This window comes from Cupriavidus sp. BIC8F, assembly GCF_032465815.1.
GTDB lineage: Bacteria > Pseudomonadota > Gammaproteobacteria > Burkholderiales > Burkholderiaceae > Cupriavidus > Cupriavidus necator.
Window position 1 is genome coordinate 563,473 of the sequence record NZ_CP136095.1, and the last position, 912,617, is coordinate 1,476,089.

Below are 912,617 nucleotides of genomic sequence, written 5' to 3' on the forward strand. Positions count from 1 at the left end.
GCGTGAAGTCGTTGGAGATGAACTTGAACACCGAGGCCTTGCCGATGGCAAAGGCGATGCCCACCACGAACAGCAGGAAGGTGAAGACCGTCGGCGTTAGCGCAATGCGGAAGCCTTGCGGGCCGCTGGTGGTCTGGATGATGAAGTCCGTCTGCGGATAGCTCAGCAGGAAGAAGCCGACCCAGCTCACCCACATCACCCACCAGGTGGTGCGGTGCGCGCCGTAGCGGTCGGAGATCCAGCCGCCGATGGCGCGCAGCACGCCCCCGGGCAGCGAGAAGCAGGCGGCCAGGAAGGCGGCGGTCTTGATGTCGAAGCCGTATTCGCCGATGTAGTACTTGGTCATCCACAGCGACAGGCCGACATAGCCGCCGAACACCACCGAGTAATACTGCGAGTAGCGCCACACGCGCGGGTCGCGCATCACGGCGAGCTGCTCGCGCCAGCCGACGCTGGACTTGACGAGATGCGCCGGGTTGCTGCGCGAGAACACCCAGAACAGCAGCGCGGTGACCAGCATCGCCACCGAATACACGCGCGGCACCACGGTCCAGGTGCCGGCGGCCAGGATCATCGCCGGCGCGACGAACTTGGTCAGCGCCGCGCCCGAGTTGCCGGCGCCGAAGATGCCCATCGCCAGCCCCTGGCGCGAGCGCGGGAACCAGCGTGCCACATACGGCGTGCCGACTGAGAACGAGCCGCCGGCCAGGCCGACGAACAGGCCCAGCACCAGCAGCTGCCACAGCGTGTGCGCGTACGAGATCAGCCAGATCGGGATCACGGTGGCCAGCATCAGCACGAAGAAGACGATGCGGCCGCCGTAGCGGTCGGTCCAGATGCCAAGCGGCACGCGGATCAGCGAGCCGCTCAGCACGGGGGTTGCCGCCAGCAGCCCGAATTCGGTGTCGTTGAGGCCGAGCTCCTGCTTGAGCGGAATGCCGAGGACGGCGAACAGCATCCAGACGGCAAAGCAGATGGTGAAGGCGAAAGTGCTCGACGCCAGCGTGATTGCGGCACCGGGCGGTACGGGCTCCGGCGCGCGTGGTTGGGTGGCCATGGCCATGCTCCTGTGTCAACTTTGGCGGGGGTGATGCCAGAGTAGGGGCGGCCACTGGTGCTGCCTATTCGCCGGCCGCACAGCGCACGCGGGTGCGCAGCCTGCCTTTGGAGGTAGTTCTACCGGCGGAGGTCGCCGGCGCGACGGCGGTGCTATCGTGCAGTCAGCGTGAATGGCATCCGTTTGCGCACCCGCGGCAAACCGTGCGCCGGATCAAGAAGCCGGCGCGCGCCGCATCACCTGATTCCCGTTGCCAGCCATGGACACCATCCCCATCCTCCCCGCGCGGCGCTCGCCGCCCCCTGGCAAGGCGCCCGCCGGGCCGCCGCCGCGCGGCTTTGCGTTGTTTGCGCTGGGGTTCCGGCCGTTCTACCTGGGCGGGGCGGTGTTCGCCGCGCTGGCCATCGCGGCGTGGTCGGCGATGCTGGCGGGCGTCGCCGCAGCCGGCCCGGCGCCGGTGATGCCGGCGATGTTCTGGCATGCGCACGAGATGGTGTTCGGCTTTGCCGCGGCCATCGTGGTGGGCTTCCTGTTCACCGCCGGGCGGGCCTGGACCGGCCAGCCGACTCCCACCGGCGCCGCGCTGGCCGCGCTCTTCCTGCTGTGGCTGGCCGGGCGCGTGGGCATGTGGGTGGCGCCGGGCACGGCGGCCTTCGTGATCGAAGCCGCGTTCCTGCCGCTGGCCGCGCTGGCCTTCACGCGCACGCTGGCCCGCGCCGGCAACCGCCGCAACTATCCGCTGGCCCTGGCGCTGTGGCTGCTGGCCGCGGCCGATATCGCCAGCCTGTGGCTGCAGGCGCGCGGCCATGACGCCGGTGCGATGCTGGCCTGCCGCGCCGGCGTGGCGCTGGTCACGCTGTTCGTGGTGGTGATCGGCGGGCGCGTGATCCCGATGTTCACGACCAACGCGATCCCGGGGTTCCGCCTGCGGCAATACCGTCAGGTGGACCGCTTGGTGGTGCCGGCCGCAGTGCTGGGACTGGCCGCGGGGCTGCTGCCCTTGCCTGTTTGGCTGGCGGCGACACTGTCATCGCTGGCCGCGGCGGTGCTGGCCGTGCGCGTGGCTGGCTGGCGCAGCCATGCCGTAGGCAACCGGCCGATCCTGTGGGTGCTGCACCTGGCCTATGCGTGGCTGCCGGTGGCGCTGCTGCTCCAGGCGCTGGGTGCGCTGGGGCTGGTGATGGCGGGGCTGGCGACGCACGCGTTCACGGTAGGTGTGCTCGGCGTGGCGATCATCGCCATGATCACGCGCACCGCGCTGGGTCACACCGGCCGCATGCTGGTGGCCGGCCACGCGGAAACCGCGGCGTACTGGCTGGTGGCTGCCGCCGCGGTGCTGCGGGTGTTCGGGCCAATGCTATGGCCGGCCGGGTATTTGCATTGGATCTGGGGGGCGGGCGCGTGCTGGGTGGCGGGGTTTGCTCTCTACGCGCTGACCTATGCACCGCGGCTTGCGCGCCCGCGGGTGGACGGCAAGCCGGGCTGAAGCGCGGGATTAGGGACAAGCTTGTGCCATGGACACAGCGGTGGGGCTGCCGTTTTCCAACTTCACGCTGAGCCATGCCACCGCAAGCGCAGCCAGTGGCGCCAGCGCCGCAACCCACGGCAATGCCGTCAGCCCCGGACCATGATCGACAATCACGCCGCCCAGCCACGCGCCGACGCCGTTGCCAAGGTTGAAGGCGGCGATGTTGAAACTCGACGCCAGGTTCTCGCCAGCGCCCCGGGCGTGGCGCAGCACGCGCAGCTGCAGCGGCGAGACCGTGGCAAAGGCCGCGACGCCCAGGATGCCGACGAAGGCCACCACCAGCACCTGGCTGTGGATGGCCAGCGTCATCGCCGCCAGCACCAGCGTCAGCGTGGTCAGCGTGGCCAGCACCGCGCGCGTCGGGGTGCGGTCGGCAAAGCGGCCGCCGAGCACGTTGCCAAGGATCATGCCGGCGCCGAACAGCAGCAGGATCGGTGACACCGCTGCTTCGCCAAAGCCGGACACGCGCGTCAGCAGCGGCTGCACGTAGGTGATCACGGCAAAGATGCCCATCGACTGCAGCACCGTCATCAACAGGCCCAGCAGCACCTGCGGGCGGCCGATGGTGGCCAGTTCGTCGCGCAGCGCCACCGGGGCGCCGTGGTCCTGGCTCTTCTGCACCAGCAGGGCGATCACCGCCAGCGACAGCAGCCCGATCAGCGTCATCGCCCAGAAGGTGGCGCGCCAGCCCAGGTGCAGGCCCAGCCAGGCGCCGGCGGGCATGCCCAGCAGCGTGGCCAGCGTCAGGCCGGAGAACATCACCGAGATCGCCGAGGCGCGGCGGTCTTCCTGCACCAGCCCGGTCGCCACCACGGCGCCCACGCCGAAGAAGGTGCCGTGCGTGAGCGAGGTCAGCACGCGCGCGATCATCAGCGTGGTGTAGTCGGGCGCCAGCGCGCAGGCAGCGTTGCCGATGGTGTAGATCACCATCAGCGCCAGCAGCACGGCCTTGCGCGGCATGCGCCGCGTCAGTAGGGTCAGCACCGGCGCCCCGGCGAACACGCCCAGCGCGTAGCCGGACACCAGCATGCCGGCGGCGGCGATGGTCACCTGCAGGTCGGCGGCAACCTGCAGCAGCAGGCCCATGATCACGAATTCGGCGCAGCCGATGCCGAAGGAGCCGGCAGTGAGCGCGTAGAGCGCAACGGGCAGCCGGCCGCGGGCGGATGCAGCGGCGGGCGCGGCGGTGGTGGAGACTGGGGAGGCCATGTTCGGAAGGAGGCGTCGGCAAAGGGAAGGAAGCCCGCAGTCTGTGCCTTTCCGTCTTCAGCAAAAACCGGCATGATCCATAATCAGTTTCAATGGAATCTTGATAATCATGGACCGGATCGGCGATATCGGCCTGTTCCTGCGCGTGCTCGACCTGGGCTCGATCAGTGCCGCGGCACGCAGCCTGGACCTGTCGGTAGCGGTGGCCAGCCAGCGGCTGCAGCGGCTGGAGCGTGAGCTGGGCGTGCGCCTGCTGCATCGCACCACGCGGCGGCTGCATGCCACCCCGGAAGGGGCCGTGCTGGCCGAGCAGGGGCGCGCGCTGGTGGACGACCTGGAAGCGCTGGGCACCTCGCTGCGGCAGGCCGGCACCGGGGTGTCGGGGACGCTGCGGGTGACCACCTCGTCCTCGTTCGGGCGGCTCTATATCTCGCCGCTGTTGCCGGAATTCCTGGCGCAGCATCCCGGGCTGACGCTGAGCGTCAACCTGACCGACAACGTGCTGGACCTGGTCAGCGCGGGTTTCGACCTGGCCATCCGCATCGGTGCGCTGGACGATTCGACGCTGGTCGCGCGGCGGCTGGCCAATAACCGGCGCTTGCTGTGTGCCTCGCCTGACTACCTGCGCCGGCGCGGCACGCCGCGCACCCCGCAGGAGCTGGCGCGGCACGATTGCCTGGTGCTGGTGGGCAGCCAGGGCCGGCAGGATCTCTGGCGTCTGGGCGATGGCGCCGGCGGGGAGATAGCCGTGCGCGTGCGTGGCCGGATCGAGGCCAATACCGGCGAGCTGTTGTCCGATGCGGCGCTGGCGGGCTTCGGTATCGCCCTGCATTCCACCTGGCATGTCAGCGCCGACCTGCACGCCGGGCGGCTGGTGCAGGTGCTGCCCGATTACCCGCTCGCCGACACCGGCATCTACGCCGTGATGCCGCAGCGGCGGCTGGCGCCGCCGCGCGTGCGCGCCTTTGTCGATTTCCTGGCCGGGCGCTTCGGCGACAACCCGCCGTGGGAGCAACCCGACGGCGGGCTAGCCGGCCAGCCCTAGGCGGGCGGATGCGCCGCCGCGCGCCGGTAGTCGCCCGGGGTCATGCCGGTCCAGCGGCGGAAGGCGCGGAAGAACGAGTTTGCATCGTCAAAGCCGAGCCGGAACGCGATTTCTCCCAGCGACATCGCGCCCCCGGCCAGGTAACCGCCAGCCAGGTCGCGGCGCGCCTCCTCGCATAGCGTGCGAAAACTCGTGCCCGCCGCCATCAGCCGGCGCTGCAGCGTGCGCTCGCTGATGTCCAGGTGGCGTGCCACCGCGGCCAGGCTGAGGGCGCGCTCGCCGGCCAGCGCCTGCAGGGCCGCGCGCACATCGTCCAGCGAAGCGGACGCCGGCCGCGCTTCGCGTGTGGCATGGCCCGCGCCCGGGCCGGCCGGTCCGCCGCGCACGCGAGCAGCCAGGCGCAAGGCCAGGTCGCGGCGGCCGAATACGATGGCGTCTTCCGGCTCGCCAAAGCGCACCGGGCAGTCGAATGCCTCGGTATAGCGCAGGTGCCAGTCCGGCTGGCCGATGCGCAGCGACACCCGCAGCGGATGCAGCGGCTTGCGCGTGAACTGGCGCCCGAAGGCCAGCAGCGAGCACAGCTCCATGTCGATGCGCGGGCGGGTGTCGGGCGCCTCGGGGTCGCTCGGGCGGATGCAGACCCAGGCTTCGTCGCCCTGGCGGCGCAGTTCGATGCGGTCGCCTGCGAGCAGCTTCTGGTAGCGCGCGATGCGCCGCAGCGCGGTGCCCAGCGACGGCCCGGCCATGGCCGGCAGGCCCGCCAGCCCGAGCAGGTCGGTCTGCATCCGGCTGCCCAGCCACAGGCCGATGGTTGGATCGCCGGTGGCGCGGTAGACCGCGCAGAGCACGTGGCAGGCCTGTTGCGGGCCGGCCGCGGGCACGGTGGGCGTGAGGTCGCTGGGGTCGGAGTCGGTGTCGGATTCCGGGGCAGGCGCGAGTCCCGATACGTCGTAGCCGCCGTCACGCAGTGCGTGCAGCAGGTCACGAGGCAACGGCCCGGCCTGGATAGGCTCTTGTTGTGTCATTGTCATTATCTGGCTGGCAAGTTGGCGCAAGTGCGCCAGTGCAGCCCCCGGTAACAACGAGATTACGCGGTGCCGGCGCCCCCTTCAAGGGCATGCGGGGGGACGAAGTGTGGCCTGGGCAGCGCAACGGCGTGGTGGCGGCGGACGGTGCCGTACCGTTGCCGGGTTCCGGGGTGCCTGCAAGCCGTTGCCTAAAATTTGGGCGCTCCGGTGGGTTCCCGCACAGACCGGGGCTTTCGGGGAGGGCAGGGGCAGGATATCCACAGATTCTGTGGATATCACATGGAGGTTTTCAACATGGGTTTGTGCGGCTGCCGAAAGGCACCGGATGCGGGTATGCTGGTTGGTTTGAGGGCGCGGCGTCTGGCCTGGCCGCGCCGTCATCGTGTGGCATCCCTGCCGGATTTGCCGCCATCGTGCCGCCAACGCCCGCTGTTGGCCAATTGCGACTCTACCTGCCCGCCGCCATGCGCCATGACCGGTCGTCCGCAGTCCTGCCTCGCCTTGCCTTGTTGCCGATGCTTGCCGCCGCGCTGGCGCTGTCCGGCTGCGTCGCGCAATACCGGGTGCCCGCCGGCGCCCCGGCCGCCAGCGTGCGGCTGCTGACCAGCACCGACGACAACACTTCGTTCACTGTGGTTGATCCTGCCAAATGCCCGGTGCCCGCGCGGCCGCTGGTGCTGGCGGGAACCGGCAGGCAGTTGTCTGCGATGGGACGGGACCGGAGTCTGGACATGGCCGGGCGCTCGCCCGAGCCGCCGGCGCGCACGCGCGAGCGGCTGGTGGAGGCGGGCCGGCGCATCTACGTGGCGGTGACATCGGCCGCGGCACCGCCGCTGCCTGAGCTGCGTTGCGCGGCCGGCGTGTCATTCGTGCCGGCTGCCGGCGGCCAGTATGAGATCCGATACCAGCGGGACGAGACCGCGAGCCAGTGCTCGGCGCAGGTATTGCGCATGCAGCCGCTGGCCGACGGCGGCGCGCGCCTGACGGCGGAGCCGACCCAGCAGGGCTTCAGGGCGCTGCGCAAGGACTATGTCTGCCAGGCGCAGTAACACGCGCCCGGCAGACCGATGGCACCATCGATTGAAGCGGGCGTTTGAGGCAGGCGCCCGCTGGCCGCGCAGGCGGCTTACTGCTCGATCAGGAAACGCTCAGGGCGCTTGCCCAGCCATGCCGGCGCGCGGCCGCGGCCCGACCAGGTCTTGCCAGTCTTGGGGTCCATGTACTTGGGCGGCAAGGCGGATGCAGGCTTCTTGGCGCTCGAACCAGCCGGGCGGCCACGCTTGCGGCGGGGCAGGATGTCTTCGGCGGTCAGGCCGTATTCAGTCATCAGATCCCGGATTTTATCGATCACGCCGGCGACTTCCGTCGCACGCACTTCATTCAGCTTGGCTTCCAGCGCTTCCTTCTCAGCCAGGAGTTGCTTGTATGTCGCCATTTATATCCCCTTTCTGCAAATAGGCCGCTGCATGGTACTAGAAGTTGTGGTGTCGGTTCACCTAAAAAATTTTACAAAAAATAACGGAGAATGCACGGACTGATTGTTTGCCGGCTGAATTGACGGTTGCGCAGCCCACGATGCAGCCGGCATTGGGCGGTTCATTGCCCGTTTTGCCTGCATTTAAGGACAATGAAAATACGCACGACCGGGGGCTTTAGCACCTAGGAGTCCGTCGGACTTGAGCCCGGGCGAATCCGAATGATCGGTGCGACGAGATTTTTGGACGGCAATCGCGCTGATCGAACGCTCTTGATGGTTGACGAGGCACTGTGATGGCACATTGGAGCGCCTTAGGGGCTCGGCTTTGGGTAGTCGAGGCGCACTTTGCTATCCAACCGCTCGCAGAACGTGCATGCGCTTGATGTTCCAGGCCATGGTCACAAGACTCCATTCGCCTTGCGCCTTGTCCAGCCCGCGCATGCTCATCTGGCGCCAACCCATTACCCGTTTGATGATGCCGAACACCGGCTCCACCGTCTGCTTGCGCAAGCTGTAGAGGGCGCGCCCGGCTTGTGTGCCCAGTCGGTGCGCCATCTGCACAACCGGGTCCGTGGTCTGGGGCTGCGGCACATCGGGGGCAAAGCGCTCCAGCACAGGGGCATGATGCGGCTCCCGCCTTAGCGCCAGCAGCGGCTCGATCCCTGCATCGTGGCACGCGATCACGTTGGCCTGACTGAAGAAGCCGTTGTCCGTGATCAGCGTGCGCACCTCGCCCAGCACCGCAGGCAACGCCGCGATCTGCTCCAGCGTGGGCACGACTTCGCGCTTGTCGTTGCACGCCTGGCTCACGTGCTGGGTGACCACCATCATCGTCTCTGTGTCTACCCCGGCTTGCGCGTTGTAGCTTTGTTCGAAGCCACCCCCCGAGACGGGCATGATGCGTGACTCTTCATCCGTGAGGTTCACCTGATCGCCATCCTTGGGCCCCGCCTCTGGTGGCTCGGGATCCTTGCCGCGCGGCTTCTTGCCAGCGTCCCGCTGAGACTTGCGCTTAGCCGTCTTGGCCTCGTACTCCTGCTGTTCGAGTTGATGACGCTCGGCGGCGCGCTGCTCGATCTTTGCCTTGGCCAGCGCCATCGCGCTCAAGCGGTCTTCGCGTCGAGCGATCTCCGCCGGCACGTCCATGCCATCCGGGATGGCTGCGCGGTCGCTGTTCTCGGCCAGCGCAAGCAGGGCCTGCACTTCCTGTCGTAACTGCGCCTCGATCTTTTGGGCATGACCCCACGACAGGGCGCGGTGCTTGCTCGCGTTCGCGTCGATCTTGGTGCCGTCCAGCGCAATGTGCCCGAGCTTGAGCAGTTTCATCTCGCGCGCCAGCACCAGCACCTGCACAAACAGCGCCTCCACCTCCTTCAGGAATCGACGCCGGAACGTCGCCAGCGTGTCGTGATCCGGGTGGGTGTTGGCTGCCACATAGCGGAAGGCCACCGAGTCGTAGGTCGCGCGTTCGAGCTTGCGGCTCGAGTGCACGCCATTGGCATAGCCGTAGATCAGCAAGCCCAGCAACACGGCGGGATGGTGCGCCGCCGAACCCCGGCCCGCGTATTGGCGTGTCAGTTCGCTCAGATCGAGCTGCTCGATGACTTCGACTACGAAGCGCGCCAAGTGATCATCGGGCAGCCATTCGTCCACTGAGGGCGGCAACAGGTACGCGGTATCTCGGTCTACGGGAACGAAGCGGCTCATCGGGTAGGTCTTTGGTTGTGCGCCAGCGATTATCTCGGACAACGTCATCTTGCGGAAGACTGCAAAGCCCGACAAACTCCTAGACTGCTTGTCTGCGCCCGGCGCAGCCCCCCTGACACGACTACCGGAGCCCCTGATGAGCCAGCAGATCTTTGTCAATTTGCCCGTCCGCGACCTGCAAAAGTCGATTGCCTTCTTTACGCAGTTGGGTTTTTCCTTCAATCCGCAATTTACCGACGACACTGCCACCTGCATGATCGTCGGCGACAACATTTTCGTGATGCTGCTGACGGAAGCCAAGTTCCGCAGCTTCTCGCCCAATGAAATCTGCGATGCACGGAAAGCGACGGAGGTGCTGGTTTGCCTGTCGATGGAAACCCGTGCCCGCGTGGATGAAATGGTCAATGCCGCGGTCGCGGCAGGTGGCAATACTTACAAGCCGCCGATGGATTTGGGATTCATGTACGGGCATGGATTCCAGGATCCGGATGGCCATGTCTGGGAACTGGTGTACATGGATATGGCCGCAATGCAGGCCGGGCAATGAAGGCGATTTAGCGAAACCCCATTCACCATCCACGGAAGTCTTCAAGCAGGCCACCAAAAAAAACAGCCCGGGAAAGCAGGAAGCCCGGGCTTGAAATCCACCTGGATCACGGTGGAGGAGACATCTGGTTGTCAGCGTCCCGGGCGTGGCGCCCGGGACGCGGCAGTTGGCTTCGGCAGGATCAGATGGCCCAGCCCCCGGCATAGAACGCAGCCAGCACGACCGCGATGGCCACTGTGCCGACATTGAGCTTGCGCCATTCGCCAGCCACCACGCGGCCCACCACCAGGGTGCAGAAGCCCAGCATGATGCCGGTCACGATATTGCAGGTCAGCACGATGAACACGGCGCAGACCAGGCCAGCCATCGCGTCGACCATGTCGTCCATGTGCAGGCGGCTCACGCTCGACAGCATCAGCAGGCCCACGTACATCAGCGCCGGCGCGGTGGCGTACGACGGCACCAGCCCGGCCAGCGGCGAGAAGAACATCACCGCCACGAACAGCAGCCCCACCACCACCGCGGTCAGGCCGGTCTTGGCGCCGGCGGCCACGCCGACGGTCGACTCGATATAGGCCGCGGCCGGAGCGCCGCCGAACATCGCCGAGAAGATCGAGCTGACCGAATCCGCGGTCAGCGCGCGCCCGCCGTTGTGGATATGGCCGGCGGCGTTGAGCTGGCCGGCTTGTCCGGCGACTGCGCGGATCGTGCCGGTGGCATCGAACACCGCGGTCATCACCAGCGCCAGCACGCTCGGCAGCACCGCGGCCGTCAGCGCGCCGCGCACATCCATGGCGCCGATCAGCGATTCATGGCCGGGCGCGCTCAGCGACGGCAGCGCGAACACGCCGGTGAACTTCACCGCCGGGTCGAAGGCCAGGCCCAGCGCGGAGATCGCGATGATCACCAGCAGGATGCCGCCCGGCACCTTGCGGCGCTCCAGGCCGAAGATCGCGGCCAGGCCCAGCACCGACATCACCACCGGGAACGAGGTGATCTTGCCCAGCGACACCGGCAGGCCGGGGTGGGCGTTCTTGACCACCAGGCCGACTTCATTCGAGGCGATCAGCAGCAGGAACAGGCCGATGCCGATGCCGGTGCCGTGCGCCACGCCGGCGGGCAGGTTGCGCAGGATCCAGGAGCGCACGCCGGTGACGGAGATCGCGGTGAAGATCACGCCCATCAGGAACACGGCGCCGAGCGCGACCGCCGGCGACAGGCCCTGCCCCAGCACCAGCCCGAAGGCCATGAATGCGGTCAGCGAGATGGCGCAGCCGATGGCGATCGGCAGCTTGGCCCACAAGCCCATCAGCAGGGAGCCGAAGGCGGTGGTCAGGCACACCGCGACGAAGACCGCGCTGGTGTCGAAGCCGGCTTTGCCCAGCATGCCGGGCACAACAAAGACGGCATAGACCATCGCCATGAAGGTGGTCACCCCGGCGACCACTTCCTTGCGCTGGGTGCTGCCGCGTGCCGTGATCTCGAAGAACGCGTCGAGCCGGCTCCGGACTTCGGGGGTTTGGGGGCGTGCAGCATCGGCTTCCGTCGCGGGCGACGGATAGGGCTGTTCGATCATGATGTGCTGTCTCCTTGCGGGCGCTGCAACGTCCGTCGTACGGACTGTCGTCAGGCGTGTCTCACGTGGTTCTGGTCTGGGCTGGAGGCGCAAACCTGGCCAACCCGCTGTTATCGGTGTGCCGCTTGTCGGTGCCTCTGTGGGCGCGATCCGGGCAAGGCTGAAGGCTAGGTGACCACACGCCATGCATCATCACCGGCAGACAATGCGCGGCATGCGCATCGAGGAATATCGAATATGACGATTGAGCTACTTTGAGTGGCGGATTGGCATCAGGTGGCGCTTCCGGCAGGCGGCCATTATCACGCGCCCCGTATACGGCCTATAGGTACAGACCCGGATGATTCAGGCGCAACTTCTCTATACTAGGGATAACCCTGAACTGCCTCCCGATCCGGGCCGAACCACGGCTGGATGTGCTTCGTGAGGCGTACCAGCTCCATCCCATCCGGAAAGGATAATTCGCCATGCAAGTACTCGCCGACACCCTCTATCGCCAGCCCGCCCAAGCCAAGGCATCGAAGCCCGCCGCCCAGCCGGCACGCGATGTTGCCTACTACGCCCGCGTGGGCGGTGGCCAATCGCTGGCCGCGCGGGTGCGCGCTTACTTTGCCCAGGGCTGGACCCTGTACGCAGCCAACGCCCGCGAAGCCGCGCCGATCCGCTGGCTGTAAGCGGGCGCGCTGCCTCAGTACATGCCGGTGCGGGCCATGAACGCGTCCAGCGTCCAGCCGCGCCCGAGCAGCAGCATGCGCGTATGCAGGCCCTCACGCACGGGCGCATCGACGGCATGGCCCAGCCAGGTCAGCGTCTTGTGGCGCAAGTCCACATAGCCCGTCGGGTGATCGGCGGCCAGCGCCTGCCATAGGGCGTTGGCGCCGGCCGACTGGCGGGCCCCGCTCAGCAGGCACAGCCCGCCGTCCAACGCCCAGCGGTACAGCGCCCTGGCCAGGCCGCGGCGCTGGTAAGCGGGCGCGAACTTCGTGTGCGGTGCCCGTACCCACGGGTCGGCCCGGCGGCCGACCTCGATCAGCCGGTTGAAGACCGTATAACCGGCCAGCCGGCGCTGCATCACATCTTCCACATACACGTAGTACTCGCCGTCGGCCTCTCGGTAGCGCAGGCGCAGGCCTGGCGCGCCCGCGGGCAGCGCCGGCATCGCATGCAGGCGGTCGCCGGGTTGGCCGATGCGGTCGTGCAGGGCACCCAGCTCGCGTTCGATGTCGCCCGGCGCCAGCTCAACGTCGATGCGCAGTTCGAGCGCGCGCGGCAGGACCGGCGCCGGCAGGCGCAGGGCGTGGAAATTCACCATGGCAAGACTCCACCGGGGCTCAGGGATTGAGGATCAGGTAGAGGGCGGCAAGCGCCACCATGGCGCAGAAGGTATGGCGGTAGAGCGGGGACATGTCTGGCTTTCTCCTGGCTGCATGATCAAGCGGGTGCCGGATGGCATCCGCGACATGGGCCGTGCGGGAAAGCTCAGGACTGGAGGTTGGCGCCCCGAGCTGCCCGCACGGCCAGGAAAAGCACGGCGCGGCGGACCTGGGCGTACGCGTGGAAGCGGTCGGCCAGGTCGATGGCGATGCCCGGGCGCTGCGCCGCGCGCACGCCTGCCGCCGGCAGGGCCGGGCGGTTCAGGGTGGCGAAGCGGACAGTGCGAAGCATGGGTGTCGGGGCGCGAAGCATCGGGGGAACATTGCTTATGCCACACTTCGCGCGTAATGTCCAGGCAAATTGCTGGCTTCCGCTTTTAACTCCGTTCTACCTCGTAGTCTTTGTGGCGGTCGCCGACCTGCCGCCGACAGCTTTGGTCATCCTTCAATTGTGAACACTGTCTACATGCACTAGACTCGGAAGCATCGTTCGCCGGCCTTCTTGCAGGAGCCATGATGACGACTTCCCCCATTCCCGAAACCGATACCGGCCCCGTCAGGCTGCTGGTGGCCACCACCAAGGGCGCCTGGTTCCTGACCAGCGACGCCGCGCGCCGCGGCTGGCAGATCGAGGGCCCGACGTTTCTCGGCCATACCATCCACCATATCGTGCAGGACCCGCGCGACCCGTCGCGCATGCTGATGGCGGCGCGCACCGGCCACCTGGGCCCGACCGTGTTCCGCTCCACCGACGGCGGCCGCAACTGGACCGAAGCGGCGCGCCCGCCCGCCTTCGACAAGGCGCCGGAGGGCGAGGCCGGCCGCGTCGTAGACCACGTGTTCTGGCTCACGCCAGCCCATGCCAGCGAGCCCGGCACCTGGTACGCCGGCACCTCGCCGCAGGGGCTGTTCCGCAGCGCCGACCATGGCGCGACCTGGGAGCCGGTGTCCGGCTTCAACGACCACCCGAACTGGCGCACCTGGACCGGCGGCGAGCAGGACGGCACGCCCGACGGCCCCAAGATGCATTCCGTGCTGGTCGATCCGCGCGACGCGCGCCACTTGTATATCGGCATGTCCAGCGGCGGCGTGTTCGAGAGCACCGACGGCGGCGCGGACTGGAAGCCGCTGAACCGCGGCAGCCTTGCCACCTTCCTGCCCGATCCCAACCCCGAATACGGCCAGGACCCGCACTGCATGCTGCAGCATCCCGCCGACCCGGACATCCTGTACCAGCAGAACCACTGCGGCATCTATCGCATGGACCGCCGCGAAGGCGTGTGGAAACGTATCGGCGAAGCCATGCCGGCGGAGGTGGGCGATATAGGTTTCCCGATCGTCGCCCACCGCCGTGATCCGCGCACGGTGTGGGTATTTCCGATGGATGGCAGCGACGTCTGGCCGCGCGTCAGCCCGGGCGGCCACCCCGCGGCCTATGTCACCCGCGATGCTGGCGAGACCTGGCAGCGCCAGGACCGCGGCCTGCCCGCCGAACAAGGCTGGTTCACCGTCAAGCGCCAGGCCATGGCCACCGACGGCCACGCGCCGGTGGGCGTGTACTTCGGCACCACCGGTGGCGAGATCTGGGCCAGTGCCGATGAGGGCGAGGGCTGGCAATGCATCGCCCGCAACCTGCCGCAGGTCTACGCGGTCACCGTGGCGCGCCCTGCCTGAATGCCATCAGCCGACCGGAGAACTTCCATGCAGGTCCATATCGCGACGCCGCTCTTCTCCTATACCGGACAGCGCGAATACGTCGAAGCCCGTGGCGCCAGCATTGCTGAACTGCTCGACGACCTCGACCGCCAGTTCCCCGGCATGCGCTTTCGCATCGTCGATGAGCAGGGCAAGCTGCGGCCGTATATCCGCGTCTTCGTCAATCGCACGCAGCTGATGCGGCTGGATGCGGCGTTGAAGGAAAGCGACGAGGTGCATATCCTGCAGGCGCTGGCGGGCGGGTAAGCGCCCGGCTACAGCGCCTGCAGGTACGGCCACGGGTAGATGCCGCGGTCGTGCCCGTCGCTGAACACGATCTGCACGCCATAGCCCATTTCGCCGAGGGCGACGATCCGCGTGTCGCCTGGCCCGCCCTCCGAAGGCTTGCCGCGGCAGGCGGCGCAACGGCAGGCTGCGCGCAAGCGGCCCGGGTCCAGCGACTGGCACTGGCCGTCTGGCCAGTAGACGCGCAGCGCGCCGTTGGCGCGGGACAGCTCCAGGCGCGTGGGTACGACCATGCCGCCGCTCATGCATGACCCTCCGGCGTGCCGATCTGCGCCAACGCAATGCGCACGGCCTTGCGTACCTCCGGGTCGGCATCGTTGGCGGCTGAGGCAAGGGCCGGCAGGGCTGCCGCATCCCGCAGGCTGCCCAGCGAGAGCGCGGCCTCCTTGCGCAGGTTGCTGATGGCGTGGGCCAGCTGCACCGTCAGCGGCACCAGCGCCGCGCGGTCACGCAGCTTGCCGAGTGCCCTGGCGGCCTGCAGGCGGACCTGCCAGTAGGGGTCTTCCAGCGCGTCGATCAACGGGCCCACGGCTTCAGGGCATTGCAGTTTTCCCAGCGTCTGCGCGGCTTCTTCCCGCACCTGCCAGGCGCCGTCGCGCAGGGCTGCCAGCAAGGCATCGCGCGCCGACGGGTCGGCTGCCAGGCCGAGCGCGCCGGCGGCGGCGCGCCTGACGTCGGTATCGGCATCGCTGGTCGCAGCCTGTGCCAGCGCGGGCAGGGCTTCGCCGCGCCTGAGCCAGCCCAGCACGGCCACGGCTTCTCGGCGCACCGGGGCGGCCGCGTCGGACAGCGCCGCCATGGCCGCATCGAAGCCTGCCGCATAGCGCAGCTCGCGCAGGCCGCGCCACGCGGCCGCCCGGACAAAGGGGTCGCCGTGCGTGACCCACGGTAGCAGGGCGGCGCCGGAGGCGGGCGCCTTCAGTTCCGACAGCCCCTGTGCTGCCGCTTCGGCCACCTCGCGGCTGGGGTCGGCCAGTGCTGCGGCCAGCGCCGGGACGACCGCTTCCTGCTCCCAGTTGGCCAGCGTGCGCGCGGCTTCCGCGCGCACGGATTCGGCCGGGTCCGATCGCAGGCGCTGCAGCAGCAGCGGCACGCCGTCTTCATCTTCCAGGTCGGCCAGTTGCAGCACGGCCACGCGGCGCACCGCGGGGTCGGGGTCGGCCAGGCGCAGCGCCAGCGCGCCGATGGCGGGATCGAGGTCAGACAGGGATTCGTCAGGCAGGGCGGAAGCTTGCGGCATGAATGGCAGTCAGGTCGATATGACGGTCAGGCTGGCGGCGGCCGGTGCCACGGGCGGGCGGGTGCTGGTAAAGGCTTTCATGGGGCTGTCTCTGTGGTGCTGTCGTCATGAAGCGGGGCAATCAACGCAGCAGGTACGGGATCTCGACCCTGACCGCGCCCGTCGGGCAATCCTTCTCGCAGGGCATGCAGTACCAGCACTCGTCGAACTGCATGAATGCCTTGCCTTTGGTCAGGTCAATGGCGAGCAGGTCCATCGGGCAGACATCGACGCAGACCGTGCAGCCCTTGTCGGCAATGCACTTGTCTTCATCGATGGTGACCGGCGCGCTGCTGCGCTGGGCAATCTCATGCGGGGTGTAGGCCATGGCGTGGGTTCCTTCAGGCGGCAGCCAGGGTGGCGTGTTCGGCAATGGCGGCAGCCGGGCCGCGGCTGCCGCGCAGCCGCTGGTAGGCGGTGGCGTCGTCGCCTTCCACCGGGACGATGTACGGCTCGATCGCGCGCTTGTGGCTGACCATGCGCCCGGCTTCATCCTTGCTCAGGTGCGTATGGCAGAACCAGTCCGCATCATTGCGCTGCGGATAGTCGACGCGATGGTGGTAGAGACCCCAGCGGCTCTCGGTGCGGAACAGGGAGGCACGTGCCGCCATCTCGGCGCAGTCGCGGATCGCCATCACCTCGACCGCGCGCATCAGCTCGTGCGGATTGGCGGCGCGGATCTGGCCGATGTCCTCGGCGATGGCGTCAAAGCGCTGCAGGCCGATTTCCATCTTGCGCGTGACCTTGGGCGGCTGCAGGTAGTCGTTGACCATGCGGCGCAGCTTGTATTCCACCTGGGCGGGCGGCAGGCCACTCTCTCGCGCCAGCGGTGCGAACACGCGCGCGCGCTCCGCCTCGACCTGGGCCGCATCGGCTTCAGGCAGGCCGCGGCCGGCGACGTAGTCGGCCGCGTTGTGCCCGGCAAACCAGCCATAGGTGAAGGCGCCCAGCATGTAGTTGTGCGGCACGGCTGCCATGTCGCCGGCTGCGTACAGGCCCGGCACGGTGGTCTCGGCGCGCTCGTTCACATGCACGCCGGAAGCGCTGTGGCCGCTGCAGAAGCCGATCTCCGAGATATGCATCTCCACCATCTGCCTGCGGTAGTCGGTGCCGCGCCCGGCGTGGAACTGGCCGCGGCTGGGCCGTTCGTTGGTGTGCAGGATCGTCTCGATGGTCTGGATGGTTTCTTCCGCGAGGTGGTCCAGCTTCAGGAATACCGGGCCGTTGCCGCCCTGGAGTTCCTGGTAGAACTCCCACATCATCTGGCCGCTCCAGTAGTCGCATTCGATAAAGCGCTCGCCCTTGCCGTTGGCGGTATAGCCGCCCAGCGGGCCGGTCACGTAGGCGCAGGCCGGGCCGTTGTAGTCCTTGATCAGCGGATTGATCTGGAAGCACTCCAGGTTGGCCAGCGCCGCGCCGGCGTGATAGGCCATGGCATAGCCGTCGCCCGCATTGGTCGGGTTCTCGTAGGTGCCCATCAGGTAGCCGGAAGCGGGCAGGCCCAGGCGGCCGGCCGCGCCGCAGCACAGGATCACGGCGCGCGCGCGGATCACGTGGAAGTCCGCGGTGCGGCAGTCGACGCCCATCACGCCGCTGGCGGCGCCGCTGGCGTCGGCCAGCACGCGCGTGGCGACGATGCGGTTGGTGATCTCTACCCGCGCGCGCTTGAGCTGGCGGTACAGCACCTTCTTGACGTTGTGTCCTTCCGGCATCGGCAGCACATAGGAGCCCATGTGATGGACCTTCTTCACAGCGTAGTCGCCGGTCTCGTCCTTCTCGAACCTGACGCCCCAGCGATCCAGCTGCTCGATGGTGGCAAAGCTGTGACGCGCGTAGGCATAAACGGTGGACTGGTCGACGATGCCGTCGTTAGCCACGGTGATCTCGCGGGTGTACTGCTCGGGCGTGGCGTGGCCGGGGATCACGGCATTGTTCAGCCCGTCCATGCCCATCGAGATGGCGCCGCTGCGCTTGACGTGCGCCTTGTCGAGCAGCAGCACGCGCAGCGCGGGGTTGCGTTCCTTGGCCTTGATCGCGGCCATCGGGCCGGCGGTGCCGCCGCCGACGACAACGATGTCGTATTCGTGAGTCAGGGTATTCATGCGGAGGGCTTCGCCTTGCTGGCTGGTTTGCGGGGCCGTGCGCGGCCTGCCGGGGTGGTGACGCTGGTGGCTGGCGCCGTCTTGTGCCGGTCTGCGCGCAGCCGGTACTGGAACGCGTCGCCGCGGAAGTAGAGGAACTCGTAATCGATCGGCGTGCCTTGCGCGTCATGGGTCAGGCGTTCGATGCGCAGCACCGGCGCGCCTTCCTGGATGCGCAGGGCCTGGGTCAGGTCGTCGTCGGCGAGGATGGCGTCGACACTCAGGTCGGCATGGCCGAGCTTCACGCCACAGTCGTTTTCCAGGATCAGGAAGATGTCGCGCGTGGCCAGGTCGGCAGTGAGCAGGCGGCGGCCGACGGCCTCGGGCACCCAGGTCAGCTCCAGCGACACCGGCTCGCGGTTGAGCAGGCGCACGCGCCGGATCTCCACCACCGGATCGCCTTCGCGCAGTCGCAGCTGCGTGGCAACGTGACGGCTGGCAGGTACGCATTTGCAGCTGCGTATCTGGTTCAGGATCTCGTAGCCCATGCTCGACATGGCCTCGGCAAAGCCTTGCAGCGAGGTCACGTTCTGGAAGGCGCGGGGCTTGGAGACGAAGGTGCCCTTGCCATGAATCTTGAAGATCAGCCCCTCCTTCTGCAGGTCTCCCAGCGCCTGGCGCACGGTGATGCGGCTGGCGCGAAAGCGCTCGCCCAGCTCGCTTTCCGACGGCATCTGGTGGTGCGGCGGATAGGTGCCGTCCAGGATGCGGGCGCGCAAGGCGTCCTTGATCTGCGCATAGAGCGGCAGCGGGATCGGTGCCGGCATGGCGGCGGCGGGAACAGGTACCACGTTGGTCCGGGTCGTCATGGGGATCGACATTGCGTGTTATGACAAGTTGGGGACCACTATATGGACGACGCTGTGCCGGAGGAACGAAGCAATCCGGATATGCAAGGATGAAATCCGAACATGCGCTGCGTGGGCCTCTCAACTCCCGTTGCCCCGCGCCGATATCCAGTCATGAACCCTGCCGTCCGCCATCCGCCGCGGCCGCAGGCAGACGACAACGACGGCGGCAAACACCACACGCACGGCACGGGAGCGACGCATGAGCAGTTCCATGAGGGACATCGACGAACGGACCAACCTCACCAACAACAACCAGTTCGAACTGCTGCTGTTCCGGCTTGGCGATGCCGAGCACTCCGGCCAGACGGAGCTGTTCGGGATCAATGTCTTCAAGGTGCGCGAGATCCTGGTGATGCCGCACGTGACGACCGTGGTGGGGGCCAACCCATCTATCCTCGGCATGGCGGATATCCGCGGCCAGGTGATTCCGGTGATCGACCTGCCCAGGCTGGTCGGGTGCAAGCCGCGCGGCGGCCTGGGCATCCTGCTGGTGACGGAATATGCACGTTCGACGCAGGGCTTTGCGGTGGAGGCAGTGGAGGAAATCGTGCGCCTGGAGTGGAACCAGGTGCATTCGGCCGAGGCCAGCGTGCGGACCGGCCATGTCACCAGCATCGCCAAGCTGGATGGGGATTCCGCGGGGGGCACGGACCCGTCGCGGCTGGTGCAGGTGCTGGACGTTGAGCAGATCCTGCGCGATGTACTGCCGACGCGGCAGCCGGACGTGGACCCGGGCACGGTCGGCCCGCAGTTGAGCCTGCGCCCGGGCGCCAAGGTCATTGCCGCCGACGATTCGGCGCTGGCGCGCGGCCTGATCGAGCAGGGGCTGAAGGCGCTCGGCGCGCCGGTGGTGATGACCAAGTCCGGCAAGGAGGCGTGGGAGCTGCTTGACCGCATCGCCGCCGAGGCGGCCAGCCATGGCAAGCCAGTGCAGGACGAGGTGGCGCTGGTGCTGACCGACCTGGAGATGCCGGAGATGGACGGTTTCACCCTGACCCGCAAGATCAAGGCGGACAGCCGGCTGAAGTCGCTGCCGGTGGTGATTCACTCGTCACTGTCGGGAGAGGCCAGCGAGGAGCATGTGCGCAAGGTGGGCGCGGACGCCTATGTGGCGAAGTTCGTGGCCAAGGAACTGGCTGACACTATCCGCGAGGTGCTGACGCGCTGAGCGCCTGGTGGCGGAAGAATCGCAACAGGCACAAAATTCAAACGCCCGCAACCATTCCCGTACCCCGGCCGGTTGCCTATAAAACGGGCACTCCAGTGAGTTCCAGCGCTGGCGCGCCCTTTGCGATTGTCAAGAGGGGGGATATCCACTGAAGCTGTGGATAGTTCCTGTGGACAAGTCGGGCCTCCCGGCCGTGACTGACCGGAAGGCCCGACGGCGGCCGGCGTGACCTCCACGCCTGGCCGCACTCCCTGGTGCTGGCGCTCCTCGCTCCCCCTTATTTGGGTTGCTCCACCGTGCGCAGGTAGGGCTTCAGGGTCTTGAAGCCCTGCGGGTACTTCTTCCTTGCATCCTCGTCCGAGACCGAAGTCGGGATGATGACGTCCTCGCCCGGCTTCCAGTTCACCGGCGTGGCCACGGTGTGCTTGGCATTGAGCTGCAGCGAATCCAGCAGGCGCAGCACCTCGTCGAAATTGCGCCCGGCGCTCATCGGGTACACCAGCATGGCCTTGACCTTCTTGTCCGGGCCGATGATGAACACCGAGCGGATGGTGGCGTTGTCCACCGCGGTGCGCGGGCCGCTGCCGCTGGCCTCGGGGTGGATCATGTCGTAGAGCTTGGCAACGGTCAGGTCGGCATCGCCGATCATTGGATAGTTGATCGCATGGCCTTGCGTTTCCTCGATGTCCTTGGCCCAGCGCTGGTGGTCGCCGACCGGGTCGATGCTCAGGCCGATGATCTTGGTATTGCGCTTGTCGAACTCGGGCTTGAGCCCGGCCATATAGCCCAGTTCGGTGGTGCACACCGGCGTGAAGTCCTTGGGATGCGAGAACAGGATGGCCCAGTTGTCGCCGATCCACTCATGGAAGCTGATCTTGCCTTCCGTGGTGTCAGCGGTGAAATCAGGGGCTTGCTCGCCCAGTCGAATCGCCATGGTTGCGCTCCTTGCAGTTGGCGTGGTGTGGAAACGCGCGTCGCGCGCACTGTTGCCCGCTATCTCGCTATCTCGCTATCTCGTTCTTCGTCCGACCGCCGCCTAGCGGAAGACCAGCACCGGGATCGTGGTGTGGGTCAGGACCTTGTGGGTCTCGCTGCCGATCAGCAGCGCCTGCAGCCCGCGCTTGCCATGCGACGACATCACGATCAGGTCGCAGTCGCGCTGCTGTGCGCACTGGATGATGGCCTGCCAGGGATGGTCGTCGGTGGCGGTGACGGTCTCGCAGGCCACGCCGGCCTGCGCGGCGGCGTGGCTGAGCGTGGCCAGGAAGGTATCCGCGTGGCGCGCGGCTTCTGCGGCAAAGGTGTCCTTGGTGTCCTGCAGGCTGGTCAGCCGGTAGGTCAGTACGTGGTACTCGGGAATCACATGCAGCCCGGTCACGCGGGCGCCGATGCGGCTGGCGAAGGCCATGGCGCGGGCCGCCATCGCGTCGGCGCGTGCGGAGCCGTCGGTAGGCACAAGGAGGTGCTTGAACATGATGGGCCTCCGATTGCAGAAGATTGCCGCGTCCGCCTGGCCCGGTACGCCGTGCGCCCGGGCGAGCCAATCCAGTATAGGAATTGAGTGGCATAAGCGACAGGGCAGACGTGGCGAATATCGCGGCGCAAGCCGCAAGCCGGCGGGCATTAACATGCTGTTATCATCCAATGCACCATCATCATCCTGCACGAACCCGAGGGATTGACGCATGATCGCGCTGCGCGAAGCTTGGCTGGCCGGACTGTTCCGACGCGGCAACTGGCTGCCGAACATCGTGTCGGGCGTGATCGTCGGGGTGGTGGCACTGCCGCTGGCCATGGCGTTTGCGATCGCGTCGGGCGCCAAGCCGGAGCAGGGCCTGTACACGGCCATCGTCGCCGGGCTGGCGGTGTCGCTGTTCGGCGGCAGCCGGCTGCAGATCGCGGGGCCCACCGGCGCGTTTATCGTGGTGTTGTCCGCCGTGACCGCGCGCCACGGCATCGACGGCCTGCAGATCGCCACCCTGATGGCGGGCCTGATCCTGCTGGCGATGGGGCTGACGCGGCTGGGCAGCGTGATCCGGTTCATTCCCGCACCGGTGATCGTCGGCTTCACGGCTGGCATCGGCGTGATCATCTTCGTCGGTCAGTGGCGCGACTTCTTCGGCCTGCCACCGGTGGCAGGCGAGCATTTCCACGAAAAATTCTGGCACCTGCTGCAGGCGCTGCCCCAATGGCACCCGGCCACCACCGCGCTGGCGCTGGGCAGCCTGGCGCTGGTAGTGGGCGCGCCGCGCGTGCGCTGGCTGCGGCGCATCCCCGGGCCGCTGGTGGCGCTGCTGGCTGCCACCGCGGTGCAAGCGCTGTTCCGCTTTGACGGCGTAGCCACCATCGGCACGGCCTTTGGCGGGCTGCCGCGCGGGCTGCCCGTGCCAGCGCTGCCGGACATCACGCTGGCGCGCGTGCTGGAACTGGCCGGGCCGGCCTTCACCATCGCCATGCTGGGCGCGATCGAGTCATTGCTGTCCGCGGTGGTGGCCGACGGCATGGCGGGCACCCGGCACGATTCCAACCAGGAGCTGGTCGGCCAGGGCATCGCCAATATCCTGGCGCCGCTGTTCGGCGGGTTTGCCGCCACCGGCGCCATCGCCCGCACCGCCACCAATATCCGCAATGGCGGCAACAGCCCGCTGGCCGGCGTGGTGCATGCGCTCACGCTGGTGATGGTGCTGCTGTTCCTGGCGCCGCTCGCGGCCAGCGTGCCGCTGGCGACGCTGGCCGCGATCCTGTTCGTGGTGGCCTACAACATGAGCGAGGGGCGCCAGTTCGCGCGCATGGTCCGCCGCGCGCCGCGCGCCGACGTGGCCATTCTGCTGATCACCTTCACCCTGACCGTGCTGACCGACCTGGTGGTGGCGGTCAATATCGGCGTGATCCTGGCGATGCTGCAGTTCCTGCGGCGCATGTCGGCGTCAGTGGAGGTGGCGCGCCAGGATGCCGTGGACGTGGAGCGCGAATTGGGCGACGCCGGCGCCGGCCCGGCCGCGCGCATGCCGCCGGACGTGCTGGTCTATGTGATCGACGGACCGTTCTTCTTCGGTGCCGTGGAAGCCTGCGAGCGCGCGCTGGTGCAGACCCATACCGAGCCGCGCGTGCTGCTGATCCGCCTGGGCCGCGTGCCCTTCATGGACATGACCGGGCTGCAGACCCTGGAGGCCGTGATCGTGACGCTGCAGAAACGCGGCGTGGCGGTGGTGCTGGCCGAAGCCAACGAGCGGGTCAGGGAAAAGCTGGCGCGCGCGGGCGTGCTGGCGGCGCTGGGGGAGGGCAACTACGTGGATTCGCTGGCGCAGGCGGTGCAGCGCTGCAGCGAGCTGGCGGGCGAAGGTGCAGGCGAGGGCAACGCCCCGCGCTGAGTTACTTCTTCTGCCGCGTGCTGCCCGCAGGCTTGGCCTTGGTGGCGTATTCCACGCCATGCTGGGCCAGGTATTCGCGGATCAGCTGGCGCACGACCTGCGACGGTGTCAGGTCCTGCGAGGCGCACAGGGTTTCAAAGGCCTTTTTCTTGACCGGATCGATCAGGATGGTAAGGCGGGCGGTCTTGGATTCCATGAGGGTGTCCGGCTGTCCCGGCCGGTGATGGCGGCGGCGATTGGATGGGCATTATATACAGGGCAAAACAGTGCCGAGGCCAGCGGTTTTTGCAGCTCGCAAACCAAAGCCTTATCTGGCGCGGCTGACAGGAAATCCCGCGGTGGCACCAGCCGGCTGCCGACAACTGCCACAGGCAGCGATGGAGCCAATGTTCTCGGGCACTGATTCCACCAGACGGCCCGGGATTTGGAACACCTTGGTGCCGCCCTGGCGGTCCTGATGGAAGGTCGAGGCGAGAGCACTCCTCGGCCATGCGCCGAGCGAATCCGCAATGCCACCACCCCATTCTGTGTGGCTGACCGCCTCATCCAGCCCCGTGCACAGCGCGTAATGCGCGGCGGAGGTGTGCTTGCGGTCGATGTTCAGCCGGTTGCAAATCGCCTGGAAGTCCCGCAGTTCCTGTTAAAGCAGCGCACGCAGCCGCTCCACCTTGCCGCGCTCTTCCATCTTTGCCGGGATTTCAGCGAGTGCGCGCAATAGCCGTCTGGCGGCTTCGTACAGTGGATTTCGCGCGCCAGCAATTTCCGCGACCCGGGCCTCGATGGATTTGCCGGCGGGCAGCAGCGCCGCGATCGGCTCCTGCCTTTCCCGCCCCGTCACCGCCTGCCTGGAGGTGGAACCTTGCGCCGGCGGCTTCGGCTTTGGTGCGGGGTCGTCATTGTTCAGCCACGCGGTCATGCTTTACCTCGTGCTTACACGCGATTTAGCGAGATGCCTGTTTCGAAGTTTTCCAAGAATAAATCCAATTAATGCATAGCAAGGTATTCCAAAATAAATTGGAAGAGCAAATAGAAATTCAAAAAACTGAGCGAATGGAGCTAGATAATTTTCAGCTATATCAACCCCCAATTTTGTATCCAATATCCATACTAATACTGTTATAAATATTGACCAAGAGAGATATATTAACGCGCCAATCAATGCGCCTAGAATGCTATATAAAATTGGTGGGCTCTTCCTCCCGGGCAGAAGGGCAATCAGGATTCCTATGAACGCGCATATAAGCGTCAGCCATTCGGCGTAGGCTCGGATAACCATCCAGCGGTCGTTACCTGCTCGACATGTGGCATCGCCAGCAGCTTCTAGGCCAAGCGCTAGCGCAGCGCCGAACAGCACTCCAACAAGGCCGTAGCCAATGATTTTTTTCCAGTTCAGCATCGTCACTTCCGCAACATCAAGTTATCTTGGATAGATTAGGCCCTGTTTTTTGATGCTCTCCATCAGGCCCTCTTTCGGAAGCGTCATTGTTCATTGTCGAGCTAGGCGGTCATGCTTCGTCCGCTTGGCCAGGACCGTCGTTGGCAATGCGTACCGCATGCGCATTGACGACCCAGGAGGAACGACAAAGGCGAAAGACGGTTGTTGCTGGGTCGCGTAGTTCATACGTGGTCTCCAAGGTTGATGGATTGGATTCTGTGGAACGCGAACGGGCTGTTGTCAGGTCGCACGTTTTTGCGCACTGCCCGTCATGCCGAGGTACTGGATCTTCTTGTCGCCGCCAACAAAGAAGCTGCGAACCCAGCCGTACCCGCCTGGCGCGTACTCATGGAAATTCGGTACGCGGAACCAAGCGCGGCTGTCGTGGATGTAGTTGTCAAGCAGTTCGATGGCCGCCTTCTCGCGCAGAGCAAACTCATCTACCGCTTTCGGGGCAGTGGTCGCAGTCAGATAGGAAATCATCTCCGGAGCCGGCTTGACCAGCACATCATCAATGGCGTAATAGGACCGGAGGGCGGCGGTGGAAACCAGCGCATCGGGGTCCACAAGCACAACGTTGGGTGAATCCGCTTTCGCGCGATCTGCGCTGGGCACCGCAAGATGTTCGCCAGACTTCTTGATCGTGCCGCCAACGGCGCCACCAATGGAACCGACGACTGCACCGACTATTCCACCGGGAGCGCCGGTAGCAGCTCCCTTACCAGCGTCATCGAGGCCGAACAGGCGCATGACAGACTCTTTGCGCACGTTCAAACTGGCCTGCTGCTCCGGATGAAGTAAGCCCAACAGAAGCTGGAATTCTTCCGCTGCCTCCAGCAAGTCGGTTCGGTCATTGGTGACAAGCTCGTCAGCGCCTTCCCCGGCGCGGCGTTCCGCAGGGTCTTTCCCGGCAGCTTCCGCCATGATGTCCCACTCGCGCTTGGTAATGGCTGCTTCATTCGCCGCGGCTTTGGCTCGGATGGCGGCCATTTCTTTCATGTCATCCATGATCTGAGGAATCGCCTGGCGCTGTCCGGAGTACGCTTGCAGCCGCGCAGCCTGCTTACATAGCTCGGCCTTCTCTTCGCGCAGCCGCAGAAGCTCGGGATCGTTCTGCTTGCGCCGCTCGGTTTCGAGGTCGAGCTGATGAGGCGTCAGTTTCGCCTCGCACTTCTCCGTCGCATAGCGATAGAAGGGCTGATTGGTGATGTAGGAACCCGTGTGCCAGCGAGCACGCAGTGTGCGCCATTGCAGACTCTGGCGCAGGCCGAATTCCAATGCCTTCTCCACGCTGTCAATGGTGGGCAGTTTGGCCCGCCATTCGTTGAAGGCTTTGGCGACAGCCGGGTCAATGGTGAAATCCGTAAGCACGGGGGCAGGCATGCAGTCTTCTTCGCTCTTGGCATCCGCGGTGTACAACGGCACGCCTACCTTCAGCGCTTCGATATACATCTCGTGCAGCGGAATCTTGCCCAGCCGGTGTCCCTCGCCCTTGACCGACTTGCCCTGCTCGCCCGGCGCGTAACTGCCGCCCACGTCCGAGTGCACGCCAGGATACGGCACTTCCAGCACTTTGCGTTTGAGCGTGGGGTAGCTGTCGCTTTGCCGGATGGAATCCAGCGGGAAGCTCATGCGCTGCTCATGCATCGAAAAGAAATGAACGCAATGGCGGACTTGCGGCGGAATGTCCAGGGCGCCGCCGCGCGCGGCCCAGAAGTGACCGTCAAATGTGCCAATGTCCACGGCGGCACGGAACGAGTCAGATGGCCCGACCGATGCCACCGTATCAAACAGGCCCATGAAGTTGACTTCATACTCGATCTTGTCGGCCAGCTTGCCATTCTTGGCCCAATCCTTGAGCAATATGCTGACGAAGACGCGAGCACCCGCCGCGCCACGTGAGAAGCCAAAGACATTGATGTAAGCCTTCTTGACGAGCCGGTTGCGTTTGCACTGCTGGACCAGCGATTCATAAAGGCTGCCAAGGTGCTTTTCCTTGGTAGTGAGCAAGGAGGAATTGAGGCCCCAATCGAGCTTATCGCAAATCTTGGCGGCATCGTCATCCTTGATCAGGTCGTCACCATGTACGCCAGTCATTGCTTCATGTACACCATTTAGTACACGGGTATAGCCCCAGACGCAGCGCTTGGCAAAGCCGCTGGCGAAGGCCTTGCCGCTGCTGCTGTAGGTGTGCTCACCCAGTTCTGGGAACGGTGTGCCAACGCCTGCCATGTAGTAGCTGAAGATCCCCTTCAACGGGCGATGGGGGCAGGCATTGAACAGCCGCGCTACATTTGTATGCGTCTTGTAAGTCGAGTCTCGCCAGCTTCTTCTAGTCTTGGGGTCGTCGTTGTTGTTGGTGCCGTCGAAGAACAGATTAATGTGGATGATCTGTTCACACGCCCCAAGCACATCATTGACCGTCGTCTTGCCGAATTCGTAGGCGCGCTTTCCCTCAGGAAGGCGGCCTGTGTCGGTTTCTGGCATGGTACTAGGCAAGCGGAAAGCGCTCATCGATATCTCTCCTGGAGTTCCTTGGTTTGGGCGTCATCACGCACGCCTTGCGCGACAAGTGGATCGTCTTCGGCAGGTCTCACATTGACATCGTTATGCCCATTGGTATTGCCATCCGCGACCATGACTTTCACTCGGTCACCCGGCAGGAAGATGGCCCAGAAGCCCGATGTGCTCGATCCATATTGAGGTACCGTGACAGTGGCCGTAAGCACTTCGAATTGGCTCCTGTCTTTGTAGTCGTAAGGTTTGCGGTCGCGCTCCCATTCAATGTGGAGTTGCGTGTTGGGCTTCCACGGTTGGGGAATGCCGATGCAACATCGCTCGCCCGCTTCACCGGGCCCTTCCTTGCCGGCGCGAATCATATTGCCGCCGCCACCTTCCATGCCACGCGGGCCGCTAACGCTGAAACTGTGGATGTAGTCCGGTGAGTAGTTCAGGCCGCGCACGCCACCCGCATAGATGACTTCCTTGCTGGCGCCTCTAGATGCATTGGCTGGCAGATCAGCACGCGACTCCTCCGAGCATGCGGACATGGTGCCGACCGTGCCCAGCAGCACCAGGGCGGTGAGCCATGGGTGCGTGCGCTTCCGCTTCAAGCTACTTGTTTTCATTGTTGGTCTCCCTTTGCAGCGCTAGGCAAGCGGAAAACGCTCATCGATATCTCTCCTTGAATTCCTTGGTTTGGGCGTCATCACGCACGCCTTGCGCGACAAATGGATCATCGTCGGCTGGTCTGACATTGACATCGTTATGCCCGCTGGCATTGCCATCTGCCACCATGACTTTCACTCGATCTCCCGGCAGGAAAATGGCCAAAAAACCCGACGTGCTCGATCCATACTGAGGCACTGTGACCGTTGCACGCATCGCTTCCAAGCCGTTCTGGATGTCGCCGTCATAGGGGGAACGATCCAGTTCCCACTCGATTTCCAGCTTGGTATCGGGCTTCCACGGCTGGGGAATACCGATACAACACATTTCCGCACCACCTCCGCCGGGACCATCTTTCTGGGCTGGACTGACATTGGGGCCGCCCCCCTCCATTCCACGGGGGCCGCTAACGCTGAAACTATGGATGTAGTCAGGGGAGTAATTCAGCCCGCGAACTCCGCCCGCATAGATTGTTTCCTTGCCGGTGCTACTACCCGGGCTTGCTGACGGGGCAGAACGCGATTCCCCCGAGCATGCGGACATGGCGCCGACCGTGCCCAGTACCACCAGGGCGGTGAGCCATGATCGGGTGCGCTTGCTGCTCAAACTACTTGTTGTCATTGTTGGCCTCCCTTAGTTGCTCAACACCGCTTCCACGATTTCCAGGACATTCATGTTCTGGTATCGATTGAAGGTGCTGGTAAGCGTCGCCAGCCACAGCCAGGGGCGCAAGGTCAGGCGATAGAGGATGCGCTCATTCCCGTGGAATGGTCCTCGCACGTCAGTCACGAGGCCGGTAATCTCGCGCTTGCCTTGGCCGAAGCCGCCCGCCAGGCCTGTGCCGGAGCCATCCAGCTCGATGCTGACGGTCAACTCCTTGCCCTGCATGGCTTCCATGTCGAAGTCGCCCGCGGGGCCGTACAGGACGTTGCGGGAGTCGGGCGTCTTCAGTTCCAGGTACGCAAATAGGGAATTGATGCCTTCGATGCCGGACAGCCGGGAGAACACCAGCAGCGGCTGCCCCAGCAACTCCGGGAGGCCCTCACCGGACACGGTGACGGTACGAAACGAAGTTGGCCGACGATTGCACATGCAAGCACGCTCCGCGAAAATGGATTGGTGGCTGTGGCAAGCAGCCGACGGGCTATTTTGCGAGGCAATCGTTGCGCCCGCATCAAGGAGGCATCAATACGGATGGGATGATATTGAAGGCGATGTCCATCGGTAAATCAGACGTTTCCTAAAAATGACTCGTAATGATTGAAGTCAGAATTAAGATAATCCGAATTATCCTGAATGAGTTTCATTGACGGATGCGAGCAGACGAACGAATGACGGCGCGCGGAAAATTCTCCGCGACGCCGGCGCAAATCATGCGCTGCGGCGAGGCGTTGCATAAATCAGATTGAGAAAAAAGCTCCTCCGAGCTGATGAAATCAGGCGATGCGGACGGATTGAAGGCGGGCCGGATAGTTGACCTGGAACGGTCGATAGATAAGAAGATTCATCTGGGAGATTGGCGCTCATCCCCTGCCGGCGATGCCACTACTCGCGGGGATGATTTCCGCCAACATACGCTAGCCGCGGGCGGCCAGCAGCAAACAACGGGGCCGGCATTTCCTTCCTGTCGAGCGAATTTCCCACCCCTCTCCTTTCTCGCGGGAGCGGGGCGCGTCAACGACGGCCAGCAGCATTGTCAGAAGCCATCGGCCGGCCAGTGTGCCTGCTGTCGGCCAGATTTACACCGCCATCTCCAGATCCGCAATCACCGCCGCCAAAAACCGCGCTGCCTCCCCACCCGTCACCACGCGATGGTCAAAGGTCAGGCTCAGCGGCATCACCCGGTGCACCGCCGGCACGCCGCCGGCCGCCACCACTTCCTCGCGCACACGTCCCGCACCCAGGATCGCCACGGTCGGCGGCACCACGATAGGCGCGGCATAGCGCCCCGCGATCATGCCGAAGTTGGACAGCGTGATGGTGTTGCCGCGCATCTCCTCCGGCGCGATGGTGCGCGCGCGGATATCGGCGCGCATGCGGTCCAGGCCGTGGCGCAGGTCTGCGGCATCGCGGTTGCCAACGTCGCGCAGCACCGGCACGAACAGGCCCTCGGGCAGGTCCGCCGCGATGCCGACGTCGATCTTCTTGAGCACGTGGCGGCGGGCGGTCTGGCCTTCGTACCAGGCATTGAGGCCGGGCTCGGCGCGGCAGCCGGCCACCAGGGCGCGCACCAGCCGGATGGTGACATCGGCGCCGGGCTGCCAGGCGTGGATGTCGGCGTCGTCCATCACGGTGGCGGCGGCCACTTCGGCTTGTGCACGCGCCATGTTCTGCGCCATCGCCCGGCGCACGCCGCGCAGCTGTTCCGGCGCGCCCAGTTCGGCCAGCGTGCTGGCTACCCGCTCCACGTCGGCGGCGGTGACCACGCCCTCGGCGCCCGATGCCGTGGCCATTGCCAGGTCCACCCCCAGCCGGCGCGCCAGCGCGCGCACTGCCGGCGTGGCCTTGACGCGCGCGGCCATGCCCGCGGCGGGTGCCGCGGTGCCCGCGGGCGCGGCTTCATTGACCACGTGCGTGCCGACCTGGACCGAGCCCACCACGGTGCCGGCGTCGGCATCCTCGCCCGCACCCTCGAAGCCGACCAGCGGCGCGCCCAGGTGGACGATATCGCCGGGCTGCGCAAACAGCTTGCCGATGGTGCCGGCATAGGGCGACGGGATTTCCACGATGGCCTTGGCCGTCTCCACTGACAGCAGCGGCTGGTCAGCGGCCACGGTGTCGCCGGTCTTGACGTGCCAGGTCACGATCTCGGCCTCCTGCAGGCCTTCGCCCAGGTCGGGCAGCTTGAAGACTCTCATCGGCACTCCTTGCCTATCGTCGGCAATTCCCGCGTTATGCCGCCATCGCCTTGCGCGCCGCGTCGACGATGCGGGCGACGCCAGGCAGGTAGGTGTATTCCAGCCGCGCCAGCGGCACCACGGTGTCGAAGCCGGTCACGCGCTGCACCGGCGCGGCCAGTGAGTAGAGACCCGCGTCGGCCAGCTGCGCGGCGATCTCGGCGCCGAAGCCGGCGGTGCGCGGTGCCTCGTGCACGATCACGCAGCGGCCCGTGCGCGTCACCGATTCCAGGATGGTCTGCATGTCCAGCGGCTTGAGCGTGGCCACGTCGATGACCGTGGCCGTCACGCTCTCGCCGGCCAATGCGTCCGCGGCGGCGAGCGTCTCCTGCACCATCGCGCCCCAGCTCACCAGCGTGATATCGCTGCCTTCGCGCAGCGTGAAGCAGGTGTCCAGCGGCAGCGCCGCGCCGTCGTCGGCCACTTCCTGGCGGAACAGGCGGTACAGCCGCGTGGGTTCGAGGAAGATGACCGGGTCCGGATCGGCGATGGCCGCCAGCAGCAGCCCATACGCGCGCGCCGGCGATGAGGGCACCACCACGCGGATGCCGGGCATATGCGCGAACATCGCTTCCGGGCTTTCGGAATGATGCTCGGGTGCATGGATGCCGGCACCGCACGGCGAGCGCACCACCATCGGACACGACAGGCGCCCGCGCGTGCGGTGCCGCATGCGTCCGGCGTGGTTGATGATGTGGTCGATCGCCGGGTAGATAAAGCCGGTGAACTGGATCTCGGCCACGGGCTTGAGCCCCATTGCCGCCATGCCGATCGCCGCGCCGACGATGCCGCCTTCGGCCAGCGGCGTATCCATGACGCGCGCCGCGCCAAAGCGCGCCTGCAGGCCCGCGGTGGCGCGGAACACGCCGCCATTGACGCCGATATCCTCGCCCAGCAGCAGCACATCGGGATCGTGATCCAGCGCATGGGCCAGCGCCAGGTTGACTGCTTCGACCAGATTGATTTCCGCCATGGTTCGCTCGCTGTGGTGCTACGTGGAGGCGCAGGGTTCGCTGCTTATCCGTGCGGCGCCGGGAAGCGCCGGGCAATCTCCAGCTGCGCCTGCAATTCGGCCGGCATGGCCGCGTACAGGCAGTCGAACATCGCGGCCGGATCCGGCGGCGGCATGGCCAGGTAAGTCTCGACGGCCTGCGCCACCTGCTGCGAGCAGGCCTTGACCAGCGCTTCCTCGCGCGCCGCGTCCCACGCGCGCAGCGCCAGCAGGTGCGTGCGCAGCCGCAGCAGCGGCTCTTCCTGCCAGTGCGCCTTGACGCTGGCCTCGTCGCGGTAGCGCGAGGCGTCGTCGGCGGTGGTGTGGTCGCCCAGGCGGTAGGTGATGGCCTCGATCAGCGCGGGGCCGCCGCCATCGCGCGCGCGCGCGATGGCCTCGCCGACGCGGTGCCGCACTGCGACCACGTCGTTGCCGTCGATCTGCTCGCCGGGGATGCCGGCGGCGATGGCCTTCTGCGCCAGCGTCTGCGCCGCGGTCTGGCCGCTGCGCGGCATCGAGATTGCCCACTGGTTGTTGTTGATCACGATCACCAGCGGCGCGTGCCACGCGCCGGCCATGTTCATGCCTTCATAGAAATCGCCCTTGGAGGTGCCGCCATCGCCCAGCAGGCAGACTGCCACGCGCGGCTCGGCGCGCAGCTGGAACGCATAGGCGGCGCCGGCCGCGTGGCAGACCTGGGTGCCAATCGGCACGCAGTTGGCAAAATCATGCGGCGCCGCCGCAAAGCCGCTGCCGCGTTCGTCGCCGCCCCAGTACAGCAGGCTCTCGGTCATCGTGACGCCGCGCACAAACTGCGCCGCGTGGTCCCGGTACGAGGGCACCAGCACGTCTTCGGGCCGCATCGCAAAGGCCACGCCCACGCCGATGGCTTCCTGGCCGAGTGCCGAGGCAAAGGTGCCGATCTTGCCGGTGCGCTGCAGTGCAATCGCTTTCAGGTCGAACTGGCGCGTCAGCACCATCGCCTGGTACAACGGCACCAGTGCATCAGGGTCGCTGGCGAATGGCGGTGGGGAAGAGGTGGGGGAGGAAGTGTCGCCCGGCGGGGCAAGGTAGCGGGTGTAGCCGATCTCAAAGCGCGCAACCGTGGACATGGCAGGTCTCTCGATGCGGTTGTCTCGACAGGATCCGCTGGGACGGCAGCGAGGATCTTCGCAGCTATCCGCAGCAATGATCGCGTTGTGATCCCTGCCGCGCTTTTTGGGCGCGGGGGACTTGAGCTTGAGTGTAGGGCATTTGCGCGGCGCGCGCGGCGCAAAATTGTCTTGCTGCGCACAATGCGCGCGACAGCGGCCCCCAAATGCAAGAAAGCGCCTGGCGGCGCTTTCTTGCTGGCGAGAGCGCGGTGGCTCAGCGTTGGTACGGCGGCTGGACGAAGCCCGCAAAACGCTGCTGCGTCACGGCCTTGAACTCCGCCGACTCGTAGGCTTCGCGGATGTCCTTGACGAAGGGCTTGTTCAGGTCCGCCGTCTTCACCGCGACCAGGTTCATGTAGTAGTCGGGGATCTTTTCCAGCGCCAGCGCCGAGGTCAGCTTCAGGCCCGAGGCCAGGGCATAGTTGCCGTTGACGAAGGCGTAGTCCACGTCATCGAGCGAGCGCGGCAGCTGGGCGGCTTCCAGCTGGATCAGCTTGAGCTTGTGCGGGTTGGCGTCGATGTCGCGCTCGCTGGCGCGGATCGGGTCGGTGCCCGGCTTGAGCGTGACCCAGCCGATCTGCTGCAGGATGGCGATGGCGCGCGCCAGGTTGGTCGGGTCGTTCGGCAGCGACACGGTATTGCCGGGCTTCACCTCGGCCAGGCCCTTGTGCTTGCGGCTGTAGATGCCGATCGGCGCGGTCGGCACCTGGATCACGTCGGTCAGCGCCAGCTTGCGGTCGGCCGAGAACTTCTTCAGATAGGCCACGTGCTGGAACGCATTGGCGTCGATGGCGCCGTCGGCCAGCGCCAGGTTGGGCTGCACGTAGTCGCTGAACTCAATGATGGTGACCTTGTAGCCGCGCATTTCCAGCACCGGCTTCACGCCATAGCGGATCTGGTCGGCGTAGGGACCGGCGGTGGCGCCGAAGCGGATTTCCTTCTTGTCCGGATCGGCCGCGCCCGCACCCTGCATCACGCCCAGTGCCAGCACTGCCGCGGCCAGCCGTGCGACGAAGCCGAATTTCCCGTATTGCATCTGATGCTCCCCGTCATGTTGTTGGAGGCCTGCAGCGTCCTGCTGCGGCGTCGGGTCATTGTATGGAAAGGCAGGCAATAGGCGAACGAGTTATTCCGCATGGTCATATGCCGCTCGTGAATAAGGGCGCCGGCGCCTGGCTGCACTACGCTGAAGGACAGCGTCACCCGTTTGGAGGCGGCCATGCCCGAACAACTTACCCGGCATCCCGAAGTCACGATCCAGGTCTTGCGCAGCGCCGGGGCCAACTGTGGCGAGGGCGCCCCGCAGGCCATCCTCAAGGCCTGCCCGCGCGAGCGCTTCTGCAAGCTGCCGGGCGGGGAGATCTGCGTGTATGGCCTGGACGGGGCGCAGGCGATGACGCAGTTCACGGCTGCCGACTGGCAGTCGCTCGCGCCCCTCGTGCGGGGCCGCGCGGATGCGGGCGCCGCGGCGGGCTGGGCGGGGACCACTGCCGCGGTGTTCATTGCCGGGCTTGCCGCCGGTGCGCTGGCGGCCGCGGCCCTGGCACGCTGGCGGCGCAGCCGTGGCCGGGGTTGACGCACCCGCGCTGGCACAGTGTTTGCGGCTTTCTCAGGTCATGACACCGATGCAGTTCGCCTCCAATCGTTTCCGCCGGCCAGGGCACGGCGCAGAGCGCCTTCTGTCATACGGGTTCGGCACGATCCCATGCGCGCGCGAAAGCGCACTGCCGGAAACTTTTATCCTGTTTGAAGCCGGGGCAGGCCAGAAATTGCATGGCGGGCTGGCGGCAGGCCTGCATTCCTGCACATTCCCGCCGCGGCCGGTGTTGCGGCGCGCGCAGACAAGGGGAGGCGCGCAATGATGGGCGCGACGACTTTCTCGGCCATCCGCCAGCACGCGCACTGGCCCGCGTGGCGCCGTGCCATCGGCATCCTGTTCATTGCCGCGGTGCTGGCGCTGATCGCGCGCAAGCTGGGCACCATTGACTGGGACGCGGTGCTGGCCGCGCTGCGCGGCTTCAACGCCCGCACGCTGGTGCCGGCGGCGGCCTTCGTTGCGCTGAGCGGCTTGCTGTACAGCCAGTTCGACCGCCTCGGCTGCCACTATGCCGGACACCCGTTGCCGGCGTGGCGGGTGATGGCGATCGCTTATGTCAGCTACACGCTCAGCCTCAACCTCGGGGCCACGCTGGGCGGCGCGGGTGTGCGTTATCGCCTGTACACGCGCGCCGGGCTGACCCTGCCGCAGATCTGGAGCCTGTTCGTGGTGGTGGTGAGCAGCAACTGGCTCGGCTATGCCTTGCTCGCGGGGGGCATCCTGGTGGCGCAGCAGGTGGTGCTGCCGCCGGAGTGGGGCATTCCCGCGGCGCTGACACGGGTGCTGGGCGCGCTGATGCTGGCGGTGCCGGCTGCCTACCTGGCTGCCTGTGCCACCTGGCACGGCCGCCACCGGACCGTGCGCGACCACGACATCCATGTGCCGTCGATGGGTTTCGCGGCGCTGCAGTGCCTGTTGTCGGCGGCCCACTGGATGGCGATGGCGGCCATCCTGCATTCGCTGCTGCATACGCATGCGGGGTACTTCACGGTGCTTGGGGTGTTGCTGGCCTCGGGGCTGGCGGGCGTGGTGGTGCGGATCCCGGGGGGGCTCGGCGTGATCGAGACCGTGTTCCTGACGATGCTGGGCGGGCAGGTGCCGCACGGGCTGCTGTTGGCGGCGCTGATTGTCTATCGCGCGTTGTATTACCTGATTCCGCTGATGATCGGGTCGATCAGCTACTTCGTGCTGGAGGCGCACGGCAAGCGTGGTGAAGGGTAGGTTGTGCTGGCGGTATGCCACCGCCTGCCCTCGCCCCGTGCCCCTCTCCCGCAAGCGGGAGAGGGGAGCAAACCAGCGGGTCGCTCTGACGTCTGCAGCCTGGGCTCAGGCCGCCGCCAGCGCGCGATCCAGGTCTTCGATCAGATCATCGATATGCTCGATGCCGACCGACAGCCGCACCATGTCCTCACTGACGCCAGCCGCCTTCAGTTCATCCGCATTGAGTTGCCGATGCGTGGTCGACGCGGGATGCGTGGCCAGCGACTTGGCATCGCCGATATTGACCAGCCGCGTGAACAGCTGCAGCGCATCCAGGAAGCGGGCGCCGCCTTCGCGGCCGCCTTGCTTCAGGCCGAACGACAGGATGCCGGGACCGCGCCCGCCCAGGTACTTCTGCACCAGCGCGTGGTCGGCATGGTCGGGCAGGCCGGCGAAGTTGACCCAGTCCACCTTCGGATGCTGCTGCAGGTGGCGCGCGATCGCCAGCGCGTTCTCGGTGATGCGGTCCAGCCGCAGCGCCAGGGTCTCGATGCCCTGCAGGATCAGGAAGGCATTGAACGGCGACAGCGCTGCGCCGGTATTGCGCAGCGGCACCACGCGCGCGCGGCCGATATAGGCGGCCGGTCCCAGCGCCTCGGTGTAGACCACGCCGTGGTAGGACACGTCGGGCTCGTTCAGGCGCTTGAAGCGCTCCTTGTGCTTGGCCCACGGGAACTTGCCGCTGTCGATGATGGCGCCGCCGACGCTGTTGCCATGGCCGCCCAGGTACTTGGTCAGCGAATGCACGACGATGTCCGCGCCATGCTCGAACGGCCGGCACAGGTAGGGCGACGGCACCGTGTTGTCGACGATCAGCGGAACGCCGTGGTTGTGCGCCACGCGCGCAATGGCTTCGATATCCACCACGTTGCCGAGCGGGTTGCCCACCGACTCCACGAAGATCGCCTTGGTGCGCGCGTCGATCAGGTCGCCGAAGCTGGCCGGGTTGCGGCCATCGGCAAAGCGGGTCTCGATGCCGGACTGCGGCAGCGTGTGCGCCAGCAGGTTGTAGGTGCCGCCATAGAGCTGGCTCGACGAGATGATGTTGTCGCCGGCCTCGGCAATGGTCTGGATCGCATACGTGATCGCCGCCATGCCGGACGCCAGCGCCAGCGCGCCCACGCCGCCCTCGAGCGCGGCCAGGCGCTGCTCGAGCACGTCGTTGGTCGGGTTCATGATGCGGCTGTAGATATTGCCGGCCACCTTCAGGTCGAACAGGTCGGCGCCGTGCTGGGCGCTGTCGAAGGCGTAGGCCACCGTCTGGTAGATGGGCACGGCCACCGCGCGCGTGGTGGGATCGGGCGAATAGCCGCCATGGACGGCCAGGGTTTCGAGTCTCATCTTCTTCTCTCTTCGTCTCGCTGTTGGGTGCCGGACCGGCGCGACGGGGCAAGGCCTGCCGTGGCGCCGGGCATGCCGAGCGGTGCGCCGCGCGGGCGCACCAGGCCGTGCGATGGTACCAGCCGGCCCGCGCACGCCCCTGCGGCGTGGACGCTATGGTTGCCGACGGCGCTGGCGCGAGGCAAGGAAACTTATTGCATTTGGATATGCGCGGCGCCGCTGCGCAGGGGTCATGCCCCGACCGCGAGCGGAGGTTCGGCGTGCTGCCAGCGCAGGTTCTCCGGCCGGCGCAGCCCGAGGTGCTCGCGTAGCGTGGTGCCCGTATAGCGCTCGCGGAACAGCCCGCGCCGGCGCAGCTCCGGCAGCACCAGTTCGATGAAGTCATCGAGCCCGCCCGGCAGCCAGGGCGGCATGACATTGAAGCCATCGGCGGCCTCGCCCTCGAACCACGCCTGCAGCTGGTCGGCGATGGACTGCGGCGTGCCGTGGATCGACCAGTGGCCGCGCGCGGTGGCCACGCGCAGGCACAGCTGGCGGATGGTGAGCCCCTCGCGCCGGGCCAGGCCGGTAACCAGCTGGAAGCGGCTCTTGGCGCCGTTCGGTTCGGCCAGGTTGTCGGGCAGCGGGCCGTCCAGCGGATAGCCGCTCAGGTCGATCCCGCCCAGGTGCTGCGACAGCAGGGCCAGCCCCACCGACGGATGGATCAGGCCTTGCAGCGCTTCGAATTTCTCCTGCGCCTCGGCCTCGCTGCGGCCCACCACCGGGAACACGCCCGGCAGGATCTTGAGCTGGTCGGGCGTGCGGCCATAGCGCGCGAGCCGCGCTTTCAGGCCACGATAGAAGGCCTGCGCATCGGCCAGCGACTGCTGCACGGTGAAGATGACCTCGGCGGTGCGTGCGGCCAGCTCCTGTCCGGCCTCGGATGAACCAGCCTGCACGATCACCGGATGGCCCTGCGGCGGGCGCGGGACGTTGAGCGGCCCGCGCACCTGGAAGTGCGCGCCGCGATGGTCCAGCGTGTGCAGCTTGTCCGCATCGAAATGCAGGCCGCTGTCCTTGTCGTACAGGAGGGCATCGTCCTCCCAGGTGTCCCACAGTCCGGTGACCACGTCGACGAACTCTGCGGCACGGGCGTAGCGGTCAGCGTGCGCGGGATGACGTTCGAGGCTGAAGTTGCGCGCTTCGGCATCCGACCACGACGTCACCACGTTCCAGCCCGCGCGGCCGCCGCTGAGGTGGTCGAGCGAGGCGAACTTGCGCGCCACATGAAAGGGCTCGTTGTAGGTGGTGGAGACGGTCGCCACCAGGCCGATGCGCTGCGTCACCGCCGCCAGTGCCGACAGCAGCGTCAGCGGCTCGAAGGTGGCGGCGCGCGCGGTGCGCGGCAGGGTGGCATCGTCCATGCCGCGGATGGCGACGCCGTCCGCCAGGAACAGGGCATCGAACCCCGCGACCTCGGCGCGCTGCGCCAGCGCGATGTAGTGCGCCCGGTTGCGCCCGGCATCGGCCTGCGCGCCCGGATGGCGCCACCCGGCGACATGGTGCCCGGTGGCCTGGAGAAAGGCGCCCAGATGCAGCTGGCGCGGCGGCTTTTGCTGTGACATCGATCGTGCTCCCCGGAAGAAACTGGCTGGATCAGGCCGCTTGCCGTTGCGCGGCACCGGCGGACTGGTTGGCCGGCGCCGCGCCCTCGCTGCGCACGCCCGCCTTCACCGCCTTGCTGCGGCGGCCATCCACACCCACCGGGATGTCGCCGGCCACGGTGGCGCGGCGCACCACGCGGTGCGCGTCGCCATAGTCGTTGATGGCGTAGTGCTGGGTGGCGCGGTTGTCCCAGACGGCGACGTCGCCCGCGCGCCAGCGCCAGCGCACGGTGTTTTCCAGCCGGTGCACATGGCCCTGCAGCACGGCAATCAGGTGCGCCGAATCGGCCGACGCGTAGTCCAGCAGCTTCTTGACGAAGTGGCCCAGCACCAGCGTGCGTTCGCCGGTTTCCGGATGCACACGCACCACCGGGTGTTCGGTCTCGTAAAGCGCCGAGGTGAATACTTCGCGATAGCGCTTCAGCCCTTCGTCGCTCGGATTGACGCGCGTGGCCGCGTAGTCGTAGTCGTTGGTGTGCAGCGCCCACAGCTTGTCGGCCAGTTCGCGCAGCGGCTCGGGCAGGTCCTGGTACGCGGCGGCGGTGTTGGCCCACACCGTGTCGCCGCCGGCGGCGGGAACGGTCACGGCGCGCAGCACCGAGACCGCGGGGTAGGCCAGGTCGAAGGTCACGTCGGTATGCCAGGAATTGGCGCGGCCGCCGTGCTGCGAGTCGAGCTCTAGCAATTGCGTGCCGTCGCGCGAGGGCACTGTCGGATGCGGCACGGTGTCGCCGAACAGGCGCGCAAAGCCCTGCTGTGCGGCATCGTCCAGATGCACCTGGTCGCGGAAGAACAGCACCTTGTGCCTGAGCAAGGCTGCGCGGATGGCGGCGAAGGTGGCGGGCGGCAGGTCGCCGTGCAGCGCGACGCCGCGGATCTCGGCGCCGATGCGGCCGGCAACCGGGTGGATGTCGAGCTGGACGGTCAGGTCTTGCGTGGCGTTGGCTTGGGTCATCACGAAGCTCCGGAGGGGATCAGGGGTGGGTCAGGCTAGTTCAGGTTCGGGCGCCCGCTGCACGACAGGCTCCTGCCCGGCGAATTCGCGCAGCACGGCATCGCGCACGCGCGCGAAGGGAAGGCCGGCGCGTTCGCGCGGATGGGGCAGGTCCACCGGCAGGACGCGGCGGATGCGGCCGGGCCGGGGTTCCATCACCACCACGCGGTCGCCCAGGAAGACCGCTTCCTCGACATCGTGGGTGACCAGGATCATGGTGATGCCCTCGGCCTGCCAGATGCGCTGCAGCTCCTGCTGCAGGTAGGACCGCGTCATCGCGTCGAGCGCGCCGAAGGGCTCGTCGAGCAGCAGGATCTCGGGCCGCGTCACCAGTGCCCGCGCAATCGCCACGCGTTGCGACATGCCGCCAGAGAGCTGGTGCGGATGGGCCTGCTCGAAGCCGCGCAGGCCCACCAGCGCGATATGCTCGGCAACGTTGCGGTCTTTCTCCGCGTCGCTGCCCGGCGTGTTGAGCAGCGCCAGCCGGATGTTCTGTTCCACCGTCAGCCACGGGAACAGCCGGTGCTCCTGGAACACGATGCCGCGCTGCAGGCTGGTGCCCGCTACGCGCTTGCCGTCCAGCAGGATCTCGCCGCGGTAATCCTCTTCCAGGCCCACCACCAGCCGCAGCAGGGTGGACTTGCCGCAGCCGCTGGCGCCGACGATGCTGACGAACTCGCCCGGGGCGATGGTCAGGGCGATGTCCTCGAGCACGGGCAGCGCCCGGCCCTCGACTTCGTACTGCTTGTGCAGGTGCGCGATGCTTAGCGTGCCGGCATGTGGCATTTGCGGTCTCCGTTCAATAAGGGGCAGCGTGGCTCAGCCCGCGGCTACCGAGCGCCCGCGCCAGGCGAGCAGGCGGGATTCGATGCGGCTGGCGATCCAGTTCAGCGTGAAGCCGACCAGGCCGACCACGATCACGCCGAAGATCACCAGGTCCATCCAGAAGTTCTCGCGGCCGTCAGTCATGGTGTTGCCGATGCCCTTGCCGGATACCAGCAGGTACTCCGCGCCGAGCGTGGCCAGCCACGCATAGATCAGCCCCAGGTGGATGCCGGCGAAGATCGACGGGGCGGCCGACGGCAGCACCACGCGCCACAGCACCTGGGTGCGGTTGAATCGCAAGACGCGCGCAACCTCGAGCAGGTCGGCCGGCACGGCGCGGATGCCTTCGAAGGTGTTGAGCACCACCGGGAAGAACGCGGCCAGCGACAGGAACACCACCTTGGCGGCATCGCCCAGCCCGAACCAGACCGAGATCAGCGGGATCCATGCAAACAGCGAGATCTGCTTGACCGTGTGAAAGCTCGGGCCGACCAGGCGCTCGAACAGGCGCGACAGCCCCAGCGCCGTGCCGAACACCAGTCCGGCGCTGGCGCCGATGGCAAAGCCGGCCAGGTCGCGCCACAGGCTGGCGGCCAATGCCGTGGCCAGCGCGCCGCTCTGCACCTGGCGCACGGCGGTGTCCCAGACGCTGGATACCGGCACCAGCAGCGGCGAAGTGGTCCAGCCAAAGCGCACGGCGGCCCACCACAGCGCGAGCAACGCGAGCGGCAGCACCCAGCCGCGCAGGGCGCGGGGCAGGCGGATACGGGGGCGGATAGCAGAAGTGGTCATCGCGGCCCCGCCTCAGAAGCCCGGCTTGCGCCAGCGCAGCACCGCGCCTTCGGCCAGCGCCAGCGTCTTGTCCAGCGCAAAGCCCACCACGCCCACCACCACCACCGCGGCCAGCACCATGTCGAGCTGGAACAGCTGGCGCCCGTAGACGATCATGTAGCCCAGCCCCTCGGACGAGGCCAGCAGCTCCACCACCACCAGCGCCAGCCACGCGTGCGTCAGGCCGTAGCGCACGCCGTTCCACACCGGCGCGGCCGCGGCGGGCAGCACCACGCGCGACAGCGTCTGCCAGCGCGTGAACTGCAGCACCCGCGCCACTTCCAGGTAGCGGGTCGGCACGCTGCCGATGCCCTTGTACGTGTTCAGTGCCACCGGCACGAAGGCGGCCTTGGCGATCAGGATCACCTTGAGCGCCTCGTCGATGCCGACCAGCAGCATCAGCAGCGGCAGCCAGCCCAGCACCGGCACCTGGCTGAACGCCTTGAAGGTCGGGTAAACGTAGTCGCGCAACGTCGGCGACAGGCCCATGGCCGCGCCCAGCGCCAGGCCGCCGGCCAGGCCCGCGGCAAAGCCACCGGCCACGCGCAGCGCGCTGATGGCCAGGTTGGCCTGCAGTTCACCGCTTTGCCAGAGGTCGGCCAGTGTGCGTGCGACGTCTTCGGGTGCGGGCAGCACCTGCGGCGGAATCCAGGCATTGCGGGCAGCCACATACCAGACCAGCAGCAGCGCCAGCGGCACCGGCCAGGCCAGCAGCCAGCGTGTGGCATCCTGCCAGCGCAGTGGCTTGCGCGGCGCAGCCACGCGCGGCGCTGCGGCGGCGGGCAGTGAAAGCGAATCGGCGATGAACATGATGTCAGGCTCCCAGGATCTTGCCGTTGGGTTGGTAGACGGGCCAGTAGCTCTGCAGGCTCAGGTCGGCGAGCGCCGCCTTCAGGAAGCGCTGGTCGATCCACTGGTCCACGTCAAAGCGCGCACGGCTCAGCTTGAAGCGATAGGCCTGCTCGACCGCATCCTTGTAGCGGCTGACCAGGAAGGGATCGAAATTCGGATTCAGCCGCACCCGCAGCGGCTCGCCGTCGAAGTCTTCCTTCCAGTGGTCATAAGGCGTGCCCGCACGCGCCCAGGTGCGCAGCACTTCTTCGCGATGGCTCTCGTCCGAGGCCCACCGCGCCGCCTCGACCGCGGCCTTCACCAGGTGCTGCGTGGCTTCCGGATAGCGCCCGGCGAACTCGTCGCTCACCAGTACGTGGCTTTGCCGTGTGTAGATCGGCGACTGGTTCTTGCTGGAGTACAGGATGCGCACCGCGCCCTTGTCGCGCAGGCGCAGGATGTCCATGGCGCCGATGGCGGCGTCGATGTCGCGCGTGGACAGCGCCGCCAGGTAGCCGGCCGTGTCCAGGTTCAGCAGGCGCAGGTCCTTGTCCGACAGCCCGTTCGCTTCCAGCAGGCGCAGCGCGGGCAGATGCATGTTGGTGCCCTTGAACAGCGACACGCGCTTGCCGCGCAGGTCGCTGACGGTCTTCAGCGGCGAGTCGGGCGGCACGCCCACGTAGATGTTGGCGCGCACGCCGGTGGCCAGCACCAGCCGCGTCTTCAGGCCCGCGGAGCGGGCTACGATGGACGGCAGGTCGCCCTGCAGCGCAAAGTCGAGCTGGTGGTTGGCCAGCGCCTCGTTGACGGCGGGGCCGGCGCCCTTGAAGAAAAACCACTCCACGCGCGTGCCGGTCGGCTTGAACGATTCCTCCAGCCAGCCGCGCGCATGGGCAATCGCCAGCGAGCTGCCGGCAAAGCTGGGCGGGGTGCCGGTGGCGGGCTGGGCCACGCCGACGCGGATCAGGTCGGGACGCGCGGCCGGGCTTGCGCTGAACGCGGACAGCGGCGACAGCGAAGCCGCCATGCACAGCCCGGACCAGGCCGCGCAGCGCAGCAGCTCGCGGCGGGTCAGCGTGTGTGCAGCGGTGGCATCGGGGCGCGGGTTCGTCATCGTGCAGACCTTCTTGAAGTGGAGGACGGCTCCACGATAAGCGGCGCTGCGCGCGGACCTGAACGAATGATTCCGGCTTTGGTTATCGGCCCCGCGCATATGGCGCGCGGCGCGGCGTTGGCATATCGGCATGCAATCTTCTTCGTTGGCCGAGCGCCGGTGCTGTCCTACAGTCTGCGCATTTTGATCCCTGCCAGGCTGACCAAGCCCTCACGATGAGCAATGACCTGACTTCCGGCCGCCGGCGCTTCCTGCAGCGCGGGGCGGTGCTGGGTGCCGCCGCGGCTGGCGCCGCCACTGTGGCGCGCGCAGAACCCCTGACGGTTGCGCCGTGGACGCGCACGCCGGGCGAGCCCGTGCTTTGGCATCCGTATGGCCAGCCGTCCCCGTTCGAGAAAGACGTGGTGCGGCGCAGCCGCAGCGCGGCGCCGCTGCCGGGCGCCAACTCGTCGATGACGCCGCTGCAGGACCTGCGCGGCATCATCACGCCGACCGGGCTGGTGTTCGAGCGCCATCACGCCGGCATCCCGCTGATTGACCCGGCGCAGCACCGGCTGGCCGTGCACGGGCTGGTGGCGCGCCCGCGCATCTTCACCATGGACGACCTGGTGCGCCTGCCGTCGGTGTCGCGCATCCATTTTCTGGAGTGCTCGGGCAACACCGGGCGCGAGTGGAAGGCGCCCGGCGCCAAGTCCGTGCAGATCAGCCACGGCTTGCTGTCTTGCTGTGAGTGGACCGGCGTGCCGTTGTCCGTGGTGCTGGACGAAGTCGGCGTGGCGCCGGAAGCTGCGTGGGTGCTGGCCGAGGGGGCCGATGGCGCAGCCATGACGCGCAGCGTGCCGCTGGCCAAGGCGTTGGAAGACGCACTGCTGGTTTATGCGCAGAACGGCGAGATGCTGCGCCCCGAGCATGGCTATCCGCTGCGGCTGTTCCTGCCAGGCTATGAGGGCAACATGTCCATCAAGTGGCTGCGGCGCCTGAAGCTGGGGCGCGCGCCGTTCATGTCGCGCGAAGAGACGTCGAAGTACACGGACTCCCTGCCCGACGGCAGCGCGCGGCAGTTCACCTTCCTGATGGACGTGAAGTCCGTGATCACCTTCCCCGCGCCGGATCACAAGCTGCGTGAGCGGGGATTCTATGAGATTTCGGGCCTGGCGTGGTCGGGCCACGGGCGTATCCGTCGCGTCGAGGTGTCGGTCGACGGCGGCCGCAGCTGGCGCGAGGCGCAGCTGCAGGAGCCGGTGCTGGACCGCGCGCTGGTGCGCTTCCGCCTGCCGTGGCGCTGGGATGGCGGGCCAGCTTCGCTGGAGAGCCGCGCCATCGACGAAGCCGGCAACGTCCAGCCCACGCCGGACCAGCTGGTGGCCGCGCGCGGCGTGGCTTCCACCTATCACTACAACGCGATCCAGCGCTGGCGCGTGGCCGCGGACGGGAGCATTGCCAATGCGCGCGCTTGAACGAATCAGTGGTGCCGCCGTCGTGCTGGCGCTGGCTTGCGCTGCCCAAACGGTCCTTGCGCAGAGCTACGGCATAGGCCGTCCCGCCAGCGAGCGCGATCTTGCCGCGTGGAATATCGACGTGACCCCGGACGGCACTGGCCTGCCGCCAGGCAGCGGCACGGTCGCGCGGGGCCAGCAGGTCTATGCGCTGCACTGTGCCGCCTGTCACGGCGTTAATGGCGAAGGCAAGCCGGCCGATGCGCTGGTGGGCGGGCAGGGCACGCTGAAGGACGCCGCCAGGGGCAAGGACCCGGTCAAGACCATCGGCAGCTTCTGGCCCTACGCGACCACGGTATTCGACTTCATCAATCGCGCCATGCCCTACAACGCGCCGCAGAGCCTGGCGCCGGACGAGGTCTATGCCGTCACCGCGTGGCTGCTGCACAGGAACGGCATCCTGCCCGCAGATGCGGTGCTGGACGCGCGCACGCTTGCGCAGGTGAAGATGCCGAACCGCGATGGCTTTGTCGCCGACGCGCGCCCGGATACGGCCAGCGTGCCGTGCCGCAGCGGTTGCCCTGGCAAGCCCTGATGGCCCGCCAATGTCGAGACATGGATATGCGATAAGCGGATAAGGGCCAGCGATATGATTCGTTGACCGTGCAATGGCCGGCTCTCTACAGTGCAAGCTTGTACGCGGCATCCCGGATGCCGCATCGGCTTCCCCCGTATGCCAGAGCTTGCCATGACGACCGCAACCGCCCACGCCAGTGTTTCGCGCCAGCAGAGCGCGCCGCTTTCGACCGCATTTTCCGCAGACGCAGGCAACTTCGAGATCCGTCCGCTGGACGCGCCGCTGGGCGCGGAAGTGATCGGGCTCGACTTGTCGCAGCCGCTGTCCGACGCCGACTTTGCCCGCATCCATCGCGCCCATCTCGACTACCACGTGGTGGTGTTCCGCGACCAGCAGATCACGCCCGCGCAGCAGATCGGCTTCAGCCGCCGCTTCGGCCCGCTGCAGATCCACGTGCTGCACCAGTTCCAGCTGCCGGGCCATGCGGAAGTGCTGGTGGTGTCCAACGTGGTCGAGAACGGCAAGCCGATCGGGCTGGGCGATGCCGGCCACTTCTGGCATTCGGACCTGTCGTACAAGGAAAAGCCCAGCCTCGGTTCGCTGCTGCATGCGCGCGAGCTGCCCGCGGAGGGAGGCGATACGCTGTTCGCCAACATGCACCTGGCCTGGAACACCCTGCCGGCTGCGCTGCAGCGCGCCGTCGATGGCCTGCAGGCCGAGCACACCTACCTGGCGCGCTACGCCGAGCTGCAGCAGCGCAGCCCGTGGCGGCCCAACCTGACGCCGGAGCAGATCGCGCAGGTCAGGCCGGTGCTGCAGCCGGTGGTGCGCACCCACCCGGAAACGGGGCGCAAGGCGCTCTTCGTCAGCGAGCACTTCACCACCCGCATCGTCGGCCTGCCCGAGGAGGAAAGCCGCGACCTGCTGGACCAGTTGTTCGCGCACAGCGTCAAGCCCGCCCACATCTACCGCCACCAGTGGCAGCCACATGACCTGGTGTTCTGGGACAACCGCTCGCTGCTGCATCTTGCCGCCGGCTGTCCGCCGGAACTGCGGCGAGTGATGTACCGCACCACTATCGAAGGCGATGTGCCGCGCTGAAGGCGGCAGCGGTATCGCAAGTCATCCCAGGCGCTTGCACTGGCAGGCGCTAGTCCAACGTATTCCCCGGAGTGTTGATCATGTTCTCTCGTCTTTCCCGCAGGCTCGGCCTGATGGCGCTGAGCGCCGGCCTGGCCATCACCGGCACCGCGCACGCCGAAGGCAAGCTGCGCATTGCCGAACAGTTCGGCGTGGTCTACCTGCTGCTCAACGTGGCGCGCGACCAGCAGCTGATCGAGAAGCACGGCAAGCAGCAGGGCGTCGACATCAAGGTCGAATGGACCCAGCTGTCGGGCGGCGCGGCAGTCAATGACGCGCTGCTGTCCGGTGCCATCGATATCGCCGGCGCCGGCGTGGGCCCGCTGCTGACGCTGTGGGACCGCACCCACGGCAAGCAGAACGTGCGCGGCGTGGCCTCGCTGGGCAACTTCCCGTACTACCTGGTCAGCAACAACCCCAAGGTGAAGTCGATTGCCGATTTCACGGAGAAGGACCGTATCGCGCTGCCGGCGGTGGGCGTGTCGGTGCAGTCGCGCGTGCTGCAACTGGCTGCGGCCAAGCAATGGGGTGACAAGGAGTACAACCGCCTCGACAAGTGGACGGTGGCGGTGCCGCACCCGGATGCCGCCGCGGCGATCATTTCCGGCGGCACCGAGATCACCGGCCACTTCGGCAATCCGCCGTTCCAGGAGCAGGAACTGGCCGGCAACCCCAACGCGCGCATCGTGCTGAATTCGTATGATGTGCTCGGCGGTCCGAGTTCTTCCACGGTGCTGTACGCGACCGAGAAGTTCCGCAACGATAATCCCAAGACCTATCGCGCCTTTGTCGATGCGCTGGCCGAAGCCGCGGCATTTGCCACCGCCAATCCGGAAGCCGCCGCCGACATCTACCTGCGCCAGAGCAAGGCCAAGACCGACCGCGCGCTGCTGCTGCGCGTGCTGAAGAACCCGCAGGTGCAGTTCCGCGTGGCGCCGCAGAACACCTTCGCGCTGGCCGCTTTCATGCACCGCGTGGGCGCGATCCGCAACCAGCCGAAGTCCTGGCAGGACTATTTCTTCCAGGACCCGGTCACCGCGCAGGGGAGTTGAGCATGGCCACCCACAACCTGCGCGTGGTGTCGGACCGCGCCACGCCCCTGCTGCAGGTGGACGGCGTGTCGCTGGAGTACCGCACGCCCGAGCGCATCGTGCCCGCGACCCATCGAGTCAGCTTCGACGTACATGCCGGCGACCGCTTCGTGCTGCTGGGCCCGTCTGGCTGCGGCAAGTCCACGCTGCTGAAGGCGGTTGCCGGGTTCGTTCCGCCCAGCGAGGGCGAGATCCGGCTCGAAGGCCGGCGCGTGCTGCAGCCCGGCCCGGACCGCATCGTGGTGTTCCAGGAGTTCGACCAGCTGCCGCCGTGGAAAACGGTGGTGCAGAACGTGATGTTCCCGCTGCGGCAGGTGCGCAAGCTGTCGCGGGCAGAGGCGCGCGAGCTGGCGCTGGACAGCCTGCACAAGGTGGGGCTGGCCGATTTTGCCGATGCCTACCCGCATACGCTGTCGGGCGGCATGAAGCAGCGCGTGGCGATCGCGCGCGCACTGGCCATGCGCCCCAAGGTGCTGCTGATGGACGAGCCCTTTGCCGCGCTGGACGCGCTCACGCGCCGGCGCATGCAGGAAGAGCTGCTGGCGCTGTGGGATGACGCGGCCTTCACGCTGCTGTTCGTCACGCATTCGATCGAAGAGGCGCTGGTGGTGGGCAGCCGCATCCTGCTGCTGTCGCCGCACCCGGGCCGCGTGCGCGCGGAGCTCAACAGCCACCAGTTCAGCCTGGCCAGCCAGGGCGGCGCCGAATTCCAGGCCGCCGCGCAACGCATCCATACCTTGCTGTTCGACGAGCCCGCCGCCGAGGCCGCGCCGCGTGCGCGCAGCGCGGCGGGCCGCTGATCCGGGACATCGCATCATGACGCAACCGACACTGACACTGGCCGACACGCTTCGGCCCGAATACGAACGCGAGCCTGAACCCTTCACCGAAGCCCCGCTTGCGCGCGCGCTGCCGTGGCACCAGCGCCTGTGGCAACACGGCTGGCTGCGCAAGGCGGTGATCCTGCTGGCGCTGGGGCTGATCTGGGAGCTGGTGGCGCGCGTACAGGACAACGACCTGCTGCTGCCGTCGTGCCTGGCGACCATGCGCGCCTTTGCCGAGGCGGTGGCCAGCGGCGAGCTGCCGGGCAAGGCGGCGATTTCGCTGTCGGTGCTGCTGCGCGGCTATGCGGCCGGCATCGTGCTGGCGTTCGTGCTGACCTCGCTGGCGGTGTCCACGCGCTTCGGGCGCGATGTGCTGGATACGCTCACCGCCATGTTCAACCCGCTGCCGGCGATCGCGCTATTGCCGCTGGCGCTGCTGTGGTTCGGGCTGGGCACCAGGAGCCTGGTCTTCGTGCTGGTCCATTCGGTGCTGTGGCCGCTGGCGCTGAACATGTACGCGGGCTTCCAGGCGGTGCCGCCGACGCTGCGCATGGCGGGCCGCAACTACGGCCTGCGCGGGCTGCGCTATGTCGCGCTGGTGCTGGTGCCGGCGGCGCTGCCGGCGATCCTGTCGGGCCTGAAGATCGGCTGGGCTTTTGCCTGGCGCACGCTGATCGCGGCCGAGCTGGTGTTCGGCGCGTCGTCGGGGCAGGGCGGGCTGGGCTGGTTCATCTTCCAGAACCGCAACGAGCTCTACACCGATCGCGTTTTTGCAGGGCTGGCCGCGGTGATCCTGATCGGGCTGCTGGTGGAGGGACTGGTGTTCACCACGCTGGAACGGCTGACGGTGCGCCGCTGGGGCATGCAGCAGTAGCCGCCCGCTTGCCCTGTGCCGGCATGGGGCGTAGGCTACGCCTCCGGTACGCAACCGGAGCCCACCCATGACCGCCATCCACCAGGCCGCCGCACAGGGATTCGCCAGCCAGGCCGATACCTACGCGCGCGGACGTCCCGAATATCCCACTGAAATCGACTCCTGGCTGCGCGGCACGCTGGGCCTGCGCGCGGGCCGCACCGTGCTGGACCTGGGCGCGGGCACCGGCAAGTTCACGCGCCGGCTGGTGGAGACGGGGGCGACGGTGATCGCGGTCGAACCGGTGGCGCAGATGCGCGCGGAGCTGGCCGCGGCGCTGCCATCGGTGCAGGCGCTGGAAGGCAGTGCCGAAGCCATCCCGCTGCCCGATGCCAGCGTCGACGCCGTGGTCTGCGCGCAGGCCTTCCACTGGTTTGCCAATGCGGGCGCGATGGCGGAAATCGGCCGCGTGCTGCGCACCGGCGGCCGACTCGGGCTGGTGTGGAACGTGCGCGATGAAAGCGTGGACTGGGTGGCGCAGCTGACGGCCATCATGACGCCGTACGAAGGCGACGCGCCGCGCTTCTACAAGGGCGACTGGAAGCGGGTCTTTCCCGCCGACGGCTTCGGGCCGCTGGCGCTGCAGCGCCTGCCCTACACGCATGTGGGGGCGCCGCAGCAGGTGATCGTGGACCGGGTGATGTCGGTGAGCTTCATTGCCGCGCTGCCGGCGGCGGAGCAGGCACGCGTGCGCGAACGGCTGCGGGCGGTCATTGACGGGCATCCCGCGCTGGCGGGCCGTGCCAAGGTTGCTTTCCCTTATCGCACCGAGGCCTATTGCTGCGAACGGCTGGCCTGACGCTACATCGTCGCCTGCCGCACCCAGAATGCGGCGCCGTGGCGCGCAATGGCGCCGGGCTCGGGTTCTCGGGCCGTCGCGGCAGGCTGGCGGGCACGGATGCCGGCCTCGATCTGTTCCCAGATGGCCAGCATGGCGACGACCTTGGGCAGTGCGGTCACGCCCGTGGATGTCGGCACCCAGTCCGGGCCGCAAGTGCGGAACAGCGGCTTGCCGAGCACGGCCTCGAGGCGGCGGATATGGTAGTACAGCCTTTGCGGATGGATGCGCAGCGCTTGCGCGGCGCGGACGGCATCACGGTGCCGCATCAGTGCGACATAGGCGCGCAACGACAGGAAGCTGACGCGCCGGTTGTTTGGGTAAGCCATGCCTGGGCCGTGGCCGGGGCATGCTTGGCGCTTGGCTGGAAGCACGGTGCCCGGCGAATCGAAAGTGAATCGATCCTAGCGGGACGCAGGCTGGCTGGAGGGTGCGGCTTTCCGAAATGACCCGGGGAAATTTCTGCAATGTGGGGTGGCGCGAGCCGGGCTCAGTGCATCGGCAAATGGCCAATAGCGGTCAGCGCCTGCACCACTTCGGGCGACAGGCGGCGTTCCCTGCATGGCACGCCCGCGGTCTCAAGCGTGGTCCACAGGTCCGCGTCGCCGGTGACGATACGCTGCCGCAGGTGGGCGAGGTATGTGTACTCCGCGGACGTCAGCGGGCGCGGAGCGCTACGCAGGTCATCCAGGATGGCGCCAAGCGAGAGGGCGGGAACAGTCATACCAGGGTCGGGAAAAACACGGCGGTGAGACATTGCAGCGAGGGTACGGAAAACAGCGCAGGGATTGCGCAGAGGTCAGGCAACGCATGATTTTATCCACGCCGTGCAGCGGCTGCTTAATCAAAAGCAGGTAACTTTCCCTCTAATTCCGCTTGCAAACCGGGGAGTGGCGAGTACGCGCATGCAATGTGGCGCATGCGGTAGCCGGGGGGGCGGCGAAGGCGCTTGGGCGGCGGCCTGGGCGGCAGCAGGCGCCGGCCACGTGTTGCAGAAAAACGCCAGCGCGCTGCGCGGATCCATGAATGCGTGCGGCGTCGGTTGCGCGAGCCCGCCGCACGTGCCGGTTCATTGACACGCGGCAGGGCGGATTGACAAGCCGGGGTGCGTTCTATACGTTGGCGCATCGTTCCGTCATCCGGTCCAGCCAGGATCGCCACTGTCCGCCATGCCACGCAAAGCCGCACAGGTTTCAGAAGCCGACAAGCACGCCGCCGCAGGCGGCGCCATCGCCGTGGACCGGGCGCTGTTCGTGCTGTCGGTGTTCCGTCTTGGCGATACCGCGCTGGGGCTGGCCGAGCTGGCGCAGCGCAGCGGCCTGTACAAGAGCACGCTGCTGCGCTTGCTGGCCTCGCTCGAGCACGCCGGGCTGGTGCGGCGCCATGCCGACGGGCGCTATGGCCTGGGTCCCGAGGTGGCGCGGCTCAATGCCGTCTACGCGGCGTCGTTCTCATTGGAGGCGGTGGTGATGCCGGCGCTGCGCGAACTGGTGCGCATCACGCGTGAAAGCGCGGCCTTCCATGTCGAGCAGGGCGAGCACCGGCTGTGCCTGTACCGTGTCGATTCGCCGCAGCCGGTGCGCGACCATGTCCGCGCCGGCGAACTGCTGCCGCGCGACCGGGGCGCCGGCGCGCGCGTGCTGCGTGCCTTTGCCGGTGAGTCCGGCACGCTCTACGAGCGCATCCGGCACGAGGGCGTGGCGGCACTGGTGGGCGACCGCAGCCCCGATCTTGCCGGGGTGTCGGCGCCGGTGTTCGGTCCCGGCGATGTGCTGTGCGGTGCACTGACGCTGACCTGCCCGGCCTCGCGCTACCGCGAAGACTTCCGCGTCGATGTGCTGCGTGCGGCACGTGTGCTGACCCGGACACTGGGCGGCACCTTTCCGGACAGCATTGCGGACAACGCCATCCCGGACTGAGCCGCCGGGCTGGCGTGTGCAGCCGGCCCGACCCGGCTTGTCGGGGGTGCCACGGCCCGGCATGCGCGGGCTATCATGCGGCTGGCATTGAAAACAACGCACGTCACATTTTGTGAAAACAAGTGCGGGAGATGCCTGCTTCGCGCCCCTGTGGCCTGATGCCGCTGCTCGATATTGACGGCGCGGCAGACGGCATCCTTGAGGAAATCCCCGTGCACCTGGACCAGCAGACCATTGCGGTGGTGATGATGGTGTTTTTCTGCAGCACGCTGATTATTGCGGCGGGGCTGGTGTTCGCGCTGCGCGCAAGCGAGGCGGGGCGGCTGTGGGCGTTCGGGCACTTGCTGGTGTCGGCCGCGGGCCTGGCGCTGGCCATCAGCGCGGCCAGCGGCACGGGCCAGCTGGGCACGCTGGGCGCGTTGGCGTTCGTGGCTGGCTGGCTGCTGATCTACCGCGGCGTGCGGGTCTATTACGGGGTGCCGGCCCATCCCGCGGCGCTGGCCGCCGCGGGCGTGATCGTGCTTGGCCTGATCGTGGCCACCAACGGCATGCCCGACGGGCAGCAGGTGGTGCTGCGCATCGTCTACGGCCTGCTGGCGCTGGTGTCGCTGGCCACCTTTGCCACGCTGGCGCGCGCCGGGCGGGGGCGCCGCAGCATCGGCGCGCCGCTGGTGCTGGTGGCCAGCCTGGTGCATCTGGCCACGCAGCTGGCCGGCTTCAGCCATGCCATGAACTTGCCCGTGGCGGGCGGTGCGGGTGCCGCGCCGCTGACGCTGTTCTTTGCCGGCCCGGCCGGCTCGGCCTGGCTGCTGGCGCCGCTGATCGCCACCCTGCTGGGCCTGTTCGGCTTCACCGTGATGGCGATGGAGCAGATCGTCGCGCACAACGAAAGCGGCGCGCGCGTGGACGCCCTGACCGGGCTGCTCAACCGCGGGGCGCTGGAGATGTCGGCACTGTCGCTGGTGGCGCGCTGGCAGCGCGACGGGCAGGCGCTGTCCTGCCTGGTGATCGACATCGATTATTTCAAGCAGGTCAACGATACCTTCGGCCACCACGCCGGTGACGCCGTGCTGCGCGAGGTTGCGCATGCGCTGGACAATTCGCGCCGCGCCTCGGACGTGGCCGGGCGCTATGGCGGCGAGGAGTTCTGCGTGCTGTGCCCGCATACCGACGAGCAGCAGGCCTCGGCGCTGGCCAACCGGATCCTGCGCAAGGTGCGCGCGATTGAACTGCCCGCCGGGCACGGCCATGCCAGCGTCAGCATTGGCGTGGCGCAGCTGCGCGGCGGCCCGGTCAGCAAGGAAGCGCTGTGGCGCCTGTTGTTCGCCGATGCCGACCGCGCCCTCTATCACGCCAAGGAACATGGGCGCGACCGCTACGTGCTGGCCTCGTCCATGGCGGCGCCGGCGGCCGCGAGCGCATCGCCGGCGCCGCTGCTGGAGCTAGAGCCCGACCTGGCCGGCTGACCCGTTATGCCTGCCGGCCTGGCTTCGGCACGTCGCGCTGCGGCGCACCGTCATAGGTCCACAGGAACTGGCGCGGCATCGGGCCCTTGTTGCGCCCGCCCTCGCAGGTCTGTTCCCAGGCATGCGCCAGGATGCCGACCGAGCGCGACAGGCAGAACAGCCCCCGCGCCAGCGGTGCGGCAAAGCCCAGTTCGGCATAGATCACCGCGGTGGCGCCATCGATATTCATCGGGATGGGTTTGCCGCGGCCGGCACCCAGCGCCGCCTCGACCGCGCGCGCGATTTCCGCGTAGCGCCCGCTGACCACGCCGCTGGCCGCGGCCTGGTCAACCAGCGCCAGCAGCCGCGGCGCACGCGGGTCGACCGGGTGGAAACGGTGGCCGAAGCCGGCAATGAACTTGCCGTGCAGGTCGCGGTAGTGCTGCAGCGCGGCGGCGACGGCGTCGTCCATGGCGCTGCCCGCATCGAGCCGCTGCGCCACGTCCTGGTACAGCGCCACCGCCTGTTCGCCGGCGCCGCCATGCACGTCGCCCAGCACGTTGACGGCGGAAGCCATGGCGTTGTTCAGCCCCACGCCGCAGGTGGCCGCCATGCGTGCGATGGCAATGCTGGGCGCCTGCGGGCCGTGGTCGACCGCGGCCATCAGCGCCGCGTCCAGCAGCTCGCCCTGCCCGGGGCCGGGCAGCTCGCCGCGCAGCATCAGCCAGATCATCTGCGCAAACGAGACCCGGCCGATCAGTTGTTCGATCGGGTAGCCGCGGTAGCGGATCTCGCCCGGGCGCATGTCGATGATGCCGGTGCGCCACCAGTCCTGCGACAGGCGCTGGCCCGGGTCCATGGCGTCATCCCGGGGGTGGCCGGGGTAGTGGTCGGTGTCGATGCCGCTCATATCGCGCGCTCCTCGCTCAGTTGGTCGATGTCCGCATCGCTGTAGCCCAGGCTGGCCAGCACCTGCCGCGTATGCTGGCCCAGCTCCGGCGGCGGCGTGTCCACGGCCGGGGCCTCGCGGTTGAGCTTGAAGCCGGTGCGCACCACGCGGATATCGCGGCCCACGCCGGGCGCGTCGGCAAATTCGCCGATCATGCCGCGCTCGCGCACTTGCGGATGGGCCAGCGTCTGCGGCACGTCCAGCACCGGGCCGGCGGGCACGCCGGCCTCGGTCAGCAGCGGCCACCATTCGGTGGCCGGCTTCTTCGCCAGCTCTGCTTCCAGCACTTGTGTCAGTTCCCCCCGGTTGGCCAGCCGCGCCTGGCGCTGCGCGAAGCGCGGATCGGCGGCCAGCTCGGGGCGGCCCAGCACGCGGCACACGGCTTCAAACTGTTCCTGCTTGTTGGCCGCGATATTGAGCAGCCCGTCCGCGGTGCGGAAAGTGCCCGAGGGGCTGGCGGTCATGTTCTCGTTGCCCATCGGCGCCGGCACCTTGCCGGCGATCAGGTGGTTGGACACCACCCAGCCCATGGTGGCCAGCGTGGCTTCCAGCATCGATACGTCGATGAAATAGCCTTCGGTGCGCTGGTGGTCCGCCAGCGCCGCCGACACTGCCAGCGCCGCGGTCAGCCCGCCGATGGTGTCCGAGACCGGATAGCCGACCCGCAACGGTGCGCTCTGCGCATCACCGGTAATGCTCATCACGCCGGCCATGCCCTGGATGATCTGGTCATAGGCCGGCAGCCCGGCCAGCGGCCCGTCCTGGCCGAAACCGGAAATCGCGCAGTAGATCAGGCGCGGGTTGTCCTGCTTCAGGGTCGCGTAGCCCAGCCCGAGCCGGTCCATCACGCCGGGGCGGAAGTTCTCCACCAGCACATCGGCGCTTTGCACCAGCTTGCGGAACACCTCCTTGCCGCGCGCGTGCTTCAGGTTCAGGGTGACCGACTGCTTGCCGGGATTCTGGGCCAGGAACGACACGCCCATCAGGCGCTGGTTCAGTTCGGCATCGGCGCCCAGCTGGCGCGCCAGGTCACCGGTGCCGGGGGTTTCCACCTTGATGACTTCGGCGCCCAGGTGGGCAAGCTGGTGGCAGCAGAACGGCCCGGCCAGCACATTGGTGAGGTCGAGCACGCGGATATGGCGCAGGGGTTTTTGCATGGGGCTACGTCCGGCCGTACGTTCTTGACGTTCCGTAGAACAGAACAACGGTCTTTAATAAAGAACAGACGCAGCATAGGAGGGGCATGCTGGCGTGTCAAGGCACGCGCCAGCCCCTGCCGGGGCCGGACTTGCTGGAACGGAATTACAGGAACGTGAACACTTCTTCCCGCGACAGACGCGACTTCGGCAGTGCGGCATTGAAGTCCTGCGCGCTGCGGTAGCCCAGGCTGACCAGCGCCACGCTGGTCAGCCCGCGCTCGCGCAGGCCCAGTTCGAGGTCGAGCGGGCCGGTATCGATGCCTTCCATCGGCGTGGCGTCCACGCCCAGCGCGGCCGCGGCCATCACCAGGCCGCCCAGCGCCAGGTAGACCTGGTGCGTCATCCAGTGCTGCAGGTCACGCAGGTCGTAGCGGTGCATGTCGACAAAACCGCGGCGAATCTTGTCCATGCCGGCACGGGCAGCGTCATCGGCAAAACGCCCGTCGCGCTGCTCGGCCGCCAGGATGCCGGCCAGGTGGGCCGCATCCATTTCCGTGCGCACGCACAGTGCGATCACTTGCGAGGCGTCCTGGATCTTCTGCGTGTTATAGGGGTGGCGGTCGACAGTGGCGCGCGTCATCCGGGCCCGGCCTTCGGGCGTGGCGGCAACCACGAAGTGCCACGGCTGGGAATTGACCGAGGACGGGCTCTTGTGCAGCACGGCGAGCAGCTGGTCCACGGTGGCCTGGGGCAGGGTGCGGCCTGCCTCGAAGGCCTTTGTGGAATAGCGGGTGTCGACGATGTCGGAGAAATTCATGACCAGGCTCCAGGTGGATAGCGGGTGATGCAGGGAGCACCACGCCGAGGACGCCATGGTCCCAGTTGCCGTGCCATGGAGAAAGAGACATCTGGTTAGTACCGCCTTCAATGAATGTTTGAAAATGGCTTCCCGACAACACCGTCTGCCGGTCGGGCCTCCACGGTCCGCGCGACTGCCCTACAATGACGCCCCCGCCCGCGCCGGCCTTGCGCCGCGCGGGCCACTTTGTCTTGCAGGGAACGGAATCGATGATGTCAAACGCATGCGGCCTGGACTTCGGCACGTCCAATTCAACGGTCGGCTGGAGCCATCCGGAGCGGCCGGCGGCGCTGCTGCCGCTGGAGGACGGCAAGGTGACGCTGCCCTCGGTGATCTTCTTCCATGCGGAGGATCCGCTGGTCAGCTATGGCCGCGCCGCGCTGGGCGATTACCTGGCCGGCTATGAAGGCCGGCTGATGCGTTCGCTCAAGAGCCTGCTGGGCACCTCGATGATGGACGACAGCACCGAGGTGATGGGCCAGGCGATGCCCTTCCGCAAGCTGCTGGCGCACTTCATCCGCGAGCTGAAGACGCGTGCCGAACAGGCTGCTGGCACGGAGTTTTCGCGCGCCGTGCTGGGCCGCCCGGTATTCTTCATCGACGAGAACCCGGCCGCCGACCAGCTCGCCGAAGACACCCTGGCCGAGATCGCGCGCGACGCGGGCTTCGGCGAGATCGCGTTCCAGTATGAGCCGATCGCCGCGGCCTTCGACTACGAGGCCCGGATCACGCGTGAGGAACTGGTGCTGGTGGCCGACATCGGCGGCGGCACCTCGGACTTCTCGCTGGTGCGCCTGTCGCCCGAGCGCGCCGCGCGCAGCGACCGGCGCGACGACATCCTGGCCAATGGCGGCGTGCATATCGGCGGCACCGACTTCGACCGTGCGCTCAGCCTGGCGCGCGCAATGCCGCTGCTGGGCCTGGGCAGCGCGCTGCGCAACGGCAAGGCGATGCCGTCCAGCCAGTATTTCGACCTGGCCAGCTGGCACACCATCAACCTGGTCTATACGCGCAAGGCGTGGTCGCTGGTGATGGACAACTACCGCGACGCGGCGGATACGGTGAAGCTTGACCGCCTGGTGCGGCTGATCCGCGAGCGTGCCGGGCACTGGCTGGCAATCCAGATGGAAGCCGCCAAGATCGCCTTGTCCGATGACGGCAGCACCGACGTGGACCTGCACCGGCTGGAGCAGGGGCTGACGCTGACCATCACGCGCGACGAATTCGATGCGTCGATCGACAAGCTGGTGGTGAAGACCGAACAGACCGTGCAGAAGCTGCTGGTAGATGCCGGCGTGGATGGCGCCGCGGTCGATACCATCTTCTTCACCGGCGGTTCCAGCAGCGTGCCGCTGTTGCGGCAGCGGCTGGCGGCGCTGTTGCCGGAAGCGCGTTGCGTGGAAGGGGACCGGTTTGGCAGCATCGGCAGCGGGCTGGCGCTGGATGCGGTGCGGAAGTTTGGCGGCTGACGCGGTCAGGGGATCGCTTCAGCCGGCCAGCGTCCGCATATCGCGCAAGCCGTATTCATCCCCCAGCGCCAGCCGGGCTGCCCGCAGCGCGCCGCGCGCGGCCGCCGCATCGCCCGCCAGCCGCAATAGCGCCGGCAGTTCCCACGGCGCGCGCAAGAGCGCGCCCAGCACCGCGCCGACATCCGTCTTGCCGTCTTCACCCATGCCCGCCGCCGCGGCAGCCGGGACCGCGCGGCTGGCCGGGTCGATCACCACGCGGCAAGCCGCGAACGGCAGCCGGCAAGCCGCCGCCATGCGCGCGGCGAGGTGCGATTCCATGTCGACGCAGAGCGCCCCCGTGGCCCGGTGCAGCATCTGCTTGGCGGCAACCGAAAGCACCGGCTGGTCCGCGCCGGCAAGCATCCCGACCCTGGCATGCGGCAGTGCCGCGTGCATTGCCCGGGTCCAGGTGATGTCGGTGTCGTAGCGTTCGCCTGCCGCGCAGACCGAGTCCGCCAGCACGAGATCGCCCGGCGCCAGCGCGGGATCCAGCCCGCCCGCCACGCCAAAGCTGAGGATGCCCATGCAGTGCCGGCTCGCCATCGCGGAAACGCCTTGTTCCAGCGCAAGGCCGCGCAGGCCGTGCACCACGCGGCAATGCGGGCCGGCGGCAATGCGCGCCTCGAAAGCCATGCCGGTGACGACCAGCACGAACGGTGCCCTCATAGCCCCCACGACACCTGGTGCGCGCCGCCGCGCTGCAGGTTGCGGTAGCGCGCCAGCGCCCACAGCGGGAAGTAGCGCGCATAGCCGTGATAGCGCAGGTAGAACACGCGCGGAAAGCCCACGGCGGTAAAGCGTGGCTCATGCCAAAGCCCGCCGGATTGCTGCGTGCGCAGCAGGTAGTCGATGCCGCGCGCCACCGCGGGATGCTGCGCGGCGCCGGCTGCCATCAGCGCCAGCAGCGCCCACGCGGTCTGCGAGGCCACGCTCGGCGCCGGCTCGTAGCCGCGGTAGTCGAGCCGGTAGCTGCTGCCGTCCTCGCCCCAGCCGCCGTCGGCGTTCTGGATCTGCTCGAGCCAGGCCACGGCGCGGCGCATCTCGGGCGCTTCCGGGGCCAGGCCCGCGGCGTTCAGCGCGCACAGGGCGCTCCAAGTGCCGTAGATATAGTTGGTGCCCCAGCGGCCGAACCAGCTGCCGTCGGGCATCTGCTCGGCCAGCAGGTAGCGCAGGGCGCGCGCGGCGGGTTCGCTCTTGCCCGGCGTGGCGCCGATCTGGCACAGCATCGACAGGCAGCGCGCGGACACGTCCGCGGTGGGCGGGTCCAGCAGCGCGCCATGGTCGGCAAAGGGGATGTTGTTCAGGTAGAGATGCGTGTTCTCGGGCTCGAACGCGCCCCAGCCGCCGTCGCCGCTTTGCATGCCGACGATCCACTCGGCGGCGCGCGCCACGGCTTCGTCATAGCGGCCCGGCACATCGTGCGCGCGCATGTAGCGGTCCATCGCGGCGGCCACCACGGCGGTGTCGTCCACGTCCGGGTAATAGGGATTGGCGTACTGGAAGGCCCAGCCGCCGGGGCGCACCCGCGGGCGGCGCACGACCCAGTCGCCGCGCACGTCCAGCACCTGCAATGGCCTGAGCCAGTCCAGGCCGCGCCCGGCCGCGGCCGTTGCGCGCGCCTCGCTGGTTTCCAGCAGCGCGTGCGCGGCCAGCGCGGTATCCCACACCGGCGACAGGCAGGGCTGGCAATAGGCCTCGTCGCCGTGCTCGACCAGCAGCCGCTCGATGGATTGCCGCGCCAGCGCGCGCGCCGGGTCGTCGGGCGGCACGCCCAGCACGTCGAACATCATCACGCTGTTGGCCATTGCCGGGAAGATGGCGCCCAGGCCGTCCTCGCCGTTGAGCCGCTCACGCACGAAGGCCTGCGCCGCGGCAATGGCGCGCCGGCGCAGCGTGCGCGGGACGAGCGGCTCAGCCACGCGCAGCAGCGCGTCCAGGCCGCGGAACACGGTGTACCAGCCGGCGTGCTGGTGCGCCGCGCGCGGCGGCAGCCGCACCGTATGGCAGTTGCCGACGAACAGCTCATTGATGCCGACCCCGCGCGGGTTGCGCGCCTGCGGGCGCAGGCTGTTCAGCACCAGCAGCGGCACGATCACCGTGCGCGCCCAGTACGAGACCTTGGACAGGTGGAACGGGAACCACTGCGGCAGCAGCATGATCTCGACCGGCATCATCGGCACCGCTGACCACGGCATCACGCCGTACAGGGCCAGCAGCGTGCGCGTGAATACATTGCTGGCCTCGGCGCCGCCCAGCGCGTGGACGGCCCGGCGCGCGCGCTGCATATGCGCGGCCTGGGGATCGTCGCCGGCCATCTTCAGCGCGAAATAGGCCTTTACGCTGGCGCTGACGTCGGAGCGGCCTTCATGGAACAGCGGCCAGCCGCCATCGGGATTCTGGATGCGGCGCAGGTAGCGGGCCAGGCGGGCTTCAAGCTCCAGGTCAGGGGCCTCGCCTAGGTAGTGCACCATCAGCACGTATTCGGCGGGAATGGTGGCGTCGGCTTCCAGTTCGTAGACCCAGTGGCCGTCGGGGCGCTGCTGGTGCAGCAGCGCGTCGATCGCGCGGCCGATGCCGTGGTCCAGTGCCTGCGCGGCGCCGCGCGGCGAGGGGCTGTCGCCCGCGCTGGCCGGCGCGATCCGTGGCACTGCCGTGGCAAAGGCGGTCTCGTTCATCGACATGCAGACTCCTTGTGCCGGTGCGCGGCGCGGCCGCGCCCGGCATGCATCGGGTGCAGCGCTCAGCCAATGGCGTGGCGCAGCACGATCCAGAGCAATTGGGCGCGCGGCAGGCGCACGCGCTGGCGCGGCGCGCGCCAGCCCTGCGTGCGCAGCCGCGCCAGGATGCGTTGGTAGACCTCGGCCATGATGCGCGGCGAGCGCACCTGCCGGGACGGGCAGCGCGCCATGATGGCATAGGCCTGGTCATAGTGCGCCTGGGCCTCGCGCGCCACGGCCGCGCAGGCCTGGCCGACGGCGGGGTGGGCCACCACGGCCTGGGGCGTGTCCGCCCCGATGCCGGCCGCGGCCAGCGCTTCCGCCGGCAGGTAGAGCCGGCCGATGGCAGCGTCTTCGTCGATATCGCGCAGGATATTGGTCAGCTGCAGCGCGCGTCCCAGGTGGTGCGCAAGCGCGATGCCGCACGCTTCTTCCAGGCCGAACACGCGCACCGCGAGCCGGCCGACAGCGCTGGCGACGCGATCGCAATACAGGTCGAGGGTGGCCGCGTCGGGCGCACGGATGTCCTGCACCACGTCCATGGTCATGCCGTCGATCACGGCGAGGAAATCCTGCTGCTGCAGGTGGAAGGCCCGGATCTGCGCGCTCAGCGGCTGCAGGGCGCGAGGCGGATTGCCGGCGTAGCAGGCGGCGATGTCGCTGCGCCAGGCATCGAGCGCGGCAAGGCGCTCGGCGTGCGGTGCGTTGCCGTCGGCGATGTCGTCGACCGCGCGGCAGAACGCGTAGATCTCGAACATGGCCTGGCGCTGCGCTGGCGGCAGGATGCGCAGCGCGGCATGGAAGGAACTGCCGGCCGAGGCCGCTGGCCCCGCCTGGCCGCCATGGTCGGCGGCGACAGGGGCGTCTTGCGTTGCGATTTGAGTACCGGCCACGTAACTCCTCGACACGCTGCATACCGTCCCGCACTGACCGCGCAGCATCCGTGCGCGCCCACTGGCGGGAGGGTGGTTGTGGGTCGGCCGATTATAGCAATTTCACCCGTTGCAGGACCGCAGTCTCCGCGGCCCCGGTGCCGGCGCGCCAATAAAAAAGCCCCGCGCCGAAGCTGCGGGGCTTTCCTTCCGGCCGGTCCGCTGGACCGGCCCGGACTCCACCGGTATCAGAGGGCCTGAATCTTGGTGGCTTGCTCGCCCTTCTGGCCCATGGCCTTGACGTAGCGTACCTTCTGGCCTTCCTTCAACGACTTGAAGCCATTGCCTTCAATTGCGGAGAAGTGCGCGAACAGATCATTGCCACCTTCATCCGGCGTGATGAAGCCGAAGCCCTTGGCGTCGTTGAACCACTTAACGGTACCGGTTTCCATATCTATCTCAACCTTGAATTTCAAAATGAGCGAAAACGCTCGTTATACACCGTGTGCAACGCACCCAGCGGATCCTTTTTATGTTCCCCGCCAGCGCATTCCATATGACTTCGATATGTCGCTGTCGTGACAACCGAAAACGTCACGGAACGACAACACCAAAAGACACACCACATGGGCGCTGCACAAGTGGGAATCATTCTGCCGAATTTTCCCGGCGTGTCAATCAGGCTAAGCGCCTAATCATGATGAGAGGTTCCGATAGGAGATGTTAGCGTTTTCTACTTCAGCTTCAGTTCAGTGAATTCCCTGATTTTCTATTGGCGGATTTGGTTGTGCGTGCACCGTCGGCGGGCGTGATGCCACGCCCCCGTGCATAATGGCTGCCGTCCGGTGCATGGGCGTACCATCTTTTTTACAAATTCTTACGGCGCCCAATGCCTACCGCGTTCGGGGGAAGCGGGCGCGGCCCGGATATATCATTATCCGGACAATAAAGGCCAGGCCGGTGGCCGCGCTCGCGTCATGTACAGACATACATGAGCGCGCCCACTGTATGCGGGCCCATACATAAAATATCGGAACGGGGAATCCATCATGGCGTTTCAAACCTAGCTGTCCGGCATTGCGGTTGCGGACAGCCCCACCACCCGTCGCGCACGGGGCCTGGACTGTTTTCGTTGTTTGCATCTGAGCTGAACCACGCTCGCGGTACGCCCGTACCGCGAGCGTGGCTGGCGCGCGCCCTGCAGCGCCGCGGCGGGCGTTAACGCGCGAGCCGGCTCAATGTCTCAGTGTTGGGACAATTGTTGACAATGTGATCCATGCGTCTGTCCTAGCATTCGTTTGCCGGATACCATCGGATTTTTCCGATTCTGAGATCCACAGTCGGACACAAGGCGGCGGCGACCGCATCAGGAAATGTTGTGCGTGAGGCACTTGCCGGCGTGCGCAGAGAAGAGGAAGTAAGCCTGTGAAGCAGCTGGAGGAAGCACAAGGGAGCCGGGGCGGCCGCATGCCGTTCCGATCGGGGTGGGTAGGGATGCGCATGGTGCAGCGGGTGCAAGGCATCGCGCTGGCGCTGGCCCTCGGGGCGGCGACGGCTGCGGCCGCGCCGGCGCCCGCGGCGCAGACGGCATCCATGCCGTCGATCGCCTTGCACTACGGCGCCAAGCCGCCGGTTGACGCCCTGCAGGCCTTCGACATCGCCGTGGTCGAGCCCGACAGCGGCTTCGACCCGCGCCAGGCGGCGACGCCGGCCACCGCCTGGTTTGCCTATGTCAGCGTGGGCGAGGTGCTGGAGAGCCGCCCCTATTTCAAGGACATCGCCAAGGCCTGGTTCGTTGGGCGCAATGACGCCTGGAACGCCCCGGTCATCGACCAGGCAGCCGACGGCTGGCCCGCCTTTTATGTCGACAAGGTGATCGCGCCGCTGTGGGAGCGCGGCTTCCGCGGCTTCTTCCTCGATACCCTCGATTCTTACCAGCTCGCCGCCAGGACCGACGCCGAGCGCGCGCGGCAGGAAGCCGGGCTGGTGCGCGTGATCCGCGCCATCAAGGCGCGCTACCCCGAGGCGCGCCTGGTCTTCAACCGCGGCTTCGAGATCCTGCCGCAGGTGCATGACCTGGCCTATGCCGTCGCCTTCGAGTCGCTGTTCCGCGGCTGGAACCAGGCCCAGGGCCGCTATGTCGACGTGCCGCAGGCGGACCGCGACTGGCTGCTGGCGCAGGCGCGCACCATCCGCGAGCAATACCGCCTGCCGGTGATCTCCATCGACTATTGCCCGCCGGCGGACCGCCGCTGCGCACGCGAAACCGCGCAGCGCATCCGCGCGCTGGGCATCACGCCCTATGTGGCCGATCCCGGGCTGCAGACGGTTGGCATCGGCAAGGTCGAGGTGCTGCCCCGGCGCGTACTGGTGGTGCAGGAGCGTCGCCCCGGCGTGTCGATCGATGATTCCGAGGGCGTGCGCTTTGTCTCGATGCCGCTCAACTACCTTGGCTATCGCGTGGATTTCGCCGAGACCAGCGAGGACCTGCCCGAGATCGGGCCGGACCGCTACGCCGGCGTGGTGGTGTACCTGTCGGGCAATGTCACGGCGCAGCCGGGACGCTTCTATACCTGGGTGCAGGCGCGCATGGCGCAGGGCATGCCGGTGGTTTTCCTCAACGACTTCGGCACCAATGTGAGCGGCGCGGTGGCGCGCAGCTTCGGGCTGAAGACCGCCAAGGGCCGCGTGTCGGGCCCGGTCGAGGTGCTGGGCAAGGACCGGATGATGGGCTTCGAGATGCCGGTGGCCCCCGACCGCACCCAGGCCGAAGCGATCCAGGTGCCGGACGGCGATGGCTACCGTTCGCTGCTGCGCCTGCGCTCGGGCACGCTGACCTATGACGCCGCCGCGATCACGCCGTGGGGCGGCTATGTGCTGGGACCGTATGCGGTGCGCCAGAGCGGCAACGGCAACGCCCAGAGCCGCTGGGTGGTGCAGCCGCTGGACTTCCTGCGCGAGGCGCTGCGCCTGCCCGCCATGCCCGTGCCCGATGTCACCACCGAGAACGGCCGGCGCCTGCTGACCATCCATATCGACGGCGACGGCTTTGCCTCGCGCGCCGAGATTCCCGGCGGCGGCTTCTCCGGCGAGGTGCTGTTCCGCGAGATCTTCGACCGCTACCGGCTGCCGATGACGATGTCGGTGATCCAGGGCGAAGTCAGCAAGGACGGCATGTACCCCAGGCTCAGCGCCGAGCTTGAGCCGATCGCGCGCAAGATCTTCGCGCAGCCTTATGTCGAGGTGGCCAGCCATACCTTCTCGCATCCGTTCGAATGGTCGCGCACGGTGCCGGCACAGCCAGGGCGGGCAGCGCAATCCAGCGGGGCCGCCGTGGTCGAGGGCGACGAGGCCTTCCACCTGAGCATCCCCGGCTACAGCATGGACCTGAACCGCGAGATCGGCGGCTCCATCGACTACATCAACCGCACGCTGGCGCCGGCCGGCAAGCCGGTCAGCATGCTGCTGTGGTCGGGCGACTGCCAGCCGCCGGCCGAGGCGCTGCGCCTGACCGACAAGGCGCGCGTGCTCAACATGAACGGCGGCGATACGCTGATCACGCGCAGCAATCCCAGCTGGACCGCGATTGCGCCGCTGGGCATCAACAAGCCCGGCGGCACCTTCCAGGTGTTTGCGCCCAACCAGAACGAGAACGTCTACACCAACCTCTGGCACGGCCCGTTCTACGGCTTCGAGCGCGTGATCGAGACCTACGAGCTGACCGACAAGCCTTATCGCTTCAAGCCGGTCAATATCTACTACCACAGCTATTCGGGCACCAAGGCCGCGTCGCTGAAGGCGCTGCGCAAGGTCTATGACTATGTGCTGGCGCAGCCGCTGCTGCCACTGCACTCGACCGACTACGTGCGCAAGGTGCTCGACTGGCAGGACATGGCCGTGGCGCGGGACGTGGGCGACGGCCAGCAGGGCGGCACCGTTGCCGAATGGATCGTGCGCGGCGACGGCAACCTGCGCAACCTGCGCTGGAGCGGCGCGGGCATGCCCGACGTGGGCGCGGCGCACGGCGTGACCGGCACCTCGCCGGCACCGGGCGGCGGCGTCTACCTGCACCTGGATGGCGGCGATGCGCGCTTTGCCGTGCGCGACACAGTCACTGCCCCGGCCGCGCCGCAGCTGGCCGAAGCCAACGGCATCGTGCGCGACTGGTCGCAGCGCGATGGCGTCACGCGCTTCGCCTTCAGCGGCTACTTCAAGCCATTCTTCCGTCTTGCCGACGCCGGCAACTGCCGTGTGAGCGTCGATGGCAAGCCCGTACAGGCCGTCCGCGAGCGCAACACGCTGCGCGTGGACACCGCACCCGTCACCGATCCGAACCATGCCAGGCAACAAGTCGAAGTCCGCTGCGCCGGTTGAGCGCGAGCGGCTGCTGCCGCCGGCGCTGGTGCTGACATTCACCGCGATGGTGGGGATCGGCCTGGCGCTGATGTTCCCGCGCGAGACACTGCGCGAACGCCTGCTGGGCCAGGGCCGCACCATCGACGGGCTGACCATGGCCTACCTGGAAGCCTGGTGGAAGGTCACGCCCGACGACCCCGGTTTCATGGGCGTGCTGGCCGAACAATACGCGCGCACCGGCCGGCTGGAAGAGGCGCAGGCCATGCTGGCGCGCATGCAGGCGGTGCAGGGCACCGACCTGTCGGGCCAGATCCTGCGCACGCGCATCGAGATCGCGCAGCAGCGCGCCTGGGCCGCGCTGCCGGATACGCCTGAGCGCGAGCAGAACCTGGTGCAGCTGCGCAGCCTGCTGGACCAGGCTGCCGGGCGCAGCTGGGGGCTGGCCGACCTGCAAACGCTGGCCACGCAGTCCAGTCAGGCCGGCGCCCAGGACGCCATGCGCAAGTTCTATGCGGCGCTGGCCAGCCAGGACCGCAACAACGCGGCCTTCTGGAACCGCCAGCTGGCTGACATGGCGATCGCGGGCGGCGATTATCGCGACGCCGCCAACGCCTTGTTTGCGCAGCAGGCGGCCGCCACCACGCTGGCCGAGCGGCGCGCGCTGTTCCTGAAGGCGGTGCAGACGCTGCAGTCAGGCAACCTGCTGGACGAAGCGCTGGCACAGGCCGAGCGCCACGGCGGCAAGCTGCTGGACGATCCGGAGGTGCTGCGCTACCTGACGAAGCTGGCGCTGGCGGCCAACAAGCCGGAGCAGGCCAGCCGCTATGTCGAGCGGCTGCTGAAGGTCTCGGCGCGCACGCGCGACGCCGGCCCGGCGGCGCTGGCCGCACGCCAGGCCGAGGTGCGGCGCATCGCCGCCAGCCAGCCCTGGGCCGAGCGCGGCTTTGTTTTCCTCGACGGGCCGCGCGGCCTGGCCTTGCGTGAAGCACTGGCCGCTTCCGGCCAGCTGGGTACGCGCAAGATTGCGGCGCAAGCTGCTGCGCCCGCGCAAGCTCCGGCGGAGCCGGCCGACAAGCCGTTCAACGCCGACGACTACGACCTCGCCTATCGCGTGTTCCTGTCGGCCGGCAAGCTCGACCAGGCGCAGCGCGTGGCCGAGACCGCGGTGCGCCGGCTGCCGGGCGAGGCGATCTGGCGCGAGCGGCTGGCGCAGGTGGCCGAATGGAACCGCCAGCCGGCCGTGGCCCTGAAGAGCTGGCTCGACTATGCCCGCGCCACCAACGACGAGCGCGCGTGGGATGCTGTGATGCGGCTCGCCCCGGGCCTGTCCGACGACCGCGCCTACCTGGCCGCACTGCGCCACCGCGCGGGCGGCTCGGACCTGAAGACCGTGGATGAGGTGGTGGCCGCCTACGAACGCCTGGGCGAGCCGGAAGAGGCCATGCGCTTCCTCGAAGGCCTGAGCCACGGCCCCAGGGCGCGCGACATCATGGAGCGCCACGCCGCGCTGGCCGAGCGCGCCGGCAAGGACGAGCGCGCGTTCCAGATCTATACGCAGCTGCAGCAGCGCTTTGGTCCACGCCCTGCCTATGCCCTCAAGCTCGCCAACCTGCTCTATGTGCGCGGCAAGCTGGCGCAGGCGCTGGACGCCATGCTGCCGGCGCGTGCCACGGCCGGGAAGGATGACATCCTATACTGGCGCACCTTTACCGAGCTGGCGCGGCTGAACCAGCGCGACGACCTGCTCAAGGACGGCTATCGCCAGCTGATGCTGGCGGCGGCGCAGACGCAGGACGAACACTGCCTGCAGATGCCGGCGGGCCCGGCGCGCAACGACTGCCTGGACGAGGTCCGCGACACGCAGGAGGCGGATTTCTCCAACCTGATCGCCTACTACGACAAGACCCCGATCGACGCCGGGCGCATCGCCGAGGCCGACTGGCGCCGCAGCGGCAAGCCGGCTTCGCTGGAGCTGGCGCTGTACTACTACACGCGTGCCCATGCCTACCCGCGTATCGTGCGCCTGCTGCGGGACATGACGCCCGGGCAACGCCAGGCGGCAGCGCAGTCGAGCCGCTTCCTGATGCGGCGCGCGGAGTACTACCGCGTGACCGGCCAGCGCGACCTGGCCCTGGCCGACCTGCGCCACGCCGCTGGCCTGCGTGATGCCGACAGCGAAACCCTGGCGGCGCTGCTGTGGACGCTGGTCGACCAGGGCAGCGATACCGAGGTGCGCGCGGTGATGCGCCGGGTGAAGGACGACGCCGAAGACAACCCCGACCTGTGGGGCGCCTTTGCCGCGGGCCATATGCGCTTCCAGGACGGGCGCGCGGCCATGCACTACCTGCGCAGGCTCAATGACGGCCAGAGCGCCGATCCGCTCTGGCTCAGCCTGATGGCCGATGCCTATGAAACCATCGGCCAGACCGACATGGCCTGGCGCGTGCGCCGCCAGGCCTGGATCGACCTGCATCACGGCTGGTCCCAGGGCGGGGTGCGCTATGCCCGGCTGCGGCCCGACAACACCGACGGCGACGAGGAGTACGAGAACGATTCCGGCGCGCCTTCGCGCGCGGACCTGCGCCGCCAGACCGTGGCGCTGGGGCAGATCTTTGCCTCGGGCGATGTCTCGCGCGCGCTGGTGATCCAGATGCTGCGCGCGGACCGCGCTTCCACGGCGGCGCGCGAACTGGCGCCGCCGATGGCGGGCGCGCCGTCGCAGCTGGGCGAGGTGGCTGGGCTGCCGCCGCTGCATGAGGCGGCAACTGCGCCCGCGCCCGCGGAGATCGTGCGCAACGCGGCCCGCCGCGATGCCGCGCTGTCCGCTGCCGGGCGCGATGCTGCTCTGGCATGGGCGATGTCCGCGGAATCCAACGAACTTGCGCGCGGCTGGCTGGCCCGCCAGTACGTCAACCGGCTGCAGCGCCCGGCCTATGCCGAGGTGGCGATTGCGCTGGACCAGCAGGACATGAACAGCCTGGACCGCATCCTGGAGCGCCAGGCAGGCCGCGTGCCGGTGGCCAACCAGATCGAGGCCAACCAGCAACTGAACCGCATCAGCGCCGCACAGACGCTGGCCTTCGAGACCCAGGAGCGGGCCCGTTCCGACGACACGCTGCAGGACACCCTGCAGGAGTCGCTGCTCTACAACGCCCAGGCGATCGAGCCGCGCGTGAGCTTCATGCACCAGAAGCCGCTGGAATATACCGAAGGCAGCCTCGCGGGCGGCGTGCGCCTGTGGGACGGGTACGACCTGAACCTGCGCGGCACCAGGCGCGACCAGCGCAGCACCGACCCGCAGCAGCTGGTGAACGTGCCGTCGTCCGACCGGCGCGCCGACCTGTCGCTGGGTTATCGCGACAACAGCAAGCGCTGGCGTGCCACGGCAGGCTACCGCGAGGGACTGGACACGATGGCGACCGCGCGCTTCTTCGGCGAGTGGAACCAGCAAGGCCGGCTGCAGTTCAGCACGCTGGCCGGGCTGAACCAGCCGGCCGATGAATCGGCACCGCTGCGCGTGGGCGGGGCCAAGGACGTCGTGGGGCTGGGCGCAACCTACCGCTTCAGCCTGCGCGAGTTCGTCGGCGCGCGCATCGAGTACAGCAGCTTCCGCGGGCAGGACCGCAGCGCGCTGGGGCATGGCATGGTCTATGACGTCGAGGCCGGCTACAGGATCCGCACCTCGTATCCGGACTACACCGTGCGCGTGGTCGGCACGCATGCCAACTACAGCGCCAACGGCGGCAGCCTGACGCCGCGCATGGCGTCGCTGGTGCCGGTCGGCGACGAAGCCACGCCGGCGTTCTACATGCCGCAGGGCTTTACGCAGGCCGGCGTGCTGTTCGGCTTCGGCACTGAGCTGCTGGATGAGTACACACGCAAATGGCGGCCGTTCGGTGAAGTGGGGCTGCTGCGCGACACGCGCGCACGGCAGAACTTCCGCGTGCAGGGCGGGCTGGCCGGATCGGTGTTCGGCAACGACCACCTGGCGCTGTATATCTCGCATGAGACCGCGGCGCGCAACGGTGGCAAGCCGCTGACGGAACTGGGAATGCGCTATCGCTGGCTGTACTGAGCCGGCGGCAGCGGATGGCAGGGATCGGGTAACAACAGGATATGGAAAAGGGGATGAAGATGAACAAGCAAACCACGGCAGTGACGGGCAAGACGGTGGCCAGGCGGCTGGCGGCATGGTGCGGCGCGCTGGGCGCGGCACTGTGGCTGGCGGGTTGCGCGGTGACGGATGTCGGCCGCGCGCCGGCGCTGGCCCGCGGCGAGACCATCGCGGTGCTGCCGATAGTGAACTACACCGAGACGCCCCAGGCCGGCCTGCGCGCCGAGGCGATTGCCGAGAGCCTGCTGAAGACCGGCGGCGTAGCCAGCCTGAAGCGCTATCCGGCCAGCCTCAATCCGGAAACGCTGTTCGAGCCGGCCGAGCGCGAGGCCGTGGGCAAGGCGCTGGAATGGGCGCGCGCCGAGAAGGCCCGCTACGCGCTGACCGGTGCGGTGCAGGAATGGCGCTACAAGGTGGGCGTGGACGGCGAGCCCGCGGTCGGCATCTCGCTGCAGCTGCTGGACGTGGCCAGCGGTGAAGTAGTGTGGTCGGCCACCGGCAGCGACAGCGGCTGGAGCCGCGCGTCGCTGTCGGGCACCGCGCAGAAGCTGCTGCGCCGCCTGCTGGCGCCGCTGATGCAGGGCTGAGGCGGCGGCAGGCCATCAGGAAGAGGCTGCACACCGATGCGGCGATGGAACGGTTGAAGCAAGGGGATGAGCGTGGCCAATACGGCTGACAAGACATATCGCGCGCGGCAAGGACAGGGCATCGGCCTGGGTGGGCGCTATGCGCGCCTGCTGGCGCCGGCGGTCAGCGGGCGCGCGGCCGTGGTGGAATTGGTGGTGGCCATGCTGGCGGCAATGGGTCTGGCGTGGCTGGTGCTGCCGCAGAACCCGCTGCTGCTCGGCATGGGCTTTCCGTGGGCCTGGCTGCTGCCGGTGATCCTGGCGCTGCGCTACGGCACGCTGATCGGCGTGGGCAGCGTGCTGATGCTGCTGGGCGGCTGGTACTTCTACCAGCAGACCGGCGTGATGGCAGGGCCCTTCCCGCGCCTGTTCTTCCTCGGCGGGCTGCTGCTGGTGCTGGTGGCCGGGCAGTTCGGCGATATCTGGGGCACGCGCCTGGCGCGTGCCCGCGCCGTGAACCGCTACCTGGACGAACGCCTGGCGGCACTGACCAAGAATCACTACCTGCTGCGCATCTCGCATGCGCGGCTGGAAAACGACCTGCTGGCGCGGCCCACCACGCTGCGCGACACGCTGTCGCAGCTGCGCAGCGTGGCGCTGGACGAGGCGGCACGCACCGGCCAGGTGCTGGCCGGCGCGCCGCCGATGCTGCAGGTGGTGGCGCAGGCCTGCCAACTCGAGGCAGCCGCGCTCTATGCCTGCGATGGCGAGCACGTGGACGGTGCCCCGGTCGCCAGCGTCGGCCCCGAATTCACGCTCGACACCACCGACCCGCTGGTGCGCCACTGCCTGGACACGCGCCAGCTCGCGCACCTGCGCGCCGACGGCCTGCAGCATGGCGCGCAGACGCGCTACGTGGCGGTCGCGCCGGTGCTGGCCGGCTCCGACCACCTGATCGGCCTGCTGGTGGTCGAGCGCATGCCGTTCCTGTCGCTGACCTACGAGAACCTGCAGATGCTGATGGTGCTGCTGGGCTACTACGCCGACGGCGTGGAGCACGCCGGCGCCACCCGCACCATCCAGGCGGCGCTGCCGGCCTGCCCGTACCCGTTTGCGCTGGACTATGCGCGGCTGTCGCGGCTGCGGCGCGAGACCGGCATCGAAAGCTCGGTGGTGGCGCTGGTGTTCGACGCGGATCCGGAGCGCGATGCGCTGTTCGAGCAGGTGGTGCGCAGCCGGCGCGCGCTGGATGTGGCGTGGCCGGTAGTCAACGCCCATCACCGCGCCATGCTGACGCTGATGCCGCTGTCCGATGCGCAGGCGGTGGCGGCCTACCTGGTGCGCATCGAAGACATGCTGCGCGCGCAGTTCGGCACCGACTTCACCAGTGCGGGCATCGGCGTCTACACGCTGGCGGTGCCCGGCGCGGGCTCGGAAGACGCGCTGGTCAAGCTGCTGCGCCGGGCCCAGGTGGATGGCGCGATCGCCCCCGCCACGCTGCCGGCCGGGGAAGCGCCCCATGTTTAAGCTCGGCGCCAGCGGGCTTGCCGCCCAGATCGCCGCGCTGGCGCTGCTGGCGCGCGCCGGCAACAGCACCGCGCTGCTGCTGGCCTTCTTCGGCATGCAGGCGGTGGCTGCCGCGCTGACGGCGCTGCTGCTGTGGCGCCTGCTGCCGCGGCGCTTTCGCGTGCCGTTCGCGTGGAGCTATGGTTTTCTCGCGCTGTTCTGCTTCTTCGTGCCGCTTGGCGGCGCGCTGGTGTGCCTGGGCAGCTACCTGTTTTCGAAGCTGTTCCCGCGGCGCGTGGATACCAGCGGCATCGGCACCGTGGGCTTGCCCGAGTTCGTCACGCACCTGATGTCGCGCGTCACGCACGGCGGCGGCGCGCGCCTGCGTGCGCAGCTGGGCAATGCGCGCGCGCCCCTGCCCGAGCGCATGACCGCGCTGGTGGCGATGCAGTCGATGCCGGCGCGCACCGCCAGCCCGGTGTTGCGCGAACTGCTGGCCGACAGCGTCGACGACGTGCGGCTGCTGGCCTATGGCATGCTGGACGGCGCCGAGAAGCAGCTGACCCAGCAGATCCTGGCCGAGCTGCCGCGGCTGGAAAACGCCAACAGCGCCAGCGAGCGCGCCGAGATCAGCAAGCGGCTGGCCGACCTGTACTGGGAACTGATCTACCAGAACCTGGTGCAGGGCGACGTCTACCGCTACACCGCCAGCCAGGTCGAGCGCTACGCCAGCGCGGCGCTGGAGCACGACGACAGCAATGCCTCGCTGTGGTACATGCGCGGGCGCCTGGCGCTGGCGCGTAATGCCCCGCGCGAGGCGCGCGACTGGCTGCAGCGCGCCGAATCCCTCGGCTTCGCGCGCGAGCGCGTGCTGCCGCACCTGGCCGAAGCCGCCTACCTGGAACGCGACTACGCCGCGGTGCGCCAGCTGATGGCATCGTTTGACAGCCCCTCGCCGCTCCCGCTGGTGCGGCCCCTGCTGCGGTACTGGCAATCATGAGCGAGATCTTGGTAAAAGGGACGTCGGCCGACGTCATGCTGCTGCTCGAAGGCACCTTCCCGTATGTGAGCGGAGGGGTGTCGAGCTGGGTCAACCAGATGATCCGCGCGTTCCCGGACCTGCGCTTCGGCATCGTCTTTATCGGCAGCCGGCGCGAGGACTATGGCGACATGGCCTACCAGCTGCCGCCCAACGTCGTGCACCTGGAAACGCACTACCTGTATGACTTCCCGCCGCCGCCGCTGGTCCAGGGCAGCAGCGGCGACGCCAGGGCGTTCGATGCCTCGGACCGCCTGCACGAACTGCTGCGCGATCCGGGCCGCGAGGCCGAGGCCGGCGCCATGATCCGCGAGCTGATGCCGGCGCTGCGCGAAGGCGGTGCGCTGGGCGAGGACGCCTTCCTGTACAGCCGCCGCGCCTGGCAGACCATCACCGAGCAATACCGGCGCTTCTGCACGGACCCGTCGTTCACGGACTATTTCTGGACCGTGCGCATCATGCACAAGCCGCTGTGGCAGCTGGTGCGCATTGCCGACAACCTGATCCCGGCGCGCGTCTACCACACGGTTTCCACCGGCTATGCGGGCTTTCTCGGGGCGCTGCTGCGCCACCGCAACCAGCGCCCGCTGCTGGTGTCGGAGCACGGCATCTACACCAAGGAACGCAAGATCGACCTGTTCCAGAGCCAGTGGATCCGCGACAACCGCAATGTGTTCGAGCGCGACATCTCCCAGATCAGCTACTTCCGCGAACTGTGGGTGCGCTTCTTCGAGACCATTGGCCGGGTCTGCTACGACGCCGGCGACGACATCGTCGCGCTGTACGAGGGCAACCGCCGCCGCCAGGTGCAGGACGGCGCCCCTGAGGCGCGCACGCGCAGCATCCCCAACGGCATCGACCTGCCGCGCCTGGCGCCGCTGCGCGCGCGCCGCAAGCCGGGCGTGCCGCCGGTGCTGTGCCTGATCGGCCGGGTGGTGCCGATCAAGGACGTCAAGACCTTTATCCGCGCCATGCTGACGGTGGTGCGCGAGTACCCCGATGCAGAAGGCTGGATCGCCGGACCGGAGGACGAGGATCCCGACTACGCGCGCGAATGCCGCAGCCTGGCCGAAAGCCTGGGCCTGGGCCAGAAGGTCAAGTTCCTGGGCTTCCAGCGCATCGACGCGCTGCTGCCGCAGGTGGGCGTGCTGGTGCTGAGCTCGATCAGCGAGGCGCTGCCGCTGGTGGTGCTGGAAGGCTTTGCCGCCGGCGTGCCGTGCGTGACCACCGACGTGGGCTCATGCCGCGAGCTGCTGTTCGGCCTGCCCGGCGAGGACGCCGCGCTGGGCTCGGCCGGCGAAGTGGTGCGCATTGCCGACCCCGCGGCACTGGCCGCTGCGGCGCTCGGGCTGCTGCAGGACCCGGCGCGCTGGCAGGCGGCGCAGGCCGCCGGCGTAGCGCGCGTGGAGCGCTACTACACCCAGGACCGCATGGTGGGCAGCTACCGCGAACTGTATCAACGGCTGATGGCGCAACCAGACGGCGCCGGGCATGGCGGACATGAGCGGCAGGGCGGCGGCAATCCCGCGCGCTGCCCGGTCCACGGAGGAGCCTGAGCATGGCTGGCATTGGATTCGAGCTGCGCAAGATGCTGCGGCGGGACAACCTGTCGGGCATGCTGAGCGCCTACGCGTATGCCGGCATCATCAGCTCCGGGCCGTGGATCCTGTCGATCGTCGGCATCCTGCTGATCGGCATGCTGAGCCTGCCCTTCGTGGTGCCGGGCTCGCTGATCACGCAGTTCCAGGTGTCGGTGACCTACCTGATCGCCGGCAGCCTGATCCTGACCGGGCCGATGCAGCTGGCGTTCACGCGCTTCACCTCGGACCGGCTGTTCGAGAAGCGCGACCACCTGATCCTGAGCAACTACCACGCGGTGGCGCTGCTGGCGACGGTGCTGTCGGGCGGCATCGGCGTGGCGTGCGCGGTGTTCAGCTTCGGCGAGCAGTCGGTGCTGTACCGGCTGCTGATGGTGGCGGGCTTCGTGGTGCTGAGCAATATCTGGATTGCCGCGATCTTCCTGTCGAGCATGAAGCAGTACAAGGCCATCGTGTGGACCTTCCTGCTGGGCTACGCGATCTCGGTCGGGGCCGCGCTGGCGCTGCGCGGCCACGGGCTGGAAGGGCTGCTGGGCGGTTTCGCCGCCGGCCAGCTGTGCCTGCTGACCGGCATGGTGACGCTGATCTACCGCAACTACACCAGCCGCCAGTTCATGTCGTTCGAGGTGTTCCAGCGCCGCTATGCCTACCCCAGCCTGGTAGCGATCGGCCTGCTGTACAACCTGGGCATCTGGATCGACAAGTTCATGTTCTGGTACGCGCCCTCCACCGGGCAGCAGGTGATCGGGCCGCTGCATGCGTCGATCATCTACGACATCCCGGTGTTCCTGGCCTACCTGGCGATCATCCCCGGCATGGCGGTGTTCCTGGTGCGCATCGAGACCGATTTCGTCGAGTACTACGACGCGTTCTACAACGCGGTGCGCGGCGGCAGCTCGCTCGAGCATATCGAGGACATGCGCAACACCATGGTCCAGACCATCCGGCTGGGTTTGTACGAGATCGTCAAGGTGCAGGCCATCGCCGCGCTGCTGTTGTTCGCGGTGGGCGCGTGGGTGCTGCACCTGCTGGGCATTTCCGAGCTGTACCTGCCGCTGCTGTACGTGGACGTGATCGGCGCCAGCCTGCAGGTGGTGCTGCTGGGGGTGCTCAATATCTACTTCTACCTGGACCGCCGCCGCGAGGTGCTGCTGCTGACCGCGACCTTCGTGGTGCTGAACTTCGCGCTGACGCTGCTGACGCTGCGCCTGGGGCCGGCCTGGTACGGCTACGGCTTTGCGGTGTCGCTGCTGGTGGTGGTGGCGCTGGCGCTGTACCTGCTGGACCGCAAGCTGGACCGGCTGGAGTACGAGACCTACATGCTGCAATAGGCCCTGCCGGGGTCGCGCCGCCCGGCTCCCCGGGCGGCGCGATGGCGGCAAGGAGGGTGCAGATCGAAAGACGATCGCGGAGGGATCGGCGCAGTTGCCGCCGCCACCCCTCGTCGGGGCATCTCGACGAATGGGCCCGCGATTGGGTAACATGGAGGCAGCCGGCGGGCTTCGGCCTGGCCCGTCGGATCAGATCGACGGCCGCGCCCCCTGGGGGTGAATATGAGGAATGACTTGCCGGCCGAGCCGTCGACATGCCGTGGCAGAGACCGCAGTTGCAGTCGGAAGCTGGCAGAAGGATGTAGAGGTATGCGTATTGCCTCCGTGGAGGATGATCCGGATCAGGCCGAACTGATCCGGCAGATATTGAGCGAAGCCGGCTTCGAGTGCGAGTCCTTCGCCAACGGCGCGGACTTGCTGCGCGCGCTGCGCGAGCGCGCCTATGACCTGTTGCTGGTCGACTGGCAGTTGCCGGGCACCAGCGGCTATGAGCTGGTCAGCTGGGTGCGGCAGAAGTCCGGCAATATGCCGCCGATCCTGTTCGTCACCAGCCGCACCGCCGAATCCGACATCGTCGACGGCCTGACGGTGGGCGCCGACGACTACATGCTCAAGCCCATCCGCGCCGGCGAGCTGATCGCCCGCGTGCGCTCGCTGCTGCGCCGCGCCTACCCCGAGGCCGCGCAGGAAGTGGAACTGATCCGGCGCGGCAACTACACCGTCGATACCCACGCGCGCACCATCACCGTCGGCGGCGAGCCGGCGCTGCTGTCGCCGCGCGAATATGAGCTGGCCCTGTTCCTGTTCCGCAATACCGGGCGCCTGCTGGCGCGCGAGGTGATGGAGCAGGCCGTCTGGGGCCGCGCCATGGGGGCGGGCTCGCGCACGCTGGATACGCATATCTCGCGGCTGCGCCTGAAGCTGGCGCTGCGCCCCGAGAACGGCGTGCGGCTGACCTCCGTGTATTCGCACGGCTATCGCTTTGAAGAGGCTTCCGCGGCTGACGCGGAAGCGGATGAGGCCGGGGCGGATGCGTAAGCTGATTGGATGTGCCGCGCTGGCCCTGCTGGCCGGCGTGGCGGTTCCGGCGCACGCCGGGCCCGCGGGCGCGGAAGGCGCCGATTTTATCTACGTGGTGGAGCCGGGCGATACGCTGATCGGCCTGGCCTCGCGCTACATGGCGTCCGAGGAAGGCTGGCGCACGCTGCAGCGCCTGAACGGCGTGGCCGATCCGTACCGGCTGGTGCCCGGCTCGCGCCTGCGCATCCCGCTCAGCCAGATTCCCGAGCAGGCCGCCTCGGCGCGCGTGGTCTATGTGGCCGGCGAGGTCCGCGCCAATGGCCGGCCGGTGCAGGCCGGCATGACGCTGGACGAAGCCGCGCGCATCGAGACCCCCGCGGGCGGCTCGGTCACGCTGGAGCTGCCGGACCGCAGCCGCGTCACAGTGCCGCCGGCCACCACGCTCTTGGTCAGCCGGCTGCGCACGTTCGCGCGCAGCGGCCTGACCGACACCGTGATCCGCATCGACAAGGGTGCCGCCGATACGCGCGTGGCGCCGCAGGGCGGCGGCGTCGGGCGCTTCGAGCTGCATACGCCGATGATGGTGACCGGCGTGCGCGGCACCCGCTACCGGGTCTCGGCCGACACCGCGGGAAGCCGCAGCGAGGTGCTGGACGGGCGCGTCGGCGTCAGCGCGGCGCGGGGCGCCCGCGCCCGGCCGGCAGCGGACGCGCGCCATGACCGCGGCGGCATCGGTCGGTGCCGGCTATGGCATCGGCGTGTCGGCCGGCGGCAAGCTGTCGCAGCCGGTGGCGCTGCTGCCGGCGCCGGCCCTGTTGCCCCGGCCGATACCGTGCTGGGCCCGTCCTTCGAGGCCGCCTGGCAGCCGGTGCCGGGCGCCACCGCCTACCGCGTGCTGGTGGCGCGCGATGCGGCGCTGAGCGAACTGGCCTGGACCGGCATCGTCAGTGGCGCCAATGCCACGGCCGCCCGTGTAGACGGGCTGCCCGAGGGCATGCTGTACCTGAGCGTCAGCGCCATCGACAAGCACCAGCTGACCGGGCACGGCGCGCAGGCGCCGGTGGCGGTGCGGCTGAACCCGCCGGCGCCGTTCACGCAGCAGCCTGCCGCCGATGCGGTGCGCTATGCCGACGCCGTCGCCTTCGAATGGGCCACCGTGCCGGGCGCGGCGCGCTACGAACTGGCGCTGGCGGCCGATCCCGCCTTTACGCGCGACGCCGTGCGGCAGGCGGCCTCCGGGCCCGCCGCCGCGCAAGCGCTGGTGCCGGGCCGCTGGTGGTGGCGCGTGCGCAGCGTCGATGCGGCGGGCCGGCCGGGCCCGTGGTCGGACGCGGTTCCGTTCAGCGTCGAGCCCAAGCCGCCCGTGCCGACCCTGCAGGACGACGGCGGCGCGCTGCATATCGGCTGGCCCGAGGGCGGCGGCGCCGGCGCGGGCTACCGGGTCCAGGTGTCGGGCGATGCCGGCTTTGCCACGCTGCTGGCCGACGAGCACACCACCACCAACACCATTGACCTGCCGCGCCCCGCGCCCGGCGTCTATTTCATCCGCGTGGCACGCGCGGCGCCGGGGGTGACGCCGGATCCGGCGGCGTTCTCCGCGCCACAGCGCATCGAAGTCTCTGCCTTCCTGCGCGACTCGCAGGGCGGCGCGATCGGGTCGGGCGACCGGCCGGACGGTGGTGGCCGCGTCCGGCTCAACTGACGCGCCAGGTCCGGCACCGGCCGCGCCCGGGCGGGCAGGCGGGCGGGCTTTCGGGCGTCGCACGCGGATCGAATGGTGCCTGCTGCTTGTGGCCGTGCTGGCCCTGGTGGTGCTGGCCGCGCGCCAGGGCTGGGCCGAGCGCGCCGACCTGGCTGCCTACGACATCGCCATCAGCGCCCAGCACCATCCGGCCCGCGACGACATCGTCATCGTCGGCATCGATGACGCCAGCATCACCGCCATCGGCCGCTGGCCGTGGCGCCGCGCGGTGCTGGCGCAGCTGGTCGAGCGCATCGCCGCCGGCCGGCCGCGCGTGATCGGCGTGGACGTGATCCTGTCCGAGCGCGACACCCGCTATCCGCAAGACGACGCCGTGCTGGCCCGCAGCCTGGCCCAGGCCGGCAACGTGGTGCTGCCGGTGGTGGCCGAATCCGGCCCTGCCGGCATGCTGGTGCGCTACCCGCTGGCCGGGCTGGGCGCCGCGGTGGGGCATATCAACATGGTGGTCGACACCGATGGCGTGGCACGCCAGGTCTATCTGAGCGAGGGGCCCCATCCGGTCGCCGCCGCCGGCGTGCCGCACCTGGCCGTGGTGATGGCGGCGTTCGGGCGCGCCGCCGAGCCGCCCGGCATCGCGCGCCAGGAGCCGGCCCGGATCACCGAAGCCAATGGCTGGGAGCGCAGCGGCCGCCTGCGCATCCCGTATGCCGGCCCGCCCGGCACCTTTGCCCGCGTGTCGGCGCGCGACGTGCTGGACGGCCGCGCCAATCCCGCCATCTTTGCCGGCAAGGCCGTGCTGATCGGCGCGCTGGCCACCGGCATGGGCGACGTGCTGCCGACGCCGGTGTCGCGCGATGGCCGCGGCATGAGCGGGGTGGAGATCCTGGCCAATACCGTGCAGGCACTGACCGACGGCGATGCCATCGTGGCGGTGCCGCGCGCCTGGCAGGTCGGCGGCACGCTGCTGGCGGTGCTGCTGGCCGCACTGGCCGCGCTGCGCCTGCCCCCGCGCGGCGCGCTGGTGGCCACCGGGTTGCTGCTGGCCGCCCTGCTGGGCGGCTCGCTGTTGCTGCCGGCGCTGGCGCGGCTGTGGTTCGCGCCCGCCGCCGCGGCGCTGGGCTGCGTGCTGTTCTACCCGCTGTGGAGCTGGCTGCGCCAGGAGGCGGCCCTGCGCTTCCTTACCGACGAACTGGCGCGGCTGGAACGCGAACCCGGCCTGATTGCCGCGCCACGCCATACCGGCGCCACGCTCGACAGCCGCATGCGCGCCGTCTACGGCATGAGCGCGCAGCTGCGCGGCATGCGCCGCTTCCTGTCCGATGGCCTGGAAAGCCTGCCCGATGCCACCGCGATCTGCGACCTGGATGGCGGCGTGATGCTGGCCAACCGGCGCTGCGTGGCGCTGGCGCCCGCCGTGCTGGACGGCGAGCCCGCGCGCGCACCGGGCGAGGCCGGCCCGCCGCGGGCCGCCATCCGCGCACTGATCGAGGCAATCTTTCCCGCGCCGGCACCGGCCCTGGCGTACTGGCAGGCGCTGCATGACCGCTACGCCGATGCCCGCATCGCCCCGGCCCCGGTCCCCGACGGCGGCATCGAGGTGGCCGGGCGCGGCGACCGCCGCTACCTGCTGCATGGCGCGCCGCTGCATGCCGAGGCCGGCGCCGTGGCCGGCCTGATCGTCAGCGTGATCGACATCACCGCGATCCGCATCGCCGAGCGCCAGCGCGAGCAGATGCTGCGCTTCCTGTCGCACGACATGCGCTCGCCGCAGGCGTCGATCCTGGCCTTGATCGAGCTGCATGAGCGCCGCGCGCGGCGCGATGGGGCAGCCGCCGGCGATATCGCCACGGACAGCGGCGTGCTGGCCCGCATCGCCGCCCATGCACGCCGCACGATGACGCTGGCCGACGACTTCATCAGCGTCGCGCGCGCGGAGTCGAAGACCCTGGCGTTCATGGAAGTGGAATTGGGTGGCCTGGTGCTGGATGCGACGGACCAGCTCTGGGCGCTGGCCAAGGCCCGTGACGTGACGCTGCAGATCGACCTGCCGGACGACCCCGCGGTGCTGCAGGGTGAACCGACGCTGCTGGCGCGCGCCATTGCCAACCTGGTCAGCAATGCGATCAAGTTCAGCCCGCAAGGGGGGACCGTGACGGTCTCGCTCACGCGTGAGCCGGGCAGCTTTGTCGTTGCCGTGCAGGACCACGGGCCGGGGATTGCCGAGGCCGACCAGGCACGATTGTTCGAACCGTTCGCGCGCCTGCATGAGGGGCAGCAGGGCGCGCCGGAAGGCGCGGGCCTGGGGCTGGTGCTGGTGCGGACCGTGGCCGAGCGGCATGGCGGCAAGGCCAGCGTGCTGAGTGCGGCTGGCGCGGGAGCGGTGTTCCGCATCGAATTGCCGGTGGCCTGAGCGGCACGGCAACTGCCGCTAGGCGTGTTGCGGCCGCCGACACAATTGTTGGCAGTCGCCACAGGCGGATTTGCGTAGCATCGGATCGCCGCTGGAGCCGCATCCGGTGGTCTTCGCGCCCACGCCAGCTCCCCCACTGGCTGTAACTGGCGTGGGCGGCTTTTTTGAAGTGGGATGGGATATGCGGACAGTTGTCACGCTTGGCCTCTCTCCGGACTGCGTCACGCCATTTGATGCCGGGAAGCGGGGGAACCCACCCCTTGGCCGGTCGGCCTGTTGGCACGCGGAACGGCCGCGGAACCCTGCAATGTGCGACTTCGAGAGTTTGGCGGCTGCTGGCACGCCTTGGCCTATAGTTGGGAGGTAAAATACTGCCTTCTGCCGCACAACAGCTCCCGGACTATTTTCCCTCGCTGAAGCGACAGGCAAGACGTCAGCCATTTCCTCAAATGTAGTCGGCCCATAGGCACAGCAGAATCGCCATGCCCACATCGCCCAAGTCCACTTCGCGACGAACTGCCATGACGCGAGCCAGGTCAGCCTCGCAGCGCGAGGCCAGGATGCCGATGGCGAGCAAGGAATCCGAGGGCCTGGTCCGGCGCCCGCTCCAGTCACGCAGCGAGCAGAGCCTGGCGAATATGGTGGCCGCCTGCCGTGCGCTGGCCGAGCAGCGTGGAAATCTGGACGAAATCTCCCTTGGCGAGGTGGTGGCGGCGGCGAAGACATCCATCGGCGCCTTCTACGCGCGTTTCAAGGACAAGGAGGCGATGCTCGCCTATGTTCTCGACGTCGTGCTCGGTGAAGCAGAGCAGGTCGCGCTACGTTCGATCGCGGAGCATACGGTCTGGCAAACCGGGCCGGCCGAGGCGATCGTCGAGCGGATTGTGCACTTCTATGTCAGCCAGTATCGCGAGAACCGGGGCTTGTTCGGCGCCTTCCTGCGGCACTACACCGCGCGTGGTCTCGAACAGAATCTCATGCGCAAGGCCAATCGCCGCATCATCGGTCTGATAGAGCCCTGGCTGGCCAGCCAGATCCGCGACCGCTCCCGGCCGGTTGCCATCTTCGAAGTCCGTGCCGCCATCCAGTTCGTCGTCGGAACGCTTTCCAATATACTGCTCCACGACCCTGGGCCGCTGCATCTTGACGATGAGGCAATCGAGCAACATCTGAACCGCATGGCGACGCGCTACCTCGGGCTCCCGGAAGCCCGTCCGGCTCGGGGCGGGCGTCGCCTTACGCGATAGCCGCCCGCCCGGCAACCATGGCTCGGAAGGAAACTGGCTTGACGTCCATGTAATCCCTCAGCCCATGCACGCCATTTTCACGTCCATTGCCGGGCGCCTTGTACCCTCCGAACGGCAGCGAGAAGCGCCCTCGGTCTTGCCCTCGCCATAGATCATGTTGAACACGCCGGGCGGGGTGCCTATGTTCCGGGTTCGTGGGCGCATAGGAACGCGAACGTGGGGGATTAAAACAGAATCATTGTTCTGTTTAATGTTCGGCGCGACCCGGGACCGGGCGAACCTCCGCGTGCCCGGGTGCGGATCGCATCGTACTATTGGCTGATGCCAGCGCTACGCGCCCCATCGATGGTGGTCATCACATGGCGGCGCGCATCGAACTCCTCGGCGACCTTCTGGTCGTTGGCGAACTGAGCCTCGACGTCAACATTGGCGAACTCGATCGCGCCCATGGCGGCAAAGGCGTCCTGTACGCGCTGGCTCCACAGCCCTATATCCTTTACCGTAGGCACGATGCGGCTGAACAGCCGCTGGCGGAACATGCGCATGTGTTCCGACTCCATTACCGCTTTGGCGCACTCATCCTCGGGGAGTCCCAGGCGACCCCATACCTCCTTCTGGTCGAACCGGTCACGCATCTGGTAGCAAGCTTCTATGACGAAATCTTCCCGCTCGCGTTGCTCCGCCTGCGTCAGTTGCGGATAGTAGCCGCGCAACGCAGTGCGGCCGAAGGCGACATGGCGCGCCTCATCCTGCATCACATAAGCATTGATCGATGCCGCAAGGGGGTTCTTCGAGTAATCGCGAATTCGCTGGAAAGCTGCCAGCGCAAGCCCCTCGACCAGAACCTGCATGCCGAGATAGCAGAAGTCCCAGCGCGAATCGGACAGGATGGATTCCAGCAGGGATTTCAGGCCGGGCGTGATCGGATACATGACACCAACCTTCTCGTGCAGCAGGCGGGAATACGCTTCCACGTGGCGCGCCTCATCCATGGTCTGGGTGGCGGCATAGAACTTGGCGTCGATTTCCGGGACCATTTGCACGATGCGCGCTGCGACCATGAGCGCGCCTTGCTCGCCATGCAGGAACTGCGACAGCGAATGCGCTTGCTGATGAATGCGCACGTCGATGCGGTCCTTCTCGCCCAGCTTGTCCCACAGCCTGGTGCCGTAGATCGGGATCATGCGGTCGTCCAGTTCCTGGGGATTCTCCGGATCGAGTTCCTGCGACCAGTCGATGCGGTCCGTCGCATTCCATTGCTGTTTCTTGCTGGTCTCGTAGAGCTGCAGAAGCTTCGATGACTCGTCGTCGTACTCCCAGTTGAACTCAGTGGCTACCTGGCTGCTGACAGACCAGCCGGTCTGCATGACGGGCAGGGTGTAACGATGTAGCGATGACATGACGTCTCCTTTGACGTGTTCTTGTTTCTGACCGATCTGTCCCGGCGGGCCGCATTGCCGGAGTTCGGGGAGACCTGCCTTGTGTTCGTTTTTGTCTCCGGCTATAAATAGAAGAATAATTCTGTTTCGGATGAATGCAAGTGCCCGCTATATGGGCCGATGATTGAGGAGACCCCCATGCAGTTCCATCGCCTTACCGTTGCAGACGTGGTCGAAGAGACTGGGGAAGCGCGCTCCTACGCGCTTTCCGTGCCGGAGGCGCTGCACGCATCGTTCCGTTATCGAGCGGGGCAGCACCTGACTTTCAGGGTAAACGTGGATGGGGAAATCCTGGCCCGCAGCTACTCGTTGTCGAGCTCGCCGGAGCCGGGGGGGCTGCCGGTGGTCACGGTCAAGCGTGTTCCGCAGGGCCGGGCCTCGCACTGGTTCCATGCACATGTCGGACCCGGGACGGTGCTGGAGGCAAGTGTGCCCACCGGCCGCTTCGTGTGCGACGAAGGCGAATCGCCTCTGGTGTTCTGCGCGGCCGGCAGTGGTATCACGCCGGTCCTTTCGATGATCCGCTCCGTGCTGGCAGGCACGCGACGTTCGATCACGCTCTTCTATGCCAACCGGGACGCGGACAGCGTCATCTTCGGGGACGCCATCGCCCGGCTGGCCGAGGCGCATTCGGACCGGCTGGAGGTGGTGATGCACTACGACGACCAGAATGGCTACCCGGAGGCCGGCAGGCTCGCGAAGCTGCTGGGGCGCGGGAACACCTTCCAGCTTTACCTGTGCGGGCCGGCGCCGTTCATGGCGACTGTGCAACAGGCCGCGGCCGCTGCCGGGGTCCCGGGTTCCCACGTGCACCTGGAGCGCTTCGACGCGGCGCCGGTCGCGCAAGGGGGGGCAGCGGCGCCTTGGTCGGACCAGGATTGCCATGCGCGCGTCACGACCGGAGGAACCCAGCACGTGGTGCGCGTGGCCGGTGGCCAGACCCTGCTGCAGGCCGCTCTTGCGGTCGGATTGGAAGTGCCATACGCCTGCAAGGAGGGCTACTGTGGTTCGTGCGCGGCGAAATGCGTGGACGGCGAGGTCATCCACGCACGCAATGACGTGTTCAATGCCGACGACCTCGCGGGCGGCTGGATCCTGGCTTGCCAGGCGCACCCGCGCCACGACCGGCCGGTCGCCATCACCTTCGACGTATGAGCTTCGCGAACGCGATGGCCGCAGGGCGGCGCAGCCGGCCGCCGCATCCTGATTCGGCTTGCATGCCGCGCCGCAACGGCGCGGGTCATCAATGTAGGAAGGAAAACCTGGAGACAGAAGATGAAAGCTGCAGTGATGGAAAAGGTGGGCGCACCGCTCTCCATTCGTGATGTTGCCATCGTGGAGCCTGGGCCGCGTGAAGTGCTGGTGCGCACGGCTGCCGTGGGATTGTGTCATAGCGATCTCCACATGATCCACGGCATATACCCGCTGCCGTTGCCTGCCGTACTCGGTCACGAGGTGTCAGGGGTCGTTGAGGCAGTCGGGTCTGAGGTTTCGGGGCTGAAGGCGGGCGACCACGTGGTCGGTTGCCTGTCGGTCTATTGCGGGCACTGCCCGGTTTGTGCGTCAGGCCATCAGGTCTTGTGCCAGAATCCCGAAGTCAAGCAACCGGCGGGCAAGGCTGATCGCCTTCGCCTGGCCGGCAATCCGCTCAGCCAGGTCTTCAACCTCTCGGGCTTTGCCGAGCAGATCCTGGTGCACGAAAATGCGCTGGTGAGAATCCGCCAGGACATGCCGCTGGACCGCGCGGCCCTGCTGGGCTGTGCCGTCATCACCGGCACCGGCGCTGTTTTTCACAGCGCGAAAGTGCAGCCGGGCAGCAGCGTGGTGGTGGTGGGTTGCGGTGGTGTCGGTCTCTCTGCCATCAACGGCGCGGCCATTGCCGGGGCCGCCCGGATCATTGCGGTCGACATGTTGCCGGCCAAGCTGGAGCTGGCCCGCAAATTCGGCGCGACTGACGTGGTGAATGCCGGCGAGGGCGATGCCGTGGCGCAAGTGTTGTCGCTGACGGGTGGCGGCGCGGACTTTGCCTTCGAGTGCATTGGCCTCAAGCAGACCGTGGAGCAGTGCTATGCGATGCTGGCGCCGGCGGGTACCGCCACGGTGATCGGCCTGTTCCGCCCCGACGCCAGGATCGAACTGCCAGCCATCGACTTCTTGCGCGAGAAGCGTCTCCAGGGCTCGCTTATGGGGTCGAACCGGCTGAGCGTTGACATCCCGCGTCTGGTCGAGCTGTACATGCAGGGCAAGCTGCTGCTCGACGACCTGATCTCGCAGCGAATCTCGCTGGACGAGATCAACGAAGGCTTTATCGCCATGCAGTCTGGCAATGTGGCCCGCTGTGTGGTCACGTTCCCGGGCGTGGGCGGTCTGTAGTGAGTGCCCTGGCGCGCCAGCCTGACTATGCATTGAGTGCCTGATCCCAGGCCCGCGTACCGCGCCCGACAAGTCGGGTCTGGTACGCAGCCTGCCAGGGGCGGCAAGCTAGCGCATAACCGCCAACCTATCCCCTGAACGTCAGGATAAACCTCGTCTTCCCCCCCTCCGACTCCACCCCGATCCCCCCGCCGTGCGCAGCCACAATCGCCTGCGTGATCGCCAGCCCCAGCCCCGCGCCATCGGACTCGGGCCGCGCCCGCGACTTGTCGGCACGGAAGAAGCGGTCGAACAGCGATGGCAGCAATTCCGGCCGGATGGTGTCGCCTTCGTTCTCGACCACCACTGTCACCGCTGCGGCGGCAGGCGATATTTCCACCACGATGCCCTTGCCCGCGGGCGTTTGCCGCAACGCATTCGACAGCAGGTTGCTCAACGCGCGCCGCAGCATCAGCCGGTCGCCGGTGATGCGGCCACGGCCGCGCAGCGTCAGCCGCACACCTTTGTCCTCGGCCAGCGCGTCATAGAAATCGAACAGCGCGGCGACTTCATCCGCGATCTCGATCGGCTCCGCGTTGGGCAGCGAGATGCCGTGCTCCATCTTGGCCAGATAAAGCATGTCCGACACCATGCGCGACAGCCGCTGCAGCTCTTCCACGTTGGACGCCAGCACGTCGCGGTACTTGTCCGCCTCGCGCGGCTGCGACAGCACTACCTGGGTCTGCGTCATCAGGTTGGTGATCGGCGTGCGCAGCTCGTGCGCCAGGTCTGACGAGAATTCCGACAAGCGCGTGAAGTCGCGCTGCAGGCGTTCCAGCATGGCGTTGAGCGTCGCGGCCAGGTCGGCCATTTCCACCGGCACGGCATCGACCGGCATGCGCTCGTCAAGCTTGTGCGCGGTGACGGCGCGCGCGCGCGAGGCCATGGTGCGCAGTGGCCAGAGTCCGCGGCGCGCGGCCCACCAGCCCAGCAGCCCGCTCGCCAGCGCGGCCAGCGCGGTGTAGAAGGCCAGCGACTGGCGGAAGGCGTGCATGAAGTGGGCATGCAGCGCCGTGTCCATGCCGACCACGACCTGCAGCGGCCCCGGCTGTCCGGGCGCCACCTGCGCCAGCGCACGCATGCCGTGGTAAGTCTGGCCACCCTGTTCCCAGGTGAAGGCATGCCGCTGCGCCGGAAGTTGCGCGGCGGCGGCCTGTGCCATGCCGAAGTCGAAGTCCTGCGTGGCATACAGGCGCTTGCCGTCTGCGGCACGCACCTCGGCCACGAATCCGGCATGGTGTTCCAGCACCGGGCCCAGGCGCTGCGGCAGCGACGCCGCCGGGCCTTCGGCCGCGATCTTCTGGATCAGCCGCACGTTGTCGCCCAGTACGGCGTAGTCCTCGTCGGCGAAATGATTGTCGATCGCCAGCCGGATCAGCACGCCCAGCCCCAGCAGCACCGCGGCCGACGACAGCGAGAACAGGATGGTGAGCCGTGCCGTCAGCGACATCCGGCCCTTCATTCAGCGTCCTCCGCTGCCTCGGGGGCTTCCAGCACATAGCCCATGCCGCGCACGGTCTGGATCAGCTTGGGCTCGAACTCATCGTCGATCTTTGCGCGCAGGCGCCGGATGGCGACGTCGATGACGTTGCTGTCGCTGTCGAAGTTCATGTCCCACACCTGCGAGGCGATCAGCGAGCGCGGCAGCACTTCGCCGCGGCGTCGCGCCAGCAGTTCCAGCAAGGCGAACTCCTTGCTGGTCAGCGTGATGCGGCGCCCGGCGCGCGTGGCCCGGCGGCGGCCCAGGTCCAGCACCAGGTCGGCCACCTGGATGCGGTCCAGCGCCATCTGCGCCGTGCCCCGGCGCAGCAGCGTGCGCACCCGCGCGAGCAGCTCGGAAAAGGCGAAGGGCTTGACCAGGTAGTCGTCCGCACCGAGCTCCAGCCCCTTGACGCGGTCGGCCACGCTGTCACGCGCGGTCAGGAACAGCACCGGCACGGCGATCTCGGCCGCGCGCAGCGCCTGCACGATGCGCCAGCCGTCGACGTCCGGCAGCATCACGTCCAGGATGACCAGGTCATAGGGCTCGGTCATCGCCAGATGCTGGCCGTCCAGCCCGTTGGCCACCAGGTCGACGACAAAGCCCGCCTCGGTCAGTCCCTGGCGCAGGTATTCGCCGGTCTTGGACTCGTCCTCCACCACTAGCAGTTTCATCAGCACTTTCCTTGATCGATCGGCCCTTTGGGCAGGCTCCGGCAACTCTACGCCGGCAACGCGGGCGCCAACATGACCGGAAGATTACCGGAATGTCATGTTCCAGTCAGACGAGCGTAGGGTGGCCTTCGCTACGCTTGTCATGCTTTCAACCAGGACTGATGACATGCGACGCCACCCCAGTACCGGCCTTGTGCTGCCCGATTTACCCCGCCGCCGCTTCGTGCAAGGGCTGGTTGCCGGCGGCGTGGTGGCCAGCCTTGCCGGCGTTGGCGGGAGCGCGTGGGCGCAGCATGCGGGCCAGCGCGCCGGGCAGCCTGCCCTGGCCGGCTCCGGCTCGGCGCCGGTCCTGCGCGGCACCGAGTTCGACCTGGTGATCGGCGAGTCGCTGGTAAACTTTACCGGCAAGCCGGCCATCGCCACCACCATCAACGGCATGCTGCCCGGCCCGACGCTGCGCTGGCGCGAAGGCGACACGGTCACCATCCGCGTGACCAACCGCCTGCGCGAGGCCACCTCGATCCACTGGCACGGCATCATCCTGCCGTTCCAGATGGACGGCGTGCCGGGCATCAGCTTTGCCGGCATTCCGCCCGGCGAGACCTTCACCTACCGCTTCAAGGTCGCGCAGACCGGCAGCTACTGGTACCACTCGCATTCCGGCTTCCAGGAAATGACCGGCGTGTACGGCGGCATCGTCATCGATCCGGCCTCTGGGCAGGAAACCGTGCGGGCCGACCGCGACCACATCGTGCTGCTGTCGGACTGGACCGACGAAGACCCGATGCGGGTGCTGACCAAGCTCAAGATCCAGGGCGACTACTACAACTACAACCAGCCGACGGTGGTCGACTTCTTCCGCGACGCCTCGCGCGACGGGCTGAAGCAGGCGCTGGACAAGCGCAGCATGTGGAACCAGATGCGGATGAGCCCGACCGACCTGGCGGACCTGTCCAGTGCCACGCTGACGCACCTGGCCAACGGCGTCACGCCGGCCGGCAACTGGACCGGGCTGTTCCGGCGCGGCGAGACCGTGCGCCTGCGCTTTATCAACGGCTCGGGCAACACCTTCTACGACGTGCGCATTCCCGGCCTGAAGCTGCGGGTGGTGCAGGTCGACGGCCAGGATATCGAACCGGTCACGGTCGACGAATTCCGCTTCGGCCCCGGCGAGACCTGCGACGCTATCGTCGAGCCGCGCGACGACGCCTACACCTTGTTCGCGCAGTCGATGGACCGTACCGGCTATGCGCGCGGCACGCTGGCGGTCAGGGAAGGGCTGGCGGCGCCGGTGCCCGCGCTCGACCAGGCCGAATGGCTGACCATGACCGACATGATGGGCGAGATGACGGGCCACGGCGGGCATGGCGGGCATGCCGGACACGGCGGCATGCAGCACGGCGCGATGCCGATGCAGGGCATGGACCACGCCGGCATGGATCACAGCCAGCACACCATGGCCGCCGCCGATCCGCTCAAGGTCCCCAGCAAGACCGCCCGCCACGCCCGCACCGAATACGGTCCGGGCACCGACATGCGCGTCGACATGGCCCGCACCAACCTGGACGATCCCGGCATCGGCCTGCGCAACAACGGCAGGCGCGTGCTGACCCTGGCCGACCAGCACACCATCGGCGGCGCCATGGATGCGCGCGGCGCCGGGCGCGAGGTCGAGCTGCACCTGACCGGCAATATGGAGCGCTACACCTGGTCCTTCGACGGCGTCGAGTTCGGCAAGTCGACGCCGATCTACTTCAAGCACGGCGAACGGCTGCGCGTGATCCTGCACAACGACACCATGATGACCCACCCCATGCACCTGCACGGCATGTGGAGCGAGCTGGAAGCGCCGGACGGCAGCTTCCAGGCGCGGCGCCACACCATCCCCGTGCAGCCGGCGCAGCGCATCAGCTTCCTGGTCACCGCCGATGCGCTGGGGCGCTGGGCCTGGCATTGCCACCTGATGCTGCATATGGATGCGGGCATGTTCCGCGAAGTGGTGGTGGCGTGATGGCTCAACCTGAATTCGCAATCTCCATGCACAGGCACACGAAGACGATACTGGCCGCGGCGCTGGCATTGACCGCAATCGGCGCAGCCCAGGCGCAGGACCCGCATGCCGGCCATGCGCACAAGCACGATGCCCCGGCCGCCATGCAGGGCATGGACCATGGCCAGATGCAGGGCATGGAGCAGGACGGGATCCAGACCATGGACGGTGGCGGCGCGCCGATGCCGGACGTGCAGGGCATGGCCGCCCCTGTCATGGACCACGGCGACATGAAGATGCAGGGCGGCAGCGCGCCGCCCGACGCCCGCGATCCGCATGCCTATTCCGGCGGCTACCAGCTGGGCGTCGGCAAGTACGCGCTCGGCGACAAGCGCCAGCTGGTGATGGCCGACGAGCATTTGTTCGCCTCGGTGCTGGTCGACCGCCTGGAGTGGGCCCACGCCAACGGCGGCAATGCCGCCGCCTACGAGATGCAGGCATGGTTCGGCAACAGCTACGACAAGCTGGTGCTCAAGGCCGAGGGCGAAGCGTCGAAGGGCAAGATGCACGAGGCCCGCACCGAGCTGCTGTGGGGCCACGCCGTGGCCAGCTACTGGGATACCCAACTGGGCCTGCGCAACGACGCCGGCAGCGGGCGCCCGGCGCGCAACTGGCTGGCCTTCGGCGTGCAGGGGCTGGCGCCGTACTGGTTCGAGGTCGATGCCACTGCCTATGTCGGCAGCAGCGGCCGCACCGCGCTGCGGCTGTCCGCCGAATACGAATTGCTGCTGACGCAGCGCCTGATCCTGCAACCACGCATCGAAGCCAACCTCTATGGCAAGAACGACCCGGAGGTGGGCATCGGCAGCGGCTTGTCCAACGGCACCGTGGGGCTGCGGCTGCGCTATGAGTTCAGCCGGCAGTTCGCGCCGTATATCGGCGTGGAGCGCTACCAGACCTTTGGCAATACCGCCGACATGATCCGGACCTCTGGCGGCAAGGCTGGCGAAACGCGTTTCGTCGCCGGTGTCCGGGTCTGGTTCTGACACCACAACTTCATCATCCCCAAGCGGAGATAACCATGCATGCCAATCGCCCCCTGATCCAGACCCTGCTTGCCGCCAGCGCCGCGCTGGCCAGCAGCGTCGCCTTCGCGCACCCGAAGCTGGTGTCGTCCACGCCGGCGGACAAGGCCGAAGTGGCGGCGCCGCAAAAGATCGAACTTCAGTTCTCCGAGACCCTGGTCACCCAGTTTTCCGGCGCCAGCCTCGTGATGACCGGCATGCCGGGCATGGCCAGTCATGCGCCGATGAAAATGGCCGCGAAAGTCTCCGGCAGCGACGACCCCAAGGCCATGGTGATCACGCCGGCGCAGCCGCTGCCGGCCGGCAGCTATCGGGTGGACTGGCGGGCGGTGTCGTCCGATACCCATCCCGTCAACGGCAATATCGCCTTCACGGTGAAGTAATTGCCGCAACCGGACTGGGTGGCCGCCGGGCTGCGCCTGACGCTCTATGTCGACCTGGCCTTGCTGTTCGGGCTGCCGCTGTTCTGCGCCTATGCGCTGCATCGGGGTGAACGGGCCTCACGCTTTGCCATGCGATGCCAGGCGCTTGCGCTGGGCTGTGCCGTAGCGGGCATCGTGCTCTCGCTGGGCGCCCTCGTCGTGATGGCCCGGGCGATGACGGGGGTGTCCGACTACGCTGCATTGCAGGGCCATGCCTTCGCGATGATCGTCACGGGCACGGATTTCGGCGCGGCCTGGTCGGTGCGCCTGGTGGCCCTGCTGCTCTGCGTGCTGGCCGGCGTGTCCTGGCGCAGGCGGCCGGGCGCGCGCTGCGCTGCGCTGGCCGGGTTCGGCGGGATTGCGCTGGCCACGCTGGCCTGGGGCGGCCACGGCGCGATGCATGAGGGCGCCTTGCGCTATGTCCACCTGAGCGCCGACGTGGCGCACCTGCTGGCCGCCGGCGCATGGGTTGGCGCGTTGGCCGCGTTCGTGCTGCTGTCGCTGGCGCGGCCGGGATCGGACCAGGCGGCCGTGGCGTTGCTGAGCCGCACCTCGAACGGGTTCGCCCGCGCCGGCACCATCATTGTTGCCACGCTGCTGCTGACCGGCGTGCTCAACTACTGGTTCATCGTGGGCCCGGCGCTGCCGGATTTTGCGCCGATGTCCTATGGCGGGCTGCTGGCCGCCAAGCTCGCGCTGTTCGTGGCGATGCTTGGCATGGCTGCCGCGAACCGCTTCCGCCTGAGCCCGCGGCTGGCATTGGCGGTGCAGGCCGGGGAGCATCGGGTGGCGGCGCTGGCGTTGCGGCGCAGCCTGCTGCTGGAAGCCTGCGCCGCCGCGCTGGTGATGGCCCTGGTGGCCATGCTGGGGATGCTGTCTCCGGCGCCGGTGTGAGGCCGGGGCCATCAGACATAGGCAATCAGACGTCCGGCACAGATCACCAGCGACCACGTCACCACCGAGACAATGGCGCTGATCCGCGCGCCGGCTGGCGGCGCGACGCCGCTGTCCCAGCCCCGTTGCCCGGCATGCAGGCTGCGATATGGCCCATAGGCGCCGATCCAGGCCGTGGCAGTGAGACTTATGCGCGGCACGAATCGGCGCGCTGCACCAGCCGGTGCAGGCTGGGGCTCATGGGCTTGAGCGCGGCGCGTTCGGCCGTGAGCGCGATCGCCAGGTTGCTGCGGCCGTCGCGCAGCGCCGCTTCCAGCAGGGTCAGGCTGATGACGTCGCGCTGCGCATGGCTGCCGCCGAAGCGGTGGGCGATCAGGCGCACAGGCATCAGCAGGTCGATGGCGGTGGTGTAATCGCCCTGGTCGAACGCGATCAGGGCATCGGCCACCGGCAGCCCCACATCGCGCGACATCATCGCGTTGGTGCCGTTGCCAAGGGCGGCGCGCTCCAGCGCGGCACGGACCTGGTCGGCTGCCGCGGGCCGGTGCGCGCCCAGGCTGGCCATCACGGCATGGACATCGTTGAAGGCGTAGTAGCCGGCCGCGCCGCGGCCCAGCCAGTCGTCCGCCACCGGCTGCCAGCGCCCGCCCACGTCCACGCCGCGCAGGTGCAGCCGCCACAGCAGCGCGGAGGCATCCACCAGGTCCAGCGCGATCGCCGGCGCGGGGCGCTTTATATAGCGGTCGTACAGCGCCAGCACCTCGTCGGTCCTGCCCTCTTCCAGCTGGAACAATGCCAGGTGCCACCAGTTGTGCACGGCCAGCATATTGTCGTCGGACCAGTCGTCGCGGCGCCCGTCCAGCCAGGCGATGCCGTCGGCCAGCCGGCCCTGCATCTCCATCACGTGCGCCACCGCGTGCACGGCCCACGGGTCGCGCGGATTGAGCTCCAGCGCGCGCCGGCCGCTTTCCTCGGCGCGGCCGTAGAGCTGGGTTTCTTCCAGGCCGAAGGCATGCATGCCGAGCAGGTAGCCGTAGCCCGGCATGCCGGCATCCCAGTGCGGCAGCGCCTGCGCCACGCGGTCGCGCAGCATCGATGACTGCCCCAGCAGGAAGTCTTCGAGATGCGCGGTCTGGATCGCCAGCAGGTCGCGTGGATAGTCGATCACGATATCGCCGTAGAGCCGGACCGAGCGCTCGAACTCGCCGTCCAGCCAGGCGCGTGCCGCGGCAATGTGGCGGCGCTCGCGGTCGTTGGCGCGGGCATGCAGGGCTTCGCCGGCTTCGACGCTCTGGCGCAGCATCGGCTCGGCCGTGCCGTCGCCGGCGGTCACCATCAGCGCGGCGCGCAGCGCGTGGCCCATGGCGAAGCCGGGGTCGGCGGCCAGCGCCGTGTCGATGGCGGCGAGCGGGTCGCCATAGTAGCCGTTCAGCAGTTGCAGGGCGGTCTCATACTGCTCGACCGAGCGGGCGTTCTGGGTCGAGACCGGAAGATCCCGTGAATCCGTGAGTGCCATGGCAATCTCCGTGCGCCCGCGGCAGCGGGGCTGTCACGAACCATCGTAGACGGCAAAACGCCCCGTGTAACGGATGTGGCGGGGTGCGCCGCACCATGCCCGCCGCAAGGCGCATGGCCGGGGTGCGTTGTGCGCTATATGGCGCTGCCGCCATATCGTTGCCGTGTGTCGGTTAAACTGCCGCATCCCCAATCACGACCTCACGACCAGGTTTCCCATGAAAACACTTGCGCTTTTCCTCGGCACCCTGACCTTCGCCTGCGCCGCATCCGCGGCCGCCCCGGCTGCCTCGGCCCCGGCCACCCCGGCCGCACCCGCGGCGGCGCCGCAGACGCTGGCGTCGGGCATGACCATCCAGCACCTGATCAAGGGCAATGGCGCCTCGCCAAAGGCCACCGACTCGGTGCAGGTCCACTACCGCGGCACGCTGGCCGACGGCACCGAGTTTGACAGCTCGTACAAGCGCGGCCAGCCGATCTCGTTCCCGCTCAACCGCGTGATCCCGTGCTGGACCGAAGGGGTGCAGGCGATGCAGGTGGGCGGCAAGGCCAAGCTGACCTGCCCGCCGGCCACGGCCTACGGCGCGCGCGGCGTGCCGGGCACGATCCCGCCGAACGCCACGCTCACCTTCGAGGTGGTGCTGCTGGGGATCGGCGGCTAAGACCCCGCATCAGCGCGGCGCCTGCGGCTGCGCGGGCGCGGGCGCGCCCGCCGGCGCCTCCGCGGCGGGCGCTGCGGCCGCGCCGCTGTCGTCGTTTTCGTCGTAGTCCGGCAGCGACGTGTTCTCTCCCAGCAGGTAGCGGCGCCGCTGCAGGTAGGCATCGCGCACAAAGGTGTACTTGTCCAGTGCCGCCAGCTTCAGCAGGTCGGTGGCGCCCAGCAGGTTGGTGCGCACGTCCACCACGTTCATCCCGAACAGCGAATTGCGCACCGCCGGCTCGGCATAGGTGGTCGGGTCGAACCAGAAATTCACATACAGGCCCACGCCGTCGCGGAATGAGCTGGGGCCGAACAGCGGCAGCACCAGGTAGGGTCCCGACGGCACGCCCCACGTGCCCAACGTCAGGCCGAAATCCTGCGAATGCTTCTGCAGCCCGGCGGGGGTGGCGATGTCGATCAGTCCGCCGATACCCAGCACGGAATTGATCGCGACCCGCATGAAGCTCTCCGCGGCCTCGACGCCTTTGCCTTGCAGCAGGTTGTTGGCAAAGTTGCCGATGTCCGCGATGTTCGAATAGAAATTGGTGACCGCGGTGCGCACCGGCTCCGGCGTGACCGCCTTGTAGCCCTTGGCCACCGGCACGGCCACATACTGGTCGAGCTTGTCGTTGACGGTGAAGACCGCGCGGTTCATCGGCTCGAGCGGATCGTCGGGATTGGCTTGCGGGCCGGTGGCGCAGCCGGCGAGCAGGGCGGCGGCAATGGCGGTGGCGGCAACAGATGTAGCGCGCTGGCGTAAAGGCATCGTACGAAGGGGTTCGGGGTCGGCCGCGTCGGGTTTGTGATTATGACCGGGCGGCTTTGTCATGTTTGTGATGGGCGCCTTCGCGCGGGCGGCCCATCAGGATCGGCTGGAAGAACACGGCCCCTACCAGCGTGCACGCCAGCGCCAGCGCCAGCAGCTTGCCCATGCTGGCGGTGCCGGGATGCTGCGACAGCCACAGGCTGCCGAAAGCGGTGGCCGTGGTGGCCGCACTGTACAGCACGGCGTGCGTCAGGCTGGACTGCAGCAGCTGGGTCTTGCCGTGCCGCCAGGCAATCACGTAGTAGATCTTGAACGCGACGCCCACGCCCAGCAGCAGCGGCAGGGCAATCACGTTGGCAAAGTTCAGCGCAATGCCGAACAGCACGCACAACTCCAGCGTGACGATGGCCGAAACCAGCAGCGGTATCAGCGTGCGCAGCACGTCGCCGAAACGGCGCAGCGTGATCCACAGCAGGATGGTGATCGACACCACCGCCCAGATGCCGGCCTGCGCAAAGGCGGCCATGATGGTGTCGGCCGAGCCGCGGATCGCGATCGGCCCGCCGGTGGCGGTGGGCGCCACGCGCTGCACCGAGGTGATGAAGCGGTCCAGCGCGGCCTCGCGCTGCGCGCTGACGGGCGGCGGCAGCTTCGGGCTGACGCTGACCAGCGCGCGCCCGTCCGGAGTGATCCAGTCGCGCACCAGTTCGGGCGGCAGCGTCTGCTGGCTGACGGGCTGCGGGCCCAGCGCCAGCTTCAGCCGTGCCAGCGCCAGCTGCAGCGGCACGGCGATGGCGCGCTCGGCGCGGTCGCGCGTGGCGGCGTCGGCGGAGGCCAGCTTCTTCAGCGCGGCGGACAGGTGCGCGGCTTCGGCCGCGCCCGGACCGGGATGCTCGTCGGCGGCGATGGCCAGCTGCCGCGCGGCATTGCGCAGCGCATTGGCGCGCGCGGTGTCGGTGGCGGGCGTGGCGGTGGGCTGCGTCAGCGCCGGCATCAGCGCGGCCGAAGCCTGGCCGATGGCCTGCAGTTTGGGCGGCTGGTCGTCGGGGACAAAAGTCTGCAGCGTGACCGCGCGCGCCACCTCGGGCAGCGCCGCCAGCTTGCTTGCCAGATCGCCCGCGGCCGGCAGCGAAGGCGCCAGCACGCTGACATCGTCGGTGCCGGCCTGCGGCGCGTCCCTGAGCGCCAGCAGCGTGGCCATCGATTCAGATTTGGGGTCCTTCAGGTGCAGCGGGTCGAAGTCAAAGCGCAGGTGCGGCAGCAGCGGCGCGCCTGCAAGGATAGCGAGCAGGGTGACCAGCAGCACCGGCTTGCGATAGCGGTCGAAGAACCGGTCCGCGGGCGCCAGCCACGCGAAACCCGGCGCCTCGGGCTCGCCGCCGGGCTTGAGTACGCAGATCAGCGCCGGCAGCAGCGTGAAGGTGGTGGCGAATGCCACCATCATGCCCACGCCGGCGATCAGCCCCAACTCGGCCACGCCGCGGTAGTCGGTGGGCAGGAAGCAGAAGAATGCCGCCGCCGTGGCCGCGGCAGCCAAGGCCAGCGGCGCGCCCACGCCGCGCGCGGACAGCCCCAGCGCTTCGACGATATGGTCGCGGTCATGGCGCTCGGCGCGGTAGCGCACGCCGAACTGGATGCCGAAATCCACCCCCAGCCCGACGAACAGCACCGCGAACGCCACCGAAATCATGTTCAGCGAACCGACCATGGCCAGCCCCAGCGCGGCGGTGATCAGCAGCCCGGCAAACAGGCTGGCCAGCACCGCCACGATCAGCCGCGCCGAGCGCAAGGCCAGCCACAGGATCAGGACCACCACCAGCACCGTCAGCACGCCGTTGAGCACGGCGCCGTCGCTGACCGAGGCGAATTCATCGTCGGCCAGCGCCTGCGGGCCGGTCAGGCGCACCGTGGCCTGGTAGCGCTGCGCCAGCTGCAGGTCGGCCGCTGCCTGCCGGATCGCGCGCGAGGCGGCGGCCCCGGCCTGCAGGTCGCTGTAGTCCAGCACCGGGCTGAGCGCGAGGTAGCTGTAGACCTGTCCATCGGGCCCGGGCTTGAGGCTGGCGTCGAGCAGCCCTGCCCAGGACAGCGCGGCGGGCTTGCCGGCCAGCACCTGGTCCAGTGTCTGTGCACTGCTGCCCAGCAGCCTGGCCATGTCGCCCAGCTTTACCTGCCCCATCTGCAACGGCAGCGTCAGCGTGGTGGTGAGGAGATCGGACAGGCCGCGCAGGGTCGGGTCATGCGCGAGCGCGTTGACCAGCGGACGCGCCTGCACGAGCTGCTGCGTGAGCTGGCGCACTTCATCGGTGCTGGCGAACAGCAATCCGTTGCGCGCGAAGAACGGGCCGCCGCCGGGCTGGCTGACCGCGGTGAAGCGTGCCGGCTGGCGGCGCAGCGCCTCGGCCAGCGCGTCGGCGGCGGCGTCGGCCAGCTCTGTCGCGGGCGCCTGCACCACCGCCAGGATCAACTGGTTGCGCTGGGGAAAGGCGTTGCCGATGGCGGCGTCGCGCACCGCCCAGGGGGCGTCGGATTCCAGCAGGCGACCGATGTCGGTGTTGATCGCAAAGTTGCGGGCCACGTAGGCGCCGCTGGCGGCGGTCAGCAATGCCGCCAGGATGATGACGCGCCACGGCCAGGCGGTGGCAAGCCGGACAATGCGTGTCAGCAGCGAAGTCAGCATGGGCGGATCCAAGGAGCACGAACCGCGAGTATATCGGCTGGCAGCGTGGCGCATGCGGCATGCGCGGCCCGGGCATCCGCGATTCAGGCCGATCCGCTATAAACTGTCAGCCTGGCGCCGCCCGTTGCAGCGGCGGCGCCGCTTCACAGTCCTTCCTGACTTTCACATCCATGACGATTCACGGTTTGCTTCCCCTGGCGCCGCTTGCAGCGGTGGCCATGGTTTCCGTAGCGCACGCCCAGGCTGTCCAGCCCGGCGACCTGCGCGCCAGCCCCGAGCGGCTGGTGCAGGCCGCGGTGGAGGGCGTGATCGGCACTATCCAGTCCAATCCCGACACCCGCGCCGGCGACCTCGGCAAGATCACCGCCGTCGTGCAGAAGCATTTCCTGCCCTACACGGATTTCCAGCGCACCACGCGGCTGGCGGTGGGCAGTGCCTGGCGCACCGCCACGCCGGAGCAGCAGCAACAGCTCCATGAGCAGTTCCAGATGCTGCTGGTGCGCAGCTATGCGGTGTCGCTGGCGCAGCTGCGCGAGCAGAACGTCAAGTTCCGCTACCAGCCGGTCAAGTCCGGCAGCGGCGCCACCGATGTGGTGGTGCAGACGCGCGTGATCAACAATGCCGACGAGATGCAGATCGACTACAGGCTGCAGCGCACTGCCAACGGCTGGAAGATCTACGACATCAATATGATGGGGGCGTGGCTGATCGAGGTGTACCGCAAGCAGTTTGCGGACATCGTCGCGCGCAGCGGGGTCGACGGGCTGGTGAAGTACCTGACCACCCACAACGCGCGCCAGGCGTCTGACGCCTGAGCGCCGCACGCCATCAGGGCGCGGCGTGACCGGTGTTCCGGTTGCGCCGCCAGTGGCGCAACTCCACCCATTGCCATGACAGCAGCGCAGGTACGCCGAACAGGATCTCGCGCGCGCGCTTGACCAGCGCCAGCGCCAGCGAGACCTGCGCATCCATCCCCAGCACCTGCCCCAGCAGCATCACCACCGCTTCCTGCACCCCCAGGCCGGCGGGCACGAAGAAGGCCACCTGGCGCGCGGCCTGGGTCAGCGATTCGATCGCCAGCGCCTGCCAGACCGGCACCGGATGGCCCAGCAGCATCAGCGCCAGCCAGATCTCAAGCGTGCCGCTGACCAGCCCTGCCAGTTGCCAGCCCAGCGCTGCCAGCAGCTCGCGCCGGCGCCGGTTGAGCGCGCGGATATGGGCATCGAGCCGCGCGCCGTCGATCATCGCGACAATGCGGTGATCCCCGCCAAACAGCTTGCGCGCCGCGCTTTCCAGTTTCTCGAATATCGCGGTGTGCCGCAGCGACAGCGCGAACAGCACCGGCACCGGCAATGACAGCAGCAGCCCGGCCAGGATCACCCAGGCCCCGCCGCTGTCCTGCAGCGCGGCCACCAGCAGCAGCACCCCCATGGCCGAGAACAGGTACTGCGAGAACAGCGTCACCATCACTTCGACCACGATGCTGGCAGTCACCGCGGTGGTGTCGCGGATGCGCAGCCGCGTCAGGCGGATACCGACCAGTTCACCGCCGACCCCCACCGTTGGCAGCAGGCGGTTGACCGCTTCGCGCACCGTGGCGACCCACCACAGGAAACCGAGTCCCGCCTTCTCCTCGGGGTCGGCCGAGGTCAGCAGGACGCGCCAGCCTTGCGCGTCGAGCAGCAGCGGCAGTGCGTGCAGGGGCACCAGCAACAGCAGCAGCCAGCCGCCCTGCGCCACGATCGCGGCGATATCGCTGGCGCCCTGGTGGATCACCAGGGCGGTGAGCGCCAGCAGCCCGATCAGGCCGGTCAGGTAAGCAATGCGTTTCATCGTGGAAAGTCAGGGCACCAGCACGTCGGCAAAGCCGCCGCGCCGGTTGGCCGCGCGCTCCAGCGCGGCGCGCACGCGCGGCGACAGCAGCGCGGCCAGTTCGTCGGCGTGGCGGTAGCCGCGCATCGATGCGGTGATGGCCGCGCCCGACACCACGGCCGGGTGCAGGTAGATCTCGCCCACGCCAGCGGGCAGGCGCGCCAGCGCCTGCAGCAGGGCTGCCTCGTCCATCTGGCCGCTGCGCGCGATGCCGACCACGTAGTCATTGTGCGCGATGCCGGCGCGGTCCAGGCGCCGGCGCAGCAGCGCCAGCCAGGGGCGCAGCAGCAACGGTGCGCCATGCTCGCGCGGCAGGCGCATCGCGCGCAGGCCGTAGTCACGCCCGATCGACAGGATCAGCGACAGCACCGTCGGGTGCAGGTGGAAATGCTTGTGCGTGTTGACGTGGTCCAGCGGCAGGCCGGTGGCGGCAAAGGCTTCGAACTGCGCACGGATCTCCGCCGCCAGCTGGCGGCGCACCCGCGGCAGGAAGAAGAAGCGGCAGCCGTCCAGGGCCATGGCCGAGCCGAAGCGGCCTCCGGCGTCGACCAGGTCGGGGATCTGCGCGCGCGGCAGCGTGGCCGGGCCGTCGGCCAGCACCAGGTGCAGCCCCACGCGCAACGACGGCAGGCGGCGCGCGCGCTCGAGCGCGTCCGCCACGGCGGGCGCGCCCACCATCAGGCTGGCGGCGCTGAGCACGCCGTCGCGGTGGGCCAGCTCCACCGCCTCATTGACGGCGGGGTGCAGCCCGAAGTCGTCGGCGGTGACGATCAGCGCGCGTTGCGAGGCACAGGAAAGCGCGTGGGCCAGGATCAGGCCTCGTGCGAGCGCAGGAAGCGGAAGAACTCCACGCCTTCGCGCAGGCGCCGCTTCATCATGTCCCAGCTGCCCAGCATCTCGCGCACGATTTCCCAGATCTTGCCGGGGCGGAAATAGAAGCGCTTATAGAAGGTCTCCACGCCGTGGTAGATGTCTTCCTTGGACAGGTGCGGATAGCTGATCGCGGCCAGCTGCACGCCCTGGTCGTTGACCAGGTTGATGACCTTGTTTTCCTCGAGCCAGCCGTTCTCCACCGCCTGCCGGTACAGCGTGGTGCCGGGGTAGGGCGCGGCCAGCGACACCTGGATGGTGTGCGGGTTGATTTCCTTGGCGTACTCGATGGTCTTCTCGATGGTCTCGCGCGTCTCGCCCGGCAGGCCCAGGATAAAGGTGCCGTGGATCTGGATGCCCAGCTTGCGGCAGTCCTCGGTGAAGCGGCGCGCAATGTCCGTGCGCAGGCCCTTCTTGATGTTCAGCAGGATCTGGTCGTCGCCGGACTCATAGCCCACCAGCAGCAGGCGCAGGCCGTTCTCCTTCATGATCTTGAGCGTGCTGTACGGCACGTTGGCCTTGGCATTGCACGACCACGTCACGCCCAGCTGGCCCAGCCCGCGCGCGATCTCTTCCACGCGCGGCTTGAAGTCGGTGAAGGTGTCGTCGTCGAACATGATCTCCTTGACCTCGGGCATGTTCTCCTTGATCCATTTGACCTCGGCGATCACGCTTTCGGCCGACCGCGTGCGGTAGCGGTGCCCGCCCACGGTCTGCGGCCACAGGCAGAAGGTGCAGCGCGAACGGCAGCCGCGGCCGGTGTAGATCGACACATAGGGGTGCTTCAGGTAGCCGATGAAGTAGTTGTCGATCTTCAGGTCGCGCTGGTAGACCGGCGCCACGAAGGGCAGCTCGTCCATGTTCTCGATCATCGGGCGCTGCCCGTTGTGTTCGAGCGAGCCGTCCGGCAGACGGTAGGAGAGGCCCAGGATGTCCTTGAGCGGCTTGCCCGCGGCCACGTCCTGGCAGGTGTAGTCGAACTCCTCGCGGCAGACGAAATCGATGGCCTCGCTCGCACCCAGCGTGCCGCCCGGATCGACCGCGGGCTTGGCGCCGACCATGCCGATCATCACATCCGGTTTGCGCTTCTTCAGTTCCTCGGCGAACTTGGCGTCGGTGGGGAAGGAGGGCGTGCTGGTGTGGATGATGACCAGGTCATAGTCCGCGGCGATATCCAGCGTCTGCTGCACGGTCAGGCCGTCGGCCGGTGCGTCCAGCACGCGGCTGCCCGGCACCAGCGCGGCGGGCTGCGCCAGCCAGGTCGGGTACCAGAACGACTTGATCTCGCGCTTGGCCTGGTAGCGCGAGCCCGCGCCGCCGTCGAAGCCGTCGAAGGAAGGAGCCTGGAGGAACAGGGTTTTTTTCATAGCGGCCTCTGGGGATGGATGCCGGTGGATGAAGGTTGGTTCGGGGTCAGCGCAGGACTGGTGTGCAGGGCATCGCGCACCGACAGCACCTGCTCGCGCCACTGCACGCGCTTGCCTGCCAGCGCAAATGCCCAGCCGGCCAGCAGCAGCGCATCGCGCAACGGTGCGCGCAGCGCGGCGGCGACGCTGCCTGCCAGCACGCTGCGCGCCAGCGCGCCGGCGGCGGCCACCGCAAGCACCAGCGGCAGCGGTGCCAGCAGCACACCCAGCGCCAGCATCGGCCAGGTGAACGTGATGAAGGTAAAGGCAAAACCCGGCGGATTCAGCGAGCGGATCGTGCGCAGCCAGCGCAGCTCATGCCGCCACAGGTCGGTGAAATGGTCCTCGGTGACGTCGGTCGTGACCATGACCTCCGACAGCACCGTGCGCAATCCTTGCTGCCGCGTCAGCTCGCCCAGCCAGTAGTCGTCGGCCAGCCGGCCGGACAAGGCTGCGAAGCCGCCGATGGCTTCCAGCGCATTGCGGCGCAGCGCAATGGTCGCGCCAAAGGCAAAGCGTTGCGAGCCGCCCGCGTGGGCGATGCGCACCGACGGCGCGAACCAGTCGTTGATGAACTGCGCGCCGATGCGCGAGCACAGGCCGCCTGTCGGATTGCCGCGGTAGAGGCAGGTGACCACGCCCACGCCGGCGTCGGCCAGCGGCGCGGTCACGCGCGCCAGGTAGTCGGGCGGCACGGCGATATCGCTGTCGGCGATCACCAGCAAGTCGTGCCTGGCCCGCGCGAACAGGTTGATCAGGTTGCTGACTTTCAGGTTGGTGCCGTGCACTTGCGGATCGACCACCAGCGCGATGTCGCACGCCGGGTAGTCGCGGCGCAGCCGTTCGACCACGGCGATGGCGGGATCGTCCGCGGCACGTACGCCGAATACCAGCTGGAACGATGGATGCCGCTGCCGGCACAGCGTGGCCAGGTTCTCGTACAGGCGGGGCTCGGTGCCGCACAGCGGCTTGAGCACGCTGGCCGGTGTCGTTGCCGTGCCGCCGCCTGCCGCGGGCGCGCGGCGCGACAGCCAGGCGGCGGCCAGCGCATAGCCCGCCGACACGCAGGTCAGCGCAGCGCCCGGGAGGGTGGCGGCAAGTTCGGCGGCCATCGGCAGTGCGGTCAGTGCGTGGCCGCGGCGTTGGCCTTGGCCGGCCGCGGCCGGTTGGCGGGTGGCTTCGCGCGCTGGATTTCCTCGAGCTTGATCTCGACGTGGCGCGAAAACACGTAGTCGGCCGGCCGCTGCTTGTCCAGCGCAATATCGGGCGCCATCGGCCCACTGGTGCGCACGCCGCGAAGGCTCACGCCCAGCGCCTTGAGCGGATGGGCAAAGGTGTCGGCGACGGCGGTGGCCTCATAGCCGCTGTGCACCATGCAGTCGGCGCACTTCTCGTAGTTGCCGGTGCCGTAGGCGTCCCAGTCGGTCTCCTCCATCAGCTCGCGGAAGGTGGCGGCATAGCCCTCGCCCACCAGGTAGCATGGACGCTGCCAGCCGAATACGGTGCGCGCCGGGTTGCCCCACGGGGTGCAGTGGTAGGTCTGGTTGCCGGCCAGGAAGTCCAGGAACAGCGTCGACTGGCTGAAGGCCCAGTTCTTGCCGGCGCGGCCACGGCTCAGGATGTCGCGGAACAGCTGGCGGGTCTTGCCGCGGTTCAGGAAGTGCTGCTGGTCCGGCGCGCGTTCATAGGCATAGCCTGGCGACACGGTGATGCCGTCCACGCCCAGCGCCTTGACCGAGTCGAAGAACTTCGCCACGCGCTCGGGCTGGGCATCGTTGAACAGCGTGCAGTTGATATTGACGCGGAAACCCCGTGCCTTGGCCAGCCGGATCGCCTCGACGCAGCGGTCGTACACGCCTTCCTGGCACACCGAGCGGTCATGCATCTCGCGGTCGCCGTCCAGGTGCACCGACCAGATGAAATACGGGCTGGGCTGGTACTGGTCCAGCTTCTTTTCCATCAGCAGCGCATTGGTGCACAGGTAGACAAACTTGCGCCGCGCGATGATGCCTTGCACGATCTCCGGCATGTCCTTGTGCAGCAGCGGCTCGCCGCCGGCGATGGACACCACCGGGGCACCGCATTCATCCACCGCCTCCAGGCATTCCTGCACCGACAGGCGCTGGTTCAGGATGGGGTCCGGATAATCGATCTTGCCGCAGCCTGAGCACGCCAGGTTGCAGCGGAACAGCGGTTCCAGCATCAGGGCAAGCGGATAGCGTTTCTGTCGCGACAGATGCTTGCCGACGATGTAGGCGCCCACGCGGGCGACCTGCAGTAGCGGAATAGCCAAGGCAACTTCCTCTGGTTGGGTTCAGCCGGCGATATTCTCGTTGGCGGTGGCAGGTACGGCCGCGACCGCGGCGGTTTCCTTGCCGGCCTTGCGCGGGGCCGGTTTCGGCTTCACGTCGGCCAGCTCGGCCGGCAGCCGGAACTCGGCATGTTCCTCGCGCCCGGCCATGGTGGTGACATCCACCGGGCCCAGCCGGCGCAGCGCGTTGATCACGTCCTCGACCATTTCCTCGGGGGCGGAGGCGCCGGCGGTGATGCCCACCACGTTGGCGTTGCGCACCCAGGCGGGGTCCAGTTCGCTGCCTTCGGCGATCAGGTAGCTGGGAACGCCGCTTTCCGTGCCGATCTCGCGCAGGCGGTTGGAGTTGGAGCTGTTGGTCGCGCCGATCACCAGGATCACGTCGGCCAGCTTGCACAGGTCGCGCACCGCGCTCTGGCGGTTCTGCGTGGCGTAGCAGATGTCGCGGGTATCGGGACCGACCAGGTTGCTGAAGCGGCGCCCGAGCGCGGCGATGATATTGCGGGTGTCGTCCACGCTCAGCGTGGTCTGCGTGACGTAGGCGACCGGGGTGTCGGCGGGCAGGTCCAGCTGCGCGACCTCGGCTTCGTTCTGCACCAGGATCACCTTGCCCGGGATCTGGCCCATGGTGCCTTCCACCTCCGGGTGGCCGGCATGGCCGATCAGGATCACGGTACGGCCGCTGGCAGCGTACTGGCGGCCCTGGGTATGGACCTTGATCACCAGCGGGCAGGTGGCGTCGATGGCATGCAGCTGGCGCTGGCTGGCATCGGCGATGACCTCGCGCGAGACCCCGTGCGCGCTGAAGATGGTCACGGCGCCGGTCGGGACTTCGTCCAGTTCTTCGACGAAGCGCGCCCCCTTGTCCTTCAGTCCCTCTACGACGTGCTTGTTGTGCACGATCTCATGTCGCACGAACACCGGGGCGCCATGCTTGACGAGGGCGCGGTCGACAATCTCGATCGCGCGCACCACGCCGGCGCAGAAGCCCCGGGGCTGAGCAAGAATCACCTGCATAAAGTAAGCCCCCCGACCCTTTGCAACGGGTGTCAGTGTTTGGGATGGCGGGACGGGAAATGCACCGGCAACTACCGGAGATCCACCGCAGATCACATTTCCGTCGCACGGTGGTTACTATATACCCGACACGCCGGCTTTGTCTGGAGTCGCTTTGGCCAGCGCGAGGCTGGCCAAGGCGACTCCGCCTCACGGGAAAACGGGTTTATGACGAAAAACGATGACGTGCTGGTGACAGGCGCCTCGGGCTTTCTGGGCTCGGCGGTGGCGCGCAGGGCGCTGGCACGCGGCTTCCGGGTGCGCGTGCTGGTGCGCCCGCAAAGCCCGCGGACCAACCTGGCCGGGCTGCCGGTGACCGTGGCGGAAGGCGACATGCGCGACGCCGGCGCGGTGGCCGCCGCGCTGCAGGGCGTGCGCTACCTGTTCCATGTGGCAGCCGATTACCGGCTGTGGGCGCCGGACCCCGAGGACATTGTGCGCACCAACGTCGATGGCACCCTGGCCGTGATGGAGGCCGCGCAGCAGGCCGGCGTCGAGCGGGTGGTCTATACGAGCAGCGTGGCGACGCTGCGGGTGGCCGGCGCGCGGGCGCCGGTGGACGAGACCGCGGCGCTGCGCCCGCACGAGGCCATCGGCGCCTACAAGCGCAGCAAGGTGCTGGCCGAGCGCGTGGTCGAAAAGCTGGTGGCCGAGCGCGGCCTGCCGGCGGTCATCGTCAACCCGTCTACCCCGATCGGCCCGCGCGACGTGCGGCCCACGCCGACCGGGCGCATCATCATCGAGGCGGCCACGGGCAAGATCCCCGCCTTTGTCGATACCGGCCTGAACCTGGCGCATGTGGATGACGTGGCCGAAGGGCATTTGCTGGCGCTGGAGCGCGGCCAGGCCGGCGAGCGCTACATCCTGGGCGGCCAGGACGTGATGCTGCAGCAGATGCTGCGCGACATCGCGCAGCTGTGCGGCCGGCGCCCGCCGACCGTGCAGTTGCCGCGCTGGCCGTTGTACCCGCTGGCGTACGGGGCGGAGGCGGCGGCGCGCTTTACCGGCAAGGAGCCGTTCATCACTGTAGATGGACTCAATATGTCCCGGTACCGGATGTTCTTTACATCAGACAAGGCGCGCAAGGCGCTGGGCTATCAGCCGCGGCCTTACCAGGAGGGTTTGCGGGACGCGCTGGAGTGGTTCCGGGCGCAGGGGTATCTCGACAAGCGCTAAGCTGGCAGGGCACGCTCAGGACCGCACCGGCGCCTGCGCGCGGCCCTTCCACTGCCCGCCGCGCCGCAGCCAGTAGCGCCGTGCCGAGTCGATGGTTGCCCCCAGGTAGAACAGCGCCGTGACCGGCAGCAGCGGCGCCAGCCACGCCGGCTGCCGGTATTCGCGAAGCATCGGCAGGTAGGCCAGGGTCATCGCGCCCCAGGCCAGCCATGCCGGCCACAGCCGCCAGCCGAGCGCCAGCACCGGCGGCACCAGGTAGGTCAGCACCATGCCCGCCACCGCGCCGGCCAGCAGCAGCGGCGAATAGCGCAGCTGGGTGTAGGCGCTGCGCGCGATCATGTCCCACAGGCTGCGCCAGTCGTTGTAGGGACGCAACGACACGCTGTCGTCGGCCAGGTCCAGGCGGATCGCGCCGCCGGGCTTGATGCGCGCGGCCAGGCTGCAGTCGTCGATCAGCTCGCCGCGGATGGCGGCAAAGCCGCCAATGCGCGCCAGCGCCGCGCGGCTGGCCAGCATGCAGCCCCCGGCCGCGGCGGCCACGCGGCTGCGGGCATCGCGCACGCGGGCGAAGGGGTAGAGCTTGGCGAAGAAGAAGACAAAGGCCGGCACGATCAGCCGTTCCCACGCGGATTCGCAGCGCAGCCGGACCATCAGCGAGACCAGGTCGCGCCGTTCGTGCTCGGCGCGCGCCACCAGACCGGCCAGCACGCCGGAGCCGTGCCAGATATCGGCATCGGTCAGCCAGACGTAGCGGGCCTGCGGGGCGATGCGGTCGACCGCGGCCAGCCCTTCGGATTGGGCCCAGACCTTGCCGCTCCAGCCGGCGGGCAGCTCGCGTGCGCCGATCACGGTCAGCCCCCGCGGGCGCGCGGTGGCCGCGGCGGCGGCGCGGGCGATGTCGGCGGTGCCGTCCTGGCTGTGGTCGTCCACCACGACCAGCGCCAGCCGGCCCGGGTAGCGCTGGCCCAGCACGCCGGCCACGGCGCGGCCGATCACCTCGGCCTCGTTGCGGGCGGGGATGACCGCGATCACGTCCGGCCAGGCCGCGGGATCCGGTGCTGGAACCGGCTTGCGCACGCGCCAGAAGCCCGCGCGGGCAAAGATCAGCACCAGCCAGACCGCCAGGGACAGCAGCGACAACGCCAACGCAAGGTGCATGGGCCGGCCTTATTTCACGAAGCGCCGCGCCAGCCGGGCCAGCCGCGGCACGGTTTCCGGGCGCAGCAGGCGCGCGTCGTAGCCGGCCATGCGCCGGTCGTTCTCGGCCAGGCACAGGTCGATCATCGCGCCCGGCGTCAGGGCTTCGCCCAGCGCCGCGGAACCGTTCATGGTGAAGTTGGCGTCCTGGGCCACGCCGTCGGTGTCGATGCCGCGCGCGATGCCAATGCGCTCCCAGACCAGGAAGGCCCACACCCGCGCCACTTTCAGCGCAAACAGCGGGCGGCGCCACCACGGCAGGTTGCGCCGGTAACAGGCGGCCCAGTTGACGAAGAACAGGATATGCCGGCCTTCCTCCTGGATCACCGGCTCGAAGGTCTCGATCAGTTCGGCGGGGAAGAAGCCCGAGCGCCTGGCCGCCGCGAACAGGCCGAAGGCGAAGAAGCTGTCGATGCACTCGCTGTAGCCGGTGACCAGCCAGCCCCATTCCGGATCGTCCGGGGGCGGGTAGTCAGGCTCGGGTGCGAGCGCGATGCCGTAGGCCTCGACCAGCTTCGACAGCACCACCTTGTGGCGCGCCTCCTCGCCGCCGTCCATTTCCAGCGCGCTGCGCAGCAGCGGATCGCTGACGGTGCCGGCAAAGGTCTTGACGCGGATCGAGGCGCGGCCCTCGGTCTGCACGGCGATGTCCCAGATCGGCAGCGAGGTGACGCGGTGCAGGGCTTCCGGCGACAGCTTCGGCCAGTCGATGACTGCGGGTTTGTAGGGGTTGTGGGTCTGCAGCAGCATATGGCAGAACATCTGCAGGTGCTGCGGGGAGCCGATGCGTACCGGCCCCGGGGTGGGGTCGGTCCAGTGGCGCATGGCATGGTCGGCCTGCTCGACGGCAGTGCGTGCCACCGTGCCGGCGACGGCCCTGGCGCGGGCCTCGGCATCGGCGGCGCTGTTGCGCGGCGGCGCGGCCGCCGCGTTGTTTGCAACCTCTGTGGTCTCGGACATTCGGCCCCCTGGCGTTGGATTGCCCGGGAGCCATTGTAGCGAGGCGCGCCGGCCGGCGCACCCCGCAGGCTACGGCAAGGTCAGGCGCGGTAGCTGACCGGCCCGCGCGAGCGCATGTCCAGCGCGTAGTAGCACACCGTCAGCAGGACCAGCCAGCCCGGGCCCACGTACAGCGCCACGCGGGTCTCCGGGAAGTAGGCCATCAGCGCCACCACCAGCGCCAGGAAGGCCAGCGCGATGTAGGAGCCATACGGCCAGAACGGCATGCGGAAGGCCAGCGCCTTGCGCTCGGCCGCCGACAGGCTGCGGCGGAAGTTGATCTGCGTGACCAGGATGATGGCCCAGGTCCAGACCGCGCCGAAGGTGGAGATCGCCGTCACCCAGACGAAGACCTGCTCCGGCACCAGGTAATTGAGCAGCACGCCGCACAGCAGCGCGGCGATCGACACCAGCAGCGCGCGGCGCGGCACGCCATTGCGGTCCACCCTGGCAAAGGCCTTCGGCGCCTGGCCCTGCTGCGCCAGGTTGTACAGCATGCGCCCGGTGCTGAAGATGCCGCCGTTGCAAGACGACAGCGCAGCGGTCAGCACCACGAAGTTGATGATGCCGGCGGCGGTCTTGATGCCCAGCCGCTCGAAGGTCAGCACGAAGGGGCTGCCCTGGGCGCCGATCTCGTTCCACGGGTACAGCGACAGGATCACGAACAGCGCGCCCACGTAGAAGATCAGGATGCGCCAGAACACCGAGTTGATCGCGTCCGGAATCGACTTCTTAGGGTTGCGCGCCTCGCCGGCGGTCAGGCCGATCATCTCAACGCCCAGGTAGGCGAACATCACCATCTGCAGCGACATCAGTACGCCGGAGGCGCCGTTGGGCATGAAGCCGCCGTGCGCCCACAGGTTGGAGATGCCGGTGGCGACACCGCCGTTGCCGAAGCCGAACACGATCATCGCGCCACCGCCGAACAGCATTAGCACGATGGTGACGATCTTGATCATGGCGAACCAGAACTCGAACTCGCCATAGGCCTTGACCGCCATCAGGTTGACCGAGCCCATCGCCGCCAGCGCGGCCAGTGCCCAGATCCAGCGCGGCACGTCGGGGAACCACATGCCCATGTAGATGGCCACGGCGGTGATTTCCGCCACGCAGGTCACCAGCCACAGGAACCAGTAGTTCCAGCCGGTCAGGTAGCCCGCCAGCGGGCCCATGTGGTCCTGCGCGTAGCGGCAGAAGGAGCCGGCCACGGGGTTGTGCACGGCCATCTCGCCCAGCGCGCGCATGATCAGGAAGATCACAGCGCCGCCGATCAGGTAGCCCAGCATGATGGCGGGGCCGGCCATCTTGATGGCATTGCCGGCGCCCAGGAACAGGCCCACGCCGATGGCCGAACCCAGCGCCATCAGCCGGATATGCCGTTCGCCCAGGCCGCGTTGCAGATGTTCTGCGCTTGCACTCATGTGTCGTTGTCTCCGTGTCATCTGAAAGGCCGCGCCGGCCTTCGTGGGGCCGGCGGGGGCAGCTATTTTCTCGTCCGCGGCGGGCCGCAAACGGAAAATAGCGGGCAGGTTAATCAGATAACGGGGGTATTTGTTGCTGAATTCGTGGTGAAAATCAGGAAAGATTGCTGGCGACGGGAGCGGCGATACCCCTGCGCGCAATCATGTGGCTCGATGGTCCTGCCGTACTGGCACGGGAGCAGCCCCCCTCCGGCTCAACATGCCCCCGGCGCGCAGGCATATGCGCAACGCCATTCGGCATGGCGCCACGCGGGAAGAAATTCTCGAGGTGCTGCAACTCACCACCGTGATGGGCATTCACTCCTGCAATATGGCCATCCCGGTCCTGATGGAGGAGATCGAGGCCGCGCGGCAGTCCTGAGATTCCGCGATTGAGCTGTTCAGCCCAAAGCCTGGACGCCGGCTGAGCCTCGGCAGCTATGAGGTTTACCGGGCCTGGATGATGGTCGAAGCCAATCCTGCGATCGAGACCTTTACTGAACGCCCGGCTCGAATTGCCGGTCCGGGCAGCGCCGTGATTGACTTCTGGGTCCGCGTGCGCGAAGTGCCCGTCAGTGGCTATCGCGCAGCCCCAGCACGTTTGCGCCGATCTTCGGGTCGATGCCGCGTTCCAGTTGCTGCGGATAGACCGTCACCGTCACTTCCAGCGATCCGGTGCCGACCTCCATCGACAGGATGTGGCCGCCGTACGTGTCGAAACTGCTGTCGCCGGCCACGCCGTGCGCATGGATCGACGGCTTGCCTTCTTTCCACGCCAGGCTGCCGACGATGCTGGCCATCTCCACGTTGCGGAAGGTGCGCGGGTTGAACTGCGGAGCAGGCGGATGCGGCGGCCGCAAGATGTCCCTGCCGACCGCGCGAATATCGGTGTGGCCGCAGAAGGCCATGGTCAGGTCGAGTTCCTTGCGGATGATGTCCAGTGCTCGCGTCACGCCGGCCTGTCCCATGGCGCCCAGTCCATACAGCATCGGCCGGCCGATATAGACGCCCCTCGCGCCAAGTGCGACCGCCTTCAGTACGTCCTGCCCGGAGCGGTCACCGGCATCAGGATCGGCGTCATGATCAGCACGGTCGGCATCAGGTCGAGCGCGGTGCCGACCACGATCACCAGGACCATGATCACGAACATCAGCAGGATCTTGTTGTCGATGAACGGCTCGAGCAGGTCAGTCACCTGTGCCGGGATGTTGGCGATGGTGATCAGCTACGCCGAGACCAGCGCGCACGCCACCAGGAACAGCACCGTGCTGGAAGTCTTGGCCGCGGTGACGATCAGGTCCGGCAGCGCGCGCAGCTTCAGCTCGCCGTAGACGAAGCGGCCGACCGCCATGGCGTAGGCCACCGCCATCACGGCAGCCTCGGTCGGCGTGAAGGCGCCGATCTTCATGCCGCCGATGATCACCACCGGCAGCACCAGCGCCCACACGCCGTCGAGCGCGGCCTTGGCCAGGCGGCGCGCACTGAACGGTTCCACCGGCGCCAGCTTCTCCTTGCGCGCGCAGAAGTGCCAGGTGACGGCGAGCGTCAGCGCCATCATGGCGCCGGGCGCGATGCCGGCCAGGAACAGCTTGGTGATCGAGACCTGCGCGACCACGCCGAACACGACGATGGCGATCGACGGCGGGATCACCGGCGCAATGATGCCGCCCGCTGCGATCAGGCCCGCGGCGCGCGGCACGTTGTAGCCGGCGTTGCGCATCATCGGGATCAGCAGGGCGGCGACGGCGGCGGTATCGGCGACCGCCGAGCCGGAGATGCTGGCCACCACCGTGGCCGCGCTGAAGGAAGTCATTCCCGCCGATTTCTGGCGCGAACTGCGTGAGCAGCACCTGGTGGCCGCGAACGCGCCGCTGCCTGTCGATCGCATCTGATACGGACGGGTGCCACTAGCTCTCGAACGGCTTCTGGCCGAGCACCTTGACCACATATTCGACGAAGCAGGTGATGCGGGACGCCAACGCGGTGTTGCGATAGTAGACCGCGTTGATCGACTGGCGCACATCAAGGGTCTGTTTCGCAAACAGCTGCACCAGTCGCCCGTCCTGCCGGTCGTCGCGCGTCATGAAGTCAGACAGGCAGACAATGCCCTGGCCGTTCAGGGCCAGGCTCCTGAGGGTCTCGCCGCTGGACGAGGCGATCGTTGGCTTGATATGCAGCACGCTGCCGTTGTCGTCGCGCAGCGGCCAGTCGTTCAGTGATTCCGGCTGGGTGAAGCCCAGCAGCGCATGCTGCGCGAGCTGCGCCGGTTTGGTGGGCGTGCCGTGGCGCTTCAGGTAGTCGGGACTGGCAAGGATGCGGATTCGGCTGGTGCCGATGGCGCGCGCGTGCAGCGTGGAGTCCTTCAGCTGGCCGATGCGGAACGCCACATCGGTCCGCTTTTCGATCAGGTCGATGATGCCTTCGTTCGAGTTGAGTTCCAGTTCCACTTCCGGGTAGCTGGCGCGAAAGCCCTCCAGTAGCGGCACGATCACATGCAGCATGAACGGCGTTGCCGCATCCACCCGCAAGCGCCCAACCGGCCGCATGCGACGCGCCGCGATCTGCTCTTCCGCCTCGTCAACCATCGCCAGGATTGCGCGGGCGTGTTCCAGGAATGCCGCCCCTTCCTCGGTCAACTCCAGCCGCCGCGTGGTTCGCCGCAGCAGCGTGGTCTGCAGCTTTTCCTCCAGCCGGCCCAGGGTGCGGCTGGTGGCGGAGACCGTCAGCCTGAGCCGCTCGGCGGCCGCCGTGATCGAGCCGGTGTCCACCACGGCAGCAAAGGCCAGCAGTTCGTCGATGGTTGTCTTCATTGTTGATTTCAAATCAAATGAATTTCCCTTATACACGGCTTTATCCGCAAAGGTAAGGGCGGCAAACTGCGTGCATTCGAGTTTCCTTCATAGGAGTTGCACCATGAGCGTTCCTTCGTTTGGCGTTGGTACTTTCCGCCTGACCGGCCAGGCCGCGATCGATTCGGTGCGCAACGCGCTGGACCTGGGCTATCGCGCCGTCGATACGGCACAGATCTATGGCAACGAGGCCGACGTCGGCCAGGCTATCGCCGAGGCCGGTGTGAAGCGCGATGAACTGTTTGTGACCACCAAGATCTGGACGGCGAACTACGCCGCCGACAAGCTTGTGCCAAGCCTGCGCGAAAGCCTGGACAAGCTGCGCACCGACTACGTCGACCTGACCCTGATCCACTGGCCGGCGCCGGGCAATGGCGTGGAGCTGCCCGAGTACATGGCGGCGCTGGCCCAAGCCAAGGCGCTGGGCCTGACGCGGCAGATCGGGGTTTCCAACTTCAATATCGCGCTGACGAAGCAGGCGATCGATGCGGTTGGCAAGGGCGAAATCGCCACCAACCAGATCGAACTGAGCCCCTATCTGCAGAACCACAAGCTCACCGCGTTCCTGAAGGAGCAGGGCATCACCGTGACGTCGTACATGACGCTGGCCTACGGCAAGGTGCTGAAGGACCCGGTGCTGGCGCAGATCGCGAACAAGCACCACGCCACCGTCGCGCAGGTTGCGCTGGCATGGGCGCTGCAACTCGGCTATGCGGTGATTCCGTCGTCGACCAGGCGCGAGAACCTGGCCAGCAACCTGCTGGCGCGCAACCTGGAGCTCGACGCCGGCGACATGGCGCAGATCGCCGCGCTGGAGCGCAACGGCCGCGAGGTCAGCCCCGAGGGCCTGGCCCCGGCCTGGGACTGAGGAGGCCATGATGTCCGATACACGCAATCCGCTGTTCCGGCCGCATTCGCTGGGTGCCCTCACGCTGCCCAACCGCATCGTGATGCCGCCGATGACGCGCTCGCGCGCAAGCCAGCCCGACGACGTGCCGAACGAATTGATGGCCGAGTACTACGCGCAACGCGCCAGCGCCGGCCTGATCGTCAGCGAGGGCACCTGGATTTCGCCGCTCGGCAAGGGCTATGCGTGGACGCCCGGCATCCACACGCCGGCGCAGGTCGCCGGTTGGCGCAAGGTCACCACTGCCGTGCATGAAGCGGGCGGGCGCATCTTCGCGCAGCTCTGGCACGTGGGCCGCCTGAGCCATATCAGCCTGCTCGATGGCCACGCGCCGGTGTCGTCGTCCGCCATCCAGGCGCACGGTGTGAACGTGTTCGTTGCCGAACAGGATGGCAAGCCGGGCTTCGTGCAGGCATCCCAGCCGCGCGCGCTCAAGGTGGAAGAGATCCACGCCATCGTCGACGAATTCCGCCAGGCCGCGCGCAACGCGATGGCGGCCGGCTTCGACGGTGTGGAACTGCACGCGGCCAACGGATATCTGGTCAACCAGTTCATCGACTCGGAAGCCAACAACCGTACCGACGAATATGGCGGCCCGCTCGAAAACCGCCTGCGTTTCCTGGGCGAGGTGACGCAGGCGCTGACCGAGGGCACGGGCAGCAAGGACCGGGTCGGTATCCGCCTGGCGCCGCTGACCACGCTCAATGGCTGCGTCGACGCCGATCCGGAAACCACCTATACGGCCGCGGCAAAGCTGCTCGGCGAGCTAGGCGTGGGCTACATCCATATCGCTGAGGCCGACTGGGACGATGCGCCGCATATGCCCGCCGCATTCAGGCAGCGGCTGCGCGAGGTGTATCGGGGCACGCTGATCTACGCCGGCAAGTACACCGCGGAACGTGCGCAAGCCGCGTTGAACGAGGGGTGGGCCGATCTGATTGCCTTCGGCCGGCCGTTCGTGGCCAACCCCGACCTGCCGGAGCGCCTGCGCGCTGGCGCGACGCTCAACCCCCACGACCGCGACACGCTGTTTGGTGGTGGCGCACGCGGGCTGACCGACTATCCCGCACTGGCCGCCAAGGCGGCCTGAGTCATCCTGGCCAGGCGCGGCATCTACAACCTCGAACTGAACGACAGCCGCGCCCTGGTGCGCGACAAGGCGTGGGAATTCCTGTTCGTACCCGGCCAGCCGCTGTACGTGGGTTCCACACAGGTCAACATCAATCCGGTAGCCATCCGATGAACACAAATACCACTCCCCGGAAGCCGCTCTTCGCCGGGCGCAGCTTCCGCGTCGACTACGACGGCCTGTCGGCGCACAACATCTACTCCGAGGATGGCGAGTCGATCCGCTACGCCATCGTCGCCGGCCCCTACGCCGGAGCGACTGGCGAGGCCCGTTGCGAGTGGCAGGAAATCTCGGAGGGCGTGTATGCGATCTCGTGGCAGGAAGCTGACGGCGCGACCGTGGTGCATGTCGACGACTTCTTGCGCGGCCGCTCCATGGCATTCTTCACCGCCGCGGGCAAGACGTTCTACCGGATGCAGGGCCCGTTGACGGCGCTGGCCGACCCGTCGGCTAGCTAGCGCCGAGTGTCTTGATAGGAGCGTGTCAACCAGTTCGGCGAGCTTCTGATTGCAGAGGCTGGTGTGTTGACGAGAGCGCTCGGCAGGCGTGAATCCTGAGCCTGGTCATCAGGCTCAGGAATAGCGGCGGATGGACTGTGCTACTTACTCGGCCACGACATGCGCAACCTTGATGGTCTGCGCATAGCGAGCCGCCTCGTCGGCAATGACCTTCGCGTAGTCCGCGCTGGATCCTCCCACGGGTTCGATACCGGCAACGTGGAACTGCGAGATCACCTCGGGCATCTTGACTGCCTCGGAAACCGCGTCGGCCATTTTCTTGACCACGGCATCCGAGGTTCCCTTTGCGGCAAGCAAGCCGACCGTCACAGCGAAGTCGTATCCTGGCACCACCTCGGAGATCGCCGGAATCTTCGGCGCAAGAGCGGAGCGCTGCAGGGAGTTGGTGCCGAGAATCTTGACCTGGCCCGACTTGACGAAGCCCGACAGCGACGGCAAGGCAGCAAACACCACCTGGACCTGGTCCCCGATCAAAGCCGGAACGGACTGGCCGGAGCCACGAAACGGTACGTGCTTGATATCCAGCGTGAGGGCGGTTTTCAGTGCTTCCATCGACAGGTGATGGGTGCTGCCGATGCCGGAAGATCCATAGTTCAGCGCGCCCGATCTGGATTTCGCCAGCGCGACAAAATCGTTGAGTGAGTTGGCTGGAACGCGTGCATTGACGGCGAGGAAGAGCGGAGACCTGGCGGCAAGCGAGACGGGTACGAAATCGCGCTTGGGTTCATACGACAGGTTCTTGTAAATCGCCGGATTGATGGACATCATCGAGCCGTCGGTCACCAGGAACGTGTGGCCGTCGGCAGGGCTCGTCATGAGCGCCTGGGCGGCGACCACGCCATTGGCGCCGGGCCGGTTGTCAACGACGACCGGCTTGCCCAGGCGTTGGGTGAGTTGCTGGGACAAAACGCGCGCAACGGTGTCAGGCAAGCCTCCGGGCGCGTAGGGAACGATAAAGCGGATGGGCTTGGTGGGCCAGGCATCGGTGCCGGCCATGGCCAATGCGGGAACGAATGCCACGGTGAGGCCGAGGCCCAGGCTGAGGCAAAACCTGCGTCGTGCAAGCCGGATTTGGGGGCGGTTCATGTGTTCTCAACATTAGACATGCGAACGGCCGCCTCGCCGGCTGCGATGGTGGTCGTTAACGACGCGATTTGGCAATGGAAACAGCAATGAGACGCCGTCAGAAGCGCGCGCGGGCAGTCCTACGAGGTCGGTCGCGTGTCGTTGCGTGGCGTCGGCCACTGGAATTTCTGGGACTTGCGGTTCAGGCCATCGCGAAACGCAAGTCCAGTAAATTCCATGCGCAGCCACTGCATGACCAGGCCGGCTGTGACGGGCTGATTCACGCGCCATGGTGCGACCGAGTCCATCGGGAAGGTCTCGGCAAGCACCAGACTCAGCAGTTGGTTCAAAGTCCAGGCCATCGAGCGAATTTGCATCCACAACTCCAGCACGGTGCGCGTTTGCTGCCAGAGATTGCTCACGCCGAACCAGCGCTTGAGATTGTGGAACAGCGGTTCTATGCCCCAGCGGCGCGCGTACAACTGCACGACCTCCTCGGCGCTCAAGTCCGTTTCGGTCGCGAGCAGCAGACGGGGCTTGGTCCAGACCTGTTTCTTCGCATCGAAGAACTGGCACCAGACGGCACGCACCAACGCGCCCTTGAGGAAGCGAGCGCGGGCCTCGGCAGAGCGCAGGCGAACCTGCTGGTCTTTGCCATAGAGCGGCATGCGCAGTTCGATCGCGGGCAGTGCTTCGATGGCCTCGGCATTCAGGCGCTCGCCATAGATGCGCTTGCGACCACGTCTGGGTGTAGTTGGCGGTGGCGGGACGAGAAACAGTGCGGTGTCGATGCGCGCCTGTCCAATCACATGCATTTGTCTGCGCAGCAAAGGCAATACCAGGCGGGCGCGCATGAACCACGAATCGAACAGTACGCGCACCGGCTTGTTGGCCACCCCTGCCAGAGAGCGGACCAGCACCAGCGCAATCTTCAGCTTGTTGCGGTTGCCGGCGTTTGGCACCAGCCGCGAGAGAATTGGCAGCACCAGATTTCCCCCTCCGTTGCCCAGCGCGCTCACGCCCAGTGTGACCCAGCACTGGGCCCGCATGAATTGCGGCCGATTGATCTTTCGGCTGTGGTCGTGGCGATACGCGCAACCGGGCGCCTGCTCCGAGGAGCGCGGCACCAGCGTATCGTCGATGACCAATGTCAGCACATCGCATGGCAGCACTGTGAGCACCAGCAAGAACAATCGGCGGGCCAAACGCACGGTGCGCAAGCTGCCGCGCTCGAGAAGCTTGTAGTAGGTCGTCCAGTGCCTGCGTCGCGCGATGGCGCTGATAGCGCGCGTCACCCAGCCTTCTGGCGAAACCATACAGCCGCACAGCAGTTCGATAAAGCTCGCGCGAGAGCGAATCGGCACGGCCAGAAGCAGGAGGTTGATCCATTCGGACAGACACAGTCGTACACGGTTGGACAAAGACATGGGCAATCGCAAGAGGACCGAAAACGATCCTCATTGGCCGCCGCGCTGCTTGCGCTAAAACCCGCGCAAGCAGCGCGGCGGCCACACGATCATTGCCCCATGTCAAGCATTTTTCGATTTCTTGAATCCGTTTCCAACCCGCTCGTTGAGCGGGCCTGAATGTCTAAAGTTGAGTCATGTGTTGTCTCCACTTTACGATCGTAGTGCATGCGGCGGCCCTTGGCGATGCCGTTCTGACGACGGGCATTCGTGGGCTCGCTGCGCGGGGGTTATCCGGATGGTGGTCTTGGACGAGCCATTGGTTCAGGCGACCGGTGATACGTCGACCGGATGTGGCGAAGCCCTCGCCTGGCGCGTGAGCGTTACGTCCCGATCCTCGCGCGCCGAGGTCAGCATCGCCAGGCAGACCTCGAGCGTGGACCGCGCCCACGCGCCGTCATGGAGCGGGTCGCGGCCATGGATGACGGCATCGACCAGTTCGTCGATGACCTCGAAGCGGGGCACCGCCGGTGCCGGCAGGGGGATGTGCTCGCGCTGCTTGTCGGCGTAGACCCAGATGCCGTCCGGCATCGGCCGGATATCGGCATGCTCGCAGCTCACGATGACCGGCCCGAAGTGCTGGTTGGCGAGCGCGCGGTCCGTGCCGGCCGGGGCCTGCCACGACGGGCCGCCGTAGGTGCCATCCGTCTTCAGGCGCGCCTCCGCCTGCGCCGAGCCGATCGCCGCCAGCTTGCGCCGTGCGCGGCCGTAGTCCTCCTCGCGCGTGGCGAATCCCATTTCGCTGAAGCCGCCGTTCCACGGGTCCGTGTCGAAACGGCCATAGCCGCTGTAGGTCAGCGACGCGTAGGCACCGTCCTCGAACCAGAGCATGGCGCTATAGGCGCCCTCGGTCGGCCGGGCCGGGTCCCATCTGCCCAGTGTCGCCCGCACACGCGTGGCGGGCGCGCCTGCCAGCAATCGCACCACGTCGACCTGGTGCGCGGCCTGACTGAACACCACGCCGCCGCCGGCCTCCGTCTGCAATTCCTCGGGGCGCCGCGGGCGATACAGGAAGTCGGTGTAGTTCAGCGCGTGAATCATGCGCACCGCGCCGAAGCGCCCTGACGCGATCAGTTGCCGCGCGTGCAGGTATGGCGAATCGAAGCTGTGGCAATGCCCCACGATTATCCGTACGCCGCCGCGCTCGCAAGCCGCGATGATCCGGTCGCACTCCGCGAGCGAGATCGCCATCGGCTTCTCCACGAGCAGGTGCTTGCCGCTTTCCGCCGCCAGGCACGCATGCGCGGCATGGTACTGATGAGGGCTCGCGATGTAGATGACGTCAAGGTCTGGCGACGCCGCCATGGCCGCCAGGTCCTCATAGACGGGCGCATTGAAATCGCGCGCGAACTGCTGGCGTGCCGCCTCGCGGGGATCGCAGGCGGCGGCGAGGCGCACGCGCCGATCCGCGAGGAACGTAGGCAACATCAGCGAGAAGGCCCGGCCGAGCCCGACCACGCCCAGGCGCACTTGCCGGGTTGCGTTGGCGCTCATAGGTCGATCACCAGCTCGGCGCACTTTGCCCGCGAGACGCAGATCATCACCTGGTGGTGCAACTCCTCCGGCATCAGCACCATGTCGCGATGGTCCGCCTCGCCCGAGACCAGCCCGGTACGGCATGTGCCGCAGGTGCCGCTCTCGCAGGACGATGGCACATTGCAGCCATGCTGGCGCAGCACGTTCAGGATGCTCGCGCCGACCGGCACTTCGTAGCGTTGCCCGCTGCGGCTGAGCACCACGTCGAACGGCTTGTCGTCGGCACGCAGGCCGCCGCCCTCGTTGAAGCTTTCGAAGTGGATCCGGGTGGCGGGCCAGTGCCCCGACATGTCGCGCACCGCCTCCATCAGGCCGCGCGGACCGCAGCAGTAGATGTGGGTGTCGCACGGACGCTCGAGCACCGGCCACAGATCGAAGGCCTTGCCAGGATCGCCGAAATCGTGGTGGATCTTCACCTTTCCCTTGAGTTCGGGCGCCTGCAACTCGTCCAGGAAGGCGGTGCTCTCGGGCGAGCGCGTGAAGTAATAGAGCCGCCACTTTGCGGTGGAAAGCTCGCCAAAGCTGCGGATCATCGAGAGAATCGGCGTAATGCCGATGCCGCCGGCGATGAAGACGAATGCCTTGGCGTCCTCCAGCAGCGGGAAGGCATTGTCGGGCAAGCCGACCGGGATCAGGTCGCCCTCGCTGGCATCGTCGCACAGGCTCTTCGAGCCACCCTGTCCCTGTTCGTCGCGCTTCACGGTGATCACGTAGCGGTGCCGCTCGGCGGGGTCGTTGCACAGCGAGTACTTGCGCAGCATGCCGTTGGGCACCTGCACCTTGATGTGAGAGCCCGGCGTGAACGGAGGCAGCTCGGTGCCGTCCGCCTGCACGAACTCGAAGCTGCGGATGCCTTGCGCGGCGTCTTGGATGCGCGCGATGCGCAGCGGCATCGGCGTGTCTGCGTGGGGCTCGGGATGGAGCGGTGTGGTAGTCATGATGCGCATTCCTGTCAGTCGACGATGCGCATCGACAGGTCGATCGCGCGCACGTCCTTGGTCAGCTTGCCGCTGGAAATCCGGTCGACGCCGGTGGCGGCGATGGCCTGCAGCGATTCGAGATCGACGCCACCGGAGACCTCCAGCAGCGCCCGCCCGGCGTTCAGCGCGCAGGCGCGACGCATGTCGTCGAGGCTGAAGTCGTCCAGCAGGATGCTGGTGGCCCCGGCGGCCAGTGCCGCCGCCAGCTCCTCCAGATCTTCCACTTCGATCTGCACCGGCACCTCGGCGCCGAGGTGCGCTGCGCGTTCGAGCGCCGCGCGCACGCCGCCGGCCGCGGCGATATGGTTCTCCTTGATCAGGATGCCGTCCCACAGCCCCAGGCGATGGTTGGTGCCGCCGCCCACGCGGACGGCGTACTTCTGCGCGAGGCGCAGGCCAGGCAGCGTCTTGCGGGTGTCGAGCATCGCGCAGCCGTTCGGATTGGGCGACACCCCGGCGATCCGCTCGAGGTAGCGGCGCGTCACGGTGGCGACGCCGGACAGCGTCTGCAGGAAATTCAGCGCCGGGCGCTCCGCGGACAGCAGCGCCCGCGCGTCACCGGTGATGCGGCAGACCTCGGAGCCGGCGAGCACGGCCTCGCCCTCTGCAATCCGCCACGCAATCGACGCGTCCGGATCGAGCCGCGCCACGCAGGCGTCGAACCACGGCTGGCCCGCGATCACAGCGCTTTCCTTCGCCACCACGCGCGCCTGCACGCGCTTGGCCGCCGGTACGAGCTGCGCCGTCCAGTCGGCGCGCCCGATATCCTCGCGCAGCGCGTCGTCGACGTTGCGTCGCAGCGCCTGCTCAAGGGTTTCGTTGTACTCGAACATCTTTGCTCCTGGAGGTGCGCGGGCGCGGCATGGCCTCGCCCGCGCGTTCGTCAGATGCTGTAGGACTCGTAGGTGGAGGGGTGGAACATCTCCTCCACCGGCACCAGCCGCTCGGACAGGCCCTGGCCATGGTGATGGCGGGAGAACGTCTCCAGCGTGCGCAGGTTTGCCTGCACGCCGTACGACCAGTAGTCCTCGCCCAGCGTCTCGCGGGCGACCTTCAGCATCTCTTCCACGAACGGCATCGTCACCTTGGTCGCGGACGTATCGGACAGCTGCGCCAGCGCGTGGGCCTTGGACTGGCTGAACGCCTTGAAGACGGCGCCCGGCAACCACGGCTGCGCCTCGGCGAGGGTCTTGCGGATGCCCACCACATGCATGATGGGAAACACGCCGGTGCGCCGGAAGTAGTCTTTCGCCTCGGCGGTCGGATCGTCGAAGAGCCAGCCCACGTTCTCGTTGCGCAGCGCCGCCGCACCCGGGGGCCGCGGCGCGATGAAGCCGTCGATCTCGCCGCTGTCCAGCAGCTCGGAGATCGTGCGGCCTTCGGGCGCTGCCTCCACGCGGACATCGGCGGGAAGCTGCAGCTTCACCTTCTCAGGACGCCCCGGCGTATCGATGCCGCCGCGTACCCAGGTCACATCGGACGGGTGGATGCCAAAGTCGTCCTGCAGGACCGCACGCGCCCACACGATCGCGGTGAGCTGGTACTCCGGAATGCCGATGCGGCAGCCCTTCAGGTCCTGGGGACGTCCGATGCGATCCTTGCGCACGTAGATGGAGGTGTGGCGGAACGCCCGCGAGAGAAAGACGGGCACCGCGATGTACGGACAGTCGCCGCGCGCATGCTTGACCAGATAGCTCGAGAACGACAGCTCGGTGATATCGAAGTCCTGGCTGCGCATGGCGCGGAAGAACATTTCCTCGGGGTTAAGCGTCATGTAGACGGGATCGACGCCGTCGATCTGGACGCGGCCATCGAGCAGCGCACGGGTACGGTCATAGTCGCCCATGGCGACGGAGAGGCGGAATTTGGTCATCGGTGACGGAGTGGGGGCTCGGGGGAATGCGGGTGGCGGTCAGCAGAGGATGTGGGGGATGTGCTCCTCACGCCGTGACGGAGTACGACGGCTCCAGCTCGGGCAGGTCCTGCCCGCCGGCCCAGACGTAATGCACGTTGAATGTACGCCAGTCATCGGACTTCGGCACCACCGCCTGGAACGCGCAGACGTCGGCGGGAATCGCACTGGCACCCGTGCCGATCGCTTCGCCGCCCTGCTGGAACGTCCTGACGGCATCCAGCATCTGCTTGCGGAACTCAACGATGGCGAGGTCGCTCGCGCCCAGCCGGTCATGGCTGCGGTCGGCGATCGGGCCCATCGTCAGCCACATCGCGACGTCCTGGTTCGGGAAGCCGGCAATCCCGGTGAAGTTGCCCGCCTTCATCGCCTGGCGGTCCTGCCAGAAGCGGTTGTCGATGTTGCGCAGCGGGCGGTAGTACGCGTCCAGGTCCACGCCGACGGTCTGGCGCAGGAACTTGCGCCACGTCTCCGTCTCCGGCGTCTGCGCCGGATGGCCCCAGGCGATGAAGTAAAACGCCGTGCTGGTGTCGTCCATCGGCACGTTGATGTTGGCGACGTTGTAGAGGTTGTTCGGCGGGATCAGCGCGGTCGCCGGCGCGACGAAGACCGTGGAGCGCACATAGTCATGCGTCTGCGCCTGCTGGATCGGCCTGCGGATGGCGGCGTAGCGAAAGCCGTAGCCGCCGCGCTGCACCTGCAGCCGCGGCGCCTTGTCGGTCGAAGGGCGCAGCCACAGGTTGCCGGTTGTCTTGGCGCCGTCCACGCGCGCCGGCAACATGTCCGAGCTGTGCAGGCTCGAGCTGTGCGCGGAATCGATCGCACCCTCCAGCACCTGTGCCCAGTTGCAAGGCAGCAGCACCTTGGCGATGCTGACGCGGGTGTCCTCGGTCGGCGCCCAGCGTGGCGGCACGAATTCCGGCACCAGGTCCGCCGGTCCCATGTATGCCCAGACCATGCCGCCCCATTCCTTGACCGGATAGGCCTTGTGCTTGACTTTCTCTGCCATGCCGCTGGATGCGGGCTCGGAGACCATCTCCAGCACGTTGCCCTCCACATCCATCTTCCAGCCGTGATAGAGGCAGCGCAGGCCGCCTTCCTCGTTGCGGCCGAAGACCAGCGATGCCCTGCGGTGCGGGCAGTACTCGTCCATCACCCCGACGCGGCCGTCGCTGTCGCGGAACACGACCAGGTCTTCGCCGAAGACGCGCGCCTTTACCGGCGCGCCATCGGGCTCCGTCACCTCCTCGAGCAGGCAGACCGGCGTCCAATGCCGGCGCATCAGCTGCCCCATCGGCGCATCGCCTTCCACACGGCACAACAGATCGTTTTCTTCCTTCGTCATCATTTAGGGGCTCCTGGCCAGCGCGTCTCCGGCGCTGGCCGGTCTGGCGTTCTGGCTTTGCTTGAAAAATACTTAGTGGCCTAAGAATAATCAGAGAAAACATCGATAGCAAGGCGGGATTGGGAAACCAAGGGAAAATACTTAGGGGACTAACAAAAAGAGGACGTGCGCCGTCACGGTCACGTGCGCAATGCGCGGCCGGACGGGAAGCAAGGCATCGGCTTGCCAGATGCTCGGCGGAAGGCAAACAAGTGCCGGCTGCGAAGCAGGTCGCAGCCTGGAAGATTGAGAGGGGGAGGGAGGAGGGGGGCGGCTGGAGATGTGTTGGGGAAACAGGACTGCCAGCCGCAGTCCTCCCCATGCAGTCGCGCAGTCGCTTACGCTTGCTCGATACCTTCCTGGTCGCGGGTCAGGTTGTCGATCATCACCAGCAGGGCGCGGCGCGTGTTGGCGACTTCTTCCGCGGCGAGATGCTGGACCGCCACCGCATTGACCTCTTCGGCCAACGGTACCAGCGTCTTGCGCAGCCGCTTGCCCAATGGCGTGAGGAACACATAGATGTTCTTGCGATTGGTCGGCCGGCGCTCCAGCGTGACATAGCCGAGCGCCTCCATGGCTTGCAAGGCCGCGAATGTGGTCGGCTCCATCACGCCCGCTTCGATGCTGAGCTCACGCTTGGTGATGCCGTCGCGTTCCCAGAGAATGCGCAGGAAGGTCCAGTGGCCAAGCTGCACGTCATGCTGGGAGAGCCGGTGCTGCAGCGCGCGCAGGAAGACCCGCGTCGCGTCTTTCACAAGGTGCGCAAGGCGATCATTGGGCACGTCGTCGTGCCAGCGGCGCAGGACGCGCTGGGCGATTTCCTGTTCTCTGAGTGCAGAGGCTTTCGACATAGGGCGGGAAGCAAGGGCAAAGGCGTATTCTGCCACGGCTTGTCTGTGCTTTACGCAGGCTCCGCGGCGGGACGGGCTTCCAGGTTCCTGCGCAGGACGACCGGCTTGGCGCCGGCGTGCTGCTTGCAGATCCAGTGCGCAAGCGCCGAATCCAGATGCTGGACATGTGCGGGGAACCAGCGCTCCAGTTCTTCTGCCAGTCGGCGTGCGACCGCCACCTCACCGCGTACGAGCCTTGCCTGCACGCCGGATATCGAGGCCAGCACGGCTGCATGTTCGCCGATGTGGCACTTGCGCGGCGGAAAGGCCGTTGCCTCCATAAGGCTGTCCTCATGCAGGAAATGCGTTCGTGCCAGTTGTAGCAGGTCCTCCAGCACTTCCGCCAAGCCGTCAACAGGCGCTTCACGCAACGACTGGATGAGTGCCGCAAACCGTCGATGTTCGTCGTCAATAGCGGAGTGACCGATCAGTAGCCCGTCATGCCAGTACATTGGATTGTACGCTGCCATCATGCCTCCGGTCATATAATTAGGAGCCTAAGTATTATAGAATGGACCGGTTCGGTAGGCAACGACAATGAGCATGGCGCGGAGTGCTGTTGGCTGCATGGCTTGGCGAAGACGCCCGGAACCCGTTCGCCGATCTCTTGCATGGGCTAGAGATGCACGACTCGATGTCCTGCTCATCGCTACCCCGATGCGGTCCGCCTGTCTACGGTGCGGGCACGAAGCATCGTCTTGTTTGAATGTGCAGCTTCTCGATGCACAATATCGTTGCGCGCATTGCCGAGCCCGCTATGGTGGGCAGGTGTGGCGATCCGGCAGTGCTCGGCCCATGAATGTGCCGACCGCCTGACGGCGGCCGGCACGGTGTCCTCGCGCCGCAGGTGCGCTTTGGTTGAAAGGACTATCGCTATGGCGATGCTGAGGGTGGGCTGAAAGTCGAGCACCCGGGCGATGCCGGCCGGTCCGAAGCATTGGCAAGCGCCAGAGAGGCGCGAGGCAAGGAGGGACTGCTATGGACAGCGGAATGGTCAAGTCGGCAAATCGGGTGTTCGATCTGCTGGAATTGTTCGAGCGGGTGCGCCGGCCGCTGCGCGTCGGCGAGATCGCAGAGCGCCTCGGCATCCCGCAGTCCAGTGTCTCGATGCTGCTGCGGACCATGGTGGCGCGCGGCTACATGGAGTTCGACGCCCAGCTTAGAACCTATTGCCCGTCGGTCCGCGTCGCGTTCCTGTGCGGGTGGACCACAAGAAAACAAGGCACCGGCGCCTCGGTCCACGACGCCTTGCGCCGGCTTTCGAGCGAGACCGGCGAGACGGTGTTGCTGGGCCGCCAGAGCGGCAACATGCTGCAATACCTGTCCGTCATCGAATCCAGTCATGCCTTGCGCCTGTCGGTATCGTCGGGCACCATCCGGCCGATGCATCGCACCGCGATCGGCATCATGCTGATGAGCCGGATGGAGGACGAACAGATCGGGCGGCTGCTGCGGCGCTACAGCGCCGAGGTCGCCCCGGGCGAGCCGCCGGTACGCACTGACGAGATCATGCGCGCGGTGGAGCAGGCGCGCCGGCAGGGCTACTACGAGTCGGCCAGCCTGGCGTCGCCGGGGGCCGGTGTGATCGCCACGCTGGTGGCAACGCCGATACGCGGCCAGTGGCTCGGCATCGGCACCGGCGGCCCAGTTGCGCGTTTGCACGCACGCCGCAAGAAGCTGCTGGCCGCCGTGCTGGCGGTAGCGCAGGACTGCTGAGCGCCGCCGCAGCGGCGCGAAATCAGCGGCCGGGCCGTTCCCTGCGCGCACGGATGGCATCGAGCCGCGCCAGCAGGCGCGTGGCCTGCGCCAGGTGCAGGCGCTCGACCATGCGCCCATCCAGGTTGATCACGCCCGCCGCGGCATGCTCGGGCCGCGCGAAGGCCGCGACGATCGCCTGCGCTTCGGCGGTGGCGGCATCCGACGGCTTGAACGCCGCGTTGGCCGGATCGACCTGCGACGGGTGGATCAGCGTCTTGCCGTCAAAGCCCATCCTGCACGACTGCAGCACTTCGTTGTCAAAGCCGGCGCGATCGCCGAAGTCATTCCACACACCGTCGAGCACGTCCATGCCGTAGCGCCTGGCGGCCAGTACCACCGACATCAGCCAGGGAAGCAGATACGCACGGTTGTCGCCCGGATACACGCCGGTTTCCTTGGCGAGATCGTTGGTGCCAACGACCAGGCACTCGAGTTGTACCTGCCGGCGCTGGCCGGCTTGCAGGATGCCGTCGAGGTGATGGATCGCGCAAGCCGTTTCGATCATGGCCCACAGCTTGGGGGCAGGGCCATTGGCAATGGCGCCGATCGCCTCGGCAAAGCGTTCCAGGTCTGCACCGGTGTCGACTTTCGGCAGCAGGATCGCATCGGACCCGCAGGCGGTCGCGGCGCGCAGGTCGGCATCGAATTCGGCGGTTCCCAGGGCATTGACCCGGATCACAGTCTCATGCGCTGCAAACGGCTGCGCGGCAAAGGCGCTGGCCAGGTTGTCCCTGGCGTGGCCTTTCATGGCCGGCGCCACGGCGTCTTCCAGGTCGAACACGATGACGTCGCAGGGCAGGTTGCGGGCCTTCTCGATGGCGCGGGTATTGGTCGCGGGCACATACAGCACGGAGCGGCGGGGCGCGGTCTTGTTCATGGTCATGAGATATAGCGTCGCCGGTGGCGACGTGAACGTGAAGAGTTGAGGGGCAGCGCGGCCATGGCGCGGCACCGTGTCCGCGAATGGCCGTGGATGAGAGTTTCGATCCCGCACGCATCGGCTTCCATCACATATGTGATCGATGAACTGGGTCGGCATCCATCACATATGTGATGCCGGGCCCGTCGGCGTTCGCCAATACTCGGTCCATCGACAACAACACGGCGCCGGCAACGCGGCGATGCTTCCGAGTGGAACCTGACCATACCATCGACAAGACAGCGGACAGCGCCGGCTTCACGCGGGCGCTGGCCGGCTGGATCAGCACGGTCGACGATGCCGAGCTCGGCGCGCCGGCTTTCGCCTGGGCACGGCACGCCATGCTCGACTGGATTGCCGTTACCCTCGCCGCCGCCCGCGAGCCGCTGGTCGAAATGCTCGTCGCCGAATATGCGGGCTCGCGGGATCTGCCGTGCGCGCTGGTGGGCAGCCCGTTGCGCGCCGATCCGGCGCAGGCCGCGCTGATCAATGGCGCTGCGGGCCACGCCCTTGACTTCGACGACGTCGCCTCGGCGATGCACGGCCATCCGACCGTGCCCGTGGCGCCGGCCGCACTGGCGGTGGCCCAGGCCGCCGGCGCCAGCGGCAAGGACCTGCTGCGCGCGCTGATACTGGGGCATGAAGTCGAAAGCCGGGTCGGCGAAGTGGTTGGCGCCGAGCAGTATCGCCTCGGGCTGCACCCGACCGGCACCACCGGCACGCTGGGCGCCGCCGCTGCCTGTGCGCGGCTGGGTGGACTCGACCCGGCCGGCACGGCCCACGCGCTCGGGCTCGCCGCGACGCAGGCAGCCGGGCTCAAATGCATGTTCGGCACCATGGCCAAGCCGCTGCACGCAGGCAAGGCCGCCATGAATGGCGTGATGGCGGCCCGCCTGGCAGCGCGCGGCTTCACTGCCAACGCCAGCGGCATCGAGTGCGAGCAGGGCTTTGGCCGCACCCAGGCGCCCGCTGCGCCGGCGTTCCCGGCCACGTTCGAGTGCCGCGCAGGCATGGCGATCGAACGCACCCTGTTCAAGTTCCATGCGTCCTGCTACCTGACGCACTCCACCATTGAGGCCGTGCGCGAGGCTTGTCGTGAGCACCGTATCGACCTCGATGCGCTCGAGTCGATGACCATCTTCGTGTCGGGTCCGCATCGTGGCGTGTGCGATATCGCCAACCCGCAGACCGGCCTGGAGATCAAGTTCGCGATCCAGCATCTTGCGGCGCTGGCGATGGACGGTGCGCCCACTGCCTCGCTCGCCCTGTATTCGCCCGAGACCGCGCTCGCGCCGCGCTATGTCAGGGCGCGGCAGCGCATCGCCCTGCAGGTGGTGCCCGGCCCGGACCGCAACGCCGCCACGGTCGAGATCCTGACGCGCGACGGCCTCACGCTGCGCGCGCAGGCCAATGTCGCGGTGCCGGCCTCGGACCTTGCCATGCAGTGGCGGCGCCTGGTCGACAAGGCGCAGGCCATCGTCGTGCCGCGCATCGGCGCGGCCAAGTTTGCGAAGCTGGTGTCGGTGGTCGACACGCTGGACCAGCTTCCTTCCGTCGAACCCTTGTTTGAGGCAATGCAATGACATCCACCCATCCCGCCATCGAGCGCGTGCCCGAGGTCTGCGCCGACCCGGTCGTCGCCCGCCTGAAAGCAGAGGCCCGGCTGCGCAACCGCGGCAACCGCTACGAGGATTTCGAGCCGGGCCGGCGCTTCGACCATCACTGGGGCCGTACCGTCACCGCGTCGGACAACACCATGTTCTCGGTGCTGACGCTGCACTACAACCCGCAATACACCAACGAGGCGGTGGCACAGGCCAACGGCCACGCGGGCGTGCCGGTCAATCCGCTGCTGGTGTTCAACACCGTGTTCGGACTGTCGGTGGAAGACCTGTCCGAGGGCGGCGGCCCATTTCTCGGGGTCGACGAGCTGGCCTATCTGCGGCCGGTCTACCCCGGCGAGACGCTCTATGCCAGCTCCGTCGTGGTGTCGCGCAGGCCGGCCAGCAACCGCCCCGGCTACGGCATCGTCACGTGGCACACGCATGGCACCAATCAGCAGGGCGATGTAGTGATCGAGTTCAAGCGTACCAATCTGGTCAGGATGAGGGGATAAGCATGTCAGGAGACGGTCTGGGGTACATGACGGAAGCGCGTTGCATGATCCGCGATGCGGCGCGCGAATTCACGATGAAAGAGGTGCTGCCGGTTGCCAACGCGCTGGACGGCCCGGATGCGGAGATCCCGATGTCGCTGCGCGACAAGATGGCCGAGATGGGCTACTTCGGCATCACCATCCCGGAGGAGTACGGCGGCCTGGGCCTTGGCATCTTCGAGTATTGCCTGATCTGCGAGCAGCTGTCGCGAGGCTGGATGTCGGTGGCGTCGATCGTGGCCCGTGCGCAGGGCGGCTGGATCATGAAATCGATGCCCGAGGACATGCGGCGCGAATACCTGCCGCGCGTGGTGCGTGGCGACTTCCTCAATGCCAGCGCGCTGTCCGAGCCGGATACCGGTTCCGACCTGGCGTCGATCTCGTGCCGCGCCGTGCTGGATGGCGATGAATGGGTGCTGACCGGCAACAAGTACTGGTGCACCTTTGCCGACGGCGCCGACTACCTGATCCTGTTCGCGCGGACATCGGCGCCACCCTCGCCCGACAAGCGCTGGGAAGGCATTTCGTGCTTCATGATCGAGAAGCAGCGGGGCGGCTTCCCCGCTGGCATGACCGGCTCGCCGATCCCCAAGATCGGGTATTTCGGCTGGAAGACCTTCGAGCTGGCGCTCGACGGCGTGCGCGTGCCGAGGCGCAACCTGATGGGTCCGGAAGGCAAGGCCTTCCTGCTGATGGCCAAAGGGCTGGAGGGCGCCCGCGCGCATACCGCCGCACGGGCGATCGGCCTGGCGCAGGGCGCGCTGGAAGACGCGATCGCCTATTCGCTGGAGCGGCGCCAGTTCGGCATGCCGATCGCCGAATACCAGGCGATCCGCTTCAAGATCGCGACCATGGCCACCGAGATCGAGGCCGCGCGTCAACTGCTCTACTTCGTCTGCAACGAGATCGACAGCGGGCGCCGCTGCGACAAGGAGGCGTCGATGGTGAAGTACTTCGCCTCGGAGATGGCAGAGCGCGTGACCTCGTCGGCGCTGCAGATCTTCGGCGGCGCCGGCTATACCAGGCTGTTCCCGGTGGAGCGCTACTGGCGCGACGCACGCCTCACCAAGATCTTCGAAGGCACTTCCGAGATCCAGCAACGCATCATCGCCAACAGCCTGCTTGGCAAGTCCGAGGTCGAGGGCATGATCGCCAGCCGCGCGTTCGGCGGGCAGGTCCGACAGTCGAAGGAGGCGGCATGAAACTCTGCGCACTCACCAGCCCCGACGGATACTTCGAGCACTTCGAACCGGGCATGCTGATCCGCCATGCGCGCGGCAAGACCGTGACCGAGATGGACAACGTGATGCTGACAAACATGGTCATGAATACGGCCGAAGGTCACTTCAACGAAGACGCCATGCGGCGCGCCGCCGGCGGCATCTTCGCGCAGCGCGTGGTCTTTGGCGGGATCAACCTGTCGATGGTGCTCGGGCTTGCGGCGCAGGACACTGCCGAGCACTGCCTGCGCGAACTGACGCTGGACAAGATCCGCCTGTCGCATCCGGTCTTCCACGGCGATACGCTCTACGCCTTCACCGAGGTGCTGGGCAAGGAGGACGACGACCGCGAGGATGCCGGCATCGTTCGCTTCCGCCACTACGGCGTGAACCAGGACGACAAGCTGTGCGTGCAGGCGGAGCGCACCGCGCTGATCAAGCGCGAGAGCCACTGGGGCGGGCGATGAGCGCAGAGGGGCGCATGGAGGGCCATACAGATGGCCGGCCCAAGGGCGCGCTCGACGGCATGGTGGTACTCGACCTGACCCAGATGCTGGCCGGCCCCTATTGCTCGATGATGCTAGCCGACCAGGGCGCGCGCGTGATCAAGATCGAGCCGCCCGGGGGCGACCAGACCCGACGCAACGGCCCGCATCTCGAGGGTGCGTTGCGGATGGAATCAGGCGGATTTGGCGGCTACTTCGGCTCGATCAACCGTAACAAGGAATCGCTGGTGCTGGACCTTAAGCAGTCCGCCGGGCGCGAAACCCTGTTGCGGCTCGTGCGCAGCGCTGACGTGCTGGTCGAGAACTACCGCGCCGGCGTAATGGAGCGCTTCGGGCTGGGCTATGAACGGCTCGCCGAGGAGTGCCCCAGGCTGGTGTACGCGGCGCTGCGCGGCTTCGGCGACCCGCGCAGCGGCGAGAGCGCCTACGCGGGCTGGCCCGCCTACGATCCCGTCGCGCAGGCAATGGGCGGCATCATGGGGATTACCGGGCCGCAGCGCGGCGGCGCGCCGACCAAGATCGGCCCGGGCGTTGGTGACATCGTGCCGGCCATGTTCCTGGCCTACGGCATCGCGGCGGCGTGCTGGCGCGCCCAGCGCACCGGCCGCGGCCAGTTCGTGGATGTGGCCATGGTCGATGCCGTGCTGGCGGTGTGCGAGCGCATGGTGTTCCAGTACAGCGCCTCGGCGCAGGCGCCGGGACCCGAGGGCAACGGCCATCCGCTGCTCTGCCCGTTCGGGCTCTTTCCGGCCAGTGACGGTTTTATCAGCCTTGGGGTGCCAAACGACCGCTTCTGGCGGCTGCTGGTGGAGCGGATGGGCAATCCGCCATGGGCCGGCGATACGCGCTTTGCCACCAACGAATTGCGCGTGCGGCACCGGGCCGAGGTGGAGCAGGCGGTCGCCGCCTGGACGGTGCGCCATACCAAGCGCGCGCTTGCCGAGATGCTGGGCGGCGAGGTGCCGTTCGGCCCGGTGTTCGATGCCGCAGACATCTTCGACGATCCGCATTTCCGCATCCGCGGGATGCTGGTCGAAGCCGAGCAGCCCGGCGCAGCGCGCGGACTGACCATCGCCGGCAGTCCGGTGCGCATGAGCGCCACGCCCGGAGGCGTACGGCATCGGGCCCCCATGACCGGCGAGCACACCGACCGCACCCTGGCCGACCTCGGCTTCGATGCCGGCGAGATCGCCGCGCTGCGCGCGGACGGTGTGGTGCAGTAGGCGGTGGGGCCACGCCGGGATGACTGACAGACAACACTAGTACAACAAGCAGGAGACAACATCATGCAGGAAAAAACCAAGCGGCTGCGCCGCTGCCAGCTGTCCGTGCCGGGCTCGAGCGAGAAGATGATGGCCAAGGCCGCGGGCATGGGCGTGGACTTCGTCTTCCTTGACCTGGAAGACGCGGTGGCACCCAGCGAAAAACGCCCGGCTCGGCGCAAGATCGTCGACGCCCTCAACGGGCTGGACTGGGGGCGCACCACGCGCTGCGTGCGCATCAACGACCTGACCACCGAGTATGCCTACGAGGACATCATCGAAGTGGTGGAGGGTGCCGGCCGCAATCTCGATGTCATCATGCTGCCGAAGGCCATGTCGGCGGCGGATGTGCAGTTTGTCGACAAGCTGTTGTCGATGATGGAGAAGAAGCTTGGCCTGCGCCACCGCATCGGCATCGACGTGCTGATCGAAGAGGTGGAGGCAATGATGAACGTCGACGCCATTGCCGCGTCAACGCCGCGGCTGGAATGCCTGATCTTCGGCATGGGGGATTACTCGGCCAGCCAGGGCGTATCCATGCGCGACATTGGCGGCAGCGGCGGCTATCCGGGCGACATCTGGCACTACCAGCGCCAGCGGCTGACGATTGCCGCACGCGCCCATCGGCTCGACGCCATCGATGGCCCGTTTGCCGACTTCCGCAGCCCCGACGCGTTCCGCGAGGAAGCCCGCCGCGCCATGATCCTGGGCATGGTCGGCAAGTGGGCCATCCATCCGTCGCAAGTCGAACTCGCCCAGGACGTCTTCTCGCCTGCCGCCGCCGACGTGGCGCGCGCCCGCGACATGATCCGCGCCTATGACGAAGCGCTGTCGCAAGGACTGGGCGCGGTCCAGTACGAGGGCAAGATGATCGACATCGCCTCGGTCCGCATCGTCAGGAACCTGGTGCAGCGTGCCGACCTGATCGGCATGTAGCGGCATGCCATTGCTGCCGGCCGTGCGTCATCGCCACGGCCAACCCGGGCGCCCGCGAGCCGTCGTGGGCGCAGGCTTGACGTATTCGGGAGTAGACCCATGCGTTCCTTTGTTCGTCCGGGCAACGACTTGTCCGCCGATACCGTAGACCTTCGCCGGCGCACGCTACTGGGCGCAGCGGCCGGAGCGGCCGCGTTGCCCTGGCTGCTGCCTCGCTCCGCGCTGGCCGCCGACTGGCCCTCGCGCCCGATCCGGATCATCGCCGCGCAGGCGCCGGGCTCATCCAACGACAGCTCCGCGCGAGCGTTCGCCGAGTTCTTTTCCAACAAGCTGAAGGTGCCGGTGGTGGTGGAAAACAAGCCGGGCGGCATCGGCATGATCGCCGCGGAAGCCGTGGCGCGCGCCAAGCCCGACGGCTACACGCTGCTTTGCACCTTGCACAGCCAGCTGGCCCAGGCGCCGGTGTTGCTGAAGAAGCCGCCGATCGATCCCTCACGCGACCTCACGCCGGTGGCGTCCATCAGTACCGGCGTCGGCGTGATGGTGGCGACCAAGGGGCTGCAGGCCAACACGTTCAAGGAGTTGATCGCGCTGGCGCACAAGCGGCCCATCAGCGTGGGCAACTACGGCATCGGCTCGGGCTGGCAGCTGATGGTGGCGCAGCTGAGAAAGCTGACCGGGGCCCAGTTCGATGTCATCAACTACAAAGGCACCGGCGCCATGGTCGGCGACCTGATGGCCGGCCATATCGATATCGGCGCGGGGTCGCTGCTGGGGATGTCGGGCGGGCTGTCTGCCGGCGCGTTCAAGCCGCTGCTGGTGATCTCAGGGCCGCGCTCACCGAAACTGCCCGGCGTGCCGACCTGGCTGGACGAAGGCATATCCGATCCGATCTTCAGCAACCTGGCCGAATGCAATATGCTGCTGGGCCCCGCCGGGTTGTCTGCCGAGATCGTCAACAGCCTGGCGACTCTGGTGCGGCATTCGGTCACCGAGTCGGAAGCCGTCAGGAACGTGCGGGAGCAGCTTGGCAGCCAGGACACGCCCTTGACCGGCGAGGCCCTGCAGAAGTTCATCGCACGTACCTGGCCGACCTACCAGGCGATGACCAAAGCGGTGGGGCTCAAAATGGAGTGATGGCCGCGCTGCAACCGGGCGCGATAGTCGATTAGCGACTCCAGATTGCTATTGAGGCGCTAGTCAAAGCTATGAGCTTGCACTGTTCGGGATCGGGATGCGGCATAAGTTGTGAGCCGAGGCCCGGCAGTGCCGCGAAGCGACCGACGTTCAGTGCATGGACGCGTTCGCTTCGCTGTCGATCTGCTTGCGCAAGGCCGCGAAGCGCTTCTCCACATTGGCGCCGAATAGCGGATCGGCACTGGCCGGGTCGATGGCGGCGACCTCCGCCCAGTCCGCTTCGGTCAGGAACCGGGCGGCGCGCGGCATGACCTGTTTCTCCTCGGTGGACAGATGGTTGCGGTAGTACACCAGGTACATGGCGGCGGCCGCTTCCAGTGCCGCTCGCGAGGTGACCACCTCGCTCTGGGCTTCGCGCAGGCGGTCGAGCAATTCCGCGCCGACCGTGGCGATCACGCGATGTTCCTGCAGTAACCGGCTGATGATGATCCGCGTGCCGGGATCCCGGTCCACGAGCAGCGCGTAGGCAACATCCTCACGGGGGTGGTGCACGCAATCGCCATAGTTGCGCATGTAGTGGATGATCGTGGCCATCAGGCCGTAGTCGGGCTGCTCGCCCTGATGGAAGGTGCTGACCTGCTTTTCCAGCAGGTCGAGCATTGAGGCGAAATGGATATGGTCGGTATGCCAGGCGGCAAGGGGTGTCGGGCTCGGGGTGGAAAGCGCGGCGGAAGGTGAAGTCGGAAGCGAGGTGACGAGTGGGGTGGCCATGGCGCCCTCCTGGGAAACTGGGCAAGCAGACCGTTGAGTCCGATACGATATCGGGACTCGCGGGGCCCTCATTGACACAATAGCTTCCCTGCATGATCTGAGTCTGACGCAGATCAATGCGGCGCTAAGCGCTCGGATCGCGCAAGGGGCGGAAGCCTTATACGCCACACGTTCAACCTGCGCCGCCCCTCTAACTCGCCTCGACGCGAGAGGGTCACCACGGTTAGCCCGGTGCCAGGATCGCCTGCCGCGCAGGCAGGCTAGCCGCGTGCGGCCGCCCGCCACGCCCCGGGCGGCTGCCCGAAGCGCCGCGTGAAGCTGCGCGTGAAGGTGGTCTGGTCCGGGTAGCCTGACGCCAGCGCGATCTCGGCCAGCGGCAGCGTGGATTGCGTCAGCAGCTGCAGCGCGCGGTCCAGCCGCAGCCGGGTCTGGTAGCGGTGCGGGGTATCGCCGAAGGCCTCGGCAAACAGGGTCTGGAAGCGCCGCACGCTCCAGCCGAAATGCCCGGCAACTTCCGCCACGCGCAGTGGCGAGGCCAGGTTGGCGCGCAGGTAGGCATCCACGGCCATCAGCGGGAATACCTGCCCGTCGCCGGGCATGCCGAGGCAGTCCGCCAGCGCCGCGGCCAGCGTGGCCGCCAGTTGCCAGTCGGTCTGCGGCCCGCGCGCTGCCGCGGCGGCGCGCCACGCCGCCAGCGCGCGCACGCGGCTGCCGAAGGCGCCGTCCAGCGAAAACGTGCGCGGGCGCGCCATCAGCCGCGCGGGCAGCGCCACCGAGCGCGCCGGGAAGTCCGCCACCAGTTGCAGGTTACCGTCGAAGCCCAGGAATTCATGATGGCTGCCGGCCGGCACGATCAGGCCGGTGCGGTCGTCCACGCAATAGACATGGCCGTCGATCTCCAGCTCGGTGGCGCCGGCCAGGCCGAACAGCAGCTGGTGGTAGCCGTGCTGGTGGCCGTCCGGCTGCGGGCGGTAGCGCCGGTGCTCGACCAGCGGCGAAGCGTGGGGTTCAGCGGGCTTGGGCATGCCGCAACCTGCCAGTGGTCTGGCACAGCCAGACGCCCGCCCCGGCCACCGCCATGCCCAGCGCCTGCGCCGCATCCAGCCGTTCGCCGAACAGCAGCCAGGCCTGCAGCGCGGCCAGCGGCGGGGCCAGGAACATCAGCGCCGCGGCATTGGCGGCCTGGCCGCGCCGCACCAGGCTGACCAACAGCCAGGTGCCGGCGCCCGACAGGCCGATTGCCGCCCACGCCAGCGCGGCCCACAGCGCCACGCCGCCATGCCAGTGCAGCGGCGCGTCGACGGCCTGGACCGCCACCATCGCGGCGGCTACCAGCATGGCGCCCAGGTTCTGCCACGCGGAACTGGCGCGCAGGTCACAGGCGGCAATGGCGGATTTCTGCAAGAGGGTTCCCATGGTGATGGAGACAATGGCCTGCACGCCCAGCAGCACGATCCAGGGCGACAGGGCCGGCGCGGCCGTGTGCATGCCGGCCTGCATCGCCGGGGCGACCACCAGCGCGACGCCGAGCGCACCCAGCGCCAGGCCCTGCCACGTCCGCCTGGAAGGTAGCTCTTTCAGCAGGGGGATGGCAAGCAGCGCGGTCAGCAGCGGCTGCAGCGCACCCAGCAGGGCCATGATCGCCGGCGGCAAGCCCTTGGCCACGGCCCCGTAGCCGGCGCACAGGTAGATGCCCTGCATCAGCGCGCCGGCCAGCAGGTGGCGCGGCGCCTCGCGCAGCGGCGGCCAGGCCGCGCGCGCGGCCAGCGACCACGCCACGAACATCAGCCCCGCCACGGCAAAGCGGCCCAGCAGGAACAGGCTGGTATCGGCCAGCGGCACGATGGCCTTGCCGACGATAAAGCCGGTGGACCAGATCAGGACAAAGGCAACGGTGGGCAGCCAGGCGGCAGCGGACAGGGGGCGCGACATGCAAGCAGGCGTTTCCGCCGGGCGGGATCGGATGGGCAAAGCGCAAGGCTAGCCAGGCCGCGCGCCGCTGTCTTGGCAAATCCGGCAATCGGCATGCTGAAAGCATTGGTAACACTCCCGCAGCGCCTCCGGGTCAACGGATGTGCGCTTGCCACGTAACATAGTGATGGTCTGATCGAAAAAGGCGAGGAGGCGGGCATGAATCCGGCGCAGCATTCGAGACAACCCCGCCGTGGCGGGCTCGCCCCCTGGCGGGCCGCCGCGGCACTGGCACTGGCCGCATGCCTGGCCGCCTGCGCACAGGTGCCGGCCGAGGCTGGCGACAGCGCCGCCGCCACCGACCTGCGCTGGCTCAACACCGTCACCTACGGCGCTGACCAGGCCACCCTTGGCGACCTGCGCCGGCTGGGCCGCAAGGGCTTCCTCGACCAGCAACTGACGCCGCCGCTGGCCGATCCACCCGAACTGGCGGCAGCCATCGCAGCCTTGCCCAACCTGCAGGCCGATGCCGCCGCGCAGATCCAGGCCGCGCGCGACGCCCGCCAGCGCATCGACGCGCTGCCCGACGACGACAGCAAGCAGCAGGCCCGCCAGGCGCTGAACGCGCAGGGCCGCGAGATCGTGGCCGATGCCACGCGGCGCCACCTGCTGCGCGCGCTGTATTCTCCGGCGCAGCTGCGCGAGCAGATGACGTGGTTCTGGATGAACCATTTCAACGTCTACTCGGGCAAGGACCAGGTCCGGCTGCTGCTGGCCGACTACGAAGAGCGCGCCATCCGCCCGCACGCGCTGGGCCGCTTCCGCGACCTGCTGATGGCCAATGTGACCGCGCCGGCCATGCTGGTCTACCTCGACAACGCCCAGAGCAGCGCCAACCGCATCAACGAGAACTACGCGCGCGAGCTGATGGAGCTGCATACCATGGGCGTCGCCGGCGGCCCCAGCGGCTCCCGCTACACCCAGCAGGACGTGCAGGAGCTGGCGCGCGTGCTTACCGGCGTGGGCGTCAACCTGCGCGGCACGCCGCCGCCGCGGCTGCCGCCGGCGCGCGCGGGGCTGTATCGCAGTGAGGGCCTGTTCGAATTCAACCCCGCGCGCCACGACTTCGGCGCGAAGATGCTGCTGGGCCAGCGCATCGAGCCGGCCGGCTTCGACGAAGTGGCGCGAGTGGTGTCGATCCTGGCGCGCGAGCCGGCCACCGCGCGCTTTATCAGCACCAAGCTGGCGGCCTATTTCATCGCCGACAACCCGCCGCCGGCGCTGGTCGAGCGCATGGCGCAGACCTTCACGCGCACCGATGGCGATATCGCCGCGGTGCTGCGCACCTTGTTCCTGGCGCCGGAACTGGACCGGCAACTGGCCGCGCCCACGCGCAAGTTCAAGGATCCGATGGTCTATGTGGTGTCGTCGATGCGGCTCGCCTATGAAGGCCGTCCCGTAGCCAACCTGCGCCCGGTGATGAACTGGCTGAACCAGCTCGGCGAGCCGCTCTACGGCCATGTGGCGCCGGACGGCTATCCGTCGTCGGAAAGCGCGTGGGCCAGCTCGGGCCAGATGGTGCGGCGCTTCGAGATCGCCCGCGCGATCGGCTCGGGGCCGGCGGGACTGTTTGCCGGCGATGGCGCGAGGCCGCGCGGCGCGCGCTTCCCGATGATCGGCAACAAGCTGTACTACGACACCATCGAAGCCACCCTTGGCCCCGCCACGCGCGCCGCGCTGGCCCAGGCCGAATCACAGGCCGAATGGAATACCGTGCTGCTCGGCTCGCCCGAGTGGATGCAGCGCTGACAGGGAGCGGACCATGGAACGCCGACAATGGCTGAAAACGATGGGCGGCGCCACGCTGGGCCTGGCGCTGCCCGCCATCGCCTCGCGCGTCTATGCGCTGCCGGCGCAGGCCGATGCGCGCTTCCTGCTGGTGTTCCTGCGCGGTGGCTATGACGCCGCCAGCGTGCTGGTGCCGGCTGGCAGCGATTTCTACTATGCCGCGCGACCCAATATCGCCATCCGGCGCCCGCCCGCGGCCGGTGCGGACGCTGACCCCAACGCGGCGGTGGCGCTGGCGCCGGCTTTTGCCGCCGACAGCGCCGCGCGCAGCATCGGCGACTGGGCGCTGCACCCGGCATTGGCCGCGACGATGCTGCCATTGTGGCAGCGCGGCCAGCTGGCCTTCGTGCCGTTCGCCGGCACGCACGACCTGTCGCGCAGCCACTTCGAGACCCAGGACGGGATCGAGGCCGGCTTGCCCGGCGAGGGCGAGGACCGCAAGGCCGCGGCCTCGCTGCGCGGCAGCGGCTTCCTGAATCGTCTTGCGCAGGCCATGGGCGGGCAGGCCGCGCCAGTAGCCTTCACCGACGGCCTGCCGATGGTGCTGTCCGGCCCGCGCGACGTGCCCAATGTCTCGCTCAAGGGCAGCGGCCGCACCCCGTTCGATGCGCGCCAGGCGAAGCTGCTGGCGCAGATGTACAGCGGAACCCGCTTTGAGTCGCTGATCGATGAGGGCTTCGAGCTGCGCGAAACCGTGGCGCGCCAGGCGCAGCCGCAGCCCGGCATGTCAGGCAGCGACGCCGGCACCATGGCCACGCGCATGCAGGAAATGCAGGCCGCCAACCGCCGCTCGCTCAGCGCGCGCGGTTTCGAGGTCGAGGCCCGGCGCATGGCCGGGCTGATGCGCGAGCGCTTCAACCTGGGCTTTATCGACGTGGGCGGCTGGGACACTCACGTCAACCAGGGCGGCGCGCAGGGGCAACTGGCCGGCCTGCTCGACAACCTCGGCCGCGGCCTGTCTGCCTTTGCCGCCGAGATGGGCCCAACCTGGGACAAGACCACCGTGGTGGTGCTGTCCGAATTCGGCCGCACCTTCCGCGAGAACGGCACGCGCGGCACCGACCACGGCCACGGCACGGTCTACTGGGCCGCGGGCGGCGCGGTGCGCGGCGGCCGCATTGCTGGCGAGCAGGTGGCGGTGGAACAGGCCACGCTCAACCAGAACCGCGACTGGCCGGTGCGCAATGAGTACCGGGCGGTGCTGGGCGGGGTCTTCCGCAGGTTGTACGGGCTGGATGAGGCGCGGTTGGCGCAGGTGTTTCCGGGGGTGCGGGGGCGGGATATCGGGTTGGTGTAGCCGCCCGCGCCGCGCTGTCCGGAGGGGCGTTCAGTTGCTACCGTTGGCTGGGGTGATGACGGTTGGCGCGAGGGGCGTGACGGGCGCTGGGGGCGCAGGCGGATTTGCGGAAGCCGGGAAGGCGGGGGTGGTGCCAGGCGTTTGTTCGGCCTGATGGGTTGGCGCAACCGGAGCGCTGCCCGCGCTCATGTCCTGCGGCACCGCAATCACCGTCTCCCCCCGGTCCAGCGCCAGGCTGGAATCATCCGGGCCGACATCCGCCGCGGCAGACGATGCCGTGCGGGCCGGCGGCGCGACCTCAGCCTCCGGCGCGGGCAGCGCCGGACGGCGCGGTGCCGGGCGCGGCGCCGGGGTCTCGCTGGCTTTGTCGCGCGTGAACAGCTGGTTGAACCAGCCGCGCAGCTGCGTGCCCAGTGATGCGAACAGGTTGGTCTCTTCGTGCTCGGCAAAGCGCGCGCGGCCGTCGACGATGCGTGAGCGCAGCGCGCGCTGGTAGAAGTCGCCCACCATCGGCAGCGCGCTGTGCGCGCCCTGGCCCCAGTAGTCGCTGCGTAGCGTGACGCGGCTGTCGTTGAAGCCGACCCAGGCGCCCGCCACCAGCTCCGGATGCATCAGGATGAACCAGCCGTCGGCATTGTCCTGGGTGGTGCCGGTCTTGCCGGCCACGTCGGCGCGGATGCCGAAGCGCGAGCGGATGCTGGCGCCGGTGCCACGATCGATCACGTCGCGCATCACGTCGAGCAGGGTTTGCGTGGTGGCGGCGGGCAGCGCGTGCTCGGCGCGGGCCGGCCGGAACACCTGCAGCACATTGCCCTGTCGGTCTTCGATGCGCGTCACCATGGTGGGCGCGATGTAGTCGCCGGCGTTGGCGATGGTGCCGTAGGCGGCCACCATCTCCTTGAGCGTGACCGGGCTGGTGCCCAGCGCCAGCGACGGCACTACGTCGAGCTGGCTGTCGCGCACGCCCATGTCGCGCGCCAGCCGCGCCACGCGGGACGGCCCCACTTCGTGCATCAGCTGGGCGGTGATGGTGTTGCGCGAATAGACCAGGCCGTCGCGCAGTGACATGGCGCGGCCGGTGGGGCGGCCTTCATCGGTGGGGCGCCAGACCTCGCCGCCGGCCAGTTCGATTTCCACCGGCTGGTCCACCAGCGTGTCGTCGGGGGTCTTGCCTTCTTCAAAGGCCGCACCGTAGACAAAGGGCTTGAAGGTCGAGCCTGGCTGGCGGCGCGCCTGCTGCACGTGGTCGAACGCGTCCTGGGTGTAGTCGCGGCTGCCGACCCAGGCGCGGATCTCGCCGTTGCGCGGGTCGATGGCCAGGAAGCCGGCCTGAATGCGCGTCTTCTGCTGGTGCAGCGCGCGCATGAAGGTATTGTCGGACATCAGATGGCGCAGCGCCTCTTCCGGCGCGGTGCCGGCGGCGATGGCGGCACGGTACTCCGGGGTCTCGCGCACGAAGGCCTGCACCAGCGGCATGTTGGCGGCCCAGCCCGCGCGCGGCGCCCAGGCCGCGTTGGCGATGGCCTGCAGCCGGTTGCCCTGCTGCACCACGGCCTGCGTGGCCATGGCCTGCAGGCGGGCGTCGATGGTGGTATGCACCACCAGGCCATCGGCGTAGATGTCGTAGCCATTGCGGTCGGCCCAGCCGATCAGCCACTTGCGCAGCTGCTGCGCGAAGTGCGGCGCGGGGCCGGGCGGCTCGGTCTGGCGTTCGAAGTCGATGCGCAGCGGGCGCTTCTTCAGCTGCTCGTAGCGCGCCGCATCCAGCTTGCCGCGCTTGACCATCTGGCCCAGCACGATATTGCGCCGGTCCAGCGCGCGCTCGGGGTTGAGCACCGGGTTGTAGTAGCTGTTGCCCTTGAGCATGCCGATCAGCGTGGCGCTCTGCAGCACGTCCAGCGAGCGGGCCGGGCGGTCGAAGTACGTGCGCGCCGCCATCTCGATGCCGAACGCGTTGTACAGGAACGGCACGGTATTGAGATAGGTCTCGAGGATCTCGTCCTTGGTATAGAGCGCCTCGATCTTCAGCGCGGTGATGGCTTCCTTGAGCTTGCGCGTCAGCGTGGGCGCGCGGCCGATTTCATCGGGATAAAGGTTGCGTGCCAGCTGCTGGGTGATGGTGGACCCGCCCTGGCGGTCGCCGGAAAAGGTATGCACCGCGGCCGAGGCCAGCCGGCGCCAGTCCAGCCCGTGGTGCTGGTAGAAGCGATGGTCTTCGGTGGCGATCAGCGCAGCCACCACATTGGGCGAAATCTGCGACAGCGGCACCCAGTCGCGGTTGGCCCACTTGAACACCGCCAGCTCCTTGCCGTCGGCGGACAGCACCTGGGCCGGCTGCTCGGACTTGGCCTTGCGGATATCGCTGATGCCCGGCGTGAACGGGATCAGGACCAGCACATAGAGCAGGAAGGCGGCCGGGATCGCGGCCAGGCCCACCAGCACGCCGCGCCGCGTGGGGCGCAGCGAGCCGGGCCGGGTCAGGCCGGCGCGTGCAAGGCGCGCGGCCATGCCTGACAGGCGTTGCTGGAGGGGGGCGGGCAGTGAAGCCTGCAGCGAGGCGAGCAGCGGGGCAAGCCGGGTCTTGATCTCAGCCAGCCTCATGAGGCGAAGCGGTCGAGGCACAGGCACATGGCGGCACGGGGCACTGGCATTACCGTCGTCGGAAAAGCATGCATCGTACCAAAACGTTCCCCTTGGTTACAGGGAAAACCCCCATTCTGGGCTATCCGCCACTTCCTGCTGCAAAGCATGGGTCACAAAGGTTTCATATTGCGCCGCGACAATGCCGAGTCCGCAACTTGTGCGGACGATGCGCCGTTGCCGGGTTGCCCGGCTGGACCGGGTTGGCCTTGCCGACCCGGCCTGGGTCCGGCGCGGTGTCGTGCCTCAAACAGAACACAGAGAAATTACAGTGAAGAAAGCTCTCCTTGCAATGACGGCAGCAGCGGTCGCGTCGGCCGTATCCGGGGTGGCGTCGGCCCAGTCCGCGTCGAACGTTACGCTTTACGGCATCGTCGATGCCGGCGTTGAAGTGATCAGCCACGTGCCGGGCAGCAACGGCGCCCAGGGTACGGCAACGCGCCTGAACTCTGGCAACTTGTCCGGCTCGCGCTGGGGCCTGCGCGGCACCGAAGACCTGGGCGGCGACCTGAAGGGTATCTTCGTGCTGGAGAGCGGGTTCGACATCGATACCGGCACCTCGGGCCAGGGCAACCGCCTGTTCGGCCGCCAGGCCTACGTCGGCCTGCAGGGCGGCTGGGGCGCGGTCACGCTGGGCCGCCAGCAGAACGCGCTGTACGATCTGTTCGGCGCCTTCGACCCGATGGGCGTGGGCCCGCGCTACTCGCTGAACAGCGTTGACTCGGCCTTCAACGGCCGCGCCGACAACGCCATCAAGTACACCGGCAAGTTCGGCGGCCTGACCGCCACCGGCTTCTACAGCTTCGGCCGCGACAACAACGGCGAAGTCCCGGGCGAGCCCAAGGTCGCGCGCAACTTCGGCGGCGGCCTGTCGTACGCCGCGGGCGGCTTCTCGGTCGGCGCTGCTTACGACCAGTACCAGGGCGCCACCGTGGCGCTGCAGGACCGTGCCGCCAAGCGCGCCGCGGTGGGTACGGCCTATGCCTTCGGCGACGCCAAGGTGTTTGCCGGCTACCGCTGGCTGAAGGACGACGGCGTGTCGAGCGCCAGCGCCGCTTCGACCCGCAGCAACGTGTACTGGGCTGGCGCGCAGTACCGCTTCACGCCCGCCTTCCAGCTGACCGGCGCGGCCTACTACAACGACACCCGCAATAGCGATGCGGATCCGTGGATGTTCGTGCTGTCGGCGGACTACTCGCTGTCCAAGCGTACGGATGTGTACCTGAATGTTGGCTACTCGAAGAACAAGTCGGGTTCGGCGCTGGGGCTGAATGGGGTTGGCACGGTGGTGGCTGGTGAGAACCAGACCGGTGCCACCGTTGGCCTGCGTCATCGCTTCTGAGCGTAATTGCCTGATGCCCGCCTGGCAGGTTGTGATGCCTGCATGGGTGGGCGATTAACTGTCATATCGACACCTGCGGCTGGTATTGCGGGGTTCGTTGGGCCGGTTGGTTTGATCGGCCTCTTTTTCTCTGTCCTCGCTGTTGGTGGCCGGGTGTTTTTGTTGGCGATGACTACCGATACCCCGCCGCCCCAATAAACTGCCCAAACCTCTCACACCAGATCACCACCGCCGCATACCGCGCCGGATCCACGCCAGCCGGCAACGCCACGGTGAAATTGCCGAAGGTCTTCAACTCGCTTACCTGCAGCGATCGATCCTTGATCCGAAGAAAGGCCTCCTTGTTGTCGACAAACTCCGGCGCCAGGTAGATCCGATAGTCCGGCCCCGGGGCAACGCTGCCTTCAAAGGCAAGCGCCTGCGGCGAAACATGGAGCTGGCCGCTGGCCCAGTGCAGCGCGTCGCTGCCCGCCAGGTCCTTGCGGAAGGTGCCGGTATAGCGCGAGTGTTGTGACACAAGCTGCACTTGCTCGGCACTGGCCCCGGCCTGTTCCGTCAGGATCGGCAAGACATAGATGCCCGCAGCAAAGCCCACGGCCAGCGCGGCAAAGTGGGGCAGCACAAGGATGGCGGGCTTGCGGAGCGGGTTGGCCCGCATGTTTTTCTCCCGAAGGCATGAGGATGCGGGTAAGTCGGCGCCGGGGCCGGATCCTGACAGATCTGTGGTGCCTTAGCACATTCGCAACGGTTTCACCAATCCAACACATGGAAGTGGTTATGATTTGGTAGTCGCCTTGTCGAGAAGCTGCCTATGACCCTCCACGTCACGATCCGCACCATCCGCACCGGCACGCTGCAATCCGCCCGCTATCAGGCGCGGGTTTATCTCACCACCGATGCCGAGGCTCTGCCGTTGCTTGCAACGGATTGGAGCGAGCGCGAGGCCGAGGCCTTCCGTACCGCGCAGTTCTGGGCGCAGCGCCACGCCTATGTGGTGTCTAATCCGCGCGTCGGGACTTTCTACGGAGTTTCGTGCCGGCGCTGAAGCCTGCCCGCGGTTGGCGCGGCGCCCCAGCGTTGTGGCTGGCGGCCATCCTGGCCCTGGCCGGCTGCACCGCCGAAAACGTCGTCGGCGTCCTGTCGGGCGGCCGCGATGGCTTGTGGCGCAACGTGCAGCAGCGCTGCCTTGGCAGTACAGCGGCGGCTCATCCCGATTGCGCGCAAGTGGACCGGTCCCAGGGACTGGTGCTCTACAAGGACGCGATCGGCAAGTCGCATTACCTGGTGATTCCGGCACGGACGGTGACCGGCATCGACGACGCCAAAGCCTGGGACGGCGCAGGCGCCAACCCCTGGGCCTTCGGCTGGGCCGAGCGCGGCATCGTTGGCCGCTCGCTTGGCAAGGCCGTGCCTGACGACATGGTCGGCCTGGCGATCAATTCCCGCGCCTCGCGCAGCCAGGACCAGCTGCATATCCATCTCGATTGCATCAGCGCGGCCGCGCGCGCCGTGGTCAATGGCGCGGCCGGGCCGATTGGCACCGGCTGGACCGCGCTGCGGCTCGAAGGCAAGCCGGTGCGCGCGATCTTTGTGCCGGCCGGCGCGCCGCTGCTGGCGGTCGACCCTTTCCAGCTTGTTCGTGACGGCACCAGGGGGAGCGCCGCCGCAGCGCCGCCGGACCGCGGCATCTTTGTCACCTATGTGCAGGAACGGCAGGGCGGGGCAGGCTTTGTCGTGATCGACCAGCCCGTCGACACGGCGGCTGGCAGCAACGGCCACGCCAGCGATTTCCTGGACCGGCGCTGCCGGCTGGCCGAAGGCTTGTCGAGCGCGCCGGGCTGATCGGCGGCCAGCGCCGCGCGTCACTGCGCCCGGGCGCCCGAAGCCGCAGGCGTTTCAACGGGCTTCGCAGGCGTTTCAACTGGCTTCGCGGGCATTCCGCCGGGCTTGGCGGGCGTCCCGCCGGGTGTCGCCAGCGCGTCCAGCGCCTTGGCCGCCGCCAGGTGCTGCGGGATCATCAGCCCTTCACGCGCCGTTGCCACGGCGATCTGCGCGCCCTGGGCGCTGCCGCGCGCGACAAAGTCGCGCCCGTGGCGGTAGACCAGCCGCGTCAGCTCGGCCACCTCGGTATCGGACAGGTCCGGCCCGGTCACCAGGATCGCCGCCGTGGCGATGGTGCGCACCGGCGTGTGCAGGCCGGGATAGGTGCCCGGCGCGATGGTGGCGCGGAAATAGCCCGCCTTCTGCCCGACCATCGCGGTGATGACCCGTTCATCCAGCGGCAGCAGCCGCAGCGGCATTTCGCCCAGCGCGTCGCGGATGCTGTCGGCCGGCACGCCGATCACCTGGATCACCGCGTCGACCTGGTTCTGGCGCAGCGCCACCAGCCCGGTGCCCAGCCCCACTTCCTCGGCCTTGAAGTCCTTTTCGGTCAGGCCGTGCGCGGCCAGCACGCGCAGCGCGGTCACGCGCGAGGCTGAGCCGCGCTCGCCCACGGCGATGCGCTTGCCGCGCAGCTCGGACACCGAGCGGGCGGGATCGGCGTCGCGCACCAGCACGTGCACGGGCTCGGGGTAGAGGCTGCCGATGGCGCGCAGCGAGGCATGCGGGCCGTTGGCGGCAAACACGCCCTTGCCCTCGTAGGCTTCCAGCGCCGCATCGCCCTGCGCCAGCGCCGCCGAGACCTTGCCCGCGCGCAGCAGCCGCAGGTTCTCTTCTCCGCCGTGCGTGACCAGCGGGATCGCGCGCACGCGCGCCCCGTCCACCAGCGCCTTCGCAAAGCGCAGGTACTGGCCGTGTTCGGCGCCGGCGGCAATGGCATAGCCCTCGTTGACCCGTGCCAGCCGCGCGCGGATGTTGGCGTGCGCGGTGGTCAGCTCCTGCTCGATCACTGCGCGCTGTGCCGGCGAGGCATCCTTCTGCACGGACTCGATCACCTTGCGCATCGCGTCCAGGATCGCCGCCGGGCCGCTTTGCGCATTGGTGGCGACGGCTGGGGCTTCAGCGGGGCGGTAGCCGGCCGGCAGCACGCCGACCCAGCGCTCGCCGTCGCGCCGGTACAGCGCCGTGCCATGCGCGCGGATGATGTCGCCGGCCTTGTTGCCGCCGCTGGTGATGCCGATGATGCCGCGCGGGCCCGCGCCCAGCGCCGACACCAGCCCGGCCACGCCGGGCGAATCCCACGCGCCGAAGTCGTAGTCGCGCAGCAGCTTCAGTTCCGCATCGAAATACACCACGCGGCGGGTCTCGCCGGCCGGGGCCTTGGTGTCGGCCTGCGAGCCGCGCCGGTCCAGGCCGGCCAGTTCCACCGTGCCCGGCGGCAGCGCCTGCGCCAGCCGCTCGTTGATGCCGGTGCGGATGCCGTCGGCGGGCGGGCCGCCGCCGCAGCCTGCCAGCCAGGCGCTGGCAAGCAAGGCAAAGAGAAGAGTGAGGAGGGCGCGGCGCATGTCAGCCTCCGATCAGCGGCAACGCCAGCAGCATGGTCAGCACGAAGGCGTTCATCAGGTCGACGAAGAACGCGCCGGCCAGCGGCGTGATCAGGTAGCTGGTGGGTGCCCGTCCGTAGCGGGACGTGATGGCGCGCATATTGGCCATGGCGGTGGCGGTCGATCCCATGTTGAAGCCGATGAAGGCGGCCGAGGTGACCGCGGCCTCGTAGTCGGCCCCCATGAAGCGGAAGCACACCAGCACCACATAGAGGATGATGAAGACCACCTGCATGGCGATGATCAGCAGGAAGGGGCCGGCGGACAGCGCCACCTCCGCCAGGTCCAGCGCCATCATGGTCATTACCAGGAACAGCGACAGGCAGACATTGGTGATCAGGTCGGTGGCGCGGTCGTCAAAGCGCAGCCCGATAAAGGGCAGCAGGTTGCGGATGGCGATGCCGAGCATCATGCACCACAGGAAGCCGGGAATGGTGATGGGCCCAGCGGGCATCTGCGCGGCGATCCAGCGCCCGCCGATCACCGCGGCCAGCATGCCGGCCAGCGCCGCCAGCGCACCGACGGTGGTGATGGGCGAGATGGCGGCGGCTTCTTCCTCGGTGTCGCCGGCCTCGCGCGCGGTCGAGCCCAGCTTGTAGCGCGAGATCAGGTACTGCGCCACCGGCCCGCCGATGATGCCGCCCACGATCAGGCCGATGGTGGCCACCGTCATCGACAGGTCCATCACCGCCTGCAGGTTGTTGACCTCGGCAAAGCGCTCGGCATAGGCAGCGCCGGTGCCGTGGCCGCCCACCAGCGTGATCGATCCGCTCACCAGCCCGAAGATGGGATGCAGGTCAAGCGTCCGGGCCATGGCCACGCCTACCACGTTCTGCACCACGATATAGGGCAGCAGGATGACCAGGAAGATCACCAGCGCCTTGCCGCCGCGCTTGAGCATGCGCAGGTCGGCGCAGAGCCCGACGCCGCCGAAGAACATCAGCAGCAGCACCGGCTTCATGCCGGGATCGATCACCACGCGGAAGTTCAATGCCGCCACCGCTGTCGACGCGATGATCGCGAACAGCAGGCCGCCGGTGACGGGATCGGGAATGTTGTAGCGCGACAGCACGCCGACGTTGCGGTTGACCAGCGTACCGATCAGGAGCACCACCACTGCGGTCAGCAATGAGCCCAGCAGGTCGAGGTTCATCGGGGGCGTCCTGGCGGTTAGGATCCTAGCAAAAATAACTTGAACAATTACGTCTTGCGACGAGATGTTCGAGGTTTGATGCGGTAGTTCCACTCGCCATGAAATTCGTCGCGCTCAATGGCCACGGCAGCGAGTTCGGCGTCGCTGACCTTGATACCTGCGTCGTACATGTTCTCGTCCAGTTCCGCACGCACTTTCAGCCCTTCAGCGGTACTCACGCTGCCGATGAGGTTCACTACCACCTGACGCGTCAACAGCGGTCGGCCGCGCCAGTTGTTCGTGATATGGCAGAACAGGCGATGCTCGATCTTGTTCCACTTGCTCGTACCCGGCGGAAAGTGGCACACCTGCACAGCGAAACCGAGTTCGTCGGCCAGTCGCTGCAACTGCACCCGCCACAGCCGCACACGATACCCGTTGCTGCCACCGCAGTCGGCGGTGACCAGCAGTCGCCTGGCTTTCGGATACAACGGACGGCCCATCTCCAGCCACCAGCGACGGATGCTTTGAACCGCGAACTCGGCGGTGTCGTGGTTGATGCCCACGCTGACCCAGCCCTCGTTGGCCGTCACATCATAGACGCCATACGGGGCAACCTTGCCCAGTTCATCGTCGATGAAATCGTGCACACGCGCCTGCTCGGGTTGGCCCTTGGGCTGCCATTCGCGGCCAGCGTTCTTGAAATCGCCGATCAGCTCCTTCTTTTTCGTGTCCACCGAGATGACCGGCTGACGCTGGCGCTGATACTGCGCCACCTTGTCGGCGATGTAGTGGAACTGCGCGTCGCGGTCGGGGTGCTGCGCGCCTTCGCGTGTCTTGCGCACCGATTGCAAGCTGTAGCCCGTCTGCGTCAGCAGATCGCAGATCGTGCGCTGACTCACGCGATGCCCCAGCCGGTTGAGCTCTTCGGCCAGACGGGTGGTGCTCTTGCACGTCCATCGTAGTGCTGACATCGGGTCACCCCGGCTGGTCGGCTCCACCAGTGCATCCAGGTGCTCCAACAACCTCGCATCGAGCTCAGTTAGCCTCTTGCGCCCGCCTCCCGGGGCACGAATGCGCTTGGCCGTCATGTCCCGCGTCGCTCCACCGGCCGCTTCGAGTTCGGCCAGTCCCGCATAGATCGTGGTGCGCGAGATGCCTATCGCTTTGGCCACCAGACTCACGCCCCCACGCCCCAGGCTGCGCGCTTCGGCGGCGGCCCATAGGCGCAACGTCGCCTCATCAAGGCGCGCCTGCAGGGCCCGAAACTTCGCTTCGACTGCCTCGCTGATATCCATGTGCGCATCGTATAGACGCGAGGACAACTGTTCAAGTTATTTTTGCTAGGGTCCTTAGGGTTGCGGGGTAACGCCATCGGGCGCCGCTGGCCGTGCCGGGGGTGCACTGGCCGCCGGCAGTGCCTGACGGGGAGCATGCATCACTACGCGTTGTAGACGCGCGGGTGGAATAAGGCAAGGAAAGGATGGGACGGCGGCCGCCCCGGGCGCCGGCTCAGCGTGCCCGCAACGCGTCCACGATATTCATCCGCGCCGCCCGCACCGCCGGCAGGAAGCCGCCGGCCAGCCCCATCACCATCGAGAACGCCAGCGTCTGCAGCGCGATGGCCGGGGTCAGGATGAAGCGGAACGAGAGATCCGCGAAGGTCTGGAAGTTGGTGGTCGAGAACGAGGCGAACTGCATCAGCGCGGCGCATGCCAGCCCCGCGATACCGCCCACCAGCCCCAGCAGCGCGGCTTCGATCAGGAAGGCGGCCAGCACGTTGACGCGCTTGAAACCCAGCGCGCGCAGCGTGCCGATCTCCGCCACGCGGTTGGCCACCGAGGCGTACATGGTGATCATGGCGCCGATCATCGCCGCGACCGAGAAGATGGTGGACAGCGTGAAGCCCAGGATATTGATAAAGCTGGACAGCGCCTTGGACTGGTCGCTGTAGAAAGTCTGCTCGCGCTTGGCCTCGTCCGCCAGCCGCGGGTCGACGTCGATATCGGCGCGAAAGCGGTCGAACAGCGCCGTATCCGCCAGCCGCACCACCATCGACGAATACGCATTGCGCCGGAACGACTGCATCAGCTGGTCCACGTCGCCCCAGATCTCGGAGTCGAAGCCGCTGCCGCCGGCGTCGAAGTGGCCGACCACGGTCCAGTCGCGCTGGGCAAAGCGCAGGTGCTCGCCGATCTGCACCCCGGCAAAGCCGCCGGCGATGCTGCTGCCGACGATGATCTCGGACGAGCCCGGCCGGAACATGCGCCCGGCCACCAGCCGCACCTGCGGGCGCAGCTCCATGCCCGGCGGCGAGATGCCGCGGATCACCACGTTGGACGGCTGCCCGGTGCTGGTCTTGGTGAGCGAGATCAGCACCACCGCCTCGCGCGAGGCCAGCGGCCGGCCCGCGCCGCTCATGGCCACGGCCGGGTGCATCTCCATGATGCTGGCCTGGTCGCGGGCGACCGCGCTCTGGATCTCGGTCTCGGCGCCCTTGCGGATCAGCACCACGTTGTTCTGCTCGCCGGTGGTGACCAGGGTTTTCTTCAGGCCGGCGTCCAGCATCAGCATGGTGGCAAAGACAAAGACCACCAGCGCCAGCCCGCCCGCGGTCAGGGCGGTGGTCAGGCGCCTGGCCCACAGGTTGCGCGCGATATAGGTCAGCGGGATCGCCACGTCAGCCTCCGTGCGCTAGCCGATGGCCCGCAGGCCCTCGACGATGCGCACGCGCGCAGCCTGCACCGCCGGCACGATGCCGGCAAAGACGCCCACCGCCAGCGCGCAGGCCGCCTGCAGCTGCATGGTCTGGGGCGACACGGTGAAGACCGGGAACACGCCGCCCACCGCCTGCTTGAAGGCGCTCGCCACCGGCGGCGTCGCCAGCATGCCGAGCGCGCCGCCGGCCACGCAGATCGCCAGCGACTCGCCGAACACCAGCAGCGCCAGGAAGCCGGGGCCGAAGCCCAGCGCCTTGAGCGTGGCGTATTCCACGGTGCGCTCGCGTGCGCTCATCGCCATGGCGTTGGCCATCACCGCCATGATGATCACGATCACCACGTAGGACACTACGCGGATCGCCGCGATGATCTGGTTGGACATGGCGACAAAGCCCAGCTGGAAGGCCTGCTCGGTCTCGGTCAGCGTTTCTGCCAGCGAATTGCGGAACACCGCATCGACATTGCGCGAGATCGCGGCGGTGTTGTCGGGGTTGTCAACGCCCAGCACAAAGACGCCGACCTGGTCGGCCTGGCGCGGGGTGCGCTTGCGCACGGTCTCATTCAGGTATTCCCAGTGGAACACCATCTGGCGCGTGATGGTACTCTCGTCGCGCCCCTCCATGATGCCGCGCACCACGAACTCCCAGGTGCCGGGATAGATGGTGCCCTTGATCGGGACCACGTCGCCGAGCTTGAAGCCGAACTGGTCGGCCAGCTGGCGCCCGACCAGCGCGCCCTTGCGGTCGCGCTGGTAGTCGGCGCGCTGCTGGTCGGGCACGATGAATTCCGGGTAGAGGTCGAGGTAGTTGTCGGACACCGCGAACTGCGCGAAGAAGTTCTTGGGATCACGATAGACGCCGCCGAACCAGTTGGAGCGCGCCACCGAGGCCACGCCGTCGACGCCCTTGATGCGGCTTTCATAGCTCAGCGGCAGCGGAAACACCAGCGAGATCGCATTGCGCGTGACCAGCCGCGCGCTGGACGCCGCCGAGGCGCCCGCATACCAGGCGTCGATCACCGTCTGCAGCAGCCCGAACGCCAGTACCGCGATCACCAGCCCGAACACCGTCAGCGTGGTGCGCAGCTTGTGCCGCAGCGCGTTGCGGGTGATCAGCTTGAGTGCGTACATGACGGCCTAGGCAACCTCGCCACGGATCAACTCTCCCTTCTCCAGGTGCACCAGCGACCCGGCCGCGGCCGCGGCGTGCGCATCGTGCGTGACCATGATGATGGTCTTGCCGGCATCGGCATTGAGCCGCTGCATCATCGCCAGGATCTCGGCGGCGGAGGTGCGGTCGAGGTCGCCGGTGGGCTCGTCGGCGACGATCAGCGTGGGGTCGGTGATCAGCGCGCGCGCAATGGCCACGCGCTGCTGCTGGCCGCCCGACAGCTCCGACGGGTAGTGGCTCATGCGGTCGGCCAGGTTGACCATGTCCAGCACCAGTTCCACGCGTGCGCGCCGCTCCGCACGCGGCAGGCTGGTCAGCATCAGCGGCAGCTCCACGTTCTCGAACGCGGTCAGCACCGGCATCAGGTTGTAGAACTGGAAGATAAAGCCGACGTTGGCGGCGCGCCAGTCGGCCAGCTCGGTTTCCGGCAGCCGCGTGATGTCCAGCCCCGCCACGTGCAGCGTGCCGCTGTCGGGCCGGTCGATGCCGGCGATCAGGTTCAGCAGCGTGCTCTTGCCCGAGCCGGACGGCCCCATCAGCGCAACAAATTCGCCTTCGCCGATATCGAGCGAGATATCGGTCAGCACCGGCACGGTCTGCACGCCGCGCCGGTAGGATTTGGCGACGTGGCTGATCTGCACCAGGGGTGCTGCGCTCATGCGGTCCTCTCTACGGCTTGGTCACGGTGATGCGGTCGCCGTCGCCGAGATTGTCGCCCGGCGACAGCACCAGCACGTCGCCGGGCTTGACGCCCTGCACGGCCACCAGTTCGCCCAGCTTGTCGCCGGTCTTGACCTGCACCTCATGCGCACGGCCGTCCTTCACCACATAGGCCAGCTCCCGGCGCTGGCGCGTGACCACGGCGGCGGGCTGCACCGCCACCACCGGCTGGCGGTCCTGCGCCGAGGCGGCGCGCGACAGGAAGGCGATCTTGGCGCTCATGTCCGGCAGCACGCGCGCATCGCGGTCGACAAAGCGCACCTTGACCAGCACGGTGGCCTTGGAGCGGTCCACCGTCGGCACGATGCGCGACACCTGCCCCGCCAGCCGCAATCCCGGCAGCGCATCCAGCAGCAGCTCGCACGGCTGGGCGGCGCGGATCTTGCCGATATTGGATTCGGCGACATCGGCTTCCACCTCCAGCGTCTCCATGTCGGCGATGGTCACGATCGCGCCCTTGGTGTCGGCGGCGGCCGAGAAGGGGGTGATGTTGTCGCCCACGTTGGCGTGCTTGACCAGCACCACGCCATCGAAGGGCGCGCGCACCACGGTCTGCTCCACCGCGACCTCGGCCGCGCGGGCATTGGCCTGCGCCGAGGCGATCGCCGCGCGCGAACTGTTGACCGAGGCCCGCGCCTTGTCAAAGCGCGCCACGTCGGCGTCGTACTGGGTGCGAGAGATGGCGTTCGGCACGATCAGGATCTTCGAGCGGCGCAGGTTCACCTCGGCGTCCTTCAGTTCGGCCTGCTGCAGTGCCAGGTTGGCCTGCGCCACCTGGACCTGTGCCTGCGCCTGCGCGAACGAGGCGGCGACGTCCTTGCTCTCCAGCCGCGCGATGATCTCGTCCTTCTTCACGTGCGAGCCCTCCAGCACGCCCAGCCATTCCAGCCGGCCCTGCGCCTTGGACGCGACCGCCGCCTTGCGCTGTGGCACGACATAGCCGGTGGCATTGAGCACGGTGAAATTCTGCGTGGGATAGGCGGAGGTGACGGTGACGGTCTGCACCGCCCGCGGCCCGGCCAGCTTCATGGCGATGCCGGCCAGGGCCAGCACGACCAGCGCGATCACTGCGTAGCGCAGCCACCTGCGCCGGGGGCGGATGCTGGCGCCGGCCGCGGCGGCGCCGCGGTCGATTTTCAGCCTGGACAGGTCGTGGTCAGCCACTGCGCGCTTCCTCTCGCTGTGATGGGCGGGGCTCCCAGTATAGCGGCGAGTGAAAGGGTGTCCATTGCTTGCGAGAGGGGAGCAAACCGCTGGCGTGCGGGGGGCGGTCAATGCTCGGCTTCCACCGCCAGCTTCAGCTTCGCCAGCGCGAAATCCCATTGCCGCCCGATCGCTTCCAGCGACCGGCGCGCGGCTTCGACCTGGCCGGGCTCGAACTGCCACAGGCGCTCGCGGCCGGCGCGGCTGTCGCGCACCAGCCCGGCCTGCGCCAGCACCTGCAGGTGCTTGGTGACCGCCTGGCGCGTCATGGCGCTGCCCGCGGTCAGCTGCGCGATCGACATCGCGCCGCCCGCGCACAGCGCTGCCACCAGCCGCAGCCGGGTTTCGTCGCCAAGCGCGGCGAAGACGGTCGCCGCATCGCGCAGTTCCAGCGCGGGGGAGGTTTCAGGCTGCGCCGCTGACATGCTTCCGGATGTTTTCCATCTGCCCGTCCCAGCCGCCGCTGTTCATGCGGAAGGCCTCCATGCGGCGTTCGGGCGGGATCTGGTCGAAGCCGGATTCGACCACGGTCAGCAGCGTGCCGCCTTCGGCTTCCTTCAGCTCGAACACCACCAGCGTGGGCGGTTCGGCCGAATAGTCGCGGCCGCGCTCCATTGGCGCCGGATGCCAGCGCCAGGACAGCAGCCGGGGCGGCTCCATGCGTTCGACCTCGACATCGAACTTCAGGTATTCATAGCCGGGATAGGTGATGCTGCCCACGGCCCGCTGGCCGGGCGCGAAGGCCACGCCGTTGAATTTCACGCCAAACCAGCTGCCGAAGGTGTCGGCGTCGGCCAGCGCATGCCAGACGCGTTCGATGGGGGCGGCCAGCAGGATGCTGCGCTCGATGCGGTCGGTGGATGAAGCCATGTCCGGTCTCCTTGTTCAGGCATGAATAGGCAACTTCATGGTGGCATGTTAGGAAACCGGACGGGTAAATGCAACCAGAAGGTTGCTAATTACCACGGTATGGATCAGAGATCCAGCACCAGCCGCTGGCCCTTGCAGCGCGACACGCACAGCATCATCGTCTTCTGCGCGGCCTTTTCGGCATCCGACAGGTACTGGTCGCGGTGATCGGCCTGCCCTTCGACGATGGCGGTCTCGCAGGAGCCGCAGATGCCTTCGCGGCACATGCAGTCCACCTTGATACCCGCCTTCTCGATGGCGCGCAGCAGCGGTTCGTCGGCGCCGACCTGCAGTGTCAGCCCGCTCTTCTGCAGCACGGCCTCGAAGGCGCCGCCGGTGGCGTCGACCTCGTTGCGGAACTGCTCGAAGTGGATGCGCCCCGCGTCCCAGCCCGCGGCGCGCGCGGCGCTGACCACGGCGTCGTTCAGCGGCGCCGGGCCGCAGACATAGACGTGCGTATCGGCAGGCTGCGCGGCGATCAGCGCGGCGAGGTCGAGCATGGTGCCGCTGTCGCTCTCGTACAGGTGAAGCTGGCCGGGCTGCAGCGTGGCGGGCAGCACGTCCAGGAAGGCGGCGGACTGGGCGTTGCGGAAGCAGTAGTGCAGTTCGAACGCCGCGCCGCGCGCGGCCAGCGCCTGGATATGCGTCATGAAAGGCGTGATGCCGATGCCGCCGGCGATCAGCAGGTGGCGGCCGGCGCCGTGGTCCAGGCTGAACAGGTTGCCGGGCGCGCCGATATGCAGTTCGTCGCCTTCGCTGACCTGCTCGTGCATATAGCGCGAGCCGCCGCGCGAAGCCTCTTCCAGCCGCACCGCGATCTGGTAGTGGCCGGGTTCGCCCAGCGTGCTGGTCAGCGAATAAGCGTTGCGCAGCCGCCCGCCGTCCATATGGACGACCACGTGGCTGCCGCTGTCGAAGGCGGGCAGCGCGCCGCCGTCGCAGGGTTGCAGGGTGAAGCGCTTGATGCCGGCGGCCAGCGGCTCGACGCGGCCGACGCGCACGCGGAGCGTGTCAGTCATGGCGGTACCTCGGAATTCAGGGAAAGCAGGGAAATCGGGAAGGGGGGGCAGGCCGGCACCGGGCCGGCCTGCCGAAGGCCGTCAGGTGATCACCGTCAGCCTGGCGGCAATCCACACCACCAGCCCGCCGACGACCAGCGCCACGTAGGGCAGCACGCCAGCGCGCGCATTGGGCAGCTCCATGTCGCGGCGCATCGACTCGGGGAAGCGGCCCTTGTCCTGGATGTAGTGGCGGTAGACGAATACCGGCACGATCAGCAGCGCGGCGATCAGGCCGTTGCGCAGTGTGTGCTCGCCCTGGAAGTTGGCGCCGGCGCCGACGAAGGCCAGGTCGAAGAAGCCGAAGAACGCACCCAGTGCCAGCAGCCAGTTCTTGCACTTGTAGGGCCGGGCCCAGTCCGGGCGGTCCATGCGGTGGATCCAGCCCGACTGCAGGTTCAGGAACACGAAGATCATGTAGCAGACATTGCTGATCGACAGCACTGCCATGTAGTTCGACATCAGCAGCAGGAACAGGTTGAACACCAGGTCCGTCCACATGGCGCGCGTGGGCGAGCCGTGCTCGTTCACGTGCGAGAGGTAGCGCGGCAGCCAGCCGTCGAGCGAGGCCTGGTACAGCGTGCGCGACGAACCCATCATCGAGGTCATCACGATCAGCAGGATCGCCAGCACCAGCATCACCACGATCACGTTGAACACCACCGCGCCGCCGCCTACGAACCTGGCCATGGCCGCGCCCACGCCGGAGCCGTCGACGATGGCCGGTTCCAGCATGCCCGACAGGCCCAGTGAGCCCTGGAAGGCGATCGGCACCGCGATGAACATGAACAGGCACAGCACGCCGGACCAGAAGATCGCCTTGAAGGTGTCCTTCTGCGGATCCTTGAACTCGCGCGTGTAGCAGACCGCGGTCTCGAAGCCGAAGGTCGACCAGCAGGCCAGGAACATCGCGCCCATGGCGGTGCTGATGCCGGCGGCGTTCCAGTCGCCCAGTACCGGGGCGCCGGCCGCGTCATGGGTCAGCGGCAGCAGCGGCAGGAAGCTGGTGGACGGCATGTCGCCGGTGAACATCGGCACCAGCGCAATCAGCACCAGCGGCGTCAGCGAGGCAATGCCCAGGATGCGCTGCGTGGTGGCCGCGGCCGAGGCGCCGCTGTGCTGCAGCTTGAAGGTGATCAGCAGGAAGGCGGTGGCCAGGATGAAGGTGGAGTTCACCCGCAGCGTCAGGCCCTTGCTGACAACGCCCAGGTCCACCAGCGTCAGCTGCCAGGTGTTGATGACCGAGTCGGGCGGGAACAGCGCGCTCAGCATGTAGCCGGCGGCGAGGCTGGTGCCCAGCGCCAGCATCGGCGACCAGGCTACCCAGTTGCACCACACCGAGACCGGTGCGACGAACTTGCTGTAGCGCACCCAGCCGAGCGCGCCGTACACCGAGGCGCCGCCGGACTTGTGCGGATACAGGCCCGAGATCTCCGCATAGACGAAGCACTGCGCAAAGCCGACCAGGATGGCGAGGATCCAGATCACCCAGGCCGGGTTGCCGATGGTGGCGGACACGCCGCCGATGGTGAAGAGCACGCCCGCGGGCACGCCGCTGGTGACCCAGAAGGCATCTTTCCAGGTCAGGGTGCGCTGCAGTTCATGCGATTGGGTTTGCTGCTGTGGTTGGGCGGGGGCGAGCGGCGCCTGCGCGCCGATCGACAGCACGTCTTTCTGTGAATACACGATGTCTCCTTGCTTCCCGGGTTGCCGTTTATCTGGAGCTGCGCTCCGTCACGGTCTGCCGTCTGCGGTCTGGGTGGGTACGTTGCGGTACTGCCTGCCGGGGTTATGACGGTCGGGAATGTCTGGCGGGGATTCTGGGGGCGTTTCTCATCCTTGTCTCCTGTTGTCATCCCGGGTTGCCATGCGGCCCGTTACGGGGTTTCAGGCTTTCCGGTATCTTGTCGATTCACCATTAGTTAATTACGTTACCAATGGTGTTTCGAGGTAAGTATAGAAGCGGCTGGGAGCCAAGGCAACGGAAGCTTTGTATCGCGTTGCAAAGCGTCCCGGCCGCCTCTTCGTTACTGCTGCGCAGGCTGTCCCGGGCGCGGCCCGCCCAGCGTTTCCACCACCGCATGCCCGGCCCGCCGGTTGCGCCACCAGCCCACCAGCGTCAGCCCCAGCCAGAAGCACTGGGTCAGGAACGAGGCCAGGTTGAAGGCGCCGGTCAGCGAGACCAGGATGCAGCTCGGCCCGATCACGTTGAGGACGACGGCCAGCCTGCCGGTCGGGGATTTGTGCAGGACCTGCACGGCAAAATGCGCGGCAACGTAGGCGGCAACGCCGACAAGTCCGGTCGCGTCGGTAAGACCCAGGGAGGCCATGGTGGTAGGAAGCGGTAAAACAGCGGTTGAAGATTGCCGTCAGAACGTCTTGGTCAGCGAAACCAGGAACGTGCTTTTCAGCGGGTTGGAAACGGACGGGTTGCCGGACGAATCCAGCGCCCCGGTGGTGTATTTGTCGTAGACGTCGGTGCGCCCCCAGCCGCGGGTGTAGGCGCCGGTCACGGTCCAGCCGCCCTCGAAGGCCCTGGACAGCGCCACGCGCACGTCGCGGAAGCTGTAGGCGGCAAAATTGCGCACGCGCTCCTGGCCGTAGTGCAGCAGCAGCGAGACGCCGTGACCCAGGTCGAAGGTGCCGTTGATATCCAGGTAGCCCGAGCCGCGGCTGTGCAGGTCGTTGCCGGCGAGCAGCGAAGCGCTGTTGTAGCCGAAGTAGTCGGGCGTATAGGTCAGCCAGTACTTGACGTTGAACCACTTGTACGTCAGCGACGCGACGGCCTCGCCGTAGTTGTACCTGGTCTGCGCGTACTGCAGCTTCGCGCCCGGGTACAGGTAGTAGTAGACCTGCCCGGCATAGGTGAAATCGCCGGCGGTGCCGGTGTAGCCGGCATACAGATCCCATTCGACGGTGCCGCCCTCGATGAACTTGTCGCTGATGCTCGACATCCACGTACCCGCGGAGAAGCCGCTCGGGTGGGCGTAGTCGATGCCGCCCTGCACCGCAGGCTTGCCCCAGGTCTGGCGGAAGCCGCGCGATACGTATTGCGATGTGAGCGCCAGGTTGGCGCTCAGCGGTGCGGGCGATGCGGCCTCGGCCGGCGGCACGGTAGCCGTGACCTGCGGCACCGGCGCTACGGCCAGCGTGGTTTCGGCCCCGGCACTCGTCTGCGCCTGCGCGGTCAGCGCCTGGCACAGCAGCAGGGGCAGGGCGCCTTGCAGGGCCCGTCTTGAAGCAAAGCATTTGCGCAGCATGGAAGTCTCCTCCTTGCAGCCGGTCTGGGTTTGTTCTGGGTAGCCGGCTTCGTGGTGTGGGTGCGCGGCGCGCCGACCGGACGCACGCTGCCCGCCGGGGACCGAAGTCCCGGCAGCACATGCGTCGGTCAGGGGTTCTGGCGGGAAGCCCGCGCGCCGCGCCGCCTGGTCAGGCGGGCATCGGCATCGGCATCGGCATTCGCGCGCTGGCTGGCGGCTGCCGCACCGCGTCTGCCTGCGACCCGCCGCGCGCGGTGGCGGCCTTGTAGTAAGGCGCCGTCGAGCGTTGCAGCGGTGCGCGGCCGCGGATCACGTCGGCCAGCTTCTCGGCCATCATGATGGTGGGCGCGTTCAGGTTGCCGGTGATGATCTTCGGCATGATCGAGGCATCGACCACGCGCAGGCCCGACAGCCCGTGCACGCGGCCCTGGTTGTCGACCACTGCCATCGGGTCCGAGGCATCGCCCATCTTGCAGGTGCAGGACGGATGCAGCGCGGTCTCGGCATGCTCGCGCACGAAGGCGTCGATCTCGGCATCGCTCTGCACCATCATGCCGGGCTTGATCTCGCGGCCGCGGAACTGGTCCAGCGCCTGCTGGCCGATGATCTCGCGCGTCAGGCGAACCGCGGCGCGGAACTCGCGCCAGTCGACGTCATGCGCCATGTAGTTGAACAGCAGCCGCGGCTTCACGCGCGGGTCGCGGCTGGCCAGCTTGACAAAGCCGGTGCTGGGCGAGCGCATCGAGCCCACATGGCACTGGAAGCCATGCGACTGCACCGGGTTGCTGCCGTCGTAGTTCATCGCCAGCGGGATGAAGTGGTACTGCAGATTGGGCCAGGCAAAGTCGTCGCTGCTGCGGATAAAGCCGCCCGCCTCGAAGTGGTTGGAGGCTGCGGTGCCGGTGCCGCGCAGGTACCATTCGATGCCGATCGCGGGCTTGTTCCACCACTTCAGCGCCGGGTACAGCGACACGGGCTTGGTGCATTCGTACTGCAGATACATCTCGAGGTGGTCCTGCAGGTTCTCGCCCACGCCCTTCAGGTCCGCCACCGACTCGATGCCAAATGCGCGCAGCTCATCGGCATTGCCCACGCCCGAGCGCAGCAGCAGTTGCGGCGATGCGATCGCGCCGTTGCTGACGATCACTTCGCGGCGCGCGCGGGCTTCACGCGCGTGGTCGCCCTGCGTGTAGGACACGCCGATGGCGCGCTGGCCCGAGAATAGGATGCGGTCCGCCAGCGCGCGCGTATGCACGGTCAGGTTGGGCCGGTCCTTGGCCTGGTCGAGATAGGCCAGCGAGGTGCTGCAGCGGCGCCCGCGCGCGGTGGTGGTGCGGTCCATCGGGCCGAAACCTTCCTGGCGATAGCCGTTCAGGTCCTCGGTCTGACCATAGCCGGCCTGCTCGCCGGCCTTGATAAAGGCGCGGAACAGCGGGCTGATATCGGCCTTGGGGGTGGTCACGTGCAGCGGGCCGTTGCCGCCATGGTAGTCGTTGGCGCCCTTGTCGCAGGTCTCGGCCTTGCGGAAGTAGGGCAGGCAGTCGGCGTAGCTCCAGTTCTCCAGCGACTTGTTCTCTGCCCAGCCGTCGTAGTCCATCGCGTTGCCGCGGATATAGACCATGCCGTTGATCAGCGACGAACCGCCCAGCCCCTTGCCGCGGCCCTGCGTCATGCGGCGGTTGTTCATATGCGGCTCGGGCTCGGTCACATAGGCCCAGTTGTAGGTCGTGCCCTGCAGCGGATACGCCAGCGCGGCCGGCATCTGGGTGCGCCAGTCCAGGCGCCAGTCGGGGTCGCCGGCTTCCAGCAGCAGCACCGAGACATCGGCATCCTCGGTCAGCCGCGCGGCCAGCACGCAGCCGGCCGAGCCTGCGCCGACGATGATGTAGTCGTACTCATGGATTGCCTGCATGGTGCAATCTCCTTGTTTGCTTGACGCTGTGCGTGGCGGCCCGGGGGGCGGACCTGCCGCGCACGCGATTGCGAAGTCAGCTGCGCTCAGGCGCCAAACCAGCCCATCGCCTTGGGGGCCAGGTTGATATAGCTGTGCTTGAGTTCGGTGTACTCGTCCAGGCCGACGCGGGCCAGCTCGCGGCCGATGCCGCTCGCCTTGTAGCCGCCCCACGGCGCTTCCGGGAAGTACGGGTGGTAGTCATTGACCCACACCGTGCCGAAGCGCAGGCCGCGCGACATCCGATTCGCCTTGTCCAGGTCGCGGGTCCAGACCGCGCCGGCCAGGCCGTACGGGGTGTCGTTGGCGGCACGCAGCACTTCTTCCTCGGAGCGGAAGCGCTCGGCCGTGATCACCGGCCCGAAAATCTCTTCCTTCGCAATCTTCATGTCGGCCGTCACGTCGGCCAGCAGCGTCGGTTCCAGCCAGTAGCCCTGCTTGAAGACGTCCCCCGCCGGCCGCTTGCCGCCGTGGACCAGGCGCGCGCCCTCGGCGATGCCGGCCTGCACCATGCACAGGATCTTCTCGTGCTGTTGCGCCGACTGCACCGGGCCCATCTGGGTCTCGCCGTGGAAGCCGTTGCCGATCACGATGCGCGGCAGACGCTCAGCCAGCCGGCTGATGAATGCATCATAGATGCTGTCCTCGATCATCAGGCGCGAGCCTGCGGAGCAGACCTGCCCGGCGTGGAAAAACGCGGCGTTGAGCGCGTAATCGACGGCGGCGTCCAGGTCGGCATCGGCAAAGACGATGTTCGGGTTCTTGCCGCCCAGTTCCAGGCCGATGCGCTTGAAGTTGCCGGTGGCGGCCTTCATGATGCTTTCGCCGGCGAAGGCGCCGCCGGTGAAGGAGACCAGGTCCACGTCCAGGCTTTCGGCCAGTTCCGCACCGACTTCGGCGCCGCCGGTCACGAGGTTGAACACGCCCGGCGGCAGGTCCAGCTCGGCCACCAGTTGCGTGAAGTGGTGCGTGGTCAGCGGCGTCAGGTTGCTGGGCTTGATCACCACGGTATTGCCGGCGCCCAGCGCGGGCGCGATCTTCCACGCCGCCTGCAGCAGCGGGTAATTCCACGGCGTGATCAGCCCGCACACGCCGACCGGCTCGCGCAGGGTGCGGCTGATCACATGGTGCGGCGCTTCGTTGACAGCGCCCGACTCGGATGCGACCAGCCCCGCAAAGTAGCGGAACGTGGCGGCGATATCGCCCATGTCGGTGCGGCTCTCGGTCAGCGTTTTGCCGGTATTGAGCGACTCCAGGTGGGCGAGCTTCTCGGCGTCGCGGTCGATCAGTTCGGCAATCTTGTTCAGCAGTTTGGCGCGATCACGGATCGTCGTCTGGCGCCACGGGCCGTCGAAGGCCTTGCGCGCGGCGGCGATGGCCAGGCGCGCGTCGGCGCGGGTGGCTTCGGCGGCCTGGGCGATCACGGACTCGTCGGCCGGGCTGAGGATGGCGCGCGTGCCTTGATCGATGGGCGACTGCCACTGGCCGTCGATATAGAGCTGGGTCTGGATCATTCCTGCGGTTCCGGTTCGGTGGTTCGTTTCAGGCGGCCAGGGCGTCGAGCACCATTTGCTGGAAGTGCTGCACGCCGTGCTCGCCGATGGCGGAGGTCTTGTCATCGGTGACCAGCAGCGGGCCCTGCCCGTTGCGGTAGCCGCGCGACTTCAGGCCGCGCTGCACCGATTCGACGATGCTCAGGTCTTCGGGCTTGAGCACGTTCTTGTAGTACTCGATCAGCTGCTCCTGCTCGGCCGTGGGCGTGCTGTCGCGGAAGTAGAACTCGAAGTGCTGGATGGTGGTGTCGGCATCCACCGGGAACATATAGAAGACGCCGTAGTTGCCATCGCCCGGGAGCACGTTCAGCGTCACGTTGGGCCACAGCCAGTACGCGGCGAAGTCGGTGTTGGGGGCGTCGCTGTCATAGGTGAAGGCGTCGCTGCCCGAGCGCGTCTGGCCCACCTGGCTGGTGTAGAGGCCGCGCACTTCGTGCTTGTAGGTCTCCATCCTGATCGACTCCACCAGCGCCGGGTGCGCGGTCTGGCAGTGCAGGCATTCCAGGTAGTTGTCGACCACCACCTTCCAGTTGGCCTTCATTTCGTAGGTGAGCTTGTGCGCCGGCACCAGCTTGTCGACATCCGGGCAGCGCGCGCGGATCTCGTCGTTCAGGCCGGCGGCCTGCTCGGCCAGCGGCTTCGCGTCCATGTCCAGGTTGACGAAGACCAGGCCGCAGAACTCTTCCACGCGCACCGGCGTCAGGCCCGCGTTGTCCTTGCAGAAGCCCGGCACGTTCTCGGCGTTGCGCACATGGATCAGCTTGCCGTCCAGGCCGAACGACCAGGCGTGGTAGGGGCAGGTGATCACGTTCTTGGCCTTGCCGGCGCCATCCGCAAACAGCTCATGGGCGCGGTGCGGGCAGACGTTGTAGAACGCGCGCAGCACGCCGTCGCGGCCGCGCACGACGAACACGTTCTCGCCGGCCACCTTCACCGTGGCGTACTGGTTGTTCTCGGCCACCTGGCTCTTGTGCATCACGCACACCCAGCTGCGCGCGAAGATGGTCTTCTTCTCCTGCTCGAAGACTTCCTGCGAGGTGTAGTAGTGGGCCGGCAGTGTGTAGGCCAGCGGTGGGGTGGTGCCGCAGGCGGGGGCGGTGGTCTCTTGCATGGGGTTGTCTCCTCGTTGGTCTCGGTGCTTTATCGATTCACTAACAGTTAATTAAATTACTGTTGGTGATGTGAGATGAAGTCTAGTGAGGAGCGCAGGGGTGCTGCAATTCAAAAAATCGATGAATATGATCTACTTGATGGTCCATGGCTATCAATTCGCGCGATTTGCGGTGATGGTGTAAGGTTCGAGTTACTCAATTCACCATCGGTTGAAAAAAAGCGGAGGGGATGCCCATGACGGAAGACACTTTTGCCACGCGCCTGAAGGGGGTGCTGGAGGGCAAAAGGATCATGCTCAAGCAGGTGGCAGAGGCGCTGTCGGTGTCGCCGTCGGCCGTGCACAAGTGGACCCGGGGCGGCGAGATCGAATACGAGCGGCTGCTCGCGCTGGCGCGCTTCCTGGGCGTCAACTGGCTGTGGCTGCGCTACGGCGAGCAGGCCATCGCCGACCTGGAGACCAGCATCGCCTCTGACCCGCACATCAAGGAACTGCGCCAGAAGCACCTGGCGGAGATCATGGAGAGCGAGGCGCGCATGAAGTTCGCGCAGGAGGTGTCGGGTATCGTCACCTGGGAATGGAACGTGCTGACCGATGGCCTGACCTACTCGTCCAACGATGTCACGCTGTTTGGCCGCCACATCCGCAACATGGACGATTTCTGGGCCTGCGTGCACCCGGCCGACGTTGCGCGCCTGCGCGAGGTGCTGGCGCGCACGCTGGGCGCGCAGGAGATGCACGAGTGGGAGTTCCGCGTCGTGCATGAGGACACCACGCGCTGGATCTCGTCGCGGGCCACGCTGGTGCGCGATTTCGACCAGCGCCCGGTCAAGATGATCGGCGTCAGCCTGGACATCACCGAGCGGCGCCGCGCCGAGGCCGCGCTGCGCCAGAACGAGGCGCTGCTGGCCAAGGCGCAGGAGATTGCCCACCTGGGCGGCTGGTACTGGAATATCCAGACCGACGACTGCGCTTGGACCGATGAGGCCTACCGCATCTTCGGCTGGGCGCCGCAGGCGTTCAAGGTGACCATGGAGCGCTACCTGGCGTCGATCGTCGAGGAAGACCGCGCCCGCGTGCAGGCCGCCATCCGCGCGGCCATCGTCGACAAGGCGCCGTACAGTGTCAACTACCGCATCCAGCTGCCCGACGGCAGCCATCGCGATATCCATGAGGAAGGCGAGGTCACGCTGGACGAGCACGGCAACGCCCTGACCATGGTCGGCGCCTCGCAGGATGTCACCGGGCCGGCAGCGCCGCCGGCAAGCGGCGGCGGCAAGACCCCGCGCAAGCGTGCGGCGGACAAGCCACGCGCAACAGCCTGACAGCGCCAACAGGGCGGCATGCATTGCCGCCCTTTTTCATTGGGGCGGGCCTTCTGCGTCACGTGACGGAATAAAACCGTTTGTTTCAGCGTAAACCTTAGTGGAACGTTTGTTTCATGTTCCGCTATGATGGCATCTCCATGGCGCCGGATCCCGCGCGCCTGTACAAGGAGGAGATCCATCATGTCCCTGGCCAAGCCAGCCATTCCCCAGTCCCCGGGCCAGGCCGCCGCGCTGCCGGACGCCGCCGACACGGCGTTCGCCAAGGTCACGCGCCGCATCGTGCCGTTTATCGTGCTGTGCTACTTCTTCAGCTACCTGGACCGGGTCAACGTGGGCTTCGCCAAGCTGCAGATGCAGCAGGCGCTGGGATTGAGCGACGTGGTCTATGGCCTGGGCGCGGGCATCTTCTTCTGGGGCTACATGCTGTGCCAGGTGCCCAGCAGCCTGCTGATCTACCGGCTCGGCATGCGCCGCAGCATGGCGGCCATCATGATCCTGTGGGGGCTGGTATCCGCCGCGACCATGTTCGTGACCACGCCGGTGGAGTTCTACGCCGCGCGCTTCCTGTTGGGCGTGACCGAGGCCGGCTTCTTCCCGGCGGCGGTGATGTACCTGAACAAGTGGTATCCCGCCGACCGGCAGTCGCGCATCATGTCGATCCTGTTCCTGGCGATGCCGCTGGGCATGGTGCTGGGCGGCCCGATCTCCGGCGCGCTGATGTCGGCAACGCATGCGCTGCACGGGCTGCAAGGCTGGCAGTGGATGTTCCTGATCGAAGCGCTGCCGGCCATCGTGCTGGGCCTGCTGCTGTTGCGCATGCTGCCCGAGTCACCGGAGGCCGCGCCGTGGCTCACGCCGGCCGAAGCGGGCGCCATCACCCGCACGCTGACCACCGAGAACGCGAAGAAGAGCACCCGCTTCATCGCCGCGCTCAAGTCGCCGGTGCTGTGGATGCTGATGGCGATCTGCCTGCTGTTCAATATCGGCAACTACGGCCTGGTGTTCTGGCTCCCCACCATCATCCAGTCGACCGGGATGTCGTCGCCGCTTGAGATCGCCATGCTGACGGCGATCCCGTATGCGGTCGCCTGCGTGGTGATGAACGTCAATGCCGCGCACGCCGAGCGCACCGGCGAGCGCCGCCTGCACTCCGCGCTGCCGCTGCTGGTGGCCGCCGTCGGCATGTGGGCCAGCACGCTGTTCCCGCACAACACGGTGATGGCGATGGTGTTCCTGACCATCGGCATCTCCGGCCTGATGGCCACGCTGTCGATGTTCTGGGGCCTGCCGGGCCGCGTGCTGGCCGGCACCGCCGCGGCTGGCGGCATTGCCATGATCAACAGCGCGGCCAGCCTGGCCGGCCTGATCGGCCCGGTGCTGATGGGCGGCATCAAGCAGAGCACCGGCAGCATCTCGCTGGGCGTGCTGGCGCTGGCCGGGCTGATGCTGGCCGCGGCCGTGCTGATCCTGGCGATTCCCCGCCAGCTGATGCAATCGCGGAGCTGAGGGATGGCGCAGGCAACTGACGACGATCCCGCCGGCCTGGTGGCGCAAGCCGCCGCGGGCCTGCAGGTGCCGGTAGCGCAGCAGGATTGCGAGCAGGCCGCCGCGCTGCTGGCCGGCATGGCGGCCATGGTGGCGGGCCTGCGCCAGGCGTTGGCGCAAGCGGAGGGGCAGCATGGCCGCTGACACGCTGACGGCCGCCGCCATGGCGGCGCAAGTGCGCAGCGGCGAGCGGCTTGCCCTCGATCTGGTGCAAGCCGCCCTGCAGCGCGCCGAAGCCGCCGCGTCGCTCAATGCCTGCTCGGCGCTGCTGGCGGACAGCGCGCTGGCGCAGGCCGCCGCGCTGGACCGGCTGCGCGCGCAGGGCCGGCCGCTGCCGCCGCTGGCGGGCGTGCCGTTCGTGGTGAAGAACCTGCTGGACGTGCGCGGCCACGCCACGCTGGCCGGCGCCGGGCCACGCGCGCAGGAGCCGCCGGCATTGCGCCACGCCGATACGGTCGAGGCGCTGGTCGCCGCGGGCGCGGTGCCCGTTGCGCTCGCGGCGATGGACGAATACGCGTGCGGCGCCACCGGCGAGAACGTGATCGGCGGCCCGGTGCGCAATCCGCTCGATCCGTCGCGCATCACCGGCGGCTCGTCGGCCGGCACCGCGGCGCTGGTGGCTGCCGGGGTGGTGCCGTTCGGGCTGGGCTCGGATACCAATGGGTCGATCCGAGCCCCGGCCGCGTTCTGCGGCATCTGGGGGTTGCGCCCGACCCTGGGGCGGTTGTCCCTGGCGGGATGCGTGCCGTATGCGCAGAGCCTGGATACGGTCGGCCCGATGGCCGGTACCGCCGGTGACCTCGCGCTGGCCTATGCGGCCATGCTCGGCGTGGACGCGCCTGCGGATCCGCAAGGCCGTGGTGTCGCGACGCTGCGCGTCGGCGTGCTCGGCCGCGGCTTCTCTGATTTCGGAGAGCCCGGCGTGCAGGCAGCGGTGCTGCGCGTGGCCTCGGCCTTTGGCGCGGTGCGCACCATTGACCTGCCCGACGCCGACACGGCGCGCGACGCGGCCTCGGTGATCTCCGCCTATGAAGTCGCTCGCAACCACCACGCCATGGGGTTCTCCGAGCGCCACGCCGGCTACAGCGCCTTCGTGCGCCAGCGCATCCTGGCCGGGCTCGCGATGCCGCGCGGCTGGTATGAGACCGCGCGCCAATACCAGTCGGCGTGGCGGCAGCGGCTGCTGGCGCTGTTCGATGACGTCGACCTGCTGCTGGCCCCGTCGACGCCCTATGCGGCCACGCCGATCGGCGCCGACACTGTCAACGGGGCCGGCCGCATCTACCGCCCGCGCGCCGATGCCGGTCACCTGACGCGCCCGTTGTCGCTGGCGGGCCTGCCAGTGGTGGCCGCGCCTTGCGCGGGCGACGGCCTGCCCGTGGGCATCCAGATCGTGGCGGCGCCCTGGCTGGAGAGCCAGGCGCTGGCGGCGGCGCGCTTCCTCGAGGCGCAGGGGCTGTGCCGCAGCGCGGCGCCCCGACGGCTGTAACGACTGTTTCATGGGGTTCGGGGCCGTTGCGACAAGGGCGTTGGTGCCGGCGCTACATCGCGCGTGTTTCATTGTGATGGATAAAGAAACAAATGTTGAATTGACTCGGGCCATGCCCCTATACTGCAAACGCGTAGCCGGGTCCAACCCAGGTATTGAACGGGATATCAAGATGCAAGAGCAAAGGCAGCAGCAAAAGCGACGGTTCATGGCCACCCTGTTGTGGCTGGGCGCCGCGGTCCTGGCTGGCCCGGCAGTGGCGGACAGCTATCCGTCGCGTCCGATCCGGCTGGTGGTGCCGTCCGCGGCCGGCGGTAGTCCCGACGTGCTGATGCGCGCACTGGGCGCCGAAGTCGGCAAGTCGCTGGGCCAGTCGTTCGTGATCGACAACAAGCCCGGCGCCTCGGGCGTGATCGGCATCTCAGAACTGGAACGCGCCGCGCCTGACGGCTACACGCTGGGCTATGCCAACAACGTGACGCTGTCGATCAACAAGAGCACCTTCCGCAAGCTGCCGTACCGGCCCGATGCCTTCGTGCCGGTGGTGCTGCTGTTCAAGGTACCGAACGTGATCGCGGTCAAGCCGGACATGCCGGTGAAGACCATTGCCGAGCTGGTGGCCTACGTCAAGGCCAATCCGGACAAGGTCACCTATGCCTCGCCGGGCCAGGGCACGTCCGGCCACCTGACCGGCCAGTTGCTGGCGGACAAGGCGGGGCTCGCCTGGACGCACGTCGGCTACAAGGGCAGCCCGCAGGCCGCCACCGATGTGATGGGCGGCCAGGTCAATGTGCTGATCGACAACATGCCGACCATCCTGCCGCTGATCAAGGCCGGCAAGCTCAAGCCGCTGGCGGTGACCAGCCTGGCGCGTTCGCCGCTGCTGCCGGCGCTGCCCACTATCGCGGAATCCGGCGTGCCGGGTTTCGAAGGGGTGGCCTGGGGCGGCCTGGTGGCGCCGCAAAGCACGCCCGCCGAGGTGGTGGGCAAGCTCAACGGCGCCTTCAACCGTGCGCTGGCGGATCCGGCCATCAAGGACAAGTTCGCGGCGCTGGGCGCCGAGACGGTCGGCGGCACGCCGCAGGCGCTGGCCGGCTATGCCGCGCGTGAAACCGACAAGTGGGCGGCCGTGGTCAGACAGGCCGGCATCACTCCGCAGTAACGCCCGCCGACGAGACAAGGATTTGACGATGGCATCGCAACCAGCCGCGCCCCGGCGCGCCGACCTGATCTTCCGCAACGCCACGGTGGTGGACGGCACGGGCGCAGCCCGCCGCGTGGCCGATGTTGCCGTCGCGGGCGACCGCATCGTCGCCGTGGGCGACTGCGGCGACATGGCCGCGGACCAGACCGTGGACGCAGCCGGCCGCGTGCTGGCACCGGGCTTTATCGATGCCCACACGCACGACGACGGCTACCTGCTGGTGCATCGGGACATGACGCCCAAGGTGTCGCAGGGCATCACCACCGTGGTGACCGGCAACTGCGGCATCAGCGTGGCGCCGCTGGTCAGCAGCGCGCCGCCGCAGCCGCTGGACCTGCTGGGGCCGCCCACGCTGTTCCGCTTCGATACCTTCGCGCAGTGGCTCGACGCACTGCGCGCGACGCCGGCCAATGTCAACGTGGTGCCGCTGCTCGGGCATTCGACGTTGCGCGTACGCGCGATGCCGCAACTGGACCGGCCCGCCAACGAGGCGGAAGTCGCCGCGATGCGCGACGAGGTCAGGCTGGCGATGGAGGCGGGCGCCTTCGGCGTGTCCACCGGCACGTTCTATCCGCCCGCGGCAGCCGCCACCGAAGCCGAGATCATCGCCGTGTGCGAGCCGGTCCGCACCCACGGCGGCGTCTATTCCACGCACCTGCGCGACGAGACCGACGACATCGTGCCGTCGATCGAAGAAGCGCTGCGCATCGGCCGCGCGCTCGACTGCCCGGTGGTGTTCTCCCACCACAAGGTGGCGGGCAAGCGCAATCACGGCCGCTCGGTCGAAACCCTCGGGCTGCTGGCCGACGCCGCGCGCCTGCAGCCGCTGTGCCTGGACTGCCATCCCTATCCCGCGACCTCGACCATGCTGCGGCTGGACCGCGTGCGCCAGTCCACGCGCACCATGATCACCTGGTCCACCGGCTATCCGGCCGCAGGCGGCCGCGACTTCCACGAACTGATGCAGGAGCTTGGCCTGGACGAGGACGCGCTGCTGGCAAAGCTGCGCCCCGCGGCGGCGATCTACTTCATCATGGATGAGCGCGACGTCGAGCGCATCACGCAGTTCCCGCTGACCATCTTTGGCTCCGACGGCCTGCCGTTCGACCCGCGCCCGCATCCGCGCCAGTGGGGCACCTTCCCGCGCATCCTGGCGCGCATGGTGCGCGAAGACCAGCTGATGACGCTGGAAACCGCGATCCACAAGATGTCCGGACTGGCCGCGCAGCAATACGGGCTGGCAGACCGCGGCCAGATCGCGCCGGGCGCGTTTGCCGACCTGGTGCTGTTCGATGCGGACCGCGTGCAGGACCGCGCCACCTTTGAAGACCCGCTGCAACTGAGCACCGGCATCCACGGCGTCTGGGTCAATGGCGCCCGGGTCTGGGAACAGTCCGCGCAGGCGGACAGCGAAGGCAGCGCACTGCCCGCCTTCTCCGGCCGCGTGCTGCAGCGCCGCCCCACCGAAAACACTTCCGCCGCGCGCCGCTGACGCGCGGCCAGGCACCACCACCACACCATCATGACCCACGTATTCCATCGCAATCCGCGCCAGAAGCTGCCCGTTGCCGTTGCCGGCCAGGGCATCGAACTGATCGACAGCGAAGGCCGGCGCTATCTGGACGCTTCCGGCGGTGCTGCCGTGTCGTGCCTGGGGCACGGCCATCCGCGCGTGATCGAGGCGATCAAGGCGCAGCTCGATACCATTGCCTACGCGCATACCTCGTTCTTCACCACCGAGGTGTCGGAGACCCTGGCTGACACGCTCGTGCAAGCGGCGCCGGGCGACCTGGATCATGTCTACTTCGTCTCGGGCGGCTCCGAGGCGGTGGAGTCGGCGCTGAAGCTGGCGCGCCAGTATTTCGTCGAAGTAGGGCAGCCCAGCCGCCGCCACTTCATCGCGCGCCGCCAGAGCTACCACGGCAACACTCTGGGCGCGCTGGCCATCGGCGGCAACGCCTGGCGGCGCGAGCCGTTCCTGCCGCTGCTGGTGCCGGCGCACCACGTGTCGCCGTGCTATGCCTACCGCGACCAGCAGGACGGCGAGACCGACGCGCAGTACGCACAGCGCCTGGCCGACGAGCTGGAAGCGAAAATCCTGGAACTTGGCCCCAATACCGTGGCCGCCTTCGTCGCCGAAACCGTGGTGGGCGCCACCGCCGGCGCCGTGCCGCCGGTGGGCGACTACCTGAAGCGCATCCGCGCAGTGTGCGACAAGTACGGCGTGCTGCTGATCCTGGATGAAGTGATGTCAGGCATGGGCCGCACCGGTTACCTGTTCGCGTGCGAAGAGGATGGCGTGGTGCCCGATATCGTCACCATTGCCAAGGGCCTGGGTGCCGGCTACCAGCCGATCGGCGCAATGCTGTCGACGCGCCGGATCTACGATGCCATCGTCGGCGGCAGCGGCTTCTTCCAGCATGGCCACACCTATATCGGCCATGCCACGGCCTGCGCCGCGGCGCTGGCGGTACAGCGCACCATCGCCGAAGACAATCTGCTGGCCAACGTGCTGGCCCGCGGCGAGCAACTGCGCGCACGGCTGCGCGAGGCGCTGGGCGATCATCCCCACCTGGGAGATATCCGTGGACGCGGCCTGTTCGTTGGCGTGGAATTCGTGGCCGACCGCGACAGCAAGGCCACGCTCGATCCGGCGCTGAAGACGCATGCGCGCCTGAAAGCCGCCGCCGTGCAGAATGGCCTGCTGGTCTATCCGATGGGGGGAACGGTCGACGGCGTGCATGGCGACCACGTGCTGTTTGCACCACCGTTTATTTGCACGCCGCAGGATATCGACAGGATTGTCGAGCGCTTTGCGGCGGCGGTGCAGGCGGTGCTGCCGGCTAGCGTGACGGCCTAAGTCGCTGAAGACGTCAGCTTGCCGCCGGTTTTCTCCCCTCTCCCGCTTGCGGGAGAGGGGGCACGCAATCGGTCAGCGGGCCATGGCGGCAGCGCTGCCCTCGTCAGGCGAACGCAGCAACCTGCCTGAATGCGCCGTGCCCCGGCGCCACCGCTGACGCCGGTTCCGCATCCAGCTTGAACTCGCCCACCACGCGCTGCAGCTCAGTGGCCTGGCCCGCCAGTTCGTGCGAGGCGCTGGCCGCCTGCTCCACCAGCGCCGCATTCTGCTGCGTCACGGTATCCATCTGCGCCACCGCCTCGTTGACCTGCGCGATGCCGGCGCTTTGCTGTTCAGACGCCGCCGTAATCTCGCCCAGCAGCCCGGTCACGCTGGCCACTGCCTGAACGATCTCCTGCATGGTCTCCCCGGCCTGGCCCACCAGCGCCGAGCCGCTGTCCACCTGCTGCACCGAATCGTCGATCAGCTGCTTGATCTCCCGCGCCGCCGACGCACTGCGCTGCGCCAGCGTGCGCACCTCGCCCGCCACCACGGCAAAGCCGCGGCCCTGCTCGCCCGCGCGCGCCGCTTCCACCGCGGCGTTCAGCGCCAGGATATTGGTCTGGAAGGCAATGCCTTCGATCACTTCGATGATGTCCGTGACCTTGCGCGAACTGGCGCTGATCGCCGACATGGTCTGCACCACATTGCCCACCACCTCGCCACCGCGCGCGGCGATGCCCGATGCGGTTGCCGCCAGCCCGTTGGCGGCGCGGGCGCGTTCGGTGTTCTGCTGCACCATCGAGGTCAGCTCGCCCATGCTCGACGCCGTCTCTTCCAGCGCCGCCGCCTGCTCTTCGGTGCGCTGCGACAGGTCGGTATTGCCCGCGGCAATCTGGTGCGATGCCGTGGTGATCGAATCCGTGGAAGCGCGGATGCGTGTCACCAGGTCGGTCAGCATGTCTTCCATCTCGCCCAGGCCCCCCAGCAGCCGGCCAAACTCGCCGCCGCGCTCGGTGTCGAACTCCTGGCTGAGGTCGCCCGCCGCCACGGTCTCGGCAATGTAGACGGCTTCGGACAACGGCGCCTCGATGCTGCGCGCCAGCGCCCAGACCGCGCCCACCGCCAGGCATAGCCCACCCACGCCCAACGCGATCAGCAGTTGCCGCGCATCGGCCGCATCCTGCATCCGCGGCAAGGCCACCGCAATCCCGATCGCCATCAGCGACCACATGGCGCCAAACGCCGCGCCCAGGCGTATGCGAATCCCCAGGTTCTGCATGTCTCTCTCCCGTTTCCACCCCAGAAGTGCAGGCGCCGGCATGCCGGCTGCCTGTCTTGCCAATGTCTTGGCTGGCCAACTCTTGCTTAACGGCCGGGACGGCGCGGTCTTTAGCAGTTTCCTGGGCAAGCCGGCCTATGCCGCCGCCGCGTAGTCCGTATACCCCCGCGCATCTCCGCCGAACAAACGCTGGCTGTCAAAACCAGCCAGCGGCAGGCCGGCTGCAAAGCGTGCCGGCAGGTCCGGGTTGGCGACAAAGGGGCGCCCGAACGCGACCAGGTCGGCCAGCCCCTGGTCCAGGATGCGTTTGGCGCGGGCCTGATCGTACTTGCCGGCCACGATCACGCGTCCCTTGTAGGCGGCGCGCAGCGCGTGGCGGAAGTCTGCGGGGATGTGCGGCGCGTCGTCCCAGTCCGCTTCCGCCAGATGGATATAGGCCACGCCGGCCGCGTCGAGCCGCTGCGCCAGCTGCAGGATGGTCGGAATGATCTCCGGGCAGTTCATGTTGCGCTGGGTGATGAAGGGCGCGAGGCGGATGCCGGTGCGGTCGGCGCCGGCTTCGCCGGCCACGGCGGCGACCACTTCCTCGGCGAAGCGGATGCGATTGGCGATGGCGCCGCCGTAGGCGTCACTGCGGCGGTTGGAGGTGGTGCGCAGGAACTGGTCGACCAGGTAGCCGTTGGCACCGTGGATTTCCACGCCGTCAAAGCCGGCGCGCATGGCGTTGGCGGCGCCGCGGCGGAAGTCTTCGATCACGGCGCGGATATCGGCCCCGGTCATGGCGCGCGGCACCGGGCAGTCGACCATGCGGCCGACGCCGTCTTCACCGACGACCCAGACCTGCGCATCGGGCGACAGCGGCGACGGCGCCACCGGCAGTCCGTCGGCATGGAAGCTGGCATGCGACATCCGGCCCACATGCCAAAGCTGCAGCACGATGCGTCCGCCGGCACGGTGCACCGCATCGGTGACGCCGCGCCAGCCCTGCACCTGCGCTTCGCCATGGATGCCGGGCGTAAAGCTGTAGCCCTGGCCCTGGGGCGAGACCTGGGTGGCCTCGGTGACGATCAGGCCGGCGCTGGCGCGCTGGGCGTAGTAGGAGGCCATCAGCGCATTGGGCACGTTGCCGGGCTGGCTGGTGCGGGCGCGGGTCATCGGTGCCATCACCATGCGGTTGGGCAGCGAGAGCGGGCCGAGGGGCAGGGGGCTGAACAGCTGCGGGGGGGGCATGGTTGGGTTCCTCGTGGGTGCAGTGTGTCGATGCGCCATCGTCCCACCGGCCCTTCCTTTGAAAAACCCCGCATCATTTGCTGCGGCTATCAATTAAAATTTGAAGATCACAGCCAGCTCCTGGAACGACCGATGAAGGCCCTGCAAGACCTGGATATCTTCGTGCGCACCGCCGACAGCGGCAGCCTGTCGGCCGCCGCGCGGGCGCTGGACCTGACCCCGGCCGCCGCCAGCGCCGCGCTCAAGCGGCTGGAAGCGGAGCTGGGCGTCCAGCTGTTCGTGCGCTCCACCCGTACCATGCGCCTGACGCAGGCCGGTGAACTGCTGCTGGCACAAGGCCGGCCGGCGCTGGACGCGTTGCAGCAGGTCGGCCAGCAACTGGCCACCGGCGTGCAGGCATTCAGCGGGGCGCTGAAGCTGTCGGCAACCTCGGATTTCGGCCGCAACCTGCTGCTGCCGTGGCTCGATGCCTTCCAGGTCCGGCACCCACAGGTGGAGATCCGTCTGCACCTGACTGACCGCATCGCCAATATCTACAGCGATCCGGTGGACGCTGCGTTCCGCTATGGCGAGCCGCCGGACTCCAACCTGGTGGCCCTGCCGGTGGCGCCCGACAACCGCCGCGTGCTGTGCGCGTCGCCGCAATACCTGGCGCAGCACGGCACCCCCGACACGCCGCAGGCGCTGTCGGAGCACAACTGCCTGTGCTACATGCTCGGTGACGAGGTGCATGACCGCTGGCGCTTCTGGCGCCATGGCACCGATGCCGTCACGGTGCGCGTGCGGGCCTTCAATGTGTCCAATGACGGCGACGCGGTGCACCGCTGGGCGCTGCTCGGCAAGGGCATCGCGTACAAGGCCTATTTCGATATGGCCGAGGACCTGGCCGCAGGGCGCTTGCAGGCGCTGTGCACGGACTGGGGCACCGAGGCGTCGCCGCTGTACATGGTGGTGCCTGGGCGGCGGCAGGTGACGCCGCTGCTGCGGGCGCTGCGGGATTTCGTGGCGGAGCGGACGGCGGAGCTGGCGGCGCTCGTTGCCCGATAGGTTGGGGGGCGGGAGTGGCAGCCTGCCTTGCCCTGGACGAACGCTCCCGCCGTGGTATGTTCTGCCCGTCGCGCGGCCGTCGAGGCCGCAACCCGCCCACCGGACCCCATGAACCAACCCATCGACACCGCCGACGACGATTTCGTCGACAACTACACCCCGGCCCTGCTGGCCCAGGCCAGCCAGCTGATTTCGGGCGAATTCCACGTGATCGTGCAGGCCAATGGTTTCACCGTCGCAGACTGGCGCGTCCTGTCCACGCTGTCCGGCGGCAAGCCAATCAGCATCGGGGAACTTGCGCAGGTCTCGGTGACCAAGCAGCCCACCGTGACGCGCCTGCTCGATCGCATGGAGGCGCAGGGCTACGTCAAGCGCATCCCGCACGAGACCGACCGGCGCATCACGCTGGTGCGCATCACGCCGCGCGGGCAGAAGCTGACTTCCACCCTGATCGCACAGGCCCGGGCCCACGAGGACCATGTGCTGGCGCCACTCGGCAAGAAGAAGGCCGACGAGCTGCGCGCCACGCTGAAGCTGCTGATCCACCTGCACCGCCCTGCCAACTGAGGGCAGGGCCGCGCCTCAGGCCGGCCGGCGCATCTGGAACAGCGTCGACCTGCTGACCTCGTAGTAGTCGGCCGGGCCGCCGCCGCGAAGGATGGGGCGTGCGGCGGCGGTGTCATAGACCCCGTCCGGCAGGAAGGCCCGGTCGATATGCACGCCGACTACCTCGCCCAGCACCATCCAGGTATCGAGCATGGCGCCGTCGGCCTGGTTCAGCTGCATGACCTTGGTCGCGCGGCACTCGAACGATACCGGGCTCTCCTGCACGCGAGGCGCCGACACCAGGCGCGACGGCACCGGCGTCAGGCCCGCCAGGCCGAATTCGTCGACCTCGGGCGCGACGCCGGCGCTGGTCATGTTCATGCGCTCGGCCAGCGGGCGCGTCACCAGGTTCCAGACAAAGTCGCCGGTGTCCTCGACGTTGCGCACGGTGTCCTTGTAGCCGACGCTGGAGAAGGCCACCACGGGCGGTGTGTAGTTGAAGACGTTGAAGAATGCGTAGGGCGCCAGGTTGGCGCGCCCGGCCTTGTCCACCGTCGAAATCCAGCCGATCGGGCGTGGGCCGACAATGGCGGCCAGCGGATCGTGCCGCAGCCCGTGACCGCGCGTGGGCTCGTAGAAGTGAATGTCGTCCATGTGCATGTGCGAAGCGTCGTCCCCGCGGTAGCAGGGACGACGAAAGCGTGGGATGGCGCTCAGTACTTGCCGCTCAGCAGCTCGCCGCAGCCGGCGACCTCGGCGCGCAGGTTCAGCTTGCGCAGCATCTGCCAGGTGGTGGCCACTGCTGCCGACACCGTCGGGATGCCCGACTCGTCCTGCACCTTCTGGATCGACGGCAGCGACTGCATCTGCACGCAGGCCGACAGCACGATGGCGTCGACGCCGGTGGTGTCGATGCGCTTGTAGATCTCGAGCAAGTTGGCCGGATCCTGCGCGGCGACCTGCAGGTTGTCGGGGATCTCCAGCGCGGTGTAGTCCTTGACCTCGATGCCTTCGCTCTCGATGTAGTCGACCACCATCTTCGTCAGCGGCTTCATGTACGGGCACACCACCGAGACACGCTTCGCGCCCATGGCGTGCAGGCCGTCCACCAGCGCGCCGGCGCTGGTCACCACCGGCGCGGGGTTGCCGTTGTCGACGGTGCGCTGCGTCAGGCGCGCCTCGGAGACGCGGTGATAGCCCTTGCCCATGCTCATGATGGCTACCAGGCAGGCATAGCCCAGCACGTCGACGCGCGCGTCGGAGAGTTCGATGGCGCAGCGGTCGCTGTCGCGGTCCATGGCTTCCAGCTCTTCCTTCACCACCTTCTTCATGCGCATGCGGCTGGAGTGGAAGGTGAAGCGCTCGGCGAAGTCCTTCTCGCGCTCGCGCAACATGGCGGGGATTTCCGTCTCCATGGTGGTGTTGGAGGACGGCACGATCTGCCCGATGCGCAGCGGCATCCGGGGTGTCTGCAGGAAAGACATTTACTTGCTCTCGGAAAGGTCGAATGCGTTGAGTTCCGCTTCCTCGGCGTCGAGGTCGAAGGCCTGGCTGGCGCCGTCCAGGAACTGGGCGGGCTGCAGCGGCCGGCGGTCGACGCGCAGGTCGAAGATGTCGAAGCGGTTGTAGTGCCCGGTGATGTCGTGCATTTGGCGCGGCTGGATGCAGCGCGACAGGTCGATGTCGGCGTAGACGATGCCTTCCGCGTCGATCAGCGGCTCGCCGATGACGCGGCCATCCGGGCCGAGGAAGCCGGAGAAGGCGCTGTTGCGGCGCGACAGCAGTTCGCGTGCCTTCGGGTTCAGCGGGCTCATGGCCTCGATGATTTCCTCCGATACGGTCGAGCACGACACCGCGGTGAACACCTTGCCCTCGAAGCAGTGGGCGGCGGCGCGCACCTTGATGGCCTCGGCCATGTCGTAGTCGGCCGGCGCCACCGGCAGCGCAATGTAGCTGGCCACGTGCATCAGCTCGCCCTGCGACAGCAGCGAGAAGCGCGCCAGCGTGTTGGTGTTCTCGCCGCAGGCCAGCGAGCCGAGCGGGCCGACGCTGGTCTGGTGCACGCGCAGCGCCGAGGCGTCGCCATTGGCCCAGGTCAGCTTCTCGGCCCAGGTCGGCACCAGCTTGCGGTGGCGGCCCAGGATGCGACCTTCGTCGCTGATGGTCAGCAGCGTATTGAACAGGGTGCCGACGCCAGTGCGGCTGCGTTCGTTCACGCCAACGATCACGTTGATATGGTTGGCCTGCGCCGCCTGCGCGATCTTGCGGATCTCCGGGCCGGGGATCTCGATGGAAGCCTTGACCAGCTTCTCGAACCAGGGGCTGGCGTCGACAGGGTTGGTCAGCCAGCTCCAGTAGGGGTAGCCGGCCACGAACACTTCCGGAAAGGCGACCAGCTTCGCGCCGTTGTCGGCGGCTTCCCTGATCAGCCGGCAGACCTTGTCGACCGTGGCATCGGCATCGAGGAAGACGGGGGCGGCCTGTACGGCCGCGGCCTTGAACTTGGGCAGGTTGAGCATATGTGTGCCTCGCTTGCAGCGGTCATCCCCGCTTGTGCGGGGATGACGGGGTTTAGACAGCCACCACCGGGTGGCGCAGTTCGCCGATGCCTTCCACCGTGGCTACCACGGTGTCGCCGGGCCACAGCCACTCCTGCGGGGTGCGGCCCGCGCCCACGCCGTCCGGCGTGCCGGTGGCGATGATGTCGCCCGGCTCCAGCGCCATGCCCTTGCTGATGTCCGCGATCAGCGCCGGCACCTTGAACAGCATGTGGCGGGTGTTGGAGCTCTGCTTGGTCACGCCGTTGACGGTCAGCGACAGGTCCAGCGTGTGCGGGTCGGGGATTTCGTCGGCGGTGACGATGACCGGGCCGAACGGGGCATAGGTGTCCTGGCCCTTGGAGTAGATCCACTGGCCGGCGCGGCGGCAGTCGCGCGCCGAGATGTCGATCATCACGCTGTAGCCGAACACGTAGTTGAGCGCGTCGGCTTCCTTCACGCCCTTGCCGCGCGTGCCGATGATGACGGCCAGCTCGACTTCCCAGTCCATCTGCTGCGTAATTTCCTTGTTGTGCTCGATGGCATCGCCCGGGCCGATCACGGTGGTGGGCGGCTTGGAGAAAATCACCGGCTCCTTCGGCAGCTCCTTCGAGGTGTCCAGGCTGCGGCTGGATTCAGCGACGTGCTCGACGTAGTTCAGGCCGATGCCCCAGATGTTCTTGCGCGGACGCGGGATCGGCGCCAGCAGCTTGACGTTGGAAGCCGGCACGGCCACGCCGAACGGCAGCTTGCCGCGATATTCGTTCAGCAGCGCGCTGGTCGAGCGGACTGCCTCGGGGCCCAGGTCGATGAACTCGAGCATGGTGGAGGGAATGCTCACGCCGACGGCGGCGCCGAAGCGGGCGAGGTCAACGACATTGCCGTCGACGATGGCGCCCAGGCGGGCGGCGGCAGCGACTTCTGCGCGATAGGTTACGAGACGCATGGTTTGATAACTCCGGAAAAAGGCCGCAATCGGTGCGGCTGCACAATTTGGAAAACAGGAACTGCTGAGGTTCAAAGGACCACCTGATGCCCGCCGTTCTCTGCCAGGGATTGCTCGCGGTACAGGCCCAGCGAATGCATCACCGGCAGGTCGTTGAAGCAGAACAGCACGGCGTCATCGCTGGCCGACGCATTCGCGTGCTCATGGAAGGCCCACGACGGCACGCAGAAGATGTCGCGCTCGGTCCAGTCGAAGCGCTGGCCGTTGATGACCGAGTAGCCACTGCCCTTGGCTACCTGGTAGATAAAGCTGCCGGTGTGGCGGTGGGCCTGGGTGGCTTCGCCAGGACGCAGCAACTGCATGCTGGCGCCGATGGTCGGCATCACCGGGCCGCCGGTGACCGGATTGACGTAGTGCATCAGCACGCCGTCGAACGGGCTGCCGTCGGTGACCTTGCTGTGGCGCACCAGCGCTTCGTAGGTCGGAGCCCATTCGTACTTGTAGAGCGGCGAATACGGCTTGGTCCAGTTGCCTTCGTGCGGGCGCAGGCCCTTGCCGCCCCAGATCGCCGGGATGTCGTCGACCGGGTGAGTCACAGCTTGCCGCAGGTCCGGGTGCACGGCGTAGAAACCGGCCTCCATGGCGTTGACCAGCGGAATGTCCAGGCCGTCCTGCCAGATGCAGGTGGTGCCTTCGGCCGCCACGCCATGCTCATGCCAGGTGCCGTTGGGCGTGAGCACGAAGTCGTTGGCGTTCAGCGTCATCTTGTGGCCGTCGACGATGGTGTAGGCGCCGCTGCCTTCCATGATGAAGCGCAGCGCCGACGACGAGTGCGCGTGTGCCGAGGCGGCCTCGCCGGGATGCATCACCTGCAGGCCCGAATAGAGCCAGCCCACCGCTGCCGAAACGTCCTGGCGGCCCGGGTTGTTCAGGTAGATCACGCGGCGGCCGGCCTTCTCCGGCGTTACCAGGTCGACCGAGCGCAGCACGTGATCACGCAGGTCGCGGTAGCGCCACAGCACCGGCACCGATTCTGACTTCGGCTGCCACGGCTCGATCTTGTTGGCCACGGTCCAGAGCGCGCCGGTCTTGAGCGCATCGAGCTCCTTGTAGTAGGCGACCAGCTCGGGCGTGTCTTCCACGTCGGCGCGGCCGGCTACGTTCTCGCGGTAGGTGTCATAGGAGGTATTCGACATCGTCTTCCTCTTTGGTCTGGTTTCTCCCTCTCCCGTGGACGAGAGAGGGGCGAGCCATCGTCAGGCCGCCGCGCGCTTGATGCTGCGCTCCAGCTGATCCTTGGCGAACAGGTACTGCTTGGGCCATTCCACGCGGCGGTAGCCCAGTTGCGCGCTCTCGCGCAGCAGCCAGGCCGGATCGGCCAGGTACGGGCGCGACAGCGCGCACAGGTCGGCGCGGCCCGAGGCGATGATCCCGTTGACGTGGTCCGCTTCGGTGATCGCGCCCACGGCGATGGTCGGCACGCCTGCCTCGTTGCGCACGCGGTCGGCGAACGGGGTCTGGAACATGCGTCCGTACACCGGCTTCTGGTCGGGGCTGACTTCCCCCGAAGAGCAGTCGATCATGTCGGCGCCGGCTTCCTTGAACAGGCGCGCCATTGCCACCGCGTCGTCGGCGCTGTTGCCGCCCTCGACCCAGTCAGTGGCAGAAATACGCACTGACACCGGCTTGTCCTGCGGCCATGCCGCGCGCACCGCGCGCAGCACTTCCAGCGGGAAGGCCATGCGGTTTTCCAGCGAGCCGCCGTATTCGTCGCTGCGCTGGTTGGTCACAGGCGAGAGGAAGTTCGACAGCAGGTAACCGTGGCCGGCCTGCAGCTCCAGCCAGTCAAAGCCGGCGGCGGCGGCACGCCGGGTGGCGGCGACGAAGTCATCGCGCACCCGGTCCATGTCTGCGCGGGTCATGGCGCGCGGCGTCTGCGAAACGCCCGGCAGGTACGGCAGTGCGGAGGCCGAGATCAGCGGCCAGTTGCCCTCGGCCAGCGGGTGGTCCATCTGCTCCCAGCCCAGCTGGGTCGAGCCGCGGCGGCCGGCGTGGCCGATCTGCACGCCGATGCGCGCGCTGGTGTGCTCATGCACGAAGCCGACGATGCCGGCGAATGCCGCCGCCTGCTGGTCATTCCACAGGCCCGGGCAACCCTCAGTGATGCGGCCGTCCGGCGACACCGCCGTCATTTCCACCATCACCAGGCCGGCACCGCCCAGTGCGCGGCTGCCCAGGTGCACCATGTGGAAATTGCCCGGCACGCCCATCTGGCACGAGTACATGGCGGTGGGCGACACCACCACGCGGTTTTTCAGTTCCACGCCGCGCACGGTGTACGGCGTCAGCATCGGCGGCACGGCGGCGGCATCCGTGCCGGCGCGTCCGGCCAGCCATGACTCGTAGCCTTCCAGCCAGGCCTTGTCGCGCACGCGCAGGTTCTCGTGCGAAATGCGCTGCGAGCGGGTCAGCAGCGAGTAGGCGAACTGCTCGGGCTCCAGGTCTTCATAGCGCCTGACGTTCTCGAACCATTCGGTCGAGTTGCGCGCGGCGTTCTGGATCTTGAGCACTTCCACCGAGCGCACGGCTTCGTAGTGCTTCAGTGCATCTTCCAGCGGGCCGTCGGTGTTGCGGAGGGTGCGCGCCAGCTCGATGGCATCTTCCAGCGCCAGCTTGGTGCCGGAGCCGATCGAGAAATGCGCGGTGTGGGCGGCGTCGCCCATCAACACTACGGGCACCTTCTTCTCCAGGCCGCTGTCGTCGGCCAGCTTGTTCCAGTGCACCCACTTCTCGCAGATCACGCGCGGGAACTGGATCCAGATCGCCGACCCGCGCAGGTGGCCGGCGTTGCTGATCAGCGGGTTGCCGTCCAGGTACGGGGCGAACAGCTTTTCGCAGTAGGCGATGCCCTCGTCCTGGCTCATCTGGTCGATACCGGCGGCCTTCCAGGTTTCTTCCGGGGTCTCGACGATGAAGGTCGAGGTGCCGTCCTCGAAGCGATAGGCGTGTGCCTGGAACCAGCCATGCTCGGTCGGCACGAAGATGAAGTTGAAGGCGTCGAACACCTTCTTCGTGCCCAGCCAGACAAAGCGGCAGTTGCGCGTGTCGATGTCGGGGCGGAAGGTGTCGGCATAGTGCTTGCGAACCACGCTGTTGAGGCCGTCGGAAGCCAGCACCAGGTCGGCGTTGTACTTGCGCGCGATGGCCTGGTCGTCCTCGACGTAGTTCTCGAACACCAGTTCCACACCGACTTCTTCGCAGCGCGCCTGCAGTATGTTCAGCAGCTTCTTGCGGCCGATGCCGATAAAGCCGTGGCCGCCGCTGCGCACCGCGCGGCCCTTGAAGTGGACTTCGACATCGTCCCAGCGGTTGAACGCATCGCCGATGGTCTCGGCCGAGACCGGGTCGGCCTCGCGCAGGTTGTCCATGGTGGCGTCGGAGAACACCACGCCCCAGCCGAAGGTGTCATAGGGACGGTTGCGCTCCACCACCACGACTTTATTGGCGGGATCCTGCAGTTTCATCAACAGGCCGAAATACAAGCCGGCGGGGCCACCGCCGATACATACAATGTTCATGGCTGTTCCAATTTGGTTACTACCGGAGCCTGCGGCACCCCCGCAGCGGGTACGTCGGCATTCAGGCGGTGGTTTCGGGAATAGGCCGGCCTGCGGGCGCAGGACCGTGTTCGATGGCGGCCCGCAGGTCATCGGGCACCGGAATCGCCAGGTGCGTGTCCAGCGAGGTCATCACGATGGTCTGCGTGGCCGCCATGCGCAGTTCGCCATCTTCGCCAGTGCAGCGCCAGGCCAGCGTGATCGACTTGCCCCCAAGGCGCACCACGACCAGCTCCAGCCAGACCTGGTCGCCAAAGCGGCTGATCGCCTTGAAATCCACCTCCAGGTGCACGGTCGGCATGCCCAGCCGGCGCGCGCCGATCACGCCGTGGTAGCCGTCCGGCAACAGGGTGTCGACCCAGCGTTCGATGAGGTCGTTGAACAGCACGAAGTACTGCGGGTAGAAGACGATGCCGGCCGGGTCGCATTCCGAGAAATGGATCTTGTGCTGGCGCCGGAAGGTGTGCGTAGTGCTCATGGTCTGCGGTTCCTGCTATGGGGTTGGCACGTGAAGGTCATGCCAGCGCGTGGCGGGCGAGGGCTTCCTTCAGCTTCTTGCCGTGCTCATCGGCCAGCGCGGCCCCGCGCAACTCGCGCAGCGTGGCCGGGGCCAGGCGGGCACCGGCCCGCATCACGGCGTTCATCAGGGTCTGGTAGTTGGTCAGGCCGCGCACATGGGTGTCGCTGTAGCCTTTCACCAGCCGCTGGCACTGCACCACTTCCAGCGCCAGCGCCGGATTGAGGCGGGCGGCGGCCAGCACCTGGGCCAGCCAGCCTTCGATACGCTCGGTTTCCAGCGCATAGCGCAGCGTGCTGCGGCGGATGCCGCGCAGGCGCGAGACCGCCCACAGCATCAGGTAGCCGCGCAGCGAGCTGGTGGTGACCACGCGGCCGGAGGTGGTGAAGCGGCGCACCAGGCGGTGCACGAAATGCGGCTGCAGCAGCCAGCGGCCGAGTCCGGCCGGCAGCGTCTCGCAGATCTCTTCCAGGCGCGGGTGCATGAACTCGTTGATCGCCAGCAGCTGTTTTTCGCCGGCGCGCACCTCGCCCCGCACGCGCGCGAAGCGCGAGTCGCGGGTCTTGAGGTCGGCCACGCGGATGGTGTCTTCGTACGACATCCACAGCGCCAGGTGACGCGCGGTTTCGCGCAGCAGCGCGACGTCGTCGTTGCCTACTGCCCGGCGTACGGCCGCCAGCCGATCCAGGTACAGGCCGGCGTAGGCCACGTCCTGGTAGTCGATCATGCGGCGCACGCCTTCGATCACGACCGGCCAGTTTCCGGCCGGCTGTTCGGCGCGGGCGCGCTGCAGCAATTGCGCAACCCTGGGATCCTGCGGCTTGAGTTCGCCCAGTGGCTTTGAAGCCTCTGCGGCGGGCGTTTCGGCGGCCTCGGCGGTGGCGAACGCCGCGCCAAAAGCGCGCAGGCTGGGCTTCACGCCCACGCCGCCGCGCTCGATCGTGGCTTCGAACTGCGCGCGGCTGAACGGCAGTACGCCGGTGCCCGCCAGCGCGCCGAACAGCACGGCGCTGATGACGCTGCCGCTGGCTTCGGCGGCCTGCGCCATGTCAAAGCGTACAAAGCGTTTGGCGGCCTTGCCGGCATGGGCGATCAGCTCGTTGCTGTCGACCCGCCCGTCGCCCATCGCGGATTTCTCCGCGATGGAATACACGCGGTGGGTGGAAGACACTAGCGTGGTGCGCTCCGGCGTCACCAGTCCGCGCTGCACGGCGCGGCCGGCTTCCATCAGTTCGGAGGCGAGCACCACATCGACATCGCCAGGGCTGGGCATCAGCGCCAGCACCGGCTGGCGGCCGGCCTGCTCGGCCAGGTCGCGCGGGAACAGCTCGACGTAATAGATGGTGGCGCCGGTGCGCTGCGCCACGCCGGGCACCGAAGTGGTCTGCGCGATATAGCCGTTGTGCTCGCCCAGATCCACGATCCAGTCGGCCAGCACGCCGCCGCCTTCGCCGCCCATGGCGAGGATGGCGACCTTGATCGGCCTGGCGCTGAGGTTGTTGGGTGCGTTCACGATTGAACCTCTCGAAGCTTGGTGTTCAGAATGCAAGGCGGGTGCGGCGCGCGGCATCGCGGCGCTGCAGGAAGCCGATCACGCCGTCGCGCAGGCGCTGGCGCAGCTTGTCGATGCGGGTCGGGTTGGTGACGATCTGTGCGCGGTAGAAGGACGGGCACAGCACCGCCGCGTGCGAGACCTCGCCGCACAGGCCGCAGCCCACGCAGCTGTCCAGCACGGAGGCGACCGGATCGGTGCGCAGTGGGTCCGGGTTGGGCTTGATCGTCAGCGAAGGGCAGCCGGACAGCCGGATGCACGAGTGATCGCCGGTGCAGGTATCCGAATCCACGCCAAAGCGCTCGCGCACCACGCGCTGGCCGTCGGCGATCGCCTTGCGCGTCTTCGGCTTCTCGCGGCGCTGCTTGTTCAGCATGCATTCGCTCTGCGCGATCAGCACCTTGGGACCCTTGGCGCCGGTGGTCAGCGCTTCCTTGAGGGTGGCCTTCATCGCCTTCAGGTCATAGGTGCGGCGGATGGTGCGCACCCACTTGACGCCTACGCCCTTGACCGCGTCCTCGATGGCGTGGCCGGTGCTGCGGGTGTCGTTCAGCGCGGTCGAGGACAGGATGTCCTGCCCGCCGGTGGCCGACGTGTAGCTGTTGTCGACCACGATGGTGAGGTTGTCGCTCTTGTTGAAGACCGCGTTGGCGATGCCGCTGGTCAGGCCGTTGTGCCAGAAACCGCCGTCGCCCATCACGGAGATGGCGCGCTTGCCGCCGGGCGCGTTCAGCGCCGCAGCGCTGGCGCTGCCCAGGCCATAGCCCATGGTGGTGTTGCCCAGGTTGAACGGCGGCAGGATCGAGAACAGGTGGCAGCCGATGTCGGCGCTCACGTGGTGCTCGCCGATCTCGCGCTCGACCAGTTTCATCGCGGTAAAGATCGGGCGCTCCGGGCAGCCGGTGCAGAAGCCGGGCGGGCGCGCATGCACGCTCTCGTCGACCAGTTTCTGCGGTTCCAGCACTTCGGCGGCCACGGCGTCGACAGTGGCGGCGGGCGCCTGCACCAGCGGGATCACCTTGCGGGCCGGCTTCGGCTCAGGCAGCGGTTCAAGCTTGCCGTACTGCTCCAAGAAGGCGCGCAGCCCCTTGAGCACGGTCGCGGTGTTGTACTCGCCTGCCAGCGGCAGCAGGTCCTTGCCATGCAGCGCCGCGGTGGCACCGGCCATGCGCAAGATGTTGGCGGCGTTCTGCTCGATAAAGTTGGGCTGGCCTTCTTCCAGCACCAGCACCGCGCGCTTGCCCGCGCAGAAGCGTTCCCACTCCGAATCGATCAGCGGGTAGGCCACGTTCATCACGTACAGGGGGATCTTCGACTCGCCGAACACGTCGGCCAGGCCGAGCTGCTCCAGTGCGCGGATCAGCGTGTTGTAGCTGCCGCCCTGCACGGCGATGCCGATGTCGTCCATCTCGCCGGCGAAGAACTCATTGAGCTGGCGTTCCTCGATAAACTTCACGGCTGCGGGCCAGCGCTGCTTGATCTTCTCGTGCTCGTGCACGAAGCTCGCCGGGGGCAGCACGATGCGGCTGAGGTCGCGCGTGGGGTGGTCCAGCGCGTCCTGGATCGAGAAGCGGCTGCGGCGGTTGTCGGAAGCGACGAACTGGCCATGTACGTGGCACGAGCGCACGCGCAGCTGGAGCATCACCGGTGTATTGGACGCTTCGGACAAGTCGAAGCCGTCCTTCACCGCCTGCACGATGCACGGCAGGTTGGGGCGCGGGTCGAGCAGCCACATCTGCGACTTCATCGCAAACGCGTGGCTGCGCTCCTGCATGATTGAGGAACCTTCGCCGTAGTCTTCGCCGACGATGATCAGCGCGCCGCCGGTGACACCGCCCGAAGCCAGGTTGGCCAGCGCATCCGACGCCACGTTGGTGCCCACGGTGGCCTTGAACGTTACCGCGCCGCGCAGCGGGTAGTTGACCGAGGCGGCCAGCGACGCGGCCGCGGTGGCTTCACTCGCGCTGTTCTCGAAGCGGATGCCATGCTCGGCAAGGATGTCCTGCGCATCGGCCAGCACGTCCATCAGATGCGAGATCGGCGAGCCCTGGTAGCCGGCCACATAGGCGACGCCGGATTCCAGCAGCGCCTTGGTGACCGCGAGGATGCCCTCGCCGCTGAATACCTCGCCGGAACCCAGGCGCAATTTCTTGACTTCTTCGGTAAAGGAACGCTCAGCCATGGCTTTTCTTCCTGACGCTCACGTTGGGGTGAGACGAATATAGTTTAAGCAGAAATATTTCCATAATCATATATATGCACGGAGCTCGAGGTCACGGGGCCGGCTTCCGTGGAAGCCGAAGTCCCTCCTCAGGCGATTTATGCGTTGCTTTGCTGGCCGGCGCGGGCCACGACGACTGGTTGCCGTGCCGATGGCAGCAGCGCCACAGCCAGCGCAGCGGCAAGGCCGGCAATGGAGAACGTGATGAAGTTCCAGCCGAAACTCAGGCCTGAGCCGGCCACGTAGCCGCCGACGAGCGGTCCGCTCATGGCGCCGAAGCGCGCGAAGCTCAGGGCCCATCCTGTTGCCGCGGCCCGTGCATGTGCCGGGTAGTAACCGGCCAGATAGCCCGTAAGGATCAGGGAAGCCGAGACGCTGCCCACGCCTGCCAGTGCGACCAGCAGGTAATTGACGGCAACGGAGTTGCGGAACATCAGCGCACCGATGGCGAGAGCGCCGATCAGGTAGAAGAGCGCAACGATGCCACGTGCGCCCATCCTGTCTGCCGCGCCGCCCAGGAAGAGGCCGCCCACCGCGGAAGCAAGGCTGAAGACAACCAGGAAGGAAAGGCTGGAGCCGAGGTCGTAGCCATTCTTGCGCATGATCGTCGGCAGCCACGTATTGAGGCCGTAGACCAGCAGCAAGCCGAAGAACAGTGCGATCCAGAAGCACGCTGTAGCGCGCAGCTGCTTGCGGGCGAACATGCTCGACATCACGTCGCGCCAGGTGGCGCGGGCGGCGCTGTCGGCGGGCCGGGCTTGTGACGGCAGCCGGCCATGGCCAGTGCGATCGGCCAATGCCTGCGCTTCAGCGATCCGCCCTTGCCCCACCAGGTACTCCAGCGACTCGGGCAGCATCCACGCCATCAGCGGTATCAACACCATGGGCACGGCACCCAGGCCAATCACGCCACGCCAGCCAAGACTGGGCAACAGCCACATCGCAATGAGCGCGGCGCAGAGGATGCCCACCGAATACCCCGAGTACATCAGCCCATAGTTGAAGCTGCGGCGGTGCGGCGGCGAGTACTCGATGGTCAGGGCGGCGGCTACGGGAATGACGCCACCGAGGCCGAGCCCGCCGATGAATCGCAGGATGCCGAAGATGGCGGGCGTCGGCGCATAGGACGCGCCCAGCATGGTCAGCGAGAACAGGGAAACGCAGAGCAGCAGCATGCGGCGGCGGCCGATCATCTCGCTCAGCGTGCCGATCAGGAAGGCGCCAAAGAACATGCCGACCAGGGCATAGCTGCTGAGGGCACCGAGTTCCAGCGGCGTCAGGTTCCAGTTGCGGTCGTCGGCGAGTGCGGGCAGTACCGCTCCCATGACGCCGACGTCATAGCCTTCAAAGAGAATCGCAAGGAAGCATACGAAAAGTACGGTATAGGTCGCGCGAGAAGCGGGGCGCCAGGGCTGTACGGTGCCAGCTGGGGTCATTGTTTGTCTCCTGATGGGTGGCGGATGGGGAACCAGAGAAGCCGCCAGGGAACCTGTTTCGCGCGATCGTCGCCACGCGCTCGTTGTTGTTCCACATAGTTTAGACATAAACATATGATTGTGGAAATAGTTTTTTAGGCGACGAAGGGAATCTGACCGGCGCCTCGAAGGGAGGCGCCGGGGCTGCTACTAGAACTTGTGGCGCAGGCCCAGCCCGAAGGTATTGCCCGGGTTCAGGTCGGTCACCTTGTCATAGCGCCAGGCGGCGTAAAGATCAGTGCGCTTGGAGAACGGGTAGTCGTAAGCCAGGGTGGTGGTGTCGCGGCGGGCCGAGCCCAGCGTCTCGTTGCCGCCCTGCCAGGTACGCACCCACGTTGCCATCAGCGAGCCCGGTCCCAGCGGCGCGCTCGCGCCCACCTGCATGGTGCGGCTGCGCTGGCGGCTCAGTGCGCTGAAGCTGTTGTCCGACTGCGCGTACTGGCCGAACAGCTTGACCACCTTGAAGTCATAGGACAGGCCGGCCAGGTAGGCCATCTGGTAGCTGGCGCCGCTGGCCGCGAATTCCGGCGCATTGACCCCCACCCGCTGCACCGCCAGCGTGGCGCCAAAGTTGCCGTTGAAGTAGGTGGCATTGCCGCCGTAGTTCTGTTTGCCCTGGTGGCCGGTGCTCTCGCCGGTCGAGTAGATCGCATTGAAGCGCAGCCCGCCGAAACCGGGGCTCTGGTACAGCACCGAGTTGTCCCAGGCGGTGTCACCTGCGACCGAGTTGCCGACCGGCGACCCAGGCGGCGTGGTGTAGGCATGCAGGAACATCGGCGAGAACACGGCCGAATCCGCCAGCGGGTTGAACAGCAACATCGACACGAACCACGGCGTGGTGTTGCGGCCGAGCTTGATCGCGCCGAAACCTCCGTTCAGGCCAACATAGGCGTTGCGCCCGAACATGACGTCGCCGTCGAAGCGGCCGACCTTGCCATTGTCCGTGCGGAAAAAGCTCTCCAGCGTGAATTCGGCGTTCAGGCCGTTGCCGAGCGCTTCCTGCCCGCCGATGCCCCAGTAGGAGGTGGTCAGGCCGGAACTGTCGACGACCGCGGTGCTGTGCGCATCGCCACTGGCGCGCACCGAGCCGGCAAAGGCGTCGATCGTGCCGTAGAGCTGCACGGCGCTCTGGGCCTGTGCGGCGCCCGAGGCGAGGCTGCCGGCGGCCGCCACGGCGGCCAGGATCCTGCGTTGGTGCTTCATTGTCTTCCCTTCTCTCTCTTCTCTTGTGGAAGTCTGCGGTTCTGTCAGTTGGCCACGATCGCCAGTACCCGCAACGGACTGCCCGACCCGTTCCGGATCTTCAGCGGTGCCGCCACGATCAACGCGCCGGTAGGCGGCAGCTGGTCCAGGTTCTTCAGGCATTGCAGGCCGTACTTGTTCGCGCCGTGCATCAGCGTGTGGCACGGGTACGGCAGCGGCCAGGCGTACGACTGGCCGGCATCGGTGTTGATGGTTTCGACGCCGAAGCCGTGGACGTTGCGCTCATGGATCAGCCACTCGACCGCGGCTTGTTCCGGGCCGGGCGTATGGGCACCGTCCTCGCGCAGGCCGAGGAACTCGGCGGGGTCGGTCTTCTTGCTCCAGTCGGTGCGCAGCAGCACCCAGGCACCGGCGGGAATGCGGCCGTGTTCGGCTTCCCAGCGCTTCAGGTGCGACACGGTCAACACCCAGTCGGGGTTCTCCGCCACTTCGGCGCTGGCATCGACTACTACCGCGGGGGCAATGAAGCTGGCCGGGTCGATGGTGTCCACGGTGTTGTTGGCGTGGTCCTTGCCCGAGATCCAGTGCACCGGCGCGTCGAAATGCGTGCCGGTATGCTCGCCGCAGGAGAAGTTGTTCCAGTACCAGCCCGGTCCCTTGTCGTCGTACTGGCTGATGCGTTCCATCTTGAACGCCCACACCTGCCCGAATTCGGGGGGCAGCACCAGCGCGGGGAAGTCCGGCGACAGGGTCTGCGTCAGGTCGATGATCCTTGCCTTGCCGCCGGAAAGGTCCGCGGCAAGCTGTTGCACGGTGTTGCTCATGGGGTCTCCTTGTTGTGTGCGCCGGGTCAGGCCGACGCGTGCGCCAGCCGCGTGTACCGTCCCTGCCAGTAGAGCAGCGGCGCCGGGGCCTGCTCGGCCACGTGTACCGCCCGCACCCGGCCGATGATGAGGATGTGCCCGTGGCGCTCCAGCAGTTCTTCCGCCTCGCAATCCATGGCCACCACGGCATCGGCCAGCACCGGGGCGCCATCGCGGGTGAGCCGGGTCCAGGCGTCGCTGCCGTAGCGCGCGGCGCCGGCCTCGCCGCCAAAGCCGGTGAAGCGCTGCGCGATCGCCTGCTGCTCTACACGCAGCAGGTTGACGCCGAAGCGCCGCGTGCGCTGCAGCAGCCCGGCCGAAGAACTCGTCGCCTTCATCGACGCCACCAGCATCGGCGGCTCGGCCGAGAACGACGACACCGAGGTCGCGGTGAAGCCGCTGCGCTCTTCGCCTTCGGCCACCGTCACCACGGTCACCGCGCCGGCGAAGCCGCGCATCGCCTGCTTGAACTGCTGCTGCAGCGCCGCCAGCGGGTCGTGCTTACTGGCCGCCATTTTTCGACCCCCCGGGCTGGCGCAGGCCGCGTGCCTCCAGGATCGGCAGCACCGTGTCGCGGAAGTACGGGAACTCCTTCACGTAGTCGACGAACGACAGCGTGGTGCCCTTGAAGCCGGCTTCGGCCAGCGCGCAGATGCCGTCGGCCACCTGTTCAGGCGTGCCCACCAGCGGGAAGCCGCCGTGGCCCGCCGCCATGCGGTCGCGGATCAGTGCCAGCAGGTCGTGCGGGAACGACTGCGCGTTGGCAAACTGCAGCGCCACCAGGTTGTCCACCGCGGCCCAGTCGGCGTTGTCCTGCGCAAAGTGGCGCAGGTAGTCGCGCGCTTCCTGTTCGGTCGGGCGGCACACCACGTGCGAGAAGGTCAGCACTTGCACCGGCTTGTCTGCAGCACGGGCCTTGGCTTTCAGCTCGGCCACTTCCACTTTGGAACGCGCGAGGTCGATCGCCGGCGTGAACAGGAAGTTGGCGTTCTGGATGGCGAAGTCGCGGCCTTCGCCGGAACCCGCGGCGTTCAGGATCGGCGGGCGCTCGCCGTGCCACGGCTTGGGCAGGCCGTAGATGCCCTTCAGGTGGAAGTTCTCGCCGTCATAGTTGAAGGCGCCATCGCGCTCCCAGATCTGCTTGATGACGTCGAACCACTCCTGCGCATAGCTGTAGCGCTTGTCGTGGCCGGCGGCCAGCGGCAGGCCCAGGGCTTCGTACTCGGGGCGGTTCCAGCCCGCCACGATGTTCAGGCCCGCGCGGCCCTGGCCGATCTGGTCCAGCGTCGCGATCTGCTTGGCCACCACCGCAGGGTGGTTGGCCGCGGTGTGGATGGTGGCGAAGACCGTCAGGTTCTTCGTCTGCGCCAGCAGCCCGGCGGCCCACGTGATCGTTTCCAGCACCGAGCCGTGGAAGTCGGTCTCGCCGCCGTAGCCGATCCAGCGCGCGATCGGCAGCATGAAGTCGATGCCGGCGTCGTCCAGCATCCGGGCCAGCTTCGCGTTGTTTTCCCACGAGTTGTCCCAGCGCTCGCCGATCTTGGTCACCGACATGCCACCCGAGCAATTGGTCGCAAACGTGCCCAGTACAAAGTCCTTCGTGTTCAGAATTTTTCTCATGCGTATCTCCCGGCCAAGTAGAATCCCTAGCAGGCGCCGCACGCGGATAATGCGGCGCCCGTACTGCCCTGAAAAACCCACGCACGCAACGTGCGTCGAGCTGACAATGCCCAAGACCTCGAGTAACTCCACGCCATCCGCGAAAATCGACCGCACTGCCGAACAACATCGCTGGCACCTGGCGACGGATGATTTCAGCGTCGAGATCACCGACCTCGAATACGCCGTCATGCGGGTTTATCAATCGTTCCTGCGGTGGCAGTCCGAATGCCTGGCCGCCGTGACCGGAATTACGCTGAGCGGGCAGGAAAATGCCTTGCTCCATATCATCCGGATGCACGAGCGGCCCAAGACCATCAAGGACCTGCTGCACATGACCAATCGCCAGGACGTGCCCAACATGCAATATGAGTTGCGCAAGCTGCTCAAGGCCGAACTGGTCGACAAATACGGCAGCGCACGCACGGGCATTTACTACTTCGCCACTGACGAAGGCATAAGGGTGTGCGACGAATTTGCCCGGTTGCGGCGCGAGACGCTGCTCGAGACCGCGCAAGGCGAATTCGGCCCTAAATCCGGCGCCCTGAAGGCGGCCGGACAGCTGGAACAACTGGAAAAGGTCTACGAGATCGCGACGCGCGAAATCGCAACCTATCACCGCCGTCGCTAGAAAGAGTGGTTTTGGAAACTCATCGGGGGCGCTGTCTCCTGGTGGCGCGTGACGTATCGCGCGCATCGAATAAATAATCAAATAGAATATTTATTTGATGCAAATGTAGCGCACTGCCGCGGGCTTCGCCAAGGCTTTTTGCCCTAGGGGAAATACCAGGTGGGATGGCCCTGATGGCTCGCCGTCATGGGGCTGTCTGGCCCGACGATCAGCCGAAGGCAGGAACTACCTGTTGAGGAGAGCCGCTGGAAGGGGTCTTGTCGCAATAATTTCGCGCACCGGCTGGTGCTGGGGCGGAGCGCGCGCCGGATCTTGTGCGACCCGATAGGGTGGGGGTGTGCGGGAGTGGCGGCATGCCCGCTGGCGTGCCGCCTGGGTGCCTGTTTTGCGCTCAGTCCACCTGCGCGCCCGATGCCTTCACGATGCGGGCCCACTTGTCCATGTCGGACGCCAGCATCTTGCTGAACTGCTGCGGCGTGCCCGTCATGACTTCGGCGCCCTGTGCCGCCAGCTTGTCGCGCAGGGTCTTGTCCGCCAGGATCTCCTGCATGGCCTGGCCGAGCTTTTGCGTCACGTCCTTGGGCGTGCCCTTGACCGCGAACAGGCCGACCCAGAGGTCGCCGCTATAGCCGGGCACGGTTTCGCTGATCGCGGGAATGTCCGGCGCGAACGGCGAGCGCTTGGCGGAGCTGACGCCGAGCGCGCGCACCTTGCCCGCCTTGATATGGGCCAGCACCGACGGCAGGCTGGCGAAGGCCAGCGGCACCTGGTTGCCCAGCACATCGTTCAGCGCCGGCGCGACGCCCTTGTAGGGCACGTGTTCGAGCTTGATGCCGGCCATGCTGTTGAGCATCTCGCCCAGCAGGTGGTTCAGCGTGCCATTGCCGGCGGAGGCATAGCGGTAGTAGTCCGGCTTGGCCTTGGCCATCGCGATCAGCTCGGGTAGCGACCTGGCGGGGAAGGCGGGGTTGGCCACCAGCACGTTCGGCACACTTGCCACCGGGGCGATCGGCTCGAAATCCTTGACCGGGTCGAACGGGATGCTGCGGTACAGCGACGGGTTGATGGCCTGCGTGCTGCTGATGGTCATCAGCAGCGTGTAGCCGTCCGGGGTGGCGCGGGCCGCTGCCTGGGTGCCAATATTGCCCCCGGCGCCCGGGCGGTTTTCCACCACCACCTGCTGGCCAAGCCGTTGCGACAGGGTCGCGGCGACCAGGCGCGCGACGATGTCGTTGGTGCCGCCCGGCGCCTGCGGCACGATCATCTGGATGGGCTTGGACGGATAGGGGTCGGCGGCGAGGGCCCTGGCGCTGAACAGCGGCAGGCAGGCGGCCAGGGCAGCGGCGGCTGCCAGGGCGCGGCGGGTGCGTTGCATGGTGTCTCCTGGAGTTGCGGGGCCGTGAATGCCGGCCCAGGCTGGTGGCAACTCTAGCCGACTGCCGCGCCGGCGTGAAATTCAATCGCCGACTACGGGCATAAGTTTTATTGATCGGCCGCAGGCGGCGGAATGAGCGGCGGCTTGAGCGACCCGCCCGCCGCAATGCGCTCGGCTACCAGTTCGCGCAGCACCTCCGCCACGGCCTCGGCCGCGCTGGTCCGCGGTAGCGCGCGTGGCCAGCACAGCGACAGCGTGCGGCGCAGTTCCGGCACGATCAGGTGCCGCGGCACTTCGCTGTCCGCGTCGGACAGCGATGACGCGGGCAGGATGGTGCAGGCCAGGCCCTCGCGCGCGGTCGCCAGCAGGAAGGGCAGCGAATCCAGGTCGGCCACCACGTTCAGCGGCACGCCGGCCTGCGCGAAGGCAAGCTCGACCACTTCGCGCAGGCCCTGCGAGCCGCTTGGCAGCACGAGTGGCAGCTCGCCCAGTGCCTTGATCGCGACCGTAGCGCCTTCCGCACCGGCCTGCGCCCGAGGCTTCGCTTGCGCCTTTGCGCGCCCGCGCGTCACGGGAGGCGTCCCGACCAGGTATAGCGATTCGCTTGCCAGCCGCTCAAGTTCCACCGCGCGCGACGGCATATCGCGGAACAGGATGGCGAAGTCCAGCCGGTTGTGATCCAGCAGCTCCGAGATATAGCCGCTCATGCTCTCGAACAGCTGCAGCCGGATCTGCGGATAGCGGGCGCGCACGGCGCGGATCAGCGGCATGCCGAATGCCGCTGCCGCCGTGGTGGGCAGGCCGATGGCAACCATGCCGGTGACATCCGTGCCCGCCACCCGGGCCTCGGCGCCGGCGATCTCCACCTGCCGCAGGATATTGCGGGCGTGGCGATAGAGCGTGCGGCCAGCTTCCGTGGGCCTGACGCCCTTGGCGCCGCGGTGGACCAGCGGCACGCCCAGCTCTTTTTCCAGCGCCGCCAGCTGCTGGCTGAGTGCGGGCTGCGCCACGCAGACCACTTCGGCGGCCCGCGTCAGGCTGCCTTGGTCGACGATGGCGATGAAATAGCGCATGGCGCGCAGGTCCATGGCAGGCTCCGGGAGAATTCCAAAGTATTCATTTTACTTATGATCCCCTCGGCAATCGGTATTTCCCAGGTGCGGCCCGGTCCGGTAGATTGCCGTCAGGACATTGCGCAAAACCGGATACCACCATGCCCCATCCCCTCGAAGGCATCACCGTCGTTTCCCTGGAGCAGGCGATCGCGGCCCCGTTCTGCACCCGCCAGCTGGCGGACCTGGGCGCGCGCATCATCAAGATCGAGCGGCCCGGCAGCGGCGACTTTGCCCGTGCCTACGACACGCGCGTGCGCGGCTTGTCTTCGCACTTCGTCTGGACCAACCGCTCCAAGGAGAGCCTCACGCTCGACGTCAAGCACGCCGTGGCCGCCCCCGTGCTGGCCGGACTGCTCGAACGCGCGGATGTGCTGGTGCAGAACCTCGCGCCCGGCGCGGCCGCGCGCCTGGGCCTGGACTTCGACAGCCTGAGCGATAAGTACCCGCGCCTGATCGTGTGCGATATCTCGGGCTATGGCAGCGACGGTCCGTACCGCGACAAGAAGGCCTACGACCTGCTGGTCCAGAGCGAGTCCGGCTTTGTCTCCGTGACCGGCACGCCGGAGGACGGCGTCAAGGCCGGTGCCTCGGTGGCCGATATTGCGGCCGGCATGTATGCCTATACCAATATCCTGGCTGCGCTGCTGGAACGCGGCAAGACCGGGCGCGGCAAGCGCATCGATATCTCGATGCTGGAATCGATGGTGGAGTGGATGGGCTTCCCGCTCTACTACGCCTTCGATGGCGCCGAGCCGCCGCCGCGCGCGGGCGCGGCACATGCCACCATCTATCCCTATGGCCCGTTTCCGACCGGCGATGGCAAGACTGTGATGCTGGGACTCCAGAACGAGCGCGAGTGGGTCGTGTTCTGCGAGGCGGTGCTGGGCGAACCCGATCTCGCCACGCATCCCGACTTTGCCAGCAACAGCCTGCGCAACCAGAACCGCGCGGCGCTGCGCGCGCGCATCGTCGAAAGCTTCTCGGGCCTGACCGCCACCGAAGCGGTTGACCGGCTGGAGGCCGCCAAGATTGCCAATGCGCGGGTCAATACCATCGCTGACGTTTGGGACCACCCGCAGCTGGCGGCGCGCCAGCGCTGGCGCCAGGTCGACACGCCGGTGGGTCCCGTACCGGCGTTGCTGCCGCCGGGCATGACAGAGGCACGCATGGACCCGATTCCGTCGCTCGGCGCGAGCACCGATGCCATCCTGGCCGAGCTGGGCCAGACCGCGGCGCAGATTGCCGCGTTGCGCTCGGCCGGCGCAGTCTGAAAGGAGCAGCCATGCCGATCGCCAATCCGCGCAGCTATCTGTTTGTCCCGGCCTCGCGTCCGGAGCGTATCGCCAAGGCGATAGTCTCCGGCGCCGATGCCGTCATCGTCGACTTCGAGGATGCGGTCGCGCCCGCCGACAAGGGGCAGGCCCGCGATGGGCTTGGCGCTCCATGGGCGGGGCTTCGCGAGCAGGCAGCGGCGGCTGGTGTCGCCATGCTGGTGCGCATCAACGGCGCCGATACCGCGTACTACGAAGACGATCTCGCCTGGTGCCGCGCACAGGGTGTCTCGGAAATCGTGCTGCCGAAGGCCGATCCGGCCGGCGCTGACGCGCTGGCTGCGGCTTTGCCCGGTGTGCGCTGTTTCCCGCTGGTCGAGAACGCCGCCGGCTTCGCCGGCTTGCGCGAGCTGGCCCGTGCCGGCGGCGTGGTCCGGCTGCTGTTCGGCAGCATCGACCTGATGTTCGATCTCGACGTGCAGGACGAGGGTGAAGCGTTGCACTACTTTCGCAGCCGGCTGGTGCTTCATTCCCGCGCGGCGGGTTTGCCTGCGCCCGTGGATGGCGTTTGCACCGCAATCGGCGATGACGCTGCACTTGCCGCGGAAACGCGCCGCGCCCGGGCCTTCGGCTTTGGCGCCAAGCTGCTGATCCATCCGGGCCAGGTCCGCGGCGTGCACGACGGCCTGGCGCCGTCGGCCGATGAGCGGCACTGGGCCGGGCGCGTCATGGCCGCGGCCGCCGCTGCCGATGGCGCCGCGGTGGCGGTGGACGGCAAGATGGTGGACCGTCCGGTGCTGGAGCGCGCGCGCCGGATCTTGTCCGGCACGTAGCCTGCCACCGTCAGTCCAGCCGCTTGCCCGCCGTCTCCGGCACCATCGCCAGCCCGAACAGCGAAATCAGGCCGCAGCCGATCACATACAGCGCCGGCGCGCTGGCGTTGCCGGTCAGTTCGATCAGCCAGGTGGCGATCAGCTGCGCGAAGCCGCCGAACACCAGCACGCCGATGCAATAGACCACCGACAGCCCGCTTGCGCGAATGCGGCGCGGGAACAGCTCGGTGATCAGCACCACGGACGGCACCACGTTCAGCACCAGCGGCAGGGCCAGCATCGCGACCACGGCCAGCAGCGTGCCGAGCGACGGCCGCGCGTTGAGCAGCAGGAAGGCGGGGTAGACCAGCACCAGCATCGCCACGCGCGACCACAGGATGGCGGGCTTGCGGCCGATGCGGTCGGACAGCCTGCCGGCATACGCGGACAGCACCACCTGCACCAGCGCGGCGACGCAGCCGGCGGCCATGCTCAGCCCGAGCGGGATCTTCAGCACCGTCACCGCGTAGCTGGTCATGTAGTGCAGCACGATGTAGGTGGCGGAGGTGCCGCCGATGGTCACCAGCACGCCGGCCACCACCACGCGGCCGTGTCCGCGGAAGATTTCAGTCAGGTCTGCACGTTCATGGCCCGGCGCGCCGGCGGCCGGCGCTTCGGCGGTTTCTTCCAGGTGGCGGCGGATATAGAGACCGAGCGGGATCACCAGGATGCCGATCGCGAACGGCACGCGCCAGCCCCAGCTGTGCAGGGCGTCAGGCGACAGCCCGTTGGTCAGCGACAGCCCGACCACCGACCCCAGCAGCACGCTCACGCCCTGGCTGAACAGCTGCCAGCTGCCGTAGTAGCCGCGGGAATGGTCGTCGGCATACTCCATCAGCAGCGCCGTGGAGGCCCCGACCTCGCCGCCCAGCGCAAAGCCCTGCAGCAGCCGCGCCAGCACGATCAGCAGCGGCGCGGCCAGCCCGGCCTGCGCATAGGTGGGCGTGACCACGAACAGCAGCGAGCCCAGTCCCATCAGCCACAGCGTCAGCGCCATGGCTGGCTTGCGCCCCACGCGGTCGGCATAGAGCCCGATCAGCAGGCCGCCAAGCGGGCGCGCGACAAAGCCCACGCCAAACGTGGCCAGCGACAGCATCAGCTGGCCGAAGCTGCCGGTCACGGGAAAGAACAGCTTGCCGATCAGTACCGCGAAGAAGCTGTAGACGGTGAAATCGTAGAACTCCAGGCCGTTGCCAATGGTGATGGCTGCGATCACGCGACGGCGCGGTGCGGCGCGGCTGGCCGGGGGCGCGGCATAAGCGCCGTCCAGCGGCTGCGCGGGCAGGGAAGTGGGCATTCGGTGTCTCCGTGGGTGGGTGGCGCCGGCCTCGGGGCCGGTCATTGTCGATGGCGGAGCGTGGCTCAGCGCAGGTAGCGCTCGACCAGCTTGACCCAGTAGGTGGCCGCAAGCGGCAGGCAGGCGTCGTTGAAGTCGTAGCCCGGGTTGTGCACCATGCAGCCGCCCTCGCCATCGCCATTGCCGACGATCAGGTAGCAGCCCGGGCATTCCTCCAGCATGAAAGAGAAGTCCTCGCTGCCGGTCAGCGGCACCATGTTGTCGATCAGGCCGTCCTCGCCCAGCCATTCACGCGCGACCTCGCGCGCCATCTCGGTGCTGGCGGGGTCGTTGACCAGCACCGGGTAGCGGCGGTCGTAGTGGACCTCGGCGCTGGCGCCGAAGCTTTCGGCCTGGGCATGCGCCAGCGCGGTGATGCGTGCCTGCAGCAGGTCGCGCACCTCGGCCTTCAGCGCGCGCACCGACAGGCGCAGCTCGGCGCTCTCGGGGATCACGTTGGGCGCCTTGCCGGCCTCGATCGCGCCGACGGTCACGATGGCCATGTCGAGCGGGTTCACATTGCGCGCCACCACCGACTGCAAGGCCATCACCATCGACGCGCAGGCCACCACCGGATCGACCGCCCGGTGCGGCACCGCGCCGTGGCCACCACGGCCGGTGACGCGGATCGTGACGGTATCGGACGAGGCCATGAACGGCCCGCCCAGGAAGCCGAACCTGCCGGTCGGGTGGCCGGGCATATTGTGCAGCGCGAACACCGCGTCGCAGGGAAACAGGCGGAACAGGCCGTCCCGGATCATCTCGCGCGCGCCGCCCATGCCTTCCTCGGCCGGCTGGAAGATGACGTGCAGCGTGCCGCGGAAAGGCTTGTGCTCGGCCAGGTAGCGGGCTGCCGCCAGCAGCGTGGCGGTGTGGCCGTCATGGCCGCACGCATGCATCTTGCCGTCGATCTTGCTGGCATACGGCAGGCCCGTGGCTTCGCGGATCGGCAGCGCATCCATATCGGCGCGCAGGCCGATGGCGTGGCCTTCGCCGTGACGCAGCGTGCCCACCACGCCGGTGCCGCCAAGGCCGCGATGCACGGCATAGCCCCAGGCCTGCAGGCACTCCCCGACCAGGTCGCTGGTGGCGAATTCCTCGAAGCCGAGTTCGGGATGGGCGTGGATGCGGTGACGCAGGTCCACCATCTCGGCTTCGATGGCGCGGATGCCGGGCAGGACGGGATCTGGATGCATGGGGTCTCCGGAGGCTTGGTCGGGGGATTGCGTGGGGCGATCTTATGCAGGGCCCGCGCGTGCCGATAGCCGCAATACTGTTATCCTGACAACCACTGGTTGTCACCATCCCGAACTGCCATGACGATGAAACTCCACCAGATCCAGGCGCTGGTCGCCGTTGCCGATGCCGGCAGCATCCGCGCCGCCGCCCGGTTGGTCGGGCTGTCGCAGGCGGCGGTCACCAAGGCGCTGCGCGAGCTGGAAAGCGAGGCGCGGCTGCCCTTGCTGTCGCGTACCGCCAGCGGCGTGGCGCTGACTGAGGCGGGGCAGCGCATGCTGGGCCATGCCCGGCTGGTGGTCGGGCAGCTCGCCCGCGCCAGTGAAGAACTGGCCACGCTGCGCGGCGAAGGGGTGGGGCGGCTGAGCATCAGTGTCACGCCCTGGGTCATGCTGACCTTCCTGCCGCGCGTGCTGCTGCGCTTTCGCGAACGCATGCCGGGCGTGCAGGTGGAGATCTTCGAAGGTCTGACCGCGGTGGCCTTGCCCCGCTTGCGCGAGGGCACGCTGGACTTTGCCGTGGGGCCGTTCACGGCCGCGATGTCCACGCAGGAATTCGAGTGCGAGCCGCTGCTTGCCTACACCTCGTGCGTGATCGCGCGGCGCGGGCACCCGTGCGCGGATGCGCGGTCGCTGCACGGACTGCTGGAGCAGGACTGGGTCGTCAACTACACCGCGGCCAGCTACGAGTCCTTTATGCGCAACCTGTTCTGGCAGCATGAAGCGCGCATCGACCCGGCGCGGCTGCATTGCGCGCACTCCACCGCGCTGCTGCTGGAGCTGATCCGCAATGCCGGCATGATCAGCTATTGCCCGCGGCCGCTGTTGCTGACCGAGTCGATGCGCGGCTGGGTCCACGTCTTTGCGCTGGCCGAGCAGTTCGAGACCAGCCGGCTCGGCGTCATCACGCGCCACAACGCGGTGCGCAGCCCCGCGGCGCAGTGCTTCACCGACTGCCTGCTGCAGGAAATCCGGCGCCGCGCGCGCTCGGCGGCGCAGAAGGACAGCGAGTTGTTCGACGAACTGGAAGTCTTGTACTGACCGCACAGGCTCGCGACTGTCCGGAAAAGAAAATCGGCCCCCATGGGGCCGATCAGTCAGGGTGCGACGGGATCAGGCAGCTTCTTTCAGTTCAGCCAGCGCACGCCGGCCCGCGACCAGTTGCTGCGCCACTTCGGCCACGCGGGCACCCAGGTGCTCGGCGGTGCGCAGGTCGGCCAGCGGCGGCACCACGTCGGCGCTTTCATCGGCGTTGGACTGCGCGGCGGCGCCCAGGAAGAAGCCGTGGCGGTTCAGCGAGTCCTCGGTCGACTTGGAGTTGTTGTGGCCCGGGGGCAGGCCCAGGTTGACCCAGTGCATGCCGTGCTGCGCCGCGAAGATCGCGATCTGCTGCAGCGTGGCCAGCTTGTCGCCGGAGCGCGAGGCCGCGTTGGTGAAGCCGGCCGCGACCTTGTTGGCCCACTTGCCGCCCTTGGCAAAGACATTACGCGAGGTGGCGTCCATGAAACCCTTGAACTGTGCCGAGGCGCTGCCCATGTAGGTCGGTGCGCCGAAGATGATGGCGTCCACCTGCTCCAGCGTGTCCCAGTGCTGGTCGATGTCCTCGACCGGGATCAGCAGGCTTTCTGCGCCTGCGACATTGCCGGCGCCGCGCGCAACGGCCTGGGCCTGCTTGGCGGTGTGGCCGTAGCCGCTGTGGTAGACGATGGCGACGCGGGTTTGTGCGGTGGTCATGATGGCGGATCCCTTGGTAGTTGCGAAAATCTGAATACCCTTATGCTGCATCGCGTGATGGACTGGTGCGATTGCGGCGGGTGGTGAAAGGAGTGTAGGGAGCCATGGGGTTGGTTGCGTGAGCGTCCATGCAACAAGTTGTTGAATTTTTCTGAACATCTGGGAACCGGTTTCGGTATGGTCTCTTTCGCGGGTTTTCCCCGCAGCCGCGCGCGTGGCAATAGTTCTGTGGACACGATAAAGTTGCGGCACATTCACCTGTGCCCGGCGCCCCGACCCTCCGCGCCAGAACCCGCAACCGCTTCCGATCACCATGAAACCAGGCGGCAGGCAGATTTTGGCGGTCCGGCAGCAGCGCCGTTCCGGTATCCCCCGCATCCCGTTCGCGAACCGCTCCGCGCTGGCGTTGGCCGCGCTGGTCCTGGCCAGCGCCGGCGCGCGTGCCGCCGACCCGCCCGGCACGGCAGTGGCCGCTGCCACCGCCGAAACGCTGCCCGACGTGGTGGTCAGCGCCAGCCGCAGCGAGCAGCGCCGCTTTGATGCGCCGGCGGCGGTGGACAGCGTGCCGGTCGATCCGCTGCGCAGCGCCACGCCGCTGGTGAACCTGTCCGAGGTGCTGGCCGGCGTGCCGGGCGTGGCGGTGCGCGACCGGCAGAACTACTCGCAGGACCTGCAACTGGCGGTGCGTGGCTTCGGCACGCGCTCTACCTTCGGTGTGCGCGGCGTGCGCTTGTATGTCGACGGCATCCCAGCCACCATGCCGGACGGGCAGGGCCAGGCTTCCACTGCAGACCTTGCCAACGCCAGCCGGGTCGAGGTGCTGCGCGGCCCGTTTGCGCAGATGTATGGCAATGCGTCGGGCGGCGTGGTGCAGGTGTTCACGCCCGATCCGCCCAGGGATGGCTTCAGCGGGCGCGCGTCGACGGGCTTCGGCTCGGACGGCCAGTGGCAGGCGGGCATCGCGCTGGCCGGCGGCAACGACCGGCTCGGCGGCTCGCTCGATGCCTGGACCTACCAGACCGACGGCTACCGCGACCACAGCGCGGCGCGCCGCTACCAGCTCAATGCCAAGGTCGTGGCGCAGCCGGCCAGCGGCACGCGCGTGACCAGCCAGTTCAACTATTTCAACCAGCCGCTGGCGCAGGACCCGCTGGGGCTCACGCGTGCGCAGGCCGACGCCAACCCGCGCCAGGCGGTGCCCGCGGCGACCCAGTTCGATACCGGCAAGAACGTCGAGCAGACCCAGGCCGGCGTGGTGGTGGACCACCAGCTGACCGGGACCGACAGCCTGTCGGCACGCCTGTACGGCGGCACGCGCAACCTGTACCAGCGGCTGGGCTTCAGTGGTGCCGCGCCGAATTCGGCCGGCGGCATCGTCGACCTGGACCGCACCTACGGCGGCGCCGCGCTGTCATGGAGCCGGCGCACAACCACCGCCGCCGGCCTGCCGCTGCTGTGGAGCGCCGGGCTGGAAGCCAACGGCATGCGCGACGGCCGCAACGGCTACGTCAACCAGAACGGCACGCAGGGCGCGCTGCGCCGCGACGAGACCAATACCGCGACCGACCTCGGCGCCTTTGCGCAGTTCGACTGGACTTTCCACCCGGCGTGGCAACTGGTGGGCGGCGTGCGCGCCAGCCGGGTGCGGCTTGGCATTGACGACCATTTCATCAATGCGGCCAGCCCCGATGACAGTGGCAGCGCGACCTACAGCAACGTCAGCCCCGTGCTTGGCGTGGTGTGGCACGCGCTCGATTCCCTCAACGTCTACGCCAACCTCGGCCGCGGCTTCGAGACGCCGACGCTGACCGAAGTCGCCTACGGCCCCGGCGGCGTCGGCAGCAACCTGGGGCTGCAGGCCTCTACCAGCCGCCAGGGCGAGATCGGCATCAAGTGGCAGGCGGCGGGGCAGCGGCTGGAGGCGGCGCTGTTCGATGCCGACAGCCACGACGAAGTGGTGCCCCAATCGAACAACGCCGGGCGCACCGTCTACCAGAATGTCAGCGGCGTGCACCGGCGCGGCTTCGAACTGGGCTGGCGCGGCGGCTTCCTCGGTGAGGTGGGCGCGCCGGGCAAGGGCGGCGGCAGCCGTATCGAGGCGGGACTGGCCTATACCTGGCTCGATGCTTACTTCGGCGACAGCTTCGTCAACGGGCAGGGCCAGACCGTGGCGGCCGGCAACCGCCTGCCCGGCACCGCGCGCCACAGCCTGGGCGCGGACCTGTCATGGCGGCCGGCAGCGCCGCTGACGCTGGGGGCCGAGATGCGCGTGGACAGCCGCGTCTACGCCGACGACCTCAACACGCAGGCCGCGCCAGGCTATGCGGTGTTCAACCTGCGTGCCGGCTATGAATTCCGCATCGGCCCGACCCGGCTCTACGTCTTCGGCCGCATCGACAACCTCACCGACCGGCGCTATATCGGCTCGGTGATCGTCAACGAGGCCAACGGGCGGTATTTAGAACCGGCGCCCGGGCGGCGCTTCTTTCTGGGCCTGCGCGCCGCCCTGTGAGACGCGCCGGATAGCGGTCAATCTGCGGATCAGGACACTATGCCGTCAGGCTGCCAAAGCTGTCCTGTATCCCTCAGAGCGGGCTAATGCCACTGGTTCCGGCACACCGTTGGTGTGCTCCCTCTCCTGCCTGCGCCCTCACCACCATCGACAATTCGTTCGCCAGCGACGCCCAGTACGACGCGGGCGCGCTGGCGGCACGCACTGACTGCGTAACCACATTGCACGAAATTGTCACGGAGTCGCGGGAGATTCCCGCGCGCCGGTCTGTCCGCTCGTACCAGCCAATGAAAATCCCCTCAGATGAATTCAGACTTATTTAATTCAGATTTAAATCAAAACGAATAATTTTTAGGATTAGTCAAATTTATAGCTGAACGCCGCCCCGCATACCATTTGATACGTATTGATGCGCATCAAGTTCGGGCGCAGCGATTGCCCCACAAAATAGCTAGCCATTGGCTGCCTGTGGCAGCCGCCAATCCATTCTCATGGAGCGTGTTTGCATGGGCAGCCGATTGCATTCCTCTCGCACCGTCACCGTCAAGGGCAATGGCCTGCCCGAGTTGATGGGCCAGCCCGCGTTGGTGGTCTCCAAGCTCACGGGAACTGAGCGCCTGTGCGAACTGTTCGAATACGAGCTGGAACTGAAGACGCCGGACGACCGTCACGCGCTGTTCGGCCCGGCGGCGGACCTCGATACGAAGGCGCTGCGCGGGCAGGAGCTGACCGTCACGATTCAGCTCGACGGCATGGGTGCGGGCCTCACTGGCGGCGTTGGCGCCGGCAAGCGAGAAATCACCGGCATGGTCACGGAGGTGCGCGGGCCGATCCCCGCGGGCCGCCAGATCGTCTACCGCCTCACGTTGCGTCCCTGGCTGTGGCTGGCGACGCTCACCACCGACTTCCGCATTTTCCAGCAGCAAAGCGTGGTTGAAATCCTCGACACGCTGCTGGCGGACTATACCTTCCCGGTCGAGCGGCGCCTGGACGTGGCGCGCTACCCGAAGCGCGAATATCAGGCCCAGTATGGCGAGAGTGACTTTGACTTCTTCCAGCGCCTCACTCAAGAATGGGGGATTTCCTGGCACATCGAACACAGCGAGGGCAAGCACCGGTTGGTGCTGACCGACGGCAACGGCGCCTTTGCTCCATTTACCAGTCCCGCCTACCACACCATCCGCTGGCAGGGTTCGTCCGACCGCATCGACGAGGAACACCTTCACGAATTCGAGCCGCACGACCGGCTGGTGTCGGGCCAGTGGACCAGTTCCGACTACGATTTCGTCAAGACGCGGGCCGACCTGACGGTACGCGCTGCTGATCCACTCAACACCGCGCACGCCGGCCAGGAAATCTACGAGTTCCCCGGCGACCACAGCCAGCCGGCCACCGACAACGACCCGTGGAAGGAAGGCGACCAGGTGGCCCGCCAGCGCATGGAAGCGCTGCGCCAGCATGGCAGCCGCGCGAGCGGGCGCGGGAATATTCGAGCCCTTGTCACCGGATGTACGTTCACCCTGGCGAACTTCATCCAGTGCAAGGCCAACCGCGAATACATCATTCTCGGCACGCACCTGCTGATCGAGGACGTACCGGAAGCGTCAGGTGGGAGCCAACGTTGGCGCTGCGAGGTGGCCTTCACCGCCCAGCCGTCCAACGAGCTGTTCCGCCCCGAGCGAACCCAGCCAAAGCCGCGCACCCACGGGCCGCAGACTGCCACCGTGGTCGGTCCAGAGGGCCAGGAAACGTGGACCGATGAGTACGGGCGCATCCGTATTCAGCTGCACTGGGACCGGCAAGGCAAGCGCGACGCCAACAGCTCATGCTGGGTGCGGGTGGCTTCGTCCTGGCAGGGCGAGCGTTTCGGCGCCGTGCACGTGCCGCGCATCGGTCAGGAGGTGGTGGTCGAGCACCTGAACGGCGATCCGGATTGCCCTGTCGTGACCGGCAGCGTGCCCAACAAGCTGAACATGCCGCAGTGGCCGCTACCGGAGTTCCACGCGCTGTCGGGCTTCGTCAGCAAGGAGGTGCACGGGAATCGCACCAATACCTTCGTGCAGGACGCCAGCGAAGGCCAGATCCAGACCCAGCTGCAGAGCGACCACCAGACCTCGTGGCTGGGGCTGGGCTTCCTCACTCGCATCATCCGCGGCAGTGGCCGCAAGGACAAGCGTGGCGAAGGCTTTGAGCTGCGCTCCGACGCGCAGGGGGTGGTGCGTGCCAATGGCATGCTGCTCACCACCGAGCCCCGCGCCAACGCCAGTGCCCACCACAAGGACATGGGCGAGACGGTGCAGCGCCTCACGGTGGCGCGCGACCAGCAGGAGACGCTGGCGGAACTGGCGCAGGAACACGACGCACAAGAGAGCACGGACCAAGCCGAGGTCGCGAAGGTCATCAAGGCGCAGAACGACGACATCCGGGGCAGCGGTACCGCCAACGCCGAGACCGGCGACTTCCCAGAACTGGCCGCGCCCCACCTGGTGCTGGCGAGCCCGGCCGGCATCGAGGCCAGCACGGCGCGCTCGACGCACCTCGCCTCTGGCGAGCACCTGGCGCTCACCGCCGGCGGCCACATGGGCCTCGCCATCGGGCAGCGCCTCCTGGCGAGCGTGAGCCGGGGCGTGCGCATCTTTATCCAGAGCATGGGCTGGCGCCTCGTCGCCGCCGGTGGCGACATCGACCTGCGCGCGCTGCAGGACAGCATCAACCTGCTGGCGAAGCTGAACGTCACGGCCACGGCCAACCGCATCACGCTGTCGGCCAAGGAGGAACTGGTGGTGGCGGGCGGTGGCAGCGCCACTATCTACAACGCGGGCGGCATCACCCACAAGACGAGCGGCGCGTACACCATCCACGCGGCCAGCTATACCTTCACCAGTGCGCAGAAGTATGTCGCGCAGTTCCCCGAGCCGCCCAAGCCTGGCAAGGGCAATCTCGAACTGTTCAATCACTACGCCAACCGCTTGGGTATCGATGGTGGCGACTTCAGGGTCGAGGACGCCTTGGGTAAGGTGACCACCGGCAAGCTCGACACCAAGGGGTTCGCGGCGGTTAGCGGCATCGCACCGGGCCCGGCAAAGGTCAGCTTCGGCAAGGACCCGGCCGACACTTGGGCCGAGGGCAGCTACGTTGCCAAGCCAACCTGGCCGCCCAAAGATGGCCCTGCGGAGGCTGCAGCGGGATTGGCGTTCGCTGCCGGGGCCGTTGCAGGTCAGGTACTGGCCGCCGCCGGGCAGGCTTCCCAGACGCTGCAGATGGCGCAGCAGCTCACGAGCGCGGTTAAAGCCGGACCGGCTGGCCTGGGCGCTCTCGCCTTGTCCAGTGGACCCGCGTTGCTCGGCAAGGCGCTGCCGGCAGGTACACCGACACTGGCTTCCGCCGTCCCCCATGGCACGCCCGCCTCGGTGCGCACGCCTGGCTTCGCCTGAGCGCACCGACACAAGAACCATCTCTCCCCGGACCTGATCCCATGACTGGACCGACACCCGAAGCAAAGCCGCGCGAGCCGCAAACGGCCGTCGCGCCCCTGAACACCATCGCCATCGAGGAATCGGCAAGGGCGCCGCCAGGTTCGATGCCTGGCTCCAAAGCGCCAGCGGCGGGCTGGTGACGCTCGAGCGCCTCAAGACGGTCGCCGGCAGCCTGCCGGTCGTGGGCAACATCATCGCCCTGGTCGATGCCTTGGGCGACGTGATCACCCTGGTACGCACCAAGTCGCAGGATTTCCTGGACTGGGTGAGCCTGGGCATCAACCTGATCGGCGTGCTGCCAACGCCGCCGAGCATGGCGGCGGCGCGCATGAGCCTGCGACCGACGCTGGCGTTGGTACGCCAGGAACTGCGGCAGGCCGCCAAGGCAGCGCTGGGCGACGGCCTGATCGAGGTGCTGGTCGGTCATCTGAACGCCACCATCATCGGCGAGATCGATGACTTCGTGCAGAAGGCCGAGGCCAAACTCTCCACCATCCTGAATGATGCCGGCGAACTGGGCGAGAAGATGGTGCTGGAGGTCGCCGGCGGCCTGGAGAAGGTGGCGCTGGGCAAGCTCAACGCTGCCGGCAATGCGCAAACAGCGGTCAGCCAGGCACGAGAAGGTGCCAGCCAACTCCTGCATGATCCCAAGAACGCCATTGGCAACTTCTTGATCGCCACCTGGAACGCCTACAAGGCGGCAGGCAAGGCGGTGGCGAACACCGCCGTGAAGCTTGGCATGGCAGAGGAGATCCGGCAGCAGGTTGCGGCCAACGTGGGACGGCTACGATGGATGGGGCCGGCATTGCGCGTGCAGATGACCAAGCTCGCCGACCCCGCAGCGGCGCACAGTATCGGCTGGCTGCTGTCGATGCTGGCTCAGGCCGTAGCGCGCTGGCGCAAGAAGAAGGGCACGGGGCAGAGCGCCAACGTGAAACCGAAGCAGACCAGCGAAGCGCGCAAGACCGGACAGCATGGGCAACTTGAGACCACCAATCACCAAGCACCAGCCAGGACTAATGCTGGTCGCAAGAACTGTCCCGCGCCGGCAGGCAGCAAGCGCAGTATCAGCTTTGCGACCGGCGACGAGACACTCTCGCATACCGACTTTATCCTGCCGGGACTGTTCCCAATTGAATGGGCGCGCACGTACCGCTCCAGCCTCGGTGCCTATGACGGCGGTGAACAGGGCGCGCGCTGGATCACGCCGTACACGACGCGCCTTGACGTGGTACGCAAGGACGGCCAGGAATCGCTGCGCTACCATGCCGCCGACGGGCGCAGCCACGACTACCCGCTGCCGGCGGTAGGCAAGTTTCACCACGACCCCATCGAGAACGTCACGCTGGTGCGGGTGTCCGAGCACGCGTTGACCTTGGCGCGCGGCTTCGAGAGCCAGGAAGCCTACCAGCGCCATGGCCCGCGCTTCCGCCTGGCCGGCATTACGCTCAGGAGCGGCGCAGGTGTCGCGCTGCACTACGACCACCGCTTTGACGGCGACACCGTGCTGTCGGACGTGATCGCTTGTCAGGGCGAGACCGTCTTCGCACATGTCGGCACACGCCTGGACGACGCGGGCCGCATTGCCGAGCTGTGGCAGATCGCAGACGGCAAACTGGTGCGCCAGCTCACCCGCTACACCTACGACGATGCAGGCGATCTGGTGATGGCCCAGGACGAGAATGCCGCGCGCTGGAACTATGCCTATCACAAGCACCTCGTCACCCGCTATACCGACCGCACCGGGCGGGGCATGAACCTGCAATGGCAAGGTGACGGCCCCGACGCCCGGGCCGCGCGCGAATGGGCCGACGACGGCAGCTTCGACACCCGCCTCGAATGGGACGAGAACATCCGCCTGACCTATGCGACGGATGCCCACGGCCACGAGACCTGGCACTACTACGACATCCTCGGCTACACCTACCGCATCAAGCACCCGGATGGCTTGTCGGAGTGGTTCTTCCGCGACGACGCCAAGAATGTGGTCAAGCATGTGCACACCGATGGCGCGGTCGATCGCTATGCCTACGACGAGCGCGGCAATCTGGTCGAACACATCCGCCCCGACGACAGCGTGGTGCACTACGCACCAACTCATCAAGATCTGCGACGCCGAGAGCGGGCTGTGGCTGCGCGATTACGATATCAAAGGCAACCTGACCGAGGAAATCGATCCGCTCGGGCACAAGACAGCATACGCCTACAACAAGGCAGGCCTGCCGGTGGAGATCACCGATGCCAAGGGCGGCAAGAAGCAACTCGCCTACAACGTTGCTGGGCAGCTTGCCAGCTATACCGACTGCTCGGGCAAGACCAACACGTGGAAGTACGGTGAGCGCGGCCAACTGGTCAAGTTCACCGATGCGGCGGGCAATGCCACCCAGTACCACCATGAGGCCGGCCAGCTTGCCAGCGTCACTCACCCGGATGGCCGGGTGGAGAGTTTCACACGCGATGCAGAGGGCCGTCTGCTGTCGCACATCGATGCGCTGCACCGGCGCACCACCTGGCGCTACAACGAGGCCGGCCTGATTGCCGAGCGCACCGATGCCGCCAACCAGACGGTCGGCTACCGGTGGGACAGGCTGGGACGGCTGGCCACACTCACCAACGAGAACAGCGCCAGCTCCGAATTCCAGTACGACCCGGTGGGGCGCCTGCTGCGCGAGACCGGCTTCGACGGCAAGACGACTGAGTACAACTACGACCCCGCAACCGGCTTGCTGGATTGGACGGTGGACTCGGGCCAACTGATGACGGACTTCGTCTTTGACGCCATGGGTCGTCTCACGCGCCGCCGTGCGGGGCTGATCGACGCTGACAACCGGGTGCCGCATGTACTGACGGAAACCTTCGCCTATAACGGCAACGGGCGCCTGATCCTGGCCGAAAACGCCGACAGCCGCCTGCAATGGTTCCACGACGCAGCGGGCAATGTGGTACGCGAGCACCAGCACTACCGGTGCCTGAAGGAGCCGCTGGTGGCCGTGTGGCGGCACGAACACGACGCGCTGAATCAGCGCATCGCCACCGTTCGCCCGGACGGGCACCGGGTGGGCGTGCTTACCTACGGCTCGGGCCATGTGCACGGCGTGATGCTGGACGACCAGGAGTTGGTGCAGTTCGAGCGCGACAACCTGCACCGCGAGATCGCCCGCACCCAGGGCAACCGGCTGACGCAGTCGCAGGTGTACGACCCGGCGGGACGCCTGCTGGAGCAGACGCTTTTACACGTCGAGGGCGCCCACGCGGGCCAGCGCATGCTGCGCCGCGAGTACCAATACGACGCGGCGGGGCAACTGTCCAGCATCCGCGACATGCGGCGCGGCACGCTGCAATACCGCTACGATCCGGTGGGGCGCCTGCTGGAGGCCAACAGCGCGCTCGGGGTGGAAACCTTTGACTTCGACCCGGCGGGCAATCTGCTGCACGACCCCGACACGCGCGTATTCGAGGCCGACCCGGCCCGTGGCCGGCCCGAGTTCCACAGCCGCCTGCAAGGCCGCCCGAAGCTGGTGGACAACCTGCTTAAGCAGTACGCCGGTACCCACTACGATTGGGACGAGCGCGGCAACCTGAGTTTGCGCGTGGTCAACGGTGTCCATGAGCACTTCGCCTGGGATGCCTTCAACCGGCTGGTGGGCTGGCACAATCCGAAGGTGGAGGTGCGCTACCGGTACGACGCACTTGGGCGGCGGCTCTCCAAGTCGTCATCGGCCAAATACTTCGAGAATCAGAACGACGGCGAAATCTACCGGCGCAACGAGCGGGCACGGCTGAACCAGGAATACGGCTGCGCCTTCACGCTGTATGGCTGGGACGGTGACCAACTTGCGGGGAGAGCCGCCAGGAACCCGAGGCCGGTGTCGGCGACCACTTCCGGATAATACCGGGTGCGGAGCGCACCACGCACTACCTGTACGAGCCAGGCAGTTTCGTGCCGCTGGCGCAGGCAGTGCGGCGCGAGGCCATCGACCTGCTGCCTGAACCCGCCTGGGAGGGCGACTACGACCTGGACGACGATCCGCTGTGGACCCAGCAGGCCGCGCCGCAGCCGTTCGACGCGCTGGCCTGGTATCAGTGCGACCATCTGGGCACGCCGCAGGAACTAACTGACGAGGCGGGCGAGTTGGCGTGGAGCGTGCAGTACAAGGCGTGGGGCGCGGCGCAGGAAGTTATCTCTAATGCCGCTCGCAAGGCCGGCATCCAGAATCCGCTGCGCTTCCAGGGACAGTATTACGATCACGAGAATGGGCTGCACTACAACCGGCACCGGTACTATGATCCGGTGTCGGGGCGGTTTGTGAGCAAGGACCCGATTGGGCTGACAGGCGGGCTCAACATCTACACCTATGGAAATAATCCAGTGGGCTGGGTTGATCCATTCGGGCTTACCGGAAATCCAGTGCTGGCACTGCCGGCCCCATCCGGATCAAATCCGTGGATGCCAAACACACCGATTACATCCTCTCCTGTTCCTTCCGGTGGAATGACTGTTGAAATGGCTATGGCGGCGGGACAAACTCGACCTGGGGGATGGGCAACAAAGGATCACATTCCGGACGTATCCTATGTCAGAAACGAACTTGCAGTTACTGCTGACTTCAAACAGGAAGTGTCGCATGTCCAAACCTTTCATATACCCGAGGGGGTTCAGGTGCAAGAAGGCACTGTGGGACCGCAGACGTCTGGCTGTACGCTCTACCCCGGCGGCGGGAGTCAAGTGCAAATCTTGAATTATGTGGATCGTGCAAAACTAATCCCAGTCGGTGCTCCGCGACCAATCAAGTGAAGATCATGGGAATTGTGCAGACTCTTAGTGCCATCGAAAGACGGCCAGGTTACGACAAAATCAATAATCCACAACGTCTTAGCGTTGGGGAGTTGCTTCCAATTGGCATATCTTGGATATCTGGCGGTGCGGTTAAAACGATAATGAATTCGGCGGGCATTGACGGGATTGCGTTGCGAGATTTAAGCGGTGTCGCAATCATCGAGGCACCCTACGACCACGCTAGTAATGCAGGATACATTGCCAACGCAGATGGCTCGATTCGGTCGCGAATTACTGTCGCAAACGATCTCGAGTCGGTAATGTTCTACGATGTTTTTTACTTCAACGAAATTCTTTGTTTTCTGGCCTCTACAGCGCGAGGCGATTTCAGGGTCGAGGTCGATGATTCTTCCGGGCTAGTGCTTCGACTGGTGGAGAGTCGCTGAGAGACATCGCCACTAGCCACTAATTCCGGATGCATGAAGTTGGCTTGCTTGTGCGACACAAATCAGTGGCGGAGAGAGTTGTTATCCGAACCGTTAGATTGATTGCCGAGCCATTATGCATGGTTTTGCTTTTGCCGACGGCTTCTGGAGCAGACGCTCTCGCATGCCGAGGGTGCCCGCGCGGGTCAGTGCATGCTGCGCCGCGAGTATCAATGCGACGCACGGGTAGCCTGGGATAGTTAGAGTATTCAAGTCAGCAAAGAAATGAAGCTATTATTTTCGTTTGTGTTTTATTTGCTCTCATAAATCCATAAAATGGAGAATTTATGATTGATGCTGGTAACGTACCGCTGGTTTTTGGTGGATCGACACATTTTCTTTCCGAAGAGCAGATCGCAGCTCTTTCTGTGCAGGCAAGCGCAGGCGATTCGGCTTCGGCGCTTAGACTTTATCAATTTTACACATTCTCAAATCTCGATTCCAGAAAGGCTTTTGGTTGGCTGGAGATTGCGGCAAGAAATAGAAATACTGTTGCTCAGTACAATCTGGAAAAGATTTTGCAGCAGGAGAATAAATATGCCGAAGCCCTGTACTGGGCTCACACCGCAGATTCGAATGGAGAGTCCGGCGCAAGTCGACTTGCGGAAGAACTTGAACGGCAAATAAAAGAAGCCAATAGTAATGGCAGATGATTCAGGCAGAACCGTTTCTGAGAGTGCGCCGGATGACAGATCTTTGCGGAGTGCGCTGGCTTTGCCTGGGAGAATAGATGCTAGATGGAATCACTTGTGTAGGCGACATGACCGACCACGGCGGCGTGGTGCTGGAGGGCTTCGCCGGCACCGACCTGAATGGCAGGCAGATCGCCGGGTGCGGCCACATGGTCTCGTGCCCGAGGTGCCAGGGCGTGTTTCCGATCATCGAGGGCAACGCTGCGTACACCATCAGCAGCGTGCCGGTGGCACAGCACGGCATGAAGACCGCCTGCGGAGCGACCCTCATTGCCGGCAATCCGCAGGCCAGGATAACGCGATAGCTCGACAACACCCGACGCGCGCCTGTTCTATATGCCCTTGTCAGACGGCCCGGTGACGGTGACAAAGTTGCTGGTGCTGCTGTTTGGTGGCCTGAGTTTGGCAAACTACTGACGACAGGGGGCACGATGCTGCTTTCCGTTCGCGACCTACGCGGTGGTTTATGGCTGGCGTTACGCTGCAAGGTTTGTCGGACTGATATTCATCCATGAGATGGGGTATTTCCTCGCGGCGCGACGGCGTGGCCTGGCCGTGGGCGCGCCCACGTTCATCCCGTTCGTCGGTGCATGGATCGAACTGAAGGATCAGCCTGTCGATGTGGAAACCGAGGCGCATATCGGCCTGGCCGGCCCGGTGGTAGGAACGGCGGGAGCGCTAGCCTGCTATTGCCTTGGGCGCAGTGCCGACAGCGGGTTACTGCTGGCGTTGGCCTATGCGGGCTTCTTCCTGAGCCTGTTCAACCTGATTCAGCTTTCACCTTTCGATGGCGGGCGGGTGACCGCCGTGCTGTCCCCGCGCATCTGGTTCCTGGATGTCCCCGTTCTGGTGGGGCTGTTCCTGGCACGCCCCAGCCCAATATTGAGCCTGGTCGCGGTGCTTGCCGTACCTCAATTACTGAAGGCATGGCGCTATGACCCGACGGCGCCGGAGAACAGGGCCTACTACACGATCACTTCCGAGGCACGGCTCACCTATGCGTTGTTCTACGTTGCCTTGGTCGCGTTCCTGGCTGTTATGACCCAATGATTTACATGGGATGATCAATAGCGCCCGCGTTGCTGGGGCGGGCTGGGGCAATGATAGCACCAGCCCGTTACTGTTACGGTTACTGCGGCATTGGCGCGCAAGCCACCGAGGTAAAATCGCCCTGGCCGCACAATCCGGCGAGACGCCGGTTGCCCTGCAATCTTGTAGACAGATTCCAGCAATTCCCTGTCAACCGCGCCAGCTAAAGGCATTGGTTTGAGAGAGGAAGCAATCCGCCAGCAGGCCAGTTTTCTCGGCGATCTGAGGACACTAGCTCCTGACCAGCAGCACCGGGCAGTGCGCGTGGGCAAGGACTCGCCTGGCCACCGAGCCGATGATGGCATCCAGGAAGCCGCCGCGGCCATGCGAACCCATCACGATCAGGCTTGCGCCGATGCTGCCCGCGTACTCGACGATGCGCGCCGGCGCGAAGCCGACGACGCCATGGCACTCGAAAGCGATACCGGCCTCGCCCAGAATGCTGGCCACGGACTGCATCGCCTTGTCGTTCTGTTCGCGATGCCAGGCATCAAGGGTGTGCCGGTCGATGAAGGTCTTGATGTCGCCAGCCACATCCGGCTCGCAGTGCATCACGTGCACCACGAAGTCGCGGCTGAACAGGGGATTCTGTATCAGGTAGCGCGCGGCCGCGTCGCTATAGGCCGACCCGTCGGTCGCAAGCAGGATCTTGTTCATGGCATCGCTCCTTATGTGCGCCTGTTTCCCGCCCTGCGCTCGCGCGACGCGCAGTGGCTACCCAGCTCGTCGCCGGCGTGCGCAAGTGTGCGCCGGGCCCTGGCCTGGCTGACCAGGACCGATACCAGCAACGTCATGGCGACGGCGCCGAGAGACCAGTGCACCGGCACATGGAACCACGGCTCGGCCAGCATCTTGGCGCCGATAAAGGCCAGCACGATGGCCAGGCCGTATTTCAGGTGTTGGAAATGCTGCGCCAGGTTGGCCAGCAGGAAATACAGCGCCCGCAGCCCCATGATGGCGAAAATGTTCGAGGTGAAGACGATGAAGGGGTCGGTGGTGACGGCGAAAATGGCCGGAATGCTGTCGACGGCAAACACCAGGTCGGTCGCCTCGACCAGCAGCACCACCAGGAACATCGGCGTCGCATAGTGCAGGCCGTCCATGCGCACGAAGAAGCGCTCGCCGTGATAGTCCGCGGTAATCCGCATATGCGCGCACAAGAAGCGAACGATGGGATTGCGCGAGAGATCGGGGGCACGCCTGGAGACGAACAGCATCTTGACGCCGGTGAACAGCAGGAACACGCCGAACACATAGAGGATCCACGAGAATTCGCTGATCAGCCACACGCCGGCCAGGATCATGGCGGCGCGCATCACGATGGCACCGACCACGCCAAACAGCAGCACCCTGCGCTGCAACTCCGGCGGCACCGCGAAATAGCCGAAGATCATCGCGAACACGAACATATTGTCGACCGACAGCGACAGCTCGATCAGGTAGCCGGTATAGAACTCCAGCACCTTGCGGTCCGCGGTCTCGCGGCTGGCGCTCCCGGCCAGCAGCCACCAGAGTGCGATGCCGAAGAGCAGGGCCAGGCTCGACCAGGTCAGGGTCCAGCCCAGCGCTTCACGTGTCGAAACACGGTGCGCGCGCCGGCCGCCAAGGACGAAGATGTCCACCACCAGCGTCCCCAGCACCAGGACCAGGAAGCCGGCCCACATCGGGGCGGTGGCAAAGGTATTCATGCCGCTAGCCGCTAGTTTCCTGCTCCGTCGGCAGATGTCATGGCAAGTTCCTCGCGGCGCAGGGCACTAGGCCCGCCTCGTGTCCCGATGCGTCGTGCGCCGCGCATCCGGCTCGCCGCAGTAATGCAGGATCTCGGCACGGGCGGTGTTGCGCAGGCGCATGGCGGCGGGCCAGTCTGCGCCGTCCGGCCAGAGCGGGCTGCCGATGACCACGCCGATCGGCCCCCGGCGCGGCAGCCACTGGCCGTCGCGCAGCACCGAGCGGGTGCCGCGGATGGCAACCGGCACCACCGGCGCGCCGGCCCGCGCGGCGGCCAGGAACGCGCCCGAGCGGAAGGCCTGCAGCCCCGGCGCTCGCCCGAAGGTGCCTTCGGGGAAGAACAGCGCCGAATGCCCGGCGCGCACCGCCGCCACCACGCGCTCCACGTCCTCGTGTTCGCGCACGTTATCGAAGCGGTCGATGAAATCGGCGCCGATGCTGGCCAGGTAGGTGCCGGGAATGCGCTGGCCCTGCAGCTCGCGCTTGGCGACCATGCATACCGGCGCGGGCAGCGCCGCCACCAGCACGATGCCGTCCAGGTAGCTGGCGTGGTTCGAGACCAGGATGCAGGGCCGGTCGCGCGGCAGGTGCTCAAGCCCTTGCACGAACCAAGGCACCGCGCCTAGCCTGAGAAACAGCCGGGCAGCGTGGTGGCTGAGCGCCCAGCCAAGTGCCGGCCGGTGCAGCGCAACCGATGCCAGCCAGGTTGCCGGCGCCAGCGCGGCGAACAGGAGCCAGGTGTAGAGGGCGTAGGACAGGCCCGCGGCGGTCTGCCGGCCGCGCCGCAGCTCCGGCCGCAGCGCGCGCCAGCCAAAGCGCGCGATCTGCAGCCAGGGCGCTTCCACGCCGCGGCCGGGGCGTCCGTGCTCGAAGCGCTCGCGGCAGGCGGCGCGCCGGATCTTGCCGCTCGATGTCTTCAGGATGCTGTGCGGCGGCACCAGCGCGATATGGTCGGGCGGCATGCCCAGCACGTCGAGGGCGGTCTTCAGCGCCTGCCGGTGCAGCGCGCGGCGTGCCTGCACATCCTTTTCGGCGGTTTCCGCCATCACCACGATGCGTTCGGTGCCGCTATCCGGATCGGGACTGCCGAACACGGCCACGCAGCCCTTGCGTATGCCGGGGATGGCGCCGACCGCCTGCTCCAGTTCGTAGGGATAGATATTGCGGCCGCCACGCACGATGGTTTCCTTGGCGCGCCCGGTGATATAGACCTCATCGGCGGCGATATAGGCATAGTCGCCGGTGTTCAGCCAGCCGCGGTCGAACAGCTGGCGGGTCTGCACGGGATTGCGGAAATAGCCGCTGGTGGCCGAAGGGCCGCGGAACTGCAGCAGGCCCTCATGCCGCTCACCCAGTTCGCATCCGGTGGCGTCGACGATGCGGACCTCGTGGCCGGACAGTGGCCGGCCGCAGGACGGGAATTCCAGGGTCTTGCGCTCGCCAGTGGGCTCGCGTTCGCTGGCGGGCACCGCCACGGCAGTGCGCGTGAATTCGGCGCGGTCGATGCGGTCGGCGGCCAGCCCGCGGCCCAGCGGCGGAAAGGTCAGGCCCAGCGAGGCCTCGGCCAGCCCGTACACCGGCGCGGCGGCCTGCGGGTGCAGGCCGTAGCGGGCAAAGCGCTGCATGAAGGCGCGCATGGTCTGCAGGCTCACCGGCTCCGCGCCATTGAAGACGAAGCGCCAGCTGGACAGGTCCAGCCCGGCCAGGTCGGCATTGGCCAGCTTGCGCAGGCACAGCTCGTAGGCAAAGTTGGGCCCGCCCGAGAGCGTGCCGCGGTACTTGTGGATCGCCCAGAGCCAGCGCTCGGGCCGCGCCAGGAAAGCAAGCGGTGACATCACCACCAGCGGGTAGGCGTAGTACAGGCTGCCCAGCCAGGCGCCGATCAGGCCCATGTCGTGATAGAGCGGCAGCCAGCTGACAAAGACGTCCTGCGCGCTGACGGACAGGGTCTTGCCCATGGCGCGCAGGTTGGCCAGCAGGTTGGCATGGCTGAGCACGACCCCCTTGGGCGAGCCGGTGCTGCCCGAGGTGTATTGCAGCAGGGCGATGTCGTGCGTGCGCAGCATCGGATGGACCGGGGCGCCGCCGCCGTCCTCCAGTTCCTGCGGCGTGAGCACGCTGTGCAGCGTTCCCGTGCTGGCCTTGAGCAGGGCCGCCAGCGGCCGCGCCTGGGCCACCGTGATCAGGATCGGCGCCTGCGCGTTGGCCAGGATGCCGGCGTGGCGCTGCAGGTGGTCGCCGATCTGCGCCAGCCGTGCCGGCGGGTAGAGCGGTACCGGAATCCCGCCCGCCAGCAGCACGCCGCAGAAGCTGTAGAAGTACTCGGGGCTGGTGGGCAGCATGATGGCCACGGCCGTGCCCGCGCGCACGCCGCGGGACACCAGCCCGGCGGCGATGGCCGCGGCGCGGCGGTGCAGCTGTGCAAAGCTGATCTGCGTGTCTTCGCCGTCGCCGTCATGCAGGATGACGTGGGTGCGCTCCGGGTGGCTGCGCAAGTGCCAGCGCAGCACGTCCGGCAAGGTGGCGGCGCCGTCAGGTGCCTGTGCCGCCGGGGCAGGGCGGGCCTGGCGCAGATGCGTGCCGCTTGCGCCGGGCGGCAGGTCCTGGGCGGCGAGCAAGGCACGCAGCAGCGCGCGCGGGGTGTCGGCCTGGGCCAGCACCTGCTCTGGCAGGCTGACGCCGAAGCGGTGTTCAAGGCGGGTCAGCAGCTCGGCGCGCGTCAGGCTGTCGAAGCCCAGTTCGCCTTCGAGCGTGCTGTCCAGCGCGACCGTCACTTCAGACTCTGCCGGCGGGCGCATGGCCGAAGACATCTCCCGCACGATGCCGAGCAGGGCATCCTCGTAGTTCTGCCTCGGGGGAGAATCCGCTTTCATGCGCGTACGGCCTCTGTCCACGCGACACCGCGGCCGCCGCCGAATTCTGGCTGGCGCGGCGGCCGTTCCGGATGGCGCCTGGACTGACACCCTAAAGATAGCCCGCGTGCGGAAATTGTCGAGGCAGGTGCCGGGCCGGGCACAGGCCGGCAAGCCCCAGGCTGCACCCTGATCATGAGCGGCAGCATCGCGCACATGGCACAGAAATCCGCGCTCGCGTGCGGGCTGCCACTCTATGCTGGAAGGTAAAGCGCGGACGCGCATTCCCGAGGATGGCAAAGCGATGGACGACGATGCAGCCCTGGCCGGCCGGATTCTGGAAGTCGCCCTGATGCTGGGCGAGCGCAGCGGCTGGGACGCCCTGCACCTGCACGACGTCGCCGACGACATGGGCATCGGCCTGGACCAGATCCATCGGCATTACCGGCAGAAAGACGACCTGGCCGAGGCCTGGTTCGAACGGGCCGACCTAGCGCTCGTGCGCGCTGCCACGCGTGAAGGCTGGGCCGCCCTGTCTCACCGCGAGCGCCTGGAGCAGGCCATCCTCGCCTGGCTCGAGGCGCTGGCCCCGCACCGGCAACTCACCGCCCAGATGCTGCGCTACAAGCTGCAGCCAGAGCACGTGCATCTGCAGGTGCAGGGCCTGCTGCATATCAGCCGCACCGTGCAGTGGCTGCGGGAATCGGCCCGCCTGCCCGAATCCGGCTGGCGCCGCGAAGTGGGGGAGGTCGTGCTGACCGGCATCTTCCTCTCCACCTTCGGCTACTGGCTGCGCGACCGTTCGCCGGATACCGGGCGCACGCAAGCCTGGCTAGAACGGCAACTGCGCTGCGCCGAGCGCCTGGCCTGGCGCAGGCCTGGCGACAAGGGAGCCCGGTCCGGATGGACACGATCACGCATGCCTTGATGGGAGCCCAGGCCGCGCTTGCCATCCCCATGGCCGAGGCCCCCGGCCGGCGACTCAGTACGCGCGAGCGCCTGCTGCTGGGCGCTGCCGCCGGTGCCTTTCCGGATATTGATTTCCTGGGCTTCCTGGTCCATCCGCTGCGTTTCCTGGCGCAGTGGCACCAGGGGCCGACCCATTCGCTGCTGCTGCTCCCTGCCTGGGGCGCGCTGCTTGCCGGCGTGTTCTGCATGGCGGCGCGGCGGCGCCAGGCCTGGCGGGAAGCGCTCGCCGTCAGTTGCCTCGGCGTGGCCAGCCATATTGCGCTGGACCTGATCACCGTCTATGGCACCCGTATCTTCTATCCCGTCTCCGAACGGCGCTTCAGCCTTGGCACCAGCTTCCTGGTCGATCCGCTGCTGAGCGGCATCGTCGTGTCGGGCCTGGTCCTGGCACTGTTCCTGGCGCTGCCGTGGCGCAGTCGGGCAGCCCTGGCGGGCATGGCGCTGCTGTGCGCCTATGTCGGCGTCCAGGCTGTGCTCAGGCAACGGGCGCTGGAACTGGGCAAAGAATCCTTGCGTGCCGCCGGCATCCAGGCGCAGGGCGTGGACGCGCTGCCCCAGCCGTTTTCTCCGTTCAACTGGAAACTGATCGCCCGCGCGGAGACGGACTACCGCATCGTCCACGTCAACCTGGCCGGGCATCCGGCCTGGGTGCCGCAATGGCAGGTGCTGGGGCGCCTGCCGGCCATGGCCAGGGCCTATGTACCGCCCGGGCGCATGGCCTGGACACAGCGACCGCGGTGGCCGGAGGCGCCGGCTGAGCAGGCGCTGGCATGGCAGCTCTGGGTGCGGCCGGACTTTGCCGATTTCAGGCAATTCGCGGTCTATCCGGCCTTGTCCGCCATCACGGCGATGCGGGCATCGCCATCGCTGCAGCCGGCCGAAGCGGCCGCATGCGTCTGGTTCACCGACCTGCGCTACGACCTGCCCGCGCTGGAAGACACCTTCCGCTATGGCTATTGCCGCGACAGTGCGCAGGCACCGTGGCGGCTGTACCGGCTTGCCTATTTCAGCCAGGACCAGCGCCAGCGCGTCGACTAGCACGGCGCCACCGGCAGCGCGGCGCTTGGCCACGCATCGATTTGCCTGTTCCGCGATAGACCTTTAAGGTGTCGGCTTTGGCCGGCGCACACCGGGATTCCGGGGCCCGGCCGGACCGGAGCCCGCCACATGACCACACCCCAGCCCGACGACCGCACCCGCCGCATCATGCTGTGGGTGGTGGCGGTCGGCTTCTTCATGCAGACGCTGGACTCGACCATCGTCAACACCGCGCTGCCGTCGATGGCGCACAGCCTGGGCGAGAGTCCGCTGCGGATGCAGTCGGTGGTGATTGCCTACTCGCTGACCATGGCGGTGATCATCCCGGCCTCGGGCTGGCTGGCTGACCGTTTCGGTACCCGCACCATCTTCCAGACCGCCATCGGGCTGTTCGTGGCGGGCTCGCTGCTGTGCGCCTATGCGCCGACGCTGAACTTCCTGATCGGCGCGCGCGTGGTGCAAGGCGTGGGCGGGGCCATGCTGCTGCCGGTGGGGCGGCTCTCGGTGCTGCGCACGTTCCCGCGCGAGCAGTACCTGCAGGCGCTGAGCTTCGTCGCCATCCCCGGCATGATCGGCCCGCTGATCGGGCCGACGCTGGGCGGCTGGCTGACGCAGGTGCTGTCGTGGCACTGGATCTTCCTGATCAACGTGCCGGTCGGCCTGCTGGGCGCGCTGGCCACGGTGCGCTATATGCCCAACGCGCGGCTGACCGGCATCGGGCCCTTTGACATCGCCGGCTACCTGCTGCTGGCCATCGCCATGCTGGCGCTGTCGTTCTCGCTCGACGGGCTGGCCGGGCTGGGCTTCCAGCACGCCACCGTGCTGATGCTGCTGATCGCCAGCATGGCCGCGCTGACCGCCTACGGGCTGCACGCCAACCGGCGCAAGCAGCCGCTGTTCCCGCTGCGGCTGTTCCGCATCCACAGCTTCAGCGTAGGGCTGCTGGGCAACCTGTTCGCACGGATCGGCAATGGCTCGATGCCGTTCCTGATCCCGCTGACGCTGCAGGTCAGCCTGGGCTATTCACCGTTCAATGCGGGCCTGATGATGCTGCCCGTCACCGCGGCCGGCATGGCCTCAAAGCGCCTGGCCACGCGCCTGATCCAGCGCTACGGCTACCGCCATGTGCTGGTGGCCAATACCTTCGTGGTGGGGCTGGTAATGGCAGCCTTTGCGCTGATCACGCCGCAGTTGCCGCTGTGGCTGCTGGTTCCGCTGCTGGCCGTGTTCGGCATGGTCAATTCGATCCAGTTCACGGCCATGAACACGGTCACGCTGAAAGACCTGAGCGGGGCCGGTGCCAGCAGCGGCAACAGCATGTTGTCGATGGTGCAGATGCTGTCGATGAGCCTGGCGGTGACCTCGGCGGGCGCCTTGCTGGCGACCTTCCAGCACCGCTTTGGCGGCGATACCGCGGCGGTGCTGCCGGCGTTTCATGCCACCTTTATCTGCATGGGGCTGATCACGTGCGCATCGGCCTGGATCTTCATGCAGCTGGGCGTGCGGGAGGCCGCGCCGGCGATACCGGTGCAGCATGGCGAGAAGGAGGTGTGAACGCCTGCGTGACACATGGGCCGCTTTGGGGGCGGGCGCGAACTTACCCGCCACTTTCCGGCTCCTATCCACATGAGCCGGCAGCGCCCGGTGCAAGGAGGCGTCCATGCAGCCGACAGGCAAGCCCGGGTCCGAACCCGCCATCCCGCCGTCGCCAGGCCCCGCTGCCGGCGGCAGCACGGTGCCGCACACGGCCCCGGCCACCCCTGACGGCGCCGGCGCGGTGCCGGGGCCAGCGGCGGCGCCCGGCAAGGTCCATGCGGCGGCGCGGCCAGCGCTGGTCACGCACCGGGACTGCCCGCCGCCGCACACGTTGCCCGGCTGCGCCTGCGCCGACATGCTGTCGCCCGCGGCGCGCTACTGCGAGCTGTTCGTCGATGTTCAGCACAGCGGCCTGTTTGCCGACAGCAAGACCTTCCCTGACTGCATTCCCAACTACGACCCGGACCTGATCGTGGCGCGCTACCGCGAAACGCGCGACACGCCGGGCTTCTCGCTGGCCGATTTCGTGCAGGCGCATTTCACCCGCGCCATGGTGCCGGAGAGCCACTACGTGTCAGACCCGGCCAGCACCCTGCGCGAACATATCGATGGCCTTTGGCCGGTGCTGACGCGCGAGCCCGTGGCCCATCCGCCGCTGTCGTCGCTGCTGCCGCTGCCGCACCGCTACGTGGTGCCGGGTGGGCGCTTCGGCGAGCTGTATTACTGGGATTCCTACTTCACCATGGAGGGCCTGGCCGGCAGCGGGTGCGGCGAGCTGATGGTGGAGATGGCGCGGAACTTCGCCTACCTGATCGACACGTATGGCCTGGTGCCGAACGGCACGCGCAACTACTACCTGAGCCGCTCGCAGCCGCCGGTGTTTGCGCTGATGGTGGACCTGCTCGAGCGCGAGCAGTTGGCCAGCGCCATCGACTTCCTGCCGCAGCTGCGCCGGGAATACGCCTTCTGGATGGACGGTGCCGACTGCGTGCGGCCTGGCCACGCGCACCGGCGGGTGGTCTGCCTGCCCGACGGCGTGCTGCTGAACCGCTACTGGGATGACCGCCCGTGGCCGCGCGAAGAAGCCTTCCTGGAAGACATGGAGACCGCGATGCGCAGCGGCCGGCCGCATCACTTGGTGTTCCGCGACCTGCGCGCCGCGGCGGAATCGGGCTGGGACTTCAGTTCACGCTGGCTCGATTCGCCATCCACGCCCACCGGCCAGCCCGCGGACCTTGCCACCATCCGGACCACGGCGATGTTGCCGGTCGACCTCAATGCACTGCTCTGGCACCTGGAAACGCGCCTCGCCGCGCTGTGCGAGCAGGCGGGCGATGCCGCGGCGGAGGCTTACCGCGCGGCGGCGCAGCGGCGCGTGGCAGCCATCCTGCAATACATGTGGGACGACCCCGCGGGCGCCTTTGTCGACTACGACTGGTGCCGCGGCGCGCCGCGGCTGTGCCTGACCGCGGCAACGGTGATGCCGCTCTATCTCGGCCTTGCGCGGCCGCCGCAGGCGCAAGCCGTGGCGCAGGCGGTGAAGGACCGGCTGCTGGTCGACGGCGGGCTGGCCACCACGGAATGCACTTCTGGCCAGCAATGGGACCATCCCAATGGCTGGGCGCCGCTGCAATGGCTGGCCGTGCGCGGGCTGGCGCGCTATGGCCATGACGACCTGGCGCGTGAGATCGCGCAGCGCTGGCTGGCGACCGTGGCCAGTCTCTATATCCATGAATGCAAGCTGGTGGAGAAATACCGCATCCGGAGTATCGAAGGGCGGGCCTTGGGTGGGGGCGGGGGCGAGTATCCGTTGCAGGATGGCTTTGGCTGGACCAATGCGATTGCGGGTGCGTTGATGGCTCTCTATGGAGAGGTGCCGGCAACGTGCCGGGCGGATGATGTGGCGAGCTGAGGCGGCCCGTTCAAAACTTCACCGAAACACTCATCCAGTACCGCCGCCCATCCTCGACATACCCATAGTCGGTGTAGTTCACCTGCTTGTCGAAGAGGTTGTAGATCCCGGCAAACACCGACACGTTCTTGGAAACCGCATAGGTCGCCCCCAGGTCGACGAAGGTGTACGACGGCGCCACCACAGTGCTGGAAGACGGCCCCGTGATCGGCTGGCTTTCCTTGCCGCGGTAGTTGACGCGCGCCCAGGCGTTGACCTTCTCGCTCGGCCGCCAGTTCAGCGTGGCCACCAGCAGGTGCATCGGCAACTGGTTCAGCGGCTGGCCCTGGTACTGGCCGCTCTTCTGTTCCGACTTGGTATAGGTATAGCTGCCGGTCAGCGACCACGCTTGCGCGATCGGCCAGCGCAGGCTGGCTTACACCCCGCGCGAGTAGGCGCGGTCCACGTTCATGTAGGTGGTCGGGTTGGCGCCGAACCGGTTGGGGCCGTCGGTGCACTGCGTGATCGGGCAGGCGACGCGCGTGATCTTGTCCTTGAAGTCGTTGTTGAACAGCGTCACGCCCGCCTGCAGGCCGTTGCCCTTGTCATAGAGCAGGCCCAGTTCCTGCGACACCATCGTCTCAGGCTTCAGGTCCGGGTTGCCGTACATATTGCCGCCGCGGCTGGTCTGGCCCCAGCCGGCCACGGTCTGGCGCAGGTCCGGTGCCCGGAAGCCGGTCGACACGCCGCCCTTGACCGTCCAGCGCTCGGCCGCATGCCACACGCCGTACAAGCGCGGGCTGTAGTGCTGGCCGAAGTTCTGGTCGTGGTCCATGCGCACGCCGCCGGTCAGGGCAAAGCTCTGCGCCAGGCGCCACTCGTCCTCGGCAAACAGCGCCCACTGGTAGCGCTCGACCTGGCTCGGGCCGCCGGCGATCTGGTTGCCGGTCTGGTCGTTCAGGCGCTGGTTCAGGTATTCGCCGCCGACCGACAGCATATGGTTGCCCAGTGGCATCGCCCAGCTGGTGCGCAGGTCCAGGTTCTTGATCTTCATCTGGCGGCTGCGGTTGTCGAACTCCTCCTGCTGGATATAACTGTCGGAGACGCCGAAGCCCCAGCGGCCGGTATGCGACAGCGCGTACTTTTCGCTGCGGTAGTCGGTCTCGGAGGAGGCGGGGCAGCCGGAGCGCGGGCAGGCGGTGCCGGGCGGCAGCGGCGGCACGGTCTTGCCCACGGTCTCGCTGCGCAACTGGCGCATGCCCGTGGCCTCGAACACGATGTCGTGGTTGCGCGTGGGCGTCAGCGCAAGCTTGGCGGTCAGGCTCTCGGCGCGGCGGCCGCGGAAGCCGTGGTCGATATCGTCTTCGATGCGGTGCGTGCTCTGGCCGTACAGCTGCAGGCCCAGCAGGTCGCTCTTGAGCGGGCCGGCCAGGTAGAAGTTGCCCTGGTAGAGATTGCCGGAGTCGCTGTTCTCCTGCAGCGTGGCATCGCCGCGCAGCTCGCCCGTCCATGTCTTGGGCACCTTGCGCGTAATGATGTTGACCACGCCGCCCATGGCGTCGGAGCCATACAGCGACGACATCGGACCGCGCACCACCTCGATGCGCTCGATCGCGGACAGCGGCGGCGTCCAGCTGCTTTCCACGCCGGCCGAGTCGGAGTTGGTGCGGGTCTCGCGCGAGCTCTGGCGCTTGCCGTCGATCAGGATCTGCGTGTACTTGGCGCCCATGCCGCGCAGGCTGATGTCGGTCCGGTCGCCGCCGCCGCTGACGATCACGCCGGGCACTTCCACCAGCGCATCGTTGATGTCGCGATAGGCCTTGTTCTCCAGGTCTTTGCGCGTGACCACGCTGATCGACGCGGGCGCGTCGCGGATGTCCTGCTCACTGCCGGCCGCCGTCACCACCACGGTGGCGAGGGTGGCTTCCGCCTTAGGCTGCTGCGCCTGTGCCCAGGCTCCCGTCATGCCGGAGGCGGCGCATACTGCCGCCAGCATCCGCATCCATTGCCCCTGTTGTACGCCCGCCGGTGCTGCCAACCCTGCCGCCGCCCTTGTTGCCGACCCGATCCCGGCGACCTGCCTGAACGTCATTATTTTCCCCGTCTTCTGTAAATAACAATCATTCTCATATTAGAATTCCAGATGAAAAGTGCTTACCAGTCACTTTTGATAGCTTTTGTTTTCTTGACGTTTCTTGACGGAACCGGGGGCCGGCGGCATCGTCCATGCCCGCAAGGCCCCGGCAAGCTGCATGCTGATGTGCTCCCACACGCCGCCCGCGCGCGTGCTGCTGATCGACGACGACCTGGAACTGGCGCAGATGCTGCGCGAGTACCTGGAGCCCGATCACTGCACTGTCACGCTGGCGCACACCCGCGAGCAGGGTGAGACCCTGCTGGCCCGCAACGACTACGACGTTGCCCTGCTGGACCTGATGCTCCCCGACGGCAACGGCCTGGACCTGCTCAGGCAGCACCGCGCGCGCTCGCACCGCCCGGTGATCATGTTCACCGCGCACGGCGATGAAACCGACCGCGTGCTGGGGCTGGAACTGGGCGCCGACGACTACCTGAGCAAGCCGTTCAGCCCGCGCGAACTCAAGGCGCGCATGCATGCGGTGCTGCGCCGCTTCCACAGCGCCGCGCCCGCCGCGCCGTCACAGACCCCGTGGCTGGAGGCTGGCGCGCTGCGCCTGAACCTGGCGTCCGGCGTAGCCATCCATGGCAACGCCGAGGCGCCCCTGACCGGGGCCGAGCAGCGCGTGCTGGAAATCCTGATGCGGGCCCCGGGCCGGGTGCTCGCGCGCGCCGAGATTGGCCGGTTCGCGCTGGGCCGCGCGCCGGAACGCTACGACCGCAGCCTCGACACGCATATCAGCGCGCTGCGCCGCAAGCTGGCGCTGGACGGCATCACTTCGCCGCTGCTGATCCGCAACCTGCGCGGGCAGGGCTATATGCTGGTGCAGGCGCCTTGAGCTGGCGGCGCCGCGTGCGCGCGCTGTTTCCGCTGCCGCTCTTCTGGCGTAACTTCCTGACCTTCTGGCTGGGCATGGCCGCGATCGTCGCCGTCGGCATGACGCTGACGGCCGCGGTGGCCTGGTACCGCTTCGACGCGCTCGATGGCCTGAGCCCCGCGGCGCTGACCGAGGATGCGCTGGAGGTCGCCCAGGCCCAGGGGCGCCCCGGGCTCAGGCGCTGGCTGCGGGCGATGGATTCGCACGCCTCGGCGCTGGACATCTACATTGTCGACGACACGCTGCAGGAACTGCTGGGCCGCCCGTTGCCGGCGCGGCTGCGCAACCGCCTGGCCGACCGGCTGGTGCCGATGTGGCGCGCGGGGTTGACAGGCCATGCTGTCGCGCATGAGCCCAGGCCCGGAGCGCGCGTGTCATGGTGGGATCCTCAACCCATCGCGCTGCCAGAAGGCGGCGAGCTCCTGATGCTGTTCCTGCCGTTCGATTCGTCGCGCTGGGAGGTGCTGCACCTGTCGCCCGTGGTGCTCGCGCTCGGCCTGTTCGCGCTGGCCGTGTCGGCGCCCCTGTGCTGGGCGCTGACGCGGCATGTCACCGGCCCCGTGCGGCGCCTGCGCGAAGCCACGCAGGCGCTTGCCGACGGCGAACTGGCCACGCGCACGCCGCCCGTGCTGGCCCGCCGCGCCGACGAGCTGGGTCTGCTCGCGCGCGATTTCGATGCCATGGCCGACCGCCTGCAGCGCCTGATGGACTGGCGCGAGCAGCTATTGCGCAATATTGCGCATGAACTGCGGTCGCCGCTGGGGCGGCTGCGCCTGTCGCTGGAGCTGGCGCGGCGGCGCGACGCCACGCTCGACCTGCAGTTCGAGCGCATCGAGCGCGAGGCGGAGCGGCTCGATGCGCTGGTCGAACGCACGCTGCAGCTGGCGCGGCTGCATGCGATGGCGCCGGTGCGCTGCCCGATCAACCTGGCGGAACTGGTCGACGTCATCGTCACCGATGCCCGCTTCGAAGCCGCGGCCCGGGGCGGGGCGATCCACTGGACGCCCCCGGATGCACTGATCGTCGAGGCCGATGCCGCGGCGCTGGGCAGCGCCATCGAGAACATCCTGCGCAATGCGATCCGGTACACCGATCCCGCTGCGCCCGTGACCGTGACGCTGCAGGCGGATGAGACGGCGATCCGGCTCGATATCGTCGACGGCGGGCCCGGCGTTCCGCAAGACGCGCTGGCGAGCCTGTTCGAGCCCTTCTACCGCGTGCGTAGTGGTCTGGGGCATCCGACCGGCGCGGGACTGGGACTCAGCATTGCGCACGCTGGCATTGCCGCGCATGGCGGCACGGTGTCAGCGCGCAACGTGGCGCCGCGCGGGCTGGCGCTGCAGGTCTGCCTGCCGCGCAGGACGTGTGGCGGCGCTGCTGGCGTGGCCAAGACCCCGACAAATTAGCGGCGGACGGATGCTGCGGAGATGGCCTTTGCGCCACACAGCCGCTGCAAGTGGCGTGCCCCTCTCGGCCAGATGCTGCGTTTCAAGGCGGTTGCCATGATGCAGATCGATCCGGCGCCTGTCTCCTCACCGTCAAAGCCTTTCGCAGGCACATCTGCCCTGCGCCGGCAAGCCAGGCTTATGCGTCACGACGCATAAGAACCACAGCGACGCCTCTTCGCAGCAAGGGAAAAAATTCCGAGCAAGATCTAAGGCTTGCCTGATTGGTGGCATTAAGTGCCATACATATAGTTCAGCTGTCCCCGGGGCAACCGGCAACTGCAACACAAATCTGGCGGTTCAATGGCGGCACGGGGCAGGGCGGAATCCGTTGGATCCGAAAGCCATCTACCTATCAACATATTTGAATCACCCCATCATGACCCATACCAAGCTCCTCGCTGCTCTGATCGTCGCCGGTACCGCCATGGGCGCGCAGTTTGCACACGCTGCCACCACCAATGCCGACGGCCAGATCACCTTCAACGGCCAGATCACCGCGCAGACCTGCACGATCAACGGCAACGGCACGGGCAGCAAGAACTTTGCCGTGACACTGCCGACCGTGTCGGCCTCCACCCTGGCCCAGGCTGGTGACACCGCTGGCCAGACGCCGTTCTATATCGCCCTGACCAACTGCACGCCAAACACAGGCAACGTGCATACCTACTTCGAGGCTGGCCCGACCACCGACACCACCACCGGTAACCTGATCGTGGACGCCGGCGGCGCCACCAACGTGCAGATCCGCCTGCTGAACGGCGGCACCGATAACAGCCCGATCAAGGCCGGCTTTACCGACGCTGCGCAGAATTCAGGCGTCGTCGCCATCAACAGCGGCTCGGCCACGCTGCCGTACTACGCACAGTACTACGCAACTGGCGCAGCAACGGCCGGTGCCGCCAACTCGACGGTGATGTACTCGATCGCTTACCAGTAAGCCCTGGCACCACGGGGGCGCGGAGCGTGTTACCGGCGCGCTCCGCGCCTTCGGAACATGGAAGTGTGTGCCGCTTCACCCGGTCAAGTCCGCCGCAACCATCATGAAAACGTCCATCAAGTCCCTGATTTCCGCCGGCGTGATTGCGCTGGCGCTCATGAGCGCGCTGCACGCGCAAGCTTCCGTGGTCATAGCGGGGACGCGGGTCATCTACAACGCAAAAGACACCGAGACCACGATCAAGCTGACCAACGAAGGCCAGTCGCCGGCGTTGACGCAGGCGTGGATCGACAAGGGCGACCCGAAGGCTGCCCCATCATCCATCGAAGTTCCGTTCACCGTGACGCCGCCGGTGTCGCGCATCGACCCGAAAAAGGGCCAGACACTGCGCATCCTCTACACCGGCGAGCCACTGCCGCAGGACCGCGAATCCGTGTTCTGGCTCAATGTGCTGGAGATCCCGCCAAAGCCGACCGCCGAAGAAGCTGATGTCAACAAGCTGCAGCTGGCTTTCCGCTCGCGCATCAAGCTGTTCTTCCGCCCCGCGGGCCTGAAGGGCAACGCCGACGACGCCCCTGGCAGCATCCGCTGGCGCGTTACCCAGGCAGGCGGCAAGTCGGCACTTGAAGCGAGCAACCCCAGCAAGTATCACGTTTCTTTCGCCAAGCTCGAACTGGTTGGCGGCGGCAAGAGCGCGAAGTTTGAAGAAGGCGGCATGGTCGGCCCGGGCGAAACCAGGACGTTCCCGCTGACCGGCGATGTTGCGCAAGGCACCGAGGCCAAGGTTCGCTACAACGCCATCAATGACTACGGCGGCGCCGTAAGCGGCGAAGCCGCACTGGGCAGCAGCGCCACCCAGGCCGCTTCGCGCTGACCACACGCCGGGCCGCGCCCGGCGTTATTCCAGGCTGATTTCTCCGATTGACGATGCCGCAACAAGCGGCAGGGGCAAGTCTTGCCCGCGCATGGCCAGATATCCGGCATAAACCCATGAAAACCCAGAAGACCTCTTCCTTCCCGTCCCGGCTGCGTCCGGCCAGTGCGGTGGTGTTGTCCTTGTTCGCCGGCGTTGGTGCGTGGGCCGCGCCCGGTGGCACTGGCGCGCCGACGCTGGTGGCGGAAGTGGAATTCAACGACACCTTTCTGCAGCAGCCGGGCGGTGCCCGCATCGACGTGAGCCGCTTCAACCAGGGCAACGTGGCCTTGCCGGGCAACTATCGCGCAGAGCTGTACGTCAACGAAGTCTGGTTGGGCCGTGCCGAAGTGACGATGCGCCAGGTGGGCGAAGACAGCCGCAACGTGCAGCCGTGCTTTGACCGTGCCGCGATTGGGCGCATGGGCGTGGACCTGAGCAAGTTGTCACCGGAGGCGTCGGCGCGGCTGGACACGGGCTGCGTATCGCTGCCCGACCTGATCCCCGACGCCACGGCCAGCTTCGACAACGGCGAGCAGCGCCTGGACGTCTCGGTGCCGCAGATCGCCATGTCGCGCTCGGCGCGCGGCTATGTCGATCCCAAGTACTGGGACGAAGGCGTGACCGCGGCGCGCCTGCAGTACAACGCCAACGTCTATCACTCCGATTCGAGCGGGATGTCGACCACGCAGAGCTATGTCGGGGTGAACGCCGGACTCAACTTCGGTGGCTGGCGCTTCCGCCATCTGGGCAACCTGACGCACGGCGACGTCGAGGGCACGCGCTACCAGAGCGTGCAGACCAGCCTGCAGCGCTCGATTGCGCCGATCAGGAGCCAGCTGATCATCGGTGATGCCTTCACCGATGGCACCATGTTCGACAGTTTCGGCTTCCGTGGCGTGCAGATTGCCAGCGACGACCGGATGTACCCGGAATCTCAGCGCGGCTATGCGCCGGTGGTCCATGGCATTGCCAACAGCAACGCCCGCGTGCAGATCCGCCAGGGCGGCAACATCATCTACGAAACCACGGTGGCCCCCGGCGCATTCGAGATCAATGACCTGTATCCCACCGGCTACGGCGGCGATCTCGAGGTGGTGGTCACCGAGGCCGATGGCAGCGTGCATACCTCGCGCGTGCCCTACGCCGCAGCCGTCAATGCGCTGCGCCCGGGCGTCACGCGCTACAGCATGACCGTCGGCCAGTACCGCAATACGTCGCTCCAGAGCAGGCCGATGATGATGCAGGCGACCGTGCAGCACGGCATCAGCAATATGGTGACCGGCTACGGCGGCGTCATCGTGGCACAGGACTACACGGCGGTGACGGGCGGCGGAGCGCTGAACACGGACTTTGGTGCCTTTGGCGCCGACGTGACCCAGGCCTGGACCAACCTGCAAAATGCACCCAGCCGGAGCGGCCAGAGCATGCGGCTGTCGTACAGCAAGCTGGTGGCACCGACCAATACCAACCTGACGCTGGCCGCCTACCGCTATTCCAGCAGCGGCTACCTGAGCATGACCGATGCCATGGCGCTGCGCGACCTGGACCAGCGCGGCCTGGGCCCCGGCATGTTCCAGAGCGGCATCCAGCGCGGGCGCCTGCAGATGACCATCAACCAGATGCTGCCGCAAGGCTACGGTTCGTTCTACCTGTCCGGCTCCACGCAGAACTACTGGAACCGCGGCGGTTCCGATACCCAGTTCCAGGCGGGCTATAACAACAGCTACAAGCGGATCAACTATGGCGTCTCGGCGTCGCGCCAGTTCAACGTCGGCTCAGGCAAGTGGGACACCCGGGTGATGCTCAACGTGGGTATCCCGCTGGGCAAGGGCCAGCACGCGCCGTACTCGATGACCAGCCTGAGCCACGATTCCACCGGCGGCACATCGCTGCAGGAATCGGTGGCCGGCACCCTGGGCCAGGACAACGCCTTCACCTACGGCGTGAACGCCGGCTACACTGGTGGCGGCAACACCAGGGATGCAGCCTCTGTCGGCGCCAACGTCGGCTATGTGTCGCCGATAGCCACCATGACGGCCAGCGCCAGCAAGGGCCGCGACTTCTCGCAGGCAGGCCTGGGCATCAGCGGCGGCATCGTGGCCTATGCGGGCGGCGTGGCGTTCACCCCGACGATGGGTGACACCTTGGCCATCATCGAGGCCAAGGATGCCGCGGGTGCGCGCCTGGCCAACGGCAGCGGCCTGCGCGTGGACCCCTGGGGCCACGCCGTGGTGCCAGCCCTGACGCCGTTCGCCACCAACCAGATCGAGATCGACCCGAAGGGGCTGCCCATGAGCGTGGAGCTGAAGACCACGCAGCAGAACGTGGCACCGACCGCGGGCGCGATCGTGAAGATGAAGTTCGAGACGGACAACCCAGGGCGGGCGGCGATTCTGCGTGCCAATGGGCCGGATGGGAAGCCGCTGCCGTTTGGCGCGGAGGTGACGGGTGCGCAAGGGCAGAGCATTGGTACCGTCGCTCAGGGTGGTCGTGTCATTGCGCGCGGTCTCAAGGCAGATTCCGGCCAGTTGATGGTGAGCTGGGGCAAGGGCGCTGCACAGCGCTGCAGTTTGGACTATGTCTTGCCGAAGGCTGGCAGCGAAGCGGGCACGTCTTACCAGATCGTGGACGCGGGGTGCCGTTGATCGAGCCGGAAACAATCTTGTCCGACCGCCGGCTGCGTACCGACATTGCTCCCAATGACGTATTGGCTCCTGGGCATGACAGCTTCGCATCAAATGGCGGGGACAGCGGCGATGACGTTCACCATGACCGGCCTGTGAAGCGGGGCGCCCGGAAAGACTCCGTCCGATCTTTTGCCGTGCGCAAGCACGCGCGGTCACTCGCCATGTCCTGATTTGACATGCCCCGGGGCATGTGCCCCCTGGCCACCTTCGGCTCTGCCTCCCCGGCGCAATCCGGCCACCTGCATCCTGTGCATGGCGGCCCCGACGATCCGCAATGTTGATGCATAATCCGGAGGCATTGCCATATCCATCGTGGGCACTTGCTGATGCCCGGTGCCCGGACCGGCGTCAGGCAGGTTGCCGAGAAGGAGGGTCGCCAATGGTCAACTGGCTGTCTCGCGCGAACACGCAGGTGCACGGCCGCCTGCTCACCGTTGTCGTTGCCCTGCTGATCGTCGTGATCAGCAGCTTCCTTGCCCTGTTCCTCCATAACCTGTTTGAGCGCATCCTCTGGGAACAGGCGTCGGCCAACCGCCTGCATTTCGGCGCGGTGCTGGAGATAAAGTCTACGCACGAGTATTTCATCCGGCGCATGGCGGAAATCTCCGGGCCGGAGTATCGGCTGGCGCGCAGCGACCGCCTGGCTGGCCAGCTCGAAGCCATGCTGACAGGCGTGCCTCCAGGCAGTGCCCGTACCGTCGAGGTGCCTGGCCTGACCAATCAGGCCACCATGCTGACGGGCACGCCCGCGCCAGCGGCGGGGCGTCCCGACACGATTTCGCACATCGTTCGATTCGCCATCTTCGAGCGCGCGTACTGGGGTAAGGCGCCGCAGGGGATGCGCTCGGCTTTCCTGTCTGCTGATGGGAGCCAGGCATTCGTGACACCGGCGCTTCCGGGTGCGCTGGCGTTGAGCGGGCCGCTGGTCGCTGATGTTGTCAGCAACTGGGCCAAAGCGCTGGCGAACCGGTCGCGCGAAGCGCAACCTGAGACGCCGGTCGCCTCACCGCTGTGGACCGGGCCATACCAGGGCACCATCGAGCGGGGCCCGATCCTGAGCTGCTTCCTGCCAGTCCGTGACGCCAGCGGAAATCTCGTGGCGTATGGCGCGACTGCCATTCCTGCACGCGCGCTGATGGACGACGTCAGCATCCCGGATGCCACGCACCCCGCCTCAGGCAGGCGGGCAATGTTCTTCGATGAGCAAGGGCGACTGCTGTACCAGGGCAGCGACGCCGGCTGGCTGCGCCCGCAAGCGCTGGGTGAGCGGGTGGCGCGTGAGTTGGGCAGCAGCCGGCAAAACGTAGCCTACTGGTTCGAGCAGGGCAGCCTGATGATTGGCCTCATGGCGCGCGACCGTGGCTGGCGCGCGGCCTACGCTTATCCGCTGTCTCAGGCGCTGGCGGATCATGGCCCGGCGCTGGCGGCTGTGCTTCTGCTCTACGGCCTTGGTGTGCTCGCGGTGCTGACCGGTGCCGGCACGCTGCGGCGCCGGGTGTTGGTGCCGATGCAGCAAAACGCTGAACGGATCGAGGATAGCGAACGCTTCAACCGTACTGTGATGCAGGCCGCGCCGGTCGGCCTGCGGGTGGTGCGCACAGCCGATGCGCATGTACGGGTCGAGAACGCGCTGGCCGCGCAATGGCTGCCGCTCGACACGCGCACGGCGGGCCGGCCATGGCTGGACGAGATGCTGGCGCGGCGGGGTGACCAGCCCGCGCGGCTGGAGCTGCAGGTGCCATCCGACCACGGGGGGGCACGCGACTTGCTGGTAGTCGGCCGCCACACCCGCTTCGAGGGTGAAGACGTACTGCTGTGTGCGATCCATGATGTCACCGACGAACGCGAAGCGCACCGCGCGCTCTCGCGCGCACGCCAGCTGGCGGATGAGGCAAGCGCCGCCAAATCGCAGTTCCTGGCCGCCATGAGTCACGAAATCCGGACGCCGCTGTACGGGATGCTGGGCACGCTGGAACTGCTGTCCCTGACAAAGCTGGCGCACAGCCAGCGCGAGATGCTGTCGACCATCCAGTCCTCGTCGCAGGTCTTGCTGCAGATACTGGATGACCTGCTGGACTACTCCCGCGCGGAAGCCGGCCAGATCGAACTGGACGCCGTGCCGTTCGATCCGGTCGACCTGCTGGAATCGACGGTTCGCGCGCAGGCGCCGATCGCGCTGCAAAAAGGCATTGTGCTGCCGTTCTATCCACAGCCCGGCTTGCCTTGCCTGATCGGGGATCCGGTGCGGGTGCGCCAGATTATCGACAACCTGCTCGGCAACGCGCTGAAATTCACGGCAGAGGGCCATGTCATCGTGCGCCTGCGGCGCGCGCCGCAGAGCGAAGCGCCCGATGCGGACGGCAGGATCGGCATCCGGCTTGAGGTGGCGGATACCGGGCCAGGCATTGCGCCAGAGGTCCAGGCGCGGCTGTTTGAGCCTTTCGTGCAGGCAGATGCATCGACCGCAAGGCGGTTTGGCGGGTCGGGCCTGGGCTTGTCGATCTGCAGACGCCTGGCCGCCTTGATGGGCGGCAGTATTTCCGTGCAGAGCGAACCGGGCAAGGGCAGCGTCTTCCGAGTATTGCTGAGATTGCCGGAAGCCGGGCCGCGCGAACAGGTGGAGCCGGTGTTGCCGCCGGTGGCCGTGCTGTCGGAAAATGACGAGATCCGCAACCATGCCATCGACAATCTGCGCGCCATGGGCTGCAGGGCGATCGCTTGCCGTGGGCCGGCGCCGGAACCAGGGATGGTGTTGCTCGTTGCCACCCGCCACATCGAGGCCATTCCCGAAGGCTATGCCGGCTTGGTCTTTTTGCGCGCCGATGGCCCGGCGGAACCACAGCTGATCGCCGGCAGCTGGCTGGTCAATGCCTATCATCAGGCGGGCATCCTGCGGGCGTTTTGCAAGGCGGCCGGCATGACGCCGGTCAGTGCGCCGCCGCTGGCTGCGCCTGTCGACCCCACGCCGCAGCTGGGGCTGGAGATACTGGTGGTCGACGACCATCCCTACAACCGGCTGCTGATGCAGCAGCAGCTTGAGCGCCTTGGCTGCCGGCCGACGCTTGCGGCCAGTGGCGAAGAAGGGCTTGCAGTGTTGCGCCAGCACAAGTTTGACCTGATGCTGACGGATGTCCACATGCCCGGCATGGACGGCTACGAACTGAGCCGCAGGCTGCGCGCGCAGGGGGCAACGCTGCCCATCGTCGGGCTTACCGCGAGCATCGCGCAGGGCGAGGCCGAGCGCTGCCTGGAGGCCGGCATGAATCGCTACCTGTCCAAGCCGATCCTGCTGGGCGACCTGGCTGAGTGTCTGCGCGACGTGCTGCCGGCGCATGTGCCTGGCCTGGCACAAGGGGCCGCGGGCACGGCTGGCTCCGCCCGCGTGGAGGATAACGTTGCCAGCATGGCGTTGCTGGAGCGCACCATGCGCGAGGATTTCAAGCAACTATCCGCCGCGGCAGCCAGCGGGGAACTGAAGGCAATCCGCCATCATGCCCATCGTATGAGGGGGGCCATGGCGCATGCCGAAGATGGCGAGGAGATTGTCGAACTGTGCCGGGAACTGGAGCTGGATGCCGCCCAGGCGCTGGCAGCCGTGCAAGCCCATGTCGACAACCTGGCGTTGTATCTTGCCGCATACTTTGACGATCCTGAAAACCATGAAGGCAGCCAGGATGCGGCCCGACGCGATTGGCCGGATACTATTTAAGGAATGCCTTAATTTGGGTTTTTCGGAAGACTCCTAATATTCAGATCAGCGAAGATGACCGGCATTGAATGCCGGCACGGTTCGGCGGCCGCAGAACCGATTAAAACAAGGGGGATCGTAAATGATCAAGGTAATCATCGCAGACGACCACCCCGTCGTGCTTGACGGGATGAGCCGGGTGCTGGCGAGCGAAGTGGGCACGCAAATCGTCGGAAGTGCCGCAAATTCCACCCAATTGGTGGAGTTGCTTGAAAGCACGGATTGCGACGTTATCGTGACCGACTACTCCATGCCGGGCGGCCAGTTTGGCGACGGCCTGCCGATGCTGCAGATGCTGCGCCGCCGTTATCCCACCACCCGGATCGTCGTGATGACCATGCTGGATAATCCGGCGCTGATTCGCAATATCCAGGGGGTCGGCATTTCCGTGATCCTGAACAAGACCGATCCGGTCCAGGAACTGGTGCCGGCGGTGCGTGCCGCGTTCAGCGGGCTGAGCTACCAGCCGGCATCGGTGCGTGCGATCCTGGCTTCGGGCGGCCTGGATGAGCCGTCGCACCGGCCGGTACTGACGCGCCGCGAACTGGAAGTGATACGGCAGTGCGCAGCCGGAGTCCCGGTCATCGAGATTGCGCGCCAGGCCAACCGCAGCAGCAAGACCATCAGCGCGCAGAAGAGCATTGCCATGAAGAAGCTGGGCCTGACCAACGACTACGAGCTCTACGAGTACGCCAGGACAAACGGCCTGCTGGGCGGCACCTGATCCTGGCTCAACCCTGCCTTGCGGGCCGGTCCCCCGGGCCGCGTCGCATTCCCTCCGCTGAATAGCACGCCAGGCGGCGCTGACGCCGGCCATCTCCTGCCGTGCGGCGGCACATGCGCTGTCCATCTCCTCGGAAGTTTCCCCTGCTTATTTCAGGCTTGGCTGATTTCGAAAGCCAGGCGCATGGTTCATCCTGAATGCAGGAATGACAACGCTGGAGCGTAAGGTGGCCATGGAAAAAATCCGGGTGATCGTCGCGGACTCGCAACCTGTCATGCGGCGCCTGTTGGGCCGGCGGCTCGCGGCCAGCGCCTGCATTGAACTGGCTGGCGTGGTGGGCGACGAACCGAACCTGGTGCAAGCGCTGCGGCAAGGCCCGTGTGATGTCGTGGCGCTGCGTTACCCGCTTGGGGACACCAATGACAGCGAGCTTTCCAGCTACGCGCGCCTTGGCGCGCGGCTCGCCGAGCTGGGCGGGCAGCGCGTGGTCGCGATCGCCAACGTCGCCGACCGTGCCGGCGTGCTGCAGTTGCTCAAGGACGGCTGCCGCAATGTCGTGACCGCCAGGGACGGCGTCGACGAGGTCATGAAGGCGGTCTGGATGGCATATCTGGGGCTGGCTTCCGTATCGGAAATCGCTTGCACGCTGATCTGGGGCAGGCCCTGCGGCGGTCCTTCGGACGGCGGCGACTGGGCGGAGTTGCTGACCAGGCGTGAAAGCGAAGTGCTGCGGCTCTACCTGTCGGGCATGTCCGTTACCGGGATCGCCATACGCACCGGCCGGACCGTCAAGACGATCAGTACGCAAAAGCAGAGCGTCATGCGCAAGATCGGCGCCGAGAACGACGTGGAGCTTGCCGCCTTTGCCATCCAGCGCGGCATGTTGTGAGGCGCGGTGCGCCGCTTGCCGCAACGCGCACTACGACCCATGCACTGGCCGGATGCTCCGGGCAGTCGCGATACTAAGACGAGGTATGCAATGAAACGGCTGATGTCGATCGACAGCAGCTCTGCGTTGCCGTTGAGCATTCGCCAGATCCGTTATCTGGTCTACCTGTTCTCGGCCTGCGTGCTGGGACTGACCGTACTGTCCTGGGGGGTGCTGCTGCGCTATCGCCTGCACGAGGCGGTCGAGCGGCAGGAGATGGTGCTGCAGTCGCAGTCCGAGCAATTGCAGGCAAAGCTGCATTGGGCCGAGGCGCTGACCGTGCGCGCGCAGGGATCGCTGACGCGGCTTTCCGATATCGGCCTGGCCGATGAGCTGGCTGCGGTCAGCGATGAGCAATGGACCGAGCGCCTGCGGAGCCGGGGCGACCGCCAGTACATCCCGCTGCTGGTCCCGCCTGCCCACGCCAGGGCGCCGGGCGCCAGGCTGAAAAGCCTGGCCGACATGATGACGTTCACTTTCCGCGTCAACAACCTGCAGTATCGCGAGGTGCAGAACGCCTACCTGGTGGACCTGCAGGCCGATCAGCTCTATGTCATCCCGCGCCGGCTGGAGCCGGCCCGCGCGCTCATGCAGCGCGATGACGTGCGCCAGACCTTCCTGCGTGACACGCTCACGCGCCTGCGCAATGACGCGCTGGTCGCACGCCTGCGCGCCCACCCGGGCCAGGCGGTGGTGCTGCCGCCAGCGCTGGACTGGGTCAGCGGCATGCGCACCGTGACCTTCGCCACCCTGGTGCAAGCCGGTGGCGAGCCGGCCGCGATCCTGGCCATGGAGTTCCCGCTGTCGCCGATGCTGCCGGACGGGCAGACCATCGATGGCGATTTCATGCTGGTGACCGATGCCGGCATGGTGCTGAGCGCGGACGGCATGCCGGCCGGCACCCTCGGCCAGCCGGTCGCGGCATCGCTGGAAGCGCCCGGTGCGCGCCCGGGCAGGGTGCGTTCGGCGCTGGTACGGCAAGGGCTGCTGGACCATGTCGTCGTGCTGGAATACCAGCTGGACGCGTGGGGCTGGCGCACGGTCGGCGTGGTCGGACTGGGCCACGTATGGCACCAGTTCCGGCGGAACACCTTGTGGATGCTGGCCCTGACCGGCTCGCTGTCGATACTGATCCTGGCGTGGATCTGGCTGATCGACCGCCGCATCATGCGGCCGGCGCAGCGCCAGTCCTTGCGCCTGCAGGAAAGCGATGCCCTCGGGCGCTTCGTGATTGAAGTGGCCGGCGTGGGCCTGATGATCGTCGAGCGCAGTACGCGGCAGGTGCTGCTGGCCAATGCCGCCGCCCAGTCGATCATCGATCAGGCCGCCGCCGCCGGCCTGACGCAGCTGCAGGATGCCTGCGATGCGCGCCTGACCAGCGGCCATGCCAGTGCTGAAGGCCCGCCGCAGGTACTGCCCCGTTTCGATGTGGACATGGCCGGCCGCAACGGCGAGATGCGGTCCCTGGAGGTGCGGCTGGTTGAGATTACCTACGAAGGCCGTGCCGCCGTGCTGTACGCCCTCAACGACGTCACCGAGGCGCGGCGCAGCGAAGCGCGCTTGCGCGAGGCGATCCGCGCGGCGGATACCGCCAACCATGCCAAGTCTTCGTTCCTGGCCACCATGAGCCATGAAATCCGCACGCCGCTCAATGGCATGCTGGGCAGCATCGAACTGCTTGGCATGACCCGGCTCGATTTGCGCCAGCGCGACCAGCTGGCGGTGATGCAGCACGCATCGCAGTCGCTGATCTACATCATCAATGACGTGCTGGACTTCAGCAAGATCGAGGCCGGGCAGATGTCATTGCAGCTGCGGCCGTGCCGCGTCGAGGAAGTCGTCGAGGAGGTGACGCGGCGCTTTGCAGCAGAAGCGGCGCTCAAGCACTTGTGGCTGCTCTGCATCAATGATCCTTCGCTGGTTGAGCCGGTGATGGCTGACGTGGTCAAGCTCGAACAGATCCTGACCAACCTGGTCAGCAATGCGGTGAAGTTCACCGAGCAAGGCAAGGTGATCGTCACGGCCATGCGCAAGCCGGGCGGTGGCGTGGAAATCCGCGTCATCGACACCGGCATCGGCATCGCCGGGCGAGACCAGCTCCGGCTGTTCGAGCCCTTCGTCCAGGCCGAGCAGCCCGACACGCGCCACTACGGCGGCACAGGCCTCGGCTTGTCGATCTGCCGCCGGCTGGTCGAACTGATGTCTGGCGAGATACGGGTGGTCAGCGAGCCCGGCCTGGGCAGCTGCTTTACCGTCAGCCTGCCGCTGGCCAGCGCCGGTGCCGCGGCGTCAGCCGACGCCTGGCCGCGGACCGCGCTGCGGGGGCTGACGGTTGGCCTGAGTGTCACCTTGCGCGAGCTCTATCAGGGCGTGGAGCAGTTGCTGCAGTTCTATGGCGCACGGGCGGTCAAGTATGACCCCGACGCGCCGCCGGCCACGCCGGTCGATGTCCTGGTGTGCGATGAGCAGGCCATGCCGCGCTGCAGCGACGCCGATGTGGTGGTGTCGGCCATGGCGCCGGCAGTGCCGGACCTGACGCAGACGCCGGTGGTGGCATCGCCCTATGCATGGCGCGGCTTGCTCGCGGCGATCGCGGCAGCGGCAGGCGTGGAGGTGACGGAAACGCAGGCGCCACTGTCGGCGCGCGAGTATGCGCCTGCCGCGCAGCTGGCGCTGCTGCTGGTGGAAGACCATCCGATCAACCAGGTGGTGATGCGGGAGCAGCTTGAAAACCTGGGGCAGAAGGTCGATCTGGCCAGTGACGGGCCCGAGGCCCTGTTGATGGCATCGGGCCGGCACTACGACCTGGTCCTGACCGACCTGCAGATGCCTGGCATGGACGGCTTCACGCTGGCGCGGCGCCTGCGCGATGCCGGCCTGGCCACGCCGATCGTTGCCATCACCGCCAGCGTGGGGCCCGATGTGGCCGAACGATGCCAGCAGGCCGGCATCGACCGATGCCTGACCAAGCCGGTGGGGCTGGTGACGCTGCGCAAGCTGCTGGAAGACCTGTCCGGCGACCATATGGCAGCGCGAGCAGCGCCGGGCCAGCATGCAGGCGGCGACACACAGCTGCATGCCGACGCGCTGCGGCGCGACCAGCGCGCACTGGCCGAGGCGCTGCTGGCGGGCGACGCCGAAGCGTTTGCCCAACGTTTGCACGGCTTGGCCGGCGCGCTGTCGGTAATGGGCCATGCGCTGCAGAGCCAGGCCTGCCGCTGGCTGGAGCAGGCGGTCCGGCGCTCGGGGCTGGTAGCCATTGGGGCGGATTGGCAGGCGTTCCATGCCGAACTGGAGCAACTGGCAGATGGGCTGGAGTCGCAGGGAGGCACGCAGGGTGCCCACTACACGACGGATTTAAGGCATGCCTGATGGAGCAAGGGTTAGGCCGGTTCGCGCTCTCCTACAGCGTAGCCCGTGGATCTGGTCCGTACCTGGCGCTACGCGGGCCGGGCCGGCCATCGCGCGCACCGCGCCTTAGCGGGCGGCATTGTCCAAGTTTGCCGAACCCTGCGTACAACCCGTGACGGCTGCCCAATCGCTATCCGCCGTCATAAGCTGTTGCACAGGAGCGGCAATGCGCTGTTTCCACATGCCTATTTCAAACTGGAGAGGACAATGTTAGTGCTCAAGGGATTTCATCATCTGACCCTCGGCGTAAGGCACGCGCAGGAGGATGTGGACTTCTACGTCAAGCTGCTCGGGCAAAGCCTCGTGAAGAAGACCGTGCTTCTCGACGGCGAGGATCCCATCTATCACCTTTACTACGGCAACGCGAATGGCGATCCTGGGACCCTGGTGACGTCGTTCCCGTTCCGCCAGCGGGGCGTCATGGCGCGTCAGGGGTCGGGCCAGGTGCGGGTCATCAACTACTCGGTCCCCACGGGCTCGCTCGAGTTCTGGCGCAGCCGCTTCGATGCCATGGACGTGCCGTATGACAGCGAGATCGTCGAGCGCTTCGGCGAGCGCCGCCAGCGGTTCCAGCATCCGTGCGGCATCGAGTTCGATCTCGTCGAAACGGATCTCGATTCGCGTCCGGCTTGCGTGGCCAGCGATATCCCCGAAGCCCATGCCATCCGCGGCGTCCACAGCATCACGCTGTCGCTGCGGGAAGTCGCCGAATCGATCCGCTTCATGAGCGAAGCGATCGGTTTCCGAAACGCAGGCCAGGCGGGATCCTACTACCGCTTCGAGACGTACAACGGCGGGCCGGGCATGATCGTCGAGTTCCTGCATGAGCCGGACCGGCACCAGGGTTCGTCGATCTACGGCGAAGGCACGGTCCACCATGTGGCCTTCGCGGTGGACAACGTGGAGCAACAGGCGATCCTGAAGGAGAGAATGTTTGCCCTGGGCTACATCGATACGTCCGAATCGGTGCACCGAAACTACTTCCGCTCGATGTACTTCAAGATGCCCGGCGGCGTGATGCTCGAGGCGACGACCACCGACATCGGCTTCGCGATCGATGAAGAGCCTGGCCATTTTGGCGAGGAGTTCCAGCTCCCGCCGTGGCTGGCTGATCGAAAAGACGAGTTGCTGGGCCGGCTTGAGCCCATCTCTGTATGACGTTGCCGGGGATCACCATGCATAAACCGAAAGTACTGATTGTCTTCTACTCACGGAACAGTTCCACCGAGATGCTGGCCAAGGCTGTCGCTGAGGGGGCCCTCGAGGCCGGCGCAGAAGTCCGCATGCGGCGTGTGCGGGAGGTCGTCGGCCCCGACGTCATGCGGCAGGCGCCGGGCTGGCTCGAGAACGCCACGGAGATGAACGCGAAATACGAGGCGCCGACCGAAGCCGATGCCGAGTGGGCTGACGCCATCGTGTTCGGCACGCCGACGCGGTTCGGGTCGATCTCGGCCGAACTCAAGGCGTATATCGACGGGCTCGGCGGCCTCTGGTTCGCGGGCAAGCTGAATGGCAAGGTGGGCTCGGTCTTCGGCTCGACGTCGTCGCGCCATGGCGGCAATGAAGCCACCCTGCTGGCGACCTACGCACCCATGGCGCACCTGGGCCTGATCATCGTGCCGCTGGGCTATGCCGACGCGGCGATGTTCAAGGCCGGCACTCCGTACGGCGCGACTCACGTCTCGCACCGTGACGCCGTGAAGCCCGACGATGATCACCTGGCGGTGGCCCGGTTCCAGGGCTGCAGGGTGACGACCATCGCCCGTGCCTTGCGCGTCCAGCCGCAGCCCGTGGCAGCCTGAAAGTAGAAACCTGATGGCAAAAATGGGGCGGAGACTCGGAGTCTCCGCCCGAGACTGCTGACAAAGCCAAAAATGCGATTGTTGTCTCACCTCTCCCATTTATGGGAGAGGGGCGGGGGAGAGGGCAGGAGTGTCCACGAAGTGATGCGTCACGATGCTTGCCGTGCGCCTGCCCTCTCCCCCGGCCCCTCTCCCGCAAGCGGGAGAGGGGAGCAAACCGGCAGTTTGGATGCTTTGTCAGCAATCAAAGGCGGAGACTCGCAGTCTCCGCCTTTTTTGCATCGGCACAGGCCGCTGACACGATGGCATCGATGCGGCGCGATGCCGGTAGCAGGTCGTCCCAATGGACCGTTTCCATGACCATCTTGAGCGCGTCAATCCGCAGCCCGGGCGTTTCCCTGTCCGCGGGCGTGCGGACACACCGCAGGAGGATCGCCGATGAAGCCGCGCGCAGACCAGAGTTCCGGGAACGGGATCTCGTTCATGGTCGGCATGAGCCAGGCAATGCCCTCGGTGCCGAAGTAGGCCGGCCGGGCGCCGAAGGTCCGGCGCGTTGCCATCAGGTGCAGGTGCTTCCACGCGGAGAATCCCTCCGCGATATCGGCCAGCGTCTCGCCGAGCTGCTGCAGTTCCCGGTGCTCGTCCGGGTCGGCGTAGACGTCGCGCCAGACGTTCTCGACCGCCTGGTCCGGCGTGTAAGGCACACTGAAATCGCGGTCGAGTACCACCGCCGGCACGGCGAAGCCCTTGCGGCCCAGGTGGGCGAGCACGTCGTCATACAGGCTTGGCTCAGCTAGCGCCTTGCTGAGTTGCTCCCAGCGCCGGGGTTGCGGCAGGAAGTGCTGCAGGTGCTCCCCCTGCTTGATGCCGAGCAGGTAGACCATTTGCCGATACGTCCAGCCCTGAAGGGCGGTGTCCTTGCCGAACTTCGGGCCAACGCAGGACAGGATGGCCAGCAGGTCGACCGGCGTCATCCAAGCGATGGAGCGCCATGTGGCATTGAGCGGCTCGTGGTGGGCGACGACGCGCCGCAGCGTCCGGCAGGCCCCAGTCAGGTCATCGGCACGCAATTGCGCCTGCGCGGCCTGTATTTCCTTGATGATCAGCATCCAGTAGAGCTCGGACACCTGCGCCGATACGATCCAGGCGTGCTCGCCGGGATGATCGCTGACCGGGTGCTGCAGCGAGTGGAGCACGTCTGTCTGTAACCAGTCACTGTATGGCGTATGCCCGGCTGGCGTTCCGGCCGGCGCCGGGGATGCGGGCTTGACGGTATCGTTCACTTTGGTCTCCTCGTGGTGGTGGGGTCAGGCAAGTTTTGTGGAACGGCGACCATGCGCAGCATCGGATGGCTGGCCGGTCATTACCACAGGCTCTCCAACAGCGCATCCAGCTTCGTGCCGGCATCCTCGCCAAGGTCGCCGACCTCGGAGGGATAGTTCTGCCTGAGCAGGGCCGCCATCTCGGGAAGCTTCGCCCGATCGAAATCGAGGTCGCCGAGCCGGCTCGGCAATTCCAGTGCGTCCACGGCTGCCTCAATGCGGTCAGCGAGGAATGCGGCGGGCGTGCGGCTGCCACGGTCCGTGGAGAAAATCTCAAGCTTTCGGCCATAGACGTCGGCGCAGGCGCGGATGACGGGCGCCAGCGCAATGCACGATGTCACGCTGTGCGGTATCCCGAAGGTCCCGCCGAGGATGTGCCCGATGCGATGGCTCAGGCCGTAGATGACCGAAGCAGGATAGAAGTAACACTGCCACGCGGCGAGCTGAAGCTGCAGCAGGTCGTCGGTCGACACGTGCCCGCCCGCGATGGCCTCGCGAGTTTCGAGCTTGCGCGGCCACTTCTCCAGCACGGCAAGGAAGCGCTCCACGCCCCTGGCGGCCAGGATGGCGTGAGGGTGGTCCACGTCGATCCGGCGCATGCCCTCCACCGCATGGTCGATCCCCTTGATGGCCGAGCTCAGCAGCAGCATGCGTGGCGTGTCGACAATCATCCGGGGATCGATCACCACCAGCCTGGGTGTCGTTTCGCGCACGGCATAACTGCGCTTGAACTTCTGCGGACCGTCCGTTTCCGTCACGCCGAAGTAGTGGGAGAACTCGGAACCCGACAGGGTCGTCGGAATCGCGGCAATGGGAAGGTAGCGGCCTGTCTGCTGGAAATGCCGGTAGGAGACTGCCTTCGCGGCATCAAGTACAGAGCCGCCGCCGAGGGCGATGATCGATTCCGCATTGGCCTCGATGCATGCACGCAGTCCATCGCGTACGGCGAAATCGGGCACATGCGGCGGCAGGCCGGTGAAGGTGCCCACGCCGTCGCCGATGGCAGGCTGCAGGTGCTCGCGGTTCAGGGCCTCAAGGAATTCCACGGTGAACGTCATCGGACGGCGGATGCCGTAGTTCCCCATGGCGGGGGCGACGGTTTTCAGCACGTCGTGTCCCCAGACAATCTCTTCCTGCGGCAAGCATTTCAACTGGCTCATTCCACTTCTCCACCATGTTTTCGTATGCGATCGGGGCTCCGATCCCGAGTAGGAAGATAGGCGAATCGGGTTCGCGCGTGCGCGCGGGATTTGAGAACAGAGCGTCCAGGATTTTGGACGCCGCACATGTGCGAATGGGCGCCTGTCGTTCGTTTTTTCCGGACGAAGCTTTCAAGTTTTGCCGTCTTCACAAGGCAGGGGACGTGTCTATGATCCTTTCCACCGTAGCGACCCCCACCCAGAGAACGGAGACATGAAGATGGAGGCAATCCAGATTACTGAAGCGCTGATTCGCGGACGCCACAGCAAGCGCGGCTTCCTTGACCAGCCGGTGCCGATCGAGACTGTCAGGGACATCCTGTCGGTCGCGAAATACGCGCCGAGTTCGAGCAACACGCAGCCCTGGCGCTGCTATGTACTGACCGGAAAGGCGCGCGAGAAGATTGCGGGAGCCGCGGTCGCGGCGTATCGCGCCGATCCTGATGGACTGGCTCCCGACTACCCGTTCTTTCCGAAGGAATTGCCGGCGCCATTCTCGTCGCGCTTCAATACGTTTCGCGGGATGCTGGGCGATGCGCAGGGCGTGCACAGGAGCGATATCGTCGGGCGCCGGCGCGACGTCGAACGGCAGTTCCGCTTCTTCGACGCGCCAGTGGGACTGATCTTCACCATGGACCGGCGCCTGGAATGGGCCAGCTTCATCTGCTACGGCTGCTTTCTCCAGAACATCATGCTGGCCGCGCGTGCCCGGGGGCTGGACACCTGCCCGCAGCAGATCTGGTCGCTGCAATCAGCGGTCCTTCGTGAAGGCCTCGCTATTCCCGACGAGGAGATGATCGTGGCCGGAATGTCACTCGGCTATGCAGACAACAATATTCCGGAAAACAACATGGAGCTGCGCAAGCTGGAACTGGACGAGTTCGTCTCGTTCGTCGATCGCTGACACGCGGAACCGTCCAGGTCGCTCCCTGACCTGGAAAGGCGCGAAGAAGCGATAGCCATCGTTAGCTAGTTTCGGCAAGTTGTGGAGATGTCGAATCGTTAAGGTAGGCGCGTTTCACCGGCTGATGCGGATGCCCCGAGCCCTCAGCCGAAAAATAGAATACAGAGACGGAGGAGACATGATAAAAGTGCCCGCGAAGTTTTCTGCGGTGGTTGCGCTCGCATGCTTGCTGGCGTCGAACGCCGATGCAACCGAGAATGGTCAGACCAGTTACCCTGTTGGCGTCAATACCGTTTTGAATGGAATTTTGCCACCGCCTGGTGAAACCCAGTTTTACAATTACACGCTCTACTACGATGCCGGAAAGTTCGCCGGCCCGCATGGGGAAAGTCTCCTGCCCGGGTTCCAGTTGAACGCGTTTATTGACGCCCCGCGTATCGTTCACACATGGGGCACTACATTTGGCCCCTTTACTCTGTCTAGTGGTGTAATCATCCCGCTTGTTCATATTCGGACGGACACGCCAGGCGGCAGCGGCAAGCGCAATGGAATTGGAGACATCATCGTTGAGCCGCTGTACATCGGTTATTCCAATCCATCGCGATCATTCTTCGCCTACCTCACCACCGAAATTGCAGTGCCGAGCGGGTCCTACTCCGCGAACCGAGTGGCGAACACTGGCCGGAATGTATATGCGCTAACGCCGCAACTCAGCACGACATGGTTCCCCACGCCCGCAGTTGAAGTCTCTACCACCACGCTCGTAGAGATCAGTTCACCGAATTCAGCGACTCGATATCACTCTGGCGCGGTTGCCGCACTTGAGTATCTGGTTGGCTATTCGCTGAACAGCAAGTTCCAGCTCGGACTTCAGGGATATCTGCTGAAGCAGTTCACCGATGACAAAGTCAACGGCACGCCCGTCCCAGGGAATGGGTTTCGCGGGAAAGCGGTCGCAGTCGGGCCGCAACTACGATACATGTGGTCGCCGGCGGCCGGCATTGTGTTCAAGTATCAGCGCGAGTTCGAAGTGCAGAATCGGCCGCAAGGCAACAAGTTCTGGGTTGAACTGTGCTTCCCCCTTTGATCGACTGGCCGAACCGGCCGAGGTGGCGCACCGCGCATTGACGGCGCGTGGCGCGAGCGGGCGCCGGCCACGGCAATGGCGGTCATTGGGGCGCCCGACCGTGGCACTGTGCACCCCCCTTGCAGTACCATGCGATGGCAGGCACACACCATTGGCCAACCCAACCGCTACCAAGGCAGCCTGATGCTGGACCTGAAAGACGTTTTTCACTTCGTGCAAGTGGTCGACCGCGGTGGCTTTACGTCTGCCGGCAACAGCCTGGGGCTGCCCAAGTCCACGTTAAGTCACAGGGTCAAGGAACTGGAGGCTTCGCTGGGCGTTCGCCTGATCAACCGGACCTCGCGCCAGTTTGCCTTGACCGACGTAGGCGCTGAGTTCTATCAGTACGCTGTCGCCTTGCTGCAGAGCGCCGACGTCGCGGAACAGGCGATGCGCCAGAGGCTCGCGGAACCCAGCGGGACCATTCGTGTGACGGTAGCGGTCGAGCTTGCGCAGTTTGCGCTGCGCCAGGTCCTGCCGACCTTCCTGAGCAGCCATCCCAAGGTCAGCATCGTGGAAATCGCCACGGACAGGCTCGTCGATGTTGTCGGCGAGGGCTTTGACCTGGCGCTGCGCGGACATACCTCTGCACTGCAGGATTCCAACCTGGTCCAACGGCCCATTGTCAGGGCGCCATGGTACCTGTTTGCGGGTGCCGACTACCTTGAACGGATGCCACGCCTGGACGAACCGGAGCAACTTGCATCCCATGCCATCGTCTCGATGGTGCGCAAAGGGCCGCTGCAATGGCAACTGCGCGGCCCCGACGACAGGCTCGTCACCATCCCGGTCGAGCCAAGATTCCAGAGCAACAGCATGATGTCCCTGAAGGAGGCAGCCTGCGCCAACGTTGGCGTGGCAGCCCTGCCCGGGTATATCTGCCGGTCCGAGCTGCAGGCTGGCGTGCTGCGGCAAGTCCTGCCGGGCTGGATCGCAGCGGATGCGCGCATCTCCGCCCTCATGCCCTATCGGACCGGACTGCTTCCCGCGGTGCGGTCGCTGGTCGATTACCTCGCCGCAGAGCTGCCCAAGGTCACCGCGTTCGACGGCCGCTGACCCGGCATACCTCCTCTGCCTTCAATGCCACGCGGGCCACGCCCCGTGTGTCCCGCCGGGCGTTCCATATTCATGGACGCTGCGTTCGGCGCCAGCCAGCTTCCAAGGCCGAGCCGATCAACTATCGTTTCCAACCAGGGATAAGCCAACCGCAACGTCACCCTGGAGTGGAATCCATGAACCAGTTGAACTGCCAGCCACAAGACGCGATCTTCTCTGGCCACGACATACTTCCGACGGCCGTCGCGTCGCTCGACCAGCACGGCATCCGACGCCCATCCCGAACGACGGCCCCGCATTCCACGGGCTTGCGCAACGCGCTGGATGCCCTTGCCACGCGGCAGATCACCGCGACGGCATTGACGGAGCAGGCACTCGAACGCGCGGAAGCCAGCAAGCGGCTGCTCAATGCATTCTCGGCGATCGATTGGGACCGTGCCCTGAAGGCGGCCGCGGAAAGCGATCGCCGCTATGCCGAACGCCGGCCGCGGCCACTGGAAGGGCTGCCCATTGCGCTCAAGGATCTGATCGACACCAAGGGCATGGAGACCCGCTACGGTTCCGCAGCCTATCTCGGTCATGTGCCAGCCGCCGATGCGGACATCGTGAAGACCCTGGTGGAGCGCGGCGCGATCATCATCGGCAAGACCACGACCCACGAATTCGCGTGGGGCGTGACAACCGCCAGCGCCAGGTTTGGCGATACCCTGAATCCGCTGGACCATACACGCATACCCGGGGGTTCCAGTGGTGGTGCCGCGGCGGCGATTGCGCACGGTGCCATCATGGCGGGCGTGGGCACGGATACCGGCGGCTCGGTCCGGATTCCCGCCGCGCTGTGCGGCGTCGTCGGATACAAGCCGACGCTCGGCACGTTATCCACGCGCGGCGTGTTCCCCCTGGCGCCCACTTGCGACCACGTTGGCCTGCTCGGCGAGCAGGTCGACGACGTGCTGTTGCTCGCCGATGCCATTGACATCAAGGTTCCCGAGAGCGATGCGTGGCTGTCCGCAAGGCTGGGCGTCATTCGTGAGATTGCACCGGTTCCACTCAGTCCGGAAATTGCGGTGGCATTTGATGGCGCGATGAAGCGGCTGGCGCAGGTCTTTTCCTGTGTGAACGTCAGCACGTCCGGCCTGTTCGATGCGATATTCGGTGCCTTCGCGAGCATCGTCCTGGTCGAAGGCGGCATCGAGCATTTTCGCCGCAACGACTGGGACCGTATCTCGACGCACTACAACCCGGAAACCGTCGACCGGCTGAAACGCGCCGAAGCCATGGACCTGCGCGCCTATGCGGCGGCCCAGCAGGCCAGGCGAGATTTCACGGCAAGGCTGCACGAGGCGATGTCGGCGGTTGACTATCTCGTGCTGCCGACATGCCCGTGCACCGCACCGCATCTCGATGCCGGCACCGTCAGCATTGGCGCCTGGACCGGCACGGTCCGCGAAGCGCTGATGACCTATACGGCACCGTTCAATGTCGCGGGATTTCCTGCCATCTCGATTCCCCTGGCGACCGGCGAACGCAGCCTTCCCGCTGCCTTGCAGATCGTCGCGAAGCCCGGCGACGACGGTGCGCTGCTGCAGATCGCGCAGCAGATGGAGCTGATGCTGCGCAGGAGCACCGCCCACAAGCGTTGATAGACGTCAACCCCACAACCAGGAGACAACGATGGACGATACCGCCAAACCTGAGCGCCCGGCCGCGGCCGGCTTGTCAGAGGAAACCAGCCATGCGCAATGAAAAATTGATGGATATGGCGGCCGGTGCCCGTGCCGCCATCGCGGACCCTGCGCGAATCTCCCTCGTGGGTAGTGACGCCAACCCGCGCTTCGAACTGTTCCACGCGGCCAGCTCGCTCTGCTCGCAGAAAGTGCGCGCGGTACTGTTCGAGAAGCAATTGCCGTACCGTTCGAACGATATGATGATCCTCGGTTCGATGGCTCCGGATGGCCTTGTTCCGGCCGAGCACTACCATCCTCCCTACGTCCGGCTGCGATTGCTTGCGGGCCGGGAAGTGGGGCGGGAATTTGTCAGCGGCTATAGCGGGCGCACTTCGGTGGAGACCGAAGGTTTTGATCCCTGCACGGTCCCGTTGCTTGTGGATTACGAGGCTGGCCGCGTCATTGCCGATTCCAGACAGATCTGCTGCTATCTCGATGCGGTATCGCGCGATCCCGTTGATCTCGTGCCGGAGGATGCCGATGCGCGTGCCCGGGTGATGCACCAGGTGAGCATCGTCGACCGGATCCCGAACGGCACCTTGCTCTACGGCTTTCATCCCGATGCCGACCTGCGGCCTGAAGCGCTAAAAACGGCCATGGAAACGGTCTACGACTACAAGATCCAGGCGCTCGAAGCCATGATTGACGCCAATGCCGGCGATGCGGAGCTCGTCGCGGCCTATCGCGCGAAGATCGCGAAGGAGCGGGGCGGCAAGTCGGTCTGCCACGATGCGGCATTTCAGCGCGCCGCACGTCGGCACGTCGCGGGCCTCTTGACGGACCTCGACCATGCGCTTGGTTCGTCGACACCGTACCTCAGGGGGGAATCATTCTCGCTCGGCGATGTGCTGTGGGGCGTCAACCTGGTCCGGATGGCTTATCTGGGGCTTGCGTCGATGTGGGAAGGCCTGCCCAACGTCGAGCGATATGTGGATGCGCTGGCCAAGCGTCCGTCCCTGTGCAAGGAAGCGGTCCAGGCTACGGTCGATTCCATGCCGCCTTCGCGCTATATGCATGTCATTGCCGGCTGCGGGGAGGCGGTGCCGGTGTAGTCCTCCAGCCCGATGGCACCGGTCAAGGCCGGTGCCTGTGGCAGAAGGGGAATGGGCGGAGACTCTTTCTCAGGCCGTCACGGGCCGGATCCCGGCGGATGCGCGCCCTGGGGTATGATCGGAGGTCAAGATCACACCCAGATCCGATCCGTTGCCACCGCCGGCAATGATTCGCGTTCCCATGCATCGGCGTTGCGGCACTGCCCGGATACGTCTGCCAGGCTATGACGAAGTCACCGGCTCAGGACCCATCCAATGCTGCGCCGCTGCATGAGCAGATCTACGCACGGATTCGTGCCTCGATCCAGCAAGGGCAACTGAAACCCGGGCAGCGGGTGCCATCCTTGCGTGCGTTTGCGGGCGAACTCGGCGTGGCGCGCGGGACCGTTCAGGTCGCCTATGAGCGGCTCCTGGGCGAAGGTTACCTGATCGCCAGAGGCCCTGCGGGGACGTTCGTTTCCGAGCAAATTGCGCCATCGCGCCCCCACCGCGTGGCCGCAGCGGCTGGATCCAGCCGCACGCCACCGAACCAGGAACTTACCGAGTTTTCGATCGAAACGGAGGGTGGAATCCCCGTGCCGTTGCAACTGGGGCTTCCCGCGCTGGATGAGTTCCCGCGAAAACTATGGACGAGGTTGATGGCGCGGCAAATACGCAGCGCCGGCTCGCTGACCAGGCCGGCGTCAGCCGGATTTGGCCCGCTGCGAGAAGCGTTGGCCGCTTACCTGCTGCGCTCACGGGGCATCGACGCCCAGCCGCACCAGGTGTTCGTCGTGCCGGCATATACGGCCAGCCTTGCGCTGATTGTGGATGCGCTCAGGCTGGCGGGCGAAAGCGCCTGGGTTGAGGATCCCAGCTACCCTCCGACAGCCCAGTCACTCAGGCGCCTGAACCTGCAGGTCCGCAATGTGCCAGTGGATGATCATGGCCTCGACGTCGAATTTGGGCGTCAGCATTTTCCAGAGGCGCGCCTGGCCGTAGTGACGCCATCGCACCAGAGCCCGACTGGCGTGGCACTGACACTGCAACGTCGCGTCGAACTGCTCGACTGGGCCGGTGAGCGGGGCGCATGGATCATCGAGGACGACTACGACGGCGAGTTTCGTTACCGCGGCCACCCGTTGCCGGCCTTGAAGAGCCTGGACACCGGCGACCGGGTGATCTATTGCGGCACGCTTAGCAAGGTGCTGTACCCGGGGCTACGACTCGCTTACGTGGTCGTGCCGCAAAGTCTGGTGCCGACCATGGATCTGGCCTGCAGGCGCACGGTGCATGGCGGCTGCCCCGAACTCTTGCAAGCCGTGGCGGCGGAGTTTATCGCGCAGGGGCACTTCGCCCGGCACATCAAACGCATGCGCACGCTTTACGCGCGACGACGCGCAATGCTGGCCGAGGCGCTGGCTCCATACAAAACGGACGGCTTCACTGTTTGCCTGCAGGATGGCGGCATGCACCTCCTGGTCGACGTCAGGGACGATCTTGACGATCTGGCGATGGCCCGTCGTGCGCGCGAGGCAGGATTCGCCGTCCATTCGCTGACCGCCTGGCGGCAGGGTGCGCCCGGGCGGCGTGGCTTGATGATGGGCTTTACCAATCTGCGCAGTCGGACTGAAGCCGATCGCCTGGTTGCCGAGCTGATGCGCGCGCTGAAAGCATAGACGATCGTCAGGACACATGACCGTCCATCGGTCATGCCGCCCCATGTCGATGGCCCAGTCGAAAACGATAAACATGTGCCTGTTGACGGTGTCATCGCCCATTTACATTGAAGCCTGCACAAGCCAGCACGCATCGGCACCATGACCAGGAACCTGATGCCCAGACATACTCAAGGCAACGCGCGCACGCGTTAATAAAGGAGTCTCACCATGTCTTCAGATCGCAGCCTCGATCAAGGCCTGTCGCGACGTAACCTGCTGTTGGGCAGCGCGGCCGCAGCCAGCGCGCTGGTGGCTTCCGGCTTGCCCGGACCTGCGGCGGCAGCACTGTCGGCAGAAAAGGCGAATACCGCAAAGACAAGCGGCAAGGCTTCAGGCAGCTACATCACGGCAAAGGACGGCACCCAGCTCTATTTCAAGGACTGGGGCGCCGGTCGCCCCGTTGTATTCAGTCATGGCTGGCCGCTGAGCTCGGACAGTTGGGAATCCCAGATGATCCTCGTTGCTTCGGAAGGGTACCGTGCCGTTGCACATGACCGTCGTGGCCACGGCCGTTCAAGCCAGCCATGGAATGGCAATGAGATGAACACCTATGCCGACGATCTGGCCACGGTGTTCGAGACGCTCGACCTGCGGGACGCCATCCTGGTGGGCTTCTCCACAGGTGGAGGCGAGGTGGCCCGGTATATCGGCCGGCATGGGACGCGACGCGTTTCAAAGGTGGTGCTGGTTTCAGCCGTGCCGCCTTTGATGGTGAAGACCGCAGCCAATCCGCGCGGACTGCCAATCGAAGTATTCGACGGCCTGCGTGCCGCTCAACTTGCCAATCGGTCCCAGTTCTACAAGGACGTGCCGGCGGGGCCGTTCTATGGCTTCAACCGTCCCGGTGCAAAGCCGTCGCAGGGGTTGATCGACGCATGGTGGGCGCAGGGCATGCAGGGTGGACACAAGAGTACGTACGACTCGATCAAGGCATTTTCCGAGACCGATTTCACCGAGGATCTCAGGAAGATCGATGTGCCGACCCTGATCATCCACGGCGACGACGATCAGATCGTGCCGATCGACGCCGCTGGACGCGCATCGGCAAAGCTCGTCAGGAATGCGAAGCTGATCGTCTACCCCGGTGCGCCGCATGGGCTCACCGACACCCACAAGGACCGGTTCAACGCCGACCTGTTGGCATTCATCCGTAGTTGAAACGACGCCGCATCTGCCGGACCCCACGAAGGCGCCGGCAGACTGGGCCCACCATAAGAGGTACTTCCCATGTGCAACCACCATGGCCCCTATGCAGATCCCGTTGATCCGGCTCTGCCGAAGTCCGGCATTACGCTGGACCTGCCACGCACCGCGCTTGTCGTGATCGACCCGCAGATCGACTTCATGAGCCCCGAAGGCCGCAGCTGGGGCGTGGTCGGGGAAAGCGTGACGGAGCAGAATCTCGTGGCCAACCTGGTCTGTCTGTTCGAGGCCGCAAAACAGGCGGGCATCACGGTCGCCATCTCTCCCCACTATTACTTTCCCCATGATCACACATGGAAAGTGCAGGGCCCCGCCGAAATGTTCCAGCATGCCATCGGCATGTTCGACCGTCCGGGCGCGCTGAACCTGAACGGATTCCGTGACTCGGGCGCGGACTTCATGCCGGAGCTCAAGCCGTATATCGAGGATGGCAAGACCATCATATGCTCCACGCACAAGCTGTACGGCCCGCAGGCCAACGACCTTGTCCTGCAGTTGCGCAAGCAGCGCGTCGACCAGGTGATCCTTGCGGGCATGGCCGCCAATCTGTGCGTCGAATCCCATCTGCGTGATCTGCTGGAGCAAGGTTTCGAAGTTGCTGTCGTGCGCGACGCCGTAGCAGGGCCGAAGCTACCTGAAGGGGATGGGTATCACGCGGCACTGGTCAACTTCCGCTTCATCGCAAACGCGCTGTGGGATACCAACGAAACCGTGCAGCGGTTGACAGGAAAGATTGAAGCAGCCGCGTAGCGCCTGGCGCGGCAATGGCAGGGTGCATCAATGTCTGGTTCAAAGCATGCATAGAGGCGACATGCCCAAGATTCCTTCGCGCTACAGCTATTTCGCCTATGGCGTTATCCAGGCCGGCTTGACCTGCGCCATCGCTGCTGCCATCGCAAGCCTTCCATTTGCAGACGAAGGCCGGTTCTTTCAGCACTGGCTAAGGTCCTGGAGCGTTTCCTGGCTGACCATGCTGCCGGTCGTCGTGTCGGCCACGCCCATCATTCGCCGCCTGGTCGATTGCATGACAAACCACTCTTAGGTCATACCGTCATATGTCGATGCTCGATGGCCTAGTTGAAAACGATGAACATGTGCCTGTTGACTGTGTCATCGCTCAACTACATTGAAGCCTGCACAAGTCAGCACGCATCGGCACCATGACCAAGAACCTGACGCTCAGACATGCGGAAACGGAGGCCGAGATCCGTGCCTGCTTCCCGGTTATGCGGCAGCTGCGGCCCAAGCTGCAAATGCCGGAAGACTTTCTCAGCACCGTCATGCTGCAAAGCGGACAAGGGTACCGGCTGCTCGCGCTCTGGGACGATGGCAAAGCTGTTGCGCTGGCCGGATATCGGCGTCTTGACAACCTGATCCACGGGCGCTTTTTGTACGTCGACGACCTGATTACCGATGCCGAAGGCCGGGGGCAGGGTCACGGCGAGCGCCTGCTGCAAGCGCTTTGCGAGCTTGGACGCACAGAAGGCTGCCAGCGACTTGTCCTGGATACCGCACTCGCGAACGCGCTGGCCCAGCGCTTCTATTTTCGTTCCGGCCTGCTCGCCAAGGGCCTCCACTTCTGCATGGAGCTGCAATGAAGCCCCTCGGCCTGCTGCTGCTCGATTGCAGCCCGCGCCGTGACTATTCCACGAGCCGGCGCTCCGAGTCGATCTGGCGCGGGGATGCCGCGTTCCCTAACATGGAATCGTTCCACCTTCCTCAGCACGGAGAAGCATCATGAAGATTGTCATCATTGGCGGGACCGGCCTGATCGGCTCGAAGACCGTCGCCATTCTGCGCCAGGGCGGCCACGAGGTCGTGGCCGCCTCGCCCAGGAGCGGTGTCAACAGCATCACTGGCGAGGGGCTCCAGGAGGCCATGACCGGCGCTCAGGTGGTGATCGACCTTGCCAATTCCCCGTCATTTGAAGACAAGGCGGTGCTGGAATTCTTCGAGACCTCCGGCCGCAATCTTCACGCGGCGGAGACCGCAGCGGGCGTTCAGCACCACGTCGCGCTGTCCATCGTCGGCACCGACCGGACGCCCGAAAACGGCTATTTCCGCGCCAAGGTCGCGCAAGAAAAACTGATCGAGGCCTCCGGCATCCCCTACACCATCATCCGCTCGACCCAGTTCATGGAATTCATCGGCGGCATCGCCGATTCCAGTGTGCAAGGAAATGTCGTCCGCCTTTCGCCTGGGCTGTTCCAGCCGATTGCGGCGGACGACGTCGCCGCCCTTGTTGCCGATGTAGCGCTCGCGCCACCGCGAAACGGCATCGTCGAGATCGCCGGCCCGGAACGAGCCCCGTTCAACGAGATCGTCGCCCGCTATCTCAAGGCGGTGGGCGACCCGCGTGAAGTCGTGCGCGATCCCGAGGCCCGCTACTTCGGCGGCCGGGTCGAGGAACATTCGCTGGTGCCGTTGGGCGAGGCGCGCCTCGGGCGCATCGGCTTAGCGGAATGGATGCGTCAATCGCAGCAACGATAGCCCGCAGGGCGCATGCCCACGTAAGCAGCACCGCTTTCGTCAGTACCACATTGAGCAGATCACCAGGAGCAAACATGACCCAACGTATGAATTACTTCCAGCAATCCCCGGAACTGTCCAAGAAGCTCATGGAGTTCGGCGCGCTGTTCCAGAAGACCACGATCGAAGCGCCCATTCGCGAGCTTGTCGAGATTCGCGCATCGCAGCTCAATGGCTGCGCGTTCTGCGTCGACATGCATATCAAGATGGCAAAGATCCACGGCGAGCGCGAATTGCGCCTGCATCATGTGGCGATCTGGCGCGAGTCGACGCTGTTCTCGCCGCGCGAACGCGCCGCGCTGGACTGGACCGAGGTGCTGACCAGGCTTCCCGCCGACGGCGTGCCCGACGATATCTATGAGCGTGTGCGCACCCAGTACAGCGAGAAGGAACTGTCGGACCTCACCTTCCTGGTGGGGGCGATCAATACCTGGAATCGCCTGAACGTGGCTTTCCGCATGGTGCCCGGTTCGTCGGACAAGGCGTTCGGGCTCGACAAGGCCAACCTGGAGTGATGCCATGAAGACGGTCATTTCCGCTGCGGCAGCACTTGTGTTGTCGTGCCTGACGGTTGCGCAACCGGCTGCCGCCGCGCCCGAGGCGAGTGTCGCGCCCCTGCTCAAGGAAGCCTTACCCGAATATCCGGGGAAAGAAGCCGAGATGATCATCGTGGAGTATCCGCCGGGCAGCGTCGATCCGGTGCATCGCCATGATGCGCACGCCTTTGTCTACGTGCTCGAGGGCAGCATCATCATGGGCCTCAAGGGCGGAAAAGAGGTAACGCTCAAGCCGGGCGATACCTTCCACGAAGGTCCCAACGATATCCACACCGTCGGACGCAATGCCAGCAAGACGCAGCCAGCAAAGTTCGTCGTGTTCCTGATCAAGAACAAGGGCGCGCCGATCCTGACGCCGGTGAAGTAGTCGACGTCCATTCAGGCGCCGGCAATCCCGGTGCGCACTGTCCGGCCGGCAAGAGCGGCGCTACCGCATGCTCTTGCCGTGCCGCTGTTTTCCAGGGTGGCGTGAAGGGTTGTGGGACGGAAATTGATACTGCGTCGGTTTCTTGGCAATATCACCATGACAAAACCGGGTCCTGGGCCGCGGTTGGCCGTGCTGCCTGCCGGCAGTTCGGACCTTGGACCCGCGACCTGCCGCACCGCCGCGAGACGCGCACCATGCACCTGGGAAAATCGTACGCAATATCCGAGTTCACGTTCTGGTCGAGACGGCAACTTTATGCCTCGCTAGCATGCGGTTCGCTGCCGGTAGTCCTTTATCAGTTTTTCGGGCTGAAATGGCTGTCAATCCCGGTCTCGGTTGTGGTGCTGCTGGGTACCGCCACGTCATTCATCGTGGGTTTCCGGAACGTGCAGACCTACAGCAGGGCCCTGGAGGCACAGCAGATCTGGACTGAGATCCTGAACGGCAGCCGGTGTCTGGGTGTGATAAGCCGGGACTTTCTGGCAGGGCAGGCGGCCGGGCGGGATCTGGTCCTCCGGCATTGCGCGTGGCTGACGGCGCTCCGCTATCAACTGAGAACCCCAAGGATCTGGGAAAGCGCGGGCAAGGCATCCAACCTGGAGTACCGGAAGTACTACCGCGTTCCAGAGTGGGAGACTCCATTGGACGAGGCGCTTGCGCGGTATCTGCCTCAGGCCGAACTCGACTCGCTTGCGCACGCCGAGAGCAAGACAAGCCGGTTGCTTGGAACGCAGTCGGCGACGATCAGGCGGCTCCTTGACGCTGGCGAGATCGGCAATGCCTTCTATCTGGAGTTGGTAGGATCGATCAGAGGCCTCTTCGCGCAGCAAGGACGGGCGGAGCGTATCAAGGACTATCCGTATCCCAGGCAATATGCGGTCGTCAACAAGCTCTTTGTCCGCACTTTTTGTCTGCTACTGCCTTTTGGCATTCTTACGGAATTCGAAAAGCTCAATGCCAGCGTTTCAGGCGTCATGCATGGCAACATGATCTGGCTGGTCATTCCATTTAGCACGATGATCTCCTGGATGTACCTCGCGCTGGAGCAAGTGGGCGAAAGCACGGAGAACCCGTTCGAAGGAAACGCCAATGATGTGCCCATGGCACAGATCTGCCGGAAGATCGAACACGAACTCATGGACATGCTTGGCGAGAAGTGCGATATCCCCGCGCCAACGACCGAGCACGGTATTGTCCTCTGACCACTCAAGGTCATCGCTTTAGTCAGGCGTCCTGTCATGTCTGCGGGGCGTGCGTCGTCTGTTCACTCAGTGCGCGGCCGCAGCAGCGGCTGCAGAGCCGCCCCTGGCGGGCTTCGTGAACCAGATCAGCGGCACGATGGCGACGAAGATCACGCCCGAGATCCAGAAAATGTCGTTCAGGCCCAGCATGATGGCCTGCGTGTTCAGGCCGCGTTCGAAGTAGGCGGCGGCCTGGCCCTGCGTGAATCCCATCGTCGCTTGCAGCGATTCGATTGTCCTCGCGTACAGCGGGTTGTGCACGCTGGCCTGTTCCGCCAGTTGCGCGTGGTGCAGGACGGCGCGGTTGTTCCAGCCGGTGGTCGCGAGCGACGTACCCACCGCACCGCAGAACACGCGGACGAAGTTTGACAGGCCTGCGGCGGCGGGAACCTTCTCGGGCGGCTGGCCGGACAGGATGATGGCCGTCAGCGGCACGAAGAAGAGCCCGGTCGGAATGCCTTGCAGCAGAGTGGGCAGCACCAGCGTGTAGGCATCCACGCCCGTGGTGTAGTGCGAGCGCATGAAGTACACCGCCGCGAATCCCAGGAAGGAGAGGGTGGCGAGCACGCGCAACTCCGACTTCGGCAGGATCTTGCCCACCACCGGGGCCATCAGCACGGCGAAGATGCCCAGCGGCGCGGTCACCAGCCCGGCGTTGACAGCCGGGTAGGCCAGATACTGCTGCATCCACTGCGGCAGCACGACCAGGTTGGCGAAGAACACCGCAAAGGCGACCGAGATGGCAACGGTGCCGGCCAGGAAGTTGCGGCCCTTGAACAGGCGCAGGTCGACGATCGGATTCGGTTCGGTCAGCTCCCAGATCACGAAGAAGATGAAGCTGAGCAGCGCGACGATGCCCAGGCCGATGATGACGGGCGAGCTGAACCAGTCCAGGTCCTTGCCCTTGTCGAGCATGATCTGCAGCGACGCAACCCAGGTGACCAGCGAGGCCAGGCCCACCACGTCGATCGACAGCTTGCGCGTCGGCGTTTCGCGGTCGCGGTAGATCGCCCAGGTCACGGCGGCGGCGAACAGGCCGACCGGCACGTTGATATAGAAGATCCACGACCACGCGTAGCTGTCGGTCAGCCAGCCGCCCAGCGCCGGGCCGGCGATGGGGCCGACGGTGGCGGTGATGGCCCACAGCGCCAGAGCGGTGGCGCTTTTTTCCTTGGGGTACGACGACAGCAGGATCGACTGCGACAGCGGGATCAGCGGCCCGGCCACGGCGCCCTGCAGGATGCGCGCGGCGAGCAGCGTGGTCAGGTTGGGCGCCACGCCGCATAGCCAGGACGACAGCACGAACAGCAGGATGGCGCCGACGAACAGGCGGACCTGTCCGATCCGCTGCGTGAGCCAGCCTGTCAGCGGGATCGCGACCGCATTGGCCGCGGCGAACAGCGTGATCACCCAGGTGCCTTCGTCAATCGACACACCGAGGTTGCCGGCGATCGTCGGGATCGCCACGTTGGCGATCGACGAATCCAGCACGTTCATGAAGGTGGCCAGGGCCACGGCGAAGCTTCCGATCAGGAGCTTGCCGCCGGTGAGCGGGGCTGGCACGAGCGAGGTCTGGGCTTGGGGTTGCAAGATGCGCTCCGGGGAGTGGGGGCCGTTTTTCCTGATGGGTCAGTTAAATCGGCGCGGGAAGGCGATTGGCGCGATGCCGCTCATGCGCCGGAGGCGCTGCCGGCAGCTTGCGCCGTGCGCTCGATCGCCTGAGGTTGCTGCACAACTTGCGAAGCTGGCGACGACTGCCCCACAGCTGACTTGCCGTTGCTGTTCTGCGCGATGATCCGCGTGATCTCGCGGTCGGCCTCTGCGCCGTAGCGCTGGAACACTTCGGTGCGATAGGCGGTGCGTTGCGGTACTTCCGCGCCCGGGCTCAAGGGCGAACCGGAATCCATGCGCGTTTCCACGTCGACCTGCATCGACAGGCCGATCTGCAGCGGATGCTTGCGCAGCTCCGCCGGATCGAGCTGGATGCGCACCGGCAGGCGCTGCACGACCTTGATCCAGTTGCCCGTGGCGTTCTGCGCCGGCAGGGCCGAGAACGCGCTGCCGGTGCCGGCCGACAAGCCGATCACCTTGCCGTGATAGGTCACGATGCTGCCATACAGGTCGGCGTGGAGCTCGACCGGCTGGCCGATGCGGATGTGCTTGAGCTGAACCTCCTTGAAGTTGGCATCGACCCACACGCCGTCGAGCGGCACGATGGCCATCAGCGGGTTGCCGGGGGCAACGCGCTGGCCCACCTGCACCGAGCGCCGCGCCACATAGCCGGTCACGGGGGCCGGCAGCGTGTTGCGGGCGTTGGCCAGGTAGGCGTCGCGCACCTTGGCGGATGCGGCCTGCACGCTGGGGTGGTCGGCTACGCTCGTTTTGTCGGTCAGCACATGGTTGGCAGCAAGCTGCTGGCGGGAGGTCTCGAGCGCGGCCTCGGCGGTCTTGACGGCGTCACGGGCATGCGCCACGTCTTCCGCCGCGACGGCGCCGGATTCGGCCACCCCGGTGCGGCGGCGCAGGTCGTCCCGGGCGCGGTCCAGGTCAGCCTGGCGTTGCTTGACGGTGGCACCGAGCACGTCATTGTTGACATAGAGCGCGCTGACCTGGCGCACGGTCTGTCCGAGGGTGGCCTCCGCATTGGCCAGCGCCACCGTTGCATCGGCAGCGTCGAGCGTCACCACGGGCTCGCCGGCCTTCACGATCTGCGTGTCATCGGCATTCACCGCGATCACCGTGCCGGCGACCTGCGGCGTGAGCTGGACGAGGTTGCCGTTGACGTAGGCATCGTCGGTGTCCTCGTGGAAGCGGGCCACGGTGTAGTAGTAGGCGCCGTAGCCGGCGGCGGCGAGCGCGCTGGTCAGGCCGAGCAGGGCCAGCAGGCGCTTGCGGGTGTTCCTGGCGGGCGTCGGGGCGGCCGCGGCGGATGCGGTTTGCTGGTCGGCCGGGGTGGTCTTGGTCGTATCGTTCATGGCGTCAGCTGCAACTGTGTTTGTTTGCGTCGAGAGGAGAGTCAGCGGACCAGGGCCGCCTTTGTGGTCGATTCGGAAGCATCGGTAAAACCGCCGCCCAGCGCGGCGGCCAGCGCAATCTGCCGGTCGCGGCGGTTCATGCGCAGGTTGGCCACCACCTGGCTGCTGCGCAGCGCGTTGGTCTGTGCGTTCAGTACGGTCAGTTGCGTGGTCAGGCCGGCCTTGTACTGCGCCAGCGCCAGCGTCAGGGCGCGTTGCGCGGCCGTATCGCTGCGTACGGCGTTGTCGATCTGCGCGTCGACGGCGCGGATGTCGGAGAGCTGGGTGGCCACGTCGGTCAGGGCGTTCACCAGCGTCTCGTTGTAGTTGGCGACCGCGAAGTCGAACTTTGCATAGCGGCCCTTGAGCTGGGCGCGCAGCGCGCCGCCGTCGAAGATCGGCAGGTGGATCGCGGCGCCGCCCGAGGCGGTGCGGCTGGCGGCGCGCAGGAAGCGCCCCCACCCGATGGCATCCAGGCCGATCATCGCCGTCAGGTTGATGTCCGGGTAGAACTCGGCCTTGGCCACCTTGATGTCGTGCAGGGTGGCGTCGACGCGCCAGCGCGCGGCAACGATGTCGGGGCGGCGCGAGACCAGGTCGGCCGGCAGTTTGTCGGGCAGGCGGGCTTCGTCGCCGGCGCCGAGGTTAGGGCGGGCGATTGCCAGGCCGCGGTCCGGGCCCTGGCCGAGCAGCGCGCCGAGCTGGTAGCGGGTGCGCTGGATGCTGCCTTCCAGAGCGGCGACGCCGACTTCGCTGGCGGCGAGATTGGCCTCGGCGGTGCGTTTCTCGACTTCGGTCTCCAGGCCCATGGTCACCCGGCCGTTGGTCACGCGCAGCACTTCGCGGCGCTGTCTGACTTCATCCCTGGAGATATCGAGCAGCGTGTAGAGGCGGGCCAGCTCGTTGTAGGTGCGCGCGATGGCGCTGCTCAGCGTCAGCTTCACCTGTTCGGCCTCGGCTTCGCCGGCATGCACGCCAGACACCGCGGACTTCAGCGCCTCGCGGTTCTTGCCCCACAGGTCGAGGTCATACGAGGCATTGATGAACGCCTTGTTCTCCGACTGCCACGTCCCGGCGAACTGCGGCGGCACCATCGCGTTTTCCGTGTAGCGCTGGCGGTTGAACGAATAGCCGGCGCCCACCTGTGGCAGCGTGTTGGCATTGGCGCCCTCGCTGAACGCCACCGCGGAGGCCACGCGGGCACGGGCCTTTTCCAGCGACGGGCTGCCCTGCAGCGCTTGCGCGATCAATGCCTTGAGCTGGGCGTCGCCGAACTGGTCGGCCCAGTCCGCCGAGAGCTAAAGTCGAAAGTGGTGTACGGCGGGGGATTTGAGGCGCGGAGTCGAGGGCGGTGGAGCTTTTCGCTGAGAATCTGATTGTCGAGATCGGAAACCAGCACAAAAAAAGTCCACCACCATGAGCAAGGATAAGGGTAAAGAAGCAGTCGGTCTATCGGAAATCGGGCTTGGGCTCGAGGAGTTGATCAGGCGCGGGGCCCGGCGGGTCATCCAGGAGGCGATCGAAGTGGAACTGGCAGAGCTGCTTGAGCAGTTCAGTAACGTCAAGACGTTGAGCGGGCAGCGCGCCGTGGTTCGCAATGGCTACCTCCCGGAGCGGGAGGTGCTGACGGGCGCCGGACCGATTGCCGTGAAGGTGCCCAAGGTGCGCGACCGGTCCGGTTCCGGCGTGAAGTTCAACTCGGCGATCGTGCCGCCGTATGTGAGGAAGTCGCCGCGGGTGAGTGCGGCGCTGCCCTGGCTGTACCTGAAGGGAGTCTCGACAGGCGACATGAGCGAGGCGCTGTCGGTGCTGCTGGGCGAGGATGCCAAAGGGCTATCGGCCAACGTGGTGAGCCGATTGAAGGCGCAGTGGGCAGACGAGCATGCGAGTTGGAATCAGCGTGATTTGTCAGCGGCGCGGTATGTGTATTGGTGGGTGGACGGCATCCATACGGGTCTGCGCAGCGAAGGCTCGGACGGGCAATGCCTGCTGGTGATCATCGGCGTTACGCCCGACGGCAGGAAGGAGCGCGTGGCGATCGGTGACGGCTATCGGGAATCGAAGGCATCGTGGGTGGAAGTCCTGCTGGACCTGAAATCCCGCGGCTTGCAGGCTGGCCCGCTGGCGGCGGTCGGCGATGGCGCCATGGGATTCTGGGCTGCCCTGGAAGAGGTGTTCCCGGCCACGCGTACCCAGCGTTGCTGGTTCCACAAGATGGGCAATGTCCTGAACGCCTTGCCAAAATCCCAGCATGGCCGCGCCAAGGCAGATCTGCAGGCGATTTGGATGGCAGCCACCAGGGCCGATGCCGATGCCGCCTTCGATCGCTTTGTAACGATCTACGGCGCCAAGTATCCCAAGGCCACCGGCGTGCTCACCAAAGATCGAGACAGCCTGCTGACGTTCTACGACTTCCCGGCCGAGCACTGGCAGCACATCCGCACGACCAATGCGATTGAATCAACCTTCGCGACCGTGCGTCACCGCACGACGCGCACGCGCAATTGCGTGTCCCGAGCGACCTTCCTTGGCCTGGCCTTCAAGCTGATCGAGGAAGCCGAGAAAACCTGGCGCCGCATCAACGGTGCCGAACACATCGAACTGCTCTTGAAGGGCGTTCCCTTCAAGGACGGAACTCCGGCGCATGACAATCCGCCGGTTCAGCAGAAACTCGCCGCCTGACAGCCGGCCACGATCAGCCCTCGTACACCAGATTTGACAATATCTCGTCCGCCGAAGGCCAGTGGCCTTGCTCGGCGGGGATGCTTTGCGTGGAGGCGTAGGTGGTGGGTTCGGCGATTCGCTTGTCGCTGCGGATGCCAGCGTAGTTGGCACAGGCGCTCAGGACTGCAGCTACCAGCACCGAGAGCAGGGGACCGGCAAAGCGGCGGGCCAGGCAGGGCGCGGCCGGGCGAGTAATTTGACTGAGCATTGTCTGATCTGTCAGTTAAATGGGTAAAAAAAGGCGGGCACGGGCCATGGCACCTTTTGACCAATCACCTGAATAGGCAAAAAAAGACACGTTCAAAAATCCGCAAATTTGGCAAGCAGCCGGCGGAACTCGGCAAATTCTTCCTTGCTGAAGTTCCTGAGACGCTGATTGAGTACTTTGGGGGCCACATCCGGGATGCGCTCGGCAACTTCCTGGCCCTTTCGGGTCACCGTCAGGTTGACCACACGGCGATCGTCGAGACTGCGGCTGCGTGACAGCAGGCCCTTGGCCTCCAACTTGTCCAGCATGCGGGTCATCAGGCCGGTGTCGATGCCCAGCAACTTGCTCAGCTCGAAGGGGGTGGTAGCGACGCCATGCGTGAGCGACATCAGGATCCCCATCTGCTGGCCGGTGATGTCCAGGTCCTTCAATGCCGCATCCATTTCCATCAGCAGCATGTTGCGGGCGCGGTTGAGGAAGAAACCGATGCTCTGGGTGATCTGGAAGTCTTCCTTTGAGTAGTGGTCCATGGCGGGATTCCTTGCTTGCTGACGAGACAATAGCTGATCTGTCAGATAGTTGCAAGGAGGGTAACGGTGCTTTTCGTGAAAAATCTGGCGGTTTTCCAGAAAGCCTTTGTGGACAAGGGTTTCCGGCAAGCCCGTGCCTGTTGGCGGTTGCGAATGAGGGGGGCGATTTTATTTCTCGCGATCACGGGGCCATGACGCGGCTGGCCGATCTGCCCGTATAATGCTTGATAGCGCAACGATTGATCGAGCAATAAAATGACCCCACAGCCAGAAAAGTCCGAGGCCAACGGCCAGGTGCTGCCGTTTCGCGAGTCCCTGCTGGCCATGCTGGGCGTGGCTTTTGTGGTGATGCTGGTGGCGCTGGACCAGACCGTGGTCGGCACGGCGCTGCCGACCGTGGTGGCCGAGCTGCAAGGCTTCGAGTACTACGCCTGGGTTGCCACGGCCTACCTGCTGACATCGGTGATCACCGTGCCGGTGTTCGGGCGGCTGGGGGACTACTACGGGCGCAAGCCGTTCGTGCTGGCATCGATCGTGGTCTTCTCGGTGGCCTCGGCGCTGTGCGGCATGGCGCCGAGCATGCCGTTCCTGGTGCTGGCGCGCGCCCTGCAGGGGATTGGCGGCGGCATGCTGGTCGGCACCGCCTTTGCCTGCATTGCCGACCTGTTTCCGGATACGCATGTGCGGCTGCGCTGGCAGGTAATGCTGAGCGCGGCATTCGGCATTGCCAATGCGGTCGGGCCGTCGCTGGGCGGGCTGCTGACGGAGTGGTACGGCTGGCGCGCGGTGTTCTATGTCAACCTGCCGGTGGGCGTGCTGGGGCTGTGGTTTGCGTGGCGCTACCTGCCGCACCTGCGCCAGCAGGCACATAGCGGGCCGATCCGCGTGGACTGGCTCGGTGCCTTGCTGATCGCAGCCGGGCTGGGGTGCGTGCAGCTGAGCGTTGAACTGCTGCCGGAGCGCGGGATCGACGCCTATACCGGCGGCTTGCTGGTGCTGGCGGCGGTGGCACTGGTGGCGCTGTGGCAGTGGGAGCAGCGTTGTGCCAACCCGATCCTGCCGGTGGAGATGTTCCGCAACCCGGGGCTGGCGCCGTTGTTCCAGCTGGCGGTGTTTACGGGCTTCACCATGTTCGCGCTGCTGCTCTATGCACCGCTGCTGTTCCAGGGCGGCTTTGGCTATTCGCCGAAGGAGGCCGGCATCCTGATCACGCCGCTGGTGGTCTGCATTACCGTGGGCAGCATTCTCAACGGCCGCATCGTCACGCGCATCCGCCGCCCGAGTACCATGCTCTATGCCGGCTTTGGCATGCTGGCGGTGTCCTGCCTGGGCCTGTCGCAGGCCACGCGCAGCATGCCGCACGGCATCTTGCTGGCGATCATGCTGATCGGCGGGTTCGGGCTCGGCTTCATCATGCCGAACCTGACAGTGTTTGCGCAGCAGACGGCAGGGCGCGAGCACCTGGGCATTGCCACGGCCATGCTGCAATCGCTGCGCATGGTAGGCGGCATGGTGGGCACCGCGATCGTGGGCACGCTGGTCACGCGCAGCTATACCGGTGGTGTGGAGCACGCGCTGTCCGCCGCCAATGCCGGACAGTGGACGGCGCGCATGGCGGACCCGCAGGTGCTGATCGACAAGGCGTCGCAAGTCGCGTTGCTCGGCCAGCTTGAGCAAGCCGGGCACAATGGCGCCCTGCTGCTGGAGCAGGCGCGCGTGTCGCTGGTCAGTGCCATCCACCTCGGACTGGTGGTGGCTGCGGTGGCCGCCGCGCTGGGCGTGTGGTGCGCCCGCCGGGTACCGTCGATCACGCTGACCCGGGCGCCGGCGCCCGCCATGGCCGCCGACTGACGCGCCGGCCTGCAACGTAACCTGAGGAAAACGGATGGAACTGGAGCGACAAAGCGTGGCCGTACTGCAGCAGTTCGGCCGCACCTACCGCGCCTACGCGACCGCGTTCGAGCAGCGCCTGGGGCTGCCGCTGCCCCGCTGGCGCATCCTGCATGCGCTGCATCACCAGGAGGGCGCGATCGGCCAGAAGGCGCTGGCTGACCTGGTCGGCATGGACCCCGGCGCGCTGACGCGCCAGCTCAAGGCCATGCAGGAGCTGGGCTGGGTGGAGCGCAGCACGTCGGAACGCGACAACCGCGTGACGCACGTCACGCTGTCACGGACCGGCCAGCAGGTGGTGGCGCAAGCCATGCCGCTGCGCTCAGCCTTCCTGGAGGATGTGCTGGCCGAGGTGTCGCCGTCGACCATGCGCGAGCTGTCGCGCGGCCTGGCGCGGCTGGAGGCCGGCATCGCCTACGCGCAGGCCCACGCGGCACAGGCAACCGACGCCGCCTGATACGGCTGCGCCCGTGCCGCTGGCGCTCAGGCAGTCAGCAGCATGCCGTTAAGCGCCGCAAATTCGAACAGTTCCCGGTCGTTGGTGACGCCGAGCTTCTGCATGGCGCAGTTCTTCTGCCGGCTGATGGTCTTGACGCTGCGGCAGAGCAGGACGGCGATCTCGCTCACGGACCGCCCGGTCAGGTACAGCCGCAATACTTCCATTTCACGCCGGGACAGGCGCTCCGCGCCGGCCTGGCCGGGTGCGACCGGGTTGCCCGGATCGGCCTGCGACAGGACTTCCAGCGCGGATTTGCCGATGTAGTGGAAGCCCCGCTGGATACGGCAAACCACAGTCACCAGTTCTGACAGCGGCGAGTCCTTGAGCAACAGGCCATGCACCTGGGTGTCGAGGATGGAGCGCAGCACCAGCGGATTGGTGATCATGGTCAGCACGATCACGGCCAGCGACGGATGCCGCCGCCGCAGGCTGGCAAGCAGGCGCAGGCCGTCGCTGTTGCCCTCGCCCTGCGCGGGCATGTGGTAGTCGGTGATCACGACATCGGGGCGCAGGCTTTCCACGCTGTTCAGCAAGGCCGTCGCGCTGGTCACGCAGCCGCACACCTCCCACCCGGTCTGGGTATGCAAGCGGTCCGCTACGGCCGCGCTGACCAGGGGGTGGTCGTCGGCAAGCAGGATCCTTAATGTCATCTGGTTGCTCCTCGATTCTGGTTCGTGGCAGCGCCGGCATCAAGAAAACGCCGCACGTCAGCGAGACGTGCGGCGCAAAAACGACGCCAAACAATACGACGCCAGACAACTGCATGCATTGCCCCGGGACCGGGCCAAACGGGAGACGGCCGGGCCGCTGCAATGCCATTGCAGGATATCGGCAGCGTGGTCTGGCGAAACTAGGAGGATTCGCAAAGCGCGGCCGTGGTGCAGCGGCCTGAGCGGGCCAAAGTCGCGCGAGTGTAGCGCAAGGTCAGCGCTCGGAAAAATGTCTTAAGACTGCAACAAAAAGACGCCGCCGCTGCTGCGCAGCCAAAGAAAAAGGCGCTGGCGCCATGCGGCTGCCAGCGCCTTCCGGACGCCGGTGCTGCGGGAATTGCGTCAGGCCGGCGCGGGCTGTGCGTGGCCTGCGGGGCGCCCGTTGCGGCGGCCGTCGATGGCCTTGAGCGGGTCGCGCAGCACGGCGCTGCCGACGTCCATGATGTCGCGCAGCACGCCCTTGTCGCCGCTGCGCTCCGGTGCCCAGAAATGCAATGCGGCCCATTCCGGGAAGCTGCTTGGCGGTGCCAGCAGGCGCGTGGTGCGCTCGCGCGTGACCAGCGGCACGTTGAAGTCCAGCACCGGGCAGATGCCCCCGGCCGAATGCAGCAGCGTGATCTGGGTATGCCATGACGGGACCACAGTCTCGCGATGCCCCGGGGTGCTGGCCTGGCGGCTCAGGAAGGTCCGCAGCGGGCTGCCGGCCTCGCAGTCTTCCTGCAGCAGGATCCAGTCGCTTTCACCTTCGTCATGGCTGCCGCCGCGCGTGGCGCTGACCAGCCGGCGCGGCGTGGCCATGATGTTGTGCTGGCGCACGCGTTCGGGATCGTGGCCGCTGTCGACGACGAAGGCGCAGTCCAGTTCGCCGCTGCCGAGATGGCCGGCAAGGGCGGCGTCGGCAATCACCGGGCGCGTGACAAAGCTGTCTTGCGGAAACTGCTCGCACAGTGCCGTCAGGATCTCGGTGATGACCGGGTCGCCGATCGACGATGAAAAGCCGATCGAAACGCGCCTGCCGTCGTCACGGCGCTTGCTCAGGCCAGACTCGCCGGGGCGCACCAGCTGGTTCCATTTGGCGAGGATCTGCCGCGCCGTCTGCTCCAGGCGCAGGGCATGCGGAGTGGGTTCGAGCATCCCGTTGCGCTTGACGAACAGCGGATCGCCGGTGATTTCGCGCAAGCGCGCGAGGCTGTAGGCCACCGTGGGCACGCGTCCCTTCGTGCAGGCCGCAACGGCGCTGAGGTCCCGGTATTCCATGACGAGGACAAAGACATGCAACAACTTCGTGCTGACGTGACGCATTCCGACTTCTCCCGATCCACGACTTTGTTTTCGCTTTTTTTTTGTTTGTCCGACGCGTACAGCACTGCGTCGGACATGGGGCGCAAGAGCGGCCAGGTGTCAGGGCAATGATCCTGTCCCTGACAGGGACAGGCGCAAACGGCATGCACGGCGCGCGATGCGGGCATGTCCGGATGAAAACCAGGCGGGCAGAGGCCCGGGCAGGATGCTGCGAAGACGCATGGCACGACTCCTAAATGTCCGACTTGCGTCGACAAATGGCGCAGTGACGACTCGATCCTTCAGGCCCGGTACATGTTGGCAGCGTGGAATGCGCACCGTACAACGTCATGGTGCCAGCTGCCTGGCCGCTCTTCTGCCGGAGCCGCCAGGGCGCCGCGCGAAGGCGTGCGAAATTTAGTTGTGCCGAGGAATCTTAATACATGCTCAGCGAAAGTCATAGAAACTTGAATTGAGGACAGTCCTCTAATTTTCTTTAGTACGCCTTTGTCCGTACATCAATACATGGCTTGAAATCGGGGTGGCGGGCCGATTCATGCACGACCACCGCCGTGCAAAAGGCCGTCATACCCATGTGATATGGGGGCCGACATCTCCGTTTCCGCGATGCCCAGCGCTAATGGCCTAACTAGATTCCAAATTGGCTTAACGAAACTTGGCAATGCGCGCCAGCGCACGCGGCAGCTTGCGCGGAGATAATTTTCTTAACTCGCGCAGCGAAGACACTGAATTGCCTTTTGGCGCGGCCCTGGGCTAACGTAGGGCCAGAGTCGGCACGGTTGGCGGCGCGGCTGGCGCCGCTTGTGGCCCGCTGTTGTGATGCGGAGAGATTCGTGAACAGACGGTATTCGGAAGAGCAGATCCGCAGCTACCTGGCCGAGGCGGCCAGTGGCGTGCCAGTGCGTGAGCTGTGCGCACGCTATGGTTTCAGCGATGCTTCGTTCTACGGATGGCGTGCCCGTTATGGCCAGCCCAGCCAGGGTGATGCACGTGACGGCCGCAAGTTGCGCGAGCTGCAGGAAGAGAATGCCCGGCTGAAGAGTATGCTTGCGGATGCGCTGCTCAAGCTTGAGCTGATGCGCAACCGTACCGGCCGCCGCAATGGCACAGGCAAGGATCGCTAGCGGCGGACGGTTCCTGCAATGCGCCGCGGTGTCGGTTCCACATACCGCGGAGGGTTCTGGAGTATTGGTTTGACGAAGTTTCTGATCAAGGCGGGAGTGCTGGCATGCGCCGCCATGGTGGCTGTCCCGGCGTGGGCGGCCAGTGCTGCATCGGCGGCCGCGGCCGCCGGCACCCCGATGGTGGCCCCGCTGCCGCCACGGATGCTGGACGAAGCCACGGCCGTGGTGGAAGGACCTGATGGCACGCTGTCCGCGTCGCAGCGGCAGCACTGCCAGTCATTGCTGGACCAGATCAACGCGCTGCCCGGCGGGCCGCAGTGGTCCACCGGCAAGTCGTCGGTAGCCACTGCCGACGGGCGCACCTATCCGACACTGGAGCGCCAGGCAGATCGCAAGCGCCTGGAAGAGGCATATCGCCAGGAATGCGCGCAGCAGCGCCGCTGAGATGCCCCCCGGCAGCAGGCCGTCACCTGCGTATTTGTGGAGAGCCTACATGCACTGCTTCAAACACCTCTTCGCATGGTGCCTGGCACTGATGCTGCTGGCGCTGCACGGGCCAGCGATGGCGCAGTCCAAACTGAGCAATGCCCAGCTTGACCAGTTGACCGCGCCTGTTGCGCTGTATCCCGATGCGCTGCTGTCGCAGGTGCTGATGGCGGCCACCTATCCGGCCGACGTCGCGGCTGCGGCGCAATGGTCCAAGGCCAATCCCAGCCTGTCTGGCGATGCCGCGACCAAGGCCGTCGCCAGCCAGACCTGGGACCCCAGCGTGCAGTCGCTGGCCGCGTTTCCGTCCGTGCTCGACATGATGGGCCGCCAGCCGCAGTGGGTGCAGTCGGTCGGCGACGCGTTCCTGGCCCAGCCCAACGACGTGATGGATTCGGTGCAGCGGCTGCGGGTGCAGGCGCAGAACGCGGGCACGCTGAAGACGACCGAGCAGCAGAAGGTCGTGACGCAGACCACCGGCGGCACCACGATCGTGCAGATCGAGCCGGCCAACCCGCAGGTGGTCTATGTGCCGACCTACAACCCGACCACAGTCTACGGCACCTGGGCGTACCCGGCGTATCCGCCGGCCTACTACCCGCCGCCGCCAGGCTCCGTGTTTGCCACGGCACTGGTAACGGGCATCGGCTTCGGGCTTGGCGTGGCGGCGGTCGATGCGATGTGGGGCGGGTTCAACTGGAATAACCACGACGTCAACATCAATGTGAACCGCTACAACAACATCAACGTCAACCAGCGCCTGGACGTCAATCGTGCCAGCGTGAACTGGCAGCACAACCCCGCCAACCGCGGCAACTTGCCCTACAACAATGCGGCGGTGCGCGGTCGCTATGACCAGCAGCGCCAGTCTGGCCTCGCCAGCCGCCAGCAGGGTATGCAACCCGGCCAGCGCGTGGGGGCCGCTGGCGGCGGGGTGCAACGCCAGCCTTCCCAGCGCGACCAGGCGCGTGAGCGCGCCGCGCAGTCCTTCGAGGGCCGTACCGGACAATCCATCCCGGGCCATGCGGGCGGGGCCGCAGAGCGCTCGCGGCCCGGTGCCGCCGGCGGTGGCGTGCAGAATCCGCGGCCGGCAAGTGCCGAGCGCCAGCGCGCAGACCAGGCCCAGGCCCGCGACCGTGCCCGCAATGCCAACCGGGACAGCGCGCTGCGCGATGCCGGCAACGGCGACCGCGTGCGCCAGCAGACCCAGCACGCGGCAACGCTGCAGCGGGAAGCGCCGCATGCGCGCCCGGTCGGGTTCCGCCAGAACGGTGGCGGGCGCGAGGGTGGTGGACTGGGCGGCGGCGGTGAACATTTCGGCCATGGTCGGAGGTAAATCATGATGTGCATGACCGGTAGCCCATTCTCTGCTGCAGCCGGAGCGCGCGCGCTGCGCACGCTGGTGGCGGCCGCGGCCCTGTCCCTGGGCCTGCCGGCGATGGCCCAGCAGGTGTTCCCGAGTCCTGACGCGGCCGCCGAGGCGCTGGGCGATGCCATCGCGCGCAGCGACGGCGACGCCCTGCAGCGCGTGCTGGGCAAGCAATACCAGTTGCTGGTGCCGCAGGGCGCCATCGACCGGGACGACGTCTACGAATTCCTTGGCGCCTGGGCGCGCCACCATGCCGTGCAGCCCGATGGCGAGCGCCGCGCGCTGATCGCGGTCGGGCAGAGCGGATGGACGTTCCCCGTGCCGCTGGCGAAGCAGAAGGACGGCTGGCAGTTCGACCTGCGCGCCGGCCAGCAGGAAGTGCGCCGCCGCCGGCTCGGGCGCAATGAACTGGTGGCGATGGAAACGCTGCTGCAGCTGGCCGATGCCCAGCAGCGCTACGCAGAGCAGGTGGGGCAGGGGCGCTACGCCGCCCAGTTGATCAGCGCGCCGGGCAAGACCAACGGCCTGTACTGGCCCGCGGCCAGCGAGCAGGACGCGAGCCCGATCGGCCCGGATGCGCTGGCAATGGGCCCGGATACGCCTGCCGCAGACGCTTTTTACGGCTACCACTACCGGATCCTGCCGCCGGCCAAGGGCAGCGACGCCAAGTACGGGCTGATTGCCTGGCCGGCCCGCTATGGCGATACCGGCGTGCATTCCTTCATGCTCGGCAGCGACCGTGTGTTCTATGAGCGCGACCTCGGGTCCGGCACGGCATCGCGCGCCAGGACTATCCGCAGTTTTTCGCCTGCCGGCTGGCAGCGCGTGGCGGACCGCTGAGCCCTCGGCCCCTGAGCCTCGGCCGGCCGTCAGGCCAGCCGGGGTTCGCCGAACTCCCCGCCGTAGGCTTCTGATCTGGCCGCCTGAGGGGCCGCGTCCAGGTCGGCGTAGACCGAGGCCAGCCCGTCGCGGTCGATGATGCGCAGGTGCCGCTGGCGCACCGAGATCAGCCCGACCGAGGCAAAGCGCGACAGCAGCCGCGACACCGTTTCCAGGGTCAGCCCGAGCAGGCTGGCGATGTCCGTGCGCGACATGGCCAGCGTCAGCGCTCCGTCGCGGTTGCCGTCGCGGCGCGCCTGCTCGCCGGCGAGGTCGAGCAGCAGCATGGCCAGGCGCTGCGGCGCCCTCATCGATCCCACTGCCACCAGCAGCACGCGTTCGCGCTCGGCATTGCGGCGCATCGCGTCCAGCACCGGTTCACGGAATGGGGCGGCCTGCATGAGCGCGCGCAGGGATTCGACCGATACCGCACAAACCACCGAGTCCTGCAGCGCGATGGCGCTGGTCCCGTGGACCGGGCCTTCATGCGGCTCAAGCCCCAGCACATCGCCGGGCAGCGAAAAACCCGTTACCTGCCGCCAGCCCAGCGGCGATTCATAGACCTGCTTGGCGCTGCCATGGCGCAGGGGGTAGACCGTCAGCGCAGGGCGGCCCTGGCGGAACACATGCTCGCCGGTGCGCACTTCCACCCGCTCCGGCTGCAGCGCCATCGGCGCGTGCGCCAGGGGGGCCTGCGCCCCGGTGCTATGGCAAACGTGGCGAAAGAGGCAGAGCAGGCAGGCTGAGGCGCCGCTGTCCGGCATGGTGTCATTGTCCTCCGGTGGCGATGGCCAAGTATAAGGCGCCGGCAACGCAAGCTATCTCGCTGGGATCTGCATTCTTTCGTATGGCTAATTTAGAAATTTCGCATCGCGGGGGCAAGGCGCGTTGCGTTTGTGCAATCACGGCGGGAGCACGCCGGCAGGTGTAATGCGGGTTGTGATATGCTGCAACGCAACAATAAAGGTGTAGGGGGAGATTCCGTCACACGACCAGGAGTCCTCATGACCAAAAGCCTTGCCGCTGACTGGCACGCGCGGATCCGGCGACTGAGCCGTGCGCAAGCCCGCACGGAAGCCCAGGTGAAGTCCTGGCTGGACCGCATGGATTCGTTGAATCCGCTCACACCGGCTCGGCCTGCCGGCCCGCCGGGCAAAATCCGGTCCGCCCGGCCGGCACCCGCGCCGGATTTCCTGCCCGGTACCTGGCAGGCGCACCGGCTGCGCCTGGCGCCGCTGCCGGGCGAACTGGTGCCGCAACTCTCGTATCACCTCTACATACCGTCCAAGGCCCATCGCGGCCCGTTGCCGGTGGTGGTGGTGCTGCATGGCTGCCGCCAGACGCCGGATGACCTGTCGGCCGGCACCCGCATGAATGCGCTGGCCGAGCGCGAGGGATTTATCGTGGCCTACCCGCAACAGCCATTGCGGCGCCAAGTGCAGCGCTGCTGGCAGTGGTTCGACCTGGGTGCCGCCGAGGGCGGACGCGAGGCGCAGGCGGTGGCCGCGCTGATCGATACGCTGGCCGCGCGCCACGACGTGCGCGAGCGCGAGATCTACCTGTCCGGCATGTCCGCCGGCGCGGCCATGGCCGCGGTGGTGGCGTTGCGCTACCCGCGCAAGGTGGCGGCCGCGGCCCTGCATTCCGGCGTGGTCATCGGCGCGGCCGACAACCCGCGCGCCGGCTTGCGGGCGATGCAGCAAGGGTCGGCCGCCGATCCGTCATGGCTGCTGGATGCCGCCGGCGTGACGCCGGGCGGTCCCGAGATGCCCGCGCTGGTGATCCACGGCCTGGCCGACGATGCCGTGCATCCGGTCAATGGCCGTTTGCTGGCGCGGCAGTTCCTGGCCTACAACGGCCTGGAAGACCGGCTCGCCGGTACGCCCGCGCAGTCCAACCCGGAGGACGAAGCGCCGGGCCGGTCCCATGAATACCGCTTCGGCCGCTGGCGCCGCGACCTGGTGACGCTGGTGGAAGTGGAGGGCCTGGGCCACGCCTGGAGCGGCGGCGACGCCAGCTATGGCTACCACAGCGATATCGGCCCGGATGCCAGCTCGATGATGTGGCAGTTCTTCACCCAGCACCGGCGCTGAAGCCCGGCAGCACCAATGCGCATGAAGCACGCATGAAAAAAGGGAGGGCGCCTGCCCTCCCTTTTTCTTTGCAGCAGCAGGGTCAGCCGCGCGAGCGGTCCTTGACGAACAGCGCGGTCACCACGCCCAGCACGCACAGCGCGACCACATAGTGGGCCGGCGCCAGCGGATCCTGCTTCAGCATCAGCGATGACGACCATCGGCGTCAGCCCGCCGAAGATCGCATATGACACGTTGTACGAGAATGACAGGCCCGAGAAGCGCACCTGCGCCGGGAACGCATTGACCAGCACGAACGGCACCGCGCCGATGGTGCCGACCAGGAAGCCGGCCAGCGCATAGAGCGGCAGCAGCAGGTCGGGGCGGGTGAAGATCGTGGTGTAGAACGCGTAGGCGCAGATGGCCAGCAGCAGGCCGCCGAAGAACAGCGTGCGGCGCGCGCCGATGCGGTCGGCCAGCGCGCCGGAGACGACGCAGCCGACTGTCAGGCACAGCGTGGCGATGCTGTTGGCCACCAGCGCCGTGCGCGCGTCAAAGCCATACAGCTTCTGCAGGAAAGTGGGCGTCATCAGGATCACCACCACGATGCCGGCCGACAGCATCCAGGTCAGCATCATCGACACCGCGACGCTGCCGCGGTGGTTGCGCACCACCGACTTCAGCGGCATTTCCGCGGCCAGCGCCTTGCGCTTCTGCAGTTCGGCGAAAACCGGCGTCTCATGCAGCCAGCGCCGCAGGTACATCGAGGCGATGCCAAACACGCCGCCGATCAGGAACGGCACGCGCCAGCCGTGGTCGGCCAGCTCGGCCGGGGTGAAGACGCTGTTGATGCCGGTGGCGACCAGCGAGCCCAGCAGGATGCCGGCAGTCAGCCCCGCGGTCAGCGTGCCGCAGGCATAGCCGACATGGCGCGCCGGCACGTGCTCCGATACGAACACCCAGGCACCGGGCACTTCGCCCCCGACGGCCGCGCCTTGCAGGATGCGCAGCACCAGCAGCAGCACCGGCGCGGCCAGGCCGATCGACTGGTAGGTGGGCATCAGGCCCATCAGCAGCGTGGGCACCGACATCAGCAGGATCGACAGCGTGAACATCTTCTTGCGGCCGAGCAGGTCGCCGAAGTGCGCCATGATGATGCCGCCCAGCGGCCGGGCCAGGTAGCCGGCCGCGAAAATGCCGAAGGTCTGCAACTGTCGCAGCCAGTCCGGCACCGACGGCGGGAAGAACAGCTGCCCGATGACCGTCGCGAAAAAAACGAAGATGATGAAGTCGTAGAACTCAAGGGCGCCGCCAAGCGCGGCAAGGGCAAGGGTCTTGTAATCCTGGCCGGTCAGCGGGCGCGCGCTGGCTCGCGGCGCGCCGACACCCGCGGCGATACTGCTGGTGGTAGACATGAATGGACTCGCATGGAAGAGATCGCATGCGAAGCGCGCAGCACGGAATACGTGATGGGTGTGGCCGGAGGGTACAGCGCAGGGGAGGCAGGCACGATGTGGCGGGTAAGCCGCAGGCTTGCGACGAAACGCTTCGCAAGGGACGTAAAGATACCAGATCGGCCCATGCAGCGTTGAGGGGTCAAATCTGATTTCTTTGCTTTGTCCGAAACCGTTGCCATAATGTCGAAAAATGTGAAATCCGGGGCACAAACCATCGTGCAGCATCGGAATGCGGGGTCAGATCTTCTGGAACGACATGGCTTTCAAGCAATCCATCCAGGCAGTGGCTGCCACGCCACGCGGCCGGCTGGCGACGCGCGTCGCTGGCGGCGTGGTCGCGGCGCTCGCGGTGTTCGGGCTGGCGGGGTATTTTGGCGGCCCGCCGCTGCTCAAATACCTGATTGAAAAGAACGCGACCGAGGCGCTGGGGCGCAAGGTCACGCTGGGCAAGGCCCACGTGCGCCCGTTCGAGCTGGCGGCCACGCTGACTGATCTCACCATCTATGAGCGCGACGGCAAGACCCCCGCGCTGACGCTGGGCGAGGCCGAGGCCAATACCTCGCTGGCCTCGGTCTGGCACCTGGCGCCGGTGGTGGACAACCTGCATGTCGACCGGCTGGCCGTGCACGTGCTGCGCGGCGCCGACGGCCGCATGAGCTTTGCCGATGTCCAGGACAAGTTCGCGGCCCTGCCGCCCAAGCCGGCCGATGCCAAGCCGGCGCGCTTCTCGGTCAACAACATCGCGGTCACCGGCACCAGCTTCAGCTATGACGACAAGCAGCTCGGTTCCAGCCTGCGCGTCGACAACCTGACGCTGACCCTGCCGTTCCTGTCGAACCTGCCGCATGACGTCGAGATCGTGACGCGGCCCACGCTGAGCGCACAGGTCAACGGCACGCCGCTGGCGCTGGATGGCGAGGTGCTGCCGTTTGCCGATTCGCGCCAGACCCGGCTCAACGTCAACCTTGACGGCCTGGAGGTCGCGCGGCTGATGGCGTTCGCGCCGCCGCTGCGCGATGCCGAGGTCAAGTCCGGCAAGCTCGATACGCGCCTGATCGTGGCCTTCCGCCAGCAGAAGGACACGCAGGAGATGCTGGTGATGGGCACGGCCGCGTTGCGCGATGCCGAGGTCGTCACGCGCGCCGGCCAGCCGCTGGTCAAGAGCGGCCGCCTGGCGGTGGATATCGGCAAGCTCGAGCCGCTGGCCCATCGCGCGCAGTTGCGCAGCGTGGAGATCGAAGGGCTCGGCGTGGAAGCCGCGCGGCGCGCGGATGGCTCGCTGAACCTGGCCACGGCGTTCCTGCCGCAGGCGGTCAGCAAATCCACGGATGGCGTGGCGCCCGCGCCGGCACCGGCATCCGCGCCCGTCGCGGCGTCAGGCGCCCAGGCAACGCCCGCGGCGGCGCCGGCCACGGCAGCCAAGGACGTGCCATGGCGCTACGCGGTCGACCGCATCGTCGTGAAGCAGGCCAGGCTGGGGTTTGAAGACGCGTTGGCGCCGTCGGGCCCGGGCAAGCTTGCGCTCGGCCCGCTCGATGCCGAGGTCAAGGGCTTTGCCGGCACGGAAGGCGACAAGCCGGCCCGCATCGATGCCACGCTGACCGTGGCCGACGGCCAGACGCTGCACCATACCGGCGACCTGTTGCTGCGCGACGGCACGCTGGCCGGCACGCTGGAAACCAACGGCCTGCGCCCGCAAGGGTTTGCCGCGTGGTGGCCGCGCGAGCTGCGCAGCCAGTTCGGCGAGACCGCGGTCAATGCCGAGCTGCACTACCGCATGGCGTGGGCCACGCCGCAGTTCCAGTTCGTGCTGGAAAAGTCGCGGCTGGAGCTGGCGCCGCTCTATGTCGCGACGCGCGAGCCGGTGACGATGCCGGTATCCGCGGCCGCCCGCGCCGGCGCTGACACGCAGGAGCGAGCCACCGCCAACGGCAACGCCAGCCGCCGCGAACGCGAGCGCGCCGCCGCCGACCGCGAAGGCGCCAACCTGCCGCTGCTGCGCGCGGAAAAGCTGGTGCTGGAAGATATCCAGTTCGACCTCGCCAAACAGACCTTCGCCACCAGCCAGGTCACGCTGGCACAGCCGCAGATCGCCGCCACGCGCGACCACCGCGGCCAGCTGATCGAGATGGCGCGACTGTGGGCCACGGAATCGGCACAGCAGGCGCGCGCCACGCCGCGCCAGGCCGCACCGGCCGCAGCCACCACCAACGGCGCGCCAGCCCCCGGCGGCTGGAAGGCCAACATCGGCAAGGTCACCGTTGACGGCGGCAGCGCGCGCCTGGCGGACTACCAGCCGGCCGAGGCCAACCGCGGCCGCCCGGTGATCCACCAGTTCAGCAATATCGCGCTGAGTACCGGCGCCGTCGCCTGGCCGCTGACGCCGGCGCCGGTACCGCTCAAGCTGCATGCCGAATCCGGTCGCCGCGGCGTGATCGGCGTCGATGGCACGGTGTTGCCGGCCGTCCCTGCCAGCCGGCTGCAGCTGGACCTGCGCGAGGTGGAGGTGAGCCCGCTGCAGCCCTACCTGGCTGACCGCTTCAACGCCGCCCTGCGCACCGGCACGCTGACGGTAAAGGGTAAGCTCAATCTCGATGCGCCAACCGGCAAGCCCATTGCCGCGCAGTTCAGCGGCAACGTGCAAACCGGCAACGTGCGCACGGTGGACCGCGTCAGCGGCGACGACTTCCTGCGCTGGCGCTCGCTGGCGGTGTCGGGCATCGACTTTGCCATGGACGAGAGCAAGGGGCCGATGCGCGTGAGCCTGGGCAATGTCGCGCTGTCTGACTTCTATGCCCGCGTGATCCTGAACGCCAACGGCCGCCTGAACCTGCAGGACGTGATGGCCGGTGGCGCCGCGAAGGGCGAGGCAGCGCCGTCCACCAGCCTGACGCAGGCCAGCCCGGCATCGGCGCCGGCAACGCCGCCGGTGCAGGTCGGCGATACGCGCACGGCCCAGGTGGAGCAGAAGCCGGGCGGGCCCAAGCCGCAGGTGCGCATCGGCGGGGTCTCGCTCGAGAAGGGCAACATCAATTTCTCGGACTTCTTCGTCAAGCCCAACTACTCGGCCAACCTGACCGGCATGAAGGGCAAGGTGTCCAAGGTGTCGTCGGGCGACCCCACCCCGGCCGACCTGGTGCTGGATGGCCGCATCGACGACGATGCGCCGGTCAATATCAGCGGCAAGCTCAATCCGCTGGGTGAGCAGCTGTTCCTGGACATTGCCGCCAAGGCCTCGGGCGTGGAACTGACCCGGCTCACGCCGTATGCGGCCAAGTACGCCGGCTACCCGATCACCAAGGGCAAGCTGACGGTGGACGTGGCCTACAAGATCGAGAACGGCAAGCTTGATGCGAGCAACCACCTGTTCCTGGACCAGCTCACCTTCGGCGAGCGCGTCGACAGCCCGGATGCGACCAAGCTGCCGGTGCTGCTGGCGGTGTCGCTGCTGAAGGACCGCAACGGTGTGATCGACGTGAACCTGCCGGTGTCGGGCTCGCTGTCGGATCCGGAGTTCAGCATCGGCGGCGTGATCGTGCGCGTGATCGTCAACCTGCTGACCAAGGCGATCACGTCGCCGTTCTCGCTGATCGCCTCGGCCTTTGGCGGCGGCGGGGGCGAGGAGCTGGGCTATGTCGAGTTCGCGCCCGGCACCGCGACGCTGACGCCGGCGGCCAAGGACAAGATCACCAAGCTGGGCCAGGCGCTCAATGACAGGCCGTCGCTGCGGCTGGAAATCAGCGGCCGCATCGACCCGGCCAGCGACGAGGCCGGCGCGCGCCGCGCGTGGCTGGATGCGCGCGTGGCCGAGCAGAAGCGGCGCGACCAGCGCGACAGCGCACAGGCGGGCGGCGAGGCCGGTAACGACGAAGCCGGCGAGCAGGGCGCCGAGATCAAGGTCTCGAAACAGGAATACCCGAAGTACCTGGAGCAGGTCTACAAGCGCACTTCCATGAAGAAGCCGCGCAATTTCGTCGGCTTCACCAAATCCCTGCCGCCCGAGGAAATGGAAAAGCTGCTGATGGCCAACGCCACGGTCACCGAGGCCGACCTGAAGCGCCTGGCCGAGCAACGCGCGCTGGTGGTCAAGCAGTCGCTCGAGCGCGAGGGCAAGGTGCCGGAAAGCCGGCTGTTCCTGACCGCGCCCAAGCTCAGCGCCGAGGGCATCAAGGACAAGGGCGCGCCCAACCGGGTGGATTTCTCCATCCGCGGGTAAGCGCCGGGGGAGGCGATTCGCATGACACGCCCGCCGCATGGCGGGCGTGTCATGCCATCACACCGCGAGGCGCCCCGATCTCACGTTTCGCCCCACTGCCTCAGCAGATTGTGATAGCACCCCACCAGCGTCCTCCGGGCCCCCTCATCGGCGCCGGTCTGGTTCAGGGTCTGGATCGCATTGTCCATATCGAACAACATCGCACGCCGGGCATCGTCCCGGACCAGGCTCTGGATCCAGAAGAAGCTGGCCAGCCGCACGCCGCGCGTGATCGGGGTGACCTGGTGCAGGCTGGTGGCGGGATAGACGACCATGTCGCCGGCCTCCAGCCTGACCGAATGGGCACCGTAGGTGTCCTGCACCTGCAACTCGCCGCCGTCGTAGCTGTCCAGCTCCGACAGGAACAGCGTGGCCGAGATGTCGGTGCGCAGCTTGCGGCCGTCGTACGGATGGATGCGCACGCTGCCGTCCACATGGGCGCCGAAGGTCATCCCTTCGCTGTAGCGGTTGAACATCGGCGGATAAACGATGTTCGGTAGCGCCGCGCTGATAAACAGCGGATTGCGCTCCAGCATCGACAGGATCAGCTGCTGGCACTCCCGCGCCACTTCCGAGCGTTCGTCGATCTGCTGGTTGAACTTGACCGGCGCGCCCGAGTAGCCGGCGGTGACGCGGCCGTCCACCCAGGCATCGCCGGCCTGCTCCAGGCGCTGGCGCAGGGCGCCGACCTGTTCGGCGCTGAGAACTTTGGGGATGACGACTAGCATTGGGCTCCTGGCGCCACGACCGGCGGCGCCAGTTGGCCGCCAGCCGCGGGTTACATCCGGTAGGTGAACGAAAGCATCGCCGTGCGGCCGGTACCGGGTACGGACCGTCCGCCGTCGGACTGAATCAGCGCATCGTAATACTTCTTGTCGAAGATATTGAACAGATTCAGCCGCACATCGTACTTCGGCTGGTGGTAGGCCAGCATGCCGTCCCAGCGCACGAAGCTGCCCACCTGGACGGTGTTGGTGTTGTTGGCAAAGCGTTCCGACATATAGAAGGCACCGCCGCCGATTTCCCAGTTGGGCAGGAAGGCGTAGCTGGTCCAGGCGGTGGCGGTGTGCTTCGGCGTGTTGGTCGGCACCTTGCCGGTGGTGTTGGCGGCAACGCCGTTGACGATCTCGGCATCCAGGTAGGTGTAGCCGGCAAACACCTGCCAGCGGTTGGTGATGCGCCCGGTTGCGCCCGCGCGGAAGCCGTTGACGCGGATCTTGCCGCTCAGCGCATAGGTGGTGGCGTCGATCTGGCTGCGGGCGTTGTCCTTGGTGATCTGGAAGAGTGCCGACGTCAGCGACAGGTCGCCGCCCATCAGGTCCCACTTGCCGCCCACTTCATAGGACTTGTTCTTTTCCGGGTCCAGGCTCTGCTGGCCCACGGTGCCGGTCAGCTGCTCCAGCGACGGGTTGAACGAGGTGCCATACGAGACGTAGTAGGACTGCGCCTCGGTAGGCTGCCAGATGCCGCCCAGGCGCACGCTGGTGAAGTTGACCGTCTGCTCGGCATTGGCCAGTGCGGTGTTGCCCCGGGTGTTGGTCGAGTTGACCAAGTTGCTGATGCTGGCGATGTAGCGGTCGTAGCGCACGCCCGCCACCGCCTTCCATTGCTTGCTGAACTCGATCGAGTCGTTCAGGTAGGCCGCCAGCGTATTGGCCGAACCGCCCTGCAGGTTGCCGGTGCTGGTGGGCACGTTGCCCGGCGAGGCGGTGTAGCCGGGATTGACCAGCGGCTCGCAGGCCACGAACCCGGAGGTGCCAGCCGCGGCGGTGGCGGTGGCAGCGGGGTTCAGCGGCACGCCGTTGCAGCTGCCATTGCGGAAGTAGTTCTGGTTGTTGTAGCCGTCGTGGCCCACCTCGGCCCCGACCAGCAGCGTGTGCTTGACCGGCCCGGTGTTGAAAATCGAGGTCAGTTCGGTCTGGTTGAAGATCGAGTAGTCACGGATCTTGCGGTCATGGCTCTGCAGGCGCACAAAGAGCTGGTCCAGCGGCAGCGTGCTGGTGGTGAGCGGCGTGAAGCCCCTGGCGCTGACCGAGCCAACCGAGTTGGGCGCGGTCTCGCGGGCATCGGTCTCAACGTAGTTGAACTGCGTCTGGTTGCGCAGCCGCAGGTTGGGCGAGAACTTGTGCGTGATGCCGGCGTTGAGCGACGCGATGTCCTGGATGGTGCGGTCGTCGGTGAAGCCGTAGAAGGTATTGCGGTCGACATTGGTCGGATGGCCGTTCAGGTTCGAGAAGCCATAGTCCGGCATGTCACGGTTATGCTGCAGCAGCGCCGACAGCGTGATCTCGGTCGAGGTGCCGATGCCGGTGCGCCACGACGGCGCGATGCCAAAGTCCCGCACCGTCATCTCGTCGCGCGTGCTCGGCTTGCCGTCCTGCGCCATGGCCGAGATGCGGAACGCCGAGGTGTCGCCCGTGGGCGTGTTGTAGTCGGCGGTGGCGCGCACCAGGCCGTTGGTGGTGACCGAGCCGGTTACCTCGGTGGCGGCCTTCAGCGTCGGCTTCTTGCTGACCTGGTTGATCACGCCGCCGGTGGAGCCGCGGCCGAACAGCATCGACGACGGCCCCATCAGCACCTCGACCTGCTCGAGCGCGAAGGTATCGCGATAGTACTGGCCGCGGTCGCGGAAGCCGTCCAGGTAAATGTCGGTCCGCGCCGAGAAGCCGTTCAGGTTGATGTTGTTGCCGATCTGGCCGCCTTCGGCACCGCCGATGGTGATACCCGGCACGTTGCGCAGCGCATCGGCCAGCGAGCTGACGCCCTGCGATTCCATCAGCGCCTTGTTCACCACGGTGACCGACTGCGGCACGTCGCGCAGGTCGGCGGGCAGCTTGCTCAGCGACGCCTTGCCGGCGTTGAAATCGCCGCGGGAGGCCTCGCCGTTGACCACCACTGCCGGCAGCGTGGCGGCCGGCGTTGCCTGCGTGGTGGTGGCGGAAGGTGCGGGAGCTTGCTGGGCGAGGGTGGCGGCGGGCGTGGCGCACAGCGCGAGCAGCGCGGTGGCAATGGGGGTGCGGCGATTCATGGTTATGGTCTTGGTCTACCCCTGCGGTCGGGGCCCAGCCGTCCTGCGCCGCCACGCACGAATATGCCTGGGCCGGTGTTGCGCGAAAGGGGTCAAAATGGGATCTTCCTCTGGGCGAGTCGGAATATAAATGCGAATGATTGTCGTTGCAATTCGCGTTGTGTTGCCGACACAGACAATTCAGGCCCGTGGTCAATGTATGGAGCAATAGTCATTTGCAATATTAAGTGTAGTATTAGTTATTTCTAATAGGTACCAGACGCCTGTGGCGGCGCAAAAACGACCCCCGGCGCAAAACAGCGACCATACATTTGCTCGCAAACCGGAAATAACGACTGAAGAAAATAGGCGGTGGCTTCGGGAAGCACCCGCTCAGGGCGGATTTCCTGATCGTGAACGATTCTCGGGCTGACTGGCCGGCGGCGCACCGCGCGGCGGTGCAGCAAGCAAGGCCACGAAAAACGGTATGATTCGGCCCGGACAATCCGTTCCATAGCCGATTCAGGAGTGTGTTTTGCAGCAGGATCAACTGGAAGCCGCCGTCGCCTACAAGACCTGGGTGTGCGTGATCTGCGGCTGGGTTTACGACGAAGAACAGGGCTGGCCGGAAGACGGCATCGCCCCCGGCACGCGCTGGGAAGACATCCCCGAGGACTGGCGCTGCCCGGAATGCGACGTCGGCAAGGCCGAATTCGCCATGATCGAGCTGTAACCCCGCAGGCACTTCCCTGTCCGGCTGATCCTTCCGGGCTCAGCCCTGGGCTTGCGCCAGCATGGCAGCGAGCAGCACATTGGCGCCCGCCTCGAGATGCTCGGGCCTGGCATCCTCGATCTCGTTGTGGCTGATGCCGTCCTTGCACGGCACGAAGATCATTGCCGTCGGCGCCACCCTGGCCAGGTAGACCGCGTCGTGGCCCGCGCCGGTAACGATGTCGCAATACGTGTAGCCACGCGCCGCGGCCGCCTGCCGGACATGCGCCACAAGCCCGGGCGCGAAGGGCGTCGGCTCGAAGCGCTGGATCGCTTCGACTTCCACCGCCAGCGCGGCACCTGTCGTGCCGCCGCTGGCCAGCGCCGCGCACGCCGCGCGCAGCCTTGCTTCCATCCGGTCAAGCTGGCCGCCATCGAGATGGCGAAGGTCGACGCTGAATTGCACTCGCCCCGGGATGACGTTGCGTGAAGACGGGTGGACATTGACCACCCCGACCGTCCCCCGGCCATCGGGGGCAAAGTCGTTCGCGATCTTCGTCACTTCCTGGAACAGGAACGACGCGCCATGCAGGGCGTCCCGGCGCAGCGGCATGGGGGTGGGGCCGGCATGCGCCTCCATGCCGGTCACCGTGACGTCATACCAGCGCAGGCCAAGGGATCCCGTCACCACGCCGATGACCTTGTCCTCGGCCTCGAGGATCGGGCCTTGCTCGATATGCGCCTCGACGTACGCGCCAACCTTGTGGCCGACCGGCGCGGTGCCCGCATAGCCGATCGCCGCGAGTTCGCCGGCAACGGACTTGCCGGCGTTGTCCGTTGCCGCCAACGCGGTGGCTTCCGGGAAAACGCCGGCGAACACGCCCGATCCCATCATCACCGGCACGAAGCGCGCGCCTTCCTCATTGGTCCAGATCGCCAGTTCCAGCGGCGCCTCGGTGGTCAGGCCGTGGTCATTGAGCGTGCGCATGACTTCCAGCCCGGCCATGACGCCATAGCATCCGTCGAACTTGCCGCCGGTGGGCTGGGTGTCGATATGGCTGCCGGTCGTGACCGGGGCGAGCGCGTCGTTGCGGCCCGCCCGGCGCCCGAAGATATTGCCCACGCGATCGATGCGCACCGTCAGTCCGGCATCGCGCATCCAGCCGGTGACGAGGTCGCGCGCCTGCCCGTCCAGCGCGGTCAGGGCCAGGCGCGCATTGCCGCCCCTGGGCGTGGCGCCGATCTGCGCCAGGTCCATCAGCGTTTGCCACAGGCGTTCGCCATTGATCGTGATTGCGTTCATGCGCCCGCCCCTGACTGTTGGATGCCGCGGAAGAAGGCCTTTGCATTGGCGGCGAGCGAATCGAGGTGATACCCGCCTTCCTGCACGATCAGCGTGGGCCGGCCCAGTGCGGCAACGGCGCGGCCGAGGCGGCCGAAGCCTTCGGTGGACACGTCCACCAGCGACTGCGGATCCTCGCGGTAGATGTCGAAGCCAAGCGACAGCACCAGCGCGTCTGCCTGGAAGCGTTCGATGGCGCCGCGCGCCGTGTCCAGCTTGTCGAAGAAGACTGACTCGGGCGAACGATGCGGCATCGGCAGGTTGAGGTTGTGGCCGGCGCCTGCGCCGCGGCCGTGCTCATCGTCGAAGCCCGCGACCACCGGATAGAAATTGGTAGGGTCGCCGTGGATCGACACGTAGAGCACATCGGCCCGGTCGTAGAAGATCTCCTGGATGCCCTGGCCGTGGTGCATGTCGGTATCGAGGATGGCCACGCGGCCAAAGCGCGCGCGCAGGGCCTGGGCGGCGATCGCGGCATTGTTCAGGTAGCAGAAGCCGCCCGCCGCGTCGCGCCGGGCATGATGGCCAGGCGGCCGGCACAAGGCGTAGGCGCTGCATTCGCCGTCCAGCAGCGCCCGGGCGCCGGCCACCGCGCTCTGCGCCGACCAGTAGGCCGAGCGCCAGGTGTTCAGGCCCACCGGGCAGCTGCCGTCGGCGAGATAGCGCGCGGCCTGCGCCAGCACGCCGCGCAGGGCGTTGGACTCGCGCACGAAGATATTGGACATGACCTCGTCGCCCCAGTCCTCCGGCAGCTCGCGCCAGCTGGCATGGGCGTCCTGCAGGAACTGCAGGTAAGGCTGGTCGTGCACGGCGGCGAGCGGCGCGTGGCCGTGGTCAGCGGGGGCGTGCAGCGCGAAGCCAAGCGCCTCTGCCGCCTGCACCAGGCGCTGCGCCCGCGCGGGCAGCTCCTGCGGCGAGCGCATCTTGCCGCGCGAGTAGTAGCTCTGCGGATGGTGCAGCAATTGCTCGGGATGGAAAAACGTCAGCATGGGGTTTGCAATCTCTGTGGAAAGCCGTCAGGCCTGCGCGGCTTGCGCGGCGGGTTGTGGTTGCTGGCGCTGGCGTGCATCGATGCTGGTGATGCACAGCAGCGACACGCCGGCCAGCAGGGTGTAGAACACCGCCAGCGGCCACCATTGGCCCTGGAAGCGCTGCGCGAGGATGGTCCCCACCAGCGGTGTCAGCCCGCCCGCCACCGCGCCGCAGACCTGGTAGGACAACGAGATCGCCGAGTAGCGCACGCGCGTTTCGAAGACACCGCTGACAAAGCCCGCGATCACCGAATAGAAGCTCGCCATGCACACCACCGCCAGCGCGATGCCGAGCACGATGGCCGGCGCCTGGCGCGTTTGCACCAGCAGGAACATCGGATAGGGAGAAGCCATGGCCAGCAGCGCGGCCAGCTTGAGGAAGCGCGCGCCGCCAAGCTTCTCTGCCAGCCAGGCGGCCAGCGGCTGCGCCAGGAACTGGATGATGGCCACGGCGAACAGGCAGTCGAGGATCAGCGTCCTGGACAGCGACAGGTATTGCGTCGTGTACGCAATCATGAAGGTATTGGTGAAGTACACCCCCGCAATGCCGATGGTATTGGCGCCGATGCACAGCAGCACCGGCACGCGGGCCGTGCGCCAGACCTCGGCAATCGGCAGCCTGGCGGTCTTGCGCTGCGCCTGCACCTGCGCGAACTCGGGCGATTCGTTCACGCCCAGCCGGATCGCCACGCCCACCAGCAGCAGCGCCGCGCTGGCCAGGAATGGCAGGCGCCAGCCCCAGTCCATGAACACGTCATGCTCCATCGACGTCACCGCGCGGAAAGCCAGCAGCGACAGGATCAGGCCGGCCGGGCTGCCGAGCTGCGCGAACGAGGCGAAGAAGGTGCGGCGGCCCGTGGGGGCATGCTCGCCCGCCATCAGCACCGCGCCGCCCCATTCGCCGCCCACGGCGATGCCCTGCACCACGCGCAGCAGCACCAGCAGCACCGGCGCGAAGGCGCCCGCGGTGGCGTAGGTCGGCAGCAGGCCGATGCCGATGGTGGCAACGCCCATCATCATGAGCGTGATCATCAGCGCCTTCTTGCGGCCGATGCGGTCGCCCCAGTGGCCGAACACGATGCCACCGAGCGGACGGGCAAAGAAGCCGACCGCGAAGGTGCCGAATGACGCCAGCGTGCTCAGGAAGGGATCGCCGCCGGGAAAGAACAACGGGCCGAACACCAGCGCGGCGGCGGTGGCGTAGATGTAGAAGTCGTACCACTCGATCATGGTGCCGACAAAGGCGGCCGTGGCGGCGCGCACGGGCTGGCGCGTGCCGGAAGGGGACACTTGCATGGACTGGCTCCTCACTATGTTTGTGCCGCTGCATCAGGGGCAGCTGTGGGAGGAGTTATCGCCCGTTGACAAACATCAGTCAAATTTCTAATATTTATTTTTCATATAATCTGAATTTATATAGTGGCGTGATGGAGCGTTCTGCCCTGGACCGGGCCCTGCTGACCGACCGGCTCGACTGGAACCTGCTGCGCACCTTCCTGACTATCGTCCACGAGCGCAGCCTGAGCCGCGCCGCGGTCCGGCTGCATATCACCCAGCCGGCGGTGAGCCTGGCCTTGCGCCGGCTCGAAGAGCATCTGGGACACACGCTGATCGAGCGGCGCGGCAGCAATTTCCGCCTGACACGGGCCGGCGAAGAGGTGCTGCGCATCGCCACCGATGTCTATGGCAGCGTGGCGCGGCTGGGGGCTGAACTGGCCGAGCAGCAGGATGAAGTCAGCGGCCTGCTGCGGCTCCTGACCGTGAGCCGGATCCATTCCGGCGTCTATGACGAATGCCTGGCCGCCTTCCATCGGCAGCATCCGCGCGTCACGCTGCAGGTGGACGTGATGCGCAGCACCGAGATCGCAGACGCGATCGCACAGAAGGCTGCCGGCGTGGGCCTGAGCCTGTACCGGCAGCCGGGCCGGCAGTCGGGCGACGGGCTTGAGCACATGCTGTTCCTGCGCCAGCGCTACGCCATCTTCTGCGGGCGCCATCACCGGCTGTTCGGGCGCACCGGGCTGGCCATTGCCGACCTGCTGGCCGAGAACTTCGTCTCGTTCAGCAGCGACCAGCTTGGCGACGTGCTGGCGCCACTGGCCGTATTCCGCGACCAGCACGGTTTTTCGGGCCGCATCGTCGCGACCTCGCCCAGCCTCGATGAAATCCGGCGCCTGGTGTTCGCCGGCTATGGCATTGGCTGCCTGCCCGAACATATCGTGGCCGACGATGTCGCCCAGCAACGGCTGTGGCGGCTGCCGCCCGAAGAGGGCGTGGCCGATATCGACATGTACCTGCTGTGGAATCCGGAGCGGCGCCAGACGCCTGCCGAGGCGGCGTTCCTCGAGCACTTCCGGCACTACGTGGCGCGTTATTCGCTGATGGAGCGGCTGGGGGAGTCAGTGAACGCACCGCTGGCGGCGTTGCGCGCGCCGACGGCGTGACGGCCTCTTGCCCGGTTCGCGTACCGGGAAAGGCGCAAGCGGGGTCTTGTTGCTGCTAGCCGTGCCGTCGCAGCGTATGCCGGCACAGCCCCGCGCGTTGCGGTTGTGCAGCGCAGCGCCGGTAGCGCATCCGGTACGGATGGCTGCAGCGCCAGATGGCCCGCAAGACGGTAATGAACAGCAGCGCCGCCATGACGGCAGCGAGCAGGCCGATCGACATAACGGTAACGGCCCTCCTCCCCAAAAACCGTCTGTCCGACCTCTGGGGGTCAGATCAGCAGCGGCAATGCCTCTAGCACCAACACAGCAACCAGTGCGCCGATCAGGGCGCCCATGGTCCGGCAACTGATGCGCAGGAATTTGGCTGTCACCGGGATCGAACCCATGGCGATCACGCCTACCAGCGCCATCGGAATCAGGAATACAAGATCATGCGCGGTGAAGTGCATGGTGGTCTCCTGTCTCTCTTTTGTGATTCCAGTATAGGCAGTGTGTGCCCGATGCACGGCTGCTTGCATCGGGATTGTCCCGAACCCGGGCGATGCGGATGCCACCCAGGTATCGATGCGCGCACATAGGGCCGTTCACGCGTTGCGCTGCGTACGCATGCCCCACGTTTTTCGCCATGCGAACCCCGAAGCGCGAAACACGTGTCCTATGCTGATCAGAGACGCGGGGCCCCGTTCCCATTCCAGTCCAATGCCCCGCAGACCGAGAGAGACGGAGGTGGCTATGGAACTTCACATGCAATCGCACCACTACGTGCGGCGGCAGCCGGACTGGACCGCGGCAGCGGTCTCGGGGCTGGCGGCCGGGGCGTTGCTGCTGGTGCTGGAGCTGTTCTGGTCGTCGATGGTGTCAGGCGTGAACCCGTGGGTAGCCACGCGCATGATCGCCGGGATCCTGATGGGCCAGAGCGTGCTGCAGAGCGCAACGTTCACCGTCGGCACCGTGGCCGCGGCGCTGGTGATCCATTTCGTGCTGGGTGCCGTGCTGGGCATGATCCTGGCGGCCATCATCGCGCCATTCACGCTGGATTCGAGCCTGGGCATGGCAATGCTGGCGGGCGCCGTGTTTGGCCTGGTGGTGTACTTCTTCAATTTCTATGTGATGACGCGGGCCTTCCACTGGTTTGTCGAGGTGCGCGGGTGGCATACGTTTATCGGGCACCTGATTTTCGGGATGGCCGCGGCGGCGTGCTACTGGAAGCTGGAGAGCAAGGACGTATCGCACTGACAATCGCATCGGGGCAGGGCGCGGTGAGCGCCCGCACATGACGGTTGCATTGCGCGCGCCAGCCTCTGGGCGGATACGCGCGCAAGGCCTGCGGCGGCCGGAACCAAGGGTTCCCGCCGCCGCTTTTTCCCGCGCTGCGCGCTTGTGCAGTGCGGCACCAATGCAATGGCATGTCGCCTTGCAGTGACCTGACGGCATGCACTAGTCTTATGTCTACCTGCGTGACTTGCGCATCCCTCGCCGCGCGCGAGGAGGAGGGTGGATATGGCGTTGGCCATCGCACTCGTAGTCATGGTCGTCGCTTCGGTGCTCTTCCATTTCCTGAGCCCGTGGTGGGCGACCCCGCTGGCGTCCAACTGGAAGCAGATGGACGACACGCTGACCATTACCCTGGTCATCACCGGCATTTTCTTCATCGGCATCAACCTGTTTGTCGGCTACATCGTCTGGCGCTACCGGCATGAGGCGCCGCATCCCAATGGCGGCACCGGCCACCGCGCGTCCTACCACCCGGAGAACGGCAAGCTTGAGCTGTGGCTGATCGGCGGCACCACGCTGGGCGTGGTGGCATTGCTGGCGCCGGGCCTGTTCGTCTACGCCGACTACGTGCGCCCGCCGCGCGACGCGATGGTGATGGAAGTGGTGGGGCAGCAGTGGTCCTGGGCCTTCCGCTTTCCCGGCAAGAGCGGCCAGCTGGGTGCGTCCGATCCGCGCTTTGTCACCGGCGCGAATCCGCTCGGGCTGGACCCCGACGATCCGCGCGGCCTGGACAATATCGTGATCGTCGGCCCGGAGGTGCACCTGCCGCTGAACAAGCCGGTCAAGGTGCTGTTGCGCTCCAAGGACGTGCTGCATGACTTCTATGTGCCGCCGTTCCGCGCGCGCATGAACATGGTGCCGGGCATGGTGACGTCGTTCTGGTTCACGCCGACGCAGACGGGCCGCTTCGACGTCCTGTGCGCGCAGCTGTGCGGCGTGGGGCACTACAACATGCGCGGCACGGTGGTGGTGGAAGAACCGGCTGCGTACGAGGCATGGCTGGCGAAGCAGCAGACCTTTGCCATGACGCTGGCGAAGGCCGCGGCACCGCCGGCGGCAATGGCCGCTGCCGCACCCGGCGCAGCGGGCGACGCCGGCACCGTCGAGAAAGGCCGCGCGCTGGCGCAGAGCAAGGGCTGCGTCGGCTGCCACAGCATCGACGGCAATCCGGGCGTGGGGCCGACCTGGAAGGGCCTGTACGGCAAGACCGAGACCTTTGCCGACGGCAGCAGCGCCAAGGTGGACGATGCCTTCCTGCACAAGGAGATCACCGACCCGCATGCGCGCCTGGTCAAAGGCTTCGGGCCGGTGATGCCGAAGTTGCCGATGAGCGAGGACGAAGTCGCTGCGCTGACCGCCTATATCAAGTCGGCCGGCAGCGGCGCGGCCGAGGCGGGAACCGTTGCGCCGGTCGCTCCCGCGGACGTGCCCGCCGGCCCCGCGGCCGCGACCAGCGCCGCCACCACGGCAACCGCTGGCTCTGGCGCGCCCGCTGCCACGCCCGGGGCCGCGTCCGGCACCTATACGACTTCGACGGCCGTGGCCGTGCCGCCCTCGGCGGCGCCCGCGCCCGCCAGGAAGTGAGGAGACCCGCATGGCTTACGCCGACGATGCCGCCCATCACGCGCCGCAGAGCTTCTGGACCCGCTATGTCTGGAGCCAGGACCACAAGGTGATCGCCGTGCAGTACACCATCGTGGCGATCGTGGTGGGGCTGGTGGGCGTGGCGCTGTCCAACCTGATGCGCATGCAGCTGGGTTTCCCTGGCCGCTTTGAATTCATCGACGCCAACCGCTACTACCAGTTCGTCACCATGCACGGCATGATCATGGTGATCTACCTGCTGACCGCGCTGTTCCTGGGCGGCTTCGGCAACTACCTGATCCCGCTGATGGTGGGGGCGCGCGACATGGTGTTCCCCTTCCTCAACATGCTCAGCTTCTGGGTCTACCTGCTGTCGGTGATCGTGCTGCTGACCAGCTTCTTCGTGCCCGGCGGACCCACCGGCGCGGGCTGGACGCTGTATCCGCCGCAGGCCATCCTGCCCGGCACGCCAGGCTATGAGTGGGGCATCATCCTGATGCTGGTGTCGCTGGCGATCTTTATCGTCGCGGCCACCATGGGCGGCCTGAACTATGTCACCACGGTACTGCAGGCGCGCACCGAGGGCATGACGCTGCTACGCATGCCGCTGTCGGTGTGGGGCATCTTCATGGCCACCATCCTGGCGCTGCTGGCGTTCCCGGCGCTGTTCGTGTCGGCGGTGATGATGCTGCTGGACAGGACGCTGGGCACCAGCTTCTTTATGCCCGCGATGGTGTCGATGGGCCAGCAGCTGCAATACAAGGGCGGGAGCCCGCTGCTGTTCCAGCACCTGTTCTGGTTCTTCGGTCACCCCGAGGTGTATATCGTCGCGCTGCCGGCCTTCGGCATCGTCTCGGACCTGGTCAGCGTGCATTCGCGCAAGAGCATCTTCGGCTACCGCACCATGGTGTGGGCGATCCTGGCGATCGGGGTGCTGTCGGTGGTGGTGTGGGCACACCATATGTTCGTCAGCGGCATGAACCCATACTTCGGCTTCTTCTTTGCCACCACCACGCTGATCATCGCCATTCCCACCGCGATCAAGGTCTACAACTGGGTCATCACGCTGTGGCGTGGCGATATCCATTTCACCGTGCCGATGCTGTTTGCCATCGCCTTTATCAGCACCTTCGTCATCGGCGGGCTGACCGGGCTGTTCCTGGGCAATGTCAGCGTGGATATCCCGCTATCCAACACCTACTTCGTGGTGGCGCATTTCCACATGGTGATGGGCGTGTCGCCAATCCTGGTGGTGTTCGGGGGCATCTACCACTGGTACCCGAAGGTGACGGGCAGGATGCTGGACGACAACATGGGCCGCATCCATTTCTGGGTCACCTTCGTCGGCACCTACGCCATCTTCTTCCCGATGCACTACCTGGGTGTGCTGGGCATGCCGCGCCGCTACTACGCCTATGAAAACTACGCCTTCATCCCGGAATCGGCGCATGTGATGAACATGTACATCTCGGTGGCCGCCTTTATCGTCGCCACGGCGCAGCTGCTCTTTGTCGTCAACCTGGTGTGGAGCCTGTGGCATGGCCGCAAGGCCGACGCCAACCCGTGGCGCGCCGCCTCGCTGGAATGGCAGACGCCGCAGACGCCGCCCGCGCACGGCAACTGGGGGCCGCACCTGCCGGTGGTGTACCGCTGGGCCTATGCCTACAGCGTGCCGGGCGCGCGCGAGGACTTTATCGCGCAGAACGCGCCGCCGGAAGAGGGCGGGGCCGAGCCTGAACCGCATGCCAGCCGCGGAGCCGTCGCATGAACGCCGAAGCCCTGTACAAGGTCAGCCGCGACGATTTCGGCGGCAATCCGTCCGACGAGAATGCCGCCAACCACCGGCCGCGCGGGCGCGCCCCCGCAAGCATCGGCCTGTGGGTGTTCATGGGCGTGGTGACCTCGCTGTTTGCGCTGTTCCTGACCGCCTATGCGCTGCGCATGGACAGCCCGGACTGGCACCGCATCGGGCTGCCGTGGCAGGTGTGGCTGTCCACCGCGCTGCTGGGCGCGGGCAGCGTGGCGATGGCGGTGGCGTCGCGGGCGGCGCGCAGCGGCGACATGGCTGCGGCCAGGCGGGCGCTGCGCCTGGGCGGGCTGGGCGCGGCCGGCTTCGTCGCCTCGCAGCTGTGGGCCTGGCAGGCGCTGGGCGCGATGCAGGTGATGCCTGCCGGCAACCCGGCCGGCAGCTTCTTCTACCTGCTGACCGCGATGCACGGCCTGCACGTGCTGGGCGGCCTGGCCGGCTGGGGCTTTGCCATGTCGTCACGCGGCAGCGGCGAGGCCGCGGTGCTGCGCATGCGGCTGTGCGCGCGCTACTGGCATTTCCTGCTGGCGGTATGGGTGGTGCTGCTCGCCGCGCTGGGGTGGCTCACGCCCGAACTGGTGCGCTATATCTGCGGCACGGCCTAGCAGCAAGAAGGAGGACCGGGATGTCAACACAACTGTCTTCACCATCGGCCACACCCGCCGTGACGCCCCCGCCCCCGCTGGGCGGCGTGCGCGGCCTGCTGGCAGACTGGTCGTCGGACCAGCAGGCCTTCAAGGTGTCGTGGGGCAAGGCCATGATGTGGATCTTCCTGCTGTCCGATACCTTTATCTTCAGCTGTTTCCTGACCGGCTACATGACCGTGCGCATGTCGACCACGGTGCCGTGGCCCAATCCCAGCGAGGTGTTCGCACTGCACGTGGGCGGCGCTGACATCCCGTTGCTGCTGATCGCCATCATGACCTTCGTGCTGATCAGCAGCAGCGGCACCATGGCGATGGCGGTCAACTTTGCCTACCGGCGCGCGCGCCGCGAGTGCGCGCTGTTGATGTTGGTGACCGCGCTGTTCGGCGTGATGTTCGTCGGCATGCAGGCCTTCGAATGGACCAAGCTGATCGTGGACGAGGGCGTGCGCCCGTGGACCAACCCGATGGGGGCGGCGCAGTTCGGCTCGACCTTCTTCATGATCACGGGCTTCCACGGCCTGCATGTGTCGTGCGGCGTGGTGTACCTGCTGATCGTGGCCACGCGCGTGCTGCGCGGGCGCTACGAGGCCACCGGCAACTACCAGATCGTGGAGATCGCCGGCCTGTACTGGCACTTCGTCGACCTGGTCTGGGTGTTTATCTTTGCATTGTTCTATCTCTGGTGAGGGCGGCCATGGCATCGAATCCGGCAACTCCCGCAACCCCGGTGACGCCAGCGCACGGCTCCGGCCAGGATGCCGGCCATGCCGCGCACTCCGGCCAGCAGCATCCCATCGGGCTGTACCTGAAGATCTGGGCGCTGCTGTTCGTGCTGTCGACGCTGTCGTACCTGGTCGATTATTTCCATGTCACCGGCTACCTGCGCTGGACGCTGATCCTGGTGTTCATGGGGCTGAAGGCGGGGCTGATCGTGGCAGTGTTCATGCATATGGCATGGGAGCGCATGGCGCTGATCTGCGCCATCCTGGTACCGCCGATGTGCCTGCTGGTGCTGGTCTGGCTGATGGCGGAAGAAGCCAATCACACTTTCCTCACGCGCGGCCTGTTCTTCCGCTGACCGGCTGCGCCGCTGCCGGATGTCAACGCTGAACGGAAGCCGAGCCCATGCATGCCGCCACGGAAGCCATCCTCACCTTCAACCACGGCCGCGATCCCGAGCGGCTGACCCGCAAGCTTGCGGCGATCGCCGCGGACCCGTTTGCCTTTTTTCGCGGCACCAACCACCTCTATGCCGCATCGCTGCGCGATGATGCGGCAATGCGCGATGCGCCCATCACCTACGTCTGCGGCGATCTGCACCTGGAGAACTTCGGCAGCTTCAAGGGCGACAACGGGCTGGTCTATTTCGACCTGAACGACTTTGACGATGCCCTGGTCGCGCCGCTTACGGTGGATGTGGTCCGGATGCTGTCGAGCGTGCTGGTGGCCGCCGGCCAGCTGGGCCTTTCCGAGGCCGGCGCCATGCGCGCCTGCGAGGCCATGCTGTCCACCTATGCCGCGGTGCTGCAGACAGGCAAGCCTCGCTGGCTCGAGCGTGCCACGGCGGTCGGCATGGTGGCCACCCTGCTGCGCCGGGTCAAGGGCCGCAGGCGCGGCGCACTGCTGGCCGAGCTCACCACGCTGCGCAAGGGCAAACGGCGCCTGGTATGCAACGGCCGCCATGCGCTGCCGGCGGACAAGCCGGCCCGTGAGAGCGCTCGCGCGATCCTTGCGACCTACTCGAAGCAGGGCCATCATGGCCACCGCCTGGCCCTCGACGATGCCGCGCGGCGCGTGGCGGGCATTGGCAGCCTCGGGCTGGAACGCTATATGGTGCTGGCGCGGGACGAACTGAGCGGCATGCAGCGCCTGGTCGACATCAAGCGCGCCGCGCCGAGTCCATGGCAGGACCTGCCCAGCCTGTCCCTGCCACCCTGGGGCAGCGATGCAAGGCGGGTGGCGGCCGTGCAGCAAATCATGCAGGCGGCTTCGCCGGCGCTGCTGTCGGCTGTCGACATGGGCAAGGCCTCCTACCTGGTAAAGAGCCTGCAGCCGACCGCCGACCGCGTCGACCTGGCGCATTGCAGCAACTTTGCAGCGCTACGCGAGTTGCTGGGCACCATGGCCCATGCCGCGGCGTGGGCGCATCTGCGTGGCTGCGGGCACCAGGCCGCGGACCGGATCGAGCAGCTGCAGGCGTTTGCCGGCGGCACCCGCTGGCGCACCGGCGTCCTGCGGCTGGCACGGCATGGCTGCGCGGTGTCGGTGGCGCAGTGGAAAGCCTATGCGGACGATTACCGCAAGGCGCGGGGAGGGTGAGCGGGGGCCGAACGGGGGCGAAGGCTGCGCGCGCCGTTCACGCTTGCGTGAACGGCGCCAGCGTCAGCGCCAACGTCAGGATGGTCAGGCCTGGGTGATGAACTTGGTCACCAGGTAGCCGTCGAAGGTCTCCTGGCCGCCTTCGCTGCCGATGCCTGAATCCTTGATGCCGCCGAACGGGGTCTCGGCCAGCGCCATGCCGAAGTGGTTGATATTGACCATGCCGGCTTCCAGGCCATTGGACACTTCGGTCGCGGTCTTCAGCGAGTTGGTGAACACATACGACGCCAGGCCAAAGGGCAGGCTGTTGGCGCGGCGCAGCACCTCGGCCGTGTCCTTGAAGCGCGTCACCGGCGCCACCGGGCCGAACGGCTCGTCGGTCATCAGGCGCGAGTCGTCGGGCAGGTCGGTGACCACGGTGGGCGCGAAGAAGTAGCCCTTGTTGTTGCCGATGCTGCCCAGGCGCGAGCCGCCGGCCACCACCTTGCCGCCGCGCTGGCTGGCATCGTCCAGGAACTGCTCCATCGACAGCACGCGGCGCTCATGCGCAAGCGGCCCCATCTGGGTGCCGTCTTCGAGGCCGTTGCCCACCTTGATCGAGCCGATCACCTCGGTAAAGCGCGCCAGGAAGCGGTCATAGGCTTTCTCCTGGACGTAGAAGCGCGTCGGCGACACGCAAACCTGGCCGGCATTGCGCAGCTTGAAGCGCGCCAGCATCTCGGCGGCAGGGTCGATGTCGGCGTCGTCGAACACCAGCACCGGCGAATGGCCGCCCAGCTCCATGGTCACGCGCTTCATATGCGCGCCGGCCAGCGCCGCCAGCTGCTTGCCCACCGGCACCGAGCCGGTGAACGAAATCTTGCGCACGATCGGCGATTCGATCAGGTAGGTCGAGACCTCGCTGGGCACGCCCCAGACGATGTTGAGCACGCCCGGGGGCAGGCCGGCATCATGGAACAGCTGCGCCAGCGCCACCACCGCGCTGGGCGAGTCTTCCGGGCCCTTCAGGATCAGCGTGCAGCCGGCACCGAGCGCCGACACGATCTTGCGGATGGCCTGGTTGAACGGGAAGTTCCACGGCGTGAAAGCGGCGCACACGCCGATCGGCTCGCGCACCACGATCTGGCGCACATTGGGCTGGCGCGGCGGGATCACACGGCCATAGATGCGGCGGCATTCCTCGGCGTGCCAGTCGGCGTGCTCGGCACAGACCATCACTTCGCCGACGGCCTCGGCCAGCGGCTTGCCCTGGTCCAGCGTGATATTGCGGCCGATCTCCCTGGCGCGCTCGCGGGTGAGCTCGCCCACGCGGCGCAGGATCCTGGCGCGCTCCAGCGGCGAGGTCTTCTTCCAGGTTTCAAAGGCGCGCTGCGCGGCGGCCAGCGCGCGGTCCAGGTCGGCGCGGCTGGCATGCGGCAGCTTGCCCAGCACTTCCTGCGTGGCCGGGTTGATGACATCCTGCTCGCGCCGGTCGCCTCCCTTGATGAATTCCCCGTCGATATAGAGGGCGAGATCCTGGTACATGCGTGTTCTCCTGGTGGGCGGTGAAACCGCAAGCTTAACCCGGCAGCCGCGTTCATGCAGCGCGCCGGGTGCGTTCCCGGGAGGAATGTGCGGGAATGTCCCCGCGGCCGGTTCAGCCGATATCAGGCGGTATCGCGCGTCCGTGCCACGGGCAGGACTTCAGCCCCGGTGCGGGTGGCTTCCACCACCAGGATCACGAGCAGCGTGATCAGCGTCAGGGCGAACACCGCATAGCCGATGCTGTCGCCCTCGATGGCGAACAGGCTGGGCGCGTAGGTCGGGCTGGTGCAGATCATCGTTCCTGCCGACATGCCGGTGTAGTGCATGCCGCAGACGGCAACGCCCATGACCACCGCCGCTGCCAGCTGCTTGCCGCGGGTCTTCACCGTGGTGGCCAGCCACAGCGCCACCACCGACACCACCACCGCGATCACCACCGACAGCCCGATGATGGCCAGGTCCCAGTCGAAGCGGGTGTTGGAGCGGATCGCGGCCATGCCGGTGTAGTGCATCGCCACGACGCCCAGCCCGGTCAGCACGCCGCCCTTGACCACGTTGTCGGTACGGCTGCCGCGCGGGCGCGAGGCGATCGCCAGCCCGGCGCCGGCCAGCACCATCACGACGACCAGTGAAGCCAGCGTCATGAACAGCCCGAACTCGCGGTGCGTCGGGGTCTGGTAGGCCACCATGCCGATGAAATGCATCGACCAGACCGCGCCGCCGCCCAGCGCCACGCTGGCGCACAACAGCCGGTCCACATCCAGGCGGCCGTCGGGCATGCGCACGCGCCGCGACCAGCGCAGGCCCACGTAGGCGCCGCAGACAGAGATCAGGAACGACAGGCCCACCATCGGCCAGTCATAGGCAAACGGCACCAGGGCGCCGGAAACAGGCTGGAAACCGACAAACATGACCCCACCTCCTCGTTTTGACTGCGACTGAAGGGCGCACGCGCATGCCGGGCATACCTTCCGGCAGCCGGCCTGGGACGCGGTGGTCCCGCGCCGAGTATGCAGGGGGCCGCAACCGGAGGGGAATAACTCATTCAGGTAAAAAGCGCGGTGCCGGGGCCGGCTGTGTGTCCTTGTAGCCGCCTCCGGGCAGGAATAGACTGGGCGGATTTCCCCATGCGCAACGCCTCATGAAGCCAGACGCCAGACTGACCACCGGCCCGATCGGCCGCACCCTGCTGCTGTTCTCGCTGCCGGTGCTCGGCAGCAATATCCTGCAGTCGCTGAACGCCTCGATCAACTCGGTCTGGGTCGGCCGCTTCCTGGGCGAGGCCGCGCTGACGGCAACCTCCAACGCCAACATCATCCTGTTCTTCCTGCTGGGCGTGGTGTTCGGCATCAGCATGGCCAACACCATCATGATCGGGCAGGCCGTGGGTGCGCGCGACCTGGACGAGGCGCGCCGCGTGGTCGGCACCAGCACCACCTTCTTTGTCGGGCTGTCGGTGCTGGCCTCGGCGCTGGGCTATTTCTATACGCCGGCCATCCTGGCGGCGATGCACACGCCGGAAGACGCCGCGCCGCTGGCGGTGAGCTACCTGCGCATCATCTTCCTGGCGCTGCCGTTCATGTACTTCTACAACTTCGTGATGATGACGCTGCGCGGCGCGGGCGATTCGCGCACGCCGTTCTGGTTCATGCTGTTGTCGGTGGTGCTGGACGTGGTGCTCAACCCGGTACTGATCTTCGGCATGGGCCCGGTCCCGCCGCTGGGCATCGCGGGCTCGGCGCTGGCCACGCTGATCGCGCAGCTGCTGAGCCTGGCGGCGATGATGGTGCTGCTGTACCGGCGCCGCCATTTCCTGCTGCTGCACCGTGGCCAGCTTGCGCTGCTGCGGCCCGATCCGGCAATCCTGCGGGCGCTGGTGGTCAAGGGCTTGCCGATGGGCCTGCAGATGGTGGTGATCTCGTCGTCGGCGATCGTGATGATGGCGCTGGTCAATGCCTATGGCTCGCAGACCACCGCCGCCTACGGCGTGGCCTCGCAGTTGTGGACCTATGTGCAGATGCCCGCGCTGGCGGCAGGCGCGAGCGTGTCGTCGATGGTGGCGCAGAACGTCGGCGCCGGGCTGTGGCAGCGGGTGTCGCGCATCACGCGCGTGGGCCTGCTGATCAATGTGGTGATGACGGGTGCGCTGGTCGCGCTGATCTATCTGTTCAACCGGCATTCGCTGGGGCTGTTCCTGGGCACCGACGGCGTGGCCATCGGCATCGCGCAGCATATCAATGTGGTGGTGCTGTGGTCGTTCATCCTGTTTGGCTTCACCATCGTCATCTTCGGCACGGTGCGCGCCACCGGCGCGGTGATGGCACCGCTGGTGATCCTGTTCCTGTCGATGTGGGTGATCCGGCTGCCGTTCGCGTGGGTGCTGGGCCCGCGCATCGGCGCCGAGGCGGTCTGGTGGAGCTTTCCGCTGGGCTCGGTGGTGTCGCTGGTGCTGGCGGCCAGCTACTACCGCTTCGGCAACTGGCGCCGCAGCCATATCCTGCCCACCGTGCCGCACCCGGCGCAAGCCCTGGGGCAGGCGCCCGATACCAGCATGGGAACGCCCTGCGAAGACGCGGGCGAGGTGGTCGAGGAGACCGCTTCGGCAACGCCCGAGCCCGAAGGCGTGCGCTGACCTGCAGCGGCCTGTCATCGTGTCGCCGGCTTTGAAAGCCATTCGAAAGACCGGTGTGTCATCGTGTCATCGCTGGCACTCCCTCCCAGCGCACGCGTCGCCTGCCCAGCCAGAGCAGGTGCGCGTGTTTCCGGCCGCGCCTTGCCTTGTCGCAAGCGCGCGCGCCGTCTTGTTCGTCTGACATTCCCGCCGACTTCACTCCGGATTCTTCAACAACAAATACATCACGTCGTGATGTATTTGTTCGTGTGCATCGACTGAATTTGCCTTGTTTTCAAGGGGTATCGGTGAATACCCCTAAACCAAGACAAATGAAAGGCACCTGAAAGATCACGTCTCTAAGGTTCGGGTCAACCGTCGGGGAGCATGCCTTGTGCATGCCTTGCCGCCCGAGCCAGTGCGTCCCCCGGCACGGCATATCGTGAACTTTGAGGAGAATCGTTTTGCGCATACGCAGCCAAAAGGACTTTGCCTCCGGCCTGATGTTCGTTCTGGTCGGTCTGGGCTTTTCCTGGGTCGCTCGCGGCTATTCCATGGGAACGGCCGCGAAGATGGGACCCGGATATTTTCCATTCCTGCTGGGACTGGTGTTGGCCTTGCTCGGGGCGGTGGTGCTGCTGTCCTCGCTGTCGTCCAAGGGTGAGGAAGACCATCTCGCCCGCTGGGACCTGAAGACGCTGCTGTGGATCCTCGGTTCGGTGGTGCTGTTCGGCCTGCTGCTCAAGCCGCTGGGCATGGTGCTGTCGGTGTTCGTGCTGGTGCTGGTGTCGTCGATGGCCAGCCATGAATTCAGCTGGAAGGGTGCGCTGCTCAACGCCGTGGTGCTGGTGCTGATCAGCCTTGGCGCATTCGTCTACGGCATCAACCTGCAGATGCCGGTGTGGCCGGCCTTTATCACCGGTTAAGGAGCGCCGACCATGGAATTGATTGATCACCTTGCGCTGGGCTTTTCCACGGCCTTGTCGCTGCAGAACCTGGCCTACGCCTTCCTGGGCTGCGTGCTGGGTACCCTGATCGGCGTGCTGCCGGGCCTGGGGCCGCTGGCCACCATCGCCATGCTGCTGCCGGTGACCTACACGCTGCCGCCGGTGGCCGCGCTGATCATGCTGGCCGGCATCTACTACGGCGCCCAGTACGGTGGCTCGACCACCGCCATCCTGGTGAACCTGCCTGGTGAATCGTCCTCGGTGGTGACAACCATCGATGGCTACCAGATGGCGCGCCGAGGGCGAGCGGGCGTGGCACTTGCCACCGCCGGTCTCGGCTCGTTCTTCGCCGGCTGCGTGGCGACGCTGATCCTGGCCGCCTTTGCCACGCCGCTGTCGGAACTGGCGTTCAAGTTCGGCCCTTCCGAATACTTCTCGCTGATGGTGCTGGGCCTGATCGGCGCCGTGGTGCTGGCTTCCGGCTCGCTGCCGAAGGCCGTGTCCATGATCGTGCTGGGCCTGCTGATGGGGCTGATCGGCACCGACGTGAACTCGGGCGCCGCGCGCTTCTCGTTCGACGTGCCGGAACTGACCGACGGCATCGACTTCGTGGCGCTGGCCATGGGCATGTTCGGCTTCGCGGAAATCATCGCGAACCTGGAGCAGAAGGAGGCCCGTGAGACGTTCACCGATAGCGTGACGAACCTGTGGCCGACCAGGAAAGACTTCAAGCGCATGATCCCGGCCGTGCTGCGCGGCACGTTCCTGGGCTCGGCCCTGGGCATCCTGCCGGGCGGCGGCGCGGCGCTGGCTTCGTTCGCGGCCTACTCGCTGGAAAAGAAGACCTCGAAGTACGCGCATGAATTCGGCAAGGGTGCGATCGAAGGCGTGGCCGGTCCGGAGTCGGCCAACAACGCCGCGGCGCAGACCTCCTTCATCCCGCTGCTGACGCTGGGCATTCCGCCCAACGCGGTGATGGCGCTGATGGTCGGTGCCATGACCATCCACAACATCCAGCCCGGCCCGCAGGTGATGACCAGCAACCCGGCGCTGTTCTGGGGCCTGATCGCCTCGATGTGGATCGGCAACCTGATGCTGATCATCCTGAACCTGCCGATGATCGGCGTGTGGGTGAAGCTGCTGACCGTGCCGTACCGCTTCCTGTACCCGGCGATCCTGGTGTTCTGCGGCATTGGCGTGTACTCGGTCAACAACCAGACCTTCGACGTGTTCATGGCCGCGGGCTTCGGCATCATCGGCTACCTGTTCCTGAAGCTGCGCTGCGAACCGGCACCGCTGCTGCTGGGCTTCGTGCTGGGGCCGATGATGGAAGAGAACTTCCGCCGCTCGCTGCTGCTGTCGCGCGGTGACTTCAGCGTGTTCGTGACGCGCCCGCTGTCGCTGGGCCTGCTGATCGCAGCCGCTGCCCTGGTTGCAGTGGTGGCCCTGCCGTCCATCAAGGCCAAGCGCGAAGAAGCGTTCCAGGAAGAATAGCGCCACGCGCGCTCCCCGGAATGGCGCCGGCCTGGTTCATGCCGACCGGCGCACGCAACGCAAGCAAACGGGGTGCCTTCGCGCACCCCGTTTGCTTTCGCGGGCCGATCGCGCAGCGCGTCCGCCCGCCATCCATACCAGAGAGTGCCCGACTGCGGCAGCAGTCATGGGCTGCGCATGATGATCAGGATTCCCGCACCGTCGGGTGCGCCGACAGCGCCCATGAAACCGCCTATCTTTGACCGGTTTTTCTCACGCATCTATGTGCTCAAGCTCGTCCAGTCGAGCCCGTCCACGGTCCTGAGCCTGGTCGACCGGCTGCGCGAGCGCGGCATCGACAAGAATATCCGCTCGTTGCGGCCGATCCTGCGCAGCCTGATGATGGCGCGGGCCATTACTGCCGAGTTGGTCGAAGGTAGTGGCCGCGTCTATTGCATCACCGAGCAGGGGCGGGCGGAGCTGGAGGCCTATATCTCGCACCTGGCGGTGCTGAAGGCGGAGCTGGAGCCGGGGGAGGAAGCGTAGGGGCAGTCAGCCGCCACCCGTCAGGCAAAAAAGGCCGGTCCTTCAGACCGGCCTCCTGCATGCTGCCCGCCTGCCGCAGGCAGCTAGCTGCAAGCACGCTGCTACTGCGTTACGAGCTCAAGACCAGCCTGCGACTCGTCATCGCCACGCGCCACCAGTACCTTGATCTTGTTCGGCGTGAGCCCGCCGATGCCGTCCACCGGGATCGTGGTGATCAGCCAGTCGGCATTGTTCGCCAGCGTCAGCGCGCCGGAGTCAAAGATCACCGTCTTGGTGCCCGCCGTAGTGATACGCAGACGATAGGTGCCGCCGTCCAGGTCAAGCGAGTCCTTGCCAGAAGCCGGCGAAGCCTGCTTGTATCCCACCGCGCCGAAAGTCGGTGCCACCGAATTCAGGTCGATCGCCGGCATGGTGATGTAGACATCGACGTTCTGCGCGTTGAACGAGGCGTTCAGGGAGCGCACGCGGGCCTTGTTGGACAGCAGGCCTTTTTCAAACGGATCGTCGATCGTCAGCGTTTCCGCGGCGCTGGCACCCGGCAGCGCCACCACGGTGTACTTGTGGCCGGTGGCGGCGACCAGCGTGGCGCGGGCCAGTTCGGTCTGCGTGCCGGCGGTGTTGAAGGAGATCAGCTGGTTGCCGGTTTCGACGTTGAAGTAGGTCGAGACGAACTTGTATGGCTTGTTCACGAAGCTGGTCTTCACGCCGTTCTGCAGCACGTCGACGTTCGGGCCACCGGTGATGGCGTGGATCGCGCGGATGGTCGGCTTGCTCAGCCCGATGCGGTCGCCGAGATCGTCGTCACCGCCGCCGCAGGCCGACAGCACCGCCGTGGCGGCCAGCGCCAGGCCTATCAAAAGAGTCTTGGGTCGGAACATGGGTCACCTCTTGCTGTTGGAGTCAGAGACGATCTGGCCCATGCCCGCGCGGGGGCGCGCCGGTCGCGTGGCCAGTTGGCGGTCTGTCGCTGCAGGCGCAGCGATTGCGCCCGCCGTGATCCAACGATAGGTATCAACCCAGGGGCGAGACAGGCGCGGGCTTCCTAATCGCATGTCGGACGATTCCGACATGCGATGACGCGTGCGTGCGCGGCGGGGCGGCCAGGCCCGCAGGCGCGGGGCCCGGCGGAGGTGGGCGTGGCAGGTGGCGCGGTTGGCCGGGTGGCTGCCAGTGTGTAACTGGTTGTTGCAGCTGTGCTACTGCGGTGACTCAGCCTTGCGACATCATCACCACCTGGTTGCGGCCATTGCGCTTGGCCTGGTAGAGGCCGGCATCGGCCGTCTCCACCAGCCGGTTCGACGGATCGCCAGGCTGGGGCACCAGCACCGCGCCGCCGATGCTGACGGTGACACAGTCGCTGGTGGGCGAGCCGCTGTGGGCGATGGCCAGCGCCTGCACCGCGCGCCGCACCTTCTCGGCCAGCAGGCGCACGCCGCCCGGAGAGGTCGCCGGCAGCACCATCGCGAACTCTTCACCGCCGAAGCGCGCGGGCAGGTCGGTGGCACGCGCGCAATTGTCGCGGATCACCGCGGCCACGCGGCGCAGCACCTCGTCGCCGGCCACATGGCCGTAGGTGTCGTTGTAGGCCTTGAACGCATCGACATCGATCATCAGCATTGCCAGCTGGGTCTGCTCACGCTGTGCGCGGCGCCATTCGGCGCCCAGGTACTCATCGAAATAGCGCCGGTTGGACAGGCCGGTCAGGCCGTCTGAATTGGTCAGCCGCTGCAGCTCCAGGTTGGTTTCCAGCAGCTGTTGCTGGCTTTGCCGCAGCGCGCGATAGGCTTCGTCGCGCTGCAGCTGGTTCAGGTACGAGCGCGAGTGGTAGCGGATGCGCGCAATCAGCTCGATGCTGTCGGGCAGCTTGACCAGGTAGTCGTTGGCGCCGGCGGCAAACGCCGCGCCCTTGGTCGCGGCTTCTTCCTTGGTCGACAGCACGATGATGGGGATGTCGCGCGTGGCGGGATTCTCGCGATAGCGCTGCACCAGCGTCAGGCCGTCCACACCCGGCATGACCAGGTCCTGCAGGATCACGGTCGGCTTGGTGCGCTGCGCCACCGCCACGGCCTCGTCGGGCTGGGAGCAGTAGTGGAAGTCGATGTCGGGCTCGGTGGAGAGCGCGCGGCGCACCGCTTCGCCGACCATGGACTGGTCGTCCACCAGCAGCACCATGGCAAGGTAGTCCTTGTCGGCTGCAGGCGCTGCGGGTTGGTTGGGTGATTCGGGTTGCATGTTCAGTTCCTGGGTGTCACGGTCCCGGTGCCGGCCGGGACGTATTGCATTGGGTCAAAGCAGCGCGGCGCCGCCGCATGCCTGCACCAGCCGCGGCGCGATGCGCGGCAGCGGCAGGATCTCCGCGGCCGCGCCCATGGCTGCGGCGGCCTTGGGCATGCCGTACACGGCGCTGGTGGCGCGGTCCTGGGCGATGGTCAGGAAGCCGCGCTCGCGCATCGCCTTCAGCCCCAGCGCGCCGTCGCGGCCCATGCCGGTGAGCAGCACGCCGATCACGTCGCCGCGCCAGTGCTCCACCACGCTTTCGAAGAACACATCGATGGAGGGGCGGTACAGGTAGTCGCAGGGCTGCTCGGTGTAGGCCATGCGCGTGGGGCTGGCCAGGCGCAGGTGGTCGTTGGTGCCGGCCAGCAGCACCGTGCCGGCCTGGGGCGCGTCGCCGGCGCGGGCAATGCGCACCGGCAGCGCGCACTGTCCGTCGAGCCAGTCGGCCATGCCGGCGGCAAAGGCCTCGTCCACATGCTGCACGGTGACCACGGCGGCGCTGAAGTCCGCCGGCAGCGCCCCCAGCAGGGTGGCCAGCGCGGCCGGGCCGCCGGCCGAGGCGCCGATTGCCACCAGCCGTGGCGCAGCCACTGCGCGCGGTGCCGCCTTCAGCGTGTGCTGCGGGGCCACCCGGCCCGCCAGCAGGCGGCCGATATTGCGCAGCTTGCGCAGCAGCGGCCCGGCGGCAAGCTGGGCATCGGGCTCGGCCAGCGTGGGGGTGTCGACCGCGTCGATGGCGCCGTGGCCCATCGCGTCGAACACCTGCGAGGCGTTGCGGCCGAGGTCCATGGTCACCACCACGATCGCGCAGGGGGTGGCGGACATGATGCGCCGGGTCGCCTCGACGCCGTCCATGACCGGCATAAGCAGGTCCATCAGGATCAGGTCCGGGGTCTGGCGCGCGGCCATCTGCACCGCCTGTTCGCCGTCGCCGGCGACCCAGGCGATCTCGAACGACGGATCCAGCGCAAGCGCGCGGCGCAGCGCGGCTACCGCAAGCGCCGAGTCATTGACGATGCCGATTTTCATGGACGTGCCTCGCCGATCAGGTCCTGGACCGCGTCGAGCAACGCGGCGTCGTGGAAACTGCCCTTGGCCAGATAATAGTCCGCGCCGGCCTCCAGGCCGCGCTGGCGGTCCTGTTCGCGGTCCTTGTACGACACCACCATCACCGGCAGCTGCCGCAGCGCGGCGTCCTGCCGGATCCGGCGCACCAGCTCGATGCCGTCCATGCGCGGCATGTCGATATCGGTGATGACCAGGTCGAAGGGCTCGGCGCGCAGCACGTTCCAGCCGTCCATGCCGTCGACCGCCACCGCCACATCATAGCCGCGCCCGGCCAGCAGCTTGCGCTGCAGCTCGCGCACGGTGAGCGAGTCGTCCACCACCAGCACGCGCCGCGCGCGCGCCTGGACGCTGGCCACGGCCGCCTGCCGCACGCCTTCGATGCGGCCCTCGGAGACCAGCTTCTCGACCGAGCGGATCACGTCCTCGACATCGAAGATCAGCACCGGCGTGCCGTCGTCGGTGAGGCTGCCTGCGGCAATGTCGCGGACCTTGCCCAGTGCCGCGGGCAGCGGCTGCACCACCAGCAGGCGCTCGCCCAGCATGCGGTCGACGGCAATGCCATAGATGCGCTCGGCCTCGCCGATGACCACCACCGGCACTTGCTCGCGCACATTGGCAGCGTCGCCCTCGGGGCGTTGCAGCACCTGCGCCGCGCTGACCAGCCCGATGGCGCGGCCTTCGTGGCGGAAATGCTGGTGCCCTTCGGTCTGCTCGATCTCGCTGCGCGCCACCGAGGTCGCGCGCAGCACACGGCCCAGCGGGAAGGCATAGGCTTCGCCCGCGACCTCCACCAGCAGCGTGCGCACCACCGACAGCGTCAGCGGCAGCTCCAGCCGGAAGTGCAGGCCCTGGCCCGGCTGCTGCGTCAGGCGCAGGCTGCCGCGCACGCGGCGCACCATCTCCTGGACGGCATCCAGGCCCACGCCGCGGCCGGAGACCTCGGATACCGTGTCGCGCATGCTGAAGCCCGGCAGCAGCAGGAAGTCGAGCAGCTCTGCCTGCGACAGCCGCGCCGCGGTCTCTTCGGACGCCAGCCGCCGCCGCACGATGGCGCGGCGCAGGGCATCCAGGTCGACGCCGGCGCCGTCGTCGAAGATCTCGATGACCAGGCGGCCCGCGTTGTGGCGCGCCTGCAGCGTGACGCTGCCCTCCGCCGGCTTGCCCTGCGCCGCGCGTACCTCGGGCGCTTCGATGCCGTGGTCGACCGCGTTGCGCAGCAGGTGCGCCAGCGGCGCGTCCAGTGCTTCCAGGATATCGCGGTCCACCTGCGTGCCGGCACCGATCAGTTCCAGGTGCACCGGCTTGCCCAGCGCGCGCCCGAGGTCGCGCACCATGCGCGCGTAGCCGGTCAGCGCGTCCGCCAGTGGGCGCATGCGCGAGGCCAGCGCGCTGTCATAGAGGCGGCGCGCCAGCCGCGTGGCGCGGTGATCGTACTGTTCGAACTCTTCCAGCCGCGCGGCCAGCAGGTCGTGGCCTTCGTCCAGCAGCTGGCGCAGTTCGGCCAGCGCGGTGTGCGCAGGCGCGCCAGGGTTGCCGTCCGGTGCGTCCCGCAAGGCTTCCTGCAGCGCATCGACGGCGCGCAGTGCGCGTGCCTGTTGCCGCCTTGCCTTCTGCAGCGAGGTGCCGAAGGGGCGCAGCCAGTGCGACTCGACCATGGCCTCGCCGGACAGCGCCAGCAGCTGGTCAAGCGCATCGGCATTCACGCGCAGCATGCGCTCCTGGGTGTCGTCTGCCGGTGCGAGTGCAGGGGCTTCTGCAACCGGCAGTGCCGGTATCGCCGGCGCTGGTTCCGGTAACGAGGCCGGGGCCGACGCTGGCGGTGCCGGCACGACCAGCGCCCCGGCGCCGCCATCGACCGTGCCCAGCCGCTGCACCACTGCATCGATCTCGGCGCGGCCGGCGTGCTCGGCCCAGCCCGGATCGCCGCCGGGCGGATGGCCGATGCGCATCAGCAGGTCGGTGCCTTGCAGCAGCGCGTCGATATGCGCGGCGGTCAGCGGCAGGCCGCCCTGTGCGGCGACCAGGCAGTCTTCCATGGCGTGCGCGACCCGCACGCCGCCATCGAGCCCGACGATGCGGGCCGCGCCCTTGAGCGAGTGGGCGGCACGCATGCAGGCTTCGAGCTGCTCGGCGGCCGCCGGGTTGCGCTCCAGCGCCAGCAGGCCGGCATTGAGGACTTCGGCCTGGGCATCGGCCTCGAGCGCGAACAGTTCCAGCAGCGAGGCGTCGCGCAGTTGCTCGGGATTCATGCCAGGCTCCTGGCCAGCGCCTGGCGCACCAGTGCGGCATCGAGCAGCCCGACGCTGCGGCCCTGGTCGAGGAAGAGCGCCTGCGTATAGCGCGCCGACGCCCGCGCCAGGGTGGCGGGCAGCGGCTGCAGCGCGGGCTGCGGCACGCGGGCGATGCCGGACACCTCGGCCACCGGCAGCGCAATCGCGGCGCGGCCCTGGCCGAGGATCAGGAAGCGGCTGCCGCTGGCACTTTCACCCGCGCCCGCGTCGAACAGCCGCGCCAGCGACAGGCAGGCCAGCAGGTTGCCGCGCACCGCGGCCAGCCCCAGCACGGCGGCATCGCGGCGGTGCGGCAGCGAATGGATCGGGCAGGGGGCGGTGACTTCGCCCAGCGCGGCGGTCGGCAGGGCCAGCCATTCATCGCCGATGCGGAACACCAGGCAGGCCAGCGCGGTGCCGCGTTCGGGCGGCAAGGCCCCGTCATCGTCGGTGAGCGTGGCGGCATCGGGCAGTGCGTCCGGCATGACGTCCAGCCGTTGCGCGTCCAGCAGCATGGCCGCGGCCTGGGCGTAGGTCGGGCAGTTGCGGCAGTGCGCGTGCTCGGCCAGCGCGGGGCACGAGCCGTCGCCGCGCACGCCGATGCGCCGCCAGCAGTCGTCGACGTTTTCGGTGCGCAGGGGAATGCCTTGGGGCTCAGCCATGGTGCTTGCGGGTGTGGCGTTGCGCGCGCTGGCGCAGGCGCATGGCGCCATCGTGATCGCCTTCGGTATCGAGCAGCGCGGCCAGGTGATACAGGCTTTCCTGGTGCGCCGGGTCCAGGTACAGCGCCTTGCGGTAGGCGGCATGGGCCTGCGCGGCGCGGCCGGCGGCGTCGTGCAGCACGCCCAGCATGCAATAGGCGTCTGCGTTGGCATCCGGGGTGCGCTCGAGCAGCGCCAGGCAGGCGGCGCCGGCGGCCTCCAGCTCGCCGCGGTCGGCCTGGGCGGCGATGGCAGCCAGCGCGGCGCGCTGATCGTTGCCAGGCTCGGGGGCCGCGGGCCGCAGGGACGCGGGCGTGACCGGGACAGGCCGCAGCGAGGCTGGTGGCCTCGGCAGCCGTGGCGGTGCGGCCATGCGGGGCGGCTGGGCCGCGTGCACGGGCGCACGCGGCGCCGCCCTGGCGGCTGTCACGCCGGACGGCTTGCGGAAGGCAAAGGTCAGCGGCAAGCCGACCGGCTCCAGACCCTGCGCGCTCAGCAGGCTGGCCTCGGCCGGCCCGACAAAGAGCAGGCCGTCGGCAGCGGCCAGCCGCGCCAGCGTCTGCACCGCATGCCGCTGCCCCGGCGCGTCGAAGTAGATCAGCAGGTTGCGGCAGAACACGAAGTCATAGGGCGGCTCGCCGGCCAGCAGGCCGGGATCGACCAGGTTGCCCTGCAGCAGCCGCACCTGCGCACGCACGCGTGCATCCAGCACATAGCCGGTGGGCGTGGCCGTGAAATAACGGTCGCGGAAATCCAGCGGCGCGCTGCGAAAGGCGTTTGCGCCGTATTCGCCCTGGCGTGCGCGGGCCAGCGCGCGGGCGCTGATGTCCATGGCATCGATGGCAAAGCGGCCCGCCGGTACCCCCGCATCGAGCATGGCCATGGCGATCGAGTAGGGCTCTTCGCCGGTGGAGCAGGGCAGGCTCAGCACGCGCAGCGTGCGCCTGCCGTCGGCAAAGGCGCGCTCGGCGGCAAGGCGGCCCAGCGCCAGCAGCGCTTCGCGATGCCGGAAGAACCAGGTCTCGGGCACCACCACGGCCTCGATCAGCGCCTGGAATTCATCGGCGGTGCCGTGCAGCAAGTCCCAGTAGGCCTGGGTGTCCGGCGCCTGCCGTGCCTGCTGGCGCTCGCGCACGGCGCGTGCCACCGCGCCGGTGCCGATGGCGCCGGCGTCCAGGCCGATGCGGGCCTTGAGCAGGGCCTCGATGTGCGTGGCAGTGCTCATGCTGCGCCCTCCCCGGCGGTGTCGGCAAACAGCATGGCATGGACGTCGTCCGGCAGCAGGGCATCGACCCGCACCCACTGCAGCAGGCCGCGCGCGTCGTGCCGTACTGGCCCCAGGTAGCGCGGGCTGGCCCCGGCGATGCCGCCGTCGACAAACGACTCCGCCGGGCAGCGCAGGGTCTGGGTGGCCGATTCCAGGCGCAGGCCCAGCAGCCGGCTGGCCTCGCCTCCATGGCGGCGGTAGTGGACCAGCACCGTGCGCGTGCTGGTGCGCAGCGCCGCCGGCACGCCGGTGGCCAGCGCCGGCAGGTCGATCACCGGCACCGGCTGGCCGCGGCGCTCCATCAGGCCCGCCACCCAGGCCGGCGCGCCGGGGATCTGCTTGAGCCGCGTGAGCGGCAGCACTTCGGCCACCTCGGAGGCATCGAGCGCATAGTGGTCAGCGCCGAGGCGGAACAGCAGGAAGAGTTTCATGGCGGCGGGGCGCAGACCCTAGACCTTGAAGCGCGATACGCCGCTGCGCAGGTCGTTGGCCACCAGCGTCAGTTCGTCGATCGCCTGGCTCGACTGGCGCAGCGACTCCACGGTCTGCTGCGCGGCCTCGGACAGCTGCATCAGCGCCTGGTTGATCTGCTCGGCGCCGCCGGCCTGGGCCTGCATGCCTTCATTGACCATCAGCACGCGCGGCGCCAGCGACTGCACCTGCGCGATGATCTGCGACAGCTGGTCGCCCACCTGCGTGACCTCGGACATGCCGCGGCGCACTTCCTCCGAGAACTTGTCCATGCCCATCACGCCCGCCGACACCGCCGACTGGATCTCGCGCACCATCTGCTCGATATCGTAGGTGGCCACCGCGGTCTGGTCGGCCAGGCGGCGGATCTCGGTCGCCACCACGGCAAAGCCGCGGCCGTACTCGCCGGCCTTCTCGGCCTCGATCGCGGCGTTCAGCGACAGCAGGTTGGTCTGGTCGGCCACCTTGGCGATGGTGGTCACCACCTGGTTGATATTGCCGGCCTTTTCGTTGAGCGTGGCCAGCTTGGCATTGACCGAGCCGGCGGCGTCCATCACATGCTGCATGGTGCCTTCCATGCGCGACAGCCCCACTTGGCCGGTGCCGGCCAGCCCGGCCGCCTGCTCGGCGGCGCTCGAGACTTCATGGATGGTGCGCACCAGGTCGCGCGCGGTGGCCGAGATCTCGCGCGAGGTCGCGCCGATCTGCGTCGTGGTGGCGGCGGTCTCGGTGGCGGTGGCCTGCTGCTGGCGCGCCGTCGCGGCGATCTCGTTGACCGAGGTGGTGACCTGGATCGCGGTACGCTGCGCCTGGCCCACCAGCGAGGTCAGCTCACCGGTCATCTGGTTGAAACCTTCCTCCACTTCATGGAATTCGTCCTTGCGGCGCAGCGCCATGCGCAGGCGCAGGTCGCCGCCGCGGATGCCGGACAGCAGGTTGACGATCGACTGCATCGGCACCGTGATCGCGCGCAGCAGCAGGTAGCCGCAGACCACGGCAACCACCAGGGCCACGATCAGCGCCGCTTCGATGCCGATCTTGGCGGCACCGACGGCATCGTCGATGCCCCGCGCCGCCCGCGAATTGACCGCGCTGTTGTCGTCCACCAGGTGCTGGGCCGCCTTGCGCGCCTCGACCCAGCGGTCATGCGCTTCGCCGCGCAGCGCTGCCGCGGCGGCGGCGCCGTTCCACTCGCCCTGGCGGGACAGGATCTGGGAGGCCTGTTCGTAGTGCGCGCGCACGTCCCGATAGGCCTTGAAGGCGACGCGGTCTTCGTCGCGCGTGATCGAGGACTCGTACTGCTGTTCGAGCTTGTCGAGGCGGCCGGCGGCGTCCTGGCTTTGCTGCTGGAAACCGCTGCGCTCAGCCGGGTCGGTGGCATTGATGGTCTGCCACGCCAGCACATAGCGCTCGCCCCAGACGCCGCGGATGCCGGTGCTGTAGTTCAGCCCGGGCAGCGCGTCCTGCAGCATCAGCGTGGTTTCGCGTTCAATGGCGCTCAGGCGGGTATAGGCGACAACGCCCATCAGTGCCATGACAAGCAGGATCAGCGAGAAGCTTGCCAGGATGCGCGTGCGGATGGTCCATTCATTCACGGTGAGGTCCCGGTGATGTTCTTGTTCAGGAGCGGCCGTTCCCCGCAAAGCCGCCTCAGGGGCGCCGCTCCGGGGCAAGCAGGAGGTCGCGGGGCGGCGGGGGCGGCCTGATGCGCGGTAGGGTACTGTAAGCCGGGAACCGATTCAACGCGCAATGCGGCGCCAGGTTCCCCGCCGTTGCGCGGCCGCATAGCCGTTCCCGCCGCAATCGGAACTGCTTGATTTTTTCCAAGTTTTCGTCACACTTGCTAAATTGCTAGCAGGTAACAATGTCGACAATTACAGATGGGGCAGGGATGGTGGCCAAGTCGGGGGCGAAGGCGGCTGGCGCCTCGCCAGGCTCGGATCTCGATCCGCTGACCGGCGTTGACAATCGCCAGGGATTTCTGAAGCGGCTGGAGGCACGCCTGCAGAGCGAGGCGGTGCCCCGCTGTGCATTGCTGCTGATCGGCATTGACGATTTCCGCGCCTTCAACGACATGCACGGGCATGCCGAAGGCGACCTGATCCTGCAGCGCGTGGCCCGCCGCCTGCGCGACGCCTCGCCACGCGACGCCGCCATCGGCCGCATTGGCAGCGACGAGTTCGGTGTGCTGCTCCCCTCCATTGCCGATCCCACGCTGGTGCGCCATGTTGGTGCGGCGATCCTCTCGATGCTGTCCTCCCCGCATGAGAACGCCGGTCGCCGCCACCATGTGCTGGCCAGCATCGGCGCCTGCGTGATCCCCGCCGCCGGCGAACAGGGTTCAGACGTACTGGCCGCGGCCAGCCTGGCGCTGGCCCGCGCCAAGCACGACGGCGGCCGTACCATCCGATTCTTCAAGCCGCAGATGCGCTCGGACGTGACCACGCGGCTGTCGCTGGTGCAGGCGCTGCACGAAGCCTATGCCCAGCGCCAGTTCGAGCTGCTGTACCAGCCACAGGTCGACCTGCGCGACGGCCGCGTGCACGGCGCCGAGGCGCTGATGCGCTGGCGCCATCCGACCCGCGGGCTGCTGCCGCCCGCCGCCTTCATCGACGCGCTGGCCGGCAGCAGCATCGCCAGCGATGTCGGCATGTGGCTGCTGCAGACCGCCTGCGCCCAGGCGCGCGCGTGGTCGCTGGCCTTTCCGCAGCCGCCGCGGGTGGCCATCAACCTGTTCGCGGCCCAGCTGTCCGAAAGCCGGCTGCTGACCGAGGTGCGCCACGTGCTGCGCGCGCTGGAGCTGGCGCCGGACTGCCTGGAGATCGAGATCACCGAAACCATCGCGCTGCAGCAGGGCGACGAGGTCGCGGACCAGCTGCAGGCGCTGCGCCGCGACGGCGTGACGCTGACCTGCGATGACTTCGGCACCGGCTATGCCTCGCTCAGCTTCCTGAAGTCGTTCCCGGTGGACCGGCTCAAGATCGACCAGTCCTTTATCCGCAATGTGACCGAAGACCCGGTCGATGCCGCAATCGTGCGCTCGGTGATCAGCGTGGGCGCAAGCCTGCACATTGGCGTGGTCGCCGAAGGCGTGGAAACGACCGAGCAGCGCGACTTCCTGCTGGCCAACGGCTGCCATGAGGCGCAGGGCTACCTGTACGGCCGCCCGATGCCGGCCGAGCGCCTGACCGAAATGCTGCGGCAGCAGTCCGGCTGCTGAGCCGCCTCTGCCCCCGTTCCGCTCCCGCCCGCCCCCGCGCTGTCAGGGAAGTTGTTTCTACCTTTGACGGCGAGCCTGCCCGTTCCGGGCACCTGCTGACCCCCCGCCCGCCCGCAGCCTGCCTGGGATAGCGCTCAGGCTTACGCTGCATTGCCGCATGGCGAAATACGAACTTACAAAGTCTGCCGCGCCGGGCGTGCCGCGGCATCCGGGGCAATGTATGGTGACATTAGGGTTGCCGCTGACATCGGCCGGCCGCCCCGGTGCGTTATGCCTTTTGTCCCGGTCCTGACTTCCATGTTCGATCCTTCCCAATCTTCCCGCCCTGCTCGTGGCCAACTCCGTGGCAGGCTGGCGCTGACGGCCCTGGCCGCCGCCGCCGGCCTGGCGGTGGCGGCTGCTGCACAGGCCCAGGTGCCCGCCGGCCCCCCCGGCCAGGCTTATCTTGATGCGCCGGCGACTGACGGCCAGTACCAGCAAGCCGATCCTTCCTCGCGCATTGCCACGCTGACCGCCGTCGACGGCAACCTCAGCTTTGCGCCGGCAGGCTCGGACGACTGGGCTGCCGCCGGCCTGAACCGGCCCATCACCACCGGCGACCGGCTCTGGCTGGACCACGGCGGCCGTGCCGAGCTGCATGCCGGCACGGTGGCGGTCCGGCTGGGCGGTGCCACCGCGGCCAGCATCCTGAACCTGGACGACAGCGCCACGCAGGTTAAATTGACCCAGGGCACGTTGCAGCTGCGCGTGCGCGCGCTGCCGCCGGGCCAGACAGTCGAGGTCGACACCCCCAACCTGGCCTTCGTGCCGCGCGAGCCGGGCGACTACCGGCTGGACGTGGCGCCGGACGGCAGCACCACCACCGTGACCATGCGCCACGGCAGCGCCGTGGTCTATGGCGACAACCACTCGATCGAGCTGCAGCGCGGCGACCGCATGCGCTTTGCCGGCACCGACCTGGCCGACGCCGGTGGCGGCGGCGCGCCGGAAGACGCCTTCGACCGCTGGACCGCGGCACGCGATGCGCGCGAAGACGCCTCGCCGTCCGCCCGCTACGTGCCGCGCGAGATGCCGGGCTACGCCGCGCTGGACGGCTACGGCGACTGGCAGGAAGACCCCGGTTACGGCGCGGTCTGGTTCCCGCGCGTAGTCAGCGCCGGCTGGGCACCGTACAGCGCCGGGCACTGGGCCTGGATCGCCCCGTGGGGCTGGACCTGGATCGATGACGCGCCCTGGGGCTTCGCGCCATCGCACTACGGCCGCTGGGCCTATGTGGGCTCGCGCTGGGGCTGGGTGCCGGGCCCGCGCGTGCGCCCGTGCTACGCCCCCGCGGTGGTGGCCTTTGTCGGCGCCAGCGGGCCGAACTGGAGTGTGCGTGTTGGCAGCGGGCCGGGCGTGGCCTGGTATCCGCTGGGGCCGCGCGATGCGTACCGGCCGGTCTATCGCGCCAGCCCGACCTATGTCGCCCGCATCAACCGGGTCACCGTCAATAACATCGTGATGGGCGACCGCCGCCCTCCGCCTTACGCCAACCGCAACGTGCCCGGCGCCATCACCGGCATGCCGGCACGCAATTTCGTCGAAGGCCGCCCGGCGCGCGGCATGCATCGCGACGAATGGCGCAACCTGCCGGCAGGCGAGGCCAGGGGGGCGCCGCCGGTGGCGCCGGTCAAGAGCAGTCTGGTGGGGTCGGCCCCGATGCGGCCGCTGCCGCCGCAGGCCCGCCCTGGCTTCGAGCGCCAGGCCATCGCCGCCCGTCCGCCGGGCCGGCCCGCCACGGACGACCTGGCGCGCCGCTTCGCGCGTGAGGGCGGGGTTGTGCCCGGCGCCGGCCCAGCCTGGCGCGGTGGCAATGAACGGCGGCCCGGGCGCGATGTGCAGCGGGCACCCGATGTGCGCATGAGCCAGGCAGCCATCGCCGCGCGCGACCAGGCGCCGCCGCAGCCGCGCGCCGGCCGCGGCGATGCCGATGGCCCCGCACGTGGCGATCGCGGCGATCGCAACTATTCGAACGCCCCGGGCGAACCCTGGCGCGGCAACGGCCGCGGCCAGAGCAGCCGGCCTGACGAAGCCCGCGGCTTTGTTGGCCAGCCGGGCCAGCCGGGCGGACCGGCCGACGCGCAACGGCAGGCGCAGGGCATGCAGCGCGAACAGCAGCAGGCTTTGCAGCGCCAGCAGATGGAACAGCAGCGCGCGCTGCGCGAGCAGCAGCGGCAGGGGCCTGATCTGCAGCGGCAACAGCACGAGGCCCAGCAACGGGACGCCCAGCAACGCGACGCTCAGCAACGCCAGTGGCAGGACCAGGCCCGCGACCAGCAACGCCAGCAGGACCAGCAGCGCATGCAACAGCGCCAGTGGGCGGATGGGCAGGACCGTCCCGATCCGGCGCGGCAATCGCTGGAAATGCAGCGGCAGCGCTTTGAGCAGCAACGGCAGATGCAGGATGCCCAACAGCGCCAGATGCAGGAGGCCCAGCAGCAACGGCAGATGCAGGAGGCCCAGCAGCAACGGCAGATGCAGGAGGCCCAGCAGCAACGGCAGATGCAGGAGGCCCAGCAGCAACGGCAGATGCAGGAATCGCGGCAGCGCCAGGCGCAAGACGTCCAGCGCCAGCAGATGGAGCAGCAGCGCCAGTCCGAAGCTCAGCAGCAACGGCAGATGCAGGAGTCGCGGCAACGCCAGGCGCAGGACATCCAGCGCCAGCAGATGGAGCAACAGCGCCAGTCCGAAGCCCAGCAACGCCAGGCCGCCGACCAGCAGCGCCAGCAGGTGGAGCGCCAGCGCCAGATGGCCGAGCAGCAGCGGCAGGGCCAGGAGATGCAGCGCCAGCGTTTCGAGCAGCAGCGGCAAATGCAGGAAGCCCAGCAGCGGCAGGCCGAGGCGGCCCAGCGCCAGCAGATGGCACAGCAGCGGCAGATGCAGGAGCAGCAACGCCAGGCGCAGGAACAGCAACGGCAGCAGGCCATGCAGCGCCAGCAGGCGGAACAGCAGCAACGCCACATGCAGGAGCAGCAGCGTGCCGCGCAGGAGCAGCAGCGTGCGACGCAGGATCAGCAGCGGCACCAGCAGGACCAGCAACGGCAGATGCAGGAGCGCCAGCGGCAGCAGATGGAGCAGCAGCGCCAGCAGCAGCAACAGCGCGCCCAGAACTAACGCGGCCAGACGGAGGCGCGCAACGGGCGCGACAGCGATCGCCGGCAGTAGAACGGCCCGCTTGACGGAGCCCGGAAGGCAGAAACCCCGGCAGGCCTCGCGGCCTGCCGAGGTTTGTTCTTGCGCGGTGCCGCGCGGGCGCCGCCGCGGCCTGGCTTACTTCGCCAGCTCCGACAACCGGACCTGCGAAATCTTGCCGTTCTGCACCCAGCCGACGATGGTGTCGGCCATCGACCCGCCCTTGGCGTCGATGCCGTCGACTTCGTTGGGGTTGACCTCCTTGGCCAGGCCCTTGACCGCGTCGGGCATCTTCGCCCGGATCGCTGCCGCGTCGCTGGTGGTGCCGGCCAGCTTCATCGCGCCGGCCAGCGCATACACCATGGTGTAGTTCAGCGACATCTCGGTGGTGGCATCGCGCCCGTCATGCAGCTTCTTGTATTTGGCGTTGAAGTTCTGCGCGGCGGGGCGGCTGTCGTTGACCAGCGGCAGCACGCCGATGGAACCTTCCAGCATGCCCAGGCCGTTGGTGACCTTGGCCATTTCGTCCATCTTGGCCTGGTCCATCACGATAAAGCCGCCCTTGAAGCCCAGCTCGCGCGCCTGCTTGACCACCAGTGCGGTCGGCTCCGACGGTCCGCCTACGAACATCACGTCCGGCTTCTCGCTCATCGCGCGCGACACGCCGCTGTAGAAGTCCGTGGCCTTGGTGTACGACATCGGGTTGTTGGCCACCACCTTGCCGCCGGCCGATTCCCACGCCGGCACAAAGGCCTGCACCCAGGCCTTGGCGTAGTCGTGGTCGGCCGGGGCCAGCGCCACGTTCTTGCCGTAGCGCTTCATCTGCGCCTTGACGAAGGGCTCGATATAGCCGGTGTACGCGGGCGGGATGCGGATGGTCAGCTTGTTGCCGGCGTCAGTGATGCGCGGCACGCTGGAGTAGGCCATCACCAGGAACTTCTCCTGCTCATTGAAGGCCTGCAGCGCGAAGATGCCGCCCGAATGGGGCACGAACACCGCCGGGGTCTTGTGCTGCTGCACCAGGCGGCGCCCGTTGATGGCGGCCTCGGCGGGCGAGTACTTGTCGTCCAGCGCCACCACCTCCAGCTTGACCTTCTTGCCCTTGACTTCCAGGCCGGATGCATTGATCTCGTCCACCGCCATCTGCAAGCCCGACAGCACGTTCTTGCCATACAGCGCGGCGCCGCCGGACAGCGGTCCGGTATAGCCGATCTTGACCACTTCCTGCGCCAGTGCGGTGCCAGAGGCCAGCATGGCGGCCACGGCGGTGGCGGCCAGTGGGAAGATACGGCGCATGATGTTGTGTTGCATTGCTATGTCTCCTGAAAGTACTGCTTGTCAGTTCCGGTTGTCTTCAATGACCCCTCGGTTTTCTCCCCTCTCCCGCTTGCGGGAGAGGGGCCGGGGGAGAGGGCAGGCACAGGCAGACCGACACGCTTCACTTCGTCGATACTCCGGCCCTCTCCCCAACCCTCTCCCGCAAGCGGGAGAGGGAGCATACTTGCGGTACAGCAAGCTCATCGCGTCGAGCCTGCCGGCTACCCCCCGATGTACGCCTTCCGAATCCCCTCATCCTTCAGCAACGTATCCCGATCCCCCTCCATCACAATCCGCCCGCTCTCGATCACATAAGCCCGATGCGCAATCCCCAGCGCCGCGTAGGCGTTCTGCTCGGCCAGCAGCACGGTGGTGCCGGCGCGGTTGATGCGCTGGATGATCTCGAACATCTGCTTGACCACCAGCGGCGCCAGCCCCAGCGACGGCTCGTCCAGCAACAGCGCGCGCGGGCGGCTCATCAGGGCGCGGCCCAGCGCCACCATCTGCTGCTGCCCGCCGGACAGCGAGCCGGCCGGGTCGTCCTTCTTCTGCCGCAGGATCGGGAACAGTTCATAGACCTCTTCCAGCGTCTTGCGGATGCCTGCGCCATCGCGCCGGTGCACGTAGGCGCCCAGCACCAGGTTCTTCTCCACGCTCATCGCCGGAAACAGCTTGCGGCCCTCCGGGCAGTGCACCAGCCCGGCCTGCACGATCTGCGACGGCTTCATGCCGGACAGCTCGCGCCCGTCAAAGCGCATGCTGCCGCCGCTGATGCGGTGGATCGCGCTCATCGCCAGGAAGATCGAGCTCTTGCCGGCGCCGTTGGCGCCCAGCAGCACCACCAGCTCGCCGGCGCCGGCGTGCAGGGTGATGTTGTCCAGGGCGCGGAAGCTGCCGTACGACAGCGAGACGCGTTCAAGCTGCAACATGGTCTGCTCCCAGGTAGGCCTCGATGACATGCGGATCCTGTTGGATCTGCGCGGGCGTGCCTTCGGCAATCTTCTCGCCGTAGTTCAGCACCATGATCTTGTCGGCGAGGCGCATGATCATGTCCATCTTGTGTTCGATCAGGCAGACGGTCTTGCCATGGCGCACCATCTTGCGGATCAGCTCGGCCAGGCCCACGGTCTCTTCCGGGTTCACGCCGCCGGCGGGTTCGTCGAGCAGCAGCAGTTCCGGGTCGGTCGCCAGCGCCAGCGCAAAGGCCACGCGCTTGCGCGCCTCTTGGGTGATATCGGCGGCGACCTCGTGCGCCAGGTGCGACAGGCCAACGAAGTCCAGCGCGGCCTCGGCCTTGTCGCGGCACAAGCGCTCTTCTTCACGCAGGCGGCGCGTGTTGAACAGCACGTCACGCAGGCCCGAGTGGGTGCGCAGGCGGTGGCCGACGATCAGGTTGTCGAGCACCGTGGCGCGATCGAACAGCGCCGTGGCCTGGAAGGTGCGGGCCACGCCCAGGCGCGCGATCTGGTCCGCGCGCAGGCCTGCCACGTCCTGGCCCTTGAACAGGATCTGGCCGGAGCTGGGCGCATGCGTGCCTGCCACCAGGTTGAAGAAGGTGGTCTTGCCGGCGCCGTTGGGGCCGATGATGGCGTTGATATGGCCTTGCTCGAAGGTCACCGAGACATCGTGCACCGCGGTCAGGCCGCCGAATTTCTTGGTCAGGTTGCGGATCTCAAGCATGGTCGGCTCCGGCGCGGGTGGTCGGGACAGCGGTGGCGGCTTGTGCAGGGGACTGCGTCGCCAGCTTGCCGCGCCGTTCGGCCGCGGCCTTGCGTGCCTGCTTCTTCAGCCAGGAACCCACGATCCCGTCCGGCACGAAGATGATCAGCAGGATCAGCACCGGGCCGAACACCAGCATGCGGTAGTCCTGCATGAACTGCAGCGACTGCGTGATCCATGGCACCAGCACCGCGCCCAGCAGCGGCCCGAAGATGGTGCCGATGCCGCCCACCAGCATCGACATCACCATGTCGAAGGTCAGGTCGGTGCGTGCAATGTCCGGCCCCAGGAAGCGCACCTGCCCGGCGTACAGCGCACCGGCAAAGCCGGCGTAGCCCACCGACAGCACGAACGACAGCACCTTGGTGCGCATCAGGTTGATGCCCAGCGCCTCGGCCAGGGCGTCGCTGTTGCGCACTGCCATGAAACTGCGGCCCAGCAGCGAGGTGACGATGCGGTGCATCAGGAAGGTGCCGACCGCCAGGAAGAACAGCACCAGGTAGTACTGCGCCTGCACGCTGTCAAAGCTGAGCGGCCCGATCGCGGCCGGCACCGGGATGCCGATCAGGCCCACCGTGCCATGCGTCAGGCTTTCCCACTTCTCGATCAGCAGGTAGATGATGTAGCCCACGCACATGGTGAAGATCGAGAAGTAATGGCCCTTCAGGCGCAGCGACACCACGCCGATCACATAGCCGAGCACCATGCAGACCACGCCGGCCAGCACGAAGGCCAGCCAGAACGGCACCTGGTGGTCCACCGTCAGGATGCCCAGCGTATAGGCGCCGATGGCCATGAAGCCGCCATGGGCCAGGTTCAGCTGGCCGGTGTAGCCGGTGATCAGGTTCAGCCCGAGCGTGGCGATGGCGTAGATGAAGGCCAGCGTCATCACGGTCAGGTAGTAGCTGTTGGGCGTGACCAGCGGGAAGGCGATGGCCAGCGCCAGCAGCAGCGTCCAGCCGGTTTTTCCTTGCAGTGCTTTCATGTCTGAAGTCTCCTCAGGCTGCCTTGCCGGCAAACAGGCCCTGCGGCCGGATCGACAGGATCACCACGAGCAGCACGAAGGCGATGATGTCCTTGTAGTCGGTGGAAACGTAGAAGCCGCCGAAGCTCTCGGCCATGCCGATGATCAGCCCGCCGACGATGGCGCCGGGGATGCTGCCCATGCCGCCCAGGATGATGATGACGAAGGCCTTGGTGATCACCAGGTTGCCCATGCTGGGGTAGACCAGGTTGATCGGGGCGTAGAGCGTGGCGGCGATCGCGGCCAGCGCGCCGGAGATGGCGAAGACCAGCAGTGTCACGCGCGTGGCATCGATGCCGACCAGCGCGGCGCCTTCGCGGTTCTGCGCCATGGCCATGATGGTGGCGCCGGTCATGGTGCGCGTCAGGAACAGGTGCAGCAGCACCATCAGCGCAAAGGCGGCGCCGATGATGAGCAGGCGCTGCAGCGGCGCGGTCAGCCCGAACACGTCGACGATCTGGCCATAGGGCGTGGGCATGCGGTGGAAGTCCGCGCCCCACAGCGCCTGCGCGCCGGCTTCCAGGAACAGCAGGATGCCGATCGCGGCGATCATGTCGTGCAGCTCGGGCGAGTTGCGCAGCGGGTGGAACACCAGCCGGTCGGCAGCCATCGACAATACGGCCACCGCCAGCGCCGCGCCCAGCATCGCCAGCCAGTAGTTCACGCCCAGCGATGTCATCAGGAAATACGACACATAGGCGCCAGCCATGTAGAAGGCGCCGTGCGCGAAGTTGGGCACGTGCAGGATGCCGTAGACCAGCGTCAGGCCAAGCGCCACCAGGCTGTAGACGCCTCCCAGCGTCAGGCCGTTCAGGAACTGTTGAAGGAACAATGCCACAGGGGTACCTCGTGCGGTTCGGGAAACCAGGCACGCAGCGGCAAGGGCCGTGCGTGTGCCGTCGCGGCGGCGCCAGGCGCGGCCACGGTCAGGAAGTCGGGGGCGGAACTCAGGCGGGCGGCAGCGTCGGCTCGCGCGCGGCGATGCGCGGGCGGGATGGCCTGGCCCAGGGCGCGCCGTGGCGGTCACGGTGCGGGTGTGCAGATGCGTGTTGCAGGTGCTGCATGGTTGTCTCCTGTGCGATGCGGCGCGCTGGCCGCCCGGCAAGCCGGGGCAATGGCCGCGTCGGCGTGGACGGCGGCGTGCGACCCGGTGACGAGGTATCGGGAGTATTCCCGCACGATCGTTCGTTTTCACCGACTGTTGCATAGGCTTCGAGCCATCGTCAAGGAAAGTGGCGGAGTATTCTGCACAGCGAAATAGCAAGACGCTGGCCTCCGGGTATGTCCGGAGAGGGTCTGCCCGCCGCCATCGACGGGGCATATGACCCCTATGTTTCCCCTGCATGGACTGCCCGCCTGCGGCGCTTTCGGCGAGCTACCTGGCGCTGAGCGAGGCTTGCGCGAATCCTTCCATGGCTGCGTACCCGCCGTTGTGCGCCATACGGCGACGCGCTATGCTCGTGCGCGCTGTATCCCGGCCGTTGGGACATTGTCTGTTTTCCCGCCTTTTCGCTCCGTAACCTGCAACCCAGGAGACCCTACCCATGCCTTGCCGCATTTTTTCTCTGCGCGCTGCCGCCCTGTTCATCGCCGGTGCCACGCTTGCCGGCACCGCCGCAGCCGCCGCGGTCGAGCCGGTTCATCAGCTCGCACAACAGGAGAAGCCCGCACTCATCGCGACCTTGAAAGACCTTGTGTCGATCGAGTCCGGCAGCAAGGACATCGAAGGGCTGGACCGCATCGCCACGCTGATCCGGGATCGGCTGGCGGCGCTGGGAGCCACCGAAGCCAAGCTGGTCGAGCCAGCCGAAATCTACCGGATGGAAGACACGCCCAAGCAAGTGGGCAAGATGGTGATGGCGCAGTTCAAGGGCAGCGGCAAGCGGAACATCATGCTGATCGCCCATATGGACACCGTGTACCTGCGCGGCATGCTGGCCCAGCAGCCCTTCCGCATCGAGGGTGACCGTGCCTACGGGCTGGGCATCGCCGACGACAAGAACGGCGTGGCCGTGATCCTGCACACCATCGCCATCCTGCAGAAGATGAAGTTCAAGGACTACGGCACGCTGACGGTACTGATCAACGGCGACGAGGAAATCAGCTCGCCCGGTGCGCGGGCCGTGTTGACCCGGCTGGGCGCGCAGCAGGATGCCGTGTTCTCATGCGAGGCCAGCCGCGTCACCGGCGACCGCCTGTCGCTGGCGACCAGTGGCATCGGTTCGATCTATCTCACGGTGCAGGGCAAGGCGTCGCACGCGGGCAGTGCGCCCGAGCAGGGCCGCAATGCGCTCTATGAACTGTCGCACCAGGTCCTGCAGATGCGCGACCTCTCCAATCCCGCCACCGGCCTCAAGGTCAACTGGACAGTCTCCTCGGCTGGTACCAATCGCAACGTGATTCCCGCCAGCGCGACCGCGCAGGCAGACGTGCGCGTGCTGCGTACGGCGGATTACGATAGCCTCGAGAAAACGCTGCAGGAACGGATCCGGCAAAAGCTCATTCCCGACACCAAGGTTGACGTGAAATTCGAGCGCCGCCGTCCACCGCTGGAGGTAAGCGACGCAGCACGCAAGCTCGCCGCGCATGCGCAAGGCATCTATGCGGAGATCGGTGAAACGCTCCAGGTCCACGACACCGCGGAAGGCGGAGGCACCGATGCCGCCTTCGCGGCTGCGGGCACCAAGGCGCCGGTGATCGAGCGCTTCGGGCTGCGAGGCTTCGGTGCTCACTCCAATGATGCCGAGTATGTCGATCTGAACTCAGTCACGCCGCGGTTGTACCTGCTGACGCGGATGATCATGGACGTCTCGCAGGACAAGGCTGGGCGTTAAGGGAGCGATAGCCCTCAAGGTCATTGAGGGCGATTCGCCGCAGGCGTCCCTTCTACAGGGCCATCGGCAGAAGGGCAGGCCGCCGCAGCACAGCCGTGTCCCGCGTGGACTTCTTGATAATCCTCCTCGCGCTGTCGCGTTATGAGCATCCTGCCGGATATGCTCCATCGGCCCGAGGATGGCTTTTTCAGCATTTTGAGGCGCCCTTTTTCCGGGGCGCTTGTCTCATATTGAGACACCCTCTGCATCGCTCTGAGACAACATCGGCGCCCATTCGCGGCGCAATGCGCAAATCGTCGCCGCGCCCGCCGCACGGCGCTTGATATCGCCCCGGCGCTCTCTTAAAGTACCTCTCCAGCTTGCGTCCCGCACGGCTCGAACACTGTCAAACAGGGGCGCGTCAAGATGACCTGGCTGCAATGACAGCCAGGCGTGCCAACGGCACCGACGGCTCCGCGGCGCAGCGGATCCCGGTGATGCCGACCACCGGAGACAAGGCAATGCACTTCCCACCGACAGGCCTGCCGGGCGATGCGAAGGTCGCACGGCGCGAATTCCTCGATGGCAAGGAGGTTCCCGCCGGCGTCGTACCCGACCTGATCGTGCGTTCCTGGCAGCGTGCCGTCAGCGCCGGCGTGCGCCCCGACCAACGCGTGCTGTTCGAGGACGTGATCACGCAAAGCGACGTGCGCCGCAGCGCGGAAGAGAGCCGCACGCTGATCGAGCTGGCCGGCACCGACATGGAAGTACTGGCCGGCGCCTTTCCGGCTCAGCAGTGGATCGTGCTGTGCACAAATGCCGAAGGCGTGATTGTGTCTTCGCTTGGCCGCCCGGGCGCGGTGGCCGGTGGATCGTCGCCATTGCAGCATGGCCGGCGCCTTAGCGAGGAGGGGATCGGCACCAATGCACCCGGTTGCTTGCTGGCAGAAGGCGGCAAGGCCGTCGCGGTCCGGCGCGGCGAGCATTTCCTGCATGAGCTCGTCGACGTAGTCTGTGCCGCCGCGCCGATCTACGACTGCCATGACCGGCTGATCGGGGTGCTCGATATCACGGGCTTTGGCGTCGACCTGCCCCCCTATGCGTTGAGCCATGTGCGCGCCGCCGCCGTCTCGATCGGCAATCGCACCTTCGAGGGGTTGCCGGGCTGCTGCATCGTGCGGCTGCACCATGACCGCCGCATGCTCCATACGCCGGCGGAAGGCATCGTGGCAGTTTCCGCCGATGGCGTGATCGTGGCAGCCAACCGCATCGGATGCCAGATGCTGCAGCTGTCCAGCGCGTCATTGGGCACCACCGATATCGGCAGCGTTTTCGCCGAAGGCAGCATATACGGTCCCGCGGGCGCGATGCAGGCGGTCGTACGCACGGCCGCCGGCGCGCGCCTGCATATCTCGACAAGCGAAACATCGCGGCCACGATCCGCGGCGCGCGCCCGCGTCGCGCCGCAAGAGGGCGACGCCATGGGACAGCTCGGGGGACATGTCATTGCCGATGCCACGCTGGCGCGCGTCTTCGAAAAGGCTAGCATGGCGGTCTGCGAGCAAGTGCCAGTGATCCTGCTGGGCGAAACCGGCACCGGCAAGAGCATGCTGGCGCGCGCGCTGCATGAGTCCAGCCGCCCGGACTGCGACTTTGTCTCGATCAACTGCTCGGCTATCCCCGAGGGCCTGGCGGAAGCCGAGTTGTTCGGCTATGCCGACGGCGCCTTTACCGGCGGCCGCAAGGGCGGCAGCGCGGGCAAGATCGAGCAGGCCAACGGTGGCACGCTGTTTCTTGACGAGATCGGCGACATGCCGCTGGCACTGCAGACGCGGCTGCTCAGCGTGCTGCAGGAGCGTTGCGTCACACGGGTCGGTGCCAGCAAGCCGGTTCCCGTCGATATCTCGGTCATCTGCGCCACCCACCGCAGCCTGCCGGAACTGGTCAGGCAGGGCGCGTTCCGCGAAGACCTGTTTTTCCGCGTGAACGGCATGTCGGTGCGCATCCCGGCGCTGCGCGAGCGCACCGACCTGCCCGAATTGATCGCGTCGATGCTGCAGTCGCTGGCCCGCGGCCGGCGCAAATCGCTGGATCCCGACGTGATGGCCCTGCTGATGTCACACCCGTGGCCAGGCAATGTGCGCGAGCTGCACCAGGTACTGCGTACCGCGGTGGCACTGTCCGGGCACAGCGACGAAGTTCAGCGCCAGCACTTTGACGAGACCTGGCTGGAGGCGGCGACCAGCGTTGCCGCGACGCAGTCTCTGCCTGCTGGCGGTCAGCCGATGCTCTTGGCGGAGGTGCAGAACCACGTGATCCAGCGCACGCTGGACGAGCTCAGTGGCAATCGCTCCGAGGCCGCGCGGGCGCTGGGCATTTCGCGCGCGACCTTGTACCGCAAGATGGCGCGCGCCAAGATCCGCTAGCGTTCGCGCGAGCGATCGCCCAAGACCCCCGCTCACCGCGGCAGCGGTGAGCGGGGGTCTTTCATTGCGCTGTCTCACCCGTATCGAGACAGCGCCTCACATTGCGACAGGCACCGCCTTGCCGGACCCGCGAGCGGCCAGCCTTTCGCCTGGCGCGGCGCACAGTGGCGCGCCTTTGCGCTGACCTGGGCAGCCGGGCATGGCCCTTGCGTTGCAGGCATCGCATACCAACCAGAGGAGACAAGCGATGCACGGTAATGCAGGACTGCTGATCAATGGAAAGCTGGTGCCGGGCGGTGCCACGCTCGACGTCATCAACCCGGCCACGGGCAAGGTGTTCACGACCGTTCCGCGCGCCACCGAGCGCGAGGCCGCTGCCGCGGTGGCTGCCGCCAAAGCGGCGCAGCGCGCCTGGGCGGCGCTGGAGCTGTCGCAGCGGCGCGCGCTGCTGCTGCGCTTTGCCGACGAGCTGCATCACAACGCCGAGGACCTGGCCGCCACGCTGGTGCTGGAACAGGGCAAGCCGCTCGCCGAAGCACGACAGGAACTGCAGTTCGCCGAGGTCTTCGTGCGCCATATCGCCGGGCTGGAACTGCCGGTGTCGCTGGTGCAGGACGATGCCACGCACCGCATCGAACTGCACCACAAGCCGCTGGGCGTGGTGGCCGCCATCGCGGCCTGGAACTTCCCGGTGCTGATCGCCGCGTACAAGCTCGCCCCGGCGCTGCTGATGGGCAACACCGTGGTGCTCAAGCCCGCGCCGACCACGCCGGTGGCGACGCTGCAACTGGGCGCGATGGTGGCCGAGCTGTTTCCGCCGGGCGTGGTCAATGTCATTACCGATGCCAACGATCTCGGCGGTTTCCTGACCTCCCACCCCGACGTAGCCAAGGTCTCGTTCACCGGCTCGACCGCCACTGGCAAGAAGGTGATGGCGAGCGCCGGGCCGGGGCTGAAGCGCATCACGCTGGAACTCGGCGGCAATGACGCGGCCATCGTGCTCGGCGATGTCGACGTGGCGGAGGTGGCGCCCAGGATCTTCGGCAGCGCCTTCTACAACTGCGGTCAGGTATGCCTGGCGCTGAAGCGGCTGTACGTGCATGCCTCGGTCCATGACGCGCTGTGCGATGCGCTGGCCGACCTGGCCCGGCGCGCGGTGGTGGGCAACGGCGCGGAAGCCGGCGTGACCATGGGTCCGCTGCAGAACGCCATGCAGTACGACAAGGCCGGCCGCTTCCTGGCCAGCGCGCGGCGCGACGGCAAGGTCCTGGCAGGCGGCGCCCTGCTCAAGGGTGAGGGCTACTTCGTTGCGCCCACCATCGTGCGCGACCTGACCGACCAGAACGAACTGGTGGCCGAAGAGCAGTTCGCCCCGATCCTGCCCGTGCTCAGGTTCGACCACATCGACGAAGCCATGGCGCGCGCCAACGCCTCGCCCTACGGCCTGGGCGGCTCGGTGTGGTCGGGCGACCAGGAGCTTGCCTACGCCGTGGCGCGCCGTCTCGACGTGGGCACCGCGTGGGTCAACCATCACCTGCATTTCGGCCCGCATATCCCGCTGGTTGGCGCCAAGGAATCGGGCGTCGGGGTCGAGTTCGGCGCCGAAGGGCTGGCCGAATATGCGCAGCTGAGCGTGGTCAATATCGCGCGCGCACAGGCCAACTGAAGCCGCACGCCCGCCGCACGGCGGGCCATCGATCAAAAGAAAAAAACCGGAGGAGACATGGATTTCATCAACACGGCTGGCGGCCGGGGACGGCGCTCGCCCGTGCGCAGGGTATCGGTGCTGGCGGGGGTCGCGGTGGCCCTGCAGCTCGGGACGGCGCCGGCCAGCGCCATCGATGTGGATGCGGGCGACTACACGGCGCTGCCGGCGGGCACCAATCTCGGCCTGCTTTACTACCAGCATGCGCAGCGCGACCGCGTCTACGCCGGCGGCAACAAGGTCGCCGGCGGCAACCTGGATTCGGACGTGGGCATCCTGCGCTACGTGCGCTTCATGGAGGTGGGCGGCTTCACCATCGACCCACAGTTCGTGCTGCCATTCGGCAAGCTGCGCGCCACCGATATCCTCAGCGCGCTGGGTAGCGCCAGCGGCGTGGGCGACCTGATCCTGGCCTCCACGGTGTGGCTGGTGAACCAGCCGGAGAAAAAGCGCTACTTCGGCATCACGCCGTTCCTGTTCGTGCCCACCGGCAGTTATGACCAGAACCGGCCGCTGAACCTGGGCGAGCACCGCTGGAAGTTCACCTTGCAGGCCGGCTACATCACGCCGCTTGCCGACAAGGTGACGCTCGACCTGGCGGCCGACTTCACCGTGTTCGGCAACAACAGCAAGTACGGCCCGAGCGCGGCAACGCTGAGGCAGGACGCCCTGGTGCAAGGGCAGGGCTGGTTGCGCTACCACTTCACCGAGCGCTTCGACGTGCGCGGCGGGCTGTCCTATGCCTTCGGGGGCGAGACCTCGGTCAACGGCGTATCGCGCGACGACCGCACCAATACGTCCAAGTTCTTACTGGGCTTTGCGTGGTTCCCCGCGCCTACGTTCCAGGTGCTCGGCACCTATGGCCGGGACATCTCGGTGCGCAACGGGCCGATGGAGAACCTGCGCTTCAACCTGCGCTTGCTCAAAGTGTTCTGACCACAGACCCAAGAAACAGAGGAGACCAAGATGAATGCTACGCCACGCGTATCGGGCAGCAAGGCCCGGACGTTCGTCAGGCGGCGGTACCTGTGCCTGAGCGCCATGGCTATTGCCAGCCTGTCGCTGCCCGCGCTCCCTGCGGACCGCCCGGCCGGTGCCACGGGCGCGTCCAACCGGCCGGCGATCCTGCACAAGGCACCCAATGCCGTCGCGCGCCTGGACGGCGCCGCGATCCGTGCCAACGAGACCCGCACGCCGGAGTGGCCCAGCTACGGGCTGGACTACGCCGAGACCCGTTTCAGCAAGCTCGACCAGGTCAACGCCGGCAACGTCAGGGACCTGGGGCTGGCCTGGTCCTATGACCTCGAATCCACGCGCGGCGTGGAAGCGACGCCGCTGGTGGTGGATGGCGTGATGTATGTCTCCGCTCCCTGGAGCGTCGTGCATGCGATCGACGCGCGCACCGGCAAGCGGCTCTGGACCTACGACCCGCAGGTGCCGCGCGATCAGGCCTACAAGGGTTGTTGCGACGTGGTCAACCGCGGCGTCGCGCTGTACAAGGGCAAGGTCTTCGTCGGCGCGTTCGACGGCCGGCTGGTGGCGATCGACGCCGCCACCGGCAAGAAGGTATGGGAGCAAGACACCATCGTCGACCGCAGCCGCTCATACACCATTACCGGCGCGCCGCGCGTCTACAACGGCACGGTGATCATCGGCAACGGCGGCGCCGAATACGGCGTGCGCGGCTATATCACCGCCTACGATGCCGAGACCGGCTCGCAGAAATGGCGCTGGTACACGGTGCCCGGCGACCCGTCGAAGCCCTTCGAGAACGAAGCCATGGCAAAGGCCGCGGCCACCTGGGACCCCAGCGGCAAGTACTGGGTCAACGGCGGGGGCGGCACGGTGTGGAACACCATGGCCTTCGACCCGGAGCTGAACCTGATGTACATCGGCACCGGCAATGCCGGCCCGTGGAGCCGCAAGCTGCGCAGCCCGAAGGGCGGCGACAACCTCTATGCCGCATCGGTGGTCGCGCTCAATCCCGACACCGGCGAGTACGCCTGGCACTACCAGGAAACGCCGGGCGACAACTGGGATTACACGTCGACCCAGGACATCATCCTGACCGACCTGAAGATCCAGGGGCAGGTGCGCAAGGTGCTGCTGCACGCGCCCAAGAACGGCTTCTTCTTCGTCATCGACCGCACCAACGGCAAGTTCATCTCGGCGAAGAACTTTGTCGACGTCAACTGGGCCTCGGGCTACGACAAGGATGGGCGGCCGGTCGAGACGCCGCAGTCGGACACCTCGGGCAAACCGGTGGATATCGTGCCGGGGCCGTTCGGCGGGCACAACTGGCATTCGATGTCGTTCCACCCGAAGCTCGGGCTGGCCTACATCCCGGCGCAGCATGTGCCGCTGACGCTGGCCGACAACAAGGAGTGGGTGCACAACCAGAAGGACTCGCCCTAGGAGTCCGTCGGACTTGAGCCCGGGCGAATCCGAATGATCGGTGCGACGAGATTTTTGGACGGCAATCGCGCTGATCGAACGCTCTTGATGGTTGACGAGGCACTGTGATGGCACATTGGAGCGCCTTAGGGGCTCGGCTTTGGGTAGTCGAGGCGCACTTTGCTATCCAACCGCTCGCAGAACGTGCATGCGCTTGATGTTCCAGGCCATGGTCACAAGACTCCATTCGCCTTGCGCCTTGTCCAGCCCGCGCATGCTCATCTGGCGCCAACCCATTACCCGTTTGATGATGCCGAACACCGGCTCCACCGTCTGCTTGCGCAAGCTGTAGAGGGCGCGCCCGGCTTGTGTGCCCAGTCGGTGCGCCATCTGCACAACCGGGTCCGTGGTCTGGGGCTGCGGCACATCGGGGGCAAAGCGCTCCAGCACAGGGGCATGATGCGGCTCCCGCCTTAGCGCCAGCAGCGGCTCGATCCCTGCATCGTGGCACGCGATCACGTTGGCCTGACTGAAGAAGCCGTTGTCCGTGATCAGCGTGCGCACCTCGCCCAGCACCGCAGGCAACGCCGCGATCTGCTCCAGCGTGGGCACGACTTCGCGCTTGTCGTTGCACGCCTGGCTCACGTGCTGGGTGACCACCATCATCGTCTCTGTGTCTACCCCGGCTTGCGCGTTGTAGCTTTGTTCGAAGCCACCCCCCGAGACGGGCATGATGCGTGACTCTTCATCCGTGAGGTTCACCTGATCGCCATCCTTGGGCCCCGCCTCTGGTGGCTCGGGATCCTTGCCGCGCGGCTTCTTGCCAGCGTCCCGCTGAGACTTGCGCTTAGCCGTCTTGGCCTCGTACTCCTGCTGTTCGAGTTGATGACGCTCGGCGGCGCGCTGCTCGATCTTTGCCTTGGCCAGCGCCATCGCGCTCAAGCGGTCTTCGCGTCGAGCGATCTCCGCCGGCACGTCCATGCCATCCGGGATGGCTGCGCGGTCGCTGTTCTCGGCCAGCGCAAGCAGGGCCTGCACTTCCTGTCGTAACTGCGCCTCGATCTTTTGGGCATGACCCCACGACAGGGCGCGGTGCTTGCTCGCGTTCGCGTCGATCTTGGTGCCGTCCAGCGCAATGTGCCCGAGCTTGAGCAGTTTCATCTCGCGCGCCAGCACCAGCACCTGCACAAACAGCGCCTCCACCTCCTTCAGGAATCGACGCCGGAACGTCGCCAGCGTGTCGTGATCCGGGTGGGTGTTGGCTGCCACATAGCGGAAGGCCACCGAGTCGTAGGTCGCGCGTTCGAGCTTGCGGCTCGAGTGCACGCCATTGGCATAGCCGTAGATCAGCAAGCCCAGCAACACGGCGGGATGGTGCGCCGCCGAACCCCGGCCCGCGTATTGGCGTGTCAGTTCGCTCAGATCGAGCTGCTCGATGACTTCGACTACGAAGCGCGCCAAGTGATCATCGGGCAGCCATTCGTCCACTGAGGGCGGCAACAGGTACGCGGTATCTCGGTCTACGGGAACGAAGCGGCTCATCGGGTAGGTCTTTGGTTGTGCGCCAGCGATTATCTCGGACAACGTCATCTTGCGGAAGACTGCAAAGCCCGACAAACTCCTAGGCACATCGCGGTGTCGGCTGGAACCTGGGCATGCTGGTCAATGCCGAGGCGCCCAAGAGCAAGCCCATGGGCCGGCTGATCGCGTGGGATCCGCTGAAGCAGAAGGCCGTGTGGCACCAGGACCATGCCGGACCGTGGAACGGCGGCACGCTGGCGACCGCGGGCAACCTGGTGTTCCAGGGTACCGCGGACGGGCGCCTGGTGGCTTATCACGCCGGCACCGGAGACAAGCTGTGGCAGGTGCCGACCGGCTCCGGCGTGGTGGCCGCGCCGGTGACCTACATGCTCGACGGCAAGCAGTACGTTTCGATCGCAGTGGGCTGGGGCGGCGTGTATGGCTTGAGCCAGCGCGGCAGCGACAGGCAGGCGCCGGGCCGGGTCTACACCTTCGTCCTTGGCGGCAAGAAAACGATGCCGGAGTCGGGGCCGTATCCGATGGCGGAACTGCTGAGCGGCGTGAAGTACGACCCGGCCAAGGTGGCCGACGGCCAGAAGCTCTACGTCAACAACTGTGTCTTCTGCCATGGCGTGCCGGGCGTCGACAAGGGTGGCAATGTTCCTAACCTTGCCTATGTCGGGGCACCGATGATCGAGCACCTCGACAAGATCCTGTTCAACGGCCCGTTCGTGCAGAAGGGTATGCCGGACTTCACCGGCAAGCTGACGGCGGAGGATGTGGTCAAGATCCAGGCCTTTATCCAGGGCACCGCTGACGCCGTGCGGCCACAGAAGCCCTGACAGCCTTTGCCGTGCAATGGCGGCGCCGGCGTGGCCGGCGCCGCTTGGCTATGCGTCGGCCAGGCGGCGCGAATTGGCATCCGGCTCACGCAGGCAGTGTCATTGCGTGGGGAAATCGATCTCAGCGCGCCTTGGCGATTCTTCAGCCAGCCAGCTCGCGGTGCAACGCCACGTATTCCTGCGCAAGCTTGTGGCGTGGATCCAGATGGATCATGGGGGTGGCATGCTGATGCGATTCGCGGATCTTTACCGATGCAGATAGCCGCGATTCAAGTACCGGCAGGCCCTCGCTTACCAGTTCGTCGACCAGTTTCTGCGGCAAGCTGGCTCGCGGCTGGAACTGGTTGATCACGATCCCCTCGACCTGCAGCCCGTCGTTGTGGTCCTGTTGGATTTCCTTCACGTTATCGAGCAGCGTGTAGAGGGCACGGCGCGAGAAGTCATCGCAATCGAACGGGATCAGGCAGCGTTCCACGGCGATCAGTGCGGAGCGGGTATAGAAATTCAGGGCCGGTGGCGTGTCGATGTAAATGGCGTCATAGACTGCCTCCAGTTCGAGCAAGGCGTCGCGTAGCTTGTAGATCTTGTAGCGGGATTCGAGCTTGCCGTGGAGGGAATCCAGGTCAGGATGCGCCGGCATCACATCGAGGTTCTCGAACGGCGTCGGGTGGACAAAGGACGTAAATTCCACCGGCCTGAAGTTGTAGGTCAGGGAGGTCTCGAAAAAGTTCGCCGCGGTCGGACTTGCCTCTGCGGCCCGCGCACCAAGCAGGTACTGGGTGGAGTTACCTTGCGCATCCAGGTCTATGACCAGGGTGCGCAAGCCCTCGCTGGCGCTGATCGCCGCAAGATTGCATACAATAGTCGATTTTCCGACCCCACCCTTCTGATTGAATACGACGCGCCGCATTTGCCCCTCTGGAGAGAATCGATCCGAAGGCGGCAGCATACCTTAGCGTGAGGTTCCCGGCAGCCCCCGCCCGGCTATGACAACGATATTCCTGGCCGTGATGCGGTGGCAGCCGAATTCAGTGGGTGCCAGAGTCAGCCGTCCGATTCCTGCGCGCTGTACCATTGGCGCCTTGAGGTGGTCCCGCGCTTGCACCTCATGGACCAGCCTTGTGCTGCACACTATGCGGCTCACGCCACCGAAAGCATCGACATGGTTGCCGACCTTGCCCGCTCCTGGTTGACCTTCAGTGCGCCTGTGGCTGCTGCACAGGCTGCCGGCCGCCCGCTCGTGGCGCTGGAATCGACCATCATCGCCCACGGCATGCCTTACCCGGAGAACGTTCGCACGGCGCGCGAAGTGGAGGCCCTGATCCGCGACCTGGGCGCCGAGCCTGCGACGATCGCGCTGATTGGCGGGCGAATCCGCATCGGGCTTTCGGACGACGAGCTGGAACTGCTCGGGCGCTCGGACCGGGCGCACAAGGTGAGCCGCCGCGACCTGCCGGCCGTTCTGGCCGGCGGCGGGCTCGGCGCCACGACAGTGGCTGGCACGATGATATGTGCCGCGCTGGCGGGCATTGAGGTCTTCGTCACCGGCGGGATTGGCGGCGTGCACCGCGGTGCGCAGGAAACCTTCGACATCTCGGCCGACCTGCAGGAGCTGTCCAGGACCTCGGTGGTGGTGGTCTGTGCCGGGGCGAAGTCCATCCTGGACATCGGACTCACGCTGGAATACCTGGAAACACATGGCGTGCCGGTGCTCAGTTGTGAGCAAGACAATGTTGCTGCGTTCTACACGCGCGACAGCGGCTTTCGTGCTGACTACAGGCTGGACGACGCGGCGGAGCAGGCACGCTTCATCCGCACCAAGTGGGACTTGGGCCTGGCGGGCGGCGTGGTGTTGAGCACACCGGTGCCGCAAGCGGCAGCGATGACGTCCGGGGAGATCGACGCGCTAACTCAGCAGGCGCTCGCCGAGGCCACGGCGCAGGGAATCACCGGCAAGGCCGTGACGCCTTTCCTGCTGGCTCGCATCAAGGCGCTGACGAGCGGACGCAGCCTGGCGACAAACATCGCGCTCGTAAAACACAACGCCGAGGTGGGGGCAAGGCTGGCGCTGGCATTGGCGGCCATCGGGCAGCCGATCAGGTGAGCAGGTCGGCGTCCGCAGGGTGCGGGCGCGCACCTGGCAAGCTGTGTCTGTTCGCCGACGTCGCCTAACCTTGTAATTTAGCGACCGGGAAGTGGAAAACTCGCCTGAAGTCGCAACGCGTACATTTTCGATCCGGGGCTGGCGCAAGGAGTCATCATCATGCGACTCTCACTAATAGTCAGCGGCGCCTTGCTGGCGCTTTCGGCATGTACATTGGAACCGGCCGGAACAGGCGCCTTTACCGTCATGGGGCCGGCCAGCTTCGATCGCACCTTCACCGCCGCAGCCGGGGCAATGCGCGACCAGGGCCTGGCGATCAGCGTCGAGGACCCGGTCAATGGCGTGGTCGTCGGCAGTCTGGATACCAGCACGGTGATGGCCGGAGTTCACCAGCAGGCAGACGGCTACGTGCGGGTGGAATTCGACGGCATGGCTGCACACGATCCAGCGTTGATGGCGCGCATTTCGCGCAGCTACAACCGCCGCATGGGCCGCTGAAGCGCGTCAGAGGTCAGGCGATTGCTTCACTACCTCAGTTCGCTATGCGATCGAGCGCAGGAGTTCGGATCGCCGACGCGCGCTCGCATGCCATACGCCGCCGGCCGGCATTGATCGCAAAATGACCGCCGCAAAGCCAGGGGCACAGGTAGCGCACGTTGGCCGTGCGAAACAAATGTAATCGTTTGTTAATGCCGCCCCCGCAGCCCCGTATTGACAACAGATGCTTCCTTCCGCTTTGGTACGATCCCGCTCTTTCCGCAAAGCGTTCCGCCACCGTGAATCGCCGCTGTCTATTGTTTTGTCGTGAGTACTGCGCACGGTGGCACATCCGCATCCAATCGCTGGCCGCTGCCAGCATCACGATAGCCAGGCGCGTCTTTCCCGGCGCGCTGCGCCGCCTTGGCCACCCGACACGACGCGGCATCATGCTGACGCTCGCCGCAGTGCCGGCGCTATTCCTGCTGTACGTGCTGGCGCTAGTGCCGTTTACGCCGGGCATCGGCGACATCCGCAAAGCCCGCATCGACCGCCCGGCGCTGATCGTATCGGCCGACGGCAGAGTGATCGACGAATTCAAGCCGGTCAATCGCGAGTGGGTATCGCTCGGGCAGATCTCGCCGTACATGGTGGCTGCATTGGTCGCCACCGAAGATCGCCGCTTTTATGAGCATTACGGGATCGACTGGCTGCGTACCGCGTCGGCCGCGCTGCATACGTTTTCTGGCGACCGGCAGGGAGGCTCGACGATCACGCAGCAGCTCGCGCGCAACCTGTATCCCGACGAAGTCGGCCGCGCGCCGACCCTCGCGCGCAAGATGAGGGAAGCGATCACGGCGCTCAAGATCGAAGCCGTGTACAGCAAGGATCAGATCCTTGAGACATACCTGAACAATGTGCCGTTCCTGTACAACGCTTATGGCGTGGAAATGGCCGCACGCACCTACTTCGGCAAATCGGCGCATCAGCTCGACATCCTCGAAAGCGCGACACTCGTCGGCATGCTGAAGGCCAACAGCACCTACAACCCTGTCCTGAATCCCGAGCGCGCATTGGAGCGGCGAAACACCGTGCTCGGGCAGATGAACAAGTACGGGAAGCTCAAGCCCGACGCTTACACCTGGTTGAGGCGGCAACCGCTCAATGTCAATTTCGGGTTGCAGACCGCGCCACGAGGCGCGGCGCCGCATTTTTCCGCGCAGCTGCGCAAGTGGCTGATCGCATGGGCCGAGCGCAACGGCTACAACATCTACGCTGACGGGCTGGTCGTGCGTACGACCATGGATTCCCGTCTGCAGGCGATGGCGGTGCAGGCGATGGACTGGCAGGCGAGCCAGCTGCAATGGATCGCGAACGGGGCGTGGAACGAACGCACGGGCTGTTCGCCTGGCAACGACCTGTTCCGGACGTTCATCCGGCAAACGCCCGACTATCGCTCCGCACGCGATGCTGGTCAATCGGATCAGGCGGCGCTCAGGAAACTCGGCACCAACCCGACGTTCATCCGCGTACTCTGCCGGAGCAAGACTCAGGTCCAGGCGGGTTTTGTCGCGATCGATCCGCGCAACGGCGATATCAAGGCATGGGTCGGTAGTCGCGACTTCAGTGACGCACCGTTCGATCACGTGCAGCAGGCCCGGCGCCAGCCGGGTTCGACCTTCAAGCCGTTCGTCTACGGGGCGGCGTTCGCGGATGGCGCGCGGCCAAGCGATACGATCGTAGACCGGAACGTCGCCATTCCACTGGCCGGCCAGGCGACCTGGCGGCCTACCGACGCGGCGCCGCCCACCGACCGGCCGATGACGCTGCGCGACGCGCTAGTGTATTCGCGCAACCGCGTCACCGCTCAGCTCATGCAAAAGGAACGCCCCGAGAAGGTCGCACGGCTTGCGCGCGCGATGGGCGTGCGCGACAGTCCGCTCGAAGCGGTGCCGTCGCTCGCGCTCGGCACGAGCCCGGTCACGCTCAAGGAAATGGTATCGGCGTACAGCACGATCGCGAACCGTGGCGCCTATGTCGAACCGCGCATGGTTACCCGCATCGAGGATCACGACGGCAAGGTGCTCGCCGAATTTGCGAGCGCAGCGCCGGAACAGGCACTGCCCGCCGCCGCCGCGCAAACGCTCGTCGATGTGATGCGCGACGTCGTTATCCGGGGCACCGGCGCAGGTATCCGGACGCGCTTCGGGATTCGCGCCGACGTGGCCGGCAAGACGGGCACCACGCAGGACAACACGGATGGCTGGTTCATCCTGATGCATCCGCAACTGGTCGCGGGCGCGTGGGTGGGTTTTGACGATGGACGTGTGACGCTCGGCAACGACTGGGGCCAGGGCGCGCATAGCGCCCTGCCGATGGTGGGCGCGTTCTACGATATGGCGCTGCGTGCGCGAGTGATCGATCCGGACGCGCGGCTCAGCCCTGAGACCAGGGCTCCTCGCAAGGTCCAGGCGCAACAGCATCGGCACTTCCTGTTCTGGAGGTTTTGACGCCGACGCTGGCGGACGCGAAGTTCGCCTTCACAGCTTCCGCCGACGCAGCGCGATCCGAGCCGGTCGACCGCAGCGGCGGCCGACCGGAACCCGGCGCGCGACGTGGTCAAGCGCGCGATGGGACAGATGCCCCAATGACGGGCGCCATCGCGCGTCGCCTCGCTCAGTCGTCGTGACGATGCTTGATTTGGCCCTTGTGCTTGCCGCGATTGCCGTTCTTGTCTTCGCCATAGCTGTTGCGCGACACATTGCCGTTCCTGTGGTCATCGGCATAGTTGTTGCGCGACACATTGCCGCCCAGCGCCGAACCCGCTGCACCACCGGCAGCGGCACCTACGATGCCGCCGGTTCGGCCGCCCAGGGCATTGCCGGCCGCCGCACCGGCGCCACCGCCCAGCGCGCCACCCACGACGGCGCCAGTTCGTTCCTTCTTGTTGGCCGTCACCGCGCCGCCCGCACCGCCGCCCACCGCGCCGCCGATCACGGCACCCGTGCTGCCGCCCAGTGCGCCACCGACGGCCGCGCCCGCGGCACCGCCCAGACCGCCTCCCACGGCGTTCTTCAGGTCATCGGCCAATGCCGGTGTGGTGGCAGCGGCTAGCAGCAGGGTCAGGCACAGCGTACGAAGTGATTGTCGAGTCATGTTCTTCCTCAATAGGGGGATGGTTGGCGATCCGCCGATGCAGGAGTTTACACGGGGCGGCAAGCGGCTCCGTTTGAAACTCGCAACGGTGGTCGACTACCTCCGTCGCCATGAGCCCGAGGTCTGTCGCACTGAGCCCGAAATGCTGTAGTCAGTCGATATTGGCGCAGGAAATAGAGACCCCCAGGATGGGGCCGCCACGGGCCGGAAAGCAGAAAAGCCCTTCGCAATTCGTGGAGGGCTTTGTCAATTCAGGCCGTCAGGCGGCGCAGGGCGACTATAGCGGGCGGATCTGTGACGCTTGTGGGCCTTTCTGACCTTGCGTGACTTCAAATTCCACTCTCGCGCCTTCCTCCAGCGATTTGAACCCGGTGCCTTGGATTTCGCTGTGATGAGCAAACAAGTCCTTGCCGCCATCATCCGGCGTGATGAACCCATAGCCCTTTTCACTGTTAAACCACTTCACGATGCCAGTCGCCATTTCGTCCTCGACATTTGGTGCACACAGGTCGCGTGCTGGGAAGCCCCGCCCCGGAATTGCCGCGTCGCCAGAATATGCTTGAACGCGGTACGGCGCGCCGAACCACTAGCATACCGAAGAGGAGGGCGGGCAGCATCTGCGGGTTAACCTCTGGGTTAGAGCACTGATGATGAGGCGGGCGAGTTGCGATACGGGTTGTGTGCGCAAATTTCCGACCGCCGAATCCGAGGAAATCCCCTCGATCCAGGCTTACTCAGTCCAGACCGCATCGACGTCCCGCAGCAGGTGCCCGGCCAGGATGTAGTCGCCAGCCTTCATGGCCTTTGTCTCCAAGGCAACCAACTCGTCGGCTGCCAGCTGGTCCAATGCAAACTGGCAGTAAAGGTTCCGTTGCCGGAAGGACACCTTCGGCCGGCTGAGGCCAGCAATGAGCGCCGCGAGGGACTTCACGGCAATGCTTTCGTGTCCGCGATACTCCACCCGTATCCCTACCTTATTACCAAGGCGCCCGAGCTCAATGGCATCTTGCCAACCTGACTCATAGTCGAGCTCGACCAGCGCGACCCCCTCTGCCTCCAGGAGCCTGATAGCTTCCCCTTTGGTTCCAGCCCGAGCCGTTGTCATTTTCTGCCTCCACTCACACCTTCCCGCGCGCGGGACTCTTGGCTTCAGATCTGGAGTCAAGATCCTGCTTAATTCTGACGTAAGAAAAATCTAAGTCAATATAGAATCGCCCTGAAGTCCTGCTACTACCACCCGCGTCACCACTCCGGCGACGCGGTTTTTTTTACACAGAGCGGTCCGCATTCGGCCTGAAGCTCCATGCCTTTGCCCAGCAACCACATATCAGTAGCGGACCCCGGCGAGTGGCGCTAATGCAAGCCGTCCGGCCGGTCGGCGAATGGATGCTCCCGAACCTGGATGCATAGCATGTTGCGATATTCGTTGAGCCGCCCCGGCGCACTTTTTGGCAAAGGAGAAAATACCGGGGATTACGGCAGACATGCTTCCAATCACATTGAACACAAGGTGGCGAGCAACTAAGATGGACGTTCCGGGTGCGAGAACAAGCACCCGCCAGCCAGAACCTCGCGTCCGAGACGAAACAAGCGGTCTGTGCAAACCAGGCCGGCTGTCACGGACGGTAGTGAAGTCCCGTAGCAAAAGTAAACCTACAGCTTGGGAGACGACTGTGCTGAGTCATCATGAATTCGCCACGCTTGTGCTGGTAAGCGGCAGCTCCGACCCAACGGAGCTCGACCGCGCGGATATGGACACGCTGCTCGCGTATCAACTGGTCACGCTTGAGCGCCTTGGGCCAAATCACAGCCGCCCTCAGGTGACAATCCAGGGCTACGCCTTTCTGAAAGCCTTCGGGCGAGTTCGCGCAAGGGAATGTCAGGCTCGCCAGGCCTCCTTATGAGCGTACTGCTCTAGCTGGCAGCGACTGCCGGCGTCGGCGCGCTTTGGTCAGATCGGCGTGGCCTGCCGGGGTCACATCGCAGCAATCGTTATTCAATCGATTCCCGTCCCGTTGGAGCCCTCATTCGATGGCTCAGGTGGCGGGTCGCACTTAGGAGACGCAAGATGAATCAGTGGTCCCCCGAGCAATTCATTAAGGTCCAGCTGGCAGGCATTGAAGCCTTGACCGGGCTGACCGGCAAGGCTTTTGAGGGCTTTGAAAAACTGCTGGAGTTGAATCTGCAAACGATGAAGACGGCGCTGGCTGATTCACGAGAAGGCGTAACGAAAGCGCTCTCAGTCAAGGAGCCGCAAGAATTGGTCGAGCTGCAAATCGAATTATTTCAACCCGCAGCCGACAATATCTTGGCGTATCGCCGTCAACTGTACGACATCCTCGCTGCCACCCGGGCGGAGTTCGAGAAGGTCGCCGAGGTCCAATACACCGCAGGCAAGCAGGGTCTGAACGACTTCCTTGGAAGCGTGGTCAACCAAACGCCTGCCGGCGCGGCGGCGGCGCCATTGGCTGCCTGGCAGGAGGCAGTCAACGCGACCACTACGCTCTATGAGTCGATGCAAACGACGGCAAAACAGGCCGTGCAAGTGGCCGAAAGCAGCTTCAATACTGCTGCGCAGGTGGCCTCGAAAGGCATGCAGCGTCGTGCAGCACAGGCCTCAAAGGCGGCTGCAAGTTAGGTCGGCTTTGGCTCTTGGTCATGCGCCATCACGGTGCCGAGGGCCAACCGAATTCCTGGTCGGCCGTCGGGCTGACGATGGAAGCGTTGGAGGCGGCCGGGTGCTTTGCGCCGCCGCCGATCCCTCGCCTGCCCTGTGCCGCAATGCCGAGGGGCCGTGAACCGCCGGCCTAAACTTCCTTCGTGTCGAATATCAGCATGTCAACGCCGGCCTGGGCAAAATTGGCCACGTCAGCTGCTGCTGCGGCGCCCTCAGGCGAAGCTATTGCCTGCTGGAGCGCTGGCAGCGAATCGAAGCTGAGCACCGCAACCAGGTGAAACGGCGAATCGCCGGCCGGGCTTGCAACCGGGCCGCTGCTGACCTCGTAGCGGCGCAGGCCGGCGATCTTCTTGGCGATCGGAACATGGGTCGAGAAGTAATATGAATCAAACGCCGCCGTGTCCGCAGGCTTCTTGTATAGCACCACTAGCTTTGCCATCGGTTTCTCCAAACGTGAGTTAGTTTGACCCGAACTTGCTAGTGTATCTTCCCTATAGCGTGTTGCCGTCGGAGAGATGCACCCGGACTCGCCGTCGAGGGTCGGGTTGACCAGCTTCTTCATGCTACGATTTTCCTATCCAAATCGGAGGTCGTCATGACAATCGAAAGCTACCAGGGCTACATCGTCCGCGGCTTTGCCAAGCAGCTTGGCGACGGATCCTTCGAGGCATCCGGTGCAGTTGAGAAGGACGGCCGCATCGAGGAAGGATCGGATCCCTTGGGGTACTACCCCTCGTTTGAGCGGGCTGCGGCAGCCGGCATTGCCTGGGCGAAAGCGTGGGTAGATGATCACGGCTGAACCCCTCTGAAATCGACCACCCGGCAGCCCATGCGCCGCCGCAGTTGATGCCGGATGGGGCGTTCTTTCGTCATGCTAGGATTCCTCGAAACGTTGGGAGGTCGCCATGTCGAGCCATGTCTGGGTCGAAGAAGGGGAGTACTACTGCCACTGCACGGTCTGGAAGACTAAATCCGGGACCTGGGAGGCATCGGTATTGTTCGAGCGAAGAATCGATCACGCAAACGAGTTTGTCCCAGGCTTGCGACACAAGATCAAAGCCTCATTCAGTAGCGAGGACGAGGCAATGACCGAAGCAATCGCTTACGCAAAGGCTTGCGTCGAGAACACCAAGACCGGCTTGTAGCCTCATGCGGCTACGCCGAATCGTTTCGATTCCTTCACCGACTAGCTCGCCATCTCAGGCACGTTGACGACCGGTGCTGCCGTCATCGGCGCGGGTTGACGGCTACAGCTAGCTCCGCCCCCGCGCTGTGGGACACGATTTCTTACAACCGGGGGAGGTGCCCGTCTGTATCCTTGCGGCAAATTCGCCAACTGCAAGCGCAGGTCACCATGAAATCCCTATTTGTGCTCACCGTAGCCACGGCAGCACTTCTCACCGGCTGCGCCATCGCTCCCTATGATGACGGCTACTACCACGGCGGTTACTCGCGTCCGATTTACGGCGGCGGTTACTCCGATTGGGACGGTGCGAGGTACTACGGCGGCAACCGAAAGTGGGGCGGTGACTGGGATCGAGGCTGGGACCGGGACGAGAAGCGAAACAGGGGCCGTGATTGGAGCGACCGTGATAACCGCGGCTGGACCCGTGGTGGAGATCAAGGCGAAAACCGCGGCGAGAAGCGTGGATGGAATCGCGGCGATGAGCGAGCGGAGAATCGCGGCCGGGACCGGCGAGGCGAGCGTGGCGAGGACCGGGGCAATGACCGTGGCGGTAACCGCGGTGATGACCGTGGGCGGAATCGTGATGCCGACGGTGGCAACGGTCGCGGCAGAGACCGTAACAAGGATTGATGCGCCAGCCCCTGACTTCTGCCCGCATCGCAGGGCAGGCCTGCGAGCGCAGCTGCGACGCGCTGACCGATAGCACTACCCGTTGACGGAAGGATCTCCACCGCTTGACTGAAGCGTCAGCCTACGAAGGAGTGGATACAAAACCTTACAAGACGCACAAGCGCCGTGGTCAACCGTCACAACCTGCCGCCGTTACACGAGGTAACCAGCTTTAGGTTCTGCTCATACCAAACAGGGCGAGAACGCCCTAAGGTATTGGCAACATTCGACGGAACAGCATCATGCAGAAGATCTTGGCAGTTTGTGCAATCGCAGCCGCATCCATGCTTGCGTCAGGCGCCGCCCAGGCAAGGGTAGACGTCGGAATTGGCATCGGTATTCCAGGTGTCGTAGTTGCGGCGCCTCCACCCCCGGTGTACTACGAGCCGGCCCCTGTCTACGTTGCTCCGCGCCCGGTGGTAGTGGCGCCAGGTTACTACGACGATTGGCAGGCACGCGAATGGCGTGAACAACAGTGGCGTGAGCGGCGGTGGAGGGAACGCGAGTGGAGAGAGCGCCATCGCGAGTGGCACCGTTGGCACGATGACGACTAGGACCAAAGCCATCGGTTCTACGCCAAGTCTGCCTTCCTGCGGGCCTGACCCGCGGCGCGGGCTTCCCTGCGTAAGCCCGCTTTTCGTCCATCCGTCTCAGAAGGTGGCCGGCGAATTCACCCACAGCACCCTGGCCACCACGTCGCCCACATTGCGGTAGCCATGCGGCACCTGGCTGGAGAACGTGAAGGCATCGCCCGGGCCGATCAGGTAGACGTCGTCGCCGAGCATCAGTTCGAGCTGTCCTTCGAGCACGTAGCCTACTTCCTCGCCCTGGTGCTCGATCTGCCCGTCGCTGGCCTCGCCGGGCCAGACGATGTGGATGTTGGCCTGCAGCAGGCCGCCACGCTTGGGCAGCACCACGCGTTCAAGCGCCACGCCGCCGGCCCGGATCACCGGGCGTTCACCATGCCGCAGGATCGGCGACTGGTTTGGCTCCTCGTCGCTGGTCAGCGCGCCGATATTGGTGTCCAGCGCTACGGCCAGCCGGTGCAGCGTGGTAAACGACGGGGTGGCCAGCCCGCGCTCAATCTTTGAAATCAGGCTTTCCGAGCAGCCCGCCTTCCCGGCGAGCTGTAGCAGCGTGTAGCCGGCCACCAGCCGGGCGTGGCGCAGCTTGACGCCAAGCGTCAGGGTGGCCGACTTGCTGTCAGCCGTTTCAGGTGTGGGGCGCTCGGTCTTTGCCATGCAGGCTCGGAATGGGTTGGACTTGGATCGGCCGCCAGGCGCCGTACGTCAATGTGTTCAGCGGCTGGCCAGTTCGGCGACAGTGTAAGCCAGTGCCTGGGCTCCAAGGAACAGATCGGCGCCTTCCGTATCTTCCGCGGCATTGTGGCTGATGCCCCCTTTGCTTGGCACGAAGATCATCGCCGTGGGGCAATGGTCGGCCAGGTACATGGCGTCGTGGAACGCGCCGGAGGTCAGCCGCATCGGCAGCGCGCGGCCGGCGTTGCCGCTGGCACGCGAGCAGGCGCGCTCGATGGTGCCCAGCATGGCCTCGGGGAAATGCGTCGGCTCGCGATGGAAGAAGCGCGTGACCGTGACCGCTTCGGGCGCATGTGCGTGCCTGACACACGCCGCGCGCAGTGCCGCTTCGGCGCGATCAAGCGCGGCGTCGTCCAGGCAGCGCATATCGACCGTGAACGTGACGTGGCCGGGAATGGTGTTGACCGAGTTCGGCGCCACGCTCCAGCGGCCCAGCGTCAGGCGCAGTTCGGGAGTGCCGGGGGCGGCCGCATGGCGCGGCGCCAGCGCGTACAGGTCTTGCGCAATGGCCACGGCCGCGGCCATCGCATCGCATCGTACCGCCATCGGCGTGGTGCCGGCATGGGCCATCGTACCGGTGCATTCCACGCGGAACCAGCGCACCGCCTGGATGCCGGTGACCACGCCCAGCGGCACATCTGAGCCTTCCAGCACCGGCCCCTGTTCGATGTGCAGTTCGACGCATGCCGCCATGGGCCGCGCCATCGGCACCCTGGTCACGTCGAGGCTTTCCGCCAGCGCGGCATCGAGCGCCTCGCCGAAGCGAATGCCGGCCGCGTCAGCCACGTCGCGATAGCCTGCCAGCCGGGCGGGTTCGACGAAGGCGCTCGACCCCATCGCGCCGGGACCGAAGCGGCTGCCTTCCTCGTTGGTCCAGGACACGACCTCGATGGGGCGCAATGTCTGAATGCCGGCCGCGTTGAGCGCGGCAATCACTTCCAGGCCGGCCAGCACGCCGTACGCGCCGTCGTACTTGCCGCCCACCGGCTGCGTATCGGCGTGGCTGCCGGTCAGCACCGGCGGCAGGTCTTCGCGGCCGGGGCGGCGGAAAAACAGGTTGCCGCAATCGTCGATGCCGACTGTGCAGCCCAGCGCGCGTGCCTGGTCGATCAGGTGGCGCCGGGCGGCCAGGTCGATCGCGGTCAGCGTTTCGCGGGAAACGCCGCCGTCGTGGCGCAGGCCAAAGCGGGCCAGGGCTGCCAGCGATGCGGCCAGGCGCTCGGCGCCCACATGATCCTGCGCGCGTTCGGCAATGGCTTGTGCGTTGGCGAGGAGGGGCTGGTTCGATACGGTCAATTTGGTCTCCAGAAATCAGGCAAGGCTGGCGCCAAGTGCCTGCTCAAGGCGATGAGCCATGCCGAGCACGCGGGCATCGGCATGGCGCGGCCCCGTCACGGTCACGCCAACCGGCATGCCGGTGGCGCCGGTGCCCGTCGGCATATGGACGCATGGGGTGCCCAGCAGCGACCACATGCGGCAGAAAATCGGATCGCCGGTGGCGCCAAGGCCGGCAGGCGCTTCGCCTTCGGCGCTAGGGGCCAGTACGACGTCGAATCCTGCCATCGCTGTGTTGAACGCCGTGCGTGCCGCTTCCGCGTGGGCCAGCGCGACATGGAAGCGCTGGCCGGTGACGGCGCGGCCCGCTTCGAGTTGGCGCGCGAATGCCGCGCTGAAGCCTTCTGCGTGCTCGCGTGCTTCCGGCGCGAATGCGGCGAGTGCCTCGAATGCCATGATGTCCAGCTGGGCTTCAGTCAGCCCGTGGCAAGCCTGCGGCAGGTTGAAGTCGCGCACCGTGCCATCGATGTGTTCGAGCGCACGGATCGCGGTGTCCAGCGCGGCTTGGGTATCGGCACTGGCGCGTTCCCAATGCGGCGTGCGGCAAATGCCGATGCGCAGCGGCGCGTGGCGTACCGTCGACGCGTCCGCTACCGCTGCATCGCGCGCCAGGGCGCCGATGAAGAAGGCCGCGTCGTCCACGCGGCGAGCCAGCACGCCCACCGTATCCAGGCTCGGTGCCAGCGGCTTGATGCCGGCCAGAGGCAGCGTGCCATGCGTGGGCTTGTACCCCACCACGCCGCAATAGGCGGCCGGCCGGACAATCGATCCCGCAGTCTGTGTGCCGAAGGCCAGCGGCACCATACCTGCGGCGACGGCGGCCGCCGATCCGCTCGACGAGCCGCCGGGGGTGCGGGGCCTGTCCGCCGGCGCGCGCGGGTTACGGGTCGGCCCCGGCTGAAACGTGGCGAATTCGGTGGTGACGGTCTTGCCGACCACGACCGCGCCCGCCGACCGGGCCAGTGCCACCGCCGCCGCATCCACGCCCGGCCGATGCCCGGCGTATATCGGCGAACCATAAGTGGTCGGCATGTCTGCCGTATCCATCAGGTCCTTGACGCCAAGCGGGACGCCCGGCAACGCGCCTGACGCGCCGCCGGCATCCAGCCGCCGCGCCTGCGCCACGGCGGTGTCGCCACCCACGTGCTGCCAGGCCAGAATGCCTGCGTCTTGCGCCGCAATGCGGGCCAGCGCCGCACGGACCACCGCTTCGGCGCTCAGTTCGCGGCGGGACACCATCTTCGCCAGGGTGCGGACAGGAAGATCGAGGAAGTCGTCCATCGCATGTCCTCCGGATCAGCCGAAATAGGCTGCGCGAACCTCATCGTTCTCGCGCAGTGCCTGCGCGGTGCCCTGGGCCACGACACGGCCCTGGGTCAGCACATAGCCCTGGTGTGAGATGGCCAGCGTCTGGCGCGCGTTCTGTTCCACCAGCAGCACAGTCATGCCCAGTTCGTTGATCTGCTGGATGACCTTGAAGTTCTCCTTCACGTAGAGCGGCGACAGGCCCAGCGACGGCTCGTCGATGACCAGCAGCCGCGGCTGCGCCATCAGTCCGCGCCCGATCGACACCATCGCCTGTTCGCCGCCGGACATGGTGCCGGCGAGCTGGCCCGCGCGCTCGCGCAGCCGGGGGAAGATCGTGTACACGCGCTCGATGCGCTCGCGCACCCGGGCCGGGTCCGCCTCAAGGAAGGCGCCCAGCGCAAGGTTTTCAGCCACCGTCATGCGCGGGAACACCTTGCGGCCTTCGGGAATGCAGGAGATGCCGCGTGCGATGATGTTGTGGGTCTTCTCGCCCGCGATGTCCGTGCCGTCCCACAGGATGCGTCCCTGGCGCGGCGGTGTCAGGCCCAGGATCGAGCGGATCAGCGTGCTCTTGCCGGCGCCGTTGGCGCCAAGGATGCATGTGATCTTGCCCGGCGGCACCTCGATCGAGACATCGTGCAGGACGTTGACCTTGTCGTAGCCCGTGGTCAGCCCTTCCACGCGCAGTGTGCTGTCGCTCATGCGGCTTCCTCCCCCAGATAGGCGGTCTGCACGTCGGGATCGGCGGTAATCTCGGCGTAGGTTCCCTCGGCAATCTTCTTGCCGTAGTTCAGCACGATGCAGCGGTCGGTGATCCGCTCGATCACGTTCATCTCGTGCTCGATCAGCACCACCGACAGGTCCTGCAGCTTGCCGCGCACCTGCAGGATGTCGTCCATCAGCTCGTGGGTCTCGTCATGCGTCATGCCAGCCGAAGGCTCGTCGAGCAGCAGCAGGCGAGGGCGGCTCATCAGGGCCCGGCACACCTCGATGCGGCGGCGGTCGATCATCGTGAACGTTTCCACCGGCTCGAACAGCCGCGCCACCAGCGGCGGGCTGAAGATGCCCAGCAGCTCGCGCACCGACTCCACGTAGCGCTCGTACTCGGCGCGGAACGCCTTGCGCCGGAACAGGTTGAAGACCAGCCCGTGCTGCATGTTCTGGTAATCGCCGATCACGATGTTGTCGAACACCGTCAGCGGCAGCGACAAGCGCGAACGCTGGAACGTCCGCGCCACGCCGCTGCGGTAGATCTGCTGTGGCGTCTTGCCGATGACGTTGTCGCTGTCATAAGTGATCGTCCCGGTGCTTGCCTTGTATAGCCCCGTCAGCACGTTGAAGAACGTGGTCTTGCCGGAGCCGTTGGGGCCCAGCAGGCCCAGGATCTCGCCACGGCGGATATCGAGCTGGAGGTTGTCCAGCGCGGTCAGGCCGCCAAAGCGCATGGTCAGGTCGCGCACCTGGATCATCGCGTCGCTCATTGCGCATCCTCCCGGGGAAAGAACAGGCGGGTCTTGCGCGGCATCAGGCCGTCCGGGCGGAACAGCAGGATGGCGATCACCAGCGCCGCGTAGAACAGGAAGCGGTATTCCTGGATGAACTGCAGCTTTTCGGGCAGCACCAGCACGATGATGGCCGCCGGCACCAGGCCCACCACGTTGCCAAGGCCGCCCAGGATCACGATCGACAGCATTAGCAGCGAGTCGGCGAAGGTGAAGTTGTTGGGCGCCACGAACGCGGTAACCATGCCGTAGACACTGCCCGCGATGCCGGCAAAGAAGTTGCCGAGCATGAACGCAATCACCTTCCACCGGGCGATGTGCAGGCCGAACGCGGCGGCGGCGGTCTCGTCGGTGCGCACCACGTCCATCGCCAGGCCTACCCACGAGCGCTCCAGCGCCTTGACCACGGCAAACGTGCCCGCACAGATCAGCAGGCTCAGCAGCGCATAGCTGGCGTAGAACGACACGTCCACCCCGAACAGTGTCACGCCCTCGTTGAACGCGAAGCCGAACAGCGTCATCCCGGGCACCTGCAGGCCCTGCGGCCCGCCCAGCACGTCGTTGACCTCAAGGAAGGTCTTGAACAGGATGCCGAACGCGATGGTCACCAGCGCCGCATAGTGGCCGCGCGTGCGCAGCACGGGAGCAACCAGCACCGAGCCGATCACGGCCGCTGCCACGCCAGACAGCACGATCACCAGCACGTGAGGAATGCCCGTGTGCGCGGCCAGCACGGCCGTGGTGTAGGCGCCGATGCCAAAGAACGCCGCGCCCGCGAAGTTGGACACGCCGGAAAACCCGAACTGGACTGTCAGCCCCAGACAGGCGGTGGTGTAAAGCAGCACGGCACACAGCATCAGCAGGACGAAATGGCTCTCGTGGAACAGCGCGATCAGCGCCAGCGTGCCGGCCAGCGCCCATAGCCTGGACTGGCCCGGTCGCCGCACTGTCGCCTGCTCCACGGCCTGCGTCAGGCCCAGCCGGCCCGCCGCAAACACCGCGGCCCCGGCCAGCGCCAGCAGCACGGCCACTGCCAGTTGCGATTCCGCATGCAGGAAGAAGTAGAGATAGGCCACCATGGCGATGGCCGCGACGGCCAGCACCATGGCCGGGCGGCGCTGCGGGCCGTCGGCCGTGGCGCCGGGGGCCGCCGGCAGCGGCTTCGAGACGTTGTCAGACACGTTCACTGGCTTTCTCCGCGATGAGTCCGGTCGGCTTCCAGGCCATCAGCACGATGACCACGGCAAAGGCGAATACGTCCTTGTAGGCGCTCGGGATGTCGGGCACCAGGGCCGGCAGCATGGCACTGCCCAGAACCTGCAGCGCCGCAAACAAGAAGCCGCCGAGGATGGCGCCATAGATATTGCCGAGCCCGCCAAGGATGGCAGCGGCAAAGCCGATCACTCCCAGCAGCAGCCCGACGTTGAAGTTGATCTCGTTGTAGTAGAGGCCGTTCATCACGCCCGCCAGTGCCGCCATGGCGGACCCCAGCGCAAACGTGACCAGTACCACCACCTCGAAGTTGATGCCCATCAGCCGGGCCGTTTCGCCATCCTGGGCCACGGCACGAATGGCCATGCCAAAGCGCGTGCGGGTGATCAGCAGATGCACGCCGAGGATGATGGCCACGCCGGCGGCCAGCAGGATCAGGTTGTCCGCGCGGATGGAGAGCGCGCCGATGGTGAACTCGCCAGCGGGCAGCAGCGCGGGAAACGGCTTCGGGTTCGAGCCGTCCGGGTAGAACAGCCGAACCGCCTCACGCAGCACCGTGCCCAGCATCAGCGTGGCCAGCAGCGTGTTCAGCGGCGGCGCACGGCGCAGCGGCAGGATCAGGACGCGCGCGATGCCGGCGCCCAGCAGGCCGGTCACCGTCACCGCGCACACCACGATGGCCAGCAACTGCAGCCACGGGGAATCCACGTGCATCGCCACCACGCCGGCTGATGCCGCCAGCCCGGCAAACGCGCCCACCATCAGCACATCGCCATGAGAAAACTTGATCACGTCGAGCACGCCGAAGAACAGCGTGAACCCGACCGCCACCATTGCGTAGATCATCCCGAGCATCAGCCCGTTAAAGACGTACTGCCCAAATACACTCATCGGTATCCCCCGAATTCCGGATGCCCAGGCGGGCGCGGGGCCGGGCGGGGGGGCAGGAGCGCCCCGAACCCGGCCGCCATGCTTACAGGCCGGTCAGCTTCTTCTTGCCCTTGCCGTAGGTGCTGTCTTCCCAGATCACCCACTTGCCGTCTTCCACCACATACTTGGTGATCAGCGGCACCACGTTCTGGCCGTGGTCGTCGAAGGTGACCTTGCCGATGATGGTGTTCACGTCCCTGGTGCCGTTCAGCACATCACGCACCTTCTTGCGGTCCGGGCCCACCTTTTCCACGGCGTCCATGATCAGGTTGGCCGCGGCAAACGCAAACGGGCCGTACGCTTCGGGCGGTTCACCGTATTTCTGTTGCGTGTAGCGTTCGATGAAGAACTGGCCGCCCGCCAGCTTCTCTACCGGCGCGCCTTCGATGAACGCCAGCGAACCCTCCGACAGCGATTTGCCCACGCCTTCGATATAGGCATCGGACTTGATGCCCGACGTGCCTTCGAACTGGGCCTTGATGCCGAGCTTGTCCATCTGCGTGCGGATGCGCACGCCCAGCGGCGTGAGGCCGCCGAAATACACCACGTCGGGCTTCAGTTCGCGGATCTTGGTCAGCTCGGTGGTGAAGTCCTGCTGATCGGCTGTCACGCCGAACGTGCCGACGATGGTGCCGCCATCCTTCTTCAGGAACTCGCTGAAGTACTTGTTGTGGCCCTTGCCGTAGTCGGTGGTGTCATGGATGATCGCCCACTTCTTGTAGCCCAGCCCGGTCATGAATTTGGCCGCCACCTCGCTCTGGTTGATCATCGTGCCGTTGACGCGATGGATCTCCTTGAACTTGTTGCCGTAGGTGACATCGGGCAGCACGGCGCCCCACACGACGGCGGGCATGCCGAAGCGGCTGTAGACGCCCACTGTGCCCATGGCCACGGCAGAGCAGAAGTGCGTCACGCCGGCAACAATGGACTTGTCCGCCGCGATCTTGGTCGCCACCTGCACGCCGACGTTCGGCCGGCATTCGTCGTCCTGCACCACCAGTTCATAGGTGTACCTGGCCTTCGGGTCCGCATTGCGCAAGCGCACGGCCAGGTCCGCGGAATTGCGTCCGCCCAGGCCGATCGACGACACGCCACCGGTCAGCGGACCGACAAAGGCAATCTTGACGACATCCTTGGCCTGCGCCGGTGCTGCCGTCAGGACCATTCCGGTCGCTGCGGCTGCCATGGCGGCGGCTACTGCAGTGTGTTTCTTGCGCACTCTCTTTCCCCCTGGGTTGCATGGACAAATTGGACGGGCCACTGGCCCGGCGTCAGGTACCCGAACCGATGCGGGCCGCGGACACCCGGGGCGGCTTCTTGAAAGCCGCCTGCACCAAATTCAAGGTACTTGAATGCTATGCAACAGACATGCCACCCTTCAACGAGCAATAACCCGTACCTTGAATGGGGGTGTGGGGGAAATGAGGAGCGAACCCCTGGTTCCGATGCACAATTTGCGCGCATTGGACGCAAGTTTGCGGTGCTGAACGACCCCTGGATGCGAGACGCAGATAGATATCTTGATATCTATCGAACCATGGTATATCTTTTGATAGCTATCAAAGGAAACATCGTGAGCACCACTGCCAAAATTTTCACCACTGGCCGCAGCCAGGCGGTACGGCTGCCGCAGGAATTCCGCTTCGCCGAGCGCGAGGTCTATATTCGCCGCGACCCGTCCACCGGCGACGTGATCCTGTCGCGCCGGCCGGAGAGTTGGGACGGTTTCCTGGCAGCCATCCAGGACAGCGCCGTGCCGGCAGACTTCCTGGCCGACCGCGCGCAGGGCGAACAAGCCAGGGATCCGCTGGCGGGCCTCGAATGACGCGCTACATGCTCGACACCAAAATCGTGAGCCACCTGCTGCGGGCACATCCGGCAGTTGTGGCACGCGTGACGGCCGCGCCGATGGCGGCGCTGTGCCTGTCAGCCATCACCGGCGCGGAACTGATGTACGGGCTGGCCAGACGACCCGGCGCAGCGCGCCTCGCGCGCGCAGTCGACGAGCTGCTGCGCAGGGTCGAGGTGTTGCGCTGGACCCCTTCAGTGATGGCCGGCTATGGTGAGACCGGCGCTGCGCTGGAATCCCAAGGACAGCCAATGGGGGCACTGGACTTGCTGATTGCCGCGCACGCGCTGGAGACCGGCGCGGTGCTGGTGACCAATGACCAGGCGTTCCGGCGCGTCCCTGGCCTGGTGGTGGAGGACTGGTCGGTTCCGACCGGAAACTGATCGTGGCAATCTGAAAAATTCGCCAACTGCGCGTCTGGCCGACACCCGGCATCGGCCAGTCCCGCGGCAACCGCCGTGCGCTACTGGTCTGCCTTCGCCCCCGAGCGCCGCACGATTTCCGCCCATTTCCTGCCTTCGGAAGCGTTGTAGCGGGCAAAGTCGCCGGGTGAAGAGCCGACCGGCTCGGCGCCCATGTCGGCATATTGCTGCCGCACATCGGGCCGCTTCAGCGCGCTGGCTGCATGTGCGGCCAGCTTTTCCACGAGCGGGGCCGGCGTGCCGCGCGGCGCCCACAGGCCGTACCAGGTGCTGATGTCGAAGCCGGGCAGGCCGGACTCGGCGACGGTGGGCACGTTTGGCAGTGCGCTCGCGCGGCGCGCGGTGGTCACGGCAACGGCACGCAGCTTGCCGGACTTGATGAAGGGCATCGCCGACGGCATGGAATCAAACATCAGCTGGATCTGGCCGCCCATCAGGTCCGTCAGCGCCGGCGCGCTGCCCTTGTACGGCACATGCTGCATCGGCACCTTTGCTGCCAGCTTGAACGATTCGCCGGCCAGGTGCTGGGCCGAGGCATTGCCCGCCGAGCCGAAGTTGAGCGCACCGCCCTGACTATTTGCGTAGGCGATCAGGTCCTGCACGGTCTTCACCGGCGATGCGTTGTTGACCACCAGCACCAGCGGCACGTCGGCCAGCTGCGTGATGGGCACGAAGTCCTTGAATGAGTCGTAGCGCATCTTCGGCTGGATGCTGGGGTTGATCACATGCAGCGAGGCATTGGCCAGGATGGTGTAGCCGTCGGCGGGCGCGCGCGCCACGACTTCGGCGCCGATCATGCCACTGGCGCCGGGTTTGTTGTCGACCACCACGCTCTGGCCCAGGCTCTCGCCCATCTTGACCGCGACCACGCGCGCGAGCAGATCGGTGGGCCCGCCGGCGGGGTAGGGCAGCACCATGCGCACGGGATGCTGCGGGAAGTCCTGCGCGACGGCGGCAGCCGGCAGCGCGGCAGCGGCTGCCGCCAGCATCAGTGCGGCGCGCAGCCGCGGCCACGCTGGAAACCGTTTCTGGTATTGGGTGTTCACGTCTCTGTCTCCTGGATTTTTATGGCTACCTTGCCAACAACCTGGCGGGATTCCAGCGCGGCCAGGGCGTCGCCCAGGCCGGTGATCGGATAGACCGCGGATACGGTCGGCTCCAGCTTGGCCTGCGCGGCCCAATCGAACAGCGTCGCCATGACCTCCTGCAGCGCCGCCGCATGCTCGGCCCGCTCGTTGGCGGGCGTCCAGCCGATGTAGCGGCCAAAGAAGAAGCCGTGCAGCGTGAGGTTCTTGACCAGCAGCAGGTTGACCGGGGCCTGCGGGATGGTGCCGCTGGCAAAGCCGATGCTGAGGATGCGTGCGTTCGCCGCCGCCGCGCGCAGCGCCTGGTTGAACAGGTCGCCGCCGACCGGGTCCACCACCACGTCCGCGCCACGGCCGTCCGTCAGCGCCTTGACCGATGCCGCCAGGTCCGCCGGGGCCAGCGCGTGCGTGGCGCCGCGCCGCAGCGCGTCGGCACGCTTGGCCCCGGTGCTGGCGCAGGCGATGACCGTGGCGCCGAGCTGGCGCGCAATCTCCACGGCAGCCAGGCCGACACCGGCCCCGGCGCCAAGCACCAGCACCGTGTCGCCCGGGCGCAGCGCGCAGCGCCACACCAACCCGCAATACGCCGTGCCATAGGAGATCGGGATCGGCAGCGCAGCCTTTGACGGCAGCGCGTCCGGAACGCGGTAGACGGTGTACTCGGGCACGGTGACCTGCTCGGCAAAGCAGCCCCAGTCCGCGATTGCCACCACCCGGTCGCCGGGACGCAGCCGCTTGACCGCGTCACCGCAGGCCACCACGCGGCCGACCGCTTCGGTGCCGGGCACGAAGGGCAACGGAGGGCGCCGCTGGTACTGGCCGGCGATCATCAGGCCGGTGGCATGGCTGACGCTGGCGTACTCGACGGCAATCGTGACCGCATGCGGGTCGGCCAGCGCCGGTTCCGGAATGGCCTGCAGCGCCACGTCCTGCACGCCGCCGAACTGCTTGCAGACAAGCGCCTTCATTGCACACCTGCCTTGGCCGCCGGGGCCGTCGCCTGTCGCACCACACCCTGCTGCAGCCATGCGTCGATGGCCTGCTGGCCGAAGCCGGCCTCGCGCAGGACCTGCATGGTATGTTCGCCGTTGGCCGGCGCCGGGCCGGCATCCCGGCGCATGTCGCGCGCCGGGATGCCGGCGAAGGGCAGCGGTCCGAGCCCCGGCTGCGCGATCGTCTGGAAGGTCTGCCGGTGTGCGGCCTGCGGGTGCGCCAGCACGTCGTCATAGCCACGCACTGGGGCATGCAGCACGTCATGCCGGCTGAGGATGTCTTGCCATTGCGCGGTCGTGCGCGTGGCGATCTGCTCGGCCACCTGCTGGTTCAGCAGCCCGGCGTGGGCCATGCGCGCGGCATTGTCGGCAAAGCGCGGGTCTTCCAGCCAGTCGGTGCGGTCCAGCGCATGGCATAGCTTGGCGAACTGCGCGTTGTTCAGCGCCAGCAGCGTCACGCTGCCGTCGCTGCTGGCATAGACGCCATTGGGCGCGCTGACCGGCCCGGCGGCCGTCGGGCCACCGATCGCATGCTCGAGCAGGTTGTTGGCCTGCAGCGCACAACAGGCATCGAACAGGTTCAGCTCGACATGGCTGCCGCGTCCGCTGCGAAAGCGCCGGCACAGCGCCGCGGCGCAGGCCTGGGCGGCATAGAGGCCGGTGGTGGCGTCGGCCAGCAGCATGCCGATGCGGCGCGCGCCACCGTCGGCGGCACGGTTGGCGAACATCAGCCCGGAGTCGGCCTGCATCACCGAGTCCGAAGCCGGATAGTCGGCATAGGGACCATCCGGGCCATAGCCGCTGATCGACACATAGACCAGCGCGGGCCGTTGCGCGGCCAGTGCCGCATAGCCCACGCCCAGCCTTTCCGCCACCTGCGGGCGGAAGTTCTGCACGACGATGTCGGCCTGCAGCGCAAGGCCGAGCAGCACTTCCTTGCCCGCGTCGGTGGCGGCGTCGATGCAGACGCTGCGCTTGCCGGCGTTATAGGCAATCGCCAGCGCGCTGGTATCGCCGCGCACGACTCCGACCTTGCGGCCCCAGTCGCCCGCGGGCGGCTCGACCTTGACGATTTCTGCGCCTTGCTGCCACAGGATGTGCGCGCAGTACGGGCCGGCAATGCCCTGGCTGATGTCCAGCACGCGCAGGCCGGCAAAGGGCAGGTCGGTGTCGGACAGGTCGGAAACGGGCAGTGCGGACATGGGATTCGAAGGGTGGATAAGCAGGAGGTTTATGCTAGGGTTGGCTTCCTGCCAGGACAATCCCTCGATTTGTGCCTACGGTGTTGACTCATGATTGACAATAATTTCGATCTCAACCTGGTGCGGCTCTTCGTGACCATGGTCGAGTCGCGCACGCTGACGGCGGCCGCCGAGCGCAGCGGCATGACCCGCTCCAACGTATCGCGCCGCCTGAAATTGCTGGAGCAGCACCTGGGCGCCCAGTTGATGCGCCGCACCACGCGCCATGTCGAACTGACCGAAGCGGGCCAGTTGCTGTACGCGCACGGGTTGCGCATGCTGGACGAACTGCAGTCGGCCAATACCTCGATCGACAGCCTTGGCCAGGTGGTGCGCGGCGACGTGCGTATCCGCCTGCCCACGGGACTGGGTCATCTCTATCTGACGCCATTGCTGCTGGAATTCGCGCGCAACTACCCGCAGATTTCGCTGCGCGTTGTCATCAACGACAACATTGGCGACCTGATCCCGGCCGAGGTCGACGTGGCGCTGAAGATCACCTCACAGCCGCCCGATGACCACGTGGCGCGGCGCATCTGCGATGTCGGCTGGTGCCTGTGCGCGTCGGCATCGTTCCTGGACAGTCACGGGCCGATCCGGACCGTGGCCGACCTGGAGCGCTGCGACATGATTGCCCCGGCATCGCTGGGGCGCCGCTTTACGCTGAAGGTATGGCTGGCGGGCACGCCGATGGCGTTACGCGTGTCGCCGCGGATCCAGTCAGGCGACTATCCGTTCCTGTTTGAGTCGGTGATGGGCGGGCTGGGCGTGGCGCTGCTGCCGCGCTATGCGGTCTGGCGGCAACTGCAGTCCGGACAGATGCGCGAGGCGCTGGCCGAGTGCGAAGCCGAAGGCGTGGGCGACAGCGTCTACATGCTGACCGCGCCAAACCGCTATCCGACGCTGGCAACGCGAACGCTGATGGACTTTATCCGCCTGCACCTGGAGCGGCAGGCAGAGAACTGGGGGCGCCGCAACCTGCCTGCGGCGTTGGCCAATGAAAGCAACGCCGCCCCAGCGCCTTGACCGATGGGGCGGCATGGCGGGCGCAGCGATTACTTCTCCTGCATCCTGGCGGCCTTGACGATCTCGCCCAGCCGCTTGCGCTCCGCATCGACAAACTTCACGAAGTCCGCACGCGTGCCGCCGACCGGCTCGATGCCCACGGCCTTCAGCTTGGCGGCGGCGGCCGGGTCCTTCATGGCCTTGTCCACCGCGGCAGCCACCTTGTCCAGGATCGCGTCGGGCGTCCCCTTGGGTGCATGGACGCCGGCCCAATGCGCGATCTGCAGCTCCGGGAAACCTTGCTCCACGGCGGTGGAGAGTTGCGGGTAGGCCGAGATGCGTTGCGTCCAGGTGGTGGCGAGCGCCTTGAACTTGCCATCGTGCAGGATATGCGGAAGGGCGATGATGCTGGCCTCGGAGGTTCCTTCCACCTGGCCGCCCAGCACTGCCGTAGTGCTTTCCGACCCGCTCTTGTAGGGCACCGCCTGCAGCTTCGCGCCGTACTTCACATTCAGGATCTCCGCCACGAAGTGCGGGGTGCTGCCGGTTCCCGCGGTCGCGAAGTTGAAACCGTTCCCCTTCTTTGACGCCTCGACGAAGTCGCGCAGATCCTTGTAGGGCGCGTTCTTCGGCACCACGATGACGGAGGGCGCAAGGCCGATCATGGCGACGGGGACCAGCGCGTCATCCTTGAACGGCATGGACTTCTTGATCATGCTGTTCGAGATGACGCCGGCTGCGCTAATCAGGAAGGTGTAGCCATCCGGCGCGCTCTTGGCCACGATGTCGGCGCCCACGGTGCCGCCCGCGCCGGGCCGGTTCTCGATCAGCACGGTCTGGCCCAGCGCTTTGGTTGCGCCCTCGGCCGCGGCGCGCGCCATCAGGTCATTGGCGCCGCCGGCGGCAAAGGGCACGACAAAGCGAATCGTCTTTGCTGGCCACTGTTCTTGTGCGCAAGCCGGGGTCGCCGCGATGAGGGCTGCCGTTGCCAACAGGCCCAGGGTGAATCGGTTTTTCGTGGTCAAGGCATGTCTCCGTTTTTGGGGGTGGGATACGAGCGTCGGCCCTATCTGCCATGACGCGATTATCCCATTCGACCAATACTGTCAGAGCTTGCACTTGGCAGGGGCAATGGCTGAGGGGCCGGAGTGGTTCAGTTTCTCAGCGGACTGCAGACTTCGTCCTGGCCCGGCCGCACTTCCGCCGGCCCGTCGGCGCCCAGTTGCTATTCGGCGCCCAGCCCGCGACGCGCACGCCGCGAGTAGTAGGCAAAGGTGGCTTCAAACCGCTTTTGCGTGCTGACCCAGCGCTGCGCTTCGCAGCCCAGATCGTGCGGGATCGGCTGGATCGGGCCTGCCGCCATGGCCAGCAGTTGCAGCCGGGCGGCACGCTCGAACATCACGCCCAGTACGCAGGCTTCTTCCACCGTGGCACCGGCCACCAGCAGCCCGTGGTGGGACAACAGGATGGCCTTCTTGTCACCAAGGGCTCCCGAGATGATTTCTCCCTCTTCATTGCCGACGGGAATGCCAGGCCATTTCTCAAGAAACGCGCACTGGTCGTAGAGCACGCACGTGTCCATATGCGAAATGACCAGCGGCACCTCCAGCATCGCCAGCGCCGAGGCGTGCGGCGCGTGCGAGTGGACAATGCAGTTCAGGTCCGGGCGCGCTCGGTAGAGCCAGGAATGGAAGCGGTTGGCCGGGTTCGGCATGCCGCTGCCTTCCAGGACTTCCAGGTCTTCATTGACGAGCAGCAGGTTGTCGGACGTGATTTCGTCGAAGCCCAGACCCAGGCGCTGGGTCCAGTAGGTGCCAGGCTGTTCGGCGCGCGCGGTGATCTGGCCCGAGAGGCCGGAGTCGTGCCCGAAGGCGAACAGGATCCGGCAGGTTTCGGCTACCGCCTCGCGCAGCGGCATTTTTTGCGCGCGCAGTTCCGTCTGCATTTTCTGGAGCGAGGCGGCGACGATTTCGCTCTTGCTCTGCTGCATGGTGCTGGCCATGGGATTTCCTTTCGTTGTGCTGGAGAAGGGGAGCTTTCAGTCCGCGTTACTTGGCCTTGCTGCCAGCCTTGAGCAAGGCTGACCAGCGCTGATCTTCCTCATTGGTCAGCTTGCGGAATTGTTCGGGCGACGACGACATCGGTTCAGTGCCCTGTGCCATCAGCGTGGCCTTGAACCTGGGGTTCGAGACCAGGCTGGCAACGGCTGTGTTGAGCTTCTTCACGATGGCGGCGTCAAGGCCGGCAGGTGCAATCAAGCCTGCCACCGAGCCGGACACGATGGTCGGCAGGCCCAGTTCCGGTGTCGCCGGCACGTCCGGCGCGGTGGCCAACCGCCGCGGATTGGCGACGGCCAACGCCCGCAGCTTGCCGGAGGTGACGAATGGCATCACCTGTGGCGTGGCCTCGAATGTCATGTTGACCTGCCCCGAGACGACGTTGGTCACCGATTCAGCGCCGCTCTTGAATGGCACATGCAGGAATTCGGCCCGGGCCACGTCCTGCAGCACGCGCATGCCCTGGTACGGCGAACTGCCGACGCCTGCGGTGCCTACGCTGACGACGCCGGGCTGGCGTTGCGCGAGCTTGATCAACTCGGGCAGTGTCCTGGCCGGGACGTCGGCGCCGACCACCACCAGATGCGGCGTGGAGCCGACGAGCGAGATATAGGTGAAGTCCTTCGCGCTATCAAAGTTGACCTTGACGTCCGTATGCGGATTGACCGCAAGGATGCCCACGGTGGCAAACATCAGTGTGTAGCCATCGGGCCGCGCACGACGTACGAAATCCGCAGCGATGTTGCCGCCCGCGCCGGGGCGGTTTTCCACGACGACCGACTGGCCAAGCTGTTCGGACAGCGCCTTGCCGGTGGCGCGTGCCACCAGGTCGGTGATGCCGCCGGCGCCGAATGGAACCACCAGCGTAATGGGACGATCCGGATAGCCGGCCGCGTGGGCGGCAGGCAAACCACTGAGGGATAGCGTGACAAACAGGGCTGCTGCACCTGCGAGATGGGGGCGCTTGGGACTCACTTGCATGCTCCTACGGGGGCGGTTGGGGAAACAGGTGTGTCTATAATGACACCGAAGTGTCATTGAGGCAACCAAGTTGCCGATGTGCCGCGCCGACCTTACAATGCCGAGCCGACCCATGCGCCTGTCCGGGCGCTTCTAACCAGTGACTGCGGATGACCAGGAAGCAAGAATCGGGCGCTCCGGCCGCTCTTTCGACCATCGCCGAACGGCTGGCGGCACTGCGCAAGCTCAACGGACTGACGCTCGAGGAGCTGGCGCAACGGGCATCGCTGACGAAGAGCTACTTGTCCAAGCTGGAGCGCGGCTTGTCGTCGCCGACCATCGGCACGGTGCTCAAGCTGGCCGAGGCCCTCGACGTGACCGTCGACCAACTGATCGCCAAGCCGCAGCGCGCCAATGAGATCCTGCTGGTCAAGGCAGCGGACCGGGTGCCGTTCAGCCCGTCCGCCGAGCGCCAGGGCTATACCTACGAAGCCATTGCCACGGAGCGCGTCGACAAGGCGATGCAGCCCTTCGTCATGGTGCCGCCGTTCACGCTGGCACAAGACCAGCCGATGGCCAGCCATGCCGGCGAAGAGCTGATCTTCGTCGTTTCGGGCGAGATGGAGGTGCTGTTCGACGACCGTACCGTGCGAATGCAGGCTGGCGACTCGCTGTATTTCAACGCATCGATCCCGCATCGATCGCGCTCGATCGGCAAGACCCAGGCGCAGGCGCTGGTGGTAGTCAGCGATCGGAAGAGGGTGGGGTAGCGACCTGGATTGCTTCAGGCCTCAGGCACGCTGATCATGCGCAATACCGACGCGGCAAGACAACGGCGCGGCCCCGTGCTTTCACGCTGCGCCCAGGCGCTTCGCATTTGCCATCGCACGGCCGTGGATCGGCGCGAGGATTTCCTGCATCAGGTTTGTCGCCAGGTCTGCCAGCTTCAGCGGGTTGCCGGGGAACCCGGCGGCCAATTGCAGAAGGTCGGCCTGGCGTTCGAACCATTGCGCGGCGGAACGACTGCACGCCAGCGTGGCCGCGGCCGCGGATGTCGCCCAGAGGTGATCACTGGTGTCCTTTGCGAGGCTCATGGTCAGGTTGATCCATCCCGAACCCATCGCAAGCAACGATTCCGATGCGGCCTCTCCCTTCTCAATGCTCATCAGGCTGAATTCGCGCTGGTCCTGCTCGTCAGGCGCCGGACCGGCGATCGCCATGCGCGTGGTGCGAATGCTGACGACATGTATTGCCGCCTGGAGCAGTTCGCACATTTCACTGAAGAGGCGGGAGGAGCTTGTTGCAGAAGCGTCGAGGACAGGCTGCGGAATAACGGAGGAGGGCACGCGGGTTTTCCTTCGGCATCCGATGAAAACGGACACCTGGCAAATTCTTGGGAGGCGAGCGGCGTCTGGATCGCTTTTCGAAGGCGTGTCCGGCCGGCATACCTCCAAGCATAGGTGCATTTATGTTGCATTGCACCATTTCTTTTGGTTTTCTGCGCTGGATTGGACACGACACGACACGACACGACAGGATCCGCCTCAGCTTCCGCAAGCGTGAATCAGAAACTCCCTCAGCGCATCCGCCGGCTTGCCCAGCTTGCGCCCGGGCTGCCACAGCATGCCGACCTCCATGTCCGGCACCGCATTGGCAATCGGCCGGGCCTCGATCTGCTTTCCCTCCAGTGACCACGGGCGATACACCATGTCGGACAGCACGGTGACGCCGAAGCCATGCGCCACCAGCCCGCGCAGGGCCTCCATCGACCCGGTCCGGAATGCGACCTTGGGTGCGAGCCGGTGGCTGCGCCAGTAACGCAGGGTGGATTCCTCGGCCTCGTCCACGGTGATGAGGATATACGGATAGGCCGCAATATCGCGCAGCGAAGGCCGCTCCACGGCCAGCAGCGGATGGCTGGACGAGGTCCACAACTGGCGCCGGGAACGCATCAGCGTATGACGCTGGAAGCGCTGGGGCCGTTCCAGGTTCGACAGCAGCGCGATGCCCAGCTCAATCTCCCCCGCCAGCACGGCCCGCTCGATATCCGGCCGGTCCATGTCGAGCAGATCCAGTTCGATGTCCGGATAGTTGGTGCGAAAGCGCGCCAGCAGCCCCGGCAGGAAGTAGCCCAGCACCGTGTAGGAGGCGGCCAGGCGCACGCTGCCCTGCAACCCGTGCACCTGGAAGCGCGGCTCGCGCAGCGCATCCTCGACCGAATCCAGGATCTGGCGAGCGTGCTGGAAGAAGAGGTGGCCTTCTGCCGTTAGCGTCACACCGTGGGGCCGGCGATCGAACAGGCGTACGGCCAGGCGCTGCTCAAGCGCCAGCACAGCATTGGTGATGGCCGACTGCGAGACATGCTCGGCGGTCGCAGCCATGGAAAATTGCCCCGTTTCGGCGGCCGCGACGAAATAACGGAACTGCCTCAGCGTGACTTCCTTGGCCAGTCTTTCCGAGCCTTCGCGCACCTTGAACATGGGGGGTCTCCGAGGTATCCGTTCTGCAGATATCAGGTGTTGGAATTCATGATTTTACGATGACGGCACGGATTTCTAAACTGCTCCGAATACAAGAGAACAAGCACGGAGACTGAGATCGTGAATGCCCCGCTGAACCCCGCCTTGCTCGAAGCCCTGGCCAGCGCCAGCCTCGACGACAAGTACACCCTGGAGCAGGGCCGCGTCTACCTGAGCGGCGTGCAGGCCCTGGTCCGCCTGCCAATGCTGCAGAAGGCGCGCGACCGCGCCGCCGGGCTCAACACCGCCGGGTTTATCTCGGGCTATCGCGGCTCGCCGCTGGGCGGCGTCGACCAGGCGCTGTGGAAGGCCAAGCAGCACCTGGCGGCCAGCGACGTGGTGTTTCAGCCCGGCGTCAACGAAGACCTTGCCGCGACCGCGGTCTGGGGCAGCCAGCAGGTCAACCTGTTCCCCGGCGCCACGCGCGACGGCGTGTTCTCGATGTGGTATGGCAAGGGGCCGGGCGTGGACCGGTCCATCGACGTGCTCAAGCACGCCAATTCGGCCGGCTCGTCGCGCCATGGCGGCGTGCTGCTGCTGGCCGGCGACGATCACGCCGCCAAGTCCTCCACCGTGGCGCACCAGTCGGAGCACGTGCTGCAGGCCGCCGGCATCCCGGTGCTGTACCCCGCCAATGTGCAGGAGTACCTCGACTACGGCCTGCATGGCTGGGCCATGAGCCGGTATTCCGGCCTGTGGGTGGCGATGAAGTGCGTCACCGACGTGGTGGAGTCGACCGCCTCGGTCGAGATCGATCCCGAGCGCGTGCAGATCGCGCTGCCGCAGGACTTTGTCGTGCCGCAGGGCGGCCTCAATATCCGCTGGCCCGATTCCCCGCTGGAGCAGGAAGCGCGGCTGCTTGACCACAAGTGGTATGCGGCGCTGGCCTATGTGCGGGCCAACCGGCTCAATCGCGTCGTGCTCGATTCGCCGAATGCGCGCTTCGGCATCATGACCGCCGGCAAGGCGTATCTAGACGTGCGCCAGGCGCTCGCAGACCTGGGCCTGGACGATGACACCTGCGCCCGCATCGGCATCCGCGTCTACAAGGTGGGTTGCGTGTGGCCGCTGGAGGCGCACGGCGCCCGCGAGTTCGCCACCGGCCTCGAAGAGATCCTGGTGGTGGAAGAGAAGCGGCAGATCCTCGAATACGCGCTCAAGGAAGAGCTGTACAACTGGCGCGAGGATGTGCGGCCCAAGGTCTTCGGCAAGTTCGACCAGCGTGGCAACGATGGCGGCGAGTGGTCGGTGCCGCGTGGCAACTGGCTGCTGCCGGCGCACTATGAATTGTCGCCGGCGCTGATCGCCAAGGCCATCGCCCGCCGGCTGGAACGCTTCGACCTGCCGGAAGCGGTGCGCGCACGCATTGCCGCGCGCGTGGCGCTGATCGAGGCCAAGGAGCGCGAGGCCGCGCAGCCGCGCATCGCGGTGGAGCGCAAGCCCTGGTTCTGCTCGGGGTGCCCGCACAATACGTCCACGCGCGTGCCGGAAGGCTCGCGTGCGCTGGCCGGCATCGGGTGCCACTACATGACCCTGTGGATGGACCGCAATACCGACACCTTCAGCCAGATGGGCGGCGAGGGCGTGGCCTGGACCGGCCAGATGCATTTCACCGGCGACAAGCACGTGTTTGCCAACCTGGGCGACGGTACGTATTTCCACTCGGGGCTGCTGGCCATCCGCGCATCGATCGCGGCCAAGGCCAATATCACCTACAAGATCCTGTTCAATGACGCCGTGGCAATGACCGGCGGGCAGCCCATCGACGGCGTGCTGACGGTGCCGCAGATTGCGCACCAGGTGCTGGCCGAGGGCGCGAAGAAGCTGGTCGTCGTCACCGACGAGCCGCAGAAGTATGGCGACGGTACCATGCTGCCGTCCGGCGTGACCGTGTTCCACCGCGACCAGCTCGACGCCGTCCAGGTTGATCTGCGCGATACCGCGGGCGTCACCATCCTGATCTACGACCAGACCTGCGCGACCGAGAAGCGCCGCCGCCGCAAGCGCGGCACCTATCCTGATCCGGCCAAGCGCGCCTTTATCAACGACGCAGTCTGCGAGGGCTGCGGCGATTGCTCGGCCAAGTCCAACTGCCTGTCGGTGGAGCCGCTGGAGACCGAACTCGGGACCAAGCGCAAGATCAACCAGTCGTCGTGCAACAAGGATTTCTCCTGCGTCAACGGCTTCTGCCCGAGCTTTGTCACCGCCGAGGGGGCGCAGGTGCGCAAGCCCGCGGCAGCCGGTGGCAAGGGCACTGGCGCCGACTTCGAGGCGCTGCCGCTGCCGCGGCTGCCGGCCCTGGAGCGGCCGTACGGCGTGCTGGTCACCGGCGTGGGCGGCACGGGCGTGGTCACCATCGGCGGCCTGCTGGGCATGGCATCGCACCTTGAGCGCAAGGGCGTGACCGTGCTCGACATGGCTGGCCTGGCCCAGAAGGGCGGCGCGGTGATCAGCCACGTGCAGATCGCACCGGGCCCGGACGACCTGCATGCGACGCGTATCGCGACGGGTGAGGCGCGCCTGGTGATCGGGGGCGACGCCATTGTCTCGGCCTCGGCCGAGGTGCTGTCGAAGATCCGGCACGGACTGACCGCCGCCGTGGTCAACAGCGCCAACACGCCCACCGCGGAATTCATCAAGAACCCGAAGTGGAAGTTCCCCGGCGCCGGTGCCGAGCAGGACCTGCGCGCCAGCGTGGGCGATGCCTGCGCGTTCTTCGACGCCAGCGCATGGGCGGTGACCCTGCTGGCCGATGCCATCTACTCCAACCCGCTGCTGCTCGGCTTTGCCTGGCAGAAGGGCTGGATCCCGCTGCAGCGTGAAAGCCTGCTGCGCGCGATCGAACTCAACGGGGTGTCGATCGACAAGAACCGGCTGGCATTCGAATGGGGACGGTATCTCGCGCACCATGGCGAGGCGGCGGTCAAGGCGCTCTTGCCTGGTGCTCCGGCGGCCCCGACCGCACAGGTCGTGGCAATCCCGCAGACGCTCGACACCCTGATCCGCAAGCGCGAGACGATGTTGGCCGATTACCAGAACACCGCATATGCCGCCCGCTACCGCGAGGCCGTCGAGCGCATCCGCGCAGCGGAGCAGCAACTGGGCATCGACCGCAAGCTGCCGCTGACCGAGGCCGTGGCCCGCAACCTGGCCAAGCTGATGGCCTACAAGGACGAGTACGAGGTGGCGCGCCTCTACGCCGATCCCGCCTTCCTGGACAAGCTGCGCGCCCAGTTCGAAGGGGAGCCCGGCCGCGACTACCAGCTCAACTTCTGGCTGGCGCCGCCGCTGCTGGCCAGGACCGACAATGGTGACGCCAAGGGCCACCCGGTCAAGCGCCGCTTCGGTCCGCGCACGATGACGGCATTCCGCTTGCTGGCTCGCCTGAAGGGTTTGCGTGGCACGGCGTTCGATGTGTTTGGCAAGACTGCCGAGCGCCGCGCCGAGCGGGCGCTGGTCAACGACTATCTGGCCATGATCGACGAGTTCGCAGCGTCCCTGAGCGCGGACAACGTCGACACCGCGCTGGCGCTTGCCGCGTTGCCAGACGACATCCGCGGCTACGGCCACGTGAAGGAGGCCAGCATGGATGCGGCGGCAGTACGGCGGGAGGCGTTGCTGGCGCAGTATCGCGCCGCGGCCCGGCGGGCCGCGGCTTGAGGGGCGGCGGTTCGCTGAAAGCGTAGGCCGTTGAGATGACACGCCCGGTCGGCCAAGAGCCGGCGGGCGTGTCAAAGAACCGGTCGGGTCACAGAAGCCCAGGCCGTACAACAGGAAGGGCTGACATCAGATCCACACATCGTTCGGCGCGGTACGCTTGCCTCCCTGGTCGCCGGTGTTGACAACGCCGCGCGGCTCGACCAGGAGCATGTGCACTTCTTCATGCGCATAGGGCTTGTGTTCCACGCCCCTGGGCACGACGTACATCTCCCCGGCATTGACGAACACATGTCCATCGCGGAAATCGATGCGCAACTGCCCGTTGAGCACGATGAAGGTTTCGTCGGTATCGGCATGTTGGTGCCAGACGAAATCGCCAGCAATCTTGACGATCTTGAACTGGTAGTCGTTCATCTCCGCAACCACGCGCGGTTGCCAATGTTCAGTGATCAGGCCTAGCTTCTGCGCGAAGTTGATCGAATGATAGGGCGCAGCGGTGTGGTGCGATGCATTCATGACGGGGTTCGTTTCAGATCAGTCAGGCGGGAAGGGACAGTCTGCGCCGATCCGGCTACAAGGTCTTGTACGTTCGTGCAAGCTCAGCCCGATGCGCCCCGCAACGCACGCATCCAGCGTCCCGGCGAATGGCCGAACGCGCGCGTGAAGTGCCGCGTCATGTGGCTCTGGTCTGTAAAGCCCGCCCAGACGGCGGCATTGGCCAGCGTTTCGCCGGCTGCCGCCAGCCGGCGCACCATGTCGAGCCGGCGCATGACAAGGTAGCGATGCGGGCTGGTGCCATAAAGCGTGCGAAAGTCGCGCGACAGGCTCCAGCGGTCACGCCCGCTGCCTTGCTCCAGTTCACCAAGGGTGACGGTGCTCTCCAGGTTGTCGAGCAGGCAGGTGCGGGCGATTTCCGCGGCGCGGTAGTCCACAGCCTGGCGGCCGCGTCGTACGCCCGCGGCAGCGGCCAGGGCCTGTGCCAGGTCGAAGATGGCGTCGTCTTCCTCCAGCGGGGCCAGCGCGTAGTCCATCGCCTGCAACAAGGTTTCGGACGCGGCGTACAGCTGTGGATCTTCCGAGCGGCCGCCCGCAATGAATGGCAGTGGCTTTCCGCCTAGTGCGCGCTGGATCAGCGAAGGCTCGATATAGAGCATCCGGTATCGGAAACCGGCATCGGTGCCGGCGTGGCCGTCATGGGGCTCGTCGGGGTGTAGCACGATGGTCCCGCCGGGTGTGCTATGCGTCATGCCGCGCCGATAGGAGAAGCTTTGCACGCCGGACAGCGTGCGGCCGATCGCGTAGGTGTCATGACGGTGCATATCGTAGCCATGACCGCCAAAGAATGCTTCGAAACGCTCGACGCGGCGAGCGGAAGCATCCCGGTGGACCCAGTCACCCTTGCCGGGAAGGTCGATGCATGATTCCGTGGATGAGGCGGTGCGATGCTTCATGGTGGCGGGCTGGGCGTGGCCGCGGTGTGCTCAGGCTGGCACAGCAGAATGCGCTGCCAGCGGGGGCGGCGGACGGGTGGGAGCGTATTGATCTTCCGAGGGCCGAGCGGCCCCCTGTCTATGCCTCGCGCCGGGCCAGCGCCAGGAAGGCGCCCAGGCCCAGCATTGTGACACCCGACATCCTGGCCATCAAGCGGGCGCGAGCTTCGCGGGCGGCGCCAGACTTGAGCAGACGATGCGCGGCAAACACGACAACAACGTCAACCAGCGTATTGAGCGCTACGCAAATGCAGCCCAGCAGCACCAACTGCGGCACCAGAGGTTCGCTTGCCGAGACAAACTGCGGCAGGAACGCCAGAAAGAACAGCGCCGTCTTGACGTTCAGGACTTCGACCATGATGCCCTCGACCAGAGCGCGGCGCGCACCTCTGGATGGCATGGTTTCGAGCGTGACCGGCGCTTGCTTGCGCATCAACATGCGAATCCCCAGGTACACCAGATAAGCCGCACCCAGATACTTGAGCAGGTTGAATGCCACCGCCGACCGGGCAATGACCAGCGACAGGCCCAAGGCCGCCGCGAGCACATGGAGCAAGCCTCCAAGGGCGGTGCCGAAGCATGAAGCCAGGCCCTCGGATCGGCCGCCAGCCACCGTTCGTGCAACGACATAGGCGATGGCCGGGCCGGGGGTGATGGCGAGAACGATAGCAGCGATCAGGAAGGGGATGAATGACATGCTGTGGTGTTCGTCAATGGTGAGGCAAGGCTGAGCGCGGGCCGCGGCCAGTCATTCACGGGTTGCAAGGGGGCAATTCAACCAGTCTTGCGCATGGACTGCGCAAGTTCGCCATACCCCCGCGCCTCCAGGGTGTCGGCGGCACCGAGGCGGTCCCGCAACTCCTTGTTCTGGCTGAGCTTGACCTTGCCCACCAGCGAAGTGACGGCGATCTCGATGCCCACGATGTTGCGCAGCATGCTGTCGATGTACTCCGGCGCGGAGTCCCCCATCTTCCAGGGCCTGGATTCGGCCGCCTCGTGCCGCCGTGTCAGACGCGCAACCAGGCGGCGAACGAAACGTTCGTCGTCATGCACGGTGATCGTGCCGTGCGCGTGTACCACCTCATAGTTCCAGGTCGGCACCTGGCGGTGCGCCTCATGCTTGCTCGGGTACCAGTTGGGCGAGATATAGGCCTCGGCGCCCCGGAACACGACCATGACCGGCGAGCCCGTGGGGCAACGCTGCCAGAGCGGGTTCGCGCGGGCCACGTGGGCTGTGAGCACGCCGTGGCTTCCCTCGCCGGGATCGAACTCGAACGGGACGTGGTCGGCATCCAGTCCGGCGCTGCCTTGCGTAACCAGCATCCCCAGCGGGTGCTCGCGGATGATGCGGCCCAGTTCCTCTGGCCGGTTTTCAGCAAAGTGAGCAGGAATGTACATGGTTGGGAATCGGAAGGGATGAAATGCTCGATACTCTCGCCGACAACTGGCACAATCGGAAGGTCCGGTTTTCGTGATTCTTTATGGGCCAGTCACACCAGCCAGCCGGTAGCCGTCCCGGAGCCACGGGCGCGGGACGCCGCATCTACGATCTTCTGCGCGCCCAGATCGCGGACGGCTCACTGCCGCCGGGTGCCCGGGCGCCGTCCACGCGAGCGCTGGCGTCCGAATTGGGGGTATCGCGTACCACCGTTACCGCTGCCTACGAACAACTTGCGGCCGAGGGCTTCCTCGTCACGGCGGTGGGGCGGGCGGCCCGAATCGCCAGCCCGTTGGCGGCACCGGCACCAGCCGGGATGAGCGCAGGCCGGCGCGCCAGGTCCGCCCCGACCCTGTCCGAATTCGGGCGCCGCGTGGCGGGACTCGGCATGCCGGCACCGCTGCAAGCTGAGCCGGTTCGCTTCGACTTCCTGTATGGGGCGGTGGCTTCCCGGGACTTTCCGACCCTGGCCTGGCGGCGTGCCTACCAGGCCGAACTGCTGCGTCAGCAAAACAGCCTGTCGTACGCCCCGCCCGAAGGTGAGGCATCGCTGCGACGCGCCCTCCAGGGTTATCTGCGGCGTGCCCGGGGACTGGCCTGCGAGGCCGAGCAGGTCCTGGTGGTACATGGCTCGCAGCAGGCCATCGACCTGTGCGCACGGTTGCTGCTGGATGCCGGCGATGCCTTCGCTTTCGAAGACCCTGGCTACCTGATGGCAAGGCGCTGCTTCGAAGCCACCGGCGCCAGGTGCCTGGCCACGCCAGTGGACGGGCATGGCCTGGATACCGCCAGCCTTCCCCAGGACGATCGTGTCCGCCTGGTGTACGTGACACCGTCGCACCAGTTCCCGCTAGGGGGCGTGCTGCCGATCGGCCGGCGCCTGGACCTGCTGCAATGGGCGCAGCGCCACGACGCCTGGATTATCGAGGACGACTACGACGGGGAGTTCCGCTACGGCCAGCGTCCGATCGACACGCTGCGCTCGATCGACACCGACGGCCGCGTGATCTACGTTGGCACTTTCTCCAAGGCGCTGTCGCCGCAACTGCGGCTCGGCTACCTGGTGCTGCCGCCTGAACTGGTGCCGGTGTTCCGGCAGGCCAAGCGGCTGGCCGACCGCCATGCGCCCGTGCTGGAGCAGCGCGTGCTGGCAGCGCTGATCGAAAGCGGTGCCTACGAACGCCATGTGCGGCGCATGCGCCGGGAAAACGAGCGCCGGCGAGCGGCCTTGCTGGATGGCGTCGCACACCACCTGCCAGGGGACGCCGAAGTCTGCGGTACCGCGGCGGGGCTGCATGTGGTGCTGTGGTTGCCGTCGCTGCGGCCCCAGGACGAGACAGCGCTGGTGGCCGCTGCGCGCAGCAAGGATGTGGGGGTCTACCCGGTATCGCCGTTGTTTGCAGGGGCCCGGTCGCATGGACAGCGTCGAGCGGCTGGATTGGTGCTGGGTTATGCGAGTTTGACGGTGGAGCAGATTCAGCGGGGGATGCAGATTTTAGGGGCGGTGGTCTTGGGGCATGCCCATGCGTCATCTTCCCTCGGCGTCGTCGCCGGGACTGCTCGAACCCGCCGATTGTGCATTGATCCTCGTTGATGAGCAGGCCTTGCGTTCGCTGCGGGTTCTCAAGACCCCCAGATTCTGCGCAGTAATGGCCTTGCGGTCGCGAAGACGGCGGTCGCCTTTGACTTGCCGGTTGTGGTCTCCACTTCGGCCTCGAAGGTGTACAGCGGCCCATTGATGCCGGCATTTCGGGAAGTGCTCCCGAACGTCACGCCGATTGAACGCCGCAACATGAACCTTTGGGAAGACGATGCGGTGCGCGCCGCGATTACGGCTACCGGAATGCGTACGCTGATCATCGCATCGCGGGCCTGCTGACGCAGGCCTGCGTGAGCTTCCCGGTGCTTTCAGCGCTGTCCGAGCGCCGGCCAATGACTCCGCCGCCAGCATCGCCGCCGTCGGCGGGCCGGAATCGAGCTTCACGTCATAGTTGAACTGCGTACCTTCCTGGTAAGCCTCGCTGAACTTCTGGCCTCTGAGCGCGGTAATGCGTTCCTCATGCGGGCGGATGAAGTCGCGCCACTCGGCGGACATCATCTGCGCCTGTGCACCGGCGAGCATGCCGCCGCTGTGCGCTACCACCTTCAACTGAAGGAACGGGTTGGGCGTCATCGTGACCAGGCCAGCCAGCGCAGGCGTCAGCTGGTTGAGCGCGGCAACCTTCAGTGCGCGGATCTCGATGTCCTGCATCGCGCCTGGTGGCAGCGAGTAGCTGTGCCGATTGCCGGCGCGGTCCTGCAGCAATGCATCGAGGGCTGGGCCCGCCATGGCTGGCGGGCTCCTGAGCGGGCAGCGGACCGGTGGCCGAAGTCCAGTTCAGCCCGGCCGCCGCCCATGGAAGGCATCGTCAAGCAGTTGCCGGATGCCGTGCGCGTCCAGCGGGCGCGGATTGGGATACTGGTCACGCAGCGCCAGTTCGCAGGCGTGATCGAGATCCTCCTCGCGCATGCCGATGTCGCGCAGCGCAATCGGGGCGCCCAGCGACGCCGCGAGGTCGAACACTGCCTGCGCGCCACTGATGTCCTCGCGCCCCAGCGCGGCCGCGACGGTCGCGATGGCTTGCGGCGCTGCCGGTGCGTTATACGCCAGCGCATGCGGCAGCACGATCGTGTGGACCTCGGCATGGGGCAGGTTGTAGGTGCCGCCGAGCGTGTGGCAGAGCTTGTGGTGCAGGCCCACCCCGACGCTGCCCAGCACGGCGCCACAGAGCCACGCCCCGTAGAGCGCATCGCCGCGCGCCGCCAGCACTTCCGGCCCACTGCCGCGTGCGATGACGGGCAGGGCGCGGCCCAGTGCGGCGATGCCGTCGCGGCACATCCATTCGCTGACCGGGCTGCGGTCCGCGGCGTACAGGCCCTCGGCGGCATGCGCGATGGCATTGATCCCGCTGGTTACGCTCACCGGCACCGGCAGGCGCAGGGACAGCTCGGGGTCGTAGATCACGGTGCGCGGCAGCACCCGCGCATTGCGGCCGGTGCGCTTGAGTCCGCCCTCGGTCATGCCATAGATCGGCGTCATCTCCGATCCGGCATAGGTGGTCGGCACGGCAACGATGGGGAGTTCCGATTCGAGGGCGATGGCCTTGCCAAGCCCGATGGTGGAGCCTCCGCCGATCGCCACCATCGCATCGGCGCCAAGCGCGGCCGCGGTCGACCGGGCCAGGCGCGCCTGCTCCACCGGCACATGCATGACAGCGCCGTCGAAAATGCCGGCGCAGCGCGCGCCCAGCACCGCCGCGGCACGCTCGGCCAGGCCGCGCTGCCCCGGTGTGCAAAGCACCAGCACCTTGCGGGCGCCAAGCAAATCCGCTTCATCTGCCAGCGCCGCCAGCGCGCCGGAGCGGAAAACGATGCGTTGCGGGTGAGTCTGGTAGATGAAGGGCTGCATGATCGATGCTTACTCGGTTGCAATATGCCGGTCCTTGATCAGCCGGCCCCAGCGTACCGCCTCTTCCCGGATCAGCTTGTTGGCCTGTGCGGAATCGCCCGCAATCACCTCGAAGCCGCCGTCGGCAAGGACTTTCGCGATCGCAGGATCACGCAGCGTGGCATTGACGCTGGCCGCGAGCTTGCCGATCACGTCAGGCGGCGTCTTCGCGGGTGCGATCATCGCCACCCAGGAATACGCCTCGAATCCCTTGTGGCTCTCGGCCACCGCGGGTATGGCCGGCAGGCGCGCATCGCGTTGCCGTGCGGTGACGGCCAGCGCGCGCAGCTTGCCGGCCTGCACGTAAGGCAACACCAGCGGCAGGCTGGCGATCATCGAATCGACGTGGCCGCCCAGCAGGTCATTGAGCGCAGGCCCGCCGCCCTTGTAAGGGGTATGGATGCCGCTGGTGCCGGCCGCTTCGTGGAACAGCTCGGCCACCAGCTGGTTGGAGCTTCCCGCGCCCACGGATGCGTAGGACACCGTGTTCGGCTTCTTCGCCGCGGCAACGTAGTCCAGCAGCGTCTTGTAAGGCGAAGCGGCGGGGACGACCAGCACCATCGGCGAGCGCACCATGTACGAGACGCCGGTCAGGTCCTTGTGCGAGGCATACGGCAGCTTGGGATAGATAAAGGGCTCAGTGGCAAAGGCATCGAACACCATGCCGACGGTGTAGCCGTCCGCCGGACTGCGCGCAATCTGCCCGGTGCCGATGGTGCCGCCTGCGCCGGCGCGGTTGTCGATCATCACGGGTTGCGCCAGCCGCTTGCGCAGGGCGTCCTGGACCTGGCGCGCGACCTTGTCGACTGTGCCGCCCGCCGCATAGGGCACGATCAGCGTCACCGGTTTGGCCGGCCAGCTTTCGGCGCGGGCGCCGGCCGGAACTGCCATCGCCACGGTGATTGCGGCAAGTGCGCCAACGCCCGCCAGGCGTTGCAGGACACGGGGCATCGTCATTCCCGCTGTGGTTGCTACGGTTCTCTCCATCGGGATCCGCTCCTTGGTTGGTCTTGACAGGTCTGGCGTGCCACTTTTGCTTGTTGCGCGAAGCTAGCCGGTTGCTTTTGTTTTTTCGAATGTTAGACTCGGGGACATATGCGCGTGAAGCCGCCATGTCCGCGCAATGCCTTTGCACAAAACGCAAAAATGGACTCCGCCCGATTCGCTGAAAACCTGGCCATCTTTGTTGAAGTCGCGCAGTCCGGCAGCTTCTCCGCCGCGGCCCGCCAACGCGGCATGGTCGCGTCGTCGGTCGCCCGCCAGATCGATGCCCTGGAGCGCGAGCTCGGCGTGCCGCTGTTCACGCGGTCCACGCGGGCGCTGGTCCGCACCGACGCCGGCGACCTGCTGTTTGCGCGCGCCACGCGCATCCTGCACGAGCTCTACGATACGCGCGACGCCGTCACCGCGCTCGAGCAGGGCGTCAGCGGCCTGGTGCGCGTGGCTTGCCTGCCGGCCTTCGGACGGCGCCACGTGGTGCCGTACCTGGGCGCCCTCTACGCGCAATACCCGCGCCTGTCAGTGGAACTGGTGCTGACCGAGCGCGTGGTGGATCCCGTGGTGGAACGCTTCGACGTGGTCATACGCGTCGGCCAGCAGGCCGACAGCTCGCTGGTCGCCCGTTGTCTCTCCGACCAGCGCTACATCATCTGCGCGACGCCCGCCTACCTGGCGCAGCACGGGCGCCCCCTCCATGCCGATGACCTCGGGCGGCACCGCCTGATCGACCGTGGCCACAGCACCAGCATGCGCGGCTGGCGGGAATTGCTGACGCCGGCGCATACCGCGCAGGTGACCTTTGCGCTCGAATGCGATGACTGTGATGCCCGGCGGCTCTCTGTGCTGCAGGGGCTGGGTATCGCGCTGATGCCCGACTGGTCGGTGGGCCCGGATATTGGTGCGGGCCGGCTGGTGGAATTGCCGCTGGACGGGCTGTTGCCGCAAACACCAGGCGGAATCTACCTGCTGCGCGCGACACAGCACGCCAGCGCCAAGGTCAGGGCATTCTGCACGCACCTGACTGCCAGTATCGGCAGCCCACCCAGCTGGCAGATTGCCATGGCAGGAGAGGCCGCGCTCGCTTAGGGTGCTTGCCGGCGGCGCTGGTTCAGGCACCGCTGTCCGTTGGTCACTTCCCGCCACACAAACGGCCCGCAATTCGAGCCGTACTCAGTGCTGTCTGGCGCGCTTTGCCCGAAGTGGGGGATACCCTGGGGGAGCGGGTTCAAACGCCGTGCAGGGGTTCGCTTTGCCTTCAGCCGGAGACCGGTCGCGCCAACCCGCTGATTCACATCCATAAACGCCGTCTCTCACGCACATGATTTCCCTACATAGCGGCCCCTGCGCGGCCCTGTTGCTGCTATCAATGTTCTCTTCCCGGCCGCCTGCCCATGAAACGCACCACCACCATTCCAGCCCCGCCGCCCGATGCCGCACATATCCTGGTGCCGGCTGACGCGCAGGCGGGCCATGCCTGCGCCGACGACCGCAACTTCGTCACCGCGCTGGCACGCGGCATGGAGCTGTTGCGCGCCTTCGGCCCGCAGGACGATTACCTGGGCAACGCCGAGCTGTCGCGGCGCACCGGCATCCCGCGCCCGACCGTGTCGCGGCTTACCTACACGCTGGCCACGCTCGGCTATCTCACCTACATCGAAGCCACTGAGAAATACCGGCTGGGGCAGGGCGCGATGGCGCTTGGCCACCGCTATATAGGCGGCGCCGGCATCCGCGAGATCGCGCAGCCGCTGATGCAGTCGCTGGCGTTTACCACCGATTGCACGGTGGCACTGGCCATGCCGGACCGGCACGCCATGGTCTACCTGGAAAGCTGCCAGCCGCGCGGGGCGCTGGTGATCCGGCTGGCGCCGGGCGCGCGCCTGCCGATGGCCACCTCGGCGATCGGCCGCGCCTGGCTGGCGGGGCTGGACGCCGATCACCGCGAGGCCGCGCTGGCCGAACTGGCGCGCCACTACGGCACGCGCTGGCCCGCCGTGCGCACCGGCATCGACCGTGCGCTGCGCGACCACGCACGGCGCGGCTTCTGCGTGGCGCATGCCGAATGGGACCGCACCGTCAGTGGCGCCGCGGCGCCGCTGCGGCTGGCGGGCAGCAGCGAGGTGCTGGCGCTGAATATCGGCGGGGCCGCGACACGGCTGTCGCCCGAGATCCTGGAAAGCAACCTGGGCCCGCGCGTGCGCGACCTTGCCGAAACCTTGCAGGCGCGGCTGTGGCAGCCGGGCGGCGCGCGTGCGACCGCCCGCTTTGCTTCCGCGCAGCCGGACCCTGATACCCACACCCACGGCTCCAACGCGTAGCGCGGGCACCGAATTCAACGAGGAGACAACCATGGAAGTACGCAACAAGACCGTCGTGGTGACTGGCGCGGCCACCGGCATCGGGCGCGCGCTGGCGCTGGCCTTTGCGCAGGCCGGCGCGCGCGGCGTGGCCGTGGCCGACCTGAACGCGGCGGGCGCCGCCGCGGTTGCCGCCGAAGTCCAGGTCGCGGCGCCTGCGTGCGAGGTGTTCGCCCAGCCGGTCGACGTGGCCGATGCCGCCGCCGTGCAGGGCCTGGCCGACGAGGCCACGCGCCGCTTTGGCCAGGTCGACATCTTCTGTTCCAATGCCGGCATCATCCTGCGCAAGGGGCTGGAGGCGAGCGCCGACGACTGGCAGCGCATCTGGGAAATCAACGTGATGGCGCATATCCACGCGGCCAGGGCGGTGCTGCCGCAGATGCTGGAGCGCGGCGATGGCTACTTCATCAACACGGTGTCCGCCGCGGGCTTGCTGTCGCAGATCGGCTCGGCGCCGTATGCGGTGACCAAGCACGCCGCCATCGGCTTTGCCGAGTGGCTGTCGATCACCTACGGCGACCGCGGCATCAAGGTCAGCTGCATCTGCCCGCAGGGCGTGCAGACCAACATGCTGTTCGGCGAGAAGGGCGAGCGCAAGGGCTTCCTGCAGGAAGGCTCGGTCACCGCCGAGCACGTCGCCGCGGTGACGCTGGAAGGGTTGGCCGACGAGCGCTTCCTGATCTTGCCGCACCCGGAAGTGCTTGAGTACTATCGCCGCAAGGGCCAGGACTACGACCGTTGGCTGCGCGGCATGCGCCGCCTGCATGACAAGGTGATGCAAGAGTTCGGCGGCATCGCGGTCTGAGGGCACGAGTAGTCCTGGCAGGTTCCGGCGGCGGCATTGGCCGCCGTCTTCACAATGCGGGCAGCCATGCAGCCGCCGGCAACAGGAGGAGAATCCATGCGTTTCGGTACCGTTGCCGCGGCAGTGCTCGCCGCATCCGCCCTGGTGAGCGCGGCCCCCGCGCTGGCACAAGGCTATCCCGCCAAGCCGATCCGGATCGTGGTCGGCTTCCCCAGCGGCGGCGCGCCCGACACGCTGGCGCGCATCGTCTCGGAAAAGATCTCGCCCGCATGGGGCCAGCCGGTGGTGGTGGACAACAAGCCGGGCGCGGGCGGCAATATCGGCGCCGAAGCCGTGGCGCACGCGCCGGCCGACGGCTATACGCTGGCGCTGGGCACGGTCGGCACGCACTCGATCAACGGCGCGCTGTACAGCAAGATGCCGTACGACATGGTCAAGGACTTCGCCCCCGTGGTCCTGATCGCCTCGACGCCGAACGTGCTGGTGGTCAATCCCGGTGTGCCGGCAAAGAGCGTGGCCGAGTTGATCGCGCTGGCAAAATCCAGGCCGGGCGGCCTGACCTTCGGCACTCCCGGCGTCGGCACCTCGCCGCACGTGGCCGGGGAAATGTTCAATTCGATGGCCGGGGTCAAGATCACGCACGTGCCCTACAAAGGCCGCGCCATGGCCATCCCCGACCTGCTCGGCGGCCATATCACCATGATGTTCGACAACCTGCCGTCGGCCTTGCCCGTGGTGCGCGAGGGCAAGCTGCGCGCGCTGGGCATTACCAGCGCGAAGCGCTCGGCCTCGGCACCGGATATCCCGACGCTGGCCGAGCAGGGTTTGCCGGGCTTTGAAGCCGATTCATGGTTCGCCGTGTTCGCGCCGGCCAATACGCCGAAGGACGTGGTGGCCAGGCTCAACACCGAACTCAACCGCATCTTCACGCTGCCCGATGTGCAGGCGAAGCTGAAGACGCTGGGGCTGGATCCGATCCTGGGCACGCCGGAGAAACTGGCGGCGTACCAGCGCCAGGAGATTGCGAAATGGGCGCGGGTGGTGAAGGAGTCTGGGGCGAAGGCGGAGTAGGCCTTTAAACCCAGAGGATTTGCTCCCCTCTCCCGCAAGCGGGAGAGGGCGCACGCAATCGCTGATCAGGCGTCCGGTTCCACCGTCGCCCGCGCAGGCTCCGCGCCGCTGGCATCGCGCAAGCGGCTCAGGCTGATCAAGGCCCCCAGCGCCGCCACCACTGCCGCCAGATACAGCGCAATGCGCGCCGCGCCGGTCGGCGCCAGGCTGAACAGCAGCGCCACCACCGCGGTGCCGGTGGTCTGCCCCAGCAGCCGCGTGGTCGCCTGTGCGCCGCTGGCGCCGCCGCTGCGCTCGGGCGGCGTGGCGCCGATCATGGCGCGGTTGTTGGGCGACTGGAAGAAGCCGAAGCCCGTGCCGCACATCGCCATGCGCCAGACGATGTCCAGGCTGCCGGCGTCCGGGCCCAGCGTGGCCAGCCCGACCAGTCCGCCCGCCAGCATGGCCAGCCCGATGCCGGCCAGGATGCTGGCCGGATAGCGGTCCGACAGCCGGCCCGACACCGTGGCCATCACCGCCACCATCAGCGGCCAGGGCGTGATCAGCAGGCCGGTTTCCTGCAGGGAGCGGCCGAGCTGGTATTCGAGATAGAACGGCAGCGCGATAAAGGCCAGCATCTGCGTCATGAAGGAGCAGAACGAGGTGCCCACCGCCAGCCTGAAGGCGCGGCAGGCAAACAGGTCCACCGGCACCAGCGGCGCGGCGCGGCCGTGCTGGCGCCGCACCAGCAGCCAACCCAGCACCACGGCCACGCCCATGCCCGCAGCGCCTGCGATGCGCCAGCCGGCATGGCCCAGAACATCGACGCTGAGGATGAACATGCCGAACACCAGCGCCGACAGCAGCGCGCTGGGGTAGTCGAACTCGCGCGGCTGCGGCGGCGTCGCCGGCAGCGAAGTGCGGCTCAGCACCAGCGCGACGATGGCCACCGGCACGTTGACCGCGAACAGCCATTGCCAGCTGGCAACCGCCAGGATCAGCGCGCCCAGCGACGGGCCCACGGCGATGGTCACGCCGACCACCAGCGCGTTCAGCCCGATACCGCGGCCCAGGCGCGTGGGCGGGTAGATAAAACGCACCAGCGCCGTGTTGACGCTCATGATGCCGGCGCCGCCGATGCCCTGCAGCACCCGCGCGGCCACCAGCATCGGCAGGTTGACCGCCAGCGCGCACAGCAGCGAGCCCAGCAGGAAGGTGGCCAGCCCCGCCCGGTACACGCGCTTGTAGCCAAGGATGTCCCCCAGCGACGAGAGCGGCAGCAAGCACACGGTCACCGTCAGCTGGTATGCGTTGACCACCCAGATCGTGCTGGACGGATCGGCCTGCAGCTCGCGCGAGATCGAGGGCAGGGCGATGTTGGCGATCGAGCCATCTAGCACGGCCATGATCAGGCCGAAGAAAACAGTGAGGATCGCCCAGGTCCGCTGTGGCTGGGGAAGGCCTTGTTCTGGCTGCATGGGGAGAGACATTGAAGACAATGCCGCGCCAGCATCGGTCAGGCATGGCCAGGACGGCCACGGCGCGGCATTGCCATTATCGTCCCGCGTGGCGATGCTCGCAAATCCGCTAATTGTGGTAAAGCGCAGCGCGCGGGGCGCACTATCCCACGGCTGCGGTTGCCAGCACGTAGCCGCGCAGCTGTTCATGCAGGGCTTCGGCCGCGGCTGCGGCGGCCGGGGTCCACGCCTGCGCGGCGTCACACAGTGTTTCCAGTGCCAGGCACGCTTCGATGATGGGCTGGCGGCGCACGATCATGAAGGCGCCGGCCGCGGCATGGACCCAGTGCCGCAATGCCGGCAGGTCCTGCTGCGCAATGATGTGCGCCAACGCTGGCAAGTCCTGCTGCAGTTGCCGGCGCAGCATGGCTTCATAGCGACGGCGATCAACGGCTTCGGCGTGTGAGGCCGCAGCCGGGTCGTCATGGGTGGCGGGAGGCGGGGCCGCGGCATACCTGCGGCCGGGCAGGCCATGCAGGCACGCTTGCAGGTCCTGCAACGACGCCGGCTTGGCGACAAAGCCGGAAAAGCCGCGCAGGCGCCAGTCTGCCGACGGCTCGCTGCACGTGAATGCGCTGAAGGCCAGTACCGGCATGCCGGGATGCTGCGCGCGCACCGCGCGCAGCAGCGCGAGGCCGTCCATGACTGGCATATGGATATCGGTCAGCACCGCGTCGATGTGCGTGCTCTCCAGTGCCGCCAATGCCTGCCTGCCGTTGCCTGCAATGATCGGGTGGCAGCCAAGTGCCTGCAGCTGTTCGGCGACCAGGGTCTGGTTCAGCGAATTGTCCTCGGCGACAAGGATCGTCAGCGGCGCCGCGGCCGGTGCCGGGAGTGCCTGCACCGCCGGCGTGTTGCCGTCAGCCGGCGCAAGCGCCGCTGTGGCGCCCTCGGCCGCCTGGGCCACGCAGTCGATCAGCGCGCGGTGGCTGTAGGTTGTGACTTCGTGAATGCCGGGGGCGCACTGGCGTGGCCGATGCGGGCCCTCCGCCGTCACCCACACAAGCGGCAGCTTTGCCGCATCGCGCAGGCCGGCCAGTGCCTCCAGGGGGTACTCTTCCGTGGCGACGATGACGCGTGGCAGCTTGACCTGGAACGACGCCAGCGCGGCCGCCTGCGATGCCAGCACATCGGCACGCCAGCCTGCCGTAGTGAGCCACGCGGCCAGGGCCTCGCCGGTGCGCATGTCCTGGCACAGCACGACCACGTCGCCGCACTGCGCCGCGGCGGCCGGGACAAGCGGCCGCTGCGTGCCAGCGGCCGGCGGCAGCGGCACCGAGACCGTGAACGCGCTGCCCACGTCCGGCACGCTGTCCACGCTGATGCTGCCGCCCATCAGCTCGCACAGCCGGGCGCAGATCGACAAGCCCAGGCCGGTGCCGCCGTAGCGGCTGACGGTCACGGCATCGCCCTGCACGAAGGGCTGGAATATGCGTGCCGCCAGCGACGGCGGCATGCCGATGCCGGAATCGCTGACGCGGCAGACCAGCCGCAGCGTGCCATGGTGGTCCTGGCGCAGCTCGCCGCTTACGGTGATGCGGCCGCTGGCGGTGAACTTGAAGGCGTTGCTCAGCAGGTTGTTGAACACCTGCACCAGGCGCATGCGGTCGCCCGTGACCTCCGTATCCAGCGATGGCGACAGCTGCAGGTGAAAGCGGATGGGGCGGCCGGCCACCATCGGCGCGTGGGTCAGCGCCACGCTTTCCAGCGCCTCGACGGGGCGGAAGGGCGCGTTGACCAGCCTGAGCTTGCCGGCATCGATCTTGGAGAAATCCAGCACATCGTTGACGATCCGGCGCAGCGCCTCGGCGGCGGTGTCCAGCGCCCTGAGCCGGGGCGCGTGTGCTGCCAGGCCGCTGCCGCGCGCGAGCAGTTCCAGGTTGCCCAGCAATGCGTTCAGCGGCGTACGGATCTCGTGGCTCATCGCGGCGAAGAAGGTCGAGCGTGCGCGCATCATCGCCTCGGTGGCCTGCTGGGCGGAGCGCAGTTGCTCTTGCAGTGCCTGCTGCGCCGTGCAGTCCTGCACGGCGCAGAACAGCACCGCTTCCTCACGGTAGCGCGCCGGCGCGTAGGTGATTTGCAGGAAGCGCTGTCCGGCGTCGCCGGGGCCGGGTGGCTCGCCCGCCGGCGCGCACGGCGGCGCCGCGACGGTAAAGCTGGAAATGGACGCTTGCCCGCTGTCGCTACCGCACGGCTGTCGGTTGAATGCATCCGCTACCGCATCGGGCAGGCGCCCATGGGGCTGCCACTGCAGCAGCACGCCGGCCAGCGGGTTCGACGTCAGGACGGCGTAGTCGTGCTGGCGCACGATGCACAGGCCGACCGGCGTGGCATTGACCAGCACGTGGTTCATCAGCTCGCTCTCCAGCGCGCGCGAGGCTTCGGCGTGCGTGCGCCGCAGCAGGTGCCGGCTCCAGTAGCGCGCGGCCAGCCCGATGGCGCCGGCCAGCAGCAGCATGGCGCCGGCGATCACGGCCAGCTCCGCTGCCAGCGCCGCACCCAGCATGCGGTACGGCAGGTGGTAGACCAGCCGCCCGAAGCCGGCCGGCAGCGCCTGCGCCAGCCGCACGCCCGATGGCGTGACATCCAGCGTGCTGTGCGACAGCAGGCGCGCGCCGGCCGCCACATCGTGGACGCTGGCCGATGCTGCCGGCCAGTCGCGCGGCGATACATCGATGATCTCGCCGGCTGGATCGAGCAGCGCCAGCAGCGCCGGATCATCCGCGCGCTGCAAGTCGGCCAGGAACGCCTGGAGGGGCACGCAGGTGGCCACCAGCATGGTGGGCGTGTCGCCGGCATAGGCGGCGCCGGCCAGCACCATGACGGGGGCGTCGTCCACCGGGTGGCGCAGCGGACCCACCCAGACCTGCTGGTCGCGCGCCGGCACGGTGTGGCCGCTGCGCTCCATCAGCGCCTGGGTCAGCCATGTGCGCAGCCGCGGGATCAGCGTCGGGTCGAGCGCGAGCGGTGCGCGCGCGCCGGCCTCGGGCTGGCTGATGACCACGGCGCTGTCTTCGTCCAGCGCGACCGCGTAGGCCCCGTGATCGAGATCGAACGCCTGCTGCGTGGCCACCGCAGCCAGGGCAATCTGCCGCAGCCGCACGAACTGCGCCGGCAGCGCGGTCCCCCAGCCCTGCCGCGTTGCCTCGGTGGCAAGCAGGTGATAGTCCTTGCGCACGGCATCGACGTGGAGACTGGCGGTGCCGGTGCGCCGGAAAGCCCCGAAGGCAGCATCGCGCGACGGCTCCGGTGCGGGCGCATCGAGGTTGTAGCGGATGCTCAGCACGGTGCGCCGCAGGAACGAGGACTCGTTATGCAGCAACTGCGAGACCGAGCTGGTGTACCGCGAGACGTCGCTGCGGCGGTAGTCCAGATGCTGTTCCGTTGCCAGGCCGGCAAGCAGCAAGCCGGAAAACAGCACGATGGCGATCAGCACCGCGATGGTCACCGAATACAGGTGTTGCTGGCGGCGCGCGTTGCGGGCAAGCGCATCGAAGGCGCTGGCCAGGGTCTCACGGGTACGGTCGACGGTTTGCTGCATCGGCTGGTCCGGCCGTGTCAGATCAGGCGGTTTTCATAGGCGTAGCGGATCAGCCCGGTATTGGTCTGCACCCCCAGCTTGCGCATGGCCACGGTCTTCTGGCTGGAGATGGTGCTGACCGAGCGACCGAGCTTGCCGGCGATGTCGGTCAGCTGCAGGCCCTGCGCATAGAGCCGGATCACTTCCAGTTCGCGCTGCGTCAGTTCGGTGGCCGGTGCGCCGGCCAGCGTGGCGTGTTGCAGGATGGCGTGCACCGCGGGCGAATAGAAGCAGCTGCCGCCGGATGCGACGTGGATGCAGGCGCGCACGACCTCCTCCAGGTGGTCTTCCTTGCTGACAAAGGCGCGCACCCCAAGCTTCATGGCGCGGCGGATGATGGCGGGATTGGACTGGGCGCTGATCACCACCACGCGCGTCAGCGGATGGCGGCGCGCCAGGCGGCCCAGCAGGTTGAAGCCGTCCAGCGAGGTATCGCCGTGGCCCATGCAGAAATCGGTGATGGCGACATCGGCGGGATGCTGGTCCAGCGCGCCGAGCAACTCGGTGCCGCTGCGGCATTCGCAGCTGATCTGGACACTGCCGCTGCGCTGCAGGCAGTCGCGCAGGGCGGCCACGACCAGCGGGTGGTCGTCCGCCACGGCGACACGCAAGACTCCGTCGTACATAGCTATCTCCGGATGGGAGGCAACCGGTCCACACCGGTTGCACTGGGCAATTGCGTCACCACAAATCCGAAATTCTGGCTATGTTCCGCCACCCCTTGAATCGTAATTCTGCTAGTTCAGGGAACTTGCTTGAGGTGGGCATGGACACGGCCAGTTCGGGAAATGCTGGACCTGACAATAGAACGGCGCCATGCAGCGAGGCTTGACCTGGGTTTGCGCAGCATTGCGGCGCTTGTTCCGCGGCGAGCGCGACCAGCTATTTGCCTGATGTCAATGCGTGGCGGAAGACGCATTCACGTAGCGGCTGGCAGGAGCGCGGCGAGAGAAAGTGAATTCGCGGTGACATCGCAGCGTGCGCGCAGCGCGCCGGCTCCGGCAGCGCGAACTTTCACGCTTCGGGGCGCGGACCGCTGTCCTAGAATGAAGCTGACACGCGCCCCGCGGCGCGTGCACCGCGCTGGGGAACGCCATGCCCGTCTACCAATACCGCTGCGAGAAGTGCGGCCATATGTTCGAGAAAACCGAGCATCTCGCGGAACACGCCTCTGCCCATCCGAACTGCCCGAACTGCGGCAGCCAGTCCGTCCAGCACGCACCGGCCCCGTTCGTGGCAGTGACCCAGCGCAAGAGCTGAGTCCGCCGAGTCCGAACAACTACCTCCCAGGAGGGTTTGCGGCCCGCCGCCATTGTGCGGCGGGCGCGCGGATGTGCCGCCGGCCGACGGCCGCGGCATGTCTTTTCCAGGCGTGGTGCATGGGCACCACGCGCGTCAGCGCTGCGCGCAAGCGGCGATCTCAACCTTGACGGAGGATGCCATGGCAACGAGACCGTTCACCGAATTTCCCGCCGACGAGCAGCAACAGGTCCTGCAGGTATGCAGGCATGTCGGGCTGGCGGCCGAGATGTTCGAGATTCTCGAGGAAAGCCGCGAGGCCGGGGTGCGGCGCGTCAGCGTGCGCCGGGTGGGCACGGACAAGACCAGCGTCTATGAGGCCGGCCCCGATTCGGTCTGGGTCGAGGAATTCGAGAGCGACCTGGAGTGCGGCCTGTTCGGCCAGGTGACGGCATAGCGTTCCGGTGACAGAAGCGCGCCGCAGGACGGCGCGGCTCAGTGCCGTCCGCGTTCGCCGGTGCGCGACACGACCGACGCGCCGGCGATCAGCTCCTTGAGCAATGCCAGCGACGCCGCACCGCAGGTGCGGTACGGATCCAGTTCGGCCCGCGCCGAGAACTTGAGCAGGGTGGCGGTGTTGATACGCGCCGCATTGACCTGGCCCATCGCCCAGCCGGCAAAGTCGCGCGTGCAGGTTTCCTCGAAATGCAGCAGGGTCACGTCGTGGTGGCGCGGGTCGCGTGCGATCGCCTGGAACAGTTGTGACACGTCCTGGCGGTCGCCTTCCAGCGCCTGCAGGAAGATGCCGTTGCCGTGGCACAGCACCCCGGTGATGCCGTGGCGCGGATTGCGTTCCAGGCTGGCGGCCAGGATGGCGTCGAGCAGGGCGGCGTCGATGGCCTGGCGGGCACGGCTGGCATAGAGCAGGCGGACTAGCATGGTCGTGGCGCTCGGTTGTGGCGGCTGGTGGGTGGCGGGGCGTGCGGCCTAGCCGCGGTTGTGGTTCAGCAGCGTGAGGAACTCGCGGCGCAGGCTGTCGTCCTTCAGGAACGAGCCGCGCATCACGCTGTTGGTCATCTTGGCATCGGTGTCGCGCACGCCGCGCCAGTGCATGCAGAAGTGCTCGGCCTCCATCACGATGGCCAGGCCGTCGGGATTCATCTTTTCCTGCAGCAGGTCGGCGACCTGTGCCACCGCCTCTTCCTGGATCTGCGGCCGGCACATGATCCATTCGGCCAGCCGCGCGTACTTGGACAGGCCGATCAGGTTGGAATGCTGGTTCGGCATCACCCCTACCCACAGCTTGCCGATGATCGGGCACAGGTGATGCGAGCAGGCACTGCGCACGCGCAGCGGGCCGACGATCATCAGTTCGTTGAGCTGGCCGACGTTGGGGAACTCGGTCACCGGCGGGGCCTTGGCGTAGCGGCCGGCGAAGATCTCCTTCAGGTACATCTTGGCGACGCGGCGCGCGGTTTCCTGGGTGTTGTGGTCGTTGTCGACGTCGATCACCAGCGCGCGCAGCACGTCCTCCAGGCGCGCCTGCACTTCCGCCTGCAGCTGTTCAATCTCGCCCGGCTCGATGTAGTGCGCAATATTGTCGTTGGCGTGGAAGCGCTCCTGCGCGGCCTCCAGCCGTGCGCGGATGCGGGCAGAGATGCTGTGGGCGTGGGGGTGGCCGGCATCGTCGCCGGCGTTGCTGTCCTTCGCGCGGTGCGCCGCGTCCTTGCTGGTCATGGTTATGCGTGGTGGGATGGATGACTGCGCAGCGGGTGTGCCGGATTCACTATATGGCAGATGCCGTGGCCTAACAACCCGCGTGGAGCATGGCAAGGTGCAGTGCGGTGGGTCGATTACGCCACAAGCCGACGTTGCTCCGTGAATAGTTCATGACATCGCTCAAGCCCGCGCCGCGCAACGCCGACAAGCGCACATAATGTCTGCACAACGCTAGCGTCCTGAATCAGAAATTCGTTGAATAAGTCTGCCGATAAGCCGCACGATGCGTCGTCACCAATGCTCGCAAGGCTCCAGCCTTGCTGCGCTTGGTTCCTAGCCTCGCACGACTTCTCGACAGACTTATTTTCTCAACGAATCTCTGACTCAGGACACCAGGCAGCCCGCCATAAAGCCGCCGGCACCCGGCCGCTGCAGCGCGCGGCCTGACTTTTTGTCGGGAAGAACGTACTCATGCCGATTGCCTTTCCGTGCAGCAGCCTGATGCTGCTCCATGTGGTCACAGTGCCGCTGCCGGCCACGCCGGTGGAAACGGGCGTGGCGGAACACCACGCCAGCGCCGTGCGCCATGGCGCGACTGGCCTGCGCCGGCCCCTGCTGCAGGCCGCCAGCACCCCCGCGGCCAACGACGCCGCCACCAGCTGAGCCAGCGGCTTAAAGAAGCAAGAGCGCCAGTGCCGGCAGCATCGCTGCCGGCATCACCACGGCCCCCACGCGCAGGAACTGGCCGGCGCTGACCATATGCCCTTCGCGCCGCAGCGCCGTGAGCCACAGCAGCGTGGCCAGCGAGCCGGTGACGGACAGGTTGGGGCCAAGGTCAATGCCGATCAGCACCGCACCGGTCATGGCATGCGAGGCATGTCCGCCCGCCAGCGCCGAGGCGGCGATCAGGCCTGCCGGCAGGTTGTTGGCGATATTGCCCGCCAGCGTCACCACCGCGCCCACGCCCAGCAGGGCCAGCGCGCCGCCGTCGCGCGACGCCGCTGCGACGGTATCGGCCAGGTGGCGGATCATCACGGTCTGCTCCAGCGCCGCCACCAGCACGAACAGCCCTGCCACCATCGGCAACACCCCCCATGACACCTCGCGCAGCGCCGGCACCAGCAGCTCGCGCCGGGTGGCGCAGACCAGCAGCAGCGTGGCCACGCCCGCCGCGCAGGTCGGCCAGCCCAGGTCGTTGCCGCGCAGCGAGGCCACCAGCAGGATCAGGCCGGTCAGCACGATGCCCAGCGCGGTCAGCCGGGCCTGCGGCGACAGCGGCGGCACCGGCACGTCATGTTCGATGGGCTCGGCCAGCGCCGCGCGCTGCGTCCACCACAGCGCCGCCAGCGTGGCCAGCACCGCGGCCAGCGACGGCAGCGCGAAGCTCGCCAGCCAGCCCGCCAGCGGCGGCATGCGTGTGCCGAAGATGACCAGGTTGGCCGGGTTGGAGATCGGCAGCACGAAGCTGGCGGCATTGGCAATGAAGGCGCACGCGTACAGGTAGGGCAGCGGATGCCGGACCCGCGCGGCGCGGGTGGCGGCCAGCACCGCGGGCGTCAGCACCACGGCGGTGGCGTCGTTGGACATGAATGCCGTCACCAGCGTGCCGAAGCCGTACACCAGCAGAAACAGCCGCAGCGCCGAGCCGCGCGCCCGGCGCACGGCGAGCGCGGCGACGTGGTCGAACAGCCCAGTCTTGCGGGCCAGCTCGGAGATCAGCATCATGCCCGCGAGAAACAGGTACACGTCGTAGCCGCGCATCACCCCCGCCAGCGCGTCGGGCAGCGCCATCAGGCCGGTGACGCACAGCAGCAGGGCGCCGGCGGCGGCCCAGAAGGCTTCGGGCAGGCGGAACGGGCGGAACAGGACGCCGGCCGTGGTCAGCGCGGCGACCGACCAGATCAGTACAGGGGCGTGGCTGGACATCGGGATCGGGACAGTGGAAAGCCCGAAGTCTACAGCCTGGCGTCTGCGGGGGCGGCCGGCGTGGCAGCGCCGGGCGCCGGCAGGCCAATTGCTTCGCTGGTGACGGGCGTCGGTGCGGGGGCAGCCGGCGCCGTGGCCGCGGTCCCGCCAAGGTTGCTGGCGACCGGATCGATCGCCGGCGCCGCCGCGGGTGCCGGTGGCGGGAAGCCGATGGCAGCGATGCCGTGGCTGCCATCGGCATACTCGGCGTACATCCAGTCGTCGCTCACGCGGACCACGCCGGCGGGCGCTTCGGCTGCAGGCACGGGCACGCCCGCGAGGCGGCCCTCCATATAGGCGGCCCACACCGGCAGCGCGGTGGTGGCGCCGAATTCATGCTCGCCCAGGCTGCGGTTGTCGTCGTAGCCCATCCACGCCACCGTGACGACGCCGCCGGCGTAGCCCGCGAACCAGCCGTCGACCGAATCGTTGGTGGTGCCGGTCTTGCCGGCCACGTCGTCGCGGCGCAGGTAGCGGCGCACGCCGGCGCCGGTGCCGTCGTCGACCACGCTGCGCAGCAGGCTGTCCATGACGAAGGCATTGCGGGCGCTGATCACGCGCGGCGGGGCCGGGCTGTCCGTGGTGTTAGCCGGCTCGGCTGAGAACAGCACCTTGCCTTCGCTGTCGGTGATGCGCGCGATCAGGTAGGGCTCGATACGGTGGCCGCCGTTGGCAAAGACGCCATAGGCCGCGGCCAGGCGCAGCGGCGAAGTGGTGCCGGTGCCCAGTGCCAGCGGCAGGTAGCGCGGCAGCCGTCTGGGCGCGAAGCCGAAGCGGCTGGCGAACTCCACCGCGTACGGGATGCCGATCGCCTGCAGCGTGCGGATCGCCGGCAGGTTGCGCGATTCGGCCAGCGCCTGGCGCACGGTGATGGGGCCGACAAAGCGCCCGTCGTCATTGGTCGGCTGCCAGCGCGAACCATTGGGCAGCGGCGCGTCGTTGATCAGCGTGCGGGGCGACACGCCGCGCTCCAGCGCCGCCGCGTAGACGAAGGGCTTGAAGGTCGAGCCCGGCTGGCGCTGCGCCTGGGTGGCGTGGTTGAAGCGGCTGGTGGCAAAGTCGGCGCCGCCCACCATCGCCTCGATCGCGCCGGTGGCGCCGTCCAGCGATACCAGCGCGGCCTGCGGACCCTGCGACAGGTCCTTGACGAACTTGCGGTGGCGCCGCGCGTAGCCTTCCAGCCCGCCGTGCACCGCGTCGTAAGCCAGCGTCTGGCGCACCGACGACACCGTGGTGTAGACGTTCAGGCCGCGCGTGTAGGCCTCGTCGCCAAAGCGCTCGCGCGCCAGCTGGCGCGCCAGTTCGGCCACGTACTCGGCATGCCCGGCAAAGCTGCCGGGGCTGTCGTCGGAGATCGCCAGGCGCGCGGCGCGGGCCTCGCGGTAGTCGTCCTGGCTGATCATGCCCAGCGCCAGCATGCGGCCCAGCACATACTCCTGGCGCCGCTTGGCGCGCGGGAAGTTGACCACCGGGTTGATGGACGAGGGGGCCTTGGGCAGCCCCGCCAGCATGGCCGTCTCGGCCAGCGACAGCGACGCCAGCGGCTTGCCGAAGTACGCATGCGCGGCGCTGCCGAAACCGTAGGCATGCTCGCCCAGGTAGACCTGGTTCATGTACAGCTCAAGGATGCGGTCCTTGGGCAGGGTCTGGTCGATGCGCCAGGCCAGCAGCATTTCATACCACTTGCGCGCCAGCGTCTTCTCGCGCGACAGGTAGAAATTGCGCGCCACCTGCATGGTGATGGTGGAGGCGCCCTGCGCATAGCCCTGGCCCAGGTTGGCCAGCGCGGCGCGCAATACGCCGGGGATGTCGACACCCTCGTGCTGGTAGAACTGGTCGTCCTCGGCTGCCAGCAGCGCCTGGACCATGCGCGTGGGAATCTGGCCGAAGGGGATGAACTCGCGGTGCTCGCTGCCGAACTCGCCGATCTGCACATTGTCGCTGGTGTAGATCCGCAGGGGCACGTCGGGCCGGTAGTCGCGCAGGGCGTCGACTGGGGGAAGCTGCCGCAGGCTTACCACCGCGGCAAAGCCGGCAAGCAAGGCACCGGCTGCAGCCAGCGCCAGTACGGCGCCGCCTGCCTTGACTGCGATTTTTTTCATGCGCGCATTTTACCCGCTGCCTGACTGACCCTAGCGGCTGGCCGCCAGCGGCAACGGATTGCCGAGCTCGTCATGGTCGACGGGCGGCGTGCCGGCGGCCGGCGGGGCGGGCCGGGCGGGCTGTGCCGTAGCCACGCGCAGCCTGGCCTGGCTGTGATGCCGGGCAAATTCGCACAGGGCCTGCCAGGTTTCCTCGCGTTCGATGATGGTGAAGTGATCCGTGGCTGGCACGGTCTGCAGTGCCACCGGGCCGGGCCAGGCGGCCATGAGCCGTTCCGAGCATTCATGGGGCACCACTTCATCGGTCTCGGCCAGCAGCACCTTGGTGCTCTGCACGACCTTCTTGCAATGCGAGATCGAATCGAAATGGTGGCGCATCAGCTGGCGCAGCGGCACCAGCGGGAAGCGCTTGCGCACCAGTTCAAGCAGCGAGTCGTAGGGCGTGATCAGCTGCAGGCTCTCGAAGTCCTGCAGGTCCGCCAGCTGGATCGCGACGCCGGTGCCCAGGCTGCGCCCCACCACATGCACGCGGGTGTCGGGGAAGACACGCCGCGCATGCAGCAGGAACTGGCTGGCATCGGCCACTGCGGCACCCTCGGACGGGAGGCCGTCGGAGTGTCCCAGGCCGCGGTAGTCGTAGGTGGCGAAGGCCATGCCGGCGGGCAGCCAGCGCGCGTACTGCAGCGTTTCGAGCACATCCTCGCCACGCCCGGGCAGGTAGAACAGCAGGTCGCGCACGTTGTCGCCGGGGGTATGGTAGATGTAGCCGCGCACCACGCCGCCGGGGATCAGGTGCGAGTACCCAATGATGCCGTCGGGCAGGTCGCGCGGCGGACGCCGGCGCGCATCGAACAGCAGCCGCTCCTGGTTGAGCGTCAGGTAGGTCCAGTAGCAGGCGAAGCCGCTGGCAGTCATCAGCGCGGCTGCCAGCGTACGGCGGGTGATCAATGGCATGGCTAGTCTTCAGTATCGCTGCCAGGCGAGGCGCACCAGCGCCGGCCTTGCCGCCCAGCCGCGCAGCCTACCTCATTTTTGTCAGGCGCGAGCGTGCAGCGCAAGCCGGCCGGCGCAGTTCTTGTACGATATACCTCATTCACGCGCGCGCACCCCCTCCCGAGACGACGCGCATACGGAGCAAACAGGCATGAGCGAGCAGAAACACGAGCAATACCGCGCCGAAGAGGCGCAGGCGATGGAACGCGTGGTCGCGGCGACGCGGCAGGTGCAGGTGGCCTTCACCGCCTTGCAGACCCACTATCCGCCGCAGGGCAGCGGCAAGCCATCCAAGCTTGCGCTGCAGACGTTCGATGCGGCGCTGCAGGCGCTGGAAGATGCCCAGGCCACCTTCGACGAGATCCTGAACGACCTGCTCGACGAAAAACGCTGATCCCGGCCCGGCATGTTGCGGGGGCAATGCATGGCCGGGAGCCTGTGATAAGGTTGCCGGACTACAGCCGCCCGGCCTGCCGCCGCACCTGAGCTGCACGGCACGCGCCACGGGACGGCAGGGCAGCGGCCGCGACGCGCGCCGCCTGCTGATACAGGAGACCCGCCGTCATGCACCGTGCCGCCCATCCCGCTGCGCCTTCCGATGTTGCCCGCCAGGCTGCCCATGTCGACCCGGCCGATGCCGACCGCGCCGGCCTGATCGCGCGCGCGCATGCGCGCTCTGCCGACTTCGGGCTGGATGCGCGCCATGCGCCCGGCTTCGATGCCGTCAGCCCGCGCGCGCTGGGTGAGCTGGTGGACGCCAGCCGCGACCTGTACCGCCATGCCTTGCCGGTGATGGAGACCCTGCACGCGCAGATCGCCAATACTGACAGCATGGTGCTGCTGACCGACAGCAGCGGCGTGATCCTGCACAGCCTGGGCGACGGCGACTTCGTCGCGCGGGCGCGGCGCGTTGCGCTGGCACCGGGGGTGTCGTGGTCAGAGCCGAGCAAGGGCACCAACGCCATCGGCACCGCACTGGCCGAGGCCCGCCCCACCCTGATCCACGCCAGCGAGCATTTCCTCGAATCCAACCACCAGCTGACCTGCTCATGCGCGCCGATCGCCAGCCCGACCGGTACCCTGCTGGGCGCGCTCGACGTCAGCGGCGATCATCGCGGCTTCCACCGGCACACCATGGCGCTGGTGCGGATGTCGGCGCAGATGATCGAGAACCACCTGTTTGCCAACCACTTCCCGGACGCGCTGCTGGTGCGCTTCCATGCGCGGCCCGAGTTCGTCGGCACGCTGTTCGAGGGCATGGCGGCGTTCTCGCCCGACGGTGCCTTCCTGGCTGCCAACCGCAGTGGCCTGTTCCAGCTGGGGCTGGCCCCGCACGCGCTGGCGGCAGCCGGCTTTGCCGGGCTGTTCGGCCAGCCGGTGCGCGTGGCGATGCAGGCGCGCAGCGGCGCTGCAGGATCGCTGCAGACGCTGACGCTGCCCAGCCGGGTGCAGGTGTTTGCCCGCATCGAATACCTGGCCGCGCCCATCGCGGTGCGCCAGCCCAGTGCCGAAGATCCGCTGCCGCCGGCACTGGCAGCGCTCGATACCGGCGACGCCGCCGTGGCCGCGGTGCTGCGCCGCGTGCGCAAGGTCAGCGGGCGCGGTATCACCATCCTGGTCCAGGGCCGCACCGGCACCGGCAAGGAGTGGCTGGCGCGCGCCATCCATGCTGCCTCGCCACGCGCCGGCGGGCCTTTCGTTGCGGTCAACTGCGCGGCCATCCCCGAATCGCTGATCGAGGCCGAACTGTTCGGCTACGAAGAAGGCGCCTTCACCGGCGCGCGCCGCCGCGGCAGCGAGGGCAAGGTCGTGCAGGCGCACGGCGGCACGCTGTTCCTGGACGAGATCGGCGACATGCCGCTGGCACAGCAGGTGCGGCTGATGCGCGTGCTGCAGGAGCGCGCGGTCACCCCGCTGGGCAGCGCCCGCGCGCTGCCGGTCGATGTGCGCGTGGTCTGCGCCACCCACCGCGACCTGCGCGCGATGATTGCCGATGGCGCTTTCCGCGAAGACCTGTACTACCGCATCAATGCCCTGGCCGTGACCCTGCCGCCGCTATGCGAGCGCAGCGACCTGCCGCTGCTGGTCGATCGCATCCTGCAGCGGCAGGGCGAAGACGCCGGCTTGCCGTCCCCGGTGCATGTCGATGCGCAGGTGCTGGCGCTGCTGCGCCGGCACCCGTGGCCGGGCAATATCCGGCAGCTTGCCAACGTGCTGCGCACGGCGGCGATCCTGGCGGAAGGGGAGGCGGAGATCGGGGTGGAACACCTGCCGGAAGGGTTTGAGCAGGAGTGTGGCGATGAGGTGGAGCGCTGTGACGCGGCGGCTCCCGTGCAGGCGCCGGCGTCCTCAAAGGCCAGCCGGATGCGCGACTGGGAAGCTGGCCTGATCCGGCAGGCGCTCGCGAGGCACGGCGGCAATGTCAGCCACGCAGCGCGCGAGCTGGGGGTGTCGCGCAATACGATCTATCGGAGGTTGAGGGAGGGGTTGGACGGCGACGAGGAAGCGGAGCGCTGAAGGACTTCCTATCCCGCTTGTTTGCTCCCCTCTCCCGCTTGCGGGAGAGGGGAGCACTCCGTCGGCAAGCAACTACCGACATCAGCAAGCAATCATCCTCACAACCCCGGCTGCGCCGCCAGCCACGCGGCCTCATCGTCGCTGAACAACTCCGACCGGGTCAGGAACCGCTTCCCCGTCCGTCCCTCCAGCGAGAACATCCCGCCCGCCCCCGGCACCACATCGATCACCAGCCGCGTGTGCTGCCAGTACTCGAACTGCGCCCGCGTCATATAGAACGCCGCGCCGCCGATCTCGCCCAGGCAGACATCGGCCGCACCCACCAGCAGTTCGCCGGCGGGGTAGCACATCGGCGCGCTGCCGTCGCAGCAGCCGCCGGACTGGTGGAACATCAGCGGGCCATGCCGAGCGGCCAGCTCTGCGATCAGCGTGAGCGCGGCCTGGGTTGCCACCACGCGTGCGACCGGCGCGGTGGCGGGAGCGGACGTCGAGCCCGCCATGGTCAGAAGAACCCGAGCGCGTTGGGGCTGTAGCTCACCAGCAGGTTCTTGGTCTGCTGGTAGTGGTCGAGCATCATGCGATGGTTCTCGCGGCCGATGCCGGACTGCTTGTAGCCCCCGAATGCGGCATGCGCGGGGTAGGCGTGGTAGCAGTTGGTCCACACGCGCCCCGCCTGGATGCCGCGGCCCATGCGGAATGCGCGCGCGCCGTCACGTGTCCAGACACCCGCACCGAGCCCGTAGAGCGTGTCGTTGGCGATGGCCAGCGCCTCTTCCTCATCCTTGAAGGTGGTCACCGATACCACCGGCCCGAAGATCTCTTCCTGGAAGATGCGCATCTTGTTGTGGCCGGCGAATACGGTCGGCTTGACGTAGTAGCCGCCCGCCAGGTCGCCATCCAGCACGTTGCGCTCGCCGCCGGTGAGGCACTGCGCGCCTTCCTTGCGGCCCAGGTCGATGTACGACAGGATCTTCTCCAGTTGTTCGGCGGACGCCTGCGCGCCGATCATGGTGCCGGTGTCGAGCGGATGGCCCTGGCGGATCGCGGCCACGCGCTTGAGCGCGCGCTCCATGAAGCGGTCGTAGATCGATTCCTGGATCAGCGCGCGCGACGGGCAGGTGCAGACTTCGCCCTGGTTCAGCGCGAACATGGCAAAGCCTTCCAGCGCCTTGTCGAAGAAGGCGTCGTCGGCGGCCAGCACGTCCTCGAAGAATATGTTGGGCGACTTGCCGCCCAGCTCCAGCGTCACCGGGATCAGGTTCTGCGACGCGTACTGCATGATCAGCCGGCCGGTGGTGGTCTCGCCGGTGAAGGCGACCTTGCTGATGCGCGGGCTCGATGCCAGCGGCTTGCCGGCTTCCAGCCCGAAGCCGTTGATCACGTTGATCACGCCCGGCGGCAGCAGGTCGCCGATCACTTCCATCAGCACCAGGATCGAGGCCGGCGTCTGTTCCGCCGGCTTCAGCACCACGCAGTTGCCGGCGGCCAGCGCCGGGGCCAGCTTCCAGGTGGCCATCAGCAGCGGGAAGTTCCACGGGATGATCTGGCCGACCACGCCCAGCGGCTCATGGAAATGGTAGGCAATGGTGTCGGCGTCGATCTCGGAGATGCCGCCTTCCTGCGCACGGATGCAGCCGGCGAAGTAGCGGAAGTGGTCGACCGCCAGCGGCAGGTCGGCGGCGGTGGTTTCGCGCACCGGCTTGCCGTTGTCGATGCTCTCGGCCACGGCCAGCAGCTTCAGGTTGGCCTCGATGCGGTCGGCGATGCGGTTCAGGATATTGGCGCGCTCGGTAGTGGAGGTGCGCGCCCACGCGGCCTTGGCGGCGTGCGCGGCGTCCAGCGCGGCGTCGACATCCTGCTGGCCGGAGCGCGGCACGCGCGTGAACGGCTTGCCGGTGATCGGCGTGATCGATTCGAAGTACTCGCCGCCGGCGGGCGGCACCCAGGCGCCGCCGATGTAGTTCTCGTACTGCTGCTTGTAGGGGTTGCTGACGCCCAGCTGGGCGATTTCCGCCATGTTCATGTCTCGCTCCGTTCAGTGATTTCTGTGGTGTCGTCACGGCCTTCCTGCCGTGCGCACGGCAGGCAGATCGCAAGAGCTGTGCCGGGGCGGGAATCGAACGAAAGAACGGGGAAAAGCGGGGGGCGCGTGCGCGTGGCACGGGTGGGATATGTCACGCGCCGGCACGGCTGTGCCAGCGCGTGACACCGGGTGTTCCAGAATGGAACACCCGGGGCAGGGCGTCAGTGCCCGGGGCCTGCGGCGCGCAGCGCCTTGACCGCGGCGGGCGTCACGTCGGCCGGCTGGCCGCCCCAGGTGGCGCGCAGGTAGTTGGCCAGCTGCGCCAGCTCTTCGTCGCTCATGCGCGCGGCAAAGCCCGGCATGTCCTGCATGGCCTCCACGCCGGGGAAGCGCTGCGCCTCGATGCCGTCGAGCATCGACACGATCAGGTTGCGCGCGTCGGTGTTGCGCACGGTCGAGTTGCCGGCCATCGACACCGCCACGTGCGGCTTGCCTTCGCCCTCGCGGCCGTGGCAGCCGGCGCAGACCGCCACATAGTGGCGGCGGCCAGGTGCCAGTTGCGCGGCATCGGCGTTGACGGGCTTGACTGGCTGCGGTGCGGGCGGCTTGTCTCCCAGCAGGTAGGTCGTCATCGCCGCAAGGTCGCCCTGGTTCAGGTACTGGCTGCTCAGATGCACCACCGGGTACATCTCGCCGAAGGCCGAGCCCTGCGGCGCGATCCCGATGGCAAAGAACTGCTGCAGGTCGGCCGCGGTCCAGCCGCGTGCGGCCAGCCCGGCCGGCGTGATGTCCGGCGCGCCCACGCGTGCCAGCGCGGCGCCGGCCAGCGGCTTCGACAGGTCCAGCCGCCCGAACGCGGCGCGCGGCGAATGGCATTCGGCGCAATGGCCAAGCGCGTTGGACAGGTAGCGGCCGCGCTGCCACGACTCGGAATTGCCGGCGGAGGCATCGGGCAGCTTGTCCTCCAGGAACAGCAGGTTCCAGCCCGCCAGCGCAAAACGCAGGTTGTACGGGAACTGCAGGTCGTGCGGGCGGTTCGGCACGGCGGCCGGCTTCACCTGCATCAGGTAGGCATACATGGCATCGGTATCCGCGCGCGACAGGCCGCGGTACGAGGTGTACGGCATGGCCGGATAGAGGTGCTTGCCCGGCGCCTTGCCGTCATGCAGCGCGGTGTAGAAGTCGTCGGCGCTCCAGTTGCCGATGCCGTGGGTCTTGTCGGGCGTGATGTTGGTGCCGTAGAACTTGCCGAACGGCGAGGCCAGCTCCACGCCGCCGGCAAACGGCGCGCCCTGCGGCGCGGTATGGCAGGCGGCGCAGTCGGCCGCGCGCACCAGGTAGCGGCCGCGCGCGATCTGCTCGGCGGGCGGCAGCTGGCCCTTGGGCGCCTGGTCGGCGGCGGGCGCGACGGCTTCGGTGTTGCCGCCGCAACCGGCCACCAGCGCGGCGGCGGCCAGCGCGGCAAGGGCCACGCGGGCGAAGGTCAGGAAGGCGGGGCGCTGCATCACTTGGCGCTCCCGCTGTCCTTGACCAGTCCCGGCGTGCTGGTGATCACGTCCTTCACGGCTTCGAAGTAGCGCACATAGCCCGTGCAGCGGCAGATGTGGCCGTCCAGCGCGGTGGTGATGGTCTCGTCGACCTTGTCCTTTGCCACCGGCTTGCGCTTGAGCTGTTCCACCAGGATGGTGGCGCCATTGACGAAGCCCGGCGTGCAGTAGCCGCACTGGAAGCTGAAGTGGTCCAGGAACTTCTGCTGCACCGGCGTCAGCTCCACCACCTCGCCTTTCTCGTTGCGCTTGCCGTGGCCTTCCACGGTGCGCACCTTGCGGCCCTGGAACCAGTGCGCGCCGGTGATGCAGCTGCGCACTTCCTCGCTGGTGCCGTCGGCCTTGTCGTGGATCACCACGCAGGCATGGCAGATGCCCTGGCCGCAGCCCAGGCGCGAGCCGGTCAGGTCCAGGTATTCATGCAGGAAGTCGATCATCATCAGGCCTTCGGGCACGTCGAGCGGGCCGACCTCCTTGCCGTTGATGTTCAGGGAAAGCGGTTGGGTGGCGATGCTCATGCGAGGACCTCCTGGATCTTTTCGGCCGTGACCGGCAGGTCGGTGAAGCGGTGGCCGATGGCATGCGCGATGCCATTGACGATGGCGCCCACCACCGGGATCATCACCACTTCGGCGATGCCCTTGGGCGGGTCGGTTTCAGAGACGGGCGGCAGCACCGTGCCGGTCTGGGTCCACACCGCCACGTCGCTGGCGCGCGGCAGGTGGTAGCGGTTGAAGTTCCAGGTGCCGTTGCCGGGGCCGTCCTCGTAGAGCGGCAGGTATTCATGCAGCGCGTGGCCGATGCCCATGGCGATGCCGCCCTGCAGCTGGCCGGACACCAGCTGCGGCGACAACTGCGTGCCGCACTCCATGATGGAGTGGTGCGACAGCACCTCGACCTTGCCGCTGGCCTCATGCACCGACAGCTCGACAAAGGTGCCGACCGCGCTGTAGTACGTGACTGAGGCATTGTTGCGCTGGGTGGTCGCGACGTAGACCTTCTTGCGGTCGAGCACGTCATAGCCGCCGCTGGTGCGCATGCGCGCCTTGCGCGCGCCGTCAGCGCCATCGCCGTAGCGCACCGACAGGCCATCGACCGGCAGCCGCGCGGCGTGCCCGCTGATGTCGAAATCGGCCTCGCTCCACTGCCAGCGGTTGAAGACGTGCACGGTGGCGCCGGTGACCAGGCCCATCTCATGCGCCTTGGCCGCCAGCTGCTCCAGCGGCAGCGCCTGCAGGCCGCCGGCGCTGAGCTTGCCCTCGACCCAGCGCGCGTCTTCCACGCGCACCACCAGCGAGGCCGCCTGGCCGCCGCCGATGCCCTGGCTCCAGATCGCCATCGCCGCCGGCCACAGGCCGTGCATGAAGATCACGCGCGCGGCTTCGCGCGTGCTGTGGGTGAAGTAGTAGGCCGAGTTGGTGGCGCTGGCGGGCGACGCGTACGACGGCGACCAGCGCGGGTTGGCGCACAGCCGGTCCTGCTCGGCCTGGCTCATCAGGTACGGATCGCCCGAGGTCACCACCGGCAGGTCGGCCCAGTCGGTGACCGAGGTACGCACCTCGGCCGCGGGCTTGCCCAGCCAGCGCGCCACCGCGGCGGCCTGCGAGGTCGACATGCCGGTGCCGATCTCGGCGCCGGAGTGGTGCAGCGCGATGCTGCCGTCGGCCTTCATCTCGACCTTGGCGAACGAAGCTTCCGCACCGGTGCCGAAGTCCTTCTGCACGCAGGCAAAGCCCACGCCGTAGCGGCGGCCGGGGTTGGCGGCTTCGTACTCCGCCTTCTTCTTCGCGCGGCCGGTCCACAACGGATGGACCTTCGCGGCTTCCAGCACTTCATCGACACGGATCGCGCCGGCCGGGATGGCGCCCTGCGTGTTCTTCATGCCGGAGCGCAAGGCGTTTTTCAGCCGGAACTCGATCGGGTCGAGCTTGAGCTGCTCGGCGAACTCGTCGACCATCATCTCGGTCGCGGCCATGCTCTGCAGCGTGCCGTAGCCGCGCGCGGAGCCTGCGTCGATGGCGCGCGAGGCGATTGCCACCGCGGTCAGGTCGTTCTTCGGGAAGTAGTAGATCGATTGCGCCGCGGTGGCGCCCACCATCGCCACCGACGGCGAGAAGTTGGCGCGGCCGCCGCCGTTGGCCTCCAGGTCTCCCTGGAAGGCCTGGAACAGCCCGGTCTTGCGGTCCACCGCGATGCGGTAGCGCATCTTGAAGGCGTGGCGCTTGATCGAGGTCTGGAACTGCTCGTAGCGGTCATTGGCCAGGCGCACCGGCTTGCCCTCGGCATAGAGCGCCGTGACCAGCCCGTAGAACGGGAAGTTGTAGTGGTCCTTGGAGCCGTAGCCCACGGTGTAGCACGGGTGCAGGAACACCTGCTTCACCGGGAACGCGCCCTTGGCCTTTGCCAGCATCTCGGCCGCGCTCTCGGCGACCTCGATCGGGGACTGCGTCGGCACCACCAGGTGCAGTGCCTGCGCGGCGGCGTCATACCAGCAGTTGGCGTTGTCGGGCTCCAGCGCCGCGGTGTCGACTGACTGCGAGTTGTATTCGCGCTCCAGCACCAGCCAGTCCTCGGGCGGCCTGGCCAGCTGCGCGCGGATCGCGTCGGCATGGTACATGCCCTGTTCGCCGAGCTGGCCGTGGTCCTTGCCATCCGGCCACACCGGCTGGTGCTTGCGCATCATGCTGGGGAACACCGGCGCGTTCTTCAGGCTGGAGAACACGTCGTCGTCATAGGGCGTGGTGCCGCCCACGCGCACGAAGCGGAAGGTGCCCCACGGATCGCGCTCCAGCGGGCCGGTCCTGGCGCCGTAGCGGATCACGTCGTCGCGGAACTTGAGCTTGTCCTTGGCAAAGCGGAAGCGCGCGAAATCGTGGTAGATCAGGATCGCCACCGCATGGCCCAGGTAGGCCGGGGTCTTGCCCTCGGGCAGCAGCATGTCCACCCCGTAGAAGCCGGGGAAGGCCACGCTGTCGCGGGCGAGGTCTTCCGCGGTGACCACGCGGTCAGGCTTCAGGTCGTCGCCCAGCACGGCGAGGTCGAAGCCCTCATAGGTGCGGTCGGCCTGCGTGGCGCGCAGGATGAAGGCGTGCGATTGCTGCTGCGGCCAGTGCGGCATGTCGCGCGCGCGGATATCGCGCGCGAACACCTTGGCGCCGGTGACCTTGGCGATGCCGTCGATGCGGAATTTCGGGACGCCGGCCTTGGGGTCCCACTGGACCGGGGTCAGCAGCTTGTCTTCGAACAATGCCGCGAAGGCTTTGCCGCCGATGGGTGCGATATAGACCGACACCCCGGCCACGACGCTGGCTTTCAGGAAAGTGCGCCGTGAAGGGTTGAAGCTGGGCATAAGGATTCCTCGGGAATGCGCTGCTACGGCAGCCGGCGCGCGACGTGCGGGATCAACGGGGATCGTGACAAGATGGCCGAAGCAGTGCCTGGCTGCGCGCGGTGATGTCGCGTGCGTGGGCCTGGCCGCGTAGCCGTGGCGCCGGAGAGGGCTGGTGAGAGGTGGGGCAATGTCTTGTTATCTGTCGTGGCACGGCCTGGCGCGCTGACTGGGCGGATTGTGCGCTTACGTCAGGGTATACCGCAATGCGGGGAGTGGAATAGCGGTTATCAGCAGGGTTTGATACCCGCGGGCACGTGGTTGTGCATTGCGTCATGGCGCGGATCGGTGCCGCAAGCCAAGCTTGGAGCCGTTGTCTGCACGAAGAGACAGGCAGATCCCCGCCGCGCGGGTGGCGGCAGGGACCGAAAGAATTCAGATCGCCGCCAGAATCATTCATATCCCGGTGTGGCGCGGGCTGGCCAGATATTGGGGTCTTTGCCGAATAGCGGGGTGTGGTTTTTGGGCTTTGGCACCGCGGTTGGGGGTCGTGCTTGGCAGGCGTGGGCTGTTTCGCCGGCGTAGCCGGCGACTTACTCTTTTGTCCAAGCGACAAAAGAGTAAGCGGAAAAACGCGTCGCCTGAGCGGCTGGCTACCCATTCCTCGACGTGGGTGGTTCGAGCGGCGGTGATTTCCGCCGATTTGTGTGGTGGTTCGAGCCAGCTACGCTCCCTGTCTGGTGCCTGCGTCGACGGACTATTGGACGACCCCGACTTTAGGGGGTTGGCAACCTGCTAACCAGGTTATCGGTGGGACGCCTTCGGCTGCGCTGCGCGCACTCAGCATCGCAGGTCGGGTGCCCAGGCACGGAGTGCATCGCTGCGCTCGCACGCGTTGTCGTGGATGACACCGAACCCAACGCTGTTAGGACGTGGTCAGTCGCTCTGCTTAGGGCCGGCGCGCAGCGCAGCCGTAGGCGTCCCACCGATGGCGGTGTTAGCAGGCGGCCCACAGCCTAAAGTCGGGGTCGTCCAATAGTCCGTGGACGTAGGCACCAGACAGGGTGCGTAGCAGGGTCGAACGGGCACCCGCGCCCAAAGGAGACCAAAACCGCCCATATGACCAGAAGCGGTGAATGGATAGCCAGCCGCTCAGGCGACGCGCTCTTTGGTTACTTTCTGTCGCTCGGACAGAAAGTGACTCGCCGGCTACGCCGGCGAAACAGCCCACGCCAGTCAAGCACGACCCCCAACCGCAGTGCCAAAACTGACCGGACGGCTTCTACCCCCGCGCCTGGCGCCGGCTGTCGGGCACGAAATGCCGGAGCGAACCGTCGCCATAGGCGCGCTGCACTTCGGATATCACCACGTGATAGCCGTCATACCACTTGCGGTACTGGCGCTTGGCGTCCAGGTGCCGCGGGTGGGTGGCGAAGGCCTGCAGGGAGTCCTTGTCGCGCCAGTAGTAGCTGGCGTTGGACAACTGGCCATCTGGCGAGCGCCAGGACTCGGCACCGACAAAGCCGGGTATGCCAGCGGCGATCTCGTCGATCAGGGCGCTGAGGCGGTGGAACTCGTCATCGGCCTGGCCGGGCCGGTAAATAAAGGCTGCGATATACATCAAGGGCTCTGCGTGAGAAGTGGGTTCAGGCCGGGCGTGAGGTCAGCACCAGCCGCAGCGCCAGCAGCACCAGCACGGCTGCCAGGCCGCGCGACTGCAGGGTAGCGGCCTTGGGGTGGCGTGACAGGAAGCGGCGCACGGTGCCGCCAGCCGCGCCGAGCAACGCGTGAAACACGGTGGCGATCACTGTCAGGACCAGGCCAAGCATGAGCAGCTGCCGGGCCACGCCGCCCTTGCCGGGATCCACGAACTGCGGCAGGAAGACCATGAAGAACAGCAGCGCCTTGGGATTGAGCAGGCTGTTCAGCATGGCGCGCACAAACACCGAGCGCAAGGACGCTTGCGTCACCACTGCCTCCTTCAGCGCAAGCGGCTGCCGGAGGGCCTTGACCGCCATCCACAGCAGATAGGCCGCGCCGGCATAGCGGATCAGGTCGAACGCCGGCGCCCACGCCATCACCAGGGCGGTGATGCCGGTGGCGGTCAGGACCGTGAGGATCAGGTCGGCCACGGCAATCCCCAGTGCCGTCGCAACGCCGCCCCGAGGGCCATAGGTGATGCCATGCGCCATCACGAATGCCATGTTCGGGCCGGGTGACAGGAGCAGCAGCATCACTGCCGCCGCGAAGATCGACAGGGTGGTCAGGGCAATCATGTGCAGGAAATGGTTAGCGTTGACTAGGCATGCAGGCTATTCTTCAGGCCTGATACACGCAAAGAATTGTTCTAGATACAAAGCATGGCCCACGCGCGCTATAAAACCATTGTTGACGAGATTTCCGCGCGCATTCATTGCGGCGAGCTGCCTCCAGGCACGCAACTGCCGACGGTGCGTGCGCTGATGAAGCAGTACGGCGTGGCGCTGGCGACTGCGGCACGCGTCTACGTCGAGCTGGAGGCCGTCGGGCTGGTGGTCGGCGAGACCGGCAGGGGCACGTTCGTGCGCGATACCTCGCTGCCGCGCGGCCTGGGGCTGGAGCAGCATCCGGTGCGCGCCGGCGCGGTGGACCTGACCTTCAACTATCCGTCCTTGCCCGGGCAGGTTGAACTGTTGCGCGATGGCTTGCGCAGCATCGCGGCCTCGGGTGATCTCGACGCCCTGCTGCACTCCGCGCCGCAGGGCGGGCGCCCGCATGAACGGCAGGCCGTCGCCAGGCACCTGCGCAACCGCGGCATCCGGGTGCCGGGCAGCCAGGTGCTGATCGTCAACGGCGCGCAGCAGGGCCTGGCGGTGACGGTGATGGGGCTGCTCAATCCCGGTGACGTGATGGCGGTCGACGCGCTGACGTATCCGGGCATGAAGGCGCTGGCGCAGTTGTACCGGCTCGACCTGGAGCCGTTGCCGGCGACTGCCGCGGGCCTGGACCTGGATCGGCTTGCCGCGCTCTGCAAGCGGCGTCCGGTGCGGGCGGTCTACACCATGCCGACCATGCACAATCCGCTGGGCTATGTCATGAGCGAGGCGGACCGTGGCCGCCTTGCGGCCCTGGCGCAACGGCATGATCTGCTGATCATTGAAGACGGTGCCTATGCCTTCCTTGCCGAACCGGCGCCGAAACCGGTGTTCACCTTCGCGCCGGAGCGGACCGTCTACGTCTCGGGCTTGTCGAAAAGCGTGGCATCGGGCCTGAGGATGGGGTTCGTCGCGGCGCCCGGGCCGCTGGTGCCGGCCCTGGAGCGCGCCATTCGCGTGTCAACCTGGAACACCCCTTCGCTGACCGTGGCGCTCGGCTGCCTCTGGATCGAAGCGGGGACCGTCGATGACCTGGAGGATCGCAAACGCAAGGACGCCCGGCGCAGGCAGAGCCTGGCGCGGCGCATCTTGCGTGGCTGCCGCGTCACGGCGCACCCGTCTTCATACTACCTTTGGCTTGAACTCGCGGAGGACCTGCGCGCCGACCAGGTCGCGGCCGCCCTGGAGCAAGAGGGTGTGCTGGTGACGACGGCCGAGCCGTTCGCGGTTGGCGCGAGCGTGCCGCATGCGATGCGGCTGGCGCTCGGGTCGATCTCCATGGATGCGCTGGAGCAGGCGTTGCGCAAGGTCCGGCGGGTGGTGGCAGCCTGAAGCGGCGGCAAAGGCTGCCGCGTCAGCGGAACACCAACGTCCTGCCGCCGTTGCGCAGGACCCGATGTTCCGCATGCCATTTCACCGCACGCGCCAGCGCCACGCATTCCACGTCGCGTCCGATGGCAGTCAGCTGCGCGGCGTCCATGGCATGGTCCACGCGTGCGACTTCCTGTTCGATGATGGGGCCTTCGTCGAGGTCGCCGGTCACGTAGTGCGCTGTGGCGCCGATCAGCTTGACGCCGCGCTCATAGGCTTGCGCGTAGGGGCGCGCGCCCTTGAAGCTGGGCAGGAAGGAATGATGGATGTTGATGGCGCGGCCCTCCAGGCGGCGGCACAGGTTGTCGGACAAGACTTGCATGTAGCGGGCCAGGACGACCAGGTCGATACTGTAGTCGCAGACCAGGTCCCACAGTCTCGCTTCCTGCGCGGCCTTGCCTTGCGGCGTGGCATTGAGCAGTGGCAGGTGATGGAACGGGATGTCGTAGCTCGCCGCAAGCTGGTAGAAGTCCTTGTGGTTGGAGACGATGGCCGGAATCTCGATAGGCAGCTGCCCGGTGCGGTAGCGGAACAGCAGGTCGTTCAGGCAGTGGCCGATCTTTGACACCATCAGCATCACGCGCGGCTTGCGCGCGGCATCGTGGAGGGACCAGTCCATCTCATGCGCGGCCGCCACGCCCGCCAGCGCGCTGCGCAGGGCAGCGAGCGCATCGCCGGCATCCTGGCCTTCGGGCAGCGGCCGCTGGAAGTGCACGCGCATGAAAAACCGTGCGCTGTCGCGATCGCCGAACTGCGCGGAATCTACGATATTGGCGCCGGCTTCCACCAGCAGGGCCGAGACGGCATGGACAATGCCGGGACGGTCGGGGCACGACAGCGTCAGGATGTAGCTGGCGGTTTCGGTCTGGATCACTGGCATGGGCACTCCGGTATCCGCTTGCATCGATGTTCAGGCCTTGGTCCGCTCGCTGGCGGGATCGTACGGCGCGCGCAGGCGGATGCGCGCAGGCAGTAGTTGCCCGGCCAGGTCCACGTGATACTTGCCGCCCTCGATCCATGCCGCGTCGGCCGGACCATCGTCGCGTGCCAGCAAGCTCATGCCCACTGGACAGCCAAGGGTGTGGCCAAATGCGGCGGACGTCACGAAGCCGGCCGGCCGCACGGTGCCGTCCTGGGCGGTGCGCAGGATCGCCTCGCCGCCCCAGAGCATGGCCTCGCTGGCGCCGTCCAGCGTGACCACCGCAACGCGCCGCCGCACCTGCGCGGCACCGCCGGCAGCGCGCAGCTTCAGCAGCGCTTCGCGCCCGCGGAACGGGATGTCCGTGTTCAGCTTGCAGGCAAACGACAGCCCGGCCTCGAACGGATGGATATCGGTGGTCAGTTCGCGGCTCCAGGCGCGGTAGCCCTTTTCGATGCGCAGCGATTCAATGGCGTAGTAGCCGGCGTTGACCAGTCCGAAGCGTTTCCCGGCCTGGTGCAGGGTGTCATGGACGCCCACGGCGAATTCCACCGGGACATACAGTTCCCAGCCCAGTTCGCCCACATAGGTCAGGCGTGTCGCGCGCACCGTGGCATAGCCGAGATCGATCTCTTTCGAGGTGCCGAACGGGAACGCCTGATTGGAGAAATCGGTGCGCGACACGCTCTGCAGCAGCTCGCGCGAGCGCGGGCCCATCACCGCCAGCACGGCGTACTGGCCGGTGACATCGACAATCGCGCAGCGCTTGTCGGCGGGAATCAGGCGCTCGATATAGTTGAAGTCGCGCGTGGTCTGCGCCGAGCCGGTCACCAGCAGGTACTGGTCGTGCGCCAGCCGCGTCACGGTCAGGTCGGATTCATAGGTGCCGCGGTCGTTGAGCATGGCGGTGTACACGGTCTGCCCCGGCGGCACGGCCACGTCGTTGCTCATCACGTATTGCAGCACGGCCTCGGCATCGGCACCCTTGACTATGTACTTGGAGAACGAACTCATATCGAACAGCGCCACTGCCTCGCGGCAGGCGCGGTGTTCTGCGCCGCTCCATGGCAGCCAGTTCTGCTGTCCGAACGAGTAGCGGATCTCGGGCGATTGTCCGGCAGGCGCGAAGAAGTTTGGCCGCTCCCAACCCATCTTGCTGCCGAAATTGGCGCCGGCAGCGTGCAGGTGGGCATAGAGCGGCGAGCGCCGGAACGGCCGCGCCGTATCCAGTTCCCGGTTGGGCCAGGGCATCGCGTAGTGCAGGCCCAGCGTTTCCTTGACGCGGTCGTGCAGCCAGCTCTCGTTGCCGTTGAAGCCGGCAAAGCGGCGGATATCGACCGGCCACAGGTCCATGGTCGGCTCGCCCGCGACGATCCATTCCGCCAGCGCCATGCCGGCGCCGCCGGCAGACGCGATCCCCATTGAGTTGAAGCCCGCGCCCACGTAGAAATTGCGCAGCTCGGGCGCTTCGCCGAGGATGAAGTTGTTGTCCGGCGTGAAGGACTCGGGCCCATTGTAGAACTGCTTGACCTGTGCGGACTCCAGTGCCGGAACGCGGATCAGCGCATTCTCCATCAGGATCTCGAACTGGTCCCAGTCATCAGGCAGCAACTGGAACTCGAACGGCTCAGGAATGCCCTGCATGCCCCACGGCTTGGCATTGGGCTCGAAGCCGCCCATCACCAGCCCGCCCACTTCCTCCTTGAAGTAGATGAAGCCGTCCGGGTCGCGCATCACCGGCAGGTCAGGGTGCACCCCGGCGATGCGCTCGGTGACGATGTAATAGTGCTCGGCCGAGTGCAGCGGCACGGTCACGCCGCACATCTGGCCGACCTTGCGCGCCCACTGGCCGGCGCAGTTGACGACGATCTCGGCGCCGATGCGGCCTTCGTCGCCGGCCTTGTTGCGCCAGCTCACGCCGGTGGCGCGGCCATCGCGGCTGTGGATGGCGGTGACCTTGGTGTCCTGCGCAATCACAGCGCCGCGTGAGCGCGCGCCACGTGCCAGGGCCTGCGTAAGGTCCGTCGGGTTGGCCTTGCCGTCGCCCGGCAGCCACACCGCGCCAAGCAGGTCGTCGGTGCGCATCACCGGCCATAGCTCGCCAGCCTGGGACGGGGAGATGATTTCGCACTCCACGCCATAGGCCCGGGCCACCGCTGCGGTGCGGCGCAGTTGCGTCATGCGCTCCGCCGTGCGCGCCACCGACAGCGACCCGCATTGCTTCCAGCCGGTGCCAAGGCCGGTCTCCGCTTCCAGCTCGCTGTAGAGGCGGGTTGAGTAGCGGATCAGCTTGGTCATGCTCTCCTGCGCGCGCAACTGGCCGACCAGGCCGGCTGCGTGCCATGTCGTGCCGCACGAGAGCTGCCCTTGCTCAAGCAGCACCACGTCTTTCCAGCCCAGCTTGGTCAGGTGATAGGCCACGCTGCAGCCGATGATGCCGCCGCCGATGATGACGACGCGGGAGTGAGAGGGCAGGGGTGGGGGCATGTAGGGCACCTTGGGAATGAATGATCAGCGTGTGGCTGAATCTTATTCCACAAAATGCCAAATAACAACACAAAATGCAACAGAAGTGGGAGCCGTGAAAAAAGCGCTCGGCGCCACGCGGCAGCAGCAACTAAAGCGCCGGAGGGCCGATCATCGCAAGTGCGATGGACCGCCCCCCAAGAGCATTCCGCTTCTTGCTTTTTGGTCAGAAGGGCCTTTTCACCTCCGGATCGCCATGTCCGGCGAACAGCTTCAGCGTCAGGCGCTGCGCAAGGTTGCCATACGGCGGATAGAACAAGCCGATTGGAAAGAAGCGATGCCGCTTGAACACGGTGCGCGCGTGCGACAGCTCCCGGAACCCCTCCTCGCCGTGATAATTGCCCATCCCTGACTGGCCGACGCCGCCGAAGGGCGCATCGTGGTTGACCACGTGCCAGGCCCAGTCATTGATCGTGACGCCGCCGGAATGCGTGCGCGCCAGCAGTTTCTCGCGTTCGGACTTGTCGTGGCTGAAGCAGTACAGCGCCAGCGGGCGTGCCTGTCGCTGCACCACTTCGATTGCCTGCTCGTGCGTGTCGTAGGGCACTACGGGCAAGACGGGGCCGAAGATCTCTTCGCGCATCAGGCGCATTTCCGGCGTGCAATGCGTGACGATATGGAGCGGCATGCGCCGCCCGCTGCCCACCTCGCCGCAGGCGATGACCGTCGCGCCCCTGGCGCGCGCATCGTCCAGCAGGTCCCGGATCCTCGCTGCATGGCGCTCGGTGGCCAGTGCCGTGTAGTCGGCATTGGTCTCGGTATGCCTGCCGAAGAGTTCGCAAAAGCTCTGCCGCAAAGCCTCGACGAAGGCGTCCACCTGCTCGCGCGGCACCAGTGCATAGTCAGGTGCCACGCAGATCTGCCCGCAGTTGATCCCCTTGCCATGGGCGATGCTCCTGGCAGCCTCGCGCACCGGATAGTCGCGCAGCACGATGGCCGGTGACTTGCCGCCGAGTTCCAGCGTGACCGGCGTGAGATTGCGTGCCGCCTGGCTCATGACGATTCGCCCTACCGCCGGCGAGCCGGTGAAGACAATGTGGTTGAAGGGCAGGGCGGTGAAGACGGCGGGGTCTTCCAGTTCCTCGCCGATCAGCGCAACGTGGTCCTCGGCGAAGACCTCGCCCAGCATCATCCTGAGCGTGGCGTTGGTGGCCGGGGTGGTCTCCGGCATCCTGATCATGACGCGGTTGCCAGCCGCCAGCGCCGTCACCAGCGGCCCGAGCGACAGGTAGACCGGGAAATTCCAGGTGGCGATGATCCCGACCACGCCCTTGGGCTGGTATCTCACTTGCAGGCTGTTGGTCGCAAACAGGAGTTCGGGCCTGCGCCGGCTCGGGCGCATCCAGCGGCGCAGGTGCGCGAGCGCGTGCCGGATCTCGAGCGCGGTCGGCAGCACTTCGAGCATCTTGGTCTCGGCCACGGCGCGCTCGCCGAAGTCGCGCGAGATCGCCTCGGCCAGCACGTCCTGGTAGCGCAGCAGTTGCCGCCTGAGTGCGCGCAGGTGGTTCCGCCTAGTGCCGGCATCCGGGCAGGTGTCATGGAGGAAGGCTTGCTGCTGACGGGCGAATACCGATTCCACGCGGGCTTGCTCAATGGCCTGGCTGGCCTGCTGGTCTGTCAGTGCGCGGTCATTCATGCCGACCTCCTTTGTTCGGTAGCCTGCGGGGGCGCATCGGAGCAGGTTTCCTCTTCGGCATAGGCGCGGCCGCCGAAGCGCAGCGCGGAATGTTCGCGTCGGGACTGGAACAGCGGGTAGAACATCTGGATGAACCAGCGCTCCTGGCCAAAGATCAGGTCGTCCTGCAGGCCGACCCTGGCCGGGTACTTGCGCGTGATGTAAGCGGTGCCGAACAGGATGTCCCAGAAGAACAGGAGATTGCCGAAGTTGCCCTTGTAGTGCCCGATGCCATCCTCGTTGGTCAACGCGTGATGGGCCCAGTGTGTGGCAGGCGTCGAGATGGTCCGTTCCAGCAGCCACATCAGCGGGCGCAGCGCACGGATCTTGTACAAGGGCTGGTCCCAGCGCCACGCGCTATGCGCCCCGAGAATCACGGCGATCTTGATCACGAAATAGGCGCCATAGACCTTGGCAAAGCCAAGGTACAGCAACACACCCGCAGACCAGAGGCCCGGCATCATCAGGTAATAGAAGAAGTTGTTGCGGTACGTGATGCGGATGCTCATGTATTGCGCGGTGTGATGCGCACGGTGCAATGGCCACAGCAACGGGGAATGCGAGATGCGATGCCACCAGTACTGGGTCAGGTCATCGCAAACCAGCAGGATCGCCGCCATGGCCCACCACGGCAGGTCCGACCAGGCGCCGCGCTGCTCCGGAATCAGCCACGTGCAGAGCATGTTCGTGGCGAGCAAGAGCAACGGCTGCACCACCGCCAGCAAGCCCAGGAACATCGCCAGTTCCAGCCTGGTGTCGTCCCGTGTGGCGTGAACGCTATTTTTATAGCGCCGCGTGAGGATCTCCAGCCCGGCAAAGCCAAGCATGAGCGTCACGATCAGTATGTTCTGTAACTGCGGACTCATTGGGGCGTCTCCGATCGTTATGGTCTGTCTGACTCCAGGGTCCGGATGACTGTAGGCTTGCCGTTTCGATGCGTCCAATGCATACTTTGCAATGATCCAATGCGCATGGAGCATTGAAATGATGGACCTTCGCCGCCTCAGCCATGTTCTGGCCCTTGCCGACGCGTTGCATTTCGCACGGGCGGCGGAGCGCGTTCACCTTAGCCAGCCAGCCTTCAGCCGCAGCATCCAGGCCATTGAGGGCGAGCTTGGCATCCGCCTGTTCGACCGCGACGTCGGAGACGTGCGGCCAACCCCGGCCGGCGAATTCGTGATCGCGCGGGCGCGGCGGCTGCTGTTCGATGCGCGCTGCCTGCAGCGCGATGTCGATCTCTATCGCGACAGCCAGTTGGGCGACACCGCGTTTGGCATCGGGCCCTTTCCGTCCGCGACCCTCTTGCCGCCCGTGCTGACCGAGCTGCGGCGCTTGCATCCGGAGGTTGCCTTGCGCGTGGAGGAGAGCAACTGGCAGCAGTTGCTGGAGCGCCTGCGTGCGGAGGACATCGAGTTTTTCGTCGCGGATGTGCGCGACCTGCCCGATGACGTGGCGCTGGATGTTCGACCGCTGGGCAAGCAGCGCGGCGACCTCTACGTCCGCGCCGCGCATCCGCTCGCAGGACGTGATTGTTCATTGCAGGACGCCTGGACATACGGCGTTGCGGCCACGAAGCTGCCAAGCCCGGTGCGGGCCGCGCTGGCGAAAATGCTTGGCTTGCCTGGGGGGCAGGACGCCGTCCTTGCGCTGGAATGCGATGACATCGCCGTGCTCCGGCGCGTCGCGTTGTCCACCGACACCGTGCTGGCCGCGACGCAGGTATCGATGCAGGCAGATGTTGAGTCAGGTGCGCTGCTGCCGCTGAAAATCCGGGGGCTGCCCGCGCTGTATTCCGAAATGGGGGTGGTGAGTCTTCGCAACAGGACGCCATCACCGATGGCGCAGAACGCCATCGCATGCATGGCACGGGTAGCCCGTGAGCTGAACAGCTAGCTGACGCGGATCGCCGCGCGAGAATGGCCGCTACCGCGCCATCTGCAGCGTCACGATGCCCGCCAGTACCAGCGCCGTGGCCATCAGCCGCCGCCGGTCAAAGGACTCCCGCAGCAGGAAGTGCCCCAGCAGCGCGGCAAAAATCACGCTGGATTCACGCAGCGCCGCCAGCTTGGTCACCGGCGCCATGGTCATGGCCCACAGCATCAGCGCATACGAACCCACCCGGTTGATGCCGCCGATCCACGCGCGCTTCCATTCCGTGCGCAGCAGCGCCAGCAGCGCGGTGCCGCGGCGGCTGAACGCATAGCCGGGCATGAACACATGCGACATCGCCTGCAGCCAGACGATGTAGGTGAAGACCTCGCCGTAGCGCTTGACCGCGGTGCCGTCGATCACGGTACCGCCCGCCAGGCAGGCCCCGGCCAGCAGCGCAAAGCCGAGCAGGTCGGGCGATTGGCGGCGCCAGTGCACCAGGCTGACCAGCCCGCAGCAGATCAGCGCGATGCCGGCATAGCCGCCTGGCCCCAGCCGTTCGCTGCCGACCAGCAACAGCAGGATCGCCACCATCATCGGCGCCGAGCCGCGCATCAGCGGATAGGCCTGGCTGAAGTCGCCGCGGTTGTAGGCGGCTACCAGCGACAGCTTGTAGCCGACCTCCAGCGCCACGGTGGCCAGCAGGAAGGGCCAGACCTGGGGCGCGGGCAGCGGCACCAGGAACAGGAAGGGCAGCGCCACCAGCAGGCAGAAGGTGTCGATCAGCGCCATCGACGACAACCGGTCGCCGCCGATCTTGACGATGGCGTTCCACGACGCGTGCATCAGCGCGGACAGCATCACGGCGGCAAAGGCGAGGCCGTGAAAGTCTGGGGGGAGGGACATGAAGGAGGGGTTGTTCTTGTGGTCTTCTGATGCGTTCGCAAGTCCGCTGGTTTGCTCCCCTCTCCCGCAAGCGGGAGAGAGGAGCCTGCTGCCGGGTGTTGGAGGAAAACGCCTTAAGCCGCTTCCGCCAGCGGCGCCTGCGCCTTGATCCCCATTTCCCGCAGCACCTCTCCGATTGCAGTCACGACATTGCGCATCTCGTTGTCGTCGATCGCACCAATGCACCCGACGCGGAAGGTCTCCATCTGCGTCAGCTTGCCCGGATACAGGATGTAGCCGCGTTCGCGCACCTTGGCGTAGAAGGTCTTGAAGTCATAGCGCGCGTCGGCCGGCGCATGGAAGGTGACGATGATCGGCGCCTGCACCGCCGCCGGCAGGAAGGCGCGGAAGCCAAGTGCGGCCATGCCCTGCACCAGCGCGTCGCAGTTCCTGCGGTAGCGCGCGCCGCGCACCGGCTGTCCGCCTTCTTCCAGGAACTGGTCGAGCGCGGTGCGGAAGGCCGCCACCACGTGCGTGGGCGGCGTGAAGCGCCACTGCGTGGTCTTCTGCATGTAGACGTACTGGTCGTACAGGTCCAGCGCCAGCGAGTGGCTGTTGCCCTGGCTGGCTTCCAGCACGTCCTTCTTCACCAGCACAAAGCCCATGCCCGGCACGCCCTCGATGCACTTGCCGGTGGCGGCCACCAGCGCGTCGAACGGCATGGTGCGGGCATCGATCTCGAGCGCGCCGAACGAGCTCATGGCATCGACGATCAGACCCTTGCCCAGCCGCTGGCACAGCGCGGCGATGTCCTGCAGCGGGTTGAGCACGCCGGCGCCCGTTTCGCAGTGCACCTGCGCCACGTGCGTGATCGACGGGTCGCGCCGGAGCGCGTCTTCGATCAGCGCGGCGGTGGCGGGCTGGTCCTCGGGAATCGGCAGTTCCACGCTGGCGCGGCCCAGCACCTTGCAGATCTTGAGGATGCGCTGGCAGTAGGCGCCGTTCTGCGGCACCAGCACCTTGCCGTCGCGCGGCACCACATTGGCGATGGCGGCTTCCACCGAGAAGGTGCCGCTGCCCTGCATCGGCACGCACACATGGGTGCCTTCGCCGTGGACGATGCGCACCAGGTCGTCGCACAGGCTACGCGTGATGGTGTTGAAGGCAGCGTCCCACGAACCCCAGTCGCGCAGCATGGCCTGCTTGGTCGCGAGCGAGGTGGTCAGGGGGCCGGGGGTCAGAAGGATCGGGTCGTTGCCGCGAATCATGGTGAGCTCCTGATTGGGAAGGAGTGGAAACAAGGGGAGGTCAGTCGTTGCCCTGGCGCCAGGCCTGGGTTTTGCAATCGAGCACGCGTTGCAGCAGGTAATAGAGCAGGCAGGCGAAGGCCGAGGTCAGCACCACCAGCGTTGCCATTGCCGCCGCGGGGCCGATGTCGCCGGATTCATCCAGGTTGACGATCTCGACGGAGGCCAGCTTGGTGTCGGCGCCGTACAGGAACACCACCGCCGAGACCGTCGTCATCGCGTTGATGAACAGGTAGCGCGAGATCTCCAGGATGGCGGGCAGGCAGGCCGGCACCGTGACCTTGAAGAAGGTCTTGTAGAACGGCACCTTGAGCGACGCGGACACGGCCTCGAACTCGCTGTCGAGCTGCTTGAGCGCGGTCACTGCGGTCAGGTGGCAGGAGGCGTAATAGTGGACGATGGTCACCAGCACCAGGATCCCCAGCGTCTGGTACAGCCCGTGCATCGGGTTGGCCTGCGGCACGAAGAAGAAGATGTAGCCCAGGCCCAGCACCAGCCCCGGCACGCCCATCGGCAGCACCGCCATCAGACGCACGAAGCTGCGCAGCCAGTCCATGCCGCGGGTCTTCTCCAGCAGGTAGGCGGTGGCAAAGATGAACACCGGCCCGATCACCGCGGCCAGTCCCGCCATGCGCAGGCTGTTCAGGTAGGAATCGACCACGCCGCCCTCGACCAGCCCCACCCGGTAGTGGTTCAGCGACAGCGAGAAGTTGTACGGCCACAGCTTGACGAAGGATGCGTAGATCGCCATGCCCATCACCGCTAGCATCAGCGCGGCCATCAGCCAGCAGAACACTGCCATGGCCAGGTCGTAGCGGGGGCTGCGGCGCGGCACGTAGGGCACGGAGCGCGCCGACATCAGCGCCATCTGGCGGCGCTGCACGCGCGCATCGACATAGTAGGTGACGGCAACCGGCACCAGCAGCATCAGCGACACCACCGCGCCCTGCGAGAAGTCCTGCATGCCGATCACCAGCTTGTAGATGTCGGTGGCCAGCATGTGGAAGTTGCCGCCGATCACCTTGGGGATGCCGAAGTCAGAGATCGCATAGGTGAACACCACCATCGCCGCGCTGACCAGGCCGTAGCGCGCGCCCGGCACGGTGATGGTGAAGAACTTGCGCACGGTAGAGGTGCCCAGCGCATCGGCCGCCTCATACAGCCGCGCGTCGGTCAGCGACAGCGCGGTGATCAGGATCATCAGCGCATGCGGGAAGGTGGCGAACACCAGCGAGGCCACGATGCCCAGCGGCCCGTAGATCTGGGTGGTGCCCATCCACGGCTTGAACAGCCCCTGGTTGCCGAACCAGAAGATGAAGGAGATCGCCGCCAGCAGCGATGGCGCCAGCAGCGGGATCAGCGCCAGGTTGCGCAGCAGGCCCTTGCACGCGATGCGGCTGCGCGTCAGCGCATAGGCAAAGCTGAACGCCAGCGGCACCGTGATGCAGGTCGCCAGGGCAGAGACCCACAGGCTGTTCCACACCGAGCGCAGCAGCGCGGGCGATTCGAAGTAGGCGCGGAAGTGCGCGATGCCGGCCAGGCTGCCGTCGCGGTTCTGCACGCTCTTGGCCAGGATCATCACGATCGGCGCCAGCACGAAGCACGCGAGCGCCAGCGCGGCCAGCGCCAGCAGCACGTGGGCGAGGCGGTCGGTCCAGTGCGCGCGCACGGCGGTGGCGACCAGCGCCGGCGGCGCGGGCTGCGCGCCAGGGTTGGCAGGCCCGGTCGGCCCGCTGGTGGCGGGGGCGGGGATGGTATCGGTGGCCGGCATGGTGGCAGACGTAGTGGCCGGCGCCGCAGTGAGGCTCATGCGCATGCGTGGCGAAAAATGCGGATACGGTCAGCGGGAATGGCCAGGCGCAGCAGGTCGCCGGTGTTCGGGCGCAGCTCGTGCAGGTCATTGAGGGAGAGGTCGGCGTACAGTGCGCCGGACGCTGCGTCAGGCAGGCGCAGCGTCAGCCGCGAGAACGCGCCGAGGAACTCGATCTTGTCCACGGTGGCCTCCAGCACGTTGGGGCCATGCTGTTCGATGCCGCGCACGCAGACGTCTTCGGGGCGGAAGAACACCTGCACGTCTTCGTCGGCGCAACAGCCCGGGGGCGCGGCGCAACGCATGCGCACGCCGCCCAGTTGCAGCTCGCCGTCGCCGCAGACGCGCGCGCCCAGCATATTGGTCTTGCCGACGAAGTCCGCCGCGAACGGCGTGGCCGGGCGCTGGTAGATCTGCGCCGGCGTGCCCACCTGCTCGATCGCGCCCTGGTTCATCACCACGATGCGGTCGGCCATCGACAACGCCTCTTCCTGGTCGTGCGTGACCAGGATGGTGGTGATGTTCAGCCGCTGCTGCAGCGCGCGGATCTCGCTGCGCAGCCGCACCCGCACGCGGGCATCGAGCGCTGACAGCGGCTCATCGAGCAACAGCAGGCCGGGCGAGGTGGCCAGCGCGCGCGCAATCGCCACGCGTTGCTGCTGGCCGCCGGAAAGCTGCGCCGGGTACTGGTTGCCGCGCTCGGGCAGCCCCACCAGCGTCAGCAGCTCATCCACGCGGGCGCGGCGCTGGTCGCGCGGCATGCGGCGGTTGACCAGGCCGTAGGCCACGTTGTCCGCCACCGTCAGGTTGGGGAACAGCGCGTAAGACTGGAACACGATGCCGTAGTCGCGCTCCATCGGCGGCAGCGTGGAGATGTCGCGCCCGCCCTGACGGATGGTGCCGGCGCTCTGCGACTCCAGCCCGGCGATGATGCGCAGCAGCGTGGTCTTGCCGCAGCCCGACGGGCCCAGGAAGCACAGCAGCTCGCCCTGGCGCACGTCCAGGTCGATATGTTGGAGTGCCACGAAGGCGCCGCTGCTGCCGCCGAAGCGCTTGTGGATGCCTTTCAGGCTGAGGTAGGTCTCGGCCGTGGATGGGGAGGTCTGCATGGCGTGGGGCCCGGTGTGTTCTGTTGGGGGTCCCGGCGTCCTCTGCCCCAGGGGGCGAGGGCGCCGGTACAGGACGGCGCTCAGGCGCTCAGGGCTGCTTCTCCGACTTGCTGGCATAGCGCTTCTGCCACTCGGTCAGCACGCGCTCGCGGTTCTTGGCGATATGGCTGAAGTCGTTCTTGACCAGCATCTGCTCGTAGTTGGCCGGGATGGTCTCGAGCTTCCTCGCCACGCCCGGGTAGGCGACGATGGCCCAGTCCCTGGCAAACAGCTGGTTGGCCTCCTTGCTGGCCAGCCAGTCCATATAGCGCTGTGCGGCCTCCATCTTCCTGGTGCCCTTGACGATGCCGGCAGCCTCGATGTCGTAGCCGAGGCCTTCCTTGGGGAAGATCATCTCGATCGGCGCGCCCGAGGCCAGCGTCTTGTGCGCGCGCAGCTCGAACGAGATGCCGATCGGGAACTCACCCGAGCCGGCCTGCTTGCATGGCTTGGACCCCGAATGGGTGTACTGGGCGATGTTCTCGTGCAGTGCATCCATGTACTTCCAGCCATCATGCTCGCCATAGAGCTGCAGCCACGCGGTCACGTCCAGGAAGCCGGTGCCGGAAGAGGCCGGGTTGGGCATCACGATGGTACCCTTGTAGATGGGCTTGGCCAGGTCCTTCCAGGTCTCGGGGCGCGGCAGGTTGCGCTTCTTGGCTTCGATGGTGTTGAAGCAGATGGTGGCGCCCCAGACGTCCAGCCCCACCCACGACGGCGGCGTGGCCTTGTCGCTGTAGTCGCGCGTCAGTTTCTCGAAGCCCTTGGGCGCGTAGGGCGCCAGCATCCCTTCCTGCTTGAGCAATTCCAGGCTCGACGCCGCCAGCCCGGCGATCACGTCGGCCTGCGGGTTGCCTTTTTCAGCCAGCGCCTTGGCGGTGATGACGCCGGTGGAGTCGCGCACGTACTTCAGTTCGATATCGGGCGCCACCTTGGCAAAGCCCTCGGCGTACGGCTTGAGGGTCTCGATCTCCCACGCTGTGTAGACGGTGAGGGTGGTCTTCTGGGCCAGCGCCGTGCCGGAGGCGGCTAGCGCAAGCAGGGCGGCGGCGGTGCGCAGGGTGGATGTGAAGGACGGTTGCATGGGGACTCCTTCTGGCATTGTGGGTGGAGATATGTGTCGATTTGGTGAATATGGTGCATTGCCACGGGGCGTGCCGCACAACATTGAATCACCTTGTAACCCTTGTGCTACAACACTTGCAAGACATATGCCTGGCTTTCCGCGCTCCGTACGTCACCAACTGCGCCACACCGATGTCTTGATTGTTGACAATATACAAACCGCTTGCTTTAATGGCAATAAGGATTTTCGATATTGCGCAATCCGTCACAAACGGGAGTTTTCATGTCACGCCAAGCACCGCTGGCGAGCGAAATCACCATCCTGCAGAGCCAGTCCCTGGCCACCCTGGTGCAGCGCGAACTGGAACTGCGGATCATGTCGGGCGACCTGCCCCCCGGCGCCAAGCTCAATGAGATCGAGGTGGCAGGGCAGCTCAATGTGTCGCGCGGACCGGTGCGGGAAGCCTTCCGGGCGCTGGAGCAGGCCGGCCTGCTGCGCACCGAGAAGAACCGCGGCGTGTTCGTGCGCGCCATCTCGGTGGAAGAAGCCGACGAGATCTATGAACTGCGCGCGGTGCTGGATGAGTTCATCGGCCGCCAACTGGCCGCCCGCATCACGCCCGAGAGCCTGCGCGAACTGCGCGCGCTGGTGGAGTCGCTGGGCGTCGCCAGTCAGGCGCGCGATGTCGATGAATACACGCGGCTGAACCTGGCGTTCCACGACCGCATGGTGGAACTCGCCGGCAACCGCAAGCTGCTGGATACCTACCGGCGCCTGGTCAAGGAGCTGACGCTGTTCCGGCGCGAAGCGCTGTCCGGCAGCCACGCCGCCATGCCCGATTCCACCCGCGAGCACCGCGCCATCGTCTCGGCGATTGCCGCGCGCGACGGCGAACTGGCCGCGCGCCTGATGCGCGAGCACGTCGAGCGCGGCCGCGCCCGCATGCATGCCGCGGTGGATCCGGCCAGCGCCGACAAAGGCGCTGCCGCCTGAATCAGACCGAATCCATTGAAGCTACCGACCCCGATCGCGCCTACGCACAGGAACCCCGCCCATGCCCGACACCAATGCCCGCACCATTACCGTCAACCAGCGCACCTATCGCTGGATGCAGCAGCCCGTCGTGGTGGTCTGCGTCGACGGCTGCGAGTTCGACTACCTGGAAGCCGCCGCCGCCAGCGGCCGCGCGCCCTACCTGAAGCAGCTGCTGGAAGCCGGCTCCGCCTTCCGCGGCGCCTGCGTGGTGCCCACCTTCACCAACCCAAACAACCTGTCCATCGTCTGCGGCGCGCCGCCCGCCGTGCACGGCATCTGCGGCAACTACTTCTTTGACCGCAGCGCCAACGGCGGGCGCGGCGAGGAAGTGATGATGAACGACCCCAAGTACCTGCGCGCCGGCACCATCCTGGCCGCGTTTGCCGACGCCGGGGCCAGCGTCGCCGTGGTGACCGCCAAGGACAAGCTGCGCCGCTTGCTGGGCCACGGCATGCAGGGCATCTGCTTCTCGTCGGAGAAGGCCGACCAGGCCACTGTGGAAGAGAACGGCATCGACGGCGTGGTCGAGCTGGTCGGCATGCCGGTGCCTGACGTGTACAGCGCGGAGTTGTCGGAGTTCGTCTTCGCCGCCGGCGTGCGCCTGATGGAGACGCGCCGCCCGGACCTGATGTACCTGTCCACCACCGACTATATCCAGCACAAGTTCGCACCCGGCTCGGACGGCGCCAACGCCTTCTACGCCATGATGGACAAGTACCTGGCGCAACTGGACGCGCTCGGCTGCGTGGTCGCGCTGACCGCTGACCACGGCATGAACGCCAAGCACGACGACGCCACCAAGGCGCCCAACGTGATCTACCTGCAGGACCAGCTGGACGCATGGCTGGGCCGCGGCGTGGAAGATGGCGGCGCGCGCGTGATCCTGCCGATCACGGACCCCTACGTGGTCCACCACGGCGCGCTCGGGTCCTACGCCACCATCTATCTGCCCGACGATGCCGACCCGGCCGCGATCCAGGCCCGGCTGTCCGACCTGCAGGGCGTGGAAAGCGTGCTGACCAACGCCGAGGCCTGCGCGCGCTTCGAACTGCCGCCCGACCGCGTCGGCGACCTGGTGGTGACCAGCGACAAGCATGTGGTGCTGGGCACCAGCCGCAGCCGCCACGACCTGTCCGGGCTGGACGCGCCGCTGCGCTCGCACGGCGGCGTGTCGGAGCAGACCGTGCCGCTGGTATTCAACCGTGCCACGGCCGGCATTCCCGGCAAGGCCCTGCTGCGCAACTTCGACATCTTCGATGTCGCGCTGAACCATCTGCACTGAGTGCATTGAGCCGTACCGAACAGTATTGACCGGAGGAGACTCATGAACGCCCCCCAATTCCCCGCTGGCGCCGTCAGCCCCCATTTCCGCGCCGAGGCCCTGCGCATCGACGGCCAGAAGATCGTGCGCGAGCGCGTGATCGAGGTGCGCAACCCGTATGACGGCACGCTGGTCGGTACCGTGCCCAGGGCCACGCTGGACGATGTGCGCCGTGCCTTCGAAGCGGGCCAGGCCTACCGCTCCACGCTGACCCGCTATGAGCGCGCCGCCATCCTGAACCGCGCCGCCGCGCTGCTGCGCGAGCGCACTGAGGAAGCGTCGGACCTGATCACGCTGGAATCCGGCCTGTCCAAGAAGGATTCACTGTATGAGATCGGCCGTGTCGCCGACGTGCTTGGCTTTGCCGCCACCGAGGCGCTGCGCGACGATGGCCAGTTGTTCTCGTGCGACCTGACCCCCCACGGCAAGAAGCGCCGCGTGATGACCCAGCGCGAGCCGCTGCTGGGCGTGATCTGCGCCATCACGCCGTTCAACCACCCGATGAACCAGGTGGCGCACAAGGTGGCGCCGTCGATCGCCACCAACAACCGCATGGTGCTCAAGCCGTCGGAGAAGGTGCCGTTGTCGGCGTTCTACCTGGCCGACCTGCTGTATGAAGCCGGCCTGCCGCCGCAGATGCTGCAGGTGATCACCGGCGACCCGCGCGAGATCGCCGACGAGCTGATCACGCACCCCGCCGTGGACCTGGTGACCTTTACCGGCGGCGTGGCGATCGGCAAGTACATTGCCAGCAAGGCCGGCTACAAGCGCGTGGTGCTGGAACTGGGCGGCAACGACCCGCTGATCGTGCTGGACGACGCCGACCTGGACCGCGCCTCGGACCTGGCGGTGCAGGGCTCGTACAAGAACTCCGGCCAGCGCTGCACCGCGGTCAAGCGCATGCTGGTGCATGAAGCCGTGGCCGCGCGCTTTACCGAACTGGTGGTGGAGAAGACCCGCGCGTGGAAATACGGCGACCCGATGGACCGCGGCGTCGACATGGGCACCGTGATCGACGAGCAGGCCGCGCAGCTGTTCGAGGCACGCGTCAATGAGGCAGTGGCGCAGGGCGCGCGGCTGCTGGTGGGCAACCAGCGCAGCGGCGCCAGCTATTCGCCGACGGTGCTGGACCGCGTGGACCCGTCGATGACCGTTGTGCGCGAGGAGACCTTCGGGCCGGTTTCGCCCATCATCACCTTCCGCGACGTGGACGATGCCATCCGGATTTCCAACGGCACCGCGTTCGGGCTGTCCTCTGGCGTCTGTACCAACCGCATCGAGGATTTCACGAAAATCGCCAATTCACTGCATGTGGGTACGGTCAACCTTTGGGAGGTGCCAGGCTACCGTATTGAACTGACGCCGTTCGGGGGATCAAGGATTCGGGGCTGGGCTACAAGGAAGGCGTGCAGGAGGCGGCCAAGAGCTTTACGAATCTGAAGACGATTACGTTGCCTTGGGGGTGAGGAAGGGCGGCGCATCCCTGGCAAGCCGGCCATTGCGCCGGCTTTTGCCTGCATTGCGCTAGAATCGGCGCCCAACAGGTACTTTCCCGCCCATCGCGCCCCAATCCGGAGTCACCGTGCTCGCCGAACAACGGCAGAAATACATCCTCGACCAGCTGTCCGCCACCGGCGCGCTGGCCATCAGCGAACTGGTGACCGAGCTCGACGTCTCGCGCGAGACCATTCGGCGCGACCTCAACGCGCTGGCCGCACGCGGCCTGCTGGTGCTGACCCACGGCGGCGCGCTGGCCTCGGACCGCACCGAGCCCGATACCCAGACCCGCGCCGCGGTCAATGCCGAAGGCAAGCGCGCCATCGGCGTGCGTGCGGCGGAGCTGGTGCGCGACGGCGCCTCGCTGATCCTGGACTATGGCACCACCACCCACGCGGTGGCGCAGGCGCTGCATGGCCACCACAACCTGCTGGTCTACACCAACGACCTTGCCATCGCCCAGCTGCTCGGCCGGCGCAACGGCAACCGGGTGATCGTGCTGGGCGGGGAGCTGCAGGACAACGAAGACGCCACGCACGGCTGGGACACCATCGAGCAGCTGTCGCGCTATCACACCGACTTTGCCTTTATCGGCATCGGCGGCGTCACGCCGCGCGGCGAGATCTGCGACTTCTCGCGCGCCGCGGCGGAGTTGCGCAGCCGCATGCTGCTGGCCGCCGACGTGGCCTGCGTGGTCGCCGACCACACCAAGTTCGGCCGCAATACCGGGGTCAACATCAAGCATGGTGAACAGGCTGCCTGGCTGATCACGGACATGGCGCCGGAGCCGGAACTGGCCGCGGCGCTCAAGGAGCGGGGCGCCAAGCTGCTCATCGCCTGAAGGCCCAGGGAGTCCGACCCAGTCCGCTACCCCAGGCGGCGCTGTCCGCTGATCGCACGGAAATCCCCGCCTCATGCACTAAAATGCGGCTTTCGCGGCGCAGTCACAGGTGTTTTGACTGTCGTGTGCCCCACGCTGGTGCTAAAGTGCTGCGTTGTCTGCACATTCACGGCCCGCCGTGAATGTGCAGACAACCGGAGGCCACCCACCTTCCATCGGCGCAACGCCAGACGGCACCACAGACCGGCACCAAGCCGGCAAGGCTGCCGGATCCAGCCACTCCAGCACTGCAGAGACATCCGTGAATTCTCCCTCCCTTGACGCATTCCTGGCGGGGGTTGCCCGCCGCGACCCTAATCAACCTGAATTCCTCCAGGCCGTGAAGGAAGTGATGATGACGCTCTGGCCCTTTGTCGAGCGCAATCCGCGCTACGCCGACCAGGCCCTGCTTGAGCGGCTGGTGGAGCCCGAGCGCGTGATCCAGTTCCGCGTGGCCTGGACCGACGACCAGAACCGCGTGCAGGTCAACCGCGCCTTCCGCGTGCAGCACAGCTCGGCCATCGGCCCGTTCAAGGGCGGCATGCGCTTCCACCCGACCGTGAATCTGTCGGTGCTGAAGTTCCTGGGCTTCGAGCAGACCTTCAAGAACGCGCTGACCACGCTGCCCATGGGCGGCGGCAAGGGCGGCTCGGACTTCGATCCCAAGGGCAAGTCCGACGGCGAAGTGATGCGCTTCTGCCAGGCGCTGGTGACTGAGTTGTTCCGCCACCTGGGCCCGGATACCGACATCCCGGCCGGCGACATCGGCGTGGGCGCACGTGAAGTCGGCTTTATGGCCGGCATGATGAAGAAGCTGTCGAACCAGTCCGCCTGTGTTTTTACCGGCAAGGGCCTGGCCTACGGCGGTAGCCTGATGCGCCCGGAAGCGACCGGCTACGGCACGGTCTACTTTGCGCAGGAGATGCTGCACCGTCGCGGGCGCGCTTTCGACGGCCTGCGCGTGCTGATCTCCGGCTCGGGCAACGTGGCCCAGTACGCGGCCGAGAAGGCGATCGAGCTGGGCGCCACGGTGCTGACGCTGTCCGATTCCGGCGGCGTGCTGCACTATCCGCAAGGCATGACCACCGAACAGCTGGCCGAAGTGATGGCCTTCAAGAATGAAGAGCGCGGCCGCCTGTCTGACTTTGCCGCCCGTCACGGCATGACCTTCGAAGCCGGCCGCACCCCGTGGCACGTGCCCGCCGACGTGGCGCTGCCGTGCGCCACCCAGAACGAGCTGGACGGCAACGACGCCGAGACCCTGCTTGGCAATGGCGTGATCTGCGTGGCAGAAGGCGCCAACATGCCGTCGACGCTGGAAGCCGTCGACCGCTTTGTCGATGCGAAGATCCTCTACGCCCCGGGCAAGGCCAGCAATGCCGGCGGCGTTGCCACTTCCGGACTTGAAATGTCGCAGAACGCCATGCGCCTGTCCTGGCACCATGCCGAGGTCGACGAGAAGCTGCACGCAATCATGAAGGACATCCACCAGAACTGCATCCACCACGGCCAGAAGGCGGGTGGCTATATCAACTACGTGGAAGGCGCGAACATCGCCGGCTTCGTCAAGGTGGCCGACGCCATGCTGGCGCAAGGCGTGATCTGACCTGAAGTTCCGGCCGGCGCAATGCCGGCCGTTGCCGGGCGGGTGCAGGCACGCACCCGTCTGGCGCATCTCCCCCGATTCCCCCCCAGGCAGAACCCATCCCGCAGCGCTGGGCAGCGCCCCCCATGCCGTCATCTGCCGCCACGGCCCGCCGCCCGGCTGCATTTCCGGATTATTCGCAATCCGCGAACACAGTCATCGGACTTTGCCACGTAGTCAGTGCAAGGCGCCTTGCCTACTATGCACACACACCAAGTGAACGCCACTGGTGAGTGAATATAGCGGTAGCAGTCACTAACTTGCAAGCCAGCCTATCCAGGCGCCCCTGACCGGAGATCATCATGACGAACCCCAAGCTCGAAGTCCTGACCCCGCAAAACAGCCAGATCATCTTTATCGACCACCAGCCGCAGATGGCTTTCGGGGTGCAGTCGATGGACCGCCAGGCCCTGAAGAACAATACCGTCGGCCTGGCCAAGGCGGCGAAGATCTTCAATATCCCGACCACCATCACCACGGTGGAAACGGAGTCGTTCTCGGGCTTCACTTACCCGGAACTGCTGGATGTATTCCCGGACCACAAGCTGCTGGAACGCACCTCGATGAACTCCTGGGACGACCAGAAGGTGCGTGACGCCCTCAAGGCCAACGGCCGCAAGAAGGTGGTGGTGTCCGGCCTGTGGACCGAGGTCTGCAACAACAGCTTTGCCCTTTGCGCCATGGCCGAAGGCGACTATGAGATCTACATGGTGGCCGATGCCTCCGGCGGCACCTCGAAGGAAGCCCACGACTACGCCATGCAGCGCATGGTCCAGGCGGGCGTGGTACCGGTCACCTGGCAGCAGGTGCTGCTGGAATGGCAGCGCGACTGGGCCCACCGCGACACGTATGACGCGGTGATGAAACTGGTCAAGGAGCACTCGGGCGCCTACGGTATGGGAGTGGATTACGCCTACACCATGGTCCACAAGGCCGCGCAGCGCACCGCCACGCCGCATGAGGCACTGGCCGCCGTGCCTGCCCGCTGAGCCGGCACTGAACCAGCCGCAAGCCCACCCGATCCCTTGATTGCATCCAGGAGCCCCATCATGAGCATCATCACGACGCAGGACGGCACGCAGATCTTCTACAAGGACTGGGGCAGTGGCCAGCCCGTGGTCTTCTCCCACGGCTGGCCCCTCAGTGCCGATGCGTGGGATGCGCAGATGCTGTTCCTGGTGCAGCAGGGGTTCCGGGTGATCGCCCATGACCGCCGCGGCCATGGCCGCTCGGACCAGCCGGCGCATGGCAACGACATGGATACCTATGCCGACGACCTGGCGGCGCTGCTGGACGCGCTGGACCTGCGCGATGCCACGCTGGTGGGCCATTCCACCGGTGGCGGCGAGGTGGCGCACTACATCGGCCGGCATGGCACCGGCCGTGTCGCCAGGGCCGTGCTGATCGGCGCGGTGCCGCCGATCATGCTCAAGACCGCGGCCAACCCCGGCGGGCTGCCGATCGATGTGTTCGACGGCATCCGCAAGGGCGTGGCCGACAACCGCTCGCAGTTCTACCAGGACCTGGCGACGCCGTTCTTCGGCTTCAACCGCCCCGGCGCCAAGGTCTCGCAAGGCACCATCGATGCTTTCTGGGCGCAGGGCATGGCCGGCGGCATCGTGGGCCAGTACGCCTGCATCAGGGAATTCTCGGAAGTGGACTACACCGAGGACCTGAAGAGGTTCGACGTGCCCACGCTGATCCTGCATGGCGATGATGACCAGATCGTGCCCATCGACGCTTCGGCGAAGCGGTCGGTGGAACTGGTCAAGGGCGCGACCCTCAAGGTGTATCCGGGCGCTTCGCACGGCATGTGCGTGGTCAACGCCGACCAGGTCAACGCCGACCTGCTGGCCTTCCTGACGGCCTGAGCCCGATGTCAGTCACCCGCCGGCAATTTATCGCTTCGGCCGCCGCGCTCGGCGCGGCGCCTTTTTCGGAGACCTTCGCCATGTCGCCTGGCAGCCAGCCCAGCCTCATCCTCGTCAACGGCAAGTTCACCACGCTCGACAAGTCCAGGCCGCAAGCCGACGCCGTTGCGATCCGCGACGGACGCTTCGTCGCCGTCGGCACGCGCCAGGACATCATGAAGCTGGCCGGCGCGCAGACCAAGGTGGTCGACCTGAACGGCCGGCGGGCCATTCCCGGGCTGATTGACAGCCATATGCATATCATCCGCGGCGGCCTGAACTACAACATGGAGTTGCGCTGGGACGGCGTGCGCTCCCTCGCCGACGCCATGCGCATGCTGAAGGACCAGGTCGCGCGCACGCCAGCGCCGCAATGGGTGCGGGTGGTGGGCGGCTTCACCGAGCACCAGTTCGCCGAGAAGCGGCTGCCCACCATCGACGAACTGAACGCCGTGGCGCCCGATACCCCGGTATTCATCCTGCACCTCTATGACCGCGCCATTCTGAACGGCGCCGCGCTGCGCGCAGTGGGCTACAACAAGGACACGCCGAATCCGCCGGGCGGCGAGATCGTGCGCGACGCGCGCGGCAATCCCACCGGGCTGCTGCTGGCCAAGCCCAATGCGACCATCCTCTACGCCACGCTGGCCAAAGGCCCGAAGCTACCGCCTGAGTACCAGAAGAACTCGACGCGCCACTTCATGCGCGAGGTGAACCGCCTGGGCGTTACCGGCGTGATCGATGCGGGCGGCGGCTACCAGAACTATCCCGAGGACTACAGCATCATCGAGGAACTGCACAAGGAAGGTCAGCTCACGGTGCGCCTGGCCTACAACCTGTTCACGCAGAAGCCCAAGGAAGAGCTGAGCGATTTCAAGACCTGGACGTCGACCGTGAAGCCAGGCCAGGGCGATGACCTCTATCGCCACAATGGCGCCGGCGAAATGCTGGTCTACACCGCGGCCGACTTCGAGGACTTCCGCGTCGAGCGCCCCGACATGGCGCCGTCGATGGAAGCCGACCTGGAGCCGGTGATCCGCCTGCTGGCCGAAAAGCGTTGGCCGTGGCGCCTGCATGCGACCTATGACCAGACCATCACGCGCGCGCTCGACGTCTACGAGAAGGTCGCCAAGGACATCCCGTTCAACGGCCTGAACTGGTTCTTCGACCACGCCGAGACGATTTCCGACCGCAACATCGACCGCATCGCCGCGCTTGGCGGCGGCATCGCCGTGCAGCACCGCATGGCCTACCAAGGCGAATATTTTGTTGAACGCTACGGTGCCAAGGCCGCCGAAGCCACGCCGCCGATCAAGAAGATGCTCGAGAAGGGCGTCAAGGTCGGCGCCGGCACCGATGCCACGCGCGTGGCCTCGTACAACCCGTGGGTCTCGCTGTACTGGCTGACCACGGGCAAGACCGTCGGCGGCATGTCGATGTATCCACAGGCCAACCTGCTCGATCGCGAAACGGCGCTGCGCCTGTGGACCGAGGCCAACACGTGGTTCTCATCCGAAGTGGGCAAGAAGGGCCAGATCAAGGCGGGCCAGCTGGCCGACCTGGCGGTGCTGTCCGCCGACTACTTTGCGGTGCCCGGCGATGACATCCAGGACATCACGTCGGTGCTGACCGTGCTCGGCGGCAAGATCGTCTATGGCGACAGGGAATTCGGCAAGCATTCGCCACAGATCCCACCCGCGATGCCGGACTGGTCGCCCGCCCGCCACGGCAGCCAGTACCAGCCGCGCCCGCAAGCTCAAAAGCTGGCCTTGAACACGGCCTGCGGCTGTGCCAGTTCGTGCGGCGTGCACGGCCATGCGCATGCCAGGGCCTGGACGGCCGGCGTGCCTACCTCGGATGAGAGTACGTTCTGGGGCGCACTGGGTTGCTCATGCTGGGCGTTCTGATGCCGCTGCGTTGCCGATGCGAGGAGACCCGACCATGACTGCCCATCCCATCCTCCCCGCGGCAGGCGCAGCGACCACGCCCTCGGCCTGGCTGCGCTGGCTGACGCTGCTGGCACTGTCCGCGCCCTACCTGCAGGGTGGACTGGTCAAGGCGGCTGACTTTGGTGCCGCCATCGCCGAGATGCAGCACTTCGGCCTGGCGCCGGCCGCACCGCTGGCGGCGGCCGTGATCGTGCTGGAACTGGGCGCCGCCGCGCTGATGCTGAGCGGGCGGCTGCGGTGGCTGGGCGCGCTGGCGCTGGCCGTGTTCACCGTGCTGGCAACCTTTGTCGCCAACCGCTTCTGGCAGGCGCCGCCGGATGCGCGCTTCGGGCAGGCCAACGCCTTCTTCGAGCATATCGCGCTGGCCGGCGGCCTTTGCCTGGTCGCCTGGGAAGACCTGCGGCAACGCCGCGCGGCCAGGGGCCAGGCATGAGTCCGGCCGCCAAGCCCGCGCCGATCCCCGGTGCCGCCGCCCCGGCCGGCGGCAGCTTTGCGCCGCTGGCGCATGGCACCTTCGCCGTGCTGTGGGCGGCGACGGTGCTGGGCAATATCGGCAGCTTCATGCGCGATGTGGCCAGCGCCTGGCTGGCGACTGACCTGTCGGGCTCGCCCGCCGCTGTCGCCATGATCCAGGCGGCCGGCACGCTGCCGGTGTTCCTGCTGGCGATTCCCGCCGGCGTGCTGTCTGACATCCTCGACCGGCGCCGTTTCCTGATCGTGATCCAGGTGGGGCTGGCAATGGTCAGCGGTTCGCTGATGCTGCTGGCATGGCAGGACGGGCTGACCATCGAACTGCTGATCGGCCTGGCCTTCCTGGGCGGCATCGGCACGGCGATGATGGGGCCGACCTGGCAGTCGATCGTGCCGGAGCTGGTGCCGGCCAGTGAACTGAAGCCGGCGGTGGCGCTGAACTCGCTGGGCGTCAATATCGCGCGCGCCATCGGGCCGGCCGCGGGTGGCCTGTTGCTGGCCGCGTTCGGCGCGGCGGCCACCTATGGTGCGGACGTGGCCAGCTATCTCTTCGTGATTGCCGCGCTGCTGTGGTGGAAGCGCCCGGCACGCGCCGAAGACCCGCTGCGCGAGCATTTCTTCGGCGCCTTCCGCGCCGGCGTGCGCTTTGCACGGGCCCACAGCAAGCTGCATGTGGTGCTGCTGCGCGCGGCCTGCCACTTTGCGCTGGGCAGCAGCGTGTGGGCGCTGCTGCCGCTGGTGGCCCGCCAGATGCTGCACGGCGGCGCATCGCTGTACGGCACGCTGCTTGGCGCGGTCGGCGTGGGTGCGATCCTGGGCGCGCTGGTGATGCCGCGCCTGCAGAAACGGCTGGATCTGGACCAGCTGATGCTGGCCGCGGCGCTGGTTACCGCGGCGGTGATGGCGGTGCTGTCGGTGGCGCCGCCGGCATGGGTCGCCATGCTGGCGCTGCTGCTGCTTGGCGCCGCGTGGATCCTTGCGCTGACCACGCTGGCCGGCACGGCCCAGGCGATCCTGCCCAACTGGGTGCGCGGCCGCGCGCTGGCGGTCTACCAGATGGTGTTCAACGGCGCCATGGCGCTGGGCAGCCTGGTGTGGGGCTTTGTCGCGCAGGGGCTGGGCACGCCGGCCGCGCTGATGATCGCCGCGGCCGCACTGTGCGTGGCCGGGGTCGTCATGCACCGCGTGAAGCTGCCGCGCGGCGAGGAAGACCTGGGCCCGGCACGGCACTGGCCCGCGCCCGAAGCCGCCGAGGAGGTGGCGCACGACCGCGGCCCGGTGATGATCCTGATCGAATACCGCGTGCGCGCGGCCGAGCGCCAAGGCTTCCTGCACGCCATCCACAAGCTGTCCGAGGAACGGCTGCGCGACGGCGCCTTCAGCTGGGGCGTGATGGAGGACCCGGCCGATGCCGAGGCCTACACCGAGTGGTTCCTGGTTGAATCCTGGGCCGAGCACCTGCGCCAGCACGAACGCGTGCCGCACGCTGACGCCGACCTGCAGCGCGAGGTCGCGCGCTTCCACACCGGCGAAGGGCCGCCGCGGGTGCGGCACCTGCTGGCAGCGGGGCAGCCACTGGAATAAGCAAGCCATAGCGACGGCTTTCCGATCTGCCGCTGAGGAACTCCCCTCTCCCGCCTGCGGGAGAGGGGCAGGGGGAGAGGGCAGGCGCTGGCTGACCACCACGCCTTGCTTCCCCCGCGCCCCACGCAAGCCACCGCCCGCCACCCCAAGGACCCCCATGCACAACCAGCTGTTTATCGACGGCCGCTTCGTCGACGCCCTCGACGGCGACACCCTCGACGTCGTCAATCCGCACGACGGCAGCCTGATCACGCGCGTGGCCGCGGGCGAGCAGCTCGATATCGACCGCGCCGTGGCTGCGGCGCGCCGCGCTTTTCCCGCATGGTCGCGTCTCGCCGCCGGCGAACGCGGCAGGATGCTGGCACGGCTGGCCGACGCCATCGAGGCCGACACGGGGCTGGCCGAACTCGAAAGCGCCGACACCGGCCACCCCATCCGCGATGCGCGCGGCCTCGACGTGCCGCGCACCGCGGCGTGCTTCCGCTATTTCGCGGGCATGGCCGACAAGATCGAAGGCACCGTGGTGCCGGTCGAACCCGGTTTTCTCAACTACGTGCAACGGGCCCCGGTCGGCGTGGTGGGGCAGATCGTGCCGTGGAACTTCCCGCTGATGTTCACCGGCTGGAAGCTGGGGCCGGCACTGGCGGCGGGCAATACGGTGGTGCTCAAGCCGTCGGAGCTGACGCCGCTGTCCGCGCTGCGCGTGGCGGCGCTGGCGGCTGAAGTCGGTTTCCCGCCGGGCGTGATCAACGTCGTGCCCGGCTTCGGCAACGTGGCCGGGCAGCGGCTGGCCAATCATCCCGACGTCGGCAAGATTGCCTTCACGGGGTCCAGCGCCACCGGGCGGCGCATCGTCGAGGCCTCGCGCGGCAACCTCAAGCGCATCCAGCTCGAGCTGGGCGGCAAGGGCGCCAATATCGTCTTTGCCGATGCCGACCTGGATGCCGCCGTGGCGGGCGCGGCCTGGGCCAGCTTCCACAACCAGGGCCAGGCCTGCATCGCCGGCTCGCGCCTGCTGCTGCATGAGGATATCGCCGATGCCTTCCTGGAGCGCTTCGTGGCGCTGGCGCAATCGATCCGCGTGGGCGATCCGGCCGACCCCGCCACCGAGATGGGGCCGCTGACCTCGGCCGCCCATCGCGACCGCGTGCTGGAGGCTGTGGAGATGGCACGGGCCCAGGGCGGCACCGTGCTGGCCGGCGGCAAGGCGCCCGCCGACCCGAGCCTGCGCCGCGGCTTCTATGTCGAGCCCACCGTGATTGCGGCGCGCCCGCAGGACCGCATCGCCCAGGAAGAGGTCTTCGGCCCGGTCGTCACGGTACTGCGCTTTGCCAGCGACGAGCAGGCGCTGGCCATCGCCAACGCCACGCAATACGGGCTGGGCAACGGGCTATGGACGCGCGACCTGGGCCGCGCGCACCGCCTCGCGCGAGATATCCGCGGCGGCATGTGCTGGGTGAACTGCTACAAGCGCGTCCATCCGGGCAGCCCCTTCGGCGGCGTGGGCGAATCCGGCTACGGGCGCGACATGGGGTTCGAGGCGATGCACGGCTACACCGAGTCGCGCTCGGTGTGGATCAACGTGGATGCCGGCATTGCGCCGCACTTTGCGCGCTGACGCCCGCGCGGCACCACGAATCATTTCAGGGAGAAGGCAATGAAACTCTATCTGGTATCACTGGCCGCGGGCATCCTGGTCGGCATCATCTATGCACTGTTGCAGGTGCGCTCGCCGGCGCCGCCGGTGGTGGCGCTGATCGGCTTGCTGGGCATGCTGATCGGCGAGCAAGTGGTGCCGCCCGTCAAGCGCCTGCTGGCGGGCGAGCCGGTCACGGTGGCCTGGTTCCGTGGCGAGTGCGTGCCGAAGATCACCGGCGCACCGGCGGCGCCGACGGCGGCACGCCCGGCAGCGCAGGACGCCGGGGACCAGCCGCAGGCGCACTAGCCCAGCGCCAGCGTGCGTTGCCGCGCCAGTTCCGCCCAGCGCGCCGCTTCGGAAGCGACCAGCGCATTCATCGCCTCGCGTCCGCTGGCCACGATTTCGAAGCCATTGTCGTACAGGCGCTGCGTTACGGCCGGTTCGCGCAGCGTCTGGCTGACTGCGGCGGCCAGGCGGTCGAGCTGCGCCGCCGGCGTGCCGGCCGGCGCGATCATGCCGACCCAGGAGTAGGTGACCAGGCCCGGCCAGGTGTCGGCCAGCGTGGGCACCATCGGCAGATGCGGACTGCGCGCAGAAGAGCTGACCGCCAGCGCCCGCAGCCTGCCGGCCTGCAGTTGCGCCAGCACCAGCGGCAGGCTGGCAAACATCGAATCGACGTGGCCGCCCAGCAGGTCTTTCAGTGCCGGGGCGCCGCCGCGGAACGGCACGTGCAGGCCATGGGTGCCGGCGGCCCGGTGGAACCATTCGGCGGTCAGGTGGTTGGAGCTGCCGACACCCACGGAGGCATAAGACACCTCGCGCGACTGCCGGCACGCCCGCACATAGTCCTGCAGCGTGCGCCACGGCGACGCGGCCGGCACCGCCAGCGCCATTGGCGCGCGCACCATATGCGACACGCCGGTGAGATCACGCCCGGCGCGGTAAGGCAGGTTCGGGTAGGCCAGCGGCTCGGTCGCATACGAGTCATAAACCAGGCCGATGGTGTGGCCGTCGGCCTTGCTGCGCGCCACGATGCCCGTGCCGATGGTGCCGCCGGCGCCGTCGTGGTTCTCGATCAGCACGGCCTGGCCGAGCCGCCGTCCGAGGCCCGCATGGACTTCGCGCGCGGTCTTGTCGACCACGCCGCCTGGCGCAAACGGCACAACCAGTACCAGCGGGCCGTTGCTGCGCGCTTGTGCGCCGGCGCGGCCGGCCAGCAGCATGGCCGCGGCGCCGCCCAGCACCAGGCGACGGCGATGCAATGCACGGATCTGCATGACGGATCTGCCCCTCGTTCGCTATGATTGCCGTCGAACTGCCTTCTGATCGCGGCCGGGATGTCGCCGCGCCCCACCGTTGTGCAAGCAACCGCGGTACGTTGTCGGCCTTGCTGGCCCGGCGAGGGCCAGATGGTAGCACTGCCGTGGGTCAATCATGATCCTCTTCGCACGGGTTTGCCATGGACTGCTTTCTCAGTATCGAAGCTTTTGTCAGGGTCGCGGATACCCTCAGTTTTTCCGAGGCCGCACGCCAGCTCGGCGTGACCAATTCCGTTGTCAGCCACCGCGTGCAGCAACTGGAGAAGTACATCAACGCGCCGCTGTTCCATCGCAGCACGCGGCATGTGCGCTTGTCGGAAGTGGGCGAGACCTACTACCGGCAATGCGCTGACCTGGTTGCCAACCTGGCCGACCTGACCGACCAGATGCGCGACCTGCGCGCCACCCCCGCGGGGCGCCTGCGCATCCAGGTGCTGCCCGGCTTCGCCATTGGCCACTTCGCCGATATCCTGGCCGGCTTCAGCCAGCAGTATCCGGATATCGAACTGGATATCGTCGTCAACGACCGCGTCATCGACCCGATCGAAGAAGGCTTCGACGTGGCCTTCCAGATTTTCGCGCCCCAGAACGATTCGCTGATCGCGCGGCGCCTGTTTACGCTGCGGCGCATCTTCTGCGTGGCCCCGGCATTCATCGAACGCTGGGGCAAGCCGGAGCGGCCGGCGGACCTGATCTGCAGCAAGGTGGCGCTGTACTCCGCTTACCCGACCCGCAACAAGTGGACTTTCTCGCGCGATGCCGAATCGGTGGAGATCGACCTGGCCCCGCGCATGCGTACCAATTCCGTCCACCTGTTGCGTGATTACGCCGTCAGCGGCGCCGCCGTGGTCTGCCTGCCCACGCTGGTCGCCAGCGAAGACCTGCTGGCCGGCCGGCTGGTGCCGGTGCTGTACGACTATGCGCTGTCATCGTTCGAGTTCGCCGCCGTGTATCCGGCCACGCAGCGGCAGGCGCTGAAGGTGCGGGTGCTGGTGGACTACCTGGCGGAAAGGCTGCAGGGCGAGCCGCCGTGGGATGTGCCGTTGATGGAAAGGGGGTGGGTGCGGTGAGGGGGGCGGCAAGTCAATGCGACAGGATTTCACTACCGCGGACAGATGTCGGGAAACACCAATAGCCCTTGGGACGATGAAGAACAGGCGGCGATGGCGCCGACAGTGAATCTCGTCCCAGGGTGCCAGGCTCGGTCCCGTAGACTAAAGGTGAGTTGGTGCAATGGGCAATCCCGCCACCAACCGCTTGGCTCCGGCGATGCGCCAGTGGCGCAGTCGCAGCATCCATTTGCGTTGCCGACAGATGGTTGATATAACGCCCGGAAACGGTATCCGCCCGCTCGATTTCTTCAAACATGAGGGCCTTGGCCCATGCGCCGCAGCACACGCTAGCGAGCGCAAGCATGGCCGCAGTCTTCCCTGCGTCGTGCATTGGTGTTCTCCTTGAAGTCAAAGGTGATCCTGATAGCGACTGGCGATGCCTTGGCACGCACGCCACAGCAAGGGATTGCCAGCACAAGCGCTCGCCGTCGCCACCACACGTCTCAGGTTAGTCGCGGCTTGCGGGGCATGGTGTCTGTAGATTCCTACGGTTGACGTGAATTTGGCCTTTTCGGGTACTGAAACGTCTTCCAGACCAATGGAATTTTCCGGTGAGAGGGGGTGGGTGCGGTGGGGGGGCGCGGCAAAGTCAGCGCGACTTGCCCGTCGTCTCCGCTTCGTGAACTGCGCCCGTTCGCGTGGCCTTTTCCTTGGCCCTGTGGCATAGCACCAGAGCCACGCACAGGCTCAGGAACACACCGGCGAAGGACTCGTTCAACGGCACGCGCGGCCTTGCCGGCATCAGCGCGGTAAAGAGGCAGAGGTTGACCATCAGGACACCGGCGAGTGCCGCAGCTGCCCAGCCATACCGGCGCCGCAGGATCGTTGGAACAAACAAATACTTCGGCACCAGGATGCCGAGCACAATGGCTATGTAGCCGAGCATGGCAACGCCATAGGCGTTGATCTGGAATTCTGACAGCGTTAGCGTCCCTGCCATCTGCGGCGAACCTCATTTTTTGTAGTAACCGGGATTGTCCTTCTCGATCTTGCTGCTGAGCAGCGCCATCCAGACGCTCATGACGGGGCCGTAGCACGCCTCGTAGAGCGTTGATGCCACCTCGCCTTCAAATAAATGCCTGAGCAGGAGATAGTTGGCGGCAAACACGGCGCATAACGTGAAGACCGTCAGGAGATAGCGCTCGCCATAGACGGATGGAAACAACAGCAGTCTCGGGACGAAATAGAAGAAGACAAAGCAGGAGTACACCGCCTTAAGCTTCTCATGTTCAGTGATGCCGTAGTCCATTGCGAGTTCTGTGATCGGCCGGCGACTGGTGTCGCCAGCCTTTGTGGTTTAGCGCTTCAGCAACCCAGGCCGGCCGCGCCGCATTTCGACCGCGTCGGCTGGGGGAGCATCGGGATAGAGGCCGCGGCGCCGGTGGCGAGCATGGCACCAAGCGGCGGCATGGTGCCCGCAATGCCCCCGATGGTTCCGGCGGTAAACCCGGTCCCGGCAGTCCAGATAAGGCCTGCGGCGGTCGGGTTGGGGGTGTTGACCCAATAGCTGGTGCCATTGGCAATTGCGCCGCTGACTGCTGCAGCGCCGGCAATGACCACCGGCGCAACCGAGCCCTCAACAGAATCCATTTCGGTGCCCGACATCTGGCTGATATGCAGCCCCGCCGGGGCATCCATCCGTTCGATATCGCCAAACGTCGTGGGCGCTTTTGCCCACGCACCGCAGCACAGGCTTGCGAGCGCCAGTACGGCCGTGGTTCTTCGCACGTGTTCCATCGGTTCCTCTCCTTAACAGGTGGTTACTGCAAACGTTCCCTTTCGGGTATGGCGCCCAGCTTCACCAGCATGCCGAGCGTTATCTGAGTACCGCCGCGCCCGCTGACATTGGCGTTGCCGCTGAGTGAAATGGTGGTTCGGTCGCTGGCGCGATAGCCCAGGCCGAACACCAGCGCGGTTTGCGTGCGGCGTTGCGAGGGCAGGCCTTGCGGGTCGTTCTCTGCCTGCTGCAATTGCCAGTTGATGCCGCCATAGAGAGTGACGGACTCGTTCACGGCAAAGCCGACCTGCGGCGTCAGCATCAGCACATTGCCAGGGGTGGCGACGCTGTCATGGCGCGGCAGGTTGAGGCGATAGGACGCATTCAGGCTCAGCACCAACGGGTCGATGGTGCGATAGAGCGTGCCGCCCGCGGTGAAACTGCTGAAGTACGAGGTGGCACCACCGCTGTGTTCCACCGCGCCGGTTTCCAGAAAGGCCACCAGCCCAGGGCTGCCTTGCTCCCTCAGGATGCGATGGCTGATGGCAAGCGACAGGCTGGAGAAGTTGGTGTTGTTGCTGGACTGGTGGTTGAGCCCTTCGAACAGCGTCCGCTCGCTGGTGTACGAACCGGTGCCTGAGAACGACAGTTCCGTGTCGGACGAATACCCGTAGCGCAGGCCGGCATAGGCCACCAGCGAATCCACGTTGCGGGTTTTCGGCACCACGCCGGTTGCCACCGGCACGATGTTCTGCCCCACCTGGATATAGATCGGGCCACGCGCGGTCGTGCCGGTCGCTTCGTGGTTGAAGTAGGACAGGCCGGCGTCGGCGCGCCAGCGGTTCTGGGCCGTCAGCAGGTCCTCCAGCGTCGGAACGATCTGCGCTGGCGCGGAACACGGGGTCAGGGCGGCGGTCGCGGCGATCATCCTTGTCAGACGGCGGATCGTGGTCGGAAGGGCCTCATTGGCAGTCCGCCGAACCTGGCTGGAATCGGCCGCATGAACCGCCGGTCGCCAACCCGGGCCGTCTTGCGTGGCAGCACGACCAAGGCGCGGCCCGGGTAGTCGCGGCTGAGGCGGGTGGTCCACAGGCGCGTGAAATCGGGGATGGCGTAGACGCGGTTGCCGAGCGACGGGTCGGCCAATCCCACTGAGCGCGCATCGATGCTGCGCAACACGGAGAAGTGGTTATCGTTGCCGGCGTGGAGGAAGACGATGGCGGGCAGCCCGAGCTGGCGCAGCGCTTCCAGCGAAAGAGCGTAGCCGCGCGCTTCATAACCGAAGTGACTGGCGGCTGCGGACAAGCTGCTGAAGGTTGCTGGCCCCTTGGCGGCGATCTGCTTCAGGACGGCGGCCTCGTCGACCGGCTCCCCGTAGTAATGCTGCAGCAACGTCGCCAGCGCGGCGCCGCCGCAGGAGTAGTCGAACCGTTGCTTGACCACGCCGTCATCGCGCAGCGTCTTCCATGAGCGCGGTGAGGGCGTGCCTGCCTCGGTCGCTTCGCAAACCTGGGCTAGTGTCAGAGCGAGAAAGGGAATGGCCTTGCGTTTCATGTCGGGGCGTCTGGAACAAGTTCTGCGAAGTCCGGAGTAGCGCTGAGATGAAAATAGTTCTCATTACTTCCGATATGCCGCAGGTTAGCCACGCCAGCGGGCTTGCGGAGACGGCCGATTCTGCAAGGCCATGCAGTTCTGGCCGTTTGGGGCACAGAGATGTCTGCGGGACGCGGGGAATTTTCGCGATCAGCACGCTGCGCAAGCGGCCCGCCCCGCGCGAATGGCTGGGCATCGCGCTGGTGGGGGCTGGCGTTATGGTGCTGAGCCTGCGGCGGAAGGGCCATCGGTCACGACCCAGCGCACCTCGTGCCGCGTGGTCAGCGCCAGGATGCGCTGGCGCAGGAAATCGGCGTTGAAGGACGTCAGCGGCGATTCGAAGCGGTAGATCAGCAGCCCCGGCGAGGGCCGGGCCTCGGGGTAGCGGGCCAGTTCGTAGAAGCCAAGTGGCCTTGCCACAGGCCCGGCTGATAATCCTTGCGGTGGTAGCGCAGCAACTCGCGGCGCCGGGCATCAGGTCGGGGCCGGCTCCGATGGCGCGCTGGAACGGGCGAGCCCCGGCACCGGAAATGCGGCTACGATTGCGTCGATCCCCAATCGTTCATCCACACAGGAAGCAAGCGATATGCTGGAACTCAGACCGGGCTGCGAGCATTGCAACAAGCCCCTGCCACCCGCATCCACCGAAGCCCGCATCTGCTCGTACGAATGCACCTTCTGCGCAGACTGCGTGGATACGCTCAGCAATGTCTGCCCGAACTGCGGGGGCGGCTTCGCGCCGCGGCCGGTGCGCCCGGCACGCGACTGGAAGAACGGCAACTACCTCGGCAACGACCCGGCCGGCACCAGGGTGAAGCACCGGCCGGTGGACCTCGGGACGCATGCCCGCTTTGCCGGGGCGATCGCTCCGGTACCGCCCGAGCAGCGCTAGCGGTGGTCTGCGTTAGCCCTTGGATTTCGGCTTGAGCAACTCGCCAGCCTCCTTCACATTCTGCTCGGCGCGCTTGCTGATTACCGCAAGCGCTTCGGCCTGCGCCTTCTGCGCGGTTTCGGCCAGCGCGCGCATGTTCTCCAATGCCTGGTGCAACTGCTGCTGCACGAATTCACTGTGCTTGGCCATGGCCTCGGCGGGGTTGCCAGCGGTGCTGTACTGCTGAGCGGCCGCCTGCAACTGCTGCATGGTCTGGGCGAAGATCTCCTGCTGCTTCTGCACTACGGCCTGGATACCCTCATAGGCCAGCTTGTTGGCCTCGGTCAGGGCCTCGATGTCCTTGCGGCGCGCTTCGATTACCGCGCTCATGTCCACGCCCGGCAGGCGGAACTGTTCCATCATCTTGGTGAAGTCTGCAAAGGGATTGGGAGGCGTGGCCATGCTGGGTCTCCTTCTGGAAGGACTGGCAGGGTGGCCGGCGGCGGGGATGGTGCGTGCCCTTCGGCCGGGTTCCCGTCCACTATAGCCGGTATCCGCGCACTTCTGGCCGTCAATCGAGGAAGACCCTAAAGTTTCCGGACCCCCATGCCGTTGGCATCCATAGCCCGCAAGTGCGTCGGCCCGACCGGGCCCGTCCGCGGACGATGAGAGCGAAGAACGCCGCGCCGGTCCCAGGCGCGGACCGGCACTTCGCCGTAACCAGTGCTAATCAGGTAGAAGACATGAAGAATCTAGGCATCGGGGTCCGCCTCGGCATCGGCTTTGGGGTGGTATTGCTGCTTTCTGCGCTCATGACGGTATTCGGCATGATGCGCCTGCAACAGGTGGCTGAGCGCACGCACGCAATGATGCAGCAGCCGCTGACCAAGGAGCGGCTGGTCAGCGACTGGTACCGCCTCATGCACACCAGCGTGCGCCGCACCACAGCGGTGGCGCGCAGTGCCGACCCGTCGCTCGGCGCATTCTTCGCGGCCGAGACCAAGGCGTCGATCGAAGGCATCGCCGCGCTGCGCGACAAGCTCCAGCCGATGCTCAGCTCGGCCGAGGAGAAGGCCGCATTCCAGAAGATCCTGAGTGTGCGCGACCCGTACAACAACGGCCGCGACAAGATCACCAGGCTCAAGCAAGAGGGGCTGACCGAAGAGGCCAACCAGGTGCTGGAGAAAGAGTTCGTTCCCGCCGGCGACGCCTACCTGGGCGAGATCCAGAAGCTGCTCGACATCCAGCGCGCCAGCATCGACGCCACCGCGCGCGAGATCAACGGCATCTACGTCAACGCCCGCAACAGCCTGATCGGGCTGGGCGTGGTGGTGCTGGCGATCGGCATCGCGTTCTCGGTATGGCTGACGGCGGGCATCACGCGGCCACTGCATCGCGCCGTGGCGGTGGCGCGCACCGTGGCGTCGGGCGACCTGACCAGCCGCATCGACGTCGACAGCCGCGATGAAACCGGACAGCTGCTGCAGGCGCTGGCGGACATGAACGCCAATATCCTGCGCATCGTGCGCCAGGTGCGCGCGGGCACGGAGTCGATCGTGTCCGGCACCAGCCAGATCGCGGCCGGCAACACCGACCTGTCTCAGCGCACGGAAGAACAGGCCTCGTCGCTGCAGCAGACCGCGGCCAGCATGGAAGAGCTGACCAGCATCGTGCGCCAGAACGCCGACAACGCGCGCCAGGCCAGCACGCTGGCGGTCAATGCCTCGGACATCGCCGAGAAGGGCGGCGACGCGGCCGGCAAGGTCGCCGAGACCATGGAAGAGATCAACGGCGCGTCGAGGAAGGTGGTCGACATCATCGCCGTGATTGAAGGCATTGCCTTCCAGACCAATATCCTGGCGCTCAATGCCGCGGTGGAAGCGGCGCGCGCAGGCGAGCAGGGCCGCGGCTTCGCCGTGGTCGCGGGCGAGGTGCGCACGCTGGCGCAGCGCAGCGCTTCCGCCGCCAAGGAGATCAAGGCGCTGATCGGCGATTCGGTCGATCGCGTCGAGAAGGGTTCCATGCAGGTGACGCAGGCCGGCCAGACCATGGTGGAGATCGTTGCCGCAGTCAAGCGCGTGACCGACATCATGGGCGAGATCAGCGCGGCCTCGGCCGAGCAGAGCGCCGGCATCGAGCAGGTCAACCAGGCGGTGACGCAAATGGATACCGTGACGCAGCAGAACGCGGCGCTGGTGGAAGAGGCCGCTGCTGCGGCAGGCTCGCTGGAGGAGCAGGCGCAGCGGCTGAAAGAGGCGGTGTCGACGTTCAGGCTGGCGGCGTAAGCGCACCCTGTTTGTTTTCTCCCCTCTCCCTCTGGGAGAGGGGCGGGGGAGAGGGCAGCGTCTCAACGAAGTGAGGCGCCACCGTGCTTGCCATATGCCTGCCCTCTCCCCCGGCCCCTCTCCCGCAAGCGGGAGAGGGGAGCCCCCCATCACGGCAGACGCTCACCGCGCCTTCAAGAACTCCCCCACCTCCAGCAACACCAGCTCATTGTCGTCCGCCTGGTTCGGCTCGCGGCTGCTGCTGAAGGGCAGGTTGTTGTCGTTGCCCACCACGATATGCGTGGCGTCGACCACGTCGACGTTCTCGATGGTGAAGAACGGGAACGCCAGCACGCCATCCGTCAACGGCTTGCGCGCAAGCTTGCCCGGATCGGCAATGCGCAGCAGGTCGATATAGCCGATCTTGCGCAGCGGCCCGCCGGCGTTGGCATCGCTCAGTTCGACCTTGTACACGCGCTTGAACTTCGCCACATCGTCAAAGCAGTCCGGGCGCTTCTGCCCGGCCGGGCAGGCCTTGTCCGGCGTGCCTTCGCCGTTGTCGCGCTCGATGATAAGGCCGGAGGTGGCATCGATCATGTTGAAGTCGCCGATGGCATGGCTGGCGCCTTCCAGCACGTATTTCCAGTGGCGGCCGGTCCAGGCCTGCTGCCTGACATCAAACTCCAGCACGCGCAGGTAGGGCTTGCCGCCTTCGTTCTCGTAGCCCTTGGCGGCCTCGTCCCACAGCGCGCCTTCCAGCAGCGCGTACAGCTTGCTGCCATCGGGTGAGGACGCCATGCCCTCGAAACCCTTGGAGCGCCGCACCTGGAACTTCACGCTGCCGTCCGGCGCGCCGGGCGCGGTGACGGCGGGATGGTCGGGCGAGCGCACCACCTTGCCGTCGACCATGGTGTCGAACACGGCCAGCACCTTGCCGTCCATGTCCGCCTTGATCAGGAACGGGCCGAACTCGTCGCCGATCCACAGTGCGCCGCCGGCGAACTGGAAGCTCTCCGTATCGAAATCCGACCCCGTCAGGTAGCGCTGCCTGGTGCCCTCGTGGACGATGCGGAACGGCACCTTCTTGTCCGGGTCGTGCAGGAAGATGGTCTTCAGGCGCTGCAGGCGGCCGCTGCCGAAGTCCACCTTGTAGTGGTTCAGATACAGCATGAAGTCCGGCGAGTTGGCCTTGGCGCCGGCGCCGTTGTCGGTCAGCACCCAGAAACTGCCGTCGGCCATGCGCTTGATGCCGGAATGCCCCTGTGCCGGCTGGCCCCGGAACGGCAGCGACACGCCGGTGGGGCGGCCATTGGACTTGCCTTCGACCGTGCCCGGCGTGTCCACGCGCTGCGGGGTGGTGAACTTGCCGCTGACCTGCAGGTCAGCGGGCGCGTCCTTCGGCACGGCAAGCATGGTCTGGGCCGGCAGCACCGCGTGGCCGGCCAGCGTGGCGGGGTAGGCAGCAGGGGCCTGCGCCCAGGCCTGCGCCGCCCCCAGGCAGCCCAGTGCGATGGCCGCCTGGGCCAGCAGCAAATGACGAGACATTGTGGTTTTCCTTGGCGTTGAAGAGGACAAAACCCTGTATTGTCGGCGCCAAGTTTGACAGGACTGTGATCCGCGGGGCGCACGGCCCCGGTCATGTTGCACCGCAGCGTAGGCGCCATGCGGGCACCGTGCCGGTGCAATCTGCGAACGATCATGCCGCGCGGGCGGCCCAACGCGGCACCGGCGTCCGGATTTTTGCCGATAGCCGCGCAAAAAGCAGTGGGTTTTCAGGCCCCTGAAAGCAAACTGAGGCAAAATTCTATTTTTCGCCTAGTTTGCCGCCGGCTGTGACCCAGCAAGCGGATGTCCCACCACCCGTTCGAGGATCTGAGAGAAGCAATGAGTAACCAGCAACCCACCATCATCTACACGCTGACCGACGAAGCTCCGCTGCTGGCGACCAGTGCGTTCCTCCCGATCATCCAGACCTTCACCAGGCCGGCCGGCATCAACGTGACCACCAGCGACATCTCGGTGGCGGGCCGCATCCTGGGGGAATTCCCCGAGTTCCTGACTGAAGCACAGCGCGTGCCGGACAACCTGGCCGAGCTGGGCAAGCTGACGCAGCTGCCGGACACCAACATCATCAAGCTGCCCAACATCAGCGCCTCGGTGCACCAGCTGGTGAGCGCCATCCGTGAACTGCAGGGCAAGGGCTACAAGGTGCCGGACTATCCGGAAGACCCGAAGACCGACGAAGAAAAGGCGATCCAGAAGCGCTACTCCAAGTGCCTGGGCAGCGCCGTGAACCCGGTCCTGCGCGAGGGCAACTCCGACCGCCGCGCACCGGCAGCGGTCAAGAACTTCGCGCGCAAGCACCCGCACAGCATGGGCGAGTGGAGCATGGCTTCGCGCACGCACGTGGCGCACATGAAGCATGGCGACTTCTACCACGGCGAAAAGTCCATGACCCTGGACAAGGCGCGTGACGTCAAGATGGAACTGGTCACCAAGAGCGGCAAGACCATCGTGCTCAAGCCCAAGGTCTCGCTGCTGGATGGCGAGATCATCGACAGCATGTTCATGAGCAAGAAGGCGCTGTGCGACTTCTATGAAGAGCAGTTCGAAGACGCGCGCAAGACCGGCGTGATGCTGTCGCTGCACGTCAAGGCCACCATGATGAAGGTGTCGCACCCGATCGTGTTCGGCCACGCCGTCAAGATCTTCTACAAGGAAGCCTTTGCCAAGCACGGCGCGCTGTTCGATGAACTGGGCGTGAACGTCAACAACGGCCTGGTCAACCTGTACGAGAAGATCGAGGCGCTGCCCAGCTCCAAGCGTGAAGAGATCATCCGCGACCTGCACGCCTGCCACGAGCATCGCCCGGAACTGGCCATGGTGGATTCGGCCAAGGGCATCTCCAACCTGCACGCGCCCAACGACGTGATCGTCGATGCCTCGATGCCGGCCATGATCCGCATCGGCGGCAAGATGTGGGGTGCCGACGGCCGTCCGAAGGACACCAAGGCCGTGATCCCGGAAAGCACCTTTGCCCGCATCTACCAGGAGATCATCAACTTCTGCAAGACCAACGGCAACTTCGACCCGACCACCATGGGCACCGTGCCCAATGTGGGCCTGATGGCGCAGAAGGCCGAGGAATACGGCTCGCACGACAAGACCTTCGAGATCGCCGAAGACGGCGTCGCCAACATCGTCGACCTGGCCACCGGTGAAGTGCTGCTGACGCAGGACGTTGAGCAGGGCGACATCTGGCGCATGTGCCAGGTCAAGGACGCGCCGATCCGCGACTGGGTCAAGCTGGCCGTCACGCGCGCGCGCAACTCGGGCATGCCGGCGGTGTTCTGGCTGGACCCGTACCGTCCGCACGAGGCCGAGCTGATCAAGAAGGTCGAGACCTACCTGAAGGATTACGACACCAAGGGCCTGGACATCCAGATCATGTCGCAGGTGCGCGCCATGCGCTACACGCTGGAACGCGTGATCCGCGGCCTGGACACCATCTCGGTGACCGGCAACATCCTGCGCGACTACCTGACCGACCTGTTCCCGATCATGGAACTGGGCACCAGCGCCAAGATGCTGTCGATCGTGCCGCTGATGGCGGGTGGGGGCATGTATGAGACCGGCGCCGGCGGTTCGGCCCCGAAGCACGTCAAGCAGCTGGTGGAAGAAAACCACCTGCGCTGGGATTCGCTGGGCGAGTTCCTGGCACTGGCGGTGTCGCTGGAAGACGTCGGCATCAAGACCAACAATGCGCGCGCCAAGATCCTGGCGAAGACGCTGGACGCGGCCACCGGCAAGCTGCTGGACAACAACAAGAGCCCGTCGCCCAAGACCGGCCAGCTGGACAACCGCGGCAGCCAGTTCTACCTGGCGATGTACTGGGCACAGGAACTGGCAGCTCAGTCGGACGACGCAGAACTGGCCGCGAAGTTCGCGCCGCTGGCCAAGACGCTGACCGACAACGAGCAGAAGATCGTTGGCGAACTGGGCGCCGTGCAGGGCCAGCCGGTGGATATCGGCGGCTATTACATGCCGGAAGCCGACAAGCTCAGCGCCGCAATGCGCCCGAGCCAGACGCTGAACGCCGCGCTGTCGACCGTGACGGCCTGACCGGAATGGCCCGCTCGGCGGGCCGGCAGGTATCGCAACCCCGGGCCCTGGCCCGGGGTTTTTCTTTGCGCCGCAGAAGGCGTTATGGCTGCTGCGCTTCCATATGGATGTCCCACCCCTGCTCCGGGCCGCTCTTCTGGTCCCGGTACGTCCAGAGCGCGCCACAGTCCTGGCAGACGAAGCTGCTGATGGTGACGGCGGCGGAACCGGCGGGCTTGATGCGTCGGGTGTCGGTGATGCGCAGTGCCGCGTGCCCGGGGGCGCCGCGCACGTGGCGTTCAATGGCCTGGCAGGCAGTGCAGAGTGTCATCCGTGTCTGTTCCGTTCGATCGGCCACTGTAGCATGCCGGCGCCTTCGGGGCCGGAAGTGGACGGCACATGCGGCGCGCACGGGGTTTCGCCCGGCGAGACCCTGAACCCGCACTTTCCATGTGATTTGGGGCCCGATCCGGTGAAGTTCATTGACATGCCTGAGTGGGGCCTGTATAAGGTTGGGTGCAAGATCTTTCAAGCAGCAACCTAGAAGTCCAGGTGCTTGCCCACACGGCGCCACTTTTTCTCCTTGTGTCTTCCTTGATCGTCATGCCTTGCCGGCGCTTTTGCCGGTGAGAAAAAACTTATTGAGGAATCCAACATGGAAACCGGTACCGTCAAGTGGTTCAACGATTCGAAGGGTTTTGGCTTCATTACGCCTGATGCAGGCGGCAACGACCTGTTCGCGCACTTCTCCGAAATCCAGGGCAGCGGCTTCAAGTCGCTGCAAGAAGGCCAGAAGGTGCGTTACGTCGCTGGCGTCGGCCAAAAGGGCCCGGCCGCGACCAAGATCGAGCCGATCTGAATCGCACCGACCTGAGTTGAGCTGAGCGCCGAGGCGCCAGTCCAATGAAAAAAGCTCCGCCAACGCGGAGCTTTTTTATTTCCGTTGCCGCAATACCCCGCAACGGTGAAATAAAGCCACTGCTGGCGCGGCAACAAGCGTAGAGTGGGGGCAGGATCACCAAACGGCGGAGGCTGCCATGGATATCTATCCGGCTGCAACTTACAAGGGATACGACCTCTATCCCCTCGTGTACAAGCACGCCGCCGAGCGCATATGGCCCGAGCCGCGGCCCGACCGTTCCTTTGATGCTGCCGTGGTGATCTGCCTGGAAGGCGAGTCGCCCGAAGGCGTGCAGGCGCGCACGTTTCGCCTGGACGCCGCACCGTGGGATAACGTCGGCGGCGCGCGGCGCGGTGCGTTGCGCTATGCCGAGGCCATCATCAATGGCGCGGTGCCGGGGGTATCGGTAGCAACGGCCGGCGCGCCGATGGCTTCCTGAAGGTCCGACGACGGGCCCTGGCGCCGTGGTGCATTCTGTACCACTGACGCCCGCGCAGGGCCATGGCTCATGCCGTGCGCGTGATCCACATGAGTTCTGCAATCCTTCCCATCAGCGCGGCACGGTGCCGCATGGAGATGTCGTGAGCGACAGCAGTCCCAGCCGCAGTCCCGGCAACACTGTTCCCGGCAGTACGCCCTTTGCCAGCTACAAGGGTTTCGATCTGTATCCCCTGGTTTATCGCCATCGGCCTGAGCAGGCCTGGCCGCGCATCAAGCCCGACAACAGCTTCCTCGCGTCGATCGTGATTTGCCGCGAGGGCTATCGCCCTGGCAGCGACCATGCGCGCGTGTACCCCATGAGCGAGTCGCGCTGGGAGAACATCGGCTCGGCGCGCCGCGGTGCGCTGCAGTTCGGCGAAGACATCATCAATGGCCTGGTCGCCGGCGAATCCGTGACGTCGATCTAGGTATTATCCGGTTCCGCAGCGGCCTGGTCACAGGCCAGTTGCGGAGCGGGGAAACAGGCGCGGCGCTATCCGTCAGACTGCAAGGAGTCCGTTCATGGACATGCGTTCGGGATCATCTGGTTTTCTGTGCACGTTGCCCGGTGAGGGCAAAGGCATCACCTATCACGTTGCAGTCTGCTTTATCGATGCGGAGTGTCCCACCGGGGTGCTGTTCACCAGCTTCGTGGGTGTGGGGCGGCGGTCGTTCGGCGTGCTGGCCGAGCAGGGGGCCCTGCAGGGTCAGCTTGCCGCCAGCGGCGAGGCGCTGTGCCGCCTGGCCATCGGCCAGGTGGTGCGCGACCAGCTGCACGACAAGGCGCGCGAGGGCGATGCGGTGCTGGACCTCGACGCCTCGCCATGGGACGGCGAGCTGAGGCCGGTCGGCGCGGGGCTCAGGACGGCCCGGCCGCATGTGCGCGTGCTTGGCTGAGGCCGCACGCAATCGTCAGGCCAGGTCAGTCAGATCTGGAATACCGGGTCGCCGTGGCGCTCCAGCAGCGCCTCGATCAGCGCCATGTCGGCGATCTCGGGAGTACGGTCTTCCACCGCGCGCGACGGCCCGCAATAGGTCGCCGTCACGTGGCGCCTGACGGTCAGCACGCCGGACGCGGGCGGTGCGACTTCAACCGCCTGCCACGGTGCATGCCGGTAACTGCCTGCCTGCCAGCCTTCGGGCGTCAGGTGCACGGCTTCCCATTCTTCGATGACGGACATGATCGGTTCTCCTTGATTGAGGGATGAATCGTTAGCGGGACGGCACGCGCCGGCGCGGCGCATGCCATGGCGAGGGGACGCTGGCCTACGACTTGTGCCGGTAGTTGATGCGTCCCTTGGTGAGGTCGTAGGGCGACATCTCCAGCGTGACGCGGTCGCCCGCCAGCACGCGGATGCGGTTCTTCTTCAGCCGCCCGGACGAATACGCCCAGACTTCGAAGCCGTTTTCCAGGATCACGCGGAAGCGGTTGTCGGGCAGGACTTCCGACACCTTGCCGCCAAATTCGACCAGTTCTTCTTTTGCCAAGGAGGCTCCTTGCTGTAGCCGCGCCGCTTGTGCGCGAGCTGTTGTGACGGCCAACTGGACACCAACTGGCCGATGGGATGGGGCTTGCGATGCCTGGCTTACTGCTGGCGCAGGCGTGCTGCGGCGCGTTCGCCGGCACGGCGCGCTGACTGCCTGGCGCGGGCCTCAGAGCGGTGCGTGTCGTGGCGCATTGCCACGTTGGCGACGATGCGTTCGGCGCCATTGCGGTATTCCGCGATCATGTAGGTCGCGAACCAGAGGCCGGGTTCCTGCTGGATGGGATAGACGGAAACGGTGTAAGGGGTAGGGTTGATTCGATTCAATGTGATGCCTGTTCATGGGCGCGGCCGCAGGTGGCGCGGTGCATCGGGTTGCCGATGCTGAGCGTCGCGCGGTGGCGGCCGTTCGCCGTTGCTGTGTGCCAGCGTCGGGCCCGCGCGGCAGCACGGGCGTTGAATCTGGCGTGAAGTGGACCATGCCTGCGCAAGCCGATGCGCCGGGTACAGGGGCGATCGTTGCGGAGCGGACATGCCGCCGGTCGGATAAGGGTGGTGGGCCGTTCGGCCCAAAGACGCATCGGGTGTACGCCCGATATGCCGCCGCTGAATGCTTTTGTGAGATTGTCTTGCGGCTGGCGCACGGATGTAGGGCGTTGCCGATCCGTGCATAGAACGTCGAATGATACCACTTCCGGGCCAAACCTGCCCGCGTGACGGGCAGTGCCCCTGGTGCGGCCGCCTTGTGGTGCTCAGCGTTCGCTGATCTGCGCGAAGCGCAGCGACAGGAAGTCGATCAGTTCACGCACCGAAGGCAGCAACCCGCGCCGTGACGGGAACACGGCGTGGATCACGCCGCCCCTGACCGACCAGTCCGGCAGGACCTTCACCAGCCGGCCATCGCGCAGCTCGTCGGTCATCATCATGACCGGCAGCTGCACGATGCCGGCACCGGCCACGGCCGCGGTGCGCAGCATGATCATGTCGTCGGTGACCAGCCGGGGCTTGTGGTGCAGGTCGGCGCTGGCGCCATCGGGGCCGTACAGCGACCAGGTGTGCGAGGGGCGCGGCGGGCCCAGGTCCAGCGTTGGCAGCGCGTTGAGGTCCGCGGGCGCCAGCAGTGGCCCATGGCCGGCCAGCAGCGCCGGGCTGGCCACGAAGCACCAGGCGCGCTCGGCCAGCACGCGCATCACCAGGTCGCTGTCTTCCAGTGGCGGCACGCGCACGCGGATGGCCAGGTCGATCCCCTCCGCCACCACGTCCACGCGCCGGTTGGTGGCTTCCAGGTGCACGATGACCTTGGGGTTCGCCGCCATGAAATCCGCAATCATGTCGCCCACGCGCGCGTGCAGCAGCGCCACCGGGCAGCTCATGCGCACCAGGCCGCTGGGTTCGGCGCGGGTCTGCTCGATCGCGCTCTCGGCCGCTTCGGCCTCCACCAGCATGGCCTTGCAGTGGGCGTAATACGTCTGTCCCAGTTCTGTCACTGAGAAGCGCCGCGTCGAGCGCTGGATCAGGCGCACGCCCAGGCGTTCTTCCAGCATGGCAACGCGCCGGCTCAGCTTGGACTTGGGTATGCCGAGCACGCGCCCGGCGGGTGCAAAGCCCTGGTGGTCGACTACCTGCGCGAAGTAATACAGGTCATTGAGGTCGGGATGCAAGCAGGCGGCTCCTGTCGTCCTGTCAGTAGGACGCTGAGGGCAGATTTTCCATCCTACCGGTGCGATCTGCCAAGACCTATGCTTTGCCCACACGGTCGGCTTGGGATTGCCGAGTCGCCGGTTCCGCCAACCGCATAGGAGAAAGCCAAATGACCACACCCGCGAATTTCAACGGCAAGCGTCCGGTACTGGATCCCGCCGATACGGCCATGCTGCTGATCGACCACCAGAGCGGCCTGTTCCAGACCGTTGGCGACATGCCGATGCCTGAGCTGCGCGCCCGTGCGGCCGCGCTGGCCAAGATGGCGACGCTGTGCAAGCTGCCGGTGATCACCACGGCATCCGTGCCGCAAGGCCCGAACGGCCCGTTGATTCCGGAAATCCACGAAAACGCCCCCCATGCCAAATACGTCGCGCGCAAGGGCGAGATCAACGCCTGGGACAACCCCGACTTTGTCGCCGCGGTGCGTGAGACGGGCAAGAAGACGCTGATCATCGCCGGCACCATCACCAGCGTGTGCATGGCATTCCCGTCGATCAGCGCGGTGGCCGACGGCTACAAGGTGTTCGCGGTGGTGGATGCCTCGGGCACGTATTCCAAGATGGCGCAGGAAATTACCCTGGCACGCATCGTCCAGGCCGGCGTGGTGCCGATGGATACCGCCGCCGTGGCCTCCGAGCTGCAGCAGAGCTGGAACCGCCCCGACGCGCAGCAATGGGCCGAGGTCTACACGCAGATCTTCCCGGCGTACCGCCTGCTGATCGAAAGCTATCTCAAGGCGCAGGACGTGGAGAAGAAACACGAGGTGCTGGACTCCCAGCGCTGACGCCAGGCCGGCAATGGCCTGCACACCCCGGATGCGGACCCGCGGCGATGGCCGCGGGTCCGCACCTTCTGTTCACAGGAGAACGTCATGAGCAAGCCCTACAAGCGCCTGGACAAGAGCCAGGCCGCCGTCCTGATGGTCGATCACCAGGCAGGCCTGCTGTCACTGGTGCGGGATATCGAGCCCGACAAGTTCAAGAACAACGTGCTGGCACTGGCCGACCTGGCCAAGTACTTCAAGCTGCCGACCGTCCTGACCACCAGCTTCGAGGATGGCCCCAACGGACCGATGGTGCCCGAGCTCAAGGCCATGTTCCCGGACGCACCGTTCATTCCGCGCCCGGGCCAGATCAACGCCTGGGATAACGAGGACTTCGTGGCCGCGGTGCGTGCCACCGGCAAGAAGCAGCTGCTGATCGCCGGCGTGGTCACCGAGGTGTGCGTGGCTTTCCCGGCGTTGTCGGCGATCGAAGAGGGTTTCGAAGTCTTTGTCGTGACCGATGCCTCGGGCACCTTCAACGAAATCACGCGCGATTCGGCCTGGCAACGGATGTCTGACGCTGGCGCGCAGCTGATGACGTGGTTCGGCGTGGCTTGCGAACTGCATCGCGACTGGCGCAACGACATCGAGGGTCTGGGCACGCTGTTCTCGAACCATATTCCGGACTATCGGAATTTGATTACGGCGTACACCACGGTGAAGGGCAGCAAGTAAGCAACGCCCTTCAGCGAGCCGCCGGTTTGCTCCCCTCTCCCGCATGCGGGAGAGGGGAGCACCCAGGTGGCAAGCAAGGTTTCTCAGGCTTCCTTCACAGCCCCTCGCACCGGCGGCGCAGCGACTTCCGCCTGCGCCGACGCCGAGCGCCGGTGGTTGATCATCGACACCGCCCCCACCGCAATCACCGCCGGGATCGCCATCGCCAGGAAGTTCTGCTGCAGCGGCAACGACATCCCCACCAGCACGCCGATCACGATCGGTGCCAGGATGGCGCCGCTGCGTCCCACGCCTGAAGCCCAGCCGATGCCGGTGCCGCGCACCGCCATCGGATAGAACTGGCCCGCATAGGCATAGGTGACGATCTGCGTGCCGATGGTGGAAGCACCTGCCAGGCCCACCACGACGAACAGCGCTGCGCTGGGCATGGGGTAGCCCAGCAGCGTGATCGACACCGCGGCCAGCGAGTACATAGCGATCAGCACGTACTTGATCGGCAGCCGGTCGGCCAGCCAGCCGCCACCGATCGCGCCGAGCATGGCGCCGAAGTTCAGCACCAGCACGAAAGTCAGCGCCGAGCCCAGGCTGTAGCCCGCGCCGGCCATCAGCTTGGTCAGCCACGAGCTGAGCGCGTACACCATGAACAGGCACATGAAGAACGCCACCCAGAACATCACCGTGCTGAAGCCGCGGCCGTCCTGGAACAGGCGGCGGATCGGCGCGCTGCCGGCCTTGTCGTCCGCAGCCAGCGTGAAGACGTCGCCGGCTCGCGCGCGATGCGACGGCACCAGGCGCGATACCACGGATTGCAGAGCGTCGGTCTGGCCGGTGCGGAGCAGGTAGGGCATCGACTCCGGCAGCGAGCGCAGCACCAGCGGGACCAGCAGCACCGGCAGGCCGGCGGCGAGGAAAACCGACTGCCAGCCATAGCTTTCGATCAGTCCCTTGCCCAGCAGCGCGGCCAGCATGCCGCCGACCGAATAGCCGCTGAACATCAGCGTCACCAGCGTGCCGCGCAGCTTGCGTGGCGAGTACTCGGTCATCTGCGCCACCACGTTTGGCATCACGCCGCCGATGCCCAGGCCTGCGAGAAAGCGCGTGATGCTGAACGTTACCGGGTCGCTGGTAAAGCCAGCCGCCGCGGTGAAGATGCTGAACAGCGCAATGCAGATGGCGATGGCGCGCCTGCGGCCGATGCGGTCGGCCACGGTGCCAAGGAAGATTGCGCCGAACATCATGCCGAACAGCGCCGAGCTGACCATGAAGCCCGCGCTGGTGGCGGTCACGCCCATCCCCTTCATGATCGATGGCAGCGCGATACCGGCGACGGCCAGGTCATAGCCGTCGAAGATGATGATGATCGCGCACCAGAACAGGATAAGCGCATGGAAGCGGTTGAAGCGGGCCTCGTCGGCCAACTTGTGGACATCGATCTGACGCATGGTTTCTCAACTTTAGACATTCAGGCCCGCTCAACGAGCGGGTTGGAAACGGATTCAAGAAATCGAAAAATGCTTGACATGGGGCAATGATCGTGTGGCCGCCGCGCTGCTTGCGCGGGTTTTAGCGCAAGCAGCGCGGCGGCCAATGAGGATCGTTTTCGGTCCTCTTGCGATTGCCCATGTCTTTGTCCAACCGTGTACGACTGTGTCTGTCCGAATGGATCAACCTCCTGCTTCTGGCCGTGCCGATTCGCTCTCGCGCGAGCTTTATCGAACTGCTGTGCGGCTGTATGGTTTCGCCAGAAGGCTGGGTGACGCGCGCTATCAGCGCCATCGCGCGACGCAGGCACTGGACGACCTACTACAAGCTTCTCGAGCGCGGCAGCTTGCGCACCGTGCGTTTGGCCCGCCGATTGTTCTTGCTGGTGCTCACAGTGCTGCCATGCGATGTGCTGACATTGGTCATCGACGATACGCTGGTGCCGCGCTCCTCGGAGCAGGCGCCCGGTTGCGCGTATCGCCACGACCACAGCCGAAAGATCAATCGGCCGCAATTCATGCGGGCCCAGTGCTGGGTCACACTGGGCGTGAGCGCGCTGGGCAACGGAGGGGGAAATCTGGTGCTGCCAATTCTCTCGCGGCTGGTGCCAAACGCCGGCAACCGCAACAAGCTGAAGATTGCGCTGGTGCTGGTCCGCTCTCTGGCAGGGGTGGCCAACAAGCCGGTGCGCGTACTGTTCGATTCGTGGTTCATGCGCGCCCGCCTGGTATTGCCTTTGCTGCGCAGACAAATGCATGTGATTGGACAGGCGCGCATCGACACCGCACTGTTTCTCGTCCCGCCACCGCCAACTACACCCAGACGTGGTCGCAAGCGCATCTATGGCGAGCGCCTGAATGCCGAGGCCATCGAAGCACTGCCCGCGATCGAACTGCGCATGCCGCTCTATGGCAAAGACCAGCAGGTTCGCCTGCGCTCTGCCGAGGCCCGCGCTCGCTTCCTCAAGGGCGCGTTGGTGCGTGCCGTCTGGTGCCAGTTCTTCGATGCGAAGAAACAGGTCTGGACCAAGCCCCGTCTGCTGCTCGCGACCGAAACGGACTTGAGCGCCGAGGAGGTCGTGCAGTTGTACGCGCGCCGCTGGGGCATAGAACCGCTGTTCCACAATCTCAAGCGCTGGTTCGGCGTGAGCAATCTCTGGCAGCAAACGCGCACCGTGCTGGAGTTGTGGATGCAAATTCGCTCGATGGCCTGGACTTTGAACCAACTGCTGAGTCTGGTGCTTGCCGAGACCTTCCCGATGGACTCGGTCGCACCATGGCGCGTGAATCAGCCCGTCACAGCCGGCCTGGTCATGCAGTGGCTGCGCATGGAATTTACTGGACTTGCGTTTCGCGATGGCCTGAACCGCAAGTCCCAGAAATTCCAGTGGCCGACGCCACGCAACGACACGCGACCGACCTCGTAGGACTGCCCGCGCGCGCTTCTGACGGCGTCTCATTGCTGTTTCCATTGCCAAATCGCGTCGTTAACGACCACCATCGCAGCCGGCGAGGCGGCCGTTCGCATGTCTAATGTTGAGGCATGGTTTGTCTCCGGTATGGTGGTATGGCGGGGCAGCCGGCGTTGCCGGTCATGCCACCGCGGCGGCGCGCTCTTCGGCGGCCTTCAGTTCGCGCTCGCGCAATACGAAACGCTGGATCTTGCCCGTGGCGGTCTTGGGCAGTGCCTCGACAAACTCGATCGCACGCGGGTATTTGTAGGCGGCCAGCCGCTCCTTGACGAAGGCCTTCAGCTCGCCGTCGCCAAGCTGCGCGCCCGCCTTCAGCACCACGAAGGCCTTGGTCTTGACCAGCCCTTCTTGGTCCGGCACGCCGATCACCGCGGCTTCCAGCACGGCCGGGTGCTGCACCAGCGTGGCCTCGACCTCGAACGGCGATACGTAGATGCCGCTGACCTTGAGCATGTCGTCGCTGCGCCCGGCGTAGCTGTAGGTGCCATCGGGGTTGCGCACGTACTTGTCGCCGCTCTTGGTCCAGCCGCCGCGGAAAGTCTCGCGAGATTTCTCGCGGTTGGCCCAGTACATCATCGCGGCGCTGGGGCCCTGGATATAGAGGTCGCCGATTTCGCCGTCGGGCACCGGGCGGCCTTCCTCGTCGCGCAGCTCGATGGTGTAGCCCGGCACCGGCCAGCCAGTGGTGCCGTAGCGCACCTGGCCGGGCCGGTTCGACAGGAAGATATGCAGCATCTCGGTGGAGCCGATGCCGTCGATGATCTCGCAGCCGAAATGCGCGGTGAAGCGCTGGCCGATGTCGGCGGGCAACGCCTCGCCGGCGGACGAGCACAGCCGCAGCGCCACCTCGTCGCGCGCGGGCAGCGCCGGCGAAGCGAGCATGCCGGCATAGCCCGTGGGCGCGCCGAAGAATACAGTCGGCTTTTGTTCGCGCCAGCGGCGGAAGGTGGCTTCGGGCGTGGGCCGCTCGGCCATCAGCACCACCGTCGCGCCCACGCTGAGCGGGAAGCTGAGGCCGTTGCCGAGCCCGTAGGCGAAATAGAGCTTGGCCGCGGAAAAACAGATGTCCTGTTCCTGCAGGCCAAGCACGGGGCCCGCATACAGGCCGGCCGTCCAGTACGGATTGCCGTGGCTGTGCACCACGCCCTTGGGCTGCCCGGTCGAGCCGGACGAATAGAGCCAGAAGCCGGGATCGTCGGGACTGGTCGCGGCAGGCGCGGACAACGGCGTTTGCGTGGCGAGCACGGTATCGAGCGCCACCATGCCGTCCGGCAGCGGCCCGCGCGCCCGCGACACGAACACCTTGCCGACTTCATGCCCGGGCCGCGCCAGCGCTTCCTGCAGCAGCGGCAGCAGCGCGGCCGAGACCAGTACCGCCTGCGCGCGGCTGTGCTGCAGCATGTAGACGTAGTCGTCGGCGGTCAGCAGCGTATTGACGGCAACCGGCACGATGCCGGCATACATCGCGCCCAGGAAGCACACCGGCCAGTCGGTGCAGTCGTGCATCAGCAGCAGCACGCGCTCCTCGCGGCGGATGCCGGCATCAAGCAGCGCGGCGGCCAGGCGGCGCACCTGCTGCGCCAGTTCGCCATAGGTAAGCTGGCCGTCGTCGTCGATATAGGCGGTCTTGCCGGCGCGCGCCGCGTTGCAGCCGAGCAGGTGCGCCGCAAAGTTGAAGGACGTGCCCGGCGGCTGGACCGGGACGTCTGCGGTGATGGCGGTCATGCGTGTCTCCCCGTTTCTGGTGTACGGTGTGCTGCGTGCCGCCACGCGGACGTGGCGGCGCGGTAAAGCCGGATGGCTGACTGTCAGGCGAGGGTGTCGAGCACCGCGGTGCTGGCCTGGATGGCGCTGCGACGGTGGTAGAAGTTCAGCGCGCGCAGGCCGCCCAGTTCTTCACCGCCGCCGGCGCGGCCGGGGCCGCCGTGCAGCGACTGCGGCATCACGTTGCCGTGGCCGGTGTGCAGTTGCGCGACGTCGGGCGAGATCACATGCACGCGGCCGTGGCTGTCGGCCAGCTCCACCGCGGCGGCGCCCAGCGCGGCGGCGTCGTTGCCATAGAGCGATGCCACCAGCGAGCCCTGGCCGCGGCGCACCAGCGCGAGCGCATGGCCGGTATCGCGGTAGGGCAGCAGGGTGGCTACGGGGCCGAAGACTTCGGTGTCATGCACCGCGGCGGCGGCGTCCGCATCGTTGACGCCGAGCAAGGCCGGGCCGATGCAGCAGGCCACGGCGGGATCGGCATCGACCAGCGGCTGCTGCGTGCCGTCGTGCAGCACCTGTGCATGCTTACGCAGGTTTGCCAGGCCTTCCTGTACGGCGTTGAACTGTGCGCGGCTGACCAGCGCGCCCATGCGCACCGTATCGTTGCGCGGGTTGCCAACGGTCACCTTGGACAGGCGCGCACCGATGGCCTCGGCAGCTTGCCCGAACAGCGCCTCGGGCACGAACACGCGCCGGATCGCGGTGCATTTCTGGCCTGACTTGACCGTCATCTCTCGCACCACTTCCTTGACCAGCAGGTCAAAAGCGGCGCTGTCGGGACCATCGCTCGGCAACAGCACCGCGGAATTGATGCTGTCCGCCTCGATATTCACACGCACCGAGCGCTGCGCGATCGCCGGGTGCGAGCGGATCACCGCGGCCGTATCGGCCGAACCAGTGAACGACACCACATCAAAGGGCTGCAACTGGTCCAGCAGCCCGGCCGAGCTGCCGCACACCACCGACAACGCGCCGGCCGGCAGCACCCCGGCCTCGACCACGTCGCGCACCATGCGCTGGGTCAGCCAGGCGGTGGCGGTAGCGGGTTTGACGATCACCGGCACGCCGGCCAGCAATGCCGGCGCCGCCTTCTCCCACAGTCCCCAGCCCGGGAAGTTGAAGGCATTGATGAACAGCGCCACGCCGCGCGTGGGCACCAGCACGTGCCGGGACTGGAACAACGGGTCCTTGCCCAGCCGCGCGGCCTCGCCATCCAGCAGGTAGTGCCGGTCGCCGAGCGTATCGCCCAGCTTTGCATGAGTGCCCAGCGTGAAGATGCCGCCATCGATGTCGACCGCGGAGTCGTTCCTGACGGTGCCGCTGTTGGCCGTGGCGATGTCGTAATAGGCATCGCGATTGGCCTGCAGCAGCTTGACGATGTCGGCCAGCAACGCGGCGCGCTGGCGATAGGTCAGCGCGCGCAGGGCAGCGCCGCCCTGTTCGCGGGCAAAGGCGAAGCCGGCCGCCAGGTCCAGCCCGGTGGCGTCCACGCGCACCAGTTCGTCGCCCAGCACCGGATCGAACAAGGGCGTGCCGGCACCGCTGCCGGCCTGCCACTTGCCGCCGAGGTAGTTGGAAAGCAATTCAGTCATCGGGGATCTCAGCGCGTGAAGTCGATGCGGCCTTCCGGCAGCAGGTAGAGCACCAGCGCGCGGCCGTTGCTGACGGTGGGGCGGTGGGCGCTGCCCGGCGGGCACACCAGCCAGCCGGCGGTACGGCCGTCGAACTGTGCCTCGCCCTCGAGCGGCATGATCAGGTCGATCTCGCCGTTGGGATGGGTGTGATGCGGGCCGGCAATGTCCTGCATGTCGACCACGTCGACGGAAAAGCCGTGCAGGTCGTCAGCCGGCTTGAAGATGCGGCCATAGCGGATACCGCCGCCTTCACGGTCGCACAGCCAGCCTTCGGCCACGCCGGCCTGGCAGGCGCCCTTCAGTTGCTGGTAGGTGGGGCTGCCGGCGCCGTGCTCGGCATTGAGCCAGGCATCGAGTGCGGTATCCAGCGGGCGGCCTGCCAGTTGCGCGGTGAGCTGTGCGATCTGGCTGCGGAATTCTGTGGGGGACATGATGAGGGGCTCCGTCTGATTCGCCAGTTGCTATCACTGGCTCCATGCATTATTGTGCATGTATGAAAAATAGAGCCGCGCAGAAATCATGTCAAGCACTATATTGCATAAAACTGGGTTAACCCGGGAAGCCGACCTGCACCATCATTCAGATGTAAGTGCTGCCAACGGCACTGAGAAGAATCCGTTCCTGGTCGCGCTGGGCGAGCGTGTGCGCGAGTTGCGCGCCTGCCGCGGCCTGACCCGAAAGGCCGCCGCGCAGGCCGCCGGCGTGTCGGAGCGGCACCTGGCCAACCTGGAATACGGCAGCGGCAACGCCTCCATCCTGGTGCTGCAGCACATTGCCGATGCGCTGCAGTGCTCGCTGGCCGGGCTGCTGGGCGACGTCACCACGTCGTCGCCTGAATGGATCCTGTTGCGCGAGCTGCTGGAGCACCGCGACGAAGCCACGCTGCGGCGCGTGCGCATCGCCGTGGGCGAGATGCTCGGCACGGGTGGCGAGAATGCCGGCCAGGCCGCGCGCAGCCCGCGCGTGGCGCTGATCGGGCTGCGCGGCGCCGGCAAGACCACGCTGGGCGGGATGCTGGCCGAAGACCTCGACTTCCCCTTTGTCGAGCTGAGCCGCGAGATCGAGAAGTTTGCCGGCTGCAGCATCTCGGAGATCCAGGGCCTGTATGGCATGAATGCCTATCGCCGCTACGAGCGGCGCGCGCTGGAAGAAGCCATCCAGATCTATCCCGAGGCCGTGATCGCCACGCCCGGCGGCCTGGTCTCTGATCCGGCTACCTTCAACCTGCTGCTGGCCCACTGCACCACGGTCTGGCTGCAGGCGGAGCCGGAAGACCATATGGAGCGGGTGCGCGAGCAGGGCGACTTCCGGCCGATGGCGGCCAGCAAGGAGGCCATGGAGGACTTGCGCCATATCCTGGCCGGGCGCGCGGCCTTCTATTCCAAGGCGGAGTTCTCCCTGGACACCAGCGCGCAGCCGCTGGAACCCACATTTGCCGCGCTGCGCGAACTGGTACGCCAGGCCTTGCGCATGCCATTGTGACGGTTGAGGCGCAATAACCCGGCATCGGGGCCGTGACCAGCACCTATCGAGAAATCTGCACAATAATGCTTGCATGAAATCTGTTTGATGAACTATAGTTCGTCTCATCAGATTCCTGTTCATGCACGATAGTGCAGTTTCGCAGAGGAGACACCGCCGTGACCACCGCCCCCCGCGTCGACTACCAGACCGCCCCCGCCCAATACAAACACCTGAAGCTGACGTTCGACGGCCCGGTCGCCACGCTGGCGGTGGACATCGACGAGAACGCCGGCCTGCGCCCCGGCTATAAGCTCAAGCTCAACAGCTACGACCTGGGCGTCGACATCGAACTGAACGACGCGCTCAACCGCGTCCGCTTCGAGCACCCGGAAGTGCGCACCGTGGTCGTCACCAGCGGCAAGGACAAGGTGTTCTGCTCCGGCGCCAATATCTTCATGCTGGGCGTCAGCAGCCATGCGTGGAAGGTCAACTTCTGCAAGTTCACCAACGAGACCCGCAACGGCATCGAGGATTCCTCGGCGCACAGCGGCCTGAAGTTCCTGGCCGCGGTCAATGGCGCCTGCGCCGGCGGCGGCTATGAGCTGGCGCTGGCCTGCGACGAGATCCTGCTGGTGGACGACCGCTCGTCGGCCGTGAGCCTGCCGGAAGTGCCGCTGCTGGGCGTGCTGCCCGGCACTGGCGGCCTGACCCGCGTGACCGACAAGCGCCACGTGCGCCATGACCTGGCCGACATCTTCTGCACCACCACCGAAGGCGTGCGCGGCCAGCGTGCCAAGGACTGGCGCCTGGTCGACGACATTGCCAAGCCCGCCGTGTTCGCGCAGAAAGTGCAGGAGCGCGCGCTGGCGCTGGCCGCGCAGAGCGACCGCCCGGCCGACGGCAAAGGCGTGGCGCTGGCCCCGATCGAGCGCACCATCGAAGCCGATGCGCTGCGCTACACGCATGTCACGGTCGAGATCGACCGCGCCGGCCGCACCGCCACCTTTACGGTCAAGGCGCCGACGGGCACGCAGCCGCAGAACATCGATGACATTGTTGAAGCCGGCGCCGCCTGGTACCCGCTGCAACTGGCGCGCGAACTGGAAGACGCGATCCTGTCGATGCGCACCAATGAACTGGACATCGGCACCTGGCTGATCAAGACCAGCGGCGACGCCGCCGCGGTGCTGGCCACCGACGCCACGCTGCTGGCGCACAAGGACCACTGGCTGGTGCGCGAGACCATCGGCCTGCTGCGCCGCACGCTGAGCCGCCTGGATGTGTCCTCGCGCAGCCTGTTCGCGCTGATCGAGCCGCAATCGTGCTTTGCCGGCACCTTCCTGGAACTGGCGCTGGCCTGCGACCGCAGCTACCACCTGGCGCTGCCGGACGACGAGGACCGCGCGCCGAAGATCACCGTAGCGGAAGTCAACTTCGGCCTCTACCCGATGGCCACCGGCCAGAGCCGCCTGGGCCGCCGCTTCTACGACGAGCAGCCCGCGCTGGACGCGGTGCGCGCCAAGGCCGGCCAGCCGCTCGATGCCGACGCCGCCTACGCGCTCGGCCTGGTCACCGCCAACCCCGACGACATCGACTGGACCGATGAAGTGCGCATCGCGCTGGAAGAACGCGTGGCGATGTCGCCCGATGCGCTGACCGGCATGGAAGCCAATCTGCGCTTCAACGGCCAGGAAAACATGTTCACCCGCATCTTTGGCCGCCTGACCGCGTGGCAGAACTGGATCTTCCAGCGCCCCAACGCGGTGGGCGAAAAGGGTGCGCTCAAGGTCTACGGCAAGGGCGACAAGGCCGCCTTCGACTGGAACCGCGTCTGATCCAGCCTTGCACGACAACCGAATCGTTCTCTGAAGGAGACCTCCATGTCCGGCATCAACTACAGCGACAAGATCCCCAACAACGTCAACCTGAGCGAAGACCGCACCCTGCAGCGCGCGCTCGAACAGTGGCAGCCCAATTACCTGAGCTGGTGGAACGACATGGGCCCGGAAGGCTCGCACCAGCATGACATCTACCTGCGCACCGCGATCAGCGTCGATCCGCAGGGCTGGGCCCACTTCGGCCACGTCAAGATGCCGGACTACCGCTGGGGCATCTTCCTGAACCCGGCCGAGGCCAACCGCAAGATCCACTTCGGCGACCACAAGGGCGAAGACGCCTGGCAGGACGTGCCCGGCGAATACCGCGCCAACCTGCGCCGCATCATCGTGACGCAGGGCGATACCGAGCCGGCGTCGGTCGAGCAGCAGCGCCACCTGGGCCTGACCGCGCCCAGCATGTACGACCTGCGCAACCTGTTCCAGGTGAATGTGGAAGAGGGCCGCCACCTGTGGGCCATGGTCTACCTGCTGCACAAGTACTTCGGCCGCGACGGGCGCGAGGAAGGTGAAGCGCTGCTGGAGCGCCGCAGCGGCCAGCAGGACAACCCCCGCATCCTGCAGGCGTTCAACGAGCAGACCCCGGACTGGCTGTCGTTCTTCATGTTCACCTACTTCACCGACCGCGACGGCAAGTTCCAGCTGTGCGCGCTCGCCGAAAGCGCCTTCGATCCGCTGGCACGCACGACGAAGTTCATGCTGACCGAGGAAGCGCACCACATGTTCGTGGGCGAGTCCGGCGTGTCGCGCGTCATCCAGCGCACCTGCCAGGTGATGAATGAACTCAAGACCGACGATCCCGCTAAGCTCCGCGCAGCCGGCGTGATCGACCTGCCGACGCTGCAGCGCTACCTGAATTTCCACTACAGCGTCACCATCGACCTGTTCGGCGCCGATGAGTCCAGCAACGCCGCCACCTTCTACAGCACCGGCCTGAAGGGCCGCTACGAAGAAGGCAAGCGCATGGACGACCACGTGCTCAAGGGCCAGACCTACCGCATCCTGCAGGCGCAGAACGGCCAGCTGACCGAGAAGGAAGTGCCGATGCTCAACGCGCTCAATGAAGTGCTGCGCGACGACTACATCAAGGACAGCATGGGCGGCGTGGAGCGCTGGAACAAGGTGATCGAGAAGGCCGGCATCCCGTTCCGCCTGAAGGTCCCGCACAAGGCTTTCCACCGCAATATCGGCGCGCTGGCCGGCGTCAAGGTTTCGCCGGACGGCCGCGTGATCTCCGAAGCCGAATGGCGCGACTTCCGCGGCCAGTGGCTGCCCAGCGAAGGCGACCGCGCCTTCGTCGCCAGCCTGATGGGCCGCGTGGTCGAGCCGGGCAAGTTCGCCAACTGGATCGCGCCGCCGGTGATGGGCATCAACCGCCAGCCGGTGGACTTCGAGTACGTGCGCTTCAACTGAGCCACGGCCTTACCCATTGCTCCCTGTTTGCTCCCCTCTCCCGCTAGCGGGAGAGGGGCCGGGGGAGAGGGCTGGCGCGTCCATGAACCGCCGCTGCAACAACGACCCTCACCCCGAACGCCCCTGATCCTGTGGAGACCGCCATGGACATGGCAGAAATTCAAGTCATCAAGCAGCACCTGATCGATCCCGAGATCTGCATCCGCTGCAACACCTGCGAAGCGACCTGCCCGGTGGGGGCGATCACGCACGACTCGCGCAACTACGTGGTCGATGCCGACAAGTGCAACCTGTGCATGGCCTGCATTTCCCCGTGCCCGACGGGCTCGATCGACAACTGGCGCGCCATGCCGAAACTGCGCGCCTACAGCATCGAAGAGCAACTCACCTGGGACACGCTGCCGGAAGAACTGACGCCCGAGCAGCTGGCCGACCTGGCACCCGGCGCCGAGATGCAGACCGCCGCGCCGGAGATTCCCGCCGCGTCGCCGCTGGCCGGCACCGGCGAAGACGCCGTCAACAGCGCCCGCTACGGCGCCACCGTGCCGCCGTGGTCCGCTGCGCATGCCTACACCAACCTGTACGGCGCCAAGTCCGCCAACAAGACCATCACCGCTACCGTGACCGGCAATGTGCGCGTGACCGAAGTCGGCCGCGAATACGACACCCACCACATCGTGCTGGACTTTGGCGCGACCCCATTCCCGGTGCTGGAAGGTCAGTCCATCGGCATCGTACCGCCGGGCACCGACGCCGGCGGCCGTCCGCACCATGCGCGCCAGTACTCGATCGCCAGCCCGCGCAACGGCGAGCGTCCCGGCTACAACAACCTGTCGCTGACGATCAAGCGCGTGCTGCAGGACCATGACGGCAACCCGGTGCGCGGCGTGGCCTCCAACTATATGTGCGACCTGAAGGTCGGCGACAAGGTGCAAGTGATCGGACCGTTCGGCGCCAGCTTCCTGATGCCCAACCATCCGCGCTCGAACATCGTGATGATCTGCACGGGCACCGGCAGCGCGCCGATGCGCGCCATGACTGAATGGCGCCGCCGCTTGCGCAAGGCCGGCAAGTTCGACGGCGGCAAGCTGATGCTGTTCTTCGGCGCGCGCACGCAGGAAGAGCTGCCTTATTTCGGCCCGCTGCAGAATCTGCCCAAGGATTTCATCGACATCAACCTGGCGTTCTCGCGTACACCGGCGCAGCCCAAGCGCTATGTGCAGGACCTGATGCGCGAGCGCGCGGCGGACTTGGCGGCACTGCTGGCCAGCCCTGACACGTACTTCTATGTGTGCGGGCTCAAGAGCATGGAAGAGGGCGTGGTGCTGGCGCTGAGGGACGTAGCGCAGCAGGCGGGGTTGCAGTGGGAGGCGCTGGCTGAAGGGTTGAAGCGGGAAGGGCGGCTGCATCTGGAAACGTACTAGATGCAGCCGCGGGCGCGAACCCCTCAATCCGTATCCTGCTGCGCCTTGTGCTTCGATGCCATCTTGTCCTGCTGCGCCGGCGGCACGCTGTCGTAGTGGCTGAACTGGATGGTATAGCTGCCGTGGCCGCCGGTGATGCTGTTCAGCCGTGACTGGTAGTCGTTGAGTTCGGACAGCGGGACCTGGCCGGCCACGACCACGGCGTTGCCGGCCGCGGTGCGCGTGCCATGGACCTGGCCGCGCTTGGTGGAGAGGTCGCCGATGATGTCGCCCATGGCGGTGCCCGGCGCCGTCACCTCGATGTCGACGATCGGCTCCAGCACGCTGGGCCTGGCCTTGAGCACCGCGTCGATAAACGCCTTGCGTCCGGCGGTCGCGAACGCGACTTCCTTGGAATCGACCGGATGGCTCTTGCCGTCGAACACGGTCACGCGCACGTCCTGCATCGGGAAGCCCGCCAGCGGGCCGCTGTCCAGCACCTGGCGGATGCCTTTTTCCACGGCGGGAATGAACTGGCCGGGAATCGCGCCGCCCTTGACCGCATCGACAAAGTCGAAGCCCTCGCCGCGCGACAGCGGCTCCACGCGCAGCATCACTTCGCCGAACTGCCCGGCACCGCCGGTCTGCTTCTTGTGCCGGTGATGGCCTTCGGCCTTGCCGCCGATGGTCTCGCGATAGGCGATCTTGGGCGGGCGCGTCACCACCTCCACTTTGTATTGTTCGGTCAGCCGCTCCAGCGCACAGCGCAGGTGGAATTCGCCCAGGCCGAACACCACGGTCTCATTGGTGCCGGCCGGATGCTCCACGCGCAGGCACGGGTCTTCCGCGCTCAACTTGTGCAGTACCTCCGCCAGCCGCTGCTCGTTGCCGCGGCGCGCCGGCTCGATCGCCAGCCCGTAGATCGGCGTGGGGAATTCCAGCGGCGTCAGGTGGATATCGCCGTCCTCGGTGGCATCGTGCAGCACGGCATCGAAGCCGAGTTCATCGATCTTGGCCACCGCGCAGATGTCGCCCGGCCCGGCGCGCGGCACCTCCTGTGTCTCCTTGCCTTGCAGGCGCAGCAGGTGCGCCACCTTGAACGGCTGGCGTCCTTCGCCGATATAGAGCTGGCTGTCGCGCGTGATCGTCCCCTGGTGGATGCGGAACACCGCCAGCTTGCCGACATAGGGATCGATGACCATCTTGAAGACGTGCGCCAGCACATGCTTGTCCGGCACGGGCTCCGCACGCACGGCCTTGCGGTGTTCGCTGCCTTCACCCGTATCGCGATAGAACAGCGGCGGATTGCCCTCGGTGGGATTGGGCAGCAGCCGCACGAACACATCCAGCAGCTCGGTGATGCCGGCGCCCGTCGCCGCCGAGGTAAAGCAGATCGGCACCAGGTGGCCTTCGCGCAGCGCGCGCTCGAACGGCGCGTGCAGCTGCTCCGGCGTGATCGCCTCGCCTTGTTCCAGGTACAGCTCCATCAGCTCGGGGTCGATCTCGATGACCTGGTCGATCAGCGCATCGTGCGCGGAAGGCACAGATAAAAAATCCGACTCGCCGGCCGGATTGAAGAAGCAGTCAACCACCTTGCTGCCGTTGCCGGCCGGCAGGTTGATCGGCAGGCATTCCTTGCCGAAGGCCTCCTGGATCTCCGTCAGCAGCGTGGGCAGGTCGACCTTGTCGCCGTCGATGCCGTTGATGATGATCATCCGGCACAGCTGGCGCGCCTGCGCCCAGGCCATGGCCCGGCGCGTGGTCATCTCGATGCCGGTCTGCGCATTGATGACGATGGCAGCGGTTTCCACGGCCGCCAGTGCGCTGATCGCCAGCCCGGAGAAGTCCGGGTAGCCGGGGGTGTCGACCAGGTAGATACGGGTGTCGCGGTAGTGCAGGTGGGCGACCGCGGACGTCAGCGAGCGTTTGTACTTGCGCTCCAGCGGATCGCTGTCGCACACCGTGGAACCGCGTTCGATGCTGCCGGGCGTGTGCACGGCACCGCCCTTGTACAACAGTGCCTCGGCCAGCGAGGTCTTGCCGCACCCCGCGTGCCCGAGCAGGGCGACGGTGCGGATGGCATCGGGACTATCGTGCATGTTGGCTCTCGGTTCGTCCGGCAATGACTCTCAGGGCATTATTGGCGAAATTCGCCGGAAGCGACATACGCGGATGCCCGACACCGTGCAATGCCGGACGCAAGGTGGTCCGCAAGTGGCGAGGCCGGCGCTCGGCCGGCCTTGTTTCGCGGGTCGCACGGCTTGCCTGCACTGCAGCAAGCCGTGCGCTGGTGCGCCGCAGCAAAGATCAGCGGCGCACGTCGTCGTGGTCGGTCGACACCGCCAGCGCCTGCCACGCGGCCAGTTCGCTTTCCACCTTGCGGTTCTTCTCGGTGATGCGGTAGACCGTGTCCGAGCCCAGCGGCAGCCGCACCGGCGGGGTTTCGCTGTCGGCCAGGGTCAGCAGGGCTGCCGCCAGCTTGGCAGGGTCGCCGGGCTGCTGGTGGTTCGCCGAAGCCATGTGCTCGCGCATTGCGCCGACCGTATCGGCGTACGCCGCGATCTCGGTGCGCACGCGCACCAGCGAGCTGGCATCGAGGAAGTCGGTGCGGAAGAAGCCCGGCTCGACCACGGTGGCGCGGATGCCCAGCGGCGACAGCTCCGCATCGAGCGCTTCGGTCAGACCCTCCACCGCGAACTTGGTGGCGCCATAGACACCCCAGCCGGGATACGCGGCGTAGCCACCGATCGAAGAGATGTTGAGGATGCGGCCGCTGCGCTGCCGGCGCATCTGCGGCAGCACGGCACGCGTCACGGTGAGCACGCCGAACACGTTGGTGGCGAACTGCTGCTCGACTTCCTGCGCGGAGGCCTCTTCGACCGCGCCCAGCAGGCCGTAGCCGGCGTTGTTGACCAGCACGTCGATGCGCCCGAAGCGGGCCACGGCGGCCTCGGCGGCGGCGATGGCCTGGGCTTCGCTGGTGACGTCCAGCGCCACCCCCAGCAGGTTGGCGTGTTCGCCCAGTGCGGCGGTGATCGTTTCCGGGCGGCGCGCGGTGGCGACGACCCGGTCGCCGCGTGCCAGTGCGGCACGGGTCAGTTCCAGGCCGAAGCCGCGCGAAGCGCCGGTGATGAACCAGACCTTGCTGGTGGCGTTGACAGCGGAGTTGGTGGTGTTGGCGGACATGGTGAATCTCCTTTCAGGGTGCTCGGTTTGACTGCGATGTCTGATGGCAGGGGCCACGGAGACAAATTTAGGCCGGCGACGGCAGCAACACTAGGCAGTGCAATTTCGTTTCAATAACAACCAGCAGTTGTGAATCAAAAACCAGCGCGTCGATTGAGCAAACCTCAACCGTATGGCAGACTCGCCGGCATGGACAAACTGCCCCCACTGAACGCCTTGCGCGCCTTCGAGGCGGCCGCGCGGCACCTCAGCATCACCACGGCTGCCGAGGAGCTGCACGTCACGCCCGGCGCCGTCAGCCGCCAGATCCGTGCGCTGGAGGAGGGGCTGGGCGTGCAGCTGCTGCATCGCGGCCACCGGCAGATCTCGCTGACGCGCACGGGCGAGGACTACTACCGCGCCGTGACCAAGGCGATGGACGACCTGCGCGAGGCCACGAGGCGATTGAGCAAGCGCGCCAAGCGCAAGCAGCTGAAGGTGCGCGCCTACACCACCTTTGCCATGCGCTGGCTGATCCCGCGGCTGTCGAGCTTCCATGCGGCCAATCCCGGCATAGAGGTGCTGCTGACGGCGTCGCTCGACCCGGTCGACTTCCGCAAGGAAGACATCGATGGCGCGATCCGGCTGGGCGACGGCAAGTGGAGCGGAGTGAATACCTACCGGCTGGTGTCGAACATCCTGGTGCCGGTATGCAGCCCGGGGCTACTGGAGGGCGGGCCGAAGGTGAACAAGCCTGCCGACCTGCAGCACCAGACCCTGCTGCACTCGATCGCACGGCCCGATGACTGGGCGCACTGGCTCAAGGCCGCGCGCGCGGACGGGCAGGTCGATGCGCGCAGCGGCATGACCTACCAGAGCTCGGCCATGGCCTATGCGGCCGCGGTCGAAGGGCAGGGCTTCGCGATCGCGCAGCGCTTCCTGGTGGCAGCCGATCTCGATGCCGGCCGGCTGGTGGCGCCATTCCGCCAGACCGTGGACATGGGCGACTTCACCTACTACCTGCTGACGCCGGCTGACCGCAAGGAAAGCGCGAGCATGGCGGTGTTCCGGCAGTGGCTGCTGGCGCAGTTTGACGCTCAGGGTTGAGAGCGCTCACGATGCCGCCGCAACCACGTGTCGCTTTTCCTCGATATCGCCGCAGTGGATTGCGCCCCGTGACGACAGCGCGGCGATTTCGTCGCGGCTGTAGCCAAGCTCGCCCAGCACCGCCTGCGTATGCTGCCCGCAAGCCGGTGCCGGCCGCGATGGCAACGCGTTCTCCTGAGCGCTGTTGATCGGGAAGCCCGGCACGCGGATCTCGCCCAAAGTGTCGTGCCGGACGCGCTGCACCATGCGGTTGGCAGCCACCTGCGGATGCGCCATGACGTCGTCGTAGGTCGCCACGGGGGCGCACAGAATGTCGGCGTCCTGGAGCAACGCCAGCCATGTGTCGGTCGTGCGGGTGACGAAGACACTGGTCAGCGCCTCGACCATTGCCGCGCGATTGGCCACGCGCAGCGGCGAGGTGGCAAAGCGCGGGGCGTCGGCCAGTTCGGGCCGGCCCAGCACTTCGCACAACCGGCGCCAGCGCTCGGGCATGTAGGCGGCTACCATGACCCAGCCGTCGGCGGTGCGGAAGGCCTGATTGGGCGCGGAATAGGGCGCCGCGCTGCCCACGCGCTCCGGCAGTTGCCCGTCGGCGCAATAGCTGGTGAGGGACGACTGCTGCAGCGCCAGCGCCGCATTGAGCAGGCTGACATCGAGATGGCCGCCCAGCCCGTCGCGCGCCCGCTGCGCGAGCTTCGCCAGCACGCCCACGCAGGCCACATAGCCGGTCGTCACGTCGACCACCGGCGCCTGCACCTTGCACGGCTCGCCGTCGGGCAGGCCGATCAGGCTCATCAGGCCGGAATCGGCCTGCATGATGCCGTCGACGCCGGCGCGATGCGCATACGGCCCGTCCTGCCCGTAGGCGGAGATCGAGCAGTAGATCAGCGCGGGGTGGGCTTCGGCCAGTTGCGCATGGCCGAGGCCGAGGCGCTCCATCACGCCCGGGCGCATGCTTTCCACCACGATGTCGGCGCCCGCGATCAGGCGGCGTGCCACGGCGACGCCGTCAGCGGACTTGAGGTCGAGCGCCACCCCCAGCTTGTTGCGGTTGAAGCCGTGGAACAGCGCGCTGTCGTCGGCGAGCCAGCCCGGTCCCAGACCGCGGCCCAGCTCGCCGCCGGGCGGCTCCACCTTGATGACCCTGGCGCCCATGTCGGCCAGCAGCATGGTGCAGGTCGGCCCGGCGCCGATCTGCGTAAAGTCGATGACGGTCAGGCCCTCCAGTGCGTCGCGCAACATGTCATGCCTCCGGAAAGGTGCGGGATCGTTTGAACGTGCCTTGCGCGGTGGCCACCAGCACGCCGGCATCGGTGGTCAGCTCCGCCGAGGCGAAGTACAGGCTCTTGCCGGCGCGGGTGACCTGCGCCGTGGCGCGCAGCCGGCCCGTGCTGGCCTTGCTGAGATAGCTGATCGTCAGCATCACCGTGACCGCGTGCCCGAGCGCGCCGTCAGGGCCGGCGGGCAGCCCGGCATAGCCGCAGGCGGCGTCGAGCAGAGTGGCGGTCACGCCGCCCTGCACGCTGCCCTGGCGGTTCAGGTGGCGCGGCTCAAGGTCGAGCTCGAAGGTGCAGCGGCCGTTGCCGACGCTGGCCAGGCGGATGCCAAGGTAGTCCAGCAGCGGGTTGTCGGTGGGAGGCAGGACATGGCGTTCATCAGGGAGGTTCATAGGGCCACCTTGATGTTGTTGTCCTGGATCACGCGCTGCCAGCGCGACATTTCCTTGCCGATATAGGCCTTGAGTTCGGCCGGCGTGGACGCCTGCGCCTCGAAGCCCTGCCGGGCCAGCTGCTCGGCGACGTCGGGCGACTTGAGCGCGGCCACCAGAGCGGCGTTGACCTTGTCGACCACGGCTTTCGGCGTGCGGGCCGGTGCCAGCATGCTGTACCAGAGTTCCGCGTCATAACCGGTGATGCCGGCTTCGGCGAAGGTGGGCAGGTCCGGCATCAGCTTGCTGCGCTTCTTGCCGGCGATGCCCAGCGCGCGCAGCTTGCCGGCGCGCACGTACTGGATCGACGAGGCAAAGGTGGCGAACGAGATCTGCACCTGGCCCCCCATCAGGTCGGTGATCGACGGGCCGGTGCCGCGGTAGGGCACGTGCAGCAGCTCGGTCTTGTTCAGCCTGGCAAACACTTCGCCGGCCAGGTGCTGCGGCGTGCCGGGGCCGGGGCTGCTGTAGCTGAGCTTGCCCGGATTGGCGCGGGTGAACCGGATGAATTCCTGCAGCGTGCGGAACGGCTGGTCGGGATTGGCGACCAGCATGATCGGCACCGACGCGATCAGCCCGACCGGCTCGAAATCGCGCTCAATCCGGAACGGCACCTTCATGCCGAGGAACGGGTTCATGGTGACCTGGCTGGATGCGATCACCAGCGTGTAGCCGTCCGGCGCTGCATGCGCGACATAATCGGTGCCGAGGTTGCCGCCGGCGCCGGGCTTGTTCTCGATCACGATGGTCTGGCCCAGCACCTGGCCCATCTTGGGCGCGATCACGCGCGCGAGGATGTCGTTGCCGCCGCCGGGGGCGAACGGCACGACCAAAGTGATCGGCTTCTGCGTGGGGAAGGGGGCCTGCGCCGTCGCACCTAGTGCCGTGGTTGCGAGCACGCCGGCCAGCGCCGCACGCATGAATCGGGAAATTCCTGCCATGGTTGTCTCCTGTCTGGTTCTGGTGGGTCCGCTCAGCGGCCCGTGTAGCGGGGCTGCCGCTTTTCGGCGAATGCCTGGCGGCCTTCGGTGCGGTCGGCGGTATCGCGCAGCACGCCCCAGTAGAGTTCGGTCAGCTGCTGCGCATCGGCTTCGCTGAGGTGGCTGGTCTGGCGCGACAGCTTCTTCACCGCTTGTACTGCCAGCGGCGCATTGGCGGCGATGCGCGTGGCGATCGCCAGCGCACGGTCGAGCAGCGCGTCTGGTGCCATCGTTTCGGTGACCAGGCCGATGCGCGCGGCCTGCGTGGCGTCGATCCGCTCTCCTGTCAGTACCATCTGCATCGCATGCGCCGCCGGCACGGCCTTGAGCAGGCGATGCAGGCCTGAAACCGCGGGGATCGACCCGACGGCGGCTTCGGGCAGGCCGAAGCTCGCCTGCTCCGACGCGATCCGCAAGTCGCATTGCAGCGCAATCTCCAGTCCGGCCCCGAGGCAATGGCCGTTGACCGCCGCGATCAGCGGCTTGCACAGGCCCAGGTCGCTCAGGTCCATCAGCCGGATATAGAGGCCGAGGTCGGCCGCCAGCTCCGGCGCGCGGAACAGCGCTTCCGGGTAGGTGGCGGGCGAGTTGCGCGTGCCTTTCAGGTCGGCGCCCGCGCAGAAGGCGCGCGTGCCGGCGCCGGTCAGGACGGCCACGCGCAGGTCGTCGCGGTCGCGTACTTCAGTGAGGTACGCGCGCAGTTCGCGCAGCGCGGTCACGTCCAGCGCATTGAGCGCCTCGGGCCGGTCGATCGTCAGCACGGCGACCGCGCCTTCGGTGTGGAGTCGTATGGTCATGGCTGCCTCCTTACACGCTCGGCGACGACAGGCTGCGCCCGCCGCAGACATAGAGCGTCTGCCCGGTCACGTACGACGACTGCGGATCGAGGAAGAAGCTGACCGCGTTGGCGATGTCGTCGGCGGTGCCGATGCGCTGCACCGGGACAGACTTCTGCAGCCGCGCCTGCACCTCGGGCGCGAAGCCGCGGAACAGCGGGGTATCGACGATGCCGGGCGCCACTGCGTTGACGGTGATGCCCTTGCCCGCGAACTCGATCGCGAGCGAGCGCGTCAGGCTGACCACGCCGCCTTTAGCTGCAGAATAGTTGGCCTGTCCGAATCCACCCAGCCACGCCCGCGACGAGATGTTGACCACGCGCCCGTAGCCGCGCTCGACCATGCCGGGCAGCGCCGCGCGGCAGCACAGGAACTGCGAGCGCAGGTTGGTATCGATGACCAGGTCCCAGTCCTCGTCGGTCATCTTCAGGAAACGCATGTCGCGCACGGCGCCGGCATTGTTGACCAGGTAGTCGACGCGGCCCGTGCGCGCCTGCACCTGCGCAAAGGCGTCGTTGACCGCGGCCGAGTCGGTCAGGTCGGCGCTGGCGCCGAAGGCGTTGAAGCCCTCGGCGGCCAGTGCGCCGACGGCGGCATCGAGCGCGCCCGCATCGCGGTCGAGCAGGGCCACCGCCAGCCCCTGGCGGGCCAGTTGCGTGGCGATGCCCAGGCCGATGCCGCGCGCGGCGCCGGTGACCACGGCCACATGGGATGAATCGAAGCGTTGCGTGCCCATCTCAGACTCCCAGCAGGTGGACGGAAGAGGCGGCGTGGTCCACGCCCGCGATGCCGCCGCCGGTGCATTGCGTCAGGCCGACGCGGGCGTCCGCCACCTGGCGCTCGCCGGCGCGGCCTTGCAGCTGCCACAGGATCTCGACCATCTGTGCCACGCCGGTGGCGCCCAGCGGATGGCCCTTGGCCAGCAGGCCGCCGCTCGGGTTGACCGGCACGCGCCCGCCCAGGCGCGTTGCGCCGGACTTGAGCAGGGGCACGGCGTCGCCGCGCGGTGCCAGGCCGAGTGCTTCGTAGTAGAGCAGTTCGGCGATGGTGAAGGCGTCGTGCAGCTCGACCACGTCGACGTCCTGCGGGCCGAGACCGGCCTGTTCATAGGCCTGGCGCGCAGCGCGTGCCGTGATCTCGGCATCGAGGATGTCGTCGTCGGCCTCCTCGCGCATGCCCGACACCACCACCGAGGACAGCACCTTCACCGGCCGCGTTTGCGCCGGGCGGCGCGTGCTCAACACTACTGCCGCCGCGCCATCGACCTGCGACGGGCAGCACTGCAGCAGCGTCAGCGGGTCAGCGATCATGCGCGAGGCCAGCACTTCCTCGACCGTGGTGGTCTTGCGCTGCTGGGCATATGGGTTCAGCGAGCCGTGGTAGCGGTTCTTCACGGCCACTTCAGCGAGGTCGGAAGGATTGGCGTCACGCTCGTGCAGGAAACGCCTGCCGCGCATGGCATACACCGCGGGCAGTACCATGCCCGCCTTGGCATAGAGCTCGGTCTTGTGGTCATTGCGCTGCAGCGGGATGGTGCCGCCGCCGAGCGCGGTCAGCTGCTCGATGCCGAAGACCAGCACCGTGTCGTATTGCCCGGCCAGCAGCGCGTGCCGTGCCAGGTGCACGCCGGTGGCGCCGCTGGCGCAGGCGTTCTCGACGTTGTAGACCGGGACGCCCCTGAGCCCCAGGTCGCGCACGATCAGCTGGCCGAGGATCATGCCGCCCAGCACGTTGGCGCAGTAGACCGCCTGGATGCGGCCGGCCGGCACGTCGGCATCGGCCAGCGCCTTGAGGATCGCCTGTTGCGCCAGTTCCGGCGCCAGCACGCCGGGGTGGCGGCCGAACGGCGTCATCGCGCCGCCGTGGATGTAGATGTCCTGCATCTTGCTTACCTCTCCTTCCCTCGATCGTTCAGGCCGTGACGGCCTCGAAGACATAGCCCAGCTCGGCGTCATGCCGCTGCGCGTAGCGCTCGCCGATGACCGGGCGCGCCGTGCCCAGCAGGCGGCCGAAGATGCGCACCGGGCCGACGAAATCGACATAGCCCAGCGCATACGGCGGCTGCCCGCTCTTGGGCGCGGGGTGGATCACGGTGAAGCTGTAGAGCACGCCCGAGCCGGTGATGGCGATGGTTTCGTGGCCGTCCGCCAGCGGCGAGTCGGCGGGCAGCGCCGGGAAGATCCACTCGCCGGTGGCACGGTCACGCGAGGCGAGCAGGTGGGGGACGGGTTCCGCGCTCCAGAGCGGGTAGGGCTGGTCTGACATGGCTGTCTCCTGTTGGTTGGCCTTGGCGTAATAGTTGTCGTCGTCGGCTTGCGCGACAAACGATATTTCCGGCGTTTTCGGTTGAGAAAAAATCAAGCGAAGGGCCGGAGTGGGGCGTCTGGAAAGGCGCTTTGTCCGGGGACCGGAGTTAGTCGTTCAGGTCTTGCGCTGCCGTGTTGCGTCGGCTTCGGGCCGGGCGATCACACCCACGCCGATGCGCCATTCAAGGCCGTGCCGCGCGGGCGCGGATCGCCTTCGACTGCACGGGCACCCTCGGTGTACGGATCGAACTTCCGCCCCGGCGTGGCCGAGACCCCGCTGCGGTCGAGGCTGGCGACGAGCGCGGCGGCGCCACTGTCATGCGCGCCTTCGGAGAAGATGTCGAAACGGCCCTGCCGCTGGCCGTCGGTGAACACGTCATGGGTGCGTGCTGCCACGCTGGCGGGCGCACTGTTGCCGCCTGGCGCGGCATTGGCGTTCTGGAGGGAGACGGCGACCACCAGCGAGATGGCGGCGGGAACAAGGGTGCGTGCGAGTTGGGCAATCATGATGTCGCTCCTGAAGACTGGTCATCGAAGAAAAAGGCGGACGGTGGCTGCTGCGCGTTTCCCGGTGTAGTTCCGGGGATGGCGCTGTACAGCCGCCGTTGAGACCAATCTAGGCGTGGAGCGAACGTCGCACTAGGGAGTGCAATGGCGTTTCAATAGCAACTTCTGGTTGTCAGTGCCCGCGGTAGCAGGCTCAGGCCACGATCCCGACCAGGCGCGACAGCGATTGCTCCGCGCCCCGGGCCGCCTCCACCACAAAGTCGATGAAGCGCCGGACCCGCACCGGCATCTGGCTCCGATGCGGGTAGTACATGTACATGCCGACATTGCTGCTGCTGTACCCCGGCAGGATCGCCTTCAGCCGCCCGCTGACAAGGTCGGCGTGGATCATGTAGGCGGGCAGCTGGCCGATGCCCATGCCGGCGCGCACCGCTTCGACCTCGGTTTCCACGTCATTGAAGCTCGCCACGGCAGGCACCTCCTGGTAGATCAGGTCGCCGTCCACCTGCAGCTCCCACGGCACCATGCGCCCGGTCGCGGGGCGGCGGAAGCCCGTGCACTGGTGCTGCAGCAAGTCGTCGAGGGTGGCCGGAACGCCATGCCGTGCCAGGTAATCCGGCGCGGCGCAGATGACCAGCGGCAGGTCGCACAGCCGCCGCGCCACCAGGTTCTGGCCGGGGCTGGTGCCGACGCGGAAGCCGACGTCGATCCTGGCTTCAACCAGGTCGGTGAAGAGGTCGCTCAGCACCACATCGAAGGTGATGCCGGGGTATTGCTCGCGAAAGCCGCGCACCAGCGGGACCAGCACGCGGCTGCCGAGCGACGGCGGAGCGGTCAGGCGGATCAGGCCGTCGTCGTCGCTCCGGCTACTGCGGACCTGCTCAAGCGCCTCGTCTAGCTGGCGCATGCCCGGCGCGGCCAGCTCGAACAGGCGTGCGCCTTCTTCCGTCAGGTTGAGCTTGCGGGTGGTCCGGTGCAGCAGGCGCACGCCGAGATGGTCCTCCAGCGTGCGCACGGCCTTGCTGGCGGCCTGCGGGGTGACGCCAGCCTCCACCGCGGCGCGATGGAAGCTGCCGGCGCGCACCACGCCGAGGAAGAGGGTGAGGACACGGGCCTTGTCCATGACTGGCAACCAGAGGTTGGGAATGCGGCCATCATAACGCCAGTCGGTACCACGAACGCAGCAAGGCAGGCCCGTGCGCGGACTATGGCTCGACCAGGTGCTCGATGCGGATCGGCAGCTCCCGCACGCGCTTTCCGGTTGCGTGGAATACGGCGTTGGCCACGGCCGGGGCCACGCCCACCAGCGCGATTTCACCTAATCCCTTGACGCCCAGCTCGTTTACATGGGGATCGACCTCGTCGACAAAATGCGCTTCCAGCGCCTGGATATCCAGGTTGACGGGCACAAGGTAATCCGCCATGTGCGCATTCACCGGCCGGCCGTCCCGCGGATCCAGGGCGGTTCGCTCCATCAGCGCCATGCCGATGCCGCCGACCATCCCGCCCGTGCATTGGCTGGCTGCGAGCCGCGGATTCACGATACGACCCGCGCCATAAGCGCCGACCACGCGCCGGACACGGATCGTGCCGACATCGGGATCGATGGCGACTTCCACGAACACCGCACCGAAGGCATGCATGGAAAACCGGCTGCGCACCTCGGCATCCGGGCCTGCCGTGGCGCTCGCTTCGATGGCGCCGTCCGGGCGACCTGCGCGCGCCTGGCGCTGGTCGAGCGCGGCGGTGCAGGCTGCGCGCACGGCCGAGCCGACGGACGCGAGGGTCATCGAGCCACCGTGTGGCGGGGTAGGCGGGAAATCCGAACGGCCAAGGCTGAAGCGCACGCTGTCCATCGGCAGCCCCAGCGTCTCGGCGGCAATCTGCGTGATCGAGGTGTAGGTGCCAGGCCCCATGTCGCTGGCGGCGGCCTCCACTTCGGCCGTTCCGTCAGCAAGCAGGCGCACGCGAGCGCTGGCCTGTCCATGGAAGACAGGGTAGCTGGCGCAGGCCATCCCCCAGCCGATACGCAGGCGGCCGTCGCGCATCGAGCCGGGCGCGAGCGTGCGGCGGGCCCAGCCGAACGCATCGGCGCCGCGTTCGTAGCAGGCAAGCATGGAGCGGCTGGAGAAGGGAAGCTGCATCCCCTCATCGAGCCGGGGTTCATTGCGCCGGCGCAGTTCCAGCGGGTCCATCCCGAGGGCATGGGCCAGCTCGTCCATCGCGCATTCCAGCGCAAACACGCCGGTGGCCTCGCCCGGGGCCCGCATATAAGTCGGTGTGCTGATGTCCAGCGGCACCAGCCGGTAGCGGGTGCGCACATTGGGGCAGCTATAGAGGAACGGTGTCACCGAAGTGAGTGCCTCGGCGAATTGCTCATACCGGCTGGTTTCGCCGGTGCCTTCGTGCACGATGCCGGTCAGCCTGCCGTCGGGCGTTGCCGACAGTGCCACGCGCTGCACCGTCCGCGGCCGGTGCCCCGTCAGATGGAAGGTCTGTCGCCGCGACAGCACCAGCTTGACCGGCCTGCCCACCTCGCGCGCGGCGACCGCCGCCAGCGTGACGTGTGGCCAGGTGCGCAGGCTGGTGCCGAAAGCGCCGCCGATAAACGGGCAGACGACGTGGACGTTTTCAGCGGGGATGCCGAGGATCGCCGCGATCTCGGCCTGCTCGTTGACCACGAACTGGCTCTTGCTCCAGAGCGTCAGCCGCTCGCCTTCCCAGGCGGCAACGGTGGCGTTCGGTTCGATCGGGAGGTGATTCTCGCGCGCGGCGTCGTAGGCTGCGTCGATCCTGACGGCTGCCGCCGCGAACGCGGCCTCGGGATCGCCGCGGACCCGGTCCGCCGAATGAGGACCTGGCTCACGTCCTGCTTCCGGCACCACGGCTTCGGCGCGCTTGTCGAGCGGGTCGGAGACCGATGATTCCTCGGCATAGCGAATCTGCAGCAGGCAGGCCGCGTGCTCGGCCTGGTCCAGGGTCTGCGCCACGACCACGGCAACCGGCTGGCCGTAGAAGCGGACGCGATCGTCCTGCAGGACATGGAGGCGTTCGCCGTGTTGCGGATCGATAAAACCCTTGTGCGCGGCGTACGCCAGTTTCGGCGCGTTTTCATGGGTCAGTACCGCCAGTACCCCTGCAAGGCGGCGCGCGGCTTCGGTGTCGAGTCCGACTACACGCCCTAGTCCGATCGAAGCACCCACGATCACCGCGTAGGCCTGTCCTGGCTGGTTGAAGTCGGCGGCATACTGCGCGTTGCCGGTCACCTTGGCGCGCCCGTCGACGCGGGCATGCGGCTGGCCGATATGGTTTGCGTTCATCAGACTTCTCCTGCGAGTTCGAGGGCCCGTACCACGGTTCGTTGCAGCAGCGCGACCTTGTAGCGGTTGCCTGGCAGCGGGGACGCGCCTGCAATCGTGGCAAGCGCCGCCGCCTCGAAGCTCGCGCGCGCCGGCGGCTTGCCTTGCAGCGCAAGTTCGGCCGCGCGCATGCGCCATGGCCGGGTGCCCACGCCACCGCACGCGAGGCGAGCGGCCTGGATCGCGCCATCCCTGACCTCGAATGCCGCCGCGGCCGATACCAGTGCAAATTCATACGAGGCCCGGTCCCGCACCTTCAGGTAACGCGCTGTCCGTGCATAAGCAAGCGGTGGCACCCTGACCTCGACGATCAGTTCACCGGCCTGCAAGGTGTGTTCGAGATGCGGCGTTTGCCCGGGCAGGCGGTAAAGGTCTTCCACGGGGAAGTGGCGCGCGCCATGCGGACCCCGTACATGGACCACCGCGTCCAGCGCGACCAGCGCAACCGCAAGGTCGGAAGGGTGCGTTGCGGAGCAATGGTCGCTGGCGCCCAGGATGGCATTGCCTGCGTGCAGGCCGCCAATGGCCGCGCAGCCGCTGCCCGGCGCGCGCTTGTTGCAGGCGGAATCGAGCATGCGGAAGTAAGGACAGCGCACGCGCTGGAGAAGATTGCCGCCGATGCTGGCCATGTTGCGCAACTGGGGAGAGGCGCCCTCGATCAGCGACTCGGCGATCACCGGGTGGAGCCGGCAAACGTCCGGATGCGCGGCGACATCGGACATGCGGGCCAGCGCGCCGATGACCAGTTCGTCGCCTTCCACCCGGATATGGTTCAGCGGCAGCGCGTTGATGTCTACCAGTTGCGTGGGCTGTTCCACGTGCTCGCGCATCAGGTCCACCAGTGTGGTGCCGCCGGCGATGAAGCGGGCCCCGGCCGCGGCCGCCGCCAACGCTTCAGCTTCCGAGCCGGCTTTCTGCAGTGTGAAGGGGATCATGACAGCTTCCTCCCGCCGACCTCGGCGATCGCGGCGACGACTCCCGGGTAAGCCCCGCAACGGCAGATGTTGCCGCTCATCCAGAAGCGCACTTCGTCGGCCGAGGCGGCATGACCCTCGCCGATGCAGGCGACGCCGGACATGATCTGGCCCGCAGTGCAGAATCCACATTGGAAGCCCTCGTGCGCGATGAACGCGGCCTGTAGCGGATGCAGGTCGCCGTCGGCCGGCGACAGGCCTTCGATCGTGCTCACGTGGGCGTCGTTGTACATGGCGGCCAAGGCGAGGCAGCTGTTGATGCGGCGCCCGTCCACCAGCACCGTGCAGGCCCCGCACGCGCCCTGGTTGCATCCCTTCTTCGTGCCCGTGAGGTCCAGGCGCTCGCGCAGTACGTCAAGCAGGGATTCGCGCGGATCGATCTCGAGGCGATGCAGCGTGCCGTTGACCGTCAGGCACAGCGGCATGCGGGTTGAGCCGTGGCTATCGCCAGGCTGTGGCTGGCTACCGTCGGAACGAACAGAACTAGACATAGTCGACATTCCTCTTTGCAGAGCCCAGATGACTCGGGCGGTTGGGGACAGGGGCTTCGCTCTGGCCTGCACCAGCTTCGGGAGCGAACTGCGGAAACGACCAGGGGGCGCATTCTGCAAGTCCCTGCAGGTTCGGCCTGGCCCTGGCCCGCATCGGGACCGAAAGGTGTGTGGCTGCCTCGGACTGGTGGGACAGTCGTTGAAACGCTACAGGCACCGGCGGTCATCGCAATAGAACGTTGTTGCGCCGCGGTGGACGATTCTTGCGCTGACTCGTTGGATGATAGGTTTGACGAACGGGACCTGCCGGCATGGCTCGCGTCAGGTCCCGCGGATTGTGCGGGCCGCTTTACTTCAACCGGATAAATTCATATGCTTCCATGCGCAGCGGGGACCTGGCCCTTGCCCCGACGCTACCGTCGTGGGCCCTTGCGGGGTATGTGCCTATGCGATCGCCGACGAGACATGGCGTGATCGATGTGGAGCTGCCGGTTCGTCCCGATGTCAGCAGCAGCGGTCGCCCGTGGGCTGGCATCACCGTACAGATCCATCACTGGCGCTCGGCCGGATCGGTGTCCTCCCCGGAGCTGGACCACGACATGCTTGCGATGCGACTCGCGGGACACGCCAGGCTTGAGCAGCGGCGGCTAGGCCAGGTACATCGCGGTATCGTCTTCCCCGGCAATATCAGCTTGCACCCGCGGCTGGTCGAATCGAGCTGGAGTTGGGACAGGCCCGGCTCCATCGTCATTGCGAGGATTCCGCAAAGCCTGTTGGTCGAAGCCGCTGATGCCACGATCCGCCAGCCACGCGCCGCGCACAGGCTTCGCAATTGCTTCGGGCAGCGCGACGGCTTTGCGGAGACCATTACCTTCACGCTGGCGCGAGAGATCCAGGCGGTCGCGCATCCGGCGCAAATACTGATCGCCGAATCCCTTTCCTGCGCGCTGTCGGCGCATCTCGTGCATCGCTTCAATGCCAGTGACCCGGGTGCCTCGTCACTGCCCGGCGGGCTCCATCCGCAGGCCCTCAGCAGGGTCCTGGACTATATCCACGGGACACCGGAGGTGGTGACGCTGCAGGCGTTGGCTGATATGGCCAATGTCAGCCGCTTTCATTTTGCGCGCATGTTCAAGCGCAGCATCGGCGAAACGCCGATGGCGTATGTCGAGCGCGTTCGCTTGTTGCGCGCGCGCGAGATGATCCGCTCGGGAGACTATCCGTTGGCATTGGTTGCCACGCTTGTCGGTTTCGCCGACCAGTCTCACTTCGGACGGCGATTCAAGCGGCATTTCGGATGTACGCCGGGCGAATTTGCCGGGCATAAGGGTGCCAGTCAGGGAGCCGCTCTTTAGTCTGTCATGGGGCGGCGGTGGCCATGGCCGGTCCGGCGCCCGTCACCTGCCTCGGCGATTTCATCCATTCCGACGACGCCTTGAACCCTCTGCCATGTGAAGAATGTCCCACCACCCAAGGAGACAATCACATGACAAAGCATCCATTCGACCTGAGCGGCAAAGTGGCACTGGTGACCGGCGGCAACGGCGGCATCGGCCTGGGCATTGCCGAAGGGCTCGCCGCGGCCGGCGCCGATATCGCGATCTGGGGCACGAATGCCGCCAAGAACGCTGCCGCCGCCGACCGCCTGGCCCAGCATGGACGCAAGGTGCATACCGAGCTTTGCGACGTCGGCGACGAGCAGGCGGTCGATGCTGCAATGCAGCGCACGGTGGCGGCGCTGGGGCGTATTGACGGCTGCTTTGCCAATGCCGGCGTGGGCAGCGGCAACAAGGGGCCGTTCGACCAGATGGCCACCGAGGCCTGGCGCAGGACCATGCGCGTCAACCTGGACGGTGCCTTCTTCACGCTGCGCGCCGCGGTGCGGCAGATGCTTGTGCAGGGCGAGGGCGGCGTGCTGTGCAGCACGGCCTCGGTCGCGGCCATTGAAGGCGCGCCGCGCTCCGAGCACTATGCCGCCACCAAGGGCGGCGTGATTTCGATGATGCGGGGGCTGGCGGTGGAGTACGCGCGCAAGGGCATCCGCGCGCACTCGATCCTGCCGGGCTGGATCAAGACCGAGATGACCAGCGTGGCCCAGGGCAACGATGCCTTCCAGGAAATGGTGCACAAGCGCGTGCCGATGCGCCGCTGGGGAGAGGGCGGCGACTTCGCCGGGATTGCGGTCTACCTGATGAGCCCGGCGTCGGCGTACCACACGGGCGATACCTTTGTCATTGATGGGGGCTATACGCTGTTCTGAGCGATGCGGGTGGCGTGGACGCGCCGGGGGCACGCCCACGCGCCACTTACAGCACGTCGTCCTTCATGTGATACCAGTGGTACAGCACCCGCTGCCCCATGCGCCGGAACGGCGCAAACATCTGCGACTCCACCATCTCGCGCACATTCGGAAACGGCAGCGGCGAGCGGAAGATCGGCAGTTCCGGCAGCGCGGCAGCCTTGCCGGCGATCAGCGCCGCCAGGCGCTTGCCGGCCTGGGCTGAGTACATCACGCCGTTGCCGCCGTAGCCCATGGCGTAGTAGATCGACTGGGCCGGATCCGGCTGGGTGATGCGCGGCATCATGTCGTGGCTGACATCGACCCAGCCCCACCAGGAATAGTCGACCTGGATCCCCTGCAGTGCGGGGAACTTGCGGTGCATGTCGCCGATCAGCTTCTGCTTGTACTGCTCCTGCGGCGCGTCGTTGCCGGTGATGGCGCTGCGGCTGCCGATCTGCAGGCGGCCGTCTGGCATCAGGCGGTAGTAGTGGCGCAGGATGCGGGTGTCGGTGATGACCTGCGTGGTGCGGAAGTTGCACGCGGCCAGTTCGCTGGCCGTGAGCGGGCGCGTGACGATGGAGTTCGACAGGATCGGGAACAGCCGGTTCTTCAGCTCGCGGTGCAGCGTCTGCGAGGTATAGCCGCCGGTGGCCACGCCCACGGCGCGGGCGCGCACGATGCCGCCAGGGGTGCGCAGGTAGTGCACGCCGTTGCGCGTTTCCCAGCCGGTCACCGGGCTGGACGGATGCACCTTGGCGCCCAGCTCGCGCGCGCGGCGCAGGTAGCCGAAGGCGAGCTTGCCGGCGTGGATGCCGATGCCTTCGGGCTCATGCATGGCGCCCGCGGCTTCCTTGTCGTCGACGTACTCGCGCCGCACCGTGTCGGCGTCCATGATCCGTGCGTCGTACTTGAAGACTTCACGCAGGAGCTTGGCTTCCTTCTCCAGCGCCGGCATCACCTTGGCGCGGTGCGCGATATACAGGTGGCCGCCAGGCTGCGGGTCGCAGTTGATGTCCTGGATCAGGCCCTTGAAGGTCTCCATGCCGTCGCAGATTTCTTCATGCAGGCGCAGCGCGGTGTCCAGGCCGTAGCGCTGGATCCACTGCGAGCGCTTGAGCCGCCCGGACGCGCATTGCGCCTGGCCGCCGTTGCGCGTGCTGCAGCCCCAGCTGACGCGGTTGGCTTCGAGCACGGTGGCCTTGATGCCGTATTCCTGTGCCAGGAAGATGGCGCAGGTCAGGCCGGTAAAGCCCGAGCCGATGATGGCCACATCGACGTCGATGTCATGCGTGATCGGGCCGTCGTCGGCAGGCGGTTCGCCCGCGGTGCCGATCCAGTAGGTGGGCGCGTATTCGCGGCCGTGACCGGGGGTGGGTGTGTGCAGGGGATCGTAGGCGGGGTCGTACGGCCGGGTGGGCGCGGTGGACTGCTCGCCGGCAAGGAGGCTGCTGCGGGGGGCTACGGCTTGCATGGCGCGTCTCCTCGGTCAGGCTGCGGGCGCTACGACGGGCGGGCGATCCTTGCGGTACGCGTTCTTGACCGCAATCTTGCCGTCGCGGAAGGTGAAGACGTCCACCATGCGCGCCTCGATGCGGGCGCCGTCGGCACGGGTGCCGCGGAAGGTGGATTCGCTCACGCCGCGGTCGCCCACGACAAAGTGGTCGCCATCAACCCACTGCGCGTCGGGGAAGGTCTGCCAGGCCAGCTGGAAGCCTTCGCGCACCGCGTCGCGGCCGATGAAGCTGCGGCCCAGCAGCTCGGGCCCGGCCACGCCGTGGAAGGCACAGTCATCGGCCATGAAGCGCATCAGGGCCTCGATGTCGTGGCGGTTCCAGGCGTCGTTGAAGGCCTGCAGCAGTTCGATGCCGGCGGCGTTGTTGTCCTTGGACATGGGTTGGTCTCCTGAGTGTTGTCTGCCGGTCCGTGGGGAACTGGCCATGACTCGAGGATAGGGAAGCCGTGCGCGGCGCTGTAGCGCCAGTTCGGGACAATCGCTTGGGCCAGCGGCGGGAGACACCGCCGCGGGCCGGCTCAGGCCGCGGGACGGACCCGGGAAGTGACGGCGCCGATGGTTGTGGGGCCGCTGGCGGTGGCCTGCAGCTCACGCGCCACGCCCGCCAGCACGCGGATGCCGGGCTCGATGCGGTCCAGCGAGATCGACGAGTAGCCCAGCCGGAAGCCGTTGCGCGGTGCGGGCTCGGCCATGAAGAAGACGCTGCCGGGCTCGATCAGCACGCCCTGCAGTTCGGCCAGCCGCGCCAGCGCATCGGCATCGAGCCATGGTGGCCCCTCAATCCAGCATGAGGCGCCGCCGGCGATCGGCACCGCGCGGAAGTCAGGCATATGCGTGGCCAGCGCCGCCAGCACCGCTTCGGCGCGCTCGCGGTGCGCGGCCGCCAGCCGGCGCAGGTGCGCGTCATAGTGGCCCAGCGACAGGAACAGCGAGAACGCGCGCTGGATATACGCCGACGGGTGCCGCAGCATCAGCCGCCGCGCGCCGCGCAGCTCGGCAATCAGCGCCGCAGGCCCGACGATATAGCCGATGCGCAGCCCCGGCGCCAGGCTCTTGGACAGGCTGCCGACATAGATCACGCGGTTGCTGCGGTCCAGGCTCTTGAGCGTGGGGGTGGGGTCGCCTTCGAAGCGGCTTTCGCTTTCGTAGTCGTCCTCGATCAGCACGAAGTCAGCTTCCTCGGCCTGGCGCAGCAGGGCCTGGCGGCGCGCCAGCGGCATGGTGACGGTGGTGGGGCACTGGTGGCCCGGGGTCACGTAGACGTAGTCGCAGGCGCGCTGCGCGTCAGACAGGGTCAGGCCGTCGCCGTCGACCGGCAGCGGCACCAGGTGGGAGGTGTGCGAGCCGAAGATATTGCGTGCGTCCGGATAGCCGGGGTCCTCGATGCCCACCGGCGTGTCGGGGCTGACCAGCAGGTCGGCCAGCAGGTACAGCGCCTGCTGCGCGCCCACGGTCACCACGATCTCGTCGGCGCCGGCCCACACGCCGCGGCGCGGCAGCACGCGGGTGCGGATCTGCTGCACCAGGGATTCGTCGTCGCGCAGGATCATGTCCTGGGCCCAGTCGTGGATGTCGAGCACGCTGAGCGCCTTCAGGCAGCATTCGCGCCAGTCCGCGGTGGGGAACAGCACCGGGTCGTACTGGCCGTAGATGAAGGGGTAGGGGTAGTCGCGCCAGTTGGCGCGCTTGACGATATTGCGCTGCTGCGTGGGGCGGAACACAAAGCGCCGCTCCCAGTCCGGCTCGCCGGAGCGGGCGGGCACCGCCTCGCCGCGCAGCGAGGCCACGCCGCTCACGCGCGTGCCCAGGATCTCCGGGTTGACGAAGTAGCCGCTGCGCTCGCGCGCCACCAGGTAGCCTTCATCGACCAGCTGCTGGTAGGCCAGCACCACCGTGTTGCGCGCCACGCGCAGCTGCGCCGACAGCTCGCGGCTGCTGGGCAGCGGCTCGCCCTGCGGCAACTGCTCGTCAAGGATGGCCGAGACCAGCATCTGGCGGATCTTGCCCTGCAGGCTCAGGCCCGAGTGGGCATGCTGCTGGAACAGCTGGGACCAGAGGGTGGTGGGAGACTTCAGGCTCATAGGGCAGGGGGCGTTGCCTTGACGGCGAAGCGCGCCAGCATACCGCACCGGCGCGCTACGTCAGTCATGGTCAGTCATCAATACTCGTGCAGATCCGGGCGCGGCATCTCCGCCAGCGGCACTACCGGATCCACGCTACCCCGAAACAGTTGCCGCGCGGCGTAGGCCACCAGCAGGATGCCCAGGCTCACCACACCCAGCGCAAGCGGCGTGCGCTGGTCGGGGATGAAGGCCATCGCCACCACGATGCCGATCATGCCGACGATCGCCAGGTAGGTGAGGTACGGGTAGCACCACATGCGCACGCGCAGCTGGCCGGGCGCTTCGCGCTCCAGGCGGGAACGCAGGCGCAGCTGCGAGATCGCGATCAGGATGTAGACGAAGATCGCCACCGTGCCGTACGAGTTCACCAGGAAGGCGAAGACCGTATCCGGCGAGACATAGGACATCACCACCGCACCGTAGCCGAACAGGGTCGCCACCAGGATGGCGCGCACCGGCACGCCGTTGCGGCTCACGCGGGCCAGCGACTTGGGGGCGTCACCGCGGCGGGTCAGCGCGAACAGCATGCGCGACGAGGCATACAGGCCCGAGTTGAGCGCCGACAGCACCGCGGTCAGCACGATCGCGTTCATGATCTGCGCGGCCGCCGGCACGCCCATCACGTTCAGCGCGCTTACGTACGGCGTGGCGATGCTGGTGGAGTTCCAGGGCACCAGGCAGACCACCAGCAGGATCGAGCCTACATAGAACACCAGCACGCGCGTGATCACCGAGCTGGTGGCCTTGGCCACTGCCTTCTGCGGCTCGGCGGTCTCGGCAGCGGCGATGGTGACGATCTCCGCGCCGAAGTAGAAGCCGGTGGCGGCTACCGCGCCGGTCAGCACCGGCACAATGCCGTGCGGCATGAAGCCGCCGTTGGCGGTCAGGTTGGCCACCTCCATGCCATGGGCGCCCGGGGCCAGGCCCAGCACATAGACGCCGGCGATGAACAGGAACACGATGATCGCGGCCACCTTGATCGACGCGAACCAGAACTCGAACTCGCCGAAGGACTTGACCGACACCAGGTTGGTCAGCGTCAGCAGCACCAGCAGCACCAGGCTGATGATCCAGTTGGGCACGTCGGGCAGCCAGTAGCGCACCAGGTCGGCACCGGCCACGGCTTCCAGCGCCACCACGATGACCCAGAAATACCAGTACATCCAGCCGGTCAGGAAGCCGGCCAGGTTGCCCACCGCCGGGCGGTCGCGCCAGGCTTCGCGTGCATACTCATAGAAACCGCCGCTGCCGGGCATGGCGCAGGCCATCTCGCCCAGCATGCGCATCACCAGCACCACCAGCAGGCCGGTGATCAGGAAGGAAAGGACCGCGGCCGGGCCGGCGGACTTGATGACGACGCCGCTGCCGACAAAGAGGCCTGCGCCGATCACGCCACCGAGCGCGATCATGGTCATGTGGCGTTGCTTCAGGCCGTGGGATAGCCCGTTGCCGGACTCTGGTTGTTGGATCATGTTGTGTCTCCTGTGCTGCGCTTGCTGTCGGTACTGCGTTGCAGCCAGTACAGCGTTTAAGGCAGGCGCCACGGCTTCTCTTGGTATAGGTGGCAGGGCAGTAATTGCCAGCCTGGGGCCGTGGTCGTTCAGTATTTGCAATCCCGGGCAGGGATGGCCTATCCGTACATGTCGACTTGTCTCCGGTGATCGCTTAAAAAACTGGAACCAGAAGTTCCGAAAAATTGTTCTTTCACTGGAATGTAGGCCGTTCGCAGGGGAAGGTCAACCAGAAGTTTCGATAATTGATATGATTTGACTCTGAAAATGAAACTTACCTATGATGGAGCCAGGCATGAACGATATGCGCCTCGCCAAAAGTGACGCCAAGCCGGATGGGGACACGCCGGCACTGCGTTTGTTCGGCCTGCTCGAAGTCATCGCGGAGAAGGACCAGTCCTTCAACCTGCAGGCGCTGGTGGAAGAAACCGGCCTGCCCAAGCCCACGCTGCACCGCATGCTGCAGCAGCTCGAGGCCGCGGGCCTGATCCAGCGCAACGGCGACGGGCGGCAGTACGGCACCGGCCTGCGGCTGCGCCGGCTGGCGGAGAACCTGTTGCTCAACAGCACCTCGCACGGTGCGCGCCACATGGTGCTGCGCCGGCTGGTGGACGAGGTGGGCGAGAGCTGCAACCTGACCGCGTTTTCCGGCGGCGAGGTGCTGTACCTGGATCGCGTGGAGACGGCGGCGCCGCTGCGTTTCTACCTGCACCCGGGCTCGCGCGTGCCGGCGCACTGCTCGGCCACGGGCAAGCTGTTCCTGGCGCAGCTGGCGCCGGCGCAGCGCCAGCGGCTGCTGGCCAACGTGGAGCTGGAACGCTACACGCAGAACACGCTGACCGACCACGCGCAGCTGGAAGCCGAACTGGAGCGCGTGAAGCGCGACGGCTACGCGATGGATGATGAAGAGTTCCTGCCGGGGCTGGTCTGCATCGGCGTGCTGGTGCCGGCAGTGGACGGTGGCAAGTCCAACCTGGGGCTGGCGCTGCAGGCCCCGGTGATGCGCGTGACGCGCGACAAGGTGCTGCAACTGCTGCCCGCGCTGCAGCGTGCGGCGGGCGCGCTGGCGGCGATCGAGGCCGACAGCGCCGGCAGCTGGCAGGGCGGCGCGGAAGAGGACGAATAGCGCGCACGGCGTCACGCGGATTGCTCCGCTTGCCGCAGTGCCGATGGCATGGCAGCAAGCAACAAGGAGCATGAGGTGACGCAAGACCAGTTTGGCAAGCCCGACCGGATGATTCCGGTGCGCAGCACGTTCGGCATTGATTCCGGCCTGATGGTGCCGGCCTTCAGCCAGCGCGACGACCACGTGCCGGAGATCGATCCGGCCTACCGCTTCCAGCCCGAGGTGACGCTGGCAATCCTGTCCGGCTTCATGCGCGACCGGCGCGTGATGGTGCAGGGCCTGCACGGCAGCGGCAAGTCGACCCATATCGAGCAAGTCGCCGCGCGGCTGAACTGGCCCTGCGTGCGTGTCAACCTGGACGGGCATATCAGCCGGCTGGACCTGGTCGGCAAGGATGCCATCGTGGTGCGCGACGGGCGCCAGGTCACCGAATTCCAGGAGGGTATCGTGCCGTGGGCGCTGCAGCGCCCGGTGGCGCTGATCTTCGACGAATACGACGCAGGCCGGCCCGATGTGATGTTCGTGATCCAGCGCATCCTGGAGCGCGACGGCAAGTTCACGCTGCTCGACCAGAACCGCGTGATCCGCCCGCATCCGTCTTTCCGGTTGTTTGCGACATCCAATACCGTGGGCCTGGGCAACGTCAACGGCCTCTACCACGGCACCCAGCTGCTCAACCACGCGCAGATCGACCGCTGGAACGTGGTGGCCACGCTGGACTACCTGCCGCATGAGGAAGAAGCCGGCATCGTGCTGGCACGCGTGCCGGAGCTGGGCGACGCCGCCGGGCGCCAGCTGGTCGATGCGATGGTGGCGCTGGCCGGGCTCACGCGCCGCGGGTTTGCCGCCGGCGATGTGTCGGCGCTGATGTCGCCGCGCACGGTGATCAGCTGGGCCGAGAACTGCCAGATCTTCCGCGACCCCGCGCTCGCCTTCCGCCTGACCTTCCTGAACAAGTGCGACGAGGCCGAGCGGCCGGTGGTGGCGGAGTACTACCAGCGTTGCTTCGGCCACCTGCCGGGTGAAGCCGCCGGCGTCAGCGCCGAGTCGGAGCCCGCGCGATGAGCGCGGCCACGGTCGCGCAGCAGTTGCGCCGGCGCCAGCGGCAGGATGAGCTGTCCGGCGCCGCGGTGCGCGCGATCACCGGCGATGCGGCGCTGCATTTCCGCGACGGCCAGCTCTGGCGCGCGATGCGCCCGCTGCCGCAGCATGCGCCGCACTTGCGCACGGATTTGGAAACCGACACGGCCACCTGCCTGCGCGGCGCGGCCGATGGTGCCGCCCTGCGCCAGGCGCATTCCGACGCCGCGCTGCATCGGCAGCTGTGCCCGGCCGATCCGGTCGAGCGCCTGGTCTTCGAACTGCTGGAGCAGCTGCGTTGCGAGACCCGCCTGCCGCGCGGCATGGCCGGCATGGCGGCCAACCTGCGCCACCGCTTCATGGCGTGGTCGCGGGCCTTCCATCGTTCCGGGCTGACCGAGGGCACCTCGGCATCCTGCTCTATACCGTGGCGCAGGTGTCCTGGTCGCGCCTGACGGGGAGCCGGTGCTGGAAGAGACCGAAGACCTGATCGAAGCCACGCGCGCCGCCATCGTGCCGGTGCTGGGCACCGCGCTGGCCGGCCTGCGCGCGCAACGCCACGACCAGGCCGCCTACGCCGCGCACGCACTGGCGCTGGCGCGCGCGGTGGCGCAGATGATCCGTACCGAAGCCCCGCTTGCCGGCGAAGACGACGACAACTCAGCCTCGGCCGCGCGCGCCGGGTTTGCGTTGTGGCTGGATTTCGACGAACCGCCTGCGGAAGACTTTGCACTGGCCGACAGCGGCCACAGCCGCGTGCTGGCCGACGCCACCGACGGCTACCGCGCCTACACCACCCGCTACGACCGCGAAGTGCGCGCCGCAACGCTGGTGCGCCGCGCCTTGCTGGACGAGTACCGCACGCGGCTCGACGCACGCATCGCGCGCGCGGGCGTGAACATCGCCCGGCTGGCGCGCCGGCTGCGCGCCGCGCTGTCCCAGCCGCGCGTGGATGGCTGGTCCTTCGGCGAGGAAAGCGGCCGCATCGACGGCCGCCGCCTGGCGCAACTGGTCTGCTCGCCCGCCGAGCGCCGGCTCTTCCGCCAGGAAGCGCACAGGGCCCATGCCGACTGCGTGGTCGGCTTCCTGATCGACTGCTCCGGCTCGATGAAGGCGCAGGCCGAGCCGCTGACGCTGCTGATCGACCTGCTCACGCGCGCGCTCGACCAGGCTGGCGTGGCCACCGAGGTGCTGGGCTTCACCACCAACGCCTGGAACGGCGGCCGCGCCCGCGCCGACTGGCTCGCGCGCGGCCGCCCGCAGCACCCCGGCCGCCTCAACGAGACCTGCCACATGGTCTTCAAGGACGCCGCGCGCAGCTGGCGCCGCTCGCGTACCGACCTCACCGCCTTGCTCAAGGCCGACCTGTTCCGCGAGGGCGTGGACGGCGAGGCGGTCGAGTGGGCCTGCGCACGCCTGCATGCCTCCGGCAAGGCGCGCCGCATCCTGCTGGTGGTGTCCGACGGCAGCCCGATGGACACCGCGACCGGGCAGGCCAACGACGCCTGCTACCTCGATAACCACCTGAAGGCCGTGGTAGCGCGGCATGAGGCGCTGCGAGATGTGGAGATACTGGGGCTGGGCGTCGGGCTGGACCTGAGTCCTTACTACCGGCACACGCTGGCGCTGGACCTGTCGCAGCCGGTGGATATGGCGATGCTGGACGAGGTGGCGGGGCTGGTGGGGGCGAGGCGGCGGTAGCGGCCAGACTGGCGTTCGACATGCCGGCGGCGTTCGCGTTGCGCGTACACGGCCAGGAAATCGTACAGACCGAACGCGCACTCGCCTGCCCGACGCCGTCTTTCCTTCAGCCGCTCCGCAGCGGCCGCAGCCCGCCTGTGCTCAACCGCGCACCGCTTCCCTTGGCTGCCATGACACCGCGATATCGCCATCAATGAAGGTCTGGCAGGCCAGCCGGAACCCCGTCGCCAGCTCCTCCTCGGTCAGCAGTTTCTTTTCCTTTGGCTTGACCGCGTCCGTATGCTCGTGGCCCTTTTCGATGCGGCATTTGCAGGTGCCGCACAGGCCGCCGCCGCACTTGAAAGGGATGCCGCCCTGCTCGCGCAGCGACACGCGCAGCAAATTGCTGTTGACCGGTGCGCTGACCGTCTTGCCGTGGTTGGTGAGGAAGGTGATCTGGATCATGGTGAAGATTGGCTGAAGGGCCGGCGTTAGTAGTCAGGAGCGCCCGCCCACGGCGACTGGAGTCGGCACCAGGGCGATGTCCATGCTGCCGAAGCTGGCCAGTTCGCGCAGCGCGGCGCGGGCGGCTTCCAGCGTGGCGTACTTGTCGAGGAACTTGGTCGACACCAGGTTGACGATGCCGGGGGGCGTTTCTTCCAGTACCCGCACCTTGGTATCGGCGGCCAGTTCGGCGATGACGAAGCGCGCGGTGGGCTTGCCGTAGAAGACGTAGTCATAGGCTTCGACCGCGGTCATGCCCGCTGTGGGCTCGGTGCGGAACTGGCCGGGGCGGCTGGTGAGAAGGACGAACATGTCAGGCATCCGCGCCGGCCGTGGCCACGATGGCAGGTGCCTGGGCGGGCAGGTCGTCCTGGGCCAGCTCGATGTCATGCTCGATCCAGAGCTGGCAGGCCAGCCGGTAGCCCTGTTCGAGCCGCTCGCCGAGTTGCTTCTTCTCTTTCCAGTTGGGCGGCGGCAGGTGTTCGGCGCCGGCGATCACGCGGCAGGCGCATTTGGAGCACTTGCCCATGCCGCACTCGTAGCGCAGGTTGGGGTAGGGGAACTGGCGGATCCCGGCGCGGACGACCAGGTTGGTCTGGGGCTTGACCTCGTCGACGAAGGTCTGGCCCTGCTTGTGGAAAGTGACTGTCGGCATGGCGCGGTTCCTGCCGGGCTGGCCGCCCGGCGTCATGAATAATCGAAAAAATCGGTGGGACCTGGCTGTCGCTTGCGGCCGCCTACGACCACAACACCATCGCGGCCACGGTGGAGCAGGCCAGCCCGATCAGCACCGGGATCAGCAGCGCGCGCACTGCTTCCAGCACCGGCACGCGGGCGAAGCCGGCCACCGCGATCAGCGACGACCACGCCACCAGCGTGCCGCCGCCGGTCCAGACCGCGCCCATCTGGCCCACCGCGGCCAGCGTGGCGGGGTCGAAACCGACCACCGGGCCGAGTGCGCCGGCCAGCGTGCCCGTCAGCGGCAGGCCGGCGAAACCGGAGCCGTCGATGCCGGTGATCATGCCCACGAGCAGCACCCCGAAGGCGACCAGCACGTGGTTGTCCGGGATCATGTGCTGGTAAGCCTGGATCAGTTCGAACAGCAGGCTCGGCGCCTTGCCCGGCGGCAGGCCCAGGATCTGCGCTGCGGTTTCGCCGGCGCCGACGAAGAAGAAGCCGGCAATCGGCAGCACCGAGCCCATCGCCTTGAAGGCGAAGACAAAGCCGTCGGTGATGTGCTCCGGGCACACGTCGAGCATGCGGCGAGGGCCTTCGGCGGCCAGCGTCGCCAGCATCATCAGCACCGCCGCGACGCCGCCGACCAGCGCGGCCGCATCGCCGCCCTTGAGGTCCTGCACGCCGGTACCCAGCTTGGGCAGCACCATGACGGCGACCACGGCGAGGAAAGCAACCGGCGTCACGATCGCGAAGCATTTCGACCACTTCACCCGGCGCCGGGCCACCATCGCCAGGCTTGCCTCGATATTGCTGTCGCTAGCCAGCGGCTCGGCGTGGGCGGTGCCCCTGGCGATCTCGGCCTTGTCGAAGGTGCCGCCGCCTTCCAGCGCCTCGGCGCTGCCGCCGGCGCGCGCCTGCCAGCGGTCGAGCAGGGTGCCGCAGGCGGGGACGATGTGCTTGCGCATCGACAGATAGGCCAGGCACAGCGCAATAGTGCCGGTGATGATCGACAGCGCCAGCGCGCGATCGGCCACCACCGCGGCGCTCACTGCCGCGCCGGCCGCCTTGGCGCTGATGCCGGGCGCGACGCCGATCACGTAGTCCGATGACAGCGCCATGCCCTGGCCGGCGATGGCGATGGCCATCGCGCCTGCCAGCGGCGGCAGCCCCGCCGCAATGGCCGCCGGCAGCAGGATCGCCGAGACCAGCGGCACCGCGGGCGTGGGCCAGAAGAACAGCGAGATGACGTAAGTGATGCCGGCCAGGATAAAGAAAGCCGAATGCCCGTTCTTCATCACTACGCGGAAGGGCTCGACCATGCGGATGTCGGAGCGCAGCGTCTTGAGCGCATTGAGCAGCGCCGTCATGAACGCGATCACCAGGAAGATATTGAACAGTTCCTTGGCGGCAACCAGGCTCGCGGAAAACACCCCGCCCAGCGCGGAGACCGGACTGCCGGTCAGCGCAAAGACGACCAGCGCGGTGCCGACGATCGACGGTACGACAACATTGGCACGCAGGATCATCGTCAGCACGATGACTGCTACCCCTGACAGATAGATCCAGTGCGCGGCACCGATCACGACTTGTTGTGACATGAAGACTCCCTGGGGGCGGAGGGTTGTGGGGCCCGGTTCCGGTCGGCTTCGGAATCAGTTTCGGTATACTATATTCCAACAACACTGCGCGACAACAGATTTCTCATCGGGACTTACGCTTATGCCAGAACGGTGCAGGTTCCGGAAAGTCGCACATTTATTGGGATTTTCAAGGTGCTCAAGTCGCCTCGTCATGGTGCGGCGGAGACGGATGATTTGCCCGGCTTCACTTCAATGTGTAGACTGTATACATTAAATCAGCGATTGACGCGCGAAGTGCGGGCAAGATGAGCAGGACGCGTGCCTGTCTGCGGCCGCGACGCTCGACGCGCGTCCCGTGCGCCTTTCGCGCCGCTGTCCCGACTACGTCGCCATGACCTCTGCCTTCTGCGCCAACTTGTTTTCCCTGCTCCCCGCCAGCCTGTCCGTCTCCGCCTATCTGTGGATGGGCGTGCTCATCCTCGTTGGCGCTTGCCTGCAAGGTGTGGGCGGGATCGGTTTTGCGATGCTGTCGGCGCCGCTGGGGGCGATCTTCTTTCCGGACCTTGTGCCGGGACCGCTGCTGGCGATGGGCTGCTGTCTCTCGTTGATGGGCGCGCTGCGCGAGCGCGAGGCGATCGCGTGGCGCATCGCCGGCTTCGCCCTGATCGGGCGCGCGCTGGGCGGCGCGGCGGCGGTGCTGACGATGGCGTGGCTGGCGCCGGGCCCGCTGGGGGTGCTGTTCTCGGTGTCGATACTCGCCGCCGTGGCGCTGAGCCTGCTGGGCTGGCGCCTGCTGCCGACTTCGCGCAACGTGGCCATTGCCGGCACCCTGTCGGGCTTCATGGGCACGATCACCTCGGCCGGCGCGCCGCCGTTCGCGCTGGTCATGCAGCACATGGCGCCGGCGCCGATGCGCGCGACCATGGGTTGCATCCTGTCCGGCGGCGCGGTGCTGTCGCTGGCCATGCTCGCGCTGGCGGGGCGCTTCGGCCTGCCGCAGCTGGTGCTTGCTGCGGCGCTTGCGCCGTTCCTGCTGGCCGGCTTCGAGCTCTCGAACCGCCTGCGCGGGCACGTCTCGCCCGGCGTCGTGCGCCGCCTGCTGCTGGGACTGTGCGCAGCCGGGGCGCTTGGCGTGCTCGGACGCACGGCGTTTGCCTGACGATTTCTGCGCCCGGTTGCCCGCGCCTTTTCCTGTCCTTCCCTGCCAATCCAATCAGCGGAGTTCCCATGCAGCACATCACAGATGAGATGGTCGATGCCCACGTCAGCCCGGAGGATGCCCGGCAAGTCATGGAAGCAGCGTTTTCCAGCTTCGGGCGCGGCGACGCCGCGATGCAGGAGCGCATCCGCACCGAGGCGGGCGGCGTCAAGCTGTCCACGCTGGGTGCGGTGATCCCGCAGCAGGGTGTGGCGGGCGCCAAGGTCTACACCACCATCAACGGCCAGTTCTCCTTTGTCATCCTGATCTTCTCGGCTGACGACGGCCGTCCGCTCGCTTCGTTCGACGCCGGCGCCATCACGCGCCTGCGCACAGCTGCCTGCACCACGCTTGCGGCGCAGCGGCTGGCGCGGCCCGGCGCGCGCACGCTGGCGCTGTTCGGCGCCGGCACGCAGGGCGTGCAGCACGCGCGCCAGCTCAGCGCGACGCTCGGGCTGGAGCGCATCCTGGTGTCCGATCCGCATGCCGATGAAGGCATGCCGGCGCGGCTGTCGGCGCTGTGCGGCATTCCGGTAGCGCTGGCAGCGCCAGATGCTGCCGTGGCCGAGGCCGATATCGTCGTCACGGCGTCGCGCGCGACCACGCCGCTGTTCGCGGGCGCGTCGATCCGGCCGGGCGCCTTCGTTGCCGCCATCGGCTCCAGCCTGCCGCATACGCGTGAACTGGACGACACCGCGCTGCGCCGCGCCGCCGCCGTGGTGGTCGAGTGGCGCCCGCAGTCCGTGCGCGAGGCGGGCGACATCGTGCTGGCCGATCCGCAGGCACTTCCGCACGGGAAGATCATCGAACTGGGCGACGTGGTCCTTGGCAAGGTGTCGCCGCGCCAGCGGGACGACGACATCGTGATCTACAAGTCAGTCGGCGTGGGACTGGAGGACGTGGCGCTGGCGGGCTTCGCCTGGTCCCGCATCGCTGGCGTGGCGGAGCGTCTCGCCGCCTGATCCCCATCGCCCGCTCCACCGCCGGGTAAACACTTACGTGATTAGTCAACGGAGCCCTTGTCGTCGCTGACTGACTGTATATAGTATACAACCATGCAAGGGCTGATCGATTTACGAAGCGACCCCGGCATCCAACCCACTCAATCGCCCCACATCGCCAACCAGGAGCCTCCGCCATGGCCGAACTGATGAACCGCGAAGCATTCCGTGCCGCCCTCGAAGAAGCCATCAAAGGCAAGAGCGCCAACAAGGCGCCGTTCAGCGTTGCCTGGGCCAGCGGCAAGCTGACCCGCGCCCATCTCGCACGCTGGGCCGAGAACCACTATCACTACGTCGGCCCGTTCGCGGATTACCTGGGCTACATCTACGCCCGCACTCCGGACCGCTATACCGAAGCCAAGGATTTCCTGCTCGCCAATATGTATGAGGAAGAGATCGGCGGCGACCGCCATACCGACCTGCTGATCCGCTTTGCCGAAGCCTGCGGCACCACCCGCGAGCGCGTGATCGACCCGGACAATATGTCGCCCACCACCCGTGGCCTGCAGAGCTGGTGCTATGCGGTGGCCATGCGTGAAGACCCCATCGTCGCGGTAGCCGGCCTGGTGGTCGGGCTGGAGTCGCAGGTACCTTCGATCTACCGCAAGCAGACCCCGACGCTGCGCGACAAGTACCAGTTCACCGACGAGGAAGTCGAATTCTTTGACCTGCATATCGTCTCGGACGAGATCCACGGCGAGCGCGGCTACCAGATCGTGCTGGAGCACGCCAACACGCCGGAGCTGCAGCAGCGCTGCCTGAAGATCTGCGAGATCGGCGCGCAGATGCGGCTGCTGTACACGACGGCGCTCTATCACGACTACGTCGAGAAGGAACTGCCGCTGCCTGAACTCGACATGGCGGCCTGAGCGCCGCAGCGCAACCGGATCGACAATGACCGTATTCCTCAACCATATCGACGGCGAATGGACGGCCTGCCAGTCGGGCCGCACCTTCGATAACGTCAACCCGGCCGATACCGCCGATATCGTGGGCCGCTTCCAGGCGTCTGCCGCGGTGGACGCGCAGGCGGCCGTCGCCGCCGCGGCGGCTGCGTTCGCCGGCTGGAAGAAGACCCCGGTCGGCAAGCGCGCCGCCATCCTCAACCGCGCCGCCGACCATCTCGAGGCCAACGCCGACAGCATCGCCGCCGAGCTGACCCGCGAGGAGGGCAAGGCGCTGGCGCTGGCCCGCGACGAGGTGCTGCGCTCGGCCCAGACGCTGCGCTTCTACGTGGTGGAAGGGCAGACCTTCACCGGCGAGGTGTACCCGAACGACGACCCCGACCAGCTCGTCTACAGCCTGCGCGAGCCGCTGGGTGTGGTGACGGTGATCGCACCGTGGAATTTCCCGGTGTCGATTCCCGCCCGCAAGATCGCCCCGGCGCTGGTGACCGGCAACACGGTGGTGTTCAAGCCGTCGTCCGAGGCGCCGCTGTCGGGCTACCGGCTGGCCGAGGCGCTGGTCAAGGGCGGCCTGCCCAAGGGCGTGCTGAACTTCATCACCGGCAGCGCCGCCGACATCGGCGCGGCCATCACCGAGGCGCCGGCCGTGCGGGCGATCTCGTTCACCGGCTCGTCGCGCGCCGGCGAGCAGATCCACCGCGCCGTGCCGCTGACCACGCGCACGCAGATGGAGCTGGGCGGCAAGAACCCGCTGATCGTGATGGAAGATGCCGACCTCGATCGCGCCATCGACCTGACCATCAAGGGCGGCTTCTCGCTGTCGGGGCAGGCGTGCACCGGAACCAGCCGCGTGCTGGTGGCCGAGTCGGTCAAAGCTGCGTACACCGAACGCCTGCTGGCGAAGGTCGCCACCCTCAAGGTCGGCAGCGGCACGATGGCGGGGATGGACCTCGGGCCGCTGGCTTCGCACAAGCAGCTGGAAACGGTGCTGCGCTATATCGATATCGGCAAGTCCGAGGCAACGCTGCTGTGCGGCGGCGCGCGCCTTGCCGGCGGCGACTTCGACAAGGGCTACTACGTGGCGCCGACCGTGTTCACCGACGTGACCCAGCAGATGCGGATCGCGCGCGAGGAAATCTTCGGGCCGGTGATCGCCATCCTGGGCTTCACCGACTACGCTGACGCCATCGCCAAGGCCAACGACACCGAATACGGCCTGGCGGCGGCCATCGTCACCAGCAACCCGCGCTACATCCACCACTTCGCCACGGACATCGAGGCGGGCACGGTCAAGGTCAACCGCACCACCACCGGCAACCTGGTCAACGCGCCGTTCGGCGGGGTCAAGCGCTCAAGCACCTCGACATTCCGCGAGTCGGGGCGCACCGGGCTGGAGTTCTATACGCAGGTCAAGACGGTCTACCGAGGCGCCTGAGCCCGGACCTTGCAAGGAGTCACAGAGACATGAAAAAAGCCATCAAGCTGGAACTGCGCGAAGCGCGCCATATGGTTGCCGCCGCGATCCGGCGCTCCGAGGAAATCGGCGTGCTGGAATCGATCTGCGTGGTCGACGAGGGCGGTTATCCGCTCGCGCTGGAGCGCATGGACGGCGCCCGCATCACCGGGCCGCAGATCGCATGGAACAAGGCGTTCACGGCCGCGGGGCACAAGCGCTCCACGCACCTGTTCACCACGCCGCCCAACGGGCCGGCGCTGCCGGGCAACGAGGCCTTCGGCATCCAGTGGAGCTTCGAGGGCAAGTTCGCCGCGTTCGTGGGCGGCTTTCCGATCGTGGTCAACGACGAGGTGATCGGCGGCATCGGCCTGTCCGGCGGCAACGGAGAGCAGGACACGCAGGCCGGGCTGGCCGCGCTGCAGGCACTGGCCGAGCTGCTGGCGCCGCAGGACCTGAAGGTGCTGGTGCAGGCCGATATCAAGAAGTAAGCACGAGTCAGCACGATTCTCGCGGAGGTTCCATGTCGTACCGCATCCAGATCGCCGAGACGCAGCAGGTCTTTTTCGTTGAACGCGGCGAGACCCTGCTGCAGGCCGCCGGGCGCGCCAGCATCGCCTTGCCGCACGACTGCCAGCTGGGCGGCTGCGGCACCTGCCGCATCCGCCTGCTCGACGGGCAGGTGCGTTATGAAGAGGAACCGTTCGGCCTGGCCCCGGACGAGGCCGCCGCCGGCTTTGCGCTGGCCTGCCAGGCGCAGCCGCTGGGCGACCTGGTCATCAGCACGGCGCGCGACGATGAAGCGTGCGCCGAGCCGGCGCGGTATCGGGCGCTGGTGCAGGCCGTGCGCCCGTTGTCGGCCGACGTCCTGCACATCGAACTGGAAGTGCCGGACACGGGCGCGCTCGACTACCGCCCAGGCCAGTACCTGAAGCTGCTGAGCGAGGACGGGCGCGCACGCAGTTTCTCGATGGCCTCGGTGCCGCGCAACGGACGGGTCGACCTGCATGTGCGGCGCATTCCGGGCGGCGCCTTCACCGACGGCATCCTGCCGCAAATGAAAGCGGGCGACGCCGTTGACGTCGAACTGCCGCTCGGCAGCTTCTTCTACCGCGCCAGGGATTACCGGCCACTGCTGATGGTGGCCACCGGCACCGGGCTGGCGCCGATCAAGGCCATCCTCGAATCGCTGATGGACGATCCCGACTGCCCGCCGGTGTCGCTCTACTGGGGCATGCGCCAGCCGGAAGACCTGTACCTGCACGGCGATATTCCCGCCTGGGGCGAACGGCTGTATGACTTCCAGTACGTGCCAGTGCTGTCCCGTGCCGGCGACGCCTGGCAAGGCCGGCGCGGCTACGTGCACGATGCGGCGCTGGCTGACCTGGGCGACCTGAGCGAGCATGCGATCTATTTGTGCGGCTCCCCAAACATGATTCGCGACGCGCGCGCCGCTTTTATGCAGCGTGGGGCCAGTTCGGATCACATGTACGCGGACAGCTTCACCTTCCAGCATGATTGATAAGACATGGCGGTATACAGGCGGAGGGGTGGTATACAATGACGCCAGCCTTTCCGCTTACGCCTCTGCCGACCCATGTCCATCACTCCGTCTTCTGCCGCGCCCGCCGAGCCGCTGAGCCTCGGTGCCAGCCACTCGCCGTTGTTCGCCCTTGTCACTGACAAGCTGCGCGAAGGCATCCTGAACGGCAAGTACGCTCCCGGCGAGCGGCTGGTGGAGAACAAGCTGTCGGCGGAGCTGGGAGTGTCGCGCATCCCGGTGCGCGAGGCGCTGCGCGCACTGGCCAGCGAAGGGCTGGTGCTGATCGAGCCGCGCCGCGGCGCCTCGGTGGCGAGCCTGTCGCCGGTGATCGCGCGCGAGATGGTGGAGGTGCGCGCGACGCTGGAAGGGCTCAACGCCAAGCTCGCCGCGCAGCGCCGCGACCCGGCGCTGGTTGCGGAGCTGGAAGCCGTGCTGCGCCAGGGCATGGATGCCGCCGCGCAGGGCCGCGCGGATGAACTGCTCACCCTCAATAGCCGCTTCCATGAAGTGCTGGGCACCATTGCCGCCAACAGCGTGCTGCAGGAAATGATGCGTTCGCTGCGCGAGCGCACCGCGGTGCTGTTCGGGCCGGCCAACGTGGTGCGCGCCCGCCAGAACTGGGATGAGCACGCCCAGATCCTGCAGGCGGTCATTGCCGGGGATGCCGACCTTGCCGCCTTGCTGGCCGCCCGCCATGTCCATAGTGCCGCCAAGGCAGCTGACCTCCCGGCGGACGGGCAGGGCAAGGCAGAGGCGGCCTGAGGGCGTCGGGCCCCGGTCTGCTGGCAAAACTGATTAGCGGCCGCTCCAGGCCGCGGCTCTTGCAATAGGCCTGTCTTCTTTTGGCGCGGTGTCGTGCCGTGCCGGATATCCAGCCGCGCCACCGCGCGCGTCGATACTTCACCGCCCCTTGTCCGCCCAGCATTGCGTGCCCGGCAATTGGGCATTGCATGCGCCGTCATGACGCATTGCACCAACTTAGGTATACTGTAGGCATTCCAGATCAATAGGGATTTACCATGCAGTCGCCTGAGCAACGCTATCTTTCGCAACCCGTGGGCCAGCAGCTGTTGCACCACTTTGCCGCGCGCGATGCCGTTCGCCATGCCACGCCGCTGGTGCCGCTGCGCCTGCGCGATATCGGCCGCTTCTTCCTGGCGCTGGGCGGCCGCGCCCCGCGCCGTGGCCATTGCTGATCCAGTCTGACTGACCCGGCGGCGCTATCGCGCCGCCGCTGCCTCCTGGCAGGCGTTCTGTCTGCCGACTCCTCCCTCGTTATACCTTTTCACCGCTGCGTGGTTCAGCGCGCTCGCGCGTGGCATTTTCGCTTGCGCTCCGCGCAATACGGAATATAGTATACCAACGCATTCGCAATACCTCCCGAAACCTGTCCTATACGCCCCCCACCGCGCCGCTGCCGGCGCGGATAACGACAAGGAGTCGATGTGAACCTGTCCGAACGGACTCCCGGCGGTTATGCGCCGTTATGGGAGGTGGCACAGCGGCTCGCTGCCGGCGAAGTCTCCGCGGTAGAACTGGTGGATGCCTGCGAGGCCGCCTGGGGCGACTGGCACGGCATCATCAATGCGCTGGTGCTGTCGGACTTCGATGCCGCGCGTACCGCGGCGCTGGAAAGCGACCGGCGCCGCCGGGCCGGGCAAGCGCGCGGCGTGCTCGATGGCGTGCCGTTCTCGGTCAAGGAATCGTTCGACGTCGCCGGCTGGCCGACCACTTGCGGCAATCCGGCCATGCACGGCCGCGCGGCCCAGCGCGACGCCGTGGTGGTGCAGCGCCTGCGCGACGCCGGCGCCATCCTGCTCGGCAAGACCAACGTCCCGCTCGGCCTGCGTGACTGGCAGAGCTACAACGCCATCTACGGCACCACCCGCAATCCGCACGATCCGTCGCGCACGCCGGGCGGCTCGTCCGGCGGCAGCGCGGCAGCTGTGTGTGCCGGCCTGTCGTATTTCGATGTGGGATCCGATATTGGCTCCTCGCTGCGCAATCCGGCCCACTACTGCGGCATCTTCTCGCTCAAGCCCAGCCATGGCCTGGTGCCACTGGCAGGCCACGGCGTGGGGCCGGCCCGCTTCGGCGAACAGGACATCAATGTTGCCGGACCACTGGCACGCAGCGCGCGCGACCTGGAGCCGGTGCTGCGCGCCATCGCCGGCCCGCACGGCGACGAGGCGCTGCCTTACCGCCTCGACCTGCCAGATTGCCCGCACCAACGGCTGGCCGATTTCCGCGTCGCCGTGTTGCCCACTCATGCGCAGGCTGAAGCCGACGTCGAGGTCGCCGCGCAGATCGAAAAACTGGGCCACTGGCTGGCCGGGCAGGGCGCGCGCGTGGACTGGCACGTGCGGCCGGACTTCGATGCCGCGGAACTGTGGCACGTCTACGTGACGCTGCTGCGCGCGACCACCGCGGTGCACATGGACGACGTGGCCTATGCCGATGCGCTGGACCGCAGCGCAACCGCCGCGGCGGACGACCATGCCTACGCCACCCTCCAGTACACCGGCGCGACCCTGAGCCATCGCGACTGGCTGCGCCTGCAGGTGGCCCGCGAACGCTTTGCCACGGCGTGGCGGCGCTTCTTCTCCACCTATGACGTGCTGCTGTGCCCGGCCGCAGCCACCACGGCCTTCGCGCTGGACGAGGAGGGCGAGCCCTGGCAACGCCGCCTCACCGTCAACGGCCGCGCGCAGCCGATGACCACGCAATTGTTCTGGGCCGGCCATTCCGGGCTGTGCGGGCTGCCTTCGGCGGTCGCGCCGATCGGGCCGGGCACCAGTGGCCTGCCGGTCGGCGTGCAGATCGTCGCCGGCCGCTACCGGGATCTCACCGCGCTGCGCTTTGCCAGCCTGCTGGAAGACGCGGGCTACGCTTTCCGGCCGCCGCCGCGGCCGTCTGTCTTGACGGCGGACCACAACAACTAACACCACACCACACACACCACAGGGAGGGATCATGTTCGACTGGTTCCGTGATTTGTCGCGCATGGAGCGCAAGGGCTTTTATGGCGCGTTCCTTGGGCATGCGGTCGATGTCTTCGACTTCATGATCTATTCGTTCCTGATCTCCACGCTGCTCGGGCAGTGGGGCATGAGCAAGTCGACGGCGGGCGCCATCGTCACATGGACGCTGGTGTCATCGCTGGTGGGTGCGATCGGGGCCGGCATCCTGGCCGATCGCTATGGGCGCGTGCGGGTGTTGCGCTGGACCATCGTGGTGTTCGCGGGGGCCTGCTTCCTGTGCGGGCTGGCGCAGTCGCCGGAGCAGCTGATGGCGTTCCGCATGATCCAGGGCCTGGGATTTGGCGGAGAGTCGTCGCTATGCATGGTGCTGGTGACGGAGATGATCCGCAACCCGGCCCATCGCGGCAAATACTCGGGTTTTACCGCCAGCAGCTACTCCTTCGGCTGGGGCGCGGCGGCCATCGTGTACGCGATCGCCTTCAGCGTACTGCCGGCGGAGACTGCGTGGCGGGTCTGCTTCTTCCTCGGCATCCTGCCGGCGCTGGTGGTGGTCTACCTGCGCCGCAACCTGGAAGAGCCGGAAATTTTCCTGAAGAGCCGGGCGGCCGGCCGGCAGGGGACGGCGCTGGCAGGCCTGGGCCGGCTGTTCCGCGGGCCGCTGCTATCCAAGACCTTGCTGTGCAGCCTGCTTTCCGGCGGGATGCTGGGCGCGTACTACGCCATCGCCACGTGGTTGCCGACCTTCCTCAAGACCGAGCGCGGCCTGTCGGTGTTCGGCACCAGTACTTACCTGGCGGTCACTATCATCGGCTCACTGATCGGCTATGTGGCGGGCGCGTACGCCACTGACCGCTGGGGCCGTCGGCTGACGTACATCGCCTTCGCGGCCGGGGCGTTCGTGGCGGCGCTGGTCTATATGGTGATCCCGGTGTCGAATACGTCGATGCTGTTCCTCGGTTTTCCGCTCGGCATCCTGATGCAGGGCGTGTTCGCCGGCATCGGCGCGACCATCTCCGAGTCTTATCCCAACGATATCCGGGCGACGGGGTACGGCGTGTCATATAACGCCGGCCGGGTGATCGGCTCGCTGTTCCCGCTGTCGGTGGGGTGGCTGAGCACGGGGCACACCTCGCTGCCGATCGCGATCGCCATGGTGGTGGGTGTCGGCTACGCGATGGTGGTGGTCGCCGCGGTGCTGCTGCCCGAGACCACCGGCATGGACCTGGGGCAGGCGGGCGGCGGCGGGGAGAAGGAAGAGAGCCCGCCGCTGGCGCAGCCGGCAGGCACGGTCGCCTGAGGCCGGTCCGGGTGCCAAGGGCGCGCCGCGCGCCCTTGGAATTTGGCGATGGAATAGTTTATCGCTGATCCGCTGGATTGGCCCCTCTCGCATACACGACACTTGCCAGTCCCGAGCGACCTCAAGGCATCACCGGAGGATGGTAGGAAAGGGTCGCAGCGAAGGCCCATAGCATGAACAGCACCAGCGGCGCATGCGCCAGCAACTGGGTGAAGGTGAAGCCGACCACGTCCTTGGCCCGGATGCCGAGCACACCGAGCAACGGCAGCATCCAGAAAGGATTGATCAGGTTCGGCAGCGCTTCAGCGGCGTTGTAGACCTGAACTGCCCACCCAAGGTGGACCTTCAGCTCGTTGGCGGCCTGCATCACATAAGGTGCCTCGATGATCCACTTGCCGCCGCCGGACGGTACGAAGAAGCCGAGCACAGCGGAATACACGCCCATGACCGCCGAGAACGACTCCGTGGTGGCCATCGAGACAAAGGCCGACGCCAGATGGTGCGAGAGCGTAGCGCCGTCGACGCCTGTTGCCTTGGCATGCAGCCGGCGCGGCAACGCCCGCACCGAAGGAAGCAAGGGCGGTACCCGACTGCGGATTCAACCGGTCGATGCAACACACTAAAGGCTTTGCGAGCCTGAGGGGTGCTGCAAATGAAACAAAGACGGCGGATCTACTACTCCGAGACTCAAAAGGCACTGATGTGGGAACGGTGGCGCAAAGGTGACACGCTTGCGCAGATTGCCCGACTGTTCGATCGCTACCACTCATCGATACAAGGGGTTCTCGCGAGGACCGGCGGGATACAGCCAGCGCAACGACATCGCTCTAGGCTGGCCTTGACGCTCGCCGAACGAGAGGAGATTTCGCGCGCAGTAGTCGCTGGCCACTCCATCCGATCCGTAGCAGCCCGGCTAGGGCGTGCTCCTTCTACTGTCAGCCGCGAGGTCCGGCGAAATGGTGGCAGACAGGGCTATCTGGCGAACCAGGCTGACCAGCTCGCCTGGGAGCGCGCACGGCGCCCAAAGGCATGTAAGCTCGTCAGGAATCAGACACTCGCCCAGGTGGTGGCAAGCAAGCTTCGAATGCAGTGGTCGCCAGAGCAGATTGCGGGTTGGCTTAAGCACGTGTATGCGGTCAACAAGGACTATCAGGTGTCGCACGAGACAATCTATCGGAGCCTCTACATCCAGGCCCGTGGTGCGCTTAAAAGAGAGTTGCTGGAACACCTACGGCGTTCTCGAGCCATGCGTAGATCGCGCCAACACACACTGAAGACCGACGACCGTACGAACATCCGAGATGCCGTATCGATCAGTGAACGCCCTGCCACGGCAGAGGATCGTGCGATACCCGGGCACTGGGAAGGCGATTTGCTGTTCGGCAGCGCCAACAGCCAGATTGCGACACTCGTCGAGCGCCAGACCCGGTTCGTGATGCTGGTGAAGATTGCCAGCAAGGACTCCGAGGCTGTAGTCAACGCCCTGATCAAGCACGCTGGCAAGCTGCCGCAGGAGCTGTACAAGTCGCTGACTTGGGATCGTGGCACGGAGATGGCTGGTCACAAGCGTTTCACCGTCGCCACGGACATCCAGGTCTACTTCTGCGATCCCCAGCATCCGTGGCAACGCGGTTCCAACGAGAACACGAATGGCCTCTTGAGACAGTACTTGCCGAAAGGCACCGATCTCTCAGCCTATTCGCAAGCCAAGCTCAACGCCATCGCCAGGCGGCTCAACGAACGCCCGCGCAAGACACTAAACTTCGATACACCGGCTGAACGATTCCATCAAGCTGTTGCATCGACCGGTTGAATCCACAACCCGTTGCCGACGTTCGACCCCGCGCGGCCCCAGTGGCCGTCTTCAAGGGCACAACAGCCATTCTGACCGCCTTGGTTAGTGGCGCGTTGTCGGCCATCGCGGACGCCCGCTCACTTGAGTCCCAACGCGGCAGCGAAACGTAGTCAGGCGTTGTGCTTTCTTCGTGCTTGCTTGCTGCGAAATGGAACCGGCACGGTGTCCGACGACAAATCCGTTTCCGGGTACCGCTCAAAAGTCTGTTTCACTAGTTGACGCAACCACACTATCGCCGGATCGTGGTGAAACCGCGGATGCCAGTACTGGCTCAGCGCGTAGGGAGGCAACGCCACGGGTGGCTTTACCACACGCACGATGCCGTAGCGGCTGAAGACGTTCGCCAGCTCTTCAGGCACTGTGGCAATCAGCTCCGGTTGCTGCTCCATCAGCAGTGGAATAGTAAGGAAGTGAGGGGTATGAAGATAGATATTGCGCTTGAGCCCATGGCGTTCGAATGCCTCATCGTAGGAGGGGCTTGATCGGCCGGCGAGGCTGACGGCGACGTGTGGCATCGACTCGAATTGTTCGAGCGTCAGGGCGTCGCGTACCTGCCTGTTCTTCTTGCTGACGATGGTCACGAAGCCATGCATGAATAGCTGCTGCTGAAACAGCGATTCCGGCGCAGTTTGCACGGAACCCAGGAGCAGATCAGCATCACCCGATGCAAGCAGCGCTTCGATTTGCGGAATCGGCACCTGCAGCGTTCGCAATTTGCAATACGGCGCCACCACGCGCAGCCGCTTCATCAGCGGCGGCAGGAACACCAGCTCACCCATATCGGTCATGCAGAGCGTGAAGGTGCGCTGCATCGATCCCGGATTGAAGCTCGCCTGCGGCAGCACGCGCGTGCGCATTGCGGTCATGACATCGAGGATGGTCTCTGCCAGCGCTTCGGCCTTGGTCGTTGGCGTCATCCCTGCGGATGTCTTGACGAACAGCGGATCGTCGAAGTACTCGCGCAAGCGGTTCAGGGCATGACTCATTGCGCTCTGCGTGAGGCCGAGCTGCTGCGCAGCGCGCGTCACGCTGCGTTCGCGGAGCATGGCGTCGAACACCGTGAGCAGGTTGTAGTCGAAATCGTCAGTATGCATGGCATACATTCCATCAATGACCGGCATGATATTGACGCATGTTGGCGTCTTACCTAACCTCCTGTCAACACGCCTCGCAGAGGGCGTTCACTCACAGGAGACACGCAATGTTCGTCAGGAACACCTGGTATGTGGCTGGCTGGGACAATGAGGTCGGCGCAAGCGATCTGTTCAGTCGTACGATCATTGGCATTCCGGTACTGATGTACCGGTCCGAGGACGGTACGCTTCACGCGCTGGAGGACCGTTGCTGCCATCGCGGAGCGCCGTTGTCGATCGGTCGGCGTGAAGGCGACTGTGTGCGCTGCATGTACCACGGCTTGAAGTTCGACACGTCGGGCCAATGCGTCGAGGCGCCAGCGCAGCAACGAATTCCGCCACAGGCGCGTGTGCGCGTATTTCCGGTAGTCGAGCGCAACCGCTGGATCTGGATCTGGATGGGCGATCCCGAAGCGGCGGATCCTGATGTGATTCCCGATACGCACTGGCTCGCCGATCCCGCTTGGCGCAGCCTCGACGGGTACATTCACTACGACGTGAACTATCTGTTGATCGCCGACAACCTGCTCGATTTCTCGCACTTGCCGTTTGTGCATCCCACCACGCTCGGTGGCGGCGAGGACTATGCCGCCGCGCAGCCCAAAGTCGAGCGACTGGAGGATGGCGTGCGCATTACGCGCTGGACCATCAATACGGAAGCCCCGCCATTCGCGAAGCAAGTGAAGAACTGGCCCGGCAGGGTCGATCGCTGGAATATCTACAACTTCACGATTCCGGCCATCCTGCTGATGGATTCGGGCATGGCGCCCACGGGCACCGGTGCGCCTGACGGCATGCGTGTCGATGCTGCCGAGTTTCGCGGTTGCCAGGCGCTGACGCCGGAGACGGAAACCTCCACGCATTACTTCTTCGCACATCCCCACAATTTTGCGATCGACAATCCGGAGGTCACGCGTTCGATTCACCAAAGCGTGGTCACAGCGTTCGATGAGGATCGCGACATCATCACGGCGCAGCAACGTTCGCTGGCGCTGGCACCCGGCTTCAAGATGGTCCCATTTTCCATCGACGCGGCGTTATCGCAGTTCCGGTGGGTCGTCGAACGCAGGCTTGCCGAGGAGTCTGCGCAGACCCGGGACGGCCAGACCAGGGTGGCATGATGGAACTCCTCGTGACTGGCCTTCGGCTGGAAGCGAAGGCGTGCTCGGAGTCGAGCTTCAGCATCGTTCGCGTGAGGTGTTGCCGCCGTTTGAACCGGGCGCACACGTCGACGTCGGCTTTCCAAATGGCCTGACGAGGCAGTATTCGATTGCCAGTTCGGCGACCGACAGGACGCGCTATTGGCTCGGCATCGGCCTGGCTGCGGCTTCTCGCGGCGGCTCTCGTTTTGTCCATGAGCAGTTGCGGCTCGGTGATTGCCTACAAGTGGGCGCGCCACGATCGCTGTTCGGCTTGGAGGAGGCGGCTGCAGGCCATCTGTTTGTAGCAGGAGGCATCGGCATTACGCCGATCCTGAGCATGATCCGGCGGTGTATCGACCTCGGTTACGCGTGGAGTCTGCTGTATTGCGTGCGCTCGCGGCGCCATGCCGGGTACCTTGAGCAGCTCGCGCCGTTTGCGGATCGGATCGTGTTGCATGCCGATGACGAACAGGACGGCCGGGCCGACCTCGAGGCGGCGTTGCGGCAGATGCCATCGGGCTGGCATGTCTATACCTGCGGGCCTGTTGCCATGATGGATGCGGTGTGCGGTCACGCGCAGACGCTCGGCATCGATCCTCTTGCTGTGCATGTCGAACGGTTCAGCGCCGATCCGCAAGTGACCGCCGAACGCCACGCGTTTCAGGTGCGTCTGCTCAAGCATGGGGGACGATTCACGGTCCCGCAAGACGCCAGCATTCTTGAGGTGCTTGAGGCGAACGGCGTATGCCTGCCGTCTTCCTGCCGCGAGGGGTTGTGTCGAAGCTGCGAAGTCCCGCTGGCTTCCGGCGTGGCCGATCATCGCGACTACGTGTTGGGCGAAGATGAGCGCATCGCAAACAAGTCGATCTTGATCTGCGTCTCTCGAGCGAAGTGTGCGGAGCTGGTTTTGGACATATAAGCACGCGAGGAAGGGTATCGATTTGAGGCAGATGCCTGCTTTGGTCGATGAAGCGACCAGCGTCGTCGACCAACGAACGACCGCTAGCTTGGCTGGAGTTGACGTTCGAACGACTTCGTGATCGTGCGGACCAACGGCGCTTCCTGGCCGGGAAGCGCCCTCGGGCATCAGGCGGCTAGTCTGCCTGTGAAGGCGGGAGCCATGCCAGTCAGCCACGTGTCGCGGTGCATCTCGAAAGACTCGTCATTGAATTTTCAGTGCGTTATCACGTACGGATCACCCTCGCATAGCCCGGTTCTAACGATGCGACGCTCGCGGCCAAGCCAAGCGTCACCTCGGCCATGCGAACATAGTCAAGGGTCGCGGAGACATCATGCGCGCTGTGGTAGTGCGGATTACGCAGGTAAGCGGTGTCCGTCACCATGATGGCGGGATAGCCGTAGCGCCAGAATGACGAGTGGTCGCTCAATGCGACACCAGGCACCCACCACGGCAGCGCTGCTGCTTCCAGCGGAAAACTCGACGAGGCCTCGAACGCGTCAACAAGCCACCGAAGCTGACGCGCCGAGCGAAGATTGGACACGAAACCGATAAAGTTGCCCTGCGTCGGATAGAAGTAACGCAGTAATAACGGATACCTTTGAGTACCCGGTTCCTGCCGGTAGTAGCCAAGCATCTCGAGCGAAAGCATCAGGCGAATGCAATCCCCACGCCGCCGCGCGGCGCTCGCGTATCTGAGGCTTCCCATGTCGCTGCGGAAGAAAAATGGCGCCTCTTCGTTCACGAACGCGACGCAGCGCACGCTATATCGGGGCAAGAGCGTGAGGAGCGTCCCGGTTATCTCGAGCAGCGCAGCGACACCACTGGCGTTGTCGTCGGCGCCGGGGCTGCCCCGAACGGTGTCGTAATGCGCACCCAGCACGATCAGTTCGTCAGGCTGAGCGCTGCCAGCAACCTCAACCTCGATATTGGCGCAGGGAACACCATGAACCTGATAGTTCTGACGCGTCACTGTGCAGCCGTACCCAGTCCACTGCTCCTCGATATAGTCGGCCGCTGCGTGCAGCGCGCCAGGCCGGAACACGTTGCGCTCGCCGATTTCGCCCGAAAACATCCGTACATGGCGCTCCAATGCAGCGGCCAAGTCGGCGACGTGTGCAGTCCGCATGCTTTTTGCTCCACCCGTTCACACAGGAATCTCGCCATTGAAGGATCGGACGGTATCTCAAACCAGCCCAAAGGCCACTCCATTATGGACGCCTAACGCCCCCAGGGACCTGCGCGGAGCAACCCTCAATTTTGGCGCTACAAGCGATTGTCGAGACCTGATCGGCGAAGGGCGGTCCGTTTACGGGGAGGGGGATGGCTACGGCGGTTTCCAACCCAAGGGGCTGGGGGTGTCATGTCCATTGCCCCAGCCCGTGGAGCTGATTCATTCAAAGCTGGGAGTCAATCCCCCGTGATTTTTCCCAGCTCGATCACCTTCTTCCAACGCGAAAACTCCGACGCCTGAAACGCGGCGAATTGTTCTGGCGTATTGGCGACGATCTCGAAGCCGACGTCGAGCAATTTCGACTTGACTGCCGGATCGTTGAGCGCGGCAACGGTGGCGGCGTGCAGCTTTGACTTGATGTCGGCCGGAAGGCCCCTGGGCGCGGCCACTGCTTGCCAGGAGTAGACCGTCACTCCCTTTACGCCGGACTCCTCCATGGTCGGCACGTTGGGCAGGATAGGTGATCGCTTCGTGCTGGTGATGCCCAGCGCGCGTAGCTTGCCCGCCTTGATATGGGGGACCGCGGTATTGATGTTCATGAAGGTGGCATCGACCTGTCCGCCAAGCAGGTCGTTCATCGCCGGGGCACCGCCCTTGTAGGGAACGTGGATGCCGGTGGTGCCGGTCTGCTGCCAGAACAGTTCGGCGGTGAGATGGTCGCTCGTGCCATTGCCGGCCGACGCGAATGTCATCTTGCCGGGATCCGCCTTCTCATAGGCGATGACGTCCTGTACGGTTTTGAAGCGGGAATTGGCAGGGACTGCCAGGACGTTCGGCGCCTGCACGGCGACGCTGATGTACTCGAAGTCCTTGAGCGGATCGTAGCCAGCGTTCTTCGACAGATGCGGGCCGATAACGAATGGGCCAAGCGACGACACGAAGACCGTGTAGCCATCGGCCGGCGCGCGCTTGACGATGCCGGCGCCGATCATTCCGGCGGCGCCCGGCCGGTTGTCGACCACGAAGCTGCCGCCGAATTCGGCCTGGAACTTCACGCTCAGGATACGCGCGACGTTGTCTGTCGAGCCTCCGGCAGGGAAAGGGACCAGCACCGTGACGGGCTTCTCCGGCCACGCCGCCTGGACCCCCGTCATGGCAACCGTCAACAGCATGGACGCAATTAGTTTTCTCATATTCTGTCTCCTCTGGGTGGGGTAAGGCGGGGTACGTCAGTTGCGCTGGCCGAATTCGGCCTGGTGGCGGGTCCAGGCGCGGGCCTGTTCGCTGATGGTGACCCCGAGGCCCGGCCTCGTCGGCACGATGATCCGTCCGTCGCGGATCTCCAGTCGCTCATTGAACAGGGGCTCCAGCCAGTCGAAGTGCTCGACCCAGGGCTCGCGAGGGTAGGCTGCGGCAAGGTGCACGTGCAGTTCCATGGCAAAGTGCGGCGCAATCATCAGGCCCGCATGCTCGGCCAGCGCGGCGACCTTGAGGAACGGCGTGATGCCGCCCACCCGCGGCGCGTCCGGCATCAGGTAGTCCGCGGCGCGATGGCGGATCAGCTCGCAGTGTTCGGCCGCGCTCGTCAGCATTTCGCCGGTCGCGATCGGCGTGTCGAACTGCGTCGCCAGCGCGGCATGGCCCTCGTGGTCGTAGGCATCCAGCGGCTCCTCGATCCAGACGAGGTTGAAGGACTCGAAGGTGCGGCACATGCGTTGCGCCGTGGGACGGTCCCACTGCTGGTTTGCGTCGACCATCAGCGGCACCGCGTCGCCGAGCTGCTCGCGCACGGCCGCCACGCGCCGGATGTCGAGCACGCCGTCAGGCTGCCCAACCTTGAGCTTGATCCCGCCGATGCCACGCTCTACCGAAGCCGCCGCGTTGACCAGCAACTGGTCCAGCGGCGTGTGCAGGAAGCCACCGGAGGTGTTGTAGCAGCGTACGGCATCCCGATGGGCACCCAGCAGCTTTGCCAGCGACAGGTCTGCCCGCTTCGCCTTCAGGTCCCAGAGCGCGACATCGAATGCCCCGATGGCCTGCGTCGACAGCCCGCTGCGCCCGACCGACGCACCGGCCCAGCAGAGCTTGTCCCACAGTTTCGCAATGTCATTGGGGTCTTCGCCGATCAATGCCGGGGCGATTTCGCTGGCGTGGGCAAACTGCCCGGGCCCGCCGGCGCGCTTGGAGTAGCTGAAGCCGATACCTTCATGGCCCTGGGCGGTCCGGATCTCGGCAAAGAGGATGGCCACCTCAGTCATCGGCTTCTGGCGGCCGGTCAGAACCTTGGCGTCGCTGATCGGCGTGGCCAGCGGGAGATAGCACGACGAGAGCCGGATCGAGGCAATGGTGTCGGAAGAAGCGGTGGTAGGGGTCGTCATGGGATGCCTGCAATGAAAAGAAGGGACCTGGCAATGGTATCGAGCCGTCGCGTCGCGCGACGATGCTATGATAACGTTATCATTTCTAGGCGGACGAGATTGATATAATCAGTGCGCCAGTCGCCGTGAAATGGTACGTGCCGTCCCGCAAAGCCACCGGACAAGCCGGTGACCGACGGGGTGGAGGAAATGCTAACGTTGTCATTTTGGCGCGTCAACCGCCGTCATGCAAAAGGCCGGTAGCGATTTACCCTGAGTCAGGAACCGAATGTCGAATACCGATGGACCGAAATCCGTCACGCTGCACGACGTGGCGCGGGAGGCCGGCGTCTCATTGATCACCGCCTCGCGCGCGCTCAGCAACCCCGGCATGGTGTCGGAAAAGACCATCGCGCGGGTGCGTCGGGCCGTGGAAGTGACGGGCTACATCCCCAACCTGCTGGCGGGTGGGCTGAAGTCGAAACGTAGCCTGATGGTGGCCGCGCTCGTGCCGAACATCGCGGTGGCGCAGTTCCTGCCAACCGTCAAAGCGCTGACCGATGCGCTCGACGCTGCGGGCTACCAGTTGATCCTGGGGCAGACCGGTTATGACCATGCGCGCGAGGAAGCCCTGCTCGGCACCATGATCAGCCGCCGTCCAGACGGGATCGTCGTCACCGGGCTGGTTCACTCGCAGGCGGCCCGCGAGCGTCTGCGCCGTGCCGGCATCCCGGTCGTCGAGACTTGGGATCTCAGCGACCGTCCGGTCGATATGGCCGTGGGCTTCTCGCATATGAAGGTGGGCAGTGCCATTGCAGGCTACTTCCTCGGCAAGGGTTGGCGCCGGCTGGGCATTGCAACCGGTGACGATCACCGCGCATCGGTGCGGCGCGAAAGCTTTGTCTCGACGATCGGGCACGACGTCCCCACGGTCATTGTGCCGGCGCCGAGCAGTCTGGCCCTGGGTCGCCAGGCCCTCGCCGATCTTCTGGAGAAGGATCCGAGGATCAGAGCCATTTATTGCAGCTCGGATCAGCTCGCGCAAGGTGTCATGGTCGAAGCGCTCGCGCGCGGGCTGCGCATCCCCGAGGACCTGGCGGTCTGTGGCTTCGGCGATGCCGATTTCGCCGCACACCTGAATCCGTCTCTGACGACGGTGCATGTGGACGGGGCCGCCATAGGCACACTGGCAGCTCGCCTGCTGGTAGACCGCTGCCACGGCCAGGCAGCAGCCCAGCCTGTGATCGACGTGGGGTTTCGCATCGTCGAACGCGGGTCGACATGACGTGACCATAGGCGCGCTCTTCCTTGGAATCTCATTTCAATGTCACGACCGTAAGCGAGACTCGAACCTGCTCTGAGGGTGTCTTTCAACAACCGCTTACGATGAAACGACTTGGATCGCTGGCTAGCGAAAGTCCGTTAGCTAGGCTGAACCGACGTCCGAACGACCGAGTGATCGCGCGGACCACCGGCGCCTCATGGCCGGCCGCGGCCGTCTCTGACCGACCGAGGCCGTGTGGAAACGTCTCTCGAATCGCACCAATGCGCATCCCCTCCGGGGCATCGCCTGTCTTATCGAATTTTCGGCCATTTCGCTCGCGGGACGACGTCGAAACGGGTGCGAACAGCCCTATACGCCCCTGAGGGCGACCTTTAGCCCATTTTTTGGGCGCAAATGGGTGCTTACGCACCCACCAGGCGCATGGCCTTCATTGTTTTCGAGAACCCGAGAATTCGAAGGACGCGCTTGAGGTTGTACGCCAGAACATGCAGGCTCATTTCAGTACCTACTTTCGGTAGCGTACGCGTTAGGAAATGCGTGTAGCCCATCCAATGTTTGAAGGTTCCGAAGACATGCTCGACGGTTCGTCTGCGAACCGTCATTGCATCCGGCGTCTTGTCGAGCCGGCGCTGGACGGCCTCCAGCACTTCCTCATGCTCCCACCTGGAGATGCGCCGGTATGGACTCGGCGTGCATTGAGACCGCATGGTGCACTGAGGACAAGCACTACTCCAATAGCGGCGTAGTTGCAGTCCATGTTCTTCTCTGGTGAAACGGTATATCGCACGTTCACCGGCGGGACATTGATATTCATCGTCTCGGACAATGTAGATGAAGTCCGCCCGATCAAATCGACCTCCCGCCTTCGCGCTGGACGTCGTTGGCTTGGGCAAGATGGCAGCAACTCCCGTATCCGCACATGCCTTGATCTCCTGCGCGCTGAAGTAGCCACGATCAGCTATGGCTTTAAGCCTGGTCTTACCCATCGCATCGCGAGCGGCACGAGCCATCGAGCTGAGTTGCGCCCGATCACTGCCAATATTGGTGACCTCATGAGCGACGATTAGATGGTGCTTGGCATCTACGGCCATCTGTACGTTGTAGCCGACCATTCCAGAGCCCTTGCCACTTGTCGCCATCGAGCGCGCATCAGGATCGGTCATCGAGATCTGACCATCTGGCAGCGTCTTGAGCTCTTCTTTTATCTGGTCAAGGCTATGCATCTGCCGACGCAGTTGCGCAATCTTCTCGCGCAGTCGAGTTGTCTTGAGTTCTATCTCCGCTGGCTGCGTGCGATCCGCAGTCTCCAGGGCGCTCAGATATCGCTGGATGCTTTCCTCGATTTGCTGCTGGCGCGTGTCGACCTTGCCCGCGGTGAAATTGCGGTCCCGCGTGTTGACTGCCTTGAACTTGCTGCCGTCGATGGCGACCAGGGCCTGCGAGAACAACTTTAAATCGCGGCACAGAACGACGAAACGACGGCAGACATTGCGAATACCCGTGCCGTTATCCCGGCGGAAGTCTGCAATCGTCTTGAAATCCGGCGCCAGTCGACCGGTAAGCCACATCAGCTCTATATTGCGTTGGCATTCGCGCTCCAGACGGCGGCTGGACTGGACCCGGTTGAGGTAGCCATAGATGTATATCTTCAGCAGGACGGCAGGATGATATGAGGGGCGACCTGTAGTCGAAGGATTGGCACCTTCGAACTCGAGCGACTCGAGATCCAACTCTTCAACAAACGCGTCAATGATCCTGGCGGGGTTATCCTCGGCGATGAAATCATCGAGGCACTCTGGAAGCAGCGTAGCTTGCTTGCGGTCTTCTCCCTCTATGAATCGCTTCATCCGGTCCCCCAATCTGAATGCGTTGATCCAGTCTAGGTGATCGAGACGTTTTCACACACCCTCGACCCGGAGCGGCCATTCGTGGCGCAGGATCGCGCGGCAAATGCGGTCCCTCAACGTTCGACATGCGCGGACGGCCTCAAGCGCAGCTTGAGGCCGTCCGCTCGATGGAGGGATTAGGCGTTGGGCTGCTCATATTCATGAAGTAGCTTCTCGGCCCATTGATGCAATGACGAGTATGCGACGCTCCTCGAGGGATCGTCGTGCCAGTAGTGCAGCAACTTACCCCTGAGATCCCCGACGGTTTCGTATACCACGAAGTCTCCTGCGTCGTTGGTCAGAACAGGGAGCCATGAAGCGCACCAGGGCTCCATAAACTCCGACAACGGATCAGCAAAGAACAAGCGCTCGCTGAAAACTTCCCTCACTGATAGAAGCCGACGATTGTTCTTCGGACTGAGCGGGGAATTCCAAGCTTGTCCATCATGCCAGTCGAACAGTATTAGAAGGTCTTCTGGCAGTCGGTCACCCTCTGCGAGGGTGCTGGCGAGTGCAGCCAAGTCTGCTGCCTGCGCGGGCGATCGAAGCGTCGTATGCACTTCGGTAGGAAAGACCTGGTCGAGCTTGGCTAGAACTGCCATCAGCTCGGCTCTCGCGTCTTTATTCGTTGCGCTCATTGTCGACAAGCCCTCACCTTCTGCGCCTAACGTTCGACATGATCGGCAGCCAAACAGCGCAGCAGTTTGGATGTCCGCTCGATGGAGGGGTTAGGTTCCACTCTACGCGAACCCGACGGCCTTGGCCGTGAGAGGAGGCATGCCATACAGGAACTCGAACTTGTACTTACCTGATCTATCGAACTCGCACGTCAAGTGAGTCCAAGCCTCCCCGCCGCCTGCCGCTGCCTTCTGCAACTCGAGAAGCAGGTCCAGCACCTCCAAGGAGGGAGAGTAGTCGACTTTTCCGTCTGCTGCATGGCAGACGGAAACGTACTTCTCGAATGTCTCGCCCTGCCACACGGAGTGCTCATAGTGAAGCTTGTAGCTAGCCCACACCTGCGGTAGTTCACTCGCGATCCGTTCGACGATGCAATCTTGAAGGCGCAGAACCGCCGAAGGCCCCAGTGGGACCGACGGTTCTTTGACAGGTGGACCTTTGAACAAGCGGCGGAAGAAAAGCAGCATTGTGGAACCTAACGTTTGCGTTCAGGCGCGGCCCGCTAGGGCCGTCGCCACGGCAGCGAATTGTTAGAGATCATTGCTCAAACTCGCTGAATGTTGTCCGCGTGAAAAATGCGACGCTCTGGTCCGGGGTAAGACCATACCTTCTGCCCACCCTAATTGCGACGTCATGGTATTCGGATAAGTCGGCGGTTGGGGAGAGCTTTGCCGTTTCCGAATCGATCTCTTTGAATAGAGTCTTTTCATGTGCGGTGAGTTTATGCCGAAACAGGGCATTAGAGTTATCGGGGCGATGAATTGCCAGAATGGGATATGTTTCAAGGACAGATTCAGCCATGGCTGTTATTGGCCCCACTAACAAAGCGATGGTTAGGACGATGCTCTTCATGATCTCTAACGAGTTGTACAGGGCAATGAAGTCCCGTTTATCACGACCCATGTCGCTGTAACACGGCGACGCCGGGCGACCCTAGCTTGTTGACGCATCTGCTGCCACCACAGCGCCGCCCTTGCGAGCGACGCCGCTGATCGATCAATTGCGCGAGTGTTTCCGTGGCCTGCACTATACCCGCAGAACCGAGCTGGCCACTTCAGCAGGAGCAAGGCCCTCATCCGAGGTCACGGCCTGCTCCACGCCAACACGATAGGTGGCTCGGAGGTCGAGGCGTTCCTCAGGCATTTGGCGGCGAGCATCAGCTCGGGTTGCTGCCCCGCGAGGCCGGCAAGTGACGACGATGCATGTCCGCTCTTCGCGAAGACTGAGCACGGGCCTGCGAAAGTCCCCTCCTGGCCGCTAGCTGCCTTCGCCGAGCGACCTCAAGGCATCACCGGAGGATGGTAGGAAAGGGTCGCAGCGAAGGCCCATAGCATGAACAGCACCAGCGGCGCATGCACCAGCAACTGGGTGAAGGTGAAGCCGACCACGTCCTTGGCCCGGATGCCGAGCACACCGAGCAACGGCAGCATCCAAAAGGGATTGATCAGGTTCGGCAGCGCTTCAGCGGCGTTGTAGACCTGCACTGCCCACCCGAGGTGGACCTTCAATTCGTTGGCGGCCTGCATCACATAAGGTGCCTCGATGATCCACTTGCCGCCGCCGGACGGCACGAAGAAGCCGAGCACAGCGGAATACACGCCCATGACCGCCGAGAACGACTCGGTGGTGGCCATCGAGACAAAGGCCGACGCCAGATGGTGCGAGAGCGTGGCGCCGTCGACGCCTGTGGCCTTGGTCAGGATATAGGCGATGCCGCCGTACAGCGGGAACTGAATCAGGACGCCGGCCGTGGATGGCACCGACTTCGCTACGGCGCGCAGGAAGCGCTTCGGGCGCCAGTTCAGCAGCATGCCGAGCAGCAGGAACAGGAAGTTGTAGGTATTCAGGTTGGAGATGGCGAGGATCGGATTTTTGGTGGAAAACTCCTGGTAGAGCCAGCTCGCGCCCATGGCGACCAGAGCCAACGTCAGGATCGGACTGTATTCCAGCCATTCGCCCGGCCGGGATGGCCGCGCGACAAAGTCATCGGCATCGTTCAGGTCGACCCCCATATCTGCCGCCGTGCGGGCATGCGCCTCGGCAGGGGCCGAGAAGTACGCCACTGCCAGCGACACGACGATCAGCACGGCGGTCATCGCCATGGATTGCCAAAGAAAGATCGTATCGGAGATCGGGATGACCCCGGTGATATCCAGCAGCGATTTGGGCAGGCTGGCGGGATTGGCCTGTAGTTGCGCGGCGGAGGAACTGAGCCCCAGTGCCCAGGTTGCCCCCATGCCGAGGTAGGCTGCCGCGCTGGCTGCCCTGTAGTCGACACGGAAGCCGCGGCGCCTGGCGATGGCGCGCACCAGCAGGCCACTGAAGATCAGGCTGATCGCCCAGTTGAGCAGCGATGTCGACAGGCTCACGAGTGCCACGAAGGCCACGGCGCCGCGCGCCGTGCGCGGCAAGGCTGCGAGGCGTCCGATCAGCATGGCTGCCGGCGGCGACACCGCCACCACGTAGCCGGCGATTGCGCCCACGACCATCTGCATGGTGAATGGGATCAGGCTCCAGAAGCCGTCGCCGAAGGCCTTCGCCACGGCCGGCGCTGGCGCGCCCACCCTCATGGCGCCCAAGGCCACCACCACCACGGCGATGGCCGCGAAAACATACGAGTCCGGGAACCACCGCTCGGACCAGTCCGTCACCCGTATCGCCAGGCGTTCCAGCGCGCCTTGCTGTCGCTTCCCGGCATCCGCGAATGCCATGCTTGTCGTCTCTTTCATGCTGATCTCCTTGGCAGTTTCCTTCATCGTTCTAATGGTTCGCTACGGCCTCGAAACACATGGCGGCCGCGGCCAGGTCTTCCAGTGCGGTCCCCACCGCCTTGAACACCGTGATTTCCTGCTCCGAGCGTCTGCCCGCATGCCCGGCACGGCACAGGCCGGCCAGGTCGCTGCGGATGTCTTCGCGGGCGATCACGCCGTTGGCGATGGGCGACATCAGGTCGCCGGCCTTGCACACGGCCTCGTCTGTATCGACAAACACCGAGGTGCCGTCGAAGCACGCGTCATCGGCCTCCCGCATGGCGGGCGTGAAGCCCCCGATCAGGTCGACATGGGTGCCGGGGCGGAGATATTCCCTCCGGATCAGCGGCTCGGTGGACAGTGTTGCCGCGCTGACGATATCGACTGCACAGGTGTCGGCATCGAGCCGGTCGACCACATGGGCATCGAAGCCGTCGGCGCACAGGTGTGCGACCAGCCGATGGGCCAGGGCCGCGTCGATATCCCATATGCCGACGCGTCGTATCTGGCGCACTGTGCGGTAGGCATACGGAAGCAGGCTGGCAACGCGGCCGGCGCCGAGCACCAGCATCGAACTTGCCTCTTTGCGGCTCAGGAAGGAGGCCGCGAGCGCCGACGCCGCGGCTGTCCGCCGGGACGTAATCTCATTGCCGTCGATCAACGCCAGCGGCTTGCCTGTCTCCGCGCGGTACAGGATGTAGGTGGAGTAAAGCCCCGGCAGCTTGCGCCGGTGGTTACCGGGATAGACGCACACGGTCTTGACGCCCATGTACCCGCTTGCCGCACTCCACGCCGGCATCAGCAACAGCGTGCCCGGCTCGCCCGGCGCAGCGGTGACCGTATGGTTGTGCCGCAGCGGCACCTCGCAACCGGACGCGAAGGCGTCCTTCAGGACTGTGACAAGGCGGTCGAACGGCAGGGACGCCCGCGTGGTGGGCGCATCGATATTCAGCATGGCGATAGCTCTTCAAAAGAATGGGAATGGCGATTCATGCGTCAATGACGAGGTCGCTTGCAGGCACCGCCTGGCACGCCAGGCATATGCTGGGGTCATCGGACGCCTCGCCATGCAGGTGGTGTACGGTCCCGGATACGATCCGGATGGCGCAGCTCTCGCACTGGCCGACGCGGCAGCCGCTGGGCAACCCAATGCCAAGCGCCTCGGCAAAGCCAAGCAGTGGACCGTGTTCGGAGCGCCACGCGTGGGTGGCGTCCGACTTGCGGAACCGGACCTGGAAGGCCTGCCCGGCCTCCATCCGTGGCGCCGCCGGCGAGCGGAAAATCTCCTTCTGGATATCGAAGCGCGGCACGCCCCTGGCGGCCAGCCCGGCGGCAAACGCCGTCATCATGGCGTCAGGCCCGCACATGTAGACCAGCGGGCGCGAGGCCAGCAGCGCATCCGGCACGGCCGCCGCGGAGACGCGCCCTTGCACCTGGAAGTCGCGGCCGAGGATGTCGCCATCCGCGGGAGCGTCATAGAAATTGATTACGGTGAGTGCAGGGATCAATCCTTCCAGTTCGCGCAGCCGGTCCCTGAAGGCGTGCGTGGTGCCGTTCTGGTTCGCATACAGCAGCAGCATTCGGGGCGGCTCCTGTTGATCGACGAGCGATTCCAGCAGGTTGATGAATGGAGTGATGCCGATGCCGCCGGCAAGCAGGACCAGCGGTCTCGCCGTACGTGTCGGCATGACGAATGTGCCGGCGGGCGCGCGCAGCTCGATGGTGTCGCCGACCGCAAGTTGCGTATTGATGAAGGACGAGGCGACGCCGGACACCGCCTCGCCGCTGGCGAGGCGGGTCCTGGCATGCCTCACGGCGATCGCATAGCCGCGGCGGTCCGCGACGGCCGCGGGTCCGGTCAGCGAGTACGAGCGAACCACCTCCTGCCTTCCCGTGCCGACAAAGAACCTGATGGTCACGTGCTGGCCTGGCAGGTAGTCCGGCAGCCTGCCGCCGTCGGCAGGCTCCACGTGCACGGCGGTCACATCGTCGGCTTCCTTGCGCAGCGCGACGATGCGGAACGGGCGATATCCCTCCCAGTGCCTGCGCCGTATATCGAACGCGGCGTCGCGTTCCACGTTGCAGCGGCAGGATCGCAGCGGCGAGGAGCCGCTGACCGGATCCTGGCGGGCCGCATCGATCAGCGCGTTGAAGTTCGCGCTGTCCGTGCCAAGCGCGCCGGTGGGCTGCTGACCCATGGCATCGCACCCTTGCCACCATCCATACTCGCCAACCAGCACGGCAGGATGCAGCCCCGGCTGGACGCGCGCGGTAAATCGCGCGCTGGCGGCCGGCGTCGACACCCGGACGGGATCTCCCGTGCGGATATCCCTGTCCGCGGCGATCTCGCCGGAAATATCGAGCTGCGGCAGCATTGCCTTGCGACGCAAGGACGCCACGGTGCGCTGTTGGCTGTGGCAGTAGTAGCCGTTCTTCGCCGACGTCATCAGATAGGGAAACGATCCGCTGGCCTGTTCTGTGTCGTCCCATGCCGGTTCCGGCAGGCCGGGCAGCGGCGGGTAGCCATGCCGCAGCAGGCGCTCGGAATAGAGCTCGACCAGCCCGGTCGGCGTATTGAAAGGCCGACCGTCGGTGGCGGCGGCGTACTTCATCTCCATGTCCTTGACTGGCACGCGAATCCCTTCCGGGGCGTCGCGCAGCCCCGCCAGGGTCAGCCCCATCGGTGCCAGCATGTGGTTCCAGCCGGCTTCGAGGCTGCCGCCGAAAAAGGCATCGCCGAGCCCGATACGCGCGGCCAGCGCGAACACGATGTCGTTGTCCGAGCGGGCTTCGCCGCGCGGCGCGACCATGCGCTGGCGCAACTGCACGAGCTGCTCGGCCGCGGCGGACACCTCGAAGCCGATCCGCAGGCCCTCGCGTTCCCAGGGCGTGTTCACCGGCAGCAGGATGTCCGCGTACCTGGCACTCGGGTTCTCGAACAGGTCGCAATGCACGTAGAACTCCAGTTCGCGCAGGGCCTGCTCGCCGTGGGCCACATCGGGCTGCGATAACAGCAAATTGGTCCCGAACGCAATCAGCGACGTGACCGCATAAGGAGCCTTGTCCGTGATCGCGCGGTAGAGGTCCCGTGCCGTGACCCAGCCTTGCGCCGGCGGACCGAGCGGGCGCGAATCCAGCCCCAGCGCCTTGCGTGCTTGATCCGCGCTCAGCAAGTCGAACCGGCTTACCGCGTTGAACGGCGGCTTGCGATAGACACGATTGCCGCCGCGGCGGTCGAAGCTGCCCGTCAGCGCATACAGGCAGGCAATGGCGCGCTCCGTCTGTGTGGCGTTCTCATGCTGGCCGACGCCGGACCAGGCGTGATACGCGATGCGGCCGGACGCGCCGATCAGGGCTGCCGCACGCCGGATGTCGCCCTCCGCGATCCACGTCAGCGCGGCCGCGCGCTCGACCGGATAGCTTGCGCACTCCGCCGCATACAGATCGAAGGCCGGCTGGCACAGCAGGGCTTTCCCTTCGCCGCCGCCCCTCAACGGGATGGCAAAGGTACCGCGCAGCGCGATGTGCCCCGCGTCATCGAGCGCGTTGCCGGCCGGCACCGCCATGCGCTGGCGCGCGTCCCACACCAGCAGGCTGTCCGCATTGGCCAGGCCGATGTCGCCCCCGCGCAGGAAGGCACCGTTGTCCTGGCGCACGAGTAACGGGCCATTGGTCCAGCGCCTGACAAAATCGATGTCGAACGCGTTGGCTTCGATCATCAGATTGGCCAGCGCCATGGCCAGCGCAGCATCGCTGCCGGGCTTGACGCGCAGCCACTGGTCGGCGTCGTCCGCCAGGGCCGTCTGCCGCGGGTCCACCACGATGAGCCTGGCGCCGCCCGCCCGCCCGGCACCGATCGCTTCTGCCTGCGACAGCCACGTATTGGTCGGGTTGTGGCCCCATAGCAGGATCAGTTCGGCATTGCGGTAGTCCGCGGTCGGCATACCGCAGCCGAAGGTGAAGGCGTGTGCGAAGTCCTTATGCCAGTTGCAGATCTCGGTGGCGTAGCAGATGTTCGGGCTGCCATAGAGGCGGACAAAGCGCTCGATCCAGTCAATGCTGTCCGACAGCGGTGTGCCGCTGGGCGTCGTCACCGAGAACGCCACCGACTCGGCGCCGCGCATGGCGCGCGTGCTCAGCAGGCGCTCGGCGATCTCGTCGAGCGCCTCGTCCCAGGAAATACGCACCCAGCCCGGATCGTCCGCCCCTTTCGGGGTGGTCCTGCGCACGGGGTACAGGACGCGATCGGCGCTGTGCACCAGTTCCGGGGCGGCCTTGCCCTTCAGGCACATCGCCTTGCCGGTGGGGTGGTCGCCGTCGGGGCGGACCGTGACCAGCGTCTCGCCGTCGACGACGTTGATCGTGCCGCAACGGGAACGGCACAACGTGCAAAACCCCTTCTTTTCTACTTCGCTCATCGCCAGATCCCAGCAACTTGTCTTCGAGCTGGATGCTAGCTAGCATGATGCGTTATAGCTAATTCATAGTTTTGACATTGCAATATCGGAAAAATCGATGCTGCCGACCCTGAAACAGATACAGCACTTCGTTGCGATTGCCGAGACCGGACAGGTGTCGCGGGCCGCACAGCGCTGCCACGTTTCGCAGTCCTCGATGACCGCATCGCTCAAGGCGCTGGAGGACGCAGTCGGCGCGCCGCTGTTCTCCCGACACGCCGCTGGGGTAAAGCTGACAGCCGCGGGCATCCGTTTCCTGCGTCATGCGCAGCAGATCGATGTAGCCGTGCGCGAGGCAGTCACCGCGGCTGCGCTCACGCCCGCGACGCTGACCGGCGTCGTCCGCCTTGGCGTTACCGAGACGATTACGGCGTACGTCCTCCCTAGGCTGTTGCCCGCGCTGGAACAAAAGTTTCCCCGGCTGGAACTGCAGATCCTTGAGCGACCGCGCGGCGATATCGAGGCGCATATCCAGGCCGGCAAGCTCGACCTGGCCTTGCTGCTGGTTTCGAACCTGCCCGAGATGGATCACGTCGGTTGCGAAACGCTGCTGCGCTCGGCGCGTCAGCTTTGGGGACCTCCGGACCATCCGCTGATGCAGCAGGAAGAGATCAGCCTGTCCGACGTGGCGCGGCACGACTACATCCTGCTCGACATGGACGAGCATATCGCCACCGTGATCAAGTACTGGGGGCAGTACGGGCTTACGCCCAGCGTGCGGCTGCAAAGCTGTTCGATCGAGGCGGTGCGCAGCCTGGTGGCGTCCGGGCGCGGCGTGTCTATCTTGTCCGATCTCGTCTATCGGCCCTGGTCGCTGGAAGGGCAGCGCATCCTGCGGCGCAGCCTCTCTGACAGGGTGCCGTCCATGGATGTCGGATTGATCTGGCGGCTCGAAGCCGGAGCGGACCCGCAGACGCAAAGCTTGCGGGAGTTTTTGCGGGTTGCATTGAGGGAGACGTTACGCTAGCGACTATACGGCCCCGCCCATCAACTGTTCTCTTGCCCTTCGAGTCGTTTCTTCCGCCGGCGCTTGGCCGGCCTCATCCTGCATGCGCATTACGCCGGCAACAGCACAAAGAGAAGTGGTGGCTGCCAGCAGGCGTGCGCGTCGTCGTAAGCTACGAGGCCGGCCAGGACGGATTTGGATCTGTCGTGCGCTTCAGGGGCGCGGCATCGAGTGCTAATTCCCGTCGGCATCAATTCGACTGCACGCTCAGGCATCGAACCCCAGGAAGCGCGTGAAGCCATCGACGGGCTCACGCGCCATATCGAGACGGTTGACAATCGACTCTCCGTCGGGGAAGCCGAGGCTCATTCCGCACACGACCTGGAAGCCGTCGGGAAACTCGAGGTGCCTGGAGATGATGTCCTGATAGCGCACGAATGACACCTGAGGACACGTGGCCAGGCCAATGGCGCTTGCGGCAATCATGATCGTCTGGATAAACAGCCCATAGTCCAGCCAGCTGAATTTGGTGAGAGATGGATCGATCGCGAAGATCAAGCCAACGGGCGCACCGAAGAAATCGAAGTTTCTCGCCGTTACCTTGGCGCGTTGCTGCATATCGCACTTGGATATTCCCAGCGCGCCGTAGTACACCGATCCGAATGCCTCCTGGCGAACTCTCATCGCTTCAGGAAGCGGGTCGGGAATATGTCGCAACGGAGGATGTCGATCCTCCACGTGCGCCTGCCTTAACGCTTCGCTCAGCGCAGCTTTTTCCTGCCCAGCCAGCACGTAGACATGCCAGGGCTGGATATTCGAGTTGCTTGGCGCAAATCTTGCCACGTCGAGAATGTCCTCGACCATGCGTCGCGGTATCGCATCAGGTCTGAAGTATCTCACGGCTCGACGGGCGCGAATGATGCCATCGACGATGGATGCTGTGGGATGAGAGTTTCGAGTAATTTTCATGAGTAGAGAACGAGCAGGGAGGCTTCCTCATGATGACATCGCGTACAGGAAGCGCACGGTGAAACATATGCAAGGGCAAATTGCACCCGCTGCACAACAGCGGCGGTTCAATCACCGGCGAGTGCCGGCCGCGCGCGGCCCCACGCCATCACGAACAGGGCCATTGCTGCGACGAATGCTGGCGCGGCCATCAGCATGAAGATGTAGATCATGTTGTAGCCGGCCGCGAGCAGCGTGCCGCCGCCCATGGCACCGAGAATGCCACCGAAGCGCCCCACGCCGAGCATCCAGGCCACGCCGGTCGCGCGGCTGTGGGTGGGATAGAAAAGCGCAGCGAGTGCGAGCATCGACATCTGCGCGCCCGTCATGCAAACGCCCGCCACGAACGTCAGAACCGCCAGCGACCCGGTACTGGCCGCTCCTTGTCCCATCGCACAGACCGCGACGCCGAGAAGAAGGAAGGCCAGTGCAACGATTCGGCAGGGATTCCAGCGATCCATCAGCCAGCCGAAGATCAGCGCGCCGAGCACGCCACCCGCCGGAAACAGCGCCGTAACGAGTGCTGCCTCGCGCAGCGTGAAGCCTGCCTGGCGGATCATTGTGGGCATCCAGCTCGTGAGTGTGTAATAGACGAGCAGCCCCATGAAGTAGGCCAGCCACAGCGTCAGCGTGCCGAATCGGTACGGCCTGGCGAGCATCGCGCCGATCGGTGTGCGTTGCTTGTCCCCCTGGTTTTCCGAAATCGTAAAGCATGACGTGGCGATAGCAGGGTCATCGGCGATCCGGCGTAGTACGTTGCGAATCCGCTCGATCGGCCAGTCCCTGATCACCATGAAGCGGATCGACTCGGGTAACCTGATCAGGCCGATTGCCAACACGACCGGTACACCGCCGCCGACCACGAAGACCGATCGCCACCCGAAGTCAGGAATCAATGCGGCCGCGGCAAGTCCTCCCGCCGAGGCACCCAGTGTAAAACCACAGAACATGATGTTCAGTAGCAATGCGCGTCGTTTTGCCGGCACGTATTCCGATAGCAGGGTTGTCGCGTTGGGCAACGCCGCCCCGAGACCGATGCCGGTCAGAAAGCGGAACACGGTGAGTTGCCAGATGTCCGTCGCTGCCACGCACGCCGCCGTCCAAAGGCCGAAGAAAAAGACCGAGCCGATCAAGACCCTGCGCCGGCCTATCCTGTCGGCGATCGGTCCTGCCAGCAGCGCACCCAGCGCCAGGCCGACCAGCGCCGCACTGAGCACCGGTCCTAACGCACCAACGGGAATGGACCATTCCCTGGCGACGGCCGGCGCGACAAAGCCGATCGCTGCCGTATCGAAGCCGTCCGCAGCGACGATCAGAAAGCAAATGAACAGGATCAGCCATTGATATGGCGAAAACGGATGTTCATCAATGAATTGCTGGACATCGATGACCTTCGATGTCGCTTGCTGGTAAGTACTCATGACAACTCCTGTGGGGGATGACTCTTCATGAAGCCTCTCGACGAACAGATGGTCGATTCATGTCGACATCTGCTGGAAGATGAAAGACATCGGCGCGGAGCTTAGGCTTGCAGATGACGAGCGACAACAGGGTCAACCCCGATAGGGGGCAGGCCGCTCGTAGTTCAGATCCCTTTGTCAGCGAAATTAATTTGGCGAAGATGCAGGAAATCCAGCGTGAATTGATCGTGCTGGGGTCTTTTCTCCCGCATAAGCGCTAATTTCTTCATCGCATGATCGAGATGAAGGCGTCATTGAAATCTGTGCATATGGATATTGAACGGTGGAACCTGCGTCACACATGACGCCTCTTGCACGGCATGCAATCTCACCTTGAACGGTTGTCGCTTCCGCCGTTGCGCACCGTATGGCATCGTGCCTGCAGGCGATACGCCGCTGCGCGGGCACATTGATCAGCATCGCTGGCGATGCGAGCACGACGCTAAACCGAGACCATGAGGACGATATGTCAAACACCGAAGCATCCAATCACAGGGAGCAATTGATCGCTCGCTGCATTCCGTTTCTTGACGAGGTCAAGGACATGACCACCGGAAGCGAAGTCGAGCAATGGCTGAACACGAAATACGGTCGTGAAAGCGCGTTGTACAAGGATCTCGCCCGACTGATCAGGATCGGTGTCGAGCAGGAAGGCTGGGCCGCCAACACGGAAATCGCGGGTCATAAGTACCGGCGATCGCGCCTTGTCGATCCGTCGGAGGCGACCTTCGGCTTCAGCATTACCGCGGTCTATATGGACAGCTCCGGTAACGATCAGCGCAACCCGGAAGATGCCTTCCGCGGCGACTATCATTCCCACCCTTATGGCGAGTTCAACCTGGTGGTGGCGCTCAATGAAGGCGCGGCGCTGGCTGGTCCGAATGGCTGGTGCTACGGCGGATGGACTGCCCCCGCACCGGGCAGTCATCATTATCCCGAGGCCAAGGGCGGCGCAGTCATTGCGCTCTTCTTCCTGCCTGCAGGCAGGATTGCCTACAACGTCAAGGCACCGGACGCCCATTGACTGGCAGGATGTAGGGCGGCTCGCCTTCATCGGCGTGCCGCTCGCAAATCGCACGGCGGCAGCCGTGCGAACGCTTTAACGTCTAGGCCTTCGACAAGCGCCGGGCCGTCTCCACAAGCTTGGCGCCCACCGCGCGCACTTCGGTCTCTACCGGCTTTTGGATAAGACTGCCATCCGCGTCGAATGCCTGATGTGCTGCTGCCAGCGAGAATCCCTGCGGAATGACCAGCATGCCGAGCTTCTCCAGTACGCCGCGCATTCCCAGCATGGAGCGGATACCGCCCATTGGTCCTGGCGAAGCGCTGATCACTGCGGCAACCTTTCCCTGGAAAAGCTGCACGCCCGATTCCCCGGTAGCCATCGGCCGGCTTATCCAGTCAATGGCATTCTTGAGCAGCGCGGTATAGCCGCCGTTATATTCGGGCGACGCCACCAGCAACGCATCATGCTCCGCTAGCAACCGCTGCAACTCCCTTGCCGGTGCCGGTACGCCGTGTTCCTGTTCGAAGTCGCCGTCATAGAACGGCAACGCATGATCGGCCAGTGATACGAGCCTGGCCTCAGCGTCGCTGTCGCCTGCGCCGCGCACGGCCACATCGAGCAATTTTCGGTTGACGGAACCGCGACGCGTGCTGCCACACAATGCAAGGATCTTTACTGTCATGTTGAAGTTCTGAAGCGATGGGAATTGCCGGGTGCGTTGCGGCCCGCTGCGGGATGTCAGTAGGGCGAACGACCGGAGCCGCATGCCGCGATCGTGTCACGATATCGACTAGGCGAACGCCAGGTGCTGGAAAAGGGCCAGCCCGCGTGGCGCCAGAGATGTCGATGTGCATGGTGTCTCGATGGTGCCACAGGGAAAACGCCGGCTGCGGTGAAATGCGTGCAAGGCGACCTTGCAGCAAACAGGACGAACTAGGTTCGCACCTGGCTCGCCACATCGGCAATTTGCTTGCGCAGCCATTGCAAGGCCGGATCTTCGGCATTGCGGCCGTGCCAGACCGCCCGTACCGACGTCATTGGCGTGGGGTAGGGCACCGGATGAATGCGTAGCTCACCATCGCGCTCGAACTCGCGGCCCAGCGGCGAAGGTACGAGCGCCAGCATGTCGCTGTGGCGAACCAGAGAGGGTATCGCCAGCGAATGCGCCACTGCGACGCGGATACGCGGCAGACTTGCAGAACCCGCAAACGCGTCTTCCAGCGCCTGCCGGTCGAACATTTCCGATTGCCGTGCCAGGCCGCGTTCGACGATAAAGCCGCTGACCGCGCCTTCCTCCTGCCCACCCAGCGATACGGCGACCAGTGGATAGGTCAGCAGATCCTCGTTGGTGAGCGCACGGTCGCCGATCGGATGATCTCGGTGCGTAACCAGTACCTCGGTCTGCTTCCAGACCACCATCGACTGGAACCGCGTAGGCACTTCGGCAAAGATGCCGATGGCGATGTCGATGCGGCCGATGTCGATCTGTCCGGCCAGATCGAGTCTTGTCGAGGGGCGCACCACAAGGTCGACCATCGGCGCTTCCGCGCGCAGGCGCTGGCTCAGCCGGCTGAGCAGAAGCAATGTGATGTAGTCGTTGGCGGCCACCACGAATTCCCGACGTGCGCTGGCCGGGTCGAAGGGTTCATCACCGAGCGCGGTCTGGATTTGCCGCAAGGCGTTCCGGATGGGCGTGGCCATCGCCACCGCGCGCGCGGTCGGCTCCATGCCCTTGGCTGTACGCACGAAGAGGTCGTCCTGGAGCACATCGCGAAGGCGGCCGAGCGCATGGCTGATTGCCGATTGACTGAGATGCAGGCGCTTGCCAGCGGCCAGCAGATTGCGATCTTCGAAAACTGCATCGAAGACGCGCAACAGGTTGAGGTCGATCCTTGCGAGATTCATTCTTTTCGTCCGAATGAGAGCGCACCAAATGTTCCGCGCATTCTACCCTCGAGAGCACGACCGGCCGTGGCGCTCGCTGCGTCGTTCCGGCCATCGTCATGCCGTGGTCCCGCGTCCTCTGCTGATCTTCAATGACGGTAGTCCTGTCGGAAACTGGCGGTTCTGTACCCGGATTTACACCTGTGCCGACTACAGTCAAGCGGTGGCAGCGGGCAGCGCGAGCCGCATAGAGTCGAATAGTGCGCCTGCTGTTGTGCTTCTGCGAACTGTGCGTGCGCCATCTGCGTTTGATACTGGCCGTTTTCGGTTGCGCGACGCTGAAGAAACTCACTCTCCTGTTCCTTGACTTGGGCGCTTTTCCCAACGATCGAAACTGTTCCTCCCTTAGAAGCTGTTGCGAAATTAATTCATGAAGGGCTTTAGCCTGCTCCAGCAAATCAGCGAACAGGCAAGGGACAGGAAGGCTTCGTGGACATGGGCATATCGTTCATATCGAAGCTTCAGGCCTCTGAACGAGTGGAGCCAAGCAATCGAGCGCTCCACGACCCAGCGCGTTTTGCCGAGCCCACTGCCGTGTGGCGAGCCGATTTTGGCAAGCACGGGCGTGATGCCGCGCTAACAGCTTCTTAGAGCACCCACGCCGAAATCGCCGGCAGCATCAGGCTGGCCCCGATCCCGATCAACACCCCGAACGCCACCCTGCGCGTCGTGGTCGGCGAGAACGGTGGCGGGAAACGCCGGCCCAGCAGCGTGGCGATCACCACCACCGGCACGGCAATGGCGGCCTGCACGCACACGGCGGTGTCGAGCTGCCCCTGCCAGGCCGAGAACAGCGTGCGCACGCTGGAGGTCACGGTGAACACCAGGATCAGCGCGCAGCGGACTTCCACCGGCTTCATCGGCTGCCGGTAGAACTGGAAGATCAGCGGCGGCCCGGAGACGCCGAACATGCCGCTCAGCAAGCCACCGAACACCCCGCTCATGAAGAAGCTGCGGTCGCCCGAGCGCTGCGCCAGCGGCGCGGGCTTGAGCGCGGCGCTGAGGCCGCCGTACAGGATCACGGCGCCCAGCAGCAACTGCAGCAGGGTGGCCGCGCTGCTGCTCAGGTATTCCAGCACCAGCACCCCCACCACTACCGACGGCAGGATGCCGATCGCCGCCGCGCCGACCGCGCGCCAGTCGATATGCTGCATCTTGCCGGGCAGGGCGCAGGCGCTGTTGGCCAGAGTGACCAGGCTGACCACCGCGGCCACGGTGGCTACCGGCGCCAGGCCGAGTCCGCTGGTGGCGCCCATCACGATCATGCCCAGGCCAAAGCCGGTCACCGTCTGGAAATAGGTGCCGGCGCCGAGCAGGGCCTGCAGGCCCAGCAGCGGCAACAACAGTTCTGCTTTCATGCCGCTGCCTGCTCGCCCTTGCCGGCCTGTTCCGCGGTCGCTTGCGACTGGACCACGGTGACGGCGATGACATGGAACACATCGTCCGCGCTGCAGCCGCGCGACAGGTCGTTGGCGGGCTTGTTCAGTCCCTGCAGCATCGGCCCGATGGCCTTGGCGCCACCGACCCGCTCGGCCAGCTTGTAGCCGATATTGCCGGCTTCCAGGCTGGGGAACACCAGCACGTTGGCGTGGCCGTTCACCTGTGAATGCGCGACCTTGCGCGCGGCGATCTCGGCGACGATGGCGGCATCGAGCTGCACGTCGCCATCGATGGCCAGGCCCGGGCGCTGCGCACGCACGCGCTCGGTGGCGGCCACCACCTTGTCCACGGCCGCATGGCTGGCGCTGCCGCTGGTCGAGAACGACAGCATGGCCACGCGCGGCTCTTCCATCAGCAAGGTGCGTGCGCTGTCGGCCGCGGCCATGGCGATATCGGCAAGCGCATCGGCATCCGGATCCACCACCAGCCCGCAGTCGGAGAAGATCAGCCCGCCCTTGAGCGTGTGGAAAGGCTCGCACAGCATCATCAGGAAGAAGCTCGACACCAGCCGGAAGCCGGGTGCCAGCCCGACCAGCTGGATCGCGTTGCGCACCACGTCGGCGGTGGTGTGGGCGGCGCCCGCGACCGAACCGTCGGCATGGCCCAGCCGTACCATCAGGTTGGCAAAGCACAGCGGGTCCAGCACGGCGCGCTTCGCTTCATCGAGCGTCATGCCTTTCTTCTGGCGCAGCGCGAAGAGCTGCTGCGCGAACGAAGGCATGAGCGCCGAGGTGGCCGGATCGACCAGCGTCATGCCGTCCAGCCCGATGCCGTGGATGGCCGCGGCGGCGTTGATCTGGCGCGTGTTGCCGACCAGCACGATGCGCGCGATGCCTTCCTGCGTGGCGCGCTGCGCGGCCTGCAGGATGCGCGGGTCTTCGGCCTCGCACAGCACGATGCGGCGAGGTGCGGCGCGGGCGCGGTCGATGATGCGGAGGATGGCTTTCATGGTGGTTGGCTCGGTAAAACTGAAAAAAGGGCCAGCGACCTGCGCTATGCCCTTGGTGTTCTCCCCTCTCCCGCTTGCGGGAGAGGGGCCGGGGGAGAGGGCAGGCGCTCGCCATGCTGCCGCGCCTCACTTCGTGGACGCACCGGCCCTCTCCCCAACCCTCTCCCGCAAGCGGGAGAGGGAGCACGCCGTCAGCTGGCGGTGTGCAGTACTTCGATCAGACGTAGTCCTTGTACTTGTCCAGGTAACGCACCGGCTTGGCCAGCGCATCGCGGCGGAACGGGTCCCCCAGCTCACGCGTGCACATGATCTCGATGATCGTGGTCTTGCCATGATTCATCTGCAGGTCGATGGCGCGCTTGAGCGCCGGGCCCACGTCTTCCAGGCGGTCCACCACGATGCCTTCGGCGCCCATCGCGCGGGCGATGTCGGCAAAGCTCTGGTTGTCCAGCTCGCCCGCGACGAAGCGGCGGTTGTAGAAGTCCACCTGGTTCTTCTTCTCCGCGCCCCACTGGCGGTTGTGGAACACCACCGCGGTCACCGGGATGTTGTGGCGCACGCAGGTCATGGTTTCCATCAGGCTCATGCCCCAGGCGCCGTCACCGGCGTACGACACGGCCGGGCGATGCGGAGCCGCCACCTTGGCGCCGATGATGGTCGGGAAGGCGTAGCCGCAGTTGCCCCAGCTCATCGCCGCGAAGAAGCTGCGCGGCTTCTCGAAGCGCAGGTAGCTGTTGGCCACCGAGTTGATGTTGCCGATGTCGGTGGACACCATCACGTCTTCCGGCATGGCCTTTTCCAGCTCGCGCAGCACCTGGCGCGGGTGCAGGTACGTGCCGCCGGTGGGCGTGCGCTCCTGCTTCTGCTCTTCGATCATGTCCAGGCTGTACGGGTCGCGCTCATGGGTCCAGTCGTCCAGCTCCTTCTCCCACGCGGCTTTCTCGTTGGCGATTTCCGTGGCGCGGCCGTCGCGGGTGGCGTCGCACGCCAGCGTGCGGCCGGCCAGGCGCTGGGTCAGCGCGATGGCGGCGGCCTTGGCATCGCCGCAGATGCCCACCGAGATCTTCTTCACCAGGCCCAGCATCTTGTGGTCGGCGTCGATCTGGATGATCTTGGCGTTCTTCGGCCAGTAGTCCATGCCGTGCTGCGGCAGCGTGCCGAACGGCCCCAGGCGCGAGCCCAGCGCGATCACCACGTCGGCGCGCGAGATCAGCTTCATCGCCGCCTTCGAACCCTGGTAGCCCAGCGGGCCGCACCACAGCGGATGGCTGGCGGGGAACGAGTCGTTGTGCAGGTAGCTGTTGACCACCGGCGCGCCCAGGCGCTCGGCCAGGGCCTTGCACTCTTCGATCGCATCGGCCATCACCACGCCGCCGCCCGAGATGATCACCGGGAACTTGGCGTTGGCCAGCAACTCGGCCGCTTCGTTCAGGCTCTGCTCGCCGCCGGGGCCGCGGTCGAGGCGGCGCGGCTGCGGGATCTCGACGTTGACCTTGCCGTAGAAGTGGTCACGCGGGATGTTCAGCTGGGTCGGGCCCATTTCCGCGGTGGCGCGGTCGAAGCAGCGGGCGGTGAACTCGGCCATGCGCGCCGGGTTGGTGACATGGCCCTGGTACTTGGTGAACTCCTGGAACATCGGCAGCTGGTTGGCTTCCTGGAAGCCGCCCAGGCCAATGCCCATGGTGCCGGCCTCGGGCGTGACGATCACCACCGGGCTGTGGGCCCAGTAGGCAGCAGCGATCGAAGTCACGCAGTTGGAGATGCCGGGGCCGTTCTGGCCGATCACCACGCCGTGGCGGCCCGACACGCGGGCGTAGCCGTCGGCCATGTGGCCGGCGCCCTGCTCGTGCACCACTGGGATCAGGCGGATGCCCGCCGGCGCGAAGATGTCCATCGCATCCATGAAGGCCGAGCCCATGATGCCGAACATGTCGGTCACGCCATTGGCGGCCAGCGTTTCAACGAAGGCTTCCGACGGGGTCATGGTCTGCGGGCCGGCCGGGACCTGGCTCTCCTTCGCGGCGGCCGAGCCACCGGAAACGGCGGGATTCGAGGTGGTATCGAGGTCGCGCATGGCGTTGTCTCCTGATGAGGGTCTTATAAAGTGGAACAGGACGTTCCGGAAAATTGCTTGTTGGGGGAAATGTAGGCGGAAGACTCCGATTGGTCAATAGGAAGTTTTGATTTATGGAATGAAACGAATGAAAAAATGAGACAAAAATCCGATTGAGGCGTCGTAAACGCCATTTATCGGGCGTTGATACGCGCTGCGAGGACGGGGAAATCGGGATGCGCCCGGGCCGGGCAGGCAAGCAGGACGCCAGTGAGAGATCACCGGCGCTGGCGAATATGGCGGGAAGTGTGACGAGCCCGCCGCCTCAGGGACGCGGCGAGGAAGTGCGAGCTGGCGCGCTCAGCAGGGCGCGGTTTGACTGGGCTGCATGCTGGTGAAGGGGGCCGTCTCAGCGTACCGACAGCGCTTCCAGCACTGGCAGGTTGCCCTCGCCGAAGCCCTGATGCCCGTCGCGCTGGACGATCTCGAAAAAGAACTCGCCCGCCTCGCGCCTCACGAACGCCTGCAGGAAGCGCTCCTGCGTGCGATCGGCACGCATGGCGCCGTCGGCCAGGATGCCGTAGCGCTGCAGCGCGGCCAGGTCCAGGCCATGGCCGGGCAGGCGCGTGTCGACGCAATCGTAGTAGGCCGCCGGCGGCTGCACAAACTGCACGCCGTTGCCCGCCAGCGCGGCAGTGCTGGCGAGTATGTCGGCGCTGGCCAGCGCAATATGCTGGATGCCCTCGCCGTGCTGGTCCGACAGGTAGTGGCGCATCTGGTCATGGCGCGTCGTTCCCTTCTCATACAGCGGAATGCGAATGCGCCCGCACGGCGACACCAGCGCGTGCGCCTCGCTGGCTGGCTGGAGCTCGCGGAAGCCCAGCACCTTGCGGTAGAAGTCCAGCCATTCCTCGAGATGGCCTTGCTCCACGGCCTGGGTCAGGTGGTCGACGCGCAGCAGCCCCGCGTCCGGCGCATTGTCGGGCTGCGGCAGCGGGCGAAAATCGACGTCGTAGATCGAGATATCGCCCACGTCGCCTGGCCGGCCCTCCTTGCCGCGCCAGCGGTCGATGAAATAGAGGATCGACTGGCCGATGCCCTGGATGGCGGGGATATTGAGCTCCATCGGCCCCACGGTGCCGCCCTCGAAGGGCCATGCGCCAGCTTCCAGCGCGCGGGTAAAGGCGGCCGCGGCATCGTTCACGCGGATGCCGATGGCGCAGATCGACAGGCCGTACTCGCTGGCATATCGCGTCGCGAACGAATCCGGCTCGGCATCGACGATGAAATTCATCTCGCCCTGCCGGTACAGCTTCACGGCCTTGTGGCGGTGACGGGCGATGGCGGCAAAACCGAAGCGTTCAAGGGTGCGGCCCAGCGCGGCCGGGTCGGGCGAGGCAAATTCGATGAACTCGTAGCCCTGGATCCCGAGCGGGTTGTCCCACGTCTGGAAATCGTCGGCGCGCGGGGAAGAGACGTCTGCGGCGCTCATTGTCGTTGCTCCTGTTGGGTGGCGAGGGGGGGCGGTGCCGGGCCATTGCGGCGACGATCGGATCATAGCAACGCGCCCTCGCCGGGCCGCGCCTGGACGGCGCGTCTCAGCACCTCGTAGAAACCCGAACTGCGCGCCTTGATCGCGCATACGCGTTCACTGATCGCGCAATATGGCGCAAAGGGCGCTTGGCTGGCGCGCGGCCGGCCACTAATCTCCGGTCATCGAAACGCACCCGGGCCGGCCGCCAGGCTCACCAACACCATGATCAACGGCAAGACCACGCTCATCCCGCACCTTGGCTTTCCCACGGATTCGTTCAAGGCGCCGATGATCTACAACCCCTGGTTCGCGCAGCAGGGCATCGACGCGGTGGTGGTGCCGATGGGCGTCAAGCCCGACGACTATGCCGAAGTGTTCCGCTCCCTGTTCCGCCTGACCAATATCCGCGGCGCGCTTGTGACCATGCCGCACAAGGTTGCCACGCTGGAACTGGTGGACGAGCTCACGCCGGCCGCCCGCATCGCCGGTGCGTGCAACGCCGTGCTGCGGCGCGACGACGGCACGCTGGTCGGTGACCAGTTCGATGGCGCCGGCTTCGTGCGCGGCATCGTGCGCAAGGGCTGCCGGCCGGAAGGCGCGCGCGCCATCGTCTCCGGCAGCGGTGGCGTGGGCAGCGCGATCGCCGCCTCGCTGGCCGAAGCCGGCGTGGCGGAACTGGCGCTGTTCGATGCCCGCGAAGGCGCCGCGCGTGCGCTGGCCCGCCGCCTGGCCGAGTATTACCCGGCGCTGCGCGTGAGCACAGGCTCGGACGATCCGCAAGGCTTCGACATGGTGGTCAACGCGACCCCGCTTGGCATGCACGCAGGCGACCCGCTGCCGTTCGACGTCGCGCGCATTGCCCCTGGCGCGATGGTCGGCGAGGTGGTGATGAAGCACGAATACACCCCCTTCCTCGAAGCCGCACTGGCCCGCGGCTGCAAGGTCCAGGTGGGCACCGACATGCTGTTTGAGATGATTCCGGCCTACCTGGAGTTCTTTGGCTACGGCACGGCCACCCCTGAAGCGCTGCGCGCGGTTGCGCAGATCCGGTATTGAGGGCAGGGCGCATGCCCTGGCCGACCGCCGAGCGGATGCCGTCCCATAAAGGCACGCCGGCAAGCATTTCCAATCAAACGGTGGAGACAGACAAGATGACCACGACTCACAAGGAGCTGCCGGCTGCTGCGGCACCCGGCAACTCGCTCGGCGACAAGATCCGCGCCGCCTTTGCCTTCGGCAAGGTGCGCTGGGGCATGCTGGCGCTGGTGTTCTTCGCGACCACGCTGAACTACATCGACCGTGCCGCGCTTGGCGTGCTGCAGCCGGTGCTGGCCAAGGCCATGGCCTGGACCGCGCAGGATTACGCCAACATCAACTTCTGGTTCCAGGTGGGCTACGCCATCGGCTTTGCGCTGCAGGGCCGGTTTATCGACATGGTCGGCGTCAAGCGCGCGTTCGCGCTAGCGGTACTGCTGTGGAGCATCGCGTGTGGTGCCCATGCCTTTGCGGCGTCCGCGGTCGGCTTCATGATCTGCCGCTTCTTCCTTGGCTTGTCGGAGGCGGCCAACTACCCCGCCTGCGTCAAGACCACGCGCATCTGGTTCCCGGCGAGCGAGCGCGCCATCGCCACCGGCATCTTCAATGCCGGCACCAATGTCGGCGCGATGCTCACGCCGATCATGCTGCCGCTGATCCTGCAGGCCTGGGGCTGGCAGGCGGCCTTTATCGTCATCGCCTCGCTGGGTGCGATCTGGCTGGCGTTCTGGTATGCCCGCTACCACAACCCGGAACAGCACCCGACCGTCAGCGCCACCGAACTGGCCCACATCACGCACGACGTCGAACCGCCGCCGCACCGCATCCGCTATTCGCAAATCCTGCGCATGCGCGGCACCTGGGCTTTTGCCCTGGCCTACGCCATCACCGCGCCGGTGTTCTGGTTCTACCTGTACTGGCTGCCGCCGTTCCTGAACCAGCAGTACCAGCTCGGCATCAGCGTCACGCAGATGGGCCTGCCGCTGATCGTGATCTACCTGGCGGCCGACGTGGGCAGCGTGGGCGGCGGCGCGCTGTCGTCGTGGCTGATCAGCCGCGGCATGCCGGCAGTGCGTGCGCGCCTGCTGTCGATGCTGATCTTCGCCGCATGCATCACCTCGGTGGTGATGGCCGCCGGCGCCAGCAGCCTGTGGATGGCCGTGGCCGCGATCTCGCTCGCGATCGGCGCGCACCAGGCGTGGACGGCGAACATCTGGAGCATGGTGATGGACTACACGCCCAAGCATGTGGTCAGTTCGGTGTTCGGCTTCGGCGGGATGATCGGCGCCATCGGCGGCATGTTCATGACGCAGCTGGTCGGCTACGTACTGACATCGACGCACAACAATTATGCGGTGCTGTTCACGATGATCCCCTGCGCCTACTTCATCGCGCTTACCTGGCTGTTCTTCCTCGCCCCGCGCAAGGTGCCGGAAGTCGCCTGACGCCTTTCGATGTTGCCTGACCCGGCGGGGGCGTTCGCCCCACCGCCAATAAAACACAGAGACAAAGCTCCAATGCAAAAACGAATGATTGCGCTGCTCGCGCTGGGCGCGGGCAGCCTGCCCGCGCTCGCCCAGACTTCCGGTGGCGTCACGCTCTACGGGCTGCTGGATACCACCATCCGCTACAGCACCCATGAAGACGCGGCCGGCCACAGCCGCACGCAGATGACCGATGGCGTGCTGACCGGCAGCCGCTGGGGCCTGCGCGGCACCGAGGATATCGGTGGCGGCAACAAGGCGTGGTTCATCCTGGAATCGGGCTTCTCGCCCGACACCGGCACCAGCCAGCAGGGCGGACGGCTGTTCGGGCGCACCGCCGTGATCGGGCTCGACGGCGGCTACGGCAAACTGGCGATCGGCCGGCAGTACACGCTGGCCCACGAGGTGCTGTCGTCCTACGAGGCGATGGCCTTCGCCAACAACTCCATCGTCGGCTACCAGGGCGGCAACTACACCGGGCTGCGCTACGACAACACCGTCAAGTACATCAAGAGCTTCAACGGCCTGCAGGTGGCGGCGGCCTACACCTTCGGCGAGGTGCCGGGCAGCATCAAGAGCGGCTCGGCGGCGGCCGGGTCGCTGGTCTACAGCTCAGGGCCGCTGGAGATCGGCTCGGTCTACCAGCAGACGCAGAACGTGACTTCGGCCTTCTTCGGCGCGGTGCCGGCGGCGCAGGCCAGCAAGCAGACGGTGTGGGGCGTGGGCGGAACGTGGAAGGCGGCGCGGGCGCAATACTACCTCGGCTATACCAGCAACCGGCTGGATGTGGCGGACTACCGCAACAACGTCGGCTATGTGGGGACGCGGTTCAATATTACCGACGCGCTGGCGCTTATCGGCACGCTGCAGTACGACTGGCTGCGCCATGCGGGGCAGGGTGGCAAGCGGCTGACCACGGCGGGCATGCTCGACTACAACTTCAGCAAGCGCACTGATGTGTATGTGGAGGTGGACTACACCCACCTTCAGGGGCAGTGGATTGCGTTGAACAGCTCGCCGACGTTTGCTAACAGTGGGAATACTTATGGCAATGCGTCGCGCATCGGGGTGATGGCGGGGGTGCGGCATAAGTTCTGATGGGCCGGGATTTGACCGCGATTGCGCACAGCGATGCGCTGCCAAGTCCCGCAAGCCGGCCCCCTCTCCCGCTTGCGGGAGAGGGGAGCAAACCGGCAGCGGGCTCAGGCCCGCGGTAAGTGTCAAGCCGTCACTGACTGCACCAGCGCCTCAACCGCCAACCCATACCCCTTCACCCCCAGCCCCGCCATCACCGCCCGCGCCACCGGCGAAATCCACGAATGGTGCCGGAACGCCTCGCGCGCGTGGACATTGGAGATGTGGTACTCGACCAGCGGCACCGCCGCGCCCTTGATCGCATCATGCAGCGCGATCGACGTATGAGTGAGCGCCCCCGCATTCAGCACCACGCCGACCATTTCCCCCTGCGCGCATAGCCGCCCCGCCTCATGGATCCAGTCGATCAGCTGGCCTTCATGGTTGGTCTGCCGGCATTGCGCCTCCAGCCCCAGCCGCTGCGCGGCTTGCTGGCAGATGCGTTCCACATCGGCCAGCGATTCACTGCCATAGACCGCGGGCTCGCGGGTGCCGAGCAGGTTGAGGTTGGGCCCGTTGAGCACCAGTACTGTCTTCATCGTGTCTCCTGGATTGGGCCGCGGCGCTGGCGCGGCCATCGCCGATAGCCTATCGTTAGTCCCTTCATCCCATCATCGACCGCCATGGAAACTCAGAATGCGCTGACGGCGAACAATGACCCGTTCCTGCGGGACCTGCGGCTGTTTTGCACGGTGGCGCGACGCGCCAGCTTTATCGCCGCCGCCAACGAGACCGGCATTTCGCCGGCACATGTCAGCAAGCGCATCGCCATGCTCGAAGCCATGCTGGGAGCGAAGCTGTTCCACCGCACCACGCGCCGCGTCAGCGTGACCGCCGAGGGCGAGAGCGCCTTTGCGTGGGCGCAGAAGATCCTGGAAGACGTCGACGGCATGCTGGAAGCCGTGGGTGCCACCGGGGGCGAGCCACGCGGGCTGCTGCGCATCGCCACCAGCGTGCGGCTCGGGCGCAGGCATGTGGCACCGGCGCTGTCGCGGCTGCGGCAGCAGCATCCGGGGCTGGAGGTCTGGCTGGAGCTGCTCGACCGGCGCGTCGACCTGATCGGCGAAAGCTTCGACCTCGACATCCGCGTGGGCGAGGTCGAGGAGCCGCACCTGATCGCCAGCAAGATCGCCAGCGGCAGCCGCGTGCTGTGCGCTGCGCCCGCCTACCTCGCGCGGCGCGGCATGCCGGAGCACCCGGGCGAGCTGCCCCGGCACGACTGCCTGCTGCTGCGCGAACGCGACCAGGCCTTTGGCGTATGGCGGCTGCAAGGACCTGACGGGTGGGAGACCGTGAAAGTGACCGGGCCGATGGCATCGAACCACAGCGACGTGACCCACCAGTGGGCACTGGAAGGTTTCGGCATCATCATGGCTTCGGTCTGGGACGTGGCCGCCAGGGTGCGCGCCGGCGAACTGGTGCGCGTGCTGCCGGACTGGCAGCAGCCGGCCGATATCTGGGCCGTGACCAGCGCACGGGCGTCGGCCTCGGCGCGGATGCGGGTTTGCCTCGACTTCCTGAAGACGCAGCTGTCGCAGGGGCCACACGCCTTGACGGCGACCCTGGACTAAGAACCCGTTTCACGGGTTCTAAAGCACCCGCATGATCAGCAGCGCGGTGTCTTGCAACACCTGCAATACCCGGTCCAGCGCCTGCTGTGCGGTCTCGTCGCCGATCGGCATATTGACCGACAGCGCGGCGATGACCTTGCCGTGGCGGTCGCGCAGCGGCACGGCGATGCCGCGCACACCGGTCTGCAGCTGCTGCTCCAGCATCGCATAGCCCTGCGCGCCGGCCTTGCGGATCTCTTCAAGCAGGCGCTCATGCTGCAGGATGGTGTAAGGGGTGTAGGGCGCGAGCACGACAGATTCCAGCCATTCGCGCACCTGCTGCTCAGGGCGCGAGGCCAGCATCATCACCCCGGCCGAGCCCAGCGGCGCCGGCACCCGTGCCCCCAGCACGAAGCCGGTGCTCATCACGCGGCTGGTGCTGGTGCGGGCGATAAACACCAGCTCCCAGCCATCGAGCACGCTCAGGTAGGCCGCCTCGCCGAGCTGCGCGGTGATTTGCTGCAGGAACGGCTGCACCGTGCGCGGCAGCCGTGCCGAGTCAAAATAAGACCAGCCCACCTTGAGCACGCGCGGCGTCAGGCTGAACAGCGTGCCGTCGCTGGTGGTGTAGCCGAGGTGCTCCAGCGTCAGCAGGTAGCGACGCGCAGCCGTGCGCGTCAGGCCGGTCAGCTGCGCCGCCTGCGTGGGCGTGAGGCGCGGATGGTCGTTGTCGAAGGCCTCCAGGATGGCCAGGCCTTTTTCCAGCCCGGCGATCCAGTCGCGCCGGCTCAGCGGTTCTTTTTCCATGGTTAACCCGAATTTCGCGCGAGGGATGATCGCAGTGGAGCGATTGTCGCACGCATGCGCGCGAATTGTGGTTGTTGACGAGCTGGCTCGCCCCTAACCTTTGGGGCAATACTGTCGCCACCTCGCAATCGCCATGACCGCAGCCCGCAGGCCTCTCCCGAAATCGATCGCCACCGTCTCGCTGTCCGGCACGCTGCCGGAAAAACTGGAAGCCGCCGCGGCCGCGGGCTTCGACGGCGTGGAGATCTTCGAGAACGACCTGCTGCACTTCGACGGCTCTCCCGCCGAGGTGCGGCGCATGGCGGCCGACCTCGGCCTGCAGATCCTGCTCTACCAGCCGCTGCGCGACTTCGAGGCCATGCCGGATGACCTCTTTGTCCGCAATATGGCGCGCGCCGAACGCAAGTTCGACGTGATGGAGCAGCTTGGCGCGGAGATGGTGCTGGTGTGCAGCAATGTGCAGGAGGTGGCCATCGACGACCCCGCCCGCGCTGCCGCCGACCTGCGCCGGATGGCGGAGGCCGCCGCGCGGCGCGGGCTGCGCGTCGGTTACGAGGCGCTTGCCTGGGGCCGCCATACGCGCCGATGGCTGCAGGCGTGGGACATCGTGCAGCGCGCCGACCACCCCGCGCTGGGGCTGGTGCTGGACAGCTTCCATACGCTGTCGCTGGGCGATTCGCTGCAGGGCCTGGACGTTGTGCCGGCGGACAAGATCTTCTTTGTGCAACTGGCCGACGCGCCACGCCTGTCGATGGACGTGCTGTCGTGGAGCCGCCACCACCGCAACTTTCCCGGGCAGGGCGACCTGCCGGTGACCGATTTCGCCCGCGCCGTGCTGCAGGCGGGCTACAACGGGCCGTTGTCGCTGGAGGTCTTCAACGACGACTTCCGCGCGGCGCCGGCACGGCTGACCGCGCAAGACGGGTTGCGCTCGCTGATCTGGCTGGAGTCCGAGGCTGGCGGCACGCCGCTGCCTGCGCCGCCGGTACTGGGTGGCGTGGATTTCGTCGAGTTTGCCGTCGATTACGTGGCTGGCCGCGAACTCGCGCAACGGCTGGAATCGCTTGGCTTTGCCCATGCCGGCCGCCATCGCTCCAAGGCGGTCGACCTGTACCGCCAGCGCGGCGTCAACCTGATCCTGAATGCCGAGCAGGACAGCGCCGCCGCCGAGCACTTCCAACTGCACGGCCCGTCGGTGTGCGCCATCGGCCTGAAAGTGGACGACGCACGCCGCGCCGTGGCGCGCGCCCGCGCGCTGCTGTGCAAGGAGTGGCGCGAGCCGGTGGGGCCCGACGAGCGCGTGATTCCCGCGCTGCGCTCGCCCGACGGCATGCTGTTCCACCTGATCGACGACCGCGACGCCGACCGCAGCATCTATGAGAGCGACTTCCTGCTCGATACGCCCGCGCAAACCGTCCACCACGGCGCCGGGTTGTCTGCCATCGACCATATCGCGCAGGCGCTGCCGGCGAACCGGCTCGACAGCTTCGTGCTGTTCTACCGCTCGGTGTTCGCCATGCGGCCGGAGGCCGTGCATGAGATCGCCGATCCGTATGGCCTGGTGAAGAGCCGCGCCATGGTCAGCCCCGGCCAGCATGTTCGCATCCCGCTCAACGTGTCCGAGAGCGGCCGCACCGCCACCGGGCGCTTTGTCGCCGCTTACGCGGGCTCGGGCGTGCACCACATCGCCTTCCGGTCGGAACGCATCGGGCAGACGCTGGAAGCCATCGACCGCACCCGCGCCGCGATGCTCCACGTGCCGGACAACTACTACGACGACGTGGCCGCGCGGCTCGCGCTCGACGACGCGCTGTTGGAACGCCTGCAAGGTCTCGGCCTGCTCTACGACCGCGACGCCCACGGTGAATTCCTGCACGCCTACACCGAGCCGTTCCACGAACGTTTTTTCTTCGAACTCGTGCAACGCAGCGGCTACACGGGGTACGGCGCGGTCAACGCTTCGGTGCGCATGGCCGCACAGGCGCAGCTGCGGCACAGCTGAACATCATCGTCACCCGCTCACAACATTCCCTACAGGAGACATTCCATGCAAGAGCCGTGCATCATTTCCGTGGCCATCACCGGTTCCGTGCCGCGCAAGAAGGACAACCCGGCCGTGCCCATTTCGGTGGCTGAACAGATCGAAAGCACGCACGCCAGCTATGAGGCCGGCGCCACGCTGGTTCACCTGCACGTGCGCGACGAACTGGAAAATTCGAGCTCCGATCCGACGCGATTCGCCGCGCTGCAGGAAGGCACCCACAAACACTGCCCGGGCATGATCGTGCAGTTCTCCACCGGCGGACGCGGCCGCGAGGCCAGCCAGCGCGGCGCGATGCTCCATCTGCGGCCAGACATGGCTTCGCTTGCCACCGGCTCGGTCAACTTTCCCACCAGCGTCTACGAGAACCCGCCAGACTTCGTGCGCACGCTGGCCACCACGATGCGGGAATTCCACGTCAAGCCGGAAATCGAGATCTTCGACCTGGCGATGCTCTACAACACGGCGGAACTGGTGAAAGAAGGGCTGATCGCGGCGCCGCCGCACGTGCAGTTCGTGTTCGGCATCCGCAATGCGCTGCCGGCGCGGCGCGAGATCCTGACGTTCCAGGTCGAGCAACTGCAAAAGCTGTTGCCGGGCGCGACATGGACGGCCGCCGGCATCGGCCGCCACCAGCTGGAAGTCAATCACTGGACGCTGGAGCTCGGCGGGCACTGCCGTACCGGTCTGGAAGACAACATCCGCTGGGACAAGGACACACTGGCAGCCAGCAACGCGCAACTGGTTGGCCGCGTGGCGCAGCTTTGCGGGCAGTACGGCCGGGCGGTGGCAACGCCGGCACAGGCGCGGGCGCTGCTCGGGCTGGACTGACGGCGGTAGCGGGGCGGCTATGTCGCCCCGACGGGCCGCCCCGGCAGTTCCCGGTCGCGGGCCGCCGCCACAGTGCCGCCCACGCCGCTGGCGGCGATCACCGCAACGCCGAGCACGGACCACGCATCGGGCAGATAGGCGAATGCCAGCCAGCCGCCAAGCATCGCAAAGGCGATCTGCAGATAGAGATAAGGGGTAAGCAGGCTGACCGGCGCGCGCGCATAGGCAAGGACCAGGAACAGGTGGCCGGCGGTGCCGGCGAGCGCCATGCCAGCGAGCAGGCACCAGTGCAATGCCGTGAGTTGCGAGGTCCATGCGCTCGGCAGCGCTGCCGAGAGCAGCACCGTGGCAACGCAGCCTGTATAGAAGTGCGTGGTCCCGACGCCATCGGCACGGGTCAGCACGCTGGTCAGCAACTGGTATGCGGCATTGGACAGCACTGCCCCCAGCGGCAACAGCATCGCGGGCTGCAGGCCAGCGCCCGGCCGGATCACCACCAGGGCCCCGACAAATCCCGTCAACAGGAAGAGCCACCGCACGGCCGACACGCGTTCGCCAAGCATGGCTGCCGCGGCCAGCGCCATCGCCAGCGGCGTCAGGCTCACAACTGCGGTGAACTCGCCCACCGGCAGGACCTGCAGGCTGAAGAACGCGCACATGCTGGACAGCAGCATCGTCACGGCACGCGCGCATTGCAGCAGCGGCCGCCGCGTGCGCAGCAAGGCCCGGCCGCGCGCGGGCAGCAAGACCGCGGCGGTCAACGCCGCCTGCACGAGATAGCGCAGCCACAGCGCCATGACGACTGGCACTGCCGCGCCGGCAATCTTCGTCAGCGTATCGAGCGTGGCGAAGCACGCTACCGCGGCAATCATCAGCGCGATGCCCTGCAGTGCCCGGGCGCCTCCCATGCGAATCACGCCGCAGGCCGGCAAGCTGCGCCTGCCACGGCCATCCTTCTCTGCACCATGTCACCGATCCACGTTGGCTTTGTCTTCGATGTGCAGGTTACTGGCAGCAGCGGGCGTCATGACGGCAATGGATGGAAAGTCAGAATTCGCTGGCAGCGAATAATCCGGCTGGGCGACGGAGAAAGCGCCGGCACGGGATCAATGATGGAGGCGATCAGTGAACCAAGCCGCCCTTGACGAAGCGTACCGGCTCGGCATCCATGCGCAACAGCAGCGCGGTCAGGCCGTCTGGAGCCGGCGCGGCATTGCGCGAGGTGTTGGCGGTGGGCGCCGACACGCACACAAGATCCGCATCGGACCATTGCCGGCCCGGTGCACCGCGCGCTCGCAGCCAGCCTGCGCGATCCGCCAGCAACTGGGTACCGGCCAGCCGCGCAGGCGCTTCGCCGGCGATCGATGCCACTGCCTGCCACGCATGCGGCGACGTGGCCGTGCAGCCGGCGCGAAAGCGCGGCACCTGCGCCGGCGCCTTGCCGTCCTGCGTCACCAGCACGGTCAGGAAGCGCGGATCCTCGTACGGAAGGGACTCCACACCATCGACTGCCACCAGCCGCACCCGCTGGCCGCCGCGCCATTGCGACAGCGCCAGCGGCGCATCGCTGCCGCAGCGGATCGCCATCTCCGGCAGCCGCAACGGCACTGGCCAGTTGCTATCGGCGCCGGCGCCACTGCCGGCGGACAGCGCCTTCATGTAGTCGATCACGGCCCATGCCTCACGGTCGCCAAACTGGCTACGCAAGCCTGGCATGGTGAGCCGGCCGTGGCGGTCGCGCATGCCGGCGAGTACGTGCCAGAACAGTTCGCCATCGGCGCGGCGCGCGAGCAGGGGGCTGACCAGGGTTGGAGGCCACTGGGCGAGGGTTGCGGCCAAAGGCCCTTCGCCACGGCCATCGGCACCGTGGCAGCCGGCGCAGTGCTGCGCATAGACGCGCGCGCCGAGCGCGATCGCATCGACGGAAAAGCGGGTAGGGCTGGCGTGAAAGCTGGTCGGCATGGCAGGGCCGAGCAGCAGCGATGCCTTAGGCCACGGCGCCACCAACAGGGCCAACGCACCAGCCCCAAGCAGCACCACGCGCTGACGCCGCCACGCCAGCGCTACGCTGACGGCCAGCACGGCAAAGCCGATGGCGCAAACGCTCAGGCCGACCTGGCGGGCGAGGCCAAGGTCGATCAGCAGCGTTTCTCCGGCGATTCGCCGCGCCCACGGCCACGCCGGCTGTCCATGGCTGTCGCCGGTCAGGCCCAGGGCGTGCCACAGCGACAGCAAGCCAAGCTGGCATTTCTCGATCAGCACAAGCAGCGCATTCAGCCATGCCTGCGGAGGCGGGCCGCTCATGGCGCGGCCCGCGGGGTAAAGCGATGGGGCATTACCAGCTCGCGTCCAGTCCCACGTGGCGCAGCGCTTCGTGCCGCAGACCGGTCAGCCGCGGATCGCCGCGATGGCGCGGGTAGGGCAGGTCGACCCGGATCTCTGCCGTGATGCGTGCCGGACGCTGGCTGAAGATGATCACGCGCTGCGCCAGGAACAGCGCTTCCTCCACGTCGTGCGTGACCAGCAGCGCCGAGAAGCGCGAGCGTTGCCACAGTTCGACCAGGTCGCTCTGCATCGCCAGCCGCGTCAGCGAATCCAGCTTGCCCAGCGGCTCGTCCAGCACCAGCAGGCGCGGATCGTTGACCAGCGCGCGCGCCAGCGCCACGCGCTGCGCCATGCCACCGGAGAGCTGGTGCGGGAAGGCGCGCGCAAAGGTTTCCAGGCCCACGCGCCGCAGCGCGTCATCCACGCGCGGGCGCTGGCTTGCCAGCACGCCGCGCGCCTGCAGGCCCAGCGCGACGTTGTCCCATACGCGCCGCCACGGGTACAGCGTGGGATCCTGGAATACCACGATGCGCGACGGGTCCGGCTCGGTGATCGGGGTGCCGTCCTGCAGGATCCCGCCGGAGGCGGGCTGGTCCAGCCCTGCCACCAGCCGCAGCAGCGTGGACTTGCCGCAACCGCTGGGCCCCAACAGCGCGACGAATTCGCCCGGTGCGACGCTCAGGTCAACGTCGTCCAGCACCTGCAGCCGGTCGCCGCCGCTGCCGAACCAGTGGCTGACCTGATGGATGTCGATGCGGGCACCGGTCAGCGCTTCCGGGGCCTCGCTCCCCACGGCGTTGACTTCCCTCTCCCGCCGTTCTGCAACACTCACCATTTCACCGTCCCCTTCTGCCACGACAGCACGCGGTCACGCGCCACGAACAGCAGCGTGATCACGCCCGAGAACAGCAGCGCCATCACGATCAGCGCCGCATACATGTTGACGTACGAAGCCCAGCCCTGCGCCCACGTCAGGTACCAGCCCAGGCCCGACTTCACGCCCATCATCTCCGCCGTCACCAGCACCGAGAACGAAGCGCCCAGTCCCATGAACAGGCCGACGAATACCTGCGGCAGCGCCGCCGGGATCGCCACGCGCAGCACCAGGAACCAGCCCGAGGCGCCCATGGTGCGCGCCACGTCGTAGTAGCTCTTGTTGACGCCGGCCACGCCTGACCACGTCAGCACCGCGACCGGGAAGGCCGTGGCCAGCGCGATCAGGAACACCGCGGCGGAATAGCTCGACGGGAAGAAGTAGAAGGTCAGTGGCAGCAGCGCGGTCGATGGCAGCGGGCCCAGCACGCGCAGCACCGGATGCACCCAGTAGCCGATGCGGCGCGACCAGCCGATCGACACCCCCACCAGGAAGCCGGCCAGTCCACCATAGGCCACGCCCAGCCCGAGCAGCCTGAGCGTGTTCAGCACGCTGTCGCCCAGCCGCCGCCAGTCGTCGGCATAGACCTCGATCAGCGCCTGTGGCGGCGCGAAGAAGGGCGTGGGCAGGATGGCGGTCTTGGCGGTCAGGGTTTCCCACGCGGCCAGGGCCACGGGCAGCGCCACCAGCCACGGGCCGGCGGCGCGCAGCGCGGCCAGCGCGCGTTGCGCCGCCCGGACCCGCTGGCCGGCCAGCGCAACCAGTGCCAGCAGCGCGGCGCCCGCCAGCGCGGCGATGCCCAGTTCCGCCGTATAGGCCCAGTCGCTGAAGCCCACCGCCTGGTTGGGCCACAGCCACGTCAGCGCGCCGAACGCGGCCCATGCCAGCGCGGCGAGGATGCCGGTGGCCCAGACCGGGCCGGACGCGCGCGCGCTCGCGGCGGCATGCGGCACGGGGGCCGCGGCTGGCTTGCGCGCCAGCCCGGCGTCGAATGCAGGTTGGCTTGTCGTCATGGCATCACCCCAGGACATTGGCGTAGACGTGCTGTGCCAGGCGTTTGGCATCGGTGGTCTTCTTCAGCACGCCGATGCGGCGGAAATCATCGGCGTAGAAGGCGATCTCGTCGCGCAGGTCGACGCCGGTAGGGTGGTGGGTATAGGTCAGCGTGGCGTAGAGCTTGCGCAGGTCTTCCGGGTTGATCTTGGGCGAGTACTTGGCGAAGACCCTGGCGGCCTCGTTGGGGTTCTCGTTGACGTAGTCGGTGGCCTGCACGATGGCGCGCGCCAGCGACGTGGCGGCGGGGCGGTCGTTGCGCACCAGCTCGCCGCGGGCGCCGACCACGCAGCAGACCTTGCGCGCGTACTCGCCGGTGAGGTTGGTGGCCAGTTCCACGTAGGCGCCGTTGGTGCGCTTCTCCAGCAGGTAGAGGTTGGGGTCGCCGTCGGCGATCGCCTGGATCTCGCCCTTGTCGACCGCCACGCCCAGAAGGTCGGCCGGGTATTGGCGCCAGGTGATGTCCTTGTCCGGGTCGATGCCGTTCTTGGCCAGCAGGATGGTGAAGAAGTGCTTGCCCGGCGCAGCCAGGTCGCTGACGCCGACGGTCTTTCCCTTCAGCTGCTGCAGGCTGGTGACTCCCGCCGCTTTCGATCCGACCAGCCGCACGCAGCCGCCGTGCGAGCTGCCGATGATCTTGACGTCGAAACCGGCTTCCAGCGGCTTGAGCCAGCGGTGGATCATGCCGACCGCGGCATCGGCCTTGCCGGTGGCGATCGATTCCAGCAACTGGTCGGTCGAGCCGCTGTAGTTGATCAGGTCGACCTGCAGGCCGTTCTTCTCGAAGAAGCCCTTCTCCTGCGCCACCACGATCGGCGTCAGGCAGAAGGAGTTCTGGTTCCACGCGAAGGTCAGCTTGCGCGGCGCCGACCAGGCCTGGCGGCCCAGGATCAGCGACGGCGCGGCGATGGCCGCGGCGCCGGCCAGCCGCAGCACGCTGCGTCGGCGCGGGTCGGCATGATTGTTGTTGTCCTGGCTCATGGTGAGACTCCCCGTCTTCGTTGTGTTGTGTGGTGCGGCCGTCAGGCGGCCTTGCGCTGCGCCTGCTGCGCGGCGTCGTGCTGCGCTACCAGCGCGCGCACGCGCGGAATCAGCTCGCGGCCATAGTCGATGGCGTCTTCCAGCGGATCGAAGCCGCGGATCAGGAAGGTGGTGACGCCCAGTTCGTAGTACGCCAGCAGGGCCTGCGCCACCTGCTCCGGCGTGCCGACCAGGCCGGTGGAGTTGGAGCGCCCGCCGGTCTCGCGCGCGATCGCGGTCCACAGGCGCTGGTCGACCCGGTCGCCTTTGTCGGCCGCCGCGAGCAGGCGCCGTGCGCCTTCGCTCTGCTGAGGGCCGCCGCGGCTGTAGCCGGCCTGCACGCGCAGGGCGCGGGTGCGCTCCAGGATGCTGTCGGCGCGGGCCCAGGCTTTTTCTTCGGTCTCGGCCAGCACCGGGCGGAACGACACCGAGAAGCGCACCGTGCGGCCGTGCTGCGCGGCTTCGGCACGCACGCGGCCGGTCAGCTCGCGCACCTGCCCGAGCGACTCGCCCCACAGCGCGTAGACGTCGGCATGCTTGCCGGCGACAGCCAGCGCCGCTTCCGAGGCGCCGCCGAAATAGATCGGCACATGCGGCTGCTGCACCGGCTTGACCTCCGAAAAGCCCTGCGTAAAGCGGTAGAACTGGCCTTCGTGGTCGAACGGCGCGGGCTCGGTCCAGATGCGGCGCAGGATATGCAGGTACTCGTCGGTGCGCGCATAGCGCTGGTCATGGTCGAGGAAGTCGCCGTCGCGCTGTTGCTCGCTGTCCGACCCGCCGGAGATGAAGTGCACCCCGAGGCGGCCGCCGCTGAACTGGTCGAGCGTGGCGATCTGGCGCGCCGCCAGCGTCGGCGCGGTAAAGCCGGGGCGGTGCGCCAGCATGAAGTGGATGCGCTCGGTCACGCTAGCCGCGTAGGCGATGGTCAGCGTTGCCGACGGCCCGGTGGAATGGTGCGGCACCAGGATGCGGTCGAAGCCGGCCTGCTCGTGGGCCTGGGCAAAGGCGCGCACATAGTTGCGATCGATCACCGGGCCTGACGGCGGATGGATCTCGGACTGCTTCTGGCTCTGGATCATGCCGATGAAATCGACGCTCATGCGCGTTCTCCTGTGTTCGGTGAGGGCGGCAGCGTGACCGCCCGGATGGTGTTGGGCTGAGGCAGAAAGTACGACAGGCGCGCGCGCTCGCTAACGAATAAAAACGACGGTCCATATTCAATATGCGTCGTTTTCGGAATGCGGTGCCGGCGCTACGCTACTGTCCTGGTCCGCAGATGGCTTGCCAGAATGAAATCGTCCAGTTGGTCGTCAGGCTAGGCGCGAGGAGGCGCGATAGCCGTAGCTATGGCAACGACGCGCAACGACGCATGGCGGCCAACTGGGCGATTTCATGGCAAGGTATTTGCGGAACAGGACACTTTGCGGCATTCGGTGCGGGCCGCGCGCCGGCAGCGCGCCTCGTCGTCATCCTTCCCGGAGTCTTTTTCCATGTCTTTAACGTCTACCCTGCGCAGGCTGCCCAGCAGCGAAGCGCGCCTTGGCGAGGTGCTGGCCGGGCTGTCCGCGCGCTTTGCCGCCAGTGCCGGCGCGCACGATGCCGTTGCCAGCTTTGCGCACGACAACTTTGCGCAGTTGCACGCCAATGGCCTGATTGCGCAGGTGGTGCCGCACGCGCAGGGCGGCGGCGGGGCGGGTCTGGCGCAGGCGCGCCGCATCGTGGCCGCGGTGGCGGGCGGCGATGCCGCAACCGCGCTGGTGCTGACCATGACCTACCTGCAGCACCGCGCGATTGCCCGCGCCGATTCGCACTGGCCGCAGACCGTGCGCGACCAGGTCTTTGCCAGTGCGGTGCAGGACGGTGCGCTGATCAATGCGCTGCGGGTGGAACCGGAACTGGGATCGCCGGCACGCGGCGGCCTGCCGGCCACGGTGGCCGCGCGCGTGGCCGACGGCTGGCGCATCAGCGGGCGCAAGCTGTACAGCACCGGCATCCCGGCGCTGCGCTGGCTCGCGGTCTGGGCGCGCACCGACGAACCGCAGCCGCGCGTGGGCGTGTTCCTGGTGCCCGGACCGGCGGCCGGCATCGCGGGCGTGCGCATCGTCGAAAACTGGAACCACCTTGGCCTGCGCGCTTCAGGCAGCCATGAGACCGTGCTCGACAACGTCTGGATCCCGCCTGACCACGCAGTCGATATCCGCCCGCCGTCAGCATGGGCGCCGGCCGGTGCCAGCCAGGCCGACATCGACGCCAACGCCGACCAGCAGGCCTGGATGATCGTGCTGCTGGGCAGCCTCTATGACGCGGTGGCACGCGCTGCCGCCGCATGGATCGGCGCTTTCGTTCGCGAGCGCGCGCCCGGCAGCCTGGGCGCGCCGCTGGCCACGCTGCCGCGCGTGCAGGAAGCGATCGGCGAGATCGCCGCGTTGCTGCGGACCAATCAGGTGTTGCTGGACGATGCCGCCGCGCGCACCGACGCGGGCGAGGCGCCCACGCCGGCCGACAGCGGGCTGCTCAAGTACACCGTGACCAGCAATGCGATCCGCGCGGTGGAGCTGGCGCTGCAGCTATCCGGCAACCACGGCCTGAGCCGCAACAACCCGCTGGAGCGCCACTACCGCGACGTGCTGTGCAGCCGCATCCATACGCCGCAGAACGATTCCATCCTGGTCGCCGCCGGGCGTGCGCAGCTTGGCCTGTAAGCGCGGGCCTGCCTGGCCGTGCTATGTTTGCGGCAGCACCGCCCCGCAGAGGGCCGCACCGCAGGCGCCCGGCGCGCCGGCAAACCAGAACGAGACACTCCGGAGTCATTCCCATGGGCAGCACCTCCACCCCCAACACGCTCGCGCCGCTGCGCGACTTCATCACCGGCCTGGCCGCGCTGCTGGACCAGCAGCCGGACGAGCCCCGCATCCTGCGCGAAGGCGGGGCGCTGCTGGCAAAGCTGGTTGCGCGCGACGACTGGCTGCCCGAAGCCTGGGCCCAGCCGCATCCCGAGTACTACCAGCAGCACCTGCTGCATTGCGATTCCGCCGAACGCTTCTCGGTCGTCAGCTTTGTCTGGGGGCCGGGCCAGCGCACGCCCATCCACGACCACACCGTATGGGGCCTGATCGGCATGCTGCGCGGCGCGGAAGACTCGCAACCGTTCGCGCTCGACGCTGGCGGCCGGCCTGTGCCGCATGGCGACGCCGTGCGCTTGCTGCCCGGTCAGATCGAGGCCGTATCGCCCACGGTCGGCGATATCCACCTCGTCAACAACGTGCATGACGACCGCGTCTCGGTCAGCATCCATGTGTACGGCGCCAATATCGGCGCGGTGCGCCGTTCGGTCTATGCCGAGGACGGCACGCGCAAGCCCTTTGTCTCCGGCTATTCCAACCGGACCCTGCCCAACCTGTGGGACCGTTCCCGCGAAGTTGCCCAGTCATGACCACGATTACTGCTACGCAAGCCGCACCGGCCTTTCCGACGTACTCGCGCGACGCGGTGCGCAAGGCGCTGCTCAACCGCGACGAGATCGCCTTGATCGATGTGCGCGAGGAAGATCCCTTCGCGCAGGAACACCCGCTATGGGCGGCCAATTTCCCGCTGTCCAGGCTTGAGATCGACGCGTGGGCGCGCATCCCGCGCCGCGACACCCTGATCGTCGTCTACGGCGAACATGCCGGCACTGACCTGGCGCCGCGCGCCGCGGCCGTGCTGCGCGAGCTGGGCTATACGCGCGTGCACCTGCTGGAAGGCGGACTGCGCGCCTGGATCGACGACGGCGGCGAGGTGTTCCGCGACGTCAACGTGCCGAGCAAGTCGTTCGGCGAAGTCGTCGAGGCCAGGCGCCACACGCCGTCGCTGGCCGCCGAGGAAGTGCAGGCATTGATCGACACCAGGGCCGATGTGGTGGTCGTCGATGCGCGCCGCTTCGACGAGTATCAGACCATGAGCATTCCCACTGCCACCAGCGTGCCGGGCGCAGAACTGGTGCTGCGCGTGCGCGAGCTGGCGCCTGATCCGCACACGCGTGTGATCGTCAACTGCGCCGGGCGCACGCGCAGCATCATCGGCACGCAGTCGCTGGTCAACGCCGGCATTCCCAACCCGGTGGCGGCGCTGCGCAACGGCACCATCGGCTGGACTCTGGCCGGCCAGCAACTGGACCACGGTGCCAGCCGCCGCGCCCCCGCCGCGGTCAGCGACGCCAACCGCGACAGCGCCCGCCGCGGCGCGCGTGAGATCGCCGACCGGGCCGGCGTGCGCCGCATTGCGCTGGCCCAGATCGAAACGCTGCAGCAGCCCGGCCGCACCGTGTACCGCTTCGATGTGCGCACGCCCGAGGAATTCGCCGACGGCCACCTGCCGGGCTTTGTCAACGCGCCAGGCGGCCAGCTGGTGCAGGAGACCGACCATTCCGCTCCGGTGCGCGGCGCGCGCATCGTGCTGGCGGATGATGACGACGTGCGCGCCAGCATGACCGGCTCATGGCTGGCGCAGATGGGCTGGGACGTCTGGGTGGTGGAACCGGTGGCCGCGGCAGCGCGCAGCGAAACCGGCGCGCTCAGCGCACCGGTGCCGGCGTCAGCGCCGGTATCGACCGTCACTGCGGCCGAACTGGCCACGTGGCTTGATGCAGGCGATCGCAGTACCGCTGTCCTCGACTTCACCACCAGCGCCAACTACGTCAAGCGCCATATTCCCGGCGCGTACTTCGTCATTCGCGCTCAACTGGCTGAGGCGCTGCCACGCATTCCGCAGCCCAGGCGCTACGTGCTCACCTGCGGTTCGAGCCTGCTGGCGCGCTTTGCCGCCGCCGACCTGCGGCGCCTGACCGATGCGCAGGTATTGGTGCTGGAAGGCGGCACCCAGGCGTGGATCGCCGCGGAACTGCCGCTGGAAAGCGGGGAAACGCGCCTGGCCTCGGAACGTACTGACCGCTACCGGCGGCCGTATGAGGGCACCGACAACCCGCGCGAGGCGATGCAGGGCTATCTTGACTGGGAATTCGGGCTGATCGCGCAACTGGAGCGCGATGGGACGCATGGGTTCAGGGTGGTGTAGGGCGCTGCATGATATGCACTGACGCTGCATATCATGCAGCGAGGCCGGCGACGGGGCGAGACCGGAAGGCCTAGAGGCGGATCAGCAGACGCATGGCCTCTTCCACCTTGCGAAGGTGATTGGCCGCCAGCGTGGCGACCGGCCGGCCGCCCATGAACCGGCGCTTGGATACCGCTCGGACCTGGTCGATCAGCAGGTCCGTCTCATAGGCCAGGCCAGGCAGCTTGCCCAGCGCGACCCGCAACGGAAAACAATCCTCGCGCTCGATTTGTGATGTTCCGGGCACGATGATCGTGGTCGGATGGCCGGCGTCGTTGAGCAAATCCGTCTGGATGACCAGCGCCGGCCGGTTGCGCTTGGCCGGCTCTTCCCGATGCGCCTGGGGATTGAGATCGACCTCCCAGATCTGCCCGCGCTTCAGCTCAGTCAAGGCCGTCTCCGGCCGATGTGTCCATGTCTTCGCTGGCGGCCAGGTGCTTTGCCGAGAGCTTGCGGGAAAGCATGGCGATACGGGAGGCCATTTCCCGCTCGTTCTTCTCGCGCACGGCATCGCGGATGTAGTCGGAAGTTTTTTGTCCCGATGCCTTTGCCAGCGCGCGAGTCTGGTCGGCCAGTTCTTCGCCGGCACGAAAGGACAAAGTCGTTCCTTGCATGAATGGCTCCGTACCTGGGTAATACGGAAGTATAGCGCTCATTTGTCTCTCATTTTTGTATTACAAAACCACCAACAGATGGATGCTCCGGCCGGCTTACAGGGTTTGGAAGCAGTGACCAGAGCGTGGCTGGGAAGTGGATTGGGCAGAAGTTGGAGGAGTCTGAAAGCCCTTGCAGGTGCCCGATCTCTCTACAGCAAGGGAACGAACGTAACGATTCCCTGTCAATCGTAATCGTTACGTTACAATGCTGTCCTGCAGCATCCCACCGGCCAGCCCCGACAGCGGGCCCGGGGCGATGCCGTCAATGCCCCGATCCAATGCGACTGTTGTACCTCCTGCTGACTGCCATGTGCTTGTCGCTGCTCTCCTTCGGAGCAGTGGCGGACGCGCGCGCGGCGTTGCAGGCGCAGGCCAGCGTTGACCTGGTGGACCTGGCGGCGGTGCAGCCTGTCGACGATCTGGGCCGGATCATCGTGCCCGGCGACGACGGTTTGCATGACGACGATATCTGCGACGACCCGCCCCCCGGGTACTGCAATATCTGGTCGGCGGATCTGCTCGATCCCCTCGACCTGCTCGACGAGATCGAGGAATCCAGCGCCCTGATTGCCTTGCCTCCAGTGAAGCTGCTGCTGCCCTCCGGGGACGTCGCCCAGCATCCGCCTGGCCGCGCCGAGCCGCCGCCTTCGGCCTTCTTCCGGCCACCCATTTCCCGCGCCTGAGCGTTTCCTGCGCCCGTACCGCACGCGCTGCCGCATGCCGCCGCCGTGCCGTGGGCCGCGCCCCCTTGTCTGATATCGCCAGCCTGCCTGCTGCCTGAGCGCGGGCAAGCCGCTGCCGTTGTGCGTCCTGCCGTGATCGCGTCCAAGTGACCGCTCGCCCCGGGGCGGGCGGCAGCATGGCGACAGGCAGCCGTATTGCTTGCTTTCCCGACTCATGACAACAACCAAGCTGACCCTGATCGCGTCGCTTTCGCTGATCGCGCTCGCCACCGCCCCGGCCCATGCCGGCGCACAAGGCGGGGTGTCCCCGAAGCCAACGGACGCGGCCGGTGCCGCGCCGGCCGCCCCCGCACCCCTGACCAAACCTGCTGCCGCACCCATGCCGGGCTCCGCCATCCTGGCGGCCGCGGCGGTGCCGAAGCCCGCATCCGCCGCATCGGCCGGCGTCCAGGCGGGACCCGCCTACTCGCTGCCCCAGCTGCTCGACCTGGCCCAGTCCACCAACAAGGGCGTGGCCGCCGCCGAGGCCGGTGTCGACGCCGCCAGCGCGGCCATCAGCAGCGCACGTGCCTATCCCAACCCGCAGGTGGAAGTGATGTACGGCCGCTTGTCCGGCAAGCAGCCGGGCGTGACTAGCGGCAATGCGCCCAGCTACGCCGTGGTGCAGAAGCTGGACTACCCGCACCAGCGCAGCCTGCGCGAGGCCATGGCCACCCGCGGGCTGGAGTCGTCGCAGGCCATGCGGCAAGGCTTCCGGGCCGACCTGGCCGCCCGCGTGAAGACCGCCTACTACGAGGTGCTGCGCCGTGAGAGCGAGCTGCATGCCGCCGAGGAAGACCTGGCGATGATGCGCCAGATCCATTCGCGGGCGCGGCTGCGCGTGGAGGTGGGCGAGGCGCCGCGCTATGAACTGATCAAGGCCGAGACCGAACTGCTGGCCTCGCAGAAGAACCAGCAGACCGCCGAGTTGCGCGTCAACCAGGCCAAGGCCGCGCTGCGCCAGCAGGTGGGCGGTGCCATGCCGGGCCAGTATTCGCTGGCCGGCACCCTGGGCCAGTCGCCCGACGTGCCGCCGCTGCCGGTGCTGCGCGACACCATGACCGCCAGCAATGCCGAGCTGGTCCAGCGCCGCATGGAGCTGGAGCGCGCACAGCTGGGCGTGAACTACCAGAAGTCGCTGCGCTGGCCCGAGGTGGCGGTGCGCGCCAGCACCGACCGCCAGCCTGACAACAACGTCTCGCAGATCGGCCTGGTCCTGACCATCCCGCTGTGGGACCGTCGCAGCGGCCCGGTGGGCGAGGCCACGGCGCAGGCCACGCAGGCGCGCAGCGCCCTGGAAGCGCGCGAGTTCGAGCTGACGCAGGAGCTGGAAGCCGCCTACCGCCAGTACGAGATCAACCAGGCCCAGGTGACGGCGCTTGAGTCCGGCATCGTGCGCGAGGCCGAGTCGGCGCTGGGCGTGGCCGAGTCCGCCTACCGCTTCGGCGAGCGCGGCATCCTGGACTACCTCGATGCCCAGCGCGTGCTGCGCGGCGCGCGCAATGAGCTGATTGCCGCCCAGTACGACGTGCAGGTGGCCGCCATCCAGATCGAAAAGCTTATGTCGACCGCCCCGGGCGCTACCGCAGCGCCGGGCCTGCAGCCGACCTCCACCATCGAACAGAAATAACCATGCGTCCCAATTTCCTGCTTTCGCTGACGGCCGCTGCCGTCCTGACGTTCAGCCTGGCGGCCTGCTCTGACAAACCTGAACCCGTCGCCGAAGCGCCCAAGCTGCCGCCGGGCGTGATCCAGCCCGAGGGCAACCTGCAGAAGGGGCTGAAGGTGGCGCCGGTGGCCACCTCCCCGTTCAGCGAGATGCTGCGCGTGGCCGGCCGTGTCGACTTCGACGAGCAACGCGTGGCGCGCATCGGCGCCAGCGTGACCGGCCGCGTGACCGACCTCTATGCCACCCTGGGCCAGGAAGTGAAGGCCGGCCAGGTGCTGGCGCGCCTGCACAGCAGCGAGCTGGGCGCGGCGCAGATGGCCTTCCTGAAGAGCGAGGCCCAGACCGAGCTGCAGGGCCGCAACGCCGAGCGCGCGCGCCAGCTGTTTGCCGCCGACGTGATCGGCCGCGGCGAGCTGCAGCGCCGCGAGAGCGAGCTGGCGATCGCCTCGGCTGAGATGCGCGCCTACCGCGACCAGCTGCGCGTGCTGGGCATGTCGCAGGCATCGATCGCCGATCTGGCCAGGAGCGGTAGCATCAACTCGCATTCGCCGGTGTTTTCCAGCATCAGCGGCACCGTGGTCGAGCGCAACGTGGCGCAAGGACAGGTGGTGCAGCCGGCCGATGCGCTCTATACCGTGGCAGACCTGTCGCGCGTATGGGTGGTGGCCGAAGTGCCCGAGCAACAGGCCGCCCAGGTGGCCGAAGGGCAAAGCGTTGACATCGAGGTGCCTTCGCTTGGCAACGGCGCGGGCAGCAAGAACATTACCGGCAAGCTGATCTACGTCGGCCGCACGGTCAACCCGCAGTCGCGCACGGTGCTGGTCCGTACCGAGCTGGAGAACCGCGAAGGGCGCCTCAAGCCGGCCATGCTGGCCAGCATGCTGATCGCCGGCAAGCCGGTCGACCAGCTGGTGATCCCGGCCGCCTCGGTGGTGCGCGACGGCAATGACGAGCTGGTCTATGTCGAGATGCCGGGCAACAAGTACCGCCTCACCAAGGTCAGGCTGGGCGCCGAGAGCGACGGCATGCGCGTGGTGCAGAACGGTGTGAAGGCCGGCGACCGCATCGTGGTCGATGGCGCCTTCCATCTCGACAACGAACGCAAGCGCCTCGAGCAAGGGTAATCGGCCATGATGAAATCCCTAGTCGAAGCCGCCATCAAGCAGCGGCTGGTGGTGTGCGTGATTGCCGTGGTGCTGTTCTTCTTCGGCCTGCGCGCTGCCACCAAGCTGTCGGTGGATGCTTTCCCCGATGTGACCAACGTGCAGGTGCAGATCGCCACCGAAGCCGCGGGCCGCTCGCCCGAGGAAGTCGAGCGTTTTGTCACCGTGCCGGTGGAAATGGCCATGACCGGCCTGCCCGGCCTGGAAGAGATGCGCTCGCTGAACAAGGCGGGCCTGTCGCTGATCACGCTGGTGTTTACCGACGCCACTGACGTGTACTTTGCCCGCCAGCTGGTGATGGAGCGCCTGATCGAAGTGGGCGGGCGCATGCCGGAAGGCGTGTCGCCGGTGCTGGGCCCGGTTTCCACCGGCCTGGGCGAGGTCTACCAGTACACGCTGGACCGTGCCGACGACGGCAACCGCGAACTGACGCAGGAAGAGCTGGCCGAGCGCCGCATCGCCCAGGACTGGGTGGTGCGCCCGCTGCTGCGCTCGATCCCGGGCGTGGCCGAGATCAACTCGCAGGGCGGCTACGTGCGGCAATACCAGGCGCTGGTCAACCCGGAACGCATGCGCCACTACCAGATCTCGACCCAGCAGGTCTATGAGGCGCTGGCGCGCAATAACGCCAATTCCGGCGGCGGCGTGCTGCCGCACTATGCCGAGCAGTACCTGATCCGCGGCGTGGGCCTGGCCCGCGGCGTGGATGACCTGGGCAGCATCGTGCTCAAGGAGATCAACGGCACGCCGGTATACCTGCGCGACGTGGCCAACGTCACCATCGGGCACGAGGTGCGCCAGGGCGCGCTGGTCAAGAACGGCCAGACCGAGGCGGTCGGCGGCATCGTCATGATGATGCGCGGCGGCAATGCCAAGGAGGTGGTCAGCCGCGTGAAGGCACGCGTGGCCGAGATCAATGAGCGCGGCATGCTGCCGGGCAAGCTGCAGATCGTGCCGTACTACGATCGCAGCGAACTGGTCGACTCCGCACTGTGGACCGTGACCAAGGTGCTGCTGGAAGGCGTGGTGCTGGTGGTGATCGTGCTGTTCCTGTTCCTGGGCGACGTGCGTTCGTCGGTGATCGTGCTGGCCACGCTGGTATTGACGCCCTTGCTGACCTTCATGGTGATGAACGAGGTGGGCCTGTCGGCCAACCTGATGTCGCTGGGGGGGCTGGCCATTGCCATCGGCCTGATGGTCGACGGCTCGGTGGTGGTGGTCGAGAACGCGTTCGAGCGGCTCGGCCACAAGGAGCCGGGCCTCACCAAGACCGAGATCCTGGTCAAGGCCGTGCAGGAAGTGGCCACGCCGGTGATCGTGGGCGTGGGTATCATCATCCTGGTGTTCCTGCCGCTGATGACGCTGTCGGGCATGGAAGGCAAGATGTTTGCGCCGCTGGCGTTCACCATCTCGATCGCGCTGGCGATCTCGCTGTTCCTGTCGCTGACGCTGTCGCCGGTGCTGTCGTCGTTCCTGCTCAAGGGCGGCGCCGAGCACGACACGCATGTGATCGCCTTCATGAAGCGCCACTACCTGCGCCTGCTGCACTGGGCGCTGGGCAATAGCCGCAAGACGGTGATCTGCGCGGTGGCGGCCTTCGTCGCCACGCTGGCGATCGTGCCGCTGCTGGGCACCTCGTTCATTCCGGAGATGAAGGAAGGCTCGATCGTGCCCGCGATCGACCGCGTGCCCAATATATCGCTGGAAGAGTCGATCAAGCTGGAGAAGGAAGCCAACAAGCTGGTGCTGAGCGTGCCGGGCGTGAAGTCGGTGGTGTCCGGCGTGGGCCGCGGCGAAAGTCCGGCCGACCCGCAGGGCCAGAACGAGTCGACCCCGATCGCCAGCCTGAAGGACCGCAGCGAGTGGCCCGACGGCTGGACCCAGGACGATATCGCCAACGCCATCCGCGACAAGCTCAAGGCCATTCCCGGCGTGCAGATCGTGATGGCGCAGCCGATCTCGGACCGCGTCGACGAAATGGTCAGCGGCGTGCGTTCGGACGTGGCGGTGAAGGTGTTCGGCGACGACCTGGACAAGCTGCGCGAACTGGCGGGCGAGATCGCCCGCGTGGCCGGCGGCATCCAGGGCTCGCAGGACATCCGCATCGAGCGCGTGTCGGGGCAGCAGTACCTGTCGATCGAGATCGACCGCCAGGCGATTGCGCGCTATGGGCTGAACGTGTCCGACATCCATGACGTGATCGAGATCGCCATCGGCGGCAAGCGTGCCACGGACATCTTCGAAGGCGAGCGCCGCTTTGCCGCGGTGGTGCGCCTGCCGGAGGAGTTCCGCAACAACGAGCAGGCCATCCGCCAGCTGCTGGTGTCCACGCCCAACGGCACCCAGGTGCCGCTGCAGAGCGTGGCAAAGATCGAGGTCAACGACGGCCCGGCCCAAATCAGCCGCGAAATGGCCAAGCGCCGCGTGGTGGTGATGATCAACGTGAAGGACCGCGACCTCGGCGGCTTCGTGGCCGAGCTGCAGCAGGCCACCGGCGCCAAGGTGAAGCTGCCCGAAGGCTACTACCTGGAGTGGGGCGGCCAGTTCCAGAACATGGAACGCGCCATGGGCCACCTGAAGATCATCGTGCCGGTGACCATCGCCGCGATCTTCTTCCTGCTGTTCCTGCTGTTCAACTCGCTGCGCTTTGCCACGCTGATCATCACGGTGCTGCCGTTTGCCTCCATCGGCGGCATCATCGGGCTGTTTGTCACCGGCGAATACCTGTCGGTGCCGGCCTCGGTGGGCTTTATCGCGCTGTGGGGCATGGCGGTGCTGAACGGGGTGGTGCTGGTGTCGTATATCCGCACGCTGCGCGACTCGGGTTTGTCGGTCGATGAGGCGGTGGTGCAGGGCGCGACCCAGCGTTTCCGCCCGGTGATGATGACCGCGACCATTGCGATGCTGGGCCTGGTGCCGTTCCTGTTCTCGACGGGGCCGGGTTCCGAGGTGCAGCGCCCGCTCGCGGTGGTGGTGATCGGCGGGCTGATCACGTCGACGCTGCTGACGCTGGTGATGGTGCCTACGCTGTATCGCTGGTTTGATGATCGCAGGCCGGATCCGACCACGGATGTGCCGGTGTAAGGCGACGTCGTCTCGCGCCCCGCTGGTTTGCTCCCCCTCTCCCACATGTGAACTGACCCCCAGAAGTTGGAGGCAACTTTTGGGGGTCAGTTCAGTGCGGGAGAGGGGCCGGGGGAAGAGTGCGGCCCGTTCCTCGCTACAGGAGATCATCATGCGCGCGCTGCGCCGGATGCTCGACCGCGACGCCGAAGACGCGCTGGTGGCCCTGCTGAGCGCGCCCCGGACGTTTCCATGGTCGCCTGCGCCTTTGGCGGTGAAGCAGAAAGGAAGCGTAGCCCCGACGCTGCTTCCAGGCGTCCGCACCACAGCCCAGGAGGCCGGTCGCGGTCATCCCGCAAACAATAGCCTCCAGGCCGCCCGGCCGTCATGCAAGACTTTTGAAAAATCATCCCCAAATTTAGGCCATGTCTGATTGATCCCCACCGTCGATTTCGGCTCAATGGCATTCGGCAAAAAAGTCGTTTCCAACCGAGGATCAGTGATGCAAAACGCAAAAACCAAGAAGATTTACGTTGCAGCATTCGAAGGTGCGACGACCGCCAACGGCGGTGACGTCATGAAGGGTTCTGGCAATCAAAGCTGCGATGGCGGTCCCATCGCACGGGTTGGCGATGTGGTGACCTACCCAGATGGCAGTACAGCGGTAATCATGGCGGGCGCAGGCAGGGCGTGCGAGTCAGCAGGCGTGCCGGTGGCCCTCATCGGCAGCCCCCTGAGCAATGGCGACACCATTGTGTTCAGCCCCGTGACGGCGCTGGAATTCCATGAATCGGCAGACAAGCCTATCCCTGGCCTGCTCGACCCCGCCTACTGTCCCGTGCGCATCTGAGGTGCGGCCATGGTCACCAGAACTTATCTCATCAAAGGCGACAAGGCTGACAATGGCGCAATGATCATCGGCGGCAGTCCCAGCTCCAGCTACGATGGCATCCCGACTGCGCGCGAAGGCGATCCGGTGTACTGCCCCGTCTGCAAGCGAACGGGCGTCATCGTCTGCGTTGGCCCGCGCTGGCCTTCCAGCGATGATGGCAAGGAAGAAGCCTTGAGCGGGGACATCTGCGCCTGCGCCTGCAATCCGCCGCCCGTTTTCCATGCGTCGCGTCCCAACACGATGACCATGACGGCTGAGGATGCTGCGCAGTGGAATAGGTCCTATGCGCCAAGTAGCGCTGGCTCGCCAGCCATCTCCTCACCGCTCCAATCCGCTGATAATGGCCGATTTAACGACAAGTATGTAATTCGCGAGGCGAATGGCTCACCCATGCCTAGGACGGCCTATGCGATTGAACGACAGGCCGGTGGGATCGAATACGGGGAAACCGACGAGCAAGGGCAAACGCATTTGCTTTCGTCCGTCGAAGAAGCCGAAACTATCAGAGTTTATATTGCGGGCTAACAAGCATGTCAGAACAGACGCACGTTTCCCCGAAAGGGGTGAAGTATCGCCTTGTGTCAACCAAGGAAACAACCCAAACAAATGATTCTGCCGCAAAAGAGATAAAGACTGATTCGACAACAGTCGAAGTTGTGGTCAGTGATTCTCGCCTAATTAGCAGCGGCTCGCAATGGGGTCATGTTGCGATTATCGTGGATGGAGTAATCTACAGCCGGGCACACGAGGAATACGTAAAAACCGACGAACGGACTTACTTTTTTGGCGGCACCCTTCAGTTGACCAATGGCACATTAACTACCCATGGAAATCAGTGGCGGGATAGTGCAGGTCTTGTGCTAAGATTATCTCCTGCGGAGAAGGCAATCATCAAGCGAGAGCTTGAGCGACGTATTAAGGTCGATCAGGAATTCAAGAGAAAGCATCCAGGCTCCACCACCTATAGCCTTTTTGATAACAGTTGCTCATCGAACGTTGCAGATGTTCTGGAGCTAGTCGGAATTATGGCGCATGATCCGCGATGGCTTCCGACTCCCGTTACACCCGCAGAGCTTGAAAAGGCCTTGGAAAAATCCAAGCGTCTGGTAAGGAAGAATTACTACCCCAAGCGAGGCTAGAGCAATGAGGATGCCTTATATTGCACTCGCATTTCTTCAATTCGGCTTCATCTTCGCTTCGGCGATTTTTAGGCGGCGCGCATGGAGGGAAATGGACATTCATGATGGTTTGATGGAAATGCCGATCAGCATGAAGGTTTCGTTTGCACTCTTTGGGCTGTGGGCGCTCGCTGTGTTCTTGGCGGCAATTGTTGCGATGATGAACAGGAAGGATCGCGCGATGATATTTCTGTTTCTTGTTGCGCTATTTCCGTTTTTCGAATTCTGGGGATGGTTTATTTATTCGTTTTGAGCATATGACACTGCGCACCGCCTCCCGGCCGCTTCCTGCCAGCGGGCGGACTGCTCCTTGCGGATGCCCAGGTCAGCCAATGTCTGCGATTCGGAAACCGGTCGCGCTAATGGACCAGTTTTTTCGGGGGCCGCCTTTGCCTTTTCCCTCTGGCGCAACAATTCACCAGCCCTCAGTTCCTTTGCAAGCGGGAGAGGGAGCACGCAAGGGGTCAGGCTGCTTTAATGCCGGTGCCCGTCAGCCAGCCGCCAGCTCACGCAGCGGCTCCTGCCCCAGCTGCGGCATGTTTTCCAGCCGCAGCGATTGCGGCACCGACAGCGAGATGTCCGCGGCGCGCAGGCGCTTGAGGATCTCGAACAACAGGTCGCTGCGCGTGTTGGCGGCGATGCGCGGGCTGCCGACATAGCCCGTCACCGACAGCGTGATGCCGTTGGGCGCCAGCTGGCTGAACATGACCGAGGGTGCCGGCACGTCGAGGATGGTCTCGTTCTCGCGGTAGACATCCAGCAGCAGGTCGCGCAGCTGTTCGGGGTCGGTATTCAGGGGGAAGGTGAGCTGCAGCGACGCCACCCCCTGGGTGCTGTTGCTCATGGTCACGTTGCGCAGGTTCTGCGAGATCAGCTGCGAGTTGGGCACGATCACGGTGGAGCGGTCGCCCAGCTGGATCTCGGTGGCGCGCACGTTGATGCGGCGGATATCGCCTTCCACGCCGGCAATGCTGACCATGTCGCCCACCTTGACCGGCCGCTCGGTCAGCAGGATCAGGCCGGAGACGAAGTTCTTCACGATCTCCTGCAGGCCGAAGCCGATACCCACCGACAGCGCGCTGACGATCCACGCCAGGTTGTCCCAGCGCACGCCCAGCAGCGACAGCACCAGCAGCACCAGCAACACGTAGCCGACATTGCTGTACAGCGTGATCAGCGAGGCGCGCAGGCCCGGCTCCTTGCAGACCTTGGGCAGCAGTTCCCCATCGAGCCAGCGCCGCACCGAGCGCAGCAGCCAGATGCCGACTCCGAGAGCGATCAGCGCATTCAGGATGCGGTCGGGCATGATGTTGAGGCTGTGCAGCTTCTCGCCGCCCAGCACCATTACCAGGCTGTTGAGCAGGTCCGCGGGTGTGGTGCCGAAGCCGCCGGTCAGCAGCGCCAGCACCGCCACCAGCAGCAGCACGCTGGCGCCGATGCCTGACAAGATGGTGGACGCCTGCTCCAGGTGCGAATCGTCCACGCCGAACAACTGCTTGATGACGCGGCCGCTGGCGTAGTTGGTCGAGAGCAGGCTTTCGCAGACGTCGCGAGTAACCTGGGTCAGCAAGTACAGGCTGCACAGCACGATGTCGAACCAGACCAGCTCGTAGGTCAGGAAGCGTGCAAAGCTGATATAGCCGGCCAGCAGCGCCACCACCGACACCAGCACGATGACCGACACGCCGGCGTGGATCATGCCCGCCAGCGTGGCGCGCGCCTCCGGGCGCTCGCCCGCCGCGGCCAGCACGTTGCGCACGCGGTTGGCGCGCAGCAGCGCGGCGCCGATGGTCAGCACCACCACCAGCGAGACCAGCCCGCGCCACAGCAGCGTGACCTGCACGCTGGTATCGGCAATGCGGTTCAGTTGCTCGAGCGTGCCGGCCAGCAGCAACAGGCCGGCCAGCACGGCGGGGAACGGCTTCATCGCCAGCGCGACCGGGTCGGCCAGCGCCGGCAGGCGCCAGGAGGGATGGCGCGTGCACAGCAGCGCGCGCCCCAGGCCCGCGATCAGCGCGCTGGTCAGCGTCAGCTTGAGCAACTGGCCGTACAGCTCCGTCAGGTCCGGCGGCAGTTCATAGCTGCGCGTAAAGGCGTTGTAGACCAGCTGTACCGCCAGCCCGGTGGTGCACACGGTGGCCATCGTGGTGGCCAGCGCCAGGGCGCTGCGGCGCAGGCGCGTCTCCGGCAGCTTGTTCAGGCAGAACCACGCCAGTGCCCGTTCGGCCAGGCGCCGGCCCAGGGTCCATACGGCCAGGGCCAGCAGCAGCAAGGCGATGGTGGCGGCGCGCTGCGACGGCTGCCAGGCCAGTTGCGCCATCGGCACCACCTGGTCGGTAAAGGTGGCCAGGCGCGCCTGGTCTTCCTGCGTCGGGCTGGCCAGCGGCTTCCAGAACTGCGGATTCAGGATGCTCTCGGAGCGCAGCGCGAGCTGGTCCTTGATCTGGCTGCGCTGCAGCCGCGCCAGCTGGTCGCTCAGGTTGGCGATGTTCGCCTTGCTCTCGCCCGCCTGCTTGAGTTGAGCGTCAAGCTGGGCACGGCGCGCATTCAGTTCGGCGCGCTGCTTGACCACGGCCGGCGCTTCCTTGGTGGTGCCGGCCGCCGGTGGCGGACCCAGCACGTCCAGCTGCGCCTGCAGCTGCGCACGCTGCGGCGTCAGCGCCGAAGACAGCTTGTCGACGTCGACACCGAGCTTCTGCAGCGCTTCTTCGAGTTCATGCAGCCTGGTGTTGCCCTCCGGGTCGGAGGCCTGCTGCTTGATGCGGTCCTGCTCGGTCTGCAGGCGCTTGAGTTCGGCGGTGGCCTCGCCGTGGGTGATGGCGGGCGCCTGCTGGGCGCCGGCCTCGGAAGCCGCTTCGGATCCCGGGGCGGCCAGTGCGGCGGGCAGCGTGGCCGGCATCAGGTGGCATAGCGCAGCGAGCGCAAGGCCCAGTGCGAGCCGTGAAACTTTGCTCATGGCGGAATCTCGTCGGATGGTGACGGCTTGCGGCGGCTCCGGCATCGGCAAGGCATCGCGCTGGCATGCGTCGGATGCGGCGGCGATGGGATGCGGGAACGGCCGGAACACCGGCAATGAACACGGGAAGGGATGACCGCTCGCTGGCGCTCCCTTCGGCGAAGTCTGGTCAGGGCACGAAGCGCGGCGGGCTGCCTGGCAGGCCGGCGTGCGTGACACGGGACGTGCTGACCGATGGCGGCGGGGCCCAGGGGAAAACGGAAAACGGCCTTGCCGCGGTTCGCAGAATTATACGAAAGCGGATGCGCCACCCAGCCCTGCGGGGTGTCGGATGGTGCACTGGCTGACATTTTGATACGGATACGCGCGCGCGGCGCGCGGTGCAGGGCCGGGCGCCAGCCGGCGCGGCCTGCGGGAATGGCATTACCATCACGGTTTTCGGGCCGCAGGCGGCCCATTGTCATCACCAGGAGAAGGCATGGCTGTTCCGTCAGGCACGGAAAAGGCGCAGCTCGGCGGCGAGGCCGGGCAGATTGAAATGTTGGTCGACCGTCCCGCCGGCGCGCCGCGAGGCATCGCCGTGGTGGCGCATCCGCATCCGCTGCTGGGCGGCTCGGCCACGCACAAGGTGCCGCACCAGCTGGCCAAGGCGCTGGTGGCACGCGGCTTCCTGACCGTGCGGCCGAATTTCCGCGGGGTCGAGGGGTCCGCGGGCGAGCATGACCAGGGCAGCGGCGAGGCGCAGGACATGCTCGCCGTCGTCGCCCATCTGCGCGAGGCCCATCCCGGCCTGCCGCTGGCACTGGCCGGCTTTTCCTTTGGTGCCTTCGTCATGGCCCATGTCGCCGCCACCCTGGCGGCGCAGTCGGTGCCGATCCGGCACCTGGTGCTTGCCGGCACGCCTTACGGCACCGTCAAGGCGCATCGCAGCTATGACACGCCGGCCGTGCCCGCCGATTGCCTGGTGGTCCACGGCGAGCGTGACGAGCGCGCGGAACTCGGCGCGCTGTTCGACTGGGCGCGCCCGCAGGGGCTGCCCGTGGTGGTGGTGCCGGGGGCGGACCACTTCTTTACCGGCAAGCTGCCGCTGCTGGTCCGTATCGTCGGCGGGTACCTGGATCGTCCCGATGCGGGGGCGGCCGCCTGATGGCTTAGGGGGCCGGACGCGGCTTTCATCCCGCCGCAAGCCAGGGGACCTGACGAAATCTACCTCCCCAGCTTTTGCACGCTCTCCTTCACGCTACGTGATGCCTGCCGGGACCATCAAGACTGCATCCACTTCAATGTCGAAGCCGACCAGATTTGACTGCATCAGGGAGCGCGCAGGCGGTGGGTCGCCCACATAGTTCGCATAGATTGCGTCAAACGCTTTAGCGTCGGAGGGGTTCTTCAGGAATACAGATACCTTCACTGCATGCTTCAGAGAGAGCCCCGCCGCATTGGCCGCCGCCTCCAGGTTGTCGAGCGCCATCCTTGCCTGCACCGCGAACGGGGCATCGCCGTGCCGCTGGTTGTGTCGATCCCTCGGTGTCTGGCCGGCAAGGAAGACAAGTCCGTGCGCCTGTACTGCAACGCTATACGTGCCGGCGGGAGGCGGGACGGTCTGACTGGTGAATGCGACGGGATTCAAGGCAGGTTCCTCTTTACACTCGATAGCGTTGGATCAACTGAGCCACGCGTTTCGCCGCTTCGACGGCAGCCTCATGATTCTGTGAGAAGTTCAGGCGGACGCTGTCGGTCGCCGTCGGGCTGAACTCGGTCCCCGGGGTCACTGTGACACCGGCTTGCAGGCGCAGCGCGTGCACGAAGCTATGCAGCGAAACGCTCAGGGCCGGGAGGCGGGGGAACAGGTAGCTGCCTGCATGGGGCGTCCTGACCGCTACGCCGTCGACGGAACGAAATACGCGCAGCAGATTGTCCCGGATGGCTTCGTGCTGCCGGATTCGCTCTTCCATCCATCCGTGGGGCTCGGCGAACCAGGAGCGAAGCACGGCCTGGCAGTATCCCGGCGCGCGGAGTGCCACGATCGCCTGCACCTTCTCCATGCGGTCGATCAGGCGGGCAGATCCGAATGCGACACCGAGGCGATATCCGCTCAGCGACTCGGTCTTGGAGGGGCCCATGATGGTCAGCACGTTGTCCGGATTCACCTGCCTTGCGCGAAGATGCACATATTCATTGGCTGAGTAGAGCAGGCGGGAGTAAAGCTGGTCGACGATCACCGTGGCGCCGTATTGGTCCGCCAGCTCCGCAATCCGGTCGATCTCCTGCTGTGCGTAGACCACCCCGGCCGGGTTATTGGGATTGGAAAAGACGAAGGTCCTGACGCCGGCACGGAAGGCCGCTTCCAGTTGTTCGAGCCGGATTCCGGCACCACCGCTGGCGTCGATATAGTCAAGCTCAACCGGAACCACCTCGCCGCCCATGAATTCCACCAGCTTGCGGTTGGCAAAGTAGTCGGGACGTACGATGGCAACCTTGTCGCCGGGCGTGACAGTCGCCGCGACCGAGAGAAACAGGGCGCACTGCGTACCGGGCGTGATGATCAGCTCGTCTTCCGCGGAGACCGGCGCGCCGGTGAATGACGCCAGCCGGCCCGCAAGCAGGTCCCGGATCTCAGCGGACCCGCGATATTCGGTGTAAGCCTGCTCGCCGCCGCGGGCCACACCGGCGACAACCGCCTCCAGGGCGCCAGGCGTCGGCGCAAAGGCGTTGGCATTGACATCACCGTGCGAAAAGTCGACCGGCGTCCCGGGAAGGATTTCGCCACGCATGGCGTCACCGAGGGCGCGCGGCGCGTAACGGGCTTCCTGGCCGGGTGCATGGTCCGTCAGCAGGTTGGCGAATCTACGCTCAAGCGGAGTCATGGTCTGAGGTCTCCAGTGAATGAACTTGGTTGGCTGGGCCAGGCGGTGCGTCGGCGCGTCCGGTACTGCTCGACGCGATGCCGACTCGCTTAGCGTTGCCATGCATTCTCTGGATTCCACCCATGCCGCACAAATGCTTTTACGCCACCAGGCTATTCCACCAGGGCATAGGCCATTCAGTCCTCCTTCAAGGCCTTCAGGGACTTGCGCAGCGTCTGCAGGAAAGCGTCGCTCAGGCGTGAGATCGGCATGTCCTTGGGGGTGAGGACCGCCAGCTCCACCGGCACGCGCGGATAGAACTGCTTGACCACCAGCCCGAGTTTTTTCAGGTCCGGCACCACAAACGGCGAGACGACGCCGATGCCGGCCCCGTGCAAGGCCAGCATGCAGGTGGTCAGTGCGTAGGTGGTTTCCGAGACAATCTTGGGATTGACGCCATGCTTGGCAAAGAGCGCGAGCATGCTGGCGTGCATGTCGTCGTGGCGGCCGGCCGCCAGGAACGGACAGCCATCGAGATCCTCGACGCGAATCGAGCGCTTCCTGGCGAGCGGATGGGTCCGCGACATGACAGCGACGGCGTTGACCCGCGCAAGCGCTTCCACATCCGTGCCCGCGGTATCGATGCGCATCGAGGTGATGCCAAGGTCAAGCCGTCCGGAGGCTACGCCTTCCTTGACCAGCGAGGAGGCAACCGTTTCGATCACGACCTCCACCCCCGGATGCCGGTCCATGAACGCCTTGACGATTTCCGGGAGCGTGCCCATGCCCAGCGAAGGCAGGCAGCCGACCTGGATGCGCCCGCTGTGCGTGCCGCGCAGTTCGGCGATGGTCTGGCCGATCTGCTCCAGGCCGATATAGCTGCGCTCGATCGCATTGAACAGTACGCGGGCTTCCGGCGTCGGTACCAGCCGTCCTTTATGCAGTTCAAACAGCTTCAGCCCGCTGGTTGCCTGGAAACGCGCGATCAGTTTGCTGATAACGGGCTGCGAAGCGTGGAGCATCAGCGCCGCTTCGGTCGTCGTACCGCGAATCATTACCGCGCGAAATGCCTCAATGTGGCGATGTTTCAGCGCCGGAGAAAAGGAAATGTCGTCGTCGTCATTCATAAAGCCTTGCCTTGTGCACACGCATGGTGAAACGAGCGCCTGAACCTCACCGTAGTGGGGCATCTGAGGTATGTCGTTTTGGAATAGTGTACCCCAGAGAAAATATTATGCAGACATGGGCGCGTTCCACAAAATGCAGTCGTACCCAACGCGACCGCCAACGACCCATGAAGACCTCCCCCCTTGATGCCATCACGCTGGAACTGCTGTGGACGCAGCTCATCTCGATCGCGGATGAAGCTGCGGTTGCGATGGTTCGGACGTCCTTCTCGATCAACGTGCGTGAATCCAACGACTATGCCTGCGTCCTCACCGACAGCCGGGGCCACTCCATGGCGCAGGCCACGCACAGCATCCCTTCCTTCCTGAACACCGCGCCGCAGACGATCCGGCATTTCATTGCCGAAGTGGCCGAGGACGACCTGCATCCCGGCGATGTGCTGATCACAAACGATATCTGGCTCGGCACCGGCCACCTGCCGGACATCACCGTTGCCAAGCCGATCTTCCTGCAGGGGCGGATCGTCGCCTGGGCCGGCTCGGTGGCCCATGCGCCCGACATCGGCGGCCGCATCCGTTCGGCGGATGCGCGTACCGTCTACGAAGAAGGGCTGCAGATCCCGATCATGAAAGTGATGCGCCGCGGCGAGATCGATCCCACCTTCGAACGCATCCTGCGCAAGAACGTGCGCGAGCCCGAGATGGTGATGGGCGACCTCTACGCGCAGCTCAACGCGTTGAACCTGATGGAGCGGCGTGTGCTCTCGCTGCTGGAGGCCCAGAACCTGGCAACGCTGGATGATGTTGCCAGGGAAATCCAGTCCCGTTCGGAAAAGGCAATGCGGGACGCGATCCGGAAGATCCCGGAAGGCGTGTACCACAGCAGCGCGATCACCGATGGCCTGGCGCAACCGATCCGGCTCCAAATGACAATGACCGTCAAGGACGGCTCCATCTCGGTCGACTACACCGGCACGGATCCGCAGGTGGCTGCTTCCATCAACGTCTGCATGGCCTACACCAAGGCCTACACGTGCTACGGCGTGCGTACCGCATTGTTGCCGGATGTGGCAGGCAACGAAGGCGTGATCGCCCCGATCGAGGTCACGGCGCCACCGGGCACCATCCTGAACGCGCTGCCGCCCGCGGCCGGCGGCGCCCGGGCACTGGTCGGCCATATGCTGCCGGTGATGGTGATGGCGGCCTTCGCGGAGGCGATGCCGGAGCGGGTCATCGCAGGCGTCGGTTCGCCGCTCTGGTGCGCCAACGTGTCGGGCCAGCGCGACGACGGCAGCACCTACGCCAATATGTTCTTCATGAACGGCGGCTATGGCGCAGCGCAAGGCCGCGATGGCATCAATGTCCTTTCCTGGCCGAGCAATATCTCGTCGACGCCGGTCGAAACCATCGAACAACTGCTGCCGATCCGGGTACACCACCGGCGCCTGCGCCAGGACGGCGGGGGTGTCGGACGCCACCGCGGCGGCACGGGCCAGGAGATCCGCTTCGAAAACCGGTCTGCCAGCCCCATGACGGTGAGCTTCATGGCCGAGCGGACCCGCCCAGAAGCGGCCGCGAAGGGACTGGGGGGCGGCGGCGATGGCGCGCCGGGGCAAGTGCTGATCGACGGCGAGCCGTGCAACGCCAAGCTGCAGCAGATCATCCGGCCGGGCGGCGTGGTCGAGATGAAGACGCCCGGTGGCGGCGGATACGGCCCGGCCGCGCAGCGCTGCGCCGCGGCCCGCGAGGCTGACGCACTGGATGAATACGTTGCCGCCGCTTCCTGAAGCAGCAAGCACGCCGACCACACCCCAACCTACTATTCCAGACAGATCCATGACCACATCTACGCTTTCGCTGGGCATCGACATCGGTGGCACATTCACGGACATCGTTGTCTTCCACCATGCCTCCGGCCGGGTTGTCTCGCACAAGGAACTGACCACGCCTGACGCGCCGAACCGCGGCGTCATTGCCGGCCTGCGCCACCTGTTCGCCCGTGAGTCGCTGCGGCCGGCCGATGTCGGGCGGGTCATCCACGCCACCACGCTGTTCACCAATGCACTGATCGAGCGCAAGGGCGCTGTGACCGGCCTGATCACGACCGCGGGATTTCGCGACACGCTCGAGATGGCACGCGAACACAAATACGAGCTTTACGACCTGAAGATTGAACTGCCTCGACCGTTGGTCCCCCGACGGCTGCGAATGGAAGTCAGCGAGCGCATCGGCGCCGACGGCGAGATCGAGATCGCACTGGACGAGAAGGCGGTGCTCAGGGCGGCCGGCGCACTGGTCGATGCCGGTGTCGACTCGGTTGCCATTGTGTTCCTGCATGCCTATGCAAACCGCGCCCATGAAGAGCGCGCCCGCGCATTGATCGCCGAGGCCTATCCGCAACTCTTCGTGTCGATCTCGTCCGAGGTCTCGCCGCAGATCCGGGAATACGAGCGCACGGTGACGACGGTTGCCAACGCCTATGTCAAGCCCCTCGCCGATGGCTATCTCGACCTCGTGGCACGTGAGATCGACGAGTTCGGCATCCAGGCGCCGCTGTTCATGATGCTGTCCAACGGCGGCCTGACCCATATCGCGGAAGCCAAGCGCGTGCCGATCCAGTTGCTCGAGTCGGGGCCGGCCGCCGGCGCACTGGCCGGCGCGTTCTTCGGTGAAGGGGCGTCGATCCCCGATGTCCTCGCGTTCGACATGGGGGGCACCACCGCCAAGCTCGCCATTGTCGACGAGGCGAAGCCGCTGATCGCGCATCAGTTCGAAGCTTGCCGTGAGAAGCGCCTTACCGAGGGCAGTGGCTTGCCGATATCGATCTCGACCATCGAACTCATTGAGATCGGAGCGGGCGGCGGCAGCATCGCGCGTCTCGATTCCCTCGGGCTGCTGAAGGTCGGCCCCGACAGTGCCGCCTCTACCCCGGGTCCAGCCTGCTACGGGCGCGGCGGCACCCAGCCCACGGTCACGGACGCCAATCTCGTATTGGGCTATCTTGACCCGGCTGGCTTCGCGGGTGGCACCATGCAGCTGGAGGTGGAGAAGGCGAGGGCGGCGATTGCGCCGCTTGCGGCGGAAGCCGGCATCTCGGTGCCTGAGTTCGCCTGGGGCATTTACTCGGTCGTCAACCAGAACATGGCCGCGGCGGCGCGGGTCCACGTGGCCGAGCGCGGGCACGTCGCGAACCGGTTCGCGCTGCTGCTGACCGGCGGCGGTGGCCCGCTGCACGGACTTGAGGTTGCCCGCCGGCTCGGCACCCCGCGGGCGATCTGCCCGCCGAGCGCGGGGGTGGCGTCGGCGCTTGGATTGCTGATGGCGCCGGCACGTGTAGACCGCGTCGCGACGTTCCCCCGCCGCTTCTCGCAGATGGATTGGGCGGAGCTTGAAGCGGTCTACGCGGCGCTTGAAGCCGATGCGCAGGCCGTGGTCCAGGAAACCCTGCCGGGTGCAACGCTGCGGATCGAACGCTCCGCCGATCTTCGCTTCGTCGGGCAGGGCTTCGAAGTGGTGACGCCGCTGTTGGCGGGCCCATACACGGAAGGCGCGTCGGCGTCCATTGTGGCGGCCTTTCATGCGGCGTATCGCAACACCTTCGGCCATGTGCCGCCGAAGGGCGAGATCGAAGTCGTCAACGTCCGCGTGGCGGTGAGCGCCACGGCACAGAGCGCACCGCTGGATGCGTCGACCACGGCGCAGGGCCGGGCCAGGGCAATGACCGCGCGACGTGTCTGGGTCGGTGCATGGGGCCGCTATGAGAAGGTGCCGGTGTATGAACGCGATGGCCTGGAAGCTGGGACCCGGGTCGAAGGGCCAGCCCTGGTGCAGGAAGCGTCGACCACGCTGGTGCTGCCGGTGGGCGCGAGCCTCGTCGTGGATGGCTCGGGCAGCCTGATCGTCGAGTTGCCGCCGGCGGGAATCCAGCCTGCCGCGGCCATGGCGACGGAGGCGTTGGCATCCGCGGCGTGAGTTGAGCGGCGACAAGGCAGCAGGCTGGCCGTCAGTCTGCTGCCAGCGAATTCCATTCGATACCGAATAGAGGCGAAATCATGAAGCATTTTTTGAAGTTCTTCGGCTTTGCTTTCTTGTTTACGTGGCTGACAACATCGGCATGGGCGGATTCGTATCCATCCAAGCCCATCCGGTTGGTGGTTCCCTTTGTGGCGGGAGGCTCCGCCGACCTGCTGGCGCGCATTGTCGGGCAACGGCTCGCGGAGAAGATCGGCCAGCCGGTCATCGTCGAGAACCGCGCGGGCGCCAGCGGCCATATCGGCGCGGAAGCGGTCGCGCGGTCGCGGCCGGACGGGTACACGCTGTTGCTGGGTACGAGCGGCGTGCATGCCGCGTATTCGATCTTTCCCAGCCTGCGCTACAACCCGTCTACCGCGCTCACGCCGATCAGCATCATCGGAGAGTTTCCTAACGTCCTGGTCGTCAATACGGCCGTGACGGCAAAGTCTGTCAATGACGTGATCGCCCTGGCCAAAGCCAGGCCGGGTGGGCTGTTCTTCGGGTCCGCCGGCAATGGTTCTTCCACGCACCTGGCAGCGGAGCTGTTCAAGTTCATCACCAAGGTGGATATCAAGCACATTGCCTACAAGGGGAGTGGCGCAGCGCTGACCGACCTGATCGGGAACCAGACCCAGCTGATGTTCGAGAACCTTCCTACCGTCCTCCCTTTCATCCAATCGGGGCAGCTGCGTCCGATCGCGCTCACGTCGAAGCAGCGTTTCGACAGCCTGCCCGGCGTGCCGACCGTTGCGGAGTCGGGCGTGCCTGACTACCAGTTTGGCGCCTGGTTCACCATCGCCGTGCCGGCAGGCACCCCGCCCGAGATCGCGGCGAAGCTGAACCGGGACATCGACGCGGTGGTGAATGACCCAGGCCTCGCGGCGAAGTGGAAAGAGCTTGGCGTGCGGCCGGTGGGCGGGTCGCTGAGCGACGTCGCCGCTTTCGTTGCATCGGAGCGGTCCAAGTGGAGTGGCCTGGTGGCATCGGCACACCTGAAGGCTGAGTAAGCGCAAAACAATCAAACCTGAACCGACATGAGCCCGATTGAACAGATGATTTCACGCAAGGCCGACGGTATCGGCTGGGTACTCTTCAACGACCCGAAGGCGATGAACGCGATCTCGATGGAGATGTCCGCCGCGATCCCGGGGATCATCGCCGCCCATGATGAGGACCCGGAAGTCCGGGTGCTGGTCGTGGCCGGCATGGGAGACCGGGCATTCGCTGCCGGCTCCAATATCTCGGCCTTTGGCAAGGTTCGCACCGATGCCGCGCAGAACAAGGCGTATCACGAGCTGAACGAGAAGTCGTATAACTCGGTGTACGAATGCTCCAAGCCGACGATCGCGATGATCCGCGGCTATTGCATGGGCGGCGGGCTCGACTATGCATCGAGCTGCGACATCCGCATCGCCGCGGATGATGCTGTGTTCGCGATCCCCGCGGCGCGCCTGGGTCTGGGCTACGGCTACCAGGGCCAGATCCGCCTTAACCGCTTGATCGGTCCGGCGCAGGCGCGGGACTTGTTCTTCTCCGCGCGCCGCTACGACGCGCACGAGGCGCTGCGGACCGGATTGGTCCACGAGGTAGTGCCTGCCGCGGAACTGGAAGCCCGCACGATCGAATATGCCAGGACGGTAGCCGCCAACGCGCCCCTGACCCTGAAGGCCATCAAGCGCGCTTTCCTGGAGCTGGAGAAGCCGGAGTCCGTGCGTGACATGGCGATAGCGCAGAGGATGATCGATGCCTGCTATGCAAGCCAGGACTATCTCGAAGGCCGAGCTGCCTTCGCCGAGAAACGCAAGCCCGACTTCAAAGGGGAGTGAATCCATGTCTCAAGTGACGGAGAAAAAAGGACCCCTGGCGGCGTACAAGGTACTGGACCTTACCCGGGTGCGGGCAGGCCCGACGGCGATGCGGCAATTTGCCGACTGGGGCGCCGACGTGATCAAGATCGAAACGCCGGAGCACCTTGAGCAAAGCGACGGCTGGGGCGGCTTGCGTGACGGCGCTGACTTCCAGAACCTGCACCGAAACAAGCGCTCGATTACGCTGAACCTGAAGGATCCGCGTGGGCGGGAGGTGCTGCAGAAGCTCGTCGCCGAGGCTGACGTGGTGGCGGAGAACTTCCGGCCCGACGTCAAGTTCCGCCTTGGCATTGACTACGAGTCGCTGAAGAAAATCAATCCGAGGATCGTGTACGCCAGCATCTCTGGCTTCGGACAGGATGGCCCCTATGTCAAGCGCCCGGGGTTCGATCACATCATTCAGGGAATGGGCGGGATGATGTCGATGAATGGCTATCCCGAGAACGGGCCGACCCGCGTCGGCATCGCTGTTTCGGATATGGCCGCGGGGCTGTATTGCGCGTTGGGCGTCATGACCGCGCTGCTCGAGCGCGAGAAGTCAGGGGAGGGCCAGTGGGTGCAGGTTTCGCTATTGCAATCGATGCTTGCGATGCAGGATTTCCAGGCTGCCCGGTGGCTCTTTCACCAGGAAATCCCTGAGCAGCCGGGCAACGACCATCCGACCTCTATCCCGACCGGTGTATTCCCGACTGCCGATGGCTACATCACCATTGCAGCGGGGGAGCAGGCTATGTTCAAGCGGCTTTGCGACGCGATGCATGCTTCCGATCTGTGGGAGACGCCGGAATTCTCTACCGAAGTCTCGCGCTCGATACATCGCAAGGCGTTGAATGCCGAACTGTCGAACAGAACGCGTGCGCGGACTTCGGCGGACTGGCTTGAAATTTTCGAGCAGGGAAGCGTCGCCGCCGGGCCCATCAACACCATGGACAAGGTATTCGACGATCCTCAAGTGAAGCACCTCGAAGTCGCGCAGCCGCTGACGCATCCCACGCTCGGGCCCATCAACGTGGTCGGGCAGCCGTTCAAGCTGACCCGCACGCCGCCGCAGATGCGCAGTTCGGCACCGGTGCGCGGTGAGCATACCGACGAGGTGCTCGCGTCCATCGGCTTCTCAACTGCGGACATTCGCGCCCTGCGCGCTGACGGAACCGTTTGAGGATCGGCGCCCATGCACAGTACGAAGCCAACCACAGGACCCGCTCTCCATATCGTTGACGTGCCGGTGCGCTGGAGCGATCTGGATGCCGACGGGCGCGTCAATAACGTGCTTGTTCTCCGCTTTGCGGAGGAGGCCCGGATGCAGTGGACGAGCGTGCTGGGGACCTCGACCGAGGCCCCGGAACTGATGCCGGTGGTCGTCAATGTCGGCTGCACGTTCCATACGCCGATCGGCTATCCCGCAACGGTGCGGGTCTCGGTGCATTGCACTCGGATTGGCAGGAGCAGCGTCGACCTTTGCTTCGAGATACGGGATGCGTCCAACCCCGAAGTCCATTTTGCTACGGCAACCGCGGTCTGGGTGTGGGTGGACAAGCGATCCGGACGATCCGCGCCGGCGCCGGCAAGCCTCCGTGAGCGATGTAACAAGGCCTTGTCGGGCATGGAGATGCATTCAGAACCGTAAGAACCCATTGCATTATGAAAAGGGTTCTAAGCTCATGGCCTCAGGCGTTCGGCAGCGCCGGCGCGCCGGCGGTCGGGTCGGGATGGATCTGCATCAGCGCGGCGCGCTTCTCCAGCAAGTGCTGGCGCAGGATGGCCGCCAGCCGCTTGCCGTCGCGGGCTTCCAGCGCGCGGATCATCTCCTCGTGATCGTGCACGGCGCGGTCCCATTTGCCGGTCTGGTGGTTGGAGCGGAAACGCATCGCCTTGAGCCGCCGGTTGAGCGTCAGGTAGGTCTGCAGCAGCGTCTGGTTGCGCGCGGCCTCGGCGATGCGGTCGTGGATCTCCTGGTTGCGGGCGTAGTAGCCGGGCAGGTCGTTCTGCGCGCGGCAGGCCAGCATGGCGTAGTGCAGCGCCTTGATCTCGGCCAGTTCCGGCGGCGTGATGCGCTCGCAGGCCAGCTCCCCGGCAAAGGCCTCCAGGCCGCTCATCAGCTCGAAGGCTTCCCAGGCCTCGGCCTCGCTCATCCGTGACACGCTCGCGCCGCGGTTGGGCGAGATCTCGATCAGCCCCTCGGCGGCCAGCACCTTCAGCGCCTCGCGCAGCGGCGTGCGCGAGATGCCCAGCGTTTCACACAGCTCGCGCTCATTGAGCTTCATGCCCGGCGGCAGCACCCCCTCGACGATAAAGTTGCGCAGGTGGTCGACCACGGTGTCGTGCAGCCGCTGGCGCACGACCCTGGGCAGGAGCGGGGCGGCGGCCGCACCGGTGCCGTCCGGAGTTTGCATGCAATGTCCCTGTCATTGGCGTTGCGCCATTCTAAGACATTGCCGGCGGGCGGCGGTCCCCTCCGAGCCTAGCGTGCCGGACCGCGCAGCGGCATGCCGTTTTCGCGCGGCGCCTGGGAGCCTTCGCCCCGCCCGATCAGCGCCACCGACAACGCCGACACCACCCCCGCAAAGGCCACGTAGGCGCAGATCTGCCAGGGCTTGCCGCCGCCCGACCTGAGCAGTGCCGTGGCGATGATGGGCGTGATGCCGGAGGCGAAGATCCCCGAGAACTGGTAGACGAACGAAATGCCGGTGTATCGCACCCTGGCATCGAACAGCTCGCAGAACAGCGCCGCTTCCGGGCCGTAGACCGCGGCGTAGAGGATGCCGAACGGCACCACGATGGACAGCCACAGCAGCATGGTGTTGCCGCCGCTGTTCAGCATCAGCCAGAACGCCGGGAAGGCGGACAGGGCCGTGATCAGCGAGCCCCAGAAATACACGCGGGTGCGGCCGATGCGGTCGGACAGGTGGCCGAAGAACGGAATGAAGAAGCACATCGCAATGGCCGCCGCCATCACGCCGACCAGCGCTTCAGTCCGGCTGATATGGATGGTCTGGGTCAGGTAGGTGATCGAGAACACGCCGAAGATGTTGAAGAAGACCCCGTCGATATAGCGCGCGCCCATGCCCTTGAGGATATTGCCCGGGTAGCGCCGCATCATGTCGACAAATGGGATCTGGGTCTCGGCATTGCGCTGCTTGATCACGGCGAATTCAGGCGTCTCCTTGACGTTGAGGCGGATATACATGCCCACGAACACCATCCCCGCCGAGATCAGGAAGGCCACGCGCCAGCCCCAGGCCAGGAACTGGGCATCGGTCAGGGTCAGCGACAGCAGCGCCACCACGCCGGATGCCAGGCACAGTCCGATCGCCAGCCCGATCTGCGGCAGCGACGCATAGAAGCCCCGTTTGCCCGGCGGTGCGTACTCATAGGCCATCAGCACCGCGCCGCCCCATTCGCCGCCCAGTCCGATGCCCTGCAGCACGCGCAGCAGCAGCAACAGGATCGGCGCCAGGATGCCGATGCTGTCGTAGGTCGGCACCAGTCCGATCAGGAAGGTGGACACGCCCATGATCATCAGCGTGATCACCAGCATGCTCTTGCGGCCGACCTTGTCGCCGAAGTGCCCGAAGATCACGCCGCCCAGCGGCCGCGTGACAAAGCCCACCGCAAAGGTGGTGTAGGCCAGCATGGTGGCCACCAGCGGGTCATTGCCGGGGAAGTACAGCTTGTTGAAGACCAGGCCGGCGACCACGCCGTACAGGAAGAAGTCATACCACTCGATGGTGGCGCCGATCACGGACGCCAGCGCGACCTTGCGGATCGCCTGTTCGTTGGGGCTTGTCATGCTTGTCTCCTCTGGTGATGGGCGGCGTCCTCTGGAAGGATGGTTATGGACGCCGGATGCACTGCGGGGTTTGGCCTTGTTATGGATGCCTGGCCTTGGTTGTTCGCAATCAGGATTGGCGCAAGCCGCTCAGGCGGCCGCTGCCATCGGGGTCGCTGCATCGATGGGATGCATTTCCCGTCGTGCGTCTTCGCGGATGAAGTCGGCCGCGCGCTCGGCCATCATCACCACCGGCACGTTGGTGTTGCCCGAGACCAGCGTGGGCATCACCGAGCAGTCCACCACGCGCAGCCCGCCCACGCCATGCACGCGCAGGCGCGCATCGACCACTGCCAGCGGATCGGCGGCGGGACCCATTTTCGCGGTGCCCGACGGATGGAAGATGGTGGCGCCGTACTCGCGGCAGAAATGCAGGATCTCGTTGTCGCTGCGCACCTCGTCGCCCGGCCGGAACTCGCGTTTCATCAGGCCGCGCATCGGTTCGGTCTGCGCCACGCGCCGGGCGTAGCGTACCGCTGCCACGGTGCAGCGCCGGTCCAGCTCGGCCGACAGGTAGTTGGGCTGCATCGACGGCGGCTCATACGGATCGGTCGAGCGGATCCGCACCGTGCCGCGCGACTCGGGCCGCAACTGGCATACCGAATAGGTGCAGCCGGAGAAGGGATGCACCATGCCGCCCGCCATGTCGGCGGACAGGGTCGAGAAATGGAACTGCGTGTCCGGCGTGGCGCTTTCCTGCGGCAGGGCGCGGCAGAACATCGCGCCCTGGTTGATGCCGATCGCCAGCGGCCCCTTGCGCATCAGCAGCCATTCCAGGCCCATGCGCGCCTTGCCCGTCAGCGAGCGCAGCTGGTCGTTGGTGGTGATCGGCTTTGCCACCTCGTAGATCAGCCGCACCTGCAGATGGTCCTGCAGGTTCTCGCCCACACCCGGCAAGGCATGCACCACCGGTACGCCCAGGTCCTGCAGCAACGGCGCCGGGCCGATGCCCGACAGCTGCAGCAACTGCGGCGACTGCAGCGCGCCGGCGCACAGGATCACCTCGCGCCGCGCCCGCAGGATATAGGGCTGGCCATGCTGGGTGTAGCGCACGCCCACGGCACGCTTGCCTTCGAACAGGATCCCGGTGGTGTGGGCATCGGTCTCGACGCGCAGGTTCGTGCGCCTGCGCGCCGGACGCAGGTAGGCCACCGCGGTGGAGCAGCGCCAGCCGTTGCGGGTGGTGAGCTGGTAATAGCCCACGCCCTCCTGGTCGCCACCGTTGAAGTCGGTCTGGCGCGGCAGGCCCAGCGCCTGGCCGGCGCCGATGAAGGCATCGACCAGCGGATGCTGCCGGTCGATCGAGGTCGCGTTCAGCGGGCCCTCGGTGCCGCGCGTGGGGCCGGCGCCAAGGTCGTTGTTCTCGAGCTTGCGGAAGTAGGGCAGGCAGTTGTCCCAGCTCCAGCCCGGATTGCCCAGCGTCTCCCAGTGGTCATAGTCCTCGCGCTGGCCGCGCACGTAGATCAGGCCGTTGATGGCGCTGCTGCCGCCCAGCGTGCGGCCGCGCGGCCAGTAGATGCGGCGATTGAGCATGTTGGGATCGGGATCCGTATAGAAGCCCCAGTTCACTTCCTTGTGGAACATGGTCTTGCCATAGCCGATCGGGATATGGATCCACGGGTAGCGGTCGGGCGGGCCGGCCTCCAGCAGGCAGACCGAATACCGGCCGTCTTCGCTGAGCCGGTTGGCCAGCACACACCCGGCCGAGCCGGCGCCTACCACGATGTAGTCAACGGTTTGCGACATCGTCGCTGTCTCCTTTTCTGGCCGGCAGGCGCGTAGCCACCTGGCTTCGATCTATAATCTGAAACGTTCTGTTCCGGATTTTATTTTTCCAGGCCGGAATGGAAAGCTCAATCGCGAGGAGACGCCGGTTGTGAAACAGAACGTGCAATTCCCGTTTCAGAATCGCACTGCAGCAGAAGACGGGGCGGTGGAGGACGATGCACGCAGCCTGCGCGTGCTGATGGTGCTGTCCAGCCTGGCCAGGGCGCAGCACCCACAGACCCTTTCCCAGCTTTCGCAGCGGCTGCATGTGCCCAAGGCGACACTGATGCGCCTGCTGGCCGCCATGGAGCGCACCGGCTTCGTGGTCCGCATGCCCGCCGAGCGCGGCTATGTGCCCGGGCCGGGCGCCGCGGCCCTGTCACTGCAGACCCTCAGGAGCCCGCCGATGCTGCGCGAGTGCCGCGCCATCCTGGCCAGGCTGGTGGCGAGCCTGGGCGAGACCTGCAACCTCACCGCGCTCGACGGCGACCGGGTCCTCTACGTAGAGCGCGTCGAGACGCACGAGCCACTGCGCCTGCAGCTGTCGCCCGGCATCCACGTGCCGCTGCACTGCACCGCCAGCGGCAAGCTGTTCCTGTCGGCGATGAACCGGCTGGAACGCCAGCAGATGCTCAGGCGCCTCGACCTTGCCCCGCACACGCCACGCACGCTGTCCGATGTGCCTGTCCTCAATGCCGAACTGGACCGGCTGGGCGCGCGCGGCATCGGCGTGGACCATGAGGAATTCGTGCGCGGCATGTGCGCGGTGGCAGTGCCGGTGCGCGAGCCGGATGGGGAGGGTTCAGGCCGGGTGGTGGCCGCGATTGCCTGTCATGCGCCGACGGCGCGGGCTTCGCTTGAGGTGCTGCTGCAGGCGGTGCCGACGCTGCAGGGGGCGGCAAGGGAGATGGCGGCGGTGCTGTGCGCGCACTGAGCCGGGCCGCAAGGCGCGGCCTCGGGCTTTACGGCCAGCGGGGGGGCGAGTATCGCTTGCTGCCTACCCCGTCTGCACAGGGCCGTGCCGCAACAGCAGCCCAACCCGCTCGCGCAACATCGGCAGCACCTCGCCCTCGAACCAGGGATGCTGCTTGAACCACGGCTGGTTGCGCGGTGACGGGTGCGGCAACGGCACGAAGTCGGGCGCGTAGTCCTTCCATGCCCTGACGGTCTCGGTCAGCGTCGGCTTGCGGCGCGCCCCGAGGAAATGGCGCTGCGCGTACTGGCCGACCAGCAAGGTCAGCTCGATCAACGGCAGTTCCGCCAGCAGCCGGTCGAGCCACAGTGGCGCGCATTCGCGGCGCGGCGGGTTGTCGCCGCTCTTGCCGCGTCCGGGATAGCAGAACCCCATCGGGATGATCGCGAACTGCGATTCGTCGAGGAAGGTGGCGGCATCGACGCCAAGCCACTGCCGCAGGCGGTCGCCGCTTGCGTCGTTCCAGGGAATGCCGGTTTCGTGCACGCGTATCCCCGGCGCCTGGCCGACGATCAGGATGCGCGCGTCGGCCCCGACGCGCACGATCGGGCGCGGGCCAAGCGGCAGGTGTGGCGCACAGGCGCGGCAAGCCCGTACTTCGGTCAGCAGGGCATCGAGCGAGGCGTAGCGGGGCCGGCTCATGGTCACTGCGCCATCACGCGTGGTTGCCTGCCACCTGCCGCGACAGGAAGCTGCAGGTTGCCACCAGCACTTTCGCGCACTCAGGGATGCACGTCTCCATCCGGTTCCTCGGTCCGGCCACGGCAATGGCCAGGGTTTCGTTGTTCAAGGTGAGGAAGGTGGCGACGGCCCAGACGTCGCTCACGTTTTCGCCGCGCGTGACGAAGTAGCCGGCGCGCCGGCTGTCCTGGATGTCGCGCACGAGGGCTTCCGGGTCGGTCTTGGTGGCCATGGTGATGGCGGGCAGTTCCCGGCCGGCCAGCCAGCCGCGCAGCTCCTGCTCCTTCAGGCCGCCCAGGATGGCCTTGCCGATGGAGCTTGAGTGCAGCGGCTTGAACTCCCCCGGCTTGGCCGTGTAGCGGATCGCGTGCACGCCTTCGATGACCTGCAGGTAGATCACGGACTCACCCTGCCGCTTGCCGAGGATCACGGTTTCCCGCGTGGCGTCGCGCAGCCGCTCCAGTACCGGCGTGGCGCGTTCCACGAACGGGTCTTTCTCGGTGATGTCGCGGGCCACGTCATAGATGCGCCGGGTGGGATAGAGCGCGCGCGGACGGGTGAGGGAATAGAGGTAGCCGCGCGCCATCAGGGTCGAGACGATGGCGTGGCAGGTGCTCTTGGGAATGTCTATCGCCTCCGCCAACTCCGTCAGCGACAGCGGCCGCTGGCTTGCCTGGAAGGCTTCAAGGATATCGATCACCCGCTCGATGGCGGTCACCGTGACGCCGGACATAGACCCCTCCTTTCGCTTGCACCTGGCTGGAAGAAATTCGGCCGGCTGAACAAAAGCCGGCGGCGTGGCCGCATTCCGCTGCATTGTACTCATTTGTTCGAGATACGGAACTAGCGTTCTTGTCTCGGAATTAACGCCCGCCTAGCATCCATTCAAACCAGTCGGGAGGCAGATCAGCGTGTACGCAGCTAAGGACATCACCGTGGAGGAGCGCGCCGGCGGCGCGCTATGGATCACGATCGACCGGGCGCAGAAACACAATGCGCTGGCCCGCCACGTGCTGGCGGAGTTAGCGCAGGTGGTGAGCGCTGCGGCGTCGCAGCCCGGCCTGCGCTGCATCGTGCTGACCGGCGCCGGCGAGCGCTTCTTTGCGGCAGGCGGGGATCTTGTCGACCTGTCCGGCGTGCGCGACCGGGACGCTACGCTGGCGATGAGCGAGCAGGCGCGCGGCGCCCTGGATGCGGTGCGCGACTGCCCGCTGCCGGTGCTGGCCTACCTGAACGGCGATGCAATCGGCGGCGGCGCCGAGCTGGCATTGGCCTGCGACATGCGGCTGCAGTCGGCGAGCGCGCGCATCGGCTTCATCCAGGCGCGGCTGGCCATCACCTCGGCCTGGGGCGGCGGCCCCGACCTGTGCCGGATCGTCGGCGCCGCGCGGGCCATGCGCATGATGAGCCGTTGCGAGCTTGTCGATGCGCAGCAGGCGCTGCAGTGGGGCCTGGCCGATGCAGTGGTCACGGACGGACCCGCCGGCAAGGACATCCACGCCTTCCTGCAACCGCTGCTGGGCTGCGCCCCGCAGGTGCTGCGCGGCATCAAGGCACAGACCGCGGCCAGCCGGCGCGGCGAGTCGCATGACGCTGCCCGCACCATCGAGCAGCAGCAGCTGCTGCATACCTGGCTGCATGCGGACCACTGGAACGCTGCCGAGGGCATCCTCTCCAGGAGGGCCCAATGAGCAATGCTGAGCTTTCCATGGCGGATGCGGGCGCCGAGCCGGCCTTGCGGCCGGTCAGCCAGAGCGGCATCGAGGTGCCGGCCAGCGTGGATGCGGCGGCGGTCCATCCGGACAGAATCGGGGAGCCCGGCAGCTACCCGTTCACGCGCGGGATCTTTCCCGATGGCTACCAGGGCCGGCTGTGGACCATCCGCCAGTACTCGGGATTCGGCACCGCGGAGGAGTCCAACGAGCGCTACAAGTTCCTGCTGGCGCAGGGCCAGACCGGCCTTTCGGTGGCGCTGGACCTGCCGACCCAATGCGGCTTCGATCCGACCCACCCGATGGCCCGGCCGGAAATCGGCAAGGTCGGCGTGTCGCTGTCGAACCTGAGCGAGGCCGAGATACTGTTCGACGGCCTGGACCTGTCAAGGATCTCGACATCGTTCACCATCAACGGCACGGCCGCGATCATCTATGCCATGTACCTGGCGGTGGCGGACAAGCAGAACGTGCCGCGCAGCAAGCTGACCGGCACGATCCAGAACGACATCCTGAAGGAGTACGTCGCGCGCGGCACATGGATCTTCCCGGTGCGGCCGTCGATGCGGCTGGTCGCCGATTCGATCCTCTATTCGAATGAGGTCTCGCCACGCTTCAACCCCATCAGCATCGCCGGCGCCCATGTGCGCGACGCGGGGGCCACGGCGGCCGAGGAAATGGCGTACACCCTGGCCAACGGACTGGCCTATGTGGACGAGCTGCGTGCCCGCGGCGGCGACGTGGAGAAGTTTGCCAAGCGCCTGTCCTTCTTCTTCTACGTGCACATGGACTTCTTCGACGAGATTGCCAAGTTCCGGGCGGGCCGCCGGCTCTGGGCGCGCCTGATGAAGGAGCGCTATGGCGCCAAGGATCCGAAAGCCCAGCATTTCCGCTTCGGGGTCGTCTGCGGGGGATCGTCGCTGGTAGCGCCCCAGCCCTACAACAACGTGGCGCGGGTGGCGGTGGAGACCATGGCCGCGGTACTGGGCGGAGCGCAGTCGATCTTCACCTGCGCCTTCGACGAGGCCTTCCAGATCCCGACCGAGTTCTCCGCCGAGCTGGCCGTGCGCACGCAGCAGATCATCGCCTATGAAAGCGGCATCGGCCGGACCGTCGATCCCCTGGGCGGCAGCTACTTCCTGGAGCAGCACACCGACCGGATGGAGGCGCAGATCGTCCAGGTGATGAACGAGATCGAGGCGTACGGCGGCGTGATCCCTGCCATCGAGGATGGCTGGATCCAGATGCGGCTGGCCGAGCGGGGCCTGCAGCGCAAGCTGGACACCGATTCCGGCCAGACCGTCATCGTCGGCCAGAACCACTTCAGGAAGGAGGGGGAGGAGATCCGGGTCGGCGAGGTGTTCACGCTGGATCCGACCGTCGCGCAGCGGGCCCTGGAGAAGTTCCAGCGCGTGCTGGACACGCGCCAGCAGTCAGCCGTGGATGCGTCGCTGGCCCGCCTGACGGCGGCGGCCGCCAGGGACAGCGAGAACGTCATGCTCTATCTGGTGGAATGCTGCCATGCCTATGCCACGGTCGGGGAGATGGTGGCTTGCCTGAAGCAGCAATGGGGCGAATTCAAGGAACCGGTGAACCTATGAACACCCTGCAAGCCGCCGGCGCGTTGTCCGGCAAGCGGATACTGATCGGCAAGCCCGGCCTGGACGGGCACGACATCGGCGCGAAGATCATCGCGCTGACGTTGCGCAATGCCGGTGCCGAAGTCATCTACACCGGCCTGCGCCGCAGTCCACTGCAGATCGCGCAGGTCGCTGTCGACGAGGGCGTGGACGCAGTGGGCCTGAGCATCCTTTCCGGCAGCCACAAGGAACTGGTGGGGGAGGTCATCGCCCAGTTGCGAGAACTCAATGCGCATGACATCAAGGTCTTTGTTGGCGGCACCATTCCCGCTGAGGACCAGCCCTTCCTGAGGTCGCTGGGGGTCACCGCAGTGTTTACCGCCGACATGCCGCTGGAGACGGTGGTCAGCGATCTGGGCAGGAGCCTGGCGTGAGCGCGCCCCTTTCCGGCATCCGCATCATCGAAATCGGCCACATGCTTGCCGGGCCCTACTGCGGGCTGATGATGGCCGACTTGGGCGCCGAGGTGATCAAGATCGAGACCCCGGAAGGCGATATCGGCCGCACCATCAGCCCCCATTTCATCGGCCCGCACAATGCCTACTTTGCCAGCCTGAACCGCAACAAGAAAAGCGTGGTGCTCGACCTCGCCAGCGAGGAAGGGACGCTGGCACTCGGGCGGCTGTTGCGGCAATCCCATGCGCTGGTGACCAACCTGCGTCCGGCGGCGGTGCGCAAGCTTGGGCTTACCTACGAGGTGCTGCGCCAGTGGAATGAGCAGCTGGTCTGCGTGGCCGTTACCGGCTACGGCCTTGACGGCCCCTATTCGGACAGCCCGGCATACGACTATGTGATCCAGGCCATGACCGGGGTCATGGCTTTGACGGGTGATCCCGCGGCACCGCCCACCAAGGCCGGCTACTCGGCGGTGGACAACTCGGCTGGCCTGGTTGCCGCGGTGGGGTTGCTGGCGAAGATCGTGCAGGGGCGGGGTGGGCAGGTGGACGTGGCCATGTACGACGTGATGCTGTCGCAGCTCAACTACCTCGCGGGGGCCGCCCTGAACGCGGGGGAGACCATCGAGCGGCTGGCCGATTCGTCGCATCCCTACCTGGTGCCCGCACAGATATTCCCGACCGCCAAGGGCTGGCTGACGCTTTTCATCACCCATGACCGGTTCTGGAAGACCTTCTGCGAGGAGGTGGACCGGCCGGCCTGGACCACGGATCCGCGCTTTGCCACCATGGCGGGCCGCCGCGCGCACCGTGCCGAGGTGATACCCGAGATTGCCGAGGTGCTGCGCTCCGCCCCGGCGGCGCAATGGGTGCGGCGCCTGGCGCCACAGGGCGTGGTCGTGTCGGAGGTGGGCACATTGAATGAAGCGCTGGGCAGCGACATCACCGCTGCGCGCTCGCTGATCGTGGCGCTGGGGCAGGGCGAGTTGCCGCTGCGCGCGGTGGCAAGCCCGATCCGCTTCTCGGATTACGAGCCGAGCTATGGCTTGCCGCCGTTGCTTGACGAGCATCGCGATGAAGTCTTGGGCAAGGTGGCGCCATGAACCCGTCCTCGCTCGACCGGGCTGCGCTGGGCCGGACCCTGACCCGCATCGCCAACGCCACGCCCGCGGAGCTGGTGCGGCGAGCGCGGCGGGACACCCCACAGCATCCGGCCAGGCGCATCGGCATGACCGGCGCGCCCGGCGCGGGCAAGAGCACCCTGTTGGGCCATCTCGCCATGGCGCGCGCGTCCAAGGGGCGCCTTGGCGTGCTCGCAGTGGATCCCAGCAGTCCCAGGAGCGGCGGCGCCATCCTCGGGGACCGGATTCGCATGGACGAGCTTGGCACCAGCCCGGAACTCTATATCCGCTCGCTGGGATCGCGCGGCACGTCGGATGGCCTGGCCGACAACCTCCCGGAGATGCTGGATGCGATGGATGACTTCGGCTTTGCCGAGGTGCTGCTGGAAACGGTCGGTGTCGGCCAGACGGAGTACGCGGCGCGCGCGCAGGTCGATACGCTGGTGCTGCTGTTGTTGCCGGACAGTGGGGACATGGTGCAGGCGATGAAGGCGGGGATCATGGAAATGGCCGATATCTTCGTCGTCAACAAGGCAGACCTGCCGGGCGCCCAGCGCATGGCCACGGATATCCGGCGCATCGGTGCCATCACGCGGCATGCGCAAGGCGCATGGGTTCCGCCGGTGCTGCTGACCGCGGCATCCCGTCCCGACTCGGTCAGTGCCCTGTCCGATGCTATCGACCGGCACCAGGCGTGGCTGGCTGCCGCCGGGCGGCAGGCGGCGTTGCGCAGGCAGCGGGCCCGCTACCGGCTGAAGCGCCTGCTGGAGGTCCAGGTTGCCGAGATGGTCGCCAATCAGAACGATGAATTCCTGGCCCTGCCACTGCGGCAGCAGCTGTCGCAGGCCTGGACCCTGCTGGGCAAGACCATTGGCGCGTAGCGCTGCCAGCCGAACAACGCCGGAGCCGCAAGCACCATGTCGCGCGAAAGAATCAAGGCACTCAAGAAGACCATCCGCACCGCCGGCCGCGCCGAAGCCTCGGCGCACCAGGTACCCGATGCGCGGGCGGCCGCGCTGGCGCTGCTGCGGCACAGCGTCAGGATGCGGCACGAGCGGCTGGCGGTGATCCGCCTGCTGGACGCGATCAGGCTGCGTGCGGACATAGACGGGGAACTGTGGCGCTATTTCGAAACGGTGGAAAGCGTGCGGGCAAATCCGGGGCAGTTGCGCAGGCTCAGGAAAGCGCACCTGTCCGCATTGGCCAGTCCGGCCGGCGCAGAGGCGCCACCGATCGGGATGCGAGCGTGAACGGATGCAGTGCAAACTGTCGACAGGAGGGGAGATGCGGACATACAAGAAACGATTGCCCGAGAGCCGGGCAAGCCAGGGCAGGTGGCCGGCTGCATTGCTGGGCATCGCGGGCCTGGCCCTGGCCGGGCCGGCAGCGGCCCAGTTCAGCGACGAGTCGGTGAAGATCGGCGTGCTGGCGGACATGTCAGGGCTCTATTCCGACATGGGCGGCAGTGGCCTGGTCGAGGCCGTGCGGATGGCAATTGCGGATGCCGGCGGCGAGATCAACGGCAAGCGCATCGAGCTGATCCACGCCAACCATGCCGGCAAGCCCGATACCGCGGCCACGCAGGCCCGCGAGTGGTTCGACCGGCAAGGGGTGGACATGATCATCAGCGGGCCGAGTTCCGGCACCAGCCTGGCGGTGGCCAAGGTCGCGGCGGAAAAGCAGCGTCCGGTCATGGTGACCGGCGGCGTGGCGGCGCAGCTGACCAATGAGGAATGCTCGCCCTATACCATCCACTATCTCTATGACACCGTGGCCCTGGCCAGGGGCACCGGTGCCGCCATGACCAGGCAGGGCGGACGGTCGTGGTACTTCCTGACGGTGGACTATGCGTTTGGCGCGTCGCTGGAGAAGGAGACCGCGGCAGTAGTGACCGCAGGCGGCGGCAAGGTCCTGGGCAGCGTCCGGCATCCTTTGTCCGCCTCCGACTTTTCCTCCTTCCTGCTGCAGGCCAAGGCATCCCGGGCCCAGGTCCTGGGGCTGGCCAACGGCGGCGGCGACACCATCAATGCGATCAAGGCGGCCAACGAATTCGGCATCTCCAGGTCGATGAAGATCGCGGGGCTGATGCTGTTCATCACGGATGTACACGCCCTCGGCCTGGGACTGACCCAGGGCATCACCCTGACGGAAGCCTGGTACTGGGACCAGAGCGATGAGTCAAGGAAGTGGGCAGGTCGGTTCCAGGACAAGATGAAGAAGAAGCCCACCAGCATGCAGGCGGCCAGCTACTCGGCGACGCAGCACTATCTGCGCGCGGTGAAGGCTGCCGGCACGGACGACGCCGCCAAGGTGATCGCCGGCATGAAGGCAACCCGCATCAACGATATGTACGCCCAGAACGGCTACATCCGGGGAGACGGGCGCATGGTGCACGATCTGCGCCTGATGGAGGTGAAGAGCCCGGCTGAATCGCGCCAGCCGTGGGACTACTACAAGGAGGTGCAGCGGATTCCCGGGGAGCAGGCCTTTGCTTCCAGGGCGGAATCCCGCTGCGCGTTCTGGAAGTGAGTGCAGTGGATGTTCGATCAAGCCGATCCACAGTATCGGCGGACAAGGCAGCGCGTTCCGCGTATCAGTCAAACCATAGGAGACACCGATCATGACAGCAATGCCATCCCGGGCTGCGGCACAGCCGTTGCAGGCCGCTCCCTCTGAGCAGGTGCGCGCAGCCATCGCGCGCGGGACCGACCTGCCCATTCTCGACCTGGGCCCCTACCTGGCTGGCGTGCCCGGCGCGCTTGAGCAACTGGCCGCCGACGTCAAGCTGATCCAGGAGGAGCTGGGGTTCTTCTCGGTCATCAATCACGGCATTCCGCAGGCCCTGATCGACGAGTCATTCCGCCAGACCGCGAAGCTCTTCGAGATCCCGATGGAAGAGAAGCTCAGGCACCGGGTCGGCTATCACCACCAGGGCTACCTGCCGCCGAAGGCTTCCATCCTGAAGTCCGAGGCGATCCGGACCAAGATTGCGGAGAACACCAAGAAGGATACCAATTCGGCCTGGCTGTTCATGCGCAACCGCACCGAAGACGATCCCAAGGTGCGGGCCAATGTCCGTCATCGTGGCCTGAACCAGTGGCCTGAGAGCCTGCCGGAGTTCCGCCAGACGCTGTTCGACTACCAGTTGTCGATGGAGCGCCTGGCGCTGAAGTTCCTGCCTATCTACGCCAGGGCGCTGGAGCTGCGCGCGGACTATTTCGACAGCATGTTCAAGGCGCCGGAATACTACCAGCGCTGCGCCTACTACCATCCTGAAGAGCACCTCGACGAGGGCCAGTATGCACTGGCGCCGCATTCCGACGGCAGCTTCCTGACCTTGCTGCCGATGACCCCGGTGCCCGGCCTGCAGGTCATGACCCCGTCCCGCGAGTGGCTGAGCGTCAGCTACGTCAAGGACGCGCTGATCGTCAACACCGGCCAGATCCTGAACCGCCTGTCCAACGACCGCTTCATCGCCACGCCGCACCGCGTGGTCAATCCGCCGATGAAGCGCTATGCGCTGACCTTCTTCTTCTACCCGGACGATGACGCCAATGTCGGGCCGATTCCGGAATGCGTCAGGCCCGGGGACGAGGTCAGGTATGACTTGCGCTCGTTCTATGACTTCTTCGTGCCCTATCTGGACGATCTCTATCACTACAACGACGCGGAGTTCATGAAGGAGTCGGAGTCCCCGGACTTGCTTGCGCAGAGCCGGTAGGGGAGCAGGCCATTTTCCATGGGGGACGCGGTACCGCTGGCCTGCGCGAGGCGCGCAGGCCCGGCGTGGCCGCGGTGACGATTGATGTGCTGTTCAGGAGCGGCTGGTGAAGACGTTACTCATCGGGGGGAAATGGCTCGGCGCCATCGATGGCGAGACCATCGATGTGGTCGATCCCAGTGACGGCAAGGCGTTTGCGAAGATCAGCCGCGGCCGCGCCGCGGATGTGCAGCAGGCGGTGAGCGCGGCGCAGGATGCCTTGCAGGGCGAGTGGGGCCGCAAGACCGCGACCGAACGCGGGCGCATCCTGCAGCGGCTGGGGCAAGGCATTCTCGATCACGCGGAAGAGCTGGCGGCGATCGAGGCGCAGGACACCGGCAAGCCGATCTCGGCCGCGCGCGCCGATGCCAGGGCGGTGGCCCGGTACTTCGAGTTCTACGGTGGCGCCGCCGACAAGATCCACGGTCAGACGATTCCATATCTGGACGGATACAACGTTAGTGTGGTGCGTGTCCCGCATGGCGTGACTGCCCACATCATTCCCTGGAACTATCCGGCGCAGATGATGGGGCGCACGCTGGCGCCGGCACTGGCGATGGGCAATGCGGCGGTGCTGAAGCCATCGGAGGACGCGTGCCTGAGTGTGATCCGGATTGCCGAGCTTGCCATGGCAGCCGGGTTGCCGCCTGGCGCGCTCAACCTGGTGACCGGGTATGGCGCGGAGGCAGGCGCTGCGCTGACATCGAACCCCGGCATCCATTTCGCCACCTTTACCGGCTCGCCCGAGGCCGGCGCCCTGGTGCAGCAGGCAACCGCGGCCAACCACGTTCCCTGCGTACTTGAGCTGGGCGGAAAGTCGCCGCAGATCGTCTTCGACGACGCGGACCTGGACAAGGCGGTGCCGGTCGTGGTCAAGGCCATTGTCCAGAACGCCGGCCAGACCTGCTCGGCGGGCAGCCGGCTGCTGGTGCAGCAGGGCATCTATGATCGCTTCGTCGGCATGGTGGCGCAGGCCTTCCGTGCCCTGAAGGCGGGCGTGCCGGCCGCCGACCTGGACTGCGGGCCGATCGTCAGCGAGCGGCAGTACCGGCGTGTGACGGGGCTGGTGGAGGCGGCGCGGGACAGCGGCGTGCCCGTTATCGCCGAAGGCGGGTTTGCGGCGGATTTGCCCCGGGGCGGCTACTTCGTCAGGCCGGTGCTGTTCGGTCCGGTGCCGCGCGACCACGCGCTGGCGAATATCGAGATATTTGGGCCGGTGCTGTCGGTGATGCCGTTCACGGACGAAGAGGATGCCATCCGGCTGGCCAATGCCACCGACTACGGCCTGGTCGCCGGCGTGTGGACCGAGAACGGCAGCCGGCAGATGCGGGTCAGCCAGCGGCTGCAGAGCGGGCAGGTCTTTATCAATTGCTACGGTGCCGGCGGCGGGGTCGAACTGCCCTTCGGCGGCGTCAAGAAGAGCGGGTACGGCCGGGAAAAGGGTTTCCTCGCGCTGGAAGAGATGAGCACCACCAAGACCATCGTGCAGCACTACCAATAGGGAGACGACATGTCGGAGTTATCAGACCAGGTTGCCATTGTCACGGGCGCAGGCAGCGGCTTCGGCGCCGCGATTGCACGGGCCTTTATCCAGGCGGGAGCGAAGGTCGTGCTGGCCGATATCGATCGCGATGCCGTGCAGAGACTGGCGGACGAGCTGGGGCCGAATGCCAGTGCGGCCGCCTGCGACGTCACCAGCCCGGCGCAGATCAACGCCGCAGTGCAGCACTGCTGCGACCACTTCGGCGAGCCGGACGTGGTCGTCAACAATGCCGGCACCACGCATCGGAACCAGTCGATGCTGGAAGTCGACGAAGCGGTCTTCGACCGCGTCTTCGCCGTCAACGTCAAGTCGATCTACCACATGGCACGCGCGGTCGTGCCGCTGATGAAGCAACGCGGCAAAGGCGTGATCCTCAATATCGGCTCGGTCGGCAGCCACCGGCCGCGCCCGGGGCTGACCTGGTACAACAGCTCGAAGGGCGCGGTGAGCGTGATGTCGAAATCGATGGCGGTCGAACTGGCCGCGGACGGGATCCGGGTCAACCTGATCTCGCCCGTGATGGCGGCGACCGGGCTGCTGCAGGACTTCATGGGGGTTGCCGACACCGCCGAGAACCGCGCCCGCTTTGTCGCCACCATACCGCTGGGGCGAATGTGCGAGCCGGTCGACGTGGCCAATGCCGCGGTCTTTCTGGCAAGCCCGGGTGCCCGCTTCCTTACCGGCATCGATATGCCCGTGGACGGCGGCCGGGCCATCTGAACGAGGCCAGCGGTGCTTTCGGCATCGCTCATGCCGTCTGAAAACTCATCCGCTTCGCCTGCGAGATCGACATGGCCGCCACTTGCACATGCGGGGCCAGCTTGGCCTGGGCCGTTTCCAGCGTCCAGCGCGTGGACGGGACTGAGATGTTGATGGCCCCGACCGGCAGGCCGCGGTGGTCGGTGATTGCGGCTGCGACGGAGATGTCGCCGACCACGGTCTGGTTCATGGCCACGGCATAGCCGCGTTCACCGGCCTCGCGGATCGCCGTCATCAGCTTGTCGGGGTCGGTTTCAGTGAACGGCGTGATGGGGGTCAGTGCGGTCGCCCGCACCACCTCCAGGCGCTGCGCTTCGGGCAGCTTCGACAGGATCGCAATCCCGGACGCGGTGTACACGGCCGGGAGCCGGTACCCGACCCCGAAATCGACGTTGATCAGGTGCTGCCCGGGGAAGCGGGCCAGGAACACGATCTCGTGCCCGTCGAGTTCCTGCAGGTTGGCGGTTTCTCCGAGCGTGCGGCTGATATCGAGCAAGTAGGGCGATGCGCGCTCGACCAGGTCGTTGGAGCGCAGGTAGTTGTATGACAGGCCCAGTGCCTTGGACGCAAGCCCATACATCGCTGAATCGGGCAGGCGCCGGATGTAGCCCAGTTGTTCCAGAGTGTGCACCAGCCGCTGCGTTGCGCTGCGGTCGAGATCGGCCGCCCGGGCGATCTCCGCCATCGACATCAGGCGGCGGTCCGGGCCGTGGAAGGCTTCCAGCACCTGGAAGGCCTTTTCCACCGAACCGACGAACAGGGACGAACGCTCGCGCCTTGTGCGCACCCCGTTGCCTTCATTACCTGAATCCACACAACCTCCTGCTCGTCCTTGTCATTGTTTTCACGGCTTACAGTGCGGCCAGCCGCGCGGCATGGTCGTCCGAGAGCGCGGCAGGGTCCAGCCTTGCTGCCTCGGGAATGCCGAGCAGCCGCAGCGTGGTCTCGAATTCCCCACGCAGAATGGCCAGGACTTCCGCCACGCCGCGGGGACCGCGCGCCGCCAGCCCGTACAGCGGTGCGCGCCCCACCAGCACGCCACGGGCGCCCATCGCCAGCGCCTTGGCGATGTCGGCGCCGCGCCGCACGCCGCCATCGACGAATACATGGATCCTGCCCGCCGCCGCGACGATGGCGGGCAGCATCTCGACCGCGCTGGGCGCGCCTTCCAGCTGGCGGCCGCCGTGGTTGCTGACCACGATGCCATCGACGCCCTCCCGGGCGGCGATTTCCGCGTCGGCCGGCGTAAGGATACCCTTGATGATGACGGGCCCGTGCCAGTGCTGGCGCAGCCAGGCGATGTCGTCCCAGCACAGCGACATGTCCATCTGCCGGCTCAACCCTGCCGCCTGCGTCTTCAGGTCGTTGGCCATCCCGCTGCTGCGGGCCAGGTTGACCAGCTGCGGCGAGCCGCCCTGGCGCAGCATGCGCAGGCACCAGCGCGGATGGGCCGCCAGGTCTGCCAGCAGCCGCGGCGTCCACGGCACCGGCATGCGAAAGCCGTTGCGGATGTCATGGTCGCGCTTGCCGTGGACCATGGTGTCGACGGTCAGCATCAGGGTGCTGAAGCCGGCGGCGCGTGCGCGCGCCATCATGTTCTCGGCGATGGAGCGATCGCGCTGCACGTAGAGCTGCAGCCACAGGTCGCCGTCGGTGGCGGCGCGCACGTCTTCCATCAGCGAGGTCGATGCCGTCGACATCACGAAGGGCAGGCCCGCTGCGTGTGCGGCCCGTGCCAGCGCCTCTTCGGCCTTCGGCCAGTACAGTCCGTTCAGTCCCGTGGGGCCTACCAGCAACGGCAGGCTGTACTTGCGGCCGAAGATCTCCATGCCGGGATCGATCTCAGTGACGTCGCGCAGCACGCGCGGCCGGAACAGCAGTGCCTGGTATGCGGCCAGGTTGCGTGCCAGCGTGCGCCCGTCCTCCGCGCCTCCCTCCAGATAGTCGAAGGCGAAGCGCGACAGCCGGCGCCGCGCCAGTTCCCGATAGTCCTTGATGGCCGGCAGCATGATCGTCGGCGCCTCAGGCGAGGGCGGCCTCGGCTTGCAGCCGCTGCGTCAGTTCGGCACGCAGCTGTGCCTGCAGCCCGGGTGCCGGCGCTACCAGCGGTGCCAGCACCTTCGGCGCGGTCACGCCCACCAGGTCGAGCACGGATTTCAGCGGCCCCGGATTGGTTTCGGAGAAGGCCAGGTCCAGCAACGGAATCAGCTCACGGTGCAGGCGCACCGCTTGCGCGGTGTTGCCGGCCACGCCGAGTTCATAGATGGCACGCCAGGTGCGCGGCAGCACGGAGGCGGTCACGACCACGCCACCCCTGGCACCCGCCGCCATGTGCAGCGGGAACAGGCTGTCCTCGCCGCTGAACACGCTGAAGCTGTCGTCGACACCCGCCACCACCTTGAGGAAGTGGTACATGTCGGTGTTGCAGGCTTTCATGCCGATGATGTTCTCGTGGCGCGACAGCTCGTGCAGCACCTCGGGCGCGATCGCGATCCGCGTGCGGTAGGGGATCTCGTAGATCATCACCGGCACCGGCGAGGCGTCGGCATAGCGCAGGAAATAGTCGCGGATGCCTTGCTGGGTCGGTGAGGTGTAATAGGGCGTCAGCACCATCAGGGCAGAGGCGCCGACGCCGGCAAAGGCCTTGCCCGCATCCAGCGCATCATGGAACCCCGGGTCGAGCACGCCGGGAATGACGGGAACCTGGCCAGCCGCGGCTTCGACGCAAAGGGCCGCCATGCGGACGCGCTCTTCGCGCGCCAGGGCACCGTATTCGCCGGTGCCGCCCAGCGGCACCACGCCGGAAACGCCGTTGGCGAGCAGGTAGGCCATCAGCTTGCGCGTGGCGTCCTGGTCGATCCTGTCGTCTGCCGTCACGGGGGTCGGGATGGCGGGGAAGATGCCGCGCAGGCCGGCGGCGGTAAGCTTGTTGTTCATGGATAGGAGTCTCAGCGTCCGGCGCTCTTGCGGCGCAAGCGCTCGGCGCAGGTAATCAGGAGGGTAACGAAGACGAACAGGCAGGTAGACACCGCGGCAATCACCGGTGAAAGCTGCAGCGTCACCTCGTCCCAGAACTGCTTGGGCAGGGTGGCGCTCAGTCCGCCAGAGGCAAACAGGGCGATCGTCAGCTCATCGAACGAGGTGGCGAAGGCGAACAGGAAGGACGAGAACAGGCCGGCGGCGAGGATCGGCAGCGTCACGTAGCGCAGCGTCTGCCAGGGCCTGGCGCCCAGGCTTTGCGCCGCCAGGTCGAGCCGCGTGTCGTAGTTGCGCAGCACCGCCATCATCGTCATGACGACGTAGGGCACGGCAATGACCGTATGGCCGATCATCAGGCCCAGCGAAGTGCCGACCAGCCCGACCTTGGCGAAGAAGTAGAACATCCCCACCGCGATGATCATGCGCGGGATGATGATGGGCGAGAGCACGAACGCCAGCAGCAGCGACTTGCCCCGCATCTGCGAGCGCGCCAGCAGGAACGCCACCGGCGTGCCGACCAGCAGCGCCAGCACCGCGGCGCCAAGGCCTACCAGCAACGAGCGCAGCCCGGCCTGCATCCACAGCGGCGACGCGAGCATGTCCTGGTAGTGCTGCAGCGTGAAGCCGCGCGGCGGCCAGTTCAGGCCAGATTTGTCGGCGAACGACAGCGGGATCATCAGCAGCGCCGGCACGCTCAGGAACAGCAGCACCAGCAGCACGATCGTGCGCAGCGGCAGCGAGTCGCCCGGCTGCGGCTCGCGCCGGCCGCGCGGCACCAGTGCCAGCAGCTTGTCGCTGACCGCTCCTAGTGCGCCCAGCACGCTGTCGCCGAGCCGATGCAGCACGCCATCGTGCGCGGCGGCGGAGCGGGTGCGTTGCTCCGCTGCGCCAGCCATCGACGAGAGCCCGAGCACCTTGTCATACAGGGCGAACACCGCCAGCACGACCAGCAGCAGCAACACCGAGATCGAGCCGGCGAAACCCCAGTTCATGGTCTGCTGCACCTGGTCGATGATCAGCTGGGCGACCATGATCTCTTTGCGTCCGCCCAGCAGCGCTGGCACGATAAAGAAGCCGACGGCGGTGACGAACACCATGATGGCGCCAGCGGCCACGCCCGGCATCGAGAGCGGGAAGTAGATGCGCCAGAACGCCGTGCCAGGCCGTGCCCCAAGCGTCAGCGCCGCGCGCGGGAGGTTGCGGTCGATGTTCTCCATCACCGACAGCATGGTCAGCACCGCCAGCGGCATCAGCGCGTGCACCATCGCCACCAGCACGGCCCCGAGGCTGTACAGCAGGCTGGAAGGCGCATCCTGGAGGCCCGCGGCGCTCAGCAACTGGTTGACCACGCCGTTGCGGCCCAGCATCACGATCCAGGCAAAGGCGCGCACCAGGAAGCTGGTCCAGAACGACAGCAGCACCCAGAACAGCCACTTTGCCTTCCTGTCCTTTGACAGCGAGGAGATCAGGTAGGCCACCGGATAACCGGCGACCACGGAGAGCAGCGTGGTCCAGAGCGAGATCTTCAGCGTGATCAGCATCACGTCGACGTAGACCGACGACGCAAACAGCTGGCGGTACTTGGCCAGCGTGAAGGCCCCGTCGCTGTAGACGCTCAGCAGCAGGAGCTGGCCGACCGGGTAGGCCAGCAGCACCGCGAACAGTAGCACCAGCGGCGCGGCCAGCAAGGCGGGCCGCAGCCAGGGGCGGGGTCGGTGTTGCAGGGCGACGGCGGTCATAGGGAATCCGGGACGGCGACAGCGTCGCTGCGCTGCCAGGTGAGCGTGACTTGCTGCCCGACCTCATGCCGGGAAGCGGCCATCGAGGTGGGGTAAGACAGCACCACCGGGGCCTGGCCGGCGGCGTCGGATTCCACGTACAGCTTGGTCAGGCTGCCGGTGATCATGCTGTCCAATACTTTGCCGCTGACCGCATTGGCGGCGGTGACGCCGTTGGCCATGGCGATGTTCTGCGGCCGCACCATGACCCGCACCTTGCCCCCGGCTGCCACCGGCGCATTGGTGACCGCGTGGGCGACGGCGCCGCCCTGTGCCAGCGCCACCTCCACGTGGTCGCCGCGCACTTCCGTGACCGTGCCCTCGAACAGGTTCGATTCGCCCAGGAAGTCGGCCACGAACAGCGTGCGCGGGCGGAAGTACAGGTCCGACGGCGTGCCGAGCTGCTCGATCTTGCCGCCGTTCATCAGGCAGATGCGGTCAGACATCGTCATCGCCTCTTCCTGGTCGTGGGTGACATAGACGATGGTCGTGCCCAGCTCGCGGTGGATGCGCTTGATTTCCAGCTGCATGTGGTCGCGCAGCTTCTTGTCCAGGGCGCCCAGCGGTTCATCCATCAGGATGATCGACGGCTTGTAGACCAGGCAACGGGCCAGCGCGATGCGCTGCTGCTGGCCGCCGGAGAGTTCCTTCGGGAAGCGCGCCGCGACGTGGGGCAGGCGGACCATTTCCAGGGCTTCCAGTGCCTGGCGCCTGGCCGTGGCCGCGTCGACCCGGCGCATCTTCAGCGGGAAGGCGATGTTCTCCGCGATCGTCATGTGCGGGAACAGCGCGTAGTTCTGGAACACCATGCCGATATCGCGCTCGTAGGGGGCGCCATAGGTCACGTCCTTGCCGTTGATCAGCAGCTGGCCGCCGTCCGGCACGGCCAGCCCGGCGATCAGGCTGAGCAGCGTGGTCTTGCCCGAGCCCGAAGGGCCCAGGAGGGTAAGGAATTCCCCCTCGGCCACTTCAAGGTCGGTCGGTGCCAGCGCGACGAAGTCGCCATAACGCTTGGTCAGCCCGGAAATCTTGAGTTTGAAGTTCGGCATCGTGTCGTTGCTTGTGGTGTCTGGTGAAGAGGTTCAGATCACTTGAGGATCCAGCCGTTGAACTTCTCCATCACCGCGGCCTGGTTATCGAGCCAGTACTTGGCGTTGATCTGCACGCCCGACCTGATGTTGTCGGGGTGGGTCGGGCAGTTCTTCGCGACATCGGCCTTGATGTACTTGAAGGCATCCGGCTGGGTCACGCCTGCCGGGAAGTACTCCACCAGCGAGGCCATGCGCTTCGGGTCGGACGCGAACTTGATGAACTCGCGGCAGGCTTGCGCATTCGGCGTGCCGGCCAGGATGGACCAGTTGTCCACGCCCCACAGGTTCTGGTTCCAGACGATGCCGACCTCGGCACCGGAGGCGGCCGCGCTCTGTGCGCGCGAGACCCAGGTGGCCACCATGTCGACCTCGCCGGACTTGAGCATCTGCTCTACCTGGGCGCCGGAGTTCCACCACACGTCCACGTTCGCCTTGATCTTCTCCAGGTTGGCGATGGCCCGGTCGACATTGAGGGGATAGAGCGCCGAGGTCGCCGTGCCGGCGGCCATCAGGGACTCTTCCAGCGTGTCGAACGGGTGCTTGCGCAGGGCGCGGCGGCCGGGGAAGTCCTTGACGTTCCAGAAGTCGGCCCACGACGACGGTGCCTTGCGGCCCTTGAAGGCGTCGGTGCGATAGGCCAGGACCGTGCTGTAGACGTTGGTGCCCACGCCATAGGGCGACATGAAATGCGCCGGAATGGTCTTGACCGTGGCGTCGCCCTCCAGGCCGTGCTTCTCCAGGTAGACCTTGCCGCCCTGCGTCAGCAGCAGGATGGCCGGCTGGCTGATCTTGGCCATGTCCCAGGTGTAGTTCCTGGTCTCGACCATGCTGCGGATCTGCGCCACCGGTTCGGCGTTGGCCTGCACGCCCACGACCTCGATGCCGGTCTTCTCGGTGAACGGCTTGTAGTACACCGCGCTGTAGGCCTTGGTGTAGATGCCGCCGTCGTCGCGCACCACGATGCGCTTGGACTGCGCGCGCGCGTACTGGAGCACGGCGGGCGCGGCAAGCGTGCCGAGGCCGGCAGCGGCGACCTTGAGGGCACGCCGGCGAGAAGAGTTGATGGGGCTGTAATCGTTCATGCGGGCTCCTTGATTGCCGTTATTGCTGGGAAGGTGGGGACGGCAGCAGCCGGCCGGGGTTGAACAGATCGCGAGGGTCGAGCATGCGCTTGATGCCGTGCATCATGGCGATCTCGACCGCCGGCTTGAACTGCGCCATTTCCTCGGTCAGGACCTGGCCAATGCCATGTTCCGCGCTGAAGGTGCCGCCCAGTTCGTAGGCCACCTGGTCGATGGCGTGCTTGATGCGGGCGGCCACCGCATCGCGCCCCGGCAGCGCTTCCCACTGCGGGAAAGGCACCAGCGGGATGAAGTGGACGTTGCCATCGCCCAGGTGGGCCACCACGATGATCGGCAAATCCGGCAGGACCGCATGCGCCGCCGCGGTGGCGCGCTCAATGAACTGCGGCACCGCCGAGACCGGCACGGCGCAATCGGTGTTCAGGCCCAGGCCCGCCTTCTTGTTGCCTTCGGAGACGCTATGCCGCACCTGCCACATGGCTTCGCGCTGCGCGCCGCTGGCGGCCACCACGGCATCGTCGACCAGGCCTTCGGCCACGCCTTGCTCCAGCACTTCCTGCAGCACCTCGTCGAGCAGCTCGCGCCGGCCGGTGTCGGCAAGTTCCACCAGCACGTGCCAGGGATGGCTGGCAGGCAAGGGCGCACGGCGGCAGGGGACATGGTCGAGCACGATCTGCAATTGCACGTCGTTGAGCATTTCAAACGCGGACAGCGTGGCGCCACAGCGCTGCTGGAAGCGTCCCAGCATCTCCAGCGCCGCCTGCGGCGTGCGCACCGCCAGCCACGCCATGGCGTGCGCGGTGGGCAGCGGGTGCAGCTTGAGCGTGGCGGCGGTAATCACGCCCAGCGTGCCTTCTGAGCCGATGAACAGGTGCTTGAGATCGAGGCCGGTGTTGTTCTTGCGCAAGCGGTACAGGCCGTTCCAGACCTGGCCGTCAGGGAGGACCACTTCAAGGCCGAGCACGTTGTCGCGGGTGTTGCCGTAGCGCAGCACGCCGGTGCCGCCCGCATTGGTGGCGATGTTGCCGCCGATCTGGCAGGAGCCTTCGGCGCCCAGGCTCACGGGGTAGAGGCGCCCCTGTTCCGCCGCCGCCTGCTGGATGGCGGCCAGCACGCAGCCTGCCTCCACTTCCATTGAGTTGTTGGCCGCATCGATCGCGCGGATGCGGCGCATGCGTGCCAGGCTGATGACGATGGGCGGCGTGCCGTCCGGGGCTGGCACCGCGCCGCCGCACAGGCTGGTATTGCCGCCTTGCGGCAGCACGGGCGCGTTGGCCTGGGCCGCGGCCTGCACCACCGCGGCGACTTGCGCGGTGGAGGACGGCAGCACCACGCACAGCGCCGGACCCGTGTAGCGGCCGCGCCAGTCCTCGATGTAGGCGGCAACGTCCGCGGGTTCGGTGAGAACCGCATCGGGTCCCAACAGGTCTTTCAGCTTCAATACAAGTGACATCGCTTTGTGCCCTCGTGCTCGATTGAAGCAATACTAGTCGATTGTCATGAGCATAGGTATAGGTGAAATCCACATACAAGTAATCTCAATGCGATTACTCTGTCGGACGTCAGGCAGCGGCTGCAGACCAGGTGTCGGGTTTTCCTGGTGCGAACGGCCTTCAGTGACAGCGGCCCCGCGGTGCGCCGTCCTACAATCGGATCCTGTCCTGACAACGAGGCTCACCATGTTCACCGCCTGTCCCACAGAAAGAAGCCGTGTCATTGCCGATCGCGTCGAGCGCTTTGTCCGCGACGTCGTGGTGCCATATGAGCGCGATGTGCGTTGCGAAGCCCACGGCCCGACGGCCGGGCTGGTCGCCGAGCTTCGCGACCAGGCGCGCGCGGCCGGCGTCATGACGCCACATATCCTGGCCGACGGCTCGCACCTGACCCAGCTCGAAACCGCAGCCGTGCTCAAGCGCTCGGGCTTGTCGCCCCTCGGGCCGGTCGCGGTCAACACCATGGCCCCGGACGAGGGAAATATGTTCCTGCTGGGCAAGGTCGCCACGGACGCACAGCAGAAACGCTTCCTTGCACCGCTGGTCAGCGGCGAGGCCCGCTCCGCGTTCTTCATGACCGAGCCGGCGGAAGAAGGCGGGGCCGGTTCCGATCCGTCGATGCTCCAGACCACCGCGGTCAGGGACGGCGACGAATGGGTGATCTGCGGGCGCAAGAAGTTCATCACCGGTGCGCAAGGGGCCAGGGTCGGCATCCTGATGGCGCGTACCGGCGACGGTGAGCGCGCGCAGGCCACCATGTTCCTGGTCGACCTGCCGCATCCGGCGATCCGCATCGAGCGCCTGCTCGATACCATCGACAGTTCCATGCCGGGCGGGCATGCACAGGTCCTGATCGACGGCCTGCGCGTGCCGCAGGACCAGGTGCTGGGCGAGGTGGACGAGGGCTTCCGTTACGCGCAGGTTCGCTTGTCGCCGGCGCGGCTGTCGCATTGCATGCGCTGGTTCGGGGGTGTGGCACGTGCCGACGAGATCGCGCGTGCCTACGCCACCACGCGCAAGGCTTTCGGCAAGCTGCTGATCGACCACGAGGGCGTGGGCTTCATGCTGGCCGAGAACCTGATCGACCTGCAGCAGGCCGCACTGATGATCGACTGGTGCGCCGGGGTGCTCGACGGCGGCTCCCTGGGTACCGCGGAGAGTTCGATGGCCAAGGTGGCCGTGTCCGATGCCTTGTTCCGCGTGGCTGACCGCTGCGTGCAGATCCTCGGCGGCATGGGCGTGTCGCGCGACACCATTGTCGAACAGGTTTTCCGTGAAGTGCGTGCGTTTCGCATCTACGACGGCCCGACCGAAGTCCACAAGTGGTCGCTGGCAAAGAAGATCAAGCGCGATACCCTGGCAGCATCGCATCATGGCTGAGCGCCGCTCTGGCGCGGGGCCTGCCTGAGCGAGCCCGCCAGGTGCCATCGCGCCCATCCCCGATCCAGCGCGCCCTGGCCGTGCTGCGCGCGCTGTCCGATCCGGAAGTGCGCCGCATGAGCGACGTGGCGCGCGCCACCGGACTCGATCCGGCCACGGCCTCACGCATGCTCGAGCTGCTGGTGCAGGAGGGGTTCGCCACGCGCGACCAGGCGCGCCGCTACGGCATCGGGCCTGAGATCTTCCAGCTGGCAGACGTGGCGCAGCGGCGCGTGGACTTGCGCAAGCTGGCGCGTCCGGCACTGGAACGGCTGGTGGAGGCGTTCGAGGATACCGCCGTGCTGACCGAGGCCAGCCGTGGCGAGGCGGTGTGCACCGACCTGGAACCCGGCACGTATGCGATACGGGCGAACTACGTGACGGTCGGCACGCGTCGGCCGCTCGGCGTGGGCGCCGGCAGCCTGGCGGTGCTGGCATGGCTGCCCGCGCCCGAGCGCGCGCGCCGGCTGCAGCAGACCACGCGCAAGCTTGGCAAGCACCCGCGGCTCGATGCGGCGTGCATCGCCGCGGAAATCGAGGCCGCCCGCGCGCGCGGGCATGTGCTGTTTCTCGATTGGGTGGTCGACGGCATGGGCGGCATCGCGGTACCGATTCTCGACTATGAGGGCCGGCCGATCGGTGCCTTGAGCGTGGCGGCGATGAGTGCGCGCATCCGCTCGCGCGAGGCCGCGCTGGCGCGCAAACTCAAGCAAGAGGCGCGGCGCATCACCAGCGCCTGGACGCGCACCGTGATACCGCCGCGGGCCGACGCATGCACCGACGGCCGGCGTGCCAGGGCGCGCCGGTCCGGCGGCAGCTGACGCGCATTCCGGCGAGCCTATGGCGCCGGACCGCGCAGCAGGCCGGCCAGCGTGTCAGGTATTTCCACTTCGAAACGCAGCAAGGCGCTGGCCAGCGCCTTGCCGTAGTTGTCGATCGCGAGGCTGCGCGACACACCGCCGCCAAGCGCGCCCTCCGCCACGAAGTTGAGCACCTGCAGCCCGTCCACTTCATGGCGCGTGACCGCGCCCGTGATCAGCGTGCCGTACAGCGCCTTGAATGCGGGTGCCGTCAGCTGTGCCTTGATATGCGGGTAGAACTCCGGCGCATAGGCGATGACTGCCGTGTTCGAAGTATTGCCCTTGTCGCCGGAGCGGCTGTGTGCGAGACGGCGCAGTGGTACACGCATGGCGAATCCTCAGAGATAGTGGACCTGGGAGGTGATCAATGCGCGCGGCACCAGCGCCGACCAGACGCCGATGATCTCGCGCGTGCGGTCCTGGTGCGGCACGCGCTTGCCGGTAGAGGCCAGGCCGCAGACCGCCATGCTGTCGATCTCGCGGCCGACCTTGGCGGCTTCCTCGCGCGTGCGGGTGCGCGCGGCGACGCGGACGGCGATTTCGTTGGGCTCGCAGGCAGGCTCGGGCGAGGCCGCGCCGTGCACGGCGTTGACGCCAAGGAAGTCGACGCGCACCTCGTCCGCCTGCAACCTTGCCATGGCAAAGCGCGCTTCGAGGATGCGTTTGGCCAGCCTGGCCTTTTCCAGGCAACCCGGCCCAGCGTAGAAGAACATGTCTTCGCCGATATGCCCTTCAGTGCAGCCCAGCGACACCTTGAGCGTATCGGTGCGCGGCTGCCCGCTCACGCCGCTGATGCGCACGCGGTCCGGCCCCACCTGTTCGAGCACCGCAGTCGAGAAGTCGACCACCACGTCCGGCGTGATGTAGCGGCGCGGGTCGTGGACTTCATAGAACATCTGCTCCTTGACCGTCTGCAGGTCGATGCGCCCGCCGCTGCCATCCACCTTGCCGATCACGGCGCTGCCGTCGGCCTCCACCTCGGCGATCGGGAAGGCCAGGTTCCATGGTTCCGGCACATCCTTGTAGCCGGGGTCGCCGAAATATCCCCCCGTCACCTGCGCGCCGCACTCGAGCAAATGGCCGATGGCGCTGCCGCGCGCAAGCTGCGTCACGTCGTCCTGCGACCAGCCGAAATGATGGATCATCGGCGCGAGGAACAGCGACGGGTCGGCCACGCGCCCGGTGATCACGATCTGCGCGCCTGCACGCAATGCGGCGACGATCGGCTCGGCGCCTTCGTATGGCTCGGCGCTGATCAGCGTTTCACGCAGCGAGGAAACCGGTGCGCCGCTTTCCAGCAGGGTGAGATCCAGCTCGCAGATGCTCCCGGTCAGGTCCGTGGTGGTGACCGCGGCGATCCTGACCCCGGGCAGGCCCAGTTCCTCGCAGAGTTCGGCTACGCGCCGGGCCGCGCCCAGCGGATGAATCCAGCCCTGGTTGCTGATGATGCGCGTGCCGTTGGCGATGCAGGGTGGCAGCACTGCGCGCATGCGCTCGTCGAGATAGGTGTCGTAGCCGGCAAAGCCGGCATCGCGCCGCTTGCGCACCTGCGCGGCGGATACCGTGGCCTCGGCCATGGTCTCGAAGCACAGGTAGTCGAGCTTGCCCAGGCGCGCCGAACGCTCTGCGGGCTCCACGCGGTCGCCCCACCAGCCCGATCCCGAGCCGATACGAAGGGTGTTGGTCTTGGTCATGGTTGTCGTGTGTCAGGGTTTGGCGCTGCCCGGCCGTGTCATTGCGCCTTGATGCCGGCGGTCTGGATCACGCGCGACCATTTTTCCGTATCGCTCCTGATCTGCGCCGCGAACGCGGCGGAGCCTTCGCCGCCCGGCTCGGCGCCAAGCTGTTCGATGCGCTTGCGCACGTCGGGCGTGGCCAGCACCTTGTCCACCGCCTGCTGGAGCTGGCGCACGCGCTCGGGCGGCGTGCCGGCCGGCGCGAGCAGCCCGAACCAGGAATTGACTTCATAGCCCGGCAGCCCCGACTCGCGCACGGTCGGCACGGAAGGCAGCACCGAGGCCCGTCTGGCACTGGTGACCGCCAGCGCCGTCACCTTGCCTGCCTGGATTTGTGCAAGCGCGGACGGCAGGTTGTCGAACATCAGGTTGACCTGGCCCGCGAGCAGGTCCGTCATGGCCGGGGCGGCCCCTTTGTACGGCACGTGCTGCATGCTGACGCCCGCCATCATGTTCAGCAACTCGCCTGACAGGTGGGGCGACCCGCCGGTGCTGGTGGAGGCGTAGTTGATCTTGCCCGGCTCGCGCCTGGCCAGCGTCACCAGTTCGCCCACCGATCTGGCGTTCAGCGTGCTGTTGACAAGCAGCACGTTGGGGGAATTTGCGACCAGCGTCACGGGCACGAAGTCCCGGGTGCTGTCGTACGGCATGCGCGGATAGATAAACTGGTTGGTCACCTGCGTGCCCAGCGTGCCCATCAGCAGCGTATAGCCGTCAGCCGCGCTGCGCGCCACGGCCTCGGCGCCGATGTTGCCGCCCGCGCCCGGGCGGTTGTCGACCACGATCTGCTGGCCCAGCGTTTCGCCGGCCTTCTGCGCAACCAGGCGCGCCAGGATGTCAGTGGTGCCGCCGGGCGTGAAGGGCACCACCAGCCGGATCGGACGCGAGGGAAATGCCTCTGCCGCGCAGGCCGGTGCGGACCAGGCGCACAAGGCGGGCAGGGTGGCGAGCGCCGCAACTACGGCACGCCGCTGGCGGGAATGACGCTGCATCGGGTTGTCTCCTGGGCGCGAGGCGGTGCGCGCGCATCTGGTTTCGTTGAGGGAAACTCTGTGTGGGAGATCTTAGGGAGCGGAGCGGAACAGCGTCAAACTAATGCCGTATATTTTCATTGGTTGAAAATTCCAGGCGATTTCAAGCTGACCAGCGCCGTGGGGCGCGTGGATACGGAGACTGAACATGAAGCTGCTGCTGGTGGGATCGACCGGACTGGTCGGAAGCCATGTCCTGGAACAGGCGCTTGCCGACCCGGGCGTGAGCAGCGTAGTGGCGCCAGGCCGGCGCGCGCTGCCCGCGCACCCGAAGCTGCTGGCTCCGGTGGTGGACTTCGACCGCCTGCCGGAAGATGCGCCATGGTGGCAGGCGGATGCCGTCATCTGCACGCTCGGCACCACGATGCGGGCTGCCGGCTCCGAGCCGGCATTCCGGCGCGTGGACCACGACTATCCACTCGCCGTCGCGCGCCTGGCCAGGCAACATGGCACGCCAGCCTATGTGCTGAATTCCGCGATCGGCGCGGACGCGGCCTCACGCATTTTCTACAACCGGGTGAAGGGCGAACTGGAGCGCGACCTGGCGGGGCTTGGCTTTGCGTCGCTGACCTGCGTCCGCCCCGGATTGATCGGCGGGCAGCGCGCGGAGTTTCGCTTCGGCGAACGCGCCATGGTGACCGCGCTGAAGGTGCTTGGGCCGGTATTGCCTCGTCGCTGGCGTCTTAATCCGGCGCAGCAGATCGCCAGGGCCCTGCTGGCGGCCGCGCGGGATGCGGTGCCGGGCATCCATGTGGTGACGTCGGACCGCCTGACCTGAAGCGGGCGCTGCAGATCAGGTCTTGTACGACGGGTCGCGCCGGTCGAGGTAGCGCAGCATTGCCGGCCACTCCGGAAGGTGCGCTACCGTAGCGTCGCGACGGCCCGCTTCAGGCGCTCGCAGCCTTCCTCGATCACCTCCAGCGAGGTGGCGAATGAAAAGCGCAAGTAGGGCGACAGGCCATATGCCGTGCCGTCGAGCACCGCCACGCCGGCCTGGTTCAGGAAGAACATTACCACGTCGAGGTCGGTCTCAAGGAGCTTGCCGGTATCCGTCTGCTTGCCGAGCAGGCCCTTGACTGACGCGTAGAGATAAAAGGCGCCTGCCGACGGTGTGCAGGCAATGCCGGGGATCTCGTTCAGCAGCACCGCCATGCGGTTGCGCCGTTGTTCGAAGATGCCGACCATCTCGCGGACGCACGCCTGGTCGCCCTCCAGCGCCACGACCGCGGCAGCCTGGGACACGGAGCTGGTACAGGTCGAGCTTTGCGACAGGATGGTGCTGATGGCCTTGACCAGCTCGCGCGGCCCGGCGCCATAGCCGACGCGCCAGCCGGTCATGGCATAGGCCTTGGACATGCCGTTGATCAGCAACGAGCGCGGCTTCAGCGCCGGCATCAGCGCCAGCGGCGACATGGCGCTGCCGCCGTCATACACGTAAGGCTCGTAGATCTCGTCGCTCATCACCCAGACGTGCGGATGGCGTTCCAGCACCGCGCACAGGTCGCGCAGTTCCGCGGCGGTGTAGACCGCGCCGGTCGGGTTGTTGGGGCTGTTCAGGATCAGCCAGCGCGTGCGCGGCGTGATGGCGCCTTCCAGTGCGGGCGCGGTCAGCTTGAAGCCGACGTCGGCATCGCACTTGACGATGACAGGCTTGCCGCCGTTCATCGTGACCATGTCGGGATAGGACACCCAGTAGGGCGCGCTGATGATGACCTCGTCGCTGTCTTCCAGCGATGCGGTCAGCGCGCTGAAAATCACCTGCTTGGCACCGCAGCCCACAACGATCTCGTCCGCGCTGTAGTCGAGGCCGAGGGTGCGGCCGAGCCTGGCGGAAATGGCACGCCGCAGCGCGGGGGTGCCCAGCGTACTGGTGTACTTGGTTTCGCCGCGGGCGATGGCGGCGTTCGCCGCGGCGCCGATATGCGCAGGCGTGGCCAGGTCAGGCTCGCCGATGGTGAAGTCGAGCACGTTCTGTCCCTGCGCGCGCAGGTCGTCGACCAGCGCCTTGGCGGCGATGCTGGGCGACGGCTTGATCAGGCTCATGCGGCTGCTGACGATGGATTGATGCATGGTTGAAGGTCCTTGCGTTGGTGGTTGGCGATCGAGGGCTTCAGGCAAGGCCATGGCGCCGCAGCGTGTCCTGCAGGCCGAGCAGCTCGACCATGGTCGCGCCGCTTTCCAGGCGCTCGCGGATGGCGGCCTCCTTGCGTTCGCGCTCTTCGCTTGCCGCGATCACCTGTTCAACCTCTTCGCGAGCCACGGCAACGACACCGTCGCGGTCGCCCATGATGATGTCGCCGGGGTGCACGACGACACCGCCGACTGTGACCGGCACATTGACTTTGCCGGGCTGGAACTTGTTCGTGCCCTTGATGCAAAGGCCGCGGCAGAACACGGGGAAACCCATGTCGACGATCGCGCTGGCGTCGCGCACCGCGCCGTCGATGACCAGGCCGGCGATGCCGATCTTCTGCGCCGCGAGCGTGAGCAGGTCGCCCCAAGGGCCGGCATCGACAAAGCCCTTGGCATCGATGACCAGCACGTCGCCGCGCTTGGCCTTGGTCAGGGCGTAGTGGATCATCAGGTTGTCGCTGGGCCGGATATCGATGGTCAGCGCCCGGCCGACCACGCGCATCAATGGGTCCAGCGGGGCGATGCGAGGGTCGATGGCGCCGCGCTGACCCTGCGCTTCGTGGATGGTGGCGGCGCCCAGGCGATTGAGCGTGTCGAGTTGGGATTGGGTGATTTCGGGCATGGTTGTCTCCGGGTAGGCGAGAGCGACCCTCCCGTGGGGAGGGCGTGGCAGGTTTAAGCGTTCAGTGGAAGCGTTCGAGGCGGAATGCCGACAGGTCCACTGGGGGCGGCACATCGCGCACCAGGCTCGACACGCACCTCGCGGTAATCGCCGAGGTGGTCAGGCCGTTGTGGCCGTGACCGAAGGCATAGAGCACGGACGGAGCCTGTCCGACGCGGCCGATGGCGGGCATGCCATCCGGGAAGGTAGGGCGCACACCCATCCATGACCTGGCGTTGGCGCCGCGGATGCCAGGCAGGTATGGCCGGGCCAGCCTGAGCAGCATGTCGGCGCGACGCATGTCGGGACTGGCGTCGGCGTGTGCGAACTCGGCGGTGCCGGCCAGCCTCAGCCCTCCATCCATCGGCGTTGCCGCGAACAAGGGTTCGCCGAATACGACTGGGCGGCGCAGTGCGATGCCGGCGTCCGGCAACATCAGGTGATAGCCGCGCTCCGCCGCCAGCGGCACCCGGTAGCCAAGCTGTGCCAGCAATGGCCCCGATCGGTAGCCCGCTGCCACGACGACGCGCACGGCGGCATGGGTTCCGGTTGCGGTCGCCACTTCCGCACGACCCGGCGCCACCTGGCGGACAGCGCGCACTTCATCGCGCAGGATCGTCCCGCCCAGTGCAACCAGCCGCCGGGCGTAATGCTCGCCAAGGCCGCGCGGATTGCTGCAGCGCCCGGCGTTCGGATAGAAGATGCCCCCGGCGATGTCCGGGCACAGTGCCGGCTCGAGTTCGCGCACGCCGGCGGCCGACACGCGCTCCGCGGCAAGACCGTAGCTGTTCCACACGGGCAGGGCGCGGCATTTCGCATCGAGGGCAGCTTCGCTCCTGAACGCAATCAGTCCGCCGTCACGGCTGATGTGATGCTGCGCCGATGCCTCTCGCGTCAGTTCGTCGAAGGCGGCGATGGCCTGGCCCGTGAGCGCTGCCATGTTCGACAGCACGGCCTGGTACGGCTGCGGCCGCAGCGCGGCCACGGCGCGCCACGCCCACGGCACCAGGCGCGGCGCATAGCGCGGGCGCACCACCAGCGGACCGTCCTTGTCTAGCAGCAGCCGGGGCAGCCTGCGCAGCAGGTCCGGTGCCGCCGGCGGAAAGATGTTCGACTCCGACAGGTAGCCGGCGTTGCCGGACGAAACCCCGGACATCGGCGCGTTGTGGTCGATGACGGTGACCTGACAGCCATCCATTCGCAGCCGCAAGGCGATGGAGAGGCCGACGATCCCGGCGCCGACCACTACGGCAGAGCCCGGCGCTTGGTTGTGTGCCATGATCCAGGGCGTCCTCAATGCGAGCGCAGGTCGGACAGGAAAGCGCGCGCCCGCGGATGCTGGGGCGAGGCAAAGAAGTCGACCGGCGAGGCTTCTTCCAGGATCGCTCCCTTGTCCATGAACCAGACGCGGTCGGCAACTTCCCGTGCAAAGTTCATCTCGTGCGTGACACAGACCATGGTCATGCCGTCCTTCGCCAAACCCTTCATCACATTCAGCACTTCGCCGACCATTTCCGGGTCGAGCGCACTGGTCGGCTCGTCGAACAGCATCACCGGCGGGTCCATCGCCAGCGCCCGTGCAATCGCGACGCGCTGTTGCTGACCGCCGGAGAGCTGCTGCGGGTAGGCCTCGGCCTTGTGTGCCAGGCCGACGCGCTCGAGCAGCGACATCGCCCTGCTTTTCGCCTCGCTCCTGCTCTTCGCCGCGACCTTGACCGGCGCCAGGCAGACGTTGTCGAGCGCGGACAAGTGCGGGAACAGGTTGAACTGCTGGAACACGAACCCAACGTGGCTGCGAAACTTGTTCAGGTTCAGCGCCGGCGAGTGGATGTCCCGGTTGTCGAGCCGGATGGTGCCGTTCTGGATTTCCTCCAGGCGGTTCACCGTGCGGATCAGCGTGGACTTGCCCGACCCCGAGGGGCCGCACACCACCACCACCTGGCCGCGGCCGACTTCAGCGGTCACGTTCACCAGGGCGTGATAGTCGCCATACCACTTATTGACTTTGGAGAACTGAATCATCATGAATGCTCCGTGCGGGTGCGGTCTTGCCGCTGGTCTTGCCACTTCGCCTGCGCGTGACGCGACGCTCCAGGGCGTGCGCCAGCTGGGTCAGGCAGAAGCAGACAGCGAAATAGGTCAGGGCCAGGATCAGGAAGACTTCAAACGGCCGCGTCAGCAGGTTGGTATTCACCTGGTTGGCGGAGAAAGTCAGTTCCTGAACGCTGATGACATAGCCGAGCGAGGTCTCCTTGATGGTCGACACGAACTGGCTGACGATGCTCGGGATCATGTTGTAGAGCGCCTGGGGCAGGACCACCTTCGTCATGGTCTGCGCATAGCTCAGGCCGAGCGCGCGCGCCGCTTCGGTCTGGCCGCGCGGCAGCGCCTCGATGCCGGCGCGGATGACTTCGGAGATGTAGGCTGCCTCGTAGATCACCAGCGTGCACAGCAGCGTGGTGAAGCCCGTCACGCTGTGGCCGAGCAGCAGGGGCACCAGGAAGTAGCTCCAGAAGATCAGCATCACCAGCGGCACGCCGCGGACGATGTAGACGATGACCGTGGCCGGTATCCGGAACACCTTCCAGGGCGAGACCCGCGCCACCGCCAGCAGGATGCTGATCGGGAATGCGAACGCCAGTCCCAGCACCGACAGCAGCAGCGTCAGCGCCAGGCCGCCGAGCGGTCCGTTGGGGTACTGGCCGAGCAGCAGCAGGTGCCAGTTGTCGCGAAGAATATCGATCATGGTTTATCTCGCCGGGATACGCGTGCGTTGCGCCATCGCCGCGCCGATCGCCATCAGGCCAAGGGACACCGCCAGGTAGAACGCCGTGGCCAGCATGTACGCCTCGAAGGTGCGGAAGGTGTGGTTCTCTACTTCGCGCACGGCATAGGTCATCTCCGCCGCGCCCACCGCCATCGCCAGGCTGGTGTTCTTGAACAGCAGCACGGTGTGGTTGATGAAGGGCGGCAGCGCAATGCGGAACGCCTGCGGCAGGATCACGTAGCGCATCGAGCCCAGGTAGCTCAGGCCGAGAGAACGCGAGGCCTCGTGCTGCTCGAACGGGATGGAACGCAGCCCGCTGCGGATATCCTCGGAGAAGTAGGCGGCCATGCACAGGCCGATGGCGATGCTGGCGAAGATCATCTCGCCGCCGTTGGCGTTGGCCCAGTTCTGGACCGCTTCGGGCAGCAGCGTCGGAATGCCGAAGTACCACAGCAGGATATGGACCAGCATCGGCACGTTCTGGTGGTAGGCGACATAGCCCGCCACGAAACGTTCGGCGATGACGCTTCCCGAGACGCGCACGGTGGCGAGCACGGTGCCGAGCACGAACGCGAGGCTCCAGCTCGACGCGGTGAGCCAGGCGGTCAGCCGCAGGCCTTCGAGCAACTGGTCGCCATACGGCGCGGCAAAGATGGCGGGGAAGTTGAAATGGGAAAACATGGGTAGCTCCTGGGCGGGGCCGATACGCTCGGTATGGCCCCTGCCTTTGTGTCAGCCCTTGATCGGCTGGGTGCGGAACTCCCGCTTCATCTGGAAGATGGTCCTGGCGCCGAGCCATTTCTCGAAGATCTGCTGTGCTTCGCCAGATTTTTCCATGTCGGCGAGAGCAGCGTTCACAGCCTTTTCCAGCGCTGGCTCGCCCTTCTTGATGCCGAGGCCCCACGCTTCCTCGCCGAGGGAGGGCGCAAGGACCGTGATGTTGCCGGACGGGCCGAGCTTGGCGATGAAACGTCGCAGCATCGTTTCCGACAGCCCGAACCCGTCGACTTTGCCTTGCACCAGCGCCATGAAAGCGGAGGGGGTGTCGTCGTAGCTGACGAGCTGCGCCGATGGCAACACCTTTTGCAGGAAGAATTGCGTGCTGGCGCCTTTCATGGTGCTGATGCGCTTGCCTGCGAGATCATCGCGCTGTTTGAACGGCCCGTTGCCCTTGACCGCCAGACGGTGTTCGCTGACAAAGTAGGTGTCCGAGAATGTAATTTGCTCCGCACGCGCCGGCGTATAGCCCAGCACCGCGGCCAGGACGTCCACGCGGCCCTGGCTCAACTCAGGAATTCGCGCCTCGAGGGAAACCGGCTTTAACTCCGGCTTCACACCCAGCGACTTTGCAATGGCCTTGCAGAAGTCAATGTCGTAGCCCGTCAGCTCGCGCGTGGATGGATCCTGGAAGCCGAAAGGTTCAAGGTTGCTGAGTACCCCACAGACCAGCGTGCCTCGCGCCTTGATATCGGCCAGCTGGTCGGCGTGGGCGGGGCCGGCCATGGCTGCGGCACAAGCCAGTACGGCGAAGCTCGCTTTGATGATTGACTTCATGGTTTCTCCAGGGGCAGTGTGGGTGCCGCGGGGCGGCAGTGTCTTCGGTGGCAGCGGCGCAGCGCCGGTTGCGCACTGTGAAACGATTCTTGCAGATGGATATAATTAGTTAAAGCGACATTTTTAGCTCGAGTTTCATTCCTATTTGTGACGGATCGATGGGGTTCACCCTAGGGCCATGACGACACTCAAACAACTGGAGGCGCTGGTTGCCATCGCCGAAACCGGCTCGGTTGATGCTGCGGCGCGCCGTCTCGGTGTGGTGCATTCGGCGATATCGCGCCATATCCGCGAGTTCGAGGAAGGCTTTGGCTATCCCCTGCTCGATCGCGCAGGGCGTGCGGCGCGCCTGACGGTGGAAGGCACGGAGGTACTCAATCGCGCGAAGGCGGTCCTGCTGCAGCGCGACCTGCTGCTGGAAAGGATTGCCAGCAAGGAAGTCCTGATCCGCAAGGTGCGCCTTGGCGTGACGGAGCTGACGGCGCTGACGTGGCTGCCGAAACTGCTCGAAGCAATTCGCGCGGCGTATCCGCGGGTGGTCATCGAGCCGGAGGTGGACCACAGCGTGCACCTGCGTGACCGCCTGCACAGCGGCCAGATCGACCTCGCGATTCTTCCCGATGCCTTTGCCGCGACGGGGTATGTAAAGGAAACGCTGGCCGAGGTCCAGAACGAGTGGTTCTGCAGTCCCGCGCTGACTGCGCAGACGTCGCGCATGTCGCTGGCGAAGATGAGCGAATACACCTTGCTCACGCAGGGCGAGCTTTCCGGTTCCGGCATCCTGATCGGCGAGTGGCTGCGCAAGCATGGCGTGCTGCCACGCAGCACCATCAGCAGCAACAGCCTGGTCGCGCTGGTCGGCCTGGCGGCCTCGGGGCAGGGCATCACCTATCTGCCCCGCTCGGTGATCGCCAACCTGCTGGCCTCGGGGCAACTGGTGGCGTTGCGGGTCACGCCCAGGCTGCCGCCGTTGCGCTACGTGGCGATGATCCGCTCGGACGTGGCCATGCCGTTCCTGCGTAGTGTGGTTGCGATAGCACGGCGCGCCTGCGATTTCGACAGCTCATACCAGATGTTTGGCGGCGGCCAGGGCGGGCTGGCGCGGAGTGCAGGCAAGTGATCACGATCAAGCAGGTAGAGGCGTTCTACTGGACAGCGAAGCTCGGCACCGTACAGCGCGCGGCGTCGAAGCTGCACGTCACGCAATCCGCTGCCACCAAGCGCCTTCAGGAGCTGGAGCGCATCTCTGCGGTCCCGCTGTTCGAGGCATCTGGCAGGAAGTCCGCACTGACACCGAAGGGCCAGGAGATGCTGGCCCTGTGCGAGGGCTTTCTGGCGGCGACTGCGCGCCTGGAAGAAGTGAAGGCCTCCGCCAGGCATGTCGCGCGCACGCTCCATATCGGCATCACCGAGATGGTGGCGCTCACCTGGTTTCCGAGCCTGGTGCGCAAGCTCAACAGCATCTATCCGCAGGTGACCCTGCATCCCGATGTCGACCTGTCGGCCTCGCTGCGTGACAAGGTGCTCGACGGACGCCTGGACATCGCGGTATTGACTGAGTCATTCCTCGATCCGGCGATGGCATCCGTCAGGCTGGAATCGGTCCAGTTCGGATGGATCGCCCCGCCGGGTGCCTTCGATGGCAACAAGGTTGTCTCGCTTCAGCATCTGTCAACGCTGCCGCTGATCCTGCAGGACCAGGGGTCCGGCGCCACCGCGCTGGGCGAGACGCAGTTCGCGCAGGCCGGCGTGCAGCCGCATCGGATCTCCGGCAGCAACAGCCTGGTGGCACTGGCGGGGCTGGTCGAGGCGGGCATGGGGGTGAGTTGCATGCCGCTGCGCCTGTTCAGCCACGAGATCCGGCAAGGGCGCCTGCAGGTCGTGCGTACCGATCCGCCGGCGCCGAGCCTGGGGTATTACGCGGTGTTCCTCAAGCAACACCAGGCCGCCCTCGGCTATGCCGTAGCGGACATTGCACGGCAATGCTGCGATTTCGGGACCAAGCACCGGCAGACCAGGCGCAGGGCCGGTCCATGAGTTTTCTGGCGCCAGAGCCTGGGCCTTTGCCTCACTCGACGCGCGCGCCGGAAAGCTTGACCAGCTTGCCCCACTTGTCGATCTCCTGGTCCAGGACCTTCCTGAACTCAGCCGGCGTGCTGGCCACTGGGGTGGAGCCCTGGTCGGCCAGATTCTTGCGCAGGGCCGGATCCTGCGTAAGCTTCTGGATCGTCGCGGCGAGCTTGTCGACGACCGCCGGCGGCGTGCCCGCTGGCGCGAAGACGCCGTTCCACAGCGTCACGTCGAAGCCAGGCAGCACCTCGGTCACCGCCGGCAGGTTGGGCAGCCGCGCAGAGCGGTTCTTCGTCGTCACACCGAGCGCGCGCAGCTTGCCGCTGTCGATGAACGGCAGCACTTCGACCATGGGCGAGAACACCACCTGGATCTGCCCGCCCATCAGGTCGGCATTCGCGGGCGCGCCGCCCTTGTAGGGCACATGCAGCATCTCGCCATGGGCCATGCTGTTGAACAGCGCCCCGGACAAGTGCGACGCCGTGCCATTGCCGGCCGAGCCGTAGGTGACGGGCCCCTTTTTCTGTCGCACGTATTCGACGAACTCCTGCAGCGTTCTGGCGGGCATGGTGTTGTTGACGGTCAGCACGTTCGGGATCATGGCGACCTGCGAGACGGGCACCAGGTCCTTGCGCAGATCGAAGCCCATGTTCTTGTAGAGCGTGACGTTGGTGGCGATCGTGCTCGTGGCCATCAGCAGCGTGTAGCCGTCCGGCGCCGACTTCGCCACGTAGGCCGCGCCGATATTGCCGCCGGCACCCACCCGGTTTTCGACGATGACCTGCTGGCCGAGTTCCTTGCCCAGCTTGTCCGCCAGCAGGCGGGCGGTGGAATCGGTGCTGCCGCCCGCGGCCAGCGGCACGACCAGCGTGATGACCTTTTTCGATGGCCAGTCGTGGGCATGGGATGCGAAGCTCGCGGCCGCCAGGCATGCGGCGAGCGCGACGCGCAGGAAGGGACGTCGGGTCATGCTTTGTCTCCAGTGCTTATGTATTTTTTGGGCTGGCGCGTGTGCGATCAGCCCGTGTGCGCAGCAGGGTGGATTTGACCCATTGACTTCTGACCCAAGGATCAGAATCAATGGATCTGCAATCGCTATGCGGCCGAGGCGGGGTTTGCGACGGTCCGAAGTGGATTGCGCGCGGTCACCGTAACGATGCCGGCGTCGGCATCCATTTCGATGAAATCCCCGTTGGAAATGGCAAGCGTCGGATCGTGGTCCAGGCCCGCAATGACCGGGATACTTCCGATGATTGCGCCGATCGTGGTAATCGGTTCCGGATTCACCTGGATAAAGGCAACCGGTGCGGTGCCGCGCGATACCATGTCGTATATCTTGTACGATCCGCCCGTAGAGCCCTTGCCCGTGAGAAACACCAGGACCTTGCCGGAGATATTGACTCCCTCCAGCTCATGCCCGGGCTCCGTAACGATCCCGGTCATGTTATCGACACCACCGTTGAAGCTGATTGCTTCCCTGGTGACGATGGCCTCGCCGCTGGCCTTGCCCGTGACGATTTTCCGTCCCTTCAGGATGAATTGATTGGTCGTCATGTTGATTACCTCCAGGCGCCATGGATTGCGGCCCGCACGACCCGGTCCAGGTTCCCATAGTGGGTGGGAAGACCAAACTGACCGGGCGCATAGAATGCCATCTTCGCGGAGTTGGTGGTCAGGGTCTTGTATCCCTTCTTTGGCGCAATGACGCGGCTGCGCGCCAGGAAAGGACAGGTTTCCCGGACCACGATGCCGCCGGCATCCTCGATGGTCTGGATATAGCCCATGCGCTCGGCCATGGCATACATCGCCCCGGCCGTGGTGACCCAAAGCGATACATCCTGATGCACCTTCCTGCCTTGCAAGGCGTCGGCGACTTCGCGAATTTCCTGCACGGAGGCATTGGGGCAGCCGACCAGTATCCAGTCCACATGGTCAGAGGGCTCTTTGTTCAAGGCAGCCTCTGCCTTTGCTTTTTCGGCCTGATCGAAGACGAGTACCTTTTCAGGTTCACACCCACCGAACGCCGCTTCCAACGTTGGCGCCTCGGGCGTAACGCCAACGGCATGGAACATGCTCACGGCACCGGAAGCCGCCAGGGCAGCGCTCAGGGCCTTCAACTGTTCCAGGGTCGGGTCGGAAGGAATGCCCGTAAATACTGGCGTATCCTGCCCTGCGATCTTGCCTGCGAAATATCCAAGTGTCCCGTAATCCGTCATGTCATTGAGGGGCGCCTCCACCTTGATCAGGAATTTCCCATAACGGTTTTCCTTCAGGTGGAATCCATACTCCGGGGTCCGGCCGGTCAGTGCAGAGGCAAGTCCGCTTGGCCCTCCCTCCCGGTTGGTTCTGGCGCCACAGACCGAGTTGGCATAAACAACGGCCGAAGACTCACCCCAGGCCATATGCTCGCCGAAACGCGGGCTGTTTCCGACCAGGTAAGGGATGCAGGTATTGCACGAATTTGCACCCATCCCGGCGTAGGCATCGGTCAGGCGGGTTTGCAGGACACTATCCGATTCGGGAATGCCGATCTCCTGCCACTGCGTGGGATCGACAGCCGTGGGATTGGTGGTGACCCTGGTTACGAAGTTACCGCCTTGCTTCCTGATATCTTCCACGAACCTTGTGCCGGCTTCCTCGGCAACCAGCACCGACGAACCCGCCATATGCACGTTGTTGACCGGAAGCAGCCTTTCGGCGCCGAAGCTCTCTCCCAACGCAACCAGGATTTCCATGGCCTTCTTGACGGCAGGGCCCTTGTCCCCGTTCAACATTCGGGTTTCTTCTTCGGTCAGCAACATATATAGGTCTCCATTAAGGAACTTGGGCAAGATCGCAGCCGACTGGTCGGGAAACCTGGCTCTCGGCGGCGACATCACCAATGGGTGGCCCGAGGCACGGAGGCGGCGCGGGAAGCTGTGGTTCAACACCGTTCGATGAGGCATCTCGATGCAATCACCGGTTGGAAGAATTCTGGATCTCGATCCAAATCAGAAAAAGCGATAAATTGGAATCGATATATATTCCCTATGGGAATGCGCTAGGGTTTGGGAGGCGATGGGGTGATGACATTCAAGCAACTGGAAGCGATCTTCTGGGTCGTGCAGCTCGGCGGCTTCGCGCAGGCCGCGAACAAGCTGCACACTACGCAGTCGGCCGTATCGAAACGGGTGCAGGAGCTGGAGGCGCTGTTCGATACGCCCTTGTTCGACCGCTCGTTGCGCACGGCGCGGCTGACGGAAAAGGGCGAAGAGATGTTCCTGCTCGCCAGACGGCTGCTCGAGCAGCGGGATGCAGCGGTCGAACAGTTCCAGCGCCCCGAGGTCCTGGAGCGGCACGTGCGGATCGGGGTCACCGAGCTGACAGCGATGACCTGGCTGCCGCGCCTGGTGAGCGCGATCCAGGCCAGTTATCCGCGGGTCATCATCGAGCCGCACGTCGATGTCAGCGTCATGCTTCGCGACAAGCTGCTTGCCGACGAGGTGGACCTGATGGTCGTTCCTGAGGTCTTCAACGATCAGCGGTTCTTGTCCAGGCGCGTCGGCGTGGTCGAGAACGCCTGGATGTGCAAGCCTGGACTGGTGGGCCGACGGCGTCGGCTGCGCATGCACGAGCTGACCGCGCATCGGTTGCTGACTCAGGATGACCGCTCGGGAACCGGTCAGCTCTACAACCGCTGGCTCCGTTCGATCGGCGTGAACACGGAGAACACGGTCTTCAGCAACAGCGTGGTGGCACTCATCGGCCTCACGGTCCCGGGGATGGGGATCAGCTATTTGCCCCGGAAGTGCCTGGCGCCGATGGTCGATACGGGGGCGCTCGAGGTGCTTACGGTGACCCCTGCCTTGCCGCCGGCAACCTATGCCGCCATCTGCAAGAGTGATCAGCGCAGCAAGCTTGTGTCGTCCATCGCCATGCTGGCCCAGGAGACCTGCGACTTCGGGCAGATGTTCCAGACCGGGTGATCGGCTGGCGTGCGTTCGGCCTGGCCGTATGGCCCGTTCGATAAATCCGGATTGTCCTCCGGTGCCGCTATCCCGCACTCTAGCCCTGTTTGATAAACCGACCGGGGCGACACAGTCAGCGCGCCGGCGACATGGAGACGGTGATATGTGCGTTCAAGCGGGCGAGGCCATGCTGGCCGGTATGAAGTGGATCACGTGCGGAGCGCTCGGACTGGCGTTTTCCGCGGGGGCGCTGGCAGCGGATGCATATCCGTCCAAGCCCATCACGCTGGTGGTGCCGTTCTCGGCCGGTGGCCCGACGGATGTGGTGTCCCGGGCGCTTGGGCAGGCCATGTCGAAGGATCTCGGGCAGAGCGTTGTCGTGGAAAACAAGCTCGGCGCCGGCGGCACGGTGGCGGCCGCATTCGTGGCGCGGGCGCAGCCCGACGGCTACACCATCCTGATCCACCACAATGGCATGGCGACGGCGCCGGCGCTGTACAAGAAGCTCACCTACAGTCCGCTGAAGGATTTCGAGTACATCGGGCAGGTGGCGGATGTGCCGATGACGCTGCTGGGCCGCAAGGATCTGCCGCCGGCCAACGCGGCGGAGCTGATCAAGTACGTGGCGCAGAACAAGGAGAAGGTCTCGCTGGCCAATGCCGGCCTTGGCGCGGTTTCGCAGCTATGCGGCCTGCTGTTCGAGGAGGCAGTCAAAGTCAAGATGACCTCCGTTCCCTACCAGGGCACCGGGCCCGCGCTGACGGCCTTGCTGGGCGGGCAGGTGGACCTGTTGTGCGACCAGACCACCTCGACCCTGTCGCATATCAACGCCAATCGCGTCAAGCTGTATGGCGTGACGACGCCGAGCCGCATCAAGGCGCTGCCCAATGCGCCGACGCTGCAGGAAGGCGGCCTGAAGGGCTTCTCGATGAAGGTCTGGCATGGGATCTATGCGCCCAAGGGCACGCCGCCCGCGGTCACCGCCCGGCTGACCAAGGCGCTGCAGCAGGCACTGAAGGATCCTGCCGTCGCCAAGCGGCTTGACGACCTGGGTGCGGAGCTCGTGCCGGTAGACAAGCAGACGCCGGAGGGGCTGCGGACCTGGCTCAAGGCGGAAAGCGACAAGTGGCAGCCGTTGCTGAAGACCATGAAGGTGGAGGCCGACTGACGTCCTGCAGCCGGTAGCGCGCCAGCGCTTCCGTTCCATTGGAGCTTGAATATGCGCCGCGCGGCGATGGCTGCGCGGCGTCCTTGCGTTTACGCGGCGATTTCTTCGGCGCGGAGCTCCGGGTTAACACCGCAGTAGTAGCCCCAGGCATGCCGCCCCTTGATAGCAGCAGCGGAATTTTCTATTTCACCGTTCCCACGGTTGCTCGCTACCATCGTCTCAAAGGGTTGACGCGCAATGCGCCACCCAACCAAAACTATCTACGTGGAAGAGACATGAAACGCTTGCTTGCTCAAGTGGGGATCGGTGCGCTCATTTCGTTCAGCGCGCACGCCCAGGCTGCTTATCCCGACCATCCCGTCCGAATGGTCGTCGGCTTCGCCGCCGGTGGCAGCACCGACGTGGTGGCGCGCATCGTGGCGAACAAGCTCGGCGCCTTGCTCGGGCAGTCGGTCGTGGTGGAAAACAAGGCGGGTGCCGGCGGAACCATTGCGACCGACGTGGTCGCCAAGAGCCCGGCGGATGGCTACACGCTGTTGTTCGGCACCAGTTCCCACGCCATCAACGCCACGCTTTACAAGAAGCTGCCGTATGACCCCGTCAATGCGCTGGTGCCGGTATCTGTGGTCGCGGGAGTGCCGATGGTGCTGGCGGTCAATCCTTCGGTGAAGGCGAATACGGCCAGGGAACTGGTAGAGGACATCAGGAAGAATCCTGGCAAGTACAGCTACGGTTCCGCAGGGAAGGGTAGCGCCGTCCATATGGCGGTAGAGTTGCTGCAGTTCCAGGAACACCTGAAGCTTACCCATGTTCCGTTCCGTGGCGCCAGCCAGGCGATCCAGTCGGTGATTTCCGGCGACGTCCAGTTCATCACCGATGCAGTGTCGACAGCTGCGCCCATGATCCAGTCCGGTCGCCTGAAGGCGCTCGCAGTCACGACTGCCACGCGTTCCAGCGTGCTGCCGGACGTGCCGACGATGAAGGAAGCGGGCTACACGAACTATGAAACGTCGCTGTGGAACATGGTGATGGTGCCAAAGGGCACGCCGGCCCCGGTCATTGAAAAGCTGAGCGCTGCCTTGCAGACGGCAGTCAAGGACCCTGAGGTGCGTCAGCGCATGGAAAAGATCGGCGTGCAGCCCATCGTCGATTCCACTCCGGACAAGGCGGCCAGGTTTGTCCAGGCTGAGACGCGCCGGTGGGCCGAGGTCATCAAGGCCGCCAACATCGAACTGGACTGAACTGCCGCTGGCACCGTATCAGGCGCTGATCCAGGATGCACCGGGCCATGCGCCGTCGAGCACCAGCCGCTTCATCAATGCCACCAGCTCGGCGCAGACGAAGCTGGCTGCGGGTGTCAGCCTGCGGGTGGCCGCGTGCGCCAGCACGATGCGGCGCGACAGGTTGGGCGACACGATGGGCGCGCCCGCCAGCGCGCCAGTCTCCATCTCCTCGGAAATCGCGGAGCTCGGCAGGACCGTGTGGCCGAACCCTTTGCCGACCAGGTTTTTCTGAACCGCCAGCGAGTTGGTCTCGACCGCTACTACCGGGGTGATGCCGGCAACCGCGCAGGCATGCTCGACCACGCTGCGCAGCCCGTGCGAGGCATTGGGCAGGACCAGCGGCAGGTCGCGCAGGCTCTCGACGGTTTGTTCCTTGCCTGGCGCAAGGGTGCCAGCCGCTCCGACCAGGTAAAGCTGCTCATCGAGCAGGGCTTCTACCTGCAGTCCGGGAGAACTCTTGGTGTCGTAGAGCAGGGCGACCTCCACGTCGCCGGCCTCGAGCCACTGCAGCAGGTTTCCCGCGTAGCCGACGTTGATGCGTACTACCAGTTGCGGATGCCTGGCCTTCACCGTGGCAACCAGCTCCGCTGCCAGCAGTTCGCAAGTGCTTGGGAGTAGCCCGATGACTGCAGTGCCTGTAATCGCGCCAGACGCCGGCGTGATCTCTGCCTTGGCCCGATCGAGTTCCTGCAGCGCCCTGCGGCCGTATTCGACCAGCGTGCGGCCGGCGTCGGTCAGGACCATGCCATGGCGCTCGCGCTCGAACAGTTCGACGCCTAGTTCCTCCTCGAGCAGGCGAACGTGCCGGGAAACCGCCGGCTGCACTATGCGCAGGAGCTCGGCAGCCTTGGTGGCGCTGCCGGTTTCGGCGATGGCTAACAGGGCGCGAAGCTGCTTGATGTCCATATCTGTAGAGGCCCTTGGCCGGCATTCAACTTCGTGATTGCAGGCATCAATTAATTGTATTTCATACTTCCAGCTAGTCAACTCTATGATAGCAAACGTTGTCCCCCCGCTTTCCCCTTTCTTAACTTGCGCACTATGACGACAAACAACTCAGAGCCTCTTGCCTGGCAAGAGGACATCTTCCAGGTCTTTAAACAGAACGGCGTCCGCCAGGTGGCCTACGTGCCGGACGCCGGCCACTCGCATGTCATCCGACGCGCCAAGGCCGACCCCGAAATCCGCGACGTGGTGCTGACCACCGAAGAAGAAGGCGTGGGCGTTGTCAGCGGCGCCTGGCTCGGCGGGGAACGCGCGGTGCTGCTGATGCAGAGCAGCGGCGTCGGCAACTGCGTGAACATGTTCTCGCTGCTGGAGAGCTGCAAGTTCCCGTTCTTCACCCTGGTGACCATGCGCGGCGAGTACGCCGAGTTCAATCCCTGGCAGAACCCGATGGGCCTGGCCACCCAGCGTGCGCTGGAACTGATGGGCATCACGGTCTATCGCGTGAATTCGCCGGAAGAGGCCGCCGAGCTGGTCGACGCCGGCCTGGTCTCCGCCTTCGACGCTGGCAACCGCGTTGCCGTTCTCCTGTCCCAGAGCCTTATCGGCCGCAAGAAATGGATGCGCTGATCCTATGACTACCTCTACCTCCAAGCCTGGCATCGACCGCCGCAAGTTCGTTGCCGAACTGCTGAAACAATTTCCTGACGCGCTCGTGGTTTCGGGCCTCGGTTCGCCCTCGTACGACGTGTTTGCCGCTGGCGACCGCCCCGGCAACTTCTACCTGTGGGGCGCTATGGGCGGTTCCACCTCGCTGGCTCTCGGGCTTGCCATCGCACAACCCGAGAAGACCGTGATCGCCATCACCGGCGACGGCGAGCAGCTGATGGGCATCGGCAGCCTGGCGACTGCGGCGGCGCAACAGCAGAAAAACCTGAACATTGTGATTCTCGACAATGGCCACTTCGGCGAGACCGGCATGCAGCAGAGCCACACCAGCCTGGGTACCAACCTGGCCCAGGTGGCGAAGGCTGTCGGCGTGCCGACAACGCTTGAGATTTCCGATATCGATGAGCTGGGCAAGCTCGCGCAAGCCATCAACAAGGCCGACGGCATGACCGTGGCGCAGGTCTACATCTCGACCGACGAGCCGCAGCGGGCGCTGCCGCCGCGCGATGGCACCTTCGTCAAGAACCGCTTCCGCGAGCATCTCGGCTTCGTGCCGTTCTAGCCTGCCAACCCGAACCCGGACAGCACGCCATGAAGCAGTATCAAATGTTCATCGACGGCGCCTTCGTCAATGCGAGCGACGGCCGCTGGTTTGAGACCCAGAATCCCTATACGGGAAAGGCCTGGGCCGAAGTCGCCCGCGGCACCGCAGCGGATATCGACCGCGCCGTGCAGGCGGCCGACCAGGCGTTCCGCACCGGCCCGTGGTCAGAGATGACTGCGACACAGCGTGGCGCCTTGCTGCGCAAGCTCGGTGACCTGATCGCAAGGGACGCCGAGCGGCTGGCCGAGTTCGAAGTGCAGGACAACGGCAAGCTGCTGGCGGAGATGGGCGCCCAGCTCAAATACCTGCCGCAGTGGTTCTATTACTTCGGCGGGCTGGCAGACAAGATCGAAGGCACGGTCATTCCGCTCGACAAGAAGGGCTACTTCAACTACACCCGGCGCGAGCCGCTGGGCGTGGTGGCGGCCATCACGCCGTGGAACTCGCCGCTGATGCTGCTGGCGTGGAAGATCGCGCCCGCGCTCGCGGCGGGATGTACCGTGGTGGTGAAGCCGTCGGAGTTCACCTCGGTGTCGGCGCTCGAGCTTGCGCTGCTGTTCGAGGAAGCGGGCTTTCCCGCGGGCGTCTTCAACGTCGTGACCGGGTTTGGTGCCGAGGTGGGCTCGCCGCTGGTGACGCATGCGCTGGTCAAGAAGGTGACCTTTACCGGATCGGACGCCACCGGACGCGTGATCAACCAGCAGTGCGCGGCGCAGTTCAAGCACGTGAGTCTTGAGCTTGGCGGCAAGTCGCCGAACATCGTCTTCAGCGATGCCAACCTGGATGACGCCGTCAATGGCGCCGTCTCCGGCATCTTCGCCGCGAGCGGCCAGACCTGTATCGCCGGTTCACGGCTGCTGCTGCAGGAAGACATCCACAATGTCTTCGTCGAGAAGCTGCTGGCGCTCGCCAGCACAGCAAAGCTCGGCAACCCGATGAATGCCTCCACGCAGGTGGGGCCCATCACCACGCCCGCGCAATACGAAAAGGTGCTGTCGTATATCCAGATCGCGCAGGACGAAGGGGCGGAGCTGCTGCTCGGGGGCAAGCCGGCGTCCTGCGGCGAGGGATGGTTTGTCGAGCCGACCATCTTCGCCAGGGTCTCGCCGAAGATGCGCATCGCGCAGGAGGAGGTGTTCGGGCCGGTGCTGTCCATCCTGAAATTCAGGGACGAAGCCGAAGCCATCGCGATTGCCAATGACAGTTGCTATGGCCTTGGGGCCGGGGTCTGGACCTCGGATATCGGCCGCGCCTTCCGTATGTCGGAGAAGATCCAGGCCGGCACGGTATGGGTCAACACCTATCGCGCGGTCAGCTTCATGTCGCCGTTCGGCGGGTACAAGGACTCCGGCCTCGGCCGGGAAAACGGCATCGCCGCGATCGAGTCGTACCTGCAGACCAAGAGTGTGTGGATCAACACGGGAGCGGCTACGGGTAATCCGTTCACGATCCGCTGATTGTGTCTTACCGAAGCCTGTGGCGGGGGGCGCTTGTTTTCTCCCCTCTCCCATTTATGGGAGAGGGGAGGTGAAACGCGTTATGACAGCGCGTCGTCAGGGCTCCCGCCCGCTGCCTGTGCCACCTCGATCAGTTCGTCAATCAGCGCTTTCGCGCAGCCGGGCAGGCCTTCCAGTTCCCGCACGATCACGGCACGCTCCCGGAGCGCCCACGGTTCGTGCAGCTCGATGATCTCGATTTTCATCGTCTGCCGGTGGCGCAACGCGGCCGATAACGGCACCACGCCAATGCCGACACCAGCCTCGATCATCCGGCACATGGCTTCAAAGCTGCGGATCTGGATGCGGATCTGCAGCTTGCGCCGCTGGTCGCGGACCAGCTCGGTAAGAAACGCGTGCAGGGTGCTGCCTTCATGCAGGCTGACATGCTCGTAGTCGAGCGTGTCTTCAAAAGCGAGGTTCGGCTTCTGCGTCAGCGGATGGCCGACCGGTGTCGCCAGGACCAGCTTGTCGGTACTGAAATGGATGACCTCCAGCCCTTCCGAGTTCAGCGGTCCGGAGATGATGCCAAGGTCCGCGCTGCCGTCCAGCACGCCGCGGATGATGTCCCGCGTCAGGCGTTCCTGCAGGTCGACGGTGACGGCGGGGCGCTCTGACATAAAGCGCGCCAGCACCTCTGGCATGAACTCCGTCACGGCGGTGGTGTTCGCAAAGATGCGGATATGACCGACCGAGTCCTTGGCGTATTCCTCGAACTCGCTTTTGACATGCTCGAACTGGCGCTCGATCACCCGGGTATGCCGCAGCAGGCGCTCGCCGGCCGGGGTCAGGGCCAGGCCCTTGCTCTCGCGATAGAAGAGGCGGGTGCCCAGTTGGTCTTCCAGTGCCTTGAGCCGCGCGCTGGCTGCGGCGGGCGACAGAAATGCCTTGCGCGCCCCGCGCGACAGGTTTTCCTCCTCGGCGATGCGTGCAAACAGCCTCAGGTCGGCAAAGTCGAAATGCATATGTACTCCTTCTGCTGAACTTTACCAAGGCGTCAAACATGTCGCAAACCGGCAGGTCTTCGGTGTTTTCGGCGCAGACGAATGGCAGCTTCGAGAAAACGAGATTTACCCAAGCCTGCGTCGCTGCGAGACTTGCTCCGAGGCGAACCGCATCGCCGACCGAATCCCAGTCGTTCGTTGCCGCCATGGCAGTCCGAACGCAATCCTTCCCCCCGAAAAGGCTGCTATGCGTCCCCTCGATGGCATTACCGTGGTTTCCCTGGAGCATGCAATCGCTGCGCCATTCTGCACCCGCCAGCTCGCGGACCTGGGCGCGCGCGTGATCAAGATCGAGCGGCCCAAGGTCGGCGACTTTGCCCGCGGCTATGACGAAAGAGTGGACGGCATGTCGTCGCACTTTGCCTGGACCAACCGTTCGAAGGAAAGCCTGGCGCTGGACCTGAAGCACCAGGAGGCGCCCGCCATCCTGCAGAAGATCCTGGACCAGGCGGATGTGCTGGTGCAGAACCTGGCGCCGGGCGCCGCCGACCGGCTCGGGCTGTCATATGAAGCGCTGTCCCGGCGCTATCCCGGCATCGTTGTCTGCGACATCTCTGGCTATGGCAACGACGGCCCGTACCGGGACAAGAAGGCCTACGACCTGCTGATCCAGGCGGAGTCCGGCTTCGTCTCGATCACGGGCACCCCGGAAAGCCCGTCCAAGGCAGGCTGCTCGATCGCGGATATCGCCGCCGGCATGTACGCCTACACCAATATCCTGGCGGCGCTGCTGCAGCGCGGCAAGACGGGCAAGGGCGCCCATATCGACGTATCGATGCTGGAAAGCATGGTCGAGTGGATGAGCTATCCGCTCTACTACGCCTTCGACGGCGCCACGCCGCCGCCGCGCGCGGGCGCCTCGCACGCGACCATCTTCCCTTATGGCCCGTTCACGGCAGGCGATGGCAAGACCATCATTCTCGGCCTGCAGAATGAGCGCGAGTGGGAGACCTTCTGCCGGGTGGTGCTGGAACGGCCGGAGCTGACGAGCGACGAGCGCTTCGTCACCAACTCCCTGCGCGCCAGGAGCCGCGTCGAGCTCACGCAGATCATCACCGACGTCTTCGCCGCGCTCGACATCGACCAGGTGGTCGAGCGGCTGGAGCGCGCCCAGATCGCCAACGCCCGCATGAACGATATGCGCGATGTCTGGAACCACCCGCAACTCAAGGCACGCGAGCGCTGGACATCGGTCCGCTCTCCCGTGGGCGTGATCCCGGCACTGCTGCCGCCCGGCATGCCGAATGCCTTCGAGCCGCGCATGGACGCCATCCCGGCGCTGGGTGAACACAGCGAGCACATCCTGCGCGAGCTCGGCTACACCGGCGACGACGTATCGCGGCTGCGCACGGAAGGCGCCATCTGACCTCATTCCGGAAGGGCGCGTGCTTTCCGTCCAAGCGAATGGCTCGTTCCGAAGTTTCGAATTGGAAGCGGCTCCTGCACCGTGCATAGTGGAAGCCAGGCAATCAGACCAGAGAGATGTGATGGACGTTGTGAAGCTCAAGGAATGGATTGGCAGGACGGCGGAAAGCCAGGACGAGATCACGGCATATCCCGTCAAGGCGCTCGCAGCGACCCTGGACTACGATCACCGGGCACCCGTTCACGGAGATGCCATTGCGCCGCTCTGGCACTGGCTCTATTTCCTGCCGCTGCACCGGCAGTCCGAGCTGGGTCCGGACGGCCATGCCAGCCGCGGCGGCTTCCTGCCGCCAGTGCCGCTGCCGCGACGCATGTGGGCCGGCGGCCGCCTCTGGTTCCACCAGCCGCTGCGCATCGGCGATGCTGCGACCAAGGTCTCGCGCATTCTCGATGTGAGTGCGAAGAGCGGCCGCAGCGGCTCGCTCGCCTTCGTGACGGTCGAGCACAAGTATTCCGGTGCCAACGGGCTCGCGGTGACTGAAGAACACGACATCGTCTACCGCGAGAACGCAACGCCGAATGCGCCTGCACCGGAACCGGTTCCGGCGCCGACGGGCGAAGAATGGGTGCATGAGGTGGCGACGGATCCCGTCCTGCTGTTCCGCTTCTCCGCGCTGACCTTCAACGGCCATCGCATCCACTACGACAAGCAGTACGTGACCGCAGTCGAGCACTACCCGGACCTGATCGTCCACGGCCCGCTGCAGGCGATGCTGCTGCTCGAGCTGGTGCGCAAGAACCTGCCGGATGCAGTGGTCAAGAGCTTCTCGTTCCGGGGCGTGCGGCCGACCTTCGTGCCCCAGCGCATTTTTGTCTGCGGCAAGCGCAACCAGGTCGGCAAGACCGTCGAGCTGTGGATCCGCCATGAAGACGGCGCCCTCGCGATGAGCGCGACCGCTGAACTGAACTAACCCCAAAGTTGTTGGAGACCAGGCTGTGCAGAACAGAATCGATGAATACCAGGAAATCCGTGAAGCCGTGCGCGATCTGTGCGGCCAGTTCTCGTCGGAGTACTTCCGCAAGATTGACGAGGTCCGCGGCTACCCTGAAGAGTTCGTGAATGCGCTGACTGCGGCCGGCTGGCTGGCAGCGCTGATCCCGGAGGAGTATGGCGGCTCGGGCCTGGGCCTGACCCAGGCGTCCGTCATCATGGAAGAAATCAACCGTGCCGGCGGCAACTCTGGCGCCTGCCACGGCCAGATGTACAACATGGGCACGCTGCTGCGCCATGGCTCGGCCGAGCAGAAGAAGCTGTACCTGCCCAAGATCGCCAGCGGCGAACTGCGCCTGCAATCGATGGCCGTGACCGAGCCGACCACGGGCACCGACACGACCAAGATCAAGACCACCGCCGTGCGCAAGGGCGACAAGTATGTCGTCAACGGCCAGAAGGTGTGGATCTCGCGCGTCCAGCATTCGGACCTGATGATCCTGCTGGCCCGCACCACGCCGCTGGCCGAGTGCAAGAAGAAGTCGGAAGGCATGTCGATCTTCCTGGTGGACCTGCGCGAGGCCATCGGCAAGGGCCTGACGGTGCAGCCCATCCTCAACATGGTCAACCACGAGACCAATGAGCTGTTCTTCGACAACCTGGAAATCCCGGCGGAGAACCTGATCGGCGAGGAAGGCAAGGGCTTCAAGTACATCCTCGACGGCCTCAACGCCGAGCGCACGCTGATCGCCGCCGAGTGCATCGGCGACGGCTACTGGTTTATTGACAAGGTGACCAAGTACGTGAACGAGCGCATCGTCTTCGGCCGGCCGATCGGACAGAACCAGGGCGTGCAGTTCCCCATCGCCAAGGCCTTCGTCAATGTGGAAGCCGCCAACCTGATGCGGTTCAAGGCGGCGAAGCTGTTCGATGCGCACCAGCCGTGCGGCGCCGAAGCCAACATGGCGAAGCTGCTGGCCGCAGATGCGTCGTGGGAAGCGGCCAATGCCTGCCTGCAGTATCACGGCGGCTTTGGCTTCGCGGCGGAGTACGATGTCGAGCGCAAGTTCCGAGAAACCCGCCTCTACCAAGTGGCGCCGATTTCGACCAACCTGATTCTCTCCTACGTCGGCGAGCATATCCTGGGGATGCCGCGGTCGTTCTGAGGTTTTGCTTCCGTGGTCTCTGGCCGCTCGTGACCCCTCACGGAGTCCGCATTACCGATTGTGTGCACCCTCTCCCGCTTGCGGGAGAGGGGCGGGGTGAGGGCCAGGGATGTCACGAAGTCAGCCGCCCGGCGGGGTGTGCCACGGACTGCCCCATCACCCCGGCCCTGGCCTGCCTATATGCTCAGCGTTTGCGGCAAGCTCAGTTCTCCTGCCACGGCATCTCTTTCCACAGTTGACGAAAGCCCGCCTCGGCCCGCTCCAGTTCGGCGCTGTAGGCTGCCGGCGCAAGGTAGCGCAACGGCGCATACATCGCTTCGGCCTGCTGGCGGAACTGCGGATCCGCGACCACGCGCGCCATCGCCTCCACCAGTTTCTTCCTGACCGGTTCAGGCAGGCCCTTGGGCGCCGCCAGGCCGCGCAGCGAAGCCAGCTCGATGTCGAAGCCCTGTTCGCGGAAGGTGGGCACGTTCGGGGCCAGTGCTGCCCGTGTTGCGCCCATCTGGCCAATGAACTTGATCGGCGAGCCGCCTTTCTGGTACTGCAGCGCTTCGCCCACGTTGATGGCACCGATGGTGAGCTGCTGCCCGACCAGCGCCGCGCGGACGTCGCCTGCGCCCTTGTAGCCGACATGGGTCAGCTTGACCCCCGCAGCCTTCTCGAACAGCAGCATGGCAAGGTGGTCGTCCGAGCCGACGCCGGTGGTGCCGACTGACACCTCTCCAGGATGCGCCTTGGCATGGCGCACCAGCGCGGCCAGCGAGTCAATGCGATTGCCGTTGTGTACCGTGAAGCCGCCCGGATCGTCGACCAGGTTGCCGATCAGGTCGTAGCTGCGCCAGGTGAAGGTGGTCTTGCGCTCGATGGGAATGGTCAGCAGGTTCGGCGTGTTGATAAAGCCGATGGTGTAGCCGTCCGGCGCGGACCGTGCCAGTTCAGCGAAGCCGATGGCGCCGCCCGCGCCGGGCTTGTTCTGCACCACCACGGTGGCACCGCCGAGTTGCTTCTCGAGGTGGCGGGCCAGCAGGCGTGCCACCAGGTCCGTCCCGCCCCCGGGACCGTAGGCCACGATCATCTGGACAGGACGGTTGGGATAGGGCGCCTCTGCCCTGGCGCCGGCCGTGGCGGCGAGGCCGCACGCCAGTGCGAGCGCGCCAGCAAGCCGAAGCGGGAAGCTCCGGCGCCCTTGGTTTAGGGTCGGGTGCATGGTAAGTGTCTCCTCGCCGGTCTCGTTGCCGGCATGTCTTCGATGATGAGTGCTTCGCTACGGCGTGACCGTTGACACTGGCGCCCGCATCGCCGCCGCAATGCGCAGGCGTGCTCGCGGCCAGACTTCGGGGTTGACCAGCCGCTCCGGCCGCTCGCCACTGGCCAGCAGCGTGACGATCTGGGTGGCGGCCAGCTCGGCGTTCCTGCGCCGCGCTTCGTGCGTGACGCCGGCGGTGTGGAAGGTGGCGACGACGTTGTCCAGCCCGAGCAAGGGGTGGGCGCGTGGTGGCGGCTCCTGGTCCCACACGTCCAGACCGGCGCCGGCAAGATGGCCGCTGGCCAGTGCCGCATGCAGCGCGCCCTCATCGTGGATGCCGCCGCGCGCGGTGCTGACGAAGATGCTGCCCGGCCGCATCGCGGCAAAGGCGGCGCCATCCATCATGCGTAGCGTGGTGGCGTCGCGCGGGCAATGCAGCGAGACGACGTCGGCACTGCCCAGCAATTCCTCGAAGGACACGGCCTGTGCGCCGCGTGCGGACAGCTCCGCCGCATCCAGCGCTGGGTCGCAGCCGATCACGCGCATGCCGAAGGCGCGGCCGAGTGCGGCGACGCGGCGGCCGGCGTGGCCCACGCCGACCAGGCCGAGCGTGCGGCCGCGCAGTTCGTGGCCCATCAGGTCCTCACGGCTCTCGCAGTTGTGCGCGCGCAGGCTGCGGTCGGATTCGGCGATGCGGCGCAGTACCGCGAGTATCAGGCCCAGCGTCATCTCCGCCACCGAGTCGGCATTGCCACCGGCCTGGTTGAGCACCGCGACGCCTGCTTCGGTGCAGGCATCGATGTCGATGGTGTCGCAGCCGGAGCCGCTGGACGACACCGCCAGCAGGTCCGGGCAGCGCGCCAGCAGCGCGGCGTCGGCGAACCAGCGGCGCGGGATCTCGTCCTTGGCGGCCGAGATCTGGTAGACATGGGCGCCGGACAGCCGGTCCCAGGCGGCGGCGTCGGCGCCTTCGCGGGCGCAGGTGTGCAGCGTCAGGCCTGGCGTGGCCGTAATGATGCGGTCAAAGGCCGCGTCCAGCCAGTGGTCGAAACGGACCACCGTGCCGGCGGCAGGCATCGGCAGGACGGGCGCGTTCATACGACCACCCCCTTTTCGCGCAGCGTGCGCTCGACCCAGCTCCGATCGGCGCGACCTTGCGCGATCGATTCGAGCACCGCTGCTTCGGTGCGTTGTACGTTCTCCACGCGCGCGGCGATTTCCTCGGCGTCTTCGGCCGCAACGACCAGCAGGCCGTCGCCATCGCCCAGCACCAGGTCACCGGGGCGCACCACCATGCCGTCGATGCAGACGGGCACATGCAATTCGCCGGGACCGTCCTTGTAAGGACCGCGGTGCGAGACCCCCCGCGCATACACAGGCAGCGTTTCCTTGCCAATGGTGTCGCTGTCGCGGATCAGGCCGTCGATGACGAAGCCCGCTGCGCCGCGCGCGATCGCCAGCGCCAGCATGATCTCGCCGATGATGGCATTGGGACCGGTGCCGCCCGCATCGACCACGATCACGTCGCCGGGGCCGCAGAGGTCGAGGGCCTTGTGCACCATCAGGTTGTCGCCCGGGCGCGTGCGCACGGTGAGGGCGCGGCCGGCCATGACGCCATCGCGTCGGTGATAGGGCCGCAGCCGCGTGGTGCCGACGGTGCGGCTCATTGCGTCGCTGACATTGGCCACCGGGAAGCTGCGGTAGCGTTCCAGCAGCGCGTTGCTGACGGTCGGCGCCGGCTTGGGGTGGATGCGGAAGCCGTGAAGCGTGCTCATCGATAAGTCTCCGGGTGAGGGGGCATGTGGGGTAGTGAAGCGGCAAGCCGGATGCAGGCAGGGCCGATATCTGCCAGCCGGGACAGGCCGAGCATCGCCATATCGCGTGAGATCTCGGCCTGCAACAAGTCGATGGCGTGCGCCACGCCGGGGGTGGACCCCACAGTCGCCGCATAGGCGAACGGCCGGCCGACGAAGACGCAACGCGCGCCGAGCGCGAGCGCCTTGATCACGTCGGTGCCGCGGCGTACGCCGCTGTCGAGCATCACCGGCAGGTCGGGCACGGCGTGCACGATCTCGGGCAGGACGCGCAGCGGTGCGATGGCGCCGTCCAGTTGCCGGCCGCCGTGGTTCGAGACGATGATCCCGTCGACGCCGTGGCGGCGCGCTAGCAGCGCGTCTTCCGCGGTCAGGATGCCCTTGACCACCAGCGTGCCTTTCCAGCGCCGGCGGATGGCTTCAAGGTGCGTCCAGGTGAAATGCGCGCGGTCGGAGAAGTCGCGCAGCACGCGCGACGACAGGATGGGCGCGCCGCGGTGCGCATAGGCGTTCTCGAAATGCGGCATGCCGTGCCGCAGCAGCGTGCGCGCAAAGGTGCCGAGCAGCCAGCGCGGATGCGTGATGCCTTGCCATGCCAGGCTCGCGCTCGGGCGCAGCGGCGTCGAGAAGCCGGCGCGCACGTTGTTCTCGCGATTGCCCGCAACGGGCGTATCGACGGTGATCACCAGCGTCCCGACGCCTGCCGCGTCGACGCGCGACAACAGCCCGTCGATCTGCGCCATGTCGCCGGGCAGGTAGGCCTGGAACCAGGTGCCGGGCGCGGCTGCCATCACTTCTTCCAGCCGGATCAGCGATGACCCGCTCATGATCGCCGGTACCGCGGCCTGCTGCGCGGCCTGCGCCAGCACGATATCGCCGCGGTAAGCGAACAGCGCGGCAATGCCCATGGGCGCAACGCCGAACGGGGCGGCATAGCGCCGGCCGAACAGCTCGAAGCCCAGTTCGCGCGTGGCCACGCCGGCAAGCACGCGCGGCCGCAGCGAGATCTCGGCGAAGGCGTGGCGGTTTTGCGCCAGCGAGACGCTGTCCTCCACCGCGCCGCTGACATAGGCGTACAGCGGCCGGGGCAGGCGGCGGCGGGCGAGCGGTTCAAGGTCGTTCAGCGAAAGCACTTGGCTGCGCAGGGTACCTGCGCCGCTTGCGGTTGCGGTCGTCACGCGCGGTGCGGAAGCGGTGTTGACGGCATCTGTGGCGCGGTCAGCGGCGTTGTCCGCAGCAGGGGCATGGAGAGCTGACATGATCGATATAGGGAGCCAGGGCGACGACCAGGCTTCAATCTAGCAACCGCAAGGGATCGAAAAAAGCGAAAAATAACGAAGGTATAATTTCGCTTTTAGGAAACTAATAATTGCCGCGGCGCGGATCCCATGACCCTCAAGCAACTGGAAGCCTTCTACTGGGCCGCGACCTGCCTCAATTTCTCGGTAGCCGCTGAGCGCTGCCACCTGTCGGTGTCGTCGCTGTCCAAGCGGGTGGCCGAGCTCGAAACCTCCCTCGGCGTGCAGCTGTTCGACCGAAGCGGCCGCCGCGCCGAGCTGACGGCGCAGGGCGAGCAGATGCTGCCGCGTATCCGCGAACTGCTGCGGGTCGCCGCCGAGCTGCAGCAGTCAGCGGGGCAGAGCCGTGGCCTGCAAGGCCGTTGCCGCGTGGGCTTGGGCGAACTGAGCGGCCTGACCTGGCTGCCCCGGCTGGTACGGCAGACGGCCATCCGGCACCCCGAGCTTCAGCTCGAGCCCTACGTCGATATCGGTCAGGTGCTGGAGCAGCGCCTGGAAGATGGCGAACTCGACCTCGCGGTGATCGCCGGGCCGTCATCGCGCAGCAGCCTCGCGTCGGAACGGATCGCGCAGGTCGACTTTGTCTGGGTCGCGAGCGAGTCTTTTATCGGCCAGACCGGCACCGACGATCCGCGGCGGCTGATGGCGGAGCAATTGCTGCTGTCTCTGCCGGTCGGCGCGGGCGGCACCCGGGTGCTCGACCAGTGGCTGGCCACCCGTGGCATGGCGGTCAACCGTCGCCTGGTGTGCAACAGCTGGGGCGCCGTGGCCGGCATGGTGGCGGAGGGACTGGGCTTCGCCTTCATGCCCAGGCAATGGGCCGAAGCGCTGGAAGCGCGCGGGGTGTTGCAGATCCTGAAGAAGGGCGGCGCGCTGGAACCGCTGCACTATGTCGTGCAATGGCGTCGCGACGACGCGCGCCTGCTGATCACGGAAATGCGCGACGTCATCAAGGACGTGATCGAATTCCAGGCGCCGCGTTGCCTGGTGTAGACCGGTCTCGCAGAGTAAATTCGTCTCATGGTGCGCAGATTTCTCACACGTCAGTACTTCGGCCGTCTCTGTGAGTGGCGGTGGGTGCACGGACGGCAAGCCTGGAACGGCATTTGCGTGGATATCATCAACCCGCCGGCAGATGGCGGGCCCTGAACAGCGCCGCGGGACATGCATCTGCCATGGCCCATGCCGGATGACCGCGGCTGTCATGGAGACGACCATGCCAAGGGCATCGAGCATAGCCCAAGCCAGGGCAGACAAGAGAGCAGGCAAGTCGCCGACCACCCAGGCCGGCCATTTCGTTCACGACGAAATCGAAGCCGTGCGAAAAGGTAAGCACGGCGTGCGCTCGGCCAAGCAGGCCATAGCGATCGGCTTGTCGGAGGCGCGCCGCGCGGGCGTCGACGTACCGCCGAAGAAGGGCGCGACCAAGGCGGAAACCAAGTCCGCCGCCGCCAAGGCTGCGCCGCGACGTGCGAGTTCAGAGAGCACGGCCAAGCGCTCCCAGGCTGCGCTCAAGGCACTCAAGCGCGAGAGCACTGCCGGCGCTTCTCCCAAGGCGCTGTCTGCCCAGGCAAAGAGCGCGGCAAGCAAGCGCACCGCGACCGATCGCTCGGCTGCGGCGAAGAAGGCTGCGAGCACCAAGGGTGCTGCCGGTCGCTCCGAAGCGGCCCGCAAGGCCGCTCGCACGCGTGCGGCAAGGAAGGAGTCAGCGCGTTAGCGCCGCTGCCTTACAGGCCCGCACATCCGTTGCGGAGCCGCGGGTCTTGAATCACCGTTTGGGTGCTCCCCCTCCCGCAAGTGAACCGCCCCCCGGAAGTTGGAGACAACTGTTGGGGGGCTGACATGGGCAAGTGCGCCGAGCAGTTCAAGCTGTCGGCTTCGCTGCACGCGAGCGCAGCGATGACACTGACGGCCGGCGGCGGCGGGGCTTCATGGCGGGGCGAGAAATTCCGAAATCCGTTCCCACATCACTGGCGGGTTCGAATACATCGGGAAATGCCCGCATCGCGGAATCTCAGCGAGTTCTACGCCGTTGCGCTGCAGCAGTTCCAGGTAGGACAGCGTAGCGTTCTGCTCGCCATACATGAACATCCGCGGGCAGGGCAGTCCCAGGAACTTCGTCATCAGGTCGCCGTGATCGGCCAATGCCACCATGGATTCGAAGATGCCTCGAACCGCGTCAGCGCGAACCTTGTGCCGCAGGCTCGCCGCATACAGCGGACTGGAAAAGTAGGGGGACTGCCAGGTACGGTCAATGAAGTCCGCAAAGAAGGCTTCGGCGTCATCCGTGCGGTGCGAGATGATCTGCCGGCTCAGGAAGCAGTCCTCCGGCGCCACATTGCCTTCAATGTCGATGAAACTGAGGACCCGGTCCGGGACGCGATGAGCCAGCATGAGGGCCGTCAGCCCGCCCATGGAATGCCCGACCAGTTGAAAGCGCTGGACACCGTAGTGGTCCAGCACGGCGAGGGCGATATCGACAAGGAAGGGAATCGAAACCCGCGACAGGTCTTCGCAGGCCGTTTCCCCGCAGCCGGGCGCGTCGTACGCGATGATCGCGCGGTGCGCGAGCCGGGGATGCAGTACGACGTCCGCATAGTCCTCCTTGGTCGATCCGAAGCCATGCAGGAAGACAATGGGAGGACCTTTGCCCACCGAACGCAGGCAGGACAGGTCGATGCTGACGCCATCCACGGATAAGGGCAGGCGTTGCTTGATGAGTGCTGTTGGCAATGACACGCTGGTGACCTCGGCGGGCAGATGGGAACAGGGGGCAGGCTGTGACGATCGTGCCGGCCTGGCTGGTTGGCGTAAAGGCTGCCTAGTCCTTTAGTGACAGGCAGAACTGCCGGATTGCCTGACACGCCTGGCGCAGCGACTCGGTGTCGAGGGCATAGGCAATGCGGATATACGGGCCCAGCCCGAACGCGCTGCCATGCACGACCGCCACATTGGCTTCATCCAGCAGCGCTCCGGCGACATCCTCGTCGGTGGCCAGCAAGGTACCTGCGGCCGTGCGTCGACCCAGGATGCCTCCGCACGATGCGAATGCGTAGAACGCGCCCGCAGGCACCGGGCATGCCAGCCCCGGGGTCTCGTTGAGCATGCTGACCATCAGGTTGCGGCGTTCCTTGAACACGGCACGTGACCCCCGGATGAAGTCCTTCGGCCCGTTCAGCGCGGCCAGTGCGGCATGCTGGGAGATCGAGGAGGCGCCGGAGGTCTGCTGGCCCTGGACCTTCTCCATCGCTTCCAGCAGCCAGCGCGGTCCGGTGCCGAAGCCGATGCGCCAGCCAGTCATGGCGTAGGCCTTGGACACGCCGTTCATGGTCAGCGTGCGCGAGGCAAGGCGCGGTGCCACCGCCGCGATGGTATGGAAGCCGGCACTGTCGAAGGTCAGGTGCTCGTAGATATCGTCCGACAGCACCAGCACATGCGGGTGGTCCAGCAGGACCTCTGCCAGCGCCGCCAGTTCATCCCGCGTGTAGACAGCGCCGGTAGGATTCGATGGCGAATTCAGGATGAGCCAGCGCGTCCGGGGGGTGATGGCGCGGGCCAGCGCGTCGGGCGTCAGCTTGAAGCCGACATCCGCGCCACACGACACGATGACGGGAACTGCCCCGGACAGCTGGACCATCTCCGGGTAGCTGACCCAGTAAGGCGCTGGCACGATCACTTCGTCCCCGGCATTCAGCGTCGCCGACAAGGCGTTGTAGATCACCTGCTTGCCGCCGGTGCAGACGATGGTGTCCTGCCAGCCCACGTCAAGGCCATTCTCGCCCTGGAACTTGGCGGCAATCGCCTCGCGCAGCGGGCGCATGCCTGCCACTTGCGTGTAGCGCGTATGGCCCGCACGGATCGCTTCGATCGCGGCGTCACAGACATGTGCCGGGGTGTCGAAATCGGGTTCGCCGGCGCTCAGCGAAATGATTCGCGCGCCGGCGGCTCGCCGCGCCGCCACGCGATCCATGATCTTGTAAGTCGCCGAAGCCTGCGCGCTGGCCAGGTTGACGTTCAGTCGTGCAAGGTCGGGCTGCATCACGCTTTCCTCTGCAGGGTGTGATAACCAAGGGCCTCACGCGCTTCGCCCAGCGTCTTGCCGCCGGCGATGTGCTCGCGGATCGTTGACTCGACCGCCTCGATCTTCCGTGCCAGTTCGGCGACTTCACGCGCGCGTTCGCGCGGCACCACCACGACGCCGTTGGCATCGGCCACCACGATGTCGCGCGGACAAACGCGGGCGGTGCCGATCGAGACCGGGGTGTTGACGGCTTCGACCTGGACCCGGTCCTTGCCGGTGCGCATGAAGCGCCCGCGCGTGAAGAGGGGATAGCCGTCGCCCAATGCCCTGGAGACGTCGCGGCAAACGCCGTCGATCACGGTGCCGGCAATGCCGCGGGCGCCGGCGTATTGCGTCATGATGTCGCCCCAGACCGTGCAGTCGGTGCGGCTGTCGTTGTCGATGACCACCACGTCGCCGGCGGCCACATCGTCAATGAAGTCCCCGACCGTGCCCGGCGGCGTGCTTGCCGACACATACCTGACCGTGTAGGCTGGCCCGACCACGGTCTTGCGGTAGTTGTCCAGCGGCGCAATGCCCAGGCACTGGCCCGGCAGCCCGAGCTTGTCCATGGCGTCAGAGACGCCCGGCGTATCCAGGCCCTCGAACAGGGCAACCAGTTCCTTGTCCAGCGCGCTCATTTTGCTTCCTTTGCGTTGATGGCTTCGAATTCCTTGTCGTGCATGACTTCGGCCACCGAGCGGCCGGCACGTACAGCCTGGACCATGCCGTCCTGGCGGCGGGCGATGCGCTCGCCCAGGTCCAGCACTTCCTCGATACGCGCTGCGGGCACGAATACCGTGCCGCAGCGGTCTGCAATCACGTAGTCGTCCTGGTTCACGACGACGCCGCCAAAGACCACTGGTTCGCCGGATCCCACCTGCACCACGCGATTGCGCGCGCTGATCATGGTCACGCCGCGGCCGAAGACCGGGTAGCCGATGGATTCGCTGCCCTCGATGTCGCGGCTGACGCCGTCGATCACGGAGCCGCGGATCTTCTTCGCGGTCGCCGCGTTGGCGAGGATGTCGCCCCAGCAGGACACGCCCTCGATACCACCGGCAATCACCAGGATGCGGTCGTCGCTCCGGACTTCGGCGATGACGGGGGAAATCAGATGTACTGTCGGCTCCGCATCGGCTTTCGGTCCGAGCTGGATGGTGCTGGCTCGGCCGACGATCTTCGGGCAGTCCCAGAGCGGCCGGATTCCGTAGGTGGCGCCGGGCAGGTCAAGAAAATCGAGCGCATCGGAAACGGTGTTCGTGTCCAGGGAAGCAAGGCGGTCAAGCAAGGCGGCTGTCATGCTGGGGTCGACTCAGGTTGCAAGGCTTTCACTTTGGGCGCTACAGTTGAATCTGTAAATTCCGAAGATTGGAACCTTTCCATACGCTCAACGTATCAGAGAGAAATGATCAACTTCAGACTGGTTCGACATCTGTGGCTCTTCCTGGCGGTTGCGGAAGAAGAGCACTTCGGGCGTGCCGCAAAGCGGCTGGGCATGTCCCAGCCGCCGCTGACGGAGCAGATCCAGACGCTGGAGAGTGTGCTGAAGGTCAAGCTGTTTGAGCGGTCGCGCCGAGGCGCAAAGCTGACACCCGTCGGTGCCGCGATACTGCCGGCAGTGCAGAAGTTCGCCGAGCAACTGGAGCGGCTCGAACTGGCGGTGAGAGAGGCGGTTCAGGGGCAGAGCGGCATGCTGACCATCGGCGCCATCTCGTCGGCCATGGTCGATACGTTGCCGGGACTGATCGAGTATCTCAAGGCACAGCATCCGCAGCTAACCATCTCCGTCAAGGAAATTGACAGCGTGGAGGCCGTGCCGGCCCTCGAGAGGGGCGACGTGGACCTGGCGTTTGCCCGGCTCGAAGGGCATCTGGGCGCATCCATCCAAGCCGTGCCGCTCAAGGAAGACCGTCTCGCCGTTGCCCTGCCGAGGACGCACCGCTTGGCCGAGATGCCCCGCATTCGCCTGGCTTCGTTGGCGGATGAGGCCTTCGTCATCTTCTCCAGGCACGTGAGCCCGGTCTACTATGACAGCCTCATCATGACCTGCAGGGAGGCCGGCTTCTCGCCCCGTGTCCTGCACGAAGTGAGAAGCGTCTCGTCCCAGATTGCCTTTGTCGGATGTGGGCAGGGGATTGCGCTGGTGCCTGCCTCACTGAAGAAAGCCGCGCCGGAGAATGTCGTGGTCAAGCCGCTGAAAGAGGCTGTCAAGGTGGTGACGACTGCGATGGCCTGGTCGACCAGCCGGGAGAATCCGATGGTTGAGGCCGCGATCGCCGCAATCTCGGCTGGAAGGGTTCGGGGAATGCCTCGGTAGTCAAGCATTCCGCAATCAATAGGTTTGGCAGAATGAAACGTTCTATTCATCGGAATTTACAGAACACTCCAAGCGGGTGAGAGTGCAAGCCTATGTGCCGCTGGCGAAGTTCTCGTGAGCAGGGCGAAACCCTAAGGCAATGGAGTCTGACCTTGGCTGCCTCAGCATTCGTTATCAATCCCGCTCCTCAACTGGCACCGGCGCGAGTTGTTGCAGCACTCCAGGACGTGGTTACCCCGCATATCAGTGACAACTTGCAACGGTTGTCGGGGGTGACCGGATTGACCCGCTTCCACCGCGGCAAGAAGCTTGTCGGGACGGCATTTACCGTCAAGGCCAGGCCTGGCGACAACCTTCTCATTTACAAAGCATTGATGGAGCTTCAGCCGGGGCACGTACTGGTGGTCGATGGCGGTGGCGATTGCACCAATGCACTGGTGGGCGAACTCATCATGCTGTATGCGCAGCAGAGAGGCTGCGCTGGCTTTGTGCTCGATGGCGCCATCCGCGATACCGCGGCGTTCCATGAAGCGGATTTCCCCTGCTATGCTCGCGGGGTCAGTCACCGTGGCCCCTACAAGCTTGGGCCAGGTGCGATGAACGTGCCAGTATCCGTGGGCGGCCAGGTGATTTCACCGGGCGATGTCGTGGTCGGCGATGAAGACGGCGTGGTGTCGTTCCCCGCCGCGGAGGCAGGTGCAATCCTCGATGCAGTAAGGGCTACTGCTATGAAGGAGAAAGCTATCAAGGCCGAGATCGGTACTGGACTGCGCGAGCAGGAATGGCTGCACAAAGTCCTTGTGCCGCACGGACTATAAGCAGGGCAAGTCAAGGGACGGTTCCCCCTGCCGGCCGGCTGCTGACACCGATGGTCTTTCACGTTGTGTATCCGAGGCTTCCCCATGGAAGCAACTTTGCCGACCACCCTGAATCGAGAGCCACAGATGCGATTGCCTCGCAAGCTGTTTCACATGGCCGCCCTGCTGGCCTCACTGGCTGCCGTCGGCCAGGCGCCCGCGGCGCCCTACCCGGATCATCCTGTCGAACTCGTGGTGCCGAGCGCGGCGGGCGGTGGTACTGACACGGTTGCGCGGGCCTTCAGCGAAGCCATGCGAAAGTATCTGCCGCAGCCGCTGATCGTGGTGAACAAGCCAGGTGCCAGCGGCGCAATCGGCATGACGGATGTGGCCCGCGCCAAGCCAGATGGCTACAAGCTCGGCATCATCATCGCCGAAGCCGTGATCGTCCCGCATCTCGGGCCGACCACCCTCGACGCCGCCGAGCTGGTGCCGATCGCGCGCCTGAATGCCGATCCGTCCGCGATCACGGTCAAGGCCGACGCGCGCTGGAACACCATCGAGGCGTTCCTTGAATTCGCCAAGGCGCACCCGGGGGAGGTGCAGGTCGGGAATTCCGGCCCCGGCTCGATCTGGCACCTGGCGGCGACGGCGCTGGAGGACAAGGCGCACGTCAGGTTCAATCATGTGCCGTTCTCCGGTGCGGCGCCGGCCCTGGTGGCGTTGATGGGCGGGCATATCGACGCGGTGGCCGTCAGTCCCGCCGAGGTATCGGCCTATGTGGCCGCAGGCAAGGTGAAGACGCTCGCGGTGATGGCGGAGCAGCGTGTCAGGGGTTTCGAGAGCGTTCCGACGCTGCGTGAGCGCGGTATCGACCTCTCGATCGGCACATGGCGCGGCCTGGCCGCGCCCAAAGGCACGCCACCTGAAGTGCTCGAAACCCTTGCGGCCGCCAGCCGCAAGGCGGTGGCGGATCCGGTCTTCGTGGCGGCGCTGCGCCGGCAGAACCTGGGCATTGCCTATGCCGACGCGGCGACCTTCAAGGCGATGATCGCGGCAGACAACGCGGTGATGAAGGCACTGGTGGCCAAGACCAACCTCCGCAAGTGAGGCAGCGCGTCCGCATCGATCCAGAAGCGCCAAGGGCGGCAGGGGGCTCAAGACAGGCGGGCAATCTCCTCAAGTAGCGCAGTCTCCATCGCATCGATCGGCGCGCGTGCGCAGCCGGTGTAGAACTCGACCTGGGCGCACGCCTGGTGCAGCATCATGCGCGTGCCGTCGATGGTGCGGCAGCCAAGCGCGGCGGCATCCCGGATCAGCTTGCTCCTGACCGGAATGAACGCAGCGTCCATGACGATCAGGTGTGCGGCGAGCTGTCCGGCGACGGGGTTGACATCGGGGGCGCGAAAGCCGGCGGCGGTCGCGTTGGCGAGCATGTCGAAATCCGCCGCGCGGAAGTCCGTCAACGCGCCGCCAAAGCGCAAGCCAAGTGAGGCGGCCAGTTCCTCGCCGCGCGCCGCGGTGCGGTTGAACACGGTCACGCTGGCGCCGGCCTCGCGCAAGCCATAGGCCATCGCCCGCGCCGCGCCGCCCGCGCCCAGCAGCGCAATGCGCTTGCCGGCCACTTCCGTCACCTCCTGGAACGCCCGGACGGCGCCGATGCAATCGGTGTTGTAGCCGGTCAGCACGCCATCGATATTGTTGATGGTGTTGACCGCGCCGATGGCGCGGGCGGTCTCGTCGAGATGGTCGAGATGCGCGATCACGGCCTGCTTGTGCGGCATCGAGACATTCATGCCGCGCACGCCGAGCGCGCGGATCGATTGCACGGCGCCGGGCACGTCCTGCACCCCGAAGCACACAAAGGTGTAGTCGATCCCGAGGGCCCGGTAGGCGGCATTGTGGATGCGCACATTGAAGGTGAAAGGCTCGCCCATGATCGAGCCGCACAGCGTGGGAATGGAACCGGGCATTGCGGGTTGTCCTTGCGGAGAAAATCAGGCGGCTGCCTGGACGGCAAAGGCCGCCAGGTCGAAGCGCGCGGCGGGTTGCCGCCCGGCGAGCGCGTCCAGCAGGTTGCGCGTGGCGAGTTCGGCCATGGCGCGCCGGGTCTCATGCGTGGCCGAGCCGATATGGGGCAGGGCTGTCACCTTGGGATGGCTGCGCAGCGGTGAATCCTGAGGCAGGGGCTCGGTGGCGAAGACGTCCAGCCCGGCCGCGCGCAGGTGGCCGCTGTCGAGCGCCGCGAGCAGCGCGTTTTCCTGCACGATCTGGCCGCGGGCGCCGTTGACGAAGATGGCGCCCGGCTTCATCAGCGCGAACTCGCGCCGGCCCATCAGGCCGCGCGTGCTGTCCGTCAGGGGCAGCGTGACGGCGACGATGTCGGCTCTGCGCAAGGCATCGTCGAGTTCCGTCCGGGTCGCGCGTCCCACCAGGTCGGGCGGTTCCCCGGCAGTCTCGTTGACGTAGAGCACCTCCATGCCGAAGCCGAGCGCCGCGCGGCGCGCCACGGCCTGGCCGATGCGTCCGAAGCCCAGGATCGCCAGGGTCTTGCCGTGTACGTCCCAGCCGAACAGGCTTTCGCCGATATTGGCGGTCCAGCGGCCTTCGCTTACGTGGGCCGCCAGCTCGACCAGGCGGCGGCTCGTAGCCATGATGAGCGCGAAGACCGTGTCGGCGGTGGTCTCGGTGAGTACGCCGGGCGTGTGGCACAGGGTGATGCCGCGCCGGTGCAGGCAGGGAAGGTCGTAGTTGTCGACGCCGACCGAAATACTCGAGATCACCTCCAGCCGGCTGGCGTCGGCCAGTTCCACGGCGCCGAGCTTCACGCTGGAGCCGATCAGGCCATGGGCGTTGGCCAGCGCGGCGCGGAAGGCCGGCCGTTGTGCCGGCTGGCGCGGGTCGGCCACGATCACGTCATGCTCCGACTCGATCCTGGCGAGCAGGTCGTCAGGAATCGGGCGGAACACCAGTACATTCTTGCGCATGGGTAATCCTTGCAGTGGCTTCACAAACTGGCGGCCGCCAGCTGGGCATGGGTCGGCAGGCCTTCGGTATCGCCCCGCACCTGCACCGCGCGGGCGCCGATCCAGGCGCCGCGCCGGACGGCGTCGCTTACTGACCGGCCTTCCAGCAGTGCGCTGATCACGCCCACGGCAAAGCCATCGCCGGCGCCAACGGTGTCGACGACACGCTCGACGCTGAATGCCTCGACATGGCCGGTGCCGGCCTCGCCATCGAACCAGGCGCCGTCGGCACCAAGCTTCACCACCACCAGCCTGGCGCCGCGGGCACGGTAGAAGGCGGCAATGCGTTCCGGCTCGGCGTGGCCGGTGAGAAAGCGGCCTTCTTCGATGCCGGGCAGCACCCAGTCGCACTGCTGCGCGAGGTCGTTCAGCGTCTCCCGCATCAACTCGGGCGAGGCCCACAGCGTGGGCCGCAGGTTGGGATCGAATGAGATCGTGCGGCCGGCGGCCTGCATGGTGGCGATGGCCTGGCGTGTGGCAGCCTGCGTGCCTGCGGCCAGCGCGGGGAACACGCCGGTGACGTGCAGATGCCGCGAGCGCCGCAGCCACCTGCCGTCCAGGTGCTCCGGGTTCATGCGGCTCGCCGCCGAGCCGCGGCGGTGGTATTCGACGGGCGGATCGCTGCCGTCGTCGACCCGGCCCTTGAACTGGAAGCCGGTGCGCTCACCGGGCTCGCACACCACCTGGCTGCAATCCACGCCTTCGCGCTGCATTTCACCGAGCAGGTAGCGCGCCATCGAGTCATCGCCCAGCCGGCTGGCCCATCCGACCTTCAGTCCCAGGCGCGACAGGCCGATGGCCACATTGGTCTCGGCACCGGCGGTGCGCTTGTGGAAGGTCTGGGCGCCTTCGAGCGGCCCGGCTTCGCCGGCGACCAGCATCAGCATCGCCTCGCCCAGCGTGACCACGTCAAGATCGGTGCTCATGCGGGGACCTCCACCGAACGCAGCAGTTCGACATGACTGCGCGTGACCTGCACCAGGTCTTCGCCTTGCAGCGGGAATTCGATCGCACGCGCAACGTGCGTGGGCAGCCGGCGCAAGACGGCGCGCCATGGTGCCGCCGACTGGTCAAGCGGCACCGCGATCCATTTGGCGGGCGTGCGCTGCACGCCTTTGCAGTGCACGTAGCCGACGCCGGCGCCGAAGACCTGCGCGGCGTCGAGCGGGTCTTGGCCGGTCCAGTGCCAGTTGCCCATGTCGAAGGTCATCGGCACGGACTCGCCGAGCGCCGTGATACGCGCGAAGAAGTCGCGCAGCGGCGGCACGGTGCCGGCCTGGGCGGTCTGGTCGTTTTCCACGACGAGTTCGATGCCATCGTGCCGCAGCCAGGGAAGCAGTGTTTCCACCGCCATGCCTTCCCGATAGCCGCCAAGCGACATCTTGACCCGGGTCGCACCGAGCGCCAGCGCGGTGGTGAAGGCACGGTCGAGCGCGGCGGCATCGAGGCTGCCTGCGTCATTCCACAGGCCTTCCGGGCTGGACCAGACCACGCTCAGCCCATGCTGCTGGGCGACCGCGCGCTGTTCAATGATTTCATCCTTGTGCCCGCGCTGGAGTTCGCCGCGGAATTCCACGCCGTCCGCCCCGGCTGCCGCGGCAATCCGCGCCAGCGCGGCCTGTCCGTCGCGCAGGGCGAGGTCGGCGCCATAGGCCGTCAGCGAGATCAGCACCGGCGGGCGCGAAGCGCCATCTGCTTGCCACTGGCTCATTTCAGTGCTCCCGCGCTGAGGAATTGCTGCAGTTCCGGTGTCCGCGGCTGCGCGAACAGCGCCTTGGACGGGCCCGCCTCGTGGACCTTGCCCTGGTGCATGAAGATGGTGGTATGCGCCATGCGGCGCGCAAACTCCATCTCATGCGTGACCAGCACCATGGTCATGCCGGAGGCGGCCAGGTTCTCCATAACCCGAAGCACTTCCGCCGTCAGCTCAGGGTCGAGCGCGGAGGTGACTTCGTCGAACAGCATCACCTTGGGCTCCATCGCCAGCGATCGGGCGATGGCCACGCGCTGCTGCTGGCCGCCCGAGAGCTGCTCCGGGTAGCAGTCCTTCTTGTCGAGCAGGCCGACCTGGGTCAGCACCTGGTCGACGATGCCGTCGATCTTGCTTGCGGCCATCTTCTTCACGATGGACGGCGCCAGCGCGATATTCTCGCCCACGGTCAGGTGCGGAAACAGGTTGTAGCTCTGGAACACCATGCCCACATCGCGGCGCAGGTCGAGCAAGCGCTTGCGGTCGTGATCCAGCTTGTGTCCGGCGACGGTGATGTTGCCGGCGTTGATCGTCTCCAGGCCGTTCAGGCAACGCAGCATGGTGCTCTTGCCGGAGCCGCTGCGGCCGATGATGGCGACCACCTGGCCCGGTTCGATCGCAAACGAAACGCCCTTCAGGACTTCGACTGCGCCATATGATTTGTGCACGCCTTGTGCTTCAACGATTGACATGGAGCCTCCTTTCCATGCGCCGGGCCGCCGCCGACAGCGGGAAGCAGAGCGCGAAGTAGATAAGTGCGACGACGACGAAGACCGCGAAGGGCTGGAAGGTCGCGTTGTTGATCAGCTGGCCGGCGCGGGTCAGTTCGATGACGCCGATGATGGAAGTGATCGAGGTGTTCTTGACCAACTGGACCGAGAACCCCACCGTAGGCGGCAAGGCTAGCCGCACGGCCTGTGGCAGCACCACGTAGCGCAGCTGCTGCCAGCGGGTGAGGGCGAGCGCTTCGCTGGCTTCCCACTGTCCTTGTGGCACGGCCTCGATGCAGCCGCGCCAGATCTCGCCAAGGTAGGCGCTGGCGTAGATCGACATCGCCAGCATGGCCGCCACCATCGGCGACAGCTTGAGCCCGAGCACGGAGAGTCCGTAGTAGCTCAGGAACAGCACGATCAGCACCGGCGTGCCTTGCACGACCTGGATATAGGCCGTGCTGGCGAGGCGCAGCAGCGGGCTTCTGGAGGTACGCGCCAGCGCCACCAGGAAACCGGCGAGCGTGCCGCCGACGAAGGCGAGCAAGGTCACCCACAGCGTCCAGCGTGCCGCCAGCAGCAGGATTTCAAGATGATTCCAGGAGAACTCGGTGATCATTTCGCGCTCCCTGCAACCGCTGCCGTCAGTTCCGTTTGCGCCAGCGGAACGACGCGGGCCGTGCGGGCCAGCTTTCGTGCACGCGCCACCACGCGGCGCCGCTTGAACACCAGGTTGCCGATCAGGCCGAACATGGCGCGCAGCAGCAGTGCCAGCCCGATATAGATGAACATGACCAGGATGTAGCTCTCGAAGGTGCGGAAGGTCTGCGAATCGACCTGGCTGGCGACCGCCGTCAGCTCTTCCACCGAGATCGTCGACACCACGCTCGACGTCAGCATCATCAGCGTGAACTGGCTGGTCAGGGCCGGATAGACCTTCTCGAAGGCCGGCGCCAGGGCGACGTGGCGGATCAGCTGCCAGCGTGTCATGCCCAGCGCGGCGGCGGCTTCAAGCTGCGAACGGTGCACCGCCTGCAGGCCGGCCCGGATGATTTCCGTCGAGTAGGCGCCGAGGTTGACGGTCATCGCAATCACCGCGGCGGTGACGGCATCGATCTGCAGGCCAACGGTCGGCAAGCCGAAGAAGATGATGAAGAGCTGGATCAGGAAGGGCGTGTTGCGGATGGCTTCGACGTAGGCCCTGGTGGTGCGCTGCAGCCAGGGGCCGCCAAACGCGGCGGCAATGGCGCCGGCGGTGCCGACCACGGTGCCAAGCAGGATCGAGCCGAAGCTGAGCGCCAGCGTCATCGCCGCGCCTTCCGCGAAGCGGTCCAGCTGCGACAGCACCGGGGTCCATTCAAATTGGTAGTTCATGTGGGTCTCCTGGCACGCCGGCTGGCGCCGGCGCGCAACCTCAGACGGCCTGGATCAGAACGCTTGCAGCGTGGGCAGCGCCTTGCCGGTCCACTTCTGCGCAATGGCATCGAGTTCGCCATTGAGCTTGACGTAGGAGATGGTGGTGTTGAGCCACTGGCGCAGCTCGAAGGCATCGCGGCGCACGGCCATTGAATTCGGTTGCACCGAGAACGCGAACTTGGCGTCGAACTTGCCGGCGCCGCGCGCCTTCATGATCTCGTTGCCGGTGGTGTTGGGCAGGGCAATGGCCTCGACCTGGTTGCTAATCAGGGCCTGCGCGCAGGTGGCATCGTCCTCAAAGCGGACGATGTTCATGCCGGGCACGGCCAGCCGGGTCAGCGCGCTGTCCTGCGTGGTGCCGCGCGTCACGCCTACCTTCTTCTTCCCGAGTTCGGTCAGCTTGGCGTACTTGGCAGCGACGGGAGCAAAGATGGTCAGCTCGAACGCGCTGTAGGGCGCGCTGAACATGATGGCCCGCGCGCGCTCGGGCGTCGGCGCCAGCGTGGCGACCAGGAAATCGACCTTGCCGGCCTCCAGCGCCGGAATCCGGCTGGGCGAGGTGAGTGGGACGATATCGACCGGAACGCCCAGGTACTTGCCGAGCAGGTTGGCCACGTCGACGTCATAGCCGGCGGGTTTGCCGGTGGCGTCCGTGGTGCCGAAGGGCGGGGCGCCGGTCACCACGCCGATGGTGACCTTGCCCTTCTTGACGATCTCGGCGACGGTCTGCGCCTGGGCGGTGAAAGCGGCGCTGGTCAGGACCAGCAGAGTCAGCACGGGCGCGGCTACGCGGCGCAACAAGCGTTGGACGTTCATCAATGTCTCCTGCACGTTATGGAATGTGTCGCTGGCGTCGCAGCGTTTGGCAAGCACCGTCGTGAAACCGGTTTCATGATTATAGGAAACCGGTTTCAGAGGTCCAGCAGTGGAAACCCTTACGGGCAAAAACTGCGTTTGGCGGATGCGGAAACAGGCACGTCAGGCACCCGCTGGACGTGTGAAGCGGGTGCAGGCGTGGATCAGGCGGGCACGGCGGACGCCGGCGGGGAAGGGCTCTGCAATCAGGCGCGGCGGGTGGATCCGCGCGTGACCAGGGTGCCAGGCAACAGCACCCGGCGCGGCGGCAGTTGCGCGCCTTGCAGGCGCTCGATCAGGCAGTTGGTGGCGACGCGCCCGATATCATCGGTGGGCTGGGAAATGGCGCTGAGGCCAGGACCGACCAATGCGGCCCATTCCGGATCATCGAAGCCAATCAGGCCCAGGTCGGCGCCAAGTTGCCACCCCAGTCTGGCGGCTGATGCGGCCACGCGCAGCGAGATCACTGCGTTGGCTGCCAGCACGGCTACGGGTGCCTGTCCGGCGCCACGGCGCAGCGCGCGGAGCGCTTCATCCAGGGCATCGTCATCGCCCCTCTGGGCTTCAAAAACGGTCCCTCCAACCTTGTCCGCGTGTTCGGCGACAAAGGCCTGGAACGCGCGCGCCCGCTCGTTGCGCGAGCTGATGGCCTTGATCGGCTCGCTGATGAAGAGCAGGTGCCGATAGCCGGCTTCGACCAGGTGGCCGGCGGCTTCCTGGACGGCGGTCAGGTTGTCCAGGGCCACCAGGTCGACTTCGGCATCACCGACCTTGCGGTCGACCAGTACCACTGGCTTGCCCAGCTGCGCCGCATCGGCCAGGGCGCCGGCATCGTGGCCCAGCGTGTGCAGGATAAAGCCCTCGACCCGGTAGGCCGACAGCGAGCGAATGGCTTCACGCTCAAGTTGCTCGTCATTGCCGAGGTTGAACAGCATCACCATATAGCCGGCGTCGCGGCAGGCCTTCTCGACGCCGCGCAGCACGGCCACCGAGAACGAATTGGAGACATCCGCGACCACCAGCCCGATCAGGCGCGACTTGCCGCGCTTGAGCCCCTGCGCCATCGGGCTGGGGCTGTAGCCGAGCGCGCGGATGGCCGAGGCCACGCGCGCCTCCACGTCCGCGGACAACTGCTCGCCGCCCCGGTTCAGGTAGCGTGATACGGTTGCCTTGGAGACGCCCGCATAGTCGGCAACGTCCTGGATGGTGAGTTTCTCTGCGGGTTTCTGGTCGGACACAGGTCGGGTAACAGGGCGCGGCATAGGATTCGGGTCTCGGTGAAACCAGTTTCACGATTATGCCTCGGGCGTGTCGGGGTGTGCCAGCCTCCGGGCCATCCGATTGCGCGAGGCCGCGATTGGGCTCCCATACCTCGTGCGGCGAACCGTCGAAGGGCCGGATGCCCTTCGCCGCTTATCCTGAATGAGCCAGCGCTACCGCATCGGCACCTGCCGGAAACCGAAGCAGCCCGGACCTATCGTTGGCGGCACGCCAAACCGCTTCGGCCACATCGGCCTCGGTCGTTACCGCTGCCGGTTGTGAGAGTGAAGCAAAGTCCCGATGTGCGTCTGCTCGGCGGCTACTTTGTCTTCGACTCGTCCAATGCCGCGTTACTGGTGTCGCTGTTGCCGGCGCTGGTGCATGTGCGCGGCGCCGAGCGGCTTTCGGCCATCGTTCGGCTCGTCGGCGAGGAATCGGGTGAACGGAGCTCGGGCCGCGAGCTCGTGCTCACGCGCCTGGTGGAGGTGCTGCTGATCGAAGCGCCGCGCTCAACGTCGGGGGAGGACGCACCCCCCGGCTTGCTGCGCGGCCTGGCCGATGCGCGACTCGCGTCAGCGATGCGGCAGATGCACGCCGATCCCGCGCGCTCGTGGACGGTGGCTCAACTTGCAAAGAAGGCCGCGCTGTCGCGCTCGACCTTTTTGAGCGCTTCACGCGCGCCGTGGGAATGCCACCGATGGAATACCTGATCGCCTGGCGCATGGCCGTGGCGAAGGACTTGCTCCGTCGCCATGACCTCGGGATCGCCGAGGTTGCTGAACGGGTCGGCTACGGCTCGGCAAGTACCTTCAGTACCGCGTTCAGCCGGCACGTCGGCCAGCCACCGAGTCTCTTCGCGCGCAAGCGTTAGAACGTCACATGGAACGCGACGGCGCCGGACAGAGGGTCCGCTTTGGTTCTGGAAGATGACCTGCCCGATTGCCTCGGGCAGGTCACGGTGTACGTCAGACCAGCCTGGTTTCGACGTGGATGCTGCCGTGCAGGGCCTTCGAGTACGGGCAGGTCCGGTGCGCGGTATCTACCAATGCCTGGGCCACTTCAGGTTCGATGCCGGGGATGTGGACATTGAGCCGGGCCTGCAGCAAATAGGCCTCGCCAGCCGTGCCCAGGTCAACCTCGGCGTCGACCGAAAGCTCGGCCGGCAGCTTCACTTTCATCTTGCCGGCGGCCAGCCCGATCGCGCCGATAAAGCACGCCGACCATCCCGCGGCGAGCAATTGCTCCGGGTTCGTGCCCGGGCCTTTGGTGCCCGGCGAGGACAGTTGAAGGTTCAGCCGGCCGTCATCGCTGCGGGCTTCGCCGTCGCGTCCGCCTGCGGTGATATGGACTTTGCCGGTGTACAGCACTTTTTCGATACGGGTCATGATGCGTTCCTTGGTCATTCAGAAAGTTGAGGTTCAGGCGTAGGCGCCGTCAAGATAGGGGTCGACACTGCGCGCCGGGTCCGCCGAAACGCCGGTGCGGTCCAGGCCGGACAGGGTGCGCGCGCCGTCGTAGTACGGATCCACGTTGCGCGCACCGTCCGTGAACGGGTCGATGGCACGCGCGCCGTCGTTGTACGGGCTGCGTGCCTCTTGCACGGAGCGCGCACCGTCGGTGAACGGGTCTCGCGCGCCCGCTTGGGACAGTGCGGCGGCCTGCGCACCGGCAGCGGCGGCAACCAGGGCGATGGCGAAGACAAAGCGCTTGGCGATGTGGGTAGTCATGATCGATTTCCTCAAGGGTTTGGGTTCGGTATTGCGCGGCAGGGACTGGCTTCATTGATGTTCGCCGCCGGGCCACGGAATGCATTTAAGGCGATCGATGTATCTGGCCCGTAGCGCGTGAGGGGGTCTCTGTCGGAACACGTATCGCTGCGGCAGCCTGATACAGACGGGTACAAAATTCATGCGCGAATGGGTTGGGGAACCACATCGGCAGGGTCTCGGACGGGCCTATGCGCCACATTCGGTGCCTCTGCTTGCACCTAGGGTTTCTCCTGAAAATCCTCCGTACTCCCTTGTTTTGATTGTGATTTCGGTCGAATGGCAGCCGTTGCAAGTCGTGGCGGTGACCAACTTCGGCCTTGACCATCCGTTGGAACCGCTGATAATGCAAACGTTTGCAAAGGAGACAAAACATGGGAACTTCCAGCGAGCGACAGGCGCCACAAGGCGAGCGTCTGGCGCTGATCGAGGACGAACACTCGGTGACAGGCGTGGTCCAGGCGGCCATGGCCAATACCACCAATCCCCGCCTGCGCTTCGTCATGGATTCGCTGGTGCGGCACCTCCACGGGTTCCTGTCCGAGGTGCGGCTGTCCGACGAGGAATTCGAGCTGGCCCTGGGGTATATCGCCAGTCTCGGCCATGCGACCAATGCCAAACACAACGAGGTTGTCCTGGCTGCCGACGTGCTGGGGCTGTCGACGCTGGTGACCGTCATGAACAACAGCACCAGGGACGGGCGCACGCCCGGCGCGCTGCTCGGCCCGTTCTATCGCGCCAACGCGCCGCGTTATGACTGCGGTGACTGCGTGGTGCAGGACGACGCGCCGGGCTTGCCGCTGCTGGTCAGCGGCACCGTGCGCGCAACCGATGGCACGCCGCTGCCAGGCGCGCTGGTCGAGATCTGGCAGGCGTCGCCGGTGGGGCTGTATGACAACCAGGACCCGACCCAGCCCGACCGCAACCTGCGCGGCTGCTTCCATACCGATGAAAGCGGTGGCTATCACTTTCGCACGGTACGGCCTGCCGGCTATCCGGTGCCGACCCACGGCCCGGTAGGCACATTACTGGCCGAGCAGCAGCGCCATCCGTACCGGCCGGCGCATATCCATTTCATCGTCGCGGCGCCGGGCTATCGGACGCTCGTCACCCAGGTGTTTGCCGACACGCCGGACAAGCTGGAATCCGATGTCACGTTCGGCGTGCATCGGCAACTGGTTGGCGATCTCCGGCTGCACCACCAAGGCCGCAGCCCGTGGGGCGATGTGCCGGCGCCGTTCTACACGCTGGCGTTCGATTTCACGCTCGAGCCCGGCGAGCAGACCTTCCCGAAGCCGCCGATCGACTGAAGGCCAAATCGGCTTCCCCTGACCCATTCCCACATTGAAACCATGAGTGCTACTTCTCTTTCCGGCAAGGTGGCCGTGATCCTCGGCGGCACCGGCGCCATCGGCTTTGCCGCCGGTGAAACGCTGGCGCGGCTTGGCGCAAGCGTCGTGCTGACCGGGCGCGACGCCGACAAGGCGGCCAGTGCCACGGCGGCCTTGCCTGCCGGCAACCATCTTGCCGCCGTGGCCGAGATTGCCGACAGCGCCTCGCTGCGCGCGCTGGCCGACGAGGTCAGCCATCACTACGGCCGCGTCGATATCCTGGTGAACACCGCAGGCTTTACGCGGGCGATCCCGCACGCCGACCTCGACGCCCTGGACGATGCGCTGATCGATGAACTGTTTGCCGTCAACTGGCGCGGGCAGTTTGCCGCGATCCGTGCGTTCGCGCCGCACCTGCGCGCCAATGGCGACGGGCTGGTGGTCAATGTCGGGTCCATCGCCGGCCGTACGGGGCAGGGCAGCAATGTTGCGTACTGCGCTGCCAAGGCCGGGCTCGATGTCATGGCGATGTCGCTCGGACGCGCGCTGGCGCCGCATATCCGCGTGCTGAACGTTTCACCTGGCGTGGTCGATACCGCCTTCGTGCCGGGACGCGACAGCGGTTTCAACGAGCGCGCCGCCAAGTCGACGCCGCTCAAGCGCGTCGGCCAGGCACAGGACGTGGCCGATGCCATCGCTGCCTGCGCGACCTCACTGCGCTTTGCCACTGGCACCACCATCGTCGTGGACGGCGGCCGCCTGCTTGGATAGGCCAGGCCCTCCATGTCTACCCAATCGCATTTCCATCACTGACCTTCGCTCATGCACGCACGCAAGACCATCATCACCTGCGCGGTGACCGGCAATATCGTCACCCCGGAGCAGCACCCCGGCTTGCCGGTCACGCCGGCCCAGATTGCCGACGCTGCGCTGGAAGCCGCGGAGGCCGGCGCAGCTGCCGCCCACATCCACGTGCGCGACCCCGAAACCGGGCGCCCGTCGATGTCGCTCGACTACTACGCCGATGTCATCGACCGCATCCGCAAGCGCAACCGCTCGCTGATTATCAACCTCACCACCGGGCCCGGTGGCCGCTTCGTGCCGAGCGAGGACGAGCCGCGCGTGGCGGCGCCGGGCACCACGCTGCTGCATCCCGCGAAGCGCGTCGAACACATCGCGGCGCTGCGCCCGGACGTCTGCTCGCTCGACCTGAACACCATGAACTCGGGCGGCGACGTGGTCATCAACACGCCCACCAACGTACGCAAGATGGCCGGCGTGATCCGCGCGGCCGGCGTCATGCCCGAGCTGGAGATCTTCGATTCCGGCGACCTCAACATGGCGCTCGACTTCATCCGTGAAGGCGTGCTGGACGGCCCCGGCCTGTGGACCCTGGTGCTGGGCGTGAAGTACGGCTTTGCGCCCACGCCGGAAACCATCTTCTACGCGCGCAACATGCTGCCCGCCGGCGCCCACTGGTCGGCATTCGGCATCGGCCGCGCGGAGTTCCCGATCGTCGCCCAGGCATGGCTCGCAGGCGGACACGTGCGTGTCGGCATGGAAGACAACATCTATCTGGAGAAGGGCGTGCTGGCGCCAAGCAACGCAGCGCTGGTCGCCAAGGCGCGCGACATCGTCAGGTCGCTCGGCGGCGAGATTGCCTCGTCGGCCGAGGCTCGGCGCACGCTTGGCCTGCGCGAGGCCTGATCCCGGCCATACCGAACGAAACATTTGAGGAAGAAATCACCATGAATACCATTCGAGTCAGCGAGAAAGCCACCAATATCGATGCCCTGCAACTGGAGCTGCTCGGCGTGCAGCGCCCGGAAGCGGCGCCGGGTCAGGTCATCATCGAGGTGGCCAGCGCCGGCGTGAACCCGAGCGACGTGAAGGCAACGCTCGGCCTGATGCCGCATGCGGTCTGGCCGCGCACGCCAGGCCGCGACTATGCAGGCCTGGTGGTCGACGGTCCCTCCGAGCTGCTGGGCCAGCAAGTCTGGGGCAGCGGCGGCGAGCTCGGCATCCGCCGCGACGGCACGCATGGCAAGTACCTGCGCATCCAGGCCAGCGCGGTGCGCGCCAAGCCGGCGTCGGTGTCGCTGCTGGAAGCCGGCGCCGTGGGTGTGCCGTTCATCACCGCCTATGAAGGGCTGCGCCGCGCGGGCATGCCGCAGGCTGGCAGCACCGTGCTGGTGTGTGGCGGCAATGGCAAGGTGGGGCAGGCAACGATCCAGATCGCCACCGCGCTCGGCGCCCGCGTCTTTGCCGTGGAGCGCACCGCGGAGGCCTATCGCGGCCATGCCACCGGCGACGTGCGCATGATCGATGCCAGCAGCGAATCCATTGCCGCGGTGGTGCGCGAAGAGACCGATGGACACGGTGCGGATATCGTCTACAACACCGTGGGAAGCCCCTACTTTGAACAGGCCAACCAGGCCATGGCGATCGGCGCGGCGCAGATCTTCATCTCGACCATCGAGAAGCCGGTGCCGTTCGACATTTTCGCTTTCTATCGCGGCCAGCACACCTATGTGGGCGTCGACACCCTCGCGCTGGACAGCAACGCCTGCGCGGGCATCCTTGACCAGCTCGCACCGATGTTTGCCTCGGGTGCGCTGCGGCCGTTCCCGGTCCTTTCCGACTACACCTATGCGCTCTCCAACGCCAAGGAGGCCTACCGGGCGGTCCTGCAGGGCGCGACCGAACGCGTGGTGCTGAAGCCATGAACACGACCCGGTTCGCACAGGCGCCGGCCTACTTCCCGGCCAACCACGAAGGCATGCATTGCCTGCGCCTGCAAGGGCATGAAGCGGGACCGTCCGAAGCCTTGTGGATGGGGGTCTCGGTGCTGCTGCCGGGCGGCCATACGTCGATGGATGCCTCGCCGGTGGAAAAGCACTACGTCGTGCTGGAAGGCGAAGTCTGCATCGCCACGCCCGACGAGGTCGTGACGCTGGGCCAGTTCGATTCCGTGCGCCTGGCGCCGGGTGAGGCGCGGCAGGTGTCGAACCCGGGTAACCGGCCGGCGCTGCTGCTGCTGGCGATGCCGTATCCCAAGAGCTGATTCTCTCGGGCCGGACTGCAAACGATTGCAAAATGGCGGAGCAGACGGACCGCCCAGAACAACCACGACAAACCAAGGGGAGACAAATGCAACCCATCAGAAAGCGCAGCCATCTGCTCATGGCGGCCATGGCCGCAGCCTGTGGCGGCGAGGCCTGCGCGCAGTCAGCCGTGACCCTGTACGGGCGCATCAATACGGCACTGGAGTATTCCTATGCCAACACCGCTACCGACGGCACCCGCCTTGGCGGCGTGGGGCGCCTGACCAACAACCGCTCAGTCTTCGGCATGCGCGGCGAAGAAGGCCTGGGCGGCAGCCTGAAAGCCATCTGGCAGATCGAAAGCAATTTCTCGCTCGATACCGGCCAGGGCCAGGTGGCCGGGCGCAATACTCGGGTGGGGCTGCAGGGAGATGCCGGCACCCTGTTCCTGGGGCACTGGCAGACCCCATACACCGAATCGACGCTGGCCTACGACCCGTACTATCCGACCACTGCCGGCTATATGGCGCTGATCGGGAACGGCTCCACGTCCAGTTCCGACAACGTCCAGGACACCAGCTCGTTCGACCGCCGGCAGAAGAACATCATCGTCTACAAGACGCCGTCGTTCGCCGGCTTCAGCGGCGCCGCGGCGTGGGGCGTGAACGAGGAGAAGACCACCGTACCGCGCAATCCCGGCTTGTATTCGTTCTCGGCGGCCTACGACAACGGCCCGCTCAACGTGGCGCTGGCCTATGAAGTCCACCAGCACTACCAGACCGCCGGCCGCAACGATGACGCGATGAAGGCGGGCGTCTCGTACAAGTTCCCGACCACCACCGTGGCGCTGCTCTATGAACGGCTCCACTACCGCACCGCGACCGGCGACCTGACCCGCAATGGGTACTACGCCTCGCTGGTGCAGAAGCTCGGGCCGGGCAGCGTGCGCGTCGGTTTTGGCCTTGCCAGCAATGGCGCGGGCAATGCGACCGAGACGGTGGGCTTCTTCCGCAGCGGCGCGGAAACGGGCGCCACGCAGATCACGGTCGGCTACGACTATCCGCTGTCCAAGCGCACCGCGCTGTATGCGTACTACAGCCGCATCAACAACAAGCGCAATGCGATCTACGACTTTGCCATCAATGAACTGGGCGTGAGCGCGGGTGCAGACCCGCAGACGGTCGCGCTCGGCATGCGGCATTTCTTCTGAGGCAGGGCGGCACGCCCGGCATGGGCGCGCCGCATTCAACGGCGATGCGCGGTGCCAGCGCTCGCTTCTGAAGTGAGGAGACACAGAATGATTCGATCCATCCAAGGCACCGTGCTGGCGCTGGCGTCATGGCTCATGCTGGCGGCCGCACCCGCCGCCCACGCGCAACCGCAATATCCCAGCAAGCCGATCCGGCTGGTGGTGCCGTTCTCGGCCGGCAGTGCCACCGACATCCTGGCGCGCATCATTGGCAGCAAGATGGGCGAGGGCGGCACCTACCAGGTGATCGTCGACAACCGCCCCGGCGCCGGCGGCACCCTGGGCGCCACCGGCGTGGCCAAGGCGGCGCCGGACGGCTACACGCTGATCCTGGTTTCGGTCGGGCATGCCATCAACGCCACGCTGTATCCCAAACTCTCGTATGACACGGTGAAGGACTTCGCACCGGTCTCGCTGGTGGCCACGGTCCCCAATGTGCTGGTGGTCAATGCCGGCAGCAAGTACAAATCGGTGCTGGACGTCGTCAACGCCGCCAAGGCGACGCCGGGCGCGCTGAATTTCGACTCGGCGGGTTCCGGCAGCTCCACCCACCTGAGCGGCGAGATGTTCAAGATGCAGGCCGGCATCGACATCGTCCATATCCCGTACAAGGGCACGGGCGAAGCGCTGACCGACGTCATGGCTGGCCGGGGCGACATGATGTTTGCGCCTAGCGTATCGGCCATGCCGTTCGTCAAACAGGGCAAGCTGCGGGCGCTGGCGGTCACCACGGCCAGGCGCGCCAGCGTGCTGCCGGATATTCCCACGGTGGCGGAGTCGGGCTTCCCCGGCTACGCGTTCGACTCCTGGTTCGGCGTGCTGGCGCCCGCCGGCACCCCGAAGGAAGTCGTCGATGCGCTCAATGCCGAGATCGGCAAGGCATTGGCCGCGCCGGATGTGCGCGAGCGCCTTGCCGCCCAGGGCGCGGAGCCGAAGCGCTCGTCGCCGCAGGAGTTTGCAGCCTATATCCAGGCGGAGATCGGCAAGCTGGCGCCGGTGGTCAGGCAATCCGGCGTGAAGGCGGGGCAGTAGCGCTAGCCCGCAGGCGAGCGGCGACGGCGCGGGGGTGGCTTAGAATGGCGTATTCCAACTCTCCCCGGGCTGCCGCCCCGCCAACTGCCGTCATGCCCGAGCGCAAGCGCCTCACCCTGAAAGACCTGGCTGCCGAGATCGACGTGCATTACTCGACCGTCTCGCGAGTGATGAACCCGGCCACGCGGCACCTGGTGGCTGAGGACGTGGCGGCTCGCATCCTGGCGGTTGCCGAGGCCCGCGGCTTCCGCCCCAACCGCATCGCGGCGGGGCTGCGCACCCAGCGTTCCGGACTGGTGGGCGTGGTGCTGCCCGATATTTCCAACCCGGTGTTTCCGCCCATCCTGGCCGGGATCGAATCCGTGCTGGCGCAGCAGGGCTACGTGCCGATCGTGGTCAATGCCGGTACCGACAAAAGCCGGCAGCGTTTTGTCATCGACCAGATGATCGGCCGGCAAGTCGAAGGACTGGTGCTCGCCACCGCGGAACGGGACGATCCGATCCTCGCCTACTGCCTCAAGCAGCATATCCCCGTGGTCACGGTCAACCGGGGGGAAGACACGGGCCGGGTGTCCTGCGTGGTGAGCGACAACCTGCTGGCGATGCGGCAGACGGTCGACCACCTGGTCGGCCTGGGCCACCGCCGCATCGGGCATATTGCGGGACCAGCCTCGCTGTCGACCGGCTTCTTGCGTCGCGAGGGCTTCCTTCAGGCGGTGAAGCGCCACCGCCTGCGCCGCGGCGAATGGCAAGTCATGGAAGCCGCCAGCTATTCGCGTGAAGCCGGCCGGATCGCTTGCGAGCAGCTGTTCGCGGCATTCCCGCAGATGACCGCCATCGCCGCCGGCAATGACCTGGTGGCGATGGGTTGCTACGACTTCCTGCGCGAGCGCGGCATGCGTTGCCCCGAAGACGTCTCGGTGGTGGGCCACAACGACATGCCGTTTGCCGACGCCCTGACGCCGCCGCTGACCACCGTGCGCATTGCCGTCCACGAAATGGGCGAGGAGGCAGCCCGGCTCCTGCTCAGGAAGATCGACAAGCCAGCCTCCGATGCCGTCACCGTGCAACTGACGCCGCAACTGATCGTGCGCGGTTCCACGGCTGCGCCGCGCGCAGCGGAATAGCCGAGGCCAATGCTGGCCATCAGGCGCGGGCGCCGTCCTGGTAGGGATCGAAGCTGCGCGCCGGATCGGCGGACGGACCCGTGCGGTCCCACCCGGCCAGGATGCGTTCACCCTTGTCGTACGGATCGACATTGCGCGCGCCCTCGGTGTACGGGTCGCGTGCGTCCTGCACGGCGCGGGCGCCGTCGGTGAATGCGTTGCGTGCGTCCTGCACGGAACGTGCGCCTTCGCTGAACGGATCGCGCGCGCCGGAACCGGCGGCCTGGGCGCCGGCGGCAGCAGCTGCCAGGGCGAGGGCGAGAACAATGCGCTTGGTGAGATGGGTAGTCATGGTCGGTTTCCTTGAGGTCTGGGTTGCACTGCGCGGCCGGGATCGTCTTGTCGACGCATGCCGTCGGTCCATGAGATGCATTAAAGGAAACCGGTGTATCTGCGCTATAGCGTGGAGACCCTGTTTCTGTCAGGGCACGTATCGATTCCTGCGCTTGATACATAGCGGTACAAAAGGACCATGGGAGGCGCCTGCTGGCGTAGGTGGCAGGGAGGAGGCGCGCGGCGGCCGGAGCGCTTTCCGGATACCGCGCGCCCGGGGGAGGGTGGTGTAAAGGCCGCGCGCGTCCGCGAGCCGTCAGTTACCGGGCAACGCCGTACCGGGTAGCGGGCTGGTCACGCGAAAGATTGGGGCCGAGCGCGGCGCGTGCTGACTCGAACGTGTTCCAGTCGGCCACGTCGGGCAACGACGGCACGGTAATCACCTCGCCCTGGTCCAGCCCCGCCAGGGCCGCGTCGACCAGGTCGTCGCCGCTCATGACTATCGATTGCGGCAGGTTCTCGACCGGCTGGCCGGCGGTGTCCCAGAACTCGGTGCGGGTGGCCCCCGGCAGGACCGCCTGGATGCGCACGCCCTTGCCGGCAAGCTCATGCTGCAGCGACTGGGTAAAGGCCAGCACAAACGCCTTGGAGCCGCCGTAGACACCGTTCAGGATCTCGGGCGCGACCGCCACGACCGAGGCGATATTGATGATCGTGCCCTCGCCGCGCGCGACGAAGGCCGGTGCGGCGGCATAGGTGAGCCGGGTCAGGGCCGTGACGTTGAGCTCGATCATTGCCTGCATGGTGTCGACATCCGATTCCAGCAGCGGTGCAGCGCCGCCGAAGCCGGCGTTGTTGACCAGCGTGGTGATGCTCGCATCCGTGCGCAGGATCTCTTCGATGCGTCGTACATCGGCAGCCTGGCCAAGGTCGGCGGTCACGATCTCGACCGAGCGGCCGGTATCGTCGGTAATCCGGCGGGCCAGTGCTTCCAGCCGCGCGCGGTTGCGCGCCACCAGGATCAGGTCGTGGCCCCTGCGCGCCAGGCGCTCCGCATAGATGGCGCCGATGCCGGAAGAAGCACCGGTGATGAGGGCGGTGCCGGGATGGTTGTGCGTGGTCATGTTCAAAGCTCCGGATTCAGTGAGGGAGGGAGTATTCGTGGCGGTCGGCCCGGATCGGCCGGCTGCGTGAAACCAAGATTAGGAGCACAATGGCCATGACACCAATGTCATAGATACCACCTTTTCTGCCATACGCGCAGATTGCCTTTCACTGCCATGAGGAGTTCGACATGCATCACGTGGCCCTTGCCCTCTATCCCGGCTTCCAGGTGCTGAACCTTGCGGTCTCGACGGTGCTGGAGTTCGCCAACCGCTCGCTTGGAGAGCCGCTGTACCAGGTCCACCTGCTGTCCGAGCATGGCGGACCCGTGTTGAGTTCCGGTGGTTTTTTCGTCAGCACCGAGCCGTTCGGCAGGCGCCGCTTCGATACCGTGTTGGTGGTGGGAGACAACGACGTGCTGCCCACGGCGCCCGCGCTGGTGAAGTTCCTGCAACGTGCGGCGCGGACTTCGCGGCGCATCGGCGCCACCTGCACCGGTGCCTTCAACCTGGCCGAGGCCGGGGTGCTGGAAGGCCGCCGCGCCACCACGCACTGGTACTACGCGGAGCAGTTGCGGCGGCGCTTCCCGAACGTCAGCGTGGAAGAGGACCGCATCTTCATCATCGACGGTCCGATCTGGACCTCGGCCGGGATGTCGGCCTGCATCGACCTGGCGTTGGCGCTGGTGGAGAAAGACGCCGGTGGCGCGGTTGCGCGCGATGTGGCGAAGTCACTGGTCGTATATCACCGGCGCGCCGGCGGGCAGTCACAGTTCTCGGCACTGCTGGACCTGGAACCGCGCTCGGACCGCATTCGTGCCGCGCTGGATTTTGCAAGGCAGAACCTGCAACAGGAACTTTCGGTGGACCAACTGGCGGATGCGGCGCACCTGAGCCCGCGGCAGTTCGCGCGCGCATTTCGTGACGAGACCGGGCAGACCCCCGCCAAGGCCGTGGAGCACCTGCGCGTGGAGGCGGCCAGGCTGATGATGGAAAGCGGCCGCCATGCCATCGATGTGGTGGCGCGGGATACCGGCTTCGGTGACCGCGAGCGCATGCGGCGTGCGTTCCTGCGGGCGTTCGGCCAACCGCCGCAGGCGATCCGGCGCATGGCGCGCGGCGATGAATTGCAGACTGCGTAGGGGCGGCCCGTGCCGGTACAGGGGCATGCAAGGAAGTCGGGCATCCGACTTGTTACCCCAGGTACCAATTCCTGTTCCCCGCCATGCCTTTATCCCATGCCGGCGCGCACATAGAGTTGGTCGCGTGACCCTCACCTGATTGGAGCCAGCATGTCTGTGCAAGAACGTCTCGCAGCGCGCGGCCTGGTGCTGCCGCAGCCCCCGCAGCCCCTCGGCAGCTATACCGCGGTCAGCCAGGCCGGCGACCTGCTGTTCATTTCCGGGCAGTTGCCCTTGCAGGATGGCAAGGTGGTCTGGCAAGGCCAGGTCGGCAAGGACCTGGATGTCGGGCAGGGCAGGCGTGCCGCCGAGCTGGCGGCGCTCAACGTGCTGGCGCAGATCCATGCCTATCTGGGTGGCTTCGAGCGCCTGGACCACATCGTCCGCGTCGACGGGCACATCGCCAGCGCGCCCGGCTGGTTCGGGCAGCCGGCGGTGCTCGACGGTGCCTCCGACCTGTTTGGCGAGGTGCTGGCAGAGAAGGCCGGCCACGCGCGAACCATCTCCTCGCACTTCCAGCAGCCGGCGAATGCGGCCGTGATCCTCGTGGTCATTGCCCAGATCCGGCCTGCATAAGCAGCGCGGCGTGTGCCGTTACGCCGAGAATTTCTCGACCAGGAAGTCGACGAACGCCCGTACCCGGCGCGAGACGTGGCGCGCGGACGGGTATAGCAGCACAAAGGGGCGCGTACTGCCGCCGTAGTCCTTCAGCACCTCCACCAGCGTGCCGTCGCGCAGGTCCTGTTCCACGACGAAGCGGTAAGTCTGGAACAGGCCCGCGCCGGCGCGCACCAGCGTGGCCCCGCCCAGGATGTCTTCTGACGCCGCATACGAGCCGGCGGTCACGATATCCGTGTCCTCGCCGTTGACCTGGAACGTCCATGGGATCCGCCGGCCGCTGCTCGGGCGCTCGAACTGGATGCACTCATGCCTGAGCAGGTCTTCCAATGACTGCGGCGTGCCGGCACGCCGCAGATAGCCAGGCGTTGCCACCACCACCAGCTCAGCGTCTTCCAGCTTGCGCGCGATCAGGTTCGAGTCATCCGGCGCACGCCCGCGCACCGACAGGTCATAGGTGTCATCGGCGAAGTCGACGTTGCGGTTGCTGATGTGCACGTCGATCTCGACTTCGGGGTAGCGCTCGCGGAATGCCGGCAGCACTGGCAGCACGCGATAGTGCGCGTAAGGGGTCGGCAGGCTGATCCGCAAGCGCCCCGCGGGGGCAGCCTGCTGGCCGCTGATCTGCCGCTCCGCGTCCACCAGCTGGGCCAGCGCGCCGCGGCTCTGCTCGAAATACACCCGTCCTTCGTCGGTCAGGCGGATCTGCCGCGTGGTCCGCACGAAGAGCCGCACCCCCAGGCGCTCTTCCAGCCTTTGCACAGTGCGGCTGACTGCGGGCGGTGTCACGCCCGCGGCCACTGCCGCCGCGGTGAAGCTACCCAGCTCGGCGGCCAGGCAGAACAGCTCGATGCTGCCAAGCTGAAGGTCATCGAATTGCCGTTTCATTTCTTTGCTTGCGACTGCAGGCCGCACTGGGTCAAGCGATGTATCCATCATATGTGCGCCACTGGCGGATGTCGATGTCCGGGCCGTGGGCAGCGCCGAAGTGACCGCAAGGCTGCGTGTGCCATGGGCGCCGGAGGATTCGTCCCGCTCTATTTGTGCTTGTGGCGCAAGACTGTTTGTGCCGCCGAGGTCTTCGAATGCGAAAGGGAATTGCCTAGATTGGAACCCATCGGAGCCGCCGGCCCGACCGGCAAGCAAGCCGATTCAATCTACATCGAGGTTCAAGAAAATGAGCGCAGCACAGAAAGTCGTTGTCATCACGGGCGCATCGCAAGGCATTGGCGCTGAACTGGTCAAGGCGTTCCGGGAACGCGGCCATCGCGTTGTCGCCACCGCGCGCACCATCAAGCCATCGGACGACCAGGACATCCTGGCAGTCGCCGGCGATATCGCCGATCCGTCCACGGCGCGCCGCGTCATCGCCGAGGCCGTGGCAAGGTTCGGGCGCATCGACACCCTGGTCAACAACGCCGGCATCTTCATCGCCAAGCCGTTCACCAGCTATACCGACGAGGATTATGCGGCCGCCACCGGCATCAACCTGACGGGCTTCTTCCATATCACGCAGCTGGCCATCGCCGAAATGGAGAAGCACCGCAGCGGCCACGTGGTCAGCATCACGACCAGCCTGGTCGATCATGCGATCAGCGGGGTGCCGTCGGTGCTGGCCTCGCTGACCAAGGGTGGCCTGAACGCCGCGACCAAGTCGCTGGCCATCGAGTACGCCAGGACCGGCATCCGCGCGAATGCTGTCTCGCCCGGCATCATCAAGTCGCCGATGCATCCGCCCGAAACCCATGCGGGGCTGAGCGCGCTGCACCCGGTGGGTCATATGGGCGAGATGCGCGATATCGTCGATGCTGTCCTGTATCTCGACAACGCGCCGTTCGTCACGGGCGAGATCCTGCATGTAGACGGCGGCCAGAGCGCAGGGCATTGAGCGGACGCACCCGCGGCGCGCGCCGGCGCACCGCGGGTGGTTCCCGGCGGCGCGACGGGGCAATGCCCGTTGCGCCATATTGCGTTAATCTCTCGGTGCCTGGCGCCGCGCCTGGCGATTTTCAATCAATCTGCCAAGGTGACGCCGATGGACGCACACACCGACCACATCCTGATCGTGGATGACGACCGCGAAATCCGTGAACTGGTCTCAACCTACCTCACCAAGAATGGCTTGCGCGTTACCGTGGTGCCTGACGGGCGGCACATGCGCTCGTTCCTGGACGTCAACAGCGTCGACCTGATCGTGCTGGATGTGATGATGCCGGGCGACGATGGCCTGGTGCTGTGCCGTGAACTGCGGGCGGGCAAGCACAAGGCCACCCCGGTGCTGATGCTGACCGCGCGCAGCGACGAGACCGACCGCATCGTCGGCCTGGAAATGGGCGCCGACGACTACCTTGCCAAGCCTTTCGCCGCACGCGAGCTGCTGGCCCGCATCAAGGCGGTGCTGCGGCGGACCCGGATGCTTCCGCCCAACCTGCAGATCACCGAGGCCGGGCAGCTGCTTGCGTTTGGCGACTGGCAACTGGACACCACTGCGCGCCACCTGATTGACCAGGATGGCGTCATCGTCGCGCTGAGCGGCGCCGAATACCGGCTGCTGCGCGTCTTTGTCGACCATCCGCAGCGCGTGCTTAACCGCGACCAGCTGCTCAGCCTCACGCAGGGCCGCGAAGCGGAAATGTTCGAACGCTCGATCGACCTGCTGGTCAGCCGCTTGCGCCAGCACCTCAAGGACGATGCGCGCGAGCCCCGCTACATCAAGACCGTGCGCAGCGAGGGCTATGTCTTCTCGACGCCCGTGGAGATCCGGGAGGCACGCCAGTGAATCTCCGTGCCTTGCCCTGGCCCCGTACGATGGGCTCGCGGCTGTTCCTGATCCTGCTGGCCGGGCTCATCGTCGCCCATGGCCTGTCGTTCGGCGTGCTGTTTGCCGAGCGCTACATCACCGCGCGCAAGGTCATGCTCGGCACCCTGGAGACCGACGTCTCCACCTCGATCGCCATCCTGGACCGCCTGCCCGCGGCGGAGCGCCCGCAGTGGCTGCGCCACGTGAATCGCGGCGCCTACCAATACATCCTGGGGCCGGGCCTGCCAGGCGTGCCGGAGATGTCCGCGCAGGCCACGGAAGTTGCCGACCGGATCATGGAAGCGAGCGGTGGCCGCTTCGCGGTCAGGGTCGAGTCCATCCCCGGCCAGGGCAAGCGCATGCAGGCCCACCTGACCCTCAGCGATGGCAGCCCGCTGACCATCGACGTGCATCCTAAGCCGACGCCAGTCGCGCAATGGCTGCCTTATGTGCTGGGGATCCAGTTGCTGCTGCTGGTCCTGTGCTGCTGGCTTGCCGTGCGCCTGGCGATCCGCCCGCTGGTGGCGCTGGCCAATGCCGCCGACGCGCTCGACCCGAATGCCAGGACCCAGCCGCTGGGCGAGGCCGGGCCCACCGAACTGGTGCGCGCCGCGCGCGCATTCAATGCCATGCGCGAGCGCATTGCCCGCTTTGTAGAGGAGCGCGTGCAGATCCTGGCCGCGATCTCCCACGACCTGCAGACGCCGATCACGCGGATGAAGCTGCGCGCGGAAATGACGGAAGACTCTGAAGACAAGCGCAAGCTGGTGCAAGACCTCACCGAGATCGAGACGCTGGTGAAGGAGGGGCTGGCCTACGCGCGCGCCATGCATGGCGATGGCGAGACGCCATCGCGGATCGACATCGGGTCGTTCGTCGATAGTCTGGTCTACGACTACCAGGACACCGGCAAGGCCGTCACCATCCTGCAGCGTGCCGGCGGCACCCTCGAGACGCGCCCGCACGCCTTGCGCCGCATCCTTACCAACCTGACCGACAACGCCCTCAAGTTCGGCGGGGCGGCGGAGCTGAGCGTGCACCGCGAGGAAGGCGGCGCGGTGAGCATCAGCGTTCTCGACCGCGGGCCCGGCATCCCGGCAGAGCAGCTCGAGTCCGTGCTGCAGCCGTTTGTCCGGCTTGAGGCATCGCGCAACCGGGAGACCGGCGGCACCGGCCTGGGCCTGGCGATTGCTCACCAGCTTGCGCTGGCGATCGGCGGCTCGCTGACGCTGCGCAATCGCGAGGGCGGTGGCCTGGAGGCGCGGCTCAGGGTGGGTTGAGCCGCCGCCCGCTCGTTACCAGCCACCCCCCAGCGCACGGAACGTTGCAACCGCCGCGCGGGCATTGTCGGCGCCCACACGTGCCTGCTGGTCGCGCGCGGCCAGCAGCAGGCGGTCTTCCTCCAGCACTTCGAACAGGCTGACCGCGCCGCCCTTGTAGGCGTCCTCGGCGGCGCCGCGCGAGCGCGCGTGGGCAGCCACTTCCACGGTCAGCTCCTTGCCCTGCAACTCCAGCTGGGTCAGCGTAATGATCGCGTTCTCCACGTCCTCGGTGGCGCGCAGCATGGCCTTGCGGTAGGTGGCCAGGGCCTCGGCGTTGGCGCCCTTGGCCTGCGCCACTTCGGCGTCGACCCGGCCGAAGTCGAACAGCCGCCAGCGCAGTCCCGCGATCGCGGCGGGCTGGAAGGCGGACCCGGTGAACAGCTTGCCGGCGGAGAGGCTCTCGAAGCCGAGCAGCGCTGACAACGACAGCTTCGGGTAGTACTCGGCAGTGGCCACGCCGATGCGGGCGCTGGATGCCGCCAGCCGGCGCTCCGCGGCAATCACGTCCGGGCGGCGTTGCAGCAGGTTGGCCGGACCTTGCGCCACGGCGATCTGCGGCACGGCGGTGCGCTCGGTCGGCGTCAGGAGCTCAGCGGCATAGGTGCCCGGATGCGCGCCCATCAGTACGTCAAGCCGGTTCAGTTGTGTCTCCAGCTCGATCTGCAGCGGCGGGATGGTCACGCGGGTCTGTGCCAGCTGTGCTTCCGCCTGGGCCCGTTCCCGCTCGGCGCCGATGCCATCGGCCAGCCGCAGCTGCACCAGCTCGAGCAGCTTTGCATTGGTCCGCACCTGCTGTTGCGCGATGGCGATGCGCTGCTGCGCGCCGCGCACGCGGAAATAGGCATCGGCCGCTTCGGCGGCCACCAGCACGCGCACGCCCATGTGCTCGGCTTCCGCGGCCTGGGCCTCCGCGCTGGCGGCCTCGGCGCCGCGCCGCAGGCCGCCGGCCACGTCGATCTCCCAGCTTGCTCCCACGCCAGCGCTGTACACCGTCTTGTTGCGCTCAAAGCCCGGGGCGTTCTTGCCGAGGCTGCCCAAGGGCCCTTCCAGCGACTGGCGCTGCCTGGCCACGCTGCCGGACAACGATGCCTGCGGCAGCAGTTCGGCGCCGGCGTGGCTGGCCGCGGCGCGGGCCTGGTCGACCCGCGCAATGGCCGCCGCCAGGTCGAGGTTCTGCTCCAGCGCGCGCTGGATGACACGCGTCAGCGCGGGATCGTCAAAGCCCAGCCACCAGCTGTCCAGTGACGGCGCCGGCCGGGCCGCGTCCCGGGCGTCCAGCGCCGCTGCGTGCGGATAGGCCGCGGGCATGTCCGAGGCCGGCATGTGGTAATCGGGGCCGGCCGCGCAGGCCACCAGGGTGGCCGCGGCGCTGGCCGCAAGCAAGGTGGGCAGGAGGCGGGCGATACCGGCGCGGGTGCGCCGGAGCGGGGGACGGAATGGACTTTGGGGCATGACGGACACCTTTCAACAGCGACGAATAAAGCACAAGCCAAAAACTAACTTGCATGATGATAGTTACTACTCTAGACTAACTTTCAAATTGATAGCAACTCCATTTTCGGAGCAAGCCAGTCATGCACACAAAGCCGCTCGCTGAAACGCCTTGCCTCATCGCTCGCACCGTGGCCCGCGTTGCCGACAGCTGGAGCGTCCTCATCCTGCGCGAAGCGTTCTACGGCGTGACGCGCTTTGATGAGTTCCAGCAGAACCTGGGCATCGCCCCCAACATGCTGACCCGCCGCCTGAACTCGCTGGTGGAGCAGGGCATGCTGCAGCGCCGCCCGTACTGCGACCGCCCGCCGCGCTCGGAGTACATCCTGACCGAGCGCGGCCATGACTTCCGCCCGGTCCTGCTGGCCATGCTGGCCTGGGCCAACAAGCATCTCGCGCCCGAGGGCCAAAGCGTGCAGCTGGCCAACCGACTCACCGGCGACCGTGTCGAGCCGGTACTGGTCGATGCCGCCAGCGGCCGCCCCGTCACCGACCCCGATTTCCACATCGCCCCCGGGCCGGCGGCTACCGACGGCCTGCGGCGCCGGCTGGACCGCTCGGCTGAAGCCTGACCCGAACTCTCCCGAACCCTACCGAACCCTCCACCCATGCCGCCTCGCAGGCGGGATAAGTCCTGAAAGCAGAAAGGAAGTGCCATGACCAGTAATACGCTGACTGAACGGGCGGGTACCGAACCTGTTCCCGCTTCGAAATCCAAGGCCAGCCCCAAGCGGCTGCTGGCGACCGGCGCGCTGGTTGTGGCCGGATTGGCCGCGATCGGATACGGCTACCACTGGTGGACATCGGCTCGCCACCTGCAGCGTACCGACGACGCCTACGTCGGCGGCGATGTCACGGTGATCGGCGCCAAGGTCGGGGGCTACATCGCGGAAGTCGCGGTGACGGACAACCAGACGGTCCACTCGGGCGATGTGCTGGTGCGCATCGACGACCGCGACTACCGCGCTGCACTGGCCAAGGCCGAAGGCGCCGTGGCGGCGCAACAGGCACTGCTGGCAAACCTGGATGCCACCGCGCGCCTGCAGGAGGCGGTCATCGCCCAGGCCAGGGCCGGCATCGCCGCCACCAATGCCGACACCGTACGGGCGCGCGACGACCAGGTGCGCTACGCCAGCCTGGTGGCGAAGGCGGCTGTCTCCATCCAGAGCTCGCAGAAGGCTGACTCGGACTACAAGCAGGCCCAGGCCAATGGCGAGAAGGCGCGTGCCGCGCTGCTGGCCGCGCAGCGCCAGCTCGACGTGATCGGCACGCAGAAGCAGCAGGCGCAGGCGTCACTGGCGCAGGCGACCGCCGAGCGCGACATCGCGAAGCTGAACCTTGGCTATACGGAACTGCGAGCGCCCGTGGACGGCACCGTGGGCAACCGGCGCGCCCGCGTCGGCGCCTTTGCTGGTGCGGGCAGCCAGCTGCTGTCCATCGTGCCGGCCAGCGGGCTGTGGGTGGACGCCAACTTCAAGGAAGGGCAACTGCCGCACATGCGCCCCGGCATGCCGGTAGAAATTGAAGCCGATGTGCTGCCGGGGCGGGTCTTCCATGGCCACGTCGCCAGCCTGGCGCCGGCTACCGGTGCGCAGTTCAGCGTGTTGCCGCCGGAGAATGCCACCGGCAACTTCACCAAGATCGTCCAGCGCGTGCCGGTGCGGATCCGCCTGGACGAGCAGGACGCCCGGCTTGGCGTCCTGCGCCCGGGGCTGTCGGTGATCGCCCAGGTCAACACGCAGCCAGGCAAGCAGGTGCAGTGATGGCCACGGCTACCCTGACCACCCCTGCGTCCGCCGTGGCGATGCCGGACGAGATGTCCACCGGCGCCAAGGTGTTCGCCTTCAGCACGATGTGCGTGGGCATGTTCATCGCCTTGCTGGATATCCAGATCGTATCCGCCTCGTTGCGCGATATCGGCGGCGCGCTCTCGGCCGGCGCCGATGAAACCGTGTGGGTGCAGACCAGCTACCTGATCGCCGAGATCATCGTCATTCCCTTGTCCGGCTGGCTGTCGCGCGTGATGTCGACGCGCTGGCTGTTCGCTGCCTCCGCGGCGGGCTTCACGGTGGCCAGCCTGCTGTGCGGGGCGGCGTGGGACATCAACAGCATGATCGTGTTCCGGGCGCTGCAGGGTTTCCTGGGCGGCTCGATGATCCCGATGGTGTTCACCACGGCCTTTGCCTTCTTCGTCGGCCCCCAGCGTGTCATCGCCGCCGCCACGGTCGGCGGGCTGGCCTCGCTGGCGCCGACGCTGGGGCCCACCATCGGCGGCTGGATCACTGATCACTATTCCTGGCACTGGCTGTTCTTCATCAACCTGGTGCCGGGCATCTTCGTCACCATCGCCGTGCCGCTGCTGGTCAAGGTCGACCGGCCCGACTGGTCGCTGGTGCGCGGCGCCGATTACCTGGGCATGGGCCTGATGGCGCTGTTCCTGGGCTGCCTCGAATACACGCTGGAAGAAGGGCCGCGCTGGGACTGGTTCGGCGACGACGTGATCCGGGCCACCGCCTGGATCGCCGGCCTGTCGGGCGTGGGCTTCATCTGGCGCACGCTGACCTATGCCAACCCCGTGGTGGACCTGCGCGCGCTCAAGGACCGGAACTTCGCGCTCGGCTGCTTCTTTTCCTTTGTCACCGGCATCGGCATCTTTGCCACCATCTACCTGACCCCGCTGTTCCTGGGGCGCGTGCGCGGCTTCAGCGCGCTCGATATCGGGCTGGCGGTGTTTTCGACGGGCGTGTTCCAGATGGCGTCGATCCCGCTCTATGCCTTCCTGGCCAACCGGGTCGACCTGCGCTGGCTGATGATGATCGGCCTGGGGCTGTTCGCGGTGTCGATGTGGTACTTCGCGCCCATCACGCACGACTGGGGCGCGGCGCAGCTGCTGCTGCCGCAGGCGCTGCGCGGCATGGCCCAGCAGTTCGCGGTGGCGCCCACGGTGACACTGACCCTGGGCAGCCTGCCGCCGGCGCGGCTCAAGCTAGCGTCCGGGCTGTTCAACCTGATGCGCAACCTGGGCGGGGCCATCGGCATCGCGGCCTGCGCGACCGCGCTCAACAACCGCGGCAACATGCACTTCCTGCGCGAGGCAGAGCACCTGAACATCCGCAATGAAGCCATGGGCAACCTGTTGCAAGGGATCAGCGACCAGTTCGTCGCGGCCGGGCACGATGCCCTCGATGCGCAGACCGCGGCCCTCAGGCAATTGTGGGGGCTGGCCTGGCGCGAGGCGCAGACCCAGACCTTTGGCGACATCTTCCTGCTGATCCTGGTCTGCTTCGCGATCGCCACTGCCATGGTGCCGCTGATGCGCAAGGTTGGAGCGCCGAAGGGGCCGTCGGCAGACGCGCATTGATGAAGGAACGACCATGAAAATCAGTCCGTGCAAGCGGTTCCTGTCTGTCGCGCTGATCGCGGCGAGCGCCACGGTGGCTTATGCGGGGGAGCGCCCGCGCGACAACGGTGTGGCGTGCGCTCGTGCAGCTAATGCCTATTGCAATCTTCCAGATCAGGGCAACAGGCCAATGCCGCAAGGCGTGCCGCAGGGAGAGTCCGATTGACTGGCGTGCCAGTCCTTCAGCCGGGCTGCTTTGTATCCACGTATGTCGCCATCGCGGATCAATACACAGTGATACAAATCCCCTGAAATCCGACACATGCCGCGTGCCATGGCCTCCTAGACTCGTGCTCACATCGATCACGCAAACAGGAGAAGCAAATGTCGAAGACAGTCGATCTACCTCGTCGAGGCTTTCTGGGAGCAGCGGCAGCGACGCTGGCCACCGCGCCGTTCGGGCTGCCGCAGGCCGCCCGCGCGCAAACCGGTGTGTCGAAGGCGCCGGCGCTGCCCTTGACCACGCCGGGCACCCATGCCAGCTTCGCGCCGGTCAAGCACGTCAACGCCGGCGTGCTCAATATCGGCTACGCCGAGGCCGGCCCCGCCACCGGGCCCGTTGCGCTGCTGCTGCACGGCTGGCCCTACGATATCCACAGCTTTGTCGACGTGGCACCCCTGCTGGCAGCCCGCGGCTATCGGGTGATCATTCCCCACCTGCGTGGCTTTGGCTCGACGTCCTTCCTGTCTGCCGACACCATGCGCAACGGCCAGCCCGTGGCGATAGCCGCCGACATGATCGCGCTGATGGACGCGCTGAATATCCGCAACGCCGTAGTGGCAGGCTTTGACTGGGGCGCACGCACCGCCGACATCATGGCGGCGATCTGGCCGGACCGCTGCAGGGGGCTGGTTTCGGTCAGCGGCTACCTGATCGGCAGCCAGGCAGCCGGCAAGCAGCCGCTACCGCCTGAGGCCGAGCTCCAATGGTGGTACCAGTTCTATTTCTCCACCGATCGGGGCCGCGCCGGCTACCAGAAGTACACGCACCAGTTCGCCAGGCTGATCTGGAAACTGGCATCGCCGCAATGGAAGTTCGACGATGCGACGTTCAACCGCAGCGCCGCCGCCTTCGACAATCCCGACCACGTCGAAATCACCATTCACAACTACCGCTGGCGGCAGGGGTTGGCCAGCGGGGAAGCCAGGTTCGACGACTTCGAGAAGCGGCTCGCCACGGCGCCAGCCATCGGCGTGCCCACCATCACCATGGAAGGCGATGCCAACGGTGCGCCGCACTCTGAGCCCAGCGCCTATGCCAGCAAGTTCACGGGCCGCTACGAGCACCGGGACCTGACGGGCGGGATCGGCCACAACCCGCCGCAGGAAGCGCCCACCGCGTTTGCGCAGGCGGTGCTCGATGTTGACAGGCTCTGACGAAAGCAGGGGGCGCAATGCGCAGATTGCTGATACTGGCTGCCATGGCGCTGTCGGCGCTGGCATCGGAGCTGGGCGGCGCAGGCCATCGGTGCCCATGGTCCGGCATGCCCCGGACCATGGGCGCGGAGAAGCGGGCACGAAACAGGGGCGGCCCGGGCGCTGAGGGCTACACCGGCGCATGATAATATTCGCATGCGAACGAAATCTCCCCTTTATGACGCACCAGATATGGAACATCGCCTCGTCTACCTGTTGAACGTGGGCCAGCGGCGCCTGCACCGGTGGTCACAAGCGCGCACTGCCGCGGGTGGCGTGACATCAGCCCAGGCCGGACTGCTTTTCTTTCTGGGCAGCAACGATGGCGCGCTGACGAGCGAGGCGGCCGCGGCGCTGGACCTGGGCGCGCCTGGGATGAGCGGCCTGGCCGAGCGGACCGAAAGGGCCGGCCTGATCGAGCGCCGGCCGGACGAGAACGATGGCCGTGCCTCGCGCCTGTGGCTGACAGAGGCAGGGCGCCTGGCGCGCCAGCGTTCCAAGGCGAGCATGAAGGCATTGAATGCCAGGCTGACTGAAGGTTTCACCGCCGCCGAGATCGACGTGGTGGCGCGCTGGCTGACCAGCCTGCAGACAAAGTTTCCGGCCGCGGACGAGGGCGAGGTGTAGCCTGGCAGCGGCCGGAAAGCGAGGCAGTCGACTTACTGCCCGGCAACCCTGGTGAAGTCAGGTTTGCGTTTTTCGGCAAAGGCGGAGAATGCTTCCCGGGCTTCCGCACTGGCCAGCCGCTCCTCGAACCTGGCGCTTTCGCTGTTCATCTGCGAAACCAGTTTTTCCGCATCGCGCATGAGCTGTTTCATTGCGCTCAGGGAGCCCGCCGGCCTGGCGGCAATCTTCTCGGCCATCCGGCGCGCATCCGTGCGCAGCTGGTCATTGGCGCAAACCTTGTTCGCAATGCCCCATGCCACGGCGGTTTGCGCATCAAGCGGCTCGCCCAGCGCGAACATCTCGAAGGCCCTGGCGTGTCCGATCCGCAGCGGGAGCAGGTAACTCGAAGCCGCTTCGGGAACCAGGGCGAGATTGACGAAAGGCGTGATCAGTTGCGCGTCCTGGCCGAGCACGACGTAATCACAATGCAGCAGCATGGTGGTCCCGACGCCGACGGCCTTGCCATTGACCGCGGCAACAATCGGTACGGTCGAATTGGCAAGGGCGCGCAGGAAGCGATGCACGTGACGTTCGCTGGGGCCATTTCCCGACGCGATCGCCGCGAATTCGCCGAGATCATTGCCGGCGGTAAAGCTGTCTCCGTCCCCCTGCAACAGCAATACCCGGATAAGCCGGTCCTGCTGTGCCTGCTCGATAGTGTCGGCAAGCGCGCCGTACATCTCGTTCGTCAAGGCGTTCTTCTTGTCCGTCCGGGCAAGCGTAAGGGTCAGCACGCCGCCGGTGAGGTCAACGCGGATTTCCGGGGTCATTGGTCGGTCTCCAGGTGAGAGTTGCACGCCTGCCGTGCAGGCATCGCGATTAAGTTCGCATGCGAAGTATATAGGTGGTTCGCATGCGAAGTAAATTGTGGAGGCCGGGCAGTGAGCGGAATCAGCACCTGGGGCAGCGTCCTCCACACAGACGCTGTGGGGGCGCGTGCTTGCGGTGCCTGATAGGCGCGGAATACAGCACAAGTGGAAAGCGAACTTGCATGATGATAGTGACTACTCTAGACTGACTTTCAAATCGATAGCAAGTACGTTTTTCGAGGAAGCCAATCATGCAGAGGAAGCCACTTGGTGAAACGCCGTGTCCGATCGCACGCACCGCGGCCCGCGTTGCCGACAGCTGGAGCGTACTGATCCTGCGCGAAGCCTTTTACGGCGTGACCCGGTTCGACGAGTTCCAGCAAAACCTGGCTATCGCGCCCAATATGCTCACGCGTCGCCTGAACTCGCTTGTCGAAGAAGGCATGCTGGAGCGTCGCCAGTACTGCGACCGCCCGCCCCGCTCCGAGTACATCCTGACCGAGCGCGGGCGCGATTTCCGCCAGGTGCTGCTGGCGATGCTGGCCTGGGGCAACAAGCATCTCGCGCCTGAAGGCGAAAGCGTGCAGTTGGCCAACCGGCGCACCGGCGTGCGCGTGGAGCCTGTGCTGGTCGACCCCGCCAACGGGCGCCCGGTCACCGATGCCGACTATCACCTTGCGCCCGGCCCCGCTGCCAGCGACCGCGTGCGCCAGCGGCTGACCCGCTCGGCAGAAGCCTGAGACGGAATTCCCGCGCGGCCAATTCTTGTTGCAACCTTCAAGACCCGGCCACCGGGCGCATACCGCATGGCGCCTCAACTGAAGCGCGTGCGACCGATTGATACTGGGTGTTTGGCAGGGAGAATGCGATGCATGCAAGAGATGTCGTGCTGTGCCAGCCGGTGCGGACCGCTATCGGCGCCTATAACGGCTCATTGAAGGGCGTTCCGGCGGCTGATCTCGGCGCCGCGGCGATACGGGCAACCGTGGGGCGGGCGGGAATCGATCCAGGCGAGGTCGGCAGCGTGGTGTTCGGAAACGTGATCCAGGCCGGCAACCGGATGAACCCGGCCCGGCAGGCTGCCATCGGGGCAGGGCTGCCGGTTTCGGTTCCCGCGATGACCGTCAACCGCGTCTGCGGCTCGGGAGCGCAGGCGATCGCCACGGCCGCGGACGAGGTGCGGCTCGGTTATGTCGACATCGCTGTCGCCGGCGGCATGGAGAACATGGACCGTGCGCCATACCTGATGCCGTCCGGCCGCTGGGGGCAGCGCATGGGCGATTCCGTCCTGCATGACAGCATGCTGCACGACGGCCTGTTCGACGCCTTCTCCGGTGAGCACTCCGGATGGCATACCGAGGACCTTGTCGCCCGCTACGCGCTGACCCGCGAGGCCCAGGACCGCTGGGCCGAGCGTTCGCAGCGGAATTTCGCGCTGGCGCAGGCGAACGGGCGATTCACCGGCCAGATTGCCGGGGTGGCCATGAAAGGGAAGGGCGGCACGGCCATGTTCGAGGTGGACGAAGCCAACCGCCCTGATACCAGCCTCGATACGCTTGGCCGGCTCAAGCCGGCGTTTCGAACGGACGGCACGATTACCGCCGGCAATGCGCCCGGGCTCAACAGCGGCGCAGCGGCCATGATCGTTGCCGAACGTTCGGTGGCTGAAGCCAGGGGGCTGGAGCCAATGGGACGATTGGCCGCTTATGGTGTCGGGGCCGTGGAGCCCGGCATGTTCGGGCTGGGCCCGGTCCCGGCGGTGCGGCAGGCGCTGCAACGCGCCGGCTGGGAGCTGGGCGACATTGAACGCATCGAGATCAATGAGGCGTTTGCCGCGGTGCCGCTGGCTGTCGCGGTCGAGCTCGGATTGCCGCACGACATCATCAACGTCGACGGCGGTGCCATTGCCCACGGCCATCCGATCGGTGCGACCGGCGCGGTGCTGACGACGCGCCTGCTGCATGCCATGCGGGCCGACAGCATACGGCGCGGCATCGTCACGCTGTGCATCGGCGGCGGACAAGGGATTGCGCTGGCGCTCGAGGCGCTGGCCTGATCCGTCTGTTCTCGTGACGGGCGTGCATGGATCGGAAAGATCAGCGCAAACCATCTGGAGAAGAAATGAGCATTCAATACATTGAGGACCTCTCGCCGGGCCAGAAATACGGTTCGGGGCGGCTGACCGTCGAGCCTGAACGGATCAAGGCCTTTGCTTCGGAGTTCGACCCGCAGCCTTTCCACCTCGATGAGGCCGCTGCCCGCGACACGCTGTTTCGTGGACTGGCTGCAAGCGGTTGGCATACCGCTGCGCTGACGATGCGCCTGCTGGTCGACGGCCAATTCCGGCCCGCAGGCGGCATCCTCGGCGCGGGCTTCGAGGAACTGCGCTGGCCAAAACCGGTACGCCCCGGCGATGAACTGCATATCGAGAGCGAGATACTGGAAGTGCGGATTTCGAAATCGCGCCCCGACCAGGGCATCGTGAAGGTGCGTACCACAACCTTCAACCAGGCCGACGAGCCAGTGCAGGTCTTCACCGCCAACCTGATCGTCCAGCGACGCCCCGCAGCCGCCGCGCAGGCAGAGGCATCATGAAGATTCTTGTACTCGGTGCCGGGGCCATGGGCGGCTACTATGGCGCTCGCCTGATCGAGGCGGGCGCCGATGTCACCTTCATGTTGCGGCCCGGCCGCGCGCGGGCACTGGAACGGGTTGGCCTGGCCGTGCGTAGCGAACTTGGCGACTTCCATCGCCCGGTAAAAATGGTCCTGGCCGGTCAGGTCGCCGCGCAGTTCGACCTGGTCCTGCTGGCATGCAAGGCCTACGACCTTGCCGACGCGATCCGGACCATCAGTCCGGCCGTTGGCCGGGACACTGCGGTATTGCCTCTGCTCAACGGCCTTGACGCCTATGACCGGCTCGACCAGTGCTTTGGCAGGCAACGCGTGCTGGGTGGAGTCGCATACATCGCGACAACGCTGGCGGCGGACGGAACCGTCGTGCATGCCGGCCGCATGGACCGGCTGGTAGTCGGCCCCCGCGCCGCGCAGGCGTCGGCATTGGCCGCGGATTTCCATGCGCTGGTGTCGAGGGCGGCGGGTACGCGTGAGCTATCGGGTGCCATCGGGCAGGAGCTGTGGAACAAGTGGGCCATGATTGCCGCCGGCGCAGTAATGACATGCCTGATGCGCGGGACCGTGGCGGACATCATGAAGACACAGGATGGCCGCCGCCTGATGCTTGACGCGATTGCGGAGTGCCGCACGGTGGCGCAACTGCACGGCCATGCCATCCCTGAACCCGTTGTCGCTGCCACGCAGGCCCGACTGCTGGACGAAGCATCGACCTGGGCTGCCTCGATGATGCGGGATATTGCGCAGGGCGCCCCACGCATAGAAGCCGACGCCATCGTCGGCGACCTCATCAAGCGCGCAGCCGGGTACGGGCATGAGCTTCCATTGAGCCGTGCGGCATATTGCCACCTGCAGGTCTATCAGCGCCAGCGCGCTGCGCACCAGACTGCTGGCTGAGTAGTCTTCGCCCATTCATGGAAATCACGAATCACGACATTGACTACCTTTTCCTCCCTGTTGCAGCGCACGGAAGGCAGCGTGCTGGTACTTGCCATCAACAATCCGGGCAAACGCAACGCCATCGCGGACACGGTGGTGGAGATGGCCTTGGACGAACGCAGTGCGGTGGTTGCGCTGACACACGACCCCAAGCTCGACGACCTTGCGCTGATGGAGGCGCTGCGCACCCGGGCCTTCTACGTCGGTGCGCTGGGCTCGCGTCGCAACAACCAGGCGCGGCGCGAACGCCTGAAGGAATTCGACCTGACCAGCCAGCAACTGGCCCGTATGCATGGCCCGGCCGGCATCTATATCGGCAGCCGTACGCCGCCGAAAATCGCCATTTCGATCCTTGCCGAGGTGGTGGCAGCGCGCAACCACGTCCGCTTGCCCAATGACCTGAGGGTCGAACTGGCCAAGTCCGTACGGGAGGTGCCGGCAGATACCAGCGGCGCATGTGGAATATCGGTTAATGCGTAACGGCGCCACGGCGCCTCGCATGCAGTGTGGGCGCGGTAGCGCCCACACTGCTTTTTGTCGCCACCAACCGGCCGCGGCCTGTCGGATCAAGTGGTGGCCGCGGGCGTGTTCGCTCCGCTGTCGTTCATATTCGCGGGCGTCATCTCGTTCGCCTCGGCAGGCATCCTGATCCGGTACCAGATGGCATACATCGCTGGCAGGAACACCAGCGTCAGCACCGTGCCGGCGAAGGTGCCGCCGATCAGCGTGTAAGCCAGCGTCCCCCAGAACACTGAATGCGTCAACGGTATAAAGGCCAGGATAGCCGCCAGCGCGGTCAGGATCACTGGCCGGGCACGTTGCACCGTGGCTTCGACAACAGCGTCGAACGGCGCCAGTCCCGCGCGCTTGTTCTGGTGTATCTGCCCGATCAGGATCAGGGTGTTGCGCATCAGGATGCCGGACAGTGCGATCAGGCCGACCAGGGCGTTGATGCCGAATGGCTGCCGGAACAGCAGCAAGGTCGGGACTACGCCGATCAGTCCCAGCGGGCTGGTGGCAAGCACCATGACCATGGCTGAGATCGAACGCACTTGCAGGATGATGATCAGCAAGGTCAGGGCAAGCATGATCGGGAACAGCGGCAGCAGGGCCTTGGTGGCCTTGTCGGATTCCTCGGTGGCGCCTGCCTGCTCGATCCGGTAGCCGGCCGGCAGCCTGGCGATGATCGGTTGCAGTTGCTGCTGGACGGCCGCGGACACATCGGGTGGCTGCAGCCCCTCGGCGATGTCGCCGCGCACCGTAATGGTAGGCGTTCGGTCGCGCCGGCGCAGGATCGGGTCTTCCATACGCACGTCGACGGTGCCTGCCTGCGAGAGCGGAATGCGCTGTCCTGCCGCACCGATCAACGTGAAGCCGGAAATCTTCTCCGGGTCCAGGCGTATGTCTCCCGCGGCGCGTGCAAGGACCTGCACCGAGCGAATGTCCTCGCGGACTTCGGTGACCGGCAGGCCATTGAGGAGAAGCTGCAATTGTTGGGCGACGCCGCTGGAAGTCAGGCCGACGGCCTGCAGCCGATCCTGCTGCAGCGTAAAGTGTAAGGCGGGCGCGCGCGGTCCCCAGTCGGTATTGACGGTTCTCATCAGCGGGCTGGCATCCATCACCCGCCGCACGTCCGCCGCAATGGCACGCAGCTTGTCCGGATCCGGCCCCGCGACGCGGAATGCCACCGGGAAGGGCGAGTAAGGACCGAATACCAGTTGATTGACGCGCACGCGGGCCTCCGGCGCCAGTCCGTCTGCGATCGCCTGGCGCAGCCTGAGCTTCAGTGCCTCGCGTTCGTCCTGGTTCGCAGTCCGCACCACGATCTTTGCAAACGAGGGATCCGGCAGCTCGGGCGACATGGCGAGATAAAACCGGGGCGCGCCCTGGCCGATGTAGGCCGTCACGATCTTCGCTTCTGCCTGCCTGGCGAGCCACGCTTCCACCTTGGACGTGGCCGCGCTGGTCTGGGCGATGGAGGTGCCATAAGGCATCTGGACTTCGACCAGCACCTCGGGGCGGTCGGAAGTCGGGAAGAATTGCTTTTTCACCAAGCCCATGCCCAGCACGGACACCACAAAGCTGCCAACCACGACGGCGGCCACGATCCATTTGCGCTGGATGACGCGCCCTAGCAGGCGTCGGAAGCGGTTGTAGTTCAAGGTGCCGTAGATGGCGTCGTGGCCGCCTTCGGCCTTGCCGATCTCAGGCAGCATCTTGACGCCCAGATAAGGCGTGAAGGCGACGGCGACGATCCAGGACACGACCAGTGCAATGCCCACGATCCAGAACATGTTGCTGGTGTATTCGCCGGCCGTGGAACGGGCAAAGCCGTTGGGCATGAAGCCCACCGCCGTCACCAGCGTGCCCGACAGCATCGGCGCGGCAGTGTGGCTCCAGGCATAGGCGGAGGCGGCAACGCGGCTGTAGCCTTCCTCCATCTTGACCACCATCATCTCGATCGCGATGATGGCGTCGTCCACCAGCAGTCCCAGCGCAAGGATCAGCGCGCCCAGGGTAATGCGGTCAAAGTTCTTGCCAGTGGCCGCCATGACGACGAACACTGCGGCCAGCGTCAGCGGCACAGCCGCTGCCACGACGATGCCGACGCGCCAGCCCATGCTCAGGAAACACACCGCCAGCACCACGAGCAGGGCGACAAAGAACTTGACCATGAACTCATCGACCGATGCACTGATGTTGACGGACTGGTCAGTCACTTTGGTCAGGCTCATGCCCAGCGGCAACGCTTCATTGATTGCTGACACTTCCATATCCAGCGCCTTGCCCAGGTCCAGGCCGTTCCAGCCGTCGCGCATGACGATGCCCAGCAGCAGTGCGGGCTCGCCATTGTTGCGGATCAGGAAGGTCGCCGGATCCTCATAGCCGCGTTCAACCGTGGCGACATCCGAAAGCTTGAGCGTCCGACCCTGCGCCACCACTGGCGTGTCCCGGATCTTCTGCAGTTTGTCGAAGGCGCCGTCGAGGCGAATGAAAACCTGAGGACCCGAGGTGTCGATCGAACCGGCCGGCGTGAGGGCGTTCTGGCTGTTCAGGGCGGAGAAGATGTCCTGTGGCGAGATGCCCAAGGTGGCCAGGCGATCATGGGAAAAGGAAACGAAGATACGTTCGGACTGTTCCCCGATGATGTTCACCTTCTTCACACCCGCGACATGCAAAAGGCGCTGCCGCAGCGATTCGGCGTCGCGGACCAGCACCCGCTGTGGCTCGCCTTTTGCCTTCAACGCAAACAGGGCGAAGGTCACGTCCGAATACTCGTCGTTTACGATTGGGCCGATCACGCCGGCAGGCAGGCTACCCGACTCGTCCCTGAGCTTCTTGCGCGCCTGATAGAACTCTTCATGGACCTCCGAAGGCGGTGTGCTATCGAGCAGGGTCACTGTGGTGAACGCCAGGCCAGGCCGCGTGTACGTTTCCGTGCGGTCATACCAGCGCAGTTCCTGCATGCGCTTCTCCAGCCTTTCCACCACCTGGTCCTGCATTTCCTGTGCCGTCGCTCCCGGCCAGGCTGTGATGACGGTCATGGTTTTCACCGTGAAGGCGGGATCTTCCGCCCGGCCCAGCTGGAAGAAGGCGATAACGCCTGCCAGGGACACCAGGATGATCAGGAACAGCGTGACAGACCGTTCACGGACAGCGAGTGCCGAAAGATTGAACCCACTCATTGCTGCACTCCATGACCGGGAATAGTGTTGGCTCCGCTTCCGTTTGCTGCGATGCGGACCTGCTCGCCTTCGTGCAGAAGATGGGCGCCAAGGGCAACGATCCGGTCCCCGACCCTGAGTTCACCCGCGACACGCGCGGCGTCGTCATCCAAACCGCGGACCGTCACCTGGCGCCAGGTGACGCGGTTGAGTTTTTCGTCCAGCACCCACACGCCAGGACCTTTGCCCGAATCGAAGAGGGCACCGATCGGTACCTGCAGATCGACTTGCTTCGATGGGCGGATTTCCGGAATCTGGAGGGTAACGGTCGCGCCGAGCGGGGCCTCGGCCAGCGCGCCTTCGAGCACGTACCTTGCTTCGTAGGTGCGGGTCAGCCGGTCCGCCGAGTCGGAAAGCTGCCGGAGTTTCGCCGGTACGGTCAAGGTGTCATTGCCGTATAGCGTCGCCTGGCTTGCGGAACCCACCGGGGGCCGGAGGGTTTCCGGCAGGTGGACGATGGCTTCGCGGCGGCCGGCATGCGCCACGCGTACCACGACCTGGCCGGCGTTGACGACTTGTCCGGCATCGGCCAGCGTCTCCACGACTACGCCGTCGGCGTCAGCGAGCAAAACCGCGTAGCCAGTTGCATTGCGTGCCACATCGGCCTGGGCTTCCGCTGCGTTGAGCTGTGCCCTGGCCGACTCCGCCGCGGCCTTGATCTGGTCGTAGGACGAGGCCGATACGGCGCCGGACGCGACCAGGTCGCGATACCGGGCCTCATCCTCCGCGGTTTGCCTGGCCCGTGCCCGCGCGGCGACGACGGCCTCCTGCTGTGCGTGCGCCGCCAGCTTCAGGTCGTTCGGGTCGATGCGCATGAGCGGCTGACCGTGCTTGACGGTCTGGCCGGTATCGACCAGCCGCTCCAGCACTTTGCCGGAGACACGAAAGCCCAGGTCGCCCTGGACCCGGGCGGCAACGGTTCCGGTGAATGAACGTGTCGTGGCGGCGGGGTCCTGAACGGTCCCAATTCTGACCAGCGGCGGCTGGCTGCGCGGATCGGGGGGCGCTGTATCGCCGCACGCGGCTAAAACGAGGGGCAACACGCACGCGGCGGCGGATGAGGCAATTCGGCGCTGAAGCATAAGGTCCTCTCAAGCGAGACTGGACCTGAATTATTGTTTCAGTGACCAATTTAGTCAATGGTCACAAGCGATTGTGCTTGCGATGTGCGTCTTAAGGGGCAAGGCTGCGCAGTATCAGGCCGGAAAGCTGGACGTGGGCTTCCGCAGCAAGATCGAGGTTGTGCTGTAGCAGCAGCGGATCAATGTAAGGGCGCATGACGAGATAGATGCTCTTGGCGGTCTCGTCCAGTGGTGTCTTGCGCTCGAACTCCCCGGACTTGCGTCCTTCCAGAACAATCCGCATGACCACTTGCTTGATGTGGTCCTCATAGTTGAGAACAGGCTGCCACCGCTCCTGGGCTGCGGCCGAAGCAATGGCGTAGAGTTTGCGGTCCTGGAAGAACAGGCGAACGCCGGCCTCCACCAGGGCCTTGAACAGACGCCGCAGACGTTCCGACGCGGTCGGGACGTCGGCAATGGCTGCATCGACCTCGTCCGTGATAGCGCACAGGCAGTTCGCGCAGATCACTTCCCCGATCGCCTGCTTGGAATCGAAGAACTTGTAGATGTAAGCCTTCGAAAAGCCGATCGCCTTGGCCAGGTCGGAAACCGTCGTCTTCTCGTAGCCATACAGGCTGAAGTGCTCGGTGGCCGCCTCCACGATCTGGGAGCGGACATTATGGTCGGCGGGCCCTCGGGACGGCAGGGCAGTGGGTGTGGTTTCAGTCATGCAGCGAGCTTAACGCGCCAGATAGCTGTTGACAACCAGTGACCATTTTATAATATAGTCACAACTTCCTGTTCGCCTAGGCTTCCGTGATACCCATGCTCACCCATCGCTTTCTTGCCCTGCTGCTGAGTGTCGGCGTATCGACGGGTTGCGCCGTCGGCCCCGACTACAGACAACCTGATGCCCCGCTCCCCGACCGCTACCTGGGCCAGTCCGGCGTTGAACAGAGGCGCGCGTCATCCTCTGCCGAGCTCGTCACGTGGTGGGAAGGATTCGGCGATCCGCTGCTGACCCGGCTGGTGTCAGTGGCATTGGATCAGAACCTGGACCTGGCGCAAGCGTCGGCGCGCGTCACCCAGGCACGCGCGGGGCTCGGCGTGGCCAATGCGGCCTTGCTTCCTTCGGGCAGCGCCAGTGCGCAGGCGGCCAGAAACTATCAGTCGATCGAGACGCCCCTTGGGAAGCTGCTCGATGCAACGCCTGGCTTTGACAGGTATGGGAACAGCTACGAGGCCAATCTCGGCGCGACCTGGGAACTGGACGTATTCGGTGGGCTGCGCCGTGGGCGGGAAGCCGCCCTGGCGGAGTACCAGGCATCGACTGCGGGCGCGACCGCGACGCGTCTCGCTGTGGCCGCGCAAACTGCGGATCTCTATATCACCGTGCGCGGACTGCAGTCCCGCATTGCCATCGCCAGGCAGCAAGTGGAAACCCAGCAGAAGCTGCTCTCGACGGTGAGCCTGCTTTACAGCAAAGGGCTTGCCGCCGAACTGGAGGTACGACAGGCCGAAGGCGCTCTCGCTCAGGTCCGCGCGACCGTCCCGGTGCTGGAGACAGGCTTCGATGCAGCGTTGAATGCGCTGGACGTAATGCTTGGTGTTCCGCCCGGCACGTATCGCGCCGAACTGGCCGGCCCTAAAGCGATTCCCGCCGCACCGCAGCTCGCCGGAACGGGCTCGCCGGCGGATCTGCTGCGACGCAGGCCCGATCTCATCGTCGCGGAGCGCCGACTGGCGGCGGCGAACGCACGAATCGGTGTAGCCATTGCGGAGTACTACCCAAAATTCTCGCTCAGTGCCCTGTTGGGCAGCGCCACAACCGTAGCCAGCGGGAACCTCTTTTCCGCGGGCGCAAGCCAGGCAGCAGGCGTGCTGGGCTTGCGCTGGCGTCTGTTTGACTTCGGCCGCATCAATGCACAGATCGAACTGGCCCGAGGGCAGGAGGCAGAAGCTCTGGCGGCATACCGTCAGGCTGTGCTGCGCGCGACCGAGGATGTCGAAAATGCCTTCTCCGCGCTGATCAAGCGTGAAGATCAGGCAGGCACGCTGGCACAAGGCGAGACCTCGCTGACCCAGGCGCGCAATGCCTCATTTGCCGCCTACCAGAAAGGCGTGGTCCGCTTGATTGAGGTCTTGCATGCTGACGAGAGTCTTCTGCGGACGTCCGACGCCAGAGCGCAGGCACAGACCGAATCAGCCCGCGCCGCCGTGGCGGCATTCAAGGCGCTCGGCGGGGGGTGGGAACCGGCAGCTGCCTTATAGGGCAGTACCGCTTCAGTTGCCGGTTTTCTGGTAGTCGCGCACTGGCGTTAGAAACTCCAGCGTGCGTGGTGCTTTCAGCAGATCGGCCAGCACCGCCTCGTATTCGCGCCGGTAGGGCGCTTTCAGGTGGTGGTCCCTGAAATGCTGCTCGCTGCAGGCCCAGTTCTCATAGAGAACAAGCGTGTCAGGATCTTCGAGCGAGCGGTGCAGATACGTGTTGATAAAGTCCGGCTCCTTCGACATCTGGTCGAGAACATAAAGCAGTTTCGACTCGAGCTCGGCGCGCCGCTCGGGCTTGCCCGGCAAATGGACGATAAAGGCAATGGATTGGTTCATGGTACTGCTCCAGGCAGGATGGGCCAGCCCATGCGCGGACCGCGCTCACGGCGCGGCGCGTAGAGGCAATGACTTACAGTTGGCTCATGCCACCGTCGGCGATGATTTCGGTACCGACGATGAAGGCCGATTCCGGCGCCGACAGATGCAGCACCGTCGACGCAATCTCGGCCGGCTGGCCGAAGCGGCCCAGCGGGATCTGGCTCTGGATCTGCGCGGCGGTGGCCGACAGGGTGTCGGCTTCCAGCCCCAGCTTGCCGTACAGCGGCGTCGTCACCGGCCCGGGGCTGACCACATTTACCCGGATGCCCGAGCTGACCAGCTCACCCGACAGGGTCCTGGCCAGCGAGATCACTGCTGCCTTGCTGGCGGCATACACGGAAGACATCGGCATGCCGATGCGCGCATTGATCGAGCCGTTCAGCACGATCGACGTGCCCGGGTTCAGCAGCGGCAGCAGCGCCTGGATCTGGAAGTAGGCGCCCTTCACGTTGGCGTTGAAGGTGGCGTCCCACAGTGCCTCGTCCACATCGGCAACGGCGGCAAACTTGGCAATGCCGGCGTTGATGAAGACGACGTCCAGGCGGATGCCGGCGTCGGTCAGCTGGCGAGCCAGGTCACGCGCGGCCTGCACGGTGCCGGTTTCGTTGCGGATGGCGATGGCCTCGTTGCCGAGCGTGGCGCGGGCGACTTCCAGTGCCGCTGCGTCGCGGCCGGTGATGACCACGCGGGCCCGTTCCTGGGCGAATGCCTGGGCAGCCGCCAGGCCGATACCGCTGTTGCCGCCAGTGACCAGAGCGGTCTTGCCTTCGAAGCGATTCATGATGTCCTCCAGTCGGGAAAGTTGAACTTGAACAATCGCGTGACTGGAGTGTGGGCGCTGGCCTCCGCTTTGCCATACGATCAATCCGACGAACACGTTCGAAGGAGTCGCACATGTTGTCGGAAGACGAATTGGCCCTGCTGGAGGCCATCCGCGAGGCCGGCAGCCTGTCGCGCGCGGCGGCCAGGCTGGGCAAGGCGCCGTCCACGGTGTCGCACGCCGCGCGGCAGCTGGAGCAGCGCTTCGACGCACTCCTGTTCGACCGCCGCCGCTACCGCCTGCAGTTGACGCGTGCCGGCGAATTGCTCACAGAAGAAGCCGCCCGACTTGCGCAGGATGTCGCGCGCGTCACACAGCGCGTGCGGCAGGTCGCCAACGGGTGGGAGGACCGGTTGTGGATCGTGACCGACGAGCTGATGGAATTCGAGACCCTGATGCCGGTCATGCACGCGTTCGACGCGCAGGAATCCGGCGTGGCGCTGCGCGTCACGCACGAGGTGCTGGCCGGCACCTGGGAAGCTCTGCGGGACGGCCGCGCCGACCTGGTCATCGGTGCCACCAATGAGCCGCCCGCCATCCCTAACCTGGGGTGGTTCGAGCTGGGCGTGATCGAATGGGCGTTTGCGGTCTCGCCCCGGCATCCGCTGGCGGCCGCCCGCCAACCATTGACGCGTGAGGAGATCGCCTGCCATCGTGCCGTGGTGGTGGCAGATTCATCACGCCTCACCGGCGGCCGCGCTTACGGCATGGTGGGCGGACAGCGCTTGCTGGCCGTGCCGAGCATGCGAGCCAAGACCCTGGCGCAGCGCGATGGCCTGGGGATCGGCTGGCTGCCCAGGCACCGGGTCGGCTCGCTGCTGCAGCGCGGCGAACTGGTAGAGAAGCGCACCGCCGACCCGCGCGAGCCCAACACGCTCTACGTGGGCTGGCGCGGCGATCACGAAGGCCGCGCGCTGCAATGGTGGCTGGAGCAGTTGCGACGGCCCAGGCTGGCCAGGCTGCTGGTGCGGGGCGTCGACGCCTACGCGTAGCTGGCAGGGCAGCGTCCTACCACCTAAAGTAGCTTGTGGCTTTGCGGTACCAGGCAAGGAGAATCGTGATGGCTCAAGGATTCGACGCGATCATCATCGGCACCGGCCAAGCCGGCCCCGCACTCGCTGCGCGGCTGGCTGGCGCCGGCATGAAACTGGCCGTCATCGAGCGCGCGCGTTTCGGCGGCACCTGCGTGAACACCGGCTGCATTCCCACCAAGACCCTCATCGCAAGCGCGTACGCGGCCCAACTGGCGCGGCGGGCTGCCGAGTACGGCGTGACCATCGGCGGGCCGGTCGCCGTCGACATGAAGCAAGTGAGGGCACGCAAGGACGAGATCTCCGGCCGTTCCAGCAACGGAGTGGAACAGTGGATGCGCAGCCTGGGGAACGGCACGGTCTATCAGGGTCACGCCCGCTTCGAAAGCGCGCATAGTGTGCGGGTCAACGGCGAACTGCTGGAAGCCGACCGGATTTTCGTGAACGTCGGCGGCCGGGCCCTGGTTCCGCCCATGCCCGGGCTGGACCAGGTGCCGTACCTGACCAACTCGAGCATGATGGAGGTGGATTTCCTGCCGGAGCATCTGATCGTCATCGGCGGCAGCTACGTGGGTCTAGAGTTTGGCCAGATGTACCGGCGTTTTGGGGCCAGGGTGACCGTTGTCGAAAAAGGCCCGCGCCTGATCCAGCGCGAAGACGAGGATGTGTCGCAGGCAGTGCGGGAGATCCTGGAAGGCGAGGGGATCGAAATCCGGCTCAATGCCAACTGCCTGAGCGCGCGCAGGGAAGGCGATCACGTTGCCGTCGGGCTGGATTGTTCGGACGGGGCGCGCGACGTCCACGGCTCGCATCTGCTGCTGGCGGTTGGGCGCGTGCCCAACACGGAGGACCTGGGGCTGGACCAGGCGGGGGTCGAGACCGACGCTCGTGGTTATATCCAGGTAGACGAACAGCTGCGCACCAATGTTCCTGGCATCTGGGCGCTTGGCGATTGCAATGGCCGCGGTGCGTTCACGCATACGTCATACAACGACTATGAGATCGTCGCCGCCAACCTTCTCGACAACGATCCCCGCAAGCTGACGGACCGCATCGCGGCCTATGCCATGTTTATCGACCCTCCGCTCGGCCGCGCCGGCATGACGGAAGCAGAAGCCCGGCAATCCGGACGCAGGCTGCTGGTCGGCTCTCGCCCCATGAGCCGCGTCGGGCGAGCTGTGGAGAAGGGCGAGAGCCAGGGCTTCATGAAGGTCGTGGTCGACGCCGATACCCGCATGATCCTGGGTGCCGCGATCCTCGGCTTGACCGGCGACGAGGTGATTCACTCACTGCTCGACATCATGTATGCCAAGGCACCCTATACCACCATCAGCCGCGCGATGCACATCCATCCGACGGTGTCCGAGCTGATACCAACGCTGCTGCAGGAGCTGCGGCCACAGGCCTAGGTACTGCCTCCTTCAGAGCAGTTTGCACGCCTCGTCGAATTCCAGGCGGGGGCTGCGCGGAAACAGCTTGGCAGGGTCGCCATAGCCCAGGTTGCACAGGAAGTTCGATTTCACGTGACTGTCCGCGAAATATTCGAGCTGGAAGGCATTGTCCTTTGGGTCCGCGGGAAAGAATTCGTGATCGACCTTGGCATTGTCGAAGCCGGACATCGGCCCGCAGTCGAGCCCCAGCGAGCGGGCGGCGATGATGAAGTACGCGCCCTGCAGGGAACTGTTTCGCCTCGCGGTAGTTAGGGCGAGCTCCGGGGTATCGGAGAACCACGAGCGTGCGTCCGCGTGCGGAAACAGCTTGGGCAGAAGTTCGTAGAACTTGACGTCATAAGCGATGATGGCGGTGACCGGTGCGGCCATGGTCTTTTCCACATTGCCCGGCGCCAGCGCGGGCAACAGGCGCTGCTTGGCCTCTGGGGTACGCAGGAACAGAATGCGCGCGGGAGAGCAGTTGGCGCTGGTCGGCGCCCATTTCATCAAGTCATAGAGCTGCCGCAGGGTTTCGTCGCTCACGGGCTGGTTCAGCCATGCGCTGTGCGTGCGAGCCTCGCGAAAGAGCAGATCCATGCCTTCTTCACTCAAGCGCTTGTTCATGGTTATCTCCTGAAAACGAAATGGGACCACGCGGCTGCCCGGCCGGGGGCGCCGCTTCTGTCTAGCATAGGCAGCGCCGCTCGCCGATGCGCCGCCGGCTTTCGCACGGATCCGCAGGGCTTGTCCGCGCCATCGGCATGTGCCAGCGCGGGCAGGGGCTCAGGTATCCGAAAAGCCGCTTTGGCACGCCGGGCGAAACGCGCAGTGATCCGATCGAAGTGACGATTGCCGGCCCTGGTGCTCGGGGCGATACTGGCGAACACTTGGCGCACCTGTGCCACGAAAAATGGGGGAGCAATGGGCGAGAAGACAAAAGCTCGTACAAACACATGCGCCGCGCGCGAGTCCCCCTGCACCAGCTACCCATCAGGGTGGTGCGCGGCCGTCGCGCGCCTGTCATTGTGAAACCACTCGTCTGCGCTTGCCTGCCTGGCTTCCTCAAGCTGGCCGGGCGCGCGACGCATCGGTTCACGTAGCAAATGGCAGGAGTCATCACCATGGAAACCTCAACCCCCAGCGGAAATCCCTTGCAGGATCTTTCCGCCAACCTGGCAGCCATTGCCGAGCGCGTCGGCCAGAGTGTCGTCGCGGTGCACGGGCGGCATCGCTTTCCCTCCACTGGAGTCATCTGGCAACCCGGCGTGGTGGTCACGGCCGCGCATACGCTCAGGCAGGAAGACGGCATTGACGTCACCCTGGCCGATGGCCGTACCGTGGCGGCCGTCCTGGCGGGACGGGACCCTGGCACCGACCTGGCCGTACTGAGGCTCGATGGCGTGGAGTTGAACCCGGTCGAGACCGGTGATGCGCGTGCCCTCAAAGCGGGCCATCTGGTGCTCGCGGTGGCGCGAGTGGACCGGCTCGGCACCAGCGCGGATTTCGGCGTTGTCGGCACTGCCGGCGGTCCATGGCGTACCTGGCGAGGCGGGCAGTTCGACGCCTTCGTGCGGCTTGACGGCGGCCTGCGCCCCGGTTTCTCCGGAGCGGCCCTGGCGGATATGCAGGGGCGGGTCATGGGCCTGTGCACATCGGCGCTCGCGCCTGGCGCTGGCATCCTGATACCGGCAGCGACAGTGGCGCGTGTGAGCGGCGAACTGGTAAGCAAAGGGCGTGTCTCGCACGGCTACCTTGGCGTGGGCACGCAGCCGGTGAACCTGTCGGAGACATGGATGACGAAGCTGAATCTGGCGTCCGGGCGCGGGCTGCTGGTGGTATCGCTTGCGGCGGACGGGCCCGCGGAGCAAGCCGGGGTGCTGATCGGGGATGTGCTGGTCGAACTGGATGGCAAGCCATGCCAAGACATGGACGACGTCCATGCCGCGCTAGGCGGCGACCGCATCGGGCAGTTGCTGAAGATCGGGCTGATCCGGGGTGGCGAGCGCAAGGAGTGCTCGGTCATGGTGGGCGAACGCCAGCAACGGAAGTCGTGCGGCTGAGATTCATGCAAGCCGTCCCATGCCGGATGCCAGGATGACACCGATGAGCCCGATCAGGGTCGCCGTGGTCGCCGCCTCGCCGCAGGCGCGCGCAAGCCTGCAGGCGCTTGTCGAGGCGGCGCCGGCGCTGGATTTCGCAGGCAGCGCTGCCGACGCCGCAGGGATCGCCGACCGCTTTGCCGGGGACGTGCCGGATGTGGTCGTGGTCGAACTTGAGCCGCAGGCCGGTGACCTGCCAGCGCCGGAGGCGGGCCGCGATCCCGCAGCGCCGGCGCTGGTCCTGCTCACCGACGAGACGGACAGCGACTGGGTCCATGAGGCGCTGGGAGCCAGCGCCACGGCACTGCTGCCGCGCGACGCGACGCCCGGCGAAATCATCGCCGCGATCGAAGCTGTGGTCGCGGGACTTTGCGTGCTGTCCCCAGAGATCCTCGCCAGGCTGCTGGCGCAGCGCAGGGCACCTCGCCAGACGGCATCCGCGGCTCTGACCGAAACGCTCACCCCACGCGAGCTTGAAGTGCTGGCCATGGTCGCCGAAGGGCTTGGCAACAAGGAAATCGCGCGCCAACTCGACATATCGGACAACACGGTGAAGTTCCACCTCTCCGCCATTTTCGGCAAGCTCGGCGCAAGCAGCCGCACCGAGGCTGTATTGCAGGGCATGCGGCACGGCCTCATCATGGTGTAGGAGCCTCAGCCCGGAGTCACATCACCAGCGCGCATCAGAGGAACGGCGAAATGTTCGCCATCGCGCGCGTCACGTAGGCCTCCTTCTCGCCCACTGGCGCCACATAGTCAATCGCGCTGCGTGCCGCCTCGACGCCTTCCAGACGGGCGATGAACCAGGCGGCCAGGTACTGCGACGCCAGGCACCCGCCGGCGGTTGCAACGTTTCCCTTGGCGACAAACGGCTGATCGAGCACGGCCACGCCGGCCTCCACTACCCATGGCTTGGTGTTCAGGTCCGTACAGGCCGGAACGTCGTTCACCAAGCCCAGTTTGGCGAGTATGAGCGTGCCCGAGCATTGCGCGCCCAGCAACTGGCGCTTCGGGTCGAGGCGGAGTTGCGACATCAGCGCGGCATCGGCGACGACGTCCCGGGTTCGTATCCCACTACCCACCAGCACAGCGTCCGCGTTGCATGCGTCCTCCAGCGATGCTTGCGCCTCCATCACCACACCATTCAGCGAACGCACCTTGGCCGCCGGACTGGCGATCGAAACCCGCCAGCCGGGCCGTCTGACCCGGTTGAGGATGGCGAGCGCGATCAGCGAGTCGAGTTCGTTGAAACCTTCGAAGGTCAGGATGGCGATGTGCATGGGGGGCCTCGTGGGAGTGGAGACGTTGGATTGCGCCATCGTAGAGCCGACAGTCAGTACATTCAAATAATTGTTATAGATACGCTCAGGCTGTGTCCTGCGGGTCCGCAAACGTAGCCATTCGCAGGACCGCTTCCCTGAGCTCCGACCTGAGTTGCGCAACCAGCTCCGCGGCCGGCAGGGACCTGGCCAACGGCGCTGCCTGCCCGGCCCACTGCGCTGCGTACTCAGCGCTCCCCGCGGCCTTGGCTGCGGCGTGGAGCGCCTTTCCCGCGTCATAGGCGATCGGGTAGTCCGGCACCGGAGGTGCGTCGGCGGCGATGCCGAGTGCCGTGAGCCGGTTGGTGAAGCCCCTGGCAGCGCGGCCCGATATGGCGCGGGTGAGTGTAGTCGCGCGCGGTTGGGGTGCAGTCAGCGCCGCGCGATAGGCGGCATCGGCAGATGACTCCGGGCAGGCGACGAATGCCGTGCCAAGCTGGGCGGCTTCCGCCCCGAGAGCCAGCACCGCGGCAATGCCTGCCCCGTCCATGATGCCGCCCGAGGCAATCACCGGAAGTTTCGTGCCCTGGACCAGAAGACGCACCAGAGCCAGCGTGCCGAGGCCTTCGTCGTAGTCATCGGTGTCGAAGGTGCCGCGGTGTCCGCCAGCTTCGATGCCTTGCGCGACGATGGCGTCCACGCCGGCGGCCTCTATCTGGCGGGCCTCCTGCAGGGACGTCGCACTGGCCAGCAGCACAATGCCGGCCGCGCGCAGCGCGTCAATTTTCTGCTGGGACGGAAGGCCAAAATGGAAGCTCACAACCGCTGGCTTTTCTTCCAGCAGCATCTGGAACATGGCGTCGTCGGCCACGAAACTCTTGTAGATTTCGCGCAAGCTGGCGGGTGCTGTCCCGCCGTGCTCGGCAAATTGCGCGGCGAGGTAGCTGAGCCAGGCCTGGTCGCGCGCCGCATCGGCTTTGGCCGGGGCGTGGCAGAACAGGTTGACGTTGAATGGCTTGCCGGTCAGCGCTCTTGTCTCGTGGATTGCCTTGCGCGCGGCTTGCGCGTCCATTGCCCCGACGCCAAGCGAGCCCAGCCCGCCGGCCTCTGACACGGCGGCAGCCATGGCCGCTGTGCTGACACCGGCCATGGGTGCCTGGATGATGGGCGTGGAAATGCCCAGGATCGAAAGAAGGTTGCGGCGGTGGCTGGAGGGCCTGGAAGTGTCCATGAGAGTCTCTTTCTCTTTGAAGTGCGGGATTCCGCTCGGGAAATGATCGAAGGCGACGCTGTATCGGAGGGTATCGAGCATGCCATGAAATCTGGCGGCGTGAGATGTTGCTGCGGCTTCGCAAGGCATTGTTCATCGCGCGACGCATCCGGACCTGTCGGTGGGGAGCAAGGTGGCCTACCGCGCGCGCCCCGCATTGGGTGCCTGGAATACCCGGCAACTATCGACTAGCTTGAAAGCCTTGGGCCGCTTCGATGGGGCATCATGATGAAGAGGATCACAGGGCGCCTGGCCACGATTGTCTCCGTGGGTGTAGCAGCGGGCCTTTTCGCCGCAAGCGGCGCGTGGGCCTCTGACATCGTCTGCAAGCCAACTGCGCGCGAATCCCCCGTGCGCTGCAACAACCCGGATGGCTCCGGGGTGAGATGCAATCTTGCGACGGACGAGGCCGGTCCGCGGGCGCGCCCGCGGCATCTGATCTGCGATTCGTCCAGGCTGTCAGAGCGCTACGAGCGCATCTACGCCGAGCAGCAGAGGATGCTGCGCAAGGGCAGGATCCTGGACTCGGACATCGCGGCGTGGCGCAGCCGGCGCGATGCCTGCGACTCGGTACGCTGCCTGGAAAGCATGTTTGCCAAATTCTGGCGGGAGCGGGATTCGATGCGAGTCGCACCGGGCCGTTCCGACTCCGCGAATCAGGCTGCAACGCCCAGGTCGATCCCGGCCAGCCAGGAGGCGGCGCCGCCGCCTGCGGCGGCTTCCGCACAGGCCTCACAGGCCCCACAGGCCCCACAGGCCCCACAGACCTCTACGCAGATCCCTGCGCCGCCGCAGCGCATGCAAGAAGCGCCGCCGCCGGCAGTGCCGCTTGCCATGTCGGCCGGACCGGAACCCGTCGAACCAACACGGCCGACGGCTCCCGCTGTCGAAGCGCTGCCTGTCTGGCAAGGCACCCCAGCGCCTCCCGTTGCCGAGAACAAGAACAGCAGCCCAGCCAAGCCCTATCCGGCAGCCCTTGCCGTGGAGAGCCTGCTTTCCGGACTTGCCGTGATGGGCGCGGGTTTCCTGTGGACGCGCCGTGCCGCGCGCGCCCAGGAGCGGACGCGTTTCGCCATCCCGGCGGCGGTGGTGGTGGTCTATGGCTTGCTGCTTGTGAATGCGCTGCTGCTGCCGTTTACGCTTGCCGTGAAGTGAGGACACCGCATCTTGAGCAGGCAGTGGCCATCGGGGCCCGGCGCGCAGCAGCTACGCATGGATACGCCCTGCGCCGGCGTTCAACGCCCTTTGAAAATCGGGTGCCGGGCGCAAACCGACAGCACGATGCGCTCAGACTGCGCCAGGTAATCGTTAAGGGCTGCGGCACACTCTGCGAGCTTGCCCGATTCGAACAACTGCAGGATGTGCTGGTTCATCTCGACATATGGTCCATGCAGGAATTCCGGGTCCTGCAGCATGCCGAAAGCCAGGCGCAGCTCGGCGAGCAGGTGGGAGAACATCACGTTCAGCCGCTCGCTGTCGGCCAGTTCCACGATGGCCATATGGAACTCCATATTGGCGGTGCCCGCGCCTTGCCAGTCGCCGCGGTCGCGGCAGCGCAGTCCCGTTTCCACCGCTTCGCGCAGGTGCTTCCTGGCCGGATGGCTGGGGTAGGCCTGGGCGATGGCCTGGCACTCGATCATGCGGCGCACGCGGTAGATGTCGATGATGGCCGCGATGCTGGGAATCGCCACGGATACCCCGCGGTTGGGTTCGTGCTTGAGCAGCCCTTCCTTGGTCAGCACGCGAAAGGTCTCGCGCAAGGTATTGCGCGAGATCTGCAGGCTCTCGCTAAGCGCGGCTTCCGACAAGCGCTGCCCGGGCGCGAATTCGCCATGCACGATGCGCTGGCGAATCTGCTCCGTGACCCGCTCGGCCAGATTTCTTACGTCAGTACTGGATGTCATGTTGGCTTGCGTCGGGGCGACAGGTTCCGGCATGCCCCGTGCGGGATGTTATCTCACTTTGTTGAACAATAGGCACAAGATTGGTGCGAAGGATGCCCTGCAAACGTGACTTAGGTGTATACCACGATCGAACAGCAAGCCATATTGTTCAACAATAAGTCATGGTGGTTGAGTCATACGTGCATATAAATGAACATGGCATGTGTTTTGCTAAACAGCGGTCGGGGTGCAGGGCCGCTGAATAGCGGTCTTGCTCGCTACCGGAACTTCGTCGTGAAGACAGCGCGACGAGCCTTGTCCACGCTTTGTCCTTATCCATAGTGAGCGCAACCATGTGGCTTAAAGAAACAAACCAGGCGGAGCGCAAGACGCTCTTTGCCGCCTTCGTCGGCTATGGGGTCGATGCCTTCGACTACATGATCTACACCTTCATGATCCCCACCTTCATCCTGGTGTGGGGCATGACCAAGGCCGAGGCGGGCTACATCGCGACGGGCGCGCTCATCAGCTCGGCCATCGGCGGCTGGCTGGCCGGCATCCTGGCCGACAAATATGGTCGCGTGCGGATCCTGCAGCTGACCGTGCTCTGGTTTAGTTTCTTTACGTTCCTGAGCGGCTTCACCCAGTCCCCCGAGCAACTGTTCCTGACCCGCATGCTGCAAGGCCTGGGCTTTGGCGGTGAATGGTCGGTCGGTTCCTTGCTGATCGCCGAGATGATCCGGGCCCGCCACCGCGGCAAGGCGGTCGGACTGGTGCAAAGCAGCTGGGCCATCGGCTGGGGCCTGTCGGCGATTGCATTCTGGGCGGTCTATGCCATGTTCGAGCAGCAATACGCATGGCGCGTGCTGTTCTGGGCCGGCGTGCTGCCGGCGATCTTTATCCTGTATATCCGCCGCAATATCTCCGAGCCCGAGGTGTACCAGGAAACCAGGGCCAAGCTGGCCCGCACCGGGCAAAGCAATAACTTCATGCTGATCTTCAAGCCCGGCGTGCTGCGCGTGACGGTGCTGGCAAGCCTGCTGGCGACCGGCATGCAAGGTGCCTACTACTCGGTGACGACCTGGTTGCCCACCTACCTCAAGATGGAGCGCAATCTCTCCGTGCTCAACACCAGCGGCTACCTGATGGTGCTGATCGCCGGGTCCTTCGCCGGCTACCTGACCAGCGCCTGGCTATCCGACCGCCTGGGGCGCCGGCGTTGCTTCATGCTGTTTGCGGTGAGCGCGGCCTTCCTCGTGATCTGCTATACGCAGTTGCCGATCACCGACGCTGCCATGCTGGTGCTGGGTTTCCCGCTGGGATTCTTCCTGTCCGGCATCTTCTCGGGGATGGGAGCGTACCTGACGGAGCTGTATCCGAGCCATATCCGCGGCTCCGGCCAGGGCTTCTGCTACAACTTTGGCCGTGCGGTCGGTTCCGTATTCCCGGCCATGATCGGGCATATGAGCGCATCGATGTCGCTGGGTGTTGCCATCGGCTATCTCGCCGCCGGCGCCTATGGGCTGGTCGTCATCGCCTGCCTGCTGTTGCCGGAAACGCAAGGGCGCGAACTGCTCGCCGAAGGCGAAGCCGAGGCTGCGCATTGATCACCCGCCAACACGGCCAGACCTCCGAGCACTGCAGACCTGACACTATGCAAATCCACCTCCTGGAGCTCGACGGCGTAAAGATTCGCGCGTTCGCCTGATCCAAGACACTGGAGCAACACTCATGCAAGATTCCGCACTGGAACGCGCCCGCATCGCCGCCGTGAACGCCGCGCGCGAAGCGCGCGCAAGCTACCGTGCCGGCACCGTACAGCCTACCGCCGGCATTGCACCGGGGATGACCCAAGCCAACATGATCGCGTTGCCGCGCGACTGGGCCTGGGACTTCCTGCTGTACGCGCAACGCAACCCCAAGGCCTGTCCCGTGCTCGACGTGATCGAAGCGGGTGCACAGCAGACCGTGCTGGCGCAAGGGGCGGATATCCGCACCGACATCCCGCTGTATCGCGTGTGGCGCGACGGCAAGCTGGCGGAGGAGGTGGCGGATGCCACGCCCCTGTGGACTGAGCACCCGGATCTGGTCACCTTCCTGATCGGCTGCAGCTTCACCTTCGAGACGCCGCTGCAAGAGGCAGGCATCGAGGTGCGGCATATTGCCGACGGTTCCAACGTGCCGATGTACCGCACCAACCGCCAGTGTCGCCCGGCTGGCCGCCTGCATGGCGAGATGGTCGTGTCCATGCGGCCCATCCCTGCGCATCGGGTTGCCGATGCGGTTTCCATCAGCGGACGCTTCCCGTCGGTGCACGGCTCGCCCGTCCATGTCGGTGATCCGGCCGCGCTGGGCATTGCCGACCTCGCCAGGCCTGACTTTGGTGACGCCGTGCGTATCGAGCCAGGCGAGATCCCGGTGTTCTGGGCTTGCGGCGTCACGCCCCAGGCGGCCGTGATGGCGTCAGGCGTGCCGTTCGCCGTGACGCATGCGCCGGGCCACATGTTCATTACCGACGTGCCAGACAGCACGTATCACGTTTAGGACCTCCGGGTCATTGCGGAGCTCGTTTTGCGTTTTCTGCCCGTCACTTCGAATGCACTGCTGGTGGAACTGGCCGACCTGGACCAGACCCTGGCCTTGCTTGCCTCGCTGCAGCGCGATCCCCTGCACGGCGTGGCGGAGCTGGTGCCCGCCGCGCGCACCATCCTCGTTCACTTCCGCCCATTGGCCACCAGCGCCGCCGCGCTGGTACGGGCCATTGCCGCGCGCGACCTGTCGCAGCGCGTCGAGCGCAGCAATATCCTGGTCGAGATTCCGGTGCGCTATGACGGCGAGGACCTGGCCGAGGTGGCCCAACTGCTTGGGATCACGCCCGCGGAAGTGGTGCGCCGCCACACCGGCAGCGAATACACCGTTGCCTTTACCGGCTTTGCGCCAGGCTTTGCCTATCTCAGCGGCGGCCATCCCAGCTTCGACGTGCCGCGCCGCAGTACGCCGCGCACGCGCATTCCCGCCGGCGCCGTGGGCCTGGCGGGCACCTTCAGCGGCGTGTACCCGCAGGCCAGCCCGGGCGGCTGGCAGATCATCGGCGTCACCCCCGTGGCCATGTGGGACCTGAATCGCGAACAGCCCGCGCTGCTGCAGCCCGGCTATCGCGTGCGGTTCATCGACATCGCCACGCTCGATGGCGTGCTCGATACGGGCAGCGCCATCGCCGCCGGCGCTCCGGCGCGCCAGCCGTTGCCGACGGACAAGGCGCCTGCTGCCGCGGCGCTGAAGGTGAAGGCCACCGGGCTGCAGACCGTGTTCCAGGACCTGGGCCGGCACGGCCAGGCTGGGCAGGGCGTCTCGGCCTCGGGTGCGATGGACCAGGCCGCCCTCAAGATGGCCAATCGCCTGGTCGGCAACCGCAGCGACGGCGCGGCGCTCGAGACCGTGGGCGGCGGCCTGCAACTGCAGAGCATGGGCGAGACCGTGCTGGCTGTCACCGGCGCCGATGCGGCGCTGACGGTGCGCACTGCCGATGGCCGCCAATGGAACGTCCCGAACCACCAGGCCGTGGCGCTGGCCGATGGCGACACGCTAAGCATCGGTCAGCCTCTTGCCGGCGCCCGCAGCTATGTGGCTGCACGCGGCGGGTTTGCCGTCGCGCCGGTCCTGGGCAGTTGTGCGACTGACACCCTGGCCAAGGTCGGCCCCGCGCCGCTGGCCGTGGGCGATGTGCTGGACCTGCTGCCCGCACCGGCCGGCGCCGTGGTGGGCACCCCCGGGTTGCCTGCCGCCGACCTGCCCACGGCGGAGCAGGACGTCGTGCTGGACGTGGTGCTCGGTCCCCGCACCGACTGGTTTAATGCCGAGTCCGTGGCGCGCCTTGCCGCGCAACGCTGGCAAGTCACCCCACAGTCCAACCGCGTGGGCCTGCGCCTGGCCGGCGAGGTGCCGCTGGAGCGCGCCATCACCGGCGAGCTGCCCAGCGAGGGCACCGCCCTGGGTGCGTTGCAGGTGCCCCCAAGCGGCCAACCCGTGCTGTTCCTGGCCGACCACCCGCTGACCGGCGGCTACCCCGTGATCGGGGCCGTGGCGCCTTATCACCTGGACCGCGCCGGACAGATTCCGGTTGGCGCCTGGCTGCGTTTCAACCCGGTCGGCGCCTTCGAAGAACTTCAACCGTCAGAACTGCAACCGTCGGCGCAGCGACCGCCTGCCGCCTGAGCGCACAAGCCCCAACCGAGATTTGCCATGAAGAAAGTCCTGATTGCCAACCGTGGCGAGATTGCCGTCCGCATCATCCGCGCCTGCGCCGACTACGGAGTCGGGTCGGTGGCCGTGTATGCCAATGCTGATATCGACGCGCTGCACGCGCGGCTGGCCGACGAGGCCTACGGCCTGGACGGCGACCGTCCGGCCGACACCTACCTGAACATTCCCAAGCTGCTCGAAATCGCCCGACGCAGCGGGGCAGATGCCGTGCATCCAGGCTATGGCTTCCTGTCGGAAAGTGAAGCCTTTGCCAAGGCAGTGATCGATGCCGGCCTGGTCTGGATTGGCCCGTCTCCCGCCACGATTGCCCGGCTGGGCGACAAGGTGGAAGCGCGCAAGATCGCCTTGCAGGTTGGTGCCCCGCTGGTCGCCGGCACGCCCGACCCGGTCGCGGACGCCAGCGAGGTACTGGACTTTGCCGAGCAGAACGGCCTGCCGATCATCATCAAGGCCGCCTTCGGCGGCGGCGGCCGCGGCATGAAGATCGCATGGCGCATGGATGAGGTTGAAGAGCTGTACGCCTCCGCCGTGCGCGAGGCTGTCACTGCCTTTGGCCGCGGCGAATGCTTCGTTGAGCAGTTCCTCGACAAGCCTCGCCATATCGAAGCGCAGGTACTGGCCGACCAGCATGGCAATGTCGTGGTGCTGGGCACGCGCGACTGCTCGCTGCAGCGCCGCAACCAGAAGCTGGTCGAAGAAGCCCCCGCGCCGTTCCTGACCGACGCGCAGCGCGCGCGTATCCACGCCGCCGCCCGCGACATCTGCGCGGCGGCCAACTACACCAGTGCCGGCACCGTGGAATTCCTGCTCAGCGCCAGCGGCGCGATCTCCTTCCTGGAGGTCAACACCCGCCTTCAGGTGGAGCACCCCGTGACCGAGCAGACCACCGGCGTGGACCTGGTGGTCGAGCAATTGCGCGTGGCGGATGGCTTGCCGCTCTCCATTACCGAAACCCCGGCGCCGCTGGGCCATTCGATCGAGTTCCGTATCAACGCCGAGGACGTGGGCCGCGGCTTCCTGCCCACGCCCGGGCCGGTGCTGCGCTTCGATGCTCCGTCGGGCCCCGGGGTGCGCGTGGATTCGGGTGTGCAGTCGGGCTCGGTGGTCCCCGGCACATTCGACTCGCTGATGGCCAAGCTCATCGTGACCGGTGCCACGCGTGAACAGGCGCTGGCGCGCGCACGCCGCGCGCTGCGCGAGTTCCGCATCGAGGGTGTGGCGTCGGTGCTGCCGTTCCACCGTGCGGTGATCGACCACGCAGATTTCCTCGGCGCGGATGGCTTCAGGGTCCACACGCGCTGGATCGAGTCCGACTTCGCCGAACCGCTGGCGGCGGCCACCCGTGCCGAGCCCCAGCACGATGCCAGCCTGCTGCGCACCGCCATCGAGATCGACGGCCGCCGCATGGTGCTGGGCTTGCCGGCGCAGTTGCTGCGCGGCCTCGCCGACGCGCCCGGGCAAGGCAGCGCCGCGGCGCCGGGCCAGGCCGCCGCTACCGACCCGGCCGACCTGCCGTCCCCGATCGCCGGCACCGTGCAGACCTGGAAGGTGGCAGTTGGCGACGAGGTCAAGGAAGGCGATCTGATCGCCGTGATGGAAGCAATGAAGATGGAGATGCAAGTCCATGCTCATCGCGGCGGCCGCGTAACGTGGCAGGCGGCCGCAGGCACTTTCCTGACGGCGGGGACGCGACTGGCCAACATTGTGTGAATTCACTAAGAATGCCGGCCAAAGGGTAGGGCATGCCGCTCAGCTCAGCGCAAGCCCCGCGTGCGCCAGCAAGCGGCGAAACACCGCCAGGCGTGTATCGCCGGTCTCCGCCAGCCGGTCGCAGACATGGAGGTGTTCAGGCATATCGCTGTGTCCGCGCAGCGCATCCTTGCACTCCCGCTCGGAGATCTCCAGGTGGACACCGGCGAGCACCGCGCGGCCCTTGCCAACCCGTGAACTGACGATGGCGGGCGGCGTGCCATCGATATCCGCATAGACGGCCAGGACCTGCGTGTCGGGGCCGGGAGCGTCGCCGAAGTCAAAGCGGCAGCCGCCATGGTAGTGGGTGTATAGCGACATCGGGACATCGGTCAGGCTGTCCGTGGTGCGCAGTTTCACCGCGGCCGTGGTACGCGGCGTGCCGTCATACAGCATGCCGTCGGTAAGTTCCGGCAGCGAGCCCACTGCCACCGCGTCGACAAAGCACAGTTCGCGCGGGCCGCAGATTGCGCCCCTGGTGCCGGCGTGAAACGCCAGTTCCCGACATGCGTAGTAAGCGCCCGCGCAAATCCCGAGGTAGGCGCCACCCTGTTCGACGAAATGCCGGATGCGCGCGTTCGGGGCACCGTTCAGCATTGCACAGTAGGGAAGGTCGGCGCCCCCCGGCATGACAAACAGCACCGCCCCATCGAACAGCGTGGCGTCGTGCCGGATGTCGTCTGCCATCACCGCACGGATCTCGTAGGTGCTGGCATGGAGTTGGTGCCCGATGGTCCGCATCAAGCATGCGGTCCAGTCGGAAGCGCCGGCGTCTACATAGGTCAGGATCTGGGGCCTCGGCATACCGGCATCCGTTTTTGAATAGCGAACGGGAACTCACGGGACGGCTCCGGTACCGGTCTCGGAGAGGAGGTGGGGTGATCCAAGGAACTCCTATTGTGCATCGACAAGGCACATCGTTGCCCTGAATGGATTCAAGCATAACGCTGCCGATCGGGAACAGCTCGCCTGGCGGCTAGTCGCGCAAATGCTCGTCCATGAATTTCCGGAATATTTCCATGCTGGGTGCCTCGGTTCGCCCCGCCAGGGTGAAAAAGGCATAGCGGGGGCCATCATCGACCGCTGGGGTCGTGACCAGTTCGCATAGCTTCCCTTCGGCAATCTCCGCACGCACCGCGGCGACGATGCTGAACAGTATCGCGTCGGAATCCAGCACAGCTTCGACCAGGCTCCGGACATTCTCGCACCTGAGGCTAAGGCAATGCTCCGGATCCGCGCGTGGTCCGAAGCGCTTCACCAGGTTGCGCGCGACTTCCGTGCTGAGCGGGGCGGAAGCCAGCGGATAACGCATGACATCGTCAAATGATACGGCGTCTCCGCCGGCAGCCTGTTGCACAAGCGGATGTCCTGTGCGGCAGATAAAGCGGCCCTGCAACGCGTTCAGCAGTTCGTGGCGGAGGTCCGTTGCTGGCGCCACGCTGCTCACCTCCACGATGACTGCATCAAGCGATCGCTGACGCAGCTGGATCATCAACGCATCGGAAGTACCAAGCGACACGCTGACCTGTATGCCGGGATGGTGCCTGGCCATGTATCGGAGAAACGGCGTCGCCAGCACTGCGCCCGGCCCCGCGCCCAGCCCGACGCGGATAGCACCCAGGTGGTGGTGGTGGAAGAGTTCGACGCTGCGGTGCAGTTCCGCTTCCTCGAACATGATGCGCCGGGCCCGGTTGGCAATCAGCTCCCCCAATGGGGTCAGCACATTGCGCTTGCCGTGCCGGTCGATCAGGCGGCCTCCCAGTTCGTCCTCCAGCGTCTGGATGCTCCGGCTCAGCGCGGACTGGGTCAGGTGCAGGCGTTGTGCCGCCTGGCTGAAGGACGCCATATCCGCCACCATCAGCAGATGCTTGAGATGTTTGAGATGCATTGCGCACTTTAAGATGAGATTTTCGAATAAATTTTAGACTGATTATGCATTGGACACATGGTCGATCGCCCTTTACGATCCGATTCCACAAAAACACGGATTCAGGAGACAGGCATGACCCGATTCAAGAGCGTTGGCCGCGGTTGGCTCGGCGGCATGGTTGCAGCACTGCTTTTTGCCGGGCTGGCGCCGGCACACGGCTTTCCTGACCGGCCGGTAACGCTGATGGTGCCGTTCCCGGCGGGCGGTCTCTCCGACGTTGTTGCCCGGAACCTGAACGGGTCCCTCGCCCGGCAATTCGGGCAGCCGGTCATCGTCGAGAACCTCGGGGGGGCTGGTGGAGCGATTGCCGCGCAGAAGGTCCTTCATGCACCGGCCGATGGCCACCTGCTATTGCAGGCAGGGCCCGGCGAACTCATTACTACCCCGCTGGCCAATGCCGCAATCAAATTCAGGAGCGAAGATTTCAGGCTGGTGCATATGGTCGGCACTGTCGACCTTGCCATCCTGGTGCGCAGGGATCTGCCGGTAAAGGATGTCGACGAACTTGCCGCCTATGCCGCGCAGGCAGCCAAGGCCGGCAAACCACTGACGTATGCCAGCGTCGGCATCGGCTCGCTCTATCACCTCCTCGGCGCGCACATGTCCCAGACCATCGGAGCGCCGATGACGCATGTGCCGTACAAGGGCGGCGCGCCCGTGATCCAGGACCTCGTTGGTGGAATCGTCGATATCTTCATCTCGCCGTTTGGCAAGCCTGATATCGAACGCATGCGCACCGGCCAGGTCCGGATGCTGGCCGTACTGTCGCCCACGCGCGTGGATGCAGTGAAGTCGGTGCCCAGCGTCAATGAGAGCAAGGCGCTGCGGGGCTTCAACTATTCAACCTGGGCTGGCATCTTCGTGAAGAAGGACACTGCCGAGCCTGTCGTGCAGGCGGTGCACAACGCGATTGTGCATGCGCTGGCCGACCCCTCCGTGCGCGCCAGCCTGGATGCCGCGAACCTGCCTGCTTCCAGGCCGGTGTCGCTGGCGGAAAGCCAGAAGGCCTATCAGCAGAGCATTGAACAATACCGCGGCATTGCCCGTGCCATCGGCTTGCAGCCGCAATAAGGACGCCATGCATCCCATCTTGGCCGCGCTGCGGGACAGCGCCGAAGAGTTCGTAGCAGTTCGCCGTGACCTGCACCGGCATCCGGAACTCGGCTTCGAGGAACATCGCACCAGCGACATCGTGGCCAGCCTGCTCGCCGAATGGGGCTATGAGGTCGAGCGCGGGCTGGGGACAACGGGGGTCGTCGGCCGGCTGCGACGCGGTACGGGCCACCGCAGCCTTGGCATCCGCGCCGACATGGATGCCTTGCCGATGGAGGAGTCCACAGGGCTGCCCTATGCCAGCTGCCATTCCGGCGTGATGCACGCCTGTGGGCATGACGGGCATACCACCATGCTGCTTTGCGCAGCAAGGTATCTCGCCCGGCGCGGCGACTTCAGTGGAACCCTGAACCTTATCTTCCAGCCCGCAGAGGAGGGGTTGGGCGGTGCAAAGAAGATGATGGAGGACGGACTGTTCAGGAAGTACCCTTGCGATGCCGTCTTCGCCATGCACAACGTACCGGGCACCGCATCGGGCCGTCTGCTGTTGCGTGAGGGCGCGGCGCAGGCTTCGGCCGACAACGTCACTATCACGCTGGAAGGCGTCGGCGGCCATGCGGCGATCCCGCACCACGCGGCCGACCCTGTCGTGGCCGGCGCTTCCATCGTGATGGCCTTGCAGACTATCGTGGCGCGCAATGTCGATCCGCTGCAAGCGGCGGTCATTACCGTGGGCGCGTTCCAGGCCGGTACCGTCTCCAATATCATTCCATCGCATGCCGTGCTCAGGCTGAGTGTCCGCGCACTGGACCGCGATGTGCGAGAGCGGATCGAACAGCGTGTCAGGGACCTGGTATCCGCGCAGGCGCAGAGTTATGGCGTCACGGCGCAGGTCGATTATCAGCGCGGGTATCCAGTCCTGGTGAATACGCCGGCTGAAACGGCGTTCGCGAGCCAGGTTGCCCTGGAGTTGCTGGGCCCGAGCCACGTCAACTGCCAGGCGTCGCCCATTGCCGCCAGTGAGGACTTTGCCTTCATGCTGGATGCCGTACCTGGCTGCTACCTGTGGATTGGAAACGGCGAAGGCGGAAAGGCCGGAGGCTGCTCGGTCCACAATCCCGGCTACGACTTCAATGATGGGAACATTGCTGTCGGTGCGGCGTATTGGGCCCTGCTGTGCGAACGTTTCCTCGTGGACTAAACGCTGCCGACCCTGGTGCAAAGATGCCCCTTCGTTCCAGGCTGGTGGTGTAGCCACGCACACTCAGCCGCTTGCAAGCCACTCCACGGCAAGGACCGGACTAATAAATCCTGGCTGGTCAATCGCGCGACGCTCGTTCGCTTCCACTTCGCCACCGATCCGCCTGGAACTGTCTGGCGACCGTCGAAATGCTGCTCGATTTCGGAAAGTCGATGAAATGATCAGAAAGTGCCTTGGATGACGCTATGCGAGCGCATACAAGGCATGGCGTTTCGTTTTTGGACAAGGCGTAGTGCGCCGTTTGCGACAGTTCATGGTTTCGCTCCTCACAAATCGTTGCTTTCCCACATACGTACTTTCACCTAATGCTGCATTGCGACAATTCCTTTGCTACAATCAGGGAAAACCCCATAAGGGTAATCCCTAAAGGAAGGACGCCATGAACACCCAATCCGATATCAAGCTGACTGACCAACTCGAACGCGAACTGATCGACCGTGAACTCGGTACGCAAAGCCTGGGCTTCGCCCACGACGTGAAGCGCGCCATTGCCTTCGTCCAGAGCGCGATCGAGCGCCTGCAGACCCAGGCCCGCAAGGCCAAGGTGGTCTACGCCAACGGCTAAAGTGTTGTTTGCAGCATAGTAGTTGCGGCCTGTTGCGGGCTGCGTTGTAGAACCGGCCATACGTGCGCCCGCCCGGGCAGACGCGGCCGGTTTTGTTTTGCCCGCGGTTTTTGCGTGCTTTGTGAATAACTTTCGCAAGGCTTGCCAGACCTTTTCGTTTGGCCGGGACCTGGCAGGGGGCTATCGTGGATGCCTTCGCAATACGCCTTCCCGACCATGCCCCCGCTTGTCCTGCTGTGCCTGCTGATCACCTATGTGGTCTGGGGCACAACCTACCTGGCGATCCGCTTTACGCTGGAGAGCTTTCCGCCGCTGTTCATGATGGGCACGCGCTTCCTGTGCGCGGGCCTGCTGCTGGCCGCGTGGCTGGCATGGCGGGGCACGCCGATGCCGTCGTGGCGGCTGTTGCGCAACTGCGCGGTGCCGGCGCTGTTCCTGCTGGTGGGCGGCATGGGCTTGACCGCGATTGCCGAGCAGACGATTTCTTCCGGTGCCACCACGGTGATGATCGGATCGATGCCGATCTTCGCGCTGATCTGGAGTGCCTGCTTCGGCAACCGGCCGAAATGGTATGAATACGTGGCGATCGCGATCGGCAGCCTGGGCATCCTGGTGCTGACCGCGGGGGCGGAATTCCGCGTCAGTACCGGGGGCGTGGTGGCGCTGATGCTGGCAGTGGCGAGCTGGTCGTTCGGCTCGCAGCTGGCGCGCCGGCTGGAGCTGCCCCAGGGCGCAGCGGCATTTGCCGCGGAGATGCTGATCGGCGGCGCGGTGCTGATGGTGCTGTCGGCGCTGCGGCAGGAGCCGTGGCCGGCATCGGTCAGCGCGCAGGCCGGCTGGGCCTGGGTCTACCTGGTGGTGGCGGGGTCGCTGGTGGCGTTCTCTGCCTATATGTACCTGGTGTCCACGGTCAGCCAGACGTTGTCGGCCAGCTATGTCTATGTGAACCCGCCGGTGGCGCTGGCGATGGGCGCATGGCTGGGCGGCGAGCAGATCGCCCCGCAGACGCTGGGTGCGGTGATGCTGATCCTGGTGGCGCTGGCCGTGCTTAGCCTGGGCACGCTGCGCACGGCGCGGGCCCAGGCGGCCTGATACTGCCGACTGCCGCCCGGCAGCTCAGCTGCCCGACTGTTCCTGGATCCAGAGCGACAGCCGCACCTTGTAGGCCTGCTGGATATGCCGGCGCGCGATCTGCTCGGCCAGTGCCGGGTCGCGCTTTTCCAGCGCCTCGACCAGCGAGATGTGTTCTTCGTAGGAGCTGCGCGCGCGCCCCGGCACCGCCAGCGTGGTGCGTCCCAGCAGTGCCATCGACTCATGCAGCGAGCGCAGCGTCTTCAGCAGGTAGCGGTTGTGGGCGCAGCGGTGCAGGGTTTCGTGGAAGAGCCGGTTGTTCAGCGCGAGCCGGTCGGGATCGTCGGCGATGGCCAGGTCACGCTCGACGATATCGCGCAGCAGCGAGATCTCCACGTCGGTGGCGTGGCGCGCGGCCAGCGCGGCGGCGGTGCCTTCCAGCACTTCGCGCATGACGTACAGCTCGCTGACCATGCTGGCGTCGAGCTGGGTGACCATCATGCCGCGGTTGGGCTCGTTGACGACCAGCCCTTCGGATTCCAGCCGCGACAGCGCTTCACGCACCGGCGTGCGCGACAGGCCCAGGGATTCGGCCAGTTCCACCTCGCGCAGCCGCGTGCCGGGGGACAGCTGGCCGGCCTGGATGGCGGCGCGCAGTTGCTGGTAGGCGCGCTCTGAGCGCGGGAGCGATGCGGCCTGGCCACTCTCGGCGGCGCCGGCGAACTCTTGAGAAATCATGTGAGGCTGGCTGATGCAGTTGGACTGTCGTAGCCAGCCATCATACCCGCTCGTGCGCGGCTGACATCACGGCGACGCAATATGGGGTAAAGCGGCCGGCGCGCGGCCGTGCCGGGCGCTTCAGCCCGCCGGCGACTGGAATGGGTGGTATTGATAGAGCCAGGTCTCGGACAGCGGCTTGCCGTTCATCCTCAGGAACAGGCGGATATCGACCGGCTGGTTGCCGTCGGCGGTCAGGTCGAACTGGGCGCGCCAGTGGCCCGGCACGCCGTTGGGCACGGCCTCGGTGAAGACATAGGAGAAGGTGCCGCGCGAGGCGGTCAGCACGGCCTCGGGTTTGACGCCGAAGGGCAGTTTTTCCAGCGGCGCGCCCTTGAACTCGACCATGAACTTGCGCACGCCCTTGGGCCGCGGCTGACCCGGCTGGCCGCCATTGCCCAGGCGCGTGGCCACGCAGCGCGCCAGCGGCGAGGGATAGGGCTCGTCGGCCTGCCAGTGCAGCCGGTAGCGCAGGCGGTAGGTGCTGCCGGCCTTGGCCGGGGCCTTGGGCACCCACATGGCGACGATGTTGTCGTGGATCTCGTCATCGGTGCGCAGCTCAACCAGCTGCACCGAACCGGCGCCCCAGCCGTCGCGCGGCTCGACCCACAGGCTCGGGCGGCGCTCATAGTTGACGCCGTCCTGGTAGTGGTCGAACAGGCGGTCGCGCTGCAGCAGCCCGAAGCCCTTCGGGTTATCGTCGGAAAACGCCGAGGCCATGGTCTGCGGCGGGTTGTTCAGCGGGCGCCAGATATGTTCGCCGGCGCCGTTCCACAGCGCCAGGCCGTCGGAATCGTGCACCTCCGGGCGCCAGTCGACGGCGGTGCCCTTGATGCCTTCAGAGAACCAGAACATCGAGGTCAGCGGCGCCAGCCCCAGCCGGCCCACATCCTTGCGCAGGAACAGCGCGCATTCCACATCCATGATCACGGCCTTGCCACGCTGCATGACGAAGCGGTAGGCGCCGGCGATGCTGGGGCCATCCAGCAGGGCATAGACCGTGACGGTGTCGCCGTTGCCCTCGGGTGTCTCGAACCAGAAATGGGTGAAGGCCGGGAATTCCTCGGACTTGCCGGCTTCGGCCACGTCGATGGCAACGCCGCGCGCGGACAGCCCGTACTGGTACAGGTCGCCGATGGCGCGGAAATACGACGCGCCGAGGAAGGCAACCCAGTCGTTCTTGCGCCAGTCGCGCGTCTTCTGGTCGCCGAAGCGGCTTTCCTGGAAGCGGAAGCCGGCAAAGCCGCTGCCCGGCGGCAGCTTGTGCGCGGGGCTGTCGGCCGGCATGTCGAAGTAGGCGTCGTCGTAGACGATCTCGCGGGCCTTGGCGGGGCCGCCCTTGGCGCGCTCGATCACGTGCATGCGCACCGGCGTGCGGAAGTACGTGCCGAGGTGGAAGAAGGTAACCGGGAACTGCCCGGGGCCATTGGCAAAGAGCGCGTCGTCGGTGCGGAAGCGGATCTTGCCGTGGGCGTCGTAGTCGATGCGGGACAGCACGTCCGCGGGCGGCGACGGGGGCGGCGCGTAGGGCTTGCCGGCCAGCGCGCGGGCGCGTTCGATCAGGGCGTCGAAACCGAACGGCTGGGCGTCGCCGAGCTTGATCCGGCTGGCTGCCAGCACCGATGGGGTAATGCCCAGTGCGGCGAGCGCGGCGGAGGCAGTGGCGGAGACCAGCAGGGTTCGGCGGTTCATCATGTGGCGAGAGCGTCCTTTTATTGTCCGGGGGTTGTGCAGAACTGTAAGAGACGCTGTCATCCGCGAAAAGTTCGGACACCCTCTGTTACAGGCGGCCGCCCGCAGCCTGGCTGCAAGCGGCCGCCGCCGCACATCAGGCCTGCCCGCTGGCCCGGCGCCGCTGGCGCCGTTGGCGTGCCAGCATGTTCAGCCCCTCGACCGCGGCCGAGAACGCCATCGCCGTATAGATATAGCCCTTGGGCACATGGGTGCCGAGGCCCTCCGCGACCAGTGTCATGCCGATCATCATCAGGAAGGCCAGCGCCAGCATCACGATGGTCGGGTTGCGGTTGATGAAGTTGGCCAGCGGCGTGGCCGCGAACAGCATCGCCATCACCGCGGCGATCACCGCCACGAACATGATCTGCACATGCTCGGTCATGCCGACCGCGGTAATGATGCTGTCGATCGAGAACACCAGGTCCAGCACCAGGATCTGACCGATGGCCGAGGCAAAGCTCTGCACCGCCTTGGCCGTGCCGCCTTCCTCGCCTTCCTCGTCCGCCGAGACATGGTGGTGGATTTCGCGCGTGGCCTTCCAGACCAGGAAGGCGCCGCCCGCAATCAGGATGATGTCGCGCCACGACAACCCCTGGCCCAGGATGGTGAAGACCGGCTCGGTGAGCTTGACGATGAAGGCGATGGTGGCCAGCAGGCCCAGGCGCATCACCAGCGCCAGGCTGATGCCGATCTTGCGCGCCTTCTCGCGCATGGCTTCGGGCAGCTTGTTGGTCAGGATCGAGATGAAGATCAGGTTGTCGATCCCCAGCACGATTTCCATGGCCACCAGGGTGGCCAGTGCCGCCCACGCGGCGGGATCCTGCAGCAATGCCAACGACGCTTCCATGAGGGCTCCGGGTGTCAGGTTGCAGGTTGGCGCCGGACGGCGGTCCGCACGGGGCACATGCAGGCGTCATGTTAGCGCAGCGCCGCTTGCCCGCGCAGTGTGATCCGGAAAGATAAAGGTTGCTTGACGCGGTTGCCATGCGTCTCTATGGAATATAGTATGTGATATATCAAAGCATCTAAATCGAGCCATCAAGGAGACAGCAATGAAAGTGTGTATCTACGGTGCAGGCGCGATCGGCGGCTATGTCGGGGCGCAGCTGGCGCGCGCGGGGGCGGAGGTCAGCTTCGTCGCGCGCGGCCCCCATCTTGCGGCAATGCAGGAACATGGCGTCAAGCTGCAGATTGACGGCGAGGAGCGTGTGGCCAAGGTGCGATGCACCAGCGACCCGCGCGAGCTCGGGCACCAGGACTATGTGTTCATCACCCTCAAGGCGCATTCCGTGCCGGGAGTGGTGGACCAGATGCAGCCGCTGCTGGGGCCGGAAACCGCGGTCGTCACCGGCGTCAACGGCATTCCGTACTGGTACTTCTACAAGCATGGCGGCGAGCTGGCCGGCAGCACGCTGGAAAGCGTCGATCCTGGCGGGCGCCAATGGAAGGGACTGGGGCCGGAGCGGGCCATCGGCTGCGTGGTCTATCCCGCGGCTGAGATCGTTGCGCCCGGCGTGATCAAGCATGTCTACGGCAAGAAGTTTCCGCTGGGCGAGCCGGATGGCAGCCGCTCCGCGCGCGTGACCCGGCTGAGCGAAATGATGATGGCCGCCGACCTGGACGCCCCGGTGCGCGACAACATCCGCGATGAGATCTGGCTCAAGCTGTGGGGCAACCTGTGCTTCAATCCGATCAGCGCGCTCACGCATGCCACGCTCGACGTCATCACCGCCGACCCGGCCACGCGGGCGCTGTCGCGCCAGATGATGGTGGAGGCGCAGGGCATTGCCGAGCGCTTCGGGGTGAAGTTCCGCGTCGACGTGGAGCGGCGCATCGACGGCGCCGGTGCCGTGGGCGCGCACAAGACCTCGATGCTGCAGGACCTGGAGGCCGGGCGGGCCATGGAAATCGACCCGCTGCTGACCGTGGTGCAGGAAATGGGACGCCTGGTCGCGCAGCCCACGCCGATGTGCGACGCCGTGCTGGGGCTGATCAAGCAGCGCGACACGATGGCCAAGCTGGCTGCCTGAGCGCGGCTGGAAACAGGGGATGCCGCCGGGTCAGGTATCCCCTGGCGCACGCCAGGCGCGCCAAGGTGGCGTGAGCCGGGCTTGCGAAGCGAGAAAGGCAGGGCGATAGTGATATACCATATACGACAGACCGCGCACCGCTACTGTGCCGATGCATGACAACAACGCATTGTTTGATGCGTTTTCGTAATGGGTCAGGCGTTTTTGCTAAGCTGTGCGGCAATGCGGGGGCAGCCATTCCGGCCGTCCCTGCCGCTGGTCTCACACGAGCTCATTCATGTCTGCGCAAAGCCAATCCATCGTCCAGCCCAACGGGCTGGCCTTGTCCGTGCAACCGATCAATGCCGGCGCGAGCCTGCGCGACCAGGCCTACGCCATGTTGCGCCAGGCCATCGCCGATGCTGACATCTACCAGTCGCGCGACGAGATCCGCCTCGATGAGCGGGTGCTGAGCGAGGCCATGGGTGTCAGCCGCACGCCCATCCGCGAAGCCATGACGCTGCTGGAGCAGGAAGGTTTCCTGCGCACCGTGCCCCGGCGCGGCATCTACATCATGCGCAAGACCAAGCGCGAGATCGTGGAGATGATCCAGATGTGGGCCGCGCTGGAAAGCATGGCGGCGCGGCTGGCCACGGAGAACGCCACCGATGCCGAGATCGCGCAGCTGCGCAGCATGTTCGACAGCTTCCGCGATTCCACCCCGGCCGAGCATATCGAAGAGTATTCCGACGCCAATATCGCGTTCCACCAGGCGATCGTGCAGCTGTCCAAGTCGCACATCATCATGGACACGATCCGCAATATCTTTATCCACGTGCGCGCGATCCGGAAGATGACGATCTCGCAGAGCGACCGGGCGGCGCGCTCCATCGTGGACCACCTGCGCATCATCGAGGCGCTGGAGAAGCGCGATACCGAGCTGGCCGAGCGGCTGGTGCGGCAGCACTCGCTGGACCTGGCTGACTACGTGGAACGGCACTGCGACTTCCTCGACTGAAGACGGGCGGCGGGGGTAGGGCGGCAAAACGGCGGACCTGGGTCCGCCGTTTTGCTTTTGTGCGTTTCCGGATGGCGGGCGAGCGTTTCGCGCTATGGTATGTGATATATCAATGCGAAAAAGATGCTGGCTGACTGATCCGGGATTTCACTGAGTTTCCCACTTCCGGCAGGCGAAACCGGCCGATTGCTGCATTGCATCGTCGAAATTTGTGTCGCACCGGGCAAACTCCTCTTGCTCTCCTCTGATATATCACATACCGTATGTCATCAAGAGGGCCGGAACGGACCCGAGTGAGTACGCGCCGAGCACCAGGAACCAGATCCTATACAAGTGAAACCATCGCCCGAGGAGACATCCGAAATGGAAACCAAGGCACTGCAAGGCGTTCGCATCCTGGACATGACCCACGTCCAGGCGGGCCCCTCGGCCACGCAGCTGATGGCGTGGCTGGGCGCGGACGTGATCAAGGTGGAAATGCCTGGCCGCGGGGACATTACCCGCAGCCAGCTGCGCGACGTGCCCAACGCCGACAGCCTGTACTTCACCATGCTCAACAGCAACAAGCGCAGCCTGACGCTGAACATGAAGACGCCCGAAGGCAAGGCGTTGCTCGAAGACCTGGTCCAGCGCAGCGACGTGCTGATCGAGAACTTCGGGCCGGGCGTGCTGGAGCGCGCCGGCTTTGACTGGGACCACCTGCAGGACCTGAACCCGCGGCTGGTCTATGCCTCGATCAAGGGCTTCGGCCCGGGGCCGTACGCGGACTGCAAGGCGTATGAGAACGTGGCGCAGTGCATGGGCGGTTCGGCCTCCACCACGGGCGATGCCGAAGGCGTGCCCACCGTCACCGGCGCGCAGATCGGTGATTCGGGCACGGGCGTGCATTGCGTGGTCGGCATCCTGGCCGCGCTGCTGCAGCGCGAGCACACCGGCCGCGGCCAGCGCGTGGAAGTGGCGATGCAGGACGCGGTGCTGAACCTGTGCCGCGTCAAGCTGCGCGACCAGCAGCGCCTGTCCAACGGCCCGCTGCGCGAGTACCCCAACGAAGAATTCGGCGACCACGTGCCGCGCGCCGGCAATGCCTCGGGCGGCGGCCAGCCGGGCGCGGCGCTGCGCTGCGCGCCGGGCGGCCCCAACGACTATGTCTACGTCATCATCCAGCCGCAGGGCTGGGAGCCGCTGATGCGCCTGTGCGGGCGCGAGGACCTGATCACCAATCCGGACTACGCCACGCCCGAGGCACGCCTCAAGCACCTGGCCGACTGCTTCGCCGTGATAGAGAAATGGACCGGCGGCCGCAGCAAGTTCGACGTGATGGCGGCGCTCAACGAGGTCGATGTGCCGTGCGGCCCGATCCTGTCGATGAAGGACCTGATCGAGGATGAGTCGCTGTACCAGCGCGGCTACCTGAAGGAGCTGGAGCACCCGCAACGCGGCAGCTACGTGCAGCTGGGCTGCCCGATCACGCTCTCGGCGTCACCGGTGGAGATCGAGCGTTCGCCGCTGCTGGGCGAGCATACCGAAGAGATCCTCGAGTGGCTGGGACGCTCGCCCGCGCAGATCGCCGCGATGAAGCTGGCCGGCGCGGTATGACGCAAGCCTGACGTCATTCCCGCCTGTGCGGGAATGACGATTCCGGGCGCGAGCCGCCCGCAATCCCATTTCTTCCAAGATCCTGCAACCGACATCGGAGCAGGCAGGGTCTCCCTTTGCCTGCGCAAGGAGCATGCTGTGCAAACCTGGATACGCTTTCGCCGCCCCGACGGCAGCATCGGCCATGGCCGCATCGACGAAGCCGATGGCAACCGTGTCGTCGAATATGACGGCGACGGTTTCAACGACCCCGCACCCACGGGGGCCATTCATGACCGCGCGTTGCTGACGTTGCTCGCGCCCTGTGCGCCGGGCAAGGTGGTGGCGCTGTGGAACAACTTCCATGCGCTCGCGCGCAAGCTGGAAAAGCCCGTGCCCACGCATCCGCTGTTCCTGCTCAAGCCGGCCTCGTCGCTGGCCGGGCCGGGCGATGCCGTGCTGCGCCCCAAGAGCTACGACGGCAAGATCGTCTATGAGGGCGAGCTGGGCATCGTGATCGGCAGCAAGGCGCGCAATGTATCGGTGGCTGAGGCCGGTGCGCATATCTTCGGCTACACCGTCGTCAACGACGTGACCGCGGCCGAGCTGATCACGGCCGACCCCAACTTTCCGCAGTGGACACGCGCCAAGGGCTTCGACACTTTCGGCTGCATCGGCCCGGCCATTGTCTCCGGCTTCAACTGGAAAGCCGCCAGCGTCATCACGCGGCTCGATGGCGTCGAGCGGCAGAACTACCCGCTGTCGGACATGATCTTCTCGCCCGAGGAACAGGTCAGCCGGATCTCGCAAGACCTGACGCTGATGCCCGGCGACGTGATTGCGTGCGGCACCTCGATCGGCGTGGGGTCGATGAAGGACGGTGCGGTGGTCGAGGTGGCGATCGCGGGCATTGGCTCGCTGGTCAACCACGTGCGCGGCTGAGCTGACGCCTGATTCCTACTACAAAACGGTGAATGCCATGCCAATGACGATCGGTGTGCCACGCGAAGTCCACCCGGGCGAGCGGCGCGTTGCCGCCACGCCCGATTCGGTCAGGGAACTGCTCAAGCTGGGCTACCAGGTGGTGGTGGAGACCGGGGCGGGCCAGGAAGCGTCGTTCTCCGACGCTGAATACAGCGCCGCCGGTGCGGCCATTGTCGACGCGGCCAGCCTGTGGGCCTCGGTCGACGTGGTGATCAAGGTGCGCCCGCCGCAGGTCCATCCCAGCCTGGGCGTGGAAGAGGCGGCGCTGCTGAAGAAGCATGCCACGCTGATCGGCTTTGTCTGGCCGGCGCAGCAGATGGCGATGCTGGAGCGGCTGACGCAGCGCGGCGCAACCGTGCTGGCGATGGACTGCGTGCCGCGCATCTCGCGCGCGCAGAAGCTCGATGCGCTCAGCTCGATGGCCAATATGGCGGGCTACCGCGCGGTGATCGAGGCCGCGCACGCATTTGGCCGGCCCTTTGCCGGGCAGATCACGGCCGCGGGCAAGATCCCGCCGGCGCGCGTGCTGGTGATCGGCGCGGGCGTGGCGGGGCTGGCGGCCATCGGCGCGGCGCGCAGCCTGGGGGCGGTGGTGCGTGCCTTCGATACGCGGCCGGTGGTGCGCCAGCAGATCGAAAGCCTGGGCGCCGAGTTCCTGACCGTCGAGATCGAAGAGGACGGCAACGGCAGCGGCGGCTATGCCAAGGAGATGAGCCCGGCCTTTATCGAAGCCGAGATGTGTCTCTTTGCCGAACAGGCGCGCGAGGTCGACATCATCATCACCACCGCGCTGATTCCGGGCAGGCCCGCGCCCAAGCTGCTTGAGGCCGGCACGGTGGGCCTGATGCGCGCCGGCAGCGTGGTGGTCGACCTGGCCGCTGAGCAGGGCGGCAACTGCGTGCTGACCGTGCCGGGCGAAGCGGTGCGCCAGCACGGCGTCACCATCATCGGCTACACCGACCTGCCCAGCCGCATGGCCGCGCAGGCCAGCCAGCTCTATGGCACCAATATCCGCCACCTGCTGACGGAGCTGACGCCGGGCAAGGACGGCCAGCTCGTGGTCGACATGGACGACGAGATGATCCGCGGCGCCACGGTGCTGCACCAGGGCACGGTGACCTGGCCACCGCCGCCACTGACGGTGGCGATCCCGCAGCAGCAGGCGCCGGCCGCGACGCCGCCGGTGCAGGCCGAGGCCGAGCCGCCGCGCAGCCGCACCGGCGCGACGCTGGTCGCGCTGGCCATCGCGGTGGCTGCGCTGCTGGGCCTGGGCGCGGTCGCGCCGCCGGCTTTCATGGCGCATTTCACGGTGATCGTGCTGGCGATCTTTGTCGGCTACCAGGTGGTGTGGAACGTCACCGCCGCGCTTCATACGCCGCTGATGAGCGTGACCAATGCCATCAGCGGGATCATCGTGGTGGGGGCGCTGGTGCAGCTGGGCAAGCCGTCGCTGGTGACGGCGGTGATTGCCGGCAGCGCGGTGCTGCTGGCCACCATCAATATCGCCGGCGGCTTCCTGGTGACGCAGCGCATGCTCAAGATGTTCCAGCAGGACTAGAGGGGGAGACAGGGATGCCATCCGGAATCAGCAATATCGCTTACCTGGGCGCCAGTGCGCTCTTCATCCTCAGCCTGAGCGGGCTGAGCCACCCCGGCACCGCGCGCCGCGGCAACCTGCTGGGCATCGCCGGCATGGTGATCGCGGTGCTGACCACCGTGCTGGCGGGCAGCCCGGACGGCATCGCCATCATCATCGGCGCGATGCTGGTGGGCGGCATCGCCGGTGCCATGCTGGCCAAGCGCGTGGAAATGACGCAGATGCCGCAGCTGGTGGCGGTGCTGCACAGCTTCGTCGGCCTGGCCGCGGTGCTGGTGGGCTACGCCAACTATCTGGATAGCCATGCGCTCACCGGCGCGGAGAAGGCCATCCATGAAGTGGAGACCTACCTTGGCATCCTGATCGGCGCGGTCACGTTCACGGGCTCGATCATCGCGTTCCTGAAGCTGCAGGGCACCATGGGCGGCAAGCCGATGCTGTTGCCCGGGCGGCATGCCTTGAATGCCATCGCGCTGCTGGTTTGCGTGTGGCTGGGCTATGCCTTCCTGAGCGCGCCCGACGCGCAGCAGGGGCTGGTGCCACTGGCGGCGATGACGGTGATTGCGCTGCTGGTCGGCGCGCACCTGGTGCTGGCCATCGGCGGCGCCGACATGCCGGTGGTGGTGTCGATGCTCAACAGCTATTCCGGCTGGGCCGCGGCGGCCACCGGCTTCATGCTGGGCAACGACCTGCTGATCATCACCGGCGCGCTGGTGGGATCGAGCGGAGCCATCCTCAGCTACATCATGTGCAAGGCGATGAACCGTAAGTTCCTGTCGGTGATCCTGGGCGGCTTCGGCGCGGTGCAGGCGCAGGGCGCGGCGACCGAGCAGGGCGAGGTGCTGCCGGTGTCCAGCGAGGAAGTCGGCAACCTGCTCAAGGACGCCAGCGACGTGATCATCGTGCCAGGCTACGGCATGGCCGTGGCGCAGGCCCAGGGCACCATCAGCGAGATCGCGCGGCGGCTGCGGGCGCAGGGGGTCAATGTCCGCTTCGGCATCCATCCGGTGGCGGGCCGCCTGCCCGGGCACATGAACGTGCTGCTGGCCGAGGCGCGCGTGCCGTACGACATCGTGCTGGAGATGGAAGAGATCAACGACGACTTCGAGAAGGCCGACGTGGTGCTGGTGGTGGGCGCCAACGACATCGTCAACCCCGGCGCGCTGGAAGACCCAGGCAGCCCCATTGCCGGCATGCCGGTGCTGGAGGTGTGGAAGGCCCGCACCGTGGTTGTGTCCAAGCGCAGCATGGCGGCGGGCTATGCGGGCGTGGACAACCCTCTGTTCTACAAGGACAACACGCGGATGTGGTTTGGCGACGCCAAGGGCAGTGTCGACGCCTTGCTGCGGCAGTTGGAGGAAGCACCGGCCTGAGGTGAGCATTCCGGATCCGTTTGCGCTTTGTTCAAGCCAGCGTCGCCCCTTGCTGTTGCGGGGCGACGCTGGCTATTGCTGCTTGTACGGACCGAAGGCATCTGGTCGGGCGCCGGACCATGGACGAGCCGCTATGGAGGCCCGCCAGGCGATTCATGCCGGTTCAGTCTTATATAAATGATCGTGAATAGATACGATAAAAAACTTTAAGACCTGTCAAATTAAGCTTCAGGTAGCATGAATCCACGACTTCATGTGCCGCAATGCCAGGCGCCGGTCTAGTTGTGAGAAGGGCAACCCACAAAGCCCTGATGTGCTCGTCGAGGCACAAACAAACGGTACCAGGAGACAAGACAGATGGCGCAATTCGAAGCATCGGCCTCGGCCGGTCACGGCAACGTGAACGGCCGCGGGCTGCAGAACCGTTGGATCCAGCTTGCAATCGGTGTGGTGTGCATGGGGCTGGTAGCGAACTTGCAGTACGGCTGGACCCTCTTCGTGTCACCGATGGACGCCAAGCATCACTGGGGTGCGTCCGCTATCCAGGTGGCATTTTCCATTTTTATCGTGACTGAAACCTGGCTGGTGCCGCTGGAAGGCTGGCTGGTGGACAAGTTCGGCCCGCGCCCGGTGGTGGCGGGCGGGGCCATCTGTGCGGGACTGGCATGGGTGATGAATTCCTATGCGACCACGCTGCCGGAGCTGTATGCGGCCGCGGTGATTGCCGGCATCGGCGCGGGCGGCGTCTACGGGACCTGCGTCGGCAACGCGCTGAAGTGGTTCCCGGACAAGCGCGGCCTGGCAGCCGGGCTGACGGCGGCGGGTTTCGGTGCCGGCTCGGCCATCACGGTGATCCCCATCGCCAACATGATCCAGAGCTCGGGCTATGAAAAGGCCTTCCTGACCTTCGGCATCCTGCAGGGCGTGTGCATCTTCGTGCTGGCACTGCTGCTGGTGAAGCCCAAGGCGCCCAAGGGCGCGGTGGCGGCCAAGGCGGTGCTGACCAATCCGGTCGAGTTCTCGCCGGGGCAGATGGTGAAGACGCCGGTGTTCTGGCTGATCTACGTCTGCTTTGTCGCGGTAGCGGCGGGCGGGATCATGGCGACGGCGCAACTCGGGCCGATCGCCAAGGACTTCGGCTTCGCCTCGATGCCGGTGACGATGCTGGGCATGACGCTGCCGCTGCTGACCATGACCTTGTCGATCGACAACTTGTGCAATGGCTTTACGCGGCCTTTGTGCGGCTTCCTGTCGGACCGGTTCGGGCGCGAGAACACCATGTTCGTGATCTTCATCGGCGAAGGCCTGGCGCTGCTCGGGCTGATGCAGATGGGGCACAACCCGTACTGGTTCATGTTCTTCGCGGCGCTGACCTTCCTGTTCTGGGGCGAGATCTTCTCGATCTTCCCGGCCTTGTGCGCCGATACCTTCGGCAGCAAGTTCGCGGCGGCCAATGCGGGCACGCTGTACACGGCGAAGGGCACGGCGGCGATGGTGGTGCCGCTGGCATCGATCCTGTCGGCCTATGGTGGCTGGGGAGCCGTGTTCTCGGTGGCGGCGGTGGTGACGATTGCGGCGGGGATCTCGGCCAAGGTGTTCCTGGCGCCCATGCGCAAGCGCTTTATCACCGGGCATGCCGAGGCAGTGCGCGTGTCCGACGCCGCGTTCCTGGCTGGCATGTCGCCGCGTCAGGGGGAGTAATCCCAGGCTGAAGGGTAGGGAGCCTGGCGAAGTCTGCCGGGCTTCGGAGTGAGGTCAGATCATTCCTGTTAGTGGACGCGCTGGTGTTCGCGGAGGACGCCAGTGCGTGGCAACGTGTTCCAGGGGCAGGAAAGTCGCTGGAATTTTGGTATGTAATATATCTTGATGCGTAATCCAGACGTGATTTCCAGGCTTCAACATGGCCCGGAAATCTGTGCCGATTGCGCATGAATGGCGTCATTTCAGGAAATGCGCTGATTTAGCCGTAGTTACCTGCAAGATTGCTGCGCCGCATCGACGAAACTTGAAGAACTAGTGGAAATTCCTCTTGCGTCGTTCTGATATATCACATACCGTATGTCATCAAGAGCAACGGGAACGATCGGGCGCCGCAAGGCAAACGGGTAGCAACAGTGAAGGGCGAGAAGGCGAGAGAGCCCCGCCCCGTAAAGAATTCAACGAGGAGACCAAGACATGTCCGAAGTCGTCGAAGCCAAGCGGGTTGGGAGCACCACCGCGGAAGACACCCTGAAATAAAAGAATTCCAACCCCAGTCAATTTGCATAGAAGGAAGCAACCATGGCAGAAGTCGGAAACGAGTTGCAGCGTCACGCCGCAGATGAACATCAGGCACAAACCGATGGTTTTCATCTGGTCATCGACGCGCTGAAGCTGAACGGAATCGAAAACATCTACGGTCTGCCCGGCATTCCGGTCACCGATCTGGCTCGTCTGGCGCAGGCCAACGGCATGCGCGTCATCAGCTTCCGGCACGAGCAGAACGCAGGCAACGCAGCAGCGATTGCCGGCTTTCTCACGCAGAAGCCGGGCGTTTGCCTGACCGTGTCTGCGCCTGGCTTCCTGAACGGGCTGACGGCGCTGGCGCATGCGACCACCAACTGCTTCCCGATGATCCTGATCAGCGGCTCGAGCGAGCGCGAGATCGTCGATTTGCAGCAGGGTGACTACGAAGAGATGGACCAGCTGGCCATCGCCCGTCCGCACGCCAAGGCTGCCTTCCGCGTGCTGCACGCTGAAGACATTGGTGTCGGGATCGCGCGTGCCATTCGTGCCGCCGTGTCGGGCCGTCCGGGCGGTGTGTACCTGGACCTGCCGGCCAAGCTGCTGGGCCAGTCGATGGAAGCCGAGAAGGGCCGCAAGTCGCTGATCAAGGTGGTGGATCCGGCCCCGCGCCAACTGCCGGCACCGGACTCGATCGACCGTGCCGTCGCGTTGCTGAAGAACGCCAAGCGCCCGCTGATCCTGCTGGGCAAGGGTGCCGCGTACGCACGCGCCGAAGCGGATATCCGCACGCTGGTCGAGAAGACGGGCATTCCGTACTTGCCGATGTCGATGGCCAAGGGCCTGCTGCCCGATACGCACCCGCAATCGGCCTCGGCCGCACGCTCGTATGTGCTGGCTGAAGCCGACGTGGTGTTGCTGGTCGGCGCCCGCCTGAACTGGCTGCTGTCGCACGGCAAGGGCAAGACCTGGGGCAAGCCGAAGCAATTCATCCAGATCGACATCGCGGCGACCGAGATGGACAGCAACGTCGCCATTGCCGCGCCGGTAGTGGGTGACATTGGTTCGTGCGTGTCGGCGATCCTCGACAAGGTCGGCAATGACTTTGCCAAGCCGGGCGCCGAGTGGCTGAACGCGGTGGCCGACCGCAGGGACACGAACCTGGCGAAGATGGCCGAGACCCTGGCCAAGTCCAAGGATGTCTCGCCGATGAACTTCCACGGCGCGCTGAACGTGCTGAAGGATGTGGTCAAGGCCAACCCGGGCATCTCGTTCGTCAACGAAGGCGCCAACACGCTGGACTACGCCCGTGCCGTGATCGACATGTACGAGCCGCGCAAGCGCCTTGACGTAGGCACCTGGGGCGTGATGGGCGTGGGCATGGGCTACGCGGTCGCCGCGGCGGTCGAGACCAACAAGCCGGTGCTGGCGCTGTGCGGTGACAGTGCGTTCGGTTTCTCGGGCATGGAAGTCGAGACGATCTGCCGATACAACCTGCCGGTCTGCATTGTCATATTCAACAACAACGGCGTCTACAAGGGTATCGACGTGAATCCGACCGGCGGCAAGGATCCGGCGGTCACGACCTTCGTCCCGGGCGCGCGCTACGACAAGATGATGGAAGCGTTCGGCGGCGTCGGTCACAACGTCACCACGCCGGCGGAACTCGAAGCCGCGGTGAACGAAGCCCTGCGCTCGGGCAAGCCCACGCTGGTCAACGCCGTCATCGACCCGGCTGCGGGCACCGAAAGCGGTCGTCTGACCAATCTGAATCCGCAAAGCTCGGCCAAGAAGTAATTCACCCGAATTTCACCCCTCTGATCCAATAGGAGAACGAAAGTGAACCTCCCGCTCAACGGCATCAAGATCATCGACTTCACGCACGTCCAGGCCGGGCCTGCCTGCACGCAGCTTCTCGCCTGGTTCGGCGCCGACGTGATCAAGGTCGAGCGCCCCGGTTCCGGCGACGTGACGCGCACCCAGCTGCGCGACATCCCGGATGTCGATGCGCTGTACTTCACCATGCTCAACTCCAACAAGCGCAGCCTGACGCTGGACACCAAGAAGCCGGAAGGCAAGAAGATCCTGGAGCAGCTGATCCGCGAATCGGACGTGCTGGTCGAGAACTTCGGCCCGGGCGCGCTGGACCGCATGGGCTTCTCGTGGGAACGCATCAACGAGCTGAACCCCAAGATGATCGTGGCTTCGGTCAAGGGCTTCAGCGACGGCCACCACTATGAAGACCTGAAGGTCTATGAGAACGTGGCCCAGTGCGCCGGCGGCGCGGCTTCCACCACCGGCTTCTGGGACGGCCCGCCGACGGTGTCCGCCGCGGCGCTGGGCGATTCCAACACCGGCATGCACCTGGCCATCGGCATCCTGACCGCGCTGATCGGCCGCGACAAGACCGGCAAGGGCCAGAAGGTGGCCGTGTCGATGCAGGATGCGGTGCTGAACCTGTGCCGCGTCAAGCTGCGCGACCAGCAGCGCCTGGACCGCCTGGGCTACCTGGAAGAGTACCCGCAGTATCCGCATGGCAGCTTCAGCGACGTGGTGCCGCGCGGCGGCAACGCGGGCGGCGGCGGCCAGCCGGGCTGGGTGCTGAAGTGCAAGGGCTGGGAGACCGACCCCAACGCCTATATCTACTTCACCATCCAGGGCCATGCCTGGGAGCCGATCTGCAAGGCGCTGGGCAAGCCGGAATGGATTTCCGATCCCAACTACGCCACCGCCAAGGCGCGCCAGCCGCATATCTTCGATATTTTCAACACCATCGAGGAATGGCTGGCCGACAAGACCAAGTACGAGGCCGTGGACATCCTGCGCAAGTTCGACATCCCGTGCTCGCCGGTGCTGTCGATGAAGGAAATCGCCGATGATCCGTCGTTGCGCGCCAGCGGCAGCATCACCGAGGTGCCGCACAAGGAGCGCGGCACCTACCTGACGGTGGGCAGCCCGATCAAGTTCTCCGACCTGAAGCCGGAGATCACCGGGTCGCCGCTGCTGGGCGAGCATAGCGATGAAGTGCTGGCCGGCCTGGGCTACGGTGCGGACGACATCAAGCGCCTGCGCGAGTCCCAGGTGATCTGACGCTGCCCGCTGCACTTGTGCCGGAGCGTACGCCGGGGTCTCGCGCATAGCGGGCCCCGGCGTTTTTGCTTGCAGCGTGGCCATGAGGCACGCTACCTTGATGGCCAAGACAGGCCGGCGCCGACCGGCCCTGGTAATAACGAGGGAATCCCCATGACAGACCAGATCGACTACGCGCAACTGGTGTCCGCCATCGGCGACGCCATCATCATCTCCGATGCCAAGGGCGCCATCACGCTATGGAACCCCGCCGCCGAGCGCATGTTCGGCTTTACCCAGGCCGAGGCCATGGGCCAGTCGCTCGACCTGATCATCCCTGAGCGCCTGCGCGGGCGGCACTGGGAGGGCTACGACAAGACCATGGCGACCGGCATCACGCGCTACGGCCACGACCTGCTCAAGGTGCCCGCAGTCGACAAGGACGGCAAGTCCATGTCGATCGCCTTCACCGTGGCGCTGCTCAAGAATGACGCGGGTGCCATCACCGGCATCGTCGCGGTGATCCGCGACGAGACTGTGCGCTTCCAGGAGGAGCGGGCGCTGAAGAAGCGGCTGGTGGAGCTGGAAAACCAGGTCAAGGAACAGGCCTGAGGCGCGTGCCTTCGCCGTGATCCCGGGCCAGCCGCCCAGCGCGGCGGCCCGGTGGCCAGGCCTTGGTCCTGGCCGATTCCTGTTTGCGCGGCAGTCCCAGCGGGGCGGCTGCGCAGGTCTCGTTTGTCCCCCGAGTTTTCCCGAATAGGTGGCCGGCGTGCGCTTCCCGCGCCGCTTTGGTGTGGCCGATCCTGGTTTTTTCGGTACCGGATTCGTTGACTGAGTACCGAATGCCTCCTACATTGGGAGTCCTGACAAAAACAGATCCGAGGAGACAACATGACCCGTCAAGCTTCGGCCGCTGCGGTGGTCCACGGCGGCGCAACGGTGGGCCAGCTCTATGCGGCCGCGCTGCGCGCCCGGCCCGGCGTACCCGCCATCGTCGGCGACGACACCACGCTGAGCTATGAGGCGCTCGCGCTGCAGTGCGCGCGCGTCGCGCGGCTGTTTGCCGCCCGCGGGCTGGCGCGCCAGGATGCCGTGGCCTTCCTGGTGGGCAATCGCGCCGAAGCGGTCGCCGCCATCATCGCCGCGCAGCTGGCCGGGCTGAAGAACGTGTCGCTGCATCCGATGGCATCGGAAGCGGATCACGCCTTCGTGCTGCAGGATGCCGGGGTGCGGGCGCTGGTGGTGGACAACGCCCGCTTCACCGAGCGGGCGCGCGTGCTGGCGGCCGGCGCCGGCCTGCAGGTCCTGCCGCTGGACGATGGCGAGTTCGGGCCTGGCCTGGCCCGTGCGGCGGCTGCGTTCGATGGCTCGCCCGTGGCCCCGGGCGACGACCCCACGGAAATCAGCCGGCTGGCCTATACCGGCGGCACCACCGGCCGTTCCAAGGGCATCCTGCATACGCACCGGACCACGGTAACGGTGCTGCAGTACATGCTGGCCAGCTACGAATGGCCGGAGCAGATCCGCTACCTGGTGACCACGCCGATCTCGCACGCGTCCGGCAGCCTGTTCCTGCCGACGCTGCTGCGTGGCGGCACCATTTACCTGTGCGACAAGTTCAGTCCCGCCGATTTTCTGCGCCGCGTGGCCGAACAACGGATCAACCTGACCTTCCTGGTCCCCACGCAGATCTACGGCCTGCTCGATTGCGACGGGCTGGACGCGTCCGACCTGTCCAGCCTGGAACTGGTGCTCTACGGCGCGGCGCCGATCGCGCCGGTGCGCCTCGCTGACGCGCTGCGCCGCATCGGTCCGGTGTTTGGGCAGGTGTACGGCCAGGCTGAAGTGCCGATGTGCATCAGCTACCTGAGCCAGCGCGACCACGATCCGGACAACCCCGAGCGCCTGCGCTCGTGCGGCAAGGTGATCCCAGGCAACCAGGTCAAGCTGCTCGACCCCGACCTGCGTGAAGTCGCGCCGGGCGAGGTGGGCGAGCTGTGCGTGCGCGGTCCGCTGGTGATGGAGGGCTACCTGAACCGGCCCGAGGAAGACGCCAAGGTCTTTGCCGGCGACTGGCTGCATACCGGCGACATGGCCCGTTGCGACAGCGAGGGCTTCCTGTACATCGTCGACCGCGCCAAGGACATGATCATCAGCGGCGGCTTCAACGTGTACCCGAGCGAGGTGGAGCATTGCCTGGCGCTGCACCCGGCCATCGCCATGTCCACGGTGATCGGCATCCCCGACGCCAAGTGGGGCGAAGCGGTCTTCGCCGTGGTCGTGGCCCGGCCCGGTGCGGCGCTCACCGAGGCCGACGTGATCGGCCACGTAACGCAGCACAAGGGCGTGGTCAACGCGCCCAAGCAGGTGGTGTTCGTGGATGAGCTGCCGCTGACCGCGCTGGGCAAGATCGACCGCAAGGCCATCCGCGGCCGCTACTGGGGCGGCCAGGAGCGGCAGGTGGCCTGAGCGCGCCCACCGTATGCCGCACGGTCCCGAAAGCGGGCCGGCGGCCTGCCCAGACCAACAACAGTGGAGGAGGCCACCATGGCAATCCGCTTACGTTTCAATGCAATCCGGCCGACCCGGGCGCCGGCGCGCGGCTAAGAGGTGCCGGCGCCGGCTTCGGGCCGGCACAGCAGGCCGTTCAGGATGATCTCGTAGAACTCGCTGAAGGCATCGCCCATCTTCAGGCCGGTTTCCTTCAGGAACTGCTGGTTGCGCAGCCGGTACGCGGCGCCCAGGATCGCTTCGGAAACCAGCCGCGGATTGTGCTGCGCCATCAGCCCTTGCCGCATGCCTGCGTCCAGCAGGCTTTCGAGCCCGCGCACGCGCGCCAGCTGGTAGTCGTCGAATACCGCCCGGCCGCTGTCGATCGCATCCAGGTCCACCAGCGCGGCCTTGCTCAGCCCCGATGTGTGGAGCGCGGCATGCAGGTAGGCGGACACTGCCTGCGCCGCATCGCTTTCGCGGCGCGCCGCGGCAAAGCCCCTTTCCAGGTTGTCAGCGAGCACGTCGCGGCAGATGCCGACGAACAGCGCTTCCTTGGTTGGCGCGATTTCGTACAGGCGCCGCCGCGAGCAGCGCATGCGTTGGGCAATCTCGCCGATGGTTAGCGACGACACGCCTTCGGTGCTCAGCAGCCGGGTCAGTTCGTGGGCGAATTCTTCGTCGGTGCGTCGAGTCGGCATGAAACGGGTGGCAAGCCGGGCAAGTGCCGGGCGCGTGAGTGTTGATGCCGAATCTTACGACGACTGCGCGGTGCACAGGCATAGTGACCTCGCCTGAGGGCCATACGGGCCAGGCAAAAAAGGCGAGGCCGCTCGCGCGCCTCGCCGTGAACCGACCGGCCCCCCTCAGTTGAGATGACCGACCGCGCGGAGATATTCGTTCTTTTTCTCGAAGATCAGCGCGCTCAGAAAGGCGGCGTCATAGGCGGCCAGCAGGTGCGTGTGGTGTTCTTCGATATAGCGGGCCACACGCGCCTTTTCGCATTCGATGCCGCATAGCCATTCATACATCTCGGCGTCCCAGCGGAAGCGCAGGCCCAGCTCGATAAACGCAGCGTTGTAGGCGGCGAGCTGGGTGTCGCGCGGAATAGGTTGGTTATCGGTGCCGACCGTGACGGCAGCTTGGCGGCTTTCCTGCTGGGCTTGGTTCATGCTCGTCTCCTGAGATGCGCTGTAGCGGTTGGGTTGAGACAAGCATAGGGACCCCCAATGATTTACGATAATTAAAGTTTCATAGCAAAACCATAATCAATCGTTTATGCATTCTGCCTGATCAAACCTTCCACGCCGGTGATGCGCTGGATCAGTGCCGCGCCGTCTTCCATCAGGAACTGCTTGAACGCCAGCGCCACCGGCGGCAGCCGCTTGTTCTTGCGGTGCACCACGTACCAGTTGAGCATGACCGGGAAGCCCTCGATGTCCAGCACCGTAAGCTTGCCGGCCTGCAGCTCCAGTCCCACCGTATGCGCCGACAGGAACGCGATGCCCATATTGGCGATCACCGCTTGCTTGATGGTCTCCGTGCTTTTGATCTCCATCGCGATGCGCATATTGGACAGCTTTCCAGCAAAGCCTTCCTGCATCGAATTCCAGGTATCCGAGCCTTTCTCGCGTGAGACGAAGGCTTCATCCGTCAGTGCCGCCAGCGGGATATTGCGTTGGCCGACCAGCGGATGGGTGGGCGCGGCCACGATGACATAGGGGTGCGGAGCGAAGGCCTCGTTGATGGTGTCCATGCCTTCGGGCGGGCGCACCATCACCGCCAGGTCGGTCAGGTTGCCGGCCAGCTGGTGCAGCAATTCCTCGCGGTTATGCACGGCAAGGTTCAGCGTCACGCCTTCATGGCGGTTCATGAACTCGGCCAGCAGGCGCGGAAAGAAATAGTCGCCGGCGCTGATCACCGCCACGTTGAGCCGGCCGCCGGAGATGCCCTTGAGCTGGGACATCGCGTCTTCGGCCTCGCGGAACTGCTGGATGATGCTGCGGCTGTAATGCAGCATCTCATGGCCCGCCGGGGTCAGGTAGATCTTCTTGCCCAACTGCTCGAACAGGGGCAGCCCCACATGGTGCTCCAGCTGCCGCACCTGGGTCGATACCGCGGGCTGGGTCAGGTGCAGTTCCTCGGCAGCGCGTGAAAAGCTCATATGGCGGGCAACGGTCTCAAAGACCTTCAGTTGCCGCAGCGTGGCGTTTCTCATCCTCGTCCCGTGCAATATATAAACGATTGACTATATAAACGATAAAAAACTTTATGCAGTGCTGATCTTAGATTCAAGTAGCATCAATCGTCGGATTGGCATGCCCCGCCCCGAATCCGGCCCTCCGGCTTGCGCCAGGAGTCCGCCAATGGCCACAAGCATGGCCGATAACAACGATGGCTGCCTACAGCCACGACAAAAAAACACAAGGAGACTACCGTGACCGGAGTGAACGCAATGGTGCGTGCAACGCGACACCTCGCCATGCCTGAAGACAGGCTCCGTCTCAGCCACGCCGGTGCCGGGCAGGGGGGCAGGTCATGAATATCTCGCTCCCCCAACTGAAGGCCTTCGCCGCGGTGGCGCGGCACAAGAGCTTTACGCGTGCTTCGGTTGAGCTGGGTCTGACGCAATCCGCGGTCAGCCGCAGCGTGCGTGAGCTGGAAGATGAAATCGACCAGCGCCTGTTCGACCGTACCACGCGCCAGGTGGAACTGACCGATGCCGGCCAGCACCTGTCGCAGCGCATCTGCCACCTGATCGAAGAGGTGGAGCAGACCCTGCGCGACAGCCAGAGCGCCAGCCGTCCGTGCCAGGGCCTGGTGCAGATCGCCTCGGATCCGGTGCTCAGCTCGATGTCGGTGCCGACGTGGCTGGCCGGCTGCCGGCAAGCGTGGCCGGCGATTGCCATCCACTTGAAGGACCGCTCGCAGGAGTCGGTGCTGCAGAGCGTGCGCAGCGGCGAGGTGGACTTCGGCATTGCCACCGATCCGCAGCCAAGCGATGACCTCTATTGTGAACCGCTGTGCGTCGATGCCTACCACGCCGTCCTGCCCGCCCAGCATCCGCTGGCCATGCGCGACGCGGTAGGGTGGGGCGACCTGAGCGATGCCCGCGTGCTGGCCCTGGACCAGCAGTGCGGCATGCAGCCCGCGGTGGAGAAGGCGCTCAGCAGCTATCACGTGCGCGCGGGCTCGCTGCAGTTGCTTGGCCACTTTGCGGCGGTGTTCGGCATGGTGGCGCTGGGCCTCGGGATCGGCGTGGTGCCGTCGCGTGCCCAGGTTGGCGGCATGAATCCGGCGGCGGTGATGCGGCCGCTGCGTCCGCAGGTGACTTCCACGGTGATGCTGGTTCGGCGCAAGAGCCGTTCGCTCAAGCCTAATGCCGCGGCAATCTGGGATGCCTTGCGTGGCCAGGAGTATCAGGAGCCACCGGTGGCGCGTCGTGAAACGACCACGGTGTGAGGCCATCGGCTCTTCTGGGGCCATTGGGTCGGCTTTCGTTGTATTAGTGCAAAACTTCTACTGATATATCACATACAGGATATTTACACATAGTGCAGCGCAGCATATAATGAAAACTCCTGACCACAACGCTATTGGAGTTTTCAAATGGAAGTCGCTCTTCTCTTCGCTCTTGGCCTGGGCCTGATTGCTGCCGGTGTCGGCGTGACCACGCTGCTGGCCACGCGCCTGCCGATGGACGTGCTGGTGACCGCGCAGGAGCATGGTCGCTTCGCCGGCCTGGGCTCGAACCAGGAAAGCGATGGCGTGGGCCGTGCCAGCCCGTCGCGCATCGTGCCCGCTGCCGGTGAACTGGCTTACGCGTAATGCGCGCAGGGGCCATGCGCTTTTCGCGCTGAACAGCGCATCTGGCAAGGGTTGTAGCGGCCGGCATCCCTTGTGGCAGTACCTCGGTTGATTCCTGACCTGCGGCATTCGCCGCGAGCCAGGGCAGGGTTCCGCGCGAACCTGCGGCCGCCACCACCTTCCTTCTGATCGCTGCCAGCGATCGCCCAGCGCAACCCTTGCTTGCGCCGCCTGTCCCGATCCGGCAGCTCCCTGCCGTGCCTGCAGCGCCTCCTCCGACATCGTTCCCAAGGCCATACATGCGGTGCAATACATTAATGTATGCATCTAGGGACTTTCCCCAACTCATCGTTTTCCCGGTTTTTCCCAAGCGCGATCCCCGGCATTCTTGCGGGTGCCAGCAGTCGGCGGATTGATGCGCCGATGCATGGCAACTGCTTGATTTCCAACGACTCCGGATGCTGTCGGACCGGCCATTGATGCAGTGTGCGCACCAGTCGCACTGCAGCAACGGCCAGCCAGGTGTCGCTCGCCGCGGTCTCATGCTGCAGGGCCGCGACGAATACGCTTGACTTACCTGATATATCACATACCGTATAGCACTAGAACGGCTCAGCTGTTCTTTGACTGAGAGTCACGCAGAGGCGTCTACAGGCGCCCATCTTCCACCTTGGCGGCAAGCCGCTATAAGGAGACATCATGGAATTGCAGCAGAGGGAGTCCACGTCGCGCTTTGCGTCGCCGTGGGTGCAACTGGTATTCGGCGTGATCTGCATGGCGATGATCGCCAACATGCAATACGGCTGGACGCTGTTCGTCAACCCGATCGACGACAAGTACCACTGGGGCCGCACCGCGATCCAGGTGGCCTTCACCATCTTCGTCGTGACGGAAACCTGGCTGGTGCCGATTGAAGGCTACCTGGTCGACAAGTACGGCCCGCGCCCGGTGGTGGTGGGCGGTGGCCTGCTGTGCGCGATTGCGTGGGCCCTGAACTCGGTGGCGTCCTCGCTGCCCATGCTTTACTTCGCGGCGGCGATCGGCGGCCTTGGCGCGGGCGCGGTGTATGGCACCTGCGTGGGCAACGCGCTGAAATGGTTTCCCAATCGCCGGGGCCTGGCAGCGGGGATTACCGCAGCCGGTTTCGGTGCGGGCTCCGCGCTGACCGTGGTGCCCATTGCCAACATGATCAAGACTTCGGGCTATGAGGCCGCGTTCCTGTGGTTCGGTCTTGGCCAGGGCCTGATCGTGTTCATCCTGGGCATGGCCCTGTACCCACCGTCGGCCAAGATCCTGAGCGAGGTCAAGTCCACGCTGAAGGCTGCCGCAACCTACAACGCTTCGCCGCGCGAGGTGCTGAAGTCGCCGATCTTCTGGGTCATGTACGCGATGTTCGTGATGATGGCCGCCGGCGGCCTGATGGCCACCGCCCAGCTCGGCCCGATCGCCAAGGACTTCGGCCTGCACGACGCCCCGATCTCGATCCTCGGCCTGACCTTGCCGGCGCTGACCTTCGCACTGACCATCGACCGCGTGCTCAATGGCCTGACGCGCCCGTTCTTCGGCTGGATCTCCGATCATATCGGCCGTGAACGCACCATGTTCTTTGCCTTCGGGGTCGAGGCCATCGGCATCCTGCTGCTGTCCAAGTACGGCCACCATCCGGTTGCCTTCGTGGTGCTGACAGGCGTGGTGTTCTTTGCCTGGGGTGAGATCTACAGCCTGTTCCCTGCCACCTGCGGCGACACCTTCGGGCCGAAGTTTGCCGCCACCAACGCGGGTCTGCTGTACACCGCCAAGGGCACGGCCGCGCTGCTGGTGCCGTTCTCCAGCGTGATCACCACCGTCACGGGCAGCTGGCATGCGGTCTTCATGGTGGCCTCCGCCATGGCGGCACTGACCGCGGTAATGGCGCTGTTCGTGCTCAAGCCGATGCGCGAGGCCCATGCCCGTAAATATGTGCATGCCAATGCCTCGGCACCGATGGGCTACCGTACCGTGCCGGAAGACCTGACCTGATGAAGAAAGCAGTACGGCGCCCCCCGGCGCCGGCAGGACCCGGACGTGGCGGCTGCGATGCCTGCACAGACGCCGCGCCCGGTAGCACAATACGACAACTACAAAGCGCGACAGGAGGGCGGCCCGCCGGGCGCCTTCCTGATTGCACATTGGAACCCCACAAACAGAATCCAGGCACGCCATGAACCAGGTTGTCATTCCACTCGAGGCGACGGGGCTCGGCCGGCAGCGCAAGCGCCGCCAGCCCAAGGGCAGGCAGGTAGACGCGGCCGCGCTGGCCGAAGTGCGCGTGGCGCTGGGCGACATGCCCCGCCGGCGCGACCTGCTGATCGAACACCTGCACTGCATCAACGACCGCTACGGCCAGCTGGCGATGCCGCACCTGGTGGCGCTGGCCAGCGAACTGCGGCTGTCGATGACCGAGGTCTATGAAGTTGCCACCTTCTACCACCACTTTGACGTGGTGCGCGAGGACGCCGACGGCCAGATCGCGCCGCCGCCGGCGCTGACCGTGCGCGTTTGCGAAGGCATTGCCTGCGAGCTGGCGGGCGCGCAGGCGCTGATCGACAAGCTGCCCGCGGTGCTCGGCACTGAAGTGCACGTGGTGGCCGCGCCCTGCATCGGCCGCTGCGAAAAGGCGCCCGCGGCGCTGGTCGGGCAGAATCCGGTCGATACTGCCACGGCCGAGGCCATCGACGCCGCCGTGCAGGCAAAGGCCGTGCGCCATGCGCCCGAGCCTTATATCGGCTACGACGCTTACCAGAAGGACGGCGGCTATGCCTTGCTGAAGTCCCTCGCCAGCGGCGAGCTGGATCCGGCCGCCGTGCTGTGCACGATGGAGGACTCCGGCCTGCGCGGCCTGGGCGGCGCGGGCTTCCCGACCGGGCGCAAGTGGCGCATCGTGCAGAACGAGCCCGCGCCCCGGCTGATGGCCATCAATATCGACGAGGGCGAGCCCGGCACCTTCAAGGACCGCGTCTACCTGGAACGCGATCCGCACCGTTTCCTGGAAGGCATGCTGATTGCGGCGACGGTGGTCAACGTGTCAGCGATCTATATCTACCTGCGCGACGAATATGCCGGTTGCCGCGCGCTGCTGGCGGAAGAACTGCGGCGGCTGCAGCAAGACCCGCCAATCCCCGGCTTGCCGACGATAGAACTGCGCCGCGGCGCGGGCGCCTATATCTGCGGCGAAGAGTCGGCCATGATCGAGTCGATCGAAGGCAAGCGCGGCATGCCGCGGCTGCGCCCGCCCTATGTGGCGCAGGTGGGCCTGTTCGGCCGCCCGACGCTGGAGCACAACTTCGAGACCCTGTACTGGGTGCGCGACATCATCGAGAAGGGCGCCGAGTGGTTTGCCTCGCAGGGGCGCAACGGGCGCAAGGGCCTGCGCTCGTTCTCGGTGTCCGGGCGCGTGAAACGTCCCGGCGTCCATCTGGCGCCGGCGGGTATCACGGTACGCGAACTGATCGACGAATATTGCGGAGGCATGCTCGACGGCCATGTGTTCTACGGTTACCTGCCGGGTGGCGCCTCGGGCGGCATCCTGCCGGCGTCGATGGGCAATATCCCGCTGGATTTCGACACGCTGCAGCCCTACGGCTGCTTTATCGGCTCGGCCGCGGTGGTGATCCTGTCCGACCAGGACAGCGCTACGCAGGCAGCGCGCAACCTGATGCACTTCTTCAAGCACGAGTCCTGCGGGCAATGCACACCGTGCCGCACCGGCACCGCCAAGGCGCTCGACCTGATCCGCCAGCCCAAGTGGAACCTGTCGGCGCTGGATGACCTGTCCGCGGTGATGCGCGATGCATCGATCTGCGGGTTGGGGCAAGCCGCGCCCAATCCGGTCGACTGCGTCATCAAGTATTTCCCGCACGAACTGGCCTGAGAGACTGACATGAATGCACTGACCCGCGCCGAACGCGCGCTTGTCGAATCCGCCGAGCCAGCCGTCACCTTCACGCTCAACGGCCGCGAAGTGAGCGCGCAGCCTGGCGAAAGCCTGCTCAAGGTGGCCCAGCGCGAAGGCTTCGACGTCCCGCACCTGTGCTACAAGGACGGTCTGGAGCCGGCCGGCAACTGCCGCGCCTGCATGGTGGAGATCCAGGGCGAGCGCGTGCTGGCCCCGTCCTGTTGTCGCTATCCCGCCGCAGGCATGCAGGTGCAGACCGAATCCGACCGCGCCCGCCGCGCCCAGCGCACGGTGCTGGAACTGCTGCAGTCGGACATGCCCGAAACCGACTACACCCGCCACAACGAACTGGACCAGTGGGCCGCGAAGCTGGAAGTCGGCAAGCCCCGCTTTGCCCCGCGCGAACGCGTGGCGGCGGATTTGTCGCACCCGGCCATCGCGGTCAACCTGGATGCCTGCATCCAGTGCACGCGCTGCCTGCGCGCCTGCCGCGACGAGCAGGTCAACGACGTGATCGGCCTGGCGCTGCGCGGCGACGAAGCCCGCATCGTGTTCGACATGGACGACCCGATGGGTGCGTCGACCTGCGTGGCCTGCGGCGAATGCGTGCAGGCCTGCCCGACCGGCGCGCTGATGCCCGCGCGCGACGCCGCGCTGGCGGTGCCGGACAAGCAGGTGGACTCGGTCTGCCCGTACTGCGGCGTTGGCTGTCAGCTGACCTACAACATCAAGGACAACCGCATCCTGTTCGTGGAAGGGCGCGATGGCCCGGCCAACCACGAGCGGCTGTGCGTGAAAGGCCGCTACGGCTTTGACTACGTGCAGCATCCGCAGCGCCTGACGGTGCCGCTGGTGCGCCGCGAAGGCGTGCCCAAGCAGGGCGATTTCGTCATGGATCCGGACCACGTGATGGAGGTGTTCCGCGAGGCCACCTGGGAAGAGGCGCTGGCGCTGGCCGGCGGCAAGCTCGCGCAGATCCGCGACACCCACGGCAAGCGCGCGCTGGCGGGGTTTGGCTCGGCCAAGGGCAGCAATGAAGAGGCCTACCTGTTCCAGAAGCTCGTGCGCACCGGGTTTGGCAGCAACAACGTCGATCACTGCACGCGGCTGTGCCATGCCTCGTCGGTGGCGGCGCTGCTGGAGGGGATCGGATCGGGCGCGGTATCGAACCCGGTGATGGATGTCGACAAGGCCGAGGTGGTGATCGTGATCGGCGCCAACCCGACCGTGAACCACCCGGTCGCGGCCAGCTGGATCAAGAATGCGGTGAAGAACGGCACCAAGCTGATCGTGGCCGATCCGCGCCGCTCGGACCTGGCGCGCTTTGCCCATCGCTTCATGCAGTTCAAGCCCGATGCCGATGTGGCGCTGCTCAACGCGATGATGCATGTCATCGTCACCGAGGGCCTGGTGGACCAGGACTTCATCGACAGCCGCACCATCGGCTTCGACGAGCTGCAGCGCAATGTCGCGGCGTACAGCCCGGAACTGATGGCGCCGGTGTGCGGCATCGAGGCCGAGGTCATCCGCGAGGTCGCACGCCTGTATGCCACGTCCAAGGCCTCGATGATCCTGTGGGGCATGGGAGTGTCGCAGCACGTGCACGGCACCGACAACGCGCGCTGCCTGATCGCGCTGGCGCTGATGACCGGCCAGATCGGCCGCCCCGGTACCGGCCTGCATCCGCTGCGTGGCCAGAACAACGTGCAGGGCGCGTCCGACGCTGGACTGATCCCGATGATGTACCCGGACTACCGCCGCGTGGACGATCCCGTGGCAATCGCCAGTTTCGAGGCGCTGTGGGGCATGTCGCTGGACCGCCAGCCCGGCCTGACCGTGGTTGAGGTGATGCAGGCGATCGAGCGCGGCGAGGTGCGCGGCATGTACATCATGGGTGAGAACCCCGCGATGTCCGATCCCGACGCCGAGCACGCGCGCGAGGCGCTGGCCTCGCTCGACCACCTGGTGGTGCAGGACATCTTCCTGACCGAGACCGCCTACCTGGCCGACGTGGTGCTGCCGGCCTCGGCCTTCCCGGAGAAGACCGGCACGTTCACCAACACCGACCGCACCGTTCAGCTCGGCCGCCAGGCGCTGAACCCGCCGGGGCAGGCGCGCCAGGACCTGTGGATCATCCAGCAGATGGCGGCGCAACTGGGGCTGGACTGGCACTACGACGGCGTGGCCGAGGTCTTCGACGAGATGCGCCAGGCCATGCCCAGCATTGGCGGCGTGACCTGGGAGCGGCTGGAGCGCGAACACGCCGTGACTTATCCGTGCAAGGAAGAGGGCGACCCGGGCGAACCGGTGATCTTTATCGACAGCTTCCCGACCGCGACCGGCCGTGGGCGCTTCGTGCCGGCCGACATCATCCCGGCGGCCGAGCGGCCCGATGTCGACTACCCGATGGTGCTGATCACCGGCCGCCAGCTCGAGCACTGGCACACCGGCAGCATGACGCGGCGCGCCGGCGTGCTCGATGCGATCGAGCCCGATCCGGTGGCGCTGGTGCACCCGCTGGACCTGGACGCGCTGGGCGGCAAGCCGGGCGACGTGGTCACGCTGGCATCGCGCCGCGGCGAAGTCACGCTGTACGCGCGGGCCGACGCCGGCACGCCGCGCGGGGCGGTGTTCGTGCCGTTCTGCTATTACGAGGCGGCGATCAACAAGCTGACCAATGCGGCGCTGGACCCCTTCGGCAAGATCCCGGAGTTCAAGTACTGCGCGGTGAAGATGGCACTGGGCGGCGAGGCGCCGGAGCAGTCGAGCTACGGCGGCGGGCAGATCCTGGCGGTGGTGTAGGGCCAACGGCAAGCCCTGACGGGGCCGTCTGCGCGGGTAGCGCAGGCGGCCCTTTTTTGTTGGGTGATTATCCGGAGTTTCGGGAAATTGATTGCTTTAGTTTCCAGCTAATCAAATCAATCGTGACGGGCTACGCTTCAGTTGATTCCCTACACAACCCGGAGCCCGCCATGAAAGCCATCGGCCTGACCCAGTACCTGCCCATCACCGACCCGCGTTCGCTGCAGGACGTGGAGATCGACATGCCCAGCCCCGGCAGCCGCGACCTGCTGGTGAAGGTTGAGGCCGTCTCGGTCAACCCGGTCGACACCAAGGTGCGCGCGCCCAAGGCGCAGGTAGAGCCCACGCCGCGCGTGCTGGGCTGGGACGCGGCCGGCACGGTGGCGGGGGTGGGGCCGGAGGTGACCCTGTTCAAGGTCGGCGACCCGGTCTACTACGCGGGCAGCGTCACGCGGTCCGGTGCCAACGCCGAATTCCACCTGGTCGATGAGCGCATCGTCGGCCACAAGCCCGCCTCGCTGGATTTCGCCAACGCGGCGGCGCTGCCGCTGACGGCGATTACCGCCTGGGAGGCTCTGTTCGACCGGCTGGGCATTTCGCCCAAGGGGGATCACGCCGGCCGCTCGGTGCTGATCATCGGCGGCGCGGGTGGCGTGGGTTCGATCGGCATCCAGCTGGCCAAGGTGCTGGCCGGGCTGACCGTGGTCGCCACCGCGTCGCGGCCCGAGTCGCAGGAATGGTGCCGCCGCCTTGGCGCCGACCATACGGTTGACCATCGTGGCGACCTGCCGGCGCAGCTGAAGGCGCTGGGATTTGCCGAGGTCGACTACATCCTCTGCTTCAACGATATCGACGGCCATTTCCCGGCGATGACTGAACTGGTCGCCCCGCAGGGCAAGATCTGCACGATCGTCTCGAATACGCGGCCGTTGCCGGTGGAGTTGCTCAAGAACAAGAGCGCCACCTTCGTCTGGGAATTCATGTTTACGCGCGCCATGTTCAGCACGCCCGACATGGTCGCGCAGCATCGTCTGCTGAACGAGGTCGCGCGGCTGGTCGATGCCGGCCGCTTGCAGACCACGCTGGGCGAGAACCTGGGGCGCATCAACGCGGAGAACCTGCGGCGCGCGCACGCCATGCTGGAAGGCGGGCGGACTATCGGCAAGCTGGTGCTGGAAGGGTTCTGAGCCGGCTGCTGCGCCCGGCAATCAACAACGCCCGCCGGGATGGCCCCGGCGGGCGTTTGCCGTTGGTGAGGGATGGCTCAGCCCATCTTGCCGAGAATGCCCTGCATCTCGTCGCTGTTGAAGGCGCGCAGGGTTTGGGTGCGCACGTTGCCGGCCGCGCCGATGGTCAGCCCGAAGCTGGTCATGGTCTCGTCGTCGGGCGCTTCGACAGTGAGCACGATGTCGTATTCGCCCAGCGTCCAGTAGATGTCTTTCATCTGCACGCCCAGGCGCGCCCCCATCTCGCGCACGGCGGCCGCGCGCTTGGTGGTGTCCTTGACGGTGCGGATGCCCTGGTCGGTGAAGCTGGCTAGCACGATGTAGCGGGTCATGGCGGGACCTCCGGTTATGGTTGGATTGGTCGCCGTCCCGGCGGTGTGCACGGCGGCAAGCGGCCGGGGCAGTGGTTCAGGTCTTCGGGGCGTGGCGAGGCGCGAATGGCATGGCGCTTCGCCGTTGATGCTCGCGATGTCTGAGCAACTTCATGCCAACGCATATTGCGCGCCAGTCGGCGCGGCAGGCCAGGATGCGGACCGCGGGCGCGCGGCCGGCTGTTCCGGCCGGCCGGTGTGTTTCAGTTGCGATACTGCGTGCGGCTCAGTCCTGTGGACTGCCACCGTCCGCGCTGTCGGGCGTGTCGAGCGCGCGCATGTTATCCAGCAACTTGAGCAGGTAATGCAGCGTGTGCGTCAGGTCATTGGTAGAAAAACCCGCCAGCGCCTGCTCGTAATAGGCACGGATCTTCGGCTGCGCCTGGTGCAGCCAGACCTCCCGTCCCGGCTCGCTCATCCGTATCAGCCGTGAGCGGCGGTCGCGGCCGTCCGGGGCCAGCGTGACGTGGCCGTCGCGTTCCATCCGGCTGACCAGTCCTGACAGGTTCTGCCGGCTCACCATCAGGTAGCGGGCCAGGTCGCCCACGCTCATGCCATCGGCGGCTTCCGGGCGCGACAACGCCCCGAGCACGGCCCACTGCTGCGTCGTCAGGCCCTCTGCCTCGACGGCTCGTGATCCCGTTTTATGCAACATATTTGCGCATTGATACAGCCGGAAGAAAAGCCGGTTGGCCAGTTCCATGCGCGCGTTTGTCGGAAATTCTGCTCCTGCTTCCGGGTTAACCATAGTCTTTTCCACAGTGTTGGTGTCTTGCGCAGGCAGCGACTGCCTCCTATTATGGGTAAACATATTTACCTAATTGGCGGTGCGAGGTGACGGTGTCATGGCCGGCACGATAGCACCGGAATCCTGAAAGGAGAACGCTGTGCAAGGACTTGAAGGCAAGACGGTCATCGTGACCGGTGGTGGCGGTGGTATCGGCGGCGCAACCTGTTTGCGCTTTGCGCGCGCCGGGGCGGCGGTGGGCGTGCTCGACCTGAACCCCGAAGCGGCCGAGCGCGTCGCCGGCCAGATCCGAGAGGCGGGTGGGCGCGCGCTGGCGCTTCGCTGCGACATCACGGAGCGCGCCAGCGTGGATGCCGCGGTGGTGGCGGTGGAGCAGGGCCTGGGTCCGGTGGACGTGCTGGTCAACAACGCCGGCTGGGATGTGTTCAAGCCGTTCATCAAGACCGAGCCGGCGCAATGGGAGCGGCTGATCGCCATCAACCTGACCGGCGCGCTGCACATGCACCACGCGGTGCTGCCGGGCATGGTCGAGCGCCGGCGCGGGCGCATCGTCAACATTGCCTCGGACGCGGCGCGCGTGGGTTCGTCCGGCGAGGCGGTCTATGCCGCGTGCAAGGGCGGGCTGGTGTCGTTCTCCAAGACGATTGCCCGCGAACACGCTCGCCACGGCATCACCGTCAACGTGGTGTGCCCGGGGCCGACCGAGACCGCGCTGTTCGAAGACTACAAGCAGGGCGCGGGCAACCCCGAGAAGCTGGTTGAGGCCTTTACCCGCTCGATCCCGCTGGGCCGTATCGGCCAGCCGGACGACCTGCCCGGCGCGGTGCTGTTCTTTGCCAGCGACGACGCCGGCTTTATCACCGGCCAGGTGCTGAGCGTGTCGGGCGGCCTGACCATGAACGGCTGAGCAAGCAAACACCAGCAAACGGAGACCACCATGCAATACGAAGACATCCTGTACGAAGTGCGCAACGGCGCCGCCTGGATCACCATCAACCGCCCGGAAAAGATGAACGCCTTCCGCGGCCGCACCTGCGACGAACTGATCCACGCCATCAACCGCGCCGGCTACGACCGCGAGATTGGCGCCATCGTGCTGGCGGGCGCCGGCGACAAGGCGTTCTGCACCGGCGGCGACCAGTCCGCGCATGAAGGGCAGTACGACGGCCGCGGCACCATCGGCCTGCCGATGGAAGAACTGCACAACGCCATCCGCGACGTGCCCAAGCCGGTGATCGCGCGGGTGCAGGGCTTTGCCATCGGCGGCGGCAACGTGCTGTGCACGATCTGCGATTTCACCATCGCCTCGGAGAAGGCCGTGTTCGGGCAGGTAGGGCCAAAGGTGGGCTCGGTCGACCCGGGCTATGGCACTGCCTTCCTGGCGCGCGTGGTCGGTGAAAAAAAGGCGCGCGAGATCTGGTACCTGTGCCGCCGCTACCCGGCCGCCGAGGCGCTGGCGATGGGGCTGGTGAACGCGGTGGTGCCGCACGACCAGCTCGACGCCGAAGTGCAGAAGTGGTGCGACGAGATCCTGGACAAGAGCCCGACTGCCATCGCCATCGCCAAGCGCTCGTTCAACATGGACACCGCGCACCAGGGCGGCATCGCCGGCATGGGCATGTACGCGCTCAAGCTCTACTACGACACCGAGGAATCGCGCGAGGGCGTGAAGGCCTTCCAGGAAAAGCGCAAGCCCGACTTCCGCAAGTACGCCAGATAAGCGCTGGCATCCGATCAAGCGGAGACAACCATGAACCCCTACCTTGACGAAGACCTGATGGCGCTGGCGGAGCATGCGCGCCGTTTTGCCGATGCGCGCGTGGCGCCCGGCTACCTGGAGCGGGACCAGACCCGCGTGCTGGACCGCGCGCTGATGCGCGAGATGGGCGAGATGGGCTTTATCGCGCCGGAACTGCCCGAGGCCGGCGGCGGGCAGGGCATGGGCTCGCTCGCGGCCGGCGTGATTCATGAAGCGGTGGCGCGCGCCGACCTGAGCCTGTCGTATATCAATCTGCTGGCCTCGCTCAACGGCCAGATCCTGGCACAGCACGCGCGTCCTGAAATCGGCGGGCCGTGGCTGCAGCGGCTCACGCGCGGCGAAGCGCTGCTGGCGATCGCGCTGACCGAGCCGCGCGGCGGCTCCGACGCGGCAAACCTGCGCCTGCGCATGGAGCGCGACGGCGACGCCTATGTGCTCAATGGCGAGAAGACTTCGATCTCCGCCGCGGACCAGGCCGATGCCGCGGTGGTCTTTGCCCGCACCGGCCCGGTCGATGCCGGCGCGCGCGGCGTCTCAGCCATGCTGGTGCCGATGGACCTGCCTGGCATCACTCGCAACCGCTTCGACTGCCACGGCCAGCGCGCCATCGGCCGCGGCTCGATCTTCTTCGAGAACGTGCGCGTGCCGGCCAGCCACCTGCTGGGCCAGGAAGGCCAGGGCTTCGTGCAGGTGATGCAGGGCTTCGACTTCTCACGCGCGCTGATCGGCCTGCAGGTGCTGGCGGTGGCGCAGGCCGCGCTGGACGAGACCTGGACCTACGTGGCGGAACGCCAGGCCTTTGGCAAGCCGCTGTCGGCCTTCCAGGGGGTATCGCACCCGCTGGCCGATTTCCAGACCCAGGTGACCGCGGCCCGGCTGCTGTGCCTGCAGACGTTGTGGCTGAAGGACCATGGGCAGCCACACACCGCCGAAGCCGCGATGTGCAAGTGGTGGGCGCCCAAGCTGGCCTACGACGTGGTGCACCAGTGCCTGCTGTCCTTCGGCCACGGCGGCTATGACCGCGGCGTGATGGAGCAGCGCCTGCGCGATGTGCTCGGCTTCCAGATCGGCGACGGCACCGCGCAGATCATGAAGACCATCATTGCCCGCGGGCGGGCCGGGCGCGAAGCCGTGCCGGCCTGAAGCCGCGCTCGCACGCGGCATCGCATAACGAGGAGACAAGCCATGGATTTCGACGCTGTACTGATTGCGCCCCGCCGAGCCGCCAGCGTGGCGGCAGGCCACTGGCACGACCGCACCGTCAACGACTACCTTGCCGCCTGCGTGAGCGGCCGGCCCGACGCGCCGGCCCTGACTGCGGTAAGCCTCGACAGCGGCACCGTGGCCCGCTTTACCTGGTCCGAGCTGGACCGGATGGCCGACCGGGTGGCGGTGGGGCTGAGCCGCCTCGGCGTCGGCGCGCGGGATGTCGTGTCCTGCCAGTTGCCCAACGGCTGGCACCTGACGGTGCTGTACCTGGCGTGCGCACGGCTGGGCGCGGTGCTCAACCCGCTGATGCCGATCTTCCGCGAGCGCGAGTTGTCGTTCATGCTGGCGCATGCGCAAAGCAAGGTGATGGTGGTGCCGCAGGATTTCCGGGGCTTCGGGCATGCGCGGATGGTGCAGGGCTTGCGCGACAAATTGCCGGCGCTGCGCCACGTCGTTGTCACGGGCGGCGCTGGAGCGGACAGCTTCGACGCATTGCTCAGCGGTCCGCGCTGGGAAGATGAGCCAGATGCGCCGAACATCCTGCTGCGCGGCCGCCCGGGCCCTGACGACGTCACGCAACTGATCTACACCTCTGGCACCACCGGCGAGCCCAAGGGCGTGATGCATAGCGCCAACACGCTGTTCTCCAATATCGTTGCCTATGCCGGGCGGCTGCGCCTGACGGTAGACGACGTGGTGCTGATGGCCTCGCCGATGGCGCACCAGACTGGCTTCATGTACGGACTGATGATGCCGGTGATGCTGGGCGCGCATGCGGTGCTGCAGGACATCTGGGACCCGGCGCGCGCGGCCGCGCTGATCCGCGAGGAAGGCGTCACCTTCACCATGGGATCGACACCGTTCCTGACGGACCTTGCCCGCGTGGTGTCGGAGTCCGGCACTCCCGTGCCAAGCCTGCGCACCTTCCTGTGCGCCGGCGCGCCGATCCCGGGCGCGCTGGTGGAGAGCGCGCGCCTGGCATTGGGCGCCACGATCGTGTCGGCGTGGGGCATGTCGGAGAACGGCGCGGTCACCACCACGCTGCCGGACGATCCCGAAGCGCGCGCATCGACCACCGACGGTCGCCCGCTGCCGGGCGTGGAGGTGAGGGTGGTGGACGGCGCCGATGCCGACGTGCCCACCGGGGAGACCGGCCGCCTGCTGGTGCGGGCGTGTTCCAACTTCGGGGGATACCTGAAGCGGCCGCATCTGAACAGCACCGATGCCGATGGCTGGTTCGACACCGGCGACCTGGCGCGGCTCGATGCGCACGGCTACCTGCGCATCGCCGGGCGCAGCAAGGACGTGATCATCCGCGGCGGCGAAAACATCCCCGTGCTCGAGGTCGAGACCCTGCTGTACCGCCATCCCGCGGTGTCGCAGGTGGCTATCGTCGCCTACCCGGATGAACGGCTGGGCGAGCGCGCCTGCGCCTTTGTCGTGCCGCGCGCCGGCCAGGCGTTCGACCAGGTGGCGATGGTGGACTGGCTCAAGGCGCAGAAGATGGCGCTGCAGTACATCCCCGAGAAGCTCGTGGTGCGGGACGCCCTGCCGGCGACACCCGCCGGGAAAATCCAGAAATTCCGGCTGCGCGAGATGCTGCGCGGGGACCCGTCCTGAACCTGCCGCAGTGGTGGCCGGGGCGCCGGCCGCCGCGCTGCAAAAAGCGCAATTAACCGCCAAGCATTGCATCAGTAGCCGCGCCCATGCGGCACCAGCAAGCGCCGCAGCCATTGCCGCCAGGCGCCCGCTGCCGGCCCGGCGCCTTGCCGGCAGCGCGTCACGTGCAGCGATGCCCTGGTGACGGCATACAGCTCGATGTGGCCGCTGTCGGACAACGTAAAGCTCTCGCTGGCCGTCAGCGCCGTGTCCTTCGGGTCGCCGTCGCGGATCAGCCAGAGCTCGCCTGCGGTGCAGCGTACAGCGAGGTGTTCGCCGGGGCCCGCCACCAGCCGCAGCGAACTGCGTGCGGGCAGGGTGGCGGTCATGTCATTGCTCACCAGGAACATGATGCTCTCCAGGTTCAGTCGACGGCCAGGCCGTGCAACGCGGGCGGGATCACCGCGCGCGCGGAGGCTGTGCCGGGCCGGATGAAATCGGCGATGCGCCGGATCACGGCGGGATCCTGCAGGATGCGGCGATGCCCCAGGCCGCTGGTCGTGACCAGTTGCGCGCCGGGCCAGGCGCCGGCGATGGCGGCGCCGTCTTCCCAGCGCACTTCCTTGTCGTCGCGGTCATGGATCACCAGCGTCGGCGGGACCGGCCGGGTGCGGCCGACGTCGGGCACGTTGAAAGCCGACCATGGCAGTCCCAGCCAGCGCTCGCTCTGGCGCTGCATGCGCGCCAGCACGCCCGGGGTGAAGCCCATCTGCCAGGCCAGCGACGCACACGCGGCGTGCATGTCGGCCGGCGATCCGACCAGCACGGCGGCGCGGGCGGGCAGGCCTTCGCGCAGCGCCAGCGCGGTGGCTGCGCCGCCGAGTGAGTGCGCCACCACGGCGTGTACCGGCCCCGCATGCCAGGCTGCGGCGAGCAGCGAGCGCGACATTTCCAGTACCGAGGTCTGCGCCGCGCCGCGCGCGCCGGCATCGGAGGCGCCGTGCGAGAGCGCATCGAAGGCCACCACCCGCATGCCGGCTGCCAGCAGGCCTTCGACCACCGCATGCCACTGGCCGGCATGGCCGCCCCAGCCATGCGCGAGCAGCACCACGGGACCGGACGCGCCCCAGCGATAGACGCGCACGCGCCGGCTCGGGCCCTGGCCCGTCACCAGCGCCCAGTCGGCGCGCGCACTGTCCAGCAAGTGCCGCGCTGCCGATGTGGCGGCGGCGCGCGGCGGCTTGAACCAGATGTGCTCCAGCGCGCGCGCTGTCGCGCCGGGCCTGACCACGCTGCCGGCCTGCCAGCGCAACCGCTGCCAGCCCTGCAAGGCGCGCTCCACCGCGCCGGACTTGCCGGTGCGCAGCGGCGCATTGCCGGCGCGCGCGGGCAAGGGCGCGCTGGCGGGGGATGAGGAAACCGGGGAAGGAGAAGAGACTGCTTGCGTCACGACCTGCACCTCCAATGGATTCTGGATTGCACGGCATCATCGGCACCGGCCCCGCCGGCGGCTTTCCGTGCTGTTGTTAAGACCGACCAGTCGTGCTTTTTTGTGTGCAAAAAAAGCCCGCCGGAGCGGTTGCTGCCTGCCGGCGGGGTAGCGCCGGCGCCAATGTGTGGCTCAGTGGCGACGGGCGCCCTCAGCGGCACGGGCCACCAGTGCCGCAAATGCGCGCCGCGCCATGGTCTCGGCATCCTCGCGGCCAAGCAGCTTGAAGGATTGCTGGAAGGCCATGCCGATGCCCGCGAGTTCGAAAGCAAATTGCCGCGGATCGGTGTCCGGCCCGAAATGGCCCTCATCGATGGCGTCGCCCACCACGCGCGCAACCGTGCTATGCCAGTCCTTCAGCGACTGCACCACCAGGTCGCGGATCGAGCCCGGCCGGTCGCGGTATTCCTGGCCCAGCGCAGTGAACAGGCAACGTCCCTGCGTCACCGTGCCGCCCAGCCATTCCAGGTAACCTTCAAACAGCCCCTGCAGCCGGGGCATCCCGCGCGGCTGGCGCATCGCTGGCCGGATCACGATCTCGCCGAAGCGCTCCACGGCCAGGTCCAGCACTGCCTGCTGCAACACCTCCTTGGATTTGAAGTGCGCATACAGGCCGCTTTTCGACATATTGGTGTCCGCGGCCAGCGTGGCCAGCGACAACTGTTCGAAGCCGACCTTGGCAGCGGTGTCCAGTGCCTGTTCGACGATGGCGTTGCGGGTGAGTTGTCCTTTCTGCATGGTCTGGAGAATAGCACGACCGGTCGGTTTGTCAACGAAACCAGATGCATGGTATTTGCCCCGACTTGCGCACTTGTGTCCGCGAGGCCATAACGTCATATGGATAGGCATGTGACGTCAACGCAAACCGCCAAGGCTCGTTAGAGATTGGGCGGCTCAGCGATGTTGTGCACGATCCGGCTCTTTGACGTTCGCCAGTCGGCCGATGTCAGGGTGGGATTGCGGACTTCTAAGAAATCTGCACAAAGTGTTTCTGCGGTTACATACGGAACGCTTTGCGTGCTCTATACTCGAATGCACGTCCGCGCACTTTTTTTCACTGGTGACTGGAGACCGACATGAACAGTACAGCCGTGCCAAGAGGCGCTAGCGAACCGTTCCGGCAACTGCGGGCGTTGCGTCGCGCGCGCAAGCTCAAGCAGGAGGACGTCGCCCGTAAAGCGGGGATTTCCCGGGAAGCCTACCTGCGGGCGGAGTCGGGTCAGGCCGATCCCCGCATGTCGACGTTCCTGGCCGCCTGCGAGGCGCTGGGCCTGGAAGTCGTGCTGGCCCCGCAGCATCTTGCTGCAGACGTCAACGCTTTTATTGCCAGCCGCAATGGCGGCGTGACGGCAGCTTCCATGGCAGGCCAGCCGGCCGCCGGAAGCACGGCCGCGCCGGCCGCGGCGCCGGCTTCCGGAGGCGCTTTCGGCTCCGGGACCGGAGAGGGCCACAAGCCGGTCTGACCAGCCGCTGCCTGGCCGGCCGCGTTCGCAACGCGCCGGCACCGGCAGCTGGCCTCCAGGCCACCGCATGACAACCGGCGCGGGGCGTTCCGCACCGCGCCGATTGCTATCGTCCTGAGCGCCGTTCGCGACGCCCGGCGTGGATGACGCCGCAGGCCCGGCTGCCTGCTTCGGCGCTTTCCCGCCTTTCCCGTTTCCCCGGTTTCCCTTTGCGCTGCGTGAGCGATTGCCGCCGCGCACGCGCCAGCGCGCGTCCCAGCGCCCGGCTGGTTTCTTCCCGCTTTTCCCGTTTCCCACCTACAACTGCAATGCAAGCGGCGTCCGGCGCATGCGCACGCGATGCCGTTTGACACGTCCGATGCTGAAGATTACGATATGGTAAATGCATTACGTATTCCGTAATTCTTGCCCAGTGCACCAGGCACAGGCTGAATACGCACCGGCAGGCACTCCCAGCAAGAGGCCGCCAGGCGCCAGCGCAGCGCCAGATGGATCGAGACCCAGGAACGCTGACGACACCATGACACTCACGCACACCCAGCTCGCCGAGCACGGCTATATGTCCGGCTTCGCCAATGAATTCGCCACCGAGGCGCTGCCCGGTGCGCTGCCCGTGGGCCGGAACTCGCCCCAGCGCGCGCCCTACGGCCTGTATGCCGAGCAGCTGTCCGGCACGGCCTTTACCGCGCCGCGCGCGCACAACCGGCGCTCGTGGCTGTACCGCATCCGCCCGGCCGCGATGCATACGCCATTCACGCAGATCGAGCAGTCGCGTTTCCTGAGCCGTTTCGACCAGGTGCCGCCGTCGCCCAACCAGATGCGCTGGAGCCCGCCGGCAATGCCGTCGGTGCCGACCGACTTTGTCGACGGCATCGTCACCATGGCCGGCAACGGCGGCCCCGAGGCCATGACCGGCTGCGCCATCCACCTGTACCTGGCCAACCAGTCGATGCAGGACCGCTTCTTCTACAACGCCGACGGCGAGATGCTGATCGTGCCGCAGCAGGGCCGCCTGCTGATGGTGACCGAGCTGGGCCGGCTGGAAGTGGAGCCGCAGGAGATCGTGGTGATCCCGCGCGGCGTGCGCTTCCGCGTGGAGCTGCCCGACGGCGAGGCGCGCGGCTATATCTGCGAGAACTACGGCGCGTTGTTCCAGCTGCCCGACCTGGGCGTGATCGGCTCCAACGGCCTGGCCAATCCGCGCGACTTCCTGTCGCCGGTGGCCAGCTATGAAGACCGCGAGGGTGATTTCGAGCTGGTGGCCAAGTTCCAGGGCAACCTGTGGCGCGCCGGGATCGGCCACTCGCCGCTGGACGTGGTGGCCTGGCATGGCAACTACACCCCGTACAAGTACGACCTGCGCCACTTCAATACCATCGGTTCGATCAGCTTCGACCACCCGGATCCGTCGATCTTCCTGGTGCTGCAGTCGCCGTCGGCCACCCCGGGCGTGGACACCATCGACTTCGTCATCTTCGGGCCGCGCTGGCTGGCGATGCAGGACTCGTTCCGCCCGCCCTGGTTCCATCGCAATATTGCCAGCGAATTCATGGGCCTGGTCACCGGCGTCTACGACGCCAAGGCCGAAGGCTTTGCCCCGGGCGGCGCCAGCCTGCACAACTGCATGAGCGGCCACGGCCCGGATGCGGAAACCTTCGAGAAGGCCAGCGCCGCCGATACCTCGCAGCCGCACCGCATCGAGGACACCATGGCCTTCATGTTCGAGACCCCGGGCGTGATCCGCCCGACGCCGTATGCCGCACAGTCGGCCTCGCTGCAGCAGGACTACTACACGTGCTGGCAGGGCCTGAAGAAACACTTCAACCCGAACACCCGCTAATCCCGGGCGCCTGTCCGCCCGCCCGGTTTTCTCCCCTCTCCCGCAAGCGGGCGAGGGGCCGGGGGAGAGGGCAGGCGCTCGTCAAGCATGACGCGTCACCGCACGCGACAAGTGCCACCAAATTTTCGGAGTATCCCAATGACCGCCCCCAAGACCAGCTGGATCGCTTCCGCCAACGACGGCCAGTCCCACTTCCCGCTGCAGAACCTGCCGTATGGCGTGTTTTCGACCAAGGGCCAGGCCCCGCGCGTCGGCGTTGCCATCGGCGACCAGGTGCTGGACCTCGCCGCGCTGGACGAGGCCGGCCTGCTGCCGGCCGCTGCCAAAGGCACGTTTGGCGCAAGCAGCCTGAACCGCTTTATTGCGCTGGGCAAGCCGGTGTGGAGCGAAACCCGCAAGCGCCTGGGCGCGCTGCTGTCCGGTGATGACGCCGCGCTGCGCGACAACGCTGCCCTGCGCGACAAGGCACTGGTGCCGATGTCGGCCGCAGCGCTGCACCTGCCGGTGGAGATCCCGGGCTACACGGACTTCTATTCGTCCAAGGAGCACGCCACCAACGTCGGCCGCATGTTCCGCGACCCGGACAATGCGCTGCTGCCGAACTGGCTGGAAATCCCCATCGGCTACAACGGCCGTGCCAGCTCGGTGGTGGTGAGCGGCACGCCGCTGCATCGCCCCAACGGCCAGATCAAGCTGCCGAACGAGGCGCGCCCGGTGTTCAGCGCCTGCCGCAAGCTGGACTTTGAACTGGAGATGGGTTTTATCGTCGGCAAGGAATCGGCGCTGGGCGAGCCCATCAGTACCGCCGATGCGCCGGCGCATATGTTCGGCATGGTGCTGCTCAACGACTGGAGCGCGCGCGATATCCAGCAGTGGGAATACGTGCCGCTGGGGCCGTTCAACAGCAAGAGCTTCGGCACCTCGATCTCGCCGTGGGTGGTGACGATGGAAGCGCTCGAGCCGTTCCGCCGCGATAACCCCGAGCAGTCGCCGCAGCCGCTGCCGTACCTGCAGCAGCAGGACAAGAACGCCTATGACATCGCGCTCGAAGTCGCGCTGCAGCCACAGGGCGCAGCGGCCCCCAGCACCATCTGCCGCACCAACTTCAAGGCGATGTACTGGACCATGGCGCAGCAGCTGGCCCACCACACGGTGTCGGGCTGCAATGTGCGCGTGGGCGACCTGATGGGCTCGGGCACGATCAGCGGCACCACGCCGGATTCCTACGGCAGCCTGCTGGAAATGACCCGCAACGGCGCCGAGCCGGTGACGCTGGCCGACGGCAGCCGCCGCGGCTTCCTGGAGGATGGCGACGACGTGATCATGACCGGCTACTGCCAGGGCGAAGGCTATCGCGTCGGCTTCGGCGCGGTGTCGGGCAAGATCCTGCCGGCGCGCTGAAGCGTTTCAGCCGCCGCTGCGGTCGGCGCCTTGGCCGACTGCGGCGGCATCCAGGATGACCGCCGCGCGGCCTGACAGCAGTGCCCGGCCCGCGGCGCTGACGGTGAAGGCGTACAGCACGCTGCTGCCTTCACCGCTGATGCGCTGCGCCTCAACCTGCAGCGGCGCGTCGATATCGTCGAGCCGCTCCACATGCAGCACCAGCTTGCGCACGCTGGCCAGGTAGCCCGAGCGCGGGCGCTGCGCGTCCTTGCCTGGCTCCGCTTCCGCCAGCAGTGCGCCGTGCACGGCCATGGCCTGTGCCGCATATTCAATCCCGCTGACCGCGGCCAGCCGGCCCTGCGCGCGCAGCGGGTTGTCCGCGCGCGTATGCGTGGCGGACGTGCAGCGAACCGATGCCGCATCCCAGGCCAGCACGCCGTCGAGCAGGCACATCGTGCCCTGGTGCGGAATGCGTGCCGCGATCCAGTCGCGGTCTTTCAACAGCTCAGCCATCCGCGTGGCTGCTGAGGCTTTCCACCTCGGCTTCTAGCTGCAGCGTATCCAGATAATCGAGCACCACAGTGGTGGTCTCGCCGCGGGCGATGGCCGCCAGCAGCGGCAGCATGCGTGCGGCCGGCGCCGACCTGCGCAGCGCTTCCAGCGCGGCATCCGGCATCACCGCGGCCGGTGCCTGCTTCAGCGCCACGCCGATGCGCGCGAGCGAACGCGCGGTCTGCCGCGGCGTGACCAGCAGGGCCACGCCGAAGGGATCGGGGATCGGGCGGTGGCTGTGCAGCGGCTCGGGATAGCCGGTGTCATAGGCGATCAGCAGGCAGGGCTCGGCATCCGCGGCGGCCTGCAGCACGCATTCGAGCAAGCCCGCGCTGCCACTGCCATCCATGGCGCACAGCACATTGGAGGTGCGCATCGCGCCCACGGCGATCGACCAGTAGCCGGCGGTCGCGTTATGCACGGAGTTGTGGAAGCGCGTGGGCGACATCAGCGGCTCAGGCTCGGCCAGCGCTTCGCAGATCGCATGGAAGTTGAAGCCGTCGCTGCTGGACGAGGCAAAGATCGTCGGCAGCTGCGCGGCTTCGCTGTCGCTGGCGGCGACGGCCTGCTGGCCCACCCCCAGCGCCAGCCGTACGGTCGGGCCGGTGCGGCGGCGCTCGGCCGGCGGCAGGCCCGCGGGTGGCGGCAGCTCGGTCGGCGCGTGCGCATACGGCACGCGGCCGGCAAGGACTTCGGTGGCCTGCTGCCAGCCGGTCAGGCCGGGGCCGAGCAGGCCGATGCTTTCGATATACACGTGCTGCGGCATGGCGAGGCTCAGTGGGAAGCTGCGTCCGCGCGGGCGAACAGCAGGCTGCAGTTGGATCCGCCGAAGCCGAAGGCATTGGTCATCGCATAGCGCAGCGGTGCTTCGCGGTTGGCGAGCTGGTAGTTCACGCCGAGCGCCGGATCCACCTGCGTGGTGTTGATGCCGCCGGGCACCAGGCCGTGGCGCAGCGCCAGCGCGCAAATGACGGCTTCGAGCGCGCCGGCGGCACCCAGCGCATGCCCGGTGGCGCCCTTGGTGGAGCTGCACGGCGTGCCGGGCAGCACCGCGGCCATGGCCATCCCCTCGGCTGCGTCGTTGCTGCGCGTGGCGGTGCCATGCAGGTTGACGTAGCCGACCTGTGCCGGCGCGACCCCCGCGCTGGCCAGTGCCTGCTCCAGCGCCAGGCGCGCGCCCAGCCCGCCGGGGTGCGGGGTCGACATATGGTGCGCATCGCTCGATTCGCCGATGCCGGCCAGCAGGATGGCATCGCCTGGCGGGGTGCCGGCCACGCGCTCGAGCAGGCCGAATGCCGCCCCCTCGCCGATCGAGATGCCGTTGCGCGCCACGTCATAGGGCCGGCACGGCTGGTCGGACAACAGCTCCAGCGAATTGAAGCCGTACAGGGTCGTGTAGCACAGCGAATCGACGCCGCCGACCACGGCCACATCAATCAGCCCGGCCTCCAGCATGCGCCGTGCCGAACTGAACACCTTGGCGCCGGATGAACAGGCCGAGGACACCGCAGCCGCCGGGCCGGCCAGCCCCAGGTATTGGCGCACGAAGGCGGGCAGCGAGTAGGGGTTGTGGGTGGTGGCGTAGTGGAAGCCCGGCGGCAGCGCGCCGCTGGCAGGATCCCGCTGGCGATAGCCCAGTTCCGTCTGCAGCACGCCCGCGGTGCTGGTGCCCAGGAAGACACCGACCCGGTGGGCGCCGTAGCGCGCCGCCGCTTCGCGCACGCGCGCGGCAAAGCCGTCCTGCTCCAGCGCCAGTTGCGCCAGCCGGTTGTTGCGGCAGTCGAATTCGGCCAGTGCGGGCGGCAGGGTCTCGGCGTCCAGGCCGGGTACCTCGCCGACGAAGGTATCGAGCTCGACGCCGCCGAAGCGGCAGGGCGCCAGGCCGCCGCGCTGCGCACGCAGTGCCGACAGGGTGGCGTCTACACCGGCGCCAAGGCAGCTGGTGGCCGTGAAATGCGAGAACAGGAGCGGGGACACGGCTTAGGGGGAACGAATGGAAGGAATCTCGGAAGGCTGAGCCAATTGTAACAAGCCGCAGCTCACTCAGGCTGGCAGCACGGCCGCGCGCAGCGTGACGCAGCGCAGGCCGGCTTGTTCGATGGCGGCGAGCAGGCCCGGCAGCACCGTGGTGCAGTGCGCATTGCCGGTGGCATCGGTGCCGGGATTGCCATCGTGCAGCAGCAGGATGTCGCGCCCGGCGAGCTTGCCGGTGAGGCGCTGCACCACGCGCGCCGCGTGGTCGCCGCAACGGGTATCGAAGCCGCGCCGGGTCCAGGCGGCCAGATGAAGCCCGAGCCGGCACAGCACCGGCTCAAGGAAGGGATTGCGCAGCCCCGCGGGCGCGCGGAAGAAGCGCGGCGCCTGGCCGGTGAGGTCGGTCAGCACCTGCTGCGCGGCACCGATGTCGCGCAGCATGCGCCCCGGACCGAAGACCGAGAAGTGCAGCCGGTGGTACATGCTGTGGTTTTCCACGGCGTGGCCGCGGCGGACGATTTCGCGCACCAGTTCCGGATGCGCCGCGGCGCGCGCGCCGACGCAGAAGAAGGTTGCGCGTGCGCCGTGCTGGTCCAGCATGTCGAGCACGCGCGGCGTCAGAGCCGGGTTGGGGCCGTCGTCGAATGTCAGTGCCACGCAGTCACTGGCAGAGGGCGGCAGGCGCAGCAGGTTGGGGCCAAGCCAGTGGCTGCGCGGCCACAGGCCGGCGGCGCACATTGCCGCATGGGCGGCGCCAACGCCGGCCAGCGCCATGCCCATGGCCTCAGGGTGCGCCAGGATCGCGCCGGCGGCACCCAGGTGCACGGCGGCGGTGCCGTAAAGCAGCGGGGTGGGGCGCCAGCGGCGGCTGTCGGAGGTGCCGCGCAAGGCAACGCGCGGTGCGGGATACGAATTCATGTTGCACTCCCGGCTGTGTCCGGCGCCGCGGGGCGCGCCAGGATCGCCGAAAACCACAGGGCCAGCACGGCACCGGGACCTACCGTCAGGCCGAAGGCCTTGAGCAGCGGCAGGCTCGACAGCGCCAGCAGGCCGAAGGCGGCCACCGTGGTCAGGTTGGCCAGCAGCAGCGACACCAGGGTATGCGGTGAAGCGCCCGCCACCTGGCTGCCCGCCGCGGGGCCGTTGAAGAATAGCGCGTAATTGGAACCCACGGCCATCAGCAGCAGCAGCCCCACCAGGTGCAGCAGCGTCAGCGGCTGGCCGAGCGCTGCCAGCCCGCCCAGCACCACCAGCGCCGCCGCGGCCAGTGGCAGCACCGTGGCCACGACGCGCCGTGCCGAGCGCAGCGCCACGGCCAGCAGCACGATGATCGCCAGCAGGCCGGCCAGCGACAGCAGCAAGGCCTCACGCAGGTAGCCGGTGTAGAGGCGGTCGGATTCGCCCTTGAGGTCGACGAACAGCGTGTCAGCGACGCCGGCCCGCGCGACCGCGGCCCGCACCGCGCTGGTGTCGACGCCGTCGGCCGCGCCGGTGCTTTGCGGGGTGCGGGCCGGTGCGCGCAGCGGCAGCGTGGCGCTCCAGCGCCCGTCGCGCTGCGCCAGCAACGCATCGACAGCCAGCGCCATCGATGTGCCGCGCAGGTCCTCGCGCCGCAGCAGCGCACCGGTGCGCGCCGCCTCGGCCTGCGCCAGGAACGGCGCGAACAGGGACGCGCGCACCGGCTGCGTGGCGATGGCGGCGCGCAGCCGCTGCGCCAGCACGTCGGGCGGCGGCAGGCTGGCCTGGCGCTCGCGTTGGGTCGCCGCGCTGGGCAGGTAGCGCGCAGGGCTCTCGTAGCCGCCGATGAAATTCTGCGCCACCAGCGGGTCCAGTTCACGTGCCACGCGCTCCGCGCCCTGCAGCACTGATTCCTGGTCCGGCCCGGACAGCACCACCAGGTAGCGCACGTCGGGCGCGCCAAGGTCCTCGCGCAAGCGGGTGTCGAGGGCCTGGTCGCTGGCCGACACCGGGCTCAGCGCCTGCAGCTCGCGGCCCCACAGCGTGCCGCGGTGCATGGCCAGCACCGTGCCGGCTGCCACCACCAGCACTAGCACCAGCCAGCGCAGCCGGTGCGCGCGCGCCGCCAGCCACTGCAGCCGGCGGCCCAGCGGCGCCACGTCGCGCAGGTGCAGCGTGGCCGGCACCAGCTGCGGCAGCACGAAGCGCGTCACCAGCGCCGCGGTCGTCAGCCCGGCAATCGAATACAGCCCCAGCTGCGCCAGCCCCGGAAAGCCCGACAGCATCAGCGCGGCAAAGCCGCAGACCGAGGTCAGCACGCCCAGGCGCACCGTCGGCCAGAAGCCGCCCAGCCAGGCGCGCTCGTCGCGCCGGCCGTCGCGCATGTACTGCGCGGACTGCACGAACAGGTAGATCGAATAGTCGACCGCCTCGCCGATCAGCGTGGTGCCGAAGCCCAGCGTCAGTCCGTGCACCGAGCCGCCGAAGCCCAGGCTGACCGCGGCAATGCCTGCCAGCGCGCCGCTCAGTACCGGCACCAGCCCCAGCACCAGCAGCGGCACCGAACGGTAGACCAGCAGCAGCAGCGTGACGATGATGGCCACGCCGATGGTCGACAGGCGCTCCACGTCATGGCGGATGGTGTCGCGTGCATTGACGGAAAACACGCCCGGCCCGGTCATCGCCAGCTGGTACTGGCCAGCCGTTGCTGCCTTGGCAAACGCCTCGCGCACGGCCCCGATGGCTTGTGCCTGCGCATCCGTGTCAGACCCCGCGGCGGCCGTCTGCGCCAGCAGCACCGCGCGCTTGCCGTCGCGCGACGCCCAGGCGCCGGCGTGCATGGGCACGCGCTGCCCGGCATCCAGCTGTGCCAGCATCGCGGTCACTTCGCCGGTGGGATCGCGCGGCAGCAGCGACTTGGTGAAGAGCCCGGCGGACGAGGCCAGCAGCTCGAACGATTCATTCAGCGCCTGCGCCAGGCCGCGTTCACTGAAGCGCTCCGGCGTGACCGCGGGGCTGAGCAGGTAGCGGTGCGCAAACACGTATTGGCGGTCTGCGGCCTGGTTGACCGGCTCGCCGTTCTGAATCGCCGTGAAGCGCGGGTCGCCGCGCAGCTGTGCCGCCATGGCACGCGATACCGCGGCGCGGCCATCGGCATCGCCGCCCTCGATCCCGACCAGGACCAGGCGCGATACCAGCCCGTCGCGCAGCTGGTTCACCAGCAATTGCTGCTCGGCGCTGGGCAGCCGCGGCAGGAAGGCCGAGAGGTCGGCCGTGAAGGTGGTGCGGCTGATCACAGCCGCGCAGGCGAGCATGGCGAAGATCCACAGTGCCAGCGCGAACCGGCGCGTCGCTGGGCGCATCGTTGCGGGCGGCGCTGCGCTCATGGGTGGCCGGCAGGTCGGATCTTCATCACCGAGCGGTCGCCGTCGGCCTGCCGGATCTCGACGCGGTCGAGCGCATCCTGGCTGCCGTCGATGCGCACCTGGCTGACCACCGCGGCCATGCGCGAGTCCGCCGGTGTCAGCGTCAGTGTCCAGCGGCTGGCGCGGCCTTCCAGGCCGAGCTTGTAGTAGCGCTCCAGCGTCTGGCGGTTGCCTGCCAGCGTGCCGCGGATGCTTTCGATAAAGGCGGCCAGCTCGGGGTAGTTCTGCAGCGGCATGGTGTAGCGCTTGCCGTCACGCTCGACCGTCAGCATGTCGCCGTCGAGCACCATGTTCTCGGCCTTGGGCGCCAGTGTGCGCTTCTCCAGATGGTCGGGTGCCGTGAACAGCAGCTCGCCGGAAGACTGCACCGGCTTGTCGAGTATCGCCAGGTACTTGGTCTCGGTGAACAGCACGCGCCCAGACTTGCGTTGCGCCAGGGTGGACATCAGCTGGTCGACGCCAAACGTGGCAGCACCGGACGGTGTGGCCAGCGCAAGCATGGCGCCGGCCAGCAGCATCGACAGCAGGAAGCGGAAAGGGCGTCTGGAAAGGGGCATCAGGGGCTGCTCAGGGCTCGCGGGTCATGGCTCGTTGCCCGGCGGCGGCTGTTCAGACAGCGGCGGGCCGGCGTGCCAGAAATCGTAGAAGTTGAACCAGTTGTACGGGGCGCTGCGGCAGAACTGCTCCAGCAGGCGCACGTATTCCGCCAGCGCGGTCTGCACGGCTGCCTCGCGCTGGCCGCGCGCGGTGTCGGTGAAGTCCGCCAGCGGCACGAAGTGCACATCGTAGCGGTTGCCGCCGCGGTACAGGCCGGTGATGAAGAACACCGGCCGGCGCAGCATCGCCGCCATGCGCAGCGGGCCGGTCGGGAGGCCCGTGGGCGTGCCGAGGAAGCTGCACTGCTGCACCGGGTCGGTGGCGCGCTGCGACAGCGTGCGGTCGGCCAGCATGCCGATCATGTAGCCGCGGTCCAGGTAGTCGCGCACCCGCAGCATGGTGTCGAAGCGGCCCAGCGCGATCACGTCCTGGCGCATCGCCGGGTTGATCGATTGCAGTACGTCGTTGAGCTTGTGCGCGTTCTCCTCGTACATGGTGATCGCGACTTCCATCTCCGGGTGCCGCCGCCCGAGCGCGCGCACCACCTCGAAGCTGCCCAGGTGCGCACCCAGCAGGATTGCGCCACGGCCGCGAGCCATCGCGGCTTCCAGCTGCGCCTCTCCGTGCAGGCGGATATCGAACAGGTCGAAGCGTCCGTTGAGCAGGTAGATGCGGTCATGGATGGTCGAGGCGAAGGTGAACACATGCCGGTAGCCATCGACCCAGTTGGCCTCGCGCCCGAGGGCGCGGTCCATGTAGGCGCGCGAGGCATGGCGTGCCGCCGGCGCGAACAGCATGAAGTACGCCGCAATCCCCCGCAGCACCACGCGCCCGACGGGGCGGCCGAGTGCCAGCGAGATCCACGTCATGACGCGCAGCAGCGTGATGCTGCCGCGCTCCTGGCGGCGCGACCATTCGGATTCCAGCGGCGGCTGCCGCTTCCACAGCCAGCTCAGCATGCCGATGCCCCCGCTTGCGGCGCGGCGCCGCGCACCTGCAGCGTGCCGCTGGCGACATCGCGTCCGGCGCTGCGCAGCGTGAAGCGGATACTCTCGCCGCCGTCGGCCGCTGCGTCGGCGTGGTGGAGGATCTCCACGCGCTCGCCCGGGGTCACCGGGCTCAGGAACTTGATGGCGCCGGCCTGGGTGACGGCGAGGCGGCGGCCCAGCGCCGCGCCGAGTGCCAGCACCGCGTGGTCCAGCAGCACCACCCCCGGCACGATCGGATGGCCGGGAAAGTGGCCGGCGATAGCCGGGTGATCGGCGTCGATGACAAAGCCGGGCCTTGCCACGCTCTCGCCGTGGTGTGCCCCGGCAAGCCTTGCGACCAGCGCCGCCAGGGCTTCGCGCGGCAGCTTGCCGGCGGCATTGCGCGGCAGGCTGTCGGCAAAGAGCAGCGGGCGTGGCAGGAAGGCCGGGTCGATGCGCGCGCGCAGCGCCTGCTGGAGCTGCGCCGGGGTGACGCCTGGGGCCACCGCCACCGCCACCAGCCGCACCACGTGGCCATGCGTGTCGCCTTCGTGCGCATCATCGGGCATGAAGAACGCGCCGTCCCGCACGCCGTCAATGGACGTGAGCTGGTGGTTCAGGTAAGCCAGCGAGGTGCGCTTGCCGGCGATATTGAGCATGTCAGCCTTGCGGCCATGGAGCAGGAAGTGGCCGGCATCCAGTGGTGCGATGGCGTCGCCCAGCGGCACCGGCTGTTCGATATGGCCGCCTTCGGCCCAGGTCTCGGTGTCGCCGCCGTCGCCCTGGCGTGCCTGCAGCCGCACGCCCGGCACCAGTGTCCAGGCATCGGCCTGCGCGGTGCGGCGCGTGGCGATCTGGCCGGTCTCGGTGCTGCCGTAGATCTCGCACAGGGGAGCGCCGAACAGGGTTTCGGCCTCGCCCGCCAGCTGGCGGCCAAGCGGGGCGGTCGCGCACAGCACCAGGTCTGCCGGCGGCATCGCCATGCCCGACTGCACCAGCGTGCGCAGGTGCACGGGTGAACTGACCAGCGCGCGCGGCGCCGGCACCGAGGCGAGGGCATCGCGCACGTCGGCCGGATAGAAGGCCGGGGCCGCCACCAGTGCCGCGCGGCCCTGCAGTACCAGCATGACCGTGGCTTCCAGCCCGAACATATGCTGCGGCGGCACCGTGCCCACCACGGTCCAGGCACGCCCGTCCATCAGGCCGAGCCGTTGCGCCGCGGCATGCGCGCACCGGGCCATCGCGCCCCAGGTCTTGCGGTGCGGCACCGGCGTGCCGGTCGAGCCTGACGTGAACACGTACGCCATGACCTGGGTCGCGGGAATCTGCGGGATCTCGACCGGCCCGTCCGTGGCGGCGCCGCGCAGGCCGTCGTGATAGTGGAACGCCGGCATGGCGCACGCCGCATCAGGCTGGTCATGCAGGCAGAAGGCGTCCGGGGCAAAGTCGGCCAGCTGACGCACCATCTCCGGCGTATGGGACGGCGGCAGCAGGGTGGCCTTGCCCGCCAGCAGCGCGGCGCACAGGCCGACGGCGAAGCGGTAGCGGTCGGTGCAGGCGTTGAATACGTGCCCGCCTGCCGGCAGCGCCGTGGCCAGGCTGGACGCATCGGCCAGGAACTGGCGCACGCTGACGGGCCGCCCGTGCGCCCAGGCGATGATGTCTTCGGGCGAGGCATGCGCGACGATGGGGAGCGTGGTCATGGGGCGGAGCCTGTGCCTGTTGCCAGTGTAGGGGCCGGAGGAGTGCGGCGCGTCAGCGCGGCAAACCGGGCCGGCCCGCACGGGCAGCCATGACTGCGCGATAGCCATGCACCGCATCCAGCAGGCCGCCGTGGGCCATGCCCGGGAAGGCGATGCGGCGGCACACGGCTTCGCCCACGAACATCAGCGCGATCAGCAGCGGCGTGGCCAGGTTGGCGAAGCTGGACCAGGTCGCCACCGGCGCCAGCACGAACAGCAGCGTCGATATACCCACCATCGCGGCAAAGAACAGCGTCCAGGCCTGGGTCACGCGCAGCGTGTAGCGCAGGTGCGCGGGGGGCAGCTGGCCATGGATTGCCGTTGCGATCTGCGTGCACAGTGGCGTGTGGCCGGGGCGCAGGCTCAGCGCGAACATCACGCCCAGTGCGGCGTTGATGCCGGCGTGCTGCAGGAAATAGGTCCAGCCGAAATGGGTGGCCAGCGGCAAGCGCCAGATCCACAGGGCGGCGCAGGCTGCCAGCAAGCCAGCCAGCGCAGGGAGGCGCCACCCGGCGCGGCGGCAGGCAAGGAAGCCGATCAGCAGGAACGGCGCCGCCCCGAGCCACAAGGCGGCGACTTCGGCACCCGGCTGATGTGCTGCACGGTGCAGGGCGGATTCGTAGACGACAAAGGCGGCCACTGCGGCAATCCAGCTATGGCGCCGGCCTGCCGGCACGGCATCCTGCCGCACAGGCACGGCTGGCGCGGCGGGCGTGGAGGGGCGGTCGAATTGCTGGCTCAATGGCATCTGCGAGGGTATATTGTGTGTAGCGTAAGGCGCTTGCCGCGCGGCGTTGCCGGAAATGGCGCCGCATGGTGCACGAAGCGAACGCTTTATACCCCAAAAGACCGGCCCGACGTGATGATGATTCCCAAAAGGGCCGCCTTTGTTGTTACTAAACTTCTCTCAACTGGCTGGGGTTTGCCCCTTTTGATAGCATCGGTTGCCCTGCCGTGCGGACTGGACAACCTTGCCCGGACCCATGCCGCAGCGGCATCCCAGCCACCTAGCGACATGACCGAACTCGAAACCGAACTTGCCCGCCTGATCATCGACGAACTCGACATTGCCGAGTTGCGGCTGGAGGACATCCATGCCGCCACGCCGCTCTATGGCGAAGGCTTCGGGCTGGATTCCATCGACATCCTTGAGATCGCACTGCTGGTGTCGCGCAAGTACGGGGTCGAACTGCGTTCGGACAACCCCGACAACAAGACCATCTTTGCCTCGCTGGGCAGCCTGGCCACCTACCTGGCGGAACACCGCACGCGCTAGCCCGGCTCGCCGCACCCACCTTTTCGCCCTTTCCCAAAACCAGGACCGGAGCACGACATGCCGCAGCAAGCCATGCCCGGGCCCGCACTGGTGACCGGCGGCAGCGCCTGCCCCATGGGTGGCACCGACCCGTCCGCCACGCACCTGGTGCTGATCCCCAGCTATAACCCCGGCGTGCGCTTGCATGAAGTGCTGCGCGCGGCGCGCGCCGCCTGGACGCCGGTCTGGGTGGTCGTGGACGGCAGCACCGATGGCAGCGACCAGTGGCTGCTGGCGCAGGCAGCCACCGATCCAGGGCTGCGCGTACTGGTGCTGCCGCGCAACCAGGGCAAGGGCACCGCAGTGCTGCACGGCATAGACGCGGCCGCCGCCGCTGGCTTTACGCATGTGCTGGTGATGGATTCGGACGGGCAGCATCCTGCACACCTGATTCCGCAGTTCATGGCGATATCGCAGCGCAACCCCGGCGCCATGGTGCTGGGCCGGCCCGTGTTCGACGCCAGCGCACCGCGCGAGCGGGTCTACTGGCGGCGCATGTCCAACTTCTGGGCGGATGTCGAGACGCTCTGGGCAGGCATCGGGGATTCTTTGTACGGCTTTCGCGTCTACCCGATCGCGCCGCTGCGCGCCGTCATGCGCGAGAGCCGCTGGATGCGGCGCTTCGACTTTGATCCAGAAGTGGCGGTGCGCCTGTGCTGGCGCGGCGTGCGCCCGATCAACGCCGATGCGCCGGTGCGCTACTTCCGCCAGCGCGAGGGTGGGGTGTCGCACTTCCGCTATCTGCGCGACAACCTGTTGCTGACCGGCATGCACCTGCGGCTGCTGGCCGGTTTCGTGCTGCGGCTGCCTGTATTGGTATGGCAGCGGCTGCGGCGGGCGACCGGCGGCGCGTCGTGCCGGCCGAAAGCCTGAACGGCAACCCCGCGAAACAAGCAGAAAGGCCGCTTCGTGAAGCGGCCTTTCTGCTTGTTGGGCCCAGGGGCCAGGGTTTGCTTACTTGCCCAGTTCGTGACCAATCACGCCGCCCACCACGGCGCCGCCGATGGTCCCGGCGGTGCTGCCGTGAGTCAGCTCGTGTCCGGCCACGCCGCCGGCCACCGCGCCCGTCGCCGTACAGCCGGCCAGCGCCATGCTGGCACTTACCAGGAGCGCGCTTGCGAGTTTCCACATGATGGTCTCCTGCATCGTTGCTGGGCCAGTTGCAGGCAACCGGCCCCATGTGTCCAGCTTAGCCCCGTGCCGGGCAGGCGCTTCTCCGAGACACGCCGATTGCGCTGTAGGAATCGGACGACGGCAGGTGGCGCAGGGGTGGCGTCAGGCGTCCCTGGCGTGCTGGCGCAGGCGCTTGACCAGCGAGGAGGTGTCGGCGCGGCCGCAGCCCATCTGCTGCAGGTCGGCATAGAACTGGTCGACCAGTGCCGTAACCGGCAGGCCGGCGCCGTTGCGGCGCGCCTCGTCCAGGCACAGGCCCAGGTCCTTGCGCATCCAGTCCACCGCGAAGCCGAAGTCGAACTTGTTGTCGATCATGGTGGGGCCGCGGTTCTCGAGCTGCCATGAGCCGGCCGCGCCCTTGCTGATGACGTCCAGCACCAGGCGCATGTCCAGCCCGGCGCGCTCGCCAAAGGCGATGGCCTCGGACAGTCCCTGGATCAGCCCGGCGATGCTGATCTGGTTGACCATCTTGGCCAGTTGCCCGGCACCGGATTCGCCGATACGTGTGACGGCGCGTGCGTAGGCGGCAATGACCGGTTCGGCGCGCGCATAGGCGTCGGCATCGCCGCCGCACATGATGGTCAGGATGCCTTTCTCCGCGCCGACTTCGCCGCCGGAGACCGGGCCGTCGACAAAGTGCAGGCCATGCTCGCGCGCGGCGGCGTAGAGTTCGCGCGCCACGTTGGCGCTGGCGGTGGTGTGATCCACGAAGATGCAGCCGCTGGGCGCGCTGAAGAAGGCGCCGTCATGCCCGGCCAGCACCGCGCGCAGGTCGTCGTCATTGCCCACGCAGGAGCAGACCACCTGCGCATCGCGCACGGCCTGTGCGGGCGTGGGCGCCGCCTTGCCGCCGAACTTCTCGACCCAGGCCTGTGCCTTGGCGGCGGTGCGGTTGTACACGGTGACCTCGTGCCCCTTGGTGGCGAGGTGGCCGGCCATGTGGAAACCCATGACGCCCAGTCCGAGAAATGCGACACGCATGCTGCTGCTCCGTTGCTTGTATGTTTGGGATCGGTGAGGCGCGGTCCCGTTTGCGTGATGCCACGCCAGGGTCCTGCGCCGGCGGGACGGCTGGGCCGCCTCCGGCTCCAGAGTATACGGGGGCGCCGGGGCGGGGGACAGATACAGAGGCTGGCACGATGTTGCGCTACAGGATGCCGATTCGGGCACATATACCGGCGCGGCCTGTTTTCGTATTGGGGGAATCCGAGCCGCCGCGCACATCACTACAAGGTCAGAACCCGCCTACGCCAGCTTCCGCCCTTGTCCTATCCCTTGCGCATCGCATGCTGCCTACATTGAAGCCAGGTTGCACCACCGCAAGGAGCCGACTCATGTCATTCGCGCTATACATTATCGGCCTGCTGGTCCTGGTTGCCGGCATTGCCTGGGGCATGGAAACGGCTGGCCTCGCGCCCGTCTATATCGGTATTGCCTGCCTGATCGTGCTTGGCATCGGCATCATGGCGGCGGTCTCGCGTACCCGTACCAAGGATCCCTCCTGAGGGTTGCGGCCCCGGCGCCGTGCCGGGCCCGCCCTTGTTTTCCGTGACGCCGCGCAGCGGCGGGCGCACCAGGTTGGCTTGCCAGGCCTGCTGGATCACCTGGGCGATCTGGTTGAAGGCTTCCTTGGAAATCACGGCTTCCTCGCGCATGGTTTCCAGTGACAGCCGGCCCTTGCGCAACGCGAACAGCATCAGCAGCCGCCGTTCCAGCGCCACGGTGTAGTCGCCGAACTTGGCGCGCATCTCGGCCAGGCCTTCTTCGGCCGCCTTGGTGCGGTCTTCCAGCACGCCGTCGAGCACCGTTGCCATGCGCGCGCCGAACACCGGCGTGAGCATCGAGCGGTTATAGCGGCGCAGGCGGTCCAGCACGGTCTGGCGGCAGATCAGCAGCTCGAAGCGGTCGGCCAGTGCGCGCGCCAGGGGGCGGTCGAGCGACAGACGGCGGTGCAGGAAAAGTGCCACGCGAAAGCCCAGGTGATAGTCCAGGATATGCCGTGCGGCGCGGTTGTAGCCGATGCGGCCCTGTTCGCGCGCCGCGTCGATCATTTGCGAGGTGTTGCGCATCATCGCGTCCAGGTTGGCCACCGAGATCACGCCGTCGCCGTACTCGGGGATCAGCTCGCGCTCACGCGTGGCCAGCGTGACCAAGCCGATGGTCAGGCGGTCGCGTTCGGACAGGGCGGTGTCAAAGTCGAACTCTGCCGAGCCCAGTTCAATGCCGTGCCGGTATTTCTGCGCGGCATCGCGCGCGGCGGCCGGAGGCAGGTCGAACGAGTCGGCCACGCGCGTCAGCATGGCTTCGACCTCCTCGGTGGACAGGCGGATCGCCTGCTGCTGCAGCGCGCGTTCCTGTGGCGACAGCTGGTCCAGGCCCAACCGGTGGATCAGGCTGCGCAGCGTGGTGCCGTTGAGTAGCAGGCTCACCAGCACGAAGCCGGTGGCCAGGATGGCGACGAAATGGCGCGTTTCGTAGGGCAGGTGGTCGTTCTCGGCAATGCCCAGCGCCAGCACCAGCGTGACGGCGCCGCGCAGGCCGCCCCAGGCGATGGCCAGCTTGAAGGCGCCGTTGATCGGCGCGCTCAGGCGCAGCCAGGACAGCAGCGGCAGCAGCCCGAACAGCGTCACCAGGCGCGCGGCCAGTGCGGAGGCCACCAGTGCCAGCAGCAGCCAGCCGTGATGCGTGGTCACGCCCGCCAGCATGGAGGGCACGCGCACCGCGGCCAGCAGGAACACCACCGCCCCGGCGATGCTGGCGAACTGCTCCCAGATCATGCGCAGGTGGCGCCAGTTCGGCGGGTTCAGCCGCGTTGGCCCGAGCGCGCTGACCATCAGGCCGGCGCACACCACCGCCACCACGCCGGAGACTCCCAGCAGTTGTTCAGCCAGCAGGTAGAGCGGGTAGGGCAGCGCCAGCGTCAGCGCGCTCTCGGCCATGGCCAGGCCGGCCAGGCGGGGCAGCAGGTCCGACACCAGCCGCCCGGCCAGCGCGCCGCAGACCACGCCGCCAACGAAGGACCAGGCCAGTTCGCGCAGGCCCGCGGCCAGCGTTGCCTGCGCGCCGTGGCCGGTCAGCATCGCCACCAGCACGCCGACGATGGCGATGGCAGCGGCATCGTTGAGCAGGCTTTCGCCCTCCACCAGCCGGATCAGCCTGGCCGGCGCGCCCACGTCGCGGAAGATCGCGATCACCGCGGCCGGGTCGGTGGTGGCCACCACCGCGCCCAGCAGCAGGCACACCGCCAGCGGCATCCCGCTGGCCGCCGCCGTGGCGACGCCGATCATGCCGGTGGCTACCACTACGGCGACCACCGCCAGCAGCAGGATCGGGGCCGCGTCCGGCAGCATGCTGCGCACGTCGGCGGTCAGTGCCGCGTGGAACAGCAGCGGTGGCAGGAAGATCCACAGGTAGGCCTCGGGCGGCAGCGCGGGGTCGATCAGCGGGTGCAGGAAATGCCGGGCGAAGTCAGGGTGGGCCGCATCGATGGCGACGTAGCCCGCGCCGATGGCGATGCCGATGGCCGACAGCAGGGTGGACTCGGGCAACACCAGCCGCGCGGCGGCCACCTGTACCAGGGCGACGATGGCCAGCAGCGCGCCGGCTAGGAGTCCGTCGGACTTGAGCCCGGGCGAATCCGAATGATCGGTGCGACGAGATTTTTGGACGGCAATCGCGCTGATCGAACGCTCTTGATGGTTGACGAGGCACTGTGATGGCACATTGGAGCGCCTTAGGGGCTCGGCTTTGGGTAGTCGAGGCGCACTTTGCTATCCAACCGCTCGCAGAACGTGCATGCGCTTGATGTTCCAGGCCATGGTCACAAGACTCCATTCGCCTTGCGCCTTGTCCAGCCCGCGCATGCTCATCTGGCGCCAACCCATTACCCGTTTGATGATGCCGAACACCGGCTCCACCGTCTGCTTGCGCAAGCTGTAGAGGGCGCGCCCGGCTTGTGTGCCCAGTCGGTGCGCCATCTGCACAACCGGGTCCGTGGTCTGGGGCTGCGGCACATCGGGGGCAAAGCGCTCCAGCACAGGGGCATGATGCGGCTCCCGCCTTAGCGCCAGCAGCGGCTCGATCCCTGCATCGTGGCACGCGATCACGTTGGCCTGACTGAAGAAGCCGTTGTCCGTGATCAGCGTGCGCACCTCGCCCAGCACCGCAGGCAACGCCGCGATCTGCTCCAGCGTGGGCACGACTTCGCGCTTGTCGTTGCACGCCTGGCTCACGTGCTGGGTGACCACCATCATCGTCTCTGTGTCTACCCCGGCTTGCGCGTTGTAGCTTTGTTCGAAGCCACCCCCCGAGACGGGCATGATGCGTGACTCTTCATCCGTGAGGTTCACCTGATCGCCATCCTTGGGCCCCGCCTCTGGTGGCTCGGGATCCTTGCCGCGCGGCTTCTTGCCAGCGTCCCGCTGAGACTTGCGCTTAGCCGTCTTGGCCTCGTACTCCTGCTGTTCGAGTTGATGACGCTCGGCGGCGCGCTGCTCGATCTTTGCCTTGGCCAGCGCCATCGCGCTCAAGCGGTCTTCGCGTCGAGCGATCTCCGCCGGCACGTCCATGCCATCCGGGATGGCTGCGCGGTCGCTGTTCTCGGCCAGCGCAAGCAGGGCCTGCACTTCCTGTCGTAACTGCGCCTCGATCTTTTGGGCATGACCCCACGACAGGGCGCGGTGCTTGCTCGCGTTCGCGTCGATCTTGGTGCCGTCCAGCGCAATGTGCCCGAGCTTGAGCAGTTTCATCTCGCGCGCCAGCACCAGCACCTGCACAAACAGCGCCTCCACCTCCTTCAGGAATCGACGCCGGAACGTCGCCAGCGTGTCGTGATCCGGGTGGGTGTTGGCTGCCACATAGCGGAAGGCCACCGAGTCGTAGGTCGCGCGTTCGAGCTTGCGGCTCGAGTGCACGCCATTGGCATAGCCGTAGATCAGCAAGCCCAGCAACACGGCGGGATGGTGCGCCGCCGAACCCCGGCCCGCGTATTGGCGTGTCAGTTCGCTCAGATCGAGCTGCTCGATGACTTCGACTACGAAGCGCGCCAAGTGATCATCGGGCAGCCATTCGTCCACTGAGGGCGGCAACAGGTACGCGGTATCTCGGTCTACGGGAACGAAGCGGCTCATCGGGTAGGTCTTTGGTTGTGCGCCAGCGATTATCTCGGACAACGTCATCTTGCGGAAGACTGCAAAGCCCGACAAACTCCTAGGATCAGGATATCGACGGTGATGCTCATGCGCCGGCCTCCGTGTCCGCGTTGTCATGGACGGGCGGACTCGCCAGCTGAGCGCGCACCGCCGCCGCCAGTTCGGCAGCCGCCGGCGACAGGCTGCGGTTGCGCGAGGTTACCAGCCCGATCGAGCGCTCGGTCACCGGCGCGGTCAGCAGGCGCTCGACAATACCGGGCTGGCGCACCGTGCCGGCCGCGATCTCTGGCAGCGCGGCCACGCCGAAGCCGCATTCGACCATGGCCGCGATGGTGGCCAGGCGCTCGGCCTCGAACACCGGCTGGAAGCGGATGCGGTTCTGCAGGAAGGCCCATTCCGCGTACTGGCGCACGCTGCTCGGGTGCGTCATCGACACGTGCGGCGCGCTGGCGGTATCGGCCCAGCGCAGAGGCCCGGGGCTGCGCGCCAGCGGGTGCGCCGACGGAATCAGCAGCACGAAGCGGTCCGACAGCAGGGGCTCATATTGCAGGTCCGCCTGTTGCGGGTCGGCGGCGGTCAGCGCGAAATCCACGTCGCCGGCGCGCACCAGATCGAACGCCGGGCCGGAGAGAGTATCGAACACCTTCAGTGCCACCTCCGGGCGCGCCTGGTGGTAGGCCATCAGCACGCGCGGCAGCATGCGCGCCGCCAGCGAGGGCAGCGCCGCCACCGCGACCTGGCCGCGCTCGGCGCTGGCAATGCCGGTCACGGCGTCGATGGCGCCGCGGAACGCCGCCTGCAGCAGCGCGGCCTGCTGCATGAAGACCTGGCCGGCCGCGGTCAGGCGCACGGTGCGGGTGGTGCGGTCGAACAGGCGCACGCCGAGGGACTCCTCAATGCGCAGGATCTGCGTGGACAGGGCGGATTGCGACAAGTGCAGCTGGCTGGCGGCCTGGCGGAAGTTGAGCGTGCGGCCGAGCACCAGGGTGGTTTCGATGTCGCGCATCGACAGGTTGATTTTCATCTGTGGCAGCGGGCCGGCAGCGTCGTCCGGCCGAATCATGCGATTGATCTGATTTGTGGATCATTTTATCCATAGAATCGACTTCTTCAATCAAAGCAAGTTCTCTACACTGCCGGGATTCGATGCCCCGCTATCAGGACTGACGCGATGGCGAGTGCGCGCCACGTCGCATCCCCCCTGGGAGAACCTATGTCGAACCCGACCGCTCCGGTCATCCTGAGCCGCCCCGGCGCCGCGCACGCGGTGGTGGTGGGCGGCGGCACCATGGGCGCCGATGTTGCCGTGGTGCTGACCCGCGCGCTGTGCCGCACCACCGTGGTCGAGCCTGATGCCGGCCGCGCCGGCGCCCTGCCCGGGCGCGTGCGCGGCAACCTGGCCGCGATCGGCCGTGAACAAGGCGCGGAGCGCCTGGCGGTGGCCGCGGCGCTGGATGATGTGGACTGGTCCACCGTGGACCTGGTGATCGAGTGCATCCCGGAACGGCTGGACCTGAAGCAGGCGCTCTTTGCCGAGTTGGTGCGGCGCGCGCGGCCCGATACGGTGCTGGCCAGCAACAGCTCCAGCTTCCCGATCAGCGCCATCGGCGCGGAGCTCGACTCGCGTGAGCGCATGCTGGGCCTGCACTTCTTCATGCCGGCGCACCTGGTGCCGCTGGTGGAGGTGGTGATGGGCGATGACAGCGACGAGGCCTGTGCCGATGCGCTGATCGCCTTCATGCGCCGCTGCGCGATGGTGCCGGTCAAGGTGCGCAAGGATCTGCCGGGCTTTCTTGCCAACCGGCTGCAGCATGCGCTGTCGCGCGAGGCTTTCAGCCTGATCGACCGCGGCATTGCCTCGCCCGAGGATGTCGATGCGGCGGTGCGCTTCGGCTTCGGCTTTCGCTTCCTGGCGGCCGGGCCGGTGCTGCAGCGCGACCACGCGGGCATCGACGTGCACGCGGCCGCCGGCACCACCATATACCCGACCTTCTGCAACGACGACCATCCGGCGCGCTGCCTGTCCGAGCGCGCCGCCGACGGCCGCCACGGCATGAAGCGCGGCGAAGGCTTCTACCACTGGACCCCTGAAACCATTGCCGCCGAACGCGCACGCTATGACAGCCTGCTGCGCGCCGGCCTGGCGCTGATCGCGCCTGAACTGCCCGAGATCGAGCCATGACCCAGACCCCTTCCCAAGCCCCTGTCGCCGCAGCCCGCGTGCCGCTGGCCGATGCGCCGCTGATCGTCACCGTGGCGCCCAACGGCGCCTACAAGCGCGCCAGCGACCATCCGGCGGTGCCGCTGACCGCCGCGGCACTGGCCGCTGAAGCGCGCGCCTGCCTGGATGCCGGCGCGGCCATGATGCACATGCATGTGCGCGATGCCGAAGGCCGCCACTCCCTAGACGTGCAGGCCTACCGCGACGCGCTGGCCGCGGTGAAGCAGGCCGTCGGCGAAGCGTTGCTGGTGCAGGTGACGAGCGAGGCCGCGGGCGTCTACCAGGCCGCGGAGCAGATGGCGATGGTGCGTGAGCTGCAGCCCGAAGCCGTCTCGGTGGGCCTGCGCGAAGTGGCCGTGCCGGAGATCCCGGACAGCGAACTGGCGGCGTTCTTCGCCTGGCTGGCGCGTGAGCGCGTGATGACGCAGGTGATCCTGTATGACGTGGCCGATGTGCGGCGTTGGCAATCGATGCGTGAGCGCGGCATGGTGCCGCCGGGCGCATGGTCGGTGCTGTACGTGCTGGGGCGCTATGCCGCCGGGCAGGTGTCGTCGCCGCACGACCTGCTGCCGTTCCTGCAGGCTGCGGGCGAGTCCGGCGACGCGTTGCCGTGGGCGATCTGCGCCTTCGGCCGCGAAGAGAATGCCTGCGTGACCGCGGCCGCGGCATTTGGCGGCCATGTGCGGGTGGGATTCGAGAACAACCTGCTGCTGCGCGACGGCAGCCGCGCACCCGGCAACCATGCGCTGGTGGCGCAGGCGGTGCAGGGCGGCCTGACGCTGGGCCGGCCGATTGCCGACGCCGCCGATGCGCGCCGCATCTACGGCGAGGTGCGCTGAGGCGCTGCCTCGCCGGGTGCCGTCAGGCGCCGTCGCTGAAGCTGTCGCGCGGGCCGTTGGGGTTATGCGCGCCGTCGGTGAAGGTGCTGCGCGGACCGGTTGCGGCGTTCGCGCCGTCCGTGAACGCGCTGCGGGTTTCCATGAGGCTGCGGGAGCCGTCGGTGAACGGGCTGCGGGGGCCGGTGGCGCTGTGCGCCCCGTCGCTGAACGGATCGACGTTGCGCGGTGCAGCCTGCGCAGTGCCGACCACGGCAGCGATAAGGGCGGTGGCCACAAAGACTTGCCTGAGTGCTTGCATGATTCGCTTCTCCGTAAGGTTGCCGGCCCGGGGTGGGCGGCGGTGAAGCAAGTCTAGGTAGCGCGTGCCCACACGACCATGACCGGCACATGACATTGCTGTCACTCGGCAGCGGACGTGCGCGGCAAGCGCACGGCAATTGGCCGCGCGCCCACGAGGGGAAACCCAGCAGCGCGGGCAAAGGCTGTAGAATCACGGCTATCCGACCGGCCTGCGGTTCCATCGCCGGTTTTTCATTGCCCGCGGAAATGCAGCGGGCCTCTCACGAGAGTCATGTCCGAGTCTGATTCAGCCAAACTCGCTGCGGTGGCGTGGATCCGCGAGCAAATGGACCGTCATGCCCTGACGCTCGACGATCTCGTCGCCGCCGGGTGCTTTGATCACGTTGCCATCGACGCCGGGCATGAGCCGGCGCCTGCCGCCGCGCCAGCCGTGGCCCAGCTTATCCCGCAGGCCGCCCCCAAGGCTGCCGCTGCACGCCCGCTATACCGCAATGCGCTTGGCCAGAGCTGGGACGGGCAGGGCGAGTATCCAGACTGGCTGCAACGGGCCGTGAACGCCGGGCAGTCGATCGAATTCTTCCGCGTCGGATAAAAAGCGCAGGCGCGACAATTCGCCGCGCCTTGCCGGTGCCGACGGAATTCCGCAAAACAGAAAAGAAGCGATGCGGGCGCTGTGCCCGCTATGACGCGCTCAGCAGCGTGCGGGCAGCAGGCGTTCCAGCGGCAGGCTGTCGGTGAATGCACCCGGCGTGGCCATTGGCGCCGCATGCGCCCAATGCACCAGCACCTCCGCAGGCAGTTCGCGCAGCACGCCGGACGCGGCCGATGGCTGCGTCTCCAGCGGCGTGGCGCCCTGGTCGCTCGCCTGCGGCGCATCGGCATCGTGCAGCTGCAGCGGATGGCCACTGCCGGAAGGCTCGGCCATCACCTGGACCGCGCTGCCGCGGCAGGTGCCCGGGCCGGTGCCGTCCAGCGCCGCTTCCGCCTCCATTTTGGCGGCCGCGTGCCGCTCCGGCAGCGACAGCCCGGCTGCCTGTACCGCGCTGCACACCGTGGCCACTGCCGCCGCGGCACCGGAGACGGGCAGCGCAAGCATGGCGAGGGACAGCAGCAGGCAATTCGGCGGGTGTTTCATCGGCAGGGGGGGGCGGGCAGAATGGGGGCAACGGTGGCGCAAACCGGCATGACGCCGGTAGTGATCGCGCATTTTACCGGTGTTTCCACCTGCATTACCCTGGCATGGCGATGACATTTCTGAAATCTTTGCCCATTGGCGGTCATCCTCGGCTAGCGTTACGCCATGGCGGCGCTGGTGCCGCCCGGAAAGTGACCGAACCATGCGTATCCTGATTGTCGAGGACGAACCCAAGGCGGGCGACTACCTGCACAAGGGCCTGACCGAATCCGGCTTCGTGGTGGACCTGGCGCGCGACGGCGCGGACGGCCTGGCCCATGCGCGCGAGCATCCCTATGACCTGATCGTGCTGGACGTGATGCTGCCCGGCCTGGATGGCTGGCAGGTGCTGCGCGAGCTGCGCCGCGAGCGCGATACCCCGGTGCTGTTCCTGACCGCGCGCGACGAGCTGTCGGACCGCCTCAAGGGGCTGGAGCTCGGCGCCGACGACTACATGGTCAAGCCCTTTGCCTTTGCCGAGCTGGTGCTGCGCATCCGCACCATCCTGCGGCGCGGCCCGCTGCGCGAGAGCGAGTTCATCGAAGTGGCCGACCTGCAGATCGACGCCATCCGCCGCCGCGTGGTGCGCGCCGGCCAGAAGATCGACCTGACCTCCAAGGAGTTCGCGCTGCTGTACCTGCTGGCGCGCCGGCGCGGCGAGGTGCTGTCGCGTTCGCTGATCGCCTCGCAGGTGTGGGACGTCAATTTCGACAGCAATACCAATGTGGTCGATGTCTCGATCCGGCGCCTGCGCGCCAAGGTCGACGATCCCTTCCCGCACAAGCTGATCCACACGCGGCGCGGCATGGGCTACGTGCTGGACGACAGCGAGGACCGGGGCCAGGACGCATGATGCGGCTGACGTCTTCGCTCACCACGCGGCTGGCGCTGGCGTACGGGCTGGCCACGGCCGTGATCCTTGCCAGCGTGGCGGCCTACCTGTCCGGGGCGCTGTCGGTGCAGCTGGAGGGGCGCGATGAAAGCGAGCTGGTCGGCGAGGTGCTGCTGGTGCGCCACCTGCTGCGCGAGGTGCGCAGCGAGGCCGAGATCCGCGCCGATACCCACCGCTTTGCCGATATTGCGATGGGCCATGAGGGGCTGATCCTGGTGGTGCGCTCACGCCAGGGCGAGCCGCTGGTCACGCTCAACCCGCGCAATGAATCCGTGCCGACGCTGCGCGTGCTGCCGGCCACCACGCAGCCAGAGAAGAGCATGTTGCAGACCTGGTACCCCAAGAATGGCGTGCCCTCGCGCGGCATTGCGGCGTTGGGCCAGCTCGGCGATTCCGACAAGGCCGTGGAGATCGTGGTGCTGCGCGATGCCGGCTACCGCGTGGCGCTGATCCGCGAATACCGCCACCAGGTGCTGTGGGCCACGCTGTGCGGCGCTGCCGTGGCGGCGGGGCTGGGCTTCGTGCTGGCGCGGCGCGGGCTGCGGCCGCTGCGGCGCATGGCTGCCGATGCCGCCGCGGTCACCACCAGCCGCCTTGCCACGCGGCTTGACGTGGGCAGCGCACCGGCCGAGCTGCGCGAGCTGGCGGCGGCCCTCAATGACATGCTGGCGCGGCTGCAGGACAGCTTCTCGCGGCTGTCCGAATTCTCGGCGGACCTGGCGCATGATTTCCGCACGCCGATCAGCAACCTGATCGGCCAGACCCAGGTCACGCTGGCGCAGAGCCGCGGCGTGTCCGAGTATGAGGTGCTGCTCGAATCCAACCTGGAAGAGTACGAGCGCCTGGCGCGCATGATCGAGAACATGTTGTTCCTGGCGCGCGCCGACCATGCGCAGGTGGCGCTGGGCATCCGCACGCTGGACGCGCGCGAAGAACTGGACAAGATGGCCGAGTACTTCGAGGCCGTGGCCGCCGACCGCGATGTGGCGCTGGCGGTGACCGGCACGGCGATGGTGCAGGCCGACCAGACGCTGCTGCGCCGCGCGGTCACCAACCTGCTCGACAATGCGCTGCGCCATGCGCCGGCCGGCAGCACCGTGCAGCTCGACGTTGAGCGCGCCCCGGCGCCGGGAGGCGGCACGACCTGCATCCGCGTGACCAATGCCGGGCCGGAGATCCCGCCCGAGACGCTGCCGCATATCTTCGGGCGCTTCTACCGGGCTGATCCGTCGCGCCGCAACTCGGCGACGTCGACCGGGCTCGGGCTGGCCATCGTCGACACCATCATGCGGCTGCATGGCGGCAGCGTGACGGTGCGCAGCCTTGAAGGCGAAACGATGTTTTCGCTGCAATTTCCCGCCGAAGCATTGGCCACTGCCGCGCCGCCTGCCCCGGTCCCCGCCGCGGTTTCCTGAATCCGGCCGGGCGCTTGCACCTGGCCGGCACGCGCGCATAATGGCGCGCGGGCGAACAGCCAATGCCATGCAGCCCGATCGACCATTCACAAGGAGAGCGACATGCAGGTGCAACCCTATCTGGATTTTGGCGGCCGTTTCGACGAGGCCGTGGCCTTCTACGGCAAGGTGCTGGGCGCGCAGGTCACGTTCGCGATGCGCTACAAGGATGCTCCGCCGAGCCCCGGCATGGAGGTTCCCGATGACTGGAAGGACAAGGTGATGCACGCCAATATCCAGTTTGGCGAGAACCAGGTGATGGCGTCCGACGGCCGGCGCGGCGAGCGCCCGGCGTTCAGCGGCTTCAGCCTGTCGGTGGGCGCGGTCAGCAAGGACGAGGGCCAGCGCATCTTCGACGGCCTGAGCGAAGGCGGCCAGGTGGTGGTGCCGTACCAGAAGACTTTCTGGGCCGAAGGCTTCGGCATGCTGGTGGACCGCTTCGGCATGTCCTGGATGGTCAACTGCGAGCACTGACCCGCCGCTGCGGCATGGCGCCGCGGTCGTTGCCATGCCGCTTGACTCTGTAGTTGCTACAGGGTCTTCAATGTCATCAGGTTAAACCAGCGGGAATAACAAGATATGGCTCGCACGTCACCTGAGGACGCACTTCCTCAAGATCACGCTGCCCACGCGCACGATGGCGCCGCCCACCGGCATGGCGGGCATGATCACGACCATCACCACCACGACCACGACCACGACCATGATCATCATGGGCATGGCCATGCCGGGGCCCGGCAAGCACCGGCGGCTTCCGCCTGCTGTGGCGGCGGCAGCTCGGCCACGGTTGCGCTGACGCCCGCCGCATCGGTCGACATTCCCGCCGGCGCGCAGACCGCTGCATGGCGCATCGACGCGATGGACTGCCCGACCGAGGAGACGCTGATCCGCAGCAAGCTGGGCGGCATGGCGGGCGTGGCGGCGCTGGAGTTCAACCTGATCCAGCGGGTGCTGACGGTGCATCACACCTTGCCGTCGCCGGAGCCGGTGGCCAGGGCGATCGAGAGCCTGGGCATGCAGCCGGTGCCGCTGAGCACCGAGGCCGCGCAGCAAGTCTTGCCGCAATCCACGGCAAGCAAGCCCTGGTGGCCGCTGGTGCTGGCCGGCGTGGCCGCCTTGGGTGCCGAAGCGGCGGAGTGGCTGGGCCTGGGCTTGCCGTGGCTGCCCGCCGTGCTGGCACTGGCGGCAGTGGCGCTGGGCGGGCTGACCACCTACCGCAAGGGCTGGATCGCGCTGCGCAATGGCAACCTGAACATCAATGCCCTGATGAGCATTGCCGTCACCGGCGCACTGCTGCTGCGCCAGTGGCCGGAAGCGGCCATGGTGATGGTGCTGTTCGCGCTGGCCGAGCGCATCGAGGCGGCCTCGCTGGACCGGGCGCGCGATGCGATCCGCGGCTTGATGGCGATGGCGCCGGAACAGGCCACGGTGCGGCGCGCCGATGGCAGCTGGGACAGCGTGCCCGCCGCCGGCGTTGCCGTGGGGGCGCTGGTGCGGCTGCGGCCGGGCGAGCGCGTCGCGCTTGACGGCAAGGTCGTGCGCGGCCAGTCGGCGCTGGACCAGGCGCCCATCACCGGCGAAAGCGTGCCGGTCGACAAGGCCGAGGGCGATGTGCTGTTCGCCGGCTCGATCAACCAGTCCGGCGAGCTGGAGTACACCGTGACGGCGCCCGCCAGCGATTCCACGCTGGCCCGCATCATCCACGCGGTGGAGGCCGCGCAGGGCAGCCGTGCGCCCACGCAGCGCTTTGTCGACCAGTTCGCGCGCATCTACACGCCCACGGTGTTCGCGATTGCGCTGGCGGTCGCGGTGGTGCCGCCGCTGGCCATGGGCGGCGCCTGGGTCGACTGGATCTACAAGGCGCTGGTGCTGCTGGTGATCGCCTGCCCCTGCGCGCTGGTGATCTCCACGCCGGTGACCATCGTCAGCGGGCTGGCCGCTGCCGCGCGCCGCGGCATCCTGGTCAAGGGTGGGGTGTACCTGGAGCAGGGCCGGCACCTGGCCTGGGTGGCGCTGGACAAGACCGGCACGATCACGCACGGCAAGCCCGCGCAGACCAACCACGCGCTGCTGGCCGAGGACGCGCCGCAGGCACGCGCCATTGCTGCTAGCCTGGCGGCGCGCTCGGACCACCCGGTTTCGCGCGCGGTGGCCACGGCGGCCGCGGCCGACGGGATCGGCACGCTGCCGGTGGACGACTTCGAGGCGCTGGCGGGGCGCGGCACGCGCGGCAAGGTGCAGGACGTGGCGTACTGCCTGGGCAACCACCGCCTGGTGCATGAGATGGGCGCCTGCTCGCCGGCGCTGGAGGCGCGGCTCGAAGCGCTGGAGCGCGAGGGCAAGACCGTGGTGCTGCTGGCGCGCGTCGACGGCAACGGCGCCGCCACGGCGCTGGCGCTGTTCGCGGTGGCGGATACCGTGCGCGACACCAGCCGGCAGGCGATCGCAGAGCTGCATGAACTGGGCGTCAGGACGCTGATGCTGTCGGGCGACAATCCGCACACGGCGCAAGCCATTGCCGCGCAGGTCGGCATCGATGAGGCGCGCGGCAACCAGTTGCCGCAGGACAAGGCCGACGGCATCGCGGCGCTTGCCGGCGCCGCCCACGCGCGCGGCGGCCGCATCGGCATGGTCGGCGACGGCATCAACGACGCACCGGCGCTGGCGCGTGCCGATATCGGCTTCGCCATGGGCGCAGCCGGCACCGACACCGCTATCGAGACGGCCGACGTGGCGCTGATGGACGATGACCTGCGCAAGATCCCGGCCTTTGTGCGCCTGTCGCGCCGCACCTCAAGCATCCTCACGCAGAACATCGCGCTGGCGCTCGGCATCAAGGCCGTGTTCCTGGTGCTGACGGTGCTGGGGATGGGGACGATGTGGATGGCGGTGTTCGCCGATATGGGCGCGAGCCTGCTGGTGGTGTTCAACGGGCTGCGGGTGGGGGCGGAGCGGCGCGGGGGGTAGGCTGCTGTACGTCAATGTACCGCCAGGTTTGCTCCCCTCTCCCGCTTGCGGGAGAGGGGCCGGGGGAGAGGGCAGGCACAGGCAGACCGACACGTCTCACTTCGTCGATACTCCGGCCCTCTCCCCAACCCTCTCCCGCAAGCGGGAGAGGGAGCACACAATCGGCAATTGGGAAATTCAACGGTCGGAATTGTTCATCAGCCTTGCGGCTGCACAATCAACTCCCCACTGCGCCCCGGAATCTCTCCCCAAGTTACCGGCAACTCCGGCAGCCTCTGCCGATCCAGCCCGCGATACCACGTCGCCATCGACACCAGCTCGTGCCCCTGCGCACGCCATCCCGCCAGCAGCCGCTCGAACACCGGCGCCAGCTTGCCGCCTTCCAGCTCGGTATGCAGCGTGAAGACATGGTCGCGCGTGCCTTCGGTCAGCTTCAGCAGCGCGGTGTGGACGTTATCTTCGGTCAGGCCGTCGGTGCCGATCAGTTCATCCAGCGTCGGCAGCGTGGTCGGCATCTGCACGTGCCGGCAGGGCACGCCGTCGATAGTCGGGATATAGGGCGCGGTGCCGCGTCCGTCGGACGCATAGGCCATGCCCCAGTCGTCGATCTGGCGGAAGGCCGCTTCGTTCATCTGCCAGCCTGCCGCGCCGTGCGTGGCAGGCGCTTCGCCGAAGATCTCGCGGTAGCGCGCGAACGCCTGCTGCATCTGCCGGCGCGTCCAGGCAACATCGCGCTCGCGCACGTTGTCCTGCCAGTAGACGTGGTCCCAGGTGTGGATGCCGCACTCATGGCCGGCCGCGCGCGCCGCGCGCATCTCGGCGGCGCCCTTGCGGCCAATGTCCGGCCCCGGCAGCAGCACGCCATACATCAGCGTGCGCAGGCCATAGTTGGACACCACCGAGGTGCGCGACACCTTCGTCAGGAAGCCGGGCCGGAATACGCGCCGCAGCGCCCAGCCGGTATGGTCGGGACCCAGGCTGAACAGGAAGGTGGCCTGCGCCTGCGCAGCCGCCAGCATCGACAGCAGCTTCGGCACGCCTTCGCGCGTGCCGCGCAGCGTGTCGACGTCGACCTTCAGGGCAATGCGTGCCATCTGCGGTGCGCGCTCAGTTGGCCGAATCGACCAGCGTGCGGGCCTCGACCACCTTGCCGCGATACGCCTCGAAGATGCGGCGCAGCGCCGCTTCCATGTTGATCCCGGGCTTCCAGCCCAGCTCTTCGATGGTGTTGTCGATCTTCGGCACGCGGTGCTGCACGTCCTGGTAGCCCTTGCCGTAGAAGTCGCCCGACGAGGTCTCGATGATCTGCGTCTTGCGCGCTTCGTCAGCGTATTCCGGGTAGTCGGCGGCCATCTTCAGCATCATCTCGGCCAGCTCGCGCACCGAGTGGATATTGCCCGGGTTGCCGATGTTGTAGATCTTGCCGCTGGCCACGCCGTTGGGGTTCTCGATGATGCGCATCAGCGCGTCGATGCCGTCGGCGATATCGGCAAAGGCGCGCTGCTGGGCGCCGCCATCGACCAGCTTGATCGGTTCGCCGCGCACGATATGGCCGAGGAACTGCGTCACCACGCGCGACGAGCCTTCCTTCGATTCGAAGATCGAATCCAGCCCCGCGCCGATCCAGTTGAACGGGCGGAACAGGGTGTAGTTCAGGCCTTGCTCCATGCCGTAGGCGTGGATCACGCGGTCCATCAGCTGCTTGGAGCAGGCGTAGATCCAGCGCGGCTTGTTGATCGGGCCGTAGACCAGCGGCGAGGCGTCGGGGTCGAACTCTTCGTCGCTGCACATGCCGTAGACCTCGGAGGTCGACGGGAACACCAGGTGCTTGCCGTACTTGACCGCGGCGCGCACGATCGGCAGGTTGGCCTCGAAGTCCAGCTCGAACACGCGCAGCGGCTGGCGCACGTAGGTGGCCGGGGTGGCGATGGCCACCAGCGGCAGCACCACGTCGCACTTGCGGATGTTGTACTCGATCCACTCCTTGTTGATGGTGATGTCACCCTCGAAGAAGTGCATGCGCGGATGGTCGACGAGGTCGCCGAGGCGGTCCGACGACATGTCCATGCCGTAGACCTCCCACGGCGTGGTTTCCAGGATGCGGCGCGTCAGGTGGTGGCCGATGAAGCCGTTGACGCCAAGAATCAGGACCTTTTTCATCGGTTTTCCTCGTTGGATTGTTCGGTATGGATAAGTTTGGCGAAGGCCTGCGGCGTGAGTGCCGAGCCATCTTGTGCCAGCAATCGGGTGACCATGACCAGGCCGCCGTCGCCGCACAGGCCGATGATCTGGCCGTCGTGCACATGCAGGCCGGGCGCCGTGCCGGCGGGCAGCGCCAGCTCCGTCAGCGGCCGGCGCGCCTGCGCCACAATGAAGCGGAGCCCGGCGAGATCGGTGAACGCGCCGGGATAGGGCGGTGCGACGGCGCGCACGAGATTGTAGACCTCGGCGGCCGGGCGGCTCCAGTCGATGCGGCCGTCTTCCGGCTTGCGCCCGGAGAAGTAGCTGCCTTCGGCCAGCCGGTTGGGGTGTTGAGGCGTCTGTCCGGCGATCATCGCGGGCAGGGCACGCCACAGCGTCTGCTCGGCGGCAACGGTGACTTTCTCGAAGACTTCGCCGGCAGTGTCGTCCGGCAGGATCGGCACCGCGGTCTGGTCGACGATATAGCCCGCGTCAGGCTTGGCTTCCATGGCGTGCAGCGTGGCGCCGGTCTCGGTTTCGCCGCGCAGCACCGCCCAGTTCACCGGCACGCGGCCGCGGTACTTGGGCAGCAGCGAGCCGTGCATGTTGAAGGCGCCGCCTGGGGCCAGCACCAGCACGCCCGCGGGGATCATGGCGCGGTAGTAGAACGAGAAGATGACGTCCGGGCGCGCGTCGCGCACAGCCTGGGTGACGGCGGGATCGGCAGGGTCCTCGCCATAGACGAAGGGGATGCCCAGCTCGGCGGCGGTGTCGGCCACGCGGCGGAACCAGATATTCTCGTCGGGGCGGTCGCGGTGCGTGATCACCAGCGCCACCTCCACGCCGCGCGCATGCAGCACGCGCAGGCAGCGGTCGCCGACATTGTGGTAGCCAAAGACGACGGCGCGCATCATTGCTCCGCGCCTGCGGCAGCCGGCGTGACACGCTGCGGGTCCGCTTCCAGCACTGCCTTGATGCGGTAGCGCGGGCGGTCGCGCACTTCCTGGTAGATGCGGCCGACGTACTCGCCCAGCAGGCCCACGCCGAACAGCAGGATGCCGATCAGGAAGAAGTTCATGGCGAACAGGGTGAACACACCCTGGACTTCCGAACCGAACAGGAAGCGCCGGACCAGCAGCACCACCACCAGTACGCCTGAACACAGCGACAGGATCGTGCCGATGGCCGAGAACCACTGCAGAGGCACGATCGAGAAGCCGGTCACCAGGTCGAAATTCAGGCGGATCAGCTGGTACAGCGAATACTTGGATTCGCCTGCGTGGCGCTGTTCGTGACCGACTTCGATCTCGACCGGATTGGAAGCAAAGGTGTATGCCAGCGCGGGGATGAAGGTGTTGACCTCGCGGCAGGCATTGATTGTGTCGATCACATTGCGGTCATAGGCGCGCAGCATGCAGCCCTGGTCCGTCATGCGGATCTTGGTGATGCGCTCGCGCAGCCCGTTCATCGCGCGCGAGGCATAGCGCCGGAACGCGGTGTCGTTGCGCTGGCGGCGGATGGTGCCGACGTAGTCGTGGCCGGCGCGCATGGCTTCGACCAGGCGCGGGATTTCTTCCGGCGGGTTCTGCAGGTCGGCGTCCAGCGTGATCACGATCTTGCCGCGGGTGTGCTCGAAGCCCGCCAGGATCGCCATATGCTGGCCGAAGTTGCCGGCGAACAGCACCACCCGGGTCACATCCGGGCGCTTGTGGAACTGCGCCGCCAGCATCTGCGCCGAGCGGTCGACGCTGCCGTCATTGATGAAGATGATCTCGTACGACTCGCCGAGGCCATCCAGCGCCGGATAGAGGCGGTCGAACAGGGCTTGCAGCCCGTCTTCTTCGTTGTAGACCGGGATGACGACCGAGACTTCGACCGGGCTCATTTGGAGAGACGTTTGCATGTTTCGCTGAGGATTGCGCAGACCCGCTCGACATCGGTGGCTTGCATCGCGGGGAACAGCGGCAGCGTGACGATGCCGCGCCCGATGCGTTCGGCATGCGGCAGCATGCCTTCGCGCCAGCCGAGCGAGCGGTAGTAGGTGAAAAGATGAATGGGCGGATAGTGCACGCCGGTGCCGATACCGCGCTCGCGCATGGCCTCCATGACCTGCTGGCGTGCCTGGGCCGGGCCGCCTTGCAGGCGCTCGGTCGGCAGTACCACCTGGAACATGTGCCAGTTGGTGGTGGCGGCGTGCGCATCCAGTGCTTGCGGCAGCTCGATGCTCAGCGTTTCCAGGCCGCTGTCGGCGGCACAGCGGAAATACGTCTCGGCCAGTTCGGCGCGGCGCGCGGTGATGGCGTCAAGCTTGCCCAGCTGCGCCAGGCCGACCACCGCGTTGACGTCGGTCAGGTTGAACTTGCCGCCGGGCTCTTCGACATCCATGCCATCCATGCCGGTGCGGATCACGCCCTGCAGCCGCAGGCGCTCGGCGCGTACGGCTTCTTCGGGCGTGTTCATCACCAGGCAGCCGCCTTCGATGGTGGTGATGTTCTTGTTGGCCTGGAAGCTGAAGCTGACCAGGTCGCCAAAGGCGCCGATGCGCTGGCCGCGCCAGCGCGAGTCGATTGCCTGCGCTGCATCCTCGATCACGCGCAGCCCGTGCTTGCGGGCAATGGCGTACAGGCGGTCCATGTCCACCGGCAGGCCCGACAGGTACACCGGCATGATGGCACGCGTGCGCGGCGTGATCGCGGCCTCGACGGCATCCAGGTCGAGATTGCGCGTGCGCGGGTCGATGTCGACGAACACCGGCCGCGCGCCCACTGCCAGCACCACGTTGGCGGTGGCGACCCAGGTGACCGGCGTGGTGATGACCTCATCGCCCGGTCCGATATCGGCAATGCGCAGCGCGATCTCCATCGTTGCCGAGCCGTTGGCGAATGTGCGCACCGGGCGTCCGCCGAACAGGTCCGACAGCGCGGCCTCGAAGGCCTGCATCTTCGGGCCGGAGGTGATCCAGCCCGAGGCCAGCACCTTGCCGACTTCGGCAATGGCGGCGGCGTCGATGTCAGGCCGGACAAAAGGCAGGAATTCAGGGGCAGATGCGGTCATGGCAGGGCGAAGAAGAACGGTCGGTGTCGGACCTGGCGGCGCGGCAGGCGCGTCATGAGCGGGCGATCAGGAAGACGCCCGCCAGTATCAGCAGGATGCCGGCCACGCGCAAGGGGCCGATCATCTCGCCGAACAGCCACCAGGCGGCCAGCGCGTTGACCACATAGCCGAGCGACAGCATCGGGTAGGCGATCGACACGTCCACGCGCGACAGCCCCACGATCCATACCCCCACGCTGACCACGTACAGCGTCAGCCCGGCCAGCACCGGCCATTGGGTCAGCACGCGCAGCGCGGTCACCAGAAGCATGCCGCGGTCCAGCGTGATGGCGCCGACGGCGTTGACGCCGGCCTTGAGCAACAGTTGCGCTGCCGCATTGAGCAGCACGCCGGTCAGGATGAAAGCGAAGGTGGAAAGCGTCATGGCGCTGCGTAGTGCTGGGGTTGCAGGAGTTGCAGGTTACTGTCCTGGGGGTTGCGTCTGCGGGCCGTTGCCCGGCAGCGCGAAATTGGCGACCGCCACCCGGCGGCGGTCACCGGCGATCCGGTGCAGCGGCACGCCGCGCGCAGCCAGTGCGTCGTAGGTCGCGGGCGACATGATCGCTACCGCGCGCTTGCCGTCCTGCCAGCGCGCGATAAAGCCGTCGATGGTAGGGATCCACTTCTGCGGTTCCTGGCCGACGCCGAATTCCAGCTCGTCCGGATGCTCCACCATGATGGTGGTGCGGCGCAGGTAGAACGGCAGTGTGTGGTCCAGCATGCCCACGCTGTACAGCGGCATGTCCGGCGTCAGCACGGCATTGATGGCGGGCACCAGGTCCACGCCGGAACTGGGCCGGCCCATGGCTTCGTGACCGCGCAGCGCCACCGTGCAGCAGAGGAACATCGCCAGCGCGTAGGCCACCACACTGGGAAACACCCCGCGCGTGCGCAGCAGCCGGCGTGCCAGCAGTGCGCCGGCCAGCAGCACCGCGAAGGCGATGCCGGTCCACATGGCGAATTCACGATAGACCACATTGGACGTGCCGGGCTTGTCCATCATGCCGACGAACGGGCACGCCAGCAGCCCGACCACGCCCAGCGCGATCATGGCATTGACCTGCCAGCGCCAGGTGCGTTCCGTCACCGTGTCCAGTGCCACGCCGGCCAGCAGCGCCAGCGCCGGGAAGATCGGCACGATATAGCCGGGCAGCTTGGAGCCAGACAGGCTGAAGAAGACAAAGATCGCCACGGCCCACAGCGCTGCCAGCAGGGCAGGCTGGAATGGCCGCGGCGAGGTGCCGCGTTCGACCCCGGCGCGCTCGCGCACGGCCTTCCACATTTGCGGAACCAGGCCCAGCCACGGCAGGAAACCGGCCAGCAGCAGCGGCACGAAGTACCAGATCGCGCCTTCGCGCTGGTGCACGTTCGAGGTATAGCGTTGCCAGTGCTCGTGGATAAAGAAGAAGCGCAGGAATTCCGGATTGCGCTCCGACACCAGCCAGAACCACGGCACCGTCACCACCAGCAGCGCGACGATGCCGCCCGGCAGATGCAGGCGGCGCCACAGGCCGAAGTCGCGCGTCACCAGCGTGTAGACCACCAGCACCAGCCCCGGCAGCGCCAGCCCGACCAGCCCCTTGACCAGCACCGCCACGCCCATTGCCGTCCAGCAGGCGAGCATCCAGTTGCGGCGTTCGGCGCGGGTGGCATCTGGGTGCTGCGCGAGCAGCATGAAGGCCAGCACGCACGCCATGGCGCCTGCCAGCGTCATGTCCAGCGAGTTGAAGTGGCCGGCGATATTCCACATCGGCGCGGAAACCAGCACCAGCCCCGTCAGCACCGCCACGCGCCGGCCGTACCAGCGTGCCGCGGCCAGCATCGACACGCCCAGCCCCAGGATGCCGGACAGCGCCACGCACAGCCGCGCCTGCCAGTCGCCCACGCCAAACAGCGTGTAGGCCAGCGTGGTCACCCACAGGTGGAAGGGCGGCTTCTCGAAATACTTGAGTTCGTGGTAGCGGATCGTCACCCAGTCGCCAGTGGCGAACATCTCGCGGGCAATCTCGGCGTAGCGGCCTTCATCGGAGCGCAGCAGGTGGCGCATGTCGAGGGTGCCGAACCAGACCAGCAGGATAAACAGGCTGGCCAGTGCGACCGCACCGGCGGTGGTGGCTCCAACGGACAGCGCGGCAGCCCGCGAGGTCGATGAACTACGCATAGATCTCCTGGAAAAGCGCGACGGATCGATGGTCCTGCGTGGGCGCGCGGCGACGGGAAGCCATCTCAACGCATGGACTTGCCGGTTGGTGCACACCAGGCGGCCGGCAGGCTGGCACGCACCTGGGACGCCACTGCCGCCTGGGCGCACGCGAGGCCGGCAATGGTAGCACGGCGGGCAGGTTGACCCGGCGGGTGCCGGGGACGGCCTGCAGGGGGCGGCGCGATTGCCGCCGCCAAGAAAAGGAAAGTGATGCTCAGGCCGGATGCTGCGCGCCGGCCGCCGTCGGGCGGGCGCGACGCAGGCGCAGGCCCACGCCGATCAGCAGGATGCCGCACACGATGGCCCAGGAACCGATCAGCCACAGTACCGCCAGCGCGCCGGCCACCGGCTGCCACAGGACCAGGAAGGCGAAGGCGATGCTGACCAGGCCGGCCAGGATCAGCCACCACTCGTTCGGGATCTCCTTGCGCAGCTTGATCGCCGCCACGATCTGCAGCACGCCGGTGGCAAGCGTCCAGGCGGCGATATAGAGCAGCAGCGACAGCGCGGTGATGGCCGGGCTGAACCAGGTCAGCGCGCCCACGCCCAGCCCAAGCAGGCCCTGCAGTGCCAGGATCCAGCGGTCGCTGGTTTCGCGCTCCTTGCCGGAGATCGCCATCAGCAGCGCCATCAGGCCGTCCGCCGCGGCGTAGGCGCCGAAGACAATGACCAGCGCCGCCAGCGTCGCGATCGGCGCAAAAAAGGCAAAAATGCCGAAGATCACGGCAAACAGGCCGCGCAAGGCAACTACCCACCAGAGTTTCGCATAGTACTGAAGCATGGAATCTCCCACTGGGCCCGGAATGGGCCGGCATCGAGAAAACCCGGCGGCACGGAAATTACTGACGGCCTGACGATATGGCGTCTGGCCTTGCAGGCCTTGCTGCGCGAAAAATCCGAGTTACACACGCAACAAAACGCGATAATTTCGGTGTCCAGGCGACCGCCTGGCAGGCCGGGCGCTGGGTCGGGGGCGCCTGGACATTTTAGACGGGGATTCATGTGAAGACAAAGGCGCAGCAAGACTGGCTGGCAGGCCTGGTGGCGGGCGCGGCCATGGCCCTGGCCCAGCATGCCGGCGCACAGGGTGCGGCGCTGCCGGGCGCCGGCGCGGCGGTTGTGCAGGCCGCGGCAACCCAGGCGCAGGCATCGGCGGCGGCCGTGCTGTGCAGTGCCCCGTGGTTCCGCTCCGGCTCGCACGTGCAGATGGAAGGCGACGGCGTGATGCCAATGTCGGTCGGCATGACCCTGCGCGACGTGGTGCGCAGTCCGACCGGCTGCCGCGCCCAGCTGGAGATCAATTCCAAGACTGCCCTGTCGGCGCTGATGGGGCCGCCGGTGATTACCACCCAGGTGCATGAAGTGGTGATCGACCGCCGTTCGCCCGGCGGCCAGACCAGCATCGAAAGCCAGCATGCCGTCATCAACGCCCGCGCCCGCTACGCGCGCATGTACGGCGAGGCGGCCTTCCGCGGCATGGGCGTGTTCAACTACGCCGGCCTGGACCTGCGCGAGGGCGCCACGCTGGAGGGCGAGACTTTTGAGTCGAGCGTCTCACTGAAGGTCTACCCGCTGGGATCGGATGACGTGGTCAGCACCATGCGGGCGCAGCATGCGTCGATCCATATCGGCTCGCGCCACGTCGGCAAGCGGCAGACGATCAATACCGTCCTGGGGCGCAAGGAATGCCTGCCGGTCACCTACGAGAAGCGCACCTCGCTGGGGCCGGTGCTGGTTGGCGAAGAAGTCGTGCAGGTCGAGCCGACCGTGATGCACGTCACCGACTGGTACTGCCCGGCCGATGCCTTCGTGCTGCGCACGGAAGTGCGCCAGGATGACAAGGTGCAGCGCATCGATGTCACCGCGCTGGAGAGCGACACGCAAGCGCCATAGGCTGCTGCGCCTGGGCAGGACGCAAAAAAACCCGCCAAGGCGGGTTTTTTTGCGTCAGGCGCTTGCGGCTCAGCTGGCAGCCGGCGCCGAAGCGGCCTTCTTCTTGCTCTTCTTCTTGGTGGACTTCTTGGCCGGCTTTTGCTCGGCGGCCGGTGCGGAAGCGTCGGTCAGCTCGCTGCGGGTGCTCTTGTTCGCGCCCTGGGTGTACGGGTCGAACTTGTCGCCGGCCTTGGCCCCCTGGGTGTACGGGTCGAACTTCTCACCCGACTTGGCGCCCTGGGAATACGGATCGAACTGCTTCTTGCCGCCGGTCTGTGCCTGCACGGCCAGCGAAGCGGCGCCAAGGCAGAGTGCGATCGCGGTCGCGACGAACTTGTTCATGGTTTCTCCTGAGAAATGCCGCCGTCGGGCGGTCGTGTATGTGGCCTGTCCCTTGCACGGGACGGCTTGGCCCAGTGTCGCCAACATCGTTCTTCGCTGTCAACTTGGGGCTTGCCCAGGCGCCACGACCTCATGGAAACCCTGAATTGCGGCCCCAGGCCGATTGAGGTTGGGGACCGCTTGCCGGCTTACTCCGTGACCGCGTCCGACGGGTGCTTCCAGGCCGCGCGTACCTCGCCGGACGGCGCCAGCGCCAGGTTGATGCCGCGGCTGCCGATGGGCTGCTGGAACCAGCGCTTCTGCAGCGCCGTGACCTCCGGGCCGGCAAAGGTGTTGGCCAGCGCCTGGTCGACCAGGCGCTTCCATTCCGGATCGGCCTTGGACAGCATCAGCGCATTCTGCTCCACCGATAGCGCCGGGCCCACGATCACGTACTGCGACGGGTCCTTGGCGCGGGCGCGCAGGCCGGCCAGCAGCACGTCGTCCATGATGAAGGCCTGGGCACGGCCGGATTCGAGCAGCAGGAAGGATTCGCCGTGGTCCTTTGCGTAGACGTCGTGGTAGCCGTACTGCGACTTCATGCGGCGCAGGTGGCGGTCACCGGTCGACCCGGCGCTGGTGACCACGGTCTTGCCGCGCAGGTCGCCGAACGAACGGATGCCCGAGTCGGCGCGCACCAGCATGCGCACGGTCGACACGTAGTGCGAGACGCTGAACGCAACCTGCTTCTGGCGCTCGAGCGAATTGGTGTTGGGGGCGCAGTCCAGGTCCACCAGCCCGTTGACCACGGCGGGAATGCGGTTCTGCGGCGTGAGCGGCATCCAGCGCACTTTCAGGTCTTTCAGGCCCAGTTGCTGGCGCGCCGCTTCGGCCGCGCGCAGGCACAGGTCGACCGCATAGCCGGCCGGCTGGCCCTTGTCGTCGGCAAACGAGAATGGCAGCGCCGACTCGCGGTAACCGAGCACGATGGTGCCGGATTCACGGATCTTGTCGAGCACAGGGCTCTGGGCGCGGGCCAGCGCCGGCGCGGCAGCGGCTATGGCGGCGAGGGCGACGGCCGCCAGCGAGCGGCGGGCGCGGAGGAGTCGGGCGAACAGGGCGGGCAGGGTGAAGGCAGGCATGCGGGGGAAACCGGAAAGCGGCCGGCAAGGCGGCAAAGACGCAAGGGTATACCCGTGGTCAGGGGCGGGCGAAGGACATTGTTGTCATAAGCAAATTCCCTGCCCCGAAAGCCTTACCAGCTAGTCCAGGGTTAGTCTGGCGCGACCGACCTCTGCCTTTGGGATGTGAGCGATGGAGACCGGATTCATCCCGCGTCCGATGAGGCCTGCCATCTCGGTCTCGCGGATCATGTCATGCAGTGGATGAACGGGAGACGGCGGGACGCTTTGATCCGCCGCCCCACCGCCGACACCAGTCTGCTACTGCAACTCCGGAGGATGAGCCGGGACGGGCAGGGTGAGATAACGGACTGGCTACGGCGGGCGAAAGCGTGCAAGGCACGATGTCAGCCCTGCTCCCAAGCGCTGCACCATCCCTTTGCCGCGACATCTTTGCCGCCGAACAGCGCACAACCGCCGCCAGTGCTACCCTCGTCACCCTGGTAAAGCTGGCAGTTGGCGCAGGTCTGGGATGGCTTGTGGCTAGGGTATTTCTGTGGGTCGACCTTGGTGGAGTCGGCCTTGTAGCCGACCTTGAGCGCTTGCGGCTCCTGCTCGCCCAGCATGGCGGCGGCGCGGGCCGGCCGATTCCCAAGGACCACTGCGCCAACCATCCCGGTAGTCAGCGCGAGCGGAAGGTAGCCAAGGAACTGTCGTCTGCGCGGCATGGCGAGGGTTTCTCCGTGGGGCGGCATGTGCCTGCCGTATGGGGCAGAGGTTACTGCGGATTGCGGGGGAGAGGCAATGTCGTCAAACCGCAGCGAATGGACTGGCGCCCGCGGCAGGTCGCCAACTCTGCATGCAATGGAAGACCTATTCGGTAGTACCGGTCACTGAGGACTTCGTCTGCTTGAGTGGCGAGTATAGTCACGAATGGCGCTCGCGCGGGCTTGGGTGTTGGAGATGCCCGCACGAGTGCTGCCGCAGTGCGCACCGCACGCTGCCTACAGGAGCTCCCCATCGCTTTGTGCCGCATTGCGCTCCAGCATGACTTCCCAGGCCCGCTTCTCTGTACGCTTGTTTGGCGAGTTCCAGCTCGACGGCGCTGACGCGCCCCTGTTTAACGCAAACTCCCCCCGCTTGCAGGCGCTGCTCGCCTGCCTTGTCCTGCATCGCGACGCACCGCAGACGCGGCAACAGCTCGCGGTGCTGTTCTGGCCTGATTCCACGCAGGCGCAGGCGCGCAATGCCCTGCGTCAACTGCTGTTTCAGCTGCGCAAGACTTGGCCGGAGGCAGATCAGTTTGTCCATGCCGATGCGCAAACGGTGCAATGGCTGCCCGATTCAGCGCTCTACCTCGATGTAGCGCAGTTCCAGTCCGCGCTTGCGGCTGCGGCCAGGGCCTCGAGGCACGGCGACGCAGGCGCTGAAGAAGAGCTGCTGACGCATGCCGCGGATCTCTATCGCGGTGACCTGCTGGCCAACTGCTATGACGAGTGGATCCACCCCGAGCGCGAAAAGTTGCGCGAACAGTGCATCGCGGCGCTCGCGCGCCTCGGTCAACTGAGTGAGGACCGGCGAGACTATGCAAAGGCGTTGAAGTACACACAGCAGTTGCAGCGGCTCGACCCGTGCCGCGAACCTACCTGCATGGCGCTGATGCGCCTGCATGCGCTGAACCACGATCACGCATCGGCCATGCGCGCCTATCGTAGCTGTGTGGAAACGCTCGCTCGCGAATTGGGCGTCCTGCCCGGCGACCCCATGCGCGAGGCCTATGCGCGGTTGGCTGGGCAGGCTGCGTCAATGCAGCGCCAACGGCCGCGGGATGCGATGCTGCCAATGATTGGTCGGCATGGCGAATGGCGCCGGCTTCTTGAAGTCTGGCAGCGTACCCAGTTGGGCGACAAGCAGTTTGTCCTGATCCTGGGCGAAGCCGGCATCGGCAAATCGCGCCTGGCGGAGGAACTGCTCGTCCATCTGGCCGAGCAAGGCATCACCGTGGCGCATTCGCGCGCCTATGCGGCCGAGGGACAGCTCGCGTTTGCGCCGCTGACCGGTTGGCTGCGCAGCCCTGCCCTGAGTGGCGCGATCGGCAAGCTCGACAGACTGTGGCTGACCGAGGTCACGCGCCTGTTGCCCGAACTCCTCACGCAGCAATCCGGACTGTCGCCGCCGTCGCCTCTTACCGAATACTGGCAACGCCAACGGTTCTTCGAGGCGCTTGCGCGAGCGGTGCTTGCACAAGGCGGGCCGCTGCTGTTGCTGCTCGACGACCTGCAATGGTGCGACGGCGAGACGCTCGAATGGCTGCGCTTCCTGATGCGTTTCGACGGGGCGGCAAGGCTGATGGTGGTCGCAACGGCGCGCCCCGAGGAAATCATGCCGCTGCACGCGGCGAACCGGCTGCTGGACGCACTGCGCCGCGACGACCAGTTCATCGAGATCTCATTGGGGACACTCGATGCCGCCGAAACGGCAAAGATAGCGGCCCAGATCCTGGACCGGCCGCTGGCCGACGCGGAGGCAACCCGGCTGTTCGAAGAGAGCGAGGGTAACCCGCTGTTTGCGGTCGAAATGATGCGGGCCCGCTCCGACACCATGCCGGTCGGGGACGCACAGGGCGGCATGGCGTCGAAGTTGCCGCCCAAGGTTTACACCATCATCTCGAACCGGCTGGCACAGCTTCCCCCGGGCGCCCGCGAAATCGTCGGGGTGGCTGCAATCATTGGACGGGCATTCACGACCGACATCCTCGCCCAGGCAAGCGACCTCGGCGAGGATGCCCTGGCAGGCGCATTGGACGAGCTGTGGCAGCGACGCATCGTGCGCCAGACCGACGGTGGCGGCCTGGCGTTTGACTTCAGCCATGACAAGATCCGCGACGTGGCATATGCCGAAGTGAGTCCGCTGCAGCGCCGCCGCCTGCATTTGCGCGTGGCGCGAGCGCTCGAGCAGGCGTCAGGCGATGCGCCCGACGCGGCAAGCGCGCAGATCGCCTCGCACTATGAGCAGGCGGGCCTGCCAGCCCAGGCGGCGGCATTCTATCGGCGCGCGGCCGGCGTTGCGCAGAGTGTGTATGCCTATGACGATGCCATTGCACTGCTGACGCGCGGGCTGGTGCAAGCGGACCGGATTGCCGATCCGCCGGAGCGCGCCAGTCAATCGCTGGCCCTGCAACTCGACCTTGCGCCACCGATACGCATCGCCCGAGGCTGGGCAGCCCCCGAACTGGAGGCGCCGCTGCGACGTGCGGTGGAACTGAGCCGGCTGGCGGGTGACACCAGTCAGCAAGCACGCGCCCAGGTCAGCCTTTCATTTTTCCTGGTAGTGAGGGCGGAACTCGCACAGGCACGCAGCCTGAGCGAGGAACTGATTGCGGGGTTGGGGCCGCTGGGCTCCGGTACTTACTCGGTGATGGCATGGACCAGCGTCATGGGTAGTCTGGTCCAGCAAGGCGACTGGATGGCTGCCGAGCCCGCGTATCAACGCGCGCACGGCGCTTATGACGAGGCCCAGCACGCCGAGCATGCGTCCCTGATGGGGGGTAACTTCGGCGTGCTGGCCGCCGCGTGGTCGGCGCATGCATTGTGGTTCAGGGGGCTTGCCGATCAGGCCCTTCAGCGTGGACGCGAAGCGCTGGAGGTGGCGAACCGGGTAGCACACCCGTTCTCCCAGGCACTCGCGCTGTCCTATCTTGCGACGCAGCATGCGCTGCGGCATGAGCACGGTCTCACGCTGCACTATGCCCGCCAGGCACACGAGATCGCCGGGCAGTACCACGTGGGCTACTACCTCGCCTGGGCAGGCGTGCTGCTCGCCTGGGCGAACGCGAAACAGTCGCCCAGCGCCGATGCGGTGGTGGCGATGCAGGGGGCGATCGAGGGCTTTCATGCGACGGGCGCACGCCTGCGCCTGCCGCTCTATCTCGGCATGCTGGCTGAATGCCTGGGCGACGTAGGAGAGACCGAGGCTGCGTTGGCGGCTTTGGACCAAGCGTTCGAATGCGCCGGGCGCACTGGCGAGCACTGGGTGGACGCCGAGTTGTACCGTCTGCGCGGTGAATTGCTGCTGCGCAGCAGCGCCAACCTTGCCGAAGCCGAGTCATCGTTGATCAAGGCGATCGAGATCGCCACAGCCCAACGCGCGCTCCCGCTTGAACTGCGTGCCACCCTGTCACTGACAACGCTGCGAACCTCGCAGGGGCGCGTCAGTCCGCATGAGGTGGTCGAGGCGCCGCTTGCACGATTCACCGAGGGCTTCGATCAGCCCGACATCGCCAAGGCGCGGGCGTTACTCGCGCGTTAGTTTCGGCTCGACCACCGCGCGCCGGTCGGGAGGCAGAATCCCCATGTAACGGTTCACCTAACGCTTTCGAAACGCCGAGGTTGCTAAAACTCCTGCATACCAACCGGACAGGAGACAACCATGGATGCTTCGTTGAGCGAACCCGTCGCAGCCGCACTCAAGGCGCATTTTCGGGGACAACTGATTCGGCCGGGCGACGCGGCTTACGACCAGGCGCGTGCCGTGTACAACGGAATGATCGACAAGCGTCCTGCGATCATCGCGCGCTGCGTCGATGTTGCGGACGTCATCGCGGCGGTGAACGCCGCGCGCGACAGCGGCATGCTGCTGGCCGTGCGTGGCGGCGCGCACAATGGCGCCGGGCTCGGCACATGCGATGGTGGACTGGTGATCGACCTGTCGCCCATGAAGGGCGTGTTTGTCGATGCCGGACGCAAGACACTGCGGGTTGGCGGCGGCTGCACCTGGGGCGATGTGGATCACGCCGGCAGTGCCTATGGCCTGGCGACGCCGAGTGGCTTCATCTCGACCACTGGCGTGGGCGGACTGACGCTCGGTGGCGGCATCGGCTACCTCAGCCGCGCCTATGGCCTGACGATCGACAACCTGCTCAGCGCCGAGGTCGTGCTGGCCGACGGGCGCGTCGTCACCGCAAGCAACGACGAAAACGCCGACCTGTTCTGGGCGTTGCGCGGCGGCGGTGGCAACTTCGGCGTGGTGACGTCGTTCGAGTTCAGGGCTCATCCCGTAGCCACGGTCTATGGCGGCCCGATGCTGTGGCCGATGGAGCAGGCACGCGAGCTGATGAAATGGTGGCGCGACTTCATCCTGAGGGCGCCGCAGGACATCAATGGCTGGTTCGGTTTCGTCACGGTGCCGCCCGCAGCGCCGTTCCCGGAGGAAGTTCACCTGCAGAAGATGTGCGCCGTGGTGTGGTGCTACACCGGCCCGCTCGATCAGGCCGAAACGCATTTCCGCCCGATTCGCGAGGCCATGCCGCCAGCGGTGGACTTTGCCGGGCCGGTCCCTTGGCCTGTCTTGCAGAGCCTGTTCGACGGACTGTATCCGGCGGGCTTGCAGTGGTACTGGAAAGCCGACTTCGTCAGCGACCTGAGCGACAAGGCCATCGATCTGCACATCAAGTACGCGCAGCAGTTGCCGTCGATGCACTCGACCATGCACCTGTATCCGATCAATGGCGCAGCGCATCGCGCCAGTTGCGACGACACGGCCTTCAGCTACCGCGATGCCAGTTTTGCCAGCGTGATTGTCGGCGTGGATCCCGACCCGGCCAACAACGATCGCATCGTGCAGTGGGCAAAGGACTACTGGCTGGCCCTGCATCCGCACTCTGCTGGCGGCGGCTACATCAACATGATGATGGACGAGGGCAATGACAACGTGAAGGCGTCCTATCGCGACAACTATGCGCGACTGGCGGAGATCAAGCGCAAATACGACCCGGCCAACCTGTTCCGCGTGAATCAGAACATCAGGCCCGCCTGACGCAACACGCTTGCGACATGGGGCGCAGGTACCCCTTATCCAGGAGTCCGGCGCGACGCCGCTGCCACGTCGGATGGCAGCCGGCCCACGCCAGGCAACGGCTTGCACGGCAGAGGCGATCCCGTGCGGGCCATACTGTTCCGTAGCTGATCGCCTGCACGAGGAGTGCCGTCGCGGCAACGCCGCCGACACCCCTGTTGGAGATAGCAATGCATAAGACCCTTGCCAAGACCCTGCTTGCCGCTGCCGCACTTGGCGCCGGGCTCAGCCAGACCGCCCACGCCGGTGCCTATGCCGATGCGCTGATCGTTGCCGCGCCCGAACACAACGGCCAGCGCGACGCCTTTACCGATGGCGCGCACAGTCCTGCCACCGAGGCCACCATGCTGCCCGTGGTCGCGCATCAGGGCAGGTCCGTGTGTGCGGTCCGTGGCTTTGATCCGTACCTGGACGGCATGCGCAAGCCTGACCCTTACACCGATGGCGCCCGCATCAGCTCGCGCGATGGTTTCACCGACGGCGCGCGCAGCGATGCGCGCGACAGCGGGGAATGCCTGTCCTGAGCAGGGCATGGCAACGGGGCGGTTGGTCTGGGCCCGCTCCGTTGTCCAGGCGCGGGAATATGCGCCATGACTCGGGCATGCCCCGATATGCCGCAACCCTGCCGTCAGGCAGCCAAGTCCCAATCAACAGGGGTGTAGTCAAAGCGCATTGCCATGTTCGTTGCTTTGCCATTTGAGTTGGCGAACGTACCACATACCAATGAGAATGCGCTGCGGAAGAGGGGACAGCATCTCGGCCGCCGACTGATCGCGCTTGGACGCAACATAAAGAAGAAACTGACCTTTATTATGTAACGCCACTCGTGCGGTTATACTCCGCGCTTCACTCACAACTATGAATAACAAAACATGGTCGCAACAACTAAAACGACTCGGGTAAGTGCAACTGCCAAGGGCAAACCTGCCGCAAAGAAGGTGGCCGTGCCAACGAAAAAGGCCAGCGTGCTTGCCCGCGAGGCACAGGCAGCGAAGAAGCGCTTGCTGAAGCTGCGCGCCGACACGAAGAAGGCAATTGAAGCGGCTAAGCGCGAGGTTGCCCAGGCCGTGGAAGCCGCAAAGGCCGCGGCCCGTTTTGAAAAGCAAGCGGCAAAGGACAAGCTCTTGGCGAAGAAGGCCAAGGCTGCAGGCGCCAAGAAGGCGACGGGCAGTAAAGCTGCCGTAACGAAAGCAGTCGCGAAAAAGGCCGCACCCGGTACTAAGGGCAAGGTCGCCGCGAAAGCAGGCCCGAAGGCGGTCGCAGTGAAATCTGTGACGAAGAAGCGGGCTTCGGCGAAGAAAGTGGTTGCGGCTGTAGCGTCGCCTGAAGCGTCGGCGTGATCCTTGCCTCGGCTGGTAACGCGATGTCGCCAACCAGCCGATTGATGCAAGATGGGGGCACTGCTGGGAAAAGCTGAAGCCGACGAGCTTTGTGCTGACGGCTTTACCCCCTTCTTTCACTAGAGCATCGAATAGCTGTCTTGCTGCAAGCAGTCACGGCCGATGGCGGCACTTCCATAGATCCATGGTTTGCGCTTGGTCATAGATATCGGACACTTGATCGAGGCGTGACTGTAGCTTGCCATAATGCGGTCACCGCCGAGTGGGTCGTAGCAAGTCTCGTCGTGGCCGAAAGCAGACGACTAAGTGATCAGCAATTTCGCGACCGTGAGTACCGCCGCAGCGGTTGATGCCTATGGGTTCCCCTTCGCCAGGCGCATCGGGTTCACCAGCCGGTCAAATTCCTCACCGCTCAGAAATCCCAGCGCAATCGCGGCTTCCCGCGGCGAAATTCCCTGCGCAACGGCAAGCGTCGTGATCTGCGCCGCACGGTCGTAGCCCAGCACCGGGTTGAGCGCGGTCACCGCAAGCAGTGGACTGTCCAGGTTGCGTGCCAGCTGATCTTGGTTGGGGACCAGCCCCTGCACCAGCCGTTGCGCGAACACCCGCGCACTGTCGGCCAGCACGCGCACCGACTGCAGCACGTTGTAGATCAGCACCGGCTTGGCCACGTTCAGTTCAAAGCTGCCGGAGGCGCCAGCCATCGTCACCGTGACGTGATTGCCGGCCACCTGCATGGCGGCCTGCACCATCACCTCGGCGATGGTCGGGTTGCGCTTGCCGGGCATGATCGACGAGGTCAGGCCGTCCTCCGGAATCAGCAGCTCGCCGAGCCCGCAGCGCGGGCCCGAGCCGAGCCAGCGCAGGTCGTTGGCGATCTTGGTGAAGGAGACGGCGACCACGTTGAGCACGCCGGACAGCTCGACCAGTGCATCGTGCGCGGCCATGCCCTCGACCTTGCACGGGTTGGGGCGGAAGGCGAGGCCCGTCAGCTGGCTGGCTTCCGCGCAAAATGCCTGGGCGAAGCCCGCCGGCGCGTTCAGGCCGGTGCCGGCCGCGGTGCCGCCCTGCGGCAGCAACAGCATGCGGGGCAGGGCGTCGCGCACGCGCTCGATGGCGTGATCGACCTGCGCGGTGAAGCCGTCGAAGGCCTGGCCCATGGTCATGGGCACGGCATCCATCAGGTGCGTGCGCGCGATCTTGAGCACGTCGGCAAAGGCATGGGCGCGCTCGCGCAGGGTGTCGCGCAGCAGCGCCAGCGCGGGCAGCAGGCGGTCTTCCAGTTCCAGCGCGGCGGTCATGTGCATGACGGTCGGGAAACTGTCGTTGGAAGACTGCGACGCGTTGACGTGGTCGTTCGGGTGCACCGGCGCGCGCGTGCCCAGGGCCTGGCCTAGCCGCTCGTTGGCGCGGTTGGCGATGACTTCGTTGGCGTTCATATTGGTCTGCGTGCCCGAGCCGGTCTGCCAGATGGTCAGCGGAAAATGGCTGTCGAACTGGCCGCTGCGCAACTCGGCCGCGGCGGCGATGATCGCCTCGGCGATGGCGGCGTCCAGCACGCCGCAGCGCAGGTTGGCCCTGGCCGCCGCCATCTTGTGCACGCCGAAGGCGTGGATCAGGCAGGCGGGGAAGCGTTCTTCCCCGACCTCGAAGATCGCCAGCGCCCGCTGCGTCTGGGCGCCCCAGTAGCGGTCGGCGGGGATGTCGACCGGCCCGAAGGCGTCGTGTTCTATGCGCAATCCGGACATGGTGCTCAGTCCAGCGAGATGTTGGCCTTGGCCGCCACGGTCTTCCAGCGGGTGATCTCGGACTGGGTGTGCTTGCCCAGCGCCGCGGCGGTGTATTGCTCAGGCGGCAGCATCTGGATTGCCTGTGCGGTCATCTTGCCGGTGAAGGCCTTGTCGCTCATCACCTTCAGGTAGGCCTGCTGCATCTTGTCGACCACGGCCTGCGGCGTGCCCTTGGGCGCGTAGATGCCGTACCACGTGCTGGCTTCAAAGCCGGGCAGCCCCGACTCCGCCAGCGTCGGCACATCCTTGAGCTGCGCCACGCGGGTGGCCGAGGTCACCGCCAGCGGCCGCACCTTGGACTCGGTGATCTGCGGCAGCGCGGTATTGGTCTGGTCGAACATGCCATCCACCTGCCCGCCGATCACGTCGATCAGCGCGGGGCCGGCGCCCTTGTACGGCACCAGCGACACCTGCATACCCGCCGACGCGGCGAACAGCGCTGCCACCAGGTGCGAGGTGGAGCCCATGCCGGCGTTGCTGATATTGAGCTTGCCCGGGTTTTTCTTGCCGTACTCGACCAGCGCGCGCACGTCCTTGGCGGGATGGTCCTTGCGCACCATCAGCACCATCGGCGTATCCGGGAAGCGGAACACCGGCGCAAAATCCTTGACCGGGTCGTAGGGCAGCTTCTTGTACAGCGCGGGGGCCGCGCCCATGTAGCCCATGTGCCCCACCAGCATGGTGTAGCCGTCAGCCGGCGCGCGCGCCGCCTTGGCCGCGCCGACAGTGCCGCCGGCGCCCGGCGAGTTCTCGATGATGATCGACTGGCCGACCTCGCGCGAGACGCGCTCGGCAATGGTGCGCGCCAGCGCGTCGGTCGGGCCGCCCGCGGCGAACGGGACGATCCAGGTGATCGGCTTGGTCGGCCAGGCCTGGGCCAACGCCGGGGTAGCGGCCGCCGCCGTGGCGATGGCCAGTGCCGCGCACGCGGCCAGCTTGCTGATGGGGTTCATGGGCTTTGTCTCCTGTGTCGGTGTACTTGTGATGTCAGATCGCCTGCGCCTTGTTCAGCGGCGTGCCAGGCGACTGGTCTGCGGTTTCAGGCTGCGGATTGCGTGGACAGGGCGACGGCGCGGTCGACCATTTGCGGCGCGAGGCCGAGGTAGTTGGCCGGATCGGTCATTCGATCGATGGCGGCGCGGTCGAAGTGTTGGGTGACCTCGGGCAGCGCAGCCAGGGCATCGGCCAGCGTTCCGCCGTGTTCGTTGACGGTGCGGCAGGCGTCGTAGACCACGTCGTGCGCCTGCTGGCGGCCGATATGCGGGGCCATGCCCATCATCACTGCCTCGGCCACGATCAGGCCCTTGGAGATGCCGAGGTTGTGCTTCATGCGCGCTTCATCGACGATCAGGCCGCCCAGCGCGAACCTGGCCTGGTGCAGCGCGCCGGCGCTCAGGATGAAGCTCTCGGGGATGGCGATCCATTCCGCATGCCAGGGGCCGGTGGCGCGCTCGAAGTCCTGCACCATTGCGTCGACCATCAGGCCGGCGTGCTGGCGCACCGCCTTGGAGGCCGCCAGCATCAGCTCGCTGGAGATCGGGTTGCGCTTCTGCGGCATGGTGCTGCTGGCGCCGCGGCCCTTGACAAAGGGCTCGTAGACCTCGGCGAACTCGGTCGACGCCATGATCATGATGTCGAGTGCGATCTTGCCGAGCGAGCCGGTGATCAGCGCGAGCAGGTTCACCGCCTCGGCAAAGCCGTCGCGCGCCACGTGCCAGGTGGTGGCGGGAACGCCCAGGCCCAGTTCTTCAGCCAGTGCCTCCTGCACGGCGAAGCCCTTGTTGTCGCCTTGCCCGCCCAGCGACGCCAGCGTGCCCGCGGCGCCGGCGAATTCGACCACGGCCACGCGCGGGCGCAGTTCTGCCAGGCGCTGCTGGTGGCGGTCGAACATGGCCAGCCAGATCGCCACCTTGTAGCCGAAGGTCACCGGCAGCGCCTGCTGCAGGTGGGTGCGGCCCGCCATCGGGGTGTCGCGGTGCTTCACCGCCAGGTCGGCCAGGATGCCGCGCAGTTCGCGGATATCGGCGTCGATGCTGTCGAGCGCGTCGCGCACCTGCAGCGCGACCGCGGTGTCCATGATGTCTTGCGTGGTGGCGCCCCAGTGCACGTAGCGCCCGGCCTCGCCGCACATCGCCACCAGCTGGTGCACCAGCGGCAGGATCGGATAGCCGACAATGTCGGTCTCCTCGCGCATGTGGTCGAAGTCGATGCGCTCCAGGCGCGATTCGCGGGCGATGACCTCGGCTGCTTCCGCCGGGATCACGCCGACCCTGGCCTCGGCCTTGGCGAGCCCGACCTCGACGTCGATATAGCGCTGGATCAGCGCCACATCGGAGAAGATCTGGCGCATCTTGGCGGTGCCAAAGGCATCGCGGAACAGGATGGAATCAACGACGGTGCTGGCGGTGGGGGCAGAGAACAGGGTCATGGTGCTACCTTGAGGGGAAAGGGGCAGTCCGGTAATATGTTCGAACATATTCAGCATTAAATATGTTCGAACATATTTAGAAAATAAGGGTTAACCCGCGTTCAATGGTTGTGACGCGGCAGGCGGTCATGAACAAATCCAATCCAGCAGAGATCAGCAGGCAACTTATCGAGGGGATCACCACCGGCCGCTACGCGGTCGGGTCGCTGCTGCCCACCGAATTCGAGCTGTGCGAGCAGTACCAGGCCAGCCGCTACACCATCCGTGCGGTGCTGCAGGAGTTGCAGCAGCTGGGGCTGGTGTCGCGGCGCAAGAACGTGGGCACGCGGGTGGAATCGGCCAGGCCGCGGCCGGTGTTCCGGCCGTCGCTGGCGTCGGTGGATGACCTGGTGCAGTTCGGTGCGGAGCACCTGCGCGTGGTGCAGTCGGTCGAGGAGGTTGCCGTGCCGGCCGACGTCGCGGCGGAAATCGGCTGCGCGCCCGGTGCGCGTTGGCTGCGCATCTCCAGCCTGCGCATGGATGGCGGCAAGGACGGCACGCCGATGGCGTGGACCGATGTCTACGTGGATCCTGCCTATGCGGAGATCGGCGAGATGGTGCGGGAGTCGCCCGACACGCTGGTCAGCACGCTGATCGAGTCACGCTATGACCGGCAGATCGCCGAGATCTACCAGGATGTGCGCGCGGTTGCGGTCAGCGACCGGCCCGTTGCTGACGCGCTCAGGCTGGAGCCTGGCGCCGCGGCGCTGAAGATCGTGCGGCGCTATATGGATGCGGCGGGCGAGACGTTCGAAGTCTCGGTGACGGTGCATCCCGCGGACAGCTTTTCGGTATCGATGCGCTTGCAGCGCTCGGCCGGCTGATCAGGCCGCGGTTGCCGGGGCGCGGCCGGCAAATGCCGCCTACGGAGTGCGCGCCGCAGGTCGCGTGTCGCGCACCGTGGTCGGGGCGGGGTACACGTCGTCGCTGGACGTAATCGGCTGACGGGGTGGTGGCGGTGTCGCTGTGGTATCCCGCGGGACTCCCTCGCATCCCGCCAAGGCCGCGGCCAGAAGGGCGATGAGGGAGCACTCAGCTAAGCCGCAACGGAAGGCGTGACCGGTGCGGGGGAAGAGCGTGCGGTGTTGCATAAGCGGGCCCCAGGTGGCAATCCTGCCTCTAGCTTAGGCTACCGGCGCATAAGGGCCGGCGCGGGAGGCTGGTCAAATGTAGTGGCGACCTGGCGGGGGAGATCTTTAGAGGCGCTGCTAGTTAAGACATGAAGCCATGTGCCTGCAAACTCGCAACAAGCGGGGGTAGTGTGTAACGAATCTATAGGTAGTGGCGTATGCGCCATATTGGAGCCGGTGCAAGCAGGTAGAATCGCGCCTTCCGTGGCAATTGCAGCATTCCTATAACAATGAGCCCCCGTCCGTCGCGCCTGCCTTGCATCGACGCCCTGAAAGCGGTCAGCTCCCAGTTGATCGTGCTCCATCACCTGGCCTTCTATGGCCCGATGTCCGATACCGCGTATCGGCTGGCCCCGGGGCTGGTGGACTGGCTGTACGACTACGCCCGCATCGCCGTGCAGGTCTTCCTGGTGATCAGCGGCTTTCTCGCCGCGCGCAGCCTGGCGCCGCATGGCCGGCTGGAGATCCGCCAGCATCCGCTGCTGGTGCTGTGGCGGCGTTACCAGAAGCTGGTGGTGCCCTTTGCCGCGGCGCTGCTGCTCAGCATTGCCGGTGCCGCCCTGGCGCGCCATTGGATGGTGCATGACTCGATCCCCGCGTCGCCCGGCCTGCTGCAGTTCCTGGCGCACGTGACGCTGCTGCATAACGTGCTCGATGTCGATGCGCTCTCGGCCGGGGTCTGGTACGTGGCCATCGACCTGCAGCTGTTTGCGCTGCTGCTGGGCGCGTTGTGGGCCGCGCGCGCCGTGGCGGGCGGGAAAGCGCCGGCGGGTGCCGGGGCCAGCATCGGCATCGTGGCGCTGGTGGCGGTGGCGTCGCTGTTCTGGTTCAACCGCGATGCCGCGTGGGATATCTGGGCCGTGTACTTCTTCGGCGCCTATGGCATGGGGGCGCTGGCCTACTGGGCATCCAACCCCGGCCGCCCGGTGTTGCCGCTCCTGCTTATCGGCGCGGTGGCGCTGGCGGCGCTGGCCGTGGATTTCCGGCTGCGCATCGCGGTGGCGCTCGCCACTGCGCTGCTGCTGGCGGTGGCGCGCCGCGGCGGCTGGCTGGAGCGCTGGCCGCGGGCGCGCATGGTCGGCTTCTTCGGGCGCATTTCCTATTCGGTGTTCCTGGTTCACTTTCCGGTTTGCCTGCTGGTCAACGCGCTGGTGTCGAACCTGGCGCCGGGCCAGCCGGTGCTGAACGCGTTCGGCATGATTGCCGCGTGGGGGCTCAGCAATGTGGCCGGCGCGCTGTTCTATCGCTACATAGAGAGCGCCCAGCCGCTGGCGGCGCTGCGTGCGCTGCCGGGCAACGGTCGCGACCCCGCCGGCCGGCAAAGCGTGTAACGCTTGCAGGCATTGCCGCGCAGCGGTGGTACGGCTTGGCCCCGGACGGTGCCGTGCCAGCATGGCCGTGCGCGCCTTCTGTTGGTGCGTATGCACCCCCGATGTCACGCCGCCGGCACGCGATGCGTGCATGCCGCCCGCGCGGACTTGCGTTCGGCGCCACACACATCCCCGCAACACTCGCGTAAACGGGCATTGGGCGATGGCACAAAGGTTGCCTAGTATGGAATCGTAAACCTGACCATTTGGTCAGGATTCCATCGGGAACCGAGGGTGCCATGTCCGACCATATCGTCCTCACCTCGCACGCACGCCGCGACAAGCCGGCCGAGCCTATCCACTGGGGCGCCCCCACGGCGGCCGAGCGCGGGCCGGTCATCGCCAGCCTGGCGAATCCGGCGCAGCGCAATGTGATCGGCACTCACGCTGGCGCCTACGCCATCTACCGGGCCCTGGCGGTTGCCGCGGGCGCATTGCAGCGCGACCATCGCACCGACCTGACCGATACCGCGCCGGCGGAGGCCATCGGCCCGCATCCGCAGTGGGGCGACCCGGAGAAGATAGTTTCGCTGGATCCCTGGGGCCACCTGGTGTCCACCGTCTTTGCGGACCGCATCGCGGCCGGCGTGGATATCCGCCCGACCATCGCCGTCACCCGCGCGCATATCAACATGCCGGAACTGGTGTCGGCCATTGCGGCCGGCCGGCTCAAGCCCGACGGAGACATCCTCCATGCCAATGGCGACGTGCGCGTGACCAAGGCGGCGGTCGACCCGGTGTGGTACCTGCCCGGGCTGGCGGCCCGTTTCGGCATCAAGGAAAGCGTGCTGCGCCGCAGCCTGTTCGAGCAGACCGGCGGCATGTTCCCGGAACTGGTGACGCGGCCGGACCTGAAGGTGTTCCTGCCGCCCATCGGCGGCATGACGCTGTATTTCTTCGGTGACGTCAGCCAGCTTGGCAAGCCCGAGACCCGCGTGGCGTGCCGCGTGCACGATGAATGCAACGGATCGGATGTGTTTGGGTCAGACATCTGTACCTGCCGGCCTTATCTGGCACATGGCATCGAGGTGTGCATCGAGATGGCGCAGCAGGGCGGTGTCGGGCTGGTGGTTTACAACCGCAAGGAGGGCCGCGCGCTGGGCGAGGTGACCAAGTTCCTGGTCTACAACGCCCGCAAGCGGCAGGTGGGCGGCGACCGTGCCGAGACTTACTTTGCCCGCACTGAATGCGTGGCAGGCGTGCAGGACATGCGTTTCCAGGAACTGATGCCGGATGTGTTCCACTGGCTGGGCATCCGCCGCATCGACCGCTGGGCGTCGATGAGCAACATGAAGCATGGCGCGCTGGTGGCGCAGGGCATCGAGGTGGTCGAGCAGGTGGCCATCCCCGAGGCCCTGATCCCCGCCGACGCCCGTGTCGAGATCGATGCCAAGGTGGCCGCCGGCTACTTTACGCACTACACGCCGCCGGATGCGAACGAACTGGCCCTGGCGAAGGGCAGGGGGTTGAACGAATGACGATGTTTCCCGAGGATGGCAAGCCCGGCATGGAACGCCAGGGCACAGGTAACGAGATGCGGCCGGGTGCCGGTTGGCTGAGCCCGGTGCCGGAAGGGCATCCCGCTTCGGCGCTGCTGTGTGCCGAGGCGGTGCGCACGCATTGCGCGGCGGTTACCGAACACGTGGCCAGCGGCGCGTCCGAGCTTTTCACCTGGCATCCGGACCGCGTGCATGCCATTGCCGACTATGTCGCCAGCACCATCCGCCAGCGCTATCCGGACCTGCAGGTGCCGTACCACAGCCGCTGGCGCCATTTTGAAAGCGGCGCCGTCGACCAGCGCGCGAACCGCTGGCAGGTGCTGTGCGAGCGTGCCGCGCTGAGCGGCCCCGAGCATCGCGAGGAGCGCGCCCGCATCGGCATCGACCTGGTGATTCCAAGCGTACTGCTCGACGCCGGCGCCGGCCCTGACTGGCGTTACCGCGATCCGGCCAGCGACCTGGTGCTGACGCGCTCGGAAGGGCTGGGCGTGGCCAGCTTCGTCCTGTTCGCGCGCGGCGGCTTCTCGGCCGCGCCGGGCGATCCGCTGCGCGCGGACGCCGAGCGGCTGCAGCGCATCGATGCCGACAGCATCGCCCACGCCTTCCAGGTCGCGCAGCACAACCCGCTGGTGGGGCTGGAAGGCCGCGCCGGCCTGTTGCGCCGCCTCGGCGAGGTGATGGAGGCGACTCCGGCGCTGTTCGGCCGGCCAGCGCGGCTGGGCAACCTGTACGACTACCTGAAGGCGCATGCGGTCAACGGGCAGCTCGACGCCGGCTTCCTGCTGCGCACGCTGCTGGTCGGCCTGGGGCCGGTATGGCCGGGGCGGATCATTGTCGAAGGCGTGTCGCTGGGCGACTGCTGGCGGCATCCGGCCGCGCCGGGCGGGCTGGTGCCGTTCCACAAGCTCACGCAATGGCTGACCTATTCGCTGCTGGAGCCGCTGGAAGACGCCGGCCTGACCGTGACCGGGCTGGACGCGCTGACGGGCCTGCCCGAATACCGCAACGGCGGCCTGCTCTACGACTTCGAGCTGATGGTGCCGCGCGACCCCGGCTTTGCCGCCGTGCCGCATGCGGTGGATGAGCCCGTGATCGTCGAATGGCGCGCGCTGACGGTGACCGGCCTGGACCTGGTGGCCGACGGCGTGCGCCAGGCGCTTGGCTTGCAGGAAGAAAATTTCCCGCTGGCGCGCGTGCTGGAAGGCGGCACCTGGGCGGCGGGGCGCCGCATTGCCGCCAAGCGGCGCCAGGGTGGCGCGCCGCCGTTCGCCATCATCAGCGACGGCACGGTGTTCTAAGCACGTCGGCCGCCAGGCGGCCGACGTTGCTGGCAGGCATTGCATGTGAAACGTGGCATCAGGAGCGTCACCATGAACGACATGTCCGCTGTTCCCGCTGTTGACCCACTCGATGCCGATGCTGCCGGCGTGCCCGGCGTGCTGGTCGTCGACCATCCGCTGGTGCAGCACAAGGTCACCCTGGTGCGCAGCGAGGAGACCACCACCGACAACTTTCGCCGGCTGGTGCGCGAGATCAGCCAGTTGCTGACCTACGAAGCCACGCGCGACCTGGCCATGGAGACCATTGCCATCCGCACGCCGATCGCGCCGATGCAGTCGCGGGTGCTGTCCGGCAAGAAGCTGTGCCTGGTGTCGATCCTGCGCGCGGGCAACGGCTTTATCGACGGCATGCTGGAGCTGCTGCCGGCGGCGCGCGTCGGGCATATCGGCCTGTACCGCGACCCCGAGACACTGGAGCCGATCGAGTACTACTTCAAGATGCCGGAAGACATCCAGGAGCGCATGGTGATCGTGGTGGACCCGATGCTGGCCACCGGCAACTCGGCCATCGCCGCGCTGAACCGCCTGAAAGAGGCCGGCGTCACCACCATGAAGTACGTGTGCCTGATCGCCTCGCGCCCCGGGCTGCGCGCGCTGCGCGCGGCGCACCCTGAGGTCGGCATCGTCACCGCGGCCATCGACGACACGCTCAACGAGCACGGCTATATCGTGCCCGGGCTGGGCGACGCCGGCGACCGCCTCTACGGCACGCGCTGATGGACACGCCCGCCAGCGCCACGGCGCGGCGCCCGCTGCCCGCGTGCGATGCCCCGGGCGGGCGCATCCGGCAGGAGAACCAGGCCATGATCCTGCACGCGGCCGAGCATGTCTTTGCGCGCGCGGGCTTTGCCGGCGCCACCATGGCCGAGATCGCGGTGCGCGCCGGCGTGCCCAAGTCCAATCTGCATTACTACTTCCGCACCAAGCAGGCGCTGTACCGCGCCGTGCTGGCGCATACGCTGCAGCTGTGGCTGTCGGAGACCGACATCATCCGCGCCGAGCTGCCGCCACAGGTGGCTCTGGAACAATACATCCGCGCCAAGATGCGGCTGTCGGCCAGTCATCCGGATGCATCGCGCGTATTTGCCAACGAACTGCTGCACGGCGCGCATGAGATCGGCGAGGTCCTGCGGCAGGTGCTGCGCGAACTGGTGTCGCGCAAGGCCGCGGTGGTGCAACAGTGGATCGACCGCGGCGAGATGGCGCCGGTCGACCCGCAGCACCTGTTCTTCACGATCTGGGCGGCCACGCAGACCTATGCGGATTTCGAGTCGCAGGTATGCGCGGTGCTCGGCGTCAGCCAGCTGGAGCAGCAGGACTATGCGCAGGCCACCGAGCACCTGGTGGCGCTGCTGCTGCGCGGCTGCGGACTCGATCCCGAGCCCGCGGCGCCTGACCGGCGCGCATGACGCCTGGACCCGCGCACCGTGGCGCCGGAGCCGGCGCCGTGAGAACATCGCCGTGCCTCCTGCCTGAGAGAACTCCATGCTCGATCTGATCCTGCGGCATTGCAACCTGCCCGACGGGCGTACCGACATCGATATCGGAATTGCCGCAGGCCGTATCGCCGCGGTTGAGCCGGCCCTGGCCGCGCGCGCCGCCGAGGAGGTCGATGCGGCCGGCCAGCTGGTGACACCGCCGTTCGTCGATGCGCACTTCCATATGGACGCCACGCTGTCGTACGGGGTGCCGCGCGTGAACCAGTCAGGCACGCTGCTCGAAGGCATTGCGCTGTGGGGTGAGCTCAAGCCGATGCTGACGCAGGAGGCGCTGGTCGAGCGCGCACTGGCCTATTGCGACTGGGCGGTGGCGCGCGGGCTGCTGGCGATCCGCTCGCATGTGGACGTGTGCGATCCGCGGCTGCTGGCGGTGGAGGCGCTGCTGCACGTGCGCGAGCGCGTGCGCCCCTACCTGGACCTGCAGCTGGTGGCGTTCCCGCAGGACGGGGTGCTGCGCGCGCCCGGCGCGCTGGACAACCTGAAGCGCGCGCTGGACATGGGTGTCGACGTGGTCGGCGGCATCCCGCATTTCGAGCGCACCATGGCGCAGGGCGCCGAATCGGTGCGGCTGCTGTGCGAGCTGGCGGCGGACCGCGGCCTGCGCGTCGACATGCATTGCGACGAGAGCGACGACCCGCTGTCGCGCCATATCGAGACGCTGGCCAGCGAGTCCGTGCGGCTCGGCCTGCAGGGCAGGGTGGCGGGCTCGCACCTGACCTCGATGCATTCCATGGACAACTACTACGTGTCCAAGCTGATCCCGCTGATGCGTGAGGCCGGCGTGGCGGCGATCGCCAATCCGCTGATCAACATCACGCTGCAGGGGCGGCACGATACCTATCCCCGACGCCGCGGCATGACGCGCGTGCCGGAGTTGCTGGCGGCCGGCGTGCCGGTGGCGTTCGGCCACGATTGCGTGATGGATCCGTGGTACAGCCTGGGCTCCGGCGACATGCTGGAAGTGGCGCACATGGGGCTGCATGTCGCGCAGATGACCGGGCAGGAGGCCATGCGCGCCTGCTTCGCCGCGGTGACCGCCACGCCCGCGCAGATCCTGGGGCTGGACGGCTACGGCGTGGCGCCTGGCTGCCGCGCCGACCTGGTGCTGCTGCAGGCGCGCGACCCGGTGGAGGCGATCCGCCTGCGCGCCACGCGGCTGCGGGTGCTGCGTGCCGGCAAGACCATCGCCAGCACGCCCCCGGCGATGGCCGCGCTGGACCTGCCTGGCCGGCCGGCGCAGGTGGACTTCCTGCGGCGCGGCGGCCGGCAATAGGGAGCACAAATTTTTTGCGTCAGGGTGTTGACAGTCCCTGTCGCGCTCGGCATAATTTCCTTGTTCGCATCGCAGCAGCAATGCAGCGAAACGAAGCCCAGATGGCGGAATTGGTAGACGCACTAGGTTCAGGTCCTAGCGGTGGCAACACTGTGGAGGTTCGAGTCCTCTTCTGGGCACCAATATTTAGAAAGGCTCGCGCAAGCGAGCCTTTCTTCGTTTCAGCCCGGAAAGGGAAGTCCTTGAGGACTTCCCGCGAGGACGAGAAAAGGCAACGCTTGCAAGCGTTGCCCGGGGTCGCGCCTGGGCGACCGGGTCCTCTTCTGGGCGCCAATATTCGGAAAGGCTCGCGCAAGCGAGCCTTTCTTCGTTTCAGCCGGCGTAGGTGACCGAGTCCTTGCCGGGCACCGGCCCCGGATATCAGGAAGAAACCCGCAGCGATGCGGGTTTTTTTCGTCCATCGTTCCCATGCTGGTTCCGGGGCCGGCCTGGTTCAGCCGGTTGTCACCCCTTCCTCGCGCTGTGCCTCGCGCACGCAATTGCGCCCTTCGGCCTTGGCGCGGTACATGGCAGCGTCGGCCGCGCCGAACAGCCGCTGCCAGTGACGCTCGCCGCCGCGTCCGATGGCCACGCCGAAGCTGGCGGTGACGCGCAGTGGGGTGCTGCCGGAAAGGTAGACCGGGCGGGACGCGACTTCCGCGCGCAGGGTTTCGGCCAGCGCGGCGGCCTCGCCCGGCCTGTCGTGCGGCAGTAGCAGCGCGAACTCCTCGCCGCCGAAGCGTGCCAGCACGCCTTCGGGCGGCACCAGCGCGCGCATCATCGCAGCGAGGTCGCGCAGCACCTGGTCGCCGGCGGCATGGCCGTGGCGGTCGTTGATCTGCTTGAAGCGGTCCACGTCGATCAGCACCAGGCTGGCGCAGTCGTGTGCCGCGTACTGCGCGGCCACCAGCTCCAGCGCGCGCCGGTTCAGCAGCCCGGTCAGGCTGTCGGTGCGCGCCTGGTGTTCCAGTTGCGCGGTCAGCGAGGCGCGCTCGCGCAGCTTGCGGCGCAGGATCTCGATGGCATCGAACAGGCGCCGCATCTCCGCCGCGGGCTTGGTGGACGCCGCTGGCGCAGCGTAGTGCGGGTGGCCGCGCGCCTCGGCCAGGCCGATCACCTCGTCGCCGGCGCGCAGCAGCGGCAGGAACACCGAGCGCTGCATGAACACCAGCACGTAGCCCAGCACGGCAAGGATCAGTGCCGACGTGCCGCACGCGGCCGTCAGTTCGCGCAGCGCCTGTGCGCGCGTTGCCGTGAAATGCGCGACCACCTCATCCAGGAAGACGCTGCGCAGCCGCTCCAGCGGCTCCAGCGTGCGCACATAGCGGTTGGTCAGCTCCGTCGGCGTCATCGAGTAATGGCCCGACACGCGGCCCTGCGCAATCAGGCTGTCGATCATGGCCAGGCCCTGGCCGAAGAACTGGTGGCCGGCGTCGGCGTATGCCTGCTCCAGCGCGGGCACGGCGCCGAACATGTTGTACGCCGGCCCCGCCAGCTGCCATAGCTCCAGCAGCCGACCGCGCGAGCGCGTGGCATCCACCAGGCTCTGCACCGGCATCGGCTGGCGCGCCGCCACGGGCGCCATGATCTGCGAGGCGATGCGCCCGCCATACTCGCGCAGGTCGCCCAGCATCCTACCGGTCAGCGCCGGCGCCGCCAGGCCGTCGTCGCAGGCGGAGAGCTCGCGCACCTGCCAGGCGAGGGCTGGCTGCAGTGCGTCCACGACTTCGAACATGCTTTCGATGGCGTGGCGGATCTCGTCCATGTCGCGGTCCTGGCGCGGGCGCCCGGCGAGTTCGTCGATCTCGGCCCGCGCCCGCGCCAGGCGTTCGCGCACGCGCTCGACCATCAGCGGCGGCAGGTGGTGGTGGTGCAGGCCGAAGGGTGCCGGCGGCGGCGCGGCCAGGCGCGCCAGCGCGGCGTCGCTGCGGGCGCGGAAGGCTTGCAGGCGTTCGCGCGCGGCGGTGTGGGGCGAGGGTGGCTCTCCCAGCACGCTGTTGGCTGGTCCGCGTTCCGCGGACAGGACGTTGGCGGCCTCCAGCAGCTCGCGGTACGCCGAGATGTCATACAGGTTCTGCCGGGCCGAGGTGAAGTCGCCATACGAGCGGGCCATCACCAGGGCGGCGAGCACCAGGGTGCAGAGCCCGCCGACCGCCGTGGCGATCGCCAGCTTGCGCTTCAGGCTGCGGCTGCGTCCGGCCGGCGGCGCCATGCCCCCGGGCTCGGACTCACGCCGGCGCGCACGTCGCCACAAGGCCATAAGGTTTGCTCCCGGCGGCAGCATGCCGGGCTATGTCTGCAAGATTTGTCATTGCCGCCATTATTGACGAAAAGGCGCAGAGGCCCGGCCAAATTTGCTGGCCGACAGCGTCGCACGGGGCGCGCGCGGCCGAACACTCCCCGCTAACGCTGGCAGGGCATTTGACCTATGCTCAAACTCATCGGGCAGGCACATATAACGTCCGAAGGTGGTTGCCATGACTACGGTCTTGTCATCGAGAGAAAGGGAGGCGGGGACTTGCCCCGGGTGGCACGCACGTGCCGCGCACCCCGGCATGGTCCTGCATCACCTGCAGTACAGCGTCATCCTGGCCATGCTGATGTGTGCACTGGCCCATGCAGAGGACGCCGTTCCGGAAAGTCATGGCGTCTCCGGGTGGGACCCGCCGCTGCAGGCGCAACCCGGGCAGCCCGCCATGGCCGATGTGCCTGATCTGCTGGTTGCCGACACTGCTTCTCCTGCCTGGTCGGCCACGCCCGCCGAGCCCGTCACCGTCGAGTATGCCGCGCTGTCGCCGTCGTCCCCATCCGCGTTAACGCTTGCCACGGGCGCCGGGCCCGATGACGATGCTCCCGGCCTTGCCGCGGTGGACCATGAAACTGCCGCCATGGAGCGCCCGCGCCGGATGTCGCTGCACCTGGACGACATCACCACCGCAGGCGGTTTTTCCGACAGTCGCATGCGCACCATGGCGCTGGCGGTCGATGCCGTGGTGCCGCGCGCAGGCGGGCTGACCATCCAGCCGCGCTTGCAGCTGGCCTACCAGCCTGGCATGTCTCCCGTCTCCGGCATTCCGATGGAAGCCATGCCCGGCGATGCCAGCGCCGCCGGTATCGGCGTGCGCCTGTACGGCGCGCAGCCGACGCGGCTGGCCGGCATCTATCCCTTCGTCGAGGCAGACTGGTGGCAGGACAGCCGCAAGCAGGTCATCAACATCAATGGCACCAAGATCGATGCCGACCTGCTGCGCGGGCTGTTCTCCTTCAACATCGGCGCGCATGGCAATACGTCGACCGGCATGAAGCTGTGGTTCAAGGTGAGGGCAGGGCGCAACCCGGGCGGAACGGTCGGGGCGCGCTATCGGTGGTAGGGGTGGTAACAGGGAGGGCGGCGCCAAATGCGAGCGCCGCAATGAAAAAAGGGCTTCCGGAAACGGAAGCCCTTTTTCTTTCTGCATAGGTGGCGCGGCTGGCAGGATTCGAACCCACGACCCCTTGGTTCGTAGCCAAGTACTCTATCCAACTGAGCTACAGCCGCACACGAGAGGCGCCATTGTAGCGCAATTTCTGGATTGCGCAAGCCCCCCGCCAAAAAACTTCAACTGGCCCCGATGCTCACGGCAGTGCTACGCCGTGGCTTCCGACCAGATGCCGTCCGCTTCCTGCGCCTTGCCGTCATCGCGCAGCTTGAGCAGGTGCGCCAGCAGCGAGCGCTGCGCAACCGGATGCATGCGCGGCGGCACATCGTCGTAGACGCGCAGGACCAGCTCGCTGACCGGTGCTGGGCCCAGTTCGCGCAGCGCGGCAGCGACCTTGGCCTCGCGCTGCAGCCGGTGCCGGACCAGGATGCGGATGGCGTCCTGCGGCCGCGCGATCAGGAAGCCATGCCCCGGCGCCAGCCAGTCGAGGTCTTCGTCCTGCAGCGCGGCGAGCGAGTCCAGGTAGGCGCGCATGTCGCCATCGGGCGGGCCGATGACGACGGTCGAGCCCTGCATCACGTGGTCGCCGGTGAAGAGGGTCTTTTCTTCTTCCAGCAGGTAGCAGAGGTGGTTCGAGGCGTGGCCCGGCGTGTGGCACACGCGCAGGGTGCAGTCCTCGGTGATGGCAAGGCGCTCGCCGTGGTCCAGTTCGCGCTGTGGTTCGAAGCTGGCGTCCTGCCACTGGCCGGCTGGCGCGGCACGCCCGAGCACCGTGGCGCCGGTGGCGGCCTGCAGCGCGGCGGCCGCGGGCGAGTGGTCCAGGTGGGTATGCGTGGCGAGGATCCAGCGGATCGGGCCGGGTGCGGCAGCAAGGATGGCGCGCACGTGCTCGCCATCGTCCGGGCCCGGATCGATCACGGCCCATTCATTGCGCGCGCCGCCGCCTACCAGGTAGGTGTTGGTGCCCGGGCCGGTCATCACGCTGCCGTTGTTGGCGGTCACGCGCCAGACGCGCTCGGACAGCCGTACCGGAACGCCCGGTGCCAGCTCATAACGGCCGTGCGTGTTGCCGTCGGGATCGATGCGGCCGATCTCGGCGTAGCACGGCTCGTTGGGCATCACCGGGCGCACGCCGGCCGCGCCGGTGGCCAGCCGCGGCATGATGCAGGCAATGCCGCGCAACTGCGAGTAATAAGCGAAGCAGGCCGCGGCGCTCTCAAACTGTGCGATCGAGCTCAGCGTGCGGCGCGTGACGTGCATCAGCGCCAGGCCGCTGGCGGGATCGGCGGCCTCGCCGGGACGGATCCAGCGGTGTTCCACGATCTCGGTGCCGTCGGGCACGGCCACCTGGCCTTCGGGGGCGATGGCGACAAAGAAGCGCGTATCGAAACGCTTGGGCAGGCCGGGCGGCGTCAGCCAGTAGCTGTGATAGGCGAGCCGGTCGGCCGCCAGGCGCAGGCCCAGTTGCTCGCAAGCGTGAGCCAGGCCGGGGCCGCCGCGCTGCACTGCCTCGCGCAGCAGCGCCTGCCGGGCGGCGTCGAGCTGGTGCGGCGACTGCAGGCGCCCGTCACGGTCGCAGGCAAACAGCAGGCCGGCCTCTTCATAGCATTCGCGCAAGGCGGCCAGGTAGAAGTCCAGGCCGTTGGCCGGCAGGCCCAGGCGTTCGCTGGCTACGGCGTCGTCCAGGCCGTGGGCATGCGCATGCAGGGCCTTGTCCTGCGCGTCGAGCGTGCCGCCGGGGAAAACGTAGGCGCCGCTGCTGCGGTCGTTAGCGCGTTCGACGCGGCGTACCAGCAGCACTTCCATGCCGGCCGGCGCATCGCGCACGACGAGCAGGCTGGCGGCGGTGCGCAGCAGGGGGGCAGGGGTGGCAGTGCGGTTGCCGCTTGTCTCTGTGGTTGTCATTGTGTCGGCATCATGGTTGTGCTGGCGGCGCGCAACTGGCCGGAACTTGGGGGCGCTGCCGCGAGCCATAGTTTAGCCGCGTTCAAAGATTCGCTATCGCCGGGGATTGCCCCGGGCTGCCGGGGCGCGCCGGCTTTGGCTTTTCCGGCCGGAGGCAGTAACCTGATAGCTCCGCTTCACTTTTCGGGGTGCTGTTGCCGGCGCCCTGCTTTGGAGGAGGTCCGCGTGATCCGAGCTTCTTGCCTGTGCCTGCCGCTGGTGTGCCTGCTGGCCGCCTGCGAAACGCCGCCGCAGATGGCACCGCGCCCTGTGCCCTCCGCCACCACCCGCATCACCGTCGATCCACAAGCCGCATCCAGGGCCGCGTCCAGGGCCTGCGAGCCGGCCGTGGCGGAAGCCCTCAAGCGCCGCTACCCGCAGCCCGGCAGCGTGATGCTGATGGCCGACCGCGAGCAGTACTACGTGCGCCCCAATGCACAGACCTCGGTCAATGGCGAAGGTGTGTTCGAGCCTGACGACAGTTCGTCGGCGATCAGCTTCCACTATGCCTGCCTGTACAACGCGCGCACGGGCAAGGTCGACGATGTGCAGATGCGGTATTGATCCTGCCGATCGGCCGCATCGCGGGACGCCTGCGCTGAAAATGCCGGGCGGAAAATCCCATAATTATTGCGCGAAACGAATGTAATCGCGCTTCCCCATTTCCTTGACCTACCGGTCGACCGGCCATTAGCATAGCCACGCATATTCACGGAGTTCGCATATAGAACTGGAGTTCTAATGGCGTAACTTTGGCTGAAACTGGAGACAAGGAAACTATGAGCAAGATCGCCGGGTTCTTCACCGAACTCATGCGCCGGTACCTGCCGGATCCCTTTGTATTTGCCATCGGCCTGACCTTGCTGACGATGGCGCTGGCGGTGACGGTGCAAGGACAGGCAGCCCCGGCCGTGATCGTCAGCTGGGGCAAGGGGTTCTGGAACCTGCTGGCATTCACCACGCAGATTGCGGTGATCCTGGCGATGGGCTATGTGCTGGCCACCGCGCCGTTCACCGACCGCATGCTCGACCGCATCGTCGGCGCGGTGCACTCGCCGCGCACCGCGGTGATCGTCGCCACGCTGGTGGGCGGCATCGGCAGCTACCTGAACTGGGGCTTCGGGCTGGTGATCGGCGGCATCATCGCCAGGAAGCTGGCGCTGAAGGTCCGTGGCGTGCATTACCCGCTGATCATCGCGGCCGCGTACAGCGGCTTCACCCTGTACGGGCTGGGCCTGTCGGCCAGCATCCCGGTGCTGATCTCCACCCCGGGCCACCCGATGGAAAAGCTGATGGGCGTGATCCCGCTGTCTGAAACCATTTTCTCCATGCCGATGCTGTTGACCAGCCTGGCGGTGATCGTCACGCTGCCGCTGCTCAATGCCTGGCTGCATCCGCGCAACCCGGCCGATGTGGTGGAGATCCGCCGCCATCAGGAACCCGCCAAGGCCGAGACCGGCTCGGCCCACAGCATGGGCGGCGAGAACACCCTGGCCGCGCGCCTGAACCACAGCCGCATCCTGAGCCTGGCTATCGGCCTGTGCGGCATGGCCTACGCGGTCATCTACTTCACGCAGGGGGGCTCGCTCGACCTGAACCTGATCAACTTCCTGATCCTGTTCGCGGGCGTGCTGCTGCTGGGCACGCCGGTCAATTACGTGGCCAAGCTGAACGAAGGCATCAAGACCATTTCCGGCATCATCCTGCAGTATCCGTTCTATGCAGGCATCATGGCGATCATGGCCGGCTCGGGGCTGGTGGATACCATCTCGCGCGTGTTCGTGGAGATCGCCACGCCGCAGACGCTGCCGTTCTGGGGGCTGCTCAGCTCGTTCGTGATCAACTTCTTCGCGCCCTCGGGCGGTGGCCACTGGATGATCCAGGGCCCGTTCATGGTCGATGCGGCCAAGGCCATCAACAGCTCGGTCAGCCAGACCTCGATGTCGGTGATGCTCGGCAATGCCTGGAACGACCTGGTGCAGCCGTTCTGGATATTGCCGGCGCTGGCGCTGTCCAAGCTGAACCTGAAGGACGTGATGGGCTACACCGTGATCATGATGTTCTGGGTGGGCCTGATCTACATTGCCGCGCTGCTGCTGTGGGGCGCGCAGATTGCCTGACTTTCACCCGCGGCCAGCGTGCTGCTGACAGGAGGATTGCCATGCCGTACCTGATCGAAACCGTCGACAAGCCCAATCACCAGCACGTGCGCCAGGCCACCCGCGCCAGCCACCTGGATTACCTGGAAGCCAACAAGGCGCTGCTGCTGGCCTGCGGCGCCAAGCTCAATGACGATGGCTCGGACGCCGGCGGCGGCATCTATATCGTCGATGTCGACACCCGCGACGCGGCACAGCAATTCATCGACGCCGATCCGTTCACCGGGGCGGGCCTGTTTGCCGAGGTGCGCATCGTGCGCTGGCGCAAGGCCTATCTCGACGGCGTGCGCCATCTTTGACGAGGCGGCCCGCGCTGCCTCCATCCCACCGTACCCCCAGACAAGGAGACACCATGTTGTTCATGGCCGAAATGACCGTCAAGATTCCCGCATCGCTCGATCCGCAGCTGGTCGAGCAGCTCAAGGCCGACGAGAAGGCCATGTCGCAGCGCCTGCAGCGCGAAGGCAAGTGGCGCCACCTGTGGCGCGTGGTGGGCCAGTACGCCAACGTCAGCATCTTCGATGTCAGCGACAACGACGAACTGCACACGCTGCTGACCACGCTGCCGCTGTACCCGTACATGGAGATCAAGGTCACGCCGCTGGCGCAACACGGTTCGGCCATCGCGCCGAACTGAGCGCCTGCCACCCAGCCCCCTGATTCTGAGCCAAACGCCATGCCATACGCCGACCTCGCCAACGTCCGACTGCATTACCGCCTCGATGGCGCCGAGCACCTGCCGGTGCTGGTGCTGTCCAATTCGCTGGGCACCAGCTTCAGCATGTGGGAGCCGCAGGTGGCGGCCTTCAGCAAGCACTTCCGCGTGCTGCGCTATGACACGCGCGGCCATGGCGAGTCGTCGGTGCCGGCGGGGCCGTACAGCATCGCGCAACTCGGCTGCGACGTGATCGCGCTGCTCGATCACCTTGGCATCGGCGAGGCCAGTTTCTGCGGCTTGTCGATGGGTGGCATCATCGGCATGTGGCTGGCCCTGAACCATGGCCCGCGCCTGCGGAAGCTGGTGCTGTGCAATACCGCCGCCTATATCGGCCCGCCGGAGAACTGGACCAACCGCGCCGCGGCGGTCGAGCGCGACGGCGTGGCATCGATCGCCGCCGCGGTGGTCGACAAATGGCTCACCCCGCCGTATGCGGCCGCGCATCCCGGGCTGGTGGCATCGCTGCGCGCCATGCTCGGTGCCAGCCCGGCCGCGGGCTATGCGGCCAACTGCCTGGCCGTGCGCGATGCCGACCTGCGCGCGGAAATCGAAATGATCGCCACGCCGACGCTGGTCATCGCCGGCTCGGGCGACCTGCCCACGCCGCCGCGCGATGGCGTGTTCCTGGCCCAGACGATCCCGGGCGCCCACTATGTCGAGCTGGAGGCCGCACATATCTCCAACCTGGAGCAGGCCGAGGCATTCAGCAAGGTGGTGCTGGATTTCCTGACGCGCTGAGGCTTGAGGGAGGGAAAAGCTCCTCGCTGCAGCCATGCGTGCGGCTTTCATCGCCCTTATAGTGCTTTATGATTCACCCCTGACCGATGCCGCCGGCGTTCGGTGCGCTTGCCCTCGCTTCCCGACTTCATGGGAATTGACAGGTCACCGGCGTGCGGGACAAGATGCGCACGGAATAGATGCGCCTTCGGGGAGACATGCCGGCAGTCATAGCCGCAACGCCCGAAAAGCCGCAAAAACATTGGGAAAACGGGGTCATGAAGCCTTCCTTTCGACAATTGGCGAGCGCGGTCACGCTCGCCGTCATGCTGTCCGGCTGTGTGTCAGCGCCGGATCACGGGGCCAGCCCGGCAGTCGCCGAGCAACCGCCGTCCGACCAGGCCATGAAGGCCTTGTCCGCCGAGGTCTTCACCTTCGCCTATCCGATGGTGCTGATGGACGTGACGCGCGAGCTGATGACGCTGCGCACGCCGGTCAATACCTTCAGCCACAAGCGCACCTTCCCGGACGCAAGCTTCACCGACGTGGTCAGCCCCAACGCCGACACGCTGTATTCGTCGGCCTGGCTCGACCTGTCCAGGGAGCCGGTCATCCTGTCGGTGCCCGATACGCAAGGGCGCTACTACCTGATGCCGCTGATGGATGCGTGGACCAATGTGTTCGCGTCGCCGGGCAAGCGCACCACCGGCACCCGCCGCGGCAATTTCGTCATCACTGGGCCTGAATGGCGCGGCACGCTGCCCAAGGGCATGCAGGAGATCCGCTCGCCCACGTCGATGGTCTGGCTGATCGGCCGCACGCAGACCAATGGCAAGCAAGACTTCCCGGCGGTGCACCGGCTGCAGGACCAGTACCGGCTGACGCCGTTGTCGGCCTGGGGTGGCGGGCGGCGCGTGCCCGACAAGGCTGCGCCGCGGCCCACGGCCATCGACACTGAAAGCGCCCCCGTGGAGCAGGTGGCGGCAATGGATGCACAGGCCTTCTTCACGCGCTTTGCCGCCTTGCTGCCGGCCAATCCGCCGGCGCCCGCCGATGCCGCCATGGTCGACAAGCTCCGCCGCATGGGCATCACTCCCGGGGTGCCGTTCAAGACCACGGTGATGGAGCCCTCCACCGCGCGCGCGGTGCAGGAGGGCGCCACCGCGGCGCTGGCGGCCATCGCGCAGGGCGCGCGCAAGGGCAATGCCGATGCCGGCAACGGCTGGGTCATGCATCGCGACCTGGGCACCTATGGCACCAGCTACGGCCGCCGCGCGGTGACCGCCTGGGTGGGCCTGGGCGCCAACCTGCCCGAGGATGCGATCTACGCCTCCACCCGCACGGACGCCAACGGCAAGCCGCTGCAGGGCGGGGCAAGCTATGTGCTGCATTTCGACAAGGACCAGTTGCCGCCGGCACGCGCGTTCTGGTCGCTGACGCTGTACAACGACCGGCAGGCGTTCATTCCCAACCCGATCCAGCGCTACGCCGTGGGCAGCCGCGACCGACTGCGCTACAACCGCGACGGCTCGCTCGATATCTATATCCAGCATGAGCGCCCGGCCGGCGCCAAGGCAGCGAACTGGCTGCCGGCGCCGCCCGATGGCCTGAACATGATGCTGCGCGCGTACTGGCCGGAGCAGGTGCTGCTGGACGGCAACTGGATGCCGCCGGCGGTGATGCGGGTGAACTGACGAGGCCGCCATCAAGGACAAAGGCCGCATGCCTGCGAGGGCATGCGGCCTTTGTCTTTTCCTGCCGGCGCAAGGCTCAGAAGTTGTAGCGCACCCCGGCGTAGAAGGCCCGCCCGCTGCCCGGATAGAACACCGGGGTATTGGCGCCGCGATCGCCGGCCACGTTGACGTACTGTCGCGCATCGTTGTTGCCGCCAAAGAGATAGCCTTATACGCATGCGGTTATACACAATTGTCCCCATCATCGACGACTCGTAATCCTCGCAAAGTCTTCGCAGCGACATGAACTTCTTTCAGGCCAAGCCAAATCGTCTTCACGCCGGGCTCCCCATCGCTCTTCCGGCCGAGGAAGCCGCCAAGGCGTGCAATCAGGCGAAGCACTTCATTCAGCGTTGGCTTAGCAGGCTGTTTGACACGGGTCAGCAGATAGGCGCCGCGTATTTCATCCGGGTCGAAGAACAAGTCAGCGTCCAGGTCCGGGCAAGTGCGTCCGAGCCGCATCAGATGCGCTATGCGCCAAGCGACGACCATGAACAGTGCCAAAGCGCGCTCAAGGCGTTCTATCGCCGACAACTGGAGCGCTTCAACGCGACAGGCGTTCTTCAGGATGTTGAACAGCGTCTCTATCTCCCAGCGCGCGCGGTACCAGTCAATAAGCTCAATCGCATCGTCCAGACTAGCTGCGCTGCGATTTGTCAGGAGGCGCCACTCGATTGGCTTGACGCCGGCAGGCGCATCAAACTCGCGTGCGACGATGCTCGTCGCCGCGACCGTCTTGCCCTTACCTGCTGGCAGATCAACCCGTTGCACCCAGAGTTGCTGACGCACGGTGCGGGCCTTGACGCCATGGCGCGATCCCATCGTGAAAGCGATCTCGCCAATAGGCTTGCCGCTGATGGTGCGCTGCCACAGCTTCTCGCCATCCGGCAGGCAGCGATTGTGGGCCGCACGTATGAGCCAGTCGGCGGGCGTACCGAGTTCTTGAGCATGCAGCATCAACGCCATCAAGTCGGCTTCGCGGTCTGCGACATAGACCAAGCGCGTGCTGGGGAGCTCCAGGGCCATTTCAGCGATGCGCTCGTAACCTTCAATCCAACGCAAGCTTTCCTTTGGCCCACCGCGTTTGCCGAATTTATCCCGCTTCTCACGCGCCCACATCCACGCGTCCAGCACACCAAGCGGTTCGCGTTGCGGCGTGACGGCGTAGGTCGGATGGAGATACATACCCCGCTGCGCCTCATAGCTCAGCGGCCCCAGACCGATAGCCCCTTGACCGTTAAAATCAAGTTCCGTCGTATCCTGAAGACACAGCACGACGGGTTCAGCCCCCATTCTCTGCCGGGTCTGCTGCCAGTGCGGCGCCAGAATATCGCGCCAGTCAACGCTGTCGTTGCCAAAGAAGCGATACGCTCCCATGGTCTCGCTCCAGCCGTGGCAAGCCTTCGGTACGCTGGCCATCGGATCGGCCGCAAATCGCTCCATCAACATCCTCGCTCGCTTGTCGAGGCGCGCATCACCGAGATCCAGGTGGGCAAACTCAGTCGCTGCCCAGTGTGTCGATTCAATCGTCAACGCGTCACCCAAAATGCGACAGTAAACGCGAGACTTAGAGAGTTTACAAGGGGCGCTTCAACTCGTTGAAAGTAAACGCTTTTCCCGGGCGCTCTGGTCGCTTTGGAAGGTCAGAGATGTGTAAAACCGCATGCCTTATACGGGCACATCGGCGCCCCCGTTTCATGCCTCTCCCAAGGCGGGGCGCCGGTGCTCTGAGTACAGACAGACAGCCGGCAAGGATACGAAGCCGATGGCAGCGCCGCCATGCGGCACAGCGCCGCACGGGGCGCATGCCGCACCTGCGCTGCGCCGGCTCAGTGGGCGTGCGTGGCGCAGGCCGTGCAGGCGCCGCTGGCGTGGGGCACTGCCGCGGCGGCGGCTGCAGGCTTGCTGACGCGCTTCCAGGTCGTTGCGCCCCGCGCCGACAGCTGCGCGCGCAGCGCGCGGGCCGCGCTGACCATATTGGCCAGCGCTGCTTCGGTCTCTTCCCAGCCGCGCGTCTTCAGGCCGCAGTCCGGGTTGACCCACAGCCGCTGCGGCGGCACCACCTCGCAGGCGCGGTCCAGCAGCCGCTCCATGGCCTGCACCGACGGCACCCGCGGCGAGTGGATGTCGTAGACGCCCGGCCCGATCTCGTTCGGGTAGTCGAAGTCGCCGAAGCCTTCCAGCAGTTCCATCGCCGAGCGCGAGGTCTCGATGGTGATCACGTCCGCGTCCATGGCCGCGATGGCGGGCAGGATGTCATTGAACTCGGCATAGCACATATGGGTGTGGATCTGGGTCTGGTCCTGCACGCCGCTGGCCGACAGCCGGAAGGCCGTGACGGCCCAGTCCAGGTAGGCATCCCAGTCGGCGCGGCGCAGCGGTAGGCCTTCGCGCAGCGCGGGCTCGTCGATCTGGATCACGCGGATGCCGGCCTGCTCCAGGTCGCACACTTCGTCGCGGATGGCCAGGGCGAGCTGGCGCGCGGTGGTGGCACGCGGCTGGTCGTCGCGCACGAAGGACCACTGCAGCATGGTGATGGGGCCGGTGAGCATGCCCTTCATCGGCCGCTCGGTCAGCGATTGCGCATAGCGGGCGGTATCGACCGTCATCGGCTCGGGCCGGTACACATCGCCGTAGATCACCGGCGGCTTGACGCAGCGCGAGCCATAGCTCTGTACCCAGCCGTTCTCGGTAAAGCCGTAACCGCACAGCTGCTCGCCGAAGTACTCGACCATGTCGTTGCGCTCGGCTTCGCCGTGCACCAGCACGTCCAGCCCCAGTGCTTCCTGCTTGCGCACGGCCACGGCGATCTCGGCGCGGATGCGTTCCAGGTATTCGAGCGCGCCGATCTCGCCGCGCTTGAAGGCGGCGCGGGTCTGGCGGATAGCGGCGGTCTGCGGGAACGAGCCGATCGTGGTGGTCGGCAACAGCGGCAACTGCAACGCCTGGCGCTGGCGCTCGATGCGCTCGGCAAAGGGGCTGGCGCGGTCGGCCATCCCGGCGCTCACGGCTGCCAGCCGCTGCTGCACACGCGGGTTGACCACCCGGCGCGAGGCGCGGCGCGAGGCCTGCGCGGCGTCGGATGCTGCCAGCGCTGCGGCGACGGCGGCGTCGCCCTCGTTCAATGCGCGGGCCAGCACGGACAGCTCGTCGAGCTTTTCGGTGGCGAAGGCGAGCCACGACTTCAGCTCGGCATCGAGGCGCACTTCATGCGCGAGCGTGACCGGCACATGCAGCAGCGAGCACGACGGTGCCAGCCACAGGCGCTCGCCCAGCGCGGCCTGCACCGGGCGCAGCGTATCCAGCACCCGGCGCAAGTCGGTGCGCCAGATATTGCGGCCGTCGATCACGCCCAGCGACAGCACGGCGTGCGCTGGCAGCGCGGCCTGCCACGTTGCCAGCTGTTCTGGCGCACGCACCAGGTCGATATGGAAGCCATCAACCGGCAGGGCGGCGGCGCGCTGCGCATGGTCGGCGGCGGTGTCGAAATAGGTGGCCAGCAGCAGCTTGGGGCCGGCTTCGCGCAAGGCAGCGTAGGCGGTGTCGAACGCGTCGAGCCAGGCCGGCTCCAGGTCCAGGCACAACGCCGGTTCGTCGATCTGCACCCACTCGATGCCGCGCGCCTTGAGCTGGCCAAGGATGCGGCGATAGCCCTGCAGCAGTTGCGGCAGCAGCGTCAGGCGGTCAAAGCCTGCCACATGGCTCTTGGACAGCCACAGGTAGGTGACCGGCCCGATCAGCACCGGGCGGGCGCGCAGACCAAGCGCCAGCGCCTCATCGGCTTCCTCGAAGAACCATGCCGGGCCGCCGTCGAAGGTGGTCTCGCCGTCCAGTTCCGGGACCAGGTAGTGGTAGTTGGTGTCGAACCACTTGGTCATTTCCATGGCCGGCTGCTCGCGGTTGCCGCGCGCCAGCTCGAAGTACTGCGTCAGCGTGAGCTGTGCCGGATCGAAGCCGAAGCGGCGCGGCAGCGCGCCCAGCAGCGCGGTCAGGCTCAGCATCTGGTCGTAGTAGGCAAAGTCGCCGGTGGCCACCGTGTCCAGGCCGCGGTCGGCCTGCAGCTGCCAGTGGCGGCGGCGCAGTTGCGCGGCTACGTCGCGCAGCTCGGCTTCGGTGCGGTCGCCGCGCCAGAACGCTTCTTGCGCAAATTTCAGTTCGCGGCGTTCGCCGATGCGGGGAAAGCCGAGGATATGGGTGCGTGCCACGGATGTTGTTCCGGAAGATGTCTGGCGCACAGTGTCGGTTTGCCCGTAAAATGAATCAAGCGACAAGTTTTAAACAATGTATGAATGGATTTCATATCAAGATGGGCGGTTGGCACGTTAGGGGCACGGCATGATCGAAGTCCGCCATTTGCGCTCGCTGGTGGCGATTGCCGAGTCCGGCAAGCTGGCCACCGCGGCCGAGCGCGTGCATGTCAGCCAGTCAGCGCTGTCGCACCAGATCAAGGCGATCGAATCGCACTACGGGCTGCCGCTGTTCGACCGCACGCGCCAGGGGCTGCGCTTCACGCCCGCGGGCGAACGCCTGCTGGCGCTGGCGCGCGAGGTGCTGGCCGCGGTCAGCGCGGCCGACCGCGATATTGAACGGCTCAAGGGCGACACCCGCGGCGAGCTGCGCGTGGTGCTGGAATGCCATACCTGCTTCGACTGGCTGATGCCGGTGATGGACGAGTTCCGCCGCCGCTGGCCGGAAGTGGAGGTGGACCTGGTGGCGGGCTTCCACGCTGACCCGATCGCGCTGCTCAGCGATGGCCGCGCCGACATGGTGATCGGCTCGCTGCCGGCGGCCCGGCGCGGCCTGGAGGTCGCGCCGCTGTTCCGCTTCGAGATCCTGGCGGTCATCGCCAATGAACACCGGCTGCGCAACAAGCGCCGCATTGAAGCCGGCGACCTGGCCGGCGAAACGCTGATTACTTATCCGGTGCCCGAGCAGCGCATCGACCTGATCCGCGAGGTGCTGGAGCCCGCGGGCATCCACCTGGAACGGCGCACGGCGGAACTGACGGTGGCGGTGCTGCAGCTGGTAGCCAGCCGCCGCGGCGTGGCGGCGCTGCCCAACTGGGGCGTGAAGAACTATGTCGACCACGACTACGTGCTGGCCAAGCGCATCGGCGCCAGAGGGTTGTGGAGCGAGCTCTACGCCACGGTGCCGGCGGCGATGGCGCGCCGGCCCTATGTGGCGGACTTTGTCTCGATCGTGCGCGATACGTGCGCGGCGCAGCTCGATGGAATCGAGCTGCTGCCGCAGGCTGCTTAGAAGCCGTTTCAGAATGAAAAAGGGGCCCGGCAGCAGCCTTCCCTTCGGGTTCAAGCCAGGCGCGGCGCATGCGTTGTTACGCGCCTTGACCTTGGAATGACCAAGGCCGGCGGCCCGCGCCTAGCCTGCGCGCGCCTGGCTTGAACGCGTCCCCTTTTTCATTCTGAAACGGGTTCTTGGGCCCGGGTCACGCGGACAGGGCCAGGGCCGGCTCGCTGTCGGTACGGTGCGTGGCGGCGCGCGGGGCCGGGTCGGCCACGGCGTCGCTGTCCGGGTCATCCACGTCGGCAAACAGCAGTTCCACGTCGAATCCATTGTCGAGGCGGCGCAGGAACAGCCACAGCAGGCCGGCATCCTCCGCCGTCAGGGTGGCATGCAGCACAGCCTGCCGCGCGGCGTCGAAGCTGAGTTGCGCCGGCGCCAGGCCGGTACGGCGCGCATTGGCCAGCACCCATTCCATGGCGCCGAACAGGTCGGCGCTTTCGAGTCGCAGCGAGAGGCGCAGGCTGGGGAGGGTGGTGGCTGGCATGTGTCGTTTCCGGCAAGTCGTTCGATAAGGTGAATTTACCAGCCGTTGCTCAAAATTGGCTTCTTTATTTTCTCATGTATGGCTTGTCTTGGAGAGCAAACATCCATTTATGGCAGAATTTAAGGATGTTTCTTTTCTTGTGAGCTATTGCGATGGCACAGCCGCCCAAACTTGACGACACCGACCGGCGCATCCTGCGTGAACTGCGGCGCGATGGCCGCCTGTCCAATGCGCGGCTGGCCGAGCAGGTCGGCCTGTCGGCCACGCCCTGCTGGAACCGCGTGCGCGCGCTGGAAGAATGCGGGGTGATCGAAGGCTACGCCGCGCTGCTGAACCAGAAGGCGCTGGGTTTGCCCGATACCGTGCTGATCGAGGTCACGCTCGAGCGGCATGATGACGACATGCTGTACCGCTTCGGCAAGGCCCTGGCGGAACTGCCTGAGGTGATGGAGGCCCACTTGCTGACGGGCGAATATGACTACCTGATCAAGGTCGCGGTGGCGGGGACCCTGGGCTATGAGGAGTTCCTGCGGCACAAGCTCTACAAGCTGCCTGGCCTGCGCCACAGCCGCTCGACCTTTGTGCTGCGCACGCTCAAGCGTGAGCCTTCGGTCGAGCCCTGATCAGGCTGTCCTGAGCACCTCGGCGGTGGTGTTGCGCAGCGCGCGCAGGGCTTCGTGGCATTGCTGCGGCGTGGTCGGGTGTACCAGCAGCGCCCAGCGGCCATGCTGCACGGCTTCACGCACCGGCGGAATCACCAGTTGATGGTCCGGCCGAGCGGTCATCAGCCCCGCCAGCAGCATGCCGAACACCAAGCCCAGGAAGATAGCCGCCCCGGCGGCGAGGCCCGGGCTGTCCATGACGGCCTCGACCTCCTGCCGGTGCAGAATGCCGACAATGGCCAGCCCGATCACCACGCCCAGCGCTCCCATCATCAGGTGCGAATGCACCGCGGTGCGCGCGATGGCGTCGTTCTCGGGCTCCAGCTTGCGGCCGAAGTGCGCTTCGTATGGATGCACCAGCCGTACCTGCCGGTGCCTGAGGCGGGCCACATGGCAGACCCGTTCGGCGGCGTCGCTGGCTGCCGACCTGGTATCGAACAGTGCTGCGATCTTGGTACTGGCTTGCTCAGCGTTCAAGGGATTACCGTTCATGCCTGCTCCTGCTGGTGCCGGGCCGCCCTCAGGTGATGCACAATGCGCTTCGGATGCCTGGAACGGCTCCGGCGATGTCCTGTAAACCGAGTCTACCGACCCGCCTGAAGCGGCTGCATAAGTGGATCGCGCGTACTGCTGTAGGACTTTGCCGACGGCCGCCCCGTCCCGCCACGGCGGGGAATCCGAGCGCGAAGGCGCAATTCCGCTCATAATGTCGACGGTGCCGGGCCGCGCCCCCGCCTTTTGACCACGAATTCCGGTATGAATGACACAGAAATTGAGCTGATCGACTCGGCGCGCCTGCCGACGCGATTCGGCGACTTTACGGCGCACGCCTTCAAGGGCGCCGATTCAGGCATCGAACACCTGGCCCTCAGCGTGGGCGATGTGACGGGCGATGACGTCCTGATCCGCATGCATTCCGAATGCCTGACCGGCGACGTCTTCGGTTCCTGCCGGTGCGACTGCGGCCCGCAGCTCGAGCTCGCGATGGAAAAGATCGCCGCCGAAGGCCGCGGCATCCTGCTGTACCTGCGCGGGCATGAAGGCCGCGGCATTGGCCTGGCCGAGAAGATCCGCGCCTACCGCCTGCAAGACGGCGGGCTCGACACGGTTGACGCCAACCTGGCCCTGGGCCAGGAGATCGACGCGCGCAACTACGCCTTCGCCGCCGACCTGCTGCACCAGTGGGGCGTCAGGTCCGTGCGCCTGATGAGCAACAATCCGCTCAAGGCAGCCGCGCTCGAGAAGGCCGGCATCACCGTCACCGAGCAACTGCGCCACATCGTGCCGTCCAACGCCGAGAACGAGAAGTACCTGGCCACCAAGCGCACGCGCATGGGGCACCTGCTTGACTGATCGCGGTTGAGCGCTGAAGGCAGCCGCCGCGCTGCCTGGACAGGCCCGCTGCCAGGAATCCTGGGGCGGGCCTTTTCTTTTGCCCGGGGCGATAGCGCGTGGAACCGTACTTACCCTTATTTAGTTGCCGATGGAAACTATTGCTCATAGAATCTATTTGCCGCCTGATCACCCGTTCCCATGTCCAACACTGCCAGCACCACCGATTCCATCCTGGAATTCATGTCGTTCCGCCTGAACCGCCTCTGCGAAATGACCAAGAGTTCCGCCTCCGGCTTTTACGAACGCGAGTTCGGCATCGGCCTGCGGGAGTTGCGTGTGCTGCGTTTTGCCGGGCTGGAGCCGGGCCTGACGCTGACGCGCCTGATCGAACTGGTGCTGCTGGAGAAAACGGTGACTTCCAAGCTGGTCACCGCGCTGGCAAAGCGGGGCCTGCTGCGCCGTGAAGTCGGCGAGGCCGACGCCAGGCAGCTGAACCTCTACCTGACAGCGGCGGGCGAAGCACTGGTCGCGCAGACGTACCAGCGCGGCGACGTGCTGGAGAAGATGTTCCTCTCCGTGCTGACGGAAGCGGAAGTGCAGACGCTGGACCGCTGCATCGACAAGCTGACCGCGGCTTTGATCGAGCATCAGCAGGGCGCGGATGCGCAGGCGGGCTAGGCGGCAATCCCTCTACCAGAACAAATCAAGGAGACAGCATGTCGTTGAAGACCTATCCGGAATCCTCGCGCCCCTGGCGCCGCCTGGCATGCATGGCGCTGTGCGCGGCCAGCCTGCCGGCCTGGAGCCAGAACGCTGGCAGCACCGCCGGGAGTGCGGCCGCCCCGGCAGCCGCGGCGCCGACCCTGGTCGCCGCGCTGGACAGCGATCCGAACCGCCTGGGCTGGATGCAAGGCTTCCCCCCGCCGCCGGACAAGCTGATCACGCATACGCCGGGCGCCGACAGGTTTCCGCGCAATCGCTGGCTGTTCTCGCATATCCGTGAACTGGTGCCGACCGCGTCCGTCTGGCGCGGCGCCGGCCCGGCCAGCGCGCTGCCGCGGGCGGAACGGGATATCGGCTCGGTGCCGTTCACCGATGCGGATGGCACCCGCCGCACCTTCGACGAGATGCTGGCGCTGACCTACACCGACGGCATCCTGGTGATGCACAAGGGCAAGGTCATCTATGAGCGCTATTTCGGCGCGCTTGACGGGCATACGCCCCATATCGCCATGTCGGTCACGAAGTCATTGGTCGGCACGCTGGCCGCGATGCTCGCGGCCGACGGTAAGCTCGACCCGGCGGCACCGGTGACGCGCTACCTGCCCGAACTGGCTGGCACGGCCTACGGTGACGCCACGGTGCGGCAGGTCATGGACATGACCATCGGCGTGCGCTACTCCGAGGACTATGCCAACCCCAAGGCAGAGGTGTGGGACTACGCGCGTGCGGGCGGCATGCTGGCCCGCCCGGCGGGCTACAGCGGCCCGGGGACGTTCTACGACTTCCTGAAGACCCTGCAGAAGGAGGGCGACCACAATGCGGTGTTTGCCTACAAGACGGTCAATGCCGAGGTGCTGGCGTGGATCGTGCGCAGGGCCTCGGGCCAGTCGCTGGCCAAGCTGCTCTCGGAGCGGATCTGGCAACCGATGGGCGCTGAGCAGGATGCGTACTTCACCGTGGACAGCATCGGCACGGAGTCGGGCGGCGGCGGGCTGAACACCACGCTGCGCGACCTCGCGCGCTTTGGCGAGACCATCCGCGGCAACGGACGCTTCAACGGCAAGCAGATCATTCCGGCCTCGGTCGTGGCGGATATCCGCGGCGGCGGCGACCGGGACCAGTTTGCCAGGTCGGCCAGCGCGCCGGTGCTGCCGGGCTGGAGCTACCGCGACATGTGGTGGGTCTCGCACGACAGCCATGGCATGTTCCAGGCCGCCGGCATCCATGGCCAGCGCATCTATATCGACCCCAAGGCCGAACTGACCATCGTGCGCTACGCGTCGCACCCGGTGGCCGGCAACGCGGCCAACAATCCGATCACGTTCCGCGCTTTCCGGGCGCTGGCCGAAGCGCTGATGCGATAGGGGGATGACCCCGGGGCGGCGTGGGCAGCGTCGCCCCGGCAACACCGTTTTCTACTTTTCTGCGGCCGGCTGACCGGCCGCCGCCGCATTGCGTGGCGCCACTTCCGCCATGATCCGCTCGCCGTGGTCGCGCTGCGCGACCTTCAGGTCATAGTCCAGCTGCAGGTTGAGCCACGACTGCGCATCGCCGCCAAAATAGCGCGCCAGGCGCAGGGCGGTGTCCGGCGTAATGCCACGTTGCTCGCGGACGATGTCGTTGATGCGCGCCGCGGTCACGCGCAGCGCAAGGGCCAGGGCGTTGGCGCTCATGTTGAGCGGTACCAGGAAATCCTCGCGCAGGATTTCGCCCGGGTGGATGGGACGCATGCCGTCCTTGAAGCGAACCATGTCAGTCTTCCTCAGTGATAGTCGATGATCTCAACGGCCGCGGGGCCGTCGTGGGTCCAGATGAAGCAGATGCGCCACTGTTCGTTGATGCGGATGCTGTAGCGGCCTTTGCGGTCGCCCGTCAGCAACTGCAGGCGATTGCCCGGCGGGGAGCGCAGGAACTCCAGCGTCGACGCTCTCTGCAGCAGCCGCAGCTTGCGTTCGGCCACGGCGCGGATATTGCCGAAGCGTGGTACGCAGCGGCCCGCGAACAGTTCAGCGGTGTCGGAACATCTGAATGACTGGATCATATCGTATATCGGTAATCGAAAAATAGCAATTCAGCGAAAGTCAGGCATTGGCCTGGCGCGAACGTCCATGAAAGCCGCTCGCCTCTCGCTCCGCACCGTCACTTGTCTGATTCCGTGCGACGTGATCGATACCAATTCTTTTCCAACCTGATAGACTGTATGGATGTACAGTGGTCGGGCCGCCTTCCGACCCCTCCTTAACGTCCTGATTCGAAAAGAGAAATCGTGTCGAGCAAGCAGCTAATCCGCATTCGCGGCGCCCGCCAGCACAACCTCAAGAATGTCGATCTCGACCTGCGACCCGGCGAGATGACCGTGGTGACCGGGCCGTCCGGCTCGGGCAAGTCCAGCCTGGTGTTCGACACGCTCTATGCCGAAGGCCAGCGCCGCTACGTCGAGACCTTCAGCGCCTACGCCCGCCAGTTCCTGGACCGGATGGACCGGCCCCAGGTGGAGCGTGTGGACGGGGTGCCGCCCGCCATCGCCATCGACCAGACCAACCCGGTGCGCAGCTCGCGTTCGACGGTGGGCACGATGACGGAGCTGAACGACCACCTGAAGCTGCTCTACGCGCGCGCAGCGGAGCTGTTCGACAAGCAGACCGCGCTGCCGGTGCGCCATGACTCGCCGGAAACCATTTACGCCGAGCTGCTGGCGCGCACAGCCGAGGGCCAGCCGCATCACGATGCGCGGCTCGTGGTGACCTTTCCGGTCGAGCTGCCCGAGTCCGCCACGGACGAAGAGGTCCAGCAATGGCTATCCGTCAGCGGCTATACGCGCGTGCAGGCGCAGCGCGTGGTGGAGTCGCCCACCGGCGCACGCAAGCTGCTCGATGTGGTGGCGGACCGCTTGCGCATCGGCAATGCGGAGAAGGTGCGCGTGTTGGAGGCGATCGAAGCTTCGCTCAAGCGCGGCGGCGGCCGCGTCAACATCTACGTGCTGGCTGACGGCGACGAAGGTCCCGTATGGCGCTTTTCCACCGGCCTGCACAGCCCGGACAGCGACCTGCGCTATGCGGACCCGCAGCCGGCGCTGTTCTCGTTCAACTCCGCCTATGGCGCGTGCGAGACCTGCCGCGGCTTCGGCCGCGTGATCGGGGTCGACCTTGGCCTGGTGATTCCCGACGCGCGCAAGACGCTGCGCGGCGGAGCGATCAAGCCGATGCAGACCCCGGCATGGAAGGAGTGCCAGGATGACCTGATGCGCTACGCGGGCAAGGCCGGCATCCCGCGCGACACCCCCTGGGCGGAGATGACCGAGGCCGAGCGCCACTGGGTCATCCATGGCTCGCCGGACTGGACCGGCCAGTGGAACAAGCACTGGTACGGCGTGATGCGGTTCTTCAACTACCTGGAGTCGAAGGCCTACAAGATGCACATCCGCGTGCTGCTGTCGAAGTACCGCAGCTACACGCCGTGCGAAACCTGCGGCGGCGCACGCCTGAAGACCGAGTCGCTGCTGTGGCGCCTGGGCTCGAAGGACAATGCCGACGCCGTGCTGGCGCCGCCGCGCCGCTTCCTGCCGCGCGGGGTGGACTGGGACCGCACCCAGCTTGAGGCGCTGCCCGGCCTGACCGTGCATGACCTGATGCTGCTGCCGATCGAGCGCATCCGCCGTTTCTTCGACGGACTGACCCTGCCCAGCGCGATGCTTGACGATGCCCTCAAGCTGCTGCTGGCCGACGTGCGCACGCGCCTGAACTACCTGTGCGACGTGGGTTTGGGCTACCTGACGCTGGACCGCCAGAGCCGCACGCTGTCCGGCGGCGAGGTGCAGCGCATCAACCTGACCACGGCGCTGGGCACCTCGCTGGTCAACACCTTGTTCGTGCTGGACGAGCCCAGCATCGGCCTGCACCCGCGCGACCTGAACCGCATTGTCGAGGCCATGCACCGGCTGCGCGACGCGGGCAACACGCTGGTGGTGGTAGAGCACGATCCGTCCGTGATGCTGGCTGCCGACCGCCTGATCGACATGGGCCCGGGCCCCGGCGAGCGCGGCGGCAATATCATCTTCGACGGCACGCCGGCGGACATCCGCAATGCCGGCACGCTGACCGGCGAATACCTGGGTGGGCGCCGCCGCGTGGCCGATGCCTCGCACTGGCAGCGCCGGCCGGTGGACGCCACACTGCCGCGCATCGTGCTGGCAGGCGCCACCGAGCACAACCTGCAGGACGTCACGGTCGAGATCCCGCTGCAGCGCCTGGTGTGCGTGACCGGCGTGTCGGGTTCGGGCAAGTCCACGCTGCTGCAGGACGTGCTGCATCCGGCCATGGCGCGGTACTTCGGCAAGGCCACCGAGTCGCCGGGCGCCTTCCGCCAGCTGACCGGCGCGGACCTGGTCGACGATGTGGTCTTTGTCGACCAGTCGCCGATCGGCAAGACCGCGCGTTCCAACCCGGCCAGCTACGTGGGCGCGTTCGACGAGATTCGCAAGATCTTCGCCAAGGCTCCGATGGCGCTGCAGCGCAGCTACACTGCGGGCACCTTCAGCTTCAACTCGGGCGACGGGCGTTGCCCGACCTGCGGCGGTTCGGGCTTCGAGCATGTCGAGATGCAGTTCCTGAGCGATGTCTACCTGCGCTGCCCGGACTGCGACGGCACCCGCTATCGCCCCGAAGTGCTGGAAGTGAAGATCGAGCGCGCCGTCCCCGGCCAGCCGCCGCGCTTGCTGAGCATTGCCGACGTGCTGGAGCTGACCGTCAGCGAAGCCGCCGCCTGCTTTGCCGCCGACCCCGCGGTGCTGCGCGTGCTGCAGCCCATCGTCGATGTCGGCCTGGAATACATGAAACTGGGCCAGCCGGTGCCGACGCTGTCGGGCGGCGAGGCGCAGCGCCTGAAACTGGCCGGCTTTCTCGCCGAAGCGGCGCAGGCAACGCCGTCGCGGACCCGGCCCAGCGCCATCCCGCGCCGGCTGTTCATGTTCGACGAGCCGACCACGGGTTTGCACTTCGACGATATCGCCAAGCTGATGCGCGCCTTCGGCAAGCTGCTGGACGGCGGCCATTCGCTGATCGTGATCGAGCACAACCTGGATGTGATCCGCGCCGCGGACTGGCTGATCGACCTTGGCCCCGAGGGCGGCGACGCCGGCGGGCGCGTGGTCTGCACCGGCACCCCGGAAGAGGTGAAGCGCTGCGCCGAATCGCATACCGGCCAGGCGCTGATCCACTATGACGCGGCGCTGGGCGAAGCCGGCACGCTGGCCGCCGAGCGCGCCGAGATCGAAGGCGTGCCGCTGCAGGCCGCGCTGCAGGCACGGCGCGCGCGCCGCGAGGTGGAGGGCGAGGACGTGGTGCGCATCGTCAATGCGCATGAGCACAACCTGAAGGCGCTCAACGTCGATATCCCGCACGGCAAGTTCAACGTGGTCACCGGTGTGTCCGGATCGGGCAAGTCGACGCTGGCCTTCGACATCCTGTTCCACGAAGGCCAGCGCCGCTACCTGGAATCGCTCAATGCCTACGCCCGCTCCATCGTGCAGCCGGCGGGCCGGCCCGAGGTGGATGCGGTCTACGGCATCCCGCCCACGGTGGCGATCGAGCAACGCCTGTCGCGCGGCGGCCGCAAGAGCACGGTGGCGACCACTTCCGAAGTCTGGCATTTCCTGCGCCTGCTGTACGTCAAGCTGGGCATCCAGCATTGCGTGCATGACGGCGCGCCGGTGACCTCGCAGAGCCCGGAGTCCATCGCCGCCCAGTTGCTGCGCGACCATCGCGGCCAGCACGTGGGGCTGCTGGCACCGCTGGTGGTCAACCGCAAGGGCGTCTATACCGACCTGGCCAAGTGGGCCAAGGCGCGCGGCAATACGCACCTGCGTGTCGATGGCGAATTCCTGCCGGTCGACCCGTGGCCGCGGCTGGACCGCTTCCGCGAGCACACCATCGAGTTGCCGGTAGGCGACCTGGTGGTGTCGGCCGAGAACGAGGCCGAGCTGCGCGCGCTGCTGGCGCAGACACTGGAGGCCGGCAAGGGCGTGATGCACCTGCTGGCGCCGCTGGACGGCCTGCACGACGCCATGCACAACGGCGGCACTGCGCACGTGGGCGAGGTCAAGGTGTTCTCGACCAAGCGCGCCTGCCCGGTGTGCGGCACCAGCTACCCTGAGCTGGACCCGCGCATGTTCTCATACAACAGCAAGCACGGCTGGTGCACCACCTGCGTGGGCACCGGGCTGGCACTGACGCGCGAGCAGCGCGCGGCGTTCGACGATACCGTGCTGGCGGACGACAACCGCGGCCGCGAGCAGAGCCTGCCGTCGGAAGAGCAGGAACCCGAAGGCGTGGTTGACACGCCGTGCCCGGACTGCCTCGGCACGCGCCTGAACCTGGTCGCGCGCGCGGTGACCTTTGACGAGAACGCCATCGTCGACGTGGCGCAGTGGACCGTGTCCGATACCCGCCGCTGGGTCGATGGCCTGCACCTCACGGGGCGCGATGCCGAGATCGCCCGCGATGTCATCAGCGAGATCGGCAGCCGCCTGCAGTTCCTGGAGGAAGTGGGGCTGGGCTACCTGAGCCTGGACCGCGCCGCGCCCAGCCTGTCTGGCGGCGAGGCCCAGCGCATCCGCCTGGCCGCGCAGCTGGGCAGCAACCTGCAGGGCGTCTGCTACGTGCTGGACGAGCCCACCATCGGCCTGCATCCGCGCGACAACCAGATCCTGCTGGACGCGCTGCGCAAGCTGGGCGACAAGGGCAATACGCTGGTGGTGGTCGAGCATGATGAAGACACCATCCGCCGTGCCGACCACATCATCGATATCGGCCCCGGTGCGGGCAAACGCGGCGGCACGCTGGTGGCACAGGGCGGCGTGGCCGACCTGTCGGCGGCGCCGGACTCCACCACCGGGCAGTTCCTGGCGCACCCGATCATCCATCCGCTGCAGGCAAGGCGCAGGGTGAAGCCCGGCGCCGCCGGCAAGCCCGCCGATCCGCCGGAATGGCTGACCGTGCATGGTGCATCGCTGCATAACCTGCGCAAGGTGACGGCGCGCATTCCGCTGTCGCGGCTGGTGGCCATCACCGGCGTGTCCGGTTCGGGCAAGTCCACGCTGGCGCGCGATGTGCTGATGACCAACCTGCTCGATGCGGTGGGCCGTTCGGTGCTGTCGTCGCCGGCGACCCGGCGCGCGCGCAACGCTGCGAAGGATGAGGCCAGGGCAGCGAAGTCAACCGCCAGGAAGCCGCTCAATGTTGAGCACAACTGGCATGGCTGCGACGCCGTCACCGGCTGGGAATCGATCGACCGCGTGCTGGAAGTGGACCAGACCCCGATCGGCAAGACGCCGCGCTCATGCCCGGCCACCTATATCGGCGTGTGGGACACCATTCGCCGGCTCTTCGCCGATACGCTGGAAGCGCGCGCACGCGGCTACACGGCGTCGCGCTTCTCGTTCAACACCGGCGACGGGCGCTGCCCGGCGTGCGAAGGGCAGGGCGTGCGCACCATCGGCATGAGCTTCCTGCCGGATGTGAAGGTGGCGTGCGATGTCTGCCACGGCCAGCGCTTCAACCCCGAGACCCTGGCGGTCACCTGGCGCGGCAAGAATATCGGCGACGTGCTGACGATGGAGATCGACGAGGCGGTGGAGTTCTTCTCGGCCATGTCGAACATCGCGCATCCGCTGCAGCTGATGAAGGACGTGGGCCTGGGCTACCTGACGCTGGGCCAGCCGTCGCCTACGCTGTCCGGTGGCGAGGCGCAGCGCATCAAGCTGGTCACCGAGCTGAGCAAGGTGCGCGACGACATCACGCGCCGCGGCCAGAAGGCGCCGCATACGCTGTACGTGCTGGACGAGCCCACCGTGGGCCTGCATATGGCCGACGTGGCGCGCCTGATCCGCGTGCTGCACCGGCTCACGGACGGCGGGCACAGCGTGGTGGTGATCGAGCATGACCTCGACGTGATTGCCGAGGCCGACTGGATCATCGACCTTGGGCCCGAAGGCGGTGCGGGCGGCGGCACCATTGTCGGCGCGGCCGATCCGGAGGCCCTGTCGCGCAACGCGGCCAGCCATACCGGCGCGGCGCTGGTGCCGGTGCTGGCGCGGGACAATGCCGAAGCAGGCAAAGTGGGCATCGCGTAAGGGGTTGGCGTAGGGTTGGCACAGCGAAGGGCGTACGGGCACGCCTTTCGCTTGACCATGGCTACTGGCGCGCACATCGCGTGCAAACGGAGGTAACCATGAAGCATATCCGCCCCTGCCGACTCCTTGCAGCCGTGGCCCTGGCCGCTGCCGCAATCCCCGCCATGGCACAGGCGCCGGGCACGCCGCGCGGCACCTATGACCCGTATTCGCAAGGCGCGCGCAGCACTGACAAGTTCGACCCGTATTCCCAGGGCGCCAACGCTCCCACCCGGACTGACCTGGCGCCCGCGCCAGAGGCCCAGCCTTCGACCATGCCGGCGCAGCCTGGCGTGCCTGGCACGGCCATGCAGCGCGCCCCGGATCCGTACATGGGCGGCCCGCGTTGGGAAAGCCCCGACCTGGGCCGCCGCGTCGGCAAGCCGAACCCGTTCCTGGATGGCGGCTGAGCCTGATGGCCAGCGCTGCCGGCCATGCGAATGCAACCGGACTTACCGTCTCTTGTAAATCCTGCCCAGGCGCGTGACCCCGGCGACACGCTTGCGGTCACCGGCGCGCGGGCAGCGCTGCACTCCGGGCGGCCGGCGGACGCGGCCGGCATTGCCAGCATGATGGTGGCCAGCTACAACATCCACCGCGCCGTGGGCACGGACCGCCGCTATCGGCCGGACCGCATCGCAGCGGTGCTGGAAGAACTGGACGCCGATATCGTCGCGCTGCAGGAGGTGGAATCCGGCAGCAGCAACGACCATACCCTGGAATACCTGGCCGGCCATACCGGCATGCACGTGGTCTCGGGTTTTACGCGCGTGCGCGGCAATGCCGACTATGGCAATGCGCTGCTGGCGCGCTTTGCGCCGCGGGCGGTGAACCAGATCGACCTGACGGTGAAGGGCTGCGAGCCGCGCGGTGCCATCGATGTCACGCTGGCGTGCACGGCGTCGGGACGGGAGAGCGCGCTGCGCGTGATTGCCACCCACCTGGGCCTGCGCCCCGGCGAGCGCCGGCGCCAGGTGCAGCAGTTGCTCAACTACGTGGCCGCGGCGCCGCCGTTGCCGACCATCCTGCTCGGTGACGTCAATGAATGGTTCCTGTGGGGCCGGCCGTTGCGCTGGCTGCATGCGTATTTCGAGCATACGCCGCACACCGCCACCTTCCCGTCGCGCTGGCCGGTGTTTGCGCTCGATCGCATCTGGGTGTCGCCGCGCGCCCACCTGGTGTCCGTGGCCAGCCACCGTTCGCCGCTGGCGCGCGTGGCCTCCGACCACCTGCCGTTGCTGGCTCGTTTTGAGGTGCCCGCAGCGCCGACATAGCGGCGGCTTCGATGAGGGTCCTGGCCGAACAAAGACGGCGGTCCCGGGCGCACCGGGGCCGGCGTTCGTCTTGCCGCCCTGATACGTCCCTGCCGGGCGCTATCGCTGACTAACGCGGTGCGCGGGGTGGGCGCTCCTCGCGCTCATCGGTGTGGTCGGCCTTGTCGACCGGCACTTCGGCCGGCAGGTCTTCGGCGGCATGCACCACTTCATCGGCGATCTCTTCCTCGGGGCTTTCCTCATCCTGCGCCGTGTGGGCCTCATTCTCGCGTTGCTCGATTTCTTCGTCGATATCGTCGGTTTCCTGTTCGAGATCGGGGTCGAGCGTGCTCGGGATATGGCCCGCGTCGGCGCGCGCGGCGCCGGACGCGGTGTTCTCGCGCGAACGGCGGCCGGCGGAGGCCTGCGCGCCTTCGCGCGGCGCGGGCGCTGTGCCGCCCACGCGGTCACCGTGGCGTGGGCCGGTACGGTGGGTACGTACGGTCTTGCTCATCGTGCCTCCTGTTCGGTTGGCCCGGCGGATTCAGTAATTCTCCACCGGCGATTCGCTTTCTTCTGGCTGGCCGCCGCGGCGCCTGACTGAAGGCGGCTCGCCGTTCTCGTCCGGAATGTCGTGCTCGCGCTCGACATCATGGCGGCGGTCGCGCCCGGGCTTGCCGCGTTCATGCTCGGTGTCGGGGCCGCCCTTGTGCGGATCGGGGCGCTCGCTGCGGCGCCGCGTGATGTCATGGTCGGGCTGGCGATGGGTGCTCATGGCGTCTCCACGGAGGTTGGCATGGCGCTGCCGGTCAGTCGGTACCGGCGCGCAGCTCGTCTGACACGGCGCTCACGCCGCGCACCGAACGAGCCAGTTCCATTGCCATCGTACGCTGTTTATCGTCGCGCACGGTGCCTTCCAGCTTGACCACGCCGTCAGTGGTGGATACACGGATCCGGGCGCGGTCCAGCGCGCGCGTGTTTGCCAGGCGGGCCTGGACTTCGGCAGTGATGGCGCGGTCGCTGGCGGCTTCGGTGTCGCGCGGCGCGGCGGTGCGTCCCGTGGACGACGGCGCCGCCGGCGCATCGGCCGGGGCGGCCGTGACGGCCTGGGTGGCTGCCATCGCCAGCACCGCCAGAGGCAGCGCCAGGCGGGCGATGCGGGAGCGTGGTGTCATGACGATCCTCCTGTACTTGGCGGCGGGCAGGGCGATTCCTGCTCCGCATCTGCCTTAGAACCCTTCTTCATTATGAAATGGGTTCTTAGACCTGCAAGCTCTGTTCCCGGCGCCGGCGCGGCCGGTGCCTGGCTGGGTCCTGTGCGGCTTGCGGCGCAGGCGCGGCGCTGCCGGCGCGGCACACGCGGCGTAGTTTTTACAGCCGCGGCAGAAACTGCATGTGCCGCCACCTGGCGAGCCGTGTGCGTGCCGGCAGGCCGCCGCGGCATGACCGGTGCGATGCTTGCGGGCTGTCGTGTGATTGCGTGCCGTCGTGTCTATAGTGGAGGAAATGCTGGCAAAAACTGGCGAGCGGCAAGTGCCGGCGAGCACAGCCCGCAACGCCGGCCCGATGCCGCGGCGTCACCCTGTGCGCCGCGTGTCGCCGGGCCCGACAGCGCAGCCGGGGGGAGCGGCTCATCCGTTGCGAGGTAGTCATGAACCTAGCCAGCATCGTGTCCACCGTCGTCCTGGCCTCGTCCGTCTCGGTGTCTTCGGCACCGGTGGAGCGCCAGCTGCTTGCGATGACGCCCACGGACTTCGCCCAGCGCTTCAATACCGTAGCCCAGGACACCGGCTCCGGCCTGACCTTGCCCAGCTTCAAGGTCAAGCCGGGCTGGCACCGTGCCGCGCCCAGCTCGGGGGTATCGGTGCTGGTGCGCGCCAGCCGCTCGGGCTACGCCCTCGATGAGGTAGTGGTGGTGTGCCGCGAGGTCGAGCGCTGCTTCCTGACCATCTGCACGGCCGCGCTTGCGATTGACGACAGCGTCAACCCGCTGCTGCTGCAGCGCTTTATCGTGGCGCGCATTGCGACCGAGCTGGGTGAGGTGGGCCTGGTGATGTCGGGCCTGGCGTATATCGTCGTCACTCCCAAGGAGGACGATTACGTGGCCGTGGTGATCCGGCCCTACCTGCCGCAGGAACGCGGCGCTTCGCCGGGTCAGGCAAGGCGCGAGCCGCAGGACGACGGTGCGCAGCCGCCGCAGCATGGCCAGGCCTCGCCGCATGGCACGCCGCTCCATCCGCACGGCCCGCTGACGCCGATCGTGTTGCACACGGCGGCGCAGAAGTCCTGAGACCGCGACCGTTCGCGTTGCCCGGGGCCGCTTACGGCTGGCGCAGCAGCAGCGCCACCGGCAAGCCGCCCAGCACCTCGCGCAGGCGCAGCCGGCCCATGGGTGCGTCCAGCACATGGCCGGTCAGCGCATCGATCCAGCGGCTGGGCTGCGGCGCGCCCACGTCCAGGGTAGTGTCACCCCAGCCCGTGGGCGGGATGCGCGGCATGGTCGGGTCGACCTGCGTGGCCGCCAGCCGCGTCACCACCGTGATGGCCTGGTGCGCTTGCTCGTTGCGGGCAAAGGCCAGCACCTGCGGCACCAGTGCGCCCTGCGCCGCCAGCATGCTGTATTGCCCGTCGGCAAAGAGCCGGGGATGGGTGCGGCGTACTGCCAGCACCTGGCGTATCAGTTGCTGCTTGAGGCGTCCGTCGCGCCAGTGCGCCAGCCAGTGGGCCCAGCCAGCGCTGCAGCCCAGGCGCGCGCGCAGTTGCGCAAAATCGGGCGGGCGCCGGTTGTCCGGGTCCACCAGGCTAAGGTCCCAGCCTTCGCATCCCTGGTAGCGGTCGGGGATGCCCGGTGCGGTCAGCTGCACCAGCACCTGTGCCAGGCTGTTGACGGCGCCAGCCACGGCAATGTGCTGCGCAAACTGGCCGATATGCGCCAGCACACCCAACGGCCAGCCCGCCGCGATGGCGCGCAGGAAGGCCTCGCACGCAGCTTCGTACGCTGCGTCGGGGCAGGTCCAGTTGCCGTGGCGCTTGGCTTCGCGGATGGCCTTGAGCTGCCACGCGGACACGCGCTCCAGGAGGGCGTCGACGGTGTTGCTGCCTGCAGGTTTGCCGATGTCCTCCATCGGCCACGCGCCGACCAGGGTCTGGTACAGCATCAGGCGGTCGCCGGGGTCGGGCGCCTGCGGCAGGGTCGACAGCAGCGGTGCGCATGCGCGTTCCCATGCCGCCACGGCATCGGCCCAGGCGTCGGGCATCTCGCTCAGCACGGCCAGGCGCATGCGTGTGTCCTCGCCGCGCTTGTGGTCGTGGGTCGCAGTGGCCAGCATGGCATGAGGACAGGCCAGGCGCCGCGCCGCCATGCGCGCATGGAATTGCGCCGGCGGCAGCGCCAGCGTGGCGGGGTCGCTGCCCACCTCGTTGCGCGACAGCAGCCGCCCGTAGCGGTAGAACGCCGTGTCTTCGCCGGCCTTGGCTGCCAGCGCGGGCATCAGCTGCTGCAGGCGGCGCCGCAGCACGCCGGTTTCACTGTCGGGCGGGGCTGGCGTGCGCAGGCAGCCGCCGATAAAGGCCAGTGCCACGGCCTCGTCCGGGGCCAGGCCGGCGCGCGCCGCCTGCATGGCTTGGTCCAGCATGGCATCGTCGGCCTGTGCGGCCGAGGCGTCGCGCGCCCCGGGTTGCGCGTCAAAGTAGCTGCGGTAGACGGGCACCGCCGCCATCAGCGCGGCCAGCGCGCGCCGCAGCGCCGCGCGTGTCAGGTCGCGCGTGCCGGGCTCCTGCTTCGCGCAGTCGTGCAGGCAGGCGGCCGCGCCCTCGTACTCGGTCACCAGGTGCCGCTCCAGCACCTGGCGCCGCGCTGCGGCGACATGGGCGGCATACGGGCGCGCATCGCCGCTGGCCGATGCCCACAGCGCGCCCAGCGGCGCCTCGCCGTTGCCGTCGTGCAGCACGGCGGCCACATCGTCCATGAAGTCGTAGCCGGTGGTGCCATCGACCTGCCAGTCCGGCGCCAGGCGTTCGCGCGGGCCCAGGATCTTCTCGACCACCAGCCATGGGTGCGCCAGCCGCAGCAGCGGCGGGCGCGCGGCGGCGTGCCGGTCCAGTTCGGCACGCAGCCGGCGGCAGTAGCCAGCGGGATCGGCCAGGCCGTCGACATGATCGACGCGCACGCCGTCGATCCAGCCTTCGCGCAGCAGGCGCAAGACCAGTGCGTGGACGGCGTCGAATACCTGCGGGTCTTCCTCGCGCACGCCGACGAGATCGCTGATCTCGAAAAAGCGCCGCCAGTTCAGTGCCGCGGCGGCGGTGCGCCACCAGGCCAGCCGGTAGTGCTGGCGCTCCAGCAGCGCGTGCAGCCGGGTGCGGCCTTCGGCCTGCGTGGGGTCGTACCAGCCGGGCTGGGTTGCGGCCGCGGCATCCACGCTGCCCGGCGCCAGCGGCAGCGAGTGCTCGAAATAGCGCAGGTGGGCGGCAGCCTCCGCGCTTGCGGGCACCCATTGCAGCTCGCCCGCCACCAGCGTGTCCCAGTAGGACTGACCCAGCATCGGCAGCAGCACCTTGCCATGCAGGGCGGGGTCGCGCGGGGTCCAGTCGATGTCGAAGCTGCCGGCGCAGCGGCTGGCGCGTCCGTGGGTCAGCACGTCGCGCCACCAGCGGTTGTGGGTGGCGTCCGCCGCCATATGGTTGGGCACGATGTCCAGCACCAGGCCGAGGCCGGCGGCGCGGGCGCGCCCGGCCAGCGCTTTCAGGCCGGGCTCGCCGCCCAGCTCGTCGCGCACGCGGGTGAAGTCGGTGACGTCGTAGCCATGGGTGGAGCCCGGGCGCGCGCTGCACACTGGCGACAGGTACAAGTGGCTGACGCCGAGCGCGGCGTAGTAGTCAACCACGGCGGCGGCATCGGCAAAGGTGAAGCCCGGATGCAGCTGCAGCCGGGCGGTGGCGCGGGGCAGGTCATGGTCGCCGCCATCGCCATGGCCGCCTGGCTGGGACTCCGGCAAGCCGGCGGGCATTATCTGGCGCGCGCCGCGGCGGGCTCGCACATGGTGGCGACGCAGGCCAGCGGCGGCAGCATGCCGGCGGACAGCTCGGCCGCGGCGCCGGGCAGGCTTTCATGCAGCGCCGCGCTCATGTCGCGGCACGGGCGCGTGCATGGCACGGCTTCGCTGCCCAGGTTCAGCCACAGGCTCAGCTCCATGCCGTCCATCAGCCGCCAGCGTGCGCACAGCGCGGCCGGACCCAGGATATCGACGCCGGCCGACTGGCAGCCGGCCAGCCGGTCCAGCAGTTCACGGCGGCGGACGGAGAGCAGTTCGCGGTAGTACGGGGTCCAGTCGCCGTCGTCCTCCAGCTCGGGGCGCGACGCCTCGAAGGTGGCCGGGTCGTTGGGGTCGGGGATAGCCGCGGCGCGCGCATCATCGCGGAATGCCGCGGAAGCCGCAAACTCGCGGCGCCGGCCGTCGCGCACGGCCTGCGCCAGTTCGGGCGGGTGGCTGGTGAAGTAGAGGAAGGGCCGCTGCGTGCCGGTTTCCTCGCCCATGAACACCAGCGGCACCTGCGGGCACAGCAGCTGCAGCGCCACCGCTGCGCGCAGCGCATCGCGGTCCGCCAGGCCGGCCAGCCGGTCGCCCAGTGCGCGGTTGCCGGTCTGGTCGTGGTTCTGCAGGAAGCAGACGAAGGCCGTGGGCGGCAGATGCGCGCTGGGCTGGCCGCGGCGCACGCCGTCCGCGCTTGACGACGCGCCCGGCGCGGCGGCAGAGCGGTGCGCCGACAGTTCGCCCTGATAGGCAAAGCCTTCGCCCAGCACGCGCGCAAGGTGGCGCAGCGCGGGCTCGCTGCGCCCCGCAGCCGCACCCTCGCCCTCATCGGCGCAGCGGGTGTAGTCGCAGTAGTAGCCGTCGCTCTCGCCGGTCAGCAGCACGTGCAGGGCATGGTGTGCGTCATCGTTCCACTGGGCGTCGTAGCCCTTGGCCAGCAGTTCGGCGTCGTTGTTGTCGTTCTCCAGCACCAGGTGCAGATGGCGGCCGGCGCCGTCGCCTTCGGCCAGCATGGTGCGCAGCTCGCCGGGCAGCGCCGCCAGCCAGCCTTCGTCCTCGATCGCGTGCACGGCGTCCAGGCGCAGGCCGTCGAAGCGGAACTGCTCCAGCCAGTAGCACGCGTTCTCGGTGAAGAAGCGCCGCACCTGCGGCCGGCGGAAATCGATGGCCGGCCCCCACGGGGTGTGCCGGTCCGCGCGGAAGAACGCGCTGGCGTAGCGGTGCAGGTAGTTGCCCTCCGGCCCGAAATGGTTGTAGACCACGTCCAGCAGCACCATCATGCCGAGCTGGTGGGCGCGGTCCACCAGCGCGCGCAGTTCGTCCGGCGTGCCGTAGGCGGACTCCGGCGCGAATGGCAGCACGCCGTCATAGCCCCAGTTGCGCGCGCCGGGGAACTCCGCCAGCGGCATCAGCTCGACCGCGGTGAAGCCCAGCGCCGCCAGCCGCGGCAGCTGCCGCGCCGCGCCGGCAAAGCCATCGCACAGGCCCACGTGCATCTCATAGATGATGGCTTCATGCCACGGGCGCCCGCGCCAGTCGGGGCACGCCCACGCAAAGGCGCCAGCGGCGTCGGGAGCGGGCACGATGCTAGGCCCGTGCACATCGTCGGCCTGCCCGCGCGAGGCCGGGTCGGGCACGGTGGTGCCGTCGTCAAGCCGGAACCAGTAGCGTGCCCCTTTGCAGCACGGAACGATGGCCTCGAACCAGCCGTTGGCGCCGGCCGCCATGCGCACCGGACCGAGCCCGGCGATCTCCAGCCGCACCGCCTGGCCTTGCTCGGCTGCGTCCGGGGCCCACAGGCGGAACCGCACGCGGCCGTCTGGCAGCCAGGCCGGGCCGAACAGGTAGTCGTGCGCAGGTTCGTCGTTGCCGGGCAGGCCCGGCTGCCCGACCGCAGCGGGCGCTGCAAAGCAGTCGTGCGGGGCCAGGCTGGGCATGGCGGAGCGGGCGCCGGGGGCGAGAAGAAACGGGTTGGCGTGCAAATTCGGCTCCTGGCTTCCGGACAGCTGTGGGAAGTGCCAAGGGAGAGCCGGCCGGATGACCGGTTTTGGCACGATGCGAACTCCATGCCCGCAGAACAACGCTTTGCTAGGCCGCCTGCTGGCGGTGGCAACCGCCAGCGCGGGCTTTGTTACATGGGCCATTGTAGAAACTACCCGGGCGGTGCGGACGTGCACTAGCCCACGCCCGCGGTGCCCCAGATTGCTTACGCGGCGCGCGGGGCGTGCGCCGGAGATTCACCCTGCCAGGGCGCACCGCTGGCGCGGTGCAGCAGCCGCACCGGCACCGGCTCGATGTGCCAGATGCGCTCGCAATACTCGCGGATCGCCCGGTCCGAAGAAAAGCGCCCGGAGCGGGCGCACGACAGCACCGACATGCGTTGCCAGCGCGCCGGCTCGGCAAAGGCCTGGGAGACTTTCTCCTGGCACTCGATGTATGAGGCGAAGTCGGCCATCAGCAGGTAGGGGTCGTGCATCTGCTGAGGGTCGAACAGCGGACGGAACAGCGCCGGGTCGCCGCGCGAGAAGAAGCCCTGCTGGACCAGGTCGATCACCGCGCGCAGCTGCGGGTGGCTGTGGTAGTAAGCGGCAGGATCGTAGCCGCTTGCACGCAGCGCATAGACCTCAGGCGCGGTCAGGCCGAACGGGAAGAAGTTGTCGTTGCCCACGGCTTCGCGCAGCTCGATATTGGCGCCGTCCATGGTGCCGATATTGAGCGCGCCATTCATCGCGAACTTCATGTTGCCGGTGCCGGACGCTTCCTTGCCCGCCAGCGAGATCTGCTCGGCCAGGTCGGCCGCCGGGTAGATGCGCTGCCCGTAGGTGACGTTGAAGTTGGGCAGGAACACCACCTTGAGCCGGTCGCGCACCTGCGGGTCGCGGTTGACCACGTCGGCCACCGAGGTGATGAAGCGGATCATCAGCTTGGCATAGGCGTAGCCCGGCGCCGCCTTGCCGCCAAACAGGAAGGTGCGCGGCTGGATCCTGGTGCCGGGGTCGGATTTGATGCGGTGGTACAGCGCGATCACATGCAGCACCGCCAGGTGCTGGCGCTTGTATTCGTGGATGCGCTTGACCATCACGTCGAACATGGAGGAAGGGTCCACCACCACGCCGGTGGTGTCGCGGACCAGCTCGGCCAGCGCCACCTTGTTCTGGTGCCGCGCGGCGTGCCATTGTTCGCGAAAGCCCGCGTCCTCGGCATACGGCTCGAGCGCGCGGATCTGCGCCAGGTCGGAGATCCAGCCGTCGCCGATCGCCTCCGACACCAGCCGCGTCAGGCGCGGATTGGACAGCGCCAGCCAGCGCCGCGGCGTCACGCCGTTGGTGATGCTGGTGAATTTCTCCGGCCACATCTCGTGGAAATCCTTGAGCACGTCCTCGCGCATCAGCCGTGAGTGCAGTTCGGCTACGCCGTTGATGGCGTGGCTGCCCACGCACGCCAGGTTGGCCATGCGCACCTGCCGTTCGCCGTGCTCATTGATCAGCGACAGCCGCGCCAGGCGCGATTCGTCGCCGTAGAAACGGATCCGCACCTCGTCCAGCAAGCGCGCGTTGATCTCCAGGATGATCTCGAGATGGCGCGGCAGCACCCGGGCAAACAGCGGCAGCGGCCACTGCTCCAGCGCTTCGGGCAGCAGCGTGTGGTTGGTGTAGGCAAAGGCATGCTGCGTGATGTGCCAGGCCTCGTTCCAGGGCAGGTCATGGTCGTCGACAAGCAGCCGCATCAACTCGGCAATGCCCACGGCCGGGTGGGTGTCGTTCAGCTGCACCGCGAATTTCTCGTGGAAGCGCGTCACCGGGATGCCGTCGACGGCGAGCAGCCGCAACATGTCTTGCAGCGAACAGGCGACGAAGAAGTACTGCTGCTCCAGCCGCAGCTCCTTGCCCTGGCTGGTCTCGTCGTTGGGGTAGAGGACCTTGGTCAGGTTCTCGGAAGTGACCTTCTTGCTGACCGCGCCCAGGTAGTCGCCGCGGTTGAAGGTATGGAAGTCGAAGGCCTCGGTGGCGTCTGCGCGCCACAGCCGCAGGGTGTTCACGGTATTGACGCGGTAGCCCAGGATCGGCGAGTCGAATGGCACACCCACCACGGTCTTGGCGGGCACCCAGCGTACGCGGTAGTGGCCGCGGTCGTCGGTGTAGTGCTCGGTGTGGCCGCCCAGGCGCACCTGCACGGCCCACTCTGAGCGCTGGATCTCCCACGGGTTGCCGTTGCGCAGCCAGGTGTCGGTGGATTCCACCTGCATGCCGTCGATGATGGTCTGCTGGAAGATGCCGTATTCGTAGCGGATGCCATAGCCTAGCGCGGGGATTTCCAGCGTCGCCAGCGAATCCATGAAGCAGGCCGCCAGCCGGCCCAGGCCGCCATTTCCCAGCCCCGGCTCGACCTCTTGCTCCAGGATGCGGTCAAGATCCAGCCCGGCAGCGGACATGGCCTCGCGCACCTCGTCGAAGATGCCCAGGTTGATCAGGTTGTTGCCCAGGTGCGGGCCCATCAGGAATTCGGCCGACAGGTAGGCGACGGTGCGCGAGGGCTGGCCCAGGTAGGCTTCGGCGGTGCTGATCCAGCGCTGCACCAGGCGGTCGCGCACGGTATGCGCCGCGGCCTGGTAGAGGTCGTTCTGGCTGGCGTGGCCAGGCAGCTTGCCCTGGGTATGGAAGACGTGGTCGAGGAAGGCCCGGCGCAGGCTGGCGCCGGACAGTGCGGTGCGGGTGTCATCGGCATGCTCGGGCCGGACAGATTCCTTCATGGCGAGGCTCCTGCGCAGGTGCGTGGGTCAAGCTTAGTGGATGGAGCAATCCCTGCACGGAGATCGCGGCGCTGGTCTTGCAAGCGGCACTTTTGCGGGCCCGTGGCTATGCGCGTGGCGGCGGATGGCGTGCGCCGTGACGGCCGCCGCGCAGGGCGTCGGCCCGCGCCTGCACCGCCGGGGTATCGAACAGTGCACGTACATCGGCATCGAGCCGGCGCTGCCAGTTGGGATGGATGCTGGTGGTGCCGGGCAGGTTGGGCTGCTCGGCTTCGCCCAGCAGATCTTCCAGCGGCACCAGGCGCATGGCGGTGCGCGTCGTGCCCAGCCACGCCAGCACGGCATCGAGCGGGGCATGGGCGGGGCCCGGCACGGCGCCGCTGCACAGCCCCGCTTCGCACAGCGCCTGCCATAACGCGCCGCGCTCGCGCGCACGGCCGGCCTGCATTTCTTCGAGGGTTTCGCCAGGCGCCAGCAGGTGCAGCCGGTCGCGCCACGCCAGGTCGCGGCCGGCCCACCAGCCAGTGACTGTGGGGAGGTCATGCGTCGAGGTGGTGGCGACGGCATCGGGCGGCCAGGCTGCGGGAGGCAGGAAGGCCGGCACGGTGTCGGGCCCAGGGGCGGGCACCCGCTGATCTGCCGCCGCCGCATCGGCTGGCGCGCTCTCTTCGCGCTGGAACCACAGCACATCGATGCCAAGCACCCCACGGGCCGACAGCGCCGCATTCAGCTCCGGCGGCACCGTGCCCAGGTTTTCGCCGATGATGATCGCGCGGTGCCGCCATGATTCCAGCGCCACCAGCCGCAGCAGGTCCTGCAGCGGATAGCGCAGATAGGCGCCTTCGCTGGCCGGGGCACCGGCCGGCACCAGCCACATGCGTGCCAGCCCCAGCACATGGTCGATGCGCAGCCCGCCGGCATGGGCCAGGTTGGCGCGCAGCATCTCCAGGAAGGCCGCATAGCCGTGGCGGCGCAACCCGCGCGGCGAGAACACCGCCACGCCCCAGTCCTGCCCGAGCGGGTTGTACAGATCCGGCGGCGCGCCGGCGTGGAAGCCCGCCAGGATTTCCTGTTGCCGCGTCCAGGCCTGGCTGCCGCCGGGGTCGGCGCCCACCGCCAGGTCGGAGACGATGCCGACCGCCATGCCCGCGCCGCGCGCGGCGCGCTGCGCGCGCGCCATGCCGTCGGCGGCGATCCATTGCAGGAAAGCGTGGTAGGCGACCTCATCGGCATGGGCCTGTGCAAAGGCCGCCACGGCGGCATCGCCGGGCGAGCGCAGCGTGACCGGCCAGCAGCGCCAGTCAGGCGCGGGGTTGTGGTTCATGCCGTTGGCGCTGTAGGCCAGCCGCCGGGCCTGGATGGCCTCGTAGCAGGCGTGCGCGTGCAACGCGGTGCCGCCGCGCACGCGAAAGGCGGCGCAGTCATCGAGCGCCGCGCGCGGCAGCAGCGCTTCGCTGCGCTCCCATAGCCAGCGCAGGATGGCGTAGCGCAGCGGCGTCAGCCTGATCCAGTCGATCTCGCTGCGGGCTTCCAGCGCTTGCAGGGACTCGCCCGCGCCGAGCGCGGCGACGGCCCAGTCTACCGCGGCCTGCCCGAATTGCACGGCGGGGTCGGCATAGAGCGGATTCAGGAACAGGCGGCTGGATGGCGCATACGGGCTATAGCGCTCGGGCAGGGCGGCAAAGCCGGCGTGCAGCGGGTTGGTGGCTACCGCGTCGGCGCTGGCGCCGGCCGCGCTGATGCAGCACTGTGCCAGCGCGCTCAGGTCGCCCATGCCGCAGGGCGCACCGCGGCGCAGGCCATAGAGCTGCACTGCCAGGCCCCAGGGCCGGGTCAGTTCGCCCGTGCGGCCGGCGTGCCGCAGCGCATCGGCAACGCCGTAGCAGCGCGGCGGCGCGATCGCCAGCACGGTATGCGCATCGCCCAGTTCCAGGCGGTGGTAGCCGCATACGTCGATGGCGGGTAGCAGCATGGTGCCGTCGCTGTTGCGCGCGCTGTCATGGTTGCCACGCACCGCGGTGCCGGTGACGATGGCGCCGTCTTCCAGCGTCAGCCGGTAGGACCGCTGCGGCAGGGTATGCGGCCACGGCAACGCCACCGGCTTGCCGCGCTCGGCGGTGACCAGCGGCGGCAGTGCATGCGCGGCGTCATCGGAGGCAAGCCACGCGCGCGACGCTTCGCACTGGCCAGTGGTGGCGCCAGGCAGGCCCAGGCCGTCCAGCACGCGCCGCAGCGCGGCGTCGGAGACAGTCTGGGGCTGGTTCCAGGCATCCGTCCACCGGGGCAGCAGGCCCGCGCGCAGCGCCAGCGCATGCAGCGGCGTGGGCGCGTCGTGGCGGGTGGCGCGCCGGCTCACGCTTGTACCTCCTGCGGCGCGCCCAGGGGCGGGCTTTCCTGGGGCGCGCTCTGGCGGCTGCGCGCCTGGGCCGCCAGCAGCACCAGCGAGTGGCCCGCCACCGTCTGGCTGTCGGCGACCGCCTCGCCTGCGAGTTCGGCCTCGGTGGCGTCGGGCCGGCTGCTGTCGAACAGCAGCGTCCAGGCCAGCACGGGCTCGGGCAGCAGGAAGGAGGCATCGGCATCGCCGGCGTTGAGCAGCAGCAAGATTACCTGCACGGTGTCGGCATCGCTCTCATCCTCTTGCGCCATCGAGCCCAGCTGCGCACGCTCCGGTTGGGGCGGCGCGGCCGCGCGGCGCAGCGCGAGCGTGCGGATCTCCGGATCGGCCCATTCCTCGGGCGTGGGCGGCTTGCCGTCGGTATCGAACCAGGCAATATCGGCAATGCCCCGCGCCGGCTCCTCGCGCCCGTGCGCGAAGCGGTCGCCGGCCAGCGAGTGCAGCCGCCGGCGCAGGGCCAGCAGGCGGCGCACCATGTGCTGCAGCGGCTGCGCGGCGGGGGTCTGGGCCTGCTTCCAGTCCAGCCACGAGATCTCGTCGTCCTGGCAGTAGGCGTTGTTGTTGCCGTGCTGGCTGCGGCCCCATTCATCGCCGGCGGTCAGCATGGGGGTTCCCTGCGACAGCAGCAGAGTGGCCATCAGCGCCTGCGCCACGTGCGCGCGGCAGGCCAGGATGGCGGGGTCGTCGGTGGGGCCTTCGATGCTGCCGTCGGGGCTCCAGTTGGCGCTGGCGTTGTCGTCGGTGCCGTCGCGGTTGTCTTCGCCGTTGGCCTCGTTGTGCTTGCTGCTGTAGCTGACCAGGTCGGCCAGCGTGAAGCCGTCGTGCGCGGTGATGAAGTTGATGCTGGCCCACGGGCGCCGGTGGCGGCGGTCGAAGAGGTCGGCAGAGGCCGCCAGTCGCGCCGCCAGTTCGCCGCGGTGGCCGGCGTCGCCGCGCCAGAAGCGGCGCGCCACGTCGCGGAACTTGTCATTCCACTCGGCAAAGCCGGGCGGCTGGTTGCCAAGCTGGTAGCCGCCCGGGCCCAGGTCCCACGGTTCGGAGATCAGCTTGACGCGGCTCAGCACCTGGTCCTGCATCAGCGCATCGAAAAAGCCCGAGCCCGCATCGAAGCCATTGCCCTCGCGCCCGAGGGTGGTGCCCAGGTCGAAGCGGAAGCCATCGACGTGGTAGCACTGCACCCAGTAGCGCAGCGAGTCCATCACCATCTGCAGCACGCGCGGATGCGACAGGTTGAGCGTATTGCCGCAGCCGGTGTCGTTGATGTAGTGGCGCTCGTCGCCCGGCACCAGCCGGTAGTAGCTGGCGTTGTCCAGACCGCGCCACGACACCGTCGGCCCGAGCGCGTTGCCCTCGCAGGTATGGTTGTAGACCACGTCCAGGATCACTTCGATGCCGGCGGCGTGCAGGCGCCGCATCGCCACCTTGAATTCCTGCAGTTGCCCGGTGCCCAGGTAAGCGGGCTCCGGTGCGAAGTACGCCATGGTGTTGTAGCCCCAGTAGTTGCGCAGTCCGCGCTCCAGCAGGAAGCGGTCCTGCAGGATGGCGTGGACCGGCAGCAGCTCGACGGTGGTGATGCCGAGCTGCACCAGGTGGTCGATAAAGCGTGGGTCGCACAGCGCGGCGAAGGAACCGCGCAGGTTGGGCAGCAGGTCGTCGCGCAGCATCGACAGGCCACGCAGGTGGGCTTCATAGATGACGGTGGACGGCCACGGCACCGCGGGCGGGCGGTCGTCGCCCCAGTGGAAGCTTTCGTCGACCACCACCGCCTTGGGCATGGTGGGGGCGCTGTCGCGGCGGTCCGGTGTCAGGTCGCCGCGCGCACTCTGCAGGCGGTAGCCGAACAACGCATCGGACCATCGCACCGGGCCGCTCAACTGGCGCGCATACGGATCCAGCAGCAGCTTGTGCGGGTTGAAGCGGTGGCCGTGCGCGGGATCGTAGGGACCGTGCGCGCGGTAGCCGTACAGCGTGCCGAGCGCCGCATTGGGCAGGTAGCCGTGCCAGATCTCGTCGGTGCATTCCGGCAGCCGCAGGCGCGCCAGCTCCTTGCGCGCGTTGTCGGAGAACAGGCACAGGTCGATGCGCGAGGCATGGGCCGAGAACACCGCGAAATTGACACCCAGGCCGTCCCAGTGGGCCCCGAGGGGATACGGCTTGCCCGGCAGCAGCCGGTCCGCGAACTGGCGGCTCATGTCGATGCGCCCTGGATGCCGCCACCCGGATCGAAGCGCAGCACCAGCGTGGCCAGCGGCGGCAGCGTCAGCGCAAGCGAAGCCGGCTGTCCGTGCGAAGGCACGTCCACTGCCGCTACCGCGCCGCCATTGCCGACATTGCTGCCGCCATACACGGCAGCATCGGTATTCAGGCATTCCTGCCAGGCGCCGGCGTACGGCACCCCAAGCCGGTAGCCATGGCGCGGCACCGGGGTCATGTTGACCACCACCAGCACCACCTCGCGGCTGTATGGGCCCGCGCGGCGCAGCCACGCGAACACGCTGTTGTGGTTGTCGTCGCCCACCACCCAGTGGAAGCCTTCCGGGCGGTGGTCCAGCGCATGCAGCGCGGGCAGCTCGCGGTAGAGGCGGTTCAGGTCGCGCACCAGCGTGTGCACGCCGCGGTGCATGGGGTGGTCCAGCAAGGCCCAGTCAAGCTCGGCATCGTGGTTCCATTCCTGCCACTGCGCCAGCTCGCCGCCCATGAACAGCAGCTTCTTGCCCGGGTGCGCCCACATGAAGCCGTAGTAGGCGCGCAGGCCGGCAAAGCGCTGCCACTCGTCGCCGGGCACCTTGCCGATCATCGAGCCCTTGCCGTGCACCACCTCGTCATGCGACAGCGGCAGCACGAAGGCCTCGGACCACGCATAGACCAGCCCGAAGGTCATGTCCTGGTGGTGCCAGGCGCGGTGGACGGGCTCGTGCCCGAGATAGTGCAGCGTGTCGTGCATCCAGCCCATGTTCCACTTGAAGTCGAAGCCAAGCCCGCCGCTGGCGACGCTGGCGGTAACGCCGGGCCACGCGGTGGACTCTTCGGCGATGGTCAGCGCACCGGGGCAGCGTTCGTGGACCACGGCGTTCAGTTCGCGCAGGAAGTCGACGGCTTCCAGGTTTTCGCGGCCGCCGAAGCGGTTCGGCACCCACTGGCCGGGCTCGCGGCTGTAGTCGCGGTAAAGCATCGACGCCACCGCGTCCACGCGCAGGCCGTCGGCATGGAAGTGCTCCAGCCAGTGCAGCGCGCCGGCCAGCAGGAAGCCGCGCACCTCGTTGCGGCCGAGGTTGTAGATCAGGGTATTCCAGTCCTGGTGGAAGCCTTCGCGCGGGTCCTCGTGCTCATAGAGCGCGGTGCCGTCGAAGCGCGCCAGCCCGTGCGGATCGGTCGGGAAGTGCGCGGGCACCCAGTCCAGGATCACGCCGATGCCGGCCTGGTGGCAGCGGTCGATAAACGCGGCGAAGGCCTGCGGCGGTCCCAGCCGCGCGGTGGGCGCATACAGCGACAGCGGCTGGTAGCCCCAGGAGCCGCCAAACGGGTGCTCGGTGATAGGCAGCAGCTCGATGTGGGTAAAGCCCAGTTCCTGCACGTACGGCACCAGCCTCTCGGCCAGGATGTCCCAGCCGCGATGCGGGTCGTTGGCCGCCTGCAGCCACGACAGGGCATGGACTTCATAGACGGACATCGGCGCAGCATAGGGATCAGCGGCGCCGCGGCGCGCCATCCAGTCGTCGTCATGCCAGGCGAAGGGGGGCGCGCCCTGGTCCGGTCCGGCCACCACCGAGGCGGTGGCGGGGGGCGCCTCGGTGGCCAGCGCGAGCGGGTCGGCCTTGTCCGGCAGCTCGGTGCCGTGCGGATCGAGCAGGTCGTACTTGTAGCGGCTGCCGGGCTGCGCGCCCAGCGCGGCGGGGATGAACAGCTCCCAGATGCCGCTGGGGTGGCGCAGCCGCATCGGGTGCCGCGCCGGGTGCCAGCCGTTGAAGTCAGCGATCACCGAGACCCGCTGCGCGTTCGGCGCCCACACGGCAAAGCGCACGCCGTCGATGCCGTCCACGCGCTGCCACTGCGCGCCCAGGCAGGCGCCCAGCTCGAAGTGGCGGCCCTCGGCGATCAGGTGCAGGTCCAGCTCGCCCAGCAGCAGGCCAAAGGCGTAAGGGTCGGCGCTGCACTGCCCGGTGCCGTCGGCCCATTGCACGCGCAGCCGGTAATCGGGCGAACTGCCCTTGTATTCGCTCGGCAGCCGCGCGGCGAAGACGCCGCCGCCGTGCAGCCGCGCCATCTCCGCCAGTGGTGTGCCGCCCGCATCGGTCAGTTGCGCCGACGCCGCCCCTGGCAGGCAGGCGCGCACCAGCGTGCCGTCGCCGTCAGGGTGCGGGCCCAGCACGGCAAACGGGTCATGGTGGCGCGCACCGAGCAAGGCCTCGAGCTCGTGGCCAGGCAGCATGCCAGGCTGCGTGCCATGGGCGGGGGTCATGGCTGGTCTCCCGGCGCCACCAGCTTACGCAGCAGCCGCGCCAGGCCGCTGACCGGCAGGTCGATCCACGCCACGCGGTTGGCGGCTTCGTAGTCGACCTCATAGGCCGCCCGTTCCAGCAGGAACAGGTCCAGCAACGGCTGCAGCTGGCCGGGCGCGACCCAGGGTGTGCCCGAGTCCTGCATGTGCTGGTGGTAGCAGTTCAGGAAGGCTTCGCTGGCGGTGGTACGGAAGCGCTCCAGCAGCACCGCGCGGCGTTCGGCCAGCTGCGGCGGCAGTTCGCTGTGGGTGCGCTCCTGCCGGTCGGTGCCGACCGTGGCCGCGGCGTAGTCCAGCGAGCGCAGCAGCCCCGCCACATCGCGCAGCGGCGAGGTCTTGCGCCGGCGCCAGTCCAGCGGCAGGCCGGGCTCGCCCTCGAAGTCGACCAGGTAGGTGTCGTTCTGAGCAATCAGCACCTGGCCCAGGTGGAAGTCGCCGTGGATGCGCGTCTGCAGGCTGCCCGGCGCGGCGGCGGCAAGCCGTTCGACCAGCGCGGGCAGCGCGTCGCGCGCGGCCATCAGGGTCTGCACGTCGGCCTCGAAGGCCTGGCGCACCGGTCCCGGCACGGTGGCGGGCGTAGACTCCAGCCGCGTCAGCGCGCGCTGCAGCGCACCCATGGCTTGCTCGGCCCACGCGCGCGCATCGCCTTCGCTGGCCGGCAACGGCGCGAAGGCGTCGTCGCCGGTGGGCCGTGCCAGCACCGCATGGAGCTCGGCCAGCCGGCGGCCGAGCGTGCCAGCCAGCGCGGCGTAGCCGTTCATGGCCTCGGCAAACTCGTCCTCGCTCTCCTGCGAGGGCAGCGCGTCATCGATGGCGCGGCCCAGGTAGTCCAGGGTCCAGTCCCAGCCATTGCCCTGGTTCAGGACATAGCCCTGCAGCAGCATCAGCGTATGCGGCACGCCATCCGGCCCGGTGCGCACCACCTCGCCCAGCAGCGGCGCCGCGTGCGCATAGGCCTGCGCGGTCAGGTAGCGCGTCATCTCGGCCTCGGGGTGGATGCCGCCAGAGACCCGGCGCACCACCTTGAGCACGGCGGTGTTGTTGTAGGACAGCGAGCTGTTGGACTGCTCGGCCGACATGTATTCGATCGGGTCGCGCTCCAGTTCAAGTTCCAGCGCGGCCAGGCCGGGCTCGGCACGGAAGTGGATGATGTCGTTCCCGGCGTGCATCTGCACGTCATTGCGCAGCGCGCGCACCACCTCGCGCGCAAAGGGCTCGACCACGAAACCGTCGGTGGCCAGCCCCACGCGGCTGCCCTGGCGCACGCGCGCCATCGACAGGCCATGTGCCAGCTGCGACACGCTGTCGGCGCTCTCCCGGTCCCACAGGATGCCCAGCGGCAGCTGGTAGCGTTCGGTGCGGCCAGGCAGGGCCACCTCGACCTCGCCCAGGTAGACATCTTCGCCGCTGCTGCCGCGCGCAAATGGCAGCACATAGGCCAGCTCGATGCGCTCAATGTGCTCGTGCTTGGCACCGAACCAGCGGCGCCGGCCGATATAGTGCGGCAGCACGTCGCTGGCCATGATGCGGCGCGAGGCGTCGGTCAGCTCCGGCCGGCCAATGTTCTGCATCACCAGGGTGATCTGGTCTGGCATTTGCTCAGGCGCCTCCACGTGCCACGACGGCGGCTGCGCCTCGTCGCTGAGCACGAACCAGTAGAAGCCATAGGGCGGCAGCGTCAGCAGGTAGGTCAGCGTGCCGATGGCCGGGAACGGCGTGGCGCCCATCATCTCCACCGGCACGCGGCCGTTGAAGGCAGACAGGTCCAACTCAACCGCCTGCGGCGCGCGCGACAGGTTGGCCACGCACAGGATGTGCTCGCCCTCGTATTCGCGCAGGTAGGCCAGGATCTTGCGGTTGCCGGGAAACAGGAAGCGCAGCGTGCCGCGGCCAAAGGCGCGATGCTTGCGCCGCAGCGCCAGCATGCGCCGCATCCAGTTCAGCAGCGAATGCGGGTCGCGCGCCTGCGCCTCGACGTTGACGGCCTCGTAGCCATACAGCGGGCCTTGCAGCGGCGGCAGCACCAGGCGCTCGGGGTCGGCGTGCGAGAAGCCGCCGTTGCGGTCGGGCGACCACTGCATCGGCGTGCGCACGCCGTCGCGGTCGCCCAGGTGGATGTTGTCGCCCATGCCGATCTCGTCGCCGTAGTAGATCACCGGCGTGCCCGGCATCGAGAACAGCAGGCTGTTCATCAGCTCGATGCGGCGCCGGTCGCGCTCCATCAGCGGCGCCAGCCGGCGGCGGATGCCCAGGTTGATGCGCGCGCGCCGGTCGGTGGCGTAGACCTCCCACAGGTAGTCGCGCTCGCTGCTGGTCACCATCTCCAGCGTCAGCTCGTCATGATTGCGCAGGAAGATGGCCCACTGGCAGTTGGGCGGCACCTCCGGCGTCTGGCGCATGATGTCGGTGATCGGGAAGCGGTCTTCACGCGCGATGGCCATGTACATGCGCGGCATCAGCGGGAAGTGGAAGGCCATGTGGCATTCATCGCCCTCCGGCTCGGGCCCGGTCAGGCCGAAGTACTGCTGCGCGTCCTCGGGCCACATATTGGCTTCGGCCAGCAGCATGCGGCCGCGGAAGTGCTGGTCCAGGTGGGCGCGGATATGGCGGATGACCGCGTGCGTCTCCGGCAGGTTCTCGTTGCTGGTGCCCTCGCGCTCGACCAGGTAGGGCACGGCGTCCAGGCGCAGGCCATCGATGCCCATGTCGAGCCAGAAGCGCATCACCGACAGCACTTCATTGAGCACCTGCGGGTTGTCGAAGTTCAGGTCCGGCTGGTGCGAGTAGAAGCGGTGCCAGAAGTAGGCGCCGGCCACCGGGTCCCAGCTCCAGTTGGACTTCTCGGTATCGCAGAAGATGATGCGGGTGCTCGCGTAGGACTGGTCGTGGTCGGACCACACGTAGTACCGGCGCGCGGCAGAGCCGGGCTTGGCCTTGCGCGCGCGCTGGAACCAGGGGTGCTGGTCCGAGGTGTGGTTGATCACCAGCTCGGTGATCACGCGCAGCCCGCGTGCATGGGCCGCGGCCACGAAGCGCCTGGCCTCGGTCAGCGTGCCATAGTCGGGGTGGACGTTGCGGTAGTCGGCGATGTCGTAGCCGTCGTCGCGTCGCGGCGACGGGTAGAACGGCAGCAGCCAGACGGTGTCCACGCCGAGGTTGACCAGGTAGTCGAGCTTGGCCAGCAGCCCGGCAAAATCGCCCACGCCGTCGCCGTTGGCGTCGTAGAAGGACTTGATGTGGAGCTGGTAGATGACCGCGTCCTTGTACCAGAGCGGATCGGCGTTGAGCAGGTCGGCACTGCCGGTTTCGGTAAGGCGTTTCATCCGTGTCTCCACGTATGCCTGTCAGGCGCCGTGCGGGTCGGTCGAGGCCGGCGCTGCGGGTGGGCGGGGGGCGGGACGCTCCAGCGGGCGTACATGCCAGACCGAGAAGGGCAGTTGCGCCGGATCCAGCCGGATGCGCTGGTGCTTGCCGCGCAGCTCGAAGCGCCGGCCATGCATCAGGTCGTGCACCGCCAGGCCGGCCTGGTCGGGCAGCCCCCATTCCCACAACGGGATTTCGATATCGGTCTCGTGTGCCGTGCGCGGATCCAGGTTGATCGCGGCCAGCAGCACGTCGTCGCCGAACAGGTAGTCGGTGCCCGGCATGAAGCGCGCGAACCACAGCACCGCGTCGCTGCCGGCATGGTAGAAGCGCAGCCCCAGGTGGTTCTGCAGCGCCGGGTGCCCGGCGCGGATCTCGTTGAGCCGTGAGATCTCCGCAACGATATTGCCTGGCTGCTGCCAGTCGCGCACGCGCAGCTGGTATTTCTCGGAATCGAGGTATTCCTCGCGCACCTTGCGGTCCAGCACGAAGGGCGCGCTCTCGCACAGCTCGAAGCCGCTGTACATGCCCCACAGCCCCGACAGCAGCGTGGCCAGCGCCGCGCGGATCAGGAACGCGGGGCGTCCGCCCTGGTGCAGGAAGTAGGGGTTGATGTCAGGTGTGTTGACGAAGAAGTGCGGGCGGAAGAAGTCGCGCAGCGGGCTTTGCGTCAGCTCGGTCAGGTATTCGGTCAGCTCCCACTTGGCATTGCGCCAGGTGAAGTACGTGTACGACTGGCTGAAGCCCAGCTTGGCCAGCCGCGCCATCATCTTCGGCCGGGTGAAGGCCTCGGCCAGGAAGATGGTGTCGGGGTGGCGCGCGCGCACGTCGGCGATCATCCACTCCCAGAACGGCAGCGGCTTGGTGTGCGGGTTGTCCACGCGGAAGATGCGCACGCCCTGGTCGGCCCAGAACATCACCACGTCGCGCAGGGCCTGCCATAGCGCGGCGCCCGCGGGCGGCGCGGCGTAGAAATCGACGTTGACGATGTCCTCGTACTTCTTGGGCGGGTTCTCGGCATAGCGCAGCGAACCGTCGGGGCGGTGTGCGAACCATTCCGGGTGGTCGCGCAGCCACGGATGGTCGGGCGAGCACTGGATGGCGAAGTCCAGTGCCAGCTCCAGGCCATGTCTGGCCGCCGCGTCGCGCAGGCGGCGGAAGTCTTCAAAGGTGCCGAGCTCGGGATGCAGCGCATCGTGGCCGCCTTCCTCGCCGCCGATGGCGTAGGGGCTGCCGTGATCGCCCGGCTCGGCACGCAGGCTGTTGTTGCGGCCCTTGCGGTGGGTGCGGCCGATCGGGTGGATCGGCGTGAAGTAGAGCACGTCGAAGCCCATCGCGCGAATGTTGGGCAGCCTGGCGATGACATCGTCGAAGGTTCCGTGGCGGGTCTCGTCGTTGCTTTGCGAACGCGGGAACAGCTCGTACCAGCTGGCGTAGCGCGCGGCCAGGCGATCGGCCTCGACCGGCATGGCCACCGGATGACGCGAGGCAAACGGGCGCCCCGCCGGGGTTGCCATCACCGCCTGCATCGCAGCCGCGGTGCGTGGTGACAGCAGGATCTCCTGCCGGCGTGCGTCATCGCCGGCAGCGGTGGTCAGTTCGTCGACGATGGCTGAGAGCTCGCTGTTCGTGGCTACTCTCCGGTTGTCCTTGCTGCCATTGCCCTGCTTCCCGTTCCAGGCAGGCTGCAGCAGCGTACCGGCCACCAGCCGCGCGCCTTCCTCGATCTCCAGTGCCACGTTGAGGCCGGCCGCGCGCTTCTTGCCGATCTCGTCGAGCCAGCTGGCGAAGGTGTCGCGCCAGGCCTCGACCGTGAATTCATGCCGGCCCAGCGCCACCAGCGGGAAGCTGCCTTCCCAGCGGTCGTTGATCACGGGCTGCATCGGCGCTTCGTGCCAGCCAGTCTCGCCCGGCGCACGCCACAACACCGCGGCGGCGAGCTTGTCATGGCCATCCATCCAGATATCGGCACTGACAGTCACGCGCTCGCCCACCACGCGCCGCACGGCGAAGCGGCCTTCGTTGCAGGCGGGCTCGACGTGCTCGATGGCGATCCGCGGGGCCTCCATCGCCGCCGCCACGCTGCCCAGGCCGGTGGCGGCCAGCGTTTCATGGCCGTGTGGCGCGCGCGCGTCGGCGGCCGGCATGCCGGGCCGCGTCAGGGGCACCGGTGGCACTTCATAGAGGCGGATATCGGCGGGCGCCAGCGTGATGCTGGCCAGCGCATCGAGCCGGTGATTGGCCTCGAGCGTCCCGCCCGGGCCACCCAGTGACGACTCCAGGTGCGCGCTGGCGTGCGGCAGCGCGCTCAGCACGCGGTCGGCGCCCAGCGTGCCGGGCGCCGCGGGGTCCGGATTGAGCACCACTGCCAGGGCTGGTGCGCCATCGGGTACCGCAGGGTCGCTACGGTTGCCGGCCGCGTCGGGCGGGGCGCAGGCGCCGTCCGGCACAGGCAGCCGTGCCAGCACCGTCAGCGGCGCATCGGGTCCGCTCAGCAGGCGCACGGCCAGTGCCGGTGCCGGATCGCGCGCAGCCAGCCAGGTATTGGTTTCCAGCAGCTCATGGGTGATGTCGTACGGCGCGCCCTGATGCGCGGCGCCAGCCGCCGCCAGCGGGTCGCGTGCCAGCGCGCCGCCGGTCTCGAAGCCGGCCGGCACCAGGATGCCGTCGCCGATCGCCGCGGCGGTCCACAGCGCACGCCGCGCGCTGAGCGCGTCATGGCTTGCCGGCGTCAGCGCGGGGGCGGCCAGCACCCGGCCAAAGGGGCGCAGCCGCGCGATTTCCTCGGTCAGCCAGGGACTGCGAAAATCCCACCAGGGCAGCGAGCAGAAGGCGGCGTCGAAGCCGGCGGGCGCCAGGTCATTCAGTTGCGCCGGCGTCAGTCCCGGCGTCCACGCCAGGAAGCACAGTGCACCGCGCGCCTGTGCCGGTACGGCATCGCTGCGCAGCGTGCCGGTCAGCGCCGCCCAATGCCTGCCGGGCACGCGTGCCGGCGCACGGCAGCAGAAGCCCGCTGCACCTGCCACCCAGGCCTGGCGCAGCCGGGCCGCCCACCACTGCACCAGCGCATCGGCCGCGCGCTGGTCATGCCAGCGCAGGCGCGCGCCGGGGATGTGGCTGTCGGTCTCGTGTGGGGCGAAGGCTGGGGTCGCACTGTCGATCCAGCCAGGGTCGGGAGCTGGCCCAGCGCCGTCGGCGTGGTTGACCGCATAGCGGTCCAGTGAGATGTCTAGCAGCGGGGCCAGCCCGTGCCGGGCGCAAGCCGCGAAAGCGCCTTCGCCGGGCAGGTGCGGCCAGCCGCCGATCAGTACGTGGTCGAAGCCCAGTGCCGCCGCGTGCTGGAGCGCGTGTTCATCGGCATCGGGCGTTCCGATCAGGTCGATCTGGCAGATCCGCACAAAATCCTCCCGGTGTTTCGCTCCGACGGAGCAACAAAAATCCCGGTCCGGCGCCTCGCGGCCCGCCGGCGGGATGGCACAGCCAGCCATGCGAAGTGCGTGCCAGCGCGCCCGGCCGGTCGCCATTGCGCGCCTGGCCAAGGCGCCTCAAGGGCAAGCGCCGCGGCACGTCATGTGCGCGATGCCGTACGGCTTGTAAATACTACCGGTGCGCACCGTGCCGATGGAAAGAACGCGCAGGGCAGTGGGGCCGATGCGAGCGCGGTGCCCCGCAGGTACGCTTCTTGCCCCTCTCGGGCAGCGCGTGTTGTCCCCGGCACGGTGGGAAAGCCGCGCAACGGGAGACTCAATGGACTGGTGGCTGGAGGCAGCGCAATGGCCGGCGATGGTGGTGACCGTGGTGGCCACCTGGCTGGTCGGCTCACGCCGGACCGCTCGCCGGCGGGCCGGCTTCTGGGTTTTCCTTGCCAGCAACGTGCTGTGGATTGCCTGGGGCTGGCACGGTGGCGCCTATGCGCTGGTCGTCCTGCAACTGGCGCTGATCGCGATGAACCTGCGCGGCATGCGCGAGGCCCGCAAGGCGTGGCCGCCCGCCTCGCACCGCGCGCTTGCGGCCGCTGGCGGCGCGCAGAACGAGCCGCTATCCTTGCACGAGCCCGGTGTGCGGCGCACGTCCGGCGCGAGCGAGCAACCGCCGGCGGCAGCCGGCCCCGATCGGTGACTTCACGGGTCCGCGCGCGGACCAGGGCAGGTGTGTCATGGCGAAGAAGAAGATCCTGCTGCTCAATGCGCTGATCGCGGCATCGCGCGAAGGCGAGCTTGGGTGCCGCCGCGCAGCCCTGGCCGCGGCCAATCCCCACCTGAAATCGCTGCTCACCAGCCGCGCCAATGCGTTTGCGCAAGCGGCGCGGGAGCTGCAGGCGTGCCTGCTTGACCTGGGGCAGCTGCCCGACATGACGGCGGCCCCGGCAGCTTCGGCTGCGTCAACTGGACGCGCCATCGGCAAGCACGGCTCGGACAGGTCCATCCTGCAAGCGGTCAGCAAGCGCGAGCACGCCGTGCAGCGGCGCTATGCGCGGGCCCTGCGCGCGCAGGTGCTGGGCGCGCGCCTGCGGGCCGTGGTGCGCCGCCAGTACCGTGGGGTGCAGGTCAGCCACGAGCTGTTTCGCGTGCTGCAGCAGCAGTACCGGACGCCGCCGGCAAGCCCGTAGCCGCCGGCCCGAGACCGCATTTCTTACAAGGTAACGAACGAATTGCACGCGCGGCCGGCCGCCATGCAGGGCGCCGCGCGCAATGCATGCCGCCCGGGGATGGCGCTCATCTTGCATGTCTGCGGGACATGCATCCCGAACGGAGACCGTCATGCCCGAGCCGCCGCCCAAGCCAGCCCGGCCATCGCAGGATGCGCCGCGTGCGCCGCGCCATCCCGGTAACCCGGAAGATGTGCGCAAGGGCCAGGTGAACACCTCGCTGCCGCGCGACACTTTCCGCCAGCGCTTTCTTGCGCGCTTCACGGATCCCGCATACCGGCAGGAGGATGAGGCGCTGGACCGCCTCGAACGCATCGCCTGGGACGCCTATCAGGAAGGCCGCAAGGCACCCCGGACGCATAAGGCCGGGCCTGGCCATGCCGATCCGGACTATGAGCTCTCCGACGAGTGGCGCGCCGCCAGCGAGGCCGTGCGGAGCGCGCAGCAGCGCCAGGCCGATCCCGCCACGCCCTCGCGCGTGCTGCTGGTGTGCGCCGCGGCGCGCAACGACTACACCTGCCCGGGCGAGATGTCGAAGTCCTGGCGCCTGGCCGGGCGCGCACGGGAACGGCTGGAGGCGGTCGGCGTCGAGGTCGACCTGCTCGACCTGAGCCTCCTCGCTTCAGATGCCGACCTGCGCATCCATCCGTGCAAGGCGTGCGTGTCGACGGCAATGCCGTTGTGCCACTGGCCGTGCAGCTGCTATCCCAACCATGCGCTGGGCCAGGTCAACGACTGGATGAACGAAATCTATCCGCGCTGGGCGGCGTGCCACGGCGTGCTGATCGTGACGCCCGTGTACTGGTACCAGGCCGCCAGCCCGCTGAAGCTGATGATGGACCGGCTGGTCTGTGCCGACGGCGGCAATCCCGACCCCACCAGCACGCATGGCAAGGACGTGGTGCGCGCCAAGGCGATGGAGCTGTCCGGCTGGGACTATCCCAAGCACCTGTCCGGGCGCGCCTACGGGCTGGTGGTGCACGGCGACGTGGCCGGCACAGAGGGCGTGCGCCGCGCGCTGGCCGACTGGCTGGACTGGATGGGCCTGATCGATGCGGGCCCGCAGGCGCGGCTGGACCGGTATATCGGCTACTACGAGCCCTATGCCACCAGCCACGTGGCGCTGGACGAAGACACTGGCGTACAGGGCGAAGTGGACAACGTGGCGCGCGCGCTGGCGTGTGCGGTGCGGCAGTTGCGCGAGGGCGAATTGCGCGCGCCTGACCGCGGGCTGGTGCCGCCGCGGCAGAAGTAGCGGGACGCAGACTGACTGACGAATCGGGGCAAGCGGAGACGACGATGGATCGCAGAGACAGCTGGCGCGGCCAGCCATGGCACGAGAGCGCCGTGCCTGAAGCCGATATGCGCAGCCACTATATGGGCGCCTACGGGGTCTACGACTATGACGAGCCGGTGGATCCGGGCGAGTCTGGCGGGCGCCGCGGGGCGCGGGAATGGCGGCCGGAGCGCATGCCGCCGGACGCGCCGGCGCCGCGCACGCGGGGCCTGGCCGATCCCTACCGCCAGTTCACCGGCTACAACGAGCGCATGGATCTCTACCGGGGCGGGCCGCGGCCGGTGGGGCCGCGCAACTACCAGCGCACGGACGAGCGCATTCTTGAAGACTTGTGCGAGCAGCTCTCGCGCAGCGCGCGGCTGGACCTGAGCGATGTCGAAGTCCGGGTCGAGCAAGGTGTGGTGACGCTGGAGGGCAGTGTGCCGGACCGGCTGCAGAAGTACCGGATCGAGGATATTGCTGACGAGACCTTCGGCGTGAAGGACCTGGTGAACCACCTGCGCGTGGCGCGGGCCGGGGCTTCGGAGGCCCACCCTGGCCGCGGCATGCGCATGTACTGACCTGTGGTTGGGTCCTGGCGGCGGCGCGTTAGCCCGGCACGTTGCGGGGATCGTGGCCGAAACTGCTGCGCGAGCGGATCTGGCCGTCGCGGCCGTGGATCAGCAGTTCGACGTGCTCGCGCTGCGCCTTCGTGGTGCCGGCAGCAACCGCTTCTTCCTGCGTGGCGTGGTGCGATTCCGCATAGCGCGCACCCTCGTGGATCACATCCCAGCCTTCGTCGTGCGGCACGACGTGTATGTTGCTGCCCATGGTGGGTCTCCTCGACACTCGGTGCTTTCATTGTGGCGCATCTGTGCGCGCTGTCTATCCGGCGCCGTCTGACAGGCGCAAAGGGCATCAGGTTCCACTTTCCGATGGAAATCCCTGGTTATTTGGCGGGCCTCTTGTAAGCTGGACTTGGATCGCAAAAAGAGGAGCGGACCATGCGTGCAAGATTTGCCAGGGGGCTGACGCAGTCGCCGGTGACCGTGGTGGCGCGGGCGTTCGACGGAGAAGCGGTGCGCACTCCGCAGGTGGGCGACCTGGTGACGGTGTATAGCCAGGATCAGGACACCGAATTCAATATCCGCCTGTGCGAGGCCGTCGAGCCCGGCCGCTGGCGCGGCGTGGTCTACGCGATCGGCCGCGGACAGGATGTGCTGGTCACGGCCGAAGGGCTGGAGATCGACGACGTGGTCGAGGTGATGCGCGAGGAAATCGCCTCCGTCATCCCCTGCGGCCGATCCCACTGAACGCCGCACCCCGCGGGTGCGGACATTCCCGTTTTGAAGACGCCTGCAGCCCGGTTCAGGCCGGCCGCGCGGGCTGCTTTGGCACACCCAGCCACATGGCCAAGCCGCTGGCCAGCAGCAGCGCCGCCAGCAGGTAGAGCGCATGGTCCAGGCTGCCGGTCTGGGTCTTGATCTGCCCGATCACCCACGGGCTGACGATGCCGCTGGTGATGCCGATGCTGCTGATGAAGGCGATGCCGGCGGCCGTGCCCGCGCCCGGCAGGTAGCTGGGCGGCAGCGACCAGAACACCGGCAGCGCGGCAAAGATCAGCACCGCGGCCACCGACAGGATGGCCAGCATGACCGCCAGGCTGGGCAGGTGCAGCGTCAGCGCCGCCAGGGCCAGCGCGCCGCCTGCCGTGCACAGCAGGAAGTGGCGGTGGCGCTCGCCGGTGCGGTCGGAATGGCGCGCGATCAGGATCAGGCCGACCGCGCCCACGGCATTGGGCACCACCGAATACAGGCTGACCGACATCACGTCGGTGATGCCGAAGTCGCGGATCATCAACGGCATCCAGAAGCTGAGCGCCAGCGAACCACAGGTCAGCGAAAAGTAGATAAAGGCGAACAGGTACACGCGCGGGTTGCCCAGCACCTGCCGCAATGCGTGCAGCGAATGGCCGCTGGCATGTGCCTGCGCGGCGGTGTCGCGCGCCAGGTGGGCGCGTTCGCCGTCGGTCAGCCAGCTGGCCTGCTGCGGGCCATCCACCAGGCAGCGCGCGGCCACCAGCCCCAGCAGCACCGCGGGCGCACCCTCGATCGCAAACATCCACTTCCAGCCCTGCAGGCCGAGCACGCCGGCCATGTCGCGCATGATCCAGCCGGACACCAGCCCGCCCAGCACACCCGCCACCGCCACGCCGGCAAAAAAGATCGCCATCACCGCGGCACGGCGCCGCGCCGGGAACCAGTAGGTCAGGTAGAGCACGATGCCGGGGAAGAATCCGGCTTCGAACACGCCCAGCAGGAAGCGCAGCGTATAGAACTGCGTTGGGGTGGAGACGCCCATCATCGCCACCGACGCCAGGCCCCACAGCACCATGATGCGTGTGAATGTGCGCCGCGCGCCAAAGCGCGCCAGCAGCATGTTGCTGGGCACTTCGCACAGCACATAGCCGACATAGAAGACAGCGGCGCCCAGGCCGTACATGGCGTCGCTGAAGCCCAGGTCGTGCTTCATCTGCAACTGGGCGAAGCCGATGTTGATGCGGTCCAGGAATGACACCACGTAGCAGACGAACAGGAACGGGATGATGCGCAGCCAGATCTTGCGGTAGAGCGCATCTTCATCGTGCGAAGCCAGTGCGGCGGGGGGCAGGGTGGGGGACGTCAGGCTGGATAGGGACGAAAGATCCCCTGAGACCGGATGGCTCATGAACGTTGTCTCCGTACGGTGGTGGCTGCGGCGGCGGGCAGCCGGAGGGTTCCGCCAGCGGGCCGCGTCTTGCGCGCGTTGGCCCGGGATGGTGCTGGGAAAAGAACAGGACAGGCGCGGCGGTGCCGCGCCTGTGTCAGGTCAGGCTGGCGTGGCGGCCGGCATTTCGGTCACGCCTTCGCGCGCGGCGGCCATGGCGGCCAGCAGCACATCGTGGTCGCCGATATGGTTGGCCAGCAGCAGGATCAGCTGCGCATTGGCGGCCTGGCTTTGCGCCTCGTCGAGGTCGCGGTGCATCTCGATCAGCGCTTCGTAGAAGTCGTCGGGGCGCGCCAGGTTGGGTTGGGTGTTGAGCGTATTGGGCATGGGAGTCTCCGCGGTGCAGGTCTGGCCGGTCTCAGGCGGCCATGCGGCCGGGCTGCGGGGCGCGCAGGTCGGCGCCGGTGGCGCGCGCCAGCGCGGCGCGGATCGCGGCCGGGTCGGGGCGGTGCCAGCGGGCGCAGACATGCTGGTCCGGGCGGATCAGGTAGCAGGTGCCGGGCGTGGCACCGTAGCGCGCGGCGGCCAGGCCCTCGTCGTCGCGCAGCACGGTGGCATTGGTGCAGGTCACCGCCGGCTGCGCGGCGTCGGTCACGTAGACCAGCTGCAGCGGCACGCCGCTGTCTTTCAGCGCGGCGAGGTCGGCGAGCGTGCCCGCATCGATGGCGTCAGGGTTGCCGAACAGCAGCACCGTGAAGTCCCCGCCAAGGTGCGACAGCAGCCAGCCCGCGCCCTGCGCGCCGGATACCGGCGCGTCGCAGCAGACCGCGCCGGGCACCAGCTTGCAGGCATAGCCCTGGGCGTCGTCAGCGGTGTTCAGTGGCGAGTCCTGCAGCACCGCGGGCACCGACAGCCGCCCGCTGTTGACCAGGGTGCGCGCAAACGCATGGCGCCTGGACAGCGTCAGCACCGCATCGCGGAACACGCGGCTGACCGCGCTCTTGGGCGTGATGAAGTCGGTGGAACGGGTGGAGTTGCGGAGGTTTTCGTCGGCGGCGTATTCGCGCTCGCTGGCGTAGGTGTCCAGCAGCTTGTCGCAGGCATGGCCCCGCAGCACATAGGCCAGCTTCCAGGCCAGGTTCTCGGCGTCCTGGATGCCGCTGTTGGCGCCACGCGCGCCGAACGGCGACACGCCATGCGCGGCATCGCCGGCGAACAGGATATTGCCGTGGCGGAAACTGTCCATGCGCAGGCAGGAGAAGGTATAGACGCTGACCCATTCCAGCTCGAACTTCACGTCCTTGCCCAGCAGCGCCTGCACCCGCGGGATCACGCGCTCGGGGGTTTTCTCCAGCACGGGATCGGCGTCCCAGCCGAGCTGGAAGTCGATGCGCCAGACGTTGTCCGGCTGGCGGTGCAGCAGCACCGACTGGTTGGGGTGGAAGGGCGGGTCGAACCAGAACCAGCGCTCGCTCGGGAAATCCGCTTCCATCTTCACATCGGCAATCAGGAAGCGGTCGTGGAAGGTGCGGCCCTTGCTGTCCAGGCCCAGCAGCTTGCGCATCGGGCTGCGCGAACCGTCGGCGGCCACCACGTAGCGTGCCGCCAGCGGGTAGCAGCCTTCAGGCGTCTCGATGGTCAGCACCACGCCGGCCTCGGGCGTGCCGCGCTGTTCCAGCCCGACCACCTTGTTGCGCCAGCGGATCTCGATATTGGGCAGCGCCTGCGCGCGCTCCAGCAGGTAGCCTTCAACGTAGTACTGCTGCAGGTTGATGAAAGCCGGGCGGCGGTGGCCGCTCTCGGGCAGCAGGTCGAAGCTGTAGACCTGCTGGTCGCGCAGGAACACCTTGCCGACGTGCCAGCGCACGCCCTTGTCGACCATGCGCTCGCCGCAGCCCAGCCGGTCGAAGATATCCAGCGTGCGCTTGGAAAAACAGATCGCGCGCGACCCGGTGGACAGCGTGCAGTCGTCATCCACCAGCACCACGCGCACGCCGCGCTGCGCCAGGTCGATGGCGGTGGCCAGGCCGATCGGCCCGGCGCCGACCACGACGACCGGGTGGATGGCCGGAGCGGCCCCTGTCTGTTGTTCGGCGCAGGGCTGGTACTCGAACGACAGCCGCTGGTAATCGATGCTGCTCATGCCTGTGTCTCCATCCTTAGCTTGTTGCCCGACTTTTTCTTTTGGAAGTCAGTCCTGCAGCGCGGCCCACATTTCCTGGTCGCGCTGGGCCGTCCAGATGCGCGGGTGGCGGATGCCGCTGGCCTCGTCATAGGCGCGCGAGACGTCAAAAGGCAGGCAGTGCTCGTAGATAAAGACCTGGCCGAACTTGGGGTCCATCGCGCGCCGGGTGTGCCCCATCGCGGCCTTCAGGTCGAGCTTCTCGGCCACGGCTTCCTTGCCGGCCTGGAACAGCGTGGTGACGAAGTCCTTGGTGTAGGCGATGCCTTTGTTCACTTCCTCCGGCGTGGTCAGCGCGGGGCCGCGGCCGGGCACCAGCTTTTCCGGGGCGAGTGCCTGCAGCGCGTCCAGCGTGGCCGGCCAGTCTTCCAGCTGGGCGTCGCCGCAGTAGCAGGCGGCGTCGTATTCGACCAGGTCGCCGGAGAACAGCACCTTCTGCTGCGGCAGCCAGACCACGGTATCGCCCTTGGTATGGCCCGAGCCCAGGTGGGCGATGCGCACTTCCAGCTTGCCCAGGAACAGCGTGATTTCCTTCTCGAACACCAGCGTCGGCCAGGTCAGGCCGGGCACGGTCTCGACGCCGGCGAACAGGCGCGGGAAGCGTTCGATCTCGGACTTCATGTCGGCCTCGCCGCGCTCGACGATCATCTCGTAGGTGCCGCGGCTGGCGATGACCTGCTGCGCGCCCTCGGCAAAGTAGGCCGACGCGCCCAGCACGCGCACCGCGTGGTAGTGCGACAGCACCACGTATTTGATGGGCTTGTCGGTGATGGTGCGGATGCGGGCGATCAGGTCCTGCGCCATGGCCGGCGTGGCGGTGGTGTCGACGATCAGCACGCCGTCGTCGCCAATGACCACGCCCGAATTGGGATCGCCTTCGGCGGTGTAGGCCCAGGCGTTCTCTGACAGCTGGGTGAAGGTGACCTGCTTGGCTTCCAGGTCGGCCTGCGATGCGAATGCCTTGGACATGGCGTCTTTCCTTTGTGTGGGGAGGCGAGACGGCACCGGTCGGGGCACGTGGCTGCGTTGCGCTGGCCGCGCGGGCTGTCTCGCCCCCGTTTCTGTGGATGTCCCACGACGTGGGTCGCCGTGTTCGGACGGGGTAGTGCCATCTTAGGAAACGTTGGAAAATTAATCAATAGCGAAATGGTTAGCCTATGACAAATTATTGAGACGTGCCGCGAGCGCCATCGGAAGCAGGTCATAGTCACTCGGGTAAACCCCTGTGTGCACGGCAAGGGGAGGCGTTCGATTAATATCCGGGTTTTCCGATCACACAGGATGGCAATGGCCAGGCGCAAGGCTGGGGAAGCAGGAACGCAGGCGGGCGAGCCCGCTGCGCGCGCCGACAAGGCGCAGCGCGGCATCCAGAGCGTGGAGGTGGGCGGGCGCCTGCTGGCAGCGCTGGCCGCCGCGCGCGCGCCAATGCCGCTGGCCGCGCTGGCCGAGGCGGCGCAGCTGGCGCCGGCCCAGGCGCATGCCTACCTGGTCAGCCTGACGCGGCTCGGCCTGATCAAGCGCGACCACCTCTCCGGCCGCTACGAGCCCGGGCCGCTGTCGCTGCAGCTGGGCATGCTGCACCTGGAACAGGACGCCGCCTGGCGCGCCGCGCAGCCCCGGGTGGATGCGCTGGCGCAGGCGTCCGGCTTCAGCGTGGCAATCAGCATTGCCGGGCCGCAGGGCCCGACCATCGTGCGCTATGTGCCGGCCAGCGCGCCGCTGCATGTCAACCTGCACGTGGGCACGGTGATGGCACTGGCCGCCACGGCCACCGGGCGCGTGTTCTGTGCCTTCCAGCCGCCGGCACTGTGGCAGCCGCTGTGGCGCGCGCAGCAGCCGGGCGCGACCGGGTCCGACCTGGCCGCCTTCAGCGCCAGCCTGGGAGAGATCCGAGAGCGCGGCGTCGAGCGCAGCATCGACACGCCCAGCCCGGCCGTCAGCAGCCTCAGCGTGCCGGTGCTCGACGCCGCTGGCGTGCTGCGGCTGGTGCTGACGCTGGTGGGATCGACCGGCGCCATCGACGTGGACTGGCGCGGCGCGGCGGCGCAGGCCCTGCTGGCCGCGGCGGCGGACATCAGCGCCGCGCTGCGCGATGAACAGGAGCGCCAGGCATGACCCGCGCGACAGAAGCCCAGCAAGACCTGGAAGGCAGCAAGCCGCAGCGCGGCATCCAGTCGCTGGACAGCACCGGCCAGCTGCTGGGGGCGCTGGTGGCTGCCGGCCGGCCGCTGGCGCTGCGCGACCTGGCGCTGGCCGCGGGCATGCCGCCGGCCAAGGCGTTCCCGCACCTGGTCAGCCTGCAGAAGACCGGCATGCTGGCGCGCGACGCCGCGGGCAACTACCTGTGCGGGCCGCTGGCGCTGGAACTGGGGCTGATCGCGCTGCAGCGGCTGTCGCCGACGCGCGAGGCGGAACCGGAGGTGGTGGAGCTGGCCGGCGCCACGGGCCTGAGCGTGGCCATGGCGGTGCTGGGGCCGCTGGGGCCCACGGTGGTCCGGCTGGAGGAATCGGCGCGGCCGCAGCACGTGAGCCTGCGCGTGGGCACGGTGCTGTCGCTGGTCCATACCGCGATTGGCCGCACCGCCGCGGCATACCTGCCAGCCAACGTGCTGGCGGGCCTGCTGGAAAAGGACGAACTGCGCATGGCCGGCGCCGCCGCGGCGGAAGTGCTTGAACCCGGCGGCAAGCTGGCGCCGGCCTATGCCAGGCGCCTGGCACAGGTGCGCGCGGCCCGGCTCGACAATGCGCTGAGCCACCCGGTGCCGGGCATCGACACGCTGGCGGCGCCGGTATTCGATCACACCGGCAGCCTGGCGCTGGTGATCGCCGTGATGGGCTCGAGCGGCAGCTTTGACAGCCGCACCGAAGGCGCCACCGCCGCGCTGGTGGGGCAGGCGGCGCGCCGGTTGTCGTGGCGCTTCGGCGCGCCGGACACAGCCTGAACTCAGGCCATCAGTTGTCCAGCTTGATATTGGCCGACTTGATCAGGCTGTCCCACTTCTCGTACTGCGCGCGGATATAGCTGCCGAACTGCGCCGGCGTCGCCGGGAAGGGCACGGTGCCCTGGCTGGCGAGCCTGGCGGCCAGGTCCGGCTGCTTGAGCGCCGCCACGATCTCGCCGTTGAGGCGGTCGATCACGGCTTTGGGCGTGCCGGCCGGCGCGGCCACGCCAAACCACGCGGTCAGCTCGTACCCGGGCACGCCGGCGGCGGCCAGCGTGGGCACGCCGGGGAGCTGGTCAGAGGGCTTCTGCGTGGTCACCGCCAGCGCGCGTACGCGGTTGTCGCGGATATACGGCAGCGCGGTCGAGACGCTGTCGAACATCATGGTGATGCGCCCGCCGATCAGGTCGGTCATCGACGCGGCGCTGCCCTTGTACGGAATGTGCGTGATATTGACACCCGCCAGGTGGGTGAACAGCTCGCCCGCCAGGTGCGACGACGAGCCGTTGCCGAACGAGCCGTAGGTCAGCTTGCCCGGCTCCTTGCGCGCCAGCGCCAGCAGCTCCTGCACATTGCGCGCCGGCACGCCGGGATGCACCACCAGCACGTTGGGCAGGTAGGCGACCGAAGCCACTGGTGCGAAGTCCTTCAGCGGATCGTAGCCAGGCTTGTCATAGAGGCTCTTGTTGACCGCCAGCGAGCCGAAGGTGCCGAACAGCAGCGTATAGCCGTCGGCCGGGGCCCGCGCCACCGCGATGGCTGCCAGGTTGCCGCCGGCGCCGGGCCGGTTGTCGATCACCACCGGCTGGTGCAGCCGCGCCGACAGCGCGTTGCCGATTTCGCGCGCCAGCAGGTCGGTGGCGCCGCCCGGCGGGAAGGGCACCACCAGCCGCACCGGCTTGTCGGGATAGTCCGCAAGCGCAATACCGGCGGCCGCGGCCCCGCATGCAAATATCAGCCCCGCGGCTGCACGCCTGATCCAACCTTGCATCGCTGTCTCCTTTCTGTGATCTGGTGCGATGGAATGGCCGTCAGTGTGTCGCAGTGCCGGCAGGCGCGGGTTTGGGATTGGCGAAGGTCGGGTTCGGTGCCGGAGCGGGTCACTCCGGCTGGCGCAGCCGGGCGATGGTGCCGAACAGCGTTTCCAGCTCCACCGGCTTGACCAGGTGCGCGTCGAAGCCGGCTGCCTCGGTGTGCTGCCGGTCCGCCGGCTGGCCGAAGCCGGTCAGCGCCACGAAGCGGGTCAGCTCGGTGCCGGCCACGCCGCGCATGGCGCGCACCACCTCGAAGCCGTCCATGCCGGGCATGGCCAGGTCGATCAGCGCGATATGCGGGCGGCAGCGCGGAGCCACATGCAGGGCTTCGGCGCCGTCGTAGGCAATGGTCACTTCGTGGCCGCACATTTCCAGCAGCATGGCCAGGCTGTCGGCGGCGTCGCGGTTGTCGTCGACCAGCAGGATGCGCTGCGCCTGCAGCTCGGGCGCAACCGGACCCTGGGCCGGCAGTGCGGCGCCCGGGCGGGCGTCTTCCTTGCGCGAGGCCGGCAACGGCAGGCGCAGCGTGAAGGTGCTGCCTTGTCCCGGCCCGGCACTGGCGGCAGCGATGGTGCCGCCGTGCAGCTCGACCAGTGACCGGCACAGCGACAGGCCGATACCCAGCCCTCCCTCCACGTCGGCGCCCGGGCGGCTTTCCTGCATGAACAGGTTGAAGATCTCGTCGATGGCGTGAGGCCCGATGCCGCGGCCCTGGTCCATCACCTGGACCTGCAGTGTGCGGTTCTGGATCGTGGTGGCGATCGTCACCGACGAACCGGGCGGCGAAAACTTCGATGCATTGAGCACCAGGTTCTGCATGACCTGCACCAGCCGCGTCTTGTCGGCCTGCATCGGGATCGAGCCAGCATGGGTCTGCACGTCGACGCGCTGCGACTTGGCATCCAATGCCGGCCGCGCGGCCTCGACGCCCAGCGCGATGATCTCGTTGAACTCGACCGGCTCCATGCGCAGCTCGATCCGGCCGGAGGTGATGCGCCCGATGTCGAGCAGGTCGTCCACCAACCGGCTCAGGTGGGTCACCTGGCGCTCGATCATGGCCAGGCTCCGGTTTGCCAGCGCCGCGTCCTGCGGCGCCAGCCGCATCGCCGCCAGCGCGCTGTGCACCGGCGCCAGCGGATTGCGCAGTTCGTGCGAAAGCGTGGCAAGGAACTCATTCATGCGCTGGCTGGAGCGTTCCAGCTCTTCGCGGCGGCGGCGCTCGCTCATGTCCCGCGTCACCTTGGCAAAGCCGCGCAGCGTGCGTGACTCGTCGTAAACCGCTGTCAGGGTGACATTGGCCCAGAACAGCGAGCCATCCTTGCGCACGCGCCAGCCTTCGTCCTCCACGCGCCCGACCCGCCGCGCCAGCGCCAGGTGCCGTGACGGCTTGCCGGCGGCGACATCCTCGTGCGGATAGAACACCGAGAAATGACGGCCGATGATCTCGTCGCGGCGGTAGCCCTTGATATAAGTAGCACCGGAATTCCAGCTGACGATATGGCCGTCGGGATCGAGCATGAAAATGGCGTAATCCTTGACCCCCTCCACCAGCAGCCGCAGGGTCTCTTCGCTCTGGCGCAGGGCCTCGGCGGCACGGCGCCGCTCGGTCATGTCCCGCGTGACCTTGGCGAAGCCGATCAGCCGGCCCTCGGCGTCCTTCAGGGCGGTGATGACGACGTTGGCCCAGAAGCGGCTGCCGTCCTTGCGCACGCGCCACCCCTCGTCCTCGAACCGGCCCTGTTCGGCCGCGGCCTTCAGCTCGGCTTGCGGCCAGTTCCGGGCGATCGCATCCGGCGTGTAGAACTGCGAGAAGTGCTTGCCCAGGATTTCTTCGCGGGCATAGCCCTTGATGCGCGCCGCACCCTTGTTCCAGCTGGAGACATGGCCGCCGACGTCAAGCGTGAAGATGGCGTAGTCCTGCACGGAGTCCACCAGGGTCTGGTAAGGCACATCCGGCAGCAAGTCGGCCCGGATGTCGTGCGAACGCCCGCCCGATGGCTCGCCAGCATCTGGGCGAGGTGCGCTTCCGGCAGGTTGCTGCGGGTCGTCGGGGGGTCTTGTCATGGCATGTCCTGAACGGCGTCCTGCCAGCGTGGCCGCCAGCGCATCCGGTCCTGGTCTTGCAACAAGGATACCCCTGCATGCAGCCTGGCAGGGCGAATGGCCGGCGTCCCGGTGCGGCAGGGGGCGCCCCGGGGCGTGGGTCAGGATCGGAAGCTTCCATACGGCAAATCAGAATGTGCGGATTGTCCGGGGAAGCTGGCTCCATAGAATGGTTGCACAAGGGCTTTCAGGTCTTCCATCCAGGGGCGCCAATGACACAGTTAGACGAATGCCACCTGCCGTGCGACGGCATGCCGTGCAGCGCAGGTTGCCATCTGGCCCGCTTCTGCCTGGGAGGCGTACGGGGGCTGCCGGGCGGCGCCCAGGGCATCCAGCGCACGGTGCGCCTGCGCAAGGGCCAGTGCCTGTACCTGCTGGGCGACCCCGTGACCTCGCTCTATGCAATCCGCGTCGGCACGGTCAAGACCCACGTGACCACGGAAGACGGCCGCACGCACGTTGTTGGCTTCCATTTCCCCGGGGACCTGGTCGGGCTGGACAGCCTGGCGCATCCGCACTATGCGTCTTACGCCACCGCGCTGGAAGACAGCAAGCTGTGCATGCTCGGCGTGGACGCGCTGCGCGGCGCCGCCGCCGGCATGCCGGCGCTTGCCAACCAGCTGTTCCTGGCGCTTGGCGGGCAGGCACAGCGCTCGCGCGCGCTGCAGACCATGCTGGCGCTGATGACCGCCGAAGAGCGGCTGGTGACCTTCCTGCTGTGGATGGCTGAAGGCTTTGCGGCGCGCGGCTTCTCGTCCTCGGAGTTTGTGCTGCGCATGAGCCGGGAGGAGATCGGCAGCTATGTCGGCCTGACGCTGGAAACGGTCAGCCGGCAGTTCTCGCGGCTGGCGGACTGCGGGCTGATCCGGGTGAGGCACCGCACCATCTCGCTGCTCGACAAGCCTGCCTTGCGGGCCATCGCCGAGCGCCCGATGATCTCCGCGCACAGGCCTGCGAGCGAAGAGCAGGTGCCCGGCGCGGCCCGCGCGATACCCGCCGGCTTGCACCCCGCACGGCCGGTGGCCAGGCTGTGCCAGTCGAATGACTAACCCCGGCAAGCGAGAGGACGCAATGGAACGTGCCATACAGGCTGGCGCCGCGGGTGAAGGGCCGGCCAGCGACCCGGTCAGCGAGAGCCTGCGGGAAATCAAGGACCTGAACCTCGCCTACCTGCTGCTGGTGCAGCGGCTGATGCGCGAGAACGAGGCCGAGGCCCTGTTCCGGCTCGGCATCGGGCGCGACGTGGGCCGTGTGCTGGCCGCGCTCACGCCGCAGCAGATGGTGGCGCTGGCGCGCTCCAACCTTGTGCTGTGCCGTTTCCGGCTGGAAGACAGCATGCTGCTGGCCGCGCTGACCGGCGCCGAACCGCTGCATGCCCTGCAGAACATGCACGCGGCCATCGTGATGGCCGCGCAGCGCGGGTAGTGGAACCAAAATCGGAGGCCGTATGACGGGCAATGCGATGACGCAAGTCGAATGGAAGCGAATGGCGACCGACCCCAGCCGCAGGGGGGATCACCTGCCCGGGGCAACCCGCATGGAAATCACGGGCACGCTGCAGCTGCAGGATATTGTCCAGGCACTGGGGGCAGAGCCCGATGAGCAGCGCTGTGTCGAGGCCGGACTCGAGGTGCTTGCGATGGCCGGGCACCCGCCTGCGCGTGCCGTGGTGTCGATGGGCCACGGGCGGCTGCCGGCGCTGGAATTCTATGTCGATGCCGCTGTGCCGACCTGCTGCGAACTGGACAGCACGTTGCAGCACGCCATCGCCAGCCGTTTCACCAGCGTGCTGCCGCCAGGGCTGGCAGTCACGGTGCTGCCGCTGGCCGCCTATGCGCAGGAAGCCGCCGACGAAGGCAAATCGTTCGAAGCGGATACCTTGCGCACCTGTGCGCGCGAACTGCTGGGCCGGGGCGGGGAGATGAACCAGCGGCTCGCGGTAGTGTGTGCCTACCTGTCGGCGCTGCATGGCGTGCAGGCCGTTGCCGAGCAGCTTGGCTACCTTGAGCAGAGCCTGCTTGCGCAGGGCCAGGAGGCCCTGTCCTGGCGCCTGCGCCGCCACCGCAGCGTGGAAGGGCGGGCGCTGGCGCAGGCATTGGAAGGACTGTCTCGCGCCGCGGATGGCGCCTTGTATGAGTTCGGCACCTGTTACAGCGCTGCGCGCGCCAGCTACCAGCTGGAGCAGATGCAGCGTGTCCATGACCGGATAGCGTGCTTTCGCGACACCTGCCGGAGGTGCCCCGAGCCCCGGTGCGCCGTGTGCGCGGACACGGCGTGCTAAGAGGCACCCCTTTCAAGGTGACGAAAAATAGGGCACGCTCCGTGTTTTCGAGCCGAAAGCGGAGTCAGTGGCGTGGTACTGGATGCAGTGGTGGAACGCTTCATCGAACATAGCCCGATCAGCGTGATGGCGCGCCTGGGGCTGCAACGCGCGCTCGATCCGGCCTGGATCGATGAGTTGTTCGAGCAGGAGCGGGAGATGCAATACACGCGGGAGCTATTGTTCTCGACCACGGTGGAAATCATGTCGCTGGTGGCCGTGGGGCTGCGCCCGTCGGTGCATGCGGCGGCCAAGGCCAGTCCGGCGCTGCCGGTATCCATTACCGCGCTGTACGACAAGATCAGCCGAACCGAGCCGGGGCTGGTTCGTGCCCTGGTGCAAGGCAGCGCGCGGCGGCTGGCGCCGGTTGTGCAACCGATGTTGCGCAAGCAGCCGCCCTCGGTGGACGGCTATCGCCTGCGCATCGTGGATGGCAGCCATTTGCCGGCGAGCGAAAAGCGCCTCAAACCATTGCGTGGGTTTCGCGGCGCGGCCTTGCCGGGGCAGTCATTGGTGGTCTACGACCCGGATACAGCGATGATCGTCGATCTGGTGCCCTGTGAAGACGCGCATGCCCAGGAGCGGGCCATCATGGAAACCCTGCTCGAATCGGCCCAGCCTGGCGAGTTGTGGATCGCCGATCGCAACTTCAGCACCCGGGCGATCCTGGCCGGCTGGCAGCGACGTGGCAGCGCCTTCATCGTGCGGGAGCACGGCCGCAATCCGAACCCCAGCGAGCTGGAGCCGGCACGCAAAATGGGCCGGGTCGAGACTGGGCTCGTGTACGAGCAGGCGGTCAGCATTCCGGATGAGTCAGACGCGCCGCTGGTGCTGCGGCGCATTGAACTGCATCTGGATGGCGCTACCGAGGACGGTGACACCGTCATCCGCCTGCTGACCAATGTCCCTGCCACCCACCTGACAGCCGAGGCCGTGGCCAAGCGCTACCGGCAACGCTGGAGCATCGAGAATCTGTTTCAGCGACTCGAATCCGTGCTCAATAGCGAGATCCGTTCGTTGAGTCAGCCACGCGCGGCGCTGCTGGCCTTTGGCGTGGCCGCGCTCGCATATAACGTGCTGAGCGTGATTGCGACCGCGGTGAGAATCCAACATGAACTGGATAGCAGCGATATCGAGCTTTCGCCGTATTACCTCGCCAGCGAAATCCGGGCGACGTATGCCGGCATGATGATCGCTGTACCAAGCGAGGTGTGGCAAGGCTATGACCCACTCACTCCGGCCCAACTCGGCCGCATGCTGCTCAAAATCGCGACGCACGTTGATCCCCGCGCGATGCGCAAACATGCACGGGGACCGAAAGCGCCCAAGAAGAAAGGCTATGTTGCCGGCTGCGTGGCACGACGGCATGTGTCTACGGCCCGTGTCATCAAGGCTGGACGTGTCGTTTGATCACCTTGAAAGGGGTGGTGCTAAGAGGCTCTAAGGCGCTGCCAGGTCAGATCCCGGCCATGCAGGTGTACTTGATGACCAGGTAATCCTCGATGCCGTAGTGCGAGCCCTCGCGGCCCACGCCAGACTGCTTGACGCCGCCGAACGGCGCCACCTCGTTGGAGATCAGGCCGGTATTGACGCCCACCATACCGTACTCCAGGCGCTCGGAGACGCGCCAGACCCGGCCCAGGTCGCGGGCATAGAAGTAGCTGGCCAGGCCGAACTCGGTGTCGTTGGCCATGGCGACGACGTCATCCTCGGTTTCGAAGCGGAACAGCGGCGCCAGCGGGCCGAAGGTTTCCTCGCGCGCGACCAGCATGCCGGCGCCGACGTCGGCCAGCACGGTCGGCTGGAAGAAAGAATGCCCCAGCGCATGGCGCTGGCCGCCCTGCAGCAGGCGCGCGCCCTTGCCGAGCGCGTCGGCGATATGCTCTTCCACCTTGGCCACGGCCTTGTCGTCGATCAGCGGGCCGATGCGCACGCCATCGTCCATGCCGTTGCCGACCTTCAGGGCCGCCACTGCCGCCACCAGCTTCTGCGCAAACGCCTCATACACACCCGCCTGCACGTAGATGCGGTTGGCGCAGACGCAGGTCTGGCCGGCATTGCGGTACTTGGACACGATCGCGCCTTCCACCGCCGCGTCCAGGTCGGCATCGTCGAACACGATAAAGGGCGCATTGCCGCCCAGCTCCATCGACACCTTCTTGATCGTCGACGCGGTCTGGGCCATCAGCACGCGGCCAACCTCGGTCGACCCGGTGAAGGTGAGCTTGCGCACCAGCGGGTTGCTGCTCATCTCGCCGCCGATGGCGCCGGCCGAGCCGGTCACCACCGACAACACCCCGGCCGGAATGCCCGCGCGCTCGGCCAGGGCCACCAGCGCCAGCGCTGTCAGCGGGGTTTGCGACGCCGGCTTGAGCACCATGGTGCAACCCACTGCCAGGGCCGGGCCGGCCTTGCGCGTGATCATGGCAGCGGGGAAGTTCCACGGCGTGATGGCCGCGCATACCCCCACCGGCTCCTTGGTCACGACTATGCGCTGGTTGCTGACCGGCGCCGGGATGGTGTCGCCATAGACGCGCTTGCCTTCCTCGGCAAACCATTCGACAAATGAGGCCGCGTAGGCGATTTCGCCACGCGCTTCGGCGATCGGCTTGCCCTGTTCGGCGGTCATGATGCGCGCCAGGTCTTCCTGGCTGGCCATGATCAGTTCGAACCATTTGCGCAGCAGCGCCGAGCGCTCCTTGGCGGTGCGGGCGCGCCAGGCCGGCAGCGCGCGGTTGGCGGCCTCGATGGCCTGGCGGGTTTCATCGGCGCCCAGTTGCGGGACCTGTCCCACGCGCTCGCCGGTGGCCGGGTTGGTGACGTCGATGCGGCGCTCGCCGTCGACCCAGCGGCCGTCGATATAGCACTGCTGCCGCAGCAGCGAGGAGTCCTGGAGGTTCAGCATGGTTGTCTCGGTGGATGCCGGCGATGCCGGGCGTCTTGTGGAAGACTGAGACAACGATTGTAATCCGGCTGACTAGGTGGAAGTCTTGGGCGGGCCGGCAGGTGAGGCCGCGGACGGTGCCTCGATACCCCAGTCGCCACACTCCAGCCAGTCGTCGCCGAGCAGTTCAATGGGGTGCTGCGTGCGGCTGGAGCCGTTGCCGCAGCCCATGTCGTCTACGGCGCAGTACTTGTCGCAACCCCAGCAGATGCGCTCGGGGTGGCGGGGATGCAGGGGAAATTTCTTGGCCATGGCTTGCGGTTGGGAAACTGCTGGGAGGATTATGTCCACACACGCAAGCCGTCGATTTGCGCAAGCGCAAGCGCAAGTCAACCGGCGGGCCATCCCGCTCAGTCCCATCCGTCGGCATCCAGGCGGGTCCAGCGGTCGGGCGCCTCGCCATCGGGCGAGGCCAGCAGCAGTGTCTGGCCGCAGTGCCCGCAACGGTACACAAACGCATTCTGGCCGCTGGCGGTGCGCAAGGTCGCCGACATCACCAGCCTGGGATGCGGCGGCACGTGGCCAGGCCGGTCCAGCTGCGACTCGCACAGGTCGCATAAAGACATCATTGTTTTCCTCCGCACGATCCCCGGCGTAGCAAGAATGCTGTGGTGCAGCATTCGCTTTTCCAGTATAGCGGCGGAACGATAGTGCCGTTGGGCGGCGGCGTAATGGCTATTCGCCAAGGAACTCTGCCACCACTTCGAGTCCTTCAATGTGATCGGCAACCACCTTGGCGATGGTGATCAGCGGGATGGCGAGCAACATGCCCCACACGCCCCAGAGCCAGGTGAACAGGAGCAGTGCAACAAAGACGGCAACCGCGTTCATGCGCGCCATGCGGCCAGTCATCCAGGTGGTGACGACTGACCCGATCAGCGTGGCGATCAGCAGCGATCCGACCGCCGCCGCGGCCGCCATGCCGAGCGTGCCGAACTGCATCAGGGTCACCACCCCCAGGCAGACCGCGATCGCCATGGCGCCGAAGTAGGGCACCAGGTGCAGTGCCGCAGCCGCAATCGCCCAGCTGCCAGCGTTGTGCACGCCCAGCCATTTCAGCAGCAGCCAGGTACAGGCGCCCAGGGCCGCATTGGTCACCAGCAGCATGCCCATATAGCGGCGGATAGAGCGGTTGACCTCGTCCAGCATGTGCACGCTGATCTTCTTCTCGGAAATGGTGGTCCCGGCCATCTTGATGAACTTGCGCTTGAAGGTATCGCCGGCCAGCAAAAGGAAGTACAGCAGGAAGACCACCACCACCGCTTGTCCGGCCATGGTGAAGATACTGACCGATCCGGCCAGCAGCATGTTGTGGATCTGGGCGGGCGTTTGCTCCACCACCACCTGCGTGCCGCGCGCGGGCGGGGGCTGGCCGGTGCCGCTGAGGATGGTGGCGGCGCGGCGTACCTTCTGCCACATGGAATCGTCGCCGCTCATCAGCGCGCCCACCGAGCGCGACAGCTTTCTGGCCGTCTCGGGCAGGCTGTTGACGATCGATTCCACCTGCCCTTGCAGCAGGTAGGCGCCGCTGAGCAGGACGCCCAGCACGGCCAGCAGCACCACGGTGCCTGCCAGCGCGCGCGGCAGGCCCAGCCGCTGCAACGCGCAGACCAGCGGGTCCAGCAGGTAGGCCAGAACGATCGCGAGCACCACCGGAATGAGAAAGTCGCGTGCGATATGCACGGCGTACAGCGAAAAGAGCGTGGCCAGCACCACCAGCGCCATGCTGGCGCGCTGCAGCGAGGCGGTGACGGCGTCGGCTGGCACGACAGTGCCAGGCATTTCTGCCACGGTGCCAGGCGCGTCGGCGCCAGCATGCGGGCTACCGTCGGCGTGCTGCGGAACGGGCGGGGCAGGGGGCAGCGAAGAAGCCGCGGAATCTGGGATGGTCGACATGGCCGGGCGCCCCGGCAAAAGGCCTGGCGCTGCTATGAAGATAGCTGGCCGGCAGGTGGCTGCTGTCGGACGGCGCCGCCTGCGCATGTCAGACAAGCGCGGCAGCGAGGCGCCTTACAGGCGACACCGCCCGGCCGGCAGCATGGCGCCGCACGACCGGGCGGTCCGGTGACTGCAGGCAGGAGCGCGCAGGCTCAGCCCGTCACCGTCTTGATTTCAAGGAACTCGGCAATGCCCTCGGGGCCGTACTCGCGCCCGTTGCCGGACGTCTTGTAGCCGCCGAACGGTGCGGTGATGTCCATCATCGCGCCGTTGATGCGCACGCTGCCGGCGCGCAGGCGCGCGGCCAGCTTGCGCGTGCGCGCCGGGTCGGACGAGGCGATGTAGGCGGCCAGGCCGAACTCGGTGTCATTGGCGATGGCCACGGCCTCTTCTTCGGTGTCGTACGGCAGCAGGCACATCACCGGCCCGAAGATCTCTTCGCGCGCGATGGTCATGTCATTGCGCACGTCGGCGAAGATGGTCGGGCGCGCATAGAAGCCGCGTTCCAGCCCGTCGGGGCGACCGGGGCCGCCTGCGGCCACGCGCGCGCCTTCCTCGATGCCCACCCCGATCAGGCGCTGCACCTTGTCGTACTGGCCGCGGTTGGAGATCGGGCCCATCTTGGTTTCGGGGTCGGACGGGTCACCCACCTTCACCGCGTTGGCGACGGCGGCGGCGATCTGCACGGCCTGCTCATAGCGCGAGCGCGGCACCAGCAAGCGCGTCGGCGCGATGCAGGTCTGTCCGGTGTTGACCATGCACTGCGCCACGCCGCTGGTCACCGCTGCCTGCAGGTCGGCATCGTCCAGGACGATCATCGGCGACTTGCCGCCCAGCTCTTGCGCCACGCGCTTGACCGTGGGCGCGGCGCTGATGGCCACTTCCACGCCGGCGCGGGTCGAGCCGGTGATGGAGACCATGTCGACGCCGGGATGCGACGACAGCGCGGCGCCCACCGGGCGGCCCTCGCCATAGATCATGTTGAAGACACCCGGCGGCGTCTGCGCGGCATCCATGATCTCGGCAAAGATCCGGGCGTCAAGCGGCGCGATCTCGGAGGGCTTGAGCACCACGGTGCAACCCGCCGCCAGCGCCGGCGCCACCTTGGCCGCGATCTGGTTCAGCGGCCAGTTCCACGGCGTGATCAGCGCTGCCACGCCGATGGCTTCGCGCAGCATGTAGCTCTTGCCGCGCGTGGTTTCGAACTCGAAGTCGCGCAGCGCCTGCAGCGTTGCCTGCAGCTGGGCCAGGCCGATCGCGGCCTGCAGGTTGGTGGCCAGCGTGATCGGCGCACCGATCTCCTGGCGCACCGCCTGCGCCAGGTCGCCCATGCGCGCCTGGTAGGCGGCGATGATGCGTTCGAGCAGTGCGATGCGCGTTTCACGTGTGGACACCGACCAGGCCGGGAATGCCGCGCGCGCCGCGGCCACGGCCTGGTCCACGTCTGCCGCGGTGCCCATGGCGAGCCTGCCGGCGACCGCTTCGGTGGCCGGGTCGATGATGTCGGCCTGGGTCGCGCCCGCTGCGGGCTGCACCCACTTGCCGTTGATATAGAACTTGTCGACGATATTCATGCCGGTTGCCTCGGTATTCAGTGGTGGATCCAGTCAGACCGGACGGTCGCCGATGATGGTGGCGCGGTTCATGTGGCGCACGGCCGGGAAGTAGTCCTGCACCGCATAGTGCTGCGTCGAGCGGTTGTCCCAGAGCGCGATCGTGTCCGGCTGCCAGCGCAGGCGCACCTGGTACTCCGGCGCGGCCGCCTGGCGGTACAGGTACTGCAGCAGGTCCAGTTCGGCGGGCCGGTAATCGGAACCGAAGCGATAGGGCTGTTCCTTGACGAAGTTGGCGAAATGCGTGGTGAAGGCTTCGTTGACGAACAGGATCTTCTCGCCGGTTTCGGGGTGGGTGCGTACCACCGGGTGCACCATCGGCGGATACTTGGCGCGCATCTCCGCGTACTTCTCGTCGCTCATCGACGCGCCGAAGGTCGGCATCGCGTCATGCACGGCCTTCAGGTTGGCGATGCGGGCCTTCACATCCTGCGGCAGGTTCTGGTAGGCGGCGGCCATGTTGATCCAGAGGGTGTCGCCGCCGACTTCCGGGCATTCCAGGCAGCGCAACATCGAACCCATAGACGGGATCTCGCGCCAGGACACATCGGAGTGGTACAGGTTCTCGCGGCCGCGGGTCTGGCCATCGCGGCCGAACACGACCAGCTCGGGCAGCTCCGGGTGGCTGGCGAGCATGGGGTGCACTTCCAGCTCGCCGAAGCGGCGCGCCACGGCCACGTGCTGGGCCGGCGTGATCGCCTGCTTGCGGAAGAACAGCACCTTGTACTTCAGCAGCGCGCGGCGCAGCGACAGGTAGGTGTCGTCGTCCAGCGGCTCGCGGAAATCGATGCCTTCGATGTCGGCGCCGATTGTCGGCGTGCAGCGGCGCACGGTAAAGGGAAAGGCTTCATTGTCCAGTGCGCGGTAGGCTTCCGGGCTGATGGTGACTGCGGCAGTGGCTTGCATGGGGTGTCTCCTCGGTGTTGTGGTTGCCAATGCAGGGGATGGCCGGCTCAGCGGTGCGAGGCCTTGATCAGGTCCGCAGCCTTTTCGCCGATCATGATGGCGGGGGCGTTGGTATTGCCGCCGATCAGCGTCGGCATGATCGATGCGTCAGCGACGCGCAGGCCCTCCACGCCATGCACGCGCAGCTCCGGGTCGACGACCGCCATGTTGTCGACGCCCATCTTGCAGGTGCCGACCGGGTGGTAGACGGTGTCCGCGTGCGTGCGCACGAAGTCGCGGATGGCGGCTTCATTGCTGCTGTCGGGGCCGAAGGCGTCGGTCAGGACTTCGCGCCCGCCGTGCTGCGCCAGCGCGGGCTGCGCAAAGATGCGGCGGATAGCCCGCACGCCCTCGACCATGCCGGCCATGTCTTCCTCGGCCGACAGGAAGCGCGGATCGATCACCGGCGTCTCGCGCATTTCGGCACTGCGCAGGCGCACATGGCCGCGGCTCTTCGGGCGCAGCACGCAGGCGTGGCAGGAGTAGCCGTGGCCGAGCTTGCCCAGGTTGCGGTTGCCGAGCAGCGCCACGGCGAAGTGCAGCTGCACATCCGGGATGTCCAGCTCGCGGCGGCTGCGCAGGAAGGCACCGGCCTCGGCGATATTCGACGACACCATGCCGGTGCGGGTGCGCCGGTAGCGCATCACTTCGCGCGCCAGCCGCAGCATGCCGCGGCCGGTCTTGCCGAACAGCTCGGTCGATTGCAGCTGTTTGTTGACGATGATGTCGAGGTGGTCCTGCAGGTTCTCGCCCACGCCCGGGAGGTCATGGACCACGTCGATGCCGAAGCTGCGCAGTTGCGCGGCCGGGCCGATGCCGGACGCCAGCAGCAACTGCGGCGAGTTGAAGGCGCCGCTGCTGACCACGATCTCGCGCCGTGCGCGCACGATCTGCACCGCCCCACCGCGCACGATTTCCACGCCGACAGCGCGCTTGCCTTCGAACACGATCCGCAGCGCTTGCGTATCGGTCAGCACCGCCAGGCCGCGACGGCCGCCATTCATTGCCGTGTCCGCGGCATTGCCGCTGTGCAGGTAGGCCCGCGCCGCGTTCCAGCGTTCGCCGTTGCGCTGCGTCACCTGGTACAGGCCGACGCCTTCCTGGCTGTGGCCATTGAAGTCGTCGTTGTGAGGCAGGCCGGCTTGGATCGCTGCCTGGACAAAGCGCTGCGCAAACGGATTGGGCGAGCGCAGGTCGCTCACGTGCAGCGGCCCGTCGTTGCCGTGCAGCGGATGTTCGTGGCCGGCCAGGCGGGGATTGCGCTCGCTGCGGCGGAAGTAGGGCAGGACGTCGTCGAAGCCCCAGCCCCGGCAACCCAGCGCGGCCCAGTCGTCGTAGTCGCGCCGATGGCCGCGGATATAGACCATGCCGTTGATCGAGGAACTGCCGCCCAGGCCGCGCCCGCGCGGCTGGTACGAGCGGCGGCCGTTCAGGCCCGGTTGGGGCACGGTGTAGTAGGCGTAGTTGCGCGGGCCGGCCTTGGGCACCACCGCAGCGATGCCCACCGGCGCCCAGATTGAGAAGTGATGGTCATGCGGCCCCGCCTCGAGCAGCGCCACGGTCGCACTCGGGTCTTCTGCCAGGCGCCCCGCCACGGCGCACCCCGCCGATCCCGCGCCGATCACGAGGTAGTCGAACTCCGCCGCCGCGCTGGCGGTGTCTTGTGATGCCTTGGTATTCAATTTACGTGTCTCCTGAGTTGCCAGCATGCGGTGATCTTCAGGGGGGCGCGCATCTGGTGATGACGGATACTGCCATCACCTGTTATGACAGGTCAATAGGGTTGTGTCACCACCTATTATGATAGGTATAATCCCGTTTCACCCAGTTCGGAGCCGCCGCCAAGGCGGAACATACGTGGCGCTGCCCAGGTTCAAAGAGATCGAGAACGAGATTCGCCAGCGAATCGCCAGCAATACATGGGGGCCGGGCGCCAAGCTTCCGTCCGAGGCGGAGCTGGTGACGGAATTCGCGGTCAGCCGGATCACCGTGCGCCAGGCCCTGTCCGGGCTGCACAACGCCGGTCTGATCGAGAAGGTCAACGGCAAGGGCAGTTTCGTGACCCGTCCGTCAGACACGCCCAGCCTTGGCGCGCTGACTGGCTTCTATGAAACCGGACGCGCCCGTGGCCAGCTTGCCTATGGCAAGCTGGTGTCGGTACGCCTGGTGCGCGCGCCGGCCCATGTGGCGGCGGCGCTGCGTCTGCAGCCTGGCGAGAAGGTGCTGAGCGTGGCCACCGTGCGGTACTGGGACGACGCGGCCATCGCGCATTTCACCCTGATGGGTCCTGAGCCACTGATGCGCCGCCTGGTGCAGGAGGACCTGGAAACCAACGACGCCATGGCGCTGTTTGAAAGCCGGCTGGGATACCGGTTCAAGGAACTGGCGATGGAAGCCACCGCTGTTGCCGCGCCCGCGGACGTGGCGCGCCGGCTCGGTGTTGCCGAGGGCGAACCGCTGCTGCGCCTGCGCAGCACGCCGCATGACATCGAGGACACACCGTTGTTCTGCGGCGAACTGCTGTTCCGTCCGGACCGCTATGCCTACAAGTGGACACTGACGCGATAGGGCGACGCAGCGCCAGTGGCCGGCACCGGCGCTGCGTGGCTTCACTACCGGTCCCGGCCGGTATTGACGCGCGCGTCGCGGCGCGCGGGAATGATGTTTTCGTCGGCCAGCCGTTGTTGCAGGTCGTTGTTGGCCACGTGGGTGAAGTCCTTGCCAATTTCCTTCGTGATGACGTCCGTGACGCCGGCGGGAAGGGCTTTGCGCAGCAGGCCCAGGAAACGCGGCGCCGCGATCAGCGCCAGGGAGTCAAAGCGCTGCTTGTTGCGCGCATCGGCAAGGTAGTCCGCCACGCGGCGGGCAAACAGCTGCGCTTCCTGGTGCAGTTCATCCTCGCCGGCCGAGGATGTGACGGTGGACGGTCCGGCCTGGTGGGCACCGGGGTGCCCGGCGTCGCCCTGTACGGCGGCGTGGCCGCGCCGGCCGTAGGCATCGCGGCGCAGGTCGGCGCGGTCGCCATGCGCAGCCGCGTCGGTGATTTCCTCAACCAGCGCCATTGGCGCGGTTGAAGCGTGCGAGGCAAAGATGCGGGCGAGGGATTCGTCCGCCACAAGGATCCAGGTGTTTTTCATGATCGCTCCGGTTGCCGGTCCGAACACCGGCCCCCCCATCCCTCGCTTCAAAGGATACGCCATCCGGGCAGGGGCACGTCGCCGGAACGCGGATGGCGCCGGGCGTAGTCACCACACGCCAAAGAACACGCCCGCCTGCTTGTACACATTGGTCTTGGCCGCCACCTCTTCGTTGGTCACCGTCACGCGCGGCTTGAGCGTGCAGAACCACTCCAGCAGCCGCAAGCGCATGGCGCTGCGCACGGCTTCGTGGCCGGGGTCGCTGCCCAGGTCGAAATACTCTTGCGGATCGTTCTGCAGGTCGAACAGCTGTGGCCGGAACCCTTGCCAGTGCACATATTTCCAGCGCGCGTCGCGCACCATCCAGGCGCGGCACTCGCCGGGATGGCGGCCCAGCGCCACGCGAGCGCCGCGATAGGCATAGTCCAGCTCGGATACGACGAAATCGCGCCAGCTGCCGGCATCGGCGCGCTCGCCCGCGCGCGTCAGGTCCAGCAGCGAGCGGCCCTCGACGCGGTGGTCGGCCGGCGGCAGGCCCAGTGCGTCCAGCACCGTCGGCACCACGTCGACCGCGCTGACCATGCTGGCCTGCGCGGTGCCGCGCGTGGCATCCGCCTGCGGCGAGGGATCGTAGACGATCAGCGGGATGTTCTGCACAGTGTCGTAGAACTGCTCCTTCTCGCCCAGCCAGTGGTCGCCCAGGAAATCGCCGTGGTCGGCGGTGAAGACGATCAGCGTGTCCTGCCAGCGGCCCAGGCGTTCAAGCTGTTCCCATAGCTGGCCGAGCCGGTCGTCGATCTGCTGGATCAGGCCCTGGTAGGCGGGCCGCACCGTGTCCGAGACTTCCCGGCGCATGAAGGTGGCGCATTCTTCCTGCGTGCGGTAGGCCGACAGCACCGGGTGCGGGTCTTCCAGCTCGGCCTCGTGGCGCTGCAGCGGCAGGCAGTCATCGAGCGAATACGCGGCGTGGTAGGGCGCGGGCGCCAGGTAGGGCCAGTGCGGCTTGACCAGCGACAGGTGCAGCACCCACGGATCATCGCCGCGCGTGGCGATGTACTGCATCGCCTGGTCCACCGTGTACGCGGTCTCGGAATGCGGCTCGGCCACGCGCGCGGGCAGGCCGGCGTTGCGCATGTGCCAGCCGGAGACGATCTCGCCGCGTTCGTTCTCGGCACTGATCACGTAGTCGGTCCACGGATCCGCGCTGTCGTAGCCTTGCCGGCGCAGCCAGTCGGCGTACGCGCTGTTTGGCTCGGCGTGGTGGCCGTCATGGCGGTCGACCTCGGTGAAGTGGCCGCTGCGCAGCAGTGTTTCCAGCTCGGTGCCGCCATCCAGGTGCAGCCGCTTCAGGTTGGCGTTGTCGGGCATCACATGGGTCTTGCCCGCCAGCGCCAGCGCGCGGCCGCTGTCCTTCAGGTATTCGCCCAGCGTGACTTCGCCGACCGACAGCGGCACGCGGTTCCAGGTGGCGCCGTGGCTGCTGACATGGCGGCCGGTATAGAAACTCATGCGGCTGGGGCCGCAGACCCCGGAAGTGACGAAGGCGCGGTCGAAGCGCACGCCGCGCGCGGCCAGCGCATCGATATTGCGCGTGCGCAGCGCCGGATGCCCGTAGCAACCCAGGTGGTCGCGCCGCAGCTGGTCGCACATGATGAAGAGAGTATTGCGGATCGTCATGATCGGTTTGCGGCGCTTCAGTCGCCGGTATAGCCGGACGCCTTGACCACCGGCGCCCACTTGCCGGCGTCAGCCTTGAGCACGCCGGCAAACGCGTCGGCCGGGCCGGTTGCGGGTTCCAGCCCCAGCTTGAGGAACTTCTCGCGCACGTCCGGCGACTGCACGGCCTTGACGATGGCGGCGTTGAGCTTGTCGAGCACCGGGCGCGGCGTGCCCGCGGGTGCCAGCAGGCCGTAGCGGCCTTCACCTTCGATGCCCTTGTAGCCAAGCTCGGTGAAAGTCGGCACATCGGGCAGCGCCACCGAGCGCTGGGTGCCGGAAGTCGCCAGCACGCGGATCTTGCCGGCGCGGTGCATTTCAGTCAGGTCAGCAAGGGTGTCGACCGAAGCCGGCACCTGCCCGCCTACCAGCGCGCTCATCAGCGGCGCCGAGCCGTTGAAGGGGACGTGCAGCATGTCGATGCCAACCTGCTTGCCGATCATCAGCCCGAAGAAATGCGGGATGCTGCCCAGCGCCGGCGAGGCGTAGGAGTTGTTCTGCGGACCGGCCTTGAGCCATGCCACGTAGTCCTTCAGCGTGCGCGCCGGGCTGGCCGGCCCGATGGCGAGCGCCAGCTGGAAGTTGGCGGCCTGCGCCACCGGCGTGAAATCGCGCTGGATATCGTAGTTGAGCTTGCGGTAGACCAGCGGCGCAATGGTCATCACCGCCGAGTTGGCCACCACCAGGGTATTGCCGTCGGCCGGCTGCGTGCGCGCGTAGTCCATCACCAGCCGCCCGCCGGCGCCGGGCTTGTTCTCGATGACCACGGTCTGGTTCAGGGTCTCGCGCAGCTTGTCGCCGACCAGGCGTGCGGCGAGGTCGGCAGTGCCGCCGGCCGGGTAGCCCACCAGGATGCGCAGCGGACGGTCCGATTGCGCGCTGGCGGGTGCGGACCATGCCGCGGCAACGGCCAGCAGGCACGCGGCGAATCGGGGAAGGAAGGTGCGAGGGCTCACGATGTCTCCAGTTTGTTGTCCGCCGGCAAGCGGCGTCGATGCAAGCTAACACCCGTCGATATAATTGACAAAGTCAACTAATTGGCAGGTGTGGCATGGCACACGACAACAGCGGCAACCGCCTGCAGCGGCCGCAGCGGCTGGCGGATTTCATCAATTACCGGGTCTACCACCTGAACCGCGTCGCGCTGGGCGCCGCGGCGCTGCACCTGCGCGCCACGGCCGGCGTCACGCGGCGCGAATGGCGCATGATTTCCTTCCTTGGCGAGCAGCCAGGCACCCGGCTGACCGAACTGGCCGAAAGCGCCGGCCTTGACAAAGTGCTGGCCAGCCGCGCCGTCCACGCGCTGGTGGAACGCGGCCTGGTCCGCCGCGAAACGCGTACCCAGGACCGGCGCGCTGCAGCCTTCACGCTGACCGAGCAAGGCGAAGCCGTCTACCGTGCCGCGTTTGCACAGGCGCGGGACTTCAATACGCGGCTGGCTGGCTGCCTGACGGCGGAAGAGGCGCGCGTGCTGTCGCGCTGCCTGGACAAGCTGCAGGCGCAGGCCGGTGCGATGCTGACCGAGGCGCAGGCGTTGCCACAGTCCGAAGGGCCGGAGCCGGTGTGGGATCTGCTACAGGTCTGGCGGGCCTAAGATGATGCGGCGGGGGCTCATGTGCTGGCCTCGCCCATCCACGTCCAGACCACCAGCGCTTCGTCTGATGGCGAAAGCCCGAAGCGGATCATCGGCATTCCTTTTTGCCGCAGGATGCCGGACTTGCTGGCCACCCAATCCGCTTGAGGGTGTCCGGGCGGAAGCGAGGCGCGCCAGATGCCGGACAGCGGGGTGGTTTCGCCCGAGCGCACCGTGACCGGATCGCCGGTCTGCGTCGGCGGCGCGTTGACACGGAAACGCACACCATCCAGCAGCCTGTCCCAGAGGGCTACAGCTTCCTCGTCCGTCAGCGATGCCTGATCCGCAGCGCCGATGCGATTGGCCGCCACCTTCGTGTACATCTTGGCGCCGATCACGGCCGGATGCAGCGTCGTTCGCTCCCTGCCAACAGCTTCCCACTCGAAGTCATGTGTGCCATCCGCACGGCGGACCAGCGATTCTTCCCCTTGCCAGACGCCGACCGTGCGCTTGCCCTCGCGCAGGGTCGTCAATTTCGGGTAGCGGCTTCCCAGATACTTCCTTTGCTCGGCAATCGAAGTCAGCAGACCACGTTCGTCGTCCACGCTGGCCAGCTTGTTGGAGTCCACGGAAAAGCTGACATCGGGCAGGCTGGGCAGCCGAATGCCTGCACCAAAGATTTCCTGGTAGCTGCCGGACGCGTCCGCGACGAAACCGTGGTCGATGCAGACGCCGGGGGCCGTGGGAATGTCTGCGTTGTCGCGTGCCCGGATGCCATGCACCAAAGGCGCAAGTTCTTCGCCACCATAGAACCATTCAAATAGATTCTGCCCAGATACAACAAACGTGTGCTTTCGCTCATTGCCATAGCTCTTTGCACTATCGCTGGGGAAGTACCTGACCTCGATGGTCTTACCTGATGATCCCGCCCCAAAATAGGTAACTTCGGCTGTCTTGTCTGCCGAAAGCACTTTAGCGCGATAGGCTTCCGCCACCTGCCTCAGCCGGCCTGCCGCGCCGACATTTGTCACGATTTTTCCCGGAAACTCCTGGAAGCCCCACAGCAACTCGGCTTCCGCCGGGACTTCCATCACATAGCGGCCAAAGCACACCTGCTTGGTCTTGGCGAGGAGGGTCTGCAAGCGCGGCGACAGCGCAATGGGTTCCGACATCTTGTTCTCCGGAGTGGCATACGATTGGCAGCCCGCGAGCAGCAGGCTGGCCAGAATGATTGCAAAGCCACGGCGGGTCATTGGTCCCACCATGTCGCGGTGTTGGCAATCTTGATGATCGAATACAGCGCGCTCGCCAGCACCTGGTCATTCTGATAGCTGCCCTGATGCTCGTAGCCAGTTTGCCGGAATAGCGTCCCGCGCACGGCTTCGGCGGAGGCCTTGGCGGGCACTGTCTGGTCGCCTGCGTCTACCGGCGGCTCCAGCCGTAAGGTGAGCGGCTGGTTGCTTCTTGTACGCACCACGATGCGGCCCTCGGCATCCTCGCTTTCGAATGTCCACGTAAGCGGGTCGCCATGCGGTGCCAGGTCGGTGATGTCCGCCCGCCAGGTTACGCTGCCATAGGATTTCTGCGAACTGTCTTCGCCGTAGCTCGCATAGGTCGTGGGGTGGTAAAGGTCCTTGATGTTCTTGTGGAACTTCTGAGCGTCCGCAATCCTTTCCAGTGAAAACTTGTATGGGTCTAAACCTTCATACTTCTTGCCCGCTGGATTGATCCAATCTGGATTCAACAGTCGCCACCACGCCTGCGGATTGCGCGTGTAGATGTCGTAGACCGGATCGCCCACCGCCATCGGCGGCGCCGGCTTGTCCACGCCCAGCTTCTGATGCAAGTCCAGATCGCTCAGATACGCCTTCAGTGGTGCATCCGATGTAATCGGCAGCGCCATGGCCTGCCGGTAGTCGCCGGTCTGCAGACGCAACCATCCTCGCGGGTAGGAGGCGGTCGGCAGCAGCTCCAGCGGCCCCGAGGCATTGGCAAAGACCGCCGTCACTTCCTTGCCTGTTCTGCCCATGACATTGCGGGCAATGTTCCCAACCAGATTGTCCTGCACGTCGGACCCCGTGCGCACGCGCTTGTAGGCCGCCCCGGCCCCGAGCGCAGGCTGGACGCCATGGTAGACGCCGAGAATCTTGTCCTGCGCATTGCCGTAGTCCGGATGCAGCAGGGCGCGGGCCACCAGGCCACCCATCGAGTGCGTGACCACGATCACCTTCTCGCACTGCCGCCCGTTGGCCTTGTACATCTCGATGATCTCGTCGATGCGCTTGGCCAGCTTCTTTGCGGACGTGCCATTGCTTTCCAGCCAGTTGTAGCCCATCGCGTAGACCGGATACCAGCAGTTCGCCACGCGCAGGATATCGGCCTCGGTCAGCGCATCGCCGGCGCCGCCCCAATAGGCGGGGTTGACGCCCAGCACTTCCACCTTCTTGCCCTTCTTCCAGGTTGGTGAGAGCTCTCCGTCAGTCAACGGCACCAGCATGTCGTTCAGGTGAGCCTCCATGAGCTTGATCACATCGCCATAGGTCTCGAACATGACTTCGCTCCAGCCGCGCCAGCGGGCCTTCTGCGCGGCGGTGGCCTCATGCTTGCCACGCTTGGCCTTCCACTGCTCGGCGGCAGGTGGCAGTGGCGCGCTCAGCAGCAAGCCGATATCGGGCAGCCCATCGGGGACGTTGCCGTGCCGCTTGTCGGAATTGACCGTTTCCTCGCCGGTCATGTTGAACTTTCCGGCGTCCTCGGTGATCTCGTAACGGTCCACCTCCGTTGCATCGGGATCGAAGTTCATTTGCCGCCGGCCCGGAGAGTCGTTGCGGCGGGCAAGCGTGTCCCCAATGTCATCCGGCCGCCAGGCAATGTTGTCGTCGCGCTCGAGATCCTCCTGCCGCTTCCGGCTCATGCGAAGGTGGCTCCCCATGATGCCCGGCAGGAAGATGACCGGAATCACCTTGTCAGGCGGCACGGGCAGACTGACGCGGCGCGTGTCGGTCGAAGGCGTCAGCGCAATGGTGGCGCCTGCATGGCCGCCGATCTCTTCGCCGGTTTTCAGATGGATGCGATCAGTGGCCACTTGCGGACTCCAGAATCTGAATCATGATGCTTTCAGCACCTTGACTTTGCTGGAGTCTGGTCAGCCCATCGGGGCCGGAGACCGTGACGGTGCGGGCGGGAAATGGCAGATAGTCGCGGATACTCATGCGGGCGGCCTCCTGAGATGAGGATTACCGCAAGGCACCTGTGTTGCGGATAACAGCGCCTTCTGCGGAGCGAAGGCGATGTTATCCGCAACAAATGCTAACCAGTACTAATGACTGAAAGTCTTATCGGAAAACCGGCAAATTTAGACAATTCATAGCCGTCATGCGGAATATTCCGCTGCTGCCAGCCGATGCGATGGCCTGCCTTCTCGTCTTCGGCATGCAGATAAACCGATTAAGCCTCGCGAGGTGGTTCCTGTTGCCGCTCTCCACCATTGAGCAAGCGGTTCCCTTGATCGTCGACGGAAGCATCCTGCGTAGTTCAAGGCGCCATTGCCACTGCCGTCGTCGTGCCGAAGGTTGCAACGCAATTGCGCCCGGAGCGCTTGGCCAGGTAAAGCGCTTCGTCGCCGGCACGGAGGAAGGCACGCAGCTCCGCGAAATCCTTTTCGTTGCCAGCGCTGTTGGCATCGGTCACCGCACCAATGCTGACCGTCAAGTGCCCGTCGGCGCCGGCCGCATTCGGAATCTGCAAGGCCTGGACGGCGGCGCGGATGGTCTCGGCCATGGCGGCCGCGCCGGCTGCGCTGGTGTGAGGCAACAGGATGGCAAACTCTTCGCCGCCATAGCGCCCCGCATAGTCGCCCGGCCGCCGCACATGGCGCTGGATGCAGGCGCCCACCGCGGCCAGCGCATCGTCACCGGCCTGGTGGCCGTAGCGGTCATTGAACTCCTTGAAATGGTCGACGTCGAGCATCAGCAGCGACAACGGCTGGCCGTGCCGCCGCGCGCGCCGCCATTCCACGTCGGCGGCATCGTCCAGCGCGCGGCGGCTGCCCAGCCCGGTCAGGCCATCGGTGTTGACCATCCAGCGCAGGTGCTCTTCCATCTCGGCGCGGCGCCGCCATTGGCGCGACAGCAATACCGAGAGCGCGATGATGACGGCGTCCAGCGCGATGATCAGCGCGCCGAACACCCAGGCGCGCTTGTACCACGGTGCCAGCACGTCGTGGGTGGCGCGTCCCACCACGACCAGCAGCGGAAAGCCCGGAATTCGCCTGAAGCTGTAGAGCCGCTGCACCCCGTCGACTGCTGCGACGCCGATAAACGTGCCTTGCGTGCCTTGCAGCAGCGGTGCAAATGACGGGCTGCCGGAGATGTCGCGCCCGATCGATTCGGCTTCATAGGGCCGCCGCATGATGATGGTGCCGTCCGTGCGCAGCAGCGTCAGGGTGCCGCCCGCGCCAAGGCTTACGCCATCGAACAGCTTGCGGAAGTAGTTCAGGCGCAAGGTGCCGAGCACGATGCCGGCAAAGCTGCCGTCCGGCGCAGAGAGCCGCCGGCTGATGCCGATGGACTTGTTCTCCGGCGTCAGGCGCGGCTGGAACGGCCGGCTCAGGTACAAACCGCTGTGATCGCCGCTGCGGTGGGCCTGGAAGTAATCGCGGTCGGAGACATTGACCGGGCGCGGCGGCCACTGGTGCGAGTCGAACACCAGCATGCCGTTGGCGTCGGTGACCAGCAGCGAGCCCATGTCTTCGGCATTGATCGAGCGGTCGAAGAGCAGCCGCTGGCGCAGCGCCGGAGGTTGCGCCAGCAGTGCGGGATCGTGCATGGCTTCCACCACGCCCCCGATCGCCAGTTCGTGGATCTGCAGGTTGCGCGTGATGCTGCGTTCCAGCGTCAGCGCCAGGTTGGCCGAGGCCTCGCCGGCATTGTCCAGTGCATCCCTGCGCATCTGTACCAGGGCGAGCGCGCCAAGGGCCGCGATCATGCAGACCAGGACAAGGCTGGCGGCCACGATCAGGGAGGCCGGGCGGGAAGTGGCTTTTCGAGCCGGAAAGTGAGGTATTTGACGCACGAAGGGGAGCTGTTCTGCTTTTATGCGGCCATTGTAGTACCTGGCCGCTGCCTGGCTCAGTTGCCTTGTGCGCCAGCGTGTCGTCCCCTGGCCAGGGCGTGCGGGGTGTGTGCCACTGCGCGCGTCCGGCACTACGCTGCACGCACAGTTCTTCCCTACACTTGATCATGGCGGGTTGCCGCCGCTGAAGGGAAGAACGCATGCAGCCAGAGCCTGCACAACCCAAGCCTGTGGCGCTCGCCCTGCAGGGCGGCGGCATGCATGGCGCCTTTACCTGGGGCGTGCTCGACCGGCTGCTGGAGGACGGCAGGCTGGCGATCGAAGGCGTCAGCGCCACCAGCGCCGGGGCCATGAACGCCACGGTGCTGGCCTACGGGCTGCTGCAGGGCGGCAGTGACGGCGCACGCCTGGCCTTGCATGATTTCTGGGAGGCGATCGCGCACTCGGCGCAGCGCTACAACCCGTTCCGGTGGCTGCCGTGGTTCAAGAGCAGCCATACGCTGGGCCTGAACCATTCCCCGATGTATGCGATGGCCGACATCGCGCTGCGCCTGCTGTCGCCGTACCAGTTCAATCCCAATAACCTCAATCCGCTGCGCGACGTGCTTGGCAGCCAGGTCGACTTTGCGGCACTGCGCGAGCATTGCCCGATCCAGCTGTACCTGTGTGCGACCAATATCGAGACCAGCCGGATACGCATCTTCCCGCCCGAGGAGCTCAGCATCGACGCCGTGCTGGCCTCGGCCTGCGTGCCAACGCTGTTCCAGGCGGTCAGCATCGACGGCCAGCACTACTGGGATGGCGGCTATGTCGGCAACCCGGCGATCTTTCCGCTGATCTATCACTGCCAGACGCACGATGTCGTGATCGTCCATATCAACCCGATCGTGCGCCACGGCGTGCCGACCACGGCCGCGGATATCCTGAACCGCGTCAATGAGGTCAGCTTCAACTCGTCGCTGATGCGCGAGATGCGCGCCATTGCCTTCGTCACGTCGCTGATCCAGCAGGGCAAGGTCGACGGCACGGAGATGAAGGAGGTGTGGATCCACTCGATCCGCTCGGACCAGACCATGGCCGCGCTGGGGGTCTCCACCAAGTACAACGCCGACTGGGCTTTCCTGTGCTCGCTGCGCGACAAGGGCCGGGAAGAAGCGAGCCGGTGGCTGGAGCAGCACTACGACAGCGTGGGCCGGCGCTCCAGCGTCGATATCAGCGGAGAGTTCCTGTAGGCCGGGCCGGCTGCGCCAGCCGCCACGTCAGGTTGGCGCGTGCCTGCGCCTCGTAGCGCGCCTGGAACAGGTCGGTGGTGTAGATGCGTGGGCTGGCCAGCAGCGCACCCAGGAAGGCGCGCTCGGCAGCGTCATAGGCGGCGTCGTCCAGGTCGGTGCGTTCGGCCCGCAAGTGATCGCCATTTTCCTGAAAGCGCGCGCGGCTGCAGCCCAGCGCCGCCAGGTCTATATCGGCGGTGAAGCGGCCGGCCAGGCTGGCCGGCACTTCGGCGTGCGTGGTTTCCAGGATAAGGGCGGCCACGCGCGCGGCGGCGGCGATGGTGCCGCCTGACCAATGGCGCAACCATGCGGCGCTGCGTTGCTCGTTGTCCGTGGCGCCGGGCAGGTAGATGACGTCGTGGCACCAGAGCGCCAGTTCCACCTCGTCGGTATCCGGTATCGCGCTGCGCGCCCAGTCCAGGTCGTGCAGGCAGCGCCGGACATGGTCGAGGGTGTGGTAGTGCCGCGTCGGTTCACCGTAGCAACGGGCGAGATCGGTAAAGGCGTCGGCCGCGCGCGTGCCGCCCGCACGTGTCCACAGGGCAACAAAGCGGTCTTGCAGGGGGAGGCCTGGCGTCGGGGTCATGCGTGCGGGCGCTCCGGGGTATTGGTGTGGTCGGTGGTCAACGCCGCGAGCAGCGCCTGGGCCTCCCGCCAGTCCGCGGTATCGGTGCCCTCGCTGAAGCTGCCATGGATCCGGGCCAGCGCTTCACGCGCCGCGGCGCCTTTGCCTTGTTGCCGCCACAGCCGGGCCAGGCTCAGGGTGGCCTGCAGTTCCAGCGGCTTTGCACGTTGTTCGTGGGCGACCGTGATGGCCCGGTGGAAGCAGGCTTCAGCTTCCTCCTGCGCGGCTGGCGGCGCAGGGTGCTCTGCCGACAGCTGCAGCATCTCGGCGCGCAGCCGGTACACGGTTGATTCATCGAGCCGCTCCCCGGTCTCTTCCACCAGCGCCTGTGCCTGCGTGAGCACGTCCAGCGCGGCGGTGGTCTGGCCTGCCCTGCCGCAGGCCTCGGCAACCAGGGCCAGAAGGTTCGGCATGCCCAGTCTGCCGCCGGTGGCCTCATAGGCGGCTACGCCCTGGCGCGTCAGCGCAACGCCTTCCTGGTGACTGCCCAGCTCCGCCATCGCCCAGCCTTGCAGGACGGTGCCCCACGCGAGGTAGATCGGAAAACCCTGTTCGCCCGAGATGGCGATGGCTGCTTCGGCGTACTCCTGTGTCAGCCGGACTTCGTGCCGGCATCGATGCTGTTCCGCGGCAAACACCAGGCACAGCGCAAGGTTGTACGCATCCGGGCGGGAACGGGCCATGGCAAGCGCTTCCTGGCAGCGTGCCAGTGCCTGGTCCGCCAACCCCTGATACCACAAGATCCAGCCCAGCGTACTGGTGGCGTGGACGGCCGGGTCGCGTCCGTAGCCCGTCAGGAAGTCGTACGCCGGCTGTTCAGGGTGCGGCACCGCGAGCACCGCCTCCATATGCTTGCGCGCGGCGTCCAGCATGCCAAGGCGGAACAGCGTGGCGCCAATCGCGCGATGGCCCTCCGACAGTTGCTTGGGCTTCTGCGACTTCATGGCCAGCGCCAGCAGCCGCTTGCCCAAAGGCAGCGAGACCTGGTATTGCGCACGCAGCTGATAGAACGCCCACAGCCCCAGTTGTGCCGAGAACACGTAGGGCGTCTGCTGGCCTTGCTCGCACAAGGCCAGCGCCCGCCGGTAATTGCCCTCCACTTCGGGCGATGCCTGGCCCCGGGCCGCAATCAGCGCGGGCCCGAGCGCAAGCAGCAGCGTCAGTTCCTGGCGCGCGCGTTCGGCACTGTCGGGTTGCCGCTTGAGCAGGTCGATGGCGGTGCTCAGGTGCCGGATTGCTTCGGCCTGCGCGGAGCGCAGCAGTGCCTGCTGGCCGGCGCAGTGCAGGTACTCGACCGCCTTCGGGATGTTGCCGCTGAGGCTGTAGTGGTGCGCCAGTTCGCTGCAGTAGTCCTTGAGCCGGCCATGGAAGAGCGCCTCGATCGCCTGGGCGGAGCTTTCATGCAACGCGCTGCGCCGCTCGGTGAGCAGCGAGCTGCCGGCCACTTCCTGGGTCAGCGCGTGCTTGAAGGCGTACTCGACCTCCGGGAACGCCGGACGCTCGTAGACGAAATCCGCAGCCTGCAGGTCTGCCAGCAGCGGATGCAAGTGGTCTTCCGGCAAGCCGGTCACGCGCAGGACCAGGCTCAGCGGGAACTCCTTGCCGATCACGGCCAGCGTCTGCAACAGCTCCTTCTGGGCCAGCGGCAGCCGATCGATACGGGCGGCCAGCACGCCTTGCACGGTGGTGGGGATATGGAGCAGGGCCGGCGCGGTCTCGATGCGGTAGCAGCCGGGCTGGCCGAGCAGCGCGCCTTCCTCGGCCAGGGTCTGGACCACTTCCTCCATGAAGAAGGGGTTGCCTTCGGTCTTGTCGAGGATCAGCCGCTTCAGCGGCACCAGGCTGCGGTCGTCCCCGAGCAGCGCGGTCAGCAGTTCCTGCGCCTCCGCCTGCCCCAGCGGCTGCAGCTGCAGCTGCGAATAATGCCCGTCCGCATTCCAGTGATGGCTGTACTCCGGCCGGTAGTTCACCAGCAGCAGGATCCGCGCGCCGGGTACATGGTCGATCAGCATGTTGAGGAACGCCTCGGTCTCACCGTCCAGCCATTGCAGGTCTTCGAAAATGACTTCCAGTGGCTGGTTGAGGCTTTCCCGGACCAGCAGCCGCGCGATGGCGTCGAAGGTACGCTGGCGCCGGATGGTCGGGTCCATGGTCGGCAACGGCGAGTCGGGCTCAATGGTGCCGAGCAGGTAGAGCAGGTAGGGCAGGTGCTCTTCCAGCGAACGGTCCAGCGTCAGCAGCCTGCCGGTCACCTTTTCGCGGCAGCTGCGGTCGCCGTCCTGCGCCGTGATCTGGAAATAGCTCTTCAGCATCTCGATCAGCGGCAGGTAGGCAAAAGCCTTGCCGTGCGAGACCGAAAAGGTCTCCAGCGCCAGGCAGCCCTGCTGCGACCTGACCTTGAATTCATGGAACAGCCGGGACTTGCCGACCCCCGCTTCGCCGACCACAGCAACAATGCGCCCATGACCCGCCTTGGCCTGCTCCAGCGCCGCGTGCAAGTGCTCCAGCTCATCCTGGCGCCCGACAAACCTGGCCAGGCCGCGGTGCGCCGCCACCTGCAGGCGCGTGCGCAAGGCCCCCAGGCCAACCACCTCATACACCGCGAGCGGGTCGCGCACGCCCTTGACATGGGTGGTCCCCAGCGCCGTGAACTCGAAATAGCCTTCGGTGAGCCTGTGGGTCGATTCGCTGACCAGGATCGACGCCGGCGTGGCAATCCCCTCCATGCGCGAGGCGATATGGATGGTGTGCCCCACCGGATCGTAGTCGGTGTGCAGGTCATCCTTGCGGATCGAACGCACCACGACTTCGCCGGTATGGATGCCGATCCGGATCTGCAGCGGAATGCCTTGCTCCAGCCGCACCCGGTCGCTGTGGCGATGCATCGCATCCTGCATGCGCAGTGCCGCGTAGAGCGCGCGCAAGGCATGGTCCTCGTGGGCGATCGGCGCGCCGAACAGCGCCAGGATGCCGTCGCCGAGGAACTTGGCCACATAGCCCTCATAGTGGTGCACTGCTTCCATCATCAGTGTCACCACGGGGTCGATCAGCCGGCGCGTGTCTTCCGGGTCCAGGTCCTGCGTCAGCGCGGTCGAGCCTGCCATGTCGGCAAACAGCGCGGTGATGGTCTTGCGCTCGCCGGCAGTCTCGCCCCTGGCCTCCATCGCCGCCTGCTCGGCCAGGATGCGCCCGGCAAGGTGGGGCGGCGTGTAGAGGACCGGGGCCGTGGCCGCAGGCGAGGGCGGCACTGGCGTGGAAACGGTGCCGGCAGGGGCGTCGGACAGCGCAAAGCCGCAAGCGCGGCAGAACTTCGCGGCTGCAGTGGCCTCTTCGCCACACTGTGGGCAGGCTCGGCCAAGCCTTGCCCCGCATGCCTCACAGAAGTTGGCTCCCGCAAGGTTCGCGAAACCGCAACTGGTGCAGCGCATTTCGCCTCCTGGCCGTCGTTGGTCGCCTGGACGGTACTCAAGACTATTAGAGGTGGGATCGACGGGGATGGCAAGGCGGTGCTGCCTGATGACAGTGCGTCCAAACTGCTCCATGCCAAGTGACTGATCTTGTACCGGCTCGGGGTGTACGCTTATTCCCAGCGCTCGTCCCTGACCTGCACCTTACCGTCCGCCACCCGGACCGGGAACGTCGCCACCGGCTCGTAGGCGGGCGGGGACAGCGCCTCGCCCGTCAGCAGGGAAAAGCGCGAGCCGTGGCGCGGGCAGACGACTTCCTGGCCTTCCACGTCGCCGCCGCAGAGCGGCTCGGCCTCATGCGAGCAGAGGTCCTCGATGGCGTAGTAATTGCCACCCACATTGAATACCGCGACCTGGACGCCATCGACATCGACGCTGCGGCAAGTGCCGGGCGCGAAGTCCTGGGCTTGGGCGACATCGATCCACTCGCTCATTTCAGATCAGCCCCAGTTCCAGGCGTGCCGCCTCGCTCATCTGTTCTCTCGACCAGGGCGGGTCCCACACCAGTTCAACCTCGACTTCATTCACCCCGCTGGCTTCCATCACGGCGCCCTCCACCACGCCGGGGAAGGTCTGCGCCACCGGGCAGCCCGGTGCGGTCAGCGTCATGCGGATGCCCACCTTGCCGCTGGCTTCGTCCACCGATAACTGGTAGATCAGGCCAAGGTCGTAGATGTTGACCGGGATCTCGGGGTCGTACACCGTGCGCAAGGCCGCTATCACCCGCCCCTCGAGGCTGTCCGGCTCAGCCTCGAACCTGTCTTCGTGTTCCCTGGCCTTGTGCAGCCAATCGATCATGCTCATGTTTCTACTCCGTTGAGACCGGCCTGGCGCTGTTCTCCAGGGCGGCTTGCATGGCATGCCACGCCAGGGTGGCGCACTTCACGCGTGCCGGAAACTCGCGCACGCCGGCCAGGACCTCCAGCTTTCCCATCGGCACCTCGGCCTGCCCCGGCGCTCCGGTCACCAGCGCGTGGAAGCCGCAGAACAAGGCCCGCGCCTGTGCCTCGGTCTTGCCTTTGAGCGCTTCTGTCATCAGCGACGCCGAGGCGGTGGAGATGGCGCAGCCCGAGCCCTCAAAGCCGGCGTCCTCGATCACCCCGTCGCGGATTCTCAGGTACAGCGTCAGCCGGTCGCCGCACAGCGGGTTGAAGCCCTCGGCGCTGCGGTTCGCTGTCGCCAGCCGCCCGAAATTGCGTGGCGAGCGGCTGTGGTCGACAACGACTTCCTGGTAGAGGTTGCGCAGGTCAGACATCAGCCGAATACCTCCTGTGCCGCGCGCACGGCAGCAAACAGTGCATCCACTTCTTCACGCGTGTTGTACAACGCGAAGGAAGCGCGCACCGTGGCAGGCACGCCGAAGCGCTCCATCACCGGCATGGCGCAATGGTGGCCGGCACGGACCGCCACGCCGTGCTGATCGAGGATGGTGCCGACATCGTGCGGATGGATGCCGTTCAGGGTGAACGAGAGGATGCTCGCCCTGTCCGCAGCCGTGCCGATCATGCGCAGGCCGGCGATCCTCGCTGCCTGCGCGCCGGCGTAGGCGAGCAGCGCGCGCTCGTGAGCGGCGATGGCTTCCAGGCCGACCGCGCGCACATACCCGATGGCGGCGCCAAGGGCGATGACGCCGGCGATATTGGGGGTGCCAGCCTCGAACTTGTAGGGAAGCTCGTTGTAGGTGGTCTTGCGGAACGTGACCTCGCGAATCATGTCCCCGCCGCCCTGGTAAGGCGGCATGGCATCGAGCAGCGCGGCCTTGCCGTAGAGCACGCCAACGCCGGTGGGGCCGTAAAGCTTGTGCCCGGAGAACGCGTAGAAATCGCAATCGAGGGCCTGCACGTCGACCTTGAGGTGCGGCACGGCCTGGGCGCCATCGATCAGCACCGGGATGCCATGGGCATGCGCCAGCTCGACGATGTGTCGCACCGGGTTGACAGTGCCAAGCGCATTGGAGAGGTGCGTCAGCGCGACCAGCCTGGTGCGGGGGCCGAGCAATTGCGCGAACTGCTCCAGCATCAGCTCGCCGGCATCGTTGATCGGCGCCACCTGCAGCAAGGCGCCGGTGCGCTGGCACGCCAGTTGCCACGGCACGATATTGGAGTGGTGCTCCATCGCGCTGATCAGGATCTCGTCGCCCGGGCGCAGGCGCTGGCCGAAAGTTGCCGCCACCAGGTTGATGGCCTCGGTGGTGCCGCGCACGAATACGATTTCCTTGCGCCCGGCGGCGTTGATCAAGTCTCGCACTGCGTCGCGCGCGGCCTCATAGGCATCCGTGGCGCGCTGGCTCAGGGCGTGCACGCCGCGGTGGATGTTGGCGTTGAGCGCGGCATAGTAATGCGCTTCGGAATCGATCACGCGTTGCGGCTTCTGGGTGGTGGCGGCGTTGTCCAGATAGACCAGCGGCTTGCCGTTGACGGTCTGGCGCAGGATCGGGAAATCCTGCCGCAGCCGCTCTACCTCCAGGCTGGCGACCGGCAACGCGTGCTCCACGGCCATCAGTTCATGCGCAGCCGTGTTCATGGCAGCTCCTTCACGGGCTCCGGCAGCCGGCCGCGCAAAAGCGCTTCCAGCCGCGTGCGCAATGGGGCAGGACCGAGCCGCCTGACGACCTCCTCGGCGAAGGCAAAGGTCAGCAGGGCACGCGCCGCGGCATCGTCAATCCCACGCGAGCGCAGGTAGTAGATCTGCTCGGGATCGAGCTGGCCTACGGTGGCGCCGTGGCTGCATTTGACGTCGTCGGCATAGATCTCCAGTTGCGGCTTGGTGTCGACCTCGGCGTTGTCGGACAGCAGCAGGTTGCGGTTGGACTGATGCGCGTCGCTGTGCTGGGCATCGGCATGCACCACCACCTTGCCATTGAAGACGGCGCGCGAGGCGCCCGCCAGCACGCCTTTATAGAACTCGCGACTCTTGCTGTGCGGGCTGGCGTGGTCGATGCGGGTGTGGTGGTCAATATGCTGCCGCCCGCCGGTCATATACAGCCCGTCCAGCGAGCACTCGGTATGCTCGGCATTCAGCCCGACTTCGATGTCGACCCGCGCCAGGGCGCCGCCCAGGGCAACGGAACTGGAGGCGACGCGGCTACCATGCCGCTGGTCCAGGTTCACGCCGGCGATATGGAAGGCCTTGAGGCTCTCCTGCTGCAGCTTGTGATGTTCGACCTCCGCATCGCGCTCGGCAACGATGTCGGTGATGGTATTGGTGCAATAGGCCAGGCCATCCAGGCCCGCGTGATGCTCCACGATGCAGACCCGGCTGCCGGCTTGCGCCACCAGGAGGTTGCGCGCATGGGTTGCCAGCTCGCCAGCCGTGGCGAGGAACAGCAAGTGGATTGGCTGTTCGGGGACGGTGCCCGCCGCCAGGCGGATATAGGCGCCATCAGTCATGAGCGCCATATTCAAGGCGGCGAAACCGGATGCAAAACCGGACGGGTACTCGCTTGCGCGACGCATGAGCAGCGCTTCCAGGCAGTCTGGTGCGCGCTCCAGCGTGGCGGCCAGGCTGGCCAGCTCCATGCCCGCAGGCAGGGCGCCGATGCGCGACCATTGCGGCTGATGCGCGCCATTGACGAATACCATTAGGTGCGCGCCGGCCAGGGCGAGCGCCTCGATCTGCGCTGCCACTGCGCCGTCCAGGCCGTCGCCGCCCTGCGGCAGTGCCACGGCAAAGCGGCTTCGCTCGAGTGCGGCCACGCTGGTGTATTTCCAGTCCTCCTGGCGCAGCGTGGGGAACCCGGCCTGGGCGAAATACTCCAGCGCCTGCCGGCGCGCGTGCGCAAGCCAGCCCAGGCGGCGGCCGGGCAATGCGGCCTCGACGCGGGCGAACTCGGCGAGATAGTGCTCCAGTCCGCTTGCGCTCATGTTGAAGACTCCATCCCGGCATAGCCGTGCCGCTCCAGCTCGCGCGCCAGCTCGGGCCCGCCAGACCTGGCGATGCGGCCTTGCGCAAGCACGTGAACCTGATCCGGCACGATGTAATCGAGCAGGCGCTGGTAGTGCGTGACCAGCACTATCGCGCGTTGCGGGCTGCGCATGGCCTCGATGCCCCTGGCGACGATCTTGAGCGCATCGATGTCAAGGCCGGAGTCGGTCTCGTCGAGAATGGCGAGCCGCGGCTCCAGCACCGCCATCTGCAGGATCTCGTTGCGCTTCTTCTCGCCGCCGGAGAAGCCCTCGTTCACCGATCGGTAAAGCAGGTCCTGGTCCATTTCCATGAGCTGGAGCTTGTCCTTGACCAGGGCGAGAAAATCGATGGCGTCCAGCGCTGGCTGGCCGCGGTGCTTGCGGATCGCGTTGAGCCCCGCCTTGAGCAGGTAGATGTTGGAGACGCCGGGGATTTCCACCGGATACTGGAAGGCGAGGAAGATGCCCGCGCGGGCGCGCTCTTCCGGCGGCATGCCAAGCAGGTTGGTGCCGTCATAGAGGACGTCGCCGTCTGTCACGGTAAAGCGGTCGCGCCCGGCCAGTACGTGGGCCAGGGTGCTCTTGCCCGAACCGTTCGGGCCCATGATGGCGTGCACCTCGCCGGCCTTCACGGCGAGGTCGATGCCGTGCAGGATGGGCTTGTCATCTACGCTGACATGCAGCTTGTGAATCTCAAGCATGGCCGGCTTCTTTGATCCAATGCGCCCTGCGGCGCGCGCCGTGCGCGCCACGTTTACCCGATGCTGCCTTCCAGGCTCACGCCCAGCAGTTTCTGGGCTTCCACCGCGAATTCCATCGGCAGCTCCTTGAATACTTCCTTGCAAAAACCGTTCACGATCATCGAAACCGCATCCTCTGCGCTGACCCCGCGGCTCTGGCAATAGAACAACTGGTCCTCGCCGATGCGCGAGGTGGAGGCCTCGTGCTCGACCTGGCCGGTGGCGTTCTTTACCTCGATATAAGGGAAGGTATGGGCGGCGCATTTGTCGCCCAGCAGCAGCGAATCGCACTGCGAGTAGTTGCGT

General features: G+C 66.8%; 802 protein-coding genes, 2 tRNA genes and 16 pseudogenes (2 of these 820 only partly in view). 385 read left to right on the plus strand and 435 right to left on the minus strand.

Annotated elements, in window-relative coordinates; genetic code table 11:
* Positions 1-1,057, minus strand: partial view of a nitrate/nitrite transporter gene (locus RS901_RS22795; protein ID WP_316156161.1) — the 5' portion only. It extends 224 nt beyond the left edge of the window; 1,057 of the gene's 1,281 nt are visible here — the first part of the coding sequence; it begins with the start codon at positions 1,055-1,057; the stop codon falls past the left edge of the window.
* Positions 1,058-1,316: 259 nt separating this feature from the next.
* Here RS901_RS22795 and RS901_RS22800 point away from each other — a divergent pair, with 259 nt between their 5' ends.
* Positions 1,317-2,543 (plus strand): NnrS family protein, encoded by a 1,227-nt coding sequence (locus RS901_RS22800; protein ID WP_316156163.1) that lies wholly within the window; start codon positions 1,317-1,319, stop codon positions 2,541-2,543.
* Positions 2,544-2,552: 9 nt separating this feature from the next.
* Here the strand turns inward: RS901_RS22800 and RS901_RS22805 are convergent, their stop codons facing one another.
* A complete protein-coding gene (locus tag RS901_RS22805; RefSeq protein WP_316156165.1) occupies positions 2,553-3,794 on the minus strand; it encodes an MFS transporter in 1,242 nt (413 codons plus the stop codon).
* Between the two features lie 109 nt (positions 3,795-3,903).
* Between RS901_RS22805 and RS901_RS22810 the strand changes: the two genes are divergently transcribed.
* Positions 3,904-4,839, plus strand: a complete 936-nt coding sequence (locus tag RS901_RS22810; protein ID WP_316156166.1) for a LysR family transcriptional regulator — start codon at positions 3,904-3,906, stop codon at positions 4,837-4,839.
* Here the strand turns inward: RS901_RS22810 and RS901_RS22815 are convergent.
* Positions 4,836-5,864 (minus strand): AraC family transcriptional regulator, encoded by a 1,029-nt coding sequence (locus RS901_RS22815; RefSeq protein WP_316156167.1) that lies wholly within the window; start codon positions 5,862-5,864, stop codon positions 4,836-4,838. The two genes, RS901_RS22810 and RS901_RS22815, sit on opposite strands and share 4 nt — an antisense overlap.
* Before the next feature lie 518 nt (positions 5,865-6,382).
* Between RS901_RS22815 and RS901_RS22820 the strand changes: the two genes are divergently transcribed.
* On the plus strand, positions 6,383-6,916 hold the full coding sequence (locus RS901_RS22820) for a hypothetical protein (RefSeq protein ID WP_410054231.1): 534 nt from the start codon (positions 6,383-6,385) through the stop codon (positions 6,914-6,916).
* Between the two features lie 77 nt (positions 6,917-6,993).
* Here RS901_RS22820 and RS901_RS22825 read toward each other — a convergent pair whose 3' ends face one another.
* Both RS901_RS22825 and RS901_RS22830 read right to left on the minus strand, forming a co-directional pair.
* The gene (locus tag RS901_RS22825) at positions 6,994-7,302 is read right to left on the minus strand and encodes an H-NS histone family protein (RefSeq protein WP_010810880.1); all 309 of its coding nucleotides are present in this window, start codon (positions 7,300-7,302) and stop codon (positions 6,994-6,996) included.
* A 390-nt stretch (positions 7,303-7,692) separates the two neighbouring features.
* Positions 7,693-9,051 carry an IS1182 family transposase gene (locus RS901_RS22830; RefSeq protein ID WP_316153348.1) on the minus strand — a complete coding sequence of 453 codons (1,359 nt, stop codon included), beginning with the start codon at positions 9,049-9,051 and terminating at the stop codon, positions 7,693-7,695.
* Between the two features lie 136 nt (positions 9,052-9,187).
* Between RS901_RS22830 and RS901_RS22835 the strand changes: the two genes are divergently transcribed.
* Positions 9,188-9,598: a VOC family protein gene (locus tag RS901_RS22835; protein ID WP_114134788.1), complete on the plus strand. Its 411-nt coding sequence runs from the start codon at positions 9,188-9,190 to the stop codon at positions 9,596-9,598.
* 181 nt (positions 9,599-9,779) lie between these two features.
* Here RS901_RS22835 and RS901_RS22840 read toward each other — a convergent pair whose 3' ends face one another.
* A complete protein-coding gene (locus tag RS901_RS22840) occupies positions 9,780-11,174 on the minus strand; it encodes an NCS2 family permease (protein ID WP_316156172.1) in 1,395 nt (464 codons plus the stop codon).
* A gap of 467 nt (positions 11,175-11,641) precedes the next feature.
* On the opposite strand from RS901_RS22840, the gene RS901_RS22845 reads away from it, so the two are divergent.
* Positions 11,642-11,848: a hypothetical protein gene (locus tag RS901_RS22845; RefSeq protein WP_114134786.1), complete on the plus strand. Its 207-nt coding sequence runs from the start codon at positions 11,642-11,644 to the stop codon at positions 11,846-11,848.
* Between the two features lie 14 nt (positions 11,849-11,862).
* Here the strand turns inward: RS901_RS22845 and RS901_RS22850 are convergent, their stop codons facing one another.
* Positions 11,863-12,486 carry an N-acetyltransferase gene (locus RS901_RS22850; protein WP_316156175.1) on the minus strand — a complete coding sequence of 208 codons (624 nt, stop codon included), beginning with the start codon at positions 12,484-12,486 and terminating at the stop codon, positions 11,863-11,865.
* Between the two features lie 167 nt (positions 12,487-12,653).
* Entirely contained in the window at positions 12,654-12,839 is a 186-nt protein-coding gene (locus RS901_RS22855) for a glycosyl hydrolase (protein WP_316156177.1), read from the minus strand.
* A 221-nt stretch (positions 12,840-13,060) separates the two neighbouring features.
* Here RS901_RS22855 and RS901_RS22860 point away from each other — a divergent pair, with 221 nt between their 5' ends.
* Both RS901_RS22860 and RS901_RS22865 read left to right on the plus strand, forming a co-directional pair.
* Complete coding sequence (locus RS901_RS22860) at positions 13,061-14,221, plus strand: glycosyl hydrolase (RefSeq protein ID WP_316156179.1); 1,161 nt, start codon at positions 13,061-13,063, stop codon at positions 14,219-14,221.
* A 27-nt stretch (positions 14,222-14,248) separates the two neighbouring features.
* Positions 14,249-14,509, plus strand: coding sequence for a MoaD/ThiS family protein (locus tag RS901_RS22865; RefSeq protein WP_316156181.1), 261 nt, complete (start codon positions 14,249-14,251; stop codon positions 14,507-14,509).
* A gap of 8 nt (positions 14,510-14,517) precedes the next feature.
* Here RS901_RS22865 and RS901_RS22870 read toward each other — a convergent pair whose 3' ends face one another.
* The 5 genes from RS901_RS22870 to RS901_RS22890 form a co-directional block, all read right to left on the minus strand.
* The gene (locus tag RS901_RS22870; protein WP_316156183.1) at positions 14,518-14,793 is read right to left on the minus strand and encodes a DUF971 domain-containing protein; all 276 of its coding nucleotides are present in this window, start codon (positions 14,791-14,793) and stop codon (positions 14,518-14,520) included.
* A complete protein-coding gene (locus RS901_RS22875) occupies positions 14,790-15,788 on the minus strand; it encodes a HEAT repeat domain-containing protein (RefSeq protein ID WP_316156185.1) in 999 nt (332 codons plus the stop codon). The genes RS901_RS22870 and RS901_RS22875 overlap by 4 nt, the downstream gene beginning before the upstream one ends.
* Positions 15,789-15,909: 121 nt before the next feature.
* Positions 15,910-16,155 carry a 4Fe-4S dicluster domain-containing protein gene (locus RS901_RS22880; RefSeq protein ID WP_010810893.1) on the minus strand — a complete coding sequence of 82 codons (246 nt, stop codon included), beginning with the start codon at positions 16,153-16,155 and terminating at the stop codon, positions 15,910-15,912.
* 13 nt (positions 16,156-16,168) lie between these two features.
* Positions 16,169-17,929, minus strand: a complete 1,761-nt coding sequence (locus RS901_RS22885; protein WP_316156189.1) for a fumarate reductase/succinate dehydrogenase flavoprotein subunit — start codon at positions 17,927-17,929, stop codon at positions 16,169-16,171.
* Entirely contained in the window at positions 17,926-18,777 is an 852-nt protein-coding gene (locus tag RS901_RS22890) for a GntR family transcriptional regulator (protein WP_410054217.1), read from the minus strand. The genes RS901_RS22885 and RS901_RS22890 overlap by 4 nt, the downstream gene beginning before the upstream one ends.
* 241 nt (positions 18,778-19,018) lie before the next feature.
* Between RS901_RS22890 and RS901_RS22895 the strand changes: the two genes are divergently transcribed.
* Positions 19,019-19,987 (plus strand): chemotaxis protein, encoded by a 969-nt coding sequence (locus tag RS901_RS22895; protein WP_316156191.1) that lies wholly within the window; start codon positions 19,019-19,021, stop codon positions 19,985-19,987.
* 277 nt (positions 19,988-20,264) lie between these two features.
* Here RS901_RS22895 and RS901_RS22900 read toward each other — a convergent pair whose 3' ends face one another.
* Positions 20,265-20,921, minus strand: coding sequence for a peroxiredoxin (locus tag RS901_RS22900; protein WP_114133108.1), 657 nt, complete (start codon positions 20,919-20,921; stop codon positions 20,265-20,267).
* 102 nt (positions 20,922-21,023) lie between these two features.
* Positions 21,024-21,461: a universal stress protein gene (locus RS901_RS22905; protein WP_316156195.1), complete on the minus strand. Its 438-nt coding sequence runs from the start codon at positions 21,459-21,461 to the stop codon at positions 21,024-21,026.
* Positions 21,462-21,672: 211 nt separating this feature from the next.
* On the opposite strand from RS901_RS22905, the gene RS901_RS22910 reads away from it, so the two are divergent.
* Positions 21,673-23,358: a SulP family inorganic anion transporter gene (locus RS901_RS22910; protein ID WP_316156197.1), complete on the plus strand. Its 1,686-nt coding sequence runs from the start codon at positions 21,673-21,675 to the stop codon at positions 23,356-23,358.
* Position 23,359: 1 nt separating this feature from the next.
* On the opposite strand, the gene RS901_RS22915 is transcribed toward RS901_RS22910, so the two are convergent.
* From RS901_RS22915 to RS901_RS22965, 12 genes are all read right to left on the minus strand, one after another.
* Positions 23,360-23,554, minus strand: a complete 195-nt coding sequence (locus tag RS901_RS22915; protein WP_018308668.1) for a hypothetical protein — start codon at positions 23,552-23,554, stop codon at positions 23,360-23,362.
* A 111-nt stretch (positions 23,555-23,665) separates the two neighbouring features.
* The gene (locus RS901_RS38915; RefSeq protein ID WP_410054232.1) at positions 23,666-23,992 is read right to left on the minus strand and encodes a DotU family type IV/VI secretion system protein; all 327 of its coding nucleotides are present in this window, start codon (positions 23,990-23,992) and stop codon (positions 23,666-23,668) included.
* 6 nt (positions 23,993-23,998) lie between these two features.
* The gene (locus RS901_RS22920) at positions 23,999-24,274 is read right to left on the minus strand and encodes a hypothetical protein (RefSeq protein ID WP_316156202.1); all 276 of its coding nucleotides are present in this window, start codon (positions 24,272-24,274) and stop codon (positions 23,999-24,001) included.
* A 3-nt stretch (positions 24,275-24,277) separates the two neighbouring features.
* Positions 24,278-24,754, minus strand: coding sequence for a hypothetical protein (locus RS901_RS22925; RefSeq protein WP_316156204.1), 477 nt, complete (start codon positions 24,752-24,754; stop codon positions 24,278-24,280).
* A gap of 279 nt (positions 24,755-25,033) precedes the next feature.
* Positions 25,034-27,307 (minus strand): DUF2235 domain-containing protein, encoded by a 2,274-nt coding sequence (locus tag RS901_RS22930; RefSeq protein WP_316156206.1) that lies wholly within the window; start codon positions 27,305-27,307, stop codon positions 25,034-25,036.
* Positions 27,304-27,921: a DUF3304 domain-containing protein gene (locus RS901_RS22935; RefSeq protein WP_316156208.1), complete on the minus strand. Its 618-nt coding sequence runs from the start codon at positions 27,919-27,921 to the stop codon at positions 27,304-27,306. The genes RS901_RS22930 and RS901_RS22935 overlap by 4 nt, the downstream gene beginning before the upstream one ends.
* A gap of 40 nt (positions 27,922-27,961) precedes the next feature.
* Positions 27,962-28,582 (minus strand): DUF3304 domain-containing protein, encoded by a 621-nt coding sequence (locus tag RS901_RS22940; protein ID WP_316156210.1) that lies wholly within the window; start codon positions 28,580-28,582, stop codon positions 27,962-27,964.
* Between the two features lie 12 nt (positions 28,583-28,594).
* Positions 28,595-29,053, minus strand: a complete 459-nt coding sequence (locus RS901_RS22945; RefSeq protein ID WP_316156212.1) for a contractile injection system protein, VgrG/Pvc8 family — start codon at positions 29,051-29,053, stop codon at positions 28,595-28,597.
* A 647-nt stretch (positions 29,054-29,700) separates the two neighbouring features.
* Positions 29,701-30,819, minus strand: coding sequence for a dihydrolipoamide acetyltransferase family protein (locus RS901_RS22950; protein WP_316156214.1), 1,119 nt, complete (start codon positions 30,817-30,819; stop codon positions 29,701-29,703).
* 34 nt (positions 30,820-30,853) lie between these two features.
* Positions 30,854-31,831 (minus strand): alpha-ketoacid dehydrogenase subunit beta, encoded by a 978-nt coding sequence (locus RS901_RS22955; RefSeq protein ID WP_316156216.1) that lies wholly within the window; start codon positions 31,829-31,831, stop codon positions 30,854-30,856.
* 44 nt (positions 31,832-31,875) lie between these two features.
* Positions 31,876-32,961 carry a pyruvate dehydrogenase (acetyl-transferring) E1 component subunit alpha gene (gene pdhA / locus RS901_RS22960; RefSeq protein ID WP_316156218.1) on the minus strand — a complete coding sequence of 362 codons (1,086 nt, stop codon included), beginning with the start codon at positions 32,959-32,961 and terminating at the stop codon, positions 31,876-31,878.
* A 256-nt stretch (positions 32,962-33,217) separates the two neighbouring features.
* Positions 33,218-34,039 (minus strand): MetQ/NlpA family ABC transporter substrate-binding protein, encoded by an 822-nt coding sequence (locus RS901_RS22965; protein WP_316156221.1) that lies wholly within the window; start codon positions 34,037-34,039, stop codon positions 33,218-33,220.
* Positions 34,040-34,222: 183 nt separating this feature from the next.
* Between RS901_RS22965 and RS901_RS22970 the strand changes: the two genes are divergently transcribed.
* Together RS901_RS22970 and RS901_RS22975 are read left to right on the plus strand one after the other, a co-directional pair.
* On the plus strand, positions 34,223-34,579 hold the full coding sequence (locus RS901_RS22970; RefSeq protein ID WP_316156223.1) for a hypothetical protein: 357 nt from the start codon (positions 34,223-34,225) through the stop codon (positions 34,577-34,579).
* Positions 34,580-34,861: 282 nt separating this feature from the next.
* A complete protein-coding gene (locus RS901_RS22975; RefSeq protein WP_316156225.1) occupies positions 34,862-35,821 on the plus strand; it encodes a lysylphosphatidylglycerol synthase domain-containing protein in 960 nt (319 codons plus the stop codon).
* A gap of 105 nt (positions 35,822-35,926) precedes the next feature.
* Here RS901_RS22975 and RS901_RS22980 read toward each other — a convergent pair whose 3' ends face one another.
* From RS901_RS22980 to RS901_RS23010, 7 genes are all read right to left on the minus strand, one after another.
* On the minus strand, positions 35,927-37,201 hold the full coding sequence (locus RS901_RS22980; protein ID WP_316156227.1) for an O-acetylhomoserine aminocarboxypropyltransferase/cysteine synthase family protein: 1,275 nt from the start codon (positions 37,199-37,201) through the stop codon (positions 35,927-35,929).
* A gap of 230 nt (positions 37,202-37,431) precedes the next feature.
* Positions 37,432-38,805, minus strand: coding sequence for an LLM class flavin-dependent oxidoreductase (locus RS901_RS22985; RefSeq protein WP_316156229.1), 1,374 nt, complete (start codon positions 38,803-38,805; stop codon positions 37,432-37,434).
* A gap of 31 nt (positions 38,806-38,836) precedes the next feature.
* Positions 38,837-39,799: a TauD/TfdA family dioxygenase gene (locus RS901_RS22990; protein ID WP_316156231.1), complete on the minus strand. Its 963-nt coding sequence runs from the start codon at positions 39,797-39,799 to the stop codon at positions 38,837-38,839.
* Between the two features lie 30 nt (positions 39,800-39,829).
* Positions 39,830-40,624 carry an ABC transporter ATP-binding protein gene (locus RS901_RS22995; RefSeq protein WP_316156232.1) on the minus strand — a complete coding sequence of 265 codons (795 nt, stop codon included), beginning with the start codon at positions 40,622-40,624 and terminating at the stop codon, positions 39,830-39,832.
* 33 nt (positions 40,625-40,657) lie between these two features.
* Positions 40,658-41,455, minus strand: a complete 798-nt coding sequence (locus RS901_RS23000; protein ID WP_316156234.1) for an ABC transporter permease — start codon at positions 41,453-41,455, stop codon at positions 40,658-40,660.
* A 12-nt stretch (positions 41,456-41,467) separates the two neighbouring features.
* Positions 41,468-42,304 (minus strand): ABC transporter permease, encoded by an 837-nt coding sequence (locus tag RS901_RS23005; RefSeq protein ID WP_316156237.1) that lies wholly within the window; start codon positions 42,302-42,304, stop codon positions 41,468-41,470.
* 4 nt (positions 42,305-42,308) lie between these two features.
* Positions 42,309-43,439, minus strand: a complete 1,131-nt coding sequence (locus tag RS901_RS23010; protein ID WP_316156239.1) for an ABC transporter substrate-binding protein — start codon at positions 43,437-43,439, stop codon at positions 42,309-42,311.
* 215 nt (positions 43,440-43,654) lie between these two features.
* Here RS901_RS23010 and soxC point away from each other — a divergent pair, with 215 nt between their 5' ends.
* The 7 genes from soxC (at position 43,655) to RS901_RS23045 (ending at position 50,219) form a co-directional block, all read left to right on the plus strand.
* Entirely contained in the window at positions 43,655-44,896 is a 1,242-nt protein-coding gene (gene soxC / locus RS901_RS23015) for a sulfite dehydrogenase (protein ID WP_316156244.1), read from the plus strand.
* Positions 44,883-45,470 (plus strand): cytochrome c, encoded by a 588-nt coding sequence (locus RS901_RS23020; protein WP_316156246.1) that lies wholly within the window; start codon positions 44,883-44,885, stop codon positions 45,468-45,470. Before soxC ends, RS901_RS23020 begins: the two co-directional genes overlap by 14 nt.
* A 153-nt stretch (positions 45,471-45,623) precedes the next feature.
* A complete protein-coding gene (locus RS901_RS23025) occupies positions 45,624-46,553 on the plus strand; it encodes a TauD/TfdA family dioxygenase (RefSeq protein ID WP_316156248.1) in 930 nt (309 codons plus the stop codon).
* Positions 46,554-46,633: 80 nt separating this feature from the next.
* Complete coding sequence (locus RS901_RS23030; protein WP_316156250.1) at positions 46,634-47,644, plus strand: ABC transporter substrate-binding protein; 1,011 nt, start codon at positions 46,634-46,636, stop codon at positions 47,642-47,644.
* 2 nt (positions 47,645-47,646) lie between these two features.
* The gene (locus tag RS901_RS23035) at positions 47,647-48,483 is read left to right on the plus strand and encodes an ABC transporter ATP-binding protein (protein WP_316156252.1); all 837 of its coding nucleotides are present in this window, start codon (positions 47,647-47,649) and stop codon (positions 48,481-48,483) included.
* 16 nt (positions 48,484-48,499) lie between these two features.
* Positions 48,500-49,381, plus strand: coding sequence for an ABC transporter permease (locus RS901_RS23040; protein ID WP_316156254.1), 882 nt, complete (start codon positions 48,500-48,502; stop codon positions 49,379-49,381).
* Positions 49,382-49,448: 67 nt separating this feature from the next.
* Positions 49,449-50,219 (plus strand): class I SAM-dependent methyltransferase, encoded by a 771-nt coding sequence (locus tag RS901_RS23045; RefSeq protein WP_316156256.1) that lies wholly within the window; start codon positions 49,449-49,451, stop codon positions 50,217-50,219.
* A 2-nt stretch (positions 50,220-50,221) separates the two neighbouring features.
* Here the strand turns inward: RS901_RS23045 and RS901_RS23050 are convergent, their stop codons facing one another.
* Positions 50,222-50,587: a LysR family transcriptional regulator gene (locus RS901_RS23050; protein WP_316156258.1), complete on the minus strand. Its 366-nt coding sequence runs from the start codon at positions 50,585-50,587 to the stop codon at positions 50,222-50,224.
* A 161-nt stretch (positions 50,588-50,748) separates the two neighbouring features.
* The gene (locus tag RS901_RS23055) at positions 50,749-50,982 is read right to left on the minus strand and encodes a hypothetical protein (RefSeq protein WP_010810922.1); all 234 of its coding nucleotides are present in this window, start codon (positions 50,980-50,982) and stop codon (positions 50,749-50,751) included.
* Positions 50,983-51,427: 445 nt separating this feature from the next.
* Here RS901_RS23055 and RS901_RS23060 point away from each other — a divergent pair, with 445 nt between their 5' ends.
* Together RS901_RS23060 and RS901_RS23065 are read left to right on the plus strand one after the other, a co-directional pair.
* Entirely contained in the window at positions 51,428-52,177 is a 750-nt protein-coding gene (locus RS901_RS23060; RefSeq protein ID WP_316156262.1) for an IclR family transcriptional regulator, read from the plus strand.
* 212 nt (positions 52,178-52,389) lie between these two features.
* Entirely contained in the window at positions 52,390-53,643 is a 1,254-nt protein-coding gene (locus RS901_RS23065; protein ID WP_316157275.1) for a GGDEF domain-containing protein, read from the plus strand.
* Positions 53,644-53,647: 4 nt separating this feature from the next.
* Here RS901_RS23065 and RS901_RS23070 read toward each other — a convergent pair whose 3' ends face one another.
* From RS901_RS23070 to nfsB, 3 genes are all read right to left on the minus strand, one after another.
* A complete protein-coding gene (locus RS901_RS23070) occupies positions 53,648-54,532 on the minus strand; it encodes a citryl-CoA lyase (protein WP_316156264.1) in 885 nt (294 codons plus the stop codon).
* Positions 54,529-55,728 carry a CaiB/BaiF CoA-transferase family protein gene (locus RS901_RS23075; protein ID WP_316156266.1) on the minus strand — a complete coding sequence of 400 codons (1,200 nt, stop codon included), beginning with the start codon at positions 55,726-55,728 and terminating at the stop codon, positions 54,529-54,531. Before RS901_RS23075 ends, RS901_RS23070 begins: the two co-directional genes overlap by 4 nt.
* A 145-nt stretch (positions 55,729-55,873) precedes the next feature.
* Positions 55,874-56,527, minus strand: a complete 654-nt coding sequence (nfsB, locus tag RS901_RS23080; RefSeq protein ID WP_316156268.1) for an oxygen-insensitive NAD(P)H nitroreductase — start codon at positions 56,525-56,527, stop codon at positions 55,874-55,876.
* 251 nt (positions 56,528-56,778) lie between these two features.
* Here nfsB and RS901_RS23085 point away from each other — a divergent pair, with 251 nt between their 5' ends.
* Positions 56,779-58,038 (plus strand): Hsp70 family protein, encoded by a 1,260-nt coding sequence (locus RS901_RS23085; RefSeq protein ID WP_013953811.1) that lies wholly within the window; start codon positions 56,779-56,781, stop codon positions 58,036-58,038.
* 18 nt (positions 58,039-58,056) lie between these two features.
* Here RS901_RS23085 and RS901_RS23090 read toward each other — a convergent pair whose 3' ends face one another.
* The 4 genes from RS901_RS23090 to RS901_RS23105 form a co-directional block, all read right to left on the minus strand.
* Positions 58,057-58,743, minus strand: a complete 687-nt coding sequence (locus RS901_RS23090) for a phosphorylase (RefSeq protein WP_316156272.1) — start codon at positions 58,741-58,743, stop codon at positions 58,057-58,059.
* A complete protein-coding gene (gene shc / locus RS901_RS23095; RefSeq protein ID WP_316156274.1) occupies positions 58,740-60,758 on the minus strand; it encodes a squalene--hopene cyclase in 2,019 nt (672 codons plus the stop codon). The genes RS901_RS23090 and shc overlap by 4 nt, the downstream gene beginning before the upstream one ends.
* 59 nt (positions 60,759-60,817) lie before the next feature.
* Positions 60,818-61,687 carry a presqualene diphosphate synthase HpnD gene (gene hpnD, locus RS901_RS23100; protein WP_316156278.1) on the minus strand — a complete coding sequence of 290 codons (870 nt, stop codon included), beginning with the start codon at positions 61,685-61,687 and terminating at the stop codon, positions 60,818-60,820.
* Positions 61,688-61,914: 227 nt separating this feature from the next.
* Positions 61,915-62,118 carry a cold-shock protein gene (locus RS901_RS23105; RefSeq protein WP_010810931.1) on the minus strand — a complete coding sequence of 68 codons (204 nt, stop codon included), beginning with the start codon at positions 62,116-62,118 and terminating at the stop codon, positions 61,915-61,917.
* A 1,015-nt stretch (positions 62,119-63,133) separates the two neighbouring features.
* Between RS901_RS23105 and RS901_RS23110 the strand changes: the two genes are divergently transcribed.
* The 11 genes from RS901_RS23110 to RS901_RS23160 all read left to right on the plus strand — a co-directional run bounded on the left by RS901_RS23110 (position 63,134) and on the right by RS901_RS23160 (position 82,555).
* Positions 63,134-66,040 (plus strand): bifunctional glycoside hydrolase 114/ polysaccharide deacetylase family protein, encoded by a 2,907-nt coding sequence (locus RS901_RS23110; RefSeq protein WP_316156302.1) that lies wholly within the window; start codon positions 63,134-63,136, stop codon positions 66,038-66,040.
* Positions 66,003-70,097 carry a tetratricopeptide repeat protein gene (locus RS901_RS23115; RefSeq protein WP_316156304.1) on the plus strand — a complete coding sequence of 1,365 codons (4,095 nt, stop codon included), beginning with the start codon at positions 66,003-66,005 and terminating at the stop codon, positions 70,095-70,097. The genes RS901_RS23110 and RS901_RS23115 overlap by 38 nt, the downstream gene beginning before the upstream one ends.
* 59 nt (positions 70,098-70,156) lie before the next feature.
* A complete protein-coding gene (locus tag RS901_RS23120) occupies positions 70,157-70,723 on the plus strand; it encodes a transporter (protein ID WP_041228943.1) in 567 nt (188 codons plus the stop codon).
* A gap of 66 nt (positions 70,724-70,789) precedes the next feature.
* Positions 70,790-72,229, plus strand: coding sequence for a PelD GGDEF domain-containing protein (locus tag RS901_RS23125; RefSeq protein ID WP_316156307.1), 1,440 nt, complete (start codon positions 70,790-70,792; stop codon positions 72,227-72,229).
* A complete protein-coding gene (locus RS901_RS23130) occupies positions 72,222-73,208 on the plus strand; it encodes a lipopolysaccharide N-acetylglucosaminyl transferase (protein WP_316156310.1) in 987 nt (328 codons plus the stop codon). Before RS901_RS23125 ends, RS901_RS23130 begins: the two co-directional genes overlap by 8 nt.
* Positions 73,205-74,803, plus strand: a complete 1,599-nt coding sequence (gene pelF / locus RS901_RS23135) for a GT4 family glycosyltransferase PelF (RefSeq protein ID WP_316156313.1) — start codon at positions 73,205-73,207, stop codon at positions 74,801-74,803. The genes RS901_RS23130 and pelF overlap by 4 nt, the downstream gene beginning before the upstream one ends.
* 2 nt (positions 74,804-74,805) lie before the next feature.
* Entirely contained in the window at positions 74,806-76,176 is a 1,371-nt protein-coding gene (gene pelG / locus RS901_RS23140; RefSeq protein WP_316156315.1) for an exopolysaccharide Pel transporter PelG, read from the plus strand.
* A 309-nt stretch (positions 76,177-76,485) separates the two neighbouring features.
* The gene (locus RS901_RS23145) at positions 76,486-77,214 is read left to right on the plus strand and encodes a response regulator transcription factor (RefSeq protein ID WP_013953800.1); all 729 of its coding nucleotides are present in this window, start codon (positions 76,486-76,488) and stop codon (positions 77,212-77,214) included.
* Positions 77,207-78,898 (plus strand): FecR domain-containing protein, encoded by a 1,692-nt coding sequence (locus RS901_RS23150; protein WP_316156318.1) that lies wholly within the window; start codon positions 77,207-77,209, stop codon positions 78,896-78,898. Before RS901_RS23145 ends, RS901_RS23150 begins: the two co-directional genes overlap by 8 nt.
* Positions 78,873-81,308: a CHASE2 domain-containing protein gene (locus RS901_RS23155; protein ID WP_316156320.1), complete on the plus strand. Its 2,436-nt coding sequence runs from the start codon at positions 78,873-78,875 to the stop codon at positions 81,306-81,308. Before RS901_RS23150 ends, RS901_RS23155 begins: the two co-directional genes overlap by 26 nt.
* A gap of 566 nt (positions 81,309-81,874) precedes the next feature.
* Positions 81,875-82,555, plus strand: coding sequence for a TetR/AcrR family transcriptional regulator (locus tag RS901_RS23160; RefSeq protein ID WP_316156323.1), 681 nt, complete (start codon positions 81,875-81,877; stop codon positions 82,553-82,555).
* Positions 82,556-82,866: 311 nt separating this feature from the next.
* On the opposite strand, the gene RS901_RS23165 is transcribed toward RS901_RS23160, so the two are convergent.
* On the minus strand, positions 82,867-83,955 hold the full coding sequence (locus RS901_RS23165) for a ferritin-like domain-containing protein (RefSeq protein ID WP_316156326.1): 1,089 nt from the start codon (positions 83,953-83,955) through the stop codon (positions 82,867-82,869).
* A gap of 177 nt (positions 83,956-84,132) precedes the next feature.
* On the opposite strand from RS901_RS23165, the gene RS901_RS23170 reads away from it, so the two are divergent.
* Positions 84,133-85,149 carry a ferredoxin--NADP reductase gene (locus RS901_RS23170; RefSeq protein ID WP_316156328.1) on the plus strand — a complete coding sequence of 339 codons (1,017 nt, stop codon included), beginning with the start codon at positions 84,133-84,135 and terminating at the stop codon, positions 85,147-85,149.
* A 120-nt stretch (positions 85,150-85,269) separates the two neighbouring features.
* Positions 85,270-86,367, plus strand: a complete 1,098-nt coding sequence (locus RS901_RS23175) for a Zn-dependent alcohol dehydrogenase (RefSeq protein ID WP_316156330.1) — start codon at positions 85,270-85,272, stop codon at positions 86,365-86,367.
* Between the two features lie 127 nt (positions 86,368-86,494).
* Here the strand turns inward: RS901_RS23175 and RS901_RS23180 are convergent, their stop codons facing one another.
* Both RS901_RS23180 and RS901_RS23185 read right to left on the minus strand, forming a co-directional pair.
* On the minus strand, positions 86,495-87,868 hold the full coding sequence (locus tag RS901_RS23180; RefSeq protein ID WP_316156332.1) for a heavy metal sensor histidine kinase: 1,374 nt from the start codon (positions 87,866-87,868) through the stop codon (positions 86,495-86,497).
* Positions 87,865-88,560, minus strand: a complete 696-nt coding sequence (locus RS901_RS23185; RefSeq protein WP_316156334.1) for a heavy metal response regulator transcription factor — start codon at positions 88,558-88,560, stop codon at positions 87,865-87,867. Before RS901_RS23185 ends, RS901_RS23180 begins: the two co-directional genes overlap by 4 nt.
* A 166-nt stretch (positions 88,561-88,726) precedes the next feature.
* Between RS901_RS23185 and RS901_RS23190 the strand changes: the two genes are divergently transcribed.
* The 4 genes from RS901_RS23190 to copD are packed head-to-tail and all read left to right on the plus strand — an operon-like array spanning position 88,727 to position 92,951.
* Positions 88,727-90,571 carry a copper resistance system multicopper oxidase gene (locus RS901_RS23190; protein ID WP_316156335.1) on the plus strand — a complete coding sequence of 615 codons (1,845 nt, stop codon included), beginning with the start codon at positions 88,727-88,729 and terminating at the stop codon, positions 90,569-90,571.
* Between the two features lie 26 nt (positions 90,572-90,597).
* A complete protein-coding gene (locus tag RS901_RS23195; RefSeq protein WP_316156337.1) occupies positions 90,598-91,596 on the plus strand; it encodes a copper resistance protein B in 999 nt (332 codons plus the stop codon).
* Between the two features lie 35 nt (positions 91,597-91,631).
* A complete protein-coding gene (gene copC, locus RS901_RS23200; protein WP_316156339.1) occupies positions 91,632-92,018 on the plus strand; it encodes a copper homeostasis periplasmic binding protein CopC in 387 nt (128 codons plus the stop codon).
* A complete protein-coding gene (gene copD / locus RS901_RS23205; protein ID WP_316156341.1) occupies positions 92,019-92,951 on the plus strand; it encodes a copper homeostasis membrane protein CopD in 933 nt (310 codons plus the stop codon).
* Positions 92,952-92,962: 11 nt separating this feature from the next.
* Here the strand turns inward: copD and RS901_RS23210 are convergent, their stop codons facing one another.
* Positions 92,963-93,151, minus strand: a complete 189-nt coding sequence (locus RS901_RS23210; RefSeq protein WP_316156343.1) for a hypothetical protein — start codon at positions 93,149-93,151, stop codon at positions 92,963-92,965.
* On the minus strand, positions 93,139-94,467 hold the full coding sequence (locus RS901_RS23215) for a tetratricopeptide repeat protein (protein ID WP_316156345.1): 1,329 nt from the start codon (positions 94,465-94,467) through the stop codon (positions 93,139-93,141). Before RS901_RS23215 ends, RS901_RS23210 begins: the two co-directional genes overlap by 13 nt.
* 217 nt (positions 94,468-94,684) lie before the next feature.
* Here RS901_RS23215 and RS901_RS23220 point away from each other — a divergent pair, with 217 nt between their 5' ends.
* Positions 94,685-95,128, plus strand: coding sequence for an FKBP-type peptidyl-prolyl cis-trans isomerase (locus tag RS901_RS23220; RefSeq protein WP_316156347.1), 444 nt, complete (start codon positions 94,685-94,687; stop codon positions 95,126-95,128).
* 9 nt (positions 95,129-95,137) lie between these two features.
* Here the strand turns inward: RS901_RS23220 and RS901_RS23225 are convergent, their stop codons facing one another.
* Positions 95,138-95,932, minus strand: coding sequence for a VacJ family lipoprotein (locus RS901_RS23225; protein ID WP_316156349.1), 795 nt, complete (start codon positions 95,930-95,932; stop codon positions 95,138-95,140).
* A 40-nt stretch (positions 95,933-95,972) separates the two neighbouring features.
* Positions 95,973-98,609 carry an MMPL family transporter gene (locus tag RS901_RS23230; protein WP_316156351.1) on the minus strand — a complete coding sequence of 879 codons (2,637 nt, stop codon included), beginning with the start codon at positions 98,607-98,609 and terminating at the stop codon, positions 95,973-95,975.
* 170 nt (positions 98,610-98,779) lie between these two features.
* Between RS901_RS23230 and RS901_RS23235 the strand changes: the two genes are divergently transcribed.
* A complete protein-coding gene (locus RS901_RS23235; protein ID WP_316156353.1) occupies positions 98,780-99,424 on the plus strand; it encodes an ABC transporter substrate-binding protein in 645 nt (214 codons plus the stop codon).
* Between the two features lie 13 nt (positions 99,425-99,437).
* Here RS901_RS23235 and RS901_RS23240 read toward each other — a convergent pair whose 3' ends face one another.
* Genes RS901_RS23240 through ispH form a run of 6 tightly spaced genes read right to left on the minus strand, consistent with a single transcriptional unit; the run spans position 99,438 to position 106,085 of the window.
* A complete protein-coding gene (locus tag RS901_RS23240; RefSeq protein ID WP_316156355.1) occupies positions 99,438-100,442 on the minus strand; it encodes a lysylphosphatidylglycerol synthase domain-containing protein in 1,005 nt (334 codons plus the stop codon).
* Between the two features lie 9 nt (positions 100,443-100,451).
* Entirely contained in the window at positions 100,452-101,255 is an 804-nt protein-coding gene (hpnK, locus tag RS901_RS23245) for a hopanoid biosynthesis-associated protein HpnK (RefSeq protein ID WP_316157276.1), read from the minus strand.
* A gap of 38 nt (positions 101,256-101,293) precedes the next feature.
* Positions 101,294-102,718: a hopanoid biosynthesis associated radical SAM protein HpnJ gene (gene hpnJ, locus RS901_RS23250; RefSeq protein WP_316156357.1), complete on the minus strand. Its 1,425-nt coding sequence runs from the start codon at positions 102,716-102,718 to the stop codon at positions 101,294-101,296.
* Positions 102,715-103,869, minus strand: a complete 1,155-nt coding sequence (hpnI, locus tag RS901_RS23255; protein WP_316156359.1) for a bacteriohopanetetrol glucosamine biosynthesis glycosyltransferase HpnI — start codon at positions 103,867-103,869, stop codon at positions 102,715-102,717. Before hpnI ends, hpnJ begins: the two co-directional genes overlap by 4 nt.
* 11 nt (positions 103,870-103,880) lie before the next feature.
* Positions 103,881-105,050, minus strand: a complete 1,170-nt coding sequence (gene hpnH / locus RS901_RS23260; protein WP_316156360.1) for an adenosyl-hopene transferase HpnH — start codon at positions 105,048-105,050, stop codon at positions 103,881-103,883.
* 21 nt (positions 105,051-105,071) lie between these two features.
* A complete protein-coding gene (gene ispH, locus RS901_RS23265; protein ID WP_316156362.1) occupies positions 105,072-106,085 on the minus strand; it encodes a 4-hydroxy-3-methylbut-2-enyl diphosphate reductase in 1,014 nt (337 codons plus the stop codon).
* A gap of 207 nt (positions 106,086-106,292) precedes the next feature.
* On the opposite strand from ispH, the gene hpnA reads away from it, so the two are divergent.
* Positions 106,293-107,300 (plus strand): hopanoid-associated sugar epimerase, encoded by a 1,008-nt coding sequence (gene hpnA, locus RS901_RS23270; protein WP_316156364.1) that lies wholly within the window; start codon positions 106,293-106,295, stop codon positions 107,298-107,300.
* A 15-nt stretch (positions 107,301-107,315) separates the two neighbouring features.
* Here hpnA and RS901_RS23275 read toward each other — a convergent pair whose 3' ends face one another.
* From RS901_RS23275 to RS901_RS23285, 3 genes are all read right to left on the minus strand, one after another.
* Positions 107,316-108,458 carry a glycosyltransferase gene (locus RS901_RS23275; protein WP_316156367.1) on the minus strand — a complete coding sequence of 381 codons (1,143 nt, stop codon included), beginning with the start codon at positions 108,456-108,458 and terminating at the stop codon, positions 107,316-107,318.
* Positions 108,459-108,467: 9 nt separating this feature from the next.
* The gene (locus RS901_RS23280) at positions 108,468-109,457 is read right to left on the minus strand and encodes a ferritin-like domain-containing protein (protein WP_316156369.1); all 990 of its coding nucleotides are present in this window, start codon (positions 109,455-109,457) and stop codon (positions 108,468-108,470) included.
* A gap of 80 nt (positions 109,458-109,537) precedes the next feature.
* Positions 109,538-110,917, minus strand: a complete 1,380-nt coding sequence (locus RS901_RS23285) for an amino acid permease (protein WP_316156371.1) — start codon at positions 110,915-110,917, stop codon at positions 109,538-109,540.
* Between the two features lie 280 nt (positions 110,918-111,197).
* Here RS901_RS23285 and RS901_RS23290 point away from each other — a divergent pair, with 280 nt between their 5' ends.
* Positions 111,198-111,338: a hypothetical protein gene (locus tag RS901_RS23290; protein WP_316156373.1), complete on the plus strand. Its 141-nt coding sequence runs from the start codon at positions 111,198-111,200 to the stop codon at positions 111,336-111,338.
* 190 nt (positions 111,339-111,528) lie between these two features.
* Here RS901_RS23290 and RS901_RS38920 read toward each other — a convergent pair whose 3' ends face one another.
* The 4 genes and pseudogenes from RS901_RS38920 to RS901_RS23310 all read right to left on the minus strand — a co-directional run bounded on the left by RS901_RS38920 (position 111,529) and on the right by RS901_RS23310 (position 113,766).
* On the minus strand, positions 111,529-111,756 hold the full coding sequence (locus tag RS901_RS38920) for a PCC domain-containing protein (protein WP_410054233.1): 228 nt from the start codon (positions 111,754-111,756) through the stop codon (positions 111,529-111,531).
* Positions 111,757-111,807: 51 nt separating this feature from the next.
* Positions 111,808-112,023 (minus strand): annotated as a pseudogene (locus tag RS901_RS38925) (alpha-hydroxy-acid oxidizing protein); the annotation flags it as partial.
* Positions 112,014-112,754, minus strand: a pseudogene (locus tag RS901_RS23300) (TRAP transporter large permease subunit); the annotation flags it as partial. The pseudogenes RS901_RS38925 and RS901_RS23300, both read right to left, overlap by 10 nt.
* 109 nt (positions 112,755-112,863) lie before the next feature.
* Positions 112,864-113,766 carry a LysR substrate-binding domain-containing protein gene (locus RS901_RS23310; RefSeq protein ID WP_316156375.1) on the minus strand — a complete coding sequence of 301 codons (903 nt, stop codon included), beginning with the start codon at positions 113,764-113,766 and terminating at the stop codon, positions 112,864-112,866.
* A 103-nt stretch (positions 113,767-113,869) separates the two neighbouring features.
* On the opposite strand from RS901_RS23310, the gene dkgB reads away from it, so the two are divergent.
* The 4 genes and pseudogenes from dkgB to RS901_RS23330 all read left to right on the plus strand — a co-directional run bounded on the left by dkgB (position 113,870) and on the right by RS901_RS23330 (position 116,299).
* A complete protein-coding gene (gene dkgB / locus RS901_RS23315) occupies positions 113,870-114,673 on the plus strand; it encodes a 2,5-didehydrogluconate reductase DkgB (protein WP_316156377.1) in 804 nt (267 codons plus the stop codon).
* Positions 114,674-114,680: 7 nt separating this feature from the next.
* Positions 114,681-115,802 (plus strand): alkene reductase, encoded by a 1,122-nt coding sequence (locus RS901_RS23320; protein ID WP_316156379.1) that lies wholly within the window; start codon positions 114,681-114,683, stop codon positions 115,800-115,802.
* A gap of 3 nt (positions 115,803-115,805) precedes the next feature.
* Positions 115,806-115,955, plus strand: a pseudogene (locus RS901_RS23325) (cyclase family protein); the annotation flags it as partial.
* Positions 115,952-116,299: a MoaF-related domain-containing protein gene (locus RS901_RS23330; RefSeq protein ID WP_316156381.1), complete on the plus strand. Its 348-nt coding sequence runs from the start codon at positions 115,952-115,954 to the stop codon at positions 116,297-116,299. The pseudogene RS901_RS23325 and the gene RS901_RS23330, both read left to right, overlap by 4 nt.
* A 144-nt stretch (positions 116,300-116,443) precedes the next feature.
* Here the strand turns inward: RS901_RS23330 and RS901_RS23335 are convergent, their stop codons facing one another.
* The 9 genes from RS901_RS23335 to RS901_RS23375 form a co-directional block, all read right to left on the minus strand.
* Positions 116,444-117,445, minus strand: a complete 1,002-nt coding sequence (locus RS901_RS23335) for a tripartite tricarboxylate transporter substrate binding protein (protein ID WP_316156383.1) — start codon at positions 117,443-117,445, stop codon at positions 116,444-116,446.
* Between the two features lie 119 nt (positions 117,446-117,564).
* Positions 117,565-118,851, minus strand: coding sequence for an IS701 family transposase (locus RS901_RS23340; protein ID WP_316150576.1), 1,287 nt, complete (start codon positions 118,849-118,851; stop codon positions 117,565-117,567).
* A gap of 303 nt (positions 118,852-119,154) precedes the next feature.
* A complete protein-coding gene (locus RS901_RS23345) occupies positions 119,155-120,384 on the minus strand; it encodes a Gfo/Idh/MocA family oxidoreductase (RefSeq protein ID WP_316156385.1) in 1,230 nt (409 codons plus the stop codon).
* A complete protein-coding gene (locus tag RS901_RS23350) occupies positions 120,381-121,364 on the minus strand; it encodes a PDR/VanB family oxidoreductase (protein WP_316156386.1) in 984 nt (327 codons plus the stop codon). The genes RS901_RS23345 and RS901_RS23350 overlap by 4 nt, the downstream gene beginning before the upstream one ends.
* 14 nt (positions 121,365-121,378) lie before the next feature.
* The gene (nadC, locus tag RS901_RS23355; protein ID WP_316156388.1) at positions 121,379-122,239 is read right to left on the minus strand and encodes a carboxylating nicotinate-nucleotide diphosphorylase; all 861 of its coding nucleotides are present in this window, start codon (positions 122,237-122,239) and stop codon (positions 121,379-121,381) included.
* A gap of 50 nt (positions 122,240-122,289) precedes the next feature.
* A complete protein-coding gene (locus RS901_RS23360) occupies positions 122,290-123,279 on the minus strand; it encodes an ABC transporter substrate-binding protein (protein WP_316156390.1) in 990 nt (329 codons plus the stop codon).
* A gap of 67 nt (positions 123,280-123,346) precedes the next feature.
* On the minus strand, positions 123,347-124,666 hold the full coding sequence (locus RS901_RS23365) for a Rieske 2Fe-2S domain-containing protein (protein ID WP_316156392.1): 1,320 nt from the start codon (positions 124,664-124,666) through the stop codon (positions 123,347-123,349).
* A gap of 374 nt (positions 124,667-125,040) precedes the next feature.
* Positions 125,041-125,553, minus strand: a complete 513-nt coding sequence (locus RS901_RS23370; protein ID WP_316156394.1) for a MarR family winged helix-turn-helix transcriptional regulator — start codon at positions 125,551-125,553, stop codon at positions 125,041-125,043.
* A 50-nt stretch (positions 125,554-125,603) separates the two neighbouring features.
* Positions 125,604-126,065, minus strand: coding sequence for a hemerythrin family protein (locus RS901_RS23375; protein ID WP_316156396.1), 462 nt, complete (start codon positions 126,063-126,065; stop codon positions 125,604-125,606).
* Between the two features lie 505 nt (positions 126,066-126,570).
* On the opposite strand from RS901_RS23375, the gene RS901_RS23380 reads away from it, so the two are divergent.
* Positions 126,571-127,308, plus strand: coding sequence for an IclR family transcriptional regulator (locus RS901_RS23380; protein ID WP_316156399.1), 738 nt, complete (start codon positions 126,571-126,573; stop codon positions 127,306-127,308).
* 22 nt (positions 127,309-127,330) lie between these two features.
* Here the strand turns inward: RS901_RS23380 and RS901_RS23385 are convergent, their stop codons facing one another.
* Positions 127,331-128,233 (minus strand): CoA ester lyase, encoded by a 903-nt coding sequence (locus RS901_RS23385; protein WP_316156401.1) that lies wholly within the window; start codon positions 128,231-128,233, stop codon positions 127,331-127,333.
* 248 nt (positions 128,234-128,481) lie between these two features.
* Here RS901_RS23385 and RS901_RS23390 point away from each other — a divergent pair, with 248 nt between their 5' ends.
* The 7 genes from RS901_RS23390 (at position 128,482) to RS901_RS23420 (ending at position 135,485) form a co-directional block, all read left to right on the plus strand.
* Complete coding sequence (locus RS901_RS23390) at positions 128,482-129,852, plus strand: MmgE/PrpD family protein (protein ID WP_316156404.1); 1,371 nt, start codon at positions 128,482-128,484, stop codon at positions 129,850-129,852.
* Positions 129,849-130,385 (plus strand): MaoC family dehydratase, encoded by a 537-nt coding sequence (locus RS901_RS23395; protein ID WP_316156406.1) that lies wholly within the window; start codon positions 129,849-129,851, stop codon positions 130,383-130,385. The genes RS901_RS23390 and RS901_RS23395 overlap by 4 nt, the downstream gene beginning before the upstream one ends.
* Before the next feature lie 26 nt (positions 130,386-130,411).
* Entirely contained in the window at positions 130,412-131,626 is a 1,215-nt protein-coding gene (locus RS901_RS23400) for an acyl-CoA dehydrogenase family protein (RefSeq protein ID WP_316156408.1), read from the plus strand.
* Positions 131,623-132,111, plus strand: a complete 489-nt coding sequence (locus RS901_RS23405) for a MaoC family dehydratase (RefSeq protein WP_316156410.1) — start codon at positions 131,623-131,625, stop codon at positions 132,109-132,111. The genes RS901_RS23400 and RS901_RS23405 overlap by 4 nt, the downstream gene beginning before the upstream one ends.
* A 14-nt stretch (positions 132,112-132,125) precedes the next feature.
* Positions 132,126-133,373: a CoA transferase gene (locus RS901_RS23410; protein ID WP_316156412.1), complete on the plus strand. Its 1,248-nt coding sequence runs from the start codon at positions 132,126-132,128 to the stop codon at positions 133,371-133,373.
* Positions 133,374-133,436: 63 nt separating this feature from the next.
* Entirely contained in the window at positions 133,437-134,348 is a 912-nt protein-coding gene (locus tag RS901_RS23415) for a CoA ester lyase (protein ID WP_316156414.1), read from the plus strand.
* Positions 134,349-134,447: 99 nt separating this feature from the next.
* On the plus strand, positions 134,448-135,485 hold the full coding sequence (locus tag RS901_RS23420; RefSeq protein ID WP_316156416.1) for a tripartite tricarboxylate transporter substrate binding protein: 1,038 nt from the start codon (positions 134,448-134,450) through the stop codon (positions 135,483-135,485).
* Positions 135,486-135,635: 150 nt separating this feature from the next.
* Here the strand turns inward: RS901_RS23420 and RS901_RS23425 are convergent, their stop codons facing one another.
* The 3 genes from RS901_RS23425 to RS901_RS23435 all read right to left on the minus strand — a co-directional run bounded on the left by RS901_RS23425 (position 135,636) and on the right by RS901_RS23435 (position 138,188).
* A complete protein-coding gene (locus RS901_RS23425; RefSeq protein ID WP_316156419.1) occupies positions 135,636-136,256 on the minus strand; it encodes a hemerythrin domain-containing protein in 621 nt (206 codons plus the stop codon).
* Between the two features lie 260 nt (positions 136,257-136,516).
* Complete coding sequence (locus RS901_RS23430) at positions 136,517-137,281, minus strand: AraC family transcriptional regulator (RefSeq protein WP_316156421.1); 765 nt, start codon at positions 137,279-137,281, stop codon at positions 136,517-136,519.
* Positions 137,265-138,188, minus strand: a complete 924-nt coding sequence (locus tag RS901_RS23435; protein WP_316156423.1) for a DMT family transporter — start codon at positions 138,186-138,188, stop codon at positions 137,265-137,267. The genes RS901_RS23430 and RS901_RS23435 overlap by 17 nt, the downstream gene beginning before the upstream one ends.
* A gap of 198 nt (positions 138,189-138,386) precedes the next feature.
* Between RS901_RS23435 and RS901_RS23440 the strand changes: the two genes are divergently transcribed.
* The gene (locus tag RS901_RS23440; RefSeq protein ID WP_316156425.1) at positions 138,387-139,976 is read left to right on the plus strand and encodes a DUF1800 domain-containing protein; all 1,590 of its coding nucleotides are present in this window, start codon (positions 138,387-138,389) and stop codon (positions 139,974-139,976) included.
* A gap of 13 nt (positions 139,977-139,989) precedes the next feature.
* Positions 139,990-141,312, plus strand: a complete 1,323-nt coding sequence (locus tag RS901_RS23445; RefSeq protein ID WP_316156427.1) for a DUF1501 domain-containing protein — start codon at positions 139,990-139,992, stop codon at positions 141,310-141,312.
* 30 nt (positions 141,313-141,342) lie between these two features.
* Here the strand turns inward: RS901_RS23445 and RS901_RS23450 are convergent, their stop codons facing one another.
* Positions 141,343-143,913, minus strand: coding sequence for a penicillin-binding protein 1A (locus RS901_RS23450; RefSeq protein ID WP_316156429.1), 2,571 nt, complete (start codon positions 143,911-143,913; stop codon positions 141,343-141,345).
* 310 nt (positions 143,914-144,223) lie between these two features.
* Between RS901_RS23450 and RS901_RS23455 the strand changes: the two genes are divergently transcribed.
* Entirely contained in the window at positions 144,224-145,294 is a 1,071-nt protein-coding gene (locus tag RS901_RS23455; protein WP_316156431.1) for a porin, read from the plus strand.
* Between the two features lie 172 nt (positions 145,295-145,466).
* Here the strand turns inward: RS901_RS23455 and RS901_RS23460 are convergent, their stop codons facing one another.
* Entirely contained in the window at positions 145,467-145,952 is a 486-nt protein-coding gene (locus RS901_RS23460; RefSeq protein ID WP_316156434.1) for a DM13 domain-containing protein, read from the minus strand.
* A gap of 153 nt (positions 145,953-146,105) precedes the next feature.
* Here RS901_RS23460 and RS901_RS23465 point away from each other — a divergent pair, with 153 nt between their 5' ends.
* Positions 146,106-146,339: a CDP-diacylglycerol pyrophosphatase gene (locus RS901_RS23465; RefSeq protein ID WP_316156436.1), complete on the plus strand. Its 234-nt coding sequence runs from the start codon at positions 146,106-146,108 to the stop codon at positions 146,337-146,339.
* The gene (locus RS901_RS23470; RefSeq protein ID WP_316156439.1) at positions 146,327-147,136 is read left to right on the plus strand and encodes a CDP-diacylglycerol diphosphatase; all 810 of its coding nucleotides are present in this window, start codon (positions 146,327-146,329) and stop codon (positions 147,134-147,136) included. The genes RS901_RS23465 and RS901_RS23470 overlap by 13 nt, the downstream gene beginning before the upstream one ends.
* A 20-nt stretch (positions 147,137-147,156) precedes the next feature.
* Here the strand turns inward: RS901_RS23470 and RS901_RS23475 are convergent, their stop codons facing one another.
* From RS901_RS23475 to RS901_RS23550, 16 genes are all read right to left on the minus strand, one after another.
* Positions 147,157-148,740, minus strand: coding sequence for a TAXI family TRAP transporter solute-binding subunit (locus RS901_RS23475; protein WP_316156442.1), 1,584 nt, complete (start codon positions 148,738-148,740; stop codon positions 147,157-147,159).
* Position 148,741: 1 nt separating this feature from the next.
* Positions 148,742-149,932 carry a sodium/glutamate symporter gene (gltS, locus tag RS901_RS23480; RefSeq protein ID WP_316156444.1) on the minus strand — a complete coding sequence of 397 codons (1,191 nt, stop codon included), beginning with the start codon at positions 149,930-149,932 and terminating at the stop codon, positions 148,742-148,744.
* 47 nt (positions 149,933-149,979) lie between these two features.
* Positions 149,980-151,209: an ISAzo13 family transposase gene (locus RS901_RS23485; RefSeq protein WP_316149395.1), complete on the minus strand. Its 1,230-nt coding sequence runs from the start codon at positions 151,207-151,209 to the stop codon at positions 149,980-149,982.
* Positions 151,210-151,423: 214 nt separating this feature from the next.
* Positions 151,424-152,590: an ABC transporter permease gene (locus RS901_RS23490; RefSeq protein ID WP_316156446.1), complete on the minus strand. Its 1,167-nt coding sequence runs from the start codon at positions 152,588-152,590 to the stop codon at positions 151,424-151,426.
* A 15-nt stretch (positions 152,591-152,605) separates the two neighbouring features.
* Positions 152,606-153,760 carry an ABC transporter permease gene (locus RS901_RS23495; protein WP_316156449.1) on the minus strand — a complete coding sequence of 385 codons (1,155 nt, stop codon included), beginning with the start codon at positions 153,758-153,760 and terminating at the stop codon, positions 152,606-152,608.
* Between the two features lie 6 nt (positions 153,761-153,766).
* Positions 153,767-154,459, minus strand: a complete 693-nt coding sequence (locus RS901_RS23500) for an ABC transporter ATP-binding protein (protein WP_316156450.1) — start codon at positions 154,457-154,459, stop codon at positions 153,767-153,769.
* Positions 154,460-154,469: 10 nt separating this feature from the next.
* Positions 154,470-155,684, minus strand: a complete 1,215-nt coding sequence (locus tag RS901_RS23505; protein WP_316156452.1) for an efflux RND transporter periplasmic adaptor subunit — start codon at positions 155,682-155,684, stop codon at positions 154,470-154,472.
* Between the two features lie 107 nt (positions 155,685-155,791).
* Positions 155,792-156,148, minus strand: coding sequence for an ArsR/SmtB family transcription factor (locus RS901_RS23510; RefSeq protein ID WP_316156454.1), 357 nt, complete (start codon positions 156,146-156,148; stop codon positions 155,792-155,794).
* Positions 156,129-156,593, minus strand: coding sequence for an SRPBCC family protein (locus RS901_RS23515; RefSeq protein ID WP_316156456.1), 465 nt, complete (start codon positions 156,591-156,593; stop codon positions 156,129-156,131). The genes RS901_RS23510 and RS901_RS23515 overlap by 20 nt, the downstream gene beginning before the upstream one ends.
* A 104-nt stretch (positions 156,594-156,697) precedes the next feature.
* Positions 156,698-157,651 (minus strand): PDR/VanB family oxidoreductase, encoded by a 954-nt coding sequence (locus RS901_RS23520; protein WP_316156458.1) that lies wholly within the window; start codon positions 157,649-157,651, stop codon positions 156,698-156,700.
* Between the two features lie 81 nt (positions 157,652-157,732).
* The gene (locus tag RS901_RS23525) at positions 157,733-159,355 is read right to left on the minus strand and encodes an APC family permease (RefSeq protein WP_410054234.1); all 1,623 of its coding nucleotides are present in this window, start codon (positions 159,353-159,355) and stop codon (positions 157,733-157,735) included.
* Between the two features lie 362 nt (positions 159,356-159,717).
* Positions 159,718-160,020 carry a CBU_0592 family membrane protein gene (locus tag RS901_RS23530; RefSeq protein WP_013953723.1) on the minus strand — a complete coding sequence of 101 codons (303 nt, stop codon included), beginning with the start codon at positions 160,018-160,020 and terminating at the stop codon, positions 159,718-159,720.
* Positions 160,021-160,059: 39 nt separating this feature from the next.
* Entirely contained in the window at positions 160,060-160,950 is an 891-nt protein-coding gene (locus RS901_RS23535) for a TorF family putative porin (protein WP_316156460.1), read from the minus strand.
* Positions 160,951-161,119: 169 nt separating this feature from the next.
* Positions 161,120-162,862, minus strand: coding sequence for a choline dehydrogenase (gene betA, locus RS901_RS23540; protein ID WP_316156462.1), 1,743 nt, complete (start codon positions 162,860-162,862; stop codon positions 161,120-161,122).
* Between the two features lie 86 nt (positions 162,863-162,948).
* Positions 162,949-164,415, minus strand: a complete 1,467-nt coding sequence (locus RS901_RS23545; RefSeq protein WP_316156464.1) for an aldehyde dehydrogenase family protein — start codon at positions 164,413-164,415, stop codon at positions 162,949-162,951.
* A 28-nt stretch (positions 164,416-164,443) separates the two neighbouring features.
* On the minus strand, positions 164,444-165,565 hold the full coding sequence (locus tag RS901_RS23550) for a ring-hydroxylating oxygenase subunit alpha (RefSeq protein WP_316156466.1): 1,122 nt from the start codon (positions 165,563-165,565) through the stop codon (positions 164,444-164,446).
* Between the two features lie 236 nt (positions 165,566-165,801).
* Here RS901_RS23550 and RS901_RS23555 point away from each other — a divergent pair, with 236 nt between their 5' ends.
* The 7 genes from RS901_RS23555 to RS901_RS23585 all read left to right on the plus strand — a co-directional run bounded on the left by RS901_RS23555 (position 165,802) and on the right by RS901_RS23585 (position 173,991).
* Positions 165,802-166,890 (plus strand): PAS domain-containing protein, encoded by a 1,089-nt coding sequence (locus RS901_RS23555; RefSeq protein ID WP_316156468.1) that lies wholly within the window; start codon positions 165,802-165,804, stop codon positions 166,888-166,890.
* A 183-nt stretch (positions 166,891-167,073) separates the two neighbouring features.
* The gene (locus RS901_RS23560) at positions 167,074-168,399 is read left to right on the plus strand and encodes an MFS transporter (RefSeq protein WP_316156470.1); all 1,326 of its coding nucleotides are present in this window, start codon (positions 167,074-167,076) and stop codon (positions 168,397-168,399) included.
* Between the two features lie 3 nt (positions 168,400-168,402).
* Positions 168,403-168,582 carry a hypothetical protein gene (locus RS901_RS23565; protein WP_316156472.1) on the plus strand — a complete coding sequence of 60 codons (180 nt, stop codon included), beginning with the start codon at positions 168,403-168,405 and terminating at the stop codon, positions 168,580-168,582.
* Positions 168,572-169,927, plus strand: coding sequence for an AtzE family amidohydrolase (locus RS901_RS23570; protein ID WP_316156475.1), 1,356 nt, complete (start codon positions 168,572-168,574; stop codon positions 169,925-169,927). Before RS901_RS23565 ends, RS901_RS23570 begins: the two co-directional genes overlap by 11 nt.
* 208 nt (positions 169,928-170,135) lie before the next feature.
* Complete coding sequence (locus tag RS901_RS23575) at positions 170,136-171,089, plus strand: tripartite tricarboxylate transporter substrate binding protein (RefSeq protein ID WP_316156476.1); 954 nt, start codon at positions 170,136-170,138, stop codon at positions 171,087-171,089.
* A gap of 28 nt (positions 171,090-171,117) precedes the next feature.
* Positions 171,118-172,623 carry a D-aminoacylase gene (locus RS901_RS23580; RefSeq protein ID WP_316156477.1) on the plus strand — a complete coding sequence of 502 codons (1,506 nt, stop codon included), beginning with the start codon at positions 171,118-171,120 and terminating at the stop codon, positions 172,621-172,623.
* Positions 172,624-172,653: 30 nt separating this feature from the next.
* Entirely contained in the window at positions 172,654-173,991 is a 1,338-nt protein-coding gene (locus tag RS901_RS23585) for an aspartate aminotransferase family protein (RefSeq protein ID WP_316156479.1), read from the plus strand.
* A gap of 103 nt (positions 173,992-174,094) precedes the next feature.
* Here the strand turns inward: RS901_RS23585 and RS901_RS23590 are convergent, their stop codons facing one another.
* The gene (locus RS901_RS23590) at positions 174,095-175,252 is read right to left on the minus strand and encodes a methyl-accepting chemotaxis protein (RefSeq protein ID WP_316156481.1); all 1,158 of its coding nucleotides are present in this window, start codon (positions 175,250-175,252) and stop codon (positions 174,095-174,097) included.
* Between the two features lie 135 nt (positions 175,253-175,387).
* A complete protein-coding gene (locus RS901_RS23595; protein WP_316156483.1) occupies positions 175,388-176,482 on the minus strand; it encodes an alkene reductase in 1,095 nt (364 codons plus the stop codon).
* A gap of 132 nt (positions 176,483-176,614) precedes the next feature.
* Here RS901_RS23595 and RS901_RS23600 point away from each other — a divergent pair, with 132 nt between their 5' ends.
* Positions 176,615-177,529 (plus strand): LysR family transcriptional regulator, encoded by a 915-nt coding sequence (locus RS901_RS23600; RefSeq protein ID WP_316156486.1) that lies wholly within the window; start codon positions 176,615-176,617, stop codon positions 177,527-177,529.
* A gap of 108 nt (positions 177,530-177,637) precedes the next feature.
* Entirely contained in the window at positions 177,638-178,096 is a 459-nt protein-coding gene (locus RS901_RS23605; protein WP_114133224.1) for a MarR family winged helix-turn-helix transcriptional regulator, read from the plus strand.
* A gap of 15 nt (positions 178,097-178,111) precedes the next feature.
* Here the strand turns inward: RS901_RS23605 and RS901_RS23610 are convergent, their stop codons facing one another.
* From RS901_RS23610 to RS901_RS23675, 14 genes are all read right to left on the minus strand, one after another.
* Positions 178,112-178,735, minus strand: coding sequence for a flavin reductase family protein (locus RS901_RS23610; RefSeq protein ID WP_316156489.1), 624 nt, complete (start codon positions 178,733-178,735; stop codon positions 178,112-178,114).
* A 53-nt stretch (positions 178,736-178,788) separates the two neighbouring features.
* On the minus strand, positions 178,789-179,559 hold the full coding sequence (locus tag RS901_RS23615) for an Asp/Glu racemase (protein ID WP_316156491.1): 771 nt from the start codon (positions 179,557-179,559) through the stop codon (positions 178,789-178,791).
* Complete coding sequence (locus RS901_RS23620; RefSeq protein WP_316156493.1) at positions 179,560-180,594, minus strand: carbon-nitrogen hydrolase family protein; 1,035 nt, start codon at positions 180,592-180,594, stop codon at positions 179,560-179,562.
* 52 nt (positions 180,595-180,646) lie between these two features.
* On the minus strand, positions 180,647-181,558 hold the full coding sequence (locus tag RS901_RS23625; RefSeq protein ID WP_316156495.1) for a fumarylacetoacetate hydrolase family protein: 912 nt from the start codon (positions 181,556-181,558) through the stop codon (positions 180,647-180,649).
* 71 nt (positions 181,559-181,629) lie between these two features.
* Positions 181,630-182,754 (minus strand): cupin domain-containing protein, encoded by a 1,125-nt coding sequence (locus tag RS901_RS23630; RefSeq protein WP_316156498.1) that lies wholly within the window; start codon positions 182,752-182,754, stop codon positions 181,630-181,632.
* Between the two features lie 60 nt (positions 182,755-182,814).
* Positions 182,815-185,136: a bifunctional salicylyl-CoA 5-hydroxylase/oxidoreductase gene (locus RS901_RS23635; protein ID WP_316156500.1), complete on the minus strand. Its 2,322-nt coding sequence runs from the start codon at positions 185,134-185,136 to the stop codon at positions 182,815-182,817.
* A 61-nt stretch (positions 185,137-185,197) separates the two neighbouring features.
* Positions 185,198-185,653, minus strand: coding sequence for a thioesterase family protein (locus RS901_RS23640; protein WP_316156502.1), 456 nt, complete (start codon positions 185,651-185,653; stop codon positions 185,198-185,200).
* Positions 185,654-185,690: 37 nt separating this feature from the next.
* Positions 185,691-187,151, minus strand: coding sequence for an indolepyruvate oxidoreductase subunit beta family protein (locus tag RS901_RS23645; protein WP_316157278.1), 1,461 nt, complete (start codon positions 187,149-187,151; stop codon positions 185,691-185,693).
* Positions 187,152-187,230: 79 nt separating this feature from the next.
* The gene (locus RS901_RS23650) at positions 187,231-189,426 is read right to left on the minus strand and encodes an indolepyruvate ferredoxin oxidoreductase subunit alpha (RefSeq protein ID WP_316156504.1); all 2,196 of its coding nucleotides are present in this window, start codon (positions 189,424-189,426) and stop codon (positions 187,231-187,233) included.
* Positions 189,427-189,563: 137 nt separating this feature from the next.
* Positions 189,564-190,901 (minus strand): MFS transporter, encoded by a 1,338-nt coding sequence (locus RS901_RS23655; protein WP_316156506.1) that lies wholly within the window; start codon positions 190,899-190,901, stop codon positions 189,564-189,566.
* A 189-nt stretch (positions 190,902-191,090) separates the two neighbouring features.
* Entirely contained in the window at positions 191,091-192,143 is a 1,053-nt protein-coding gene (locus RS901_RS23660) for a porin (RefSeq protein ID WP_316156508.1), read from the minus strand.
* Positions 192,144-192,187: 44 nt separating this feature from the next.
* On the minus strand, positions 192,188-192,967 hold the full coding sequence (locus RS901_RS23665; protein WP_316156510.1) for a cyclase family protein: 780 nt from the start codon (positions 192,965-192,967) through the stop codon (positions 192,188-192,190).
* Between the two features lie 26 nt (positions 192,968-192,993).
* Positions 192,994-193,521 (minus strand): flavin reductase family protein, encoded by a 528-nt coding sequence (locus RS901_RS23670; protein WP_316156512.1) that lies wholly within the window; start codon positions 193,519-193,521, stop codon positions 192,994-192,996.
* A complete protein-coding gene (locus RS901_RS23675) occupies positions 193,508-194,626 on the minus strand; it encodes an LLM class flavin-dependent oxidoreductase (protein ID WP_153953330.1) in 1,119 nt (372 codons plus the stop codon). Before RS901_RS23675 ends, RS901_RS23670 begins: the two co-directional genes overlap by 14 nt.
* A gap of 106 nt (positions 194,627-194,732) precedes the next feature.
* Here RS901_RS23675 and RS901_RS23680 point away from each other — a divergent pair, with 106 nt between their 5' ends.
* Positions 194,733-195,296 (plus strand): winged helix DNA-binding protein, encoded by a 564-nt coding sequence (locus tag RS901_RS23680; RefSeq protein ID WP_230626153.1) that lies wholly within the window; start codon positions 194,733-194,735, stop codon positions 195,294-195,296.
* Between the two features lie 391 nt (positions 195,297-195,687).
* On the opposite strand, the gene RS901_RS23685 is transcribed toward RS901_RS23680, so the two are convergent.
* Both RS901_RS23685 and RS901_RS23690 read right to left on the minus strand, forming a co-directional pair.
* On the minus strand, positions 195,688-196,671 hold the full coding sequence (locus RS901_RS23685; RefSeq protein ID WP_316156518.1) for a tripartite tricarboxylate transporter substrate binding protein: 984 nt from the start codon (positions 196,669-196,671) through the stop codon (positions 195,688-195,690).
* Positions 196,672-196,778: 107 nt separating this feature from the next.
* Positions 196,779-197,759, minus strand: a complete 981-nt coding sequence (locus RS901_RS23690; RefSeq protein WP_316156520.1) for a LysR substrate-binding domain-containing protein — start codon at positions 197,757-197,759, stop codon at positions 196,779-196,781.
* 125 nt (positions 197,760-197,884) lie between these two features.
* Here RS901_RS23690 and RS901_RS23695 point away from each other — a divergent pair, with 125 nt between their 5' ends.
* Both RS901_RS23695 and RS901_RS23700 read left to right on the plus strand, forming a co-directional pair.
* Positions 197,885-199,057, plus strand: a complete 1,173-nt coding sequence (locus RS901_RS23695) for a CaiB/BaiF CoA-transferase family protein (protein WP_316156522.1) — start codon at positions 197,885-197,887, stop codon at positions 199,055-199,057.
* Positions 199,058-199,068: 11 nt separating this feature from the next.
* Positions 199,069-199,890 carry a CoA ester lyase gene (locus RS901_RS23700; protein WP_316156524.1) on the plus strand — a complete coding sequence of 274 codons (822 nt, stop codon included), beginning with the start codon at positions 199,069-199,071 and terminating at the stop codon, positions 199,888-199,890.
* 10 nt (positions 199,891-199,900) lie between these two features.
* On the opposite strand, the gene RS901_RS23705 is transcribed toward RS901_RS23700, so the two are convergent.
* Together RS901_RS23705 and RS901_RS23710 are read right to left on the minus strand one after the other, a co-directional pair.
* Positions 199,901-201,226 (minus strand): MFS transporter, encoded by a 1,326-nt coding sequence (locus RS901_RS23705; RefSeq protein ID WP_316156526.1) that lies wholly within the window; start codon positions 201,224-201,226, stop codon positions 199,901-199,903.
* Between the two features lie 65 nt (positions 201,227-201,291).
* Positions 201,292-202,461, minus strand: coding sequence for a M20 aminoacylase family protein (locus RS901_RS23710; RefSeq protein WP_316156528.1), 1,170 nt, complete (start codon positions 202,459-202,461; stop codon positions 201,292-201,294).
* A 120-nt stretch (positions 202,462-202,581) separates the two neighbouring features.
* On the opposite strand from RS901_RS23710, the gene RS901_RS23715 reads away from it, so the two are divergent.
* On the plus strand, positions 202,582-203,541 hold the full coding sequence (locus RS901_RS23715) for a LysR family transcriptional regulator (RefSeq protein ID WP_013953689.1): 960 nt from the start codon (positions 202,582-202,584) through the stop codon (positions 203,539-203,541).
* Positions 203,542-203,613: 72 nt separating this feature from the next.
* Here RS901_RS23715 and RS901_RS23720 read toward each other — a convergent pair whose 3' ends face one another.
* Complete coding sequence (locus tag RS901_RS23720; protein ID WP_114133246.1) at positions 203,614-204,234, minus strand: flavodoxin family protein; 621 nt, start codon at positions 204,232-204,234, stop codon at positions 203,614-203,616.
* 313 nt (positions 204,235-204,547) lie between these two features.
* Here RS901_RS23720 and RS901_RS23725 point away from each other — a divergent pair, with 313 nt between their 5' ends.
* From RS901_RS23725 to RS901_RS23770, 9 genes and pseudogenes are all read left to right on the plus strand, one after another.
* On the plus strand, positions 204,548-206,746 hold the full coding sequence (locus RS901_RS23725; RefSeq protein ID WP_316156534.1) for a TonB-dependent receptor: 2,199 nt from the start codon (positions 204,548-204,550) through the stop codon (positions 206,744-206,746).
* A 506-nt stretch (positions 206,747-207,252) separates the two neighbouring features.
* Complete coding sequence (locus tag RS901_RS23730) at positions 207,253-210,180, plus strand: type VI secretion system Vgr family protein (RefSeq protein WP_316156537.1); 2,928 nt, start codon at positions 207,253-207,255, stop codon at positions 210,178-210,180.
* Positions 210,181-210,358: 178 nt separating this feature from the next.
* Entirely contained in the window at positions 210,359-212,560 is a 2,202-nt protein-coding gene (locus RS901_RS38930) for a DUF6531 domain-containing protein (protein ID WP_410054218.1), read from the plus strand.
* Complete coding sequence (locus tag RS901_RS23745) at positions 212,448-214,112, plus strand: hypothetical protein (RefSeq protein WP_316157279.1); 1,665 nt, start codon at positions 212,448-212,450, stop codon at positions 214,110-214,112. Before RS901_RS38930 ends, RS901_RS23745 begins: the two co-directional genes overlap by 113 nt.
* A gap of 50 nt (positions 214,113-214,162) precedes the next feature.
* Positions 214,163-215,017, plus strand: coding sequence for an RHS repeat-associated core domain-containing protein (locus tag RS901_RS23750; protein WP_316156539.1), 855 nt, complete (start codon positions 214,163-214,165; stop codon positions 215,015-215,017).
* A 5-nt stretch (positions 215,018-215,022) separates the two neighbouring features.
* Entirely contained in the window at positions 215,023-215,445 is a 423-nt protein-coding gene (locus RS901_RS23755; protein ID WP_316156541.1) for a hypothetical protein, read from the plus strand.
* 326 nt (positions 215,446-215,771) lie between these two features.
* Positions 215,772-216,137 (plus strand): hypothetical protein, encoded by a 366-nt coding sequence (locus RS901_RS23760; protein WP_316156543.1) that lies wholly within the window; start codon positions 215,772-215,774, stop codon positions 216,135-216,137.
* Positions 216,138-216,214: 77 nt separating this feature from the next.
* Positions 216,215-216,481: a PAAR domain-containing protein gene (locus RS901_RS23765; RefSeq protein WP_316156544.1), complete on the plus strand. Its 267-nt coding sequence runs from the start codon at positions 216,215-216,217 to the stop codon at positions 216,479-216,481.
* Positions 216,482-216,539: 58 nt separating this feature from the next.
* A pseudogene (locus RS901_RS23770) lies at positions 216,540-217,263 on the plus strand (hypothetical protein); the annotation flags it as partial.
* A gap of 233 nt (positions 217,264-217,496) precedes the next feature.
* On the opposite strand, the gene RS901_RS23775 reads toward RS901_RS23770, so the two are convergent.
* The 3 genes from RS901_RS23775 to RS901_RS23785 all read right to left on the minus strand — a co-directional run bounded on the left by RS901_RS23775 (position 217,497) and on the right by RS901_RS23785 (position 221,866).
* Positions 217,497-217,922 (minus strand): universal stress protein, encoded by a 426-nt coding sequence (locus RS901_RS23775; RefSeq protein ID WP_114133248.1) that lies wholly within the window; start codon positions 217,920-217,922, stop codon positions 217,497-217,499.
* Between the two features lie 11 nt (positions 217,923-217,933).
* Positions 217,934-218,953, minus strand: a complete 1,020-nt coding sequence (locus RS901_RS23780; protein ID WP_316156547.1) for a TerC family protein — start codon at positions 218,951-218,953, stop codon at positions 217,934-217,936.
* A 66-nt stretch (positions 218,954-219,019) separates the two neighbouring features.
* Positions 219,020-221,866 carry an AMP-binding protein gene (locus tag RS901_RS23785; protein WP_316156549.1) on the minus strand — a complete coding sequence of 949 codons (2,847 nt, stop codon included), beginning with the start codon at positions 221,864-221,866 and terminating at the stop codon, positions 219,020-219,022.
* Positions 221,867-222,149: 283 nt separating this feature from the next.
* On the opposite strand from RS901_RS23785, the gene RS901_RS23790 reads away from it, so the two are divergent.
* From RS901_RS23790 to treF, 4 genes are all read left to right on the plus strand, one after another.
* Positions 222,150-222,773: a hypothetical protein gene (locus RS901_RS23790; RefSeq protein WP_316156551.1), complete on the plus strand. Its 624-nt coding sequence runs from the start codon at positions 222,150-222,152 to the stop codon at positions 222,771-222,773.
* Positions 222,749-223,852, plus strand: a complete 1,104-nt coding sequence (locus tag RS901_RS23795; protein WP_316156553.1) for a metal-dependent hydrolase — start codon at positions 222,749-222,751, stop codon at positions 223,850-223,852. Before RS901_RS23790 ends, RS901_RS23795 begins: the two co-directional genes overlap by 25 nt.
* A 129-nt stretch (positions 223,853-223,981) precedes the next feature.
* The gene (gene mdtD, locus RS901_RS23800) at positions 223,982-225,406 is read left to right on the plus strand and encodes a multidrug transporter subunit MdtD (RefSeq protein ID WP_316156554.1); all 1,425 of its coding nucleotides are present in this window, start codon (positions 223,982-223,984) and stop codon (positions 225,404-225,406) included.
* 106 nt (positions 225,407-225,512) lie between these two features.
* The gene (gene treF, locus RS901_RS23805; protein ID WP_316156555.1) at positions 225,513-227,300 is read left to right on the plus strand and encodes an alpha,alpha-trehalase TreF; all 1,788 of its coding nucleotides are present in this window, start codon (positions 225,513-225,515) and stop codon (positions 227,298-227,300) included.
* A 10-nt stretch (positions 227,301-227,310) separates the two neighbouring features.
* Here the strand turns inward: treF and RS901_RS23810 are convergent.
* Positions 227,311-229,281, minus strand: a pseudogene (locus RS901_RS23810) (ligand-gated channel protein).
* A 250-nt stretch (positions 229,282-229,531) separates the two neighbouring features.
* On the opposite strand from RS901_RS23810, the gene RS901_RS23815 reads away from it, so the two are divergent.
* From RS901_RS23815 to wrbA, 11 genes are all read left to right on the plus strand, one after another.
* Positions 229,532-230,254: a response regulator transcription factor gene (locus RS901_RS23815; protein ID WP_316156556.1), complete on the plus strand. Its 723-nt coding sequence runs from the start codon at positions 229,532-229,534 to the stop codon at positions 230,252-230,254.
* Complete coding sequence (locus tag RS901_RS23820) at positions 230,251-231,699, plus strand: sensor histidine kinase (protein WP_316156558.1); 1,449 nt, start codon at positions 230,251-230,253, stop codon at positions 231,697-231,699. Before RS901_RS23815 ends, RS901_RS23820 begins: the two co-directional genes overlap by 4 nt.
* Before the next feature lie 418 nt (positions 231,700-232,117).
* Complete coding sequence (locus RS901_RS23825; protein WP_316156560.1) at positions 232,118-232,678, plus strand: fimbrial protein; 561 nt, start codon at positions 232,118-232,120, stop codon at positions 232,676-232,678.
* A 103-nt stretch (positions 232,679-232,781) separates the two neighbouring features.
* The gene (locus RS901_RS23830) at positions 232,782-233,552 is read left to right on the plus strand and encodes a fimbrial chaperone (RefSeq protein ID WP_316156562.1); all 771 of its coding nucleotides are present in this window, start codon (positions 232,782-232,784) and stop codon (positions 233,550-233,552) included.
* Positions 233,553-233,668: 116 nt separating this feature from the next.
* Positions 233,669-236,239, plus strand: a complete 2,571-nt coding sequence (locus RS901_RS23835; RefSeq protein ID WP_316156564.1) for a fimbria/pilus outer membrane usher protein — start codon at positions 233,669-233,671, stop codon at positions 236,237-236,239.
* A gap of 421 nt (positions 236,240-236,660) precedes the next feature.
* Entirely contained in the window at positions 236,661-239,990 is a 3,330-nt protein-coding gene (locus RS901_RS23840; protein ID WP_316156566.1) for a hybrid sensor histidine kinase/response regulator, read from the plus strand.
* Between the two features lie 121 nt (positions 239,991-240,111).
* Positions 240,112-240,753 (plus strand): response regulator transcription factor, encoded by a 642-nt coding sequence (locus RS901_RS23845; RefSeq protein ID WP_316156569.1) that lies wholly within the window; start codon positions 240,112-240,114, stop codon positions 240,751-240,753.
* 205 nt (positions 240,754-240,958) lie between these two features.
* Positions 240,959-241,642 carry a response regulator transcription factor gene (locus RS901_RS23850; protein WP_316156571.1) on the plus strand — a complete coding sequence of 228 codons (684 nt, stop codon included), beginning with the start codon at positions 240,959-240,961 and terminating at the stop codon, positions 241,640-241,642.
* Between the two features lie 90 nt (positions 241,643-241,732).
* The gene (locus RS901_RS23855) at positions 241,733-245,053 is read left to right on the plus strand and encodes a hybrid sensor histidine kinase/response regulator (RefSeq protein ID WP_316156573.1); all 3,321 of its coding nucleotides are present in this window, start codon (positions 241,733-241,735) and stop codon (positions 245,051-245,053) included.
* Positions 245,054-245,299: 246 nt separating this feature from the next.
* The gene (locus tag RS901_RS23860; RefSeq protein ID WP_316156575.1) at positions 245,300-246,250 is read left to right on the plus strand and encodes a ring-cleaving dioxygenase; all 951 of its coding nucleotides are present in this window, start codon (positions 245,300-245,302) and stop codon (positions 246,248-246,250) included.
* Positions 246,251-246,267: 17 nt separating this feature from the next.
* Positions 246,268-246,894 carry an NAD(P)H:quinone oxidoreductase gene (wrbA, locus tag RS901_RS23865; RefSeq protein WP_316156577.1) on the plus strand — a complete coding sequence of 209 codons (627 nt, stop codon included), beginning with the start codon at positions 246,268-246,270 and terminating at the stop codon, positions 246,892-246,894.
* Between the two features lie 374 nt (positions 246,895-247,268).
* On the opposite strand, the gene RS901_RS23870 is transcribed toward wrbA, so the two are convergent.
* Positions 247,269-248,177: a tryptophan 2,3-dioxygenase gene (locus RS901_RS23870; RefSeq protein WP_316156579.1), complete on the minus strand. Its 909-nt coding sequence runs from the start codon at positions 248,175-248,177 to the stop codon at positions 247,269-247,271.
* An 80-nt stretch (positions 248,178-248,257) separates the two neighbouring features.
* Positions 248,258-249,376 carry an iron-containing alcohol dehydrogenase gene (locus RS901_RS23875; RefSeq protein ID WP_316156581.1) on the minus strand — a complete coding sequence of 373 codons (1,119 nt, stop codon included), beginning with the start codon at positions 249,374-249,376 and terminating at the stop codon, positions 248,258-248,260.
* A 259-nt stretch (positions 249,377-249,635) separates the two neighbouring features.
* Between RS901_RS23875 and RS901_RS23880 the strand changes: the two genes are divergently transcribed.
* The 14 genes from RS901_RS23880 (at position 249,636) to RS901_RS23945 (ending at position 262,898) form a co-directional block, all read left to right on the plus strand.
* Positions 249,636-250,319, plus strand: a complete 684-nt coding sequence (locus RS901_RS23880) for a nitroreductase (RefSeq protein WP_316156584.1) — start codon at positions 249,636-249,638, stop codon at positions 250,317-250,319.
* A gap of 178 nt (positions 250,320-250,497) precedes the next feature.
* Positions 250,498-251,406, plus strand: a complete 909-nt coding sequence (locus RS901_RS23885) for a SphA family protein (protein ID WP_316156586.1) — start codon at positions 250,498-250,500, stop codon at positions 251,404-251,406.
* 183 nt (positions 251,407-251,589) lie between these two features.
* Positions 251,590-252,501, plus strand: coding sequence for a LysR substrate-binding domain-containing protein (locus tag RS901_RS23890; protein ID WP_316157280.1), 912 nt, complete (start codon positions 251,590-251,592; stop codon positions 252,499-252,501).
* Between the two features lie 176 nt (positions 252,502-252,677).
* Positions 252,678-254,144, plus strand: coding sequence for an amidase (locus tag RS901_RS23895; protein WP_316156588.1), 1,467 nt, complete (start codon positions 252,678-252,680; stop codon positions 254,142-254,144).
* Between the two features lie 92 nt (positions 254,145-254,236).
* Complete coding sequence (locus RS901_RS23900) at positions 254,237-255,280, plus strand: glutathione S-transferase (RefSeq protein ID WP_316156590.1); 1,044 nt, start codon at positions 254,237-254,239, stop codon at positions 255,278-255,280.
* Between the two features lie 224 nt (positions 255,281-255,504).
* Entirely contained in the window at positions 255,505-256,938 is a 1,434-nt protein-coding gene (locus RS901_RS23905) for a PLP-dependent aminotransferase family protein (protein ID WP_316156591.1), read from the plus strand.
* 210 nt (positions 256,939-257,148) lie between these two features.
* Positions 257,149-258,138 carry an alpha/beta hydrolase gene (locus RS901_RS23910; protein WP_316156593.1) on the plus strand — a complete coding sequence of 330 codons (990 nt, stop codon included), beginning with the start codon at positions 257,149-257,151 and terminating at the stop codon, positions 258,136-258,138.
* A 69-nt stretch (positions 258,139-258,207) separates the two neighbouring features.
* Complete coding sequence (locus RS901_RS23915) at positions 258,208-258,933, plus strand: cysteine hydrolase (RefSeq protein WP_316156595.1); 726 nt, start codon at positions 258,208-258,210, stop codon at positions 258,931-258,933.
* A gap of 61 nt (positions 258,934-258,994) precedes the next feature.
* Entirely contained in the window at positions 258,995-259,225 is a 231-nt protein-coding gene (locus tag RS901_RS23920; protein WP_316156597.1) for a DUF2798 domain-containing protein, read from the plus strand.
* 118 nt (positions 259,226-259,343) lie between these two features.
* Positions 259,344-259,781: a GNAT family N-acetyltransferase gene (locus RS901_RS23925; RefSeq protein WP_316156599.1), complete on the plus strand. Its 438-nt coding sequence runs from the start codon at positions 259,344-259,346 to the stop codon at positions 259,779-259,781.
* A 139-nt stretch (positions 259,782-259,920) separates the two neighbouring features.
* Positions 259,921-260,673, plus strand: coding sequence for an SDR family oxidoreductase (locus tag RS901_RS23930; protein ID WP_316156601.1), 753 nt, complete (start codon positions 259,921-259,923; stop codon positions 260,671-260,673).
* Positions 260,674-260,747: 74 nt separating this feature from the next.
* On the plus strand, positions 260,748-261,227 hold the full coding sequence (locus RS901_RS23935; RefSeq protein ID WP_316156603.1) for a carboxymuconolactone decarboxylase family protein: 480 nt from the start codon (positions 260,748-260,750) through the stop codon (positions 261,225-261,227).
* 4 nt (positions 261,228-261,231) lie between these two features.
* Entirely contained in the window at positions 261,232-261,636 is a 405-nt protein-coding gene (locus RS901_RS23940; RefSeq protein WP_316156605.1) for a cupin domain-containing protein, read from the plus strand.
* A 254-nt stretch (positions 261,637-261,890) separates the two neighbouring features.
* Positions 261,891-262,898: a bestrophin family protein gene (locus RS901_RS23945; protein WP_316156607.1), complete on the plus strand. Its 1,008-nt coding sequence runs from the start codon at positions 261,891-261,893 to the stop codon at positions 262,896-262,898.
* A 66-nt stretch (positions 262,899-262,964) separates the two neighbouring features.
* Here the strand turns inward: RS901_RS23945 and RS901_RS23950 are convergent, their stop codons facing one another.
* From RS901_RS23950 to RS901_RS23960, 3 genes and pseudogenes are all read right to left on the minus strand, one after another.
* Positions 262,965-264,527, minus strand: coding sequence for a DHA2 family efflux MFS transporter permease subunit (locus tag RS901_RS23950; RefSeq protein ID WP_316156609.1), 1,563 nt, complete (start codon positions 264,525-264,527; stop codon positions 262,965-262,967).
* Positions 264,528-264,607: 80 nt separating this feature from the next.
* The gene (locus tag RS901_RS23955; protein WP_316156611.1) at positions 264,608-265,912 is read right to left on the minus strand and encodes an efflux RND transporter periplasmic adaptor subunit; all 1,305 of its coding nucleotides are present in this window, start codon (positions 265,910-265,912) and stop codon (positions 264,608-264,610) included.
* Between the two features lie 41 nt (positions 265,913-265,953).
* Positions 265,954-267,246 (minus strand): annotated as a pseudogene (locus tag RS901_RS23960) (efflux transporter outer membrane subunit); the annotation flags it as partial.
* A gap of 121 nt (positions 267,247-267,367) precedes the next feature.
* On the opposite strand from RS901_RS23960, the gene RS901_RS23965 reads away from it, so the two are divergent.
* Positions 267,368-268,633, plus strand: a complete 1,266-nt coding sequence (locus RS901_RS23965; protein ID WP_316154236.1) for an IS256 family transposase — start codon at positions 267,368-267,370, stop codon at positions 268,631-268,633.
* A 13-nt stretch (positions 268,634-268,646) separates the two neighbouring features.
* On the opposite strand, the gene RS901_RS23970 is transcribed toward RS901_RS23965, so the two are convergent.
* Together RS901_RS23970 and RS901_RS23975 are read right to left on the minus strand one after the other, a co-directional pair.
* Positions 268,647-268,883: a hypothetical protein gene (locus RS901_RS23970; protein WP_316156613.1), complete on the minus strand. Its 237-nt coding sequence runs from the start codon at positions 268,881-268,883 to the stop codon at positions 268,647-268,649.
* A gap of 92 nt (positions 268,884-268,975) precedes the next feature.
* Entirely contained in the window at positions 268,976-269,413 is a 438-nt protein-coding gene (locus RS901_RS23975) for a MarR family transcriptional regulator (RefSeq protein WP_316157281.1), read from the minus strand.
* Between the two features lie 255 nt (positions 269,414-269,668).
* Here RS901_RS23975 and RS901_RS23980 point away from each other — a divergent pair, with 255 nt between their 5' ends.
* Positions 269,669-271,264 (plus strand): MFS transporter, encoded by a 1,596-nt coding sequence (locus RS901_RS23980; protein ID WP_316156615.1) that lies wholly within the window; start codon positions 269,669-269,671, stop codon positions 271,262-271,264.
* 34 nt (positions 271,265-271,298) lie between these two features.
* Positions 271,299-271,760 carry a MarR family winged helix-turn-helix transcriptional regulator gene (locus tag RS901_RS23985; protein ID WP_316156617.1) on the plus strand — a complete coding sequence of 154 codons (462 nt, stop codon included), beginning with the start codon at positions 271,299-271,301 and terminating at the stop codon, positions 271,758-271,760.
* Positions 271,761-271,786: 26 nt separating this feature from the next.
* Here the strand turns inward: RS901_RS23985 and RS901_RS23990 are convergent, their stop codons facing one another.
* Both RS901_RS23990 and RS901_RS23995 read right to left on the minus strand, forming a co-directional pair.
* Entirely contained in the window at positions 271,787-272,452 is a 666-nt protein-coding gene (locus tag RS901_RS23990; RefSeq protein ID WP_316156619.1) for a response regulator, read from the minus strand.
* A 402-nt stretch (positions 272,453-272,854) separates the two neighbouring features.
* Positions 272,855-273,814 carry a LysR family transcriptional regulator gene (locus tag RS901_RS23995; protein WP_316156620.1) on the minus strand — a complete coding sequence of 320 codons (960 nt, stop codon included), beginning with the start codon at positions 273,812-273,814 and terminating at the stop codon, positions 272,855-272,857.
* A gap of 833 nt (positions 273,815-274,647) precedes the next feature.
* Here RS901_RS23995 and RS901_RS24000 point away from each other — a divergent pair.
* The 4 genes from RS901_RS24000 (at position 274,648) to RS901_RS24015 (ending at position 277,633) form a co-directional block, all read left to right on the plus strand.
* On the plus strand, positions 274,648-274,938 hold the full coding sequence (locus tag RS901_RS24000) for a transposase (RefSeq protein ID WP_013953661.1): 291 nt from the start codon (positions 274,648-274,650) through the stop codon (positions 274,936-274,938).
* A 69-nt stretch (positions 274,939-275,007) separates the two neighbouring features.
* On the plus strand, positions 275,008-275,382 hold the full coding sequence (locus RS901_RS24005; RefSeq protein WP_316156622.1) for a hypothetical protein: 375 nt from the start codon (positions 275,008-275,010) through the stop codon (positions 275,380-275,382).
* A 49-nt stretch (positions 275,383-275,431) separates the two neighbouring features.
* Positions 275,432-276,760: a DUF3300 domain-containing protein gene (locus tag RS901_RS24010; RefSeq protein WP_316156624.1), complete on the plus strand. Its 1,329-nt coding sequence runs from the start codon at positions 275,432-275,434 to the stop codon at positions 276,758-276,760.
* A gap of 3 nt (positions 276,761-276,763) precedes the next feature.
* Entirely contained in the window at positions 276,764-277,633 is an 870-nt protein-coding gene (locus RS901_RS24015) for a DUF2950 domain-containing protein (protein ID WP_316156626.1), read from the plus strand.
* A 29-nt stretch (positions 277,634-277,662) separates the two neighbouring features.
* On the opposite strand, the gene RS901_RS24020 is transcribed toward RS901_RS24015, so the two are convergent.
* Positions 277,663-278,436 carry a Crp/Fnr family transcriptional regulator gene (locus RS901_RS24020; protein ID WP_316156628.1) on the minus strand — a complete coding sequence of 258 codons (774 nt, stop codon included), beginning with the start codon at positions 278,434-278,436 and terminating at the stop codon, positions 277,663-277,665.
* A gap of 240 nt (positions 278,437-278,676) precedes the next feature.
* Here RS901_RS24020 and RS901_RS24025 point away from each other — a divergent pair, with 240 nt between their 5' ends.
* On the plus strand, positions 278,677-279,765 hold the full coding sequence (locus RS901_RS24025; protein WP_316156630.1) for an extracellular catalytic domain type 1 short-chain-length polyhydroxyalkanoate depolymerase: 1,089 nt from the start codon (positions 278,677-278,679) through the stop codon (positions 279,763-279,765).
* An 82-nt stretch (positions 279,766-279,847) separates the two neighbouring features.
* On the opposite strand, the pseudogene RS901_RS24030 reads toward RS901_RS24025, so the two are convergent.
* Positions 279,848-281,159: pseudogene (locus tag RS901_RS24030) on the minus strand (MFS transporter).
* Between the two features lie 271 nt (positions 281,160-281,430).
* On the opposite strand from RS901_RS24030, the gene RS901_RS24035 reads away from it, so the two are divergent.
* Positions 281,431-285,417, plus strand: a complete 3,987-nt coding sequence (locus tag RS901_RS24035) for a DUF748 domain-containing protein (protein WP_316156632.1) — start codon at positions 281,431-281,433, stop codon at positions 285,415-285,417.
* An 80-nt stretch (positions 285,418-285,497) separates the two neighbouring features.
* Here the strand turns inward: RS901_RS24035 and RS901_RS24040 are convergent, their stop codons facing one another.
* Positions 285,498-286,184: a Fe2+-dependent dioxygenase gene (locus RS901_RS24040; protein WP_316156634.1), complete on the minus strand. Its 687-nt coding sequence runs from the start codon at positions 286,182-286,184 to the stop codon at positions 285,498-285,500.
* A 50-nt stretch (positions 286,185-286,234) separates the two neighbouring features.
* Positions 286,235-288,484, minus strand: a complete 2,250-nt coding sequence (locus RS901_RS24045) for a TonB-dependent siderophore receptor (protein ID WP_316156635.1) — start codon at positions 288,482-288,484, stop codon at positions 286,235-286,237.
* Between the two features lie 514 nt (positions 288,485-288,998).
* Between RS901_RS24045 and RS901_RS24050 the strand changes: the two genes are divergently transcribed.
* Positions 288,999-289,196: a rubredoxin gene (locus tag RS901_RS24050; RefSeq protein ID WP_011617624.1), complete on the plus strand. Its 198-nt coding sequence runs from the start codon at positions 288,999-289,001 to the stop codon at positions 289,194-289,196.
* A 39-nt stretch (positions 289,197-289,235) separates the two neighbouring features.
* Here RS901_RS24050 and RS901_RS24055 read toward each other — a convergent pair whose 3' ends face one another.
* From RS901_RS24055 to RS901_RS24065, 3 genes are read right to left on the minus strand one after another with little or no spacing between them, the layout of a single operon-like run.
* Positions 289,236-290,477: a Zn-dependent hydrolase gene (locus tag RS901_RS24055; protein WP_316156640.1), complete on the minus strand. Its 1,242-nt coding sequence runs from the start codon at positions 290,475-290,477 to the stop codon at positions 289,236-289,238.
* Positions 290,474-291,505 carry a histone deacetylase family protein gene (locus RS901_RS24060; protein WP_316156642.1) on the minus strand — a complete coding sequence of 344 codons (1,032 nt, stop codon included), beginning with the start codon at positions 291,503-291,505 and terminating at the stop codon, positions 290,474-290,476. Before RS901_RS24060 ends, RS901_RS24055 begins: the two co-directional genes overlap by 4 nt.
* 27 nt (positions 291,506-291,532) lie before the next feature.
* A complete protein-coding gene (locus tag RS901_RS24065) occupies positions 291,533-292,843 on the minus strand; it encodes an MFS transporter (RefSeq protein ID WP_316156644.1) in 1,311 nt (436 codons plus the stop codon).
* 131 nt (positions 292,844-292,974) lie between these two features.
* Here RS901_RS24065 and RS901_RS24070 point away from each other — a divergent pair, with 131 nt between their 5' ends.
* Entirely contained in the window at positions 292,975-293,991 is a 1,017-nt protein-coding gene (locus tag RS901_RS24070) for a LysR family transcriptional regulator (RefSeq protein WP_316156646.1), read from the plus strand.
* Positions 293,992-294,046: 55 nt separating this feature from the next.
* Here the strand turns inward: RS901_RS24070 and RS901_RS24075 are convergent, their stop codons facing one another.
* Entirely contained in the window at positions 294,047-294,211 is a 165-nt protein-coding gene (locus RS901_RS24075) for a hypothetical protein (protein ID WP_316156648.1), read from the minus strand.
* A 49-nt stretch (positions 294,212-294,260) separates the two neighbouring features.
* Positions 294,261-294,440: a hypothetical protein gene (locus tag RS901_RS24080; RefSeq protein WP_041228702.1), complete on the minus strand. Its 180-nt coding sequence runs from the start codon at positions 294,438-294,440 to the stop codon at positions 294,261-294,263.
* Positions 294,441-294,723: 283 nt separating this feature from the next.
* On the opposite strand from RS901_RS24080, the gene RS901_RS24085 reads away from it, so the two are divergent.
* The 7 genes from RS901_RS24085 to RS901_RS24115 all read left to right on the plus strand — a co-directional run bounded on the left by RS901_RS24085 (position 294,724) and on the right by RS901_RS24115 (position 301,623).
* Complete coding sequence (locus tag RS901_RS24085) at positions 294,724-295,227, plus strand: membrane protein (RefSeq protein WP_041228701.1); 504 nt, start codon at positions 294,724-294,726, stop codon at positions 295,225-295,227.
* 264 nt (positions 295,228-295,491) lie between these two features.
* Complete coding sequence (locus tag RS901_RS24090; RefSeq protein WP_316156666.1) at positions 295,492-296,850, plus strand: cytochrome c oxidase subunit II; 1,359 nt, start codon at positions 295,492-295,494, stop codon at positions 296,848-296,850.
* Between the two features lie 10 nt (positions 296,851-296,860).
* Complete coding sequence (gene ctaD, locus RS901_RS24095; protein WP_316156667.1) at positions 296,861-298,618, plus strand: cytochrome c oxidase subunit I; 1,758 nt, start codon at positions 296,861-296,863, stop codon at positions 298,616-298,618.
* Positions 298,615-299,262, plus strand: a complete 648-nt coding sequence (locus RS901_RS24100) for a bb3-type cytochrome oxidase subunit III (protein ID WP_316156668.1) — start codon at positions 298,615-298,617, stop codon at positions 299,260-299,262. The genes ctaD and RS901_RS24100 overlap by 4 nt, the downstream gene beginning before the upstream one ends.
* A gap of 20 nt (positions 299,263-299,282) precedes the next feature.
* Positions 299,283-299,990 (plus strand): heme-copper oxidase subunit III family protein, encoded by a 708-nt coding sequence (locus tag RS901_RS24105; RefSeq protein ID WP_316156669.1) that lies wholly within the window; start codon positions 299,283-299,285, stop codon positions 299,988-299,990.
* A gap of 8 nt (positions 299,991-299,998) precedes the next feature.
* Positions 299,999-300,382, plus strand: coding sequence for a cytochrome C oxidase subunit IV family protein (locus tag RS901_RS24110; protein ID WP_316156670.1), 384 nt, complete (start codon positions 299,999-300,001; stop codon positions 300,380-300,382).
* A 47-nt stretch (positions 300,383-300,429) separates the two neighbouring features.
* Positions 300,430-301,623 carry a DUF2252 domain-containing protein gene (locus RS901_RS24115; RefSeq protein WP_316156671.1) on the plus strand — a complete coding sequence of 398 codons (1,194 nt, stop codon included), beginning with the start codon at positions 300,430-300,432 and terminating at the stop codon, positions 301,621-301,623.
* 84 nt (positions 301,624-301,707) lie between these two features.
* Here the strand turns inward: RS901_RS24115 and RS901_RS24120 are convergent, their stop codons facing one another.
* Positions 301,708-303,147 (minus strand): NAD-dependent succinate-semialdehyde dehydrogenase, encoded by a 1,440-nt coding sequence (locus RS901_RS24120; RefSeq protein WP_316156672.1) that lies wholly within the window; start codon positions 303,145-303,147, stop codon positions 301,708-301,710.
* 122 nt (positions 303,148-303,269) lie between these two features.
* Positions 303,270-304,058, minus strand: coding sequence for an MHYT domain-containing protein (locus tag RS901_RS24125; protein ID WP_316156673.1), 789 nt, complete (start codon positions 304,056-304,058; stop codon positions 303,270-303,272).
* Between the two features lie 230 nt (positions 304,059-304,288).
* Here RS901_RS24125 and RS901_RS24130 point away from each other — a divergent pair, with 230 nt between their 5' ends.
* The 4 genes from RS901_RS24130 (at position 304,289) to RS901_RS24145 (ending at position 308,724) form a co-directional block, all read left to right on the plus strand.
* Complete coding sequence (locus tag RS901_RS24130) at positions 304,289-305,779, plus strand: MATE family efflux transporter (RefSeq protein ID WP_316156674.1); 1,491 nt, start codon at positions 304,289-304,291, stop codon at positions 305,777-305,779.
* 443 nt (positions 305,780-306,222) lie between these two features.
* Positions 306,223-306,684, plus strand: a complete 462-nt coding sequence (locus RS901_RS24135; protein ID WP_316156675.1) for a tripartite tricarboxylate transporter TctB family protein — start codon at positions 306,223-306,225, stop codon at positions 306,682-306,684.
* Between the two features lie 12 nt (positions 306,685-306,696).
* On the plus strand, positions 306,697-308,199 hold the full coding sequence (locus RS901_RS24140; protein ID WP_316156676.1) for a tripartite tricarboxylate transporter permease: 1,503 nt from the start codon (positions 306,697-306,699) through the stop codon (positions 308,197-308,199).
* A gap of 222 nt (positions 308,200-308,421) precedes the next feature.
* On the plus strand, positions 308,422-308,724 hold the full coding sequence (locus tag RS901_RS24145; RefSeq protein WP_316156677.1) for a transcriptional regulator: 303 nt from the start codon (positions 308,422-308,424) through the stop codon (positions 308,722-308,724).
* Between the two features lie 101 nt (positions 308,725-308,825).
* On the opposite strand, the gene RS901_RS24150 is transcribed toward RS901_RS24145, so the two are convergent.
* The 8 genes from RS901_RS24150 to RS901_RS24185 all read right to left on the minus strand — a co-directional run bounded on the left by RS901_RS24150 (position 308,826) and on the right by RS901_RS24185 (position 318,373).
* A complete protein-coding gene (locus RS901_RS24150; RefSeq protein ID WP_316156678.1) occupies positions 308,826-309,602 on the minus strand; it encodes a DUF4397 domain-containing protein in 777 nt (258 codons plus the stop codon).
* Positions 309,603-309,933: 331 nt separating this feature from the next.
* Complete coding sequence (locus RS901_RS24155) at positions 309,934-310,956, minus strand: diguanylate cyclase domain-containing protein (RefSeq protein ID WP_316156679.1); 1,023 nt, start codon at positions 310,954-310,956, stop codon at positions 309,934-309,936.
* A 54-nt stretch (positions 310,957-311,010) separates the two neighbouring features.
* Complete coding sequence (locus tag RS901_RS24160; protein WP_316156680.1) at positions 311,011-312,030, minus strand: chemotaxis response regulator protein-glutamate methylesterase; 1,020 nt, start codon at positions 312,028-312,030, stop codon at positions 311,011-311,013.
* Positions 312,027-314,318, minus strand: a complete 2,292-nt coding sequence (locus RS901_RS24165; RefSeq protein WP_316156681.1) for a hybrid sensor histidine kinase/response regulator — start codon at positions 314,316-314,318, stop codon at positions 312,027-312,029. Before RS901_RS24165 ends, RS901_RS24160 begins: the two co-directional genes overlap by 4 nt.
* A complete protein-coding gene (locus tag RS901_RS24170) occupies positions 314,315-315,001 on the minus strand; it encodes a chemotaxis protein CheW (protein ID WP_316156682.1) in 687 nt (228 codons plus the stop codon). The genes RS901_RS24165 and RS901_RS24170 overlap by 4 nt, the downstream gene beginning before the upstream one ends.
* Positions 314,994-316,265, minus strand: coding sequence for a protein-glutamate O-methyltransferase CheR (locus RS901_RS24175; RefSeq protein ID WP_316156683.1), 1,272 nt, complete (start codon positions 316,263-316,265; stop codon positions 314,994-314,996). Before RS901_RS24175 ends, RS901_RS24170 begins: the two co-directional genes overlap by 8 nt.
* Positions 316,262-316,738, minus strand: a complete 477-nt coding sequence (locus RS901_RS24180; RefSeq protein WP_316156684.1) for a chemotaxis protein CheW — start codon at positions 316,736-316,738, stop codon at positions 316,262-316,264. Before RS901_RS24180 ends, RS901_RS24175 begins: the two co-directional genes overlap by 4 nt.
* An 18-nt stretch (positions 316,739-316,756) precedes the next feature.
* Positions 316,757-318,373 (minus strand): methyl-accepting chemotaxis protein, encoded by a 1,617-nt coding sequence (locus RS901_RS24185; protein ID WP_316156685.1) that lies wholly within the window; start codon positions 318,371-318,373, stop codon positions 316,757-316,759.
* A 296-nt stretch (positions 318,374-318,669) separates the two neighbouring features.
* Here RS901_RS24185 and RS901_RS24190 point away from each other — a divergent pair, with 296 nt between their 5' ends.
* Together RS901_RS24190 and RS901_RS24195 are read left to right on the plus strand one after the other, a co-directional pair.
* Positions 318,670-319,998 (plus strand): bifunctional diguanylate cyclase/phosphodiesterase, encoded by a 1,329-nt coding sequence (locus RS901_RS24190; RefSeq protein ID WP_316157282.1) that lies wholly within the window; start codon positions 318,670-318,672, stop codon positions 319,996-319,998.
* A gap of 297 nt (positions 319,999-320,295) precedes the next feature.
* Positions 320,296-323,151 (plus strand): DUF6600 domain-containing protein, encoded by a 2,856-nt coding sequence (locus RS901_RS24195; protein WP_316156686.1) that lies wholly within the window; start codon positions 320,296-320,298, stop codon positions 323,149-323,151.
* Positions 323,152-323,307: 156 nt separating this feature from the next.
* On the opposite strand, the gene RS901_RS24200 is transcribed toward RS901_RS24195, so the two are convergent.
* The 5 genes from RS901_RS24200 to RS901_RS24220 all read right to left on the minus strand — a co-directional run bounded on the left by RS901_RS24200 (position 323,308) and on the right by RS901_RS24220 (position 328,067).
* A complete protein-coding gene (locus RS901_RS24200) occupies positions 323,308-324,480 on the minus strand; it encodes an ABC transporter substrate-binding protein (RefSeq protein ID WP_316156687.1) in 1,173 nt (390 codons plus the stop codon).
* A 227-nt stretch (positions 324,481-324,707) separates the two neighbouring features.
* A complete protein-coding gene (locus RS901_RS24205) occupies positions 324,708-325,415 on the minus strand; it encodes an ABC transporter ATP-binding protein (RefSeq protein ID WP_010812719.1) in 708 nt (235 codons plus the stop codon).
* Complete coding sequence (locus RS901_RS24210) at positions 325,402-326,166, minus strand: ABC transporter ATP-binding protein (protein ID WP_042879684.1); 765 nt, start codon at positions 326,164-326,166, stop codon at positions 325,402-325,404. Before RS901_RS24210 ends, RS901_RS24205 begins: the two co-directional genes overlap by 14 nt.
* Entirely contained in the window at positions 326,159-327,190 is a 1,032-nt protein-coding gene (locus RS901_RS24215; RefSeq protein ID WP_316156689.1) for a branched-chain amino acid ABC transporter permease, read from the minus strand. Before RS901_RS24215 ends, RS901_RS24210 begins: the two co-directional genes overlap by 8 nt.
* Positions 327,191-327,203: 13 nt before the next feature.
* Positions 327,204-328,067 carry a branched-chain amino acid ABC transporter permease gene (locus RS901_RS24220; RefSeq protein WP_114134973.1) on the minus strand — a complete coding sequence of 288 codons (864 nt, stop codon included), beginning with the start codon at positions 328,065-328,067 and terminating at the stop codon, positions 327,204-327,206.
* Between the two features lie 706 nt (positions 328,068-328,773).
* Here RS901_RS24220 and RS901_RS24225 point away from each other — a divergent pair.
* From RS901_RS24225 to RS901_RS24245, 5 genes and pseudogenes are all read left to right on the plus strand, one after another.
* Positions 328,774-330,063: a M20/M25/M40 family metallo-hydrolase gene (locus RS901_RS24225; RefSeq protein WP_316156690.1), complete on the plus strand. Its 1,290-nt coding sequence runs from the start codon at positions 328,774-328,776 to the stop codon at positions 330,061-330,063.
* Between the two features lie 419 nt (positions 330,064-330,482).
* Complete coding sequence (locus RS901_RS24230; protein WP_316156692.1) at positions 330,483-332,468, plus strand: sigma-54-dependent Fis family transcriptional regulator; 1,986 nt, start codon at positions 330,483-330,485, stop codon at positions 332,466-332,468.
* Positions 332,469-332,715: 247 nt separating this feature from the next.
* Positions 332,716-334,134, plus strand: coding sequence for an aldehyde dehydrogenase family protein (locus RS901_RS24235; protein WP_316156693.1), 1,419 nt, complete (start codon positions 332,716-332,718; stop codon positions 334,132-334,134).
* 57 nt (positions 334,135-334,191) lie between these two features.
* Positions 334,192-335,109, plus strand: a complete 918-nt coding sequence (locus RS901_RS24240; RefSeq protein ID WP_316156694.1) for a transporter — start codon at positions 334,192-334,194, stop codon at positions 335,107-335,109.
* A 105-nt stretch (positions 335,110-335,214) separates the two neighbouring features.
* A pseudogene (locus RS901_RS24245) lies at positions 335,215-336,573 on the plus strand (PQQ-dependent dehydrogenase, methanol/ethanol family); the annotation flags it as partial.
* Positions 336,574-336,750: 177 nt separating this feature from the next.
* Here RS901_RS24245 and RS901_RS24250 read toward each other — a convergent pair.
* On the minus strand, positions 336,751-338,109 hold the full coding sequence (locus RS901_RS24250) for an IS1182 family transposase (protein WP_316153348.1): 1,359 nt from the start codon (positions 338,107-338,109) through the stop codon (positions 336,751-336,753).
* Positions 338,110-338,195: 86 nt separating this feature from the next.
* Between RS901_RS24250 and RS901_RS24255 the strand changes: the two are divergent.
* Positions 338,196-338,930: pseudogene (locus tag RS901_RS24255) on the plus strand (c-type cytochrome); the annotation flags it as partial.
* Between the two features lie 142 nt (positions 338,931-339,072).
* Here RS901_RS24255 and RS901_RS24260 read toward each other — a convergent pair.
* Positions 339,073-339,840, minus strand: a complete 768-nt coding sequence (locus RS901_RS24260; protein WP_010812729.1) for a ParA family protein — start codon at positions 339,838-339,840, stop codon at positions 339,073-339,075.
* Between the two features lie 252 nt (positions 339,841-340,092).
* Here RS901_RS24260 and RS901_RS24265 point away from each other — a divergent pair, with 252 nt between their 5' ends.
* The 3 genes from RS901_RS24265 (at position 340,093) to RS901_RS24275 (ending at position 344,021) form a co-directional block, all read left to right on the plus strand.
* Positions 340,093-341,034, plus strand: a complete 942-nt coding sequence (locus tag RS901_RS24265) for a pseudouridine-5'-phosphate glycosidase (RefSeq protein ID WP_316156695.1) — start codon at positions 340,093-340,095, stop codon at positions 341,032-341,034.
* Positions 341,035-341,193: 159 nt separating this feature from the next.
* Positions 341,194-341,532, plus strand: a complete 339-nt coding sequence (locus RS901_RS24270) for a penicillin-binding protein (protein ID WP_316156696.1) — start codon at positions 341,194-341,196, stop codon at positions 341,530-341,532.
* A gap of 428 nt (positions 341,533-341,960) precedes the next feature.
* Entirely contained in the window at positions 341,961-344,021 is a 2,061-nt protein-coding gene (locus RS901_RS24275) for a penicillin-binding protein 1A (RefSeq protein WP_316156697.1), read from the plus strand.
* A gap of 166 nt (positions 344,022-344,187) precedes the next feature.
* Here the strand turns inward: RS901_RS24275 and RS901_RS24280 are convergent, their stop codons facing one another.
* The 3 genes from RS901_RS24280 to RS901_RS24290 form a co-directional block, all read right to left on the minus strand.
* A complete protein-coding gene (locus RS901_RS24280; RefSeq protein WP_316156698.1) occupies positions 344,188-344,667 on the minus strand; it encodes a hypothetical protein in 480 nt (159 codons plus the stop codon).
* Between the two features lie 277 nt (positions 344,668-344,944).
* Positions 344,945-345,148 (minus strand): cold-shock protein, encoded by a 204-nt coding sequence (locus RS901_RS24285; RefSeq protein ID WP_013953610.1) that lies wholly within the window; start codon positions 345,146-345,148, stop codon positions 344,945-344,947.
* A gap of 249 nt (positions 345,149-345,397) precedes the next feature.
* Positions 345,398-345,772, minus strand: a complete 375-nt coding sequence (locus RS901_RS24290) for a PHA-granule associated protein 4 (protein ID WP_316156699.1) — start codon at positions 345,770-345,772, stop codon at positions 345,398-345,400.
* 963 nt (positions 345,773-346,735) lie between these two features.
* On the opposite strand from RS901_RS24290, the gene RS901_RS24295 reads away from it, so the two are divergent.
* Positions 346,736-347,305 carry a phasin family protein gene (locus RS901_RS24295; protein ID WP_316156700.1) on the plus strand — a complete coding sequence of 190 codons (570 nt, stop codon included), beginning with the start codon at positions 346,736-346,738 and terminating at the stop codon, positions 347,303-347,305.
* A 169-nt stretch (positions 347,306-347,474) separates the two neighbouring features.
* Here the strand turns inward: RS901_RS24295 and RS901_RS24300 are convergent, their stop codons facing one another.
* Positions 347,475-347,783, minus strand: coding sequence for an EthD family reductase (locus tag RS901_RS24300; RefSeq protein WP_316157283.1), 309 nt, complete (start codon positions 347,781-347,783; stop codon positions 347,475-347,477).
* Positions 347,784-347,939: 156 nt separating this feature from the next.
* On the opposite strand from RS901_RS24300, the gene RS901_RS24305 reads away from it, so the two are divergent.
* From RS901_RS24305 to RS901_RS24315, 3 genes are all read left to right on the plus strand, one after another.
* Complete coding sequence (locus RS901_RS24305) at positions 347,940-348,143, plus strand: hypothetical protein (protein WP_010812739.1); 204 nt, start codon at positions 347,940-347,942, stop codon at positions 348,141-348,143.
* Positions 348,144-348,698: 555 nt separating this feature from the next.
* Positions 348,699-349,160 carry a hypothetical protein gene (locus RS901_RS24310; protein WP_316156701.1) on the plus strand — a complete coding sequence of 154 codons (462 nt, stop codon included), beginning with the start codon at positions 348,699-348,701 and terminating at the stop codon, positions 349,158-349,160.
* Positions 349,161-349,441: 281 nt separating this feature from the next.
* The gene (locus RS901_RS24315) at positions 349,442-349,753 is read left to right on the plus strand and encodes a hypothetical protein (protein WP_316156702.1); all 312 of its coding nucleotides are present in this window, start codon (positions 349,442-349,444) and stop codon (positions 349,751-349,753) included.
* A gap of 96 nt (positions 349,754-349,849) precedes the next feature.
* On the opposite strand, the gene RS901_RS24320 is transcribed toward RS901_RS24315, so the two are convergent.
* The 8 genes from RS901_RS24320 to RS901_RS24355 form a co-directional block, all read right to left on the minus strand.
* On the minus strand, positions 349,850-350,440 hold the full coding sequence (locus RS901_RS24320; RefSeq protein ID WP_316156703.1) for an XRE family transcriptional regulator: 591 nt from the start codon (positions 350,438-350,440) through the stop codon (positions 349,850-349,852).
* Between the two features lie 57 nt (positions 350,441-350,497).
* The gene (locus RS901_RS24325) at positions 350,498-351,814 is read right to left on the minus strand and encodes a M20 family metallo-hydrolase (protein ID WP_316156704.1); all 1,317 of its coding nucleotides are present in this window, start codon (positions 351,812-351,814) and stop codon (positions 350,498-350,500) included.
* A gap of 15 nt (positions 351,815-351,829) precedes the next feature.
* Positions 351,830-353,134: an amidase gene (locus RS901_RS24330; protein WP_316156705.1), complete on the minus strand. Its 1,305-nt coding sequence runs from the start codon at positions 353,132-353,134 to the stop codon at positions 351,830-351,832.
* Between the two features lie 15 nt (positions 353,135-353,149).
* Positions 353,150-353,863, minus strand: coding sequence for an ABC transporter ATP-binding protein (locus RS901_RS24335; protein WP_316156706.1), 714 nt, complete (start codon positions 353,861-353,863; stop codon positions 353,150-353,152).
* Complete coding sequence (locus RS901_RS24340; protein ID WP_316156707.1) at positions 353,860-354,642, minus strand: ABC transporter ATP-binding protein; 783 nt, start codon at positions 354,640-354,642, stop codon at positions 353,860-353,862. Before RS901_RS24340 ends, RS901_RS24335 begins: the two co-directional genes overlap by 4 nt.
* A complete protein-coding gene (locus RS901_RS24345) occupies positions 354,639-355,850 on the minus strand; it encodes a branched-chain amino acid ABC transporter permease (RefSeq protein ID WP_316156708.1) in 1,212 nt (403 codons plus the stop codon). Before RS901_RS24345 ends, RS901_RS24340 begins: the two co-directional genes overlap by 4 nt.
* On the minus strand, positions 355,837-356,766 hold the full coding sequence (locus RS901_RS24350) for a branched-chain amino acid ABC transporter permease (RefSeq protein ID WP_316156709.1): 930 nt from the start codon (positions 356,764-356,766) through the stop codon (positions 355,837-355,839). Before RS901_RS24350 ends, RS901_RS24345 begins: the two co-directional genes overlap by 14 nt.
* Before the next feature lie 82 nt (positions 356,767-356,848).
* Positions 356,849-357,991, minus strand: coding sequence for a branched-chain amino acid ABC transporter substrate-binding protein (locus RS901_RS24355; protein ID WP_410054219.1), 1,143 nt, complete (start codon positions 357,989-357,991; stop codon positions 356,849-356,851).
* Positions 357,992-358,378: 387 nt separating this feature from the next.
* Between RS901_RS24355 and RS901_RS24360 the strand changes: the two genes are divergently transcribed.
* On the plus strand, positions 358,379-358,630 hold the full coding sequence (locus tag RS901_RS24360) for a type II toxin-antitoxin system VapB family antitoxin (RefSeq protein WP_316156711.1): 252 nt from the start codon (positions 358,379-358,381) through the stop codon (positions 358,628-358,630).
* Between the two features lie 8 nt (positions 358,631-358,638).
* The gene (locus tag RS901_RS24365; RefSeq protein ID WP_316156713.1) at positions 358,639-359,037 is read left to right on the plus strand and encodes a type II toxin-antitoxin system VapC family toxin; all 399 of its coding nucleotides are present in this window, start codon (positions 358,639-358,641) and stop codon (positions 359,035-359,037) included.
* A gap of 80 nt (positions 359,038-359,117) precedes the next feature.
* Here the strand turns inward: RS901_RS24365 and RS901_RS24370 are convergent, their stop codons facing one another.
* From RS901_RS24370 to RS901_RS24380, 3 genes are read right to left on the minus strand one after another with little or no spacing between them, the layout of a single operon-like run.
* A complete protein-coding gene (locus tag RS901_RS24370; RefSeq protein WP_316157284.1) occupies positions 359,118-360,065 on the minus strand; it encodes a tripartite tricarboxylate transporter substrate binding protein in 948 nt (315 codons plus the stop codon).
* 53 nt (positions 360,066-360,118) lie between these two features.
* Positions 360,119-361,129, minus strand: a complete 1,011-nt coding sequence (locus RS901_RS24375; protein WP_316156714.1) for an NADPH:quinone oxidoreductase family protein — start codon at positions 361,127-361,129, stop codon at positions 360,119-360,121.
* Positions 361,126-362,355 carry a CoA transferase gene (locus RS901_RS24380; RefSeq protein ID WP_316156715.1) on the minus strand — a complete coding sequence of 410 codons (1,230 nt, stop codon included), beginning with the start codon at positions 362,353-362,355 and terminating at the stop codon, positions 361,126-361,128. Before RS901_RS24380 ends, RS901_RS24375 begins: the two co-directional genes overlap by 4 nt.
* 90 nt (positions 362,356-362,445) lie before the next feature.
* On the opposite strand from RS901_RS24380, the gene RS901_RS24385 reads away from it, so the two are divergent.
* Positions 362,446-363,420: a LysR family transcriptional regulator gene (locus RS901_RS24385; RefSeq protein ID WP_316156716.1), complete on the plus strand. Its 975-nt coding sequence runs from the start codon at positions 362,446-362,448 to the stop codon at positions 363,418-363,420.
* A 29-nt stretch (positions 363,421-363,449) separates the two neighbouring features.
* Here RS901_RS24385 and RS901_RS24390 read toward each other — a convergent pair whose 3' ends face one another.
* From RS901_RS24390 to RS901_RS24400, 3 genes are all read right to left on the minus strand, one after another.
* Positions 363,450-364,400 carry a tripartite tricarboxylate transporter substrate binding protein gene (locus tag RS901_RS24390; protein ID WP_410054236.1) on the minus strand — a complete coding sequence of 317 codons (951 nt, stop codon included), beginning with the start codon at positions 364,398-364,400 and terminating at the stop codon, positions 363,450-363,452.
* A gap of 224 nt (positions 364,401-364,624) precedes the next feature.
* A complete protein-coding gene (locus tag RS901_RS24395; RefSeq protein ID WP_316156718.1) occupies positions 364,625-365,401 on the minus strand; it encodes an aldolase in 777 nt (258 codons plus the stop codon).
* Between the two features lie 46 nt (positions 365,402-365,447).
* Positions 365,448-366,437: a tripartite tricarboxylate transporter substrate binding protein gene (locus RS901_RS24400; RefSeq protein WP_316156720.1), complete on the minus strand. Its 990-nt coding sequence runs from the start codon at positions 366,435-366,437 to the stop codon at positions 365,448-365,450.
* Between the two features lie 149 nt (positions 366,438-366,586).
* On the opposite strand from RS901_RS24400, the gene RS901_RS24405 reads away from it, so the two are divergent.
* The gene (locus RS901_RS24405; protein ID WP_316156721.1) at positions 366,587-367,186 is read left to right on the plus strand and encodes a helix-turn-helix domain-containing protein; all 600 of its coding nucleotides are present in this window, start codon (positions 366,587-366,589) and stop codon (positions 367,184-367,186) included.
* Between the two features lie 81 nt (positions 367,187-367,267).
* On the opposite strand, the gene RS901_RS24410 is transcribed toward RS901_RS24405, so the two are convergent.
* Together RS901_RS24410 and RS901_RS24415 are read right to left on the minus strand one after the other, a co-directional pair.
* Positions 367,268-367,762, minus strand: coding sequence for a polyhydroxyalkanoate granule-associated phasin (locus RS901_RS24410; protein ID WP_316156722.1), 495 nt, complete (start codon positions 367,760-367,762; stop codon positions 367,268-367,270).
* A gap of 198 nt (positions 367,763-367,960) precedes the next feature.
* Positions 367,961-368,896, minus strand: coding sequence for a LysR substrate-binding domain-containing protein (locus RS901_RS24415; RefSeq protein WP_013953585.1), 936 nt, complete (start codon positions 368,894-368,896; stop codon positions 367,961-367,963).
* A 120-nt stretch (positions 368,897-369,016) separates the two neighbouring features.
* On the opposite strand from RS901_RS24415, the gene RS901_RS24420 reads away from it, so the two are divergent.
* Positions 369,017-372,595, plus strand: coding sequence for an indolepyruvate ferredoxin oxidoreductase family protein (locus RS901_RS24420; protein WP_316156723.1), 3,579 nt, complete (start codon positions 369,017-369,019; stop codon positions 372,593-372,595).
* Positions 372,596-372,721: 126 nt separating this feature from the next.
* Here the strand turns inward: RS901_RS24420 and RS901_RS24425 are convergent, their stop codons facing one another.
* The 4 genes from RS901_RS24425 to RS901_RS24440 form a co-directional block, all read right to left on the minus strand.
* The gene (locus RS901_RS24425; protein ID WP_316156724.1) at positions 372,722-373,111 is read right to left on the minus strand and encodes a cupin domain-containing protein; all 390 of its coding nucleotides are present in this window, start codon (positions 373,109-373,111) and stop codon (positions 372,722-372,724) included.
* A gap of 83 nt (positions 373,112-373,194) precedes the next feature.
* Positions 373,195-374,046: an AraC family transcriptional regulator gene (locus RS901_RS24430; protein ID WP_316156725.1), complete on the minus strand. Its 852-nt coding sequence runs from the start codon at positions 374,044-374,046 to the stop codon at positions 373,195-373,197.
* 118 nt (positions 374,047-374,164) lie between these two features.
* On the minus strand, positions 374,165-374,782 hold the full coding sequence (locus RS901_RS24435) for a LysE family translocator (protein ID WP_316156726.1): 618 nt from the start codon (positions 374,780-374,782) through the stop codon (positions 374,165-374,167).
* 77 nt (positions 374,783-374,859) lie between these two features.
* On the minus strand, positions 374,860-375,483 hold the full coding sequence (locus RS901_RS24440; RefSeq protein ID WP_316156727.1) for an FMN-binding negative transcriptional regulator: 624 nt from the start codon (positions 375,481-375,483) through the stop codon (positions 374,860-374,862).
* Between the two features lie 83 nt (positions 375,484-375,566).
* Between RS901_RS24440 and RS901_RS24445 the strand changes: the two genes are divergently transcribed.
* Positions 375,567-377,117 (plus strand): PLP-dependent aminotransferase family protein, encoded by a 1,551-nt coding sequence (locus RS901_RS24445; RefSeq protein WP_316156728.1) that lies wholly within the window; start codon positions 375,567-375,569, stop codon positions 377,115-377,117.
* On the opposite strand, the gene RS901_RS24450 is transcribed toward RS901_RS24445, so the two are convergent.
* From RS901_RS24450 to RS901_RS24460, 3 genes are read right to left on the minus strand one after another with little or no spacing between them, the layout of a single operon-like run.
* Positions 377,052-377,852, minus strand: coding sequence for a hypothetical protein (locus tag RS901_RS24450; protein ID WP_316156729.1), 801 nt, complete (start codon positions 377,850-377,852; stop codon positions 377,052-377,054). The genes RS901_RS24445 and RS901_RS24450 overlap by 66 nt on opposite strands.
* Before the next feature lie 48 nt (positions 377,853-377,900).
* Positions 377,901-378,971 (minus strand): maleylacetate reductase, encoded by a 1,071-nt coding sequence (locus tag RS901_RS24455; protein ID WP_316156730.1) that lies wholly within the window; start codon positions 378,969-378,971, stop codon positions 377,901-377,903.
* Positions 378,972-378,980: 9 nt separating this feature from the next.
* A complete protein-coding gene (locus RS901_RS24460; protein ID WP_316156731.1) occupies positions 378,981-379,961 on the minus strand; it encodes a tripartite tricarboxylate transporter substrate binding protein in 981 nt (326 codons plus the stop codon).
* A 195-nt stretch (positions 379,962-380,156) separates the two neighbouring features.
* On the opposite strand from RS901_RS24460, the gene RS901_RS24465 reads away from it, so the two are divergent.
* From RS901_RS24465 to RS901_RS24480, 4 genes are all read left to right on the plus strand, one after another.
* Positions 380,157-381,095: a LysR family transcriptional regulator gene (locus RS901_RS24465; protein WP_316156732.1), complete on the plus strand. Its 939-nt coding sequence runs from the start codon at positions 380,157-380,159 to the stop codon at positions 381,093-381,095.
* Between the two features lie 305 nt (positions 381,096-381,400).
* Positions 381,401-382,327 (plus strand): IclR family transcriptional regulator, encoded by a 927-nt coding sequence (locus tag RS901_RS24470; RefSeq protein ID WP_316156733.1) that lies wholly within the window; start codon positions 381,401-381,403, stop codon positions 382,325-382,327.
* Positions 382,328-382,358: 31 nt separating this feature from the next.
* Positions 382,359-383,171 carry an SDR family oxidoreductase gene (locus RS901_RS24475; protein WP_316156734.1) on the plus strand — a complete coding sequence of 271 codons (813 nt, stop codon included), beginning with the start codon at positions 382,359-382,361 and terminating at the stop codon, positions 383,169-383,171.
* Positions 383,172-383,267: 96 nt separating this feature from the next.
* Positions 383,268-384,242, plus strand: coding sequence for a tripartite tricarboxylate transporter substrate binding protein (locus RS901_RS24480; RefSeq protein WP_316156735.1), 975 nt, complete (start codon positions 383,268-383,270; stop codon positions 384,240-384,242).
* Between the two features lie 65 nt (positions 384,243-384,307).
* On the opposite strand, the gene RS901_RS24485 is transcribed toward RS901_RS24480, so the two are convergent.
* The 3 genes from RS901_RS24485 to RS901_RS24495 all read right to left on the minus strand — a co-directional run bounded on the left by RS901_RS24485 (position 384,308) and on the right by RS901_RS24495 (position 389,944).
* The gene (locus RS901_RS24485; RefSeq protein WP_316156736.1) at positions 384,308-385,699 is read right to left on the minus strand and encodes an MFS transporter; all 1,392 of its coding nucleotides are present in this window, start codon (positions 385,697-385,699) and stop codon (positions 384,308-384,310) included.
* A 142-nt stretch (positions 385,700-385,841) separates the two neighbouring features.
* On the minus strand, positions 385,842-389,279 hold the full coding sequence (locus RS901_RS24490) for an ATP-binding protein (protein ID WP_316156737.1): 3,438 nt from the start codon (positions 389,277-389,279) through the stop codon (positions 385,842-385,844).
* A 17-nt stretch (positions 389,280-389,296) separates the two neighbouring features.
* A complete protein-coding gene (locus RS901_RS24495; protein ID WP_316156738.1) occupies positions 389,297-389,944 on the minus strand; it encodes a response regulator transcription factor in 648 nt (215 codons plus the stop codon).
* A 469-nt stretch (positions 389,945-390,413) separates the two neighbouring features.
* Between RS901_RS24495 and RS901_RS24500 the strand changes: the two genes are divergently transcribed.
* Both RS901_RS24500 and RS901_RS24505 read left to right on the plus strand, forming a co-directional pair.
* Complete coding sequence (locus RS901_RS24500) at positions 390,414-390,578, plus strand: FmdB family zinc ribbon protein (RefSeq protein WP_010812787.1); 165 nt, start codon at positions 390,414-390,416, stop codon at positions 390,576-390,578.
* A gap of 181 nt (positions 390,579-390,759) precedes the next feature.
* Positions 390,760-391,014, plus strand: a complete 255-nt coding sequence (locus tag RS901_RS24505) for a hypothetical protein (RefSeq protein ID WP_013953573.1) — start codon at positions 390,760-390,762, stop codon at positions 391,012-391,014.
* Between the two features lie 38 nt (positions 391,015-391,052).
* Here RS901_RS24505 and RS901_RS24510 read toward each other — a convergent pair whose 3' ends face one another.
* Positions 391,053-391,496, minus strand: coding sequence for a BLUF domain-containing protein (locus RS901_RS24510; protein ID WP_013953572.1), 444 nt, complete (start codon positions 391,494-391,496; stop codon positions 391,053-391,055).
* A gap of 48 nt (positions 391,497-391,544) precedes the next feature.
* The gene (gene folE / locus RS901_RS24515) at positions 391,545-392,294 is read right to left on the minus strand and encodes a GTP cyclohydrolase I (RefSeq protein ID WP_316156739.1); all 750 of its coding nucleotides are present in this window, start codon (positions 392,292-392,294) and stop codon (positions 391,545-391,547) included.
* Between the two features lie 453 nt (positions 392,295-392,747).
* Between folE and RS901_RS24520 the strand changes: the two genes are divergently transcribed.
* Positions 392,748-392,939, plus strand: a complete 192-nt coding sequence (locus RS901_RS24520; protein WP_041228694.1) for a hypothetical protein — start codon at positions 392,748-392,750, stop codon at positions 392,937-392,939.
* 9 nt (positions 392,940-392,948) lie between these two features.
* Here the strand turns inward: RS901_RS24520 and RS901_RS24525 are convergent, their stop codons facing one another.
* Genes RS901_RS24525 through RS901_RS24535 form a run of 3 tightly spaced genes read right to left on the minus strand, consistent with a single transcriptional unit; the run spans position 392,949 to position 397,297 of the window.
* Positions 392,949-394,202, minus strand: a complete 1,254-nt coding sequence (locus RS901_RS24525) for an arsenic transporter (RefSeq protein WP_316156740.1) — start codon at positions 394,200-394,202, stop codon at positions 392,949-392,951.
* Between the two features lie 29 nt (positions 394,203-394,231).
* Positions 394,232-396,343 carry a PBP1A family penicillin-binding protein gene (locus tag RS901_RS24530; RefSeq protein ID WP_316156742.1) on the minus strand — a complete coding sequence of 704 codons (2,112 nt, stop codon included), beginning with the start codon at positions 396,341-396,343 and terminating at the stop codon, positions 394,232-394,234.
* A 30-nt stretch (positions 396,344-396,373) separates the two neighbouring features.
* Complete coding sequence (locus RS901_RS24535) at positions 396,374-397,297, minus strand: alpha/beta hydrolase (protein ID WP_316156743.1); 924 nt, start codon at positions 397,295-397,297, stop codon at positions 396,374-396,376.
* A 190-nt stretch (positions 397,298-397,487) separates the two neighbouring features.
* Here RS901_RS24535 and RS901_RS24540 point away from each other — a divergent pair, with 190 nt between their 5' ends.
* Together RS901_RS24540 and RS901_RS24545 are read left to right on the plus strand one after the other, a co-directional pair.
* Positions 397,488-397,730: a hypothetical protein gene (locus tag RS901_RS24540; protein WP_018308883.1), complete on the plus strand. Its 243-nt coding sequence runs from the start codon at positions 397,488-397,490 to the stop codon at positions 397,728-397,730.
* 170 nt (positions 397,731-397,900) lie between these two features.
* Entirely contained in the window at positions 397,901-399,853 is a 1,953-nt protein-coding gene (locus RS901_RS24545) for a sigma-54-dependent Fis family transcriptional regulator (protein WP_316156744.1), read from the plus strand.
* A gap of 98 nt (positions 399,854-399,951) precedes the next feature.
* Here RS901_RS24545 and RS901_RS24550 read toward each other — a convergent pair whose 3' ends face one another.
* The 7 genes from RS901_RS24550 to RS901_RS24580 form a co-directional block, all read right to left on the minus strand.
* On the minus strand, positions 399,952-400,353 hold the full coding sequence (locus RS901_RS24550) for a DUF779 domain-containing protein (RefSeq protein ID WP_316156745.1): 402 nt from the start codon (positions 400,351-400,353) through the stop codon (positions 399,952-399,954).
* 2 nt (positions 400,354-400,355) lie between these two features.
* Positions 400,356-401,876 carry an aldehyde dehydrogenase gene (adh, locus tag RS901_RS24555; RefSeq protein ID WP_316156746.1) on the minus strand — a complete coding sequence of 507 codons (1,521 nt, stop codon included), beginning with the start codon at positions 401,874-401,876 and terminating at the stop codon, positions 400,356-400,358.
* Positions 401,877-402,097: 221 nt separating this feature from the next.
* Positions 402,098-403,381, minus strand: a complete 1,284-nt coding sequence (locus RS901_RS24560; protein ID WP_316157285.1) for a cytochrome c — start codon at positions 403,379-403,381, stop codon at positions 402,098-402,100.
* Complete coding sequence (locus RS901_RS24565; protein ID WP_114135696.1) at positions 403,381-403,941, minus strand: (2Fe-2S)-binding protein; 561 nt, start codon at positions 403,939-403,941, stop codon at positions 403,381-403,383. Before RS901_RS24565 ends, RS901_RS24560 begins: the two co-directional genes overlap by 1 nt.
* Positions 403,938-406,772: a xanthine dehydrogenase family protein molybdopterin-binding subunit gene (locus RS901_RS24570; RefSeq protein WP_316156747.1), complete on the minus strand. Its 2,835-nt coding sequence runs from the start codon at positions 406,770-406,772 to the stop codon at positions 403,938-403,940. The genes RS901_RS24565 and RS901_RS24570 overlap by 4 nt, the downstream gene beginning before the upstream one ends.
* A gap of 1,261 nt (positions 406,773-408,033) precedes the next feature.
* Positions 408,034-408,372, minus strand: coding sequence for an antibiotic biosynthesis monooxygenase family protein (locus RS901_RS24575; RefSeq protein WP_316156748.1), 339 nt, complete (start codon positions 408,370-408,372; stop codon positions 408,034-408,036).
* 25 nt (positions 408,373-408,397) lie between these two features.
* Positions 408,398-409,027 carry a LysE family translocator gene (locus RS901_RS24580; RefSeq protein ID WP_316156749.1) on the minus strand — a complete coding sequence of 210 codons (630 nt, stop codon included), beginning with the start codon at positions 409,025-409,027 and terminating at the stop codon, positions 408,398-408,400.
* An 84-nt stretch (positions 409,028-409,111) separates the two neighbouring features.
* On the opposite strand from RS901_RS24580, the gene RS901_RS24585 reads away from it, so the two are divergent.
* Positions 409,112-410,437: a PLP-dependent aminotransferase family protein gene (locus tag RS901_RS24585; RefSeq protein WP_316156750.1), complete on the plus strand. Its 1,326-nt coding sequence runs from the start codon at positions 409,112-409,114 to the stop codon at positions 410,435-410,437.
* A gap of 22 nt (positions 410,438-410,459) precedes the next feature.
* Here the strand turns inward: RS901_RS24585 and purU are convergent, their stop codons facing one another.
* From purU to RS901_RS24605, 4 genes are all read right to left on the minus strand, one after another.
* Positions 410,460-411,356: a formyltetrahydrofolate deformylase gene (gene purU, locus RS901_RS24590; RefSeq protein WP_316156751.1), complete on the minus strand. Its 897-nt coding sequence runs from the start codon at positions 411,354-411,356 to the stop codon at positions 410,460-410,462.
* A 30-nt stretch (positions 411,357-411,386) separates the two neighbouring features.
* Entirely contained in the window at positions 411,387-413,882 is a 2,496-nt protein-coding gene (locus RS901_RS24595) for an FAD-dependent oxidoreductase (protein ID WP_316156752.1), read from the minus strand.
* Between the two features lie 205 nt (positions 413,883-414,087).
* Positions 414,088-415,557, minus strand: coding sequence for a coniferyl aldehyde dehydrogenase (locus tag RS901_RS24600; protein WP_316156753.1), 1,470 nt, complete (start codon positions 415,555-415,557; stop codon positions 414,088-414,090).
* Complete coding sequence (locus RS901_RS24605) at positions 415,554-416,462, minus strand: sterol desaturase family protein (protein ID WP_316156754.1); 909 nt, start codon at positions 416,460-416,462, stop codon at positions 415,554-415,556. The genes RS901_RS24600 and RS901_RS24605 overlap by 4 nt, the downstream gene beginning before the upstream one ends.
* 118 nt (positions 416,463-416,580) lie before the next feature.
* Between RS901_RS24605 and RS901_RS24610 the strand changes: the two genes are divergently transcribed.
* Positions 416,581-417,489 carry a LysR family transcriptional regulator gene (locus RS901_RS24610; RefSeq protein WP_316156755.1) on the plus strand — a complete coding sequence of 303 codons (909 nt, stop codon included), beginning with the start codon at positions 416,581-416,583 and terminating at the stop codon, positions 417,487-417,489.
* Between the two features lie 30 nt (positions 417,490-417,519).
* Here the strand turns inward: RS901_RS24610 and RS901_RS24615 are convergent, their stop codons facing one another.
* From RS901_RS24615 to RS901_RS24635, 5 genes are all read right to left on the minus strand, one after another.
* Positions 417,520-418,371: an EamA family transporter gene (locus RS901_RS24615; protein ID WP_316156756.1), complete on the minus strand. Its 852-nt coding sequence runs from the start codon at positions 418,369-418,371 to the stop codon at positions 417,520-417,522.
* Between the two features lie 113 nt (positions 418,372-418,484).
* Positions 418,485-419,618 (minus strand): 2-aminoethylphosphonate--pyruvate transaminase, encoded by a 1,134-nt coding sequence (locus tag RS901_RS24620; RefSeq protein WP_316156757.1) that lies wholly within the window; start codon positions 419,616-419,618, stop codon positions 418,485-418,487.
* Positions 419,619-419,658: 40 nt separating this feature from the next.
* Positions 419,659-421,473, minus strand: a complete 1,815-nt coding sequence (locus tag RS901_RS24625) for a putative 2-aminoethylphosphonate ABC transporter permease subunit (protein WP_316156758.1) — start codon at positions 421,471-421,473, stop codon at positions 419,659-419,661.
* On the minus strand, positions 421,464-422,576 hold the full coding sequence (locus RS901_RS24630; RefSeq protein WP_316156759.1) for a putative 2-aminoethylphosphonate ABC transporter ATP-binding protein: 1,113 nt from the start codon (positions 422,574-422,576) through the stop codon (positions 421,464-421,466). Before RS901_RS24630 ends, RS901_RS24625 begins: the two co-directional genes overlap by 10 nt.
* Positions 422,577-422,664: 88 nt before the next feature.
* Entirely contained in the window at positions 422,665-423,699 is a 1,035-nt protein-coding gene (locus RS901_RS24635; RefSeq protein WP_316156761.1) for a putative 2-aminoethylphosphonate ABC transporter substrate-binding protein, read from the minus strand.
* Between the two features lie 264 nt (positions 423,700-423,963).
* Between RS901_RS24635 and RS901_RS24640 the strand changes: the two genes are divergently transcribed.
* The 12 genes and pseudogenes from RS901_RS24640 to RS901_RS24695 all read left to right on the plus strand — a co-directional run bounded on the left by RS901_RS24640 (position 423,964) and on the right by RS901_RS24695 (position 437,918).
* Complete coding sequence (locus tag RS901_RS24640) at positions 423,964-424,674, plus strand: phosphonate utilization associated transcriptional regulator (RefSeq protein ID WP_316156762.1); 711 nt, start codon at positions 423,964-423,966, stop codon at positions 424,672-424,674.
* A 61-nt stretch (positions 424,675-424,735) separates the two neighbouring features.
* Positions 424,736-425,998 (plus strand): phosphonoacetate hydrolase, encoded by a 1,263-nt coding sequence (gene phnA / locus RS901_RS24645; protein WP_316156763.1) that lies wholly within the window; start codon positions 424,736-424,738, stop codon positions 425,996-425,998.
* Positions 425,999-426,040: 42 nt separating this feature from the next.
* A pseudogene (gene phnY, locus RS901_RS24650) lies at positions 426,041-427,503 on the plus strand (phosphonoacetaldehyde dehydrogenase).
* 116 nt (positions 427,504-427,619) lie between these two features.
* Positions 427,620-428,375, plus strand: coding sequence for a DeoR/GlpR family DNA-binding transcription regulator (locus RS901_RS24655; protein WP_316156764.1), 756 nt, complete (start codon positions 427,620-427,622; stop codon positions 428,373-428,375).
* A gap of 301 nt (positions 428,376-428,676) precedes the next feature.
* Complete coding sequence (gene gdhA, locus RS901_RS24660; RefSeq protein WP_316156765.1) at positions 428,677-430,020, plus strand: NADP-specific glutamate dehydrogenase; 1,344 nt, start codon at positions 428,677-428,679, stop codon at positions 430,018-430,020.
* A 341-nt stretch (positions 430,021-430,361) separates the two neighbouring features.
* Positions 430,362-431,048 carry a hydrolase gene (locus tag RS901_RS24665; protein WP_316156766.1) on the plus strand — a complete coding sequence of 229 codons (687 nt, stop codon included), beginning with the start codon at positions 430,362-430,364 and terminating at the stop codon, positions 431,046-431,048.
* A 60-nt stretch (positions 431,049-431,108) separates the two neighbouring features.
* Entirely contained in the window at positions 431,109-431,930 is an 822-nt protein-coding gene (locus RS901_RS24670; protein WP_316156767.1) for an alpha/beta hydrolase, read from the plus strand.
* 5 nt (positions 431,931-431,935) lie between these two features.
* On the plus strand, positions 431,936-433,876 hold the full coding sequence (locus RS901_RS24675) for an amidohydrolase (protein ID WP_316156768.1): 1,941 nt from the start codon (positions 431,936-431,938) through the stop codon (positions 433,874-433,876).
* A 34-nt stretch (positions 433,877-433,910) separates the two neighbouring features.
* Positions 433,911-434,351: a DoxX family protein gene (locus RS901_RS24680; protein ID WP_316156769.1), complete on the plus strand. Its 441-nt coding sequence runs from the start codon at positions 433,911-433,913 to the stop codon at positions 434,349-434,351.
* Positions 434,348-435,973, plus strand: coding sequence for an MFS transporter (locus RS901_RS24685; protein ID WP_316156770.1), 1,626 nt, complete (start codon positions 434,348-434,350; stop codon positions 435,971-435,973). Before RS901_RS24680 ends, RS901_RS24685 begins: the two co-directional genes overlap by 4 nt.
* Positions 435,974-436,130: 157 nt before the next feature.
* The gene (locus RS901_RS24690) at positions 436,131-437,591 is read left to right on the plus strand and encodes an aldehyde dehydrogenase family protein (RefSeq protein ID WP_316156771.1); all 1,461 of its coding nucleotides are present in this window, start codon (positions 436,131-436,133) and stop codon (positions 437,589-437,591) included.
* Positions 437,592-437,630: 39 nt separating this feature from the next.
* On the plus strand, positions 437,631-437,918 hold the full coding sequence (locus tag RS901_RS24695) for a XapX domain-containing protein (protein WP_013953538.1): 288 nt from the start codon (positions 437,631-437,633) through the stop codon (positions 437,916-437,918).
* Here the strand turns inward: RS901_RS24695 and RS901_RS24700 are convergent.
* Entirely contained in the window at positions 437,915-438,889 is a 975-nt protein-coding gene (locus RS901_RS24700) for a tripartite tricarboxylate transporter substrate-binding protein (protein ID WP_316156772.1), read from the minus strand. The two genes, RS901_RS24695 and RS901_RS24700, sit on opposite strands and share 4 nt — an antisense overlap.
* A gap of 182 nt (positions 438,890-439,071) precedes the next feature.
* On the opposite strand from RS901_RS24700, the gene RS901_RS24705 reads away from it, so the two are divergent.
* On the plus strand, positions 439,072-440,001 hold the full coding sequence (locus RS901_RS24705) for a LysR family transcriptional regulator (protein ID WP_316156773.1): 930 nt from the start codon (positions 439,072-439,074) through the stop codon (positions 439,999-440,001).
* A gap of 13 nt (positions 440,002-440,014) precedes the next feature.
* On the opposite strand, the gene RS901_RS24710 is transcribed toward RS901_RS24705, so the two are convergent.
* The 7 genes from RS901_RS24710 to RS901_RS24740 form a co-directional block, all read right to left on the minus strand.
* The gene (locus RS901_RS24710) at positions 440,015-440,374 is read right to left on the minus strand and encodes a hypothetical protein (protein WP_316156775.1); all 360 of its coding nucleotides are present in this window, start codon (positions 440,372-440,374) and stop codon (positions 440,015-440,017) included.
* Positions 440,375-440,632: 258 nt separating this feature from the next.
* Positions 440,633-440,983, minus strand: a complete 351-nt coding sequence (locus tag RS901_RS24715) for a hypothetical protein (RefSeq protein WP_316156776.1) — start codon at positions 440,981-440,983, stop codon at positions 440,633-440,635.
* Positions 440,984-440,995: 12 nt separating this feature from the next.
* Positions 440,996-441,292, minus strand: a complete 297-nt coding sequence (locus RS901_RS24720) for a hypothetical protein (RefSeq protein WP_316156777.1) — start codon at positions 441,290-441,292, stop codon at positions 440,996-440,998.
* 56 nt (positions 441,293-441,348) lie between these two features.
* Positions 441,349-441,780, minus strand: a complete 432-nt coding sequence (locus RS901_RS24725; protein WP_316156778.1) for a hypothetical protein — start codon at positions 441,778-441,780, stop codon at positions 441,349-441,351.
* A 23-nt stretch (positions 441,781-441,803) separates the two neighbouring features.
* The gene (locus RS901_RS24730; RefSeq protein WP_316156779.1) at positions 441,804-442,688 is read right to left on the minus strand and encodes a hypothetical protein; all 885 of its coding nucleotides are present in this window, start codon (positions 442,686-442,688) and stop codon (positions 441,804-441,806) included.
* A gap of 5 nt (positions 442,689-442,693) precedes the next feature.
* On the minus strand, positions 442,694-443,314 hold the full coding sequence (locus tag RS901_RS24735) for a C39 family peptidase (protein WP_316156780.1): 621 nt from the start codon (positions 443,312-443,314) through the stop codon (positions 442,694-442,696).
* Between the two features lie 255 nt (positions 443,315-443,569).
* Positions 443,570-443,773, minus strand: a complete 204-nt coding sequence (locus RS901_RS24740) for a hypothetical protein (RefSeq protein ID WP_316156781.1) — start codon at positions 443,771-443,773, stop codon at positions 443,570-443,572.
* Positions 443,774-443,939: 166 nt separating this feature from the next.
* Here RS901_RS24740 and RS901_RS24745 point away from each other — a divergent pair, with 166 nt between their 5' ends.
* Positions 443,940-444,245 (plus strand): DUF1272 domain-containing protein, encoded by a 306-nt coding sequence (locus tag RS901_RS24745; RefSeq protein WP_316156782.1) that lies wholly within the window; start codon positions 443,940-443,942, stop codon positions 444,243-444,245.
* A gap of 12 nt (positions 444,246-444,257) precedes the next feature.
* Here the strand turns inward: RS901_RS24745 and RS901_RS24750 are convergent, their stop codons facing one another.
* The gene (locus RS901_RS24750; RefSeq protein ID WP_316156783.1) at positions 444,258-444,686 is read right to left on the minus strand and encodes a TIGR01841 family phasin; all 429 of its coding nucleotides are present in this window, start codon (positions 444,684-444,686) and stop codon (positions 444,258-444,260) included.
* A 281-nt stretch (positions 444,687-444,967) separates the two neighbouring features.
* Here RS901_RS24750 and RS901_RS24755 point away from each other — a divergent pair, with 281 nt between their 5' ends.
* Positions 444,968-446,509, plus strand: a complete 1,542-nt coding sequence (locus RS901_RS24755) for a methyl-accepting chemotaxis protein (protein ID WP_316156784.1) — start codon at positions 444,968-444,970, stop codon at positions 446,507-446,509.
* Between the two features lie 162 nt (positions 446,510-446,671).
* Here RS901_RS24755 and RS901_RS24760 read toward each other — a convergent pair whose 3' ends face one another.
* Positions 446,672-448,033, minus strand: coding sequence for an esterase-like activity of phytase family protein (locus tag RS901_RS24760; protein ID WP_316156785.1), 1,362 nt, complete (start codon positions 448,031-448,033; stop codon positions 446,672-446,674).
* A gap of 339 nt (positions 448,034-448,372) precedes the next feature.
* Here RS901_RS24760 and RS901_RS24765 point away from each other — a divergent pair, with 339 nt between their 5' ends.
* The gene (locus RS901_RS24765; protein ID WP_316156786.1) at positions 448,373-450,610 is read left to right on the plus strand and encodes an NADP-dependent isocitrate dehydrogenase; all 2,238 of its coding nucleotides are present in this window, start codon (positions 448,373-448,375) and stop codon (positions 450,608-450,610) included.
* Between the two features lie 82 nt (positions 450,611-450,692).
* Here the strand turns inward: RS901_RS24765 and RS901_RS24770 are convergent, their stop codons facing one another.
* Positions 450,693-450,920 (minus strand): hypothetical protein, encoded by a 228-nt coding sequence (locus tag RS901_RS24770; protein ID WP_010812829.1) that lies wholly within the window; start codon positions 450,918-450,920, stop codon positions 450,693-450,695.
* Positions 450,921-451,244: 324 nt separating this feature from the next.
* On the opposite strand from RS901_RS24770, the gene RS901_RS24775 reads away from it, so the two are divergent.
* From RS901_RS24775 to RS901_RS24790, 4 genes are all read left to right on the plus strand, one after another.
* The gene (locus tag RS901_RS24775; protein WP_020202065.1) at positions 451,245-451,448 is read left to right on the plus strand and encodes a cold-shock protein; all 204 of its coding nucleotides are present in this window, start codon (positions 451,245-451,247) and stop codon (positions 451,446-451,448) included.
* Positions 451,449-451,626: 178 nt separating this feature from the next.
* Positions 451,627-451,929, plus strand: a complete 303-nt coding sequence (locus RS901_RS24780; protein WP_316156789.1) for a hypothetical protein — start codon at positions 451,627-451,629, stop codon at positions 451,927-451,929.
* 142 nt (positions 451,930-452,071) lie between these two features.
* Positions 452,072-452,398 (plus strand): hypothetical protein, encoded by a 327-nt coding sequence (locus RS901_RS24785; protein ID WP_035824861.1) that lies wholly within the window; start codon positions 452,072-452,074, stop codon positions 452,396-452,398.
* A gap of 94 nt (positions 452,399-452,492) precedes the next feature.
* On the plus strand, positions 452,493-452,867 hold the full coding sequence (locus tag RS901_RS24790) for a hypothetical protein (protein WP_316156790.1): 375 nt from the start codon (positions 452,493-452,495) through the stop codon (positions 452,865-452,867).
* Positions 452,868-452,896: 29 nt separating this feature from the next.
* Here RS901_RS24790 and RS901_RS24795 read toward each other — a convergent pair whose 3' ends face one another.
* From RS901_RS24795 to RS901_RS24810, 4 genes are all read right to left on the minus strand, one after another.
* On the minus strand, positions 452,897-453,151 hold the full coding sequence (locus tag RS901_RS24795; protein WP_013953525.1) for a hypothetical protein: 255 nt from the start codon (positions 453,149-453,151) through the stop codon (positions 452,897-452,899).
* An 85-nt stretch (positions 453,152-453,236) separates the two neighbouring features.
* Positions 453,237-453,458 carry a translation initiation factor IF-1 gene (gene infA, locus RS901_RS24800; protein ID WP_008646230.1) on the minus strand — a complete coding sequence of 74 codons (222 nt, stop codon included), beginning with the start codon at positions 453,456-453,458 and terminating at the stop codon, positions 453,237-453,239.
* Between the two features lie 98 nt (positions 453,459-453,556).
* Positions 453,557-453,781: a hypothetical protein gene (locus RS901_RS24805; RefSeq protein WP_013953524.1), complete on the minus strand. Its 225-nt coding sequence runs from the start codon at positions 453,779-453,781 to the stop codon at positions 453,557-453,559.
* Positions 453,782-454,206: 425 nt separating this feature from the next.
* A complete protein-coding gene (locus tag RS901_RS24810) occupies positions 454,207-455,115 on the minus strand; it encodes a LysR family transcriptional regulator (RefSeq protein WP_316156791.1) in 909 nt (302 codons plus the stop codon).
* Positions 455,116-455,264: 149 nt separating this feature from the next.
* Here RS901_RS24810 and RS901_RS24815 point away from each other — a divergent pair, with 149 nt between their 5' ends.
* Both RS901_RS24815 and ycaC read left to right on the plus strand, forming a co-directional pair.
* Positions 455,265-455,942 carry an isochorismatase family protein gene (locus RS901_RS24815; protein ID WP_316156792.1) on the plus strand — a complete coding sequence of 226 codons (678 nt, stop codon included), beginning with the start codon at positions 455,265-455,267 and terminating at the stop codon, positions 455,940-455,942.
* An 87-nt stretch (positions 455,943-456,029) separates the two neighbouring features.
* Positions 456,030-456,656, plus strand: coding sequence for an isochorismate family cysteine hydrolase YcaC (ycaC, locus tag RS901_RS24820; RefSeq protein WP_316156793.1), 627 nt, complete (start codon positions 456,030-456,032; stop codon positions 456,654-456,656).
* 83 nt (positions 456,657-456,739) lie between these two features.
* On the opposite strand, the gene RS901_RS24825 is transcribed toward ycaC, so the two are convergent.
* Entirely contained in the window at positions 456,740-458,098 is a 1,359-nt protein-coding gene (locus RS901_RS24825) for an MFS transporter (protein ID WP_316156794.1), read from the minus strand.
* 179 nt (positions 458,099-458,277) lie between these two features.
* On the opposite strand from RS901_RS24825, the gene RS901_RS24830 reads away from it, so the two are divergent.
* Positions 458,278-459,564: an IS701 family transposase gene (locus tag RS901_RS24830; protein ID WP_316150576.1), complete on the plus strand. Its 1,287-nt coding sequence runs from the start codon at positions 458,278-458,280 to the stop codon at positions 459,562-459,564.
* Positions 459,565-459,729: 165 nt separating this feature from the next.
* On the opposite strand, the gene RS901_RS24835 is transcribed toward RS901_RS24830, so the two are convergent.
* The 3 genes from RS901_RS24835 to RS901_RS24845 form a co-directional block, all read right to left on the minus strand.
* Positions 459,730-461,334: a benzoate-CoA ligase family protein gene (locus tag RS901_RS24835; protein WP_316156795.1), complete on the minus strand. Its 1,605-nt coding sequence runs from the start codon at positions 461,332-461,334 to the stop codon at positions 459,730-459,732.
* Between the two features lie 83 nt (positions 461,335-461,417).
* Entirely contained in the window at positions 461,418-462,965 is a 1,548-nt protein-coding gene (locus RS901_RS24840; RefSeq protein WP_316156797.1) for a 3,4-dehydroadipyl-CoA semialdehyde dehydrogenase, read from the minus strand.
* An 8-nt stretch (positions 462,966-462,973) separates the two neighbouring features.
* Entirely contained in the window at positions 462,974-463,438 is a 465-nt protein-coding gene (locus RS901_RS24845; protein ID WP_316156798.1) for a DUF4863 family protein, read from the minus strand.
* A gap of 88 nt (positions 463,439-463,526) precedes the next feature.
* Between RS901_RS24845 and RS901_RS24850 the strand changes: the two genes are divergently transcribed.
* The 4 genes from RS901_RS24850 (at position 463,527) to boxA (ending at position 469,203) form a co-directional block, all read left to right on the plus strand.
* Positions 463,527-464,489: a helix-turn-helix transcriptional regulator gene (locus RS901_RS24850; RefSeq protein ID WP_316156799.1), complete on the plus strand. Its 963-nt coding sequence runs from the start codon at positions 463,527-463,529 to the stop codon at positions 464,487-464,489.
* 158 nt (positions 464,490-464,647) lie between these two features.
* Complete coding sequence (gene boxC / locus RS901_RS24855) at positions 464,648-466,306, plus strand: 2,3-epoxybenzoyl-CoA dihydrolase (protein ID WP_316156800.1); 1,659 nt, start codon at positions 464,648-464,650, stop codon at positions 466,304-466,306.
* Positions 466,307-466,351: 45 nt separating this feature from the next.
* The gene (boxB, locus tag RS901_RS24860; protein ID WP_316156801.1) at positions 466,352-467,779 is read left to right on the plus strand and encodes a benzoyl-CoA 2,3-epoxidase subunit BoxB; all 1,428 of its coding nucleotides are present in this window, start codon (positions 466,352-466,354) and stop codon (positions 467,777-467,779) included.
* Between the two features lie 143 nt (positions 467,780-467,922).
* A complete protein-coding gene (gene boxA, locus RS901_RS24865; RefSeq protein WP_316156802.1) occupies positions 467,923-469,203 on the plus strand; it encodes a benzoyl-CoA 2,3-epoxidase subunit BoxA in 1,281 nt (426 codons plus the stop codon).
* Positions 469,204-469,226: 23 nt separating this feature from the next.
* Here the strand turns inward: boxA and fusA are convergent, their stop codons facing one another.
* Together fusA and RS901_RS24875 are read right to left on the minus strand one after the other, a co-directional pair.
* Positions 469,227-471,281: an elongation factor G gene (fusA, locus tag RS901_RS24870; RefSeq protein WP_316156803.1), complete on the minus strand. Its 2,055-nt coding sequence runs from the start codon at positions 471,279-471,281 to the stop codon at positions 469,227-469,229.
* A gap of 208 nt (positions 471,282-471,489) precedes the next feature.
* Entirely contained in the window at positions 471,490-472,368 is an 879-nt protein-coding gene (locus RS901_RS24875) for an oxidoreductase (RefSeq protein WP_316156804.1), read from the minus strand.
* 189 nt (positions 472,369-472,557) lie between these two features.
* Here RS901_RS24875 and gcvA point away from each other — a divergent pair, with 189 nt between their 5' ends.
* Positions 472,558-473,454: a transcriptional regulator GcvA gene (gcvA, locus tag RS901_RS24880; protein WP_316156805.1), complete on the plus strand. Its 897-nt coding sequence runs from the start codon at positions 472,558-472,560 to the stop codon at positions 473,452-473,454.
* A gap of 6 nt (positions 473,455-473,460) precedes the next feature.
* On the opposite strand, the gene RS901_RS24885 is transcribed toward gcvA, so the two are convergent.
* The 12 genes from RS901_RS24885 to RS901_RS24940 all read right to left on the minus strand — a co-directional run bounded on the left by RS901_RS24885 (position 473,461) and on the right by RS901_RS24940 (position 484,615).
* Positions 473,461-474,696 carry a CoA transferase gene (locus tag RS901_RS24885; RefSeq protein ID WP_316156806.1) on the minus strand — a complete coding sequence of 412 codons (1,236 nt, stop codon included), beginning with the start codon at positions 474,694-474,696 and terminating at the stop codon, positions 473,461-473,463.
* A 1-nt stretch (position 474,697) separates the two neighbouring features.
* On the minus strand, positions 474,698-475,123 hold the full coding sequence (locus RS901_RS24890; protein WP_316156807.1) for a PaaI family thioesterase: 426 nt from the start codon (positions 475,121-475,123) through the stop codon (positions 474,698-474,700).
* The gene (locus RS901_RS24895; protein ID WP_316156808.1) at positions 475,120-476,103 is read right to left on the minus strand and encodes a tripartite tricarboxylate transporter substrate binding protein; all 984 of its coding nucleotides are present in this window, start codon (positions 476,101-476,103) and stop codon (positions 475,120-475,122) included. The genes RS901_RS24890 and RS901_RS24895 overlap by 4 nt, the downstream gene beginning before the upstream one ends.
* 32 nt (positions 476,104-476,135) lie before the next feature.
* Positions 476,136-476,939 (minus strand): enoyl-CoA hydratase/isomerase family protein, encoded by an 804-nt coding sequence (locus tag RS901_RS24900; RefSeq protein WP_316156809.1) that lies wholly within the window; start codon positions 476,937-476,939, stop codon positions 476,136-476,138.
* Positions 476,940-476,949: 10 nt separating this feature from the next.
* Positions 476,950-477,714 (minus strand): SDR family NAD(P)-dependent oxidoreductase, encoded by a 765-nt coding sequence (locus RS901_RS24905; RefSeq protein WP_316156810.1) that lies wholly within the window; start codon positions 477,712-477,714, stop codon positions 476,950-476,952.
* Between the two features lies 1 nt (position 477,715).
* Complete coding sequence (locus RS901_RS24910; protein ID WP_316156811.1) at positions 477,716-478,861, minus strand: thiolase family protein; 1,146 nt, start codon at positions 478,859-478,861, stop codon at positions 477,716-477,718.
* A 28-nt stretch (positions 478,862-478,889) separates the two neighbouring features.
* Entirely contained in the window at positions 478,890-479,243 is a 354-nt protein-coding gene (locus RS901_RS24915; RefSeq protein ID WP_316156812.1) for an OB-fold domain-containing protein, read from the minus strand.
* A 200-nt stretch (positions 479,244-479,443) separates the two neighbouring features.
* On the minus strand, positions 479,444-479,791 hold the full coding sequence (locus RS901_RS24920; RefSeq protein WP_316156813.1) for a LysR family transcriptional regulator: 348 nt from the start codon (positions 479,789-479,791) through the stop codon (positions 479,444-479,446).
* A 193-nt stretch (positions 479,792-479,984) separates the two neighbouring features.
* On the minus strand, positions 479,985-480,914 hold the full coding sequence (locus RS901_RS24925; RefSeq protein ID WP_316156814.1) for a LysR family transcriptional regulator: 930 nt from the start codon (positions 480,912-480,914) through the stop codon (positions 479,985-479,987).
* 82 nt (positions 480,915-480,996) lie between these two features.
* Positions 480,997-483,111 carry a xanthine dehydrogenase family protein molybdopterin-binding subunit gene (locus RS901_RS24930; protein ID WP_316156815.1) on the minus strand — a complete coding sequence of 705 codons (2,115 nt, stop codon included), beginning with the start codon at positions 483,109-483,111 and terminating at the stop codon, positions 480,997-480,999.
* Entirely contained in the window at positions 483,111-484,085 is a 975-nt protein-coding gene (locus RS901_RS24935; protein ID WP_316156816.1) for a xanthine dehydrogenase family protein subunit M, read from the minus strand. Before RS901_RS24935 ends, RS901_RS24930 begins: the two co-directional genes overlap by 1 nt.
* Positions 484,082-484,615, minus strand: coding sequence for a (2Fe-2S)-binding protein (locus tag RS901_RS24940; RefSeq protein WP_316156817.1), 534 nt, complete (start codon positions 484,613-484,615; stop codon positions 484,082-484,084). Before RS901_RS24940 ends, RS901_RS24935 begins: the two co-directional genes overlap by 4 nt.
* 470 nt (positions 484,616-485,085) lie before the next feature.
* Between RS901_RS24940 and RS901_RS24945 the strand changes: the two genes are divergently transcribed.
* Together RS901_RS24945 and RS901_RS24950 are read left to right on the plus strand one after the other, a co-directional pair.
* Entirely contained in the window at positions 485,086-485,970 is an 885-nt protein-coding gene (locus RS901_RS24945; RefSeq protein ID WP_316156818.1) for a helix-turn-helix transcriptional regulator, read from the plus strand.
* Between the two features lie 131 nt (positions 485,971-486,101).
* Positions 486,102-486,875: an SDR family oxidoreductase gene (locus RS901_RS24950; protein WP_316156819.1), complete on the plus strand. Its 774-nt coding sequence runs from the start codon at positions 486,102-486,104 to the stop codon at positions 486,873-486,875.
* A gap of 46 nt (positions 486,876-486,921) precedes the next feature.
* Here RS901_RS24950 and RS901_RS24955 read toward each other — a convergent pair whose 3' ends face one another.
* From RS901_RS24955 to RS901_RS24970, 4 genes are all read right to left on the minus strand, one after another.
* On the minus strand, positions 486,922-488,367 hold the full coding sequence (locus RS901_RS24955) for an FAD-binding oxidoreductase (protein ID WP_316156820.1): 1,446 nt from the start codon (positions 488,365-488,367) through the stop codon (positions 486,922-486,924).
* 15 nt (positions 488,368-488,382) lie between these two features.
* The gene (locus RS901_RS24960; RefSeq protein WP_316156821.1) at positions 488,383-488,787 is read right to left on the minus strand and encodes a nuclear transport factor 2 family protein; all 405 of its coding nucleotides are present in this window, start codon (positions 488,785-488,787) and stop codon (positions 488,383-488,385) included.
* A 140-nt stretch (positions 488,788-488,927) separates the two neighbouring features.
* Complete coding sequence (locus RS901_RS24965) at positions 488,928-490,490, minus strand: PLP-dependent aminotransferase family protein (protein WP_316156822.1); 1,563 nt, start codon at positions 490,488-490,490, stop codon at positions 488,928-488,930.
* A 77-nt stretch (positions 490,491-490,567) separates the two neighbouring features.
* Complete coding sequence (locus RS901_RS24970) at positions 490,568-492,004, minus strand: amino acid permease (protein WP_316156823.1); 1,437 nt, start codon at positions 492,002-492,004, stop codon at positions 490,568-490,570.
* A 334-nt stretch (positions 492,005-492,338) separates the two neighbouring features.
* Between RS901_RS24970 and RS901_RS24975 the strand changes: the two genes are divergently transcribed.
* From RS901_RS24975 to RS901_RS24985, 3 genes and pseudogenes are all read left to right on the plus strand, one after another.
* Complete coding sequence (locus RS901_RS24975) at positions 492,339-493,169, plus strand: IclR family transcriptional regulator (RefSeq protein ID WP_410054220.1); 831 nt, start codon at positions 492,339-492,341, stop codon at positions 493,167-493,169.
* Positions 493,170-493,217: 48 nt separating this feature from the next.
* The gene (locus RS901_RS24980; protein ID WP_316156825.1) at positions 493,218-494,234 is read left to right on the plus strand and encodes an AAA family ATPase; all 1,017 of its coding nucleotides are present in this window, start codon (positions 493,218-493,220) and stop codon (positions 494,232-494,234) included.
* A pseudogene (locus RS901_RS24985) lies at positions 494,231-495,950 on the plus strand (cobaltochelatase CobT-related protein). Before RS901_RS24980 ends, RS901_RS24985 begins: the two are co-directional and overlap by 4 nt.
* A gap of 141 nt (positions 495,951-496,091) precedes the next feature.
* On the opposite strand, the gene RS901_RS24990 reads toward RS901_RS24985, so the two are convergent.
* The 4 genes from RS901_RS24990 to RS901_RS25005 form a co-directional block, all read right to left on the minus strand.
* Positions 496,092-496,394, minus strand: coding sequence for a 2Fe-2S iron-sulfur cluster-binding protein (locus RS901_RS24990; protein WP_316156826.1), 303 nt, complete (start codon positions 496,392-496,394; stop codon positions 496,092-496,094).
* Between the two features lie 33 nt (positions 496,395-496,427).
* Positions 496,428-496,745, minus strand: a complete 318-nt coding sequence (locus RS901_RS24995; protein ID WP_316156827.1) for a ferredoxin — start codon at positions 496,743-496,745, stop codon at positions 496,428-496,430.
* 1 nt (position 496,746) lies between these two features.
* Positions 496,747-497,088, minus strand: a complete 342-nt coding sequence (locus RS901_RS25000) for a 2Fe-2S iron-sulfur cluster-binding protein (protein WP_035826499.1) — start codon at positions 497,086-497,088, stop codon at positions 496,747-496,749.
* A gap of 82 nt (positions 497,089-497,170) precedes the next feature.
* Positions 497,171-498,709, minus strand: a complete 1,539-nt coding sequence (locus RS901_RS25005; RefSeq protein ID WP_316156828.1) for a hypothetical protein — start codon at positions 498,707-498,709, stop codon at positions 497,171-497,173.
* Positions 498,710-499,154: 445 nt separating this feature from the next.
* Here RS901_RS25005 and RS901_RS25010 point away from each other — a divergent pair, with 445 nt between their 5' ends.
* The 10 genes from RS901_RS25010 to RS901_RS25055 all read left to right on the plus strand — a co-directional run bounded on the left by RS901_RS25010 (position 499,155) and on the right by RS901_RS25055 (position 509,069).
* Complete coding sequence (locus RS901_RS25010) at positions 499,155-499,850, plus strand: sulfite exporter TauE/SafE family protein (RefSeq protein ID WP_316157286.1); 696 nt, start codon at positions 499,155-499,157, stop codon at positions 499,848-499,850.
* A 68-nt stretch (positions 499,851-499,918) separates the two neighbouring features.
* A complete protein-coding gene (locus tag RS901_RS25015; RefSeq protein WP_316156830.1) occupies positions 499,919-500,851 on the plus strand; it encodes an ornithine cyclodeaminase family protein in 933 nt (310 codons plus the stop codon).
* Positions 500,852-501,027: 176 nt separating this feature from the next.
* A complete protein-coding gene (locus tag RS901_RS25020; RefSeq protein WP_010810360.1) occupies positions 501,028-501,759 on the plus strand; it encodes a TenA family transcriptional regulator in 732 nt (243 codons plus the stop codon).
* Between the two features lie 25 nt (positions 501,760-501,784).
* Complete coding sequence (locus RS901_RS25025) at positions 501,785-503,230, plus strand: aldehyde dehydrogenase family protein (protein ID WP_316156831.1); 1,446 nt, start codon at positions 501,785-501,787, stop codon at positions 503,228-503,230.
* Positions 503,231-503,259: 29 nt separating this feature from the next.
* Complete coding sequence (locus RS901_RS25030; protein ID WP_013953475.1) at positions 503,260-503,739, plus strand: GlcG/HbpS family heme-binding protein; 480 nt, start codon at positions 503,260-503,262, stop codon at positions 503,737-503,739.
* Positions 503,740-503,771: 32 nt separating this feature from the next.
* On the plus strand, positions 503,772-504,770 hold the full coding sequence (locus RS901_RS25035; protein ID WP_316156833.1) for a 2Fe-2S iron-sulfur cluster-binding protein: 999 nt from the start codon (positions 503,772-503,774) through the stop codon (positions 504,768-504,770).
* A gap of 75 nt (positions 504,771-504,845) precedes the next feature.
* A complete protein-coding gene (locus tag RS901_RS25040; protein WP_316156834.1) occupies positions 504,846-505,553 on the plus strand; it encodes a GntR family transcriptional regulator in 708 nt (235 codons plus the stop codon).
* Positions 505,554-505,810: 257 nt separating this feature from the next.
* Positions 505,811-505,987: a hypothetical protein gene (locus RS901_RS25045; protein WP_316156835.1), complete on the plus strand. Its 177-nt coding sequence runs from the start codon at positions 505,811-505,813 to the stop codon at positions 505,985-505,987.
* A gap of 249 nt (positions 505,988-506,236) precedes the next feature.
* Positions 506,237-507,733, plus strand: coding sequence for an amidase (locus tag RS901_RS25050; protein WP_316156836.1), 1,497 nt, complete (start codon positions 506,237-506,239; stop codon positions 507,731-507,733).
* Between the two features lie 31 nt (positions 507,734-507,764).
* The gene (locus RS901_RS25055; RefSeq protein WP_316156837.1) at positions 507,765-509,069 is read left to right on the plus strand and encodes an MFS transporter; all 1,305 of its coding nucleotides are present in this window, start codon (positions 507,765-507,767) and stop codon (positions 509,067-509,069) included.
* Positions 509,070-509,190: 121 nt separating this feature from the next.
* On the opposite strand, the pseudogene RS901_RS25060 reads toward RS901_RS25055, so the two are convergent.
* A pseudogene (locus tag RS901_RS25060) lies at positions 509,191-509,604 on the minus strand (TIGR00366 family protein); the annotation flags it as partial.
* Positions 509,605-509,721: 117 nt separating this feature from the next.
* Between RS901_RS25060 and RS901_RS25065 the strand changes: the two are divergent.
* Positions 509,722-510,882, plus strand: a complete 1,161-nt coding sequence (locus RS901_RS25065) for an IS30 family transposase (protein ID WP_316153661.1) — start codon at positions 509,722-509,724, stop codon at positions 510,880-510,882.
* A gap of 152 nt (positions 510,883-511,034) precedes the next feature.
* Here RS901_RS25065 and RS901_RS25070 read toward each other — a convergent pair whose 3' ends face one another.
* On the minus strand, positions 511,035-512,018 hold the full coding sequence (locus RS901_RS25070) for a LysR family transcriptional regulator (protein WP_316156838.1): 984 nt from the start codon (positions 512,016-512,018) through the stop codon (positions 511,035-511,037).
* Between the two features lie 107 nt (positions 512,019-512,125).
* On the opposite strand from RS901_RS25070, the gene RS901_RS25075 reads away from it, so the two are divergent.
* On the plus strand, positions 512,126-513,178 hold the full coding sequence (locus RS901_RS25075) for an aromatic ring-hydroxylating dioxygenase subunit alpha (protein WP_316156839.1): 1,053 nt from the start codon (positions 512,126-512,128) through the stop codon (positions 513,176-513,178).
* A gap of 40 nt (positions 513,179-513,218) precedes the next feature.
* Entirely contained in the window at positions 513,219-514,118 is a 900-nt protein-coding gene (locus RS901_RS25080) for a PDR/VanB family oxidoreductase (protein WP_316156840.1), read from the plus strand.
* Between the two features lie 265 nt (positions 514,119-514,383).
* Here RS901_RS25080 and RS901_RS25085 read toward each other — a convergent pair whose 3' ends face one another.
* From RS901_RS25085 to RS901_RS25095, 3 genes are all read right to left on the minus strand, one after another.
* Positions 514,384-515,286 (minus strand): M28 family peptidase, encoded by a 903-nt coding sequence (locus RS901_RS25085; RefSeq protein WP_316156841.1) that lies wholly within the window; start codon positions 515,284-515,286, stop codon positions 514,384-514,386.
* Positions 515,287-515,567: 281 nt separating this feature from the next.
* A complete protein-coding gene (locus RS901_RS25090) occupies positions 515,568-516,524 on the minus strand; it encodes a tripartite tricarboxylate transporter substrate binding protein (RefSeq protein ID WP_316156842.1) in 957 nt (318 codons plus the stop codon).
* A 36-nt stretch (positions 516,525-516,560) separates the two neighbouring features.
* Positions 516,561-517,709: an L-talarate/galactarate dehydratase gene (locus RS901_RS25095; RefSeq protein WP_316156843.1), complete on the minus strand. Its 1,149-nt coding sequence runs from the start codon at positions 517,707-517,709 to the stop codon at positions 516,561-516,563.
* A 268-nt stretch (positions 517,710-517,977) separates the two neighbouring features.
* Here RS901_RS25095 and RS901_RS25100 point away from each other — a divergent pair, with 268 nt between their 5' ends.
* Entirely contained in the window at positions 517,978-518,973 is a 996-nt protein-coding gene (locus RS901_RS25100; RefSeq protein WP_316156844.1) for a LacI family DNA-binding transcriptional regulator, read from the plus strand.
* Positions 518,974-519,374: 401 nt separating this feature from the next.
* Here RS901_RS25100 and RS901_RS25105 read toward each other — a convergent pair whose 3' ends face one another.
* The 7 genes from RS901_RS25105 to RS901_RS25135 form a co-directional block, all read right to left on the minus strand.
* Positions 519,375-520,820, minus strand: coding sequence for an IS1182 family transposase (locus RS901_RS25105; RefSeq protein ID WP_316154986.1), 1,446 nt, complete (start codon positions 520,818-520,820; stop codon positions 519,375-519,377).
* A gap of 176 nt (positions 520,821-520,996) precedes the next feature.
* The gene (locus RS901_RS25110) at positions 520,997-521,497 is read right to left on the minus strand and encodes an SMI1/KNR4 family protein (RefSeq protein ID WP_316156845.1); all 501 of its coding nucleotides are present in this window, start codon (positions 521,495-521,497) and stop codon (positions 520,997-520,999) included.
* Between the two features lie 102 nt (positions 521,498-521,599).
* Positions 521,600-522,004, minus strand: a complete 405-nt coding sequence (locus RS901_RS25115) for a hypothetical protein (RefSeq protein WP_316156846.1) — start codon at positions 522,002-522,004, stop codon at positions 521,600-521,602.
* Between the two features lie 70 nt (positions 522,005-522,074).
* Complete coding sequence (locus tag RS901_RS25120; RefSeq protein WP_316156847.1) at positions 522,075-522,389, minus strand: hypothetical protein; 315 nt, start codon at positions 522,387-522,389, stop codon at positions 522,075-522,077.
* 428 nt (positions 522,390-522,817) lie between these two features.
* Positions 522,818-524,266, minus strand: a complete 1,449-nt coding sequence (locus tag RS901_RS25125) for a short-chain fatty acid transporter (protein ID WP_316156848.1) — start codon at positions 524,264-524,266, stop codon at positions 522,818-522,820.
* A 31-nt stretch (positions 524,267-524,297) separates the two neighbouring features.
* Positions 524,298-525,242: an ornithine cyclodeaminase family protein gene (locus RS901_RS25130; protein ID WP_316156849.1), complete on the minus strand. Its 945-nt coding sequence runs from the start codon at positions 525,240-525,242 to the stop codon at positions 524,298-524,300.
* A gap of 34 nt (positions 525,243-525,276) precedes the next feature.
* On the minus strand, positions 525,277-528,705 hold the full coding sequence (locus RS901_RS25135; RefSeq protein WP_316156850.1) for a molybdopterin-dependent oxidoreductase: 3,429 nt from the start codon (positions 528,703-528,705) through the stop codon (positions 525,277-525,279).
* Positions 528,706-528,802: 97 nt separating this feature from the next.
* Between RS901_RS25135 and RS901_RS25140 the strand changes: the two genes are divergently transcribed.
* Positions 528,803-529,711: a LysR family transcriptional regulator gene (locus tag RS901_RS25140; RefSeq protein ID WP_316156852.1), complete on the plus strand. Its 909-nt coding sequence runs from the start codon at positions 528,803-528,805 to the stop codon at positions 529,709-529,711.
* A gap of 98 nt (positions 529,712-529,809) precedes the next feature.
* Positions 529,810-529,925, plus strand: a pseudogene (locus RS901_RS39040) (IS110 family transposase); the annotation flags it as partial.
* 32 nt (positions 529,926-529,957) lie between these two features.
* Here RS901_RS39040 and RS901_RS25150 read toward each other — a convergent pair.
* Together RS901_RS25150 and RS901_RS25155 are read right to left on the minus strand one after the other, a co-directional pair.
* Positions 529,958-530,554, minus strand: coding sequence for a nitroreductase (locus RS901_RS25150; protein ID WP_316156853.1), 597 nt, complete (start codon positions 530,552-530,554; stop codon positions 529,958-529,960).
* Between the two features lie 212 nt (positions 530,555-530,766).
* Positions 530,767-532,119 carry an MFS transporter gene (locus tag RS901_RS25155; protein WP_316156854.1) on the minus strand — a complete coding sequence of 451 codons (1,353 nt, stop codon included), beginning with the start codon at positions 532,117-532,119 and terminating at the stop codon, positions 530,767-530,769.
* Positions 532,120-532,226: 107 nt separating this feature from the next.
* On the opposite strand from RS901_RS25155, the gene RS901_RS25160 reads away from it, so the two are divergent.
* Both RS901_RS25160 and RS901_RS25165 read left to right on the plus strand, forming a co-directional pair.
* Positions 532,227-532,379 (plus strand): hypothetical protein, encoded by a 153-nt coding sequence (locus RS901_RS25160; protein WP_316156855.1) that lies wholly within the window; start codon positions 532,227-532,229, stop codon positions 532,377-532,379.
* Between the two features lie 245 nt (positions 532,380-532,624).
* Positions 532,625-533,182 (plus strand): DUF4863 family protein, encoded by a 558-nt coding sequence (locus RS901_RS25165; RefSeq protein ID WP_316156856.1) that lies wholly within the window; start codon positions 532,625-532,627, stop codon positions 533,180-533,182.
* 82 nt (positions 533,183-533,264) lie between these two features.
* On the opposite strand, the gene RS901_RS25170 is transcribed toward RS901_RS25165, so the two are convergent.
* The 7 genes and pseudogenes from RS901_RS25170 to RS901_RS25200 all read right to left on the minus strand — a co-directional run bounded on the left by RS901_RS25170 (position 533,265) and on the right by RS901_RS25200 (position 541,042).
* On the minus strand, positions 533,265-533,846 hold the full coding sequence (locus tag RS901_RS25170; protein ID WP_316156857.1) for an NAD(P)H-dependent oxidoreductase: 582 nt from the start codon (positions 533,844-533,846) through the stop codon (positions 533,265-533,267).
* Between the two features lie 251 nt (positions 533,847-534,097).
* On the minus strand, positions 534,098-535,069 hold the full coding sequence (locus RS901_RS25175; RefSeq protein ID WP_316156858.1) for a LysR substrate-binding domain-containing protein: 972 nt from the start codon (positions 535,067-535,069) through the stop codon (positions 534,098-534,100).
* A gap of 402 nt (positions 535,070-535,471) precedes the next feature.
* Positions 535,472-535,684: pseudogene (locus tag RS901_RS25180) on the minus strand (transposase); the annotation flags it as partial.
* Positions 535,685-535,695: 11 nt separating this feature from the next.
* Positions 535,696-536,466, minus strand: a complete 771-nt coding sequence (locus RS901_RS25185) for a sulfite exporter TauE/SafE family protein (protein ID WP_316156860.1) — start codon at positions 536,464-536,466, stop codon at positions 535,696-535,698.
* On the minus strand, positions 536,463-537,497 hold the full coding sequence (pta, locus tag RS901_RS25190; RefSeq protein WP_316156861.1) for a phosphate acetyltransferase: 1,035 nt from the start codon (positions 537,495-537,497) through the stop codon (positions 536,463-536,465). Before pta ends, RS901_RS25185 begins: the two co-directional genes overlap by 4 nt.
* A gap of 217 nt (positions 537,498-537,714) precedes the next feature.
* Positions 537,715-539,481: a sulfoacetaldehyde acetyltransferase gene (xsc, locus tag RS901_RS25195; protein ID WP_316157287.1), complete on the minus strand. Its 1,767-nt coding sequence runs from the start codon at positions 539,479-539,481 to the stop codon at positions 537,715-537,717.
* Between the two features lie 478 nt (positions 539,482-539,959).
* Positions 539,960-541,042, minus strand: a complete 1,083-nt coding sequence (locus tag RS901_RS25200; protein WP_316156862.1) for a 4-hydroxyphenylpyruvate dioxygenase family protein — start codon at positions 541,040-541,042, stop codon at positions 539,960-539,962.
* A gap of 264 nt (positions 541,043-541,306) precedes the next feature.
* On the opposite strand from RS901_RS25200, the gene RS901_RS25205 reads away from it, so the two are divergent.
* The 3 genes from RS901_RS25205 to RS901_RS25215 all read left to right on the plus strand — a co-directional run bounded on the left by RS901_RS25205 (position 541,307) and on the right by RS901_RS25215 (position 544,701).
* The gene (locus RS901_RS25205; RefSeq protein WP_316156863.1) at positions 541,307-542,140 is read left to right on the plus strand and encodes a shikimate dehydrogenase; all 834 of its coding nucleotides are present in this window, start codon (positions 541,307-541,309) and stop codon (positions 542,138-542,140) included.
* Positions 542,141-542,235: 95 nt separating this feature from the next.
* Entirely contained in the window at positions 542,236-543,564 is a 1,329-nt protein-coding gene (locus RS901_RS25210) for an MFS transporter (RefSeq protein ID WP_316156864.1), read from the plus strand.
* A gap of 72 nt (positions 543,565-543,636) precedes the next feature.
* Entirely contained in the window at positions 543,637-544,701 is a 1,065-nt protein-coding gene (locus RS901_RS25215) for a porin (protein ID WP_316156865.1), read from the plus strand.
* A gap of 122 nt (positions 544,702-544,823) precedes the next feature.
* On the opposite strand, the gene aroQ is transcribed toward RS901_RS25215, so the two are convergent.
* Positions 544,824-545,276: a type II 3-dehydroquinate dehydratase gene (aroQ, locus tag RS901_RS25220; RefSeq protein ID WP_316156866.1), complete on the minus strand. Its 453-nt coding sequence runs from the start codon at positions 545,274-545,276 to the stop codon at positions 544,824-544,826.
* 84 nt (positions 545,277-545,360) lie between these two features.
* Between aroQ and RS901_RS25225 the strand changes: the two genes are divergently transcribed.
* Complete coding sequence (locus tag RS901_RS25225) at positions 545,361-546,308, plus strand: LysR family transcriptional regulator (protein ID WP_316156867.1); 948 nt, start codon at positions 545,361-545,363, stop codon at positions 546,306-546,308.
* An 18-nt stretch (positions 546,309-546,326) separates the two neighbouring features.
* Here the strand turns inward: RS901_RS25225 and RS901_RS25230 are convergent, their stop codons facing one another.
* On the minus strand, positions 546,327-547,094 hold the full coding sequence (locus RS901_RS25230) for an IclR family transcriptional regulator domain-containing protein (protein ID WP_153953385.1): 768 nt from the start codon (positions 547,092-547,094) through the stop codon (positions 546,327-546,329).
* A gap of 133 nt (positions 547,095-547,227) precedes the next feature.
* Here RS901_RS25230 and RS901_RS25235 point away from each other — a divergent pair, with 133 nt between their 5' ends.
* Both RS901_RS25235 and RS901_RS25240 read left to right on the plus strand, forming a co-directional pair.
* A complete protein-coding gene (locus RS901_RS25235) occupies positions 547,228-549,096 on the plus strand; it encodes a bifunctional sugar phosphate isomerase/epimerase/4-hydroxyphenylpyruvate dioxygenase family protein (RefSeq protein ID WP_316156868.1) in 1,869 nt (622 codons plus the stop codon).
* Between the two features lie 45 nt (positions 549,097-549,141).
* Positions 549,142-549,966 (plus strand): 3-keto-5-aminohexanoate cleavage protein, encoded by an 825-nt coding sequence (locus tag RS901_RS25240; RefSeq protein ID WP_316156869.1) that lies wholly within the window; start codon positions 549,142-549,144, stop codon positions 549,964-549,966.
* A 17-nt stretch (positions 549,967-549,983) separates the two neighbouring features.
* Here RS901_RS25240 and RS901_RS25245 read toward each other — a convergent pair whose 3' ends face one another.
* From RS901_RS25245 to RS901_RS25270, 6 genes are all read right to left on the minus strand, one after another.
* On the minus strand, positions 549,984-550,874 hold the full coding sequence (locus RS901_RS25245; RefSeq protein WP_316156870.1) for a DMT family transporter: 891 nt from the start codon (positions 550,872-550,874) through the stop codon (positions 549,984-549,986).
* A gap of 214 nt (positions 550,875-551,088) precedes the next feature.
* Positions 551,089-552,270 carry a cytochrome c gene (locus RS901_RS25250; protein WP_316156871.1) on the minus strand — a complete coding sequence of 394 codons (1,182 nt, stop codon included), beginning with the start codon at positions 552,268-552,270 and terminating at the stop codon, positions 551,089-551,091.
* A 31-nt stretch (positions 552,271-552,301) separates the two neighbouring features.
* Entirely contained in the window at positions 552,302-553,126 is an 825-nt protein-coding gene (locus RS901_RS25255) for an ABC transporter ATP-binding protein (RefSeq protein WP_316156872.1), read from the minus strand.
* Positions 553,120-554,178: an ABC transporter permease gene (locus RS901_RS25260; RefSeq protein ID WP_316156873.1), complete on the minus strand. Its 1,059-nt coding sequence runs from the start codon at positions 554,176-554,178 to the stop codon at positions 553,120-553,122. The genes RS901_RS25255 and RS901_RS25260 overlap by 7 nt, the downstream gene beginning before the upstream one ends.
* A 4-nt stretch (positions 554,179-554,182) precedes the next feature.
* Positions 554,183-555,199: an ABC transporter substrate-binding protein gene (locus tag RS901_RS25265; RefSeq protein WP_013953453.1), complete on the minus strand. Its 1,017-nt coding sequence runs from the start codon at positions 555,197-555,199 to the stop codon at positions 554,183-554,185.
* Between the two features lie 41 nt (positions 555,200-555,240).
* Positions 555,241-556,338 carry an LLM class flavin-dependent oxidoreductase gene (locus RS901_RS25270; RefSeq protein WP_316156874.1) on the minus strand — a complete coding sequence of 366 codons (1,098 nt, stop codon included), beginning with the start codon at positions 556,336-556,338 and terminating at the stop codon, positions 555,241-555,243.
* A 390-nt stretch (positions 556,339-556,728) separates the two neighbouring features.
* Here RS901_RS25270 and RS901_RS25275 point away from each other — a divergent pair, with 390 nt between their 5' ends.
* The 3 genes from RS901_RS25275 to RS901_RS25285 all read left to right on the plus strand — a co-directional run bounded on the left by RS901_RS25275 (position 556,729) and on the right by RS901_RS25285 (position 560,290).
* Entirely contained in the window at positions 556,729-557,940 is a 1,212-nt protein-coding gene (locus RS901_RS25275; protein WP_316156875.1) for an acyl-CoA dehydrogenase family protein, read from the plus strand.
* A gap of 113 nt (positions 557,941-558,053) precedes the next feature.
* Positions 558,054-558,671 carry a cysteine dioxygenase gene (locus RS901_RS25280; protein WP_316156876.1) on the plus strand — a complete coding sequence of 206 codons (618 nt, stop codon included), beginning with the start codon at positions 558,054-558,056 and terminating at the stop codon, positions 558,669-558,671.
* A complete protein-coding gene (locus RS901_RS25285; protein ID WP_316156877.1) occupies positions 558,668-560,290 on the plus strand; it encodes a rhodanese-related sulfurtransferase in 1,623 nt (540 codons plus the stop codon). The genes RS901_RS25280 and RS901_RS25285 overlap by 4 nt, the downstream gene beginning before the upstream one ends.
* 70 nt (positions 560,291-560,360) lie before the next feature.
* Here the strand turns inward: RS901_RS25285 and RS901_RS25290 are convergent, their stop codons facing one another.
* Complete coding sequence (locus tag RS901_RS25290) at positions 560,361-560,720, minus strand: type II toxin-antitoxin system PemK/MazF family toxin (protein WP_316156878.1); 360 nt, start codon at positions 560,718-560,720, stop codon at positions 560,361-560,363.
* On the minus strand, positions 560,713-560,943 hold the full coding sequence (locus tag RS901_RS25295; protein ID WP_316156879.1) for an antitoxin of toxin-antitoxin stability system: 231 nt from the start codon (positions 560,941-560,943) through the stop codon (positions 560,713-560,715). The genes RS901_RS25290 and RS901_RS25295 overlap by 8 nt, the downstream gene beginning before the upstream one ends.
* A 320-nt stretch (positions 560,944-561,263) precedes the next feature.
* On the opposite strand from RS901_RS25295, the gene RS901_RS25300 reads away from it, so the two are divergent.
* The 9 genes from RS901_RS25300 to RS901_RS25340 all read left to right on the plus strand — a co-directional run bounded on the left by RS901_RS25300 (position 561,264) and on the right by RS901_RS25340 (position 569,925).
* Positions 561,264-561,668 (plus strand): cobalt-zinc-cadmium resistance protein, encoded by a 405-nt coding sequence (locus tag RS901_RS25300; protein ID WP_114130469.1) that lies wholly within the window; start codon positions 561,264-561,266, stop codon positions 561,666-561,668.
* A gap of 214 nt (positions 561,669-561,882) precedes the next feature.
* Positions 561,883-563,337 (plus strand): TolC family protein, encoded by a 1,455-nt coding sequence (locus RS901_RS25305; protein ID WP_316156880.1) that lies wholly within the window; start codon positions 561,883-561,885, stop codon positions 563,335-563,337.
* A 2-nt stretch (positions 563,338-563,339) separates the two neighbouring features.
* A complete protein-coding gene (locus RS901_RS25310; protein ID WP_316156881.1) occupies positions 563,340-564,500 on the plus strand; it encodes an efflux RND transporter periplasmic adaptor subunit in 1,161 nt (386 codons plus the stop codon).
* Between the two features lie 6 nt (positions 564,501-564,506).
* On the plus strand, positions 564,507-567,623 hold the full coding sequence (locus tag RS901_RS25315; RefSeq protein WP_316156882.1) for an efflux RND transporter permease subunit: 3,117 nt from the start codon (positions 564,507-564,509) through the stop codon (positions 567,621-567,623).
* A 151-nt stretch (positions 567,624-567,774) separates the two neighbouring features.
* The gene (locus tag RS901_RS25320) at positions 567,775-568,035 is read left to right on the plus strand and encodes a hypothetical protein (protein WP_316156883.1); all 261 of its coding nucleotides are present in this window, start codon (positions 567,775-567,777) and stop codon (positions 568,033-568,035) included.
* The gene (locus RS901_RS25325; protein ID WP_316156884.1) at positions 568,036-568,452 is read left to right on the plus strand and encodes a PAAR domain-containing protein; all 417 of its coding nucleotides are present in this window, start codon (positions 568,036-568,038) and stop codon (positions 568,450-568,452) included.
* 9 nt (positions 568,453-568,461) lie between these two features.
* Positions 568,462-569,019: a PAAR domain-containing protein gene (locus tag RS901_RS25330; RefSeq protein ID WP_316156885.1), complete on the plus strand. Its 558-nt coding sequence runs from the start codon at positions 568,462-568,464 to the stop codon at positions 569,017-569,019.
* 5 nt (positions 569,020-569,024) lie between these two features.
* Entirely contained in the window at positions 569,025-569,633 is a 609-nt protein-coding gene (locus tag RS901_RS25335) for a hypothetical protein (protein ID WP_316156886.1), read from the plus strand.
* A gap of 10 nt (positions 569,634-569,643) precedes the next feature.
* Positions 569,644-569,925: a hypothetical protein gene (locus RS901_RS25340; protein ID WP_316156888.1), complete on the plus strand. Its 282-nt coding sequence runs from the start codon at positions 569,644-569,646 to the stop codon at positions 569,923-569,925.
* A 237-nt stretch (positions 569,926-570,162) separates the two neighbouring features.
* Here the strand turns inward: RS901_RS25340 and RS901_RS25345 are convergent, their stop codons facing one another.
* On the minus strand, positions 570,163-572,628 hold the full coding sequence (locus RS901_RS25345; protein WP_316156889.1) for a DUF3772 domain-containing protein: 2,466 nt from the start codon (positions 572,626-572,628) through the stop codon (positions 570,163-570,165).
* 478 nt (positions 572,629-573,106) lie between these two features.
* Between RS901_RS25345 and RS901_RS25350 the strand changes: the two genes are divergently transcribed.
* On the plus strand, positions 573,107-573,775 hold the full coding sequence (locus RS901_RS25350; protein WP_316156890.1) for an alpha/beta hydrolase: 669 nt from the start codon (positions 573,107-573,109) through the stop codon (positions 573,773-573,775).
* A gap of 93 nt (positions 573,776-573,868) precedes the next feature.
* Here RS901_RS25350 and RS901_RS25355 read toward each other — a convergent pair whose 3' ends face one another.
* From RS901_RS25355 to RS901_RS25365, 3 genes are all read right to left on the minus strand, one after another.
* Positions 573,869-574,258 carry a RidA family protein gene (locus tag RS901_RS25355; protein WP_316156891.1) on the minus strand — a complete coding sequence of 130 codons (390 nt, stop codon included), beginning with the start codon at positions 574,256-574,258 and terminating at the stop codon, positions 573,869-573,871.
* Between the two features lie 13 nt (positions 574,259-574,271).
* Positions 574,272-575,495, minus strand: a complete 1,224-nt coding sequence (locus RS901_RS25360) for a pyridoxal phosphate-dependent aminotransferase (protein WP_316156892.1) — start codon at positions 575,493-575,495, stop codon at positions 574,272-574,274.
* A 176-nt stretch (positions 575,496-575,671) separates the two neighbouring features.
* On the minus strand, positions 575,672-576,601 hold the full coding sequence (locus tag RS901_RS25365) for a LysR substrate-binding domain-containing protein (RefSeq protein ID WP_316156893.1): 930 nt from the start codon (positions 576,599-576,601) through the stop codon (positions 575,672-575,674).
* Positions 576,602-576,687: 86 nt separating this feature from the next.
* On the opposite strand from RS901_RS25365, the gene RS901_RS25370 reads away from it, so the two are divergent.
* The 6 genes from RS901_RS25370 to RS901_RS25395 all read left to right on the plus strand — a co-directional run bounded on the left by RS901_RS25370 (position 576,688) and on the right by RS901_RS25395 (position 584,110).
* Positions 576,688-578,388, plus strand: a complete 1,701-nt coding sequence (locus RS901_RS25370; RefSeq protein WP_316156894.1) for a hydantoinase B/oxoprolinase family protein — start codon at positions 576,688-576,690, stop codon at positions 578,386-578,388.
* Entirely contained in the window at positions 578,363-580,573 is a 2,211-nt protein-coding gene (locus RS901_RS25375) for a hydantoinase/oxoprolinase family protein (RefSeq protein WP_316156895.1), read from the plus strand. Before RS901_RS25370 ends, RS901_RS25375 begins: the two co-directional genes overlap by 26 nt.
* Positions 580,574-580,653: 80 nt before the next feature.
* The gene (locus tag RS901_RS25380) at positions 580,654-581,622 is read left to right on the plus strand and encodes a tripartite tricarboxylate transporter substrate binding protein (protein WP_316156896.1); all 969 of its coding nucleotides are present in this window, start codon (positions 580,654-580,656) and stop codon (positions 581,620-581,622) included.
* A 27-nt stretch (positions 581,623-581,649) separates the two neighbouring features.
* A complete protein-coding gene (locus RS901_RS25385; protein ID WP_316156897.1) occupies positions 581,650-582,441 on the plus strand; it encodes an enoyl-CoA hydratase in 792 nt (263 codons plus the stop codon).
* Between the two features lie 4 nt (positions 582,442-582,445).
* The gene (locus RS901_RS25390; protein WP_316156898.1) at positions 582,446-583,642 is read left to right on the plus strand and encodes a CaiB/BaiF CoA-transferase family protein; all 1,197 of its coding nucleotides are present in this window, start codon (positions 582,446-582,448) and stop codon (positions 583,640-583,642) included.
* A 12-nt stretch (positions 583,643-583,654) separates the two neighbouring features.
* Complete coding sequence (locus tag RS901_RS25395; RefSeq protein WP_316156899.1) at positions 583,655-584,110, plus strand: thioesterase family protein; 456 nt, start codon at positions 583,655-583,657, stop codon at positions 584,108-584,110.
* A gap of 40 nt (positions 584,111-584,150) precedes the next feature.
* Here the strand turns inward: RS901_RS25395 and RS901_RS25400 are convergent, their stop codons facing one another.
* The 3 genes from RS901_RS25400 to RS901_RS25410 form a co-directional block, all read right to left on the minus strand.
* The gene (locus RS901_RS25400) at positions 584,151-584,876 is read right to left on the minus strand and encodes a GntR family transcriptional regulator (protein WP_316156900.1); all 726 of its coding nucleotides are present in this window, start codon (positions 584,874-584,876) and stop codon (positions 584,151-584,153) included.
* Between the two features lie 68 nt (positions 584,877-584,944).
* On the minus strand, positions 584,945-586,273 hold the full coding sequence (locus RS901_RS25405; protein ID WP_316156901.1) for an MFS transporter: 1,329 nt from the start codon (positions 586,271-586,273) through the stop codon (positions 584,945-584,947).
* Positions 586,274-586,402: 129 nt separating this feature from the next.
* On the minus strand, positions 586,403-588,058 hold the full coding sequence (locus tag RS901_RS25410; protein WP_316156902.1) for a choline dehydrogenase: 1,656 nt from the start codon (positions 588,056-588,058) through the stop codon (positions 586,403-586,405).
* A gap of 130 nt (positions 588,059-588,188) precedes the next feature.
* On the opposite strand from RS901_RS25410, the gene RS901_RS25415 reads away from it, so the two are divergent.
* Entirely contained in the window at positions 588,189-589,013 is an 825-nt protein-coding gene (locus tag RS901_RS25415) for an IclR family transcriptional regulator (RefSeq protein WP_316156903.1), read from the plus strand.
* A gap of 63 nt (positions 589,014-589,076) precedes the next feature.
* On the opposite strand, the gene RS901_RS25420 is transcribed toward RS901_RS25415, so the two are convergent.
* Positions 589,077-589,694, minus strand: coding sequence for a uracil-DNA glycosylase family protein (locus RS901_RS25420; RefSeq protein ID WP_316156904.1), 618 nt, complete (start codon positions 589,692-589,694; stop codon positions 589,077-589,079).
* 13 nt (positions 589,695-589,707) lie between these two features.
* Positions 589,708-590,466, minus strand: coding sequence for an IclR family transcriptional regulator (locus RS901_RS25425; protein ID WP_316156905.1), 759 nt, complete (start codon positions 590,464-590,466; stop codon positions 589,708-589,710).
* A 178-nt stretch (positions 590,467-590,644) separates the two neighbouring features.
* Between RS901_RS25425 and RS901_RS25430 the strand changes: the two genes are divergently transcribed.
* From RS901_RS25430 to RS901_RS25475, 10 genes are all read left to right on the plus strand, one after another.
* Positions 590,645-591,424: an enoyl-CoA hydratase/isomerase family protein gene (locus RS901_RS25430; RefSeq protein ID WP_316156906.1), complete on the plus strand. Its 780-nt coding sequence runs from the start codon at positions 590,645-590,647 to the stop codon at positions 591,422-591,424.
* A complete protein-coding gene (locus RS901_RS25435) occupies positions 591,421-593,046 on the plus strand; it encodes an acyl-CoA mutase large subunit family protein (RefSeq protein WP_316156907.1) in 1,626 nt (541 codons plus the stop codon). The genes RS901_RS25430 and RS901_RS25435 overlap by 4 nt, the downstream gene beginning before the upstream one ends.
* Entirely contained in the window at positions 593,043-593,459 is a 417-nt protein-coding gene (locus RS901_RS25440; protein WP_316156908.1) for a cobalamin B12-binding domain-containing protein, read from the plus strand. The genes RS901_RS25435 and RS901_RS25440 overlap by 4 nt, the downstream gene beginning before the upstream one ends.
* A complete protein-coding gene (locus RS901_RS25445) occupies positions 593,456-594,583 on the plus strand; it encodes a CoA transferase (RefSeq protein ID WP_316156909.1) in 1,128 nt (375 codons plus the stop codon). Before RS901_RS25440 ends, RS901_RS25445 begins: the two co-directional genes overlap by 4 nt.
* Positions 594,580-595,482, plus strand: a complete 903-nt coding sequence (meaB, locus tag RS901_RS25450; protein ID WP_316156910.1) for a methylmalonyl Co-A mutase-associated GTPase MeaB — start codon at positions 594,580-594,582, stop codon at positions 595,480-595,482. The genes RS901_RS25445 and meaB overlap by 4 nt, the downstream gene beginning before the upstream one ends.
* Before the next feature lie 36 nt (positions 595,483-595,518).
* On the plus strand, positions 595,519-595,851 hold the full coding sequence (locus RS901_RS25455) for a hypothetical protein (protein WP_316156911.1): 333 nt from the start codon (positions 595,519-595,521) through the stop codon (positions 595,849-595,851).
* 34 nt (positions 595,852-595,885) lie between these two features.
* Positions 595,886-597,130, plus strand: a complete 1,245-nt coding sequence (locus RS901_RS25460; protein WP_316156912.1) for an ABC transporter substrate-binding protein — start codon at positions 595,886-595,888, stop codon at positions 597,128-597,130.
* A gap of 91 nt (positions 597,131-597,221) precedes the next feature.
* Positions 597,222-598,322, plus strand: coding sequence for an isopenicillin N synthase family dioxygenase (locus tag RS901_RS25465; protein ID WP_316156913.1), 1,101 nt, complete (start codon positions 597,222-597,224; stop codon positions 598,320-598,322).
* Positions 598,323-598,428: 106 nt separating this feature from the next.
* Entirely contained in the window at positions 598,429-599,862 is a 1,434-nt protein-coding gene (locus tag RS901_RS25470; protein WP_316156914.1) for an aldehyde dehydrogenase family protein, read from the plus strand.
* 9 nt (positions 599,863-599,871) lie between these two features.
* Positions 599,872-600,624, plus strand: coding sequence for an SDR family oxidoreductase (locus tag RS901_RS25475; protein WP_316156915.1), 753 nt, complete (start codon positions 599,872-599,874; stop codon positions 600,622-600,624).
* Positions 600,625-600,652: 28 nt separating this feature from the next.
* On the opposite strand, the gene RS901_RS25480 is transcribed toward RS901_RS25475, so the two are convergent.
* The 7 genes from RS901_RS25480 to RS901_RS25510 are packed head-to-tail and all read right to left on the minus strand — an operon-like array spanning position 600,653 to position 609,046.
* The gene (locus tag RS901_RS25480; RefSeq protein WP_316156916.1) at positions 600,653-601,477 is read right to left on the minus strand and encodes an IclR family transcriptional regulator; all 825 of its coding nucleotides are present in this window, start codon (positions 601,475-601,477) and stop codon (positions 600,653-600,655) included.
* A 37-nt stretch (positions 601,478-601,514) separates the two neighbouring features.
* Positions 601,515-602,672, minus strand: coding sequence for an alpha-hydroxy acid oxidase (locus RS901_RS25485; protein ID WP_316156917.1), 1,158 nt, complete (start codon positions 602,670-602,672; stop codon positions 601,515-601,517).
* 13 nt (positions 602,673-602,685) lie between these two features.
* A complete protein-coding gene (gene dapA, locus RS901_RS25490) occupies positions 602,686-603,600 on the minus strand; it encodes a 4-hydroxy-tetrahydrodipicolinate synthase (RefSeq protein ID WP_316156918.1) in 915 nt (304 codons plus the stop codon).
* An 11-nt stretch (positions 603,601-603,611) separates the two neighbouring features.
* Positions 603,612-605,381 carry an ABC transporter permease subunit gene (locus RS901_RS25495; RefSeq protein ID WP_316156919.1) on the minus strand — a complete coding sequence of 590 codons (1,770 nt, stop codon included), beginning with the start codon at positions 605,379-605,381 and terminating at the stop codon, positions 603,612-603,614.
* Positions 605,378-606,469, minus strand: a complete 1,092-nt coding sequence (locus RS901_RS25500; protein ID WP_316156920.1) for an ABC transporter ATP-binding protein — start codon at positions 606,467-606,469, stop codon at positions 605,378-605,380. The genes RS901_RS25495 and RS901_RS25500 overlap by 4 nt, the downstream gene beginning before the upstream one ends.
* A gap of 38 nt (positions 606,470-606,507) precedes the next feature.
* Entirely contained in the window at positions 606,508-607,593 is a 1,086-nt protein-coding gene (locus RS901_RS25505) for an ABC transporter substrate-binding protein (protein WP_316156921.1), read from the minus strand.
* A 19-nt stretch (positions 607,594-607,612) separates the two neighbouring features.
* Complete coding sequence (locus tag RS901_RS25510) at positions 607,613-609,046, minus strand: FAD-binding oxidoreductase (RefSeq protein WP_316156922.1); 1,434 nt, start codon at positions 609,044-609,046, stop codon at positions 607,613-607,615.
* Between the two features lie 226 nt (positions 609,047-609,272).
* Here RS901_RS25510 and RS901_RS25515 point away from each other — a divergent pair, with 226 nt between their 5' ends.
* Entirely contained in the window at positions 609,273-610,466 is a 1,194-nt protein-coding gene (locus RS901_RS25515) for an acyl-CoA dehydrogenase family protein (RefSeq protein WP_316156923.1), read from the plus strand.
* 41 nt (positions 610,467-610,507) lie between these two features.
* A complete protein-coding gene (locus RS901_RS25520) occupies positions 610,508-611,326 on the plus strand; it encodes an IclR family transcriptional regulator (protein WP_316156924.1) in 819 nt (272 codons plus the stop codon).
* A 17-nt stretch (positions 611,327-611,343) separates the two neighbouring features.
* Here the strand turns inward: RS901_RS25520 and RS901_RS25525 are convergent, their stop codons facing one another.
* From RS901_RS25525 to RS901_RS25535, 3 genes are read right to left on the minus strand one after another with little or no spacing between them, the layout of a single operon-like run.
* Entirely contained in the window at positions 611,344-611,694 is a 351-nt protein-coding gene (locus RS901_RS25525; protein WP_316156925.1) for an AtuA-related protein, read from the minus strand.
* A 9-nt stretch (positions 611,695-611,703) separates the two neighbouring features.
* Positions 611,704-613,059 (minus strand): acyclic terpene utilization AtuA family protein, encoded by a 1,356-nt coding sequence (locus RS901_RS25530; RefSeq protein ID WP_316156926.1) that lies wholly within the window; start codon positions 613,057-613,059, stop codon positions 611,704-611,706.
* Between the two features lie 38 nt (positions 613,060-613,097).
* Positions 613,098-614,093, minus strand: a complete 996-nt coding sequence (locus RS901_RS25535) for a tripartite tricarboxylate transporter substrate binding protein (RefSeq protein ID WP_316156927.1) — start codon at positions 614,091-614,093, stop codon at positions 613,098-613,100.
* Between the two features lie 187 nt (positions 614,094-614,280).
* On the opposite strand from RS901_RS25535, the gene RS901_RS25540 reads away from it, so the two are divergent.
* A complete protein-coding gene (locus RS901_RS25540) occupies positions 614,281-614,910 on the plus strand; it encodes an NAD-dependent dehydratase (protein WP_316156928.1) in 630 nt (209 codons plus the stop codon).
* Between the two features lie 83 nt (positions 614,911-614,993).
* Here the strand turns inward: RS901_RS25540 and RS901_RS25545 are convergent, their stop codons facing one another.
* The 7 genes from RS901_RS25545 to RS901_RS25575 form a co-directional block, all read right to left on the minus strand.
* Positions 614,994-616,202, minus strand: coding sequence for an aminotransferase class I/II-fold pyridoxal phosphate-dependent enzyme (locus RS901_RS25545; RefSeq protein WP_316156929.1), 1,209 nt, complete (start codon positions 616,200-616,202; stop codon positions 614,994-614,996).
* Between the two features lie 40 nt (positions 616,203-616,242).
* Positions 616,243-616,887, minus strand: a complete 645-nt coding sequence (locus tag RS901_RS25550; RefSeq protein ID WP_316156930.1) for a 4-carboxy-4-hydroxy-2-oxoadipate aldolase/oxaloacetate decarboxylase — start codon at positions 616,885-616,887, stop codon at positions 616,243-616,245.
* Between the two features lie 61 nt (positions 616,888-616,948).
* Positions 616,949-618,205 (minus strand): FAD-dependent oxidoreductase, encoded by a 1,257-nt coding sequence (locus tag RS901_RS25555; RefSeq protein WP_316156932.1) that lies wholly within the window; start codon positions 618,203-618,205, stop codon positions 616,949-616,951.
* Positions 618,206-618,219: 14 nt separating this feature from the next.
* Positions 618,220-618,948 carry an amino acid ABC transporter ATP-binding protein gene (locus RS901_RS25560; protein WP_316157288.1) on the minus strand — a complete coding sequence of 243 codons (729 nt, stop codon included), beginning with the start codon at positions 618,946-618,948 and terminating at the stop codon, positions 618,220-618,222.
* On the minus strand, positions 618,923-619,672 hold the full coding sequence (locus RS901_RS25565; protein WP_316156933.1) for an amino acid ABC transporter permease: 750 nt from the start codon (positions 619,670-619,672) through the stop codon (positions 618,923-618,925). The genes RS901_RS25560 and RS901_RS25565 overlap by 26 nt, the downstream gene beginning before the upstream one ends.
* Before the next feature lie 3 nt (positions 619,673-619,675).
* Positions 619,676-620,374 carry an amino acid ABC transporter permease gene (locus tag RS901_RS25570; protein WP_316156934.1) on the minus strand — a complete coding sequence of 233 codons (699 nt, stop codon included), beginning with the start codon at positions 620,372-620,374 and terminating at the stop codon, positions 619,676-619,678.
* A gap of 51 nt (positions 620,375-620,425) precedes the next feature.
* Positions 620,426-621,247, minus strand: coding sequence for an ABC transporter substrate-binding protein (locus tag RS901_RS25575; protein WP_316156935.1), 822 nt, complete (start codon positions 621,245-621,247; stop codon positions 620,426-620,428).
* Between the two features lie 178 nt (positions 621,248-621,425).
* Here RS901_RS25575 and RS901_RS25580 point away from each other — a divergent pair, with 178 nt between their 5' ends.
* Together RS901_RS25580 and RS901_RS25585 are read left to right on the plus strand one after the other, a co-directional pair.
* Positions 621,426-622,367 carry a LysR family transcriptional regulator gene (locus RS901_RS25580; RefSeq protein WP_316156936.1) on the plus strand — a complete coding sequence of 314 codons (942 nt, stop codon included), beginning with the start codon at positions 621,426-621,428 and terminating at the stop codon, positions 622,365-622,367.
* Complete coding sequence (locus tag RS901_RS25585) at positions 622,364-623,284, plus strand: LysR family transcriptional regulator (protein WP_316156937.1); 921 nt, start codon at positions 622,364-622,366, stop codon at positions 623,282-623,284. Before RS901_RS25580 ends, RS901_RS25585 begins: the two co-directional genes overlap by 4 nt.
* Positions 623,285-623,315: 31 nt before the next feature.
* Here the strand turns inward: RS901_RS25585 and RS901_RS25590 are convergent, their stop codons facing one another.
* The 3 genes from RS901_RS25590 to RS901_RS25600 all read right to left on the minus strand — a co-directional run bounded on the left by RS901_RS25590 (position 623,316) and on the right by RS901_RS25600 (position 626,118).
* Positions 623,316-624,287 carry a tripartite tricarboxylate transporter substrate binding protein gene (locus tag RS901_RS25590; RefSeq protein WP_316156938.1) on the minus strand — a complete coding sequence of 324 codons (972 nt, stop codon included), beginning with the start codon at positions 624,285-624,287 and terminating at the stop codon, positions 623,316-623,318.
* Between the two features lie 125 nt (positions 624,288-624,412).
* Positions 624,413-624,871 (minus strand): aconitase X swivel domain-containing protein, encoded by a 459-nt coding sequence (locus tag RS901_RS25595; protein WP_316156939.1) that lies wholly within the window; start codon positions 624,869-624,871, stop codon positions 624,413-624,415.
* A gap of 5 nt (positions 624,872-624,876) precedes the next feature.
* On the minus strand, positions 624,877-626,118 hold the full coding sequence (locus RS901_RS25600) for an aconitase X catalytic domain-containing protein (protein WP_316156940.1): 1,242 nt from the start codon (positions 626,116-626,118) through the stop codon (positions 624,877-624,879).
* A gap of 264 nt (positions 626,119-626,382) precedes the next feature.
* On the opposite strand from RS901_RS25600, the gene RS901_RS25605 reads away from it, so the two are divergent.
* The 3 genes from RS901_RS25605 to RS901_RS25615 all read left to right on the plus strand — a co-directional run bounded on the left by RS901_RS25605 (position 626,383) and on the right by RS901_RS25615 (position 629,673).
* The gene (locus RS901_RS25605) at positions 626,383-627,282 is read left to right on the plus strand and encodes a LysR family transcriptional regulator (protein ID WP_316156941.1); all 900 of its coding nucleotides are present in this window, start codon (positions 626,383-626,385) and stop codon (positions 627,280-627,282) included.
* A gap of 145 nt (positions 627,283-627,427) precedes the next feature.
* Positions 627,428-628,432 carry a tripartite tricarboxylate transporter substrate-binding protein gene (locus RS901_RS25610; RefSeq protein WP_410054221.1) on the plus strand — a complete coding sequence of 335 codons (1,005 nt, stop codon included), beginning with the start codon at positions 627,428-627,430 and terminating at the stop codon, positions 628,430-628,432.
* Between the two features lie 38 nt (positions 628,433-628,470).
* Positions 628,471-629,673 carry a tripartite tricarboxylate transporter substrate binding protein gene (locus RS901_RS25615; protein ID WP_316156942.1) on the plus strand — a complete coding sequence of 401 codons (1,203 nt, stop codon included), beginning with the start codon at positions 628,471-628,473 and terminating at the stop codon, positions 629,671-629,673.
* Between the two features lie 18 nt (positions 629,674-629,691).
* Here RS901_RS25615 and RS901_RS25620 read toward each other — a convergent pair whose 3' ends face one another.
* Positions 629,692-630,621 carry a LysR family transcriptional regulator gene (locus tag RS901_RS25620; protein WP_316156943.1) on the minus strand — a complete coding sequence of 310 codons (930 nt, stop codon included), beginning with the start codon at positions 630,619-630,621 and terminating at the stop codon, positions 629,692-629,694.
* 135 nt (positions 630,622-630,756) lie between these two features.
* Here RS901_RS25620 and RS901_RS25625 point away from each other — a divergent pair, with 135 nt between their 5' ends.
* Genes RS901_RS25625 through RS901_RS25635 form a run of 3 tightly spaced genes read left to right on the plus strand, consistent with a single transcriptional unit; the run spans position 630,757 to position 633,390 of the window.
* Positions 630,757-631,290 carry a thiamine pyrophosphate-binding protein gene (locus RS901_RS25625; protein WP_316156944.1) on the plus strand — a complete coding sequence of 178 codons (534 nt, stop codon included), beginning with the start codon at positions 630,757-630,759 and terminating at the stop codon, positions 631,288-631,290.
* Positions 631,291-631,294: 4 nt separating this feature from the next.
* A complete protein-coding gene (locus RS901_RS25630; protein WP_316156945.1) occupies positions 631,295-631,891 on the plus strand; it encodes a thiamine pyrophosphate-dependent enzyme in 597 nt (198 codons plus the stop codon).
* 29 nt (positions 631,892-631,920) lie between these two features.
* Positions 631,921-633,390, plus strand: coding sequence for an aldehyde dehydrogenase (locus RS901_RS25635; RefSeq protein WP_316156946.1), 1,470 nt, complete (start codon positions 631,921-631,923; stop codon positions 633,388-633,390).
* A gap of 80 nt (positions 633,391-633,470) precedes the next feature.
* On the opposite strand, the gene RS901_RS25640 is transcribed toward RS901_RS25635, so the two are convergent.
* Positions 633,471-634,394, minus strand: coding sequence for a LysR family transcriptional regulator (locus RS901_RS25640; RefSeq protein WP_316156948.1), 924 nt, complete (start codon positions 634,392-634,394; stop codon positions 633,471-633,473).
* Positions 634,395-634,620: 226 nt separating this feature from the next.
* On the opposite strand from RS901_RS25640, the gene RS901_RS25645 reads away from it, so the two are divergent.
* The 3 genes from RS901_RS25645 to RS901_RS25655 all read left to right on the plus strand — a co-directional run bounded on the left by RS901_RS25645 (position 634,621) and on the right by RS901_RS25655 (position 637,955).
* Positions 634,621-635,799 carry a CaiB/BaiF CoA-transferase family protein gene (locus RS901_RS25645; RefSeq protein ID WP_316156949.1) on the plus strand — a complete coding sequence of 393 codons (1,179 nt, stop codon included), beginning with the start codon at positions 634,621-634,623 and terminating at the stop codon, positions 635,797-635,799.
* 121 nt (positions 635,800-635,920) lie between these two features.
* The gene (locus RS901_RS25650) at positions 635,921-636,769 is read left to right on the plus strand and encodes an FAS1-like dehydratase domain-containing protein (protein WP_316156950.1); all 849 of its coding nucleotides are present in this window, start codon (positions 635,921-635,923) and stop codon (positions 636,767-636,769) included.
* Between the two features lie 25 nt (positions 636,770-636,794).
* Positions 636,795-637,955: an acyl-CoA dehydrogenase family protein gene (locus RS901_RS25655; RefSeq protein ID WP_316156952.1), complete on the plus strand. Its 1,161-nt coding sequence runs from the start codon at positions 636,795-636,797 to the stop codon at positions 637,953-637,955.
* A 202-nt stretch (positions 637,956-638,157) separates the two neighbouring features.
* On the opposite strand, the gene RS901_RS25660 is transcribed toward RS901_RS25655, so the two are convergent.
* The 4 genes from RS901_RS25660 to RS901_RS25675 are packed head-to-tail and all read right to left on the minus strand — an operon-like array spanning position 638,158 to position 642,274.
* The gene (locus RS901_RS25660) at positions 638,158-639,162 is read right to left on the minus strand and encodes a tripartite tricarboxylate transporter substrate binding protein (protein ID WP_316156953.1); all 1,005 of its coding nucleotides are present in this window, start codon (positions 639,160-639,162) and stop codon (positions 638,158-638,160) included.
* 57 nt (positions 639,163-639,219) lie between these two features.
* A complete protein-coding gene (locus RS901_RS25665; protein ID WP_316156954.1) occupies positions 639,220-640,299 on the minus strand; it encodes a hydroxyacid dehydrogenase in 1,080 nt (359 codons plus the stop codon).
* Positions 640,296-640,976 (minus strand): RraA family protein, encoded by a 681-nt coding sequence (locus tag RS901_RS25670; RefSeq protein WP_316156955.1) that lies wholly within the window; start codon positions 640,974-640,976, stop codon positions 640,296-640,298. The genes RS901_RS25665 and RS901_RS25670 overlap by 4 nt, the downstream gene beginning before the upstream one ends.
* Positions 640,973-642,274: an alpha-hydroxy acid oxidase gene (locus RS901_RS25675; RefSeq protein WP_410054222.1), complete on the minus strand. Its 1,302-nt coding sequence runs from the start codon at positions 642,272-642,274 to the stop codon at positions 640,973-640,975. The genes RS901_RS25670 and RS901_RS25675 overlap by 4 nt, the downstream gene beginning before the upstream one ends.
* Before the next feature lie 129 nt (positions 642,275-642,403).
* On the opposite strand from RS901_RS25675, the gene RS901_RS25680 reads away from it, so the two are divergent.
* Positions 642,404-643,306 (plus strand): LysR family transcriptional regulator, encoded by a 903-nt coding sequence (locus tag RS901_RS25680; RefSeq protein WP_316156957.1) that lies wholly within the window; start codon positions 642,404-642,406, stop codon positions 643,304-643,306.
* A 223-nt stretch (positions 643,307-643,529) separates the two neighbouring features.
* Positions 643,530-644,030: a DUF6496 domain-containing protein gene (locus RS901_RS25685; protein WP_316157290.1), complete on the plus strand. Its 501-nt coding sequence runs from the start codon at positions 643,530-643,532 to the stop codon at positions 644,028-644,030.
* A 212-nt stretch (positions 644,031-644,242) separates the two neighbouring features.
* Here the strand turns inward: RS901_RS25685 and RS901_RS25690 are convergent, their stop codons facing one another.
* The 4 genes from RS901_RS25690 to RS901_RS25705 form a co-directional block, all read right to left on the minus strand.
* Entirely contained in the window at positions 644,243-645,052 is an 810-nt protein-coding gene (locus tag RS901_RS25690) for an alpha/beta hydrolase (protein WP_316156958.1), read from the minus strand.
* Between the two features lie 82 nt (positions 645,053-645,134).
* A complete protein-coding gene (locus RS901_RS25695) occupies positions 645,135-646,352 on the minus strand; it encodes a pyridoxal phosphate-dependent aminotransferase (protein ID WP_316156959.1) in 1,218 nt (405 codons plus the stop codon).
* Positions 646,352-647,014 carry an RraA family protein gene (locus tag RS901_RS25700; protein ID WP_316156960.1) on the minus strand — a complete coding sequence of 221 codons (663 nt, stop codon included), beginning with the start codon at positions 647,012-647,014 and terminating at the stop codon, positions 646,352-646,354. The genes RS901_RS25695 and RS901_RS25700 overlap by 1 nt, the downstream gene beginning before the upstream one ends.
* Positions 647,011-647,676, minus strand: a complete 666-nt coding sequence (locus RS901_RS25705) for an RraA family protein (RefSeq protein ID WP_316156961.1) — start codon at positions 647,674-647,676, stop codon at positions 647,011-647,013. The genes RS901_RS25700 and RS901_RS25705 overlap by 4 nt, the downstream gene beginning before the upstream one ends.
* Positions 647,677-647,781: 105 nt before the next feature.
* Here RS901_RS25705 and RS901_RS25710 point away from each other — a divergent pair, with 105 nt between their 5' ends.
* From RS901_RS25710 to RS901_RS25720, 3 genes are all read left to right on the plus strand, one after another.
* The gene (locus RS901_RS25710) at positions 647,782-648,693 is read left to right on the plus strand and encodes a LysR family transcriptional regulator (protein WP_316156962.1); all 912 of its coding nucleotides are present in this window, start codon (positions 647,782-647,784) and stop codon (positions 648,691-648,693) included.
* Positions 648,694-648,845: 152 nt separating this feature from the next.
* On the plus strand, positions 648,846-649,511 hold the full coding sequence (locus RS901_RS25715) for an RraA family protein (RefSeq protein ID WP_316156963.1): 666 nt from the start codon (positions 648,846-648,848) through the stop codon (positions 649,509-649,511).
* Between the two features lie 126 nt (positions 649,512-649,637).
* Complete coding sequence (locus RS901_RS25720) at positions 649,638-650,600, plus strand: tripartite tricarboxylate transporter substrate binding protein (RefSeq protein WP_316156964.1); 963 nt, start codon at positions 649,638-649,640, stop codon at positions 650,598-650,600.
* Between the two features lie 47 nt (positions 650,601-650,647).
* Here the strand turns inward: RS901_RS25720 and RS901_RS25725 are convergent, their stop codons facing one another.
* The 9 genes from RS901_RS25725 to RS901_RS25765 form a co-directional block, all read right to left on the minus strand.
* A complete protein-coding gene (locus tag RS901_RS25725) occupies positions 650,648-651,463 on the minus strand; it encodes a shikimate dehydrogenase (protein WP_316156965.1) in 816 nt (271 codons plus the stop codon).
* A 24-nt stretch (positions 651,464-651,487) separates the two neighbouring features.
* Positions 651,488-652,477, minus strand: a complete 990-nt coding sequence (locus RS901_RS25730; protein ID WP_316156966.1) for a D-glycerate dehydrogenase — start codon at positions 652,475-652,477, stop codon at positions 651,488-651,490.
* A gap of 20 nt (positions 652,478-652,497) precedes the next feature.
* Entirely contained in the window at positions 652,498-653,442 is a 945-nt protein-coding gene (locus tag RS901_RS25735) for a sugar kinase (protein ID WP_316156967.1), read from the minus strand.
* Complete coding sequence (locus tag RS901_RS25740; RefSeq protein ID WP_316156968.1) at positions 653,439-654,227, minus strand: sugar phosphate isomerase/epimerase family protein; 789 nt, start codon at positions 654,225-654,227, stop codon at positions 653,439-653,441. Before RS901_RS25740 ends, RS901_RS25735 begins: the two co-directional genes overlap by 4 nt.
* On the minus strand, positions 654,224-654,958 hold the full coding sequence (locus RS901_RS25745; RefSeq protein ID WP_316156969.1) for an amino acid ABC transporter ATP-binding protein: 735 nt from the start codon (positions 654,956-654,958) through the stop codon (positions 654,224-654,226). The genes RS901_RS25740 and RS901_RS25745 overlap by 4 nt, the downstream gene beginning before the upstream one ends.
* Positions 654,945-655,595 (minus strand): amino acid ABC transporter permease, encoded by a 651-nt coding sequence (locus RS901_RS25750; RefSeq protein WP_316156970.1) that lies wholly within the window; start codon positions 655,593-655,595, stop codon positions 654,945-654,947. The genes RS901_RS25745 and RS901_RS25750 overlap by 14 nt, the downstream gene beginning before the upstream one ends.
* Positions 655,592-656,350 carry an amino acid ABC transporter permease gene (locus RS901_RS25755; protein ID WP_316156971.1) on the minus strand — a complete coding sequence of 253 codons (759 nt, stop codon included), beginning with the start codon at positions 656,348-656,350 and terminating at the stop codon, positions 655,592-655,594. The genes RS901_RS25750 and RS901_RS25755 overlap by 4 nt, the downstream gene beginning before the upstream one ends.
* Positions 656,351-656,404: 54 nt before the next feature.
* Entirely contained in the window at positions 656,405-657,208 is an 804-nt protein-coding gene (locus RS901_RS25760; protein ID WP_316156972.1) for a transporter substrate-binding domain-containing protein, read from the minus strand.
* Positions 657,209-657,453: 245 nt separating this feature from the next.
* Positions 657,454-658,509, minus strand: coding sequence for a LacI family DNA-binding transcriptional regulator (locus tag RS901_RS25765; protein ID WP_316156973.1), 1,056 nt, complete (start codon positions 658,507-658,509; stop codon positions 657,454-657,456).
* Between the two features lie 105 nt (positions 658,510-658,614).
* Between RS901_RS25765 and RS901_RS25775 the strand changes: the two are divergent.
* Positions 658,615-659,378: pseudogene (locus RS901_RS25775) on the plus strand (helix-turn-helix domain-containing protein).
* A gap of 94 nt (positions 659,379-659,472) precedes the next feature.
* On the opposite strand, the gene RS901_RS25780 reads toward RS901_RS25775, so the two are convergent.
* Entirely contained in the window at positions 659,473-659,892 is a 420-nt protein-coding gene (locus RS901_RS25780) for an organic hydroperoxide resistance protein (protein ID WP_316157291.1), read from the minus strand.
* A gap of 33 nt (positions 659,893-659,925) precedes the next feature.
* On the minus strand, positions 659,926-660,234 hold the full coding sequence (locus RS901_RS25785; RefSeq protein WP_316156974.1) for a hydroxyquinol 1,2-dioxygenase: 309 nt from the start codon (positions 660,232-660,234) through the stop codon (positions 659,926-659,928).
* 413 nt (positions 660,235-660,647) lie between these two features.
* Here RS901_RS25785 and RS901_RS25790 point away from each other — a divergent pair, with 413 nt between their 5' ends.
* The 8 genes from RS901_RS25790 (at position 660,648) to RS901_RS25825 (ending at position 668,056) form a co-directional block, all read left to right on the plus strand.
* Positions 660,648-661,583 carry a dioxygenase gene (locus tag RS901_RS25790; protein ID WP_316156975.1) on the plus strand — a complete coding sequence of 312 codons (936 nt, stop codon included), beginning with the start codon at positions 660,648-660,650 and terminating at the stop codon, positions 661,581-661,583.
* A 42-nt stretch (positions 661,584-661,625) separates the two neighbouring features.
* A complete protein-coding gene (locus RS901_RS25795) occupies positions 661,626-662,375 on the plus strand; it encodes an SDR family oxidoreductase (protein ID WP_316156976.1) in 750 nt (249 codons plus the stop codon).
* A 51-nt stretch (positions 662,376-662,426) separates the two neighbouring features.
* Entirely contained in the window at positions 662,427-663,311 is an 885-nt protein-coding gene (locus RS901_RS25800; protein ID WP_316156977.1) for a 3-keto-5-aminohexanoate cleavage protein, read from the plus strand.
* 41 nt (positions 663,312-663,352) lie between these two features.
* Positions 663,353-664,330: a zinc-binding alcohol dehydrogenase family protein gene (locus RS901_RS25805; protein ID WP_316156979.1), complete on the plus strand. Its 978-nt coding sequence runs from the start codon at positions 663,353-663,355 to the stop codon at positions 664,328-664,330.
* The gene (locus RS901_RS25810; protein ID WP_316156980.1) at positions 664,327-664,668 is read left to right on the plus strand and encodes a cupin domain-containing protein; all 342 of its coding nucleotides are present in this window, start codon (positions 664,327-664,329) and stop codon (positions 664,666-664,668) included. The genes RS901_RS25805 and RS901_RS25810 overlap by 4 nt, the downstream gene beginning before the upstream one ends.
* A gap of 86 nt (positions 664,669-664,754) precedes the next feature.
* Entirely contained in the window at positions 664,755-665,858 is a 1,104-nt protein-coding gene (locus RS901_RS25815; RefSeq protein WP_316156981.1) for a porin, read from the plus strand.
* 87 nt (positions 665,859-665,945) lie between these two features.
* Positions 665,946-666,929, plus strand: a complete 984-nt coding sequence (locus RS901_RS25820) for a tripartite tricarboxylate transporter substrate binding protein (protein WP_316156982.1) — start codon at positions 665,946-665,948, stop codon at positions 666,927-666,929.
* A gap of 92 nt (positions 666,930-667,021) precedes the next feature.
* Positions 667,022-668,056 (plus strand): LacI family DNA-binding transcriptional regulator, encoded by a 1,035-nt coding sequence (locus RS901_RS25825; RefSeq protein WP_316156983.1) that lies wholly within the window; start codon positions 667,022-667,024, stop codon positions 668,054-668,056.
* A gap of 19 nt (positions 668,057-668,075) precedes the next feature.
* Here the strand turns inward: RS901_RS25825 and RS901_RS25830 are convergent, their stop codons facing one another.
* Positions 668,076-668,387, minus strand: a complete 312-nt coding sequence (locus tag RS901_RS25830) for a hydroxyquinol 1,2-dioxygenase (protein WP_316156984.1) — start codon at positions 668,385-668,387, stop codon at positions 668,076-668,078.
* Between the two features lie 301 nt (positions 668,388-668,688).
* Entirely contained in the window at positions 668,689-669,492 is an 804-nt protein-coding gene (locus tag RS901_RS25835) for an SDR family oxidoreductase (protein ID WP_316156985.1), read from the minus strand.
* A 170-nt stretch (positions 669,493-669,662) separates the two neighbouring features.
* On the opposite strand from RS901_RS25835, the gene RS901_RS25840 reads away from it, so the two are divergent.
* Both RS901_RS25840 and RS901_RS25845 read left to right on the plus strand, forming a co-directional pair.
* Positions 669,663-670,613: a GlxA family transcriptional regulator gene (locus RS901_RS25840; RefSeq protein WP_316156986.1), complete on the plus strand. Its 951-nt coding sequence runs from the start codon at positions 669,663-669,665 to the stop codon at positions 670,611-670,613.
* Positions 670,614-670,763: 150 nt separating this feature from the next.
* The gene (locus tag RS901_RS25845) at positions 670,764-671,228 is read left to right on the plus strand and encodes a RidA family protein (protein ID WP_316156988.1); all 465 of its coding nucleotides are present in this window, start codon (positions 670,764-670,766) and stop codon (positions 671,226-671,228) included.
* Between the two features lie 18 nt (positions 671,229-671,246).
* Here the strand turns inward: RS901_RS25845 and RS901_RS25850 are convergent, their stop codons facing one another.
* Positions 671,247-672,158 (minus strand): LysR family transcriptional regulator, encoded by a 912-nt coding sequence (locus RS901_RS25850; protein ID WP_316156989.1) that lies wholly within the window; start codon positions 672,156-672,158, stop codon positions 671,247-671,249.
* 289 nt (positions 672,159-672,447) lie between these two features.
* On the opposite strand from RS901_RS25850, the gene RS901_RS25855 reads away from it, so the two are divergent.
* The 3 genes from RS901_RS25855 (at position 672,448) to RS901_RS25865 (ending at position 675,350) form a co-directional block, all read left to right on the plus strand.
* Complete coding sequence (locus RS901_RS25855; RefSeq protein ID WP_316156990.1) at positions 672,448-673,158, plus strand: SDR family oxidoreductase; 711 nt, start codon at positions 672,448-672,450, stop codon at positions 673,156-673,158.
* Positions 673,159-673,305: 147 nt separating this feature from the next.
* Positions 673,306-674,049 (plus strand): response regulator, encoded by a 744-nt coding sequence (locus RS901_RS25860; protein ID WP_316156991.1) that lies wholly within the window; start codon positions 673,306-673,308, stop codon positions 674,047-674,049.
* Positions 674,046-675,350, plus strand: coding sequence for a sensor histidine kinase (locus RS901_RS25865; protein ID WP_316156992.1), 1,305 nt, complete (start codon positions 674,046-674,048; stop codon positions 675,348-675,350). Before RS901_RS25860 ends, RS901_RS25865 begins: the two co-directional genes overlap by 4 nt.
* Before the next feature lie 15 nt (positions 675,351-675,365).
* Here the strand turns inward: RS901_RS25865 and RS901_RS25870 are convergent, their stop codons facing one another.
* Complete coding sequence (locus tag RS901_RS25870; RefSeq protein ID WP_316156993.1) at positions 675,366-676,844, minus strand: efflux transporter outer membrane subunit; 1,479 nt, start codon at positions 676,842-676,844, stop codon at positions 675,366-675,368.
* A gap of 122 nt (positions 676,845-676,966) precedes the next feature.
* On the opposite strand from RS901_RS25870, the gene RS901_RS25875 reads away from it, so the two are divergent.
* The 6 genes from RS901_RS25875 (at position 676,967) to RS901_RS25900 (ending at position 682,326) form a co-directional block, all read left to right on the plus strand.
* Positions 676,967-677,455 (plus strand): helix-turn-helix domain-containing protein, encoded by a 489-nt coding sequence (locus RS901_RS25875; protein WP_316156994.1) that lies wholly within the window; start codon positions 676,967-676,969, stop codon positions 677,453-677,455.
* Positions 677,456-677,539: 84 nt separating this feature from the next.
* Complete coding sequence (locus RS901_RS25880; RefSeq protein ID WP_316156995.1) at positions 677,540-678,646, plus strand: HlyD family secretion protein; 1,107 nt, start codon at positions 677,540-677,542, stop codon at positions 678,644-678,646.
* The gene (locus RS901_RS25885) at positions 678,646-680,244 is read left to right on the plus strand and encodes a DHA2 family efflux MFS transporter permease subunit (protein WP_316156996.1); all 1,599 of its coding nucleotides are present in this window, start codon (positions 678,646-678,648) and stop codon (positions 680,242-680,244) included. The genes RS901_RS25880 and RS901_RS25885 overlap by 1 nt, the downstream gene beginning before the upstream one ends.
* A 13-nt stretch (positions 680,245-680,257) precedes the next feature.
* On the plus strand, positions 680,258-680,449 hold the full coding sequence (locus RS901_RS25890) for a hypothetical protein (protein WP_316156997.1): 192 nt from the start codon (positions 680,258-680,260) through the stop codon (positions 680,447-680,449).
* Positions 680,450-680,607: 158 nt separating this feature from the next.
* Positions 680,608-681,660, plus strand: coding sequence for an alpha/beta hydrolase (locus tag RS901_RS25895; RefSeq protein WP_316156998.1), 1,053 nt, complete (start codon positions 680,608-680,610; stop codon positions 681,658-681,660).
* A gap of 231 nt (positions 681,661-681,891) precedes the next feature.
* Positions 681,892-682,326 (plus strand): MarR family winged helix-turn-helix transcriptional regulator, encoded by a 435-nt coding sequence (locus RS901_RS25900; RefSeq protein ID WP_316156999.1) that lies wholly within the window; start codon positions 681,892-681,894, stop codon positions 682,324-682,326.
* A 32-nt stretch (positions 682,327-682,358) separates the two neighbouring features.
* Here RS901_RS25900 and RS901_RS25905 read toward each other — a convergent pair whose 3' ends face one another.
* Positions 682,359-683,135, minus strand: a complete 777-nt coding sequence (locus tag RS901_RS25905) for an enoyl-CoA hydratase (RefSeq protein ID WP_316157000.1) — start codon at positions 683,133-683,135, stop codon at positions 682,359-682,361.
* Positions 683,136-683,425: 290 nt separating this feature from the next.
* On the opposite strand from RS901_RS25905, the gene RS901_RS25910 reads away from it, so the two are divergent.
* From RS901_RS25910 to RS901_RS25930, 5 genes and pseudogenes are all read left to right on the plus strand, one after another.
* Positions 683,426-683,914, plus strand: a complete 489-nt coding sequence (locus RS901_RS25910) for a helix-turn-helix domain-containing protein (protein WP_316157001.1) — start codon at positions 683,426-683,428, stop codon at positions 683,912-683,914.
* A gap of 128 nt (positions 683,915-684,042) precedes the next feature.
* Positions 684,043-685,230, plus strand: coding sequence for a thiolase family protein (locus RS901_RS25915; protein WP_316157002.1), 1,188 nt, complete (start codon positions 684,043-684,045; stop codon positions 685,228-685,230).
* A 65-nt stretch (positions 685,231-685,295) separates the two neighbouring features.
* On the plus strand, positions 685,296-685,769 hold the full coding sequence (locus RS901_RS25920; protein WP_316157292.1) for a MaoC family dehydratase: 474 nt from the start codon (positions 685,296-685,298) through the stop codon (positions 685,767-685,769).
* Positions 685,766-686,704: a 2-dehydropantoate 2-reductase gene (locus tag RS901_RS25925; protein WP_316157003.1), complete on the plus strand. Its 939-nt coding sequence runs from the start codon at positions 685,766-685,768 to the stop codon at positions 686,702-686,704. The genes RS901_RS25920 and RS901_RS25925 overlap by 4 nt, the downstream gene beginning before the upstream one ends.
* 129 nt (positions 686,705-686,833) lie before the next feature.
* Positions 686,834-687,226: pseudogene (locus RS901_RS25930) on the plus strand (XdhC family protein); the annotation flags it as partial.
* Between the two features lie 86 nt (positions 687,227-687,312).
* Here the strand turns inward: RS901_RS25930 and RS901_RS25935 are convergent.
* From RS901_RS25935 to RS901_RS25945, 3 genes are all read right to left on the minus strand, one after another.
* Positions 687,313-690,432, minus strand: a complete 3,120-nt coding sequence (locus tag RS901_RS25935; RefSeq protein WP_316157004.1) for an efflux RND transporter permease subunit — start codon at positions 690,430-690,432, stop codon at positions 687,313-687,315.
* Complete coding sequence (locus tag RS901_RS25940; RefSeq protein ID WP_316157005.1) at positions 690,429-691,553, minus strand: efflux RND transporter periplasmic adaptor subunit; 1,125 nt, start codon at positions 691,551-691,553, stop codon at positions 690,429-690,431. The genes RS901_RS25935 and RS901_RS25940 overlap by 4 nt, the downstream gene beginning before the upstream one ends.
* A gap of 91 nt (positions 691,554-691,644) precedes the next feature.
* A complete protein-coding gene (locus tag RS901_RS25945) occupies positions 691,645-692,262 on the minus strand; it encodes a TetR/AcrR family transcriptional regulator (protein ID WP_316157006.1) in 618 nt (205 codons plus the stop codon).
* A gap of 95 nt (positions 692,263-692,357) precedes the next feature.
* Here RS901_RS25945 and RS901_RS25950 point away from each other — a divergent pair, with 95 nt between their 5' ends.
* Positions 692,358-693,803, plus strand: coding sequence for a TolC family protein (locus RS901_RS25950; RefSeq protein ID WP_316157007.1), 1,446 nt, complete (start codon positions 692,358-692,360; stop codon positions 693,801-693,803).
* Positions 693,804-693,815: 12 nt separating this feature from the next.
* Here RS901_RS25950 and RS901_RS25955 read toward each other — a convergent pair whose 3' ends face one another.
* Both RS901_RS25955 and RS901_RS25960 read right to left on the minus strand, forming a co-directional pair.
* Positions 693,816-694,139, minus strand: coding sequence for an antibiotic biosynthesis monooxygenase family protein (locus RS901_RS25955; protein ID WP_316157008.1), 324 nt, complete (start codon positions 694,137-694,139; stop codon positions 693,816-693,818).
* A 73-nt stretch (positions 694,140-694,212) separates the two neighbouring features.
* Positions 694,213-694,962, minus strand: coding sequence for an SDR family oxidoreductase (locus tag RS901_RS25960; RefSeq protein ID WP_316157009.1), 750 nt, complete (start codon positions 694,960-694,962; stop codon positions 694,213-694,215).
* 113 nt (positions 694,963-695,075) lie between these two features.
* On the opposite strand from RS901_RS25960, the gene RS901_RS25965 reads away from it, so the two are divergent.
* Both RS901_RS25965 and RS901_RS25970 read left to right on the plus strand, forming a co-directional pair.
* Positions 695,076-695,993 carry a LysR family transcriptional regulator gene (locus RS901_RS25965; RefSeq protein WP_316157010.1) on the plus strand — a complete coding sequence of 306 codons (918 nt, stop codon included), beginning with the start codon at positions 695,076-695,078 and terminating at the stop codon, positions 695,991-695,993.
* A gap of 68 nt (positions 695,994-696,061) precedes the next feature.
* Complete coding sequence (locus RS901_RS25970) at positions 696,062-697,441, plus strand: FAD-containing oxidoreductase (RefSeq protein WP_316157011.1); 1,380 nt, start codon at positions 696,062-696,064, stop codon at positions 697,439-697,441.
* A 12-nt stretch (positions 697,442-697,453) separates the two neighbouring features.
* Here the strand turns inward: RS901_RS25970 and RS901_RS25975 are convergent, their stop codons facing one another.
* Positions 697,454-698,086 (minus strand): malonic semialdehyde reductase, encoded by a 633-nt coding sequence (locus RS901_RS25975; protein WP_316157012.1) that lies wholly within the window; start codon positions 698,084-698,086, stop codon positions 697,454-697,456.
* Positions 698,087-698,583: 497 nt separating this feature from the next.
* Between RS901_RS25975 and RS901_RS25980 the strand changes: the two genes are divergently transcribed.
* Both RS901_RS25980 and RS901_RS25985 read left to right on the plus strand, forming a co-directional pair.
* Positions 698,584-699,522 (plus strand): S1C family serine protease, encoded by a 939-nt coding sequence (locus tag RS901_RS25980; protein ID WP_316157013.1) that lies wholly within the window; start codon positions 698,584-698,586, stop codon positions 699,520-699,522.
* A gap of 43 nt (positions 699,523-699,565) precedes the next feature.
* Positions 699,566-700,210 carry a response regulator transcription factor gene (locus tag RS901_RS25985; protein WP_316157293.1) on the plus strand — a complete coding sequence of 215 codons (645 nt, stop codon included), beginning with the start codon at positions 699,566-699,568 and terminating at the stop codon, positions 700,208-700,210.
* A 34-nt stretch (positions 700,211-700,244) separates the two neighbouring features.
* Here RS901_RS25985 and RS901_RS25990 read toward each other — a convergent pair whose 3' ends face one another.
* Both RS901_RS25990 and RS901_RS25995 read right to left on the minus strand, forming a co-directional pair.
* On the minus strand, positions 700,245-700,841 hold the full coding sequence (locus RS901_RS25990; protein ID WP_316157014.1) for a DJ-1/PfpI family protein: 597 nt from the start codon (positions 700,839-700,841) through the stop codon (positions 700,245-700,247).
* Between the two features lie 85 nt (positions 700,842-700,926).
* Entirely contained in the window at positions 700,927-702,051 is a 1,125-nt protein-coding gene (locus tag RS901_RS25995) for a nitronate monooxygenase (RefSeq protein ID WP_316157294.1), read from the minus strand.
* Positions 702,052-702,588: 537 nt separating this feature from the next.
* On the opposite strand from RS901_RS25995, the gene RS901_RS26000 reads away from it, so the two are divergent.
* Positions 702,589-703,245 (plus strand): hypothetical protein, encoded by a 657-nt coding sequence (locus tag RS901_RS26000; RefSeq protein ID WP_316157015.1) that lies wholly within the window; start codon positions 702,589-702,591, stop codon positions 703,243-703,245.
* 80 nt (positions 703,246-703,325) lie between these two features.
* On the opposite strand, the gene RS901_RS26005 is transcribed toward RS901_RS26000, so the two are convergent.
* Positions 703,326-703,994: a GntR family transcriptional regulator gene (locus RS901_RS26005; protein WP_041228672.1), complete on the minus strand. Its 669-nt coding sequence runs from the start codon at positions 703,992-703,994 to the stop codon at positions 703,326-703,328.
* Positions 703,995-704,326: 332 nt separating this feature from the next.
* Here RS901_RS26005 and RS901_RS26010 point away from each other — a divergent pair, with 332 nt between their 5' ends.
* The 4 genes from RS901_RS26010 (at position 704,327) to RS901_RS26025 (ending at position 709,946) form a co-directional block, all read left to right on the plus strand.
* Positions 704,327-705,580, plus strand: coding sequence for an MFS transporter (locus RS901_RS26010; protein ID WP_316157016.1), 1,254 nt, complete (start codon positions 704,327-704,329; stop codon positions 705,578-705,580).
* A gap of 124 nt (positions 705,581-705,704) precedes the next feature.
* Positions 705,705-706,517 (plus strand): putative hydro-lyase, encoded by an 813-nt coding sequence (locus RS901_RS26015; protein WP_316157017.1) that lies wholly within the window; start codon positions 705,705-705,707, stop codon positions 706,515-706,517.
* A 27-nt stretch (positions 706,518-706,544) separates the two neighbouring features.
* Positions 706,545-708,188 carry a 5-oxoprolinase subunit PxpB gene (pxpB, locus tag RS901_RS26020; protein WP_316157018.1) on the plus strand — a complete coding sequence of 548 codons (1,644 nt, stop codon included), beginning with the start codon at positions 706,545-706,547 and terminating at the stop codon, positions 708,186-708,188.
* A gap of 27 nt (positions 708,189-708,215) precedes the next feature.
* Positions 708,216-709,946, plus strand: a complete 1,731-nt coding sequence (locus RS901_RS26025) for an acetyl/propionyl/methylcrotonyl-CoA carboxylase subunit alpha (RefSeq protein ID WP_316157019.1) — start codon at positions 708,216-708,218, stop codon at positions 709,944-709,946.
* Positions 709,947-709,985: 39 nt separating this feature from the next.
* Here RS901_RS26025 and RS901_RS26030 read toward each other — a convergent pair whose 3' ends face one another.
* Positions 709,986-710,789, minus strand: a complete 804-nt coding sequence (locus RS901_RS26030) for a BPL-N domain-containing protein (RefSeq protein WP_316157020.1) — start codon at positions 710,787-710,789, stop codon at positions 709,986-709,988.
* A 172-nt stretch (positions 710,790-710,961) separates the two neighbouring features.
* Positions 710,962-711,873, minus strand: coding sequence for a LysR family transcriptional regulator (locus RS901_RS26035; protein WP_316157021.1), 912 nt, complete (start codon positions 711,871-711,873; stop codon positions 710,962-710,964).
* Between the two features lie 114 nt (positions 711,874-711,987).
* On the opposite strand from RS901_RS26035, the gene RS901_RS26040 reads away from it, so the two are divergent.
* The 4 genes from RS901_RS26040 to RS901_RS26055 all read left to right on the plus strand — a co-directional run bounded on the left by RS901_RS26040 (position 711,988) and on the right by RS901_RS26055 (position 715,886).
* Positions 711,988-712,986 (plus strand): tripartite tricarboxylate transporter substrate binding protein, encoded by a 999-nt coding sequence (locus tag RS901_RS26040; protein WP_316157022.1) that lies wholly within the window; start codon positions 711,988-711,990, stop codon positions 712,984-712,986.
* Between the two features lie 7 nt (positions 712,987-712,993).
* Complete coding sequence (locus RS901_RS26045; protein WP_316157023.1) at positions 712,994-714,169, plus strand: M20 aminoacylase family protein; 1,176 nt, start codon at positions 712,994-712,996, stop codon at positions 714,167-714,169.
* Positions 714,170-714,608: 439 nt separating this feature from the next.
* The gene (locus RS901_RS26050; RefSeq protein WP_114132611.1) at positions 714,609-714,794 is read left to right on the plus strand and encodes a hypothetical protein; all 186 of its coding nucleotides are present in this window, start codon (positions 714,609-714,611) and stop codon (positions 714,792-714,794) included.
* Between the two features lie 216 nt (positions 714,795-715,010).
* Positions 715,011-715,886 carry an EamA family transporter gene (locus RS901_RS26055; RefSeq protein WP_035818981.1) on the plus strand — a complete coding sequence of 292 codons (876 nt, stop codon included), beginning with the start codon at positions 715,011-715,013 and terminating at the stop codon, positions 715,884-715,886.
* 24 nt (positions 715,887-715,910) lie between these two features.
* Here RS901_RS26055 and RS901_RS26060 read toward each other — a convergent pair whose 3' ends face one another.
* From RS901_RS26060 to RS901_RS26070, 3 genes are all read right to left on the minus strand, one after another.
* The gene (locus RS901_RS26060) at positions 715,911-716,603 is read right to left on the minus strand and encodes a GntR family transcriptional regulator (protein WP_013953340.1); all 693 of its coding nucleotides are present in this window, start codon (positions 716,601-716,603) and stop codon (positions 715,911-715,913) included.
* 120 nt (positions 716,604-716,723) lie between these two features.
* The gene (locus RS901_RS26065; RefSeq protein ID WP_316157025.1) at positions 716,724-718,337 is read right to left on the minus strand and encodes a glucan biosynthesis protein D; all 1,614 of its coding nucleotides are present in this window, start codon (positions 718,335-718,337) and stop codon (positions 716,724-716,726) included.
* Positions 718,338-718,470: 133 nt separating this feature from the next.
* Entirely contained in the window at positions 718,471-719,223 is a 753-nt protein-coding gene (locus RS901_RS26070) for a TerC family protein (RefSeq protein WP_316157026.1), read from the minus strand.
* A gap of 205 nt (positions 719,224-719,428) precedes the next feature.
* Between RS901_RS26070 and RS901_RS26075 the strand changes: the two genes are divergently transcribed.
* The 11 genes from RS901_RS26075 to RS901_RS26125 all read left to right on the plus strand — a co-directional run bounded on the left by RS901_RS26075 (position 719,429) and on the right by RS901_RS26125 (position 734,693).
* Positions 719,429-720,406: a 2-dehydropantoate 2-reductase gene (locus tag RS901_RS26075; protein WP_013953337.1), complete on the plus strand. Its 978-nt coding sequence runs from the start codon at positions 719,429-719,431 to the stop codon at positions 720,404-720,406.
* 277 nt (positions 720,407-720,683) lie between these two features.
* Positions 720,684-721,403 carry a GntR family transcriptional regulator gene (locus RS901_RS26080; RefSeq protein WP_011617427.1) on the plus strand — a complete coding sequence of 240 codons (720 nt, stop codon included), beginning with the start codon at positions 720,684-720,686 and terminating at the stop codon, positions 721,401-721,403.
* Between the two features lie 363 nt (positions 721,404-721,766).
* A complete protein-coding gene (gene frc, locus RS901_RS26085) occupies positions 721,767-722,999 on the plus strand; it encodes a formyl-CoA transferase (protein ID WP_035818879.1) in 1,233 nt (410 codons plus the stop codon).
* Between the two features lie 138 nt (positions 723,000-723,137).
* Positions 723,138-723,920, plus strand: a complete 783-nt coding sequence (locus tag RS901_RS26090) for a fumarylacetoacetate hydrolase family protein (protein WP_316157029.1) — start codon at positions 723,138-723,140, stop codon at positions 723,918-723,920.
* A 37-nt stretch (positions 723,921-723,957) separates the two neighbouring features.
* Entirely contained in the window at positions 723,958-725,520 is a 1,563-nt protein-coding gene (locus RS901_RS26095) for a Re/Si-specific NAD(P)(+) transhydrogenase subunit alpha (protein WP_316157030.1), read from the plus strand.
* Positions 725,521-725,534: 14 nt separating this feature from the next.
* Positions 725,535-726,932 carry a Re/Si-specific NAD(P)(+) transhydrogenase subunit beta gene (pntB, locus tag RS901_RS26100; protein WP_316157031.1) on the plus strand — a complete coding sequence of 466 codons (1,398 nt, stop codon included), beginning with the start codon at positions 725,535-725,537 and terminating at the stop codon, positions 726,930-726,932.
* A 357-nt stretch (positions 726,933-727,289) separates the two neighbouring features.
* Positions 727,290-728,633: an oxalate/formate MFS antiporter gene (oxlT, locus tag RS901_RS26105; protein WP_013953332.1), complete on the plus strand. Its 1,344-nt coding sequence runs from the start codon at positions 727,290-727,292 to the stop codon at positions 728,631-728,633.
* 579 nt (positions 728,634-729,212) lie between these two features.
* On the plus strand, positions 729,213-730,952 hold the full coding sequence (gene oxc, locus RS901_RS26110) for an oxalyl-CoA decarboxylase (RefSeq protein ID WP_316157032.1): 1,740 nt from the start codon (positions 729,213-729,215) through the stop codon (positions 730,950-730,952).
* Between the two features lie 42 nt (positions 730,953-730,994).
* Entirely contained in the window at positions 730,995-732,245 is a 1,251-nt protein-coding gene (frc, locus tag RS901_RS26115; RefSeq protein WP_316157033.1) for a formyl-CoA transferase, read from the plus strand.
* Between the two features lie 153 nt (positions 732,246-732,398).
* Positions 732,399-732,836, plus strand: a complete 438-nt coding sequence (locus RS901_RS26120; RefSeq protein ID WP_316157034.1) for a PAS domain S-box protein — start codon at positions 732,399-732,401, stop codon at positions 732,834-732,836.
* 279 nt (positions 732,837-733,115) lie between these two features.
* Entirely contained in the window at positions 733,116-734,693 is a 1,578-nt protein-coding gene (locus RS901_RS26125; protein ID WP_316157035.1) for an AMP-binding protein, read from the plus strand.
* A 134-nt stretch (positions 734,694-734,827) separates the two neighbouring features.
* Here the strand turns inward: RS901_RS26125 and RS901_RS26130 are convergent, their stop codons facing one another.
* The 3 genes from RS901_RS26130 to RS901_RS26140 form a co-directional block, all read right to left on the minus strand.
* On the minus strand, positions 734,828-735,415 hold the full coding sequence (locus tag RS901_RS26130) for a TetR/AcrR family transcriptional regulator (RefSeq protein WP_316157036.1): 588 nt from the start codon (positions 735,413-735,415) through the stop codon (positions 734,828-734,830).
* Between the two features lie 165 nt (positions 735,416-735,580).
* Positions 735,581-735,886 carry a LysR family transcriptional regulator gene (locus RS901_RS26135; RefSeq protein ID WP_316157037.1) on the minus strand — a complete coding sequence of 102 codons (306 nt, stop codon included), beginning with the start codon at positions 735,884-735,886 and terminating at the stop codon, positions 735,581-735,583.
* Between the two features lie 104 nt (positions 735,887-735,990).
* The gene (locus tag RS901_RS26140; RefSeq protein WP_316157038.1) at positions 735,991-736,932 is read right to left on the minus strand and encodes a LysR family transcriptional regulator; all 942 of its coding nucleotides are present in this window, start codon (positions 736,930-736,932) and stop codon (positions 735,991-735,993) included.
* 320 nt (positions 736,933-737,252) lie between these two features.
* Here RS901_RS26140 and RS901_RS26145 point away from each other — a divergent pair, with 320 nt between their 5' ends.
* The 6 genes from RS901_RS26145 to RS901_RS26170 all read left to right on the plus strand — a co-directional run bounded on the left by RS901_RS26145 (position 737,253) and on the right by RS901_RS26170 (position 746,444).
* Positions 737,253-738,176 carry a LysR family transcriptional regulator gene (locus RS901_RS26145; RefSeq protein ID WP_035818915.1) on the plus strand — a complete coding sequence of 308 codons (924 nt, stop codon included), beginning with the start codon at positions 737,253-737,255 and terminating at the stop codon, positions 738,174-738,176.
* A gap of 147 nt (positions 738,177-738,323) precedes the next feature.
* Positions 738,324-738,542: a hypothetical protein gene (locus tag RS901_RS26150; RefSeq protein WP_013953323.1), complete on the plus strand. Its 219-nt coding sequence runs from the start codon at positions 738,324-738,326 to the stop codon at positions 738,540-738,542.
* A 678-nt stretch (positions 738,543-739,220) separates the two neighbouring features.
* Positions 739,221-740,540 (plus strand): oxalate/formate MFS antiporter, encoded by a 1,320-nt coding sequence (gene oxlT / locus RS901_RS26155; RefSeq protein WP_013953322.1) that lies wholly within the window; start codon positions 739,221-739,223, stop codon positions 740,538-740,540.
* A 181-nt stretch (positions 740,541-740,721) separates the two neighbouring features.
* A complete protein-coding gene (locus tag RS901_RS26160; protein ID WP_316157040.1) occupies positions 740,722-742,431 on the plus strand; it encodes an NADH-ubiquinone oxidoreductase-F iron-sulfur binding region domain-containing protein in 1,710 nt (569 codons plus the stop codon).
* 9 nt (positions 742,432-742,440) lie between these two features.
* Positions 742,441-745,257, plus strand: coding sequence for a formate dehydrogenase subunit alpha (gene fdhF / locus RS901_RS26165; RefSeq protein WP_316157041.1), 2,817 nt, complete (start codon positions 742,441-742,443; stop codon positions 745,255-745,257).
* Positions 745,258-745,427: 170 nt separating this feature from the next.
* Complete coding sequence (locus tag RS901_RS26170; protein WP_316157042.1) at positions 745,428-746,444, plus strand: zinc-binding alcohol dehydrogenase family protein; 1,017 nt, start codon at positions 745,428-745,430, stop codon at positions 746,442-746,444.
* Between the two features lie 77 nt (positions 746,445-746,521).
* Here the strand turns inward: RS901_RS26170 and RS901_RS26175 are convergent, their stop codons facing one another.
* Entirely contained in the window at positions 746,522-746,815 is a 294-nt protein-coding gene (locus tag RS901_RS26175; RefSeq protein ID WP_013953318.1) for a GYD domain-containing protein, read from the minus strand.
* Positions 746,816-747,080: 265 nt separating this feature from the next.
* Positions 747,081-747,602 (minus strand): MarR family transcriptional regulator, encoded by a 522-nt coding sequence (locus tag RS901_RS26180; RefSeq protein WP_316157043.1) that lies wholly within the window; start codon positions 747,600-747,602, stop codon positions 747,081-747,083.
* A 139-nt stretch (positions 747,603-747,741) separates the two neighbouring features.
* On the opposite strand from RS901_RS26180, the gene badH reads away from it, so the two are divergent.
* Genes badH through aliA form a run of 4 tightly spaced genes read left to right on the plus strand, consistent with a single transcriptional unit; the run spans position 747,742 to position 752,190 of the window.
* Positions 747,742-748,509, plus strand: a complete 768-nt coding sequence (gene badH / locus RS901_RS26185; RefSeq protein ID WP_316157044.1) for a 2-hydroxycyclohexanecarboxyl-CoA dehydrogenase — start codon at positions 747,742-747,744, stop codon at positions 748,507-748,509.
* A 30-nt stretch (positions 748,510-748,539) separates the two neighbouring features.
* On the plus strand, positions 748,540-749,322 hold the full coding sequence (gene badI, locus RS901_RS26190; protein ID WP_114132630.1) for a 2-ketocyclohexanecarboxyl-CoA hydrolase: 783 nt from the start codon (positions 748,540-748,542) through the stop codon (positions 749,320-749,322).
* A gap of 30 nt (positions 749,323-749,352) precedes the next feature.
* A complete protein-coding gene (aliB, locus tag RS901_RS26195; protein WP_316157046.1) occupies positions 749,353-750,504 on the plus strand; it encodes a cyclohexanecarboxyl-CoA dehydrogenase in 1,152 nt (383 codons plus the stop codon).
* Between the two features lie 42 nt (positions 750,505-750,546).
* Positions 750,547-752,190 (plus strand): cyclohexanecarboxylate-CoA ligase, encoded by a 1,644-nt coding sequence (gene aliA, locus RS901_RS26200; RefSeq protein ID WP_316157047.1) that lies wholly within the window; start codon positions 750,547-750,549, stop codon positions 752,188-752,190.
* 71 nt (positions 752,191-752,261) lie between these two features.
* Here the strand turns inward: aliA and RS901_RS26205 are convergent, their stop codons facing one another.
* From RS901_RS26205 to RS901_RS26215, 3 genes are all read right to left on the minus strand, one after another.
* Positions 752,262-752,579 carry a DUF2917 domain-containing protein gene (locus RS901_RS26205; RefSeq protein WP_316157048.1) on the minus strand — a complete coding sequence of 106 codons (318 nt, stop codon included), beginning with the start codon at positions 752,577-752,579 and terminating at the stop codon, positions 752,262-752,264.
* Positions 752,580-752,593: 14 nt separating this feature from the next.
* Positions 752,594-753,619, minus strand: coding sequence for an alpha/beta fold hydrolase (locus tag RS901_RS26210; protein WP_316157050.1), 1,026 nt, complete (start codon positions 753,617-753,619; stop codon positions 752,594-752,596).
* 171 nt (positions 753,620-753,790) lie between these two features.
* Positions 753,791-754,396: a TetR/AcrR family transcriptional regulator gene (locus tag RS901_RS26215; RefSeq protein ID WP_041228671.1), complete on the minus strand. Its 606-nt coding sequence runs from the start codon at positions 754,394-754,396 to the stop codon at positions 753,791-753,793.
* A gap of 338 nt (positions 754,397-754,734) precedes the next feature.
* Between RS901_RS26215 and RS901_RS26220 the strand changes: the two genes are divergently transcribed.
* The 3 genes from RS901_RS26220 to fahA all read left to right on the plus strand — a co-directional run bounded on the left by RS901_RS26220 (position 754,735) and on the right by fahA (position 758,362).
* Positions 754,735-755,121 carry a helix-turn-helix domain-containing protein gene (locus tag RS901_RS26220; protein WP_013953309.1) on the plus strand — a complete coding sequence of 129 codons (387 nt, stop codon included), beginning with the start codon at positions 754,735-754,737 and terminating at the stop codon, positions 755,119-755,121.
* A 520-nt stretch (positions 755,122-755,641) separates the two neighbouring features.
* A complete protein-coding gene (hmgA, locus tag RS901_RS26225; RefSeq protein ID WP_316157051.1) occupies positions 755,642-756,961 on the plus strand; it encodes a homogentisate 1,2-dioxygenase in 1,320 nt (439 codons plus the stop codon).
* A 138-nt stretch (positions 756,962-757,099) separates the two neighbouring features.
* Positions 757,100-758,362 carry a fumarylacetoacetase gene (gene fahA / locus RS901_RS26230; protein ID WP_316157052.1) on the plus strand — a complete coding sequence of 421 codons (1,263 nt, stop codon included), beginning with the start codon at positions 757,100-757,102 and terminating at the stop codon, positions 758,360-758,362.
* A 6-nt stretch (positions 758,363-758,368) separates the two neighbouring features.
* Here fahA and RS901_RS26235 read toward each other — a convergent pair whose 3' ends face one another.
* The 9 genes from RS901_RS26235 to RS901_RS26275 all read right to left on the minus strand — a co-directional run bounded on the left by RS901_RS26235 (position 758,369) and on the right by RS901_RS26275 (position 768,308).
* The gene (locus RS901_RS26235; protein ID WP_316157053.1) at positions 758,369-758,857 is read right to left on the minus strand and encodes a hydroxymyristoyl-ACP dehydratase; all 489 of its coding nucleotides are present in this window, start codon (positions 758,855-758,857) and stop codon (positions 758,369-758,371) included.
* Positions 758,850-759,662 carry a beta-ketoacyl synthase chain length factor gene (locus RS901_RS26240; protein WP_316157054.1) on the minus strand — a complete coding sequence of 271 codons (813 nt, stop codon included), beginning with the start codon at positions 759,660-759,662 and terminating at the stop codon, positions 758,850-758,852. The genes RS901_RS26235 and RS901_RS26240 overlap by 8 nt, the downstream gene beginning before the upstream one ends.
* An 8-nt stretch (positions 759,663-759,670) precedes the next feature.
* Positions 759,671-760,873, minus strand: a complete 1,203-nt coding sequence (locus RS901_RS26245) for a beta-ketoacyl-[acyl-carrier-protein] synthase family protein (protein WP_316157055.1) — start codon at positions 760,871-760,873, stop codon at positions 759,671-759,673.
* A gap of 66 nt (positions 760,874-760,939) precedes the next feature.
* Positions 760,940-761,788 carry a polysaccharide deacetylase family protein gene (locus RS901_RS26250; protein WP_316157056.1) on the minus strand — a complete coding sequence of 283 codons (849 nt, stop codon included), beginning with the start codon at positions 761,786-761,788 and terminating at the stop codon, positions 760,940-760,942.
* Positions 761,785-764,190 (minus strand): MMPL family transporter, encoded by a 2,406-nt coding sequence (locus RS901_RS26255; RefSeq protein WP_316157295.1) that lies wholly within the window; start codon positions 764,188-764,190, stop codon positions 761,785-761,787. Before RS901_RS26255 ends, RS901_RS26250 begins: the two co-directional genes overlap by 4 nt.
* 20 nt (positions 764,191-764,210) lie before the next feature.
* Positions 764,211-764,810, minus strand: a complete 600-nt coding sequence (locus tag RS901_RS26260; RefSeq protein WP_316157057.1) for a LolA-related protein — start codon at positions 764,808-764,810, stop codon at positions 764,211-764,213.
* 24 nt (positions 764,811-764,834) lie between these two features.
* Positions 764,835-765,809 (minus strand): acyl-CoA synthetase, encoded by a 975-nt coding sequence (locus tag RS901_RS26265; RefSeq protein WP_316157058.1) that lies wholly within the window; start codon positions 765,807-765,809, stop codon positions 764,835-764,837.
* On the minus strand, positions 765,803-767,521 hold the full coding sequence (locus RS901_RS26270; RefSeq protein ID WP_316157059.1) for an AMP-binding protein: 1,719 nt from the start codon (positions 767,519-767,521) through the stop codon (positions 765,803-765,805). The genes RS901_RS26265 and RS901_RS26270 overlap by 7 nt, the downstream gene beginning before the upstream one ends.
* Positions 767,522-767,573: 52 nt before the next feature.
* Complete coding sequence (locus RS901_RS26275; RefSeq protein WP_316157060.1) at positions 767,574-768,308, minus strand: acyl carrier protein; 735 nt, start codon at positions 768,306-768,308, stop codon at positions 767,574-767,576.
* 267 nt (positions 768,309-768,575) lie between these two features.
* Here RS901_RS26275 and RS901_RS26280 point away from each other — a divergent pair, with 267 nt between their 5' ends.
* Together RS901_RS26280 and RS901_RS26285 are read left to right on the plus strand one after the other, a co-directional pair.
* Positions 768,576-768,836 (plus strand): phosphopantetheine-binding protein, encoded by a 261-nt coding sequence (locus RS901_RS26280; protein ID WP_114132645.1) that lies wholly within the window; start codon positions 768,576-768,578, stop codon positions 768,834-768,836.
* Positions 768,837-768,893: 57 nt separating this feature from the next.
* The gene (locus RS901_RS26285; RefSeq protein ID WP_316157061.1) at positions 768,894-769,748 is read left to right on the plus strand and encodes a glycosyltransferase family 2 protein; all 855 of its coding nucleotides are present in this window, start codon (positions 768,894-768,896) and stop codon (positions 769,746-769,748) included.
* A gap of 81 nt (positions 769,749-769,829) precedes the next feature.
* On the opposite strand, the gene RS901_RS26290 is transcribed toward RS901_RS26285, so the two are convergent.
* The 5 genes from RS901_RS26290 to RS901_RS26310 form a co-directional block, all read right to left on the minus strand.
* On the minus strand, positions 769,830-770,006 hold the full coding sequence (locus RS901_RS26290; protein ID WP_013953295.1) for a glycine zipper 2TM domain-containing protein: 177 nt from the start codon (positions 770,004-770,006) through the stop codon (positions 769,830-769,832).
* 144 nt (positions 770,007-770,150) lie between these two features.
* The gene (locus RS901_RS26295) at positions 770,151-771,029 is read right to left on the minus strand and encodes an NAD(P)-dependent oxidoreductase (RefSeq protein ID WP_316157062.1); all 879 of its coding nucleotides are present in this window, start codon (positions 771,027-771,029) and stop codon (positions 770,151-770,153) included.
* Between the two features lie 365 nt (positions 771,030-771,394).
* On the minus strand, positions 771,395-773,644 hold the full coding sequence (locus RS901_RS26300) for a sodium:proton antiporter (protein WP_316157296.1): 2,250 nt from the start codon (positions 773,642-773,644) through the stop codon (positions 771,395-771,397).
* Between the two features lie 174 nt (positions 773,645-773,818).
* Positions 773,819-775,177 carry an IS1182 family transposase gene (locus tag RS901_RS26305; protein ID WP_316153348.1) on the minus strand — a complete coding sequence of 453 codons (1,359 nt, stop codon included), beginning with the start codon at positions 775,175-775,177 and terminating at the stop codon, positions 773,819-773,821.
* A 106-nt stretch (positions 775,178-775,283) separates the two neighbouring features.
* Positions 775,284-776,222: a LysR family transcriptional regulator gene (locus tag RS901_RS26310; RefSeq protein WP_316157297.1), complete on the minus strand. Its 939-nt coding sequence runs from the start codon at positions 776,220-776,222 to the stop codon at positions 775,284-775,286.
* Between the two features lie 189 nt (positions 776,223-776,411).
* On the opposite strand from RS901_RS26310, the gene RS901_RS26315 reads away from it, so the two are divergent.
* Positions 776,412-777,380, plus strand: a complete 969-nt coding sequence (locus tag RS901_RS26315) for a 3-hydroxyacyl-CoA dehydrogenase family protein (RefSeq protein WP_316157063.1) — start codon at positions 776,412-776,414, stop codon at positions 777,378-777,380.
* Positions 777,377-778,258, plus strand: a complete 882-nt coding sequence (locus tag RS901_RS26320) for a 3-keto-5-aminohexanoate cleavage protein (protein WP_316157064.1) — start codon at positions 777,377-777,379, stop codon at positions 778,256-778,258. Before RS901_RS26315 ends, RS901_RS26320 begins: the two co-directional genes overlap by 4 nt.
* 22 nt (positions 778,259-778,280) lie before the next feature.
* Here RS901_RS26320 and RS901_RS26325 read toward each other — a convergent pair whose 3' ends face one another.
* The gene (locus RS901_RS26325) at positions 778,281-778,556 is read right to left on the minus strand and encodes a hydroxyquinol 1,2-dioxygenase (protein WP_114132652.1); all 276 of its coding nucleotides are present in this window, start codon (positions 778,554-778,556) and stop codon (positions 778,281-778,283) included.
* Positions 778,557-778,829: 273 nt separating this feature from the next.
* Between RS901_RS26325 and RS901_RS26330 the strand changes: the two genes are divergently transcribed.
* On the plus strand, positions 778,830-779,150 hold the full coding sequence (locus RS901_RS26330) for an H-NS family nucleoid-associated regulatory protein (RefSeq protein ID WP_316157066.1): 321 nt from the start codon (positions 778,830-778,832) through the stop codon (positions 779,148-779,150).
* A 99-nt stretch (positions 779,151-779,249) separates the two neighbouring features.
* On the opposite strand, the gene RS901_RS26335 is transcribed toward RS901_RS26330, so the two are convergent.
* Complete coding sequence (locus tag RS901_RS26335) at positions 779,250-779,654, minus strand: hypothetical protein (protein WP_316157067.1); 405 nt, start codon at positions 779,652-779,654, stop codon at positions 779,250-779,252.
* 241 nt (positions 779,655-779,895) lie between these two features.
* Between RS901_RS26335 and RS901_RS26340 the strand changes: the two genes are divergently transcribed.
* From RS901_RS26340 to RS901_RS26350, 3 genes are all read left to right on the plus strand, one after another.
* Entirely contained in the window at positions 779,896-780,585 is a 690-nt protein-coding gene (locus tag RS901_RS26340; RefSeq protein ID WP_013953285.1) for a heavy metal response regulator transcription factor, read from the plus strand.
* On the plus strand, positions 780,582-782,039 hold the full coding sequence (locus RS901_RS26345; RefSeq protein ID WP_316157069.1) for a heavy metal sensor histidine kinase: 1,458 nt from the start codon (positions 780,582-780,584) through the stop codon (positions 782,037-782,039). The genes RS901_RS26340 and RS901_RS26345 overlap by 4 nt, the downstream gene beginning before the upstream one ends.
* A 102-nt stretch (positions 782,040-782,141) precedes the next feature.
* Complete coding sequence (locus tag RS901_RS26350) at positions 782,142-782,552, plus strand: VOC family protein (RefSeq protein WP_013953282.1); 411 nt, start codon at positions 782,142-782,144, stop codon at positions 782,550-782,552.
* A gap of 117 nt (positions 782,553-782,669) precedes the next feature.
* Here RS901_RS26350 and RS901_RS26355 read toward each other — a convergent pair whose 3' ends face one another.
* Positions 782,670-782,792: a hypothetical protein gene (locus tag RS901_RS26355; protein WP_316157073.1), complete on the minus strand. Its 123-nt coding sequence runs from the start codon at positions 782,790-782,792 to the stop codon at positions 782,670-782,672.
* A gap of 144 nt (positions 782,793-782,936) precedes the next feature.
* Here RS901_RS26355 and RS901_RS26360 point away from each other — a divergent pair, with 144 nt between their 5' ends.
* Positions 782,937-785,045, plus strand: coding sequence for a heavy metal translocating P-type ATPase (locus RS901_RS26360; RefSeq protein WP_316157075.1), 2,109 nt, complete (start codon positions 782,937-782,939; stop codon positions 785,043-785,045).
* 197 nt (positions 785,046-785,242) lie between these two features.
* On the opposite strand, the gene RS901_RS26365 is transcribed toward RS901_RS26360, so the two are convergent.
* The 8 genes from RS901_RS26365 to RS901_RS26400 all read right to left on the minus strand — a co-directional run bounded on the left by RS901_RS26365 (position 785,243) and on the right by RS901_RS26400 (position 793,303).
* Positions 785,243-786,139 carry a polysaccharide deacetylase family protein gene (locus tag RS901_RS26365; protein ID WP_316157076.1) on the minus strand — a complete coding sequence of 299 codons (897 nt, stop codon included), beginning with the start codon at positions 786,137-786,139 and terminating at the stop codon, positions 785,243-785,245.
* A 13-nt stretch (positions 786,140-786,152) separates the two neighbouring features.
* A complete protein-coding gene (locus RS901_RS26370; RefSeq protein WP_316157077.1) occupies positions 786,153-787,205 on the minus strand; it encodes a bifunctional UDP-4-keto-pentose/UDP-xylose synthase in 1,053 nt (350 codons plus the stop codon).
* Positions 787,202-788,137, minus strand: coding sequence for a formyltransferase (locus tag RS901_RS26375; protein WP_316157298.1), 936 nt, complete (start codon positions 788,135-788,137; stop codon positions 787,202-787,204). The genes RS901_RS26370 and RS901_RS26375 overlap by 4 nt, the downstream gene beginning before the upstream one ends.
* A complete protein-coding gene (locus tag RS901_RS26380) occupies positions 788,137-789,129 on the minus strand; it encodes a glycosyltransferase (protein WP_316157078.1) in 993 nt (330 codons plus the stop codon). The genes RS901_RS26375 and RS901_RS26380 overlap by 1 nt, the downstream gene beginning before the upstream one ends.
* The gene (locus RS901_RS26385; RefSeq protein WP_316157079.1) at positions 789,108-790,280 is read right to left on the minus strand and encodes a DegT/DnrJ/EryC1/StrS aminotransferase family protein; all 1,173 of its coding nucleotides are present in this window, start codon (positions 790,278-790,280) and stop codon (positions 789,108-789,110) included. The genes RS901_RS26380 and RS901_RS26385 overlap by 22 nt, the downstream gene beginning before the upstream one ends.
* Positions 790,281-790,332: 52 nt before the next feature.
* Positions 790,333-790,704, minus strand: a complete 372-nt coding sequence (locus tag RS901_RS26390) for an EamA family transporter (protein WP_316157080.1) — start codon at positions 790,702-790,704, stop codon at positions 790,333-790,335.
* 36 nt (positions 790,705-790,740) lie between these two features.
* Positions 790,741-792,480 carry a glycosyltransferase family 39 protein gene (locus RS901_RS26395; RefSeq protein WP_316157081.1) on the minus strand — a complete coding sequence of 580 codons (1,740 nt, stop codon included), beginning with the start codon at positions 792,478-792,480 and terminating at the stop codon, positions 790,741-790,743.
* A gap of 256 nt (positions 792,481-792,736) precedes the next feature.
* Positions 792,737-793,303: an HdeD family acid-resistance protein gene (locus RS901_RS26400; RefSeq protein WP_316157082.1), complete on the minus strand. Its 567-nt coding sequence runs from the start codon at positions 793,301-793,303 to the stop codon at positions 792,737-792,739.
* Between the two features lie 221 nt (positions 793,304-793,524).
* On the opposite strand from RS901_RS26400, the gene RS901_RS26405 reads away from it, so the two are divergent.
* Positions 793,525-794,415, plus strand: a complete 891-nt coding sequence (locus tag RS901_RS26405) for a hypothetical protein (RefSeq protein ID WP_316157084.1) — start codon at positions 793,525-793,527, stop codon at positions 794,413-794,415.
* A gap of 69 nt (positions 794,416-794,484) precedes the next feature.
* Here RS901_RS26405 and RS901_RS26410 read toward each other — a convergent pair whose 3' ends face one another.
* The 3 genes from RS901_RS26410 to RS901_RS26420 form a co-directional block, all read right to left on the minus strand.
* On the minus strand, positions 794,485-794,796 hold the full coding sequence (locus RS901_RS26410; RefSeq protein WP_013953271.1) for a hypothetical protein: 312 nt from the start codon (positions 794,794-794,796) through the stop codon (positions 794,485-794,487).
* Positions 794,797-794,984: 188 nt separating this feature from the next.
* Positions 794,985-795,917, minus strand: coding sequence for an amino acid ABC transporter substrate-binding protein (locus tag RS901_RS26415; protein ID WP_316157085.1), 933 nt, complete (start codon positions 795,915-795,917; stop codon positions 794,985-794,987).
* A gap of 386 nt (positions 795,918-796,303) precedes the next feature.
* A complete protein-coding gene (locus RS901_RS26420) occupies positions 796,304-796,624 on the minus strand; it encodes a high-potential iron-sulfur protein (RefSeq protein WP_316157086.1) in 321 nt (106 codons plus the stop codon).
* A 319-nt stretch (positions 796,625-796,943) separates the two neighbouring features.
* Here RS901_RS26420 and RS901_RS26425 point away from each other — a divergent pair, with 319 nt between their 5' ends.
* The 4 genes from RS901_RS26425 (at position 796,944) to RS901_RS26440 (ending at position 803,089) form a co-directional block, all read left to right on the plus strand.
* On the plus strand, positions 796,944-800,204 hold the full coding sequence (locus RS901_RS26425) for an AAA family ATPase (protein ID WP_316157088.1): 3,261 nt from the start codon (positions 796,944-796,946) through the stop codon (positions 800,202-800,204).
* A 120-nt stretch (positions 800,205-800,324) separates the two neighbouring features.
* Positions 800,325-801,710 (plus strand): FAD-binding oxidoreductase, encoded by a 1,386-nt coding sequence (locus RS901_RS26430; RefSeq protein WP_316157090.1) that lies wholly within the window; start codon positions 800,325-800,327, stop codon positions 801,708-801,710.
* A 209-nt stretch (positions 801,711-801,919) separates the two neighbouring features.
* The gene (locus RS901_RS26435) at positions 801,920-802,273 is read left to right on the plus strand and encodes a hypothetical protein (RefSeq protein WP_316157091.1); all 354 of its coding nucleotides are present in this window, start codon (positions 801,920-801,922) and stop codon (positions 802,271-802,273) included.
* A gap of 348 nt (positions 802,274-802,621) precedes the next feature.
* Positions 802,622-803,089, plus strand: coding sequence for a fumarate hydratase (locus tag RS901_RS26440; protein ID WP_316157092.1), 468 nt, complete (start codon positions 802,622-802,624; stop codon positions 803,087-803,089).
* 353 nt (positions 803,090-803,442) lie between these two features.
* On the opposite strand, the gene RS901_RS26445 is transcribed toward RS901_RS26440, so the two are convergent.
* From RS901_RS26445 to RS901_RS26455, 3 genes are all read right to left on the minus strand, one after another.
* The gene (locus tag RS901_RS26445) at positions 803,443-804,837 is read right to left on the minus strand and encodes a class II fumarate hydratase (protein ID WP_316157094.1); all 1,395 of its coding nucleotides are present in this window, start codon (positions 804,835-804,837) and stop codon (positions 803,443-803,445) included.
* 5 nt (positions 804,838-804,842) lie between these two features.
* Positions 804,843-805,832, minus strand: a complete 990-nt coding sequence (locus RS901_RS26450; RefSeq protein ID WP_316157095.1) for a tripartite tricarboxylate transporter substrate binding protein BugD — start codon at positions 805,830-805,832, stop codon at positions 804,843-804,845.
* A gap of 86 nt (positions 805,833-805,918) precedes the next feature.
* On the minus strand, positions 805,919-807,307 hold the full coding sequence (locus RS901_RS26455) for an adenylosuccinate lyase family protein (RefSeq protein WP_316157096.1): 1,389 nt from the start codon (positions 807,305-807,307) through the stop codon (positions 805,919-805,921).
* A 128-nt stretch (positions 807,308-807,435) separates the two neighbouring features.
* On the opposite strand from RS901_RS26455, the gene RS901_RS26460 reads away from it, so the two are divergent.
* From RS901_RS26460 to RS901_RS26495, 8 genes are all read left to right on the plus strand, one after another.
* Positions 807,436-808,170 carry a GntR family transcriptional regulator gene (locus RS901_RS26460; RefSeq protein WP_316157098.1) on the plus strand — a complete coding sequence of 245 codons (735 nt, stop codon included), beginning with the start codon at positions 807,436-807,438 and terminating at the stop codon, positions 808,168-808,170.
* A gap of 536 nt (positions 808,171-808,706) precedes the next feature.
* Entirely contained in the window at positions 808,707-809,807 is a 1,101-nt protein-coding gene (locus RS901_RS26465) for an acyltransferase family protein (RefSeq protein ID WP_316157100.1), read from the plus strand.
* Between the two features lie 278 nt (positions 809,808-810,085).
* Positions 810,086-811,324: a GTP cyclohydrolase II gene (locus RS901_RS26470; RefSeq protein ID WP_013953242.1), complete on the plus strand. Its 1,239-nt coding sequence runs from the start codon at positions 810,086-810,088 to the stop codon at positions 811,322-811,324.
* A complete protein-coding gene (locus RS901_RS26475) occupies positions 811,321-812,643 on the plus strand; it encodes a URC4/urg3 family protein (RefSeq protein WP_316157101.1) in 1,323 nt (440 codons plus the stop codon). Before RS901_RS26470 ends, RS901_RS26475 begins: the two co-directional genes overlap by 4 nt.
* Before the next feature lie 72 nt (positions 812,644-812,715).
* A complete protein-coding gene (gene upp / locus RS901_RS26480; RefSeq protein ID WP_410054223.1) occupies positions 812,716-813,402 on the plus strand; it encodes a uracil phosphoribosyltransferase in 687 nt (228 codons plus the stop codon).
* Positions 813,402-814,094, plus strand: coding sequence for a TetR/AcrR family transcriptional regulator (locus RS901_RS26485; protein WP_316157102.1), 693 nt, complete (start codon positions 813,402-813,404; stop codon positions 814,092-814,094). The genes upp and RS901_RS26485 overlap by 1 nt, the downstream gene beginning before the upstream one ends.
* A 76-nt stretch (positions 814,095-814,170) precedes the next feature.
* A complete protein-coding gene (locus tag RS901_RS26490) occupies positions 814,171-815,457 on the plus strand; it encodes an amidohydrolase family protein (RefSeq protein ID WP_316157103.1) in 1,287 nt (428 codons plus the stop codon).
* Positions 815,458-815,552: 95 nt separating this feature from the next.
* Positions 815,553-815,639 (plus strand) — tRNA-Leu (locus RS901_RS26495).
* A 311-nt stretch (positions 815,640-815,950) separates the two neighbouring features.
* Here RS901_RS26495 and RS901_RS26500 read toward each other — a convergent pair.
* The gene (locus RS901_RS26500) at positions 815,951-817,756 is read right to left on the minus strand and encodes a GGDEF domain-containing protein (protein WP_316157104.1); all 1,806 of its coding nucleotides are present in this window, start codon (positions 817,754-817,756) and stop codon (positions 815,951-815,953) included.
* Between the two features lie 217 nt (positions 817,757-817,973).
* Between RS901_RS26500 and RS901_RS26505 the strand changes: the two genes are divergently transcribed.
* A complete protein-coding gene (locus tag RS901_RS26505; protein ID WP_316157105.1) occupies positions 817,974-818,867 on the plus strand; it encodes a hydrolase in 894 nt (297 codons plus the stop codon).
* A 90-nt stretch (positions 818,868-818,957) separates the two neighbouring features.
* Here the strand turns inward: RS901_RS26505 and RS901_RS26510 are convergent.
* Together RS901_RS26510 and RS901_RS26515 are read right to left on the minus strand one after the other, a co-directional pair.
* A tRNA-Arg gene (locus RS901_RS26510) sits at positions 818,958-819,034 on the minus strand.
* 88 nt (positions 819,035-819,122) lie between these two features.
* Complete coding sequence (locus tag RS901_RS26515) at positions 819,123-820,820, minus strand: MBL fold metallo-hydrolase (protein WP_316157106.1); 1,698 nt, start codon at positions 820,818-820,820, stop codon at positions 819,123-819,125.
* Between the two features lie 225 nt (positions 820,821-821,045).
* On the opposite strand from RS901_RS26515, the gene RS901_RS26520 reads away from it, so the two are divergent.
* The 6 genes from RS901_RS26520 (at position 821,046) to RS901_RS26545 (ending at position 826,147) form a co-directional block, all read left to right on the plus strand.
* Positions 821,046-821,423 (plus strand): short-chain fatty acid transporter, encoded by a 378-nt coding sequence (locus RS901_RS26520; RefSeq protein WP_316157107.1) that lies wholly within the window; start codon positions 821,046-821,048, stop codon positions 821,421-821,423.
* A 215-nt stretch (positions 821,424-821,638) separates the two neighbouring features.
* A complete protein-coding gene (locus RS901_RS26525) occupies positions 821,639-822,979 on the plus strand; it encodes a short-chain fatty acid transporter (RefSeq protein WP_316157109.1) in 1,341 nt (446 codons plus the stop codon).
* 41 nt (positions 822,980-823,020) lie between these two features.
* Positions 823,021-823,317 carry a YciI family protein gene (locus tag RS901_RS26530; RefSeq protein ID WP_316157110.1) on the plus strand — a complete coding sequence of 99 codons (297 nt, stop codon included), beginning with the start codon at positions 823,021-823,023 and terminating at the stop codon, positions 823,315-823,317.
* Between the two features lie 53 nt (positions 823,318-823,370).
* The gene (catC, locus tag RS901_RS26535) at positions 823,371-823,655 is read left to right on the plus strand and encodes a muconolactone Delta-isomerase (RefSeq protein WP_316157111.1); all 285 of its coding nucleotides are present in this window, start codon (positions 823,371-823,373) and stop codon (positions 823,653-823,655) included.
* A 39-nt stretch (positions 823,656-823,694) separates the two neighbouring features.
* On the plus strand, positions 823,695-824,474 hold the full coding sequence (gene pcaD / locus RS901_RS26540) for a 3-oxoadipate enol-lactonase (protein ID WP_316157112.1): 780 nt from the start codon (positions 823,695-823,697) through the stop codon (positions 824,472-824,474).
* A 257-nt stretch (positions 824,475-824,731) separates the two neighbouring features.
* On the plus strand, positions 824,732-826,147 hold the full coding sequence (locus RS901_RS26545) for a DUF1254 domain-containing protein (RefSeq protein ID WP_316157113.1): 1,416 nt from the start codon (positions 824,732-824,734) through the stop codon (positions 826,145-826,147).
* Between the two features lie 222 nt (positions 826,148-826,369).
* Here RS901_RS26545 and RS901_RS26550 read toward each other — a convergent pair whose 3' ends face one another.
* Together RS901_RS26550 and metE are read right to left on the minus strand one after the other, a co-directional pair.
* A complete protein-coding gene (locus tag RS901_RS26550) occupies positions 826,370-827,719 on the minus strand; it encodes an IS4 family transposase (RefSeq protein WP_425476451.1) in 1,350 nt (449 codons plus the stop codon).
* 296 nt (positions 827,720-828,015) lie between these two features.
* Positions 828,016-830,391 (minus strand): 5-methyltetrahydropteroyltriglutamate--homocysteine S-methyltransferase, encoded by a 2,376-nt coding sequence (gene metE, locus RS901_RS26555; RefSeq protein WP_316157114.1) that lies wholly within the window; start codon positions 830,389-830,391, stop codon positions 828,016-828,018.
* 130 nt (positions 830,392-830,521) lie between these two features.
* On the opposite strand from metE, the gene RS901_RS26560 reads away from it, so the two are divergent.
* Complete coding sequence (locus tag RS901_RS26560; protein ID WP_316157116.1) at positions 830,522-831,445, plus strand: LysR family transcriptional regulator; 924 nt, start codon at positions 830,522-830,524, stop codon at positions 831,443-831,445.
* 187 nt (positions 831,446-831,632) lie between these two features.
* On the opposite strand, the gene RS901_RS26565 is transcribed toward RS901_RS26560, so the two are convergent.
* Positions 831,633-831,974 carry an AsnC family transcriptional regulator gene (locus RS901_RS26565; protein ID WP_316157118.1) on the minus strand — a complete coding sequence of 114 codons (342 nt, stop codon included), beginning with the start codon at positions 831,972-831,974 and terminating at the stop codon, positions 831,633-831,635.
* A gap of 152 nt (positions 831,975-832,126) precedes the next feature.
* Here RS901_RS26565 and RS901_RS26570 point away from each other — a divergent pair, with 152 nt between their 5' ends.
* A complete protein-coding gene (locus RS901_RS26570; RefSeq protein ID WP_316157119.1) occupies positions 832,127-832,597 on the plus strand; it encodes an Lrp/AsnC family transcriptional regulator in 471 nt (156 codons plus the stop codon).
* Here the strand turns inward: RS901_RS26570 and RS901_RS26575 are convergent, their stop codons facing one another.
* A complete protein-coding gene (locus tag RS901_RS26575) occupies positions 832,598-833,128 on the minus strand; it encodes a riboflavin biosynthesis protein RibA (protein ID WP_316157120.1) in 531 nt (176 codons plus the stop codon).
* A 264-nt stretch (positions 833,129-833,392) separates the two neighbouring features.
* On the opposite strand from RS901_RS26575, the gene ribA reads away from it, so the two are divergent.
* The 3 genes from ribA to RS901_RS26590 all read left to right on the plus strand — a co-directional run bounded on the left by ribA (position 833,393) and on the right by RS901_RS26590 (position 836,058).
* A complete protein-coding gene (gene ribA, locus RS901_RS26580) occupies positions 833,393-833,989 on the plus strand; it encodes a GTP cyclohydrolase II (RefSeq protein WP_316157122.1) in 597 nt (198 codons plus the stop codon).
* A gap of 180 nt (positions 833,990-834,169) precedes the next feature.
* On the plus strand, positions 834,170-834,649 hold the full coding sequence (locus RS901_RS26585) for a MarR family winged helix-turn-helix transcriptional regulator (RefSeq protein ID WP_013953223.1): 480 nt from the start codon (positions 834,170-834,172) through the stop codon (positions 834,647-834,649).
* 38 nt (positions 834,650-834,687) lie between these two features.
* Positions 834,688-836,058: a serine hydrolase gene (locus tag RS901_RS26590; protein WP_316157123.1), complete on the plus strand. Its 1,371-nt coding sequence runs from the start codon at positions 834,688-834,690 to the stop codon at positions 836,056-836,058.
* Positions 836,059-836,109: 51 nt separating this feature from the next.
* Here RS901_RS26590 and RS901_RS26595 read toward each other — a convergent pair whose 3' ends face one another.
* The gene (locus RS901_RS26595; RefSeq protein WP_035815276.1) at positions 836,110-836,445 is read right to left on the minus strand and encodes a HigA family addiction module antitoxin; all 336 of its coding nucleotides are present in this window, start codon (positions 836,443-836,445) and stop codon (positions 836,110-836,112) included.
* Between the two features lie 11 nt (positions 836,446-836,456).
* Complete coding sequence (locus RS901_RS26600; RefSeq protein ID WP_035815279.1) at positions 836,457-836,735, minus strand: type II toxin-antitoxin system RelE/ParE family toxin; 279 nt, start codon at positions 836,733-836,735, stop codon at positions 836,457-836,459.
* 225 nt (positions 836,736-836,960) lie between these two features.
* Here RS901_RS26600 and uvrA point away from each other — a divergent pair, with 225 nt between their 5' ends.
* From uvrA to RS901_RS26615, 3 genes are all read left to right on the plus strand, one after another.
* Positions 836,961-842,822: an excinuclease ABC subunit UvrA gene (gene uvrA / locus RS901_RS26605; protein ID WP_316157126.1), complete on the plus strand. Its 5,862-nt coding sequence runs from the start codon at positions 836,961-836,963 to the stop codon at positions 842,820-842,822.
* Between the two features lie 98 nt (positions 842,823-842,920).
* The gene (locus RS901_RS26610) at positions 842,921-843,271 is read left to right on the plus strand and encodes an endonuclease (protein ID WP_316157127.1); all 351 of its coding nucleotides are present in this window, start codon (positions 842,921-842,923) and stop codon (positions 843,269-843,271) included.
* Between the two features lie 24 nt (positions 843,272-843,295).
* Positions 843,296-844,135: an endonuclease/exonuclease/phosphatase family protein gene (locus RS901_RS26615; RefSeq protein WP_410054224.1), complete on the plus strand. Its 840-nt coding sequence runs from the start codon at positions 843,296-843,298 to the stop codon at positions 844,133-844,135.
* A 109-nt stretch (positions 844,136-844,244) separates the two neighbouring features.
* On the opposite strand, the gene RS901_RS26620 is transcribed toward RS901_RS26615, so the two are convergent.
* The 3 genes from RS901_RS26620 to RS901_RS26630 are packed head-to-tail and all read right to left on the minus strand — an operon-like array spanning position 844,245 to position 845,289.
* The gene (locus RS901_RS26620) at positions 844,245-844,628 is read right to left on the minus strand and encodes a hypothetical protein (RefSeq protein ID WP_316157132.1); all 384 of its coding nucleotides are present in this window, start codon (positions 844,626-844,628) and stop codon (positions 844,245-844,247) included.
* Between the two features lie 30 nt (positions 844,629-844,658).
* Complete coding sequence (locus RS901_RS26625) at positions 844,659-844,889, minus strand: hypothetical protein (protein WP_114130698.1); 231 nt, start codon at positions 844,887-844,889, stop codon at positions 844,659-844,661.
* Positions 844,890-844,923: 34 nt separating this feature from the next.
* Complete coding sequence (locus RS901_RS26630; protein WP_316157134.1) at positions 844,924-845,289, minus strand: BON domain-containing protein; 366 nt, start codon at positions 845,287-845,289, stop codon at positions 844,924-844,926.
* A 476-nt stretch (positions 845,290-845,765) separates the two neighbouring features.
* On the opposite strand from RS901_RS26630, the gene RS901_RS26635 reads away from it, so the two are divergent.
* The gene (locus RS901_RS26635) at positions 845,766-846,404 is read left to right on the plus strand and encodes a malto-oligosyltrehalose synthase (protein WP_316157136.1); all 639 of its coding nucleotides are present in this window, start codon (positions 845,766-845,768) and stop codon (positions 846,402-846,404) included.
* A 31-nt stretch (positions 846,405-846,435) separates the two neighbouring features.
* On the opposite strand, the gene treY is transcribed toward RS901_RS26635, so the two are convergent.
* The 8 genes from treY to RS901_RS26675 all read right to left on the minus strand — a co-directional run bounded on the left by treY (position 846,436) and on the right by RS901_RS26675 (position 867,551).
* Entirely contained in the window at positions 846,436-849,123 is a 2,688-nt protein-coding gene (gene treY, locus RS901_RS26640; protein WP_316157137.1) for a malto-oligosyltrehalose synthase, read from the minus strand.
* Positions 849,123-851,129, minus strand: coding sequence for a malto-oligosyltrehalose trehalohydrolase (treZ, locus tag RS901_RS26645; RefSeq protein WP_316157139.1), 2,007 nt, complete (start codon positions 851,127-851,129; stop codon positions 849,123-849,125). Before treZ ends, treY begins: the two co-directional genes overlap by 1 nt.
* A 224-nt stretch (positions 851,130-851,353) precedes the next feature.
* Entirely contained in the window at positions 851,354-853,897 is a 2,544-nt protein-coding gene (locus RS901_RS26650; RefSeq protein ID WP_316157141.1) for a glycogen/starch/alpha-glucan phosphorylase, read from the minus strand.
* A gap of 106 nt (positions 853,898-854,003) precedes the next feature.
* Positions 854,004-856,253 carry a 4-alpha-glucanotransferase gene (gene malQ, locus RS901_RS26655; protein ID WP_316157142.1) on the minus strand — a complete coding sequence of 750 codons (2,250 nt, stop codon included), beginning with the start codon at positions 856,251-856,253 and terminating at the stop codon, positions 854,004-854,006.
* Complete coding sequence (gene glgX / locus RS901_RS26660) at positions 856,250-858,484, minus strand: glycogen debranching protein GlgX (RefSeq protein WP_316157143.1); 2,235 nt, start codon at positions 858,482-858,484, stop codon at positions 856,250-856,252. The genes malQ and glgX overlap by 4 nt, the downstream gene beginning before the upstream one ends.
* The gene (gene glgB, locus RS901_RS26665; RefSeq protein WP_316157144.1) at positions 858,481-860,751 is read right to left on the minus strand and encodes a 1,4-alpha-glucan branching protein GlgB; all 2,271 of its coding nucleotides are present in this window, start codon (positions 860,749-860,751) and stop codon (positions 858,481-858,483) included. Before glgB ends, glgX begins: the two co-directional genes overlap by 4 nt.
* On the minus strand, positions 860,748-864,113 hold the full coding sequence (gene treS / locus RS901_RS26670; protein ID WP_316157145.1) for a maltose alpha-D-glucosyltransferase: 3,366 nt from the start codon (positions 864,111-864,113) through the stop codon (positions 860,748-860,750). Before treS ends, glgB begins: the two co-directional genes overlap by 4 nt.
* A 21-nt stretch (positions 864,114-864,134) precedes the next feature.
* Positions 864,135-867,551, minus strand: a complete 3,417-nt coding sequence (locus RS901_RS26675; RefSeq protein WP_316157146.1) for a maltotransferase domain-containing protein — start codon at positions 867,549-867,551, stop codon at positions 864,135-864,137.
* A gap of 349 nt (positions 867,552-867,900) precedes the next feature.
* Here RS901_RS26675 and RS901_RS26680 point away from each other — a divergent pair, with 349 nt between their 5' ends.
* From RS901_RS26680 to RS901_RS26695, 4 genes are all read left to right on the plus strand, one after another.
* The gene (locus tag RS901_RS26680; protein ID WP_316157147.1) at positions 867,901-868,272 is read left to right on the plus strand and encodes a hypothetical protein; all 372 of its coding nucleotides are present in this window, start codon (positions 867,901-867,903) and stop codon (positions 868,270-868,272) included.
* Between the two features lie 37 nt (positions 868,273-868,309).
* Positions 868,310-868,762: a PA2169 family four-helix-bundle protein gene (locus tag RS901_RS26685; protein WP_316157148.1), complete on the plus strand. Its 453-nt coding sequence runs from the start codon at positions 868,310-868,312 to the stop codon at positions 868,760-868,762.
* Between the two features lie 151 nt (positions 868,763-868,913).
* A complete protein-coding gene (locus RS901_RS26690) occupies positions 868,914-870,056 on the plus strand; it encodes a flavodoxin family protein (protein ID WP_316157149.1) in 1,143 nt (380 codons plus the stop codon).
* A 44-nt stretch (positions 870,057-870,100) separates the two neighbouring features.
* On the plus strand, positions 870,101-870,658 hold the full coding sequence (locus RS901_RS26695) for a BON domain-containing protein (RefSeq protein ID WP_316157150.1): 558 nt from the start codon (positions 870,101-870,103) through the stop codon (positions 870,656-870,658).
* Between the two features lie 28 nt (positions 870,659-870,686).
* Here RS901_RS26695 and RS901_RS26700 read toward each other — a convergent pair whose 3' ends face one another.
* A complete protein-coding gene (locus tag RS901_RS26700; protein ID WP_316157151.1) occupies positions 870,687-870,908 on the minus strand; it encodes a DUF2188 domain-containing protein in 222 nt (73 codons plus the stop codon).
* 173 nt (positions 870,909-871,081) lie between these two features.
* Between RS901_RS26700 and RS901_RS26705 the strand changes: the two genes are divergently transcribed.
* A complete protein-coding gene (locus tag RS901_RS26705) occupies positions 871,082-871,390 on the plus strand; it encodes a hypothetical protein (RefSeq protein WP_010814535.1) in 309 nt (102 codons plus the stop codon).
* Between the two features lie 55 nt (positions 871,391-871,445).
* Here RS901_RS26705 and RS901_RS26710 read toward each other — a convergent pair whose 3' ends face one another.
* From RS901_RS26710 to RS901_RS26725, 4 genes are all read right to left on the minus strand, one after another.
* Complete coding sequence (locus RS901_RS26710; RefSeq protein ID WP_316157152.1) at positions 871,446-872,804, minus strand: MFS transporter; 1,359 nt, start codon at positions 872,802-872,804, stop codon at positions 871,446-871,448.
* Between the two features lie 141 nt (positions 872,805-872,945).
* The gene (locus RS901_RS26715; protein ID WP_013953198.1) at positions 872,946-873,170 is read right to left on the minus strand and encodes a DUF2783 domain-containing protein; all 225 of its coding nucleotides are present in this window, start codon (positions 873,168-873,170) and stop codon (positions 872,946-872,948) included.
* A gap of 31 nt (positions 873,171-873,201) precedes the next feature.
* Complete coding sequence (locus tag RS901_RS26720) at positions 873,202-874,926, minus strand: FAD-dependent oxidoreductase (protein ID WP_316157153.1); 1,725 nt, start codon at positions 874,924-874,926, stop codon at positions 873,202-873,204.
* Positions 874,927-874,974: 48 nt separating this feature from the next.
* Entirely contained in the window at positions 874,975-875,934 is a 960-nt protein-coding gene (locus RS901_RS26725) for an MBL fold metallo-hydrolase (RefSeq protein WP_316157154.1), read from the minus strand.
* A 318-nt stretch (positions 875,935-876,252) separates the two neighbouring features.
* On the opposite strand from RS901_RS26725, the gene RS901_RS26730 reads away from it, so the two are divergent.
* Positions 876,253-877,080, plus strand: coding sequence for an IclR family transcriptional regulator (locus tag RS901_RS26730; protein ID WP_316157155.1), 828 nt, complete (start codon positions 876,253-876,255; stop codon positions 877,078-877,080).
* Positions 877,077-877,907, plus strand: coding sequence for an IclR family transcriptional regulator (locus RS901_RS26735; protein ID WP_316157156.1), 831 nt, complete (start codon positions 877,077-877,079; stop codon positions 877,905-877,907). The genes RS901_RS26730 and RS901_RS26735 overlap by 4 nt, the downstream gene beginning before the upstream one ends.
* Before the next feature lie 10 nt (positions 877,908-877,917).
* On the opposite strand, the gene RS901_RS26740 is transcribed toward RS901_RS26735, so the two are convergent.
* Together RS901_RS26740 and RS901_RS26745 are read right to left on the minus strand one after the other, a co-directional pair.
* Positions 877,918-878,898: a tripartite tricarboxylate transporter substrate binding protein gene (locus RS901_RS26740; RefSeq protein ID WP_316157157.1), complete on the minus strand. Its 981-nt coding sequence runs from the start codon at positions 878,896-878,898 to the stop codon at positions 877,918-877,920.
* Positions 878,899-879,007: 109 nt separating this feature from the next.
* On the minus strand, positions 879,008-881,005 hold the full coding sequence (locus tag RS901_RS26745) for a PAS domain S-box protein (protein ID WP_316157158.1): 1,998 nt from the start codon (positions 881,003-881,005) through the stop codon (positions 879,008-879,010).
* A 251-nt stretch (positions 881,006-881,256) separates the two neighbouring features.
* Between RS901_RS26745 and RS901_RS26750 the strand changes: the two genes are divergently transcribed.
* From RS901_RS26750 to RS901_RS26765, 4 genes are all read left to right on the plus strand, one after another.
* Positions 881,257-882,093, plus strand: coding sequence for a helix-turn-helix domain-containing protein (locus RS901_RS26750; protein ID WP_316157159.1), 837 nt, complete (start codon positions 881,257-881,259; stop codon positions 882,091-882,093).
* A gap of 22 nt (positions 882,094-882,115) precedes the next feature.
* Positions 882,116-882,469: a flagellar transcriptional regulator FlhD gene (flhD, locus tag RS901_RS26755; protein ID WP_316157160.1), complete on the plus strand. Its 354-nt coding sequence runs from the start codon at positions 882,116-882,118 to the stop codon at positions 882,467-882,469.
* A gap of 22 nt (positions 882,470-882,491) precedes the next feature.
* Entirely contained in the window at positions 882,492-883,325 is an 834-nt protein-coding gene (locus RS901_RS26760) for a hypothetical protein (RefSeq protein WP_316157161.1), read from the plus strand.
* A gap of 126 nt (positions 883,326-883,451) precedes the next feature.
* Complete coding sequence (locus RS901_RS26765) at positions 883,452-884,774, plus strand: IS4 family transposase (RefSeq protein ID WP_316157301.1); 1,323 nt, start codon at positions 883,452-883,454, stop codon at positions 884,772-884,774.
* 46 nt (positions 884,775-884,820) lie between these two features.
* Here the strand turns inward: RS901_RS26765 and gabD are convergent, their stop codons facing one another.
* The 7 genes from gabD to RS901_RS26800 all read right to left on the minus strand — a co-directional run bounded on the left by gabD (position 884,821) and on the right by RS901_RS26800 (position 892,486).
* The gene (gabD, locus tag RS901_RS26770) at positions 884,821-886,269 is read right to left on the minus strand and encodes an NADP-dependent succinate-semialdehyde dehydrogenase (RefSeq protein WP_316157162.1); all 1,449 of its coding nucleotides are present in this window, start codon (positions 886,267-886,269) and stop codon (positions 884,821-884,823) included.
* Between the two features lie 72 nt (positions 886,270-886,341).
* On the minus strand, positions 886,342-886,560 hold the full coding sequence (locus RS901_RS26775; RefSeq protein ID WP_316157163.1) for a DUF3079 domain-containing protein: 219 nt from the start codon (positions 886,558-886,560) through the stop codon (positions 886,342-886,344).
* Between the two features lie 98 nt (positions 886,561-886,658).
* Positions 886,659-886,874: a hypothetical protein gene (locus RS901_RS26780; RefSeq protein ID WP_114130904.1), complete on the minus strand. Its 216-nt coding sequence runs from the start codon at positions 886,872-886,874 to the stop codon at positions 886,659-886,661.
* A gap of 109 nt (positions 886,875-886,983) precedes the next feature.
* On the minus strand, positions 886,984-888,204 hold the full coding sequence (locus RS901_RS26785; RefSeq protein WP_316157164.1) for an AI-2E family transporter: 1,221 nt from the start codon (positions 888,202-888,204) through the stop codon (positions 886,984-886,986).
* A gap of 194 nt (positions 888,205-888,398) precedes the next feature.
* Positions 888,399-889,820 carry an aldehyde dehydrogenase family protein gene (locus RS901_RS26790; RefSeq protein ID WP_316157165.1) on the minus strand — a complete coding sequence of 474 codons (1,422 nt, stop codon included), beginning with the start codon at positions 889,818-889,820 and terminating at the stop codon, positions 888,399-888,401.
* Positions 889,821-889,853: 33 nt separating this feature from the next.
* On the minus strand, positions 889,854-890,765 hold the full coding sequence (locus RS901_RS26795; protein WP_316157166.1) for a TauD/TfdA dioxygenase family protein: 912 nt from the start codon (positions 890,763-890,765) through the stop codon (positions 889,854-889,856).
* A 47-nt stretch (positions 890,766-890,812) separates the two neighbouring features.
* On the minus strand, positions 890,813-892,486 hold the full coding sequence (locus RS901_RS26800) for a GMC family oxidoreductase (protein WP_425476459.1): 1,674 nt from the start codon (positions 892,484-892,486) through the stop codon (positions 890,813-890,815).
* A 175-nt stretch (positions 892,487-892,661) separates the two neighbouring features.
* On the opposite strand from RS901_RS26800, the gene RS901_RS26805 reads away from it, so the two are divergent.
* The gene (locus tag RS901_RS26805) at positions 892,662-893,372 is read left to right on the plus strand and encodes a GntR family transcriptional regulator (RefSeq protein WP_316157168.1); all 711 of its coding nucleotides are present in this window, start codon (positions 892,662-892,664) and stop codon (positions 893,370-893,372) included.
* A gap of 44 nt (positions 893,373-893,416) precedes the next feature.
* On the opposite strand, the gene RS901_RS26810 is transcribed toward RS901_RS26805, so the two are convergent.
* The 3 genes from RS901_RS26810 to RS901_RS26820 form a co-directional block, all read right to left on the minus strand.
* A complete protein-coding gene (locus RS901_RS26810) occupies positions 893,417-893,941 on the minus strand; it encodes a host attachment protein (protein WP_316157169.1) in 525 nt (174 codons plus the stop codon).
* A gap of 108 nt (positions 893,942-894,049) precedes the next feature.
* A complete protein-coding gene (locus RS901_RS26815) occupies positions 894,050-895,618 on the minus strand; it encodes a sulfatase-like hydrolase/transferase (RefSeq protein WP_316157170.1) in 1,569 nt (522 codons plus the stop codon).
* A gap of 17 nt (positions 895,619-895,635) precedes the next feature.
* Positions 895,636-896,613, minus strand: a complete 978-nt coding sequence (locus RS901_RS26820) for a Bug family tripartite tricarboxylate transporter substrate binding protein (RefSeq protein WP_316157171.1) — start codon at positions 896,611-896,613, stop codon at positions 895,636-895,638.
* Between the two features lie 95 nt (positions 896,614-896,708).
* On the opposite strand from RS901_RS26820, the gene RS901_RS26825 reads away from it, so the two are divergent.
* The gene (locus RS901_RS26825; RefSeq protein ID WP_316157172.1) at positions 896,709-897,251 is read left to right on the plus strand and encodes a MarR family winged helix-turn-helix transcriptional regulator; all 543 of its coding nucleotides are present in this window, start codon (positions 896,709-896,711) and stop codon (positions 897,249-897,251) included.
* 17 nt (positions 897,252-897,268) lie between these two features.
* Here the strand turns inward: RS901_RS26825 and RS901_RS26830 are convergent, their stop codons facing one another.
* The 4 genes from RS901_RS26830 to RS901_RS26845 form a co-directional block, all read right to left on the minus strand.
* Positions 897,269-898,483 carry a T6SS immunity protein Tli4 family protein gene (locus tag RS901_RS26830; RefSeq protein ID WP_316157173.1) on the minus strand — a complete coding sequence of 405 codons (1,215 nt, stop codon included), beginning with the start codon at positions 898,481-898,483 and terminating at the stop codon, positions 897,269-897,271.
* On the minus strand, positions 898,480-900,315 hold the full coding sequence (locus tag RS901_RS26835) for a lipase family alpha/beta hydrolase (protein ID WP_316157174.1): 1,836 nt from the start codon (positions 900,313-900,315) through the stop codon (positions 898,480-898,482). Before RS901_RS26835 ends, RS901_RS26830 begins: the two co-directional genes overlap by 4 nt.
* Entirely contained in the window at positions 900,305-900,442 is a 138-nt protein-coding gene (locus RS901_RS26840) for a hypothetical protein (protein ID WP_316157175.1), read from the minus strand. Before RS901_RS26840 ends, RS901_RS26835 begins: the two co-directional genes overlap by 11 nt.
* Positions 900,443-900,764: 322 nt before the next feature.
* Positions 900,765-902,303 carry a sensor domain-containing diguanylate cyclase gene (locus tag RS901_RS26845; protein WP_425476460.1) on the minus strand — a complete coding sequence of 513 codons (1,539 nt, stop codon included), beginning with the start codon at positions 902,301-902,303 and terminating at the stop codon, positions 900,765-900,767.
* Positions 902,304-902,503: 200 nt separating this feature from the next.
* Here RS901_RS26845 and RS901_RS26850 point away from each other — a divergent pair, with 200 nt between their 5' ends.
* Positions 902,504-903,535 carry a patatin-like phospholipase family protein gene (locus tag RS901_RS26850; protein ID WP_316157177.1) on the plus strand — a complete coding sequence of 344 codons (1,032 nt, stop codon included), beginning with the start codon at positions 902,504-902,506 and terminating at the stop codon, positions 903,533-903,535.
* On the opposite strand, the gene RS901_RS26855 is transcribed toward RS901_RS26850, so the two are convergent.
* The 9 genes from RS901_RS26855 to sufB form a co-directional block, all read right to left on the minus strand.
* Positions 903,516-904,160: a hypothetical protein gene (locus RS901_RS26855; protein WP_316157178.1), complete on the minus strand. Its 645-nt coding sequence runs from the start codon at positions 904,158-904,160 to the stop codon at positions 903,516-903,518. The two genes, RS901_RS26850 and RS901_RS26855, sit on opposite strands and share 20 nt — an antisense overlap.
* Positions 904,157-907,627 (minus strand): adenylate/guanylate cyclase domain-containing protein, encoded by a 3,471-nt coding sequence (locus RS901_RS26860; RefSeq protein WP_316157179.1) that lies wholly within the window; start codon positions 907,625-907,627, stop codon positions 904,157-904,159. Before RS901_RS26860 ends, RS901_RS26855 begins: the two co-directional genes overlap by 4 nt.
* Before the next feature lie 152 nt (positions 907,628-907,779).
* Positions 907,780-908,100: a non-heme iron oxygenase ferredoxin subunit gene (locus RS901_RS26865; RefSeq protein WP_316157180.1), complete on the minus strand. Its 321-nt coding sequence runs from the start codon at positions 908,098-908,100 to the stop codon at positions 907,780-907,782.
* Between the two features lies 1 nt (position 908,101).
* Positions 908,102-908,470, minus strand: coding sequence for an SUF system Fe-S cluster assembly protein (locus RS901_RS26870; RefSeq protein ID WP_316157181.1), 369 nt, complete (start codon positions 908,468-908,470; stop codon positions 908,102-908,104).
* A 4-nt stretch (positions 908,471-908,474) separates the two neighbouring features.
* Positions 908,475-908,921, minus strand: coding sequence for a Fe-S cluster assembly sulfur transfer protein SufU (gene sufU / locus RS901_RS26875; RefSeq protein ID WP_316157182.1), 447 nt, complete (start codon positions 908,919-908,921; stop codon positions 908,475-908,477).
* The gene (locus tag RS901_RS26880) at positions 908,921-910,189 is read right to left on the minus strand and encodes a cysteine desulfurase (RefSeq protein WP_316157183.1); all 1,269 of its coding nucleotides are present in this window, start codon (positions 910,187-910,189) and stop codon (positions 908,921-908,923) included. Before RS901_RS26880 ends, sufU begins: the two co-directional genes overlap by 1 nt.
* Entirely contained in the window at positions 910,186-911,529 is a 1,344-nt protein-coding gene (gene sufD, locus RS901_RS26885) for a Fe-S cluster assembly protein SufD (protein WP_316157184.1), read from the minus strand. Before sufD ends, RS901_RS26880 begins: the two co-directional genes overlap by 4 nt.
* A complete protein-coding gene (sufC, locus tag RS901_RS26890; RefSeq protein WP_316157185.1) occupies positions 911,526-912,272 on the minus strand; it encodes a Fe-S cluster assembly ATPase SufC in 747 nt (248 codons plus the stop codon). The genes sufD and sufC overlap by 4 nt, the downstream gene beginning before the upstream one ends.
* A gap of 53 nt (positions 912,273-912,325) precedes the next feature.
* Positions 912,326-912,617, minus strand: partial view of a Fe-S cluster assembly protein SufB gene (sufB, locus tag RS901_RS26895; RefSeq protein ID WP_316157186.1) — the end only. It continues 1,157 nt past the right edge of the window; 292 of the gene's 1,449 nt are visible here — the last part of the coding sequence; its start codon lies off the right edge, out of view; its stop codon occupies positions 912,326-912,328.

Excerpts from the sequence above, each read along its gene's own strand:
- RS901_RS26075 (WP_013953337.1), top strand. The coding sequence starts at position 719,429 with ATGAAAGTGTGTATCTACGGTGCAGGCGCGATCGGCGGCTATGTCGGG.
- RS901_RS26040 (WP_316157022.1), top strand. The coding sequence starts at position 711,988 with ATGACCCGATTCAAGAGCGTTGGCCGCGGTTGGCTCGGCGGCATGGTT.
- flhD (WP_316157160.1), top strand. The coding sequence starts at position 882,116 with ATGGAACGTGCCATACAGGCTGGCGCCGCGGGTGAAGGGCCGGCCAGC.
- RS901_RS25455 (WP_316156911.1), top strand. The coding sequence starts at position 595,519 with ATGTCGCGCGAAAGAATCAAGGCACTCAAGAAGACCATCCGCACCGCC.
- RS901_RS23580 (WP_316156477.1), top strand. The coding sequence starts at position 171,118 with ATGGCATCGCAACCAGCCGCGCCCCGGCGCGCCGACCTGATCTTCCGC.
- RS901_RS26780 (WP_114130904.1), bottom strand. The coding sequence starts at position 886,874 with ATGTCTTTATGCGACCTGTGCGAGTCGCAGCTGGACCGGCCTGGCCAC.
- RS901_RS24580 (WP_316156749.1), bottom strand. The coding sequence starts at position 409,027 with ATGATTGCCCTGACCACCCTGTCGATCTTCGCGGCGGCAGTGATGCTG.
- badI (WP_114132630.1), top strand. The coding sequence starts at position 748,540 with ATGCAATACGAAGACATCCTGTACGAAGTGCGCAACGGCGCCGCCTGG.
- RS901_RS26410 (WP_013953271.1), bottom strand. The coding sequence starts at position 794,796 with ATGAACAAGTTCGTCGCGACCGCGATCGCACTCTGCCTTGGCGCCGCT.
- RS901_RS24500 (WP_010812787.1), top strand. The coding sequence starts at position 390,414 with ATGCCCGTCTACCAATACCGCTGCGAGAAGTGCGGCCATATGTTCGAG.
- RS901_RS25405 (WP_316156901.1), bottom strand. The coding sequence starts at position 586,273 with ATGACAAGCCCCAACGAACAGGCGATCCGCAAGGTCGCGCTGGCGTCC.
- RS901_RS23660 (WP_316156508.1), bottom strand. The coding sequence starts at position 192,143 with ATGAAGCACCAACGCAGGATCCTGGCCGCCGTGGCGGCCGCCGGCAGC.
- RS901_RS25915 (WP_316157002.1), top strand. The coding sequence starts at position 684,043 with ATGCATGCAAGAGATGTCGTGCTGTGCCAGCCGGTGCGGACCGCTATC.
- RS901_RS23885 (WP_316156586.1), top strand. The coding sequence starts at position 250,498 with ATGATAAAAGTGCCCGCGAAGTTTTCTGCGGTGGTTGCGCTCGCATGC.
- RS901_RS22920 (WP_316156202.1), bottom strand. The coding sequence starts at position 24,274 with ATGACCGCGTGGCTGAACAATGACGACCCCGCACCAAAGCCGAAGCCG.
- RS901_RS25175 (WP_316156858.1), bottom strand. The coding sequence starts at position 535,069 with ATGAATCTCGCAAGGATCGACCTCAACCTGTTGCGCGTCTTCGATGCA.
- RS901_RS24315 (WP_316156702.1), top strand. The coding sequence starts at position 349,442 with ATGCAGAAGATCTTGGCAGTTTGTGCAATCGCAGCCGCATCCATGCTT.
- RS901_RS25310 (WP_316156881.1), top strand. The coding sequence starts at position 563,340 with ATGCGTCCCAATTTCCTGCTTTCGCTGACGGCCGCTGCCGTCCTGACG.
- RS901_RS25975 (WP_316157012.1), bottom strand. The coding sequence starts at position 698,086 with ATGAACAAGCGCTTGAGTGAAGAAGGCATGGATCTGCTCTTTCGCGAG.
- RS901_RS26855 (WP_316157178.1), bottom strand. The coding sequence starts at position 904,160 with ATGACCCCGACGCCAGGCCTCCCCCTGCAAGACCGCTTTGTTGCCCTG.
- ribA (WP_316157122.1), top strand. The coding sequence starts at position 833,393 with ATGAATGACACAGAAATTGAGCTGATCGACTCGGCGCGCCTGCCGACG.
- RS901_RS25730 (WP_316156966.1), bottom strand. The coding sequence starts at position 652,477 with ATGCGCAAGAATGTACTGGTGTTCCGCCCGATTCCTGACGACCTGCTC.
- RS901_RS25635 (WP_316156946.1), top strand. The coding sequence starts at position 631,921 with ATGAAGCAGTATCAAATGTTCATCGACGGCGCCTTCGTCAATGCGAGC.
- RS901_RS24665 (WP_316156766.1), top strand. The coding sequence starts at position 430,362 with ATGACGAACCCCAAGCTCGAAGTCCTGACCCCGCAAAACAGCCAGATC.
- RS901_RS24520 (WP_041228694.1), top strand. The coding sequence starts at position 392,748 with ATGCCGATTGCCTTTCCGTGCAGCAGCCTGATGCTGCTCCATGTGGTC.
- RS901_RS24155 (WP_316156679.1), bottom strand. The coding sequence starts at position 310,956 with ATGCAACCCGAATCACCCAACCAACCCGCAGCGCCTGCAGCCGACAAG.
- RS901_RS24210 (WP_042879684.1), bottom strand. The coding sequence starts at position 326,166 with ATGCTTGAGATCCGCAACCTGACCAAGAAATTCGGCGGCCTGACCGCG.
- RS901_RS24930 (WP_316156815.1), bottom strand. The coding sequence starts at position 483,111 with ATGAACGCAAACCATATCGGCCAGCCGCATGCCCGCGTCGACGGGCGC.
- RS901_RS25250 (WP_316156871.1), bottom strand. The coding sequence starts at position 552,270 with ATGAGCGGCCCGCCTCCGCAGGCATGGCTGAATGCGCTGCTTGTGCTG.
- RS901_RS25435 (WP_316156907.1), top strand. The coding sequence starts at position 591,421 with ATGAGCAATGCTGAGCTTTCCATGGCGGATGCGGGCGCCGAGCCGGCC.
- RS901_RS24490 (WP_316156737.1), bottom strand. The coding sequence starts at position 389,279 with ATGCAGCAAACCGTCGACCGTACCCGTGAGACCCTGGCCAGCGCCTTC.
- RS901_RS23975 (WP_316157281.1), bottom strand. The coding sequence starts at position 269,413 with ATGGACCACTACTCAAAGGAAGACTTCCAGATCACCCAGAGCATCGGT.
- fusA (WP_316156803.1), bottom strand. The coding sequence starts at position 471,281 with ATGCACGATAGTCCCGATGCCATCCGCACCGTCGCCCTGCTCGGGCAC.
- RS901_RS25235 (WP_316156868.1), top strand. The coding sequence starts at position 547,228 with ATGACCGCAGCCCGCAGGCCTCTCCCGAAATCGATCGCCACCGTCTCG.
- RS901_RS24480 (WP_316156735.1), top strand. The coding sequence starts at position 383,268 with ATGCGTTTCGGTACCGTTGCCGCGGCAGTGCTCGCCGCATCCGCCCTG.
- RS901_RS26385 (WP_316157079.1), bottom strand. The coding sequence starts at position 790,280 with ATGACCGCATCTGCCCCTGAATTCCTGCCTTTTGTCCGGCCTGACATC.
- RS901_RS24125 (WP_316156673.1), bottom strand. The coding sequence starts at position 304,058 with ATGTTTGTCGGTTTCCAGCCTGTTTCCGGCGCCCTGGTGCCGTTTGCC.
- RS901_RS23330 (WP_316156381.1), top strand. The coding sequence starts at position 115,952 with ATGAACACAAATACCACTCCCCGGAAGCCGCTCTTCGCCGGGCGCAGC.
- RS901_RS26325 (WP_114132652.1), bottom strand. The coding sequence starts at position 778,556 with ATGCAAGCACTCAGGCAAGTCTTTGTGGCCACCGCCCTTATCGCTGCC.
- RS901_RS23275 (WP_316156367.1), bottom strand. The coding sequence starts at position 108,458 with ATGCACCTTGCGTTGGCGTTGTCGCTGCTGTCCCTGGCGGTCTGGCTG.
- RS901_RS22870 (WP_316156183.1), bottom strand. The coding sequence starts at position 14,793 with ATGAGCGGCGGCATGGTCGTACCCACGCGCCTGGAGCTGTCCCGCGCC.
- RS901_RS22835 (WP_114134788.1), top strand. The coding sequence starts at position 9,188 with ATGAGCCAGCAGATCTTTGTCAATTTGCCCGTCCGCGACCTGCAAAAG.
- RS901_RS23610 (WP_316156489.1), bottom strand. The coding sequence starts at position 178,735 with ATGCACATGGACGACATTCACTTCTACGAGCCCACGCGCGGTCACGGG.
- RS901_RS23175 (WP_316156330.1), top strand. The coding sequence starts at position 85,270 with ATGAAAGCTGCAGTGATGGAAAAGGTGGGCGCACCGCTCTCCATTCGT.
- RS901_RS26425 (WP_316157088.1), top strand. The coding sequence starts at position 796,944 with ATGACTTCCCAGGCCCGCTTCTCTGTACGCTTGTTTGGCGAGTTCCAG.
- RS901_RS24160 (WP_316156680.1), bottom strand. The coding sequence starts at position 312,030 with ATGAAAATCGGCATCGTCAATGACTCGGCGCTTGCGGTAGCCGCGCTG.
- RS901_RS22940 (WP_316156210.1), bottom strand. The coding sequence starts at position 28,582 with ATGACAACAAGTAGTTTGAGCAGCAAGCGCACCCGATCATGGCTCACC.
- RS901_RS23500 (WP_316156450.1), bottom strand. The coding sequence starts at position 154,459 with ATGAGCGCAGCACCCCTGGTGCAGATCAGCCACGTCGCCAAATCCTAC.
- mdtD (WP_316156554.1), top strand. The coding sequence starts at position 223,982 with ATGACCACACCCCAGCCCGACGACCGCACCCGCCGCATCATGCTGTGG.
- RS901_RS26625 (WP_114130698.1), bottom strand. The coding sequence starts at position 844,889 with ATGAGCACCCATCGCCAGCCCGACCATGACATCACGCGGCGCCGCAGC.
- RS901_RS24240 (WP_316156694.1), top strand. The coding sequence starts at position 334,192 with ATGGATTTCATCAACACGGCTGGCGGCCGGGGACGGCGCTCGCCCGTG.
- RS901_RS25230 (WP_153953385.1), bottom strand. The coding sequence starts at position 547,094 with ATGGAAAAAGAACCGCTGAGCCGGCGCGACTGGATCGCCGGGCTGGAA.
- RS901_RS24625 (WP_316156758.1), bottom strand. The coding sequence starts at position 421,473 with ATGCGCATGAGCCTCACTGCGGCGCCGGCCACTACGTCTGCCACCATG.
- RS901_RS24990 (WP_316156826.1), bottom strand. The coding sequence starts at position 496,394 with ATGATCCAGATCACCTTCCTCACCAACCACGGCAAGACGGTCAGCGCA.
- RS901_RS25270 (WP_316156874.1), bottom strand. The coding sequence starts at position 556,338 with ATGAGCGTCGATTTCATCGGCATGATCCAGAGCCAGAAGCAGTCCGAG.
- RS901_RS23920 (WP_316156597.1), top strand. The coding sequence starts at position 258,995 with ATGCCCAAGATTCCTTCGCGCTACAGCTATTTCGCCTATGGCGTTATC.
- RS901_RS23675 (WP_153953330.1), bottom strand. The coding sequence starts at position 194,626 with ATGAGAAAAATTCTGAACACGAAGGACTTTGTACTGGGCACGTTTGCG.
- RS901_RS24550 (WP_316156745.1), bottom strand. The coding sequence starts at position 400,353 with ATGGCGGGCTCGACGTCCGCTCCCGCCACCGCGCCGGTCGCACGCGTG.
- RS901_RS25795 (WP_316156976.1), top strand. The coding sequence starts at position 661,626 with ATGAGTGCTACTTCTCTTTCCGGCAAGGTGGCCGTGATCCTCGGCGGC.
- RS901_RS22845 (WP_114134786.1), top strand. The coding sequence starts at position 11,642 with ATGCAAGTACTCGCCGACACCCTCTATCGCCAGCCCGCCCAAGCCAAG.
- RS901_RS25020 (WP_010810360.1), top strand. The coding sequence starts at position 501,028 with ATGGCCGAACTGATGAACCGCGAAGCATTCCGTGCCGCCCTCGAAGAA.
- RS901_RS23720 (WP_114133246.1), bottom strand. The coding sequence starts at position 204,234 with ATGACCACCGCACAAACCCGCGTCGCCATCGTCTACCACAGCGGCTAC.
- RS901_RS25420 (WP_316156904.1), bottom strand. The coding sequence starts at position 589,694 with ATGAGCCGGCCCCGCTACGCCTCGCTCGATGCCCTGCTGACCGAAGTA.
- RS901_RS23335 (WP_316156383.1), bottom strand. The coding sequence starts at position 117,445 with ATGAACCGCCCCCAAATCCGGCTTGCACGACGCAGGTTTTGCCTCAGC.
- RS901_RS24465 (WP_316156732.1), top strand. The coding sequence starts at position 380,157 with ATGGACTCCGCCCGATTCGCTGAAAACCTGGCCATCTTTGTTGAAGTC.
- RS901_RS23860 (WP_316156575.1), top strand. The coding sequence starts at position 245,300 with ATGTTAGTGCTCAAGGGATTTCATCATCTGACCCTCGGCGTAAGGCAC.
- RS901_RS23030 (WP_316156250.1), top strand. The coding sequence starts at position 46,634 with ATGTTCTCTCGTCTTTCCCGCAGGCTCGGCCTGATGGCGCTGAGCGCC.
- RS901_RS25205 (WP_316156863.1), top strand. The coding sequence starts at position 541,307 with ATGATCAACGGCAAGACCACGCTCATCCCGCACCTTGGCTTTCCCACG.
- RS901_RS25015 (WP_316156830.1), top strand. The coding sequence starts at position 499,919 with ATGCAGCACATCACAGATGAGATGGTCGATGCCCACGTCAGCCCGGAG.
- RS901_RS25640 (WP_316156948.1), bottom strand. The coding sequence starts at position 634,394 with ATGCATTTCGACTTTGCCGACCTGAGGCTGTTTGCACGCATCGCCGAG.
- dkgB (WP_316156377.1), top strand. The coding sequence starts at position 113,870 with ATGAGCGTTCCTTCGTTTGGCGTTGGTACTTTCCGCCTGACCGGCCAG.
- RS901_RS26375 (WP_316157298.1), bottom strand. The coding sequence starts at position 788,137 with ATGCGCGCCGTCGTCTTTGGCTACCACAATGTCGGCGACCGCTGCCTG.
- RS901_RS23310 (WP_316156375.1), bottom strand. The coding sequence starts at position 113,766 with ATGAAGACAACCATCGACGAACTGCTGGCCTTTGCTGCCGTGGTGGAC.
- RS901_RS22910 (WP_316156197.1), top strand. The coding sequence starts at position 21,673 with ATGATCGCGCTGCGCGAAGCTTGGCTGGCCGGACTGTTCCGACGCGGC.
- RS901_RS25285 (WP_316156877.1), top strand. The coding sequence starts at position 558,668 with ATGACCACGATTACTGCTACGCAAGCCGCACCGGCCTTTCCGACGTAC.
- RS901_RS24925 (WP_316156814.1), bottom strand. The coding sequence starts at position 480,914 with ATGGACAAGGCCCGTGTCCTCACCCTCTTCCTCGGCGTGGTGCGCGCC.
- RS901_RS23555 (WP_316156468.1), top strand. The coding sequence starts at position 165,802 with ATGACGGAAGACACTTTTGCCACGCGCCTGAAGGGGGTGCTGGAGGGC.
- RS901_RS26140 (WP_316157038.1), bottom strand. The coding sequence starts at position 736,932 with ATGAGAAACGCCACGCTGCGGCAACTGAAGGTCTTTGAGACCGTTGCC.
- RS901_RS22955 (WP_316156216.1), bottom strand. The coding sequence starts at position 31,831 with ATGGCGGAAATCAATCTGGTCGAAGCAGTCAACCTGGCGCTGGCCCAT.
- RS901_RS24635 (WP_316156761.1), bottom strand. The coding sequence starts at position 423,699 with ATGCAACCGTCCTTCACATCCACCCTGCGCACCGCCGCCGCCCTGCTT.
- RS901_RS26775 (WP_316157163.1), bottom strand. The coding sequence starts at position 886,560 with ATGGCCAAGAAATTTCCCCTGCATCCCCGCCACCCCGAGCGCATCTGC.
- RS901_RS24890 (WP_316156807.1), bottom strand. The coding sequence starts at position 475,123 with ATGAACCTCCCTGATGAACGCCATGTCCTGCCTCCCACCGACAACCCG.
- RS901_RS24105 (WP_316156669.1), top strand. The coding sequence starts at position 299,283 with ATGTCAACACAACTGTCTTCACCATCGGCCACACCCGCCGTGACGCCC.
- pelF (WP_316156313.1), top strand. The coding sequence starts at position 73,205 with ATGAGCGAGATCTTGGTAAAAGGGACGTCGGCCGACGTCATGCTGCTG.
- RS901_RS23195 (WP_316156337.1), top strand. The coding sequence starts at position 90,598 with ATGCACAGGCACACGAAGACGATACTGGCCGCGGCGCTGGCATTGACC.
- RS901_RS26370 (WP_316157077.1), bottom strand. The coding sequence starts at position 787,205 with ATGAAAAAGGTCCTGATTCTTGGCGTCAACGGCTTCATCGGCCACCAC.
- RS901_RS23955 (WP_316156611.1), bottom strand. The coding sequence starts at position 265,912 with ATGAACGATACGACCAAGACCACCCCGGCCGACCAGCAAACCGCATCC.
- RS901_RS23925 (WP_316156599.1), top strand. The coding sequence starts at position 259,344 with ATGACCAAGAACCTGACGCTCAGACATGCGGAAACGGAGGCCGAGATC.
- RS901_RS26575 (WP_316157120.1), bottom strand. The coding sequence starts at position 833,128 with ATGAACGGTAATCCCTTGAACGCTGAGCAAGCCAGTACCAAGATCGCA.
- RS901_RS25140 (WP_316156852.1), top strand. The coding sequence starts at position 528,803 with ATGCTGCCGACCCTGAAACAGATACAGCACTTCGTTGCGATTGCCGAG.
- RS901_RS24450 (WP_316156729.1), bottom strand. The coding sequence starts at position 377,852 with ATGGCGGGCCCAGCCCTCGATGCATTGCTGCAGGACCGCGCCGGCAAT.
- RS901_RS25360 (WP_316156892.1), bottom strand. The coding sequence starts at position 575,495 with ATGACTCCGCTTGAGCGTAGATTCGCCAACCTGCTGACGGACCATGCA.
- RS901_RS24070 (WP_316156646.1), top strand. The coding sequence starts at position 292,975 with ATGGAGCGTTCTGCCCTGGACCGGGCCCTGCTGACCGACCGGCTCGAC.
- RS901_RS23730 (WP_316156537.1), top strand. The coding sequence starts at position 207,253 with ATGGGCAGCCGATTGCATTCCTCTCGCACCGTCACCGTCAAGGGCAAT.
- RS901_RS25385 (WP_316156897.1), top strand. The coding sequence starts at position 581,650 with ATGAGCCCGATTGAACAGATGATTTCACGCAAGGCCGACGGTATCGGC.
- RS901_RS24250 (WP_316153348.1), bottom strand. The coding sequence starts at position 338,109 with ATGAGCCGCTTCGTTCCCGTAGACCGAGATACCGCGTACCTGTTGCCG.
- RS901_RS23240 (WP_316156355.1), bottom strand. The coding sequence starts at position 100,442 with ATGAAACGCATTGCTTACCTGACCGGCCTGATCGGGCTGCTGGCGCTC.
- RS901_RS23565 (WP_316156472.1), top strand. The coding sequence starts at position 168,403 with ATGGCGCAGGCAACTGACGACGATCCCGCCGGCCTGGTGGCGCAAGCC.
- RS901_RS26825 (WP_316157172.1), top strand. The coding sequence starts at position 896,709 with ATGGCACACGACAACAGCGGCAACCGCCTGCAGCGGCCGCAGCGGCTG.
- RS901_RS23535 (WP_316156460.1), bottom strand. The coding sequence starts at position 160,950 with ATGCTGCGCAAATGCTTTGCTTCAAGACGGGCCCTGCAAGGCGCCCTG.
- RS901_RS25170 (WP_316156857.1), bottom strand. The coding sequence starts at position 533,846 with ATGACAGTAAAGATCCTTGCATTGTGTGGCAGCACGCGTCGCGGTTCC.
- RS901_RS24015 (WP_316156626.1), top strand. The coding sequence starts at position 276,764 with ATGATGTGCATGACCGGTAGCCCATTCTCTGCTGCAGCCGGAGCGCGC.
- RS901_RS25540 (WP_316156928.1), top strand. The coding sequence starts at position 614,281 with ATGAAGCTGCTGCTGGTGGGATCGACCGGACTGGTCGGAAGCCATGTC.
- RS901_RS23890 (WP_316157280.1), top strand. The coding sequence starts at position 251,590 with ATGCTGGACCTGAAAGACGTTTTTCACTTCGTGCAAGTGGTCGACCGC.
- RS901_RS26610 (WP_316157127.1), top strand. The coding sequence starts at position 842,921 with ATGAAGCATATCCGCCCCTGCCGACTCCTTGCAGCCGTGGCCCTGGCC.
- RS901_RS26120 (WP_316157034.1), top strand. The coding sequence starts at position 732,399 with ATGACAGACCAGATCGACTACGCGCAACTGGTGTCCGCCATCGGCGAC.
- RS901_RS25010 (WP_316157286.1), top strand. The coding sequence starts at position 499,155 with ATGGGCGTGCTCATCCTCGTTGGCGCTTGCCTGCAAGGTGTGGGCGGG.
- RS901_RS23280 (WP_316156369.1), bottom strand. The coding sequence starts at position 109,457 with ATGTCCGAGACCACAGAGGTTGCAAACAACGCGGCGGCCGCGCCGCCG.
- RS901_RS24845 (WP_316156798.1), bottom strand. The coding sequence starts at position 463,438 with ATGTCCCCCACAGAATTCCGCAGCCAGATCGCACAGCTCACCGCGCAA.
- RS901_RS24560 (WP_316157285.1), bottom strand. The coding sequence starts at position 403,381 with ATGCAGCGCCCCGCCTTCCTGACCTTCGCCCGCGTGGCCCTTGCCGCG.
- RS901_RS26500 (WP_316157104.1), bottom strand. The coding sequence starts at position 817,756 with ATGGCCTTGTGGCGACGTGCGCGCCGGCGTGAGTCCGAGCCCGGGGGC.
- RS901_RS23290 (WP_316156373.1), top strand. The coding sequence starts at position 111,198 with ATGCGCAACGCCATTCGGCATGGCGCCACGCGGGAAGAAATTCTCGAG.
- RS901_RS24045 (WP_316156635.1), bottom strand. The coding sequence starts at position 288,484 with ATGAATCGCCGCACCCCCATTGCCACCGCGCTGCTCGCGCTGTGCGCC.
- RS901_RS26695 (WP_316157150.1), top strand. The coding sequence starts at position 870,101 with ATGGATCGCAGAGACAGCTGGCGCGGCCAGCCATGGCACGAGAGCGCC.
- RS901_RS22810 (WP_316156166.1), top strand. The coding sequence starts at position 3,904 with ATGGACCGGATCGGCGATATCGGCCTGTTCCTGCGCGTGCTCGACCTG.
- RS901_RS24010 (WP_316156624.1), top strand. The coding sequence starts at position 275,432 with ATGCACTGCTTCAAACACCTCTTCGCATGGTGCCTGGCACTGATGCTG.
- RS901_RS23790 (WP_316156551.1), top strand. The coding sequence starts at position 222,150 with ATGGACGACGATGCAGCCCTGGCCGGCCGGATTCTGGAAGTCGCCCTG.
- RS901_RS25265 (WP_013953453.1), bottom strand. The coding sequence starts at position 555,199 with ATGAGCCAGGACAACAACAATCATGCCGACCCGCGCCGACGCAGCGTG.
- RS901_RS22950 (WP_316156214.1), bottom strand. The coding sequence starts at position 30,819 with ATGAGAGTCTTCAAGCTGCCCGACCTGGGCGAAGGCCTGCAGGAGGCC.
- glgX (WP_316157143.1), bottom strand. The coding sequence starts at position 858,484 with ATGAGCCGCCAGTTCGCGGACCGGCTGCTGCCGGGCAAGCCGTATCCC.
- RS901_RS26585 (WP_013953223.1), top strand. The coding sequence starts at position 834,170 with ATGTCCAACACTGCCAGCACCACCGATTCCATCCTGGAATTCATGTCG.
- RS901_RS24290 (WP_316156699.1), bottom strand. The coding sequence starts at position 345,772 with ATGACAACGGCTCGGGCTGGAACCAAAGGGGAAGCTATCAGGCTCCTG.
- RS901_RS25630 (WP_316156945.1), top strand. The coding sequence starts at position 631,295 with ATGACTACCTCTACCTCCAAGCCTGGCATCGACCGCCGCAAGTTCGTT.
- RS901_RS22850 (WP_316156175.1), bottom strand. The coding sequence starts at position 12,486 with ATGGTGAATTTCCACGCCCTGCGCCTGCCGGCGCCGGTCCTGCCGCGC.
- purU (WP_316156751.1), bottom strand. The coding sequence starts at position 411,356 with ATGCCAGTGATCCAGACCGAAACCGCCAGCTACATCCTGACGCTGTCG.
- gltS (WP_316156444.1), bottom strand. The coding sequence starts at position 149,932 with ATGAACCTCGACCTGCTGGGCTCATTGCTGACCGCAGTGGTGGTGCTC.
- RS901_RS26830 (WP_316157173.1), bottom strand. The coding sequence starts at position 898,483 with ATGACCCGCCGTGGCTTTGCAATCATTCTGGCCAGCCTGCTGCTCGCG.
- RS901_RS24150 (WP_316156678.1), bottom strand. The coding sequence starts at position 309,602 with ATGTTCCGACCCAAGACTCTTTTGATAGGCCTGGCGCTGGCCGCCACG.
- RS901_RS23670 (WP_316156512.1), bottom strand. The coding sequence starts at position 193,521 with ATGGCGGCCAGTAAGCACGACCCGCTGGCGGCGCTGCAGCAGCAGTTC.
- fdhF (WP_316157041.1), top strand. The coding sequence starts at position 742,441 with ATGAATGCACTGACCCGCGCCGAACGCGCGCTTGTCGAATCCGCCGAG.
- RS901_RS25935 (WP_316157004.1), bottom strand. The coding sequence starts at position 690,432 with ATGAGTGGGTTCAATCTTTCGGCACTCGCTGTCCGTGAACGGTCTGTC.
- RS901_RS24725 (WP_316156778.1), bottom strand. The coding sequence starts at position 441,780 with ATGGAACACGTGCGAAGAACCACGGCCGTACTGGCGCTCGCAAGCCTG.
- sufD (WP_316157184.1), bottom strand. The coding sequence starts at position 911,529 with ATGAGCGCAAGCGGACTGGAGCACTATCTCGCCGAGTTCGCCCGCGTC.
- RS901_RS26600 (WP_035815279.1), bottom strand. The coding sequence starts at position 836,735 with ATGATCCAGTCATTCAGATGTTCCGACACCGCTGAACTGTTCGCGGGC.
- RS901_RS22895 (WP_316156191.1), top strand. The coding sequence starts at position 19,019 with ATGAGCAGTTCCATGAGGGACATCGACGAACGGACCAACCTCACCAAC.
- RS901_RS25255 (WP_316156872.1), bottom strand. The coding sequence starts at position 553,126 with ATGGTGAGTGTTGCAGAACGGCGGGAGAGGGAAGTCAACGCCGTGGGG.
- RS901_RS26315 (WP_316157063.1), top strand. The coding sequence starts at position 776,412 with ATGTCGAACCCGACCGCTCCGGTCATCCTGAGCCGCCCCGGCGCCGCG.
- RS901_RS23530 (WP_013953723.1), bottom strand. The coding sequence starts at position 160,020 with ATGGCCTCCCTGGGTCTTACCGACGCGACCGGACTTGTCGGCGTTGCC.
- RS901_RS26450 (WP_316157095.1), bottom strand. The coding sequence starts at position 805,832 with ATGAACCCCATCAGCAAGCTGGCCGCGTGCGCGGCACTGGCCATCGCC.
- RS901_RS25440 (WP_316156908.1), top strand. The coding sequence starts at position 593,043 with ATGAACACCCTGCAAGCCGCCGGCGCGTTGTCCGGCAAGCGGATACTG.
- RS901_RS25720 (WP_316156964.1), top strand. The coding sequence starts at position 649,638 with ATGCGATTGCCTCGCAAGCTGTTTCACATGGCCGCCCTGCTGGCCTCA.
- RS901_RS23320 (WP_316156379.1), top strand. The coding sequence starts at position 114,681 with ATGATGTCCGATACACGCAATCCGCTGTTCCGGCCGCATTCGCTGGGT.
- RS901_RS25240 (WP_316156869.1), top strand. The coding sequence starts at position 549,142 with ATGCAAGAGCCGTGCATCATTTCCGTGGCCATCACCGGTTCCGTGCCG.
- RS901_RS26705 (WP_010814535.1), top strand. The coding sequence starts at position 871,082 with ATGCGTGCAAGATTTGCCAGGGGGCTGACGCAGTCGCCGGTGACCGTG.
- RS901_RS24215 (WP_316156689.1), bottom strand. The coding sequence starts at position 327,190 with ATGAAAGCACTGCAAGGAAAAACCGGCTGGACGCTGCTGCTGGCGCTG.
- pta (WP_316156861.1), bottom strand. The coding sequence starts at position 537,497 with ATGAAAGCCATCCTCCGCATCATCGACCGCGCCCGCGCCGCACCTCGC.
- RS901_RS24905 (WP_316156810.1), bottom strand. The coding sequence starts at position 477,714 with ATGGGCACGCAACGCTTCGATTCATCCCATGTGGCCGTGGTCACCGGC.
- RS901_RS24745 (WP_316156782.1), top strand. The coding sequence starts at position 443,940 with ATGCTGGAACTCAGACCGGGCTGCGAGCATTGCAACAAGCCCCTGCCA.
- RS901_RS26265 (WP_316157058.1), bottom strand. The coding sequence starts at position 765,809 with ATGCTGAGCTGGCTGTGGAAGCGGCAGCCGCCGCTGGAATCCGAATGG.
- RS901_RS24190 (WP_316157282.1), top strand. The coding sequence starts at position 318,670 with ATGGTGGCCAAGTCGGGGGCGAAGGCGGCTGGCGCCTCGCCAGGCTCG.
- boxA (WP_316156802.1), top strand. The coding sequence starts at position 467,923 with ATGGACATGGCAGAAATTCAAGTCATCAAGCAGCACCTGATCGATCCC.
- RS901_RS24020 (WP_316156628.1), bottom strand. The coding sequence starts at position 278,436 with ATGCCGGACAGCGGCGCCTCAGCCTGCCTGCTCTGCCTCTTTCGCCAC.
- RS901_RS26295 (WP_316157062.1), bottom strand. The coding sequence starts at position 771,029 with ATGCGTGTCGCATTTCTCGGACTGGGCGTCATGGGTTTCCACATGGCC.
- RS901_RS24025 (WP_316156630.1), top strand. The coding sequence starts at position 278,677 with ATGACCAAAAGCCTTGCCGCTGACTGGCACGCGCGGATCCGGCGACTG.
- RS901_RS24310 (WP_316156701.1), top strand. The coding sequence starts at position 348,699 with ATGAAATCCCTATTTGTGCTCACCGTAGCCACGGCAGCACTTCTCACC.
- RS901_RS24395 (WP_316156718.1), bottom strand. The coding sequence starts at position 365,401 with ATGGCCAGCACCATGCAGCAGAGCAAGAGCGAAATCGTCGCCGCCTCG.
- RS901_RS22925 (WP_316156204.1), bottom strand. The coding sequence starts at position 24,754 with ATGCTGAACTGGAAAAAAATCATTGGCTACGGCCTTGTTGGAGTGCTG.
- RS901_RS23725 (WP_316156534.1), top strand. The coding sequence starts at position 204,548 with ATGAAACCAGGCGGCAGGCAGATTTTGGCGGTCCGGCAGCAGCGCCGT.
- RS901_RS23855 (WP_316156573.1), top strand. The coding sequence starts at position 241,733 with ATGAAACGGCTGATGTCGATCGACAGCAGCTCTGCGTTGCCGTTGAGC.
- RS901_RS23130 (WP_316156310.1), top strand. The coding sequence starts at position 72,222 with ATGTTTAAGCTCGGCGCCAGCGGGCTTGCCGCCCAGATCGCCGCGCTG.
- RS901_RS23665 (WP_316156510.1), bottom strand. The coding sequence starts at position 192,967 with ATGAGCAACACCGTGCAACAGCTTGCCGCGGACCTTTCCGGCGGCAAG.
- RS901_RS24180 (WP_316156684.1), bottom strand. The coding sequence starts at position 316,738 with ATGAAACTCTTCCTGCTGTTCCGCCTCGGCGCTGACCACTATGCGCTC.
- RS901_RS24895 (WP_316156808.1), bottom strand. The coding sequence starts at position 476,103 with ATGGCAGGAATTTCCCGATTCATGCGTGCGGCGCTGGCCGGCGTGCTC.
- RS901_RS23690 (WP_316156520.1), bottom strand. The coding sequence starts at position 197,759 with ATGGACCTGCGCGCCATGCGCTATTTCATCGCCATCGTCGACCAAGGC.
- treS (WP_316157145.1), bottom strand. The coding sequence starts at position 864,113 with ATGAAACGCCTTACCGAAACCGGCAGTGCCGACCTGCTCAACGCCGAT.
- shc (WP_316156274.1), bottom strand. The coding sequence starts at position 60,758 with ATGTCGATGAACGAGACCGCCTTTGCCACGGCAGTGCCACGGATCGCG.
- RS901_RS26345 (WP_316157069.1), top strand. The coding sequence starts at position 780,582 with ATGATGCGGCTGACGTCTTCGCTCACCACGCGGCTGGCGCTGGCGTAC.
- RS901_RS24035 (WP_316156632.1), top strand. The coding sequence starts at position 281,431 with ATGCGGGGTCAGATCTTCTGGAACGACATGGCTTTCAAGCAATCCATC.
- RS901_RS23165 (WP_316156326.1), bottom strand. The coding sequence starts at position 83,955 with ATGTCATCGCTACATCGTTACACCCTGCCCGTCATGCAGACCGGCTGG.
- RS901_RS24055 (WP_316156640.1), bottom strand. The coding sequence starts at position 290,477 with ATGAACGCAATCACGATCAATGGCGAACGCCTGTGGCAAACGCTGATG.
- RS901_RS23980 (WP_316156615.1), top strand. The coding sequence starts at position 269,669 with ATGACCCCACAGCCAGAAAAGTCCGAGGCCAACGGCCAGGTGCTGCCG.
- RS901_RS24600 (WP_316156753.1), bottom strand. The coding sequence starts at position 415,557 with ATGAATGACCGCGCACTGACAGACCAGCAGGCCAGCCAGGCCATTGAG.
- RS901_RS26365 (WP_316157076.1), bottom strand. The coding sequence starts at position 786,139 with ATGGCACGCATTGCCCTGAAGGTCGACGTCGACACGCTGCGCGGCACG.
- RS901_RS25840 (WP_316156986.1), top strand. The coding sequence starts at position 669,663 with ATGCATCACGTGGCCCTTGCCCTCTATCCCGGCTTCCAGGTGCTGAAC.
- RS901_RS25425 (WP_316156905.1), bottom strand. The coding sequence starts at position 590,466 with ATGTCCGGCGTCACGGTGACCGCCATCGAGCGGGTGATCGATATCCTT.
- RS901_RS24470 (WP_316156733.1), top strand. The coding sequence starts at position 381,401 with ATGAAACGCACCACCACCATTCCAGCCCCGCCGCCCGATGCCGCACAT.
- RS901_RS25680 (WP_316156957.1), top strand. The coding sequence starts at position 642,404 with ATGACCCTCAAGCAACTGGAAGCCTTCTACTGGGCCGCGACCTGCCTC.
- aliB (WP_316157046.1), top strand. The coding sequence starts at position 749,353 with ATGAACCCCTACCTTGACGAAGACCTGATGGCGCTGGCGGAGCATGCG.
- sufU (WP_316157182.1), bottom strand. The coding sequence starts at position 908,921 with ATGTCTGACCTGCGCAACCTCTACCAGGAAGTCGTTGTCGACCACAGC.
- RS901_RS24400 (WP_316156720.1), bottom strand. The coding sequence starts at position 366,437 with ATGCAAGTGAGTCCCAAGCGCCCCCATCTCGCAGGTGCAGCAGCCCTG.
- RS901_RS26050 (WP_114132611.1), top strand. The coding sequence starts at position 714,609 with ATGAACACCCAATCCGATATCAAGCTGACTGACCAACTCGAACGCGAA.
- RS901_RS24670 (WP_316156767.1), top strand. The coding sequence starts at position 431,109 with ATGAGCATCATCACGACGCAGGACGGCACGCAGATCTTCTACAAGGAC.
- RS901_RS24440 (WP_316156727.1), bottom strand. The coding sequence starts at position 375,483 with ATGTACATTCCTGCTCACTTTGCTGAAAACCGGCCAGAGGAACTGGGC.
- RS901_RS26680 (WP_316157147.1), top strand. The coding sequence starts at position 867,901 with ATGGACTGGTGGCTGGAGGCAGCGCAATGGCCGGCGATGGTGGTGACC.
- RS901_RS26460 (WP_316157098.1), top strand. The coding sequence starts at position 807,436 with ATGAACAAATCCAATCCAGCAGAGATCAGCAGGCAACTTATCGAGGGG.
- RS901_RS25185 (WP_316156860.1), bottom strand. The coding sequence starts at position 536,466 with ATGAAAGCAGAACTGTTGTTGCCGCTGCTGGGCCTGCAGGCCCTGCTC.
- RS901_RS25940 (WP_316157005.1), bottom strand. The coding sequence starts at position 691,553 with ATGCTTCAGCGCCGAATTGCCTCATCCGCCGCCGCGTGCGTGTTGCCC.
- RS901_RS25155 (WP_316156854.1), bottom strand. The coding sequence starts at position 532,119 with ATGAGTACTTACCAGCAAGCGACATCGAAGGTCATCGATGTCCAGCAA.
- RS901_RS25040 (WP_316156834.1), top strand. The coding sequence starts at position 504,846 with ATGTCCATCACTCCGTCTTCTGCCGCGCCCGCCGAGCCGCTGAGCCTC.
- RS901_RS24920 (WP_316156813.1), bottom strand. The coding sequence starts at position 479,791 with ATGATTGCCCAACTCGCACGCACCCTTGTTCCCGCCGCCATCTCGCTG.
- RS901_RS24330 (WP_316156705.1), bottom strand. The coding sequence starts at position 353,134 with ATGGACGACTTCCTCGATCTTCCTGTCCGCACCCTGGCGAAGATGGTG.
- RS901_RS26125 (WP_316157035.1), top strand. The coding sequence starts at position 733,116 with ATGACCCGTCAAGCTTCGGCCGCTGCGGTGGTCCACGGCGGCGCAACG.
- RS901_RS24630 (WP_316156759.1), bottom strand. The coding sequence starts at position 422,576 with ATGCAGACCTCCCCATCCACGGCCGAGACCTACCTCAGCCTGAAAGGC.
- RS901_RS26205 (WP_316157048.1), bottom strand. The coding sequence starts at position 752,579 with ATGTTCCTGGTGAGCAATGACATGACCGCCACCCTGCCCGCACGCAGT.
- RS901_RS23795 (WP_316156553.1), top strand. The coding sequence starts at position 222,749 with ATGGACACGATCACGCATGCCTTGATGGGAGCCCAGGCCGCGCTTGCC.
- RS901_RS26700 (WP_316157151.1), bottom strand. The coding sequence starts at position 870,908 with ATGGGCAGCAACATACACGTCGTGCCGCACGACGAAGGCTGGGATGTG.
- RS901_RS25515 (WP_316156923.1), top strand. The coding sequence starts at position 609,273 with ATGTTCACCGCCTGTCCCACAGAAAGAAGCCGTGTCATTGCCGATCGC.
- RS901_RS26525 (WP_316157109.1), top strand. The coding sequence starts at position 821,639 with ATGAGCAAGATCGCCGGGTTCTTCACCGAACTCATGCGCCGGTACCTG.
- RS901_RS25905 (WP_316157000.1), bottom strand. The coding sequence starts at position 683,135 with ATGACCCCGGAAATCCGCGTTGACCTCACCGGCGGCGTGCTGACCCTT.
- RS901_RS26620 (WP_316157132.1), bottom strand. The coding sequence starts at position 844,628 with ATGAGCAAGACCGTACGTACCCACCGTACCGGCCCACGCCACGGTGAC.
- RS901_RS24370 (WP_316157284.1), bottom strand. The coding sequence starts at position 360,065 with ATGCTGGCGGCAGCCGCTGCCGCGCTGCCGGCTGCCGCCGTCGCGCAG.
- RS901_RS25650 (WP_316156950.1), top strand. The coding sequence starts at position 635,921 with ATGGACGTTGTGAAGCTCAAGGAATGGATTGGCAGGACGGCGGAAAGC.
- RS901_RS23495 (WP_316156449.1), bottom strand. The coding sequence starts at position 153,760 with ATGTACGCACTCAAGCTGATCACCCGCAACGCGCTGCGGCACAAGCTG.
- wrbA (WP_316156577.1), top strand. The coding sequence starts at position 246,268 with ATGCATAAACCGAAAGTACTGATTGTCTTCTACTCACGGAACAGTTCC.
- RS901_RS24200 (WP_316156687.1), bottom strand. The coding sequence starts at position 324,480 with ATGCAACACAACATCATGCGCCGTATCTTCCCACTGGCCGCCACCGCC.
- RS901_RS24085 (WP_041228701.1), top strand. The coding sequence starts at position 294,724 with ATGGAACTTCACATGCAATCGCACCACTACGTGCGGCGGCAGCCGGAC.
- RS901_RS23160 (WP_316156323.1), top strand. The coding sequence starts at position 81,875 with ATGGCGAGCAAGGAATCCGAGGGCCTGGTCCGGCGCCCGCTCCAGTCA.
- RS901_RS26720 (WP_316157153.1), bottom strand. The coding sequence starts at position 874,926 with ATGAGCAGCATCGATTACCAGCGGCTGTCGTTCGAGTACCAGCCCTGC.
- RS901_RS25605 (WP_316156941.1), top strand. The coding sequence starts at position 626,383 with ATGACATTCAAGCAACTGGAAGCGATCTTCTGGGTCGTGCAGCTCGGC.
- RS901_RS25070 (WP_316156838.1), bottom strand. The coding sequence starts at position 512,018 with ATGCATACTGACGATTTCGACTACAACCTGCTCACGGTGTTCGACGCC.
- RS901_RS24365 (WP_316156713.1), top strand. The coding sequence starts at position 358,639 with ATGCTCGACACCAAAATCGTGAGCCACCTGCTGCGGGCACATCCGGCA.
- RS901_RS26335 (WP_316157067.1), bottom strand. The coding sequence starts at position 779,654 with ATGCTTGCGCTGCCCGTCTCCGGTGCCGCGGCGGCAGTGGCCACGGTG.
- RS901_RS25095 (WP_316156843.1), bottom strand. The coding sequence starts at position 517,709 with ATGACGACCCCTACCACCGCTTCTTCCGACACCATTGCCTCGATCCGG.
- RS901_RS24205 (WP_010812719.1), bottom strand. The coding sequence starts at position 325,415 with ATGTTGCAGCTTGAACGCGTCTCGCTGTCGTACGGCAGCTTCCGCGCC.
- RS901_RS25030 (WP_013953475.1), top strand. The coding sequence starts at position 503,260 with ATGAAAAAAGCCATCAAGCTGGAACTGCGCGAAGCGCGCCATATGGTT.
- aliA (WP_316157047.1), top strand. The coding sequence starts at position 750,547 with ATGGATTTCGACGCTGTACTGATTGCGCCCCGCCGAGCCGCCAGCGTG.
- RS901_RS23185 (WP_316156334.1), bottom strand. The coding sequence starts at position 88,560 with ATGAAACTGCTAGTGGTGGAGGACGAGTCCAAGACCGGCGAATACCTG.
- RS901_RS23550 (WP_316156466.1), bottom strand. The coding sequence starts at position 165,565 with ATGCAAGAGACCACCGCCCCCGCCTGCGGCACCACCCCACCGCTGGCC.
- pcaD (WP_316157112.1), top strand. The coding sequence starts at position 823,695 with ATGCCATACGCCGACCTCGCCAACGTCCGACTGCATTACCGCCTCGAT.
- RS901_RS24780 (WP_316156789.1), top strand. The coding sequence starts at position 451,627 with ATGGATATCTATCCGGCTGCAACTTACAAGGGATACGACCTCTATCCC.
- oxlT (WP_013953322.1), top strand. The coding sequence starts at position 739,221 with ATGGAATTGCAGCAGAGGGAGTCCACGTCGCGCTTTGCGTCGCCGTGG.
- RS901_RS25500 (WP_316156920.1), bottom strand. The coding sequence starts at position 606,469 with ATGCCGAACTTCAAACTCAAGATTTCCGGGCTGACCAAGCGTTATGGC.
- RS901_RS26530 (WP_316157110.1), top strand. The coding sequence starts at position 823,021 with ATGCCGTACCTGATCGAAACCGTCGACAAGCCCAATCACCAGCACGTG.
- RS901_RS26420 (WP_316157086.1), bottom strand. The coding sequence starts at position 796,624 with ATGCCGCGCAGACGACAGTTCCTTGGCTACCTTCCGCTCGCGCTGACT.
- pntB (WP_316157031.1), top strand. The coding sequence starts at position 725,535 with ATGCCATCCGGAATCAGCAATATCGCTTACCTGGGCGCCAGTGCGCTC.
- RS901_RS25495 (WP_316156919.1), bottom strand. The coding sequence starts at position 605,381 with ATGACCGCCGTCGCCCTGCAACACCGACCCCGCCCCTGGCTGCGGCCC.
- nfsB (WP_316156268.1), bottom strand. The coding sequence starts at position 56,527 with ATGAATTTCTCCGACATCGTCGACACCCGCTATTCCACAAAGGCCTTC.
- RS901_RS23835 (WP_316156564.1), top strand. The coding sequence starts at position 233,669 with ATGAAAACCCAGAAGACCTCTTCCTTCCCGTCCCGGCTGCGTCCGGCC.
- fahA (WP_316157052.1), top strand. The coding sequence starts at position 757,100 with ATGACCGCCCCCAAGACCAGCTGGATCGCTTCCGCCAACGACGGCCAG.
- RS901_RS24225 (WP_316156690.1), top strand. The coding sequence starts at position 328,774 with ATGCCTTGCCGCATTTTTTCTCTGCGCGCTGCCGCCCTGTTCATCGCC.
- RS901_RS24835 (WP_316156795.1), bottom strand. The coding sequence starts at position 461,334 with ATGACCGCCATCACCGCAGACGTCCCGGTCCAGCCGCCGGGCACGTCC.
- RS901_RS26235 (WP_316157053.1), bottom strand. The coding sequence starts at position 758,857 with ATGGCTGAGCTGTTGAAAGACCGCGACTGGATCGCGGCACGCATTCCG.
- betA (WP_316156462.1), bottom strand. The coding sequence starts at position 162,862 with ATGCAGGCAATCCATGAGTACGACTACATCATCGTCGGCGCAGGCTCG.
- RS901_RS24545 (WP_316156744.1), top strand. The coding sequence starts at position 397,901 with ATGCACCGTGCCGCCCATCCCGCTGCGCCTTCCGATGTTGCCCGCCAG.
- RS901_RS25115 (WP_316156846.1), bottom strand. The coding sequence starts at position 522,004 with ATGCTGCTTTTCTTCCGCCGCTTGTTCAAAGGTCCACCTGTCAAAGAA.
- RS901_RS26880 (WP_316157183.1), bottom strand. The coding sequence starts at position 910,189 with ATGAACACGGCTGCGCATGAACTGATGGCCGTGGAGCACGCGTTGCCG.
- oxlT (WP_013953332.1), top strand. The coding sequence starts at position 727,290 with ATGGCGCAATTCGAAGCATCGGCCTCGGCCGGTCACGGCAACGTGAAC.
- RS901_RS24705 (WP_316156773.1), top strand. The coding sequence starts at position 439,072 with ATGGACTGCTTTCTCAGTATCGAAGCTTTTGTCAGGGTCGCGGATACC.
- RS901_RS23190 (WP_316156335.1), top strand. The coding sequence starts at position 88,727 with ATGCGACGCCACCCCAGTACCGGCCTTGTGCTGCCCGATTTACCCCGC.
- RS901_RS24195 (WP_316156686.1), top strand. The coding sequence starts at position 320,296 with ATGTTCGATCCTTCCCAATCTTCCCGCCCTGCTCGTGGCCAACTCCGT.
- RS901_RS24230 (WP_316156692.1), top strand. The coding sequence starts at position 330,483 with ATGACAGCCAGGCGTGCCAACGGCACCGACGGCTCCGCGGCGCAGCGG.
- RS901_RS26240 (WP_316157054.1), bottom strand. The coding sequence starts at position 759,662 with ATGCCGCAGCACGTGTATATCGAAAGCATCGGCCTGCTCGGCCCCGGC.
- RS901_RS25920 (WP_316157292.1), top strand. The coding sequence starts at position 685,296 with ATGAGCATTCAATACATTGAGGACCTCTCGCCGGGCCAGAAATACGGT.
- RS901_RS25870 (WP_316156993.1), bottom strand. The coding sequence starts at position 676,844 with ATGCCCCAAAGTCCATTCCGTCCCCCGCTCCGGCGCACCCGCGCCGGT.
- RS901_RS26470 (WP_013953242.1), top strand. The coding sequence starts at position 810,086 with ATGTCCGACCATATCGTCCTCACCTCGCACGCACGCCGCGACAAGCCG.
- RS901_RS23005 (WP_316156237.1), bottom strand. The coding sequence starts at position 42,304 with ATGTTCATCGCCGATTCGCTTTCACTGCCCGCCGCCGCAGCGCCGCGC.
- RS901_RS24530 (WP_316156742.1), bottom strand. The coding sequence starts at position 396,343 with ATGAAAAAAATCGCAGTCAAGGCAGGCGGCGCCGTACTGGCGCTGGCT.
- RS901_RS25660 (WP_316156953.1), bottom strand. The coding sequence starts at position 639,162 with ATGCACCCGACCCTAAACCAAGGGCGCCGGAGCTTCCCGCTTCGGCTT.
- soxC (WP_316156244.1), top strand. The coding sequence starts at position 43,655 with ATGAGCAATGACCTGACTTCCGGCCGCCGGCGCTTCCTGCAGCGCGGG.
- RS901_RS25045 (WP_316156835.1), top strand. The coding sequence starts at position 505,811 with ATGCAGTCGCCTGAGCAACGCTATCTTTCGCAACCCGTGGGCCAGCAG.
- RS901_RS38920 (WP_410054233.1), bottom strand. The coding sequence starts at position 111,756 with ATGGCCAGCATCGTCGGCAGCCTGGCGTGGAAAGAAGGCAAGCCGTCG.
- RS901_RS26065 (WP_316157025.1), bottom strand. The coding sequence starts at position 718,337 with ATGATGAACCGCCGAACCCTGCTGGTCTCCGCCACTGCCTCCGCCGCG.
- RS901_RS22945 (WP_316156212.1), bottom strand. The coding sequence starts at position 29,053 with ATGTGCAATCGTCGGCCAACTTCGTTTCGTACCGTCACCGTGTCCGGT.
- RS901_RS23900 (WP_316156590.1), top strand. The coding sequence starts at position 254,237 with ATGCGCAATGAAAAATTGATGGATATGGCGGCCGGTGCCCGTGCCGCC.
- RS901_RS25465 (WP_316156913.1), top strand. The coding sequence starts at position 597,222 with ATGACAGCAATGCCATCCCGGGCTGCGGCACAGCCGTTGCAGGCCGCT.
- RS901_RS26310 (WP_316157297.1), bottom strand. The coding sequence starts at position 776,222 with ATGAAAATCAACCTGTCGATGCGCGACATCGAAACCACCCTGGTGCTC.
- ispH (WP_316156362.1), bottom strand. The coding sequence starts at position 106,085 with ATGCAGGTGATTCTTGCTCAGCCCCGGGGCTTCTGCGCCGGCGTGGTG.
- RS901_RS24495 (WP_316156738.1), bottom strand. The coding sequence starts at position 389,944 with ATGTACGACGGAGTCTTGCGTGTCGCCGTGGCGGACGACCACCCGCTG.
- RS901_RS24735 (WP_316156780.1), bottom strand. The coding sequence starts at position 443,314 with ATGAAACGCAAGGCCATTCCCTTTCTCGCTCTGACACTAGCCCAGGTT.
- RS901_RS23445 (WP_316156427.1), top strand. The coding sequence starts at position 139,990 with ATGGAACGCCGACAATGGCTGAAAACGATGGGCGGCGCCACGCTGGGC.
- RS901_RS26465 (WP_316157100.1), top strand. The coding sequence starts at position 808,707 with ATGAGCCCCCGTCCGTCGCGCCTGCCTTGCATCGACGCCCTGAAAGCG.
- RS901_RS25210 (WP_316156864.1), top strand. The coding sequence starts at position 542,236 with ATGACCACGACTCACAAGGAGCTGCCGGCTGCTGCGGCACCCGGCAAC.
- RS901_RS23285 (WP_316156371.1), bottom strand. The coding sequence starts at position 110,917 with ATGAGTGCAAGCGCAGAACATCTGCAACGCGGCCTGGGCGAACGGCAT.
- RS901_RS26285 (WP_316157061.1), top strand. The coding sequence starts at position 768,894 with ATGCCGCAGCAAGCCATGCCCGGGCCCGCACTGGTGACCGGCGGCAGC.
- RS901_RS26815 (WP_316157170.1), bottom strand. The coding sequence starts at position 895,618 with ATGACGATCCGCAATACTCTCTTCATCATGTGCGACCAGCTGCGGCGC.
- RS901_RS25530 (WP_316156926.1), bottom strand. The coding sequence starts at position 613,059 with ATGACCAAGACCAACACCCTTCGTATCGGCTCGGGATCGGGCTGGTGG.
- RS901_RS26130 (WP_316157036.1), bottom strand. The coding sequence starts at position 735,415 with ATGCCGACTCGACGCACCGACGAAGAATTCGCCCACGAACTGACCCGG.
- RS901_RS22820 (WP_410054231.1), top strand. The coding sequence starts at position 6,383 with ATGCTTGCCGCCGCGCTGGCGCTGTCCGGCTGCGTCGCGCAATACCGG.
- RS901_RS26275 (WP_316157060.1), bottom strand. The coding sequence starts at position 768,308 with ATGCCATTGAGCCAGCAATTCGACCGCCCCTCCACGCCCGCCGCGCCA.
- RS901_RS25575 (WP_316156935.1), bottom strand. The coding sequence starts at position 621,247 with ATGAAGTCAATCATCAAAGCGAGCTTCGCCGTACTGGCTTGTGCCGCA.
- RS901_RS25625 (WP_316156944.1), top strand. The coding sequence starts at position 630,757 with ATGACGACAAACAACTCAGAGCCTCTTGCCTGGCAAGAGGACATCTTC.
- RS901_RS26785 (WP_316157164.1), bottom strand. The coding sequence starts at position 888,204 with ATGTCGACCATCCCAGATTCCGCGGCTTCTTCGCTGCCCCCTGCCCCG.
- RS901_RS22900 (WP_114133108.1), bottom strand. The coding sequence starts at position 20,921 with ATGGCGATTCGACTGGGCGAGCAAGCCCCTGATTTCACCGCTGACACC.
- RS901_RS26440 (WP_316157092.1), top strand. The coding sequence starts at position 802,622 with ATGGTCGCAACAACTAAAACGACTCGGGTAAGTGCAACTGCCAAGGGC.
- RS901_RS24585 (WP_316156750.1), top strand. The coding sequence starts at position 409,112 with ATGGCCCACGCGCGCTATAAAACCATTGTTGACGAGATTTCCGCGCGC.
- RS901_RS23475 (WP_316156442.1), bottom strand. The coding sequence starts at position 148,740 with ATGCGCCGCGCCCTCCTCACTCTTCTCTTTGCCTTGCTTGCCAGCGCC.
- RS901_RS23060 (WP_316156262.1), top strand. The coding sequence starts at position 51,428 with ATGCCACGCAAAGCCGCACAGGTTTCAGAAGCCGACAAGCACGCCGCC.
- RS901_RS26060 (WP_013953340.1), bottom strand. The coding sequence starts at position 716,603 with ATGATTTCTCAAGAGTTCGCCGGCGCCGCCGAGAGTGGCCAGGCCGCA.
- RS901_RS25855 (WP_316156990.1), top strand. The coding sequence starts at position 672,448 with ATGAGCGCAGCACAGAAAGTCGTTGTCATCACGGGCGCATCGCAAGGC.
- RS901_RS23420 (WP_316156416.1), top strand. The coding sequence starts at position 134,448 with ATGCGTTCCTTTGTTCGTCCGGGCAACGACTTGTCCGCCGATACCGTA.
- RS901_RS25685 (WP_316157290.1), top strand. The coding sequence starts at position 643,530 with ATGCCAAGGGCATCGAGCATAGCCCAAGCCAGGGCAGACAAGAGAGCA.
- RS901_RS25025 (WP_316156831.1), top strand. The coding sequence starts at position 501,785 with ATGACCGTATTCCTCAACCATATCGACGGCGAATGGACGGCCTGCCAG.
- RS901_RS23225 (WP_316156349.1), bottom strand. The coding sequence starts at position 95,932 with ATGCCTTTACGCCAGCGCGCTACATCTGTTGCCGCCACCGCCATTGCC.
- RS901_RS23840 (WP_316156566.1), top strand. The coding sequence starts at position 236,661 with ATGGTCAACTGGCTGTCTCGCGCGAACACGCAGGTGCACGGCCGCCTG.
- RS901_RS23965 (WP_316154236.1), top strand. The coding sequence starts at position 267,368 with ATGAGCAAGGATAAGGGTAAAGAAGCAGTCGGTCTATCGGAAATCGGG.
- RS901_RS23345 (WP_316156385.1), bottom strand. The coding sequence starts at position 120,384 with ATGAGCGCCAACGCAACCCGGCAAGTGCGCCTGGGCGTGGTCGGGCTC.
- RS901_RS26380 (WP_316157078.1), bottom strand. The coding sequence starts at position 789,129 with ATGCAAACGTCTCTCCAAATGAGCCCGGTCGAAGTCTCGGTCGTCATC.
- RS901_RS22990 (WP_316156231.1), bottom strand. The coding sequence starts at position 39,799 with ATGACCCAAGCCAACGCCACGCAAGACCTGACCGTCCAGCTCGACATC.
- RS901_RS26415 (WP_316157085.1), bottom strand. The coding sequence starts at position 795,917 with ATGCCTGCCTTCACCCTGCCCGCCCTGTTCGCCCGACTCCTCCGCGCC.
- RS901_RS23375 (WP_316156396.1), bottom strand. The coding sequence starts at position 126,065 with ATGATGGCAGCGTACAATCCAATGTACTGGCATGACGGGCTACTGATC.
- RS901_RS25475 (WP_316156915.1), top strand. The coding sequence starts at position 599,872 with ATGTCGGAGTTATCAGACCAGGTTGCCATTGTCACGGGCGCAGGCAGC.
- RS901_RS25375 (WP_316156895.1), top strand. The coding sequence starts at position 578,363 with ATGAATACGTTGCCGCCGCTTCCTGAAGCAGCAAGCACGCCGACCACA.
- RS901_RS24235 (WP_316156693.1), top strand. The coding sequence starts at position 332,716 with ATGCACGGTAATGCAGGACTGCTGATCAATGGAAAGCTGGTGCCGGGC.
- RS901_RS26095 (WP_316157030.1), top strand. The coding sequence starts at position 723,958 with ATGCCAATGACGATCGGTGTGCCACGCGAAGTCCACCCGGGCGAGCGG.
- RS901_RS23970 (WP_316156613.1), bottom strand. The coding sequence starts at position 268,883 with ATGCTCAGTCAAATTACTCGCCCGGCCGCGCCCTGCCTGGCCCGCCGC.
- RS901_RS24640 (WP_316156762.1), top strand. The coding sequence starts at position 423,964 with ATGTCACGCCAAGCACCGCTGGCGAGCGAAATCACCATCCTGCAGAGC.
- RS901_RS22980 (WP_316156227.1), bottom strand. The coding sequence starts at position 37,201 with ATGAGACTCGAAACCCTGGCCGTCCATGGCGGCTATTCGCCCGATCCC.
- RS901_RS24680 (WP_316156769.1), top strand. The coding sequence starts at position 433,911 with ATGACTGCCCATCCCATCCTCCCCGCGGCAGGCGCAGCGACCACGCCC.
- RS901_RS26690 (WP_316157149.1), top strand. The coding sequence starts at position 868,914 with ATGCCCGAGCCGCCGCCCAAGCCAGCCCGGCCATCGCAGGATGCGCCG.
- RS901_RS25620 (WP_316156943.1), bottom strand. The coding sequence starts at position 630,621 with ATGGACATCAAGCAGCTTCGCGCCCTGTTAGCCATCGCCGAAACCGGC.
- RS901_RS24075 (WP_316156648.1), bottom strand. The coding sequence starts at position 294,211 with ATGTCGATCGGCCTGCTCGCTGCCGTCATGGCGGCGCTGCTGTTCATT.
- boxB (WP_316156801.1), top strand. The coding sequence starts at position 466,352 with ATGTCCGGCATCAACTACAGCGACAAGATCCCCAACAACGTCAACCTG.
- RS901_RS25710 (WP_316156962.1), top strand. The coding sequence starts at position 647,782 with ATGATCAACTTCAGACTGGTTCGACATCTGTGGCTCTTCCTGGCGGTT.
- RS901_RS24915 (WP_316156812.1), bottom strand. The coding sequence starts at position 479,243 with ATGTCAGACCAGCCCTACCCGCTCTGGAGCGCGGAACCCGTCCCCCAC.
- RS901_RS23235 (WP_316156353.1), top strand. The coding sequence starts at position 98,780 with ATGACGATTCACGGTTTGCTTCCCCTGGCGCCGCTTGCAGCGGTGGCC.
- RS901_RS25665 (WP_316156954.1), bottom strand. The coding sequence starts at position 640,299 with ATGAACGCGCCCGTCCTGCCGATGCCTGCCGCCGGCACGGTGGTCCGT.
- RS901_RS24305 (WP_010812739.1), top strand. The coding sequence starts at position 347,940 with ATGACAATCGAAAGCTACCAGGGCTACATCGTCCGCGGCTTTGCCAAG.
- catC (WP_316157111.1), top strand. The coding sequence starts at position 823,371 with ATGTTGTTCATGGCCGAAATGACCGTCAAGATTCCCGCATCGCTCGAT.
- RS901_RS23370 (WP_316156394.1), bottom strand. The coding sequence starts at position 125,553 with ATGTCGAAAGCCTCTGCACTCAGAGAACAGGAAATCGCCCAGCGCGTC.
- RS901_RS24385 (WP_316156716.1), top strand. The coding sequence starts at position 362,446 with ATGATTGACAATAATTTCGATCTCAACCTGGTGCGGCTCTTCGTGACC.
- RS901_RS26355 (WP_316157073.1), bottom strand. The coding sequence starts at position 782,792 with ATGATGATCATGGTCGTGGTCGTGGTCGTGGTGGTGATGGTCGTGATC.
- RS901_RS23460 (WP_316156434.1), bottom strand. The coding sequence starts at position 145,952 with ATGCGGGCCAACCCGCTCCGCAAGCCCGCCATCCTTGTGCTGCCCCAC.
- RS901_RS24170 (WP_316156682.1), bottom strand. The coding sequence starts at position 315,001 with ATGGCTGAGCCCCAAGGCATTCCCCTGCGCACCGAAAACGTCGACGAC.
- RS901_RS24275 (WP_316156697.1), top strand. The coding sequence starts at position 341,961 with ATGCTGACGCTCGCCGCAGTGCCGGCGCTATTCCTGCTGTACGTGCTG.
- RS901_RS23050 (WP_316156258.1), bottom strand. The coding sequence starts at position 50,587 with ATGGCTTACCCAAACAACCGGCGCGTCAGCTTCCTGTCGTTGCGCGCC.
- RS901_RS24605 (WP_316156754.1), bottom strand. The coding sequence starts at position 416,462 with ATGAGTCCGCAGTTACAGAACATACTGATCGTGACGCTCATGCTTGGC.
- RS901_RS25315 (WP_316156882.1), top strand. The coding sequence starts at position 564,507 with ATGATGAAATCCCTAGTCGAAGCCGCCATCAAGCAGCGGCTGGTGGTG.
- RS901_RS25705 (WP_316156961.1), bottom strand. The coding sequence starts at position 647,676 with ATGACAGCCGCCTTGCTTGACCGCCTTGCTTCCCTGGACACGAACACC.
- adh (WP_316156746.1), bottom strand. The coding sequence starts at position 401,876 with ATGAACATGGCGGAAATCGCCCAGCTGGGCGTCAGCAACCCCTACAAG.
- RS901_RS23985 (WP_316156617.1), top strand. The coding sequence starts at position 271,299 with ATGGAACTGGAGCGACAAAGCGTGGCCGTACTGCAGCAGTTCGGCCGC.
- RS901_RS25560 (WP_316157288.1), bottom strand. The coding sequence starts at position 618,948 with ATGATTCAGTTCTCCAAAGTCAATAAGTGGTATGGCGACTATCACGCC.
- hpnI (WP_316156359.1), bottom strand. The coding sequence starts at position 103,869 with ATGGCCGCCGAACTTGCCGCCACCCTCCCGGGCGCTGCGCTGACCTGC.
- RS901_RS23075 (WP_316156266.1), bottom strand. The coding sequence starts at position 55,728 with ATGCAAAAACCCCTGCGCCATATCCGCGTGCTCGACCTCACCAATGTG.
- RS901_RS24900 (WP_316156809.1), bottom strand. The coding sequence starts at position 476,939 with ATGACCATACGACTCCACACCGAAGGCGCGGTCGCCGTGCTGACGATC.
- RS901_RS25945 (WP_316157006.1), bottom strand. The coding sequence starts at position 692,262 with ATGACTGAAACCACACCCACTGCCCTGCCGTCCCGAGGGCCCGCCGAC.
- RS901_RS23910 (WP_316156593.1), top strand. The coding sequence starts at position 257,149 with ATGTCTTCAGATCGCAGCCTCGATCAAGGCCTGTCGCGACGTAACCTG.
- RS901_RS25535 (WP_316156927.1), bottom strand. The coding sequence starts at position 614,093 with ATGCAGCGTCATTCCCGCCAGCGGCGTGCCGTAGTTGCGGCGCTCGCC.
- RS901_RS25895 (WP_316156998.1), top strand. The coding sequence starts at position 680,608 with ATGTCGAAGACAGTCGATCTACCTCGTCGAGGCTTTCTGGGAGCAGCG.
- RS901_RS23560 (WP_316156470.1), top strand. The coding sequence starts at position 167,074 with ATGTCCCTGGCCAAGCCAGCCATTCCCCAGTCCCCGGGCCAGGCCGCC.
- RS901_RS25120 (WP_316156847.1), bottom strand. The coding sequence starts at position 522,389 with ATGAAGAGCATCGTCCTAACCATCGCTTTGTTAGTGGGGCCAATAACA.
- RS901_RS23815 (WP_316156556.1), top strand. The coding sequence starts at position 229,532 with ATGCTGATGTGCTCCCACACGCCGCCCGCGCGCGTGCTGCTGATCGAC.
- RS901_RS25980 (WP_316157013.1), top strand. The coding sequence starts at position 698,584 with ATGGAAACCTCAACCCCCAGCGGAAATCCCTTGCAGGATCTTTCCGCC.
- RS901_RS23915 (WP_316156595.1), top strand. The coding sequence starts at position 258,208 with ATGTGCAACCACCATGGCCCCTATGCAGATCCCGTTGATCCGGCTCTG.
- RS901_RS26765 (WP_316157301.1), top strand. The coding sequence starts at position 883,452 with ATGGCGCGCCTGGGGCTGCAACGCGCGCTCGATCCGGCCTGGATCGAT.
- RS901_RS26055 (WP_035818981.1), top strand. The coding sequence starts at position 715,011 with ATGCCCCCGCTTGTCCTGCTGTGCCTGCTGATCACCTATGTGGTCTGG.
- RS901_RS24130 (WP_316156674.1), top strand. The coding sequence starts at position 304,289 with ATGAAGCCAGACGCCAGACTGACCACCGGCCCGATCGGCCGCACCCTG.
- RS901_RS25365 (WP_316156893.1), bottom strand. The coding sequence starts at position 576,601 with ATGAATGACGACGACGACATTTCCTTTTCTCCGGCGCTGAAACATCGC.
- frc (WP_035818879.1), top strand. The coding sequence starts at position 721,767 with ATGGAAACCAAGGCACTGCAAGGCGTTCGCATCCTGGACATGACCCAC.
- RS901_RS26865 (WP_316157180.1), bottom strand. The coding sequence starts at position 908,100 with ATGAGCGAGTGGATCGATGTCGCCCAAGCCCAGGACTTCGCGCCCGGC.
- RS901_RS25950 (WP_316157007.1), top strand. The coding sequence starts at position 692,358 with ATGCTCACCCATCGCTTTCTTGCCCTGCTGCTGAGTGTCGGCGTATCG.
- RS901_RS24405 (WP_316156721.1), top strand. The coding sequence starts at position 366,587 with ATGACCAGGAAGCAAGAATCGGGCGCTCCGGCCGCTCTTTCGACCATC.
- RS901_RS23620 (WP_316156493.1), bottom strand. The coding sequence starts at position 180,594 with ATGCTCAACCTGCCCAAGTTCAAGGCCGCGGCCGTACAGGCCGCCCCC.
- RS901_RS24960 (WP_316156821.1), bottom strand. The coding sequence starts at position 488,787 with ATGTCCAAGGACAACAACGCCGCCGGCATCGAACTGCTGCAGGCCTTC.
- RS901_RS24885 (WP_316156806.1), bottom strand. The coding sequence starts at position 474,696 with ATGTTGCGCGACGCACTGGAGGGCCTGACCGTCATCGACTTTACGCAG.
- oxc (WP_316157032.1), top strand. The coding sequence starts at position 729,213 with ATGGCAGAAGTCGGAAACGAGTTGCAGCGTCACGCCGCAGATGAACAT.
- RS901_RS23585 (WP_316156479.1), top strand. The coding sequence starts at position 172,654 with ATGACCCACGTATTCCATCGCAATCCGCGCCAGAAGCTGCCCGTTGCC.
- RS901_RS24065 (WP_316156644.1), bottom strand. The coding sequence starts at position 292,843 with ATGCAAGTGTCCCCTTCCGGCACGCGCCAGCCCGTGCGCGCCGCCACG.
- gabD (WP_316157162.1), bottom strand. The coding sequence starts at position 886,269 with ATGCTGAACCTCCAGGACTCCTCGCTGCTGCGGCAGCAGTGCTATATC.
- RS901_RS23880 (WP_316156584.1), top strand. The coding sequence starts at position 249,636 with ATGGAGGCAATCCAGATTACTGAAGCGCTGATTCGCGGACGCCACAGC.
- RS901_RS25825 (WP_316156983.1), top strand. The coding sequence starts at position 667,022 with ATGCCCGAGCGCAAGCGCCTCACCCTGAAAGACCTGGCTGCCGAGATC.
- RS901_RS22805 (WP_316156165.1), bottom strand. The coding sequence starts at position 3,794 with ATGGCCTCCCCAGTCTCCACCACCGCCGCGCCCGCCGCTGCATCCGCC.
- RS901_RS26740 (WP_316157157.1), bottom strand. The coding sequence starts at position 878,898 with ATGCAAGGTTGGATCAGGCGTGCAGCCGCGGGGCTGATATTTGCATGC.
- RS901_RS25765 (WP_316156973.1), bottom strand. The coding sequence starts at position 658,509 with ATGCCGCGCCCTGTTACCCGACCTGTGTCCGACCAGAAACCCGCAGAG.
- RS901_RS26070 (WP_316157026.1), bottom strand. The coding sequence starts at position 719,223 with ATGGAAGCGTCGTTGGCATTGCTGCAGGATCCCGCCGCGTGGGCGGCA.
- RS901_RS23710 (WP_316156528.1), bottom strand. The coding sequence starts at position 202,461 with ATGCATCCAGATCCCGTCCTGCCCGGCATCCGCGCCATCGAAGCCGAG.
- RS901_RS25200 (WP_316156862.1), bottom strand. The coding sequence starts at position 541,042 with ATGAGCGCCGCAGACGTCTCTTCCCCGCGCGCCGACGATTTCCAGACG.
- RS901_RS23640 (WP_316156502.1), bottom strand. The coding sequence starts at position 185,653 with ATGAGCACTACGCACACCTTCCGGCGCCAGCACAAGATCCATTTCTCG.
- RS901_RS26170 (WP_316157042.1), top strand. The coding sequence starts at position 745,428 with ATGAAAGCCATCGGCCTGACCCAGTACCTGCCCATCACCGACCCGCGT.
- RS901_RS26570 (WP_316157119.1), top strand. The coding sequence starts at position 832,127 with ATGGCACAGCCGCCCAAACTTGACGACACCGACCGGCGCATCCTGCGT.
- RS901_RS25035 (WP_316156833.1), top strand. The coding sequence starts at position 503,772 with ATGTCGTACCGCATCCAGATCGCCGAGACGCAGCAGGTCTTTTTCGTT.
- RS901_RS26630 (WP_316157134.1), bottom strand. The coding sequence starts at position 845,289 with ATGACACCACGCTCCCGCATCGCCCGCCTGGCGCTGCCTCTGGCGGTG.
- RS901_RS25295 (WP_316156879.1), bottom strand. The coding sequence starts at position 560,943 with ATGCAAGGAACGACTTTGTCCTTTCGTGCCGGCGAAGAACTGGCCGAC.
- RS901_RS23425 (WP_316156419.1), bottom strand. The coding sequence starts at position 136,256 with ATGGCCACCCCACTCGTCACCTCGCTTCCGACTTCACCTTCCGCCGCG.
- RS901_RS23035 (WP_316156252.1), top strand. The coding sequence starts at position 47,647 with ATGGCCACCCACAACCTGCGCGTGGTGTCGGACCGCGCCACGCCCCTG.
- RS901_RS23545 (WP_316156464.1), bottom strand. The coding sequence starts at position 164,415 with ATGATCCAGACCCAGCTCTATATCGACGGCCAGTGGCAGTCGCCCATC.
- RS901_RS26270 (WP_316157059.1), bottom strand. The coding sequence starts at position 767,521 with ATGACCACGCTCCCCATCGTCGCGCATGCCTCGCCCGAAGACATCATC.
- RS901_RS23485 (WP_316149395.1), bottom strand. The coding sequence starts at position 151,209 with ATGGATATCAGCGAGGCAGTCGAAGCGAAGTTTCGGGCCCTGCAGGCG.
- RS901_RS25885 (WP_316156996.1), top strand. The coding sequence starts at position 678,646 with ATGGCCACGGCTACCCTGACCACCCCTGCGTCCGCCGTGGCGATGCCG.
- RS901_RS24080 (WP_041228702.1), bottom strand. The coding sequence starts at position 294,440 with ATGCACTTCACCGCGCATGATCTTGTATTCCTGATTCCGATGGCGCTG.
- RS901_RS26320 (WP_316157064.1), top strand. The coding sequence starts at position 777,377 with ATGACCCAGACCCCTTCCCAAGCCCCTGTCGCCGCAGCCCGCGTGCCG.
- RS901_RS24695 (WP_013953538.1), top strand. The coding sequence starts at position 437,631 with ATGAAACTCTATCTGGTATCACTGGCCGCGGGCATCCTGGTCGGCATC.
- RS901_RS24455 (WP_316156730.1), bottom strand. The coding sequence starts at position 378,971 with ATGCAGCCCTTCATCTACCAGACTCACCCGCAACGCATCGTTTTCCGC.
- RS901_RS25695 (WP_316156959.1), bottom strand. The coding sequence starts at position 646,352 with ATGCAGCCCGACCTTGCACGACTGAACGTCAACCTGGCCAGCGCGCAG.
- RS901_RS26870 (WP_316157181.1), bottom strand. The coding sequence starts at position 908,470 with ATGAGCATGATCGATTGGCTGCACAAGGCCAGGGAACACGAAGACAGG.
- RS901_RS22840 (WP_316156172.1), bottom strand. The coding sequence starts at position 11,174 with ATGATCGAACAGCCCTATCCGTCGCCCGCGACGGAAGCCGATGCTGCA.
- RS901_RS22930 (WP_316156206.1), bottom strand. The coding sequence starts at position 27,307 with ATGAGCGCTTTCCGCTTGCCTAGTACCATGCCAGAAACCGACACAGGC.
- RS901_RS24935 (WP_316156816.1), bottom strand. The coding sequence starts at position 484,085 with ATGATCCCCTTCACACTGCAGAAAGCCGGCTCGGAAGCTGAAGCGTTG.
- RS901_RS26015 (WP_316157017.1), top strand. The coding sequence starts at position 705,705 with ATGCAAGATTCCGCACTGGAACGCGCCCGCATCGCCGCCGTGAACGCC.
- RS901_RS22975 (WP_316156225.1), top strand. The coding sequence starts at position 34,862 with ATGATGGGCGCGACGACTTTCTCGGCCATCCGCCAGCACGCGCACTGG.
- RS901_RS23395 (WP_316156406.1), top strand. The coding sequence starts at position 129,849 with ATGACATCCACCCATCCCGCCATCGAGCGCGTGCCCGAGGTCTGCGCC.
- RS901_RS25985 (WP_316157293.1), top strand. The coding sequence starts at position 699,566 with ATGAGCCCGATCAGGGTCGCCGTGGTCGCCGCCTCGCCGCAGGCGCGC.
- RS901_RS24710 (WP_316156775.1), bottom strand. The coding sequence starts at position 440,374 with ATGCACGACGCAGGGAAGACTGCGGCCATGCTTGCGCTCGCTAGCGTG.
- RS901_RS25525 (WP_316156925.1), bottom strand. The coding sequence starts at position 611,694 with ATGCGTGTACCACTGCGCCGTCTCGCACACAGCCGCTCCGGCGACAAG.
- RS901_RS24115 (WP_316156671.1), top strand. The coding sequence starts at position 300,430 with ATGCATGCCGCCACGGAAGCCATCCTCACCTTCAACCACGGCCGCGAT.
- RS901_RS25875 (WP_316156994.1), top strand. The coding sequence starts at position 676,967 with ATGCACACAAAGCCGCTCGCTGAAACGCCTTGCCTCATCGCTCGCACC.
- RS901_RS23105 (WP_010810931.1), bottom strand. The coding sequence starts at position 62,118 with ATGGAAACCGGTACCGTTAAGTGGTTCAACGACGCCAAGGGCTTCGGC.
- RS901_RS23775 (WP_114133248.1), bottom strand. The coding sequence starts at position 217,922 with ATGAACAAGATCCTGCTTGCGACCGACGGGTCGGCCTATAGCGACGCG.
- RS901_RS24765 (WP_316156786.1), top strand. The coding sequence starts at position 448,373 with ATGAGTAACCAGCAACCCACCATCATCTACACGCTGACCGACGAAGCT.
- RS901_RS25410 (WP_316156902.1), bottom strand. The coding sequence starts at position 588,058 with ATGTCGCAAACCGTTGACTACATCGTGGTAGGCGCCGGCTCGGCCGGG.
- RS901_RS24260 (WP_010812729.1), bottom strand. The coding sequence starts at position 339,840 with ATGCGGCGCGTCGTATTCAATCAGAAGGGTGGGGTCGGAAAATCGACT.
- RS901_RS23635 (WP_316156500.1), bottom strand. The coding sequence starts at position 185,136 with ATGAACATTGTATGTATCGGCGGTGGCCCCGCCGGCTTGTATTTCGGC.
- RS901_RS25510 (WP_316156922.1), bottom strand. The coding sequence starts at position 609,046 with ATGTCACTTGTATTGAAGCTGAAAGACCTGTTGGGACCCGATGCGGTT.
- RS901_RS23040 (WP_316156254.1), top strand. The coding sequence starts at position 48,500 with ATGACGCAACCGACACTGACACTGGCCGACACGCTTCGGCCCGAATAC.
- RS901_RS24965 (WP_316156822.1), bottom strand. The coding sequence starts at position 490,490 with ATGAGCCTGAAGTCTCCCACCACCCTCTGGTCCCAGCTGTTCCAGCAG.
- RS901_RS26250 (WP_316157056.1), bottom strand. The coding sequence starts at position 761,788 with ATGAATTCGTATCCCGCACCGCGCGTTGCCTTGCGCGGCACCTCCGAC.
- RS901_RS25890 (WP_316156997.1), top strand. The coding sequence starts at position 680,258 with ATGAAAATCAGTCCGTGCAAGCGGTTCCTGTCTGTCGCGCTGATCGCG.
- RS901_RS25065 (WP_316153661.1), top strand. The coding sequence starts at position 509,722 with ATGAAACAAAGACGGCGGATCTACTACTCCGAGACTCAAAAGGCACTG.
- RS901_RS23385 (WP_316156401.1), bottom strand. The coding sequence starts at position 128,233 with ATGACCATGAACAAGACCGCGCCCCGCCGCTCCGTGCTGTATGTGCCC.
- RS901_RS23695 (WP_316156522.1), top strand. The coding sequence starts at position 197,885 with ATGCCCCATCCCCTCGAAGGCATCACCGTCGTTTCCCTGGAGCAGGCG.
- RS901_RS23230 (WP_316156351.1), bottom strand. The coding sequence starts at position 98,609 with ATGCTGACTTCGCTGCTGACACGCATTGTCCGGCTTGCCACCGCCTGG.
- RS901_RS26255 (WP_316157295.1), bottom strand. The coding sequence starts at position 764,190 with ATGCGCCCAGCGACGCGCCGGTTCGCGCTGGCACTGTGGATCTTCGCC.
- RS901_RS23895 (WP_316156588.1), top strand. The coding sequence starts at position 252,678 with ATGAACCAGTTGAACTGCCAGCCACAAGACGCGATCTTCTCTGGCCAC.
- sufC (WP_316157185.1), bottom strand. The coding sequence starts at position 912,272 with ATGCTTGAGATTCACAAGCTGCATGTCAGCGTAGATGACAAGCCCATC.
- RS901_RS24445 (WP_316156728.1), top strand. The coding sequence starts at position 375,567 with ATGGGCCAGTCACACCAGCCAGCCGGTAGCCGTCCCGGAGCCACGGGC.
- RS901_RS22800 (WP_316156163.1), top strand. The coding sequence starts at position 1,317 with ATGGACACCATCCCCATCCTCCCCGCGCGGCGCTCGCCGCCCCCTGGC.
- RS901_RS23680 (WP_230626153.1), top strand. The coding sequence starts at position 194,733 with ATGCCCAAGACCTCGAGTAACTCCACGCCATCCGCGAAAATCGACCGC.
- RS901_RS26810 (WP_316157169.1), bottom strand. The coding sequence starts at position 893,941 with ATGAAAAACACCTGGATCCTTGTGGCGGACGAATCCCTCGCCCGCATC.
- RS901_RS23650 (WP_316156504.1), bottom strand. The coding sequence starts at position 189,426 with ATGGCTGAGCGTTCCTTTACCGAAGAAGTCAAGAAATTGCGCCTGGGT.
- RS901_RS25835 (WP_316156985.1), bottom strand. The coding sequence starts at position 669,492 with ATGACCACGCACAACCATCCCGGCACCGCCCTCATCACCGGTGCTTCT.
- RS901_RS25330 (WP_316156885.1), top strand. The coding sequence starts at position 568,462 with ATGGTCACCAGAACTTATCTCATCAAAGGCGACAAGGCTGACAATGGC.
- RS901_RS24730 (WP_316156779.1), bottom strand. The coding sequence starts at position 442,688 with ATGATCGCCGCGACCGCCGCCCTGACCCCGTGTTCCGCGCCAGCGCAG.
- RS901_RS25745 (WP_316156969.1), bottom strand. The coding sequence starts at position 654,958 with ATGTCAATCGTTGAAGCACAAGGCGTGCACAAATCATATGGCGCAGTC.
- RS901_RS25085 (WP_316156841.1), bottom strand. The coding sequence starts at position 515,286 with ATGCGGACTGCACACGTCGCCGACTTGGCCGCTGCATTGGAGCGCCAT.
- RS901_RS26850 (WP_316157177.1), top strand. The coding sequence starts at position 902,504 with ATGCAGCCAGAGCCTGCACAACCCAAGCCTGTGGCGCTCGCCCTGCAG.
- RS901_RS26175 (WP_013953318.1), bottom strand. The coding sequence starts at position 746,815 with ATGACCCGCTACATCGTGCTAGCCAGCTTCACCGACCAGGGCATCCGC.
- RS901_RS25340 (WP_316156888.1), top strand. The coding sequence starts at position 569,644 with ATGCCTTATATTGCACTCGCATTTCTTCAATTCGGCTTCATCTTCGCT.
- RS901_RS26340 (WP_013953285.1), top strand. The coding sequence starts at position 779,896 with ATGCGTATCCTGATTGTCGAGGACGAACCCAAGGCGGGCGACTACCTG.
- RS901_RS24770 (WP_010812829.1), bottom strand. The coding sequence starts at position 450,920 with ATGACACTCTGCACTGCCTGCCAGGCCATTGAACGCCACGTGCGCGGC.
- RS901_RS22860 (WP_316156179.1), top strand. The coding sequence starts at position 13,061 with ATGATGACGACTTCCCCCATTCCCGAAACCGATACCGGCCCCGTCAGG.
- RS901_RS25700 (WP_316156960.1), bottom strand. The coding sequence starts at position 647,014 with ATGAGCGCGCTGGACAAGGAACTGGTTGCCCTGTTCGAGGGCCTGGAT.
- RS901_RS26710 (WP_316157152.1), bottom strand. The coding sequence starts at position 872,804 with ATGAGCCATCCGGTCTCAGGGGATCTTTCGTCCCTATCCAGCCTGACG.
- RS901_RS23215 (WP_316156345.1), bottom strand. The coding sequence starts at position 94,467 with ATGGCACTCACGGATTCACGGGATCTTCCGGTCTCGACCCAGAACGCC.
- RS901_RS24720 (WP_316156777.1), bottom strand. The coding sequence starts at position 441,292 with ATGGACTACGGCATCACTGAACATGAGAAGCTTAAGGCGGTGTACTCC.
- RS901_RS26180 (WP_316157043.1), bottom strand. The coding sequence starts at position 747,602 with ATGGTTAACCCGGAAGCAGGAGCAGAATTTCCGACAAACGCGCGCATG.
- RS901_RS23440 (WP_316156425.1), top strand. The coding sequence starts at position 138,387 with ATGAATCCGGCGCAGCATTCGAGACAACCCCGCCGTGGCGGGCTCGCC.
- RS901_RS26360 (WP_316157075.1), top strand. The coding sequence starts at position 782,937 with ATGGACTGCCCGACCGAGGAGACGCTGATCCGCAGCAAGCTGGGCGGC.
- RS901_RS24575 (WP_316156748.1), bottom strand. The coding sequence starts at position 408,372 with ATGTATATCGCAGCCTTTATTTACCGGCCCGGCCAGGCCGATGACGAG.
- RS901_RS23935 (WP_316156603.1), top strand. The coding sequence starts at position 260,748 with ATGACCCAACGTATGAATTACTTCCAGCAATCCCCGGAACTGTCCAAG.
- RS901_RS22970 (WP_316156223.1), top strand. The coding sequence starts at position 34,223 with ATGCCCGAACAACTTACCCGGCATCCCGAAGTCACGATCCAGGTCTTG.
- RS901_RS26730 (WP_316157155.1), top strand. The coding sequence starts at position 876,253 with ATGGCCAGGCGCAAGGCTGGGGAAGCAGGAACGCAGGCGGGCGAGCCC.
- RS901_RS25100 (WP_316156844.1), top strand. The coding sequence starts at position 517,978 with ATGTCGAATACCGATGGACCGAAATCCGTCACGCTGCACGACGTGGCG.
- RS901_RS22890 (WP_410054217.1), bottom strand. The coding sequence starts at position 18,777 with ATGACGACCCGGACCAACGTGGTACCTGTTCCCGCCGCCGCCATGCCG.
- RS901_RS24120 (WP_316156672.1), bottom strand. The coding sequence starts at position 303,147 with ATGTACCAGGATCTCGCCCTCTATATCGACGGGGAATTCATCAAGGGA.
- RS901_RS26160 (WP_316157040.1), top strand. The coding sequence starts at position 740,722 with ATGAACCAGGTTGTCATTCCACTCGAGGCGACGGGGCTCGGCCGGCAG.
- RS901_RS26485 (WP_316157102.1), top strand. The coding sequence starts at position 813,402 with ATGGACACGCCCGCCAGCGCCACGGCGCGGCGCCCGCTGCCCGCGTGC.
- RS901_RS23990 (WP_316156619.1), bottom strand. The coding sequence starts at position 272,452 with ATGACATTAAGGATCCTGCTTGCCGACGACCACCCCCTGGTCAGCGCG.
- RS901_RS25735 (WP_316156967.1), bottom strand. The coding sequence starts at position 653,442 with ATGAGCACCGATCTTGACGTGGTCACGCTGGGCGAGGCGATGCTGATG.
- RS901_RS24715 (WP_316156776.1), bottom strand. The coding sequence starts at position 440,983 with ATGGCAGGGACGCTAACGCTGTCAGAATTCCAGATCAACGCCTATGGC.
- RS901_RS25860 (WP_316156991.1), top strand. The coding sequence starts at position 673,306 with ATGGACGCACACACCGACCACATCCTGATCGTGGATGACGACCGCGAA.
- RS901_RS25815 (WP_316156981.1), top strand. The coding sequence starts at position 664,755 with ATGCAACCCATCAGAAAGCGCAGCCATCTGCTCATGGCGGCCATGGCC.
- RS901_RS23765 (WP_316156544.1), top strand. The coding sequence starts at position 216,215 with ATGCTAGATGGAATCACTTGTGTAGGCGACATGACCGACCACGGCGGC.
- RS901_RS26595 (WP_035815276.1), bottom strand. The coding sequence starts at position 836,445 with ATGGTTCGCTTCAAGGACGGCATGCGTCCCATCCACCCGGGCGAAATC.
- RS901_RS24380 (WP_316156715.1), bottom strand. The coding sequence starts at position 362,355 with ATGTCCGCACTGCCCGTTTCCGACCTGTCCGACACCGACCTGCCCTTT.
- hpnA (WP_316156364.1), top strand. The coding sequence starts at position 106,293 with ATGACGAAAAACGATGACGTGCTGGTGACAGGCGCCTCGGGCTTTCTG.
- RS901_RS23625 (WP_316156495.1), bottom strand. The coding sequence starts at position 181,558 with ATGCGTCTCGTAACCTATCGCGCAGAAGTCGCTGCCGCCGCCCGCCTG.
- RS901_RS25390 (WP_316156898.1), top strand. The coding sequence starts at position 582,446 with ATGTCTCAAGTGACGGAGAAAAAAGGACCCCTGGCGGCGTACAAGGTA.
- RS901_RS24910 (WP_316156811.1), bottom strand. The coding sequence starts at position 478,861 with ATGCAGGACATCTACATCCACGGCGGCGCGATGACGCCGTTCGGCCGC.
- RS901_RS24460 (WP_316156731.1), bottom strand. The coding sequence starts at position 379,961 with ATGCCCCGTGTCCTGCAACGCCTGGCGGGCGTTGGCGCACTTGCCGCA.
- RS901_RS23435 (WP_316156423.1), bottom strand. The coding sequence starts at position 138,188 with ATGTCGCGCCCCCTGTCCGCTGCCGCCTGGCTGCCCACCGTTGCCTTT.
- RS901_RS26395 (WP_316157081.1), bottom strand. The coding sequence starts at position 792,480 with ATGCGTAGTTCATCGACCTCGCGGGCTGCCGCGCTGTCCGTTGGAGCC.
- RS901_RS25135 (WP_316156850.1), bottom strand. The coding sequence starts at position 528,705 with ATGAGCGAAGTAGAAAAGAAGGGGTTTTGCACGTTGTGCCGTTCCCGT.
- RS901_RS26790 (WP_316157165.1), bottom strand. The coding sequence starts at position 889,820 with ATGAATATCGTCGACAAGTTCTATATCAACGGCAAGTGGGTGCAGCCC.
- RS901_RS22815 (WP_316156167.1), bottom strand. The coding sequence starts at position 5,864 with ATGACACAACAAGAGCCTATCCAGGCCGGGCCGTTGCCTCGTGACCTG.
- RS901_RS26150 (WP_013953323.1), top strand. The coding sequence starts at position 738,324 with ATGGAAGTCGCTCTTCTCTTCGCTCTTGGCCTGGGCCTGATTGCTGCC.
- RS901_RS24350 (WP_316156709.1), bottom strand. The coding sequence starts at position 356,766 with ATGAGTGTATTTGGGCAGTACGTCTTTAACGGGCTGATGCTCGGGATG.
- RS901_RS26145 (WP_035818915.1), top strand. The coding sequence starts at position 737,253 with ATGAATATCTCGCTCCCCCAACTGAAGGCCTTCGCCGCGGTGGCGCGG.
- glgB (WP_316157144.1), bottom strand. The coding sequence starts at position 860,751 with ATGACCCCCGCCCATGGCACGCAGCCTGGCATGCTGCCTGGCCACGAG.
- RS901_RS23400 (WP_316156408.1), top strand. The coding sequence starts at position 130,412 with ATGACGGAAGCGCGTTGCATGATCCGCGATGCGGCGCGCGAATTCACG.
- RS901_RS25000 (WP_035826499.1), bottom strand. The coding sequence starts at position 497,088 with ATGCCGACAGTCACTTTCCACAAGCAGGGCCAGACCTTCGTCGACGAG.
- RS901_RS25645 (WP_316156949.1), top strand. The coding sequence starts at position 634,621 with ATGCGTCCCCTCGATGGCATTACCGTGGTTTCCCTGGAGCATGCAATC.
- hpnJ (WP_316156357.1), bottom strand. The coding sequence starts at position 102,718 with ATGAAAAAAACCCTGTTCCTCCAGGCTCCTTCCTTCGACGGCTTCGAC.
- RS901_RS25165 (WP_316156856.1), top strand. The coding sequence starts at position 532,625 with ATGTCAAACACCGAAGCATCCAATCACAGGGAGCAATTGATCGCTCGC.
- RS901_RS25790 (WP_316156975.1), top strand. The coding sequence starts at position 660,648 with ATGGGAACTTCCAGCGAGCGACAGGCGCCACAAGGCGAGCGTCTGGCG.
- RS901_RS25350 (WP_316156890.1), top strand. The coding sequence starts at position 573,107 with ATGGCTGTTCCGTCAGGCACGGAAAAGGCGCAGCTCGGCGGCGAGGCC.
- RS901_RS25590 (WP_316156938.1), bottom strand. The coding sequence starts at position 624,287 with ATGACCCGACGTCCCTTCCTGCGCGTCGCGCTCGCCGCATGCCTGGCG.
- RS901_RS24685 (WP_316156770.1), top strand. The coding sequence starts at position 434,348 with ATGAGTCCGGCCGCCAAGCCCGCGCCGATCCCCGGTGCCGCCGCCCCG.
- RS901_RS25555 (WP_316156932.1), bottom strand. The coding sequence starts at position 618,205 with ATGGCACACAACCAAGCGCCGGGCTCTGCCGTAGTGGTCGGCGCCGGG.
- RS901_RS24475 (WP_316156734.1), top strand. The coding sequence starts at position 382,359 with ATGGAAGTACGCAACAAGACCGTCGTGGTGACTGGCGCGGCCACCGGC.
- RS901_RS24375 (WP_316156714.1), bottom strand. The coding sequence starts at position 361,129 with ATGAAGGCGCTTGTCTGCAAGCAGTTCGGCGGCGTGCAGGACGTGGCG.
- pelG (WP_316156315.1), top strand. The coding sequence starts at position 74,806 with ATGGCTGGCATTGGATTCGAGCTGCGCAAGATGCTGCGGCGGGACAAC.
- RS901_RS23465 (WP_316156436.1), top strand. The coding sequence starts at position 146,106 with ATGACCCTCCACGTCACGATCCGCACCATCCGCACCGGCACGCTGCAA.
- RS901_RS25830 (WP_316156984.1), bottom strand. The coding sequence starts at position 668,387 with ATGACTACCCATCTCACCAAGCGCATTGTTCTCGCCCTCGCCCTGGCA.
- RS901_RS24265 (WP_316156695.1), top strand. The coding sequence starts at position 340,093 with ATGGTTGCCGACCTTGCCCGCTCCTGGTTGACCTTCAGTGCGCCTGTG.
- RS901_RS23120 (WP_041228943.1), top strand. The coding sequence starts at position 70,157 with ATGAACAAGCAAACCACGGCAGTGACGGGCAAGACGGTGGCCAGGCGG.
- RS901_RS25760 (WP_316156972.1), bottom strand. The coding sequence starts at position 657,208 with ATGAACGTCCAACGCTTGTTGCGCCGCGTAGCCGCGCCCGTGCTGACT.
- ctaD (WP_316156667.1), top strand. The coding sequence starts at position 296,861 with ATGGCTTACGCCGACGATGCCGCCCATCACGCGCCGCAGAGCTTCTGG.
- RS901_RS25275 (WP_316156875.1), top strand. The coding sequence starts at position 556,729 with ATGTCTTTAACGTCTACCCTGCGCAGGCTGCCCAGCAGCGAAGCGCGC.
- RS901_RS23115 (WP_316156304.1), top strand. The coding sequence starts at position 66,003 with ATGCCAGGCAACAAGTCGAAGTCCGCTGCGCCGGTTGAGCGCGAGCGG.
- RS901_RS23830 (WP_316156562.1), top strand. The coding sequence starts at position 232,782 with ATGAAAACGTCCATCAAGTCCCTGATTTCCGCCGGCGTGATTGCGCTG.
- RS901_RS22825 (WP_010810880.1), bottom strand. The coding sequence starts at position 7,302 with ATGGCGACATACAAGCAACTCCTGGCTGAGAAGGAAGCGCTGGAAGCC.
- RS901_RS24790 (WP_316156790.1), top strand. The coding sequence starts at position 452,493 with ATGGACATGCGTTCGGGATCATCTGGTTTTCTGTGCACGTTGCCCGGT.
- RS901_RS25225 (WP_316156867.1), top strand. The coding sequence starts at position 545,361 with ATGGAAACTCAGAATGCGCTGACGGCGAACAATGACCCGTTCCTGCGG.
- meaB (WP_316156910.1), top strand. The coding sequence starts at position 594,580 with ATGAACCCGTCCTCGCTCGACCGGGCTGCGCTGGGCCGGACCCTGACC.
- RS901_RS23825 (WP_316156560.1), top strand. The coding sequence starts at position 232,118 with ATGACCCATACCAAGCTCCTCGCTGCTCTGATCGTCGCCGGTACCGCC.
- RS901_RS23515 (WP_316156456.1), bottom strand. The coding sequence starts at position 156,593 with ATGGCTTCATCCACCGACCGCATCGAGCGCAGCATCCTGCTGGCCGCC.
- RS901_RS24815 (WP_316156792.1), top strand. The coding sequence starts at position 455,265 with ATGACCACACCCGCGAATTTCAACGGCAAGCGTCCGGTACTGGATCCC.
- RS901_RS24825 (WP_316156794.1), bottom strand. The coding sequence starts at position 458,098 with ATGCGTCAGATCGATGTCCACAAGTTGGCCGACGAGGCCCGCTTCAAC.
- RS901_RS25565 (WP_316156933.1), bottom strand. The coding sequence starts at position 619,672 with ATGATCGATATTCTTCGCGACAACTGGCACCTGCTGCTGCTCGGCCAG.
- RS901_RS26745 (WP_316157158.1), bottom strand. The coding sequence starts at position 881,005 with ATGACAAGACCCCCCGACGACCCGCAGCAACCTGCCGGAAGCGCACCT.
- RS901_RS23590 (WP_316156481.1), bottom strand. The coding sequence starts at position 175,252 with ATGCAGAACCTGGGGATTCGCATACGCCTGGGCGCGGCGTTTGGCGCC.
- RS901_RS25300 (WP_114130469.1), top strand. The coding sequence starts at position 561,264 with ATGCGACTGTTGTACCTCCTGCTGACTGCCATGTGCTTGTCGCTGCTC.
- RS901_RS24090 (WP_316156666.1), top strand. The coding sequence starts at position 295,492 with ATGGCGTTGGCCATCGCACTCGTAGTCATGGTCGTCGCTTCGGTGCTC.
- RS901_RS24830 (WP_316150576.1), top strand. The coding sequence starts at position 458,278 with ATGTCTTTGTCCAACCGTGTACGACTGTGTCTGTCCGAATGGATCAAC.
- RS901_RS23785 (WP_316156549.1), bottom strand. The coding sequence starts at position 221,866 with ATGAAAGCGGATTCTCCCCCGAGGCAGAACTACGAGGATGCCCTGCTC.
- RS901_RS24415 (WP_013953585.1), bottom strand. The coding sequence starts at position 368,896 with ATGTTCAAGGTGCGCGAAGGCTCGGAAAGACTGGCCAAGGAAGTCACG.
- RS901_RS25305 (WP_316156880.1), top strand. The coding sequence starts at position 561,883 with ATGACAACAACCAAGCTGACCCTGATCGCGTCGCTTTCGCTGATCGCG.
- RS901_RS22880 (WP_010810893.1), bottom strand. The coding sequence starts at position 16,155 with ATGGCCTACACCCCGCATGAGATTGCCCAGCGCAGCAGCGCGCCGGTC.
- RS901_RS25740 (WP_316156968.1), bottom strand. The coding sequence starts at position 654,227 with ATGAGCCAGTGGCAAGCAGATGGCGCTTCGCGCCCGCCGGTGCTGATC.
- RS901_RS24040 (WP_316156634.1), bottom strand. The coding sequence starts at position 286,184 with ATGCTAGTCGTCATCCCCAAAGTTCTCAGCGCCGAACAGGTCGGCGCC.
- RS901_RS25335 (WP_316156886.1), top strand. The coding sequence starts at position 569,025 with ATGTCAGAACAGACGCACGTTTCCCCGAAAGGGGTGAAGTATCGCCTT.
- RS901_RS24525 (WP_316156740.1), bottom strand. The coding sequence starts at position 394,202 with ATGTCCAGCCACGCCCCTGTACTGATCTGGTCGGTCGCCGCGCTGACC.
- folE (WP_316156739.1), bottom strand. The coding sequence starts at position 392,294 with ATGACCAGCAAGGACGCGGCGCACCGCGCGAAGGACAGCAACGCCGGC.
- RS901_RS26590 (WP_316157123.1), top strand. The coding sequence starts at position 834,688 with ATGTCGTTGAAGACCTATCCGGAATCCTCGCGCCCCTGGCGCCGCCTG.
- RS901_RS23450 (WP_316156429.1), bottom strand. The coding sequence starts at position 143,913 with ATGAGGCTGGCTGAGATCAAGACCCGGCTTGCCCCGCTGCTCGCCTCG.
- RS901_RS23755 (WP_316156541.1), top strand. The coding sequence starts at position 215,023 with ATGGGAATTGTGCAGACTCTTAGTGCCATCGAAAGACGGCCAGGTTAC.
- RS901_RS24875 (WP_316156804.1), bottom strand. The coding sequence starts at position 472,368 with ATGTCCGCCAACACCACCAACTCCGCTGTCAACGCCACCAGCAAGGTC.
- RS901_RS25395 (WP_316156899.1), top strand. The coding sequence starts at position 583,655 with ATGCACAGTACGAAGCCAACCACAGGACCCGCTCTCCATATCGTTGAC.
- RS901_RS26030 (WP_316157020.1), bottom strand. The coding sequence starts at position 710,789 with ATGCCGAGGCCCCAGATCCTGACCTATGTAGACGCCGGCGCTTCCGAC.
- RS901_RS23995 (WP_316156620.1), bottom strand. The coding sequence starts at position 273,814 with ATGCGTCACGTCAGCACGAAGTTGTTGCATGTCTTTGTCCTCGTCATG.
- RS901_RS23570 (WP_316156475.1), top strand. The coding sequence starts at position 168,572 with ATGGCCGCTGACACGCTGACGGCCGCCGCCATGGCGGCGCAAGTGCGC.
- RS901_RS23110 (WP_316156302.1), top strand. The coding sequence starts at position 63,134 with ATGCCGTTCCGATCGGGGTGGGTAGGGATGCGCATGGTGCAGCGGGTG.
- RS901_RS25970 (WP_316157011.1), top strand. The coding sequence starts at position 696,062 with ATGGCTCAAGGATTCGACGCGATCATCATCGGCACCGGCCAAGCCGGC.
- RS901_RS24795 (WP_013953525.1), bottom strand. The coding sequence starts at position 453,151 with ATGTCCGTCATCGAAGAATGGGAAGCCGTGCACCTGACGCCCGAAGGC.
- RS901_RS26795 (WP_316157166.1), bottom strand. The coding sequence starts at position 890,765 with ATGCAAGCCACTGCCGCAGTCACCATCAGCCCGGAAGCCTACCGCGCA.
- RS901_RS23700 (WP_316156524.1), top strand. The coding sequence starts at position 199,069 with ATGCCGATCGCCAATCCGCGCAGCTATCTGTTTGTCCCGGCCTCGCGT.
- RS901_RS25995 (WP_316157294.1), bottom strand. The coding sequence starts at position 702,051 with ATGGACACTTCCAGGCCCTCCAGCCACCGCCGCAACCTTCTTTCGATC.
- RS901_RS23145 (WP_013953800.1), top strand. The coding sequence starts at position 76,486 with ATGCGTATTGCCTCCGTGGAGGATGATCCGGATCAGGCCGAACTGATC.
- RS901_RS25780 (WP_316157291.1), bottom strand. The coding sequence starts at position 659,892 with ATGACCCGTATCGAAAAAGTGCTGTACACCGGCAAAGTCCATATCACC.
- RS901_RS22995 (WP_316156232.1), bottom strand. The coding sequence starts at position 40,624 with ATGCCACATGCCGGCACGCTAAGCATCGCGCACCTGCACAAGCAGTAC.
- RS901_RS23360 (WP_316156390.1), bottom strand. The coding sequence starts at position 123,279 with ATGACCAAATTCCGCCTCTCCGTCGCCATGGGCGACTATGACCGTACC.
- RS901_RS22885 (WP_316156189.1), bottom strand. The coding sequence starts at position 17,929 with ATGAATACCCTGACTCACGAATACGACATCGTTGTCGTCGGCGGCGGC.
- RS901_RS23780 (WP_316156547.1), bottom strand. The coding sequence starts at position 218,953 with ATGAATACCTTTGCCACCGCCCCGATGTGGGCCGGCTTCCTGGTCCTG.
- RS901_RS26290 (WP_013953295.1), bottom strand. The coding sequence starts at position 770,006 with ATGTGGAAACTCGCAAGCGCGCTCCTGGTAAGTGCCAGCATGGCGCTG.
- RS901_RS24675 (WP_316156768.1), top strand. The coding sequence starts at position 431,936 with ATGTCAGTCACCCGCCGGCAATTTATCGCTTCGGCCGCCGCGCTCGGC.
- RS901_RS26635 (WP_316157136.1), top strand. The coding sequence starts at position 845,766 with ATGAACCTAGCCAGCATCGTGTCCACCGTCGTCCTGGCCTCGTCCGTC.
- RS901_RS25545 (WP_316156929.1), bottom strand. The coding sequence starts at position 616,202 with ATGCATCAATCCATCGTCAGCAGCCGCATGAGCCTGATCAAGCCGTCG.
- RS901_RS25400 (WP_316156900.1), bottom strand. The coding sequence starts at position 584,876 with ATGCAAACTCCGGACGGCACCGGTGCGGCCGCCGCCCCGCTCCTGCCC.
- RS901_RS24570 (WP_316156747.1), bottom strand. The coding sequence starts at position 406,772 with ATGCCCAGCTTCAACCCTTCACGGCGCACTTTCCTGAAAGCCAGCGTC.
- dapA (WP_316156918.1), bottom strand. The coding sequence starts at position 603,600 with ATGAACAACAAGCTTACCGCCGCCGGCCTGCGCGGCATCTTCCCCGCC.
- RS901_RS23510 (WP_316156454.1), bottom strand. The coding sequence starts at position 156,148 with ATGTCAGCGGCGCAGCCTGAAACCTCCCCCGCGCTGGAACTGCGCGAT.
- RS901_RS24175 (WP_316156683.1), bottom strand. The coding sequence starts at position 316,265 with ATGAGCACTGCCACGCACATCGAGGCCCTGCTCAAGGCCCGCATCGGC.
- RS901_RS26350 (WP_013953282.1), top strand. The coding sequence starts at position 782,142 with ATGCAGGTGCAACCCTATCTGGATTTTGGCGGCCGTTTCGACGAGGCC.
- RS901_RS23025 (WP_316156248.1), top strand. The coding sequence starts at position 45,624 with ATGACGACCGCAACCGCCCACGCCAGTGTTTCGCGCCAGCAGAGCGCG.
- RS901_RS26840 (WP_316157175.1), bottom strand. The coding sequence starts at position 900,442 with ATGAGTATCCGCGACTATCTGCCATTTCCCGCCCGCACCGTCACGGTC.
- RS901_RS25485 (WP_316156917.1), bottom strand. The coding sequence starts at position 602,672 with ATGCTGCCGGCCATCAAGGACTATCGGGAACTGGCGCGGCGCCGGCTG.
- RS901_RS25990 (WP_316157014.1), bottom strand. The coding sequence starts at position 700,841 with ATGCACATCGCCATCCTGACCTTCGAAGGTTTCAACGAACTCGACTCG.
- RS901_RS24485 (WP_316156736.1), bottom strand. The coding sequence starts at position 385,699 with ATGCAGCCAGAACAAGGCCTTCCCCAGCCACAGCGGACCTGGGCGATC.
- upp (WP_410054223.1), top strand. The coding sequence starts at position 812,716 with ATGAACGACATGTCCGCTGTTCCCGCTGTTGACCCACTCGATGCCGAT.
- RS901_RS25090 (WP_316156842.1), bottom strand. The coding sequence starts at position 516,524 with ATGAGAAAACTAATTGCGTCCATGCTGTTGACGGTTGCCATGACGGGG.
- RS901_RS22915 (WP_018308668.1), bottom strand. The coding sequence starts at position 23,554 with ATGGAATCCAAGACCGCCCGCCTTACCATCCTGATCGATCCGGTCAAG.
- RS901_RS24940 (WP_316156817.1), bottom strand. The coding sequence starts at position 484,615 with ATGTCTAGTTCTGTTCGTTCCGACGGTAGCCAGCCACAGCCTGGCGAT.
- RS901_RS24615 (WP_316156756.1), bottom strand. The coding sequence starts at position 418,371 with ATGTCCCTCCCCCCAGACTTTCACGGCCTCGCCTTTGCCGCCGTGATG.
- RS901_RS24335 (WP_316156706.1), bottom strand. The coding sequence starts at position 353,863 with ATGAGCGACAGCACACTGCGCGTGGAAGGGCTGACCACGGGCTACGAC.
- RS901_RS24340 (WP_316156707.1), bottom strand. The coding sequence starts at position 354,642 with ATGAGCGACGCGATGATCCAGGTGCGCGACCTGACCATGCGCTTTGGC.
- RS901_RS24535 (WP_316156743.1), bottom strand. The coding sequence starts at position 397,297 with ATGCCATTGATCACCCGCCGTACGCTGGCAGCCGCGCTGATGACTGCC.
- RS901_RS25505 (WP_316156921.1), bottom strand. The coding sequence starts at position 607,593 with ATGAACGATTACAGCCCCATCAACTCTTCTCGCCGGCGTGCCCTCAAG.
- RS901_RS26430 (WP_316157090.1), top strand. The coding sequence starts at position 800,325 with ATGGATGCTTCGTTGAGCGAACCCGTCGCAGCCGCACTCAAGGCGCAT.
- RS901_RS23000 (WP_316156234.1), bottom strand. The coding sequence starts at position 41,455 with ATGACCACTTCTGCTATCCGCCCCCGTATCCGCCTGCCCCGCGCCCTG.
- RS901_RS25460 (WP_316156912.1), top strand. The coding sequence starts at position 595,886 with ATGCGGACATACAAGAAACGATTGCCCGAGAGCCGGGCAAGCCAGGGC.
- RS901_RS25805 (WP_316156979.1), top strand. The coding sequence starts at position 663,353 with ATGAATACCATTCGAGTCAGCGAGAAAGCCACCAATATCGATGCCCTG.
- RS901_RS26435 (WP_316157091.1), top strand. The coding sequence starts at position 801,920 with ATGCATAAGACCCTTGCCAAGACCCTGCTTGCCGCTGCCGCACTTGGC.
- RS901_RS24320 (WP_316156703.1), bottom strand. The coding sequence starts at position 350,440 with ATGGCAAAGACCGAGCGCCCCACACCTGAAACGGCTGACAGCAAGTCG.
- RS901_RS23405 (WP_316156410.1), top strand. The coding sequence starts at position 131,623 with ATGAAACTCTGCGCACTCACCAGCCCCGACGGATACTTCGAGCACTTC.
- RS901_RS26025 (WP_316157019.1), top strand. The coding sequence starts at position 708,216 with ATGAAGAAAGTCCTGATTGCCAACCGTGGCGAGATTGCCGTCCGCATC.
- aroQ (WP_316156866.1), bottom strand. The coding sequence starts at position 545,276 with ATGAAGACAGTACTGGTGCTCAACGGGCCCAACCTCAACCTGCTCGGC.
- RS901_RS23845 (WP_316156569.1), top strand. The coding sequence starts at position 240,112 with ATGATCAAGGTAATCATCGCAGACGACCACCCCGTCGTGCTTGACGGG.
- RS901_RS24850 (WP_316156799.1), top strand. The coding sequence starts at position 463,527 with ATGTCAAGCACTATATTGCATAAAACTGGGTTAACCCGGGAAGCCGAC.
- RS901_RS25055 (WP_316156837.1), top strand. The coding sequence starts at position 507,765 with ATGTTCGACTGGTTCCGTGATTTGTCGCGCATGGAGCGCAAGGGCTTT.
- RS901_RS23430 (WP_316156421.1), bottom strand. The coding sequence starts at position 137,281 with ATGCCCAAGCCCGCTGAACCCCACGCTTCGCCGCTGGTCGAGCACCGG.
- RS901_RS25820 (WP_316156982.1), top strand. The coding sequence starts at position 665,946 with ATGATTCGATCCATCCAAGGCACCGTGCTGGCGCTGGCGTCATGGCTC.
- RS901_RS23170 (WP_316156328.1), top strand. The coding sequence starts at position 84,133 with ATGCAGTTCCATCGCCTTACCGTTGCAGACGTGGTCGAAGAGACTGGG.
- RS901_RS24610 (WP_316156755.1), top strand. The coding sequence starts at position 416,581 with ATGATGGACCTTCGCCGCCTCAGCCATGTTCTGGCCCTTGCCGACGCG.
- RS901_RS24980 (WP_316156825.1), top strand. The coding sequence starts at position 493,218 with ATGGCAGCAAGCAACAAGGAGCATGAGGTGACGCAAGACCAGTTTGGC.
- RS901_RS23150 (WP_316156318.1), top strand. The coding sequence starts at position 77,207 with ATGCGTAAGCTGATTGGATGTGCCGCGCTGGCCCTGCTGGCCGGCGTG.
- RS901_RS23940 (WP_316156605.1), top strand. The coding sequence starts at position 261,232 with ATGAAGACGGTCATTTCCGCTGCGGCAGCACTTGTGTTGTCGTGCCTG.
- RS901_RS23410 (WP_316156412.1), top strand. The coding sequence starts at position 132,126 with ATGGAGGGCCATACAGATGGCCGGCCCAAGGGCGCGCTCGACGGCATG.
- RS901_RS23630 (WP_316156498.1), bottom strand. The coding sequence starts at position 182,754 with ATGTCGAATACCTCCTATGACACCTACCGCGAGAACGTAGCCGGCCGC.
- RS901_RS23365 (WP_316156392.1), bottom strand. The coding sequence starts at position 124,666 with ATGATGACGAAGGAAGAAAACGATCTGTTGTGCCGTGTGGAAGGCGAT.
- RS901_RS26000 (WP_316157015.1), top strand. The coding sequence starts at position 702,589 with ATGCTGCGCAAGGGCAGGATCCTGGACTCGGACATCGCGGCGTGGCGC.
- RS901_RS26685 (WP_316157148.1), top strand. The coding sequence starts at position 868,310 with ATGGCGAAGAAGAAGATCCTGCTGCTCAATGCGCTGATCGCGGCATCG.
- RS901_RS23350 (WP_316156386.1), bottom strand. The coding sequence starts at position 121,364 with ATGACTACCACACCGCTCCATCCCGAGCCCCACGCAGACACGCCGATG.
- hmgA (WP_316157051.1), top strand. The coding sequence starts at position 755,642 with ATGACACTCACGCACACCCAGCTCGCCGAGCACGGCTATATGTCCGGC.
- RS901_RS24140 (WP_316156676.1), top strand. The coding sequence starts at position 306,697 with ATGGAATTGATTGATCACCTTGCGCTGGGCTTTTCCACGGCCTTGTCG.
- RS901_RS25785 (WP_316156974.1), bottom strand. The coding sequence starts at position 660,234 with ATGACTACCCACATCGCCAAGCGCTTTGTCTTCGCCATCGCCCTGGTT.
- RS901_RS25130 (WP_316156849.1), bottom strand. The coding sequence starts at position 525,242 with ATGCTGAATATCGATGCGCCCACCACGCGGGCGTCCCTGCCGTTCGAC.
- RS901_RS24425 (WP_316156724.1), bottom strand. The coding sequence starts at position 373,111 with ATGAATGCATCGCACCACACCGCTGCGCCCTATCATTCGATCAACTTC.
- RS901_RS25150 (WP_316156853.1), bottom strand. The coding sequence starts at position 530,554 with ATGGTCGAGGACATTCTCGACGTGGCAAGATTTGCGCCAAGCAACTCG.
- phnA (WP_316156763.1), top strand. The coding sequence starts at position 424,736 with ATGCCCGACACCAATGCCCGCACCATTACCGTCAACCAGCGCACCTAT.
- RS901_RS26045 (WP_316157023.1), top strand. The coding sequence starts at position 712,994 with ATGCATCCCATCTTGGCCGCGCTGCGGGACAGCGCCGAAGAGTTCGTA.
- RS901_RS24750 (WP_316156783.1), bottom strand. The coding sequence starts at position 444,686 with ATGGCCACGCCTCCCAATCCCTTTGCAGACTTCACCAAGATGATGGAA.
- RS901_RS24565 (WP_114135696.1), bottom strand. The coding sequence starts at position 403,941 with ATGAGCATCGCCACCCAACCGCTTTCCCTGAACATCAACGGCAAGGAG.
- RS901_RS25670 (WP_316156955.1), bottom strand. The coding sequence starts at position 640,976 with ATGAGCACGCTTCACGGCTTCCGCATCCACCCCAAGCCGGCGCCGACC.
- RS901_RS26215 (WP_041228671.1), bottom strand. The coding sequence starts at position 754,396 with ATGCAGAAAGGACAACTCACCCGCAACGCCATCGTCGAACAGGCACTG.
- RS901_RS23020 (WP_316156246.1), top strand. The coding sequence starts at position 44,883 with ATGCGCGCGCTTGAACGAATCAGTGGTGCCGCCGTCGTGCTGGCGCTG.
- RS901_RS23055 (WP_010810922.1), bottom strand. The coding sequence starts at position 50,982 with ATGACTGTTCCCGCCCTCTCGCTTGGCGCCATCCTGGATGACCTGCGT.
- RS901_RS24285 (WP_013953610.1), bottom strand. The coding sequence starts at position 345,148 with ATGGCGACTGGCATCGTGAAGTGGTTTAACAGTGAAAAGGGCTATGGG.
- RS901_RS26505 (WP_316157105.1), top strand. The coding sequence starts at position 817,974 with ATGACTACGGTCTTGTCATCGAGAGAAAGGGAGGCGGGGACTTGCCCC.
- RS901_RS23760 (WP_316156543.1), top strand. The coding sequence starts at position 215,772 with ATGATTGATGCTGGTAACGTACCGCTGGTTTTTGGTGGATCGACACAT.
- RS901_RS26735 (WP_316157156.1), top strand. The coding sequence starts at position 877,077 with ATGACCCGCGCGACAGAAGCCCAGCAAGACCTGGAAGGCAGCAAGCCG.
- RS901_RS26725 (WP_316157154.1), bottom strand. The coding sequence starts at position 875,934 with ATGTCCAAGGCATTCGCATCGCAGGCCGACCTGGAAGCCAAGCAGGTC.
- RS901_RS23595 (WP_316156483.1), bottom strand. The coding sequence starts at position 176,482 with ATGCCCCCCCCGCAGCTGTTCAGCCCCCTGCCCCTCGGCCCGCTCTCG.
- RS901_RS25725 (WP_316156965.1), bottom strand. The coding sequence starts at position 651,463 with ATGCCCGGTTCCATTCCCACGCTGTGCGGCTCGATCATGGGCGAGCCT.
- RS901_RS24775 (WP_020202065.1), top strand. The coding sequence starts at position 451,245 with ATGGAAACCGGTACCGTCAAGTGGTTCAACGATTCGAAGGGTTTTGGC.
- ycaC (WP_316156793.1), top strand. The coding sequence starts at position 456,030 with ATGAGCAAGCCCTACAAGCGCCTGGACAAGAGCCAGGCCGCCGTCCTG.
- RS901_RS23875 (WP_316156581.1), bottom strand. The coding sequence starts at position 249,376 with ATGAGCCAGTTGAAATGCTTGCCGCAGGAAGAGATTGTCTGGGGACAC.
- RS901_RS23615 (WP_316156491.1), bottom strand. The coding sequence starts at position 179,559 with ATGTCTTTCCTGCAGACACCCCGGATGCCGCTGCGCATCGGGCAGATC.
- RS901_RS25550 (WP_316156930.1), bottom strand. The coding sequence starts at position 616,887 with ATGCCCGAAATCACCCAATCCCAACTCGACACGCTCAATCGCCTGGGC.
- RS901_RS26035 (WP_316157021.1), bottom strand. The coding sequence starts at position 711,873 with ATGCATCTCAAACATCTCAAGCATCTGCTGATGGTGGCGGATATGGCG.
- nadC (WP_316156388.1), bottom strand. The coding sequence starts at position 122,239 with ATGTTCGAGTACAACGAAACCCTTGAGCAGGCGCTGCGACGCAACGTC.
- RS901_RS24760 (WP_316156785.1), bottom strand. The coding sequence starts at position 448,033 with ATGTCTCGTCATTTGCTGCTGGCCCAGGCGGCCATCGCACTGGGCTGC.
- RS901_RS24620 (WP_316156757.1), bottom strand. The coding sequence starts at position 419,618 with ATGATTCGCGGCAACGACCCGATCCTTCTGACCCCCGGCCCCCTGACC.
- RS901_RS23220 (WP_316156347.1), top strand. The coding sequence starts at position 94,685 with ATGAAAACACTTGCGCTTTTCCTCGGCACCCTGACCTTCGCCTGCGCC.
- RS901_RS24435 (WP_316156726.1), bottom strand. The coding sequence starts at position 374,782 with ATGTCATTCATCCCCTTCCTGATCGCTGCTATCGTTCTCGCCATCACC.
- RS901_RS24510 (WP_013953572.1), bottom strand. The coding sequence starts at position 391,496 with ATGCTAGTCCGCCTGCTCTATGCCAGCCGTGCCCGCCAGGCCATCGAC.
- RS901_RS26080 (WP_011617427.1), top strand. The coding sequence starts at position 720,684 with ATGTCTGCGCAAAGCCAATCCATCGTCCAGCCCAACGGGCTGGCCTTG.
- RS901_RS25675 (WP_410054222.1), bottom strand. The coding sequence starts at position 642,274 with ATGTCAGCTCTCCATGCCCCTGCTGCGGACAACGCCGCTGACCGCGCC.
- RS901_RS24270 (WP_316156696.1), top strand. The coding sequence starts at position 341,194 with ATGCGACTCTCACTAATAGTCAGCGGCGCCTTGCTGGCGCTTTCGGCA.
- RS901_RS22905 (WP_316156195.1), bottom strand. The coding sequence starts at position 21,461 with ATGTTCAAGCACCTCCTTGTGCCTACCGACGGCTCCGCACGCGCCGAC.
- RS901_RS24970 (WP_316156823.1), bottom strand. The coding sequence starts at position 492,004 with ATGATCCAACAACCAGAGTCCGGCAACGGGCTATCCCACGGCCTGAAG.
- RS901_RS26560 (WP_316157116.1), top strand. The coding sequence starts at position 830,522 with ATGATCGAAGTCCGCCATTTGCGCTCGCTGGTGGCGATTGCCGAGTCC.
- RS901_RS24280 (WP_316156698.1), bottom strand. The coding sequence starts at position 344,667 with ATGACTCGACAATCACTTCGTACGCTGTGCCTGACCCTGCTGCTAGCC.
- RS901_RS24145 (WP_316156677.1), top strand. The coding sequence starts at position 308,422 with ATGAAACCGCCTATCTTTGACCGGTTTTTCTCACGCATCTATGTGCTC.
- RS901_RS24355 (WP_410054219.1), bottom strand. The coding sequence starts at position 357,991 with ATGGCAGCCGCAGCGACCGGAATGGTCCTGACGGCAGCACCGGCGCAG.
- RS901_RS26515 (WP_316157106.1), bottom strand. The coding sequence starts at position 820,820 with ATGACAACCACAGAGACAAGCGGCAACCGCACTGCCACCCCTGCCCCC.
- RS901_RS23070 (WP_316156264.1), bottom strand. The coding sequence starts at position 54,532 with ATGAGCGGCATCGACACCGACCACTACCCCGGCCACCCCCGGGATGAC.
- RS901_RS25215 (WP_316156865.1), top strand. The coding sequence starts at position 543,637 with ATGCAAAAACGAATGATTGCGCTGCTCGCGCTGGGCGCGGGCAGCCTG.
- RS901_RS25965 (WP_316157010.1), top strand. The coding sequence starts at position 695,076 with ATGTTGTCGGAAGACGAATTGGCCCTGCTGGAGGCCATCCGCGAGGCC.
- RS901_RS23930 (WP_316156601.1), top strand. The coding sequence starts at position 259,921 with ATGAAGATTGTCATCATTGGCGGGACCGGCCTGATCGGCTCGAAGACC.
- RS901_RS23415 (WP_316156414.1), top strand. The coding sequence starts at position 133,437 with ATGCAGGAAAAAACCAAGCGGCTGCGCCGCTGCCAGCTGTCCGTGCCG.
- RS901_RS24700 (WP_316156772.1), bottom strand. The coding sequence starts at position 438,889 with ATGCAGATCCGTGCATTGCATCGCCGTCGCCTGGTGCTGGGCGGCGCC.
- RS901_RS26005 (WP_041228672.1), bottom strand. The coding sequence starts at position 703,994 with ATGACATCCAGTACTGACGTAAGAAATCTGGCCGAGCGGGTCACGGAG.
- RS901_RS24505 (WP_013953573.1), top strand. The coding sequence starts at position 390,760 with ATGGCAACGAGACCGTTCACCGAATTTCCCGCCGACGAGCAGCAACAG.
- RS901_RS26445 (WP_316157094.1), bottom strand. The coding sequence starts at position 804,837 with ATGTCCGGATTGCGCATAGAACACGACGCCTTCGGGCCGGTCGACATC.
- gcvA (WP_316156805.1), top strand. The coding sequence starts at position 472,558 with ATGGACAAACTGCCCCCACTGAACGCCTTGCGCGCCTTCGAGGCGGCC.
- RS901_RS23945 (WP_316156607.1), top strand. The coding sequence starts at position 261,891 with ATGCACCTGGGAAAATCGTACGCAATATCCGAGTTCACGTTCTGGTCG.
- RS901_RS24100 (WP_316156668.1), top strand. The coding sequence starts at position 298,615 with ATGAACGCCGAAGCCCTGTACAAGGTCAGCCGCGACGATTTCGGCGGC.
- RS901_RS24300 (WP_316157283.1), bottom strand. The coding sequence starts at position 347,783 with ATGGCAAAGCTAGTGGTGCTATACAAGAAGCCTGCGGACACGGCGGCG.
- RS901_RS24060 (WP_316156642.1), bottom strand. The coding sequence starts at position 291,505 with ATGCTGACGTTTTTCCATCCCGAGCAATTGCTGCACCATCCGCAGAGC.
- RS901_RS23655 (WP_316156506.1), bottom strand. The coding sequence starts at position 190,901 with ATGACCCCAGCTGGCACCGTACAGCCCTGGCGCCCCGCTTCTCGCGCG.
- RS901_RS26715 (WP_013953198.1), bottom strand. The coding sequence starts at position 873,170 with ATGCCCAATACGCTCAACACCCAACCCAACCTGGCGCGCCCCGACGAC.
- RS901_RS24840 (WP_316156797.1), bottom strand. The coding sequence starts at position 462,965 with ATGACTGAATTGCTTTCCAACTACCTCGGCGGCAAGTGGCAGGCCGGC.
- RS901_RS22830 (WP_316153348.1), bottom strand. The coding sequence starts at position 9,051 with ATGAGCCGCTTCGTTCCCGTAGACCGAGATACCGCGTACCTGTTGCCG.
- RS901_RS22855 (WP_316156177.1), bottom strand. The coding sequence starts at position 12,839 with ATGCTTCGCACTGTCCGCTTCGCCACCCTGAACCGCCCGGCCCTGCCG.
- RS901_RS22985 (WP_316156229.1), bottom strand. The coding sequence starts at position 38,805 with ATGTCACAGCAAAAGCCGCCGCGCCAGCTGCATCTGGGCGCCTTTCTC.
- RS901_RS24430 (WP_316156725.1), bottom strand. The coding sequence starts at position 374,046 with ATGAAGCATCGCACCGCCTCATCCACGGAATCATGCATCGACCTTCCC.
- copC (WP_316156339.1), top strand. The coding sequence starts at position 91,632 with ATGCATGCCAATCGCCCCCTGATCCAGACCCTGCTTGCCGCCAGCGCC.
- RS901_RS24540 (WP_018308883.1), top strand. The coding sequence starts at position 397,488 with ATGAGCGAGCAGAAACACGAGCAATACCGCGCCGAAGAGGCGCAGGCG.
- RS901_RS24110 (WP_316156670.1), top strand. The coding sequence starts at position 299,999 with ATGGCATCGAATCCGGCAACTCCCGCAACCCCGGTGACGCCAGCGCAC.
- RS901_RS25925 (WP_316157003.1), top strand. The coding sequence starts at position 685,766 with ATGAAGATTCTTGTACTCGGTGCCGGGGCCATGGGCGGCTACTATGGC.
- RS901_RS25900 (WP_316156999.1), top strand. The coding sequence starts at position 681,892 with ATGGAACATCGCCTCGTCTACCTGTTGAACGTGGGCCAGCGGCGCCTG.
- RS901_RS23605 (WP_114133224.1), top strand. The coding sequence starts at position 177,638 with ATGAACCAACCCATCGACACCGCCGACGACGATTTCGTCGACAACTAC.
- xsc (WP_316157287.1), bottom strand. The coding sequence starts at position 539,481 with ATGACCCCGTCGGAAGCCTTCGTTGAAACGCTGGCCGCCAATGGCGTG.
- RS901_RS24950 (WP_316156819.1), top strand. The coding sequence starts at position 486,102 with ATGACAAAGCATCCATTCGACCTGAGCGGCAAAGTGGCACTGGTGACC.
- RS901_RS25125 (WP_316156848.1), bottom strand. The coding sequence starts at position 524,266 with ATGAAAGAGACGACAAGCATGGCATTCGCGGATGCCGGGAAGCGACAG.
- RS901_RS23340 (WP_316150576.1), bottom strand. The coding sequence starts at position 118,851 with ATGTCTTTGTCCAACCGTGTACGACTGTGTCTGTCCGAATGGATCAAC.
- RS901_RS23045 (WP_316156256.1), top strand. The coding sequence starts at position 49,449 with ATGACCGCCATCCACCAGGCCGCCGCACAGGGATTCGCCAGCCAGGCC.
- pdhA (WP_316156218.1), bottom strand. The coding sequence starts at position 32,961 with ATGTCCACGGTTGCGCGCTTTGAGATCGGCTACACCCGCTACCTTGCC.
- RS901_RS25955 (WP_316157008.1), bottom strand. The coding sequence starts at position 694,139 with ATGAACCAATCCATTGCCTTTATCGTCCATTTGCCGGGCAAGCCCGAG.
- RS901_RS25755 (WP_316156971.1), bottom strand. The coding sequence starts at position 656,350 with ATGAACTACCAATTTGAATGGACCCCGGTGCTGTCGCAGCTGGACCGC.
- RS901_RS25005 (WP_316156828.1), bottom strand. The coding sequence starts at position 498,709 with ATGTCACAACAAGTCGTGATCGGTGCCGCGCACTGGATCTATCTGTCA.
- RS901_RS24955 (WP_316156820.1), bottom strand. The coding sequence starts at position 488,367 with ATGCAAGCCGTAGCCCCCCGCAGCAGCCTCCTTGCCGGCGAGCAGTCC.
- RS901_RS26220 (WP_013953309.1), top strand. The coding sequence starts at position 754,735 with ATGAACAGTACAGCCGTGCCAAGAGGCGCTAGCGAACCGTTCCGGCAA.
- RS901_RS26475 (WP_316157101.1), top strand. The coding sequence starts at position 811,321 with ATGACGATGTTTCCCGAGGATGGCAAGCCCGGCATGGAACGCCAGGGC.
- RS901_RS26545 (WP_316157113.1), top strand. The coding sequence starts at position 824,732 with ATGAAGCCTTCCTTTCGACAATTGGCGAGCGCGGTCACGCTCGCCGTC.
- treF (WP_316156555.1), top strand. The coding sequence starts at position 225,513 with ATGCAGCCGACAGGCAAGCCCGGGTCCGAACCCGCCATCCCGCCGTCG.
- RS901_RS23520 (WP_316156458.1), bottom strand. The coding sequence starts at position 157,651 with ATGACTGACACGCTCCGCGTGCGCGTCGGCCGCGTCGAGCCGCTGGCC.
- RS901_RS25845 (WP_316156988.1), top strand. The coding sequence starts at position 670,764 with ATGTCTGTGCAAGAACGTCTCGCAGCGCGCGGCCTGGTGCTGCCGCAG.
- RS901_RS26260 (WP_316157057.1), bottom strand. The coding sequence starts at position 764,810 with ATGCCCCTTTCCAGACGCCCTTTCCGCTTCCTGCTGTCGATGCTGCTG.
- RS901_RS25580 (WP_316156936.1), top strand. The coding sequence starts at position 621,426 with ATGACGACACTCAAACAACTGGAGGCGCTGGTTGCCATCGCCGAAACC.
- RS901_RS22875 (WP_316156185.1), bottom strand. The coding sequence starts at position 15,788 with ATGCCGCAAGCTTCCGCCCTGCCTGACGAATCCCTGTCTGACCTCGAT.
- RS901_RS24755 (WP_316156784.1), top strand. The coding sequence starts at position 444,968 with ATGAAGAATCTAGGCATCGGGGTCCGCCTCGGCATCGGCTTTGGGGTG.
- RS901_RS25320 (WP_316156883.1), top strand. The coding sequence starts at position 567,775 with ATGCGCGCGCTGCGCCGGATGCTCGACCGCGACGCCGAAGACGCGCTG.
- RS901_RS26400 (WP_316157082.1), bottom strand. The coding sequence starts at position 793,303 with ATGCTTCAGTACTATGCGAAACTCTGGTGGGTAGTTGCCTTGCGCGGC.
- RS901_RS23090 (WP_316156272.1), bottom strand. The coding sequence starts at position 58,743 with ATGAGGGCACCGTTCGTGCTGGTCGTCACCGGCATGGCTTTCGAGGCG.
- RS901_RS23850 (WP_316156571.1), top strand. The coding sequence starts at position 240,959 with ATGACAACGCTGGAGCGTAAGGTGGCCATGGAAAAAATCCGGGTGATC.
- RS901_RS24975 (WP_410054220.1), top strand. The coding sequence starts at position 492,339 with ATGAACGATATGCGCCTCGCCAAAAGTGACGCCAAGCCGGATGGGGAC.
- RS901_RS23600 (WP_316156486.1), top strand. The coding sequence starts at position 176,615 with ATGAAGGCCCTGCAAGACCTGGATATCTTCGTGCGCACCGCCGACAGC.
- RS901_RS26860 (WP_316157179.1), bottom strand. The coding sequence starts at position 907,627 with ATGCGCTGCACCAGTTGCGGTTTCGCGAACCTTGCGGGAGCCAACTTC.
- RS901_RS25570 (WP_316156934.1), bottom strand. The coding sequence starts at position 620,374 with ATGTTTTCCCATTTCAACTTCCCCGCCATCTTTGCCGCGCCGTATGGC.
- RS901_RS24690 (WP_316156771.1), top strand. The coding sequence starts at position 436,131 with ATGCACAACCAGCTGTTTATCGACGGCCGCTTCGTCGACGCCCTCGAC.
- RS901_RS23575 (WP_316156476.1), top strand. The coding sequence starts at position 170,136 with ATGGCCACCCTGTTGTGGCTGGGCGCCGCGGTCCTGGCTGGCCCGGCA.
- RS901_RS25345 (WP_316156889.1), bottom strand. The coding sequence starts at position 572,628 with ATGAGCAAAGTTTCACGGCTCGCACTGGGCCTTGCGCTCGCTGCGCTA.
- RS901_RS26490 (WP_316157103.1), top strand. The coding sequence starts at position 814,171 with ATGCTCGATCTGATCCTGCGGCATTGCAACCTGCCCGACGGGCGTACC.
- RS901_RS23715 (WP_013953689.1), top strand. The coding sequence starts at position 202,582 with ATGACGATGAAACTCCACCAGATCCAGGCGCTGGTCGCCGTTGCCGAT.
- RS901_RS22935 (WP_316156208.1), bottom strand. The coding sequence starts at position 27,921 with ATGAAAACAAGTAGCTTGAAGCGGAAGCGCACGCACCCATGGCTCACC.
- RS901_RS23705 (WP_316156526.1), bottom strand. The coding sequence starts at position 201,226 with ATGCCCACTTCCCTGCCCGCGCAGCCGCTGGACGGCGCTTATGCCGCG.
- RS901_RS26455 (WP_316157096.1), bottom strand. The coding sequence starts at position 807,307 with ATGACCCTGTTCTCTGCCCCCACCGCCAGCACCGTCGTTGATTCCATC.
- RS901_RS23180 (WP_316156332.1), bottom strand. The coding sequence starts at position 87,868 with ATGAAGGGCCGGATGTCGCTGACGGCACGGCTCACCATCCTGTTCTCG.
- RS901_RS26760 (WP_316157161.1), top strand. The coding sequence starts at position 882,492 with ATGACGGGCAATGCGATGACGCAAGTCGAATGGAAGCGAATGGCGACC.
- RS901_RS25110 (WP_316156845.1), bottom strand. The coding sequence starts at position 521,497 with ATGAGCGCAACGAATAAAGACGCGAGAGCCGAGCTGATGGCAGTTCTA.
- RS901_RS26390 (WP_316157080.1), bottom strand. The coding sequence starts at position 790,704 with ATGACGCTTTCCACCTTCGCTTTCATCCTGACCGGCGTGCTGCTCAAT.
- RS901_RS25105 (WP_316154986.1), bottom strand. The coding sequence starts at position 520,820 with ATGAAGCGATTCATAGAGGGAGAAGACCGCAAGCAAGCTACGCTGCTT.
- RS901_RS26615 (WP_410054224.1), top strand. The coding sequence starts at position 843,296 with ATGCGAATGCAACCGGACTTACCGTCTCTTGTAAATCCTGCCCAGGCG.
- RS901_RS25880 (WP_316156995.1), top strand. The coding sequence starts at position 677,540 with ATGACCAGTAATACGCTGACTGAACGGGCGGGTACCGAACCTGTTCCC.
- RS901_RS25380 (WP_316156896.1), top strand. The coding sequence starts at position 580,654 with ATGAAGCATTTTTTGAAGTTCTTCGGCTTTGCTTTCTTGTTTACGTGG.
- RS901_RS23010 (WP_316156239.1), bottom strand. The coding sequence starts at position 43,439 with ATGACGAACCCGCGCCCCGATGCCACCGCTGCACACACGCTGACCCGC.
- RS901_RS22865 (WP_316156181.1), top strand. The coding sequence starts at position 14,249 with ATGCAGGTCCATATCGCGACGCCGCTCTTCTCCTATACCGGACAGCGC.
- RS901_RS23685 (WP_316156518.1), bottom strand. The coding sequence starts at position 196,671 with ATGCAACGCACCCGCCGCGCCCTGGCAGCCGCCGCTGCCCTGGCCGCC.
- RS901_RS23085 (WP_013953811.1), top strand. The coding sequence starts at position 56,779 with ATGATGTCAAACGCATGCGGCCTGGACTTCGGCACGTCCAATTCAACG.
- RS901_RS23645 (WP_316157278.1), bottom strand. The coding sequence starts at position 187,151 with ATGGGCGGCGAAGGCGGCGGCGTGCTGGCCGACTGGATCGTGGATCTG.
- RS901_RS25600 (WP_316156940.1), bottom strand. The coding sequence starts at position 626,118 with ATGTTGCTGACCGAAGAAGAAACCCGAATGTTGAACGGGGACAAGGGC.
- RS901_RS23380 (WP_316156399.1), top strand. The coding sequence starts at position 126,571 with ATGGACAGCGGAATGGTCAAGTCGGCAAATCGGGTGTTCGATCTGCTG.
- RS901_RS25260 (WP_316156873.1), bottom strand. The coding sequence starts at position 554,178 with ATGACGACAAGCCAACCTGCATTCGACGCCGGGCTGGCGCGCAAGCCA.
- RS901_RS26135 (WP_316157037.1), bottom strand. The coding sequence starts at position 735,886 with ATGAACCAAGCCCAGCAGGAAAGCCGCCAAGCTGCCGTCACGGTCGGC.
- RS901_RS25750 (WP_316156970.1), bottom strand. The coding sequence starts at position 655,595 with ATGATCACCGAGTTCTCCTGGAATCATCTTGAAATCCTGCTGCTGGCG.
- RS901_RS25910 (WP_316157001.1), top strand. The coding sequence starts at position 683,426 with ATGCAGAGGAAGCCACTTGGTGAAACGCCGTGTCCGATCGCACGCACC.
- RS901_RS22965 (WP_316156221.1), bottom strand. The coding sequence starts at position 34,039 with ATGCAATACGGGAAATTCGGCTTCGTCGCACGGCTGGCCGCGGCAGTG.
- RS901_RS25245 (WP_316156870.1), bottom strand. The coding sequence starts at position 550,874 with ATGGGAGGCGCCCGGGCACTGCAGGGCATCGCGCTGATGATTGCCGCG.
- RS901_RS25610 (WP_410054221.1), top strand. The coding sequence starts at position 627,428 with ATGTGCGTTCAAGCGGGCGAGGCCATGCTGGCCGGTATGAAGTGGATC.
- treY (WP_316157137.1), bottom strand. The coding sequence starts at position 849,123 with ATGCCCGCCGGCTTGCCGGAGTCCCAGCCAGGCGGCCATGGCGATGGC.
- RS901_RS25810 (WP_316156980.1), top strand. The coding sequence starts at position 664,327 with ATGAACACGACCCGGTTCGCACAGGCGCCGGCCTACTTCCCGGCCAAC.
- RS901_RS26650 (WP_316157141.1), bottom strand. The coding sequence starts at position 853,897 with ATGAAGGAATCTGTCCGGCCCGAGCATGCCGATGACACCCGCACCGCA.
- RS901_RS26330 (WP_316157066.1), top strand. The coding sequence starts at position 778,830 with ATGTCCGAGTCTGATTCAGCCAAACTCGCTGCGGTGGCGTGGATCCGC.
- RS901_RS24595 (WP_316156752.1), bottom strand. The coding sequence starts at position 413,882 with ATGCCCCCACCCCTGCCCTCTCACTCCCGCGTCGTCATCATCGGCGGC.
- RS901_RS23125 (WP_316156307.1), top strand. The coding sequence starts at position 70,790 with ATGAGCGTGGCCAATACGGCTGACAAGACATATCGCGCGCGGCAAGGA.
- RS901_RS25800 (WP_316156977.1), top strand. The coding sequence starts at position 662,427 with ATGCACGCACGCAAGACCATCATCACCTGCGCGGTGACCGGCAATATC.
- RS901_RS25280 (WP_316156876.1), top strand. The coding sequence starts at position 558,054 with ATGGGCAGCACCTCCACCCCCAACACGCTCGCGCCGCTGCGCGACTTC.
- RS901_RS26750 (WP_316157159.1), top strand. The coding sequence starts at position 881,257 with ATGACACAGTTAGACGAATGCCACCTGCCGTGCGACGGCATGCCGTGC.
- RS901_RS26565 (WP_316157118.1), bottom strand. The coding sequence starts at position 831,974 with ATGCCAGCCACCACCCTCCCCAGCCTGCGCCTCTCGCTGCGACTCGAA.
- RS901_RS24295 (WP_316156700.1), top strand. The coding sequence starts at position 346,736 with ATGAATCAGTGGTCCCCCGAGCAATTCATTAAGGTCCAGCTGGCAGGC.
- RS901_RS25960 (WP_316157009.1), bottom strand. The coding sequence starts at position 694,962 with ATGAATCGCTTCGAAGGCAAGACCGCTCTGGTCACTGGCGGCAACAGC.
- RS901_RS23905 (WP_316156591.1), top strand. The coding sequence starts at position 255,505 with ATGACGAAGTCACCGGCTCAGGACCCATCCAATGCTGCGCCGCTGCAT.
- RS901_RS25075 (WP_316156839.1), top strand. The coding sequence starts at position 512,126 with ATGTTCGTCAGGAACACCTGGTATGTGGCTGGCTGGGACAATGAGGTC.
- RS901_RS26305 (WP_316153348.1), bottom strand. The coding sequence starts at position 775,177 with ATGAGCCGCTTCGTTCCCGTAGACCGAGATACCGCGTACCTGTTGCCG.
- RS901_RS24995 (WP_316156827.1), bottom strand. The coding sequence starts at position 496,745 with ATGTTCGTCCTTCTCACCAGCCGCCCCGGCCAGTTCCGCACCGAGCCC.
- RS901_RS25850 (WP_316156989.1), bottom strand. The coding sequence starts at position 672,158 with ATGAAACGGCAATTCGATGACCTTCAGCTTGGCAGCATCGAGCTGTTC.
- RS901_RS26010 (WP_316157016.1), top strand. The coding sequence starts at position 704,327 with ATGTGGCTTAAAGAAACAAACCAGGCGGAGCGCAAGACGCTCTTTGCC.
- RS901_RS25595 (WP_316156939.1), bottom strand. The coding sequence starts at position 624,871 with ATGACGACCAATCAATTCATCCTGAAGGGACGGAAAATCGTCACGGGC.
- RS901_RS24165 (WP_316156681.1), bottom strand. The coding sequence starts at position 314,318 with ATGAATCCCGAGCAACTGCGCGACGCCTCGCTGCTGGAACTGTTCGCG.
- RS901_RS26280 (WP_114132645.1), top strand. The coding sequence starts at position 768,576 with ATGACCGAACTCGAAACCGAACTTGCCCGCCTGATCATCGACGAACTC.